This is a genomic window from Natrinema hispanicum, assembly GCF_004217335.1.
Classification (GTDB): domain Archaea; phylum Halobacteriota; class Halobacteria; order Halobacteriales; family Natrialbaceae; genus Natrinema; species Natrinema hispanicum.
The window spans coordinates 282,768-1,073,359 of sequence record NZ_SHMP01000004.1 but is presented as its reverse complement, the minus strand read 5'-3'; the positions used below and the strand labels follow the sequence as shown (position 1 = coordinate 1,073,359).

695 protein-coding genes, 8 tRNA genes and 79 pseudogenes (1 of these 782 only partly in view) are annotated in these 790,592 nt (G+C 61.4%); 411 read left to right on the top strand and 371 right to left on the bottom strand.

Annotation, left to right across the window (positions count from 1 at the left end):
* Window positions 1–743 (top strand): annotated as a pseudogene (locus tag BDK88_RS12115) (preprotein translocase subunit SecY); the annotation flags it as partial.
* 189 nt (window positions 744–932) lie between these two features.
* On the opposite strand, the gene BDK88_RS22105 reads toward BDK88_RS12115, so the two are convergent.
* Window positions 933–1,064, bottom strand: coding sequence for a hypothetical protein (locus BDK88_RS22105; RefSeq protein WP_277613478.1), 132 nt, complete (start codon window positions 1,062–1,064; stop codon window positions 933–935).
* 527 nt (window positions 1,065–1,591) lie between these two features.
* On the opposite strand from BDK88_RS22105, the gene coxB reads away from it, so the two are divergent.
* Window positions 1,592–2,587: a cytochrome c oxidase subunit II gene (coxB, locus tag BDK88_RS12110; RefSeq protein WP_130498702.1), complete on the top strand. Its 996-nt coding sequence runs from the start codon at window positions 1,592–1,594 to the stop codon at window positions 2,585–2,587.
* A complete protein-coding gene (locus tag BDK88_RS12105; RefSeq protein ID WP_130498701.1) occupies window positions 2,587–5,079 on the top strand; it encodes a cbb3-type cytochrome c oxidase subunit I in 2,493 nt (830 codons plus the stop codon). The genes coxB and BDK88_RS12105 overlap by 1 nt, the downstream gene beginning before the upstream one ends.
* A 506-nt stretch (window positions 5,080–5,585) precedes the next feature.
* On the opposite strand, the gene BDK88_RS12100 is transcribed toward BDK88_RS12105, so the two are convergent.
* Window positions 5,586–5,873, bottom strand: a complete 288-nt coding sequence (locus BDK88_RS12100; RefSeq protein ID WP_130498700.1) for a DUF7410 domain-containing protein — start codon at window positions 5,871–5,873, stop codon at window positions 5,586–5,588.
* Window positions 5,874–5,978: 105 nt separating this feature from the next.
* Window positions 5,979–7,382 carry a hypothetical protein gene (locus tag BDK88_RS12095; protein ID WP_130498699.1) on the bottom strand — a complete coding sequence of 468 codons (1,404 nt, stop codon included), beginning with the start codon at window positions 7,380–7,382 and terminating at the stop codon, window positions 5,979–5,981.
* A 134-nt stretch (window positions 7,383–7,516) separates the two neighbouring features.
* Here BDK88_RS12095 and BDK88_RS12090 point away from each other — a divergent pair, with 134 nt between their 5' ends.
* Entirely contained in the window at window positions 7,517–7,780 is a 264-nt protein-coding gene (locus BDK88_RS12090; RefSeq protein WP_092929654.1) for a cytochrome C oxidase subunit IV family protein, read from the top strand.
* Window positions 7,781–8,049: 269 nt separating this feature from the next.
* Here BDK88_RS12090 and BDK88_RS12085 read toward each other — a convergent pair whose 3' ends face one another.
* Complete coding sequence (locus BDK88_RS12085; RefSeq protein WP_130498698.1) at window positions 8,050–8,472, bottom strand: hypothetical protein; 423 nt, start codon at window positions 8,470–8,472, stop codon at window positions 8,050–8,052.
* A 58-nt stretch (window positions 8,473–8,530) separates the two neighbouring features.
* Between BDK88_RS12085 and BDK88_RS12080 the strand changes: the two genes are divergently transcribed.
* A complete protein-coding gene (locus tag BDK88_RS12080; RefSeq protein ID WP_130498697.1) occupies window positions 8,531–9,166 on the top strand; it encodes an adenylate kinase in 636 nt (211 codons plus the stop codon).
* On the opposite strand, the gene BDK88_RS12075 is transcribed toward BDK88_RS12080, so the two are convergent.
* Window positions 9,167–10,678: a DUF7289 family protein gene (locus BDK88_RS12075; protein WP_242611663.1), complete on the bottom strand. Its 1,512-nt coding sequence runs from the start codon at window positions 10,676–10,678 to the stop codon at window positions 9,167–9,169.
* Between the two features lie 181 nt (window positions 10,679–10,859).
* On the opposite strand from BDK88_RS12075, the gene BDK88_RS12070 reads away from it, so the two are divergent.
* From BDK88_RS12070 to BDK88_RS12055, 4 genes are all read left to right on the top strand, one after another.
* Complete coding sequence (locus tag BDK88_RS12070) at window positions 10,860–11,825, top strand: DUF106 domain-containing protein (protein ID WP_130500592.1); 966 nt, start codon at window positions 10,860–10,862, stop codon at window positions 11,823–11,825.
* Window positions 11,826–11,958: 133 nt separating this feature from the next.
* On the top strand, window positions 11,959–12,534 hold the full coding sequence (gene cmk, locus BDK88_RS12065) for a (d)CMP kinase (protein WP_130500591.1): 576 nt from the start codon (window positions 11,959–11,961) through the stop codon (window positions 12,532–12,534).
* Window positions 12,534–13,442, top strand: a complete 909-nt coding sequence (locus BDK88_RS12060; protein ID WP_130500590.1) for an RNA-guided pseudouridylation complex pseudouridine synthase subunit Cbf5 — start codon at window positions 12,534–12,536, stop codon at window positions 13,440–13,442. Before cmk (BDK88_RS12065) ends, BDK88_RS12060 begins: the two co-directional genes overlap by 1 nt.
* An 83-nt stretch (window positions 13,443–13,525) precedes the next feature.
* Window positions 13,526–13,596 (top strand) — tRNA-Pro (locus BDK88_RS12055).
* A gap of 630 nt (window positions 13,597–14,226) precedes the next feature.
* Here BDK88_RS12055 and BDK88_RS12050 read toward each other — a convergent pair.
* On the bottom strand, window positions 14,227–14,493 hold the full coding sequence (locus BDK88_RS12050; protein ID WP_130500589.1) for a HalOD1 output domain-containing protein: 267 nt from the start codon (window positions 14,491–14,493) through the stop codon (window positions 14,227–14,229).
* Window positions 14,494–14,829: 336 nt separating this feature from the next.
* On the opposite strand from BDK88_RS12050, the gene BDK88_RS12045 reads away from it, so the two are divergent.
* Window positions 14,830–17,664, top strand: a complete 2,835-nt coding sequence (locus BDK88_RS12045) for an ATP-dependent helicase (protein ID WP_130500588.1) — start codon at window positions 14,830–14,832, stop codon at window positions 17,662–17,664.
* Window positions 17,665–17,747: 83 nt separating this feature from the next.
* Window positions 17,748–18,272, top strand: a complete 525-nt coding sequence (locus tag BDK88_RS12040; protein ID WP_092929636.1) for an Lrp/AsnC family transcriptional regulator — start codon at window positions 17,748–17,750, stop codon at window positions 18,270–18,272.
* 108 nt (window positions 18,273–18,380) lie between these two features.
* Here BDK88_RS12040 and BDK88_RS12035 read toward each other — a convergent pair whose 3' ends face one another.
* Entirely contained in the window at window positions 18,381–19,097 is a 717-nt protein-coding gene (locus tag BDK88_RS12035; protein ID WP_130500587.1) for an HAD family hydrolase, read from the bottom strand.
* Window positions 19,098–19,201: 104 nt separating this feature from the next.
* Window positions 19,202–19,849 (bottom strand): AIM24 family protein, encoded by a 648-nt coding sequence (locus BDK88_RS12030; RefSeq protein ID WP_130500586.1) that lies wholly within the window; start codon window positions 19,847–19,849, stop codon window positions 19,202–19,204.
* A gap of 168 nt (window positions 19,850–20,017) precedes the next feature.
* Here BDK88_RS12030 and BDK88_RS12025 point away from each other — a divergent pair, with 168 nt between their 5' ends.
* Both BDK88_RS12025 and BDK88_RS12020 read left to right on the top strand, forming a co-directional pair.
* Entirely contained in the window at window positions 20,018–21,019 is a 1,002-nt protein-coding gene (locus BDK88_RS12025) for a TIGR04024 family LLM class F420-dependent oxidoreductase (RefSeq protein ID WP_130500585.1), read from the top strand.
* 142 nt (window positions 21,020–21,161) lie between these two features.
* Entirely contained in the window at window positions 21,162–22,163 is a 1,002-nt protein-coding gene (locus tag BDK88_RS12020; RefSeq protein ID WP_130500640.1) for an AIR synthase family protein, read from the top strand.
* A 64-nt stretch (window positions 22,164–22,227) separates the two neighbouring features.
* On the opposite strand, the gene BDK88_RS12015 is transcribed toward BDK88_RS12020, so the two are convergent.
* The 3 genes from BDK88_RS12015 to BDK88_RS12005 form a co-directional block, all read right to left on the bottom strand.
* Window positions 22,228–22,542 (bottom strand): YbjQ family protein, encoded by a 315-nt coding sequence (locus tag BDK88_RS12015; RefSeq protein WP_130500584.1) that lies wholly within the window; start codon window positions 22,540–22,542, stop codon window positions 22,228–22,230.
* 111 nt (window positions 22,543–22,653) lie between these two features.
* Window positions 22,654–23,493 (bottom strand): phosphatase PAP2 family protein, encoded by an 840-nt coding sequence (locus tag BDK88_RS12010; RefSeq protein WP_207225279.1) that lies wholly within the window; start codon window positions 23,491–23,493, stop codon window positions 22,654–22,656.
* A gap of 60 nt (window positions 23,494–23,553) precedes the next feature.
* The gene (locus BDK88_RS12005) at window positions 23,554–26,292 is read right to left on the bottom strand and encodes an AAA domain-containing protein (RefSeq protein WP_130500583.1); all 2,739 of its coding nucleotides are present in this window, start codon (window positions 26,290–26,292) and stop codon (window positions 23,554–23,556) included.
* A gap of 215 nt (window positions 26,293–26,507) precedes the next feature.
* Between BDK88_RS12005 and BDK88_RS12000 the strand changes: the two genes are divergently transcribed.
* Window positions 26,508–27,065, top strand: a complete 558-nt coding sequence (locus tag BDK88_RS12000; RefSeq protein WP_130500582.1) for an SPW repeat domain-containing protein — start codon at window positions 26,508–26,510, stop codon at window positions 27,063–27,065.
* Here BDK88_RS12000 and BDK88_RS11995 read toward each other — a convergent pair.
* Complete coding sequence (locus BDK88_RS11995; RefSeq protein WP_130500581.1) at window positions 27,062–27,316, bottom strand: hypothetical protein; 255 nt, start codon at window positions 27,314–27,316, stop codon at window positions 27,062–27,064. The two genes, BDK88_RS12000 and BDK88_RS11995, sit on opposite strands and share 4 nt — an antisense overlap.
* 174 nt (window positions 27,317–27,490) lie before the next feature.
* Here BDK88_RS11995 and BDK88_RS11990 point away from each other — a divergent pair, with 174 nt between their 5' ends.
* The 3 genes from BDK88_RS11990 (at window position 27,491) to BDK88_RS11980 (ending at window position 28,736) form a co-directional block, all read left to right on the top strand.
* A complete protein-coding gene (locus BDK88_RS11990) occupies window positions 27,491–28,042 on the top strand; it encodes a hypothetical protein (RefSeq protein WP_130500580.1) in 552 nt (183 codons plus the stop codon).
* Between the two features lie 74 nt (window positions 28,043–28,116).
* Window positions 28,117–28,515 (top strand): nuclear transport factor 2 family protein, encoded by a 399-nt coding sequence (locus BDK88_RS11985; protein ID WP_130500579.1) that lies wholly within the window; start codon window positions 28,117–28,119, stop codon window positions 28,513–28,515.
* Entirely contained in the window at window positions 28,512–28,736 is a 225-nt protein-coding gene (locus BDK88_RS11980) for a hypothetical protein (RefSeq protein WP_130500578.1), read from the top strand. The genes BDK88_RS11985 and BDK88_RS11980 overlap by 4 nt, the downstream gene beginning before the upstream one ends.
* 27 nt (window positions 28,737–28,763) lie before the next feature.
* Here BDK88_RS11980 and BDK88_RS11975 read toward each other — a convergent pair whose 3' ends face one another.
* Both BDK88_RS11975 and BDK88_RS11970 read right to left on the bottom strand, forming a co-directional pair.
* Window positions 28,764–29,720: a zinc-dependent metalloprotease gene (locus BDK88_RS11975; protein WP_130500577.1), complete on the bottom strand. Its 957-nt coding sequence runs from the start codon at window positions 29,718–29,720 to the stop codon at window positions 28,764–28,766.
* Window positions 29,721–29,830: 110 nt separating this feature from the next.
* Window positions 29,831–30,148 (bottom strand): hypothetical protein, encoded by a 318-nt coding sequence (locus BDK88_RS11970; RefSeq protein ID WP_130500576.1) that lies wholly within the window; start codon window positions 30,146–30,148, stop codon window positions 29,831–29,833.
* 128 nt (window positions 30,149–30,276) lie between these two features.
* Here BDK88_RS11970 and BDK88_RS11965 point away from each other — a divergent pair, with 128 nt between their 5' ends.
* The 6 genes and pseudogenes from BDK88_RS11965 (at window position 30,277) to BDK88_RS11945 (ending at window position 34,025) form a co-directional block, all read left to right on the top strand.
* Window positions 30,277–30,504, top strand: a complete 228-nt coding sequence (locus BDK88_RS11965; RefSeq protein ID WP_008011591.1) for an LSM domain-containing protein — start codon at window positions 30,277–30,279, stop codon at window positions 30,502–30,504.
* Complete coding sequence (locus BDK88_RS11960) at window positions 30,501–30,677, top strand: 50S ribosomal protein L37e (protein WP_092929608.1); 177 nt, start codon at window positions 30,501–30,503, stop codon at window positions 30,675–30,677. The genes BDK88_RS11965 and BDK88_RS11960 overlap by 4 nt, the downstream gene beginning before the upstream one ends.
* Window positions 30,678–30,813: 136 nt before the next feature.
* Window positions 30,814–32,008, top strand: a pseudogene (locus BDK88_RS11955) (threonine synthase).
* Window positions 32,009–32,157: 149 nt separating this feature from the next.
* Entirely contained in the window at window positions 32,158–32,331 is a 174-nt protein-coding gene (locus BDK88_RS21210; protein WP_165396959.1) for a hypothetical protein, read from the top strand.
* Window positions 32,332–32,490: 159 nt separating this feature from the next.
* Complete coding sequence (locus tag BDK88_RS11950; RefSeq protein WP_130500575.1) at window positions 32,491–33,192, top strand: phosphoglycerol geranylgeranyltransferase; 702 nt, start codon at window positions 32,491–32,493, stop codon at window positions 33,190–33,192.
* Between the two features lie 176 nt (window positions 33,193–33,368).
* The gene (locus tag BDK88_RS11945) at window positions 33,369–34,025 is read left to right on the top strand and encodes a trimeric intracellular cation channel family protein (RefSeq protein ID WP_130500574.1); all 657 of its coding nucleotides are present in this window, start codon (window positions 33,369–33,371) and stop codon (window positions 34,023–34,025) included.
* A gap of 60 nt (window positions 34,026–34,085) precedes the next feature.
* Here BDK88_RS11945 and BDK88_RS11940 read toward each other — a convergent pair whose 3' ends face one another.
* Together BDK88_RS11940 and BDK88_RS11935 are read right to left on the bottom strand one after the other, a co-directional pair.
* A complete protein-coding gene (locus BDK88_RS11940; protein WP_130500573.1) occupies window positions 34,086–34,871 on the bottom strand; it encodes an SIR2 family NAD-dependent protein deacylase in 786 nt (261 codons plus the stop codon).
* Window positions 34,872–34,922: 51 nt separating this feature from the next.
* A complete protein-coding gene (locus tag BDK88_RS11935) occupies window positions 34,923–35,591 on the bottom strand; it encodes a helix-turn-helix domain-containing protein (RefSeq protein ID WP_130500572.1) in 669 nt (222 codons plus the stop codon).
* 152 nt (window positions 35,592–35,743) lie between these two features.
* Between BDK88_RS11935 and BDK88_RS11930 the strand changes: the two genes are divergently transcribed.
* Complete coding sequence (locus BDK88_RS11930) at window positions 35,744–37,090, top strand: cytochrome P450 (RefSeq protein WP_130500571.1); 1,347 nt, start codon at window positions 35,744–35,746, stop codon at window positions 37,088–37,090.
* Window positions 37,091–37,185: 95 nt separating this feature from the next.
* Window positions 37,186–38,490: an aspartate--tRNA(Asn) ligase gene (gene aspS, locus BDK88_RS11925; RefSeq protein ID WP_130500570.1), complete on the top strand. Its 1,305-nt coding sequence runs from the start codon at window positions 37,186–37,188 to the stop codon at window positions 38,488–38,490.
* Window positions 38,491–38,676: 186 nt separating this feature from the next.
* Here the strand turns inward: aspS and BDK88_RS11920 are convergent, their stop codons facing one another.
* Entirely contained in the window at window positions 38,677–39,480 is an 804-nt protein-coding gene (locus BDK88_RS11920) for a ZIP family metal transporter (RefSeq protein WP_165396961.1), read from the bottom strand.
* Between the two features lie 393 nt (window positions 39,481–39,873).
* Between BDK88_RS11920 and BDK88_RS11915 the strand changes: the two genes are divergently transcribed.
* The 4 genes from BDK88_RS11915 (at window position 39,874) to BDK88_RS11900 (ending at window position 46,418) form a co-directional block, all read left to right on the top strand.
* A complete protein-coding gene (locus BDK88_RS11915; protein WP_130500569.1) occupies window positions 39,874–40,701 on the top strand; it encodes a pantoate kinase in 828 nt (275 codons plus the stop codon).
* 138 nt (window positions 40,702–40,839) lie between these two features.
* Complete coding sequence (locus BDK88_RS11910) at window positions 40,840–42,318, top strand: HTTM domain-containing protein (protein WP_130500568.1); 1,479 nt, start codon at window positions 40,840–40,842, stop codon at window positions 42,316–42,318.
* Between the two features lie 367 nt (window positions 42,319–42,685).
* Window positions 42,686–45,592: a YegP family protein gene (locus BDK88_RS11905; protein WP_130500567.1), complete on the top strand. Its 2,907-nt coding sequence runs from the start codon at window positions 42,686–42,688 to the stop codon at window positions 45,590–45,592.
* Window positions 45,593–45,638: 46 nt separating this feature from the next.
* Entirely contained in the window at window positions 45,639–46,418 is a 780-nt protein-coding gene (locus BDK88_RS11900; protein WP_130500566.1) for a 4-phosphopantoate--beta-alanine ligase, read from the top strand.
* Between the two features lie 21 nt (window positions 46,419–46,439).
* Here BDK88_RS11900 and BDK88_RS11895 read toward each other — a convergent pair whose 3' ends face one another.
* Window positions 46,440–47,093 (bottom strand): hypothetical protein, encoded by a 654-nt coding sequence (locus BDK88_RS11895; RefSeq protein WP_130500565.1) that lies wholly within the window; start codon window positions 47,091–47,093, stop codon window positions 46,440–46,442.
* Window positions 47,094–47,322: 229 nt separating this feature from the next.
* On the opposite strand from BDK88_RS11895, the gene BDK88_RS11890 reads away from it, so the two are divergent.
* Both BDK88_RS11890 and BDK88_RS11885 read left to right on the top strand, forming a co-directional pair.
* Window positions 47,323–48,303, top strand: coding sequence for a tyrosine--tRNA ligase (locus tag BDK88_RS11890; protein WP_130500564.1), 981 nt, complete (start codon window positions 47,323–47,325; stop codon window positions 48,301–48,303).
* 104 nt (window positions 48,304–48,407) lie between these two features.
* Complete coding sequence (locus BDK88_RS11885) at window positions 48,408–49,346, top strand: biotin--[acetyl-CoA-carboxylase] ligase (RefSeq protein WP_130500563.1); 939 nt, start codon at window positions 48,408–48,410, stop codon at window positions 49,344–49,346.
* Window positions 49,347–49,465: 119 nt separating this feature from the next.
* Here the strand turns inward: BDK88_RS11885 and BDK88_RS11880 are convergent.
* Window positions 49,466–49,949 (bottom strand): annotated as a pseudogene (locus BDK88_RS11880) (universal stress protein).
* Window positions 49,950–50,088: 139 nt separating this feature from the next.
* Between BDK88_RS11880 and BDK88_RS11875 the strand changes: the two are divergent.
* Complete coding sequence (locus BDK88_RS11875; protein ID WP_130500562.1) at window positions 50,089–50,556, top strand: DUF5799 family protein; 468 nt, start codon at window positions 50,089–50,091, stop codon at window positions 50,554–50,556.
* A 12-nt stretch (window positions 50,557–50,568) separates the two neighbouring features.
* Here the strand turns inward: BDK88_RS11875 and BDK88_RS21205 are convergent, their stop codons facing one another.
* Entirely contained in the window at window positions 50,569–50,712 is a 144-nt protein-coding gene (locus tag BDK88_RS21205; protein ID WP_165396958.1) for a DUF7557 family protein, read from the bottom strand.
* Window positions 50,713–50,833: 121 nt separating this feature from the next.
* On the opposite strand from BDK88_RS21205, the gene BDK88_RS11870 reads away from it, so the two are divergent.
* Window positions 50,834–51,124 (top strand): DUF7545 family protein, encoded by a 291-nt coding sequence (locus BDK88_RS11870; RefSeq protein WP_008011628.1) that lies wholly within the window; start codon window positions 50,834–50,836, stop codon window positions 51,122–51,124.
* Window positions 51,125–51,307: 183 nt separating this feature from the next.
* Here BDK88_RS11870 and BDK88_RS11865 read toward each other — a convergent pair whose 3' ends face one another.
* The gene (locus BDK88_RS11865) at window positions 51,308–56,230 is read right to left on the bottom strand and encodes a DUF7282 domain-containing protein (protein ID WP_207225277.1); all 4,923 of its coding nucleotides are present in this window, start codon (window positions 56,228–56,230) and stop codon (window positions 51,308–51,310) included.
* 410 nt (window positions 56,231–56,640) lie between these two features.
* Between BDK88_RS11865 and BDK88_RS11860 the strand changes: the two genes are divergently transcribed.
* From BDK88_RS11860 to BDK88_RS11840, 6 genes are all read left to right on the top strand, one after another.
* The gene (locus BDK88_RS11860; RefSeq protein WP_130500561.1) at window positions 56,641–57,222 is read left to right on the top strand and encodes a biotin transporter BioY; all 582 of its coding nucleotides are present in this window, start codon (window positions 56,641–56,643) and stop codon (window positions 57,220–57,222) included.
* Window positions 57,223–57,247: 25 nt separating this feature from the next.
* Window positions 57,248–57,961, top strand: a complete 714-nt coding sequence (locus BDK88_RS11855; RefSeq protein WP_130500560.1) for an energy-coupling factor ABC transporter ATP-binding protein — start codon at window positions 57,248–57,250, stop codon at window positions 57,959–57,961.
* Window positions 57,955–58,659: an energy-coupling factor transporter transmembrane component T family protein gene (locus BDK88_RS11850; RefSeq protein WP_130500559.1), complete on the top strand. Its 705-nt coding sequence runs from the start codon at window positions 57,955–57,957 to the stop codon at window positions 58,657–58,659. Before BDK88_RS11855 ends, BDK88_RS11850 begins: the two co-directional genes overlap by 7 nt.
* A gap of 157 nt (window positions 58,660–58,816) precedes the next feature.
* Window positions 58,817–58,963 (top strand): hypothetical protein, encoded by a 147-nt coding sequence (locus BDK88_RS21200; RefSeq protein ID WP_165396957.1) that lies wholly within the window; start codon window positions 58,817–58,819, stop codon window positions 58,961–58,963.
* On the top strand, window positions 58,953–60,641 hold the full coding sequence (locus BDK88_RS11845; protein WP_130500558.1) for a sodium/proline symporter: 1,689 nt from the start codon (window positions 58,953–58,955) through the stop codon (window positions 60,639–60,641). The genes BDK88_RS21200 and BDK88_RS11845 overlap by 11 nt, the downstream gene beginning before the upstream one ends.
* Window positions 60,642–61,154: a hypothetical protein gene (locus BDK88_RS11840; RefSeq protein WP_130500557.1), complete on the top strand. Its 513-nt coding sequence runs from the start codon at window positions 60,642–60,644 to the stop codon at window positions 61,152–61,154.
* Window positions 61,155–61,590: 436 nt separating this feature from the next.
* On the opposite strand, the gene BDK88_RS11835 is transcribed toward BDK88_RS11840, so the two are convergent.
* Window positions 61,591–63,345 (bottom strand): transposase, encoded by a 1,755-nt coding sequence (locus BDK88_RS11835; protein WP_130500556.1) that lies wholly within the window; start codon window positions 63,343–63,345, stop codon window positions 61,591–61,593.
* Window positions 63,346–63,450: 105 nt separating this feature from the next.
* Here BDK88_RS11835 and BDK88_RS11830 point away from each other — a divergent pair, with 105 nt between their 5' ends.
* Window positions 63,451–63,798 carry a hypothetical protein gene (locus BDK88_RS11830; RefSeq protein WP_226778710.1) on the top strand — a complete coding sequence of 116 codons (348 nt, stop codon included), beginning with the start codon at window positions 63,451–63,453 and terminating at the stop codon, window positions 63,796–63,798.
* Between the two features lie 464 nt (window positions 63,799–64,262).
* Here BDK88_RS11830 and BDK88_RS11825 read toward each other — a convergent pair.
* Together BDK88_RS11825 and BDK88_RS11820 are read right to left on the bottom strand one after the other, a co-directional pair.
* A tRNA-Thr gene (locus BDK88_RS11825) sits at window positions 64,263–64,336 on the bottom strand.
* A gap of 92 nt (window positions 64,337–64,428) precedes the next feature.
* Window positions 64,429–65,420 (bottom strand): annotated as a pseudogene (locus BDK88_RS11820) (class I SAM-dependent methyltransferase).
* A gap of 234 nt (window positions 65,421–65,654) precedes the next feature.
* Here BDK88_RS11820 and dph5 point away from each other — a divergent pair.
* Entirely contained in the window at window positions 65,655–66,428 is a 774-nt protein-coding gene (dph5, locus tag BDK88_RS11815) for a diphthine synthase (RefSeq protein WP_130500555.1), read from the top strand.
* Between the two features lies 1 nt (window position 66,429).
* On the opposite strand, the gene BDK88_RS11810 is transcribed toward dph5, so the two are convergent.
* The 10 genes and pseudogenes from BDK88_RS11810 to BDK88_RS11765 all read right to left on the bottom strand — a co-directional run bounded on the left by BDK88_RS11810 (window position 66,430) and on the right by BDK88_RS11765 (window position 77,198).
* Window positions 66,430–67,518 carry an alpha/beta hydrolase gene (locus tag BDK88_RS11810; protein WP_130500554.1) on the bottom strand — a complete coding sequence of 363 codons (1,089 nt, stop codon included), beginning with the start codon at window positions 67,516–67,518 and terminating at the stop codon, window positions 66,430–66,432.
* A 105-nt stretch (window positions 67,519–67,623) separates the two neighbouring features.
* Window positions 67,624–68,607, bottom strand: a complete 984-nt coding sequence (locus BDK88_RS11805) for an isocitrate/isopropylmalate dehydrogenase family protein (RefSeq protein WP_008014336.1) — start codon at window positions 68,605–68,607, stop codon at window positions 67,624–67,626.
* Window positions 68,608–68,664: 57 nt separating this feature from the next.
* Entirely contained in the window at window positions 68,665–69,579 is a 915-nt protein-coding gene (locus BDK88_RS11800) for a DMT family transporter (protein WP_130500553.1), read from the bottom strand.
* 155 nt (window positions 69,580–69,734) lie between these two features.
* Complete coding sequence (leuD, locus tag BDK88_RS11795) at window positions 69,735–70,376, bottom strand: 3-isopropylmalate dehydratase small subunit (RefSeq protein WP_130500552.1); 642 nt, start codon at window positions 70,374–70,376, stop codon at window positions 69,735–69,737.
* Window positions 70,373–71,794: a 3-isopropylmalate dehydratase large subunit gene (gene leuC / locus BDK88_RS11790; RefSeq protein ID WP_130500551.1), complete on the bottom strand. Its 1,422-nt coding sequence runs from the start codon at window positions 71,792–71,794 to the stop codon at window positions 70,373–70,375. The genes leuD and leuC overlap by 4 nt, the downstream gene beginning before the upstream one ends.
* The gene (locus BDK88_RS11785) at window positions 71,791–72,081 is read right to left on the bottom strand and encodes a hypothetical protein (protein WP_130500550.1); all 291 of its coding nucleotides are present in this window, start codon (window positions 72,079–72,081) and stop codon (window positions 71,791–71,793) included. The genes leuC and BDK88_RS11785 overlap by 4 nt, the downstream gene beginning before the upstream one ends.
* A gap of 23 nt (window positions 72,082–72,104) precedes the next feature.
* Window positions 72,105–73,154, bottom strand: coding sequence for a ketol-acid reductoisomerase (gene ilvC / locus BDK88_RS11780; RefSeq protein WP_130500636.1), 1,050 nt, complete (start codon window positions 73,152–73,154; stop codon window positions 72,105–72,107).
* Window positions 73,147–73,809, bottom strand: a complete 663-nt coding sequence (ilvN, locus tag BDK88_RS11775) for an acetolactate synthase small subunit (protein WP_130500549.1) — start codon at window positions 73,807–73,809, stop codon at window positions 73,147–73,149. The genes ilvC and ilvN overlap by 8 nt, the downstream gene beginning before the upstream one ends.
* Window positions 73,806–75,629, bottom strand: coding sequence for a biosynthetic-type acetolactate synthase large subunit (ilvB, locus tag BDK88_RS11770; RefSeq protein ID WP_130500548.1), 1,824 nt, complete (start codon window positions 75,627–75,629; stop codon window positions 73,806–73,808). The genes ilvN and ilvB overlap by 4 nt, the downstream gene beginning before the upstream one ends.
* Window positions 75,630–75,952: 323 nt before the next feature.
* A pseudogene (locus BDK88_RS11765) lies at window positions 75,953–77,198 on the bottom strand (LeuA family protein).
* A 438-nt stretch (window positions 77,199–77,636) separates the two neighbouring features.
* Between BDK88_RS11765 and BDK88_RS11760 the strand changes: the two are divergent.
* Window positions 77,637–78,092: a ferritin-like domain-containing protein gene (locus BDK88_RS11760; protein ID WP_130500547.1), complete on the top strand. Its 456-nt coding sequence runs from the start codon at window positions 77,637–77,639 to the stop codon at window positions 78,090–78,092.
* A gap of 208 nt (window positions 78,093–78,300) precedes the next feature.
* Window positions 78,301–78,591, top strand: coding sequence for a DUF5779 family protein (locus tag BDK88_RS11755; RefSeq protein WP_008014317.1), 291 nt, complete (start codon window positions 78,301–78,303; stop codon window positions 78,589–78,591).
* Window positions 78,592–78,683: 92 nt separating this feature from the next.
* Here the strand turns inward: BDK88_RS11755 and BDK88_RS11750 are convergent, their stop codons facing one another.
* The 3 genes and pseudogenes from BDK88_RS11750 to BDK88_RS11740 form a co-directional block, all read right to left on the bottom strand.
* Window positions 78,684–79,130: an arsenate-mycothiol transferase ArsC gene (locus BDK88_RS11750; RefSeq protein WP_130500546.1), complete on the bottom strand. Its 447-nt coding sequence runs from the start codon at window positions 79,128–79,130 to the stop codon at window positions 78,684–78,686.
* Window positions 79,131–79,140: 10 nt separating this feature from the next.
* A pseudogene (gene arsB / locus BDK88_RS11745) lies at window positions 79,141–80,309 on the bottom strand (ACR3 family arsenite efflux transporter).
* Window positions 80,302–80,701: pseudogene (locus BDK88_RS11740) on the bottom strand (metalloregulator ArsR/SmtB family transcription factor). Before BDK88_RS11740 ends, arsB begins: the two co-directional pseudogenes overlap by 8 nt.
* 142 nt (window positions 80,702–80,843) lie before the next feature.
* Here BDK88_RS11740 and BDK88_RS11735 point away from each other — a divergent pair.
* The 5 genes from BDK88_RS11735 to BDK88_RS11720 all read left to right on the top strand — a co-directional run bounded on the left by BDK88_RS11735 (window position 80,844) and on the right by BDK88_RS11720 (window position 83,675).
* Window positions 80,844–81,266 carry a RidA family protein gene (locus BDK88_RS11735; RefSeq protein ID WP_130500545.1) on the top strand — a complete coding sequence of 141 codons (423 nt, stop codon included), beginning with the start codon at window positions 80,844–80,846 and terminating at the stop codon, window positions 81,264–81,266.
* 470 nt (window positions 81,267–81,736) lie between these two features.
* Window positions 81,737–81,979, top strand: coding sequence for a thioredoxin family protein (locus BDK88_RS11730; RefSeq protein WP_130500544.1), 243 nt, complete (start codon window positions 81,737–81,739; stop codon window positions 81,977–81,979).
* 6 nt (window positions 81,980–81,985) lie between these two features.
* Window positions 81,986–82,438 carry a permease gene (locus BDK88_RS22100; protein ID WP_207225276.1) on the top strand — a complete coding sequence of 151 codons (453 nt, stop codon included), beginning with the start codon at window positions 81,986–81,988 and terminating at the stop codon, window positions 82,436–82,438.
* Window positions 82,392–82,916: a permease gene (locus BDK88_RS22095; protein ID WP_207225275.1), complete on the top strand. Its 525-nt coding sequence runs from the start codon at window positions 82,392–82,394 to the stop codon at window positions 82,914–82,916. Before BDK88_RS22100 ends, BDK88_RS22095 begins: the two co-directional genes overlap by 47 nt.
* Window positions 82,917–83,297: 381 nt before the next feature.
* Complete coding sequence (locus tag BDK88_RS11720; protein WP_130500543.1) at window positions 83,298–83,675, top strand: ArsR/SmtB family transcription factor; 378 nt, start codon at window positions 83,298–83,300, stop codon at window positions 83,673–83,675.
* Window positions 83,676–83,749: 74 nt separating this feature from the next.
* On the opposite strand, the gene BDK88_RS11715 is transcribed toward BDK88_RS11720, so the two are convergent.
* Both BDK88_RS11715 and BDK88_RS11710 read right to left on the bottom strand, forming a co-directional pair.
* On the bottom strand, window positions 83,750–85,123 hold the full coding sequence (locus tag BDK88_RS11715) for an arylsulfotransferase family protein (protein WP_130500542.1): 1,374 nt from the start codon (window positions 85,121–85,123) through the stop codon (window positions 83,750–83,752).
* Window positions 85,124–85,180: 57 nt separating this feature from the next.
* On the bottom strand, window positions 85,181–85,867 hold the full coding sequence (locus tag BDK88_RS11710) for a VOC family protein (RefSeq protein ID WP_130500541.1): 687 nt from the start codon (window positions 85,865–85,867) through the stop codon (window positions 85,181–85,183).
* A gap of 126 nt (window positions 85,868–85,993) precedes the next feature.
* On the opposite strand from BDK88_RS11710, the gene BDK88_RS11705 reads away from it, so the two are divergent.
* From BDK88_RS11705 to BDK88_RS11690, 4 genes are read left to right on the top strand one after another with little or no spacing between them, the layout of a single operon-like run.
* Window positions 85,994–86,290 carry a hypothetical protein gene (locus tag BDK88_RS11705; RefSeq protein WP_130500540.1) on the top strand — a complete coding sequence of 99 codons (297 nt, stop codon included), beginning with the start codon at window positions 85,994–85,996 and terminating at the stop codon, window positions 86,288–86,290.
* A gap of 2 nt (window positions 86,291–86,292) precedes the next feature.
* Window positions 86,293–87,162, top strand: a complete 870-nt coding sequence (locus tag BDK88_RS11700; RefSeq protein ID WP_130500539.1) for an FAD:protein FMN transferase — start codon at window positions 86,293–86,295, stop codon at window positions 87,160–87,162.
* The gene (locus BDK88_RS11695) at window positions 87,146–87,433 is read left to right on the top strand and encodes a thrombospondin type 3 repeat-containing protein (protein ID WP_130500538.1); all 288 of its coding nucleotides are present in this window, start codon (window positions 87,146–87,148) and stop codon (window positions 87,431–87,433) included. The genes BDK88_RS11700 and BDK88_RS11695 overlap by 17 nt, the downstream gene beginning before the upstream one ends.
* Window positions 87,433–87,978 carry a hypothetical protein gene (locus tag BDK88_RS11690; RefSeq protein ID WP_130500537.1) on the top strand — a complete coding sequence of 182 codons (546 nt, stop codon included), beginning with the start codon at window positions 87,433–87,435 and terminating at the stop codon, window positions 87,976–87,978. Before BDK88_RS11695 ends, BDK88_RS11690 begins: the two co-directional genes overlap by 1 nt.
* A gap of 1 nt (window position 87,979) precedes the next feature.
* On the opposite strand, the gene BDK88_RS11685 is transcribed toward BDK88_RS11690, so the two are convergent.
* Together BDK88_RS11685 and BDK88_RS11680 are read right to left on the bottom strand one after the other, a co-directional pair.
* On the bottom strand, window positions 87,980–88,519 hold the full coding sequence (locus tag BDK88_RS11685) for a winged helix-turn-helix transcriptional regulator (RefSeq protein WP_130500536.1): 540 nt from the start codon (window positions 88,517–88,519) through the stop codon (window positions 87,980–87,982).
* Window positions 88,520–88,521: 2 nt separating this feature from the next.
* Window positions 88,522–88,851 (bottom strand): hypothetical protein, encoded by a 330-nt coding sequence (locus BDK88_RS11680; protein WP_130500535.1) that lies wholly within the window; start codon window positions 88,849–88,851, stop codon window positions 88,522–88,524.
* A gap of 165 nt (window positions 88,852–89,016) precedes the next feature.
* Here BDK88_RS11680 and BDK88_RS11675 point away from each other — a divergent pair, with 165 nt between their 5' ends.
* On the top strand, window positions 89,017–89,700 hold the full coding sequence (locus BDK88_RS11675; RefSeq protein ID WP_130500534.1) for a hypothetical protein: 684 nt from the start codon (window positions 89,017–89,019) through the stop codon (window positions 89,698–89,700).
* 145 nt (window positions 89,701–89,845) lie between these two features.
* A complete protein-coding gene (locus BDK88_RS11670) occupies window positions 89,846–90,268 on the top strand; it encodes an MPN domain-containing protein (protein WP_130500533.1) in 423 nt (140 codons plus the stop codon).
* A gap of 287 nt (window positions 90,269–90,555) precedes the next feature.
* On the opposite strand, the gene BDK88_RS11665 is transcribed toward BDK88_RS11670, so the two are convergent.
* Window positions 90,556–90,765 (bottom strand): ribbon-helix-helix domain-containing protein, encoded by a 210-nt coding sequence (locus BDK88_RS11665; RefSeq protein ID WP_092929497.1) that lies wholly within the window; start codon window positions 90,763–90,765, stop codon window positions 90,556–90,558.
* Between the two features lie 174 nt (window positions 90,766–90,939).
* Here BDK88_RS11665 and BDK88_RS11660 point away from each other — a divergent pair, with 174 nt between their 5' ends.
* Complete coding sequence (locus tag BDK88_RS11660; protein WP_130500532.1) at window positions 90,940–91,269, top strand: DUF5789 family protein; 330 nt, start codon at window positions 90,940–90,942, stop codon at window positions 91,267–91,269.
* Between the two features lie 33 nt (window positions 91,270–91,302).
* Here the strand turns inward: BDK88_RS11660 and aglJ are convergent, their stop codons facing one another.
* Entirely contained in the window at window positions 91,303–92,310 is a 1,008-nt protein-coding gene (gene aglJ, locus BDK88_RS11655; RefSeq protein ID WP_130500531.1) for an S-layer glycoprotein N-glycosyltransferase AglJ, read from the bottom strand.
* Window positions 92,311–92,405: 95 nt separating this feature from the next.
* The gene (locus BDK88_RS22220; RefSeq protein WP_338143219.1) at window positions 92,406–92,573 is read right to left on the bottom strand and encodes an HVO_A0556 family zinc finger protein; all 168 of its coding nucleotides are present in this window, start codon (window positions 92,571–92,573) and stop codon (window positions 92,406–92,408) included.
* Window positions 92,574–92,751: 178 nt separating this feature from the next.
* Between BDK88_RS22220 and BDK88_RS11650 the strand changes: the two genes are divergently transcribed.
* From BDK88_RS11650 to BDK88_RS11640, 3 genes are all read left to right on the top strand, one after another.
* Window positions 92,752–93,894, top strand: coding sequence for a glycosyltransferase (locus tag BDK88_RS11650; RefSeq protein ID WP_130500530.1), 1,143 nt, complete (start codon window positions 92,752–92,754; stop codon window positions 93,892–93,894).
* Window positions 93,891–94,928, top strand: coding sequence for a glycosyltransferase family 4 protein (locus BDK88_RS11645; protein ID WP_130500529.1), 1,038 nt, complete (start codon window positions 93,891–93,893; stop codon window positions 94,926–94,928). The genes BDK88_RS11650 and BDK88_RS11645 overlap by 4 nt, the downstream gene beginning before the upstream one ends.
* Before the next feature lie 65 nt (window positions 94,929–94,993).
* Complete coding sequence (locus BDK88_RS11640) at window positions 94,994–96,364, top strand: sulfatase (RefSeq protein ID WP_130500528.1); 1,371 nt, start codon at window positions 94,994–94,996, stop codon at window positions 96,362–96,364.
* 76 nt (window positions 96,365–96,440) lie between these two features.
* Here the strand turns inward: BDK88_RS11640 and BDK88_RS21560 are convergent, their stop codons facing one another.
* The 5 genes from BDK88_RS21560 to BDK88_RS11620 form a co-directional block, all read right to left on the bottom strand.
* Complete coding sequence (locus tag BDK88_RS21560; RefSeq protein ID WP_207225274.1) at window positions 96,441–97,241, bottom strand: sulfatase-like hydrolase/transferase; 801 nt, start codon at window positions 97,239–97,241, stop codon at window positions 96,441–96,443.
* 25 nt (window positions 97,242–97,266) lie between these two features.
* Window positions 97,267–97,593: a sulfatase-like hydrolase/transferase gene (locus BDK88_RS22340; RefSeq protein ID WP_207225273.1), complete on the bottom strand. Its 327-nt coding sequence runs from the start codon at window positions 97,591–97,593 to the stop codon at window positions 97,267–97,269.
* Window positions 97,594–97,751: 158 nt separating this feature from the next.
* Window positions 97,752–98,582 carry an IS5 family transposase gene (locus BDK88_RS11630; RefSeq protein ID WP_130500527.1) on the bottom strand — a complete coding sequence of 277 codons (831 nt, stop codon included), beginning with the start codon at window positions 98,580–98,582 and terminating at the stop codon, window positions 97,752–97,754.
* 162 nt (window positions 98,583–98,744) lie between these two features.
* Entirely contained in the window at window positions 98,745–100,307 is a 1,563-nt protein-coding gene (locus tag BDK88_RS11625) for an alkaline phosphatase family protein (protein ID WP_130500526.1), read from the bottom strand.
* A 24-nt stretch (window positions 100,308–100,331) separates the two neighbouring features.
* Complete coding sequence (locus tag BDK88_RS11620; RefSeq protein WP_130500525.1) at window positions 100,332–101,366, bottom strand: glycosyltransferase family 4 protein; 1,035 nt, start codon at window positions 101,364–101,366, stop codon at window positions 100,332–100,334.
* Window positions 101,367–101,454: 88 nt separating this feature from the next.
* On the opposite strand from BDK88_RS11620, the gene BDK88_RS11615 reads away from it, so the two are divergent.
* The 6 genes and pseudogenes from BDK88_RS11615 (at window position 101,455) to BDK88_RS22090 (ending at window position 111,493) form a co-directional block, all read left to right on the top strand.
* Window positions 101,455–102,924 carry a sulfatase gene (locus BDK88_RS11615; protein WP_130500524.1) on the top strand — a complete coding sequence of 490 codons (1,470 nt, stop codon included), beginning with the start codon at window positions 101,455–101,457 and terminating at the stop codon, window positions 102,922–102,924.
* 46 nt (window positions 102,925–102,970) lie between these two features.
* Window positions 102,971–104,572 carry an alkaline phosphatase family protein gene (locus BDK88_RS11610; RefSeq protein WP_130500523.1) on the top strand — a complete coding sequence of 534 codons (1,602 nt, stop codon included), beginning with the start codon at window positions 102,971–102,973 and terminating at the stop codon, window positions 104,570–104,572.
* A gap of 48 nt (window positions 104,573–104,620) precedes the next feature.
* Window positions 104,621–106,180 carry an alkaline phosphatase family protein gene (locus BDK88_RS11605; RefSeq protein WP_130500522.1) on the top strand — a complete coding sequence of 520 codons (1,560 nt, stop codon included), beginning with the start codon at window positions 104,621–104,623 and terminating at the stop codon, window positions 106,178–106,180.
* The gene (locus BDK88_RS11600) at window positions 106,180–107,649 is read left to right on the top strand and encodes an oligosaccharide flippase family protein (protein WP_130500521.1); all 1,470 of its coding nucleotides are present in this window, start codon (window positions 106,180–106,182) and stop codon (window positions 107,647–107,649) included. The genes BDK88_RS11605 and BDK88_RS11600 overlap by 1 nt, the downstream gene beginning before the upstream one ends.
* A 337-nt stretch (window positions 107,650–107,986) precedes the next feature.
* Window positions 107,987–110,902: pseudogene (locus tag BDK88_RS11595) on the top strand (oligosaccharyl transferase, archaeosortase A system-associated).
* Between the two features lie 456 nt (window positions 110,903–111,358).
* Window positions 111,359–111,493 carry a DUF7503 family protein gene (locus tag BDK88_RS22090; protein WP_277613173.1) on the top strand — a complete coding sequence of 45 codons (135 nt, stop codon included), beginning with the start codon at window positions 111,359–111,361 and terminating at the stop codon, window positions 111,491–111,493.
* Window positions 111,494–111,579: 86 nt separating this feature from the next.
* Here BDK88_RS22090 and BDK88_RS11585 read toward each other — a convergent pair.
* From BDK88_RS11585 to glpA, 5 genes and pseudogenes are all read right to left on the bottom strand, one after another.
* Window positions 111,580–113,658, bottom strand: a pseudogene (locus tag BDK88_RS11585) (hypothetical protein).
* A 66-nt stretch (window positions 113,659–113,724) separates the two neighbouring features.
* Window positions 113,725–114,909, bottom strand: coding sequence for a Cdc6/Cdc18 family protein (locus tag BDK88_RS11580; RefSeq protein ID WP_130500519.1), 1,185 nt, complete (start codon window positions 114,907–114,909; stop codon window positions 113,725–113,727).
* Entirely contained in the window at window positions 114,909–116,243 is a 1,335-nt protein-coding gene (locus tag BDK88_RS11575) for an anaerobic glycerol-3-phosphate dehydrogenase subunit C (RefSeq protein WP_130500518.1), read from the bottom strand. The genes BDK88_RS11580 and BDK88_RS11575 overlap by 1 nt, the downstream gene beginning before the upstream one ends.
* A gap of 112 nt (window positions 116,244–116,355) precedes the next feature.
* The gene (glpB, locus tag BDK88_RS11570) at window positions 116,356–117,642 is read right to left on the bottom strand and encodes a glycerol-3-phosphate dehydrogenase subunit GlpB (protein ID WP_130500517.1); all 1,287 of its coding nucleotides are present in this window, start codon (window positions 117,640–117,642) and stop codon (window positions 116,356–116,358) included.
* Window positions 117,643–119,352 carry an anaerobic glycerol-3-phosphate dehydrogenase subunit GlpA gene (gene glpA / locus BDK88_RS11565; RefSeq protein WP_130500516.1) on the bottom strand — a complete coding sequence of 570 codons (1,710 nt, stop codon included), beginning with the start codon at window positions 119,350–119,352 and terminating at the stop codon, window positions 117,643–117,645.
* 296 nt (window positions 119,353–119,648) lie between these two features.
* On the opposite strand from glpA, the pseudogene glpK reads away from it, so the two are divergent.
* From glpK to BDK88_RS11545, 4 genes and pseudogenes are all read left to right on the top strand, one after another.
* Window positions 119,649–121,191 (top strand): annotated as a pseudogene (gene glpK / locus BDK88_RS11560) (glycerol kinase GlpK).
* A 3-nt stretch (window positions 121,192–121,194) separates the two neighbouring features.
* Window positions 121,195–122,274, top strand: a complete 1,080-nt coding sequence (locus BDK88_RS11555) for a hypothetical protein (protein ID WP_130500515.1) — start codon at window positions 121,195–121,197, stop codon at window positions 122,272–122,274.
* A gap of 179 nt (window positions 122,275–122,453) precedes the next feature.
* Window positions 122,454–122,957 (top strand): cupin domain-containing protein, encoded by a 504-nt coding sequence (locus tag BDK88_RS11550; protein ID WP_165396956.1) that lies wholly within the window; start codon window positions 122,454–122,456, stop codon window positions 122,955–122,957.
* A gap of 39 nt (window positions 122,958–122,996) precedes the next feature.
* Complete coding sequence (locus BDK88_RS11545; RefSeq protein WP_130500513.1) at window positions 122,997–123,680, top strand: HAD-IIB family hydrolase; 684 nt, start codon at window positions 122,997–122,999, stop codon at window positions 123,678–123,680.
* 68 nt (window positions 123,681–123,748) lie between these two features.
* Here the strand turns inward: BDK88_RS11545 and BDK88_RS21195 are convergent, their stop codons facing one another.
* A complete protein-coding gene (locus BDK88_RS21195) occupies window positions 123,749–123,925 on the bottom strand; it encodes a hypothetical protein (protein ID WP_165396955.1) in 177 nt (58 codons plus the stop codon).
* 122 nt (window positions 123,926–124,047) lie between these two features.
* Entirely contained in the window at window positions 124,048–124,413 is a 366-nt protein-coding gene (locus BDK88_RS11540; RefSeq protein WP_130500512.1) for a hypothetical protein, read from the bottom strand.
* A gap of 237 nt (window positions 124,414–124,650) precedes the next feature.
* Between BDK88_RS11540 and BDK88_RS11535 the strand changes: the two genes are divergently transcribed.
* The 4 genes from BDK88_RS11535 to BDK88_RS11520 all read left to right on the top strand — a co-directional run bounded on the left by BDK88_RS11535 (window position 124,651) and on the right by BDK88_RS11520 (window position 129,505).
* Window positions 124,651–125,646 carry a phosphate uptake regulator PhoU gene (locus BDK88_RS11535; protein ID WP_130500511.1) on the top strand — a complete coding sequence of 332 codons (996 nt, stop codon included), beginning with the start codon at window positions 124,651–124,653 and terminating at the stop codon, window positions 125,644–125,646.
* An 80-nt stretch (window positions 125,647–125,726) separates the two neighbouring features.
* The gene (locus tag BDK88_RS11530) at window positions 125,727–127,001 is read left to right on the top strand and encodes a Single-stranded DNA binding protein (RefSeq protein ID WP_130500510.1); all 1,275 of its coding nucleotides are present in this window, start codon (window positions 125,727–125,729) and stop codon (window positions 126,999–127,001) included.
* The gene (locus BDK88_RS11525; RefSeq protein WP_130500509.1) at window positions 126,998–128,659 is read left to right on the top strand and encodes an RPA family protein; all 1,662 of its coding nucleotides are present in this window, start codon (window positions 126,998–127,000) and stop codon (window positions 128,657–128,659) included. The genes BDK88_RS11530 and BDK88_RS11525 overlap by 4 nt, the downstream gene beginning before the upstream one ends.
* A gap of 9 nt (window positions 128,660–128,668) precedes the next feature.
* Window positions 128,669–129,505, top strand: coding sequence for a metallophosphoesterase (locus tag BDK88_RS11520; RefSeq protein ID WP_130500508.1), 837 nt, complete (start codon window positions 128,669–128,671; stop codon window positions 129,503–129,505).
* A 26-nt stretch (window positions 129,506–129,531) separates the two neighbouring features.
* Here BDK88_RS11520 and BDK88_RS11515 read toward each other — a convergent pair whose 3' ends face one another.
* The gene (locus BDK88_RS11515; protein ID WP_092934356.1) at window positions 129,532–129,843 is read right to left on the bottom strand and encodes a hypothetical protein; all 312 of its coding nucleotides are present in this window, start codon (window positions 129,841–129,843) and stop codon (window positions 129,532–129,534) included.
* A 168-nt stretch (window positions 129,844–130,011) separates the two neighbouring features.
* Here BDK88_RS11515 and BDK88_RS11510 point away from each other — a divergent pair, with 168 nt between their 5' ends.
* On the top strand, window positions 130,012–130,245 hold the full coding sequence (locus BDK88_RS11510) for a helix-turn-helix domain-containing protein (RefSeq protein ID WP_130500507.1): 234 nt from the start codon (window positions 130,012–130,014) through the stop codon (window positions 130,243–130,245).
* 108 nt (window positions 130,246–130,353) lie between these two features.
* Here BDK88_RS11510 and glnA read toward each other — a convergent pair whose 3' ends face one another.
* On the bottom strand, window positions 130,354–131,709 hold the full coding sequence (glnA, locus tag BDK88_RS11505) for a type I glutamate--ammonia ligase (protein WP_130500506.1): 1,356 nt from the start codon (window positions 131,707–131,709) through the stop codon (window positions 130,354–130,356).
* Window positions 131,710–131,953: 244 nt separating this feature from the next.
* Entirely contained in the window at window positions 131,954–132,307 is a 354-nt protein-coding gene (locus BDK88_RS11500; RefSeq protein ID WP_130500505.1) for a hypothetical protein, read from the bottom strand.
* Between the two features lie 203 nt (window positions 132,308–132,510).
* Here BDK88_RS11500 and BDK88_RS11495 point away from each other — a divergent pair, with 203 nt between their 5' ends.
* Window positions 132,511–132,861 carry a thioredoxin family protein gene (locus tag BDK88_RS11495; RefSeq protein WP_130500504.1) on the top strand — a complete coding sequence of 117 codons (351 nt, stop codon included), beginning with the start codon at window positions 132,511–132,513 and terminating at the stop codon, window positions 132,859–132,861.
* Between the two features lie 188 nt (window positions 132,862–133,049).
* Here BDK88_RS11495 and BDK88_RS11490 read toward each other — a convergent pair whose 3' ends face one another.
* The 3 genes from BDK88_RS11490 to BDK88_RS11480 form a co-directional block, all read right to left on the bottom strand.
* On the bottom strand, window positions 133,050–133,376 hold the full coding sequence (locus BDK88_RS11490; RefSeq protein WP_130500503.1) for a hypothetical protein: 327 nt from the start codon (window positions 133,374–133,376) through the stop codon (window positions 133,050–133,052).
* Between the two features lie 211 nt (window positions 133,377–133,587).
* Window positions 133,588–133,824, bottom strand: coding sequence for a hypothetical protein (locus BDK88_RS11485; protein ID WP_130500502.1), 237 nt, complete (start codon window positions 133,822–133,824; stop codon window positions 133,588–133,590).
* A 374-nt stretch (window positions 133,825–134,198) separates the two neighbouring features.
* Entirely contained in the window at window positions 134,199–135,125 is a 927-nt protein-coding gene (locus BDK88_RS11480; RefSeq protein ID WP_130500501.1) for a PGF-CTERM sorting domain-containing protein, read from the bottom strand.
* 322 nt (window positions 135,126–135,447) lie between these two features.
* Between BDK88_RS11480 and BDK88_RS11475 the strand changes: the two genes are divergently transcribed.
* The 11 genes from BDK88_RS11475 (at window position 135,448) to BDK88_RS11425 (ending at window position 143,790) form a co-directional block, all read left to right on the top strand.
* Window positions 135,448–135,834, top strand: coding sequence for a DUF5789 family protein (locus BDK88_RS11475; RefSeq protein WP_130500500.1), 387 nt, complete (start codon window positions 135,448–135,450; stop codon window positions 135,832–135,834).
* A 106-nt stretch (window positions 135,835–135,940) separates the two neighbouring features.
* Window positions 135,941–136,552: a translation initiation factor IF-2 subunit beta gene (locus tag BDK88_RS11470; protein WP_130500499.1), complete on the top strand. Its 612-nt coding sequence runs from the start codon at window positions 135,941–135,943 to the stop codon at window positions 136,550–136,552.
* Between the two features lie 121 nt (window positions 136,553–136,673).
* Complete coding sequence (locus BDK88_RS11465; RefSeq protein ID WP_130500498.1) at window positions 136,674–137,306, top strand: HAD family hydrolase; 633 nt, start codon at window positions 136,674–136,676, stop codon at window positions 137,304–137,306.
* 40 nt (window positions 137,307–137,346) lie between these two features.
* Window positions 137,347–138,315: an adenosylcobinamide-phosphate synthase CbiB gene (gene cbiB / locus BDK88_RS11460; protein WP_130500635.1), complete on the top strand. Its 969-nt coding sequence runs from the start codon at window positions 137,347–137,349 to the stop codon at window positions 138,313–138,315.
* A 1-nt stretch (window position 138,316) separates the two neighbouring features.
* Window positions 138,317–139,075 carry an adenosylcobinamide-GDP ribazoletransferase gene (gene cobS, locus BDK88_RS11455; protein ID WP_130500497.1) on the top strand — a complete coding sequence of 253 codons (759 nt, stop codon included), beginning with the start codon at window positions 138,317–138,319 and terminating at the stop codon, window positions 139,073–139,075.
* On the top strand, window positions 139,075–139,659 hold the full coding sequence (locus BDK88_RS11450) for an NTP transferase domain-containing protein (RefSeq protein WP_130500634.1): 585 nt from the start codon (window positions 139,075–139,077) through the stop codon (window positions 139,657–139,659). The genes cobS and BDK88_RS11450 overlap by 1 nt, the downstream gene beginning before the upstream one ends.
* A complete protein-coding gene (gene cobT, locus BDK88_RS11445; protein ID WP_130500496.1) occupies window positions 139,660–140,682 on the top strand; it encodes a nicotinate mononucleotide-dependent phosphoribosyltransferase CobT in 1,023 nt (340 codons plus the stop codon). It abuts the gene before it with no gap.
* Window positions 140,672–141,736, top strand: coding sequence for a pyridoxal phosphate-dependent aminotransferase (locus tag BDK88_RS11440; RefSeq protein ID WP_130500495.1), 1,065 nt, complete (start codon window positions 140,672–140,674; stop codon window positions 141,734–141,736). Before cobT ends, BDK88_RS11440 begins: the two co-directional genes overlap by 11 nt.
* Window positions 141,729–142,523 (top strand): adenosylcobinamide amidohydrolase, encoded by a 795-nt coding sequence (locus BDK88_RS11435; protein ID WP_130500494.1) that lies wholly within the window; start codon window positions 141,729–141,731, stop codon window positions 142,521–142,523. Before BDK88_RS11440 ends, BDK88_RS11435 begins: the two co-directional genes overlap by 8 nt.
* Window positions 142,524–142,549: 26 nt before the next feature.
* A complete protein-coding gene (locus BDK88_RS11430) occupies window positions 142,550–142,972 on the top strand; it encodes a hypothetical protein (protein WP_130500493.1) in 423 nt (140 codons plus the stop codon).
* A 56-nt stretch (window positions 142,973–143,028) separates the two neighbouring features.
* Window positions 143,029–143,790, top strand: a complete 762-nt coding sequence (locus BDK88_RS11425) for a fumarylacetoacetate hydrolase family protein (RefSeq protein ID WP_130500492.1) — start codon at window positions 143,029–143,031, stop codon at window positions 143,788–143,790.
* 124 nt (window positions 143,791–143,914) lie between these two features.
* Here the strand turns inward: BDK88_RS11425 and BDK88_RS11420 are convergent.
* Window positions 143,915–144,764: pseudogene (locus tag BDK88_RS11420) on the bottom strand (arsenite methyltransferase).
* The gene (locus BDK88_RS11415; RefSeq protein WP_242611669.1) at window positions 144,757–144,969 is read right to left on the bottom strand and encodes an ArsR/SmtB family transcription factor; all 213 of its coding nucleotides are present in this window, start codon (window positions 144,967–144,969) and stop codon (window positions 144,757–144,759) included. The pseudogene BDK88_RS11420 and the gene BDK88_RS11415 overlap by 8 nt, the downstream one beginning before the upstream one ends.
* A gap of 429 nt (window positions 144,970–145,398) precedes the next feature.
* Here BDK88_RS11415 and BDK88_RS11410 point away from each other — a divergent pair, with 429 nt between their 5' ends.
* From BDK88_RS11410 to BDK88_RS11400, 3 genes are all read left to right on the top strand, one after another.
* Window positions 145,399–145,911: a YkgJ family cysteine cluster protein gene (locus tag BDK88_RS11410; RefSeq protein ID WP_130500491.1), complete on the top strand. Its 513-nt coding sequence runs from the start codon at window positions 145,399–145,401 to the stop codon at window positions 145,909–145,911.
* A 120-nt stretch (window positions 145,912–146,031) separates the two neighbouring features.
* Window positions 146,032–148,113 carry a hypothetical protein gene (locus BDK88_RS11405; RefSeq protein WP_130500490.1) on the top strand — a complete coding sequence of 694 codons (2,082 nt, stop codon included), beginning with the start codon at window positions 146,032–146,034 and terminating at the stop codon, window positions 148,111–148,113.
* A gap of 72 nt (window positions 148,114–148,185) precedes the next feature.
* A complete protein-coding gene (locus BDK88_RS11400; RefSeq protein ID WP_074854731.1) occupies window positions 148,186–148,470 on the top strand; it encodes a translation initiation factor eIF-1A in 285 nt (94 codons plus the stop codon).
* A gap of 131 nt (window positions 148,471–148,601) precedes the next feature.
* Here BDK88_RS11400 and BDK88_RS22525 read toward each other — a convergent pair whose 3' ends face one another.
* Window positions 148,602–148,775, bottom strand: a complete 174-nt coding sequence (locus BDK88_RS22525; RefSeq protein WP_449406703.1) for a hypothetical protein — start codon at window positions 148,773–148,775, stop codon at window positions 148,602–148,604.
* Window positions 148,776–148,875: 100 nt separating this feature from the next.
* Window positions 148,876–149,067, bottom strand: a complete 192-nt coding sequence (locus BDK88_RS11395; protein WP_130500489.1) for a hypothetical protein — start codon at window positions 149,065–149,067, stop codon at window positions 148,876–148,878.
* A 195-nt stretch (window positions 149,068–149,262) separates the two neighbouring features.
* Here BDK88_RS11395 and BDK88_RS11390 point away from each other — a divergent pair, with 195 nt between their 5' ends.
* Entirely contained in the window at window positions 149,263–150,354 is a 1,092-nt protein-coding gene (locus BDK88_RS11390; RefSeq protein ID WP_130500488.1) for a sulfite exporter TauE/SafE family protein, read from the top strand.
* A gap of 45 nt (window positions 150,355–150,399) precedes the next feature.
* Here BDK88_RS11390 and BDK88_RS11385 read toward each other — a convergent pair whose 3' ends face one another.
* Window positions 150,400–151,098 carry an SDR family NAD(P)-dependent oxidoreductase gene (locus BDK88_RS11385; RefSeq protein ID WP_130500487.1) on the bottom strand — a complete coding sequence of 233 codons (699 nt, stop codon included), beginning with the start codon at window positions 151,096–151,098 and terminating at the stop codon, window positions 150,400–150,402.
* Between the two features lie 152 nt (window positions 151,099–151,250).
* Between BDK88_RS11385 and BDK88_RS22335 the strand changes: the two genes are divergently transcribed.
* The 5 genes from BDK88_RS22335 to BDK88_RS21190 all read left to right on the top strand — a co-directional run bounded on the left by BDK88_RS22335 (window position 151,251) and on the right by BDK88_RS21190 (window position 155,027).
* Complete coding sequence (locus BDK88_RS22335; protein WP_394342670.1) at window positions 151,251–151,502, top strand: NAD(P)-binding protein; 252 nt, start codon at window positions 151,251–151,253, stop codon at window positions 151,500–151,502.
* Entirely contained in the window at window positions 151,429–152,757 is a 1,329-nt protein-coding gene (locus tag BDK88_RS11380; protein WP_394342669.1) for a phytoene desaturase family protein, read from the top strand. The genes BDK88_RS22335 and BDK88_RS11380 overlap by 74 nt, the downstream gene beginning before the upstream one ends.
* 82 nt (window positions 152,758–152,839) lie before the next feature.
* Complete coding sequence (locus tag BDK88_RS11375; protein WP_130500486.1) at window positions 152,840–153,709, top strand: prenyltransferase; 870 nt, start codon at window positions 152,840–152,842, stop codon at window positions 153,707–153,709.
* Complete coding sequence (gene cruF / locus BDK88_RS11370) at window positions 153,702–154,634, top strand: bisanhydrobacterioruberin hydratase (RefSeq protein ID WP_130500485.1); 933 nt, start codon at window positions 153,702–153,704, stop codon at window positions 154,632–154,634. The genes BDK88_RS11375 and cruF overlap by 8 nt, the downstream gene beginning before the upstream one ends.
* Before the next feature lie 234 nt (window positions 154,635–154,868).
* Entirely contained in the window at window positions 154,869–155,027 is a 159-nt protein-coding gene (locus BDK88_RS21190) for a hypothetical protein (RefSeq protein WP_165396954.1), read from the top strand.
* 38 nt (window positions 155,028–155,065) lie between these two features.
* Here the strand turns inward: BDK88_RS21190 and BDK88_RS21185 are convergent, their stop codons facing one another.
* From BDK88_RS21185 to BDK88_RS11355, 4 genes are all read right to left on the bottom strand, one after another.
* On the bottom strand, window positions 155,066–155,218 hold the full coding sequence (locus BDK88_RS21185) for a hypothetical protein (protein WP_165396953.1): 153 nt from the start codon (window positions 155,216–155,218) through the stop codon (window positions 155,066–155,068).
* Window positions 155,209–156,237, bottom strand: a complete 1,029-nt coding sequence (locus BDK88_RS11365; protein WP_130500484.1) for a phytoene/squalene synthase family protein — start codon at window positions 156,235–156,237, stop codon at window positions 155,209–155,211. Before BDK88_RS11365 ends, BDK88_RS21185 begins: the two co-directional genes overlap by 10 nt.
* A gap of 118 nt (window positions 156,238–156,355) precedes the next feature.
* A complete protein-coding gene (locus BDK88_RS11360; RefSeq protein WP_130500483.1) occupies window positions 156,356–157,960 on the bottom strand; it encodes a bacterio-opsin activator domain-containing protein in 1,605 nt (534 codons plus the stop codon).
* Between the two features lie 988 nt (window positions 157,961–158,948).
* Window positions 158,949–160,199, bottom strand: coding sequence for an RNA-guided endonuclease InsQ/TnpB family protein (locus BDK88_RS11355; protein WP_130500482.1), 1,251 nt, complete (start codon window positions 160,197–160,199; stop codon window positions 158,949–158,951).
* A 174-nt stretch (window positions 160,200–160,373) separates the two neighbouring features.
* Between BDK88_RS11355 and msrB the strand changes: the two genes are divergently transcribed.
* From msrB to BDK88_RS11335, 5 genes are all read left to right on the top strand, one after another.
* Window positions 160,374–160,772: a peptide-methionine (R)-S-oxide reductase MsrB gene (gene msrB / locus BDK88_RS11350; protein ID WP_130500481.1), complete on the top strand. Its 399-nt coding sequence runs from the start codon at window positions 160,374–160,376 to the stop codon at window positions 160,770–160,772.
* A 139-nt stretch (window positions 160,773–160,911) separates the two neighbouring features.
* A complete protein-coding gene (locus BDK88_RS11345; protein WP_130500480.1) occupies window positions 160,912–161,133 on the top strand; it encodes a DUF2196 domain-containing protein in 222 nt (73 codons plus the stop codon).
* A gap of 133 nt (window positions 161,134–161,266) precedes the next feature.
* Entirely contained in the window at window positions 161,267–161,440 is a 174-nt protein-coding gene (locus BDK88_RS21180; protein ID WP_008014168.1) for a DUF7556 family protein, read from the top strand.
* Between the two features lie 164 nt (window positions 161,441–161,604).
* Window positions 161,605–164,574, top strand: a complete 2,970-nt coding sequence (locus BDK88_RS11340) for a bacterio-opsin activator domain-containing protein (protein WP_130500479.1) — start codon at window positions 161,605–161,607, stop codon at window positions 164,572–164,574.
* Between the two features lie 116 nt (window positions 164,575–164,690).
* The gene (locus BDK88_RS11335; protein ID WP_008014164.1) at window positions 164,691–164,831 is read left to right on the top strand and encodes a rubrerythrin-like domain-containing protein; all 141 of its coding nucleotides are present in this window, start codon (window positions 164,691–164,693) and stop codon (window positions 164,829–164,831) included.
* A gap of 32 nt (window positions 164,832–164,863) precedes the next feature.
* On the opposite strand, the gene BDK88_RS11330 is transcribed toward BDK88_RS11335, so the two are convergent.
* From BDK88_RS11330 to BDK88_RS11315, 4 genes are all read right to left on the bottom strand, one after another.
* Window positions 164,864–165,493 carry a phosphoribosyltransferase gene (locus BDK88_RS11330; protein WP_130500478.1) on the bottom strand — a complete coding sequence of 210 codons (630 nt, stop codon included), beginning with the start codon at window positions 165,491–165,493 and terminating at the stop codon, window positions 164,864–164,866.
* A gap of 75 nt (window positions 165,494–165,568) precedes the next feature.
* A complete protein-coding gene (locus BDK88_RS11325) occupies window positions 165,569–166,000 on the bottom strand; it encodes a universal stress protein (RefSeq protein WP_130500477.1) in 432 nt (143 codons plus the stop codon).
* A 54-nt stretch (window positions 166,001–166,054) separates the two neighbouring features.
* Window positions 166,055–166,735 carry a class I SAM-dependent methyltransferase gene (locus tag BDK88_RS11320; protein ID WP_130500476.1) on the bottom strand — a complete coding sequence of 227 codons (681 nt, stop codon included), beginning with the start codon at window positions 166,733–166,735 and terminating at the stop codon, window positions 166,055–166,057.
* Between the two features lie 997 nt (window positions 166,736–167,732).
* Window positions 167,733–168,476 carry an SDR family NAD(P)-dependent oxidoreductase gene (locus tag BDK88_RS11315; protein ID WP_130500475.1) on the bottom strand — a complete coding sequence of 248 codons (744 nt, stop codon included), beginning with the start codon at window positions 168,474–168,476 and terminating at the stop codon, window positions 167,733–167,735.
* A gap of 146 nt (window positions 168,477–168,622) precedes the next feature.
* On the opposite strand from BDK88_RS11315, the gene BDK88_RS11310 reads away from it, so the two are divergent.
* Window positions 168,623–169,690, top strand: a complete 1,068-nt coding sequence (locus tag BDK88_RS11310; protein ID WP_130500474.1) for a pyridoxal-phosphate-dependent aminotransferase family protein — start codon at window positions 168,623–168,625, stop codon at window positions 169,688–169,690.
* 212 nt (window positions 169,691–169,902) lie between these two features.
* Window positions 169,903–171,741, top strand: a complete 1,839-nt coding sequence (locus tag BDK88_RS11305) for a carbon starvation CstA family protein (RefSeq protein WP_130500473.1) — start codon at window positions 169,903–169,905, stop codon at window positions 171,739–171,741.
* 217 nt (window positions 171,742–171,958) lie between these two features.
* Here BDK88_RS11305 and BDK88_RS11300 read toward each other — a convergent pair whose 3' ends face one another.
* Window positions 171,959–172,567, bottom strand: coding sequence for a hypothetical protein (locus BDK88_RS11300; RefSeq protein ID WP_130500472.1), 609 nt, complete (start codon window positions 172,565–172,567; stop codon window positions 171,959–171,961).
* 227 nt (window positions 172,568–172,794) lie between these two features.
* On the opposite strand from BDK88_RS11300, the gene BDK88_RS11295 reads away from it, so the two are divergent.
* Window positions 172,795–173,034, top strand: coding sequence for a hypothetical protein (locus BDK88_RS11295; protein WP_130500471.1), 240 nt, complete (start codon window positions 172,795–172,797; stop codon window positions 173,032–173,034).
* Between the two features lie 13 nt (window positions 173,035–173,047).
* On the opposite strand, the gene BDK88_RS11290 is transcribed toward BDK88_RS11295, so the two are convergent.
* Window positions 173,048–173,278 (bottom strand): hypothetical protein, encoded by a 231-nt coding sequence (locus BDK88_RS11290; protein WP_130500470.1) that lies wholly within the window; start codon window positions 173,276–173,278, stop codon window positions 173,048–173,050.
* Between the two features lie 127 nt (window positions 173,279–173,405).
* On the opposite strand from BDK88_RS11290, the gene BDK88_RS11285 reads away from it, so the two are divergent.
* Both BDK88_RS11285 and BDK88_RS11280 read left to right on the top strand, forming a co-directional pair.
* The gene (locus BDK88_RS11285) at window positions 173,406–173,726 is read left to right on the top strand and encodes a hypothetical protein (RefSeq protein WP_130500469.1); all 321 of its coding nucleotides are present in this window, start codon (window positions 173,406–173,408) and stop codon (window positions 173,724–173,726) included.
* A 103-nt stretch (window positions 173,727–173,829) separates the two neighbouring features.
* Window positions 173,830–174,033 (top strand): hypothetical protein, encoded by a 204-nt coding sequence (locus BDK88_RS11280; RefSeq protein WP_130500468.1) that lies wholly within the window; start codon window positions 173,830–173,832, stop codon window positions 174,031–174,033.
* Here the strand turns inward: BDK88_RS11280 and BDK88_RS11275 are convergent, their stop codons facing one another.
* A complete protein-coding gene (locus BDK88_RS11275) occupies window positions 174,034–175,290 on the bottom strand; it encodes a CobW family GTP-binding protein (protein ID WP_130500467.1) in 1,257 nt (418 codons plus the stop codon). It lies immediately after the preceding gene.
* Window positions 175,291–175,364: 74 nt separating this feature from the next.
* On the opposite strand from BDK88_RS11275, the gene BDK88_RS11270 reads away from it, so the two are divergent.
* From BDK88_RS11270 to BDK88_RS11255, 4 genes are all read left to right on the top strand, one after another.
* Complete coding sequence (locus BDK88_RS11270; protein WP_008014141.1) at window positions 175,365–175,661, top strand: hypothetical protein; 297 nt, start codon at window positions 175,365–175,367, stop codon at window positions 175,659–175,661.
* Complete coding sequence (locus BDK88_RS11265) at window positions 175,661–176,635, top strand: ArsA family ATPase (protein ID WP_130500466.1); 975 nt, start codon at window positions 175,661–175,663, stop codon at window positions 176,633–176,635. The genes BDK88_RS11270 and BDK88_RS11265 overlap by 1 nt, the downstream gene beginning before the upstream one ends.
* Before the next feature lie 110 nt (window positions 176,636–176,745).
* Complete coding sequence (locus BDK88_RS11260; RefSeq protein ID WP_130500465.1) at window positions 176,746–177,945, top strand: redox-regulated ATPase YchF; 1,200 nt, start codon at window positions 176,746–176,748, stop codon at window positions 177,943–177,945.
* A gap of 201 nt (window positions 177,946–178,146) precedes the next feature.
* On the top strand, window positions 178,147–179,784 hold the full coding sequence (locus tag BDK88_RS11255) for a spermidine synthase (protein ID WP_130500464.1): 1,638 nt from the start codon (window positions 178,147–178,149) through the stop codon (window positions 179,782–179,784).
* Window positions 179,785–179,815: 31 nt separating this feature from the next.
* Here BDK88_RS11255 and BDK88_RS11250 read toward each other — a convergent pair whose 3' ends face one another.
* The gene (locus tag BDK88_RS11250) at window positions 179,816–180,610 is read right to left on the bottom strand and encodes a helix-turn-helix transcriptional regulator (protein WP_130500463.1); all 795 of its coding nucleotides are present in this window, start codon (window positions 180,608–180,610) and stop codon (window positions 179,816–179,818) included.
* A gap of 237 nt (window positions 180,611–180,847) precedes the next feature.
* Between BDK88_RS11250 and BDK88_RS11245 the strand changes: the two genes are divergently transcribed.
* A complete protein-coding gene (locus BDK88_RS11245) occupies window positions 180,848–181,834 on the top strand; it encodes a DMT family transporter (RefSeq protein WP_130500462.1) in 987 nt (328 codons plus the stop codon).
* A gap of 36 nt (window positions 181,835–181,870) precedes the next feature.
* Here the strand turns inward: BDK88_RS11245 and pth2 are convergent, their stop codons facing one another.
* Window positions 181,871–182,209 (bottom strand): peptidyl-tRNA hydrolase Pth2, encoded by a 339-nt coding sequence (gene pth2 / locus BDK88_RS11240; RefSeq protein WP_008014131.1) that lies wholly within the window; start codon window positions 182,207–182,209, stop codon window positions 181,871–181,873.
* A 110-nt stretch (window positions 182,210–182,319) separates the two neighbouring features.
* Here pth2 and BDK88_RS11235 point away from each other — a divergent pair, with 110 nt between their 5' ends.
* The gene (locus BDK88_RS11235; RefSeq protein ID WP_130500461.1) at window positions 182,320–183,492 is read left to right on the top strand and encodes an MFS transporter; all 1,173 of its coding nucleotides are present in this window, start codon (window positions 182,320–182,322) and stop codon (window positions 183,490–183,492) included.
* 65 nt (window positions 183,493–183,557) lie between these two features.
* On the opposite strand, the gene BDK88_RS11230 is transcribed toward BDK88_RS11235, so the two are convergent.
* Window positions 183,558–184,373 carry a hypothetical protein gene (locus tag BDK88_RS11230; protein WP_130500460.1) on the bottom strand — a complete coding sequence of 272 codons (816 nt, stop codon included), beginning with the start codon at window positions 184,371–184,373 and terminating at the stop codon, window positions 183,558–183,560.
* 167 nt (window positions 184,374–184,540) lie between these two features.
* Between BDK88_RS11230 and dcd the strand changes: the two genes are divergently transcribed.
* A complete protein-coding gene (dcd, locus tag BDK88_RS11225) occupies window positions 184,541–185,143 on the top strand; it encodes a dCTP deaminase (protein WP_130500459.1) in 603 nt (200 codons plus the stop codon).
* Here dcd and BDK88_RS11220 read toward each other — a convergent pair.
* Entirely contained in the window at window positions 185,095–185,412 is a 318-nt protein-coding gene (locus BDK88_RS11220; protein ID WP_130500458.1) for a hypothetical protein, read from the bottom strand. The genes dcd and BDK88_RS11220 overlap by 49 nt on opposite strands.
* An 85-nt stretch (window positions 185,413–185,497) precedes the next feature.
* On the opposite strand from BDK88_RS11220, the gene BDK88_RS11215 reads away from it, so the two are divergent.
* Window positions 185,498–185,797, top strand: a complete 300-nt coding sequence (locus BDK88_RS11215) for a hypothetical protein (RefSeq protein WP_130500457.1) — start codon at window positions 185,498–185,500, stop codon at window positions 185,795–185,797.
* A 334-nt stretch (window positions 185,798–186,131) separates the two neighbouring features.
* Here the strand turns inward: BDK88_RS11215 and BDK88_RS11210 are convergent, their stop codons facing one another.
* Window positions 186,132–187,415: a YihY/virulence factor BrkB family protein gene (locus BDK88_RS11210; RefSeq protein WP_242611660.1), complete on the bottom strand. Its 1,284-nt coding sequence runs from the start codon at window positions 187,413–187,415 to the stop codon at window positions 186,132–186,134.
* A 147-nt stretch (window positions 187,416–187,562) separates the two neighbouring features.
* Window positions 187,563–188,678, bottom strand: a complete 1,116-nt coding sequence (locus BDK88_RS11205; RefSeq protein WP_130500455.1) for a tRNA (guanine(26)-N(2))-dimethyltransferase — start codon at window positions 188,676–188,678, stop codon at window positions 187,563–187,565.
* Window positions 188,679–188,779: 101 nt separating this feature from the next.
* On the opposite strand from BDK88_RS11205, the gene BDK88_RS11200 reads away from it, so the two are divergent.
* Window positions 188,780–189,136, top strand: a complete 357-nt coding sequence (locus tag BDK88_RS11200; RefSeq protein ID WP_130500454.1) for a hypothetical protein — start codon at window positions 188,780–188,782, stop codon at window positions 189,134–189,136.
* A gap of 34 nt (window positions 189,137–189,170) precedes the next feature.
* Here the strand turns inward: BDK88_RS11200 and BDK88_RS11195 are convergent, their stop codons facing one another.
* Both BDK88_RS11195 and hisH read right to left on the bottom strand, forming a co-directional pair.
* Window positions 189,171–190,370, bottom strand: coding sequence for a Cdc6/Cdc18 family protein (locus BDK88_RS11195; RefSeq protein WP_130500453.1), 1,200 nt, complete (start codon window positions 190,368–190,370; stop codon window positions 189,171–189,173).
* A gap of 820 nt (window positions 190,371–191,190) precedes the next feature.
* On the bottom strand, window positions 191,191–191,853 hold the full coding sequence (gene hisH, locus BDK88_RS11190) for an imidazole glycerol phosphate synthase subunit HisH (protein ID WP_130500452.1): 663 nt from the start codon (window positions 191,851–191,853) through the stop codon (window positions 191,191–191,193).
* 351 nt (window positions 191,854–192,204) lie between these two features.
* Between hisH and BDK88_RS11185 the strand changes: the two genes are divergently transcribed.
* The 5 genes and pseudogenes from BDK88_RS11185 to BDK88_RS22330 form a co-directional block, all read left to right on the top strand.
* On the top strand, window positions 192,205–193,473 hold the full coding sequence (locus BDK88_RS11185) for an MFS transporter (RefSeq protein WP_165396952.1): 1,269 nt from the start codon (window positions 192,205–192,207) through the stop codon (window positions 193,471–193,473).
* A 30-nt stretch (window positions 193,474–193,503) separates the two neighbouring features.
* On the top strand, window positions 193,504–193,935 hold the full coding sequence (gene tsaA, locus BDK88_RS11180; protein ID WP_130500450.1) for a tRNA (N6-threonylcarbamoyladenosine(37)-N6)-methyltransferase TrmO: 432 nt from the start codon (window positions 193,504–193,506) through the stop codon (window positions 193,933–193,935).
* Window positions 193,936–194,237: 302 nt separating this feature from the next.
* A complete protein-coding gene (locus tag BDK88_RS11175) occupies window positions 194,238–195,233 on the top strand; it encodes an ABC transporter ATP-binding protein (RefSeq protein ID WP_242611668.1) in 996 nt (331 codons plus the stop codon).
* Window positions 195,233–196,042, top strand: coding sequence for an ABC transporter permease (locus BDK88_RS11170; protein WP_130500448.1), 810 nt, complete (start codon window positions 195,233–195,235; stop codon window positions 196,040–196,042). The genes BDK88_RS11175 and BDK88_RS11170 overlap by 1 nt, the downstream gene beginning before the upstream one ends.
* Window positions 196,039–196,245 (top strand): annotated as a pseudogene (locus BDK88_RS22330) (DUF7861 family protein); the annotation flags it as partial. The gene BDK88_RS11170 and the pseudogene BDK88_RS22330, both read left to right, overlap by 4 nt.
* 6 nt (window positions 196,246–196,251) lie before the next feature.
* Here BDK88_RS22330 and BDK88_RS11165 read toward each other — a convergent pair.
* From BDK88_RS11165 to BDK88_RS11150, 4 genes are all read right to left on the bottom strand, one after another.
* Entirely contained in the window at window positions 196,252–197,373 is a 1,122-nt protein-coding gene (locus BDK88_RS11165; protein ID WP_130500447.1) for a TDT family transporter, read from the bottom strand.
* 272 nt (window positions 197,374–197,645) lie between these two features.
* Entirely contained in the window at window positions 197,646–198,242 is a 597-nt protein-coding gene (locus BDK88_RS11160) for a uracil-DNA glycosylase (protein WP_130500446.1), read from the bottom strand.
* Window positions 198,243–198,311: 69 nt separating this feature from the next.
* Window positions 198,312–198,878, bottom strand: a complete 567-nt coding sequence (locus BDK88_RS11155; RefSeq protein ID WP_130500445.1) for an endonuclease dU — start codon at window positions 198,876–198,878, stop codon at window positions 198,312–198,314.
* Entirely contained in the window at window positions 198,878–199,057 is a 180-nt protein-coding gene (locus tag BDK88_RS11150) for a DUF5786 family protein (RefSeq protein WP_130500444.1), read from the bottom strand. The genes BDK88_RS11155 and BDK88_RS11150 overlap by 1 nt, the downstream gene beginning before the upstream one ends.
* A 219-nt stretch (window positions 199,058–199,276) precedes the next feature.
* On the opposite strand from BDK88_RS11150, the gene BDK88_RS11145 reads away from it, so the two are divergent.
* On the top strand, window positions 199,277–199,888 hold the full coding sequence (locus BDK88_RS11145) for an MBL fold metallo-hydrolase (protein WP_130500443.1): 612 nt from the start codon (window positions 199,277–199,279) through the stop codon (window positions 199,886–199,888).
* Window positions 199,889–199,963: 75 nt separating this feature from the next.
* On the opposite strand, the gene BDK88_RS11140 is transcribed toward BDK88_RS11145, so the two are convergent.
* Window positions 199,964–200,113, bottom strand: a complete 150-nt coding sequence (locus BDK88_RS11140) for a 50S ribosomal protein L40e (RefSeq protein WP_008014099.1) — start codon at window positions 200,111–200,113, stop codon at window positions 199,964–199,966.
* A gap of 115 nt (window positions 200,114–200,228) precedes the next feature.
* Here BDK88_RS11140 and BDK88_RS11135 point away from each other — a divergent pair, with 115 nt between their 5' ends.
* Window positions 200,229–201,134, top strand: coding sequence for a hypothetical protein (locus BDK88_RS11135; RefSeq protein ID WP_130500442.1), 906 nt, complete (start codon window positions 200,229–200,231; stop codon window positions 201,132–201,134).
* 32 nt (window positions 201,135–201,166) lie between these two features.
* On the opposite strand, the gene BDK88_RS11130 is transcribed toward BDK88_RS11135, so the two are convergent.
* Window positions 201,167–201,670 carry a DUF367 family protein gene (locus tag BDK88_RS11130; RefSeq protein ID WP_130500441.1) on the bottom strand — a complete coding sequence of 168 codons (504 nt, stop codon included), beginning with the start codon at window positions 201,668–201,670 and terminating at the stop codon, window positions 201,167–201,169.
* A gap of 86 nt (window positions 201,671–201,756) precedes the next feature.
* Here BDK88_RS11130 and BDK88_RS11125 point away from each other — a divergent pair, with 86 nt between their 5' ends.
* Window positions 201,757–202,116 (top strand): nuclear transport factor 2 family protein, encoded by a 360-nt coding sequence (locus BDK88_RS11125; RefSeq protein ID WP_130500440.1) that lies wholly within the window; start codon window positions 201,757–201,759, stop codon window positions 202,114–202,116.
* Between the two features lie 22 nt (window positions 202,117–202,138).
* Here BDK88_RS11125 and BDK88_RS11120 read toward each other — a convergent pair whose 3' ends face one another.
* The gene (locus BDK88_RS11120) at window positions 202,139–203,332 is read right to left on the bottom strand and encodes an MBL fold metallo-hydrolase (protein ID WP_130500439.1); all 1,194 of its coding nucleotides are present in this window, start codon (window positions 203,330–203,332) and stop codon (window positions 202,139–202,141) included.
* Window positions 203,333–203,545: 213 nt separating this feature from the next.
* Here BDK88_RS11120 and BDK88_RS11115 point away from each other — a divergent pair.
* Together BDK88_RS11115 and BDK88_RS11110 are read left to right on the top strand one after the other, a co-directional pair.
* Window positions 203,546–205,076: pseudogene (locus tag BDK88_RS11115) on the top strand (stage II sporulation protein M).
* Between the two features lie 243 nt (window positions 205,077–205,319).
* On the top strand, window positions 205,320–208,223 hold the full coding sequence (locus tag BDK88_RS11110) for a PAS domain-containing sensor histidine kinase (RefSeq protein ID WP_165396951.1): 2,904 nt from the start codon (window positions 205,320–205,322) through the stop codon (window positions 208,221–208,223).
* A 70-nt stretch (window positions 208,224–208,293) separates the two neighbouring features.
* Here BDK88_RS11110 and BDK88_RS11105 read toward each other — a convergent pair whose 3' ends face one another.
* Window positions 208,294–209,670: an MFS transporter gene (locus tag BDK88_RS11105; protein ID WP_130500437.1), complete on the bottom strand. Its 1,377-nt coding sequence runs from the start codon at window positions 209,668–209,670 to the stop codon at window positions 208,294–208,296.
* 121 nt (window positions 209,671–209,791) lie between these two features.
* Between BDK88_RS11105 and BDK88_RS11100 the strand changes: the two genes are divergently transcribed.
* Entirely contained in the window at window positions 209,792–210,481 is a 690-nt protein-coding gene (locus BDK88_RS11100; RefSeq protein WP_130500436.1) for a DUF502 domain-containing protein, read from the top strand.
* Between the two features lie 486 nt (window positions 210,482–210,967).
* Here the strand turns inward: BDK88_RS11100 and BDK88_RS11095 are convergent, their stop codons facing one another.
* The 4 genes from BDK88_RS11095 to BDK88_RS11080 form a co-directional block, all read right to left on the bottom strand.
* Entirely contained in the window at window positions 210,968–211,906 is a 939-nt protein-coding gene (locus BDK88_RS11095) for a branched-chain amino acid transaminase (RefSeq protein ID WP_130500435.1), read from the bottom strand.
* A 252-nt stretch (window positions 211,907–212,158) separates the two neighbouring features.
* The gene (gene ribB / locus BDK88_RS11090; RefSeq protein WP_130500434.1) at window positions 212,159–212,881 is read right to left on the bottom strand and encodes a 3,4-dihydroxy-2-butanone-4-phosphate synthase; all 723 of its coding nucleotides are present in this window, start codon (window positions 212,879–212,881) and stop codon (window positions 212,159–212,161) included.
* The gene (locus BDK88_RS11085) at window positions 212,878–213,585 is read right to left on the bottom strand and encodes a DUF120 domain-containing protein (protein WP_130500433.1); all 708 of its coding nucleotides are present in this window, start codon (window positions 213,583–213,585) and stop codon (window positions 212,878–212,880) included. Before BDK88_RS11085 ends, ribB begins: the two co-directional genes overlap by 4 nt.
* A 243-nt stretch (window positions 213,586–213,828) precedes the next feature.
* Window positions 213,829–215,028 carry an AI-2E family transporter gene (locus BDK88_RS11080; protein WP_130500432.1) on the bottom strand — a complete coding sequence of 400 codons (1,200 nt, stop codon included), beginning with the start codon at window positions 215,026–215,028 and terminating at the stop codon, window positions 213,829–213,831.
* 339 nt (window positions 215,029–215,367) lie between these two features.
* On the opposite strand from BDK88_RS11080, the gene BDK88_RS11075 reads away from it, so the two are divergent.
* The 8 genes from BDK88_RS11075 to BDK88_RS11040 all read left to right on the top strand — a co-directional run bounded on the left by BDK88_RS11075 (window position 215,368) and on the right by BDK88_RS11040 (window position 223,963).
* On the top strand, window positions 215,368–216,531 hold the full coding sequence (locus BDK88_RS11075; RefSeq protein WP_130500431.1) for a glycosyltransferase: 1,164 nt from the start codon (window positions 215,368–215,370) through the stop codon (window positions 216,529–216,531).
* Entirely contained in the window at window positions 216,528–217,757 is a 1,230-nt protein-coding gene (locus tag BDK88_RS11070; protein WP_130500430.1) for a glycosyltransferase, read from the top strand. Before BDK88_RS11075 ends, BDK88_RS11070 begins: the two co-directional genes overlap by 4 nt.
* On the top strand, window positions 217,754–218,473 hold the full coding sequence (locus BDK88_RS11065; protein WP_207225272.1) for a glycosyltransferase: 720 nt from the start codon (window positions 217,754–217,756) through the stop codon (window positions 218,471–218,473). The genes BDK88_RS11070 and BDK88_RS11065 overlap by 4 nt, the downstream gene beginning before the upstream one ends.
* A 16-nt stretch (window positions 218,474–218,489) precedes the next feature.
* Window positions 218,490–219,908 (top strand): sulfatase-like hydrolase/transferase, encoded by a 1,419-nt coding sequence (locus BDK88_RS11060; RefSeq protein WP_130500429.1) that lies wholly within the window; start codon window positions 218,490–218,492, stop codon window positions 219,906–219,908.
* A gap of 46 nt (window positions 219,909–219,954) precedes the next feature.
* Window positions 219,955–220,908, top strand: coding sequence for an alkaline phosphatase family protein (locus tag BDK88_RS11055; protein WP_130500428.1), 954 nt, complete (start codon window positions 219,955–219,957; stop codon window positions 220,906–220,908).
* A gap of 67 nt (window positions 220,909–220,975) precedes the next feature.
* Window positions 220,976–221,887, top strand: a complete 912-nt coding sequence (locus BDK88_RS11050; protein ID WP_165396950.1) for a glycosyltransferase family 2 protein — start codon at window positions 220,976–220,978, stop codon at window positions 221,885–221,887.
* Complete coding sequence (locus tag BDK88_RS11045) at window positions 221,884–223,002, top strand: sulfatase-like hydrolase/transferase (protein ID WP_130500426.1); 1,119 nt, start codon at window positions 221,884–221,886, stop codon at window positions 223,000–223,002. The genes BDK88_RS11050 and BDK88_RS11045 overlap by 4 nt, the downstream gene beginning before the upstream one ends.
* 37 nt (window positions 223,003–223,039) lie before the next feature.
* Window positions 223,040–223,963 carry an alkaline phosphatase family protein gene (locus BDK88_RS11040; protein WP_130500425.1) on the top strand — a complete coding sequence of 308 codons (924 nt, stop codon included), beginning with the start codon at window positions 223,040–223,042 and terminating at the stop codon, window positions 223,961–223,963.
* Between the two features lie 26 nt (window positions 223,964–223,989).
* Here BDK88_RS11040 and BDK88_RS11035 read toward each other — a convergent pair whose 3' ends face one another.
* Entirely contained in the window at window positions 223,990–224,943 is a 954-nt protein-coding gene (locus tag BDK88_RS11035; RefSeq protein WP_165396949.1) for an alkaline phosphatase family protein, read from the bottom strand.
* 306 nt (window positions 224,944–225,249) lie between these two features.
* Here BDK88_RS11035 and BDK88_RS11030 point away from each other — a divergent pair, with 306 nt between their 5' ends.
* Window positions 225,250–226,701: an oligosaccharide flippase family protein gene (locus BDK88_RS11030; RefSeq protein ID WP_130500423.1), complete on the top strand. Its 1,452-nt coding sequence runs from the start codon at window positions 225,250–225,252 to the stop codon at window positions 226,699–226,701.
* A 46-nt stretch (window positions 226,702–226,747) separates the two neighbouring features.
* On the opposite strand, the gene twy1 is transcribed toward BDK88_RS11030, so the two are convergent.
* Both twy1 and BDK88_RS11020 read right to left on the bottom strand, forming a co-directional pair.
* Window positions 226,748–227,755: a 4-demethylwyosine synthase TYW1 gene (gene twy1, locus BDK88_RS11025; protein WP_130500422.1), complete on the bottom strand. Its 1,008-nt coding sequence runs from the start codon at window positions 227,753–227,755 to the stop codon at window positions 226,748–226,750.
* Window positions 227,756–228,010: 255 nt separating this feature from the next.
* Window positions 228,011–228,343, bottom strand: a complete 333-nt coding sequence (locus BDK88_RS11020) for a hypothetical protein (RefSeq protein ID WP_130500421.1) — start codon at window positions 228,341–228,343, stop codon at window positions 228,011–228,013.
* Window positions 228,344–228,560: 217 nt separating this feature from the next.
* Between BDK88_RS11020 and BDK88_RS11015 the strand changes: the two genes are divergently transcribed.
* The 12 genes from BDK88_RS11015 to phoU (BDK88_RS10960) all read left to right on the top strand — a co-directional run bounded on the left by BDK88_RS11015 (window position 228,561) and on the right by phoU (BDK88_RS10960) (window position 241,422).
* Window positions 228,561–229,631, top strand: a complete 1,071-nt coding sequence (locus tag BDK88_RS11015) for a PstS family phosphate ABC transporter substrate-binding protein (protein WP_130500420.1) — start codon at window positions 228,561–228,563, stop codon at window positions 229,629–229,631.
* A gap of 29 nt (window positions 229,632–229,660) precedes the next feature.
* Entirely contained in the window at window positions 229,661–230,737 is a 1,077-nt protein-coding gene (pstC, locus tag BDK88_RS11010; protein ID WP_130500419.1) for a phosphate ABC transporter permease subunit PstC, read from the top strand.
* On the top strand, window positions 230,734–232,287 hold the full coding sequence (gene pstA, locus BDK88_RS11005; RefSeq protein ID WP_130500418.1) for a phosphate ABC transporter permease PstA: 1,554 nt from the start codon (window positions 230,734–230,736) through the stop codon (window positions 232,285–232,287). Before pstC (BDK88_RS11010) ends, pstA (BDK88_RS11005) begins: the two co-directional genes overlap by 4 nt.
* On the top strand, window positions 232,284–233,216 hold the full coding sequence (gene pstB, locus BDK88_RS11000; protein ID WP_130500417.1) for a phosphate ABC transporter ATP-binding protein PstB: 933 nt from the start codon (window positions 232,284–232,286) through the stop codon (window positions 233,214–233,216). The genes pstA (BDK88_RS11005) and pstB (BDK88_RS11000) overlap by 4 nt, the downstream gene beginning before the upstream one ends.
* On the top strand, window positions 233,216–233,935 hold the full coding sequence (gene phoU, locus BDK88_RS10995) for a phosphate signaling complex protein PhoU (RefSeq protein ID WP_130500416.1): 720 nt from the start codon (window positions 233,216–233,218) through the stop codon (window positions 233,933–233,935). Before pstB (BDK88_RS11000) ends, phoU (BDK88_RS10995) begins: the two co-directional genes overlap by 1 nt.
* A gap of 111 nt (window positions 233,936–234,046) precedes the next feature.
* A complete protein-coding gene (locus tag BDK88_RS10990; protein WP_130500415.1) occupies window positions 234,047–235,072 on the top strand; it encodes a phosphate ABC transporter substrate-binding protein PstS family protein in 1,026 nt (341 codons plus the stop codon).
* Between the two features lie 359 nt (window positions 235,073–235,431).
* Window positions 235,432–236,397 carry a phosphate ABC transporter substrate-binding protein PstS family protein gene (locus tag BDK88_RS10985; protein ID WP_130500414.1) on the top strand — a complete coding sequence of 322 codons (966 nt, stop codon included), beginning with the start codon at window positions 235,432–235,434 and terminating at the stop codon, window positions 236,395–236,397.
* Window positions 236,398–236,445: 48 nt separating this feature from the next.
* Window positions 236,446–237,393, top strand: coding sequence for a phosphate ABC transporter permease subunit PstC (gene pstC / locus BDK88_RS10980; RefSeq protein WP_130500413.1), 948 nt, complete (start codon window positions 236,446–236,448; stop codon window positions 237,391–237,393).
* A 34-nt stretch (window positions 237,394–237,427) separates the two neighbouring features.
* Window positions 237,428–239,041: a phosphate ABC transporter permease PstA gene (pstA, locus tag BDK88_RS10975; RefSeq protein WP_130500412.1), complete on the top strand. Its 1,614-nt coding sequence runs from the start codon at window positions 237,428–237,430 to the stop codon at window positions 239,039–239,041.
* A 3-nt stretch (window positions 239,042–239,044) separates the two neighbouring features.
* Window positions 239,045–239,935 carry a phosphate ABC transporter ATP-binding protein PstB gene (gene pstB, locus BDK88_RS10970; protein ID WP_130500411.1) on the top strand — a complete coding sequence of 297 codons (891 nt, stop codon included), beginning with the start codon at window positions 239,045–239,047 and terminating at the stop codon, window positions 239,933–239,935.
* Between the two features lie 158 nt (window positions 239,936–240,093).
* Window positions 240,094–240,585 carry a metal-dependent hydrolase gene (locus tag BDK88_RS10965; protein WP_130500410.1) on the top strand — a complete coding sequence of 164 codons (492 nt, stop codon included), beginning with the start codon at window positions 240,094–240,096 and terminating at the stop codon, window positions 240,583–240,585.
* 165 nt (window positions 240,586–240,750) lie between these two features.
* The gene (phoU, locus tag BDK88_RS10960) at window positions 240,751–241,422 is read left to right on the top strand and encodes a phosphate signaling complex protein PhoU (RefSeq protein ID WP_130500409.1); all 672 of its coding nucleotides are present in this window, start codon (window positions 240,751–240,753) and stop codon (window positions 241,420–241,422) included.
* Window positions 241,423–241,506: 84 nt separating this feature from the next.
* Here phoU (BDK88_RS10960) and BDK88_RS10955 read toward each other — a convergent pair whose 3' ends face one another.
* From BDK88_RS10955 to BDK88_RS10930, 6 genes are all read right to left on the bottom strand, one after another.
* Window positions 241,507–242,031 (bottom strand): plastocyanin/azurin family copper-binding protein, encoded by a 525-nt coding sequence (locus BDK88_RS10955; RefSeq protein ID WP_130500632.1) that lies wholly within the window; start codon window positions 242,029–242,031, stop codon window positions 241,507–241,509.
* 153 nt (window positions 242,032–242,184) lie between these two features.
* Window positions 242,185–242,607, bottom strand: coding sequence for a hypothetical protein (locus tag BDK88_RS10950; protein WP_130500408.1), 423 nt, complete (start codon window positions 242,605–242,607; stop codon window positions 242,185–242,187).
* Between the two features lies 1 nt (window position 242,608).
* Complete coding sequence (locus BDK88_RS10945) at window positions 242,609–244,291, bottom strand: FAD-dependent monooxygenase (protein WP_130500407.1); 1,683 nt, start codon at window positions 244,289–244,291, stop codon at window positions 242,609–242,611.
* On the bottom strand, window positions 244,291–245,805 hold the full coding sequence (locus BDK88_RS10940) for an electron transfer flavoprotein subunit alpha/FixB family protein (RefSeq protein WP_130500406.1): 1,515 nt from the start codon (window positions 245,803–245,805) through the stop codon (window positions 244,291–244,293). Before BDK88_RS10940 ends, BDK88_RS10945 begins: the two co-directional genes overlap by 1 nt.
* A gap of 1 nt (window position 245,806) precedes the next feature.
* Window positions 245,807–246,673 carry an electron transfer flavoprotein subunit beta/FixA family protein gene (locus BDK88_RS10935; protein WP_092932265.1) on the bottom strand — a complete coding sequence of 289 codons (867 nt, stop codon included), beginning with the start codon at window positions 246,671–246,673 and terminating at the stop codon, window positions 245,807–245,809.
* Window positions 246,674–246,864: 191 nt separating this feature from the next.
* A complete protein-coding gene (locus BDK88_RS10930; protein ID WP_130500405.1) occupies window positions 246,865–247,722 on the bottom strand; it encodes a polymer-forming cytoskeletal protein in 858 nt (285 codons plus the stop codon).
* A 138-nt stretch (window positions 247,723–247,860) separates the two neighbouring features.
* Here BDK88_RS10930 and BDK88_RS10925 point away from each other — a divergent pair, with 138 nt between their 5' ends.
* Complete coding sequence (locus tag BDK88_RS10925; protein WP_008014031.1) at window positions 247,861–248,058, top strand: DUF5800 family protein; 198 nt, start codon at window positions 247,861–247,863, stop codon at window positions 248,056–248,058.
* 122 nt (window positions 248,059–248,180) lie between these two features.
* On the opposite strand, the gene BDK88_RS10920 is transcribed toward BDK88_RS10925, so the two are convergent.
* From BDK88_RS10920 to BDK88_RS10910, 3 genes are all read right to left on the bottom strand, one after another.
* Window positions 248,181–248,993, bottom strand: a complete 813-nt coding sequence (locus tag BDK88_RS10920; RefSeq protein WP_130500404.1) for a hypothetical protein — start codon at window positions 248,991–248,993, stop codon at window positions 248,181–248,183.
* A 184-nt stretch (window positions 248,994–249,177) separates the two neighbouring features.
* Window positions 249,178–249,741, bottom strand: coding sequence for a DUF420 domain-containing protein (locus BDK88_RS10915; RefSeq protein WP_092932269.1), 564 nt, complete (start codon window positions 249,739–249,741; stop codon window positions 249,178–249,180).
* Window positions 249,742–249,934: 193 nt separating this feature from the next.
* Window positions 249,935–250,019, bottom strand: a tRNA-Leu gene (locus BDK88_RS10910).
* A gap of 233 nt (window positions 250,020–250,252) precedes the next feature.
* On the opposite strand from BDK88_RS10910, the gene BDK88_RS10905 reads away from it, so the two are divergent.
* Window positions 250,253–250,972, top strand: coding sequence for a TVP38/TMEM64 family protein (locus tag BDK88_RS10905; RefSeq protein WP_130500403.1), 720 nt, complete (start codon window positions 250,253–250,255; stop codon window positions 250,970–250,972).
* A 24-nt stretch (window positions 250,973–250,996) separates the two neighbouring features.
* Here BDK88_RS10905 and BDK88_RS21175 read toward each other — a convergent pair whose 3' ends face one another.
* Window positions 250,997–251,131: an HVO_2523 family zinc finger protein gene (locus tag BDK88_RS21175; RefSeq protein WP_241430493.1), complete on the bottom strand. Its 135-nt coding sequence runs from the start codon at window positions 251,129–251,131 to the stop codon at window positions 250,997–250,999.
* 146 nt (window positions 251,132–251,277) lie between these two features.
* Window positions 251,278–254,398 (bottom strand): annotated as a pseudogene (locus BDK88_RS10900) (adenosylcobalamin-dependent ribonucleoside-diphosphate reductase).
* 440 nt (window positions 254,399–254,838) lie between these two features.
* On the opposite strand from BDK88_RS10900, the gene BDK88_RS10895 reads away from it, so the two are divergent.
* Window positions 254,839–255,030, top strand: a complete 192-nt coding sequence (locus BDK88_RS10895; protein ID WP_092932275.1) for a hypothetical protein — start codon at window positions 254,839–254,841, stop codon at window positions 255,028–255,030.
* A gap of 127 nt (window positions 255,031–255,157) precedes the next feature.
* Here the strand turns inward: BDK88_RS10895 and trpG are convergent, their stop codons facing one another.
* Genes trpG through trpD form a run of 4 tightly spaced genes read right to left on the bottom strand, consistent with a single transcriptional unit; the run spans window position 255,158 to window position 259,195 of the window.
* Window positions 255,158–255,805, bottom strand: coding sequence for an anthranilate synthase component II (gene trpG, locus BDK88_RS10890; protein ID WP_207225271.1), 648 nt, complete (start codon window positions 255,803–255,805; stop codon window positions 255,158–255,160).
* Window positions 255,802–257,520 (bottom strand): anthranilate synthase component I, encoded by a 1,719-nt coding sequence (gene trpE / locus BDK88_RS10885; protein WP_130500402.1) that lies wholly within the window; start codon window positions 257,518–257,520, stop codon window positions 255,802–255,804. The genes trpG and trpE overlap by 4 nt, the downstream gene beginning before the upstream one ends.
* Before the next feature lie 5 nt (window positions 257,521–257,525).
* Complete coding sequence (locus BDK88_RS10880; protein ID WP_130500401.1) at window positions 257,526–258,182, bottom strand: phosphoribosylanthranilate isomerase; 657 nt, start codon at window positions 258,180–258,182, stop codon at window positions 257,526–257,528.
* On the bottom strand, window positions 258,179–259,195 hold the full coding sequence (gene trpD / locus BDK88_RS10875; protein ID WP_130500400.1) for an anthranilate phosphoribosyltransferase: 1,017 nt from the start codon (window positions 259,193–259,195) through the stop codon (window positions 258,179–258,181). The genes BDK88_RS10880 and trpD overlap by 4 nt, the downstream gene beginning before the upstream one ends.
* A 187-nt stretch (window positions 259,196–259,382) precedes the next feature.
* Here trpD and BDK88_RS10870 point away from each other — a divergent pair.
* From BDK88_RS10870 to BDK88_RS10860, 3 genes are all read left to right on the top strand, one after another.
* Window positions 259,383–259,457: transfer RNA gene (locus BDK88_RS10870), tRNA-Val, on the top strand.
* A gap of 402 nt (window positions 259,458–259,859) precedes the next feature.
* Window positions 259,860–261,248 (top strand): selenium-binding protein SBP56-related protein, encoded by a 1,389-nt coding sequence (locus BDK88_RS10865; protein WP_130500399.1) that lies wholly within the window; start codon window positions 259,860–259,862, stop codon window positions 261,246–261,248.
* A gap of 135 nt (window positions 261,249–261,383) precedes the next feature.
* A complete protein-coding gene (locus tag BDK88_RS10860) occupies window positions 261,384–262,148 on the top strand; it encodes a hypothetical protein (RefSeq protein WP_130500398.1) in 765 nt (254 codons plus the stop codon).
* 20 nt (window positions 262,149–262,168) lie between these two features.
* Here the strand turns inward: BDK88_RS10860 and BDK88_RS10855 are convergent, their stop codons facing one another.
* Window positions 262,169–263,245 (bottom strand): hypothetical protein, encoded by a 1,077-nt coding sequence (locus tag BDK88_RS10855; protein ID WP_130500397.1) that lies wholly within the window; start codon window positions 263,243–263,245, stop codon window positions 262,169–262,171.
* Window positions 263,246–263,498: 253 nt separating this feature from the next.
* Here BDK88_RS10855 and BDK88_RS10850 point away from each other — a divergent pair.
* Window positions 263,499–264,408: pseudogene (locus BDK88_RS10850) on the top strand (AEC family transporter).
* A gap of 48 nt (window positions 264,409–264,456) precedes the next feature.
* Here the strand turns inward: BDK88_RS10850 and BDK88_RS10845 are convergent.
* The 3 genes from BDK88_RS10845 to BDK88_RS10835 form a co-directional block, all read right to left on the bottom strand.
* Window positions 264,457–265,215, bottom strand: a complete 759-nt coding sequence (locus BDK88_RS10845) for a hypothetical protein (protein ID WP_130500396.1) — start codon at window positions 265,213–265,215, stop codon at window positions 264,457–264,459.
* An 87-nt stretch (window positions 265,216–265,302) separates the two neighbouring features.
* Window positions 265,303–266,085, bottom strand: a complete 783-nt coding sequence (locus BDK88_RS10840) for a YihY/virulence factor BrkB family protein (RefSeq protein ID WP_130500395.1) — start codon at window positions 266,083–266,085, stop codon at window positions 265,303–265,305.
* A gap of 147 nt (window positions 266,086–266,232) precedes the next feature.
* Window positions 266,233–266,976 (bottom strand): CAP domain-containing protein, encoded by a 744-nt coding sequence (locus BDK88_RS10835; protein WP_130500394.1) that lies wholly within the window; start codon window positions 266,974–266,976, stop codon window positions 266,233–266,235.
* Window positions 266,977–267,273: 297 nt separating this feature from the next.
* Between BDK88_RS10835 and BDK88_RS10830 the strand changes: the two genes are divergently transcribed.
* Complete coding sequence (locus tag BDK88_RS10830) at window positions 267,274–267,858, top strand: SCO family protein (RefSeq protein WP_242611659.1); 585 nt, start codon at window positions 267,274–267,276, stop codon at window positions 267,856–267,858.
* Window positions 267,859–267,981: 123 nt separating this feature from the next.
* Here the strand turns inward: BDK88_RS10830 and BDK88_RS10825 are convergent, their stop codons facing one another.
* Complete coding sequence (locus BDK88_RS10825) at window positions 267,982–268,302, bottom strand: lycopene cyclase domain-containing protein (protein WP_130500393.1); 321 nt, start codon at window positions 268,300–268,302, stop codon at window positions 267,982–267,984.
* A gap of 104 nt (window positions 268,303–268,406) precedes the next feature.
* On the opposite strand from BDK88_RS10825, the gene BDK88_RS10820 reads away from it, so the two are divergent.
* Window positions 268,407–269,564 carry a CBS domain-containing protein gene (locus BDK88_RS10820; protein WP_130500392.1) on the top strand — a complete coding sequence of 386 codons (1,158 nt, stop codon included), beginning with the start codon at window positions 268,407–268,409 and terminating at the stop codon, window positions 269,562–269,564.
* Window positions 269,565–269,670: 106 nt separating this feature from the next.
* On the opposite strand, the gene radB is transcribed toward BDK88_RS10820, so the two are convergent.
* The 3 genes from radB to BDK88_RS22085 form a co-directional block, all read right to left on the bottom strand.
* Window positions 269,671–270,402 carry a DNA repair and recombination protein RadB gene (gene radB / locus BDK88_RS10815; RefSeq protein WP_130500391.1) on the bottom strand — a complete coding sequence of 244 codons (732 nt, stop codon included), beginning with the start codon at window positions 270,400–270,402 and terminating at the stop codon, window positions 269,671–269,673.
* Window positions 270,403–270,587: 185 nt separating this feature from the next.
* The gene (locus BDK88_RS10810) at window positions 270,588–271,712 is read right to left on the bottom strand and encodes a CAP domain-containing protein (RefSeq protein ID WP_165396947.1); all 1,125 of its coding nucleotides are present in this window, start codon (window positions 271,710–271,712) and stop codon (window positions 270,588–270,590) included.
* A 326-nt stretch (window positions 271,713–272,038) separates the two neighbouring features.
* Entirely contained in the window at window positions 272,039–272,173 is a 135-nt protein-coding gene (locus tag BDK88_RS22085) for a hypothetical protein (protein ID WP_277613473.1), read from the bottom strand.
* Between the two features lie 57 nt (window positions 272,174–272,230).
* Between BDK88_RS22085 and BDK88_RS10805 the strand changes: the two genes are divergently transcribed.
* Both BDK88_RS10805 and BDK88_RS10800 read left to right on the top strand, forming a co-directional pair.
* Window positions 272,231–273,472, top strand: coding sequence for an RNA-guided endonuclease TnpB family protein (locus BDK88_RS10805; RefSeq protein WP_130500389.1), 1,242 nt, complete (start codon window positions 272,231–272,233; stop codon window positions 273,470–273,472).
* A 369-nt stretch (window positions 273,473–273,841) separates the two neighbouring features.
* The gene (locus BDK88_RS10800; protein ID WP_130500388.1) at window positions 273,842–274,609 is read left to right on the top strand and encodes a hypothetical protein; all 768 of its coding nucleotides are present in this window, start codon (window positions 273,842–273,844) and stop codon (window positions 274,607–274,609) included.
* Between the two features lie 196 nt (window positions 274,610–274,805).
* On the opposite strand, the gene BDK88_RS10795 is transcribed toward BDK88_RS10800, so the two are convergent.
* Window positions 274,806–276,662, bottom strand: a complete 1,857-nt coding sequence (locus BDK88_RS10795; RefSeq protein WP_130500387.1) for a PGF-CTERM sorting domain-containing protein — start codon at window positions 276,660–276,662, stop codon at window positions 274,806–274,808.
* Window positions 276,663–277,290: 628 nt separating this feature from the next.
* Between BDK88_RS10795 and BDK88_RS10790 the strand changes: the two genes are divergently transcribed.
* A complete protein-coding gene (locus tag BDK88_RS10790; RefSeq protein ID WP_130500386.1) occupies window positions 277,291–277,722 on the top strand; it encodes a toxin transporter in 432 nt (143 codons plus the stop codon).
* Window positions 277,723–278,488: 766 nt separating this feature from the next.
* A complete protein-coding gene (locus BDK88_RS10785) occupies window positions 278,489–278,968 on the top strand; it encodes an MSCRAMM family adhesin SdrC (protein WP_242611658.1) in 480 nt (159 codons plus the stop codon).
* Window positions 278,969–279,217: 249 nt separating this feature from the next.
* On the opposite strand, the gene BDK88_RS10780 is transcribed toward BDK88_RS10785, so the two are convergent.
* The 3 genes from BDK88_RS10780 to BDK88_RS10770 all read right to left on the bottom strand — a co-directional run bounded on the left by BDK88_RS10780 (window position 279,218) and on the right by BDK88_RS10770 (window position 282,288).
* A complete protein-coding gene (locus BDK88_RS10780; RefSeq protein ID WP_130500385.1) occupies window positions 279,218–279,571 on the bottom strand; it encodes a PGF-CTERM sorting domain-containing protein in 354 nt (117 codons plus the stop codon).
* Window positions 279,568–280,203 carry a hypothetical protein gene (locus tag BDK88_RS10775; protein WP_242611657.1) on the bottom strand — a complete coding sequence of 212 codons (636 nt, stop codon included), beginning with the start codon at window positions 280,201–280,203 and terminating at the stop codon, window positions 279,568–279,570. Before BDK88_RS10775 ends, BDK88_RS10780 begins: the two co-directional genes overlap by 4 nt.
* 741 nt (window positions 280,204–280,944) lie before the next feature.
* Window positions 280,945–282,288 carry an ISH6 family transposase gene (locus BDK88_RS10770; protein ID WP_130500383.1) on the bottom strand — a complete coding sequence of 448 codons (1,344 nt, stop codon included), beginning with the start codon at window positions 282,286–282,288 and terminating at the stop codon, window positions 280,945–280,947.
* Window positions 282,289–283,217: 929 nt separating this feature from the next.
* Between BDK88_RS10770 and BDK88_RS10765 the strand changes: the two genes are divergently transcribed.
* Entirely contained in the window at window positions 283,218–284,108 is an 891-nt protein-coding gene (locus BDK88_RS10765) for a hypothetical protein (RefSeq protein WP_130500382.1), read from the top strand.
* Between the two features lie 176 nt (window positions 284,109–284,284).
* On the opposite strand, the gene larC is transcribed toward BDK88_RS10765, so the two are convergent.
* Window positions 284,285–285,682, bottom strand: coding sequence for a nickel pincer cofactor biosynthesis protein LarC (gene larC / locus BDK88_RS10760; RefSeq protein ID WP_130500381.1), 1,398 nt, complete (start codon window positions 285,680–285,682; stop codon window positions 284,285–284,287).
* 209 nt (window positions 285,683–285,891) lie between these two features.
* Here larC and BDK88_RS10755 point away from each other — a divergent pair.
* Window positions 285,892–288,125 (top strand): annotated as a pseudogene (locus BDK88_RS10755) (CDC48 family AAA ATPase).
* 67 nt (window positions 288,126–288,192) lie between these two features.
* On the opposite strand, the gene BDK88_RS22325 reads toward BDK88_RS10755, so the two are convergent.
* A complete protein-coding gene (locus tag BDK88_RS22325) occupies window positions 288,193–288,564 on the bottom strand; it encodes an AAA family ATPase (RefSeq protein WP_394342668.1) in 372 nt (123 codons plus the stop codon).
* Window positions 288,565–288,604: 40 nt separating this feature from the next.
* Window positions 288,605–290,419 carry an AAA family ATPase gene (locus BDK88_RS10750; RefSeq protein ID WP_394342667.1) on the bottom strand — a complete coding sequence of 605 codons (1,815 nt, stop codon included), beginning with the start codon at window positions 290,417–290,419 and terminating at the stop codon, window positions 288,605–288,607.
* 569 nt (window positions 290,420–290,988) lie between these two features.
* Between BDK88_RS10750 and BDK88_RS22080 the strand changes: the two genes are divergently transcribed.
* Window positions 290,989–291,123 (top strand): DUF7128 family protein, encoded by a 135-nt coding sequence (locus BDK88_RS22080; protein ID WP_262488518.1) that lies wholly within the window; start codon window positions 290,989–290,991, stop codon window positions 291,121–291,123.
* Between the two features lie 24 nt (window positions 291,124–291,147).
* Here BDK88_RS22080 and BDK88_RS10745 read toward each other — a convergent pair whose 3' ends face one another.
* The gene (locus BDK88_RS10745) at window positions 291,148–291,393 is read right to left on the bottom strand and encodes a DUF7508 domain-containing protein (protein ID WP_092932322.1); all 246 of its coding nucleotides are present in this window, start codon (window positions 291,391–291,393) and stop codon (window positions 291,148–291,150) included.
* A complete protein-coding gene (locus BDK88_RS10740) occupies window positions 291,393–291,824 on the bottom strand; it encodes a DUF5796 family protein (RefSeq protein ID WP_092932324.1) in 432 nt (143 codons plus the stop codon). The genes BDK88_RS10745 and BDK88_RS10740 overlap by 1 nt, the downstream gene beginning before the upstream one ends.
* Before the next feature lie 135 nt (window positions 291,825–291,959).
* Here BDK88_RS10740 and BDK88_RS10735 point away from each other — a divergent pair, with 135 nt between their 5' ends.
* The 4 genes from BDK88_RS10735 to csg all read left to right on the top strand — a co-directional run bounded on the left by BDK88_RS10735 (window position 291,960) and on the right by csg (window position 297,092).
* Window positions 291,960–292,832: a shikimate kinase gene (locus tag BDK88_RS10735; RefSeq protein WP_130500380.1), complete on the top strand. Its 873-nt coding sequence runs from the start codon at window positions 291,960–291,962 to the stop codon at window positions 292,830–292,832.
* The gene (locus tag BDK88_RS10730; RefSeq protein WP_130500379.1) at window positions 292,829–293,164 is read left to right on the top strand and encodes a chorismate mutase; all 336 of its coding nucleotides are present in this window, start codon (window positions 292,829–292,831) and stop codon (window positions 293,162–293,164) included. The genes BDK88_RS10735 and BDK88_RS10730 overlap by 4 nt, the downstream gene beginning before the upstream one ends.
* 306 nt (window positions 293,165–293,470) lie before the next feature.
* Window positions 293,471–294,076, top strand: coding sequence for a TetR/AcrR family transcriptional regulator (locus BDK88_RS10725; RefSeq protein ID WP_130500378.1), 606 nt, complete (start codon window positions 293,471–293,473; stop codon window positions 294,074–294,076).
* 556 nt (window positions 294,077–294,632) lie between these two features.
* A complete protein-coding gene (gene csg / locus BDK88_RS10720) occupies window positions 294,633–297,092 on the top strand; it encodes an HVO_2072 family ArtA-dependent S-layer glycoprotein (protein WP_130500377.1) in 2,460 nt (819 codons plus the stop codon).
* Window positions 297,093–297,196: 104 nt separating this feature from the next.
* Here the strand turns inward: csg and BDK88_RS10715 are convergent, their stop codons facing one another.
* The 5 genes and pseudogenes from BDK88_RS10715 to grxC form a co-directional block, all read right to left on the bottom strand.
* On the bottom strand, window positions 297,197–297,556 hold the full coding sequence (locus tag BDK88_RS10715) for a hypothetical protein (RefSeq protein WP_130500376.1): 360 nt from the start codon (window positions 297,554–297,556) through the stop codon (window positions 297,197–297,199).
* Window positions 297,557–298,254: 698 nt separating this feature from the next.
* Window positions 298,255–300,743, bottom strand: a pseudogene (locus BDK88_RS10710) (efflux RND transporter permease subunit).
* Window positions 300,730–301,137 (bottom strand): COG1361 S-layer family protein, encoded by a 408-nt coding sequence (locus BDK88_RS21780; protein ID WP_242611667.1) that lies wholly within the window; start codon window positions 301,135–301,137, stop codon window positions 300,730–300,732. Before BDK88_RS21780 ends, BDK88_RS10710 begins: the two are co-directional and overlap by 14 nt.
* Window positions 301,025–302,116: a COG1361 S-layer family protein gene (locus BDK88_RS10705; protein WP_242611656.1), complete on the bottom strand. Its 1,092-nt coding sequence runs from the start codon at window positions 302,114–302,116 to the stop codon at window positions 301,025–301,027. Before BDK88_RS10705 ends, BDK88_RS21780 begins: the two co-directional genes overlap by 113 nt.
* Window positions 302,117–302,692: 576 nt before the next feature.
* Window positions 302,693–304,021, bottom strand: a complete 1,329-nt coding sequence (gene grxC, locus BDK88_RS10700; RefSeq protein WP_130500375.1) for a glutaredoxin 3 — start codon at window positions 304,019–304,021, stop codon at window positions 302,693–302,695.
* Between the two features lie 246 nt (window positions 304,022–304,267).
* Here grxC and BDK88_RS10695 point away from each other — a divergent pair, with 246 nt between their 5' ends.
* The 4 genes from BDK88_RS10695 to BDK88_RS10680 all read left to right on the top strand — a co-directional run bounded on the left by BDK88_RS10695 (window position 304,268) and on the right by BDK88_RS10680 (window position 306,747).
* Window positions 304,268–304,555, top strand: coding sequence for a DUF357 domain-containing protein (locus BDK88_RS10695; protein ID WP_130500374.1), 288 nt, complete (start codon window positions 304,268–304,270; stop codon window positions 304,553–304,555).
* A gap of 283 nt (window positions 304,556–304,838) precedes the next feature.
* On the top strand, window positions 304,839–305,816 hold the full coding sequence (locus BDK88_RS10690) for a transcription initiation factor IIB (protein WP_130500373.1): 978 nt from the start codon (window positions 304,839–304,841) through the stop codon (window positions 305,814–305,816).
* A gap of 100 nt (window positions 305,817–305,916) precedes the next feature.
* Window positions 305,917–306,096 (top strand): DUF7836 family putative zinc-binding protein, encoded by a 180-nt coding sequence (locus BDK88_RS10685; RefSeq protein ID WP_049911868.1) that lies wholly within the window; start codon window positions 305,917–305,919, stop codon window positions 306,094–306,096.
* A gap of 414 nt (window positions 306,097–306,510) precedes the next feature.
* Window positions 306,511–306,747 carry a UPF0058 family protein gene (locus BDK88_RS10680; RefSeq protein WP_130500372.1) on the top strand — a complete coding sequence of 79 codons (237 nt, stop codon included), beginning with the start codon at window positions 306,511–306,513 and terminating at the stop codon, window positions 306,745–306,747.
* 201 nt (window positions 306,748–306,948) lie between these two features.
* On the opposite strand, the gene BDK88_RS10675 is transcribed toward BDK88_RS10680, so the two are convergent.
* Window positions 306,949–307,401 carry a DUF555 domain-containing protein gene (locus BDK88_RS10675; protein WP_130500371.1) on the bottom strand — a complete coding sequence of 151 codons (453 nt, stop codon included), beginning with the start codon at window positions 307,399–307,401 and terminating at the stop codon, window positions 306,949–306,951.
* 155 nt (window positions 307,402–307,556) lie between these two features.
* On the opposite strand from BDK88_RS10675, the gene BDK88_RS10670 reads away from it, so the two are divergent.
* Window positions 307,557–308,453, top strand: coding sequence for a DNA-3-methyladenine glycosylase family protein (locus tag BDK88_RS10670; protein WP_130500370.1), 897 nt, complete (start codon window positions 307,557–307,559; stop codon window positions 308,451–308,453).
* 63 nt (window positions 308,454–308,516) lie between these two features.
* Window positions 308,517–308,831 carry a DUF3784 domain-containing protein gene (locus BDK88_RS10665; RefSeq protein WP_130500369.1) on the top strand — a complete coding sequence of 105 codons (315 nt, stop codon included), beginning with the start codon at window positions 308,517–308,519 and terminating at the stop codon, window positions 308,829–308,831.
* A 155-nt stretch (window positions 308,832–308,986) separates the two neighbouring features.
* Here BDK88_RS10665 and BDK88_RS10660 read toward each other — a convergent pair whose 3' ends face one another.
* Together BDK88_RS10660 and BDK88_RS10655 are read right to left on the bottom strand one after the other, a co-directional pair.
* Window positions 308,987–309,265: an acylphosphatase gene (locus tag BDK88_RS10660; protein ID WP_130500368.1), complete on the bottom strand. Its 279-nt coding sequence runs from the start codon at window positions 309,263–309,265 to the stop codon at window positions 308,987–308,989.
* Between the two features lie 70 nt (window positions 309,266–309,335).
* Window positions 309,336–310,026, bottom strand: a pseudogene (locus BDK88_RS10655) (cob(I)yrinic acid a,c-diamide adenosyltransferase).
* 112 nt (window positions 310,027–310,138) lie between these two features.
* On the opposite strand from BDK88_RS10655, the gene BDK88_RS10650 reads away from it, so the two are divergent.
* Window positions 310,139–310,507, top strand: a complete 369-nt coding sequence (locus BDK88_RS10650; protein ID WP_130500367.1) for a winged helix-turn-helix domain-containing protein — start codon at window positions 310,139–310,141, stop codon at window positions 310,505–310,507.
* A gap of 60 nt (window positions 310,508–310,567) precedes the next feature.
* Here BDK88_RS10650 and BDK88_RS10645 read toward each other — a convergent pair whose 3' ends face one another.
* The 4 genes and pseudogenes from BDK88_RS10645 to msrA form a co-directional block, all read right to left on the bottom strand.
* On the bottom strand, window positions 310,568–311,041 hold the full coding sequence (locus tag BDK88_RS10645; RefSeq protein ID WP_130500366.1) for a hypothetical protein: 474 nt from the start codon (window positions 311,039–311,041) through the stop codon (window positions 310,568–310,570).
* A 515-nt stretch (window positions 311,042–311,556) separates the two neighbouring features.
* Window positions 311,557–312,775, bottom strand: a pseudogene (locus tag BDK88_RS10640) (FAD-dependent oxidoreductase); the annotation flags it as partial.
* A gap of 90 nt (window positions 312,776–312,865) precedes the next feature.
* Complete coding sequence (locus tag BDK88_RS10635) at window positions 312,866–313,291, bottom strand: CBS domain-containing protein (RefSeq protein ID WP_130500365.1); 426 nt, start codon at window positions 313,289–313,291, stop codon at window positions 312,866–312,868.
* 118 nt (window positions 313,292–313,409) lie between these two features.
* Complete coding sequence (gene msrA, locus BDK88_RS10630) at window positions 313,410–313,943, bottom strand: peptide-methionine (S)-S-oxide reductase MsrA (RefSeq protein ID WP_130500364.1); 534 nt, start codon at window positions 313,941–313,943, stop codon at window positions 313,410–313,412.
* 125 nt (window positions 313,944–314,068) lie between these two features.
* Here msrA and BDK88_RS10625 point away from each other — a divergent pair, with 125 nt between their 5' ends.
* Window positions 314,069–314,839 carry an enoyl-CoA hydratase/isomerase family protein gene (locus tag BDK88_RS10625; protein WP_130500363.1) on the top strand — a complete coding sequence of 257 codons (771 nt, stop codon included), beginning with the start codon at window positions 314,069–314,071 and terminating at the stop codon, window positions 314,837–314,839.
* Window positions 314,840–314,843: 4 nt separating this feature from the next.
* Here the strand turns inward: BDK88_RS10625 and BDK88_RS10620 are convergent, their stop codons facing one another.
* Window positions 314,844–315,509 carry a 2,5-diamino-6-(ribosylamino)-4(3H)-pyrimidinone 5'-phosphate reductase gene (locus tag BDK88_RS10620; RefSeq protein ID WP_130500362.1) on the bottom strand — a complete coding sequence of 222 codons (666 nt, stop codon included), beginning with the start codon at window positions 315,507–315,509 and terminating at the stop codon, window positions 314,844–314,846.
* A 169-nt stretch (window positions 315,510–315,678) separates the two neighbouring features.
* Here BDK88_RS10620 and BDK88_RS10615 point away from each other — a divergent pair, with 169 nt between their 5' ends.
* From BDK88_RS10615 to BDK88_RS10600, 4 genes and pseudogenes are all read left to right on the top strand, one after another.
* Window positions 315,679–316,371: a metallophosphoesterase gene (locus tag BDK88_RS10615; RefSeq protein WP_130500361.1), complete on the top strand. Its 693-nt coding sequence runs from the start codon at window positions 315,679–315,681 to the stop codon at window positions 316,369–316,371.
* Window positions 316,372–316,384: 13 nt separating this feature from the next.
* Window positions 316,385–318,805: a polyphosphate kinase 1 gene (ppk1, locus tag BDK88_RS10610; RefSeq protein WP_130500360.1), complete on the top strand. Its 2,421-nt coding sequence runs from the start codon at window positions 316,385–316,387 to the stop codon at window positions 318,803–318,805.
* Window positions 318,806–319,077: 272 nt separating this feature from the next.
* Window positions 319,078–319,306, top strand: a pseudogene (locus tag BDK88_RS10605) (DUF7511 domain-containing protein).
* Window positions 319,307–319,498: 192 nt separating this feature from the next.
* Complete coding sequence (locus tag BDK88_RS10600) at window positions 319,499–320,494, top strand: phosphate uptake regulator PhoU (protein WP_130500359.1); 996 nt, start codon at window positions 319,499–319,501, stop codon at window positions 320,492–320,494.
* A 215-nt stretch (window positions 320,495–320,709) separates the two neighbouring features.
* Here BDK88_RS10600 and BDK88_RS10595 read toward each other — a convergent pair whose 3' ends face one another.
* Window positions 320,710–321,081: a 30S ribosomal protein S8e gene (locus tag BDK88_RS10595; protein ID WP_130500358.1), complete on the bottom strand. Its 372-nt coding sequence runs from the start codon at window positions 321,079–321,081 to the stop codon at window positions 320,710–320,712.
* 383 nt (window positions 321,082–321,464) lie between these two features.
* On the opposite strand from BDK88_RS10595, the gene BDK88_RS10590 reads away from it, so the two are divergent.
* Window positions 321,465–322,409, top strand: coding sequence for a hypothetical protein (locus BDK88_RS10590; protein WP_130500357.1), 945 nt, complete (start codon window positions 321,465–321,467; stop codon window positions 322,407–322,409).
* 6 nt (window positions 322,410–322,415) lie between these two features.
* Here BDK88_RS10590 and BDK88_RS10585 read toward each other — a convergent pair.
* Window positions 322,416–323,850, bottom strand: a pseudogene (locus BDK88_RS10585) (outer membrane protein assembly factor BamB family protein).
* A 4-nt stretch (window positions 323,851–323,854) separates the two neighbouring features.
* Window positions 323,855–326,111: pseudogene (locus tag BDK88_RS10580) on the bottom strand (NADP-dependent malic enzyme).
* Window positions 326,112–326,262: 151 nt separating this feature from the next.
* On the opposite strand from BDK88_RS10580, the gene BDK88_RS10575 reads away from it, so the two are divergent.
* Window positions 326,263–326,730 carry a phosphopantetheine adenylyltransferase gene (locus BDK88_RS10575; protein ID WP_130500356.1) on the top strand — a complete coding sequence of 156 codons (468 nt, stop codon included), beginning with the start codon at window positions 326,263–326,265 and terminating at the stop codon, window positions 326,728–326,730.
* Between the two features lie 98 nt (window positions 326,731–326,828).
* Here the strand turns inward: BDK88_RS10575 and BDK88_RS10570 are convergent.
* Window positions 326,829–327,138: pseudogene (locus tag BDK88_RS10570) on the bottom strand (transcription initiation factor IIB family protein).
* Window positions 327,139–327,401: 263 nt separating this feature from the next.
* On the opposite strand from BDK88_RS10570, the gene BDK88_RS22075 reads away from it, so the two are divergent.
* From BDK88_RS22075 to BDK88_RS10555, 4 genes and pseudogenes are all read left to right on the top strand, one after another.
* On the top strand, window positions 327,402–327,527 hold the full coding sequence (locus BDK88_RS22075) for a hypothetical protein (protein ID WP_277613477.1): 126 nt from the start codon (window positions 327,402–327,404) through the stop codon (window positions 327,525–327,527).
* A 46-nt stretch (window positions 327,528–327,573) separates the two neighbouring features.
* Window positions 327,574–327,658: transfer RNA gene (locus BDK88_RS10565), tRNA-Leu, on the top strand.
* A 223-nt stretch (window positions 327,659–327,881) separates the two neighbouring features.
* A pseudogene (gene dacZ, locus BDK88_RS10560) lies at window positions 327,882–328,696 on the top strand (diadenylate cyclase DacZ).
* Window position 328,697: 1 nt separating this feature from the next.
* Window positions 328,698–329,468, top strand: a pseudogene (locus BDK88_RS10555) (mechanosensitive ion channel family protein).
* A gap of 9 nt (window positions 329,469–329,477) precedes the next feature.
* Here BDK88_RS10555 and BDK88_RS10550 read toward each other — a convergent pair.
* Window positions 329,478–330,301, bottom strand: a pseudogene (locus BDK88_RS10550) (nucleoside phosphorylase).
* 59 nt (window positions 330,302–330,360) lie between these two features.
* On the opposite strand from BDK88_RS10550, the gene BDK88_RS10545 reads away from it, so the two are divergent.
* Entirely contained in the window at window positions 330,361–330,792 is a 432-nt protein-coding gene (locus BDK88_RS10545; protein WP_130500355.1) for a DUF488 domain-containing protein, read from the top strand.
* Window positions 330,793–330,853: 61 nt separating this feature from the next.
* On the opposite strand, the pseudogene cdd reads toward BDK88_RS10545, so the two are convergent.
* From cdd to BDK88_RS10530, 3 genes and pseudogenes are all read right to left on the bottom strand, one after another.
* Window positions 330,854–331,268, bottom strand: a pseudogene (gene cdd / locus BDK88_RS10540) (cytidine deaminase).
* A 24-nt stretch (window positions 331,269–331,292) separates the two neighbouring features.
* Window positions 331,293–332,680, bottom strand: a pseudogene (locus tag BDK88_RS10535) (phosphomannomutase).
* A 151-nt stretch (window positions 332,681–332,831) separates the two neighbouring features.
* Window positions 332,832–333,470 carry a MaoC family dehydratase gene (locus BDK88_RS10530; protein ID WP_130500354.1) on the bottom strand — a complete coding sequence of 213 codons (639 nt, stop codon included), beginning with the start codon at window positions 333,468–333,470 and terminating at the stop codon, window positions 332,832–332,834.
* A gap of 266 nt (window positions 333,471–333,736) precedes the next feature.
* Here BDK88_RS10530 and BDK88_RS10525 point away from each other — a divergent pair, with 266 nt between their 5' ends.
* From BDK88_RS10525 to BDK88_RS10485, 10 genes and pseudogenes are all read left to right on the top strand, one after another.
* Window positions 333,737–334,051: an AbrB/MazE/SpoVT family DNA-binding domain-containing protein gene (locus BDK88_RS10525; protein ID WP_092932391.1), complete on the top strand. Its 315-nt coding sequence runs from the start codon at window positions 333,737–333,739 to the stop codon at window positions 334,049–334,051.
* Between the two features lie 2 nt (window positions 334,052–334,053).
* Window positions 334,054–334,540, top strand: a pseudogene (locus BDK88_RS10520) (hypothetical protein).
* Window positions 334,541–334,590: 50 nt separating this feature from the next.
* Window positions 334,591–335,139 (top strand): poly(R)-hydroxyalkanoic acid synthase subunit PhaE, encoded by a 549-nt coding sequence (locus BDK88_RS10515; protein ID WP_130500353.1) that lies wholly within the window; start codon window positions 334,591–334,593, stop codon window positions 335,137–335,139.
* Window positions 335,136–336,732: pseudogene (phaC, locus tag BDK88_RS10510) on the top strand (class III poly(R)-hydroxyalkanoic acid synthase subunit PhaC). The gene BDK88_RS10515 and the pseudogene phaC overlap by 4 nt, the downstream one beginning before the upstream one ends.
* A 244-nt stretch (window positions 336,733–336,976) precedes the next feature.
* Window positions 336,977–337,363 carry an SDR family NAD(P)-dependent oxidoreductase gene (locus BDK88_RS22320; RefSeq protein ID WP_394342666.1) on the top strand — a complete coding sequence of 129 codons (387 nt, stop codon included), beginning with the start codon at window positions 336,977–336,979 and terminating at the stop codon, window positions 337,361–337,363.
* Window positions 337,311–337,724, top strand: a complete 414-nt coding sequence (locus tag BDK88_RS22315; RefSeq protein ID WP_394342665.1) for an SDR family oxidoreductase — start codon at window positions 337,311–337,313, stop codon at window positions 337,722–337,724. The genes BDK88_RS22320 and BDK88_RS22315 overlap by 53 nt, the downstream gene beginning before the upstream one ends.
* An 871-nt stretch (window positions 337,725–338,595) precedes the next feature.
* Window positions 338,596–339,087, top strand: a complete 492-nt coding sequence (locus BDK88_RS10500; protein ID WP_130500352.1) for a type IV pilin — start codon at window positions 338,596–338,598, stop codon at window positions 339,085–339,087.
* 2 nt (window positions 339,088–339,089) lie between these two features.
* Window positions 339,090–339,620 (top strand): type IV pilin, encoded by a 531-nt coding sequence (locus BDK88_RS10495; protein ID WP_130500351.1) that lies wholly within the window; start codon window positions 339,090–339,092, stop codon window positions 339,618–339,620.
* Window positions 339,621–339,646: 26 nt separating this feature from the next.
* Window positions 339,647–340,183, top strand: a complete 537-nt coding sequence (locus BDK88_RS10490) for a hypothetical protein (RefSeq protein ID WP_130500350.1) — start codon at window positions 339,647–339,649, stop codon at window positions 340,181–340,183.
* Window positions 340,184–340,483: 300 nt separating this feature from the next.
* Complete coding sequence (locus tag BDK88_RS10485) at window positions 340,484–341,953, top strand: sugar transferase (RefSeq protein ID WP_130500349.1); 1,470 nt, start codon at window positions 340,484–340,486, stop codon at window positions 341,951–341,953.
* Between the two features lie 107 nt (window positions 341,954–342,060).
* Here the strand turns inward: BDK88_RS10485 and BDK88_RS10480 are convergent, their stop codons facing one another.
* The 3 genes from BDK88_RS10480 to BDK88_RS10470 all read right to left on the bottom strand — a co-directional run bounded on the left by BDK88_RS10480 (window position 342,061) and on the right by BDK88_RS10470 (window position 345,196).
* A complete protein-coding gene (locus BDK88_RS10480; RefSeq protein ID WP_165396946.1) occupies window positions 342,061–342,882 on the bottom strand; it encodes a glycosyltransferase in 822 nt (273 codons plus the stop codon).
* Window positions 342,883–343,151: 269 nt separating this feature from the next.
* The gene (locus BDK88_RS10475; protein ID WP_165396945.1) at window positions 343,152–344,048 is read right to left on the bottom strand and encodes a glycosyltransferase family 2 protein; all 897 of its coding nucleotides are present in this window, start codon (window positions 344,046–344,048) and stop codon (window positions 343,152–343,154) included.
* Entirely contained in the window at window positions 344,045–345,196 is a 1,152-nt protein-coding gene (locus BDK88_RS10470; RefSeq protein WP_130500346.1) for a glycosyltransferase, read from the bottom strand. The genes BDK88_RS10475 and BDK88_RS10470 overlap by 4 nt, the downstream gene beginning before the upstream one ends.
* Window positions 345,197–345,351: 155 nt before the next feature.
* On the opposite strand from BDK88_RS10470, the pseudogene BDK88_RS10465 reads away from it, so the two are divergent.
* Window positions 345,352–345,708 (top strand): annotated as a pseudogene (locus tag BDK88_RS10465) (IS630 family transposase); the annotation flags it as partial.
* Between the two features lie 315 nt (window positions 345,709–346,023).
* On the opposite strand, the gene BDK88_RS10460 reads toward BDK88_RS10465, so the two are convergent.
* Together BDK88_RS10460 and BDK88_RS10455 are read right to left on the bottom strand one after the other, a co-directional pair.
* On the bottom strand, window positions 346,024–347,673 hold the full coding sequence (locus BDK88_RS10460) for an O-antigen ligase family protein (RefSeq protein WP_130500345.1): 1,650 nt from the start codon (window positions 347,671–347,673) through the stop codon (window positions 346,024–346,026).
* Between the two features lie 206 nt (window positions 347,674–347,879).
* Window positions 347,880–349,400, bottom strand: coding sequence for an oligosaccharide flippase family protein (locus BDK88_RS10455; RefSeq protein WP_130500344.1), 1,521 nt, complete (start codon window positions 349,398–349,400; stop codon window positions 347,880–347,882).
* A gap of 66 nt (window positions 349,401–349,466) precedes the next feature.
* On the opposite strand from BDK88_RS10455, the gene BDK88_RS10450 reads away from it, so the two are divergent.
* A complete protein-coding gene (locus tag BDK88_RS10450) occupies window positions 349,467–350,486 on the top strand; it encodes a hypothetical protein (RefSeq protein WP_242611655.1) in 1,020 nt (339 codons plus the stop codon).
* A 160-nt stretch (window positions 350,487–350,646) separates the two neighbouring features.
* On the opposite strand, the gene BDK88_RS10445 is transcribed toward BDK88_RS10450, so the two are convergent.
* Together BDK88_RS10445 and BDK88_RS10440 are read right to left on the bottom strand one after the other, a co-directional pair.
* Complete coding sequence (locus tag BDK88_RS10445; protein ID WP_130500343.1) at window positions 350,647–353,097, bottom strand: MFS transporter; 2,451 nt, start codon at window positions 353,095–353,097, stop codon at window positions 350,647–350,649.
* Between the two features lie 426 nt (window positions 353,098–353,523).
* A complete protein-coding gene (locus tag BDK88_RS10440; protein WP_242611654.1) occupies window positions 353,524–353,769 on the bottom strand; it encodes a MarR family transcriptional regulator in 246 nt (81 codons plus the stop codon).
* A 158-nt stretch (window positions 353,770–353,927) separates the two neighbouring features.
* Here BDK88_RS10440 and BDK88_RS10435 point away from each other — a divergent pair, with 158 nt between their 5' ends.
* From BDK88_RS10435 to BDK88_RS10425, 3 genes are all read left to right on the top strand, one after another.
* Window positions 353,928–354,299, top strand: coding sequence for a hypothetical protein (locus tag BDK88_RS10435; protein ID WP_130500342.1), 372 nt, complete (start codon window positions 353,928–353,930; stop codon window positions 354,297–354,299).
* Between the two features lie 109 nt (window positions 354,300–354,408).
* A complete protein-coding gene (locus tag BDK88_RS10430) occupies window positions 354,409–354,648 on the top strand; it encodes a hypothetical protein (protein ID WP_242611653.1) in 240 nt (79 codons plus the stop codon).
* Entirely contained in the window at window positions 354,641–355,000 is a 360-nt protein-coding gene (locus BDK88_RS10425; RefSeq protein ID WP_242611652.1) for a hypothetical protein, read from the top strand. Before BDK88_RS10430 ends, BDK88_RS10425 begins: the two co-directional genes overlap by 8 nt.
* Window positions 355,001–355,047: 47 nt before the next feature.
* Here BDK88_RS10425 and BDK88_RS10420 read toward each other — a convergent pair whose 3' ends face one another.
* Complete coding sequence (locus BDK88_RS10420) at window positions 355,048–356,313, bottom strand: RNA-guided endonuclease InsQ/TnpB family protein (protein WP_130500627.1); 1,266 nt, start codon at window positions 356,311–356,313, stop codon at window positions 355,048–355,050.
* Between the two features lie 144 nt (window positions 356,314–356,457).
* Between BDK88_RS10420 and BDK88_RS10415 the strand changes: the two are divergent.
* From BDK88_RS10415 to BDK88_RS10395, 6 genes and pseudogenes are all read left to right on the top strand, one after another.
* Window positions 356,458–357,021 (top strand): annotated as a pseudogene (locus tag BDK88_RS10415) (hypothetical protein); the annotation flags it as partial.
* Window positions 357,022–357,394: 373 nt separating this feature from the next.
* Window positions 357,395–357,658, top strand: coding sequence for a hypothetical protein (locus tag BDK88_RS10410; protein WP_175542245.1), 264 nt, complete (start codon window positions 357,395–357,397; stop codon window positions 357,656–357,658).
* A gap of 46 nt (window positions 357,659–357,704) precedes the next feature.
* Window positions 357,705–358,208: a DUF4350 domain-containing protein gene (locus BDK88_RS22310; protein ID WP_394342664.1), complete on the top strand. Its 504-nt coding sequence runs from the start codon at window positions 357,705–357,707 to the stop codon at window positions 358,206–358,208.
* A 135-nt stretch (window positions 358,209–358,343) separates the two neighbouring features.
* On the top strand, window positions 358,344–358,817 hold the full coding sequence (locus BDK88_RS22305) for a hypothetical protein (RefSeq protein WP_394342663.1): 474 nt from the start codon (window positions 358,344–358,346) through the stop codon (window positions 358,815–358,817).
* A pseudogene (locus tag BDK88_RS10400) lies at window positions 358,814–359,855 on the top strand (AAA family ATPase). Before BDK88_RS22305 ends, BDK88_RS10400 begins: the two are co-directional and overlap by 4 nt.
* A gap of 460 nt (window positions 359,856–360,315) precedes the next feature.
* Window positions 360,316–360,537: a DUF7511 domain-containing protein gene (locus tag BDK88_RS10395; protein ID WP_130500340.1), complete on the top strand. Its 222-nt coding sequence runs from the start codon at window positions 360,316–360,318 to the stop codon at window positions 360,535–360,537.
* A 101-nt stretch (window positions 360,538–360,638) separates the two neighbouring features.
* On the opposite strand, the gene BDK88_RS10390 is transcribed toward BDK88_RS10395, so the two are convergent.
* From BDK88_RS10390 to BDK88_RS10380, 3 genes and pseudogenes are all read right to left on the bottom strand, one after another.
* The gene (locus BDK88_RS10390; RefSeq protein ID WP_130500339.1) at window positions 360,639–361,577 is read right to left on the bottom strand and encodes a hypothetical protein; all 939 of its coding nucleotides are present in this window, start codon (window positions 361,575–361,577) and stop codon (window positions 360,639–360,641) included.
* On the bottom strand, window positions 361,574–362,167 hold the full coding sequence (locus tag BDK88_RS10385) for a hypothetical protein (protein WP_242611650.1): 594 nt from the start codon (window positions 362,165–362,167) through the stop codon (window positions 361,574–361,576). Before BDK88_RS10385 ends, BDK88_RS10390 begins: the two co-directional genes overlap by 4 nt.
* A pseudogene (locus BDK88_RS10380) lies at window positions 362,160–363,716 on the bottom strand (DUF58 domain-containing protein). Before BDK88_RS10380 ends, BDK88_RS10385 begins: the two are co-directional and overlap by 8 nt.
* A 178-nt stretch (window positions 363,717–363,894) precedes the next feature.
* Here BDK88_RS10380 and BDK88_RS21775 point away from each other — a divergent pair.
* From BDK88_RS21775 to BDK88_RS10370, 3 genes and pseudogenes are all read left to right on the top strand, one after another.
* Window positions 363,895–364,824, top strand: coding sequence for a hypothetical protein (locus BDK88_RS21775; protein WP_242611649.1), 930 nt, complete (start codon window positions 363,895–363,897; stop codon window positions 364,822–364,824).
* A 95-nt stretch (window positions 364,825–364,919) separates the two neighbouring features.
* A complete protein-coding gene (locus BDK88_RS21770; protein WP_242611648.1) occupies window positions 364,920–365,654 on the top strand; it encodes a hypothetical protein in 735 nt (244 codons plus the stop codon).
* A 516-nt stretch (window positions 365,655–366,170) separates the two neighbouring features.
* Window positions 366,171–367,291, top strand: a pseudogene (locus BDK88_RS10370) (DUF1616 domain-containing protein).
* A gap of 211 nt (window positions 367,292–367,502) precedes the next feature.
* Here BDK88_RS10370 and BDK88_RS10365 read toward each other — a convergent pair.
* From BDK88_RS10365 to BDK88_RS10335, 9 genes and pseudogenes are all read right to left on the bottom strand, one after another.
* A pseudogene (locus BDK88_RS10365) lies at window positions 367,503–368,741 on the bottom strand (ABC transporter permease).
* Between the two features lie 23 nt (window positions 368,742–368,764).
* Window positions 368,765–369,980 (bottom strand): annotated as a pseudogene (locus BDK88_RS10360) (FtsX-like permease family protein).
* On the bottom strand, window positions 369,977–370,750 hold the full coding sequence (locus BDK88_RS10355; RefSeq protein WP_130500338.1) for an ABC transporter ATP-binding protein: 774 nt from the start codon (window positions 370,748–370,750) through the stop codon (window positions 369,977–369,979). The pseudogene BDK88_RS10360 and the gene BDK88_RS10355 overlap by 4 nt, the downstream one beginning before the upstream one ends.
* Before the next feature lie 97 nt (window positions 370,751–370,847).
* Window positions 370,848–371,366, bottom strand: coding sequence for a PKD domain-containing protein (locus BDK88_RS21765; protein ID WP_242611647.1), 519 nt, complete (start codon window positions 371,364–371,366; stop codon window positions 370,848–370,850).
* Window positions 371,367–371,488: 122 nt separating this feature from the next.
* Entirely contained in the window at window positions 371,489–371,794 is a 306-nt protein-coding gene (locus BDK88_RS21760) for a hypothetical protein (protein ID WP_242611646.1), read from the bottom strand.
* 24 nt (window positions 371,795–371,818) lie between these two features.
* Complete coding sequence (locus BDK88_RS21755) at window positions 371,819–372,571, bottom strand: hypothetical protein (RefSeq protein WP_242611645.1); 753 nt, start codon at window positions 372,569–372,571, stop codon at window positions 371,819–371,821.
* 733 nt (window positions 372,572–373,304) lie between these two features.
* Window positions 373,305–374,612: an MSCRAMM family adhesin SdrC gene (locus tag BDK88_RS10345; RefSeq protein ID WP_242611644.1), complete on the bottom strand. Its 1,308-nt coding sequence runs from the start codon at window positions 374,610–374,612 to the stop codon at window positions 373,305–373,307.
* A 373-nt stretch (window positions 374,613–374,985) separates the two neighbouring features.
* Complete coding sequence (locus tag BDK88_RS10340; protein ID WP_130500337.1) at window positions 374,986–375,183, bottom strand: hypothetical protein; 198 nt, start codon at window positions 375,181–375,183, stop codon at window positions 374,986–374,988.
* A 239-nt stretch (window positions 375,184–375,422) separates the two neighbouring features.
* Window positions 375,423–375,848, bottom strand: a complete 426-nt coding sequence (locus tag BDK88_RS10335; RefSeq protein ID WP_130500336.1) for an NUDIX hydrolase — start codon at window positions 375,846–375,848, stop codon at window positions 375,423–375,425.
* A gap of 235 nt (window positions 375,849–376,083) precedes the next feature.
* Between BDK88_RS10335 and BDK88_RS10330 the strand changes: the two genes are divergently transcribed.
* The 3 genes from BDK88_RS10330 (at window position 376,084) to BDK88_RS10315 (ending at window position 377,647) form a co-directional block, all read left to right on the top strand.
* A complete protein-coding gene (locus BDK88_RS10330) occupies window positions 376,084–376,329 on the top strand; it encodes a PRC-barrel domain-containing protein (protein WP_130500335.1) in 246 nt (81 codons plus the stop codon).
* A gap of 389 nt (window positions 376,330–376,718) precedes the next feature.
* Complete coding sequence (locus BDK88_RS10325; protein ID WP_130500334.1) at window positions 376,719–376,931, top strand: universal stress protein; 213 nt, start codon at window positions 376,719–376,721, stop codon at window positions 376,929–376,931.
* Window positions 376,932–377,320: 389 nt separating this feature from the next.
* Complete coding sequence (locus BDK88_RS10315; RefSeq protein ID WP_130500332.1) at window positions 377,321–377,647, top strand: TRAM domain-containing protein; 327 nt, start codon at window positions 377,321–377,323, stop codon at window positions 377,645–377,647.
* Window positions 377,648–378,035: 388 nt separating this feature from the next.
* Here the strand turns inward: BDK88_RS10315 and BDK88_RS10310 are convergent, their stop codons facing one another.
* From BDK88_RS10310 to BDK88_RS10300, 3 genes are all read right to left on the bottom strand, one after another.
* Window positions 378,036–378,542 (bottom strand): metal-dependent hydrolase, encoded by a 507-nt coding sequence (locus tag BDK88_RS10310; RefSeq protein ID WP_130500331.1) that lies wholly within the window; start codon window positions 378,540–378,542, stop codon window positions 378,036–378,038.
* The gene (locus BDK88_RS21550) at window positions 378,535–378,879 is read right to left on the bottom strand and encodes a hypothetical protein (protein ID WP_207225270.1); all 345 of its coding nucleotides are present in this window, start codon (window positions 378,877–378,879) and stop codon (window positions 378,535–378,537) included. Before BDK88_RS21550 ends, BDK88_RS10310 begins: the two co-directional genes overlap by 8 nt.
* Before the next feature lie 125 nt (window positions 378,880–379,004).
* The gene (locus BDK88_RS10300) at window positions 379,005–380,285 is read right to left on the bottom strand and encodes an RNA-guided endonuclease InsQ/TnpB family protein (RefSeq protein ID WP_130500330.1); all 1,281 of its coding nucleotides are present in this window, start codon (window positions 380,283–380,285) and stop codon (window positions 379,005–379,007) included.
* 56 nt (window positions 380,286–380,341) lie between these two features.
* On the opposite strand from BDK88_RS10300, the gene BDK88_RS21170 reads away from it, so the two are divergent.
* From BDK88_RS21170 to BDK88_RS22065, 5 genes are all read left to right on the top strand, one after another.
* Entirely contained in the window at window positions 380,342–380,482 is a 141-nt protein-coding gene (locus BDK88_RS21170; RefSeq protein ID WP_165396944.1) for a hypothetical protein, read from the top strand.
* Between the two features lie 158 nt (window positions 380,483–380,640).
* On the top strand, window positions 380,641–380,802 hold the full coding sequence (locus tag BDK88_RS21165; protein ID WP_165396943.1) for a hypothetical protein: 162 nt from the start codon (window positions 380,641–380,643) through the stop codon (window positions 380,800–380,802).
* A gap of 12 nt (window positions 380,803–380,814) precedes the next feature.
* The gene (locus BDK88_RS10295) at window positions 380,815–381,189 is read left to right on the top strand and encodes a hypothetical protein (RefSeq protein ID WP_130500329.1); all 375 of its coding nucleotides are present in this window, start codon (window positions 380,815–380,817) and stop codon (window positions 381,187–381,189) included.
* A 2,097-nt stretch (window positions 381,190–383,286) separates the two neighbouring features.
* Window positions 383,287–383,412 (top strand): hypothetical protein, encoded by a 126-nt coding sequence (locus tag BDK88_RS22070; protein ID WP_277613472.1) that lies wholly within the window; start codon window positions 383,287–383,289, stop codon window positions 383,410–383,412.
* A 101-nt stretch (window positions 383,413–383,513) separates the two neighbouring features.
* A complete protein-coding gene (locus BDK88_RS22065; RefSeq protein WP_277613471.1) occupies window positions 383,514–383,636 on the top strand; it encodes a hypothetical protein in 123 nt (40 codons plus the stop codon).
* 525 nt (window positions 383,637–384,161) lie between these two features.
* Here the strand turns inward: BDK88_RS22065 and BDK88_RS10290 are convergent.
* Window positions 384,162–384,380 (bottom strand): helix-turn-helix transcriptional regulator, encoded by a 219-nt coding sequence (locus BDK88_RS10290; protein WP_130500624.1) that lies wholly within the window; start codon window positions 384,378–384,380, stop codon window positions 384,162–384,164.
* 203 nt (window positions 384,381–384,583) lie between these two features.
* Here BDK88_RS10290 and BDK88_RS10285 point away from each other — a divergent pair, with 203 nt between their 5' ends.
* The 3 genes from BDK88_RS10285 (at window position 384,584) to BDK88_RS10275 (ending at window position 386,211) form a co-directional block, all read left to right on the top strand.
* A complete protein-coding gene (locus BDK88_RS10285) occupies window positions 384,584–384,952 on the top strand; it encodes a hypothetical protein (protein WP_130500328.1) in 369 nt (122 codons plus the stop codon).
* Window positions 384,953–385,061: 109 nt separating this feature from the next.
* The gene (locus tag BDK88_RS10280) at window positions 385,062–385,301 is read left to right on the top strand and encodes a hypothetical protein (protein WP_242611643.1); all 240 of its coding nucleotides are present in this window, start codon (window positions 385,062–385,064) and stop codon (window positions 385,299–385,301) included.
* Window positions 385,294–386,211 (top strand): hypothetical protein, encoded by a 918-nt coding sequence (locus BDK88_RS10275; protein ID WP_130500326.1) that lies wholly within the window; start codon window positions 385,294–385,296, stop codon window positions 386,209–386,211. The genes BDK88_RS10280 and BDK88_RS10275 overlap by 8 nt, the downstream gene beginning before the upstream one ends.
* Before the next feature lie 439 nt (window positions 386,212–386,650).
* Here BDK88_RS10275 and BDK88_RS10270 read toward each other — a convergent pair whose 3' ends face one another.
* Window positions 386,651–386,962 (bottom strand): hypothetical protein, encoded by a 312-nt coding sequence (locus tag BDK88_RS10270; RefSeq protein WP_130500325.1) that lies wholly within the window; start codon window positions 386,960–386,962, stop codon window positions 386,651–386,653.
* Window positions 386,963–387,375: 413 nt separating this feature from the next.
* Between BDK88_RS10270 and BDK88_RS10260 the strand changes: the two genes are divergently transcribed.
* The 5 genes from BDK88_RS10260 to BDK88_RS10240 all read left to right on the top strand — a co-directional run bounded on the left by BDK88_RS10260 (window position 387,376) and on the right by BDK88_RS10240 (window position 394,483).
* On the top strand, window positions 387,376–388,839 hold the full coding sequence (locus BDK88_RS10260) for a flippase (RefSeq protein ID WP_130500324.1): 1,464 nt from the start codon (window positions 387,376–387,378) through the stop codon (window positions 388,837–388,839).
* Between the two features lie 557 nt (window positions 388,840–389,396).
* Window positions 389,397–390,287: an alkaline phosphatase family protein gene (locus BDK88_RS10255; protein ID WP_130500323.1), complete on the top strand. Its 891-nt coding sequence runs from the start codon at window positions 389,397–389,399 to the stop codon at window positions 390,285–390,287.
* Window positions 390,288–390,465: 178 nt separating this feature from the next.
* Complete coding sequence (locus tag BDK88_RS10250; RefSeq protein WP_130500322.1) at window positions 390,466–392,199, top strand: hypothetical protein; 1,734 nt, start codon at window positions 390,466–390,468, stop codon at window positions 392,197–392,199.
* 96 nt (window positions 392,200–392,295) lie between these two features.
* A complete protein-coding gene (locus BDK88_RS22300) occupies window positions 392,296–393,372 on the top strand; it encodes a glycosyltransferase family 4 protein (RefSeq protein WP_394342673.1) in 1,077 nt (358 codons plus the stop codon).
* Window positions 393,326–394,483, top strand: a complete 1,158-nt coding sequence (locus BDK88_RS10240) for a glycosyltransferase family 4 protein (protein ID WP_242611642.1) — start codon at window positions 393,326–393,328, stop codon at window positions 394,481–394,483. The genes BDK88_RS22300 and BDK88_RS10240 overlap by 47 nt, the downstream gene beginning before the upstream one ends.
* On the opposite strand, the gene BDK88_RS10235 is transcribed toward BDK88_RS10240, so the two are convergent.
* Window positions 394,464–395,486, bottom strand: coding sequence for a glycosyltransferase family 2 protein (locus BDK88_RS10235; RefSeq protein ID WP_130500319.1), 1,023 nt, complete (start codon window positions 395,484–395,486; stop codon window positions 394,464–394,466). The genes BDK88_RS10240 and BDK88_RS10235 overlap by 20 nt on opposite strands.
* A 189-nt stretch (window positions 395,487–395,675) precedes the next feature.
* Between BDK88_RS10235 and BDK88_RS10230 the strand changes: the two genes are divergently transcribed.
* The 3 genes and pseudogenes from BDK88_RS10230 (at window position 395,676) to BDK88_RS10220 (ending at window position 398,932) form a co-directional block, all read left to right on the top strand.
* A complete protein-coding gene (locus BDK88_RS10230) occupies window positions 395,676–396,935 on the top strand; it encodes an NAD-dependent epimerase/dehydratase family protein (protein WP_130500318.1) in 1,260 nt (419 codons plus the stop codon).
* Window positions 396,936–396,951: 16 nt separating this feature from the next.
* Window positions 396,952–397,879: pseudogene (locus BDK88_RS10225) on the top strand (NAD-dependent epimerase/dehydratase family protein); the annotation flags it as partial.
* Between the two features lie 66 nt (window positions 397,880–397,945).
* Window positions 397,946–398,932 (top strand): NAD-dependent epimerase/dehydratase family protein, encoded by a 987-nt coding sequence (locus tag BDK88_RS10220; protein ID WP_130500623.1) that lies wholly within the window; start codon window positions 397,946–397,948, stop codon window positions 398,930–398,932.
* A gap of 39 nt (window positions 398,933–398,971) precedes the next feature.
* Here the strand turns inward: BDK88_RS10220 and BDK88_RS10215 are convergent, their stop codons facing one another.
* The 4 genes and pseudogenes from BDK88_RS10215 to BDK88_RS10200 form a co-directional block, all read right to left on the bottom strand.
* Window positions 398,972–399,817: a TrmB family transcriptional regulator gene (locus BDK88_RS10215; protein WP_130500317.1), complete on the bottom strand. Its 846-nt coding sequence runs from the start codon at window positions 399,815–399,817 to the stop codon at window positions 398,972–398,974.
* 517 nt (window positions 399,818–400,334) lie between these two features.
* Window positions 400,335–400,480 (bottom strand): annotated as a pseudogene (locus tag BDK88_RS22295) (RNA-guided endonuclease TnpB family protein); the annotation flags it as partial.
* Window positions 400,481–400,487: 7 nt separating this feature from the next.
* A pseudogene (locus BDK88_RS21750) lies at window positions 400,488–400,613 on the bottom strand (NAD-dependent epimerase/dehydratase family protein); the annotation flags it as partial.
* Between the two features lie 32 nt (window positions 400,614–400,645).
* Window positions 400,646–401,263: a glycosyltransferase family 2 protein gene (locus tag BDK88_RS10200; protein ID WP_130500316.1), complete on the bottom strand. Its 618-nt coding sequence runs from the start codon at window positions 401,261–401,263 to the stop codon at window positions 400,646–400,648.
* 73 nt (window positions 401,264–401,336) lie between these two features.
* Here BDK88_RS10200 and BDK88_RS10195 point away from each other — a divergent pair.
* Window positions 401,337–401,576, top strand: a pseudogene (locus BDK88_RS10195) (ISH3 family transposase); the annotation flags it as partial.
* 341 nt (window positions 401,577–401,917) lie between these two features.
* Here the strand turns inward: BDK88_RS10195 and glmS (BDK88_RS10190) are convergent.
* Together glmS (BDK88_RS10190) and BDK88_RS10185 are read right to left on the bottom strand one after the other, a co-directional pair.
* Window positions 401,918–403,707 (bottom strand): annotated as a pseudogene (glmS, locus tag BDK88_RS10190) (glutamine--fructose-6-phosphate transaminase (isomerizing)).
* Complete coding sequence (locus tag BDK88_RS10185) at window positions 403,707–404,894, bottom strand: sugar phosphate nucleotidyltransferase (RefSeq protein ID WP_130500315.1); 1,188 nt, start codon at window positions 404,892–404,894, stop codon at window positions 403,707–403,709. Before BDK88_RS10185 ends, glmS (BDK88_RS10190) begins: the two are co-directional and overlap by 1 nt.
* A gap of 887 nt (window positions 404,895–405,781) precedes the next feature.
* Here BDK88_RS10185 and BDK88_RS10180 point away from each other — a divergent pair.
* Complete coding sequence (locus tag BDK88_RS10180; protein WP_130500314.1) at window positions 405,782–406,336, top strand: metal-dependent hydrolase; 555 nt, start codon at window positions 405,782–405,784, stop codon at window positions 406,334–406,336.
* A 171-nt stretch (window positions 406,337–406,507) separates the two neighbouring features.
* Window positions 406,508–407,398: a hypothetical protein gene (locus BDK88_RS10175; protein WP_130500313.1), complete on the top strand. Its 891-nt coding sequence runs from the start codon at window positions 406,508–406,510 to the stop codon at window positions 407,396–407,398.
* Here BDK88_RS10175 and BDK88_RS10170 read toward each other — a convergent pair.
* Window positions 407,376–408,674 carry an IS4 family transposase gene (locus BDK88_RS10170; RefSeq protein WP_130500312.1) on the bottom strand — a complete coding sequence of 433 codons (1,299 nt, stop codon included), beginning with the start codon at window positions 408,672–408,674 and terminating at the stop codon, window positions 407,376–407,378. The two genes, BDK88_RS10175 and BDK88_RS10170, sit on opposite strands and share 23 nt — an antisense overlap.
* A gap of 1,344 nt (window positions 408,675–410,018) precedes the next feature.
* Between BDK88_RS10170 and BDK88_RS10160 the strand changes: the two genes are divergently transcribed.
* Together BDK88_RS10160 and BDK88_RS10150 are read left to right on the top strand one after the other, a co-directional pair.
* The gene (locus BDK88_RS10160) at window positions 410,019–410,387 is read left to right on the top strand and encodes a hypothetical protein (protein WP_130500310.1); all 369 of its coding nucleotides are present in this window, start codon (window positions 410,019–410,021) and stop codon (window positions 410,385–410,387) included.
* Between the two features lie 343 nt (window positions 410,388–410,730).
* Window positions 410,731–411,648 carry a hypothetical protein gene (locus tag BDK88_RS10150; RefSeq protein WP_130500622.1) on the top strand — a complete coding sequence of 306 codons (918 nt, stop codon included), beginning with the start codon at window positions 410,731–410,733 and terminating at the stop codon, window positions 411,646–411,648.
* 536 nt (window positions 411,649–412,184) lie between these two features.
* Here the strand turns inward: BDK88_RS10150 and BDK88_RS10140 are convergent.
* Entirely contained in the window at window positions 412,185–413,450 is a 1,266-nt protein-coding gene (locus BDK88_RS10140) for an RNA-guided endonuclease InsQ/TnpB family protein (protein WP_130500308.1), read from the bottom strand.
* Window positions 413,451–414,090: 640 nt separating this feature from the next.
* Between BDK88_RS10140 and BDK88_RS10135 the strand changes: the two genes are divergently transcribed.
* Together BDK88_RS10135 and BDK88_RS10130 are read left to right on the top strand one after the other, a co-directional pair.
* Window positions 414,091–415,506 carry an ATP-binding protein gene (locus tag BDK88_RS10135; RefSeq protein WP_130500307.1) on the top strand — a complete coding sequence of 472 codons (1,416 nt, stop codon included), beginning with the start codon at window positions 414,091–414,093 and terminating at the stop codon, window positions 415,504–415,506.
* Between the two features lie 20 nt (window positions 415,507–415,526).
* The gene (locus tag BDK88_RS10130; protein ID WP_130500306.1) at window positions 415,527–415,829 is read left to right on the top strand and encodes a homing endonuclease associated repeat-containing protein; all 303 of its coding nucleotides are present in this window, start codon (window positions 415,527–415,529) and stop codon (window positions 415,827–415,829) included.
* A gap of 2 nt (window positions 415,830–415,831) precedes the next feature.
* On the opposite strand, the gene BDK88_RS10125 is transcribed toward BDK88_RS10130, so the two are convergent.
* From BDK88_RS10125 to BDK88_RS10115, 3 genes are all read right to left on the bottom strand, one after another.
* Window positions 415,832–416,662 carry a hypothetical protein gene (locus BDK88_RS10125; protein WP_130500305.1) on the bottom strand — a complete coding sequence of 277 codons (831 nt, stop codon included), beginning with the start codon at window positions 416,660–416,662 and terminating at the stop codon, window positions 415,832–415,834.
* A complete protein-coding gene (locus tag BDK88_RS10120) occupies window positions 416,655–418,469 on the bottom strand; it encodes an SWIM zinc finger family protein (RefSeq protein WP_130500304.1) in 1,815 nt (604 codons plus the stop codon). Before BDK88_RS10120 ends, BDK88_RS10125 begins: the two co-directional genes overlap by 8 nt.
* 84 nt (window positions 418,470–418,553) lie before the next feature.
* On the bottom strand, window positions 418,554–419,111 hold the full coding sequence (locus BDK88_RS10115) for an IS1096 element passenger TnpR family protein (protein ID WP_130500303.1): 558 nt from the start codon (window positions 419,109–419,111) through the stop codon (window positions 418,554–418,556).
* 210 nt (window positions 419,112–419,321) lie between these two features.
* On the opposite strand from BDK88_RS10115, the gene BDK88_RS21745 reads away from it, so the two are divergent.
* Window positions 419,322–420,677: a hypothetical protein gene (locus tag BDK88_RS21745; RefSeq protein WP_242611641.1), complete on the top strand. Its 1,356-nt coding sequence runs from the start codon at window positions 419,322–419,324 to the stop codon at window positions 420,675–420,677.
* A 13-nt stretch (window positions 420,678–420,690) separates the two neighbouring features.
* On the opposite strand, the gene BDK88_RS10105 is transcribed toward BDK88_RS21745, so the two are convergent.
* Window positions 420,691–421,080, bottom strand: coding sequence for a hypothetical protein (locus tag BDK88_RS10105; protein ID WP_130500302.1), 390 nt, complete (start codon window positions 421,078–421,080; stop codon window positions 420,691–420,693).
* Window positions 421,081–421,255: 175 nt separating this feature from the next.
* Window positions 421,256–421,624: a calcium-binding protein gene (locus tag BDK88_RS10100; protein ID WP_130500301.1), complete on the bottom strand. Its 369-nt coding sequence runs from the start codon at window positions 421,622–421,624 to the stop codon at window positions 421,256–421,258.
* Between the two features lie 64 nt (window positions 421,625–421,688).
* On the opposite strand from BDK88_RS10100, the gene BDK88_RS10095 reads away from it, so the two are divergent.
* Complete coding sequence (locus BDK88_RS10095; protein ID WP_242611640.1) at window positions 421,689–422,267, top strand: hypothetical protein; 579 nt, start codon at window positions 421,689–421,691, stop codon at window positions 422,265–422,267.
* Between the two features lie 541 nt (window positions 422,268–422,808).
* Here the strand turns inward: BDK88_RS10095 and BDK88_RS10090 are convergent.
* Window positions 422,809–423,009: pseudogene (locus BDK88_RS10090) on the bottom strand (ISH6 family transposase); the annotation flags it as partial.
* A 431-nt stretch (window positions 423,010–423,440) separates the two neighbouring features.
* On the opposite strand from BDK88_RS10090, the gene BDK88_RS10080 reads away from it, so the two are divergent.
* The 4 genes from BDK88_RS10080 (at window position 423,441) to BDK88_RS10065 (ending at window position 431,062) form a co-directional block, all read left to right on the top strand.
* A complete protein-coding gene (locus BDK88_RS10080) occupies window positions 423,441–424,637 on the top strand; it encodes an orc1/cdc6 family replication initiation protein (RefSeq protein ID WP_130500300.1) in 1,197 nt (398 codons plus the stop codon).
* A 474-nt stretch (window positions 424,638–425,111) separates the two neighbouring features.
* Entirely contained in the window at window positions 425,112–428,894 is a 3,783-nt protein-coding gene (locus BDK88_RS10075) for an ATP-binding protein (RefSeq protein ID WP_130500299.1), read from the top strand.
* A 726-nt stretch (window positions 428,895–429,620) separates the two neighbouring features.
* The gene (locus BDK88_RS10070; RefSeq protein WP_130500298.1) at window positions 429,621–430,232 is read left to right on the top strand and encodes a DUF1326 domain-containing protein; all 612 of its coding nucleotides are present in this window, start codon (window positions 429,621–429,623) and stop codon (window positions 430,230–430,232) included.
* A 32-nt stretch (window positions 430,233–430,264) separates the two neighbouring features.
* Window positions 430,265–431,062 carry a DUF2182 domain-containing protein gene (locus BDK88_RS10065; protein ID WP_092934687.1) on the top strand — a complete coding sequence of 266 codons (798 nt, stop codon included), beginning with the start codon at window positions 430,265–430,267 and terminating at the stop codon, window positions 431,060–431,062.
* Window positions 431,063–431,127: 65 nt separating this feature from the next.
* Here the strand turns inward: BDK88_RS10065 and BDK88_RS10060 are convergent, their stop codons facing one another.
* The 6 genes from BDK88_RS10060 to BDK88_RS10035 all read right to left on the bottom strand — a co-directional run bounded on the left by BDK88_RS10060 (window position 431,128) and on the right by BDK88_RS10035 (window position 438,113).
* Window positions 431,128–431,955, bottom strand: a complete 828-nt coding sequence (locus BDK88_RS10060) for an undecaprenyl-diphosphate phosphatase (RefSeq protein ID WP_092934689.1) — start codon at window positions 431,953–431,955, stop codon at window positions 431,128–431,130.
* 81 nt (window positions 431,956–432,036) lie between these two features.
* A complete protein-coding gene (gene glmS, locus BDK88_RS10055; RefSeq protein WP_130500297.1) occupies window positions 432,037–433,839 on the bottom strand; it encodes a glutamine--fructose-6-phosphate transaminase (isomerizing) in 1,803 nt (600 codons plus the stop codon).
* 2 nt (window positions 433,840–433,841) lie between these two features.
* Complete coding sequence (locus tag BDK88_RS10050; protein ID WP_130500296.1) at window positions 433,842–435,017, bottom strand: sugar phosphate nucleotidyltransferase; 1,176 nt, start codon at window positions 435,015–435,017, stop codon at window positions 433,842–433,844.
* 125 nt (window positions 435,018–435,142) lie between these two features.
* Complete coding sequence (locus BDK88_RS10045; protein WP_130500295.1) at window positions 435,143–436,165, bottom strand: NAD(P)H-dependent flavin oxidoreductase; 1,023 nt, start codon at window positions 436,163–436,165, stop codon at window positions 435,143–435,145.
* A 12-nt stretch (window positions 436,166–436,177) separates the two neighbouring features.
* Window positions 436,178–436,672 (bottom strand): cyclic pyranopterin monophosphate synthase MoaC, encoded by a 495-nt coding sequence (gene moaC, locus BDK88_RS10040; protein WP_130500294.1) that lies wholly within the window; start codon window positions 436,670–436,672, stop codon window positions 436,178–436,180.
* Window positions 436,665–438,113, bottom strand: coding sequence for an NAD(P)H-hydrate dehydratase (locus BDK88_RS10035; RefSeq protein ID WP_130500293.1), 1,449 nt, complete (start codon window positions 438,111–438,113; stop codon window positions 436,665–436,667). The genes moaC and BDK88_RS10035 overlap by 8 nt, the downstream gene beginning before the upstream one ends.
* Before the next feature lie 160 nt (window positions 438,114–438,273).
* Between BDK88_RS10035 and BDK88_RS10030 the strand changes: the two genes are divergently transcribed.
* From BDK88_RS10030 to BDK88_RS10015, 5 genes and pseudogenes are all read left to right on the top strand, one after another.
* Complete coding sequence (locus BDK88_RS10030) at window positions 438,274–439,035, top strand: ABC transporter ATP-binding protein (protein WP_130500292.1); 762 nt, start codon at window positions 438,274–438,276, stop codon at window positions 439,033–439,035.
* Window positions 439,032–440,498, top strand: a complete 1,467-nt coding sequence (locus tag BDK88_RS10025) for a hypothetical protein (protein ID WP_130500291.1) — start codon at window positions 439,032–439,034, stop codon at window positions 440,496–440,498. The genes BDK88_RS10030 and BDK88_RS10025 overlap by 4 nt, the downstream gene beginning before the upstream one ends.
* Window positions 440,499–440,617: 119 nt before the next feature.
* Window positions 440,618–441,838 (top strand): serine hydrolase domain-containing protein, encoded by a 1,221-nt coding sequence (locus tag BDK88_RS21545; RefSeq protein ID WP_207225269.1) that lies wholly within the window; start codon window positions 440,618–440,620, stop codon window positions 441,836–441,838.
* A gap of 305 nt (window positions 441,839–442,143) precedes the next feature.
* Window positions 442,144–442,629 (top strand): hypothetical protein, encoded by a 486-nt coding sequence (locus BDK88_RS21540; RefSeq protein ID WP_207225268.1) that lies wholly within the window; start codon window positions 442,144–442,146, stop codon window positions 442,627–442,629.
* Window positions 442,626–444,239: pseudogene (locus BDK88_RS10015) on the top strand (cobyric acid synthase). The gene BDK88_RS21540 and the pseudogene BDK88_RS10015 overlap by 4 nt, the downstream one beginning before the upstream one ends.
* 40 nt (window positions 444,240–444,279) lie before the next feature.
* Here the strand turns inward: BDK88_RS10015 and BDK88_RS10010 are convergent.
* Entirely contained in the window at window positions 444,280–444,666 is a 387-nt protein-coding gene (locus BDK88_RS10010; RefSeq protein ID WP_130500290.1) for a ribbon-helix-helix domain-containing protein, read from the bottom strand.
* 192 nt (window positions 444,667–444,858) lie between these two features.
* Between BDK88_RS10010 and BDK88_RS10005 the strand changes: the two genes are divergently transcribed.
* The 4 genes and pseudogenes from BDK88_RS10005 to BDK88_RS09990 all read left to right on the top strand — a co-directional run bounded on the left by BDK88_RS10005 (window position 444,859) and on the right by BDK88_RS09990 (window position 448,803).
* Window positions 444,859–445,110, top strand: coding sequence for an MTH865 family protein (locus tag BDK88_RS10005; RefSeq protein ID WP_130500289.1), 252 nt, complete (start codon window positions 444,859–444,861; stop codon window positions 445,108–445,110).
* Between the two features lie 131 nt (window positions 445,111–445,241).
* Window positions 445,242–447,357 (top strand): annotated as a pseudogene (locus tag BDK88_RS10000) (bacterio-opsin activator domain-containing protein).
* 315 nt (window positions 447,358–447,672) lie between these two features.
* Entirely contained in the window at window positions 447,673–447,939 is a 267-nt protein-coding gene (locus tag BDK88_RS09995; protein WP_130500288.1) for a hypothetical protein, read from the top strand.
* A 106-nt stretch (window positions 447,940–448,045) separates the two neighbouring features.
* A pseudogene (locus BDK88_RS09990) lies at window positions 448,046–448,803 on the top strand (peptidase M10A and M12B matrixin and adamalysin).
* Between the two features lie 97 nt (window positions 448,804–448,900).
* Here BDK88_RS09990 and BDK88_RS09985 read toward each other — a convergent pair.
* The 3 genes and pseudogenes from BDK88_RS09985 to BDK88_RS09975 all read right to left on the bottom strand — a co-directional run bounded on the left by BDK88_RS09985 (window position 448,901) and on the right by BDK88_RS09975 (window position 451,963).
* Window positions 448,901–449,250 (bottom strand): annotated as a pseudogene (locus BDK88_RS09985) (winged helix-turn-helix domain-containing protein).
* A 176-nt stretch (window positions 449,251–449,426) separates the two neighbouring features.
* Window positions 449,427–450,242, bottom strand: a complete 816-nt coding sequence (otsB, locus tag BDK88_RS09980; protein WP_130500287.1) for a trehalose-phosphatase — start codon at window positions 450,240–450,242, stop codon at window positions 449,427–449,429.
* A gap of 3 nt (window positions 450,243–450,245) precedes the next feature.
* Window positions 450,246–451,963 (bottom strand): annotated as a pseudogene (locus BDK88_RS09975) (alpha,alpha-trehalose-phosphate synthase (UDP-forming)).
* A gap of 208 nt (window positions 451,964–452,171) precedes the next feature.
* On the opposite strand from BDK88_RS09975, the pseudogene BDK88_RS09970 reads away from it, so the two are divergent.
* Window positions 452,172–453,320, top strand: a pseudogene (locus BDK88_RS09970) (M24 family metallopeptidase).
* A 145-nt stretch (window positions 453,321–453,465) separates the two neighbouring features.
* On the opposite strand, the gene BDK88_RS09965 reads toward BDK88_RS09970, so the two are convergent.
* Window positions 453,466–454,671: a Cdc6/Cdc18 family protein gene (locus BDK88_RS09965; protein WP_130500286.1), complete on the bottom strand. Its 1,206-nt coding sequence runs from the start codon at window positions 454,669–454,671 to the stop codon at window positions 453,466–453,468.
* Window positions 454,672–455,707: 1,036 nt separating this feature from the next.
* Between BDK88_RS09965 and BDK88_RS09960 the strand changes: the two genes are divergently transcribed.
* On the top strand, window positions 455,708–456,958 hold the full coding sequence (locus tag BDK88_RS09960; RefSeq protein ID WP_130500285.1) for an RNA-guided endonuclease InsQ/TnpB family protein: 1,251 nt from the start codon (window positions 455,708–455,710) through the stop codon (window positions 456,956–456,958).
* A 750-nt stretch (window positions 456,959–457,708) separates the two neighbouring features.
* Here the strand turns inward: BDK88_RS09960 and BDK88_RS09955 are convergent.
* Window positions 457,709–458,818 carry an iron transporter gene (locus BDK88_RS09955; protein ID WP_130500284.1) on the bottom strand — a complete coding sequence of 370 codons (1,110 nt, stop codon included), beginning with the start codon at window positions 458,816–458,818 and terminating at the stop codon, window positions 457,709–457,711.
* A 205-nt stretch (window positions 458,819–459,023) separates the two neighbouring features.
* Here BDK88_RS09955 and BDK88_RS09950 point away from each other — a divergent pair, with 205 nt between their 5' ends.
* From BDK88_RS09950 to BDK88_RS09925, 6 genes and pseudogenes are all read left to right on the top strand, one after another.
* Window positions 459,024–459,737 carry an SCO family protein gene (locus BDK88_RS09950; RefSeq protein ID WP_130500283.1) on the top strand — a complete coding sequence of 238 codons (714 nt, stop codon included), beginning with the start codon at window positions 459,024–459,026 and terminating at the stop codon, window positions 459,735–459,737.
* A pseudogene (locus BDK88_RS09945) lies at window positions 459,738–460,315 on the top strand (TlpA family protein disulfide reductase).
* A gap of 2 nt (window positions 460,316–460,317) precedes the next feature.
* Window positions 460,318–461,004 (top strand): annotated as a pseudogene (locus BDK88_RS09940) (cytochrome C biogenesis protein).
* 166 nt (window positions 461,005–461,170) lie between these two features.
* Window positions 461,171–461,593 carry a universal stress protein gene (locus BDK88_RS09935; protein ID WP_130500282.1) on the top strand — a complete coding sequence of 141 codons (423 nt, stop codon included), beginning with the start codon at window positions 461,171–461,173 and terminating at the stop codon, window positions 461,591–461,593.
* Window positions 461,594–461,792: 199 nt separating this feature from the next.
* On the top strand, window positions 461,793–465,002 hold the full coding sequence (locus BDK88_RS09930) for a bacterio-opsin activator domain-containing protein (protein ID WP_130500281.1): 3,210 nt from the start codon (window positions 461,793–461,795) through the stop codon (window positions 465,000–465,002).
* Between the two features lie 304 nt (window positions 465,003–465,306).
* Window positions 465,307–466,035 (top strand): helix-turn-helix domain-containing protein, encoded by a 729-nt coding sequence (locus BDK88_RS09925; RefSeq protein WP_394342672.1) that lies wholly within the window; start codon window positions 465,307–465,309, stop codon window positions 466,033–466,035.
* Between the two features lie 86 nt (window positions 466,036–466,121).
* Here BDK88_RS09925 and BDK88_RS09920 read toward each other — a convergent pair whose 3' ends face one another.
* Window positions 466,122–466,304, bottom strand: coding sequence for a DUF5786 family protein (locus tag BDK88_RS09920; protein ID WP_008011878.1), 183 nt, complete (start codon window positions 466,302–466,304; stop codon window positions 466,122–466,124).
* Between the two features lie 615 nt (window positions 466,305–466,919).
* Between BDK88_RS09920 and glmS (BDK88_RS09915) the strand changes: the two genes are divergently transcribed.
* Complete coding sequence (gene glmS, locus BDK88_RS09915) at window positions 466,920–468,731, top strand: glutamine--fructose-6-phosphate transaminase (isomerizing) (protein ID WP_130500279.1); 1,812 nt, start codon at window positions 466,920–466,922, stop codon at window positions 468,729–468,731.
* 369 nt (window positions 468,732–469,100) lie between these two features.
* Window positions 469,101–469,307, top strand: coding sequence for a DUF7563 family protein (locus BDK88_RS09910; protein WP_006431419.1), 207 nt, complete (start codon window positions 469,101–469,103; stop codon window positions 469,305–469,307).
* Window positions 469,308–469,394: 87 nt separating this feature from the next.
* On the opposite strand, the gene glmM is transcribed toward BDK88_RS09910, so the two are convergent.
* Window positions 469,395–470,720, bottom strand: coding sequence for a phosphoglucosamine mutase (gene glmM, locus BDK88_RS09905; RefSeq protein WP_130500278.1), 1,326 nt, complete (start codon window positions 470,718–470,720; stop codon window positions 469,395–469,397).
* Window positions 470,721–471,007: 287 nt separating this feature from the next.
* Here glmM and BDK88_RS09900 point away from each other — a divergent pair, with 287 nt between their 5' ends.
* The gene (locus BDK88_RS09900) at window positions 471,008–471,292 is read left to right on the top strand and encodes a MarR family transcriptional regulator (protein ID WP_130500277.1); all 285 of its coding nucleotides are present in this window, start codon (window positions 471,008–471,010) and stop codon (window positions 471,290–471,292) included.
* 148 nt (window positions 471,293–471,440) lie between these two features.
* Here the strand turns inward: BDK88_RS09900 and BDK88_RS09895 are convergent, their stop codons facing one another.
* Both BDK88_RS09895 and BDK88_RS09890 read right to left on the bottom strand, forming a co-directional pair.
* A complete protein-coding gene (locus tag BDK88_RS09895; protein ID WP_130500276.1) occupies window positions 471,441–472,451 on the bottom strand; it encodes a lipid II:glycine glycyltransferase FemX in 1,011 nt (336 codons plus the stop codon).
* Window positions 472,448–474,076 (bottom strand): alkaline phosphatase family protein, encoded by a 1,629-nt coding sequence (locus BDK88_RS09890; protein ID WP_130500275.1) that lies wholly within the window; start codon window positions 474,074–474,076, stop codon window positions 472,448–472,450. Before BDK88_RS09890 ends, BDK88_RS09895 begins: the two co-directional genes overlap by 4 nt.
* Window positions 474,077–474,310: 234 nt before the next feature.
* Here BDK88_RS09890 and BDK88_RS09885 point away from each other — a divergent pair, with 234 nt between their 5' ends.
* Window positions 474,311–475,426, top strand: a complete 1,116-nt coding sequence (locus BDK88_RS09885; RefSeq protein ID WP_130500274.1) for a DegT/DnrJ/EryC1/StrS family aminotransferase — start codon at window positions 474,311–474,313, stop codon at window positions 475,424–475,426.
* Window positions 475,427–475,456: 30 nt separating this feature from the next.
* Here the strand turns inward: BDK88_RS09885 and BDK88_RS09880 are convergent, their stop codons facing one another.
* Entirely contained in the window at window positions 475,457–477,193 is a 1,737-nt protein-coding gene (locus BDK88_RS09880; RefSeq protein WP_130500273.1) for a helicase HerA domain-containing protein, read from the bottom strand.
* A gap of 108 nt (window positions 477,194–477,301) precedes the next feature.
* Window positions 477,302–479,219, bottom strand: a pseudogene (locus BDK88_RS09875) (DEAD/DEAH box helicase family protein).
* A 112-nt stretch (window positions 479,220–479,331) separates the two neighbouring features.
* Here BDK88_RS09875 and BDK88_RS21160 point away from each other — a divergent pair.
* Entirely contained in the window at window positions 479,332–479,508 is a 177-nt protein-coding gene (locus BDK88_RS21160; RefSeq protein ID WP_165396941.1) for a hypothetical protein, read from the top strand.
* Here the strand turns inward: BDK88_RS21160 and BDK88_RS09870 are convergent.
* On the bottom strand, window positions 479,501–480,460 hold the full coding sequence (locus tag BDK88_RS09870; RefSeq protein ID WP_092934606.1) for a transcription initiation factor IIB: 960 nt from the start codon (window positions 480,458–480,460) through the stop codon (window positions 479,501–479,503). The genes BDK88_RS21160 and BDK88_RS09870 overlap by 8 nt on opposite strands.
* Window positions 480,461–481,180: 720 nt before the next feature.
* Here BDK88_RS09870 and BDK88_RS09865 point away from each other — a divergent pair.
* A complete protein-coding gene (locus tag BDK88_RS09865; RefSeq protein ID WP_130500272.1) occupies window positions 481,181–481,774 on the top strand; it encodes a DUF7344 domain-containing protein in 594 nt (197 codons plus the stop codon).
* 237 nt (window positions 481,775–482,011) lie between these two features.
* On the opposite strand, the gene BDK88_RS21155 is transcribed toward BDK88_RS09865, so the two are convergent.
* The 4 genes and pseudogenes from BDK88_RS21155 to BDK88_RS09850 all read right to left on the bottom strand — a co-directional run bounded on the left by BDK88_RS21155 (window position 482,012) and on the right by BDK88_RS09850 (window position 487,711).
* Window positions 482,012–482,182, bottom strand: coding sequence for a hypothetical protein (locus BDK88_RS21155; RefSeq protein WP_165396940.1), 171 nt, complete (start codon window positions 482,180–482,182; stop codon window positions 482,012–482,014).
* A gap of 49 nt (window positions 482,183–482,231) precedes the next feature.
* Window positions 482,232–484,041: pseudogene (locus tag BDK88_RS09860) on the bottom strand (hypothetical protein).
* Window positions 484,042–484,502: 461 nt separating this feature from the next.
* On the bottom strand, window positions 484,503–485,453 hold the full coding sequence (locus tag BDK88_RS09855; RefSeq protein ID WP_130500271.1) for a hypothetical protein: 951 nt from the start codon (window positions 485,451–485,453) through the stop codon (window positions 484,503–484,505).
* Between the two features lie 416 nt (window positions 485,454–485,869).
* Window positions 485,870–487,711, bottom strand: a complete 1,842-nt coding sequence (locus BDK88_RS09850; protein WP_130500270.1) for a hypothetical protein — start codon at window positions 487,709–487,711, stop codon at window positions 485,870–485,872.
* A gap of 286 nt (window positions 487,712–487,997) precedes the next feature.
* Between BDK88_RS09850 and BDK88_RS09845 the strand changes: the two are divergent.
* Window positions 487,998–489,306 (top strand): annotated as a pseudogene (locus tag BDK88_RS09845) (hypothetical protein).
* Window positions 489,307–489,323: 17 nt separating this feature from the next.
* Here the strand turns inward: BDK88_RS09845 and BDK88_RS09840 are convergent.
* The 4 genes and pseudogenes from BDK88_RS09840 to BDK88_RS09825 all read right to left on the bottom strand — a co-directional run bounded on the left by BDK88_RS09840 (window position 489,324) and on the right by BDK88_RS09825 (window position 494,375).
* A complete protein-coding gene (locus BDK88_RS09840) occupies window positions 489,324–490,934 on the bottom strand; it encodes an alkaline phosphatase family protein (RefSeq protein ID WP_130500269.1) in 1,611 nt (536 codons plus the stop codon).
* Between the two features lie 187 nt (window positions 490,935–491,121).
* The gene (locus BDK88_RS09835) at window positions 491,122–492,132 is read right to left on the bottom strand and encodes a lipid II:glycine glycyltransferase FemX (RefSeq protein WP_130500268.1); all 1,011 of its coding nucleotides are present in this window, start codon (window positions 492,130–492,132) and stop codon (window positions 491,122–491,124) included.
* A 316-nt stretch (window positions 492,133–492,448) separates the two neighbouring features.
* Complete coding sequence (locus BDK88_RS09830; RefSeq protein WP_242611639.1) at window positions 492,449–493,075, bottom strand: metal-dependent hydrolase; 627 nt, start codon at window positions 493,073–493,075, stop codon at window positions 492,449–492,451.
* 38 nt (window positions 493,076–493,113) lie between these two features.
* Window positions 493,114–494,375, bottom strand: a pseudogene (locus tag BDK88_RS09825) (RNA-guided endonuclease InsQ/TnpB family protein).
* Window positions 494,376–494,621: 246 nt separating this feature from the next.
* Here BDK88_RS09825 and BDK88_RS09820 point away from each other — a divergent pair.
* The 3 genes from BDK88_RS09820 to BDK88_RS09810 all read left to right on the top strand — a co-directional run bounded on the left by BDK88_RS09820 (window position 494,622) and on the right by BDK88_RS09810 (window position 498,717).
* The gene (locus BDK88_RS09820) at window positions 494,622–495,899 is read left to right on the top strand and encodes a DUF1616 domain-containing protein (RefSeq protein WP_207225267.1); all 1,278 of its coding nucleotides are present in this window, start codon (window positions 494,622–494,624) and stop codon (window positions 495,897–495,899) included.
* Between the two features lie 332 nt (window positions 495,900–496,231).
* Window positions 496,232–497,248: a CARDB domain-containing protein gene (locus tag BDK88_RS09815; protein ID WP_165396939.1), complete on the top strand. Its 1,017-nt coding sequence runs from the start codon at window positions 496,232–496,234 to the stop codon at window positions 497,246–497,248.
* 392 nt (window positions 497,249–497,640) lie between these two features.
* Complete coding sequence (locus BDK88_RS09810; RefSeq protein ID WP_130500266.1) at window positions 497,641–498,717, top strand: CARDB domain-containing protein; 1,077 nt, start codon at window positions 497,641–497,643, stop codon at window positions 498,715–498,717.
* A gap of 114 nt (window positions 498,718–498,831) precedes the next feature.
* Here the strand turns inward: BDK88_RS09810 and BDK88_RS09805 are convergent, their stop codons facing one another.
* Window positions 498,832–499,755: a glycosyltransferase gene (locus BDK88_RS09805; RefSeq protein ID WP_130500265.1), complete on the bottom strand. Its 924-nt coding sequence runs from the start codon at window positions 499,753–499,755 to the stop codon at window positions 498,832–498,834.
* 249 nt (window positions 499,756–500,004) lie between these two features.
* Between BDK88_RS09805 and BDK88_RS09800 the strand changes: the two genes are divergently transcribed.
* A complete protein-coding gene (locus tag BDK88_RS09800) occupies window positions 500,005–501,771 on the top strand; it encodes a hypothetical protein (protein ID WP_242611638.1) in 1,767 nt (588 codons plus the stop codon).
* Between the two features lie 65 nt (window positions 501,772–501,836).
* On the opposite strand, the pseudogene BDK88_RS09795 reads toward BDK88_RS09800, so the two are convergent.
* A pseudogene (locus BDK88_RS09795) lies at window positions 501,837–503,430 on the bottom strand (alkaline phosphatase family protein).
* A gap of 465 nt (window positions 503,431–503,895) precedes the next feature.
* On the opposite strand from BDK88_RS09795, the gene BDK88_RS09790 reads away from it, so the two are divergent.
* Both BDK88_RS09790 and BDK88_RS09785 read left to right on the top strand, forming a co-directional pair.
* Entirely contained in the window at window positions 503,896–505,152 is a 1,257-nt protein-coding gene (locus tag BDK88_RS09790; protein WP_130500263.1) for a polysaccharide deacetylase family protein, read from the top strand.
* 277 nt (window positions 505,153–505,429) lie between these two features.
* Window positions 505,430–507,574 (top strand): right-handed parallel beta-helix repeat-containing protein, encoded by a 2,145-nt coding sequence (locus tag BDK88_RS09785; protein ID WP_130500262.1) that lies wholly within the window; start codon window positions 505,430–505,432, stop codon window positions 507,572–507,574.
* A gap of 100 nt (window positions 507,575–507,674) precedes the next feature.
* Here BDK88_RS09785 and BDK88_RS09780 read toward each other — a convergent pair.
* Window positions 507,675–508,702, bottom strand: a pseudogene (locus BDK88_RS09780) (GNAT family N-acetyltransferase).
* Between the two features lie 265 nt (window positions 508,703–508,967).
* On the opposite strand from BDK88_RS09780, the pseudogene BDK88_RS09775 reads away from it, so the two are divergent.
* A pseudogene (locus BDK88_RS09775) lies at window positions 508,968–510,090 on the top strand (DUF354 domain-containing protein).
* 157 nt (window positions 510,091–510,247) lie between these two features.
* Here the strand turns inward: BDK88_RS09775 and BDK88_RS09770 are convergent.
* The 4 genes and pseudogenes from BDK88_RS09770 to BDK88_RS09755 form a co-directional block, all read right to left on the bottom strand.
* Window positions 510,248–511,312: a polysaccharide deacetylase family protein gene (locus tag BDK88_RS09770; RefSeq protein ID WP_242611637.1), complete on the bottom strand. Its 1,065-nt coding sequence runs from the start codon at window positions 511,310–511,312 to the stop codon at window positions 510,248–510,250.
* A gap of 1 nt (window position 511,313) precedes the next feature.
* The gene (wecB, locus tag BDK88_RS09765; protein ID WP_130500261.1) at window positions 511,314–512,369 is read right to left on the bottom strand and encodes a non-hydrolyzing UDP-N-acetylglucosamine 2-epimerase; all 1,056 of its coding nucleotides are present in this window, start codon (window positions 512,367–512,369) and stop codon (window positions 511,314–511,316) included.
* A gap of 179 nt (window positions 512,370–512,548) precedes the next feature.
* Window positions 512,549–512,782, bottom strand: a complete 234-nt coding sequence (locus BDK88_RS09760; protein ID WP_130500260.1) for a hypothetical protein — start codon at window positions 512,780–512,782, stop codon at window positions 512,549–512,551.
* Window positions 512,783–513,116: 334 nt separating this feature from the next.
* A pseudogene (locus BDK88_RS09755) lies at window positions 513,117–514,712 on the bottom strand (alkaline phosphatase family protein).
* 304 nt (window positions 514,713–515,016) lie between these two features.
* On the opposite strand from BDK88_RS09755, the gene BDK88_RS09750 reads away from it, so the two are divergent.
* From BDK88_RS09750 to BDK88_RS09735, 4 genes are all read left to right on the top strand, one after another.
* Complete coding sequence (locus tag BDK88_RS09750) at window positions 515,017–515,955, top strand: polysaccharide deacetylase family protein (protein ID WP_130500259.1); 939 nt, start codon at window positions 515,017–515,019, stop codon at window positions 515,953–515,955.
* 180 nt (window positions 515,956–516,135) lie between these two features.
* Entirely contained in the window at window positions 516,136–517,248 is a 1,113-nt protein-coding gene (locus tag BDK88_RS09745; protein ID WP_130500258.1) for a Gfo/Idh/MocA family protein, read from the top strand.
* Window positions 517,245–518,174, top strand: coding sequence for a DUF362 domain-containing protein (locus BDK88_RS09740; protein WP_130500257.1), 930 nt, complete (start codon window positions 517,245–517,247; stop codon window positions 518,172–518,174). The genes BDK88_RS09745 and BDK88_RS09740 overlap by 4 nt, the downstream gene beginning before the upstream one ends.
* Window positions 518,171–519,169 (top strand): NAD-dependent epimerase/dehydratase family protein, encoded by a 999-nt coding sequence (locus BDK88_RS09735; RefSeq protein ID WP_207225266.1) that lies wholly within the window; start codon window positions 518,171–518,173, stop codon window positions 519,167–519,169. The genes BDK88_RS09740 and BDK88_RS09735 overlap by 4 nt, the downstream gene beginning before the upstream one ends.
* A 33-nt stretch (window positions 519,170–519,202) precedes the next feature.
* Here the strand turns inward: BDK88_RS09735 and BDK88_RS09730 are convergent, their stop codons facing one another.
* Window positions 519,203–520,189, bottom strand: coding sequence for a glycosyltransferase (locus BDK88_RS09730; protein WP_130500256.1), 987 nt, complete (start codon window positions 520,187–520,189; stop codon window positions 519,203–519,205).
* A 227-nt stretch (window positions 520,190–520,416) separates the two neighbouring features.
* Here BDK88_RS09730 and BDK88_RS09725 point away from each other — a divergent pair, with 227 nt between their 5' ends.
* Both BDK88_RS09725 and BDK88_RS09720 read left to right on the top strand, forming a co-directional pair.
* On the top strand, window positions 520,417–521,517 hold the full coding sequence (locus BDK88_RS09725) for a DUF354 domain-containing protein (protein WP_130500255.1): 1,101 nt from the start codon (window positions 520,417–520,419) through the stop codon (window positions 521,515–521,517).
* A 115-nt stretch (window positions 521,518–521,632) separates the two neighbouring features.
* Window positions 521,633–521,839, top strand: a complete 207-nt coding sequence (locus BDK88_RS09720) for a hypothetical protein (RefSeq protein WP_130500254.1) — start codon at window positions 521,633–521,635, stop codon at window positions 521,837–521,839.
* Here the strand turns inward: BDK88_RS09720 and BDK88_RS09715 are convergent.
* From BDK88_RS09715 to BDK88_RS09695, 5 genes and pseudogenes are all read right to left on the bottom strand, one after another.
* A pseudogene (locus tag BDK88_RS09715) lies at window positions 521,824–522,892 on the bottom strand (glycosyltransferase family 2 protein). The gene BDK88_RS09720 and the pseudogene BDK88_RS09715 sit on opposite strands and share 16 nt — an antisense overlap.
* The gene (locus BDK88_RS09710; RefSeq protein WP_242611636.1) at window positions 522,885–524,372 is read right to left on the bottom strand and encodes a nucleotide sugar dehydrogenase; all 1,488 of its coding nucleotides are present in this window, start codon (window positions 524,370–524,372) and stop codon (window positions 522,885–522,887) included. Before BDK88_RS09710 ends, BDK88_RS09715 begins: the two are co-directional and overlap by 8 nt.
* Window positions 524,372–525,398 (bottom strand): annotated as a pseudogene (locus BDK88_RS09705) (Gfo/Idh/MocA family oxidoreductase). Before BDK88_RS09705 ends, BDK88_RS09710 begins: the two are co-directional and overlap by 1 nt.
* Window positions 525,395–526,600, bottom strand: a pseudogene (locus tag BDK88_RS09700) (DegT/DnrJ/EryC1/StrS family aminotransferase). Before BDK88_RS09700 ends, BDK88_RS09705 begins: the two co-directional pseudogenes overlap by 4 nt.
* Window positions 526,597–527,187 (bottom strand): acyltransferase, encoded by a 591-nt coding sequence (locus BDK88_RS09695; RefSeq protein WP_130500253.1) that lies wholly within the window; start codon window positions 527,185–527,187, stop codon window positions 526,597–526,599. The pseudogene BDK88_RS09700 and the gene BDK88_RS09695 overlap by 4 nt, the downstream one beginning before the upstream one ends.
* Window positions 527,188–527,652: 465 nt before the next feature.
* On the opposite strand from BDK88_RS09695, the gene BDK88_RS09690 reads away from it, so the two are divergent.
* Entirely contained in the window at window positions 527,653–528,189 is a 537-nt protein-coding gene (locus BDK88_RS09690) for a DUF7344 domain-containing protein (RefSeq protein ID WP_130500252.1), read from the top strand.
* Window positions 528,190–528,333: 144 nt separating this feature from the next.
* On the opposite strand, the gene BDK88_RS09685 is transcribed toward BDK88_RS09690, so the two are convergent.
* The 3 genes and pseudogenes from BDK88_RS09685 to BDK88_RS09675 all read right to left on the bottom strand — a co-directional run bounded on the left by BDK88_RS09685 (window position 528,334) and on the right by BDK88_RS09675 (window position 530,363).
* A complete protein-coding gene (locus BDK88_RS09685; RefSeq protein ID WP_130500251.1) occupies window positions 528,334–529,314 on the bottom strand; it encodes a DUF1616 domain-containing protein in 981 nt (326 codons plus the stop codon).
* Between the two features lie 205 nt (window positions 529,315–529,519).
* A complete protein-coding gene (locus BDK88_RS09680) occupies window positions 529,520–529,795 on the bottom strand; it encodes a PadR family transcriptional regulator (protein ID WP_008011976.1) in 276 nt (91 codons plus the stop codon).
* Between the two features lie 234 nt (window positions 529,796–530,029).
* Window positions 530,030–530,363: pseudogene (locus tag BDK88_RS09675) on the bottom strand (helix-turn-helix domain-containing protein).
* A 671-nt stretch (window positions 530,364–531,034) separates the two neighbouring features.
* On the opposite strand from BDK88_RS09675, the gene BDK88_RS09670 reads away from it, so the two are divergent.
* Window positions 531,035–531,196, top strand: coding sequence for a DUF7563 family protein (locus tag BDK88_RS09670; RefSeq protein WP_449289259.1), 162 nt, complete (start codon window positions 531,035–531,037; stop codon window positions 531,194–531,196).
* A 358-nt stretch (window positions 531,197–531,554) separates the two neighbouring features.
* On the top strand, window positions 531,555–532,058 hold the full coding sequence (locus tag BDK88_RS09665) for a DUF7344 domain-containing protein (protein ID WP_092935252.1): 504 nt from the start codon (window positions 531,555–531,557) through the stop codon (window positions 532,056–532,058).
* A 224-nt stretch (window positions 532,059–532,282) separates the two neighbouring features.
* Here the strand turns inward: BDK88_RS09665 and BDK88_RS09660 are convergent, their stop codons facing one another.
* The 3 genes from BDK88_RS09660 to BDK88_RS09650 form a co-directional block, all read right to left on the bottom strand.
* Window positions 532,283–533,989 (bottom strand): DUF7282 domain-containing protein, encoded by a 1,707-nt coding sequence (locus tag BDK88_RS09660; protein ID WP_130500250.1) that lies wholly within the window; start codon window positions 533,987–533,989, stop codon window positions 532,283–532,285.
* A gap of 236 nt (window positions 533,990–534,225) precedes the next feature.
* On the bottom strand, window positions 534,226–534,726 hold the full coding sequence (locus BDK88_RS09655; RefSeq protein ID WP_130500249.1) for a helix-turn-helix transcriptional regulator: 501 nt from the start codon (window positions 534,724–534,726) through the stop codon (window positions 534,226–534,228).
* A gap of 459 nt (window positions 534,727–535,185) precedes the next feature.
* Window positions 535,186–536,172 (bottom strand): NAD-dependent epimerase/dehydratase family protein, encoded by a 987-nt coding sequence (locus tag BDK88_RS09650; RefSeq protein WP_130500248.1) that lies wholly within the window; start codon window positions 536,170–536,172, stop codon window positions 535,186–535,188.
* 274 nt (window positions 536,173–536,446) lie between these two features.
* On the opposite strand from BDK88_RS09650, the pseudogene allB reads away from it, so the two are divergent.
* Window positions 536,447–537,823 (top strand): annotated as a pseudogene (allB, locus tag BDK88_RS09645) (allantoinase AllB).
* Between the two features lie 483 nt (window positions 537,824–538,306).
* On the top strand, window positions 538,307–539,566 hold the full coding sequence (locus tag BDK88_RS21535; RefSeq protein ID WP_207225265.1) for a hypothetical protein: 1,260 nt from the start codon (window positions 538,307–538,309) through the stop codon (window positions 539,564–539,566).
* Between the two features lie 66 nt (window positions 539,567–539,632).
* On the opposite strand, the gene BDK88_RS09635 is transcribed toward BDK88_RS21535, so the two are convergent.
* A complete protein-coding gene (locus BDK88_RS09635) occupies window positions 539,633–540,703 on the bottom strand; it encodes a quinone-dependent dihydroorotate dehydrogenase (RefSeq protein WP_130500247.1) in 1,071 nt (356 codons plus the stop codon).
* Window positions 540,704–540,911: 208 nt separating this feature from the next.
* Here BDK88_RS09635 and BDK88_RS21150 point away from each other — a divergent pair, with 208 nt between their 5' ends.
* A complete protein-coding gene (locus BDK88_RS21150) occupies window positions 540,912–541,079 on the top strand; it encodes a hydrogenase maturation nickel metallochaperone HypA (RefSeq protein ID WP_165396938.1) in 168 nt (55 codons plus the stop codon).
* 134 nt (window positions 541,080–541,213) lie between these two features.
* On the opposite strand, the gene BDK88_RS09630 is transcribed toward BDK88_RS21150, so the two are convergent.
* Complete coding sequence (locus BDK88_RS09630) at window positions 541,214–541,546, bottom strand: (2Fe-2S) ferredoxin domain-containing protein (protein ID WP_130500246.1); 333 nt, start codon at window positions 541,544–541,546, stop codon at window positions 541,214–541,216.
* On the bottom strand, window positions 541,543–541,731 hold the full coding sequence (locus tag BDK88_RS09625; protein ID WP_130500245.1) for a hypothetical protein: 189 nt from the start codon (window positions 541,729–541,731) through the stop codon (window positions 541,543–541,545). The genes BDK88_RS09630 and BDK88_RS09625 overlap by 4 nt, the downstream gene beginning before the upstream one ends.
* A 216-nt stretch (window positions 541,732–541,947) precedes the next feature.
* On the opposite strand from BDK88_RS09625, the gene BDK88_RS09620 reads away from it, so the two are divergent.
* From BDK88_RS09620 to BDK88_RS09580, 9 genes and pseudogenes are all read left to right on the top strand, one after another.
* Window positions 541,948–543,015 carry a monovalent cation/H+ antiporter subunit E gene (locus tag BDK88_RS09620; RefSeq protein ID WP_130500244.1) on the top strand — a complete coding sequence of 356 codons (1,068 nt, stop codon included), beginning with the start codon at window positions 541,948–541,950 and terminating at the stop codon, window positions 543,013–543,015.
* Window positions 543,015–543,293 (top strand): cation:proton antiporter, encoded by a 279-nt coding sequence (locus BDK88_RS09615; RefSeq protein WP_008012003.1) that lies wholly within the window; start codon window positions 543,015–543,017, stop codon window positions 543,291–543,293. The genes BDK88_RS09620 and BDK88_RS09615 overlap by 1 nt, the downstream gene beginning before the upstream one ends.
* Window positions 543,290–543,658, top strand: a complete 369-nt coding sequence (gene mnhG, locus BDK88_RS09610) for a monovalent cation/H(+) antiporter subunit G (protein WP_130500243.1) — start codon at window positions 543,290–543,292, stop codon at window positions 543,656–543,658. The genes BDK88_RS09615 and mnhG (BDK88_RS09610) overlap by 4 nt, the downstream gene beginning before the upstream one ends.
* Window positions 543,655–544,195, top strand: a pseudogene (locus tag BDK88_RS09605) (DUF4040 domain-containing protein). Before mnhG (BDK88_RS09610) ends, BDK88_RS09605 begins: the two are co-directional and overlap by 4 nt.
* Complete coding sequence (locus tag BDK88_RS09600; RefSeq protein ID WP_130500242.1) at window positions 544,196–544,705, top strand: MnhB domain-containing protein; 510 nt, start codon at window positions 544,196–544,198, stop codon at window positions 544,703–544,705.
* Window positions 544,698–545,069 carry a cation:proton antiporter subunit C gene (locus BDK88_RS09595; RefSeq protein WP_130500241.1) on the top strand — a complete coding sequence of 124 codons (372 nt, stop codon included), beginning with the start codon at window positions 544,698–544,700 and terminating at the stop codon, window positions 545,067–545,069. The genes BDK88_RS09600 and BDK88_RS09595 overlap by 8 nt, the downstream gene beginning before the upstream one ends.
* Complete coding sequence (locus tag BDK88_RS09590) at window positions 545,062–546,576, top strand: proton-conducting transporter transmembrane domain-containing protein (protein WP_130500240.1); 1,515 nt, start codon at window positions 545,062–545,064, stop codon at window positions 546,574–546,576. The genes BDK88_RS09595 and BDK88_RS09590 overlap by 8 nt, the downstream gene beginning before the upstream one ends.
* Window positions 546,577–548,555: pseudogene (locus tag BDK88_RS09585) on the top strand (proton-conducting transporter transmembrane domain-containing protein).
* Window positions 548,555–550,409 (top strand): annotated as a pseudogene (locus tag BDK88_RS09580) (Na(+)/H(+) antiporter subunit D). Before BDK88_RS09585 ends, BDK88_RS09580 begins: the two co-directional pseudogenes overlap by 1 nt.
* 20 nt (window positions 550,410–550,429) lie before the next feature.
* Here BDK88_RS09580 and BDK88_RS09575 read toward each other — a convergent pair.
* Window positions 550,430–551,542: a tyrosine-type recombinase/integrase gene (locus BDK88_RS09575; RefSeq protein WP_130500239.1), complete on the bottom strand. Its 1,113-nt coding sequence runs from the start codon at window positions 551,540–551,542 to the stop codon at window positions 550,430–550,432.
* Between the two features lie 444 nt (window positions 551,543–551,986).
* Window positions 551,987–553,258 carry an RNA-guided endonuclease InsQ/TnpB family protein gene (locus BDK88_RS09570; protein WP_130500238.1) on the bottom strand — a complete coding sequence of 424 codons (1,272 nt, stop codon included), beginning with the start codon at window positions 553,256–553,258 and terminating at the stop codon, window positions 551,987–551,989.
* Window positions 553,259–553,492: 234 nt separating this feature from the next.
* Between BDK88_RS09570 and BDK88_RS09565 the strand changes: the two genes are divergently transcribed.
* Window positions 553,493–554,230 (top strand): alpha/beta hydrolase family protein, encoded by a 738-nt coding sequence (locus BDK88_RS09565; RefSeq protein ID WP_130500237.1) that lies wholly within the window; start codon window positions 553,493–553,495, stop codon window positions 554,228–554,230.
* A 48-nt stretch (window positions 554,231–554,278) separates the two neighbouring features.
* On the opposite strand, the gene BDK88_RS09560 is transcribed toward BDK88_RS09565, so the two are convergent.
* The 5 genes from BDK88_RS09560 to BDK88_RS09540 form a co-directional block, all read right to left on the bottom strand.
* The gene (locus tag BDK88_RS09560; RefSeq protein ID WP_130500236.1) at window positions 554,279–554,482 is read right to left on the bottom strand and encodes a cytochrome-ba3 oxidase subunit; all 204 of its coding nucleotides are present in this window, start codon (window positions 554,480–554,482) and stop codon (window positions 554,279–554,281) included.
* Between the two features lie 100 nt (window positions 554,483–554,582).
* Window positions 554,583–554,780 carry a CbaC protein gene (locus BDK88_RS09555; RefSeq protein WP_092935208.1) on the bottom strand — a complete coding sequence of 66 codons (198 nt, stop codon included), beginning with the start codon at window positions 554,778–554,780 and terminating at the stop codon, window positions 554,583–554,585.
* Complete coding sequence (locus BDK88_RS09550) at window positions 554,780–556,537, bottom strand: b(o/a)3-type cytochrome-c oxidase subunit 1 (protein WP_130500235.1); 1,758 nt, start codon at window positions 556,535–556,537, stop codon at window positions 554,780–554,782. Before BDK88_RS09550 ends, BDK88_RS09555 begins: the two co-directional genes overlap by 1 nt.
* Window positions 556,534–557,334, bottom strand: coding sequence for a cytochrome c oxidase subunit II (locus BDK88_RS09545; RefSeq protein ID WP_130500234.1), 801 nt, complete (start codon window positions 557,332–557,334; stop codon window positions 556,534–556,536). The genes BDK88_RS09550 and BDK88_RS09545 overlap by 4 nt, the downstream gene beginning before the upstream one ends.
* Window positions 557,331–557,510 (bottom strand): cytochrome oxidase, encoded by a 180-nt coding sequence (locus tag BDK88_RS09540; RefSeq protein WP_130500233.1) that lies wholly within the window; start codon window positions 557,508–557,510, stop codon window positions 557,331–557,333. The genes BDK88_RS09545 and BDK88_RS09540 overlap by 4 nt, the downstream gene beginning before the upstream one ends.
* Window positions 557,511–557,742: 232 nt before the next feature.
* On the opposite strand from BDK88_RS09540, the gene BDK88_RS09535 reads away from it, so the two are divergent.
* The 3 genes from BDK88_RS09535 to BDK88_RS09525 all read left to right on the top strand — a co-directional run bounded on the left by BDK88_RS09535 (window position 557,743) and on the right by BDK88_RS09525 (window position 559,148).
* On the top strand, window positions 557,743–558,090 hold the full coding sequence (locus BDK88_RS09535; protein ID WP_092935200.1) for an ArsR/SmtB family transcription factor: 348 nt from the start codon (window positions 557,743–557,745) through the stop codon (window positions 558,088–558,090).
* Window positions 558,087–558,398, top strand: a complete 312-nt coding sequence (locus tag BDK88_RS09530) for a DUF7521 family protein (protein WP_130500232.1) — start codon at window positions 558,087–558,089, stop codon at window positions 558,396–558,398. Before BDK88_RS09535 ends, BDK88_RS09530 begins: the two co-directional genes overlap by 4 nt.
* 366 nt (window positions 558,399–558,764) lie before the next feature.
* The gene (locus BDK88_RS09525; protein WP_130500231.1) at window positions 558,765–559,148 is read left to right on the top strand and encodes a universal stress protein; all 384 of its coding nucleotides are present in this window, start codon (window positions 558,765–558,767) and stop codon (window positions 559,146–559,148) included.
* A 123-nt stretch (window positions 559,149–559,271) separates the two neighbouring features.
* On the opposite strand, the gene BDK88_RS09520 is transcribed toward BDK88_RS09525, so the two are convergent.
* The 3 genes from BDK88_RS09520 to BDK88_RS09510 all read right to left on the bottom strand — a co-directional run bounded on the left by BDK88_RS09520 (window position 559,272) and on the right by BDK88_RS09510 (window position 563,139).
* On the bottom strand, window positions 559,272–560,066 hold the full coding sequence (locus tag BDK88_RS09520; RefSeq protein WP_130500230.1) for a VOC family protein: 795 nt from the start codon (window positions 560,064–560,066) through the stop codon (window positions 559,272–559,274).
* A gap of 48 nt (window positions 560,067–560,114) precedes the next feature.
* Window positions 560,115–561,812, bottom strand: a complete 1,698-nt coding sequence (locus BDK88_RS09515; RefSeq protein WP_130500229.1) for a Na+/H+ antiporter NhaC family protein — start codon at window positions 561,810–561,812, stop codon at window positions 560,115–560,117.
* Between the two features lie 214 nt (window positions 561,813–562,026).
* The gene (locus BDK88_RS09510; protein ID WP_130500228.1) at window positions 562,027–563,139 is read right to left on the bottom strand and encodes an OBG GTPase family GTP-binding protein; all 1,113 of its coding nucleotides are present in this window, start codon (window positions 563,137–563,139) and stop codon (window positions 562,027–562,029) included.
* 149 nt (window positions 563,140–563,288) lie between these two features.
* Here BDK88_RS09510 and BDK88_RS09505 point away from each other — a divergent pair, with 149 nt between their 5' ends.
* From BDK88_RS09505 to BDK88_RS09495, 3 genes are all read left to right on the top strand, one after another.
* Window positions 563,289–563,492, top strand: a complete 204-nt coding sequence (locus BDK88_RS09505; RefSeq protein ID WP_130500227.1) for a VNG_1110C family protein — start codon at window positions 563,289–563,291, stop codon at window positions 563,490–563,492.
* 315 nt (window positions 563,493–563,807) lie between these two features.
* Complete coding sequence (locus BDK88_RS09500) at window positions 563,808–564,311, top strand: DUF7552 domain-containing protein (protein ID WP_130500226.1); 504 nt, start codon at window positions 563,808–563,810, stop codon at window positions 564,309–564,311.
* A gap of 237 nt (window positions 564,312–564,548) precedes the next feature.
* On the top strand, window positions 564,549–564,953 hold the full coding sequence (locus BDK88_RS09495; RefSeq protein WP_130500225.1) for a universal stress protein: 405 nt from the start codon (window positions 564,549–564,551) through the stop codon (window positions 564,951–564,953).
* A 159-nt stretch (window positions 564,954–565,112) separates the two neighbouring features.
* Here the strand turns inward: BDK88_RS09495 and BDK88_RS09490 are convergent, their stop codons facing one another.
* The gene (locus BDK88_RS09490) at window positions 565,113–566,420 is read right to left on the bottom strand and encodes a tRNA(Ile)(2)-agmatinylcytidine synthase (protein WP_130500224.1); all 1,308 of its coding nucleotides are present in this window, start codon (window positions 566,418–566,420) and stop codon (window positions 565,113–565,115) included.
* Between the two features lie 168 nt (window positions 566,421–566,588).
* Here BDK88_RS09490 and BDK88_RS09485 point away from each other — a divergent pair, with 168 nt between their 5' ends.
* Window positions 566,589–567,554, top strand: a complete 966-nt coding sequence (locus tag BDK88_RS09485) for a transcriptional regulator (RefSeq protein WP_130500223.1) — start codon at window positions 566,589–566,591, stop codon at window positions 567,552–567,554.
* Window positions 567,555–567,618: 64 nt separating this feature from the next.
* Here BDK88_RS09485 and BDK88_RS09480 read toward each other — a convergent pair whose 3' ends face one another.
* Together BDK88_RS09480 and BDK88_RS09475 are read right to left on the bottom strand one after the other, a co-directional pair.
* Window positions 567,619–567,876, bottom strand: coding sequence for a glutathione S-transferase N-terminal domain-containing protein (locus BDK88_RS09480; protein ID WP_130500222.1), 258 nt, complete (start codon window positions 567,874–567,876; stop codon window positions 567,619–567,621).
* A gap of 265 nt (window positions 567,877–568,141) precedes the next feature.
* Window positions 568,142–569,605 (bottom strand): NCS2 family permease, encoded by a 1,464-nt coding sequence (locus BDK88_RS09475; protein ID WP_130500221.1) that lies wholly within the window; start codon window positions 569,603–569,605, stop codon window positions 568,142–568,144.
* Between the two features lie 189 nt (window positions 569,606–569,794).
* Between BDK88_RS09475 and BDK88_RS09470 the strand changes: the two genes are divergently transcribed.
* Window positions 569,795–570,457 (top strand): potassium channel family protein, encoded by a 663-nt coding sequence (locus tag BDK88_RS09470; protein ID WP_130500220.1) that lies wholly within the window; start codon window positions 569,795–569,797, stop codon window positions 570,455–570,457.
* 253 nt (window positions 570,458–570,710) lie between these two features.
* On the opposite strand, the gene BDK88_RS09465 is transcribed toward BDK88_RS09470, so the two are convergent.
* Window positions 570,711–571,778, bottom strand: a complete 1,068-nt coding sequence (locus BDK88_RS09465; RefSeq protein WP_130500219.1) for a DNA methyltransferase — start codon at window positions 571,776–571,778, stop codon at window positions 570,711–570,713.
* Window positions 571,779–571,896: 118 nt separating this feature from the next.
* On the opposite strand from BDK88_RS09465, the gene BDK88_RS09460 reads away from it, so the two are divergent.
* On the top strand, window positions 571,897–572,883 hold the full coding sequence (locus tag BDK88_RS09460) for a calcium/sodium antiporter (RefSeq protein WP_130500218.1): 987 nt from the start codon (window positions 571,897–571,899) through the stop codon (window positions 572,881–572,883).
* A gap of 92 nt (window positions 572,884–572,975) precedes the next feature.
* A complete protein-coding gene (locus BDK88_RS09455; protein ID WP_130500217.1) occupies window positions 572,976–573,986 on the top strand; it encodes a glutathione S-transferase family protein in 1,011 nt (336 codons plus the stop codon).
* Window positions 573,987–574,053: 67 nt separating this feature from the next.
* On the opposite strand, the gene BDK88_RS09450 is transcribed toward BDK88_RS09455, so the two are convergent.
* Window positions 574,054–574,329, bottom strand: coding sequence for a DUF7535 family protein (locus BDK88_RS09450; RefSeq protein ID WP_130500216.1), 276 nt, complete (start codon window positions 574,327–574,329; stop codon window positions 574,054–574,056).
* Window positions 574,330–574,417: 88 nt separating this feature from the next.
* Window positions 574,418–575,224, bottom strand: a complete 807-nt coding sequence (locus BDK88_RS09445) for an NAD-dependent epimerase/dehydratase family protein (protein ID WP_130500215.1) — start codon at window positions 575,222–575,224, stop codon at window positions 574,418–574,420.
* Window positions 575,225–575,469: 245 nt separating this feature from the next.
* Here BDK88_RS09445 and BDK88_RS09440 point away from each other — a divergent pair, with 245 nt between their 5' ends.
* The gene (locus tag BDK88_RS09440; protein ID WP_130500214.1) at window positions 575,470–575,844 is read left to right on the top strand and encodes a 2Fe-2S iron-sulfur cluster-binding protein; all 375 of its coding nucleotides are present in this window, start codon (window positions 575,470–575,472) and stop codon (window positions 575,842–575,844) included.
* Between the two features lie 71 nt (window positions 575,845–575,915).
* On the top strand, window positions 575,916–576,350 hold the full coding sequence (locus tag BDK88_RS09435) for a thiol-disulfide oxidoreductase DCC family protein (protein ID WP_130500213.1): 435 nt from the start codon (window positions 575,916–575,918) through the stop codon (window positions 576,348–576,350).
* Window positions 576,351–576,445: 95 nt separating this feature from the next.
* Here the strand turns inward: BDK88_RS09435 and BDK88_RS09430 are convergent, their stop codons facing one another.
* The gene (locus BDK88_RS09430; protein ID WP_130500212.1) at window positions 576,446–576,667 is read right to left on the bottom strand and encodes a hypothetical protein; all 222 of its coding nucleotides are present in this window, start codon (window positions 576,665–576,667) and stop codon (window positions 576,446–576,448) included.
* Window positions 576,668–576,749: 82 nt separating this feature from the next.
* Entirely contained in the window at window positions 576,750–578,027 is a 1,278-nt protein-coding gene (locus tag BDK88_RS09425; RefSeq protein ID WP_130500211.1) for a DUF7405 family protein, read from the bottom strand.
* Between the two features lie 307 nt (window positions 578,028–578,334).
* Here BDK88_RS09425 and dps point away from each other — a divergent pair, with 307 nt between their 5' ends.
* The 3 genes from dps (at window position 578,335) to BDK88_RS09410 (ending at window position 580,184) form a co-directional block, all read left to right on the top strand.
* Window positions 578,335–578,994, top strand: a complete 660-nt coding sequence (dps, locus tag BDK88_RS09420) for a DNA protection during starvation protein (protein ID WP_130500210.1) — start codon at window positions 578,335–578,337, stop codon at window positions 578,992–578,994.
* Between the two features lie 84 nt (window positions 578,995–579,078).
* Window positions 579,079–579,525 carry an SRPBCC domain-containing protein gene (locus BDK88_RS09415; protein WP_130500209.1) on the top strand — a complete coding sequence of 149 codons (447 nt, stop codon included), beginning with the start codon at window positions 579,079–579,081 and terminating at the stop codon, window positions 579,523–579,525.
* Between the two features lie 128 nt (window positions 579,526–579,653).
* Window positions 579,654–580,184: a DUF6735 family protein gene (locus BDK88_RS09410; protein WP_130500208.1), complete on the top strand. Its 531-nt coding sequence runs from the start codon at window positions 579,654–579,656 to the stop codon at window positions 580,182–580,184.
* Here the strand turns inward: BDK88_RS09410 and tnpA are convergent.
* A complete protein-coding gene (gene tnpA / locus BDK88_RS09405; RefSeq protein WP_130500207.1) occupies window positions 580,181–580,684 on the bottom strand; it encodes an IS200/IS605 family transposase in 504 nt (167 codons plus the stop codon). The two genes, BDK88_RS09410 and tnpA, sit on opposite strands and share 4 nt — an antisense overlap.
* Window positions 580,685–580,738: 54 nt before the next feature.
* Here tnpA and BDK88_RS09400 point away from each other — a divergent pair, with 54 nt between their 5' ends.
* The gene (locus BDK88_RS09400) at window positions 580,739–580,894 is read left to right on the top strand and encodes a DUF2080 family transposase-associated protein (RefSeq protein WP_007540613.1); all 156 of its coding nucleotides are present in this window, start codon (window positions 580,739–580,741) and stop codon (window positions 580,892–580,894) included.
* Window positions 580,891–582,165: an RNA-guided endonuclease InsQ/TnpB family protein gene (locus BDK88_RS09395; RefSeq protein ID WP_130500206.1), complete on the top strand. Its 1,275-nt coding sequence runs from the start codon at window positions 580,891–580,893 to the stop codon at window positions 582,163–582,165. The genes BDK88_RS09400 and BDK88_RS09395 overlap by 4 nt, the downstream gene beginning before the upstream one ends.
* Before the next feature lie 185 nt (window positions 582,166–582,350).
* Here the strand turns inward: BDK88_RS09395 and BDK88_RS09390 are convergent, their stop codons facing one another.
* Complete coding sequence (locus tag BDK88_RS09390; RefSeq protein ID WP_130500205.1) at window positions 582,351–584,126, bottom strand: MutS-related protein; 1,776 nt, start codon at window positions 584,124–584,126, stop codon at window positions 582,351–582,353.
* Window positions 584,127–584,454: 328 nt separating this feature from the next.
* Between BDK88_RS09390 and purF the strand changes: the two genes are divergently transcribed.
* Together purF and BDK88_RS09380 are read left to right on the top strand one after the other, a co-directional pair.
* The gene (purF, locus tag BDK88_RS09385; protein WP_130500617.1) at window positions 584,455–585,927 is read left to right on the top strand and encodes an amidophosphoribosyltransferase; all 1,473 of its coding nucleotides are present in this window, start codon (window positions 584,455–584,457) and stop codon (window positions 585,925–585,927) included.
* Window positions 585,928–586,245: 318 nt separating this feature from the next.
* Window positions 586,246–586,635, top strand: a complete 390-nt coding sequence (locus BDK88_RS09380; protein ID WP_130500204.1) for a tautomerase — start codon at window positions 586,246–586,248, stop codon at window positions 586,633–586,635.
* A 23-nt stretch (window positions 586,636–586,658) separates the two neighbouring features.
* Here the strand turns inward: BDK88_RS09380 and BDK88_RS09375 are convergent, their stop codons facing one another.
* On the bottom strand, window positions 586,659–587,885 hold the full coding sequence (locus tag BDK88_RS09375) for an ArsA family ATPase (protein WP_130500203.1): 1,227 nt from the start codon (window positions 587,883–587,885) through the stop codon (window positions 586,659–586,661).
* Window positions 587,886–587,948: 63 nt separating this feature from the next.
* Window positions 587,949–589,049, bottom strand: coding sequence for a pyridoxal phosphate-dependent aminotransferase (locus BDK88_RS09370; protein ID WP_130500202.1), 1,101 nt, complete (start codon window positions 589,047–589,049; stop codon window positions 587,949–587,951).
* A 141-nt stretch (window positions 589,050–589,190) separates the two neighbouring features.
* Here BDK88_RS09370 and BDK88_RS09365 point away from each other — a divergent pair, with 141 nt between their 5' ends.
* On the top strand, window positions 589,191–589,691 hold the full coding sequence (locus BDK88_RS09365; protein ID WP_130500201.1) for a CinA family protein: 501 nt from the start codon (window positions 589,191–589,193) through the stop codon (window positions 589,689–589,691).
* Between the two features lie 74 nt (window positions 589,692–589,765).
* A complete protein-coding gene (locus BDK88_RS09360) occupies window positions 589,766–590,251 on the top strand; it encodes a metal-dependent hydrolase (protein ID WP_130500200.1) in 486 nt (161 codons plus the stop codon).
* A 125-nt stretch (window positions 590,252–590,376) separates the two neighbouring features.
* Here the strand turns inward: BDK88_RS09360 and BDK88_RS09355 are convergent, their stop codons facing one another.
* Window positions 590,377–591,345, bottom strand: a complete 969-nt coding sequence (locus BDK88_RS09355; RefSeq protein WP_130500199.1) for a DUF7139 domain-containing protein — start codon at window positions 591,343–591,345, stop codon at window positions 590,377–590,379.
* A 138-nt stretch (window positions 591,346–591,483) separates the two neighbouring features.
* Between BDK88_RS09355 and BDK88_RS09350 the strand changes: the two genes are divergently transcribed.
* From BDK88_RS09350 to BDK88_RS09340, 3 genes are all read left to right on the top strand, one after another.
* Window positions 591,484–591,771, top strand: a complete 288-nt coding sequence (locus tag BDK88_RS09350; protein WP_130500198.1) for a DUF5789 family protein — start codon at window positions 591,484–591,486, stop codon at window positions 591,769–591,771.
* Between the two features lie 3 nt (window positions 591,772–591,774).
* Window positions 591,775–592,470, top strand: coding sequence for a CPBP family glutamic-type intramembrane protease (locus BDK88_RS09345; protein WP_130500197.1), 696 nt, complete (start codon window positions 591,775–591,777; stop codon window positions 592,468–592,470).
* 212 nt (window positions 592,471–592,682) lie between these two features.
* A complete protein-coding gene (locus BDK88_RS09340) occupies window positions 592,683–593,780 on the top strand; it encodes an AI-2E family transporter (protein ID WP_130500196.1) in 1,098 nt (365 codons plus the stop codon).
* Window positions 593,781–593,811: 31 nt separating this feature from the next.
* Here the strand turns inward: BDK88_RS09340 and nreA are convergent, their stop codons facing one another.
* Entirely contained in the window at window positions 593,812–595,113 is a 1,302-nt protein-coding gene (gene nreA, locus BDK88_RS09335) for a DNA repair protein NreA (RefSeq protein WP_130500195.1), read from the bottom strand.
* Window positions 595,114–595,385: 272 nt separating this feature from the next.
* On the opposite strand from nreA, the gene BDK88_RS09330 reads away from it, so the two are divergent.
* Window positions 595,386–595,565, top strand: coding sequence for an HVO_2753 family zinc finger protein (locus BDK88_RS09330; RefSeq protein WP_008012102.1), 180 nt, complete (start codon window positions 595,386–595,388; stop codon window positions 595,563–595,565).
* Between the two features lie 5 nt (window positions 595,566–595,570).
* On the top strand, window positions 595,571–595,837 hold the full coding sequence (locus BDK88_RS09325) for an elongation factor 1-beta (RefSeq protein WP_092931371.1): 267 nt from the start codon (window positions 595,571–595,573) through the stop codon (window positions 595,835–595,837).
* Window positions 595,838–595,986: 149 nt separating this feature from the next.
* Here BDK88_RS09325 and BDK88_RS09320 read toward each other — a convergent pair whose 3' ends face one another.
* The gene (locus BDK88_RS09320) at window positions 595,987–596,430 is read right to left on the bottom strand and encodes a hypothetical protein (protein WP_130500194.1); all 444 of its coding nucleotides are present in this window, start codon (window positions 596,428–596,430) and stop codon (window positions 595,987–595,989) included.
* Between the two features lie 114 nt (window positions 596,431–596,544).
* On the bottom strand, window positions 596,545–597,219 hold the full coding sequence (locus BDK88_RS09315) for an MBL fold metallo-hydrolase (RefSeq protein WP_130500193.1): 675 nt from the start codon (window positions 597,217–597,219) through the stop codon (window positions 596,545–596,547).
* Window positions 597,220–597,486: 267 nt separating this feature from the next.
* Here BDK88_RS09315 and BDK88_RS21530 point away from each other — a divergent pair, with 267 nt between their 5' ends.
* Window positions 597,487–597,624, top strand: coding sequence for a hypothetical protein (locus BDK88_RS21530; RefSeq protein ID WP_207225264.1), 138 nt, complete (start codon window positions 597,487–597,489; stop codon window positions 597,622–597,624).
* Window positions 597,625–597,639: 15 nt separating this feature from the next.
* On the opposite strand, the gene BDK88_RS09305 is transcribed toward BDK88_RS21530, so the two are convergent.
* Window positions 597,640–597,930, bottom strand: coding sequence for a bacteriophage holin (locus BDK88_RS09305; protein ID WP_130500192.1), 291 nt, complete (start codon window positions 597,928–597,930; stop codon window positions 597,640–597,642).
* 138 nt (window positions 597,931–598,068) lie between these two features.
* Here BDK88_RS09305 and BDK88_RS09300 point away from each other — a divergent pair, with 138 nt between their 5' ends.
* From BDK88_RS09300 to BDK88_RS09270, 7 genes are all read left to right on the top strand, one after another.
* Entirely contained in the window at window positions 598,069–598,377 is a 309-nt protein-coding gene (locus BDK88_RS09300; RefSeq protein ID WP_130500191.1) for a 50S ribosomal protein L21e, read from the top strand.
* 6 nt (window positions 598,378–598,383) lie between these two features.
* Window positions 598,384–598,740 (top strand): RNA polymerase Rpb4 family protein, encoded by a 357-nt coding sequence (locus tag BDK88_RS09295; protein WP_130500190.1) that lies wholly within the window; start codon window positions 598,384–598,386, stop codon window positions 598,738–598,740.
* Window positions 598,741–599,086: 346 nt separating this feature from the next.
* Complete coding sequence (locus BDK88_RS09290; protein WP_130500189.1) at window positions 599,087–600,538, top strand: APC family permease; 1,452 nt, start codon at window positions 599,087–599,089, stop codon at window positions 600,536–600,538.
* A gap of 167 nt (window positions 600,539–600,705) precedes the next feature.
* A complete protein-coding gene (locus tag BDK88_RS09285; protein ID WP_008012121.1) occupies window positions 600,706–601,302 on the top strand; it encodes a DUF655 domain-containing protein in 597 nt (198 codons plus the stop codon).
* Between the two features lie 90 nt (window positions 601,303–601,392).
* A complete protein-coding gene (locus BDK88_RS09280; protein ID WP_130500188.1) occupies window positions 601,393–602,232 on the top strand; it encodes a 16S ribosomal RNA methyltransferase A in 840 nt (279 codons plus the stop codon).
* Between the two features lie 80 nt (window positions 602,233–602,312).
* A complete protein-coding gene (locus BDK88_RS09275; RefSeq protein ID WP_130500187.1) occupies window positions 602,313–603,470 on the top strand; it encodes a mechanosensitive ion channel family protein in 1,158 nt (385 codons plus the stop codon).
* A 1-nt stretch (window position 603,471) separates the two neighbouring features.
* Complete coding sequence (locus BDK88_RS09270) at window positions 603,472–604,044, top strand: HemK2/MTQ2 family protein methyltransferase (protein WP_130500186.1); 573 nt, start codon at window positions 603,472–603,474, stop codon at window positions 604,042–604,044.
* Window positions 604,045–604,100: 56 nt separating this feature from the next.
* Here the strand turns inward: BDK88_RS09270 and BDK88_RS21525 are convergent, their stop codons facing one another.
* Both BDK88_RS21525 and BDK88_RS21520 read right to left on the bottom strand, forming a co-directional pair.
* A complete protein-coding gene (locus tag BDK88_RS21525) occupies window positions 604,101–604,772 on the bottom strand; it encodes an IS630 family transposase (RefSeq protein ID WP_242611666.1) in 672 nt (223 codons plus the stop codon).
* Window positions 604,750–605,235 carry a helix-turn-helix domain-containing protein gene (locus BDK88_RS21520; protein ID WP_207225263.1) on the bottom strand — a complete coding sequence of 162 codons (486 nt, stop codon included), beginning with the start codon at window positions 605,233–605,235 and terminating at the stop codon, window positions 604,750–604,752. The genes BDK88_RS21525 and BDK88_RS21520 overlap by 23 nt, the downstream gene beginning before the upstream one ends.
* An 827-nt stretch (window positions 605,236–606,062) precedes the next feature.
* Between BDK88_RS21520 and BDK88_RS09260 the strand changes: the two genes are divergently transcribed.
* From BDK88_RS09260 to BDK88_RS09235, 6 genes are all read left to right on the top strand, one after another.
* Window positions 606,063–606,257 carry a cold-shock protein gene (locus tag BDK88_RS09260; RefSeq protein ID WP_008012129.1) on the top strand — a complete coding sequence of 65 codons (195 nt, stop codon included), beginning with the start codon at window positions 606,063–606,065 and terminating at the stop codon, window positions 606,255–606,257.
* Between the two features lie 327 nt (window positions 606,258–606,584).
* Window positions 606,585–607,589 carry a 5-methyltetrahydropteroyltriglutamate--homocysteine methyltransferase gene (locus BDK88_RS09255; RefSeq protein WP_130500185.1) on the top strand — a complete coding sequence of 335 codons (1,005 nt, stop codon included), beginning with the start codon at window positions 606,585–606,587 and terminating at the stop codon, window positions 607,587–607,589.
* The gene (locus BDK88_RS09250; protein WP_130500184.1) at window positions 607,586–608,656 is read left to right on the top strand and encodes a methionine synthase; all 1,071 of its coding nucleotides are present in this window, start codon (window positions 607,586–607,588) and stop codon (window positions 608,654–608,656) included. The genes BDK88_RS09255 and BDK88_RS09250 overlap by 4 nt, the downstream gene beginning before the upstream one ends.
* 224 nt (window positions 608,657–608,880) lie before the next feature.
* Complete coding sequence (locus BDK88_RS09245) at window positions 608,881–609,510, top strand: nitroreductase family protein (RefSeq protein WP_130500183.1); 630 nt, start codon at window positions 608,881–608,883, stop codon at window positions 609,508–609,510.
* Window positions 609,511–609,566: 56 nt separating this feature from the next.
* Window positions 609,567–610,697, top strand: coding sequence for a Gfo/Idh/MocA family protein (locus BDK88_RS09240; RefSeq protein WP_130500182.1), 1,131 nt, complete (start codon window positions 609,567–609,569; stop codon window positions 610,695–610,697).
* A 93-nt stretch (window positions 610,698–610,790) separates the two neighbouring features.
* Window positions 610,791–611,636: a COX15/CtaA family protein gene (locus tag BDK88_RS09235; RefSeq protein ID WP_130500181.1), complete on the top strand. Its 846-nt coding sequence runs from the start codon at window positions 610,791–610,793 to the stop codon at window positions 611,634–611,636.
* Here the strand turns inward: BDK88_RS09235 and BDK88_RS09230 are convergent.
* Window positions 611,617–612,108, bottom strand: a complete 492-nt coding sequence (locus tag BDK88_RS09230) for a metal-dependent hydrolase (protein ID WP_130500180.1) — start codon at window positions 612,106–612,108, stop codon at window positions 611,617–611,619. The genes BDK88_RS09235 and BDK88_RS09230 overlap by 20 nt on opposite strands.
* 145 nt (window positions 612,109–612,253) lie before the next feature.
* Here BDK88_RS09230 and BDK88_RS09225 point away from each other — a divergent pair, with 145 nt between their 5' ends.
* Window positions 612,254–612,886, top strand: a complete 633-nt coding sequence (locus tag BDK88_RS09225; RefSeq protein WP_130500179.1) for a uracil-DNA glycosylase family protein — start codon at window positions 612,254–612,256, stop codon at window positions 612,884–612,886.
* Here the strand turns inward: BDK88_RS09225 and BDK88_RS09220 are convergent.
* Window positions 612,883–613,188 carry a cupin domain-containing protein gene (locus BDK88_RS09220; protein WP_130500178.1) on the bottom strand — a complete coding sequence of 102 codons (306 nt, stop codon included), beginning with the start codon at window positions 613,186–613,188 and terminating at the stop codon, window positions 612,883–612,885. The two genes, BDK88_RS09225 and BDK88_RS09220, sit on opposite strands and share 4 nt — an antisense overlap.
* Before the next feature lie 305 nt (window positions 613,189–613,493).
* Between BDK88_RS09220 and BDK88_RS09215 the strand changes: the two genes are divergently transcribed.
* A complete protein-coding gene (locus tag BDK88_RS09215) occupies window positions 613,494–614,855 on the top strand; it encodes an NAD-dependent succinate-semialdehyde dehydrogenase (RefSeq protein WP_130500177.1) in 1,362 nt (453 codons plus the stop codon).
* A gap of 42 nt (window positions 614,856–614,897) precedes the next feature.
* Here the strand turns inward: BDK88_RS09215 and BDK88_RS09210 are convergent, their stop codons facing one another.
* Window positions 614,898–615,161: a helix-turn-helix domain-containing protein gene (locus BDK88_RS09210; RefSeq protein WP_130500176.1), complete on the bottom strand. Its 264-nt coding sequence runs from the start codon at window positions 615,159–615,161 to the stop codon at window positions 614,898–614,900.
* Between the two features lie 341 nt (window positions 615,162–615,502).
* Between BDK88_RS09210 and BDK88_RS09205 the strand changes: the two genes are divergently transcribed.
* Window positions 615,503–615,910 carry a DUF5830 family protein gene (locus tag BDK88_RS09205; protein WP_008012151.1) on the top strand — a complete coding sequence of 136 codons (408 nt, stop codon included), beginning with the start codon at window positions 615,503–615,505 and terminating at the stop codon, window positions 615,908–615,910.
* A gap of 33 nt (window positions 615,911–615,943) precedes the next feature.
* On the opposite strand, the gene BDK88_RS09200 is transcribed toward BDK88_RS09205, so the two are convergent.
* Entirely contained in the window at window positions 615,944–617,083 is a 1,140-nt protein-coding gene (locus BDK88_RS09200; RefSeq protein ID WP_130500175.1) for a DUF7115 domain-containing protein, read from the bottom strand.
* Between the two features lie 102 nt (window positions 617,084–617,185).
* Here BDK88_RS09200 and BDK88_RS09195 point away from each other — a divergent pair.
* Window positions 617,186–617,336 (top strand) — tRNA-Met (locus tag BDK88_RS09195).
* A 260-nt stretch (window positions 617,337–617,596) separates the two neighbouring features.
* Here the strand turns inward: BDK88_RS09195 and BDK88_RS21145 are convergent.
* A complete protein-coding gene (locus BDK88_RS21145) occupies window positions 617,597–617,746 on the bottom strand; it encodes a hypothetical protein (RefSeq protein WP_165396937.1) in 150 nt (49 codons plus the stop codon).
* Window positions 617,747–617,945: 199 nt separating this feature from the next.
* On the opposite strand from BDK88_RS21145, the gene BDK88_RS09190 reads away from it, so the two are divergent.
* Entirely contained in the window at window positions 617,946–618,485 is a 540-nt protein-coding gene (locus BDK88_RS09190; RefSeq protein WP_130500174.1) for a twin-arginine translocation signal domain-containing protein, read from the top strand.
* A gap of 81 nt (window positions 618,486–618,566) precedes the next feature.
* On the opposite strand, the pseudogene BDK88_RS09185 reads toward BDK88_RS09190, so the two are convergent.
* Window positions 618,567–618,883 (bottom strand): annotated as a pseudogene (locus tag BDK88_RS09185) (IS5/IS1182 family transposase); the annotation flags it as partial.
* Here BDK88_RS09185 and BDK88_RS21515 point away from each other — a divergent pair.
* Window positions 618,815–618,955, top strand: a complete 141-nt coding sequence (locus BDK88_RS21515) for a hypothetical protein (protein ID WP_207225262.1) — start codon at window positions 618,815–618,817, stop codon at window positions 618,953–618,955. The pseudogene BDK88_RS09185 and the gene BDK88_RS21515 sit on opposite strands and share 69 nt — an antisense overlap.
* A 30-nt stretch (window positions 618,956–618,985) precedes the next feature.
* On the opposite strand, the gene BDK88_RS09175 is transcribed toward BDK88_RS21515, so the two are convergent.
* Window positions 618,986–619,720, bottom strand: coding sequence for a helix-turn-helix domain-containing protein (locus BDK88_RS09175; RefSeq protein ID WP_130500173.1), 735 nt, complete (start codon window positions 619,718–619,720; stop codon window positions 618,986–618,988).
* A gap of 131 nt (window positions 619,721–619,851) precedes the next feature.
* Between BDK88_RS09175 and BDK88_RS09170 the strand changes: the two are divergent.
* From BDK88_RS09170 to BDK88_RS09160, 3 genes and pseudogenes are all read left to right on the top strand, one after another.
* Window positions 619,852–619,998, top strand: a pseudogene (locus BDK88_RS09170) (MBL fold metallo-hydrolase); the annotation flags it as partial.
* A 3-nt stretch (window positions 619,999–620,001) separates the two neighbouring features.
* Window positions 620,002–621,294: an MFS transporter gene (locus BDK88_RS09165; protein WP_130500172.1), complete on the top strand. Its 1,293-nt coding sequence runs from the start codon at window positions 620,002–620,004 to the stop codon at window positions 621,292–621,294.
* Window positions 621,295–621,431: 137 nt separating this feature from the next.
* Window positions 621,432–622,754, top strand: a complete 1,323-nt coding sequence (locus tag BDK88_RS09160; RefSeq protein WP_130500171.1) for an RNA-guided endonuclease TnpB family protein — start codon at window positions 621,432–621,434, stop codon at window positions 622,752–622,754.
* Between the two features lie 441 nt (window positions 622,755–623,195).
* Here BDK88_RS09160 and BDK88_RS09155 read toward each other — a convergent pair whose 3' ends face one another.
* From BDK88_RS09155 to BDK88_RS09140, 4 genes are all read right to left on the bottom strand, one after another.
* Entirely contained in the window at window positions 623,196–624,293 is a 1,098-nt protein-coding gene (locus tag BDK88_RS09155; RefSeq protein WP_130500170.1) for a glycosyltransferase, read from the bottom strand.
* On the bottom strand, window positions 624,294–625,277 hold the full coding sequence (locus BDK88_RS09150; RefSeq protein WP_130500169.1) for a glycosyltransferase family 4 protein: 984 nt from the start codon (window positions 625,275–625,277) through the stop codon (window positions 624,294–624,296).
* Between the two features lie 98 nt (window positions 625,278–625,375).
* Entirely contained in the window at window positions 625,376–626,236 is an 861-nt protein-coding gene (locus BDK88_RS09145; RefSeq protein WP_130500168.1) for a hypothetical protein, read from the bottom strand.
* A gap of 124 nt (window positions 626,237–626,360) precedes the next feature.
* Window positions 626,361–627,938: a sulfatase gene (locus tag BDK88_RS09140; protein WP_130500167.1), complete on the bottom strand. Its 1,578-nt coding sequence runs from the start codon at window positions 627,936–627,938 to the stop codon at window positions 626,361–626,363.
* 115 nt (window positions 627,939–628,053) lie between these two features.
* Here BDK88_RS09140 and BDK88_RS09135 point away from each other — a divergent pair, with 115 nt between their 5' ends.
* Together BDK88_RS09135 and BDK88_RS09130 are read left to right on the top strand one after the other, a co-directional pair.
* On the top strand, window positions 628,054–629,073 hold the full coding sequence (locus BDK88_RS09135; protein WP_130500166.1) for a lysylphosphatidylglycerol synthase transmembrane domain-containing protein: 1,020 nt from the start codon (window positions 628,054–628,056) through the stop codon (window positions 629,071–629,073).
* A 54-nt stretch (window positions 629,074–629,127) separates the two neighbouring features.
* Window positions 629,128–629,625, top strand: coding sequence for a metal-dependent hydrolase (locus BDK88_RS09130; RefSeq protein ID WP_130500165.1), 498 nt, complete (start codon window positions 629,128–629,130; stop codon window positions 629,623–629,625).
* 46 nt (window positions 629,626–629,671) lie between these two features.
* Here the strand turns inward: BDK88_RS09130 and BDK88_RS09125 are convergent, their stop codons facing one another.
* Window positions 629,672–630,139, bottom strand: coding sequence for a metal-dependent hydrolase (locus tag BDK88_RS09125; protein ID WP_130500164.1), 468 nt, complete (start codon window positions 630,137–630,139; stop codon window positions 629,672–629,674).
* 151 nt (window positions 630,140–630,290) lie between these two features.
* Between BDK88_RS09125 and BDK88_RS09120 the strand changes: the two genes are divergently transcribed.
* Window positions 630,291–630,812 (top strand): DedA family protein, encoded by a 522-nt coding sequence (locus BDK88_RS09120; protein WP_130500616.1) that lies wholly within the window; start codon window positions 630,291–630,293, stop codon window positions 630,810–630,812.
* A gap of 33 nt (window positions 630,813–630,845) precedes the next feature.
* On the opposite strand, the gene BDK88_RS09115 is transcribed toward BDK88_RS09120, so the two are convergent.
* The 6 genes from BDK88_RS09115 to BDK88_RS09090 all read right to left on the bottom strand — a co-directional run bounded on the left by BDK88_RS09115 (window position 630,846) and on the right by BDK88_RS09090 (window position 637,735).
* Window positions 630,846–632,258, bottom strand: coding sequence for an aryl-sulfate sulfotransferase (locus BDK88_RS09115; protein ID WP_207225261.1), 1,413 nt, complete (start codon window positions 632,256–632,258; stop codon window positions 630,846–630,848).
* Between the two features lie 189 nt (window positions 632,259–632,447).
* Window positions 632,448–633,323 (bottom strand): universal stress protein, encoded by an 876-nt coding sequence (locus BDK88_RS09110; protein ID WP_130500162.1) that lies wholly within the window; start codon window positions 633,321–633,323, stop codon window positions 632,448–632,450.
* A 137-nt stretch (window positions 633,324–633,460) separates the two neighbouring features.
* Window positions 633,461–633,751: a HalOD1 output domain-containing protein gene (locus BDK88_RS09105; protein WP_130500161.1), complete on the bottom strand. Its 291-nt coding sequence runs from the start codon at window positions 633,749–633,751 to the stop codon at window positions 633,461–633,463.
* Window positions 633,752–633,869: 118 nt separating this feature from the next.
* The gene (locus BDK88_RS09100; protein ID WP_130500160.1) at window positions 633,870–635,984 is read right to left on the bottom strand and encodes a GAF domain-containing protein; all 2,115 of its coding nucleotides are present in this window, start codon (window positions 635,982–635,984) and stop codon (window positions 633,870–633,872) included.
* Between the two features lie 60 nt (window positions 635,985–636,044).
* Entirely contained in the window at window positions 636,045–637,097 is a 1,053-nt protein-coding gene (locus BDK88_RS09095) for a DNA-methyltransferase (RefSeq protein WP_130500159.1), read from the bottom strand.
* Between the two features lie 107 nt (window positions 637,098–637,204).
* Complete coding sequence (locus BDK88_RS09090; protein WP_130500158.1) at window positions 637,205–637,735, bottom strand: hypothetical protein; 531 nt, start codon at window positions 637,733–637,735, stop codon at window positions 637,205–637,207.
* A gap of 463 nt (window positions 637,736–638,198) precedes the next feature.
* On the opposite strand from BDK88_RS09090, the gene BDK88_RS09085 reads away from it, so the two are divergent.
* Complete coding sequence (locus BDK88_RS09085; RefSeq protein WP_130500157.1) at window positions 638,199–638,840, top strand: hypothetical protein; 642 nt, start codon at window positions 638,199–638,201, stop codon at window positions 638,838–638,840.
* Between the two features lie 28 nt (window positions 638,841–638,868).
* Here BDK88_RS09085 and BDK88_RS09080 read toward each other — a convergent pair whose 3' ends face one another.
* Entirely contained in the window at window positions 638,869–639,462 is a 594-nt protein-coding gene (locus BDK88_RS09080; protein ID WP_130500156.1) for an NADPH-dependent FMN reductase, read from the bottom strand.
* Between the two features lie 130 nt (window positions 639,463–639,592).
* Here BDK88_RS09080 and BDK88_RS09075 point away from each other — a divergent pair, with 130 nt between their 5' ends.
* Window positions 639,593–640,582 carry a nucleoside recognition protein gene (locus BDK88_RS09075; protein WP_130500155.1) on the top strand — a complete coding sequence of 330 codons (990 nt, stop codon included), beginning with the start codon at window positions 639,593–639,595 and terminating at the stop codon, window positions 640,580–640,582.
* Between the two features lie 75 nt (window positions 640,583–640,657).
* On the opposite strand, the gene BDK88_RS09070 is transcribed toward BDK88_RS09075, so the two are convergent.
* The 4 genes from BDK88_RS09070 to BDK88_RS09065 form a co-directional block, all read right to left on the bottom strand.
* Window positions 640,658–641,053, bottom strand: a complete 396-nt coding sequence (locus tag BDK88_RS09070; RefSeq protein ID WP_130500154.1) for an SPW repeat domain-containing protein — start codon at window positions 641,051–641,053, stop codon at window positions 640,658–640,660.
* Between the two features lie 497 nt (window positions 641,054–641,550).
* Complete coding sequence (locus BDK88_RS21140; protein WP_165396935.1) at window positions 641,551–641,688, bottom strand: hypothetical protein; 138 nt, start codon at window positions 641,686–641,688, stop codon at window positions 641,551–641,553.
* 228 nt (window positions 641,689–641,916) lie between these two features.
* Window positions 641,917–642,091, bottom strand: a tRNA-Trp gene (locus BDK88_RS21135).
* 57 nt (window positions 642,092–642,148) lie between these two features.
* Complete coding sequence (locus tag BDK88_RS09065) at window positions 642,149–643,039, bottom strand: DUF5794 domain-containing protein (protein ID WP_130500153.1); 891 nt, start codon at window positions 643,037–643,039, stop codon at window positions 642,149–642,151.
* 498 nt (window positions 643,040–643,537) lie between these two features.
* Here BDK88_RS09065 and guaB point away from each other — a divergent pair, with 498 nt between their 5' ends.
* Entirely contained in the window at window positions 643,538–645,040 is a 1,503-nt protein-coding gene (guaB, locus tag BDK88_RS09060) for an IMP dehydrogenase (RefSeq protein ID WP_130500152.1), read from the top strand.
* A gap of 27 nt (window positions 645,041–645,067) precedes the next feature.
* Here the strand turns inward: guaB and BDK88_RS09055 are convergent, their stop codons facing one another.
* The 5 genes from BDK88_RS09055 to cmk (BDK88_RS09035) all read right to left on the bottom strand — a co-directional run bounded on the left by BDK88_RS09055 (window position 645,068) and on the right by cmk (BDK88_RS09035) (window position 650,403).
* Window positions 645,068–646,711, bottom strand: a complete 1,644-nt coding sequence (locus BDK88_RS09055) for an acyl-CoA synthetase (RefSeq protein ID WP_130500151.1) — start codon at window positions 646,709–646,711, stop codon at window positions 645,068–645,070.
* A gap of 66 nt (window positions 646,712–646,777) precedes the next feature.
* The gene (locus BDK88_RS09050; protein WP_165396934.1) at window positions 646,778–647,236 is read right to left on the bottom strand and encodes a hypothetical protein; all 459 of its coding nucleotides are present in this window, start codon (window positions 647,234–647,236) and stop codon (window positions 646,778–646,780) included.
* Between the two features lie 60 nt (window positions 647,237–647,296).
* On the bottom strand, window positions 647,297–648,883 hold the full coding sequence (locus BDK88_RS09045; RefSeq protein WP_130500149.1) for a sodium/proline symporter: 1,587 nt from the start codon (window positions 648,881–648,883) through the stop codon (window positions 647,297–647,299).
* A complete protein-coding gene (locus BDK88_RS09040; protein WP_130500148.1) occupies window positions 648,876–649,388 on the bottom strand; it encodes a hypothetical protein in 513 nt (170 codons plus the stop codon). Before BDK88_RS09040 ends, BDK88_RS09045 begins: the two co-directional genes overlap by 8 nt.
* 403 nt (window positions 649,389–649,791) lie before the next feature.
* On the bottom strand, window positions 649,792–650,403 hold the full coding sequence (gene cmk / locus BDK88_RS09035; protein ID WP_130500147.1) for a (d)CMP kinase: 612 nt from the start codon (window positions 650,401–650,403) through the stop codon (window positions 649,792–649,794).
* A gap of 194 nt (window positions 650,404–650,597) precedes the next feature.
* On the opposite strand from cmk (BDK88_RS09035), the gene BDK88_RS09030 reads away from it, so the two are divergent.
* On the top strand, window positions 650,598–651,062 hold the full coding sequence (locus BDK88_RS09030) for a hypothetical protein (protein WP_242611635.1): 465 nt from the start codon (window positions 650,598–650,600) through the stop codon (window positions 651,060–651,062).
* 40 nt (window positions 651,063–651,102) lie between these two features.
* Here BDK88_RS09030 and BDK88_RS09025 read toward each other — a convergent pair whose 3' ends face one another.
* The 7 genes from BDK88_RS09025 to BDK88_RS08995 all read right to left on the bottom strand — a co-directional run bounded on the left by BDK88_RS09025 (window position 651,103) and on the right by BDK88_RS08995 (window position 658,445).
* Complete coding sequence (locus tag BDK88_RS09025; protein WP_130500146.1) at window positions 651,103–652,866, bottom strand: YcaO-like family protein; 1,764 nt, start codon at window positions 652,864–652,866, stop codon at window positions 651,103–651,105.
* A 65-nt stretch (window positions 652,867–652,931) separates the two neighbouring features.
* The gene (locus BDK88_RS09020) at window positions 652,932–654,170 is read right to left on the bottom strand and encodes a cation:proton antiporter (protein ID WP_130500145.1); all 1,239 of its coding nucleotides are present in this window, start codon (window positions 654,168–654,170) and stop codon (window positions 652,932–652,934) included.
* Window positions 654,171–654,476: 306 nt separating this feature from the next.
* Entirely contained in the window at window positions 654,477–655,931 is a 1,455-nt protein-coding gene (locus BDK88_RS09015) for an MATE family efflux transporter (RefSeq protein ID WP_130500144.1), read from the bottom strand.
* Window positions 655,928–656,566: a TetR/AcrR family transcriptional regulator gene (locus BDK88_RS09010; protein WP_130500143.1), complete on the bottom strand. Its 639-nt coding sequence runs from the start codon at window positions 656,564–656,566 to the stop codon at window positions 655,928–655,930. The genes BDK88_RS09015 and BDK88_RS09010 overlap by 4 nt, the downstream gene beginning before the upstream one ends.
* A 280-nt stretch (window positions 656,567–656,846) precedes the next feature.
* Complete coding sequence (locus BDK88_RS09005; protein ID WP_130500142.1) at window positions 656,847–657,296, bottom strand: RNA-binding protein; 450 nt, start codon at window positions 657,294–657,296, stop codon at window positions 656,847–656,849.
* A 64-nt stretch (window positions 657,297–657,360) separates the two neighbouring features.
* Entirely contained in the window at window positions 657,361–657,564 is a 204-nt protein-coding gene (locus BDK88_RS09000) for a DUF1918 domain-containing protein (RefSeq protein WP_092931481.1), read from the bottom strand.
* 191 nt (window positions 657,565–657,755) lie between these two features.
* Entirely contained in the window at window positions 657,756–658,445 is a 690-nt protein-coding gene (locus BDK88_RS08995; protein WP_008012221.1) for a type 1 glutamine amidotransferase domain-containing protein, read from the bottom strand.
* 152 nt (window positions 658,446–658,597) lie between these two features.
* On the opposite strand from BDK88_RS08995, the gene BDK88_RS08990 reads away from it, so the two are divergent.
* Complete coding sequence (locus tag BDK88_RS08990; protein ID WP_130500141.1) at window positions 658,598–659,062, top strand: Hsp20/alpha crystallin family protein; 465 nt, start codon at window positions 658,598–658,600, stop codon at window positions 659,060–659,062.
* Between the two features lie 11 nt (window positions 659,063–659,073).
* On the opposite strand, the gene BDK88_RS08985 is transcribed toward BDK88_RS08990, so the two are convergent.
* From BDK88_RS08985 to BDK88_RS08965, 5 genes are all read right to left on the bottom strand, one after another.
* Entirely contained in the window at window positions 659,074–660,072 is a 999-nt protein-coding gene (locus BDK88_RS08985) for a DHH family phosphoesterase (protein ID WP_130500140.1), read from the bottom strand.
* 364 nt (window positions 660,073–660,436) lie between these two features.
* The gene (locus tag BDK88_RS21740; RefSeq protein WP_242611634.1) at window positions 660,437–661,114 is read right to left on the bottom strand and encodes a hypothetical protein; all 678 of its coding nucleotides are present in this window, start codon (window positions 661,112–661,114) and stop codon (window positions 660,437–660,439) included.
* Window positions 661,115–661,306: 192 nt separating this feature from the next.
* Entirely contained in the window at window positions 661,307–662,305 is a 999-nt protein-coding gene (locus tag BDK88_RS08975) for an ornithine cyclodeaminase family protein (protein WP_130500139.1), read from the bottom strand.
* A 77-nt stretch (window positions 662,306–662,382) separates the two neighbouring features.
* Window positions 662,383–662,598 (bottom strand): hypothetical protein, encoded by a 216-nt coding sequence (locus BDK88_RS08970; protein ID WP_130500138.1) that lies wholly within the window; start codon window positions 662,596–662,598, stop codon window positions 662,383–662,385.
* Between the two features lie 297 nt (window positions 662,599–662,895).
* On the bottom strand, window positions 662,896–663,315 hold the full coding sequence (locus tag BDK88_RS08965) for a DUF3054 domain-containing protein (protein ID WP_130500137.1): 420 nt from the start codon (window positions 663,313–663,315) through the stop codon (window positions 662,896–662,898).
* Window positions 663,316–663,664: 349 nt separating this feature from the next.
* Here BDK88_RS08965 and BDK88_RS08960 point away from each other — a divergent pair, with 349 nt between their 5' ends.
* Window positions 663,665–664,354, top strand: a complete 690-nt coding sequence (locus BDK88_RS08960) for a J domain-containing protein (RefSeq protein WP_130500136.1) — start codon at window positions 663,665–663,667, stop codon at window positions 664,352–664,354.
* Here BDK88_RS08960 and BDK88_RS08955 read toward each other — a convergent pair whose 3' ends face one another.
* From BDK88_RS08955 to BDK88_RS08900, 12 genes are all read right to left on the bottom strand, one after another.
* Window positions 664,355–664,957: a toll/interleukin-1 receptor domain-containing protein gene (locus BDK88_RS08955; protein WP_130500135.1), complete on the bottom strand. Its 603-nt coding sequence runs from the start codon at window positions 664,955–664,957 to the stop codon at window positions 664,355–664,357.
* Between the two features lie 58 nt (window positions 664,958–665,015).
* Window positions 665,016–665,450 carry a hypothetical protein gene (locus tag BDK88_RS08950; RefSeq protein ID WP_130500134.1) on the bottom strand — a complete coding sequence of 145 codons (435 nt, stop codon included), beginning with the start codon at window positions 665,448–665,450 and terminating at the stop codon, window positions 665,016–665,018.
* A gap of 71 nt (window positions 665,451–665,521) precedes the next feature.
* Window positions 665,522–666,166, bottom strand: a complete 645-nt coding sequence (gene tpiA, locus BDK88_RS08945; RefSeq protein ID WP_130500133.1) for a triose-phosphate isomerase — start codon at window positions 666,164–666,166, stop codon at window positions 665,522–665,524.
* A 79-nt stretch (window positions 666,167–666,245) separates the two neighbouring features.
* A complete protein-coding gene (locus BDK88_RS08940) occupies window positions 666,246–666,788 on the bottom strand; it encodes a multiprotein bridging factor aMBF1 (RefSeq protein ID WP_130500132.1) in 543 nt (180 codons plus the stop codon).
* Window positions 666,789–666,874: 86 nt separating this feature from the next.
* Window positions 666,875–667,489, bottom strand: coding sequence for a CDP-alcohol phosphatidyltransferase family protein (locus BDK88_RS08935; protein ID WP_130500131.1), 615 nt, complete (start codon window positions 667,487–667,489; stop codon window positions 666,875–666,877).
* Entirely contained in the window at window positions 667,486–668,040 is a 555-nt protein-coding gene (locus BDK88_RS08930) for an adenylate kinase family protein (RefSeq protein ID WP_130500130.1), read from the bottom strand. The genes BDK88_RS08935 and BDK88_RS08930 overlap by 4 nt, the downstream gene beginning before the upstream one ends.
* On the bottom strand, window positions 668,037–669,170 hold the full coding sequence (gene hisC, locus BDK88_RS08925) for a histidinol-phosphate transaminase (protein WP_130500129.1): 1,134 nt from the start codon (window positions 669,168–669,170) through the stop codon (window positions 668,037–668,039). The genes BDK88_RS08930 and hisC overlap by 4 nt, the downstream gene beginning before the upstream one ends.
* A 182-nt stretch (window positions 669,171–669,352) precedes the next feature.
* Window positions 669,353–669,916 (bottom strand): OsmC family protein, encoded by a 564-nt coding sequence (locus tag BDK88_RS08920; RefSeq protein ID WP_130500128.1) that lies wholly within the window; start codon window positions 669,914–669,916, stop codon window positions 669,353–669,355.
* Between the two features lie 102 nt (window positions 669,917–670,018).
* The gene (gene ligA / locus BDK88_RS08915; protein ID WP_130500127.1) at window positions 670,019–671,773 is read right to left on the bottom strand and encodes an ATP-dependent DNA ligase LigA; all 1,755 of its coding nucleotides are present in this window, start codon (window positions 671,771–671,773) and stop codon (window positions 670,019–670,021) included.
* Window positions 671,774–671,881: 108 nt separating this feature from the next.
* A complete protein-coding gene (locus BDK88_RS08910; protein ID WP_130500126.1) occupies window positions 671,882–672,238 on the bottom strand; it encodes a HalOD1 output domain-containing protein in 357 nt (118 codons plus the stop codon).
* A 59-nt stretch (window positions 672,239–672,297) separates the two neighbouring features.
* Window positions 672,298–672,957 (bottom strand): helix-turn-helix domain-containing protein, encoded by a 660-nt coding sequence (locus BDK88_RS08905; protein ID WP_130500125.1) that lies wholly within the window; start codon window positions 672,955–672,957, stop codon window positions 672,298–672,300.
* A 170-nt stretch (window positions 672,958–673,127) separates the two neighbouring features.
* The gene (locus tag BDK88_RS08900; RefSeq protein WP_130500124.1) at window positions 673,128–673,757 is read right to left on the bottom strand and encodes a class I SAM-dependent methyltransferase; all 630 of its coding nucleotides are present in this window, start codon (window positions 673,755–673,757) and stop codon (window positions 673,128–673,130) included.
* A 98-nt stretch (window positions 673,758–673,855) separates the two neighbouring features.
* Here BDK88_RS08900 and BDK88_RS08895 point away from each other — a divergent pair, with 98 nt between their 5' ends.
* A complete protein-coding gene (locus BDK88_RS08895) occupies window positions 673,856–674,863 on the top strand; it encodes a pyridoxal phosphate-dependent aminotransferase (RefSeq protein ID WP_130500123.1) in 1,008 nt (335 codons plus the stop codon).
* Between the two features lie 153 nt (window positions 674,864–675,016).
* On the opposite strand, the gene BDK88_RS08890 is transcribed toward BDK88_RS08895, so the two are convergent.
* Entirely contained in the window at window positions 675,017–676,267 is a 1,251-nt protein-coding gene (locus tag BDK88_RS08890) for an RNA-guided endonuclease InsQ/TnpB family protein (RefSeq protein WP_130500122.1), read from the bottom strand.
* A gap of 170 nt (window positions 676,268–676,437) precedes the next feature.
* On the opposite strand from BDK88_RS08890, the gene BDK88_RS08885 reads away from it, so the two are divergent.
* Window positions 676,438–677,598 carry a methionine adenosyltransferase gene (locus BDK88_RS08885; RefSeq protein WP_130500121.1) on the top strand — a complete coding sequence of 387 codons (1,161 nt, stop codon included), beginning with the start codon at window positions 676,438–676,440 and terminating at the stop codon, window positions 677,596–677,598.
* Between the two features lie 33 nt (window positions 677,599–677,631).
* The gene (locus BDK88_RS08880; protein ID WP_130500120.1) at window positions 677,632–678,288 is read left to right on the top strand and encodes an Ntn hydrolase family protein; all 657 of its coding nucleotides are present in this window, start codon (window positions 677,632–677,634) and stop codon (window positions 678,286–678,288) included.
* Between the two features lie 6 nt (window positions 678,289–678,294).
* Here the strand turns inward: BDK88_RS08880 and BDK88_RS08875 are convergent, their stop codons facing one another.
* The gene (locus BDK88_RS08875; RefSeq protein ID WP_130500119.1) at window positions 678,295–678,606 is read right to left on the bottom strand and encodes an MTH1187 family thiamine-binding protein; all 312 of its coding nucleotides are present in this window, start codon (window positions 678,604–678,606) and stop codon (window positions 678,295–678,297) included.
* A 153-nt stretch (window positions 678,607–678,759) separates the two neighbouring features.
* Between BDK88_RS08875 and BDK88_RS08870 the strand changes: the two genes are divergently transcribed.
* The gene (locus BDK88_RS08870) at window positions 678,760–679,491 is read left to right on the top strand and encodes a ZIP family metal transporter (RefSeq protein ID WP_130500118.1); all 732 of its coding nucleotides are present in this window, start codon (window positions 678,760–678,762) and stop codon (window positions 679,489–679,491) included.
* A gap of 85 nt (window positions 679,492–679,576) precedes the next feature.
* Window positions 679,577–681,131: pseudogene (locus tag BDK88_RS08865) on the top strand (hypothetical protein).
* On the opposite strand, the pseudogene BDK88_RS08860 reads toward BDK88_RS08865, so the two are convergent.
* Window positions 681,128–682,564, bottom strand: a pseudogene (locus tag BDK88_RS08860) (FAD-binding oxidoreductase). The pseudogenes BDK88_RS08865 and BDK88_RS08860 sit on opposite strands and share 4 nt — an antisense overlap.
* 262 nt (window positions 682,565–682,826) lie before the next feature.
* Here BDK88_RS08860 and BDK88_RS08855 point away from each other — a divergent pair.
* The 4 genes and pseudogenes from BDK88_RS08855 (at window position 682,827) to BDK88_RS08840 (ending at window position 687,461) form a co-directional block, all read left to right on the top strand.
* A pseudogene (locus tag BDK88_RS08855) lies at window positions 682,827–684,262 on the top strand (FAD-binding oxidoreductase).
* A gap of 178 nt (window positions 684,263–684,440) precedes the next feature.
* Complete coding sequence (cofD, locus tag BDK88_RS08850) at window positions 684,441–685,433, top strand: 2-phospho-L-lactate transferase (RefSeq protein WP_130500117.1); 993 nt, start codon at window positions 684,441–684,443, stop codon at window positions 685,431–685,433.
* 1 nt (window position 685,434) lies between these two features.
* On the top strand, window positions 685,435–686,196 hold the full coding sequence (locus BDK88_RS08845) for a tRNA-dihydrouridine synthase (protein ID WP_130500613.1): 762 nt from the start codon (window positions 685,435–685,437) through the stop codon (window positions 686,194–686,196).
* A gap of 86 nt (window positions 686,197–686,282) precedes the next feature.
* Window positions 686,283–687,461: an outer membrane protein assembly factor BamB family protein gene (locus tag BDK88_RS08840; protein ID WP_130500116.1), complete on the top strand. Its 1,179-nt coding sequence runs from the start codon at window positions 686,283–686,285 to the stop codon at window positions 687,459–687,461.
* Window positions 687,462–687,588: 127 nt separating this feature from the next.
* Here BDK88_RS08840 and BDK88_RS08835 read toward each other — a convergent pair whose 3' ends face one another.
* The gene (locus BDK88_RS08835) at window positions 687,589–687,828 is read right to left on the bottom strand and encodes a hypothetical protein (protein ID WP_130500115.1); all 240 of its coding nucleotides are present in this window, start codon (window positions 687,826–687,828) and stop codon (window positions 687,589–687,591) included.
* A 117-nt stretch (window positions 687,829–687,945) separates the two neighbouring features.
* On the opposite strand from BDK88_RS08835, the gene BDK88_RS08830 reads away from it, so the two are divergent.
* Both BDK88_RS08830 and BDK88_RS08825 read left to right on the top strand, forming a co-directional pair.
* A complete protein-coding gene (locus BDK88_RS08830; RefSeq protein WP_130500114.1) occupies window positions 687,946–689,178 on the top strand; it encodes an HD domain-containing protein in 1,233 nt (410 codons plus the stop codon).
* 128 nt (window positions 689,179–689,306) lie between these two features.
* Window positions 689,307–690,326, top strand: coding sequence for an amidohydrolase family protein (locus BDK88_RS08825; protein ID WP_130500113.1), 1,020 nt, complete (start codon window positions 689,307–689,309; stop codon window positions 690,324–690,326).
* A gap of 4 nt (window positions 690,327–690,330) precedes the next feature.
* On the opposite strand, the pseudogene BDK88_RS08820 reads toward BDK88_RS08825, so the two are convergent.
* The 3 genes and pseudogenes from BDK88_RS08820 to BDK88_RS08810 form a co-directional block, all read right to left on the bottom strand.
* Window positions 690,331–690,835, bottom strand: a pseudogene (locus BDK88_RS08820) (gamma carbonic anhydrase family protein).
* A 462-nt stretch (window positions 690,836–691,297) separates the two neighbouring features.
* A pseudogene (locus tag BDK88_RS08815) lies at window positions 691,298–691,693 on the bottom strand (OsmC family protein).
* A gap of 181 nt (window positions 691,694–691,874) precedes the next feature.
* Window positions 691,875–692,603: a metal-dependent hydrolase gene (locus tag BDK88_RS08810; RefSeq protein WP_130500112.1), complete on the bottom strand. Its 729-nt coding sequence runs from the start codon at window positions 692,601–692,603 to the stop codon at window positions 691,875–691,877.
* A 112-nt stretch (window positions 692,604–692,715) separates the two neighbouring features.
* On the opposite strand from BDK88_RS08810, the gene BDK88_RS08805 reads away from it, so the two are divergent.
* From BDK88_RS08805 to BDK88_RS08790, 3 genes and pseudogenes are all read left to right on the top strand, one after another.
* Complete coding sequence (locus tag BDK88_RS08805) at window positions 692,716–692,979, top strand: hypothetical protein (RefSeq protein ID WP_130500111.1); 264 nt, start codon at window positions 692,716–692,718, stop codon at window positions 692,977–692,979.
* 90 nt (window positions 692,980–693,069) lie between these two features.
* Window positions 693,070–695,213: pseudogene (locus tag BDK88_RS08800) on the top strand (DHH family phosphoesterase).
* Window positions 695,214–695,690: 477 nt separating this feature from the next.
* Window positions 695,691–696,161, top strand: a complete 471-nt coding sequence (locus tag BDK88_RS08790) for an SHOCT domain-containing protein (protein ID WP_130500109.1) — start codon at window positions 695,691–695,693, stop codon at window positions 696,159–696,161.
* A gap of 6 nt (window positions 696,162–696,167) precedes the next feature.
* On the opposite strand, the gene mnhG (BDK88_RS08785) is transcribed toward BDK88_RS08790, so the two are convergent.
* The 7 genes and pseudogenes from mnhG (BDK88_RS08785) to mbhE all read right to left on the bottom strand — a co-directional run bounded on the left by mnhG (BDK88_RS08785) (window position 696,168) and on the right by mbhE (window position 702,321).
* Window positions 696,168–696,542, bottom strand: coding sequence for a monovalent cation/H(+) antiporter subunit G (gene mnhG, locus BDK88_RS08785; RefSeq protein WP_130500108.1), 375 nt, complete (start codon window positions 696,540–696,542; stop codon window positions 696,168–696,170).
* Entirely contained in the window at window positions 696,539–696,829 is a 291-nt protein-coding gene (locus tag BDK88_RS08780; RefSeq protein ID WP_130500107.1) for a monovalent cation/H+ antiporter complex subunit F, read from the bottom strand. The genes mnhG (BDK88_RS08785) and BDK88_RS08780 overlap by 4 nt, the downstream gene beginning before the upstream one ends.
* A complete protein-coding gene (locus BDK88_RS08775; RefSeq protein ID WP_130500106.1) occupies window positions 696,822–697,427 on the bottom strand; it encodes a Na+/H+ antiporter subunit E in 606 nt (201 codons plus the stop codon). Before BDK88_RS08775 ends, BDK88_RS08780 begins: the two co-directional genes overlap by 8 nt.
* Window positions 697,427–699,079: pseudogene (locus BDK88_RS08770) on the bottom strand (complex I subunit 5 family protein). Before BDK88_RS08770 ends, BDK88_RS08775 begins: the two are co-directional and overlap by 1 nt.
* Window positions 699,076–699,403, bottom strand: a pseudogene (locus BDK88_RS08765) (sodium:proton antiporter). Before BDK88_RS08765 ends, BDK88_RS08770 begins: the two co-directional pseudogenes overlap by 4 nt.
* Window positions 699,404–699,428: 25 nt before the next feature.
* Window positions 699,429–699,895 (bottom strand): annotated as a pseudogene (locus BDK88_RS08760) (MnhB domain-containing protein).
* Window positions 699,892–702,321 carry a hydrogen gas-evolving membrane-bound hydrogenase subunit E gene (mbhE, locus tag BDK88_RS08755; RefSeq protein WP_130500105.1) on the bottom strand — a complete coding sequence of 810 codons (2,430 nt, stop codon included), beginning with the start codon at window positions 702,319–702,321 and terminating at the stop codon, window positions 699,892–699,894. The pseudogene BDK88_RS08760 and the gene mbhE overlap by 4 nt, the downstream one beginning before the upstream one ends.
* A 169-nt stretch (window positions 702,322–702,490) precedes the next feature.
* On the opposite strand from mbhE, the gene BDK88_RS08750 reads away from it, so the two are divergent.
* Window positions 702,491–704,152 (top strand): tRNA uridine(34) 5-carboxymethylaminomethyl modification radical SAM/GNAT enzyme Elp3, encoded by a 1,662-nt coding sequence (locus BDK88_RS08750; protein WP_130500104.1) that lies wholly within the window; start codon window positions 702,491–702,493, stop codon window positions 704,150–704,152.
* A gap of 15 nt (window positions 704,153–704,167) precedes the next feature.
* On the opposite strand, the gene BDK88_RS08745 is transcribed toward BDK88_RS08750, so the two are convergent.
* Window positions 704,168–704,710, bottom strand: a complete 543-nt coding sequence (locus tag BDK88_RS08745; protein ID WP_207225260.1) for a hypothetical protein — start codon at window positions 704,708–704,710, stop codon at window positions 704,168–704,170.
* 234 nt (window positions 704,711–704,944) lie between these two features.
* Here BDK88_RS08745 and BDK88_RS08740 point away from each other — a divergent pair, with 234 nt between their 5' ends.
* The gene (locus BDK88_RS08740) at window positions 704,945–706,492 is read left to right on the top strand and encodes a molybdopterin-dependent oxidoreductase (RefSeq protein WP_130500103.1); all 1,548 of its coding nucleotides are present in this window, start codon (window positions 704,945–704,947) and stop codon (window positions 706,490–706,492) included.
* Between the two features lie 42 nt (window positions 706,493–706,534).
* Here BDK88_RS08740 and BDK88_RS08735 read toward each other — a convergent pair whose 3' ends face one another.
* Window positions 706,535–707,176 carry a hypothetical protein gene (locus tag BDK88_RS08735; protein WP_130500102.1) on the bottom strand — a complete coding sequence of 214 codons (642 nt, stop codon included), beginning with the start codon at window positions 707,174–707,176 and terminating at the stop codon, window positions 706,535–706,537.
* A 198-nt stretch (window positions 707,177–707,374) separates the two neighbouring features.
* On the opposite strand from BDK88_RS08735, the pseudogene rqcH reads away from it, so the two are divergent.
* Window positions 707,375–709,545: pseudogene (gene rqcH / locus BDK88_RS08730) on the top strand (ribosome rescue protein RqcH).
* Between the two features lie 160 nt (window positions 709,546–709,705).
* Here the strand turns inward: rqcH and BDK88_RS08725 are convergent.
* Together BDK88_RS08725 and BDK88_RS08720 are read right to left on the bottom strand one after the other, a co-directional pair.
* Window positions 709,706–710,269: an HTH domain-containing protein gene (locus tag BDK88_RS08725; RefSeq protein ID WP_130500101.1), complete on the bottom strand. Its 564-nt coding sequence runs from the start codon at window positions 710,267–710,269 to the stop codon at window positions 709,706–709,708.
* A 266-nt stretch (window positions 710,270–710,535) separates the two neighbouring features.
* Window positions 710,536–711,162, bottom strand: coding sequence for a hypothetical protein (locus BDK88_RS08720; protein ID WP_130500100.1), 627 nt, complete (start codon window positions 711,160–711,162; stop codon window positions 710,536–710,538).
* Window positions 711,163–711,354: 192 nt separating this feature from the next.
* Between BDK88_RS08720 and BDK88_RS08715 the strand changes: the two genes are divergently transcribed.
* On the top strand, window positions 711,355–712,422 hold the full coding sequence (locus BDK88_RS08715) for an mRNA surveillance protein pelota (RefSeq protein ID WP_130500099.1): 1,068 nt from the start codon (window positions 711,355–711,357) through the stop codon (window positions 712,420–712,422).
* Window positions 712,423–712,448: 26 nt separating this feature from the next.
* Here BDK88_RS08715 and BDK88_RS08710 read toward each other — a convergent pair whose 3' ends face one another.
* The 3 genes from BDK88_RS08710 to BDK88_RS08700 form a co-directional block, all read right to left on the bottom strand.
* The gene (locus BDK88_RS08710) at window positions 712,449–713,222 is read right to left on the bottom strand and encodes a TrmB family transcriptional regulator (protein ID WP_130500098.1); all 774 of its coding nucleotides are present in this window, start codon (window positions 713,220–713,222) and stop codon (window positions 712,449–712,451) included.
* On the bottom strand, window positions 713,219–716,494 hold the full coding sequence (locus BDK88_RS08705) for an MMPL family transporter (RefSeq protein WP_242611633.1): 3,276 nt from the start codon (window positions 716,492–716,494) through the stop codon (window positions 713,219–713,221). Before BDK88_RS08705 ends, BDK88_RS08710 begins: the two co-directional genes overlap by 4 nt.
* A 297-nt stretch (window positions 716,495–716,791) precedes the next feature.
* Window positions 716,792–717,526: an MBL fold metallo-hydrolase gene (locus tag BDK88_RS08700; RefSeq protein WP_130500097.1), complete on the bottom strand. Its 735-nt coding sequence runs from the start codon at window positions 717,524–717,526 to the stop codon at window positions 716,792–716,794.
* Window positions 717,527–717,720: 194 nt separating this feature from the next.
* Here BDK88_RS08700 and BDK88_RS08695 point away from each other — a divergent pair, with 194 nt between their 5' ends.
* Window positions 717,721–718,515 (top strand): Nmad3 family putative nucleotide modification protein, encoded by a 795-nt coding sequence (locus BDK88_RS08695; RefSeq protein WP_130500096.1) that lies wholly within the window; start codon window positions 717,721–717,723, stop codon window positions 718,513–718,515.
* Between the two features lie 7 nt (window positions 718,516–718,522).
* On the opposite strand, the gene BDK88_RS08690 is transcribed toward BDK88_RS08695, so the two are convergent.
* Window positions 718,523–718,861: a DUF7344 domain-containing protein gene (locus BDK88_RS08690; RefSeq protein WP_130500095.1), complete on the bottom strand. Its 339-nt coding sequence runs from the start codon at window positions 718,859–718,861 to the stop codon at window positions 718,523–718,525.
* Window positions 718,862–718,993: 132 nt separating this feature from the next.
* Between BDK88_RS08690 and BDK88_RS08685 the strand changes: the two genes are divergently transcribed.
* On the top strand, window positions 718,994–719,530 hold the full coding sequence (locus BDK88_RS08685; protein ID WP_130500610.1) for an acyltransferase: 537 nt from the start codon (window positions 718,994–718,996) through the stop codon (window positions 719,528–719,530).
* Between the two features lie 17 nt (window positions 719,531–719,547).
* On the opposite strand, the gene BDK88_RS08680 is transcribed toward BDK88_RS08685, so the two are convergent.
* Window positions 719,548–720,717 carry an NAD(P)/FAD-dependent oxidoreductase gene (locus tag BDK88_RS08680; protein ID WP_130500094.1) on the bottom strand — a complete coding sequence of 390 codons (1,170 nt, stop codon included), beginning with the start codon at window positions 720,715–720,717 and terminating at the stop codon, window positions 719,548–719,550.
* Between the two features lie 111 nt (window positions 720,718–720,828).
* Complete coding sequence (gene rocF, locus BDK88_RS08675; protein ID WP_130500093.1) at window positions 720,829–721,749, bottom strand: arginase; 921 nt, start codon at window positions 721,747–721,749, stop codon at window positions 720,829–720,831.
* Window positions 721,750–721,891: 142 nt separating this feature from the next.
* On the opposite strand from rocF, the gene BDK88_RS08670 reads away from it, so the two are divergent.
* Together BDK88_RS08670 and BDK88_RS08665 are read left to right on the top strand one after the other, a co-directional pair.
* Window positions 721,892–722,578: a metal-dependent transcriptional regulator gene (locus BDK88_RS08670; protein WP_130500092.1), complete on the top strand. Its 687-nt coding sequence runs from the start codon at window positions 721,892–721,894 to the stop codon at window positions 722,576–722,578.
* Between the two features lie 169 nt (window positions 722,579–722,747).
* Window positions 722,748–723,281, top strand: coding sequence for an Rrf2 family transcriptional regulator (locus tag BDK88_RS08665; protein ID WP_092931596.1), 534 nt, complete (start codon window positions 722,748–722,750; stop codon window positions 723,279–723,281).
* Window positions 723,282–723,393: 112 nt separating this feature from the next.
* Here BDK88_RS08665 and gyrA read toward each other — a convergent pair whose 3' ends face one another.
* The 4 genes from gyrA to psmA all read right to left on the bottom strand — a co-directional run bounded on the left by gyrA (window position 723,394) and on the right by psmA (window position 729,348).
* On the bottom strand, window positions 723,394–725,880 hold the full coding sequence (gene gyrA, locus BDK88_RS08660) for a DNA gyrase subunit A (protein WP_130500091.1): 2,487 nt from the start codon (window positions 725,878–725,880) through the stop codon (window positions 723,394–723,396).
* Window positions 725,881–725,887: 7 nt separating this feature from the next.
* A complete protein-coding gene (gene gyrB, locus BDK88_RS08655; RefSeq protein ID WP_130500090.1) occupies window positions 725,888–727,807 on the bottom strand; it encodes a DNA topoisomerase (ATP-hydrolyzing) subunit B in 1,920 nt (639 codons plus the stop codon).
* A gap of 109 nt (window positions 727,808–727,916) precedes the next feature.
* Window positions 727,917–728,615, bottom strand: a complete 699-nt coding sequence (psmB, locus tag BDK88_RS08650) for an archaeal proteasome endopeptidase complex subunit beta (RefSeq protein WP_130500089.1) — start codon at window positions 728,613–728,615, stop codon at window positions 727,917–727,919.
* Window positions 728,608–729,348, bottom strand: a complete 741-nt coding sequence (psmA, locus tag BDK88_RS08645) for an archaeal proteasome endopeptidase complex subunit alpha (RefSeq protein ID WP_130500088.1) — start codon at window positions 729,346–729,348, stop codon at window positions 728,608–728,610. The genes psmB and psmA overlap by 8 nt, the downstream gene beginning before the upstream one ends.
* Window positions 729,349–729,971: 623 nt before the next feature.
* Here psmA and BDK88_RS08640 point away from each other — a divergent pair.
* The 10 genes from BDK88_RS08640 to BDK88_RS08595 all read left to right on the top strand — a co-directional run bounded on the left by BDK88_RS08640 (window position 729,972) and on the right by BDK88_RS08595 (window position 741,144).
* Window positions 729,972–731,240 (top strand): NRAMP family divalent metal transporter, encoded by a 1,269-nt coding sequence (locus BDK88_RS08640; RefSeq protein ID WP_130500087.1) that lies wholly within the window; start codon window positions 729,972–729,974, stop codon window positions 731,238–731,240.
* A 129-nt stretch (window positions 731,241–731,369) separates the two neighbouring features.
* The gene (locus tag BDK88_RS08635; RefSeq protein WP_130500609.1) at window positions 731,370–732,149 is read left to right on the top strand and encodes a sulfite exporter TauE/SafE family protein; all 780 of its coding nucleotides are present in this window, start codon (window positions 731,370–731,372) and stop codon (window positions 732,147–732,149) included.
* Between the two features lie 62 nt (window positions 732,150–732,211).
* Window positions 732,212–732,640 carry a universal stress protein gene (locus BDK88_RS08630; protein WP_130500086.1) on the top strand — a complete coding sequence of 143 codons (429 nt, stop codon included), beginning with the start codon at window positions 732,212–732,214 and terminating at the stop codon, window positions 732,638–732,640.
* A gap of 135 nt (window positions 732,641–732,775) precedes the next feature.
* Window positions 732,776–734,035, top strand: a complete 1,260-nt coding sequence (locus BDK88_RS08625; protein WP_130500085.1) for a hypothetical protein — start codon at window positions 732,776–732,778, stop codon at window positions 734,033–734,035.
* Complete coding sequence (locus tag BDK88_RS08620; RefSeq protein WP_130500084.1) at window positions 734,032–735,036, top strand: two pore domain potassium channel family protein; 1,005 nt, start codon at window positions 734,032–734,034, stop codon at window positions 735,034–735,036. The genes BDK88_RS08625 and BDK88_RS08620 overlap by 4 nt, the downstream gene beginning before the upstream one ends.
* A 107-nt stretch (window positions 735,037–735,143) precedes the next feature.
* The gene (locus BDK88_RS08615) at window positions 735,144–736,604 is read left to right on the top strand and encodes a dihydrolipoyl dehydrogenase (RefSeq protein ID WP_130500083.1); all 1,461 of its coding nucleotides are present in this window, start codon (window positions 735,144–735,146) and stop codon (window positions 736,602–736,604) included.
* A 78-nt stretch (window positions 736,605–736,682) separates the two neighbouring features.
* Window positions 736,683–737,039, top strand: coding sequence for a DsrE family protein (locus BDK88_RS08610; protein ID WP_130500082.1), 357 nt, complete (start codon window positions 736,683–736,685; stop codon window positions 737,037–737,039).
* Window positions 737,040–737,157: 118 nt separating this feature from the next.
* The gene (locus tag BDK88_RS08605) at window positions 737,158–739,605 is read left to right on the top strand and encodes a DNA topoisomerase VI subunit B (RefSeq protein ID WP_130500081.1); all 2,448 of its coding nucleotides are present in this window, start codon (window positions 737,158–737,160) and stop codon (window positions 739,603–739,605) included.
* The gene (locus BDK88_RS08600) at window positions 739,602–740,693 is read left to right on the top strand and encodes a DNA topoisomerase IV subunit A (RefSeq protein WP_130500080.1); all 1,092 of its coding nucleotides are present in this window, start codon (window positions 739,602–739,604) and stop codon (window positions 740,691–740,693) included. Before BDK88_RS08605 ends, BDK88_RS08600 begins: the two co-directional genes overlap by 4 nt.
* A 142-nt stretch (window positions 740,694–740,835) precedes the next feature.
* On the top strand, window positions 740,836–741,144 hold the full coding sequence (locus BDK88_RS08595; protein ID WP_130500079.1) for a hypothetical protein: 309 nt from the start codon (window positions 740,836–740,838) through the stop codon (window positions 741,142–741,144).
* 19 nt (window positions 741,145–741,163) lie between these two features.
* Here the strand turns inward: BDK88_RS08595 and BDK88_RS08590 are convergent, their stop codons facing one another.
* Both BDK88_RS08590 and BDK88_RS08585 read right to left on the bottom strand, forming a co-directional pair.
* Window positions 741,164–741,868, bottom strand: coding sequence for an MBL fold metallo-hydrolase (locus tag BDK88_RS08590; protein WP_130500608.1), 705 nt, complete (start codon window positions 741,866–741,868; stop codon window positions 741,164–741,166).
* Window positions 741,869–741,963: 95 nt separating this feature from the next.
* Entirely contained in the window at window positions 741,964–742,701 is a 738-nt protein-coding gene (locus tag BDK88_RS08585) for a fumarylacetoacetate hydrolase family protein (RefSeq protein ID WP_130500078.1), read from the bottom strand.
* A 283-nt stretch (window positions 742,702–742,984) separates the two neighbouring features.
* Here BDK88_RS08585 and BDK88_RS08580 point away from each other — a divergent pair.
* Together BDK88_RS08580 and lrp are read left to right on the top strand one after the other, a co-directional pair.
* Window positions 742,985–743,059, top strand: a tRNA-Glu gene (locus BDK88_RS08580).
* Between the two features lie 398 nt (window positions 743,060–743,457).
* A complete protein-coding gene (gene lrp / locus BDK88_RS08575) occupies window positions 743,458–743,913 on the top strand; it encodes an HTH-type transcriptional regulator Lrp (RefSeq protein WP_130500077.1) in 456 nt (151 codons plus the stop codon).
* 96 nt (window positions 743,914–744,009) lie between these two features.
* Here lrp and BDK88_RS08570 read toward each other — a convergent pair whose 3' ends face one another.
* On the bottom strand, window positions 744,010–746,058 hold the full coding sequence (locus tag BDK88_RS08570) for a PQQ-dependent sugar dehydrogenase (RefSeq protein WP_130500076.1): 2,049 nt from the start codon (window positions 746,056–746,058) through the stop codon (window positions 744,010–744,012).
* 386 nt (window positions 746,059–746,444) lie between these two features.
* On the opposite strand from BDK88_RS08570, the gene BDK88_RS08565 reads away from it, so the two are divergent.
* Together BDK88_RS08565 and BDK88_RS08560 are read left to right on the top strand one after the other, a co-directional pair.
* Window positions 746,445–746,699: a HalOD1 output domain-containing protein gene (locus BDK88_RS08565; protein ID WP_130500075.1), complete on the top strand. Its 255-nt coding sequence runs from the start codon at window positions 746,445–746,447 to the stop codon at window positions 746,697–746,699.
* 224 nt (window positions 746,700–746,923) lie between these two features.
* Window positions 746,924–747,697: an MOSC domain-containing protein gene (locus tag BDK88_RS08560; RefSeq protein WP_130500074.1), complete on the top strand. Its 774-nt coding sequence runs from the start codon at window positions 746,924–746,926 to the stop codon at window positions 747,695–747,697.
* 117 nt (window positions 747,698–747,814) lie between these two features.
* Here the strand turns inward: BDK88_RS08560 and BDK88_RS08555 are convergent, their stop codons facing one another.
* Window positions 747,815–748,144: a hypothetical protein gene (locus tag BDK88_RS08555; protein WP_130500073.1), complete on the bottom strand. Its 330-nt coding sequence runs from the start codon at window positions 748,142–748,144 to the stop codon at window positions 747,815–747,817.
* 142 nt (window positions 748,145–748,286) lie between these two features.
* Between BDK88_RS08555 and BDK88_RS08550 the strand changes: the two genes are divergently transcribed.
* From BDK88_RS08550 to BDK88_RS08540, 3 genes are all read left to right on the top strand, one after another.
* On the top strand, window positions 748,287–749,084 hold the full coding sequence (locus BDK88_RS08550) for a helix-turn-helix transcriptional regulator (RefSeq protein WP_130500072.1): 798 nt from the start codon (window positions 748,287–748,289) through the stop codon (window positions 749,082–749,084).
* A gap of 358 nt (window positions 749,085–749,442) precedes the next feature.
* The gene (locus BDK88_RS08545; RefSeq protein WP_130500071.1) at window positions 749,443–750,666 is read left to right on the top strand and encodes an IS701 family transposase; all 1,224 of its coding nucleotides are present in this window, start codon (window positions 749,443–749,445) and stop codon (window positions 750,664–750,666) included.
* Between the two features lie 71 nt (window positions 750,667–750,737).
* On the top strand, window positions 750,738–750,965 hold the full coding sequence (locus BDK88_RS08540) for a DUF5795 family protein (protein WP_008012393.1): 228 nt from the start codon (window positions 750,738–750,740) through the stop codon (window positions 750,963–750,965).
* Window positions 750,966–750,999: 34 nt separating this feature from the next.
* Here the strand turns inward: BDK88_RS08540 and BDK88_RS08535 are convergent, their stop codons facing one another.
* From BDK88_RS08535 to BDK88_RS08520, 3 genes are all read right to left on the bottom strand, one after another.
* A complete protein-coding gene (locus tag BDK88_RS08535; RefSeq protein ID WP_130500070.1) occupies window positions 751,000–751,452 on the bottom strand; it encodes a response regulator in 453 nt (150 codons plus the stop codon).
* 107 nt (window positions 751,453–751,559) lie between these two features.
* Window positions 751,560–753,092, bottom strand: coding sequence for a DUF790 family protein (locus tag BDK88_RS08530; protein ID WP_130500069.1), 1,533 nt, complete (start codon window positions 753,090–753,092; stop codon window positions 751,560–751,562).
* 212 nt (window positions 753,093–753,304) lie between these two features.
* Complete coding sequence (locus tag BDK88_RS08520) at window positions 753,305–754,768, bottom strand: DEAD/DEAH box helicase family protein (RefSeq protein ID WP_130500607.1); 1,464 nt, start codon at window positions 754,766–754,768, stop codon at window positions 753,305–753,307.
* Between the two features lie 214 nt (window positions 754,769–754,982).
* Between BDK88_RS08520 and grpE the strand changes: the two genes are divergently transcribed.
* The 5 genes from grpE to BDK88_RS08495 all read left to right on the top strand — a co-directional run bounded on the left by grpE (window position 754,983) and on the right by BDK88_RS08495 (window position 761,165).
* A complete protein-coding gene (grpE, locus tag BDK88_RS08515; RefSeq protein ID WP_130500067.1) occupies window positions 754,983–755,936 on the top strand; it encodes a nucleotide exchange factor GrpE in 954 nt (317 codons plus the stop codon).
* 177 nt (window positions 755,937–756,113) lie between these two features.
* A complete protein-coding gene (gene dnaK / locus BDK88_RS08510; protein WP_130500066.1) occupies window positions 756,114–758,057 on the top strand; it encodes a molecular chaperone DnaK in 1,944 nt (647 codons plus the stop codon).
* A gap of 108 nt (window positions 758,058–758,165) precedes the next feature.
* Window positions 758,166–759,344 (top strand): molecular chaperone DnaJ, encoded by a 1,179-nt coding sequence (gene dnaJ / locus BDK88_RS08505; RefSeq protein ID WP_130500065.1) that lies wholly within the window; start codon window positions 758,166–758,168, stop codon window positions 759,342–759,344.
* Window positions 759,345–759,492: 148 nt separating this feature from the next.
* Window positions 759,493–760,326: a ZIP family metal transporter gene (locus BDK88_RS08500; protein WP_130500064.1), complete on the top strand. Its 834-nt coding sequence runs from the start codon at window positions 759,493–759,495 to the stop codon at window positions 760,324–760,326.
* Window positions 760,327–760,421: 95 nt separating this feature from the next.
* Window positions 760,422–761,165, top strand: a complete 744-nt coding sequence (locus BDK88_RS08495) for an acyl-CoA synthetase family protein (RefSeq protein ID WP_130500063.1) — start codon at window positions 760,422–760,424, stop codon at window positions 761,163–761,165.
* Window positions 761,166–761,234: 69 nt separating this feature from the next.
* Here BDK88_RS08495 and BDK88_RS08490 read toward each other — a convergent pair whose 3' ends face one another.
* Window positions 761,235–762,422, bottom strand: a complete 1,188-nt coding sequence (locus BDK88_RS08490) for an MFS transporter (protein ID WP_130500062.1) — start codon at window positions 762,420–762,422, stop codon at window positions 761,235–761,237.
* Between the two features lie 209 nt (window positions 762,423–762,631).
* Between BDK88_RS08490 and BDK88_RS08485 the strand changes: the two genes are divergently transcribed.
* The 8 genes from BDK88_RS08485 (at window position 762,632) to mce (ending at window position 769,923) form a co-directional block, all read left to right on the top strand.
* A complete protein-coding gene (locus BDK88_RS08485; RefSeq protein ID WP_130500061.1) occupies window positions 762,632–763,285 on the top strand; it encodes an HAD family hydrolase in 654 nt (217 codons plus the stop codon).
* A 138-nt stretch (window positions 763,286–763,423) separates the two neighbouring features.
* A complete protein-coding gene (locus BDK88_RS08480) occupies window positions 763,424–764,350 on the top strand; it encodes a hypothetical protein (RefSeq protein WP_130500060.1) in 927 nt (308 codons plus the stop codon).
* Window positions 764,351–764,468: 118 nt separating this feature from the next.
* Window positions 764,469–765,395 (top strand): M48 family metallopeptidase, encoded by a 927-nt coding sequence (locus tag BDK88_RS08475; RefSeq protein ID WP_207225284.1) that lies wholly within the window; start codon window positions 764,469–764,471, stop codon window positions 765,393–765,395.
* Between the two features lie 500 nt (window positions 765,396–765,895).
* The gene (locus BDK88_RS08465; protein WP_130500057.1) at window positions 765,896–766,480 is read left to right on the top strand and encodes a GNAT family N-acetyltransferase; all 585 of its coding nucleotides are present in this window, start codon (window positions 765,896–765,898) and stop codon (window positions 766,478–766,480) included.
* Between the two features lie 91 nt (window positions 766,481–766,571).
* Window positions 766,572–766,898: a hypothetical protein gene (locus tag BDK88_RS08460; protein WP_130500056.1), complete on the top strand. Its 327-nt coding sequence runs from the start codon at window positions 766,572–766,574 to the stop codon at window positions 766,896–766,898.
* A gap of 86 nt (window positions 766,899–766,984) precedes the next feature.
* Window positions 766,985–768,670 (top strand): acyl-CoA mutase large subunit family protein, encoded by a 1,686-nt coding sequence (locus BDK88_RS08455; RefSeq protein ID WP_130500055.1) that lies wholly within the window; start codon window positions 766,985–766,987, stop codon window positions 768,668–768,670.
* A gap of 274 nt (window positions 768,671–768,944) precedes the next feature.
* The gene (locus BDK88_RS08450; RefSeq protein WP_130500054.1) at window positions 768,945–769,340 is read left to right on the top strand and encodes a hypothetical protein; all 396 of its coding nucleotides are present in this window, start codon (window positions 768,945–768,947) and stop codon (window positions 769,338–769,340) included.
* Window positions 769,341–769,536: 196 nt separating this feature from the next.
* Window positions 769,537–769,923, top strand: a complete 387-nt coding sequence (mce, locus tag BDK88_RS08445; RefSeq protein WP_092931668.1) for a methylmalonyl-CoA epimerase — start codon at window positions 769,537–769,539, stop codon at window positions 769,921–769,923.
* Window positions 769,924–769,950: 27 nt separating this feature from the next.
* Here mce and BDK88_RS08440 read toward each other — a convergent pair whose 3' ends face one another.
* Both BDK88_RS08440 and BDK88_RS08435 read right to left on the bottom strand, forming a co-directional pair.
* On the bottom strand, window positions 769,951–770,820 hold the full coding sequence (locus tag BDK88_RS08440; protein WP_130500053.1) for a hypothetical protein: 870 nt from the start codon (window positions 770,818–770,820) through the stop codon (window positions 769,951–769,953).
* A gap of 161 nt (window positions 770,821–770,981) precedes the next feature.
* Window positions 770,982–771,620: a ferredoxin--NADP reductase gene (locus BDK88_RS08435; RefSeq protein WP_130500052.1), complete on the bottom strand. Its 639-nt coding sequence runs from the start codon at window positions 771,618–771,620 to the stop codon at window positions 770,982–770,984.
* 262 nt (window positions 771,621–771,882) lie between these two features.
* On the opposite strand from BDK88_RS08435, the gene BDK88_RS08430 reads away from it, so the two are divergent.
* The gene (locus tag BDK88_RS08430; protein ID WP_130500051.1) at window positions 771,883–773,640 is read left to right on the top strand and encodes a 2-oxoacid:acceptor oxidoreductase subunit alpha; all 1,758 of its coding nucleotides are present in this window, start codon (window positions 771,883–771,885) and stop codon (window positions 773,638–773,640) included.
* Window positions 773,637–774,500, top strand: coding sequence for a 2-oxoacid:ferredoxin oxidoreductase subunit beta (locus tag BDK88_RS08425; protein WP_130500050.1), 864 nt, complete (start codon window positions 773,637–773,639; stop codon window positions 774,498–774,500). The genes BDK88_RS08430 and BDK88_RS08425 overlap by 4 nt, the downstream gene beginning before the upstream one ends.
* Window positions 774,501–774,658: 158 nt before the next feature.
* Here BDK88_RS08425 and BDK88_RS08420 read toward each other — a convergent pair whose 3' ends face one another.
* Entirely contained in the window at window positions 774,659–775,369 is a 711-nt protein-coding gene (locus tag BDK88_RS08420; RefSeq protein ID WP_130500049.1) for a helix-turn-helix domain-containing protein, read from the bottom strand.
* Window positions 775,370–775,555: 186 nt separating this feature from the next.
* On the opposite strand from BDK88_RS08420, the gene BDK88_RS08415 reads away from it, so the two are divergent.
* The 4 genes from BDK88_RS08415 to BDK88_RS08400 all read left to right on the top strand — a co-directional run bounded on the left by BDK88_RS08415 (window position 775,556) and on the right by BDK88_RS08400 (window position 780,185).
* Window positions 775,556–777,124: an ABC1 kinase family protein gene (locus tag BDK88_RS08415; protein WP_130500048.1), complete on the top strand. Its 1,569-nt coding sequence runs from the start codon at window positions 775,556–775,558 to the stop codon at window positions 777,122–777,124.
* A 59-nt stretch (window positions 777,125–777,183) separates the two neighbouring features.
* Window positions 777,184–777,828: a metal-dependent hydrolase gene (locus BDK88_RS08410; RefSeq protein ID WP_130500047.1), complete on the top strand. Its 645-nt coding sequence runs from the start codon at window positions 777,184–777,186 to the stop codon at window positions 777,826–777,828.
* Window positions 777,829–778,053: 225 nt separating this feature from the next.
* Window positions 778,054–779,397, top strand: a complete 1,344-nt coding sequence (locus BDK88_RS08405; protein ID WP_130500046.1) for a hemolysin family protein — start codon at window positions 778,054–778,056, stop codon at window positions 779,395–779,397.
* Between the two features lie 125 nt (window positions 779,398–779,522).
* Window positions 779,523–780,185: a hypothetical protein gene (locus BDK88_RS08400; RefSeq protein ID WP_130500045.1), complete on the top strand. Its 663-nt coding sequence runs from the start codon at window positions 779,523–779,525 to the stop codon at window positions 780,183–780,185.
* A gap of 62 nt (window positions 780,186–780,247) precedes the next feature.
* Here the strand turns inward: BDK88_RS08400 and BDK88_RS08395 are convergent, their stop codons facing one another.
* Window positions 780,248–781,762, bottom strand: coding sequence for a glutamate--cysteine ligase family protein (locus tag BDK88_RS08395; protein ID WP_130500044.1), 1,515 nt, complete (start codon window positions 781,760–781,762; stop codon window positions 780,248–780,250).
* A gap of 176 nt (window positions 781,763–781,938) precedes the next feature.
* On the opposite strand from BDK88_RS08395, the gene BDK88_RS08390 reads away from it, so the two are divergent.
* Window positions 781,939–783,420, top strand: a complete 1,482-nt coding sequence (locus BDK88_RS08390; protein WP_130500043.1) for a replication factor C large subunit — start codon at window positions 781,939–781,941, stop codon at window positions 783,418–783,420.
* Window positions 783,421–783,627: 207 nt separating this feature from the next.
* Window positions 783,628–783,825 carry a hypothetical protein gene (locus tag BDK88_RS08385; protein WP_092931692.1) on the top strand — a complete coding sequence of 66 codons (198 nt, stop codon included), beginning with the start codon at window positions 783,628–783,630 and terminating at the stop codon, window positions 783,823–783,825.
* 8 nt (window positions 783,826–783,833) lie between these two features.
* On the opposite strand, the gene bioD is transcribed toward BDK88_RS08385, so the two are convergent.
* The 7 genes from bioD to rbcL all read right to left on the bottom strand — a co-directional run.
* A complete protein-coding gene (gene bioD / locus BDK88_RS08380; protein ID WP_130500042.1) occupies window positions 783,834–784,532 on the bottom strand; it encodes a dethiobiotin synthase in 699 nt (232 codons plus the stop codon).
* Complete coding sequence (locus tag BDK88_RS08375; protein WP_092931696.1) at window positions 784,529–785,752, bottom strand: aminotransferase class I/II-fold pyridoxal phosphate-dependent enzyme; 1,224 nt, start codon at window positions 785,750–785,752, stop codon at window positions 784,529–784,531. The genes bioD and BDK88_RS08375 overlap by 4 nt, the downstream gene beginning before the upstream one ends.
* A 158-nt stretch (window positions 785,753–785,910) precedes the next feature.
* Complete coding sequence (locus BDK88_RS08370; RefSeq protein WP_130500041.1) at window positions 785,911–786,972, bottom strand: transcriptional regulator; 1,062 nt, start codon at window positions 786,970–786,972, stop codon at window positions 785,911–785,913.
* A 26-nt stretch (window positions 786,973–786,998) separates the two neighbouring features.
* The gene (gene bioB, locus BDK88_RS08365) at window positions 786,999–788,105 is read right to left on the bottom strand and encodes a biotin synthase BioB (RefSeq protein ID WP_130500040.1); all 1,107 of its coding nucleotides are present in this window, start codon (window positions 788,103–788,105) and stop codon (window positions 786,999–787,001) included.
* A 67-nt stretch (window positions 788,106–788,172) separates the two neighbouring features.
* Window positions 788,173–789,699, bottom strand: coding sequence for an amidase (locus tag BDK88_RS08360; protein WP_130500039.1), 1,527 nt, complete (start codon window positions 789,697–789,699; stop codon window positions 788,173–788,175).
* A 119-nt stretch (window positions 789,700–789,818) separates the two neighbouring features.
* A complete protein-coding gene (locus BDK88_RS08355) occupies window positions 789,819–790,274 on the bottom strand; it encodes a hypothetical protein (protein ID WP_242611632.1) in 456 nt (151 codons plus the stop codon).
* A gap of 165 nt (window positions 790,275–790,439) precedes the next feature.
* Window positions 790,440–790,592: the 3' end of a type III ribulose-bisphosphate carboxylase gene (gene rbcL, locus BDK88_RS08350; protein ID WP_130500038.1), read on the bottom strand. 1,098 nt of this gene lie beyond the right edge of the window; 153 of the gene's 1,251 nt are visible here — the last part of the coding sequence; its start codon lies off the right edge, out of view — the gene reads right to left on this strand; its stop codon occupies window positions 790,440–790,442.

The following is a 790,592-nucleotide window of genomic DNA, read 5'->3' as shown; positions in this document are numbered from 1 at the left end:
CGACGGACACATCATCGCGTTGCTGACGACGCTGCTGATCTTCGGGATCGTCGTCTATGCGGAGTCGGTCCGCGTCGAGATCCCGCTGAGCCACGCCCGCGTCAAGGGCGCACGCGGTCGCTTCCCCGTGAAGCTCATCTACGCGAGCGTCCTGCCGATGATCCTCGTTCGCGCAGTGCAGGCGAACGTCCATTCATGGGTCAGATCTTGAACCGGCAGTGGGCCGGGATGCCTGGCTGGCTCGGCTCCTATTCGGGCGGCCAGCCGGACGGCGGGTTCTTCTACTACGTGTCGCCGATCTACTCGCCACAGGACTGGATGTGGACGGCGAACGTCTCCCAGGAGTGGTGGCAGGTGATGATTCGGATCGGCATCGACGTCACGTTCATGGTCGTCGGTGGCGCGATCTTCGCCATCTTCTGGGTCGAGACCACGGACATGGGTCCTGAGTCGACGGCAAAACAGATCCAGAACTCTGGGATGCAGATTCCCGGCTTCCGACAGAACGTCGGCGTCATCGAGAAGGTCATGGAGCGGTACATTCCGCAAGGTGAACGTCATCGGTGGCGCACTGGTCGGTCTGCTGGCCGTCTGGGCGAACATGCTCGGCACCATCGGATCCGTCTCCGGAACGGGGCTGCTGTCTGGCTGTCTCCATTACGTACAAGCTCTACGAGGAGATCGCCGAAGAGCAGCTCATGGAGATGCACCCGATGATGCGCCAGATGTTCGGCAACGAGTAACCGCGTTCTCGCCGGTGCGGTTTTTCGTTCGTTCTTTCGACCGTGAGCGACTGCACTCCATCGATACCGTTTCGGCGTCGCCACCCTTGCTACACTGTGTAAGTGAGCACGGAGAGGTTTTACTGACTATTGATTGAAGCGATCGACAGTTACCGCATTCACTCCGAAACCCGCCGCAGTCCGCCGCTCTCATGGCGGGCTGCGAGCTGGCGGGCGACTTCGAGTGGGCGTGTGTGAGCCGACGAGATGTTCCTCGAGCGTTCGGTCGAGTGCAAGCGTCTCTCGGCAGATCGGACACTCGACTGGCGGCTGGAATGGCATGTCTTCCCCGTCCGAGTGCTCGAGGAAAACCGTTACCGGATGCATATGCATGGGGGCCCACTCGCAGCCAGTCGGTCTCGAACTAGCGGTGTCGGATCGCAGCCGTGGCTGTGATATCGCCCTCGACGGAATGTCGTTCTAGTAACTCATGGCACATCTGGTGGTGGAAGCAGATAATCGACAGCATGATCGAAATGATAGGAGCTCCTGACTATCAGCGTCCAGCAGATCGCACGATGGCTGTGCGATAGGTATGCAGTGACGTTCCATGACTAATATAAAAGAACTGGGACGGACCAATATGACATGATTTATTCGTACTCATATAGTATCTGGACGAGCTAACGATAGAAAAAAGGTCAATGACGACAACGACAGCGTGATGTGGGGTGACAGACGAACCGGATGAACTGCAGTCAAACGATCGGAGACTGCCCGGCACGCGTTGCAGATCAGTCCGGCCGGTTTCCAAATAGATAAGTGCCCCCAGAAACCATCGTCCGACATATAACTGGCCTTCAAAAGAGATGAATACAATTTACAGCGCACTCATTGCCCCGATGCAGCAGACCCGCGTTGACGTGTTCGAGAGTATCTTTACGGTATTTCTCGGACTCGGAACGCTCGTCGGCATCGTCGTAGTCGCGTACACCTTGTACAACGCGTACAAGTATCGTGACAGCGACACGGCTGACGACGACAAGGATCGGCCGTCACTCGGGGAGTTACCGACAGGCGGAAAGGGCGGAAAAAAACTGTTCCTCTCGTTCGGCATCAGCGCCGTCATCGTCATTTCGCTGGTGATCTGGACGTACACGATGCTTCTGTACGTCGAAGATCCCAGTGCCGATGACGGTGGCCAGCAAGAAGCGCTGGAAGTCGATGTGACCGGCGAGGGATTCGCATGGTTCTTCGAGTACGACAACGGGATCGAATCGACGAGTACGCTTCGCGTCCCAGCTGACCAACGAGTTTGGGTCCAAGTAACCTCAGGTGACGTCTGGCATACGTTTGGCATACCCGATCAACGGGTGAAAGCCGACGCGATTCCAGGCGAAGTCGACGAGAGCTGGTTCGAAGCCGAAGAACCCGGCGAGTACAACATCAAGTGTTTCGAACTCTGTGGTGAAGCCCATACCTCGATGGTTGGGACGCTCAATGTCATGCCGTCCGACGAGTTCGACTCGTGGATGGACGACCAGCTGACGATGGAGTTCGAGATGGTTGACGGCAACGAGTCCCCCGTGACGGACGGCTACGAGATGACGCTCGAAAGCCAGGAAACTGACTTCGAGCGTACGTACACCGCCGATGACTTCGACGAGAATGGAACGATCACCATCAACGATGTCGACCACGGTGGCAACTACAACGTGACGATCACGTCGACCGACGGTCAGTTCGAAACTGTCGAAGAGCAGTTCGACATGACTGGTCCGGTCAGCGAGACCTACACGCTCGAGATGAACGCAACGGAAAGTGATGCTACTGCAAGCGATACGAACGACGGAGGTGACGCCTGATGAGTGATCTTCCGCCGATGCGGTCGGTCAAGCGATGGTTGGTGACCACCAACCACAAGGACGTCGGGATTCTGTACCTCGCGACGTCCCTGTTCTTCCTGATATTCGGCGGCGTTCTCGCGTTGCTGTTCCGAGCACACCTGTGGCAATCGGGTGGCCTCATGCTCGGTGGCGAACCGCTGCTGACGAACGATCAGTACTACCAGTCGGTGACGGGCCATGGCCTGATAATGGTCTTCTGGTTCCTCTCACCGATCGCATCCGGCTTCGCGAACTACTTCGTCCCGCTTCAGATCGGGGCGAAAGACCTCGCGTTCCCACGACTGAACGCCCTGAGTTACTGGTTCTACCTGTTCTCGGGGATCCTGTTCATCATCTCGTTCTTCCAGGGTGGGTCGTTCTCCGGCGGCTGGACGATGTACGCCCCGCTGAACGTGCCCATGTACACCTCGGTGATGGAAGCAACGGCAGGTGGTAACGCCGCAATCCTCGGCGTGGTCCTGTTTTGCTTCTCGGTCACGATTGGGACGGTGAACTTCCTGACGACGATGCACCGCTCCCGTGCCGAGGGCATGGGGATGTGGAACCTGCCGATGTTCTCCTGGTCGTGGCTACTGACGGCCTGGATGATGCTGTTCGCGTTCGCCGCGCTGCTCGCTGCAGTGATGCTGCAGTCGATCGACCGACTGTTCCTCACGCAGTACTTCGCAACCAACGAGGGCTCGAGCCTCCTGTGGGCGCACATCTTCTGGTTCTTCGGTCACCCAGAGGTGTACATCGTCTACTTCCCCGCGCTCGGGGTCCTCTTCGAGACGTTCCAGACGTTCACTGGACGGCGACTGGTCGGCCGCAAGTGGGTCATGATCGCGATGGTCCTCGTTGCGGTCCAGTCGTTCCTCGTCTGGATGCACCACATGTTCCTGTCGACGATCAACCTCCCGATCAAGACGCTGTTCATGGCGACGACGATCGGAATCTCGTTGCCCTTCGACCTAATGGTGTTCGCGATGATCTACACCATGATCAAGGGCCGCATTCGGTTTACGACGCCGTTCCTGTTCTCGCTGGGTGCACTGCTGTTGTTCATCCTCGGCGGGATTACCGGTGTCTTCCTGGGTGCCGTCGTGCTTGACTACGAGTTCCGTGGCACCTACTGGGTCGTCGCGCACTTCCACTACGTGATGGTCTCCGGTGTCACCGCGCTGATCGGCGGCCTCTACTACTGGTGGCCAAAGATCTCCGGCAAGATGTACTCCGAACGACTCGGGAAACTCAGCTTCGCCGTGTACTTCTTCGGCTTTAATCTGCTGTACTTCCCGATGTTCCTCACCTGGGAGACGCCCCGACGTATCTTCCACTACAACGAAAGCGCACAGCTCTATCACCAGCTTGCGACCGCCGGTGCGTTCGTCCTCGGACTCGGCTTCCTGCTCGTGTTCGTGACGCTCGCAAAGAGTTTCATCTCGGGTCCCGACGCGCCCGACAACCCGTGGACCCACTCGCGAACCGCCGAATGGGCGATTCCCTCGCCCCCACCGCTCGAGAACTGGCCGGACCGGCCAAGCTACGCCAGTGGGAACCTCGAGTTCGTCGACGACACCCCGACTGCAACCGACGGTGGGATCGCACAGGGTGCGACTGCGACGGCCACAGCGAGCCACGAAGAAGAACACGCCGACCACGCCAGCATCTGGCCGTTCGGCATCGGTGTCGCGACGTTCACGTTCTTCCTTGGCATCAGCGGACTGACACCGTACGTCTACGACTTCGTCCAGTCTAACATCCACAGCGGTGACTTCGTGACCCTGTCCGAGGCACCGCCGAAGAGCGTCGTCTATCCCGCCCTGACCGGACTGGGGATCGTCCTGCTCGGAATCACGCTGTTCCAGTTCGGCCGCGAGCAGTTCGAGGCACCTGAGATGGAGGTTGCCGAGCGCTGGCCGTTCGGCGGAATCAACAACGAGAAGCTGGGTGTCTGGTTCTTCCTGGCATCCGACGTCGTCGTCTTCGGTGCAGCGATCGGTGCCTTCGTCTTCATGCGCCTCAACATGGGCTGGAACAACTGGCATCTCGCTTCCATCACCGAAGCAGGACTGTTCAACACCTACGTCCTGTTGACCTCGAGTTTCGCGGTCGTCATCGCACATGTGATGGCAGAACGCGGGAACAAGAAAGGGCTACTCGGCGCGCTCACCACGACAGTCCTACTTGGCTTCGTGTTCATGGGCGTCAAGGGCTTCGAGTACACCAGCAAGTTCGCTGACGGTCACTACTGGTTCAGTGGCCTCGAGTACTCGATCTACTTCGTGACGACCGGCCTACACGCGCTACACGTCATCCTCGGGCTGTTGATCGCCCTGTTCATGATCTACCGCGTCGTGACCGTCGACGCCTACCTCGAGGATCACATGCCAGTCGAGTACTTCGGGCTCTACTGGCACTTCGTCGACATCGTGTGGGTCTTCCTGTTCCCACTGTTCTACCTGATGTAGCGGTCCGCCGCTACACAGGCACAGGCTACCTTTCGTTTTCTCACTGCGTTTCTACTTTAGACATGCCGGACAGCGACAGCATCGCTTGACGGCTCCTGTGACTGTGTCGTGACCGTCGCTGACTGGACTGCGGCGTTGCAGATCCATCCCCAGGGACCGACACCGTCACGCTATCGCAGTGTCTCAGTTCGATCCGATCGGGAACTCATACTGCTGGATAACACGGTTCATACGTCGATCGAACGCGAGACGCGGCCGCTAGCGGTGTCGCCGCGAGTGCTGGACGCCGACTCGTCGGACGACTCCGACGGCAATAGGCGTCGAAACACGATCGAGCCTTCGCTGACTGATGTCGACAGTATCATACTGGGCGACAGTCAGTGCTGTGTCCGAGCGAGCGAGGGGCTATCGAACAACGACCGACAGATCAGAACAGCCACTGCGTCCTCGACAGACGTCTCGCTCGTCTGAGAGACGACACAGACAACAAACCCGTCGGCTACCGACTAGCCGGACCAGACCAGCGCGTAAATGAACGTAAAGAGGAAGTAGACCAGAAACACGGAGACAGCTGCCTTGAAGTGAAACGTGAACAGCTCGTACTCCTCGTCGCCGAGTTCCTCCTCGAATGCCTCGCGTTCGTCGTCGGAGCAGACCTCGGCGTGCTCGACGCCGATGTGGAACGTCGCGTATCGCTCTGATCGAAACGGCCGTCCACAGTACGGACAGGTTGTGGCGGGCGTTTCGTCCGGTGGCACCTCGTACTCCCGCTCGAGCGTTCGGTCAGTCGCCATTCAATTGGCACTTACGGGACTGTGAGGAAGTGTTTGCCGGTTCGGCACGCCGATTGAACACGACGACGACGTTGTCGTAATGGGCGAACGCGTGTCCATTCCGGCTCAGTTCGGGACGTACGGCGGGCTCATCGTCCCTTGCGAGACGAGATAGAGGCTCGCCATCGTGAAAACGATCATAACGACGATGAGCGGGTACTGGCTCCTGATCGCCTGAAGTTTCCCGGGAAAGAGATCGAACGAGACGGTATGTGAGACCCACACCGCGAGGATGTGGCCGACCAGAATGCCAGCGATTTCGATGTATCCGAACCAGCCCGGCACTACGTACTGGGTTGGGTTCGGCGGCGGGGAAAGCGGCGACGCGAGTGCGCCGACGAGCGCCGGCCACAGCGAGATCGCAAAGGCGATGTAGTGAGCGAAGTGGTAGCCGGCCGCGATCGCAAGCAGTGGTGCAGCAAACCGGAGTCCGAGGTACTCACGGGAGAGATACGTCTCGGCCCGCTCACGGGTTCGGTCGATCGCGATCCAGTATACCTTCCAGAACAGGGCGAACCCACCACCGAGCAAGAACAGATAGACGAGCACTGGCGGCACACCGAACCCGACGAGCGCTTCGACGGTCCTGACTCCAGCCGGCGTGACGATGAACCCGCTGTAGGTCAGCTCCCAGACCAGCGCGAGCACGAAGGCCACGAGGGAAGTATCAGTGATCACGTCGTCTTCACCCAGTTTCGACCCGGGATAGCGAAACTCGAGTCCGTCGGGGGTCCGCTGGATCGGCGCGACGGCGCTGTAGAGTCGAAACCACAGCGAGAGGGGGTCGCCGCGTCGAAACCACGTCTCCGGCGAGAAAATGACCGCACTCGAGATCGTAAACAGCGAATACATGACGAGCATCAGCGCTAGCACGGTCGTCGAGGTAGTCAGTGGAGCGACGACCTCGAGCCAGACGAACGTCAACAGTGCCACGACGGCGGGCCAGGAGCCAAAGGCCGGCGGGTACGTCTCGAAGTCGTTGGGAAGCGCTGCAGCGATGCGTCGCCATGGGTTGAGCGCCGGCCACGGGTTGCCGACGGTGTACGCAAAGATCGTCAGCAGCGCCCGCCCACCGACGAACGTTGCCAGCACAGTCACGCTGACCAACCCGATAGCTGGACCGACGAACCCAGCAACGAGGATGATCGCAAGCCCAAGCAGACCGATCGCGCCGAACAACAGCGAGCCCCCGGTACGGAGGCGATCAATAGTCGCCTCGAGTGTGCGATCGTGGTAGGTTCCGATCATGTCGCGGTCGGTGACGAGCATGGTCAACAGTGCTGATGCGCCGACGGTACCGCCGCCAGTTGCGAGGTACAGCCACGTTGGAATGGCGACATCACCACTGCCGTCCATGAGACCAGAGGCGGTCATACTCGCGGCGACGACACCGCTGCCCACAATGAGAGTTACGAGCGCGAACACGACCCCGATACCGGCTCGGCGAACCAAAGCCGAACGTCTACTCATTGTCGGCAATTCGAACCGGTGTTCCATCTACGTGTCGCTTCTGTGGAGCCACGGATAGACTCGCGTCCGTGCCGAATGGTCCCAAGCGATCGTATGAGGAAGCTATAAGTATTCGTCTCTCACATTCCCCACCAATGGCGAGTGTTCGGAACTACGCATTGATTTACGTGGCACTGGTACTGCTGGCTACGGGGAAGTTCGTCTTCTTCCACTTCGACTTCTTCACCTACACAATGGCAGTAGGTGGCACGCTGGTGCTGGCAGCTATCAAGGTCGGACTGATCGCGGGGTACTTCCAGCACCTCAAATACGAGCCACGGTCGGTCACCTACACGATGGCCGTTGCAGCGTTTATGGTCGTCCTGCTCACCCTCGCAGCAGGTTATTCGATCCAGTAACGCACCGCGACCATCGGCTGAACTGCCGACCTGTTCTCGCCTCGTCGATCGATGTTCACCGGCCAACGAGGATGCCATCTCACGACGCGGTGGCGATCTGTTTCTCGAAGCGACGTCGCTGTTCGAGCGTGCTCGTCACGCCTCGAGTCGACCGGAACGCGTAGCTGGCAGACATCTGCCCATACAAACTGAAACGAGTTCCATATCGATCGCACAGCGGTCGTACGATCGGTGTATGACCTGCGTCAGTTGATACGACAACCAATTGCTCACACGTCGACGAGCCAGATACGAACCGTCGACGGGAGGTCATACACCTCGAGAAAGACGTCGTCGATGAACTGGGCGATCCGGTTTGCATCTGCCTTTGCGCTGACCCGAACGTTGATCCCGTCGGCGTCGTCGGGCCGCGTCAGGTCATCGATTTTGAACGCCGGAAACGCCTCAAGCAGGTCTTTCAGCGCCTCGAGTTCCGCGTCGGTACAGTCGAGATTGACCGTTCCATCACCGAACTGAATCCACGGCACGCCCAACGCTGCGGCGGACTGGTCGGCTGTGTCATCGCGTTCTTCGTAGGCAGTGTCGTCTGCCTCGAGCGTCAGAAATCCGCTGGCGCGTTCGCGATGGGCCGTAATCGCATCGACGTACAGTTTCCGTCGCTCAGTGGGCTCAGACGCGTCGAAGCGGGTCATAGTAGATGGACGTGCTCGATTCTTTAAGCCTTTATGTGATGGGCATGAACGGTGCCATATGGCACAGCCACGAATCCTGATCCTGGGTGCACCCGGGGCAGGGAAGGGGACCCAGAGTGCAAAGATCATCGAAGCGTTCGACGTCGATCACATCACCACCGGTGACGCGCTTCGGAACAACAAGGAGATGGATATCTCCGATATGGACACCGAGTACGACACGCCGGGTGAATACATGGATCAGGGCGAGCTCGTCCCCGACGAGGTCGTCAACGCCATCGTCGACGAGGCACTCAGCCAGGCCGACGGCTTCGTTCTCGACGGCTATCCACGGAACCTAGAGCAGGCCGAGGAACTCGAGGACATGACTGACCTCGATCTCGCGCTTTACCTCGAGGTCGGCGAGGAGGAACTCGTCCACCGCCTGACGGGCCGCCGGATGGACCCCGAGACGGGCGACATCTACCACGTCGAGTACAACCCGCCGGAGGACCCCGAAGTTGAGGAGCGACTCGTCCAGCGTGACGACGACACCGAGGAGACGGTCCGCGAGCGACTGTCCGTCTTCCACGAGAACACCGAACCGGTCATCGAATACTACGACGAGCAGGGCGACTTAGAGCGTGTCGACGGCGAGCAGGCACCCGACGAGGTCTGGGAAGACGTGAAGGCGACGATCGAGGACGCAGCGTAGTCAGTTCTGTTCGACCTCGACTTCGTGTTTGACGACGTTGAGGTAGGTAAGGTCCGGCGGCAGTTCGTATCCTTGCGGATATGCATCGAAGTCTTCGTCTTCTAGAGTCTCGTCGTACGTGAAGTCTGCCGCATCTGCATGGATATTCGATGAATGAGTTACAAGAGCCCCATTGAATGTTGGGTTTGATTGGATAACGACTTGGTATTTATCCTTCTTACCGCTGACTAACTCATTCGACCCATCCCAATCGTCACTTGCTGCATAGAACGTTCCGTGAAAATAACCCTTCCAAAATCGAGCGTCTAGTTCGGATGTTCCGTACACTTGCAATTGTTCTGCTTTTGCCGTGCCGTCCGACGGATCAGGTGCCACTTCGCCCTTATCCATATTAAAGTCTCCTGTCAAATACACGCGAAACGCGTGATCTTCATCATCGGTATCGGCAGTGATCTCTGCATCATTATGAGAGACTGTAATATCTCCATCAACGATTAGAGTAACATTCCCGTCGGAAGCATCAGCATAAATTTCATCACTGTTATCTTGGAGGTTTACTTCTTCGGCATAATACATTCCCTCATCCAGGTGTTCATCACCATTAACGACACCGAGATCCTCTATATCATCCTCTGGATCATCTTTTGCATCCTCAACCATTTGCTCTATGACTGGGTCCATTTCCGGCATATTACCGACCCGCGCTTCATCTCCGAACTCGTCTTTGAAATCGCTAATATCCTCGGAGTACGTCACTCCCGAATCGAAGGCATTCTCAAGGTCGATATATCCGACTTTGACTTCGACGGTCCGGTTTTCGTGATCGACGTACTGCACTGATGTATCTCCTGCCTGATTTCGGAAGAACGACTCCCAGCCGCGATAGTAGTCGCTTTTGACTGTGATCGTCACGTCCTCATTTTGAACGACGTTCGCTTCTTGAAACGTGGTCGTATTGGTATGGCTGATAGAGACGTCGCCGGACCCGAGTTTTTGTTCACCAGCGACAGCCGAAACTGGGAGTGTAAGCGTATCTGTCTCAGTCTCATAGTGAATTGGCGGTGCTGAGACGACCTGGGTCTCGTTACCAGTCTCACGAAAGACTGATCCTGATTGATAGGCAAGCTTTGTCCCATCGTCGCTCTCGTACTCGATCGTTCCGATGGTGAGGTTGATATCCTTACTAAGTGCGTCCGATGTTACAGTAATATGGCCCGTGTCCTTCTTGACAACTGCCCCTGACTGACCCACGTCAAGGTCGATAGAGTGTGAGACATCGTCGTTTGACGATGCAGTCTGCATCTGCTGGCTCAACTCGACGAACGACTGCTCGACACGTTCGTTTGCCGAACGTTGTTCTGCATCTTCCATCGCATCTCCGGCAAAGAGAAGAATACCGACGCTGATGCTTGCCACCATCCCAATTAACAGAATGAAACCAAGTATTGCGGACACCCCTCTTTCCGATGGCATCGCTGTGCCGTCATTACGTCCCAAAGTCATTTCGATCATCCAGTAATTCGGAGATCCATATAATAAAAGGTCCGACCGATCGAACAGTTCATATTGGCTGAAAAGTACCGAATAGTATATCTATCCGGACTCGAGCGGTCGACGACATCCGTGGTCTCGTGGACACTGTGACTACCGAAGAAAAACACTTGTATACCGGACGACGCCTAGCTTTGGGCAGATGACGCGTACAGCCGAGAAGATCGACGCCCTCGTCCGTGAGGATTCCTCGATGGCGGATGCGCTCGAGGCAATCCGCGAGGAAGCCGACAAGAACGGCGGCGAGGTCCAGTGGGCCGACGTCAGCGACGAGCTGACGAGCGGCCAGTGGGGGCGGCTGATCGAGAAAGGCGTATTAGTCGACGGCGACGAAGGGTTTGCGATCGCCGATCGTGAGGCCTACGACCGGGCCCTCGATGGAAACGGTGACAGTGGCGGGAGCAGTGCCGTGGCCAGTGCCGATGTCGATATCGACGACGAGGAGTCGAGCTGGTCGCAGTGGGACAAAATCGCCGGCGTCGGTGCGCTTCTGTTGATGCCCGGGTACTGGTTCGATTCGATTCGAAACGTCGTGGGTGGAACGATAGACATCGTTCTCGGACCGCTCGACGCGGCGTTGCCCTTCTATGCCGTGATCCTCTCCGTGGCACTGATCACTGGCCTGTACTCGTCGCTATTGCAGGCGAACCTGATGAACACGGAGGTCATGGGCAAGTATCAAGAGCGGATGAAAGCCGTTCAGGAGGAGCAAAAAGACCTCCGCAAGCGAAAGAAAGAAGCCGAGGAACGCGGCGCGAGCGAGGCCGAAATCGAACGCCTCGAGAACGAACTCGAGCAGGTCCGCGAAGAGCAGATGGAGGCCATGGCGGACAACCTCGGGATGTTCAAAGAGCAGTTCCGGCCAATGGTCTGGATCATGCTGTTGACGATCCCGCTGTTCCTCTGGATGTACTGGAAGATCCAGTCGGTCGGCCTTAGCGGCGCGGAAGCGACGGCCGTCTTGCCGATCGTCGGCGTGACCGACTGGCAAGCTGGATTGGTGGGTCCGATGCCGGCCTGGATCGTCTGGTACTTCCTGTGCTCGATGGGCTTCTCCCAGATCCTGCGCAAGTCACTGAACATCGACATGTCGCCGACGGGAACCTGATCGCGCCAACTCCGTCTCGACTATCGCGACACATCGTCAGCTCGATCACTTGTAAGCTGTCGTGTACGGCCGCTATCGGTGGCCAGGCTCGCGGATTCAAAACCCATTTTACCCGCCCGCTCGCAGATCGATTATGTTACTCACCGTCTCCGGCCCGCCGGGCAGCGGGAAGAGCACGACTGCCGAGTTGCTCGCCGACGCCTTCGAACTCGACCACGTCAGCGGCGGTGACATCTTCCGGGAACTGGCCGACGAACGCGGCTACACCCCCCTCGAGTTCAACAAACTCGCTGAGGAAAACGACGAGATCGATCGCGATCTCGACCGCCGGCTCCGCGAGATCGCTGTCGAGGAAGACGATCTGGTGCTCGAGTCCAGACTCGCCGGCTGGCTGGCCGCCGAACAGGCTGACTTTCGCTTCTGGCTGGACGCGCCACCACAGGTTCGTGGCGAACGCATCGCCGAGCGCGAGGGCAAAGATCCCGCCCGTGCAACCGAGGAAACGACGGCTCGTGAGGCAAGCGAGGCACAGCGCTACGAGGAGTACTACGGGATTGACATCCGCGATCTGACGATCTACGATCTCTCAGTGAACACGGCTCGCTGGGAGCCCGATGCGGTCCTCGATATGCTCGTCACCGCCGTCGAACGCTACGATGCCGACGGCGACGAAGGGAAAACGCCCGTCGACACCAGCTACGAGTTCTAATGCCGCTCCGTGGTCCACCCGAGGAACGTTCGCCGACCGAGTTGCTCACCTTTGGCGTCGTCAACCTCGACAAACCGCCTGGGCCGTCCTCACATCAGGTCAGCGGCTGGCTGCGCGACGCCGTCGACGAGACGCTCGCCCAGTGCGGTGCCGACGTTACCATCGACCGCGCCGCCCACGCGGGGACGCTCGATCCCAAGGTGACCGGGTGTCTCCCGATCATGCTGGGCGATGCGACTCGTCTCGCGCCGGTCTTTCTCGAGGGTGCCAAAGAGTACGTCGCCGTCCTCGAGTGTCACGCGCCGGTGCCGGCCGACGCCGAATCGGTCGTCGCCGAGTTCGAGGGACCGATCTACCAGAAGCCCCCGCGCAAGAGCGCCGTCTCTCGCCGCCTGCGCGTGCGCGAGATTTACGACCTCGAGGTACTCGAGGCCGAGGAGCGACGTCTCCTCGTGCGGATCCGCTGTGAGAGCGGCACCTACGTCCGCAAGCTGTGTCACGATTTGGGGCTGGCGCTTGGCACCGGTGCACACATGGGACACCTTCGCCGGACGATGACGGAGCCGTTCGACGACCGGACGCTCCACAGCGCCCACGACTTCCTCGATGCACTGGCGTTCTGGCTCGAGGACGACGATCCCGACCCGCTGTACGAGGTCGTCGACCCTGCTGAACGGATCCTCGAGGGGATCCCCAGTGTCGTGATCGCCGAAAGCGCCGCTCGCGAAGTAGCCGAAGGTGCACCAGTCTACGCGCCGGGTGTCCTCGAGGCTGACGACGACATCGAGCATGACTCGCTCGTTGCCTGTTACACGCCAAACGGCGCTGCGGTCTGTCTCGGCACGTTCGTCGGGGACCTCGAGGCCGACAGCGGCCTCGCCGTTGACCTCGAGCGCGTGCTGGTCTGAGGTCGGCTGTGGGTTCGAAACCGAGTGACACACCACCGGTGAAACGATACCCTTAAACGGAAGACGCCCATCGATCCAAGTACGGGACCGTGGGGTAGTGGTATCCTCTGCGGATGGGGTCCGTAGGACCCGAGTTCAATTCTCGGCGGTCCCATTTTCACGACTTCTCAAATGAAGAGTGGCATGACTGTTATGGCGAAGAGTGAAAATGGAAGTAACGAGTAGCTTTGCTCCGATCATGGTCCTCGATGCATTCTCTTAAACTTGTGACTGAGCTGCTGTTATCGCGAAGCGATACTAAGTGAAGTCGTCCGTGTAGCTACGAGTAGCCTCGAGACAGAGCGTCGTTTACCGTACGAAACGAGGCGTCACTACCGGGACAGACGTTGTGTCCGCTCACCGGTCAAACGGTCTCGTCTGCCGCACCCAGACGACTGTTGCTCTTCCGCAACGTTCACAGATACCGATTTTCCGGTGCTTCTCCGTACCGGTCTCGACTATCACAGTTACTGTTTATAGTCGATATATATTTGTTGTAATTCTTTGCTGTCCCTGCTGCTCGCCGTGTCTGCCCGTTCGAGGTTGCAAAACGGGTCCGCGGACAGTAGCAATCGATGACTTGCGATGTGTCACACTCTCTGGCATGATGGTTTCCGCATCATGCAACACTAAGCGGCCGCAACTTCTTGTTGACGCAAGCGGCGACGCTTGGAGTGGACACTAAGAGCGCTACTTACGACCGACGAATAAGAGATCAATCGAGTGTTGGGAACTCCGAACCGGTTCACACTACCGTTTTGTCCGCCTCTGTGACTGACGTGTGATCGACCACGTTCACGTCTCCCGTCTCGTCGATCGAGACCATGTAATCGTTGTACGTGAACTTGACTGTGGACGGAACCCGCTCGCCATCAACCGACTGGAAGAGTGAGTCAAGTGCGTCCGTGTCAATGACATAGTGAAGCGGTGGCCGAAGCTCTTCCGGTGAAACCCCTTCTTGTTTGGCGATTTCTTCGACAACCGTGAGGCTGACTGAGTGAGTGCTTTGCACAATCACCGCTGCCAGATACCGATATATAAAATCGACCGTTCCTCTAATGACGTGCGTCAGACAGCCCACTGTGAATAATTTTTCATAGGTGGTTTCCTAATTTGGGATCCTATGACTGTTAGTAATCACTTTACGGTAATCAGAGATTGAAAATGAAGATTCAGTGATAGATACGTATCGATTCCCTGTTCTTGAGCCGACTCGAGGACAGTGAGTCCGACGAGTCGGCGACCAACGGTTGAAGGCTTTGACCGACAGTCGAGACTGTCGAACCGAGGGTTCACTTTCACTCTGGTGCCCAAACGCTCTTACACGCCGCCCCCGGAGACGACGGTAATGGACGGGGACGAGCGTCTCGAGCTGCCGGTTGCCGACGATTCGCTGCCGTTCGATCCGGCCGCCGTCACGATCAGGGATAGCGATGTCTTCGACTCTCTCGAGCCGGCAGTCCAGGAATGGTGGCTCGAGGAATTCGGCGAGTTCGTCCCCGAAAATGAAGGGTTCTTCACGCCGCCACAGCGGGGTGCGATCCCGAAAATCGACGCAGGGACGAACACGTTGGTCTGTGCGCCGACGGGGAGCGGCAAGACGATGTCGTCGTTTCTCTCGATTATCAACTCGCTGTACCGGCGGGAACGAGATGCCGACGACGTCGACGGGCAGCGCCCACCTGGACGGGAGACGGAGTCTCCCGCTGGCCTCGAGAACTCGGTGTACTGTCTCTACATCTCGCCGCTGAAATCCCTCGCGAACGATATTCACCGCAACCTCGAGGTGCCACTCGACGGCATCGAGGAGATTGCGGCCGAGCGCGACGACGCGTCGATGGGCGAAATCCGCCACGCGATCCGCCACGGCGATACCGATTCGAGCGACCGCCAGCGGATGCTCGAGGAGACACCCCACATCCTCAATACGACGCCGGAGACGCTCGCAATCTTGCTCAACTCGCCGAAGTTCCGCGAGAAACTTCGCACCGTCGAGTACGTCATCGTCGACGAGATCCACTCGCTGGCGGCGAGCAAGCGGGGGACCCATCTTGCGGTGAGTCTCGAGCGCCTCGAGACGATGGCCGACGGTGAGATCACGCGAATCGGCTGTTCGGCGACGATCGAGCCGCTGTCCCGTGTCGCGGAGTTTCTGGTGGGCCGCGACGAGCCGGGTGGTGAGCCGCGTGACTACGAGATCGTCGATGCCCGCTTTGCCCGCGAGTTCGACCTGCAACTCGAGTGTCCGACCGCCGACCTGATCAACACGTCCCGCGAGGTGGTCCAGGAGCGATTCTATCGACAGCTTCACAATCATATCCAGGACCACACGAATACCCTCGTATTTACCAACACGCGCTCGGGCGCGGAGCGAGTCCTCCACAACCTCCGGGAACGCTTCGACGCTTACGACGAGACCAACTCGGCCTGTCACCACGGGAGCCTCTCGAAGGAAGTCCGCCAGGACGTCGAGGGGCGGCTAAAAGACGGCAATCTCGAGGTCGTCACCACCTCGACGAGCCTCGAGCTGGGAATCGACATGCCCCATATCGACCTCGTGGTGCAGGTCGGCTCGCCCAAAAGCGTCGCCGCCCTGCTCCAGCGGGTCGGGCGGGCAGGCCACCGCGTCGGCCAAACTGTGACAGGACGGGTGATCGCGCTCGACCGGGACGAACTCATCGAGTGTGCGGTCATGCTCAAGACGGCCACGGAGGGGTTCGTCGATTCGGTGTCGATCCCCGAGAACGCTCAGGACGTGGCCGCCCAGCACGTCTACGGGATGGCGATCGCCGAGATCCGCCCCGAATCAGAACTGAGAGAGATCCTCCGGCGGGCGTATCCCTACCGCAACTACACGGACGAGGAGTACGAGTCGCTCATGCGGTATCTCACCGCCGAGTACGCCGGCCTCGAGGACAAGAACGTCTATGCGAAGGTCTGGCGAGACGAAAACGATCCGCCGGACGGCGAACACTACCACGACGCGTACCCGGTCGGCGAGTCACTGATCGGCAAACGCGGCCGACTCGCGCGGGTCATCTATATGACCAACATCGGGACGATCCCCGACTCGTTTACCTGTGACGTCCACACGCGGGCGAGCGACGAGTGGGTCGGCCAGCTGGACGAACAGTATCTCGATACCTTGGAGAAAGGCGACGTCTTCGTACTGGGCGGCGATCACTTCGAGTACCGCTATCGGCGCGGCTCGAAGGTCTACGTCGATCGCACGAGCGCTCGCCCGACCGTCCCCTCGTGGTACTCCGAGCGGCTGCCCCTCTCGTACGATCTGGGCCGTGAGATCCTCGCGTTTCAGGGCGAGCTCCTCGAGCGCTACGACGCTGGCGGGCCGCCGCGGGTTCGCGCGTGGCTTCGGGAGTTTCCACTTGACGACGACAGCGTCCGCGCGATCGCTCGGCTGTTCGATCATCACGTGCAGTACGCTGGCAGAGAGAGCGTGAGCACGCCTGACCGGCTCGCGATCGAGGTCGTCCGCGATCGCGAGGAGTACGAACGCCACTACTACGTTCGCTCGAACTACGGCCGGAAGGTCAACGATGGCCTTTCTCGCCTGCTCGCCTATCGCTGTGCCCAGGAAGCGACGGCGAACGTCCGTGTCGCGGTCGCGGACAACGGCTTCGTCCTCTCGATGCCGCTCAACCGGAAAGTCGATCTCGAGGGGATCGTCGCCGACATCGAGGCCGACGACGTCCGTACGGATCTCCGGGCGGCGCTGTCGGGGACCGACCTGCTCCAGCGCTATTTCCGGATCAACGCGACCCGCTCGCTGATGATCCTCAAACGCTACAAGGGCTACGAGAAGTCCGCCAGCGAACAGCAGGTCTCGAGCGAGATGTTGCTGGGCTTCGCTGAAGATCTCGAGGACTTCGCCGTGATCGAGGAAACGTATCGCGAAATCTTGGAGGACAAACTCAACGTCACTGAGATCGAGGCCATCGTCGATGCAATTGATGGGGGCGAGCTTGACCTCTCGCGGCAACTCCTCGACTCGCCGACGCCGCGGGCGTTCGGGCTCGCGACGCTGTCGGCCAGCGACGTCGTCCTCGCAGAAGACGAAAGCGCCGCCCTCCAGTCGTTTCACGAGCACGTCCTCGAGGAGATCGGCGAGGAGTCGCTGGTGGGGCTCTCGACGACTCGAGACGCCGACTCGCAACGCCGCTGACGTCATTGCATGCAAACGCACGACAGCCGTCCGATCGATCTAATATCAATCTATATCAGTGCCGCCACGACAGTTGCACTAGCATGAGCAGCGATCCACCGAACTGGGATTTTAAAGATCGGGATATCGCGATTCTCACCGAGCTCGCCGACGATCCACAGCTCTCCTCGCGGGAGCTCACCACGGTTCTCGAGGATAAGTACGACATCGACGTCTCCCACGTCACCGTCAGCGAGTCGATCCGACGGATGCGCGATGAGGGGGTTTTCCGAGAGGCGATCATCCCCAACGAGGAATATTATATCTTTGCGCTGTTCGAGTTCAAATTCAATACTGAACACTTCGCCGACCACTGGCGTGCCGCGATGGAGGACATCCGAGCGGACAAACATACCCTGTTTTTCTTCCTCGCCGATGGGGAGTACCAGTGGAAGACGATCATGATGTTTCGCGACCGGCAGGAAGTTCCCAAGTGGATCCACGACTGCTACTCGAAACACGGCAAGGTCATCGAGAACGTTCGAAACTCGGCGGTTCATAACGTCCTCAAGTTCCAGACTGATCCCCAGATCTACGAGGACCTCGGCAAGGAACGCAGCGAGCGGTGACGACCCGTTCTATCGCGGTTCTACAGGAATAGAGACGTTCGCATACCGTCTCTGTGGTATCTTCCTGATTCGAGCGGTACAGGGCATGGACCACCTGCTGTGGTTTTGTCACGCTGTGTCCGGTTGCTCTCCATCGAGGATCTCGAGCACCTCTTCGGGCGTGTCAATACGATAGGAGACGGCTGGACCATCGTCAGCGCCGAAGGCCACGCCACACATCCCCACTTCGGCGGCCCCTTTCACGTCGTGTGTGTACCGATCACCGATCATCAGCGATCGTCCCGGTTCGGCGTCGGCTTTCTCGAGGGCCGTCTCGAAGATGGCCGGGTCGGGCTTGGTCCGACCGACTTCTTCGGACGTGGTCATCGAGTCGAGGTGCTTACAGACGCCGAACCCCTCGAGTATGGCACGCCCCTCCGCGTCGTCGATATCGCTGACGACGCCGACGTGGACGTCCCGGTCGGCCAGTCGCGCGATCGTCTCGGGTGCACCCGAGACCGGCTCGAGCGACGACCGGATAACGTCGTCGACGTGTGGGTGCCACTCGTCTCGGGGCACCTCCTCGCCGACGATCGCCTCGATACCGCGGTGGTAGGCCTCGCGAGCAGCGCGGAACTCGGTCCCATCGCGCTCACGAAAATACTCCCCGACGGTCGTCTGCCACGTGTCGATGGCCGCCTCGAGCGTCGTCTCGATGCCGTGGTGCTCGAGGAGGCGTGCGACGAACTCGGCGTGGGCTCGCTGGACGGAGTCGAGCGCAAGGATGACGCCACCGATGTCCCAGAAGACGGCCTCCCAGCCGTCGGTCGACTCGCAGCCACTCATCGGTCTCTGACAGCGACCGCGAGCCACTTAACGATATGTTCTGACACAGTTACTACTAGACGGGGTCTGCAAGTGAAGCGACAACTAGTGACCAGTCACCTGCTTTATTCTTCGTACGGCTGGACGACGACGAACCCGTCCGAGCCAGTAAATTCCATCTGGATACTTTCTCCGGAGGTTTGACCGATCTCGATCGTTTTATTGGTCGCAAACGACGGCGAGAGATTGGTACTCCAGGCGACGGTCGCATCCGGGTCCGTGACCACCGGCGGTGTCATCACCAGTGGATCGCCGTGCGTCGAAATCGCGACCGACCCGGGACCAGTGAGATAGACGTTCGTCAGGCCCCCGGCAGCGACTTCCGAGAGGCTGCTAATCGTGTTGATCTCGTAGTCGACCGTTGATTCGAACGCGAGCACGTCAGTGCCGTTGACCGAAATCGACTGGTCCGAATCGAGCTCGAGGAGCTGGACTTTCTTTCCCTGATCGGCGACGTAGAGATGCCCCTCCCCTTCGGCTTCCATCACCGGTGTCCCTTCGCTGGACACCGCATCCTTGACGAACCCGGTCAGTCCGCCTTCGGCAGACGACTTTCCGGTGAAGGTCAGCTCGCCGGTATACCCGATCATCGAGCCGGCTTTTACCATCACCGTTCCATCGACGGCGATGTCGAGCAGTCGTTTATTGGCTTTTTCGAAGCCGCTGTGATCTGCTTTCGGTTCGTTCGAGTGTACGAACTCTTCCAAGTCCATAATGACAGTCCATTAATTTGTACAGCGGTTTGAATGTTTCCTCGAGTTTCATTATCGTCGGACTTGTCGGAAGCTGGCACCCGAGATGGGTATGCCGGAGATAAACAGGAGACAGCTCGTCTCCGGTTTCCATACAGCCAAAAGGCAGTACGCCAACTGTGTATGACGATGACTGACAGAGATGTCCACCTTCCCGTCGCCGCACAGCCGACGATCGACTCGATCGTCGACTATACGCAGGCGGCTGAAGACGCCGGCTACGACTGTGCATGGCTCCCCGAGACGTGGGGTCGCGACGCCGTCACCGTCCTTTCGGCGATGGCCGAGCGAACGGAGTCGATCGATGTCGGCTCGAGCATCTTCAACACCTACTCGCGGTCGCCGGCCTTGCTGGGTCAGACGGCGGCGACGCTCCAGGAACTCTCCGAGGGCCGGTTCCGGCTGGGACTCGGCCCGAGTGGCCCCGTCGTGATCGAAAACTGGCACGGGATGACGTACGGCAACCCGCTCAAACGAACCCGCGAGACAGTCGAGATCGTCCGGCAAGTCCTCTCCGGCGACCCCGTCGACTACGACGGCGACGACTTCGAGCTGTCGGGGTTTCGCCTGCGCTGTGACCCGCCGGAAACGACACCGCCGATCGAGGTCACCGGCATGGGACCCAAGGCGGTCGAACTCGCGGGTCGCTTTGCCGATGGCTGGCACGGCATCATGCTCACGCCCGAGGGGATCGACACGCGACTCGAGGATATCGAGCGCGGTGCTGCCCTCGGTGATCGTGACCCTGATGACGTCCGAGTCACTGCCGGCGTCACCTGCTGCGTACTGGACGATCCCCAGAAAGCCCGCGCGCTCGCCCGCCAGCACGTCGCCTTCTATATCGGCGGGATGGGGACGTTCTACCGAGATTCCCTCGAGCGTCAGGGCTACGACGAGGCAGCTGACATTTACGACGCCTGGCAGGCTGGCGACCGCGAGCGCGCGCTCGAACTCGTCGACGAGGACATCCTCGACGACCTCTGTGCGGTCGGCGATCCGGAGACGGCTCGCGAGCAACTCGCACGCTACGAGGCGATCGACGGGCTCGACGCCATCGCGGTCAGTTTCCCGCGTGGTGCTGACGAGGAGGGGATTCGCCGGACGATGGACGCGGTCGCGCCTGACGTCTGATACGGTCTGCTGTAACGATTTGCCGGTGCAACCGCAGTATGGGTTGCGGTTGCACCGGAAATGACTTACAGTAGTCCGTATGAGCGAATCGAGAAGCGAGTTCTTCGACAGCTACAAGCCGCGCATCGACCCAGTTCGTGGTATGCCCGGCAAGGTGAGTCCGGACGACCTGCTCACGCACGTCTTTCAGCGAACGGGGGCAGCCGAGACCGACGAGACGATATTACAGGGCCCGGCCGAGGGCGAGGACGCCGCCGCGATCGACTGGCCCGATGGCGAGGGAACGCTCGTGGTCAGCTCCGATCCGATTTCGCTGGCCGCCTCGCAGGTCGGCCAACTCGGTATCGCTGTCGCCACCAACGACATCGCCGTCTCGGGAGCCGACCCGCGCTGGCTGACTGCCGTTGTGTTGCTTCCAACCGGCGTCAACACGGACGTCCTCGAGGAAATCTCTCGTGACCTCGACGCCGCAGCGCGTGAACTCGGCGCGTCGATCGTCGGTGGTCACTCGGAGTACGTCGATCAACTCGAGCGGCCGCTGCTCTCGCTGACGGCGATGGGAGCGACCGAGCGGTACGTTCCGACTGGCGGAGCCGAGCCAGGCGATGCCGTCATCCTCACCAAGGCGGCAGGTATCGAGGGGTCGGCCATCCTCGCGGCCGATTTCGGCGATGACCTCGACATCGATCCAGCGGTCCGCGAGCGCGCTGCGGGCTATCTCGAGGAGATCAGTGTTGTTCCCGAGGCCCAAATCGTCCGCGAGTACGCGACGGCGATGCACGATCCCACAGAAGGCGGCGTCACGTCGGGCTTGCTCGAGGTGGCCCGCGCCTCGGGCGTCCGGCTCGAAATAGACTGCGACGACGTCCCGGTTCGCGAGGCCACAGCGACGCTGTGTGCTGCCGCCGGCGTTGATCCGCTGCGAATCTTCGGCTCCGGCGCGTTGCTCGCGACCGTCCCCGAGGACGTGCTTGATTCGTGTCTCTCCGATCTCGAGGACGCAGGGATCGAAGCAGCGGCGATCGGCACCGTCGGCGCACTCGAGAGTGACGATCCCGAACTCGTTCTCGACAGTGAGTCGATTACCGGGCCGATCGAAGACGAGCTGTATCCGCTCTGGGAGCAGGCCGATCGCGAAGGGTGATCGGCTCGAGCACGCGAGTTCCGAGCGCGTCGACGACAATCAGACCGTCTGAGAGGAGTCCGTCTCAGTCGAGTCGGACGGCTGTGCCGTACGCGATGACTTCCGAGCCGCCGTTTGCGATCTCGGAACTCTCGAGTCGGACGTTGACGACGGCGTCGGCACCCATGGACTCTGCGTCCGCGACCATGCGTGACATCGCCTCGTCGCGCGCATCGGTCAGCAGTTCCGAGTATGCTTTGAGCTCACCGCCGGTGATATTACGGAGCGACTGTGTGATATCGCGGCCGACGTTTCGCGCTTTGACCGTATTGCCGCGTGCGATGCCAAGCGATTCTTGAATCTCGCGGCCGGGGACCGTTTCAGTGGTGACGAGTTCCATGCACGATAATATAGGGCTGCTAACAATAAGTATTGTTTCGATAGTGTGAGAGTCTGCGTGATATTGGACACCAGCGAATCGACGGCGCTACCACTGCCCGTCGGACGACACTCACCGCGACTCGAGTGCGTCGACCTCGAGGCGACCGACGGCGGCTGGCGCGAGGAGGATGCTGGCAACGAGGATCGCGTAGAGCACGACTAGTAGGGGTTCGACCGCTTCGACGGCCGATTCAGCGGCTTGGACGACGGCCACGAATCCCCCACCGACGAGGAAAAGGACGAGTCCCTCGAGCCGGGAACGCAGTTCTGGCAGGGCCGAAAGCCGTCGCGAGCCCAGCAGGCCGCCGATCGAGCCGCCAAGGCCAAGCAACGAGTCGGTCGTCCCGGCGGCGATGACGACCGCGGGAATCGAGAGGACGAACGCGACCGCGAAGCCGATCGTCGGATCGCCACCCGTGAGCCGGTCCATGGCGACGACGAACGCGACCCCGAGGACCGCACCGACGATCACGTCGCCGAGGTAATGGACACCGAGAACGACCCGCGAAAGCGAGACGAGGACGACGAGCGTCCCGGCAGTAAGCAGCGCCCGTCGGTCCCCCGTTCGGTCGTACGCAGAGACGAGACCGCCGTAGACGACGGCAGCGGCGAAAGCATGTCCGCTCGGGAAGCCGTAGCCGGTGCGTTCGTCCTCGAGTGCCACGAGCATGGCATCTGCTGGCGGCCGCGGCAGCGCAAACAGCGTCTTGAGCGAGAGCATGAGCGCCAGTCCGGCGACCGCGTAACTGATCACGAGCGCGCTCCGGCGACGACTCGACCACCAGAATAGCACCGAAAGGAGGAGCATAAGTGCAGTCGTTCCGCCAAGGTCGGTGATGAAGACGACGACCTCTGCGTACTCGGCGGTGACGGCATCCCGGACGAGCGCACTCTGCTCCTCGAGTCGCATGTCATCGGTCGTTACGCTCAGCGGAAGATAAATGTCGGAGTTTCATGCCGTCCAGGCACGTTACCGTCGTGCCCATGCGAGCATTCGCTCGTAGACCGGATCGGACGCAAGTGCCTGCGCGTCGCCGACCAGTACGAGCGCGCGTTTGGGCCGGGTCAACGCGACGTTGATCCGGCGATAATCCTCGAAGATCGGCCCCTCGAGCGTGCCGGTCGCGGTAAAGGAGACGATGATGACCTCCTGACTCGAGCCCTGGAAGCGGTCGACGGTGTCGACGGCGACATCGTCTGGGACGTGATTCGAGATTTCCGAGACCTGCGCACGGAAGGGTGCGATGACACCGATCTCGGAGCGCTCGAGACCGGCGGCCTCGTACGCCTCGATCAGGTCGGCGATCTGGGCGGCTTCCTCGCTGTCGGTGTACCGGCTTCGATCACCCTCGACGCCGACGAACGAAACTGGATTCTGCAACTTTGAGGGCAGCGCCTCGCTGGAGACACCCTCGAGATCGTCGAGCATCCGACTCGCGACCGATGGCGTCGCAGGCCGGAGTTGGCCGTCGTAGAATTCAGTGGAGGCAAATGCCTGAATGCGCTGGTTCATCCGGTATTGGCGGTCGAGCATGACGCCGGCATCGGGATACAGATCGACGAGCCGTTCAAATAGCGACTCGGAAAGATCGTTTTCAGCGCGCACGACGGGCGGGAGCTGCTCGTGGTCGCCGACGAGGACGAACCGCTCGGCCAGGTTGATCGCTGCACAGGTACCGGGTTCGGTGAGCTGGGCGGCCTCGTCGACCAGCGCCACGTCGAAGGCCTGTTCTTTCATCACCCGCGAACCACAGGTCGCGGTCGTCGCCGCCACGACCTGTGCGTTTTGCAGTTTCGCGACGCGGTCGTCGGGGTCGCCCGCGCGCTCGAGCCGATACGGTTCCATATCCTCGCGGACGCCGCTTTCGGAGCCGACGCGGACGACGCGGTCGGTATCGATTACGTCCCCTAACTGCTCGAGGGTGGCCTCGAGGGCGTTGTCGACGGCACGATTCGTAAAGGCCGATAGCAGGACGCGCTCGCCGCGCTCGACCATCGCACGGATGGCTTGGGCGATGGTGTAGGTCTTCCCGGTGCCCGGCGGGCCGTGGATCAGCGCACAGTCTCGCGCGCCGACAGCTTTCGTCACGGCCTCGTTCTGGGCGTCGTTGTTGTCGATGAACGTCTCCTCGATCTTATCGAATTCGGGTTCCGCGCGCCCGAACAGGATATCCTTGCGTCGCGCGTCGCCTTTCAGGAGCGCATCGTGCATCGCGACGAGCAGCCGATCGGTCGTCAGTTCGGACGGATAGACGTCGAGGCGTGTGACTTCGACTGGCTCGTCTGCTGTCAGCACGATCTCGTCGTCTAACCGCTCGATCCGCGCCAACTCGGAGTCACCGCGAACCGGGTGGCCGTCGCTGGCGAGGACGAGATCGCCCTCACGGAGCTTCGAGGTCGCACCACCCTCGCGGCGCGCTCTGAGTTCCCAACGTCCGCCCTCGAGCGACCGTTTTTCGACGAACTCGAGGTCGATCAGCGCGCGGTCGTCGTCGGCCCGTTCCTCGGCGCTCTGTTCCCAGAGTTTGGCGTATTCGCGGTGGACCTCACGGCGTTCCTCCTCGATCGCCCGGTAGAAGCGCTCGAAGTACTCGCGTTCCGCCTCGGGTAGCGCTTGGCCGATCTGGCCGGCCTTGGAGTCCTGATCGAGGCGGCCGGAGACGACCATGCAAGTGTCCTGCTCGAAACAGTATTCACACTTCGCGTCGGCCTCGTAGCCCGTCGGGATGTCGCCCGACATCTCCATCGCCGCGATCTCGTTGCGCAGGCGGACAACGTACTTCAGGAGGCCATCGCCCATCGAGAAGTCCTTTGCAGGGGTGAGGTCGCCGGTCTCCTCGTTACGATCGAGCGCCGAGTTCTTCGTATAGAGTAAGGTTCCGGTGTCGACGTCGCCGCCGTGTTCCTCGAGCAACAGCGCGTAACAGGCGGCCTGGACCTTGTCCTTGAACCGCGGTTCTTTTTTCAGGTTCTTCCCCGTCTTGAGTTCGACCGGCGCGCCCCGCCGGATGGCGTCGGCCCGCCCGCGGATGCCGAAGGTTTCGCTGATGAGCAGTTGTTCCGAGCGCCAGTTGTCGTCCTCGGTGAGCCGGCCCTGCTCGAGCCAGCCCTCAATCGCTTTGGCGTTCTCACGGACGTCCTCGGCGACGGCCTCGGGCGTCTCACCCAGCAGGCCGAGTTGGAGACCGCGTTCCTCGACGCGGGCCTCGATCGACTCCTCGAGGTCGCGGCCCCGCAAGAGGTCGCCGAAGACCTCGTGAACGAGTGTCCCCTTGACGACGGGGTAGTTCAGCGGGACGCCCGAGAGCTTGTTCAGGTAGTACAGCCGGGGACACTCGACCCAGTTGCGGATCGACGTGACGCTGACCAGAAAAGAGGGTTCGACGACGACATACGAGTCGCCCGTGGTCGCGTACTGTGTCTCACCTCGGAACTCCTCTTCTTTCGCGTTCGTCACGAGCAGTTCCATCCCCGGCTCAAGCAACGCCGCAGACTCGGTCCACTTATTCCAGAGCGTCACCGTCGTCGTCTCGTCGCCGTCCGTGACGGCCGCCGTTCCGCCGTCGCTGAGCGCCGGCGTGGCGTCGCCGGGCGGTTCGATCCCGTCGTCGGCCAGTCGAAGCGGCACCTCGGCGAGTTCGCTTTCGCCGTAGCTCGTCGACACCGACCGCACGTCGACCTCGTCAGCGACGGTTCCGCGTACGTACACAGCCTACTGTCACGGTCGAGTGATCAAAAACGCTATCGGTCGCTCGGCTATGGCCAGCGAGCGAGATGCGCTGAGGGCAGTCGCGTTCACCCGTCGATAAAACGCGTTTACTGTCCGTTTCAGTGAGATGCGGAACTGTCTCTGTTATCAATCGAACCGTGATGAGAAGAACGGACGCGGACGCTTTTGCGAGTGAGCGCCAACCGCTGTCTGCTATGAGTGACCCTAACAGCGACGACCGTCGGTCGGGTGGCCCGCCCGAGGACGGCACTGACGACGGGCCACCAAACCGCATCGAAACGGCAGCGGCCAACATCGATTCGGGCACCGGCGCCGGTGATCGAACGGATACAGGCCGTGACCCACGTGACGAGCCGACCCAGGTCGCAGACGAGGAGCGCCGGCGCAAGACATCGGTCATCAGCCTGCTCGTCGCCGCCCTCGGCGTCTGGGTCGCGCTGTCGACGGTCGTCCTCGAGACCGTGGCGGCACCACTCTGGAACAACGTGCTGGTCGGCCTCGTCATCGGCGTCGCGGCGGGCTACAACTACTACCGTCTGGCCAACGACATCCCGCTTAGTACCGCCATCGCGTCGCTGGTCGCCATCCTTGGTATCTGGCTCATCGTCTCGGCAGCACTGCTCGAGATGACTGGCGGCCCGTTCTGGAACACGATCGCGTCCGGGCTGTTGGTCGCCAGCCTTGCGGGATACAACGCCTACGAGGCCCGCGACGCACGGACGGTCGCAACCGAACCCGAGACGGATATTTAGATCCGTTTCGGTCCGTCGTCGGCCTCGAGGCGACGGATGCGGTGTTCGGCAGCGTGGTGGCTCATCGCAACGGCGGCAAATATCACCATTACGGCGGCAAAACCGACCGAGACGGCTGGCGAGACGCCGTTGACGTAGCTATTGCCGAGTTGTCCCAGTGCCAGTGCAAGCGGAGCAAACGTCAGCAGCGAACTTTTCACCGGCGTGGCACGAAACAGTTCGACAAACGAGAGTAAGTGACGGCCGGACATAGGGAAAGCGTCGGTTACGTTCCCTGTGATGGGAGCTGTCGTATCCCTTTTGATTCTGTCTCACATCCACGCGCTGCGTGGCTCGAATCTGTCGTTGTCTTGCGTAACAGTCGTTTCGGGGCGTCTGTCGAGGTAATCGATACGTTCTTTCTGCCGGCAATCTAACCGGCGCGTATGCGGATACGCGAGTGGCAGGACATACTCGAGGACGTCACGGAGCGAGCTGTCGATCCGGAGGACTGGCGCGCCGTCGCCGGTGACCGCGCCGGTGGCGTCGGCGAAGACATGTACCTCGCGCATCCCCGGGCCGGCGTCTTCTTCCTGAAAACGTACGCGAAAAACCCCTTCGAGGTCCGCGGCGTCGGGACACGGGTCGCCCGCAATCTGGATGACGAAATCGGCTCGTTCATGCCCGAACGCGACGCGGGTGGCCGCTTTGCGGTCCAATCCCCGCCCGAAGACGAAGCGCAGGCCGAGACCGTCGGGAAGCGTCTCGAGACCGTCCTCGAGACGCACGCGGACGCGCCGACCCGCCCACAGGACCTCTTCGACGACGTGATGGAGGCCATCGAGAGTCCCGCCTTCGGACCGATGGCGTACGATCAGTACGATCGGCCCGACGAACTCGAGGGGCTCGCCGAGCGCTTCGAGGAGGCCGACGAGCTACTGAACAGCGAACTCGACGACCTGATCGAGACGGACGAAGTCGATCGGGGCTTCATGTGAGACTGCCGGTCGAGGAGCAGTAACCTGCGTTCGCGTCCGGTGGCTCTTTGGGAGCAGGCTTCGAGCATAGTGCTATGTCACCGAGTGCCGAGTCGATCGTCCGCGACTACTACGACGCACTCCGCAACGGCGAGCCTCTCGTGCCCTACTTCCGTGACGACGCGTCGACCGTCAAGTTCGGTATCAGCGAGTCCCTGTTCGGGAGCGACGAAATCGCGCGAGCGCTCGCAGAACAGACCGAAACGACCGACGACTGGACGGTCAGCAGTCGGCATCTCGTCGTCGACGAGCACGACGAGTTCGCGACGACGGCCGACAACGTCACGATGGCCTGGACGGACACGACAAGCGGCGATCGACACCGCTTCGACAGTCGCTGGAGCGCCACGCTCGTAAAGCGGGCATCGGCCAGCGACGGTGCGCGCGACTGGCGATTTGCCATGATGCACGTCAGCGCGCCACATGACTTATGAGCCGGGATCGCGGCCCACAGCGTGGCCCGTCGCGCTCGAGGACGCAGCCGAACGCGGCCGATCAGCTCAAAATCGTGTTCGTGTTGCTGGTCGGGCTTTCAGGCGGCCTGATTGCCTTCCAGAGTGACGCCTCGCTGGTGGTAATAGGTGGTGCGATGCTTGGCGGTATCGTCGCCGGTGGCGCGTTGCTGTGGTACCTCGTCTGGATCCTGACCGACTAGGGGTCACAGAATCAACCTCGAGCGCGGTTAGCGATCGACGCGTCGAATCCACAGGTCCGGCGCGTCGAGTTCGTCGTGGGTCGGCAGGTTCTCCGGGTGGTCCCAGACGAGCCCCGCCGTCTCGAGGTCGCGGACGGCGACGACGTGTTCGAAGAAGTTCTTGCCGCGTTCGTACTGACGCTGCTTGAGTCCGAGGCCGAGCAGGCGACGGAGCAGCCGTTGGAGTGGACCGCGGCCCTGTCGGCGCTCGTCGAGTTTCCGTCGCAGGTCCTCGTACTCGTCGTCGAAGGCGTGATCCATCAGCAGTTCGGCATACCCCTCGACGACGGTCATCGCGGCGTCGAGGTCGCGGAACGCCTCGCGGTTGAACGACCCTTCCGAGAGGGTGGCGATCCCGTCTTCCATGCGGGTTTCGAGGTGGTCTGAGAGCCACGGTGCGGCCCCGAACTCGGCGGCGTGGGTCACCTCGTGGAAGGCGATCCAGCGACGGAACCGGTCGGCGTCCACGTCGAGCGTGTCGGCTGCGTTGCGGATGTTCGGCCGAACGAAGTACAGCGCGTGGTCGTCGTCGGGCATATCGGCCAGCAGGAGTGGGTCATACTGCCCCAGAACGTTCCGTCCGAGGAAGGAAAGGAGAACGGTCATCGTCCCCGTGTTGATCGTCCGGGCGACGCCGGGGAACGCGCCGGTGTGGGTCTCGAGGGTGCTCATGACCCGCTCGAAGGTGGCGACGTTGGCGTCGATCCAGTGATGGCGGTTCTGGATCTCGATGGTTTCGGGCACGTCGAATTCGACGCCGGAGACCGCTCGTACGGCTGCCCGCGCATCCCGAACGTCGCGGGCGTATCCCTCGCGCTCGCCGGGCTCGAGCTTGAGCGTGCCGGGATCGGTCGCCGCCTTGGCGGCGTCGGCGGCCGATCGCCAGTCGATCGCATCGGAACCGGACGCCCCGGCGACGGCCCGGGCGCTACGATAGAGATTCACGACGATGACTAGGGGAAGGAAGCGCAAAAGCGTTCGGCTCGCCTCGAGTCGATGTGAATGTGGCGCTGTCGAGACGGGTCCGGACAGCCGTCTTCGACGGCGAGTGGTGGTTACGTAACGATGACGTCGGGTTCTTCTTCAGACTCGAGTTCGTCTTCCTCGTCGCTCCCACCACGGAACTTCTTGGCGGCGACGGCGATGCCGACGAGGACGGCGAGTGCGACCAGCGCGCCGACGGCGCTTTTGCCTCTGCCACCGGAGTCGTCGGCTGCAGCCACACCCTCCTCAGATTCGGTCTCAGTTTCGGAGTCCGTCTCCGCTGTCGGTTCCGTGCTCCCGATCGGAAGCGTCTCGCCGATCGTTCCCGGTCCGAACTGTGTGTCGCCGTCGAAGTGCAATTCGATGAGAGTGAACTTCTTGTCGCCCATGCGTAGCCGGTCCACGAGCGGACACTTAGCCGTTTGGTTAGGTCCAACCGGTTGACTCGTCGATGAAATATGGCTGTACTGGACTCCGGACCGGTACGATTAAGTGCTCATCTCCTGCGGTGTTGCGTATGAGTGGACGACCGCTGGACGTCCTCGAGGCGTCGCTCGGTGACCGCGTCACGGTACGACTCAAGAGTGGCGACGAACACGTTGGCGAACTCGCCGGCTACGATCAGCATATGAATCTGGTGCTCGAAGACGTGACGATCCCTGTCGAGGGTAGCGTCGAAGAGGATGCCCCGGTCGAAGACACAACCATTATACGCGGCGACAACGTCGTCTCGATCACTCCATGACTGGTGCAGGAACCCCGACCCAAGGCAAGAAAAACAAGACGACCCACACCAAGTGTCGTCGCTGCGGAGAGAAGTCCTACCACACGAAGAAGAAGGTCTGCTCGTCGTGCGGCTTCGGCAAATCGGCCAAACGCCGCGACTACGAGTGGCAGTCGAAAGCCGGCGACAACTGATCTTTCCGGTTTCTCTTTCCATTCCATCGGCTTCGTGATATAGCGGTGCCGCCGTCGCGTGCAGTCCGCCGTTGCACGCTGTCGGAACTGAACCACCGATGGACAGCCCTTAGTTCCGAGCCGCTAACACTCCCGTATGGAAACCACAGACGCCTTTACCGGTCTCGAGTGTGTCGACTGCGGGGCCACCGTCGACGCCGCTGCGGAGTCTCATCGTTGCCCGGACTGTGACGGCACGCTCGACCCGACCTACGAGTACGACGCGATCGACCTCGACCGCGAGACGCTCGCCGCCCGGCCGTTCGACGGGCAGTGGCGCTATGCGGAGTTGCTCCCGTTTTCTCGGGAGTCAGCGGTGACGACAGGGGAGGGCGCGACCGCACTGGTCGACTGCCCCGATCTGGCCGCCGAACTCGGCGTCGAGCGTGTGCTGATCAAAGACGAGGGCCGGAACCCGACAGGCTCGAGGACGGACCGCGGCGCATCGGTCGCCGTCACGGCGGCAGCCCAACACGGTGCGACCGACGTCGCGCTGCCCTCGACGGGGAACAGCGGGCAGGCTGTCGCGGCCTACGCGGCCCGTGCGGGACTCGAGGCACACGCGTATCTCCCCTCGCGTTCGGGCTTTACGAACAAGGCGATGGTCAACGTCCATGGCGGCGACATGAACGTCGTCGGCGGCCGCTTTGGCGACGCCGTCGGAGCCTTCGAGGAGGGACTGGGCGAACACGACGACTGGTACTCCCTCCGATCGTTCGAGACTCCCTATCGCCACGAGGGCGCGAAGACGCTGTTCTACGAACTCGTCGAACAGCTCGAGTGGGAGGTCCCCGACGTGATCTGTTACCCCACCGGGGACGGCGTCGGCCTCGTCGGTGCAGCCAAGGCCGCAGCCGAGTACCGCAAACTCGGCCTGACAGACGAGACGCCCGCGCTGTATGCGACGCAGGCAGCAGGCTGTGCCCCGATCGTCGAGGCGTTCGACGCCGACCGCGACGACCACGAGCCGGTCGAGCACCCGGACACAATCTGTGGTGAACTCGAGATTCCCGACCCCGTTGCAAGCCCGCGCGTCCTCGAGGCCATCCGTGAAACTGATGGCGGTGCGATCGCGACCGATGATCCGGACATCCTCGAGGCCGCGGTGCGGGTCGCGCAGGCGACCGGACTCGAGCCGATCCCGAGCGCTGCGGCAGCCGCAAGCGGGGCGTGGGGACTCGCAGAGCGCGGTGCGTTCGACGGCGACGAGACTGGTCGTCATCGTCAACACTGGTGCGGGGAACAAGGAAGCCGACGTGTTGCGCAGCCACCTGATGAGTCAGGGAATCTGAACGGCACCCGTTCCGCCACTCAGTACTCGGTGATATCGACCCCGAAAGCCGCTCAAAACCGATAGCAGCCGGTTAGATCCCCGTTCTGGGATTGATGGCGACCACCGACAGTGTCTTGACTGCGAGACGAGTAGACGAAACGAGTACCAATGTGTGAACATTCACCAGAGTGTTCGAACGGGGACATGTGCCAGCTCGTTCTCAAGAACGGGCAAACCGGTCTGGAGACCGCTGAATACTACTGCAAGGCCCACCTCGTGCTTCGGATCTGGGAGGTCGAAAACGACAGCACGCTACAAGCTGTCAGCGCCGAGCAATTGTAATCCAGGGCGCACACGAGGGCACTCGCGCGCCGGAATGGGTTGCGGGCCGTCAGGACTCGAGCGCGGGACTGACCACGGCAGTCTCGTCGGGTGCCACGCGGACGCTCGAGACGGGGGCGTTCCGTAGCGCTTTTGCTGGTTGTCTGGCAACGACGCGGTATGACTACCCCCTGGGACGACTGGAATCACGTTCTCAAGATCGATCCGGACAAGGAGTTACCCGAGGGTGTGACCTACGGCGATCTCTGTGCGACTGGTACTGACGCGATTGAAGTCGGCGGGACGATGGGCATCACCGAGGAAAACATGAGTGCCGTCATCGAGGCCTGTGCTGAACACGATGTCCCGCTCTATCAGGAACCCTCGAACCCACAGGTCGTCCTCGAAGACGACGCGCTCGACGGCTATCTCATCCCGACGGTGTTCAACGCCGGCTCGCCGTTCTGGATCACCGAGGCCCACAAGGAATGGGTCCGACTCGACGACGACCTCGACTGGGAGCGGACGACGACGGAGGCCTACATCGTCATGAACCCCGAGGCCGACGTGGCGACGCTGACGGAGGCCAACTGCGACCTCGAGGCCGACGACGTCGCCGCCTACGCGACGGTCGCCGAGAGGATGTTCGGCCAGGAGATCGTCTACGTCGAATATTCGGGCATGCTCGGTGACGAAGGCGTCGTCGATGCCGCAGCCAACGCAGTCGACGACGCGACGCTGTTCTACGGTGGGGGGATCCACGATTACGACTCCGCGTACTCGATGGCCCAGTACGCCGACGTCATCGTCGTCGGTGACCTCGCACACGACGAGGGTATCGAAGCGGTCCAGGAAACGGTCGAAGCAGCAAACGACGCATAAACGCGACTGTCTCTCGTCGCCCCCGAGCAGGACAACTCTCTCCCCACATATCGATCCGCTGTGGATTTCACGACCCAGTGAGTATCGGTCGTGCAGTCACCGCACGTGAGGGGGAGTGGCGCTGAAGACGAGTCGTCTCGGAGCACTCAAGAGATTCGTTCTCGTAGGAGCGCCTAATGGGTCAGGAGCTCCTCGACGTATTGTTTGGCGATCCATTTGCGGTGATGAACACGATCGGGTTGATCGCGTTCGCCCTCGTCGGATCGTCGAAGGCGATCCGTGAGGAATTCGACGTGCTCGGCATTACGATCGTTGGGTTGGCAATGGCATTCGGCGGTGGGGCAACACGTGATATTCTCGTGAGGCGGGTTCCATTAGCACTGCAGTCCCCGATCGAAATCAGTCTGGGGCTGTTTGGAGTCGGGTTAGCGATCGCACTGACAGTCGTCCTCTCCTCTCCAGAGACGCATCCAATAACGCTTGTCTCGGATGCGATCGGGCTTGCTGCCTTTACAACAGCTGGTGCGATCGTCGCAACCGAGGCAGGTGTGTCAGTATTTGGTGTCGTTACGATCGCAACGATCAACGCCGTCGGTGGTGGTGCGTTCGCAGATATCCTTCTCGACCGCTCCCCGTTCATCCTCTTCGAAGATTTCTATGCCAGTTGTGCAGTCCTCGGCGGGAGTGCATACTGGCTCGTGGGAACGGTCGGCGCAACTGGAAGTACGGCCGCTGTGGTGTGTGCGGTCGTGACTGTCGTGACTCGGCTCGCTGCAGTTACGTATAACTGGGATCTCCCGACAGTGCAGAATTTAGAACTCCTCCGGAATTGATCGACCCAACAGTCGGGCAACGTGGCCCACAGCGGTGTTGCCGAACTGCTATGCCGCCCGTTACTCGGCGACGAGCTCTCGCAGCCGCGGCAAGACAGTCGTCACGTCCTCGCGATAGACGACGTCGGCGAGGCTGTCATACGGTGTCGACTCGAGGTTGACGATCCCAACCGTCGCGTCGGTTTCCGCGGCAAGCCGCGGGAGCGAGGCAGCGGGCTGGACGCTCAGCGAGGAGCCGATCGCAAGGAAGACGTCGCTCTCGCGGGCGAGCGATCGCGCACGCTGGATCGCTGCACCCGGCAACTGTTCGCCGAAGAGGACGATGTCGGGCTTGAAGACGCCGCCACAGTCACAGGTCGGCGGCAAGTCGCCGGCGGCTGCACGCTCGATGATTGGCTCACTGTCACGGCGGCTCCCACAGTCCTGACAGCGAACCCGCTGGGCGTTTCCGTGGAGTTCGAGGATCGTCGTGGTGGCTGTGGCCGATTCGGCGGCATCAGCCGTGACCGTGTCGGCCGCCACACCGTGTAGTCCGTCCGTATTCTGGGTGCAGATCGCCTCGAGGGTACCTGCACGCCCCATCGCGGCCAGCGCTTCGTGGGCCGCGTTCGGGTCGGGATCGTCGCCGAACAGCTCTCGCTGGAGGTCGACACGGTCGTCCCAGAAGCCCGCGGGATCGCGTTGGAACCGCCCGTAGGCGAACTGTCCCTCGTCGAACCGATCCCAGACGCCGTCGTCACCGCGGAACGTCGGCACGCCCGATGGGGCTGAGATACCCGCGCCAGTCAGGGCCACAACGGTGTCTGCACGCCGGATGTCGTCGGCGAGTCGCTCGAGGTCGTCCATATCGAGAGAGCGACGGTCGATCGATAAAAGCGAGGTGGATCGGTCGCTCGATTATCCCATTGCCGACGTGTACCTGGCGGCTAGCGTCGCTTCGATCCGCTGGAGGTGTTCGCTGACGGTCCCCGTCGCGAGATCGAGTTTCGAGGCCAGTTCCCGGTGTGTCGTCTCGCGTGGCACCTCGTAGTACCCCTCGCTGACGGCGAGTTCGAACAGTTCCCGCTGGCGGGCGGTCAGCGTCGGCGAGGACTGGCCACCGCCGGGGTCGTACTCACCCAGCCGCTGGAGATCGAGGTCGATCCCGTCTGGAAGCGCCGCGGCGGCGTGCTGGATCGCCCGGCTCGTCCCGAGCGCCGTCACCTCGAGCCCGCGCGCCGCGTCGGTGTCGACGTAGGTCATCGGCCAGTCGAGGACGATTTCGTGCTCGCGGAGGATCGACAGCAACTCGTCGACGGGTTCGACGACCTGACACTGTACGTAGGCGACGCCACGGTCGTCCGCCCCGGCGACGTCGTACTCGAGTGCCTCTGGACAGTCGGCGAGCAACGCGCGGGCCCGTTCGAGGTCGCCACGAAGCTCAAGGAGTTCGACGTATCGCTGTTCGTGGACCGGGTTCAAGTAGCGGATCGCCTCGATCGAGACTGCGTCGCTACGACCGAAACGGTCGTCGATCGCGTTGAGCCGACCGTCGGCCCACGTCAGTACCATCGTGGCGTATCTCATCGCTGATCACCGTCAGCGGCGTCGTCAGCCGGCGTGTTTGCGATCGGAGTGACGGACGAACTCATGGCGGTCCGTATCGCCCCTCGAGTTAAAAACACCTAGCGTGCTCGGCCATACAGAAAGGTGGCCGCAGGTCCTTTATCCAGCTACGAATGCGCTACGATACGGCTGCGACCGCTGACCGCTATCCGCCGGGACCCGATGGGCTCCCGCTGCTTGGCAATCAGGTCGCGTTCCTCCGCGATCCATACGGCTTTATGACGCAAACGGCCCGCGAGTACGGCGATATCGCCTCCTGGAAGGACCCCGAGGGGCGGGTCTACCAGTTGAACCATCCCGACTACATCGAGCACGTCCTCGTCCAGAACAACGAGAACTACGTCAAAGGCGACCGGTTTCAGCGCGTCCTCGGGCCGCTTACTGGCAAGGGCATTCTTAACAGTGAAGGCGCGGTCTGGCGACGCAACCGCCACCTGATCCAGCCCGCGTTCCACCCTGACCGGATCCAGGAGTACGCGACGATGATGACCGAGTTCACCGAGGAGGCCCTTGAGTCGTGGGACGACGGCCAGACGCGGCTCGTCCACGAGGATATGATGGAAGTGACGCTGAAGATCGTCGCCCGGGCGCTGTTCGGAGTCGACGTCGACGAGCACGTCGACACTATCGGCTCGGCACTCGAGCAGTTCATGGAAGCCTCCGAGAGCCTCTCGAACTACGTCCTGCCACCGAACGTCCCGACGCCGGCCAGACGGCAGATCCAGCGCGCTCGCGAAGACCTCGACGAGGTCGTCTATCGGCTGATCGAGCAACGGCGGACCAACCCGACGGATCACGACGTTATCTCGAAACTGCTCGAGGCGACCGACGACGCCGGCAACGGGATGTCGGACGAACAGATCCGGGACGAAGTGGTCACGCTGTTGCTAGCCGGCCACGAGACGACGGCGCTGTCGCTGACGCTGACGATGTATCTCCTCTCGAAGAACCCGCAGGTCGAGCAACGGCTCGTCGCGGAACTCGAGGATGTCCTCGGCGACCGGACGCCGACGATGGGCGACCTTGCTGACCTTACGTACACCGAACGCGTCGTCAAAGAGTCGATGCGACTCTACCCGCCCGTGCCGGGGATCGTCCGCGAACCGGTCAAACCCGACGTCATCGACGGCTACGAGATCGAACCGGGATCGACTGTCCGGATGCACCAGTGGGTCGTCCACCGCGACCCCCGGTGGTACGACGACCCGCTCGCGTTCCGGCCGGAACGGTGGACTGACGACCTCGAGAGCGAGCTTCCGAAACTGGCGTACTTCCCGTTCGCGGCAGGTCCGCGTCGCTGTATCGGCGACCGCTTTGCGATGCTCGAGGCCCGGCTCATCCTCGCGACGGTCTACCGTGACTACCACCTCGAACTCGTCCCCGGGACGGATCTGGATCTGATGGCGACAGTAACCGCGCGGCCGAAACACGAGATTCCGATGACTGTCCACGAACGCTGAGCGGGTTTTGTCGCTCGGGAACCCATCCCGCACATCGCGGTAATCCACGGGTGCGAACGGCTGCGTTTAAGTTCCGCCTGCGTGAATCAGGTGGTATGCAGAACAGAACCTACACTGCCGACGCCGAGCCGGGCGACGACGTCACCGTCGCCGGCTGGGTCCACGAGATCCGCGATCTCGGTGGCATCGCCTTCCTGATTCTCCGAGACACCTCGGGTAAGATCCAGATCAAGTTCGAGAAAGACGAGATGGACGAGGATCTCGTCGAGACCGGACTGGGCGTCTCTCGCGAGAGCGTCGTCAAAGTCTCCGGCGCGGTCGAAGAAGAGCCGCGCGCGCCGACGGGCGTCGAAGTCACGCCCGAGTCCGTTGAGGTCGTCGCCCCTGCCGACCCCGAACTGCCGCTTGACCCCTCCGGCAAGGTCGACGCCGATCTCTCGACGCGACTGGATAACCGCACCCTCGACCTGCGCAAGGACGAGGTTCAGGCCATCTTCGAGATCCGCTCGGAGATTCTGCGCGCGGTCCGCGACCAGTTCCGCGAGTTCCGCTGTACGGAGATCACCACGCCGAAGATCGTCGCGACCGGGACCGAAGGCGGCACCGAACTCTTCCCGATCACCTACTTCGGCGAAGAAGCGTTCATGAACCAGTCGCCACAGCTGTTCAAACAGCTGATCGCTGGCTCCAACGTCGAGCGCGTCTTCGAGATCGGCCCGATCTTCCGCGCCGAGGAACACAACACGCCCCGACACTTGAACGAGGCCACCTCGATCGACTTCGAGGGCGCGTTCTGTGACCAGAACGACGCCATGGATGTCGTCGAAGGCGTCGTCAAAGCAGCCTACGAGGCCATCGCCGAGAACTGCAGCGAGGAACTCGAGGCGCTCGGCCTCGAGGACGAGTTTGAGGCCCCCGACGGAGACTTCCCGCGTATCAGCTACGAGGACGCCATCGAGCGCATCAACGCGACGGGCGAACTCGACGAACAACTCGTCTGGGGCGACGACCTCTCGACGGAGGCCGAGAAAGCACTCGGCGACGACGTCGGCGGCCACTACTTCATCACGGACTGGCCAAGCGAGATCAAGCCGTTCTATATCAAAGATCACGACGACGATCCCGACCTCTCGACTGGCTTCGACCTGATGCACCCGCGCATGGAACTGGTCTCGGGTGGCCAGCGCGAACACCGCCACGAGAAGCTCATCGAAGGCTTCGAACAGCAGGGCCTCGATCCCGACCAGTTCGAGTACTACACGAAGATGTTCAAGTACGGCATGCCGCCTCACGCCGGCTTCGGCCTCGGTGGCGAGCGCCTGATCATGACGATCCTCGGGCTGGACAACATCCGAGAGGCTGTGTTGTTCCCGCGAGACCGGCAGCGGCTGTCGCCGTAGGCGGCACACCTGGGAGCTAGCGAGACGACCGACGGAAGTCTCGCCAGACCGACAGCGGCTATCGCCGTAAGCGACGGCGCAACTCCGAAACGCGCTTTTTTGAGTGACCGCTCGAGGGAGACAGCTACCTGCCCCGAAAGCAAGGGAGTGCTGTCAGATCATCAGAAAACGGAGAGAGCGGCAGGATCAGACGACGAACGCCCACGCGAGTGCGACTGCCGTTCCGCCGAGGGTCGCGCTCAGTGCGGCGTGAGTGCGGAGCCGATCTCGGTGGAGGTGACTGTCGCCGTCGGCGGGGCACGTTTCACTGCCAGTGGTACACTCCGGGAGCAGGTCAACGGCGACGTGGAGGAACACGCCGGCCGCGATACCGAAGAGCAGTCCCCGCAGCGTACTCGCCGGTGCGAATCCGACGATGCCGACCGGGAGGGCAACGAGCCCGACAGCCGCCGCTGGCAACAGCAGCGGCACCACGGATCGTCCCTGTGCCGCGAGTCGTCGCGCTGCCGCGTATCCAGCGGGTGCCTTGTGCGAGATCAGTGCGACGCCGAGAATCGACGACAGCGACGGCATCGCGGTGTAGATCGCACCGATGATGGCACCCGCAGAGAGCGCGTGGACGGTCAACTCGGCTGCGGTGCTGTCGATCGGCAGGTTCAGGTGCGTAAATCGGTGGCCGACCGTGTGCCCGACGTATCCACCGAGGAATCCGATCGCGATCCCGAGACTTCCGAGACGGCCGTGCTGGCCCAGCGCTTGCGGAACGAGAAAGAGCGCAGCGCTCGTGACCATCGCACCGCTTGCGAGTCCGTACCCCCAAATCGGCTCGAGCGGATGCTCGGACTGTACTGCACGCGCCCCAAGCGGTGCGCCGATCGCCATTGCCGCAAACGCCGTCCAGGAGATCGCGACGAGTTTCCAGTTGACGCCAGCGAGTGTTGCGACTCCCGAGAGGGCGATCAGTGCGAGCAGTCCCCCACCCCCGACGATCCAATCGGAGTCGGAACGGATGCGATGCCAGCTCTCCGTGATGGATTGTAGCTTGCTGGTTTGCACTATTGCTTATTAATAACTATGCTCTATATCTTATTAACTCTTGTGGTGGCACACATACTGTCTCTCTCCACAGCCGACTACGTCGATACCGACATCCCCGACCGCGATCCTTCTGCCCGCTGTGGCCGCGGCGTCTGCTATCGATCGGCCCAGTTCTCTCGTGTCGACTCGAGGCTCATACGGGCTGCTGTCCCGATGTCCCGGTGGGCCCGCAGGACGGTCGCGGCCGGCCGGCACTGACTGACAGGAGTCCGGATCAGCCCCCAGATGGGCAGGGAAGCGCGGAATCTTCAATGTTATATCGCTCCGGTCGAAAGCGGAGGCGTGATGCGCGAGGAGGCGACGGCGTTCGTTCCCGGCCACGTTACGGGCTTTTTCAGCGCCCATCCCGACGAGGACCCGACGAAAGCCGGCTCACGGGGTGCGGGACTGACGCTGACCGACGGTGTCGAGGTAACGGTCGAACCGGCGACGGAGACGACCGTCGTGCTCGACGGCGACGAACTCGAGATCGATCCAGTGACGACCGTCCTCGAGACGCTCGACGTGACCGCCCGCGTCGAAGCCGACGCCGACCTGCCACTCGGTGCCGGATTCGGTGTCTCAGGTGCGATGGCTCTCGGGACGGCGCTTGCGGCAAACCGCGTGTTCGCGTGCAGGCTCTCGATGAACGAACTCGTCACGATCGCCCACGGGGCCGAGGTCCAAGCTGGGACCGGTCTGGGCGACGTGGTCGCCCAGGCTCGTGGCGGCGTCCCGATCCGTCTCGAGCCCGGCGGGCCACAGGAGAACGTCCTCGATACGATTCCCGCTCGAGCCCGCGTCGAGTACGTCTCCTTTGGCGAACTCTCGACGGCCGACGTGCTCTCGGGCGATACCGAGACGCTGACCGCTGCCGGACAGGATGCGCTCTCTCGCGTCGTCGAGGAGCCGACGCTGCTGTCGTTTATGTACGCCTCGCGGCGGTTCGCACGTGATGCAGAATTGCTGACAGCGCAAGTGCGAGAGGCGATCGCCGATGTCTCGGCGGTCGACGGACAGGCCTCGATGGCCATGCTCGGCAACACCGTCTTTGCGCTCGGGACAGGCCTGTCCGATGCGGGCTACGAGCCGTCGGTCTGTGCCACCCATCCAGCCGGTGCCATGTTGCGATGATAGCAGGCAGACCGCGTCCGTGACAGCCCTTGCTCGAGACACGTGTGACTCAGTTAGGCGTGCACACCTGAGTGCTATCCTAAGGAGAAAACACTTATAGGATGGGTTAGAAGTCGGCGATCAGCGTCGCTGACCGCCATGCCTGCTGCCCACGCCCCATCGACGACGGCGACTGACGGTGATATGGCGACGGCCACGTCGCTTCGAGGGCGCATCCAGTCACATCTCGGAATCGACCCGCGAGCGCTGGGTGCGTTTCGGATCGGGATCGGTCTCGTCATCATCGCCGATCTCCTCGTCCTTCGGGCCCCACAACTGGAGATGTTCTACACGGACGACGGAGTCTTACCTCGAGCGACACTCGCTGAGACGGCCCCGACGCTCGCGCGGTGGTCGCTGTACGCCATCTCCGGCTCCCTGTGGGTGCAAGCCCTGTTGCTTGGCCTCACAGTCGTCCTCGCCGCGTGCCTGCTCGTCGGCTACCGCCCCCGATTCGCAGCAGTTGGAACTGCAGTGTTGCTTGCGTCACTGCACGCTCGCAACCCATACCTGGTCAACGGTGGTGATACGATCCTCATCTCGGTACTGTTCCTTGCGGCGTTTCTGCCACTCGACGCGCGGTGGTCGCTGCGCCGCCGTCCTCGACCCGACGACGACCGGATTCTCTCGGTGGCGACTGCCACGATACTCTTTCACGTCGTTGTGATCTATGCGATCAATGCCATCCTCAAGTTTCAGAGCGAGGCCTGGACGAGCGGTGTGGCCGTCCAGCGGATCTTCCAACTCGAGGACTTCGTGTACCTACTGGGGCCGACCCTCGCGGAGTATCCCGCCGTCCTCACCGGGATCAACTGGCTCTGGACCGCCGTGTTGTCCGCATCGGTGCTGCTCGTGGCCGCAACGAGATGGCTCCGAATCGCGACCGTCGTCGCGTTCATCGGCGCACACCTCTCGATGGCCGCAACGATGCGACTCGGGGCCTTTCCGTTCGTCATGTGTGCCGTCTTGTTGCTGTTTCTCCCGCCGCGGCTCTGGGATGCCATCGATCAGGTCGTCACGAAACGCACTATCCCGTCCCGTCTCGAGCCCATCCGCCGAGAGATTAGCGACTCGACACCGTCCGGGACGAGACTGCTCGTTCGGCGTGGACTGCGAGTGACTGCGACGGGCATTCTGGTCTGCCTGTTTGTCGTGCTGGTTGGCTGGCAACTCGTCGCGGCGGGCCTCGTCGAGACGCCCTCGTCGGGGGCCGGTAGTACGCTCGAGAGCGCGAGTTGGGCGTTTTTCGCGCCAAACCCGCCTGATTCGTACAGCTGGTACGTCGTCGAAGCCGAGTATGAGTCCGGGACGGTAATCGACCTCGTCGACGGGGAGTCCGTGGATTTCGATCGCCCACCCAACGCCATGGAACGGTATCCGACGACGCTCTGGAAACGATACGGGACGAAATCGCAGGGCGTCGACGGCGCTGCCAAGCCAGTCGCGGCGAACGTCTGTGAACGGACGTCCGCCGACGTCGAGTCGGTGACGATCTATCGCGTCGAACAACCCGTCGATGCGGACGGACCGATCGGCGAGCCGATTGCATATACGCGGACTGATGCCAGCTGTGGCTGACGAATGTGGGTGGCTCCAGTCCATATCCACACTCCGACAATTAAATAATCACTAGATGTATCACTTTCCATATCATTAGTTGAGTAGAATCGCAAGCAAGGGGTACAATGTAGTTGGATTCAACATTCGCATCGTGAATTTATTGACGTCTAATTGTTCATCAATGCCGGCAAGTAATCACGAATTTTGCTCTTTTTCCACGTGAGATCGGTTCTACCGCGTTATCGTGTGCGTGCCCTCTGAGTCCGAGGTGACTGCTGCACGCGAGCAAAACGCGCTATAATTATAGAAGAGATACATGACATACATAGTACTAGTAGCCAGAAACTTATTATGATTCGTTCGAGTTATCCGGTCAAGTTTCGAGATGGCTTCCTGGACTGACATTCACCAAAACTTGTTTCAACTGTACGAACATTACGTCGGCGAACCCGACTCGGCCAAGGACGTTTATGGGTACTGGCTGTTCATCGTCGGCTACATCATCGGGGCTGCGGGCGTCGCTGCGTTCGTCGTTGGGTATGCAGGTGAAGGCAACTCGTATACGCTGATCAAGTTTTCCGGCGTCACGGCGGCAACGGGGCTCGCTTTCTGCCTCTTCGGTATCGTCCTTATGTTGCCGGTACGAACGCGGGGGATTCAGGCCAGTGTCGTCGGCTTACTCGTTTCTCTGGGCGGCATCGGCTTTTTCGGCTGGGCATATCCGTATAATTGGCGAGAACTGGGTACGGACTACAGTGTAGAGGTTATTACGGTCTATACGCTCGGAATCGGCATCATCGCGGGCGTGACTGCGCTCGTTCCCGTGCTTACGGGACGGAAGGGTATGTTCGTCGAGGAAGAAGGACAGACCGAGGACCCGGACATTCTCACAGGCGACGCGATGGAAAGCGCCCAATTCGCCGTCTTCCGCGACGAAAACGGTGACTGGAAGTGGCACGTCCTCCACCTCGAAGCGCTGGCCCAGAGCACCGACAGCGCCATAACGCGGCCGGAGGCGACGGCGGGCATCGAGCGTGTTAAGTCACAGATCAGTTCTGCGGGGCTGATGGAGCTGACGACCTCGGCGTTTCGCCTCTACGAGGACCGCGACGGCACCTGGCAGTGGACGCTCGCGCGTGACGACGGTTCCGTCGTCGGTGCCTGTGCCGGCGAGTTTGACGAACGCGATGGGGCCGAGGAGTCGGTGAGCTTCCTGAAAGACGAGGGGCCCGACGCCGACGTTATCGAAATCGAGGACGCGGCGTATACCTACGAGCAACGGCGCGACAAGTGGTACTGGCAACTGGTCGATGACAACCGCACGCCGCTGGCCTCGAGCGAAACCGGCCACACGACCCAGGAGCGCGCCGAGGAGGCCGCCCACAACTTCGCCGAGCGGTTCGATCAGGCACGGGTGCTCGACATCGAGGGCATCGGCGTGGAACTCTGTGAACGCGCCGACGGCTGGCGCTGGCGGTTCGTCGACGCTGCTGACGAGGTCGTTGCCACCAGCACCGACACGTTCGACTCCCGACGCGATGCCGAGCGGGCTGCCGAAGCGTTGCTCCCCGAACTCGAGTCGGCGTCGGTCACCGTTGCCGGCGAACCGGCTTTCGAACTCTACGAGTCCAGCACGGAGTGGCGCTACCGGCTGGTCGACGAAACCGAACACGTCGTCGCACGCAGTCCCGAGGGGACGACTGACCGCGATGACGCTACGGCGTGGACTAAGCAGTTCGGTGACAACGCTGCCGATGCGGAGATCGTCGAGATCGAAGACGCGGCATACGAGGTGTATCCGGCCACAGACACGACGGGTGACGAGTATACGTTCGACGAAGCCGAGACGCTCCCGGTGGCAGCTGAGGATCCCGAACCGGCCCCGGACGGTGGGACAGTCACGGATGCCGCGCCGAGAGCGGACAGCGCCGACTCGTGGCACTGGCGACTCGTCACAGACGACCGCGAGGTCGTCGCGGCGAGTACGGTGTCCCACGCTGATGCCGAGACGGCGACGGCTGCGATCGAGCGCGTCCGACAGCAGGCTGCCGAGGCCGACCTCATCGAGTTCGAGAACGCTGCGTTCCAAGTCTACGAGGCCGACTCCGGCGAATGGCGCTGGCGACTCATCGACGAAGACGGCAACGTGCTGGCCGACTCCGGCGAGGAACACACCTCCCGCGGCGAGGCCGCCGAGACGATGATGACGCTCAAAGAGCAGGCACCCGATGCCGAACTACTCGAGATCGAGACCGCGGCGTTCGAACTCTTTGTCAACGAAGACGGCGAGTGGGGCTGGCGGCTCATCGACGAGGCCGGCAAGCTCGTCGCCGAGGATCCAGCGACTCATCCGACCCGCAGCGCCGCACGGCAGGCGATGGACCGCCTGCTCAAGCATCTCGAGTCGGACGTGCGGACGATGGACCGGGCGATCTTCCAGCCGTACGCGACCGGTGACTGGCACTGGCGGTTCGTCATGCCGACTGGTGAGACGGTCGCCGTCGACGGCGGGGCGGCGTCGACGCGTGACGAACTCATCGACGGGCTCGAGACCGTCCGCGAGGCTGCTATGTCGGCCCGCCGTCACACGATCGGTGACGTCTCCGTCCAGTTGTATGGAACCGACGAGTGGCAGTTCCGACTGCTCGACCGTAATCGCGAGGAAATCGCCGATTCAGCCGTCTCCTATGCCGACCGTGCCGCGGCGGACGACATCGTCGCCCTCCTCAAATCACACGCGCTCGACGCGCCGATCTTCGCGATCGAGGATGCCGTGATCCGTCTCGACGGCGACGACGGCTGGTCGTGGGACCTCGTCAACCGCGATCGCGAGGTGATTGCGGAGGCGGTTGATCCTGTCGACATCAAAGACGACCTGCTCGAGACGATCGACACGATTCGCCAGCTTGCGCCGCTGGCCGGCCGAGTTGACTTCGACGTGGCCTCGTTCGAACTCGTCGCCGCCGACGACGACCGCTGGCGCTGGCGGCTCATCGACGAGGACGGCCGCACCGTCGCATCGGGCACCGAAACCCACGAGACAGCCGACGCTGCCCGCGAAGCCCTCGCGGACGTTCGCGAACTGATCGAGTCGGCGAGTATCCTCGAGATCGACAGCGTCTCGTTCGAGCTCCACACCGCCGAAGACGGCTGGGTCTGGCACCTGATCGACGAGTATGGCGCGACGATGGCCGAGAGCACGCAGACTTACGAGACCCGGACGGCTGCCCGCGAGGCGATGAACGACGTGAAAGCGCAGGCTCCCGACGGCTGGATCACGTTCACCGAGTAACGCCCCAATCAGTCGACTTTTTATCGATCGGTGCCAGTCCTCGCTCGTGAGCGACTACGACAGCGTCTCCGCCGACGTCGAACACGAGGAGGAGATTCCGGAGGACCACCCCAGATATCAGGACCTGCTGACCCGCCATCGGATCGAGGAGGGTGTCGAGAAGGGGATCACACACCTCCAGGGGATGCATGCCGAGGGACGAGGCAGTGCCTTCGACTACCTGCTGGGCGAGGAGACGATTCCGAGCGCCGACGACGCCGAACGGGCGGCTGCGGCCCACCTGCTGCTGGCCGAGCACCCGGTACTTTCGATCAACGGCAACGTCGCGGCGCTGGTCCCCGGCGAGATGGTCGCCCTCGCCGAGGCCGTCGACGCCGACCTCGAGGTCAACCTCTTTAATCGCACGCCGGAACGGATCGACGCCATCGCCGACCACCTGCGCGAGCACGGTGCGGAGAACGTAAAGGGACTCGAGGCCGATGCACGAATTCCGAATCTCGAGCACAAGCGAGCAAAAGTCGATGCTGACGGCATCTACGACGCGGACGTGGTGCTCGTGCCACTCGAGGACGGCGACCGCGCCGAGGCCTTAGATGAGATGGGCAAGACCGAGATCGTAATCGACCTCAACCCGCTATCGCGCTCGCCACAGGTGGCCGACGTGCCGATCGTCGACAACATCATCCGCGCGGTGCCGAACATGACCGAACACGCACGAGCGTTGGCTGACGCCGACGAGTCGGAACTGGAGGCGATTATCGCTGACTTCGACCGCGAGCGGGCGCTCGAGAACGCGGAAGATCGCATCCGATCGGGCGATCTCTGACCGGTTTCATCGGACCTATATTCAGGGTGCTCCGGGGATCGTCGGTGACACGGAATCGCGCTTACCGTCACGCTCGATGATCTGTTGCTTCTCGACACTGTCGACGAACGGTAGTTTCGATCTGAGAGATCCCATGCCCTCTTCGACTCGGTAGTACGACAGCCACAGGCGTTCGCTCAGCGACCGTGCGAGTGAATTGTCGATTTCGTAATTGATCCCTGGTCCATACTCGAGTTCCTCCCCGTCGATGAGCCAGTATCGGGCCAGCGCGACGCCCGTCTCGGCGTCGTAGCCGCGGGCGAGGTAGTGTCTGTATGGGTGACGGATCCACGAGCACTCCCAGTGGGCGTAGACGTCGACTCCCGACCGGTTCTCGAGGTCATGGAGGACGATGTGCAACTGCTCGTCGGCGAACAGCGACGGCCGCCACACCCACGATCCTTCGGAGGTGTTGCCATCTACTCTGACCTTGAGCGCGGCGATCGGATTGCGCGAGAATCCCAGTCGCTCGAGGATGTCCTCGATCGCCTGCTCCGAGCAGTGGGCCGTCAGCACGTACTCGTCGGCGGTCGTGTGGCTGATCGCGTAGCCACCGAACGTGCCTCGAAGGAGGAAGTGTATTTGTGGCAGAAAGCTCCGCCGCACGGCATTGACGATGTCTTCTCGGTAGCTCATTGATTAGCACGGCTATGACGACCGGCCGGAAGAGTATTCGGCCGGCAGTTCAGGTCGATTTCGTGTACTCTCTCGAGACGAGTGGTAGGGGCCCCGTTATGCAGCCGCGGAAGTCATCGTTCCCGCCTCGGAATTCGATACTGTGCCCTCGTCTACGTGTGGCGACCCGCTCGAGTCGGGTCGAGTGCCTTTCAGGAGGTATAAATTCCTCCTCCGGTTCCTGTCACACATGGACACCTACGAGTTAGTCACGCGCAACGCCGAGGAGGTCGTCACCGACGAGGAGGTCCGCGACCTCGCCGACGATCCGGCGGAGAAACGCGCCTACGTCGGCTACGAGCCCTCTGGCGTGCTCCACCTCGGCCATCTCCTGACTGCGAACAAGCTCATCGATCTGCAGGAGGCGGGGATGGAGGTCGTCGTCCTGCTGGCTGACGTCCACGCCTACCTCAACGAGAAGGGCACGCTCGAGGAGATCCGCGAGACGGCCGAGCAGATGAAAGCCCAGTTCCTCGCCTACGGGCTCGACGAGGACAAGACCGAGTTCGTCTACGGCTCGGCGTTCCAGCTCGACGACGACTACGCGCTCGATCTCCACTTTCTCGAGCAGGCGACGACGATGAACCGCGCCCAGCGCGCGATGGCCGAACTGCAGGGTGACGAGACGGCCAAGGTGAGCCACCTCGTCTACCCGCTGATGCAGACCTTAGACATCGAGTACCTCGACCTCGATCTCGCGGTCGGTGGACTCGATCAGCGCAAGGTCCACATGCTCGCCCGCGAGAAACTGCCCGAACTCGATTACGAGGTTCGGCCTGCCCTTCACACGCCGATCGTTGCCGACCTCACCAGCGGCGAGGGGAAGATGTCCTCGAGCGAGGGCATTACGATCTCGATGGAGGACTCGACCGAGGAACTCGAAGAGAAGGTCAACTCGGCGTTCTGTCCGCCGACGCGCGATCCAGAGGGCAATCTCGAGAACCCCGTGCTCGAACTCTTCGAGTACCACGTCTTCCCGCGGTTCGACGAAGTTGTCGTCGAACGCCCCGAGAAGTACGGCGGCGATCTGACGTACGACGATTACGAGCGGCTGGCCGCCGATCTCGAGTCGGGCGAACTTCACCCCGCCGACGCGAAAGGGACGCTTGCGACCTACCTCGACAAACTGATCGCGCCGGGCCGCGAGAAGCTGCTCGAACTGCGGGCGTAGGCACGCAACGGCGGACGACGCTGTCTCTTCTCACTGCTGTCCGCGTCGACCGACGACCGGACGAATCCAGCCGATTGAAGTACGAGCGGCCCCCTTTCGAGGCCATGAACGAGACGCGACGAGCGGTTCTCGAGGCGCTCGCCGATGGGCCGGTATCGGGACCGGAACTGGCCGAGTCGCTCGACATCTCGCGGGCGGCGGTCTGGAAACACATCGAGGCGTTACGCGACGCCGACTTCGACATCGAGAGTGGGTCGAACGGCTACGAACTCGGCGAGGTGACGGCGTACAACGGGCCGGCAGTCGAGTTCGGACTCGAGGCCCCGTTTTCCGTCGAGTATCACGACGCTGTGGGGAGCACGAACGATCGGGCCCGCGAACTCGCCGCCGACGGCGCAGCGGATGTGGCCGTCCTCGCGGATGAACAGGTCGGCAGCCGCGGCCGCCTCGAGCGCGAGTGGACCGCACCGTCGGGTGGTGTCTGGGTCAGCGTCATCTCTCGGCCCGATATCATGCCCGCACAGGCACCGCTCTATACCCTCGCGTCGGCGGTCGCAGCGGCGACGGCGGCTCGAGAGGCGGGCGTCGACGCCCAGATCAAGTGGCCGAACGACGTGGTCGTCCCGGTCGGCGACGAGGGAGACTACCGGAAGCTCACGGGGATTCTCACGGAGATGGAAGGCGAGATGGATCGCGTCGAGTGGATCATCGTCGGCGTCGGCGTGAACGCGAACATCGACGCCGATACGCTTCCCGAGGGTGCAACCAGCATCCGCGACGAAGCCGGCGACGTCGACCGGCGGCGCTTCGTCCAGCGGTTCTTAGAGGAGTTCGACCGCTACCGCAACGACCTCGAGGCCGTCGTCCCGGCGTGGCGCGAGCTATCGCATACGCTCGGACAGCACGTCCGGGTCGATCGTCCGTCGGGTGAAGTAGTCGGGGATGCCGTCGACGTGACGGAATCGGGTGCGCTCGTGGTCGAGACCGACGAGGGGCGGGAGACGGTCTCGGCAGGTGACTGTGAGCATCTGCGTCCAGTCTGATCGGCGACGAACTGTCTTCTGTCGGGTAGCCCAGTACTGAGCGGTGTCCCGCTTCGCTTATCCGATCCGGATCGGCGTTCCCGCTGGAAGTGAGTGGGTGGCCACGAGTCGCGCACACGTCACTGGAGCGCGATCCGCGACCGTTCGGATGAGTCCTCGGCATCGTCCTGTTCGACTTGCACTGTCAGGACAGGGATCCGGCGACCGACGGACGACCCGTTCGGTGACGCTGCCGAGCAGCAGTCGATCGATCCCGCCGCGGCCGTGTGTCCCCATTACCACCAGATCACACGCTACCGTGTCAGCCTCGTCGACGATGACCTGACTCGGTGCCCCCTTGCGGACTGTTGTTTCGACCGTGACGTTCGCTGGCGCGAGTTGCTCGACGCGATTGACTGCAGCCTCACCTTCGCCGTGTAAGGCGGTGGCAATCCCCTCGAGAGCGGCTTCCATCTGCAGTCCGCCATAGCCGGCTGCATTGATGACGTACAACGCGTGGATCGTCGCGTTGTGCGTAGCTGCGAGGTCGAACGCGTGCTCGAGGGCCTGCTCGACCTCCCGAGAGCCATCCGTCGGAACGAGAATGCTGTCGTATAGTGTCATATGCTATCATACAACGGTCGCATATATTAACGTTATTCTGACATGAACGACGGTCAGTTCGGATGACGGCTTTTCGGCGTCTCGATTGGCTACACGCGGGAGGGAAACGCTGATACAGCCACCAGTCCAATCGGGGGCCATGAGCGACACCCCGTGGACGGATCGGATCGTCGGCGAGCGGATGGCCGTCGATCAGACGTTTGCCGAGCGGATCCAGCAGTCGCAGTTCTCCAACCAGCAGTGGAGTCTGATCATGACCGCCACGGAGTTCGAGATCGAACATCCCGACGATCCCGAACAGGCACGGATCGTCGCCAACACGGACAAACTCGACGGGATTCTCCCCGAACTCGAGAACATTCAGTCAGGAATGGGCGCGATGGGCGGCCCGGGTGCCGATCAGGGCGGTTCGAACGCCTCGGGTGGCGGGCTCCTCGACTCGATCATGGGTGCACTCGGGATGGGTGACGACGGGAGCGACGACCACCGAGAACAACGGGAGGCGGCCGAACGGCTCACTCAAGAGTACGCCGCGGAACTGCAGTCACACCTCGAGTCGAAGGGCCGATGGGAGACGGTTCGGGACGCTGCCGCCGCCGGTCAGTAACGGGTCTGCCGGTCAGTCGCCAGCGTGGAACATCGTGTACTCGCTCGATTCGTAAATGTTGACGAGCTCCATGATGAGTTCGTCGTAGGATTCGTCCTCGACGCGCAGTCCATCAAGGCGCTCGATCGTCTCCTCATCAAGTTCGACGGATGGCATAGTCGATCGTTCGTCGCCAATCAGCAAAAACACCACGGCGATATGAGTCACGCCGTTTGGACGCAGGCAGATCCCGATGCAAGCCACAGCACCTTTAGGCACGCTTCCCGACCGTAGGGGTATGACAGACGAAGTTCAGACGACAACCTTCTCGATCAGTTCCGACGACGGCGAAACCGACGAAGTCACGGTTCCATCCGGCCTCGTCGACCTCGTCGCCGAGGGCGACCAGACCGACGCCGAAACGGTCGGCGACCTCGTCCTCCTCTCGTTTGCCAGCCGCGCCCATCACATCGTCCACCACGGCCACGAGGCAGACGAGGACCTCGAGGCCCAGGAAGCCGAAGTGATGGATCTGTTCGAGGAACGCTTCGGCGTTACGTTCGGCGAAGCGACCGGCCACCAGCACTAATCGGCTGCCAACTCGCAATCGCGTGCTGGCGCTGACTAGCCAGCACCGCTCGTCTCGTTTTCGCTGCCAGCCGTCCCGTCAGCGGTGGCTCCGGCCGTGTCGCCGTTGGCTGCTCCGGCCCCTTGCCCAGCCCCAGCAGCCATATCGCCTGCCCCACCGTCGGTGGACTCGGCTGTGCCGCCATCACCCGGCCCGGCTGGCACCGGCCTCTGGCTGTGGCTCCGCGGGTGGTTGCGGTGGTTCTGGCGGTTCGGGTGGTTGTTCTGGTGGCTGCGGTGGTCCGGGCTCCGGTGGTTGGGGCGCTTCAGGCGGCTGGGGTGGCCCCGGTTCGGTCGGGGGTTCTGGAGGTGTCTCGGGTCCGCCGTCCGGCCCCGTCTCACCGTTTCCGTCCGCGTCCCCGCCGTCTGCCGGAACCGCCTCGATCGTCACCGATGCCTGATCGTCGTCGGTCGCGATCGTATGCGTCGACGTTCCCGGCCGCAACTGAGACGTAAACGAGATGGTCGTCGTCTCCCCAGCCGCAAGCGTTACGGACGACTCATCGACGACCTGCTCGTCGACCGCGTAGGCTACCGTCTGTGTTCCTTCGCGGTCACCGATGTTCTCGAGCGTCGCACGCACCGTCACCTCGTCGCCGGGCTGGCCCGTTTCGGGCGCTGTCACGTCGGTGACGGCGAACGTCGCCGGCTGCTCAACGGTTATCATCGTCTCCGCCGTCTCGTTTTCGCTCGCCACGGTAAGCGGGTACTCGCCAGGTTCGAGATCCGCTGTGTCGTAATTCAGCGTGATCGTCCGCGACTCATCCGGGTCGAGCGTCACCGAAGTTGTCTCGCCAGCGGTACCACCGACGGCGATCCCGACATCTTGCGTCCCCGCGCGGTCGCCGACGTTCTCGAGGGTGGCTTCGACTGCGAGCGGTTCACCCGGGATGACCGGGCTGTTCGTCCCGTCGATCGAGACGCCGAAGGTTGCGGGCTCACCGGGCTCCGTGACGGTGATCGTCGTCTCGGCCGTCTCGTTTGCAGTCGACACCGACAGCGGGTACTCACCCGGCTCGAGGTCAGCGGTGTCCGCAGTGAACGAGACCGTCCGGTTCTCGCCGGACTCGAGCGAGATTTCTGTCTCGTTGACAGTCGTCTCATCAATTGCGAGCGAGACGTTCTGGGCTCCGTTTTCACCGCCGACGTTCCCGATTTCGGCGTCGACCTCAAGCGGGTCGCCCTGCACGACTGGGCTGTTCGTTTCCAGGCTCGAGACGTTGAAGCTCGCGGGTTCGGACGGCTCGAGCTCGCCGGCGGGCGGCGTCGCGGCGGTGAGTGGCTCCTCGTATCCGAACGTCGAGAAGTCGGCCTCCCAGACGAGCCGTTCGTCGTCGCTCTCGGGCGTCCACTCGACGGTGAACGTGTGCTGGCCCGGTTCGAACTCGGATGGCGGCTCGGCTGTCGTGGTGCCCTCGATGAATCGGCTGGACGAGCCCAGTGGGGCGTCATTTGGGTTCTCGTAGCTGAACGTCACGTCGATGCCGTCCTCGGTGGGCGTCGTTTCTTCGACCGCGATCGACGGCCGCTCGGGTCGTATCTCCTCGTTACACCGCTCTAACGGATTTGGATAGTCGATGCTGCCGATCGGTGCCGCCTCGGGTGAACTGATCCCCGAGATGTACGTCCCGAAGGTGCCATAATCCGGCACCTCGACGACCACCTGCTCGCCCTCTGTCGTGACACGGCGCTCGTCACCGATCTCGAAGACGATCGTTCCATTGTACGGTGCCGGAATCTCGTCACCGGCGGTGACGATGTCTTCCGCGATGGTGTCACCGATGCCGCCGGGAGCGTAGAACAACGTACTGGCTGCGACCCGGTCGCCCTCTGCGAGCGATGCGGTGACGACCGCGCGCTGACAGCTCGGAAACTCCACATCGAATCCGGGGGGCGGCCCATCGACTGTGTACTCGACGCTCGCTGTCTCGATGGGCGTCCCGTCGTCGGCCGTGACGACTGCCACCTCGAGCGTCGAATTCGCCTCGAGCGGCGGTTCGAGCGTGAATTCCTCGGGACCGATCGTCTCGGTTGCATTGAAGGACTCACTCGCTGCGAGCTGCGTCCCGTCCTCGTCGGTGATGGTGAGGGCGTACGCGACGGACGCATTCGCCTGCGTGACGGTCAGCGTCTCGCCGTCACCGACCTGATCGGCTACCGTGAGATTCGCCGTCGGCTCACCGGGTTCTGGCACCTCGACTGCGTACTCGATGGAGTCGTTTGCCAGCACTGCGTCGTCGGCCGCAGCGCGTACTGAGACGTCGACGGTGGTGTTCTCCTCGAGCGGCGGCTCGAGTGTGAGGGGTTCGTCTGCGACCGTCGCGTTCGCCTCGATCGTCTCGCTGTCGACGCGTTCGCCGTCGTATTCGGCTGAGAGAATGTACGGCACGGACGCGCTCGCCCCGTCGATCGTCAGCGTTTCACCGTCGCCCGTCTGGTTGTCGACCGAGAGCGACGCCTCGGGTTCTGGCTCCCCGGGTGCCGACTCCTCGACTGTGTACTCGAGAGTGTCGTTTGCGAGCGCCTCGTTGTCCTCAGTCGCGATGACTGCGACTTCGAGGGCGGCGTCGGCCTCGAGCGCCGGTTCCAACTCGAGTGTCTCGTTCGTGATCGGTTCGTCGGCAGCGAACGCGTCGCTTTCGGCACGCAACTCACCGTCTTCGTCGGTGACGGTGATCGCGTACTCGACGGCGGCGTTTGCCTCGTCGACAGTGAGCGTCGAGCCGTTGCCCGCCTGATCGGCCACGGACAGTGTCGCGGTCCGTTCATCGGCAGGCTCGTCCGTGACGGTGTACTCGACGGTCTCGGTCGCGAGTGTCGTCCCGTCTTCTCCAACCACGGAGATGTTGACGGTGGTGTTCTCTTCGAGCGGCGGCGCTAACTCGAGCGAAAGATCAGTCACCGTCTCGCCGGCCGCGAACGCGTTGCTTTCGACCGTTTCGCCATCGTACGATGCGGTGACGGAATAGGGAACGGACGCGTTCACCTCGTCGACGGTCAGCGTCGAGCCGTTGCCTTCCTGATCGGCAACCGACAGCGTCGCGTTGGCTTCGTCCCTCTCGGTGTCGTTCGTGACTGTCACGGTCGCGCCGTCGATCACTGGCGCGCCAGCACCGGTAACGTACGGGACGTCCTCCTCACCCTCTGAGTCCACGTACTGGAACGTTTCGTCGTCGTTCGTATCGTGGTGTGGGACTGCCACGAGCGCGCCGCTGGCTGCAAGCGGCTCGTCGAGGTCGATCGTGACGTTCTGGTGGTTACCCGGCTCGAGATACTCGGAGACGCCGACCACGGCGTCCGGATCTGCGTCGACGGTAAGCCCGTCGTAGACCGCGACGAACCCGCCCTCCGAGAGCGAGACGTTCGCGATGGTAACCTGCTCACCGGTTGACTCCTGATCGGGGAAATCGATCGATGCCGTCCCCTCGAGCCGGTCGATCGTCTCGATCCGCTGTTCGATGACGACCGTGACGCGCTGAGTGATTTGGGTTACATCGTCGGTGTCCTCGCTCACTGCGTAGGCGGTCGCCTCGGCTGCGGCCTCTTGGGTCAGTGTTTGCAGTTGCGTGATGCTGATCCGTTGGGACTGGACAAGCTGGGCCGTCTCCTGTGTGGCGACCTGGGCCGCCGTCTGGATCTGCGTGACCGTCGCTGACTGGGCCTGAACGAGCGCACCGCTTGCACCACCGGCTGCGAGGCGCTGGACTTGCGTCACCTCGGCGAGTTGCGTCTGGGTCACCGCACCCTCGCCAGCACCGAACGCCGCCGCCTGGACTTGCTCGACTGTCACTGCTTGGCGCTGGATTGCGGACGTGACCGCACCCTCGGCAGCACCGACTGCGGCGGACTGGATCTGCGAGATCGAGATCGACTGGCGCTGGACGAGTACGCCACCTGCGCTCCCGGCAGCGGCGGCCTGAATCTGTTCGACGGTCGCCGACTGGCTCTGGTCGATCGCACCCTTCGCTGCGCCGAAGGACGCCTCCTGTACCTGTGTGATCGACACTCGCTGGCGCTGCTCGAGGCGAGTCGACTGAACCTGTTTCAGCGACCCCTGCCCGGCCCCGCGGGCAGCGGCCTGAGTCTGCTCGACCGAGACTGACTGCTCCTGGACGAGCGCGCCTTTCGCCGCCCCCGCTGCGGCCTTCTGGACCTGCTTGATCGTCACCTGTTGGCGCTGCTCGATATCGACGCGCTGTTCTTGCTCGAGCACCGCGCGCGTACTCCCTGCAAGCGCGCCGGCTGCACCCCCAGCGGCCGCGTGCTGGATGTGCTCGAGGGTGACTCGCTGGCGCTGCTCGGCCGTGACTGACTGGTATTGCGTCAGCGCACCGTAGGCCGCGCCCTGGGCGGCCTCCTGAACGTGTGAGGGCTTGCCGACATCCTTTGTGCCCGCCTCGTATGCGGCACCGGCGGCTGCGCCCCGACTCGCGACCTGAATCTGCTCGGCGCTGACGCGCTGGCTCTGGGCGAGCGCACCGTGTGCCCCGCCCCACGTCGCGCTCTGGAGTTGGGTTACGTTCGCCGACTGGGACTGTGAGAGCGCGCCGTCGGTCGCCCCGCTGACCGCGGACTGGATCTGAGTCACGTTGACCGACTGGGACTGGATCAGCGACCCGTGGACGGCCCCCGCCGTCGCTGCTTGGACCTGCTCGGCCTCGACGGTTTGATACTGCTGCACTGACGATCGAGCGCCCTCGAGTGCCGCCGTTCGCTGTTCCTGTGTCACCTCGATACCCTGAGCCTGTACGAGCTCGATCCCTTCCGTGACGCCGGCCTCGACGGCTTCAGTGGTTTCCTGAGCGGTCGCCTGCTCGGTTCCACCGCCGGCCGCTGTCTCCCGATCAAAGGTCACCAACTCGGACTCGGCAGTGGACTGTGAGTCGTTTTGGGTGACGGCCTGCTCGAGTATGGCCGGTGACCCGTCGGCCGCCGCGGTGGCTGCCTCATCACCGACGGCGGCCTGCCCGCCGGTTCCGCCCAGCAGCGGCAGCGCGACGGCACTGCCGACCAGCGCGGCCGAAAGTAGGACGACGACGGCGGTCGCGGTCGTCTCAGATCGTCTCATCTGTGAGCACCTCTCGCAAAGCGTCTGTGAACGCCTGCTCGCTCTCCTTCGGAGTGGGCCCGATTTCGCCACGTCTCGGTCCTGAACGTAGACGACTCATTTTCCCACCACGGGGCCGAACGATCGTATAAGACCGGCGGTCGTTTCGGTTAGCGAACCGAGACAATCAGCTATTACCGCGTCCTGTTGCGCGTTCGACGGTTGCAGGCGGCCGATTGACGGCCGAATCTGCCGTCGCTGGCATGTCGGAGGTCGACCGAAACTGCCAGTGACGCTGAGAGGAAGCATCCTGTTTCGCGCCGTTTCCAGCTACTGACAGCGTTGGTGACCGCTTGCACGCACATCTCGATTCGCACACATCTCGTCTCGGAAACCGAAGTTTTCATCCCGGTTTACGAGAGAGCGGAGGTATGGCAACGGATCAGCATTCAGTCGAACTCGTCGACGACGACGTCGTCAAGCCCTTCGCGCGGGCGGCTGTCCTCGCAGCGCTGATGGGGGCGGCCGTCTTCGTCGGGTCAATCCCAATCCCGTTCTCGCCGATACCGATATCGCTTGGGGTGATCGTCGTCTATCTCGCGGGACTCTACCTCGGCCCGTACTGGGGGGCGTTCTCGCTCCTGCTGTACCTAACTGCCGGCGCGGTCGGACTCCCCATCTTCGCCGAACGTGCCTCCGGACTCGGGGTCCTCGTCGGCAATAGCGCCGGCTATCTCTGGTCGTATCCGACCGCGGCGCTGTTGATCGGAGCCGTTGTCCACCGATGGAGCGAAGACGGCGATCCCGCCGACCTGTCGCGGCCGGTCCTCGTCGTGACGCTACTCGCGGCGCTGACCGTTATCTACCTGCTTGGGGCCGCCTGGCTCGGATACGTTCTCGAGCTCAGCCCGGTCAAAGCAATCGAAATCGGCGTCGTGCCGTTTATCCCGGGTGACCTCATCAAGATCGCGGCCGTGGTCGCCATCGTCGAGGCCGAACGCATCGCGACATGACCGTTCCCCAACCCACGCAGTACCGATGATCGAGTTTCAGTCTGTCTCCCACGCGTTCGATGATGTCCCCGTGCTCGAGAACGTCTCGCTGTCGATCGACGCCGGCGAGTTCGTCCTGTTGGCGGGAGCAAACGGCAGCGGGAAGACGACACTGTTGCGCCATTCCAACGGCCTCCTCGAGCCCGACTCCGGCGAGGTACTCGTCGATGGCACGCCGGTCGCCGAGGACCTGATCGCCGCCCGCTCGAGCGTCGGCATGGTCTTCCAGCACCCGCGTGACCAGTTCGTCGCCGCGACCGTCGGGGAAGACGTCGCCTTCGGCCCCGAAAACCTCGGACTCGAGCGCGCGGAGATCGACCGCCGCGTCGCGGCCGCACTCGAGGCAGTGAACATGGCCGACCGCGAAGACGAGCGTATCGACGCCCTCTCAGGCGGTGAGCAGTCACGCGTGGCGATCGCGGGTGCGCTCGCGATGGAGCCGACCCACCTCGTCCTCGACGAGCCCTTTACCGGGCTGGACGCTCCCGCGCGCCGCTCGGTCCTCGAGCGCCTCGCGTCGCTGTCGGCCGACGGCACTGGCGTCCTGCTTGCCACCCACGATCTTCGGGACGTTTGCGAACTCGCCGACCGGATAATCGCCATGCACGACGGCCGCGTCGCCGTCGATGGCCCGCCTGCGGACGCACTGGACGAACTCGACGGACTCGAGGTACGCGTACCGGATACCACACGATGCTGACCTACGAACCAGACGAGAGCCTCGCACACCGGCTCGATCCGCGAGCCAAGCTGGCGGTCCAGATCGGATTCGCCGCCACCGCGCTGGCGCATACGACGCCGCGTGCGCTCATCGTCTTCTCGGCCCTGACGGCGGTCGCGATGGCCACAGCGCGGCTGTCGCTCCGTCGGACCCTCGTCTCCTACCGGCTTGCGCTGGTCGTCCTCGCGCTCGCGCCGCTGCTCGCGGGCGTCACCGTCGGTCCACCCTGGTTCGACCGGTCGGCCGCCGTCGCGTCGGGGCTGGCGAGCTATCGGGTGCTGCTCATCCTGCTCGTCAGCGCCGCCTACGTCCGATCGACGCCGGTGCGTGACTCTCGAGCGGCGATCCAGCGGACGATCCCCGGCAAACCAGGCCAACTCCTCGGCGTCGGTGTCGGACTCGTCTTCCGGTTTCTCCCCGTCCTCCGTGGCGATCTGCGGACGATCCGGGAAGCGATGGCCGCCCGGTTGGGAACCGAACGCGGCGTGGTCGACCGCGCCAGCACGATCGGCATGCTCGGCGTCACGCGCGCGTTTGATCGGGCAGACCGACTCTCGCTTGCGCTACGAGCGCGGTGTTTCGCGTGGAACCCCACGCTCCCGGCGCTTGCGTTCTCGCGAGTCGATTATCCCGTGCTCGGCCTGGCCGTTGTCCTCGCCGTGTCCGCGTTCTATTAACAATCGAGGGGCTGATACGGTCTGCTGTCCCGAGTGATCGGCGTGCCCGCAGGACAGGTTGCGGGTGCGCCGTCATTGACTGACAGGAGTCCGTCAGATAGTTCGACGGCGTTCTCCCTCGACGCGCTTATATCCGGGTGGTGTCGACACGACGGTAATGCCTGCGAATAGTTCGGTCGATCTCGTGTGGCTGTTCGGCCCCTTCGTCGTGTATCTGGTGATGCTCGGCGTGTACTACGTTTGGGAAGGACGGCGCGAAAAACGACTGCGAGAGCAATACGAGGAGAGCGAGTATGCCCAGTAGCGGACTCGCCGGCTCGGCCGGCGCGTGGGTCCTCGGAACGTTCGCGGCGTATCTCCTCATCCTGCTCGGGATCGGGCTCTACTCCTCTCGACTTATGGACACCGTCGACGACTACGTCATCGGCGGTCGAAGCGTCGGCCCGGTCGTCACGGGCTTTTCCGAACGAGCCTCCGAGATGAGCGGCTGGCTCACGCTCGGTGTCCCAAGCGACGCCTTCGGGACGGGCGTGATGGCCTTTTACAACGGGCTCGGCATGATTCCGGCCGATCTGTTTGCCTGGGCCGGACTCGCGAAACGCCTTCGGAAATACACCGAGATTGTGAAAGCGGTCACGCTGCCAACCTTCTTCGAGACGCGCCTGCAGGACGACACCGGGCTCGTCAAAGGCGTCTCCGCGGTCGTCCTGATGATCTTCGAGGGCGGGTACGTGGGTGCACAGATCGTTGCCGCCGGGACGCTACTCGAGGTGCTCACCGGCGTCGAGCCGCTGGTCGGCATCCTCGGCGGTGGCGTCATCGTTGTCGGCTACACGATGCTCGGTGGCTACTTCGCCGTCGCGTGGTCCGACTACTTCCAGGGCGCGATCATCCTGATGGCGTTCATCATCCTGCCGATCCTGGCGTTTACTAACTACGGGCTTCCGTTCAACGACCTCGCGTCTGTCGGCAGTTCGTACACGAGTATCACGGCCGGAATGACTGGGTGGGCGGCGATCTTCGGCATCATCAGCTACGCCGCCATCGGGCTCGGTATCCCAGGGAATCCACACGTCATGGTGCGCTTCATGGGAATCGACGAGGTCAAGAACATCCGGCTGGCGGCGCTGGTCGCCCAGCTGTTCATGTTCGTCGCCTACATCGGGGCTGGCTTCGTCGGGCTGTACGCGCTGGTTGCCTTCGGGCAGGGCGGCATCGATGACCCGAATAACGTCATGCCGATGCTCACGCTCGAGTTCTTCCCCGGCGCGATCGCGGGGATCATTCTGGCGGCGGCCCTCGCCGCGATGATGTCCAGCGCCGACTCGCAGCTGCTCGTTGCGACCAGCGCTATCGTCGAGGACGTCTATCACGGCTACGTCAATCCGAACGCGAGCCAGGCAAAACTCGTGCGTTACTCCCAGCTCGTCACACTCGCGCTCGGTGCGGCGAGTATTGCCTTCGCCTACATCGCGAAAGACACCCCCATCTACACGCTCGTCCTTGACTACGCCTGGGGCGGCCTCGGTGCGGCCATCGGCCCGACGCTGATCGCGTCGCTGTGGTGGAAACGCGTCACCGCCAAAGGCTCGGTCGCGAGCATGATCGTCGGCACGGCGACGATGTTCCTGTGGACGCAACTGTCGACACTCCTTGGCGTGCTCGGACTCCAGAATGCAGTCGACGCGTCACCGTTCCTCTCGGGACTGGTGGGCGTCTACGGGCTCTTCCCCGCATTTATTCTCTCGACGACGACGTTGGTCGTCGTTTCACTGCTCACGCGTCCGCCCGAGGGCGTCGGCGATCACTTCAACGTGTTCGACAAACCGCTCTCGGCACTCTCGAGCGGTGATAGTCCAACCGGCGCGCCCGACTACGTCACCGACGGCGGTCGCGACGTCTCCCCGAAGGCCGTCACGGAGACCGACACCATCCGCGCCCACGTCGACGCAACCGACTACTGGGACGAGGGTGACGAGTAGATGAGCACGCCACGTCGCCCGCCGGAACCACCGGACGATGCCACAGGGGGTCGCCACGAGCGTACCGAGCTGCCGGTCATCACACCGACGGTCGCGCGTGAGGACGTTGACTCGAGCGGCCGCGTCGGTGCCGTCGCGTATCCCTACCGCGTCTACGACGCGGTCGCGACGATCGAGCGGCCGGTGATCGCGGATCGCGACATCGACTACGTCGTCACCGTCGATCGCGCGCGCCGGCTGGCCGTGCGGGCCGACACGTTCCCGGAAACGCAGACGCGAACGGTCGACGACGTGCTCGTGATCCCATCGGAACTCTCCGACGCACAGACTCACCGAAAGGCCGAAGACGCCGTGTTCAAATGGACGCTCCGGAAGGTCGCCGTCGGCTCCGAGCCGGATGTAACCTTCGAGCGGTCGGCCGACGCCTACAAGCTCTTCTGGATCGCCTCCCGGCCCGACGGCGACGTCATTATCGACAGCGTCTGCGGGACCGAGTCGCCCCTGGCGGACTGATCAGATCGCGTTCGTAGCAGTGTCTTTGTCAATACCATCTGCTCTCGAGTGTTCGTAATCGATTCTGACGGCACGGCTTCGCCCGCGCTTTACGGATGTGCAACAGCAGTTCGTGATTCAGTATCTGTTTGCCCGCTGGCGATTTGAAAGCGGGTTCCTGCTTCTCGATAGCCAATCATTGCGACAATCCTGGCGAGTCGCCCGCTGGCGCTCGGCTTCATCGCCCACACTAGCACCCACGTTTCTGGGATGTAGAGCGTCTACAAACGAGCTTCGGAGGAACCAAATAAAATCCGAGTAGAACTCTCTCGAATCCTATGTCGCAATTCTTGGCTCGCTAAGCAAGATGTGCTGAGCAGCGTCCAACACGCGATTTAGGAGATAGAACGCGAGTCCTGCGGCTTGCCGCAGGCGAGCCACACCGAGTGCTTTCCGCTTAGCCACCTTGTCGGAGTGATTGACTGACCGCCCGGACGAATGTCCTGGCGGTCACGACCGGCGGCGATCTGATCTCGCGATCTGTTCCGAGCTTCACCAAGTAATCGGTAAGCCTCCAGAGATTGTACAACAATGCTGCGAACGTGAAGCTGAACAACCGAACACGGTAGTCCTTCGAGGACGTCTTGGGAAGAAATGCTTTCACCGACTTGTACTGATTTTCGATATCCCAGCGTCGGCTGTAGCTGTTGGTGACGTGTATGATCTCCTCGGGAGCGACGTGATCACGGTTGGTCACGAACACGGCATAGCTTCCGTCAGCTTCCTCATCAGTCGCTGGTGCGTACAGGAACTCTGCGGTGTGGTGGAGTTCGCCATCAATGGCGAACGGGACATCGTTCTTGACAGCGGCGTCAACTCCTTCTTTGCTCTTGATTTTCCCGATTGCTTCGTAATCGTCTTCGTACTTCGGCACTGGCGTCAGGTACACAAGCCCGCGGTCGTGAATCGTTGCGTACACCTCGTTACTGTAGAATCCCCGGTCTAGGAGCACTTCGTCGAGATCGACGTACTGCTGGGCTGTGTCCAGCAGTACGTCAACCACATCCGCCTTCGAATCGGCTGGCGCATCTTCTGGTTCCCATGCAGAGCGTTCCTTGACTGGCTCGATACCCAGGATGATTGGGACATCGTTCCCGACGATCGTGATCGTCGCGAACGTATACCCGTGCTTGATTTCACCGTCTTCTTTGTACCCGCTGACCATCGGCGGATACTCTGCTTTCGGGATTTTCTCGTCCTTGTCGATCCACGGCCAGACGTGGTAGGGGACGTGTGTGAAGTCGACGGCCGCCACAACGTGGCGGTCGTCGAAGGGATCCTCGTGACGAATCGTCTTGAGGATATTTTCGGTCGCCGCGTTGAACGAGGCCATCACAGCCTCTCGATACAGCTCAGTGAACGCGACGATATCCTCGATCTGCAACTCCTGAACGGAGCGCGTTACTTCCTCGTCGGATGGCGTCGCAAACTGCTTGATTACTCGGAGAAACGTCGAGTCGTCACAGATCTCGTTCTCTTCAAGGAACCACCCAGCTTCTCCCTCTGAATGAGCGCTCCCCTGCGTGAGGCACGCGTTGGAGAACAGATCAAGGATCTGTTCGTCCTCATAGACCCTGTTGTCGGCTCTATCGGAGTCGAACTCGGCGAAGCCGTGTCGGCGAGCGAGTTCGACGACCTTACTCCCGTGCTCGCGCACGTGTGCGCGAGACACTGTCGAATCGGATTTATCGTCGCTCGCTTCCTTTTCATCCAGGTTAATTGGAATGAGTGCCTCCGAAATAACGTCGTGATCACGGGCTTCACGAGCTATTCCCTTCGCAGCGGCCTCAAGCGTGGTCTTGGTCTGCTCGCTGAATTGGTTCCAAGCGTATGAGAGATTCTGCTGAGTTGGCACCCTGTTCAAACCTAGCTGTTTCAGCAGTGCTGGACGGTTCTCAAGCCGATCTGCGACCTCGCTTTGGGCGAGGTCGTAGATCGCCTGGTAGATGTAGACTCGTGCCATTGACTCGGTTCCGAACGAGACTTTGTGCTGTTGTCGAGTGTCTGTTAGTCCATCTACGGGAATCGAGACGTCTCCAAGTACACGCCAGAGATGATCAGCTGTTTCACAGACTTTCTTGGCGTGGATGACGATCGCCCCCGCCAAAGCGGGGGCATCGTCATCAACTGCAGGAGTGATGTTAGATGCCATTAACAGTCAGTCCAGATACTGAAACCGAAGGAGAGACTCCCCATTAGGGCACCTCATTTTGACCTACGCCGAACGGTTATTTACGCGCCAAGAGCTACTTGGAGTATGGCTCAAGATGGATCCCTTGTTGAATCGCTTCCAGACCGCCCACTCAAGGATACTGAGCGTGACTCACTCGAACGACACGAGAGCATCCAGTCAATAATGCCTCAGACGACGAAATTTGATCCGGAACACGGGATGGTTATGGACACTGCGATGTTCATTGGCTACGACTGGGTGACAGCCGTGACCTACGAAGCAGGTCACGGCTGGAGGGTTGTCTACGAGAGCGGTATGGAAGATAACATCCTCTCAGATGGGTTTCTGCGAAGCGAGGAACTCTACGAAGAGCATCCGATTCAGCAAGGAATGGACGCTATGAGCGCTGTTGCCTCGGAAGACGAAGAATAGTTTCTTTTTCAAACAGCTTCTCTGAGGCAGATCGTAACGGGTGTCAGCTGTATGGTGGTTTGTAGAATTTGAGATCCCGAAGTTGTGAGCACCAGTCGATGGATTCTATATCGCCATATATGATTCATGGGATTGTCTCGATATCGTTACAGAACCGGACCCAGTTTGTTCGTCCGAAGCGACGCCGTAGCCGGTTTGAAGCGGACGAATGGGTACTCGTCCCGTGAGCAGTCGATCGGCACCCGCTCAAAATGGATCAGACGGAGCCTGCGAGCTACGCACCGAGCAGATCGCTACGGAGACCCGTTCAGCCGAACGAATCCAGCAAGAACGGGTTCGGAGACAGTGTCGATCGGTACAGAAGAAAGCGGGGAGGGAGTTGACCCACGGTCGGAGCGAAGCTCCGCTCTGATTCAATCCTCTCTGACGTATCTCCGACTCACGAGATTGTTCGCCGGAAAATAAGCCGGTGGAGGGATTTGAACCCTCGACCTAATCCTTACGAAGGATTCGCTCTGCCAGTCTGAGCTACACCGGCGCGATTGCATTCATTCGTAGGGCCGATACCAGGCATAAGGGTTGCGAATCGATCCAGTCGTGTGAACGAGTTCCGAGTCACTGGCTAACAGATTATCGCTCGAGGCGCACGTCCAGACACACGTTCAGCTCGTGGGGGGCATACGACCGGACGGTGTGGCGTGTCTCGACGGTCACGTCATACTCGGGCTCGGCGGCCGCACAGGATCGCGCGTTCGCCCGGCCCGAACGGATCGTCTTCGTGCTGGATATCGTAGTAGTGGAGGACACAATCGTCGCCGGCGAGCGTTACGGCTGCCTCGAGGAATTCGTCGGCGCTGTGGGGGAGATTCATCACGATGCGATCAGCCCAGCCCTCGTAGTCGGTGGCGACGTCGTGAACGTCGTCGTTGATCGCCGTCACACGGTCTTCGACCCCGTTGCGGCGGGCGTTCTCGCGCAGGTAGTCGATCGCGTCGGCGTTGATGTCCACGCCGACACATTCCGCGCCGTGGTTTGCGAACGGGACGACGAAGGGGCCGACACCGGCGAACATATCGAACGCGTGCTCACCCGCGTCAACCTTCGTGGCTACGCGGTGGCGCTCGGTCGCAAGTCGTGGCGAGAAGTACACTTCGGCGAGATCTAGGACGAACTCACAGCCGTACTCGCGGTGGACGACTTCGGTGTCCTCGCCTGCAAGCAACTCCCAGTCGCGGACGCGCGTCTCGCCTTTGACCTTCGAGGCCTTGTTCAGCACCGTCTCGACGGGAAGATCGGACTCGAGGATGGCATCAGCGATTTCGCGTGCACGCTCGGAATCGTCTTCGTCGATGAGCGCGGCCCTGCCGAGCCGTTCGTAGGATGGCTCGAACGCAAGGAGATCGGCAGGCGTCGTCTGCGTGTCGCGTTCGTCGACCGTTCGGGAGACGATCTCGCCGTCCTCGAGCACCGCTTCGAACGGCGTCGGGGTCGGTAATCGGAATATAGAGCCAGCCGTCTTCGACGGCGATTTCGTAGTCGTCGTCGATCAGATCCGCGTCGGCGAGCGTCGTACGCGTCGCTTCGCCGGCTTCACGCGCGACACGGACGCACGGAACTTCCATACTCGGACTGGCCGGCGAGCCGCTGTAACGCTGACGTTTTGGCCGACTGCACCCCTGCAACACGGTAAGTAAATCAATATTCGCTATATAGAATTCTCGGCGACTCTCGGCGACTGTGAAAGTGCCTTCATCGATGACTGTCTCGATAACTTGTCCGCTCGAGACAATGTGCGAGCGAGGTTCATAGGGCAGCATCTCGAAAGCGTATTCCGGCCGCTACGACTACGAGCGGCTATGCTCACCTTCATCGGCCTCGGCCTCTACGACGAACGCTCGATCACCGTCGAGGGGCGAGACGCCCTGCAGGCGGCCGACCGCGTCTATGCCGAGTTCTACACCAGCCAGCTGATTGGGACGACGATCGACGACCTCGAGTCCTCCCACGATCTCGAGATCGACGTCCGGGACCGCGCCGGCGTCGAACAACACCCCGAAGACATGCTCGAGGCGGCCGAAGACGAGGACATCGCCTTCTTGACGGCGGGCGATACAATGATCTCGACGACCCACGTCGACCTGCGGCTGCGAGCCCACGAGCGCGGGATCGAGACGCGGGTTATCCACGGCGTCACGGCTCAGACGGCGACCAGTTCGTTGACTGGGCTCCAGAACTACCGGTTCGGCAAGGCGACGACGCTCCCCTTCCCCTACGCACACGGAGCCGAGGGGCTTCCCGCAAGCGTAACCGAGACGATCGACAAAAACCGCGCTGACGGCCTTCACACAGTCGTCTATCTGGACATCAAAGCCGAACGTGAGGAGTACATGACCGCCGATGTCGGCGCGGAATTACTCGCCGAGGAATACCCAGATCTCGTCGGCGTCGTCGTCGCCCGTGCGGGCAGCCCGGAGCCGCTCGTCGAGGCCGGCACGATGACCGAACTGGCAGACAGGGAGTTCGGCGATCCGCTGCACTTGCTCGTGATCCCCGGAGAGTGTCACCTGCTCGAGGCCGACGCGCTGATCGAACTGGCCGGTGCCGATCGAGAGACGCTCGACATCGTCTGAGTTACTCGAGGACTCCAGTGATCTGTTCTAGGAAGTCGTTTGGAACCTCGACGTGGGGCGTGTGTCCGACGTTGCTGAAGACGACTTCTTCGTATGCGCCGCCGCGGTCGGCGTAACGCTCGAGGACGGCGCGGGTCTGGTCGACCATGGGCTGCGGTGGGAAGACATCCTCGCCGGGCCAGTCCGGGAGTTCGCCCATTCGGCCGAGCGTGCCGAGGTCGAACAGGGAGGCGTTCGAGACGATCTGGTCTGAGTCGCCGCGGAGCCACAGCACCGGCGGCTTGTCGTCGGGATCGATCTCGGTGATCGCCTCGAGGTCGCAGTACTTCGGCGAGATGGCGTTGTTCACGCCCCTCTCGCCCGGAGCGACGCCGGGCCAGTTGTCGCTCGGTGTCGACGAACCCGGATAGTTCTCGTCGCCGGTCGCCGTCTCGAGCATTCCAGTCAGATAGGACTCCTCGCGGTTGGGGTCGAACTCGTGGGTCGGATCGACGTAGTAGGTGCGCAGGACCTTTCGCGGCGAGGCTTGGTCTTCCTCACTCCGGTCACGATCCGCGAGGCCCGCAACGAACGCATCGTTACCCATTCCGCCACCGGAACCGGCATAATCGTCAAAGCAGGGCGTTCCGTCGACATCTTTCGTCCCGCCGAATCCGTACGGCGAGAGCGGATTGACGAGTACGAGGGCGGCGACGTCTTCGGGGTGATCGATCGCGTACCGCATCGCGACCCCGCCGCCGTTCGACCAGCCCACGAGGACGAACGGTGTCTCGAGTTCGAGATCGGCGACGAGCGCGTGTATATCGTCCCCGTAGTCGTCGAGTCCGGTTGTCGCGTCGACCGGCTTCGTCTCCGAATCGCCGTACCCGCGCAGATCGGGTGCAATCGCCCGGTGACGTGCAGGCAAAGCGGCTATCACGTCTTCGAAGAACCGCGAGGAAGAGACGTTTCCGTGAAGGAAGATAACAGTCTGGCCCTCCTCCCCGGTTCCGCTTTGATCGGTGTCACCTGACTCGAGGTAGTGTGTCGTGAGGCGGTCGGTATCGGCGATCCGTGAATCGACACCTGCGAGAGTGTCGTCTCGAAACATGGTGCTCGGTATCACAGCCCCCCTGATAATTCTCCGGCCGGAATGAATCGGCCGCGGCGCTGCCGGTTCGGACCCGTTGAAAACGAGACGGCCAGTGTGGCGGCGCTACAGTCGGTCGATGACCGCAGCAGTCACGTCCTCGGTTGACGCGTCCCCGCCCAGGTCGGGCGTGCGCGGCCCGTCGGCGAGCGTGGCTTCGACGGCCGCGTTGACGGCTTCGCTCTCTTCTTCGTAGCCGAGGTACTCGAGCATCATCGCGGCAGAGATGATCTTTGCGGCTGGGTTTGCGACGTTCTCGCCGGCGATATCGGGTGCGGTCCCGTGGACTGGCTCGAATAGGGCGCGCTCGGGGCCGATGTTGGCCGAGGGCAGCAGGCCGAGTCCGCCGACGAGGCCAGCAGCGAGGTCTGAGAGCACGTCGCCCGCGAGGTTCGGGCAGACGACGACGTCGAACTGTTCGGGGTCGAGACAGACCCGCGTCGCGAAGGCGTCCATCAGCACTTCGTCGGTTTCGATGCCCTGCTCGTCAGCGACCGATTTGACGGTATCACGGAAGAGTCCGTCCGTCTCACGCATGACGTTGGCCTTGTGGACGATCGTGAAGCTGTCGTGCTTGTCGCTGTCGGCGACGAAGTCACAGGCGAACTCGGCGAGCCGTTCGGAAGCCGACTCCGTGACGACGCGGGTGAGCGTCGAGACGTCGTCGGTCAGTCGGTCCTCGTGGCCCGAATAGACACCCTCGGTGTTCTCCCGGAGGAAGAGCAGATCCGTTTCGGGACGAACGGCGTCGATCCCCGGATACGCCTTTGCGGGCCGAACGTTGACGAACGAGTCAACCGCCTCCCGGAGCGGCAGGATGACGTCTGCGGCCGTCTCGCCGGCCGCGCCGAACAGCGTCGCGTCGGCCGATGCCGCGAGGTCGTAGGTCTCCTGGGGGAGTGCCTCACCGGTCTCTTCTTTGACCGCGTCGCCGGCTTCCGCTTCGATGAACTCGAAGTCGATGTCGAGCGACTCGAGGACTTCCACTGCAGCGGGTGTTACTTCTTTACCGATCCCGTCGCCCGGAATCACGGCGATTTCGTGAGTCATGGCCAACCATCGTCGCGGGGCCGAAAAGAGGGTATCGATTGCCGGACTGGTCGTCGCTTAGGGACTCCCGACGCCAGTGCTGATCCCAACTGCGTTGGCGATCGCATGTCGTTTGAGCAACGCGAACCCGACGACGACCAGTCCGAACCCGGCGACCGTCACCGTACTGATCGACTCCTCGAGAAACACGACGCCCGCAACTGTCGCGACGATCGGAACGGCGTAGCCGACCAGCGCTGCCTCGAACGCGCCGTGTTCCTCGAGGATCCGGAAGTAGATCAGGAAGGCGATGGCAGTCGCGAAGACGCCGAGATAGACGAGCGCGCCGACTGCGGTGGGGACGACGAGCGACGGCGATGGAAACTCGCCAGCGGCGAGACTGGCGGCATGTAAGACGACGCTGCCGATGCCCATCGACCAGCCGACCAGTGCCCCACGCTCGATCGTCGGGCCGGCGCGCTGAATCAGAACTCCACCGAGCGCGATACTGCACACTTGTCCGACGACGAGCAGCCGGCCGAGTGTATCGCCCGCCAGCAGATTGCTCGGATCGGGCTGGACGACGAGTGCGACGCCACAAAAGCCGATCGCGGCCCCGACGGCACCGAGCGGCGAGAGTCGCTCACCGAGTAGCACTACCGCCCACAACGCGGTGATGATGGGGACCAGTCCCTGGATGATCGCGGCGACGCCGCTCGGGACGGTCTGCTGGGCCAGAAAGAGTAAGCCGTTGCCGCCGATCAGAAAGATACCGCCGCCCGTAACAGCTGCCAGATCGTTCCGGCGAGTCGGCACCCAGCCATCGACTTGGGTGGCAGCGTAGGCCAGAAGCAAGATCGCCGCGATGTCGTATCGAACGGCTGCAAACAGCAGCGGCGGGAGATACTCGAGGCCGATCGAAATCGCCGGAAACGAAAGCCCCCAGAGAACTGCGAGGAACACGAAAAGCGGCGCATCAAGAGAGCGAGCCATACAGGCTCTTCCGGGCTATCGTCCGAAGTATCTCGCGATTCCGGGGCCTCTCACCGAGTTCGTGATCGCAAGCGGAGAGTGACGAGTCGAGGTGTCGGCGATTCGACTCGACTCGAGTCAGGAGAAAAACGGAGCGACCGGTCGAAACCGACTCCTTACTCCGCTTCGGGGATCGCTTCGTCGTCGACGTACGGGAGTTCCTTGGCCTTCTCGCGGACTGCGTCGGCGTTGGACTTCATCAGCGCCGTCGTGTCCCAGACGCCGTCGACGAGGGCCTTGCGCTGGGCCTCGTCGACGGTGACGTCGATCGTGGTGTCGCCGTAGGTCACTTCCTCGGCTTCGACGCCGATCTCGATCTCGCCGTCGGGGTGTTCGTCGACCCAGTCCTGCAGTTCCTCGATCGTCTCGCTGTCTGCCGTGACGGTCGGAATTCCGAGCGCCAGGCAGTTACCAGCGAAAATCTCGGCGAAGCTCTCGCCGATAATCGCATCAATGCCCCAGCGCATCAGCGCCTGCGGGGCGTGCTCGCGCGAGGACCCACAGCCGAAGTTACTGTTGACGACCATCACCGACGAGTCCTGAAACCGATCCTCGTTCATCGGGTGGTCTTTGGGGGTGTCGTCGTCGTCGAAGCGCAGGTCGAAGAAGGCGAACTCGCCCAGCCCGTCGAAGGTGACGACCTTCATAAAGCGTGCGGGGATGATCTGGTCGGTGTCGATGTCGTTTCCTCGGATCGGGATGCCCGACCCCGAGACGTAATCGACTTCCGGAATCTCGACCTCGTCGCTTCCGCTCATGCGACGGTCACCTCCTTTAAGTCGCGCACGTCAGTCACTTCCCCAGTGACTGCCGCCGCAGCGACCATCTGTGGGTTCATCAGCACGGTTCGGCCCTCTTTCGAGCCCTGTCGGCCGACGAAGTTCCGGTTCGAGGAGGAGGCGCTTGCCTCGTCGCCCTCGAGTTGGTCTTCGTTCATGCCGAGACACATCGAACAGCCGGCGTTGCGCCACTCGAAGCCGGCTTCCTCGAACGTGTCTTTGAGGCCTTCTTCCTCGGCGGCGTGCTGGACGCGCTGGCTGCCGGGGACGACCATCGCGCGGACGTCGTCGTCGACCTGTCGGCCCTCGATGATCTCGGCGGCGCGTCGCAGGTCCGGCAGGCGGGCGTTCGTACAGGAGCCGAGGAAGGCGACATCGATGTCGTAGCCTTCCATCGTCTCGCCGGGCTCGACGCGCATGTGTTCCTGAGCGCGTCGGGCCGTGTCCTGTTTCTCCGCGGGCAGGTCCTCGGGTGCCGGGATCGGCTCGGTGACACCGACGCCCTGGCCGGGCGTGGTCCCCCAGGTGACGACCGGCTCGAGCTCGCTCGCATCGATGTGGACGACGTCGTCGTACTCGGCGTCCTCGTCCGACGCGATCGACTCCCAGTAGGGTTTGAGCTCGTCGAACTTCTCGGGGTTCTCTTGGAAGTAGTCGGTCTCCTCGAGCCACTCGTAGGTGGTCTCGTCGGGGTTGACATAGCCCGCGCGAGCGCCGCCCTCGATGGACATGTTACAGATCGACATCCGCCCTTCCATGTTGAGGTTCTCGATGGCCTCGCCGGCGTACTCGTAGACGTAGCCGACGCCGCCTTCCGTCCCGAGTCGGCGGATGATCTCTAAGATGATGTCTTTGGCTTCGACACCCTCGCCGAGTTCACCGTCGACCTGGATCTTGCGGACCTTCTGTTTCTCCATGGCGACGGTGCCCGTCGCGAGCACGTCGCGGATCTGGGAGGTCCCGATACCGAACGCGAGTGCGCCGAAGGCACCGTGCGTGCTGGTATGGGAGTCCCCACAGACGATCGTCTTGCCGGGCTGGGTCAGGCCCTGCTCTGGGCCGATGACGTGGACGATCCCCTGATCGCCCGTCGTCGGGTCCGAGAACTCGATGCCCGCCTCGCGGACGTTCTCCTCGAGTTCGGACATCATCTCTTCGGCCGCGTCCTCCTCGTAGGGACGAGACTGGTCGGCCGTCGGGACGATGTGGTCGACCGTCGCGTGGGTCAGCTTCGGATAGGCGACCTCGAGATCGCGCTCGCGGAGCATCCCGAACGCCTGCGGACTCGTGACCTCGTGGATGAGGTGCAGCCCGACGAACAGCTGATCCTGTCCGGTCGGCAGCGTGGTGACTTTGTGTCGGTCCCAGACCTTGTCGTACAGTGTTCCCTCGCTCATTCCTCTTCCTCTTCTTCTACGACCGTCTCACGGTCGGCACGCCCGCCGTGTTCGGTTCCGCGCTCGAAGACGCGGTTCGCATCGTCGGCCTCTTTCGGTGGCGTGTGATCGACGTCACGCATTTTCTGTTTCTTGTCAGTACGCCCGTTTCCGTTGGCCTCCGCCTCGCCCCCGTCGGCGGCGACGATCGGCCCGCGGTTGAACAGCCGGCCAGCCGTCTCCCCGGTGTAGGGGTTGGTGTGGCTGACATTGGCCATCGTGTCTGTTGTGGTGTCGGTTTCGTTCATGGTTGGTCGCTCTCCGTTTTCGGTTAGTCGTCGGCTTGCACCTGGACGGACTCCTCTTCGGTTTCGTCGTCCTCGGCCCAGGCGAACAGGTCGCGCAGTCGCTCGCCGACGTCTTCGATCTCGTGGTTCTGTTCTGCGTTGCGCAGCTGGCTGTAGCTCGGGCGGCCAGCCTGGTTCTCGACGATCCACTCGCGCGTGAACTCGCCGTTCTGGATCTCTTCGAGGATCTCGTCCATGTTCTCACGGACGGACTCGTCGACAACGCGGTCGCCGCGGGTGAGACCGCCGTACTCGGCGGTGTCGGAGACGGAGTTCCACATCTCCATGTTGCCGCCTTCGTACATCAGATCGACGATCAGCTTGAGTTCGTTGAGACACTCGAAGTAGGCGATCTCCGGCGAGTAGCCTGCGTCGACCAGCGTCTCGTAGCCGTGTTTGACCAGCGAGGTGACGCCGCCACAGAGGACGGCCTGCTCGCCGAAGAGGTCCGATTCGACCTCTTCCTGGAACGTCGTCTCGATGACGCCGGCGCGGGTACAGCCGATTCCCTTCGCGTACGCGAGGGCGCGCTCCTCTGCGTCGCCCGTAGTATCCTGGTAGACCGCCAGCAGGCCGGGAGTCCCTTCGTCGTTCTCGTAGTTGCGGCGGACGAGGTGACCCGGGCTCTTGGGCGCGACCATCGTCACGTCGACGTCTTCCGGCGGCTCGATCTGGTTGTAGTGGATGTTCAGCCCGTGGGCGAACTGGAGCGTGTCACCCGCCTCGAGGTTGGGCGCGATGGCGTTCTCGTAGACCGACGCCTGGACGGTGTCGGGCACGAGGACGGACACGTAGGAGGCCTGTGCGACCGCGTCGGCGGGCGCTTCGACGGTGAGCCCGTCTGCTTCGGCGGCCGATCGCGAGGAGGAGTCCTCACGCAGGCCGACGACTACGTCGACCCCGCTCTCGTGGAGGTTCAGCGCGTGGGCGTGCCCCTGGCTGCCGTAGCCCAGTACGGCCACGGTCTCGTCGTCAAGCGTCGATACGTCTGCGTCGTCGTCATAGTAGATGTCGGTGGTGAATTCGTCAGTCATCGTCTGCTGGTTGGGTATAGTCGCCATACTTCGCCTCGTCGGCGGGCTGTGCTGTCAGGTCGGCTCCAGCGGTCTGGTCTGTGCCACGAGCCATCGCCGTCAGCCCCGTCCGGGATACCTCTCGGATGCCGAACTGGCTGAAGGTGTCGACGGCGGCCTCGATCTTCTGGCGCGAGCCAGTGATCTCGAAGGTCGCCGTCTCCGGACTCGAGTCGACAGCCGTCGCGTCATACATATCCGCGACGGCGCTGACTGCCGCTGGGTCCTCGGCGTCGACTTTCACGAGCGCCAGTTCGCGGCGCATCGCGTCGGGCTCGAGTTCGCGCACGGAGATAACCGGCACGAGCTTTCGCAGCTGTTTCTCGACCTGGTCGATCCCGGGGTCGGGCTCCTCGACGACGATCGTGATTCGCGCGCGATCTTCGTCTTCGGTGGGGCCAACGGTCAGGCTCTCGATGTTGAACTGCCGTCTCGAGAACAGTCCCGAGACATCCGAGAGCACGCCGGGTTCGTGTGCGACCAGTGCCGAGATGACGGTACGCCGGGGCTCGTGGGTCGCCTCGACTTCGGGGTCGATGCGAATGCCCTGTTTGTTGCGTCGTCCTGCGGGAGTCGGTCGCTCTTCGGGTTCTGGGCCTTCTAATCCGCGTTTCATAATTGGTCCTCCGTCAGTGCGAACTGGCCGTTGTCGCCGCCGCTTGGCACCATCGGGTAGACGTTGGCGTCGGGATCGATGTGGACGTCGATCACCGACGGGCCGTCGTAGGCGAGTGCCTCCTCGATGGTGTCGGCGACGTCGTCGTAGTCGTCGATGCGGAAGCCACAAGCGCCGAAGGCTTCGGCGAGCTTGTCGAACTCGGGCATCCAGTTGTAGTCCGAAGCGGCGTGGCGGCCCTCGAAGAAGGCGTCCTGCCACTGGCGGACCATGCCGATGTACTCGTTGTTGAGCACGGCGACCGTGATATCCAAGTTCTCGCGGACGGCCACGGACAGTCCCTGCAGCGTCATCAGGAACGAACCGTCACCGTCGACACAGATGACCTCTTGGTCGTCGTCGGCCGCTAGCCGCGCGCCGATGGCTGCGGGCAGACCGTAACCCATCGTCCCGAGACCGTGACTCGAGACCCAGGTTCGCGGTTCGGTGTAGGTCCAGTACTGGGCGGCCCACATCTGGTGTTGGCCGACGCCGGTGGTGACGATCGCCCGGTCGCTCGTGGCCTCGTCTAAGGCTTCGACGACGAACTCCGGCTGGACCGGTGCGTCCTCGGGTGCCTCGTAGGCCATCGAGTAGTCGGATTTCCACTGCTGGCACTGGGCGCGCCATTTCGTGGCTGCCGGTGACTCGTCGACCGCCTCGGCGAGTTGCTCGACGACGGTTTCGGCGTCGCCGACCAGCGGGTAGTCCGCGTAGATGTTCTTCGAGATCTCTGCGGGATCGATGTCGACGTGGATGATCTCCGCGTCGGGCGCGAAGGTCTCGATGCCGCCGGTCAGACGGTCGTCGAATCGGGTCCCGATCCCGATCAGCGTATCACAGTGGGTGATCGCCATGTTGGCATAGCCGGTGCCGTGCATGCCCGCCATCTCGAGGGACAGTTCGTGGTCCTCGGGGAACGCGCCGAGGCCGGGCATCGTGGTGATGACCGGAATCTCGTGTTCGATGGCGAACTCACGACAGGCCTCGCTGGCCTCGCCTTTGATGACGCCACCGCCAAGCAGCATGACGGGACGATCGGCGTTTTCGATCCGCTCGGCCGCGGCTGCGACGATTTCCGAGTCGGCCCGTTCCTGCACGTGGTAGGTGTCGGGCGTTTTCGGCTCGTCGGGCTCGCGGTCGGTCTCGCCGTTGGTGACGTCTTTCGGGAGGTCGACCAGAGTCGGCCCCGGTCGGCCCTCGCGGGCCAGCGCGAACGCCTCGGTGACGTCGCTGCCGACGTGGTCGGCGTCGCTCGCGAACGTATTGTCCTTCGTGATCGGCGTCGTGACGCCGGTAGTGTCGGTCTCCTGAAAGGCGTCGTTGCCGACGAACTCCGTCGGGACCTGTCCCGTCAGCGCGAGCATCGGATCCGAGTCCATGTCGGCGTCGGCGATGCCGGTGACCAGGTTGGTCGCGCCCGGCCCCGACGTCGCGAGACAGACGCCCGGTTCGCCCGAGACGATGCCGTAGGCGTCGGCCGCGTGGGCTGCGCCCTGTTCGTGGGCCATCGTCACATGCCGGATGTCCGAATCGTAGAGGACGTCGTAGACGGGCATGATCGCCCCGCCCTGGACGCCGAAGGCGTACTCGACGCCCGCGTTCTCGAGTGCACGGACGACGGCCTCAGCACCCGACGTGACGGGTTCGGTCGTCGTCTCGGACTCGGTCTCGGCTGCCGAGTCGGGCTCGGTCGCCGCGTCGGGCGCGGCACTGTCGGTGATCTGCTCGTCGGTCTGTTCGTCGTCTGTTGGCGTGACCTTTGCTGCGCGTTCGCTCATCGATTACCTCCCGCCAGTGTGTGGCGATCGGGTGGTGTACGGTAGTGTGTCATCTGGTGGATTGCTGATCGCTCGGAGAACGATGCGGATTCCGGTCCGGAGCTGCGAGGTACTGAAGATGGGGCTAGGATGCCCCTACAATACGAATCGGAGCGAGCGCGCTGATGTCGACTGTGCGGACACGAGCCGACAGGGAAGCGCGAACCGTCATTACTGATTACGTAGCTCTCTCGAGGGACATAATCCTTACGAGTCGCGCCAGGTCGCTGGATCGAACGCGATAGCTGGGGCTCGCGGCCGGTGGCAAACAGGGAGGACATCCCTTAGACGCGCACCTCCTCTTCCTCGGACTGGCGTTCGACGCCAGCCTCCTCGGCGAAGCGCTCCAAGACGTCGACCGTGACGCGGCGCTTCTCGGCCCCGTAATCTTTGACGCGGCGGGTGACGGCGCGCACCTGCTCGTCGGTGGGATCGAAGCCACACTCGACGAGTCGTTCCCGAACTGAGTGGGTACCAGTGTGTTTCCCCATGACGAGCTTGCGCTCGGCACCGACCATTTCGGGGGTCATCACGCCGGGCTCGAAGGTGTCGGAGTTTTCGATAACGCCGGCAGGCGTGGATGCCGCTCTCGTGGGAGAAGGCGTTGTCGCCGACGACCGGCTTGTTGCCCGGGGTATCCATGCCGCTTTTCTCCTCGACGATCTCCGAGAGTTCGGTGATCCGCGTCGTGTCGATCCCCGTGTCGGTCTGGTAGAGCGACTCGACGGCCATCACGAACTCCTCGTAGGCGGCGTTGCCGGCCCGCTCACCGATGGAGTTGACCGAGACCTGCGCCTGGGATGCGCCCGCTTCGATGCCGGCCAAGGCGTTGGCAGTGGCCAGCCCGAAGTCGTCGTGTGCGTGGACGTCGACCCGGGCGTCGGTGTGGGCCAGGACCTTCTCGATCATCGCCTTGAACCGGGTCGGTGTGGCGACGCCGGTGGTGTCGGGAATGTTGATCCAGTCGGTTCCAGCCTCGGTGACCGCCTCGATGACCTCGATCAGGAACTGTTCGTCGGTTCGCGTCGCATCCATCGGCGAGAACATGCAGGTTGCGCCTGCCTCGGTGATGCGTTCGACCGACTCGACTGCGCGTTCTACGACCTCCTCACGGGTGGCGTGCATCGAATCCTCGATCTGGACGTCGCTGGTGGACACGAACGTGTGCACCATCTCGACGCCGGAATCGAGCGCCGCTTCGATGTCCTGGTCGACGACACGGGCTAAGCCACAGGTCGTCGAACTGGTTGCCGAAGCGATATCACGAACGGCCTCGAACTCCGCGTCCGAGTTGACGGGGAACCCGGCCTCGATGACGTGGGTTCCCATCTCGTCCAAGATGGACGCGATCTGCCGTTTATCGTCGTAAGAGAACGAAGTGCCGGGCGACTGCTCGCCGTCCCGGAGGGTCGTATCGAAGACACGTGCTGACTCTATTTCGTCAGTGGAATCTAACGTGCCCTGGAAGAACTCGACCCCCCTGACTGTTGTCAGAGGATGGGCTGTCTTGTGAAGACATTGTATCTGAATCCCAGGTGCGACGACATATATAAAACTACCGCTGTATCTGACAGTGATCGACGATCGATACCATCACAATCGTTTATTGAGGTCCGAAAATCGCATGACGGCGTCTACCTATTATCCGACCATATCTCCTAATACTGTATAGCACGAGCCCGCCGACCGACGTGTTTCTCGAGCAGTGGCCACGAATTCCTCCCTGCTTACCCCAATCAACCTCGCTCGAGCGCTCGCGCGCGGTCGTCGATCGACAAACGGTCACTCTGTCTGCTCGGAGGCCGCTCGAAACGTGAACTGTGCTACTTTCGCTCTCGTTTCTGGATGAGTGGCCAGTCCGATCCGTGATAACGCGTGTACACGAGGTTCACGAGTGAGGGTTGACGGGACAGACGAGAGGCGAACACATGTCAATACTTTATACCCGGCTGTCGTAGAGCGATGCGCATGACGTCCGACGAAATTATCGACCTGCTGACGGAGGCGTATATCGACGAGCTCGAGACCGTAATGAACTACCGGACGAACGCGATCGTTCTCGACGGCATTCACGCCGAGGAAGTCAAAGAGAGTCTCGAGGAAGACATCCCGGAAGAACTCGACCACGCGCGGATTCTCGGCGAGCGGCTGAAACAGCTCGACGAGTCGCCGCCAGGCTCGGAGTCGTTCGAGGCCAACCAGCACAGCCTCCAGCCGCCCGAAGACACCACCGACGTCCAGTCAGTCATCGACGGCGTCCTCGAGGCCGAGGAAGCAGCCATCGAGACCTATCGGTCGCTAGTGGAGGCGGCCGACGATGCGAACGACCCCGTTACCGAAGACGTGGCGGTGACGATCCTCGCCGACGAGGAGGCCCACCGCACCGAGTTCCGCGGCTTCCAGAAAGAGTTCCCGATGGACTGATACGGACTGCTGGCAGTCAGTGCCGGCGCACCCGCAACCCGCACTGCGGGCCCACCGTGACATTGGGACAGCAGACCGTATGACGGTATCAGGTCCGCCCGTTACATGCGCGTGCAGCCCAGCGGAGGGTGAAAGGCCGCATGTGATCGTCCACGGGACCATCCGGCTGAGGCGAACGTTTTTCTCGCCGTAGTTCGACCCACCCGGTATGAGCGATTTCGACCTCGACCTTCGGACCGTCGAGGAACACATCGACGACGAACTCGAGATCGAAGGCAGCATCGTCCTCGGCGTCCTCGACGGGGAGACGCCGGCCGAGGAGTGGCTCGAAGCGATTTCAACGGGGAACGTACTGGTCCTCAACGTCGAGGGGAACGTAAACGAACTGGCATCCGGGTTCGCACGCGACGTCAAGGAGTCAGGCGGGAATCTCGTTCACTTCCGTGGCTTTCTGCTTGTGACGCCGCCGGGCGTGGACGTGAGTACGGACCGGCTCTGATCGCGCTATAGTAACAACTGAAACGATTTACACACCGATCGCACAGCCGTCGTGCGATCGGGTGTGCAGTGACTTTCAGTGGCTACTAGAGGTTATCGGGTCGTCTCGAGTTCGTCGAACAGCGAGCCAACGCGGTGTTCGATCTCGTCACGGATCGTCGCGACTGTCGCCGGTGATTTTCCGTCCGGGTCCTCGAGATCCCAGTCGCGGTTCTCGCCAGCCCAGTTGGCCGGGCAGACGTCGGCAGCCGAACAGCCCATCGTGATGACGTAGTCGCTCGCCTGAAGGTCCTCGAAGGTGACCTCTCGTGGCGTCCGATCGGCGATGTCGATTCCCGTGTCGGCCATCGCGTCGACGACCTCGTCGTGGACGTGGTCGGCGGGTCGCGTGCCGCCGGTGATGAGGTCGATTTCGGCGGCGAGCTCTCGCGTTTCCAGTTCTTGCTGTGCGAACGCGTAGGCCATCTGTGATCGGCCTGCGTTCTGGACACAGACGAAGGCGATACGAGTCGGATCGGTGGAATCGGTGTGTGAAGTCATTGGTATGGTCTCAGTCGTCGTCAGGGGTCGATTTTGTGGATGATGGCTCGAGGCGGCCAGTGGTGGCACCACTCCAGTCGAAGCGTCGCTGGAAGTACAGCGCGACGTTGACCAGCGCGAGCAGGACGGGGACTTCGATCAGTGGGCCGACGACGGTCGTGAAAGCAACGCCGGAGCCGACGCCGAAGACGGCGACCGCGACCGCGATCGCGAGTTCGAAGTTGTTCGAGGCGGCGGTAAAGCCGATTGCGGTCGTCGTCGAGTAGTCCGCGCCGATCCCTCTGCCCATGCCGAAGCTCACGAGGAACATCACCACGAAGTAGATCGTCAGTGGGACGGCGATCAGGAGCACGTCACTGGGCGAGGCGACGATGGCCTCGCCCTGCGTCGCGAACATCACGATGACGGTAAACAGCAGCGCGACGAGTGTCACGGGATCGATCTTCGGAACGAACGTTTCGTCGTACCATTCCTCGCTCTTGGTTCGGGTGCCGATATACCGAGTGAGAAAGCCCCCGGCAAAGGGGATCCCGAGGAAGACGACGATCGCCCTGAACACCTGCGACGGCGTCACGTTGAACGTCTCGATGCCGGCGACGAGCGTCTCCATGCCGAGTAGCGGCGGGAGAAACAGGACCGAAAAACCAGACGTACACCCCGTAGGTAACGATCTGAAAGAGGCTATTAAAAGCGACGAGCCCGGTGACGTACTCGGTCGAGCCGTCGGCGAGTTCGTTCCAGACGAGCACCATTGCGATACAGCGGGCCATGCCGATGAAGACGAGCCCGAGGAAGTAGTCGGGTCGTGCCGGCAGGCCGGGGACGAGTCCGCTAAAGAAGACGACTGCGAGCCCGAACATGAGCGTCGGGCCGATGAGCCAATTCTGGATCAGACTCAACCCGAGGACGCGCCAGTTACGAAAGACAGGTCGGGAGCCGCGAGTAGTCGGCTTTCGCCAGTGGCGGATACATCATCGCGATCAGGCCGATCTGGACGAGATGGAACTCCTGAATCGGCTGGGTGACCGACGGCGCAACGAAGCCGAGACCGACGCCGATAGCCATCGCCCCGAAGATCCAGACGGTGAGATACTTGTCGAGAAAATCCATCGACCGCGGATCGCCACAACTCTCGCAGCCACAGTTCGGCCCGTGTTCGTGAGAGTCGGTGTTACTCATCCGCGGTCACTCCATCCAATAGTGTCAGCATCGCAACCGCGGTGTTCGAGGCACGATACTTCCGCCATCGGCCGTCCTTTCGGCAGGTGATGAGTTCAGCGTCGGTCAAATCCGAGAGCGCGTGACTGATGGCACTCTCGCTTGCATCGATCATCGCGTTCAGTTCACAGACACAGAGCTCGCCATCAGGCAGCCACGAGAAGCCGTACGAGTTTGTATCGCGTCTCGTTTGCAAGCGCCGTCAGTACATCGAGGTCCCTCTCGATCCGATCCGTCGAGAGCACCGCTTCGAGCGTGTCCAGTTCGTCGAGCCGCTGTTCGACGTCCTCGGGACGACAGTCCTCGAGTTCGTCCTCGAGGTAGCGCTGGAGACGTTGTGTCGCTGTTGCCATCACCTCCTTGATTGAGAACCTCTTCAATTAATACTTCCGACTGGTATTCGGTTCTAGCTCTCATACCATTGATTTCTGACCCAATGCAGACTTGTGCAGTTCACCCAACACTCCTATAAGTGAGCAGCCCCTCAATCGTACTGTGCAACAGTCGAAAACCGATCAGCACCAGTTGTCGTCTCGTGCAAGTACCACTGGCCGCAAACAGCGTGCCGGAACGGCGTTTACCGGCGGCTATGGCACGAAGACCGGGAGTTCTGACCTCCTGTTTTTGGAGGGTCAGCTGCCGACCGAAGACGGAACCGTCCCATCAGCACAGTCCGCGGCAGAACAGATGCAACACGCGCTCTCGAACCTCGAGACGGCACTCGAGGAACAGGGCCGAACGCTCGACGACGTGCTCAAAGTGACGGTGTATCTCACCGACCTCGAGCAGTACGACGCGGTCAACGACGTCTATCGCGAGGCATTCGGCGAGCAGCTGCCAGCGCGCAGTGTCGTCGGTGTGTCTGAGTTACTTGGCGGTGCAAGCGTTCAGCTCGACGCGGTTGCGGCGATCGAGTAAGGAGTTCGTTCTCGAACGTTTCTCGTGGGATAGCTGAACGCTATCCGGGAAACAGTATATCGGAGTGTGTCTCTCTCATATAGACTGCATTGGCCACCACATCGAGATTTCTCAATTCAATCGATACCCGATTCGAGTTCGACCGCACTCGATCTGAACCCGATCGATTCATATTCGCACTTGCGTTTACCGAACACATCATCCTGTTAACCCCTCGAATAGGAGTATTCACTTCACTATTTGTCTTTCCCGAACTCGTCAGACATCCTCCTCTCGAGGAACAGCTCTGAGTGAATCCTGCTCAAACAAATCGGATCTTATCGAAACGTACTAATACCGAATCGGACTTTATCGATATGTATGGCAGATCCAATGGTCGACAAGACCGTGGGCGCACAGGCGAGAACGGGTTTGACGGCAGATGACGCCCGGCGTTGGGCCGGTGAAATCGAAAAAACTGGAGGTAACCGATGAAAATCACCGTTTACGGACCGGACGGTTGCAGCAACTGCTCGCGGCTCAAGGAGAAAGCGCAAAACGTCGTCGAGGAGAACGGATTCGACGCGGACGTAGAGAAGGAAGGAGACACGGCGAAACTGGCGGAGAAAGGCATTATGTCCACGCCAGGCTTCGAAATCGACGGCGAAATGGTCTTCACCGGGTCGAATCCGCCTGAAGACCAGTTACAGGAGCTCATCGAGGAACGGTTGTAAGAAACCATGGTTTTTCAACAGATAGCCACGTACGTAGTCGAGGCTCTCGGGCTCACGGGCTCGCTGAGAGCGGCGGCTCATTTCTGGATTTACGACACGCTGAAGATCCTCTCGATACTCGTCGTGGTGATTTTCGGCGTGACATACCTCCGAACGTACTTTCCGCCGGAGAAAATCAGGGACTATCTCGAGGGGAAGCGAGCAATAACGGGGTATGCACTCGCTGCATTGCTCGGAATCGTCTCCCCGTTTTGCTCCTGTTCGACGATTCCGATATTCCTCGGAATGGTCGGTGCGGGAATCCCGTTCGGAATCACGATCACGTTCCTCGCCGTCTCGCCGATGATCAACGAGGCTGCGCTCGTCGTGCTGCCAGGGCGTCGTCGGATTCAAACTGACAGCTCTGTATGCGGTGAGTGGGATCGTAATCGGGATGTCCAGCGGCTACACCCTCAATAAACTGGGCTTCGACAGATACATTGAGGAGTTCAATTTCGGCGACTCGGATGTCGAAATCGATGAGCCCACCCGGAAAGAACGTGCCAGAGAGGCCTACGTCGAGGCGAAAGACATCATCGTCGAAATCGTCCCATACGTGATCGTCGGCGTCGGAGCGGGTGCAGTTATCCACGGCTACCTGCCCGGCGAACTGGTAACACAGTATCTGTCGGGGCCGCTTGGCGTCTTTGGCGCTGTTGCCGTCGGCGTCCCGATGTATACCGACATCCTCGGCGTCATACCGGTCGTCGAATCGCTGATCGGAAAAGGACTGCCGGTTGGGACGGGGCTGGCGTTCATGATGTCGGTCGCCGCACTCTCGTTCCCGCAGTTTATGATCCTGAACAAAGTGATGAAGAAGGAACTGATCGCGGCATACGCGACGACACTGGCGACAGGTATCTTGACCATTGGCTTGCTCTTCAATCTACTACTCTAGATCTGCAGTCAGCTATTTACTGACGACAGTAGTGTCCAGCGCGCTGTCGGGACTCGAATCGATCGCACAGTGACTCTTTCCAGTAGAATCGAACGATTCATCCGAGATTACATCGAGGAGTACGTTCCGCGATCAGCAGCTTGTATCGCGACTTCCTGAATTGAAAAGACAAGATTCTACACTGGTATGCACAGTATTCAGCCGATTCGCTCCTCTCTGATCGAAATCTTTAGTATTAAAACGACCTTTGTCGATCTGTATGGCTGGTTCGCCGTTCGGCACGATCGTGGCTGCATTGACCGGCGCGGGATCGACCGATGCGAGAATTCCTGTTGGTACGGCGTCGGAATCGACGGCGTCGATGTGGAATAATACGGGACGATGACCGACTCTGTTCCCGAATCGACGCGACAGACGCTGGACCGACTCTACGAGAACCCTGAAAACCGACTGACGTCGCTGTTCGAACTCGCACCGGACGACGAACAGGTGGACGCACAGCTTGGCGTGTTCAAAGCGCTGGCGAACGAACACCGGATCCGAATCCTCGAGGCGCTCAAAGAAGGCGAGCTGTGTGCGTGTGAGTTACAGGTCGTCCTCGACGCACCCCAGTCGACGGTGGCGAGTCATCTGCGAGAGCTCAAAGACGCGGGGCTGGTCAAGACGCGACGCCAAGGCAAGTGGACCTACTACCGGATCGGTGACACCGCTGTTCTCCAGTTGCTCGAGATCGCACACGCGCTCACAGAGGATACATAACGCTCCCAGCCGGACTCACGGCAGCGCTCGTCGGCTCGGAGGACGACTTCGTGCAGCTGGTGAAAGACGGACGGCTATTTTTCTTTATAAACGGGCCAGCGAATCCGGATTCCCCGTGCGCGGAGCGTCCATCTGAGTTCGACACACCCCCAGAGGAGCGCCGTCACGAGACCGACGGTCACCGGTCCGAGAGCGGACGGCCCCAGCCACGATGGGCTGACGTAGACGACGAACGTAACGACGTGAGACGGAACGACCGACCGAACCCGATCGACGATCGGATCGAAGACGCCGAGGTCGACGTTCTGTCTCCCTCCGTCGTCAGCGCCGCTCGTCTGCGACTCGAGGCCGAGCGCCGCTGCGCTCTGTCCGCCGGTGCTCTCGTCCCCGGTCTCGAGTCGTTCGGCGTCGTAAGGATGGGGCGTCTCGAGTTGCCAGACGATGTTGCCACTTTGGTTGACCTCGAGAACGCGCTCGCCACCAGTATCGGTGATGAGCGTGTTCCCGGTTGGCAGCCGGTCGGCGTCGCGGGGCCACTGCAGCCGCTCGTCGGACCAGATCCAGCTCCGGTTCCAGGCTCCGTTTTCGCGCTGGAACTCCTGGACGCGGCCGTTTTCGGAGTCCGCGACGACGACGGCGGGACCGCCGCGTGCTTCGGGAATGTAGTCTGGATTGTGCTGCTCGTTCAGAATCGAATGCTCGTTTTCCGCCCCAAGCGTCCAGTCGTCCACCAGCCCGGTCTCGGGATCGATGAAGACGACCTGATCCTGATTGCGGAGACTGGCCATCACGCGCCCGTCGTCGAGGACCTCGACGTCGTTGAGGTGGACCCAGTTCCCGGGATAGGAGCCGCCGCCCTCGACGGGGTAGTCGTGCTGGGAGTCCCAGGTCCACTCGATCATTCCCGTTTCGGTGTCGACCATGAACACTTGATCGGCGGCGATGTCGGCGACGACGATGTGTCGGTCGTCGATCCGGTCGGCGTCGTGCCACTCGCCGGCCGTTTCTCGGTAGACGTACTGGGCGTAGACCTCGGTCACCTCACCCGTCGAGAGGTTCGCCCGTTCGATGACGTTACGCGCACAGGGCGGGTCCTGACAGCGGGGACTGTCGGCATACAGCGTGTCCGTCGCGGCGTACTCGACGGTCATCGACTCGTTTTCGACGGGATCGACGTCGTAGTACTTCGTGTGCGTATCGTTCGCGTAGATGCGGCTTCCGTTGGGCGCGTACGCGAGGATATTACCGGCCCGTCCCGACTGCGTGATGACGGTGTGGGTATCAGTTGGGGGCGCGTCAGCGGGTGCATCCGTCCGTTCACTCGCGGGCTCGCCAGCTGCGTTGAAGACGATTCCCGCAGCGCATGCGATGAGTATCGTGAGGAAAACGATCCGAACGTGGTTTCGAGTGAGTCGGTCAGTTGCTGCCGCGACTGTCGATCGAACCATTCGTGTTTCGCCGTCTATCGCCCTTCCACGAGGACGGTAATAGGGCTGCGGGCACGTTCACGGTGCGAGGAACGTCAGGACGTGACCGTCCGGATCGCGAACGACGATCTCATCGTCGGTCTCCCTATCGACTGTCTGGACGCGATCACGAACTGCCTCGAGCGCCGCCCTCGGTTGGTCCGTCTCGAACCCGAGGTCGACGTGGACGCCGCCGCGGGCATCGGCAAGTCCCAGGTGAGGTTCCCAGAGTTCTAGCGCCATCGGCCCGTGGAGTCGTATCCGGGTTCGGTCGTCGCCCTCGTCGACGGTTTCGAAGCCCAGCTCCTCGTAGAAGTCGCGCGCGCGGTCGAGAGCTTCGACCTCGAGGACGACCTCGAAGATGCCGTCGATCCCCGGGCCGGCGACGGCCTGCTGGCCGAGTTCGACGCAGTTGCCGTCCGGGTCGTACAGATACAGCGACCGCGTCGGACCGAATTGCGCCTCCTCGAGGTCGTGGGTCTCGGAGAGGCGGTCCCACCAGTCGTCGTACTCGTCGTCGGGGATCGCGAACGCGTAGTGAGTGTGGAGGCCACCTCGAGGGAGTCCGCTCGGCCGGCGGAGCACGAGATCGGTCTCGCCGGCCGTCGCAACTATTTCATCGTCCCCGCGCTCGCGGACGGACAGTCCCAGCCGTTTTTCGTAGAACGCCCGCGCCGGCTCGAGATATTTGACCTCGAGTGCCAGCCAGGAAAGCCCTGTTAGCATGACGCAGGCTACTCGAAGGAGGGATAAAGAATCGTCGGCGCTGCCGGACGATTCGACGGTTGGACGAACATTCGATCGATGGACGCGAAACGATAGATAAGGCCGTGGGCTAGCTGCACCTGTCCAATGAGAATCCCAGTTCCGACGAACAGACTTGTCGCGCTCACACTTGCCGGCGCAGTGTTGACCGGTGTCGTCGCGCTCGCGCTGGCCGCTCCCGGGCTCGGACTCGGCGTCGATTCGCTGACCGACAACGAGAACCCGACGGTCGCGAGCGATGCGCCGACACCGAACGGGGACTTCACGCCAGCAGTCCAAAGCGGCGGCGGTGAACACGAAGACGACGAGTACGAAGAACATGACGAATACGAGGACGAGGAGGACGAGGAATACGAAGAGCACGACGAATACGAGGACGACTGACGATGAGCCTGGTGGACACTCTTAGCGCCGCCCGGACGCGACTCGGTGACGCCAGCCTCGAGTTTCGGTGCTGTGATACCGACTTCTCGATCCAAACGACCGGCTACCGAGCCGAGAGCGCTGCCGAACGCGCGCGAAACACCGCGCTGTCGCTCGAGGCCGAACTCGACGCGTTCGATCCGGACAGCGCGGTCGCGCGTCTCAACCGGACAGGACGCGTCGAGAACGAACACGTCGCCCGACTGGTTCGACGCGGCCTCGCATACGGCGAGCGCACCGACGGTGTCTTTGACATCCGGCAGGGAGCGGTCGAACACGATCTGAAGGCGTACCTTCGCGGCGACCGCGAGACGGTCTCAGCGACGTTCGAAACCGGATCGGTGCGTGTCGACGGCGACCGCGTCGTCACCGAGACGGAACTCGACCTCAATGGCCTCGCGAAGGGCTACATCGTCGATCGCGCAGCCGCTGCGGTGTCGGGACCGGGCCGGCGTGGTTTCGTCAGCGGCGGTGGCGACATGTCACCGCCGACTGGTCCGATTGCCGTCGAAAGCCCTTACGGGGATTCGCAGCCGCTCAAAGTCCTCGAGACCGACTGGAACGTCGCCACCTCCGGGGGCTATCGCCGGGAGCGCGACGGCGTCGATCACGTCTACGATCCGACGACGGAGCGACTCGGCGCGCGCCACGAGCTGGTCACCGTAGTCGCCAACCGCGACTGCATGGAAGCCGACGCGCTCGCGACGACGCTCGCCGCACTGCCGTTGTCGGATGCACTCGAGCGTGCAGCTGCGTGGCCGGGCCTCGAGGCGTTCGTGGTCCACGACGGCGTCTTTCGGACGACGGAGGGATTCGATGAGCACGTCGCATAGCGGGACGGTCACAGTCGTCGCAGTTGTGTTACTTATCGCAACGGTGCCGGTGCTGTGGGGGATCGCGGACGTTCGCGATGCGCAGGCAGTCGACCGCGAGCAGGCGGACCTCGTCGACTCGACGGTGCCGACGCGACAGGCACCGAACGATTACGACGGTGACGGGGTTCGTGACAACGCGGACCAGTGTCCGACGCGACCGGAGACGACGAACGGCTTTCAGGACGGCGACGGCTGTCCGGACGTCGTCGAGACGACGGGGGCCTCGTAATGGAGGTTATTTGGTATCTCGACCGTGGCGCGGCGCTCGTCGCCTATCCCGCGCTGTATCTGGCAGTCCTAACGGGAATTCTCTACACCGCGCGGTCGTTCGGCCCGCTCTATCGGCTCTCCCGCCGGGTTCACATCGAAGTGTCGGTGTTCGCGATGCTCATGACGTTCCTTCACGGCGTCCTCGGCGTCCTCGACACCTGGCTTATCATCTCCGGGTCGGCACCCCAGCCCGCCTACTCGACGACGTACCTGATCGCCGGTGTCGTGGTCGGCGTCGGGGCGCTGCAGGTACTCATCGTCGCAGTCCTCGGCTTTCTCGACGGGCAGCGGTTCGACCGACCTTGGGGACCGCGAGTCGTCCATGCGTTCGCCTACGGCGGCTTCGCGTTCGCGACGATCCACGCCGTTGCCATCGGAACCGATGTCGCAGGGTTGATCCGGCCGGTTTTCGGCCCGGCGATCGCGTTCCTCGGCTACGTCCTGCTGTTGCGCCTGCTGGTGGCCAGCGGGCGGCTGTCGACGCCTGCGACGACGAAGCAGTAGCTCAGTAGCTGTCCCACAGGTCGAACAGCCGGTCGACGACTCGATCGGTGAACGTCCTCCTGTGGACGGTATAGAGATACTGCACGCGCTCCGGATCGCGCAGTTCGTATTCGACGCTGCGACCCTGCCGCTCCTTGGTGACGAGGTCCGCCTCCTCGAGTTTCGAGAGATGCCACGACACCGTCGAGGGCGAGCGCTCGAGGCGGTCGCTCAGTTCCGCAGTCGAGAGCGCCCCCTCGACGGCGAGGTGGGCGACGATCCGGCGGGCGTACTCACGCCGCAGTGCGTTCATCACCGCCTGATCGATCTCGTCGAATTCCTCTGCCGGATAGTATCGCGTGTACTTGCCGTCGTCCGACTCCTCGAGTAGCCCCTGATCTTCCAGCCAGCGGAGGTGATACTGCAGCGTCCCCTGCGCGTACTCGAGGCCGTCGAGGAGAGCGCGAAAGTGAATCCCTGGACTGTCGCGGACGTGCTGATAGATCGTTCGCCGCGATTGGAGTTCCAGCTCCGGTTCATCGCCCGGGTCGGAGTCCGTCATGGTCACTCCCGGGTCAGCGCGACGAAGAACGCGAGCAGTCCCACGAGGATGAGCGCCGCGGCGCTGTGTTCCAGCAACTCGACGGTCCGCACGGAGAGATACGGCAGCAGGTAGTACTCGAGGAAGACGACGAAGCCATAGATCGCGAACATGAGATAGCCGACGGCGACGACGGCCATGCGCCGGTCGCGTTCCCGTCGCCACGCCAGCGCGCTGAGCGTCGCCAGCGCCGCGCCGAGCACGAAGATCCCGAAACTAATCGTCTGCTCGAGTTGCTGGGCGAGCGTCAGCGTAACGATCGTCGCGACGATATCCGGAATCAGTGCTGGCATTTGATATGGCTCGACCGAGGTGTCGGTAGAGAAAAAGGATTATCGTCCAACCGTCGAATCCCGTCGTCGAGACGTTCAGCGTCGCATCGGCGGATGTGGTATCGCTGCCGGCCGGCTGCCACTCTGCGACGTGATTTTATGAGTGCTGCGTCCATACACAGGGGTATGTCCTTTCGCGTCGACGAGCGTGCGACTGACTTCCGTGAGATCGATCGGTTCGAGGGTGGTGTCGGTTGGATCGCGCATCCCGACGAACGAATGCAACGCGCCAGCCACGCCCTCGCAGTCGACGGCGAGGTCTGGGTGATCGATCCGGTCGACGCTGCGGGGATCGACGAGCTATTCGCCGAGTTCGGCGACGTGGCTGGCGTCGTCGTCACGCTCGATCGGCACAAACGCGACGCCGCTGCCATCGCGAAGCGTCATCGCGTTCCCGTCTATCTGCCCGAGTTCTTCGATGGCGTCACTGGCGATATCGACACTGCGGTCGCCCGCTTCAGTGACGAACTTTCGGACACTGGGATCCGCGCGCTCACTGTCGTCGATAGCCGCTTCTGGCAGGAAGTCGCCCTCTACAATCCAGCCGACGGCACGCTCGTCGTCCCCGAAACGGTCGGGACCGTCGACTACTTCCTGGCCGGTGACGAGCGACTCGGCGTGCATCCGATGTTGCGACTGAACCCGCCACAAGCGGCGTTTCGCGGTATTAGGCCCGAACGCGTCCTCGTCGGTCACGGTGCCGGCGTGCTCGAGGGCGCTTCGCGTGCGCTCGAGGACGCGTTCGACAGTTCCCGTCGGCGAGCGCCCCGCCTGTACGTCGAGACGGCTTGGGACATGCTGCCGATCTGAGAGCGGTGATGTCGAGTCGACCTAACTGCTGGAGGGCATACCTGTGAACTACCCCGCCCTACTCGCTCTCTCCGATTGCTCCTTGAGGGCGGGGGATTGACACCCTCACCGCCACTGCTAACTACCTTCCACCCAAAGCTAACCTGTGGTCTACGTCACCCGTGCGCTCGTCGACGTGTTGCTGGACCTGGCCAGCGATGCGGATCCCGACGACGTGACGACGGGCGTCTCGGTTACCCTAGCCGGCGAACTCGAGGGTGCAGACCACCTCGTTCCCGAGACGCCGGTCTTTACGGACTTCTTTCTCCCCGATCCCGGCAACTCCGTCAACGCCGTCTTCGGTGTTGACCTCTCGACACCCGCTCGGCAGGCCCAAGGCCGGTTCGTCTCCCATCCGGTCGGCGAACTCGAGGTAACGCGACAGGACGACCTCGCCGAGATCGTCTTCGTCGCCGTCCCACCCTGGCAAACCGACGACCGGTCGTTCGCCGCGTTCGACCGCAGCGGCGACCGCCACCCCCTCGAGATCATCGACGCCTCGCCGCCGAACCAGTCGCTGACGGACTAATGTGGCGTGCCGGTTCCGTGGAGTGTGACACCTGGTGTACGCTCGAAAAAAGGCGGCCCTGTGAGTCACCCGGTCGGGACTGGAAACTCGTCGTCCCCGATGATCCGATCGATGATGCCGCCGGGGCTCCGGTCACGTCCATCGTCGTCATCGCCGTCAGATGGGAAGTCCGGAATGTGGGGCATGTCTCTCCCCCATGTGGGGTATGATCTCAAGGCCGAAAAGGGCTGCTCCCCTTTAATAGCCAGCTGTTGGCTGCCAGTTAAAGAGGTGTTCGAGTTGGGGACTTACTCGAGATACCCAAGGCCACGGAGCTGTTCGGTAATCTCTTCGAACTGGGCTTCGGTGAGCTCGCCTTCCTTCTGGTGCTGGATAACGATACTGCGCAGCAGGAATCGGACGAGGTCGCTCGTGCTCTGAAAACTCGTCCCTTCGATGGTCTCCTCGACGCGATCGGCGAGATCCTTCGGGATCGACACCGTGGTGTAGTCGGTCATACACTAGAGTCCGTCGCAGGACCCAAATGCGTGTCGACAGCGGTGGATAATACGTCGACGTCGCCGGGGTCGGCTCCCTCGTCGGCGGCAGTCGGACATAGTCAGCGGTCAGTGACGGTCGTCGACTGTCTCCACAGACGTTTTTATATTCGGCTCCGTAGCAAGTGGTAAGGCATGGGAGTCCGGCCACCATCGAGCGGAGACGACGAGAAACCCGACAGTATCGAATTCGGCATCGCTGCCGTCGACGCTCACCTCAAGGACGCGGAGCTGTCCTTTCCGGCCACGAAAGACGACATCAGAGCCGAACTCGGCCACGAGCACATCCCCTATGACGTCCACGGGAACGACGTTGCACTCGGTGAGATACTCGACGACGTCCCGACAGACCGCTTCGACTCCCGGCAGGAGCTGCTGAACGAACTCCACGAGCCGTTCGAGGAGTACCGACGGAACCGCTCGGGCAGCGTCGTCTCGCAGTTTCGGTCGCTGTTACCGTTCTGATCGCGCGGTTGCCTCGAGTAGCTGTTTTCAGTCCTACGTGTCGCGCTCGTCTCGAGCGATCCGCTCTAAGCGCCGGCGCTGCTCGCGATGAAGCGTGACGAGCATATCCGAGAGGACGCCAAACATGAGTAACTGGACACCAAGGATGATCGCGGCCGCCGAGACCACTGCCAGGACCTCGTGGCTTCGTGTGTACTGAATCCACTCCCAGAGGACATACATTGCAATGAGAGCACCGGAGGCGATACCGCTCACGCCGAGGCTGCCGAAGTAGAAGAGCGGGTTGTTGGTCTTGGCCAGCGAGTACAGCGCGAGCAAGATCGTCCCGCCGTCTTTGACTGGATGCAGGTTGGTCTCGGATTCGTCGGGTCGAGCGTGGTAACTCACCGGGACGACCGTCGTGTCGATCCCGTGTTTGACGCACTCGACGGCGAGTTCGGTTTCGATCGTAAATCCGTCCGAATCGAGTGACAGTTGGCGGAACGAGTCGACAGTAAACGCTCGATACCCCGAGAGGATGTCCTGGTAGTTGGCCCCGTGGACGAACGCGAACGCGCGGTTTATCATCCGGTTGCCGAAGCCGTTCAACGCCCGCATCGCGTCGTCGTCCATATCGGCAAAACGGTTGCCGATTACATGGTCGTACCCGCGCGCGAGCGGCTCGATCATCTTGTCGGCGTCGGCCGGATCGTAGGTCCCATCGCCGTCGAGCATCAACACGTACGGGACCGTCACGTACTCGAGGGCCTCACGGACCGCCTGGCCCTTGCCGCTGCCCGACTGGACCAGTACCTCCGCGCCGTGATCACGGGCGATCTCGCGGGTGTCGTCCTCGGAGTCGCCGTCGATCACGACGACGTTCGTATACCCTTCCGCATAGAAGCCCTCGATCACGTCGCCGATCGTGGCCGCCTCCTCGAGCGTCGGAATGAGCACGCAGACCTCCTCCGGCGAGATCTCGCGGGTTTGCTCGGTCACGGCGACGACGTCGCCACCGTCCGAGCGCGGACTCGAGGCCGCGCGAACCGCGTCGTCTTCCATTGGGCATTACTCCCCCACCGAACCGCAAAAGGCTACTGATCGACTCCTGACCGGTTTTATTATCGGACCGTCGGGAATCTAACTCCGCACCTCGTTCACCAGACTTGCGCGCCCGGTGTTCCACAACCAGAGCAGATCACGGCCTCGTTTCCCTTGTATCGCTCTTGAACGAGGTGGCCGTCTTCACAGAAGGAACACGACGTTCCTTCTAGTAGTTCTAGAAGAGTATCGGATTGCTCAGTTTGTTCGCGGAGGTGTTGCATCGTTCGAACTGGCCCATTCCGTATACTTAATTATTCTTGCTACTGACCACACTGAGTTCTGTGAGACATCTCATAAGAGCAGTCAGTTGCACTTCGTGGGTGACAATGTGATACTGATTGTTTTGCGTTCATCCAAAGACGAAGAAGTTTATTATCCAACGCTCACAACCCCCCACTAATGAATCTACTCGTCGTGGCAGCTGTTTCGCTTCTTGCGGTGACAGCCGCGCCCTATGTCTGCTACCTCTTACTTTACGCGTGGATTCGACCGCAGGGGTCACCCGCTGACAAAGAACCAGCCGAACCCACCGTCAGTATCGTACTCCCGACGTATAACGAAGAACAAATTGTCGAGACCAAACTTGACGATCTGCTTGCGCTCGACTATCCGATGGAAAAGGTCGAGCTCGTCGTTGTCGACTCCTCGAGTGATGATACTCGTGAAATCATCCGAGAGTATTTTGCAGATCTTGATGCGCCTGATCTGGTGCTGCTAGAGGAAAATGAACGACGTGGGCTTGCGCCAGCACTTAACGACGCCTACGCTGCCGCGTCGAACGACATGGTCGTGAAAACCGATTGTGACTCGAAGCTCTCGCCGAATGTCCTTCGAGAAGCTGCCGCAAATCTTGCAGACGATGATATCGCGGCTGTGACTGGCCAGAACGTGGAGGTATTAGGCGGGAGCGAGGTTGAATCAGGCTACCGTGGCGTCCAGAGCCACATCCAGCAACTGGAGTCTCATCTGGACTCGACGTTGATCTTTCACGGGCCGTTCTCCGCGTTCGAGAACGATGCGCTGCTTCCGATCGACCCGAACTCGTTGGCCGACGATACGGAACTCGCATTGAAAATCCGACGTCAGGGTGGGCGTGTGATTTTCGATCCTGCTGTGGAGTATATGGAGGCTTCGCACTCCGAGTTCGTGAAGCGTCGGAAGCAAAAGGATAGGCGCGGTATGGGGCTCATTCGGTTGTTAGTACAGCATCGTGATGCTCTCGGACGGTATGGGAAATATGGCAAGGTCGTGTTGCCGTTCAACTGGTGGTTCATGATCGTATCGCCGTGGCTGCTGGCGGTGACGCTTATAGTCGGAACTGGAGCAGCTGTTTCGCTATTCGATGCCAGTGGGTTGGTGGTCCCGGGCGTAGTTGGCGTGTTTGCGTACTTGGGACAGAAGGACCTCCTTGGACCCGTGCAAGCTCTCTACTCGATATTCGACACGCAGGTGTCATTGTTACGAGCCAGTGTCGAGCTGTTGGTTGGAGACTCGGACGGCACGTGGGATGTCGATGCTGAATTGCGAGAGGCGTTTGAATGAAGATCCTGCTTGTCACGCATCGATATCCACCGCATACTGGTGGGGTCGAAACTCACGTCCGTGAAATCGCGGTTCGTCTCGATGCCAAGGGACACGACGTGACGGTACTCAGTGCGGACGCGACAGCCAACATCAACAGACAGAACGTCGACGATGGAGTTCTCGTTCAGCGGTATAGATCAGCTAGACCCGGGAATGCATTCTACATCGCGCCGCAATTGGTGAAGGCCGTTCGCCAGTCCGATGCCGATGTTGTGCACGCGCATAACTATCACGCGTTTCCCTTATTATTTGCCGCACTCGGCGTTACAGGGCAGCAGTTTGTCGTGACGACACACTATCACGGAGAAAGTAATAACGATATTCGAAACGCATTGCTGGAGCTCTATCGACCACTTGGTCGGTGGGCCATTCGACGGGCCGACGATGTGATCGCTGTAAGCGATTGGGAACGTCAGCAACTGCAAGCTGACTTCGGTGTCGATGCGACGGTAATTCCGAACGGTCTAAACAAGGACCGGTTCGCGAACGCAACTCCTGAACCGAACGCTGAGCCCTACTTGCTATGTGTCGGCCGGTTGGAAGAATACAAGGGTATTCAGTACGCGATCCGTGCGCTATCTGAACTCCCTGAATACGAACTTCTGATTGCCGGACGCGGACCGTACATGGAAGCGCTGAAACGTATTGCCAGCGAAGAGGGCGTCGCGGACAGAGTGACGTTTCTCGGCTACGTGGCCGATGATCGATTACCTGGGCTGTACGCCGGTGCCACGGCGTACGTAACTCTCTCAGCGGTTGAATCATACGGAATGACGGTCGCGGAGGCGCTGACAGCTGGAACACCGTGTGTGGTCAGGGAATCTGGCGCCCTTACGGACTGGGCTGACCGAGACGGATGTGTCGGAGTCGACTCCATGGCACCAGCAGCAATCGCAACAACCGTCCGCGAGGCGATCAACTGCGATGTTGACGCGGCCACCGTCCCTGACTGGGACGACATCGTCGAACGCATCGTCGCCCGATACGATTGACAGTATCTCGAGCTTCGAGGCAGAAGGTGCGTATTATTTTTACTACCGCCTAACTTCGAGTCCACATGAACGTCCTCTTGGTGACCGTCGACTCGTTGCGTGCCGACCGGGTATCCTCGTCTCTGATGCCCGAAACCCGGTCGTTCGCCGACGACTCCTTGGATTTCACGCAGTGTATCGCCAACGGGCCGTCGACGCCCGCGTCATTCCCGGCTATCCATGCCAGTCGTCACTTCGCCAGTATCGAGGGGTTGGGTATTCCCCCCCGTGACGAGGATAGTGATATCCGAACGCTGGCGGAAATACTGTCTGCGACAGGATACGCGACTGCGGGGTACACGGACAATCACTTCGCCAGCGGATCGTACCACTATGATCGTGGCTTTGATACGATGCACGACGCCAGTGGAACGGCCGAAGCTGGGCGGCTCAAACAGTTCGTTCAATCGAATCTCGACAAGGACAGTATACTGTTCAAAACGATCGAAAGCGTGTACAACCGCGCCGACGCGCTCTTCGCCAACGCCACGGGTAATGATAGCGAGTACGAGCGTGCAGCGTCGTTAAACGAGCATGCACTAAACTGGATCGACGAGCAGTCTGACGACTGGTTTACTTGGCTCCATTACATGGACGTCCACCACCCTTACGAGGCACCTGAAGAGTACCAGCAGCAGTTCCTCGAGGAACCGCTTTCGCTGTCACGCTGTCGCGGACTCGCCCGGAAGGGGACCCACCATCCTGAGGACGTAACCGACGAGGAGTGGGATCTAATTCGCGGGCTCTACGATGCCGAGTGTGCCTACGTGGACGATCAGTTCGAGGCGCTGCTGAAGGCGCTTCGCGAACGCGACCTCCTTGATGAGACGGTAATCCTCTTCACTGCTGATCACGGCGAACTTGTCGGTGAACACGGCCACGCCGGCCATCCACCGGAGTTCTGGGAAGGAATCATTCGCGTTCCATTCATTCTCTCCCACCCCGAACGTGGTGCCGATACCGTGGACGGACAGATCCGTCTCCTCGACGTGGCACCGACGATTGCTGACGCTGTCGGCCATGACGCCTTCGACGGGTGGCAAGGTGCATCAGCGCTCGCAGTTGCTGACGATGAAGTCGACGCACGTGAGTACGCCTTCGGTGACGTAGGACGGCAGGTTGAATATGGGCGGTGTTGCGCGCGTCGCGCTGACGGTTGGAAATTACTGCGGCACGACGAGGACGGTGAATTTTGTTTCGACATCCACGAGACACCGGCGGAACGACCAGAGGATGATCGATCCAGTGACGCACACCCACAATACGACGAACTATCTCGAGCGCTGGATGAGCATCAGGAATGGATGCAGCGGTTGCGAGAGGGAGGATCGGTTGGTATCGCGGAGGACGACGAGATGGTCGAAGAACACTTGCGTGACCTTGGATACATGGAATAATCTGATTGTAGGGCAGGTCACTCCAGTCGTGGCAGTCTACGTCAAACGCTCATCCTCCACTGTCTGCAGTCGGTGTTTACTCGAGATAGCCCAACTCTTCGAGTCGGTCACGTGTCTCCGCACCGACTGCCATTCGATCCGCTCCTTCGACACCTGTGCCGAACGATGTGAGTGCGTCCTCAAGGTCTACGGGGACTGCCTCGAGCGGCTCTTCCTCTAGATATTCGTCGAGGCTGAACGCAAGCACGGTGTCGTTCTCCGGTACTGCGATCGCCTTCCGGTCGCCGCGCCACACTGCACGTTGATTGTACCCATAGGCTAGTTCCTCACATAAGAGCGCCCGGTCGGGCGATTGATCCTCAATGGATCGACCGGCGACGCCGTCGGGTACGTCGGCGCCAAGCGCTTGGAGGACCGTCGGTGCGACATCGACAAGAGAGACAGGATACTCATACCGATCCCACTTGATATTGGGGGCGCGTACCCATAGGGGAACGCGTGCGACTTCTTCAAGAACACTATGGCCGTGGTCGGTCGCATAATATCCTCGTGGACCATCGTTGAGCTCTCGCTCGAGGGTGGGATGTTCCCAGAACGCTTCGCCGTGATCACCGCAGATCACGATGATTGTGTCGTCATCGAGATCCGCTAGCAGACCTGCAAGGGCATCGTTCACTCCTCTGATTGCCGCGTCATATGCACGAATCCGAGCGTCGCGGTAGGCATCGTCGATATCAGTTTTCTCCCGATATCGCCAGTCGGCAACGCCGTCTATCTGAGGGACATCAAACGTGTCGCGGTGTTCGTCGGGTATATCTATCGGCGCATGCGGATCCCCAAGATGTAGATAACAAAACCACTTGTCCCGGTCTGCCATCCATTTACGAGCAGTCGAAACCCGTTCAACCGCGTCGGTGTACCGGACCGAAACGTTCTGGAACCGATCGCCGACCGCCTTCTCTGCTTGGGATAGCTGTCACCATCCCGGTCTCATATCCTGCAGCCTCAAGCAGGTCTGGTAGCGTAGCGACATCAGCACGGGGTCGTCGGGGGAACTGCTCAGCAGAGAGGTTTCGCGGATCGGTTTCAAAGCGTGCCCCGTATTGATGTGGGTGGCATCCTGACAGCAGCGACGGTACCGATGGAAAGGTCCATGTACTCGGTGCCTTCGCGTTCGGGAAAGCAGCACTGTCGAACTTGTCGAGTCCCCGGTGTTGTCTCTCGATCATATCCGAACCCACTCACATGATCAGCACGGAGGCAATCCACGACAACCATCGGAACGTTCTGGTGGTTAGTCACGTTTGCCCTGAATTCAGGCTCTCGCTTTTGGCGCTGTAGTCGATGGTTGGTTCGGCTGTGTTGAATCGCCATACGGCGTCGGATTTCACTGTCTGACGGCCCGCTTGATGTTATAGACAACACACATCAGTGTGATTTCACGGAACTCTCGATACCAGGTACGCGCTCGCACGGCGTAGCCGAGCGAGCGCTTGACAGCTGAGTTGACGGTTTCGGCCATTGACCGCTGAGCGTACCGATTGTCGTCAATGCGGGCGTTATGTGCGTGATCGTACGGAGCGAAAATCCGGTGTTTGATCAGTGGGCGAATGTCGAGTTCACGCAGTCGTTCTCGGAGTTGTTGCTTGTCATAGCCTTTGTCAGCAGCAAGTGACCGCAGATCGCCCGCCGGAATGCGGGCGATCTGCTCGGCGAGGTCTGCGTCGCTTCCTTCTAACGTCGTCGAACAGTGGAGATCAAGAACGGCTTGTGTTGCTGTATCGACGAGTTTTGTGACTTTGAGCGTTTGAACGCGGTAATTTGTTCGGTGGCAGTAGTGGCGGCTCGCACGATCACGTTCGTAGAATGTTGCGTCGATAGCAGCATGTTCAGAAGGGTTGTGCAGCTGCGCCGAGTGGCGCAGCAGCACTCGACAGACACTCATCTCGATCCGATCAAACGCCTTACACAGCGTAGATGGAGCGGGGAGATCGGCCACGTCAAGGCCGATCTCCCCTGTTATTTGCGGCATTTCCTTCAACAGATCGATCGTCATCCGATAGGATGTATCGAGGTAAATCCGGAGACAATGCAGCGAAATGAGGGCATAGTCGGCAAATCCGCCGCCACCAGTCGGGGCGGCGGATTCGCCTCGTTCACCCGTAACTCTTTGTGCAATCGAGACGCAACGCTCGGTGAAGCGGGAGATTTGCGTCATGGACAACCAAATTTTCCCGCTTCAACTCCTTCGATTTACTGACCTTCCCCGACGCCGTCTAGTGATTCAACGCAGCCGTTGGTTCGGTGTTTTAGATCCATCCAGACGTTGTTCAACCGTGGAAATCGTTTCAGTGGATTCATTGATCGTTTCCCCTCGCTATCATTCCATATACCCTAGCTCCCGAAGTGTCTCTTCGACTTCTGGACCGACTTCGCGTCTGTCTGTCCCGGTCGCAGTCGGTGGTCCCTGATCGACCGATCGTGCCGCGGGATCTCCGGTTAATACGTCGAACCGCACATCACCGTCAACGTCCTCCGGGACGGGTACACCGAAATAATGCAACAGCGTCGGCGCGAGGTCGTATAGTTCGATATCTGTAGCTTCGTCGGCAATATTGTCGCCCCACGCAGCGAACACACCAGTCCGGCGGTGAGTCGCTAGCCATTCAGTAGTCTCACCGAACACCTCGCCACCGATTGACTCGGGGGCGTCGATGGCCGGTGCGTATTCCACGAGGAGGTCAGGTCCACGAGGTTGATCTCCGGTATAGATATCGGTCGGGTCGTAGACCGCGGTCACCACAGGGTCACCCGTGGGCGTCTTCTGGTCCTCGAGATCGGCGGCAAGGTCCGCTGCGTAGCGGTCGGCAGCGTTATCCTTCGCGAAGGCATCCCGATTGATGTAGATCGGTCCACGCCCGAGCGAAATCGCCTTGGTCTGACCCCAGTCGATTTTGGCGTCCTGAATCGCGACCCGTCCACTCTCGCTCGGGAAGAATCGCTGGACAGACTCAGGGATCATCGACTGGGCGAGGTTGACCAGCCCTAGTCTGGCGACGAATCGTTTGAGGCGCTCCTTAGTGAGGCCCACACTCGACAGTACATCTCGAGTCTCAGACTCCTCAATTACGAGGTCGCCGCGATCAAGCAGCCACTGGTTGACGAGAAATATCTCGTCGATCTTCTGGAATCCGTGGTCGCTCAGCAGGACAACCGCCTCCGCGTCGTCGCGCTCGAGTAGGTCCGCGAGCAGGTCGTCAATATATTCGTAGGCCGCTCGCAGTTTCTGTGGCCGGTCCCAGAGACGGTGCTGAAGTGTGTCGGTCGCGAACAACGTGGTGTGGACGAGATCGCAATCCTTCTCGTCGGCGAGCCACGTAGCGGCGCGAAACCGTTGTTCGAATAACGTCGTCGCCTCATCGACCAGTTCGTCTGGCGTTGCCTCGTCGAGTACGAGATCCGGCTTAACGCGGTAGTCAGGGATCGCCTCAAGCAGGTCTTCCTTCAGAGAGTCGGGAGCAGTAAACCGCTTGCGCTCACTTGCGGGACTACCGGCGACAATAAAGGTGCGACCGCCGTCTGTGGTCTGTGTCCCGTCGTCCGGTGGATGTGTCGTCGGCATGTTGATGACGCCGACCCGGTGGCCCCGCTCGGCCAGCACGTCCCAGTACTCTCGCGATCGGAAGTCACTAGCATCGTTGGCCGAAATCTCGTGGGCGTCCTTATCGTAGGCGAACCACTCGTAGACGCCAAGCTTCCCGGGTGTCTTTCCGGTCGAATAACACTTCCAGGCGGGGAAAGTGACTGGCGGAAGAGTGCTTTTGAGGTCGCCAGCGACGCCTTCGTTTAGTATGCGGTCGAAGGTTGGAAGGTATTCTTCCTCCATCCAAGGCCGCAGTAGCGACCAGTCGGCCCCGTCAAGGCCGACGACGTAAACGGTCATGTATGGCCAGTCGCTCTTTCCCGGCTAAAGTGCTTTGAGTACCGCACGGAAGGCTTCGTGAAATGCAGTCGTTCTGGACTCGGGATCGAACCGGGCTCCGCGTTTCCGAGCGTGAGTCGCGAGCTCCTGCCGATCGTCGACATCGAGCTCGAAATATGCACTGACGCCGCGAGCAAGCGCATCCGCGTTTGGATCCACGACGAGTGACGGATCGATCGCGCTGGCCTCGGAGCGAGTTCCGGTCGTCTGTGTGACCAGCGGAACGAGTCCGGCACGCATCGCCTCGAGCGTGCTCACAGGGAACGTGTCCATCCGCGACGGCTGGACGAATAGCGATGCCGGTTTGAATGCGTCGGCAAGCGCCTCGACATATCCCTGAACGCGGACACCTGGCGTCTGGGCATACGCTTCGGGGTGGCCGCTCCCGACGACGTGGAGTTCGGCGTCCGGAATCGTCTCGCGAACCCTAGGCCATGCCTTCACGAGCATGTCCACACCCTTGTACTCCCACGGACGGGCGACGGTCACCGCGACGTTCGACTCGAGGTCGGGAGTCACGTCGCCGAGTGCATCGTACGTGTCTGGCTGGATGAACGGATGGGCGACCTCGATCGGCGTGTCCGGACCGACGATGGGGCGAGTAAACGCCGCAGCGAATTCCGAGACTGCGATGACGCCGTCGATACCGTGTCGCCCGATGGAGCGAACTACAGGCGCCCCAAACCTGCCGATCATCGACTTCAGTTCCGAATCACCCTCGAAATCCGCGTTCCCAAGCCGGTAAAAGCCGTGATCGGCACAGAGATAAACCAGTTTCCCGTCGCGGGCGAACCGACGAGTCAGCGCGGCGTACAGCGGCCGCGATCCTTCGACAAGATAGACATCATAGTCGGGATAGACGAGCCCGTTGAGCGTATCCTCGAGAATCGTTCCCTCAAGCGGGCCAACGTCGAGTCGGTGATAGTCAACAAGGTCCGCACCAATCACTTCCGCGAAACCGCGGTGGGCCGGGTGCGGATCCTGGTGGAGCATCGCCACGCGGGCGGCGTCAGGATCCATGATTGGGAGAGTGTCTGATAAATAAATAAACCTCTTGCTCGGGAATGGATCCTATGAGTTTTAATATATCAATTACACTGCTACGTGTATGGTTGATCAGCCGAACATTCTTCTTTTGATATTTGATACGCTCCGGGCTGATGCACCCTCGTACGGTGACAGTGCGTTCCCCGTCGAGACCGAAACGATCGATGAAATAGCCAGGCGAGGAACGGCATTCGATAGTGCCTTCGCTGTCGGGCCATGGACGCCACCGTCACACGGTGCGATGTTCTCCGGTCGCTATCCGAATTCAACCGGTTTCAATGGAGCATGGCCGACTATGCCGGATTCAGTTCCACTTCTCGCGGACTGGTTCGCTGACCGTGGCTACCAGACATATGGAATCCCTGGTCCGGCCAAAATGGGATCGGAAACTGGCCTTGACCGTGGTTTCAATCACTACTTTGAAGTGTATGAAGAGGTAGCCGAACGTCCGTCACTGGCCTACTTCAAACAGCTTCTAACGGACCCGCTCATCCGCCGAGACTTCGTTCGACTTGTTGGACGCGGTAACGACTACTACACTGAGATCAAGTTCGAGAAACTCAGAAAGTGGCTTGATAACACGAGTGAACCCTTTTTTGCAATGGCGAACCTGACCACGGTCCACGCACCTTACGACCCGCCCCGTCCCTACAAGCAGGAAGCTACGCCAGAACTGTCACGACCTCGGTATGGACTGAGCGAGGAACTGCTTAACCAACCCTGCGAATACGATAGCCCCGTAGTCAACGACGACCGGTTATTTGCCGCAGCCGACGGTGCGGACGCACAGAGTATCGCGTTGCGATATCGCGACGACCCATCCTCAATTTCGACGTCCGAAATCGAAGTACTTAGACGGTGGTATGCTGCAAGCTTACGGTATCTCGACGATCGGCTTTCGACCTTCTTTGACTGGTTCTCCAGCGAATCACTGGCTGACAATACGATTATCGTGCTCACGTCTGACCATGGCGAACTATTCGGTGAGCACAATGCTATGTATCACGGGAACTTCCTCTACGACGAAATCACTCACGTACCTCTTGTATTCGCTGGTCCGAACGTTCCAGCAGGCGAACGACGAACCGATCTCGTATCTCATATCGATCTGTTCGCTACGCTCTGTGACCTATGTGGGCTTGAAGCGCCCACGACCGATGGAATTTCACTATTTGGGAAACGGCGCCGTGAAGCTGTCTTTACGGCCGAAGCGCCGTCTAATCTTCACGATACTAACGCTGCGGATACCGTTTCGACCGACACTCTACGAGAGTTTGAGCTCGGTCGGAAGTCTGTCCGCACCAGCGACTACCGATTTGAGCTGCGGTCCGACGGCTCCGAACGTCTCTACCGGCTACCGGGCGAGACGCTCATCGACGACCCTGATGAGTCGATCATCGAAAGCCTCCGAGACAGGGTAATCAAGACGCTTGGAGCGGAATTCAATGACTCGAGAGGGGAGGCCGATGTCGATGACGACCTCAGTGCTGGCGTCAGGCGGAACCTCCGTGAACTTGGATATATTGAATAGCTCGACGAAAAGCAGTTTTAAGCCCCACGGACTGCTGAGTCGAGATATGCAGACCCTTTTGGTCGGACTCGACGCTGCCTGCTTTCCGGTGATCCGGCCCTTATTTGAGGATGGCGAGTTGCCACACCTTGAGACGGTGTTCAAAGACGGGACAGCAGGCCGCCTAGAGTCACAGATTCCGCCGTGGACGGCAAGCGCGTGGCCATCGCTATACACGGGGGTCAATCCCGGGAAACACGGCGTCTTTGACTTTCTGCGGTTTGACGGCTATGACTGGGATATTGTGAATTCAACCGACGTTCGCCAGCGGACCCTCTGGGAGTACGCTGATGAAGCTGGAATGACAAGCGTCGTAGTCAATGCCCCGGTGACGAGTCCACCGCCAGACATCGATGGTGCAGTTATTCCAGGATATCTGGCTTCCGAGGATCCACAATCCCATCCCACGGGAATCCTTGACGATGTTCGCGATGCGATCGGCGGCTATCGGGTCTATGCCCGCCGAGAGACCGACGAACGCGTTGGCGCGGAAAAGTTTGACGACTATCTCGAACTCAGTCGGATGCGCGGCGAGGCGTTTCGCTATCTTACTGATCGGTTCGACCCCGAGTTCGGATTTATCCAGTTCCAGAAGACCGACGCAGTATTTCATGACTTCCCTGGCGATCACGAGAAAGTTAGACAGATCTATCGAGCGGTCGATAAGCAGGTTGGCGCGATTCTCAACGAATGCGATCCAGATACTGTTATCGTCGCCAGCGATCACGGTATGGGCGAGTACGAGGGCTACGAGTTCCGGGTCAACCAGTATCTCCACGAGGCCAGCGTCGTCAAGACGACAACGGAGGGGCAAGGCGTCCCTTCGTGGTTCCAGATCAAGGACGAACGTCTGACCGAAAGCGGTACGGGCGAGTCTGGCCATCCAGTTCTCGAGCGCTTCGCCGGTACTGCGGCGAGTATGGGATTAACGTACCAGCGGGGCAAGGCGATCCTCGAGACACTCGGTCTTGCCGAATTCGTCGGCAAACATGTACCCGTCGGTGCTGTCTTTGCTGCGAGCGATGCAGTTGATTTTCGGATGTCACAGGCGTATTTGCGCTCACCTTCGGAGCTAGGCGTTAGACTGAACGTCGAAGGTCGCGACCCCGACGGTGTCGTCTCTGCTGACGAGTATGAGATCGCTCGTGATGAGATCATCACACTTCTGTCCGAGGCCACAACTCCGGATGGAATGCCGGTGTTTGAGGAAGTAGCTGAACGCGAAGAGTACATCTATGGTCCCTACGCCGACGAGGCAGTCGACATCCTTACCATTCCGAACGACTTCCAGCACTCCTTATCTGCGGTCGTCGGTCGCCAGTTCGGTGATCCCGAACCGTATAATCACAAACGGAACGGGGTCATCGCGCTCGCCGGCGCAGGCGTCGATACCGACGCCGAACTCGTGAACGCGCAGTTGTTTGACGTCGCGCCGACAGTGCTGGCGTCGCTGGGTATTGCTCCTGCTAAGACGATGGATGGGGACGTTCTCGGGATGCTCGACCCGCCCGAGCCGACATCCTACCCCGAATACACGGTCCGCGAACAGACCGCAACCGAGGATGATGAGGTCGCTCAGCGACTCTCGGATCTCGGCTATCTGGAATAGCCGACGCGGAACACATTCCTTTTGCCAGTTGTCTGCATCATGGCGCACATGATCATCCTTGGACTCGACGGAGCTACCTTCACGCTCATCGAGCCGTGGGTGGCCTCTGGCCGCCTCCCAAACTTTGAGCGGCTTCTCGAGGAGAGTGTCCATGGTGAACTCGAAAGCACGATCCCCGAGATCACGGTTCCGGCGTGGCCCGCCTTCGCGACGGGTCGTGATCCGTCGGTGCTGGATATGTATGGGTTCACTCATTTCAACCGAGAAACTCGAGAGAACGACCTGAGCCACGATGAGTTCGTCCCTGGTAAGATGTGGGACGTTATCGACGAGCAAGGTGGCTCGTCGGTTGTGTTCAATATCCCCGGTTCGTACCCGTGGCAGGAGATCGATGGAACCATTATCGCGGCCGCCCCCGAGTATAAAGACGAGTACGCGCAGCCGCCGGAACGGTGGGATGAGTTGACAGACCTTGTCGACGGCTACAAACTCCGTAACGACGAACCACCGGGATCACGCGCCTATGTCGATTTGAGTCTCGAGTTGATCGACAAGCGCTTCGACGCATTTGAGCACTTCGTTCGGACGGAGTCTCCCGACCTAGCTGTCGGTCTAATTCGAGCGACTGATCGCGTTGCCCACCACTACTGGGGCGATAAGGACGTCCCACCGGCATCGCCGGACAATCCGGTGTTTGAGATCTATCGCCGTGTTGACGAGCGTCTTGGTGCGTTCCTCGACGCACATGCCGACGAAGATATCATCGTAATAAGTGATCACGGCTTCGAGAAAGTTCGTGCAAGCTTTGCAGTCAATGTCGTCCTCGAACAGGCCGGTCTCGTTTCGCTGACAGACTCCGGTGATACAACCAAGGCGGCACTTGGGTCGGCCCGTGACATTGCAAGTGACGTCCTGGGTCGCGCGGGATTGCTGACATTGGCCCGAAAGGTGGTTCCTGAAAGTGCACTGACCGACATACCGACCGGCGATACACTCGGACTTGACAATGCTTTGAGCATGGACCGTATCGATTGGACGGAGACGCAAGCGATCGCGGATGTAGGACAGAAGACGACGATGGTGTACATTCTCGAAGACGATGCCGACGAAATCGATCGCGTCCAAAGTCGCGCGGAATCTGCTCTCCGTGAGAGCGCCGAGCGGGAAGGGCTTGAGATACGGTTCAAACAGCTTGAACGTGGCGGTCCTCACACGCCCGATCTCTGTATGATCATCGAGACGCCGGAGGTCCACGCCTCATCCCGGTTCGATGCTCCAGATACACTGTTTGAGGTCGACACGAGTGGACACGCTCGCGAAGGGATCTTCCTGGCCCGCGGCCCCTCGTTCCGCGATGGGACTGTCGACGGTGCCAGTCTGGTGGATATCGCACCTACAGTCTTGCACGCGCTCGGATACCGGTTGCCGGAGTCGATGTCCGGCAACGTACTCTCGATCTTTGCGGGCAATGCTGACTCTGCCCAGCGCGATCCCGAGTACTACGACTTTGTCGGATCTGACGCCGTTGCTGCCGGTGGGGTTTCCGGTGATGATGAAAAGCAAGACGAAGTCAAAGATCGATTGCGCGAACTTGGCTACCTCGAGTAATGAAGGTCGGTACGGAGATTTCGAAACGGTTTGCGACGAACGTATTCGGAACTATCGCTGGATTTCTTGGAACAGTTTTCTTCACTCGCGAACTCGGATTCGATGGAATCGGGGTCTATGCGATTTTCTTTAGCGTTCAGATGGTGGCAGCGAATCTCGTCAGCTTTGGACTGTATCCAACTCTCATCAAACGAGTCAGCGAGAAGAAACACGAAGCGCGTCAATTCACGAGCGCCGGACTGATCCTTCTCGGCGGTGTCGCCATAGTAACCGTTGTATCGCTGGCGTTTCACCATCAAATAAACAAGTTAGTAGGTGTTGACGCCGCACCACTCGTTCCACTTGGTGTTCTGTCGTGGGGCCTGTTTCGACTTTCGGGATCGTTTCTGGAAGGCAAACAGCGGGTCGCTCTCGTTGGTGCGATAGAGAACGGTCGGTACGTACTTATTGTACCGATTCAAGCTGCATTGATCGGTTTGGGATTCGGTGTTCCTGGCCTTATTTGGGGGCTAATAGCTGGGCAGTTCCTAATTTTTCTGATTTCGTATGTCGGATTCGCACGTGTCGTCCCTGCACGACCCTCGATAGAACTGTTTCGGGATTTTATCCACTATTCCAAATACGCGTACGTTCAAAGCGTTACCAGTCAACTGTTCAAGCAAGCAGATTACATACTACTCGGACAGTTCGTCGGACCCGGAGCGGCCGGCGTGTACCAGAACGTGTTCCGGATCACTGAAGCGTCAATGTTGTTCTCGTCCGCACTGGCCCAGGTCACGTTCCCGCAATTTTCGGCTCTGACGGAGGAAGGAGATGATGAGCGGATTGCTGATCTATTGACGAGCGTGTTCACATATGCCGGATTGTTTGCGGTTCCAATGATCGGCGGGGGCGCCGTGATCGGTAATTCGCTCTTGTTGACAATCTACGCTAATAGCGCAGGGACGTTCTCCCTTCCTGTCATTGGTGTCGTCGGTACGGCAAACGCCTTAATCCCAGTACTCGCTGTAGCAAACTTGCTCAATGGCTATCGCGAAGGATTAGAACATTTCTTCCTCGGGACAGAACGACCACGGCTTTATGCAGCCAGTGGTGCCCTTCTAATATTCGTATATGCGCTGTTATCAGTTCCTCTTACACTATTGGCTGGTTCGTGGGGCGTTGCGTGGGCGACCGTTCTCGCGTTTGGTGCGAGTGTCGTCAGTTTACTCGTCTTTCTCGATCAGCAAATCCCGCCATCGGCGCTCAAGGATGTCGGATCACAGTTCGTCTCGATGGTAGTTATGACCACCATCGTATACGGTCTCAAGTTGCGACTTGGCGGTGCATTCGGATGGTTCCGGATAACATTACTGATTGGAATCGGTTCCATGACCTATTTCGCGATTCTGCTGGCACTGAACGAGAGGATTCGCATTGACGCAGTCAATGTGATTCGAGATCTTTGCAGAGAAATTATATCTAGCTGACATTTTCCGGGCCTAAACAGTAGTTGTCGATTCAGATTTCAGGGTGATCGTTGGAGCGGGAGGAGGTCAAAGAAATCCGGGTCGTTCAAGCGGAGATGCGAGCAGCCAACAACAGGTGAGACACGTAAGTCACATGGAGAAACAGTCTCGCCAGTACAGATGGGCCTGCGCGCCTGTTCCACGATAATCCCAGTGAATTTAGCTATCATCGACGAGAGTCCTCTTTTGGTGCCTATTACGCTACACGACCCCAGTAGATTCCTTTGTCCTTAGCGGATATCAGAAGAACGCTGGTATATGACAAGGCTTATTCTTGACTTGGGTCTGGTGCAACCTAATGAGTACAGACACCGAACACGTCGAGGAAGGGACCGAAACCTCCCTCCTCGAGTCGTGGCGAGACTGGTATCACCTCCCTGTACTCGGGGTTGTGATGCTGTTCATGCTCTGGGTACGGACTCAGGCGTACGATCAGTTCGCCACTGACGACGGCACGCCCGCGTTTGCGGGTATCGACTCGTGGTATCACTGGCGGACGATCAACTGGACTGCCGAAAACTATCCGCATACGATGCCCTATGAGGTCTGGACGGGGTTCCCGACTGGCACCTACGTCGGCCAGTTCGGGACACTGTATGACCAGCTCATCGTCACTGCGGCGATGATTGTCGGTCTCGGTGATCCGTCCCAGCAAACCCTGTATACGGTCTCACTGCTCGCAGTACCAGTCATGGCCTCGCTCGTCGCGATCCCTGTCTTCTATGCAGGGCGGCGACTCGGCGGCACGCTCGGCGGCCTCGTTTCCGTCCTCGTTATCGCGCTCTCGACGGGACAGTTCCTGTCTCGATCGACGGTTGGCCAACTTGACCATCAGGCTGTCGAGCCGCTCTTCATGGCCATCGCAGTCGTCGCGATGATGGTCGCTGTCACTGCGGGTGAACGCGAGAAACCGATCTACGAACTGGTCGTCGACCGGGACTGGACCGCCCTTCGGACGCCGGCAATCTATGGTGCCCTCGCAGGACTCGCGCTGACGGTGTACATTTGGGTCTGGCCGTCAGGTGTCTTGCTTGTCGGTATCTTCGGCGTCTTTTTCGCCGTCCAGCTTTGTCTCGACTATGTTCGCGGTGTATCGCCGGACCATATCGCGTTCGTCGGCGCGGTCAGCCTCGGTGTGACTGCTATTCTGACAGTATTGTTGATCGAACAACCTGGCAGTACGAGCCCGACGACCCTGGGACTTCTCCAGCCGCTGGCAGCTCTCGGCGTTGCCACCGGCTGTATCTTCATGGCCTGGCTCGCCCGCGAGTGGAACAACCGTGGCCTCGAGCGCCGCTACTACCCTGCTGCGATCGCAGGTATCATCGTCGCCGCAATGGCCGTCATGTGGCTTGTACTTCCCGGGCTCTATAGCACGCTTATCGGGAACCTCACGAGCCGAATGATCCCGCTCAACCCCGGAACGGGGACGCTCACCATCGTCGAGGCCCAGCCGCCGGAGGACTTCTTCAACCGTGTCTTCCAGGAATTCGGTAGCGCGTTCTACACGATGCTTGCCGGCCTCGCGTTCCTTGCGATCCGCCCACTCTTCGGCCGCAAGTTCCGCGCGGAACACACCCTCGTCATCGTCTGGTCGCTGTTCCTGATCAGCATGGCCGCGACGCAGGTGCGGTTCATGTACTACCTCGTGCTCGCGGTCGCGATCGTCAACGCGGCGTTCGTCGCCGAACTCGTCCAGCTGTTCAATCTCGACCTCGAGAGCGGCCTCAACTCCATCAAATCCCTCGAGACGTATCAGGTGGTCGCTGTCGTGCTCGTGGTCGTGCTCCTCTTTGCGCCACTCCTCCCGCCGCTTGCACAGGCTGGTGGAACGGCCTGGGAGGTCGGCGAAGCGACGGGCCCCAACTCTGACGCCACGACGTGGGAGGCGTCGAACGAGTGGCTGCAGGAGAACACGCCCGCGCCGGGGAACTACGGCGGGGCGGACAACGCCGACCAGCTCGACTACTACGGCACCTACACGCCGGGTGATGGTGACTTCGAGTATCCGGAGGGTGCCTACGGCGTTATGTCGTGGTGGGACTACGGCCACCTGATAACGACACAGGCCGAGCGGATTCCCCACTCGAACCCGTTCCAGCAGAACGCCCGCTCGTCGTCGGCGTTCCTGACCGCTGAATCCGAAGACCGCGGGGAACTGATCCTCGAGGGGATCGCCGCCGGTGAACCCGTTGCCGATCGGTCGACCGAAGAACTGCAGCAGGCGGTCTCGGGCGACAATTCGGACGAGGAGATCCGCTACTGTGATGATCGACTATGCGATGGCCGGCGGCAAGTTCGGGGCGATCACTCAGTGGACCGGTCCCGGATACGGCCATTACGTGACGCCGGAGGACTACAGCGGCCAGCCGATCAGCGCCGACGAGGTCGGTCAGGTCTTCGGTGACCTGCCATACGACGACACGATGACGTCGAAGCTGTACTTCGACGACGCCGAGGATATGGAACACTACCGGCTCGTTCACGAGAACACCGACCCTGGGATAACGTTCTTCGTCAGCTACGCGCGGGTCAGTGACGGCCAGGTCGTCCACATCGGCGAAAACGGCCAGCCGGTCCAACCCGGACAGGGACAGCCCGCCGTCGTCGTCAATCCGACGCGTCTCCCAGCAGACGGTGCTGGCAACTCCAGAACAGCCCGAACTACCGAGTCTTCGACGCCAAGAGCGCGGCCGCCGTGAAAACGTTCGAGCGCGTCGAGGGTGCGACGATCACTGGCACCGTCGGCGACAGTGTGTCGAACGCCGACAACGCCACGGTCGCTGCCACGGTGGAACTCGAGACGAATTCCGGCCGGACGTTCAACTACACGCAGCGTGCCGATCTCGCGGCCGACGGGAGCTTCGAACTGACTGTGCCGTACGCGACGAACGACGAACTCAGTGTCGAGGACGGCTACACCAACAGCAGCGTCGAGGCGACCGGTAACTACACCGTCAACGTCGTTGCGACCGGCGACGGCGAGCCAACCTACTACAGCGGCGAGACGGCTGTCCCCGAGCCCGCAGTGGTGGACGGCGACAGCGTCGATGTCTCGCTCGAGGAAGTCACAACGCCGCCGGGCGGTGTGACGGACGGAACTGAAACTGACGATGGATCGACCGACACGGAAAGTACCGACGCGTCGGGGAACGAAACGGAGACTCCGTCTACCAACGCGCTCGCGCCAGTTACGGCCGAATCAGCACACTGACGGAAGGCCGGCCGCGACAGCTCGCGTCGCGGCTCGAGCGTCGATCTGTGGTTTGACGGTGTAACTGTTTTTGATCGGCGCTACGAGTGGAACGACAACACGCTCGCCGCTATTGTACACTGCTGCAGTCATCGGGTTCAGTTGACGACGTCTGTTGCAGGGGAATCGATATCGCAGATCGCGTGTGATGAGACAGTAGGTGCGATCTGTGACACGCGCGGACAAGTAGTATTGGGACGGGCTGCTGTAACGTCTACCGGTGGGACCGTAGTGATCGCGGTCCAACCCACTGGCTTCAATAGTCCGTCTGACTCATTCTGTCCAGCAACAATACCCGGAGAAGCCGCCTCAAGCCGCCGATTGTGGTGCCATGAACGTTTTTCGCTCAATTATGTAATCTTATATATGTAAGTATAAGATAATTTTATTTCGATCGGTGACAACCATTGGAATGCAATGTCCGAAGCAGACAGCATGAAGGACTACCTCGCACAGAACCCTCGAATGATCGGCGTCCTGTTCACCCTGTTCGTCCTGCTCAGTCAGGCGGGTACGGTGGCTGCAGGGAGCATGTCCCAAGTTGGGCCCTAATATTGAATTAAGAAGACACCGCCTCGTTTACGCGTAACCCCGAGTAGAACCACGATTCGACCAGTCGTTCTTCGTCGTGCTGTTTCTCAGTCGAGTAGCGACGTCCCGATGCCCTCAGTTCCAGCATAACTCACTCTCGGATAGCACCGGTAATTCCGTCCAAGTCAGATATTCCCGGAGTTCTGCCGTCTCTACTGCTAACCGTGGGGTCGCTCCCTGGCGTGAGGTGACAGTCGGAAACCGAATCAAGCGGTGATGCGGTCACTGTCCCCAGTTTGAACTCTTTCGTCGAGTACGATTTGACGGCGAAATCGAATTCGTTCTCATCGCGAGACCCGATCTCGACGAGCATTGGTGCACCTCCATCGGATTGGGCGATATCAGCCGACCCATCGCCGACGATGAGATACTGCTCGCCGAGCATCGAGTTCTCGCGAGCGATCTCGAGTGCGCCTCGAAGCGGGAAGCCGCGATTTAACAGTCTGGCAATGGTCTCGCCTGCCGTCACTGCGTGCTCGTTGATGACGTCGGCGTACGTGCTGACACCGCCGAACGCGCCCCGCCGGGTGAGCGCAAGCCCCTGTTCGTAGGAGCGACAGGCGTTCAGGAAGAAGACGCCCTACATCGACAGACTCGAGGGTCCGGATGTCGAGGTCGCCGTCGGGACAGCGGAGGCCGTCTTCGGTCGCGTGGCCGATAAAGTGGAAGAAGTCATAGCCGCCGTCGGTCAGCAGGGTCGCCAGCTGGTCAGCGTCGACGCCGAACTTCGAGTCGATCTCGAAGGGAAGATCGGACCGGTTGCCGTAGCTGCCGTCGAGTAGGTCGTGTTCGTCTATCATTCGCGCGTCGTTACAGACGAGCAAAAGCTCGATCGATTCGACGGGTTCCCGGTGCTGGAGTTGATGTCGGTACGCCTCGAGCGTCGCTTTCGAGGCCTGCTGGGGCACGCCGTCACCGAACCAGGCATGCTCGACGGATTCGTCCGTTACGGCCGGCACGATGAACTCCGACTCGGCCGGTCCCGGCGTGGGTGAGCGCGCAGTCGTCGCCGAGCGGACGAGTTGAGAATTCGTCGCGTCCGTGTTCGGGATCGACTCGGGTGGGTGACTCGTCGTGTCGCGAACGATCCCCAGTTCGTTGACGATAAACGGCAGCAGCGTTGCGCTGTCCGGCTCGGACGGAACGTGGGCGGTCAGCGGCCACCGCGGAATGTGTGGTTCGAGCACGTCGAAGGGGACCGCGAGGTATTGCTCGAGGCGCTCGGCGAGTGAGCGGTCGTAGGTGGCCGCAAAGTCAAAGGGAAGGTCGTCTTCCAGCATCGATCGCTCGAGGAGGTCGTACTGGAAGACCCCCTCAGTCCGAACGATGCAATCGAGGAAGAAAAACCGCTTCAGGAGGTCGGCGACCGCGTCTTCGAACGCATGGCCAGCCGAGATCGGATGGGTAAACGCTGGCGTCTCGAGTGCCGGCTCGTCACCCGGTTGTATCGTGGCACCCAGGAAAAACGCAAGCGGCGCGACCTGATACAGCGAGGCGTACGATCGCGGCACGGTAATCGTGATGTCGCCGGCCGGCCGGTCGACGGTGTCGGGGATCTCGAGTCGGTCGCCGAGTTCGATCAATGGTGGATGGCCACGCAGCGTCGGCCACGTCCGCTCGGGCGAGGTGGTCTTCAGTGCGGACGGGAGCGCAGAGACGGCGTCCATCATCGCGTCGATATCGGGAGGTGTGGTGATCGTTCCCCGCGGCTGGTCATGTAGCGACCGGACACCAAGCTCGATCGTCGTCTCGCGGTCGGTCGTGATCGTGATCGACGTCAGCCCGATATCGATCGTCCCTGGTGCGTCGATGCGACAGTAGAGCTTGATCGGGCCGCTCAATCCGACGAACTGTGTCCGATCCTCGAGTCGGCCCGTTTCGCTGGCGTCGAAGCTCGCTTCCGTCCGCCCGGCTGCGTCGTGGACGGTGACGGAATACAGCTGATTGAACCCAAGTTCGTCGGTCTCGAGCCGGCAGGTCCGATCGACCGGGAAGCAAAACTGTGCTGGCTCGCTGGTGTCGAACGAGACGGAGCCGGGGGTCTCGATCTGGAGGCGGCGTTGCTCGATCGAGTCGTACACCTCGAGCCCGGTCGGGGCGGCCGTTTCCGCGAACGAGATCGTCATAGCTCAGCTGGTAGTGATTGCACCCTCTCGCCCCATGGTCAAAAAGAATTGTATCGGCCGGTCGGCCTATGCCCTGTCGATCCCGGTGGCCGACGGGACCGATGCCGCGGTGAGCGCTTGGAACGCAAGCGTCGGGAACAGCGGGCTGACCGCACTCGGCTGGCGACCGCTGCCGCGATCGGGCGTCGACAGCGGTACCCGTTCGATGACGCCGCGATCCGCGAGTTCGTACAGAAATCGTTTGACCGTGCCAGCGGTCAGCGACGATCGAGCCGCGATCGCGGTCGCGATTTCGCGAATCGGGCGATCAGTCGCATCGAGGTCGGTAAGCGTCACCAGTACCTGCTGGCGCGTTTCCGGAAGTGCCAGCGCACGACCGACGTGGACACCGTTTTCGGGCACGTCGGCCCGTGCAGTCTCGAGGTGGCTGTGCTCGATTCGATCCGCGTCCGCCTCGCGTGCGAGGACGGCGGCCCCGAACAGCGCCGCGAGCGCGTCGTGAGCGTTTCCGTCGGCCCAGGCAGCCAGCTCGCGCACGGCACCGTGATCGAGCGCGCCCGCTGCAAGCCCCGTCGAGGCGCGGTCGGTGATCACGTCGACGAGTTCGTGATCACGGTAGGCCGGCACGGTGACAGTCGCCCCGTCCCACCCGTCGGGTTCGCGCTGGCCGACCGGGACGATCGCGACGTGCGCGTCGACTGGTGCCAGGAGGTCGCGAGCGCGCCCGACGTCGAGCGTCTCGGGTTCGTCGTGGTGATCGATCGCGACGATTACGCGCCGATCGGGACGGTCGAGCCTGTTGCACAGCCGCGTGCGCAGTTCCTCGGTCCCGATGCCGCTCTCGGGGACCGGCTCGCTCGAGATCAGCGAGAGGACGGCCCGATAAAACGAAAAGGGGCTCTCGATACGACGACCGTCGACGGTCCCAAACCACGTGATCGGGCCAGCTGCCCCGGCCCGCGTCGTCGTGCCGATCGACCGCGCCGAGCCGCTGAACTGGCCGTTGAGCGCATCGAACAGCGCGGTCACGATCGCGGACGTGCCCGATCCCGCCGGGCCGACCACCGCAACCGGTGGCGGCAACTCGCCGTCGAAGACCGGCTCGAGCGCATCGAGCAGTTGCTCTAAGACGGGGCCACGGCCAACCGGCTCCGGTCGGTGGACGACGGGACTGAGCTGGTCGCGGTCGACGATAATGCGCCCGCCCCGTCGCGATGACCGCCGGCGAGCGATTCGCTCCTGTAAGTCCATTACTGGCCGTCTGCCTCCGCCGCCGGTCCGACGAGCGCTGCCTCGAGCACCTCGAGCGTGTGGGTAATCTCGTAGCCAGTCCCGTGTTCCATCTGCATCGAGCAAGTCGGACACTCCGTGAGCCCAGTGGTCGCCTCGGCGTCTTCCATGTGCTCGAACATTTCCGAGCCGATTTTCATGGAGGTTTCGTAATTCTCCTCCTTCCAGCCGTACGTCCCGGAGATACCCGAACAGGAATCGCCGACGTCGTGGGCCTCGACGCCGTCGATGGCGTCGAGCACTTCGACCGTCTGGCCGTCGAGTCCCTGGTTTCGGGCGTGACACGGTGCGTGATACGCGAAGTCGTCGAACTCGTCGCCGACCGAGGTGCCCTCGAGTTCGCTCTCGAGGTCCTCGTGAACCCGGAGGTACTCGACGGCGTCCCAGGTGTTTGCGGCGACATCCTCCGTGCCCTCGAAATCGAACAGTTCGGGGTACTCCTGGCGGAGCGACATCGAACACGAACTGCAAGAGGCGATGATGTCAGCGCCGTCTTCGAGAGCCCAGGCGAGTTCGCGCACGTTCGTCTCGGCCGACCGGCGTGCGTCCTCGAGCATCCCGTTTGCGAACATGGGCGTCCCCGAGCAGTGCTGGTCGGGAACCATGATCTCGTAGCCAAAGTGTTCGTAGACCCGCACCAGCGCCTTTGCGACCTCGGGGGTGTTGTAGTTGGCGTAGCAGCCGTGGAAGTAGGCGATGCGCTTGTCCTCGTTGTCGACCTTTGCACCGCCCCTCGCCGTCCACCATTCACGAAAGGTTTCGGTTGCGAATTCGGGGAACTCCCGTTCGCCCGTGATCCCGAGGAGCTTCTCGCCGAGCCACTGCGTCGCCGACAGCCCCATCATGAAGTTCGTCGTCCGCGGGAACATCGACCCGAGCGGGGCGAGCCGTCGGTAGTTCGCGAGCATACGGTTGCGCCAGTACTCCCGCGAGAGTTTGCTCATGTTCTCCTCGACGTACTCGGCGCGGGCGGTGTTGTGCATCTGCGAGAGCGGCACCTCCGAAGGACAGGCGCTGTCACAGCGCATGCAGTTCGAACACTTCATCACCGAGTCGTCGATGTCGTGGTCGTCCTGGCGCTTGAGCCGCCACTGCTCTGGCCCTTGGAACTTCGGGCCGGGGAACTCGTCGTCGACCTCGGCGACAGGACAGTTGGTATCGCAGGTCGAGCACTTGTAGCAGTTGTCCGCCCCTGGTCGGAGGTCCATCTCCTCGGCCTCTGGAAAGACCTGAATCGGCTCGAAGTCGTCGTCTCCCGGTCCGCCATCGTCGGTCGGCTGTTGTGCATCGCTCATCGAATCACCTGAGTCAGTCGGTCGCTGTCGGTCGCATCGCTCGCTCGAGTCCGTTCACTCACGCCCAGTCGATCGCGTTCGCCACTCGAGTCGCGTGGTTCGCCCGTGTCCGTCATTGTCTTGCCTCCGTCCCCGCACGCTGGCCCGCAACGTAGCCTGTCGCGAGCGAGACGCCGCTGCCGGATTTCTCTGCCGCGAAGTCGTAGCCGCCAAGCACCGCCCCCGCCGCACGGAGGTTCGAGAATTCGGGCTCGTCGCCGGGATCGAGCGGCTTGAGATCGCGGTCGACTGGCAGGCCGAACTGCGCGTAGGGTTGGTCGCCGAAGACGTCGTCGACGAACCAGTCGTAGCGGTCCGCCGGATGGGGAACGTGACAGTCAAAGATCGGCTCGAACACCCGCTTGCGCTTCGATCGCACGCCCTTACCGACCAGCCCGCCCGTTGCCAGTACGTACTGGTCGGCGCGATGGGGGATCTCGGTGCCGTTGCGATCGACGACGACGTGGTCGATTCGCCCGCTGGTGGCGGTCTCGTACTCGATTACCGGCACACCCGTCGTCACTCGGACGCCGGCGTCTTCGAGCGCCTCATAGAGCAGGTCCTCGAGTCGCAGCCCGGGCAGACTCGGTGGCCCCATCGGGACCTCGAAGATGTCGACGCCGAGTCGCTCCGCGAGGTCGGCTCTGACTGCGTCGGCGTGATCGTCTCCGAGGATCGCGGGGAAGCCAACGCGGGCCTCGGCCTCGAGTTGGGACCGGACGATGTCGGCGAGCGCATCGCGCGCGGTCGTCTCGCCCGCTGCCGTCTCCACGGTTTCGTCGTGGTCGAGCAGGTGTGCGTATCGCGTGACCTTCGCGTCGTCTCGGACGATTCCGGGGAACCGAACCGTCACGCCACGGGCCGCGAAGGGAGCGCCGGCGGCCTCGAGATGGGCAGCCGCCAGCGGTGCCTCGAAGTCCGGCAGCGTCTCGAAGCCGACGAGCAGGGTATCACGGTCGTCGCTCGCGATCCCGGCGGCGGTCGAAACAGGGTATCTGGCGGTTGGCTTGACCGTGCCGCCGTGGGTGGGCACGAGCGCGTTCGCGTCCGTGTGGCCGCCGTCGTATGCGTCGCCCGCGATCTCGTCAAAAAACGCGAGGGCCTCACGGACGGCCTCGAGCCCCACGCGCTCGTAGGGGTGGCCCTCGGGCAGGTCAACAAGTGCCTCGAACGGGTCCACGAGCGGGCCGTCGCCCGCCGGTGTGTAGCCGAGGATGTCGATCAAGCCGCTGGCGTGGCGGAGCGTACTCTGTTTGTACGAGACGAGTCGAACCTGTACGCCTTCGTCTGCGGCGGCGAGTGCGGCGGTTGCGCCTGCGAGGCCGCCGCCGATCACGAGGACGTCGTCTTCGATCGCCATCTAGCGGCCCCCTCGGATCCCGTCGATCCGGTCTCTCTCGGCTCGGCCGTCGTCGAAGGCCGCGAAATCCACGGTCGACGTCGCGCTTGCGGGATCGCGATCTCGGTTCATCGTCGTCGCATGCAGTGCGTAGTTGAGCATCGCTTGCGAGAGCTGTTCGCCCCACAGCGCGTGGCGCTCGCCTTTCCAGCGTTCCTGAAAGAGTTCGTCGAGCGCCTCGCGGACCATCTCCTCGTCGTATTCGGGGTGGAGTTCGTTTGCCATCGTTTGACAGCAGAAACCACCCTGACAGTTCCCCATCGAGGCCCGTGTTCGGATGCGAACCGCGTTCAGGTCCGTCCCCGACTGGGCGATGGCATCTTTGATCTCTGCGCGCGTGACGCCTTCACACTGGCAGATCACCGGGTTCGGCTCGTTGGTCTCGAGCACCTCGCGAGCCCGACTGCCCAGCCGCTGTCTGCTCCGGCGGGCCACCGGCGAGCGCAGCCCGAAGTCATCCATCCCGGCCTCGAGCGTCGCGATGTTTTCGCTGCCGGGCAGTGGCTCGTCGGCGGTCGCACAGGTGGCGTTTACACCTAGTTTCTCGCAGACGTGATCGGCGATATCTTCGGCCATCATCCGGTAGGTAGTGAACTTGCCGCCGACGATGCTGGACATCCCCGCGACGCCGTCGCGGTCGGCGTGGTCGAGCAGGAAGAAGTCTCGGGTAATGTCGGTCGGGTCCTGCGTGCCGGTTCCCGGCGGCTCGTAGAGCGGGCGCACGCCCCAGAACGAGCGGATTGTCCGGGCTTCCTCGAGGATCGGTACCAGTTCCGTGAGGGTGTCGATCATCTGGTCGACCTCCCACTGCTCCTCGGGGTAGTCGTCCGGATCGTCGACTTCCTCGTCGGTCGTGCCCAAGATTGCGGTCGTCTCGTGGGGGACGATGATATCGGCGTCGCCTTTCGGATGGCAGCGGTTGATCACGGTGTCGACCTGCCGGACGTTCATGATCGTCATCACGCCCTTGGAGGGGCGGACTGCGATCTCGAGGTCGGCCATCGCACCGATCTGGCCGGCCCACGCGCCGGTCGCGTTGACGACGTACTCGGCGGTGATCTCCTCGGTGGTCCCGGACGTGGCGTGCGTACGTTTGCCGGGGCCCGAGTCGTGGCGCACCTCGACGCCGTAAATGTCGTCGCCGTCGCGCAGGAGGTCGATCACCTCGGCGTGGGTTTCGATGCGCGCGCCGTAGTTCTCGGCGTCGACCGCGTTCGCGACGCAGAGTCGGAACGGGTCGACCGCGCCGTCGGGGACTTCGATCGCCCGTTTGATATCGTCAGCGAGGTAGGGTTCGACCTCGCGGGCTTCCGACCCCGAGAGCACGCGGGCGGGGATCCCACACTCCCGACAGCCCTCGAGTTTCTGCCGGAAGTAGTCGTCCGAGTCCTCGGGTCGCTGGACGAACAGGCCGCCGGTCTCCTCGACGCAGTGACCGGCAATCTCCCGAAGGATCTCGTTTTCTTCGATACACTCAGTCGCGCTGGCCTGGTCGGAGACGGCATATCGCCCGCCGCTGTGGAGCAGGCCATGCATCCGACCGGTCGTTCCGTCTGTGAGGTTGCCTCGCTCGACGAGCGTGACCTCGAGGCCTCGCATCGCCAGATCGCGGGCGATGCCACAGCCGGTCGAGCCGCCGCCGAGGACGAGAACCTCCGTGTCACGGGCCATTCCTTCAGAAGCCACTACGGACAGCCACATCTTTATTTTATCGGCGGCGAAGGAACAGCCATAACAATGGGATGATATCGAGACTAGTAGTCAGTTGACCGGAACGACACGCAGCGGCCGCATGTCGATTTTCTTCTTAGAACAGCGTATATAGCGTTCATACTGCTCGAATTCTCACATCATCTTATGATGGCTGTGTTATGGGTTCGGTAACTTTTATAATGATTGTAGGAATTGTTTACCAGTAGAACGCGCCCGTCAGTAAAGACATCGTGCGCGAGTGTGGGATAACACCTATGACAACCAATACCTACGTCGGTGCGGTAGACCAGGGAACGACCGGCACCCGCTTCATCGTCTTCGATCACGAGGGACAGGTCGTCGCGAACGCCTACGAGAAACACGAACAGATCTATCCCGAACCCGGCTGGGTCGAGCACGACCCGACGGAAATATGGGAGAACACCAAAGCCGTCATCAGACAGGCTCTCGGGCAGGCGGGTATCGGCCCCGATCAGCTCGAGGCTATCGGCGTGACCAACCAGCGAGAGACGACACTGCTGTGGGATGCAGACACTGGCAACCCCGTCCACAATGCCATCGTCTGGCAGGACCGTCGGACGACCGATCGCGTCGAGCAACTCGAAGAGGAGGGAATGGTCGAGACTATCCGCGACAAAACCGGCCTCGAGGCCGACGCCTACTTCTCGGCGACGAAAGCCGAGTGGCTCCTTGACAACGCCGACCCGATCAAACTCGAGCGCACGCGCCCCGCGGACATCCGCGACCGCGCAGAGCAAGGCGAGGTCTTGTTCGGGACTATCGATACGTGGTTGATCTACAACCTCACGGGCAACCACATCACCGAAGTCACGAACGCCTCGCGGACGATGCTCTACAACATCCACGACCTCGAGTGGGACGACGACTTGCTGGCGGAGTTTTCGATTCCCGAGGCCATGTTGCCCGAGGTCCGTCCCTCGAGCGACGACGATACCTACGGGACGACCGATCCCGACGGCTTCCTCGAGGCCGAGGTGCCCGTCGCGGGTGCGCTTGGCGACCAGCAGGCGGCCCTGTTCGGGCAGACCTGTTTCGATGCCGGCGACGCGAAGAACACCTACGGCACCGGCTCGTTCTTCCTGATGAACACCGGCAACGAGGCCGTCGAATCCGACCACGGCCTGTTGACGACGATCGGGTTCCAGCGCTCGGGTGAAGACGTCCAGTACGCACTCGAGGGAGCGATCTTCGTCACCGGCGCGGCGATCGAGTGGCTCGAGGACATGACGCTGATCGACGATCCCGCCGAGACGGCGGAACTGGCCCGGAGCGTCGACACGACCGATGGCGTCTACGTCGTCCCCGCGTTTACTGGACTTGGCGCACCCCACTGGGATCAACGCGCACGCGGCACCATCGTCGGGATGACACGTGGCACCCGCAAAGAACACGTCGTCCGCGCGACCCTCGAGTCGATCGCCTACCAGACCCGCGACGTCGCCGAAGCGATGGAGGCCGACTCGGGGATCGAGATGACAGTCGCTGAAAGTCGACGGCGGCGCGGTCAAGAACAACTTCCTCTGTCAGCTCCAGTCGGACATCATCGGCTCGGAGATCGTCCGCCCGGTAGTCGACGAGACGACGGCGCTCGGGTCGGCCTACGCGGCTGGCCTCGCAGTCGGCTACTGGAGCGATCCCGACGAGTTGCGGAGCAACTGGCAGATCGACGCCGAGTTCGAACCCGAGATGGATCCGGACACCGCCGATCGGCGATACGACCGCTGGGATGACGCCGTCGACCGAGCGCGCGACTGGGCGCGAGATAGTGAGGAGTAAGCGATGGTCCAGACGCTGCTTCAGATTCCGGTTATCGGAATGGAGACCGACGCGTTCGTCCTCCTGCTCATTACCGCCCTCGCCGGCGGCGCGTTCGGTGCAGCACTCGGTGCACTGCCGTCGTTCGTCTTTACCGGCTTTGTCGTCTTCCTCGGCGAAGGTATCGCGATCCTGCAGCGCGAAGTCGGTGCGGTCGAGGGGATTCCGGCAGCTGAACTCGGCGCTGGCATTACCGGGACGATCGGCTTCGGCGCGGTGACTGGCCCCCATATCGCCTTCGCTGGCGGTGTCGCCGCGACAGCCTACGCCGGCCGGCGGTATCCCGAGATGGAACCCGCCGGCTGGGACTACCACTTCGGAAAGAACATCCTGTACGCCGTTCGGGACCAAACCGACATCCTCGCGGTCGGTGCGGTCTTCGGCGCGGTCGGGATGCTCATCACCCAGGTGCTAAACGGAATCGGCTTCCCGACGGACAACATCGCGCTCTCGGTCGTCGCGACGGCCTTCCTGGCTCGCCTCGCCTTCGGCTACCCGCTCGTCGGCAAGGTGGCTGGCTCGAGCATCCTCGACATGTCGCCGTTCGAGCGCGAGGAAAAACGGATGGCTGCCGACGGCGGCACTGAAACTGACCGGTTAGCGACCGAGCCTTGGCTCCCCCACCAGTACGAGTGGTCCGGCGTGGCGACCATCGGCGTCATCGGTGGGATCCTCGGCGGGTACATCTGGCTCATGACTGAGAGCATCTTCCTGGGGTATGCGATCTCCGCGATGAGCCTGCTGTTTCTGAACCTCGGGGTCGAGAAAATTCCGGTCACCCACCACATCACACTCCTGGGCGCGGTGGGTGCGATCATCGCGACCGACGCGGCGATCATCGGAAGTGAACCGGTTGCACTGCTCGTCGCCGGTGTCTTCGGTGCGATCTCCGGCCTTCTCGGTGAGGTGAGCCAGCGGATCTTCTACTCTCACTCCGGGACACACGTCGACCCGCCAGCGATGGCGATCGCGGAGTTCATGTTCGTTCTCGGGGTGCTCTATCTGCTCGGGCTGCTGCCCAACGCGGGTTACCTCGCGCTCTGAATGCGAGACGGTTCATCCGAGGCCCGATTTCTACCACCTATCTGATAACTACCATACGGCGCTGTTGTCGCCCGCAGCAAGTGATCGATTTGCGGTCGGCAGCCCGACCGCCGTGTCGTTGGACTTCCCTAACCACTCTCACTACTATTTTATCGCACTGTGTGATGTGCTACCTAGACATGGGTACACAGACAAGTCCAGAAGCGATGCCGACGGTGATGGGCGCGACCGATGGGAAGGCGGTGTGGTCAGTCGGTGTGCTAATGGTCTTCAAGACCGATGCCGAGCGAACGGACGGCGCGTTCACCTTGCTCGAGCACACTGCTCCCGCCGGCTACGAAACGCCGTACCACGTTCACCACGGCGAAGACGAACTATTCTATATCCTTGACGGTGAGATCGACTGTTACTATGGCGATGACGGCGAGACCGTGAGCCGGGCAAGTCCGGGAGAGACAGTGTTCCTCCCTCGAGACGTCCCACACGGCTTCCGTGTCGTCAGCGACGATGCCTGTCGCATGCTCGTCCAGGTGACGCCGGCAGGCCTCGAGGAGTTATTCATCGAGGTCGGTGAGCCGGCGAAGCGACTGGAGACGCCGCCGCAAGCCGAACTGGACACCGCGGCGCTGGCTGAAGCGGCCGCAGCGTATCAACTCGATATTCTTGGACCGCTCCCGGATTGAACCGACCGTTTTAGGTCACCCAGCCCTCGAGTCACGGCTATGACCGCCGATCCGCCGCTCGTGCTCGACGTCGACGGCACCCTGACCCGTCCCCAGGGATGGGGTATCGATCCCCGCGTGTTCGATCCGCTCCGCGAATGGGACGCGCCCGTCGTGATCGCCACCGGGAAGGCCTTTCCCTACCCCGTTGCGCTCTGTCACTTCATCGGAATTCCCGAACTCGTCGTCGCCGAAAACGGCGGTGTCGTCTACACCGGCGACGACGTCTTCTTCACCGCCGACCGCGAGGCTGCCCAGGCCGTCACCGAGGAGTACCGGGCCGCGGGCTATGACCTCGGCTGGGGCGACGAAGACACCGTCAACCGCTGGCGCGAAACCGAAATCGCTGTCAACCTCGAACAGCCCCTCGAGCCACTGCGCGAGATCGCCGCCAAGCACGGCCTCGAGGTGATCGACACCGGCTACGCCTACCACGTCAAGGATACGAACCCGAACAAGGGGGCGGGACTCGAGACGATCGCCGAGCAGACCAGTATCGATCTCGAGGACTGCGTCGCGATCGGCGATTCGGTCAACGACGTTTCGACGTTCGAGGCCGTCGATCGTGGGTTCGCCGTCAACAACGCCGACGAGTCGGCGAAAGCGGCTGCCGACGAAGTGCTCGACGAGGTCCACGCCGACGGGACGCTGGCGGTGCTCGAGCGGGTTCGCGGAACGCGCTGATCAGTTCTGGCTTCTCGGAGTGCGCGATACTGTTCGACAGGCATGCTCGTCGTCAGAACCGACGCCGCTTACCCCTCTGCGTACCACAGCGCCAGTACCCCGATGAACACCCCTACGAAAACCGACCCGACGATAACCAAGCCGCCGATTCGATCGCTAAAAACGATAACTGTGAGGACAATGCCGAGCAGCAGTGACACAAGCGCAATGAGGGCATCGAGACGGCGACGGACACCACGTTCCATGAGTTACTGTCAGCTTTCCTGAGTATAAATCTAAAGGCGAACTGTAGAATCTCGTAACCGACGATCGACAGCAGTCCCACCGGACGTGACGAGTGTCGAGCGTCGTGAATCGCGTGTTTGAGTTACCTTTCGCCGGCGCTCGAGTCGCCGTCGCCAGCCGTGTCGGTGCTCTCGCCAGTTTCTTCGTCGACCGACGACTGAACGTCGTCGATGTCGATGGGCGTACCGAGTTCATCGGTGTCGATCGCCTGCTCGAGCGTTTCTTTGTCGCTTACCGCACTCAGTCCCTGCTCGTCGACCGCAGACTGGATCTCCTCGGCATCGATCGCCGAGTCGACTGTCCCGTCGTTCGTCGACGATTTCAGCGCTCGCCGGACGACGAGATAGCCGGCCAGCGCCGCACCGCCGGAGGCGATCGCTCCCGGAACCCCGTATCGTCTGTAACCGAACGTGGCCGCTTTCTTGCCGATTGTATAGGCACCGATCATGGCCGACAGTTGTACTGGGACGCGCAAGAGAGCGCGGCTTTCGTACGGAAGCGAGGAGAAACGTCGGCAACCGTATACGCTCTATATAGTTGTCGGATATTCTAGGAACGTGGTTGTGTGGCGGAGACACGCATTCGAAAGCGTATCGAGCACTTCATCGAGTCGAATTGAGGGGGCATCTCGGCAATACTCTATAGATTTGCCCATATTTATATTCGATCGGTCGTATCCTGCTATATGGAGACGCGAAAGGTCCAGGTGACGGGTGGATCGACCTACACCGTCTCGCTACCAAAGACGTGGGCGACCGAGAACAACGTCAGCGCCGGTACGACCGTGGAGTTCTACCCCGAAGACGACGCGCTGTTGCTGACACCCCAGAGCGAAACGGAACGACAGGAGGGAACCCTCGATATCTCGCAGCTCGAGGGCGAACGGCTCACCCGGGCCGTAATGACGATGTACGTCAGCGGGTTCGACATCATTCGTCTCGAGGCGGGCCGGATCACGACCGATCAGCGCCGTGCGATCCGCAGTGCGACGCAGGGGCTGGTCGGTGTCGAAGTCTTAGAGGAGACAACCGACAGCGTGGTCATTCAGGACTTACTCGATTCCTCGGAGCTGTCGATCGTCAACGCCGTCACGCGGATGCGCTTGATCTCCCAGTCGATGCTCGAGGACGCGATTACGGCGTTGATCGAAGACGACGACGACATCGCACACGACGTGATCGAACGCGACGACGACGTCGACCGGCTCTGGCTCGTCGTCTCGCGGATCTTCCGGGCGACGCTTCGCTCCCCGCGAGCGGCCGAAGAACTCGGCGTACCTCGCGAGGACTGTTTTGACCTCCACTCGAGTGCCCGCCAACTCGAGCGCGTCGCCGACCACGCCGCCAAGATCAGTAACCTCGCGCTCAAACTCGACGAGATTCCCGCGGACGTCGCTGAGGCGCTCGAGGGCCTCCACGAGGACGCAGCAACGATTCTGGAGAAATCGATGGACGCGCTGTTCGCCGAGGGGACCGACGAAGCGAACCGGCTCGGACACAGTGCCCGCGAGGCCGTCCTCGAGATCGACCAACACACCCGCCAGATCGACGATATGCTTCGGGACCTCGACCCGGTGCAGGCCCAGTCGCTCGGGTTGATCGTCGACTCGCTGTCCCGAAGCGCCGACTACGGCGGCAATATCGCCGAGACGGCACTCCAGAAGGCCGCACCGCGCCCCTGACGGTCGCTTGACTGCTCGTCGCTGTCCACTTTCACCTTCCTGCGGGAACGCTTTTTAAGCCCCACTCCGAAAGGAAAACGATGGAACTCGACGATCATGCCGAGGATCTCGCCTCCGACCTCGGTGTCGACAAAGAGGAGGTCAAAGCTGACCTGCAGAATTTGGTAGAGTACAGCGTCCCGATCGACGAGGCCGTCCAGAGCCTCCGGCGGAAGTACGGCGATGGGTCCAGCGGCGGGAGCGGGACACCATCGTCGAAAGACGTTGCGGAGATCACGCCCGAGGATAGTTCGGTCACCGTCACCGGCGTCGTCCTGACGGCCGGCAAACGATCGATCCGCTATCAGGGCTCCGATCACGTCATCGTCGAAGGCCGACTGGCTGACGAGACCGGTGCCATCGACTACACGGCGTGGGAGGACTTCGGGCTCTCGCCGGGCGAGACGATCACCGCGGGCAACGCGGGCGTCCGCGAGTGGGACGGCGAGCCCGAACTCAATCTCGGCGAGAGCACCTCGCTTTCCTTCCTCGAGGAGTCGCTCGAGGTCCCATACGAGATCGGCGGCGACGCCCAACTGGCCGATCTGCAGACGGGCGATCGTGCCGTCACGATCGAAGTCAGCGTCCTCGAGTGTGAACGGAAGACGATCGACGGCCGCGACGGCGAGACGGACATCCTGAGCGGTGTTTTCGGCGACGAGAGCGGTCGGCTTCCGTTTACGAACTGGGATCCCGCGCCCGAAATCGAAGAGGGCGGCTCGGTTCGCATCGAGAACGCTTACGTCCAGGAATTCCGTGGCGTCCCTGAAGTCAACGTCTCCGAGTTCTCGACGGTCACCGCGCTCGAGCGCGAGATCGACGTCGGCAGCGATACCGCGACGATGGATATCGGCGACGCGGTCGCCACCGGCGGCGTCTACGACGTCGAAGTCGTGGGCAACCTGCTGGCAGTTCGTGACGGCTCCGGGTTGATCCAGCGCTGTCCGGAGTGTTACCGAGTTATTCAGAAAGGACAGTGTCGCACCCACGGTGACGTCGACGGTATCGACGACCTGCGCGTCAAGGCGATCCTCGACGATGGGACTGGTGCCGTCACGGTCGTCCTCGACGACGAACTGACCGAACGGGTCTACGGCGGAACCTTAGAAGACGCCTTAGAACAGGCCCGTGAAGCCATGGATCAGGAGGTCGTCGCCGAGACGATCCGCGAGCGCATCGTCGGCCGCGAGTACCGCGTGCGCGGACACCTCTCGGTTGACGAATACGGGGCGAATTTAGACGCCGAAACGTTCGCGGAGAGTAATGACGACCCGGCTGCACGTGCGACGGCCTTCCTCGAGGAGGTGGACGCATGAGCGCGAACGGCAACGGGAACGGCGACGAAATTCCCGGACGGGAAATCGCTTACCGCCTGTTCGCGGCCGAATATGATGACGCCTCGCTTTCGTATGCCGAAAGCGACGAGGAACGCGCGCCGAACTACGTCATCTCGCCGACCGGCGCGCGCCTCAACCGCGTGTTCGTCGTCGGGACGCTCACCGAGGTCACGTCGGTCAACGACGAGATGGTCCGTGCCCGCGTCGTCGACCCGACCGGCGCGTTCGTCGTCTACGCCGGCCAGTACCAACCCGACGAACTGGCATTCCTCGAGCAAGCAACACCCCCCGCTTTCGTCGCGGTGACGGGCAAGGCTCGGACCTTCCAGCCCGACGATTCGGACCAGGTCTATACCTCGATCCGGCCCGAGAGCATCGCGGCGGTCGACGCCGATACCCGCGACCGCTGGGTCGTCAGCGCGGCCGAACGGACGCTCGAGCGCGTCGGCACCGCCGCTGGGGCAGCCGAACTCGATGTCGAGGGTGACGTCCTGACCGACACCCTCCGCGAGGCTGGCGTCGAATCCGGCCTTGCAGCCGGGATCCCGATTGCACAGGACCACTACGGCACGACGCCGTCGTACCTCGCGGCGCTGCGTGACTGTGCGCTCGAGGCGGTCGAAGTTGTCGCGGGCGAACGCGACCAGGTGAGCGGCCTCGATCTCGCCCCCGACGCGACGAGCCCGGACCCCGACGCAACGGCGGCGTCGCTTGCCGACCTTGCCGACCTCGAACTCGACGCGCTCGAGGCCAGCGTCGAACCCGAGCCTGCCACGCCGTCGGACGACCGGTCGGCGGAACCGGTTGCGGCGACGGCCGGCGATACGGCAGACGCAGGTGCCGGGTCCGCGGCCGGCACGGCGACGAGTTCGCCTTCGGAGACGGCAGATCTTGAGACCGATCCCGAACCCGAAACCGGCCTCGAAACCGAGACGGTCGACGCCGACCGCGAGACAGACGTTGACGAGACCGCCGAGCCGGAGACCGAGTCCGAGCCGACGGCCAGTGAGCTAGCGAGCGACGAGCCAGCGGAGATCGAGACCGCGGCCGCCGACACGCTCGAGACCGAAGACGGAGACGACGACACGACGGACGACCTCGGTGACTTCGACGCCGGCGACGTCGACGACGGGATGTACGAGATGGACGAGGAGGAACGCGAACAGCTCGAAGAGGAGTTCGGCGCGGAGTTTACGACCGGGAGCGAGGTCGACGATCCCGGCAAGGCCGATATCGAGGTGCCCGACCCTGCCGAAACCGAGGACACGCTCGCGGGAGAATCGGCACCCGAGGACGCCACCGAACAGGACAGCGAGATCGGCACAGCGCCCGAGTCCGGCCTCGACACAGCGGAATCCGACGAACCGGAACCCGAAACCGAGAAACCGGAACCCGCAGCGGACGCCGACGACGCTGCGAGCGACGACGAACCAGCCGCCGACGTCGACCTCGAGGACTACGTCGTCGAGACGATGGAGGAACTCGACGACGGCGACGGTGCCAACCGAACTGCGGTGATCGAGACGGTCGTCGACGACACTGGCGTTCCTGCCGATGAGGTCGAAGATGCGATCCAGGACGCGCTGATGGGCGGGCAGTGTTACGAGCCCGACGACGAGACGCTGAAAGCGATCTGATCGGCCGCGATGCGAGGCGATTCAACTCGTTCCGATCCTGGGGGTGTGTCGCCGCCCGCACGCGTCGAACCCGTCCCCGGTGAACCGGCCGCGACCGCCACAATCGCAGGCGAGCGCGTGTTACTCGTCGCCGACTACCACGCTGGCTACGAGGCAGGCCTGCGATACGACCGCGGCGTCGAGGTTCCAAACCATGGAGCCGACCGCCGGGAGCGATTGCTGGCGCTGTGTGACCGCACCCGGCCCGATCGGCTTGTTGTCCTCGGTGATCTCATGCACTCGATCGGCGACCCGGGCGGGGCCGAACGCGGCGAGCTCGAGGTACTGTTCGAATCGTTCCCGGCCGACCTCGCGGTAACGGTCGTCAAGGGCAATCACGACGGTCGCATCGAGACCTGGCTCGACGAGAGCGACGAAATCGATGCGACGGTCGACATCACCTCCGGCGGGGGGATCGCCCTCGGCAATCTCGGTGTCTGCCACGGCCATACCTGGCCCGAGCCGGCGGTCCTCGAGACCGAGGTCGTCTGTCTGGGCCACGAACATCCCTGCGTGCGGCTCACAGACGAAGTCGGCGGGAGTCGCGTCGAGCGCGCGTGGCTTCGCGGTCGCCTCGAGCCCGAGCCGTTTCGCAACCGGCCCGAGTACGAGGGCGTGTCGTGGCTCGCAGCAGAAACGGACCCGCCGCGCGTGGTCGTCATGCCCGCGTTCAACGACCTCGTCGGTGGGACGTGGATCAACGTGGCTGGCCAGTCGTTTCTCTCGCCGTTTCTGCCCACGGGGGTGGCTGACGGCGAGGCGTACCTGCTCGATGGAACGCGACTCGGCGCGTACGAGTCGATTTGACGGCGCGGTCGATCGGACGATCGAAACTACCGTCGTACCGTTTCCGACCGAATCTCGTCACCGTCACGCCACTGATAATAGTAGTACTCGGTTCCTGCGATCTCCGTCACCGAGACTGTCGCTCGTTCCGGGACGCCGTCGGGATACGTCTCCGGCTCGAGACCATCTGCCGATGACGCGTCCTCGCCGTCGTGCTGGTCTTTCCACGCGGCCAGCGTTTCGAGATAGGAACTCACGGCACGCAGCGTCGCTTCGTCTTGTGCGATGAGTTCGTCGCGCGTCTCGTCGCTTACGCTGTCCAGTTCCGGCGGCGGAGTCGGTCGCTCGTCCGGAGTCATGTCTCCTGCTGGGAACGGGAGATCCGTAAAACGTCGTTTTTGCGTCGTGGTCGGGTCGCTCGACGTAATTTGTCACCCGATAACACAACACATATGAGGTCATAATATTCACTAGTACCCCAACTACGTGCAAATTTATATACAAGAACGTGGCCCGTTCTGTCGACAATGACGTCACAAACGCACCGTCCTGCGACGCAGATCGGTCCCGTTCCGGACGACCTCGAGTCAGCCCGCGCGAAACTCGTGTATATCTATCTCGAAGCTAGCGGCGGGGCAACGGCCGACGAGCTCGGCGCGTTCCTCTCGATGAAACAGATCAACATCCTGAGTGTGCTCAACTCACTGTCGAATAACGGCTACGTCGAGCAGTCGGGATCGGAGTACGTCGTCGCGAACTGATCGTCGAGACGTGGCGTGGGAGACGCGGGGGTCGTCGCTCGTTCTGTCGTGTGATCACCACTCGTCGGAAGCCGTGTCGCCGCTCGACGCGCAGAAACGCGGGCGGTCTCAGAAGGTCTCGAGGTAGCGGTCGAGTTCCCACTGGGAGACGTCGATGAGGTACTCCTCGAACTCCTGGCGTTTGGCCTCGACGAACTTGGAGGCGACGTGATCGCCGAGTGCGCTGTAGATTACCTCGTCTTCCTCTAAGGCGTCGACGGCGTCGCCGAGATTCGACGGCAGCGTGTCGATCCCGTACTCCTCGCGTTTCTGTTCGTCGAAGTCGTAGATGTTCTCGCGAACCGGGTCGGGACACTCGAGGTTCTGCTCGATGCCGTCGAGACCGGCGTGGATCATGACCGCGAGCGCGAGGTAGGGGTTACACGATGGGTCGGGCGAACGCAGTTCGACACGTGAGGCGGCGGGAACGCGGGCCGCAGGCTTGCGGATCAGCGCCGAGCGGTTGCGGTCGGACCAGGCGACGTAGACCGGTGCCTCGTAGCCGGGCACCAGCCGCTTGTAGCTGTTGACGGTGGGGTTTGCGACCGCCGTGATCGCTGGCGCGTGCTCTAAGATGCCAGCGATGAAGGCGTGGGCGGTCTCCGAGAGGTCGAACTCGTCGTCGTCGTCGTGGAAGGCGTTCTCGCCGTCTTCGGTGAACAGCGAAAGGTGGGTGTGCATCCCCGAACCGTTGATTTTCGGGATCGGTTTGGGCATGAACGTCGCGTGCTGGTCGTGCTGGGCGGCGATCGCACGGACAACGGTGCGGAAGGTGCCGACGTTGTCGGCCGTCGTCAGGGCGTCCTCGTACTCGAAGTTGATCTCGTGTTGGCCTTCGGCGACCTCGTGGTGGCTGGCCTCGACCTCGAAGCCCATCTCCTCGAGCCCATAAATAATGTCGCGGCGGACGTCCGAGGCGAGATCCTTGGGTGCGAGATCGAAGTAGCCACCGTAGTCGCCGGTTTTCGTCGTTGCACGGCCCTCTTCGTCTTCCTCGAAGAGGAAGAACTCCGGTTCAGGCGCAGCGTTGACCGTATAGCCCAGCTCGTCGGCACGCTCTAAGGCGTTTTTGAGGACACGACGCGGGTCCCCCTCGAACGGCTCGCCCGTCGAGGTGTCGATGACGTCACAGATCATCCGGGCCGATGCGCCGTCCTCGTGGTTTTGCCACGGGAGGATCGCAAAGGTGTCGGGATCGGGCTTGAGCCGCATGTCCGACTCCTGAATGCGAACAAACCCCTCGATCGAGGAGCCGTCGAAGTAGATCCCCTCGGTAAACGCCTTCTCGGTCTGTCGAGCCGGCACGGAGACGTTCTTGACGGTTCCGAGAATGTCGGTAAACTGCAATCGGAGGAAGTCGATGTCTTTCTCCTCGATCTCGTCTAGTACGCTCGTTTCCGCAGCAGTTAGGTTTCCGTTCGTCATCTTTTGCTCGAGTCAAACAACGGAACCTACTATTAAAGCTCTGCTGTTGTGGGCGAATATACGCAAATAGCTGGAAAAGTAGTCATACGTAGTGTATACTATGGTGATGGTTGAGGTATAGTTGATACTGGCTGAAAGCGATCGAGAAAACTGGATAAACGTGTAGCGTTCGATCGACAGGACGATTCATTTGGCACTCGTTTTCGTTCGCGGCCGCGGTTCGATCACCGGGTTCAGGTCTCGGTCACTGAATTACGGAGTGGGGCTGTGAGCCGGCGGCTGCAAACTCGGTCAGTGCCGTCAGGTTCGAGAGACTGGCAGTGATCGATGCCCGCCAAACCGTTGCTGACGCACGGAGTGTGCGTTGCCACGCTACGAACGGTCCCGACAACGCGTGGTGTGATACGGTCTCGTTCGACCGTGGGCGCTTGGCGAGCGTGGTCTCACATTCGGGGCAGACGTACGCGAGAGACTGCCTTCGTGGGCGCAACTGCCAGTCGCCGTCGATGGTACTCGTGTGATCACACTCCCAGCAGAACAGCGTTGCTTTCCGCTGGGTCGGCGTCCCGTCATCCTGGCCAGTTGCGGATCGGATCATCGAACGCGAATACAGGACCCACGCATAAAGATACAGCCGTTCAGCAGTTTACGTAACCATATATTTCAGTGAATATTCGCTCTGATACCGTCAATCGATTCGAAACATGAATTGTGTTACTGTATGCCGATTAGCAGACGGAATTCGGTTCGACACCAACGCACGGCGTCACAGGTTTCCGTGATGGGGCGCTACGTATCTCTATGACCTCGCCCAACAAGCCACGTCAACTCGAGCCCGGCGACGAACTCGACGAGTTCGTCGCGACACACGACGTTGCACTCGTCGAATTTTACACCAGCGGGTGTGCGATGTGTCAGGCAATGGAACCGGTACTGGGGAACGTCGCCCGTGCGACGGACATCGCGATCGGGATGATCAACCCCCGCGACGACGCCGACCTCGTCGGCCGCTTCAATGTCCAGTCGGTGCCGCTGTTGGTCTTGTTCGAGGACGGGACGGAAACCGCGCGACTGGCAGACGGATTCCAGGGCGGCGACGCCGTCACTGAGTTTCTGGCAACGAACGTCCCGGACGCTGTCGACGCGAGCTGACGTCACCGCTTGGTCGGACATCCCGATCACCCGGGTTCGTCTGAGCCACCCGACGCTGGCACAACATCGAGCGAAGCCGCTCCACGTCGGATCGATCGGCCTTGCGGCCTCGCTGGCCGGTGAGCGACCGGGCGCGTCTCAGTCCATCACGCGGGTGCGTGTAAACGAACTACTGTTCGTATCGGTCCTCACTCGTCTGGTTCGAGTTCGCTCGGGTCGAGTTCACCGTCGAGATACTGTTCGCCTCGTTCGGACACCTCGTAGACGCCGGTCATGGGATTGTTCAGGAGACCGTACTTGGTCAACTCTCGACACCGGTAGGCACCGAAGTTGCCCGGACAGAGTCCCGCCTCGTCGAGCTGGGAGGGTTCGAAGGCGTCTTCGGACTGCAGGAACTCGAGGATCGGTTTGTCTGCAGGATCCATCCACTCGGCGTCCGTTTCCTGTTCCGCTTCGTCTTCGGATTCGGTCTCGGCTGCCGGTTCATCCGACGTATCGGTCGTAGACTCGTCCATAGAGACCCAATCGATCTCCTCGGAGGAATGTGTTTCTGAAACAGCCGCGAGCAGCACACGGGAACCACCGCGACGGCGATCACAACTGACGGTCACTGCCGCCGCTCGTATAGCAGCCCGTCGATCGACGGTACGATCCCTCGAGAGGAGCCACTGAACAGCACTGCACATCAGATCGTCCAGCCCTCGTGCGATCGGTATGTCACTCGTTTCAGCTGTGACTATCGGCGTCCTCGAGAAGACCGAGTTCGGTGGCGACGAGATCTGCGATTTGATCGGCGATATCGGGATCGACCTCGGCGACGTCGTCGCCGTCGTGGAGTTGCTCGTTATGTCGCTCGACCGCGTCGGCTACGTCTGCAAGCGGGATACGGGAGGTCGTCTCGCAGGCAGGGCAGACGATCGGGACGCGCGGGCCGTCCTCGTCGGCTTCGTTCGTGTTCGCCATTTGCTGGGAGTCTCGCGCCGACCGTCAAAATCTAATTGATTCGACGCTCGCGTGTCGACCGCGGTGTCGAGCTGTGACTCTTCAGACCAGCCATAACCCTGTCATTACAAACATATGTTCGAAGCAACCTATTCCCGGCCGTTTTCATCGCTCTCCGCCGATTTCGGCCAGCAGTATTATAGTGATACAATCGAATTATCAGTCAGACGGGGGTACGACAGTCTGTTGGTGGGATATCCTACCTGATCCGGTCGCCCCGTCACCACATGCGAGGAGCTCCATGGTTCCTGGCTACATCTGTAGCCATTCCCTGTCTTTCCCGACACCACGCTAGCGAGCCGTCACAGCGTCTCGAGTCAGTTGGCCGTTCGGCGTTAGCTGCGATAGCGTGCGAAGACGGCAACTGACAGTGCGACGAGGGCCGTGAGCACGCCGAATCCGGGCATCATATCGTCTGCACTGGCTGATTCATCGTCGTCATCAGTCGTCTGTGAGTCGGTCGGGTCGGTCGCGTTCGACTCGGTTGGGTCAAACCGCTCGTCGGCCGGTGCGTCGAGTTGGAGGACGACGACGACCTGCGCGTGGGTCGCGTTCTCGGCCGCGTTGTAGGTCCACCCACCGCCCGCTTCATCGTACGGTTCTGCAGCGTCGATCGGATCGATGTCCGTCTCCCAGCCGTCTCCCTTTGGAACCTGCTGGATGTAGCCGACGACATCGATCCGGTCGGCGTACTCGCCGCTGATCTGGGCTTGACCGTACGTGAGCGTCGCGTCTTCGGCGTTTCCGTGGAACTCGAGACAGTGAGAGTCCATGTAGCCGTCACCCTGTGCGACGTCCGGACTCGTCCCGAACTGGTCGCCGTCGAGCGGGAACTCGTAGTGGTCGTTCATCGGGAACTCGACGGTCATCGGGTCGGCCTCGGAGTGCCACGTCGTTGCGCCACCGGTCGGGATCGTCACCGTCGTGTTCGGTACAGACTCACCGATGACTGGATCGCCGTTCTCGTTGAGCAATGTGACACAGATCTTTCCGGAGCCCTCACCGAGATACGGCTCTCGATACTCGTCGCGCGGGTTCTCGTAGCTGACCCAGCTCCCGTCGTCGGCCGCCGCCTCGAAGTACGGATCACCCCGCTCCGGCGCGGGTTGACGGTACGCTTCCTCCGACACTGTTTCGTTCCCGTCAGGCTGGGCACTAACAGCTCCGGTCGCAGCGAGCCCGACGATGACGGCCAGCCCGACACTGAGTGCGAGCAGCCGTCGGCCAGTGGATATCGCTCGAGGCTGATCACGTCCCGCCATGGTCACGCCTCATCTCCGGCGATGCCTGCTGTGAAGTCGATCACATACCTGTTCGACCGCCGTGACTGTCTTGATGGGACACCAATCATCGGACTGACGTACCGGATAGTATACCCTATATATGAGTTGCCTATACCGAGGGTAAGCGGGGTCTACGTGGAGTAGACACCGTCTAAACGACTGTTTCAGAACCGTCAGTGTTCGATACGGACGCTGTCACGACACCGGCTGCTGCGGGTTCACGCGACGGATCGAGCACGTGTGCTGGACCTACGCAAGCGCCGGCCGACCGCTTTTCCGAGCGGTCACGATACCACCACCGATGAGCAACGAACACCCGGATCGCGACCGCGTTCAGGATCGTGCCGAACAGCGCCAAGCCGACCGGGCCGACCACACCGAATCGATCTTCGCGAACGTCGAACGCGACCTCGGCAACCTCGAGTATCCGGTCACCAGCGAGGAACTCGCCACGGAGTATGCCACCGAGCCGATCGACATCCCAAACGAGACGGAGTCGCTGGGCAGCGTCTTCGATCGGCTGGCTGGAGAACAGTACGACTCACCCGCGGCGGTTCGCGAAGCCGCCTATGGCGAACTCACCGGCGAAGCCGGCAGCCCTAACGAGGCAAACCTCGAGCGCGACCTCGGCGAACTGGACGACGAGAACGCAGCCTCGGGCAGCGAGCGTGGGGACGGAGCGGACTAGTCCCGGCGGGCCATCGGCCCGGTCTCTACGGTGTGAGTGATCGTCGTTCTCAAAGACTGATCGTGATAGCAGAACGGATTTACGTCCCCGTCACCACCTCTCGTGTATGGATTACGAATCGAGTCTCGACCGTGCGATGGAGGACGTCCCCGATATCGGGGGCGACGAAGAGCGACTCCAGATCCCCGATCCGGAGACACAGAAAGACGGCGCGTTCACGCGCGTAACGAACTTAGACGAGATCGCCGACGTCCTCTCGCGGGAGACCGAACACCTCCATCGGTTCATCCAGCGCGAACTGGGGACCAGTGGCAAACTCGACAACGGTCGCGGTCGATACAACGGCACGTTCTCACAGCAGGATTTCGACGCGGCGATCGACGCCTACGTCGACGAGTACGTCCTCTGTTCGGAGTGTGGCCTGCCGGACACCCGCCTCGTGCGCGAAGATCGGACGCCGATGCTGCGCTGTGACGCCTGTGGGGCGTTCCGCCCGGTCACCAAACGGTCGACCAGCAGCCAGCAGCAACAACAGCAGGATGCTGTCGAGGAGGGCAAGACCTACACGGTTGAAATCACTGGCACCGGCCGGAAGGGCGACGGTGTCGCCGAGAAGGGCAACTACACGATCTTCGTCCCCGGTGCCGAGGAGGGCGACGTCGTCGACATCTACATCAAGAACATTTCGGGCAACCTGGCGTTCGCCCGCCTCGACTAAGGCGAACTGCGCTGCCGAGTGAGCGGCGGATCGACCGCGCTTCGAATCGTTCTCGCCGACACTGTCGCGCCGTCGCACGCGGATCGCGAAATTAAAGTCAACTTGTCCTAGTCACACTACCGTGGGAGTATCGTTCGACCTCTTCGGGACGCTCGTGACCGCCGATCGACCGGCCGACCCGGCCGCAGCCGTCGCAACGGAACTCGAGAAACGCGACGTCGCGGTCCCTGACGACTGGGCCGACGCCTACGCCGAAGCCCACGTCGACGCACCGGACGGCGCGGAAGTGCCGCTGCCCGCACACGTCTCGCGTGCGCTCGCGAGCCGCGGTGTCGACTACGATCACAATGCGGCGAGACGCGCAGTCGTCGCCGCGTTCGACCCGACCGTCGAGACCAGACCGGGCGCGCTCGATGCGGTCGACGCCGCTCGAGAGCACGGGCCGGTCGCGATCTGTTCGAACTGTAGCGTCCCCGAACTGGTCGGCCGGACGCTCGTCCGCTCGGACTTCGCGCGCGACGACTTCGATGCGATCGTCACGAGCGTCGGCTGTGGCTGGCGCAAGCCTGCCCCGGAAATTTTCGAATTGACGGCCGAGGAACTCGGCGTCGCTCCAGCCGACTTGATCCACGTCGGTGACGATCCCCAGGCAGACGGCGGGATCGAAGGCGTTGGGGGAACGGCGCTGTTACTCGCGGAGTACTCGCTCGCGGACGTGCCAGCGCGGCTGGCAGCGCTTGCAACGCAGTCATGAGGCCGCGATCGTCGCTCGCCGACAGCTTGGAGGTGACGACGTGGCAGTGACGGCGCTTGCGGTCATCGGGCTGGCGGTCAGCCTCGATCTGCTGGTTGGCGAGCCGCCGACCCCTGCCCATCCGGTGGCGTGGTTCGGCCGACTCGTCGGCGCGCTCGACCGGGACTGGAGCGTGACCGAGCGTGGCCAGCGACTGGCCGGCGTCGGCATCGCCGCGCTCGCCCCGCTCGTCCCCGCCGCTGTCGCCGGTGGGGCCGTTCTCGCCGCGACGGCAGTTCACCCGCTGGCCGGCGGCGTCGTCGCCGCCATCGTCCTCTTTCTGACGATCAGCATCCGCTCGCTGCTCGAGCTCACCGGGACTGTCGTCGCGGCCACCGACGGCGATCTCGCGGACGCTCGAACACAGGTCCGGGGACTGGTCGGCCGGGACGCATCGACGCTCTCGGCCGGCGAACTTCGGAGCGCTGCCGTCGAAAGCGCCGCCGAGAACCTCGCCGACGGGCTGGTTGCGACGGTACTCCCGTTTGCCGTCCTCGCGCCGGTCTCGCTGCCAGCCGCCGCAGCGGCCGCCGCGTGGGTCAAAGGCGTCAACACGCTTGACTCGATGCTCGGCTACCCATCAAAGCCTGTCGGCACCGCGAGCGCGCGTCTGGACGATCTGGTGATGTTCCTCCCTGCCCGAGTCTCGGCGATCGCGATCGCCATCGCCGCGGCCGATCCGCTTGCGCTCGCCCGTGCTCGAGCGTGGGCACAGGTGCCGCCGTCGCCCAACTCCGGCTGGCCGATGGCGACGCTCGCCTGTGCGCTGGCGATCCGCCTCGAGAAGCCGGGCGTCTACACGCTCAATCCCGACGCCGCCCTACCGACGCTGGCCGACGGCGAGCGAGGCGTCTCGCTCGTCGGGCGGGCGGCCGGCGTCTCGATCGTCATCGCTGCCGGCTTCGTCGTGTTCGTGTCGACGGGGCTGGGACTCGAGTCGAGTCCGCTCGCGGAGGTGTTTCTGACGTAGTATGATCGGCCGTTGGCTCGGGGCCGTCCGCGGGGCACTTGGCTTTCTCACACGGCTTCCGGTCGGCTTCCGAGACGGTGACTGGGAGGCGTTCCGGACGACGCCGGCGGCGTTCCCGATCGCTGGCCTCATTTCGGGCGTGCTGGCGGCGGTTCCGCTGCTTGCGACGGAGACGCTTACAGCGCCGACAATCGCGCTTGGCTACCTGCTCGCGGTGTACGCTGTGATAGGAATCCATCATCTCGACGGCGTCGCGGATCTGGGTGATGCGCTGGTCGTCCACGGTGGTCAGGAGCGCCGCCGTGAGGTGCTCAAAGACACCACGACCGGCGTCGGCGCACTGCTGTCGGTGTCGATCACCGTTGCTGCGCTGGCGCTTGGCGGTCTCGGACTGGCGGGACTCCCTGTCCGCGCGGCGATTGCCATCGCGGTCGGTGCCGAAGTCGGGACCAAACTCGGGATGGCCGCGCTGGCCTGTTTCGGTACCGCAGTCACCGAGGGCATGGGTAAGCAGTTCACCGACGGAGCCACCGCCAGGTCGTTCCTCGCGCCCGTAGCGATTGCCCTCGCGACGATTGCTGTCCCGCAGCCACCGCTTGGTGCGGTCGCCCTCTGTGGGGCCGTCGCTGGCGTTGGCCTCCCCTGGTACTGGGCGAACCGCAACCTCGGGGGGATCAACGGCGACATCTTCGGCGCGGCAAACGAGATCGGCCGCATCGCCGGGATCCATCTGGGGGTGATCGCATGGACGCTCTCGTGATGTGTGGCGGGAAAGGCACGCGCCTCGAGAGCGCCCACGAAAAACCCCTCCATCCGATCGCCGGGACGCCGATGATCGATCGCGTCCTCTCGGGCCTTGTGGCCAGTCAACTCGAGACGATTTATGCCGCCGTCTCGCCGAACGCACCAGAGACGCAGGCCCACCTCGAGGCAACCGACGGCGTGACGACGATCGAGACGGCCGGCGAGGGCTACGTGGCCGATTTGATGACCCTTCTCGAGCGACCTGATCTCTCACCGCCGCTTCTCACCGTCGCCGCGGATCTGCCGTTGCTCGAGGCCCCCGTTATCGATCGCGTGCTCGCGGCCCACGGCGACAGCGACGCCTCGCGGACCGTCTGTGTCCCCGTCGCGCTCAAGCGCCGACTCGGCGTTAGCATCGACACGCGACTCGAGTCAGCCGACCACCTCGCGCCGACCGGGGTCAACGTCGTCGGCACCGCATCCGATTCCACATCCATGATCGACGTACACTACGACTCGCGACTTGCAGTGAACGTGAACCGGCTCGAAGACGCGCAGGTTGCAGCCGATCGGCTGTCCCGGTCGGCGGAGGGCCGCTAGATGCGGATCCTCCTCGCCGCTGGAACAACCGAGACGGCACTAATCGACGGCATCAGTGCCGCCGGGGCCGCCCCCGAGCTGATGGCGCATACGCCCTCGGCGGACGTCGAAATCCTCAGCTACGGCGAACCGACCGCAGCGCCGGTGACGCCAGTGAGTCCGACCGGCTGTCCGACGCCTGCGGCCGTGACCCGCGCGGTTCGGGAGGTCGTCGGCTTCGACCTGTCCGTGATCGATGCGGGACTTGCCAAGTCGACGGCCGCGCCGACGGTCGACCTCGGCGTTCAGCCCGGCGTCGACATCCGTGAGTCGGCAGCCGTCCCCGACGCGAACGCCACGTTCGACCGCGCCCACGACTACGGCGCGAGCCTGCCGGACGACGAGATCATGATCGGCGAGACGGTCCCCGGCGGGACGACCACCGCACTTGGCGTCCTCACCGCGCTCGGCGAACCGGCCGGCGTCTCCTCGTCGCTGCCCGAGAACCCGATCGAGCGCAAGCGCCAGGTCGTCGACGAGGCGCTGGCCGAAAGCAACCTCGAGGCCGGCGACTGCGACGGCGACCCGCTCGAGGCCATCGAAGCCGTCGGCGACCCCGTCCAGCCGACGGTAACAGGCATCGCTGCTGGTGCGCTCGAGAGCGGCACCGACGTGACGCTGGCCGGTGGCACCCAGATGGTCGCCGTCGCGGCCCTCTTGCGCCATGCTGGAATCGACGCTCCGGTGTCGATCGCGACCACCTCGTTCGTCGCCGACGAGCAGGGCGACCGCCTCACCGAGACCTGCGACCGCCTCGACTGTGAGCTTACCATCACCGACCCCGGCTTCGACGAGGGCGACCACGTCGCCATGGAGCGCTACTGCGCCGGCGAAGCCAAGGAGGGCGTCGGGATGGGCGGTGCGCTCTCGCTGGTGCCCGACAGCCGGATGAACGAGGTCAGAGATCGACTCGAGACGGTCTGTGACCGGCTCGGAATCGAAAACGACGGCGGTGCTCCCTCGGAGGAACCCAGTGGATCCTGAGGCGATCCGAACCGGCTCGCGGGTGCCCCACGGCGGCGAGACAGACCGAGACGTGCTGGATTTCTCGGCGAACACCAACCCTCGGACGCCAGACGGGGTCGCGGACGTGTATACGGCCGCACTCGAGGAGTCACGGCGCTATCCGGACGACGAGTACCCCGAGTACCGGGCGGCGGCAGCGTCGTTCGTCGGCTGCGAGCCCGAGCAGGTGATCCCGACGCCCGGTGGACTCGCCGCGATCCGGCTGGCGATGGAGCAGGCCCTCGAGTCCGGCGACGAGGCACTGGTGCCCTACCCGAGTTTCGGCGAGTACGCCCGTGAAATCCGGTTGCAGGGGGCGACGCCGCGATTCGTTCGCTACGATGAACTACACGAACTCGGGCCCTCAGTGCTCGAGCCGTGTGCGCTGGCGGTGGTCTGTACACCGAACAACCCGACCGGTGACGCCACCGCGCCGGACGCACTCGAGACGCTCGTCGATCGGTGTGGGGCTGCCGACACGACGCTGCTGGTCGACGAGGCGTTTCTCGGCTTCACCGATCGACCGTCCGCGGCCGAACTGGACCGTGACCACGTCATCGTCGCCCGTTCGCTGACCAAGCTGTTCGGCCTGCCGGGACTCCGTGCCGGCTTTGCCGTTGCACGCGGCGAGCGGCGGGAAGCGCTTGCAACTGCCCGCCGCGCGTGGTCGCTTGGCACGCCGGCCGCTCGCGTCGGTGCACACTGTCTCCGACAGGACGAGTTCGTCTGCGAGACCCGCGAGCGCGTCGCAAACGAGCGCGAGCGGCTGTGCGCGGCGCTCGAGCAACGATTCGATGTCCACGACTCGGACGCACCCTATCTCCTCTGTGACGTCGGCGAGCGTGACGTGGCGACGGTGATCGGCGACGCCCGAGCGGCCGGCGTGGCGATCCGGGATGCGACGACGTTCCGCGCGCTCGACTCGCATATCCGCGTCGCGATCAAGGATCGACCGGCGAACGACAGACTGCTGGGCGCGCTGGGCGTGGGTAACGCTGACAACGGGACAGTCGGGCCCCACGACGATGACTGACGCCGAGTCAGCCTACCGCGCGATCCGACGGGACGGCATCCTGCAGGTCAGTCGTCCGGACACCGAGTGGCTCTCGACCGGCTGGAACGGTGGTCGCTGTACGGCTGACTGCGTGTACAACGTCTCGGTCCCCGATAAGTGGGAGCGAACCGATCTCGGTGCGTACGTCGACGAACGCCTCGAGCGTGCGGGATTCGAACCGACAGCCGCGGACGCAACCGGGCCGGCACTGCTGACTGGCGTCGATATCGACGATGCTCGCGGTGCGCGCTGTGGCCCCGTGACGGCCTACGCGACTGCCGGGGTGTCGAACCCTGCTGCGTTGCCCATGGAGCCCGGGGCCGACACTGATTCGGATGAGACTGTGGATGACACCGTCGAGACAGAACTCGAGCCCGGCCGCGGCACGGTCAATATCATCGTCGGAACGACGCGCGCGCTCGCACCCGGCGCGCTGGCGAACCTGATCGCAGTCGTCGCGGAGGCGAAAGCGACGACACTGCTGGCCGAAACCGGCTTTCCGGGGACGACCACGGACGCGATCGTCGTCGGCCACGATCCGTCCGGCCCGCCCGCTGACTTTTCGGGCAGCGGGACCGAGGTCGGCGCGGCGACACGTGCCTGCGTCCGGGACGCGCTTCGGGACGCGCTGTGTGTCCATTACACGGACAACGACGTTACCTGTCCTGAATCGGTTTCGGACGCAGTCTACGGCGTGTCGACCGATACTCGAGCCGAGGTCTTCAGCCCACCAGCCGCGGACGAAGCCATCGAACCGGAGTCTTAACCCGTCCACCCACCTACTCCTTTCCGATGGCAGGAGACGACGATCCGACAGCGATCCGCTCGCTTGCGCTGTCGCCAGCAGACGCCGCCGATGCCTACGTCTACAGTCAGGAAAATCCCGGCGAGGCCGTCCTCCGAGCGACGCCGCCGTTTCACGGCCGGATGCGCGCCCGGATTCACGTCTATCACGTCGACGACACCGAACTGACCGGCGCAGTCCACGTCTCGCCCGCTGAACTCATTGCAGACGACGTCATCGCCGACTATCCCGACCTCGAGTCCGCACTCGCCAACGCGGACGCCGACCCGGACACGGCCGACGAGATCCGCGAGCGCCACGCCGAGGCCGTCGCGGAGTGGCAACAGCGCGCCCGCGAGTCGATCGTCGACAGCGTCACGCTCGAGACTCCCGACGGTCCCCACCGCGTCGCGGTCAAGACGCTCGGGTAGGCTCGAGCCAAAACCAAACCGGTATCACTAATTCTCCGGACTCGAGAGCGCCGATAATGAAACTCGCGCGGATCGCGACGGACGATGGACCGGTCGCTGGACGATACGAGGACGGCGTCGTACACACGGACGACGGCGTCTACGAGGTCGGAACGGACGCGGATTTCCTCCCGCCCTGTGAGCCCTCGGCGCTATACTGCGTCGGACGAAACTTCGCGGCCACGATCGACCAGATGGAGTACGAACGGCCCGACGAACCCGACTTCTTCATCAAGCCGCCGGCATCACTCGTCGGCCACGAGGATCCGATTCCCTATCCGTCGTTCAGCGACGAAGTGACCTATGCCGGCGAACTCGCGGCCGTCATCGACGAACCCTGTCGGAATCTTTCCGAAGACGAGGTCCCGGAAGTCGTCCGCGGCTACACGATCATGAACGACATGGACGCGCTCGATCAGGGCGAGCGCACGCCACGGAAGGCCTTCGACGCCTCCGGCCCGCTTGGCCCGTGGATCGAAACCGCCGTCGATCCGACCGGGATCGACATGTACACCGACGTCGCCGGCGAGCGCCGTCAGGAGGCCAACACCGAGCTCATGCTGTTTGACCCCTACGAGATCATCGCGCACCTCTCGCAGCGCGTCACCTTCCGCCCCGGCGACGTGGTTTCGTTCGGCAGTCCCGCCAACCCCGGCCTCGTCGAACCCGGTGACTCCGTCGAGATTACCTACGAGGGCGTCGGCACGCTCCGGAATACCGTCGTGGACTCGAGCGAGCGCGAACGGTTGGCGCTCGAGGGTGAGACGGTTCGGTCGTAGCGTCTCGATCAGACGACAGGTGAGTACGCTCTGGCTTATTTGCTATTCGCTGTGGATACTACCTGCCCGCTCGTTCGCTTCGCATCGCCTTGTGGGAACCGCTTCTACGACCCGGCCCACGAGCTCAGCGGCTTGGTTTCTTTCCTTCGATGGTCGCAGAGACGATGTAGTCACTGACATCCCGCTTGTCGTCCCAGTCGCGGATGAACGCCTCACTCTCCTCTTTGGGGTCGATTGAGATTGCAGTGAATCCCACGTCGTCCAGTATCGATTCGAGCTCGGGGATCGGTGACGCGCCTGCAACACACCCGGCCACGGAAGACGGAATCCTGCTGTATCGCTTCCGGGAACTGTGTGGTTTGCACGACGTCAGAGATAGCGAGCCGTCCCCCTGGTCGAAGCACACGAAGCGCTTCGCTGAACACCTGTGACTTGTCCGGCGAGAGATTCACGACACAGTTCGACAGAATCACGTCGACGGATTCGTCAGCGACGGGAAGGTGTTCGATCTCACCGAGCCGAAACTCCACGTTCGTCGCGTCGTTCTTTGTGACGTTCTCGCGGGCCGTCTCGACCATCTCCGGCGTCATATCGACCCCGATAACTCGACCGTCCGAACCGACTTCTCGAGCGGCGAGGAAACAATCGAACCCCGCTCCGGAACCGAGATCGAGAACGGTCGCTCCGTCTTCGAGACTCGCAATCGCGGTCGGGTTGCCACAGCCGAGGCCCAAATTGGCACCGGATTCGACGGCATCGAGTTCCTCGTCGGCGTAGCCGAGCAAGCGTGACTGATCATCATACGCCGCTCTGTCAGAGCTGCGATCGCTACAGCAGGCGCTCGCTCCCGTATCGCCACAACAGGACGATGAACTGGTGGCGATCTCGCCGTATCGGTCTCGCACGATACGCCGCTGTTCTGCTGCGCTCAGCTCGTCGGTGTCGACGTCCGTCGACGATGTCTCGTTAGTCATTGGTAATTGTTCTCGTTTCATCGAGTACATCTAGCAGTCGTTCGGCGCGTGCTGTCGCACTGTAGTATCGCCATCGCCCGTCCTTGCGCCGCGTGACGAGTCCTGCGGCATACAACCGTGAGAGGGCCTGACTGACCGCTCCCTGACTGACACCAAGGGGGGGCTCCAATTCACAGCCGCAGGCACCGTCATCAGCCGCCGCGATAAGCCGAAGTGCCTCGTATCTGGTCTCGTTCCCAATCAGCAGCGAGCGTCTGGATGTCAGCCGTCAGTTCCTGCTCGGACAGGGAGTGGCCAGCGTCACCACAGCAGGACGGCTGTTGAGGCGAAGACTGAGTCGAGTCATCGTTCGATTTCTGTTCCGCCATTTTAGCAACTGCTAATATTAGCTCGAACTAATATACCTGTTGCGGTCACGCACTGTCACATCGATTGCGTGCCCGTCTCGAGCGTGGCCACGAGATCGGCTACTCTCGGCTGTGAATCCATACTCGCGATCCCCGTTGGTTCGTGCTGAGCGATCCGCTGGAGAGCAGGGTGAGCGTAGAGTTTCGTTCGATAACGGGTTGGTTGGGAGCGCAACCCAAACCGGCGGGTAGAAAGGCACTTGACGCCGACCACCCACCCACGACACGTGAGCGCTGACGCCCCGCGACGCGTCGAAGTCTACCCCGGCCGCGAGGCCGTCGTCGAGTTCGACCCTGATCTCACCTTCGAGTGTGTCGACGACTGCACGTGGTGTTGTCACCACGGCGTGTTGCTGTACGACCGAGACCTCCTCGAGCTAGCCCAGCGAGCCAACCTCGCCGAGACCACGACGGAGTTCCGCGGCGAGAAGTTCGTCACCCGCGAGGGCAAAGACCGCGACGACCACGTCGCCGAGGACGGCTGTGCCTGTGCCTTTCTCCGCGAGGACGGCCTCTGTACACTCCATCTCGAGGAAGACTGGAAACCGACCCGGTGTTCAGTCTTTCCGCTCGGCGTCTGGCTCGAGGACGGCGACCTCCACGTCGACATTCGGGAGTCGGCCCACGACCACTGTGAGGGCTTGAACGTCAGCGAGCGGCGGGTTATCGACAATCTCGAGGCGTTCTTGCCCGAACTGCTCTGGGACCTCGAGAACCCCGATTCGGACCGCGAACTGTGAGTTTTGTGAACGGTCAGTACAGAAGGTTCTTGAGAAAATAGCACCACGCAGCGGTATGGCTGGCACAGGTATTGTCGTGCGTACATCGACCGCTGGGCCTCGGAGAGGGCGTGATCCCTCGTGACCGACGACCTCGAGTTCGGCGTAGATCGCCGGACTGTCCTTGGCACACTCGCCGGCATCGGTGGGTCCGCGCTGGCTGGCTGTTCGGCGTTCGAACGTGAGACTGACGGCCAGACGAGTCGACTGGACGGTGACGTTGCTCGAGAACTGGCGATGGAGTTCGCCCCGACGCTGTACTTCGACGCGAACGAGCCGTGGTTTCCGACGGACCCACGGCCCTACACCAGCGAACGCGACGGCGAGACCGTCGTCACCGGGTTCGATGCTCTCGACGGGTACCACGAGCGATACAGCGACGGAGAGCCACCGAAGCCGACGGTGTTCTACAACGCCGTCGAGTACGAGCAGTCGCCACTCGCTGTGGTCCAGTTCTGGTTCTACTCGGTGTTCGACCAGTTCACGACCAACTTCCACTGGCACGACTGGGAAGTGTTGCACGTCTTCGTCGACACGGAGACCAGTAAGCCACAGCTGTACGTCGCTAGTTCACACTCCCGGTCGGTGCCGAACAACGAGTTCCTGGATCCGGACCCGGAACTGGTGCCGCGTATCCTCTCGGAACTCGGCTCGCACTCGAGTGCGCTCTCGGTCAACGACGTTCCCGACGGCTTCCAGCGGGTCGCCATCGAGGATCTGCTGGCGGATATCACGAACACGGCGCTCGAGGGTATCGAGGACCTCGCAGACCTCGAGATCCCGCTTGCGTACGGGCTGCCGCGAGACGAGGGGTCACGGCTCCCTTACCTCGTCCCGGAGTACGAGGGCGTCCCGATCTACGACCACGAACGCTTGCCGTCTGTCACCCGCGAGTCGCTGATCGACGACGATCTGACGGTCCGGTCGTACGACGCGTTGACGTCGCCGCCGACGGGCCTGCCGACGCGCGAGACGGGACTCGTCTTCCGGCACCGCGAGCGCGAGGCCGATGCAGACGTCGAGTACGATCTCGTGCCGAGCAGCGAGCTCGAACAGATCGCGGCCTTCACCGGGCCGCAGTTGAGCTTCGAGTTCACGGTCCCCGACGTGGTCGAGGACGCCGTTGCTGGTCACATCACGACGACTGGTGTACCGTGGAGCCAGCCTCGATATGGCAACCCGGCGGCCGACATCTCCGTTCCCAACCACCGGACGGCACTGGCCGACCGCTACGACGCGATCGGCGAGGCGGCCCCGATACATAGCGTGATCGCTCGCGTTACGGAGGCAGTCACAACTGACGACGCGCCGGAGAACGAGGGACTGACCACGACGGAGACGACGGTCGAGTCAGTCGTCCTGCTGGAGAGCGATCCCGAGGCCGTCCCGACGTTCGGTGGCGTCGCGGTCGTCCAGGACGTTCCGGCCGGCGAGCACCGACTGACGGTCAACAGTGCGGGCCGCGCGCCACACAGCGAACACATCGCCGTTGCAGACGACGGCACACCGACCGCGGCCGGCGTCGGCGGCGAGATTCCGCTGGTCGCCCGCGATCGCGCGACGAAACTCGAGATCGGCGGCGAAAAGGCTGCGACCGATCTCTCGGCGGTCGCGCTCGAAGACGATTTCGCTGGGCGGCTGTACGAGTCGCCAGTAGACGGGACCGACGCTGTCTACGTCCACGCAGGCGGAGCGTACACGACCGAGGTTCGGGACAGCCAAGACGCCATCGGTGCGTACCGGGTCAACCCGAACCCCGGGGACGAGTCGACGGTCCGCATCGAGCGCCCCGAGACTGGCAAAGCATCGCTTGCGACGTTCGTGGCCGATATCGCCGACGAGACGCGCGCAGAGATTGCAGCGCTGAACGATGACGACGATACTGACCGCGGCGGCGGGTCGTCGAACGCCGTCAACGGACTCGAGCGCGCCCTCGCAGCGGTCGTTGAGGCCGCAAGAAGGTCTGCCGAGCGGGCACGCAACGGCGAGCGAGGCAATGCTGACAAGCAGCTTACCACCGTTGCTGAGCGGCTCTTACGGGTGGAGAACCGTCTCACCGAGGCGAGCGATGATCTGCCAGCGTCGCTCTCGAACGCGACGCAAAACAGACTCGAGCAGGCCGATCGGCGCACGGAGCAAGCCCAGAACATCGAAAAACTGTGAACGTCCACTCGATGTGTGTCATGATACCGTGACTCTGCAACCATTTAAACGTCTGCCCCACGTAGATAAGTTGTGACAGAAGACTCCGGGCGACGGAACCTCCGTATGCCCAACAACGATGAGGTATTCGCTGTCGTCACCGAGCACCTCGGTGGCAACCACGTCCAGCTCCGCTGTGAGGACGGCAAGGAGCGACTCGGCCGCATTCCCGGGCGCATGAAATACCGCACCTGGATCGAGCAAGACGACATCGTCGTCGCCGAGCCCTGGGACTGGCAAGACGAAAAGGCCACCATCGAGTGGCGCTACACCGGCCAGGACGCAGATCAACTGCGTCGCGAAGGCCATATCGATTGAACCTCGGTAGCGGCTTCGTTCACTACTAGATTTCTGCGGCGTGATCGATTATACTGAGCGACCGCGATCGCTCACCAGTCCCGTCTCTTGCTTGCCACGGTCGAAAATCGGCTGTTCGACGCGCTCGAGGACTAACAGAAGTATACCCAGTAGGTATGGCCGCTCGAGCACGTGACCGTGGTGTATTCGCCGAACGCGGCGATCGAGTGCCGTACTTTCAACTCCGTCTCTTCACTGGGGAGCGAAACGCTCGCTTCGTCCCCGCAGTGAGGGCAGGTGACTGCTTCCGTTGCGACTGTTTGCATCTCCGAACACCATGGCAACATACAACACGGAGTTGTATAACCGTTGGTAGTGATTTGACAGACGGTCCAGAAATCGGTCCAGAGAACGCGTGATCGGTTGTTACTCCCGACTGCCGAGGCGCGCGTCAAGGCGCATCTCGACGTAGCGGTCCGCCCACGTCTCACTGTGTGTCCGAAGCGCCTCGAGTACGGTCGCGATGAGTCCGTCCGTCGGGGCGTGGTCGACTGCGTCAGCGCCGTCATCTATCGCAGACTGCTCACCCGGCTTGCGTGGCCCTTCTGGAAAACTCATTGTGATAGTACATACCATAGCCGACCCCATAAATATTGATGATACGCTGACCGCGTCGGCCGGCCTGCACGCGCCGGCCGAGAGCGCTACTGTCGGCCGGTAGTCGTCCCCTAGACACCATACGAACGATTCACAGGGCGGAAAGAGACGAAAATACTCTTATTTCACCCCTTCAAAGGCAGCGCTCACGGCTCAATGACAGCCTCATCATCGGCTTCGCGGATTCAGAAGGCGTTCCTGAAGTATCAGCACGTGTTCGTGTTCCTCGCACCACTGGCGTTCGTCGTCGGCGTTTACTTCTTTGCGCCCACGCCAGCGGATGCCGGAACCGGCTACTGGCTCGAGTACTGGTGGCTGTTCATCGCGTTCGTCACCGGCGCGACGATCGTCAACACCGTCGGGATCAGCGGCTCCGCGCTGTTCGTCCCCTTCCTCATCTTCGTCTTCCCACTGGTTGCGTATCCCTTGGAACCGAATACGTTGGTGAAAATCGGTCTCATCAGCGAGTCGTTCGGTCTCTCGAGTTCCGCGCTCGCCTTTATCCAGTATGGACTGGTCGACCGGCGACTCGGCGCAGCGCTCGTCCTCGGCGGGATTCCGTTCGTCGTTGGCGGGGCACTGCTGTCGTTTGTCATCCCCGAACCGCTGTTCCACGCGTTACTCGGGGTCGCACTGCTTGCAGCGGCGTTCCTCCTCTTCAAAGCGGATCTCGGCCACGAGGAGCCCGGCGGTGGCTCCGGCGGCGAAACGGTCGCAGCCGACGGGGGCACCACTGGCGACCTCCCGAACGATGCCTCCAAACTCGGCCCGGCAGGCGTCGAAACGGACGAGGGCGGCATCGTTACCCGCGTCGATCGTGACGGAAACGACTACCGCTACTCCCGATCGGGATATCTCGAGCGCTTTGCCAACTACAGCATTGGCGGCGTCTTCCAGGGACTGGCCGGCTTCGGGATCGGCGAACTCGGCATCATCTCGATGCTCCGGACGGAGGTGCCCGTCCGCGTCGCGATCGGGACGAACCACATCGTTGTCGCGACGACGGCCGTGCTGGCATCGGTCGTCCACGTCTTCGGCGGCGGGCTGGTCCCCGGCGGCCATACGATGGACCTCGCGTCGACGCCCTGGAACATGGTCGTCTGGACGGTTCCCGCGACGACGCTGGGTGGTCAGATCGCGCCCTACGTCTCGACTGCGCTGGATACGGGAACGATCAAGAAAGGCGTCGGCGGCTTGTTCGCGATCATCGCCGTTGCGCTATTCCTGATGGCATTCGGCGGATTCTGAGACGGCAGGATCCACGTCCAAGATCGGCGACCATTGCGATGACCCTTATCGGGTCGCTTTTTTCCACTCGCCCAGTCCGACGACAGTACCGTCTATCACGTCGGGATCCGCCTCGGTCGCCGCCCAGACGAACATCGGCGCGACAGTCTCCGGATCGCGGCCGTGCCCGCCGGTGAGTTCCGTCGCGACGATCCCAGGGTCCAGACAGCCCATGACGGACTCGGTATCGGCGGCGAACCCTCGAACGACCGCCTCCGCCGTCGCCTTCGAGATGGCATAGGAGCCATAGCCCGCCGTGCCGTCGCTGGCGACCGATCCCGTCGGAACGAGGACCCGTGCCCCGTCGTTCAGATGCGGAATCGACTCGCTGATCGTCGCATACACGCCGCGGCCGTTCGTCTGTAAATGGTCGTCGAACGCAGCGTATGATTCGTCGTCAGTCGGTGTGTGGCCGGCGTCACCGTGATAAACACCTGCCGCGGGGACGACGATATCGATACCGGCCGTCTCACCCGCCCGCGAGGCAGTTCTGGCCAGCCGTTCCACGTCGTACTCGTCTCGGACGTCGGTTCGACAGCCATCCGCAGTCGCGCCCGTCGCCTCGAGTGCGTCGACGGTTGCCTCGACTTCCTCAGCGTCTCGAGCGCCGACGACGACGGTTGCCCCGTCGGCCGCAAACGCGTCGGCGACGGCGCGCCCGATGCCACGCGTCCCGCCAGTAACAAGAGCTGTTAGTCCATCCATACGCCCTCTACGGGGCCAACGCACAGGAATACACCGGTCGGTTCATTCATGCTTGACGATACGACCGGCACGTCCCGATTCGGCACCCTCACCGATAATGGATCGGATTCCCTACTTATGTATGACACACGCTTAACATTGATCGTATACTTATGTCGGGCATGGAATCGCTGGCCGGCGTGTCGGTCGTCGTGATTGGAGGCGGAATCGGTGGGCTCTCGACGGCTTGTTATCTCGCCGACGCAGGGGCGGACGTGCGCGTCATCGAGAAAAAACGAACAGGTGGGTGGCCGAGCGAGTCGCCTCGAGCGAGACGGTTTTCGGTTCGATATGGGTCCCTCGTGGTATCTGATGCCCGATGTCTTCGAGCGGTTTTTCGGCGACTTCGACCGGACGCCGAGTGACTACTACGAACTCACCCATCTCGATCCGCACTACCGGATCTTCTTCAAGGACGGTGATCAGGTCGACATCACGCCCGACCTCGAGCGAACGAAAGCCCTCTTCGAGGAGTACGAGGCTGGTGCGGGCGAGGCCTTGGAACGATACCTCGAGAAGTCCCAAGAGAACTACGAGGTCGGGATGAAACACTTCGTCTACGAAGACCGCGAGCGCCTGCGGGATTACATCGACCTCGATGTGGCCCGACAGGCGCGTGGCCTCTCCTTGCTCGGGTCGATGCAGGGCCACGTCGAGGGCTACTTCGACCATCCGAAGCTTCAGCAGATCATGCAGTATACGCTGGTGTTTCTGGGTGGCTCGCCGACGAACACGCCGGCGCTGTATAATCTAATGAGCCACGTCGATTTCAACCTCGGCGTCTGGTACCCCGACGGTGGGATCGGCGCGGTCGTCGACGGGATCACCGAGCTCGGCCGCGAACTAGGTGTCGAGTACGACACCGACCGGCCGGCGACTGAGATCAAGGGCCGCACCGGTGGGTTCGAGGTCGAAACGCCGGACGGTCCCGTCCGCTCGGATCTGGTCGTGAGCAACACCGACTACGCACATACCGAGCAGGACCTGCTCACGCCCGAACGCCGCGGCTACGACGCTGACTACTGGAATGAGCGGACCTACGCCCCCTCCGCGTTCTTGCTCTATCTGGGCGTCGAGGGTGACGTCGACGAGTTGGCCCACCACACGCTCGTGTTGCCGACCGAGTGGGACCAACACTTCGAGCACATCTTCGATGACCCACGCTGGCCCGATGATCCCGCCTACTACCTGTGTGTCACGTCCGAGACCGACGACACCGTCGCCCCCGAGGGCCACAGCGCCCTGTTCGTCCTCGTGCCGATCGCGCCCGGCCTCGAGGACACGCCACAGCTCCGCGAGCAGTACCGTGATATGATCCTCGAAGATATCGCCACGAACACCGGCACCGACCTGCGCGACCGGATCGTCCTCGAGGAGCGGTTCTGTATCGAGGACTTCGCGAACCGGTACAACAGCCACGAGGGGACGGCGCTCGGACTGGCACACACGCTCCGACAGACCTCGCTGTTCAGACCGCCTCACCGCTCGAAGGAAGTCGACGGACTCTACTTCGTGGGGGGCGATACCACACCTGGGATCGGCGTCCCGATGTGTCTCATCAGCGGCGATCTGACCGCCGAGAAAGTGCTTGCAGACCACGGCAGCGGACTCGAGCCGTGATGGGGCCAACGGCCGACAACCGGAATGGACGATCGCACGCTCGCGATAGACACACTGTAGACGTGAGATAGAGAGACCACGGATGAGTTCGAACTCGCGGGTGACCGACGGTGGCATCGGCGCACACCTCTCGTACCTGCTGGTCCTCTCGCGGCCGCGATTCTGGCTGTATCTGGCGGGGCCGGTGCTGGTAGGCGCAGTCTACGCCGCAAACACTGTCAGTGACCTGTTCGCCCCCGCTCCAGTCACCCTGTTCGGGTACTTCCTCCTGCCGGCGAACGTCTTCCTCTATGGCATCAACGACGTCTACGATCAGGAGATCGACGCGGCAAACCCGAAAAAGGACGACCGCGAGGCGCGCTATCGTGGGCAGGAATACGTCCCCGCCGTCGTCGGACTCTGTGCAGCCTTGCCGCTGCTATTCGTTCCACTGCTCCCGACCGCCGCAATCCCTTGGCTGGTCGCCTTTCTCATCCTCGGGGCGGCCTACAGCGCTCCGCCGGCGCGGTTCAAGACGACCCCCTTCGTGGACTCGCTCTCGAACGGCCTCTATATCACGCCGGGCGCGGCTTCCTACGCCGCCGTCGCCGGCACTCAGCCACCCGCTCTCGCCGTCGTCGGCGGCTGGCTGTGGGCGATGGGCATGCATACCTTTTCGGCGATCCCCGACATCGAACCAGACCGCGAGATGGAGATCCGGACGACCGCGACGGTGTTAGGTACGCGTCGCACGTACGTCTACTGTGGCGTCTGCTGGCTCGCCGGCGCGGCCGCGTTCGGGGCCCTCGACGTTCGGTTGGGCGCGCTCATGCTCGTTTACCCGGCGCTCGTCGCTGCGATCGCCACCGCGAGCGTTGCCGTCGACCGAGCGTACTGGTGGTTCCCGGCAATCAACACCGTCGTCGGTGCCGTGCTGACGATGGGCGGGCTCTGGGGGGTGCTCCATGGATAACAGTGAGTCGAAGACGTCGACCTCGAGTACCGGGACGGATACTAACACCAGCCGAACACCGTCGGTCCACGACGGCACCGCCGACGAGTCGACGCGAGCCGTCGTGCAGCGACGCCTCGAGGCCCTCATCCGCGAGAACCGGTTTACCATCGCGGTCGTCTTCCCGGTCATCGGCGCGGTGACGCTGGTCGCGAGTGCGGAGGGGCTCTTACCGCCGCTGCTGTCGTACAACCCACTATTGATCCTGTTTGGGACGCTGGTGATGCGCTCACCGCTGGTGGTGGCCCTCCTTCCCGAACTTGACCGTCGGGCGCTCGTCCCGCTCGTGGTTCTGACGGCGTATACGTACGCGATCGAACTCGTCGGCATACAGACGGGCTGGCCCTATGGGACCTTCGAGTACGGAATTCGCCTCGGGCCGATGCTGGGCGGGGACGTGCCGCTTGCCCTGCCGCTGTTTTTCGTCCCGCTGGTTCTCAACGCCTATCTGCTTACCCTGTTGGCTCTCGGCGCGCGGGCCGGCCGGTTCGTCCCGCGGGCCTTCTCGGCGATCACTGCCGTCCTCGCGATCGACCTGGTGCTTGACCCTGCGGCCGTCGCCATCGGCTTCTGGTCGTACGTTCCGCCCGGCGGCTACTACGGTGTCCCGGCGTCGAACTACTGGGGCTGGCTCCTCTCGGGAGCGATTGCGGTGGTCCTCGTCGACCTCGCGTTCGATCGGGCGGCCGTCCGCGAGCGCGTCCGAACCTGTGAGTTCGCGCTGGACGATCTAGTGAGTTTCGTGCTCCTCTGGGGAACGATCAACGCGCTGTACGGGCAGTGGCTGGCCGCCGGCGTCGCCGGGCTGTTCTGTCTCATCCTCCTTCGGACCGAGCGCTACGACCTCTCGATACCCTCAGCCGTGCGTTCCGGTGACAGAAACTGATCGACCCGGACTCGAGACGGATACTGAGACGGTCTGCTAGTACTGTGTACCGACGCACCCGCATGATGGGTCGCGGGTGCGCCGGAAATACCTGACAGGAGCCTGTACGAGAGCGGCTGTCGTCACTGGTTCCGGGACACCCATTCGGCGGGGCTGGGATGGACTCGAGACTGATAGGTGTCCGTCTGCGAGTTCCAGCAGGAGTCTTTTGCTCATCGATAGCTAATTGCTAGCATGGCTCAAAAGGCACCGGTCGAATGTCCGGTCTGTCGCGAATCGCCGGCCGCTGGCGAGCAACTCGAGGACCACCTCCTCACGGCCCACACCAAACGCAAGCTAGCGACGTTCATCGTCGCCGAGACGAGCCTGCTGGTGGACGGCGACGCGAAGTGACCAAGGACATACGGTTGCCACGCCGCGTGCCGCGACCGTTAGACGACCAGACTCGAGAGCGGTTCGCCAAACAGGAGCAATAGTACCACGGCCAGCACCGTCACGGCGAGCCACGCGCCGAGACTGATCGCGATCGTTCGTGCCATCTGTCGTTCCTCCTCCATGAACTCGGAGTTCTGCGTTACGGACATATGTGGGTGGACATCGTCCGATACAACGAAACGAGTTCCACCATACCGAGGGGTTTGATAAGCCCACTAGCGAGTCGGAACGCTGTCCCCATGCTCGGGGCCACGGTGGTCGGGCTCGCGCGAGGGGATTGCCGACACTCGCTGGAACACGGCCTCTGGATCGCGATTCCAGTGCCAGTGCCAGCGCGTCTTCGCGAGACACCACAGCTTTCGCGTCGTCGACAACGACGGTTCTTCCGTGAGCACGTCGTATCCCTGTGCCCGGATGAGACTGTGATGTTCCGCATAGAGGACCGCCGCCAGCAAAACCGGGAGCTGGCAATCCTCGGGAAGGTAGCGGATACCGGCGACGCCCTCGCGGATAGAGGCTCTTCGGTTCGCTGGAGTTCGGCGGCCATCGCCGACGCGAACGACTCGTCGAACTCGAGGCGCTCGATCTGTGCCGGCTCGACGCCGTGTTCCCGAAGCGTCTCCTGTGGGATGTAGATGCGGTCCCGATCGAGGACGTCCTCACGGACGTCTCGCAGGAAGTTCGTCATCTGGAAGGCTTCGCCGAGTTTGATCGCGTGTGGCAGCGCAGTCGCCTCGTTGTCGGGCTCCATGATCGCGGTCATCATCACGCCGACGGCCGCGGCCGACCCCCGCATGTAGGACTCGAGGTCGGCGTAGGTCTCGTAGCGGTCGGTGTCGATGTCGGTCGCCATCGCGTCGATGAACTCGGTGACCTCGTCGTCGGTGATACCGTATCTCGTCCGGAGCTCTTGGAAGGCCTCGAGGACGGGATCGTCCGGTGTGCGCTCTCCGAGGGCCTCTGCGCGAAGTTCCTCGAGCCGGGCGCGTTGCTCCTCGGGGGGGACGCCGTCGGCGTCGTCGACGACCTCATCAGCGATCCGAAAGAACGCATAGAGGACGTGTGTGGCGTGTCGCACGCGCTCGGGGAGAAACCGCGTCGCGAGATAGAACGTTTTCCCGGTTCGTTTCTGTATCGCCTTGCCTGCGTCGATGTGTTCCTGTTGCATCCTCTGCCTCGCTGACCCTGGCCGATAGCGTTCGGATGTATACGCTACGACATGTACGTATAAAGGATCAGTCCCTCACTATGTATACTAAAACGAAACTTGACAGGTATCGAGGAGGTCAATCGAACAGTTCAGCGAGGACTTTCCGCTGAGCGGCCCGCAGATGCTGGTGGAACGTCGACCGGGAGATGTCCATCGACTCGGCCAGTTCCTCTCCCGAGATGTCGCGGGGCCACTCGAAGTAGTTCGCGTAGTAGGCCTTGCGCAGCGCCATCAGTTGCCGGTCGGTCAGGGACGACTCGAGACGTGCCGTTACGTCGTGTGGCGTCTGAGCGGGCTCGTCCCGTTCGTAGTAGCTCAGAAGTTCAACCCGATCGTACCGTCGCTCGAGCAGGTCGTAGGCCGAGCGCGCGGAGCGCCCATCCGGAAGGTCGACCGCCAGGTCGGCGACGCCGTCAGTCGCGACCAGTTCGCGAATCACCGCGCCGTGCTCGCTTAGTGCCGTCACGAGCCCGTCCGTGGTGGCAACCTCGAGAAGCGTCCCGTCGTCAGTCGTCGAGAGGATCGTCACGTCGTGTGCGATTCCAGTCTCGTCGACCGCGTCGTCTTCGAGCGTCCGATCGACGTGGAGGACGACCAGCGGCGTGCCGTCGTCGGCCTCGGTCAGGCCGCGGTAGCTGACCGTGGCGTCGAACGTCGCCGACAGCGCTGTGACGAACAGCGAAGGGTCTTCGATCGCGACGTCGACGGCGATGACGGCCTCGGTCGTCAGCATTCGTCTGACCTCGAGTGCGTTCATCGCGGTCGCGACCGTTCCGGACAGCGAGTCGAGGACGAGCAGTTCCCGCTCGTCGAAGGCGTCGGGCTCGTCGGCAAACACGACCAACACGCCGTAGGTGACGTCACCGTACGTCAGCGGCAGGGCGGCGACCGACTGGAAGTAGTCGCAGTCGCCGGCCCCCCTCGGCCACAACCGATCGGCGGCGTCGTGTGCTGTGACGTCCGCGATCACCTGTGCATCGTCACGTTCGAGCGCCTGGACGGCGGGGTGTGCGGCGTCGGCATCGAGGACGAGATTGTCGTCCTCGAGGGGAACGTCGTCGTCGCTGGCCCACTCACGGGGTGAGAGCCGGCGGTTCGTCACGTCGACGCGGCCGATCCAGGCGAGCACGTAGGGGTCGGTCGCGGCGAGTCGCCGACAGACGTCGTGTTCGATCTCGGTTCGTGTCTCCGCGCCAACGGCCGCGTCGGTGACTGTCCGGACGAGGCCGTCGACGCGCTCGAGAACGTGTTCGAGGGCTTGCCGTTCTTTCTGGACCTGCTCGGCGTTTGCTTCGGCGGCGAGTTCGGCCAGCTTTCGCTCGGTGATCTCGAGATGGACGAGCGACGCCAGCCGCTGGCCGTCGTGGGGAAACTGGGTGACACGCATCAGGAACCAGCGCTTTTCATCGGGGGAGTGACAGGGGTACTCCATCGAAAACGAGTCCCGATCGCCGGCGAGCACGGCCTCGATCCCGTCGACTGCCTGCTGGGCGTACTCGTCGTCTGCCGTCACGGCAGCCGCGAGGTAGTTTGAGCCGATGTGTTCGCCGTCACGCTCCGCGCTCTCGAACTCGCTCCATGACTGGTTCGTTAGCTGAATCTCTCCCTCGTCGTCGATGATCGCGACGGTAATCGGGAGCGTGTCGAGCGCCGTTGCGGCGAGTTCGTGTCCGGAACCCATTTACTTTCGATTCGGCTGGCGTACCCTTAACCCAACTGGAATCCACAGCGACAGGTCAGTCCGGCAGATAGTCCGTTGCGAGCAAATCCCAGGGACTGACGGGGAGACCGGGCCAGCGAAAAATAATAGATATTTAAATGTTCGACAATGCTTTTATAATTGTTTGTGGACACTTCCGACGGAGATCGGGTACCGTGGGAGACAGTTCCCGGAGACGACGCGAGCGTTGGACCCGGATGGGGCCTAACCCAACGGACCCATCCGACAACGGGCGCTCAATGGCGGTGGCCGAACCGACGAGGCGATCTCCGATCGATCCACGCGAACGGATGGGTGCTTCGGTGACGAGTGTCGTCGGAGCCCTCTCCCAGTAGCGCCGTCCACGCTCCATTCCCCTGTCATACTGTCGGACACACGGCACGGCTCACACCGATCGGACGCGAGATGCGTGAGTACTCACGGACCGGTGTCCGACAGGCTGTCCTGCAACTGATACTGCCGGACAAAACGGTTCAGACATCGATCGCACTCGAGACGCGATCGAGTATTCACTGACTTTTGTCCGGTAGTATGACATCGGTCGTCCGACTCATCGGAATCGTTGAACGTCAGCATTCAGTGAACCAACAACTATGACACCCACCGACATATGTCGGAACATGGCAAGCGAACTTTCAGCACACGAACGGTCACGGTGCCGAAATTGTGGGTTCGAAGCGCCCGGCGGGGACGACGCATGGCGGCGAATCGAGGTCCCCAAACTGGGCCGCATGACACAGTGTCCGAACTGCGGGAAGTACGGACATCATCACCAGCCGGTGACCGGACACCGTCGGGTGGCTCGAGTCGCGCTGGAGACGAACAACGGTCGAGCCAGAGGTGACATCCTCCTCGCCGTAAACGGAGAGGGATCGAAGATCCCTCAGGCAGTCGGGCTACGCCCGACGACGGCGAGGCTTCCCGTACCGTAGGTGGGATATTTGCTGGTCTACGACACGACCTGTTCTCTCGTGCGGAACGTCCCGCTCTTGCGGTCGAACAGGTGTACCGATGGCTGTGCCACACAGCCGTTACTCCTATCCTCACCGTGAGGACTCGGAGTTATCTTCTGGCGCATATTCTCCGCCCCGTTACAATCGGCGTTCCCGACCAATCCACACGATGAACAGACGTACAAGCCCCGTTCCACGCGGTTTGACTTCGTGTCGTCACCACACCGTGAACACGTCTTCGAGGTGTCCCACTCGTTCTCTTTCAGCACCTCAACGCCACGAATCTCCCCCTTGTACGCGAGGTACTGGTAGATACGGTCAAACGCCCACGAGTGCAACTTTTTGTTCCCCGTCTTGCCCCAGTCGGACTCGCGCACGTCTTCAGGCCAGCTCACCGCGAGCGTGCCAACACCGCGTTCGACACACTCCGTGATGAGCGTGTCCGTAAGCGTGTGGTAGAAGTGAGTTTCACGGTCTGTGAGTTTCCTGCGTGCCCGCATCGACTTCTCCGAGGGGCCGTTCTCACCCTCAGTGTCGTACTCTGCTCGGGTGAAGTAGTGCTTGTCCTGTTTGAGCGAGTTGCCGGGGTACAGGATGTACTCGTCGGGGAATGCGACTGTGGCGATGTTCTTGATACCGAGATCGATACCGGCCACTTCGTTGCCTGCTGAGTCGTTGGTTTCGAGTTCGACTTTGCAGACGAAGTGCAGTTCCCACTCGTCGCCATTCCAGACGGCTCGAACGTTCTGCACCTTGTTGACTTCTGAAAGGTCAACGTCGGGGCGGGTCTGGTACTCGCAGAGCAGGAAGTCCGACCAGTGTTCTTTCAGGTTCTTGCCCTTTGAGAGTCGGACGCGGTCGTGTTCGGGGTCGTGTTTGAAGCCGTCTGCTTTGAACGTGACCGTACTCTTGGGTCGAGTGTCGCCGTGTTTACGGTAGCCGGGAGGATTCGCCTCGTCAAACTTGTGTCGCAGGTCGAACCATGACTGGAAAGCGTCAGAAAGTTCTTCGATGACTTTCTGACTGGATTGTGCGTTCAAGTCTTTCCAGCACGACTGGGTCTTCATGTACGCTTTCAGCGTTCCTTCATCGGGAATTTCGCCGGTTTCTTCCCATATGCGGTCGGCTGTCCAGCGTGCGACGTTCCAGATTTTCGAGGCAGAATCGCCGAGCGAATTAAGGCCCTCGCAGACCTGTTGCTGGTTCTGGATGGAACCAACATAGGTTCGAGTGGCCTCAATCGCCATACATAGCCTATGTAGACAAACCTACTTAATCATTCAGATTAGCGTGGAATATCCGGTCTGTCATTGAGCGGTGGATTCCGTAGTTGAGTGACGCGATTCACGCCCGCCGTGAACGGCGTGATTCTCTCGCTGGTTAAAGATAGACTCTTGAGCCTTTCGACCCTACCACTGCCTATGAGCAACGAGGGAGACCACGCGACGAGCGACGAGGAGTGGCGCAGCAGGCTGAGTGATGAGGAGTATCGGATTCTCCGCGAGGCGGGCACCGAACCGCCGTTCAGCGGCGAGTACGTCGACCATACCGACGACGGGACGTACGTCTGTGCCGGCTGTGGGGCCGAACTGTTCGACTCCGAGACGAAGTTCGAGTCGGGGTGTGGCTGGCCCAGTTTCTACAACACCGACAACGACCGGATCGAAACGCGACTCGACACCAGCCACGGGATGCGCCGCACCGAGGTCCTGTGTGCCTCCTGTGGCGGCCACCTCGGCCACGTCTTCGACGACGGCCCCGACCCGACCGGCAAACGCTACTGCATCAACTCCGTCGCCCTCGAGTTCGACGAGGCGTGAGACGGTCTGCTGTCCCGCTGTCCCGGGACACCCGCAGGACGGTCGCGGCCGGCCGGCACTGACTGACAGGAGTCCGAATGAGACGATCATCGCTATTGCAGGCAGTGTGCTTTTTAAGCGTCTGGCTGCAGACTCGACTATGGCTACCGACCGTCCACGCGCCGACGAACTGCAACGAGGACTCACCGTCGAGCTCGTACAGGACGACGATGACCCACACGCCGAGGATACCGAACCGCTTATCGGCGAGATCGCGGTGGTTTACGGTGAGGATCCCGACGGGCCACACGTCAGATTGAAAAGCGGTGTGGTCGGGCACGTCCAGTCGGTCGTCGCAGATGGGACCGCACCGGGTACATAACAGTTCCGACTGTTACTTGCTACTGGTTATAACATCTCGATTTATACGAAATGAAGGAAATTTCTCCGATGTTCAACCATCGATCGAGTGTGTTTCGGAACGTTCATCACTGCTGTCGGTATACGATCGAATAATGACACCCGAAGCGACGTCGGCTGGACGGCAGGTGGACACGTCGAGCGACATCGTAGCAGCGATCGACGAGATCGATGGTCGATCACACCTCGTCATCGCCGATATCGCTCGAGACGACGCTTGGGTTGCGATGTCCACGGACGGGGCCGTAACCCTGGACGACTATCGGTAACCGCTTCGGTCACAACTGGAAGGAGGGACCACAGTCAGTTCCTCTCATACCCCGGCTCTGCGGTCACTGGGCCAGCGCCACGCTTTTCCAATCGCGTTCCGGGTGGCAGTAATCGCTTGCCTCGAGCGATGCTTTGTAGCCGCGGGAATCCCTATCCGTAACGAATGGCTTCCGCACGGACGCTCGACGACGCCCACCTCCTCGTTGCCGGGCCATCCGACTCGAATTGCGTTCTCTCGCGTGCGCTCGCAGACGAGACACGCGCAGTGTCTACCGTCTCGACCGTCGACGGAGCACTCGAGCGACTCGAGACCGAGTCTATTGATTGTCTGCTGACTGCACAGTCGCTTGCCGACGGTGAGACGGGGCTCGAACTCTGCAAGCGGGTACGCGAGCGCGATCCCGAGTTCCCAATCGTGCTCGCGCCGGCCGACGGTGACGAAACGCTGGCCAGCGCGGCAATCACGGCGGACGTCTCGGCGTACGTTCCCCGCGCGAGCACGACCGATCCGGCGGCCGCGGACTGCCGGACGGCCATCGAGCAAGCGCTCGCGGACGGACACGAGCGCCGTCGACTGCGAAATCGAGCCCGTCAGTTCGACGCGATCTTCGAGGATTCGGAGACGTATGCGTGGGTGCTCGAGCCAGATGGCACCGTCCGGCAGGCCAACGACCCCGCGCTTGCGGCGATCGACGCGACTGCGGACGACGTTCGCGGCCGGCGGTTGTCGGCCCTTCCCTGGTGGCAGTCGATCGGAGACGGTGGGGCTGCGATCGAGGACGCGATCGAACAGGCGGCGACCGGCACGATCGCCCACCGTGAACTGACACGGCAGCACGCCGACGTCACGGCCCCCTCCGATCGCGGCGGAGCCGACGCGATCGATGCGCCCACCACGTTCGAGATAACCGTCCGTCCGGTTTACGACGAGTCGGGAACCGTCGTCTCGCTGCTCGCACGGGCAACCGACGTCACCGAACGCGCCCGCCTCGAGCAAGAACTCCGTGAATCCGAGGAACTCCATCGGGTGACGCTCAACAACATGACCGACACCGTCCTCATCACGGACGACGATGGGGCGTTCACCTACGTCTGTCCGAACGTCCACTTCATCTTCGGCTACACCGACGATGAGATCCACGAGATGGGGACGATCGACGAACTGCTCGGCTCGGACCTCTTCGACCGCGAAGAACTCGCGGAGACCGGCGTACTGACCAACATCGAGTGTACGGCGACCGATCGGGCGGGCCGGGAGCACACGCTGCTGGTCAACGTCCGCGAGGTCTCGATCCAGGGCGGGACGATCCTCTATAGCTGTCGTGATATCACGACACGCAAGCACCGCGAAGCGGCGCTGACGGCGTTACATCGAACAACGCGAAAGCTCCTGTACGCCGAAACCGACCGTGAGATCGCCGATATCGTCGTCGACGACGCAGCGGACGTGCTCGATCTCGAGGCCAGCGCTGCCTACCTGTTCGACACCGACGAGAACGTGTTACGACCGGCCGCATCCTCGTCGGGGATCGAGCGGATACACGGGCCGGTTCGCGACCACCGGGCATCCGAGGACAGCATCCCCGGTCGGGTCTTCGTCGACGGAGAAACGCGGTTCTTCGCAGACGTTCACGACTCCCCGTTACTCTCGAATCCTGAAACCGATCTGCGAAGCGCTGCGTACGTCCCCCTCGGCGACCACGGCGTCTTCGTGGCGGGATCGAGCGAGTCGGAGGCGTTCGACGACGTTTCCCGGGAGCTGACCGACCTGTTGGCGGCGACCGCGGAAGCGGCACTCGACCGGCTCGAGCGCGAGCGAACGCTGCGCGAGCGCGATCGTGAACTCAAGCGGCAGAACCGACAGCTCACGCGCGTCAATCGAATCAACGAGATCATCAGAGAGCTCGATCAGGCACTGGTCCGGGCAGAAACCCGCGAGGAAATCGAACACGCCGTCTGTGACCGGCTCACGACCGCCGACCGGTTTTCATTTGCCTGGATCGGCGCTCCGGAGGCCGGCGGCGAGCGCCTCGAGTCGCGGGCACAAAGCGGCACGATCGACGGCCAGGAGTACGTAGACACCGTCTCGCTTGCGCTTGCGGATGCGAGCGAGCCGGCCGTCAGGGCGGCCACCGACCGCGAGGCGACTGTCATCTCGAACGTCGCCGACGGACTGCGTGACGCCCCGTGGCGGTCGACGGCCCTCGCCTGCGGCTATCAGTCGGCCATGAGCGTGCCGCTTGCCTACGACGACTTCGCCTACGGCGTGTTGACCGTCTATGCGGATCAACCTGACGCGTTCGACGACATGATCCACGCCGTCCTCGCAGAACTCGGCGAGACGATCGCCGCTGCGATCGCGGCGGTCGAGCGCAAACACGCACTCCTGTCGGATGCGAGCACGCGACTCGAGTTCGACGTGACCGATGAGACGTTTCTGTTCGCCCGACTCGCCCGGCAGGCCGAGTGTACCGTCTCGTTCGACGGCGGTGTTCGCCAGCACGACGACAGTGCGTCGGTGTTCGTGACAGTCGACGGTGCCTCGCCGGACGCCGTCGCAGCTGTGGCCACGGATCTCGTCGGCGTCGAGCGTGCACAGGTCATCAGCAGAGACGGACGCGCAGACGGAGCCGGCAGCGAGGCGGACACCCCCGACACTACTGGGAACGTGGCTGGCGGGACGATCCGGCTGCAGCTCTCACGGCCCGTCTTCGCCCTCCAACTCGCGGATCACGGTATCGTGTTACGAGGTGTCGAGGCGACCCCCTCGAGCGTGCGAGTCGTCGTCGACGTACCGAGTTCCGCCGATGTCCGGGAGAGCGCCGATATCGTCTCGAAAACGTTTGCGGACGCCGAGCTCCGATCGAAACAGACCGTCGAGGGGACGTCGCCGCGGGATTTCCGGTCGACGCTGCGCGAACGACTCACCGACCGCCAACTCGAGGTCGTTCAGGTCGCCTACTACGGCGGCTACTTCGAGTCGCCACGCGAACAGTCCGGCGAAGACGTCGCCGCGGCCCTCGATATTTCCCCCGCGGCGTTCTACCGGCACGTCCGGACCGCCCAACGGAAGCTCTTCGACGTCGTCTTCGACGAACTCGGCGTTCCGGCGGCGCTGTCCAATGGTAGTTGAATACTGAACCCCCTTCTCCTGTCGACGCTAGATAACTGACGGATAGGTTCATCCTAATATCCCTATTATTCCTAAATGCGTCGACCACCAGAGCCAACCCGTCCATCGTCTCTCCAATGAAAGACATCAAACTCGACCCGAAGACGGAATCGACATATGAATGTTTCAACTGTGGCACCGTCGTCCACGCAACTGCGCCCGATTCCTGTCCGAACTGCGGTGCAGAGATGCGGAATCGCCGGACACCGATCGAATAGCCCGCCCGCTGTGATCGTTCCGGCCGCTAGTATCAGCCGTCTCGATCGAGATACGCGATCGCTTCTTCATCGGTCACCTGTCCAAAATTCCGGTAGTACTGGCCAACAGCGCGGAAATCCGCTGGTGTCTGCAAGGCGATCACCTCGTCGATCTCGCGCTCGAGTTGGTCGACCGATCGGGGTGAGCCGACGGGGACGGCTAGCCCGACCCACGCCGCGCCGCTCTCTTGGACCTGTCTGAGGCAGGCGGTTGCGGTCGCCCCTGTCGCAATGCCGTCGTCGACGACGGCGACCCGCTTTCCCTCCAGCTCCGGCAATCCTTCCGTCTCACGGTACTGGGCCGCCTTTTCGCGTGCGTTGTCCGCTTCTTCGGTCCGGACCTCCTCGAGATACTCCTCAGGGACATCCAACCGTGCAATTAGATCGTCGTTGTACCAGACGCTGCCGTCGCTGGCGACCGCACCCAGGGCGAGTTCGGGATTCCCCGGTGCACCCAGCTTACGCGCGACGACGACGTCGAGGTCGGCGTCAAGTGCGTCCGCGACCGGTCGCGCGACGGGTAAGGCACCACGGGGAATCCCGAGGACGACGTCGATATCGAGGTCACGGCGCTCGAGCTCCGCGGCGAGTCGTTCGCCGGCATCGGTTCTGTCGTCGAACATGGTCTATCGTGACTCTACGATCGCGACGCACTATGGGTTTGTGTCGCATGCTCAGGCCGAGTGGAACCCGACCCGCTACTGTTCGTGAACGACGATCACCGTCATCGGCGCGCGGCGAACGACCGTCTCGGAGACGCTCCCGAGCATCACCCGATCGACGCCGTGGCGGCCATGGCTGCCGATGACGATCTGATCGAACGCCTCGTCGACGGCGTACTCGACGAGTTCCCGAGACGGCTTGCCCGTTTTGACGACCGTCTCGATCTCGACGTCCTCTTCGGCCGCTGTCTGTGCAGCCGCTTCCAGTAGCTCTTCGCCGTGTGCCATTGCATTGTCGTAGCCCGGCACTTTCGTCGTCGAATCGGAAAATGCCGTCCAGTATCCCTCCGGCACCTGCACGACGTGAACTGCCGTGATCGACGACTCGGGGAACTCCTCGAGCGCGTACGCGAGCGCTGCGTTGGCCTGCGGGGAGCCGTCGATCGCGACCAGCGTCTTCCGTCCCATGCACTCTGTTACCACAGGAGCGGACTTAACGACGATTCCCCGATTCTCTGTCAGTCAGTCTCCCATGAGACTCGAGAGGAGAGACCGATCCGGCGGCTGTCGCCGTCGAAGCCGCCCGCGGACGATCGGGGTCGCTGGAAACACCCCGACGTTTGCACGCTCGACGTCGAGGACCTCGAACGCGTCGTGGTCGACAAAGCGTGCGACCGTCTCGCGGTTTAACTGACAGCCGCCAGCCGCACGCGACCACAGCGGCGTCAGCGCGTCCTGGATTTGCGCGTGCCAGCCGTCGTTGCGAACGTGCTCGAGAAAGCGTAGCTCCCCGCCCGGCCGCAGGACACGGGCGACTTCATCGAGGGCCGCGTTAAAGCCTGGAATCGTACAGAAGACCAGACTCGAGAGCACAGTGTCGAAACTATCGTCAGCGTAGGGCAACGATTCGCCACGTGCGTCGCGGAGGTGTACCTGCAGGTCGGCCGCCTCCGCCTTGCGAGTGGCCCGCCGTCGCATCTTCGAGTCTGGTTCGATCGCGTGATACTCGAGGCCGCCATCGGCGACGTCGTCGACGTACGGAATCATCGCACCGGTACCCGCGCCGAGATCGAGGACGGGTCCGGAGAGATCGGCCGCGAGGTACTCGCGATGAGGACCGATCAAGAAGCGGTCTGGCAGCCGATCGTACAGCGCCGCGAACAGGTCGCTGTCGGTCGCATGCCGTCGGTCGCAGTCAGCCATGTTTGTACTCGATTCACCTACGGTGGCTCGAGTGATATACTGTTGGCCGATAGTTATCTCGGCGGGGGCTCAACTTCTCCGGACGTTCTTCGGATTGATCGGCTGACTCTGGAACTTCTCTCGGTCAATATCGCTGTTGTTTTTCAATCAGACCCGCTGTACTCTTCGTCTGCGATCACTGCGAAAGCCAATAACCCATACCCGATAGCGAGCGGGAGTAATCTGACCCTATAGGGACAGGTAAATGCGCAGGCTCCCGGTTGCGAGTCAACGAGTAGGGTCGGGCCGACCATTCCTGTGTCAATGGCGAATTTGATATTTCGCCAGTGCTCGTAATTTTCTGGGATTGGACATGCGCCACCGGTACACCCGAGGAATAGCGTCATCGCTCCCCAGAGGAGAAACGCCGTTCCAATAGTGGCTCGCCACGGGCGCGTCGAGAGCCACCCCACATAGGAGCCGACGAGAAGGAGCAGTCCCGGCCCAATCACATAGTTGTAAGCGAACCCACTTACTGGCCCAAGAAACTCCAACGGAAGCAGAGCGTTGAGAATCATCGTGGTGATAATGCCCGTGAGGACGATCCAGAGACCAAGAACTCGAGCGAAACGATCCTGATACGGGCTGCTGTCAGTCATCTCCAGTGCAACGGCGACCCGTCCTGCGGTCCCGCCGGGACATCGGGACAGCAGACCGTATGAAACCTGCGAAGGGTCCGAATAGCAGTCATATACGTGGATACCTCTCGACTAGTGATTTTCACTTGCTGGGCATATAGTAACTTTCCCATCATGAAATACGCATACTACTGGACAGCAGTCAATACGAAGCCGTCGGGAATTCGTGGCCGTCCCCATAGGTGACGGCCGCATACGTGCGACCGGCTTCACGTCGTTCTGTCCAGCAGTATCACTTATCGGGCCATTCACCGGTGAGGACCCTGTAATCCACACCAGCGAAGACTGCTATGACACCCGCTACCACCTAACAGGACTCGTTACGCCAATCGTCGCTCCCACTCATCAGCGGCCATCGACTCGCCGGTGATGCCGTCGGGTCCCTGCGCGAGCAAGCGCGTGGCCGCGTCGTTCATCACGTCGGGCTCGAGAATCTCGTCCCGTTCCGAGTCCGGAAGATGCTCCCAGAAACCGGTTTCGACGCGGCCGCCAGGGTCGACGGCGTTGACCGTGATGCCGTGTTCCTCGAGTTCGTCGGCCTGCGTTCGGGTCATGCCCTCGAGTGCCCACTTCGAGGCGACGTACGGGCCCCACTTCGCTGCACCGCGACGGCCCAGCCCAGACGAGACGTTGATGATAGTCCCGCGTCCGTTGTCGATCAGTTCGGGGACGACGCACTTCGAGAACAGGAAGACGCCGGTCACGTTCACGTCCAGAATCTGCCGGAAGTCGTCGGCGTCGACTTCGTGAAGCACGCGCTGTTCGCCGTACATGTTCAACAGCCCGATACCGGCATTGTTCACGAGACCGGTTACGGTGCCGTACTCCTCGATCGTTGCGTCGACGACCGCGCGGACCGCAGCCTCGTCGGTAACGTCCGCCGGTGCGACGAGCGTCTCGCCAGCCGCGTCAGCTACGTCGGCGGCGACCGCCTCGAGGTCGGCTTCACTGCGAGCGGTCAGTACGACGTTCGCCCCCTCGCGAGCGAACCGGGTTGCCATCGACGCGCCGAGCCCCCGGCTCGCGCCGGTAACAATGATCGTCTCCCCGTCTAGTGTCGTCATAACCAGGAGTATCGGCGCAGAGGACTTAAAAAGGAGTCCATCACAGCCAGTTCGGCTCCCGCTCCGACGGCGGTAGCCCGAGCACCCACGCGAGACACAGCACCGTCTCGAGTGGTTTTATGCCCGAACACAGCGGTAGCCTCCGTATGAGCGACGATCGACTCCGCATGACGCCAGGTCCGACCGAGGTCCCGGCGGCCGTCCGCGAGCGGATGAGCGAGCCAATGCCGAATCCTGACATCGAACCCGGGTTCTTCGCGTTCTACCGCGACCTCCTCGAGAAACTCGCGGCGATCTACGGCGACGACGATATCGCCATCCTCGGCGGTGAGGGCATTCTCGGACTCGAGGCTGCCATCGCGTCGCTGGTCGAACCGGGCGACCGGGTGCTGTGTATCGCAAACGGCCTCTACGGCGAGGGCTTCGCTGATTTCGTCGAGATGGCCGGCGGCGAAGCGGTCGTCTGTGACGCGCCGTGGCGCGAGCCACTCGATCTCGAGACAATTGAATCCCACCTCGCAGCCGACTCGTTTGACGTGGCGACGATGGTCCACTGCGAGACGCCGACGGGTGTGCTCAACGACATCGAACCGGTTCTCGAGGTCCTCGACGACCACGACGTCATCAGCGTCGTCGACGCCGTCTCCTCGCTTGGCGGGACGGCGGTTCCCACCGACAAAATAGACGTCTGTCTCGGTGCCTCTCAGAAGTGTTTCAGCGCGCCGCCGGGCCTGACCGTCTGCTCGATCAGCGACCACGCGTGGGACAAAATCGAGTCCGTCGAGACGCCGAGTCTCTACACCGACCTCGAGCCGTGGCGCGACGCCGCTGAGAAAGAGTGGTTCCCCTACACGCACCTCGTGTCGAACCTCTATGGGCTCGATACCGCGATCGACCTACTGCTCGAGGAAGGCCTCGAACACGTCTTCGAGCGCCACGAGAAAGCCGCAGCGCACTGTCGCGACCGGGCGGCCGACCTCGGGCTGTCATTGTATCCCGACGAAGCGCAACCATCGCCGACCGTGACGGCACTCGAGATTCCAGGACGGGCGCAAGCGGTCCAGTCAGCGATGACCGACGACCACGATATCGTCCTTGCGACCGGTCTTGGCGATCTTTCCGACGACATCCTCCGGATCGGTCACATGGGACACAACGCGCGTCTCGACCGCGTCGACCGGACGATGGACGCGCTCGCGGCCGTTCTCGAGTAGCGCCACACGCAACCTGACATCACCTTCGTGCTAGCCGGCATGCGATGAGCAATTTACGGCACGAAACACGTCGACCGCTGTCGGTGGGACAAAATTCCCATATATAATGGCATTCATGCATCATTTAAGCTTGAAACAGACAGCCAACGCCCCCAAATAAAAACAAACAACAATTAAGGTTATTCGACCCGCTCCATTTGTATAGAGGTACCATGACACAAGTAATATGGATTATTGCGGCAGTACTGGTGACGTTTACCGCCGGCTATGTGGGGTACTCGCGGTACCTGACACGGTTCGTCGAACTTGACGAGGATGCGAAAACACCGGCACACAAATACGAGGACGGACAGGAGTACGTCCCCTCGAAAAAACCGGTGTTGTTGGGGCATCACTACTCGAGTATTGCGGGTGGGGCACCGATCGTCGGCCCGATTACGGCCGGTGCGATCTGGGGGTGGGTGCCTGCGTTGCTGTGGATCGCCATCGGGAACCCGCTGATGGGTGCTGTTCACGACTTCGTCTCGCTGTCGGGCAGTCTCCGCCACGAGGGGAAGTCGATCGGTTACATGATCGGCGAGTACGTCGGCGAGAGCGGCAAGAACATGTTGCTGTGGTTCGCGTTCCTGACGATCATCCTCGTCGTCGCAGTGTTCGCACTGGTCGTCGCGATCGTCTTCAACGCGTATCCGCAGGTCGTCACAGCATCATTGCTCTACATCGGCCTGGCGCTGGTATTCGGCGTTTACCTCTACCAGTTCAATGGCCCGTTCATCCCGGGAACGATCGTGTTCGTCGCCGGGGTCTTCGCTGCCGTCTGGGTCGGCCTCCAGTATCCGTTGGCACTGTTCGCTGGCGACTACCCGGCCGGGACGATCGTGTTGTTCGGAGGAGCCGGCAACTGGGTGCCCGGCGCGGGTTCCCTCGGCGGGAACACTGCGGCGTGGATTCCCTTCGTCATGGTCTACGCCGCGATCGCGAGCGCGCTACCCGTGTGGGTGTTGCTCCAGCCGCGTGACTACCTGTCGTCGTTCCTGCTGTACACTGGGGTCGGCGGCGCGACCGTCGCGATCATCGTCGGGACGTTCCTCGGGACGTCGTCCCAACCGCTCGTCATCGACGAAACGATCGGCGCGTTCGAGGGCTTTTGGGGCGTCGAGGCCGCCGGCCTCGCGCCGCTGTTCCCGCTGCTATTTATTACGATCGCCTGTGGGACGATCAGCGGGTTCCACTCGCTGGTTTCCTCGGGGACGACTGCCAAACAACTCGACAAGGAGACTGACGCCCGGCTGATCGGTTACGGCAGCATGCTCGGCGAGGGACTGCTCGCCGCGGTCGCACTTTCGACGCTTGCCGTGTGGGGCTTTGCCGATCCCGCTGGTGGGATCGGTGCTGCATTGCCGAACTTTGCGTCCGGTGGTGGACTCATCCTCACCAGCCTCGGCGTGCCCCAGACCGTCGGTGCCGTGTTCATGGCGCTGGTGCTCTGTAGCTTCCTGTTGACCTCGACCGACACGGCCGTCCGCCTGGGTCGATACATGATGGAAGAGATCGTTGGCACGCCCGCCGGACGGACGGACACGGGGCTGAGCGCCGATCCCGCGTCGTTCTTCCGCGGCCGGTACACGAACCCGATTATTCAGGTCGTTCCCGCGTACCTGCTGGTCGTCTCCGGGCAGTGGGTTGTCCTCTGGCAGCTCTTCGGTGGGGCAAACCAGCTGCTTGCGGCGCTGGCGCTGCTGACCGCGACCGTCTGGCTGGCAAACTGGGACGACAGCAAACAGCTCGTCTCCACCGGGGTCCCGATGGCGATCATGGTGACAATTACAATCCTCGGGCTGTCGATCCTGGTGTTCTACGAGAACCTGTACCTGAACCTGCTGCAGGGTGGTGCGGACTCGCTCGAGGCGATGCTCTCCTCGGTCGTCCAGATGGCGATCGGGCTCGTGCTCATCATCCTGGCGCTCGCACTCGTCAGGCTGGGGTACAGAAACATTAGCAACGTCCGTCGTGGCTCCGAGACGCCTGCCGCCGAACCGGGCGACGACTAATACTGCCGGACAAAACGGTTCATCCCTCGATCGCACCCACGACGCTGTCGCCGACGGCGACAGCCGTCGAGACGCGATCGGGTATTCACTGACGGTGTCTGGTAGTATAACGACCCGCGGACGATCCGGTTTTCGCAGTCACGTTCGCTCGTCGCGGAACGCTGCTACTGCCAGAACGAAAGTGCTCGACCTCGACGGCTGTATTGTCACGCGATCGTTATTGCCAGAATCGTCTCGCGAACCGCGAGAGAAAGCCCTCCTCGGGAGTTGTCACGTCGTCCCAGAGGGTAAACGCCTCCGCGACATCGGCAGCCTCGCTGGCGACGTGGGTCTCCTTCTCGGGGACGACGACGACCAGATTGACCTCGTAGTGGCCGTGGTAGCCAAACTTCAGTAACGTCCGGTCGCGAAAGCCATCGACGAACTCGCGGCTGTCGTCAGGCAACTCGTCGGCAGCGAGGACGAACGTGAAATCCGTCCCGAAGTGTTCCTCGTCGGCGACGACGTGTTCGTCCGCCAGGTCGTGGCCGAGATCAACGAGGCGCTCGAGCCCTGCCACCGTCGGCGTCGACTCACGTCGGGCAAAGAGGTACTCTTCTGCTTCGTGGTCGGCGTAACTCAACGCTGGGTGGAAGAACTGCTTCTGACTGCGGACGCGCATCTCGCCGTAGAGGGCCCACCGCTGGCCGCCGGCGCGATGGTGTTTCTTGAGATCGTAGTTGTACATCAGCCGGTCGGAGACCCGGTCGAGATACTCGTCGTCCCAGTCTGGGACGGCCTCGCGGATCTCCGCCGGTAGCTCCGCTGGCGTTGCTTTTTCGCTCATCGTGTCCCGGTGGTGAGTAACGATGGCCGTTCACAACCCGGCTCTCGAGCTGTTCTATCCAGTTTCGTGACCTGTTCTCCCATACCACTGGTTGCCGTCGGAATGGCAAATACCCGTCGGTGGTCGGGCTCGATACGGTAGCCGATCGACACCTCACCTCGACTACTTGCCTCACTCGGTCGGCAGGTTTTAGCCATCGGAGCCGTACTATTGTGCAAGGGATACGCATGGGAGGAAAGAAAACCGAAGCCTGTGGCCGCTGTTCCATGTCGACGGTCGTCGACATCGCGTCGTCCAGCGACGACGATGACGGCGACGCCGAGGTGACTGATGCCCGAGATCCGTTCGGCAACGCCGCCATCGAGGTCGACGACGAGACGCTCCGGCGCGTGTCGCCGGGTGCCTGGATGGAACGGCTGACCGAGCGACTCGACGATCTTGGCCGGCGGCTCATCTACGGCCGCTAGTCCGGTTGCGGCTCTAGGACATCGTCACGAGATACGTCATCGCGAACAGGAGTATCGCCGCCGTGGCGACGTTGATGACCCCGAACTCGAGAAAGCCCAGATACGACAACCCCCAGACGATCGTCCAGCCAAAGAGCGCCGACAGGACGGCGTTCATCACGAGCAGGACTCGAGGGTCTCCCTCCGAGGATTCCACACCGGCCTCGAACCCCTCCGCGTCAGCATCGCCATCGCCATCGCTCATACAGGGAGACGATGGCACCGCTACTTAATTGTTCGTCGGCAGCAGTTCATCGACTGCTGCGGCCACTCCGTTCAGAACCGAAGCGATCACGGTATAGCTCTTTGCTCCTTGAGAACGAACGGCACATATGCACCTTCGCAACCGTCACGGAACACCCGTCGATCCCGTTCCATTCGTCGTGGTCGTCGGGCTCACGTTCATGGTCCTGCTGTCGTTCGGCCCGCTGTACGGACGGGAGCTTGGGTTGGCCCTCGAGACGGCGATCATGCTCTCGGCGGCACTATTCGCGCTCACCGTTATTATCGCCTTTTATCGACAGGTCTGGACGTTTCGTCCGGAGACGACAGACAATGTCCCGTCGTCGGTCCGCGCCGAGCGACTGTTCTATCTGATCCCGATTCTCACGGCACTCATCATCGCACTTTCAATTCCGCTACTGCTCAGTTAATCGGACGCCAATATGGCGATAGGATTCCGTCGCGACCCTTCGATCGTGCACTCGTGACACACACTCGCATAGCGTTATTGTCATCCCCGGCGAATGGCCGACTATGGGACTCATCGAGTCGCTGAAAACGGCTTTTGCGTCGTCAGCACCGAACGAGCGACCCGACACCGGTTCCAAAGGATCGTACTGGTGTGACGACTGCGACGTCCGGATCAGGGATATCGACCTCGAGGGAGAACCAGTTTGTCCGGACTGCGGAACTGAGATGCGTTTCGAGCGCTCGACCGGCCGCAACTGTGCGTGCTAATCAGGGCTCGCGGATGACGACGTCCGCGTCCTGTTCGTCTGGGAAGGGGCCCTCGAGCGACGCGTCCCACTCCTCGTCGGTGACGAGTGCGTCCTCGAGGGCTGCCCGCAGCGCCGACTCGTCGTAGTCGGTGCCGATAAAGACGAGTTCGGTGCGTCGATCGCCGTACTCGTCGTGCCACGCGAGGTCGGGGCGGTTCGACCGGTACATGTCGCGTTCGATCTCGGGAAGGCTCGCGATCCAGGGACCCTGTGCGGTGGCGCGGATCGACGGCCCGGCCTGGGCGATCGCCACCCGCATGTCGTTGTCGGCGATCCAAGCAGTCCCCTTCGCGCGGACGATCGCCGGCGGAAGGTCCTCGAGAAACGCGGTGAATCGATCGGGGTGGAACGGTCGGCGGCGTCGGTAGACAAAGGAGGTGACGCCGTACACCTCGTCGGGATGGTGGTGGCCGTGGTGGTCGTCGTGATAGGTGTCGCCGCCGTGACTGTGCTCGGCGTGGGTTGCGGTCGTTTCGTGCCCGTGATCGTCGCTGGCCGCCTCGAGCGCCCGCTTCCAGCCCGGCAGGTCGTTTACTCGGCTGGGGTCGAACCGCTCCGCGCCGAGTAGCCGGTCGGGGTCGACTGCCGAAAATTCGGTGCGGATCGTCTCGGCGTCCGGTTGCAGTGCCCCGACGAGTTCTTCGGCCTCTGCGAACTGTTCGTCGGTGCAGAGATCGGCCTTGTTGAGCAAGACGACGTTCGACACCTCGACCTGTTCGACGAGCAGGTCCGACAGCGGACGATCGCCTTCGCTGCCCTGTCGTTCCGGCGTTCCCGCCCCCGCGAAGGCCTCGAGAAAGGCAGGCGTATCGAGGACGGTCACCAGCGTATCGACGTCGTATAGGGCCGCGACGCGGGATTCAGTCGTAAACAGCCGCGCGACGGGAGCGGGCTCGGAGATGCCCGACGACTCGACGATGAGGTGGTCGAACGAGCGGTCGCGGGCCAGTCGGACCACGGCGGTCTCGAGGTCGTCCTGCAGTTCACAGCAGATACAGCCGTTCGAGAGTTCGGCGACGCCATCGTCGAGTTCGAGTTCCGATCCCTCCGCGACGAGTTCGGCGTCGACGTTGACTTCGCCCATATCGTTGACCAGAACGGCCAGCGTCCTGTCGCCGGCGTTCGACAGCAGGTGGTTAAGCAGCGTCGTTTTGCCAGCACCGAGACTGCCCGAGAGGATCGTTACCGGGAGTTCCCTATCCGTATCCGTCTCCATATCTCGCTCCAGGGGCCACAGCGTCTTGAAAGCGAGCCACGGGAGTTTTGAGCGTTCGGCACCCAGAGACAGGCATGGATCTGGCCGACCGGATCGAATCGTTTCGCAAGACCCTCGAGGAGTGGCTGCGAGGGCTCTATCACGGCATGATCTCGCATCCGGCCTACGAGAAAATCGAGAAGGAAGCCGAGGACGCCGAGGACGCCTTCATTCTGGCGTGTTTTCCGGACGCCTTCGGCATTCCGTCTCCGGTTTCGTACTACACGGCAGAACTGCTGCCCTACCTCGAAGACGAATTCGAGGCGTGGGAACGGCGGCTGTGGGACCGTGGCACGTATCTCGAGCGCAAGGGCCAGCAGTACCACTTCTAATGGAGCCATTCGTCTTCTTCGGTGGGAAAGGCGGTGTCGGCAAAACGACCGTCTCGTGTGCCTACGCGCTGCGCTGTGCGCGCGACGGCCAGCGGACGCTCGTCGTCTCGACCGATCCCGCTCACTCTGTCACCGACGTGTTCGACCAGCCGTTTGATGACTCTCCACAGCCGGTCGACGGCGTCGACGGACTCGATGCGATGCAGATCGACCCCGAGGACGAAGTCACCCGTCACCTAGACGAGATCCGCCAGGACCTCTCCGAACAGGTGTCGGCATCGATGGTCAACGAGATCAATCGCCAACTCGAGATGGCCCACGGGACGCCGGGAGCCTACGAATCGGCCCTGTTCGACCGCTTCGTCGACGTGATGCGTCACTCGGAGCCGTACGACCGCGTCGTCTTCGACACCTCGCCGACCGGCAGTACGCTTCGACTGCTCGGCTTGCCGGAACTGCTCGAGGGCTGGATCGATCGGCTGATGTATAAGCGCCGGTCGAGTATCGACCTCTTCGAGAAGGCCGCAGTCGGCAACAACGAACCGCGCCGCGTGATGGAGGGCGATCCTGTCCTCGCGCGACTCGAAGAGCGCAAGGAGTTCTTCGAGTTCGCCGGTGCAGCGCTGCACGACGACGCTGCCTTTTTCCTCGTCGTGAACCCGGACGAACTCTCGCTGAACGAGACCGAGCGTGCGATCGACGACCTTCGGGACAAGGATCTCGAGGTTCGCGGCCTCGTCGCCAACAAACTCACGCCGTCGCCCGACCCCGACGAGAACGGCCGCGGCGCACGCTACCTCCGCGAGCGCGTCGCGACGGAGGATGCACGCCTCGAGACGCTCCGCTCCGAGTTCGAGCCGCCGCTGGTCGCCGAAATCGGTTGGCGGAGCTCGGAGGTCAAAGGCGATCTGTTAGACGACGTCGCCGCCGAACTCGACATCGAGACGACCGTCGAACCGCCGACGCACGTTTAGGGCGAGTCGCCTCAGTCTCGAGCCAGTTGTCGACCCTTTTGCTACGTTGCCTCGTACCACTCCGCCGGTGGACAGAAACCCGTTTAGGCGGGCCGCTCCAGGGACGAACAATGAGTACGAGTTACCGGATCGGACTCGTCGGCAAACCTTCCGTCGGCAAGTCCTCTTTCTTCAACGCGGCGACGATGAACGACGTGCCCGAGGGGGCCTACCCGTTCACGACGATCGATCCCAGCGTGGGCGAGGCCTACGTTCGCGTCGACTGTGCAGCACCGGAGTTCGACGAAGAGTGTACGCCCAACGTCGGCTACTGCGACCACGGGACGCGGTTCGTCCCGACGAAGCTCGTCGACGTCGCCGGGCTGATCCCCGGCGCACACGAGGGGAACGGCCTTGGCAACCAGTTCCTCTCGGACCTGAACGAAACCGACGTCCTCGTCCATGTCGTCGACTTCTCCGGGAAGACGGACGCCGAGGGCGAACCCACTGAGGGTCACGACCCGCGAGACGACATCGCCTTCCTCGAGGAGGAACTCGACCAGTGGTACCTGAGCATTCTGAAGAAGGGCATCGAACGCTACGAAACGGGTTACACCACCGAAGACGACGCCATCGAAGAAGAGCTCGCCGAGCAGATGAGCGCGTTCAAAACCAACGAAGACGAGATCAAACGCCTCATCCGACGCGTCGACATCGGCTTCGAGCCCGACGAGTGGGAGGAAGCGGACAAACTCGCACTCGCCCGCGAGATCCGCAAGGAGACCAAGCCGATGGTGATCGCGGCGAACAAGATGGACACCCCCGAGGCACAGGCAAACTACGAGGAGATCACGAACGATCCCGACTACGACCATCTGACGATCGTCCCCTGCAGCGCCCACGCCGAGAAGGCGCTGAAATCGGCCGATAAGGCCGGCGTCGTCGACTACCGGCCCGGCGATAGCGACTTCGAGATCACGGGCGATGTCTCCGGTGACCAGGAACAGGGCTTAGAGCAGATTCGAGAGTTCCTCACCGACTTTGGCGCGACGGGCGTACAGGCAGCCCTCGAGACGGCACTCTTCGACGTGCTCGGCGTGACGCCGGTGTTCCCCGGCGGCGCGAACGGGCTGGGCAACGAACGCGGCGAGGTGCTGCCCGACTGTTATCTGATCCCGCCGAACTCGACCGCGGAGGACTTCGCCTACAGCCTGCATTCGGACATCGGCGACGGCTTCCTGCACGCGATCGACTGCCGGACGAACCGACAACTGGGCAAAGACTACGAAGTCGAGCCCCGGGACGTGATCGAAGTCATCACGACGAACTGAGACGGGTTGCTGTAACGATTTCCCGGCGCACCCACAAGACGAGTCGCGGGTGCGCCGGAAATGACGTACAGTAGACCGTATGACAGCCGATCGTCATCCCGTTTCGGACGGTTCGATCGAGGACTCGAGTCTCCGCTTCGAGAGCCGGCGAGTCCGTACTGCGCCGACAAGTTCTCGTCGCGGGCCCACGTTAGGCCGACAATGAGTATGGGGAAGTCCTCCGCCTTTCGGCCGACGAAACCCGATGTCGCGGTGTTCGTCTCCGGCGTCACCAGTATGGGTCTCGAGATTCTCGCCGGTCGGATCATCGCCCCCCAGTTCGGAAGTAGTATCTACACCTGGGGCAGCATCATCACCGTCTTTCTGGCCGCGCTGAGTCTGGGCTACTGGCAGGGCGGAAAGAAGGCAGCGACGGCGTCGAATCGGCGCATGAGCTGGCTGCTGTTGGGGACGGCGGCATACGTTGCCGTCGTGATCTACGGGAGCGACCAACTGCTGCTCTCGGCGTCGGCGATCCCGCTGCCGGCCCGCTACGCCTCGCTGCCGGCCGTCATCATGCTCTTCGGGCCGCCGACGTACCTGCTCGGCTTCATCAGTCCGTACGCAGCCGAACTCTCCCAGAAGGAGGGGACCGGCGAAGCGTCGGGCCACGTCTACGCGCTCGGCACCATCGGCAGCATCGTCGGCGCGGGCGCGACGACGTACGTCCTCGTTCCCGCACTCGGCATCGACATGATCGGCCTCCTGTTCGGGTTCATCCTTGTCGGGACCGCGTTCGCGCTGACGCTGCCCAGACTTACCCCGAAGCCGGCGTCGGCCAGCGTCGCGATCGCCATCGTCCTCGTCGTCGCGGCTGGCCTCGGCCCGGTCGCGTTCGACCACCGCGGCGAGGTCGTCTACCAGACCCAGACGGCCTACCAGGAACTCGAGGTGATCGACGACGGCGACGTCCGGACGCTGTATCTCGATGGGGCACGCCACAGCGCGATGGACCTCGAGGATCCCGACCGACACGTCTTCGAGTACACGCGATACTTCCATCTCCCCATGTTGATGGTCGACGATCCCGATGAGGTCGAGAACGTCCTGTTCATCGGCGGGGGCGGCTACACTGGCCCGAAGGACTTCGAGCGGAAGTACGACGTCGATGTCGACGTCGCCGAACTCGACCCCGAAGTGACGCGGACGGCCAAGGAGTACTTCCGACTCGAGGAAAGCGAGAACCTGACTGCCCACACGGAAGACGGCCGGATCTTCCTCCAAGAGACCGACAAGACCTACGACGTGATCGTCCTCGACGCCTATCAGAAGGATCAGGTTCCCATCCATCTCACGCAAGTGGAGTTCATGGAACTGGCCGAGAGCCACTTGGACGAGGACGGCGTCTTACTTGCAAACGTCATTGCTGCACCGAGCGGCTCCGGCTCGGCGTTCTACCGGGCACAGTACAAGACGATCGACGAGGCCTTCGCGTCGACATACAGCTTCCGGACCTCGAGTTGGGACTCCGTCCAGAACATCGAAATCGCCGCGACGAAAGCCGAGACGAACTTTACCGAGGCCGACCTCGAGACACGAAACGATCAGCGCGACCTTGGAATCGACCTGCGTAGCGAGGTCGACGCCTATATGGATCCGCCGAACACCGACGACGTGCCGCTGCTGACCGAGGATCACGCACCCGTCGACAACCTCCAGGCGTCAACGGTGGGCCAAGAGTACGTCATCGAGCAAACTGGAGAAGACGAGACGCAGCCGGAGCCAGCGTCTATCACAGTCGGGCCGGAACTGCCCGCACACGCACGGCCGACGCCGGGACTCGAGTCGATACCGGCCTGACGCGGCCACCACGAGCACGCTGCTGTGCCCGTTATTCTGAAAGCGCGTCGGCCTCGAGTGGCGTCGCCGTCCGCCAGTAGTGATCGAGCGAGTCTTCGGCCCACGCGCGGACGGCGTCGTCGTCGGTGTCGACGGCGGCCCGCAGGATACCGGTCTCGTCGCGCAAGAGCAGACAGACGTCCGCGTCGACGATCATGATCGCGATCGGAACGCCCTCTTCTCGAACTCTGATCTCAGCGGTGTCGGCGTCGAGCAGCGCCTCGAGTTGGCGTCGAAGTCCGGACTCGTCGGCCAGCGCGTCGATCGCGTTCTGGCCGAAGACCCCCCTGAAGCGCTGCTCGCCCGCAGTTACACGGTCTCGAACGACGCCCAGCGTCTGTTCGTTGAACGTATGCGAAAACGTCCGGACTTCCTCGCCCGTCCGGAGAAACTCGAGCAACCGGGCAAGCGGTGCGTTCGGTCGCGTCGCGCTTGGGGTCGTGATCGTCGCGTCCGAGAGCCGCCGAAGATCGAAATCCATCGCGTGGGTCGGCAAGTAGTCGACGATCTCGCGCAGTTTGGCCTCCGTCTCGAGGATCTCCTGAAGATCAGTGAACCCCTCCGCGACCAGTCGCCCCGTCGCGGTCGCGACGTACGCGTTGCCGTCGTGTCTGATCCACGACCGGTCCTCGAAGTCGCGGAGGATCCGACCCAGCGTCGCCTGCGAGGCTCCGGTCGCCGCAGCTAGTTCGGTCCGCGTGTGTCGCCCTTCCGAGAGCAACCGGAGGACCTCAACGCGATTTGACGACAGTGCGAGAAACTCGATCTCCTCGAGCGCCGATTCCATACGGGTTCTCGTCGCCGCCACGGCAAATTGGTTTCGTACCGTGCAAGGTTTTCAGAGGGTGCAGCGATAGCAGGGTCCCGGCCGCTTTCCCGGCTCGTCGCCTTTTCTTACTATGAAATATTTTCTGAATCAAACTATAAACCCGGAGTTCGTACGGTGTAGTATGATGATCTTCGCGATTCATGCGTCGGCCGCCCTCGAGTCGGCGCAGCTGGTCTCCACGGCGGTGACGGGAGAATGATGTCCCGTCGCAGTGCCGTCTTCTTCGCGCTCTCGAGTCTGCTCTTCGGCGGGACCTTCGTCGCCGCGAAGGCCGGGCTTGCGTACTTCCCGCCGCTGCTGTTCGTGGCGCTTCGCTACGACGTTGCGGCGGTGGTCATGCTGGCGTACGTCGGCCTGACCAGTTCGCGGTCGGAGCTGCTTCCGCAAAACAGCGGCGACGTCGCCAGCATTCTCGCGACCGGCGTCCTCGCGATCGGGCTGACGAACGCCTTGCTGTTCGTCGGCCAGCAATACGTCTCGAGTGCTGTCTCCTCGATCATCTACAGTCTCAACCCGATCATGACGCCGGTGTTCGCCGCGGCGTTGCTCTCCGATGAACGCCTCTCTCGGCGCGGCGCGGCCGGGATGGGACTCGGCCTCGTCGGCGTCGGGCTCGTGGTCAGCCCGGATCCCGCAAATCTGCTGGCGGGTGCCGTCGGGAAGGGCATCCTCTTCGTCGCCGCGATCAGCGCCGCACTGGGTGCCGTGTTGATCCGCCGGGCCAACAGCGACCTCTCGAGTCAGGTCCGCGTCGCCTGGGGGCTGCCCTTCGCCGCAGCGCTGAGTCACCTGCTGGCCTGGGCGAGCGGCGAGTCGGCGGCTGCGATCACGTGGACGACCGAGGCGCTGCTGGCGCTTGGCTACGTGAGTATCTTCGCTGGTGCCATCGCCTACGTCGCCTACTTCGGGCTTATCGATTCGGCCGGCGCGATCCGTGCAAACCTGATCTTCTACGTCGTGCCCGTCGTCTCGACGCTCGGGGGCTGGGCACTGCTCGGTGAGACGATCGACGCGCTCGCGATCGCCGGCTTCCTGACGATCTTCGCCGGCTTCGCCGTGCTCGGCAGCAAGTCGATCGATATCGGGTCGCTGCTCCCGGACGTCGGCTCCGACGTGCCGTCCTCGTCTGCCGACGGCGAGTCGGTCGTCAGGGAGGAACCGCGGGGCTACCGCTCTGACTGATTCACTGGCGCTCGAGGCGCTAATTGGGATCGACAGTCAGAACAGTGAGAGGTCGCCGGTTACGCTGTCAACGCGATCGTCGGCCGCCGGGCCGACAGCGAGCGCGGTGACGGTGCCGGGCTCGAGTTGGGTGTGGCCGGCGTCGCGGATGAGCGCGTTGGGGATGCCGTTACTGTCGGCGATCTCAGAGAGTTCGTGCAGTTGGCGTTCGCTCTCGCCTTTGAGGACGACCTTTTTCTGCCCACCCTGTTTCCACTGTGATTGCAGCTGGCTGTCTGCCTTCTCGTAGGCTGACAGCGACGCGTGGGCGACCTGTGCGGCGAGTTTCCCCTGTCCCATGCCGATGTCGGTTCGAGCGACGATGGCCTGTTTCATAGCCGACTCGAGGACGGGAATCCCTTTACTTGTACCTATCCCGACTGCGGAACCGGCAACCGGTCCAGATGGCGATAGCATTGATGTGCATGAGAATCACACAATCTGTCATGCAGGAGCGTCGTCGGGTCCTCGTCGTGACGTCGGTTGCACTTTTCCTCTCGGTGCTGGTGTGGTTCAATTATTCGGCGGTGCTCCCGCTGATCGTCGAGGAGTGGGGCCTCTCTGGGACAGAAGCGGGGATCGTGTTCGGCGCACTTCAGGCGGGCTATCTCGTTGCGATCGTTCCCGCAGGCTGGCTCGCGGATCGCTACTCGCCGCGGTGGGTGATCGCCGTCGGTGCGACTGGGACCGCGCTCCCGAGTCTCGCGTTCGCCGCGGTTGCCGACGGCGTTCTCGTCGGCACTGTCTTGCGATTTCTCTCCGGACTCTTCGTCGCCGGCGTCTACGTCCCGGGAATGCGCTTTGTCTGTGATTGGTTCCCCGAGACCACGCGCGGCCGGGCGCTAGGACTGTACATCGCCACCTACGAACTCGGTAGCGGCTTCTCGTTCGTCTTCGCGACGATCGCCGCGGAGGCCGTTGACTGGCGGCTCGCGATTGCCGCCACGAGCGTCGGCGCGCTGTTTGTCGCGCCGGTGATACTCGGTCTGACCCGCGACAGCCCTGAGCGGACGACATCGGCGACCGGCGGATTCGATGTCTCGGTCTTCCGAAACCGGGAGTACCTCGCTGCGGTCAGCATCTACTCGTGGCACAACTGGGAATTGTTCGGCGTCCGTAACTGGTTGCTGGCCTTTCTCGTGGCGACGCCGGCGTTCGTGGCGACCGACTCGGCGGTCCTGCCGGGGCTGGTCGTCGGTGCGATGGTCGCTATGAGCGGCGTCGGCAACGCTGCTGGCGGCTGGCTCAGCGACCGCGTCGGCCGGCCACAGACGATCGCCGCCGGCCTCGGTGCCAGTACCGTCCTGAGTGCGACGTTCGGCCTCCTCGGTGGACTGCCGCTGTCGGCGCTTGTTGCCGTGACGCTCGCCTATGGCGTCGTCCTCGCGCTCGATAGCGCGCCCACGTCGACGCTCGTCACTGAGGTCGTCGCCGACGAACACGTCGGCACCGCGCTGTCAGTCCAGTCGCTGGCTGGCTTTTCGACGACGGTCGTCTCACCGATCGTCTTCGGACTGGCACTCGACCGTGGCGGCTACGCCGCGGCGTTTCCGACACTCGCCGCCGGTGCGTTCCTCGGATTGCTGTCAGTCGGTGCGCTCGTGTGGTTCGAAAGATAACGGCTCGAGCGAGTCCAGAACGAGTCGTCGCCCGTCGCCACTATGCTGGCGGCTTTGGCGCTCGCTCACAGGACGATGGCCTCGTTGCGAAGGAGTTCTCGTTCCGTCCATTTTGCCTCCGGACCCGCTTCGACGAGGGTTGGCTTGTCGACTGGCTCCGAAAACCGGTCCGGGTCCGGCTCGAGCGGCTCGAGCATCGCGGAGAAGACCGAGCCGCGCCGGCCGCCGGCCGAGACGATGCCGCCGTATTTGCGTTCCTCGAAGGAGGTGTCGTCCGGGCTGGGAAACTCCTCGCGAATGATCTGTGCGGTCTCTTTGAGATACGTTGCCGCCTGCTGCTGTGAGTAGCAACTGTCCTCGTAGTACGCCTCGGCGTATTCGTCGGCCAGGTCCTCGGTGGAGTGTTCTGGGGACTCGTAGCAGATCGACTTCGTCGTCGTGTATCCATCGGTAAAGCGGATGTTCATCGTAAAGCTCTCCGGATACCGGAGGATAACCGGTGAAAACATCATCTCCGTAATCGTGGTTCGTTGTTGAATCCGCCACAGCCCCTCGAAGTAGTAGGCTGCCAGTGCTCCGATTCGGTCGTCGCGATCGCCACGGGCATATGCCATCGCGACCTCCTCGTAGTCATCGCCTGCAATCCGCCTGAGCCGCCGCTCGAAACTCTCGGCAATGCGCTCGAGTTCCGCCTCGTAGGCAGTCAGCAGTGGAACTTCGGGATCGGCGAGTAACTCCGCCTTCCGCTCTCGAGCGTCCGCTACGGTCATCATGTTCTCGTGGAAGGCTCGCTCAGCCGTGGTGTCGGGAAGTGGAACCCGAACCGCACGTTGATGCAAGACTTTCGTATCGCCGTTGAAGCGATCCCGTTCCCCATCCATGCACCGCCGTTCATCATGTATCATTATAATTTATTAGGCCGCTCAGTCTATAATTCCATGTACGTAATAAGAGTCAGATATTACCACACATGATAATGCGTGGCGGCTCGCTGGCCGCTCGAGCGCGGACCGAGGAATTTAGGGCCCCGTACTCGCTCCTACTCGGTATGATCCTCTCCGATGCGGATATCTTAGCGCGTCTCGAGGCCGGCGACCTCGTCGTCGAGCCTCTCGACGACCCAGAATTGCAGATCCAACCTGCGAGCGTCGACCTTCGACTGGGACGAGAATTCCTCGAGTTCCAGCGGACGAACATCCCTTGTATCCACCCCAACTCCGAACAGGAAGTCGACGAGTACGTCACGGAAACGATCGTCGAGGACGGTGACGACTTCATTCTCCATCCCGGCGACTTCGTGCTGGGGACGACCCACGAGCGCGTCGAGATCCCGCCGGACCTGATCGCCCACGTCGAGGGTCGCTCCTCGCTGGGCCGGCTCGCCGTCGTCGTCCACGCGACCGCTGGCCTCTGTGACCCCGGCTATCGCGGCCAGATCACCCTCGAGCTCTCGAACCTCGGGACGGCACCGGTCGCGCTCACGCCGGGGATGCGCATCTCCCAGCTCACCTTTACCGAACTCACGACGGAAGCCGAACGCCCCTACGGCAGCGACCGCGGCTCGAAGTATCAGGATCAGGACGGCCCGCAGGCCTCCCGAATTCAGAGTGACGACGAGTTCGGCGGCGACCAGCTCGAGCGCGATCGGTGAACGGCGACGGCTGAACACGCCGACAGGACGTTCACTTTTGACCCGGCCATAGCGACGGGCACTCCCCACGGTGGGACACCATCGACGAGCGCGACCGCAACGACGCCCGCGGGAGGCTCGAGGCGTCCTTCGAGGCGATCCGAGACGACGAGGTGCCCGTCGCCGACGGCCGGGAAGCGGTGGACGACGCGGTCGAGTCCGACGCGATCGAGACGATGCTGCTCTCGACGGCGAGCGGTTCGCCGCGGCGTTCGACGGCCTCGGTGCATTGCTCTGCGTTCCGATCGACTGAGAGAGGTGTCGCCGGCTGTTGCAGGCACCACGTGCTTGTCTCAGGTTGCAGTACCGATGGACATGTGCGCCACTTTTTCCGACGACGACGTCGGTAAGGCCGTCGAGAACGGCAACGGCGAGGCGGTCGGCGTCATCACTGCAGTCGAAGGCGACATCGCCCATGTCAGACCGGATCTGTCGGCCGTCGAATCGATCACATCGTCGCTCGGCTGGGAGGGGGCTGTCGAGATGACCGTGACGCTCGAACGGACGATCGTCCGAGAGCGTACCGCGGACGCCGTTCGGCTCGAGGGATCACTTCCGCTCTCGAATGCATCCGACGATGGAAGCAAAACTGAACGAGACGCCGTCAATGACTGAGACGGACTCCTGTCAGTCAGTTCTGGTGCAACCGCAACCCCCCGTACTGCGATTGCAACCGGGACATCGTCGCAGCAGACCGTCTGAGGCCATGACACGTCAGTCGACTAAACCGACTGGCTCCCGCGATCCGTGAAACGGCTCCGATCGATTGGGGACCGACGAGTCAAAAACAGCCGGGAGAACGACGGTGATTCCGGGACCGGGACCGATCGACGACGACTCATACTGCCGGACAAAACGGTTCATCCCTCGATCGCACCCACAATGCTGTCGCCGACGGCGACAGCCGTCGAGACGCGATCGAGTATTCACTGACGTTTGACTGGTCGTCTCAGGAGCGTCGCTCGCCGATCGCATCGCGCAGGCGGCCGGGCACGTCGAGCATGGAGATGCCAAAGCCGAACAGCACCATCAACACGTAGACGCCGAGCGTCGAGGTCCAGACGACCAGCAACGACAGGATCGCCCACGGACCCGCAAGGAAGTAAAACGCCGCGATCGACATCGCGGTCCCGTAGAGCAAGACGATATACGGGCCCCAGTCGCGGGCGTGGCCGCGGCGAACGCGTCTCCGAACGTAGCGTTTGAGTTCACTCTCGAGGGACTCCTTTCTGACGGTGCGATCTTCGACGTCGTCCTCGAAGGTTGCGACGCGATCGCGTAGCCGTTCGATTTCCTCGCGCAGTACTTCGGAATCATCCGCGCGGTCGTGTGTCCGGGCGCTCGCGCGGTCGCTGGCGCGGTCCTCGGTCGCCCCCTCGTCGGCACCCGTGGCGTCGTCGGTCATCGCTTCTGTCGAGACCTGTCGTCCGCGGGGACTTTGTAGCTGCCGATCCACTTCACGGTCGGCGATGGTCGCGTTGATGACCGCCCCGAAGACGAGGATGATCGCACCGGCATACAGCCAAACGAGCACGAGAAAAACGGCACCGAGCGCGCCGTAGATCGTGTACCCGGTGGCGAAATCGGTATAGAGAGAGAACGTCCCGCTCAGCACGACCCAGCCGACGGCTGCGACGACCGTTCCCGGCAGCGCCTCACGGATCTCAACACTGGCGTCCGGAAAGATAACGTACAGCGGGAGGAACGTCACGAGCAATCCCACGACGACGAATAGTTGGCCGATGATCGCCAACTCAACTCCCGGCACGACCAGGATCAGAAACTCGATGGTGCCGACTGCGACCAGCCCCAGTGAGATACTGATTGCGACGATCGTCGCGTCCCAGAACGTATCGAGCAACGATTTCGATCCCACTGTCCCGTATACCTGGGAGAAGGCCCGATCGAGACCGCGCAGGACTCGACTCGAGCCCCACAGCAAGCCGAGGATACCGGCGACGGTTGCACTTTGCCGGCCAGTCTCGTCGATGATCGTCTCGGCGAGCACCTCTCGAGCTGCCGGCGTGAGGATGTCGCTGGCCGCGACCGAGAGTTGCGCTGCAAGCGTCTCGCCGCCGATCGACGCCGCGATTCCAAGTGCCAGTAGCGTGAGTGGGACGAGCGAGAGAAAGCCGTAGAACGCGACGCCGGCAGCGAGTAGCGTCACCTGTTCGTCTCTTGCGAGCCGAACGGCCCGGCCAGCTAGTTCGAGCCTTCGTCTGTGATCGATCACACCACTTCCTTCGATCTACCCAGCAATATGTAATCACATGGCACAGGGACACAACTGGCTGTTAGAAGGACCGCTGTGCGCTGCAGCCTCAGGCTGGCGAGACCATCGGCGCTGTAGCCGCTTACTTCGAGCGGCTCCAAGACCCAGCTACTCGAGACTGTCCGCGGTCGCCGCGCGAATCTCGCCGACGCTTGCATCCGTTTTGAACGTCGTGCCGCCGTAGTGGGCTCTCGAGGCCTCGTAGCCGGCGTCGCGCAGGTCAGCGAGGAAGTCGTCCATCGCGTTGGCAGGCAGCCCCCAGTTCCGACAGAGCTTGTGCTGGTCGTAATGAGTCGGTTCGTCGAGTTCCGCCGCGAGCGTGTCACAGAGTTCGCGCGCCTGTGGCGCGGTGTTGAAGGTGTAGGGTATTTCGTCCCGGACGGCGGCGATGAACGCCGAGTCTTGGACGGGGCCAAGCCAGACTGGTCCGGCAGTCAGCATGCGATTCCCGTCGCAGTGAGGACACGTTTCGAGCGGATCGGCGATCAGGCCGGGATCGGCCTCGCGGTAGAGACAGTCTTCACAGTGGTAGAGGTGGCCTAACTCGTCGATTGCCGCGTCGGCCGATGTGGCCTTGTGCTCGAGCTCGAGATACGTTCGGACGTAGTGGCTGGTCGCGTGAGTCAGGATCGGCTCGACACCCACGTCGAAGCGGGCAGCGCTGCGGGCGAGCGCAGAAATGAGAATTCTGACGCCCATCTCGGCGTGGTAGTCCGTGTTGCGCGGTACGGCCGAATACGAGCGGACGCCACTATTGAAGTGGGCCCCACACAGCGGTGCAGTGTCGGTCGCGGTGACACAGACCAGATCCCGGCAGTTCGCGAAGGCTGCGTCCGCGAAGGGCATCGGCGTCCCGTAGGGATCGAGATCGATCACGTCGAACGGCCCGTCGTGCATCAGGGCATTGACGTTGCGGTGTTCGACCGTCGCCTCGCAGTCGTTTCGCTCGAGGTTGTCTCGCGCCAGTTCGACCGCCTGTTCGTCGACGTCACAGCAGGTGACGTCCCAGCCATCGGCGGCGGCTCGAACCCCGCGGACGCCGCTTGCGGTCATCGCATCTAAATACGACGTGGCGCGCGCTTCGCGCTCGCGGTAGGCCCGCAGCGTCGCGATCGTCAGATCCCGGTTCAACTCCTGTCGCGGGTTGTAGAAAACAGCCTCCTCGATGCCGTCGGTCTGTTCGCCGGGCACCTCGAGTTCGACCCCGCCCTCGGTGACGCGCATACCACGTTTCGGCGGTAGCGGGCGAAAAACGGTGTGGTCTCAGGCGGTCACGCTGGCCGGACAACCAAACCGATTTTACAGTTGGGCGCACAGTTCCGGACGTGTCGAAGGCCAATCCCGTCGAGCGATGGCAAGCCGCTCTCGAGGAAGCTGGCGAACTCACACCCGAGATCGTCAGCGAGATCACGCGGATTCACGGTGACCGCGGGGCGCAGGCGATCGAGGCCGTCGGCGAGAACCGGGTGAAAGCCTACCGCGATTTCACGATCGTCGTCGGCTACGATGACGAATACATCGTCGAAGATGGGAACTGTACCTGCAAGGACAGCGAGTACAACCTAGATGACGACGACCCGACTGAACGTTGCTGGCACTCACTTGCCGTCGCAATTGCACGCCGGGTAGGCCACGTCGACTACCACGACATGTGGTACTCAGACGTGCGTGAGTTCCTGTGACGGCAGTCTCCCGCCGAGCAAATCACTGACCCTGCTACTCGGACTCGTTACAGGCGGCGATGATGACCTCCGGATCATCGATTAGCCGATTCTCCATATAGTTGCCTTTTCCCCGTCCAGCCCACTTTCGTTCCTGTTCGATAATCGAGAGAAACTCGAGTTCAGAGAGAATGTCGCGGACGCGACGGAGCTTCAGGTGGTCAGACTCGTCGCGCTCACAGAGTCGCTTGTAGAGATCATAGGCCTCGTTCGTCGTTACCGGCGCGTTGTCGCCTTCCTTCTGCTGTGTGAGCAGTGCCATCGCCTCGAGGACCAGCTTCGCGTGACTCGGGCTCTTGGAAATAAGTTCGGCGAGTCGACTTGTCTCCTCACGTTCATGAGCGTGATCGACGCAGTCCTCTGTGACGGATTCGAGATCACTTTCTTCAGCTATCTCGCCAGCAAAGCGGAGAATGTCGATCGCCTTCCGGGCGTCGCCGTGTTCGCGGGCAGCGAGCGCAGCCACACGGGGGATGACGCCGTCCTCAAGGACACCCTCGTGGAACGCGTCCGAACGCGATCGCAGGATCTCACGGATCTGGGTCGCGTCGTACGGCGAAAAGACGTACTCCCGTTCGCAGAGGCTGGATTTGATCCGCTCGTCTAGCGAGTCCTTGTAGCGAACCTTATTCGAGATGCCGATGACGCCGATCGTACTCTCCGTAAGCTTGCCGGATTCGACCGCCCGCGAGAGTTGCATCAGGATATCGTCGTCCTCGATCTTGTCCACCTCGTCCAGAATAATCAGCGCGACGTCGTACCGGCTGTCGACGATCCGCCAGAGCCGCCGATAGTACTCCGAGGTGCTCAACCCCGAGTGAGGAATCGAGATATCGGTTGACGCTTGGTCGTTGAGTTGGTGGCCGGCCGACTGGACAGCCTGGGTCTCCGTCGATTCTTGCAGGCAGTCGACGTAGGCGACGCCGATTGAGACGTCGTTGCCCTTCGCGCGCTCGATGGCCTGGTTGGTGATGAATTTCGAACAGAGGGACTTCCCGGTACCCGTTTTCCCGTAGACGAGGACGTTGTTCGGCGTGTTCCCGCGCGTTGCCGGTTTGATCGCGTTGGCGAGATCTGTCAGTTCGTCTTCACGACCGATGATCCGGTCGCCGTCGGGAAGGTGTGAGACCTGCAAGAGCTCCTTGTTTCTGAAGATCTCGTTTTCGCTGCCGAAGTAATCCATCGAATTAGGCATTCAGTTGCCGGAGACATTCCGCGGAGAGCACTTAACGTGTTCGGGCCACGGTGCCGCTGTATGAGTAAAATTCCGCGTTTTCAAGTCCTAAGCAGCAGAAAGCCTACCCCTTGGTTCCGCTGTATTCGTGAAATAGGACCCCGGAGTTCCGCTGTAACCGACCCGGAGAATCTCCCGACGGTCACCCCGAAGTGCCGCTGTATCGCGAGCAGTCAGTCTGAAATCAAGAAGTAGTCGGACGGATTCAGCTGCAACCGAGTACCGAATTTCTCCTGTATAGAGTCAAAAGGATTTCTATAGGGGCCGCTCCAGTCGTTCTCCACCCCGCAATGCCGCTGTATGCGGAGACACACACCCCGCGGTGCCGCTGTAAGTGCCTGACAGTGTCGGGTCACGAGAAACAGGGGTTAGGTGGTGCTGAGCGAGAGAGTAATGGTTTCAGCGACCTGATCAGGCGAACAATCAAAATGGACTGCAACCGACTTCATCAACTCGAGCGGCGGTTCTGCGTTCGAAAACGATCGAACACGACTGCGTTCAAAAAGCTCAATGGACGTTAACACAGTAGTCGTATTTAGTAATATCGTCTTCGAGTCGAACATTGGAGTAATCGGCGTCACCGTGTTTCCACTCGATCAACCGTGTCACGGAAAATATCGGACAGCAGCCGCTATCCTACCTCTTTACAGCGGCACCGTGGGGTGTGTCTCTTTATGCGGTTTCCCCGCCGCTCGGTTTAGTAGTCGCCACTGCTCGATTTGTCTGATCGTAACTCCTCAAGTCAGAACAACTTGACGAACGCATCGAATACGCAGTAGCGTTATTCTTCAGCGCAGATTTCCACGAAGTTCTGCAGAATCCGTAGTCCGGTCTCGCCACTCTTTTCGGGGTGGAACTGCGTGCCGAAGACGTTGCCTGCCTCATTTGCGACGATCGAGGGGAACTCCCGTCCGTACTCCGTCGTCGCGACGACGGCGTGCTCGTCGTCGGGGGCCGCGTAGTAGGAGTGGACGAAGTAGGCATAGTTCCCGTCGACGCCTTCCACGAGCGGGTGCTCGCGCTCGACCTCGAGTTCGTTCCAGCCCATATGGGGTACCTTCTGGCCTTCAGCGAATCGGACGTTCGTGCCGGGGATCAGATCGAGTCCCTGGACGGCCGACTCGCCGTCGGTTTCGCCCTCTTCACTCGTCGTGAGCAGCATCTGCATGCCGAGACAGATACCGAACAGCGGCGTGCCGCTTTCGGCGACCTCGAGGAGGTCCTCACGAAGCGGATCGGCGTTCTCGACACCTTCGCGGAACGCGCCGACGCCCGGAAGGACGACGCCGTCGGCGTCGTGGAAAGCCGCAGGGTCGTCGGTGATCTCGACGTCGGCACCTGCACGCTCTAAGCCACGAGTGACACTACGGAGGTTTCCAAGCCCGTAGTCGACGATGACGACGGAGGCAAGCGTCTCCTCCGGTGGGGACGAAACGGTGCTCATACGTCTACTCGGTGTGGCCCGTTCAAGTGAATTGCCATTCGGGCAATCATCCTCACGGGGCGAGGGGGTGCCCACAGCCAGCACTGCCGGGCGGCTGCCATCGATGGTGAGCCCCGCTCTCGTATCCGCCGAAATATTGTTCATTATTGTGAATACTGAGATGAAGATTGATGCGTGGGGGCGGTGTTCTCGTTGGTAACACAGCCCCAGTATGGTTTCGATCATAGTTCTCTCGAGTTCAATAATCACCGGAAGGAGCCATTTAAATGCAGGAATCGACATCCCTCGAGGACAGCAGCTGTCTCCGGTACCGAAGGCACTATTAACAACCGGAGACTGAATAACAATTGCGTGGCGAATACAAGACTAATACGACTTAGACAAACGATACGAGATGTCTTCGACGCGCGTGGCATCCCGGCAGCGGACCAGCGGCTCATCGGCTATACGACGGGGGCACACGCACTCGATCACCTCGTCATCCTCTCGATTCCGCTGTTTATCCCCATCTGGATCGCCGAGTTCCAGGTGACGACGTACGAACTGGGACTGCTCGTAACGCTCATGACCGGGTTGTACGGAGCCATGGCGCTTCCGTCCGGCATTCTCAGCGATCGGTTTGGTGCGGACACGGTGATCACCGGCTTCTTGCTGTTGACCGGTGGGGTGTTCCTGGCCGTTCCCTTCATCGATTCGTTCGCGGCGTTGGCAGTCGTGGTCGCGCTGGCAGGCGTCGGTGCCGGGTTCTACCATCCGCCGGCGCTTGCCTTCATCAGCCGTGAGGCGGAGGCACCGAGCAAGGGCTTTGCCTACCACGGCATCGGTGCGAATCTCGGAATCGGTATCGGGCCATTGCTCATCACCGCCGGACTCGCGGTCAGCGACTGGCGAACCGTCCTCGGACTGCTCGCGGTCCCACTGCTGGGATTCGGCGTGCTCTTTGCGCTCCGTGGCCCCTCGGATTCGAACGACCACACGGCGTCGGCGCACTCGCTCGGTGACGTCCTCACCCAGCTCCGTGCGCTCGTCACTCCCGTCTTCCTCGGGATCATCGCCGTCTATGTGTTCGCGGGGATCTACTACCGCGGTACACTGACCTTCCTCCCGCAGTTCATCGACACGCTGTCGTCGCTGCCGAGTCTGGATCTCGCCGGCGCGTCCGTCGGTGCTGGCCAGTGGCTCTACTCGCTAATCCTGCTGACCGGGTCAGTCGGTCAGATCGTTGGCGGCCACCTCGGCGAACGCTTCGAGATCGAACGCGTCCTGCTTGGCGTCTTCGCCGCGACGAGTCTTGCGTTGCTCGCCCTGGGTGGCCTCTCCGGCACTGCCGTCATCGGGGTCGGGCTCGTCTTCGGTGCCCTCCTCTTTACGCTCGCGCCGCTCCAATCGTCACTTGTCGCGAAACACACGCCTGACGCGGGACAGGGCATCGGCTTCGGGCTCGTCTTTACCGTCAACTTCGGAATCGGCGCACTCGGTGCCTCACTGGCCGGCTGGCTTCTCTCAAGCAGCTCCTACTCGCTGCTCTTTGGCGTGCTTGCCGTGTTCCCGCTCGTCGCAGCCGCCGCGGTGCTTTCGGTCTCGAAGACAGGCCGCCCTACTGAATCGCACGCACAGTAATCCACTTCAAATCACAGACACACGACAACCATGACCATCACGTTCACCCCAATCGGACACGTTCGCTCACCGTACGACACGCCTGCAGCCGTCGACCACGACGCGGTCGACGAGACGACCGGCGAAATCGTCCTCAAGGACGACTACGAAGACGGCCTCGAGGGAATCGAGGACTTCTCACACATCGTCGTCTTCGCCCACTTGGACGAGATCGACGAGTATCGACCGATTGCTCGGCCGCCACACGCCGACGATATCGAAGTCGGCACTTTCGCGACGCGGAGCCCCCACCGACCGAACCCACTCGCCCAGACCACCGTCGAGTTGCTCGAGCGCGACGGGACGACGCTGCACGTCAAAGGACTCGATCTCGTCGATGGAACGCCCGTCATCGACGTGAAACCCTACGTCGGTTCGATCGACGACGAAGACGTTTCCTTCGGATGGCTCGAGGACCTGTAAACTACCCATCTACTCTCTCGGCGCATACGCGCCTCGGTCTTTGATGGTGGGGCTTTAATGTGGACTCCCTGTAATCAGTCGTCGGCAATATACCGTTGACTCTCACCGTTCAACGGCTGCCGAAGGCGTTGGCCTCGCACTTTTGTAGCTGGGGTACTTAAATAGCGCTCGTGACCGCGCGGGAAAACGAGCGGCAGCCAAACGGTGAGCCCGTCGATCACCGTCTCGGTGACCGATCGGCCGTGAGCGCCGCCGATCGGCTGTCGCTCGATGATGGGACCCGCAGCGAGGGAAACGATCCGCTGTCGGACCGCTCTTCCCATGTTAATACACCGTCGACGGAGGACAGCGGCATCGCTGTTTCCGTTACTGGTCTGCGAAAGCGCTTCGGTGACGGAACGGCGTCCGTTATCGCCGTCGACGACGTTTCCTTCGACATCGAAACCGGCTCGATTGTCGGTCTGTTGGGACCGAACGGTGCCGGAAAAACGACGCTCATCAAGTCGATTCTGGGCATGGTGCTTCCAGATGAGGGGTCCGTTCGGATCAACGGCGTCGATGTCTATGAACGCCCTCGAGACGCATACGCACACGTTGATGCGATGCTCGAGGGAGCCCGGAACGACTACTGGCGGTTGACCGTCAGGGAGAATCTGCGGTACTTCGCGACGATCAGCGGCGTCGACCCGGATTCGGTTCGTGGCCGCCACGAGCGGCTTCTGACACAGTTGGGACTTGCGGAGAAAGCGGACGTTCCCGTTCGTGAGTTGTCGCGAGGGATGAAACAAAAAGTCTCGTTGGCCAGCGTCCTCGCTGGCGGTGCCGAGGTTGTGTTCCTCGACGAGCCGACCCTTGGACTGGATATCGAAAGTTCGCGAACGCTTCAGCGGGAACTGCGACGCCTCGTCGAGGAAGAAGCTCTCACCGTCGTGCTCAGCAGCCACGACATGGATGTCGTCGAGACGGTGTGTGACCGCGTCCTCATTATGTCCAACGGCGGGGTCATCGCGGACGACACCGTCGACGCGCTGCTGTCAGGCTCCGATTTGCACTCCATCGAGATTACGAGTCGCGATCTCGATTCGGCCATCGTCTCGACCCTTGAGGAGCGCTTCGAGACGATCAGCGTCGAACCGCGCGAGCGAGGGCACCGGATCACCGTGACGACGGACAGCGATGGACTGTACACGCTGTTGGCCCACCTCCGCGCCGAAGATGTCTCCCTCGAGGGCGTCCGAACGATCGAACCGGATCTCGAGGACGTCTTCGTCGACTTGACGGCCGGGAGGGACCGATAATGGCCAGCCAGCAGGGAACGGATGAAACGCCGCGGCCGGCCGGTTACTATCACCTCGCACGAGCAGTGCTCTCCCGCGAATTTCTGATCTTCGTCCGCTATCCCGCCAACGCGATCGGCGGCATCGTCATCTCGGTGTTCTTCTTCGGCGTCCTCTTCTATGGCGGACAGATGATCGCCGGACAAGCGCTGACCGACTCGATCGAGGGGATCATCGTCGGCTACTTCCTGTGGACGCTGTCGGTGGGCGCGTACTCCTCGATCTCGAACGACATCGCGAGCGAGGTCCAGTGGGGAACCCTCGAGCGCCACGTGATGACGCCGTTCGGGTTCGCACCCGTGGCACTATTGAAAGGCGTCGCGAAGATTGTCCGGACGTTCATTACCTCGACGGTCATTCTGGTCGTGATGATTCTTCTCACCGGCACGACGCTCCAACTGAACCTGCTTACGATCGTCGTCGTCGCGACGCTGAGCATCGTCTCGGTGCTCGGGCTCGGGCTCGCAGCCGGTGGGGTGACGGTGCTCTACAAACAGATCGGCAACTGGCTGAACCTCCTCCAGTTCGGGTTCATCGTTCTCATCTCCGCTCCCGCGTTCGACCTCGGGTGGATGCAGGTGCTCCCGCTTGCCCACGGCAGCGCCCTCCTTCAGCGGACGATGGTCGACGGTATCCGTCTCTGGGAGTTCACAGCGTTCGACCTCACGTTGTTGTTCGGCACTGCGGCCGGCTATCTGGCGCTTGGGTATGTCGTCTTCCAGTATGCGACCCGCCGGGCGCGACGCCTCGGTGTGCTTGGCGACTACTGATCGACACGGATCGGTCACCACACTCCGCGCTCGAGTCGATTACCGGCCGGGATGACCACTGCGTCTTCGAGGTCCGAACCGCCGCCGGCGAGACGATCGAACTCGTCGTCACGACTTCGATCCGGGAGCTGGTGTTGCGACGGCTCGACTGCGCGGACGACGAGTCACCGATCGGGTCCCGCGTCTGGTATCGGCAACACGGCAGCTGGTTACTCACCTGTGAACGCGCGGCCACGGGCGACGAGTCGAAAGGTCTGTCCTGCGGTAATCGTCCAGATGACCAGCAGCAGCGCCGTCACTCCAAGCAGGACGTGGCCGAAAACCGCGACACCGAGGAAATGTGCAAGCACGTCGGCCGAGACGGCGAACGCACCAATCGGGAAGGTGTAGGCCCACCACGTGAAGAAAAACGGGTGGGTCCGACGTGTGACGTAGTAGGCGACGAGCGCGCCCGTCAGGACGAACCACCAGGCCGAAAAGCCCCACAGTAACAGCGCTAGCAGCTTCAAAAGTGGCACCAGCGGTGCGACCGCGATGTCGAAGCCGACACCAGCCTGTAACGCGTGGGTGAGTCGCGCGAGATCGATGACGAGGACGGATGTCGGCGCGAGTCCGATGGCGAACGTCGGGGCGAGTTTTTCGTGGGGCAGCGTCTCGTAGGCATACCGGTAGAGGACGATCGAGCCGAAAAACAGGAACAGGAAGGTCCCCACGCCGAGGGCGATCACTGAGACGGTGAAGATCGTCTGACCAACGAGCGTGCCGGCGTAGTACTCACTGGCAAGCAGGAATCCGAGCAGCGGAATCACGAGATGAGACACCGGTGGGATATACCACGCGAAGACGCCATCGTCGGGACCGATCCGGTCGTTGGTGAACATGAGCGTGACCAGCAGGAAGCCAAAGCCGAAGATGCCGACGCTCCCGGCGGCAAACAGGCCGGTCAGGAGCGGCCGAAGCGTCGCCGCTGACAGGAACCCGCCCATCGTCTGGGCGATGCCGACGCCAAGCACGATCAGCGTGATCGGCATCGTCGGGAAGAACTGGCTCCGGATCGGGTGGGTCAAGTCAGCCCACACCCGGTTGGGATAGAGGACCAGTCGCAAGCACCACGGGATCAGGTACGTGACCGTCGCGACCGCTGTCAAGCCGACGAACGCCATGGCGAGCGTCGCGACGGGGGCGAGATCGGCCCGTGCGGCGACCAGCGCCAGCGCGATACCAAGCACGCCGGTCCCCATCGTCGATCCGAACCACTGTGGTCCGAAGAATTCGATCGTGGTCGCGATCCGCGACCACGTGTCGTCTGTGGTCCGTTCTACATTACTCATACACAGCTAATATAGTAGCAAGTGGGCACAACTGTATTTGAAGGTGTCGACTACGCTCTGTGACGGGCTCCAACTCTAGTCAGTTCTCATCCCGAAACCGTGATGTATTCGACTCTTCATCTCGACACCCGATTCGCAATGCATTTGGCTGTATGGTACACATCGCACAATACAATGATGGGCGACGTTACCGTCGAAACCGACGCGTTCTAGCTGCCTTCGTCGACTTCAGCTCCTCGAGCGAAGTGTAACGCGGGTCCGACTGCCGGCTCTCAAAAGCCGTCGAGTCGCGTTTGCCCTCCCTCACTATCGTCGACGCCCGCGAGGTCTGCTGCCCGCTGAAGTGCGTTCTCGAACGTCTCCGCCTGACTGCGATCGTACAGCGTCGCCGCCGGGTGGACACAGATCAGCAGTCGCTGCGGCGTCCCGTTGATCCGGACCTCTTCGAGCGAGCCTGCTTCTTTGGTGACCGCGACCGACCGATCGAGGAGGTGTTCGCTCGGAACTTTCCCCAGCGTGACGATCACCTCGGGATCGAGGTGGTCGATCTCGCGCTCGAGGTAGTCCCGGCAGTGCTCGAGTTCCTCGGTCGTCGGATCGCGGTTTTCAGGGGGCCGACAGCGCACGCAGTTAGTGATCCGAACATCAGCGCGTGCGAGACCGACGGTTCGGAGGCCGTCGTCGAGGACCGAGCCACTGCGGCCGACGAACGGTTCGCCCTGTTCGTCTTCGTTGGCCCCGGGCCCTTCGCCGACGAACAGCAGGTCGGCGTCCTCGGGACCGACACCGTTGACGATCTGGCTCCGCGAGTCGACCAACGCCGGACAGCGCGTACACTCCGTGACACGGAGATCTTCCATCTCTCCCATACTGGTGGCTCACGCGGTCACCTTCTACCTCTTTCGGGATGCAGGTGCCGGTCACCGTCGCAATCGCTGTCACTCGAGCGACCGGGCGTACGAATCGGCCGCGCGAGCCGCCAGCCGGGCGACGCGAATCGGCTCCGGACGGCCACCTGCGGGCGTAAACGCTCGAACGGTCTCGTCTACCTCGTCGGGCTCGAGGCCGGCGGCTCTGACGTAGACGGTGTCGCCGTCGAGCGATAATTCGCGTCGCTCGGGCAGTGCCCGGTAGGTCTCGAGGCGTGCCTCGAGTTCGGGACCCGAAAACGCGTCACGAAGACCGGCCGCGAGTCCGTCGCTCGCCTCGAAGGTGACGGCGATCACCGGTCGCTCGGCTGCCTCGTGAATCCGAGACAGGTCGAGAATATTGTACCATGCGGGGGCGACAGCGCCGAGCATGACGTACCGGGCGTCCGGTCGCTCGAGGTCGTCGAGCAGTCCGAGAACGGCATCAGTCGCGTCGGTGCCTCCGACATGACAGGAACTGTACGCGAGGCCGTCACAGACGCGGTCGACGCGAACGACGGCACCGGCGAGCGTACTTCGACCTCGATCGCCGCGGTACGATTCGGCGATGCCCAGCGCCCGCACCCCGGACTTCATCAGGTCTCGTCTTCGTCTTTGATCTCCTTGAGCCGATCGAGGAGTTCGTCGCTCGATGCGCCGTTTTCGAACTCGATGGTTCCGTTGTGGCTGTTCGATCCCGACTTGACTGCGTCATCGTCGTCAAAATCAGCGTCTACCTCCTGCTGCTCGGATTCGTCGTAGCTCCCGAATCCCATACAGTGTCCATTATGCGGTTCGGATTGAAAAATTCAGTGGTCACTGGTTTATTAGGGATCGCCAAGTCGCCGGGACGTTCCGGAGGTGGCCCAACACGACCGGTCCGAGCATTGGATATAACTATCTCGTCATATAGTGGACCGACCGGAGAACTGTCGGACGGTCCAGAGCAGTCATCGATGATACCGTTTTTGCCCTCGGCCGTCGACGACTCCTGTATGGAGGTTCACCACGTCACCGAGAACGCGGAGACGTTCACCTGTAACGTCTATCTGGCTGTCGACGACCGGCCGACACTGATCGACGCCGGTTCCATGGAGGGCATCGTCGACGAGATTCGGCACCACACCGACGGGCCCGAGGCTGTCGTCATGACCCATCAGCACGGCGACCACGTCGCCCAGCTCGAGGCGGTCGTGGAGGCGTTCGACCCCGAGGTGTACGCCTACGCCGACCATCCGATGCGTACCCACGCGATCGACGACGGCGACACGGTCGTGATCGGTGACGAGGAGTTCGAGGTCGTCTACACGCCGGGCCACGCCGACGACCACGTCTCGCTCGTCTCTGAGTCGTCGCTGTTCTCCGGCGACGTGGTCGTCCACGATGACGGTGCGTTCGACTACGGCAGCTTCGGCCGCACCGACATGGCCGGCCAATCCCGAGAGCGACTCATCGAGAGCATTCAAGACCTTCTCGAGCGGATGCCCGATACTGTCGAACACATGTACGCGGGCCACGGCGGCGTCTTCCACGGCGATGTGCGCGATGTGGTCGAGACGGCGCTCGAGCGGGCCGAAAAGCGAGCGCCGAAGTACCCCGACGAGTAGGACCGCGAGCGCTGTGCGTACCGGGTGCTGCAGCTATGCTCGAGTGGAACTGATGTGAGAAAACTGCTCGCTCGATTATGCCGCGCGCGCTTCCTTCGCCTTGGGGCGAAGCTTCTTGTAGCCGCACTTGCGGCAGCGCTTGGCGTCTTTGGAGTTGCGAGCGTTACAGCGCATGCAGATCTGCTTCTCGAGCATCCGTTTCTCGGCGACGTCGAAACTGGCCATACCTTGCCTTTGCTCGTGGAGCATTTAATCGCTGTGATCCGATCGGGGCGTTCGCGTCTCGAGCGACTAGTTCAGGAACTAACAGTTAGGTGCAGGCAACACGAAGTGGCCGATAATGGCGACCGATCCGGTTCGATGGACGTTCGACCCGCGTGAAAGCTGGCTCTCGCGGCTCGCGACGTACGCGCCGTACGGTCTCTTTGGCGGAGCCGGCCTTCTGGCCCTGAGTGGCGGTCTGGCGGTCATCATCTTCGGGACGGTCGACGTAACGGTGCTGGCGGTGCTCGTGGTCCTCGCACTTGTCGGCGGGCCACTGTCGCTGCTATATCTGTGGCTCCTCGTGAACTACGGGTCGAACGGGTCGAAGTGGCTCGAACAGCACACGAGGGGCCGCGTCACGAAACGCGGTGTCGCCCTCTCTGCGGTCGTCGGCGCGCTCCTCATCGTGACTGCGATCGCCATCGCAGCCGAGTTGTTGGCGGTCTTCGTCGCCGCTGTGCTGGTCACGGTCATGGTCGGCAGTCTGCTCACGACGCCGGTTGCACTCGAGCCACGGGAACGACGACTGACCCTCGGCGACGACGACCGGTTCGGTGGCGCGACTGTCGTGGGTCTCGAGAACGTCACCGGCGTCTGGCGGGTTCCGCTGGGGCCGCTGTCACGGTGGCGGCTCGTCGTGCTTCGCCGAGTGCGAGGGAACCCGGTGGTCGTTCCGGTTCCGGATCGGCACGTCGAGACAGTCGAACAGACGCTCGAGGCGGGCCTCGCCGCAACCCCAACCGCGGAGCCGAAGACGGCTGGCACGACGCGCCCGATGCGAATCGTGCTGGCCGCGATCGGGGTCGGATTCTTCGCGACAGCGGTCGGATTCGCCGCGCTGGCGAGCCAAGCGGAAACAGCGGCTAGCGGGCGAGCGATGGTTTTTACTATTTATCTCGGTCTATTCGCCGCGATCGCGCTCGGCTACGCCGGCTACGAGTCGTGGCTCGCACGCCGTACGACGCCGTCGTCGGATGAGTAAGACGATCGCGACAACCTGTTCCAGTGGGGCTGTCACTCCTCGTCGGCCAGATAATCGTCCTGGACCGCGACGACCTCGCTCGAGTCCGTACACTCGCTGTAGCGGCGCAACGGTTCCTCGTTGAGCGTCAGGAAGGTCTCGCCCCAGCGAAACGGCTCGAGGATGTCCTCGGCTAACTCCCAGTCACCGAGGATACAGGCCGCACCAGCGAGCGCTTCGACGGTCGTCAACTGGAACGGGCGGCCGTAGTTGATCGGATTCGCGGCGACGAGAAAGGGGAGTGCCCGATGAATTCCGCGCATCTTGAACGAGGCCGCCTCAGCGGACTCCCACGAGCAGTCGAGGGCGACCAGCGTCCCCAGCCCGTCGTCAGCGTCGGCCGGCGACAGCGCCTGCTCGGCGTGGGGATTGAGCACGATCCCGTAGGGTACCTGCCCCATCGACCGATAGAGGGTCGCTTTGTCGAACTTCTCGAGGCGACGCGCGGTACACTTATCGGGGTCGTCGTCGCCCTCGTAGTAGACGTGACACTCCACGCAAGGGGATACGAACGGGCGCGAGAAAAGCACACGGTTCGGGCCCGGAGTCGTACGCTTTTGTCGATGGCGACGAATGCGGTGATATGGATCCGGAGTCGGACGTGACGGACGCCGCGACGGACGAGAGCGCGACTGTCGTCCGTCGGTATTACAACGCGCTCGACGAGCACGACTACGGCGCGCTCGAGGAAGTCCTCTCGCCAGCGTTCTCACAGCGCCGTCCCGACCGCACGTTCGAGGACCGCGAGACGTTTGTCGCGTTCATGCGCGAGAAGCGACCGAACCCTGACACCAGCCACGACCTCGCGTCGATCGTCGTCGGGGACGACTGCGTCGCAGTGCGCGGCCGCGTGACCGACGACGGGACGACGCTGTTCGAGTTCGCGGACTTCTTCGAACTCGAGGACGATCGGATCGATCGGCTCGAGACCTACTCGCGGTAATACCGTCGGACGACCAGTCCGATCAGGCCGAGCAGTTGTTCGGCCCGAGCTCGAGTTCGACCCGGTCTTCCGGCGGAATCGCAGTGACACCGCGGTTGAACTCGATGATCTCCTCGTAGTTCGACGGCTTCTCGCCGGCGTCGGCCATGCGATCGACGAACGCGTCTTCCGCGAGTCCGAGCAGATCGATACCCGTCCGCGCGTCGCGGATCGTCGTCCGGATCGGCTCGCCGGGCGCGCCGTGTTCGAACTCACCGTCGGCGGTGACCGTCACGTGTCCCGGGAGGACGACGAGGCTCTCGGGTTCGGTCAGGACCGTCCGGTGGAGCGTCTCGTAGAGCATGCGTGCCCCTTTCTCGCCTTCGCCTCTGCTCGCGGTTTCACCGCTCGCGTCTTCCGAGGCGCTACGCGCCTCGCTCCCCCTGAACTCGAGTTCCGTCCGGCCCGTCGAGTCGACGTGGAGCGTGTCGGCGGTCAGCAACGCGCGGTCGTCGACCAGCAGGGAGATCATCTCGCTCGTGTGGCCCGGCGTATGGAGGGCTTTGAGCTCGCGGTCGCCAACGGAGAAGACCTTGTTGTGCTCGAGCAGAGTGTACTCGCGTTCGACGTCGCGCTCGCTGGCGTGCTCGCCGAGGTAGTAGGGAACATCGAGGTCGTCGGCCAACTGGCGACCGCCGGAGATGTGGTCAGCGTGGACGTGTGTGTCGATCACGCCCGTAATCGTGAGATTGGCTTCCTCAGCAGCGGCTTCGTACTCGTCGGTGTCTGCGGTCGGATCGACGACGACGGCCTCGCCCGTCTCGGCACAGCCGACGAGATAGCCCAGACAGCCCTTCGCACGTCGCTGGAGTTGGACGATCGTCACCCCCTCGCCGACGTTGACTTCGGCGCGGTCATAGACGCCGCTCCAGCCCTTCATACCGCCCTCGACGGCCGCAACGTCGAACTCGTCGGTCGCCGACTCCAAGCGCGTCGCCAGATTGCTCGAGGAGATCCCCTTCGCACAAATGGCGATCACGCGGTCGGTGTCGCCGACAACGTCTTGCAGGTCCTCGAGCTTGCCGTCGAGTTCCTCCTCGGAGCCGAACGGGAAGTGAACCGCTCCGGAGACATGCCATGACTCGTAGCTGTCTTCCGGACGGGTGTCGACGAGGACGAAATCGGCGTCCTCGTCTTGCAACTCCGCGAGTCGGTCTGGCGAAATTGTGGTAACCATACACGATTGTATTGCCTCGAGCGACGTAAGCGCCGAGTCGTCAATTGCCGGGGTCGGCGTCACTACCGGACTGCACCGGCCCCAGTGGCTTCACGCTCGAGCCACACGCTGGTTTGCCGTGACCCCGAACGGTGGCTGATCGAACCTGCAGACTCATAGTTCGGCGGATCGGCGAGTGTAGTTATTTAACTGATATAAACGCAAAGGGCCAGTATGGCTCTGTCAGATTTCGTTACCGCCGTCGTTGCTGTCCTCCGTCGTCGGCCGTCTGATCTCCTGCCGCTGTACCTTCTCGGCGCTGCGGTCCCCGCGATCGTCCGTGTCGTGCCACTGCTCGCGCTCGGCGTTGCCTACCTGCAGCTCTCGGCGACCGGTCGACTCGAGACGATCCGCGCCCACCTGACCGGCCTCGGGTCGCCGCCGAACCCCAACGCGAATCCAGAGGCGTTCGAGACGTGGGCCAGCGGACTCGACCCGCTTGTTGACCTGCTCGTGACGCCGCCGTTGCTCGCACTCGCCGGCGTCTCGGTCGTCGCGAGCGTGCTAGTGTTTGCAGTGCTGTCCGCCGTCGTCGCCGCAGGCCAGCTGTCGGCCTGTTACTGGCCGGCTCCGTGGGAGTCGCGGACTCCGAATCGGGCTCGACGGTGCATCCCGGTTCTGGCGTCGGGTTCTCGGACTGTTCGTCCTCGAGTTGCTGTGCTGGGCGATCGTCCTCGGTGCCGTCGGCGTCGGCACGGCGCTGTTCGCCGGCGGCGTCTCGCTTGCGGCCGGTTCGGGGGCCGTCGCGATCCCCATCGTCCTACTGGGCGCGTTCATCGCGTTCCTCAGCTTGCTCGTCGTTCGTGCCCTCTTTGCGTTTGCGCCGGTCGCGATCGTCGTCGACGACGCAGGCGTGTTTGCCGCCCTCCGGAACGTCCTCGGATTCGTTCGCGCACAGCCGGTGAACGCGGTGTTCTACTACGTGCTCGCGATCGGCGTGCTCGTTGCGCTCTCGACGATTACGGGCCTGTTTTCACTGGTCGATATCGTTACCGTCGGCTCGCTGCTCTCTGCGCTGATTGCCATGCCGGCGCTGGATCTGTTGAAGACTGCCATCTACTGTGGCTATCGGGATCGATTGCGACCCCCGGAGCCACCGACGCGATCGCTTCGCGACGGGATTCGGGCCGGACTCCGTCGCGGCTGGCAGGAACTGATCGGGTTCGTCCGGACGCACCCCGGAACCCACCTGTTCGCCGCTGCCCTCGGCCTCCTCGGGTTCTGGATGGGATGGGCGGCCGCCGGCCCCTTCGTTGGCACGTTCGAGGCCTCGATCGCGGCCCGTCTCGAGGGAGAGTTCCCGCCGACGATGGCAGCGAACCTGTTCGGCAACAACTGGCTGGTCGCACTCACGACAGCCTACGCCGGAGCCGCGTTCGCGATCCCGGCGATCGTGTCGTTGCTGTTTAATGGCGTCAGCCTCGGCATTTTCGCCCGACTCGAGGTCGATCCGCTCGAACTTGCCGCATTCGTCCTCCCACACGGCATCCTCGAGATTCCGGCGATCCTTGTCGCAGGCGCACTCGGAGTCTCCGTCGGTGGGAGCGCTTGGCGAACGTGGCGAGGACGCGCCGGTCGGACGGCGCTTGCGGATACGCTCGAGCGAGCGTTTTGGGTCCTGATTGGAATCGGAATCCTGCTTGCGGTCGCGGCGGTTCTCGAGGGCTTTGTCAGCCCGTACTACTACCGGCCGTTCATCTCGTAGCTCCAGACCGGTTTCGCCGGCGGTTATACTGTTGGACAGAAGTCAGTGAGAAGTCGCTCGTGAAAACCGGCTGTTGCCGGCGGTGATGGCCGAATCTGAGCGAGCGATCTTCAAATAGTTCTGTCCGACAGTATTAGCGAACCGAACGGCACTGGGAAGCGTCAAATTCGAGAGCACGAGAGCCGGACGACGGATCTCACGACCGGCGAGTAGCTTATGCCTGTCACTGGCCACTATGGCGTAATGAGCACACGGGCGGACGCCACAAATGAGGTATTCTGGGCCGATGCCGACGACGAGGTGGCGCTTGAGCGATATCGGATGCTGGTCGAGATGGTTGACGACGGAATCTACCAGCTCGATACCGACGGGACCTTCGTAGCGGTAAACGAGACGCTCGTCGAGGTGACCGGCTACGACAGCGATGACCTCCTCGGCGAACACATCTCTCTCCTTCTCGCCGACGACGATGTCGACCGGATCAACCGCGAAATCTCGAGCAGTCTCGAAACGGACGACGATACCATTGGGACCGTCAAGCTCGCCGTTCACACCGCAGGCGGGAAGACGATTCCATGCGAACTACGGCTCACTCCGCTCCAAGAGGGGGGCGAGTTTCGGGGAACGATCGGCATCGCTCGAGATCGCTCCGAGACGAAGCGCCAGCGAACACTTCAGCGCACGCTCGACAGGATCTCCGACGCGGTCTACGCGGTCGACGACGAGTTCAGATTCACCTACATCAACGGTCCCACCGAGGATCTCTTGCACCGCTCAGAAGGCGACCTGCTCGGCGAGCGCCTCTGGGACGTATTCCCCTCTGCCGCCGAGAACGACACGGTCCGAGCAGCGTTTCAGACGGCGATGCAGTCCCAGGAATCGACGCGCTACGACCGCTACGACGACACGCTTGACTCGTGGATTGAAGCGACACTCTTTCCCTCCGAGACCGGTATTACGGTCTCCGTCCGTGACGTGACCGAGCGCAAGACTCGCGAGCGAGAGTTAGAGCGCTTCGAGCGCATCGCCGAGACCGTCGACGACGGCGTGTATACGACTGACCACGAGGGGCGGTTCGTCTTCGTCAACGACGCGTTCGTCTCGATGAGCGAACACACCCGAGCGGAACTCCTCGGCGCGCACGGCTCCGTCTTCTTCGGGGACCGGTTCGTCGACACGGATGAGCCGGAATGGCGCAAACTGGTCGCCGACGAGTGTGATTCGATCGAGTTCGAGACGGACATCACCGACCCCGGCAGTGAGACGCTCACGGTCCACAACAAGTTCGTCCGCCTCGAGACCGGCGACGAAATTGGACGTGTCGGTGTCACGCGAGACATCACTGACCGCAAAGCATACGAACACGACCTCGAGCGGTACGAACGCATCGTCGAGACCGTTGGAGATGGCGTCTACCTCCTCGATGAAGACCACCAGTTCACGACGGTCAATAGCGCGTTCGCGTCGCTGACTGGCTACGACCACGACGAACTTATCGGATCGCACGCGGAACTCGTCTTTGGCGAGAAGTACGTCGAGATCGCCAACGCCAAACAGGCCGAAATGGAGGCCACTGGGTCGTCAGTCGCGGTCTTCGAAGAGGAACTATATTTGGCCACTGGCGATCCGATTATCGTCGAGAGCCGGTTCACGCTATTCGAGTTCGACGACGGTGAGCGGGGCCGAATCGGCACCGTCCGTGACGTCACTGACCGCGTTGAACACGAGCGCGAACTCGAGCAGTACGAGACGATCGTCGAAACCGTCAACGACGGCATCTACGTGGTCGACGAGGACGGCCGATTTACGATGGTCAACGACGCGTACACGGACCTGACCGGCTACTCCCGAACTGAACTGCTCGGGTCGCACGTCTCCCTCGTCGGCGACGACGAGACCATCGAGCAGGCCAAAGAGGTGGAGTCGGAACTGGCGGCAGGAACCGCCGAGGAGCCGATGGTCGAAGCAGCGATCCGAACAGCGGACGGAAATCGCGTTCCGGCTGAGGCGACGTTCTCGCTGTTGTCGGGCGACATGCGCGAACGAGTCGGCGTCGTCCGCGACATGACGGAGCGCAAAGAGCACGAACAGGCGCTCGAGGAAAGCGAGCGTCGGTACCGCACCCTCGCAGAGAACTTCCCGAACGGTGCAGTCGCGCTCTATGACGAGGACCTGACCTACACTGTCGTCGGCGGAGAGCTACTCGACGACCTCGAGATTCCCACAGACGACATCGTTGGCACACCCATCTCCGAGCGCTATCCCGCCGACTTCGTCGAGGAGATCGAACCCCACTTCCGTGCCGTCTTCGATGGCGAATCGACCTCGTTCGAAACGACATACCACGGCCGAGAGCTCCTGGCGTATACGCTTCCCGTTCGGAACGCCGGCGACGAGATCTATGCCGGGATGCTCATGATACAAGACATCACTGAGCGCGAGCAGTACCGCCGGAAGCTCGAGGCGTCCAATGAGCGCTTAGAACAGTTCGCATACGTCGCCTCCCACGACCTTCAAGAACCGCTGCGGATGGTCACGAGTTACCTCCAGTTGATCGAGCAGCGCTACGGTGACGTCCTCGACGATGACGGCACGGAGTTTCTCGAGTTCGCTGTCGACGGCGCAGAACGGATGCGTGAGATGATCGATGCCCTCCTCGAGTATTCCCGGATCGAGACGCGAGGCAATCCACTTGAGCCCGTCGACCTGACCGTCGTCGTTCAGGACGTCCTCGCGGACCTCCAGATACGGATCGACGAACATGACGCAACGATCGTAATCGAGGATCTGCCTCATGTCGAGAGCGATGTCAGCCAGCTCCGGCAGGTCTTTCAGAACCTGCTGTCGAACGCGATCACCTACAGCGGCGACGAGCCGCCGGCGATCGAGATCTCGGCCACGCGTGATCGCGAAAACTGGGTCATCTCGGTTTGCGACGAGGGGATCGGGATCGACCCGGACGACACGGAGCGCATCTTCGAGGTGTTCCAGCGGCTACACAGTTACGACGAGCACGCTGGGACGGGAATCGGGCTGGCACTCTGTAAGCGGATCGTCGAGCGCCACGGCGGGGACATCTGGGTCGATTCCGATCCCGGCGAAGGGACGACGATCTCGTTTACACTTCCCGCGACAGCATCCACGTGACTACATCGAACTTCGATCCGTAGTCCGTGAGGCGTCAAAGCAGCCGCCGGGGTATCGTGGGTTAGCGTCGCTATCGATATGCATCGAACTCCTCGCCGAATAGCAGGAAGTACGCGGTGCCGACGAGGCCGATCCCCGTCGCAATGGTGAAGGCGACAACCGGATCACCGGCGAACACTTGTGCGCCCGTCAGCGGGTTCGAGATGCCGTCCCAGAGCAGGCCACCAAGCGCGGCACTCGGAATGACGACTACGTTCCGCAGGAGGTAGTACGCGCCGGTCACCCGGCCGCCAGCACCCCGTTCGGCGGGGCCGACGATCAGTGCCTTGTGGGCCGGCAAACCCGCGAACCGAAGCCCCGAGAACGCAAAGAGGACTGCGAGGACGGCCGGATCGGCGGGTGCGTTGATCAACAGGACCGGAAAGACTGCATAGACCACGAACCCGAGCGCGACGACTGGCTTTAGCCCGACGCGTTCGGCAGCTTTCGCGACCGGCACCATCGTCAGCAGGGCGACGACCATCTCGAGGCCCAGTAAGAGCCCGAAGTACGACTGCGGCGAGAGGGAAATCGTGCCAACCACCGGCAGCGACAGTGAGAGGCCAACCTCGAGAAACCGGGTGACGACAATGACGAAAAAGACGTAGACCATCCCGTTGGCGAAACGAACCAGCGTATCGCCGATTAGCAAGGGGCGAAGTTCGTCGGGCATCGCACGGAGATCGGTGACGAGCTGGGAGAGCCCCTCGAACTCCTTCCCGATGTTGCCTTCGTCGGCGCTGTAGCGGACGTGCTGGATGATTGTCCCGACGACGCCGAAGCCGACGGCAACGAGCAAGAGCAGTTGGAACGCAGCCAGGACTGCACTATCACTCGAGCCGAACGGCGCGAACAGCGCGGCAGCGACCAGCGGGCCAACGAGGAAGGCACTCCGGCGAAACGTCTCGGTGCTCGCGAAGCCAGCAGCCAGCTGCGAGGGCGGAACTGCCTGTTTGACAATGGCGAAGGTCGCCCCGAGGCCGAACGATTTCCACGCCTGTGCGAGCAGCAAGCCGAGAAAGATCGCGACGATCGCAAGCGACGTCGGGCCGACGGTGACGTCTGCCAAGGCGGGTGCGACGAGCCAGATGCCAAAGCCAAGCGTCGAGCAGAAGCCAAAAACCGTCAGGGCGTATCGCGAGCCGAGCCGATCCGAGATTGCGCCGCCGGGATACGGATAGACGGCGCTGATAACGTTCCCGAACGTGCCAAAGAGGCCGATGACGAACACGGATGCCCCCAGCGCCGACATGTACTCGGCCATATAGCGGCCGGTCATCTGGAAGCCAAGACTAAAGGCGAACATCGCCACCGAGAGGACGAGGACGTCCCGCTCGAGCGCGAAAAACTGCCGGAACGCGTCCAACGGATCAGCCCGCCGGTCTGTGGACTCCTGCTCGAGGCTCATACCCCCTGGTTTGCAGGCCAGTGGCTTGAAACGTCTCCGTCGACCGGAGCCGACCGTCGATGCCGACAGCGGAATACGACAAAGGGAAGGGCTCATTAGCCAGTAGTGTGAGTTTCAGGACATGGCATCGTGGAAACGGGACTTCGCCAGTGGGCTCGTCGTCCTGGGTCCCATTCTCGTCACGCTCTACGCTATCTATTGGCTTTACGGACTGGTTGCCGGTCTGACACCGGGGCTAATTCTCAGCGCCGACGCGCTCGAGCCGCTCATTTCGGGCTCGAGCGCGCAGGCCGCACAGACGCGCGAGCAGGTGGCCCAGTTCCTCCGTGTGATCGTCGCGCTGACCGTGTTCGTCATTCTGACGTTTTCGGTCGGCTATCTCATGCGGACGACCATCGGCGGGCTGGTCGAACGGCTCGTCGACAACCTGGCGAATCGGGTGCCCGTGATCCGGGTCGTCTACAACGCCTCGAAGATGGCCGCCGAAACGGCCTTCGGGGAACAGGAATCGCTCCAGAAACCGGTCAAGATCGAAACGTGGGAGGGACTCCGGATGACGGCGTTCAAGACTGGCAAGGTGACCAACGACGGCCGCGAAGTCTTGTTTCTACCGACCTCGCCGAACATCACGACGGGGTATGTCGTCGAAGTCGACCCCAGCGAGATCACCGAGCTCGAGGAGGACGTCGAGGACGCGCTGACGCGTGTGCTCAGTGCCGGCTTCGGCGATGCGAACCATCGTGGCATGGACGCCGGTATCTCGATCGACGTCATCGACGAAGCGAAGACGAGCCGGACCGACGACGACTAACGACCTTTGCGCTGTCGTTCGAAAGACACTTTGTGTCTTTCGTGACTGAGCGAATCGGAGATTCGCGATGTCCGCGAAACCGAATGTTTTGCTCGATGACGAACCGCCGGAGGCGTTTCGAACCACAGTCTGTCGCGCTGACGGCAGCAGAGCTGCCGCACAGCGCGACGTCTCTCGGCAAAATCTCGAGAGAGCTACCCTCTCTCGGACCTCGCGGGAGCTTCGCTCCCGCTCAGTGTCGATCAAAGGCCCCCTCCCTCCCTTACAGATCGGTCGTCGGCCCGCTCGCTCAGCCTTCGGCTTCGCTCGCGGTCGAAACGGTTGCTCGCCTGCCCTTCCCCGAGTCGCGCGGCTCGAGCAGCTGCGAGAGCCGCGCTCCCGGCCACAGCGATCACATGTTCGAAGGTTTAGAAGACAGAAACAGATCCAACTTTGGTCGTGCGGCTCGTCTCGAGCCCGATACCCAGTTCTATCGCGGGAAATCGGTTATTCGATGTCGACGAACTCGAACCACTCGGCGTACTCGTCGGGGGCTTCCTCGACGATCTCGAAGAACTTCTGCTGGAGTTCTTCGGTCACGGGGCCGCGGGAGCCATCGCCGATGACGACGTTGTCGACCTTCCGGATGGGCGTGACTTCGGCCGCCGAGCCGGTAAAGAACAGTTCGTCGGCGGTGTTGAGTTCGCCACGGGAAATAGAGACGTTGTCGTGGACGGTGTAGCCCAGATCCTCCGCGATCTGAATCACGGAATCGCGGGTGATACCGTCGAGGATCGACTCCGAGAGGGCGGGCGTGTAGATCTCACCGTCGCGCACGAGGAAGACGTTCTCGCCGGGACCTTCGGCGACGTGGCCTTCCTTGTTGAGGACGAGCGCTTCCGCGTAGCCGTTGCGTCGAGCCTCCTCGCCGGCGAGCATACTGTTAACGTAGAGGCCGGTCGTCTTGGCGTTGGTCGGGATCTGACTCGAGGCGTGTTTCCGCCACGAGGAGATCATCACGTCGATGCCGTTCTCGAGGGCGTCCTCGCCGAGGTAGGCACCCCACGGCCAGACCGCGATGGCGGTGCGGGTCGGGCAGTCCTTGGGGCTAACTCCCAGTGAGTTGTAGCCGTAGTAGGCGATCGGGCGGACATAACAGGAGGGGAGTTCCTGGCGTCGGATGAGTTCTTTCGTCGCCTCGGTGAGTTCCTCCTTCGTAAAGTTGATGTCCATCTCGTAGGGCTTTGCGGAATGGAACAGCCGCTCTAAGTGCTCCTCCCAGCGGAACAGCGCGGGACCCTTTTCGGTCTCATAACAGCGTGCGCCCTCGAAAATGCCCGACCCGTAGTGGAGGCCGTGCGTGAGAACGTGGACCTGCGCCTCATCCCAGTCGACGAATTCGCCGTCCATCCAAATCGTCTCGACGTCCATCTCGTCGAATCCCATGATTAGAACTGTTGAAAGCCCCCGTACTAAGTGTTCGCGGTTTGCGGCTGTAGGCTAGCGCATACGGACTGCTGTCAGTCAATTCCGGCGCATTCACGACTCACCATGCGGACGTGCCGAGACCGAGTGATACGGACTCCTGTCAGTTATTTCCGGCTCACCCGCGACCCGTCATGCGGGTGCGCCGGTACATCGTTACAGCAGACCGTATGAAAACAATCCGTCTAACGGGACGATTCGTCCGATCGGGCGTTATTGTCGCGTGGCGTTCCCGAGCCGCTCGAGGACGTCTCGGCCCTCGAGGTAGGCGAAGTCGTGGCGCTTGGCGTAGGCACGGGCGTCGTCAGGGGCGAGTGCCTCACCGGTGTTGTCGTCGAGCATCTCACAGACGACGATGGCGGGCGACTGGTCGGCGGCCGCAGCGAGTGCGAGGGCGAGTTCCGTGTGGCCCTCACGCTGGGCGAGCAGGTCGGGGGCACCTTTCAGTAGGTGAACGTGGCCGGGAACGCGGAACTCGTCGGCGAAATCCGTCGCCTCGGGCGTGGCAGCGGCCTCGCCGAGCGCCTGGATCGTCGTCGATCGATCCTCGTCGGTGATGCCGGTGTACGTATCGCGGTGGTTGACCGTCAGCGAAAACGACGAGCGGTCGTCGTAGCCGAGCTCGTGGTCGGCCGTCGCAGGGTGATCGACCGCCTCCGAATAGAAGGGGAGATCGAAGGCTTCCGCGACGTCGTGGCCCAGTGCAACGCAGACGAGCCCACCCGCGTCGTTGCGCAGTCGGGCGACGGCATCGGGCGTCACAGCGTCGGCGTGATAGATCAGGTCCGTCTCACCCTCGCGGTCGGCCGCGTCGTGGACGAGGATCGGCTCGCCCGTCCGCAGCGACTCGAGGGCGTGGTCGAACGCGCTCGAAGCGGCACTCGCCCCTGCTGTTGCCCCGTCGGCGTTCGATCGTGGACCGGCTTGGCCCGTCATTCGCGATCACCCACCGAGACGGTGACGTGATCGCCGTCTTCCAGTCCGAGTTCCTCGCGGAGCTTGTCGGGGGCGATCACCTCGAGTTGGTCGTCGTCGTGGTGGGTGCGTTCGGGCGCGATGGTGTGGGCGGTGTCGTAGACCTCGCCGTCGGCGGTTTCGATCGTCGCGGGATAACAGACGGCGGGACCGTAGGTTCGCTCTTCGGACTCCCAGCCGTCGATGGGGACGGGCTCGAGCGAGGCCATGGCGCTGCGTCGGCGGACACTGTCCTCACGGAGATCAATGTTCAACGTGCCGGGAAACGGCTCGTAGCCCAGTCGTTCCTCGAATTGGCGTTGATACCCCGACAGCGAGATGTAGTGGCGACCCTCGCCCATCCCGCTGGTGACGGTGCCCTCGAGTGCGATCTGTGCGTCCGTCTCGAAGAGACGCCGGTAGTCTTCGTACTCGGCGTGAAGCGCCCGCTCGCCGGTCTCCGTAACCGCAACCCACTGGCCGTCGCTGACGGTATCGCGCTCGAGCAAGTCGGCGCTCTCGAGGCGCTGAAGCCGACGGGAGGCGGTCTGACTCGACGCGTCGAGGCGATCGGCGAGATGCGAACAGGAAATTTTGACGTCGCCCTCGAGTCCACCCTCGAGTGCGAGCAGTTTGAGCACGGCGAGTTCGTCGTGCCCGACGGCGGACTCCGCTAGCACTGACATACACGCATCTATACCGTAGCTCCCTAAAAGTATATCGAATGTGGAATGCGTAACGAAATTGTGATAGTGGTCGGAATGGGGATCGCGTACGTAGACGTCTCGAGGCGAGTGGAAAAAAGCCACCGGTCGACAGGAAGTGAATAACTCGCAGTCGAGGAGCAAACGGGGACGGATCTCAAGCGAGAACGCTGGTCGAATTACGAGAGCGGATGCCACCAATGGTGTCTCTTGTGCCGACGGCTCTCACCCCGATCCGATGTCGGTCCGATCGACATCCGACGGTGGGGCTTTCTCGCGCTCGGGGACATGCTCGGTAAACTCGTCGAGCGTGTGCCCTCGTTCGACATCGACGCGCTCACGATCAGGATTGGCCAGAACCGGGAGGATCAGCCGGACGAACATCACGATGAACAGCATCAGGAACGGCCCGAGGAAGATCCCGTACCAGCCGAACAGCGGCGGGCCGAACAGGTACGCGAACATGACCAGCCCGGTGTTGAGCATTCGCCCGGAGAGGTACGGCCGGATGTACGTCCGGACGAGGTTGTCGAATGCGACGATCATGACCGCGAGGAAGACCAGCGGGAACCAGAGGAGGCGTGGATCACTCAACGCTGCCTGCGCAGCAAGGACTCCAGCGATCGCAAAGTAGACGATCGACCGTCCCACGAGCGGAACGAGCGTGAAGAGGCCGGTGACGACGGCGAACAGCACCGCTGAGGGAATCGCCAGGTCGGCGGGCGCAAAGAAATTGAACACCGAGTAGATGATCGCCGAGAGGATGATCACCGCGAAGATCGTCATCGTGTAGCCGAAGTAGACCGAACTCAGCCCACGATCGACGGCCGAGAGATAGTCCGTTGCCAGGCTCTCCTCGCCAAACACGTTCGATTCGAACCAGGTGGCGATGTTGCGGTCGCTGATAAGCAGGAAGAACGCGATCAGCAGCGAGATAAACATATTGAATAGCACTGCACCGACAGCCCCGATAGCCTGTCCGACGGAGCCGATCAGGGTTTGAATCGACGGATCCTGAACCAGTACGACCGTCGTGTCGTACACCTCCGAGGGCGTGTTCGGAAGCTCCGAGACCTGAACCGGGAGCTGCGCGAGGATTCTATCGACCGGGAGGTCCGCGACCGTCGTCACTAGTTGCCCGAGCGCGACAAGCAACACCGCGCCGATCATCACGACGATCGGAACGACGATCAGCAGCAGCGTCAGTGCGGCGACGAGCGTCGGCGAGGCGATCCGCTGCTCGAGTCGCCGGGTGATCGGCCGTGCGACGTAGTAGATGAACAGCCCAAAGACGAGCCACGGGAGGTACTGGTTCACGACGAGTCCCAGCACGGCCAGCAACACGGCTCCCAGCACCCACCAGCCGAGATGGCCCTGTGCTGCCCAAACGCGGACGTTACGGACTGATGACGCAGTTTCGTCCATGGGTAGTGATACCACAGGACCACTATTAACGAACGTCCGTCTTCGGCCTGAATGACCTGAAACCAGACGGTTCCGTGACGGTTCTGCCCGGTACGGCGATCTCGACATCTGAACGTTCATACTACCGGACAAAAGTCAGTGAATACTCGATCGCGTCTCGACGGCTGTCGCCGTCGGCGACAGCGTCTCGAGTGCGATCGATGTCTGAGCCGTTTTGTCCGGCAGTATCAGCTGTGTGTTTTCCAGACACAGGGTGTCATAATCGGGAGAGACACCTCCCTTGCACAATGCAAGCCATCGTGCTTTGTCGCGACCCGTTGAGCGTTGCGACAGACCTGCATGAAGCGGTTCCTCGAGGCGTTGTTCGGGCTGGTCGCACTGACTGGACTTCCGTATTTGATCTATCTCGGCGTCTACTACCTCCGACGGCCGTCGGGGACGCCCGCCAACACGTGGCCGCGAGAGCCGTCGGTGAGCGTCGTCCTGCCGACCTACAACGAGGCCGCCATCGTCGAGTCGAAACTCGAGGAACTGGTCGAACTCGACTACCCGATGTCGAAGGTTGAGATCGTCGTCGTCGACTCGAGCGACGACGGGACGGCCGATCTGGTCGAGACGTTCTTCGCCGGCCGGGACGAACCGCAGCTGACGCTCATCCGCGAAGACGAGCGCCGGGGGCTTGCAGTCGCGCTGAACGAGGCTTACGCGGCTGCGGCAAACGAGGTCGTCATCAAGACCGACTGTGACTCCCGGATCGCACCCGATGCCGTCCGGCGGGCCGTGGCGAACCTCGCCGACCCCGAGGTCGCGGCGGTGACTGGCCGCAACGCCGAGGTCCTCGGCGACAGCGAGGTCGAACGAGGCTACCGGGACATCCAGACGATGATTCAGGTGCTCGAGTCACACATCGACTCGACGCTGATCTTCCACGGGCCGTTCTCGGCGTTCGAACGCGATGCGATCGTCCCGATCGACGAGGACTCGATCGCCGACGACACCGAACTCGCGCTCAAGATTCGACGCAACGGCGGTCGGGTCGTCTTCGATCCGGCTATCCATTACAAGGAAGCCGCCCACTCGTCGTTCGGCAAGCGCCGCGAGCAGAAAGACCGGCGCGCGATGGGGCTGTTGCGACTCCTCTGGCGACAGCGTGACGCCCTCGGTCGCCACGGAGCCTACGGCCGGGTTGTCCTCCCCTTCAACTGGTGGTTCATGGTCGTCTCGCCGTGGCTCGTCGCGTCCGGACTCGCGCTAGCCACGGTCGGGTCGCTGGCTATTTTGGGCCCGCTCGGATTGGCGACGCCGGCCGGCGTCCTCGCCTTTACCGCGCTTGGTTCTCGCGATGCGCTCGGGCCGCTCCAGCCGCTCTATTCGCTGTTCGACACCCAGATCTCGCTGTTTCGTGCGAGCGTTACCCTCCTGCGCGCTCACGCGGACGGCGACACCGAAACCCACGATGGTACCTGGACGCCCGACGAGGAACTCCGGGAGGTGTTACAGTGACCGACGTCGCGATCCTCCACGATCGCTTCCCCGGTATCGGGGGCGGTGAGGAGTTCGCCATCGAGGCGGCACGCGTCCTCGACGCGCCGATCTACACGGCCTACGTCGCCGCAGGAACCGACATTCCCACCGACGTCACCGTGGTCCCGTTCCGGCAGGAAAAGTACACCTCGCTGCCGTGGCAGCCGTTTCTCGAGTGGCAAAACGAGGGGATGAACCCCCTCGAGACGCTCAACGTGGCGCTCGACATGACCGACGCGCATCCGGCGCTTGCCGAGTACGACGTGATCGTCGAGAGCGCGCCGCTGTCGAAATCCTACGTCCCCGAAGTCGGCCAGCGGATCGTCCACTATCCACATAGTCCGCCGCGGTGGCTCTATGACCTCTATCGGGACCGGCTCTCGTCGTTTCGCAAACCGATCGTCGAGGCCGGGGTCAAGGCCTACGCAAAGGGGTGGCGGGCGCTCGACAAGGAAGCCAACGACTACGTCGATCAGTTCGTCGCGAATAGCGAACTGGTTCGGGACCGAATCCGGCGGTACTACGATCGGGACGCGACGGTCGTCTACCCACCAGTCACCGGCGACTGGCGCAACGACGGCGACGACGGCTACTTCGTCACCTGGTCGCGACTCGCCCCCGAAAAGCGGATCGGCCTGATCGCGACGGCCTTTGCGGGACTAGACGAACGGCTCGTGATCGCTGGCGATGGCCAGCAACGCGAGCGACTTGAGGCGTTCGCCACAAAGCACGACAACATCGAAGTCCGGGGCTACGTCGACGACATCGAGTCGCTGGTCGCACGGGCCACTGCCGTCGTCTACGCGCCGAAACAGGAGGACTTCGGCCTCGTCGGCGCAGAGACGATGATGGCCGGCAAACCCTTACTCGGCGTCGACGAGGGGTTCACGCGGTATCAGGTCCAAGGTGGGCGGACGGGGCTGTGTTTCGAGCCGACCGTCTCGTCGATCCGGGAGACGGTACGGCAGTTCGACCCCGACGACTTCGACCCTGTCGAGATTCGCCAGGCCGCCAGACGCTACGAGTACGACCGCTTCGCGGAAGACCTACGCGCGGTCGTCGCGGAGACGGCGGCCGCTGACATAGGCCCCAGCACCGACGAACTGGAGCGGCTCGGACCGAGCCAGCGACGCCGCCCCACCGAGGCGATCCGCGCCCTCGATGAGGACCGTGACCCGTCGCTCGAGGGGGTGACCGACGAGTGACGAACACGACGGTTGACTCCCCTCTCTGGCCGATCGACCATCCGGATCCGGACATCTCCGTAGTCATCCCGACGATTCCCTCGAACAGCCACGACGCCGTCGTCGAGTCCCTCCGCGAGCAGACGGCCGACGCATACGAAGTGATCGTCGTCGACGATGCGACACTCGACATCTGTGAGGCACGAAACGAAGGAATTCGTGCTGCCCGCGGCGAACTCGTCGCACTGACCGACGACGACTGTCTGCCGCCTCGAGACTGGCTCTCGAAGATTCTGGCCGCGTTCGATCGCGATCCGGAACTCGTCTGTCTCGAGGGGGCCGTCTTCGGCGGGCGGACCTACGACGGGGAGCGCCGGTACGTCGGCTGTAACCTCGCGTTCGATCGTGATACGGCGCTTAGCGTCGGTGGCTTTCGATCGACGTTCGCCGGCTGGCGCGATGACACCGAATTTGGCTGGCGGATGGAACGCGACGCCGACGGTCACTGTGCGTATCACGACGAGGTCAGGATGCACCACCCTGACCCGCCGCGGGCGACGCTCGACGAGACGCTCGAGGCCCGCCTGAAACAGGAGTATCCCGACCGCTACGAGACGGTTCTGGTCCCCGACACGCTCACGGGGCGGGTAAACGACTGGCTGTGGCGAAAGGGGGTCTGGAACCTCGTCGACACGGTCCGGTATGGCCTGCCGAACGCGATTCGATCCAACAGATAACCCTCCATACGAATTCATGACGAACGTTGCACTCATCGTCCTCGATACGCTGCGATACGACGCCTTCGAGGAGCACTTCGACTGGCTGCCCGGCCGGCGATTCGAGTACGCCTGGAGTACCAGCCACTGGACGGTCCCCGCCCACGCATCACTGTTTACGGGACGGTACGCAAGCGAGGCCGGCATCTACGCCGGCGCACAGACGTTCGACTGCCCTGAACCGCTGCTCGCCGAACGGCTGCAGGATGCCGGCTACACGACCCGGGCATTTAGCGCGAATCCCAACATTTCGCCGGTGTTCGACGCCGATCGCGGCTTCGAGCAGTTCGAAAAGAGCTGGCGGCTCAAACATCACGGCGATGACCTCTTCGACTGGGATGGATTCATCGCCCAGACGCGCGACAGCGGCCCCGAGCGGTACGCGCGCGCTCTCAAAGAAGTGGTTCTCGGGGACAGCCGAACGCTTCCGTCGCTGAAACACGGCGCAAAATTGAAACTGCGCGACACTCGCTTCGGTCGCCATACAGCGGTCGTCGACGACGGTGCGAGCACGGCGCTCGAGCTCGCCCGCGAGACGGCGTTCGGCGACGACGAGTTCCTGTTTATGAACCTGATGGAGGCCCACTCGCCGTACGATCCTCCCCCGGAGTGGAAGACCGTCGACGTCGATATCGAGGGACTGGCCGCCTCACTTGGCGAGCCCAAAGACGACCCCGCGGATATCGAACGGGCCTACGACGACAGCGTCCGCTATCTCTCCCATATGCACGAGCGGATCTTCGCGGCACTGCGCGACTCCTTTGACCTGATTATCACGGTCAGCGACCACGGCGAACTCCTCGGTGAACACGGCGGCTGGGAGCATCTCTCGGGCATCTATCCCGAACTCGCCCGGGTACCGCTATCGATCTACGACGCACGTGACGGGCCCGTCGAGGGAATCACAACCGATGACCGATCGGTGAATCTCATGGACGTCCACGAGACGGTTCTCGCCGGGGCCGGCCTCGAGTCAGACCTCGCTACTCGAGGCCGCGACCTCACTGCGCTCTCGGAACGCGACGCCGAGATCGCTGTCGAGCGCGACGATGCCGATAATGCGGACCACGGCGAGCGCACATCCGGCGGGTTCCGCGAGGGCGAAACCCTCGTCGAGTATCACGGCCTCCCCGACCGACACCTCGACGCGATGCGCCGGAAAGGGTTCGAGGATGTCGCATACCGAACTCGGTGGCTCGAGGGAGTCGCGCTCGGCGAGTACTTCGGCTATGAAACGTTCGATAGATTCGTGGAGTGGGGCGACACGCCTTACGAGGACCCGCAGGCGCGACTGTGCGCTCTCGTCGGCTCACTCGAGCGCCGCGAGGACGTCGAGGAAGACGGCGAACTCGACGACGCGGTGATGCAACAACTCGAGGATCTGGGATACGCATGAGTGAGCATCGAATCCGCATGTCGTACTCGAGGGCGGTGGTCAACTGATGGGAATCAGCCGATTCATCCGAAACGTGCCCGACCGTGGCGTTCGTCGGTCGCTCGAGGTCGTCTACGAGTGGGTCGGTCGACAGGTATGGATGGGTGCGTTCGCCGATCGGACCGTCTTCGACCGTGAGTGGGACATCCTCGTTCTGCTGGACGCCTGCCGGGTCGACCTGATGGCCGAGGTCGCCACCGAATACGACTGGCTCCCCTCGCCGGCCGACGTCGAGGCGGGGGCGATCGACTCGATCGCAGGGTCGTCGAAAGAGTGGATGCGCCGGACGTTCACGCCAGCGCACGCGGCGACCCTCGAGCGGACGGCGTACGTGACGGGGAATCCGTTCTCTGCGGCGGTCCTCGGCGACGGTCACCCGCTCGGACTGCTCGACGAGGTGTGGCGATATGCCTGGGACGACGACGCCGGCACGATCCGGCCCGAACCGCTTACCGACCGTGCGATCCGCGTCTGTCGCTCCGGGGAGTTCGACCGTGTCATCGTCCACTACATGCAGCCACACGTCCCGTTTCTCGAGCGGCCGGACCTTCACGCGGGCTATCGCCCGGCACACTGGGGGTCGCCGGGGTCAGTCGTGGATCCGGACGAGGCCGGTCTCGACGCCTGGGGCCGGGTGCGACGCGGTGAACTGGACAGCGACGAGGTGTGGGCGGCCTACGCCGACAACCTGCGAATCGGACTGGAATCGGTGGCGACGCTTCGACGCAACGTCGACGGCACGCTGATCGTGAGTTCCGACCACGGCAACGCGATGGGCGAACTCGGCATCTGGGGCCATCCCGACAAACCCGTCTCGAGCGTCCGGCGGGTGCCGTGGATCGAACTCGAGGCCCGCGACGAAACGACCAGACAGCCGACGCTCGAGGCGGAGTCGGACCGCGATCGCGAGGTCAGCGTCGACGTTCAGGACCGCCTGACGTCGCTTGGATACACGGAGTGAGACTCATGACGAGACAACTCGATCGACAGACGAGAGGCGACGCGACCGCGACGGGGGTGGACTCGTCGTGAGCACCCCCAGCACTGCCCTCGGTCTCAAGGTGTTCAACCGCACCGAGAAACTCGAGCGGCTCCTCGAGTCGGTCCCTGCGAACGCCTACGAAACGGTCTACGTCGCCGACGACGGGCGGACCGAGGAGCGCGACCACCTCTACGAGCGATCGTGGCCGTTCGATCTCGAGTTGATCGACCTGCCATACGATGCGGGACTCGGCGTTGGCCGCAACGCGATCGTCGGCGCCCTCTCCGAGGAGTACCTGACGGTCGTCGACAGCGACCAAGAGGTGCCGACGAACGTCGACATCCTCGCACGCCAGCTCGAGGCCCGTCCCGAGTTCGGCGGGATCAGCGGCCTGTTGCTCGAGCACGGGCGGATCCAGGGATTGTGTCACGATCTGTTCGAGGACGGCGACGTGCTCATCCGTGATACGGGTGCGAAGACGGCAACACAGGTGGCGGGCTACCCGCTCGTCGAGTTCGACTTCGTGCCGAACGTCGTGACGTTTCGACGGGACTGTCTCGAGGAGCAGTCTTGGGACGAAACCTACGTCATCGGCCGCGAACACCTCGACTTCTTCGTCGCCCACTGGCAGGCAACCGACTGGCGATTCGGGACCTGCCCTGCCGTGCTCTTCCCACACCACCCTGGCGGCGGCAGCGAGTACGACGCGAACCGGCGAGACCGTGCCAAACTGCTGGCGAGCAAGGCGTACTTCCGCGAGAAGTGGGGCTACGATCAGGTCGTCGCCCGCGGGTTCTGGCTCGGAACGCAGTCCGTCGACAAGCCACTCGCCATCCTCGATAGCGACCTCCCGCTTCCAACGTGGCTCGAGGAGAAGGTGATGGACGCCCGAGACGTTCGACTGCGTATCGAGGCTATGGCACCGACCCACGTGCTACGACAGGTGATCCAGCGATGACGTCCGACGCGGAGATGACGCTGCTCGTCACCGTCGACTCGCTGCGTGCCGATCGGTTCGACGAGATGGAACAGACGCAGGAATTCCTCGAGCGGACTCACCCACGGGCGTTTTCGACGTCGACGGCGACGTTCGGAAGTTTCCCCGCGATCATCGGCGGTGAGTACGCCGCCGGTAGCGGCCTCGGGGACGGAACGAGCGTCGCCCGCGCGTTCGACCGTCACTGCGTCGGCGTGACGACGAATCACCTCCTGTCGGCCGAATACGGCTATGACGACGGCTTCGACTCCTTTACCTCCCCCAAAGGAGGCGGCGAGACGCTCAAAGAAAAGGGGGCAGTGGTACTTGATCGCGGGACCCTCGCCTATCGCATCGCGAGCTGGGGCTGGAACCGGTATCAGGCACTTCGGAGTCGCGTTACCGACATCGAGAAGTCGTTTCGACCGGCAGACGACGTGATTGAGCAGTTCCTCACGGAATGCGAGGGTCACGATTCGTGGTTCGGCTGGCTCCATTTCATGGAGCCACACCATCCGTACGATCCGGACAGCGCAGGCGTAAGTCGGGCCAAAGCCCAGCGGGTGACTCGCCGCGTCCTCTCGGGGCGTGGCTCGGCAGCCGATGAAAATCTCGTTCGCGACCTGTACCGCCGGGAGGTCGTCGAACTCGACCGGAAACTCGCACGGCTCTGGGAGGCGATTCCCGACGAGACGCGCGTCGTCTTCTGTGCCGACCACGGCGAACTCCTGGGTGAAGATGGCCTGTGGGGCCATCCCGGCGAGATGCGGCCGGAGCTGTTACGCGTCCCCTTCGGCACGCGAAACGCGCCCGACCTCGGCGATGTCGTCTCGCTTGTCGACGTCCCAACGGTCCTCTCTGGGCGAGAACACGGCATCGGCACGCTCGAGCGCGAGGTCGCCTTCGCTGCCTACGGCGAGCAAAAGGCAGCGATGAACAACGAGCACCTCGCGACGAACGATGGAACCGTTCGACTCTCGGACGGCGACCCGGCGACCGATCCGGCGCTCGAGCGACGGCTCGAGCGGTTCGATCCCGAGTACGTGGTCAAGGAGGATGCGCTGCAGGAGGATCTTGAGGACCTAGGATATGCATGATTAGTGAGCAACGACCGACTGACGGAGGGAGCGACGGATGACGGTGATCGTCCTCGCACTGGACGCGCTCGATGCCGGACTGGTCGACTACTTCGATCTCGATTCGTTTCGACTCGCCTCGAGTGGCGACCTCGGGACGTTCGCGCATACACAGGATCTGCCGTACACGCCGGAGGTGTGGGCGACGGTCGCGACCGGTCTGCATCCCGAGGAGCACGGCATCACTGGCGGCGGGACGAGCGAGTGGGACAACCCCGTCCTCGAGGGACTCTCTCGCATTTCCGGTCGACTCGACGAGTCGACCCGCGGAACGCTCGGCAAAGTCGTCCGCTCGCGGACGGGCGAACGCGAACGGATCGGCCGCACGGATGCCGAGTCGATATTCGATGCCGAGAGCGCAGTCGTTCACAACTGGCCGGGCGTCGCCGACGGCCGGCCGCTGCAACGGGCGTGGGACCTGATGAATGCCGTCGCCGAGGGGATGTCTCGCAGCGAGTTCGAGCGCGAACTATTCGGCCAGTGTGCCCAGCAGTTCGCCTGGGCGCGCGAGATGCTCCGCCATCCCGTCTCGATCGCTGGTGTCCACATCCACGCCCTCGACGCCGCCGGCCACGCCTACGCCGACGACGAGGACGCGCTTCGACACGCCTACGCCCGCGTCGGTGAGTTCGTCGAGGAGACCGTCGACGCACTCGAGGACGGCGACGACCTCCTGCTCCTTAGCGACCACGGGATGCGCACTGAATTCTACCCGCCTGACGCTGGCAAGAATCCCGCGACGCACTCCTGGCGGGCGTACGCGAGTGCAACGACCGACACCCGTCCTGAGTCGGTGTTCGACGTCAGAGACTGGGTCGATGCACACGTCAGCGACACGCGCGTCGAACGCGAGAACGACGAGGGCGGGGAGACCATCGACGTCCCTGAGGACCATCTGCGCGAACTCGGCTACCTCGATTGAAAGGCGATGGGACAGGTGCCGATCGGTCACTCGAGGTAGCCCAGATCCCGAAGCTGTTCTTCTGTCGTGTCCATCACTGCCGGCTGTCGCTCGACCCGTCTGTCGTCGCTGTCGGCAACGTATTCGTCGACCCAGTCGCGAACGTCGAACACGCTTTCTGGCAGGTCGTCGGCGAGCGTCGTCGATGCGAGCGCCCGCCAGCTATGAAAGCCAGGTTTGGAATCGCCGTCGATCCACTCGACTTGCATGCCGTGATCCGACAGCACCAGCAGTTCGTCGACGTGGTCGCGGACGGATCCAAGCAGGCGATCGACCCGCTCGTACACCTCCCGCAGGCGGTCTGGATGTGTTGCGAAGGCGTGGCCGGCGGCGTCGAGGGCGTGCATGTGGACCCCGGCGACGGCCACGTCCGTCTGACCCATCCCCTGCAGCCAGCCGGCCTCGAGTCCGGCATTCCCGTACAGCCGCCGCCAGAGTTCATCGTCGGAGATGTCACCGCGCGAGGCGAGGTTGAGCCAGTGCCACGTTTCGCTCAAATGCTCACCGGGAGTGACGCCGGGCCACCAGCGGACGACGCGACCTGCTGGCTCGAAGAGATGCGAGTGGTCGGTCTGTCGGAGCGTCATCCCGACGCCGTCGGTTCCACCACTGTCTTCGGTCGCACCGCCGCCGTCTCCGCGCAGCCACGTGCCGATCCTGACGCGTGCCGCCTTCGGCAGGAGATACGGAGCCACCGCGCTCGCGTACTCGAGGACCGGATTGCGCCACTGCTGTTGCTCGCCGGTCGAGGCGAGGCCATGACTCGGCGGCTCGACGCCTGTCGCGACCGACGTCCAGACCTCGAGCGTATTCGGGTTCTCGCCGGAATGGGCGAACGTCTCGAGTTTCCCATGGGTCTCGAGCAGCATGTTCTCACACCCCCACTCGCGGGCGAGGTCGTAGTCGGCGGCGTCGAGGGCGATAATCCCCAGCGTCGTCATGCAGAGACACACCACGACTGGCCCCTTCAACATCCGGGCAGCGTCTCTCTCGATGTCGCTGACGGGGAAGGCCGGAGATCGAACCGGCTATCGATTCGACGGTCGGAGCAGGCGGTACACTGATACGCCCGGATAATGAGTGTGACCGCACGCAACGACGCCGCTGCTAGCCATGATGCCGAGTCCCCTCCCGTATCGGTTGCGTCGATCGAACGCGATCGCTCGAGCAATAGCTGGGATGGCTGGCCCCGTCGGCCACACGAGTCGCGCTAGAATCGCCGCTCTGTCGCCGTTGGCTCGAAACGAATGACGGACGCGACGTCAGTTAGCCTCGGCGGCGAGACGGTGAAGGCGACGGCCGCGAAGTTCACGATGGCTGTGATCGGCTTCGCCGGCACCATCGTCTTCGCGCGGGTGCTCGGGCCGGCCGGGTTCGGCGGGTTCTATCTGCTCTTCTCGCTGGTCAAACTCGGCGATCGGGCGGTCAACGGCTGGGGAACAGCGATCATGAAGCGGTTCTCGGAGGCCGGGGCCCCAGAGCGTGAGCTGATCGGCGGCCAACTGGTGTTTACACTCGGCTGGCTGGGGTTCATGGGTGCTGTCAGCGTCCTCGCTTCGCAGTGGCTCGTGTCCTATACGGGACTCGCTTCGGCACCGGTGTTGTTCGTCGTCCTGATGAGTGCCGTTACGCTCTACGAGCCGACCGACCGCGTCGTTCAGGCGCGGGGCCTCGTCGGAGCCTCGATGTGGGTCGACACCTTCCGGTCGCTGTTGACGTTCCCGCTCCAGCTTGCACTTGTCCTCCTCGGATTCGGTGCTGCCGGCATGGCCTACGGGCTGGCTGCGGCGACGTTCCTCTCGCTGCCGATCCTCTGGTATTTCGTGCGAACGAAACCGACGATGCCCTCCCACGACACCATCGGAAGTCTCTGGTCGTACGCGAAATACAGCATTCCGAACTCGTTTCTGGGACAGACCTACGACCGGTTCGACATTCTCCTCCTCGGCTATCTCCTCGCGCCGGCGGCGGCCGGCCAGTACGAAGTCGCGCTGAAGCTCACCGTCCCGGCAACGTTCGTGATGATGGCCGCCCAGAGCGTGCTGATGGCCCGCGTCAGTCGCCTCCACAGCCAGGGTGAAGACGTCAGCGACGACGTCTCGAACACGCTCGCGTTCGCGAGTATCGTCGCGGTTCCGATGTTTTTCGGCGCTGTCGCGATGCCCGAACTACTCGTCGTGACCGCGTTCGGGTCCGAGTACGCCGACGCCGCCGCGCTGCTGGTCGGGCTCGCGCTGTTCCAGATCGTGAGCACACAAAGTGGCCCACTCACGAGTGCGATCGGCGGAATCGACCGGCCGGACGTCAACACGTGGATTTCGTCGACGACGCTCGCGCTGAACATCGTCCTTGGCGTCGCACTGACACTTGCATACGGGGCGATCGGGGTCGTGATTGCGACAGTCGTCGCCGAGACGCTGCGGTATCTCCTCTCCGCATACGTCGTCAGCCGGGAACTGCCGGCTGTCGAGTTGGTCCCCCGGACGCTGCTCGAGCAAGTCGCCGCTGCGGTGTTGATGTTCGTGCTGGTGCGGCCGCTCATCGACATCGTCACCGTCGATCGGTGGTATCAGCTCCTCGCCGTCGTCGCGTTCGGTGCGGCGGTGTACTCGGTGGCATTGTTCGCCATCAGTCGCAAACTCCGTGTGACGATCGAAGGCGTCGTTCGGGAGTCGCGACTCGAGATATCTAGTAACTGAGCTGCTTTGGCTCGCGTCTCGCCGCGGCTGGTATGCCGTCGTTGGATCACTCGCCCGTCACGGGGTCCCGATTCCAGAACTCGCTGTCCTTCTTCAGTTTTGGCACCCACGTATCGCTCGTCTTCGAGAGCAACGCGACGCGGGAGGCCGGGACGCCCATGACCTCGTCGAATTCGGGCATGTGGTCGGCCACCGATTCCGCGAACTCGATGACGTCCTCGTGGTCTGGCATCGACGAGCGGTCGAGTCGACCGCGCGAGTGACCGACGTGCATGTACGCCTTCAGTTCGATGAAGTCGGGATCGGCCTGCTGGTAGAAGCCGGCATACCAGTCGGGATGGTGCATGTTCTCGCCGTCAACCAACGTCGTCCGGAGGACGGTGCGGGTCTCGTCTTTGTCGGCGAGGACAGCCATCGTCTCGAGGAGGTTCTCCCAGGCGTCGTCCTCCATCGCGCCGACGACCTGATCGAAGGTGTGGCGTTCGGGGGCGTCGACGCTGACGTACAGCTGGGTGGGATCGCATTCACGGAGCACCTCGGGGCGGGTGCCATTGGAGACGAGGAACGTGGTGATGTCCCGGTCGTGGAAGGCCTCGATGAGTTCTGGCAGGTAGGGATACAGCGTCGGCTCGCCGTCGAGGCTGATAGCGACGTGGCGCGGTTCCATCGCCTGGTCGAAGACCTCTCGAGGGACCTCTTCGTTGCCGCCAAAGCCCGAGAGCAGTTTCTTCTGGAGGTTGATCGAGGCGTCGACCACTGCCTCGGGGTCGTCCCACTCGACGTCGTCCAGTTCGTAGGCGTGGCCGTTGTGATCGCGCCAACAGAAGACACACCGCTCGTTACACCGGACGACCGGCGTCATCTGGATGCAGCGGTGGGATTCGATCCCGTAGAAAATGTTCTTGTAACACTTGCCTTCGCCACGAAGGGCGTTTGCCGTCCAGCCGCAGGTCTGGGCGGCCGTGTGGTTCTCGCTGTGGTAGTCCGGACTCGAGACCTGTGCCGGCCCGCCATCCTCGTCGGCGTCGGCCCCGGAAGGTGCGGAATCGCTCATGTTAGCGGCCGTTGGACCGGGGTGGGCAAAAGGCGTGTGGTGTGCCGAGCGATCGGTCGGCCAGACGGACTCCGCATACCACCGGACAAACGTCAGTGAATACTCGATCGCGTCCCGACGGCTGTGCGATCAGTGTGTAAACCGTTTCATACGGTCTGCTGTCCCGATGTGCCGGTGGGCCCGCAGTGTAGGTTGCGGTCCCACCGGCACTGACTGACAGGAGGTCCGTTTCAGTTGGTATGCTAAATAGCCGTCTCACTCGTCGCGACTGTTATCGCTCGAGGAGTCGCCAGGGCCGTCCGGCAACGAGAACGGATCAGCGGAGTTGTCGTTGTGTGTCACGTCGTCACGTTCGAACAGGTACAGCGCCGGTCCCCCGACGACCATCACGAGCAGGCCAGGAATCGGCACGGCAAGCGGTGCGAGATAGAGCCCAAGCGCACTACCCCAGGCGATGGCCACGATTCCTGCCCAGACCGCTGGTCTCGAGACACCGACTCGAGTTGCGTCCCGATAGACGACAGCGGCAGCGCCGAGCACGACCGCGATCCCAAGGAGTGCGACTGCGCCCACCTGCAGGAAACTCATACGCCGAGTTATACTGCTAGCTGTAAGTCAGTGTCGCGATTCGTCGATCCGACCCGGGTACGTGTCGCGATCACGTCACGCGGAGCCGAACGCTTCGTGGTCGCCATCCGTCGCGTCGGTTGCCGCCGGCGTAGAGCTATATAGAGCTATGTCGCCACTGATCGGTATATATGGTTCATAGCATCGTATTTTTATAGCCCGTCGGATTTCTCAGGTGATGGCAGACAACCAGTTCGAGCGCTCTGTGGATTCGGTTTCGCGACGGAAGTTCATCGCAGCGACCGGCGCACTCGGCACGATGGCGGCCGCCGGCTGTCTGGGAAATGCAAGCAGCGACGGTAGCACTAGCCCACTGACGGCCGACGGTTCCTCGACAGTGTACCCGATCACGTCCGACGGCGCGTCGGTCTGGAACTCTAACCCGCCGGCCGACGACGAGGAGTACTGGGGCCCCGGCCAGTACGACATCGACACCGACAAGCCGATGGCCGACTACTGGGCCGGCCTCTACGGCTTCGAGGCCAACGACGACGGCACTCCGCCGTTCCAGGTCAACGTCGGTCTCAGCCACTCGGGCACCGGCATCGAGAAGGTCGCGAACGGTCAGGTCGACATCGGCGACGCCAGTTCCGGCGTCGCGGACGAGCTGCCCGACGCCAGCCAGGAGGAACTCGACAAGTACGTCGACCACGTCGTCGGCCGCGACGGCCAGCCGGTCGTCGTCAGCAAGGAGATCTACGACGCGGGCGTGACCGGACTTAACGGCGACCAGGTCCGCGGGATCTACACCGGCGAGATCACGAACTGGTCCGAGATCGACAAGTACTCCGGCCCCGACAAGGAGATCCAGGCTGTCGGCCGCGCAGTCGGCTCCGGTACCGACACCGCGTTCCGCGCTAACATGCTCGGCGACCCCGAGGCGGAAATGAGCGTCGACGTCCGCCAGGGCCAGAACCAGCAGGTCCAGACGACGGTCGCGAACTCCGACAACGCCATCGCGTACATGGCGCTGGCGTTCGTCGACGAGAACCGCGTCCCCGCCATCTCGCTGACGCTCGACGGCACGACCTACACCCTCGGCGAGAACCTCGGCTCGAAGGACTACCCGCTCTCCCGGGACCTCCACTGCTACACCTACGAGGACACCAGCGAGAAGGAGGCCGCGTTCATCCGCATGCTGCTGAGCGAGTTCGGCCAGCAGAACTTCGTCGCGCCGAACAACTACTTCATGATCCCGCCGGAGGAGCGCGAAGAGCAGCTCGCGAAGCTTCCCGAGCCGTCTAACTAAGCCGCGTCGCCGTTCAACCACGGTATTTTATGTCAACGACAGAACTACACCAACAACTGAAGGACCGATTCGGGGTCGAGGCGTCAGACGACCGCGTCGTCACCGCGGGGGCAGCGGGCGCGCTGTGTCTCGTCGCGACCACGATCCTGTTCCTGCTCGGCTCGCAGTTCACGGCGATCCCCCTGGTGGGATTCCTATTCACCGTCGGGTACGGACTGTGGAACCATCAGGCGACGACGGCGAAGGCGCTGACCTTCCTCGCGACGATCGCGACGGGAGCGATCCTCGCGCTGATTACCGTCTACCTTATCATCGAGGCGCTCCCGGCGATGCGGGAGATGGGCCTCGCGATGTTCACCGAGACGTCCGCGCCGATGTGGCGAACCCGCGGCGAGGAAGTGTACTCGCTGGTCCCGATGATGTGGGGCACGCTCGTCACGACGATCCTGGCGATGCTGATCGCCGGGCCGCTCGGCGTCGCGGGCGCGCTGTTCATCAGCGAGATCGCGCCCGACGCGGTCCGCGAGATCGTCAAGCCCGCCGTCGAGACGCTCGCAGGAATCCCCTCGATCGTCTACGGCTTCATCGGCTTCACCATTCTGAACGACTACATGATGGAGAACCTGGAACTGCCGACATCCGGCAGCCTCGTTATCGTGGGACTGGTCGTCGGTCTGATGTCGCTGCCGACGGTCGTCTCCGTCGCCGAGGACGCCATCGCGAGCGTCCCTGAATCGATGAAAAGCGGCTCGCTCGCGCTTGGAACGACCGACTGGCAGACGATCAAGAGCATCACCATCCCCGCCGCGTTCTCGGGAGTCTCGGCTGCCGTGCTACTCGGCGTCGGGCGTGCCGTCGGCGAAACGATGGCGGCGACGGTGATTCTGGGCCACGCCCAGCGGCTGCCCGACCCACTATACGACGTCTTCGGGAATACGGAGACGCTGACCAGCCTCATCGCGAGCCAGTACGGGGTCGCTAGCGGAACGCACATGAGCGCGCTGTTCGCCGCAGGCGTCGTGCTGTTCGTCAGCGTCACCGTGCTGTCGATCGGCTCGCAGTACATTGAACGACGGATGAAACATCAGCTGCAGGGAGAATCATGAGCGGAGAGACTACCTCCCGGACGGCCGCGCCGGGAGTCGACATGTTCGACCGCGTCGCGCTGGGGATCGTCGGGATCGCTATCGTCACGTTCCTGCTCGGCTGGACGACGCTGTTCGATCGCACGAGCCCAGACACCGCAGTCGCGGGCCTCTCCCTGTTCGCGCTGTTTGGCGCCGTGTTCCTGCTCGCTGGTGCCGGTTTGATCGCTGCCGGGATCGCGTCGAACGTCGGTCTCTTCGAGACCACCGCTGACCAGTACACCGGACTCGGCACCGGCGTCGCGTTCGGCGTGGTCGGTTTCGCGACTGGCGGTCTCGTGACGACGATCCTGTTCGGCGTCGGCGCGACCGGCAGCGCCCTCGCGGGGCTGGTCGTCGCGCTCGTCGTGACGCTCGGCGTCGCCGTACTCCCGGAAGACATCGGGACGACGTTCCCGGTCGGCCTCCTCGCGCTGGCCTGGGGCGTCTTGCTCGCCGCCGGATTCGTCGACATCGGCTGGGTCTGGGGTCCGCCGTCGCTGGCAGCCACGTTCCACGCGCCAATCGTCGTGCCGCTGGTGACGATCACACTCAGCCTACTGGTCGCCTGGAGCGGCGCGATCGTCGCCGAAGGATTCGGCAGCCAGGGCCGGCAGAACGGCGCGTACCTGATGATCGGACTGAACGCGTTCGGCATGATCGCCGTGCTCCTGTTGCTGATCCTCTTTGTCGTCCGCAAGGGGCTGCCGAAGCTCCTCGAGGGCGCACAGTTCGGTCCAGGGCTGAACATCTCCGTTCCCTTCCTCACGAAGGGCGTCATGCTCGGCCAGCAGTACAGCGGCATCTTCCCAGCCATCGTCGGCACGGTCTGGCTCGTGATCGGTGCGGTGGTGCTCGCGATCCCGATGGGGATCGGCGCTGCCGTCTTCCTCACCGAGTACGCCGAACAGGGCCGGTTCACCGCGGTCATCGAGACCGCGACCAACGCGCTGTGGAGTACGCCCAGTATCGTCTACGGCCTGTTCGGCTACGCGTTCCTCGTACCGCGGTTTGGCAACAGGAACTCGCTGCTGGCAGGGATGATGGTTCTGGGCTTCATGCTGCTGCCCCTGGTCGTCATCACCAGTCGGGAGGCGATCAAGAGCGTCCCCGACGAGTACCGTGACGCCAGCGCCGCGCTGGGCGTCAACCAGTGGCAGACGATCCGAAGCGTCGTGCTGCCGGCCGCGATGCCCGGCGTCGTGACGGGCGTGATCCTCGGCGTCGGCCGGATCGCCGGCGAGACGGCACCGATCCTGCTGGTCACCAGCGGGGCACCGTTCCCGGCGCACGCGCCGAGTATTCTCGGCTCGTTCCGGTTCACTGCAACGCCGCCGTTCGTCCAGAACGAAGCGCTGCTACAGGCCTCGAGCGCGCTCCCCTACCAGCTGTACGCCGTCATCACCGCCGGCGTCGGCCAGGAGGAGGCGTTCGGATGGGGGACCGCTCTCGTACTGCTGCTGGTGGTACTTGGCTTCTACGCCATCGGCATCGCCTCGCGGATCTACTTCAGGAGGAAGCTACACCAATGAGCGACCAAACAGTAACACAAACGAACGAGGAACAGCAATCGAACAGCCTCACGGACCAGCAACCCACTAGCCACACGGTCGACGCCGAGACCGACGAGCGACTCGTCGACTCGTGGACTGACTACGAGTTCGAGGACGAGGCCGCGATCACGGTCGAGGACCTCGACGTGTACTACGGCGACGACCACGCCATCGACAGCGTCTCGATGGAGATCCCCGAACAGAGCGTGACGGCCCTGATCGGTCCGTCGGGCTGCGGGAAGTCGACGTTCCTTCGATGTCTCAACCGGATGAACGACCGCATCGACAGCGCCCGGGTCGATGGGACCGTCGAGATCGACGGCGAGAACATCTACGAAGGCGACACCGACCTGGTGAAGCTCCGGAAGAAGGTCGGGATGGTGTTCCAGAGCCCGAACCCGTTCCCGAAGTCGATCCGCGAGAACATCTCCTACGGGCCGCGCAAGCACGGCGACGTGAACGTCGGCCTGCTGGGCAAACTGCTCGGCGGCGACGACAGCGAGGCCGAACTGCAGATTGTCGAGCGTTCGCTAAAACAGGCCGCGCTGTGGGACGAAGTATCCGATCGCCTCGACGACAACGCGCTCGGACTCTCGGGCGGCCAGCAACAGCGGCTGTGCATCGCGCGCTGTCTCGCCGTCGACCCCGACGTGATCCTGATGGACGAGCCCGCGAGCGCGCTCGACCCCGTCGCGACCGCCAAGATCGAGGACCTCATTGAACAGCTCGCCGAGGAGTACACCGTCGTCGTCGTCACGCACAATATGCAGCAGGCTGCGCGGATCAGCGACCAGACCGCTGTCTTCCTCACGGGCGGCCAGCTCGTCGAGTACGACGACACCGACAAGATCTTCGAAAACCCCGAGAGCGACCGGGTCGAGGACTACGTCACCGGCAAGTTCGGGTGATGACACGCGAGGACTATCAGGACCGCCTCGAGCGCCTTCGTGAGACGGTCATCGCGCTGGGCGATCTCGTCCGCGAACAGCTCGCAGACGGGTTCAGCGCGCTGTTTGCCGGTGATCGTGCGCTCGCGCGCGAGGTAATCGCAGGCGATCAGGCCGTCAATCGCCGCTCCCTCGAGATCGAGGGCGAATGTCTCGACCTGCTGGCGCTGTACCAGCCGGTCGCCAGTGACCTCCGGAGCGTCATCGCGACGTTCAAGATCGTCACCGATCTCGAGCGCGTGGGCGACCTTGCGACCAACGTAGCGGAGTATACGCTGGCATCGACCAGGTCCGCACCGACGCTTCCCGACGTCGATTTCGAGCGGATCGCCGCGCTCGCACTCGAATTGGTCGAGGACGCGATCGAGGCGTTCGTCACGGACGATGTAGACGCCTGTTTTGCGGTCGCCGACCGTGACGACGAACTTGATGCCCGCTGTGGGGCCGTAACCGAGCGCATCGTCCGCACGCTTATCGACCTCCGCGTCGACGGCGATGCAGTCAACAGCGCACAGGCGTTCCCGGACAAGTCGGCGGAGTGGCCGCTCGAGAACGTTCTCACGGACGTTTCCCGGACGCTTGTGATCGTCCGCGACGTAGAGCGGGTCGGCGACCACGCAGTAAACGTGGCCGCGCGGACGCTCTATGCACTCGAGAACAGCGAGGAACTGCTCGCCTGAGCGATCGGGGTCTCCGGCCGGCGGGCGGATCTATATCCGAACTAAATACTATTGATAGATATACAGTCCTCATAGCATCGTATTTTTGTAGTCTTCGGCGTCGTTCACATGATGAGACGCGACCAGTTTGGACGGTCTTTCGAGGGGGTGTCGCGGCGGAACTTCTTAACAGCGACCGGCGGGGTAACGGCGGCTGCGTTCGCCGGCTGTCTCGGGCGCGAGACCAGCAGTGACGACGAACCCGCTGGCAACAGCCAGGACACAACCGAGAACAGCGACGGTCTCTCGGGTACCGTCACGGTCACTGGCTCGAGTACGGTGTATCCGATTTCCCAGGAGATGAAAACCCGATTTATGGAAAAACATCCGGACGTCACCGTCAGGGTCGATTCAACCGGCAGCGGCGGCGGGTTCGAGAATCATTTCTGTCCCGGTGATTCGGATATCAACGCAGCGTCGCGCCCGATCAAAGATGGGGAGAAAACCCACTGTGGAGAAAACGACGTGACGCCGGTCGAGATGCAGATCGCGGGCGACGCGCTCACGATGGCCGTCAGTACCGAGAACACGTGGGCCGAGTGTCTCTCCTTTGACCAGCTCGCCCAGATCTGGAGCGAGGACGGCGCGGAAACGTGGGCTGACCTGAATGCCGACTGGCCCGACGAGCCGTTCAAGCGCTACGGCCCCGACACGACATCGGGGACCTACGACTGGTTCTCCCAAAACGTCGTCAGTCGCGTCGGTTCCCACCGATCCGACTACGTCAGTACCGAGGACGACGAGACCATCGTTCAAGGACTCGAGAGTAGTCCGTACGCGATCGGCTACTTCGGGTATTCCTACTACGCACAGAACAAAGACCGTATCACGGCGCTCGCGATCAAAGCAAACGAGGGCGACGCGTGTGGCGACCCGAGCCTGCAGGCAGCCAAAACGGGCAGCTATCCGATGGCACGGCCGCTATTTATCTATCCGTCCAAGGAGGCACTCCAGCGCGAGGAAGTCGCCGCATTCGTGCGCTTTTACCTCGAGAACTCGACGGCAGACTGGATCGCAGAGGAGGTCAAGTACGTTCCCTCGAGCGACGAGCAGGCCGAGACGAATCTGCAGACGCTCGCGGAAATCGTCGGGGAGTAACGGGACTGCGGTCAGCCTCGACCGAACAGGGACGAGCTGAATCGGCCGGCGTCTTTGCTGCGGATTTCGAAGCTATGATGTCGCCGTATTGGAACAGGTTCTGAGAGTGGAGATGACAGCTCGTCTGGCAGGTTGCCCACTATAGTTTTGCGAAATCTATAGTCTCACCTATCTATAGTCGGCTATGTAATATGTGGTGAACGTGCGCATACCACCTAGCGCCGTCAGTTGCGCGTTAAACCGTCCAGTGTCGCGGAATTGGTCTTCGATGAGTGAGTTGTTCGGAGCTATGGCCATCTATATAGCAATACATAGCTAACATAGCATCGTATTTCTATATACAGTCGAACGTTCACCTGATGACCGATACCCAGATGGATCGTTCGGGTCGCTCGTTTTCTCGACGAAAGTTCCTGGCCGCGACGGGCGCAGTGGGTGCCGCCGCGATCGCTGGCTGTACCGAAAACACGGGTAATGGTGGGAACGAGCGTGTCGTCGTCACGGGAAGTAGTACGGTGTTCCCGGTCTCCGACAGGCTCGCTGAAGAGTTCATGGAGCAAAATGACGGTATAAGCGTCACCACCGACTCGACTGGAACCGGTGGCGGCTTCAACAACAATTTCTGTCCCGGCGACTCCGATATCAACGGTGCTTCGCGACCGATCAAGGATGCTGAGGTCCAAGACTGCAGCGACAGCGGCGTCGACCCCATCGAGTTCCAGATCGGGAAAGACGCGGTCACGATGGCCGTCCACAACGATTCGCCAGTCGACTGTGTGACCTACGACGAACTCGCTCAGATCTGGAGCGAGGGCGGCGCAGAAACGTGGGCCGACGTCAACTCCGACTGGCCCGATGAGGAGATCGTACGTTTCGGCCCGCCGTCGACGTCTGGAACCTTCGACTGGTTCAATACCAACGTCATCGGCGATGCCGGGAGCCACGTCACGCAGTACGAGAAGACCGAAAACGACAACGAGCTCGTGCAGGGCATCTCGTCGACTCAAAACGCGATCGGCTACTTCGGCTACGCGTACTATCGAGAAAATCAGGACGCACTCAAAGCACTCGAGATCCGCGAGACCGAGGACGGCGAGTGTACCGCACCGAGCATCGACGCGGCCCAGTCGGGCGCATATCCGATGGCGCGACCGCTGTACATCTACGTTAACAAGGACGCACTCCAGCAGGATGCAGTCTACGACTTCGTCGAGTTCTACATCGAGCAGTCTTCGACCGACGTCATCTCCGATGTCGGCTACGTCCCCGTAAGCGAAGAACAGGCCCAGTCGAACCTCGACAAACTCGAGAGCGAAGCGAACTGACGCGGCGAATCGAACGATTCACCATGGTAAGTCAATTACGCCCCACAAATGAGTGAACGATCGATAGATGTCGACTTGACACGCGCATCGTCAGGTCAAGTCGTCAAAGAGCGCATCTACAAGTGGCTGCTGTTCGCTTGTGCCGCGCTGACCGTGTTCGTTACAGCGGCGATCATCTACACGCTGGCTACCGACGCGATTGCGTTCTTCATGACAGAAGACGCCAGTGTAGCTGGGTTCTTTACCGGAACGGAGTGGATTGCCCGCTCCGACGGCGGGACCTTCGGCGTCTGGCCGCTCGTGACTGCGACGCTGACCATCACCTTCGTCTCGGCGCTCGTCGCGGTGCCAACCGGCGTCGCAGCCGCCGTCTACCTCAGTGAGTACGCCAGCGACCGAATGCGATCGATCCTAAAACCGTCGCTCGAGATTCTCGCCGGGATTCCGACGGTCGTCTACGGCTATCTGGCGCTCGTCTATCTGACGCCTGCGCTCCAGTGGATCGGCATCCCCGTCAGCACGTTCAATCTGCTGTCCGCATCGATCATGGTCGGGATCATGATCATCCCGATGGTCTCGTCGCTGTCGGAAGACGCGATGAGTTCCGTCCCGGATTCGCTCCGGCAAGCTGGCTACGGGATGGGGGCGACGAAGTACGAGGTATCGACCGGGATCGTGATCCCGGCCGCCATCTCCGGCATCTTCTCGTCGTTCATCCTTGCGCTCTCGCGGGCGATTGGCGAAACCATGATCGTCGTTATGGCCGCCGGCTTGCGACCGCGGATGTTCAACTTCGCGAACCCACTCGACAACCTGCTCAGTTCAGGCCAACCGATGACCGCGGGGATGGTCAGCGCCGTCACCAGTGACGCGACCGGCGGCTCGGCAACGTATCTGAGCATGTTCGCGCTCGGACTGACGCTGTTCGTCATCACGTTCATGATGAACCTCGCGAGCGATTACGTCGCATCACGCTATCAGGAGGAGTACCAATGAGTGACACCAACGAGATCATGGAGGTGTACCGATAATGGCGACCGATCAGCAGACCGGGACGTGGTACGGAACGGGCAAGGCGGTTAGCCGCGCCCGTGGCCAGGCGTTCAAGACGCTCTGTCTCAGCGCGACCCTCCTGGCCTTGTTGTCCGTCTTCGTACTTCTCCTGTACGTCGCGAACGACGCTTTCCAGCCCCTTTCGGCGGACATGGGGTGGCTGCTCGTCACCATCGGGACGGTCGTTGTCCCCTCCCTCGCCGCGGTCGGCTACTACTATACGCGTGATACGAGAGCGGGCGAGACGGCAACCATCGCGCTTGGCTTGCCGGTCGTCTCGCTGCTGCTCACCGGCGGAGTGTTCATTACGTTCGAACACGTCGTCAGCGTCTATCAGTGGCTCTCGATCCTCGTCTCGCTTGCCGTCGCCGGCGGGATCGTGTACGCCCACAGCCGCGTTCGGACAGAGGCCGACATTGAGCGACTCGTGGTCGTCGTGGCTGTGCCAGCGCTCGCACTCTGGTTCATTCCGAAGCTCATCCTCTCGCTGCCGATGTTGCCGACACAGTCGATTGCGCTGCTGGGATCGTTCGTCGTGCCGGTCGCAGTCGTCGTCGGCCTGTTCGTCCGCAGACAGCGCGAAAACGACCGTGACGGTGCGATCGCTGCGGCACTGACACTCGTCGGGGCGGCAGCAGGATTCGGCGTTGCACCCGTCGTCGGTATCACCCCGTTCGTCTGGATGCTGCTCGTTACGGTCACTGCCGTCCCTGTCAGTCTCTACGTCGAGAGCGTCATCCGCCGTGGGGCCGGCGTGTCCGGGCTCGCGTTCCCGCTGATCGTTGTCGGAGGGATCGTCGCCAGCGCCGTCCTCACGGACACGCTCGGATTCGCCGGCCCGACGCCGTGGCTCGACTGGGGCTTCCTGACGAACGTCCCCTCGCGGACGCCCGAAGACGCTGGCTTCTATCCGCCGCTGGTCGGCTCGGTGATGATGTTGCTCATAATCATCATCTCCGCGTTCCCGATCGGCGTCGGCGCTGCACTCTATCTCGAGGAGTACGCCCCGCAACGAGGTCGCTGGGGCCGGCTCGTCGACCTGATTGAGGTCAACATCGGGAACCTTGCTGGTGTCCCATCGGTCGTCTACGGGGTCCTCGGGCTCGCACTGTTCATCCGAGCGGGCGGGCTCGGCTCAGGAACTGCCCTCGTCGGCGGCTTCACCGTCGGACTGTTGATTCTCCCCATCGTCATCATCTCCTCACAAGAGGCGATCAGTGCCGTCCCTGACTCGATGCGCCAGGCATCATACGGTATGGGCGCGACCAAGTGGCAGACGACTCGCAACGTTGTCCTTCCGGAGGCACTGCCGGGGATCATGACCGGCAACATCCTCGCGATGGGCCGAGCGATCGGTGAGACGGCACCGCTGCTCATCATCGGCGCGCCAGCGGTCGTTCGCATCGCGCCGAGTTCGTTCACGAACAAGTTCAGCGCAATGCCGCGCCAGATCTATACCTGGTCGGGCGAGATCGACGCCGCGTTCCGACACGGTGTGCTGGCAGCTGGCGTTGTCACGCTACTGGTCGTTCTCCTGCTCATGAACGGCGCTGCAATCCTGATTCGTAACAAGTATCAACGGCGAGAGTAACCTATGACACAAGATTCAATGACTAACCCGGACAGCCGTACTGATAGCCAATCGACCGATCTCGAGGGATCGAATCAAACGAGCGATCCGCTCGTCGATTCGTCGATCGACACCGGCCAGTCGGGCGGCTCCGGGGGAGAAACACGGACAGTAATCGAATCCCAGGACCTCGACGTGTTCTACGACGAGACGCAGGCGCTGCAGAGCGTCGACATCGAGATCCCGGCCGAGAAGGTCACGGCGATCATCGGTCCGTCCGGTTGTGGCAAATCGACGTTCCTCCGGTGTATCAACCGGATGAACGACCTCGTCGACGCTGCGCGAATCGAGGGCGAGTTGAACTTCGAAGGGAAAAACGTCTACGACGACGATGTCGATCCAGTCGTCCTTCGGCGCAAGATCGGGATGGTCTTCCAGTCGCCAAATCCCTTCCCCAAGAGTATCTACGACAACGTCGCCTACGGCCTGGACGTCCAGGGGATCGAAGGCGATTATGACGCGATCGTCGAGAAGGCGCTCCGCCGCGCTGCGCTCTGGGACGAGGTCAAAGACCAACTCGACTCGAGCGGACTGGACCTCTCCGGTGGCCAACAACAGCGCCTCTGTATCGCGCGTGCGATCGCACCCGATCCGGACGTGCTTCTGATGGACGAGCCGGCGTCGGCGCTGGACCCGGTCGCAACCTCGAAGATCGAAGATCTGATCGAAGAGTTGTCCGAGGAGTATACCGTCGTTATCGTCACGCACAACATGCAACAGGCCGCCCGGATCTCGGATAAGACGGCGGTCTTCCTGACCGGGGGCGAACTCGCCGAGTTCGACGATACCGACAAGATCTTCGAGAACCCCGAGAGCCAACGCGTCGAAGACTACATCACCGGCAAGTTCGGATAGTCACCGCTGTTCGACTCGCAGTTTCGTTCGACCCGTTGCGTGCAATCGCTTGTGTGTTCTCATCCCAACGTAGTCCGTGCAGAGACAGTTATGGCACGCGTTGTGTGTGGGTTGCTAACTATGCTGTTTATTGTTCGGTCTCACATGAATCGGACACGATGGTCGCCACTGGGGTTCACATCCTGGTCGGGCTGGCACTGATCATGCTGATGGGTCGGTCCAGACGTCCCGAGCCGTACCTCGTTGCGGCACTCGCCGCGACCGTTCCCGACAGCGATACGTTCGTCTTTCAGCCACTGGTCGAACTCGGATACGTCGCCGGTGCCCTCTGGAGTCATCGGGGGCTCACACACTCGCTTCTCGGCGGGGTCATCGTGGTCGCCCTTCTCTCGTATTTCGGCCCCCGGTGGGCTGCTGCTATGGGGTTCAGTTCACATCTCGTCCTCGATGCCTTCTCCGGTGGCGTCCAACTGTTCGCACCCCTCAATCAGACGCTGTATGGTCTGTCGGTCGATTGGTTGCTGCTGAACTCGCTCACATCAGCCGTTGCAGTTCCCATGATTCTCGGCGGGTTGCTCGCATTGAAACACGACATCGAATATCGGCTGCCCCGACCTCCGTCGCAACCGGTTCTCGAGTGGTTCCGGTAGCATCCTTCCGTGATCGATCACGGGAGGTTCGCGCATGCGCTCCGAATGGACGTGGCCGAGGAGATCGACGAGCGAGACGGGTGTCATGTCGGTGTGTCTCACGCCGTTATCGACAAAATTGGGACTGCACACAGCCTTTATCAGGAACGGACACCGTGAAACGGTATGGCCAGACAATCATATCAGGAGAAGCTCACGGAACTCCGTGAGGACGTGCTCTACATGAGCGAGGTCGTCATGGAACGGCTTCGCATGGGACTGGACGCCTTAGAACAGAAAGACGAGAACCTCGCCCGCGAAGTGATCGAAGGCGACGGCGAGATCAACCGCATGTACCTCGATCTCGAGCAGGACTGTATCGACCTGCTCGCGCTCCAGCAGCCGGTGGCGAGCGATCTGCGCTTTATCGCCGCCTCGTTCAAGATCATTACCGACTTAGAACGGATCGGCGATCTCGCGACCAACCTCGGGGAGTACACGCTCGATGCCGAGCGCGATCTGTTCCCCGATGTCGACGTCCAAGAGATGGGCGAACTGACCCTCGACATGCTCGAGGACGCGATGCTCGCCTACGACGACGAGGACACCGACGCCTGTCGCGAACTGGCAGCCCGCGACGACGAACTCGACCACTTCGCCGAACGAGCAAGCGAGATCGTCGTCCGTGACCTCATCGAGCGCGAACTCGAGTCAGCCGACGAGGTCGAACAGCTACTCAAGGACGTGTCACGGCTTCTCTTGACGATTCGTGACCTCGAGCGCGTCGGCGATCACACGGTCAACATCGCCGCGCGGACGCTGTATATGGTCGAAAACGACGACGAACTTATTTACTGATTACCGGTCGCGTCTCGCGTACGATCGGGCGTTCACGGACTGGTATCGAGCAGTTCGAAAACGGTTCTCGGCGCAGTTCAAGCGCTAGCTGCTTTCGTTCCCGGTTTCGTTTCCAGTTTCGTTACCGGTCTCGTTACCGCCACCACCACCGCCGCCACCGCCGCCACCACCGCCACCCATCTGAACTTCACCCTCCATCTGCGGGTGTGGTTGGCAGTTATACGTCGCCATATCGCTGCTTGCCGTGAAGTCGATGTACTGGCCTTCGCCGGGGTCTGAGACGGGATCACCGGTAGTCAGGTCGTCGATTACTTCGCCGTCGGCATTGCGGATCTCCATGTTGTGGTTGGCACCATCACCTTCCGACCAGCCGATCGTGTAGTCTTCGCCTTCCTGCAGCATGAGTGCCGGATTCTGTTCGCCCTCGATCGCGGACGGTGCGAGACCCTCCCAGTGGGTCGTCTGGCCGCTGAAGTCGATCGTCGTCCCGGGTTCGATTTCGACGCCACCGCCACCATCACCGTTTCCGTTCCCATTCCCGTTGCCACCATCGCCGCCACAGCCTGCGACAAACGCCGTCGACGCGGCAACACCTGTCAACTGAAGTATTCGTCGTCGGGATAACCGATCGTCTCGTGCCATCACGCTGGCTTTGCGCTCAACGGGAATAGCCGAATACCCGTCGCCTGCGTGGAAGTCAAATACGGGCAGGTATATGACAGCTTTGCATCATAATTTCACAATCTGGGTGCCCGCCCCGCGTTACTGCGTTGGTTGCTGGCGGGCACGGCGAGCCGGAACGCAGGTCAACAACTGTGCCGTATCGACGATGTTTCGCGTTTCGAGCAACAGCTCTGCCGCCTCACGAACGGAAAACTCGGCCTCGAGGGCGACGCCGTGACAGCGCGTGTAACACTCGAGCCAGCGGTTCATCGCGGTCTCGAGGGCAGTGAATTCGGCGTCCGAGAACGGCACGAGCCGGCCGCCAGTCCGGGCCTCGATGTAGAGCCAGATGGCCTGCCCTGCGCCCGCTCGGAGGTAGCCGACGGCGTTGTCAGGACTCGTCGGGCCGTCCGGAATCGGATCGCTGCCCGATCCCACCGTGACCTCGACCGCGTCGAACGCCGCTCGCTCGCGTTCGGCGCGGCGTGCGAGCGCGGCGATCTGCGGCCCATACCGGCTCATACTATCCCTCGCGGAACTCGATGCCCTTGCCGCCGCGGGGGTGTTCCCACTCGGTGTCGGCGACAATCGCACAGGTTCCACACTCGACGCAGGGCTGGGTGTCGAGGCTCACCAGCGTCTCCGCAGTGCCGTTGGTCTTGACCGTTTCCGACCGGTAACAGCCGCCGCCGAAGTCCTCGGCGCTGACCGGGCAGGCAGTGACAGCCGCACCACTTTCCTCGTAGGACTCGTCAAGCAGTTCGATGTGTGGATTGCCGACGTCGGTGTCGTACGTGAGTTCGCCGATGCGCTCCTCGAGAGACGGTGGCTCGATGTCGCTCTCCCAGTAGATCGTCTTGCCGTGTTCCTCGGCGATCAGCGTCGGCAGGGAGACGTAGCCGGTCTTCGTATCGGGCAACATCGAGACCAAAAACGGCGAGTTGTACGCCCGCTCGAGGAGTCGATCGGCGATCGGATTGCCGACGGCCAGCGAGCCAAGCGGCGAGTCGAGTACTCGCTCGACCGCGTTCGTCACGGCGTCGTGTTCGCTGACGCTTCGGCTGAGTTCGTACCGTCGAGGCCGGAGCTTATCCATCGTCCCGGAGTCATTGAGCAGTTTCGTGTAGCGCCGGCCAGCGGCTTCCGGATCGCGGTTGCCGCGGGTGACAGCGAAGGCGTCGGCCGCGAGCGCGCCCGCGCTGACGGCGTGGTTCATCCCCTTGATGATCGGCCCCTGGGCCTGCATCTGGCCGGCGGCGTCGCCGACGAGGACGAGCCGGTCGCGGTAGGGACGGCGATGGGCGACCTTCTTCGAGTCGGGAACGAGTTTCGCCGCGTACTCGCGCTCGTGGTACTCGTTTTGGAACCAGCCGGCTAACACCGGATGGGTCAGCAGGGCGTCGAGCAGCTCGTGGGGTTCGGCCTCCTGCTCGACGAGGCTATCGAGGTGGAAGACGGTCCCGATCGACAGCGAATCCTCGTTCGTATAGAGGAAGCCACCGCCGCGAACGTCACTGAAGAGGTCACCCGAGAACAGGTGGGCGGCCCCCTCGTCGGGCGCGATGTCGAACCGGTCATCGATCGCGCCGGGGTCCATATCGACGACGGCCTTGACGCCCTGAAACCACTCGTCGGGCTCCTCCCAGTCCATCAGCCCCGCCTCGCGAGCGAGTTCGGAGTTGACGCCGTCGGCCGCGACGATCAGGTCCGCTTTGATCGGGTCGAGTTCGTCGCAGGTGACACCGACGATTTCGCCGTTTTCTCTGAGGAGGCCGTCGACGCGGACGTTCGTCAGGACGCCGCCGCCGGTTTCGCTGGTCTTCTCGTGAACCCGTTGCTCGAGCCAGGAGTCCATCTCCCGACGCAATACGGCGTCACACCAGTCGGTGTCGTGCTCGTGGAGGTCGGTCAGGTCGTAGGTCTTGACTGCGTTGCCGGCGATGTTGTGGATGTAATAGTCCGTGACCGGCCGCTCGGACGCGCGCTCGCGGAAGCCATCGAAGAGGTCGTCGATCGTGTAGGGAGCCGACTCTTCGGCGTAGATCAGTCCACCGGAGACGTTCTTCGCACCCGCCTCCGTGCCGCGTTCGAGGACAAGTGTCTCGATGTCGTGATCTGCCAGCCGGGAGGCCGCTGCAGCCCCGCCGGGGCCACAGCCCACGACGACAGCCTCGTAGTGTTCGTAGACGTCCGTTTCGGTCGTCATCACTCGTCACCTCCGTCGGCAACGGCCTCGGGCTCGAGGCCCAGCCCACCCGATTCGACGGCCTCCGCAAACCGCGGCAGGACCTCGAAGAGGTCGCCCTCGATGAAGTAATCGCTGAAGTCTCGAATCCGGGCATCGGGGTCGGTGTTGATCGCGACGATCGTGTCGGATTCGTCCATGCCGACCTTGTGCTGGACCGCTCCCGAGACGCCCGCGGCGATGTAGACGTCTGGTGCGACGACCTGGCCGGTTTCGCCGATCTGGCGCTCCTCGTTCGAGTATGACTCGACGTGACCCTCGAACTGGTAGGAAGACGTAACGATCCCCCGCGTAATCCCGAGTGCGGCGTCGTCGAAGGCATCGACCAACTCGAGGCCCAGTTCCATCCCCTCGGTCGGATCGTCGGCGATCCCGCGCCCGAGACAGACGATCACGTCGTGGCCGGTGAGATCGATCCCGGCCTCGAGACGGTCGTGGTCGGTGATTTCGACGCGGAACCAGTCGTCGTCTAAGTCCATATCGTGTTCGACAACCAGTCCCTCGCGGTCGGGGTCGCGTTCCATCGGTTCGAAACTGCCCGGAATGACCGAACAGCCCTGCGGATGGAACTCTCGGCCAGGGTTGTCCAGACAGAGAATCGTCGAGTACTCGAAGCCCGAGAAGTCCGGGCGTTTCATATGCAGGACCTTCTCGAAGGTCTTCTTGACGCCGGGCTCGCCGGTCTTGACCGGGTTCGACACCTCTTCGGCCTCGATGAACAGATCGGAACAGTCCGATGCCAGCCCGGAGTCGAGTTCGGCCTGGACCTTCGCAGAGAGGTCCCGCCCGTTGTTCGTCGCGGGGAACAGGATATACCGTGGCTCGTCGTAGTCGCGCCAGTCGGTGCTCTCGACGGTCCCCTTCCCGCGGGCCATGTGGGCCGCGATCTCGGTGTAGGGTTTGTGCAAGAATCGCTCGAGGCGCTCGTCGTCGTGATAGACCGCGACATCTGCCCCGTAGGCGATACACTCCTCGGCCAGCCCCTCACAGTCGTCGCCCATCAGGAAGGCAACGACGTCTTCGTCGTCGCCGTAGTCCTCCTCGAAGCCGTCCATGAGCTCGCGGGCCTTGCCGAGCATCTCCGTCGAGACGTCGAGCAACTCGCCGCCCTGAGTCTCACAGAAGACCCACATATCCGCGTATTCGCCGTCTTCGAGCGCCCGGACGTGTTTCTTGTCCCGAGTGGGACGTGAGAGGTCATCGTCTTCTTCGGCGTCCTCGCCCTCCGGCTCCGACTCGTCATCCGCATCGCCTCCGTCCGTAGCCGCCGCTTCACCTGCTTCGGTATCGCCGTGTTCGCCGTCGGCGGCACCGATCTCCTCGAGCCGGTCTTGGATCGCCTCGCGGGCCGTCGTCCGATCCTGGCCGGCTTGCTCGGCCTCGAAGATCGCCTGAAGGTCGTCAGCGTCGTCGATCGTCTCGAGTTCGTCGGTCAGTTCCTCGACGGTGTAGTCGTCCGGATCGATGGCTGGCATATCAGTCACCTGCCTCCGCGGCGTGGGGCTGCAGTTCCTCGAGAACCGGTGCTATCTCGTCTTCGGCGGGGTCGATCATCGTCGCCTCTCGCTCGGAGGGCGCTTTGGGGATCGGATCGACCGACGAGACGATCGTCGGCGACCCATCGAGCCCGATGTAGTCGGGATCGAGATTTAGGTCGGTGTGATCCCACATCGTCAGGTAGTCGTCGTGGTTCGCGGCTCGCTGTTGGGTTTCGGCTCGCAATTCCTTGTGTGTTAGTCGATGCGAGGCCTTCCGGTATGTCGGCTCGAACTCGGGATCGGTGACGACGAAACAGGGCAACGGCGCTTCCACGGTTTCGACCTCGTCGATATCGCCCTCGACGAGCCGTTTCGCACGCAACATCCGCTCGTCGGGATCGATGTCGAGTGCGATGACGTGAGTGACAATCGGCCAGTCCATCGCCCAGCAGGTCTGCGGGCCGGTCTGGCCGGTCTCTCCGTCTGCCGTCTTGAACCCAGCAAAGACCAGATCGACGTCCGCAATTTCCTCCTGATACTTCTCGAGGCCGGCGCTTAGCGTGATCGCCGTCGCCCAGGTATCGGAGGCGGCCAGTTCCCGATCTGAGAGCAGATAGGTATCGTCGGCGTAGACCGTCTCCATCGCCCCCTGCAAGACCTCGGCGTACCCCGGCGGCCCCATGCTCATTCCGGTGACGTGGCCGCCGTGGCGGACTTTCGTCTGCAGTGCGGCCTGCAGCGCGAACTCGTCGTTGGGGTTCATCACGGTCGGCGTCTTCCCCCGCTCTAGGTGGCCGTCTTCGTCGAACGAGACGGCCCCTTCCGAGAAGTCCGGGACGCCTTTCGTGAGTACGATCGATCTCATCGTCCCCTCCGCAACTGTGTGGTTACTATTCGCATGTCTGTGGCCCCCTATCATAGTATCAGTATTAAGAATAGGGGAGGAAATCGCTGGCAGGAAATGGCCACGAAGCGGGTTTCTCTCGAGCGATATCAGGAAAATAGCGTCGACAGGGGCCGCCGTGACCCGCGTGCGATCGGAATGGCCGATCAGTCTTATTCCTGTTCGCGTTCGGTCGTCCCCATCGTGATCTCGCCGGCAGCGCGAATCGTGCCGTCGACCTCGGCGTCGGGACCGAGCTCGAGATCGCCACAGGAGACGTCACCGAGGATGCGCGCGTCGGCACCGATCTCGACGTCGCCGTTACGGGTGGTGACGTCGCCGTGAATTCGCGTGCCGTCACCGACGAAGATATCACCGCGTGCCCGGAGACTCCCGAAGATATTGCAGGACGTTCCGACGTCGATCGTCTCCGCGCGGACGTTCCCATGAAGGCGACAGTCGTCGCCGATCGTCGCGGGCGTCGAGACGCGCCAGGCGTCGTCGCCGACGGTCGCGTTCTGTGGGATCACCAGCGGTTCGGCGTCGGCGTCGTCCGCGTCGTCCTCGAGGAGTTCGGAGACGAGTTGCTGGGCGGTGTCGTCCTCGCCGATCAACAGCAGGTGTTTGAGATAGACGAACAGGAAAACGATCGTCGGCATCGGGTTGCGGATGACGATCCAGCCGTTTGCCTCGAATCCCTCCTCGATTTCGACGTCGTCACCGATGTCGAGATCGCCCGCGACTTTCAGTCTGCCGCCAACGTGGACGCGTTCGCCGATGTAAGCGTCCTGCCCGACGAGGACGTTTTCGGCGACATCACACCACATGTCGAGCCGACAGTCGCCGCCGGCCTCGATCGCGCCGCCGAATTCTGCCCCTTCGCCGGCGAAGACGTTCCGGCCGCGGACCCCGAACTCGACGGTCGAGCGCCCACCGACGAGGACGTCCCCGTCGGTAACGACGTCGCGCTCTTGCGTTTCCGTTCCATCGGGAACGATGAGTTCGTCGAGCGGATCCCTGCTGAAGGCCACATTCACGTCACAAGGACATATCACCTAATAAATGTCGCGCGTCGTCGGCCGTTCGTCTGACGTGTGTCTGCCGAATGCGAGCAGTGGCGGCCGCAGACAGTCGCCCCGTTTTTACACTCCCGTTGCGTACGGCCAGTCATGACTACACTCGCGTTCGACGACGACGGTGTCGATGTCGTCTACGAAGGGACCGAGTTCCGCCTCGAGCGGGACTTAGTCGAGGAAGCCACCGAGAAGTCCTACTATGACGTGACTGACCACGAAGTTCTGAAAATCGTCGCCGAACAGCCGAACCTGCAGGGCGAGCCGCGCCGCATCGGCGATATTTTGGATTAAAACGAGGATGTCATAGAACAGTTCGCACACCTACCCACCGATTGCTCGCCGAACGGTCAATACAGAGTAAGAAGTGTCTGCTGACGTTCGCGAGCGAATGCGATTTGCCAATTATTGTATATTCAATGTTCCCACGGACAAGCGGCTGGGTCGTACATAGGATATTCGATTGTTATTATTTCCACTGAAAAAGACTGTTCTTTGCTACCTTCTTGGACAAGAATATAGTCTGGATTATCATCAAAACGGCTGACGCCACCAAGTTCCACAGCCTTAGAAATAGTCTCTTGATCTTCGACCGTGATCTCTACCGTATACTCCCCATACTCACTGCCGATTGGAATTTCCTTATCGTGAGAAAGATTCTCCTCTTTGAGAGGACCCGGCTCTCCCTCTGGCTCCCTCTCATCAAGAGTAGGATCTGTTAGCTCTTGGAGAGTTAAGTCCGCCTCTTCAAGAACTGTCCTCTCCCCATCTTTGACCGTGACTGAAATTTCCAAATTCTTATCCGTCGAATTATAGATAGGGAGAGTAATTGTTTCGTCATACTGGGGTGTTATTTCCTTAAACTGGAGGGTCGTCTCCTTGACACCGTTCCGATCCACTATCGGGGTATAGTAGCTATCATCTTTTTTAAGCGCCTCGAGTTCTGGTCCGGAAATTTCACTCCACAGTAACTCTCCTTCGGTCGCGTACTGTCCCTCTTTGAGTGCTACGTCAACCTCATCCTTGATGGCTTCTGGAAGTCGTGTATAGCTGAGAATCGAAAGTTCACATGGCTCATATCCATCTGTACCGTCGTCGCCGTCCGTAGCCCTTTCATTCGTGTCGTCCGTAGCCCCTTCATTCGTGTCGTCCGTAGCCCTTTCACTTGTACACCCAGCAATCGTAGCCGCACCTGTAGCAACCGCAGTAAGTACCAGCCGTCGTCTCATAACTCGGTTTCAGAAACCATTGGTAAATATTTTCTGTCTATATCAGTTCAGATACCTAAACGAAAATCGATCAATGCGCAGGTATAGTGAACGGATAGTTCAGTCCAAATAGAACGAAAGGAACACCATGAGAAGCGTTCTATGACACCCTCTTAAAACGGATTGCGATCCCGTCTCGGGGTCGCTAGTAGACCACGTGGAGGAGCACGAACACCACGATCCCGAGTGTAAACGAGATCAGCCATAGCGTCGCGGCGATCCGGCCTACGCGGGCGTGGCTCGTCCGCGCGAGTTCTGCAGCCGGCCGGGAGAACGCGAGCATGAGGGCGTAGTAAACCAACGGAATACAGACGATCGCCAGCAGGATGTGGATCGCCAGCAACGGCAGATAGACGAACTGGTAGACGGTCTCCGGACCAGGGAACGGCTGTGGGCCGCCAGTCACAGTCAATCGGTACAGATAGAGGACGAGAAAGCCCACGAACAGCCCGAACGACGCCATCATCGCGATCCGGTGGCGGTCGACGTTCCCGCGACGGATCTCGCGCCACCCCATCGTGATCGTTCCGATCGCGGCCGCGCTGATCACGGCGTTAACGAGCGGAATCGTCTCGATGACCCACTCCGGAGCTGCGGGGACGCTTGAGGACGGAATCCGGCCGCCCGCAGCCGCGAAGACGACCGCCAGCGATACCACGCTCAACACGCCGGTGAGAAGCCGCACGCGCTCTCTAGGGACGTATTCCATGTGTGGTCGTTCGAGCGCAGCGGGAAAGTGGTTACTCTCTGGGGTGGTCCTGCCGCTGCCGCTCGAGTCAGCGCATCATCGTGACGATGGCTGTCACTCGTCGGAAGTAGTGTCGGAAAGGATTATGCGTGGGTGATGTCCACGAAGGGAGATCACCTGCATCGATTGTGGTGGATGTGTTCCACCGATGCGATGCGTGGGACCGGATTCGAACCGGCGGACCCCTACGGGACAGCGCCCTCAACGCTGCGCCGTTGGCCTGGCTTGGCTACCCACGCTCGCTGTCTTTGTCTGCACTCAATCGTATCCAGTGTGATTATAAAAGCCCTTTCCTTTTCGTCCGCGACTGCGGTCGAATCACACACTCCTAGTTATACCTGAATGATGAGTTTCCGGTCGATTCGCCTCGTTGCTGGTCGATCGGTTCCTGGTAGTCGCGATACTTGCCGCTATCTTCACGACGAGCAGGACAGTCACAAAGGTTTCAACGCTCGAGCGATAGGTTCGACCGATGGCTGTACCGTCGAGTCGGTCGCGCGCGCTCGCCGGGGCGCTCGTCGCCGTCGGGATGATCGCCGCCGGCATCCTCGTCTCGCCGACGACAGTGCTCGAGACCGTCGACGCGATGGCCGCGGATCCGGTCTTGTTTGGGGTCGCCGTCGCGGGACTCTATCTCGTGCGACCAGCACTGGCCTGGCCAACCACGCCGCTGGCGGCCGTCGTCGGCTACGGCTTCGGCGTCGCGGCCGGCGTTCCCATCGCGCTCGCTGGCGTCGTCACGACGGTCCTCCCGACGTTCGTCGCGGTCCGGTGGCTTACCGGCGACGACACAGCTCCCGCGGCTGACAACGACGGCGGGCTGCTCGAGCGAGCCGGCGAAACCGTCGCGCGCTATTACGACACTGCGGGGCCGCTACGGGGCGTCACCGCCTCGCGGCTGGCACCGATCCCCTCTGACGTCGCGACGTGTGCGGCCGCCGTCAGCGATGTCGACCTCCGGCATCTGATCGTCGGAACGGCGTTCGGTGAATTGCCGTGGACGATCGCTGCAGTCGTCGTCGGTGCCTCCGCGGCGACAGTTTCGACGAACGGGCTCGGTGATCTCGGGCTCGCGCTCTCGCTTGGCTGTGCGCTCGCTGCGACCCTCTTGCTCGCCGGTCCGCTCTATCGTGCGCTGCGCGCGCGGACCCAGCGGCGAGCCGACGGCTCGAGGCGATCGACGGACGGCTAACGAAGTTCTGCGCTCGAAAACCACTCACCGGAAGGGGTCGCTGCAATCGATAATGACGCCGTGGTGTGGACAGACGTACTTGCAGTGGCGTTTGTACATCGGTTCCTCACAGTGTGGACAGCGCGGACCACCGGCCCCGCGGTCACTTGTGTCGTCCATCTCTGCACCACCGGCAGTACGTTCCCCACCGTTGCCAGTCATGGCACCGTGTTCTCGCCGGCAAGTGCTAAGTGTGGTGTTCTGCTGGGTACACGATGAAAAGCGAGAGCAAAACGAGACAGAGAGATAGACGTCGAAGCGCCTAGTCAGCACTCGCTCCAGCCACAGGACTCGCAGGTCTTGCAGCCTTCGGAGAAGTATAGCGACATCGACCCACAGTCGGGACACTCCGGCGACTCGCCGGCATCGATGAGATCTTGAGTCGCATCGTCGTCGGCAGCCGCCGCGCCGCCCTGTGCGGCGGCCGCACCGCCGTCGGTTTCATGACCGGCGGGTTCGACGCGATCCGCGTCAGCCGACTCCTCGAGCGTCTGTTGTTTCGGATACGGCTTGTCGATCTCGCCCTCGAGATAGCGACGCATCGCGGTACCGATCGCATCGGGGATCGACTGGATCTGCTCGCCCTTGTCCCAGGCGACCTTCGGGACTGCGAGTGCCACAGAGCTCGTCGACGATCTCGTCTGGATCGACGCCCGAGCGCAGCGAGGTCGAGATTACCTTCGCCAGCGCCTCGGTAAAGGAGTTGGTGAAGCCACCAGAGTGGCCGATGTTGGCGAACAGCTCGAACGGCTGGCCGGTCTCGGGATCTTCGTTGATCGTGACGTAGATCTTCCCGTAGCCGGTGTCGATGCGCTGGCTGACGCCCTGAAGGGCGTCGGGCCGTTCGCGCTTCTCGGTAAAGTCGACCTGCATCGGCTCGGCGTCGCCCAGCAGCGAGTCGACGTCGTCCTCGAGGACGTCCTGAACCTCCTCGCTCTCGAGGAACTGCTCTAAGCCGCCGAAGATCTCGTCGATCTGCTCGACCAGCGTCTCGGCTGCTTCGGTCTCGTCAGCGAAGTCGGCGTTGTCCGCCCGCGTCGTCAGGACCTGTTTGCTGCGGGTGCCGTCACGGTAGTAGGTGACGCCTTTCCCGCCGTGATCGTAAATGTACTCGAACACGTCCTTGGCGTCTTCGAGCGTGGAGTCGTTGGGCGCGTTGACGGTCTTCGAAATCGCGGAGTCGACGCCCTCCTGACAGGCGACCTGCACGCCGGCGTGCTCTTTTGCCGAGAGATCACCGGTCGTGACGAACAGTTCGCCAATGGCGTCGGGCACCGTCGAGAGTCCCTCGACGCCGTTGAACTGGTTGGTCGCCATCTGCTCTTTGGCCTCTTCCTTGACCGCGTCGACGTCGATGTCGTTGTCCTCTAGGACGCGGAGGAAGTAGTCGTCGAACTCGACGAGCATCTCGTCGCCTTGAACGTCGTCGGAGACGTTCTTGTAGTAGGCAACGTTGTAAATGGGTTCACAGCCGCCGGTGGTGTTGCCGACCATGCTCGTGGTGCCTGTGGGGGCGATGGTCGTCGTGTTGTGGTTCCGGACTGGGAACCCGTCTTCCCACTCGTCGGCGTCGAGGCCGGTCTGCTTCTCGAACCACTCGCGGTACTCGGTCGGGTTCGCGTACTTGGACTTGTCCCACTCGTCGAAGCTCCCGCGCTCCTCGGCGAGTTCGTGGGATGTCCACTTCGAGGTGTGGTCGATGTGGGTCATCAGCTGGCGCGCGACCTCGTTGGAGGCTTCGCTGCCGTACTCCATGCCAAGTTGGATGTACAGCTGCGCCAGACCCATGATGCCCAGGCCGATCTTGCGCATCTCCCGGACCTTCTGTTCGATCTTCTCGACTGGGAAGTCCGACATCGTGACGACGTTCTCGAGGAATCGGGTGCCCATCTCGATGCGGCGGTCGAGGTCCTCGAAGTCGACGGCGTCGTCGAGGAAAGCGTCTACGGCGTCCGCGAGCGTGTCGTACTCATCGCCGTGCTCGTCGTACCAGACGCGCCAGTCAGGGGCCTCGAGGTCCGCAAGCGTCGAGAGGTTGATGTGGCCGAGGTTACAGGCCTCGTACTCCTCGAGGGGCTGCTCGCCGCAGGGGTTCGTCGCAAGGATGCGGTGGTCGGGGTGTTTCTCGACGTCGAAGGAGTGTTGCTTGTTCACCCGCTCGAGGTAGATAATGCCGGGTTCGCCGTTCTCGTGAGCGCCCTCGACGATGTCGTCCCAGAGTTCTTCGGCGGGGATCGACAGCTCCTCGCCGACCTCGACGTATTCGCCGAGGCCGAATATGTCGTAGAGCTCTTTCGTCTCTTCCGTTGCGATGTGTGCCTCGCCCGTTCGGGGGTTGGTGAACGTAAACTCCTCGCCGTTCTGGACGGCCTCCATGAAGTCGTCGGTGATGCCGACGGAGATGTTGAAGTTCGAGAGGTGGCCCTCGACGGCGTTCCGGAGATGCTTGGGGACCCGCCCCTCGTCGTCGATGAGTTCGCGGGCTTCCTCCAAGGCGTCCTGGAAGGAGGTGTGGGTGTAGTCGTCGGGGTCGTTCAGGCGCAGCGTCTCGGCCAGCGAGACGTCCTTGTTCTTGGCGTGGATGAACTGGATGACGTCGGGGTGGGAGACGCGCATAACGCCCATCTGCGCGCCGCGGCGAGCGCCGCCCTGGGCGATCGTCTCGCACATCTGGTCGTACGTGCGCATGAATGTGATCGGTCCCGACGCGATGCCGCCGGTCGAGCCGACCGCGTCGCCGTAGGGACGGAGCCGCCAGAAGGCATAGCCCATGCCGCCGCCGCTCTGGAAGACCTGCGCGGCCTCCTTGGCGGTCTGGTGGATGTCGTCGATATCGTCGTCGGGGGAGTCGACGAAACACGCCGAGAGCTGTTGGAGTTCGTCGCCCGCGTTCATCAGGGTCGGCGAGTTCGGCATGAAGTCGAGGTTCGCCATCATCTCTTGGAACTCGTCGGCGACGTCCTCGACGTGCTCGCGGATCTCGTCGGGGAGCTCGGGGACGACGGTGTCGTAGGCGAACTTGTTGACGTTGTAGATAGAAAGCGTCGTTTCAGTATCGTCGTCCGCGGTGGTACCGGCACCGAAGACCTCCTCGGCGAGTTCGTCTCGCCGCGGGTGGTCGGGCTTGAGTTGGTCGGGCGTGACCGTGATCTCGAGGTCCTGCTTTTCGGCCTCGTAGACGGCTTCTGCGAGCGCGATGTTCTTTCCGACGCGCTCGAAGAGATCCTCCTGTTCTTCGATGAGGTCGCCGTCGGCGTTCTTGCGCAGATAGCGCGCTGGCAGAATGTTGTGGTAGGCGTTGTCGGTCAGTCGCTCCTCGAGGGTGTCGCCCTCGGTGCGCTTGATCGGGAGGGTCAACTCCGCCGCGGAGAGGTCGGCGTCGCTCATGCGCGAGCCACCTCGTCGCTACACCGCTGCAACGTGTCGATTCTGGTGTGGGTCCGGGTCCTGACTCTAATCATTCGTGACGAAGGTTCAGTATTCACGTATTCATCTTAAGCGTGGTGTTTTCTCCTACTCTTCTTGTAGTAGTACAAATCTAGTTGTATAGATATCTCTGTAGCCTATCGTGTCTAGGTCTCCCGCGGCCGTCGAAACGGCCGCCTGTGCGGTCACTCACTTCTACGTGGCCGACCGTCTTAACGATTTTCAGACCGAACTGAAAGTGATTGTAAGCGACGATATCCCGTCGCTTTCGGTGAGATTTTCTCTTTCACAAAGCAGCGACCGAGGGGACTCGAGTCACCAACCCGCGGTCGGTCACTCACTGTCGCTGAGCAGTCACGATATCCAGAAAGATTACGTCGCTGTAGTGTGGTGAATCACATATGCTCGACGCACTCACGTCGGTACCACCGATCCTGCTGGTGCTGACTGCGCTTGCCGCCTTCGCCGTCGTCGTCGTCGCGGTCAAGATCGCGATCAAACTCGCCGTTAGAATCGGGATCGTCGCCGCCGTCGTCCTCGCAGGGCTCTACGCTGCTGGCATCACTGATCTCTCGTTTCTCCCCTTTTTCTGAGCGCTACCGTCCCGTTTCGCTGCCACGAAACCGCAGGCTTGTCGGACTCATACGGTCTGCTGTAACTGTGTACCGGTGGAACCGCGACCGTCCTGAGTTGCACCGGACTGATTTACCGGAGTCCGTATCAGACCTGCGCAAGGAAATTCTCGATCACGTCGTGGCCGGCCGCCGTGAGCACGCTTTCGGGATGGAACTGCACGCACTCGAGGGGATACTCGCGGTGGCGCACGCCCATGACGAGCGTCTCCTCGCCGTGGTCTGCGGTCGCCGACACCTCGAAACAGTCGGGAACCTCGGTCGCGACCAGGGAGTGGTACCGGCCCGCGCGAAAGCCCTGCTCTAAGCCGGCGAAGACGCCCTCGCCGTCGTGGTCGACTGCTGAGGCCTTGCCGTGGATCGGTTCGGGAGCCCGACCGACAGTCCCACCGTATTCGTAGACGGCGGCCTCGAGGCCCAGACAGACCCCCAGCGTCGGCACTTCGGGGGAGAGTTCACGGAGCACGGCCATCGAGACACCGACGTCACGGTCGTGTTTCGGGTGGCCGGGGCCGGGGCTGATGACGATCGCATCAGGGTCGACGGCGCGCACGTCCGCAAGCGAGGCCGTGTTCTTCAGCACCTCGGTTTCAGTGTTGGATAGCTGGCTGACGTACTCGACGAGATTGTACGTAAAGGAGTCGTAGTTGTCGATGAACAGGACCGTGATCGACTCCGCTGTCACGCCGTCGTGCTCGTCTTCGATCGCGTCTACTTCATCTGTCGTCGTGTTCATCGACTCACCTCCGGCGTTGCTTCCGCGTCACCGATGTTCGACTCCGCAGCCGGGCGTTCAATCTCCTCGAGCGCCGCTAAAACGCCACCCATCTTCTTTTCTGTCTCCTCGTACTCGGCGGTCGGGTCGCTGTCGGCGACCAGTCCTGCACCGGCCTGTACCGTAACGCGGTCCTGATCACCCTCGTTTTCGACAGTTGCAGTCCGGATCACGATCGCAAAGTCTGCATCACCGGTCCACGAGTAGTAGCCGACGCCGCCGCCGTAGAGGCCGCGTGGCTCAGTCTCGAGGTCGTCGATAATCTCCATCGCGCGGATCTTCGGCGCGCCCGAAAGCGTCCCGGCAGGGAACGACGCTCGGGTTGCGTCGAACGCGTCGGGAGACTCCGTCTCCCGGGCTGCCGAACGTGTTTCGGCAACATCCGAATCGTCGGCCAGCCGGCCGGTCACTGTCGACTCGATGTGCTGGACGTGGCTGTACTTGAGGACGTTCATGAACTCGTCGACGCGAACGGACCCTGGCTCCGAGACGCGGCGCACGTCGTTGCGCGCCAGATCGACCAGCATCGTGTGTTCGGCTCGCTCCTTGCCGTCGGCGAGCATCTCGCCCGCGAGTCGGCGATCCTCGACGGGACTCGAGCCTCGGTCGCAGGTCCCCGCGATCGGATTGGACATGACCTCGCGGCCGCGCACCGAGATGAGCGTCTCGGGGCTGGCCCCGACAACGGTCAGGTCGTCGTGGTCGAGCAGATACATATACGGCGACGGGTTCACCTCGCGCATCGCCTCGTAGAAACCGAGGGGATCGATGTCGCCGTACAGCTCTCGCGTCCGGGAGATCACGCCCTGATAGATGTCCCCGTCGAGGACGTGCTCTTTGGCCTGCCGAACGCTTTCCTCGTATTCGTCTTTCGGCCCTGCGACCTCGTCCTCGCGGACGAATCCGCCAGTTTCGGGCTGGTCGGCTTCGCGCAGCGTTGCGGCGACGGCGGCCGCCTCGTCGACGAGCGCGTCGTAGACCGCGTCGGGATCGTCGTCGGCCTCGAGGACGGGCGTAAAGACGAGCGAGACGGTCCCATCGCGTTCGTCGAACGCCAGCGTCTTCGTCGTCAGGAGGAACTGCGCGTCGGGGAATCGCGAGTCGGGCCGCTCGAGTCCAACCTCCTCGAGCCAGAGGTCGTAGACGGCGTCGTAGGCCAGAAAACCAACCAGTCCGCCTTCGAGATGCTGCCGGTCGTGGTCGGGGACGTTCTCGAGGCGTACGTCCGGCATCGCCGCCCGGAGCGCGTCGACGGTGTCGCCGTCGGCATCCGTCTCGATCGCTGCAAGCGGCGCGTCATCGGACAGCGCTTCGACTGTTGCGTCGCCGGATTCGACCGTCACGACGGCCTCGGGATCGTAGCCCACGTAGGAGTACCGCGCGTGGCGCTCGGCCCCTGTCGTACTCGGCCGAAACGCCCCGTCCGGATCACTCGAGGCGGTCTTTTCGGCACTCTCGAGGAGGAACGCGTACGGCGTGCGGTCGCGATCGATCGCGTCAGTTCGGCCGGTGAGCGCGGCATAGGCTGCAAGCGGGGTTGTGTCGACCTCGAGAGTCGCGACGGTGCGGACGACGACTGGCTGATCTGTTCGGTCCGCGCTCGCACCCGCGTAGGAACGAAACGTTTCGCGGTCGATGTCGAACGTCGGCGGCTCAGTAGTATCGGACTCAGTCATGGTGATCACGGCTCCGGCTCCGCCGGTCGGGAGGCGGTCTTCGCTCGGCTGACAAACGACTGGACGGCGTCGACGTCTTTGACGCCGCCGCGTTTCTCCACGCCGCTTGCGACGTCGACGGCGAACGGCTCGACGGTCCTGACTGCATCGGTGACGTTTGCGGGCGTGAGCCCGCCCGCGAGGATCACCGGCGACTCGAGGTCGGCCGCGGCCGACCGGGTTCGATCCCAGTCGTGGGTCCGGCCGGTCCCGCCACCGCCGTCCTCACCCGCGGTGTCGACGATGAGCCCGTCGACGACGCCGTCATAGACCGCAGCGCTCGTCACGTCATCGGCGTCGATCGCGAGCAGGAGATCGGTGTCGACCGCCGATTGCAGGGCGTCGAGGTCGTCGGGATGGCCGCCGCCGTGGAGCTGGAGTGCGTCGGGCTCGACTGCCTCGACTAACTCGACTGCGTCGGCGGGATCGTCGACCATCGTCACGAGTACGCTCGTCACGAACGGCGGCGTGGCGGCTGCCAGCTCCGTCGCTCGTTCGACAGACACCTCACGCGGCGTGTCGACCGGCACGTCACAGATGATGCCGACCGCGTCCGCACCCGCGTCGACCGCCGCCGCGAGATCGGATTCGCTGGTGAGTCCACAGACCTTGACTCGCGTCATCGTCCCTCTGGCTGTGGCGTCACGCTACAAAGCTGCTCGAGTTTCCGGGCCGCCGCGCCGGATTCGATCGCCTCGTGGGCAGCGTCGGCACCGGCCTCGAGCGAGTTGGCCTCGCCCGCGACGTAGATTGCCGCACCGGCGTTAGCCAGGATGACGTCGCGTTTGGCACCGGTCACGTCGCCCTCGAGGATGCCGCGCATATCCGCGGCGTTCTCCTCGGGAGCGCCGCCGGCGATGTCGTCGATGTCGTGCTCGTTGAGGCCCAGATCAGCAGGCTCGAGCGAGTACTGCTCGACGGAGCTGCCGTCGACTTCGGCGGCGACGGTCTCGCCGTGGATGGCGATTTCGTCGGTGCCCGCGCCGTGGACGACCAGCGCGCGCTCGATGTCCATCCGCGAGAGAGCGTCCGCGAGCGTCGAGACGAGAGCGGAGTCGTAGACGCCGACGACCTGTGCGTCCGCACCGGCGGGGTTGGTCAGCGGCCCGAGCACATTGAAGATCGTCCGCATCCCGAGTTCCTTGCGCGGGCCGATGACGGCCTTCATCGCCGGGTGGAACACCGGTGCGAGCATAAAGCCGATGCCGTCGTCCTCGATGGCTTCCTCGACGGCGGGCGGTTCGGCCTCGACGTTGACGCCGACTTCCTCCAAGACGTCCGCGCTGCCCGACGACGATGAAACCGAGTAGTTGCCGTGCTTGGCGATCGGAACGCCAGCACCCGCGGCGACGATCGCGCTCGTCGTCGAGACGTTGATCGTGTTGTAGTCGTCGCCACCGGTGCCGCAGGTGTCGACCAGCGGCTCGCGGTCCGGCGAGATCGTGCGAGCTGCCTCGCGCATTCCTTCGGCGAAGCCCGCGATCTCGGCTTCCGTCTCTCCTTTCGCGCGCAGCGCCGTCAGGAGCGCGCCGATCTGTGCCTCGGTTGCATCCTCGAAAACGGCCGTTGACGCCGCTCGAGCCTCGTTCTGTGTCAGATCCTGTCCCTCGGTCACTCGTTCGACGTACTCCTGCATAGTGAACACCAATGTACGTTGTTGTCTTGTAATGCCCAAATTCGTACATCAACTTAAGCGTGTCGACCGGGTGCGTGAGGGCGACTCCCGTACGGCGTCCGATTCGAAAGCTTCAATTATGGTGGCGAGCAACGATTGAATGCAGTCAGGAAGCGTGGCAGTGAGGTCACGCAGACCGAAGCCAGGCGGGTTGGTGGTCTAGTCTGGTTATGACACCTCCTTGACATGGAGGAGGCCGGCAGTTCAAATCTGCCCCAACCCATTTTTCGAGCGATACTACGCGAGGAGCGACGCGACGAGCGCGTCGCTCGAAAATTCGTTACGGGCAGTTTGAGCCAGACGAGTCGCACACAGCGAACGCCAGTGAGTGAGCACGTCTCGGCGAGGTTCAAATCTGTCCCAGTCCCGTTCTATCGTAACAACGGAAACCATTCACATACTGATAGTCAGTGGCTACTACAGCGCAACAGCGACCGACGAGCGGGTGTAGCACTGTGTACCGCGTACAAGCCACCCTTCTGAATGATCCCGAATCAGCAACAGACGGCTCGAGTCAACTGTGTCTTTCCCCAGCAGAATACCAGTTCATCGAAACACCTGACTGAAAAATTGTCACTGTTTTCCACGATATTCGTTTATGCTACTACTCGATGCAATATAAGACATGAGCTCGCACTCAAAACATGGCAGTGAAAGTCGCGTCCACGAACACCACCCCGGCGCGGTGGGCTACGAGACGCCACAGGCCGCGATCGAGGAGGCGACTCGAGAGACCGTCGCGTACGTGCCGGCGCTCTACGTCGGGACGGGAATCGACGCGCCCGACATGCTGACCGTCGTCGACGTCGACCCCGACTCGTCGACCTATTGTGATGTCATCGATCGGATCGAAATGCCGACCGTCGGTGACGAACTCCACCACTTCGGCTGGAACGCCTGCTCGTCGTCTTGCCACGTCGAGGGTGCAGAGCGACGGTACCTCGTCGTACCCGGCAACCGCTCGTCTCGCCTTCACATCATCGACACCAAAGACCGAAAAAATCCCGAACTCGTCAACGTGATCGAACCCGAGGAAGTCTTCGAGTACGATCTCTCGGCCCCGCATACCGTCCACTGCATCCCCGAGGGACAGATCATGATCAGCATGCTCGGTAACGCCGACGGCGACCTCCCGGGCGGGTTCCTCCTCCTGAACGAGGACTTCGAGATCGAAGGGCGCTGGGACACGCCGGGCGACATCGAGATGAACTACGACTACTGGTACCAGCCGCGTCGGAACGTGATGGTCTCGAGCGAGTGGGCCGCGCCGAAAACCTACTATCCGGGGTTCGACTTAGAAGACGTCGAAGCCGGGAAATACGGCCAGAAGCTGCATTTCTGGAACTGGGAGGACCGGACGGTCGAACAGACGATCGACCTCGGCGAAGCGGGGATGATCCCGCTCGAGGTGCGCTTCCTGCACACCCCCGAATCGGACCACGCCTACGTCGGGGCTGCGCTCTCTTCGAACATGTTCCACCTGTACCGCGAGGACGGCGAGTGGCACGCGGACAACGTCATCGACGTGGAGGCGCGCGAACACGAGGACTGGGACATGCCCGTCCCCGGCCTCATCACGGACCTCCTGATCTCGATGGACGACCGCTACCTGTTCTTCGCAAACTGGCTCCACGGCGAGGTTCGCATGTACGACATCTCCGATCCGTCGAACCCGCGGCTGGCCGACACGTTCTCCGTGGGCGGGCTCTTCGGTGACCGCCAGGCGGTGCAGGGCCGGCCGATCAACGCCGGCCCGCAGATGCTCCAACTCTCGCTTGACGGCGAGCGTCTGTACTTTACGACATCGCTGTACTCGACGTGGGACGACCAGTTCTTCCCCGAGGAAGCCAAGCAGGGCTCGGTGATGCTGAAAGCCGACGTGGATCCCCGCAGGGGGACGATGACCCTCGACGAGGACTTCCTCGTCGACTTCGGGACGCTACCGGAAGGACCAGCTCGCGCCCACGAGATCCGCTGGCCCGACGGCGACTGCACGAGCGACGTCTGGCTGTAGGTGCAACGAGCGAAGACACCCCCTCGAGCCGACGATCGCTCGCGGGGGTGGGCGGCGGCCCGCCGACGGACAGCGGGCTGATCGAACCGGTGACAATACGATGATGATCTACTCAACGAAAACTGGTGGGCGACGATGCGAGTGAGCCGAGCGACCACGACCGCGCTCGTCGCGCTCGCAATCTGGCCGACAGTCGTCAGCGCCCACGGGACTGGCTCGGAGACAGCAGCGGCCGGTGCCAACGAGCCGGCGATTCCGTTCGTCGTCGCGATCGGGTTCTCAGCGCTGCTTGGCGTCGCAGTTGGGCTCGGTACCGTCTCGCACTACCGATCCAAATCTGCCTCCGCCGTTGCGAACATCCACGGCACAACGACGCGACGCGAGGTGACGGTACTGGTGATCGTGCTAGGACTCGCAGCATTAGTGTCGGGTCTCACACAGCAGTGGCTACTGGCGATCGGTGGCGGACTGCTCGGCGGGGCGATCGCCTGGGTTGGACGCGAACACGGCGTGTCACCGCACGCCGGCTGTGCGGACGCGGCACTCGGCGCGGTGCTGACCCATCGCGTCGTCGAAGGGATCCTCGTCGCGGGCATCTACGCGACGAGTGCTTCGTTCGGGCTCGTCGCACTGACCGTCCTGACGGTCCACGCGCTCGCCGAGACGGTTGCCGTCGGCGGGCTATACGCGCCAGTCAGCCGCAGCTGGGGCATCGCGAGCGTCCTCGCGGTCCAGTTTGGCTTCCTCGCCGGTGCCGTCGGTGGAACCATCCTCGTCGCCACCATCACGCCGCCGGTCACCAGCCTCCTCCTCGCGGGTGTCGGAGGTGCCCTCCTCGTCACGGGCACGACCGAGTTCCGCGTGGCGGCGATTGGGCGTCGGCATCGTCTCGAGGCGTGACGTCCAACACGGCGCGAGCGTCAATTGATCGAGTCCCACGTCGCGGTGGCGGTCACGCGACCGTCCTCAACCGTGACCGAACTCTCGGCAGCCGACGAACCAAGCGAGTCCTCGAGCGCGCTCGCGTTCCCGTCGCCGAGGATCGCCGCGAACTTGCCGGTCGCCTGCGACCCGGTGTCGTCGAACGTGAGTGAACTGACGCCGCTGTCGACGGTCTCGAGTTCGGTATACTCCATGTTGAATTCGTCTTGGGTTCCGCTTCCGAGATCGGAGACGTTGTCACCGCTATCGTCGTTGTCACTTTCGGCGGCGGGCTCGAACGACTCGCCGTAGCCGCCAACCACGAGATGACCATGGCCTGCAGTCGAGACGAGCCACTTGAGGTCGTCGTTCGCCTCGGTCGCCCGCTCCGTCTCGCCCGCGGCGGCTTCGATCGGGGTCCGAACCGCGTCAACGGGCTCGGTAATGTCGTCACGACTGGTAAAGACCAGCGCGCCATCGCTGACGGCGATCGCCTCGCTGCTCTCCTCGTTGACCGGCGTGTAGACGGCGTAGTCGCCGATTTCGTCGGTCTGCTCGTACTGTTTGGAAAGCGAGAAGCCCTCCGGCTCGGCTGTCAGGATTCCGTCGACCTCCTCAGCGTCGATGTCTCCAGTCAGGACGATGGCCTCGTTCGTCGAGAGCATTGCATCACTTTTCGAGTTCATGCCCCCGGTCTCGTCAGTCTCAGTTCCCGACTGGCTGTAGTTGATCATCCCCGAGAGCCCGTACGCGCTGAGGCCAAAACCGACGACGAAGGCCGCTGCCATCATGCCGGTTATCGGAAGCCCAAGCATCGGGTCCGACTGTGAGCCAGTGGTGGCATTGCTGGTACTTTGGTTTCCGGACTCGAGGTTCGAAAGGTGGTTCCAGTCAACGTAGACGTAACTGAGCGACCCGTTACTGTCGGTGGTGAGCCAGCGGTGATATTCGGGCAAGTCGCTTCCATCGCCGTTCCCATTCCCGTTTCCCCCTTCGTTCGATCCGAGACAGCCGGCGATGCCGGTTGCCATCGACGCACCTGCAACGCCGAGTACGTTCCGACGGGTGAGTTTCATGATAGTGAGCAATATGTATAACACATCATGAGCGTTTCTGAATCGACGCCGTGTTGCAGGGTAGCTATCAGGTACCTGCCGATCGATCGAACGGGGCAGTCGCGGTCGATATCGATCAGCACGCTCACTTACGCTGGCTGATCTCCCCCCCCAACGAAGAGGTGACTCAGACGAAACTGAGGGGTGTGAAACCCCGACACATAGCCATGTGACGACCGAACGGTACAAGCCCCCGAATCAACTGGGCCTTGACATGGAAGTCGTCGGTCGGCTGCTGGCGCTGCTCGCGGTGTTGCTGTTCGGTGCCGGATTGCGGACGACTGGCATTCCTCGATCGCCGTCGGACCGAACTGCTGAACGCCTTCGCGTACTACGTCGCGCTGCCGGCGCTGATCTTCGTCTCCACCTACGACAGAGCCATCGGTGAGTTGCTCTCGCCGGCACTGGTCGGTGGCCTCCTCTTCGTGCTGTTTACGACCGTGGGGCTCGCCGCACTCGTCCACCGGAATCGTGACTCGAGCGCGCGTCGCAGCGTCGCCATCGTCCAGTCGTATCACTCGAATCTGGGCTATCTCGGCTTGCCGCTGGTCGCAGCGACGTTCGATGCGTCGGTGACGGCGATCGCGAGCGTCGTGTTGGGCGTTGTGACGCTGACGCAGATGCCGCTGACGATTCTCGTCTTGTCGACGCTGAACGGAGCCGACGTATCGCTCGCAAAGGAACTCCGCGGGCTCGTGACCAATCCGGTCCTTGCAACGCTGGTCGGCGGACTCGCCGTCGGCTCGCTCGGACTCTCGATTCCGTCGGCCGCCGCGACCGGGCTCGACGCCGTCGGCTCGCTGGCGTTGCCGATCGCGTTGCTCTGTGTGGGCGCGTCCCTACAGGTCGATCCCGCCGACGTCGATCTCGAGGCGACTGCTACCGTCGTCGCGCTCAAAATCGGGCTGATGCCAGTACTCGCGTGGGCCGTCTTCTCGACGCTCGCCGTCGATTCGGCGACGTTCACCGCTAGCGTGGTGATGTTCGGGACGCCGACGGCCGTCTCGACGTTCGTCTTCGCGAACGAACTCGGCGGCGACCGGGAGTTCGCATCGCTGAACGTCTTCGTCACGACGTTGCTCTCGATCGCGACGCTGTTCGTGCTCATCACACTGGTCGGCTAAGCGAACGGGCAGCCTCGAGCGAGATAGCCGCGAACGACGAACAGCGCGTTATCGCGAGAAGAAGCTCTTGATTCGTCCGAACAGTCCGGGGGTGTCGTCTTCGTCGCTGTCGCCGTCGTCGCTCGCATCGGACACACCATCGCGGTCGACCGAGCCGGCCAGTGGGCCAGCATCGTCGGGTACATCGGAATCGCTCCCCGTGTCACCGACGCCAGACATCTCGAGGTCGTCAAGCGAGAGGTCGACCTCGTCGATCTCGGGGGTCGACTCGCGGCCGTCGCCAGCCTCGGCCGCTCGGACGTCCGCGCCCGTGACGGTCCCGTCCTCGACGCGGGCGGCCAGTTCCTCGAGCGAGGTGTCGTCGGGCAGGCTCGAGGCGGCGGCATCGACCGTCGTCGCGTCGTCCGCGGTTGCGTCCGTGTCCGGCTCGGACGGAGCGGCGGTGTCCTCGGTGTCGGCAGTGTCGTCGGCTGTGTCCGCGCCCGACTCGCTGTCAGCAACTGTGTGGTCGGCCGTCGCAGTCTCGGTGGCCGGTCCTGTGTCTGGCTGACTCGCGTCGTCGGTCGGCTCGTCGGCTGCCGGAACGTCGTCCTCGTCGAACGTAGTCGTCACGGCATCAGACTCGTCCGCCGTGGCGGTCGTGTCGCTCGAGTCTACTGACTCGGATTTCGTCTCATCGAGCGACGCGAGAATGTCGTCGACGCTCTCCTCGGAGACGACACGCTGTGGGCCACCACCTGGCTCGAGGCTGTCGCCCGACTCGGCATTGTCGGCACCGTCCGAATCGGCTGCACGCTCGTCGCTCATGATGGCAGTCTGGCGCTGCCGAAGACATAACTGTTCCCCTGTTCGGACAGTCTGGAATTCGAGATGGACCGCACCTCGAGTGAAATTCTACGCCGCGATCGAGGGGTGTGACTGGACGACGTTGAAGACGGCACCGACGAGGATGATGATGCCGGCGAAGTAGAGCCAGGTGACGAACAGGATGACCACGCCGACAGCGCCATAGGCCTCGTACTGGGCGGCGTTTGCCGCATAAATCTGGAAGCCGAACTGCAGAATCGTCCAGCCGACGGCGGCGAAGACCGCACCGGGAAGGATCTCGCGCAGGGTAACCGGAATCGGCGGCAAGACGTAGTAGATCGGTAGGAAGACGAAGATCAGTCCGACCAGCAACGAGAGCCAGCCAAGGGCACCGACGAACGGGATGGTATCGGCAACGATCGCGAGCAGTGCCCCGATCCCGATCATCAACACGAGCGCGCCCGCGCCGGCGACGATGACGGTGAGTCCGTCTTTGATCTGGTCGGCCATCGAGTCCTCGGCAACCTCGTCGTAAACCTTGTCGAACGCCAGACTCAGCCCGCGGAAGACCTTGAGCGCACCCCACGCGGCGACGACGAGCGCGATGACGGTCGCTTCAGCGCGCCCGGCTTCGGTCGTCAGTGCATCGGTCACGAGTTGTTCGCCTGCTGCCGGGAGAAAGTCGCCGGCGGCAGTGATCAACTGCTCGGCCGCCTGCTCACCACCGATCAGCGAGCCAACGACGAGCGCGAGCAAAACCAGCGGAATAAGCGAGACGAACGCGTAATACGCGAAGCCGGCAGCGAGGAAGGTCAGATCGCGGTCGCTCGCCGTCCGATAGATCGCGGTGAGCGTCTCGGGAACCTCCATAGGGAACGTACGACGGTGGTGCCCAAGAACCTGTAAGTCGTTCGCACTCTCTGTGCCTCGGTCAGTGCCGGTTTTTTCGCCGCGACTGTCAGCAATCGTGAGTCTCAGTCCCGAGTCCTGCTCGAGACGGGAACACCCACCGATCGCTCACCACTCCTGGCAGAAGTTCTGCCCCGCGTAAACCGCTCCGTTATCGGCGATGTAAACGCCGACGCCGGCGCGGTCCCAGCCGGGCGTACGCCCCTCTTCGAGGATCGCCCGCCGGTGAGGCGTCGAGTTCATCCACTGGTTGACCAGTCCGGTCGCGAGTCCTTCCGCGGTTCGGTGGCGAACGATACCGTCGTCGTCGGCTTGGCTGACGCGTCGGCCGAGCCACGTTTTGGCGATGTTCTCGCCGTATCCCTGACAGTAGTTGGCAACATCCTGAAATCGGTCGGCAGGCGCTTCCCCGTCCGGGTTCCGGTGGGCGAAGTAGTCACGGCGGGCCATATCGGCGCTGTGTGCGCGTGCGACGGACGCGACTGTCCCGTCCCACTTGAGCGGCGGGAGGTCATGGACAGCCCGTCGGTCGTTAATTTTGGCGTGGACGAAGTCCTCGACGGTCGCAGAGCGAACCACCTCGACGTCGGTCTCGTAACTCGAGGCCCTCGGATCACCGGAGTCGGCCACTGCAGGGTTTCGCTCGCCGGCTGGCGGCGGCTCGGGGCTGGGAGATGGCTGCTCGCCGATGTCGATGCCGTCGATAAACTGCGGTGCAAACAGGGCGGTTCCGAGCGCGAGCGAACAGACGAGGAGGATGGCGACGAGGAGATTCACCAGTCCCCGCACGAGTGCACGGTCGGTGCTCCCGTCGGCGTTCGTGTCTCCCGTCGCGGGCCGCCGCCGATCCATCGCGTCGACAGTTGGCCCGTGGCTACAAGAGACCCGCGACCGCTCACAGCGGCTGAGACATCCGAAACGTTTGATACAACGGTCGTCCGCTCACTCGAGTGCGCGGTTTCGATGGATATACCAGATGAAGCTTTAGGCTGAGACTGCAATTGTCGATATCAATGCGCAAACGGACACTGCTTGCGTCAGTTGGCTCCGGTGTCACACTGAGCCTGAGCGGCTGTATGGGCATGTTGGGCAGCGGTAGTGACGGCGGGTCGAATACGTATCTCGACGCGAAAGAGTGGGAGGGCGTCGATGATCCGTCCAATCCTCCCGTTCCCGACCCATGGCCAGGCGCTCCCGTCGGCGACCCTGCCGGCACCACTGCGAGACGACACCGAAGTCTCGATGCCCGATGATTTCGAGACGGATCTGCTGGTGACGTTCATCTACACGAGCTGCATGACGATGTGTCCGCGTCTGACCGCTCTCATGGCGCAGACGCAGGACTACGCACGCGAGGAAGGATACGACGACCAGGTGTCGTTCGTCGAGACGACGTTCGACCCCGCCAGAGACGACGCCGACGCCTTCCGGGAGTGGGCAGATAAACACCGGGTCGAGATGGACGACGGGAACTGGTACTTCTTGCGGCCCCAGAGCAAGGAGCGCGCCAAAGAGGTTGTCCAGGAGGACTACGGCATTCATTTCACCAAAACGGAGCCGGAGAACATGGATGCCTATATGTTCTCACACGCGGGTGTGATCCTCCTTGCGAACCAGGACGGATACGTCGAACGCGCGTACAAGCTCCAGGCCCAACGGAACCCCGACTCGCCGCGCGTGTCCAGACAACAAATCACCGACGATCTGGCGACGCTGCGCGAACGGGAAGGCTGATCGGCTCATCCGACAGCCCACGTCCGCATCGGCGACGAGCGACACACGCTTAGCGGTGGCGTTGAGGGTGCCAAGCCCTCGCCCTCACGGAGCCGCCGAAGGCGGCGAGTAGGGCGGGGTAGTTCACGTGGAGCCACCGGGCTTTGCCCCGTCGCCAAAGATCGTCTCGTGAATCCCGATGACGAGTCCGGGGACGACCGCCATGAACAGGTGTTCCTCGAGCGGGATACCGGCGACGTCGATGCCGGTCCGAAGTTTGATGTCGAAGACGCCGACGGCGAGCGTGTATCGGTCCCAGACGTAGGCGATTGGATACAGCGCAAGGATCGTGACCGCTGCCTTTCGGAGCGCGTTCGCACGACGTAACAGGAGGGCGGCGACGGTTCCCCACACGAGTTCGGTGACGAGGTAGGTGTAGCGGCCGAAGACGCTGATGTCGAGCATCGGCTGCAATTCAACGGCAGGTATAAAAACCCCTGGGCTGGAGCCACCCGGCCAAAACGGGCAGTATCTTAAATACGTGGGGGACAGTATCTCATGAGAGAAGGATGAATATCGCTGATATCGCCACCACGGAGTTTATCGAAGTCGACGCTGGCACTCGTATGGGGAAAGTCCGTTCGCAGTTCGAGAACGACAACCCCAAGGGAATTATCGTTACCAACGACGGGGAATACGAGGGCGTCATCAGCGAGCGTGAGGTCCTCCAGTCCCACGTCGAGGACGACGCGAAGGTATCCGCACTCACCAAACCCAGCCGAAGCACGCCGTCACCCAAGGTCGACCGCCAAGAGGACGTCCGTGAGACCGCACGCGTCCTCGTCGAAAGCAACGCGAAAGTCGCGCCGGTCTTCGAACACGGCGACCTCTGGGGCGTCATCAGCAACGATGACATCCTCGAGGCAGTCCTGGACAACCTCGATGCCCTCACCGTCGAGGACATCTACACCGACGACCCAGTGACGCTCCGTGAGGACGACGGGATCGGCAAGGCGATCAACCTGCTCCGCGAGCACGGCATCTCGCGGCTGCCGATTCTCAACGAGAACGGCTACCTCTCGGGCGTCGTGACCACTCACGACATCGCCGATTTCGTCATCCGAGAGGACGACACGACGACGACCGGTGATCGGGTCGGCGACAGCCAGCGGATGCTCGACGTCCCCGTCTACGACATCATGAACAGCCCCGTCCAGACGACGACGCTCGAGACGACCGCCAAGGAGGCCGCCGAGGCAATGCTCGAGGACGATTACGCTGGCCTGATGGTCACGCCGGCGGACGACGACCGCGTCGTCATCGGCATCATCACCAAGACGGACATCCTGCGCGCGCTGACGTTCACCGAAGAAGAGCACATGGACGTTCAGATCACCAACATCTCGATGCTCGACACCATCACCCGGGAGTCGATCGTCGAGAGTATCGAGGAGGTCTCGGACAAGTACGCCGACATGCAGGTGATGCACGCCCACGTCCGCTTCCACGAACACAACGAGAAGCTCCGTGGCACCCCGCTCGTGCAGGCGCAGATCCGTCTGCGCACCAACAAGGGACAGGTCGCCGGCACCGGTGAAGGCTACGGCGCTGAAAACTCCTTCCGGGTCGCACTGGACAAACTCGAGCGCAACGTCTTAGAGCTCAAGGGCGTCACCAGCGACGAGGAGTACCGCGGCCAGCTCCTGCGGAAGCTCAACGAGATCTAGATCGGTCACGCTCGGACGACGGCTGTCGCATTTTTTGCGTGTGGATGGTAGAGGACAGCGGATTCCACAGAATGAAAGCACTCATAGGTGATCGAACGCTGGCCTCTCAGGGACGGCCCAGCTCGTCGGCTCCCTCGAGCCCGGTTGCCGTAATCCGGAACTGAACCGATTCCCCGGCGGGTTTCGAGCGGTGTTTCTCGAGCGTTGCGCGCCGATTGCCGCCACGGAAGCGCTCGAGGCGGACGACGGCCCCGGTCCAGTGTTCCAAGGTATTGCCGCCCAGTCCCCGGGTGCGATCCGAGTCTGGATCGGAAAAGACCTGATTCGTCAGGACGACTGCGAGATCGTGTTTCCGCGCCAGCGAGAGCAGGTGGGTCACCTGTCGGGTGACGTTTCGCAGTGCCTCGCCGTCGTCGCCGTCGCCGGTTCGCTCGAGCCGGTAGAAGCCAGTCGCGCTGTCTAACACGATCAGGTCGGCGCGCTCAGCGAACTCCTCGGCGTCGCGGACAGCTTCGGCTTGCTCCTCGAAGTCCAGTACGTCCTCGATGACGATCCGTGAGGCGACCGCTTCGAGGTCGTCGCCAGCGTTGTCTCGAGCCGGGCCGTCATCGACGGTGGCCTCGAGCAACTGCTGGAAGCGGTCGACGGAGATGCCTTCGGTGTCGATGTAGACGACGGTGCCACCGTCGACGGCCGTTTCGACAGCCGCCGACAGCGCGAGATTCGTCTTCCCGGCGGCCGGTGGCCCATACAACTGCGTGACAGTCCCGCGTTCGAACCCACCACCGAGCAACTCGTCGACCGGGTCACAGCCGGTCGAAATCGCCTCGTCGGTCACGGGTCGAGTTGGCTGGCTGTGAGGAAAAAGGCCCCGGAACGGGCCAGCGATCGGCGTCGGCTGTTGTGTGTGAGATCGGCATTCGAGAGACTGCAACCGCGCTCGAGTATCGGCCTGCGAACCGATCGCAGGCTGGTCACAACGACGAGATGTGCGTCAAAAATGCTGCGGCGTGTGTACGGCAGTTAGCAGAAGTTCTGCGTCGCGTACACTTTGCCGTCGTCAGTCATGTAGATGCCAATGCCTTCGTTCTCCCACTGCGATGCGAGAATGTTCTCTCTGTGGCCCGGCGAGTTCATCCACTGGGTGACGATCGCGTTCGCGAGTTCGGTTTCGGTGGTGTACGTGTCGGTACCGCCATCGGTCCGAACGGCCGTGTCGTACCACGTCTGTGCGATGTTCTCGCCACCGGTGTAATACGTGTTGCCGCTGCCGTCGACACGACACGTGTATCCCGCGTCGGCGTAGCGGTCGGCGAAGGTATCTCCTTCAGGGCTCGTGTGGGAGAAGTAGTCCCGCTCGGCCATGTCACGGCTGTGCTCTCGTGCGATGTCACGGAGTTCCGTATCGAACGCCAGTTCGTTCAGGCCACGCGCGGTTCGTTCGTCGTTGACGGCCTCGTGGATCCCACGCTCGACGGCGGCGCGATCGAAGCCGTCAGTCTCCTCGTCAGCCGAGGAGTCGGTCTGGTCGCCGTCTTGGCTATCCGTCGTGGTGTCAGTGTCAGTTTCTTCGTCAGTCGAAGAGTCAGTCTGGTCGCCGTCTTGGCTATCCGTCGTGGTGTCAGTGTCAGTTTCTTCGTCAGTCGAGGAGTCAGTCGTGTCGTCGGTCGACTCTTCGTCCGTCTCGTCAGCATCGGAGTTGGAGTCAGTGTCTGCCGAGTCGTCGGTTTCGTCGGTCTCGGTCTCGTCACTGTCGGACGAATCGTCGGTCGTGTCACTCGGCTCCTCGGTCTCGTCGGTTTCGTCGGTGTCGCTCTCGTCAGTATCGTCGTCCGAGTCGGGAGCATCCGGTCCCGTTTCCGACGGCTCATCGCTATCGACAGCACTCGAGTCGTGATCAATACAGTCGGCGAGGTTGTCTGGTACTGTGTATCCGTACGTGCTGAAAATACTGGCTAAGCGTGTCTCAAGCGGGGAACAGGAGTCGGCCTGTTCCTGCTGGAATTGCGAAGTTACTGTCTCGCTGTTCGTTGTCGTGGCATGGTTCGTGTTCGTAACGACGTTGTCAGTCGTGGCAGTCGCCGTGGCCGATGGCGCAGCCGCTGCAACGCCAGGTCCGACCAGACTCACCATGAGAACTGCAACCATCGTGAGGGATATCCCCAGTCTCGATATTCGACTCATCAACACGTATCTACAGACAATCATCGATGATGAACTGTCACCTGCATCCGTTCAGTCTTTATCTGTGAACACAGAGTTCGGTATACAACGACCGCTGCTGTGGTTTCTTCCGGTTTCGAACTTCGATAGTCAACGAATGGAGTAGTGCTCCATGCCATCCTCGAGGTCGGTGATTTCGTAGGGAGATTCCGTTGACGCTGCGGTCAGGACGCGTCATCTTGTGGTAGCGAGGAAACCCCGTTGTTCACGACGGGGAGGAATCGCGTTCGTTCGTGTCTCGACTCGCCCTGCTACGGCTCCCCGGTGTCCAACGCTTCCGCACCTTCGAGCATCAGCCCCTTCCAGGTGTAACCGCGTTTGTTTTTGATCTCTTTCAACCGCTCGTGCTGTTCGTCGTCTACCTCGAACCGAATTGATTTGCTCACACATGATTATCATATTCGTGCAATTATGTGCACCGATTGCGTAGACTGTACTGTCGAATGGTCGCCGAAACAACCGTCACGAAAACCCTCGAAGCTACGCTTGCTCCGCCTACGACGGGCAAAGAGCAACGTCTTGAGCGGACTGTGGCGACCTACCACCGTGCGCTTTCTGACGCTTTCGAGAGTGGCGCGGACACGCAGTCGGCGGTCAACGATGTTGTTACCGGCTACACCCTCACGTCCTACGCGAAGGACGCGCTCAAGAACTACGTCCCACAACTCCGGCGGACGTACAACGCGTCGGAACTCGAAGACGACCATCCGGTACGGTTCACGAACCGGGGATTCCGAATCGATCACTCCGACGACCGTGTGTGCGAGTTCTGCTGGCGCGTTCCACAGGCCGGACGTGGGAACGCTTTCTGGATTCCGCTCCAGATCAATCCCGAACAGGAATCCTTGTGGTTCGACCTGCTCGACGAGAACGCGACAGTCGGTGAGTTCCGACTGCAACAGTGCCGCACGAATTGGGTGCTGCACGTCACCGTCGAGTACGAGGTCGCCGACCCAGAGATCCCAGACGACCCGACCCGAATTGGTTTCGATATCGGTGAGTCCAAGCTTCTGACGGGCTGTGCCTGTCAGAACGATACTCCGACTCAACCGTACATCTACGACGGCGGTCGTTCGCGAGCACTCCGCAAGGAGATGTACACGACGCTGAAACGCCTCCAAGAGCGTGACGCCGAGCAGTGGCGCGTGGACGAACGCTTCGACCACTACCAGAACGCCCTAACGGACATCGTCGAGAAGGCGTCTCGAGAAGCCGTCGAATACGCCGAGTCCTTTGAGGATCCAGTGATCGTTCTTGAGGACTTGTCGTACATCCGCGAGAATCTGGATTACGGGAAGTACATGAATCGACGCTTGCACTCGTGGGCGTTTGCCCGGATCACCGACCGTATCGAGGACAAAGCCCTCGAAGCCGGTGTCCCAGTCGAGTTTGTGAACCCGCGCTACACGTCTCAGACGTGCCACGCTTGCGGTCACATCGGCCGTCGTGGATCGCAAGCTGAGTTCACGTGTACGAACGCGGAGTGTTGGGTGACGGAGTATCAGGCGGATATCAACGCAGCAGCGAACATTGCTGGTCGCATTGACCCGTGGGGAGAGAGCGTTCCTTGGAAACCGGAGCGCGATGACTCGCCACGGGATGGGAGCCGTTGTGGCACGGCCACAGGACACCGCACGCCGAGTCGGCAACCCCGACAAACGACGCTTGCGGTCTTCGAGTCCTGAAACCTCCCTCGACACGAGGCTTCCCTTGTAGGAAGCCCTGTCCTTTAGGACTGTCTCTTACCCACAAATGGAGCCGCTGTAGTGAGAGAACGGATCAATGAATACGACCACAACTCCCGGTATTCACGGGCCTGACCACCCTTAAGGATCGATTTCGACGATATCGCACATCCGCATTCGTCCATTCTCTCCGCTGAGATTGCCACCTGAATCGATCCTCACCTCGAGTTTCCGGTCGCAAATCGAAGTTGCGAGCGTCTAAAACGCTTGTTTGGAACACCGCGAATATATGGGTAAGAGACAGTCCTTTAGGACGGGCGAGGATGTCACCCGTGTACGTTTATTCATCGTGGGAGCGAACGCCACAGTGTGATCGTCGTCGCCACGTCAAATTTCGAAGTGTACCACGGCGTCGTCACCGAGCTCCGCGAGCGCGGGACGACGTTCACGACCGTCGAGCCCGACGAGGAACTCCCGGAGCACACCGATGTCGTCGTCACCGGATCCGATCATGCCGACGACTTCGGTGCTGTCCCGACGATCGTCGCGGATCCAGACGCACCTCGGCGTGCGGTCGATCAGGCGCTGGCCGCAGTTCGTGGCGACGGCGGCCGGACGGTCATCGGCGTCGATCCAGGACGCAACCCTGGTATCGCCGTCCTCACCGGCGAAACGGTCGTTGCGGCGTTTCAGGTTCCGCTCGGCGACGCCGTTGACCAGATTCGCCACGAGGCCGACGAAGCACCATCTCCGATCGTCCGCATCGGCAACGGCTCCCGTCTCGAGAGCGCGAAACTGGTCAACGAACTCGACACCGTTCAAGTCGAACTCGTCGACGAGACGGGGACGACGCCCTATCTGGGAACGGGCGCTCGAGGCATGGGTGACGTCCTCGCGGCCGTCAATATCGCACGCCGCGAGGGGGAAGTCATCGACGCGCGCGATATCGAGCCGACGGACGGCGAGTTACAGATGATAAAAGACCGTTCGCGCGAGCAAAGCGAGGAAAACCGGGCGATCGACGAACTGCTGGCCCGGCGGGTTGCCGCCGGCGAGTTGACGATCAACGAAGCGCTCGCGGAGCACCGTGACGAGTCGGATCGTAAGTCGTCGGACACCAATGACCTAAAAGAGTGAGCGACGAGCGTTCGAGCGCTCGACTCATACGGGCTGCTGTCCCGCTGTCCAGGTGGGCCCGCAGTGCGGGTTGCGGGTGCACCGGCACTGACTGACAGGAGTCCGTATCAGTGGGTAACCGACTGGAAGCGAACGGCCAAGTAGGCGAAAACCGGACGGCCAGTTCGGGTTGGAACCGCTCCGTCAGTGATGATGGTTAGTTTTCTTTGCGTGTCGCAAACAAGCCAGCAGCGAGCAACGCGACGAGGGCGACGGCGACGCCGAACCCAGGGATCGAATCACCCCTCTCATCGGACGGAGCGGCGCGTGGCTCATCCGAAGACACGTCGTCGGCCGTCTCGTCACCAGCGTCAGTGTCGGGCAACGTTGTCTCGTCGTCAGTCACGTTGTCGTTCGTCTCATCATCAGTCGGATCAGATTTCTTGGCTGCTTTCTTCTTGGTCGGCCCGGTGGCGGGATCGCTTCCGGACCCGTTTTCGACAGTTTCACTGCCGGTTCCGTCGCCGCTCTCCGTAGTGTCGCCGCTCGTATCGACGGTCGCCTCACCGTCGGCGAAGCGTACGTTTCTGTTCCGCTGAATCGTTATCTGCGACGCGTTCGCACTCGCGTTGCGTTCGGCGACGGCGATCGCAGCCTGTTGCCGGTTCCTGTTTTCTTGGGTGACGAACTGGATCTGTTCGAAGTGGGCACTCGAGGACTGTTTGTCGGTGGTCCGCTGGTCGTTCTCGCCGTTCTCGCCGTTCTCGCCGTCGTGCCCGATCGTGATCGGTGCCGTTCCGCGAATGGCGTCCCCGCCGATCGTTAGCGTCGTTTCGTTGCTAATCACGGTTCCGGCGTTGGCGGTGACGTTTTCATAGATGGACGCTGCAGTCGCCACACCGATCTGCTCGTTGTAATTGCGCTGTTCGGCCAGCTGGATCGCGGTCGCGTTGCTTCCGTCGAGTGCAACCGCGACTGCTGCACTCTGTAAGTTGATGTTTACTTGCTCTGTGTGTTGGTACTGCGTCATACTGACGTCGGCTGTCTCGTCACCGTCGGTCCCCTCGCCACTCGTCGTCAGCACGCTACTGTTGGCTTCGTCCGCCGTGGCGATGTTCATCCCTGCCATCGACTCGAGGTGAGAGAGCGTTTCGACGGACGCGTACTGTTCGTTGAGATTCGTTTGATCGGTGATCTGGACGGCCGTCGCAACGGAGTTGCTGCCGACCGCAATCGCGACTGCCATCCCCTGTTGGTTCTGGTTGATCTGTGAGAGGGTCTGTGACTGGTCGATGCTTGCCTGTGCAGATTGCTCGGCAGCGCCAGCAGTAGTGCCAGTCTCGCGGAGGGTCGTCGATCCTTGCTGTCGATTCTTGTTGGTCTGTGTAGAGCGTTGATATGCCAGTGCAGTGCTCTCGTTCTCAGCGAGCGCGATAGCGATGCTCTGGTCGTTGAAATTGACCTGGCTAACGTTTTGCTGTTGGGTGGTCGACGTCTCAGTCGCCAGTCCGCTGTCCCGACCACTGCCGTCGGTCTCGTCACGAACGCTCCATCCGTCGAACCCTCGATCGTCACTGTTACCGAAGACGATGTTTACGTCGCCGACGTTCTCGAAGCTGAGGTCCTGAGACGGAGCCACAGTGCTCTCAGCGGTCGCTTCACCGACCTGGCTGTTGGTGTTCTGCTGTGTCTCCTCCTGAATGGCGGTCGCCTCCCCGCCGCCGATCGCAATAGAGATCGCCCCGCCTTGCTGATTGAAATTCACCTTCTCGACGTCTTGGTACTGCACGACGTCGGTGATTTCCTCCCGGCCGGCCTCGACGCTTGGATCAGTCGAGGTCGCCATCTGGGACTCGAGGAACTCATCAAGCGACTGATTCCCCAGATCCGCACCGAAGACGAAGTAGAGTTCGTCGTCGTTCTCGAGTGTCTTTACGGCCTCGGCCGTCGAATTCGGTTCGGCTGACGTCTCGGGTGTCTCTGCGGCAACAGCGGTCCCGGCTCCAGCGCCGGCCATCGAGAGGACGACCATGGCAGCGACGAACAGTGCTGTCGGCCTCGAGAGCCTCGTCATAAGCTGTTGTTGTCCAGTCCAGACACCTGTGCTGAGAGTCTGTTCGTATTGACTGTCATCGGTATAAACTGCTAACAGCCGGACACAGTCTTTGTTATCTAGCAGTTATAAGAACGCAGCAGCCAACTACCAGCGGGACAAGAGTTTCACTGAATAAAACTCACAAAGTCATCAAACAGCGTTCGGAGAAATGGCTGACTAGATCCCTGAAACCACGAGACACGGGTGAGACAGAATAAGCGTAAGCGGGTGCTGATCAGCACACTGTATACATCAATAACATTTCATATTGTGCATATTCATTATAAGGATGTGAATCGAAAATAACGGATTGATTTGATCGTGAAAACTGACTATCTTTCGTAGTTACGTCTCTGTATTTATTTGCTGATGATTTGATATCGAACTCGTACAGAGGATAGTCAGAGATGCAAGAATGCTGTTTTCTGGGCCTTAGATTGGCCAATTCGGCGTTTTAGACGAAACTGTTCCTGGGGTTCATATTGATCTCCGAGGTGGCTACCACCTGGGCAACGTGCCATAGCGGTGAACAATCGAGTCCACTGATGAGGGGTTGGCGACGAGTCGAGTCAGATGATCCGACACGTATGCCCGATATGCAAGAACTATGAAACGTGCACTCACGCTCGCACTGACGGTAGCACTGATCGGCAGCCTCACATTCATGGGGTTCGCTGGAACAGCGGCCGCGGCTAGCTTCGAAAACGACGCTGGCGTTGACCAAGATACGGATGCGGCGACTGACCAGGCTGAAGAGCTCGATCAGTCGAACGAGCAAGACGCCGAGAACGATCAGGAACAGGAGGCTGAGCAGGAGAACGAGCTTGACCAGGGTGACAATATTGCACTGTCTGGCGGCGGTGACGCGTATGCATTCAACAACGCCGACCAGAAGAACAACCTCTACCAGAAGCAGAAGGCTAAGAACTATCAGAAGAACGATCCAAAGGCCGTCCAGTACCAGGATGGAGATGCTGATGCAGACAGTGTCGCTGTCCCGATAACCAAAATCACCGACTTCGTCAACGCCGCACTGTAACGCTGCGGTCAAATCCACATCGATTTTCGTTCCGCGTTTTTTCCGTCATATTTGGTTCAGCTAGCGACCCAGCCGTCTCTGCAGCAACAGCGATCCCGACTCTGTTCCGGCTATTGATTCGGGTTGCTTGCTCGAGTTCCGGTCCTACTCCAGCACGGTCGCGGCTGTATTGTCACTGAATCGATATTCTGATAATAAGTAGTATTATTGTGTTTGGATGATTGCTTTAGAGATTTGTTTTTACCACAATATAATAGAAAATGCCACACATCATCAATATTGAGGGGGGAGTGCTGTGTCATCGAGAAAAGTGCTGCTGAGCGAAGATCGCAAGCAGGCGTCAAACCATCTCACATGGAAACATTCGGCTATACGACCGAAACTGCGAGACACGGGCAGAATGAAACGACCGTAAATAAGTACCAATCAGTCTATCGTATCCGCTAGTGTCTCATCAGATTTACAGTGTTTGTTGGCCTATTATAAACTTGAAATCAACTTGGTGTTTGTATGTTAGAAAAGACTGTGTTTTATGGTTTAATTGAAATATTTATTGCTTTATGTTTTATTGCTGACTTCAAACGGAGAGATATTCAGTGATACGAGAACAGCGTTTTGATGTATTTAGATGGACTAATTCGGCGTTTTAGTTGAAACCGTTCCCGGGGTTCATATTCATCTCCGAGGTGGCTACCAGTTGGGCAACGTGCTATAGCGGAGCGAGATTGGTAGCGGCGAGAAGAGACTAGTGACGGGTCGAATCTAATTGACACGTGCGCCCGTACACGGCTATAACTATGAAACGCGCACTCACACTCGCACTGACGGTAGCAGTGATCGGCGGCCTCACATTCGTGGGGGTCGCTGGAACAGCGGCCGCAGGCGAATTCCAGAACACGCTGGTGTCGATACCGACGCTAGCGTCGACCAAGATACGGAGGCGACGACTGACCAGAACCAAGAGGTCGATCAGTCGAACGACCAAGACGCCGAGAACAACCAAGACCAAGAGGCTGAGCAGTCGAACGAGGCTGACCAGGGTGACAACATCGCACTGTCTGGCGAAGGTGACGCGACTGCATCCAACGACGCCACCCAGACGAACGACCTCACCCAAGACCAAGAAGCCACGAACGATCAGAATAACCAGCCAGATGCTGACCAGGACCAGGATGCTGATGCTAATGCCAACAGTGTCGCCGTCCCAATCGTCAATCTAGAGGACTTCGTCAACGCCGCACTGTAACACCGCGGCAAAATCCCTATCCGATTTTCGGTCCACGTTTTTTTATCGCAGGTTGATCCCGGGCCCAAAACCAAGCGGATCACGGGAACCGTTATCGATACCGAGGAATAGCAACGCAATCTCCTTTGGCGGTGCCTCAGCTGCTGTCGTTCAGCTGCTGTCGTCAAGTAAGTACCAGACCGCTCTGAAAATAGCAGTGCCGGAAAAATGAAACCGGAGTGGCCGAAGTAGTTCGGTAGTTACTGCAGCTTAGTTCTGGCGACGGAACGCCAGCATAGCTGCTCCGAGGAGTGCGACCAGGGCGACGCCGACGCCGAACCCGGGCATACTGTCACCGCTGTTCGACTGGGACGCGTCCTGCTCCTGATCCTTCTCGTCGTTTTGATCGTTCGACTGATCGACGTTTTGGTCCTGATTAGTTTCCGCAGACGTATCCTGGTCGGTGCTCGCGTCGTTCGAGACTCCCGAGTCGGTGCTGTCATCGCCGGTGGCGCTGTCGCCGCCAGCAGACTTGTCTTTCTCACCTTTCTCGGTGTAGTCTTTGTCGCCTTTCTTCTTGTCGTGCTTAGTGTCGTCTTCCTTCTCGTCGTGTTTGTTCTTCATGTCCGGGTCCACGGTGGCCGAGTCGGACACGGGGACGAAGTTTCCGGCGTCTTCATCGTAGGCCTGGAGCGGTTCATCGTCGACGAAATCGTCGCCGTGACCTCGGTCTGTGCTGTGATCTTCGACGTGTCGATCGTGATATCTTCGTTCGTCCCGGTTAGCTCAGTTGCACGACCGAGCTCGTTGCCGTCCGCATCAGTCAGGACGACATCGAACTCGGTGTCGTTATCGTCGCCATCCAGCAGGCTCGCTGTGTCGACAGTGACCTGCTCGAGCGTGCCCTTCGCAGATTTCTGATCGGACAGCTCGATGGTGGCGTCGTAGATCATCGCGTCATCGTCGTCTATTTCGTCGCCGCCCTCTTCGGAGTAGAGCGTCGCAGTGTACTCTCCCGGTCCGTCAGGGGTCGCGAAGATAGCAGCATCCGTGGCATTCACAGGAATTACCGTTTTATCCACGACCTCTCCGGACTCGTCTGTGACCTCGAGGTATTGTCCTTTCTGGGCGTAGATGGGCCCAACGACCATGGTGTCCGAGTCGTTATAGACACCGATGGCCTGATCGTTGAACGTGACACTGTCTTCGGTTGCTGCCGCTGCTCCGCCTGCAAACGCCACGGACATCGCAATCATGGACAGGACCATGAGTCCCGCCAGCACGACTGCGCGTCCTTTTTCGAGAGTTGTTGGTTTCGTTGTCATTTTTGTATTGGTTGTCTGTTTTCGAGTAGTCAGAGACCGAGTCGACTGTCAGCGTCGTGAGCTCGCGAGTCCAGATCTGCCGGAAGCAGTCGCTGGCTCGTGAAGACGGCAGCTGTATCCGTACCTGCCCCCGCGACGTTCGCGAGGGCAGTACTTTCAGTTCGGTGCAACCGTCTGATTTCGTGTACCATCTGTTTCACTCACCCTTTCGGGGTGAAACAGCGTATTGGGAGTGGTAACTTTACTATACACAGCAATGAGTTCGGAATAGATAGGTTACCAGATCGAAGTAACTGCTTAACTTGACTCTCAGATGCAGTTATCTCTCGTCTCGCTCTCGGCTTCTGTGAGGAGCAACTCAGGTATCGCGGCCACATCGACTCGTCGAAACACAGCGTCACAGGTCGAAAGACGACAGTCGCGATCAGTCGCAACTCCGATGGCCGCGTGCAGTTAAATACCGTCTCAACTCACTGACCGATATTCGAGTGTATTGAGATTCCACAACACGAGCACGACCTTCGACGTGACTCCCTACGTCGTCCTTTGGACTCACGTCGGACACTTGCCTAGCGTCGTTTTCGCGACGTGTGCGGTCACGTCGTGCTCGTCACAGCCTTCCGAATATCCTGGCGGTCAGCACCCAGTTTCTTGGTCCCGTCCCAAACTCGTCTAGAGTTCGCCTCTGGTAGTGTCAACTGACACCTCCATTGTGATGGCTGTTTTGGCTGATCGCTCGAGCAGTTCGTCGGCGAACGCCGCGAACTGCTCGGGATCGGCATACTGCACCAAATTCAACCAAAGAAGCGACTCTAACCCTGCTTCTGACCACCGCATCCATTGATTCTTACACCGCTTCGAAACTTCTCCCATGGCTCGTTCGACCACGTTTGACGTCCATGGAGCCTGCTGTTGATCAAGCGCGAGTTCCGCGAACGTCACGGTTGCTTCTGCCCATTCCTGGAGGTACGCCGTAGCTTTCGGGGAGTCTTGACGCTCTAACCTCCAGGCTTCCTTCTCGAGATTCTCGAGCGTTTGGTCGATCCGCTCGCGGATCGCCAAACGCTCATTCCTCGGTGCATGGAGTGCGACAGAGTTTTTCAGATGGAATAGATCATCCGCAACGCCAGAGACTATCGCTTTCCGCTCAGAGAGCGGAAACGCATCGTCTTTCCAGAGCTTGTACCCGAGCGTTCGACCGACGTGAACGAGATCGAGCTGGTGAGATCGGTCTCCACTTTCGAACGCATCGACGAGCGCCTTTTCGGCGTCACTGACGACCGTGGCGTCGTCAGTGACCGCCTCACTCTCTTCGAGGGCTTCTGCTGTTTCATCCCAGGACTCGTTGACGTTGACGTCTAAGAGTGTGGTTTCTGTGTCGTCACCCTCGGCCGTTTGCCCGAGGGTGACGTTGACATCATGGTAGGAGCAGTGGTCCTGCTGGCTATGACACTTCGTTCCGTCAGGAACGATAGTGTCTGCGTTCGTCTCAGGAAGTCGATCACGAACGAAGTCGCCGAGCTTGCTGCCGTATTCACGGACTCGGCGGTTGACCGTCGTGATCGAGGGCATGGGAGTGAAGCCGTCGCCGTGGGCGACGGCATCACGATAGCTGAGCGAAGTAGCAAGTTCGGCAGCCTGGAGCGAGATATCCTCTTGATAGATGCGCTGGCCGTCGAAGTCAATAAGATCCTCGAGCGGACGGAAATAGGTCGGATCGCCGTCGGTAGCAGCAGTGTCTTTGACGTGATGAAGGGTAAATTCGTGTTCCCCTGCGGTTGTTACAGCGGTTCGTGTGGAGGTTCCAGCGCGCTGGAAACGGCAGTCGCCGTTTCCGCGCGCGTGTTTCTCACCACAGTACGCCTCGACGAGGCGCTCGTCGAGGCTTCTAACGAGCTCCTCGAGGATAGTGGCCTCAAGCTGAATCTCAGTGAGAGATTCAGCGAGAGTGGCAAGCGGTAGCGTTTTGTCTTGGTCGAGACTAACCGTGAACTGCGCGTCAATTGTGGCGTGCATGGGTCACTTCGGGGTAGGTACCAGAGGTGACCCTGTTTCCACAGGAGTCAGTTACGACTCTAGACGAGTTTGGGACACGACCAGTTTCTTTTCGAACGGCTCATCCGGTCTGCTGTCCCGATGTCCCGGTGGGCCCGCAGTGCGGGTCGCGGGTGCGCCGGCACTGACTGACACGTGTCCGTATCACCCTCGAGGAGCGATCGCCGCTACTCGGTAGAGACCGTGTCCCTCGAGTACAGCTGGATCAGGATCACCGCGCTGAAAGACAGTATAGTGGAAGGTGCGTCAGCTCGAGAGTAGAGACGGCGCTGTGTCTCGAGTTGTCCCGTCAAAAGCCACAGATCGTCACGCATTCGGTCTGCTATACCGATATCCCGATGGGACCGAAGGACGGTCGCGGCCGGCCGGCACTGACTGACAGGCGTCCGTATCAAACCCAATCACGCGACAGCCCTTCGATCGGTGTCGCCAGCAGTTTGGCTGTGCTCATAGTGAGACTGCCGACTGCTGTCTCGCTTGTATCGGTACGCCACGTCACTGCCTGTCAACCGACTCGCTACCAGTTTTGTGAATTATGCTACCCGTGATATGACCGCTGAAGATACTATGTACCCTATAATTTGAACTGCGATTTATATCAGCCTCCTAACGCAGTCATATGATTTTATATTTTAAATACAGCAAATAAATACAGTCTTTGTTTTAATATCATGTACACCATTACGCAATTTAGATAGTAGCTATCAGTTTGAACGGTGTTCCGCCTTCATGTGGGCCGATACGGTCGATTTCGACTGGGTGACGCATCGTGGGAAGGGGCAGGGAGTCACGGGTTGCAAGCGACACGACGATCCGTGACGAGCCACGTCCTGATCGGACACCTGTTCGAGTACGTGTGCGATCACCCAGATAACCAATATCAACACACTATGAAACGGAAATTCACTGTACTGCTGGCGGTCGCTCTCGTCGGTAGCATGCTGTTCGCAGGTGTCGCCGGAACGGCGACTGCCGAGGAACACGATAGCGAGGCAGCTGCTATCGACACCATCACGTTTTATAACGACGATGGTGGCGAGCTCGAGCAGCTCGCACAGGCGACATGGAACGACGATCACGACGAGTTCACGGTCGAAAAGCTAGACGAGAACGACGAAATCTCGCTGAACGTCAAAGACTACAACGACAACGGCCCGGTCGAAGTGGAGTGGACCTACGAAGGATACGCCGGCGCTGACGCCCCCGATATCGTCCGCGTCACTGCTGACGGTGAGACGCGTGACCACGAGGTCGATACGACCAGATATCCGTTCACTGGCACGGTTGACTCCTACGATATGTCGGCAGACGATAACGACGACAGCGCTGATGACGGCGACACTGTCGGCGATGGTGATGGCGACAGTGCCGATGACGGAACCGAGGGAGCCGACAACGAGGCGGCCGCTATCGACACCATCACGTTTTACAACGACGATGGCGGCGAACTCGAGCAGTTAGCGCAGGCAACGTGGACCGGCGACCAGTTCGCGGTCGAAAAGATAGACAAGAACGACGAAATCTCGCTGAACGTCAAAGACTACAACGAGAACGGCCCGGTCGAAGTGGAGTGGACCTACGAAGGATACGCCGGTGCTGACGCCCCCGATATCGTCCGCATCGCTGCCGACGGTGAGACGCATGACTACGAGGTCGATACGACCAGCTATCCGTTCACCGGCACTGTCTCCTCCGAGGACATATCCGAGGACAACGGCGACAACAACGATGGTGACGACGATTTCGATTTCGGAGATCTGATTCCGATCCTCTCTAGCTGAGACGATCGATTACGATACTGCCTTTTTATTTGCTGGCTGATTGACCGGCATCGAACGCCGATCGGCCGTCACGTTGTGACGAGTGTCGTTTTGAGCACGTTCGAGAGCGCCTGACAGTGGCCACGCCCTGATCGCGAACACACCTCACCTCGAGACACGATCGTCCGTCGCGACGATCACTCTCCCGTGCGGTCGACACTGGCAGCCGCTTCGGCCCGTTTCAACACCGTTCGAATCGGGAGCGTCGTTTCCCGTGCGACTGCCGCCGCATCGTCGTACTCTGCACTCACGTCGTAGACGTTGCCCTCGGAGTCACTCGCGATTTTCACGGCGACCTCGTATTCGTCGCCATCGACCTCGAGTGTCACCGTCTCGAATTCTCGGTTGGCGATCCACCGGTGGGTTGCCCCTGCGTCACGAATCCCCAGCGTGCCCGTCTCTTCGGCCAGCGCTCGAGCGACGCGTTTCCGATCGTCGGGCTTACAGATCACTTTCACGAGGTGGCCGGGCCGGGACTTCTTCATCGTTGCCGGTAAAATCGAAACGTCTCGCGCGCCCGCGTCCGCGAGCGACTCTTGCAGCCCGCCCAGCACTTCGGGCGTCGCGTCGTCGAGGTTGGTCTCGAGGACAGCGATGTCGTCTTCGACTAACTCACCCGTGCCGCTGCCGTCGCCGACCAGCACTCGGAGGACGTTCGGGTGTGGATCGAGATCGTAGCCACCTGCGCCGTAGCCCGACCCCTCGAGCGAGAGCGTCGGCAGTGTATCGATACCCTCGGCAATGTGGCCCAGGATCGCTGCGCCAGTCGGCGTCAGCAGTTCGGCGTCGACTGGGCCGCCACGGAGCGACCAGTCGGCCCGCTCGGCGATTTCGACGACCGCCGGCGCGGGGATGGGGTACTCACCGTGGCTCATCGATACGGTTCCACCGCCAGTCGCAAGCGGTGTAGTGACGACGCGCTCTGGCTCGAGGTCATGCAGCAGCGCCGCGGCCCCGACCACGTCCGCGATCGCATCGTCGGCTCCGACCTCGTGGAAGTGAATCGACTCGAGGTCCTCGCCGTGGACGCCCGCTTCAGCCTCGCCGAGGAGTTCGAAGATCGCAAGCGCGTCGCGTTCGACCGCCGGCTCGAGTTCCATGTCGGCGACGATCTCACGGACCTCGAGATAGCTGCGGTGGGGGCCGTGTCCTTCGGCGTGAACGCCGTCGTGATCGTGGTCGTGGCTGTGCTCGTGGTCATGGCCGTGACCGTGGTGTTCATGATGATCGTCGTGCCCGTGGCTGTGATCATGGCCATGGTCATGACTGTGCTCGTGATCGTGACTCGAGTCATCATCCTCATGGTCGTGGTCCGACTCCTCGTGGTCGTGGCCGTCCGAGTCGTCGTCGGTCAGGAACACGTCGACCGACGTCGCGGCGATGCCGCTTTTGTCGACGGTGTCGATCTTATATTCGACCTCGAGGGCGTCGGTCACGGGCGCTAAGACGTCGGGGTCGGCACCGGCATCGAGGAGGGCGGCGAGGATCATATCGCCGCTTGCTCCCATCCGGCCATCGAAAGCGAGAACGCGCATGTCTATGACCGGGATGGCAAGCGAGAAAAAGCCATCTCTCCGGCGGTTTGGCACGCTGTCGGTAGGGCCAAAACCCACCGAGGCCGGTACATCTTTGTAGCATCCCGCCCCAAGTATCTATGGTACAGACTAGCACATAGATGTGGGCTAACACAAAACCTATCCGATCACGTATCGGAGTCATTGACATCGCCGTCCATCCCTAAACCATGAACGAAGTTCAACTCGAGGTCGCGAAGGCGTACCCGAACGATTCGGGTCGTGGTATCGCCCGACTCGACCCGGACACGCTGTTGCATTTGAAGCTCAGTCCGGGCGACATTATCGAAATCGAAGGTGCAGACACCACCGCCGCGAAGGTCTGGCGTGCAGACCGGCAAGACTGGAACACCGATACCGTCCGTATCGATGGTTTCACCCGCCAGAACGCAGACGTCGGCATCGGTGAGCGCGTGACGATCCGCAAAGCCGAGGCGACGAAAGCCGACACGCTGACGCTTGCGCCGCCGGAAGAGGCGTCGGTCCAGTTCGGGTCCGACGCCGCCGGCATGGTGAAACGCCAGATCTTGAAGCGGCCGGTCGTCGGCCGCGATATCGTCCCCGTCATGAGCTTCGACGAACCACCCGTTCATGCGCTCGCCGGGGCAAGCGATCCCGCTGATCGCCGTCGAAACGGAGCCCGAGGGTGTCGTCCTCATCACCGAGGACACCGACGTTGAACTCCGCGAGGAGCCGATCTCGGGCTTCGAGAAGACCGGCGGTGGCATCACCTACGAGGACATCGGCGGCCTCCAAAACGAGATCCAGCGCGTCCGGGAGATGGTCGAACTCCCGATGAAACACCCGCAGATCTTCAAGAAGCTCGGCATCGAGCCGCCACAGGGTGTGCTCCTGCATGGCCCGCCGGGAACCGGGAAGACCCTGCTCGCGAAAGCCGTCGCTAACGAAACCTCTGCCAGTTTCTTCTCTATCGCTGGCCCGGAGATCATCTCGAAGTACTACGGCGAATCCGAACAGCAACTCCGTGAGATCTTCGAGGACGCCACCGAGGAGTCTCCCTCGATCATCTTCATCGACGAACTCGACTCGATCGCGCCCAAGCGCGAAGACGTCACCGGCGAGGTCGAACGCCGCGTCGTCGCCCAGTTGCTGACGATGATGGACGGCCTCGAGTCACGCGGGCAGGTCATCGTCATCGCGGCGACCAACCGCGTTGACAGTGTCGACCCCGCACTGCGCCGACCCGGCCGGTTCGACCGCGAGATCGAGATCGGTGTGCCCGACGAGACGGGCCGCGAGGAGATCCTCCAGATCCACACCCGCGGCATGCCGCTGTCTGACGACGTGAGCCTCGGCCATCTGGCCGACGAGACCCACGGCTTCGTCGGGGCCGACATCGAGAGCCTGACCAAGGAAGCAGCGATGAAAGCGCTGCGCCGGTACCTCCCCGAAATCGATCTCGACGAGGAGGACATCCCGCCGAGTCTCATCGATCGGATGATCGTCAAACGCGAGGACTTCCGCGGCGCGCTCGCGGAGGTCGAACCCTCGGCGATGCGGGAGGTGCTCGTCGAGCTCCCGAAAGTCACCTGGGACGACGTCGGTGGTCTTTCAGATCCCAAAGAGCAGGTCAAAGAGTCCGTCGAGTGGCCGCTCTCGAGTCCCGAACGGTTCGATCGGCTTGGGATCGACCCGCCGGCCGGCGTCTTGCTCTACGGCCCGCCGGGGACCGGCAAGACGCTGATGGCCAAAGCCGTCGCCAACGAGACCAACGCGAACTTCATCTCGGTGCGTGGCCCGCAACTGCTCAGCAAGTGGGTCGGCGAATCGGAGAAGGCGATCCGGCAGACCTTCCGCAAGGCGCGGCAGGTCTCGCCGACGGTGATCTTCTTCGACGAGCTGGACGCGCTCGCGCCGGGACGAGGCGGCGAGGTCGGCTCGAAACGTCTCGGAACGCGTCGTCAACCAGCTGCTGACCGAACTCGACGGGTTAGAGGAGATGGGCAACGTCATGGTCATCGGCGCGACCAACCGGCCGGACATGATCGACCCCGCGCTGTTGCGCTCGGGTCGGTTCGACCGCCTCGTCATGATCGGCGAACCCGATGTCGACGGCCGCGAACGCATCCTCGAGATCCACACCGAGGACACGCCGCTGGCCGCCGACGTCACGCTGCGGGAGATCGCCGAGATCACCGACGGCTACGTCGGCAGCGACCTCGAGTCGATCGCCCGCGAAGCCGCCATCGAGGCCCTACGTGAGGACAAGGAGGCCGACATCGTCGAGATGCGTCACTTCCGGCAAGCGATGGAGAACGTCCGACCGACGATCACCGACGAGATCCTCGAGTACTACGAGCAGATCGAAGAAGAGTTCCGCGGCGGCACGGCCGGCGGCCCCGACCCAACTGGTCGTCGCGGCAGCCGGATCGGCTTCCAGTAGCCCCGTTTTTGCAGCTCGTTTTCCGCGTTTCTGCTTCCGACTGCAGTGACGACGCTCGAGCCTACGGTCACTCGGTCGACGCCAGGGCGTCCTCGAAGTGGTGACGCTCGATTCGAATCTCTGATGCCTTCTCGTTTGCCGTGTCGGGATCGTACTCGCTTGCCACCTCGCGGATCGCCCGCATCGAGGCATCTCTGACCAGCGCCTCGAGATCGGCACCGGTGTAGCCGTCGAGCTCGGTCGCGAGGCCAGCGATGTCGACGTCGTCACCAAGAGGTTTCCCCCGGGTGTGGACCGCGAGGATTTGCTCGCGTGCCTCACGATCTGGTTCGCCGACGAAGACGTGTGTATCGAGTCGGCCGGGCCGGAGCAGCGCGGGATCGATCTGGTCTTTGCGATTGGTCGCGGCCAGCACGACGAGATTGGGGTTTTCGCTCATCCCAGTCGAGTTCGGTCAGGCAGCTTGCGAGACGACGCGTTCAGGTGACCTCGTGGCCCTCGCCTCGAGCTGCCGTGATCGCGTCGATCTCGTCGAAGAAGACGATCGACGGGGCCGCCTGACGGGCCCGCTCGAACACTTTGCGGATCGCCTTCTCGCTCTCTCCGACGTAGCGGTCGATGATCTCCGGACCGTCGACGCGGACGAAGTTGACGTCAGTCTCACCCGCTAACGCGCGCGCAAGCAGCGTCTTCCCCGTGCCGGGCGGCCCGTGCAGCAAGACGCCAGACGGCGGGTCAGTGTTGGTCTCCTCGAAAAGTCTATCGTAGGTCAGCGGCCACTCGACGGACTCCCGAAGCGTCCCCTTTGCGCCCTCGAGGCCACCGACGTCGGAAAAGTCCGTCGTCGGCGATTCGGCGACATACTCGCGCATCGCCGAGGGTTCGACGGACGCCAGCGCGGCATCGAAGTGAGTTTTCTGGACTGTCGGGCGCTGATTCCACTCGCGGCGCTCGGTATCGTCGGCCGGCCGATCGCGGATGGCTGCCATCGCGGCCTCGCTCGCGACGGCGTCGAGGTCTGCGCCGACGAAGCCGTGCGTCCGGCGTGCGATCGCGTCGATGTCGACGTCGTCGGCGAGTGGCATCCCGCGGGTGTGGACCTCGAGGATTTCCCGGCGACCGGTCTCGTCGGGCACGCCGATCCCGATCTCGCGGTCGAAGCGCCCGCCACGCCGGAGCGCGGGATCGATCGCGTCGACGCGGTTGGTCGCACCGATGACGATCACTTCGCCGCGGGCGTCCAGGCCATCCATCAGTGTCAGCAACTGGCCGACGATCCGGTTTTCGGCGTCGCTGTCGTCGTCGCGCGTGCCGGCGATCGAGTCGATCTCGTCGAAAAAGATGATCGTCGGCGCGTTCTCGCGTGCCGTCTCGAAGGTTCGGCGGAGCTGTTCTTCCGACTCGCCCTTGTATTTCGACATGATCTCCGGGCCCGAGATCGTCTCGAAGCGTGCGTCGACCTCGTTGGCCACCGCGCGGGCGATCAGTGTCTTCCCGGTCCCCGGCGGGCCATGTAGGAGGACGCCGGATGGTGGTTCGACGCCGAGGCGTCTGAACAGTTCGGGCTCCGACAGCGGGAGTTCGATCATCTCGCGGACTAACTCGAGTTCCTCGTCCAAGCCACCGATGTCCTCGTAGGTGACGCCGGAACTCGTGGGCGGCTCGTCGGCTCCGGCGTCGGATGTGGATGCAGTCGCCGTGTCAGTCGAGTCGCTCGAGCGAGGGTCTCGGACGGCGGTTCCGGCATCTCGTGAGCCAGCGGGTGTCGCGGGGCTCGAATCCGTATCGACGATCCGGACGGTCGTCTCGTTCGTAATCCGCACGTCGCCGTCCGGCTCCGTGTCGGTGACTTTGAACGGCTGCTGGTCGATGCCTTCGATTCGGACCTGTTCGCCGGCGCGGACCGGCCGATTGCGGAGTGTCTCCGCCGCACCGGTTTCGGCGGCCCGCCGCTGATTCTCGGCGAGTCCCGGCGGTGCGATCAATGTGAGACGATCGGCATCGGCAATGGTCGATTTGTCCTTCGCGCGGACGGTCACCGTGTCGCCGACGTGAACACCGGCGTTCGCTCTCGTGTCACCGTCGATCTGGACAGCATCATCCGGAACCGACGGATCTGCGGGCCACATCTTGGCGATCGTCGTCGACTCGCCGTCGATCACGACGGCGTCGCCGCTCAGGATGCCGAGCTGTCGCCGCACTGATTCGGGAATCCGTGCGACACCCCGGCCCGCGTCCCCCTTCTCGGCGGCGCGTACCGACAACGTCACGCCGTTTCCCTCCGACGAACTCATGTCCGTTCCTTTCGGGCCTGTCACCTTGAGAATTGTCCTCGCGGGGGTCGTGAGACGTCATCGAACACGGGGTTCTCGAGGCCTATCTTTCTTCAAGGAGAGAATCCCGGCGTTTACGCCGTCATCAGAAATCGAAGATTTCTGATTGCCCGTCAGACGTAGTCTGACGACCGGGCGTGAATCCGACAACGCCTACACAGTCCCCGTTCGGTAGCAATACGGGTATTTAAGTTCAGTCGAGGTGTAGTATGACATACACCGAGGCGGCACGTCCGCCCACCTAATCGGACAATATCGGGACTCCGAGACCCAGAACGTTCGAGACACTCATCTCGAACCGCTGTGGTGTCTCGGTCACCAAGATAACTCCGAGTCCCCGTGCCGGGGATAGGAGTAACGGCGGTGTGGCCCCGCCATCGGCCCGTCATACCGACGAGTCGTAAACCAGCAAATATCCCAACCCAGCGGTGCGGTGCCGTGGGAAGCCTCGCCGTCTACGGCGAGGAGGAGGTCACTCGGTCACTCCAACTGAAAAAACGCCTTTTGTCGTTCGTCTCTCATGACAGGGCATGGTCGTCCAGACAGAACGCGACGACACGACCTGGTACGAGTGTGAGACCTGTGGCCTTCTCTTCGACGAGCGGTCGGACGCAACGGACCACGAACAGATGTGCGACGGGAGCGACCCATCCTACATTCAGTAGGACAAGCGCTAGATCCGAAATCGGTTACTCGAGGCGCTCGCGATGCTCGGCTGCAAGGTCGCGTGCCTGCGCCATCGTGTGGGTTTCCGTCCAGCGGACGCGGTCGCCGTCGTTGTAGGCGAGCGCGGTCTTGAGTTCGTCACGGAGGACACCGTGATCGACCGCAAGCACCGTTCCCGACCCGTCGCCGAGTTCGTAGATGCCGGGTCGGTCCGGCGCAGCGGCCACCGTCTCGCGTGTGAGGTCGCGCCAAGGTTTCTGCAGCGGCATTAGTCGGCACTCTCGACGAGTTCGTAGGCGTGTTCGCTCATCTCGTCCTCGGCGAAGACGAAGACGCGACCGTCGACAACCGAGAGGTCGGCGTCGACGCGGATCGAGTAGGCCTCCGTTGCGACGGTTACGCCCGGGAACAGTTCCTCCTCATCGTTGCGTGCGAGCATCACGCGGCCGACACCGGTCGACTCGAGGATGTCGTCGTGGGTGTTCCGGTCGTTGACGTAGGTCATGACACCCTCGACGCCGTCGGGATCGGTGACGAGGACGTGCACTTCCTTGCCCGGCGGGGTCGTCAGTGGACCCTCGACGGGTTCGGGCGGCCCGTGGTAGAACACCTCTCGACCGTCGAGATACTGGACGACGATGCCGCCGTCGACGAGATCGACGCCGATCGTACTGGGGGCGACGTCGTTGCGCGCGCTCATGACCACACGTTCGATCGGATCCGGCAAAAGGCGTGCGTTCTGGGCACCAGCGAGCGTGTCGAAAACCGACGATCTCCATGTCGACGTATCACGAGGATCGTCAGCCGTAAGTATTCGGTCTGTGAGTGTCAGGGTATGGATGGCCGTGCTGTCGCCCCCGCAGCCGGGACGGTACTCAACGCACTCGCGACCGGTACCGGCTCGGCGTTCGCGATCGACCTCGAGACGACGGCGACCGTCGATCTCACTGACGACGACGAAATCGTCGGCGAGATCGCCGACCAGCCCGACGCCGATGCAACGCTCATCGAGCGCTGTGCCGAACTGACGATCGCAGAATACGCCGACGCGGCGGGACTCGACGAAACTGACGTGGGCGCGCGCGTCCGCACCGAAAGCGAGGTGCCGATGGCTGCCGGTCTCAAAAGTTCCAGCGCCGCGGCCAACGCGACGGTACTCGCAACCCTCGACGCCCTCGCAGTCGCCGATGCGGTCGACCGGATCGACGCCTGTCGACTCGGGGTTCGCGCGGCTCGCGACGCCGGTGTGACCGCGACGGGCGCGTTCGACGACGCTAGTGCGAGCATGCTCGGCGGCGTGACAGTCACCGACAACACGTCCGATGCGCTGCTTGCCCGCGACGAAGTCGACTGGTGGGCGCTGGTCTATACGCCACCCGAACAGGCCTACAGCGCCGACGCCGACGTCTCGGCCTGCGAGCGGATCGCACCGATGGCCACACTCGTCGAAGAACTCGCACTCGACGGCCGCTATGGCGAGGCGATGACCGTCAACGGCTTTGCCTTCTCCGCTGCCCTCGAGTTCTCGACGGGCCCGATGATCGACGCCATGCCCGACGTCGACGGCGTCTCGCTTTCTGGGACCGGTCCCAGCTACGTCGCCGTCGGCGAACGGGAACCACTCGAGGCCGTTCGAGACCGGTGGACCGACCGCGACGGAACGACACGATTACTGCAGACGCGAACCGACGGAACACGAATACAATGACTCGAGAGCCAACAGACGCAGCGATGGACGGTGGAATCGACGACGAAACACTGACACCCGAGGAGATGAGCCTCGACGAACTGCGCGAGGAGATCCGGACGATCGACCAGGAGATCGTCGAGCTGATCGCCCAGCGAACCTACGTCGCGGACACGATCGCGGCGGTCAAAGACGAACAGGGGCTGCCGACGACCGACGAGAAACAGGAACAGCAGGTGATGGAACGCGCGGGTGACAATGCAGAGCAGTTCGACGTCGACGCGAATCTCGTCAAAGCGATTTTCCGGCTGCTGATCGAGCTGAACAAGGTCGAACAACGAGAGAGTCGATAGCACGACGTGTGCGCACGAACCGCTATTCGTGCGATCAGTACGTATCCCGGGTTGTCCGATAGTCTCTCTTCACAGCGAAAGCGACGCGTCTCCATTCCGAATCAAAGTTTTAAATAGTCCGACACTAAACCGTGGGTGGTCAGAGCAGCTACCGATTGGCGTTCTCGAAACCCCCAAACAAGTCGATCAAATCGGTTATGTGCCACAAGGAACGACCTCAACCAATGATCTCGAGCATGCCGAAACTTGCATCGGCAGCCGTCTTCCGGTTTCGATGGAGACGCAGCCGCGGAGAGGTGACATATAGTGAATAATAATGTTTTCGACGATCCGGCGACGACTCGCGAAGAGATCCTGGCGGCGACCTATCGAAGCCTGCAGCGACACGGCTATGCCGACCTGACGATCCAGAAGATCGGCGACGAACTCGAGCAGAGTCCCTCCCTGATCTACCACCACTACGAGGACAAGGACGCGCTCGTCCTCGCCTGTCTCGAGTATCTCCTCGATCATTTCGAGGGCGAACTCGGGCAGGGGCCGATCGAGGCACCCCGCGAGCGACTTGAGGAACTCCTCGACTGGGGCTTTGGCACTGGGATGAGCGACGAGTGGCAGGCGTTTATGCAGACGGTCCTCGAGTTGCGCGTCCAGGCGATCCACGATCCAGCTTATCGAGATCACTTCACCCGGAGCGATCGGGTTTTCACGGAGTCGATCGCGTCGATTATCCGCGCTGGTGTCGAGTCCGGCGAGTTCCGCGAGTGTGAGCCGGCCGTCGTCGCGGAGCGGCTTCAGCTGCTCTTTTTCGGGCGCCTTTTGCGGTTGGCCAGTACTGCTGACGACCTCGAGGAGTGGGCTGTGGACGTCCAAAGCGAGGTCCAACAGTATCTTGAAACGCGCGTGTACGCTTGACCGGAGCGAGACCGCGTCAGTGTCAGGCCACACCCCGTGTCTGGCTGTTTGGACATCACGCTGACGGGTTCGTGTGACTGATTGATCGTCACTTCGACACGTAGCGGTAGTTGCCGATCGTCGAAAGCCATGCTTACTGCGAGTGGCTGGCTCGAGCGCCACGAAACTGTGCGAGTAAGTATCAATTAGTGACAGTCCGAGTAGCAATCGATCGGGACCGACCCGGACAGCGCAGTGGCGCTCACACGGACCGAGTCACCTACGCCAAACCTGCGATAGCGCGGGTGTGGTAACTGCTACCGTTTGGTTTTGTCTGACGCGCTCGAGGGTAATATACAATAAATACAGTCAGATAGTGCAATTATTCATATGGTTCGAACTGTATTCGACAACAAAGCATATATGCAATCGGTCGCAACGAACAGTCGTACCCCTACCCATGGTCGTGCAAGCAAGTACGATCGGCCAACATCTCGGCGGTCGGATATAAGATCTGATTACCGGGTTACTCGATCGGAACGCAAGCGTGGCCGCATAAGCGAAACTAAACTACAACATGACAAACGAAAATATATCCTATCGCGACAAGGGACGTGCAGTGTTCCTCGCCGCGATGATGGTACTCTCTGTCGTTGCAATGTCCGCAGCGTTTGTGGGCGGAGCAGCGGCGGCAGAGAACAATCGGTATGAAGATGGAATTGCTGTGGAAAGTGGCGACACAATTTACCAAGGTGAGGACGATCTCACCTTCAACGGGTTCGCAGATACGTTGACCGGTGTGGAGAGCGGTGGTGCAGAGGGACAGACCCTTGACACCAACCTCCAGATTCCGGAAGACCAGGACACTGGTGTCTACAAGGGCAGCAACGGCAACACCGTGACGGTCGCACAGCCGCGAGTCGCGGATATTACCGTCTACAACCTGGATTCCGAAGGTAACGTCATCTCTGACGACGTTGATGGCTCCAGCATTTCGACTGAAGATGCGGAGTACATGAACATCAGCGTCAATTACAACTTCGAGCAGGCTGAGTCTGTCGAAGTTGAGATTACGGACGAGAGCGGATCCGATATCACCGCCCAGGTCCTCGAAAGCGAGGACGCACTGATCGAGACGAGCGGTAACAACATCTCGGTTGACCTCTCCAACGAGGACACCGGTGAATACACGATTACGGCAGAAGGTACGGAGAACCTTGACTTCGGCAGCGCTGTCGAGACCACGACGGTCACCCTGACTAACGATGAGGATCTCGGCATCGAACTGGCCAACGACTCCGCTGTCCGCGGTGACGACGTCCAGTACACCGTCACCGGTGGAACTGACGGCCAGACCCATGTCGTGACGATCGAAAGTTCCGATTTCCGTGACGGTATCACGGCCGACGATGCGGAATCCATCTTCCGGAACGTCGACGACACGGAAGAAGTTGGTAACAACAGCGACGTTGCGTACGCCATCGTTGAGATGGATGGTACGACTGCCCTCGGTTCGATTGAAACCCAGTACCTCGACGATTCCTCAATCGACGTTGAGGTCTACGAGAACGGCATTCCCGTTGAAAACGTGAGCAGTGAAGACTCGGAAGACGACGCCACCCTCGACGTCGAGGAAGGCGATGTCACGATCGACAGCCCAGAAGGCACCTACATTGTCGGTGAAGAAGTCGACATCACCGGTAGTGCAGCAGGCACCGACAACGTTGCAGTCTACGCTCGCGATAACGGCGACTGGGAAGTTGTCACGGAGAACATTGATGTTGAGTCCGACGACACCTTCGAAGAGGAAGACGTCGTTCTCTCCAGCCTTAACACAGGTGGCTCTGACATTCTGAGTCTGCCCGGTACGTACCGTCTGGGTATCATCGCTCAGTCCGATGCGACAAGCGAGACTCTCACGACTACGGAATTCAACCAAGGTACCAGTGCCACCCAGTCGATCACTGTGACCGAAGGTGACCTGAGCGCCGACTTCGAAACCATCAACGGTGAAATCTCTCAGGATGTCGATGGCGATATCGACGTGAACGGTACCGCGGCGGGTCAGGACAACGTTGTCCTCGCCTTCGTTGACGAACGTGGTAACACGATGGCCCAGGAGATTTCCGTTGACGACGATGGGACCTTCGAAGAAGAAGACCTGACCCTCGGCGACCTCTCGCAGGGTTCGGTCTCCGCACACATCATTTCGAATGGTCGTGACGATACCTACGGCGACGGTGACCTCCCCAACGACGCCGAGCTCGTCTCCTGGATCAACAATGACCTCGAGGGTCTGACTGGCGAACAGGTTCGCGAAAGCATCGCGACTGAGACTGTCGACGAATCCGCCAGCGACGACCGCATGGTCACGGAGAACTTCCGTTACACCGACGCCTCGTCCACGATCGAATCGATCTACCCTGCCGGCGCTGACGCCAGTGGCGTCAACCCCGTCCCGGCTGACGGTACGATCGTCGTCGAAGGTCAGACCAACCTCCAGCCGGATGACAACACCATCACGGTGGAGGTCCTGAACGACGCAGGTAACTCGCAGACGATCACCAGCACTGACGAGTGGGGCACTGACGGTCAGTGGTCCGTTGAAGTCAGCACTGAGAACCTCGAAGTCGGCACCTACACCCTCGAGTCTGACGACGGCGAAACGACCGACCGCGCAGACCTCGAGATCGTCGAAGAAGTCGGCGACGATGAGACCGACTCCGGTAACGAGACCGACTCCGGTAACGAGACCGACTCCGGTAACGAGACCGACTCCGGTAGCTCGGACGACACCGGCAGCTCGGACGACACCGGTAGCTCGGACGACACCGGCAGCTCGGACGACACCGGTAGCTCGGACGACACCGGTAGCTCGGACGACACCGGTAGCTCGGACGACACCGGTAGCTCGGACGACACCGGTAGCTCGGACGACACCGGTAGCTCGGACGACGGCACGCCCGGCTTCGGTGTCGGCGTCGCCCTCGTCGCGCTCCTCGGCGCTGCACTGTTCGCGCTCCGCCGCGACAACTAAGCGCTAAGCGCTGACGACTAACCACCGGGCACTCGCCCGGCCTTTGCCGCATCCTTCCTTTCTTTCGACGCGCTACTCGGATAGTGGCGACGCCGTCTGTGTCGCTATTGCGTTGCCGACCACCGACAGCGGACGGACGCCAGTCGTGCACCGTCGCTGAACGGACATCGGACAAGCACGGAGGGGTTTGCTGTCGTCTCAATCATGTCCTCGAGCAGACGCCGCGCCGCAGCCACGACGCGAGCGTGTGGCCGATTGGCAGGCAGTCGATCCACGACTGATACCTCGGTCGGCGGCAAGACCGAAAGCGACGCGACGAGAGCGCGACCCAGCCGTCGACGGACGAGGCAGCGTTCGACCGATCGGACGGCAACTTTGTCGAAGACGATGCCAGCCGTTCCGATGCTGGTGCGACGACCGGACAGAACGACGTGACGCCGGTCGCGAATTCGCAGTCGTCCCACAGGTGGATGGCCGCGTGATACGACCGACTTCATCGTGACTGCTATCCAGGTGGATGAATCACCAGCCGTTCCAGACAACGAGGAAGTGACCACCATTGATGAGCGTCCGAGACCTGCAGTGGTCACGTACCAGCGCAGTATCGAGACCGCACGCGAAGGGAGGGAAGACTGGAACAGTTCACACATAATCGCACGACGAGCCTGTGACCGGTGTGTTGTGACTCCCCGTGGCGATTCTCGCATCGATCGAATGGAGCCTCGAGAAACACGTTCCGCGGATCGTGGCTGTCCACATCGACGCGTTCGTCGACCACGATTCACGATCGCACTCGAGGACAGTGTCCTGCCGACCGACGCCAACACCGTGTCTCGAAGACTGGTGTGTCCGGTCACTCGAGACCACCGTCTATCGAAGACCGCGCACGGACAGCATTCGAAGCACGGAGATCGGCAACCCATTGCCGACGATGGCAGACGTGTCGACAGCCACATGGATAGGACGGCCTCGAGGAGTTGGTCAGACGGTCGCCCAGACACGACGCGTCCATGCGGAGACGGCGCGAGCAGTGGACAGACACTCCTCGAGTAGTATCCATACGATACCCTCCACGAACAGTGCCGTTCGCACATGCGCTCGAAGCGATGTCACTCGTCGGCGAACGGACGACACAACGTCGAGAGAAAATGCGATCGGTCGACTACTTGGAGACGTCGACCGTCGAGATGACCCGGTCCCACAGCGACTGTGACTGGTTGTATCTGGCCCACAACAGCATCGCGGGTGGCAGTGCAACGATCGAGGTGATGAACGAGTAGGCGACGCTCAGAGCCATCAGCAAACCGAAGTCGCCCAGAACGGGCGTGATCGCCAGTGCGAGTGCCCCGGTTCCCAGCGACTGTCGTGAGCATACTCCCCATAAGCGCGCCCCCAGTTCCCGACAGCGTCGTGACGAGCGCTGTAAGCGCGTCGTCGGCCGCTTTGAGTTCGTCGATGAACCGGTGTGTCGCATGGACGGAGTAGGCGATCCCGAGGCCGACGGAGATCGACAGGATCGTGGCCGTCAACGCGTTCAGCGACATCCCGAGATACCGCATCGTGCCGATCAGGAACGCAATCGAGATCAGGATCGGGAACACGTTGACGATCCCGAGCAACGGCTTACGCTCGAGTGCAGCGTAGGAGATGACGAGGAACACGGCGGTCAACCCGACTGCGAGGATCAGCCCCTCGATCGCCGACGCGAAGATCAGGTCAGTCACGGCAGCGAAGACGACGATCCCGCCCGTCGCCGTCGCCGTATACCGGAAGTCGTCTGCGAATTCGGCGGCATCCGCGGCCGCTTCTCGCTGTGACGCGTCGGCATCGATCGCGTACTCGACCTGTGCGCTGCGCCGGTCTTCAGTCAGATACTGTTCGGCTGCGGATCCGTACGGCGACGCGAACAGCTCGTCGTAGATCACGTCGAGATTCCGGTCGGGGATCCCGTTGTCAGTTGCGATCGTTCCGCTCGACGAGGGCGGCGAACTCGGGATCCTGCTGGGCATAGGCCTGAATGACCGTGATGATACTCCGGGCATCCGCCTCACCGCCATCGCCGACGGCGAGATTACTCGGTGGATCGTCGTTCGGACTGGCCAGCGCCTCGAGCGCGTGGTCTTCCTCGAAGGATCCTTGGACGTATATTTTCACGGACTGGTCCTGGTTCGTCGCGAACTTGTCTTCGAGGAGATTGTACGTCTCGGTCACCGTGTATTCGCCAGGGGCGAGTGGCCCCGGGACGTATTCGATGTACGCCGGCTGCTCCTCCGGTGGCAAGAAGTCTTTCTCTTCGAAGCTGGTATCGACACCAGCTCCGTAGCTGGCTGCTGCAGCGCCGGCGACGAGGATCACGACGACGAACACCAACGGCGCGTGCTGGCTCGCCTTGGCGGGCATCGCGAGGAGGCGACCCAGTGTCGACTCCTCGGAGGCGATCGGTTCGGAGTTGAACTCCGGCACGCCGAACCGTTCGCGGAGTTCGTCGACCTCGAGTTTGGCCGCGGGAAGGAAGAGCCCGAAGATGAGGAACGTGAAGATGATCCCGACGCTCGAGGCGATCCCCATGTTCCGGATGGGGCCCAGATCCGAGGCGATGTTCGCACCGAACCCGAAGACCGTCGTCACCGTGACGATGACGAACGCGATCATGAGCTGGTTGTTCGCGGTCCGCATCGCCTCGAGGGGTTCGAAGCCTTGGACCGTCTCTTCGCGGTAGCGGTTGATGATGTGGATGCCGAAGTCGACGCCGACTGCCAACAGCAAGACAGGGACAGAGATCATCTGCTGGTTGAACGGAATCCCGGAGTAGCCGAGGAAGCCGAACGTCCAGACGACCGTCATCAACAGCGCCAACAGCCCCAGTGCGAGGTCGATCGGGTCGCGATATGCAACGATGAGGAACACGAGCAAGAGCACGACGACGACGGGCATGACGAGCGTCATCGAATCGCCGATGACGGTTCCGGTCTCCGCGTCGACGATCCCGGACCCAAACGCGCGGATGTCGCCCGACTCCTCGTTTGCGATCGTCTCGATGGAGAGTTGAATCTCGGTGAGATCGTCGTCGCTGAACTCGCTCGGGACGTCGTGTGTAATGGTCGTGATCGATGCCGACGCAGACGCCGCTGTCGGGTTGAAGTCCTCGGAGACGACTCCCGTAAACCGCGGGTCGTCGCTGCGTTCCCGGATCGCCCGTCGGATCTCGGTGGACGTCGCCGACTCGATCACCCGACGCTGCTCGGCTGCAGTGGTTGCCGTCGGGTCGATGGTCTGTGCGATCAGCGGGGCCGGGCCGTTTGCAGACGCCATTCGGAGGTCGTCGCGCTGTTCGACGCGTTCGATGACCGCCAGACTCCGAACGAGTTCCGTCTTCGTGAGGACGTTGTTGCCGCTGTGGACCAGCTGTGTGGATTCGTCCGAGGCTTCAAAGGGCCCCTCGAATTCCTCGTTGACGGCGTCGAGGGCATCCTGTTCGGGAAGGTCATTGGTAAACGAATCCGTCGAATCCGTATCGGTAGAGACCAGTCCGAATCCACCGGCGAAGACGACGGTCATGACCAGAAACGCGACCACTACCGTCTTCGATCGAGAGATGATGACCTCGTTGAGGGCTTCGGTTGCGGCCTCGATTCGCTCACCGGTTGTCATCGGTCAGTCCCTCCGACGCCAGAGGACACCGACTGCGCCAGCGACGAGCGAGCCAACGACCAGAGTCGACGTCAGTGGGAAGCCACCAGCCGTCGCTGCTGGAGACGGACATTGGAACACGGATCGTGTTCGAGAGCTGGCTGTTACCGCGCTCATCGTCGTATCGGAAGTCGAACGAAACCGGATACGTCTTCTCGGTCGCCGACTCAGCCGCACTCAGTTCGAACGACATCGTGACCGATTCGCCGGGTTTGAGCGATTCGACGTAGCCCGTATCGTCATCACCGGTGCTGAGCGGATCGTCGGCAAAGATACGCGCTTCGACGTCGGTCACTGTCTGGTTGAGGTTGTTCGTGACCTCGACAGTGAGCGCCTGCTCGTTGCCAGCGCCGATCGTCGTCTCTTCGATATCGACGGCGAACTGATCGCGCTCCGGCTGCGACCGCAGTGACAACACTGAGTTTGTCGTACTGGCGTTTCTCGTCATCCGAGTTTCGATACTGCACGCCGAAATCGAACGATTTCGAGCCCGCTTCGGCTTCGCCGCTCACTTCGATCGGTAGCTCGAACGACGCCGACTCGCCGGCCTCGAGTGCCCCGACGGCGACGGACTGTTCGATCGGAATCACGTTCGGCGAGTCTTGGTCGGTAAACCGGACGACGGTGCTGTCGACCGCGTTCGGTCCCGTGTTTGTGACGGTCCCCATGATCTCACCGTCCTCGCCGACGCGCAGCGTCGAGGAGACGTTCTCGAGGGCGAACGACTGTTCGGCAGCAGTCGAGATGCCGGCCGTGAGTTGTTCGGATGTTTGGTCGATGCCGTTCGTGTCGGTGTACGCAACGGTGACGTCAGCAGCGTAGGATCGATGTGGGGCGTCAGGCGTCAGCGAAGTGCGATAGGTGACCGTCTTCGCTTCGCCGGGTTCCCAGGCACCGACGTATCCCGTCGAACTTTGGCTTTGGCCGGTTCCAAACGACAGCTGACCCGTTCCCGAACGGGCCGTCACGCTCGCGTCCCGTGCTGGTTCGGTTCCCGTGTTCTCGAGCGTAATCGAGACGTCCTTTCGATCACCGATCTGTGCATCCGAGTCGACGTCGACGACCTCGAACTGTGGCTTGTCGTCGACTTCGATCGTGAGCGTTGCCGTTTGCGTTCGCGTCAAGTCGATGTACTCCGCGCTTTGCGTGTTGAACTCGGCGACGCGCGTGTACGCGTACTCGTATTCGACCGGCAGTTCGTAGACGCCTGGCTCGAGTTTTTCCGGGACGGTGATCTCGACTGGGGAAACGTCTCGCGTCCCAGTCGGGACGTTCCCGACGGCGACCGGGCCACTATTTACCTCGATGGGCGACTGCCCATCCTGAAACGTCATCGTCATGCCGCGTGCGGTCGTGACGCGACTCTCGTACTGCTGTGGGCCCGCGCGGTCGATCTGCCCACGGTTCGTGATCGATAATGGGATTGCTACTGATGTCCCGGGAGCCAGTTTTCCGGCTGACGTGTCGATCGAGATGTCCGGCTGTCCGACGACCTGACCCGACGACTGTTGTGCGATCGCAGGGCCAACCCCTGCGGTCGTGAGTAGTACAACCGATCAAGAGAGATGCGACTCGAGTGCGCAGTTTCATTGTATCCCCCCGCTCGAGTCCGCGATCGGCTTTCCATCCCGCCTACGCAGTCTCTCGGCTATGCAGAGTTGAATATTCATTCAGTTAATGCTGTGTTACGCCACTCATATAGTAGTATGCATCTCGAGCGAAATTGCCGAATACACGCTCAGTGGGTCTGGGTTCTATCGATAATCCTTTCCGAACAGCAATACTGCAATCGCTCGAGAACGACACCCGTTCAAACGAAGCCAGTTCGCGTTCCGTTCCGCTGTCCGACCGGAAAATCGGTGAGAAATAGTCTGTTGTACTGATTAGTATGCCTGTTCGCGTCGGAGTCGTCAGTCGTCAGCAGCCGCAGGTTCAGCTTCTTCAGCGCTCGAGCCAGCACGCTCTAGATCCTCGAGGTATTCATCCGAATCTAACGCGGCTTTCGAGCCCATACCAGCGGCAGTGACGGCCTGCTGGTAGTGGAAGTCGACGACGTCGCCGGCACCGAAGAGGCCGGGGACGTGGGTTTCGGTCTGGCCGCCGCCATCGCCACCTTTGGTCTGCAGGTATCCCTCGTCGTCCATTTCGACGCCGGTGTCCTCGAGGTAGTCGGTGTTGGGGGTGTGACCGATCGCATAGAAGACTGCACCGACGTCGAAATCGAACTCCTCGGTCTCGGGGTCGTCGAGGCGGTCGGTGGGGTGGCCCTTGTCGTTTTCGACGAGCGTGACGTGGTCGACGCCGTCTTCCTGGGAGCCGTGGATCTCGATCAGTTCGGTGTTTTTCATGATCTCGATCTCGCCTTCCTCGACCTTTTCGTGGACGCGGTCGACCCAGTAGTCCTCCGCGCGGAATTCCTCGCGGCGGTGGGCGATGTAGACGGTGTCGGCGAACTTCGTGAGGAAGGTCGCTTCCTCCATGGCGGCGTCGCCACCGCCGACGACGAGCATGTCCTCGCCGCGGAAGAACGCACCGTCACAGGTGGCACACGTCGAGAGGCCATAGCCCATGAGTTCGTCTTCGCCGGGAATCCCGAGCGTCCGTGCGCTGGCTCCCGAGGCAGCGATAACGGCGTCGGCGGTATAGACGTCGCCGTTTCTGAGTTCGACGCGGAAGGAACGGCTCGAGCGTTGCTCGACGCGCTCGACTGACTCGATGATCCCATTTTTCAACTCGGCACCGAACTGCGTGGCCTGCTCTTTCATCCGGTTGACGAGGTCGGGGCCGCCGATGCCCTCGGGGAAACCGGGATAGTTGGCGACGTCAGTGGTCAGCGTGAGCTGGCCGCCGGGTTCGTCGCCTTCGATGACCAGCGGCTCGTTGTTCGCGCGGCCGGCGTAGATCGCCGCGGTCAGGCCCGCGATACCGGTGCCGGCAATAATCAGTGGGCGGTGGTCGACGATCTCGTCGTCGGCAATGCCAAGCAGTTCGTCGAGCGCACCGGTCTCGTCGAGTTCGTGTGTGTCGTCCCAGCCACCGACATGTTCGTCGTCGATGAATACTTCGGGCGCGGTCTTGCGACCGTCTGTCCGCTCGACCATCTCTTCGAATCGCTCGTCGTTCTCGGAGACGTTGTACTCCTCGTAGTCGACGCCCTTGCTCTCGAGGAGGTCCGTGACTCGATTGCAGTGTGAACAGTCGTCCTTGGTATAGATCTCGACGCGTGGCTGGTCGGTCATATTGCAGGTGTTGGGCCAGAGCGCCTAAACCGCTTGTGCTCGCAGCAACGACACCCCCTTGCTGTGACGGTGCTGCTGGGCCGTCAACAGGCTTTGCTCGGCTGTCTGGAGAACCTGCGGTGGTCGGTGCAACAGCGTTCCTCGAAGCACTCAGCGACTATGAACGGGCGCGTGCGTGACCGCCGAGCGAGGTCGCGTCTTGCATCGACACGACGCACTTACGGGGTCAAGCGACGATCACCGACTATGGCTGCTGATCTCGAGGAGAAAACGGACCGGTACGGCGAGTTACTCGCAGAGGCGCTCGATGCGGCGACGATCGCGCCGCCCGAGGGGACCCCGATGGCGGATGCGGCTGCCGATTGTTACGAGATGGCGGCGTCGTATCTCGAGGATGGGACTCACTTTCGGGACCAAGACGACCTCGTCAACGCGCTGGCGTCGTTTTCCTACGGCCACGCGTGGCTCGATGCCGGTGCTCGCGTCGGCCTGTTCGATGTCCCACGGGACGGTCATCTCTTCACTGTCGAATAGTAGGGCCCGAAACTCGCCGACAGCGGCAACCGCTTGGGTGTGCGGTCGTGGTGCGGGTCCGTTCTGTTGGGGTATCTGGTGTGAGTCGGACACGACCGTTAGTGCCGGAGTCTATGATGATTAATAGCTATGTAACCGGAACATATATACCAGCAAACCCGGTTAGTTTATAAAGTAGGCGAAATCTTTATATGCTTTACGGCCTTACTCTATGTTAGCTGAGGCGACCGGGTTTCTTCTGGTTATCCCACCCGGGAGTCCCAAGTAACCCACCCGATACACAATGACAGATACGAACATCAGAACCTATACGAACGAGCGAGAGACCGAGGGGGAGGAAACCACGTCGGTATCCGACGAGCGCGAGCGCTGCCCGGAGTGTGGCGGCCGACTGGTCTCGGACGACGAGCACGCTGAGACGGTCTGTACCGAGTGTGGTCTCGTCGTCGAGGAAGACGAGATCGACCGTGGCCCCGAATGGCGTGCGTTCGACGCCGCCGAGAAAGACGAGAAGTCCCGCGTCGGCGCGCCGACGACGAACATGATGCACGACCAGGGGCTGTCGACCAACATCGGCTGGCAGGACAAAGACGCCTACGGCCGGGCGCTCTCGAGCCGCCAGCGCCAGAAGATGCAACGGCTTCGCACCTGGAACGAGCGCTTCCGCACCCGCGACTCCAAGGAGCGCAACCTCAAGCAGGCACTCGGCGAGATCGACCGGATGGCATCCGCGCTCGGCCTCCCCGAGAACGTCCGCGAGACGGCGAGTGTCATCTATCGACGCGCACTCGAGGAGGACCTGCTGCCGGGCCGGTCGATCGAAGGCGTCGCGACCGCGTCGCTGTACGCCGCTGCCCGACAGGCCGGCACGCCGCGCAGCCTCGATGAGATCTCGGCAGTCTCCCGCGTCGAGAAGATGGAGCTGACCCGCACCTACCGCTACATCATCCGCGAACTCGGCCTCGAGGTCAAACCCGCCGACCCCGAACACTACGTCCCGCGGTTCGTCAGCGACCTCGATCTCTCCGACGAGACCGAACGGATGGCCCGCGAACTGCTCGAGTCGGCCCGCCAGGAGGGTGTCCACAGCGGCAAGTCGCCGGTCGGCCTCGCGGCCGCGTCGGTCTACGCTGCCGCCTTGCTGACCAACGAAAAGGTCACCCAAAACGAGGTCAGCGAGGTCGCAAGCATCTCCGAAGTCACCATCCGCAACCGGTACAAGGAGCTGCTCGAGGCCTCTGATACGGCTGCACCTGCGTAACGACCCCTTCTGACGGTCGCTCGCAGGCTGTCGCGGGTGGTATTTTCGACCGATTGGAACTGCGGCAATGTTTTTGACCTCTCGTGTGAAAGAGTGTGACATGGATAAAACGACCGTCCAACTGTTGTGTCCCGAATGTGCGAAGGATTGGCAGGTTTCTCCGGACGAACTCCCCGCACCCGCTGACATGTTTCACTGCCCGAACTGTCATGCCTCACATCGTACTGCCGAGTTCATGCGGACGGATCGTGACCTTCAGACGCTGAAACAACTCGGTTAAGATCGTCGCTCCTCCGATTGGAGGGCAACCGTACTCATCCCCCAGCGACAGCTATTGCATCGATTAGTCACATCACTTCATCGATCAGTACGCTCGCTCCACGATCGGTGCAAAGCAGGGGGTAGTTGCCGGCGTTGTTTTGCCCACGCGGATAGTCACTGGCCGCCTTCTGTGCGTCCGACACTCGAGTAGGAACTGCTTAATACTCACTCGAGCGTCGCAGAAAATATAACGAAAGACGCTATTACACCGGATAAACAAACGCCTAACACAGTTTCATCACCTGGTTCCGCTCACGTAATCACAGCATTCGAATTGTTTCCGCTGATGACACACCAATTGTTTAACATAGGTTGCGTGTTAACGCGACTCAAGATAATAATATAACCCTGCAGTGGGTAGGAGTGGATGGTTATGAAGAAGCAGGAGCTCATTCACCTTCACGGCCTTCTTGCGGAGGTATCAAACCAGTGTGCAGAGTGGGATGACTGCCAGATCGACCTCGAAGAATACGAATCACGAGGCATTCGGCCGACATCCATCCACAAATCGAAGACCGACCACAAAGCTGCTGTTTTTGCGCTCGCCGGGGGAATCACGAAGAACATGCGGGAAGAAGAGCAAGAAGCAGTCGCCGCAACTGCGGACTAAGAATATCGTCGCATCCTCCGATCGTTGCTTACTGGTGACTGGCGAGACTCGTCGCACAATCTGTCTATGCAGAGGTCGTTCCGCCGTTTGCGCCGGGGAGGGTGGTTACTGGTGAGTCGGGGGCTGTCCAAGACTGTGCGCGCCAAAAAATAACGATGCGGTGTGGATCTATGTCTCGTGCCGATTGGGAAAATGAGGCCGTTATTCGACGAGATCCTCGAACTCGGGAAGGATCTCGTCGTCGTCCTCTGTCTCCTCCGTCTCGTCGGTTGATTCCGTATCCGTCGACTCGTCGGTCGCGTCCTCGTCAGCCGTTTCCTCTTCGATGACCTCGACCTCCATCACCTCGAGTGGAATGTTCTCGAGGCGCTGGCCGATCTCCTTTCGTGCGATCCGCGAGGCGTGTTCCTCACGCTCGACGTTGAAGACGGTCATCTCCAACTCGAGTGCGACGAGTGCTTCGTCGGCCGCGATAAACGCAGGTGGGAGCTCCTCTCCCGATGGAGAGGTACGCTCGCCCATGTTGATCTCGACGTAGTTTAGATCAGGGTTCAACATCTCTCCCGTCTTCGAGATGGCGATCCGGATCGCCTCGTCCTCCGTCTCAACGTCGAAGACCGGCACGGCGGCTTCAACGACGACCCTGCAATTCATACCGTGACATTGGATGGCCTACAGTAAGAAGGTTCGCCTCGCACGAGTTCTCATCGCCCGTCTCATTGTGCCATCCGATCCAGCAGTAGTCGAGTGATTGATAGCTCGGCGGTGGGTCGAAAGGCAAAAGCCCACACCGTCGAAGGGTCGGACGAATGGAGACGGGGACGATCTCTATCGACGAACTCGCCGGTGGCTTCGATCTGTACCGAACGCTCGAGAGCGGTCAGAGCTACCTCTGGCAGCGCTCTGACGGCGAGATGTACAACGGCACGCCGGCACCCGACGCGTGGTATACAACGGTCATCGGCGGATCAGCAGGCTCCGGGGACGTGATCCGTGTGCGGACTCACGACGGCTGTCTCGAGTGGGAGTCGACGACCGACGCCGAGCCGATCGTCCGCCGATTGTTGCGCCTTGACGACGATCTCGAGGCGATCGTCGCGGCCGGACCGGACGATCCACTGCTCCGCGAGGCATACGAGGCCCACCGTGGGATGCGACTCGTCGATGATCCGGCCTTCGGCTGTCTCATCTCGTTTATTTGCTCGGCCCAGATGCGGGTCAGTCGTATTCACACGATGGTCACGACGCTGGCACGGGAGTACGGCGACGAAGTCGCGTTCGACGGCGAGACCTATCACGCGTTCCCGACGCCGGAACAGCTCGCGACCGCGACTGAGGCCGACCTTCGCGACCTCGGGCTGGGCTATCGCGCCCCCTACGTCGTCCGCACGGCAGAGATGGTCGCAAACGGTGAGGCCCATCCGGAAGCTGCGCGGGCCCTCGAGTACGAGGACGCACGAAAGTACCTAACGCAGTTCGTCGGTGTTGGCGACAAGGTGGCTGACTGTGTCCTGTTGTTTTCGCTGGGCTTCGACGAGGCGGTCCCGCTCGATACCTGGATTAAGTCGGCGATCGAGGAGTACTATCCCGAGTGCGATCGCGGTTCGTACGTCGATACTTCACGGGCGCTTCGCGAACGGCTCGGTGGTGAGTACGCCGGGTACGCTCAGACGTATATTTTCCATCATCTGCGGACTGAGGAGTGATACGCCGCCCACGCTAACTGGATAGCTCGGAACTGTTTTGTGAATCGATTGTCAACTTCCAATATGGTCACCGCGTCGGTCGTCGGCCTCATCGCGACTGCGGGATTCATCGGCGCGCTGGGGATCCTGATCAAGCACTTCGGGATGGTCCAGTTGATCGCGGGTTACGATCCGGATCGCGTCACCGACGTAGAGGGGCTCGCTGAGTTCGTCGGAACGAACGTCCTGTACGTCGCGGTGCTCGTTCTGCTCGTCGCGGTCGTCGAGGCAACAGCCCCCAACAGATCCGACTTGGTCTGGATCGCGTTCGTTGCTGGTGTCGGGCTGCTCACTGTCAGAATGATCCGTGGTGCTCGCCGTTACGAGACCGACGAGTAATGCGAGGGCGGGAACTCGAGGGCTATCGATCCGTGTCGTGACTGTTCGCGCCACTCTGTATGCTCGTCGCTGTCAGACATCGAGATATTCCGCTTCGAAGCGGTCGATGATTCCCATTCGCGATCTATCGGCGTAGAGTCGGTCTGTTCGCTGGGTCAGTAGCGAATCTCGAATCCGTCCTCGCCCTGTGGCTCCTCGTATTCGACTTCGACGTCATCGACCTCGGCCGCGGGACTGCCTGTGTGACACCACTCGATCATCGACTCGACCGCGTCTTCAGGGCCTTCGAAGGCTGCCTCGACGCGGCCGTCCTCGAGATTTTTCACCCAACCGTCGACGCCCTTCTCGCGGGCTGTATCACGTGTGTTCGCGCGATAGTAGACGCCCTGGACGGTGCCGGAGACGAACACGTGTGCGCGAGTCCGTTCTGTCATACGCGAGTCGTCGGCTTCGACCGGCAAAAATCCGGGTCCATTCGCGCGGGGCCGGAACCCGCTGTGGCGATCAGAATTCGGCGCCGCGTCGTGCCCGCTGTCCGTCGTCGATTGGGTGCTTTACCTTCCGAACGTTCGTGATCAGGTCCGCGCGGTCCTCGAGATACGACGGCTCAGTGTGGCTTCCCGACAGCACCAGTTCGAGATTGTCGGGCTTCGCGTCGATGAGTCCGTGGACATCGTCCTCGGAGAGCAGTCCGCGATCCGCGGCGTAGAGGACCTCATCGAGAATCAGCATGTGCATTCCCGCCTCCGACTCCGCAGTCGAGGGCGATCGGCTCGTCGAGGGCGGCGTCGTCGGCCGCCTCGAGCAGTTCGTGGGCGCGCTCGAGGCCGGCCTGCGCTTCGGCCTCGTGGTCGGCTTCGTCGCTGCCGTCTGCCATTCCGTGCCAGCCGTAGTGGCCGAGATTCTCATAGCTGATGCCGGGGAGGGCAGCGATCGCGTTGTACTCGCCACGCACCGCGTCGACGCTCGAGGCACCACCCTTCATGAACTGAAGCATGTGGACACGGTAGCCGTGGCCAGCGGCGCGCATGCCCATACCGAGCGTCGCGGTCGTCTTCCCCTTGCCGTCGCCCCACCAGACCTGCACGAGGCCGAACTCCTCGGGGGCGGCTGGCTCGATCCGCTCGGCTTCGGGCGTCCGTCCCTGTCCGGGCGTGTTTTCGATCGGTTCGTCGGATGACTGGTCGTTACTCATATCCGACCGATCGAACTGGGCAGACATGTAGTTGGCCACTCGCCAGCTGCTGGGTCGGTAACACGCCGAACCAAACGCGTCTTTAGCGCTGGCTGCAAACCAACCGTTAGCAATGGCTCTCGAGGCTTCTGCCCCCGACGAAACGCCCGAGCTCGAGCGTATCCTTGCCGCACTGGACGACGACGGCTGCCGGGAGATCATCGCGGTTCTCGAGACGCCGAAAACCGCCACCGAGATCGCAGCGACAGCGGACCTACCGCTGTCGACGACCTATCGAAAGCTCGATCAGCTGACAAAGGCTGGGCTCGTCAGCGAACCCCTCGGCGTTCGGCAGGGCCGCCACCAGACGTCGCGGTACGTGATCGATTTCAATCGAATCACGATCGGCCTCAACGACGACGACGAGACGTTTCGCATCGACGTCGAGCGCTCGAGCGGTCGATCGCTCGGTATCTGGTCGAACGCTGGCCGGGACGGCTGAACGCGTCGGCCGCCGAGCGAGGCAGGAACGTGCTCGAGCCGCGGCTGGTGGCTTGTTCGATCAGGCGTTTTCTGTGTCGGGTTCCTGCGCCTCGAGCGAGTCGAGGGCGGTGACGACAGCCCTCGCGTCACGTTCCGTGACAATCTGGGCACCGAAGAGAATGACGTACGGGGCGTCCGACGGAATTTGATCGTCAGACACGTCGGATTGGGCACCGCCCGGGAACCCAGGTCCGGGGACGCCGCTCGGCGTTGCGTTTCCGCGCGGCGTCTCGTTTTGCATCATCTGCTGGTCAGCCGTCGTGTTTCCGCCCGGTAGTTCGCCCGCCGAGTCGTCGACTGGCGCACCAGCCATCGCCAGAAATACTGTTTCGCTGTCACCACACTGGGAAAAGAGCTGACTCAGGAACACGTACTCGGCGGTCCTGAACAGCTGCTGGCCGCCGTCGGTACACTGCTCACCGACATCGAGTTCCTCGAGATACTGGTCGAGGGCGTCCTCGAGGTCGGAGCCCAGTTCCGTCGTCACGTACACTTCGATGCCGGGAACGTCCCAACTGGCGATGAACGCGTCGAGATCCGTCGCGGCCCAGATCGAGGGACCGATGCTGGCCGGCGTGGTGTCGACGTCGCTCCAGGCGGCCGGAATCGTGATCTCGATGGTTTCGGTGTCGTCAGTGACCTGTCTGCTGGTCTTCGTAGTCCTGATCGTCGACGTGCTCTCTGTCCCGTTCGTGCTCCCTGGTCAGAGTGCCCGTGTTCCCCGTGTGAACCGCCGGCGGGCCACTCGTGATCGCGCTGTGCGGCCGCTGTCTGGACTGTCGCGAGTGCCCCAAGTCCCGCAAGCGTGGTGCCCCCCGAAACGAGGATGGATCGTCGATCGATCGTCGGCCGTGACGAGTCGGTGTCGTCGCTCATGCACCCCATCGCACACCAGCAGGGGTAAGAAAGTCAATTCACGACCGGAGAGACAGTTCGATCTCGAGTAATATGGGAAGTGTGACGAAGCGACGCCACCCACAATCGGCTTCCGGCGTTCCAGTTCAGCTCTGAGTCGACGATGTCCGCATCCGTCGGTCCCTGTCCGTCGAACTCTTCGACGAACGCATCGAGCCTTTCGGGGTCCGACGCGCCCGGGAGTTCGGTCTCCGCCGTGTGACAGTCGGCATCGACGCCGAGCCGGTCACAGACCAGATCGGCCTGTCACCTCGGCCATCGCCCGGTAGGTCGTCAGTTTTCCGCCGACGATGCTACAGCAGTTCTCGACGCCCTCGTCGGCGTGCTCGAGCAGGTGAAATCCTCTCGAGATGCCGCGTCCGCCATGGGCGGCTTCCTCGGGTTCGTACAGCGGCCGCACGCCCCACCACGTCCGGACGTGTTCGGCGTCGGCAACCGGCGGGAGCATCGCCGCACACTCGTCGATCGTTCGCTCGAGTTCCCAATCGGCCCGCTCGTAGTCGTCCGGATCGTCGATCGGCACGCTCGTTGTCCCCAAGACGACCTGCCCGTCATGTGGCACGATGATATCACCGTCGTCGGGCTCGCGACACCGGTTGAGCACTGGCTCGAGGCCTTCGTAGTCGACCGAGACCATGACACCCCGAGTCGGCCGCATCGCGACGGTGACGCCGGCCAGTTCAGCGACGTGGCCGGCGTGAGGGCCGGCCGCGTTCACGACGTAGCGCGGATGAATCGTCTCGTCCGCGTCGCCGCCGAGCGTGACGCTCGTCACCCGCCCGCGCTCGACGGTCATCGACGTGACCGGCGCGTCCGTACGGACGCGAGCGCCGTGCTCGCGGGCGTCGACCGCGTTAGCAGCGACCAGCCGGGACGGAACGACGACGCCATCCGGGACCCACATCGCCCGTTCGATGTCGCCTGTGAGGTTCGGGACTGCCTCGCGAGCGGTCGCTCCGTCGATCACGTCGGTCGGGATGCCAACGTCGTCGCAGGCGGCGCGCTTTGCGTCGAAGTACGCCGGGTCGTCGTCAGCGAGTTGGACGAACAGACCCCGAGTGTCCCGGATACACGCTCCGGCGATCGCACGGAGGATGCGGTTTTCCTCGAGACATTCCCTGGCCTCCGGCCCGTCGGCCTCGGCGTAGCGAGCGCCGCTGTGGAGCAGGCCGTGCGAACGACCGGAGGTGCCGGCCGCGAGTCCGTCTCGTTCGACGAGTGTAACGTCGACGCCCCGCAGTGCGAGGTCTCTGGCGATTCCCGTTCCGGTCGCGCCGCCGCCGATAACGAGGACGTCCGGGTGACTCTCCATATGTGCTTGTTTGACTCGAGACGGAGATACCTTTCACTGCTCAGTGAGACACGGCGTCGCTGTCGAAAAAGAGACCGCACGGGACTCTGGTTATGGACTGTATTCCGGTGACTGTGTCTCGATCGTCTCGGCGACGTTCTCGAGTTGCTCGCCGATGACCGCGACCAGATCGTCTACCGTGGCGATGCCCGTCAACTCGCCGTTGTCGTCGACGATCGGGAAACGCCGGACGTTGTGCTCTTCGATCGCCTCCGAAATGGCGAGGGACCCGTCGTCTTCGTGGAGTGTCGCTAGGTCCTCAGTCATCACATCCTCGATCGACGCTGAGCTGGCATCGTCTTTCTTGTGAATCGTGAGCGCGGCATCCCGGTCAGTGAGTATCCCGACGGGTTCGTTGTCCTCGGTTACGACGAGTGCGCCGACGTTTTCTTTATCCAACGTCTCGGTGGCGTCCTCAAGATCGCTGTCTGGACTGATCGTTATGACGTTTTTTGGGCCGAGTTTGCCAACAGACATGATCACACCAATCGACTACGAGGCTGGTATTCAAGCTGGACCTTCGAGTGAACGCAGGTCAGGAAGGGTCGTGAGTCACAGCGGTCCACGCCGCGCCGCGCGATCGTCCTGATCCGAGTCAGTCGTTGGCGACGGCGTTCTCAGCGAACTTCTCGCGGACCTTCTCGACTTTCGGTGCCGCGTGCATCCGACAATAGGCGTCGTTCGGGTTCTTTTCGAAGTAGTTCTGGTGATACTCCTCGGCCTCGTAGAACGTGTCAAGCGGTTCGATTTCGGTCACGATCCCGTCGTAGACGCCTTCCTGTTCCAGTTCCGCAGCGAACGCCTCGGCGGTCTCGAGTTGCGCGTCGCTGTGTGAGTAGATCGCCGACCGGTACTGGGAACCCACGTCCGGGCCCTGACGGTCCTTGGTCGTTGGGTCGTGGATCGTAAAGAAGACCTCGAGTAAGTCTTCATAGGCGATCTGATCGGGATCGTATTCGATCTGGACGACCTCAGCGTGGCCGGTCTGGCCGGAACAGACCTCCCGATAACCCGGGTCCTCGGTGTGACCGCCGGCATAGCCAGAGGTCACCGATTCAACGCCCTCGAGTTCCTCGAAGGCCGCCTCGATACACCAGAAACACCCACCGCCGAACGTGGCTCGTTCCATATCCTGATGTGAGAGTCTGCGCGAAGGAAAGATGTGACGGGGACCGGGATCAAAAATCGATCGTCGATTCGCCGAACCGTCACCGTGTCCGAAAGGATTTGACGGTGGCCGTCAAACGCCGGAGTATGTCTTGGGATACAGTCCGACTCGAGTGGGACGGAGACGTTGCAACACTGACCGTCGACCGACCCGATGCGCTGAACGCGTTGAACATCGAGACGCTCGAAGCGATGGGTGAAGCACTCGAGGAAGCCGCCGCGGAGGGCGCTCGCGCGCTCGTCCTGACGGGGGCCGGCGATGCGTTCATCGCCGGTGCCGATATCAAGTATATGCAGGATCTCTCCACGGCGGAGGGCGAAGAGTGGGGCGCACTCGGCCACGACGTCGCCGACGCGCTCGAGGCGTTCCCCGCGCCGACGATCGCCGCGATCAACGGCTATGCGTTCGGTGGCGGCTGCGAGATGGCGATGGCCTGCGATCTGCGGGTCGCAGCCGAGTCGGCGCTGATCGGCAACACCGAGATCGATCTCGGGATCATCCCCGGCTGGGGTGCCACTCAGCGGCTGCCGCGCCTGGTCGGCGACGAGACCGCACGCCGGATGATCTTCCTCGGCGAGCGCCTCGACGCCGAGTCGGCTGCCGAGGCAGGACTCGTCGGTGAGGTTGTTCCTGACGACGAACTCGAGGATGTCGTCGGCGAACTGGCCGATCAAATCGCCGCGAAGCCGGCCTTTGCGATGCAGACTGCCAAACAGGCCATCAACCAGACCCACGAAGGGTCACAAGAGAGCGGTATCGCGTACGAAAAGCGCGCCTTCGCGAGCCTCTTCGGGACGCACGACCAGCGCGAGGGGATGGCAGCGTTCGTCGAGGACCGAGAACCGGATTTCGAATAGCGCTCTAGCGATCGGCGACGCGCCAAGTCAGGACCACGCCGTCGTCGAGTCGGTCAACTGACTCGAGGTCGAGCGATGGAAATTCCGTGACGAACCCCTCACCGTCGGCCAGCGTCGGGGCGTCGCGGCCGCCGATAATTTTCGAGCCAATGAATACGCGGAGTTCATCGACCAGCCCGGCGTCGAACAGCGAGAAGATGAGTTCGCCGCCGCCTTCGACCATGACTTGCTCCAGCCCTTGTTCCTGCAGCGTCGCGAACGCACGCAGGAGATCGACTCGCTCGTCGCCTGCGGTGACCAACTCGGCGCGATCAGCGAGGACTGCGCGACGCTCGACGGATGCAGCCTCGCTCAGACAGACGTAGGTCGTCGCTGCGTCGTCGAGGATCGCTGCATCTGTTGGGGTCCGGCCGCTCGAGTCCACGACCACGCGTACGGGGTTTGCCGGTTGGCCGTTTTCGCGGCGCTGCTTGCGCAAGGTTTCGTCCTTGACAGTCAGGTGTGGGTCGTCCGCGAGGACGGTCCCGACGCCGACCACGACGGCGTCACTGTCCGCCCGGAGTCGGTCGACGCGGTCGAAGTCTGCCTCGCCGCTGATCGCGATCTGTTCGCGTCGACGCGAGGAGAGCTTACCGTCCGCACTCATGGCGGCGTTGACGACGACGTGCATATCTGTGGTGGGGTGTCGGGCGTAAAGAAATCCTGTGTCTCGAGCTGCCGTCGACAGAAGCCGACGAGCCGGTTGGCAGTATCCCTGACTATAGGGTGCTACATAGTATGCAATACAACACATATAAACGACTTATCCGGTCTCGCTGGAGCACTGCAACAGAAAGCACGTGACGACCGGGAACTTTGCGCTCGACGACGCGGTATCGTTCGACCACCGGCATATCGACCTCGAGAAACGGGACGACGTCTACGTCATCGGTGACGTTCACGGCTGTCTGGACGCGCTCGAAGACCTTCTAGAGACGCTTGACCTCGCCGATAACGACCTCGCCGTGTTCGTCGGAGATCTGGTTCGAAAGGGACCGGAAAGCAAGGCCGTGCTCGATCGTGTCAGGCGGTCACCACGGCTGCTGTCGGTGAAAGGGAACAACGAGCAGAAGCTTATCGACGGGGAGAAGTCGCTGTCGTCGCTCGACCTGGCCGACCAGCAGTACCTGGAGTCGCTGCCGACGGCGATCTCGTGGGACGGTGGCCTCGTCGTCCACGGCGGCGTCGATCCGAACCGACCGCTGTCGGCACACGCCACCGAGGACCTGTTGACGATGCGAGCGCCGAACGGCGACGGCTACGACGGTCCGTTCTGGTTCGAGACCTACGAGGGGCAGCCGCGGGTCTTTTTCGGCCACACCGTCCTCGACACGCCGATCGACCGAGAGTGGGCGGTCGGTCTCGATACCGGCTGTGTCTACGGTGGGGAACTCACTGCGTACGACGTTCGACGCGATCGCTTCCACAGCGTCTCCGGGCCTGATCACATCGAACGCTCGGCCGCGAAGATCGTCGCGCTTGGCGATAGCTGAGGTGGACACTCAGATGAGCGATGGAAACACGACCGAGAACGATGAGGAGAAGGTGGAATCGGACGATCAACGGCACGAATCGGTGGCCGACGGTGGAGATGCGTTTGCGTTTCGGTCGATGCTGGGTGAGACGAGCGAAAACGGCGACTCGAGTACATCCGACCGGTCGACGGACTGGGACGCTGAAGATGGGATGCTTCCCGCCGACAGCGAATCGGCCGCACGGCTTGATCCAGTCGAGGACGGGGGACTCGATCGATCTGCCGACGCCGACCCGATGGCAGCCGACGAAGTCGAATCGGCAGCGCTCGACGCGACGACCGCAGGCGACGGCACGGAGTCCGACACCGCGAGTCAGACCGTCGATCTCTCGGAGCCGTCGTACTATCTGAACCGCGAACTCAGCGAGCTCGCCTTTCAGCGGCGCGTCCTCCACGAGGTACTCGACGACGACAACCCGCTACTAGAGCGTGTGAAGTTCCTCGCAATCGTCACGACGAACTTAGACGAGTTCTTCCGCAAGCGCGTCGGCGGCCTGAAACAGCAGATCGCGGCCGGGGTCACCGAGGAGACACCCGACGGACGCACGCCCCGCGAGCAGTGGATCGACTCCCTCGAGGAGGCCCGACCGTTGTTCGAGCGCCAAGCCGAGTGTTATCACGAGGAGATCCGGCCCGCACTGGCGGAGGAAGGAATTCAGATCGTCGACTATGACGACCTCGCCACTGCCGAACGCCAACACCTACGCGAGTACTTCGAGAGTTCCGTCCTGCCGACGCTGACGCCGCTGACGTTCGATCCAGCCCATCCGTTCCCCTTCATTTCGAATCAGAGCCTTTCGTTGGCGGTTCTAACACGGGAACGGCCCGATGCCGAACTCACCTTCTCGCGGGTGAAGATTCCCCGTAACCAGCTCCGATTCGTCCAGCTCGGCGACGACACACGGTACGTCCTGCTCGAGGACATCGTTCGAGCCAACCTCGAGTTGCTCTTCCCGGACGTCGAAATCGTCGACACCGCGCTATTCCGAGTCACGCGAAACGCGGAGGTTCGGCGCAACGAGGAGGTCGCCGAGGACCTGATCGAGATGATCGAGGAAGTCATCGAGGAACGGCGCTTTGCGACCGCTGTTCGACTCGAGATCGAACGCGACGCACCCGAGGCAGTCCGTGAGATTCTGACGCGCGAACTCGACCTCGACGAGCGGGAAGTGTTCGAACTCGACGGCCCCCTCGACTATCGGGACTTTGCAGAGCTGACGGAGCTCGACTACCCGGACCTGAAACTTCCCGCGTGGTCACCACAGCCCCATCCACGGCTCAAGCGGGCCGACGACGGCATGACGGTCTTCGACGTGATCAGCAACGACGACGTGCTCGTCCATCACCCCTATCACTCCTTCGAGGGAACCGTCCAGCGATTCCTCGAGGCAGCGGCCAACGATCCCGACGTCCTCGCGATCAAGGCGGCGATCTACCGGACCGCCAGCGACTCACAGATCATCGAGAGCTTGATCGAGGCCGCGCGCAACGGCAAGCAAGTCGCCGTCATGGTCGAGCTCAAAGCCCGCTTCGACGAGGAGAACAACCTCGAGTGGGCGAAGAAACTCGAAGAAGAAGGGATTCACGTCGCCTACGGGACGATCGGCTACAAGACCCACACGAAAACGTCGCTGGTCGTCCGCCAAGAAGACGACGGGGTACGACTGTACTCCCACGTCGGTACCGGCAACTATCACTCAGAGACCGCAAAGCACTATGAAGATCTCGGCTTGCTGACGGTCGATCGAGACGTGGGGCAGGACCTCGTCAAGCTATTCAACTACTTCACGGGGCACTCGATGCACCGCGACTACCGGAAGCTCTTGATCGCGCCCGGGAACATGCGCGATCGCTTCGTCGACCTCATCCGGGCGGAAGCCGAGCGCGCCCGCAACGGAGAGGACGCTCGCATCGTCGCCAAGATGAACCGGCTCGAGGATCCCGAAATTGTCCGCGAACTCTACGAGGCATCGATGGCCGGCGTCGACATCGATCTCATCGTCCGTGACATCTGCCGGCTCCGGCCTGGCCTCGAGGGGATCAGCGAGACGATCGACGTCTACAGCGTCGTCGGCCGCTTTCTCGAACACTCCCGAATCTTCTATTTCCTGGCGGGCGGCGAGGATCGATACTACACTGGCTCGGCCGACTGGATGACCCGCAACCTCGATAGCCGGGTCGAGGCGATTACGCCGATCGAAGCACCACGGCTGCAGGACCGCCTCGAGACGATCCTCGAGACGCTGCTGTCGGACAACCAGAACCGATGGGTGATGCGCTCTGATGGGAGCTACGAGCGATGTCGTCCCGATGGGGACGGTTCGACGACGGATGTCCACGAGACATTCATGCGGAAGTCGCTTGACGACGGACAGGCCGATCCCCGGCCGTAGTAACGCCGGGCACTTGCACGCTGGAGTGGACACAGCCGTCTCGCTTGCTATCGTCGCTTTGGTTTTGCAGTCCCGCATGCAAGATTCTGCATTGCCGTGAACCGCCTCGGGGTCAAGCCCCGAGGCACTCGCCTTGCACCGCCTGTAGAACCGACAGCCGTCTGTGACATCCGTATGGAGTGGCTGGAACTGATATAAACACCTCAATAGCACAACTAGCAGTGGCTTTGTACGTGCCGTTGGTCGGTTCGAATACGCGACTCCACGAACTCATGACCGGATCCACCAGCGGCTATGACGACCGGACCACTCGACAGCGACTTGCCACGGCCACCGAGTACGACCACGATACGTCCTCTCTCGAGTCGACCGTCGTCCGATACGAGGACGGACCGGATCGGTGTACGATCGCGCCACGCGAGTGTTCCGAAACCGAGCGGTTGACCAAGTGGCTGTCGGTGGATCTCGAGGCAGGTCGTCGATCTTGACGAGTTGCGCTAGCGACACGCCGCTCCGGATATACGGAGTGGAATATCTATATAGACCTATTGTTGATAATTGTTATCGATAGGAGGATAAGCATCTCGAGGGTGCCGAAAACGGCACATATAGTCGCTCTATCGCCAATCTCGCCATCACCATATCGCTCTATAGTCTGGGGGATTTATATTGTTGTAGTAGAAAGCGCCGCGTATGGAGACGCGAAAGGTCCAGATGACTGGTGGGTCGACGTATACCGTTTCGCTGCCGAAAACGTGGGCGACCGAGAACGACGTCAGTAGCGGGACGACAGTCGAATTCTATCCCGAAGGCGACGAATTGCTCTTGACCCCCGAGCGGGAAACCCGACGACAGAAGGGGTCGATCGATGTCTCCGGTCTCGAGGACGAACAGCTGATGCGGGCCGTGATGACGATGTACGTCAGCGGCTTCGATATTATCAGGCTCGAGGCCAGCCGGATCACGACCGACCAGCGCAGCGCGATTCGCGATGCGACCCAGCGCCTCGTCGGCGTCGAAGTGCTCGAGGAGACGAGCGACAGCGTCGTGATTCAAGACTTGCTCGATTCCTCGGAGCTCTCGATCGTCAACGCGGTCACGCGGATGCGCCTGATCGCCCAGTCGATGCTCGAAGACGCCGTCCGTGCGCTGGTCGAAAACGACGACGACATCGCCCACGACGTGATCGAGCGCGACGACGATGTCGACCGGCTCTGGCTCGTCGTCTCGCGGATCTTCCGGGCGACGCTTCGGTCGCCACGGGCCGTCGAGGAACTGGGTGTCTCCCGGGAGGACTGTTTCGACTTCCACTCGAGTGCCCGCCAGCTTGAACGGATCGCCGACCACGCCGTCAAGATCAGCGACATCGCGCTCAAGCTCGACGACCTCCCGGCGGATGTCGCCGACGCGATTCACGGCCTCCACGCCGAAGCCGGCAGTGTCTTTGAACAGTCGATGGACGCGCTGTTTGCCGAGGAGGCCGACGAGGCAAACCGACTCGGACACGATGCGCTTGCGGCCGTCGTCGACATCGACGAACACACTCGCAGGATCGACGACAAACTCCGCGATCTCGAGCCGGCACAGGCCCAGTCGCTCGGACTGATCGTCGACTCGCTGTCCCGAAGCGCCGACTACGGCGGCAACATCGCCGAAACGGCACTCCAGAAGGCCGCACCGCGGCCCTAACTGCTCCCGGTCATCGCCATTTTTCTCCAGTCGCTCACGCCACTTCGCTTCTCGAGCCTCGCTATAGACTGGCTGTCAGATTTGGTCCTCGAGAGTCCGAGAGCCGAAGGGGCGCGTGACAGTGGTATCGTTGACGGTACTGAGCGGCGAGGAGAGATGACTCTCGTCGGCCACGAGCAACAATCGGAGAACAATTCAATTCGGCAGAGTCGGCGTTATTCGACGATGACGGCGTTGACCTGACCGGTCTGACCGGGACGGGACGTGACACGTGCCTGTCCTTCCGAGGTCTCGATGACGGCACCCTTCGTGATGATGTTCCGGCGGACGTAGTTCGGGTTCGCGTCGTTCTCGACGACGTCTTCGATCTCTGCGGAGACCGTTTCACCGCCTTTGTTGACGCTTGCGACGTCCGTCGCGAGCGCACGCGTCTTCGTACCATTGCCGCGAACGTCGACGGTGCGGAATCGTGGCTCGCCGACCTGCGTTTCGGTTGGCAGCCGACCGAGTTCGTCTTTGCGGCGCTTTCGAACGTTCTTCAGTCGACCACCGGTTCGCTTGCGCGTAGAGCGTCCCTGATCTTGCATACCAGATCAAAATCTTGGCGTCTACTTGAATGCACTGCTACGAAATTCCACCTGAGATTCGGTTGCTATTGCCTCGTGTTGACGAAGCAGCGTGGCTCGAGACGGTTTCGGCATCGCATCAGCAAGCGAAACCGTCGGCTTCGCGGATGGAGGGTGATTGACGATCCCTCGAGCGATTGGAGAGTAAAGCGGCCGAAAAGCATCGTAGGGCGAAGGTACAGCACCGTTGTCGTCTGACAGACGCTCCGAGATGGCCAGCTGCCGATGGACTGGCTCACGTCTACCGGTGCGAGATTATTAGGCAATTATGATGCGTGTTACCTTACCATCTTCATGTGGTATGGGCTCGAGAGGGATTGTTACCGCGGCACTCTCAGTCACCAATGACACGAAAACACACTCGAGGGTGGAACGCTGACCACGATCGATTTCACGGCGGGAGACGACAATTTATCGGGACCGTAGCTGCCAGTGGCGCGGCTATCGGACTGAGTGGGCTGGCAACTGCAGACACGAACGAGGGATTCCCCCCAGCTGGCATCACTGAATGGGGACGATCCGTTAGCCTCGGACACGGCGAGGCGACGCCGTTCACGACTGTCACGCCATCAGGGAGGCCAAAATATCATGGCCTCTTGATGGAGCGGGCCGTCCTCGAGGGGCTCCCGTCGGCCGATGCACTCGCAAACTCGGGCGAGGACGAGTACACAGACAAATACGGTCCGACCGGTAAGTCGACGATCATTCATCACAAGCGGTCTCTGGAATTCTTCGTTCCGTTTCCGGAGACGGATGCGACACCAGTGACGTTCCTCGGGCTGAACTGGAACCCAGAAGGTCATCCGCCGGATGGCGTCTGGACGGTGCCCCATTTTGACGTCCACTTTCATATGCTGCCGACCAAGACCGTCGACGCCATCACTGGGCCGGTCGCGCCGAATTACGATCTCCCGGCCAGATACATCCCCGAGGGCTACGCTCGAAATCCAGTCGTCGACGAACGGGTCATCACCGACATGGGCGAACACCTGGTCGATCCCACCGTCCCCGAGATGAACGGTGGGACGTTTACGAACACGCTCATCTGGGGAGCCGCCGACCCGGACGCCGATGGGACTGCGGCGCTATCGTTCGTCGAGCCGATGCTCACCCGGGCATACCTTCGCGAGCATTCCGGGACCGACCGGCGAACGATCGCACAGCCCGAAATGTACGCCAGGGCCGGTCGCTATCCGACCGCATACGCAGTCCGTGACCTCCCGGAGCAGGATGCGATTGCAGTCACCATCGAAGCATTCGACCGGTTCGAGGGGGAGGCCTGTCGGTAGACGCCCTCACTCGTCGGGAACCAAACAGTATGCGTGACCACGCTCCTCGAGCACCGTCTCCTCATCATCGTCGTAGTAGTTCGAGAAGACGCCGCGTTCGGCGTAGTAGAGTCGCCCGTCGTGGGGGATCGCACCGCTGGTCACGTGGCCACGGTTGTTGACCCGCCAGCGGCGGTCACCAGTCTCTCTGTCGAGTGCATACAAGTGGGTGTCATAGGAGCCGACGAGGATCGTCTCGGCGGTCGCCGTGATCGAGCCGATGACGTGGCCACCGACGTACGCTGACCAGCGTTCGTCGCCGGTTGCAGCGTCGAGCGCATGGACGCGGTGGTCGTCGCCGCCGACGTAGACAATACCCTGATCCGGGTCGATCGCTGGATTCGACATGACGACGTCGCCAGTGTCAAACGACCACTCCTCGCTGCCGTCTTCGAGATCGAGCCGATAAAAGCGACCGTCCCAGGAGCCGACGAACGCCGCGCCGTCGTAGACCGGAATCGTCCCCTTGATCTGTGCCCCAAGGTTGAATCGTCCGTCGGCCATCGGCTTGCCGTCGGGGCCACCCTCGCCGCCGGCCTGGAACGACCAGGCGAACTCGAGGGAGGGAAACTCCCAGCAGTAGACGACGCCGTCATTGGAACCGGTGACGAGCTTGCCGGCCTCGCAGTCGATCGACGGCGAGGGATGGGGCATCCCCCAGATGCGGTCGTCGCTCCAGGTCGGCGTCCCGGTCTCGGCGTCGACCTCCCACAATGCGCCCTTGGCGGGGTTTTTGTACTCCGCGACGAGGTAGAGGTTGCCATCGATGTAGGCGGGACTCGAGCCGATCGCGATCGAGCCGCCGAACTCGCGCAGTCGGGTGTGCCAGACGATGGTCCCCGACGGGATATCGATCGCGTAGAGCTCGCCGTCGTAACCGCCGATGTAGGCGGTGTCGCCGACGATCGCTGGCGTGCCATGAAAGCCGAGGCTACGGCCGGCTCCCGTCTCGAGCGTCCAGCGGCGCTCGCCGGTCGGTCTGACAGCGTGAATCGTCCCGGTATCGTCGGCAATGAGGATCGTCTCGCCATCGGGCGTCGGCCGGGGCGTCGACTTGGCTGCGGTGTGGCCGATGCCGTTGACTGGGAACGACCAATCGACGCGTACGGACGAGGGAACGGTTTCGTTGGGGTAGTAGCCATACCGGCGCAAGCCACGTCGAAACATCGAACTCTCGTCGTCCGCCGGAAGGGGAACGTATTCGTCCGTGTTCATCGCGGCAGCGATAGTGCGAACAGTCGGGCATCGAGCGAGCTGCTCGTCCGGTACAGCCGGCAAGACCCACCATGCCAGCGGTGCCCGCAGTACAGAGCAACTGGCGTCTGGAGAACCGCGGCCCGTCGGCTGTCTCACCCGCTCGGTCGGACGTTTCGTCCCGACGGTCGGCGGCCTCCTCGCTCACACGTCTAGTTTTTCTGGGCGTCGACGACCGCAACGCCTGCCAGGTTCACGATGTCTTTGACTTCGTCGCCGCGCTGGAGGACGTGGACTGGTTCGTCCATCCCGACCAGCATCGGACCGATCGCGTCCTGCACCGCCCAGCCGCTGGAGCAGCTTGTAGCCGATGTTCCCCGACTCGAGATTCGGGAAGACCAGCACGTTCGCGGGCTCGTCGAGGTCGGAAAAGCCGTAGGTGCCCTCGAGGATATCCTCGACGACGGCGGTGTCGGCCTGCATCTCGCCGTCGACGGGGAAGTCGATTTCGGGGTCCTCTCGGAGCATCGCGGCCGCCTTGCGCGGTTTGCGTGTTCCTTCGTTGTCGACGCTGCCGAAGTTCGAGTACGAAAGCAGGGCTGCGCGGGGTTCGACGTTGAACCGGCGTGCGAGTTTTCCGGTCTGTTTGGTGACTTCCGCGAGCACATCTTCGTCGGGCGCTTGGTTGACCGTCGCGTCGGCGATGAAGATCACGCGGTTCTTGAACGTCAGCATGTAGACGCCCGCCGCGTAGTCGACGTCGTCAGCGGTACCGATCACTTGCAGCGGTGGTCGGAGTGCCGACGGGTAGTGATGGGAGAGTCCGGATAGCAAGGCGTCGGCGTCGCCCTGTTCGACCATGACGCTCCCGAAGTAGTTCGTATCGTGTTCGATGAGTTCGCCGGCCTCGCTCCGCGTAATTCCCTTGCGTGCGCGAAGTTCGTGGAGTCGGTCGGCGTACTCCTCGTAGTCGCCGACGGACGGATCAGCGACCTGCGGATCGTAGTCGAGACCGAGGTTCGCAGCCGTTCCCTTGATCTCGTCTTCGTCGCCGATGAGGATCGGCAGGGCGATTCCCTGCTCTTGGATCTGGTAGGCCGCCCGGATCATCTTCTCGTTTTCGCCCTCTGCGAGCGCGATCGTCTTGGGATCGCTCTTGGCCTTGTTGAGGACGACGCGCATCATCTCGCGGGACTTGCCCAGCCGGGCCTCGAGTTCTTCCTCGTACTCCTCTAAGTCGAGTTCAGTGCGAGCAGCACCGGATTCCATCGCAGCCTCGGCGATCGCCGGTGCGACGCGGAAGAGCACGCGCGGATCGACGGGCTTGGGGATGATGTAGTCGGGGCCGTACTGCAGTGGCTCGTCGCCGTAGGCCTTGACGACCGCATCGGGCACGTCTTGGCGTGCGAGTTCGGCCAGCGCCTCGGCGCAGGCGACTTTCATCTGCTCGTTGATCTCCGTCGCGCGCACGTCGAGTGCGCCGCGGAAAATAAAGGGGAACCCAAGGACGTTATTGACCTGATTGGGGTAGTCCGAGCGGCCAGTAGCCATGATGACGTTGTCATCACGGGCCGCCTTGGCTTCCTCGTAGCCGATTTCGGGGTCGGGGTTGGCCATCGCGAAGACGATCGGGTTGTCCGCCATCGACGCGACCATCTCCTGGCTGACGATGCCGCCGGCCGAGAGGCCGACGAAGACGTCCGCGCCGTCCATCGCGTCCGCGAGGCTTCCCTCGGGGACGTCACGAGCGAACTGCTGTTTGTACTCGTTGACGTCGCCCGATTGAGCGCGTTCTTCAGTGATGATCCCCGTCGAATCACACATCGTGATGTTCTCTTTCTGGACGCCAAGCGAGACGTAGAATCGGGCGGTCGCGATCGCACTCGCTCCCGCACCCGAGAACGTGACCTCGAGTTCGTCGAGGTTCTTATCCGCGACGTCGGCGGCGTTGAGCAGCGCTGCACCGGAAATAATCGCGGTGCCGTGCTGGTCGTCGTGGAAGACCGGAATGTCGATCTCCTCGCGTAGGCGTTCCTCAACGGTGAAACACTCGGGGGCTTTGATGTCCTCGAGATTGATCCCGCCGAAGGTCGGCTCCATCATCTTGACGGCCTCGACCAGTTTGTCGGGGTCCGATTCGTCGAGTTCGATGTCGAAGACGTCGATGTCGGCAAACCGCTTAAACAGGACGCCTTTCCCCTCCATGACGGGCTTGGATGCCTGTGCGCCGATGTCGCCGAGTCCGAGCACGGCCGACCCGTTCGAGACGACGCCGACGAGGTTGCCCTTCGCCGTGTAACTGTAGGCGTCGGTTTCGTCCTCGTCGATGTCGAGACACGGCGCGGCGACGCCCGGCGAGTACGCAAGCGCGAGATCACGCTGCGTATTCGTCGGTTTCGTCGTCGAAATCTCGATCTTGCCTGGGGGATCCGTCCGGTGGTACTCCAGTGCGTCCTCGTCTAATCCCATATTGGGGACACTGTCGGCGACCACTAAAAACAATGTGAAGGGGACAATCGACGATCGTCGAATATCAAGGGCGAAACTGAGAGACGAGAGTGTGAGCGAGAAAACACAGCAATTCGACCGTTTTATACGGGCCGCGAGAGTGACGTGGGGTATGGACGTCGCGCTTGGTGGGACCTTCAACCCCGTTCATGACGGTCATCGGCGGCTGTTCAGACGGGCGTTCGAACTTGGAGACGTGACAGTCGGGTTGACCAGCGACGAACTCGCGCCGAAGACACGCAGTTCGGATCGGCAGGTCCGATCGTACGACGAGCGAAAGGAGACGCTTGCGGCCGAACTCGAGTCGATCGCGGCCGAGTACGACCGCGAGTTCGAGATTCGCAAACTCGAGTCGCCGACGGGGATCGCGACGGAACCACAGTTTGACTACCTCGTCGTCTCTCCGGAAACCCGCGAGGGCGGCGCACAGATTAACGAGATTCGCCGCGAGCGCGGCCACGACCCGCTCGAGGTCGTCGTCGTCCCGCACGTCCTCGCCGAGGACGGCGACATCATCTCGAGTACACGGATCGTCAACGGCGAGATCGACGAGCATGGCGCTGTTCGTAACGACGATTGACGTGTCTCTCCGACGCAGGAATGGTCTCGTAGCAGACACTTACGGCACATCGTTGTCTCAGAGCGTTAGCCGTGGCAGTTGTACGGGGTCCTTACGGGCTACCAGCGCGGCGGCTCGAGTCCCTGCCGACTCGAGCAGGTCCTTCCAGCGGGACTGAATCGATAGCCGGGAGACGTCCGCGGCGTCGGCGACTGCACTTTGTGTGCGACCGTCACCGGCGACAAGCGAGCCGGCGTACACGCTTGCGGCCAGCACCGCTTGCTTCGATCGATCGGAGTCGGGGACGTCAGCAAGAAAGAGATCGGCCGCACACGACCGCGCCTCCGTCGACAGCTCCAGCCGGTCAGCGATCTCCGAGAGTTCCTCGAGCCACGGTTCGTACTCGATGCGGTCACGCGCGCTGTGCATACGTCGCCTATCGGGTCGGATAGGATAAACGTGTGGGCCCGTCCGATCCGTGTCCATCGCGCCCCAATTCGACACTACCGCCTGCAACAGTGCGCTACGAACAAATCGGTAGCACAGCCGTTCACCACTGATTGCACTAGGTGACGCCTACTAAACCGGTTGCCGACCGAATCAGGGCGCAACGCCAGCGGTCGGTGGCGATCCACAACGCCCCCATGAAAGAGCCAACATGTAAACTCGTCTGTACTGGCTGCGGTCTCGAGATGCCCTATCAGGATCGGGCGCTCGCCGAAGAGGCCGCTGAGTTACATCAGTCGCGAGATCCCGAGCACGTGACGTACATCGTGCCACCGGACTGGTCGCCGGAGGAATCAGTGACTCGTTGCTAACGCGGACCGACAGGTACTTACTCGATTCGGCAAAAGGCGAAGACGAGCGCGGGTAGCCAAGCTAGGCCAACGGCGCAGCGCTTAGGACGCTGTCCCGTAGGGGTCCGCCGGTTCGAATCCGGTCCCGCGCATGTTTCTCCGAGACAGTTTCTCGCGGAGAAGCATCGCCGGCCTGTTCGAACCCTGCAAGGAACGCACAGCGCTCGAGCCAGCGTCCAGCGGCTGATCGTCCGACAGGGAGTGTCGGCCACGGTTGGACAGCTGACTTGAATTCGACCGCCATGAGCGATAATCGAAAGACGTGCGTCAGACACCCCATAACGCTTATTCGCGCAGGAACGAGTTGTAGTATCAATGGCTGGGTTAGACGACGTGTTTGGGGATCTCTTTGCGAGTGTGGATGGCGTGGCCCTCTTTTCGCCCAGCGGCTCCTACTACGAACAGGTCGCAGCCTGTCGAGGACCTGAACGTGATCGTTGTCGGCACCGAAAACAGCGTCGGCGCGGAAACGTTCGTCGAGTTGCCGCTCGAGTTCGAGGACGTCACCGAGCGGATCCGGTTTGGTCTCGAGGGGGCGTTAGAACAGGACGTCATCGAGGATGGCGACGAACTCCTCTGTGCGACCAGCGCCTTCAGCGACGGGATCGATACGATCTCTCGCGTCCGGGCGGACGCAGAATCCCACACGGGGATCTACGATCTCTTCGCCAAATCCCGCGCCGAACCCGAAGTGGTCAAGGCGGTCCTCGAGTTGGCGATCGAACTGGGACAGAAGGGGCAGAAGGGGAAAACCGGTGGGCGCATTGTTCGTCGTCGGCGACGCCGGGAAGGTGATGAACAAGTCCCGGCCCCTGTCGTACAACCCCTTCGAGAAGTCCCACGTCCACGTCGGCGATCCGATCGTCAACGTGATGTTAAAGGAGTTCTCGCGACTCGACGGCGCGTTCGTCATCTCGGATGCGGGCAAGATTGTCTCGGCGTATCGCTACTTAGAGCCCTCTGCGGAGGGTGTCGACATTCCAAAGGGACTGGGTGCACGTCACATGGCTGGCGGCGCGATCACGCGGGATACGAACGCGATCGCGATCGTGCTTTCGGAGAGCGACGGGCTCGTCCGAGCGTTCAAAGGCGGTGAACTCATCCTGGAGGTCGACCCGGAGGCGTACTGATATGGTTGCATGGCAGCCGTTGCTCAACTGAGCCGGCGGTCATCGCGGCGGCAGTGCTTGCGCTCGGGCTCATCGTCGGGTACTTCGTCGGCCGACTCAACGAGGAGTTGCTCTCGGCGTCGGGTGTTCCGGACGCTGTCGAGGGGACGCCGTTCGAGCGGACCGCCCAGTCGCTTGGCACCTCGACGGTCGAGATTATCGCCCGACTGAGTTCGTGGTTTATCTACGGTATCGCAGTCCTTACGGCGATCCACATCGCGCAACTGCTCGATACGAACGCCTTCTGGCTTCGGGTGACGGAGTTTATCCCACAAGCTGTTTATTGCGGTCCTCGTGCTCATCATCGGGTTCATCGTCGCGGACAAGTCCGAACTCGTCGTCAGCGAGTATCTGCGCGGCGTGAAGCTCCCTGAAGTATCGATCATCCCGAAGTTGGTCAAATACTCCGTGCTGTACGTCACCTTCATCATCGCACTGGGCCAAATCGGCGTCCACGTCCTCGCCTTGCTGATCCTGCTGACGGTCTATGCCGTCGGTGTCGTCATCGTCGGCACAGTCGCGTTCAAGGATTTCCTTGTCTCGAGTGCAGCGGGGATCTATCCTGCTGCTCAACCAGCCCTATGGGATCGGCGATCGGGTCCGGATCGGCGACCAGCGAGGGATCGTCCAGGAGGTCGATCTGTTCGTCACCAAGATCGAAGATGACTCCGAGGAGTACATCGTTCCGAATCGCAAGGTCTTCGAGGACGGAATCGTCCGTATTCGGGAGTGACGATCGGAACTACTCGAGCGAGAGACCGGCGTGCCAGCGGTCGACGCCGGCCTCGCGTTTGACGGCATCCATTTTCGCCAGGAAGATGGGTCGCGAGTGTCGCAGTCTCGGCGGCCCGCGATTCGCCTTCGGTTCTGAATTCGCCGGTTTCGCGGTTGGCGTAGACGGTACAGACTGCGCCCGCACGGAGACCGTACAGGTTTGCAAGCGTGAGAATCGCGCTCGCCTCCATCTCGATGTTTTTGACGTTCGCCGCTTTGAGATCGTCGACCAAGTCGTCAGCGCCGGCGGCTTCGAACCCGTCGAAGCCGGGTCGACCCTGTCCGGAATAGAACGAATCTGCGCTCATCGTGACACCGGTGTGGTAGTCGTAGCCGAGCCGTTCGGCGGCAGGCAACGAGTGCGGAAACGACCTCGTAATCCGCGGCGGCCGGGTAGTCCTCGCGGACGTACTCGTCGCTGGTTCCTTCCTGACGGACCGCACCGGTCGTGATCACCAGGTCACCGACGGCCATCTCCGGCTGGATCGCCCCACATGATCCAACGCGGATCATCGTCTCGACACCGACGCGAGCCAACTCCTCGACGGCGATCGCCGCCGACGGGCTCCCGATCCCAGTCGAGGTGACCGAAATCGGTGTCCCCTCGTACGTGCCCGTCGCCGTCCGATACTCGCGGTGGTGGGCCCGAATCTCGTGGTCGTCCCAGAACGCGACGATTTTCTCGAGTCGTTCGGGATTGCCTGGTAACAGAACAGTGTCTGCCACGTCCTTGGGGCCGACCTCGAGATGGTACTGGACGTCGGCGTTCGGATCTTCGCTGTCGCGAGCCATTGAACAGCGACGGTTCGATCCGTCACGGTATATAACTGCAGGGAGAGTAGAGTCACGCTATGTCATGGGAAAAAGTCACAGACACATACGTCGCTGCCATCCAGCACGGCTTGGCCGATCTGCCGCCGGACGTAACTCGCGTCGGCGTCGTTCGGCAACCGACCGGGTGGTTTCACGCAGCCGTCGACGAGAATCAGCCCGAACTCGGGCCACCGACCGACCTGCTCGAGTCGTTTCGTGACGCCGAAGCGGACATGAAGCTGCAGGGGTTCTGTGAGGAAGGTGCCCACAACGCCGCGTGGGAGCAGGTCGGGTTCGGTACGGCATACCGGGAGTACCTCGAGGACTCGAGTGACGCGCAAGCGGCGCTTTCAGAGCTCGAAGACCGGCTAGAATCGGGCGAATCGCTGGCGCTGGTCTGCTATGAAAACACCGAGAAAAAGCGGTGTCACCGGACGATTCTTCGGGAGTATCTCGAGGAGCGCACGTGAACGGGCCAGATGGCAGTGGCGGTGTCGGCAGCCACCTTTAACAGCGAGAGAGTCTCGTCGTTTACGACTCGAGGGTCTCCTGCGTGATCGTATTTGGCAACAGTTCGCCGAGCGTGTACTCGGTCACGTCGCCGTCGCCTTCGTCACAAAGCACCACGAGGTCGTCATCACAGAACTCGGTGAGCGTCTGGCGACACATGCCCACAGGGAGTGACGCCGTCGCGGCGATCCGAACTCACCGCGAGTCGTGCAAAGTCGCGGTGGCCCTTCTTGACAGCCTCGGCGATTGCGACCTCCTCGGCGTGAAGGCTGTTGCTGAAGTTGGCGTTCTCGAGGTTACAACCGACGAAAACCTCGCCATTAGCCGTCTCGAGGGCGGCACCGACTCGATACTCGGAGTAAGGGACGTGCGCACGGTCTTGGACATCGCGAGCGGCCTCGATCAGGTCAGTCCATAGACGAGGGGTTCGGACCAGTGGCCACCAAAGGATATCGACTCCCTACTGATTTTGCTCGATCGCCGTCTCGGTAACTGATCGTGCGTCGGCGACGAGGTCGTCGACGGACTCGCTTTCCGCATACAGGCGGATGTACGGCTCCGTTCCACTGGGTCGGACGAGCAACCACGAGGCGTCGTCGAACTCGAGGCGGATGCCGTACTCCGTGTCGACCGCCGCGTCCGGGAACGCGTCGGGAAGGTCAGTCTCGAGAGTGTCCATCGCGTCGGCCTTGGCCCCGTCCGGACAGTCGATGCTGACCTTTCGGTAGGGACGCTCGGTGACTGGCTCGCGGAGCGTCTCCGTATCGCCGGCCTCAGGAGACGAGTGCGGCGACGACGGCAGCGCTTGCGACACCGTCGATCCAGCCGCCGAACGCGGTGTGGATGTGTTTCCAGGGCTCGGCAGCGAAGACGATCTTGGTGTCTGCTGTCCCCTGGTCGCGCTCTCTGGCGATACCCTCGTGTAGAACCCCCAACTGGACGCGTTCGACGCGGCCGCCAGCCGCCCGGACCCGCTCGTCGATGCGTGCCGAGGCATTCGGTGTCGTGACGACAACGGGATCGTCGGCGTCGCTGTCAGCCGTGTAGTGGGCTGCGACCACCGCAAGAATCGTATCCTCGTGGATCACCTCCCCGTCGGGACCGAGGACGACGAGGCGGTCGGCATCACCGTCGTGGGCGACCCCGAGGTCGAAGGTCCCATCCGCAAGGAACTCGCTAAACTCCGTCAGCGTCTCCGGCGTGGGCTTGCTCTCGCGGCCGGGGAAGTGGCCGTCGACGGACGCGTTAATCGAGACGACCGTCGCGCCGAGCCGTTCGAGGACCTGTGGCGTCGCGAGCGCGCCGACGCCGTTCCCGCAGTCGACGGCAATCCGCAGGCCGGAGAGCGGTCGGTCTGCAGTCGTCCCATCGGTGCCGCCGAACCGGTTGCGGACGTAGTCGACGACGGCGTCGCGATACTGCTCGAGTACCGAGAGCTGTTCCGAATCGCCCCATTGCTCCCAGCGGGCGAGTCGAGAGTCGTCGCTCGTGATGCGGTCGTCGATTACCTGTTCTGCGTCACTGTCGTACTCGACGCCGTCGATGAAGAGTTTGATGCCGTTGTCAGCGGGCGGGTTGTGACTGGCGGTGAGCATCACGCCAGTGTTGGCCACGCGAGGCAAAGGCGAGCGCGGGTGTCGGCACCTGTCCGACGCGGCGAACATCGGCTCCGGCACTCTCGAGGCCGGCTTCCATCGCCGCCGCAAGCGCCGGTCCCGTCTCTCGCCCGTCGCGACCGACGACGAACGTTTTGCCGGGCTCGCCGGCAGCCTGTCCGACGGCGAGCGCGAGCGAGGGTGAGACGTCCTCGACCGGGCCGCGAATCCCTGCAGTTCCGAAAAGGGTCATATGGCTAGGTTCCGCGAGGAGCTACTTAATCTCGAAGACTCGAGCAGCGTTATGACAGTCCCTGTATCATTGAACGCGGCTGGCATGAGCCGACAAAAGCGGCTGTGGTGCGCAGCGAGCGATTTCGTCAGTCGACCGAGGGAGAGAGGTCTTATTCAGCTGGCAGATCGTCGATCAGGACGACGGCCTCGCCGTTAATTACGGTCGTGTCGTCGTCTTCGTCTCGGACGAGCGTCTCGAGTCGGTACTGGTCGTTCCCGAGGCTCTCGACGACTTCGACGCGCGCGGAGACGCTGTCGCCGATGCCGACGGGGCCGCTGAACTCGAGGTCCTGTGAGAGGTAAATCGTGAGTCCGGGAAGCCGCGCGAGGGCGGCGCTGATGAGCCCGGAGACGAGCGTCCCATGGACGATGCGTTCGCCAAACCGGGTTTCGGATGCGAACTCTTCGTCGAGATGGAGCCGGTTCGTGTCGCCGCTGACGGCGGCGAACGCCCGGATATCCTCGTCGGAGAGCGTCTTCTCGAAGGTGACGGTGTCACCGACGCTGATGTAGTCCGGATCGTCAACGGTGCGGTCGAACTGCCAGTCCAAATCGGAGTACTCGATGGACGGGATCGACGGGGCGATTCGGTTAACTTCTGCACCGTTGCTCTCTTCGGTCGAGGGCAACATTGCAGAGACAGCAGCACGATTCGCCGCGGTCGCCGTTCGAAGAAATCCTCGCGTCATCGCCGACCACGCATCGGTCATGCTCGCGAGATTATCTCCGCCCGCGTTCTGGTGGGACATCTACAAACGGCTAAGTGTGGCGGCTATATGACTTCTTTGGCTGTCACAATACTGATTTGATGGCGGAGAATCACAGTAATCGTCACTTAGAGATTCTCTAACTGTAAATCTCTACTTACAGCGTCGGCTGTCGAACCCCCTGAACAGCTGCAAGTCCTGTCTTTTGCAGGTGCATAACACCATCTTTCCTCTATCTCTACCATCTCTTGCCATCAAAAGACATCTAGTGGAAAGGCTTATTATGTATCCGATCCAACCAACAGGTGATGACGGACGACTCCGACCGATCGCTCTGGTTCCCACCTGCGATGTTCACCGAGCAAATGCAGGAAGCAGGCGAGCAGGTCGCTGAATCCCAGCAGGAGATGATGAAACAGTTGCTGCAGGCTACGTCGGCGAACCCGCTCGATAACACATCGGCGTTCGGACCGATGAACATGGGCACGGCGACGTTCAAAGCCCGCGTCCAGAGCGGCGGCCGGATCAGTATTCCCGGACCCGAACGGGAAGCCCTCGACATCGAAGAGGGAGATATCGTCCAGACCATCGTCGTCCCAGTCAAACGCAACCGAGAGGATTAATCATGACTCAGAACCCATTCACCGCAGTCTTCGACGCCCAGCGCACCGCACTCGAACAGAGCCAGTCGTTCACCCACGATGCCCTCGACGCACAGCAGACATCGATCAGTGTCATGGCTGACGCCATCGAAACGTCGAGCTCGATGGTTCGAGTCCAACGCCGAGATGACCAAGGGTGCGATCCACGCCTACTTCGACGCCGTCGAGATGTCGATGCCCGAGGACGCCGCCGACTTCGACGAACTCCGCGAGCTCGTCGACGAAAGCGTTGACTCGGCCACCGAGGCCCAGTCGCAGTCGATCGACGCAATGATCGACGCACTCGAGGAGTCGGAAGTTGCCTACGAAGAGTTCGCCAAGAGCTACTCCGAGGTCGTCGACACGTCGTTCGACGCAGCCCTCGAGGCCCACGAGCAGATGGAAGAGAACATGAGCGCCGTCGCAGAGAACGTCGAAGCGGCCACCGAAGAGTTCGACGCCTCGGCGTAGACCGTCGGCCGGGCCTAGTCTTTTGATAGTCGACTCCCAATTTTATCCCAATGACAGATTCACAGCCCCAGACACAGAACTGGAACGCGTTCGTCGAACAGTGGAACGAACAGTTCCTCGAGGCACTCGAGGACAACATGGAAGCGCAGGCGCAATTCGTCGAGAGCTGGTCGGAGACCGTCGGTGAGGTCAGCGACGACGCCGAACTGTCCGACGGCGTCGAGGGCTATGCCCGCGCCTACGAGACATGGATGAACGCCTCCCAGCAGATGGTCGAGCGCATGAACGACCAGCTCGAAGGCGAAGACGTCGATGTCGAGGAGTTCCGCGATATCTGGCTCAACACGGCCAACGAGGCGTTCAAAGACGTCATGTCGACGACCGCCTTCGCGAAGATGACCGGCGAGACCGTCGGTGACGTCCTCGAACTCCAGCAGCAGGCCGACGAGGCCTCCCAAGAGACGCTCCGATCGCTTGGCTTTGCGACCGAGGACGACGTCGTCGAAATCGGCGACCGCCTCGTCGAACTCGAGCGTCGTCAACACGCCGTCGAGGAGAAACTCGACCGCGTCCTCGAGCACATCGAAGACGAGCAATGAAGAACCCGTACGCAACCGCGCTGGAAATGCAGCGACAGGCCTGGGAGGCGACTGCCGGCCTAGCCGAGAAGAGCCAAGTCGCCCCCGAGCGCACCGAGACCCTCGAGAACGTCGAGGTCGGCCAGACGCCAAGCGAAGTCGTCTACGAGGAGAATAAACTCCGGCTTCTCCACTACGAGTCGAAGACTGAGGAGCAATACGACATTCCAATCCTCATCGTCTACGCGCTGATCAACAAGCCGTACATCCTCGATTTGCAGCCCGACCGCTCTGTGGTCCAGACGCTGCTCGAAGAGGGCTTCGACGTCTACCTGATCGACTGGGGCGAGCCATCCAAGCTGGACCGACAGCTCTCGCTCGACGATTACGTCAACCGCTACATCGACAACTGTACTGATGTCGTCCGCGAGCGCTCCGGTGAGGACGCGATCAACATCCTCGGCTACTGTATGGGCGGGACGATGTCGGCGATGTACGCCGCGTTACACCCTGAGAAGGTCAAGAACCTCTCTCTGATGGCCGCCGGTCTTTGCTTTGCGGGCGACGGTGGCGTCCTCGAGCTGTGGGGCTCCGAAGAGTACTACGATCCCGAGACGGTCACCGAGACCTTCGACAACGTCCCGGCAGAGTTCTTGGACATCGGCTTCGCGCTGATGGACCCTGTCGCGAACAACGTGACGAAAGTACGTCCGGTTCTACGACAACGTCGAAGACGAGGATTTCGTCGAGAACTTTGCTCGGATGGAACGCTGGCTTGACGAAGGTATCGACGTCGCCGGCGTCGCCTACGAGGAGTTCATCAACGACATCTACCAAGAGAACAAGTTGTATAATAACGAGCTCGAGTTGGGTGGCGAGCACGTCGACATCACCAACATCGACATGCCTGTCCTCCAGATCGTTGCCGAGTACGACCACCTCATCCCGCCAGGAGCCTCGAAGCCATTCAACGAGATTATCTCCTCGGAGGACACCGAGACCCTCGAGTTCGCGACGGGTCACATCGGCATGTCCGTTTCCTCGCGGAGTCACGAGGAACTCTGGCCGCAGGTCTGTGACTGGTTCGAAGCGCGCTCGGACGGCACGGAAGAAAGCGCTGAGCCAGCGACACCTGGAGCTGAGGATACGGACGTCGCCGGTGGCGAGGCGGGAACAGCAGATCTTACCAACGGTGGCTCACCTGTCGAGACGGACTCCGATACCAGTGCTCAGACCGATCTCGATTCCGTGACAAGTTCTGATACGGAAACGGATCTTGACGCTGAGACGAGTGATCTCCACGGCGAAGACCGTTCGGACGAGGAAATCATCGAGCGTGGCGAAGACGAGGTTGAAGAAGAACCCACAGAGCCCGGCGAGATGAACGTTGACGAGGACGTCGTCGAGGAAGTCACGGACGAGGAAATAGAATCCGAGACCGACGATCTCACGGCGCTGACCGGTGTCGGACAGGCATACGCCGAGGATCTCTCTGAGGCCGGTATCGATACGTTCGACCAACTTGCGGAGGCAGATGCCGCTGACCTCGCCGCCGAGACGGGCATCTCTCCAAGTCGGATCGAAGACTGGATCGAACAGGCCCAGGAGCAGTAAGCAGCTACTTGCAGATCAGCGGTCACCATCTCAAGAGCCGTCATCGCTTGACGGCTCGAGTGCGTTCCGTTTCGTATGTGATACCGATTCGGCCGGACCAGCGACGGCAATCGCTCTGGTCTGTTACCTGAATCTGTGGTATCCGTGGGATGTGTCCACCGTCTCCTCGTGGGGTTGTTATCACTCCCAATTCACTGACAACTATCACATCATTATTTATCATTGGAGATTGAATTGACGAACTATGTCCATGGATGGTCGTACCTGTGTGATCACAGGCTCAGCGCGGGGTATCGGTCGCGGTATCGCAAAATATCTCGGTGAAGAGGGAGCGAACGTCGTTATCAACTACCGATCATCGGAAGAAGACGCGTACGAGGCCTGTCGACGCCATCGAATCAGCAGGGCGGCTCGGCTGTTGCAGCCCAGGCAGACGTTTCCGACCGCGCGGCCGTCGAGCACATGCGTGAGGTCTGCCACTGAGGCCTTCGGACAGTGTGATGTGCTGGTAAACAACGCCTGGCATCACCGCCGACAAGCAGTTCACCGAGATGTCCCGCGAGGAGTGGGACCGTGTGATGGACGTCAATCTCGGTGGGATGTTCAACTGTACCCAGGTATTCTACGATGACATCTGGAACGCCGAGGAGGGCCGGCTGATCAACATCTCGAGCGTCGTCGGCAAACAGGGCAACTTCGGGCAGGCCAACTATGCCGCTGCGAAAAGTGGCATGTTCGGCTTCACTCGGACGATCGCCCTCGAGTTTGCCCAAGGTGGCTCGACTGCTAATTGTGTTGCGCCTGGTTTTACCGCCACCGACATGGTCACGAGCGTCCCGGACCACGTGCTCGATCGGATCATCGCGGAGATCCCGCTCGAGCGACTTGCTGAGGTTGAGGATATCGCTGCCGTCGTGCGGTTCTTGGCGAGTGAGGACTCGTCGTACGTGACGGGGGAAGTGATCGACGTCAACGGCGGAATGGACCTCTAGAGGGTTTCTTGTAGGTTTGATCTAGCGGTTTTAGGTTATCTGTTTCTTTGGATCTGAGGATTCTGGTTCCTCGAGTGCTGCTATGAGGAGTTTCGCTGGTCAGCTTTCGAGGAGATCTGCGAGTGAGTGTGTCGATCGAAGCGCGGCTCAGGGGTACTTCGGTGCGTCTCTCGCGTATCTCGTATATTAGTGTATCAAGACAGTTCAACTAATCGACCCAAGACTGTCCCATCCCTCTCAATCGTCAGCTTGATACGCCAGTGGTTGTCGTCGGTCCAGTGCTTCTGAGCCTAGAGTCGAGGTTGTTGATGATGGACTCGAAGCGATTGCAGTCCGCGTCAGATACGACTTGGACGAACGGACTGTAGGTATTGGGTTTGACCGTGCCCCTGTGACCGGTGTCATGCGACGAGATTGTTGATCAGCTCAGAGCTATCACTATCTTCAGTGAGCAAGAGCCAACCTTGTATTTCGACCGTCTGGATACCCCCGAACTTGGTGAGGAATCGCCATGGTCGTTGATCCATGATGGAACACGGCCACATGATAATGATAGCACCGACGAGACTGGTATAACTATTGTAAACAAAGTAATATTATCGGGAATCACCCGACGGTAGCATTTCAAGCAGTCGCTGATAGACCGATAAGAGCTGCTGATTATCAGATTTGAAAATCATTTACTTTTACAGACTGGTCACTATCCCCTAGATATATATTGGTCCGGTTCCCTCTGCCAGTTAGCATCGGTAAGTCGGTCTGAGAAAGCGGGGACGCAGTGGGTTATACTACATTCCCCTGTCTGCACCTCGTCGTTTGGGAAGGGTGTCAATAAGCTTTCTCACCGTTCGCAGCCGGTGCGTGAGAATAAATGGACTTGAAGAAATACCGTTCGAAGCTGATCGGCGATAGTGACGAAAGAGCAGTATCACCTGTTATAGGTGTAATTCTAATGGTTGCAATTACTGTCATCCTTGCAGCAGTAATTGCGGCCTTTGTATTGGATATGGGTAGTGGTGTCGAACAGAATGCACAGGCTGGCGCAAACGTTGAGTTTGACAGTACGAACGATGAGATCTCGATTACATACTCAAGCACCCAGAATGCGGACTACATCAAGTCAGAACTGTCTGGTGGGTCGTCAAATACCGCCTATCTATGCTCGCCTGGTTCCAAGGTGACCTACGGTTCGAGTGTTACGACTAGTGGTGAAGTGGAAAATAGCGCTGGTAATTGTGATGGGACCACGGACACTGCACCATCGAGCGTGACTGTCTCTGATTCCACTTCCTATGATGTTATTGTGACCGCTGTCAAGGGAGACACGCAAACTGTTATCGCTGAAGAGAGTGACACTCTGTAAAAATGGATCTGAAAAAGTTCCAGAAGAAGTTAGTTGGGAGTGAAGAACAGCGTGCAGTGTCTCCTGTGATCGGTGTCATCCTAATGGTTGCAATTACTGTCATTCTCGCAGCAGTGATTGCTGCCTTCGTATTGGATATGGGTAGTGGCGTCGAACAGAACGCGCAGGCTGGCGCAAATATAGAGTTCGACAGTACAAACGACAAATTGTCAGTGACATACTCCAGCACTCAGAACGCAGATCATATTGTCGCGACGTTCACTGACGATGAAGGTGATAATGCAGAATATCAGCTAGATTCGCCAGGCAGTAAGGTTATTTTAGAGGACGATAGCCCAACTGCTACACCCGAAGCTGAAAGTGCAACTGCCACCACATCTGGTTCTGTGACCGCCAACACTGGAGTTGACGCAGCAGGTGGCTCAAATGCCTTCGGTATCGAGTCAGGTACCGATGAAGAGATGTCGGTCATTGTTACCGCCGTTAAGGGCGACACGACCACCGTTATTGCAGAGGATTCAGACACGGTCTAATCCAGGCCTTCAATAATTTTTGTACAATGTTTTCGATTAGCACTGCAAAGCGTTTGTTTGCGCTGACAGCCGCACTTATACCCTTTGACATCTATTTCTACGGACAGAATATCGGCTGGGGGGCATACCTCACGTTCGGTCGATTCGTCAACTCAAACGCTGTTGGCACCCAGTTCCTCACACCAATACGCCTCTACCGACTTAACAACCGATTCGATCCAAGTGGCCGAGTCGCGTTATTCTGCTGGCTTGGCGCTGCAGCACTGGTCCTGCTTGCGACACTGTACATTCTCGCAACATGGATCGTCAAGCCACCAGTCTCGGAACGCCGGAGCGATCGGGCCGTTGGCGTCGCCTTCATCATATCCGGTGGACTGTTTATCATGAGTCGAGTGCTGCTGTACGATCATTGGCTTGTCGGGTCGTCAACCAATGTCCACTGGTTCTCAGTGCCGATCGGGGCAGTGTACCTGCTTTTTGTCGGAGCCGTTTTCTATCGTGATCTCTTCCAATTCGGGGAGGATATCGATGATTCTGCGTCGCCGACAGTGAGCGATGGGTAGTAGTCTCTCTTCGTTTGACTTCACCTACGTTTTCTTTCAATGGTCGTCCGAGATCGAAGATCGATCATGGACATGTTCGCGATCTCGTGCATAGTCTTGGGCCGTACTCGGTTCGAGCGTTGTCGATGTTCTACTCGGACTCAAGCAAAAGTATAAGCGCGGCGTCGATTACAGCGGACATCGGTAAATCGTGAGTACAAGGACCTTCAATTGTGAAATAACCAGAATAAATGTATTCGTATGTTGGTGCACTAGTTACTTCAAAGAATATATGTGAGTGTGGGTCCCTTCCCTTATTCGATGCTCACCGGTTGGCGGTATAGATTCGTGAGTGCGGCAGGAACCGTGTGTCTTGTCGTCGTTGCAGTTCTTGTCTCGAATTTATCGACTACTCAATCACTTTTCACCACCTTCGTTCCTGTGTTCAATCGATTGGAACCAACCATTCTCAGTGGATCGTCACTGTGGTGGGCACTAGCCCTGAGCGTCCTTGCGATCGCGGGGGCGGTCTGGCCACTGTACAAACCTCGACCTCGCCGCATTCTCGACACGGTCTTTCTTGTCCAAAAGCGGGTTCTCGTCGGTGGACTCACACTCGCGACGCTGGGCTACTTTCAGTGGTCCCACCGCCTACCACGGGCGACACTCGTGATGATCGTCGGATTCCTTGTGGTCGTGCTTCCAGGGTGGTTCCTCCTTATTCGAGGCCGGCCAACTGGCTCAGACGGTCGCACAGTAATTATCGGCGACGACCTCACGCAGATCAAGCGAGTCGCACCTGTTGTGGATACACCCGTGATAGGTTACCTCTGTCCGACGGTCACTGAGGAACGGGACAAATCAGTGTCCAAAAATGCCAAAGGAAAAGCGATCACGGACGGCGGTATCGAACTTCGCCATGACGATGTTGCTGAACGCAATGACGGACCTAATCAACCAGGACCGCTTGACGCGGCGTCCCGACTTGGTGGCCTCTCGCGACTTGAGGACGTCCTTATTGAGTACGATATCGAAACCGCCGTGCTGGCGTTCCGACAGGCAGACCGCGCGGAGTTCTTCGGAGCATTAGATGCCTGCCACGAGTATGGTGTGGATGCAAAAGTCCACCGACAGTACGCCGATAGTGTCCTGGTTTCAGAAGGTAACGTAGGAGAGCTAGTAGACGTTGATCTCGAGCCTTGGGATCCGCTGGACCACATACTCAAGCGAATATTCGACTTTGTGTTCGCGATTATCGGGTTAGTCGTGTTCACGCCGTTGATGATGGTGATCGCCGCCGCAATCAAACTCGATAGTCCAGGACCTATATTCTACAGCCAGAATCGAACTGCAGGTTTTGGCGAAACTTTTCCCGTATACAAATTCCGATCAATGGTTCCTGAAGGGGAAGATGCAACACCTACTGAAGACGAAGAAAACAATCGGATTACACGTGTGGGTCAGGTGCTACGAAGGACTCACTTAGACGAATTGCCGCAATTATGGTCGATATTTACGGGAGATATGAGCGTTGTTGGCCCCAGAGCTGCGTGGACAGAGGAGGAAGCCCTGCTTGAGCAAGATATTCCGGCCTGGCGCAAGCGGTGGTTCGTGAAGCCGGGATTGACTGGTCTCGCGCAAATTAACGACGCGAAAAGTACTGACCCCGATGAAAAACTTCGGTACGATCTCGAATACATTCGGCGACAATCGTTCTGGTTCGATGTGAAAATCGTGATTCGTCAGATTTGGAAAGTTCTTGGGGACGTATGTGGGACTATCTGGAGATGATTATATATTTCATCTCCAATCCCACTATATGAAATCCACGTATGGTGAGTGTCCACGCCAATTATCTCAGGGTTGATAGAAAATGGTATTCAACCAATAAGACTAATTTATGCTCTTAAGAATCTCTGATAGAGTTGTCCACGAATCCGATTTGGAAGCAGTCGCGGTACAGTTCTAATCATTGCGTTTGATAACGCCCTTGGAGCAGAGATAAATCCAATATCATAAAAATCTTTTTGAAGGCGTATTTCCTCTCGAGCATATTCCAAGCCTCCACGTCGGCTGTACATATTGGTTCCTCCTCGTACTTTCACAAGGACTTTGGCTTGATTGCGGAACTCATAATCAGACTGAATCATTCGTGCCCAAAGCTCATAGTCTTCCATTCGATCGACTGGGCGGTAGTTACCAGCATCAACAATTGATTCACGGCGTGCACTGACAGTTGTCTGATTCATTGGACAGCGAAATTTGGCCATTGCTGTTATAGACTCGTGTTCAACTGGGACTTCACGGATGGCATGTGGATCTCCCGGATTATCCTCAAACTCAGCAATGTATCCCCCAACAACATCAGCGCCCGTTTCATCAAGAAATGCGAGTTGAGTCTCAAACCGTTCTGGGATGCAGATATCGTCAGCATCGTGAATCGCAACGATATCCTTGGTAGCGTTTTTAACAGCTTCACGAAGTGCTGCTCCGTGGCCCCTATTACGGGGAAGGGAAACAACCTCTACCGGGAACTCTGTTGGTCCCAGAACATCCCGGATCACATTATTAATAACTTCTGGGACTGGTCCATCCTTCACTAAAACAAGTTCGTCTGGAGGACGAGTTTGATTTCGGATACTACAGAGCGATTGGGATAATTCTGCAGGATCATCACCATGGTAGGTAGTGCAAAGAGCTGAGAGTGACAAGCTTGGCATATTCGGGTAAATAAAATAGACGGATAAATAAGACAGCATTGATGCACGTCTGTTGCGTTTTCCACCGCGAGATTCCTGACACAGGCCCGACTGCGGTGGCTGAGTCTGTTCGGGACTTAGCACTCAAGACAGACCGAACGGGAGCTAAACGAGCAGACTCTTGGCGTTCGTAACTAAGCGGTGCCATACGGCCTTTCCTTGCAGAGAGAAAGAAGGTATTTTCGTCGACAATTGTTGGATGAGTGATGATTGATTGCTGTGTGGTATAGTTAGTAGTATAGACGGTTAGGGAGATTGCTTAGCCGCGTCACAGTTTGATCCGAAATTGGGGTTCGCTGCCGGAGCAAGCTCGGTAAATCTTGGAGAGCAGAAATCCACCCGCGGATAACAGCGGGAATGTCTAGCCGTGAGAGATACAACGTATATCCTGTCCAAATGAATAAATAAATCATCGCGAACCGCCACGGGACATGCCGTACTGAGAGGCGGATTCGGTTCTCAATCATCTTCTGAGTGTAATACGAATCACCATTCCGTCCCTCTGGAGATTCTTTATGAATGATCTTGATGGACGGTTCGTAGATAATCGTATACCCTTGCTCTAAGAGCTGATACGACAAATCCAACTCTTCTGAACCATACTCAAATTCAGACGGATATCCATCTGTCTTGGCTAATGCTGACGCACGAATCGCATGTCCGCAGCCAACATACCATGTAGTTTCAAACCGAGTATCTTTCATCCGATCTTTATCATTTCCAGGGAACGATTCCACTTTTTTGGAGTACGCATTCCGGACTTTGAACGCGAGAACCCCAACCTCGTCGTATTGCTCAAAAACACTCTCGATATGACTTGCGCAGTCGTCAGTTGTGAACTCTGCATCATCGTCAATGGTGACGAGATAGTCTCCGGTTGCTTTCTCGTGAGCAATATTTCGCGCTTGTGGCACACCCATCCGACCATCGTAGTGGTAGTAATTGATTTTTGGCCGGTCATACTGGCCGCCATCGGAAAATAGGTTGCTCGTTCCGTCCGTTGAATTGCTGATGACGATAATTTCGTAATCGTCGTAATCTTGTGCAAGAATCGAGTCGATAGCGTCTCTCAACTCATCTTTTCTATTGTAAGTGATGAGACAAAATGATAGGGTTGGTGTATTCATATCTCCACCTCTATCGCTTCCCATATTTTATCATTTATCCTTCCCCAATCATACTGCTTGACTTCTTCACGGGCTGTTTCTCCTAATAACTCTCTACGTGTTGGTGTATCAGCTAAGTCTTCAATAGCTGTAGCCCACTCGTCGGAATTATCCGGTGGGACAAGAATTGCCGACTCTTGGTCTGTTACAATTTGAGAAACCCCGTCCAATTCGGTGGCAATAATTGGCTTTCCAGCAGCCATGTATTCAAACACTTTCACAGGGTAAGAATATTGATAGTTCTCAATAGAGTCCGTCAACGGACACAAACAAATATCGGCGTTTGATATTTCTTTGAGTGCGTCAGGATGCGGGACACGCCCAAGCACTGTGACATCATGTCGCTGATTTCGTATGTTGGAAAGCCAGTCGTCGTTCTGTTGGCGGAGCGGCCCGACGAGACGGAGTTCAATATCGTCTCGATCAAGCTGAGAAATCGCGTCTAAGACTTGCTGGAGCCCTCGTTGTTCTCGGATAGGACCGATGTAGGCAAGGGTGACTAAGTCATCAGTGGTGTGATCATCCCATTGCACAATCTGGCGGCTAGTGTAGTCAACATCTGTTCCATTAGTGGTGTAGAGCACGTTATCTCTGTCCGGGTTGATATCGTAAGAGCTGAGAATACCAGGCGCAAGGGCAATGACTACTAGGTTCGCATGTTTGAGAGTACGTCGAGTAATAGCCAATAGACCATTATTATAGATACGTGCGATAACTCTGCCAGGTGACTGTGGCATTCCTTCGAGATCGATCCCGAAATGGGGGCTATCGAAAATGTCTGCAACCCACGGGAGTCCTGCTAAGTGGAGACAGTAGCCAGCGAGGAGGGCTTGTGGGGAATAATCAGTATGAGTGTAGGCGACATCGTGGCTGCGGACGATTTTCAGCGCGGTATAAATCATCCAGATGGGTAAGACAAACCGCATAAAAGTGGTTTCACCAGCCGTGTGGACCGTGGCTGCATCGTCTTCAAGCTCTGAGCAGATTCCCCGACGAGTAATAAAATGTGTTTCATAATGCTGACAAGCGTACTGCGCACGCTGATACTGTGACTTATTCCGGCCGCATTTCACTTGTTGAAATAGAAAGAGAACAGTCCGGTTACTCATTACTAAGGCCGACGTGACGCTTTGGCTAAAACTACATTGGTTTTTCCTGATTACGTGATCCCAGAGATACCGCTGAGAAGACTGACGGGGTCTGAGAGGATGTCCACTGATACTGATGGCTAAAATTTCATGTATCTTTAGACACGAGGAACAGTATGGCGATGTTGGAGAACGTCTCTGTCGAAGACCTCCGCCAGATCTTGGCGGAGGTCGATGATGCCGATGCGACAAAGCGGCTCATAGCCGCGATCAACAAAGAGACAGAAGATCTAACGCAAGCAGAAGCCGCCGCACTCTATGGATTTTCCAGCAGTTGGGCTTCGAAATGGTTCAACCGACTCGAATGGTTCGTCGGCGAGCCGTTCGAGGAGGTCGTCTACGACAAACCACGTGAGCGCAGACCATCCGAACTCTCTGACGACGAGCACGAGCAGTTTGTCGAGGTACTTCACGAGTCTCCCGAAGTAGTCGGATACAACGCACCCGCGTGGTCTGTCCCACTAGCACATCACTAACAACTGCAAGACAATCGTCAATCTCGTGCTCGCCTCTCCTGGGCAGCAGCACAATGCCGACTAAGTGACCTGGCCGACGAGACTTCGGTTGTCCCTCTAAAAAGTGGGCCGGTGACGATTCCTCTGTCTATGACAATCAGGAATAGAAGGAATGGTATGCCCGGCTCTGCAAGGAGACTAGTATCTCCGAGGATAAACTCACACCGTATTTTCGTGCGTTCCATCCCTGCTGCCGCGTTTATTGGATACCGGGAAAAGAAACACGCGAAACTGCGCTATGACTCACCACTGATTGCCGCCACAAGAGCGCCCCTATTTGGATTCGGTTTTCATACCGATCCCAATACCGCAGATCGCCCAAAATGTAACCATTGCTGTTGTATTATTGTAGAGTGTCGTCCAGAAAGACATAGCAAGAAAACCTGCAATTCCAGCTAAAATGCCGATCGCCAATCGACAGCGGAACTCAGACGCAACATATGCAGTGTAAACAATCTGTAAAATAGCTGCACTTATTGACGTTAAAAACAACAAAAGTCCTGGGATCCCTGTTGCAACAAGATATGACAAAAAAGTGTTATGAATGGCCATTCCGTCTGGAACTCCATATTTCGTGGCAATAATATTAAAATTATTCCCACCAAGACCAAATGCGGGATAGTCCCCTCCGATATCCAGGGCTGAATTATACTGTTTAAGCCGTATTCCAAGTGTACTGGTGTCGACGACGTTCCCACTACCCGCCTTAGGAGTAGATGGTTCTGGTACGTTCGAACTATTGTTTGACACTCCTTCCACTGAAACTTCTGAACTGTTATTTGATGGTTTTGATTCCCCACCGTCAGCTAATTCCGATGAGGACGTGGTTGCTGGATCTTCTCTCTCATTCCTGATTGTTATTTGTTTAATTTTCGTCGCGATACGCGTCCACTCACGCAAAACAATGTTCACAATCACGACCAAGGTAGTAATACTCACACCTCTCTGAAACAGCTTTTTCCGATACAGGGTCCCAAACAAGACCACGAGAACTATGGCTTCCAGAAAAAAGGCACCTAACCCAGCGTCTGTATCAGCCATCAGAACGAGGATTCCAGCTATGCTTGCTCCAAATAGCCCGAGTATAGAACGCCGCCGTGAGTCAAGAGACAAGGCAAGTAGTATTGGCATACAAAGGATGAGCAACCCAACGAGAACTCGAGACGACCCAGCAAAACCACCTGTATGCTGACCCGCCTGATACGCGACGGGGCCGATGGTGATAGATCCAATGTGATAAGAGCTAGTCTCACCGAGATAACTGAGACCGAAAATAGTGCCATGATATGCTTGTGCGAACGCAAAAAATGAATGGCCCGCAACAGCAACAAGAAGAGGATAGATAGCACACTTTGGATTGGTGTAGGTGACATACAAGGTGGCGGTAATCAGGATAAAAAGAAAGCGGAACTGTTCAAGACTGAATATTACCCCAGCAACAGTCGATGAACCGGCTCCGAAAACCGCTGAGACCATTGACCAGATTGCAAATAGAAACAGTGTAGCGACCGTGACGCGACTTAAGTCTGATAACTGGTCTGCCGTTTGTGAGTGCCAGTAAATCAAAACTCCAAAGACAGGAAGAAGTATAAGATCAAATAGATATAGATTCCCCTGCCCGATTCCTGGTGATGCGATAAGTGGAATATTAGCATTGAATGTCAGTAGAACGAAAAAGGAACTCCCTAGGCCAGTGACAATTTGGTTGGTTGCAAGCAAATAGAGGAAGTACATCAACCCAGAAATTCCTATAAGGAGAAGTGGTGAGAGATCACTCGTAATAAAAGCAGCGGGCACGAAAAATACTAACAGGAAAGTTAACACGAAGTTGGTTTTTAGTGCCTTATTTGAAGTGATGATTTTTGGTAGATCTGTATTTATCCCAAGCACATCCCTATACCATTGTGAAAGAGTTCCGTTCATTATTAGTTAACTGAGATTGTTAGTGATTTAGGTTTCGATACACCATCGTAGCCTCATCGACTCACTGCTATTTTATATCAATCTGACCGCCGATCTGGCTTCCAAGGTTCGATAAAGTGAGCGCGACTGCAGATACGAACATTGTACGAGCAGTCTGATAACAAGAATATGACGGTAATAAATCTTGATAGTTTCCTTCTGCTTTTTCATCGAAGCAGCCCGATAAGATAATGAGTGTCGATATCAAGTTTTGTTTCAATCTTTGAAAGGATTTGTTCATCCCCTGCAGATATTTGTTTTGTCCTTAATATAATAATGGTGTGTGATAGGTACGTCACAATTAGCACAATTAGCAGAGAAACAACATCTAACTCACTTATAAGGTTTACAATGCTCCAGACTGCAGTGATGACAATCGTGCTTGCGAAAAGCGGCTTAAGAAATGAACGGGAAAATGGCAGGATACCGGTCTCTCGATGGAGCCAAAATAAATAAAAGAGGTTGAATAGTGCGTATGCACTGGCAGAGGCCGCTGCTGCCCCTATAATGCCGAATCGGGGAATCAGCATGATGTTTAGTATGATATTGAGTATACCGGCTCCAACATTTCCGGTCATCACAAGTCGAGTCCTCCCGAGCGCGACCAGCGCATCACCAGATGAACCGCTTAGGACATGGACGAAAAAGCCGCTCGCGATAAGCATTAATGGAATCGTCCCGAATTCGTACGACTCTTTAAATACTCCAGTTAGAAGAGCCTCCGGTGAAAGCATCATCGCGACGTATATTGGCAGAACAAGCAACACTGCCCACTCAGTAACTGAATTATAAACATCATGCATTCGATCGAACGCGTCTGCAGCCTCCAATTCAGAGAAGACTGGCATGAAGAGGAAACCAAACGAACCGAGAACCATCAACAGAAGACGAGCAAGGAGAAAGGCACCGTCGTAGATGCCAACCTCTGCGCTAGTCTCGTAATACCCTATCAGAAGGTTATCTGCCTGCTGGACAGCGGTCCACATCGCTGAAGAAATCATCAGCGGAAGCGAGAACTTGAGTAGCGTTCTATAACGTGGCTTGAAAGGGGCAAACTCAAACGTACTCGTCCGTCGATAGAGGTAGTATAGACTGAGTATTGTTGATAGTCCGATACCAACAGTCCATGCAACTATCGCTCCGAAGGCACCGTACCCAATGAAAATAGCTCCAACGATAAGTGCAAGGCGAGACAGAGGAGAGACGAAATTATGGACCACAATTCGCTCGTAAACACGTTTTTTTCCGCGAAATGTGGCGATAGTGACAGCCTGGATTGTCATACCGGGAACGAGTGCACCGGTCACTCGTAAAAATGGTGTAAGTCCATCTTCGCGAAATACCTGTCTCGCAAGTGGTTCGGCAAACCAAATTAGGATACCAGAGAACAAAAGGGAAACAGCGATAGTACTTGTAATCGCGGTCAGCGTCACGTCTCGAATCTCTGATTCGCTCTCACACCGTGAGACAGTGCGGGCGACACCCTGACGTAAGCCAAGCGTGGCAATAGTCGTGAATCCACCGCCGACAGTTAGCGCTAATGCGAAAAGCCCGTAGTCAGCTGTGGGAAGTTGACGAATCAAAAACATCCGAATGAGAAATCCGAGAGCAGTACTCAGAATCGTGCCCATGAGGATAAATCCCGTGCCGCGGGCGATCGTGCTCTCTTGGGACTCTTCTGAATCCATTTCTGAATAGTTGGCTCTCTCTGATATTGGTAAGTTTTGTCTTTTATACCTCACTAATAGCGCCGCTTGCTACTGATCAGCGTCGTGAAAGGGAAACGCAAAAATAACATAAAGCCGAGCGAGAACGATATATTAGTAATGAAGTTCCCAGTGCACTATACTTTTTCTAATCTCAAGAAAGCCGTTCACGACCCAGCACTCTTTCTCGTTGAGGGAAGGCGCCTTGCACTATCCGCGAATGCGGCATACTCTCGGCTACGAGGATTCAATGGAACATGTAAAGTTATAGAGGAGGATTGGGATAATCTGATCATTTTAGATGGCTGCCGATATGATCTTTTTGAGGAGGTAAACTTCCTTGATGGACGACTTGAATCACGAACTTCAGTTGGGAGTGAGAGTTGGGAATTTCTCTGTGAGAACTTTCAAGGACGACAGCTACACGATGTAATATACGTCACGGCAAATCCACACGCACCCAAACTTGACGACAACACCTTTTATCAGACGGTAAACCTGCTCAAGCACCAATGGGATGAAGATTTAAGAACAGTTACTCCGGAGGCAATGACAAAGGAGGCGCTCAAGATACATGAAAAGCACCCAAATAAGCGTCTTATTATTCACTATATGCAGCCCCATTTTCCATTTATCGGAGAGAAAGGACAAAAGATCGCACACGCCGGGGTAACACTGGGGAACAAGACAAGCAATGAACAGACACCACATGTCTGGTCTGGGTTACGTGACCGAAAACTGGACATTGACGAAGATTTCGTTTACGCGGCTTATAAAGAAAATCTTGAACTTACACTCCCACATGTTCGGAAACTCATCAGTTCGTTAGATGGAAAAAGTGTGGTGACCTCTGACCACGGGAATTTGACTGGAGATCGAACTAGACCAATCCCTGTTAAGGGTTACGGCCATCCAAGAGGGTTCTATGCTCCTGAACTAGTGACAGTTCCATGGCTCGTCATTGAAGGATCGAACCGGCGACATATCACAACAGATCCGCCCTCTAAGAACGAACAGATGGATTCCGAAGTCGTTGAGAACCGGTTAGAAGATCTCGGATACAGGTGATCGAAGACATCGCACGGACTTAATTCGTGACGTAATTTATTCTCTTATCTACTTCGGTTTCATCCATGCCAGGCGACCCTGCAGGCAGTATGGGCCTCACGCTGGGTCTACTCAAGACTTGACGAAAGCGACACCAGTCCATCCACAGCGAACAGGAAACTCACTTTTCTAGTACGACTGTCTGTCCGTTCATCAGCTCCTCCTCAGTTACGGTCACCGTTCGGTTATCGATGGAGTAGTTGCCGGTATACGGCACTGTCACCGTGGCCCGCCCGTTATCCTTAACGACCACCTCGCGCTCGTAGGTGAATGATTTACCGGAAACAGACACGTCTTTCTCGACAGTTGCCTCCATACCTGGCTCACTAGATACCTCGAGCGTTGCCCCGGGAACCACCGCGAACGCTGCAACATTATCGGAAACGAAGATAGCCTGATAGTGGGCGAGACCGTCCGTCTCGCTTCCGCCCGCACCGTACTGCTCGAGTAGCCGCGCCTGCGCACTGTCGGATGGCACCTCCTCGTCGATCTCCGTTACAACGACATAGCCCACCCGGCCGTTGAACCGATCGTACCAGCCATCAGGGTCTGAACTAGTCCGGAACGCTTGGTAATTGTTCTGTGCATAGTTGTATTTCTCTGACTCGCCGTTGACGAAGTGGTTATACATCCGGTTGTCACCCAACTCGCTTAGCACGTAGTTCCCAGGGAAGGTCTGGTTGGCCGCTTTGGAGTGGTCGTTGATCGAGCTTGCTGCTTCCATCTTGGCCTTGCTGTGGGTCACGTCATTCGTCAGTCCGGGCACATATATGAGGCTCAGCCCGAACACGAGCAAACCGACTCCGAGGAGGTAGCCGATCGCTCGCCCGTTCGGCAGCACTATCGATGGCTCGAGCGTTCGACCGCCATCGGCGGCGACTGGCTTGCCGTCTCGAGCATCACCTGTTGACACATCCGAACTTTGGAACGGCACTGGCGTTCGAGCCAGTTCCACCACCGAGAGTAAGTGGACAAACCCGAGCCCGGTGAGCACAGCCAGCGGTATAGCGAGTTGGCCGGCAAAGCGAACTTGAATTCCCGCAAGCACGAACAAATACCCTGTATAGGTACCGACGAGCAACCAGCCGGGTTCGTACCGCTGATAGACACGCCAGACGACCCAGCCGAACACAAGAAGGGCGACGTAGAATCCCATTCCGAGTTGGTACATCGGGCCGAAAAAGACGGCGTACTCCGTCGAGAACAGCGACATTGTCTCGGTCATCCCCTCCCGGAAGAAGAGATCATCAACGCGCGCCATCGCCTCAGCCCAGTTTGTAGGCTGTAGTCGCTTAAACGCGTAGAGTCCACCGGCCGCGACGATGCCTTCAAACGCGAGCAATCCGCCGATATGAACGTTGAGCCGCCGCCATAGTTCACTGAGTGCAACGACCGTGATCGCACCGCCGAGAACTAGCGCTGGCGTGGTCGCGACGAATTCCGCGTGCCACCCCCAGCGGTGGTGAAGAGCAAGCGAGAGTGCGCTCCCAATACCCAGTCCAATGAGCAGTGGGAGGTTCGCGAGCGTAGGCGACACCTCCGCTCGAGCGTCCATCGAAACTCGCAGTCCGATGTATCCCGCGAGAGGTATCAACAGGAGCGGCGAGCCACCCCAGGCGTGTATCCCAGCCGCGACCGAGAGTCCAAAGACGAGAGCGACGATCCACGTCATTGGTGTTCGGAGATGCTCCCGAACGCATGTGTGTGCCTCCAGACTGCCCTCGAGTCGCCGTTGGAGATCGACGGCGAGCCATGTCACCGTCACCAATGTGATCCCGAGCCAGAAGTATTGGTGAAGCTGATGATCGATGAAGCCGAGGCCCGTATAGACCGCGTTGATCGGTGTCACTGCGAAGACAAGGACTGACGCGACACCGACACGAACGTCTCGAGTAAGTAAGACGGTCATCTTGTAGATCGCAAGTCCGAGCGCGATGGAGGCGGCGATAGGGAGCCACGCTGCAACAGTGCCAGCCGCCCCCTGGCCACCGCCAAGCAACTCGGCGAGGAACCAGTTCGTCGCATGGGCAAGCGGTTGCACTCCTGAGACACCAGGCGGCGCATCTACCAGTACCTGGTAATCCAGGGGTCCCGAGGCCGTTGCCATCAACTCTCTCATCCAGTAGCGGAAGTAATATGGATCATTCCCCGGCGAGACGACGTAGCCGTTCTGAAACACCGATCGAAACGCCGTCATCCTGGCTGCGGCGACGACTAGCAGCGCTCCAAGCAGCGCCGTCAGTGCGCGAAGGTCAAGACTGGCCCAGAACTGCTCGAGTTCAATCTCGGGTCCACCATCGTTCGTGGTCTCCTCGAGTTCCTCGCCCTTCAATACCGATTCAATGACTGTCCGATCTGCGACTCGATACCCACCGTCGACGTTCTCAACGATGCCACGCGAGACGAGTTCCCCGAAGGTTCCCGAGTCCAGCGCGACGTCGTCAAATGTCCAGGTCTTGTGGTCGGCGTCGACTGCAAGGACGGTCTCGAGTACCTGATCGCCGTCATCCAGATCCTCGAGGAATGATGTCGTCGCGTCTGTGATATCGCCCGAGTCGCCGTCAGTAGGCATCGTCAATCACGTGAGTGTAAGGAAGTATCATATTTTCGTTCCGAACAAGTAGCAGGCCTGTAAAACATATTACGTCTGTACTCTGCAGTTAGCGTTTTTACAGATCATGGTCGTGTTTCCTTTATATCCGACCTCAAGAAGTTGCCCACCACTTGACAATATAGGCAACTGAAAGATAACGGAGTTCGGGCTCACAAGGTTGCATCCAGAATACGCCCGCTTTCGACACCTATCAATAGCCTTTGACAGATGAGGTGGCCGATGAGAGCCACGGTAAGAGAACCCGATTCTACCCTCTAGCCAGCATTTTTCGTTCATTAGGGCCCATCGCTTTGAGCGCATCACGAGGGTAAGATTTCGCGTGAAGTTATGAGATATTTAACTCGTTGACCGTGTCAATATTGAACCATACAATGGGATCGGTTCTTATTCGATCTCTTTGCGCGGGTCATCGACGAGTTCATAGAGACCCTCATACACTTTACGCGCGTTACCGTGTTCCACGAGTCGGCCGAGACGGTCACGGACATACTGCAGGCTATATCCAGTCTTTTCGGCGACAAAGGGGGCAGTAACACGCCCCTCATTCAGCATATCGAGCACCTTCTCGTCGGCTGGTCCGAGATCTTCTTCGTCAAGCATCGAATCTCGGTTGATAGTTGTTACGCTCACGTCTAAATGGACAATGGCTTTGGACATAATCCTTACTCCACAAGCCTTAGGACCTAAGGGTTAAGTGGCGCAGGTACATGCTGTAGAATGAGTACGGGATGCCTCAAAATCTCTGAGGCCGGTGTTACAGCACCGACCCCGTGCTGGAGCAACCAGCAATGTCAGATACAACTGCGATACACGAAACAATTTCGACTACACCGACCCGGGCCAATATTGTCCTCGAGCAATCAGGAAGCTACTATGGTTACCTCGGGCAAGACGGTGAGGGCTTCTATCATCACGTCGATGAAGCCACGAATACCGTCTACGTGACACCAGCCCGCGCTGAGCGATTCCTCCCCGACAATGCGGGACTGTACTGGTTTCGCGTCCGTGGCGAACTAGATCATATCGAAGAACTCGAGCAAGACGGAGACCGCGACAGGTGGATTGCATATGTCGAGTCGGTCAGAGGCTGGACAGACCGTCCAGTCCATCTTGATGTCACGGAGGTCTTCGCCAAGATGCACGAGGATGATCGGCGATGACCAACGAACGCCGAGTCACCATCACACTCGAGTTCGAGTACCCGATCACACCCGGAGATCTTGAACGCGCCTACTGCGAAATTCTCGAGCAGGCAGAGGAAGGTCGATAATGGACGAACTTTCCCTGCAGTGGACACCCGCCCATGGCCCAATGCGAAAGTTCGTCTTCAAGCCACAATCCGAAGGCGAGTACCCATGGGCTCGTATCGAGTTCGAACTCTGCGAGTCACAGTGGCAAGAAGTCGGTATCGAGTATCTTGATGAGATTTCGTTCGTCAGTGACGACAGCGAGGGAAGTGTTCCATCTCGCGTTCAAACCTATTTCGAAGGGGGTGACGTTGATGAGTAATCTCTCTGAACGTGAAGAGGTCGATATCGAGACCCTCGTCGAAGTAATCGACTTGCTCCGTGAGCAGAACAGACAACTCACCGAGCGCGTCGATACGCTCGAGTGCGATTTTGAACAGACCCAAAACAAACTCGAGGGCCTCGAAACTGAGAAAGCAGACCTCCAAGAGACAAACGAACGTCTTCGCGAGCGGCTCGACAAGTGCGAACAGGAGACCACTCGGCTTGACGCACTCACAGATGCCGCACGTAAGCGATCGGGAGTAAACAAACAGCGTATTGAAGAGCTCCAAGCTCGCGAACTCGAGAAAGGTGCACACCTCCTCACAGAGACTGTGGATCACTGTCAATAACCCCGACCACAAGGGTCGGGGCTTGTCAGTGGACTCCCGTTCTGCCGCTATACAGCGGAGGCATTGAACTCGCCATTCACGGTCAACGTCCCTGACTTCAGGGCTGATTGACACCCAGCCCATCCACCACGAGACTTCTGCCCGCGATGGATATATCCGCAATATCGGACGGCGATATTCTTCGCCGCGTTATAATCCGCGTTCACCTCATACCCACACTTCTGACACGCAAACGTCTTATCATCGCGGTTATCCTCGTGGGTAAACCCACAACAAGAACACCGCTGCGACGTGTACGCTGGACTCACGAAATCCACGAATAAGTCGCGGTCTTCAACCTTGTACTCCGCGATTTCCACGAACTTCGCATAGGCCCACTGCTGAAACTTTGACCCGTTAGCAATGTTCTCACGGATGTGTTTCAGGTTCTCGAAGATTACACCATCAGCAGTGACTCGCTCTGCTTCTTCGAGTAACTCGTTCACGCGGTTATGGAGCCAGTCCAACGACCAGTCTGAGAACCGACTCCCAATACGTTGGATCGTCAAGTGGGATGAACGCGTGCCTGTCTGTTGCAGGCGACCTCGGCGTTTCTCGAACTCGCTGCGTTTGTGAGTGAGGTAATCCGCACTGCCGATGAATTTTCCAGTGCTTGTGACGGCGAACGCGCCAGTCACGTTCAGGTCAACACCGAGAACCACTCCGTTCTCGATACCCTCTTCACGTGACGTGGCTTCTTGGCGTTCTATTCCGTCAACCTTGTAGTTGGGATTCTTCAGCGTAACGTGCAGGTAGAAGTCCTCACTGTGTTCATCATACTGGAGTGTCGCACTTGAGGCATCCCACTCGTCGCTCTCATAGTACCTTCCGAACGGTGTCTCTTCCCGCTCGTCTTCACGTGGCAACACGTAGTCGACTTTGACTCTTCCGTTGACAGTGGAGAGTGTCGCGTGGTCAGCGTTGAACGTCGCGGAGCGTTTGTCGTACACTACGCTCCACGAGTCAAACACGGGTTGACTCGTCTTCTCTCCCTTCTTCAACTTCTCGACGCCTGCATCGACGGCTTCGATGGCACGCCGAATGCCTTTCTGGACGAGGTTGGCTGTGAGGTCGTGTTCTGCCTTGAGGTCGTCGTAGAGTGCTTTCTCAGCTTTGGCTTTCGACGTGATACAGTAGTCATCGTAGCGCCACGCCCAGTCACTCGTCTGATTGGCACAGTTGAGGAACTGGTCTTTGGTGTGGTGGAAGTCTGCTTCGCAGTCGCTAGGCATGTTGAGTTTGATAGGTACTGTGCGGCGCGGAGCGTCGTCCACCATCTACTTCACATTATTGGGTGTTGCCTAATAAAGATCTGTGTTTCGTGGGGGAGTCGGGCTGTCTTTTTTGCGTGGGTTGATTCCCACGTGTCGGCTTCCTCCCCGAGGTCAAGCCTCGGGGCATCCGCCTCGACCGCCTGTGAAGTGGACGTCGACGATGATCGACTCGAGCGGATCGCAAAAGACGACGGCCACAGCTATTATCGGCTCCCTGAGTCAGACGATCCACTCGAGCGTGGTGGTAGCGTCGCACTCGCCCATGGTGACCTGCTGCCGATCCAACAACTTGCGCGGATGGACGAGGAAATGCTTCGTTCGACGGCGAATGCTCTTCCGACACAGCTCGCTGCAAAGCTCTGGAGAGCAAGAACTGACTCGAGCGTCGGTGACAACCCCTGGGAGTCCGGATGCAAAGGAGTCAAAGAGTACCTCAAGGCAAGTGATATGAAACACTGGATCCGCCGACAGGAACCAGGAACAAGTGAGACCTACGCGAAGAAATTGGTCTCACGAACGATCGACGCCGTGCTCGATCTCTCGAACCATCGTGTTGCGATCCGTAAGCAGACCGAACGCAAGAACGGTCTCGAGTACACCGAACGTCGGCTCATCATTCCCACCGATGCAGAGATTCCGGGTGAGATGTCGAATATGAGTGGAGCTAAACAGGCTCCGGAGACAGCTGGCGTCCACGGTCACCCGTAGACAGTAGGTCGAACACACCCTCGAGAGAGGATATATCCCTCAGGATAGCACACCCACACATCACGCAAGCGGTTGGTTAGGTGGTTGGTTAGCTATGAGTGGACCTCTCGAGCAGTCTTCGGCAGTCATCACTGAGGACGGTCTCGGAAGGAGTGTCCGAAGACGACAGTTGTCCACAGTATCGATGGTCATTTCTCTGCCTTGAACATGGATCCATAACCCCACTCCCGTACGATGTCATCGGAGACGGCAGCAAGAAGAGACAGACCATATTAAGTGGACTGTGTGTTAATTAAGCCCACGATGACAGTGCGCTACGTTTAGGTACCTTGAGGGGTTCGTACTTGACTACTAGATGCCAACTCAGCGCAGAATGCGGTTTGTACATGGACAGGTCGCATGGATGATCGCGACAGTCCTCGTGCTCACACTGTTGAACGCGCTGTCCTACGAGTTGGTTTTCGTTCTTTCACTGATCGGCTTCCTGGTCATCACGGAACTGACGGCCCCATTCAACGTCACACCGACATGGCGACGCCGCCTTCGTTGGCTTATTCTGCTTGGCCTCGCAGGTTTCGCAGTCATCGTCGTGCGACGGATTCTCGAAATTCTGCCACCGGAGGTGGTCCCAGTATGAATTCCAATCATGTACTCTGCCTCACTCGAGTCATGAAGGTGATTCGATGAGCTGGCTTGGCGACGGCAGAATCGACTGGCCGCGAATCCTATTGCTCGCACTCACCGTCACCGTACTCGTCACGCTAGGTACTGTGGCTGCGACATCGTCGACTGCATTCGGTCCATACAATCCCTCTTGGGATGGATCGTCTGACTTCCGGCAGGATGCTGAAGATGACCCCACAGTCGAGAGCCATCTATTGAGTGACACCGCCCAGTACGATGAACTGCCGGCCAACGAGACGGTCGCGTTCATCATCGCGCCAGATGAACCCTACGAGGGAGAGGATGCTGAACGGATCAGAGAGTTCGTCGATGAGGGTGGTACGCTCGTCGTCCTCGAGAACTTCGGCGAGCCAGGAAACGAACTGCTAGCCGATGTCGGTGCTGAAGCACGTGTGGATGGACAACTTGTTCGGGACGAACGTAACCACTTCCGTGGGCCAACAATGCCCGTCGCGACGGAAGTGTCGAGAATCACACGCTCACGTCTGGTGTTGACCAGCTGACTGCTCAACTATGGAACTGCAGTCGAACCAGGAAACGCAACAGTGCTGGTAGCGACCAGCGACTTCGCATACCTCGGTCCTGAGGATAACGAGTTGGACGAACAGGATGAACTCCAATCATACCCAGTCGCCACAGTGGAAAATGTTAGCGAGGGGAAGGTGGTCGTCGTCGGTGACCCGAGTATTACGATCAACGCGATGTACAGTGAGCCGGACAACGTCGCGTTCGTTCGCGGATTGTATGCTGATGCCGATCATGTGATCTTCGACCGCTCGCACGGTTCCGGGGTCCCTCCGCTGGCCGCTGCGATGCTGGTGATCCGGGGCTCACCATTGTTACAGCTGCTCGTTGGTACCATTGGCATCGGATTTGTTGCAGTGCTCTCTCAGATTCGGGTCAAGTCTGCACGCGAGGCCTTGCAGTCCCGGCTGCCAGCGCGCTTCCAGCCCGCCGGGAATCGCAATGACGGGACAATTGGTCCTGGACTCTCTGATTCCGAACGCGCCGAGTTCCTCCGCAGACAGCATCCCGACTGGGATGAGGAGCAAATCCAACGTATGATAACAGCGCTTAACCATCCCCGTTCGGAAGATGAGACAGACGAATGAGCGGTACCACTGATTTGGCCGACGGGACGAGCGGCGATCCCGAAGCCATCTATGATTCGCTTCGCAGCGAGATCGACCGCGTTCTCATCGGAAACGACGAGGCAGTCGAGTATTTGACGGTCGCGTTACTGACCCGTGGGCATCTCCTGATTGAAGGGGTTCCAGGTATCGCCAAGACGACGCTCGCGAACCTTTTCGCGCGGACGACTGGCCTGGAATACAACCGGGTCCAGATGACTCCCGACACCCTCCCGGCCGACATCACGGGCACGCACATCTATCGACAGGGAGCGGGAACGTTCGAACTCCAGCGCGGTCCCGTCTTCGCAAACCTCGTGGTTGCTGACGAAATCAATCGCGCAACGCCGAAGACCCAGAGCGCGTTGCTCGAGGCGATGGAAGAACGGCGTGTGACCATCGAAGGGTGAGACGCTTTCGTTGCCGGATCCGTTCATGGTTGTCGCGACCCAAAACCCGATTGAGTCTGAGGGGGTATTCCAGCTCCCAGAAGCCCAGCGAGACCGCTTCCAATTTAAGCTGACGCTCGATCTGCCGGACCGAACAGACGAACGGAGAGTTACTCGACCGGTTTGACGATGATCCGGAAGCTCGGCCCTGACGATGTCGAACAAGTCATCGAGCCAGAGAAGGTCATCGATGCGCGCCAGACCGTTCAAGCAGTCCACGTCGCACCCGCTGTCAAAGAGTACGTGCTCGATCTCGTCGCCGCGACGCGATCGCATGCCGATGTCGAACACGGTGCTTCACCGCGCGCGACGCTGGCGTTTCTCAACGGTGCCAAGGCGCGTGCCGCGATCCGTGGCCGTGACTACGCCATTCCTGATGACGTGAAGACGATGGCTGAACCGGTACTGCGTCATCGGCTCGTGTTGAGCACCAGCGCCGATCTGAGCGATGTTGACCCCTGAAGCCATCGTCGCGGAGATCGTCGACACGGTCGAGCCGCCAGGTGCCGATACAAAGCAGGCATTCGAATCGGCCGCAGCGAGCGACAGCGACGAGAAGATTCTCGAGTGAGTTTCTCCTCACTCCACGGTGGCAACGTCCCCGACGAGCTCGATTAGTCACAGTTCCTCGTCGGCGATCGCGGCCGCACGGAACATAGGTTCGTGTTCTAGTTCTCCGGGAAGTGGTGGTACGACGCCGATCAACTCGAGACGTATTCTGTGAGCGTGACCTCGCAGTCATCGAAATCGAAACACTATTTGGTAGGCAACGTTGGCCTCGAGGTCGTATAGACCACTCTCAAGGGCCGCAGAATTCGCGGTCCGACGACCGACGATATGCTGACCTCGAAAATCACCGCTTGGGATTTCAGTCCCGAAGACCTCTGCCCACCTCAATGGGAAGCAACGACTCACACACGAAGGTCAGCAAGCAAGGCAAGTATGACTGACGCCACGCAGGACATTGAGGAAGCAATCCACTAACTCGAGTACGATACCGAACGCAAGCAAGACTCAGCAGCCCTCCACCAATGACTAATACTGACCCCTTCCAGTGGAAGACTGACCCCACGATACACTTCACCGCCCCACACGCAAACCAGCGCCGTGACGATATCGATCATTTCGTCGTTGAACACGAGACCCGGCCCGACGACCTCGCGTTTGTACCTCGTGACCCGGACGGCGACGTGCCGACCCAATGGATTACGATCAACGCCGACGACGCGCTCTCCCTCGAAAACTGGCGATAGCCGCTCATTCAAAGCGTTTCGAGCGGATGCCACGAGGCGTGACCCGAAGCGGTTGACCCGAGTTCCCGTAGTCTCGCCTCGAGGTCAAACTTAGCGTAGAATCATTCTGATCCGACGCCCCCTCTCTCATTACTGGAGTCGTCTTTTGTGTTGCCCTCGTCGTCGATATCTTCCCACCGACAGGTGACCAGCCAGTCCGATCGCTCGTTGGCTGGTGTGACCTCGAGTCGGATTGGCCGCTCGAGCCCAGTTACGAATCCAACCGCGAGAAATGAGACGATCGGATGGTCAAAGCGGTCAAGATCGCCGAACGCGCTATCGTCGATGGCGACGGTGATGCGGTTCGAGGCTACATCTACATCTGGCTCGGCACTGCCTGTGAGTTCGAACTGCTCGACGAGGCCGTCAGCGAGCTGGGTTGCAAGCGGTGCCGGCGCAGTCGCGAGGTCGTCGGTCAGTGCACGCTCGAAGTCTTCGAGCAGCGTTGCTCCGGTGGGCTCAAGAACAAGTCCACGGTGCTCAGGATTAGTCAAGATTGGTCCTTCGAGATCATCCAGCGTGGGCAGTTCGCCGGTCGTCTGCTGGGGGACGTATAGGCGCGCACCCGAAGCGTCGTCAGTCGGGAGGTAGACGCGATCGTCGCTCAGGCCGAGTTCACTGGCGATTGCGGCCTCGTTGGCTGCCATCGCAGCATAGATCCGTTCACCGACATCTGCAGCGACAAACGTCCCAGGCGTCAGGTAGTAGGTAAGTACTCCGCCAAACAGACCCACCGAAGCGAGTGCGAAGAGCACTTCCCGGCCATCAGGGAAGAGGACTGCGGCGAGGGCCGCACAGGTACCAACGAGGGCTAGTCCCGCTGCAGTGCGACGGTATTGCGATTGCTTGGCGCGAGCATACTCGGCACGCAACCGCTCGTTTTCCGCCTCTAGAAGTTCTGTCCGTGCCGCGAGTTCGAGTCGGTCATCGTCCTGCCCGTCTGCTCGGTCAGCGTCCAAGTCGGTCGTCGTCTCGTCCAGATCAACATCAGTCGTACTCATATGTCAGTGGTGGGTTCAGTCGTCGGTTTGGCAGTCGTATCGGTATCTGTATCGGTGGTTGATTCGTCGGTTTGATCAGTATTGGTCTGGTGTGCCTGCTTTCCGTCCTCGCGGTCTGGAACCAGTCCGAGCCGAACAAGCTCGAGTCGGTGAAGGCCGTATGAAGCGATCGCGAGGAGAACGATCACCGTTGTGGCGGCCAGATAGAGCGACTGCGAGTCGACGATAAGCCACGCAGCGCCTGCCAGTGTCAGTGTACTCGTGATCGCGACGAGCGTGATGCGACCTGGGCTCTCAGTCCAAGGAACTGGCGAAAGGAGAACGGCAATGAATGTGACTTCGACGATGATGAACGGGAGTGGATCGATTCCGTCCGGGAAGGATGCAACGAGTGCAACGTGACCGGCTGCAAGCGCGTATGGTATCCCAAACAGGTAGCCAACGAGTGCCGTCGCAATCCCTGCAAGCGCGCCAAGTGGGCCAGCGACGGCACCGAACGCAACGACTATCAGCAGCGAGAGAGATGACGAGTTGACCAGTTCGCGGCCGGTCGCAGGCCGGGACCTGCATCGATTCGGGCGCTCACGCATGACCACCTCTCGAGCGGCCTGCTTCAATGACAGGCCGATAGCCGGTCGGTTGGCCCGACCTCGAGGGCGGTCACGTTATCGATCCGGGCGAGTTCTCGCCGGAATTCCTCGAATTCGACGTAGCGGTCATAAGCTTGCTCGATATCCGCCAGCCCACCCGGTTCGTAGAGTACCGACGGTGCGAGCAGAACCAAGACCTCGTTTCCGCCTTGCCGTGCGAGCGAGACCGTCTCGCGGAGTTCTGCTGGCCGTGAATCATCAGTACAGATGACGGTCCAGATCGAGCCCCGTGCGTCCGTCACACCCCTGTGGACTGCTCCGTATAGTGGATCCTCGGCGATCCGTTCCCGGTATCTCTGTTGACCAGAATAGAATGGACGCAGTGTCCGTCCAAACGCGTCATCTTCATCTGTTCCTTCAAGATCGGATAACGACCGCTGGGCGTCCGTGGGAGTGGTGTTCCGTCGCAGAAGCGGAACGTTGTTTTCGCCCGCTCTGACCGTTCTCAATTGGGTGCTTGAGGATCGCTGACTGCGCTCAATTCATTCGAGTTCGTTTCTGTGCTGTTCATCGTCGTGGTACCCATTTGGTTAGAGATGGGCGTGTCCGCCGCTATCGTCGGCTCGAGAGAGAGCAGTTGACGGCGGATTGGCCTGTAATTGACGGTCGACGATGCTATTCCCCGATAGTTAGTGATTCCACCATCGCCAACCGTCACGAACCCGAGTGGGTTGTTAAGTCGACGAGTGTTTCCTGCGATGACGAGGGCCACCTCGCGGAGGGCTTCAAGTTTTGTTTCGCCCTCTGAACCCATTGCGAGTGAGCTACGGTGGTCGACGGCCAGCAGGGTCCGGCGGTCACTCTCGGCCTCGTACTCGCGGACGTACGGCGTTGTGTGCCGTGCCGTCGCCTTCCAGTCGATCCGTCTCCCTGTATCGCCAGGGAGGTACTCGCGGAGTTCAGCCGGTTCGATTCCTGTGCCGGTTCGTCTAGACTCGTGGGACCCGTACGACGCGGCAATCCGGTCACCTCCCTCACCGACGTGAATTGACCGGGGACTGGGGGGTTCGACGGTCACTGTCGGCGTTGAACCAGCCGTAATCGTCTCTCGGAACAACCCATCCGTCGCTGTCACGGTTATTTTGTCGAACGTGTGACGACCAGCGACGGGCCAAGTGACCGTCCGTGTTCGGTTTGCCTGTTCGATGGCTGGTTCAAGTGAAAGCACAAACGGTCTAGTCGCAGTCGCTGCGACCGGTAGTCCAGCAGAGACTTCGAGTGTCAGTTCCGTTTTGGCTTCTCGCGTCGCGGTGAGCGTGACTGGGGTCTCGTCTCCCGTTTGGACGGCCGTACGGGTTGGAGACTGAACGACCGACAGCGACTCCACTGTTCGCTCGAGGTCACGGGTGAAGCGATACTGGTGGGCCAGTAGCCACGCGCCGATGAGGGCCGACCCAACAAGCACGAGCGGACGTGCAAACACTACTGCAAGGACGGCAAGCACAACGGCGAGTGCGGCGACCGTCCATCCCTGGCGCGTGGGGTACATGTCTTGACAGATTTCCGTGACCGTGTTCAAAGTATTGATTACCAGCAGACGAGACGATCCGGAATCGAGGTGCAGGCGGAGATAGGTGTATCCCGATGCGTGGACAGTCCAGTCGGTTGTGGCGAGTGTCGCCGCTCGAGAGAATACCTTATTTGGGTGCACTGAAAATTCCTCAGATGTGAATACTGTCGGTGGCCGTTCGCTCGTCTTCGCCCTCTTGATCATCTTAATGACGGTTACCAGTGGAATTGCCGTAGCGAACCCGGCGAGTGCGGCGGACGGTGATGCCGTCTATCGTGTCGCGGTCCAGCAAAACGACACCGACAGGGTGCAAAACGAGACAACCCCACATCGGAATCCCGACAACTACTCCGAAGACGGTGACCTCAACAGCGTCGAAGGGTGGCTATCAGATCGTCTGTCGACGCAGCTTGGCGAGAGTGCGATCCAACTGAGCGAGGGAGAATACGAACTCGCGAAAGACTATGTCGGTGAGGAATATCGCGAACGACTGGGACAGTACGTCGATGTCGCGGGAGAGACCAACGGCGAGAGTCAGGAAGACGAATTCGAAGAAGCCGGCGAAAAGCAGTCTCGGCTATCCGACACCGTTCAGGAATATCGAGAGACGAAAGACGAGTACGAAGCAGCCCGTGAGGCGGGTGATGAGGAACGTGCACGTGAGCGCGCACGTGAACTCGAGACACTTGCCAACGAGATTGATTCCCTCAGTGGCTCAGTTCGTGAGAGTTACGACAAGATCGAGAACCAGACGAATGCCGACCTTTCGGAGGCAGACACGGCGATCGAGAACGTTACTGAAACGATCCAGACCGAACAGGCAGCCGTTCGCGAACAGTCGTTTGAGAAAACAGAGCTGACGCTGACATCCGAACGTGAGACGATCTCGTTCCTTGAACCACTGGTCGCGACGGGCGAACTACGGACAGCTGGCGGGACTCCAATTGCGAACGAGGAAATCAGACTCGATGTCGGAAACCACACCAAGTGGGTCACAACGGATTCAGCGGGCGCATTCACTGCTCGAGTATCGTCCGATCGACGAACAACTATCGACCGACGAACTCGCCGTCCAGTACGTGCCTAAGACACAATCAGTGTACCTGGGCGACGAAGCTAACGTCAGTGTCTCGATCGAGCAGGCCGAACCGACCTGTCTCACTGAGCGAGGTTAGTCGTGAGGTGTCGTACAACGATGAGGCAGCCGTCGCCGGAGAGTTGGCAGTCGATGGAACCCCTGTCGACGGGATCACTCTTGCTGTGGTCCTCGAAGGGGAGCAGATCGGGACAGCCACCGTCACGGATAGCGAGTTCAGCGGGATGGGAACGGTTCCAGCGTCCGTCCCCGATGGAGAGGCTGAACTAGGCGTCCGACTGCCGTTCGATGATCAGGCCCTCGCCGCGACGACCAACACAACGACTGTGACCGTCCGCGAGACCGAAAGCAAGCTTTCGATCGAAGGGGAGTCGACTGGCAATCAAGAGATCACGGTCAACGGGACGCTCAGCACTGTTAGTAGCGACGGGGTCGCAGGCGAGATCGTACAGCTTCGAGTTGATGGAACATCTGTCGGTACCGTCACGACTGGGGAGGGCGGGTCGTTTGGCGAGACGGTTTCCGTTCCGGATTCAGTTACCGGGAGCGATGTGACGGTTGCTGCGGTCTACGAGGGAAGTGGCTCCAATCTCGCATCAGCGACCGCTGAAACGGTCGTTGTGATCGGCGAGACGGGAACACAGCTACCGACATCTGTTTGGCTCGCTGGCGGCTTCCTCGTAGTGATCGCAGCCGGTCTTGGTTTCTGGTGGTACCGTCGCTCCACGTCAGAGATTTCATCGGGCGGACCGGCAGATGACCGACAGTCTACATTGGACGGGACAACCGCCACTGAGAAGTCATCGGATCCGTCAGCCTGACACCGTCACACCACTACTCGAACGAGCCCACGAGCAGCTTCACAAGCGGACGGCCTGACTGACGCGGCACGAACGAGCTATGCAGCCGTTCGCCAGGCACTGGCGGCACGAATCGATAAACAGGGTGCGCTGACTCACTGGGAGTTCTATCGAACCTATCGCAGCGAAGATGCGCCAGACGCCGAGTTGCTCCACGATATCACGCAAGGATACGAACGTGCCGCATTCGGTCCGCGATAGTGTTTCGACAGACGAGGCGTCAGGTATTCTCGAGCGAGCGCGGCAGTTGTGTGGCAGCGATGGGTCGTCGAGCGATGGCGCACCTGCCGACGATTAACGAATCGGCTATAGCACCTATCTTTTCGGTTGCCGACCTTCTCGAGCGGCACTGTTGACCGGAAATGCTGATCGCAGCGGTCGGCATAGTATCACGAGAGTTTCAACAGGGTGTTGTCGACGACGCTCGCGCATACCTTTCGGTTTGTTTTTACCTCCGTTGTCAATACTATTGATTGAATGGTCGCGTTCCGGTCGTTGTGGCTGTTGCTCCCACGGCGAGTCAGACAACTACCCGCTGATCTTGCTGCTGTGGTTGCGCTCGTTATCGCGACTAACATCGCTGCGCTGGCCCCTATAATTCGAGAGACGCCACTTCGGGTTCCGCTCGGCCTCGCATTCGTCCTCTTCGTCCCCGGCTACGCGTTTATCGCGGCGCTGTTTCCCGAGGCTGGCGAGTCACCTGCGTCGGCCGATGAGTCCACACCACCGGCTGACAGCCAGACGATGGTCGACGACTCGGATTCAGATGGATTGTACGACTCGATTACCTCACGGTCCGGAATCGATGGCATCGAGCGCGTAGCACTCTCCTTCGGACTCAGTATTGCAATCGTGCCTCTGATCGGCCTCGTGTTGAATTTCACACCCTGGGGAATTCGTCTAGTGCCGATCGTGGTGTCAGGTCAGCGGCTTCACACTCGTTTCGGCAGCCGTGGCAGCAGAACGCCGACGGGAACTTCCGGTCGATGAACAAGTTCGAGGTCCCCTACCGAGAGTGGTACGCTGCTGGACGCGAGGAGTTGCTCGAGCCAGATACGCGTGCGGACGCGGCGTTGAACGTCTTGTTGGTGATATCAGTCGTGCTTGCAGCTGGGAGCGTGAGTTTCGCGGTGATGGTTCCGCCCGATGGTGAGCAATTCTCAGCGATCTATTTGCTAACCGAGGACGATGACGGCGAACGGGTCGCTGACGATTATCCGACTGAGTTCGTCCAAGGAGAGAGCAAAGAGCTGATTGTCGGGATCGACAACCACGAACACGAAACGACAGAGTACACGGTGGTGGTCCTCGAGCAGGATGTCGAGGTGGTCGAGAACGAGACGGCTACCAGTGAGAGAGATACTAATACGACGGTCAACGAGACAATCGTTCAGGAACAGCGAGAGCTCGATCGCTTTAGCACCACGATTGCACATAACGAGAGTTGGCACCACGAGTACGCGCTCGAGCCAACGATGACTGGGGAGAACCAGCGGGTAGTCTGGCTACTCTTCCCTGGTGGCAACGTGCCAGCCGACCCCTCGATGGAAGATACAGAGTATTCCGTCCACCTCTGGGTAAACGTCTCTGAGTCATGAAAGCGCGGGCATCCATTGGCTAACTGTCTTTCTCGAACTCTTCTTCTCGATCAATGGTAGTGGGCGCCCAAAAGGTGCTGATCACGGAACAAAAACGACGCTACAACGCGTCAGTACCGACGATGTCCTCGAGGCCGACATCAAATTGAAGAGAAAAACACCTCGCGATCGTCGACATGGAACACATTGGGGTGCTGGCACCTACCTTCCGTTAGTGGAGTAACTCAAGTGGGGGTGTGCGACTAATCCGCCAACCAGCAGTAGCTGCAGCAACCGTTCCAACGACCACGGCAATCCCGAGACCGGTCCCGTAAATCCACTGGCGCTGTTTGGAGAAGTCCTTCGAATCCGACAATAGCTGCTGCAAGGCGATTAAAAATACTAACAGCAGGAACCGTGAGTAGTATTCCAATTGCTCCCCCAATCAATCCAATTATGAACCCCTGTCCAATCACGGTCGAGACAAGGAGTGATCGTGAGATTCCTTGAGCTGTGAGAGCCGCAAATGTCTGGCGTTGTTGGTGAATTACAAGCGAGAGAAGCGATATCGTTAGTGCGATGCCAGAACCGATAGCCAACAAGACGAGTGCCCCTGCAGCTGCTAGTAGAAGCACTTGTTCTTGCAACACTGCCGAAAGCTGTTCTTGATTCGTTCGAATTTCGTACTCAGGATATGCTTCTTCCAGGTCCTTTTGAACCGTATTGACGCTTGCACCAGTCCTCTACAGTGATTGTGATGAAGGTTGCTGGCTCAGTTTGAGTGGTGCCCGTGACCTGGTGCAGTTCACTGAGTGGCATCGTCACCGTTGGCTGTTCCGAGCATTCGCTCGAAAGTTGGTGAAATACCGACAGATTGTGAACTGATTTTGCCTCGCAGCGGCCAGTGACCCGCCAATATTGACTGTGTCACCAGTTGAGATATTGAGCGAATCAGCTGTTTCTTTATCAATCACCACCTCTCGAGTCATCTCTCCCTCATATGTCCCATTCGCGTAATGAGTGTCTCCCTGAATCCCCTCACCCTCTGTTATTTGAACTACTGGACCACCTCCTGGTACACCTGTTGCAACGAACGTATGGAATTCATCACTATGGTTGGTGCTGACATATACCGTATCGAATGCTAACTGGGATAGCATGCTGTACGTCCTCATGTGCTTCCATTTCGGCGGATAGATTTCGAGAGTTGTATAACGTGTTTTCGAACCCACCGCCGCCTGCAGATGTTATTCGAGTTTCGCCTGACTGTGACCCAGAGGTCACGTTCAGCAGCATCAAATCCTTGCTGACCGGTTTCAAGAACGCCAATTCCTGCACCTGCAAGTAACGTCATTGAGAGAACAGCTAATGCGACACCGATAATCGCTAGCGTAAGTTGGAGTTTGTGTTGTCGAAATTGAGCAACAGTGAGACTCCCCGCAGTACGCAGGCGAATAACTCCCTGACTCACCCAGTTGTAAAGTTGTCTAAACACTATGGAACACCTCCTGAAACACGACGAGCCTGTCAGCAACAGGACTGGCAGTGAGAGTAGGCCTACTACCAGTGCAACACCGATTCCGTAGACAATGAAGACTGGATGAGAGGTCGCTATCGGCTCTGTCGTTATTGTTCGGACTGCAATAGTGTTTATCAGCCGTATTCCTGCTAAACCGCCAATAGTGCCTATCAACCCACCAAGCCCTGTCAGCACAACTGTCTGTGTTCCCACAAGCTGTAACTGACTTTTGATCGAGAGCCCCATTGCAGAGAGAACTGCTAATTGCTGCTGATCTGCAACGATCTCGAGTCCCGATGTTGTAACAACAAAAAGCGTTCCAATAGAGAGCGATACCACAAGTGCAGTAAGCGCGAGTGCCAATGAAAGATCTGACTCAGCTACTTGGTTTGCTGTCATTTCACCGCGTGTCTGGACAGATGACTGTGGATAAACCCCTTCGAGCTTGTTTTGCACGGATGGTGAATTCGTACTGACAACGAATTGATCTGCTTGGTCATATTCTGCAGCGCCAGTTATCTGTTGTAACTCGCTTAGCTGGACAAGTGCTGTCGGAATATCGCCTGTCGAACTTGACTGGTTGTCGATAGCCGTAACGGTGAACGTGTTGTTTCCTGCAACTGCGACTGATTCACCTGGTGAGGTTGCAAGAATGTCTGCTGCACCGTCCGAAAGGACCACTTCTCCTGTCCACTCACCGTTGTACTCTCCATTAGCGTAGTAGGGGTCCTGAGGTGTGAGTAAGTCAGAATCGACTCCAACAACGCGATCCAGCTCGGGTGTGTTTATAACCCCGACAACGAGAATATACTCAGCCGTGTCGCTTGATTCAATTCGGAGAACTTGAGCTAACACTGGTGTTGTTGCATCTACTCCATCGTAACTATGGATACGATCGTTCGTCTCATGGACCGAACTGAACTGTATATTATCGGTTGCAATTAACGGTGACTCTGGACTGTCTGTCTCAGGGACGATCCAGTAATCAACGTCATCATCGTAGACGGTGGTGCTCGTCGCAAGACCGACTCCAAGTCCAGTGACCATTATCAATAGTGCGATGGCGACGGCAACACCGAGGACACTAAATCGACTCCGTTGCTTCGCTGTATGGGTTGCACGTGATGCTGTGCGACGAATCCCGACAGCAATCAGCCCAACCCAACGAGTGAGTAGCCGCCGAATTTTCATGGACGGATCTCTTGTGTCCGACGATTAGCGATGGCACCATCTCGAAGTTGAATTACCCGATCACAAATCTCGAGCGTCTCCTGATCGTGTGAGGCAAGAACGATAGTTCGATTCTCAGCAACCTGTTTGAACTCCTCGAGTATTGTTCGCCCAGTTTCCGTGTCTAGTTCGCCGGTTGGTTCGTCAGCGATCACGAGTGCTGGATCTGTGATAAGCGCACGGGCGATCGCAACACGTTGTTGTTCCCCACCGCTGAGTTCACCTGGTCGGTGCGTGATCCGATCTTCGAGTCCAATTCGCTCGAGTAACTCTGTGGCCCGCTTTCGGCGCTCGCTCTTGGGAACACCAAGTTCAACGAGTGGAAGCGCAACATTTGCACGAGCAGAGAGCGAATCGAGTAGATGGAACCGCTGGAACACGATTCCAATATTCTCGAGCCGATGCCGCGTTCGCTCACGAGCAGATAGTGTTGTAAGATCGGTCCCCTGAAACGAAACCGTGCCTGCAGTCGGCTGTTCTAATCCGGATAAGAGATGCAACAGTGTCGATTTACCACTGCCACTCGATCCTGCGAGACCAACTATTTCTCCGGGAGAGATATCGAGAGAAACGGAGTCGACTGCATGGACTGTCGGAGGCTCCGATCGGCCTAATATGCGACCAATCAATCCCGGTTCTGAGCCTCGTTTATAGATTTTCGTCACGTTCCTTGCCGTGACAATAGGTGAAGAAGAATCAATGTCCTTGCTTGAGGTAACAGCCCCGGCCATACAAGTGGAAGATTCCTATAGCTAATTAACAGTTCTGCTATCGTGAACAAGTGTGTCTCCGTCTTGTTTCGGCGGAAAGAAGAACGAGCTCTGGTAGTCAGTTTTGTCGGCGAGACAGGAGCAACGCAACTGATAAGAGTGCAACAATAGCGATGCTCATTCCAAACCCAGGGATAGGCAGTAAGCCTCGATCCTCGTCAGGCTCGTCAGGATCATCAGGTTGATCTGGTTCTTTGGGTTCGTCAGGCTCAGGGTCAGTTTTTGTATCTTTCTTAACGGTCAGTGTTGCTGTTGCAGTATCAGTCTCACCGGCTTCATTTCTGACTGTGAGTTTGACTGGATACTCACCAGGCTTGTTGAATGTCTTGGTAACGGTCTTCCCTTCAAGCGTCTCTTTATTTATTTTCCACTCGTAATCGACGATGTCCTGATCTTCATCCGTCGACTTCGCAGCAGAGAAAGTAACTGTCTCGTTGACTGCGGCCGGGTTGGGGTCAATTGCGATTGCGGCGTTCGGCTTCTGCTGATCTGGCTCATCTTCACCGGGTGCGCCTGGGGGCACCACCGCCTCCGCCGCCACCGCCGCCACCGCCACCGCCACCGCCTCCACCGCCACCACCGCCGCCTCCGTTGGTGGTATCGGCTTGAATCGTCGTCGTACCAGTATTCACTTGGACTTGATCACTCGAGGAGCCGGTTGCAATGTGGATCCAGCGATAGTCACCTTCCATCCAGTTCTCATACGTCTCTACCGTCAATCGACGTTTCAGGACCACCTTTCACTGCAGTAGTAGAGGCATCGAGAGTAGTTTCTCCGGTAACCTCTGTTTCAATCTCATCGACGTCACCTTCGTTTGCAATGAAACTAACAACATCTCCGAACTGAGTTAAGCCTGTCCCGGTCTGCTCTCCGATTTTTTGGTTGACTATCGAGACATCATCTGTGAGGTTTTGCACCCCGTTGAATTCCTTAATTTCATGCTTGATAGTCACGTTCTCAGCAGAGAGATCTGTACTCAGCTGCTCTGAGATATTGACGGTCATCTGACTCGTAGTGAATTCGACTCGTCATAGACAGCTAACAGCGTGTGACGTTTCGCCGTCTAATTCAGTCGCATTAACATCAAAAGTCAGAGTATCGCCTGGCTCTGGCGAGTCAGGCGAAACCGAGACCTCGGATGGGGTATCCTGCGCAGCGAGTTGTTCGACTCCAAGAATCGTTGTCTCACCGTTGATTTCGAGCTCTCCGTTAGACGTGCTTAGATTACCGCCTGTCGCAAGCACGTACACGTAGTGTCCGGGATTGTCCGGCGTGGCTGCTAGCTCTTGATCACCGCTAAGATCGATGCTCTTCTCCGTAAATGAAGCGTTCTGGTTGAGATTCTCGATATTTTCGTTCGAGAGTTCATTAAGCAATTCTCGTCCAGTCGTCGGTGTGGCACTCGTTTGTTCCTCGATATGCGCGGTTAGAAGCTGAGCACCGTCGGTAGGAACATTATTCGTGTCAACGTTTTCTCCAAAGGAGAGTGTCACCTCATTTCCAGTCTGGAAGACAGCAAGCGTAGCACGATCCATATCACCTGACGACACGTCCCCCCGTGGGGTTTGTGCGCTCAAGAAGAGATTGTCGACGGTCACTGCACCGTTCGCACTCGTATTTGCCCGTAGTGAGAGTGCTGAGCGGTCCCAGACACTCATGTTCTCGGTGACGTCGATGTATGAGTCGTCTGTTCCGTCGCTCGCCGCTATCGATTGGTATGAGGTTGAAGCTGTCCCACTCGAGGCTCCCACGACCCCTGCAATCGGGCTGAGGAGCATCATAGCGCTGAATAATAGCGCAATGACAGGCCGACGTTTCATATCTCAATAAAATAAACTCCACAGATTTAACACTACCGAGTGAATTACCTCGGGTCAGACTCAGTATTTCCTCGAGTCGCTTATCGGCGAACACTGTCGTTGGCAGTTATCGGCATAGTTTCAACCACTTGCTATCCGGTCAGTCACCGTACTGCGGTGGAGTGTACCGATATCAATTCATCCCGTCACCAACGTTCTGTCCGCAACTGGTACATATATCTGCCTGCCATGGGACGGTGATTCGGATATCCCGGTCATCGTCGCAGTGTGGACAGTAGGCAGATCGAGTCGTTGTCTTCTCCCCTTGCCGCGGAGTGGTAATCTGAACTTCTCGCTCAGTACCACAATGTGGACAATAGATTGATCTGATCGTCGTATTCTCGTGCATAAGTCCCCCCATCACCTAATCTAGTTACACTATTCTAACGAATAATGAATAACAACTTAATATTTAGGTATGGTTGACAAGTCATACTGGCTGAAAATTAAACGATATATAATTGAAAGTATGATATGGATATTGAAGGCCGGAAGGACCAACAGGAATGAAACTCCATTAACATGAGTATTGTAGATTAAGACACAATTTTCTCTTTATGATGGTTTGAATGTCCGGCAAACAAATCCAAACTGGAAACGGATACCGGCTTCGAGTTCGGACAGTGGTTGTTCTATCGATCTTGCTATCTCAGAGCTACTGCGTCTGGCGATATCCAACCAGAAGTAATGCAAAGACAGTTACCACGGGGAAGAAACCCGGGGTACCAACCGAGTCGGTATCTGTGTTAGTCGACTCATTAGATGTCTCAGTGTCGTTGTTTGGGTTGAGAACCTGATCCTGACCAGGAGTCTCTTGGGTACTCTCGTTGTCAGAATTAGTCTCATTCTCACTCTCGGTGTCCGACCCTGAGACGGACGTCTCATTCGTATCCGTCTCACTCTCGTTAGAACTGTCTTCGGTTACCGAATCGTCATCCACAGATTCATTTGACTGATCGGTACTGCTGTTAGAACTGTTAGTATCGTCTTCGGATACACTGTCGTCCGGAGAAGCAACTCCTCCGCTACCGCCACCGCCACCGCCACCACCGCTACTCCCTCCGCCGCTGCCGGTTCCATCATCTTCATCCGTGTCGTCAGCTGTTACCGTGAGCGTCTCTCCGTTATCGATCGCGACAATGGTCGGGTATCCCTGTGCTTCCTCGTCACCCTGTACAGCACCGTAAACATGATACTCGCCTTCATCGAAGTCACTGAGATTGGTAGTCGTACTATATGTTCCGTCACCTTCAGCGCCTAACGTGATGTTTTTTCCATCGTCGTTAGCTTCGTTCCAGATCGCCACATCAACAGTGTCTACATTCGTTGCTGCATCCGTCGGCTCGATCGATGCAGTAACGTTGATTTCCTCATTGACTGTTGCGGATGTCGGATGATCGACCGAGAGATCGAACTCTTCGACGACCACGGGATACACTGCTTGTCGACCCTGTCCTCGAGGTTCCAAGGATAGCATGTACGTTCCAGGCTCGAGCGTGCTTGTATCGAGCGCGTCATCTTCGGTACCCATCGCAACACGGGTTTTGTCCGCGGTCCATACGTTACTGAACTCAGCTTTTTCGTCTGTATTGTAGAGGTAGATACTATACTGTTCTTGAGAGGTAACTTCGATTTCGATCGGTTCGCCCGGTTTGATGACACCGACACCGTCAACCGGATACTCTGTTCCTTCGATCTCGATGGTCTCTTCGGGGGTCGAAATCGAATCGACGACCTCGAGATCGTAGTCTGACTCCGATGCCACTGGGGCGGCAAGCGAGACAGAGGCAAGGACGATTAGACAAACGCTGACGACTTGAAGGGCACTTGTCCGCATAGATGAACATTTTGAAACTATGAATAAAATCCTTCCGCTGTTGTGAGAGGTTCGTAGGTCGAGGTCACCATCGACTAATACGTGTCTTGAGAAACGCCGGCCAGAGGCCAGCGTTGGAGCCCCCATCCGAGAGGTGGTGTGCCAATCGGGTGGGACTGAGATCAGTTGAGGGTGGGTACACAGTGAACTGATCTCAGGTGTGACGGCGAGGTTCCGTATCTCTCGGAGTGAGACGGATGCTGTCGGGCGAAGACAGAATCATCTCCCCGCCGCCTTCGAATTCAAATTGCGGTGGAATAAACCTGTTGGTAAAATTTTATTATAATTAATGATAACTGGGAGCAATAGCTGTAGGTGACAGCGTACGTAATACCCGTTGTGCTGCGGCTGTGCGGTACTCACAGTGGATGGCTTCACCGAGGCCACGCCGTGTGCCATGTTGTTTCATATAATCCGATGATAGAGGTCACAACCCAATGGAGCGAGTGGGATAGGGAGTTCACTCCTCGGGTACAGTTTCTTTAATTTCTGTGATGTGATTCTGGACGCTCCACAATTCCTCCACCAGCTCATTAAGTGACTGCTCTGTCTCCTCATCACAGAGTTCTGTACTAACGTTCCAGACAACATCTTCGGCATCAGCGAGTTGATCCTCAGCAGATTCTAATGCTTGAATTAATTCATTGGTATCACTCATTATCACTAACTTCCTCTCATAGAGGCTGTTCCATTCATGTCAATATATTTGTGCTGGTTATCTCGGTCAGCGTCGCGGTGTCTATCGAACAGAAATGAACAACAAGCTGGCCGAGTTCGAAAGCGGGTATACCATCGAACTCGAGCGTCGGTGTGGATCAACTACCGAAGCCACAGTACTTTGACCTCCTCTCGTGCCTGAAGATGTGAGTCTGCGCTATCAATTTTAATCGATTGTCTCTATGGGAGAAGATGCACATAGTCGTCTAGGGCGAGGGCGAACTCTCGAGTTGTGGGTAACTCAAGCCAAAAATAGGTAAATTCGGCGCCCTGTTCCTCCCCATCACCAGTCACCACGTGTGTCCACGTATCTCGGTCAACATCGACCTCTGCATGGAAGAAATGCCGGTGGTATCGTTTGGGAGGTGCACGCCGGCGCGTCCAGACATCGCTCGTCAGGTGTTCTACGTCTTGGAGTGTCGCGAGGCCGCTTTCTTCCCAGACTTCGCGCTCGAGTGCATTCCGTGGCGATTCGCTAGGCTCAATTGTTCCTTTCGGGATCTGGAGTCCATCATGGCCGGGTCCCTCGAACACGAGCAACTCGCGGCCATTCCGGGTGAGATACGCACAGACCTTGGGGACACAGGGTACTACCGAGTTGTACATATAGTAGGATATTTTATATTATAACATAAAATATGTGGTTGTGGTACGCGTGTGGGCGTAGTGATGGTGAGTTCAAGTGGGCACTGACGTCGCTGGCGGAACCTGCTTCTCACATACTCCAGTCGTGTATCCCTGTGTCTACCAGCTCGTAAATTCGGTATAGCAGACTGTTCTATGACTGCAATTTGCTTTAATGACGAACATAGTTTACTGGCGATAACTGTGTCAGTCTCGTATGGACGAGCCGCTCGCAAGCGATCTTCGACAGAAATCCGTCGTAGGAATAGACGGCAGCGAGGTCGGGATAGTACACAATATCATAATGCACGTCAAATCGGGTACGCTTGACCATCTCGTCGTCGACCCCCACGGGCGATTCTCGAGTCAGTCAGCGGACTTTGAAACAACCGACGACGGCCGACTCCTCGTTCCCATCAGTTGCATCCAAGACATCAGGGACCACATCATTGTCCGCGCGTAACGAGGTGCTCGAGCGGTGCTCGCGGGCGGCACGCCAGCGGCCGAGTCGGGTGTGCTCGTGGCCAAGGGCGCCGGGCTCGAGCGCCACCTCGAGGATGGGCGGGCCTATTCGCTGACACCGCAAAGCCACGCAGGACGATCGACTGTGATCGTGAGCTTACCCAGATCGACATGCCCAGCCGGGCGAGAGACGGAGCCGCGGCCGAAGCGGGAGGATCGCCGAGGGGTGCAACTGCCCCGAAGCCGACAGGAATCTGGACGTGGCCATCTAGGAGACAGTGATCATGACCATCAGCAGGATGCTGAACTGTCCTCCCTCTCGTTGGCAACCCCACACCATGGTATGACGTAGCACAGACCTAAGTTGTTATTCGACGAAAGTTGACCGGTATGCCAATTGTTGCAGCGATTGATCAGTCAGACCGAGCGCGATCAGTGATCAGACAAGCCCGCGAACTCGCCGACGCGTACGGGGTCGAACTCCACGTTGTCCACGTCAACCACCTCGGGGTCAAGCCCCGAGGCTTGTCAGTGGACTCCCGTTCTAACCGAGTAATTCGGCAGGCGTGTAATCGCCGTTCACGTTCAACGTCCCCGACTTGAGGGCCAATTGACTGTCGGCCCCGGGTATCCCAGTCGATGAGCGAGGACAGCGAGCCAAGTGCACCGGGAGATGGAGCGCGGTCCAGCACTGGGCTGGTGCCGATGCTCGCAGATCCGCTCGATCGCCGAGACCGGCGGCAGCACGGTCGAGATGGTGTCGCTGGACGGCCACCGAAACCGCTGGTGACCGACGACGGACGGGAACAGAACAGGATACAAGCCTCTTGCGCTGCTGGCGGTGGGGCTGGAAGCGGCCGACTGTCACCACTCTCCAGAGGTTGGTGCCGCTGGTCGGCGACCAAGACCCAAGCGCCGCCATTGCCGGTCACGCGACGCCCACGTCGCTGGTCCAGCAGCACGTTTTTAGCGAACTGTCGCGTCGAGGCGGTGTGGGACGCTACCAGCCGAGAACGCACGACTCGTTCATCAAATGTGAGACGCCTCGCTGCGGGGCAAACAACGCCCCCGAAGGGAGTACAGCATACGACACTGCCTGTTGGCGATGTGGTGAATCCCTCGGCGGGAAACCAGATCCCGGTGACGAAGTCACCGTCGACATCGTCGACGAGCAAGCCGACGGCACGCTCGTCTGCAAAACGGAGAGCGGGTTCGTCCTCTTTCTCGAGGCGGATACTGCGGCAATCGAAGCCACAGTCCGAGTCACTGCCATTGACGAGACCCACGGCGAAGCAGAACTTGTCGACACGGAATCGTAGCGAGTCCCGATTTTCCAGAGCCGTCAGCCCAGCGTGTCGTCTCGGCGGTGAGAACCAGCATGCTGAGAGACCAAGGGACGCCGGCGGATCCAGTCATCCACCATATCGGCGACGCCGAGGCGGACTGTCGACACGGCCACGGCTCGCGAGGGCCATATTGGGCTGCTCGTCTCGGCACGCTGCCAGGAAGTGGTCTGGGAGTTCTGCGGCTACAAAGAAGAGCAGGTCGGCACAGCGGCCGCCGATGATCACTGCCTCAATGCGCTCCGCTACGCCTAGCTGGGTATTGCGGGGCAGTAATCTCGAGCGCGAGGTTCTTGTGGCGGGTCTCCTCACGTTGAAATAGCGCAGTGCGACGTCTCGAGTCCCGGCCGTGACGAGACGGGCCTCATTCGTGCGGTGCCAGGTCCGAATCCCGCCGGCGGGCAACGAGCCAGACGCAGAACGCACTCACCCCGGCGACGACCGCCGGCCAGCGGTCGCTGCTCAGATAGAGGTCCCCCGCCGGCGGGCGATAGTCGAGCAGCGGCCAGAAGACGGCGTAGGCCTCGCCCGACGCCGTCAGCAACAGGAGATCGAGGGCGTGGTGGGAGCCGGCGCCGACCGCAAGCAGGGCGACCGCGCGGGGACGCTGGGCCGGCGCCACGAAGAGCCCACCGAGGCCGATGACGAGCGCGGAGCCGACGAGGGTATGGATCGGACTCCAGGTGAACGGGACGCCGAGGACCCAAGCGACAAACTCGTCCGGCACCTGCAGCTGGATCTTCATGAGGTCTGGCACGAGCGCGCCGGCCATGACGAGCGTGACGTGAGCCGGGCGCAGCCACGCGTAGCGAAACGAGAGCAGCGTGCCGAGGGTGTAGCTGACGAGCACGTGGGTCAAGATGTCAGGCACGCGGCCCACCTCCGCCCCTAGTTCGCTTGCGCTGGTCGCGGTGAGTGCTGGTCCGTGGGTCGTCGGTCGTGGCCGAGTGGTCGGCCCGGCCCTCGCACGCTCGTGCACCACGCCTATCGGGGCCGTCGTCGTCGGGGCGGTCGCCACGCGATCGCTCGCGCGGTACGAACGCGAGCGCGGTCCGGTCGACGCGCCAGTGGCGGACGAACCGGCCGACGACCAAGAGCCCGCCCAGCGCCGAGACGACGAGCATGTAACGTGTCTCGGCCGGGTCGCGCGTCAGCGCGCGCTCGACGGCGAGGGTCGACTCGGCCGTGAGGGTGCCGAACGCTGTCACCCGGTCCCCCCGCTCGAGCGGTGCGCCACCGGTTTTGAGTCGGGCGTCGGCGTCCTCGAGCGTGAACCGCCCATGACATCCTCCCCAGCGTGAATGCCGGGGTTTCCTCTCGCTGGGAGTCTCGGCTACGCCGAGTCCACGGAGGCAACTTGCGGGTTCGTGTGCTCCTCGTTGGGCCGGGGAGAGCGTGGTGACTCCAGCCAGTCGTGGCTGTCCCACTTGAGGCACACGGGCCGTGCCATCGGCCGTGCTACTTCTTCGTGCCGTCTCAGGAACATCTCGCTTGCGCCGAGATCCGCGTGGCCTTCGAAGCCGCAACGACAGGTGAGCGTGTCCTGATGCCGCGTTGTGTCCTTGGTTGAGCCGCAGTTCGGACACGTCTGCGAGGTCCACGCTTCCGTGCGGACTTCGACGGCTATGCCAAACTCCTCGGCGGTATCGGCGAGCCGTCCGACGAATCGCCTGAACGCCCAGAAGTTGTGCAGCTTGGCGTTCGTCCGAACAGACCAGTGCGTCTCGAGTACGTCGGTGAGATCGCCGACATACACCGTGGAGACGCCTTGGTCGTACAGGCGTTCGATCAGATCCCGGCAGAGCGCGTCCTGTGCATGGTCGCGTCGTCGGGTCCGACGCCGATACAGCCTGTCGATTCGCTTCGAACTGTACTGCCCTTCCTCGAGTTTCAACTGGAGTTCGGCAATCCGGTGCGTGGTGTCGCGGAACCGTTCGAACAGGTCGCGTCCTTCGTACAGGTACTGCTCGCCGGTTGAAACCGTACAGGCGACGATATTGTTCGCGCCGATGTCCAGAGCGGCGGTTTCGTCCGCCAGTGGTTGTGCCAGTCGAGAATTGTCGATTGTGACTGGCTGAAAGGCTCTGAACGTCTCGCTCACATCGTCGTAATACAGTTCCAATCGGCCCTGTTTGTCGTACTCTTTCCAGTTGGGTTCGCCCCGAACTTCGAGTCGGAGTCGTTCTTGGTACCCGAGACCATACTCTTCTTTCAGGTCATGGCCGACAAGAATCTCGAGCCGAGAGTGTTGGCCCCATTCGACCGAGTACGACGTGTTTCGGATGTACGTCCGCAGTTCGCGACCCTCGTCTTGATTGCCCCAGAAGCCGGGCTTGCCGTTAGCTTCGCTCTTCTCTCGGAGTGCGAAGAACGAGCGCCACGCTTCGCGGTTCTTGCGTTCGATCTGCTGAACGGTTGACGCGCCGAGCGTACCGCCGTACCGTCCGCGGTACTCGTCGAGCTCCCAAACGTCGCCGTCCGTGTCCTCGAAGTTGGTTCGGCGCTGATAATTGATCTCGTTCCAGAGAGCGGCTGAAGCGTCCAAGTGCCGTCGAAGCAACTCCTCGTCCGCGTCGGACTGGGGAACTACTTCGAACTCGTTGGTGCGCTTCATCGCTACTTCTGTGCACGAGCGTAACTAACATAAATCTACGGATTCTCGTAGGCACTGTGTCGAACTACGTTAACATCGAAGTCCCCGACGACGAACAGTATGAGCGCATCAAACGCGTGAAAAACGAACACGGTCTGACGTGGCGCGGGATGTTGATCCACGCCGCCGACGACTTGGAGACTTCGGCCGGGGAGTAACCGGTGGTTCGCGTCGTCGAGTGACGCGATTCACGCCCGCGGTAAACGGCGAGACTCTCTCGCTGTTTTAGGTAGTGCCACTTTGCCTGTGGAAGCCGCTCTCAGATGTCCGTTGAATCCTCGAACACGATCGGGCTCGAGCGGTGCGCGCGGACGGCATGCGGGCGTCCGGATCGGGTGTGCTCGGAGCCGAGGGCGCCGGGCTCAAGCACCACCTCAAGGATGGGCGGGTCTGGTTCGCTGACACCGCAAAACCGCGCGGAACGAGCGACTGTAACCGCGAGCGCGCCCAGCCGGGCAAGCGACGGGGTCGCGACTGAAGCGGGAGGATCGTGGAGGTGTGCAACCGCCTCGAGGCCGACGGCAATCTCACCGGTGGCACCCGCGAGAAGGTGATCATGACGATGAGTGGCGTGCCGGGCGGGACCGGCGGCTCGCGAGCGACCGAGAGCGCGAACGGGACCGCGGCCGCGGCCGAGACGGCGGCTGGCGACGAAGCCGCGGTTGGCCTGCTGGTCTTCGACCAGTGTCAGCAGCTGATCCGGGAGTTCCTCGGCTACAAGACAGACCACGTCGGCAACCTGGGCGCTGACGATCACTGTCGAAGACGAAAGCGACTGGGACGGAAAAGTTCAGGAAAGATCCGTTCTAACGGCGGTATCAGTGCACGCCGTGTAGCAACTAAAACCACATCGACAGACCAGTGACACAAAGTCTGCCAACAGTCTGGTGGCACGCCACTCTGACGTAGCACCTGCGCACCGGACCCATCCGGTGCCTTGGAACGGGTTGCACCGTCGCAAGACAGAGAGGGAGATGCTGAGTCTGCCACTGAGGGTATCACGAATCATGCTGGAGACCTATCTGTCTTGGTGTCACTTCGGCTGGGGCCCAACAACTCACATCTAAGCTGGCTATAAGCTACCAGTCCAGCCAGTTCCTGATACCGAGTATGCCCGGCTGTCAGCGACCGATTAGGCCGCCACGTCGGCACGGCTTATAGAACAGACTAATCGAATCTGTTATCAGAATCCACTAACTTGGTCACCGACATGGCTTCTGACTGTTCAACGTGCCTTGTCGGACTAATGGTCAGATATGGTAAAAGAGGAGCACGAACGATCCCAAAGTTGATCACCGCCTGGATCCCTGATCAGCCAGTTGACCACACGGAGAAAAAGGATCTTTTCAAAATAACCAAACGAAAGCTGAATGAGCGGCCTACTGCGAGATATGCCGCCGTCGTATTTTCAATCTTTTTTCTGTTATTTGTACTCCCATTAGTAGATACATTGGAACGAATCAACCTTCCACTGATCGCACCGATCCAAAGCGCCGCTGGGGGTCTGTTCGTCGGTGGGACACTATATTTGATCATCCACCATGTAGGAGAGCACGGCGACAGCGTGCAACGAACCGAGTGCGAGTCAGAATATTCGGACCGACTACGTGGACTTATAAGCCATAAAATCCCCTCGGTTATCCTCATAGTGATAACCGTTCCAGTTTTCTTCTACCATTTTTATGTGAGTTGGATCGGACGCGTCGATCTCTATGGGTTATTTCTAAACGGAGCCGTTGCTGGATTTGTTGTGACTATCTGTAATGAGATACACAAATCAGCCGTACCGGTAGACGCAGCCGACGAGTAACTCCACGCAGGTGGGCTATCCGGGAGTAGCTGGAGGAAGCGCAACGGTGTGCGAAGAGCCAGAACCGCGCAGTCGTCGGGAACCACCCGGTGTTCGGTCGCGATAAGGAATCATGATGATGGTCGATATGCGAGGCGGCACTCCAACTCGCGGGCCAACCCAGCAACAGGCCACGCGGAGTCGGCCGCATCCAATGGGTCCATCGTCAGGCTGGTGGTTTTGGAGCAGTGTCAGCACCTGATCTGGGAATGCTGCGGCGACATAGAAGCGCACGTCGGCAAGGCGATCGCCGACGATCACTGTCTCGACGCGCTGCGCTGCCGATATAGGCGTCGCCGGGCAATCGTCACCTCGCGCTGGCGAGCGCCGGCCCACTGGGACAGCTGGCGCGTACCCTGACCGCGACTGGTGTGGCCGGGCCGCCGGCACTCGGCTTGGCGACGGGCCCGACCACTACTCTCGCAGCCGGTTTGCTCACGATGGGCAGGCAGGCTGCCCCGCCGCGTGATGGGGCAGCGGGGAGTGGCTGGCGTCAACAAAGGCAGCCACAGGCCAGACAGACAGCCGGCAACCACGGTTTGTCGGTGTGGATCGTGCCGTGGCGCTCGCAGTGGGGACACGTTTGCTCTGGTGGATGCTGGGTGGTCATCTGTACGCAACGCGTTGGCTATCTAATGTATGTAGGTTGCTATGTTGTCAGTAAAGTGCTATATAGACCACCCCTGGAGCGGGACCGGCCAGTCGGCACAGCGGGCGCCGGTCCACCGCCGGATGGCCGTCATCGTCTTAGTCGCCGTAACGCTCAGTCGTCGGCAGCCGTGTCGCGACGTTGGACGTAGTGTGAGGAACCATGGCTCCCCGTCGGCCCGCGTGAACAGCCGCTCCTCGCAGTCTGGACACAACCCGTCAGATGGTGAATGATACAGAAGCAAGACAAGTAGCAATTGATACGTGTTTGGGTTCCCGCTGGCGCTGACCGCGTGGAAGTGGCTTGCACGCCCACCGCGGTGGGGACTGTTTGTCTGGCGCTGATCACGCTGGCGGGATGTCGACGAGTACTGCACTGATAGATAATTGAGTAAAATATAAGCCGTGGGTGCTTGCCGGTTGTGTAGCGCCGCCTAATATGGCGGGGGATGGAGGAACGAAGCAATGACTAACGACGAAACGACACGAATCGCCTACTGTCCGCGCTGTGACGCCGAGCGCGAGATCCAAATCACCGTTTCGTGGCAGGGCGATCTCTGTATCGCTTGTCGAGAGGACATCCCAGAGTAAGGTTGGGCCACCAATATCGCAGGCAGGCCAGTAGTGAGTATTCAGCGCTGGTCGACGGCGCCCCAGTTCCTCGTGGAGTTCCAGACAGAAGGTGGCCAATCATGATCCGAATCCGACAGGCCCTGTGGGAACTCGAGATGGACGCTCTCGGCCATCCCTATTCCGTTACAGGTGCGGTCTCCGGCAATCACCTAAGTGGCTCACCGGCAGCAGCCCATTCTTGACAAAGTTGTCGACGTTCGGTTATTTCAGCGGCGTATTCTGGACAGATTGTCCCGCGGTTGCAATAGATTTCCCACGCACGATCGCTCTCGATTGTTTCTTTCTCGAGCATCTGATATCTCCCCTGAGCAACTCACTCATAGCTGAACCGACATAATAGTTTCCGAATAGCTGGCTGTTCCGCTATCTGAGAGGGCGGTCAAAATAGCTGTTCTGAGATTGGCGAGATTCTCGTTGCTCGACCGTGTTCAAATAGACGAAATCTGAGCCTCGAAGAGTCGGTGGGTGATAATTGGCGGAGTTCATTCGGCAGTGAGTCGTAGAAGATACCACTATGAAAGTTGATCCGAACAACCCGCGAATCAACGAAGTCGATGATCGAGGTTGAATCTATCTCGGGGCCGAGTGCGCGAACAAGCCGTAACCGTCACCGCCGTCGAGATAGAATCCGCCCATCTCGACGAGGACTGACTGGACTAATGGATGAGGATTCGGAATCTATCGCGGTGACATTGTTATTACAGATGTCACTCATTCCCATTTCGAGGATCATCGACAAGCTCGAACAGCCGAGTACCATCATGGACACATTTGACATAGCCAGCGGCTTCAAGGACTTCAAGACGATTGTAAACGGTATTTCTCGAATAGCCGGTCCAGTCTACTAATGCACCCTTTGTTACTCGACCGCCCTTTAATTCGTTGAGGATTGCCTCGTCAGCGGGTCTAAGATCGTCAGGATCCATTGATTTGTTCTCTTGTGTAGCCGCCATGTGCATATATTCCACTAATACGCATTTAGAACTGTTGCTAAGAACACCACATAAGCATGTGCATATTGCACAAAAGCTAAGGTAGACGCCTTCCTATTAGATAGCAAGTACGGGATGCCTCAGTAGGAATTGAGGCCGGTGTTTCAGGCACCGACCCCGTGCTGGAGCTACCAGCAATGGCAACTACGACATCTACTACAGTAGACGTTTCGGATGGACAGCAAGACATCATCATTCTCGAGCAATCGGGAAGCTACTACGGTTACCTCGGAAAGGACGGCGAAGGCTTTCACCACCACGTCGATGAGGCCACGAATACCGTCTACGTGACGCCAGACCGTGCTGAGCGATTTCTTCCCGAGAATGCGGGAGTGTACTGGTTTCGTGTCCGCGGTGAAGCCGACCATATCGAAGAACTCGAGCGAGACGAGGATCGCGATAGATGGATCGCGTACGTTGACTCGGTCAGAGGCTGGACAGACCGTCCGGTCCACATCGATGTCACGGCGATCTTCGCCAAGATGCACGAGGGTGATCGGCGATGACCGATGAGAACCGAGTCACAATTACACTCGAACTCGAGCATCCGATTACGCCGGGTGATCTCGAGCGCGCCTATTGTGAACTTCTCGAGCAGGCTAAGGAGGTTCGATAATGGACGAACTTTCCCTTCAGTGGACGCCTGTGCATGGCCCAATGCGAAAGCTCGTCTTTGAGCCACAACCCGACGGCGAGTACGCATGGGCGCGCATCGAGTTCGAACTATGCGAATCTCAATGGCGAGAGGTTGGTTTCGAGTATCTCGAGGAACTTTCGTTTGTCAGTGACGACGGAGAGGGGACTTCACTACCCCACGCTCGAACCTATTTCGAAGGAGGTGAGGGCGATGTGTGAGCTCTCAGAACACGGTGGGATCACTCCCGACACCCTTGTAGAAGTGATTGACGACCTCTGTGAGCAGAACAGACAACTCACCGAACGCGTCGACACGCTCGAAGGCGATCTCGAACAGACCCAAGACAAACTCGAGAGACTTGAAGACGAGAAGGCGGACTTGCAAGAGAGGAACGACCGACTTCACGACCGTCTCGAAGACTGTGAGCAAGCGACTACTCGGCTTGACGCACTCACAGATGCTGCGCGTAAGCGATCAGGAGCGAACAAACAGCGTATCGAGGAACTTCAGGCCCGCGAACTCGAGAAGGGTGCTCATCTCCTCACGGAGACCGTCGATCATCACGAGATCGATGTCGATGGTGACTGTCTCGAACGGATCACGAAAGACGACGGTCACACTTACTATCGACTTCCTCAATCGGAAGATCCGCTTGAACGTGGTGGTAGCGTTGCACTCGCCCACGGTGACCTGCTTCCGATCCAGCAACTCGCGCAGATGGACGGGGAAATGCTTCGTTCGACGGCGAATGCTCTTCCGACACGGCTTGCCGCAAAGCTGTGGAAAGCACGTACTGACTCGAGCGTTGGCGACACCCCATGGGAATCCGGCTGTAAGGATATCGCAGAGTGCGTCAAAGCGAGTGACCTGAAACACTGGATTCGCCGGCAAGAGCCAGGGACAAGCGAGACATACGCAAAGAAGCTCGTCTCCCGGACGATAGACGCCATGCTCGACCTGTCGAATCATCGTGTTGCGGTTCGCAAACGGACCGAGCGAAAGAACGGTCTCGAGTACACCGAACGGCGGTTGATACTCCCCACCGATGCAGAGATCCCCGGTGAGACATCTGGCTCGAGTGAACTAAAACAGGCCCCGGAGACAGCTGGCGTCCACAGTCACCCATAGACATCCGGTAGAATACACCCTCGAGAGAGGATCAATCTCTCAGCACACAGCGCCCACATATCACGCAGGCGGTTAGTTTGGTGGTTGGTTAGCTATAGGTGGGTCTCTCGAGCGGTCTTCGGCGGTCACTTCCGAGTACGGCCTCGAGTATCGATACTGGAGACGACAACTGTCCACAGTGATTAACGGAATGAAGAGAAGATGGTCGAACCCTCCTAAATGAATATTAGATGCTTCTGGTAACAATTCGTGCTCTTGAATGAACCACTGGATCGTCTCGAGTCGGGACTGGCGACGACAGCACAGGCGAGAGATTCACGAGTAACTGATCTGTCCTACAGCAGCACTGGTGGTGTTATGGCGTATCGCAGAGAGTGAGGACTCTCGAGTGGTGTGATGTGTCTGTGGTCAGCGTTATCCGTAGGCGTTGGTGAAATTCTCAAGATGATCGCCGACGATATGGATCTCGTGAGGGGCGACGGTGTCTGTCTGGAGGTGGGCTCTCTTCTTGAGTCTGCGGATTTGTAGTCCCTTGATCCGGGCCTTGTTCGCGCCCATGCGTTTTGTGGGTGACCTCGACGATGGCTTCTAAGCGATCGGTTTCGAATTCGTGGTGCTCGAGTCGATTGTCGTGCTCCTCGAGTCGAGCCTCGAGCGTATCGATATGCTCGTCCTTGCGCTCGAGTTGCAGCTCGAGTCGGTCGACGCGATCGACAAGGGTGGTGAGTCGGGGCTTGAGGGCGTCACTCATCCAGATCACTTCCGGTATTGTCGTCAGGTCCCTCGAGCGTGCTCAGGTGCGGCGGCTAGGTCTCCTCAAACAGCGTCCGGGCAAGTTCGTTGAGGGTCTCGAGGCCCGCTCGGATCGTCTGCGAGTCGTCGCTCAGGGTCGCATCTCTGTCGGTCTCGGTCGATGCGCCCCATCGGTTTTGGACGCTCGACTACTCAAAAAGACCGACGAGAAACGCGGCTACTACAGGGTTACTGATTGGGGAGTTGCGTACCTCGAGAGAGGTTGACGTGAGTGATCTTATGCATAACGATTCACGGCCGTTCTGTTTTGCTACTGCACCATTGAGACTACTATTTTTTACGTAGTGGCTATACCAACTAATATCCCGAAAACCAGTAGATTAAACTACCCATCAACTACAGTTGTACATAATGCGTCTAGCGTCAAAGTTAGCTGATCAATTTAAAGCCGAATTCTCAGGTCGGGTTATTGCAACTATTTCAAGTTCTATTTTGACAGTTCTACTCGCGCGTTTGTTAGAGCCGGACTCATATGGTTTGCTTTTTTTAGCAATCTCAATATACGGGATAGTCAAGCTATTCAGCAAACTTGGAATCGCACGATCCGCTAGTCGGTACCTAGCAGAATACAGAGAAACGGATGCAGATCAAATTCCCTATATTCTCAAAACCTCTTTCCTACTTAATGCCCTAACTATACTCCTCACTGGATTTGTTCTCTTCATTGGTAAAGAACATATTGCCGAACTCATTGGTAGACCTGAATTAAGTCCATTTCTAGCGCTTGGAGCACTTTTTATTGGCTTTAGCTCTCTTCTCTCATATGTTCGTTTTATTTTACAAGGGTTCGAGAGAGTAGAGCTATCTTCTACGGTTCATGCCGCCGATCGAACCTGTCGACTTTTTCTCGCAGTCGGTTTTGTTTTGCTAGGTTACGACGTTATAGGTGCTCTTTTGGGATATATCATAAGTGCAGCTCTCGTATCTACCGGAGGGTTATTATTCATATATATCTCATTTTATCGCGGATTTGAAAAAAATCCAAGAGAGCCAGATCTCAGACGGCGTATTATCAAATATGCAATTCCATTAACCGCAACAAATACTGCAACTGTACTTGACAAGCGAATTGATATGGTATTAATTGGATTCTTTCTCAATCCAAGTGCAGTAGCCTTCTATACAGCTGGAAGACAAATAGTCCAATTTATTAAAATGCCGATGGCTTCGCTAGGTTTTACTCTATCACCTATGTATGGTTCGCAGAAGGCTAATGGAGATTCAGATACTGCGGCACGTATTTATGAAACTTCTCTATCTTATGGGCTCTTACTATATATTCCAATAAGTGCAGGAGTCATACTTATTGCTGAACCACTAATAGAGCTTGTTTTCGGTAGCGAATACCTTGGTGCAGTCCCGATACTACATGTATTTTCACTATATATTGTTTTAGAGTCAGTCACAGAACTAACCAATACGAGCCTTGATTATCTCGGGCGAGCGAGGTCACGTGCAATAATTCAACTTATTACGGCAGTATTGAACGTACTACTCAACATTATTTTGATTCCTTTGATTGGGATCGTGGGTGCTGCTATCGCTACAGTTATTACACACTCGTTATATACGCTTGCGAATGTATATATAATAAATCTTGAATTATCGTTAAGATTTGGATTTATACTCCGTAATCTACTTTATTCTATCGGGATTGCAATAGCAATATCTATTCCCGTATATGGTATTCTCAACTTTTCTTTAGGTGTAATATCATTATTTATCTCAATTTTTCTTGGTGGTCTAATCTGGATACTCCTTATCCAAATTTTAGGATTAGTGAATGTTAGAAAAGTTGTTTCAACTCTCACATAGTCACTGATGGGATGGAAGGGTACTAAGTGCGCTGTCTAGTTGTCAGCCTTTGCCACCCCAGTCTTTCATCCATGCGTGGGAACTTAGCAGGCTTTCATCCCATCAGTGCCTCAGATGGAAGTTCTTTGAATCAGATCCAATCACCGAATCCGGGGTTGTAGGTCACATCTTCCACCGAATTTTTCTCGCCAGTAGTTCCAATGATATTCAATCAGACGACAGTACGTTCTGCGAAACTAGAACGGATGTACGTCCAAGCGATGAGTCGCTGGCGGTGCCAGCGTCGCAGTGTTGTCTTCCTGGTTTTCTTTCTATTCTTCGTCACTATCGTCGTTCCCAGATGGTCCACCTGCACTACTCTGTTTACTGGACGGTGTATGTGCGTTTTTGTATCGCTTGAGGCGTGCTGGTCCTCGAGCTGCTCTTGCTGTGCAGCTAAAGACCAATGCCTTCAGAAGTACACTAAGTCCTATTAGAGGGCCGAAATCACCTAGCAGTGTCACCATCTCCTATTGAAGAGCGAAGACATTAAGTGGTGTCTGCTTAATTGTATAAATATGTACACTTCGAAACAGATACTGGCAGGAGTTAAAAATCCACAATTATTACTCTCTGAAATAAATAGATTATACACCCAAAAAAAGAACGGATGTCGATATAATCCGAGAGGTATTGATGTCTTCAGCGAAGATTGGGATAACCTGTTAATTTTTGATGCATGTCGATTCGATACATTCGAGGATATTGCATTACCTCAGTTACCAGGGAAGTTAGAAAGCCGAACCTCTCGTGCCAGTACCAGTTCTGAATTTATACGAGGGAATTTTTCTGATAAACAGCTTTATGATACAGTGTATATCTCAGCAAACGGATGGTTCGCAAAACTAAAAGACGATATCAATGCTTCTGTGCACGATTTTAGATTTGTTGAACGCGATGCAGCAAACGGCTTAACCTCGAAACCGGAAACAGTTGCAGATGCCATTCGCGAAGCAGCAAAGGAGTATCCAAATAAGCGGCTTATTGGCCACTTTATGCAACCACATCAACCATATTTGGGGGACTCTGATTTTGATGGCGGAGCCGGAAAATTGGAACGGGTTACCAAACTTCCAGATGTCTCCCAAGACGATGTTATCCAGGCATATGAGGAGAATCTTAATCTAGTGGTTAACGAGGTTGACTCTCTCCTTGATGAATTAAAAGGGCGCACCGTAATTACCGCCGACCACGGTGAAATATTCGGTCAACGAGGTCATCCGATTCCGGTCAAACGCTATGGTCACCCGGAAGCACACTACCTTACAGACCTTGTTAAGGTCCCATGGCACATTCTGGAAGGAGACGAACGAAAGGACATAGTTGCTGATTCGCCTGAGGATAGTATGGAAGAGATTGATTTCGATCAGGTGGAACAAAACCTAGCGGATCTTGGATACACTATGTAGTGTGGATTGTAACATCTGTATACATATCCAAGCACGCTAGAACCGTCATCAAAAGAAACATGATTCCCCTTGCGATTGACATTCTATCTAGCATGAAGACATCAATACCGCGCACCCGTTCCAGTCTAAGAACTGCCACATCAGTGATCCAGCGTAGACAAATATAAATCTGTAGAGAATGAAACAGAAAAAAATTGTTCAGGTCATCCTCATCATTGGACTCTCTACCACCGCATTCGCTACCCTACTTGCACGCCAACACCGATCTCCGCCCGAACTTTCTATTTACCAAGCAACTCCACTTACAGCGTGGGCCTTAATTCTACTAGCGTTTCTCGCTTTTGTCACGGTCAGCCTCATCGCTACTCGACCAAAACAGTCGCTTGCAGCAGCTGGCATTGTTATGCTCACCGCACTAATCATCTTGCTTCCGTGGATACGTGGGTACCGCTATCTTGGTCAGCATGATTCGCTCACTCATCTCGGATGGACAATTAGCACACTCAATGGAACAGCCAGCCCACTTGATACGTTTTATCCCGCACTTCACCACTACGCTGCTCTTACCAGCCAAGTTCTCGGACTATCGGCGAGTCATACGCTCCTCTTACTACTTTTATTGCTCGCAATCTGTTTTATTTTAGGAATGATAATAATCCCTCGCCAATACTATAGCGAGGAAAAAACGATTCTTATCGTCTTTATCGCTTGTTCGCTTGCTCCACTGCTAACAGTGAAGCTCCCGGTCTTACAGCCGAACCCGACCACTAGCGCACTCCTCTTTCTTCCGTTCCCAATTTATACTGCCCTCAAACTTACTGAAAAAACCGATCGAGGGACTATTTTGGCCATTATAACGTTTCTTTCATTACTTTTCTATCATCCCCAACAAGCGATGGTTTTTTTACCCTTCGCGACTGTTTGCATACTTGCCCGCGATAAATCAGACAAACTTAGTCTCATATTGGTGTTCGGAATTTTGTTTGCTACTTGGATGAGTATGCAGACATGGTTTCTAAAATCTATTCAGCGGGTATTCGTTGCAATGTTTAGTTTATCGCCTGCAGGAGACATGTCGGCCGCGGCAGATCAAGGTGCGAATATCTCAGTTATTATTCTGCGTGTTCTTGCTCCACGAGTCCTCATCGGCCTGTTCGGAGCGATTATGGTTGCCGTCTCTATAGTTGCGCTGAGGACGTACCAAACACGACGCCACCACCGGCATGCAATCCTACTCTCTATCGGTGGGGTTGTAGGCACTCTGTTTGTTACCCTCTACGTAGTAGCAGGTCATTCGATGCAGTATTTCCGGTACTCCGGTCATGTCCTTGTTTACGGGACGATTCTCGCAGCGATGGGGATCGGGTGGCTGGCATCAAATCAATCAACACTCACTAAACACATAACCCGAAATCGGTTGCTGATTGTTGGAATGATAATATTGCTGGTTTCCGCACCGACAATCCATCGCTCGCCCTATACAGCAAAGCCGACAGGAGATATACCACAGTCCCAATTGGAAGGTTATGAAACTTCATTCACTTATCGAGAAGATAATGTAAAGATGGCAGAACTATATAGTCCGGCATTCCGCTACCGAGATGGTTTGTATGGTCGCCAAGAGAGTCGGGATGGACTGGGGATGGTGCGCGCTGAAAACGTTACGTATGGTCCAGATAGTTTGTACAACCCGGTTCCGTCACAGTTTGCAAACGGAAGCCTGTGCCAGTCGCAGACCCAATTGGGCTACGTGGCAGTTACGGCGTCAGATAAAAACAGGATTCGGGAACTTGGGGGAGGCAAGTATACCCACCAAGAACTTGATTACTTGAATTCGACAAATCAAGTTTACTCAAATGGGAATTACTGGCTGTACCGCGTTTGCACCACTAAGAACCAGGCTTTCAAATGATACTAGGATAATGAAAATTCCGTCGCATATATATTCGTCAACATTATATTTTGGAACGTGACTTCCAGTCCATCTATACTTTATGTCAATCCGACTATGCAGCTGCGGACGGGTATCGAGTCGCTTAGCACGGGGTTATCTCCGGAAGCAGATGTAACTGTTCTCACCCCGTCGGACGGCGAACATAGAATTACCGAAGCGGCGAATGTGACTTACCAATACTATAACGCAGCGTACGTACCCGGTGTTCGATATACGCTGCCGACTCCGTCCTTTTTACGCCAACTTTCGAACCTGATCGACCGCTCTGATCTCGTTCACGTATACAGCTATTTTTATCCAGTCTGTGCGACTGCAGTCATAGAGGCGGCCCGTCGTAACACTCCCTCTGTGGTGACCGTCGATTCGCTCCCAGGCGTGAACTGGACGTCAGGAAGTCGACTCGTCGATCTTATCGGACGGTCCTATACGGCCACACTAGGCAGAGCGACGTTCAAAGCGGCGACTCGTACCGTCGCTCTCGGAAATTATCTGCTCGATCCACTTACGCCATATGTTTCGGCCGACAAACAATCAGTGATTCCGAACGGGATCGACACTGAGAAATTCAGTCCGGCTCCCAACGACTCGAGAGACAAGACTGAGACGACTGAATTGCTATTCATCGGACGGTTAGATCCGGTAAAGGGGATTCCGACGCTTCTGAAGTCCATGAAACGACTTTCTCGAGGCACCGATGACAAGTATCACCTCACGATCGTCGGTGACGGGACGAAGCGAGACGAATACGAACGGCAGTGTATCGAGTTAGGGATAGATACCCTCGTTACATTCGAAGGGTATCAAGCGGACGTCGTTCCGTACTACCGAAGTCACGATTTGTTCGTGTTGCCGTCCCTATCGGAAGGACAACCGACGGTACTCTTAGAGGCACAGTCATGTGGACTGCCGGTTATTTCGACGGACGTGGGCGCAGCATCAGAGCTCATCGAAGTGGGTGAAACTGTTCCACCGAACGACGATCGATCGCTAGCGCGGACGATCGATTCATTTTTCAGGACCGGCAGTGACGTTCGGCAGCGTGCGAGATCAAACATCGTAGAACGATATTCCAAGAACGCAATGTGTGAAAGCTACTGGAAATTGTACCGGAGGCTATGGAACGATGACTGAGCATCCACGGATTATGGGTTTCGCAGACGATCGTTCGTCGAAAATATCGGAGCCACTGTCATTCCTCGAAAATTCGGAGGTGATCACGATCTCGGATCGAGACGGAATGTCGAAATATCCGTATTTGTTCCGAAAGGGAAGCAAATGTATTGACAAGAACCAGCCGGATGTGCTTCTGTCGAACTATCCCGGACGACTCGGTGCGACAGTACTCACCCTCGGTCAAGTAAAAGACATCCCGGTAGTGATCCGAGTAGGTGGGGACATGTGGAAGACAAATTACGAAGAACTACGACAGAACCTCAGAGATCAAAATTTCCTCTCTGCCGTCGCTCGAGTCGGCCAGATAGGGATAAACGAAGTATTCGGATCGAACGCGGACGGGTACCTCGTCGTCTCCACCGAGCTACAGCAGCTCGTAGCGAACCGGACTGGTCTGCCATCGAAACGAGTGAAACGCGTCTCGGTTCCGATCGACAGTGCGTCGTACCGAGACGGAGATCCAGTGAGCGGCCGTGAGCTCATCGGTCAAGAGGCAGAACGTATAATTCTTACTGTCACGAACCTTCGGTTCAAAGGTAAAGTAAAAGGAATTTATTACTTGCTTCAGGAGCTAGAGCCCCTGCTAAGGGTCAACCCAGATATTACCTACGTTATCGCTGGCGGCGGTCAGTACTTAGATGACTTACGACAGTACGTTAATCGGATTGTTCCCGAAACGATACGTGACCAAATCATTATCGCTGGGTTTGTTCCGAATGTAGCTGATTTGTACGCTGCCGCATCCGTGTTCGTTTACTGCTCGCATATCGACGGATGTCCGAATGTGGTTTCTGAAGCGATGGCAGCAGGGCTACCGGTAGTTGCAAATGCTGATCATGGCATGATCGAACAAATAACTCACGAAGAAACGGGCCTTCTTGTTGACGCTGATACGCAGGGCGAGTTCACCCGTGCAGTAGCACAGGTACTATCGAACAACAGCCTCGCGGACCAATTCGGTTCTAATGCCCAACAATGTGTGAGTGTCCGCAATGACTCCAAACGAATTGCCCAAGAGATGGGTGTCGCGATTGAGGAAATACTCGATTCTATCGAATCCACGTCGTGAAAATCGTTCGTGTCAGCCCGACAGCGTACATCAGCTGTGGTTTCTTTGTCTCGCCGGCCTGGCGCTCTTCGATCGTAATCGGAATCTCTTGAATCCGCATCCCGTTTTTCCGTGCCTCGATGATCAGCTCGGGGGCACTGAACCGCTCTTCGGTCAGCTCCATGTCCTCGAGCCCGGAGGCCCGAATCGCGCGGAACCCGTTCGTACAGTCCGTAATATCGGACTTCGTCAGCACGTTGATCAACCGAGTGAAGACCTGGATGCCGCTTTCGCGCACGAGGCCGTTGCCGGAGTAGTCCTCACCTTTGTACCGCGATCCCATCACGTAATCCGCTTTGTCCTCGATCACGGGCGCGACCAACTGCTCAAGTCCGTCAACCGGGTGCTGGCCGTCACCGTCCATCGTCACGACGATCGAGGCGCCTCGATCGAGCGCGATCTGGAACCCGGTTTTCAGCGCACCTCCCTGGCCCTGATTAACCGGATGCTCGACGACGATTGTCCCGTTATACTCCGCGTTTGCGGCGGTGTCATCGGCTGACCCGTCGGAGACGACTACCGGCTGGACGGCGTAGCCACGGATCGTCTCCGGGAGCGATTCGACGACTGACCGAATCGTCTCGCCCTCGTTGTAGGCTGGGATGACGATGAAGATCGTTCGCTTTCCACCGTCCGTCTGCGGCGCTTGCTCGGCAGAGAGGTTTCGAACGAGATCAGAAAAGCAGGCGTTTGTGTCACGAATCGTCGCTAAGAGATAGAGAATAATAGCAAGCGTAACGAGATGGGCAAGTAGCGAAAGCAAAACGAATCGCTGTTCAATATCGAGTACATTCCCGACGGAGTCGTACACACCTGGAAGCATTACAAATACCAGGATTCCGAATGCAAGTACCCCCGCAATCAGGAGATCAGATTTCACAAAACGCGTCCGATATCGTTCGAAGCCCCACCCAAGAATAGCGACTGCGATACCAGCAAGCAGCAGATTGGTTACTCCAACCATTTTCTGTCCTCCATCTTGTATATGTAATGCTGAATGAGCACGTCAGTTGGTTGGTGTTTCTAACTTACTATAGTATTATCGGAGTATATCGGCCGTGTTGCCACACAGTTTGATCAGAGCAAGTCTAAGAATACAGTTAGAACGGTAAGATTTTTCAACCGGTGTAGTCATTCAGAAGTCGAGTAACAAATGACGATACTCCTCACTGGCGCTGATGGCTACATCGGCTGGCCGACTGCACTTCGCATTGCAACCCGAACTGACGACCGAGTTGTCTGTGTTGACAATGGCGCCCGCCGCGAATGGGTCGAAGAAGTTGGCAGCACGAGTGCAACACCGATCGCGACGCCAGAGGAACGCCTCGAGGCCGCAAAAGAGGTTCACGACCTCCACAACCTCTCGTTCGTCGAAGGTGACCTCACCGACAAATCGTTCGTCGACGAACTTCTCGAGGTCCACGAACCCGACACTATCGTCCACACGGCAGCCCAACCGTCCGCGCCGTACTCCCAGATCAACGGCGAGCGCGCGAACTACACGCAGCACAACAACCTGCAGGCGACGCGCAACCTCCTGTGGGGACTCGAGGAACACGACCTGACCGACACCCACTTCATCGAAACGACCACGACAGGCGTCTACGGCGCGCCGGAGTTCCCCATCCCCGAAGGCGGGGCAACGATGGAAAACCAGGGCGAAAGCGACGACGTGCCGTTCCCCGCGATGGCGGGCTCGTGGTATCACCTCACGAAAAGCCACGACGCCGCCAACATGCGTCTCGCACACAAGCAGTTCGATATCCCGATCTCGGACGTCAGAACTGCCATCACCTACGGGACACAGACCGCCGAAACGGCTGCTGATCCACGCCTCGCCACTCGGTTCGACTTTGACTACTACTTCGGCGTCGTCGCCCACCGCTTCTGTGCACAGGCCATCGCTGGCTATCCGACGACCGTCTACGGCAAAGGCGAGCAGCGAAAGCCATTCATCAGCCTCGAGGACGCTGTCGAAGGACTCGCGCGCCTAGCGCTTAGCGATCCGGACGAGCGTCCCGATGACCACGTCGTCTACAACCAGGTCACGCGCGCGATCAGCATCGTCGAGATGGCCAACACCATCGCCGACGTCGGCGACGAGTTCGATCTCGACGTCTCCGTCGAACACTTCGAGAACCCGCGTGACGAGGACGAGACACACAAGATGGAGATCGAAAACGACCGGTACATGGACCTAATCGGTGAGCAGCGTCAGGACTTTACCGAAGGAGTTCGCGACGTGCTCGAGACGCTTGTCGAGTACGAAGAGACGATTACCGCCCACGAAGACCGCTTCCTGCCGGGCGTGCTTGACGACTGGGAGAAGGAAGGCGACGCTGCCGACGAAACCGAACTCTCGTACGAGGCCGACGCTGCCGAAGAGGCTGAACCCACACCCGATGCCAACTGACGGCGACGACACTGGAATGCACGTCCTCGTCACGGGAGGGTGTGGCTATATCGGCAGTGCTCTCATCCCCCTGCTGCAGGCCGACAAGAGAGTCGGCCAAGGTCACCGTCCTCGACTCACTCGCAGCCGGCTCACCGGCGAACCTCATGGCTGCTCAGTTCGACGGCAATCTTGAGTTTATCCGTGGCGATATCCGTAACTACGGCGATGTCGAAACTGCCATGCGGTCCGTTGACCGCGTCATTCACCTAGCCGCAATCACTGGTGCTGAGAGCACCCACGATCGTGTCGAGGAGACGCGGGCAGTCAATCTCGAGGGAAGCCGCAATGTGTTCAACGCTGCACGGAAAGTCGACGTGGACCGTGTCGTGTTCGCTTCTTCGTGTAATAACTACGGCCGAGCGGCCAGTACTAATCTCGACGAAGCGACTGAGCCTGATCCCCTCAATCCGTATGCGGAGACAAAATACGAAGCTGAAACCCTTCTCAAGGAGTACGTTGATAAGGGTGCATTCACCGGAACCGCGCTCCGGATGAGTACGAATTACGGCTATTCGCCTGGGATCCGGTTCAATCTCGTCGTCAATCATTTCGTCTTCCGTGCACTGACGAATCGTCCGTTGACAGTCTACGGAGATGGCAGTAACTGGCGGCCGTTCATTCACGTTCGCGATGCCGCACGAGCGTACTATCAAGCTGCCTGTGAGCCAGATGCCTGGTCAGAGCACGTGTACAACGTTGGTTCAAACGATCAGAACTACCGCATCGAAACGATCGCCGAGATCGTCCGCGATGAGCTGGATACCGGCCTCGAGTTGACGTATCTCGAAGACCAGAATCCTGGTCCATCGTATCACGTCAACTTCGACCGGCTTGCTACAACCGGATTTGAGCCACAGTGGACGCTTCGCGATGGAGTCCGCGACTTAGCAACTCGATTCACTGCTGAATCGCAATTTGGCGAGGCGATGGACACAGCCGAGAGACAACCATTGACACCTATAAGAACAATGACGACTGACGACGAACTAACGATCGCAGTAACCGGTGCAGCAGGATACATCGGAAGCCGAGTCGTTGACCGTCTTCAGGCGACGCATCCAGACTGGTCTATCACGGCGATCGATAATTTCTACCGGGGTACAGTTCGAGAGATCGGTGATGTAACAGTCGAGCATGTCGATATCCGTGATGACAAACGGTTGGAAGAAGCACTCGATGGTGCCGATATCGTCATGCACCTCGCTGCACTCAGCGGCGTTGATGACTGTGAGACGAACCCCGATCTCACTCACGAGGTCAATGTCAATGCGACGAATACCATTGCATGGTTCTGTCGCAAACAGGGTGCTGGATTGATCTTCCCTGCGAGTATGGCAATTATCGGTGACCCTCAATCCTTCCCGATAACGACTGAACATCCCCGTGACCCGCTGAACTGGTATGGGCGGAGCAAAGTTCTTGGCGAGCAAGCGATCGAAACGCTCGCTGATGGAGCGTTCCCGGCCCACATATATCTTAAGTCGAATCTCTATGGTGAACACCAGGTTGGATCACAGACCGTCTCGAAAGGGACTGTGATCAACTTCTTCGTCAATCGGGCCGTTGCTGGCGAGCCACTGACCGTCTACGAACCCGGAACGCAGTCACGGAACTTCGTTCACGTCAAAGACATCGCCCGCGCGTACGTTCGGAGTGCTGAACGACTCCAGGGTCAACTCGAACAGGGTGATACTGGAGTTGACAAGTATGCACTTGCGACCGATGAGGATCCGAGCGTCCACGAGACGGCTGAACTAGTTGCACAAATCGCTGACGAAGAACTCGGACGGAGTCCCGAAATCAAACTCGTTGAGAATCCGCGAGCTGGAGAAACACTGGTCGACGAGTTCGCTGTTGATACAACACGAACGCACGACGAACTTGGCTGGGAACCGAAGTTCACCGTCGAAGACTCGATCAGACAACTCATCCGTAAGCACGAGACGACAGAGTAGCCTATTTCGCGTAGGGTGAGATACGGTTCGGCAGCCGTCTCACTCTATTTGGCCGACGCTATCGTATTCCCAGATCAAATCGAAATATCGGTGCAGTCCGGCAACGAACGAGCCGTTCTCGGTGACCGCGGCTTGCCGCATATGGAGCGGGACATCCTTCTCTTCGACGAGGACGATTGCCTGACCCGTCTCGTAGTCCATACTCGGGTCAATAAGTGTCCCTCGCCACGGCAGCAGTTCGGTACTAAACCGTATCTCTATTTCGGGATACTTGTCAGTTACGTAGTCTAGAACTGTACTTTGTATCTCTTGATTCGTCGCTGAGAGGTGGCGAGGATGGAGAAAGAGTGCCTGAATCGAGACATCGTGATCCAGCGCGTCCTGTATTGCTGGCTCAACAGCATCGAAGTACTCGAAGCTTTTCGTGATAACGTAGACGCTATCCGTTGCATCGCGATACAGCGATTTCGTTTCGCGCTCGCTCGGCTCACCCACAGAAACAACATAGAACAGTTCGTCAGCAGGAGTAATATCGTCGCTTGCCTGCTCGTACAGTGGCTGGAATCGGTCAATAAATGGCTCTCGGACTGCCTCGAGATCTGTACAGAATTTTTCGTATTCCTGTCGTCTGTTTTCTTTCGCCTGTTCAAGAATTGTCGCAGGTGGCTTTGGCTGGTACTCTTTCGGACGGCCAGGAATGATTTTGATAAAACCCTGATCGGCGAGTGTGTCGAGAATTCCGTAAATACGTGCCTTCGGGATGCCGGTCGCCTTGGCGAGATTGGGGGCTGTCGTTCGCCCAAGTGTCAGTATATGTTTCAACGCTGTCGTCTCATACTCCTTTAGCTCGAGTTGCTCAAATACCGCCTCAGCGTCGGTAGTCATATTCCACGGAACTGCTAGCAAACATTGTCAAACTCCCGGTTGAAGAACTGCTGGTGGTTCAACTGTTTAATAGACTGCAAGTAGCCGTTCGCCCGCCTATGTCATATAGTAAATTATCTAAAACCACAATGTTTATCATACTAACTATCGCTGGCTTTACTAGAGATATGAGTAAAACAGATTTAGAGGATGAGGTAGACCGAGAACATCTAGATGATATTGAGGATGGAGCCGGCTGTGTCGAAATTTGGGAGAAACTAAGTGACCAACGAAGCGACGACTAGTGCTGTATCAATTTAGGTCAGCCGATACACGATATTAACAGCACGTCAATCGGCAGCATTGTGACTGCTACGTCTGGTACTTTGATCATTGCCGCAACGGTATTGAAATCGTACGCTTCGCCTGTCCCCAGATTGTAGATTACATCAAGCTCGAGAAACTTCGTCCCTCGTTATTACGGAAGATCGAAGATCTTCCGAACGACCTCGAGGCTTTCGCGTAGACTCCCGTTATATGCCTCGGAAGTAGCAGGAGGGATATACTCCCCCTCACGTTTAGCGTCCCGCGATCCAAGCACACATCTACGGGTGCGCCTCCGTTACCTGCATTTTGCCTGCGATGGAGATACTGCAACCCAATGTTCTTGCTCGCGTTGTAATCGATCCAGCGATGGCTCAGTCCGGCTTCCGTAGATTGACGATTTCGAGGCGTACACTGCTGTTTCACAACCATTCTGCCAGACCCGTGCGACGACGTTGACGGACCCTTCGACATTTACTCTGACAACCATCGTAAGATCATCTTTCTACCCGGTGTCTGAGCGAGTCAGGAGAGCAAAAGATATCGCAAGACGTGGAAGAATTGCTTGCCGTGCTGCCAGGCAATTCCTCGCGGTTTCTGAACCGTCCGTGTTTCAATCGGAACCTCTCCGATTCTGGCGCCCTTCGCGGCTGCTTCCAAGACGAATGTTCCACAGGTACACGCCGTATCGAGGTCGAGATCAACAGCGAGAGTGCGGCGGAGGGCACGAAGTCCAGTGCCCGAATCCTCCACATCGATCTTCAGCCGCGTCAGCTTGTTGAGGAACCGTTCAGAGGGGCGCGGGATTGTGGCTCTTGCACCGAGGACAAGATCCAAGCGGTCTTGCTTGATCGGTTGGATGAGCGTCTCGATATCCCTCGGACGGTGTTCTCCGTCAGCATCAAACGTAACGATAAGTTCTGATGTGGCTTCTCGAAATCCCCGTCTCAGTGCAGCGATATAGCCCCTATTCTGTGGTTGTTGGACCACTGTCGCCCCTGCAGCATGGGCTTTAGATGGAGTATTGTCGGTCGATCCGTCGTCTACTACGAGAACCGAATATGTCTGAACTAGTTCCCGAACTATCGGCCCAATCCGATCAGCCTCGTTATACGCTGGAACGACGACGGTAACCTCGTCCATAATAGATCTCCTAGTCTGATCATATTATCAGTACCTCACAAAGCCAGTTAGTTAGAACGTCTACTTACTGCGAATGTACCCGATCAAACAGCAGCAAGCAGACAGTGAAATCCACGAAGACCAGTTCCCTAACCTTGTCAATACGCTCGACGAGGAACTTACTCTTGATCTCGGCGCTAATGCTGAAATCGATGCTGAGGACATCTACGAGGTTCTCGTAGGCGCGTGCGCCGACAGGACCTCGGTCTTGACGCTGTGTGGCTCCAGTGAGAACTCACCGGTAGCGAACACGATTCTCTACCATCTGCGGACAAGCCGCTAACACGCGCAACAAACACGGCCGTACAAAGATCAATATGATCCGGCGGGCTGCGTGGACGGCCCTCGCGGTGCGTCAGGCTGTCCTCGCGAACCGGCTCCTAAACGACCGGTTCTACCGCTAATCACGACCGGGACATTCCACGATGAGTGACAACGCTGTCGCTGTCGGCGGCGTTTAGCCGTCGACGCGATAGCTTCATCTTCGGTTAGCGTAGTTCAACCTTTGCTGACAACTCGTCGGGATAGAGGCCCTCGAGCACGGCCAAGGGGCGCAGGAAACTGCGAATCAGTATCAAAAATAGTGTTGTCGCTACCAGAATGCCAGTCTACCCACTACTCGACAGTCACACTCTTCGCCAGGTTCCGCGGTTTATCGATCGACCGTCCCAATCGATTCGCGACCCAGTACGCAACCAGCTGCAACTGCACGTTTGCGAGAATTGGTGTGAGCCGCGGCCCCACCGCTGGGACTTCTAGTACGTGGTCCGCGTACTGGCCAACCTCCTCGGGCGCGTCAGTCACTGCGACAACAGGCGCGTCGCGTGCCTCCACTTCCTTCACGTTCCCGAGCGTCTTCGCGGCATTTGAGTCTCCAGTCACCATCGCGAACACGGGCGTTGCCCCGTCAACCAGTGCGAGCGGACCGTGTTTCAGCTCGCCTGCGGCGAACCCTTCTGCATGTTTGTACGTGATTTCCTTCATTTTCAACGCACCCTCGAGTGCGACCGGCGCGTTGTATCCCCGGCCGATGAAGAAGTAGGCGTCTGACTCCTCGTATTCCTCGGCGATTGCACGCGCTTTTGACGTATCTAACACCTGCTGGACTAGGTCAGGTAGATCACGCAACCGTTCGACGAACTCGGTTGAACACTCATCCGACAGCACACTTGCCAGCATCGCCAGCGCGACTTGCTGGCTGGCGAAGGTCTTCGTCGCCGCCACACCGATCTCAGGCCGGCACGGATGTACATCACGTGATCGCACTCCCGTGCGGCCGAACTCCCAACTGTATTGGTCAGCGCCAGCGTCGTCGCCCCCGTTCGGTTTGCGGCTCGGAGCGCACTCATCGTGTCCGCCGTCTCGCCGCTCTGGGTAACTCCAATGACGACTGTCTCCTCAGTCATCGGAATCATATCCACATCGTACTCGCTGGCGAGGAAACACTGAGCCTGAATCCCGTGCTCGCGCAGCATCCGCGCACCGTACAGCGCAGCGTGATACGAGGTCCCACAGGCAACGAACTGCACTGGGCCCTCGAGTTCGAGGTCGTCTAGCTCGTCGACCGTCACTTCACCGTCTAGCTCGGAGACACGCTCACGTAGGCACTTGCGGATCGCCTGTGGCTGCTCGTGGATTTCCTTGAGCATGTAGTGGTCGTAGCCACTCTTGCCGGCGTCTTCCGGATCCCAGTCGACGGTCTTGACGGCCGTCTCAACCACGGCCCCCTGCTCGTCAGTGACAACGATTCCTGACGGGTTGATCCGCGCGAACTGACCGTCCTCAAGGTACACCACGCGATCGGTGTACTCGATGAACGCAGGCACGTCGCTTGCCAAATAGTGACCATTGTCGCCAATCCCGAGTACGAGCGGCGACTCGTTTCGCGCCGCATACACGGTCTCGCTGCCGGGGAACACTGCTGCAACAGCGTAGCTGCCCTCGAGCTGATGGACTGCTTCTCGGAACGCCTCTTCACGGCTAGCACCGGTCTCGAGTGCCGTTTCGATCAGGTGCGGGATGACCTCGGTGTCCGTGTCGCTTATGAACTCGTGGCCGCCAGTTTCGAGATCCGATCGTAGCTGCTGGTAGTTCTCGATAATCCCGTTATGGACGACCGCCACATCACCAGTACAGTCCGTGTGCGGGTGTGCGTTCGTATCTGTCGGTGGCCCGTGCGTACTCCAGCGTGTATGTCCGATTCCAGCCACACCATCAATCCCATTGGCAGGAAGGGCTTCCTCGAGTTCTGAAACCTCTCCCTGTCGCTTGTGGATCGATAGCGATGAGTCGGAAACCGCGACACCGGCAGAGTCATAGCCACGATACTCGAGACCCGACAGGCCGGTCAGCAACACGTCACCGACGGCACCGTCAGTCCCAGTATAGCCGATAATGCCACACATTAGGACCGCACCTCCATTCCCTCTGAGAGGGTGCCACGGACGGTTGTACCAGCTTCGACAACCGTGTCCGACCCAACAATCGCACCCGGAACATACGCACACCCACCTTGATCCTCTACGCGGTCAGCCAACAGCGCGCCGAGGTCTTCATCCTCAAAGACACGGTTTCCGACGCGAACATCCCCTGGCCCACCGGGAATAGTCGTCCCGTTACCGATCGTCACGCCGACACCAGTAACACAGTCGACCACGGTAGCCCCAGCACCGATGCGTGTATCTGCATCGATAACGCTCTGCTCGACGACTGCGTTCGAACCGACCGTCGTATTTTCGCCAAGACAGACATACGGTCCGACGACGGCTCCTGCCCCAATCTCACAGTCGGGTGCGATCACAACTGGCTCCCGAATTACGGCTGACTCATGGACTGTTGTCGACGAGTTACTACCGTCTCTTTGACTACCATCGACCAAGCCAGTTTCAAACAGATCGAACGAGACGTCAAGCAGATCCCACGGATACGTCGCGTCAACCCAGAGGCCTTCTGAAACAATACCCCGGACCTCAGAATCAGATTCAATAAGTTCGCAAATACCGTCGATTAGCGACTGTTCACCGGCACGTGGTTCGGCAGCACGAATTGCCTCGAAAATCTGCGTCTCGAACGCATAGACACCGGCATTGAAGCGATATGAGCGGTCGTCTTGTGGGTTCTCGATTATCTCCGTGACCGTTCCGTCCTCGAGAATTACACCGCCGTACTCATCGACATCCGCACGGTTGAGCAGCCCAAGCGTCGCCGCTGCATCAGCGTTGGCGTGTGCCTCAAGGACGTCGCTGATGATCCGGCTCTCGACCAGCTGGTCGCCATTCACAACTAGCAGCGGCCCGTCAACTTCAGCTTCGGCGGCAAGCAATGCGTGGCCGCTGCCGAGTTGTTGCTCCTGTGTGACGTATGTGAGCGGCACGTTCTTATACGTCGATCCAAAGTGGGCCTGAACGCGGTTGCGTTTGTAGCCAACAACGACAGTAATGTTCGTCACGCCGGCATCGAGCAATTGGTCAAATACATGTTCAAGAATCGGCGTCGTTGCAGCTGGTAGCATCGGTTTAGGGCGATTCTGGGTTAATGGCCGCAGCCGCATGCCCTCCCCACCTGCGAGGACGACAGCCGAGATCGACTCCATACAAATATCCAGAGAGTACAACCCACTTATTATTGTCGTACTAGATGTATGAGGTGTATAAACACAGATTTGAGTAATTCTTCGAGATCCAAGTTACGCAGCGATCATAAGACTGTCTTCTCTATCGTATCGGCGATGTCGACTCGCCTTCGATCGCCAAGCAGCAGTTCGAGACCTGTTCCATCTCCGTCCACCACGTCTTCCATCGAATCCAGCCGCACAGCCAAGCCAGTCAGCGGGAGGTCAGATGGCGTCGACCGATTACGCCGTAGAATAATCTCGAGAAGCGAACCTCTTGACGTGAGAACTTCTGTCTACGCAGCACTCGATCAGCTCGAGTTCCGCCTTCGGATTCGCGTTATGGAGGCAATTGCAAGAGGAAGACTCGAGCAGTAGGCCGAAACCCACCTCTCAGCGATAAATGGTTGCATCAGAAACGTCAGCCGGGAGGCCGACGTTGAGCCCCCTTCCAGTGAGGTCCACGGGAAGGATCGAGATCGGGTCAGTTTGGCTATTGACATTGGTGAGGGTGGGCCGATCTCGAAATGGCAAGGGTATCGCCTCGGAGCGGATCAGTTCCGGGTCTCCGACAGATCTCTCCCCCCGCCACCGATATCTTAAAATCATGACGTAATAACAGTGGTGGCCAGTTGACACTATTAGAACATATGACTATTGGTCCCAATACCAACGACACGCTTTCCTTCCCACTCTCGAGGTACATCCTAAGCACACGAGTCAGCGGTACGAGCACCGTCGTGACCAATTGTATGAGACGCTGCCTACCAATCTGAGCCGTGTTCGTTGTCCATCACTGGTGGACCTGCACAAACCGCATCCCATTACGAACGACACGCCTTTGGGATTTCCCCTGAAAGCCCGAGGCGATGTGGCCCTGGGGACACCTCGCCGTCGCGTACCTGTTGTACACGATCTACACTCACCGCGACGGTCACAGACCACGCGCACTGCCGGTCGTCGTCCTCGCAATTGGCTCGCAGTTTCCGGACCTGATCGATAAGCCGCTTGCGTGGTCGTTCGGAGTTCTCCCCGGTGGGCGGACATTCGCTCATTCAGTGTTCTTCGCTGCGCTCCTCCTCCCAACTGTCGCCTTGCTCGCCCATCGCGTCGATCGGCCCGCGATCGGGCCTGCGTTCGCCATCGGGCATCTCGCACACCTTCTCGCCGATATTCCGCCGTCCGTGCTCCTCTTACAGGATTTCTCGTCAACGACGTTTCTATTCTGGCCCGTTCTCGAGCCGCCAGCATACCACTCGCCCGACAGCGTTCTTGCCGGCTTCCTGCGGTACTCGATGGGTTGGTACGAGCTCGTCCAACTCGGACTAGTCCTCATCGCACTCGTCGTCTGGTACCGCGACGGTACACCCGGGCTCGATGCTGTGCGCCGTAGACTCGAGCACACCGTCAGCAAAACACCGTAGCGAATAAATACGGCCTCATATACAAAGCCCTACTCAAATGCGTAATAACAAGCACAATTTTATGGAAATTATTTGATTAGCACTCAATGTAGAAGAAATTAGTTGCGACCCGGAGAATCTGACAACAATTTATATTAATGAGATTATCATGCACTTTGGCAAGGGAGCGAAATGGAAAGCGACGAGGGGACGCTGGTCACCAGTGAAACATTGGGGGAGTCGAAGACAGAGATTCACAAAGCGATCGAAGAGTTTCTTGCAGAAACATCTCGAGCAATCAGGTCAGATGCTCAATTGTGTCTCTTTCGCATCCAATTCGATCGAGATGATGAGTATCGGCAACTGAATCGCCGGAAGAGAATCCTCGCCGAGATCGATGACGCACTCGAGATTTGGAGGACGCAGCCAAAAATAGGGGAGATCACCTCATCCGATCTGGTGATAGAACTGTTACTTGAAACGCGGATCAGTCCAGAGACGATCGTCGATGCACTCAACCACGACTGTATCGATACCGTCGCGTACTGGAAAATTGATCCAGAGAAATTCGATCTCGACGTGACGAACACTGACGATGTGACGACGCTCCGTGATCAGCTTGATCAGAAGCAATCAGCCAACAGCGTCGCAGTGCGACTGGACCATGTCCAATCGCAGATGGACACCTTTGCGGCATATATCGACTCGCTCGAAGAATTCCTTGACGAGGAAGGGACGGCACAACAGCTCCTCGAGAACCTGCGGGCGGACATGGACGACCTCCGTGAAGAACTTCAGTCGGGAGCTGATGAACGAGACGAACTGCACGCTCGAGTCACAGAGTTGGAAGCAACCACTCCATCAGCGACCGAGGTTGACGCGGAGATTGCGCGGATAGACTGCGCGCTGGAGAACCTAGCTAACGAGTTTCGACGGGAAATAGATGAACTCCATGCTCGGCTGGACTCCATTCAAGCAGATCTCGACGACCAAATCGAGTGGCGCCAGCGTCTCTGTACAGCCGTCGCCAGTACTGAGTTCAACCACCATCTGTGTTCGGTTAAGGCCAGACCTCCGTCTTGAAGGCTTGAGCCACTCGTTTATTCAAGGTGAGGCGTGATTTCTCTGGTTGGCGAGCCTCACAACGCACAAGTTCAGGAAGATTCGGTGGTGGATGGCCCAGAGCAAGTCCGAGATCTGCAAGCACTGGCTGGGCGACCGACCGAAAGGTCGTCGCCCAGCGTTCTTCTGGATACTCTACGTCCGGTTCAATCTCCTGAAACACCGCTAACAAGGCTCTGCTGACCACAAGCGTCAGCAGAGCCGCCGTCACGAGCAACTCTGCAATCGCTTCATCACCTGTCTCGAACTTCTCCAGTCCATACCGCGACTTCAACTCCCGGAACAACAACTCAACCTTCCATCGCAGGCTGTACAAGGCTGCTACTTGCTCTGGGGTGAACTCGTCCGGGAGGTTCGTCACGTAGAGGTGGTAGTCGTCGGTGTCATCGTTGCGGACACCGACGACGCGAAATTCAACGATAGCCTGTGACTGCCTCTCACCATACTTCCGGCGCTTGAACTCGAACTCACCAGTCACATCAATGTGCTTGCGCGTGAGCTTCGAAAGTCGGTCTTGGAGATGGGTTCCAGTCAAGGAAATGGCGCGCCCGCGCCATTTCCGTCGCTCGCCGACGATTCGTGGATTGGCGTTCGTCTTCAACCGGCTCACAAAGTAACCATCGTTTTCGTCGATCAACGCGAACCGTCGGTAGCTGTAGAAACCGAGATCGAACAGAAACAGCCGCCCACGCAGCCAGTTCCCCGTGCGGAACTGGCTGCTTTCATGAGTTCGTTCGTCAGTGAGTTTGAACTGTGCGAGCGTCTGTCTCGTGACGTTGTAGACGAGATACAGCTGCGCTCCGGATTGGTCTTCGTGAGTTGCTGGAAATGCCGTAAGGAGCCGATGCAACCTGAACACGGTTGCATCGGCGATCATCGTATCGCGGAACTGGGTGAGTTGCGGAGCGATGGTGTGCGGAACCGCGACCTCCTCGAGCGCATGCGCGAGGAGGTCGCTCAAGAGGTTACGGAGTTCCGGCGTAAATCGGTCGTAGAAGCTAGAACGAGCCACGGTTTGGTTAGTCGCAGTCTGATAGGCCCGCTGAAACGCGGCGATAGAGCGGGTTTCGCCGTCCACGGCGAAGCCCAAGATGAGCGACCAGACGAGCATCGTGATGTCGATCGTTCGATGGCGTTGGACGGCATCGCGCTCGCTCGCGATGCCTTCAACGAGGTCTACGGGAAAGAGGGAAATCAGCCGGCGGCGTATGAGTGTTGGAGAGAGTTCAGGTAGCACAACCTCTCTCTACGCGGTTTCTGAAGATAACCTCATCAAGACGCTGGCGTCTGTCGGTTTGGCTCCTTAACCGAACACGGATGGTTCAACCACGATGTGGAAATGGATGACTGACCAACCAGTGATCGTTCACACGTGAGTCGGACACCAATTTGATCTGTGTCGACGGCGGCCTATCACTTGATCTTGTACTCAGAAATCGTGTCGGCCTCGCACTGAGGACAGCGGGTGTCCGACGCTGAGGCCTCGGTGCCACACCGGCGACACTCACGGATAACGGTTGACTCCGAGGACCTGAAGAGTAGTGATTTGAACAGTTCTTTCATTCCACACACTTTGTGATAGCAACGTCAGACACACATAAAGGATTCTATCACTTTCTCAATATTGGATAAGCAAGTGCATTCATATTGAGGTATCGAGCACCGTGAACGGTTTTTGCCCTTAATCGTGGTTCTGAGTCTTGAATCAGGTTACGCTCGCTACTGGTTCGAAGTTGGGCGTAAACCGTCCTTCCAGATACTACTTCGATCGGCGAACCGAACGAATCCAGAGTGAGAGACGTGGAAGAGAGTGAGCGCCTGGTTGATCCTCGCAAGGAGTTACAGATGGTCATCTTCGAAGAGGTTGAACAGTGGCGATACACGGAATGGACGAGAACGTCTTCCCGTGTACTGATATCGAGGCCGATTATGGTTATTGCTATATCATATACGTCTTCACACCTGTCTAGTGTTTCAACAGAAGTAGTTATAGAAGCGGCTTGAGACATCTACGAAAGGGTAGTGGAGAGGGTATTACCCATCAGGAAATCACTCATATTCGTAAAGCATCCACAGGTGAGACGAGGTCAAGAGAAATTCGGGTGTGACAGTGAGGGTACTCTTCGAGGCTCGTGAACTGGCGTCTTCTTGATTGTTGATAGCAAGCTTATTTTTCGCTATCCGCTTTGTTCACAGCCGTGCGCCCTTTGTCCGTGATTTCGTACAGACCTCGAGTTACCTGTTCCACATAGCCTAACCGAGCGAGTCTCACAAGCACAGTGTTCACATCCCCCTTTTCCAATCCCGTTTCCTCACGAATCAGATATGGATTCGCTCGACCGTTGATCATGACATCAAGTACAGATCGATCTCGGTCATCCAGCTCAACCATATCAAATGCTCGTATACCCATGACTATCAGCGTAATCGTTTCAAGAACACATAGAACTTCCTATTAACTTACTACGTAAGTTCTATGTAGTCCGGGATCGTAGAGTAGATTGAAGCACGGGATACGGTCAGATGAAACGTCTGTGCCGGCGGCGCACCACCGCCGCCGACCGTGCCTTGAGACAAGGCAATGTCAGCTACGACTACGACACACGAAACGATTTCGGATGGACAGCAGGACAACATCGTCCTCGAGCAATCGGGAAGCTACTACGGTTACCTCGGAGAAGACGGCGAGGGCTTTCACCATCACGTCGATGAGGCCACGAACACGGTCTATGTGACGCCAGATCGCGCGGAACGATTCCTCCCCGAGAATGCGGGAGTGTACTGGTTTCGCGTCTGTGGCGAACTCGATCATACAGAAAAACTCGAGCAAGACGACGACCGCGACAGATGGGTTGCGTATGTCGAGTCGGTCAGAGGCTGGACAGACCGTCCGGTCCACCTCGATGTCAAGAAAATCTTCGCCGAGATGCACGAGGGTGATCGGCGATGACCAACGAACGCCGAGTCACCATCACACTCGAACTCGAGCACCCAATCACCCCAGGTGACATCGAACGGGCCTACTGTGAAATCCGCGAGCAGGTGGGGGTGGACCGATGACGGACGAATTCTCGCTTCAGTGGACGCCCGTCCATGGGCCGATGCGAAAGTTCGTCTTCGAACCACAACTCGAGGGCGAGTACGCGTGGGCGCGGATCGAGTTCGAACTGTGCGAGTCTCAGTGGCGAGAAGTCGGTATCGAGTATCTCGAGGAAATCTCGATCGTCAGTGACGACAGAAACAAGACCACGCCATCTCACGCTCAACCTTCATCTGAACGGAGGCGACACCCGATGAGTAGTCTCCCCGAATGCGGTGAGGTCGACATTGAAACCCTCGCAGAAACGATCGAGCACCTCCAGGAACAAAACAGACAACTTACCGAGCGCGTCGACACGCTCGAGGACGACCTCGAACAGACCAAAGACGAACTCGAGGGCCTCGAAACTGAGAAAGCAGACCTCCAAGAGACGAACGAACACCTTCGCGACCGTCTCGATGACTGCGAACAGGAGACCACTCGGCTTGATGCACTCACAGATGCCGCACGCAAGCGATCAGGAGTGAACAAACAGCGGATCGAAGAACTCCAGGCCCGTGAACTCGAGAAAGGTGCCCACCTCCTCACCGAGACTGTCGATCACCACGAGATCGATATCGACGGCGATCACCTCGAGCGGATCACCAAAGACGACGGCCACACCTATTATCGACTTCCCGAGTCAGACGACCCACTCGAACGCAGTGGGAACGTCGCACTCGCTCATGGTGACCTGCTTCCGATTCAGCAACTCTCCCGCATGGACGAGGAGATGCTTCGCTCGACGGCGAATGCGTTGCCAACACGGTTGGCTGCAAAGCTGTGGAAAGCACGTACTGACTCGAGCGTCGGTGACAACCCCTGGGAGTCCGGATGCAAGGGAATCAAAGCGTACATCAAAGCGAGCGACCTGAAACACTGGATCCGCCGGCAGGAGCCCGGGACGAGCGAGACGTATGCAAAGAAGCTCGTCTCCCGGACGATCGACGCCGTGCTCGACCTCTCGAATCATCGTGTCGCGGTTCGCAAACGGACTGAGCGAAAGAACGGGCTCGAGTACACCGAACGCCGACTCGTACTCCCCACCGATGCAGAGATTCCGGGTGAAACACCGAATGTGAGCGAACCAGAACAGACTCCAGAGACAGCTGGCGTCCACGGTTCCCCGTAGACACCGGGTAAAACACACTCTCGAGAGAGGCTCAATCTCTCAGCACACACCACCATCACAGCACGCAGGCGGTTGGTTTGGAGGTTGGTTAGCTATAGGTAGGTCTCTCGAGCGGGTCTCGGCGGTCACTTCCGAATACGGTCTCGGAAGGAGTGTCCGAAGACAACAGCTGTCCACAGACGCCTTGACCACACACCCCTCAGCTTTCGGAGACTTCCTCGATTGCCCTGACGAAGTTCTCGGGGCGTTGCGATCCGATCAGAACTGCGCGCCCGTTTGCTCGTTCGATCCAGACGCCTCGGTTGCCACTAACATTGTATGCGAGTTTCCCGGGCGCCCAGCGAATTCCCCATCCGCCGAACTCACGCAGTGGGCTGTACTGTCTGGGTTCGTATCGCTCGATCTCCGACCAGGTAATTCGACGGAAAGACCAGTGAAGCGGCCACATTTTGATATAGATACCGTCGGCTCTGACCTCGGTCTGGAGACGAAGACTGTGAACCGCCTCGGGGTCAAGCCCCGAGGCTTCCCGTGGGTTAGTCGGACACTCCCATGCGACCATCGGCGTGGTGGCCTCGAACGGTCGGGTGGGTCACGGTCGGCTGGTTCACACAGCCCGATGCCCGCCGTCGCAGTTTCCGAACAGTCGGTAACGTGTTGAGAGCAGGCACATTTCGATTTAACGCTTCCAACCCCTTCTTCGCAATATTCACTGCCGCGTTTCGGTCAGCGTGATCTTGCCGACCACACGAGTTGCACTTGAACCGTTTCTTCCGGCGATTCGACCGAGCCGTATGTCTACACTCAGTAAAAGAACACGTCTGACTGGTGTAAGCTGGGTCGATGTCATCGCTCGGAATTCCTTCGAACGCCGCTTTGTACGCGACGAACGAGCGGAGTTTGTGAAACGGTAAGGAGTGTAATCGGAGGTTCATCCGAGTGCCGTAGTCAATCGAGTCTCGCATGTGCTTGAGGTCTTCAAACACAACGAGCGGCGACTCGAATTGCTGAACCCACTCCACAATCCGTCGTGAGACTTGGTGGAGTTGGTCGTGAACGTACCGTTTTTCCTTGTCCTCGAATACTTGATCGAACGTTGTCTGCCCAGCGTTCTGCATCCGCTTACGCATCGTGAAGTAGCGATGACGCTCCTGCTTGATTTCAGGGTAGTCGATGATCGCCGAATCAACGATGTCGTCTTCATGAAGAGCTGAAAGGGCTACGCAGTCTTCGTTGATGTCTACGCCGACAGCGGTTCGAGCGTCGTGTTTGTCTTGAACCGTGGCTTCGAGATGAGTGACGTTGACGTGCAGTTCGTGATTGCCGTTGCGCGTCATCGCTTCAGCGGTTCCTACACGCCATTCGTCACTTTCGAGGGCTTGTTCGAGAAGTTCAAGATTGTCTGGTGCGCCACGAAGCGTGCCTTTGACCGGGTTGTATGGTTTGGCACTAATGCGGTAGTGTATACCGTCACCTTCGAGAGTAAGGTTATAGCCTTCAGTGAAGTTCATCCGCAACGGGTACGGGCCAGTCTTCTCGTGACTGGGCGTGTTGTAATCGTCGCGGTCGTAGGACTGCTGAAGTGCTTCTAAGGCCTTGGAGACGATTCGTTGCGTGGTGTTCTTCACGAGGTCTGCTTCGTCTTCGAGACGTGGCGAGATGTCATCCCAGTCCATCCCATCTTTCGCTAACTGGATGGTTTGGTTGTACACCCACCGAGATTCGTGGTATGCGTCAGAGAGAAGTCGCTCGTTGTCGGATTGGAGTTGGAAGACGAGTGTCTTCGTAAGCGACTTCTCCATAGCTTAATCGTCGGACTACGGCGTTGTAAAGGTATAGATTAGCGTTGATAGATTAGGCGTTGTCGGCTTCACCCTCGGGGTCAAGCCCCGAGGCACTCGCCTTGCACCGCCTTCAGACACCGTCTGACAGCCTGTCGAGGTTCCCTCGACAAACGCGCTTTGCAGATTCCACGAGGGAATCCACAGGGAACGCAGTCTCCGCAGGCGTGTATTCGGAGGCTCCCACTCCTACTCGGTGGTCACGGTGAAGCGTCTGACCCGGCTTGTTTTCGCCGACTAAGCCAGACGCGGATTGTGCCGTCACACCACTTTGTTCGTGGTGTTTCGATTTAATTGGTTGGTTCACTTTGTGTCGGCTTCATCCACGGGGTCAAGCCCCGTGGCATTCGTCTCGTACCGCTTGTAAATCGCCTCGGGGTAAAGTGGTTCGAGACGCGGAGCGTCTCGTCATCACGGAAATCGAAGATTTCCGTACGACCCCGAGGCGGTTGACTTAGAACGCCCTCACAGCATGACCGATAGCCAGCAAACCCAAGTACGGTGTCAACCATAGCCAGTTTTAAATTAGCCAATCTCAAAATAGCCTATTTTGAAATAGGCTATTCGGAAGTATTATCCTCTGGTGAGATGACGTAGGGATATGGAGCGCTTCGTCAACCGAGAAGATGAACTCTCACAGCTCCGCAGGTGCTACGATTCCGACGGCGCTGAGATGGTCGTCATCTTTGGCCGGCGGCGCCTTGGGAAAACACAACTCGTCCAACACTCGCTTGCCGAGCGAAACGATGCCGTCGTCTATCAGGCTACGGAAACCACTTCGCAGATACAACTCGACGAGTTCGTCGACGTCGCTGCCGACACGTTTCCAGGGATTACGGATATCAAGCAGAACTGGGAAGCACTCCTGGGGTATCTCGGCGACCAAGACGGGATCGTCGTCCTCGACGAATTTCCCTACCTGATTGACGCCGATGAGAGCCTTCCCTCGGTCATTCAGCGGTTATGGGACCAGCGATTCCAAAACACATCGGGAACACTCATTCTGGTTGGCTCATCGATCAGCATGATGGAAGAAGCGACACTCCTTGGGAACAGTCCTCTGTACGGGCGTTTCACCGAGAAACTTGATCTCCGGCCACTCGAGTTCACCGCTGCACAAGAGTTCCTTCCAGACGAGTATTCCCCAGAAGAGCGTGTTTTCGCGTGGGGGATTTTCGGTGGTGTCCCATACTATCTCGACGGTATCGATCTTAACCAGGACCTCGGGACAGTCCTCACGAAGGAGGTACTCTCTCAGAAGGGGTATCTCCACAACGAACCAGAATACGTCCTCCGGACCGAACTCACAGACCCAAATCGGTACTTTGCGATCCTCACTGCAATAGCCGCAGGGAAGACGACATCGAACGAGATCGCCCAAACGGTGGGAATCGACGGGAAACAAATCTCGACGTACACTCAGAAGTTAGAACGGTTGCGGCTCATTGAACGGGAAGTTCCCATCACCGAGGAGAAAGCGAAGTCACGCCGCGGACGCTATCGAATCCTGGATCCCCTCTTTCGCTTCTGGTTCCGCTTCGTCTACGGCAAAGAAGATCGATACGAGCGTTTAGGTGAGGACGCCTACGAAGCAGTTATCGAACCAGAACTGCCTGATTTCGTCAGTCAAGATTTCGAAACGCTTTGTCAGGATGCACTCCCGAACCTGTATCCAGAGAAGCTATTCCTTGATATCGGCCGCTGGTGGTACAAAGAACATGAAGTGGATGTTGTCGGGTTCACCACAGACGGAACAATGGTCGTCGGTGAATGCAAATTCACTAATTCGCCACTGGACTACAGTGCTCTGTCCTCACTCGAAGACCACGCGTCGAAAATTCGCTGGACGCCGGACTCCGGCGAAGTTGACACGGAATACGCGTTGTTCACACGAAGTGGCGCAACACAGTCAGTACATGAAGCCGTGTCCGAGCGTGACGATCTCCAATTATTCAACTTAGATAGTCAGGCTCAAACACTGCTCTTCACTAGATCAGACGACATGAAATATCAGTAATCGGTTGGATCAGGAAGGCAGTGATCACACCATTTGCCTGGCATCTCTGGATCCAAATCTGCACACCGATTACCGGAACGACGGAGGATCTCTTTTCTCGAGAAGAGTTGATTACCGAACTGCAGCGACTCGGTGACGTCGTCGACCGTCCGCCGACGGTCAGCCAGATGACCGAACTCGGTCGGTATTCACCGTCGCCATACAAACGGCGGTTCGGTTCGTGGGTTGAGGCACTCCGTGCAGCGGGATTCGAACCGACAACCAACCAGCTTCGCCGGTACGATCCCGACACCGACGAGACGACAGAGGATAAAGGACAGTGAGTTCACTGCCAGTTCTCTGGATCGGCAGCGATCTCGGCGAGGTCGGCTGAGTGCCGTTTCGCCTCGTCAGGCAACAGCGACCTCGTCTGCACGTGTGTCCCGGCTGGATGGATATCAGCCCCGACGTGTGATTTGTGATTCTGGTCAGCGTCGGCTTTCTCTCGTTGTTCGGCCTGGAGAGCCTCGATCTCCCCGATCGCTGTCGGAGTGAATCGATGGCCAGTTCCCCCAATATCGCAGACAACGTCGGCGTATTTCTGTTTCACCTTTACTTCGACGTATGGCCGTCCTTCCTCGGCAGCGCGCTGACGCGCCTGTTCGCGGTCCGATGACTCTGCCTCGCCCGAGGAGTACGTACACCGGATCGGGTCGACTTCACTGTTCGGCGTTTCCTGCCGGCGGTCTGTTTCTGGCGGGGTGCGTACCTCGATGCTGGGACTGTTGTACTTCCGGGCACAGGCTGGACAGACCCTTTCGTCGAGGTCGTCGTTGTACTGCGTCGCACTGCTGGCTTTGCCACACCAGGCACAATCGTCGTTCGAGTCGACCGTCGTCCACGAGACGTCACGATACGGTACTTGTCGCTTCAGGAAGACGATAACGTCGTACCGTCTGGATCGCATGTCCTCGATCGTGCCCTTGCAGTGGCTACACCACCTCGCGTCTGGACCACCAACGTCGCTCGGAACACCGAGGGTTCCCCACTCCGGATGTGTCAAGGCCAATTCGTCGAAGGTTCTCGTTTCGATAATCTCTGTCGAGTCGAGGTGATGACAGTCATGTCGGCCGAGCAGATGCCATCGATCTGTCGGTGTCAATCCCATTTCAGCCATCCGAACTCACCTCGCTATCGACCGGAGAACGAAACTCTTCCAGCAGGTCGTCCAGCATCGGTCGCAGCTTGTACTTCTGGTAGTGTTCGTCACGCATCGTCTCGACGTACTCGCGCCACTCGTCGAGTTTGTTGGCTTCCCGGGCAGCTTCGCCCGCGTATCTGAGCCAGCGGACAGCTGTCTCGTAGCTGTCGTGTTTCCCCTGCTCGACGATCGGCTCAGCGTTCGATTTACACGTCCGGATCACCCACTGGGGGCGGTGCACCGTGACCGCCTCGACGACGGTTTTGACCACGCGGGAGCTGCCGGAGCGATCAGCAACTCCAACGGCTTCGTCGTACAGGCCTTCCTCGAGGAACACTTCGGCTGCGTGTCCCGACGCTGGAGTTTGCTCCCGGAGTGACTCCAGAAGTTCACTTCGAACGGAATCCCATTCGTCGTCTGCAAGTTCTTCCACGGCCTGGTACGTACTCGGCGATGGACTCTCTTCGAAGGCAACGATCGCAGCCCGAAGCGCGAGGTCCTCCTTGCCCAGACTTGCGGCCCGGTCCCGGAGCCATTCTGCCAGCCTAGCTTTCCGGAAGCCATCGACGGTCAGTCCGTGTTCGGCAACGTCTAGTGCAGCAATCAGGTTGCCAGTATCACGCAGTGTCTGTGCAATCTCCAGCAGCGACTGTGGCGTCGAGAGGTTCTCGGTTGCACAGTCGACAGCTGCCTGTATCTCGCCCTCCCGTGCCAGCATCTCGGCATATAGCTGGGTCTTGCCTGCTGCCCTGGACAGATTGAGATACTCGTCAGTACGCCCCTGCCGTTCGAGAGCGGAGAGACGTACTGTGGTGAGACCAGCGACGAACTTCGGTTCGTCGACCTCGAGTTTCCCGTCAGTGAGAGAGCCGTCGAGAGTTTGCTGGAGCCGGTCGTCATCCCACCCTTCCCGTGCTGCGTCAGCGGCGACAGCAAGCGTCGGTCTACCGGTAAAGCGTCGTATCTCCTCGTCCCACTCGGAGAGACGCTGTTCCCACTGTTCACGCTCGCTCTCACTCAACTCGGCTATCAACATCGCTTCTGCGAACGTCTCGCCAAGCAGTCCCAACGTCTCGTAGAGTTCGGTGACGTCGTATGGGAGCAATCCATACCAGCGGTTGGTCGCGAGCACCTCCGTGACTGCCTCGAGAATCTCCACCGCTGTCTCACCATCACCAGCGTCCAGTGCCTGCTGTGCCTGCTCGATCAAGTCGTCCAGTTCCGACGCCATCCGCTCCGCCTCTGCATAGGCGTCGCTGTGTCCTCGCTGACCAGGCTTTGGCAATGCGTGTTTCGTCCGTTTGCGGATGGACTCGATATTCACCGACACAGCGGTGTCGGAAGTGGTCGTATCCACAGGCGTGAGACGGGATTCGATCCACTCGGCAATCTCCGGACGGTTTTCGGCGAGCTCGACGAGCAATTCCTCGAGGCGTTCACGACTCGTTCCCTCGATCAACTCCGAGACAGGTGGCCTGTCGTCGACACGCTCGGGATCGCGAAGACACGTCAGCATGACCGCCACACGGTGTTTGCAGATGCCGCCGAGGTCGTAGGGACAGGTACACTCTGTGTGCGCAACGCCGGCATCGTCGAACTCAATCGTGACCGTGTAAGGCTGGTACTGGCTTCCCTCGACGTCGGCACGGACTGTCTCCCCGCGGCGAACTACCTCACCGACTGCGCCGCGCTCATAGTAGGACTGGCCGCGATTGTAGGAGCTTGACCTGGCGAGGTCTCTGACCGTTGCTTCTGTGACGGGTGGCCATCGCTCGTCACTCATGCTTCTGATGCGGGGATGGGATTTGCTCTTGGAAACGTGTCTCGTCGATCGCACTCGTCGTTGGGGCGACATTGCGTGACATCGTCACCGATCTCGCCCGGGATACTGCGGCGGTGCCTCACCCTGTTTCTCGACGACGGCTGGATCGTCATCGGGCGATCCCTCCCGGATCTCTTCGATTTTGATGTGGTGTTCCCAGCCGTCACCAAGGTCAAACTCGTAGAACAGCGTCTGTGACTGATTGAGCTCGAGTTCGTCGATCGTGGTTTCAGCAGCGTTGCCTTCTTCTGGTGGGTGTTTCCGGAGTTCCCGGAATCGCTCTCTGGCTTCCTCGGGCTCGCTGTCGGGGATCGCGTGCTCGAGAAACCGGTCGATCTCATCGTCATCCATCGGTTGCCAGCTCTCACCCCCACTGTACAACTGTGGATGGACGTAGCTCCGAGTGGCGATCCCGTGTTCATCACGTGTGAGAAACTCGTAGGCGTGGCTATCGTAGCGGTCGAACGCGTCGAAAATGGCCTCGTGAAGATCCGCCAGGGTGCTGGACCCGCCAATCTCGATCTCGCGGTAGACTTCGGTCTCGGGCTCAAACTCCAGTGGTGGGTTCGGCAACAGCAGGACTCTGAACCTGTAGATTGTCATACGTCCCCTTTGTGCTCCCTCATGTAGGAACTTACTCATCTGGTCTCCGAACCGCATCTCGCTCTTCACTGTCGAGATACATGAGTACCGAACACGTCCAATTTAATTACGCTGGTGAACACCCCCACAGCATGACTGATGGTCTAGAACACAGGCGAGCGATAGCCAGCAAACCCAAGTACGGCGTCGACCGTAGACGATTGTAGTTGCATGCGCCTGACGTTCGATGATGGAACACCGCTACTCGAGGATGCCCCCGACAGTGTTCCCTACGCCGAGTGGGATGACCGCGTCGACGAGTATCGATCGCAGGCCTATCGCTATCACGACCTCCGTCAGTGGGCGACTCCCTCCAGTCGCGACCAGCAGACTCTCGCACAGGCGACGATGGCTGGTGACTCCGTCGAAGACGATGCCAGAGCCTACAGCGACCTTGCTCTCTCACCTGCCGTCGCGATCGAACCTCGAGCGAATCACTACCAGGAAAATCTTACTTCCCAGGTTGCCATACAGCCACCAATGAGCTACGAATGTGACCACTGTGGTGCGTCGTTCGAGACTCTCTCGCGTTTCAGGCTCCATGAGTGTTCGCCCGAACCCGCCGACGATACACCAGTTGACTCATCGTCACCAGCTGATTCGGCTCCTGATTCAGTGGCTGTCGAGACCGAATATCCAGCACTCGTGGGTGACCTCCCGGACATCATCGAGGAAGCCAAAGAAGGCGACCTGTCGACCCTCTATCGCGCAATCGCGGAGTACGAGACGGCACTGACGAAAACATCGATACAGACTGAATCACGGTCTGACGATGCTCATCACGACATATTGTTTGCATACTACGAGCCACTTGCCGAGGGGCTGGATACGGCAGCGCAAGCGAACGGCTGGGACGTGCTCGTTGAGTTCGTAGACGCGTATAACCCGCGAGAACAAGACAGGCTTCCTGAGGTTGCACACGTGATTGCGAACGCAGTGGGGCGCTCTCTCGTCCGGACCCGCCTCTCCGAGGGACTCGATTCGGTCCCGGCGGAGGCACTCGCGTACCTGGGTGAGATTCCTGAGTACGTGGACGAATTTGCGGTAGCGTTCGAAGAATCGTACACCTACGGGTGGGGGATCGGTCATCCTGCCCATTCAGTGGGTGACCAGTTACGCGCACTGGCCGACACAGAGCACAAGTGGACGAGTATCACGCTCAAAACGGCGTTCTATGCTGACCAGCACACGGCAATTGATGTTTTCGAAGAATTGGTGACGTCCGAGACTCTTACCGGAACTATCGAACGAATGACGTTTGAGGTTGGTGCAGCACGGTACTACTTCGGAGCGGTTGCAGACCTAGAGCGGGACTTCCTGAACCCCCATGTTCCGATGTACTGGGAGTGGGAAGAGGAGATCGACTACACATTCACGTTGGATCCGGACGTGAAACAACGGATTCGCCAGCTTGCTCATGAGACAGGGGTCACCGAGGATCTTCCGGCAGATTGGACGCTCCCGGACCTCGATCCAAGTCCGTTCTCGGAGTTTGAAGAAGAGCTGTTCGCAGACGAAGAACGGTAACCGTCACAGCGGATCACTCCTCATCCACCGATAGTTCCTCCAGAGCCTCGTCCATTACATTATGCAGGTCGTCTGTTTCTAGGTAAGTGTACTCGACGTACCTCCAGATGAACTCGGCAATGTCTTTGAGTTCGGGATTCCTGCTCTGTTCGAGTCCGATCTTCACCTCTTTAGAGTCCGCTTCGTATACGGTGGCCGCCGACTCGAGGACGAGTTCATCCTCGTTATCGACCACAACGAGAATTTGTTCCCACTGATTGTCCGTCGGATTCCATCCCAGACAGTGGTGGGTATCATCGAAGACGAGATCAAAGTGGGTGACACTGGATGAGGTGGTGTCGATAACGAGTGGCGCTGCGACCTCGGCTGCATCTGATCCACTGAGTGCGTCAATTTGGGACATACTGAGACCCCCGGCAGGCAGCGATTCCACTGTCGCAATTGAGTTCTTGTAGTTCGAATCGGATGATTCAGTCATCGCCGTGGTATCCCGTATACACGATTGGGACGGGAACGAAATTATAGTTCCGCTGGTTGGCACAACCGACCGTGCTCGGCGGTTTTGGGTATCTTCGTTTTCAACACAGCCGACCGCCATCTCCGAACCAGTAGTGCCAATCTGCAACTGCTTCCTGAGTATCACTCTCTGCATCAACCACTTCTAGTTGTATCAGCGGGACACCGAATTCTCGGTCCATCCACTCGACTCGCACGAACATCTCGCACATGCAGTCCTCTTCATCGGTCATACCGACCACATGCACCTCTTCGGCCTCCTCGAGCGGCGAAACTGATTGCACCTCGATGCACCGCATCGCAACTGGGAAAGTCATCTTCCTTTCGAGATAATAATACCAGCCGAGCGCCTGCTCCTCCGGACCATAGGCGTCGACGATCACCTCATCGGTAATGCGCTTGTCCCGTTCTGCGTCAGTGCCATGTTTCATCACCCATCTGATACGGGGCGAGGGGGCGTGAGTTCGTCGGTGCTTCCTTCTTTGAGGCACATGAATGGCTGTTATGGCCGAGTTCGATCCCGATCACGACGAGTCCATATCGGACTTCGACGACCGTGACGACATCATCTGGTTTCTCGAACGGAACGACGTCCCGCTGCCGGACGGACTGACAGTCGAGAAGATCAAGTCTCGAGGCAGTTGGTGGGCAATCGACGAGGAGTCGTTTAGTTTCCGGGTCGAGCGTCACCCGTCGGGACCGTTCCCCGCGACATCGCCAGATGAGAGAGGAATGCCGACGCCTGCACGGTGGCACGTCCGCAAGCGGTATACCTACCGCACAACTGGCGACTGGGACGTGACCGAACAAATGCGGGAGTTCCACTTCGATCCCGGGTTGCTCGTCGACGCAGAGTTCGAGCGGTTGCCGAGAAAAGAGATATGGGATGAGGCGATCGCTCGAGCGGAGGACGCTGATGATCCTGAGGATGTACTCAACGAGCAACTGGCTGCTACCGAAGACATGTATCGGAGCGCGTTTTCCACCGTCCCCGAGGAGCACCTGGACGAAATGCTCGCAGTCCTCGAAGACGAATTCCGGCGGCGAGCAGATGTGACCTCCTCCTCGCCGTAAACGGCGAGGCTTCCCACGAGTCGAGGCCCGTTGCGTTGGGAACTTACGTTTGCACACCGACGGGGTGCTGGCGGGGCCACGCCGCCGTTACTCCTATCCGGCAGTGGGGGTCAAGGTTCTGCCCTGCTGACTCGGAGTTATCTGGCTTGTTTTGCGTCGGTCAGCACCCAATACGGCTTCAGAATACGTAAATCCACCGTGCGGCGATTCACGCCCGTCGTGAACGACGGGATTCTCTCGCCTCAAGAAGATAGAGAGTTTCTCGAGTTCGTCCTCGCTCGCGTTCTCGAACGTTTCTCGATCGATGGACATCGTTGGAGAGAGATATGCTGTCCATCGTAATGCGTGTTAGGTGCGAAAGCTACGAAAATATCGAAGGTAGTAGTTCTAAACCACCCAGAGGGTGCTGGATTCTGGAAAGGCCTCGCGGTTAGCTGAAAGAGAGGGCGCTAAGCCCCCGTCCTCAAAGAGCGACGGCATTAGCCGTGAGCGAGTATGGGGAGACAGCGTTCACAAGAATTTGGTCCCGTCCCAAACTCGTCTAGAGTTCGCCTCTGGTAGCGTCAACTGACACCTCCATTGTGATGGCTGTTTTGGCTGATCGCTCGAGCAGTTCGTCGGCGAACGCCACGAACTGCTCGGGGTCGGCATACTGCATCAGATTCAACCAGAGAAGCGACTCTAACCCCGCTTCTGACCACCGCATCCATTGATTCTTACACCGCTTCGAAACTTCACCAAGAATTTGCATAGCTGGATCCAGAAACGCAAGAGCGGATCATCTCCAAACTCCATAACGTTGTCTACTCAGAATGGCGTAAGACTGCGAACTTTCTCGAACCGTTAACCAATTCACCGTTCCAAAAAATTCGAGTAGGGGCCTATCGGCTTGGCTGTCGGCTAGTGTGTGAGGAGCACATTTTGCGTGTTGAGAGCGTTCGAAAACATGAAGGAGTATATACCGCTGATGCTTGGGCAGATGACAATTATTACATGTGTGTATTCAATCAACTGCTGTAGAAGAGTGAGAGTAGATTTCGTGTGCTTTCTCTCACGAGTACGGAGAGAGGCGGTTCAGAGAAGCGCTAACGGCGTGTCGTCATCACCAACCAGAGCAAACGAAACAAACGAAGCAAGGCTTTAATATATCCTAGATAAGACTCCTGATAAGGAATGTCTGGACCGTTTAGTGATATAACAGACACAATCTTCGCTGACAAGTCTGTTCTCAATGAGAGTTACCAGCCAGAGGAAATCCTTGAGCGAGACGAGGAGATAGACGCATTCAGCCATGCACTTCAAGATGTCCTCTTTGGGCGTGAACCTGAGAATATCTTCCTGTATGGGAAGGCGGGGCTCGGAAAGACGGCAGTTACGAAGTACATGATGGATGAACTAAAGGAAGAAGTGGAAGACCGAGATGAAGCGGACGATCTCTATATTCATGATATCAATTGTAACGGTAAGACACTGTTCATGGTTGTCCGTCGTCTCGTGAATAACCTTCTTCCAGAGGATGCAAGTCCATTTCCGAAGCGTGGTCTTGGAACAGGTGATGCCTTTGACGAACTCTACCGACAACTCGATCGATTAGGCGGGACGCATCTGATAGTCTTTGACGAAATTGATCACTTGGATGACGTCAATACACTTCTCTATGAGCTTCCTCGAGCACGATCAAACAATTATATCGATGATGCTTTGGTCGGGATTATCGGGATCAGCAACAACTACACATTCCGTCAATCACTCTCCTCGAAAGTCAAGGATACTCTCATGGAGACAGAGATTTCGTTCACTTCGTACGACGCTGGCGAACTCAGAACCATTCTTCACCACCGTGCCGATAGAGCGTTCATTGACGGTGCCTGTGACGATTCGGCAATCGCGAAAGCTGCCGCACTTTCTGCTCAAGATATGGGAAATGCACGGCAAGCAATCGATCTCCTCCGTGTTGGTGCGGAGGTGACTGAGAAGCAAGGAGACGACATCGTCTGCGATGATCACATTGAAGATGCACGTACACTTGTCCAGCGTGGGAGACTGAGAAACAGGATTCGTGACCAGACCGAACACGCTCAGTATATCTTGGAAACGATCGCGAAGCTCGAGAAGCGTAAAGAGGTCCCAGCACGGTCGAAGACGATCCAAGATGGGTATGAGCAGGTTGCGGATGCTTACGGTGCAACACCTCTTACTACGCTGAAAAGCATCCAAGATCACTTATCTGATCTCCATATGCTTGGATTCTTGATTAGAAATGAACGAAATCAAGGGCTTAGCGGGGGGCAGTACTACGAGTACGAACTCGACCTTGATCCAACAATTGTTCTCGAAACGAGAGAAGAGATCTCGCAGATGTTCAGCTAAAGCACACGAAATACCATTCTATTACGGATGACTGTTTCGCGATGATTTCTCAATTCTTGAGAAAGCACACGAAATGTACTCTCAAGCACCCAACCTACTGGTCTCCTTCCCTGTCTGAAAGCACACGAAATGTACTCTCATACCAACCAACTGGTTCGCTTCCCTACCTCAGTGAAGCACACGAAATGTACTCTCATACCAACCAACTGGTTCGCTTCCCTACCTCAGTGAAGCACACGAAATGTACTCTCTCACTGCAGCGTGAAGCAATATTCAGTGATACACTATAGCATCTCGAGCATCAACCTGCTTCTTTTCCTCCTCCAGCCTATCGACTACAAAGACAGTTCACTCACCTCTAATAGCCGTTTATAAGAGTCGAAACTATTCTCCGCGTATTGAGAGTCACAGTATCAGAAGCGTTCTCGAATACAGTATCCGAGCGCTGGCTGCATCTAGCTCTCTTTCTAACCAATGGCGACAGAGAAAGACACCACGCCGACTACTGGAGAGACGACTGTACCATCCAAAAACCAGAATCCAACCCCTGACGGAGACGGTCCCTGCGACTCGAGTACCCAATCACACATCACAGACGTCGATCCCACGACGTCCACACCCACATCCCTCGAATCACGAACGTATATCGAGATTCGGCCATCGACAAAGCCACTCAACCATGCAGCTGTCTCACAGGCAACGACAATTCTCTACGAGAGCCTCTACAACCTCTCAAACTCGAGTACTCAACTATCCCTCCGAAAGGGAACCCAACAACCGCTCATAGAGTGGCTGCTCGTTGCTGACGGCCAACCGGATACGAGCATTCGATACCTTGTCGGGACAACACACGATGCATTCCTTGACGAACTCGAGGCGATCCTTCGGACGGCGTTTCCAAATACGTACGAACTGACACAAGTCGACTGGCATCCACGACAACTCAAGCCGTCTCGTACCCCCTCCACAGACAACGACAGTTCAACACCAGCCACCGCTGACACCCCAAGTCAGCCATACGCCGCTGGCGTCGAGTATCGCGGCGTAGCGAAAATCCGCCAGGACTGGCAAACCTCGCTCGCATCGTTCGAGGAACTCACCGACCACTCTCGAAAGACGCAGCCAGAGAAACACAAATCGAACTCCCGTCGTATCCCACTGGCGACGCTCGTCGAAACGCTCTGTGATTCAGCGGTCCCCGTCGTGTATCAGGTGGTCTGCAGTCCGCTTGGCGATCAGCGGGTCGATGCAGAAGGGTACCGCTACGATCTCGAGCGCGCCCTCGTCACACCAGCCGATCGTCTCCTCAATTTCGTCTTCCCTCAATCGGAAGAGAAACTCGAGCCAGAGGACCTCGCTCGTCCATATCGTGACCGTCTCACCGAACTCGAAACGCGTGACCTTCGACGGACATTTTGTCTTTCGGCTCGAGCAGTGGCGCTCACAGATGACACGAACTCACAACAAGCTGAGACAGTCGCTCGAAGACTCACAAACGTGTTCGGCCATCTCAGTGGTTCCTTTCATTCGATTCACGGACACCTAATCACCGATACCGACCGCCATACGCCTGCAAGCCAACTCTTCGAGGACATCTGTCGACGAACCTATCCCGAACCAACATACGGAACGCTCGAAAGCCGTCTCCCATGGAAGTCACACGAGAGCGCTGGAATCGTCGTCGCACCGGACGAACTCCCAGGGTTCTGTCTAATCGACGGCGTTGGCCTCACACCATCTGGTCAACGAGCACTCGGGGCTCGACAATCCGAGCGAACCGGCCTGTCTCTGCCATCACCGGATAATCTCGCACAGTACACGGGACCCGGACAGGCGCTCTGCATGCCACTAACCGATGACCGCCAACCCTACCAAAACCCGTTCGTCCTTCCACCAACACTTCAGGATAGACATCTCTTCATCATCGGCGATACAGGCTCCGGGAAATCCGTCCTCACGATTGGTGCAATGCTGTCGAACGTCGAGGCCACAGACGGCCCCGAGATCCTCTTCGATTACAAGGGAGGGGGAACAGCCGAGGAGTACCTCCAAGCACACTACACAGCACACGATGGCCTCGAGGACGTCAGCTACTTCGACCTCACCGAGATACTTCCCGCGCTATCGATTTTCGATATCAGGCCGCTACTCGATTCCGGGCTCTCACGAGAAGAAGCACGCTCGAGAATCGCAGGCCATTACGAAGAGATCCTCGCGGGGCTGATGGGTGAAGAACAGTATTATGGGGCGACGGAATCGACGAAGGCGATTCGCAATCACCTTCGAGCGTTGTACGATCCGATTCACGGCACCGACGCCGTTTCACACAAAGAACTCTACCGGGCGCTCCAGCGTACACTGAGCGATCAAACACCGCCACCGACTTCGGATGAACGACTCACCGAGTATTTCGCTGGGTTGCTCGAACGCGATCGAGACGTCTTCAACATGGTTCTCGGTGGCGCCGTGGCTCGAGTCGAGATAATCGCAACCGATGACCGACTTGCACCGCTGTTCGATCACGTCCATCATGCCCCCACAGAGGAAGACAACACTGAGAGTGACGAAACAGACCCTCACTTCGATTTCACAGACGTCATCGACAACGATACCGTCATTATCTTCGATTTCGGTGGAATGGAAGAGCGGATTAAACGCGCACTGACACTCGTCTTGCTCTCAAATCTGTGGATTGCACTGAAAGCACGTTCAGCAGCCCAGAAAACGTCACACCAACAGCCCCCACGAGTCAACCTCTATCTCGAGGAAGCGAAAGACATCGCCGCGACGCAACTGGTCGATACCCTCCTCTCACAAGGGAGATCGTTTGGCCTCTCCCTCATGCTCGGCGTTCAATTCCCTGGGCAACTCGACTCTCCAGATCCGTCGAATCACACCTACGAAGAAGCGCTCAACGAGATCGGAACGTTCGTCGTTGGCAACGTCAGCATCGAAGATGACCTGGCGAAGGCGCTCGCGACCGACGACGTTCCACCAACAAAGGTTGCCAGGCGGCTTGCAGCGATTCGTCATGGCGAGTGGCTCGTCCGCCCTGCAGCCACATTTGGCTCACCTGCCCCACGACCGTTTCTCGGACGATCACTACCCGCTCCCGATGGACACCCCGCAAGTGAGACTCCACTTGGCGACGAGCAGTATCAGGCCTTCAACACAGCATTCGAACTCACCGCACTCGAGACGTGGAATGAAGCCGGACTCAAATATGAGAGCGATCACCCAGGCACCGAGAACGGATCGGGTGACGATGACATAACCGAAGAGGAGACACTCCGAGTTGACTCGCTATTGCCACACACGAAGCGGCTCCCCGAGTACGTGAGCTACGACGACTCGATACACGCCCTCTGTTGTGGATCCTGTGAGAACCGCTACGATCCGACCATCGAAGGGATGGAACGGTCGATTGAGTGCTGTCGTTCACTTACAGACGTCGAGTCTGACGATATCCCTGTCTGCGATATCAATCTCAAGCTCACAGCCGAAGAGCGAGACCTCTCTGACTGGAGTGACCGACAACTGCTCTTCTTACAAACGGTGTACAACGCACAGCAGCTTCGGTATGATCCGCTCGAGTACGATCTTCTCCACGACTCGATGATTAGACTGCAGGAGTACGTCGGGATCGAAACCGACGAAATCGCTCCACTGCTCGAGGCAGACCTCCTCAGACACGACACGGATCATCCACACCGTCTCTACACCGTCTCGTCGGAAGGCCGATCTACAATTGGTGAGAGCTATCGCAAAGGCGTCGATTACGGCCATGGGGTCGGTGATCTCGATGAATCCAGTGAACACGTCCTTGGAGTCGAAGTCATCCGGCAGCATCTCGAAGAAGCGTACGCCGAAGACCCCGAATCGGACGTCACCGATGTCGTACCGTATTACGAACTCGACGATCAACATCGACTCGACCTTGCAGGCATGGATGGTGATGGCGAGATCATCGTCACAGCCGAGGTTGAACGTATTAACCACGACATCCGACGTGCGGTACCCGCCGATTTCGATAAGATGGCTGCTTGCGAACCCGAGGCTGCAATCTGGGTCGTCATGAAACAGGCCGATGGCCACAAAATACTCTCTGCGCTCAACGACCCGCTCGAGGGGCCTCCTCGAGTCGAAAAAACGTATGCAAAGACCACGCCACCCCAACAATTCCGGATCGACACACCTGGCATGACGGCTGTCTATCCTGCAGAGTGGCTTCGGGATCGCTCGCCGGATCTCCCGTAGCTTACTGGGCTGGGTAGTTCTCCTTCTGCGATGTCTTTTCATTCAACTTCAAATATCTCATAATCGGCTCTGCCCTCCGCAAGTGTTACTGTGGGGGTCTCTCGAGTGAGAACCTAGGACGGGGAATTGCTCGAGCAGTGGATGGCTGTTGAGATCGTAGCTCGCACAAATCGGACTCTCGTACTCGAGTCAGGATTGGAATCGACCTGTCTATCAGACTCATACCCCCTCAGTCGACGGAAATCAGATGAAAGGGACATCCTCTTCTGAACTCCTGTTTGATGCTTCTCGAGACGCTGTCCGTATTGGGGACCGCAGTCACTCGATGAGTGAGGGCACTCCTGCTCACTGCTCGAGTGCGCGAGGGCTATCGATTATTCAAAACCGATAGACGGGAGCCGGTTATGAGGCTTTAGCAACCCGTTTTCGATCGTGCTTGCTAGCGCGAATACGCTTCTGGGATGCCCGCTTTGCTTCACGACACCTGTTTTAGGGTGTCTACTCGAGTTGGGAAATGATCTCGAGTCCTTTCTTCCCCTGTTCCTAGAATTACGCTCTATTGCCACGCAACGTCATCTTGCGGGGGACAGAGATGATTATGACCGTTTGTGAGGGTGCTTCCCATTGCAATCGATCTTCATCGACCGTGCCGGTCTACAGGTGTCAGATGTTCCACCAGATAGCTTTATCGAGCTATACGTTGTCAATTAGCATGGGCGTCTACCCATGACACAAGAATGGACGATCAAGGGAGACTACGTCGAAGCCTGCAACTGTGACGTCGCATGCCAGTGCGTGTGGCTGGAATCGCCAGACGACGATGTGTGTAACGTCTCGCTGGCGTGGCATATTGAAGAGGGAAGCTACGGCGACGTCGACTTGAACGGCTTAGACGTCAGCATGCTCATCTCGACTGAGGAGGGCGTCATGTTCGGTCCCGAGACGGAATGGGACATTGTACTACTCATCGACGAGACAGCCGACGACGATCAGCGCGAGGCCATCGAGGACATCTACTTCGGTCGCGCCGGCGGTATCTGGGCACCCGTCGCCGACACCCATGTCAAGTCTGCCGATGTCGCGACTGTCCCAATCAGTTTCTCTCGAGACGGGTCGGAGTTCTCCGTCGAGATTGGGGATGTTCTCGAAATGGACGCAGGCGGTGCGGTTGGGTTCAACGAGGAGGTCGGCACGATTTCGCCCCACCCGCTGACGGAGAGCCACGAGGTGCAAACTGGGAAATCGACGACAGCCACTGTCTCCTATGACGACCAGTTCACGTGGGACGTTTCGGGGAACAACGCCTACCTCGGCGACTTCGAACTGGCGAACTCCTGACGGTGGTGGGACAGCGGTCCAGACGATCAATCATGGGAACACAGGACTCGTTCCGGGACCGAATTACCCGCCGGCGCATTCCAATCGTCGCGCTCGTCACCTACACAATCGCATTGCTCGCGTGGGCGGCAGTCGTCGGTCGCTGGCTCCCGATGCCTGGTGGAGAGATGGCCATGCAGATGCAAATGTCCGATCCTGGAGTTCCAGAGGCGATGGCGCTCTCAAACGGGATCACAGGTATCGGTCTCTATCTGGTCATGTGGGGCGTGATGATGATCGCTATGATGTACCCGTCGTCAGTTCCTCTCTTCCGACTGTATTCCAAGACGCTCGAGGGAACGACAACTACTGGGAAAGCAGCACGAGTTGGTGCGTTTATCGGAACGTACGCGCTTGTCTGGACGCTAACCGGTGTCGTACCGCTCGTGGTCAATACTTTAGTGCCAATTGCCAGCCTTGCGAACGCTCACGGTGGGCCCCTGATAGGTGGGACACTGCTACTCCTGTCGGGATATCAGCTCTCACCGTACAAATACCGGTGTCTGCGGTATTGTCGGTCCCCGCTCGGTTTCCTGATGAGTCACCACCGACCGGGAGTTCGTGGTGCCGTACGGATGAGCTGGCAGTTCGCCGTTTTCTGTGTCGGGTGCTGTTGGGCTCTGTTCGCGTTTATAGTGATTGTAGGTTCGATGAACATCGTCTGGATGGCGCTCATCGCAGTGGTGCTCTCGCTCGAACGGACAGTTGCGTGGGGTGAGCAGCTAGCACGTGCGGTCGGTGTCCTCGCTGGCATTACCGGGATTACCATCGTCGTGATCTCGATAGTGTGAACCGCCTCGGGGTCATGCCCTGAGGCACTCGGCTTGCTCCGCCTGTAGACTGCAACGTCGCTTGCTCATACGACGACCGAAACAACTCCTCCGCCGACGATGGCGAACCCACCGAGGCCGAAACAGACGACCCAGAACGGGATGCGATCGACGATCCGCATGAGGGCGTCGATGGTGAGATAGCCGACGAAGGAACTGACTCCAAGTGCCGCTAATGCAGGCACTGGCTCGATACCGGGAAGACCACCGGCACCCGTGATGGTGAGAGCAGCTGCACCGAGACTGGCAGGGATCGACAACAGAAAGGAGAGCCGGAACGCTGCCGGCGGATCGTAGCTCCGAAACAGCAGTGCGCTCGTCGTGATACCAGACCGTGAGATTCCTGGAAGGATTGCGATACCCTGAACGGCACCGACTAGAACCGAGTCCGGCAGCGTCGGCGCGTCGCGGATCCCCATCGACACTGACTCTGAGGCGAGTTGAAGGATCCCCGTGAGTACTAGGAGAACGCCGATGGCCGCGATGAACACGCCGCCAGTGAGTTGGCCTGCAAGATCGACTGCATATACGTACAGCGGGATCCCCACAACTCCGGTCATCAGCGTGGCAACAACGACATACGACGCGATGGCGTTCTCACCGGCGTACGCGCTGTCGGGTCGCCAGCCGGGCACTGCCCGAATGGCTGTCGTAATATCGTCACGGTAGTAGACCGCCGCCGAGAGTGTCGTACCGACCTGCAAGAACAGCGCCAGTTGTACCGCAACCGCAGGGTCGGTTCCCGCGATCGTCAGGAACAGCGCAAGGTTGCCCTGACTCGAGACGGGCAACCACTCAACGACTCCCTGAACGATCCCGGCGAGGATTGCGACGACGAGGTCGATTCGGCTCACTGGTGATGATGCGATAGTGCGAGCACTTAAATGAAGCCGATTCAAGTCAGTGATCGATCGAGAAGGTGAAGCGCGTCTGAGTTACTCGACTGTCACGCTCTTGGCCAGATTACGCGGTTTATCAATCGAACGTCCAAGTAGGTTCGCAACCCAGTAGGCAACCAACTGTAACTGGACGTTCGCGAGCACGGATCCACCGAGATCGCCGACGGCAGGAATCTCGAGGACGTGATCGGCATACCGTGTCACGTCGGACTCACCGTCAGTGATCGCCACAACGGGTGCATCGCGGGCTTCGACTTCTTTGACGTTCCCGATGGTCTTTCGGGCAGTCTCGCCGTCACCGGTGACGACCGCGAATACTGGCGTGTCTTCGGTCACGAGTGCGAGCGGACCGTGTTTCAATTCGCCAGCCGCGAACCCTTCTGCATGTCGGTAGGTAATCTCTTTCATCTTCAGCGCGCCCTCGAGTGCGACCGGGTACTGGTACCCACGGCCGATGAAGAAGTAGGCGTCGGCGTCGACGTACTCCTCGGCGATCGCCCGTGCGTCCGTCGTCTCGAGGACGGTCCTGACCTGGCCAGGAATATCCCGGAGTGCCTCGAGCTCTTCGCGAGTCGGCCCGTCGCCGAGTGTGAATGCCAAGAGGGCGAGTGCCAACTGCTGGCTTGCGAAGGTCTTCGTTGCGGCAACGCCGATCTCGGGACCAGCCCTGATATAGAGGGTGTGATCACACTCCCGTGCAGCCGAACTGGCGACCGTATTGGTCACTGCAAGCGTCGTCGCCCCGGCGCGGGCGGCCTCTCGAAGCGCGCGTAATGTATCAGCCGTTTCGCCGCTCTGGGTAACGCCGACGACGAGGGTCTCATCGTCGATGGGGACGCGATCGCTCGCGTACTCGCTGGCAAGAAACGCCTGCGCCCGAACCCCTGCTTCCCGGAGTCGCTCAGCGCCGAACAGCGCCGCGTGATACGACGTCCCGCAGGCGACGAACTGTACCGGCCCCTCGTGGTCGAGGTCAGCAAGGTCTTCGAGATCGACCGCTCCATCGAGATCGTCGATTCGACCGCGAAGACACTGCCGCAGGGCTTTCGGCTGCTCGTGGATTTCTTTGAGCATGTAGTGGTCATAACCACTCTTTTCTGCGTCTTCGGGATCCCACGCAACCGTTTCTATCGGCCGGTCGACGGAGTTGCCCTCCGCATCGGTGACGACAGCATCGTCGGCAGTCAGCCGAACGAAATCGCCATCCTCGAGATAACAGACGCGATCCGTGTGCTCAACGAACGCGGGGACGTCACTCGCGAGATACGTTCCGGTCTCGCCGAGGCCAACGACGAGCGGAGAGTCTTGTCGAGCCGCATACACAGTCTCCGATCCATCGAAGACGGCGGCAATCGCGTAACTACCCTCGAGTTGATCGATCGCCAGTCGGAACGCTTCCTCAGGAGCCGCGCCGCGGTCGAGATAGCGACCGATTAACTGCGGGACGACTTCGGTGTCGGTCTCACTCTGGAACGTGATTCCGGCATCGACGAGGTCATCGCGAAGTCGCTGGTAGTTCTCGATGATCCCATTGTGAACCACGGCAACGCGATCCGCTTCGTCGCGATGAGGATGTGCGTTCACATCGGATGGGGGACCGTGCGTACTCCAGCGCGTATGGCCGATCCCAGTCAATGCACCCTCGAGTTCGTCTCTCGGAACCGTGTTCTCGAGTGCTGATAGCTCGCCCTCTGTCTTGTGAACCCTCACCGACGGTGTTGGCACAGCAAGGCCGGCAGAGTCATAGCCGCGATACTCGAGACTTGACAGGCCATCGAGGACGACATCGACGGCGTCGACACCGTTGGACGTCCCAACATACCCGACGATACCACACATCGTCACTGCACCTCCGCTTCATCGTCGACCGTCCCGCTGACGGCTGTGCCGGCGGTAATAACAGCATCGGAGCCAACGACCGTTCCCGGCGCGTAGGTCACACCGCCCCCATCACGAACACGATCCGCGAGCACAGCACCCAGCCGCTCGTTCTCGTGGATTCGATCGCCAACGCGGACATCGCCGGGACCACCGACCATGGTCGAGCCAGCGCCGATCTGAACGCCATGGCCGGTCACGCCATCGATGAGCGTCGCGTTTGCCCCGATACGGGTGTCTGCATCGACGACACTGTTTTCGACGACTGCGTTCGCTCCCACCGTCACGTTCTCGCCGAGTGCGACATTCGGGCCGACGACGCTCCCTGGGCCGATGACGCAGTCCGTCGAAATCACGACCGGTTCGACGATCGTCGCGGACTCATGGATCTGTGCATCGGTTGAGACCGTACTTTCGACGCCGTCTGTATTCCCAAGAAGTGTCTCCGTCACTTCGAGTAAGTCCCACGGATACGTCGCGTCGTACCAGAACCCGTCGGATGTGACACCGCGGACGGTTTCGTCGGCGTTGATTGCGTTCGCAATACCGTCAACGAGCGAGTACTCGTTGAATTGTGGTTCCGGGCCACGGAGATATTCGAAAATCTCAGACTCGAACACATAGACACCTGCATTGAGGTGGTAACTGCGGTCGTCATGGGGCCGTTCGACGATCTCCGAGACGTGCTCGTCGTCCTCGAGGATCACGCCGCCGTAGTTAGCGATGTCCCCGTCTCGAACGAGTCCAAGCGTTGCGATAGCGTCGTTATCATGGGCTTCACGAACGTCCTCGATGAGCCTCTGTTCGACGAGCTGATCACCGTTGAGTACGAGCTGTGGACCCGAAACCTTGGGTTCGGCTTCCAGAAGCGCATGGCCACTGCCGAGTTGCTTGTCTTGGACGACGTAGTCGATTGACGCACCGCGGTACGTCGATCCGAAGTGCGACTGCACGTGCGTGCGACCGTAGCCGACAACGACGGTAATCTCCGTGATATCGGCGTCGACGAGCGCATCGAAGACATGCTCGAGTATAGGTTTGGTCGCTGCAGGAAGCATCGGCTTCGGCCGATGTTTCGTCAACGGCCGAAGTCTGGCCCCTTCCCCCGCTGCAAGGACCACCGCAGAACTGATTGGCATGTCAAGAATGACAGTAATGAACGACTATTGTTCTTGTGGATCGGATTTTCACTCAGCACTAGCATTCGAGGCGAATCTGATGGTCCGTAACAGGGGTTATGATCAAGACCTCAAAGAGAGACCACTCAGCCGTCTCGTCCCGAACCCTCAAACGCGTCACGCGTTTCCACGATGAGTTCCTCGAGCAGTTCCTCCGCGGGCTGGATATCGTCCGTCAGCCCGACGCTCTGCCCTGCAAACAGCGCCATGTCGTCGATATCTCCCTCAACATCCGGCGTCGCGAGGGCTTCGGCATAGCGTTCGATCGGTTCGCCGTCACCGTCGTCGGTCCGTGCAACGATGTCGTCCTCACCGGGACGATCGCCTGGTGGTGGCCGTCCTGCTGACTCCCATCGCTCGAGCATCTTGTTTCGCAACACACGATGGGGCATTCCTGGCCAGCCCTTATCGAAAAGACAGGTGTACTCGGTGTCGGTTTCGTTGCTCTCACGGAGTCGGCGGAGATACGTCTCATGAACGCGTGCCTCATCGGTCGCGACGAACCGCGTGCCGAGCCACGCGCCGTCAGCGCCTAGTGTGAGCGCAGCCGCAATCCCTCGTCCGTCGGCAATGCCGCCAGCGGCGACGATCGGTACCGCATCGCCGACGGCATCCGCAACCCTGGGAACCAGCGCCATCGTCGACACCTCACTCTGTACGTGCCCGCCGGCCTCGAGGCCCTGCGTGACGACGGCGTCGACGCCAGCGGAGACTGCTTCGCGCGCTTCTGCAGCGCTCCCGACGGTCTGGAAAACGAGCGAACCCGCATCGTGAATGCGATCGACGTAGGGATCCGCGCTCCCGAACGAGAGGGTGACGATTTCGGCCCCGGCCTCGAGAACGACCTCGAGGTGTTCGTCGGTGTCCACGGTCGTCGTCGCATCGTCACACACGAGGTTGACAGCGAACGGCCGGTCAGTCAGCTCGTGGGTTTCCTGGATTACCCGTCGAGTCGTCTTTCGGTCGCGCCACGTCACTGCGAGGTGACCGAGACCGCCGGCGTTCGAGACGGCTGCTGCGAGTTCGGGGCACGTGGCGCTTCCGATCGGGGCTTGGACGATCGGATAGTCAATCTCGAGCAGGTCACAGAGCGATGTCTGCAACATCATTTCACCCACCCGTCACGCCCGCTGTTTTTCTTTTGTGAGCACGCGCACGTTCTCGATCCCGGTGTCGGGATACTGACCCGCATCGTCTTTCTCGACGGCTTTGACCATATCCCAGACGACGTTGAGCCCGGTCGTCACGCCCTCGAGCGCTTCCATCTCACAACCCGTCTTGCCGGTAGTCTCGACAGCGACCCGAAGTTCGATTCGGTCCTCGGCGAGCGAGAAGTCGGTGTCGACGTTCGTAATCGGGATCTGGTGGCACATCGGAATCGTCTCCCACGTGTGTTTAACGGCCTGAATCGCGCCGACGCGGGCGGTCGCGAGCACGTCGCCCTTGCCCACCTGATCCGCGCGGATGGCCTCGATCGTCGACGGCTGGAGCCGAATCTCGCCGGCTGCGACCGCGCGACGTTCGCTGTCTGGTTTGTCGCCGACGTCGACCATCTGGACGTCGCCTTCGTCGGTGGTGTGGGTGAGATCGTCGGCCGCGTCGTCGTTCTCACGCATCTGTCTCACCCCACAGCGCCGCGGGGATTTCGTCGAGCATCTCGGAGGCGAGTACGCCCAGTGCATCGCTGTCGGCCAGACGCTCGCCTGCGATACCGTTGACGTACGCGCCAGCCGTCGCAGCTTCGAGCGGGTCGGCCTCCTCGAGCAGCGCCGCAACGATCCCAGCTAGCAAGTCACCGGTGCCGCCGACTTTCATTCCCGGCGTTCCAGACCGGCAGATCCGGGTGTGATCGCCGTCGGTTATCACGTCGTCGACGCCTTTTGCAAGGACGACGTGGCCTAGGTCGGCCGCAAAGGCCTCGATCTCGTCGGCTGCGTCGCGAAGCGAATCGGTGTCCGGCCCGCCCATCCGGGCGAGTTCCCGGCGATTGGGCGTACAGACGAGCGTCGCCTCGGTCTCGATCTCGGGGACGGCCGATAGCGCATCGGCGTCGACGACCGCCGGCCCCGTGTAGGACGCGAGGAACTGGCGCGTCGCCTCGAGCGTCTCATCTGCGGTCCCGAGGCCGGGACCGAGGACGACGATGTCGTCGTGGCGTTCGGCCGTTTCGGCGAGATCGTCGGCTTGGTCGGGCGAGAGGCGGTCGCTTCCGTAGGGCTGGACGATGAGGTCCTCGGCGTAGCTCTGAATCTCGCCGGCGACGGACTCCGGTGCGGCGACGAACGAAAGTTCGACCCCGGCTCGGAGCGCTGCCTGTGCGGCGAGTGCCGGCGCGCCAGTGTAGGGGCCGCCGCCGATGACGAAGACGCGGCCGTCGCGACTCTGTGGCCGGGCGAGGGTGACATCGCCGGGCCCGGCGAACCGTTCGGCGGCAGCCGGAATCCCGATGTCAGCGACGGTGAGCTCGGCGTCGAGGTCATCGAGCCCTGGTTTCGTATCGTGGAAGGTGACGACGTGGTCGGCTTCGACGCCGTTAGATGCATGATCTCCCCCGTCGGCGTCGAAGCCGGATGGGACATCGACTGCGAGGACGGTCGCGTCAGCGTCGTTGATCGCCGCCGCCGCAGTCGCTGCTGGTTCCCGAAGGTCGCCGCTGATCCCCGTGCCGAGCATCGCGTCGACGATCACGTCCGCCTCACTGAGATCGAACGCACTCGAGTCCGGTGTGAGGGCGCTCGAGTCGGTCGCCTCGCGGGTGTCGTAGTCCGCCTGCTCGAGTGCGTCCCAGTTCTCACGGGCAATATCCGTACCGATCAACTCGGCGCGACCGAGCAGTAGCGTCGCGACCTCGTAGGCGTCCAGAAATCGGGCGGCGACGAACGCGTCACCGCCGTTGTTCCCCCGGCCAGCGACGATGACGACTCGAGCGCCAGGGTCGGCAATCTCGCGGATCGCTCGAGCGACCGCGTGTCCGCTCGATTCCATCAACTGCTTTTGTGACACGCCCAGCGCCGCGGCGTTTGCGTCGACAGCGGCCATTCGCTCGCCTGTAATCATACGCGAGGGTTCGGCCGGCCGACCGTTGAAGATTGCGGACAGTGCAGTCTGTTCGACGGCTGTCCCCCTCTCATTGCACGAGTGTGACACGAACTGAGTGCATGTGGGTTCTGCGACCAGCACCATTAATATCAGCTCCTGTGAATAGATCGGCGTTCAAATGGGTGCAATTCGCGTAGACGGGCTACGAAAGTCCTACGGAGCCGTCGAGGCGGTCGCCGGGATGAACTTCACCGTCGAGCGCGGCGAACTGTACGGCTTTCTCGGTCCGAACGGGGCCGGAAAGACGACGACGATCCGAACGTTAACCGGGCAGATCCACCCGGATGCGGGAACGGTGCGTGTCCTCGAGACCGATCCGGCGACGGAGCCGCTCGAAACGCGCCGAAAAGTCGGCATCCTGCCAGAACAGGGATCGCCGCCGAGCTTTCTGACGCCGCGTGAGTACCTCGAGTTCGTCGGCGAGGTACGGGATCTCTCGGCTGACCGGGTTGCCGACCAGACGGCGGCGTGGGCCGAGCGACTGGGATTCGAGAGCAAGCTCGAGACGCTGCATACCGATCTCTCCCGGGGCCAACAACAGAAGGTGATGATCACGCAGGCGTTCATCCACGAACCGGATGTCGTCTTCATCGATGAACCGCTGGCGAACCTCGATCCGCTCGTCCAGGAGCAAGTCAAGCGGTTCCTGGTCTCCTATGCGGCCGGCGACAACGCCGTCTTCGTCTCGACACACAACATCGACGTCGCCGAGGAGATCTGTACCCGCGTCGGCATCGTCGCCGACGGTCAGCTCGTGACCGAACGCTCGCTCGACGACGGTGCGGATGAGGGCGAGGGATCGCTGCTCGAGCTCTTTCTCGAACGTGTCGAGGCCGAAGAGACGCGAGATACGCCGACGCTCGAGCACCTGGGCTCATGACTGGCTCTGTGACGAGCGATCGGACGGATGCGGGAGGTGGCCTTTCGACCCGGCGGCTGCTCGCGGTGCTCTTCCGCGAAGAGTGGCGAATGCACACCCAACTGTTCGGCGGGTGGCGCTTTGCACTCTTTCCGCTCGTCATCGCCGCCCTCGCCGTGAGCGGGACGGTCGCGCTACTCGAGACCGGGACCGCGCAGGGAACGATCGTCGGTGGCCTGCACGCACTCGCCGTCGCCTTCGGCCTCTATAGCGGCACCGCCGGCTTCGCGGGTTCGGATATGCTCGAGAACGTCTTCGGCCGGCTGTCACTGCTACTTTCCTCGTCACAGACACTGCCACTTTCGCGGCGGCGGTTGCTCGGCGTCTTTCTCCTGAAGGACGCGTTATTCTACGGCGTTGCATTCGTGCTGCCGATGGCACTCTCGAGCGCAGCCCTAACAGGACTCTCGGCCGCCACGCCGGTCGCAGTCGGGCTGTTCTGGCTATCGCTTTGTCTCGTCTTCGCGGCCGGGATGGCGACGACCGTCGGGCTAATCGCCATCCGAACTCGCGGCGTGCCGCCGTGGGCTATCGGGCTGGCGGTCGGCCTCGCCGTCGTCGGCATTTGGGCCACGGGCAGCCTCGGTGCCGTTCAATCCGTCTTGGTGCCGGGACGCGGCTCCGCGATCACCGCGGGCGGGCTGGCCATCGGGACCATCGTCGTCGCGACAGTGTCGCTTGCGGTCTACGATCCGACGTACGGTCGGCCCTCGCGGACCGCGACCGATCGCTTTGCCTGGCTTAGTGGGGCACTCCCCTTCGAGAACGCGCCACTGGTCACGAAGTCACTACTCGATCTCGCGCGTTCCTCGGGCGGCGTCTGGAAACCGTTCGTCTCGGCATCGATCCTGCTCGCGCTGGTGGCCGCGCTGGTCGGCGTCGTCGATTCGATCACCGGGATTGCGCCCGCACCGGGAATCTTCTTCGGCGGTGTCCTCGGGCTCTCGGCGTTCACGACCTACAACTGGCTGACCCAGTTCGACTCGCTCGAGGCCTACCTCGCTTATCCCGTCTCGATCGCGGACGTCTTCCGTGCCAAGCGGATCGCCTTTATTTTCGTCGGTGCGCCGACGGTCGCTGTGCCCTATCTCGCGGCCGTTATCTGGTTCAATGCGGCGCTGCTCGATGCCGTCGTCGGCGCGATCCTGCTGGCTGGCTACGCGCTGTACTACTACGGCTTGACGGTCTACATCGCCGGCTTCGACCCCAACGAGTTCCTCTTCGATGCCGTTCGTTTCGCGACGTTTACCGTCGGCGTGGCCGTCGCACTCGTGCCGACGCTGGTTGCCGGCTTCGTCGTCGTCCCGCCGTCCATCGAACTCGCTGCTGCGCTCAGCGTCGGCGGGGTCGTGATGGGTGTCATCGGAGTTGTCCTCTCGAGTCGCGCCGGCCCACGCTGGGAGCGGCGGTATCGCCGGGAGTGACGACCGGTGACTCTCACGGTACGGGAGTTATCATCATGAGCTATTTGCCGGGAGGACAAACCGACGGCCGTGAGCGCTATCGAGCGAGTCGGAGTCTGTGTCGACAGGTGGCGGAATCCGTGAGTCGACCCGACCCGACGCGGCGATCGGTCCTCGCGGGCATCGGAGCCGCAGGTGCAACGGTGGCCGCACCCACGGTCAACGCAGCCCAGACAGCAAGGAGGCAGATCCAGCAGCAAGTGAACCCCCTTGCCGATCGCGACGCGTTCGAGGCGTTTCTCGACAGCGTAATGGAGACACACCTCGAGAGCCACGACATCGCGGGCGCGACGGTCGCCGTCGTCGACGGCGACGATGAGTTCTCGAAGGGGTACGGCTACGCCGATATCAGTGCCGAAACACCGGTCGACGCTGATGAGACGCTTTTCCGGATCGGCTCGGTGTCGAAACTGTTCACCTGGACTGCCGCCATGCAGGCGGTCGAACGGGGTGACCTCGCAATCGACGAAGACGTCGACGCGACGCTCGAGGCAGTCGATCTTCCCGAGACGTACGACGAGCCGATCAGACTCGATCACCTCGCAACACACACCCCTGGCTTCGAGGAACGCGTCCGGGGGACGTTCGTCCGGAACGAAGCGGAGCTGCGGCCGCTCGCGGAGATGCTTCGAACTGAACAGCCGTCGCGGGTCCGGCCGCCGGGGGAGTTCGCGGCCTACTCGAACTACGGGTCGGCGCTCGCCGGTCAACTGGTCGCCGAAACCGCCGGCACGTCATTTGAGACGGTCGTCGAAGAAGACATCTTCGAGCCGCTCTCGATGGATCGAAGCACGTTCGACCAGCCGGCTCCGGACGACTTCATGGACGATCTCTCGAAGGGATACGGAGCCGACGGCCGTACCGACGGCGAGTTCGAGTACGTCGGCATCCCGCCTGCGGGGGCGATGAGCGCCACGGCAACCGACATGGCGTCGTTCGTACGGGCGTTCCTGCAGGACGGCGCGACTGACGATGGGCGACTGCTTGAGGCAGAATCCGTCGCGGAGATGCATCGGCGGCGATTCGGCCACGACGAGCGGCTCAACGGGATCGCCTTCGGCTTCTACGAGATGAGCAGAGACGGTATCCGCGTGGTCGGTCACGGCGGCGATACCGAGCTGTTCCACAGCCTCCTGTTCCTACTTCCCGAACACGACGTGGGGGTGTTCGTCTCGTACAACAGCGTGGGCGGACTCGAGGCGAGACCGGAATTCGTCGACGCCTTCTTCGAACAGTACGTCGCGGACGCAGCATCGGAGTCTGAGATGCTCGGAGCCAAACGGCCCGCCAGAGCGAGCTGATGCGATCACCGGCACCTACCGCTCGAACCGGATTCCGTATACGACCTCCGAGAAGTTCCTCGGATTCCCCTCGACGATCTCCGTCTCGGTCGACGACGATGGACGGCTTATCACTCAATCCCTCGGCGGCGAGACGACACGGTGGATGGAAGTCGAACCGCTCCTGTTTACGGAAGTCGACGGGACGGATCGGCTCGCCTTCCGTGAGGACGACGGCGAGATCACACATCTCTTTCTCGACAGTACTCCGGTCACGGCCTTCGAACGGCTCTCGAGACGCGAGAACGCCGATCGTCCACCTCGCAGTGCTCGCGATTTCACTGTTGGTCTTCCTTGCCACGGTGGTCGGCTGGCCACTTGCTGCCGGCTGGCGACGCTACCGTGGGCAGGCCGGCGCGTTCGAGGGAACCGAGCCGCCGCTCCGATACGCCCGCTGGGTCGCGGGGGCAACCAGTGGGGCGTTTCTCGTCTTCGCCGTCGCGTTCGCGGCGATCCTCGCGACCGATCCGACCGGGCTGTTGCTCGGTGATCCACTGCGGTTTCGGCTGCTGCTCGTGGTGCCGCTGCTCGGGGCGATCGGAACCGTCCCTGACGGTCGGGCTGGCCGCACACGCGTGGTACGAGCGCCAGTGGGGACTGCCGGCCCGGCTTCATTACACGGCCGTCGCGATCGCCGGCGTCGCCATCTGCTGGGTGCTCGTCTACTGGAACCTGCTGTGGTACCGGATGTGACGGACGAACCGATACGTCGAAGCCACTCGAGCGAAATCGTCCGAGGGAACGCCGAATGACGAAGACGATTCTGATCGCCGGAACCGCGAGCCACGTCGGCAAGTCGACAGTCGCAGCCGGCCTCTGTCGATTGCTTCGCCGACCGTGGGGTCGACGTCGCGCCGTATAAGGGCCAGAACATGAGTAACAACGCGCGTGTCGTCGTTCGGCCGGACACGGACGGCCAGCGAGACGGGGCGACCGACGAGGACGAAAGCGCCAGCACTGACGGCCGGTGGGGCGAGATCGGCGTCTCCCAGTTCGTGCAGGCTCGAGCGGCCCGCATGACCCCGACCACCGACTGCAACCCCGTTCTTCTCAAACCTCGCGGCGACGGTGAGAGCCAGCTCGTCCTGCAGGGCGAGGCCCACGACCACGTCCCCGCGGGAACCTACTACGAGGAGTACTGGGACCAAGCACGCGAGGCCGCCGAGCAGTCGTATCGCAGGCTGGCGGCCGACAACGACGTCATCATCGCCGAGGGCGCGGGCAGCATCGGCGAGATTAACCTCCACGATCGGGACCTCGCAAACGTCGAGACGGCCGAGTTCGCCGATGCTGACATCCTCCTGCTGGTCGACATCGAACGCGGCGGGGCCTTTGCCAGCCTCTATGGTACCATCGAACTCGTCCCCGACGCGCTTCGCGAGCGCATCGTCGGCGCGGTCATCACCAAGTTCCGCGGCGATCCGTCGCTGCTCGAGCCCGGCATCGAGGAAATCGAATCCCGTACCGGCGTGCCGATTCTGGGCGTGCTCCCCTACGACGATCCTGGCCTCCCAGAAGGAAGGACAGCGTCGGCCTCCCTGGCAGCGAGGAGCGAGGTGTCGTCGGCGACGAGGATGGCGTACCCTACGACCGACGGCTCCGGATCGCTGTCCCCCGGCTGCCGCGGATCTCGAATGCGACCGATCTCGAGGCGCTGGCGGACGAACCCGGCGTCTCGGTGGTCTACGTGCCAGGTCGACGGCGACGGGACAGCTGACCCGCTCGAGGACGTCGACGCCTGACGCAGGTCGTCATCCCAGGGACGAAGAACACGGTCGACGATCTGCTGGCGCTGCACGAGGCTGGCTTCGCCGATGCGCTTTCGACCTTCGACGGCCCGGTTGTCGGGATCTGTGGCGGCTACCAGATGCTCGGCGAGCGGATCACCAACGCCGCACTCGAGGGAACGGGCACGGACGATACCGTCGATGGCCTTGGCCTGCTGCCGGTCGAAACCCGATTCGAGGGGGACAAACGCCTCGAGCAGACGTCGGTTCCCGTTGACGAAGCTGCGTCACCGCTGCTTGCGGGTGCCGACGGGCCTGCATCAGGGTACGAGATCCATGCGGGCCGGACGCAGGCGCTCGAGGACGTCCACCGGCCGCTGGGCGACTCGAGTGCGGCCCAAGGGCAGGTGCTCGGAACCTATTTGCACGGCCTGTTCGACAACGAATCGGTTCGGACGGCGTTTCTGGAACACGTCGCGGCGACGGCGGGGGTCGACTGGCCGTCGGGAGCAGGGACGGACGCGTCACCGTCGGCGGACTCGGATACGACCGGGCCAACGCCGTACGATCGCGCAGCACGACTCGTCAGCGAACACGTCAATCTGGTAGCACTTGGCGAGCCGTTCGACGAGTGAAAAATAGCCGGCGAGACGAGCCAGCAGAGACGGGAAGCGACTATGCTCCGTCGCGGTAGGTGCCAAGCAATTCCTCGAGGATGATACACTCCTGGTCGGTCTCGTCGTAGTGGGTGTCGATGAATCGTTCTGCGGCCTCGTAGTTGCCACGCAGTCCGTGTTTGCGGACGTTGATGACGGCATCGAGGAAGAACGTCCCACCGTCGGTCCCGAGTGCCTCGGCGTGGTCGCGGTCGCTGATATCGAGTTCAGCCTGGATCTCGTCGAAGTTGAACGTCTTGACGTCGTGATCGTCGTTGATCAGCGTGAGAACGTACTCCGCGGAGAACCGATAGAACTCGGACTTACTCTCGAACATACCGTCTTCGACGAGTGCGTCGATCTCTTCGACCACGTCGTCGGGGTACCTGACGGTATCTTTCGCCATTTCCCTAGACTGGTCGGTACTCATTAATTATTGTTTCGCCAATCTCGTTCAGGTTGGAAATCCAACAGTGGAGCGAACTGTCGGACGTGACCGATCCGACGTAGACGCACAGCGACGCGCCGATCACGGCTCGAGGTCCAGTTCGTGTCTTCCTGCAGAGTTATTGGGGTTCGCGCAAAAGGACGGACTGTCATGGTAGACGAAACTGAACTCCGCGAGCAGATGATCGACGCGTTCGAAGCTGCCGACTATCCGGTCTCGAGTCCGATGGACCTCGTCCCGGCGTTGCCCGACGGCCCAGGGACGAAATTCGAGTCTGGCGACTTCTCGATGACCGCGATGGAACTCAACACCAAGACCACGGGCGGGGATTTCCCCTACGACGATGTCGAGTCCCTCGTCGACGACCTGCTCCGGGAGCTCAAAAAGCAAGACGAACTGTAGGCTACGGACAGTCGTCGTCCGGTTCTCGTCGGTGGATAAGCGAGTCAGCCGATGACCAGCAGGCTTTTTATTCCACGACATAGTTGTGAGAGAAGAGAACAGATGCGGACTGGCTGGACGGAGCGATATGAATGACTGAAAGACAGTGCTCGAGACCGATCGTCATCGTGATCGACACCCGTACCCAGGAGAGCCGTCTTCGACCACGGCTCGAACAGGCGACCGAGCGCGACGTGCGAACGGTTCGCCATCGCGAGTGTCCCCTCGAGGCGATGACGACGCCCGCCGACACCGAACGCGACAGCGGAGTGGAAACGAACGCGGAACACAGTGGGGAGTCGGCACTCTCCAGTACGGAGGACACGGCAGCTGTCAGCGAGACGGCACGGATCACGCCGAGTGCCGTCGTGCTCGAACTCGACCGGCCAGGCGACATCGAGTCGTTGTTACAGCGTGTCCACGCTGACCTGCCGGCTGTGCCGACGATCGTTGCACCCCACGAGGGCAGCGAGCGACTCGCGACGGTGGCACTCCGTGCTGACGCGACCGAATACGTGCCGACAGAGCGCGACGAAGATCCGATCGATCGGATCGTCTCGACGGTCCAATCCAAAACCAGCGGCCGATCGGATGACGGCGACAGCCAGTACCACAATATCCTCGCCACCGAACTCCCGGATGAAGCGTTCGTCATCGGTGAGGACGGCACCTATCTCGAGGCGAAGGTCCGTCCCGAGTCGGCAGGATCCTCTACACCGTTCCCGCCGACGAATTAGGTCGGCACCACGCTCGAGGACGCGTTTCCCGATGCAGTCGCAGCGGACTTGCAGGATTGTCTCGACCGAGCGATCCAAACTGGCGGCGTACAGTCGATCGAGTACCAGGACGGACACCACCGATGGCCGCCGCCAGTTCGAGGCCCGCGTCCGTCCCGATCGACGAGCGGATTCAGGGACGACGCTGCCGTCGTCTGGCTCGCACGAGACATTCACCGAACGCGTCGAACGCGAGCGACAGACTCCGCTCGCGACAGGACCAACTCGAGACGCTTAAATCGGATCAATGCCGTCGTCAGACAGGTCATCGAGACGCTTCGTCGAGGCACCGGCCAGAGATACCATCGAACGCGAAGTCTGTGAACAACTCGTCGACTCGGAGCTGTATTGTGGCTCGTGGATCGCCGAACGGACCGGCGACGGCCGGCTGTCATACCGGACCGGCGCGGGCGACGCCGAAACCATCCTCGAGTGTGTGCGTGACTGTACCGGCGAGTACGAGAACCCGGTCGCGCAGGCAGCACGAACGGGCGAGGTGCAGACGACGAACAGCATCATCGAGAACAAGTCGCTTCCGGACGAACTCCGGGCGGCGGCCCGCGAAGACGGTGTCAGATCCGGCATCGTCGTTCCGATTACACACGAAGACGCGACTTACGGCGTTCTCACCGTGCTTGCGAGTCGCGACGACGCCTTCAGCGAGCGCGAGCGAGCCGAGTTCAGACTGCTCGGCGAGACGATCGGGTTCACCATCATGGCCGTCAAAAACCGCCAGCTACTCTTTGCCGACTCCGTCGTCGAACTCGAGTTCCGGATCGACGGCGGCGACACGTTCTGCTTCGATCTCTCCGAGCAATACGACTGTACCGGCTCGCTCGAGTGGGCTGGCACGACGTCGGGCGGGCGTCTTTTCCAGTACGTAACCGTCGACGGCTTGGACGGTGAAACGGTCTTCGAGGAGGCGACGACACACGAGTCCGTCGAGGAGTGTCGGCTCATTCACGACGGCGACGAGCGCTGTACGATCGAGTTGCGGCTTCGGAGATCGGCCGTCCGCACGCTTGCAAACCATGGGTCGACGATTCGGGACGTCACCGTCGAGGATGGTGTTGGAACCTGTCTGATCGAGGTGTCACAGGACGCCAATATCCGGGAGATCGCCGAGGCACTGACTGTCGTCTACGAGAACGCCGAGCTCGTTGCCAGACGAGAGGTCGATCGAGCGGTCAGGACAGCAGCCGAGCGGCGAACCCGAATCCTCGATGAGCTCACTGACCGCCAACTGACGACGTTACGACTCGCCTACTACGGTGGGTTCTTCGACTGGCCGCGAGAGAGTACCGGCGAGGATATCGCCGAGGCGATGAACATCTCGCCGCCGACGATGCATCAACATCTCCGAAAGGGACTAAACTCGATTCTCGGAGAATTTTTCGAGGACAGCACCGGTACTGGTACTAGTACCGAGTGACGCTGTCTGTTGTCACTGGGTACCAGCGCACCCGTCTGATGACCGTCGTTCGGTGATGGATCGTCAGAAACCGTCAGAGCGTGTGAGACGGTCCAAACAGCCGACTAGCATCGATTTCGTTGCCTGTCCGCTCTCGGCAGAACGTGCTGGTCTGGCCGACTATCACGGAAGCTAGAGTTGCACTCTTTGAAGACCGTCACGGATGCTTAAACGTCGGCTATATGAACCCGAGGGCCAATACGCGTGACAGTCAGTCAATCGAATAGCAATGTCCGAGACGACAGCAGTCGCCCAATCGTGGGGGGTGGGATAGCCGTGGTAGCACTGCCGTTCGAGACTGTGTTCGAAGGGTCGGATGGTCGATACTACACCGACTGGCAGGTTCGTCACCGGCTGCGGACCGATGAGTGGACGTTTTGCATGCAACAGCGAACGCCGTACCGACGACTGGTCGAAACTGACGACGACGCGTTACTCCTGTTGGTCCCGATCGAACTCGAGGAGCTCCCAGCAGGACGCGAGATCCGCGTTTCCGGATGTCGTGCCCGTGTTGTCGATACCCGGCGTATGTCGTCGGCGTAGGCCATCATGTGTCGGTCGTTCACGGACTGGTGTCTGCCTCGCGGTTATTTAATGTGTGATCAAATTCAGGCACAGAGACTGGTTATGTGCTGTGAAACTCGCGCTCGTGAATCGCCGCGCGTTCCTCGGCACGGTCGGCTCGACGGTCTCGCTCGGCACGCTCGCGTATACGACACGTGGAGCCTCCGACACGCTCGAGATTCGAGTCTGGCTCTCCGAACAGGCCACGACATACGACGGCGTCGCCGAGCGGATCCGCGAGTATCTCACCGCGACCCTCTCGCTCGAGTACTGGACGCTCGCAGTCTCGACCGGTGGGACCGTCTCGGTTTCGAGTGAAGACGCCGCTCGCCTCACCAGCCGCGGCGAGTGGCCGATGGCCGTCGCGACGGGTGCCCTCGGTGGCCGTGAGCTGGAACCAGGCCTCAGGACGTCAACCTGCTGGTCACGGACGGGAGCATGGAAACGGCACCCACCGGCTACGGCGTTCCACACGTCGCATCGGTCGGTGGAGCGCGACATATCGCTGCCCTCGAGTCGTTCGAAACGGCTCGTCGACGACGGGCCGCGATCGATCTCGCCGAATACGATGCCGGCACACACGATGCACGTCCTCCTCCACGAAATCGGCCACGCACTCGGCCTCGGTCACAAACATGGCACCGCATTTGTCGACGGCGACACCGTCGTCAGCGACGCCGATGCTCAGCAGCTATGCGTGGGATCCTGCGTACGATCACGATCGCTCACATTGTGGGACGACGATTCCCGACACGAACGGTCGGCACCGAGCACTTAGCTTCAGCTTTTCATCGTGCGCTCGTCCGAGAACTCGCGAGCTACGACGGCGATGTCGCTCTCTGACCGGTCAGTTCGCCCCACGTCGAGAACGGAACTATGTTGAGCCCACTCGAGGCATCCGGTTTCGGCCCGCTGGCCGAACCTGGGCCGTACCCACTCGTCACTCGTCGTCGTCGCTGTCCGTGTCACCACGGGCGAAACTCGCCTGCGCCTCTCCGTCTGCGTCGGCGCTGGCGTTTGGCCCCTCGATGAGCGCTTCGAAGTCGTCGGCTTCGTCGTACTGGTCCTGGTACACCAGTGCTGCTTTCCCCATCGAGGTGATCTCGTAGAGCCCGGACCGCTCTGCGGGGCCGATTTTACGGACGAGTCCATAATCCTCGAGCACTGGGAGTCTCGTGTTGATGTTCTTCGGCTTTTCCCCGTGTGCGAAGCTAGATTCGTTGCGACGTTGCGGCCCTTGTCCTCGAGCGCCTCGAGGATGAGGAAATCAGTTGGTTGGCGGAGTTTCACGTGTGTTCACTCTCGTACCGCACTATATTTCCAGTGGTAACTAATACTTTCGGCTCGAACAGGTTAATCGGCACTGGTAATTGTTACCAGCATTCATGTATGCTGCGCCGATGACACGCCGTGTCTTCGGGAGCAAGCCCCGCCAGTTTCACCCGCTCGACGGTCGACAGCACGGCTCACTCGAGCAAATCGACGCCGGTCGAGCCGAGCCACGAGAGAAAGTCCGCGACGTCCGCCGGCGACTCGACGCGGGCAGACGCATGCGAGGGCTCGTCGCCGCCGACCCTGATTCCGAGTCCGTCCGGTTCGACGGTTCGGAACGCCGACTCGTCAGTGACGTCGTCACCGACGTAAATAACGGCCGTCTCGGAGGGCTCGTCGGCAACGACCACCTCGACTGCGTCTCCTTTCCCCCACGCCAACTCCGGGCCAATCTCGAGGATCTGCTTGCCGGGTGAAATCTCGAGGGCGTCGCCACCGACGCTGTCGACAACGTCATGGGTGATCCGACGGGCGGTCGGGACGGCTGCCGATGGAACGGCTCTGAAGTGGACCGTCCCGGTCAGGCGTTTGTTTTCGACCCGGCAGTTCGGCACGGACGCGAGAGCGACCTCGAGGACAGCACAGAGTCGTTCGATTCGAGTGGCGTGTTTCCGGGCGATCGAATGGACGGTGACATCCTCCCCACGGGCGAGCTCGAGGCCGTGATTGCCGGCGTAAATCGACGGACCGTCGATGCGCTCGCGAACATCCGATAGGGCCCGACCGCTAACGACGGCCGTCGTCACCCCGGGTGTGTCCGCGAGCGTCGTCACCGCTTCCTGATTGCGCTCGGTCGGCGTCGCGTCATCGGGATCCTTGACGATCGGGGCGAGCGTCCCGTCGAAATCCAGACAGACAAGGATGCCAGTGGCGTCGTCAATCGTCGCCCGAACCCGTGGCCACTGCTCCTCGAGCGGCTGTGGCGGTGATGGTGTGTCAGGATCCCCCATCGGTCACACTGGCGGCGTGGGCTCTCGGGAGTCGGACTCCGAGTCCGTGCGCCTCCTGGTTCGGCCGGACTTGTCGGAACTCCCGGCGTCGTCGTGTACGCGGTTTATCCAGTCGAACTGCGTCGCCATCCACGACTGAATGTCGCCGCTGAAGACGCGCTGGCGAAGCGTGTTCAGCCGCCGCTGGCGTTCGTGCGCCGACATCGAGAGCGCGTACTCGAGTTGGGCCGCAACCCCCTCTACATCGGCGGGGTCGATCGTCAACGCGTGCGAGCCGAGCCGCTCGTGGGCACCGACTCGAGTGCTCAGCAGTAATGCGCCATCGCCGTCGACGCTCGCTGCGACGTACTCCTGGGCGACCAGGTTCATTCCGTCGACCAGCGAGCTTACTACCATCGCGTCGGCGTGGCGATAGAGCGTACAGAGATCCTCCCGTGGCAGGACGTCCTCCGTGTAGACGATCGGTCGCCAGTCGGCGGTCCCGAAGCGGCGGTTGATCCGCTGGACCTCGCTGCGGACGAGATCGCCGTATTGCTGATAGGTCCCGATTTCGGTCCGTGAGGGCGTCGCCTTCTGGACGAACGTGAACTCGCCGCGCCAGCCCGGATTCCGCTCGAAGAATCGCTCGAGCGCTGCCAGTCGTTCCGGAATCCCTTTCGTGTAGTCGAGGCGATCGAGCCCCAGTCCGAGCGTCGTTCCCTGTGGGATTCCGTACTCCTCGAACAGCGCTGTGAGGCGGTCGCGGTCGGTCGAACGTGCGTCACTGTCGTATGCTTCGGCATCTACCCCCATCGGGGTCGCGACGACGCGGGTCGTCCGCTCATCGTAGCGAATCGTCCGTCGGGTCCGATCGACGTCAGCGGTCGGGAGGAACCGGTCGACACAGTCGAGAAAGCGGTCGGCGTACCCCTCGACGTGGAACCCGAGCAGGTCGTTGCCGAGCAGTCCCTCGAGGAGATGGCCCCCGGCAGGACAGTGTCGAAATGTCTCCGGTATCGGCCACGGGATATGCCAGAAGTGGGCGACGGTCGTGCTGTCAGGTATCGATCCCTGAATCAACCGCGGCGCGAGCGCGAGATGGTAGTCCTGCAGCCAGACGATTGCGTTTTCGTCGGCGTGTTCGCTGACCGCCTCGGCAAACTGTTCGTTGACCCGCCGATACCACTCGAAGTCGTTTGGTCGATTCTCGATGAGATCCGGGAAGCCGTGACAGAGCGGCCAGAGCACGCGGTTGCTGAAGCCGTAATAGTAGGCATCGATCGCCTCCTCCGAGAGGTCGAGTCGGCGCAGCGTGTAGGCCTCCTCGTCCGGTGGGACGGCCACGCAGTTGCAGTCGTCCGCTGACCGCAAAGTCTGCGTCACCATCGCCCCAGGCGATCCAGGTTCCATCGGTTTCCTGCACGACGGGGTCGAGGCCGGCGGTCAGTCCGCCGGTCGGCTCGTCGACCGTGATCGATCGCTGATCGTTCGAGCGAGCGAGCCCGCCTGTCGGTCCCCAGCGACGAGCTCTCGTCGCTGCTGGGATCAGGCTGAGAGTCCGAAGCCGACTCGTCTTCGTACTCGTGGCGGTACGGCTGGCGGTTCGAGACGACGATCAGCGACCCGGGACAGCTCGGGCCGTCGTCCCCGGACGCGTCGGCCGTTCGTCCGCGGTCGCTGGCTCGAGTTCGATACTGTCGATCGGACACAGTCGTCGTCGGCAACCGCTCTGGAACTCGCATTCGCTGAAACAGCACAGCCTCTCCACTGGTTGCTTCGCGGCCTGCACTCGCTGGTGGATTAATAGGTTCCCACTAGTCCCCACGGATGGCAGACTGTCCGCTTGCGGAGAGAGTCTGCCGAAACACGGGTCGCTGGAGCACTGTGACGATCGCGATCGTAATCAGCGGTAACCAAACGTTGATTGCTCGCTCGAGTGAATCCGTCTCCATGACGCCGTTCGAGCGTCCGACTCGAGGCCTGTCAGAATCGGCTCGCCGATGTCGGGGCCGATCTGACGGTTTGCTTTCCGAGCCCGAACCTGACCTATCTGACCGGCTTCGCGGAATCGCCATCGGAACGACCGCTATTGCTGTTCGTCCCTCGTGACGGCGATCCCGCGATCGTCGCGCCGGCGATGTACGAGGCCCAACTTGCCGCACTGCCGATCGCGGATCTACAACTGCACTGCTGGACCGACGAGGAGGATCCACTCGAGAGTGTCGACCGCGTGCTTTCGAGCTACTCGCTCGAGAAATCAGACGAAGCGACCGTCCTCGTCGACGACCGGATGTGGGCGACGTTCACGCAGGATCTTCGCTCCCTGCTGCCGGACGCGACGTTCGGGCTCGCCAGTACCGTCCTCGAGCCGCTCCGAATCCGCAAGGAGGATGTCGAACTCGCGGCACTTCGTCGCGCTGGCGATCTTGCGGATCGCGTCGCACTCGCGATCCGCGAGCGTGGGGACGAACTGATCGGCATGACGGAATCGGAACTCGCAAGCGAGATCGATCGGCTGCTCGCCGCAGGAAGGCGGCGAAGAGCCAGCCTTCGAGACGATCGTCGCTGCCGGCCCGAACGGTGCCCGTCCGCACCATCACAGCGGGTCGCGCCGGATCACAGCCGGTGATCCCATCGTGCTGGATTTCGGCGCGTTCGTCTCGGCTGCTCTCGAGACGGGAGTTGGCCGGTATCCAGGCGATCAGACCCGCACCATCGTCGTCGGCGATCCACCCGCCGAGTACGAGCGCGTCCACGAGACCGTCAGAAACGCACAGCAAGCCGCGATCGACGCCGTCGAGCCGGGCGTCACCGCAGACACAATCGATCATGCCGCCAGATCAGTCATCGAAGCGGCTGGCTACGGCGACGCGTTCGTTCACCGCACTGGCCACGGCATCGGCCTCGAGGTCCACGAACCGCCCTACATCGCGGCGGGCAACGACCGCGAGCCTCGAGCCCGGCATGGTCTTCAGCGTCGAACCGGGGATCTACCTCGAGGGACAGTTCGGCGTCCGGATCGAGGATCTCGTGGTCGTCACCGACGACGGTGTCGAGCGACTGAACGACACGCCGCGTGGCTGGGAAACTGGACGGTGATACGGAGAAGAAGGTCGCGGCCGACCTGCGAGCTATGACACCGTGTTTCCGGTGAAATCGACTGGGAGAGGTGTTGAAGAGTCAACAATACGGATCCTAGAATCAAGCACAGCGAGACAGGATTGACGCGAGACGGTCGCAGTGTTCAGGCGTCGTCAGTCTCGACGAGCACTTTTCGAACGACTTCGGGGTCCTCGAGCAACTGATGTTCGGTATAGCTCCCCTCGGCGCTGCCGCCGCTCCGGCGGGCCTGCTCTAAGATATCGAGGAAGGCGTGTTCCTTGAGAAGGTCTCGAACCCGCCGCAGGGAGAGCGGATCGGACCGTTCCTGTCGGCAGATCTCTTCGTAGACGTCGTAGATCTTCGTCGTCCGGAACCCGTCTTCCTCTGGCGTGTTGAGCGAGAGGACTGCAAGCGCCTGCAGAACGTACCGCGAGTGTGGCGTCGAGCCGCGGATGAGTTCCCGGAAGCGGTCCGTTTCGGCCCGCTCGCGAGCCTGGACGACGAACTCTTCCTGAACGGTCTCGTTGCCGTTCGATTGGGCGATCTCGCCGGCATACCGGAGGATGTCGATCGCCTTGCGGGCGTCGCCGTGTTCGCGGGCCGCAAGCGCCGCAGCGCGTGGGATGACCGAGGGCTCGAGGACGCTGTCTTTGAACGCGTCACTGCGGGCCTCCATGATCTCTCGGAGCTGGTTTGCATCATAAGGAGGAAAGACGAACTCGCGTTCACAGAGACTCGATTTGACTCGCTCGTCTAACCGATCCTTGTACTTGATTTTGTTACTGATCCCGATAACACCGATCTTGCACGACTCGAGCTTGCCGGCCTCGCCCGCGCGCGAGAGTTGCATGAGAATGTCGTCGTCGTCGAGCTTGTCGACTTCGTCGAGAATGACGAGGACGACGTCATATTGGGTGTCTAACACCGTCCAGAGGCGCTTGTAGTAGGTCGACGTGCTGAGACCCTTGTCGGGAATTCTAATATCGGTAACCGCTGGCTCGTTTAACGTGTGAGCGATCGTCTGGACGGCCTGCGTTTCCGTGTTGTCCTGTGCGCAGTCGACGTAAGCGAACGCCGACGTGATGCCTTCTTCCCCCGCAACGCGGACCAGCCGCTCCGAGATGTACTTCGCACAGAGGGATTTGCCAGTTCCCGTCTTCCCATAGATCAGCAGGTTGCTCGGACTCTGACCGAAGATCGCGGGATTGACCGCGTTTGCAAGTTCCGAAATCTCGTCGTCGCGGCCGACGATCCGACCCTCTTCGGGGAGATGGTTGATCTCGAGGAGTTCTTTGTTCTCGAAGATCGGATCGTCGCGGGTGAACAGATCGTCGCCGGAACTCGACATAGAGGGACACCGTGTTTCCGGTGAAATAGCTGTTCCGTTTGGCCGCGACGATCCGAAGGCAAGACTGAATTCCACTGAGACGGTCGCAAGGAGGCGAGACGCGGCCGATTAGATGATTTGATCGAGACGAGACGCCATCAGTCGGTGACCGTGAGAGTCGGTCGACGGCTGCCGACACACACACCGTGTTTCCGGTGAAACAGCAAAAATCCACTGTGGGGTGCAGTCGAAGCGGCGGTTACGCGGTCACTGTTTCACCGGAAACACGGTGTACGACACGAGGATGCATATGAAATTCTGCGGCAACAGACACGTTATCGCCTCGATTTTCGCTCGAGGCTGCCGTCGTACTCAGGGATGGTGTTCGATATTCAGTGACCGCACTCGAAACGGGTTGTCAGTGAGAGAGCGTCGGTTCGATTGCAGTGATATCTAATCGATATCTATTATAGTTATTTCTAATTCACTTAATGGACTTTACTCATATGAACAAGTTATATATTCCTATTTTGAGCAAGAAATGCTATTAGGTAGCTAACAATAGCTATATATTTCGACTTTCTCCTACTATTACGGTTCGATACTCCGTTCCGTTGGGTGCTTTCCTTGTTTAGTAGATACACGTCCGAGGTTTCGATCTTTCCCTGCTTGTTTCACCGGAAATCAGGTGTGCGTTCGACAGCGTCGCTAGAAACGGCCACCGGCTGTTCGTACCGTTTCACCGGAAACCCGGTGTGTGTCCGCGCGAGCATGGCACCTGCTACCCATGTGCCTGTGACTCGTGAGAGTCCTTGGTTCGATCACAGCGGTCGTCTGCTGTTCCTATTCGTGACACGAGGCTCGTTCTCAAGCTGTACAGTTGGGCCACTGGCTCATCCAACTCGTCACGGCTCCTATCTTTAACCAGCGAGAGAATCCCGCCGTTCACGGCGGGCGTGAATCGCGTCACTCAACTACGGGATCCACCGCTCAATAACAGACCAGATATTCCACGCTAATCTGAATGATTAAGTAGGTTTGTCTACATAGGCTATGTATGACGGTTGAGGCCACTCGAACCTATGTTGGTTCCATCCAGAACCAGCAACAGGTCTGCGATGGCCTCGATTCGCTCGGTGATTCCGCCTCGAAAATCTGGAACGTCGCACGCTGGACAGCAGACCGCATCTGGGATGAAGCTGGCGAAATACCAGACGAAGGAACGCTCAAAGCGTACATGAAGAACCAGTCGTGCTGGAAAGACCTGAACGCACAATCCAGTCAGAAAGTCATCGAAGAACTTTCCGACGCTTTCCAGTCATGGTTCGACTTGCGACACAAGTTTGACGAGGCGAATCCTCCCGGCTACCGTAAACACGGCGACACTCGACCCAAGAGTACGGTCACGTTCAAAGCAGACGGCTTCAAACACGACCCCGAACACAACCGCGTCCGACTCTCAAAGGGCAAGAACCTGAAAGAACACTGGTCGGACTTCCTGCTCTGCGAGTACCAGATCCGCCCCGACGTTGACCTTTCAGAAGTCAACAAGGTGCAGAACGTTCGAGCCGTCTGGAATGGCGACGAGTGGGAACTGCACTTCGTCTGCAAAGTCGAACTCGAAACCAACGACTCAGCAGGCAACGAAGTGGCCGGTATCGATCTCGGTATCAAGAACATCGCCACAGTCGCATTCCCCGACGAGTACATCCTGTACCCCGGCAACTCGCTCAAACAGGACAAGCACTACTTCACCCGAGCAGAGTACGACACTGAGGGTGAGAACGGCCCCTCGGAGAAGTCGATGCGGGCACGCAGGAAACTCACAGACCGTGAAACTCACTTCTACCACACGCTTACGGACACGATCATCACGGAGTGTGTCGAACGCGGTGTTGGCACGCTCGCGGTGAGTTGGCCCGAAGACGTTCGAGAGTCCGACTGGGGCAAGACGGGGAACAAGAAGTTGCACTCGTGGGCGTTTGACCGCATCTACCAGTACCTCGCATACAAAGGCGAGATTCGTGGCGTCGAGGTGCTGAAGGAGAACGAGTGGGATACCAGTAAGACCTGCTCACGCTGTGGCGATGCGACGAAGTCGAACCGTGTCGAACGTGGCCTGTACGTCTGTGAGTCGTGTGAGTTGGTAGCCAACGCGGATTGTAACGGAGCGGAAAACATGCGCCAGAAGATAACTCCGAGTCTTCACGGTGAGGATAGGAGTAACGGCTGTGTGGCACAGCCATCGGTACACCTGTTCGACCGCGAGAGCGGGACGTTTCAGACGAGAGAACAGGTCGTGTCGTAGACCAGCAAATATCCCACCCGCAGTACGGGAAGCCGCGCCGTTTACGGCGCGGAGGATGTCACCGACGAATCGAATTCACCGGAAACCCGGTGTGTTTGTTCGCTGGTGGCGTCGATAACTGAAGCGATTGACATATCTATCACATAGCCCTCGTGCGATCGGGTGTGCAGTGACTGGCAGTGGGGACTAGAGACTGGCCTCGTCACTGTCGTTGACTGGCCCCACCGACTGCCGTCCGCTTTCCAGTGAAATCACGATGTCGTTCACCGGAAACCCGGTGTGTGTCAGCCACAGGACGTCGCTGCCAGGTTTCGGTGTCGGAACAACCTCGATCACTCGAGGCCGATTCTGTGTCTCCGACGATTTCACCGGAAACCCGGTGTGTGGGTTACAGCCACGGTATGTGGGCCCCTGTTGCATCGAAACTGCTGGCGGCGCTGTCAGTTCAGTAGTAATAGAGTTCGAGTTCGTGGCCACAGTTTCGACACTGTGTCTCTTTCCCGAGAAGCCGGTTCGAATCGTTCTCCGTGTGAATCCCCGGTCCTGGTGGAAGGGACGTGGCAACCGTCGCATCACACTCCGGACAGCCGATATTTATGTCTGCATTTCCTGTCCGAGACATACCGTAGACGTATTTGGTTGTCCCCGATAGTTATCGGAATCGTACAGTACTGACAGGGACTCGTTTCATTCCGTTCACGAACCGTACGATTGGCTTTATCAGCGGATGAGGCTTGACCCCGAGGCGAGTCACACGGTATAGGTCACGTCGTCGAAGTCGAAAAACGCTGTCTCGTATCCATCGTGTCGTGACACCTGCGGCGATGAGCCGACGGTGACTGTGACGCGATCACCTGATGCGATCTCATCGACTGTGACGCCGTAGTGGTGGCCAATCTCGTGATCGAGCGCCTCCGTGAGCGTGAGCGGCTCGTCGTAGATGGGTGTCCCATCTCGTTCGACGGTCGCAGACAGGGAGGTAAACGGCAGGATAATCCGGTTGTACGGCGTTCTGGGACTGACTGCCAGATACGAGCCACCGTCCGCGAGCCGGTCGGCATCGGAGACGAGCGCGGCGAACGTCGCGTCGCCGCTGCGCTGGGCGTCGAGTGACTCCCCAGGCAGTTCCTCGAGCGGCGTGGCCTGTCCCATCGGCGTGTGCCCGCCGTCACCGCCGCCGTGTTCCATCTTCATGAGCGATAACGCCTCGCGGTTCCCCCGCTGTGATTCGGGGATCGTCTCAAACGAGAGGTCGTGAATGTCCGACCGGACGTACTCGAAGTCGATCTCGAGCGAGCCGAGCGAGCCCAGTCGCTCCGCGAACGCGCCGGTTCGCTCGAGAGTGACCGGACCGACTTGAATCCGGGCGGTATACTGCCCCTCGCCCGGCAGCTGGATGTTGTCCCCGTAGTGAAAGCCCATCCGCTGGGAAATCATCGGCCACAGCGATGAGGAGCCGATATCGACGAGTTCCCCGTCCTGACGGATTTCGATGCGTGCGTCCACCGGAAGGACGGTGTGTGTCTCACGATCCCAGACGGTGACCATGAGATGAAGGCTGTCGTCGGCGGTGATCTCGATGAGCTCTTTCTCCTCGTCGGTTGCTTCGACGGTCCAGAACCGGTGGGGGAAGGTATACGAGAGCATCGCGGCGTAGTCGCCGTCGGTTGCCATCCCATACATTCCCATCGCGTCGCGTGAAGAAGGGAGATAGACGGCATCGGGCCGGTTTTCGACGAGCGGTGGGTTCGCAAAGGCTGATTCTTCTTCGAACCCGAGTTGCTCGAGACAGCCGGCGAGGCCGACAGTCCCGACGGCTCCAGCTGCGGCTGTACCACGAAGGAAAGCCCGGCGGTTCATTAGCCCGTGGTTGGGAACCCCCGACAAAACGCCTGTTGGTTCACTGGTCGAACGTGATACCCGAGGTGTCGCTTCCGGTATGTGTTTCTCCGTTCTGGTCAGTTTCCGTGTCTTTTGAAGCCAATGTCAGTAAGCGACTGCTACGTGACGCCCCTTCGTGAGGAGAACCAGTGGACCTTTCATCCACCGCTTCTAGAACTCGAATATGGACCGGCGGACATATCTTGGAACAGTCGGAATTGCAGGACTTACGAGTGTTGCCGGCTGTCTCGATGGAACGATCGGCGGAGGGGAAACCGGAAACGGATCTTCGGATTCTGGGGCCCCTAACACCATCCTTGAGCCGCCGGAGATGGATTTAAGCGAGTCCTCACATCCGAGCTACGGTGATGAGTTGCCATCGCTCAGCCTGCCTGATCCCCTGATCGGCGAGACGATTTCGACCGACCAGTTCGAGGGTGAGCGGGCCGTGTTGATGACGTTCGTCTATACGAACTGCCCGGATGGTATGTGCCCAGCGCTCACGTTGCGGCTGCGGCGCACCCAGGAAGTCGCCGCTGAAAACGGCTTCAGCGACGACGTGGCGCTCCTCGAGATGACGTTCGATCCGGAACGAGACACCGAATCGAAACTGCGGACGTTCGCCGACGAGCAGGGTGTCGACGCCGAGGCTGACAACTGGCATTTCCTCAGACCCGAGACGTACGACAGAGCCAAGACGATCATGACCGAGGACATCGGGCTGCCGTTCAAGAAGACGGATGCCCCGGAGTACGACCATCTCGAGTACATGTTCCCCCACTACAATCTGATCCTGCTTGCCAACAAACGCGGCATCGTTGAGCGTGCATATCCGAACGGCGCTTCCATCGACCCGTCGAAGGTCATCGACGACGTCGAAACGGTGGTGACGGAGTAAATGCGCAGACGGGACGTCCTCGCCGGTCTCGGGAGCGTGGGCGTCGTCGCTGGTGCTGGCGTGATGGCAGTCCGTGGGCCGCCATCGCTGGACGGCAACACCGGAACTGGCGAGTCACAGCCCGGCGATTCGAACGAAACCGACTCGACAAACACGGAGCCGCTCACGATCGAGACGATCGATGCGCCGGGCAGCGAAGCCGATGCGTTCCGCGTTCCGGCAGCTGATCGGGCGACGTTCCTCGACTTCTTCGGAACGTGGTGTCCGCCGTGTGTCGAGCAGATGCCGGCACTCGCCGAGGCGAACGAGCGGATCGGCGACGAGGTGCTGTTATGTCGGTCACGAGTGAATCGATACCGAACGAGGAACTGGCTGACTGGTGGGAGAAACACGACGGTAGTTGGTTGCTTGGGCTTGACCCGACTGCCGAACTGACGGCCAGATATCTCGCGGGCGGCTATCCGTCCGCCGTCGCGATCGACGCGTCGGGAACCGTCCAGTGGTCGGATTCGGGCATCAAAACCGCCGACGAACTCGTCGCTGGCATCGAACAAGCACTCGCGGCTGGAGGGCAGTAAGGATGGTCGACGCCGCACTGACCACGTCGATCGTGTTCGGACTCTCGACCGGCATCGCGACGTTTTTCTCGCCGTGTGCGTACCCGCTGTTGCCGGGCTACGTCGGCTTTTACGTGAGCCAGACCGACGGCGAGCAGGCGTCGCTCGGCGGTGCGTTGAGCCGCGGGCTGTTCGCCGGGCTGGGCGTCCTGGTCACGTTCACGACCCTGCTCGGGGCGACGTTCTGGGTCGGCCAGTCGACGCTGTCGTCGATCAAGTGGTTCGAAGCCGTCTGCCGGCCTCGTGTTGCTCGTCCTCGGTGCCTTGATCGTCGCCGGCCGCGCGCCGTCGTTTTCGGTTACCCTCCCGAAAGCGTCCGCTCGAGCGTGTTCGGCTTTTCGATCTTCGGCGTCGGCTACGCGCTCGCGTCGGCGGGCTGTGTCGCGCCGCTGTTCATCAGCGTTGTCACCCGTGCGCTCTCGCTGTCGATGGCCGATGCGGTGGTCCTCCTTGGGACCTACGTCGGCAGCGTCGTCGTGTTGATGGTCTCGTTGACCGTCGCGACGGGGATGGGACTCGTCGCTGGTGCTGGTCGGCTGACGGCCTACTCCGGGCTACTAAAACGGATCGCGGGCGTGGTGATGATCGTCGCCGGGATCGGGCAGTTGTACCTCGCGGTCGTTCGGTTCAATATCTTCGGGCTGTTCTGAGCGACGGTTGAGAGTTCGATTCCCACAGCGATCGCGTGTGGCCGCCCTCGCCGGGCAACGCGCTGTTGATTGCGATCGATTCACAGCGGTTTGGCGGTGACGTGACGGTCGTCGGCAGGCAACGGCAGGTCCGGGATGTATCCCACCGTCGCTCGAACGGACGATCATGTATCAGGAGTTGCTCCTTGCGACGGACGGCAGCGATGCCGCTCGTCAGGCAACCGAGCACGGAATCGACCTCGCCGACCAGCTCGATGCGACCCTCCACGTGCTGTCGGTTTCCGAAGCGGGGCCGCAGGCGGAGAACAAACAAGATCGGCTTCGCACCGATCCGGATGACGAAGCTGCTACAGCTGCCGACGAGGCCGAAGAAGCGGCGACTCGAGCAGGCATCGACGCGACCACGGACATTCGTCATGGCGTCCCACAGGAACAGATCGTCGACTACGCGGAGACGAATTCGGTCGATATGGTGATCGTCGGAACAGCTGGTCGGTCCGGGCTCGAGCACCTGCTCTCGGGCAGCGTCGCCGAAGAAATCGTCCGAAACGCTCCAGTTCCGGTTCTCACGGTTCGAGACCAGTCGTAGCGATCGGCAATACGGATGTACCACCACCTAATCCGTCGCTACGTCCGGGTACGACGCTGATACTTAACCCGCGTGGAAGCGACGCAGCCACCATCGTGGCCGGTCTGTCCGCTCGCTGTACCGTTTGCCTCCCGTGTCCGAGAGCAGTGCCGACGGCGAACGTTGGCATCACGTCTGTCTTGGTCGGGGTGGTCGGCGCGTGAGCGAACGGACCGCGACCGTCGTCGGCGACACACCCTGTGTGCTTGTCGTCGGCGATGACGCCGCTGCCGACGATGCGAGGGACGTGCTCGCTGCACGATTTGCGGGCGCATCGATCCTCCGAGAGCGGACGCTCGAGGGGGCTCACAAGCGACTCGCCGATCGTGACGTCCACTGTCTGGTCTGTCCGTTCGACGCGGCTGCCGTCGATCGATTGGAGGGAGAATCGACGCTCGAGCGCCTCGCCGCCGAAGCCGACGAGCGGCCGATCGTGGCTATCACTGACGAGGGGGATGCCGACGACGCGCTCGCAGCCGGTGCGAGTGACGTCGTGGCCCGCGACGAGTCGCCGCCGGTGCTGACCGCGCGGGTTCGAACTGCCGCCGAGCGAGAGCAGTATCGGCTGGCTGCCGCGGCCTCGGACCGACGCCAGCGGTCGATCCTCGAGCACGCCGCTGCCGTCGTCTGGGTGCTTGATGCTGACGGCGAGATCGAATACGCGACGCCGGCAGTCGAGTCAGAACTGGGATATACGCCCGCCGAACTCGAGCGGACGCCGATCGGTCGGCTCGTCCATCCCGACGACCGCGAGGCGATCCACGAGACGCTTGCAGCCGTCACCGACGCGCCGGTCGGGGCGACCGAACGCGTTACCCTTCGGCTGGGCGATGCCGACGGCACGTGGCGCGTCTCGGAGGTGATATGTACGAACCGGCTTGCGGATCCGACCGTCGAAGGTGTCGTCGTGACCCGAACCGGGGTCGGCGCGGCAGCCGACGTGGCCGCCCCTGCTGCCCTGCGTGCCGGCGTCGACCGGCTCGAAGACGCGTTTTTCGTCCTCGGCCCGCAAGACGAACTGCAGTATGCCAACGACGCGGCGACGACACTGTTTCGTCCCGAGGCCCGCCAGATCGATCCCGCCGACGTGAGTGGAACCGTCGTCTGGGACCTCCTTCCGGACGAGATCAGCGAAGCGCTGTTCGATCGGGTGCGTACCGCAGAATCGACGGATGCGGTCGAAACGGTCAGCGTGACCGCGCCGTCGCTCGAGGGCCGCCTCGCCGTGCGCGTCCACCCCAGCGACGACGGCGTCTCGGTCTACGCGACCGACCAGTCCGTCGACGCCGCGGCCGCGCCGGACTTGGAGCGACTCGAGTTGCTCGAGGCTGTCATCGACGCGCTCGACGATGGAATCGCCGTTCTCGAGGGGTCGACCATTCGGCTGGCGAACCCAGCGCTCCGAGAGCTCGCTGACGCGGACGCGCTTGTCGGCCACGAACTCGAGACGGTGTTCGATGCGGACCTCGTGTCGGCGATTCGAACGCGAGCCCGATCGCCGGTCGTCAGATGGATGGAGCCGGTCTCGGGCACGCTCACGACTGACGAGGCACCGCCGGTCGACGTCTTCGTCGTGCCGCTGTCGATGCCCGATCGAACGCTCTGTGTCGTCCGTGACAGACGCGAGTCTCGCGCAGCCACCCTGTCGACGGTCCACGACACCGTCGCGGCCATCCGCCGTGCAGAGACGCCATCGGCCGTTCGTGATGCCGCCACGGATGCCATCCGTGAGCATGCAGGTGCTGACGTGGCCGTCTGGTATCGCCTCGCCGACGACCGACTGCAGCCGGCAGCGATCGCGGCGGCCGAACACGTCGGTGGCGATCGCCACTCGATCGAACCACCTCCGATCGATATCGACGACACCCCGCTGGCAGCCACTGTCGCGGACGAAGCGGCGACCGTGTCGCCGACCGTCTACGAGCGCGCGGAGCTCGATGCCGTGCTCGCTCAAACCGGACTCCGCGCCGAGCGGGGTCTGTCCGTCCCGATCTCGACGCGAGCCGTCGTCCTCGCGACCAGCACCGACCCGATGACGTTCGACGGACTCGAGTCGGATCCGATTGAGACGGTGTCGGACGCCGCTGCGGTCGCCCTCGAGTCCCTCGAGCGTGCCGATAGCCTCCGGACGTGCCAACACGATCGCTCGCGCCTCGAGACCACTGCTACACAGACCGAACGGGTGTGGGACGCAGGCGGGGCGATACTGACGGCCGAGACGCGTGATGCGGTCGAACAGCGCCTCTGCGAGGCAGTCGCCGCCTTGTCGTCTCCTGAATCACCAGACGGTATCACACTCGCGTGGATCGGCCAGGCGGACCACGGACGCGAGACGGTCGTGCCGACGACCTGGGCCGGACGAGACGGCGAGTTCCTCGAGTCCGCAACGGTTCCGATGGGAGCGGACGCCGACACGCTGACGGGGACGGCAGCGGCGACCGGGGAACTCGTCGTCGATGACCTCTCGAGCGACCGAGAGACACACGACGGCGGCCGATCGTGGCGACGACAGCTCCTCGAGCGAGGGATTCAGTCTGTGCTCAGCGTTTCGCTGACGGCTGATGGGGTCCGCTATGGGACGCTCACCGCCTACGCGTCGGAGCCGTCGGCGTTCGACGAGCACGTCCAACGTGCGTGCCAGCACCTCGCTGCGATCGCTGGCGCTGCGATCGGGTCGATCGAGACGAAACGCGCACTGCTCGCCGACCGAATCACCGAACTCGAGGTCGTGCTGCGAGACGATACCGAGCCGCTCTCGACGATCGCCAGCCAGCTCGAGCAGCGACTGACGGTGCGAGCGATCGTGCCACGGACGTCCGGCGGGTCGACGGCCTTCTGTACCGTTGAGGGCGGCGTCGACGATACCGTGTGCGATGCGGTCGAATCGCTGCCGGCGGTCGATTCGATCTCGATTGTCGAGCGGGGCGACGACGGCGTCCTCGAAATCGGTGTCACAGCGCCCACCGTCGCGGAGACGATCGCAGACCACGGTGGCGTTCTCCGGTCGTTGACGCCGGTCGACGATCGGACCCGGCTCGTGATGGAACTCGGCGAACCGGTCGACGTTCGATCGTTCGTCCGGCACCTCGAGCGACGTCATCCGGGAACGGAACTCGTCGCTCGCCGCCAGCGCGATCGCCCGCTTCGCCCGCCCCGTCCGTTCGACGAGTTACACGACCACTTGTCCGACCGCCAGCGGCGGACGCTCGAGGCAGCGTACTATGGTGGCTTCTTCGAGTGGCCCCGCGAACACACCGGTGAAGAGGTCGCTGAATCGCTCGGCATCTCACAGCCGACGTTCAGTCGCCATCTTCGGTTAGCCCAGGGGAAACTGTTCGCGCTGTTGTTCGACGAACCGACGAGAGACTAAGTCCAACTGTGCCTGCACACCGCCAATCGTCGGTCCAGCTTCGATCGCGAGCAAGTCGACAATCGGCGGCGACGGGCAGTATACGGCACTTACTTCGACCTGAACAGTGGGTAATACCGTGTTTCTTCACGTTTTGTGACTGGTCACGGTACCGATCGATGAATTAGTATTGAGCGTTGAACCGGTGCTGATTCCGTATATAGCGCCCACGATCATGTCCTCAGCATCTAATGAGCTATTCAATGAGCGCGTTCGAGGTAAGCGATAGTTACAGCGGCCGTCTCCCCGGATGGCGGATGCACTCGTGAGCATCGATTTCGCCGATCCGACCGAGAGTCTCGAAAAGCTCTCCGATGCGACCGACGATCGATCCCCGATCCAGTCGCAGGCCGACGGCGGGATCGTCGCGCAACTCCGACTCGATCACCCGGACCTGTTTTTGCGGCCGACGCTCCGGGACGCGCCGGACGTGACCGTCGAACCCGACTACTGGACGACCGTCGAGCAGGAGCGAACGCTCGTGTTCGTCACCGTCTACGGAACCGCGTTCGACCAGTTCGAAACCGGCCTCGAGGCGGATCCGACGGTCACCGATCCCGTGCTCGTCGATCGGTATCCCGACAGACGCGTCTATCGGGTTGCACTTACCGACCGTGCGGTGACGTTTACCGCCACCACTGCTGCCGTCGGCGGCCGACTGCTCGAGATTTCGAGTTGCCGGAACGGCTGGCAGGTCCAGCTTCGGTTCGCCGATCGGGAGCAACTCGTCGCGTTCAACGACTACTGTCGTGACCGAGAGATCTCCGTGACTGTCGATCATCTTCGCGTTTCCGATGACGGTGACGACGGCGTCGTCGCCCTGACGGCGAAACAACAGGAACTGCTCACAGTCGCGCACGAAGAGGGCTATTTCGACGTGCCGCGTGGAATCTCCCAGGACGAACTCGCGGACCGACTCGACGTCTCGAAGTCGGCCATCTCACAGCGGCTGCGACGAGCGATCGGCGAACTCTGCGCGTCGTCACTTTCCTGATCGGTGACGCCGCTCGTCTCGATTGCTTCGACGGCGAGTGTCCAGCTTCAAAAACGCAAGTCAACGACGGCTGTGGGGTGACGTGATTACTCGTCGGCGTCGTCGTCTTTCATCGAGCCGAGCTGCGAGACCAGTTCGTCCGTCGAGACGTCGGACTCGAAGGACATTTCGCCGTGATGATCGTTTTCGTGGACGTTGACGGCCTCTACGTCTTCATCGTTGGTGGTCTGCTCTTGCTGTTCGGACTCGTCGTAGCTTCCAAAACCCATACTCGTACGTTCCGAGCCAGTACAAAAGATGTGACGGTTCGATCCGTCTCCCCGTCCACACTGGCGTCCCAAAGCGGATCGATCGAGCCAACCGACTCATCGAATGGCGTTCCGGCGATTGCTCGAGTCTCCTCCGTACCCAGTCGTTCGATGCCGACCGTTCATCGGCCCTACTAACGTTGGGCGATCGCTATGAGGGTTTGTCTCCCCGTACTCGAGCGCTGATTGCCTGTTCGTTTCCCATACTTTTGAGGGGGATTCGACAGCACGTCCGTTTCGGGTGTAAGAAGGGCTCTTTCCCGACAGTTCGCCGTCGGTGTCGATTCCACTCTCGTGGTGTCCTGTGACTGACAATCACTACGGATGACAACACGTGGCAGCGTACCCTCTGGCTACGCCGTTCAGTAGCCCGTCTATAGTAATGGCTTCCGGAGGCCTGAATTCTGCTCATGGTTGCATACCGTTCGTCGTCTCGACAACGTATTTCGACGGGATCGTCTGCCACGAGACGGTCACCGTCGTCTGCACAGCGGAGACTGGCTGGTGTCCCGTCCGCGAACCCCGTGATCGTCTCCGGGCCAGCCGTCCAGCGGCCCACCAGGCGGTGAGCTACCGATGTGTGGAATTATCGGCCGCGTCGGAGACGGAAACGCCATCGAGCCACTGCTGACGGGACTGGAGAACCTCGAGTATCGGGGCTACGATTCGGCCGGTATCGCCGTCCAGAACGGCTCGGGCATCGATATCGAGAAACGCTCAGGGAAGGTCGAAGAACTGAAAGAATCGATCGGCGAACCGCTGCGGGGCGAAGTCGGCATCGGCCACACTCGCTGGAGCACGCACGGGCCACCGACCGATGCCAACGCGCACCCTCATACTGACGAGAGCGCGGACGTCGCCGTCGTTCACAACGGGATCATCGAGAACTACGTCGAACTCAAGGAGCGACTGGCCGCGAACGGCTACGAGTTTACGAGCGATACCGATACCGAAGTCATCCCGCATCTGATCCAGTACTACCTCGATGCGGGCTTCGATAGCGAGCGAGCGTTCCGCCAGGCGATCAGCGAACTCGAGGGCAGTTACGCCGTCACCGCCATGGTGTCTGGCGAGCACGTCCTCTATGCGGCCCGGCAGGGCTCGCCGCTCGTCGTCGGTATCGAAGACGGCGAGTACTTCCTCGCCAGCGACGTGCCCGCCTTCCTCGAGTACACCGACAGCGTAGTCTACCTCGAGGACGGTGACGTCGTCATCGTCGACGAAGACGGCGTCGAGTTCACCGACCTCGAGGGGAACCCGGTCACGCGCACGCCCGAGACGGTCGAGTGGGACCCCGAACAGGCCGGGAAGGGTGAGTACGATCACTTCATGCTCAAGGAGATCCACGAGCAGCCGACGTCGCTGGCCCAAGCGCTCGAGGGTCGCATCGATCCTCGAAGCGGTCGAATCGCACTCTCGGAGTTCGAGCCGGGGACGTTCGATGACGTCGAAAGCGTTCAATTCGTCGCCTGTGGGACCTCCTATCACGCTGCGCTGTACGGCTCGCTCGGGCTCAACCAGGCCGGTGTCCGATCGACTGCGCTACTGGCCAACGAGTACAGCGTCGTTGCACCGCCGGTCGACGACGACACCCTCGTGATCGCGGTGACGCAAAGCGGCGAGACTGCCGACACCCTAAACGCGCTCAGACAGGCCAACGCTGAGGGTGCGCGCACGCTGACGGTGACGAACGTCGTCGGCTCGACGGCCGCCCGTGAGGCTAACGACGCGCTCTTCATCCGCGCCGGGCCGGAGATCGGCGTCGCCGCGACGAAGACGTTCTCCTCACAGGCCGTCATGCTCACCCTGCTGTGTCAACGCATCGCTGCTGACCGCCAGGGTGAGCCGCCAGCCGACCTCGAGTCGCTGTTGCCGGCCGTCGAGTCGATGCCGAGTGCGCTCGACGAGGTGCTTGCAACCTCCGAGGCTGCGTCGATCGCCAGGCAGTACGACGACAGCCAGTCGTATTTCTTCATTGGACGCGGGCTCGGGTTCCCCGTGGCACTCGAGGGCGCACTGAAGTTCAAGGAGATCACCTACGAGCACGCCGAGGGCTTTGCCTCCGGTGAGTTGAAACACGGACCGCTAGCACTGGTCACGCCAGACACGCCGGTGTTCGCAGTCTTTACCGGCCAAGAAGACGAGAAAACCCTGAAAAACGCCGAGGAAGCCCAGACTCGTGGCGCACCCGTCGTCGCGGTCTGTCCCGACGGGCACCCTGCCGTCGCGGTGGCCGACGAGCACCTCTCGATTCCCGACACGGACTCCAAGTTGGCGGGGCTGCTGGCGAACGTCCAGCTCCAGCTCGTCTCCTATCACGCCGCCGACCTCCTCGGTCGCCCGATCGACAAGCCGCGAAATCTCGCCAAGAGCGTTACCGTCGAGTAAGTCGATCACACTCACTGATTCCGATAAAAATTCGCTGATGGATAAAGGGGGCACCTGATTACTCCAGGCAACGGCGCGGACAGCTATGCACGGCTATCCCACAATAGTCACAGACCAAGTTGGCCGCACGTACTGGGGTGGTCGTCTCGGCTCGAAGGCCCCAAGATGTGGACACGACTACATGAATTTCGGCCTGAAATACGATGTTTCGACAGGGTAATATTGTATTTCTCGGGAGAGCAGCGCTGATACGTACGATATCCAGAGTGTTTCGATCGAGTGCTAATCGCTGCCAACGAAGCGATCGAGCGGCGGTCGTATCGATTATGCGGTCTATAGTAAATACCCTGCTGTGGGTATAGACTGTTGATGTCGACGGACCCATCCGCGAAGTGGACGCCAATGACGTCCGGCCAGCAAACGACTGCCCCCCGATGTGTCAACTGTGGCAACCAAGTGACTCGACAGTTCGCTCGCGTCTTCGGCGACAACCGTGACGTCGTCCACGCCTGTCCCGACTGCGCGACGTACCGTGAGATGAAGACCTCGGATTTCATTCCGAAAGAAGCCCGATAGTGTCTGTCAGTCTCGTCTCGAGTATGCTGTCTCTCTGCTAGTGTTCGCCGATAACACGCTCTCCGTTTGCCGCACCGAATCTGTCAGTCAGGCCCTCCTCGTGACAGTTTCGGTCACCAGCGCCTGTGCGTCCTCGAACAACGTGTCGGCGTCGGTAGCCGACCGCGCCTCCGCCGTGACGCGAATCAACGGCTGTGTGCCGCTCGCACGAAGCAGGAACCACCCGTCTTCGGTCTCGACCCGGACGCCGTCGAGCGTATCGATCTCGTCGTATTGGTCACGCACCGCCTCGCTGACGTCGGCCATCACCGCCGCCTTTTCTGTCACTTCGATCGACGTGCGTCGGATCGGATAGCCCTCGATCTCGGCGACGAGGTCGGACAGCGGCCCGCGGTCGGCGACGAGTTCCACCAGCTTACACGCCGCGAGCGGGCCGTCGGGACACCGCGTTTCGTCGGGCCAGATCCACGCTCCACTCGGCTCGCCGCCGAAGACGACATCCGGCTCCGTCGTCCGTTCGGCGACGTAGACGTCGCCCACCTGCGTCCGCGTCATCGACGCGCCGACGGCCTCGAGCGCGTCGTCGACCGCGAGGCTCGTGTCGACGGGTGCTGCGACGCGGTCGCCGTCGCCGGCTGCCTCGCGGGCGAACAGGGCCAGCAAGGCGTCTTTCGGGACGAAGGTGCCCGTCTCGTCGACAGCGACCATTCGATCGGCGTCGCCGTCGTGGCCGATCCCAACGTCGGCGTCCGTTTCCGCGACCAGCGTCGACAGCGTTTCGAGGGTCTCCGCGTTCGGCTCGCTCGGGCGGCCGGGGAAGGCACCGTCTTCTTGGCCGTTAAGCGTCCGGACCTGACAGCCCAGTTCGTCAAGTACCGTCGCAGTGACGCCGCCGGCACCGGTGCCGAGATCGACGACGACGCTGAGTGGCTGTTCTATATCGACTGCCGCTCTGAGTGCGTCGGCGTGGTAGTCCTGTACGCCGTCGTGGCTCGTTCGATCGCCGACGCCGTCCCAGGCAGCCAGCTCGTAGTCGTCCTCGCGAATCCGTCGTTCGATCGCCTCGCGCTGGTCGGGACCGAACGCCTTCCCCGAGGGATTCCAGAGTTTGATCCCGTTGTCCGTCGCCGGGTTGTGCGAGGCCGTCACCACGACCCCCGCGTCGGCCTCGAGACGCTCGATCGACCGCGCGACCGTCGGTGTCGCCTCGACGCCGACCGTGATGACGTCCGCCCCACACTCACACAGTCCCGCGCTGATCGCGTCGATCAGCATTGCGCCGCTGTCTCGCACGTCACGACCGACGACGACCCGGTCGTAGCCCTCCGAGGCGACCGCACGACCGACGGAAAGCGCCAGCCCCGCCGTCACCTCGTCGCCGACTCGTCCGCGAATGCCACTGGTTCCGAACATATCGGTCCTAAGTCGGGCGACCGCCTTACTATGTGCGGATTACTGGTGTCTGTCGGCTCGATCGGCTCCATGCCAGTGCTGTGGGACCGCTTCGGGACGGACTCGAGACGGCGGCGAGTGCTGGAACGGTCGCATACACGCCCGTTAGCTGCTGCCTGTCTCGTTGAACTGTCGGTGCCGTATATGTAACACACGCAGATAGACGTGACTGAACATGACATACGAACGGCTCGTGTCCCGCCAGTCGAACCAGTCGACGGACGTGGCGACCGCAGTGATCGATACCCATGAGCGCAACTGAATCGGATTCCGACGAGGCCGTCGATACCGACGACCCACACGGCGAATGTGACCGGGAGACGATCGACGCCGACCTTCCGCCGAGCGCGAAACTGGTCTACAAGGTCCTCGAGTACGAGGCCCCACTGACACAGGAGGAACTCGCCGCCGAATCGCGGCTCTGTCCTCGAACCGTCCGGTACGCACTGGGGAGACTCGAGGAGCAGGGTGTCGTGACAAGTCGCGCCTGTCTCGCGGACGCCCGACAGTCGAAGTATCGGATCGACGACTGACCCTGCCGGACGAAACGGTTCAGACGGTCTGTAGTCCCGATGTCTCGGTCGGACCGCAGTGCGGGTCGCGGCCGGCCGGCGCTGACTGACAGGCGTCCGTATAAATTGTCGGTCAACACTCGACGAACGAACGGCTGCAGTGCGTGCGCTACCGGTGTTTCTGATACTGATCGACCAGCAGATCGATCCCGAACGCGCCCGACGTGATCTCGTAGTGGGTCTCGAGCCGCGGGTTGAACTTCGCCTTGTACCGGTTGATGCTCGGGACGCCAGCGCCGACGAGGTCGTACTCCTCGATTCCAGCGTGGAGGCCATCGCGCATGACGTGCCAGTCGAGTAAGTCGTTGATCGCGATGTCGACATCGGCGTCCGGTTTGACCCCGCCTTGCCATCGATATCGCGTCCGATTCGATTCGACGACGAGAATGCCACCGAGGAACTCGCCGTCGACGCGACAGACGTAGGGTCTGATCGCACCGTCGGGGAGCTGTTCGTGGACCGCTCTCGCGAAGTCGACGCTCAACCGGAACGGCTGGCCTTGGCTCTCGTAGCGCTGGCGGACCTTCTCGACGATGCGTTCGACGTCGTCGGTGTCACCCTCTTCGATGGTGTAGCTGTCTTCGTCGGCGTTGCGGATGTTGCTTCGCGCGTCGCTGCTGAACCGATTGAGCAGTTCCGCTTCGGAGCCATCGAGGTCAACGACGTACGTGTGACTTGGCTTGACGTCGTAGTCGTTCCAGACGAACGGACGGACGTCCTCGAGCGTGCCGGTGACGAACTTGCTATACAGCGGCGAGAGTTCGGTGTCAATCCACTCGAGACAGCCCTCGATGAACCGTTTGATTCGGCGGTCGGCCTTGCGCTGTTTGAGCTTGTCGACGTTCAACAGGGCCGGGCCGAGATACGTCGTCCACGAGTGGGGGGCCGGGGAGAACGCGCCGGTTACCGGCCCCTTGGTATATTCGAAGACGGGAAAGATCCCGACTGCTTCCTGACCTTTGAATCCTGCGAGCAGGTGCACCATCGTGTCGGTATCGACGGCCTGCAATCGGAGCGCTTCCGCCCGAAAGAACGGATTCGAGCCGTCAGAGCGTTCGACGTACCGATTCCACTCCTCGGCATCGGCGTGTGGGTTGAGGGTACGGATCTCGACGCTCATAGGTAGCCCAGATCTGAGAGTCGGTCTTCGACGGCCCCGTCGTCGGTTGCCGTGATCGGCTCGGGATCGTACGCTGGATACGATCGTTCGGTGCTGCCCTCGATGATCGGCAGTGGATCACCGTCCATTGCGGCATCTATCGGGATGTCAAACAGTGAGCAGATCGTCGGCGCGATATCGAAAATCGTCGCCTCGGTGAGCGCAGCGGACTCGTCAAACGCCGACCCGGCGGCCGCGACGACGCCGGTTCGCTTGTGGTTCCACGACTCCATCGGCTCGCCGAACTGGCCGTTTCCAAGCGACGCGGCGATCGCGTTGTCGAAGTCCGCCGGGACGGTCAGGATGTCGGGTGCCTCCTCGACGTGGGGTCCCTCGAAGTAGGTTTCTCGCGGCTCGACGGCGTCGAACATCGGCTCGCCGTCGGGCGTCCGAACCGCCGACAGTTCGTCGATGAGTCTCTCGCGGACCTGCTTGTAGTCCTCGGCTGGCACCTGACCGTTTGGCTCGCGGCCCTCGAGATTGATCCGGACGCCGAGTTCGCTCTTCGAACGGACGTATGCCTGCGAGTTCGGGAAGTCGACCTGTTCGCTCGCCGCCCGGATCATATCGTTTGGCACTCGCTTGCCGATCGGTTCTTTGAGTCCGACGACCTCGAGCGTGTTCGCGACCCGCTGGGTCGTAATCCCGACGTTTGCGGCCAGATTCATCGCTCGCTCGAGCGCGCTTGGGCCACCGTCGCTGGCGTCCGAGCCCTCGAGCAGATCGTTCTCCCAAGACTTCGACCAGTCGGGCATCCCTTCGCCCCCACTCTGGGCGCTGACATAGCCTTCCGACCGGAGGTACTCGTTGACGCGGAACTCGTCGCCGGTCACCTTTCCCATGCCGTGGTCGCTGACGAGCAGGACGTTCTCGGGGTCCGTTCGCTTGATCGTCTCCTCGAGCTCGCGGTCGACTGCCCGATACACTGCTTCGATCGCCTTTTTGTCCCCCGGGCGCTCGTGAAACACCGAATCAGTCTGCTGGAACTGGAGGAAGCCAAACTCCGGCGCGATTCGCCGACAGAGGTACCGAAAGGCCTTCCCCCGGAGTTCGACCGTCCGCTCGTAGCCCTCGATCGACTGATCCGGTTCCGGGCTGTTCTGTGGATAGATCCAGTAGTCGCCACCACACGCCAACTTGACGTCCTCGAGGATCTCTTCGGGGTGACAGTCCGGATCCTCGGGCGCGGTCAGCCCCGGGATCAGCGCCCCATCGAACGCCCGGGCGGGATGGGTCACGGGCATGTTGACGACGACGCTCGTAAAGCCGTGCTCGCTCAACAGCTCCCAGACCGGCCGTTCTCGAACGTGGGTTGCGTTGACGACGTCCCAGTCGTAGCCGTCGAACGAAAGAAAATCGTAGACGCCGTGTTTGCCCGGATTCTTGCCCGTGTAGAGCGACGGCCAGGCGCTTGCAGTCCAGGGCGGAATCTGCGACTCGAGGGGTCCAGCAGTGCCCAACTCGAACAGCCGCTGGATGGTCGGCACCTCGCCCGATTCGAACAGGGGCTCGAGTATCGGCCGACACCCGGCGTCGAGCCCCACGACGAGCAGACGAAGGGATTCTTCGTCCGTCGAACTTGCCATAGAGACGGTATGTTGTCGGTTAGGCTTTGTTATGCGACCGCTTGATGACTGTAACATCGTACTGGGTGGCTGTACGGTCGGAATAGCGCTCGCACCGGTGTCGTCCGTTATGGCTGTAAGGGTCGATTGTCGTCCGCGTCACGCGAGTATCGCCCGCAACACTAAGTTGTCAGATGATACCAGTATTACGTCGCTAGTCACCGCGACTGGTGTTCGTCACCACCGATTCGAGATATGATCAGTGCCACCCCCTCCGTGTTCGACGCATCACTCTCACGGTCGGGGGGTGCGGGAATCGACGCGTTCGTCGACCGGCACGACCCCGACGTCGACTACACCTACTACGGTGCCGGCAAGGTCGCGCTCCGGGACGGCCTCGATGGCCTCGTCGAACCCGGCGAGAACGTTCTCGTCCCCGCCTACCTCTCGCCAGCCGTTGTCGAACCGTTCCGCGACCTCGGCCTCGAGCCTCGGTTCTACGCCATCGAAGAGACGCTCGCGCCTGATTTCGCCGATCTCGAGAGCCGGATCGACGACGACACGGTCGCCGTCATGTCGGTCAACTATTTCGGCTTTCCCCAGCCCGGCCTCGAGCGGCTTGCGTCGCTGACCAACGAATACGACTGTTATCACATCGACGATAACGCTCACGGCCCGATCAGCGTCGCGGACGGGACGCTGCTCGGGACGCACGGTGATCTCGGGTTCACGACGTTGCGGAAGCTACTGCCAGTTCCCGACGGCGCGATCCTCTACCGTGTCGCCGACGAGGTCAAAGCGGCGTTCTCCCCGTCGCCGCTGGCCGGCAGCGCAGAGCGGATCGCGGCCACCGACTGTCGGTTCGTCACGACCTCAGCCGCCGAAACCGCCCTCGGCCCGCTCTACCAGTCGATCGAATCGATGCTCGACGACGGGGCCGACGATCCGTCATCCGTCGATCCGGGTGCCCGATACGAGGCCACAAAAGCTCCGATGTCGAAGCTTACAGCGATGGTCACCGACGCCGCCGATCCGGACGCGATCCGGGCCGCCCGGCGAGAGAACTACCGGACGTGGCAACAGGTGTTAGCCGACCGCGAGGACATTACGATCTTCTACGAGCGGCTGCCGGAAGGGATCAGCCCGTACGAGTTTCCCGTCCGGGCGCGCGATCCGGACGCGTTTCTGGCGGCGCTCCACGATTGTGGCGTCGTGGGTGCACACACCTGGCCGATACTCCGCGAGTCCGTATTCGAGGCCGACGGCTACGACACGGCGACACGTCTCTCACAGGAGGTCGTCACGCTACCGGTCCACCAGGGCATCGAGCCGGCAGCGATCGAGGCGGCCGGCGATCGACTGCAGCGGTGAGCCAGGAAATCTTGCGGCTCGATCAGCACCTCATTCGCTGGCAGCCGGTGGCGACGAGAGCTCCGCGTGTACGTCGTCGCTCAGCGCGTACGCCCGATCTGGCGTCCGCTCGAGGACGCCCTCCGTCCGCAACTCCGAGAGGAGCCCCTGAACCGCGACCCTCGATCGCTCGACTTCTGCGGTGAGGGTCGCCGCCTTGAGCGACCCGCGCTCATCGAGGGCAGCAAGCACGTCACGTGCCGTCTCGAGCGAACACTGTGAGCCCTCGCACGCGCGCTCGACGCGGTCGCCAATGTCCGTCGCCTCGAGGGCCGCTGCGAGGTCGTGTTCACTGTCGGTGGTGACACGTGTCGTCTCATCGGCTGTGGACGTGAGTGTGTTGTCGGACGTGTTGTCGTTCGATCTGGCGTTGGCTGTCGCCTTGTCCCAGTCGACGGGCGTGTACCCGAACTCGACGTCGTCACCGCCGGCCTGCAGGATCGTCGACTCCTCGTCGGTCCCGTCCTCGTCTGCGCTCTCGTGTTCGCTGACAGTCTCGCGTAACCGCTCGTTTTCGTCCCGCAGGCGGCTCAGTTCGTCCGCGCGCGACTCGAGTTCGTCTTCGAGGGCGTCGATTCGGTCGTCGCGTGTCTCGAGTCGGTCTTGAAGCTCGTCGCGTTCGGCTTCGAGATCTGCGATCTCCTCGTGAAGCCGGCGCAGGTCCTCGCTGCCGCCAGGCAGTTGGGACTGGACCGTCTCGGTGTTCTGCAAGGCGTCGGCCATCTGTTTTGCCGCACTCGAGACGTCACGAGCCGAGGAGAGTTCGTCCTCTAACGTCTCGATGCGCCGTTCTTTCGTTTCGAGTTCGGCCTCGAGTTCCTGAATTCGGTCCTGTTCGCGATCTTTTCGCTCGGAGATTTCCTGAAGGTCGCCGACCAGCGCGTCCGAGACGGACTTGAGTTCGGGGCGCTCGAAATCGTCGAGACCCGGCGTCGCGCCGGCGTCGAAAGTCCGCTTGCGTCGGAACTGGACCTTCCGGACGTCGGCTTCGGTCCAGTCGGTCTGGACGAACGCCTGACCATCGTCTAAGTCAGCGACGCGCTCGGCGTACTCGGTGTCGATGATCCGGCCGACGACTTTCGTATCGTTATCCCAGGTCAGCCGGTGCCAGACGAGCCAGTTGGCCTGCGTAATGAAGTCTTTCTTGACGTCGGCCGGTCGCTGGCTGATTCCCAAAATCCCGAGGCCGTGTTTGCGGCCGCGCTTGCTGATCTTGATCAGTAGGTTGCCCGTCTCGCCGACGCCGCCGCCCTCCGGGATGTACTCGTGGACCTCTTCGACGACCAGCAGGAACGGCTTTTTGAGTTTCTTCTCTTTGACGAACAGGTGTCGGGCGACCTCCCGGAGTAGTTCGTCGGCCACGTCCTCATCGAGATACCCCGAGACGTCGAGGATGACGGGAACGTTTTCCTCGAGTGCGATCGTCGCCATCTGTTCGGCGTGTTCCGGCCCGATCTGGATGTCACACTCCTCGTCAGCGCCGGCGTGGAGCATTTCGTACTCCTCTTTGAGCCCGTAGTACTCCCCGTCCGTGTCGACGATCAGGAGTGGATAGCCGGCCTCGAGCAACTCCTCGGCGATAACCGACGCGGTGTTGGACTTTCCGGAGCCACTCTTGCCGGTCGCGAACCCGCGTCCGGTGAGGACTTCGATGACGGGCAGTTTGAGAGCCGCACCGCCGGCCGTCTCGCCGACGCGGATCTGTCGCTGTCTGGTGCCGTCGCTCACCGGTCGATCACCCCGCGAACGCACGATTCACTCATGATATCTGTACTGTCCGAACACGCGACCTTGAAGATTGGCCTCGATGCGATGGTCTCCCCATCGCGGTTCCCGTCACTCCGCGTCGCGCTCGACGGTCTGCTCGCGAATCGTCATCCCCTTGCGCCCGAGGTGCTGGAGCTGTTTTCGGGCGAAATCCTCCTCGCGCGTGCCTCGCGTCGCGAGAACGTAGACGAGCGCGCCGCCGGCCGGCCGCATCGTCCGCCCCGCCCGCTGGGTACCCTGCCGTCGCGAGCCACCCAGTCCGGAGGCGACGATCGCCAGATCGGCCGTCGGCAGATCGATTCCTTCGTCGCCGACCCGCGAGATGATCAACAGGTCGCGCTCGTCCCGTCGGAACTCATCTAACAGCCGCCGGCGTTCGTAATGCGGTGTCTCCCCGCTGAGGAAGGGCACCTCGAGCGCGTCGGAGAGCTCCCGGCCCTGTTCGAGATAGTCGACGAAGACCAGCGCCTTCGCGTCGGGATGAGCCGACAGCAGGTAGCGCACCTCGTTGATCTTCCCGCGATTCTTTGCGGCGATGCGGTACTTCTCGCGACCGTCGGCCGAGCCGTAGGCATTGGCCTGCTCGTCGTCGCCCCACGGCACGTAGCGGATCTCGAGTTCTGGTTCGGCGACGAAGCCGGCCTCGAACTAAGGCCTCCCAGTCGGTGCCGATCGGCGGGCCGACGAGGGTGAAGATCTCGGTCTGGCGGTCGTCTTCGCGGATGGGACTGGCGGAAAGCCCCAAGCGATGTTTGGACTGCAGATGCGTGCTCCGTCGATACACGTCCGAGGGGACGTGCTGGCACTCGTCGAAGATCACCAGTCCCCACTCGCGGTCGTCAAAGAGCGACCGGTGGCGATCCATCCCCGCGATCTGGTAGGTCGCGATGGTCACCGGGCGCACTTCCTTGCGGCCGCCGTGGTACTGGCCGATCTGATGGGGCTTGAGCGAGGTGTACTCGACCATCGCATCGGCCCACTGCTGGGCGAGGTCGCGACTCGGCACGAGGACGAGGGTCTCGCCCTCGACGTGGGCCATCGCCCCCATCGCGGCCACCGTCTTCCCGCTGCCCGGCGGGCCGACGAAGACGCCTTCGCCGGCTTCGGCGAATCGGTCGACCCAGTTCTGCTGGTAGTCGCGCAGTCGGACGTTCAGGTCGATCGGCAACTCCTCGCCGGAGGCAAGCTCGCGATGATCCTGAACCGGATAGCCGGCCTCGTAGAGGATCCGCTTGATCGCAGCTTCCGACCCCTCTCGAACCCAGTCTTCGGTTTCGGAGATCGGCGCATGAACGTGTTCCTCGTCGAGTTTCTGCCGGGCGACGTTGCCCATGATCTCGGGCGTCTGGGCCTCGAGCACAGTATACCCCTCCTCGTGGGTCACGAGCCGGAACTGGTGGGCCCGATCCCACTGGCTTTCGACCCACTCCTCGAGCGGTTCCGAACGCTGCCCGAGCGCCTGACGCATCGTCCGGGCCAGGTCTTCGAACCTATCGTGGGGTGTACTCCAGACGTCTTCCGGTCGGACGACGTAGCGATAGCCGTCCTCGCCGTTGGCATCCGCGAGGTGGGCAAACTGGGAGAGTTGCGCACGCGTGAACTGGTCCGGTCGGTCGACGATGATCTCCCGACGTTTCGGGAAAATGACGACGCGCTCGCGGTCGGTCAGATCCTCGAGTTCGCTTGGATACCAGACGACGGGATCGGTCGACACCGAGAGCCGTTCGACGTCACCGCGGTCGGCAAGCGCCTCGAGTCGGTCGCTTGCTTCCTCGTGTGGCACCTTGAGCGCACGGGAGACAGCCGCCGCGGTGAGCACCGGCCGGCCCGCCTGTTGGCTGGCGTCGTGGAAGTCGGCGATGGTGAACGCGTCACCTGCCTCGTTCTCGTCGGGCTCCGCGCTGGCGTCGGCCGTCGCGTCCCCAGCCGGGTCGTGGGCGTCGCTGCGCTGCTCGTCGGAAGCCGCCGAAGAACGTTCGTCAGTCACTGCCGGGTCGTAGCGGTGGTGGGGGTAAACCCATTTCGCTCGGGACGCGACGACGGGACAGTCGCCCCGAGTGCAAACAGCTATATCTGACGTGCCAGCGTTACAAGCTCACATGTATCATGCGATCCTCCCCGAAGGACAGATCGTCTGCGACCGCTACGATCACACCGATGACGGGCTCGAGTTGTACGATGCCGACGACAACTTCCTCGCGTTCGTTCCCTACAGCAACCTTCACGCGCTTCTCGACGAGGAGATCTACGAGGCGGACGACCGGTCGGTCATGTAGCCGGCTGTTGGTCGATCGCCTCGAGTTGCTCGCGATATCGGTTCCGGACGGTGACGACGGTCGTCTGGGCGGTCTCGGCGACCGCTCGCTGCGGGATCGTTTCGTCACAGAGCAGCCCGGCGGCGTAGATGGCCGCGGCGGCGAAGCCGGTCGGTGACTTGCCCGAGTGCAGCCCCTGGTCGGTCGTTTGGTCGATGATTTCGATGGCCTTGGTCTCGACGTCTTTGCCGACGTCCAGTTCCGAGCAGAACCGCGGAACGAACTGCCGGGGATTCGTCGGCTCTAAGTTGATGTCCAGTTCGTCCGCGATATACCGATAGGTACGGCCGATCTCGCGCTGCTCGACGCGTGAAACGGATGTTACTTCCTCGAGGCTACGAGGAATACCCTCTTTACGACAGGCGGTATAGAGGGCGCTCGTTGCGACGCCCTCGATCGAGCGCCCGCGGATGAGGTCTTGCTCGAGTGCCTGTCTGTAGATGACGCTTGCCGTCTCCTTGACTGGCTTGGGGACGCCTAACGCGCTTACCATCCGATCGATCTCGGAGAGCGCGTATTTGAGGTTTCGTTCGCCCGCGTTTTTCGTTCGGATTCGTTCCTGCCAGACGCGAAGTCGATGGAGCTGGCCGTGTTTATCCGCGGACATCGAGTGGCCGTTGGCGTCCTTGTTGCGCCAGTCGATGGTCGTCGTCAGCCCGCGGTCGTGCATCGACTGTGTCAGCGGTGCGCCGACCCGCGAGAGGTTGTCGTGTTCCTGTGCGTTGAACGCTCGCCATTCCGGGCCGTAATCGATGGGATCCTCCGTAAGGACGAGGCCACATTCCTCACAGACTCGCTCGCCGCGGTCCGGATCGTGGACGATCGTCTCGGTTTCGCAATCGGGACAGCGGTCAGCCTCGACCGCCTCGGACTGCGATTCGTTGCTGGCGTGATCGATAATAGACCGCGTCATCAGTACCCGACCGAAACCGTGCAGTCATTGTAAGGGGGTAACATGGTTTCGCGGGAAACACCGATTTACTCTGCTGTCGTCACTGGACGAATAAAAGAAAGGTAGACGAACGGTCTGATCATCGGCTGTCTCGGAGACAGCGACGATAGTCGCGTCCCATCGGTCGCGTCCGGACGAAACGCCTATCGGTCGATCAATTCGCTCTGTGACCATTAATAGGTCCATGGTACATGTAACGTGAGGGCCGTTACGCCGACTCGAGACGGTAAACACGTCTTTCGTGTCCGAACTGTCACTCGAATTTATATTCGTTGAGTCGAACGGTCAGCACTGGTGCCGTGTTGTCAGACAGTCGTCCGAATGCAGACCAGTGTCCGATCTCGTTTCGATCGAGTCGGCCGTACGCCGTGGATACACACGGACAGTCGGCTGATAACTGTTCAGCCGGTCGGGCGATCACGATCGACGGCCGTGGCGATGGGAAGCCGCCGCTGTCGGCCGGTCACGAACTCCCTCCGTACCTACTTTGCAGCCGGTGCGAAACGTGGCTGTGCTTAAGAGTATCTATATTGGTGTACAACCTGGTGTGTCAATCGTGAGTTCGACTCGTCGTTTGAACGTACAGCGGTCGCCGCTACGCCGAGGCTTCGGTGACGTCGGCCGCCGGAGACTGGAGACAGCGAGCGCGAATGGGGATGCTACAGGTGGGTGGTTTTAATAATGTCGTCCATCGATCAGTCGCTGCCCGATGAAATAACGTCGGTCGCTGCAGACGAGGACGAACGGCTCTCGAAGGACGTCATTTTCGAGCTCTTAAAGAATCGGCGTCGTCGCGAAGTGCTCGCATACTTGCTCGAAGCGGACGAAACGGTCACACTCGGTGAACTTGCAGAGCAGATCGCTGCCTGGGAGAACGACACCAGCGTCAACGCGCTCAACTCCGACCAGCGAAAGCGAGTCTACGTTGCCCTCTATCAGACCCATCTCCCGAAGATGGACGACGCTGGGATCGTCGAGTACGATCAGGACCGTGGGCTCATCTCGCTTGCGGACAACGCCGACCTGCTGATGATGTATCTCGATACCGATTCCCATCGTCAGGACCGGTGGGACAGATGGTACGCCGGGCTCAGTGTGACTGGAGCGACCCTGCTGGGCGCAGCACTCCTCGGGGTACCGCTGCTGTCGGCCATCCCGACACTCGCCATCGCAGGTGTCGTCATCGCTGCTTTCCTTTGTCTCTCGGCCGCACACGTCGTCCAAAACCGCCATCAGGAACGGAACGTCGACGGGAAACTCTCACGTATCGACTGAGTCTTCACGTCGTCCCGTGGTCGTCTTCTCGCTCACCGCTATTTGTCAGTCATACTCTAGCAGAGCTCGATTTCACTCGTCGGCAACGGAATCGAACCACTGGACAGTGATCGTGTCGTGCCGTCCGCCAAGAAGACTTTTTACTGCTCGGCTTCGTACATTCGGACGGCTCCCGACGACCGTCATCCAGTACCGGAACAGTCGCGTGCCAGCAGCTGTTCTCGGCGCGGGGGCCTTTTAAGACGACTCGAGCATCGACTCGAGTGGAGACTGTTCTCTCGCGTCGGGTGACCGCGAGTCAAACGTCGTGACCCACAGATCCAGGTGGGGTCCCGTCGCTGCGTCGACGACACCGCATTCTGTCTGGGCGATCGCCGACGAGAGACGAGCAGTCGTTGGCCAACTCACTCGAGCCACTCGAGCGGACAGCGACGGTGAAGCAGAAAATCGGATGCAGTTATTGATCGCGTGCGTTGTACTGAACGTCGACGTTCGCATCGCCACGCAGTCGGAAGTCGGCGATGTCGCCGTCGAACCAGTAGGCGTCGATCCAGTTGTAGACAGCGCCGCGAACGGTCGTCCCGTCGATCACGTCGCCGTCATCCATTGAGGCGTCCTGGTAGGTAGATTTGACGACCGTCCCGTCAATCTCGAAGGAGTACGTACTCGGCCCGTCGGTATCGACGCCGTCGATTACGAGCGCGTGGGGCGGCAGTTCCTGATCGCCGTACTCGCTTGGGTCGATCTGCTCGCCGTCGAGCGTGACAGCAGCGTCGCCGTCGGTAACGGTGATGTCAGTCAACTCCCCTGAGAACCGGAAGGTCTGGGTTTCGTCAGTGACCGAACTCTGGACGGTCGTGCCCGAGACTGTCGTCGCCTCCGTTGCCGGCTCGTCGGTCGATGCGAGTTCGATCGCCCCGTCGACCGTGATCTCGTAGCTCGTCGGCGTTCCACGGCCCGCAACCTCAAGCACGTGGGGGAGCTCTTGGCCGTAGTCAGCGGGGTCGACTGCCTCGCCGTTGACGAGTACCGAGCCGGGGCCGTCGACGGTGAGTTCCTCGAGCTCGCCCGCAAAGCGGAACGCGTCTTTCCAGTCGGCGGACGCTGCCTTGCACGGTCGAGCCGTCGATGGAGTCTCCATCGTCGATCGACGCGCCCCTAGCGTTGGAGTGTTCGACCTCGCCGCTGACGGTGAACTCGTATCGCGTCTCATCCGCCGGACTGCCGTCGACGAGCAGCAGATTCGGCAGGTCCGGTTCGTCGTTCGTGTCCGTGCTCCCGGAACTGCTCGAGCCTGTACGTCCGGACCCCGATGCGGCTTCCTCGGGCGACGTTGGGACGCCGTCGGGAATCGAGAGGTCCGGATTCTGCGAGACGTCGCTGCCGATCGAGACCGTCGACCCGCTTGCGCGCTGGATCGTGCCGCGATAGCCGCCGCTCTGGAAGTCGACGCTGCCGGGGGAGCCGTTTGCCCCGGCCACGAGCGCGTAGGGGTAGGGGCCGTCGGCGAAGTGTGAGTCGCGGATCGTCACGGTGCCACCGTTCCAGACCCAGACGGGCCGGCCGTCGGTCTCGACGTAGCCGCCGTAGCCGCGTCCGTAGTCGGTGGTGTCGTTGTAGGCGACGCAGTTGACGATCTCGTCGTCTTCGCTGCCACACCGGAAGGTGGAGACGCCGTTGTTCTTCCCGAAACAGCTCTCGAAGCGAACGCTGCCGCCGACGGGCGTATTGGAACAGTAGAAGCCGTTGTTCGGGAACCCCTGTACGTTGCAGTGACGAAACGTGAGGTCTGCCTGACTGCCTTTGTGCATGAAGACGGCACCGGGGCCGTGTACGAAATCAGCGCCTTCCTTCGTCGCGCCGTCACCGAGATAGATGTTCTCGAAGAGGATGTCGCCCTGCCCGGCGTTGATCGAAATAATGAATGACGCACCTCGGTAGAGACCTTTGAAGCCGATGTTCCGAATCACCGAGTTCGCACCCTCGACGTAGATTAAGAAACTCTCGCCGGTAGTGAAGTCGATCAGTTTGTTCTCGAAGGTGTCGCCTCGGCCGACCCGGATCGTCTGGCCACGGGCCTCGATAACCTCGTAGTCGTCAGCCGCTGCACTCGCGGTTCCGCCGAGTGCCGCTGCTGCTGTCGTTGCACCGGCGAGTTTCATATACGATCGTCGATGCAGTAAGCCATTATTACCACTGTCGTCGATCGTCTCGCCGTCACGAGAGAAAGACGACTCGTCATCCAGTTCCGAACGGTCGCGTGCCATGCAATCGGGTAATTCGACACTACCGCAATAAACTTTCCCAATTCCAGAGCCTAAAATTTACAGACTGTACCTATTGTCTGTAGGATTTATAGATGATTGTGTGGTTGAACAAACTGGAATTTTATTTGTGGAATATATCATCGTCACTGCTGGTAATACTGTATTACCGAACGAGAAGCGCTGAAATCCGTTCAATCTCGAGTGCTGGTGCCCGGTAATACGATTTTACCATCGGACACCCGGTCGAGCACACCCGAGAGCACGCGGCGGCCGAGCGACTCGAGGGCTACCACGAGTGTCGAAGCGAAAACAGAAACTGAACTGCGTGATGCGCTGGCACGGATCGTGGAGTGGGTGGCGATGATCCGCGCTGGGGAGGGGAGTCGCGTCAGCGGGGACTGCTATACGGAGAACGTCGCGTCAGCTGGGTCCGTGTTCGCGGTGTCGTCTCAGAAGAGGATTTAGTTCGACGCGCCAGATGCGGCTTCTTCCGGGGAGGTCGGGACGCCGTCAGGGATCACTGCCTCGGGGCTGGTTCCGACGTTGTTGCCGAGCTTGACGTTCGAGCCGGAGTGTTCGGCGATGCCCGCCTGTTTGTCGTAGTCCGATTTTTTGACGACGACTTCGGTCGGCTTGCCGTTTGCACCGGCGACGATAGCGTTGTTCTGGCCGTTCATCTCGAGCTGGCAGTTCTCGACCTCGATCGTCCCGGGTGCCCACGCCCAGATCCCGCGGCCGACGTAGCCCTTGCTGGTGTCGACGTAGACGCTCGAGTTCGTGACCTTGCTACCTTCAGTGGCCAGTCGGAAGTGGGAGACGTAACAGTTCGCGGCGAAACTGCTGTCGATGTGGATCGTCCCGCCACCGTTGTTACCGGGGGCCGAGCCGTAGATCGCGTTGTCCGCGAAGCCCTGAATGTTGACGTTCTTGAAGTCGATGTGGCCGGAGTGGTCGGGGGCGGCCCAGAAGGCAGTCTGGCCGTGTCCGTTGGGGTTGCCGTTACCCGTGCTCGCACCATCACCGAGGTAGACGTTTTCGACGGTACAGGTGCCACCAGCGGTGTCGGAGATGCCGAACGTAGCGGTCCCGGTCCCGGATGTGTTCTTGCCCTTGAATCCGATGTTTCGGATCGTCCAGTTGCTGCTGTGGGCAGTGACAACGATGTCCTGACCGGTCGTCATGTCGATGAGCTTGTTTTCCCAGGTCTCACCTTCGTCGATGGTGATCGTCTGTCCCTGGGCTTTGATAACCTCGTAGTCGTCCTTGGCCGCAGCGGAGCCGGCCCCACCGATTGCGGTCGTCGCCGTCGCCACTGCAGCGAGCGAGCGAACGTAGTTGCGGCGGGTTAATCCGGAATTACGGCCTGTAGTCGGAGTAGATTCCGTTTCGGACGTACGGGGATTTTGCGCCATACACTTCCGTAACACCACCTTACACTCATAAACTTTTTCTTGCTGTCATCTTGAGGATTTCCAGACAATATTTCTAACACTGTATAAATACACACAAACTACGAAGTTTCTATCTCGAAGTTACGAACGAATTATCGGTCGGTAGCCGTCAGGAAATCATAGCGTTCCTCGAGCAATAAGTGAATACCTCGAATGAGGGCGCTCTCTCGGTCGAATTCGGCAAGCGGCTGATAGACTGTTACACAGTGAATGACGCTGTTTCACACAGGCAGTACCGCCTTTCACGGTCACAATTAGTATTTACTGCGGGTCAAATCGGACCTACGCGTCCAACAACTGTCTGCTCGAGCTATCACGCGTGCGCTGACTGATACCAACGGCGACGGTGCGGTTCGTCACGTCGGTCGACGGCGATCCTACGCTGTGCTGTTGGTCGGCGTCCTGTTGGTCGGCGTCCTGTTGACCGTCGTGCCGTTGACCGTATACATTTTGAACTCATCGTTTGAGATGACCTTGTTCACGTCCGGTTCGGTGTCGAGTTCCTCGAGTGCAGCACGGTCGTAGTTGAGCCCTTCGTAGATATCGATCTCTTTGGTCCGGTCCCACTCCGTAAAGACGAGGTAGTACTTGTCGGCGGGATAGGCCCCGGTGTAATTGCCCGCCGAGAACACACTGGCATTGGCAGTTCCGGTCGTGGCCGACGCGCCACTGATCGTCCCGCTACCGCCGCCAGAAATCCCGTTGATTCCATGATCGTACCGGTACGGGTCGTACCCCATTCCCGCGTAGGGGACGCCCTCGGCCCCGTGGCCTAATGCGTCCTCGTACCCGCTCATCATCTCGTCAGTCACGTGCTGGCTGGGGTTGTAGATCAGCGGCGACGTAAACACCGTCATCAACCCGAGGACGAGACAGGCACTGAGAACCAGCGCGACGACCGCGTTCGCACCCGGTCTCGTGATCACGCTCGAGAGGCTGCCGGTAAGCCGTGCGAAGGCGATTCCGGCGAGGATCGTCAGGAGCACGTAAATAAACCCCATCTGTCGGAACGCCATCGTCGGCGTCCCGAGGAAGTAGACGAGGAACATGCCGGTCAGCGGGAACAGCGAGAGCGAGACGTAGTTGACGAAGGATCTGGGCTCATCGTCGAGACTCGTTCGGCGGAGCCAGACGACCAGAATAAAGAGGCCGACGATAATCGCGATGACCGCCTTATCGAGGAACATCTTCACGAACAGTTCGGTGAGGCTCCCACCGATCTCTGTCAACGACGTCCCGCGCTGATTGACCGTTGAGTTCCCGCCGACATCCTGTGCGAGAAGCCCGGTAACAAGCGCGATGACGGCCTGCCTGAACCGCTCGTTGCTGAGCGCCCAGATGCCAAAGAGGGCACCGAGTGAGATCGTGTGGGCGTAGGTCGTTGGATGCTCGAGCATCGGATGGTCATCGAAGCGCCACCGGGCCAGATACTGGACACCGCTGACCGCGCCGATGAGGACGACGACGTTGATCATCTGTTGGGGATGGACGACGAGGAGCGCGAACCCAGTCAGGAGGATAAGAGCGCTAAACGGCGAGACGCCGAGGGGAAGCCGTTCGACTGTCGAGCGCCGTCGGAGGTAGGCAACGAGCGCGAAGACGGCAGGCGGCACGAGAAACAGCGCGTTCGAGTTGGTGTGGACGGCCATGTGTGTCGCGATATTGTTGACCGGCAACACCATCCAGGAGGCGATCGCGGCGATCCCAACTGCCAACTCGCTGCCAGCCATCCCACGGACGACCAACGGGACGAACACGACGAAGGGGACGAACAGAACGACCATACCGATCAGGAGGCCACGCTCGATCGAAACGCCGCCGACGAAGTGAAACACCGTTGCGATCGCGTGCAATCCCGGATAGAAGAGCTCGTGGGGTTGTGTCGCGCCGGCGACGATGTCTCGTGTCAGCCCCAGATGCGTAAGCGCATCGCCCATCCCGGCAAAGCGGTAGTTCCGGACCAACGGCAGGCTCACGATCGCCGTCACTGTCAGCGCGCCGAGGCCGATCCCGACACCCTGCTGGCGACCACGACAGACCAGCGTCGTTCCAACAGCGATCGCAAGCGCGAGTGCAAAGCCAGCCCACGTGATCGTCGGCGTCCCCACGTAAACTGACGGCTCGTAGGCAGTCGCAGGGTTCGCTCTCGCCACGAGGAGCCCGATCGCAACCGCGAGAAAGCCGACCGCGACCGTCATCTCGATCGCCGATCGTCTCATGGGCACTCACCCGGCGCGGCCGAACCACTCTCGAGACGCATGTATTGGCCCAGTCGTCGCCGCTGCCGTGGATTGTTATAGGGATCATACCTGCGAACACGGCCGTTGTCGTCGCTCGCACAACGATGTGACTGGCTGTCACAGCACGCGCACGCGTCGAGATATGCTGTCCCTGTCGATAGGGGACGACTGCCTACAGCGCGCCGTCTCAGCGCGCGGCCGTTCAACGGTTCTGATGGTTTTTGTAGCCGGTCGTGATCCAGTCTGGACGATCCGATTACGTCCTATGTCCTCGATCATCATCGACGAGATTTCAGCCAACGACGACCGCCTCGAGTGTTCGGTCCGCAGTTCGACCGACCTCGAGCGGTTTTTCACCGACGAACCGTTTCGCACCAGCTACGACGTGCCGATCGAGGACGTCCCAGCGGGCGTCCTCGCGATTCCGGTCCTCGCACAGGTCTGTCCGGTCGCATGGGCCAACGGAGCCGACGTCTACGTCGACGAGGTCGATGCGACGTTCGCCCGGGCGCTCGAGGACGTCCAGGCGTCGCTGTGTGAGATGTACGACTTCCTCGAGGGCGGGACGCTCTATGCCCGCAGCACGATCGAGCCTGAGCCCGAGCCGGGCGACGAGAGCGGGCTGTTGTTTACCGGCGGTGTCGACTCGACGTGTTCGTACGTCCGCCACCGCGAGGAGTCGCCGACGCTGATCAGTATCCGGGGGTGGACGATTACACCGGATGCGGCCGACGACGAGAAGTGGGCTGCCCTCCTGCGAGCGCGTCTCGCGATTCGCTGCTGATCACGACTGCGAGACCGCCTTCGTCGAGTCGAACATGCTCTCATTTCTCGACCATCCCATGCTGTTGGCCCACTACAAGCGCTACGTCGACGGTGGCTGGTACAGCTCTGTCGGGCACGGGCTGGGACTCTTGGGCCTCTGTGCGCCGATGGCCTACGCACGCGGGATGACCGACCTCTACGTCGCTGCGACCCACTGGGACGGCATCGATCTCGAGTGGGGCTCACGGCCCGACATCGACGAGCACGTCCGCTGGACCGGCACGCAGTGTCACCACGACGCCTACGAACTCACCCGACAGGAACGCCTCGACGTCATCGCCGACTACGTCCGCAGCGAGGATCCTGACCTCCAGCTCCAGACCTGTAACAACCGCATGGACGGCAACTGTGGCGAGTGCGAGAAGTGTTATCGCACAGCCGTCGGCCTCCGGCTCTCGAGGCTCGAGCCGTCTGCCCACGGCTATCCCTTCTCGGACGCGGACTACCACGACCTCCGGCGCTCACTCGAGCGCGGCGACTGGGTGCTCGGGCAGGACGAGCGCCACATGTGGGCCGACATTCGCAAGCGCGCACGCGAGACAGAACCTGCGTCGTCGGCCGAGCGAACCTTCTTCGAGTGGCTCGAGACCGTCGATTTAGACGAGCTGGTCTCGTCGTCCGAGCCGCCGCTGACACACCGGCTCTTCTGGATCGGTGCGAGAAACACACCGAACAGCGTCTACAGTACGGTGTATCCAGCCTGGCGGACGGCAAAAGCCGGCCTGCAGTTCGTTCGGTCCGACCGATAGTCCCCTTGTTTTGACTGTCACTCGAGATACCCGAGATCAGCGAGTCGTTTTTCGACGCCCTCGTCTGCCGTCTCGACCGATCGATCCTCCTCGAGCCGTGAATACTGGCGCGTGCCGGCCGATTCGACACACGGCAGGGCCTCGCCGTCCATCCGTTCGTCGACCGGCACTCCGAGCGTCGCGAGAACGGTCGGCGCGATATCGAAGAGATGGGCATCCCCGACGCCGGCGGCGTGACCGATATCGTCGCCGTACGCCGCGACCGTTCCCTCGAGCTTGTGGTTCCAAGGCTCGCTCGGCGGGCCGAACTGCTCGTCTCGCAGCGTCGCCGAGATGAAGTGCTGGAAGTCCGCCGGGACGGTCACGACGTCGACGGCGTGGTCGCTTTCGGGGCCGTGGAAGTACTCTTCCCTGCGCCCAACCGTCTCAAAGACGGGCTCGCCGTCGGGCGTTGTGACCGCCCGCAACGCGTCGATGATCCGGTCTCGAACGTCCTCGTAGTCTTCGGGTGGGACGACGCCGTCAGGTTCGCGCCCCTCGAGATTGATTCGGACGCCGAGTTCGATCCGCGAGCGAACGTAGGCGCTCGACGCACGGAAATCGACCTGCGTTGCCCCTGCGCTGGCGACCCCGGCTGGAGTGTACGCCGCGACGAGATCCTCGATGCCGAGTCGCTCGAAGACGGCCCCGAGCCGCTGGCTCGTCAGACCGACCCTCGCGGCGGCTGCCATCGCCCGTTCGGCGGCCCCGGGCTCGTACTCCGTCGCGTCCTTCCCTTCCTTGAGATTACCGTCGCGAACGGTCGCCCATGTCGGCATTCCCGTCCCGCCGCGTTCGGTTTCGACGAACCCCGCTTCGCGGAGGTACTCGTTGATCCGGAACTCGTGGCCGTCGTACGGCCCCATCCCGTGGTCACTGGCAACGATCACGTTCGTTGGTTCGTGGGTCTCGAGAATCTTGTTGAGTTGCCGATCGACCTCGCGGTAGATGGCGCTGATCGCTGCCGTATCGTCGGGCCGCTTGTGAAAGACCGAATCAGTCGCCTGGAACTCGAGAAAGCCGAACTCGGGATCGTATCGATCGGCGAGATACCGAAACGCCTCCCCTCGCATGCGCACGCAATCACTATATTTAGTGCTGAGATCGGCAGTGTCGTCGGGATAGACGCGATACTCACCGATTGCCTCACGGACGTCCTCGAGTACGCCGTCGGGGTGGCAGTCCGGGTCCTCCGGTGCAGTGTATCCTGGAATCAAGGCCCCATCGAACGCCCGCGGCGGATACGTGACCGGGACGTTGACGACGACGCTCGTCACCCCGTGTCGATCGAGTAACTCCCACAACGTCCGTTCGCGGACGTCGGTCGCGTTGACGACGTCCCAGTCGTAGCCATCGAACGAAAGAAAGCCATAGACGCCGTGCTTGCCGGGATTCTTGCCCGTGTACAGCGATGGCCACGCCGAGGCCGTCCACGGTGGAATCTGTGACTCGAGGGCCCCGCTGGTTCCGTTCCGATAGATCGACTCGAGGGTAGGAACCTCGTTGTCTTCGAACAGCGGTGCCAGTACCCGATCGCAGGCAGCATCGATGCCGACGAGGAGCGTCTGAAGCGAAGATCCGTCGTCCATCGTCGATTCGTCCATCTCGGGAGGTCTTTGTTATGCCTTAGATTACCAACAAGAAAAGACTGTGTTCGAATCCATCCTTGGTCGGCAGTCACGAGTCGATCGCCACCATGCGTTCGCCAGCTGAAGTAACGACCGTGTACCTGTCCCGACTGGCTTGCGCTCGTCCGTCTCCGGTTCTACCTACAGTTCACTTGACACTATCGTACAGCGATGCGATCGTTTGCATTCCCCACGTACCGTGTTCGAGGCTGTAGTACGTCCGCAGTTCGGGGTTGAACTTCGCTTTGTACCGGTTGATCCGGCGCGTATCCGCACCGATGAGATCGTACGTCTCGAGGCCACGCGCGCGTCCGTCTTGCATGACCGCCCAGTCGAGGAGGTCGTTCGTCGGGAGGTCGACATCGGCGTCGGTCCGGACGCCACCCATCCACCGGCCCGTGGTGTCGCCGTACTCGAGGGCCAAGATGCCACCGACGAACTCGCCGTCGACGTGGAGGGTGTATGGCCGGACGTGCCCGTTCGCTGTCTGCTCGGCGAGTTCGAGGACGAACCCGACCGGCACATCGAAACTGATCCCTTGAGATTCATACCGATTTTTGACCTGTTCGTGGATCAGGCGGCGTTCCTCGGGGCCGCCGACTGTAATCTCGTAGGCATCGTCGTCGGTGTTGCGGATGTTACTCCGTGCGTCGCTGCTAAAGCTCATCAGCAGGTCGTCTTCCTCTCTCGTGAGGTCGACCACGTAGGTATACTCCGGGCTCACATCGTACGCCTGCCACTTGAACGGGCGCGCGTCTGCAAAGGCCGTCGCGGTACGAACGTGGCTGTACTTCGGATTCAGTTCGGTCTCGATCCACTCGAAGCAGCCGTCCATGAACCGCTGTCGCCGGCTCTCGCGCTTTCGCTGCTTCAGCTTCCCCATGTTCAGAAACGCCGGCCCAAGATACGGCACGCGAAGATGCGGCGGCGGCGAAAACACCGTCGTCACGAACTGCTTTTTGATCTCGAAGACGGGAAAGATCCCGACCGGCTCCTGTCCCTTGAACCCGATCAGCGGATGCAACGTCGCACCGGCGTGGTCGGCCTGGACCCGTAGCGCCTCGAGTTCGTGACAGAGCGTCCCCTGTGGCGATCGCTCGACGTATCCGTTCCACTTCTCGAGGTCGTCGTCGGTCGCGACGCGGACATCGATGCTCATGGCTGCGGTCCCCCGCTGTCGGTCGGCCGTCTCGATTCGCTCGTCACGGTCCAGTCCATAGGGATCGCCTCGCGTCAGAGCTACTTTGTAAGCAGCCTGTTTCCTGACTCACCACGAGACAGGTGTGATCGTCTCATACGGTCTGCTGTACCGATTTACCGGTGCAACCGCAGGACGGGTCGCGGTTGCACCAGAAATGACTTACAGCAGACCGTATCAGTATTCGGGAGACCGGTCGGTGTCGGCAGCACGCGTTACGGTGGTCCTACCTGCGGCGATTGCCTTCTGCCCATTCCGCGTTGTTGCCACCATCCCCTCAACTCAGCCGCTCGTAGAGCAGCCGGTTCCAGCGAACAACGAGCCGACAGCCCGGCCAGCCGTCGACGATCCAGAGCCCAACCGCTGTGAGGGCAATACCGACTTGGACGAGTAGATACGGTGTCGGCTCGAGCGCAAGCACCTCTGCGAGATATGGGCCGAAGTTGTGACGGAATCCTTCGAGCAGGCCGCCGTGATCGCGACCCTCGATGACGACGACTGGCCAGAGGAGGTGGGAGATCGTCCACTCGCCGCTCGAGATGTAGCTGGGGATCACGTCACCCACGAGGTGAAGCGGATACCCAATGGCGAACGCGAGTCCGAGCGCGGGTCGACCGTATTCTCGAGCGCTCAATCCCACGACGATCGCGAGCGGGGCGGCGATGAATATCGAATGGGCGAGCGCGTAGCCGGAGTGAAACACGTCGAACTGCCAGGCCAGCGTTTTGTCGACCACGTCCGGCAGAACGGACGCGATTAGGACGACTGCTGTTTCGTACTTGCCGGGCGCGTCCCGGTAGTGCGCGTGACAGACCACCGAGTAGACGACATACCCGAAGAGTGCGTGTTCCCACGGCCACATAGCTGGTTGGACGCCGCTGTCGATATTGTTGACATCCTCCACGCCGTGAACGACGTGGAATCCCGACCGCCGTTGGGATATTAGGGTTTGCAGTCCATGACCTGTTCTCGCGGGACGAAACGGCCCTCGCTACGATCGAACAGATGGACTGAAGGCTGTGCCAACCAGCCGTTACTCCTATCCTGAGACGGACTTGGAGTTACTTTTTGTCGGATGTTCTCTGCACCGTTTACGTCCGCATTCGCGACGGTATCGCACTCCTCGCAGACGTACAACCCACGTTCGACGCGCTGATTGCCGTCTTTCGTCCCACAGGCAGAACACGTCTTTGAAGTGTCGCGTTCAGATTCTACCGTGACGTCGATCCCCGCAGTTTCCGCCTTGTAGTCGAGTATCGATGTGAAGCGGTCAAACGCCCATCCATGAAGATCGAAGTTGCCGTGCTTGCCCCAGTTGCGGGACTCTCCGTTCTCGTCGTTGCGGATACCACCGAGGTCGCCGATGACAATCGTCCCGATGCTTCTCTTGACTACACTCCGAAACAATATGTTTCGAGAGGGTATGGAGGAAGTGGGTTCGGCGTTCGGTACGTTTCCGGTCTAACCGAAGGCGCTCGTTCGATCGGCTATCGTCACACTTCGCTTTCTGCTTCCCGAAGTAGTATTCGTCCTCTTTCAGTGCGTTACCGGGGAAGAGGATCGACTCGCTCCCGAACGAAAGCGCGGCGATGTTTGAGATACCGAGATCGACCCCCGCAACACCGTCGCCCGGTGGGTCGGGGTCGATTGACTTTCGGCAGACGAACTGTAAGCCGCCACTCTTCGTACGTGTAGACGGCCCGGACCTGCTGGATGTCCCACTCGGAGAGGTCTACGTCGGGACGGAGCTCGTACTCGCACAGCACGAAGTCCGAACGGTGTTCTTTGAGGTTACGGCCTTTCGAGAGGCGAACGCGGGTGAACTGTGCATCATGCTTGAAGCCAGCCGCCTTGAACGACACAGTAGAACGTGGGTGGGAATCGCCGCGTTTGCGGTAGCCGGGCGGTCGGGCACGGCTATCGCCGTCCCGACGCTTTGCGAATCAACCAGTGAACGCTTCAGCGAGTTCTTCGAGAACGCGCTGACTGGATTGAGAATGCAAGTCCGTATAGCGTTCGTGGCCTTTGAGTTCGGCTTTGAGTTCCCCGTCATCGGGGATCTCGCCCGTGTCGTCCCACTGTTCTTGTGCGTAGTAGCGACTGACGTTCCAGAGTTTCGATGCGGCCCATCCGAGTTGATCGAGGTCATCACTAACCTGCTGTGGGTTGGCAATTGACGCCTCGAAGGTTCGGATGGTACGCATCTATTTCTGGCTTCATAACCAGTTATAGTCCCCGAGAAGATGATCGTACCGATCCAGTAGAGAATATCCGGCCATGCAATAGGCGATGGATTGTTGCATCAAGTGACGGCGCGTATCCACGCCCTCAAGAACATGGTATTGCGCCTGTTCAGCGTATAATGGCGCTAATACGCGATCGCGCAGGATCGTTATCTTACAAGTAACAATGGCTAGGGGATGCGAGGGGGGTGATAACTACCAAGTACAATGAAAGGCCTCCCGTTTCAGTCCGTCTCGACCCTGCGCCGGCGAAGCAAGCGCCTCGCTACGGCACTCCCGACTGATCTGATCGGTGTCGCTGGCTTCACTGTCGTCGCGACTGTGGTCTTGGTCGTTGCGAACGTCTCATCACCGGTGATGCGGGCAGCAGTCGGATTTCCGTTCTTGTTTCTCGTGCCGGGCTACGTGACCGTTGCAACGCTCTTCCCGCGAGCGACCCCCGTTCAGGAGCCCCAAGCCGGTCGTCACCGGTTCATTCAGCAAACGCAGGCGTTGACCGACGTCGAGCGCGGGGCGCTTTCGTTCGGACTGAGTTTCGCGATCTTACCGCTTCTCGGGCTGGTCGTTGCGGCAACGCCGTGGGGGTTCACTGGCCCGGTTGTCGGTAGTGCAGTGGCCTGTTTTTCGATTGTCGGCACGAGCCTCGCGGCCGTTCGACGGCTCTCCGTTCCCGCAGCCGATCGTTACCGGGTCGGACTCGGTCGGCGGCTCGAGGCAGCTCACACAGCTATCTTCGGCGCGAAATCAGCGCTGCATATCGCCGTCAACGTCGCACTCGTCCTCAGCATGGTGCTTGCGGTGACGACAGTCGGCTATGCACTCGTCTCTCCACAGGAGGGCGAGCAATATACGAGCCTCCGACTGCTCACCGAAAACGAGTCGGGAGAACTCGTCGCGTTGGGGTACCCGCCGGAAATCGAACCGGATGAGCCAGTTCCGTTCATCGTCGGTGTCGAGAACCAGGAGCAACGAGGAATGACCTACACTGTCGTCGTGCAGGAACAACGGTTCGTCGATGGTGAACTGGTCGAGCGCACGGAGTTGCAACGGTCTGATATGCAGGTCGACCAGGGGACGACCGACTACGTCGATCAAACCGTCACGACAACGACCGAGGAGGGAACCGTTCGAATTGCTGTCCTGCTGTATACCGACGATGTACCGACGACACCGACATTCGAGAACGCCTATCGGAACGCGTACTTCTGGACGACTGTGACCGAGACAGACAGTACTGTGCCCGAAAGCGGTAGCAGTGAGGACGAAACTGGTTCCACAGGCAATGAGACCGAAGTCAGTGACACGGATGACGGGACCGGCGATCCATTCGACGGCATATTTGGCGACGATGTAGCTGCCGAAGCCGAAAGCGAAGACGAACCGGATGATGAGGCTGCCGAAGACGAACCGGACGACGAGGTCGATGAAGCCGAGGCCGAAGGCGAACCGGCTGACGGAGTCGATGGCGTACCGATAGACGACTGAGATCGCGTCTCGAGATCGCGCCGCGAGTAATTCGGCCTGATCGGTGTAATACATCGGCAGGACGTGGTGACACCATCGACACTTGCGGCTGCGACCGAGACGCGGTCGACGGCAACGAATTCGTCTGCGCCACTGGTATCGCTGACTCCGGTCGCTTCTCCGCTGGTCCGCGCTCGAGCGCACCGAATCCGGTCAGTGCCGGATAATCTCCTTCATAACAATAGCTTGCTCCCTGACTGACTCGAGTAGCAGACACTTCGATAGAGAATACAACCAAGATCATGAGGATAAGTAACAATATTCCCGCACGCAGTACGTGCTTGCTCGTTATCATGAACGTTGTGATCGTCTTTGGAACGATAATTGGGGCTGGCATCGTCACTGCCCAATCTGTGCCATCACAATCTGACGGCCAGTATGCAGTCGTTCAGGGGGACGAGTGTGTCACTATCGATCCGCTTGGTAACGGCTCACAATCTGTTGAGGCGTTTTACGACTATCGAACGCCGAATACCGAGCCTCGTTCGTACAACTACAGCTCGTACGGCACGACACACCTTCAGGAAGACGATACGAGTTCGCTTTTCCTGTACGAGGGACGTGATGGCATCAGTCTCGTTTTGCTGCACGACCAGCACGCTGGCGATACCGCCGGCGGTGCGGTAACGATGCAGTTCGCTGGGCTGCCCGACGCCGGCGAATGGGTTATCGAGGACGATGGCTATGAGGGACGTGATGACGAATTCACACACGATAGCACCTCGAGTCGCATCACGTGGGTGTATACCGATGGGCGAAACGACGGAGCTGTCTTCCGCGGTGGCCTCGATGACGACGTCGAACTCACGATCGATCCCGCGTTTAACGACGCAGCCGATTTCCGGCTATACGAGGGCACTATTACCGACTGGCAGGTGCTGTCGGCGACCGAGAACGGCTACGAACGGACCTCACTGGACATGACCGAACCGATCGAGATCCGTTCTGACGGCTGTCCCTCGCTTTCGGTCACCGAACTCGAGATCGACGACACGGTGACGACTGGTGAGTCCATTGCTATCACGGCGACCGTCGAGAACGCCGGCCAGCGAACGGTGACAACGGCGGTTCCGATCACCGTCGATGGCGAAATCATCGACGAACGGGATGTGACACTCGAGCCTGGTGAGACCACGACCCTGTCGACGACGACGACGTTCGACGATGCGGGGACGCACACCGTCGCGGCAGGTGACCGACCCATGACGATGTCCGTCAACGGAAGCGGCGACGAGATGGTTGGATTCGGCGTCGTTGCTGTCTCGCTGGCAGTGCTGGCCGGTGTCCTGCTCGTCCGCTATCGCCAGTGAGACGGACTCCTCCCAAGTCAGTTCCGGCACACCCGCATGACGGTTGCGGCGCGGGTGCGCCGGGAAACAGTGGTCGCAGACCGTATGAGTCGACGCCACCTCGATCGCTCCATTGTTCGAGCCGTGATCTTCTTCTTTCCTTCCGACTCGTAATTCGCTCGAGACGATTGCTCACGGCAAGTGGCGACCGGATATCCACGTTTGAGCGTCGAATCGATTCGATCTGCCCACCAGTATTGGAACCGAAAACGGCACTGGAAATAGGGAATTAAAACACGTTCGCAGACCGCTCGCTGCCTTCATCATCCATATCTCGTGACTATCACTTCACTCCCTGGGAAATGATGACATAACAATTGGGATGAACTGCATCGGCATGGCTGAGGCGAATAATGTCACAACGATCCAGTATCATGAACCCTGCAACGTACTCGTCGCTCACGGTGTTTGCAGTCGTGGCCTCCCTCGTAGTCAGTTCGACGTTCGGCGTGGCTGCAGTGGCCGGCATGGCCACAGCACAGTCCGGACCAAACACGTATACGATCTCTCAGGGAGACCAGTGTACGACCATCGAACCGCTCGGTAACGGGCATCTGACCGTCGAGGAGTTCTACGACTACCGGACCCCGAATACGTCTCCGAGTTCGTACTCCTACAGCTCTCACGGAACGACTCATCTCCAAGAGGACGATACGAGTTCGCTCTTCTTGTACGAAGGCGGTGACGGTCTCAGTCTCGTGTTGCTCCACGATCGGAATCGCGGTGACTCCGGCGGTGGCGCAGTGACGATGACGTTTACCAACCTGCCCGAAGAGGGTGAGTGGGTCATCGAGGATGATAACTACGACGGAGCCGACGACGAGTTCGATCACCGTGACACCTCGAGTCGCATCACGTGGCTCTGGTCTGAGGGCCGAAGTGACGGTGCTGCGTTCAATGGTGGACTGGACGACGACTTCTTGATCGAGATTAGCCCACGGTTCAACGGCGATGCCGCCACCGTACAGTCGGCCGACGGCCGGATCAGCGAGTGGGAAGCAGTCTCTGCGACCCAGACCGGTCACGAGCGAATCTCGCTCGACATGGACAAACCGGTCGTGATCCAGTCAGGTAGCTGCAACTCCCATACCGTGACCGAACTGAGTATGGACGAGACCGTGTCGCCAGGCGAGTCCGCGACAATCGAAGCGACGGTCAAAAACGACGGCGGCGTCACCGAGAACGTTACCGTGCCGTTTACTGTCGACGGTGAGACCGTTGACGAAAAGGAAGTGTCCCTCGAACCCGGCGAGACCGTATCGCTGTCGACGACGACCACGTTCGACGAAGCAGGCACATATACGATCGGAGCAGCAGACGAAACGAAGGATGTTACCGTCGGTAACGGTGATGGATTGCCCGGCTTCGGTGTGACCGCCGTAGCAGTGGCCGCGCTTCTCGGAACGCTCGTGGTCTATCGTCGCCTGTAGTCCGTCGTCGCCGTTCTCCGATCGGGCAAAAGCCAAGACCACTCTCGACGCTCGTTTCTCACACCGTCAACGCGATCACTTGCCAATTATTTACAGGACACCGTCGACATCCGCTTAGTGATCGACGACGTCACGATACACGTCGTGAATCCGTGCAGCCATCCACTCCATATTGATTTTCTCGGCCTGCTCACGCCCATTCGACCGAGGCTCGCTGGTAAGAATAGTAGCCAGCGCACGTCGAAGCTCCGCGTCTGTTCGACAGACGCTCGAGGGTGTCACACCCTCGAGTCGTTCACGGACATCGCCGACATCGACGGAAACGACCGGCAGGTTACACGCCAGTGCCTCTTTGACCACGTTCGGCGATCCCTCACGGTCGGAGGTCAACAGCAGGCAATCAGCAGCGTTCATATAGGTCGACATTTCGGCGTGTGGTACTTCACGAGCCGTCTGGAGATGGACGGGTTCCGAAACGTCGTCACGAACCGCGTCGACGATTCGTGCCGCTCGCGGATAGTTTTTCACTGTACGCTCTTTTTTGTACGGAAAGAGCACATGGTTCGCGTCCGGATCCCAGCCGAGTCGATCGATCGCATCCGACTGCGACATCGGCTCGAAGATATCGAAATCGACTCCATGTGGAATCACGTGACAGTCCTGTCCCAGCTCGCGTTTCATCTGTTCTGACATGACGATTGTGGCATCACAGTAGGGCGCACAGCGTTTGCTCACCCAGCCGAGTTCACCGTCGAGATCCGTCCCCCAAAGCGAGAGCACGACGGGCAATCGCGGTTGCGCCAGTGCAAACGGCGCTGTCAGTCCGTAGTTCGCGTGAACGAGATCATACGACCCGAGTGATTCAGTCAGCACCGTCGGATAGAATCGCACGTAATCGAGGACGGATCGGCCCGATTCCGCCGTCACCATCCCCGGTACCGAAACCGTCGTGCAGTCGATGCCGCGTTCCTCGAGGGCCTGTATCTGCAGTTCGAACGGTGGCGAGTTCGATTTCGATGTCAGATTGAGAACATTCATGCCCGACGATGTCTCTTTGCTCGGACGTTCCGGAGTCGGATGCTTTGTTATGATGCGTCTGTGACCGGTCGTCGAACCGACTCGTCACTGCTGTCGGATAGTGATTGACAGCAGCAATTCCCGCCAGCTCGCTTGTAGATCCTGACCGCGGTTTTGTATACAGAGCTGCTACTGTCGGTCACACGCGTCATAACAAGGTATGGTCCTCCGGATGGGCCACTAATGTCACATGCGCGCTCGCGTTCGACGATGGGAGAAAGTGCCCTCCTCTCGACCGGATTTCTCGCTCTCACCGGCGCTGTTCTGACGGCGCACTCGGCCCCAGCAACCGGGTACGAACTCTCGTTGTATACGGGCACACCCCTCTCGTTCTGGGCGCTGTTTGGGTGTGTGTTGTTGATTTCCCTGCTCGTTTCTCTCGAGGCGACGACTGACTGGTATCGCCGGCTCGCGCTTGGACTCGGCGGCGGTGCGGCGATGGCGTTCGTCGGACTCCCGGTGCTTCGGGGATACCGTTTTTACGGTGCTGGCGACGCACTCACCCATCTCGGTTGGATGCGCAGTATCCAGTCGGGAGTGCTCTCGCCGACCGAGCTAAAGTATCCCGCCTTACACACGGTTACAATCCTCCTCGAGTCGACAGTCGGGATCGACCTCACGCAAGCGGCGTTGCTCGTGGTCGTCCTGTTGGCGTGTCTGTTCTGTACCTTCGTGGCACTCTCGACGGCAGCGATCTTCGAGAGCCGATACAGCACGGCCATCGGCGCGTTTTCGGCGTTTCTCCTGTTGCCGGTCACGAACCTCAGCACGTACATCATTCCCCACGCGATGTCACAGGCAATCCTGTTCTCATCGGTCGTCCTCTATCTCCTGTTACGAGTCATTTTTTGCCCCTCATCGCGGCGCGCCTTGTCCGCGGTTGGTACACTCTTTGCAGTAACGTCGGTTGCGCTGGTCTTTTATCATCCACAGCTCGCAGCGCACTTCCTCGTCGTGTGTCTCGGTATCTGTGCCCTCCAGTTACTCTACCGTCGGTATCGAACAACACATCCGATTGCGGATCATCGACCGATCTACGGACAGACGCTCATACTGGCAGGCGCCTTTTTGATCTGGACCACGACACACGATTATTTCACAGGTGCAGTCAGATACGCCGTCTCGAGCGCTGTTCGGTATTTCGTCGGGGATACAACGGCAGCGGCGTCCGCCCAATCACAGAGCGCATCGCTCAACGAACTCGGTGCCAGCGTCGCCGAGCTGTTCCTGAAACTTTTCGGCTCGAGTCTGGTGTTCATGGCTCTTGTCGGACTACTCGTCTTGTGGACACTCAGGGAGTCCGACGGGACGGTGATGCGGAAGACACACGGTGTCATCCCGTACTTCATCGCCGGGCTGGTTGGGCTCGCTGGGCTCTTTGCGCTGTACTTTTTCGGGTCGTACTCCGGAATGTACTTCCGTGTCTTCGGGTTTATGATGCTGTTTATCACCGTCCTGGGGGCCGTTGCGATCGCGTACGGAATGAGCGCCTTCACACGAGCGCGTCCGAGCGGATCGCTCCATAGCATTGTTACCGCCGGATTCGGGCTCGTCTTGCTGCTCTCGTTGATCGCCGTGTTTCCGTCACCGTACATTTACAGCGCCTCCCCGCACGTCACGGAGATGTCGATGACCGGCCACGAGACTGCCTTCGAGAATCAAGATGCAGACGTCACGTTCGTCGGCATTCGAGCCGGCCCGAACCGATATGCGGATGCAATGTCCGGGAAGCTGGATCGAACACGACAATACAGTGGCGTAACTGGCGACGAAATTACTGATGGCATCCCACGGCAGTACTCCGGTGACAGATACCTCACCGTGACCGAGTCAGACTGGCAACGAGAGGTGCGTGCGTATCATGAGTTACGATACACACGCTCACAACTCTCTTCGATTTCGTCTCAGGGCGGTGTCAATCGGGTCCAGTCCAACGGTGAGTTCACACTATACTACGTCCACGGAACAGCCGAGTGATCGCTGGTCAGATCCCTGCCGAATGAACTGTGGGCTCCGAGTGGTCCTTGACGAACTTTGTCCCGCTACTCCAGATAGCCGAGGCCGCGCAATCGATCCTCGACACCGTCGAAGTCCTCGTCGACATCCGTGTTGTCGGCATCGGATGGCGCTGTTGCATACGTCCGGGTCGCGACGGCGTCGCTGTCAGTGTCACGATCGGACGCGAAAATCTCCTCGAGAATTCGTCCATCAGCCGCGTCGGGGACCGGTTCCCCGGCGTCGTAGAGTACGGTCGGTGCAACGTCGACGACAGATGCATCTTCGACCGTCGTCCCTGCCGCGATGTCCGACCCCCATGCGAAGAAGACGCCTTCGGAACGGTGGCTCGCTGCCTTGCCGCCTGCCGGTGTGAACGTTTCGCCGGAGACTTTTGTCTTCTCCTCGTATTCACCGCGACCGACAGCGATCAGGTCTGGCGCCTCGGGATCCGTCGCGAACAGTTCGTCACCAGTTGTGGACATCGAGCACGTGCTCTCCTGTCTCGGGATCGGTGACCTGTGAGAGCGCAGCGGCCACGTCGTGTTTGACCGCATCGACTTCGGACGGCGAAACGATCCCCTGTTCGAAGCGTTCCGTATCGTTGATGTAGATCTGGCTTGGATCGTGTGCGAACGCGACGGTGGCATCGAAGTTGACATCGTACAGTCCGTGTTCGCCCGGGATCTGTCCGGCAACACCATCGACGACCGACTTCGGAAGATGCTTGACGAGCGAGTCGGCCGTGATTCCCACGCGCTCGAGTGTGTCGAGTACTGTCGACTTCGTCACGCCAAGCGTTGCGAACGAGCCGCGCACGCCCTCGTTGTCCTTGCGAACGAGAAATCCCTCCTCGGCCAGGATGGAGTTGAGGTTGACAAACGTCGATATCGGTCCGAATCCGTGGTCGGAGACAACATACAGCGTTGCATCGTTTTCGTCCGCGTACGTCATTGCCTCGCCGATGATCTCGTCGAGTTGGCGGTAGTGATCGAGTAGCACGTCTTCGTCCCAGATGAGGTGTTGCAGCCGGTCGGGTGCCGTGTAGACGAAAAAGAAGAGCCGCCAGTCACGTCCGCGCGCGAGCTGGTGCATCAGTTGCCGCCGCGATGCAAGGAGGGCGTCCATGTCGTCGAGGAATCGATCCGGATCGTCGGTGTATTCGTTCCAGTTCAATCCGATCCGGTAGTCGGGAATCTCACGCTCGATTTCCGCGCGGAGCGCGGTGGGATAGGCAAATCCCTCATTCAGTTCAGGAGTTATCATCCCGCTGACCATCGCACCGTCGATCTCGTTGGCCGGATACGTCATCGGGACGTTGGCAGCGACCGCAGGTGTAAGGATATCCCACAGTGCCGGCCGCTTGCGATCAGCACCGGTATACATGTGATGTGTGTAATCGCCCCTGAGTGCGTGGAAGCCATAGATGCCGTGTTTGTCAGCCCACGTTCCGGTCGCGATCGACGGCCACGCCAAGGGCGTCGTCGGCGGAACGGTGCTCGTCAGCGGTCCGGCGGCCCCTTCATCGAGGAGACGCTGAACGTTCGGTAATTCGTTGGCCATCCCCCAGTCACGCAATAGGTCCCAGGGGACGCCGTCGATACCCAGTACGAATGTTCGCTCAGTATCAGTGTCCATCATTCTTTGGAATGGGGAACGATCCCGTTTCGCGTAACGTCCGCAAATGCAGCTATTGTTATACGTCGCCTGTCTGACGGCCTAGCACGGCCACAGCGATGTCGATCGACTCGATACCGTGTGTGGGGTCTCTCAAGCACTACCGCGATCTGGACCTGAGAGCGATCCGTAGCCGCCGCACCGATCGAATCGGGTCCGACCTGTGGCTCCCGCCGTCGCTCGCGATCGTCCGTCCGCTGTCGCGCTCGACACCGGATTCACGAGTAACGAGAAGAGAGGCGAACTGCTCCGTAACTCGCCGCAGTATTCGATCGAGGGGGGCTATGCAGTGCCTACTCGCAACTGCGATCGGGTGATGCGACTCGTCTCGCGGGAAAACGAGCGGCGAACTGCGAGTATACTGGATCGTCTCGTTCACGCTGAGGATAATAATACGGTCTCAATACCATCTCCAAACGGAGAATGAGAATGAACCGACGAACCGTCCTCGCGCTGGCAACGACCGGACTCGCGGGATGTGCCGACCGTGGTAACCGACGCTCCCTGACCACCGGAGACTCCTCGAACGATGGCACACAGAGCCATCCGTCTAGTGACAGGGAAGAGCCGCCGATCGACAAGTCCCCCGATTCCGCCAAATTTCCCACCCTCCCCGACACGTTTGACGACTTCTCCGACCTCTCGGCGTGGTCGGTACTTGCCGGCTCGCTCGAGACCGGCAAGCGCCCCGGACCGACCGATGCACCGGCCGTGAAACTCACTGCTGATGACTCGGCGGACCGAGTCGTTATCGCCCGCGAATTCGACGACCCTATCGATTGCACCACGGTCGCCCCTGGACTGGCCGCAGCCGCTGAGGGCACGATGGTGCCGACGATCCAGTTGCTCGACGCTGACAGCGACCGCGTCGATTTCCGTCGGGGTTTCAAGGGTAGCCTGCCGGTCATGCGCTATAACTTCGGTGCCACGAAAATCGTCGGCGACCCTGACCTCTCCGCTGTCACAGAGATCCGAATCGCTGTCTGGGCCGGCGACGAACGGCGGCGCCTGTGGGTCGACGACCTCCATTTCGTCCCACGGCCCGATACCGGGATGGTCTGTGTGCAGTTCGATGATGGCTTCGAGACCGATTACACTGAAGCGTTCCCGATCCTCGATCAGTACGGGTACTCCGCGACCACGTTCGTTAATCCCGGCCGGATCGGCGCGGCCGACCGTCTGACGCTGCAGCAGTGCAAGCGACTCCGAGACGCAGGGTGGGCCGTGGCGAATCACGGGTACACCCATGCACACCTAGAGAACCTTCCGCCCGACGATCAGGCGCAGGTTATCGCAGACGGCGCTACGTGGCTCCGTGAACACGGCTTCGAGGAGGGTGCCCAGTACTTCGCCTATCCATTTGGTGAGTTCGACGCAACAGCGATCGATATCGTCGCCGAGAACCACGATCTCGCGTTCTGGGGCGGACGAGGTGTTTACGGACGGATCGCCAATCCGCATCTTTGTCCGCGGATCGGCGATCCGTCCGCCGAGACGGCGATCGACCATCTCGACCGCGCAGCGTCGATGGGCGGTGTCACGACGCTGTTCTACCACGAACTGGAGGGTGAGCTGCTATCGGCGTTCGAAACGACGATCGACCATCTCCACGAACTGGAGTCCGACGGCGACCTCCAGGTCGGCATGCCGGCTGATATCGCAGCCACGATCCCGCGTTCCAACTGAGCGAACCGCCTGCGAGTTGCTGCTAATCCTGCTTCTCGGTGTCTGAACGTCTCTCGGCGTCGATCAGCCCCGAGAGCTTCCTGTCGACGGAGCCGAGCACTACCCGACTCGCTACGACGCTGAGGGGTATCTGCCCTCCGGAGACCGATCTATGAATTCAAATATTGGCTGAGTGTGTGGGAATAGTTAACTAACATATTTGCAGTAGTTCATCCCATTTAACTATAGAACTATTGAAGGACTGAGCTTACGATAGTTACGTTTCTCTTACCGATACATGGCACGCGAATCCGAGAACGGAGCAGTCGGTCCCTCCGGTACTGGGAGTACTTGTAACGGTGGTCGTAACAGCCCGTCACTGAGTCGGCGGTCGTACCTGAAACTGGCCGGCTCCGCAACGCTCGCCGCCGCTGCCGCGAAAACGGCAGCTGCGACCGAAGACGACTACGAAGTCATCACGGTCGCCGCTGGCGACACCCATTCGGTTCGACTCGGCGACGGCGACCGACTCGAGAACGTCCTGATCGACATCACGGCGCAGGGTTCTGGATACGACATCCAAGCGGTCGGTGATGACTGGGTCATACAAAACGTCGGCATTCGTGGCGCGTGGGATCACTCACCGCGAGCGAGCCCGTTTCGGGTCGCAGTGGAGAGCGCCGACGCATCGGCCCGCATCGAGAATCTCTACCTCGGCGACGGCGTCGCGGGCTCGTTCTCACCGAACGCCGAGCCGACCGGCCTCTACGCCTACTGGTATCACGCCGGCACGTTAGAAATTCGGAACGTGAACGTTCAGGGGTTCTCCGACAACGGGATGTATCTCAGCGCTCCGGGGAACAGTGAGTTTCACCCGAACCCAGGCCATGGCGGCGAAATCCATATCTACGACTCCTATGCCAAGGACAACCAGATCTCCGGGTTCCGACTCGGGACCGACGGATCGTTCTGTAAGAACTGTGTCGCCGTCGGCGGCAGCCACCGCGGCTTCTGGGGCTACTACGGCCACACGGAACTGATCGGCTGTGATCTGATCGATAACAACAGCGGTGACATCAAGCTCGGTACCAGACCGTGGGACAAATCCAAGCAGGCGGATGTCACGGTGACTGACACGCGATTCGGGACGGTCTCGACTCAGAGCGACACCAACGACGTCTACGGGAGCTCTGCGGGGTCCCCTGAAGACCGCATTCCCGAGGGTGTCCCGATGACACCGGTGGAAGCCGCGGCAGGGACCAGCTCGTCGGGATCGTCCGGTTCATCCAGCGGTGACCAGACTACCGAAAAGAATATCGAAGACGTCTGGCTCGAGGACGAGGCTAACGAGATCGTCTTCTCGGCCGGGTCCGACAGTCGTGCCCAACAGTATCGCCTGACTGGGCACGGACGGGCCGAGACCAGTGACGGCGCCGATACTGGTGCTAACGATCAGTACGCCGATTCGGTCTCAACTGACGGGGACACGTTCACGCTTGAGGGGTACCTCGGTAGCAGTGGTTCCGACGGATTCACCGTTTCGGGGGCGGTCACGACCGTCGCTGTCGACAGCGGAATTTCCGTGCGCGTCAACGGCGTCGAGTTTGACCCGAGCGATGTGGAAGGCATCGGCTCCTGGGACCAGGAACACGAGAACACGCTGCTTGTCGACGGCGTCGGGACTAACGGCACCTCTCGATACGAGTTCACTGTCTCTGGCTCTGCCGAGCGCTCGACGTACAAGGGCGCCTCGATCGACGAGGAGGATACTATTGACAGCGGTCAGGTTACGGGCGCCCTCGCCGGCTGGCGTGACGCCTTCCGGTTCAGCGGTGAGCTCGAGGAACTGACCGTCGACGGCGCGGCACGTATCTATGTCAACGACCAACGCGTCGATCCGGCGGTGTACGGCGACGACCGTCCGCACGTCCTGACGCTCGTTGGGAACGGGACGTCCGCGAACTACGAGATCAGCGTCGACGGAACGATCGACACCGTCGCCGGCGACGAGGCGGAGCAGTACGCGACGGTCACCTCCGAGAACACGGTCGAAGGATCGATCGAACGCAGCGCCCAGCGGTTCGAGTTCTCCGGCACGCTCACCGACATCACGTTCCGCACGGGATCGGCACACGTCTACCTCGACGAGACCCGTATCGACCCCGACGAGTACGGCGACCAGGAACTACTACCCAACGCGCTGGTGATCGACGGGACCGAGACCGATGGCGAGACGACCTACTCGTTCACCGTCGACGGGGAAGCCATTACTGCCAGCTACCGGGACGCGTCGATCGACGCTGGTGACGTAATCGACGGTCGATCCGTCAGCGGCAGCGTTGACGATTCAGTCGACGCCTACTGGTTCGACGGCGACATCGCCGATTTCCAGCTGCGTGGCAATGCCACCGTCGACGTCGAGTACGATGCCCGCGAGCAGTAACGCTCGAGGCGCGACGACGCGACAGCGCGTATAACCACTGGATTCTGTGCGGTCTGCAGTTACACCACACCGATACGTTCTACCCCCGCAATGACCGTCCTCAGCTCTTGCCGAGTGATCCAGCCAGTTTCTGATACGTCGATTTCGCGAGTTGCATCTCGAGCCCCGACGACTCGACGACATAATACTGGCGGAGATCGCTGTTGAACTTGGCCTTGTACGCACAGAGCCGTTCAGTGTTCGCACCGACGAGATCGTAGCCAGTCACCGAGTCGAGTTCCTGGATCGGTAAGGATGTCTTCGATGATGGTCCGGTGAAGGCAGGCTGTTGACGCTCACACCGTCGTACGAGGCGGTGACGCCGCCCTGCCAGAAGTACGCGAGATCGGGGCTATATAGCGTGATAATGCCGCTTTTGTACTGGCCATCAGACGTTCGCGCGACGTAGACGCGCCACAGCTCGTCGGGAAGCGACGAAAGGAGGTCTCGGAGGAACGACCGTGAGATTCGGAACCGGATCGTCGTATTCGCGATACTGCTCGGCGACGTCCTCGTAAATCCGGAGCGCCGATGTGATCCCTTCGGTCTCGATCGAGAGATCCAGGTCGTCGAGCTGTCGCATTTCACGCCGGAGGCTCTTGCTGAATCCGTTCATGACGTTCTCGAGGGTTGTCCTCTTCCAGATCGACGACGTACGTGAACCGGGGCTCAAGAGAGAAATCGTTCCAGCGGAACGGTCGCGGATCGGTATACTCGAGCGGACACGTCCATCCGAAAGAGCGTCGTTCGGCCGTCGACGCCGGCAGTGTCGAGCACGGCCTCGGCGAGTTCGCGGTTGATTCGCTCTCGTTTTCGCCGTTTCGGGCTATTAGGATTGAGTATCGGTCCGAGGCGTGGAACGCTCAGCGAAACCGGGGGAGAGAGAACCGTTCGACCGACCGGCCGGTCGGTGACAAACGCCGGCAACAACCCGACTGCCTGCTGTCCCTTATACGCGCCGTACAGCTGCAACTCCGCACTCGTGTGATCTTCGAGCACGGAGAGCGCAGCCGGTTCGTGAAACACTTCGTATCCGGATGCCGGCAGTGCATCACGCCACTCTTCGAGGTCGATACGCTTGACGTTCATCCTGCTCCATCGTGTTCCACAAGTGACCTTGTTATGAGCGCTGTAATCCGCTGATGAGGTTCGTCACGACTGACAGAAGCGATCTCGCCGAACGTGTCGCGCATCCATGTTTCGATGACAGGGAGGGGTATGTCTTTGCTACTGACTAGTGCTGTCGACGTGTGATTCCGCACGATCGGCTTGTTCGACGGCAGGTGTCGGTACGAACGAGATAACAAACAGCGAGAATTGTCTATCGTCGATTCAGAGTAGGGTGGCTTTCAACATGAGATATCTGTTTTTCACGAACACGCCGGCACACGTACATCTATACAAACACGCCGTACAGACGCTTCAAGACCGTGGACACGAGGTACTCGTCCTTGCTCGAGACTACACATGCACTATCGAGTTGCTCGAGTGGTACGACCTTCCCTACGAGGTCTACGGCTACTGTGATACGTCCAAAAGCTCAGCTGCTGAGTCGCCTCCCGATCCACTACGTGCGTGCCATCCGGCATGCCAGACGGTTCGATCCGGATCTCGTGTTCGGGATGGGTGGCTACGCGGCACACACTGGTGCGGTACTCCGAGCACCGACGGTCTTGCTCATCGATTCCGAACCGGCGTCGTTCGATCACTCGATTTCGACGCCGTTCGCACATGCCATCCTCACAGCCCGAGACGTTCCGGAAAGAGCTGGGTGAGAATCACTACGTGTTCTCTGGATTCAAAGAATGTGCGTATCTCCATCCGGAAGTCTACGAACCAAACCCCTCAATCCGAGATCAACTCGGCCTCCGATGACGACGAATCGTACGCGATCCTCCGACTCAACGCGTTCGGCTCACAACACGATGTCGGCAAGAACGGGATCACGAGCGAACAGCGTCGTCACCTCATCGAGCGTCTCAGTGACGAGGCGACGATTCTCGTCTCCGACGAAGGCGACAACGTTGACCTCGAGGGACTGCCAGCACGACCGTTCGATCTTCACCCGGCCCTGATGCACGATGCACTCGCCGAAGCGACGCTTGCTGATCGCCGATACGCAGACGATGGTCACCGAAGCCGCACTGCTTGGAACGCCGGCGATTCGGTCGAACTCGTTCGTCGGCGAGTCGGATATGGGAAACTTCCTGGAACTCGAGGACGAAGGGCTGATTCACAACGTGGCTCGGTTCGACGACGTACTCGACCTGTCGACGACGCTGCTTCGTGACGAGACCGTCGACGAAACGTGGCAGCGACGACGAAACGCCTACCTTGCGGATAAAGTAAATCTCACCGAACTCATCGTCGATGCTGCGGTCGCACACGGCGATGTCGGGGCTCTCGAGGACCTCCACCAGTTCGATTCCCCGCGCCGGTCCGAATCGAAACCACAGATCGGTGTCGGCGGCGATTGATACGGTCTGCTGTCCCGATATCTCCGGCAGGACCGCAGTGCGGGTCGCGGTCCCACCGACACTGACTGACAGGAGTTCGTATGGCTGATATCGGTCGCGACAACACTCACAATCGAACAGGAACCGGCTTGCTGAGGACTGTCTTCTCCGTCTCGAATTATACGTGTCGGCTGTTCGGTCGCTGTTCGCTCGAATCGGAGCGGTTCGCCTTTGAACGATGGCGGTGGTCGATCCTGTCGCGCTCGAGTTCCTCGGAGAGCGCTCGAGGCGATCCGATCCACGCGCCGAGCTCCGACGCCCGCTCGATGAGCCACCGATACAAACGTCGGTAGCCGGGGAATTCGCGTTCGTTAAAGTACCGCGGATGCCAGAGAACCGTCATAACAGCGCCGTTCTCTGCGGCTTCCTGCAGGAGCCGCTCGCAGGTCTCGCAGGCGTCCTCGAAGTTAGACGCCGGATCCGGAAGCGCTTGCTCCATGATCGTCAGTGGAAAGACGAGAAAGTCGTCGTCGAAGGGACGAATCGGGTGATACCCAGCGTGGAAGCCACAGTCCGTACTCGAGCCAAGCGTCGCGTCGTACGCGAGGCCGATCGCGCGGTGGTACTGCCACGTCTCCGGCACCGAGAGCTGCAGGTAGTGTTGGCGACCGCCGGTGACGGGGCCGCCCAGGACGTCCTCGAGCACGCTCTTTTCCTCGCGTAACCGCTCGACATCGGTCGGGGAGTGATACGAGCCGTGCAGGCCGACTTCCCAGCCGCCGTCGTCTAGGTTGTGGATGACGTCGACGATCTCGGGTGCGGTCACGTCGTATCGGCCGAGATGCTGGACCCAGTTTGCCGGTGAGAACCACTCGCCGACGGGTCGGTCGGCCAGCAGGTGTTGCTCGTTCAGGAAGTAAAACGCCGAGCGAACATCCAGATCGTCCTCGAGGGCCATGATCTCCTCGAACTGCCAGTAGGGGTTGGCCGACGAAAGCGCTGTTCGCAGGTGATACGCTGGCCGTTCTCGAGTCGCGTAGTAGAACGATCGGAGCCCCTTGTACGGACGATCGACGTCGTGTGTCAAACAGAGTGCGAACGTCGCATCGTCCGGAAGCGAACCCTGAGCTCGCGGCAGATCGTCGATGAACTCGGCTATCGAAGCGGGCAGTGCAGACGAGCGAGCAAGCGTCTCCCTGACCCTCGAGTCGGCGTTCGGCCGACGATCAGTTGTGTCGCGCATCTCAGCGAACGCTCCGCTCGAGTTGTTCGACGATGCGAGCGGCTGCGTTCCCGTTGCCGTACAGTTCCGGCTTGGCCGGCGGATCGACGGCAGCGCGAACCGCGTCGACGATTTCGCTCGTCTCTGCGCCGACGAGGGTGTTCCAGCCGGCGTCGACCGTTTCGATCCATTCGGTCGTCTCCCGGAGGGTGACACACGGCGTATCGAGGTAGAACGCCTCCTTTTGGACGCCGCCGGAGTCCGTCGCAACACAGACTGCGTCCTCGACGAGCGTGATGAACTGGCCGTAGGTAACGGGGTCGATAACGCGAGCCGCTTCGGTCGCTCGCTCCCAGAGTCCGTACTCCTGGAGTGCTGTCACCGTCCGCGGGTGCGCGGGGAAGACGACTGGGACGTGCAACTGCGAGAAGGCATCGATGATCGACTCGAGTCTGTCTCGATCGTCCGTGTTTTTCGCCCGGTGGACGGTTGCGAGCACGTATTCGTCGGGAACGTCGAGGCCGGTCTCGGTGCCATGAAGCCGGTCGCTGATCTGTACCAGCGTATCGTACATGACGTCACCGGAGACGAACACGTTCTCCGAAATCCCCTCCTGTGCGAGGGTTTCCTTCGCGTGCTGGCCCGGGGCGAAGAGGATATCTGAACAGTGATCAGTCAGGCGGCGGTTGACCTCTTCGGGCATCGACCAGTCGTACGAGCGCAAGCCAGCTTCGACGTGTGCGAGCTGGGTCGACGATTTCGCCGCGACGAGGGCGGCTGCGAGCGTCGAATTGGTATCCCCGTAGACGAGGACGACGTCGGGCGATTCGTCGTCGACGATCCGTTCTAGCTCGAGCATCATTTCGGCGGTCTGAGTGGCGTGGGAGTCGGAGCCGACGCCGAGGTGGAATGCCGGCTCGGGCAACGCGAGTTCCTCGAAGAACACCTCGGAGAGTTCCGGATCGTAGTGTTGGCCGGTGTGAACGAGGAGTTCGTCGTGAGCACCGCGAAGCTGCTGTGAGACGGCGGCTGCCTTGACGAACTGCGGCCGTGCACCCACGACCGACAGAACGTTCATCAAACGATCACCTCGTCCGGGGGTGTACCTGCGAGCTGGATCATAGTCTGGGTAAACTGTATCTCGAGTGACACAGACGTGGTGTTAGTAAATAATCGCGTAATCGAGTTTCAGCTTCCACTGTCACTCTGGCGGCTCGAAACGACGATGGCCGACGGACGAGACAGGATAAAGAGATACTACGGCTGTCGGAAAATCGGGTCAACGTGGCGTTTCGCCGACTCGCGACGCGTCGTCGATCGAGACGAATCGCGAGCCGACACCACATCGGTTTGATCGAACTGTACGGTCGTGGATGTCTCGGGGCCGTCTGCCTCTTGGCTGGTGTGCGAGGAGAACACGCCGAAGCCGAGTAGGGCGAGAACGCCGAGCACGACGCTTGCGATCCCGAACAGGGCTTTGTAGACGTTCATTGGTATCACGCTGGGAGAGTACACGCTCGAGAGCGCCACCACGAGTTGGTTCTCGTCGGCCGCGTTCGACCGGGGTGGCGTCTCGGCATGTATACGAAATCCTGTCTTCCAGACGATGCTTAATTATACAATCGCTTATATTCGATACCGATCACTTGATGGGCCATAGCAGCGTCCTATATTCAGTAGCAGCATGCTACGCTGCCGTGTCGTCAACTCGATAGACGGTGGTGCTGTCTTCAAAAACGGTCGGTCCCAGTCAGCACACCTGTGACAGCGTTTCGATCGCCGTCTCGTATTATTCGCTGCAGGAATCGCTCTTGTGGCGAGACCGTTACTCCATATAGCCGAGGCCCTTCAGCCGGTCCTCGACGTCGTCGAAGTCCTCGTCGACGTCTCCACCGGTATCGACCTGTCCGACGGCCGAGCGCTCGACTTTCGTCGTCGCAGGTGACGTCTCCGCGGCAAATGCGTCGAACAACACTCTGCCGTCGGCGTTTTTCGGCACCGGTTCGCCGATCCCGTGTAGCAGGGTCGGTGCGATATCGACCACGCGTGCCCCGCGAAGCGTCGCGCCAGCGTCGATCGACGGCCCACGACACAACACGATCCCCTCGCTACGGTGACTCGCATCGTAGACGCCGGTGTCGCCGAGTACCTCGTCGGAGACCGTACTGCGTGACTCGTAGGTCTCCCTGCCACAGACGACCAGGTCGGGGGCGTCCTCGTCGGTCGGGAACAGCTCGTCGCCGTCGAAGACCTCGAGCAACGGCGTGCCCTCGGCGTCGGTCGCTGACTCCAGGGCTGCTTTAATATCTGCTTTCACCCGTGGGACTTCGCTCGGCGAGACGATGCCGCCTTCGAAGCGGTCGCTGTCGTTGATATAGCAGTTCCCGGTGTCGTGGACGAACGCGACGGTGCGGTCGAAGTCGACGTCGTAGAGGGCGTGATCGCCGGGGATCTGTGCAGCCACCGAGTCGACCAGCTGCCGGGGCAGCGACTCGACGAGCGTCTTTTCGGTGATCCCGACGCGACTGAGTGCGCTCGTGATCGCATCCCGGGAGATCCCGAGGCTCGCGAGTGCGCCGCGGGTCCCGTCGTCTTCGCGCCGGAACAGATAGCCCGCATCCTCGAGAATGCGGTTGACGTAGACGAGCTGATCGATCGGACCGAAACCGTGATCGGAGACGACGTAGAGGTCGGCGTCGTGGTCGTCGGTGTACGCCATGACTTCGCCGAGGATTTCGTCGAGTTGCTTGTAGTGTTCTAACAGCCGGTCCATGTCCCAGATGAGGTGCTGGAACCGGTCGGGAGCGGTGTAGACGAAGAAAAACAACTGCCAGTCGTCGCCGGCCCGCTCCATCTGGAGGCGCATCAGTTCGCGACGTTTCGCGAGCATCTCGTCGACGGCGACCTCGAAGTCATCCAGCCGATCGCCGTATTTGTGATAGTCGAGGCTGATATCGTAGTCCGGAATCCGGGATTCGATCTCGTCTTGCAGATCCGGTGGCCGCGTGAACTCTCGATCCGTCGAGGGGGTCATCATGCCCGTGACCATGGTGCCGTCGATCTCAGCGGGCCGGATACGTCATCGGGACGTTTCCCGACGTGGGACGGCCCGAGCAGATCCCACAGCGCCGGCTGTGCGAGATCGTGGCTCGTATACATCTCGTGGACTGTATTCCGACGAGAGGTTTTGAAAGCCGTAGATGCCGTGTTTGTCCGGCCAGACCCCCGTTGCGATCGACGGCCACGCGAGTGGCGTCGTCGGCGGACGAGTGCTCTCGAGCGTGCCCGATGCGCCCTCCTCGCGCATCCGGGCGACGTTCGGGAGTTTACCCTCGTCGCTCCATTGCTCGATGAGTCTCCACGGCACGCCGTCGAGTCCGAGCACGAACGCTCGCTCGGAGGGGGCTGTAGATCCGCTCATGATTACAGTATGAGACGTCAAAGACGCCTGCTGTCCCCTGGGTTGACCGAGATCCGCTTTGTTATGGAGATGATTCAGCACTCCGGGCGAACTGACGTGTCCCTGTTCTCGGCACTCTGGGTGACTGACGTGTCCCTGTTCGGTAGCATTACTCCCTACTTCACGGGCTGCTCGAGTCGGTGTGTGTATGGTATCTGCATGCACAGTGTGCGGGTCGCCGGTCAGCTGGCAAAAGACGGGCATAACAAAGCCTCCGACTGGAGACGGACCCGGATATGGCACCGGTTCAAATCGGGTGGTTGCTGTGGGAAGCGTAGTGCTCTCTCTCGATGCAGAACTCGGCTGGGGCTTTCACGATCTCCCGAATCCGCCAGCGAAGCGGGTTGCTGCCGGCCGTCGAGGGTGGTCAGCCATGGTCGACTTGCTCGAGGAGTATCGGATTCCGGCAACGTGGGCGATCGTCGGCCATCTCATGCTCGAGTCCTGCGATGGACGACACGCCGATCATCCAGCCCCCGACGGCTGGTTCGAGCGGGAACGAACCGACTGGCAGGATCGGGAAGAGATCCGCTTTGGCCCCGATCTCGTCCGGGACGTCCTCGAGTCTGACGTCGATCACGAGTTCGCCAGCCACTCCTTCTCACATGTCCTCTTTGGACGCCCCGAGACGGATCGGGAACTCGCAGTGGCCGAACTCGAGCGCAGCCTCGAGATCGCCGCTGACTGGAACCAGTCGGTCGACTCGTTCATCTATCCGCGCAACGAGGTGGGACATCGCGACGTGCTCGCTGAACAGGAGATACAGGCCTATCGAAGCCGGTCACCGACCCGGTACGGTATCCGGTGTATCTTCGACCTGACGGTGCTTAACAAATCGTTGCTGGTGACGCCGACGATCGATGAATACGGGCTCGTTGACATTCCTGCCTCGCTGTTTCTCTTTGGATTCGAGGGCTCTGCACGGACGGTTGCCGAATCGGTCTGGGACGATCCGATGGTGGCGCTCGCTCGCTACGGCATCGACCAGGCGACCGAACGTGACGGGATCTTCCACATGTGGCTCCATCCCAACAACCTGACACACGAGCGTGATGACCGTCGCATGCGGGCGATCCTGTCCTATCTCGCACGGCGTCGTGCCGAGACCGACCTCACCGTCGAGACGATGGCCGATGTCGCCAACCGCGTGACCGGCGCGATCACTGCCGAAGCCGACGTCCGACCGACGGTGACCCGGAGCTGACGCGGGTCGGTCGTTCTCAGGCGATCGGATTGCGGTCCGTACAGACCCGATCTCGAGTTGTGTCTGATCGGCCGCTACCCCGTGTTCTCCGGCAGTTGCAGTGAATGATTCCACTACACGAGTGCCACGAGCAGATACGACGACGATAACAAAGCCCGCTGCCACCCCGTGTGCGAGCAGATGGCACCAACGCTTCTGAATCGATTGACGGACTCGAGCGCACTGTCGCTTGGCATCCTCGGCGTCGGGAACATCGGGCTGGTACACCTGAAATCGGCAGCTGCAATGTCGGGCGTCGAGGTTGTCGCAGCCGCCGACGCCGTCGCCGAGAACCGCGATCGAGCCGAACGCGCTGGCGTTTCGCGCACGTACGATGACTATACGACGCTGCTGGCCTCGGAGGAACTGGACGCGGCAGTCGTCGCTCTTCCGCCGTTTCTCCACGCCGATGCCGTCGAACAGGCCGCCGATGCCGGCGTCGACGTCTTCGTCGAGAAGCCGCTGGCACGCTCGACCGAGGAGGCCGACGAAATGCTTGCGACCGCTCGCGAGGCAGAGATCGCCGTCGGCGTCGATCACACGCTGCGCTACCAGCCGGACATGGCCGGTGTCAAAACCGCCTACGACGAGGGCCGTGTCGGCCACGTTCCCTACGCCTCGATCACCCGGCTCAACGACGGCCCGCTCGGTCGGCCCCCAGCCGAGAGCGCACCACCGTCGTGGCCGCTCGACAGGGAGGCAGCCGGCGGCGGCTCCTTACTCGAGCTCGGCGTCCACTGTTTCGACGTTCTCGAGTGGCTGTTCGGCGAGCTCGAAGTGCGAGATGCGTCGATGGGACGAACGCTCGAGGTCGACGTCGAGGACGCCGCGACCGTCCTCATGGATGCGCCGGAGACGGGGACGACGGTCACGCTGCACTGTGGCTCCTACCAGTGGGAACAGCTGCCGGAGGTCAATACCCGGCTGCGTCTCGAGGGTATCACCGGCACGATCAGCAATCAGGATCACCTGCCCGAGAACTTCTACGCTGGCGCGGCCAAATCGGCCCTCTCGAACGTTGCCAGCCGATTCACGCGCGACGAGCCGGACGTCTTCGGGCCGACGTTCTATCTGCAAGCACACTACGACGCGCTGGCGGACTTCTGTAATGCGATTCGCAATGACGAGGAGCCCCCCGTCGACGGGGCCGACGGCCGGCGGACGCTCGCACTTGCCGAGCAAGCCTACGACCTGGCCGCACGAAAGCGCGACGCCGACGCTGACGGTCTCGAGACGCCGGAGGTGACCCTATGAGCGCGGCCTCGGTTCGCGCGGTCGCCGTCGACGCGGCCACCCGCCGTGGCGGCTGGATTCCCGACATCGACACCCGGATGGCCCGCCTCGAGTCGCCCGTACGAGAGGTCCTCGCCCCCTCGCTCGAGGCACTCGCCGACGCCGATCGGATCACGCTCGTCCCCGACGCCCATTACCCGTTTCATCCCTCTTCGGGGATGGTCACCGATCCAGCCGTGATCGGCTCGATGGTCGCTCATCTCGAGCGCGAGACGGACGCGAAGATCGCCGTCGCGGGCGCGAGCGACGAGCGGATCTCGTTCGACCGGACGGCGGACTATCTCGGCTACACGAGCCTGCTCGAGCGATTCGATGCGACGCTCGTCGATCTGGCGGAGGAACCGCGACTCGACGAGGTCTGCTCGGTTGATGGGACACCGGTCGCGCTCTCGGTTCCCGAGCGACTCGTCGAGAGTACCGTCGTGGTCGTCCCCTCGCTTCGACCGACTGCAACGGGGCCGGTCGCCGGTGCGATGCGCACGCTCGCCGCGTCGATCGACTGCGACGCGAAGCCGGCTCGCGTTCCTGTCGCAACGAGACCCATCGTCGACCCCGCGGTCGCCATCGTCGACGCGACGACCGCCTACGGCGGCGAGCCGGTCGCGGCGAACGTCCTGTTTGCGGGCACGCCGTCGGCCGTCGACGCCGTCGCGAGCTCCTTGCTCGGGCGCTCGCTCGAGGCCGACGACGCGCTGAAGACGGTCCGTGAGGACGAGGAGCCGGTGTCAGTCGAAGGTGACGTCGACTTCGATCGGCTTCGGGCCACGATCCCGGACGGCGAGTTGCCGCCACCGGATTCGCCACATCCAGCCGTCTCGACTGCCTACCGCGTCTATGCTGCGGTCGCCGGCGATGCTGTCCCGCCACAGCTCGAGGGTGGTCGATGACCGCGATGACCGACTCTCGGAGTGCGGCCGACACCCGAACTGCGGCAGTTACGGGTGCGACCGGCTTTCTCGGCTCGCGGCTCTGTGATCGCTTGCTCGCCGAGGGCTGGGAGGTCCACGGACTCAGTCGACCGACCTCGGATCGGGATGGACTCGAAGGAGTCGAGTGGCACGTCGGCGATCTCGCTGACGACGAGACGTTACGGTCGCTCGTCGACGGGGCCGACGTCGTCTTTCACCTCGCAGGAATCGGGCTCTGGAGCGCCGGTCCCCAGACAGTCTGGGAAGTCAACCGCGACGGGACCAAGCGTGTCCTCGCGGCCTGTCGCAACGGCGACGTCGGACGAGTCGTCTTTACCAGCACCGCCGGGACGCGCCGGCCCCAAGGTGACGACGACTTCGCCGACGAGACGGACGTGGCCGAGCCGATCGGGGCCTATCAGGACTCGAAGGCCGCAGCCGAGGAACTGGTCGACCGCTACGCACGGGCGGATGGTGATGCCGTCACGGTCCATCCGACGTCGATCTTCGGGCCGGGTGACGAGGAGTTCACCGCGCAGCTGCTCGCGATGAGCGTCGAGCCCACGATGCCGGCTCACCTCCCAGGCGGCCTGAGTATCGTTGGCGTCGGGGATGTCGTCGACGGACTCTTGGCGGCTGCCGAACGCGGCACCAGCGGCGAGCACTACATCCTCGGCGGCGAGAACCTTACCTTCGAGCAGGCAGTCGACAGAATCGCTGACGCGGCCGACGGCTCACCAGCACGGATTCGCGTGCCCGCAACGGCTATCCGTGCCGCCGGTCCCGTTGCCGAACTCGTCGATATCGTCGCCGACCGCCGTGTGTTCCCCTTCGATCGCGAGATGGCCGACCTCGCGACCCAACGGTTGTTTTACACCTCGAGAAAGGCACACGACGAGTTAGGATACGAGTATCGGCCGCTCGAGGCACACGTGCCCGACGCGATGGAGTGGTATCGAGCGGAAATGCAGTAACCGAAACGCCGACGGATACTGGTTCGGGGTGGCTTATCTCAGTTGTGGCCCGTCCTGCACGCGCGGTGTCTCGCTTTCTGCTCTGGTCTCGACTGCCTGTCCTGTGGCCGCCTCGTAGACCGCGAGCATTCGATCCGCTGTCCGGTCGATGCTTACCTCGCGGGCAGCCTCACGACCGTTCGATCGCTCGCCGCGCTCGATGACGTCGATGAGCCCCCGAACCAACTCCTCGTCGCTCGAGGCCACGTGAGAGGGCTCGACGCCGGCCAGTCGCTCTTGGACATCGCCGACATCGGTGGCGACGACGGGGCAGTTACAGGCCAGCGCCTCTTTCACTGAGTTAGGCGACCCCTCGCTATCGGAGGTCAACAGCAACGCGTCGGCAGCGTTCATATAGTCCGCAACGGCGTCGTGGGCGACGCCGTGGACGGTTCGGAGCCGCACCGGTCGCTCGAGGAGGTTATCGACGACCGTCACGATCCGCTCGGCTCGCGGATGATTTTTCACCTCGCGAGCTGGCGGGTAGGGAAAGAGGACGTCTGCGGCATCGCTGTCGTCCCAGCCGACCCGGCGTTTGGCCTGCGCCTGTGGCTCGGGTTGGAATCGCTCGAGGTCGACGCCGTCGGGGATCACCCGGCAGTCGACCCCCAGTGCCGTACGCATCTCCTCGGACATGACGACGACCTCGTCGCAAAACTGCGCGGACAGTCGGCTGATGGGGGCCACGGGGCCGTGAACGTCTGACCCCCACAGCGAGAGGACGACGGGGGTCCGAAATTGGGCGAGCGCTAGCGGCCCTGTCAGCCCGTAGTGGGCATGTATCAGATCGTGGCCAGTCCTTGCCTCCGTGATAACCCGTGGGATGGTCCGGAGGTAATCAGTCGGACTCCGGTCGACGTCCGCGGCGACCTCGCCGGCCACCGACAGCGTCGAAAACGAGACGCCTCGCTCCTCGAGTGCGGCCTGCTGCTGGGTCATAAACGGCGCATCCGCGTACGTGGTGAGGGTGAGGACGTCCATATCGAGTGTCGGGCGAAACGGCTCGACTGCGTTTTGTTATCTAGGGTACAGCGACCCTGACGCGCCGGTCAATCCGCGAATACGCGCGGGTCCAGATCGGCGGCACAATCGACGTTGACGGTTTTTCTCACGTACACCGACCCGTTGGATTCGCCGACGAGTGCGCTCGAGCGGCACTGTCTGTAGCGATCCGATTACAAAGAGCCGAGGACGGGTACTCGAGCGCGATGCGGATCCTCGTCTTTGCGAACACACCCGCCCACGTTCACCTGTATCGACACGCCGTCGACCGCCTCGAGCGAGCGGGACACGACGTGCTCGTCCTTACCAGGGAGTACGCCTGTACGACCGACCTACTCGACTACTTCGAGCTGCCCTACCGGGTGTACGGGGACCACCGAACGGAGGGCTACTCGAAGCTCGGATTCGCCTGCGAAGCTGGCGGGCAGTTCCTGACGATCGGTATCGAAGCGCTCCGGTTCGATCCCGATGTCGTCTTCGGCCGGGGGCCCTACGCGGCCTACGCTGGCACGCTCTCACGGACACCGATCGTGCTCGTCCTCGACGACGAACCAAGTGATTTCAACCACACCGTCTCGCGGCCCTTCGCCGACTGTATCCTCTCACCGGACGTGACGCGTCGCGATCTCGGCGACGCCCACTATACCTTCGACGGTTTCAAAGAGTGTGCCTATCTCCACCCCGACGTCTTCGAGCCCACCACCGACGTCCGGACGTATCTCGACGTCGATCCAGACGAGCCGTACGTGCTGGTCCGGTTCAACGCCCTCGATGCGCTGCACGACGCCGATCTCGAGGGGTTCCGACCCGACCAGCGACGGGATCTGATCGACCGACTGAGCGAGGTCGCGACGGTCTTCGTCTCCGACGAAGGCGACGAGTTAGACCTCCGAGAGTTGCCGGCACGGCCCTACGATCTCCATCCCGCATTGATCCACGACGCGATGGCCGAAGCCGAGTTGCTGGTCGCCGATACCGGGACGATGGCCACCGAAGCCGCACTGCTTGGCACCCCGGCGTTTCGCTATCGCGGCACCGACGACCACGAGTACGGCGAGTTCCAGGAACTCGAGCGCGCCGGCCTCGTCGAACAGTTCGATACCTACGAGGCGGTTCGAGACCGCTCGCTCGAGGTGCTCGCCGACGACGATATCGCCGAGCAGTGGGAGCAACGCCGCCGGGAGTACGTCGGCGACCTCGTGAATCTGACCGACCTCCTCGTCGACGTCGCCGAGTCTCGCGGCACCGTCGAGCGCCTCGACCGATCGACCAAGCAAGTGCTCCAGCCCCGGTCACGGACGATCTGACGTCGCTTGCAGGCTGTGACGCCGGGCGGTTGCACTGATCTGCGACTCTGACAATGAGGATCTGTCACGAAAAACTTATATCGATCTCCAGAAAAGAGCCGACTAGTTCCGTTCTATGAGTCTCTCTACACTGCTCAGTGACCTGTTTTCCGGCTCGGATACTGGAACCGAGCTGCCAGACGCCAACGCGGACAGCGGTGAGGGTATCAGTTCGGTGACGGTGGTTCGTGAGTGTCGACACTGTGGGACGAACGTCTCGGCCGAAACCGCCCAGTGTCCGACCTGCGACAGCGACGAGATCGTCACTTACTCCATCGAGTAAGCCGGCGCTCGAGCGTCGCCGTCGCTTGGTTGGCTGTTTTCGTCACACGACACCTCGAGGTCTTCGTTTGCCTCGGCATCGAGTCGGATGGCGCTCCCGAGCGAGATGAGCCCAAGCAGGGTGGCGACGAACGACGAAAGCCCGCCCGCAAACGCATCGTCACCGCGTCCTGCTCGGACGATCGACCCGCCAAGGCCAGCCAGTCCGCCGGCCAGTCCCAGCGAACCAACGGCGTAGTAGACGACGGCCGGATTGAACGACCGGACGATATACCGGGTCTTCAATCGCCAGTAGAAGCTCCGAAGTAACAGCAAGGAGACGAACCGGATGAACGGGCCGTACTTGATACTGCTGTCCTCGTCGCCGTAGATTGCCGACATTGGGACGTCCGCGACGCGACACCCCGCGACGTTTAAATGCGTCAGCAGGTGATTGAGAAAGCCGTATTGGTCGGTGATCTCGTCGAGTTCGAGTCGTTCGATCGCCTCGCTCGAGATTGCGGTGTAGCCGTTCTGTGGGTCGCCGAGCGACCAGTAGCCCGTGGCGAACTTCGAGAGTCCGGTGAGCATGGCGTTGCCGACGAATCGGAACGTCGACATCCCGTCGCGGTCGTCGGCATGAAGCAGCCGATTCCCCTTGGCGTAGTCGGCCTCGCCGGTCACGACCGGGTCGATGATCCGATCCAGGATCGTGGGGTCCATCTGTCCCGTCGCCGTTCATTACCTGCGACGACGTCGACTATCGTCTTCGACAGGCACGACGGTAGCCGGTTTTGACCGCACCGCCGTAGCCCCGATTTTCCGCGTGGCGGATCGGCACGACCCGTCGCTCATCGCCACCGTCGGCCGCCGTGAGCGCCTGGTCGGCCGACTCGCTCTCGGCGTTGATCCGCGTTGCGACCCGCTGGATCACTTGCCAGCTGTCGTCTGGCGATGCATCGTCGACGGCGTAGATCCGATCGACGAAGTCAGGAATCGTTTCGATGACTCGGCCGACGAACGCCGCCTCGTCGTAGGCCGTGACCACGACGGCGATCCGTTTTCCCTTATACATCGTTGCCTCCGTCGGTTGTCGCGCTCTTCGGCCCGACCCCGTCCCAGCCGGCGCTGTCGCGGTCACGCTGGCCACGCGGCGGCCGACCATCGCTCGAGCCCGCCAGATCGTACTCCCGATGGGCGGTCTCCGAGAGGTCGACTGCGTCCCGTCCGTCGACGACGACCATCGGCTCGAGCGCGGCCCAGTCGATCCGCTCGAACGATTCGTGGGGCGTGACGAGCACGGCGGCGTCGAACGCCTCGTCAGACAGGTCGTCGATCGCGACGGCCCGTGCGCCGTAGTCGGACGGATCGACGAGCGGGTCGACACCTGCGACGCTGGCTCCGCGCTCGGACAGCACGTCGATGATGCCCAGCGCCGGAGAAGCACGCGTTTCCTCGACGCCGGGACGGTACGTGACGCCGAGGACGACGACCGACGCGTCCGCGAGGGTGGTGTCTGTTTCTGTGAGTTCCCGCTCGAGTTGGTCGACGACGACCGCGGGCATCTCGTCGTTAACCCGACGAGCAGTCTCGGTCACGGCCATCGGCTCGTCGGTCCGGCCGAGCAGGAAGTGTGGATAGTACGGAATGCAGTGGCCGCCGACACCGGGGCCGGGATCGTGAAGCTGGCACATCGGCAGGTCGTTGGCTGTGTCGATCGCTTCGCGGACCGAAATCTCGAGTTCGTCCGCGAGCCGACTCAGTTCGTTGGCCAGCCCGATGTTTACGTCCCGATAGATCCCCTCGAACACCTTGACGGCCTCCGCCGTCGTCGCGTCCGAGACGGGGTGGACGTCGTTGTCCGAGAGTTCGTCGTAGACGAGTGCGGCTGCGCGCGTACTCTCCGGGTCGATCCCGCCGACGACCTTGGGGTATTGGCCGCGGATGTCGCGCAAGGCGGTGCCCGAAGACGTTCGCTCGGGGCAAAAGGCGAGCCCGAACGCGTCGGGTTCGAGGCCACTCTCGCTCGCGAGATGAGGCTCGAGGACGTCACGACAGGTTCCCGGCGGCAGGGTCGACTCGGCGATCACCAGATCACCGGGTGCGAGCCCGGCTGCGATGTCGTCGACGACCGACTCGACCGTCGTGAGATCGGGCTCGTTCTCGTCGTCTAAGAGCGTCGGGACGATGATGACGTGAATCCGGGCCGCCGCGGCTGCTGCCGGCCCAGTCGGTCGTTGCCTTCGAGCCGCCCGGCAGCGACCTGGTCGGCGACGAGATCGTCGAGTCCGGGTTCGCCGACGACGTGGCTTTTGCCGTCGGCGATCGTCTTGATGACAGGTCGGGTCAATGTCGACGCCGGTTACGTTCCCCGTCGTCTCGGCGTAGACTGCCGCCAGTGGCAGCCCCATCTTGCCGAGCCCGTAGACGGCGACCGGCACCTCGCCGCCCGTCAGGCGCTCACGCTGTCGGTCGGATTCGAGGCGCGAGCCGTAGAGCCCGCTCGTCGCTTCGGAGCCAGCGCCAGCGCTCGTGTCAGTCGACCGCTCTGCCATCAGACTTCCACCTCCGGTCCCCGTGACGACTCGTCGTCCGCGTCGTCACTCGGCCCCATCGCGAGCCGATCGATCAGCTGGACGGTTTTGAGCGCCTCGATGCCATCTTCAGCCGTTACCTCGGGGTCTGAGCAGGCTCTGGCTGCCTCGACGAACGACTCGAGTTCGTTGCGGAGCGGCTCGCCGGTGTCGACGCGAGGGCGTTCGACGACGCTCTCGTGGCGATATCGGGACTGGCCGTCGTCCGCGAGGTATTCGGGATAGGAATCGCGGTGGATCAGCACCGACTGCTCGAGGTAGTCGAACCTCGACGAGACACTCGCGAGCGGTCACGGTGAGCCGGCGCACCTTCTTCTGGGTGACGCGACTCGCCGTCACCGTCGCGACGACGTCGTCGTACTCGATCGTCGCGGTGGCGTACTGGCCGTCATCGGTGCCCATCGCAGCGACGGAGTGGGGTCGCTTGTCGAGGATCGCACCGACGACGTCGACGTCGTGGACCATCAGGTCGTAGATGACGTTGCCCGGTGCCACGCGATCGACCGGTGGGCCGAGCCGTTCGGCTGCGACGCTGATCACGTCGAGGTCGTCGATCAACTCCGCGACCGTCTGTACTGCCGGATTGAATCGCTCGATGTGACCGACCTGTAAGACCAGCCCTGCGTCGTGTGCCTGCTCGGCCAGTTCCCTGCCCTGTTGGACGGTTTCGGCGATTGGTTTCTCGACCAAGACGTGAACGCCGGCCTCGAGACAGGTCGAGACCGTCTCGTAGTGGGCGTGGGTCGGGACAGCTACTGTCACGACGTCACAGCGCTCGAGAATGGTCTCGAGCGAGACTGCCTCGGTATCGTACGCGGCGGCGACGCGGTCGGCGACGTCGTCGTCGTGGTCAGTGATGCCGACGAGGTCGACGCGGGGCAGTTCGGCGTAGACTCGCGCGTGGTTTTCGCCCATCGAGCCGACGCCGACGACGCCGGCCCGAAGCTGTTCGTCGGTCGTCGCGTCAGCTACTTGCTCCGTGCTCATTGGGTAGTGAAGTGATCGCGCACTGCTTCGATGACGGTTCGCCTGTCGCCGGTCGAGAGTTCCTGGTGGACGGGCAGTGAGAGCACCTCGTCGGCCGCCCGTTCCGCCGCCGGGAGCTGTGCCGCAGCCGTGCTGACCGTCTCGTAGGCTGGCTGGCGGTGGATCGGTGTCTCGTAGTAGATTCCGGTGCCGACGTCTCGCTCTGCGAGCGTCGCGGCGAGTGCGTCTCGGTCGTCCGTCCGAACCGTATACTGGTGATAGACGTGTCGCCGATCGGTCGGCACCGTTGGCGTCTCAAGCGGGAGGTCGGCGAGTTCGTCGTCGTAGACAGCGGCGTTCTCGCGGCGCGCACGGTTGAATTGGGGGAGTCGCTCGAGTTGCACGCGGCCGATCGCAGCCGCGAATACTGGTCATCCGGAAGTTGTGCCCGAGGGCGACGTGGTCGTAGCCGCCGGTCCCGCTGACGTCTCGGCCGTGATTGACGAAGCTCGCGGCGCGGTCGGCGACGTCGTCGCGGTCGGTGACGACCATGCCGCCCTCGCCGGTGGTCATGTTCTTGGTCGGGTAAAACGAGAAACAGGCCGCGTCGCCGCAGGTCCCGACGCGGTCCCCGTCGACTTTGGCTCCGTGGGCCTGACAGGCATCCTCGACGACGAACAGGTCGTGCTCATCGGCGATCGCACACAAGGTCGGCATGTCGGCGGGCAGCCCGTAGAGATGGACCGGCAAGAGCCCGACGACGTCGTCCCGATCTGCAAGAATCCGTCGGACGTCAGCCGGGTCCAGGGTGTACGTCTCGGGATCGATGTCGGCGAAGACCGGCGTCCCCCCGGCCAGTCGAATCGCGTTCGCGCTCGCGACGAACGAAAACGGTGACGTGATCACTGCGTCGCCATCGTCGAGCCCGACCGCCTCGAGTGCGGCGTGTAACGCGGTCGTCCCGTTCGACGTCGCGACTCCTTTCTCGGTCCCACAGTAGGTCGCGAATTCTTCCTCGAAGGCCCTGACTTCGGGGCCGTCGGCGAGTCGGCCGTCCTCGAGGAATGGCCTGTGACGCGCTCGCGAGCATCGGCGCTGAGTTGGGGATCGGCGATCGGGACGGGTGTCGAGTCTCCGCGGGAGTCGTCATCATATCCCGATTCGGTGCCTGTGCCGGTGTCGATACCACCATCCGTCTCGGGGTTCGTCTCGGTGTCCGTCATGCGAGCTGGTTTGCTCCATCGAGGGGGTCCGGAAGCGGTTGGACGGTCGCCGGCGTGCCAACAGCTAACGTGTCGGCCGGGACATCGTCGGTGACGACCGCACCGGCCGCGACGAACGCGTTCTCGCCGATCGTCACACCTGGCAACAGCGTCGCGTTCGCACCGATCGACGCGCCGTCTTCGATCGTCGGACCCTCGAGTCCGTTCTCGGTCCGGATGGGATACTCGTCGTTCGTCAACACCGCACCCGGGCCGACGAAGACGTTGCTGCCGATCGTCGTCTGGGTCGGGACGTAGACGTTCGTCTGCAGGCTGACGTGCGAGCCGATCTCGGTCTGGCCGTCGATAACGGTCTTGGTGCCGACGAGGACATCGTCGCCGATCGTCGTCCCCTCACGGACTAAGACGTCGTGTCCGGTCACGAATCCGTCGCCGATCGTCACGTCACTGTAGACGATCGAGCCCGCTCTGATCGTCGCGCCGTCACCGATCCGAGCCGGTTCGTCGAACTCGCCGTAGCCGACCGTCGCGTTGTCGTCGATCGTACAGCCATCACCGGCGACGATGTCTCGTACTGTCTCGCTCATGGACGGCCACCTCCAGCTCCGTGGCTACCCCAGTGCTCGATCGAGCGACTGTGATGTGTAATCGTGACACGCGTGTAAGCCGCTCCGTGGCGTCGTGAGTGATCGTGTATTCGTTGCATAGTCAATCGATACCCGCGTGGGTGATCGTGCAGAAACAGCCGGTAACGAGGCTTTGTTATCCCCGGCTTGCAGGGGGTGTAGCCACGAACTACGGCAGCAGCAGAGCGCTTCCTCGCGCAAGCGGCGTGAGTCGGCCGTTTGCGGCCACGGACGAACGGATAGGTCCCGTTCTCATCCGGAAACGTTGGATTGGGCGTCTGTCACGGCCGCTAACTGGTACAAAACCCTTTCGCGACGGTAGTCGAGTGATAGTAAAGTGTCACAGTCTGGCACTCGGCGGTGTGAGGTATCCGAGCACATCCGACTGCCGGAATCGGCACCGGAGACGACGGGACGAGGGGAGCGATGTCTGAAACCGAACTCACCCAGGCCAAGCTGTTCGACGTCTTTAGCAACGCGCGGCGACGACGAACAGTTCAGTTCCTCAAACAGCAGGGCGGTTCCTGTGATCTCGCGCCGCTCGTCGAGCAGGTCGCTGCCTGGGAAAACGACACCGATCCCGACGACGTGACCCGAACTCAGCGCCGACGGGTCTACATCTCGCTGTACCAGACCCATCTGCCGATGCTCGAGGATCACGGCATCGTCGACTGGGATCCGGAGGGCCACGAAATCGAGTTGCTCCCGAACGAGGAGCGCTTCGAGCCCTACCTCGATCGACACCTCGAGAGCCAACACGCGTGGCACCGCTTCTATGCAACCGTCACGGCTATTGGCGTCGTCGCGTTCGGGCTGTCGGTGCTCGCGATCGGGCCGTTGACGAGCGCACTCGCGCCGGTCGTGGCGTTGACACTCTGTGTCGTCGTGTTCGCCCTCTCAGTGGCCCAGCATGTCTCACGTCGTCCCCTCACCGAGCTTCCGCTTGGTCGTACGAGCCGGTAGCCCGTCTTCGCTGTCCCCGTCGCCGGGGGAGGCAGATCGATAGCCGAGCCGGTCGTGTCGATCGATCCCCCGCGTTCCTTCTGCGGATACAAACGCACCTCGCGGGCTTGGCTTACGGGAAGCTCGCGTTCAGCGTGGCAGCTGTCACCTGTCGGTCACGTCCACCCAGAAGTGGGTTTCCTCTGCAGCGTTTTCGTTCGTCGGAGTGGCCGGCGGCTCGTCGTGATAGAGTAAGACACTGATTCGAACCGTTTCGTTGGCTGCCACCGTCGGTGTCACCGATCGCTCGCTGCGTGCGGTCGTCCCGTCAGCGACGGTCGTATTGAGCCGCTGTAACTCGGTTCGCTCGACGACGGCATCGTCCTCGAGGACCTGCTGTTGGATGACGACCGTGTAGTCCTGCTGGGTCCCTTCGTCATTTTCGATCGCGATGGTCATGGGAATCGACGTTCCCGGCGCGATCTCGCTCGGAAGTTCGCCGGCGACCACCTCGCCATCGTCGGTTTCGCTATACAATGCGAGTTCTGTGTATCCGCCCGCCGAGACGGGCAGTAACACCCCGACGAACAGTGCGCTGACTGCCGCCCCGATCGCTATCACGAGGACGACCGACGACGCCGTGAGGCCTGCATTGCGGAGCCGCCCGAGACTCGCGATCGGAGCGACGGTAAACCGCTCGGTGTCCGGCGTTCGAACTCGTCGTACGACGCCGAGTTGTGCCAACACGACCGTCACGGCTGCGAGTGCCGCGGCGATCGACTGTGCGCTCAGCCCCCAGTCGGTGACTGGCAACACGAGGACGATCAGCGGCACGATCGCAAGCGACAGGACGAAGGCTAGCCCCATACGTTCGATGACGTCGATTCCGCGGGGGCGGGCCTCTGCTGCCGTCGCCGCCGTTCTGTTCGCGCTTCGCTTGTCGGTCGGAAATAGCGTCGAGACGAGCGCATAGCCCGGCAGAAACAGGACAAGCGGTACCATCGCGAACAAGCGGAGCCCGCTTTCGGTTCCGAATCGCGTCACAAGCAGATACGCGACGGCCGCACCGACCGAGACGGCTGCGAGATCGAACGGGTAACGACGAATGAATCCGAACCGCAGCCAGGTGCTCGCTCGATGACTCATCGACGGTCCACCGACTGTCGCTGTTTGGCATCCGAGTTCGGTCCCTGTACGGAGAAGACGAGTGCCATACTCGTTGGACGATGCAGTCTTCCGTGCTTTGTTATGGCTGTATTACCGGCACGAGCGGCGCAGCGAGGTCAGTCGTTCTAGCACCGTCGCTACCGCGTTACTCGCAGCTCTCGTATCGGCTTCCCGAGCGTCCGGTCTAAAAGTCGACGTACTGTTCCTCCCACTCCCGACGAGCTTCGATCTGTTCTCGACCGGCATCGGTGATCGCATAGTAGTTCGTTCGTCTGTCGAGCTGTCCTTTCTCGACCAGCTCTTTATTGACGAGCGTATCGAGATTCGGGTACAACCGCCCGTGATTTATCTCCGAGCTGTAATATTTCTCGACCTCGTCTTTGACGGTCTGCCCCGACGGGCGGTCAGCTCCTGCGATCACGTACAGCAGGTCGCGCTGGAAGCCGGTCAGATCGTGCATTGCTCAATCACACAGACCGTTCCACTGAGTGGATATTTGTTATCCGTATCATACAGTGACCCTTCCGTCCGTCCATCCTGTGTTACTCGAGCGTAACTGCGGCTTCTCGTGACAGTCACTCGATCGTCAGCGGGGCCGTTGTGACGGCGCTCGAGGGGGATGTCGTCCCGAACAACGTTGCTGATAGGGGCAGCGAACGGATAGCTATCGCGTCGGTAATACGATCGTCGGCAGTCAGCCGTCGCCCTCTGCCACCGCGACGTTAATGCCGTCCGCGTCGATTCGGACACGGAGGACGTCGACGGTCGACTCGTAGGCGGTCGTATGTGAGCCGTCGTCTTCGAATCGCACGCATTCTTCGATGAGATCGCTCTCGAGGAGATTGTTGATTCGTCGGTACACCGTTGCCGACGAGCTCTCCGTTCGTTCGGTCAGTTCCTTTGCCGTCTTCGGCCCTTCGCTCGTTGCGATGAGGATCGTCCGGGCACAGTCGTCTCCGAGGACGTCGAGTTGGGCCGCTGGATCGGCGGTCGATTCCGATCGGAGTGTTACTCGCTTGTGTTGACATGATTGTGATCACCCGTCTATGACGGGGCGTGTCTGTTCGCTCTCTGGGAGAGGTGTCGATTCGAGAGGGCCGAGATACTGTCGGCCGTCACCGGACGTGAGAGCCGCCGAGATCGTCCGGCGAACCCACCGTACGGACAGCCCACAGTATCGCTGGACCACCACTGCCGGGGATACCACGATTACATTCCGACACGAGGATCGGTAAGCGATAGTGGTATTTTATAACGATGTACCTTACAAGCTGCCGCCACTTCGTTCCACGACGTAAGATCGTATTTCGAGGCGGAAACTACAGCTTTCAACACCGTCCCGGCATCGTCAACAACGCGTTTGCTCACTGAATGAACGCCAATACAGCTGAATTCGGGTTGAAGTCGAACGACGTGTCTTCGGCGACAATCCGGCTATAGCCCTGCTACTGACCGATATCGGCCAGCAAGCGGTTGTTTCCCGACTCTCTAGACCAACGTCACTTATGAACAGTCAACGTCCTTTATTCGCGTTTGCTTCCCTCGATACGACGATGTCCGGACGCGTATCGGGCTGGCAGAACGGTCTCGTCGCCACGTCGGGACTGACCGCGACTGGTTCCGCCTGCGGCGAGACCATCGATACGCGTCCGCATACACCCCCAAACCCATGAACGCCAAACAACACGACTGGAAGCCCATGGAATCGTCGACAGCAGGCGCTCGATGCCGAAACTGTGGGACACACGTCACACAGCAGTTCGCTCGCGTCTTCGGTGATAACGGCGATATCGTCCATGGCTGCCCGTCCTGTACGACGTATCGGGAGATGCAATCCGGCGGCCATCTCCCTGGCGAATAAGTGCGAAACCGTCCGCGTGTTTTCCGGCAGTTCTCGCTTCCCGAGCGTCCACCGCCCTGTCCCTCGAGTCTGCACCCTCGATCGGTAACGGGCGTGGTGGACTGAGACGGACACCTGTCAGCGAGGTCTGGTATACCCGTGACCGCCCCGCCGATCACCGAGCACTCGGGATAGCAACCCGTCTGACTGCCTCCCTGTACCGTCTTCCTACCACAGGCTGCATGCGTCTTAGTCACGTGGATACCGTCAGCACCCACCGTAACCTGCAAAAGTTAAAGTTAGTGGTCAGTGAAGTGGGGGTACATGGTCATTGGTGGTGGACGGCCCCTCGAGAACCCTCGCGTCTTCTCTCTCATCGATGTCAGTTCAAACGAACAGAACTGAGCCACTCGAGGAGAGTGAGGTCTTTCACATCCTCGGCAACGATAGACGGCGGGCTATCGTTCAGTTGCTCGCAGCGGCGGACGGACAGATCGATGTCTCCGACGTTGCGACCGAGATCGCCGCGACCGAATCGGACACCACGCCCGTTCCGAATAACCTCTACAAGAGCGTCTACGTTTCTCTCCAGCAGACACATCTCCCGCAGCTGGAAGAAGACGCCGTGATCGAGTACGACTCCGATGCGAAGACGATTCGCCCCGGCGGCCACTTCGACGAGGTCCTCCAGTACGTCGACGGCCACTCGGACGACTACTCCCGCGTCTTGCAGCTCCATCTCGGACTCTGTACCCTTGGCCTCGTGATCATCGCGCTGGCCGGTCTCGAGGTACCCGTGTTCTCGAGCATCGATCCGGTACTCTCGAGCGTCATGATGTTTCTCGCCGTTGCCGCAAGCAGTCTGTATCAACTGCTTGGGTGAGATGAGCGTCGGTGGTCACTGATACGGTCTGCTGTCAGTCATTTCCGGAGGGACCGCGAGCCGTCCTGCGGTCCCTCTGGTAAACAGTTACAGCAAACCGTATGCCGGCTCGCTGGCTGTCCGTCGATCGATGCTGACCGCCCAGTCATCCGCGCACATCGACTGCGAGAAAAGACGCGTGTCCGGTAGTGCGGCAGCGCAGTGACGAGCCGAACTGGAACCGATTAGTCGGCCGTCACGCCACTATCGGCTCCGTCATCGAAACCGTCGTCGGTTTCGTTGATCCCGATCTCGTCTTCATCCGTCTCGTTTTCGAGACCGGTGTCGTCTTCGGTCTCGTCAACGCCCTCTTCGACACCAACATCGTCGGCTTCGGTCAACTCGATCGTCGCGACTTCGCCGGCTTCGTCACCCAGCACCATGTGGATGTACTCGCCGGGCTCGAGGTCACTGGTGTCGACTTCGAACTCGACGATTTCGCTGTCGCCACTCTCGAGCGTCACGTTCTGGTCGGCGACGAGGTCACCCTCGAGACGGAACTCGATCGTCTCGGTGCGTTCCTCATCGGTGGGGTTCGAGACGTTTGCCGTCACGGTGATGTTCTCACCGATCGTGGCACTGTCTGGTGCCTCGAGATCACTGATGTTGAACGCGGTCGCCTCGAGCTCGTCCTCGACTTCCTCTTCGTCGGTGACGTTGTCCTCTTCAAGGTCTTCGTCGACCGGCTCTTCTTCGGTGACGTTATCCTCTTCAAGGTCTTCGTCGACCGGCTCTTCTTCGGTGACGTTATCCTCTTCAAGGTCTTCGTCGACCGGCTCTTCTTCGGTGACGTTATCCTCTTCAAGGTCTTCGTCAACCGGTTCTTCCTCGGTGACGTTGTCTTCGTCCTCCTCCATCTCGTCTTCGACTTCCTCTTCGTCAACTGGCATCTCCTCGACGGTGACGTTGTCAGCCGAGACGTCGCCGTCAGTGATGTTGTCGATCTGATCAACGATCTGCTCAGTGTCGACGTCTTCACCGACGACAGCGATGTACGCGGTGACGTTCTCGAGGGTTACGTCCTCGATGGTTGGGTTTTCGACTGTAATGAAGACCGGCTGTCCCTCACCCTCGACCGGAATTTCTTCTATCGGCATCTCGTCTTCGTCCGGCGCTTCTTCAGTGACGTTATCGACATCTTCTTCATCGTCAGCCATGTCGTCTTCGACCGGCTCTTCTTCGGTGACGTCATCGACGTCCGCTTCATCGTCAGCCATGTCGTCTTCAGCCGGCTCTTCCTCGGTGACGTTGTCCTCGGCTGGCATCTCGTCAGCCGGTTCCTCCTCAACTGCGCCCTCGACGGTGACCACTGCCTCGTCGGTCACCGGTTCGCCGTCAGGCGTGAGGAACGGAACGTCTTCTTCACCCTCAGTTTCGACGAAGTCGTACGTCTCGTTCTGGTTCGTATCGCGATGCGGCATCGCGATCAGCGTCTCGCTCTCCTCGAGCGGGTCGTCGAGCGTCACCGTGACGTTCTCGTGGGTCCCCGCTTCGAGGTACTCCGAGGTGCCGATGACGCTACCGATGGCGTCGCCGACGAGGAGGCTACTGTTGTGGATCGACACGAACCCGGGGCTCGCCAGCGTGACGTTCGCGACGACGACCGTCTCGCCGTCGGTCGTCTGATCGTTAAACGTCACGTACGCGGGTTGTTGCGCGGACTCGTTGTCCGCCGCCTCGGTTTCGTCCTCGTCGTCACCCTCGGCGGTGACGCCGTCCTGTTCGTCGACTACAGTCTCGTCTGCTGTTTCGTTTGCCGAGTCGTACTCGTCCTCGCTGGTGTCGTTGCTCTGGATGGCGTTGCCGTTCGCTGCGGCTGCCACCATCGCCCCGCTCGAGCACACGAGCATCAGCGCGGTAAGTACGACGAGCACCTGATTGCGTGCGTTCATGGTTGCCGTAAAGGCATCTTCCCCGTCGTTCGTACAGCGGATAAACTGGCAGAACCATTACGCTGAGAAATCGGATACTACGACTCAGCGGGCGTGTACGCAGTGGCAGCTTCGCTCACGGAAAACAACGATTGTTGATAGGAACGGTCCCCGCTAGTACTCCGTCACGCGTCGACGTGCGAGTCGACCCAGCGAACCGCGATCGGTTCGACCCGCAACGCAGGCGTGACGAACCACTAGTCGTCATGAGGCTGTTCGGACGATTTCGACGCTGTCGGTTCGTGACCCGGCAGACAAACCAGATTTTCCCGCCCGAGACGCAGTTTCGTGACCTGATCGTCCGCCTCGAGGTCGGCAAGCAGTCGGCTGACCTTCGCTTTCGACCAGTCGACGGAGTCTACGATGTTCGACTGCTTCATTCGGCCGCCGTTTTCCTGGAGGAGTTGCTGAACACGCTCTTGATCTGTCAGAAACTCCTCGTGGTCTGTTTCCGCATCGGATGTGAGCGAGGCTGCGTTCCCGTATCGGTTTCGTGCGATGAGCACCACTCCAAGAAGCGCAAGCGCGAGCATGCCGATGAGTGCGGCGAGGTGGGCACCTCCATCGAGTTGGAGCGGCCGAACCGACCACGGTGCGAACCCGGATCGCGAGCCTGCGCCCGCCACACCGACGATCGCGTTACTGATCGACGGAACGAACGCTGCGGTGGACGCGGCAACCAATTGATAGATGCTCATGGCTGTAGCAAATCCGTATTCGCCTCGTTCATGTCCTGTACGGTCGTGACCACTCTACAAATCCTTTTTTATAGCCCATATGCTGTTAGTATTCTATCTGTATCTCTTTCCGTCCGTGAATTCCACTCGACCGACCGATACCGAGCCGTCGTCGCTGGCCAGTCACTTCGACTGCGGCGCTGTCGACGCGACTCGTGAGCGCCCGGCCGAAACAGTCACCAATCATGGGATAGGCCGCCTTTGTTCAACGGATCGAATAAACTAGACCGGACGTTTGGGACGGTTAGTGCGGATTTGCCCCGGATTACCGGAGTAAAAAAACGTTGGTGAGACTCTCTCCGAATCAAACACGACGCGACGAGTCCCGCGTCTCGGCCGGTTCTGACGTCACCCATCGATTTCGTGTTCGACACACCGACGCGATTCAACCCCCGTCGTACCGATCCCACCGGATCGAGCTCAGCTAAACGACCCGCTTCCCTGACGTTCTTGGACGGGACCAGTATCCTCGTCGGGCAGCGTCGCCGCCCCCTCTCCGACCAGCGACCGAATCCCCGACTCGAGGCTGATTCGCGTCTCGAATCCGAGGTCGCGGCTCGCTTTCGACGTGTCTGCGCCGCTGTGTCTGATGTCACCGGGGCGGGGTTCGCGGTGGACGATCGGTGACGAGGACCCCGTTGCATCGCGGATCGTCTCGGCCAACTCCTCGATTGTCGTTCGCTGGCCCGTGCCGATGTTGTACGCTTCGCCGACCGCATCGGTCGTCGCCGCCCGCAGGTTCGCCCGGATGACGTCGCTGACGTGGACGAAGTCACGACTCTGCTGGCCGTCTCCCTCGATCGTGATCGGCTCACCTGCCCGCGCCTGCTCGAGAAACGTCGAGATGACGCCGCTGTAGGGGCCCTGCTGGCGCGGTCCGTAGACGTTGAAATACCGAAACGCGACGGTTTCCAGTCCGTACAGTTCCTCGTAGAGGCGCGCGTACTGGTCGAGTGCGAGCTTCTGGACCCCATACGGCGAGGTCGGGTTCGTCCGTGCCGTCTCCGAGACCGGAAGTTCGTCAGGGTGGCCGTAGACCGCCGCGCTCGAGGCGACGACGACCCGCGCATCTTCCTGGCGGGCCTGCTCTAAGAGTAGCAGGCTCGCCTCGAGATTGGTTTCGTTGCTCTGTCGGGGCGCGTCGACGCTCTGGGAGACGCTGACGAGCGCGGCGTGGTGAAAGATGATGTCGACGCCGCGGGCAGCCTCTTGGACGGCGATCGGGTCGCGAACGTCGCCGTCGATCACCGTCACGCCCTCTGGGAGGTAGGCCCGGTCGCCCGTCGTGAAGGTATCGAGGACCCTGACCTCGTTGTGCGGGTGGAGCGCATCGACGAGATGGCTGCCGATAAAGCCCGCACCGCCGGTCACGAGCACTGTTCGGTCGCGAATCGCTGGCGAGTCCATCCCGTCTCGCTACCAGTCCCTCGCTGTTTAGTATCCGACTCGTACCCCTGTCTCTGCGGTCAGTATCCCGTGGAAGGCACTGCCTACAGGCTCGTTCGTCGCCAGTGTGCGGTGGGCGCGGGAACTGACTCGAGTGCCTCCCGTGTTCCTCGTGTGCTGTCGCCCGTGCGAACGCAAACGAGGCGAGCCGACAAACTGTGTCGGCATCCGGTCCATCCAGTACCGCGAGCCGTTTGGGGAAGCTATATGCGCGGCCCTCGGCAACCCCAGAGCAATGACTGTCGATCTCGTCGTGCGCAACTGTACCGTCGTGACGCCCGCGGGGCGAACCCCCAACGGGGGCGTTGCAGTCGAGGACGGCACCATCGTCGCCGTCGGCCGCAGCGATCGGCTCCCCGACGCCGACCGCGTCGTCGATGCCGACGGAAACGTGCTCGTCCCCGGTATCATCGATGGCCACATCCACAACCGCGAGCCCGGCCTCGAGTACAAGGAAGACTGGGAGTCCGCGACGCGAGCGGCTGCTGCCGGCGGCGTGACGACCGTCGTCGGGATGCCCAACACGGACCCCGTCATCGACCGGCCCGACCACCTCGAGCTCAAGTTCGAGCGCGGCGAGGCGTCGGCCCACGTCGACTTTCAGAGCTACGCCGTCGTCACCTCCGAAAACATCGAGCAGATTCCGGCAATCGACGAAGCCGGCGCACTCGGCTTCAAGATTTTCCTCGGCTCGACCGTCGGCGACGTGCCGCCGCCGAACGACGGCGAGATTCTCGAGGCGATGGAACGCATCGGCGAGACGGGCAAACGGCTGGGCTTCCACGAGGAAAACGGCGAGATTATCGACCACTACACCGAACGGTTCCAGGCCGAAGGCAGAAACGAGCCGATCGACCACTCCCACTCCCGCCCCGTGATCGCCGAACAGGAAGCCGTCGAGCGGATGCTCACCTTCGCCGAGGAGACTGATGCCAAGATCCACATGTTCCACGTCTCCTCGGGGTCGGCAGCCGAGGCCGTCGCCCGGGGGAAAGCCCGCGGTGTCGACGTGACCGCCGAGACCTGTCCCCACTACCTCTGGTTCACCGAGGAGGTCATGCGCGAGAAGGGCAACGTCGCCCGTGTCCAGCCACCAATCCGGGACGCCGACGAGCAGGCCCGACTCTGGAACGCACTCGAGGAGGGCGCGATCGACACCATCGCTACCGACCACGCACCTCACACGCCAGACGAGAAGAAAGTCGACGATCCATTCGGCAACACCTGGGACGCGATTTCGGGCTTCGTCGGCCTCGAGACCGAAGTCCCCGCCATGCTCACCTTCGTCGACGAGGGCCGGTTCACGCTCGAGGAGTGGGTCCGTCGCCACTCGACGCGTCCCGCACAGGTCTGGGGCATGTATCCACAGAAGGGCTCAGCTGCAGGTCGGCTACCGACGCGGACTTCACAATTGTCGACCCAGATCGAGAGTGGACGCTCGAAGATCGCGACACCCTGCACTCGAAAAACTGCGTGACGCCGTTCGAGGGCGAGTCCTTCACCGGCAAGACAGGTCACGACGGTCGTCCGCGGCGAAGGTCGTCTACGAGGACGGCGACTGTCGTCGGCGAATCAGGCTATGGGCACGCGTGTCGACATCGATACCGAGTAGCTACCGCCTCGAGTCACCATCTTCGGAGCGAGTTTCGATTTTCGCGTCGAGTGAACCCGATGGCTGCGTCCGATTGCGTGTTGTAGTTACCGATGCGGGCGCTTTACTGAGCGTCTAGCCGATTATTTGTTCCCCCTGAACGTCACCGAGAGTATCCGCTTACTTCCAATGTTCAGGACTGATCTACACCAACAACTAGAATTATTGATATTAGGGCCGCAGGGCCGCCGGGATATCCGGATTGAAGCGATGGCCAGTAGCTATTATTGTGACTGAAAACATACGACGCAAGCAATCGATCAAATTCGGTCGAGTTGATGCTTCTTCTCCGTGATTATCTCCGTAGTACTGTAGCGCATACTAGAACCTGAGAGATTACTTCTAGGCGTAGATAACGTCGGATAGTAGTTACGTGCTACTCTACAAAACAGGATACAGGACCTCTATAACAATACTGTGACAGGTTGCGACACTATCTGGACTATGAGAGAAGACAACCAGGAGTGTCGTAGTGTTAATCGCAGACGGTATTTAAAACGAATCACCGCAGGGAGCATAAGCCTCGCTGCACTCGGTGGCTTCCCGGCGACAACCACTGCACAGAATGGAGACGGTATCGAAGTCGAAGCAGAGTTCTGTGGGGAAGCTAGCACACCACCGGAGGACCCTCCAGGTGGGCAGGCAGGACAATGTATCAACTGCGTGCGCGCTGTGTGCGAGACTGAACCAACTGCGGTTGCCTTGTACACCGGTCTCACCGGGACCTGCTTTACGCTCCCGGCAGCGGCCATTCCGGAGGATGCCGACTATCTGACGCTGAAAGCCGGACAGAACTGTTTTCGGGCGGACGTGCCCCAAGATGCGGAAGGCAATGTTACATGGTGCTTGCCGGAAGGATCACAGGATATCAGCAACGCAACGTTCTACTCGTGTGACGGCGAGGACGTTCCGACGGTTGACAAAGTAACCATCACGTGTAAAAAAATAGCCATCAATACTTCGAATATTCCCAGTGGTGATACGCTCACTGTGAAGGTTACATTCGGGGACGGAGAGAAAACGTACGAACCCACTGTTGGGGCCGACGGCACCGCGCACGTTACGCTGCCTGGAGATCGAGATATCACGGCTGTCGTTATTACGTACAAGGGCACGGTGTTATACGCCGAAATGGTCGATATTCAATGCCCGAAACCGATGCCGAAGTGTCCTGACGGACTCAACATCGCGTACAAGTACAAGTACGGCGAGTGGTGGCCAGATACCTATGATGATATTGGGGACGAAGTCGATCCGGACGTATTCACCATCAAGGGAGATCAAAAAGAAGTAACGATCTGTGCACCCTTCCCATTTGTTGTCAGCTATGCCACCCGCAAGAAAGGCGGGAAAGGCAAAGATGGCTGGAAGGGCTGGAAGGGCTGGAAAGGCTGGAAGGGTTGGAACGACAAGAAAGGCCACATGAAGCACGAGAACATGTTCGATCAGTTCTTCGGGGGCCACGGCGAGCACGGTGGCAAACACGGTGGCAAGCACGGCGGTAAACACGGTGGTAAGCACGACGGTAAACACGGTGGCAAGCACGGTTCGTGTGGTTGCTTCGATGACTGTAAGGAACAAGAGCCGGTTCTCGCCGAGAAAGTTGACGGCCAATATTGTGCCACAATCACGAGTGCCATGGATGGAAAGCCGAAGAAGAAAGCAGAGATCTGCTGGTTCCGCGTGCACTGTCCAGAAGAATAACGAAAGCGGTCGGAACCGATCAAGATCGCGGTCAAGACAGAGGCCGTGACGAACGCAGTGGGTGAGTCACTCGAGGCCTGCACCCACCGCGTCTTCGACCGACGAAAAGCCGTCGCGCTCGAGCAACTCGACGAGTCCCTGATTAATCTGTTTTGCCGTCGACGGCCCCTGATAGACGAATCCGGTATAGAGCTGGACGAGCGAGGCACCCGCACGGATCTTGGCGTATGCGCTGGCGGCCGAGTCGACGCCGCCGACGCCGATAATCGGCACCTCGCCGTCGGTATAGTCCGCGATCGACCGGATCATGGCCGTCGAGCGACGTTCCAGCGGCTTCCCGCTGAGTCCGCCCCACTCCTGTTTGTTGGCCGAGACGAGCCCGTCGCGACTCGTCGTGGTGTTCGTCGCGACGATACCGTCGAGGCCGAACTCCTGGACGATGTCGACGAGATCGAAGACGGAGTCTGTGGGTGAGTCTGGCCCGATCTTCACCAGCAGCGGGACGTCCGCGTCGTTTTCGGCCTCGAGCGTCTCGAAGATCGCTCGCAAGTGGTCCGGCGAGCCCTCGTCGAACTCCTCGGGCGTGTTCGGACAGGAGACGTTGACGACGACGTAGTCGGCAAACGGCGAGAGCCGGTCGAAGACACGCCGATAATCCTCGATCGCCTCGCGTTCGCTCGAGGAGTTCATTTTCCCGACGTTGACGCCGAGCGGAATCTCGGGGGTGCCGTCGGCTTCGAGGCGAGATTTAACCGCTTCCATTCCCTGTCCGTTGAAGCCCATCCGGTTGACCATTGCCCGATCCTCGCGCAGGCGGAACAGCCGGGGGCGGTCGTTACCCGTCTGTGCGTACGGCGTGACGGTGCCGATCTCGACGAAGCCAAAGCCAAGCGCGGCGAGGGCGTGTGTCACTTCTGCGTTCTTGTCGAACCCGGCGGCGATGCCGACCGGATTCGGGAACGTCGTGTCGAACAAATCGACCTCGAGAGCAGGGTCCTCGTACTGATAGGCATACGAAAGCGCCCGCCGCGTCGGCCACGTCGACTGGACTGTCCGGAGCGTCCGCTTGCCAAGCTCGTGGGCCGTCTCGGCCGGCAGCTTGAACGCGAGGGGGCGAACCCGAGAGTACAATGTCATTGCCCCCACGTGGGAACGGCCCATAGGTAAACGTCTCGAAGCGCTCGAGAGTGTGTCACGACGAACAGCCGTGAACGGCTATTGACACACGACAGACAATGGTAATATCCAAAATCGGAAGACAAATGTCTAGTTCTAGAACGGTAAAATAAACAAATATCCACAAAGTATTTGCCAGAACACTCTCGAAATTCATTCGAAATCACGAATGTCCTCCTTTGATGGACTATTCAGCGTCATCGGGATCGGTCGCGACTCGACCGAGCAACCGCCCATCCACTACGAGTGTCGTCGGTGTGGCAAGACGCTCTCGAAACGCGACACTGTCTGTCCGCTGTGCGGATCGACGGACGTCGCCGAAATTCAGCTCCGATAGCCTCCAGACAGCTACAGCTGTGTGGGGGTACCTCCACGAAACTGAAGCGATTCGGAGGGTCGTCGTCACGGTGGACGATGACCTGCGTTTCGGGCCGTGTCAATCCGTCGACCGTGGTCGATTCGGAGTCGTTCTCAGCGCTCGTCGCAGACACGTTCTGCGTCCGGGCCGAACGCCGACTCGAGCACGTCCGGTACGTCCCCCGGCTGTACGTCCGAGTACCAGACGTTTCGCGGCTGAATCGTCATCGCGGTCCCGTTCTCGCTACAGAGCCCGAGACACGAGGTTTCGCTGACCGATACCGCAGTCCAGAACGCGTTTCGCTCGCGGAGCCAGTCTTTGACCGCCTCGAGGGTCGTTTTAGCTCCCGCCGCGCCACAGCTCGCGTACTCGGCGTCGCGGTCAGTGGTACAGACGAACACGTGGGCGTCGAAACGATCGCGTTGGTGATCCGTTTGCTCTTTCATGGGCTCGTCAGCAAGTCCTCGCGGCGCTCGGTTGCCGACCGGACGCCGGCTCGCGTCTGCAGCCACGCCAGCCAGCTGGCCACGATCGCCCAGCGCCCTCCCTGATTCAGAACAGTCGTCGGTAGCTGTACGGTCGTGTGCTCGTCACGTCCGGACCCGATTCGGTCGTGAACGGTTTCGGCCATCATACAAGTTAAATTGTCTTACTGAAAATCTAGTTGTAAATCTATCGGTCTCTCACCGACGGCAGCGGTGTCAGCTTCCTGTTGACTCTTCAACGAAGACGAGACTGAAATATCACGAATGTCCAGTGGAATCCGCGGGAACACGCGACTGCTGGTCGATAACGAAATCGTTTTCCCATGGCTGCCGTTTAAGTCGACTAACAACGACAGTCATGAATGTCCACCGACGGTCACCAGGAGGGAGCCGCCGTGGCGGTTGAACGCCTGCTCGTCCCGCTGTCGGACACGGTGACCGTCCGGCAGACGGTCGGCTACGCCGTCCAGTCGGGACTCGAGGACGCCGATTCCCTCGAGTGTCACCTCGTCGTCGCGATGCCGTACGACGCCGACGTACCCGAGAGCGACCGATATCGCGACGATGCCGAGAACCTGCTCTCGCGGGCGCGAAGCTGGGTCGAAGAAGACGCCGGTACCACCGACGTGACGATCGAAACGGCGACGATCGGTGTCGACGAATACCTCTTCGGACCCCGTGACTACGCCGAGATCTTCGACGCCTACGCCGCCGACCATGGGATCGATCGCGTCGTCATCGATCCGGAATACCAGCCCGGCGTCACCGCACAACTGCTCCAGCCGCTCGAGCGCGAACTCGAGCGAATCGGGCTGACCTACGAGGAAGCACCGGTCGAGCGACCGGCTCGCCGTGGCCGACTCGTCGGCGAGACCGAGGACCTCGACCGACTGTTCGCGACGTTCTGGATCTCCTATGGGTTCTATCTCGTACTCGGTGATCCGACCTACTGGTTCGATCTGCTCACCGGCGCGGCGGTCGCCGGCATCGTCGCCGTCTCGCTCGCGCAGGTGACCTTTACCGTCCCGCTCGATCGTGTCCAGTCTCCCATTCGTGTCGTGCGGTTTGCTATCTACGTCCCATATTTGCTCTGGGAGATCATCAAGGCCAACATCGCCGTCTCGGCGGTGATCCTCAGACCGTCGATGCCGATCGACCCCTCGCTGAGCCGCGTCAATTCACGCGTTCGAAGCGGGCTACCGCTGACTGCGCTCGCAAACAGTATCACGCTCACGCCGGGGACGCTGACGGTTCGGGCGACCAACCAGGAGCTGCTGGTCCACTCGCTGATCCCCGACGCTCGCGAAGACCTCTTTGACGGCGGCTTAGAGCGGGGCATCCGCTTTGTCTTCTACGGTCGCGACGCCGCGGCGATCCCCTCGCCACGCGAACGCGACGACGCCGAAATCGTGGGGGGTGAGGAACTGTGATGCCGTGGTCGCTCGAGACGGTATTCCTCGGCGGAGCCGCCGCATTCGTCGTGCTGGCGATCGCGATGTTTTATCGTGCCGTCGTCGGGCCGACGACGCAGGACCGGCTGCTGGCGGTCAACGTCCTCGGGACGAACACGGTCGTCATCCTCGCCCTGCTGGCGGCAGGTCTCGATCAGGCGTGGTTTCTCGACGTGGCGCTGATCTACGCCCTGTTGAACTTCCTGATGTCGATCGCGATCTCGAAGTTCACCGTCGAGCGAGGTGGGGTGTTGTGATCGAGACACTCCAGTTCTGGGCGGTCGTCGTCCTCCTCGGCCTCGGCGTATTCTTTACGTTCGTCTCGACGGTCGGTGTGCTCCGGCTGCCGGATATCTACGCGCGAGCCCACACTGCCTCGCAGACGGACACGCTCGGCGCGGGATTCGCACTGGCTGCCGTCGCCGTCGCCTTCGGCTGGCAGCAGGCGACGGTATATTCCGTCTTGTTGCTGTTTTTCGTGTTCATCACGAACCCGACGGCGGCGCACGCGATCGCACGCTCCGCAGCCGAGACGGGTGTCGAACCCCTCCTTACAGAGGACCCTGATGACGCCGATGACGATGCCACGACCGCTGTCGAAAGCGAGGGTGAGGTACAATGAGTGTCCTCGCGTACACGCTCGCGGTGTTTATCCTCGCAACGGCAGTCGCGACGGTGCTGTTTCGCGACGTGCTGTCGGTCATCATCGTCTTCGGGGCCTACAGTCTCGGCATGGCGATCCTCTATACGTTCCTGCTGGCACCCGACGTGGCGATGACCGAGGCCGCGATCGGTGCCGGCGTGACGACGCTGCTGTTGTTGCTGACGATCGCCCGGACGACTCGCCCCTCGACCGACAGGCTTCGAGAGCGGGTTCACCTGCCGGCGGTCGCTGTCGTCGGTGCGTTCGTGCTCCTGCTGTGTGTTGCCGTTTTGCCCGAAATGTACGCCGTCGGGATCACGGAGACCCCAGTCTGGTCGAACCCCGACGTGACCCAACACTACATCCGGGAAACCTACGCCCAGACTGGCGTGTCCAACGCCGTCACGTCCGTCCTCGCCGCCTACCGTGGGATTCGACACCTTCGGCGAGGCGGTCGTCGTCTTTGCGGCCGGCGTCTCGACGCTGCTCGTCTTGAAACGCGAGGTGTTTGCCTGAATGCCAGACCCTTACGACGATACGTACACCGAGAGCCAGGTGATCATGACTGCCGTAAAGATCATCGCACCGTTTACGCTCACCTACGGGTTGTTCATGACCTTCCACGGGGGCGACGCCCCTGGCGGCGGGTTCCAGGGCGGTACCATCGTTGGCGTCACGGTCCTCATGCTCGCCTTTGCCTTCGGGATCGAACCGACCCGCCAGTGGCTTCGCAACTCGTTTCTCGTCGGCCTCATCACCGGTGGCGTCATCATCTTCGGCGCGATCGGGCTCGGAATGATCGCGCTTGGCGGGAACTTCCTCGAGTTCTACCAGCTCAAGGAGATCTTCCACATCAAACCGAAGTGGGGACTCGAGGCCATCGAGATCGCCGGCATCTCGCTGATCGTCTCGGGAGTCATGATCTCGCTTTTCTTCTCGATGGCGGCCGGGTTCTCGCCCGAACGCCCGAGCGGAACCGGCGGACGCGAGGAGTCGGCCGATCGGGGGGTGAGCGACGATGATTGACATCCTGACGAGCCACTACACGTACGTCTTGGTCTTCGTGTTGCTCGGTCTCGGAATCTACATGACGATCGCCAGTGAGAACCTCGTGAAGAAACTGATCGGCGTGAGTCTCTTCCAGACGGCCATCTTTCTGTTTTTCATCTCGATGGCCTATCTCGAAGGGGGGTCGGCACCGATCGTTCCCCACGAGGCAAATCCCGGCGAGCTCATGGTCGCGAGCCCGCTGCCACAGGTCATCGTGTTGACCGCCATCGTCGTCGGCATCGCGCTGACGGCGGTCGGACTGGCGTTGGTCATCCGCATCTACGCGGAGTATGGCACACTTCGCGAGGATACGCTTCGGGAGGTGCGTGCCGATGAGTAGCGCTGAGTTGCTCCCGCCGCTGTTGATCGCCGCGCCACTGCTGGCAGCAACGCTCCCGATCGTCCTTGGGCTCTGGACCGACCGGACTGGCTGGCCCATCGCCGCGGTCACGACTACTGGCCTCTTCGGCGCTGCCGTTGCCCTCGCGAGCGCCGTTTACACCGGCACCGACGTCCCGGTCACCCACGAACTGGGCGGCTATCCGCGGACCTACGGAATCCAACTCGTCGCCGACCAGTTCTCGGTCCTGATCGCTCTACTCGTGACGGCGGTCGCCACCGGTGTCCTCGTCTATACGCGCCAGGGCGGGCCGCGTGGCAACACGTTCTACACTGCCTACCTGCTGCTGACCGGTGGGTTGCTCGGGATCACCCTGACCGGCGACGTGTTCAACCTGTTCGTCTTCCTCGAGATCACGAGCATCGCGACCTACGCGCTCGTCGCCAGCGGCGACGGCCCCGAGTCGGCGGTCGCCGCGCTGAAGTACCTGATCCTGGGGACGATGGCCGCATCGATGTACCTGATCGGCGTCGCGTTCCTGCTGATGGCGACGGGGACGCTCAACATGATCGAACTCGCCACGGCGATCCCGGCTGCGGAACGGCCGACGTTGATCCGAGCCGGCTTCGGGTTCATCGCCGTTGGCTTCGCTACCAAAGTCGCCCAGTGGCCGCTGCACACCTGGCAGCCAAGCGCCTATCAGCAGGCCCCCGACGGCGTGACGCCGCTGATCGCCGCGCTCGTCTCGACGGCATCCGCCTACGCCTTTGGCCGACTGATCGTGACCGTCTTCGGCGTCGACTATCTCACCACGATGCCGAACGCGGCCACAATCGTCCTCACGATCGGCTGCGTGAGCGTCCTCGCGGGAACGGTGCTGGCCGTCATCCAGACCGAGGTCAAGCGAATGCTCGCGTACTCGTCGGTTTCGCAGTTTGGCCTCGTCATCGCGGCCTACGGCGTCGTCATCGCCGGCAGCTCCGAGACGGCTTTCATCGGTGCCGCGATCCATCTCATCGGTCATGGGCTGGTGAAAGCCGGGCTCTTCCTGGGGGTTGCACTCGTCGCGCGGAGTTACGGTGCCCGTACCGTCGACGAGTACGCCGGCCTCGCCAAAGCACGGCCGGTCGTCGCCGGCTCGATGGCTGTTCTCTTGCTCTCGCTCGTCGGCGTCCCACCGGGCGTCGGCTTCGTCGGCAAGTGGTACATCGCACTGGGTGCCGTCCAGTCGGAACTGTGGCCCGTCGCCGCCGTGATTTTCCTCAGTACCATGCTGACGCTTGCCTACGCCGCCCGCCTGCTCGAGAAGATGTACTTCACGCCACCGGCGGCGCTCGAGTGGCCCCGCACGACGGAGCCAGTCGCGACCGACGGTGGTGACACAGTCGTCTCGGTCGGTATGCTCGCGATCGTCGTCGTCGCCGCCGTTGGTGCCGTTGCACTCGGCTTCGCCGGCGGGACGATCGCCGGGCTGCTCGAGCCGTTCCTTATCGAGGTGTTCAACTAAATGGTTGCAGATATCCGTCCGCTCGCTGCTGTACTCGTCTCGGCCGTCGCGATCGCCCTGATCATCGCGTCGCATCGTCGCCCCAACCTTCGCGAGGGGTGGTCCGTGCTGGCTGCCCTGACGAAGTTTGGGCTCGTCGTCAGCATGCTCCCCGCGGTCATGGACGGTACCGTCTTCCGGTGGAGTCTCAAAGAGTCGACTGGGATCCAGTTCCTCGAGGGCATTGACTTTGCCCTGCGTGCTGATCCGCTGGGAATCTTCTTCGCGCTACTTGCGAGTTTCCTCTGGATCTTCACGTCGTTCTATGCTGCGGGCTACATGCGCGGACTGTCGGAACACGATCAGACCCGCTTTTTCGCCTCGTTCGCGGCCAGCCTCTCGGCTGCCGTCGGGATCGCCTTCGCGGCGAATCTGGTGACGATCTTCGTCTTCTACGAGTTGCTGTCGCTTGTCACCTATCCGTTGGTCGCCCACAACGAGGACGAAGAGGCCCGCATTGCTGGCCGGAAGTATCTCACCTACACGTTCTTCGGCGGTGGGGTCTTCCTGCTCGCCGGCACCGTGATGATCTACTGGCTGACGAGTCTGGTCAGTGAGGGCCCGACGCTCGCCTTTGAAGCGGGCGGCATGGACGCACTCGCTGCCGCCGCACAAGTCGAGCCGGTCTACGCACAGGCGGCCTTTTTCCTGCTGATCGCCGGCTTCGGCGTCAAAGCCGCGCTGATGCCGCTGCACTCCTGGCTTGCCGACGCGATGGTCGCGCCCACGCCCGTCTCCGGGCTGCTCCACGCCGTGGCGGTCGTCAAGTCCGGCGCGTTCGGTGTTGCCCGTGTGATTCTCGAGGTCTACGGCCCGGGCTGATCTACGACCTTCCACTTGACATCCCGGGGATCGGCGAGGTCGGGCTGAACATCCCGGTGGCGATCGTTGCGGCGTTCACGCTGACTGCAGCGAGTATCATCGCGATGCGCAAAGACCACCTCAAGCGCCGGCTGGCCTACTCGACGACGGCACAGCTCTCTTACATCGTGCTCGGGCTCTCCTTGCTTCACCCCTACGCGATCGTCGGGGCACTGTTCCACATCCCCGCACACGCGTTCGCGAAACTCACCCTGTTCTTCTGTGCCGGCGCGATCCACGTCGAAACTCACACCGACTACATCAGTGAGATGGCCGGCATCGGTAAACGGATGCCGCTGACGATGAGTGCCTTTACGATCGGTGCCGCAGGGATGGCCGGCCTGCCGCCGATCGCCGGCTTCGTCAGCAAGTTCTACATGCTGATCGGGGCCGGCGACGTCGGCGGCAGCTACTGGCTGTTCGCCGGTGCACTCCTGCTCTCGGCCGTGCTCAACATCGCGTACTTCTGGCCGGTCGTCTACACTGCCTTCTTCGAAAGCGAGGATCGCCACGACGCCAAACCGCTGCTCGAGTTCCCGGAGGGGGGCCTCATCCAGTCGTACGCTACCACGTCGGACGACGAGAGCGTCGCTGCTGATGGCGGCGAGCCCGCTGACACGTCCGGTATCGAGAACGAGCCACACGCAGCCGACACGGATGACTACGAATACGCTGTCGACAAATACCCAAGCGATCATACGACCGCCGACACGGATGCACCGAGCCAGCCTACCGACACCCAATCGACCGAGGCCAGCACCCGCGACGACCACAGCGATCACGACGACCACGACGAGTCAGTCGCCGCCGTCGATCACCACGGCGACCACGACGACCATCTTACCGGTGGTCCGCCGGCCGGCGGCTGGCCGCGTCGCTCGCCGCGGACAGAGAGCACGTGGCTCATGCTCGCGCCGATCGCCGTCATCGCCACGGGCGCGGTCGTCCTCGGGATCGGTCCCGACTACGCTGTCTTCCTCGAGTTGGCGACCCGGATCGTCGAAGGCGTCTTCGGGATGCCCTTCGAGCAACTCGGAGACGTGCCGTTCGGTGAGCTCATGACGGAGGTGACCAACTAATGGAACTCGAATTCCTCTCGCTGGCGTACCCGCCGCTTTTGATCTTCGCCGCGGCGCTACTCGTGCTCGTCCTGCCCCGAATCGCCGGTTTCACTCTGGGCGCGCTCAGCCTCGCAGCCGTACTGGCAATCTCGCTGGTCGCACCTGGCGGGGAGCATCTGGGCGGGACGTTCCTCGGCTTCGAGGTCGTCCCCTACTACGTCGACGACTTCTCTCGGATGGTCGGGCTCGGACTCGGCTTTTTGGGGATCTGTAGCGTCATCTACGCGTACTCGAGCGAGGCCGAGCAAGACGCTCGTCACGTTAGCGCTCGTCTACGTCTCTTCGTCGATCGGCGCGGCCTTCGCCGGCGACTGGCTCGTGCTCCTGTTCATGTGGGAGCTAATGGCCGTGACCAGCACGCTCGTCGTCTGGCAGTACGGCGGCGAGGCGGTCCGGGCCGGCTTCCGATACGCCCTGTTCCACGGCACCGGTGGCGTGCTCGTGATGTTGGCGATCGCCGCTCACTACGTCCAGACTGGGACGTTCATCTACACCGAAACCGGGATCGCCACCGGCATTCCGGCGCTGCTGGCGGTACTCGGGATGGGCGTCAACGTCGCCTTCATCGGCGTCCACACCTGGCTGCCCGACACCTACCCGCGACCGCATATCGCGGCCTCGGTGTTCCTCTCGGTCTATACGACCAAGACGAGCGCGTTCATCCTCTACCGGGCGTTCCCCATCGGGAGCGAAAGCGATCTGGCGATCTACGTCGCGTACATGGGCGGGCTGATGGCCGTCTACGGGGCGACGTTCGCCCTGCTGCAACACGACATGCGGGCGCTGCTGTCCTACCACATTCAGGCCCAGCTCGGGTATATCGTGGCCGGGATCGGCATGGGTGCGGCGATGTCCTCCGAAATCGCCGTCGCTGGCGCGCTATCGCACTTGTTCAACAACATCTTGTTCAAGAGCCTGCTGTTCATGGCCGTCGGCGTCGTCATCTACCGCACCGGCGAGGAGGACCTCTACAAGCTCGGCGGGCTCTGGCGCGAGATGCCGCTGACTGCGATCGGGTTCGGCCTCGGTGCGCTTTCGATCACTGCGATTCCGGGCTTCAACGGCTACGTGAGTAAGGGGATGCTCTTCGACGCGGCGAACCCCGATCCACACTACTACGGCCAGCCCGAGTACCAGGCGCTGTACTGGCTGCTTTGGCTCGGCGCGATCGGAACCCTTCTCTCGTTTATCAAGCTCGGCTACTACGTCTTCTTCCACGGCGACAGCGAGTTCGAGGTCGCCGACGCCAAACCCGGCCAGACCGTTGCGATGCTCGGACTGGGTGGTGCCTGTCTCCTCTTCGGCGTCTGGTGGGAGGGACTTGCAGACCTCGCGCCGACGCTGCACGCCCACGGCGGCCACTTTACGTTCGCGTATCCTGGCGGTGAGGGCACGCTCCATCCCTACAGTCCGAGCCACCTCGAGACCGCTGGCATCCTGACCGGCGTCGCGGCCGTCACCTTCGCCGTCGTCCGGAAGCCGCTCTCGAAACTCGATCTGGGTGATCCGGCGATGGTCGTCTACCCCGTGACGTACTACGGCAGCCGCTGGACGATGCTCGCGGTGACGGAGACGTACGCCGCCGTCGACGCCGCCGTTGTCGGCGCGGTCAAACGCTGCTACTGGGCTGGGAACAACCCGGTCCTCGCTGTCGATGCGGCCGCACGCCGACTCCCGCTGGTCGAGGTCGACGAGCGCCAGCCGACCGACGGCGGCCGTCCCTCGACGATTCACCTCCGGGCGAGTATCGGGACCACCGTCCTTCTATTGACGCTCGTCCTGACGGTAGTCCTGTGGCTGCTCGTGGTCTGAGGGCGTCGAACTGACGAGAATCAGTCGTTTTCCATCGATTCGTCACGCCCGCCAGCGGCGGGTGAGCTATCGTCTGGGACGACGATCGATTGCTCGAGCACCGACGCCCGCAGCGTCGGCTTCGAGGCTGTCGCCTCTCGTCTATACGACTCTGACGATCGATCCCGGCGGACGCCACGTGGCGTCAGATAGTCGCCGTCGACGTCGATGCCGGCCCCCTCACAGAGTCGCCGTAACACCGACCGCGCCCCCTCCGTCGTGATCGCTGGCGGTGCGATCGACCGCTCGCGAGCGAGTTCGGTCGCTGTCGTCTCCTCGAGCAGCGACTCGATCGTGTCCTCGTCGTAGCCTCGATCACGCAGGACAGACCGTACCCGGGCGGCGATCGAGGGTGCGTGTGCGGTCGGAAACAGCGGCCAGTCGGTCGACGGCGGATCGAGGACGACCCGGTAGCGCCGCAGCGGCGTCCGGGCGCGGGCGGGCAAGGGGACGTCCTCGAGGCGCTGGGACTTGCCGAGGACGCGGATCGTCCCGGTATAGAAGTCCACGTCGTCCCACGTCGCACCGGTCCGCCGGTCGTCGTCGGGGACCCGGAACAGTTCGGAGCCCCGAACCGTCGAGTGGGCGAGGACGGCGACCATCGCATACTCGCGCAGCCGGCTGCGTCGCTCACGTGTCGATACCGAGGCGGTCTCGAGCGCTCGCTCGCGGACGTATCGCTCGAGCGCACGGCGCTGGGTGGCCGTCCAACTGTCACTCGTCGGTCGCGGGTTGGCGCTTGGCAGTGCGCTTTCGGCGCGGTCGGTCGCCGCCGGGTTCGTCTCGCAGATTCCGCCACGGACACACCACGAGAGGAACGCGCGCACGACCGCATAATAGGTGCCCGCGGACGAAGCGGTGTACTCCCCCCGATCGGTTCGGCGGCGAAGTTCGGCAGCGTAGGCGCGCATGTGCTCGACCTCGAGCGTGGCGATCAATCTGATGCCGTGTTCGGCCTCGAGCCACTCGGCCCAGCGCCGGAGGATCGACTCGGCGTTGGAGGCGTAGGTGCCTGCACCCGAGCCGTCGGGATCGCCGACGGCCTTTCGTTGGAGATAGGTATCGACGGCGTCCGTGATCGCGACGGCGGTCATCGGCCGCCCACCTCCGTGTGATCGTCCGGATCGACGCCTGCTGTCGCCGTCGACGTCGCTACGTGCACTCGGATCGGGACCCTAGATGGGCCGACGGCACGAACGCGGACAGCGGGATCGACACGACGGACCATTTGTGCGAACGATACTGGGCCGAGACCGTAAATCTGTGTTTCGATATCAACTAACTTGAATAAAAGTCGAGTTGGTTTCTCAACCGCGGGCTGAGACGGTCTGCTGTCAGGATGGATCCTGATGGCTGATCTTTTCGGCCGTGATCCCCGGGACAGGCGTCCCACAATCCTTGCACTTCCAGTTCCGCGTCGTCGTTCCGGATTCCTTCTCGAGGTCCTGTTTGTACTCGAGGAGCGCGCCACACTGACACCGATACGTCGTGCGGGTCGTGAACCGCCACGGGCGCGGTGGCCCGTGGCTTCCCGTGGATTAGTCGGACACACCCGCGACACCATCGGCGTGGTGACCTCTGGCGGTGTCGTGGGTCACGGTCGGCTGGGTCACACAGCCCGATGCCTGCCGTCGCAGCTTCCGCACGTTGGGAAGCGTCTTGAGAGCAGGCACATTCCTATCCAGTTTCGCCAATCCCTTCTTGGCGATGTTGATAGCCGCGTTCCGGTCAGCGTGGTCTTGCCGCCCACAATCCACGCACTTGAATCGCTTCTTGTTCCGGTTTGCACGAGTTGTCTGCTCACACTCGGTGAGTGAACACGCCTGACTCGTGTATTCCGGGTTGATTTTGTCGGACGGAACCCCTTGGAACGCGGCTTTGTACGTGATGAACTCTCGAAGTTTGCGGAACGGAAGTGAGTGAAGGCGACGGTTCATCCGGGTGCCATAGTCAATCGAGTTCCGCATCTCTTTGAGGTCTTCAAAGACGATGACGGGCTTCTCGAACTGAGACACCCACTCCACGACTTGTCGAGAGACTTTGTGGAGTTGGTCGTGGACGAACCGTTCCTCTTGTTGCTCGAACGCCCGGTCGAACGACGACTTCCCGTTGTTTTGCATCCGCTTTCGCATCGTGAAATATCGATGGCGTTCCTCCTTGATTTCAGGGAAGTCGATGACCACCGAATCAACGATGTCGTCCTCGTGGAGGGCAGCGAGCGCAACGCAGTCCTCGTTAATATCCACACCCACCACCATTCGTAAATCCTCTTTGTCTTGGATATCGGCCTCCGTGTGAGTGATATTGATGTGGAGTTCGTACTTCTCGTTCCGCCTCATTGCTTCTGCCGTTCCGACACGCCACGCATCGGATTGGATGGCGTGGCGGAGTTGTTCGAGGGCGTCGGATGAACCGCAAAGAGTGCCTTTCACCGGGTTGTACGGCTTCGCGCTGATACGGTAACGGATACAGTCGTCTTCGAGGAACAGGTTGTACCCTTCCTCGTAGTTTGACCGGAGCGGGTACGCGCTGTCTGTGGTGTGGCTGGGTTGGTTGTAGTCGTCGTACTCGTAATAGTTTTCCATCGCTTCAAGCGACTTCTGTACGACGAGTTGGGTGGTGTTGTTCACAAGGTCGGCGTCAGACTCCAAGTCTTTCCGAATCTTATCCCAGCCATCACCGTTCTTTGCCCGGCGGATGGTTTCGTTGTACACGCGGCGGGCTTCGAGGAAGGCGTCGTCCAGAAGTTGCTGACCGGACTCGTCTGGTTGGAGTTGAAAAACGAGTGTTTTGGTCAGCGACTTCTGCATATTCTAATCGTGGTACTGCGGTCTTGTAAAGGTATGGAAGGAGGATGATAGGTTGGCCGAGTGTCGGGCTTCACCCCCGCGCCCGGTGGCGCGGGGTACTCGCCCTCGTTTCTTTAGTATAGACGTACCAACCGCAGGGGATGCGATAAACGGTTCGCCGACGCAAGTCCGAACGGAATCGCGATCCCGGGAACGTCGATATCAAGGCCCCGGCGGCCGTCGGAACGTGACGAAATGACCCAGACACATCGGATTCCGATCACTGACGCAGGGACAGGGTCGGACACGGAGCCGCCGACCGTCGCTGCCGTCCATCACGAGGCCGAGTCTGACGATTGGCTCGTCTTCTGTCATGGCCTCCGAAGCGACAAATCGGGCAGTTACGAACAGCGGTGTCGGCGAGCCGTCGAGGCGGGCTACAACGCAGTTCGCTTCGACTGTCGGGGCTGTGGCGAGTCCGACGGCGCGTTCGTTGAGTCAACGCTCGAGGCACGACTCACTGATCTCCACCACGTCGTCGACTACTTCGATCCCGACTCATACGTTCTGTTCGGCTCGAGTTTCGGCGGGAAAGTCGCTTTCCACGCCGCGGCCGCCGACGACCGGGTGACGGCGGTCGCGACGCGTGCACCCGTGACGACCGCCGGGATGTTCGACGAGTATCGCACAGCCGTCGAGCGCGACGCGGAGTGGACGTTCGACACCGGCGAGCGGATCGACCGTCGGTTCTTCGACGCCCTCGATCGACACCCGTTCGACGACGTCGTGGCGTCCCTGTCGATCCCAGTTGCGATCTTCCACGGTGGCGACGACGCGGTCGTCGATCCTGCCGACAGTTTCGACGCGGCGCGGCGACTCGAGACTGATGTCTGTCTCGAGCGATTCGCGGGGGAAGGCCATCGGTTCTCACAGGCTGGCGAACGGCGGCTGCTCGATCGGCTGTTCGGCTGGCTCGAGTGGGCTGATCGCTAACGCGACACACTGGTCGGTGTCCTAGAGTTGCCATCCCATCGACGGGGCTTACGCGCTCGCGTCGTGGGCGGCTGTCCGGGCTGGTCCCTCGAGTGGCGACATCGCGACGTACAGCGCCGCAAAGATCAGGACGACGTTCACAGTCGCGATGAGGCCGCCGAGCCCGGATCGAGTGACCCCGAAGATGACCGTCGGGATGACTGCGAGCAATCCCACTGCGACCGTGGCTCGTGGCGTAAGCGTCTCGAACATGGGAGAGACTTGCTATCGCGGCCGTCTTTAATCGGCCACACTGTTCCAGCCGATACGCTCACACTGGGGCGTCGGAATCGGGGTTTTGACTGGTACCTCGTCACTCCGACTTCGTGGGACTACCACGCAGCGGTCGGATCGCCCAGATGACGAGGGTGGCGATGATGACGAGTCCGATCAGCGCCGTCTCAAGCGGCGGGATATTGATCCCAAAGAACGCCAGGACCGTGCGTCCTTCGACGAGGATCACGAGACTCAGTGCGATGAGGATCAGTAATTTAGCGGGGGACGTGTGCATCAGGTGACTAACGCTCCAACGTAGTCTAGTCCGAACTCGAGATATATGACGGCTTCGCTGGAGACGGGGAACGGCTGAATATCCTGACCGAACAGTCCGCTTTGCGCCGCGATCCCGGCCAGTGGAAGCGCGTAGGCTAAAACGACGAGCGCGAACGCGATCCCGAACCACAGTCGCAAGTTGTCGAGGACCGGTGGTGAGTCCTCCGGCCCGGACAGTGCCGGTGGAAGCGTTCCGTCGACGATCGGCTCACTGTCGTTGTTGAAGACCGTCAAGAGCATCAACACGAGAAAGAGCATCGCGGAGATAAACAGCAACGTGCCACCGAGGGCAAGCTGGGCGTTGAGTTCGCCCATCGAGCCGACAGGGACGTCGTATTCGAAGCCCTGGTACTGCGGTTCCGCCGTCCGCCGTGGGACGCCGACGAGCCCGGCCCGAAACATCGAGTTCGTCATGAACACGATCCCGACGAACCAGAGCACGACCTGGAAGAGGGCGACCTGCCGACCGACGAGCCGGTTCCCAGTCAACTGTGGGACGAGCCAGTACGAGCCGGCCATGAGCGTCAACGCGGTCGCGGTGCCCACCTGGGCGTGGATGTGCCCGGGGATCCACAGCGCGTTGTGGACGAGATAATTGATGTTCATCCCTGCGTTGACGATGCCAGTGAAGCCGCCGAACGCGAAGACCAGCCCAGCCAGTGCCATGCCGGTAAACGCCGGGTTCCGCCACGGAAGCGCCTGAAGCCAGTTAAACCGCCCTTCGCCTCCGCGCTGGCGAGCACCGTGTTCCATACTCGCAACGACGGTAAACGCAGTCAGGAAGCTCGGCAATAGCAGGAACATCGTGTTGGTCATCGCGATGAACTTGAACCCCTCCGCGATACCGGGATCCATGTACTGGTGGTGGATGCCGACCGGCGTCGACAGCAGAACGAACAGGATGAACACAACCCTCGCCAACGGATCGCTGAACAGTCGCCCACCCGAGAGCTTCGGCAACACGGTGTACCAGAGCAGGTACGCCGGCAGCAACCAGAAGTACACGATCATGTGGCCAAAGAACCAGAACAGCGTTCGGGTCAGCAAGGGGTTGAGACTCTCGGTGATCTCGAGCGACCACGGAAGGATAAACACGAGGACTGAGACGATGATGCCGACCGATCCGAGGAAGAACATGATCATCGTCGTCAACACCATAAACGTCCGGAGCGGAATCCTCTCGCCTGGGTTTTCGTCCCGCCAGGCCCACCACGTTCGGAACCAGTCGATGCCTGCGAGCCACGTCCCGATCAAGAAGAGCGCGAGTCCGATATAGTAGAGCGGATTCGCCTCTAACGGCGCGTAGAACGTAAAGAGCACGTTCGCACGCAACTCCGCGCCGAGCACCATCGGCGGCTGGTCGAGGAAGCCAGCGAGGATCGAGATCCCCGCGAGGAACGATCCAATCGCCATCAGGCCATACCAGAGCCAGGTAAATCGGATGTCGACGGGGCCCCGCTCGAGGCTATCCGTGACAGCCCACTGGTACAGCCCGACGAGGAAGAAGATGGTAAACGCGATGACGAGGAAGACGCCGTGGCCGGTCAGGACGGTATAGTACTTTATCGAATCGATGAATCGGAAGATGTCCGTCCGGTGAAGTGCCTGAATGATCCCGAAGAGTGCGCCGATCCCGAACGCAATAAACGAGCTCAGAAAGGCAGCCTTAACGAGTCGTGCCTCTGCGGGATACTCGTCGACGAACAGGGCCGTCACGACTCCTCACCTCCCTCGGCCGCAGCCGTCTCGTTGCTCACTACTTCCACCGACCCGGTTTCCTCGTAGTCGTCGACGGTGACGGTCCAGTCGTGCTCACCAACGCCGAGTTGCGTGCTATCGGCGGTGAATGTCACGTCTTGGGTGCTGTTGCCGTCGACAGTGATATTCTGCTGGAACGTCTGGTCCCCGATTTCGGCGTTGACGGTGGTCTCGAGCGGCTCGAGTTGCCCGTTGTCGACCGTTGCGTTGAGCTGGACTTGCTCGCCCGACGTGACGGTGTCCGGTGTCTCGGCGGACAGTTCGGTCAGGTCGAATTCGTCCTCGGGCTGGACGACGATTAGCCCTTCCATGGTGTGATGGCCAGAGCCACAGTATTCGTGACAGATGAGTCCATGCTCGCCGGGTTCGTCGAATTCGACGGTCAGTTCCGCGATTTGGCCCGGAATGGCCATCGCGTTGATGTTCGTTCCGGGGACGTAGAAGCCGTGAATGACGTCCCGGCTCGTCACGTGGAACGTGATCTCGTTGTTCGCCGGTATTTCGATCGGATCCGGCTGAAAGATGAACGTCTGGGCGACGACGTAGGCCGCGTATTCGTTCTCACCGACCTGTTCGACTCGTGGCTCGCCGAACTGTTCGTCGTCGTTGAGTTCGTCCGGTGCGATCGTCTCCTCCTCGTCGCCGATCATCGTGATCCCGAGCCCGACCGATCCGTACGTAATCGTCACGATGAAGCCGACGATCAGTACCATCGCACCTGCGATCCAGAGCTTCTCGTACTGATGGATCCTCATCCGAGCATCACCGGCACGATCATGCCCATGACCGTCGGCGTGTTGCCGACGAACTCGATGAAATACGTGAACAGCCACATCAACGTGAGTGCCACGAAGTATACGACGATCAGCGAGAGTGTCCCCCACGGATCATACTCATCATGGCCGATCTCCCGCGAGACACGAGAACCCATATCGGAGTTGCCACCACCGTCGATCAAATAACCCCTGCGGAGCGTTCGCACGCGAAATGCTGACTTGGACAACGAAAGTATTGATTACAGAGAGTGTCGGATTCGTCCCGTTCGCCGAGAGCGGTGCCGTCACCGTCGCTGACACCAGTTGCAGCGGCGGGACGATCGCGTTTTCTGGTTCAGAAAAATCGGACCGCTTTTCATAGGGATACCGAAATGAACAGCTATACCAGTGAGTGAGGACACCGACCTGTCGACGCTGCTCGCGGTCCTCGACGACGAGTACGCACGCGATATCCTCACCCACACGAGCGTCGAACCCATGTCTGCCAGTACCCTGAGCGAACGCTGTGACGCCTCCCTCCCAACGATCTATCGACGGCTCGACCGACTCGAGGAGTGTCACCTCGTCACCGAAGAGACAGAACTCGCCCAAGACGGCAACCACTACAGCGTCTACCGTGCGAACTTAGATCGACTGGAACTCTCGCTCGACGAGGGTTCGTTTTCACTCGAGCTAACGTACCGTGAGGAAGACGTCGCCGACAAGTTCACCCGAATGTGGGAGGGGATGCGATGACGCAAAGCGTTGTGCGAATCGACGAAGCGACACTGTTCGAGCTGTTGACTGTCTCGAGTCTCTTTCTCGTCGCACTCTTTGGGACGCTGATCGCCTATCAGGCCTACCGCGGCTACCGCCGAAACGATGCCCAGTCGATGCTGTATCTCGCCATCGGATTACTGTTGTTGACGCTGTGTCCGTTCGTGCTCAACGTCGCGGTGACGACGCTGATCGACCCAGAACGGATCGTGATCGCGCTGCTCGAGAACGTGAGTCGGCTGTTCGGACTGGTCGCAATCACGTATTCGTTGTACGGTCATCATTAACGGGATAGCTGGACGACTTGAAAACGATCCGCACGCCGCTGGCAGCAGTGGTGGGCCGAAGCAAGGGGAGGCTATTGACCCCCGATGGCACATCGAGGGTCGATCGACGCGACACGGCCCGCGTGAGGGGGGGGGTACGCGGGACCGTGTGGAAGGCGTCGCGACCCTGGGATGGTCGGATGCGGGGAGGTCCGGGGGACCATCAAGGCGTTCAGTGAAGGGCTTTCTCGTCCCCCAATCGCTTCATCCGGTGCCATCGTATTAGTGATACGAGTGCGTTTTCAGGGTCGGAAAACGCGGTGTACTCGAGGGTGCCCTGCTCACACGCACCACAGGATTCTTCGAGATTGCCGTTCGAGGGACGCTATGCACTATCTCGTGGGAACGGACTCCGTCCACACGACGGCGGCGATCTGCGACTATCTCGATGAGCGCGCGACGGCCGACGATACCGTCTCGGTGGTCGCGGTTGCGCCAGCGGACGATCCGACGGCACGCCGCGATGCTGACGAAGCGCTGAACGTCGCCACCGTTCGGCTTGCGGCCGTCGGCGACGTCGAGACCGACCGGCGATCGGGGACGCCTGCCGACGTACTCTGCGAGGCCACAGCGGACTGCGATGCAGACGAAATCGTCATCGGTGCACACGGTGGCGATTCCGACACGACGCGCGATGTCGGGGCAACTGCACGAGAGGTTCTCGCGGCTGCGGATCGGCCGGTCGTCGTCGTGCCGATTCCCGATCTCTAGCGCTCGAGGCAGTTATACTGCCGGATAGAACGACGTGACGATCGGTCGCGCTGCTGCGGCCGTCACCGGTGGAGACGGCCGCGAATTCACGACCGACTTCGTATTGACTGCTGTCCGGCAGTATTAGAAGGGGAACAGCGAGTCGGCCTCGAGGTCGCGCTCTATGAGTTCGATCTCGTGGTCGTCCGGGTCTTTCGTGAAGGCGTACATGTTGTCGTTGCTCTCGGGGTCGCGGTAGTCGGCTGCCTCGCGTGTCATGAGCTGATCCCAGTCCTCGGCGAGGTCGTCGACGCGGACACAGAGGTGACCCCAGGCGTCACCCTGTTCGTAGCTGCGGCCGTCGTAGTTGTAGGTGAGTTCGACGGACATCGCTTCGGGAGCCGCGTCCGTGGGTTCGACGAAGTAGTTCGCGAACGTATCGGCTTCCCAGCGGCCGACCTCGTCGTAGCCGAACTTCCGAGTCCAGAAGCCAAGCGCCTTGTCAGCGTCTTCGACGCGGATCATCGTGTGATCGAGCGACCAGCGTGCCCCCTCGTCGGGGTCGCGCTGGACGAGTTCGATCTCGTGGCCGTCCGGGTCTTTGACGAACGCGTACCGACCGCCACAGGATTCGGGGTCGCGGTAGTCGTCGACGCCTTCGTCCATGAGCTGCTGGTAGTAGTCCTCGAGTTCGCCTTCGGGAACGCGGACCGCGATATGGCCCCAGGCGTCGCCCACTTCGGGTTCCTCGCCCTCGTTGTGCGTGAGCTCGAGCATCGCCCCCTCCTCGTGCATCTCTTCGGGCCCGAGATAGACGATCGTGAACCCGTCGCCCTCGTAGCGGTCTTTCTCCTCGTACTCGAGGTGCGTCTGGTACCAGTCGAGCGATTCCTCGAGGTCCGCGACGCGAATCATCGTGTGGTCGAGCGTTCCGTCCATACCCCAGTAGAAGCCTGCGTACTCCAAAAAATTGGCGGCTGCGGTCGTCTACTCGGCTCCGTCGGGCGATTCCGTGGTCGTCTCACGACCACGGCGATCGATGTCTGCTGTCGTCTGCGTGGCAACTGGCTCGAGGTCCTTTCGAGCGGCGTCGAACCTCGAGAGGCCGACGACGAGACCGACGAGGGCGACGACGCCAAGCGGCAAGAAGACGATCGCGGACACACCCAGATAGCCGTTGAGCAAGTAACAGCCCACGACGACGAGGAAGACAGTCGCGGCATAGGGTATTTGGGTCCGCACGTGATCGATCAGGTCGGCTCCACTAAACGTCGCTGAGAGCACCGTCGTGTCCGAGATCGGCGAGGCGTGATCGCCGAATATCGCCCCGGAGAAGAGGGCACCGACGGCCACCGGGACGAGTTCGAATCCCGTCCCGAACTCGGTTGCGACCGGCACGGCGATGGGCGTGACAAGCCCCATCGTTGCCCACGACGATCCCATCGTGAACGCGACGAAGGCGGCGACGAACAGGATAAGGACCGGGAGCAGCTCTGCCGACAGGTATTCCTGTGCGATCCCGGCGACGTAGTTGCCCGTCCCGAGCGTGTCTGCGACGCTGCTGATCGTCCAGGCGAGAACGAGGATCGTCACCGCCGTCAGCATGATGCCAAAGCCGTCGAGGACGGTGTCGACGGCCTCACCAATGTCGAACAGCCCGTAGGCGAGCCCGAGGAGGATCGCCGAGACGACCATGGCGAACGATCCCCACGTCAGTGCCGTCGCGAAGTCACCTGCGCCGACGATATCGATCAGCACCTGCGTCAGTCCTGTCTCGTTCGCGGCCGCCCCGATTGTCGTCGCCGCTCCCGCTTCGGCCTGACTCGAGACCCACGACTGATAGCCCGTCCAGAACGCACTCGCGAGCGTTACCACGATCAGGACGACGACGGGCGCGAAGAAGATCCGGAGCATCGGCCGCTGATCGATCGGCGCGCCCAGTTCCTCCTCGACCTTCTGCAGGGGCTGTGCGTCCTCGCGGTTGACGTTCCCGGTCGTCCACGCCCGATGCTCGGCGTTGAGCATCTCGCCATAGTCCCGGCCGGTGTAGACGACGATGCCGACCATGACGATCGCTAACAGCGCGTAGGTATTGTAGGGAATCGATCGGACAAACGTCTCGAACGCGGTCGGTGCTTCCTCTGCGACGCCCATGTCTTCGTAGGCGCTACTGATCAGCGAGAGCTGGAACGCGACCCAACTCGAGATGCCGAGCGTCGCGACGGGGGCGGCCGTCGAGTCGACGATGTAGGCGAGCTTCTCGCGGGAGATGCGTAACTCGTCGGAGATTTCACGCATCGTGCTCCCGACGATCGCCGTGTTGGCGTAGTCGTCGAAGAACATGGCGACCCCGAGAATCCACGTGGTTATCCCGACAGTCCGCTGGCTCTCGAGTCGGGTCGTCGCCCACTCGCGGACGGCGAGTGCGCCGCCGAGTCGCCAGATGAGTGCAACGCCCGACCCCAGCAACAGCGTAAAGATGAGGATCTGGACGTGAAAGCCGTCGTCGACGATGATCGCGGCGACGATCCAGTCGAAGGTCTGTCCAATGCCGAGGCCCCCAGTGTAGATGACTGCTCCCGACCAGATGCCGAGAAAGAGCGACAGCATCGGCCGCCGGGTCACGATCGCAAGACCGATCGCAAGCAGTGGGGGAACGAGCGAGAGCGCGCCGAACTCTGCCATAGCTACTTAGTCGAGCGTCCGACGAATCATCACCGTTGCGATTCAGAGAGAATTGAATCAACAATCATACATAATAGTGTGGCCGAATACGGTATTCTATCGCGTATTCTGACTGTCTTCAGCAATACCAGTGTGAAAATAATCAGTAGAAATGATGTTTCTAGCTCGGACCGCGAACGCGGATTGTCGTGGCCACCGACGCTGGGCCGACCGACTACCGACGCAGAATGAGTTTCAGCACGTCTTCGTCCTCGAGGACGTGGTCCATCCCAACCTGCTGTTCGTCGTGGGTCGCGCTGGGGCCGCTGACGCGGGCGAAGCGGAACCGCTCTTCCATCTCACCGCCGAGTTTCTCGATTGCCTCTCCGACGGTGGCTCCCTCCTCGATCACGAGCGGTTCCTCCCAGTCGACACCGCGACCGGGTTTGTCCATGTAGACCCGGATGAGGCCGAGATTCTCCCAGATACGGTCTTTGAGCGCCTCGAGACCCTTCTCTTTCGCGGCGCTGATGAACGTGACCTCCTCGGGGTCGAGATCGCGCTCGCGTAACTGTTCGTCGACGGTCTCTTTGTAGTCTGGCTGAATCAGGTCGACCTTGTTGACGCAGGTAATCGAAGGGATGTACTCGCGGTTGTCCATCAGCCCGTCGACCAGCCGGTCGATGGTGACGTTTTCCTGCAGGTTGAGGTCGGCGTTGACGTAGCCCTGGTCACGGAGCACGTCCTGAATCGTCTTCTCGTCTAGGTCCTGATCAGTGCTCGAGGTGATCTTGATACCGTCTTTGATCTTCGGGCGGACGGTGACTCGCGGGGGTTCCTGGTCGACGCGGATGTTGATGTCGTAGAGTTCCTTCTGCAGGCGGTCGTACTGGTCGATCTCGAACACCGAGAGGACGAACACGATCAGGTCGGCGTTGCGGACGACCGCCAGCACCTGCTGCCCGTCGCCTTTCCCTGTCGCCGCGCCCTCGATCAGCCCCGGTACGTCGAGCAACTGGATGTTCGCGCCGCGGTGGTTCAACATCCCCGGGTTGACATCCAGCGTCGTGAACTCGTAGGAGCCGGTTTCGCTCTCGGCGTTGGTCAGCGAGTTCAGCATCGACGACTTGCCGACGCTCGGGAAGCCAACCAGCGCGACGGTCGCGTCGCCGTGTTTCTCGACGGAATAGCCGCCACCGCCGCCCGAACCCGACTGCTGTTTCTCGAGTTTCTCCTTTTTCTCCGCGAGTTTGGACTTCAGCCGGCCGATGTGGGCCTCCGTCGACTTGTTGTAGGGCGTGTTGGCGATTTCTTCCTCGATTGCCTCGATTTCATCCTCGAGCCCCATTTGTCCGTACACAACCGGCCGTGCCGAAAAACCCTTTCGAGACCCGCACGCTGAGACGGATCGATGGCCTCGATCCGATACGTCGAAAGAATTACCAATACTAATGGAGTTTCGACACACATAAACGACGGGCCAGCAACCGACCACATATGCCAGACGCGTCGCAGCTGCGCGACAGTACACAGATCGTCCTCCCCCGAGAGACACTCGTGGGGCTCGAGACGCAGCTCGATGACGTCTGTACGGTCTCCGTTTTCGCTGAGGGCGAGGACTACTGCCGGATCGTTGGCAGTCCGGTCGAGATCAAACGGGCCACCGAGTTCCTCACCCGCCACGGCGTCAGCGTGCGCTGACTACCAGAACCGTTCCTGAGTGATTTACTGCCCACCGACTCGACGGCGGTTCTGTTCTACAGATGCGCAAGGCGAGTGCCTGTTCGCGACGCTGCCGGCTGGACCGTTGGACTGCCCAGCGTGGGCCACACCGTTGTGAGTGGCCGTGGCGGGTCGAAACCAGAATGCCTATATTGATTTAGGTCTACCTAAAAACATGGCGGGAAAGCAGACAGGGAATGCGAACCCGGCGTATCGGAACCGATTCGGGGACGGGAACGGCGTCGTCGAAAGACCCATGCACGTCGACTGTTCGCCCATGATGGTGTCTCACCAGTGACCCCCGAGACGACCTCCGGAACGGACGGGTACGCGATGCCGGTCGAAACGATCAGGGCGGCACGAGACACTGTCGCCGCGCTTCAAAGCGCCGAGGGCGACTTCGTCGTCTCCTGTCGCGAATCGGGGATTCGACCCGAACCGGTTACGGACGCGCGATTCGACAGCCACAGCGATGCCCAGCAGGCCTGTGACGCCGCTCGCCGCTATCGTGACGCGATGCGAACGCTGGATCCGTCACTGTCACAGTACGACCTCGTCGTCTCGCCGGTCGACGAGACTCCACTCGAGGTCGCGAGCGTTCGCGAACAGACCGGTCGACGACGCGCCAACGGACTCCCCGCATCGCGCCGGACCGTGACACTCGCTGGCACCGGCAGCGACGAGTGGCTTCGTGTCGAGAACGGCCCGGTCGTTCACTTCACCGGTCCCGATTCGCTGCTCGACGATGAAGTCATCGCGCGGCAACTGCGATCGAAACTCGACGAGAAACGTGGCTGAGCGCCGTCCGTCTTTCCAACGGCTGGACAGTTCGGCATGGTGCTTCCCTCCGCGTCGATGTCGGCAATGACGACCGTCGCGCCGTCATCAACTGAACCAGTCGGCGACTGCGCCGCCGGTCACGATGGCACTCTTGCTTTTCGAGGGCGTCCTGAACCGATACCACGATCGATACTGACCTATCACGGCTATTGCCAGTCGCGGTAGATCCTTGCTCGCTCGGCGTCTACGTGGACTATGACTCGCGTCCTGGTTCCGATCGACGGCTCCTCGCAATCGACCGACGCACTCGAGGAAGCGTTCGACCTGTTTCCCGACGCCGAGATCCACGTCTTGCACGTCATTCAGGTCACTCAGGTCCCGTCGGATCCGGGGACGACGCCCTACGAATACGCCAAGGAGACGGGCCAAGCGTTTCTCGAGGACGCGGCGACGACCGCCGATACACACGGTCGGCGGATCGAAACGGCGCTCATCGAGGGCCATACCGCTCGCACGGTTCTCCGGTATATCGACGAGCACGACATCGATCACGTCGTGATGGGCAGTACCGGTCGGTCCGGGATGTCGAGAGTCCTGCTGGGCAGCGTCGCGGAGGCGGTCACCCGTCGCGCTCCCGTTTCGGTCACGATCGCCCGGTGACGGGCTCGTATCGCCGGGTGCAAGCCACGTCAGACGAACCACTGCCATACGGCCTCCTGTCTGCGGGTGCCAGTGGGCCCGCGACCGCTCCTGCAGGTCCACGGTCACTCAGGACAGGGGATTGTATCACCAGTTCCCCTTCGAACGATGGACTGTCGGCTACCGCTCGGGATGTGTCGGCGCGTCGAATCCGCCCCGGACGAGCGGCTTCGCGATATGTCGACGCGCACACGGCGGCACTTCGTACCACCCACGCTCGAGGTCGCGCTCGAGGTCCCGCGTTGCTTTCTCAGCCGCCGTCGTCTCACAGTCTCGACAGCGATACCCCTGATTCCGGCCGGCGCTTTTCATCGTCCGACCGCAGTCTGGACAGGTCGGGGTTACCCGTTCGGTCCGCACAAGCTCGCGGATGGCAAACTTCTCGAGTTTGAGCGTGCCGTCGGAAACCTCGCCACAGGCAGTGAGTCGATCACCGACACGCAACGCTCGAACGCGATCCCGGAAGCGTTTGGTCGGCTCAAAGGCAGCACACGTGAGTCGGTCACCCGAGTCCTCATTCACTCCATCGTCGGCTGCCGGTAGTTCGAGATCGAAGAAGACGTGCCCGCCGCGCCGTGTGTCGGGCTTGCTCGTGACCCGTCCCTCGAGTCGATAGGCGTGTCCGTCCTCGACTGTCGACAGCGAGCCGTCCTGCAAGTGGACATCCGTCCCCTGATTCGTGACGAACAGTTGGGTCGCGTCGACGGGTTCGCTCTCGATCCGATCGGCGACCGCACGGACGGCGTCTGCATCGTCGCCACGAATGCCATGCAAGATCGGGCCGGGCGTGTGGGGCACGCAGACGGTCTCGTCTTCGCCGCGGTCGACCGTATCCCACACGTCGGGATAACCCCAGTCGGCGGCGGCGAAGACGCTCTCGTGGTCCACGTCGCGGGCCGTTCCCCATCGGTCGGGCTCGCGATAGGAGATGTACTCGTAGGTCCACTCCGGAAGTGCGTCCCACGCCCCGATCGCAGCCAGCGCGCCGATCCGGCCGCGGCCGTCGCCGGCGTGCCACGACCGGTAGCCGTGGCGGTCGATCAAGGCCTCGGCGTCGGCGATGGCGAGATGGTCGCGGATCGCTGCGCGTGCAAACCGCATAACATCGTCGGGGGCTGTGTCGTCGTCCGGATTGTGCGCTGTGACGACCAGTCCGGGATTCGTCCGCTCGTCGCCGGTTTCGGCCAGCGACTCGAGGCGCTCTCTCGCGAGCGCGTACGCGCGATCAGGATCACAATCGGTATGGATCGCCAGTGCGGCGTTGCCGCGGGTTTTGTACTCGACAGCGGGGTTGAGCCGGACGAGCAGGAGCCGCGAAATAGTCTGTCCGCCATCCTGACGGAGCCGGTCGGCGATCTCTGCGGCGACGTACGTCGTACACATTCCCAGCTCGCGCGAGTCTGTATCGTCGATCCCGACGACGGTCATCGCCGATGTTTGCACGTCCGCTGAGTAACGCCTTTCGGGATCTGCCCCATCATCGCCGGCGGTAGAAACCGGTATATAAATATACTCCTGATACAGACACGAATCGCGACACGGGACGCAGACATCACGGGGAAAACGTCTTATAGCAGGAATCGCTTACAACCCCGTATGTCCCGCTCCGCACTGGTCGGCAACGTGACCGCGATGTTAGAGGACGCGGGATTCGCGGTGAGCGATCGGTGTGCGATTCGGCCGAAGAGTTTCGATATTGCTGCCCGACGTGGTGACGATCTGATCCTCGTCAAGATCCTCGCGAACATCGACGCGTTCAACGAGGCGACCGGCCACGAGATGCGTCGGCTTGGAACCTACCTCGAGGCAACGCCGCTGGTCATCGGGCTTCGCAGCCGTGATGAGGACCTGAAACCGGACGTCGTCTATTTCCGCCATGGCGTCCCCGTGTTCAGTCCCGATACGGCGTATAACCTGTTTATCGAGAACGTCCCACCGTTGATTTACGCCGCCCCTGGTGGCCTCTATGTCAACATCGACGGCGACCTGCTGGCCGACGAACGCCAGGACAAAGACTGGAGTCTCGGCCAACTGGCCAGCGAACTCGGTGTCTCACGCCGGACCGTCTCGAAGTACGAAGACGGCATGAACGCCTCCGTCGAGGTTGCGATGGCACTCGAGGAGTTGTTCGACGCACCCCTGACGAGCCCGGTCGACGTCCTCGAGGGTGCCGACGAGGTTCACGAAAGCGAGGCGACGCCGGACGATCCGGAGGCCGATCCGGACGACGAACAGGTGGTCGCCGTCTTCACGCGGGCTGGCTACAGCGTGCATCCGACGGTTCGCTCGCCGTTTACGGCCGTCAGCGAGGACGAAGCCGACAGCGACATCGTCCTGACAGGTCACTCGAAGTTCACGAAGGCCGCAGAGAAACGCGCCCGTATCATGAGTTCGATCGGGGAGGTCACCCGCACACGGTCGGTCTACGTCGTCGACCGCGCAAAACAGGACTCCGTCGACGGCACTGCGCTGGTCGAACGCGAGGAACTCACGAACCTTCGGAGTGCAGACGAGCTCCGAGATGTCATCCGAGAACGCTCGGAGCGCGAAGAAGCGGCCTAATCGGGGATGTCCGGTTGAATCGACCGCAGACTCAGACGGTCTGCTGTATGACTAGTAGTCCGTATCAGGCCGTGTCGTCGCCGTAGGTTTCCTCGAGATACTCGATGATGTCGCTGCTCTCTGGCATTCCGTCGACGCCAGTCGCCTCGTCGGTGATGACCGGGACGCCGGTCTGACCACTGACTTGCTCGACTTTGGTCCGCTTGCTGTGTGCGCGGGGCACCTCGATGGTATCGTAGTCGAGGTCGAGTTCGTCGAGTTTCGTCCGGACCATCGCACAGAATGGACAGCCAGGGAGGTCGTACAGCGTGATGTCTGCCATCGTGACTGAAGATAGGGGCCTCGAGCCCCAAGAGCACAGTGATTGCGATGGTCCGGTATCGGCCAGCAACGATTGCATACGAGCGCGTGTTGGGCGGACTGATTCATACGGACTTCCTGTCAGTCGGTCCCGGCGCAGTGAAGCAGCCCGTCTCGTACGGACTACTGTCAATCAGTACCGGTGGAACCGCGATCCGCACTGCGATCCCACCGAAATCGGTACAGCAGCCCGTCTCAGTGGCTGTTTGAATGTGTTCGCCGTGGGCCTAGCCGAGCATCCCGCTGGTGGTAACGTAGAAGTAGCCGATCAGTGCGACAGCGATCGCCCACTGTCCGACCCGGACGTCTCTGCGTTCACCCATCGCCGTTTTGACCAGCGGATACGCGATGATCCCGGCGGCCAGTCCGGTCGCAATGGAGTAGGTCAGTGGCATGATCGTGATCGTGAGCCCGGCCGAGACCGACCACGCGGGATCTTCCCAGTCGATGTCGAGGACGCCCTGGAGCATGATGACTCCGACGGCGACGAGCGCGATGAACGACGCGTAGGCGGGAATCGCGGCAATGATCGGTACTGCGATCAGCGATAGTGCGAACAGGGCCCCAACCACGAGGGCGGTGAATCCTGTGCGGCCACCTTCCTCGACGCCGGTCGAGGACTCGACGAAGGTCGTCACCGTCGAGGTACCGACCATCGCCCCGACGGTCGTCCCGACAGCGTCGGCCATGAGTGGCTTCTCGATTTCGGGGAGTTCGCCGTCTTCATCTAAGAACTCACCGAACTGGGCGACGCCAATGAGCGTCCCGGCGGTATCGAAGAAGTCGACGAAGAAGAACGTGAACACGACGAGCACGAACGTCAGTGGATCGATGTCGCGCAGTCCTTCGACGAACGCACCGGCAAGCGGCGTGATGTCGTAGTGTGGGGATGTCACTGCTTCGAAGGTGACTTCGCCGGTTCTCTCGTCGAGCAACGTCTCGGGTGCGAGTGCCGATGCACTCGCAACGCCAGTGAGCAACAGTCCCCAGCCGGCAACGGCTGTCGTGACGATGCCAGCGATGATCGCGCCCTTCATCCCGCGTGCCCACAGGATAAACGTCAAGAAGAGGCCGGCGAGCCCGAGGATCGCGGCCGGATTCTGTGCGACGTTACCGAGCGTGACCAGCGTCGCTGGATCGCCCGTAACGACCTGCATCTCTTGCAGCCCGATAAACAGCAGGAAGACACCGATCCCCGCACCGACCGAGAATTTGACTGGCTCAGGGAAGAGGTTGATGACGTATTTGCGGGCCCCAACGGCCGTGATAGCGATGAAAATGATTCCTTCGACGAAAACCGCGGCGAGGGCCGTCTGCCACGGAATCCCCATCCCGATGACGACGGTGAACGTAAAGAAGGCGTTGAGTCCCATCCCGGGAGCCAGTCCGAACGGTCGATTGGCGTACAGCGCCATCACCAGCACCGCGACGACCGAGGCGATGATCGTCGCGATCGCCAGCATCTGGAACACCTCGTTCGAGTCGTAGACGGCCCCGTCGATGGTCGTCTGCTGGTTGATCTCGCCCTGTTCGTTGAAACCCATAATCGCCGGCAGCAACACCGTCGGGTTCACCACGATGATATACGACATCGCCAAGAACGTCGTAATCCCCGCGATCAGTTCGGTCGTGAAGTCGGTATTATGTTCGTCAAATCCGAAATATGACGAAAGTAAGTCGATAGCCCCCATTTTGGATGCTCGAGCGTAGCAACACGGGTTAGTTAAGCGTTTTTGTCCAGCCCCGTCTATCATGAAAGTACATTCGCGCATAGTGGCTGACAGCGTACCGATCCGTCTCTCGACCTGTCGATGTGGCTGGACGGCGTCTGTCGACCGGTGGACGAACGTATTTGACCCCGGAACGCGTACTGTGGTACCATGAGGTTTGTGATCGTTGGGTACGGTCGAGTCGGCTCACGGACGGCAACGATCCTCGCCGAAGAGGGCCACGATGTCGTCGTCGTCGATACCGATATCGATCGGCTCAAGCGTGTGTCCGACGACGAGTTCGAGACGGTACACGGCGATGGGTCTGACGAAGACGTCCTCGTCGAGGCAGGCATCGAGACGGCCGACGCGATCGGGGCTTTTACACCCGATCTCAACGTCAACTTCGCGGCCTGTATGGTCGGGACCCATCACGGCTGTCGAACCGTCTTACGGATCGACGCGGACTACCGCGAGGATATCTATGAAAAGTACGCCGCAGAGGTCGACGAGATTATCTACCCCGAACGACTCGGCGCTGCAGGTGCCAAAACCGCCCTGCTTGGCGGCGACTTCAACGTCGTCGCCGACCTCGCCGCAAACCTCCAACTGACCGTCCTCGAGATCAAGGAGGGATCACCGGCGGTCGGCAAGCGAATGAGCGAACTCGAGTTGCCCGAATCCGCGCGGATCTATGCCCATGGCCGCGCACACGAACCGCTGACGATTCCGCTTCCGGGAACGGAACTCGCAGCCGGCGACGAGGTCGCAGTCATCACCGAAACCGACCGCGCGGATGCGGTTCGGGCCGCCCTGTTACCCGCCAGCGCTTGAGACGGGCTGTTGTCCGAGTTCCTGGCATACTGACTGATCGCGGCCCGTCTGACGCTGGCTGTGAGGGACGGTTCCGCGGCTCGAGCCGCAGTGTCCTCGACGTGCCTCTGACACTCGGACCGAATGGTTATGGGGGAAGAGAAACGGGAGCAGGCGCGCAGGCGAGGGGATGGGGGGAGTGTGGTGGGGAGGCCGCCAGCGCGCCTATTGGTTTCGTCACGCGGTGGGATAATAAAACCGCGTCAGACGGGGGTCAGACGGACGACGAAGAGCCGTTTTCGAGACGGAAAACGAGCACGTTCTGGTGGACCATCGAGGGGACAAACGAGAACGGATAGCCGTAGACGTGGAGGTCTTTCGTCGGGTCGTACCAGATCAGATTCGCCGCCAGCGACAGCGGCGCGGTCGACTCGATCGCCTGTGCGAGCTCCGCCGAGAGGAACTCGTAGGATTGCTCGCGGTACATGTCTCCGATGAAGACGACGACGTGGCCGTCCGGGGCGACGGCGTCCGAAAACCGGTCGAACTTCTCGGCCATGTCCGTGAGCCAGTCGGCTTTCGTCTCCCAGGTTACGTCCGTCCCAGAGGCAGCGTCGCCGTTCTCGTCGTCACTCTCGTCAGACCGATCGAACGAGCCCAGCTTGCTTTCGCGGGTCCGGCGCTCGTTGCGCGTCTGCTCGAGCTCGTCCATGTGCCAGTAGGGAACGTCGGTCAACAGGAGATCGATCGCATCGTCGTCAACGTCGTCGATCAGGTCGGCACAGTCGCCATGGCGCATGTCCTGTGTGGCGAGTGGCGGGTCGCCACGCGCACGCCGCTCATCGTTTTCGCGCTCGAGGACCTCGTGATAGATCTCGACCCACCGGTCGGTGCGCTCGAAGCCGATCGCTTCCCGGCGGCCGGTGTCCTCGTGTTCACAGAGACTCGCACCCAACAAGGTGCCGCCGACGCCGGCGAAGGGGTCGAGGACGGTGTCGCCGGCCTTGCTGAACCGACCGATCAACTCGGCACAGAGCCGCGGGGGTTTCTGCCCGCCGTGTTCGCTGCGCAGGTTGTGTTGGAGGTCGGGTGGGTAGCCTTCGGCGATCACCGACTTCGTGGCGTACTTCCATTCCTTGCCGGTCAGATCGTTCACGCGATTGCGCTCGTCGTAGATCCCCCGGCCCTCGATGTAGCGCTGGTGGTCGGCCAATTCGTCGGTATCGATCACCTCGCCATCTTCGACCGGCAGTGATTCCTCGCGTGCGCGGTCGGCGTCGAACCCGCCGTCCTCGTCCGTGAACAGCCGACTCTGGCGGTGTCGCTCCCCGTCGTCTGCCATACCCTCGAGTGCTCACGGGGACCGCTTAAACGCTTGTGCCTCGTATCGATCGGGTCGGTCGGCGACGTGCCGTGCCCGACGTTTTTCACCGCGTCCTGCGAAGGACACCCAAGGACTGATGAGCGTCGTCGATGCTGGATTGCTCATTGTCGGCACGATCGCGCTCTGGGGCGGCGCACGCCTGCTCGTGACCGGGGCCTCGCGACTCGCCGGTGCGGCCGGCGTCTCCGCGCTCGTCGTTGGCCTCACGGTCGTCGCCTTCGGCACCTCCGCGCCGGAAATCGCCGTTTCGGTCGAGGCCGCGTTCGCGGGCCGGGGCGACGTCTCGGTCGGCAACGTCGTCGGCTCGAACCTGTTCAATCTTGGCGTGATCCTCGGTCTCATCGGCGTCCTTTCGCCGTTTCGGGTCGCCGAGACGCTGGTCCGTCGGGACGCACTCGCGATGGCTGCCGCGACGGCAGTCGCCGCCGTCGTCCTCCTGAACGGAGCCGTCTCGCGACTCGAGGGTATTATCCTGCTCGCGTTGCTCGGCGGCTACCTCGGCGCGCTCGGCGTTGCAATTCAGAGAGCGAGCCGGGCGGACGACGGTCACCCCGACACAGTCGACGACGGAGCGACGGTTCCGCCGCTCGACGCTGATGAGGAGACGCCACGCGAAATCCGGTCGGGGCTCGAGGGCGGTCGCGTCCTCGTGGGCCTGCTCTTGGTGATCGGCGGCGGGCGCGTGCTGATCGACGCGGCGGTCGGACTGGCCCTGGCCGTGGGCATCTCCGAGTGGGCGGTCGGCGCGACGATCGTCGCGATCGGGACCTCGCTGCCGGAACTCGTCACCTCCGTCGTCGCTATCCGTCGCGGCGACGTCGGCATTGCAGCGGGCAACGTCGTCGGCTCGAACGTCTTCAACGTCCTCGGCGTTCTGGGGATCGTCGCTGTCGTCCAACCGACGGCGGTCGATCCCGCCGTTTTTCTCGGCATCGCGTGGCTCTGCGTGCTGACCGCGTTTGCGACGGTCGTGCTCGCGACTGGGCGTCGATTAACTCGTCTCGAGGGTATCGCCCTCGTCACACTCGGAGCGGGATACTGGGTTGTGAGCGTGGCACTCTGAGACCTCGATCGACGGGTGGCAGTGACAGGCGGCGAACCCGGTGACACGGGTGTTAGCGAGGGTACTTCCCGCTTGCGACCCGAGACGATCGTATGAATATGCTCGTCGACGGCGAGTGGCGCACCGACGCCTTCGAGGTCACTACCGAAGACGGCTCGTTCCAGCGCCAGGAGACGCCGTTTCGACACGAAATCCAAGACGATCCCGACGCCCGGTTTCAGCCCGAGGCAGGTCGATACCACCTCTACGTCTCGTATGCCTGTCCGTGGGCCCACCGGACGCTTTTGATGCGGACGCTTTTGGGGCTCGAGGACGCGATTTCGGTCTCGGTCGTCGACCCATATCGTGGCGAGGACGGCTGGCAGTTCACGCCCGACAAAGACGGCTGTACCCGCGATGGCGTCCACGATGCGGACTTCCTCCGAGAACTCTACGTCCGCGCGGACCCGGACGCGACCTGCCGTGTGACAGTACCAGTCCTCTGGGACAGGAACGAAGACACCATCGTCAACAACGAGTCCGAAGAGATCATGCGGCTGTTCGACACCGAGTTCGACGAGTATGCGCAACGAGATGTTGACCTCTATCCCGAAGGCTATCGTGACGAGGTCGATCGGATCATCGACGAAATCTACGAGCCGATCAACAACGGCGTCTATCGGGCCGGGTTCGCCACGAAACAGGAGCCCTACGACGAGGCAGTCGACGAGCTCTTCGCGGCGCTCGATCACTGGGACGAGGTGCTCGCAGACCAGCGCTATCTCGCGGGCGATCGGCTGACTGAGGCCGATATTGCGATGTTTACGACGCTCGTCCGATTCGACAACGTCTATCATACTCACTTCATGTGTAATGCCCAGTCCATCCGTGAGTACGACAACCTCTGGCCGTATTTGCGCGATCTGTACCAAACACCCGGTGTCGCCGAGACGGTGAATATGGCCCACATCAAAGAACACTACTACACGACCCATCCCGACGTGAACCCCCACCGAATCGTCGCCCGCGGGCCCGACCTCGAGTTTTCGGCCCTACATGACCGCGACGTGCTTCCCGGCGGGCCGCCGTCTGGTCTGTGCACAGCAGCCAGTGCGGACGACTAATAGCGGTGGCTGTGAAGCGAAAACAATGTGACTGCGACGTTACGATCCGCCGTTTCGTCGACTCGATCTAAGCGTCTTCGTCGGTTTCGGCCTCCTCGGCCTCGGCATCGTCATCGGCTTCGAGTAGATCGGTGCTGGCACGGTCTGCTTCACGCCGCCACGTCTCGAAACTATGCTCGAGTTCCTCGTCCGAGACGAACACCTTCCAGAGAACCCACACGACAGCCAGCACGGGGAGAAGCGGAAGAAGGACGATCACGAGTACGCCGGCCATGATGTAGCCGAACAGGGACATCTGTGTGTTCGGCCCATAGCCGGTCGACTCGGACACCTTGACTGACATGTGTGTGCCTACGAACGTGTCGGTATTCCGTGTTACGATTCCGTGGATCCGTTTCGGAACGAATACACGTCGACGTGACTGCCCAGAATTAGCTTGTCTCGAGCCCGTTTCGCCCGTCCGACGCGTCGCTCAGAACCGCTTCGGCGTCGTCGGTGGGCCGGTATGCGAGTGCTTGCATCGTCTCGGACAAGGAGAGGAAGCGTTTGGAGTTATTGGAGATGCCGTGTGCGATCAGCGGTGACGTTTCGAGCGTCGCCGTCGCGGCCGCGTTGAGCAGCCGTCGGCAGTCGCCGGGGCTGAGCCACATCGCGCGGGCGTAGCGCTCGCCGGCTCCGTCTCGCTCGCGACACTCCTGGCGGAGCTCGTCGCGGGTGAGCAGCCAGCCGATCCGGAGAGTGACCACCTCGAGTCCGTGGCGGTTCGCGTAGTACGAGCCCATCGCCTCGCCGAAGACCTTCGTGACGCCGTAGTAGGTGTCCGGATCGACCGGATCGCCTGGCCGGACGATTTCGGGCGTGCCGACCGTCGACTCCGGGCGGCTCGGCGAGACGGTGTTTCCCATGTTGACCGCGTGGTTCGAACTCGCAAAGACCACCCGCTCGAGATCGTTTTCGATCGCGGCCTCGAAGGCATTGGAGAGCCCGTCGATGTTCGGCCCGCGAAGGTCGTCCCACGTGGCTCGCGGCGAGGAGATGGCCGCGAGATGAATTACCACGTCTTGTCCCTCGAGCGCGTCGACGAACTGTTCGCGGTCGGTAATCTCGAGGAGCGTCGTCTCGAGGGCTGCGGTCTCGCTGTGAGAGAATAGGGTCAAGTCGTGCTCGTCGGCCGGGAACGCGTCGACGATCGCCCGCCCAACGTTTCCCGCCGCGCCGGTAATGGCGATGTTCGCCATGGCGAATTGACACCGACGCGGCTGAAATAGGCCGCCCCAGCGCGTTCCGGCCGATTCGTCTCCGCTCGAGCGACGCGAAACTCATGCGGTTTGCTGTCAGTCATTTCCGGTGCAACCCCGAACCGTCCTGCGGTTGCACCGGTAAATCGGTACAGCAGACCGTATCAGTCGGTCATTGTCGGCAAGACGGGTGCTTGCAGGCTGCCGACCGGAGGCCTTTTTCGCGGCCAGCCGTATCTGCATCCGTGACAGCCCCCACGACGTGGGATGTCGAACTTCGCGTGCCGGCAGACGCCGATCTGGACGCTGCCGGTGAATCCCGAACGATCGAGGTCCGTGAGGACGAATCGATTCTCGAGGCGGCCCGGTCGGCGGGCATCTGGCTTTCTGCGGACTGCCAGCAGGGCTGGTGTATCACCTGCGGGGCGACACTCATCTCCGGCGAGGTCGACCACAGTCGGGCCAAGCGGTACTATCCCGAAGATGAGGCGGCGGGATTCGTCCTTACCTGTGTCGCACGCCCCCGCTCCGATTGCATCATCAAAGTCGAACAGTACGGCGAGTTGCTCCAGCACCGTGCCGACCACGACAGGCCGCCAGGACGGTCGAAGCTCGGATAGTGGACAACCGCACGCACCGCCCAAGCGTGTGCCCACTGAACGTTTTCACCCCGCACGATGTACGGGCCACTATGTCGTCGCAGTTTACCGGTATCCTGCTCTACGACGGTGATTGCCCGTTCTGTTCGGCCGCCTCGACCGCGATGCGCCAGCTCGAGGGTGTCGGCGTCGTCTCCTGGGACGAGCCGGCCGCACAGGACTTTCTCGAGGCGCAGTTCGGCGAAGCACCCTTCGCACTGTTTTTCGTCGATAGCGAAGCCGAGACGGTCTGGGCGGGCCGGGCTGCCGCGAGTGAGCTCTGCGAGCGAGCCGGCATGCCGGTCCTCGTTCAGGACATCGTCGACGAGAACTACGAGCGCGTCGCCGACGCGATCCAGTCCGTCATGGGAACCGACCGCGAGATCGATCCGTACCACGACGCCTACCCACTGGCCGATGACGCCGCGGCGCTGTTCGACGACGTGGCGGCAAACGCCAGTCGGACGCATGTGCCTGACTCGGCGTAAGTCGCTCGAGCAGCCACACTCGAGGGTGGAATCAATATCCAGCGTGGCCAGGAGAGGAGTCAGTCAGTTCATGACAAAGAGATGGCAGCGAGGGACTACTCGTAGAGCGTGCCGAGAAGGTATATCACGACGACCCCACCGATCAGGGCTAGCGCCACTTCAGGATAGAAACGGACGTCGTCCGGGCCGAAGTAGCTGTCGAGAATTATGTCCACCCATCCGATCATCGCGATCGGGAGTAGCACTCCCAGAAGCAGTTGAACGATTGTGACTACATCGGCGACGTACTCCGGAATCTCCAGCCCGTCTGAGAACATATCAACGCATATGAGGGTCTCTGTCTTAAGTATTATCGGCCCCTCCAGTTTGGATTCCGACCCTACACAGCGAGGCCACTCGTTACGCCGGATTCGGCGCAGGCAGAGACCGCAGCTCTCGCGGTGGCGCGAGGTAGTTGGCCCGGTTGTGGACGCTTAGATACTGGAGAATGCCGTTGTTGGTTCGTGCGCCGACTGAGCCCTCGGTGAGATCGGTCCCAGTCATCGCCTCGCGGGTCTTCACGAAGTCGGCGATCGACCGCTGCAAGGAGAGAAAGTGCGTAGCAGCCCGGTCGTCGTCGGTCGAGTCGAAGTCCCGTCGGAGGATGATCGGTTCGCCGTCCTCACGGGCACGCGATGTCTTCTGGGCGTGGCCGACCGTTCCCTCGTTCCGGGCGTCCTCGGCCGCGCTCTCGGCGATCTCTGTGACGCGGCTCGAGTCGCCAAGATTGTGCCCGGCCCCCTCGACGAGGTCGTCGGCAGCGTGGTCTGGCGAAAACATCTTGGCAACGCGTTGATCACGACTGTCCTGGTCGTACCACTGGTGGAGGTGCAACTGGAGCCTCGAGAGGTGGATCGTCGTGCCGCCGGCGAACGGCCCGTCCTGAATCGTCACGCGGTCTTCGCTCGCCTGTGTCTTCCGAAAGCCCGATTTGAACCCCATGAACATCGGTGCGTCCTCCGGGACCGGATTGCCGTCGGGAATCCCATAGACGCCGGATTGATTGTCGGCTGGCAGTCCGCGCCCAATGAATCCTGTCCGGCGGTCGGCGATATCGAAGACGCCGTCGAAGGTCCCCTCAACGTCGATGCCGTTGAGTTGCTCGAGTTCGCCTTTCATGGCTTCCTCGACACTGAGCGTGACGTGGCCGTAGTCGCTGGCCAGATGGAGCAACGCATCGTACGCATCGAGCGTGGGGTCCTCGAATGGTGTCAGCGCCGTCGGCGCTGGCAACTCGACACCTGCGGGGGCTGCGTCGAACCGGTCGAAGTACGCTGGGCTATAGGCGATGGTAAACGCCAGTCCCTCGTTGCCGCGTTTGTACGCCTTCTCGATGGTTCGGAACGCGGCCTCGAGTTGCTCGCGCTCGTCGGCCGCGTCGGCCGGACCATCACCGACGTACTCGAGGCCCAGTAGGAGATGATGTTCGGGCGGCACCACGTTGCCGTGGTCGTCGGTCGCGAGAAACTCGTTCCAGGCGTGTTGACGATCAGGGAGTTCGTCGAGTGCGAGAGTCGCCTGTGGCACGTCTTCGGTCGCTTCGCGCTGGAGGCAGGCGGAAAGCGCGCTTGCACCGCCGATGGCGACGGCGCTGCGGACGAACGCGCGACGCGAGATCCCACGATCCGGTCGGTCCATAGATGGCTCTGTGTGCCCGTCAGGCAAGGGGATTACGGTCCCGCTGATCCCGTAAGATGGCCGACTCGACGCTCGACCACGACCCCTCTTCCTGATGTCGGCCCGTCACAACACTTGACGACCGTGTACACGCGGCAGCCGTCTCGGACGGACTGCCGTCTGAAAGTCCGCACAGACAGGCCGTCGTCTGACTGACTGTACGCACTCCATTCATCATCAGATGTTCGTGATTGTCACGATAAAATGAATAGTGTCTCAAGAGTGTACGCGAACCTCTAAGTGCTGCGTTATGGTGTCAATGGATGCGATGTCTGATGACAAACCACACTCTGCAGGGAGCGTTAGTCATGGCGACACGAGCGAGCGTGTCGGTATGGAAGTCATTCGCGAGCGTGGGCTCGAGCCCGAGGACCTCCGCGAGAAACTGATCGACGCGATCGGTGCCGAGTTCACCACCTACTACTACTATACGAACCTGCGGATGCATCTGGCGGGACATGAAGATTACAAGGAGATCACCGAAGACGCCCGCCTCGAAGATCGGGCTCACTTCGAACTCGTCGCACCGCGAGTGTACGAACTCGGCGGGGCGCTCCCCAACGATATTCGGGACTTCGCCGACCGGGCGTCCTGTCCGGACGCCGAGGTGCCAACGCCGATGGACGACGAGGGTGGCTTCAACACCGGCAGCCTCGATGCCGAAGGCATTCTCGAGGTCCTGCTCGAGGCCGAACGCTGTGCGATCCGAACGTGGTCGGAGATCTGTGACATGACCCGCGACGTCGATCCACGGACCTACGACATGGCCTCACGCATCCTCCAGGAGGAGATCGAACACGAGGCGTGGTTCGTCGAACTGCTCTCGATGGAACGCGACGGCGAGATCAACCCGGCCGGCCACTTCGTCCGGGGCGAACCCGGCGACGCACCGCTCTCGACCAACCGGCGGTTCAACGACAGCGCCTAAGCTGTCAGTTTACCGCGCTCGAGCGGTCGCGCCATCCTCGGCAGCGACCGGTACAGCCTTTCCTGTGTATGTGCTATGCTCTCTATGAACGAGGTCGAGGTATTCGTCGAAATCGACGCGCCGCCCGCGGTCGTCTGGGACGCCCTGCTCGCGTTCGATACCTATCCCGAGTGGAACCCGCTCACCCGTCGGGTCGAAGGGGTCGTGATCGATGGGACGGCTCAACGGGAGCGGGACGACCTCGCTGACTCTCGTGGACTCCTCGACGGCCAGGTGCTCGCCACCGTCGAGCCATACAAACGGCTCGCCTGGCTCGATCGGTTCGTCCTCCCGTTCGCACTCGATCGCTACCACGAGTTTCACCTCCAGCCGATAGACGATGGGCAGCGGACGCGGTTGCTCCAGCGGGAGACGGTTCGCGGCGCGCTCGCCTCGCTAGTGTTCGACGAGACCAAGGTCGAACGGGCGTTCGTCGCAATGAACAAGGCAGTCGCGGTCCGCGCCGAGCGACGGGCAAGCGCGACGCCGTAACGGCCAGTCGACTACGCACGTCCGCAGGTTCAAGTACGGACGGGCGGCCAAGCCCGACGTGATCTGCCAGACAGCACACACCACGAGTCTCGAGGACCGGCTGCCGTCACTGTCAGCCCGGGTGAACGATGGGCCATAGGGCGCTGGTCGCCTATCGGCGACTGGACCACCTCTACGACGTGCGATACAGTCACTGGGGCGGCGACGATCTGTCGCTAACAGGCGAGATCAGCGCCACTGCTCCTCTGGCAGCCGGTGCGATCGAGCCCTCGCTCGTCGCGGACTCGATCACCCGCGATCGCATCCTGACAGACCATCTCGATCCCTGCGCCTACGAGGCGCTGTATCTCGTCGATCCGGCGGCTGACTACGCGGTCGATGCCTACAGGGTCTGCTGGCTCGAGTGGGGCGACGGTCGCGACGGTGGCCGCGGCGCGATCGTCGCGGTCGACCCCGACGACGACCGCGCACTCAGGGTCTGGTTTCGCGCGACCAAAACCGCGCTCGCCGACGTCATCGAGATGGGCGGCCTCTCTCGGCGGGCCGCACAGGCCTACCTCGAGGCGCGCGTCTGCGAGGCGTACGACAGCACCGTCTACAGGCGGAGCAGGCCGAGTGCCTCGCTTGACCCCGAGGGTGAAGGCCGTACGCTCAGCTAAACGTGCTCCGTGCGCTCGATATACTGTTCAATCGTGTCGGTTGAAACATCGCCTGCCGTCCCCACGTAGTACGATTTCTCCCAGAACTCACCGCCCCACAGGTAGTCTTCTAAGAACGGTTCGTGCTGTTCCCACATCTCCCGCGCTGTGATGCTCTTGACCGTCCGCACGATTTCGCTCGGGGCGTGTCGTTCGAGAATTTCCGATTCTCGTGATGACGAAAGACTTCGTCTTTCGAACCACTTCGGGTGAGCAGAGACGAACAGGTGTACGTGGTCGGGCGAAATGTGTATCGACAGAATCTCATAGCCATACTCTTCGAACACGTCCCGGAAACTCGCTTCCAGCGAATCGTCGATTGGTTCGAGAATCGCATGGCGGTACTGAGCGGGATCGAAGATCCCGCGAGGTACGCAAAGCTTCGCTTTGCTTGACTTTGGGCACCACACGAAGTGGTAGTTGATGTTGTACACCGTGTGATTCGACCGATTCTCGCCCATACTGATGACACGCCACCGATACAAGTTAAGTATATCCGAAGGATATACGCGGGTATGGCGAATCGATTTGAAATCGACGGCGAGGAAGTTCTCGACGGTGAGGTCAAGCCGTTCGGGAACAGCGCGCACGTCACCGTCCCAAAACGCTGGCGTGGGGCCGACGTGAAAGTAGTCCGCACCTCAGAACCCACCGAGCAAGACGAAGAATGACCGACGCACAGGCTCTCGTCAAGACGCTGGACTTCCAACTCGACATCCAGAGTGACAACGAGAGCCTGCTCCGTGACGCCACGCTCGAATCCCGGTCGGTGTACAATGAAACCATCCGTCTCGCCAAGCAAGGCGTGGACTGGAACGTGATTCCCGACCGAGTGGCCGACGACGCCGACCTCGTGAAGAACACGACACAGCGCGTCGTTTCGAAGGCTCTCGGTGCGATGGAGAACTACTACGAGTACGACGACTTCGGCCAACCAAGCCACACCAAGGACGGCGCGTACCCGCTTCGTGCGAACTACGAGGAAGGGTATAATCTGTCGCTCACCGACGACGGTGACGTGGCGTTCCGCATCAGCTCGAAGCCGTACAAACACGTCAAAGGCGTCCTCGAAGGTGACGACGCCCACCTCGATATTCTCAAGACTGCGCTCACGAGTGACGAGTGGAAGATTGGGACGGCAAAAGCCCTGTTCCACGACGACACCGCTGAGTTGCACATCAACGTCACCAACACCGAGAAGACCGTCCGAGACAAGCAGGACTCACGAACGGTCGTTGGCGTGGACGTGAACGAGAATAACGTGGCTCTCGCCGCTCTCTCCGAGGATGGCGTCGAAGACACGCTCGTTATCGACTTCCCTGAAGTCAAGTTCGAGCGTCACCGCTACTTCACGATGCGGAAGCGAGTGCAGAATGCGGGGAAGGACAGCATCCACGACACGCTGGAAGGGCGTGAGGAACGGTTTGTCCGCGACAGACTCCACAAGGTGTCTCGACACATCGTGGAATGGAGTCAGCGGTTCGAGGAGCCGTGCATCGTCTTTGAAGACCTCAAAGAGATGCGCGACAGTATCGACTACGGCACGCGGATGAACCGACGCTTGCACCACCTCCCGTTCCGTGCCCTCCAATTCTATACGTCGTACAAGGCGTCGTTCGAGGGGATTCCGACTGCTTGGATTAACCCTGAGTACACCAGCCAGCGGTGTCCGATGTGCGGACACACAGAGCGAGCGAACCGCAACAAAAAGCGGTTCAAGTGTCGGTCGTGTTCTCATCAAGACCACAGCGACCGTGGTGCAAGCGTCAATATTGCCGTAAAAGGCGTGAAGAAACTCAATTGGAATGTGCCTGCTCTCAACAGCCTTCCCCAAGTTCGGAAGGTGCGACGGCAGGCATCGGGGGCCGTGGACGCCCCGACCGTGACCCACGACACCGCTACAGGCCACCTTGTCGATGGTGTCGTGGGAGTGTCTGACTAAACCACGGGAAGCCTCGGGGCTTGACCCCGAGGCGGTTCACACGTACGGCGGCGCGATCGATGGCGATCGCAGGGACGGATACGAACCCACGCCGGATCGGTGGCCCGCAGATGACGACCGCAGCGGGGATCGACAGAACTAGAGCGACGGGGGAAGACAGCGAGCGACGGAGCGTCCGTCCCCTGTCACTCGTCGGCGCTCCACTGGGCGTCCGCGAGCGTCCGCTGGACGACCTCGTCCCCGACGGCCGCCGCCAGCGTCTCGAAGCCAGCCCGCTCGCGCCGGTCGCCTGCGTTGGCGACCAGCCGCGAGACGATGAACTCCGGCGTCGACCGGCCCACCGTGTCGAAACGCGGCTGGTAATCGACGCGCAACTCGAGGTCGGGATCCAGTCCCTCCGCGAAGATGCCGTCGACCCGTGCTTCGGGCGGCAGCGGCTCTAAGTCGTCCGCGAGGTGGGTGACGAACACGCCCAGTGCGTCGCGGTCGACGGTCAACGTCACCAGCCCATGTAACAGGTCGGCTGCGCTGCCCGGTTCGGTGATCGCCTCGAATTCGTCGACCAACATGAGCGTGCGGCCACCCGACGATAGCGGCGGGACGATCGAGCGCAACGTGGACTCGAGGACGCCCGCGTTGAAACTGGCGTGACGGCGGTGAAAGACCAGCGAGTCGACGGGTGTCACTTCGGCCCGATCGGCAGGGACCGGCAGTCCCATCGTCGCCAGGAGGACGACCTGACACAGCGTCTCGAGCAGCGTCGTCTTCCCGCCACTGTTGGCCCCGGTCAGGACGGCGACGCGTTGCTCGCCGGGGACTGCGTTCACGTCGTCGGGAACGCTCACCACGTCGTGCTCGCCGAGCGCGTAAGTAACGGGTTGGACCGACTCCTCGTCACGCGCCGCAAGCGTGAGATTACACGCGTTAACGACGGAGACGGCCGCCTGCTCGCCCTCGACGAACGTCGGCCGGGTGCAGTCGTACGCGAGCGCAAAGCGAGCCAGCGAGAGTTGCAACGCGATCTCGTCGACTGCTTCGACTGCTCGATCGACGGCGTCGCGAGCGTCCGCGAGCGTGTCCTGTAACTCGCCCGCGACGGTTTCCTCGCGTTCGTCGACCGCCGCGGTGAGATCGCTCCGAAGGGTGCGCAACGTCCCGCCGACGAAGTCGGTCGCATCCGTCGCGTCGGTCGGCATCGCATCCCGAACCCGATCGATCGTCACGTCCGTCTCGCTCAACAGGTGGTCCTCGAAGGACTGGCGAAAGCTTTCGACGTCGCGAACGCCCTCCGATCGCAGGTCGTCGATCAGGTCGGCTGCGTCGGCGTCCATGTCCTCGACAGCACCCAGCGCGTCCCGAAGTCGGTCGAGTTCCTCGTCGGCACCCGACCGGACTCGGCCGCCGTCCAGCGCTGCCAGTGCCTCTGCGGCCGCCTCGAGCCGCGCGCGCTCGAGATCGGCGATCGCAGCGAACGGCCCGGAGTCGACCCCAGCCTCGTCCAGCGCGAGCGCAGCCTCGACGGCAGCGTGTTCGCTGCCCTCGCGCTCGTCGTAGCGCTCGTAGGCCGCGAGGACGGTCTCGCGGTCGGCCTCGTCGAGATCCGCCCAGGCGTCCCTGGCCGCCAGGACGTCGTCGAGCCGCGTTTCCATCGCGGCTCGGCTCTCGAGTGGCGTCAGCACCCGAATGCGGTCTGCCGCGCGCTGTGTGACGGCGTGGTCGACCGCGAGATCCAGCAACTCCTTATACGCCGATCGCGCGTCGCTGGTCGCCAACACGTCCATCCCAGCGCTGTCGGTTGCTCGCCGGAGAATCCGCGTCGCCCGCCCGCGAGCCAACCCGGCGTCGGCAAGCGTCCGGACGTCCCCACTCTCGATCGCCTGGATCGCCCGCTCGCGACCCAACGCGTCGACCAGCGTCTCCCGCGTCTTCGGCCCGACTCCCCAGTACTCCTCAAGTCGCATACACGATGAACTCGAGCCAACCGTCTTGAACACTGTGTCTTGGGCATCCATGTGTCGATAACTCGAGAACGGACGGGGACGGCTTCGTCACTGGCTTGTTCCAGATTCCAACACCGGGCCACTGAGTGGCTCGAAATCGATCACTGCAGCGGGAGCGGGCCGTGGTGAGGCCTTGCTATCGTGTACTTCCCGAGAAATATCCACGTTCGTGGATATAATTCGATTCTAGTACCGTCTATAGAAGCACAAACACGGGGGTTTTTATCGGCTCGAGGCACTACTGACTCCCATGACTGATGGGCGGGGCGAGACTCCCCGGCGAACAGGAATGACCGAAAAGTGCGGCGTCGTCGGCGTCTCACTCGACGGTCGAGACGCGGCACGACCGTTGTACTACGCGCTCTACGCGCTCCAGCATCGGGGCCAGGAGTCCGCGGGGATCGTTACGCACGACGGCTTTCAGCAGCACAGTCACGTCGAAATGGGACTCGTCGGCGACGCCTTCGACGAGGGGGACCTCGAGACGCTCAACGGGGCGGCCGGGATCGGCCACGTCCGGTATCCGACGGCCGGCTCCGTCGACTCCTCCTGTGCACAGCCATTCTCCGTCTCGTTCAAGAGCGGCTCGCTTGGCCTCTCGCACAACGGCAACCTCGTCAACGCTGACGAGATCCGCGAGGAACTCGCGGCGGCGGGCCATGCCTTCACCAGCGACGGTGACACCGAGGTCATCGCCCACGACCTCGCGCGCAACCTCTTGGAGGAAGATCTGGTCCGCGCCGTCAAGCGTACGATGGGACGGATCCACGGCTCGTACTCGCTGACGATCAGCCACGACGACACGGTACTGGGCGTCCGCGACCCGCAAGGCAACCGGCCGCTCTGTATCGGCGAACTCGAGGACGGCTACATCCTTGCCTCGGAATCGGCGGCGATCGACACGCTCGACGGCGAACTCGTCCGCGACGTGCGACCGGGCGAACTCGTCGTCTTGCAGGACGACGGGCAGGGCTTTGACACCTACCAGCTCGTCGAGCAGGAACACACCGCCCACTGCTTCTTCGAACACGTTTACTTCGCGCGCCCGGACAGCGTCATCGACGACACCCTCGTCTACGAGGCCCGGCGCGAACTTGGGCGCAAGCTCTGGGAGGAAAGCGGCGTCGAGACCGACGTCGTCATGCCCGTCCCCGACTCGGGACGTGCCTTTGCCTCGGGCTATGCCGACGCCGCAAGCGAGACGACCGCCGACGGCGAGCCACGTGACGTCGAGGACGAGGGCGTCGAGTTCGCCGAGGGACTGATGAAAAACCGCTACGTCGGCCGCACGTTCATCATGCCGACTCAGGACGAACGCGAACGCGCGGTCCGGCTGAAGCTCAACCCGATCAAGTCCACGATCGAGGGCAAAACTGTCACTGTCATCGACGACTCGATCGTCCGCGGAACGACCTCGACCCAACTCGTTCAGCTCCTGAAAGACTGCGGGGCTGAGGAAGTCCACGTCCGCATTGGCGCACCGGCGATCGTCGCCCCCTGTTACATGGGCATCGACATGGCCACCCGCGAGGAACTGATCGCCTCGGACAAGTCGACCGCCGAGATCCGCGATACGATCAGCGCTGACAGCCTCGCGTACCTCTCGACCGACGCCGTCGCCGAGGTTCTCGGAAAGGAGCGTATCGACCTCTGTCTTGGCTGTGTCACCGGGGAGTACCCCTACGACATCGAGGGCGAGGAAACCGACCGCGACGTGAGTCGGCCGGATATCGGCGGCCAGCAGTTGCCTGCGGACGACTAACAACCTTTTACTCTACGGTCTGCCGCGCTGGTGGCGTCGCCACACAGCGCGGCGTCCCTCGGTAAAATCTCGAGAGAGACAAAAGAACTCTCTCGGACCTCGCGGGACCTTCGCTCCCGTTTAGGGGTGATCAAAAGCACTCTTCCCTCCGTTCGCTCGTTTCACTCGCTCACATCGGTCGTCGGCCCGCTCGCTCACTGGCTCACGGCTATGCCGTTCGCCCTGCCGCGGCGCGAAGCGCCGCGTGCCCGTTCGCTCGCGGATGAGCGAGCCGACGGACCGCGGAACGCACAAGGCGTAGACCTGCCAACTCAAGGTATGCCACTCTTACAGTTCGAGACGACGCTGTCGCTGTCGGATGCAGAGAAAACCGCCTTCGCCGAGCGGGTGACAGACCTCTATACGACTGAGATGGCGACGACTGCGGGACACGTCGCTGTGGCGATCCGCGAGCGCGACGGAGCCGACCTCCATCTCGGTCGCGCCGTCGATGGGCCGTTGCTCTTTCTCGACGCCGAGATCCGTCGCGGTCGCTCGTTCGACCGAAAACGAGCGTTCGCCCTCAAGACAATGGAATACATCAGCGAGACGTTCGATGTCCCCGACGAGAACCAGAAGGTCGTCTTCACCGAACACCCCGGCGAGGCGATGATGGGCGTCGACCGGGTCGGCGGTGAATGGTCCGGAGACGGTGCCAAGTCCGAATAGGGCTCGAGCTTCACTCGAGGCGGCTATCGAAGACAGGCCGCGACGACCTCGAGCATGTCCTCGCCTCGGACTTCGTCGGCGAACAGCGGCACACGCCGGACGTCGGTGCCGCGGAAGAGGTCCTGGGCCTCGGCGAGCGCGGACTGCTGGACGTCCCAGCGTCGTTGACAGAACTCGCAGTCATCGAGGTTCGGCTGGAGGAATTCGCCCTCGACGTCGTCGGTGACGTTCGACAGCGGCTCCATCACGCGGTTGACGACTACGGTGCCGACGGGAATCTCGAACTCCTGAAGCTGCTGACGGAGCCGTTTTGACTCGAAGACGCTCATCTCCTCGGGAATCATGACGATCCGGAAGTCCGTCCGCGCGGGATCTTGCAGCGCCGCCCGCAGGCGCTCGATGCGCTCGCGCAGCACTTCTAGATCCTCGAGTTCGTTTTCGTCTTCGGGCTGCTGTTGCCCGCCGAACATCCCCTTGACGCCCTCGAGCATGCCCCCGATGCGCTGGCGGAACTTCATGAGTCGGCCCATCATCGTATCCATGATCTCGGGCAGCTGCAGCAAGCGGAGGGTGTGGCCGGTCGGAGCCGTGTCGACGACGACGCGCTCGAAGCGCTCGTCGTCCATGTACTCGAGCAAGAGTTGCATTGCGGCGGCCTCGTCGGCACCGGGCATCGCGCCGCCGAAGAGGGCGTCCATCGGCGACTCGCCACCGAGCATGTCGCCGAGCCCGCCCAGCGGGCCGCCGTCGGCTCCCTCGCCACCGGGGAACGGCGAGGCTCCGCCTGCGCCCTCATCGCCCGGGAACGGTGATTCCTCGTCCGCTCCTGTGCCCGCACCGCCGAAGGGCGTCTCGCCACGTTCCATTGCAGCCTCGGGATCAATTTCTGCAGCGTACAGTGGGATGTCGTCTCGAATGCGGCCAGGTTCGGCTGGAATGTCGGTATCGAACGTGTCAGAAAGCGAGTGTGCGGGGTCGGTTGAAACCACCAGCGTCGGCGTCCCGGCGCGGGCGCTGTCGAGGGCGGTCGCGGCTGCCATCGTCGTCTTCCCGACGCCGCCTTTCCCGCCATAGAGGACGTAGTCGGGGCCGTCGATCGGCTCGTCGGACGGCTCGACGTCGATGGTGTCGCGCTCCTCGTCGGCGTCGACGGAGTCCGTCGGCGTGACTTCGATGGTGTTTCCGCCATCGTCGCTGTCCATCGTCGTTTCCTCGTCTTCCTCGACCGGTTCGACGTCGATGCCGCTCATACCCCGTCTTTCCCAGTCCCGACACGAGTATTCGTCGGTCTCGAGCGTCCTGCCGCGTCGCTCTCAGTCGAAATATGCCGCCAGCCGCTCGGCTGCTTCCTCGACGCGCGGCGTCACGAGCGCGAATCGCAGCCACTCGCGTCGCGAATCGCCGAATGCCTCGCCGGGCATTCCGGCGACGCCGGCTTCGTCGATCAGCCGCTCGACGTTTGCGAGCGTGCCCGGATAGCCCTCGAAGCGTGCCATCACGTAGAACGAGCCACTCGGCGTGGTATATTCTGCGCCGGCTGCCTCGAGTGCGTCGGTAAACGTTTCAACCCGCTTGCGGAGACGCTTCCGGTTGCGCTCGTAGTAGTCGGGGCCGGTCTCGCGAAGCGCCTGCAAGACGGCGTACTGGCCTGGCCGAGTGGTCGCGACGTTGACCAGCATGTGGCGGCTCCTGGCGTCCGAAACGAGTTCCGGCGGGAAGATCGCATAGCCCACCCGAACCCCAGTGATCGCCATCGACTTCGAGAACGCGTTGGTGACGATCCGGTGAGCCGAGTCGGTCTCGAGCGCGCTCGCGAACTCCCCGGAGAGGTCGTAGTGGTCGTACACCTCGTCGCTGATCAAGGTCGCGTCGTACGCCTCGGCGATGGAAACGAGTTCCTGCATCGTTTCTGCGGGATAGACCGCGCCGGTCGGGTTGTTCGGCGTGTTCACGACGATCGCGGCCGTCTCGTCGCTCGCGGCCGCGCGGACGGCTGCGGGATCCAGTTGTCCCTCGTCGTCAGTCGCGACGAATCGCTGGGTCCCGCCGAGCATCGTCGTCTTCCCCGGATAGTACGGATAGACAGGGTCGGTCAGCAGGATCTCGTTTCCACGATTGCGCTCGAGCGCTCGCGCCATCGCGAGGTAGTTCGCCTCGCCCGCGCCGTTGGTGACGACGACCTGTTCGGCGTCGACGCCCCGGCGCGCGGCGATCTCCGCGCGCAACTCGCGCAGTCCCGCGCTAGGTGCGTACTGGAACCGGTCTGGCTCGAGGTCAGCATACTCTCGCAGTCCTTCCCGAAGGGCTTCGGGCGGCTCCCAGTCGGGGTTCCCGCTGACCATATCGATGACGTCGCGGTCCGCCGCGTCCGCATACTCCATCACGTGGAAGAAAAGCGGCGTCTCGTAGTCCATATCGGATACTCCGAAGCCACGCCCCGTGTTCTTTCCGTTTCGGGGTCGCACGGTGTGCCGTCGGTGTCGTGATTGTGGCCGCGGCCGCGACCCGCGCTTTCACAACGCTGTCGCCCGTCGACTCGAGCATGACCGACGAATATCGACCGCGAACTGCCGAGACAAGTCGGCGACACGCTTCGCGACCGCGAGGAGACGCTGGCCGTCGCCGAGTCCTGTACCGGCGGGTTGATCGGTGCTGCAATCACCGCCGTCCCGGGTGCCAGCGACTACTTCGATGCCGGGCTGACGACCTACGCCTACGACGCCAAGCGCCGCCATCTCGGCGTGAGCCGCGAAGCACTGGACGAACACGGTGCCGTCTCCGAGCCGGTCGCCCGTGAGATGGCACAGGGAGTCCGCGACGTCACGGACGTCACGTGGGGAATCGCAACGACCGGAATCGCCGGCCCGACTGGCGGAACCGACGACAACCCGGTCGGCACCGTCTACATCGGAATCTCCTACGCAGCCCCGTGGGGCAGCGAAGCATCGTATACGACCGTCTCCCGGTACGTCTTCGACGGCGACCGCGCTGCCGTCCGCGCAAAGACCGTCGAGCAGGCACTCGTGGATCTGCTCGCCGAACTCGAGGCAGCGTAACGCCCGAACCGGTCCGCGTCGGCGACTCTCTCGAGAGAAAACTATTCCCCACGTGACTCCCCAGATAGCGGTAGATGAACAAGAAGGGTCACGTGCTAAACGCCGTGCTGTTGAGCATCGGGCTGGGGTATCTGTTCGTGCCGGTGGGGGACTTAGAGACGTTCAAGACGATCATAATGATCGGCGTCCCGATTACGCTGGGAGCACTCTTTCCGGACGTCGACACCGCATTTGGCAAACACCGAAAAACGCTGCATAATCTGCCGATCTTGCTCGGATTCGTCGCCTTTCCGTACGTCTTCGGTAACCTCGAGTACGTCTGGATCGGCGTGTTGACTCACTACGTGCTCGACGTGGCGGGGAGCAAGCGCGGGATCGCGCTGTTTTATCCGCTCTCGACCCAAGAGTATGGGCTCCCGACTGGTGTCACAGTCAGCAGCAAACGCGCGGACTTCGTGACCGCGGTCGTCACCGTCGGCGAACTGGCGCTGGCTGCCATGGTCGTGTTTGAACTCCCACAGTTGGTATTCGAACTTGGACGACAGCTCGTCGGGCTGTAACTCGCTTGCAGCTCCGATTTCGTCTCTCCCAGTTTTCGTGACTCGAAAGCGGGTCGTCGATCGGACGGTCAACTCGAGTGAGACACCTGCGACGAGCCTCGGTTAGAAAACGCTCCAGTAGTTGATTACTGCCGGTTCGGCGTCCATTCCTCGCAGGCGTCCATGTCGTCCATGGCCGTCTCGTGGCGGGCACAGTAGGGAACCATCCCGTCCGAGGACCGGACGTATTCGAAGTCCGCACAGTTCCCACAGTAGCGGTCTGTGGGTTCGGCCGGCTGGTCGGGTGTCGATTCGACGATTTCGGCGTCACGGCCGTCGCCGGCATCCAGTGGCGACGAAATATCGGAGACAGCGGAGCCACCGTCGCTGGTGGCTGTGCCGACGCTGGGACGGCGTTGAGACTCGGGATCGGTAGCCGACTGCTGTGACGTCGTCGCACTCGAGCGCTCGTCGTACGACAGCGCCGCGGACGTATCGTCTGCGTTGGTCTGTGTCTCGACGTCTCCGTCGGGCGTGCCACCGAGGAATCCGATCCCGCCGAGGCTGCCCGCGGTGTCCTCGTCGTCGTCGGCCTCGATGACCGTCTTGTTGTGGCGGGTAACGTTCATCTGGAGGGTGCCGCCAGGATCGTTGCGTCGCTTGAACGTCGCGACGGCGCTGAACAGACTCCACACGGACGTCAGGAGGCCGAGCAAGTAGACGACTGACACCTCGAGCGTGAGTTGCTGATTGTGGCCGCGCCAGTGTGTGGGATACGCATACCAGAAGAGTGCAACGCCGAGCAGACAGAGGCTCGCGCTGATCGCGGCGGCGGCCTGGACGCGACGGTTGGCCGGCAGGACGACGAAGACGCCGACGAGCGCGATCGGGATACTCAGTCCGGCGAGCGCGCCACCGACACGGACGGTCGCGAACTGGGCGGCGATATCGCCGGAGAGTTCGACCGCATACCCGCTGAAGAGGTCGGTCGTCGCCACGAGCACAGCTACGACGGCCAGGATCGCACCGAGTATCACGAGCGCCGTGCCAGCGTACAGCCGGCGGCTCGTCACCCCCGGTGCGGTCCCGTCGTAGACCTCCGTCAGGCTTGTCATACGCGGCCGTTCGGTGCCCCGCCACAAAACGATACGTCAGACACACCTCGGTTGCCGGAGAGGTTCCGGCGGTTCTGGACCACTGGCACGACCCATGGAAGCGAAAGTTTGAATCACCGCGCTCGCAAACCGACGCCCATGAGTGACGATGACGAGGACGCGGAGCCGGCTGTCTCACTCGGGACGCACACGCCCGTCGAGGGTGCGCCGCTTGCTCGCGTGAGTTCGCGACTGACCTGGCCCAAAGAGAAAAGCGAAGTCGACCGACTCGAGGGTGAGACCGTGATCCGGACCCCTGACGGCCCTCGCGAACTGTCCGACGTGCTTGCAGACGTCGACGAGACGTACTTCCAGCGCCATCAGGAATTTGAGTCCCACGTCCGGGACGTAATCGGGACCGGCCCGATTCCGACTGCTGACGAGTAACCTGTGTCGTCCGAGCCGGATCGACGCGGCGTCCGCTGGTTCCGGGACCGGCTCCGGCTGTCCTGGGTCCAGAAGACACTCGTCGTCGGTGCCGTGCTCTCGCTGCTGTGGATGTCTCTGGTCCCCAGTGAGTTGAACCGCCGGCTCGTTGTCGACGGCGTGCTCCTGATCGGCGGGCCACTCGCGCTCGGCCTGACACACGGGAACCGTATCGGCTGGCACGTTGACCGCATCGCGGTGCGAAACACCGTCCTGCTTGCGCTGTTCGTCCTCCCGTTTTATGTCGTCGGATCAACACTTCCGACGATCCGCGCGTACTATCCGATCTGGACGACGTCGACCGCGCCCGCGGCGTTCGGCCTCCACGCGATAAAGCTACTGCTGCTCGCGCTTGCTGCTGAAACCTATTACCGCGGGCTCCTCTGTGTCGGCGTCAAGAAGATCGGCATCGGCGCAGTGTTCATCAGTCCCGTCGTCTACATGCTCCACCATACGTCGAAGCCACCGATCGAGTTCCTGCTGTCGGGCCCGACCGACGTCCTGTTCGGTGCCGTCGACTACGCGTCCGACTCCATTCTTCCGTCGGTCGTCGCCCACGGTGGCGGCCTCATCTTGCTCGACTGGCTCGTTCTACACGACCCAGTGTTCGATCCGCTGCTCGTGATGCAATTGCTCGAGTGGCTGCCGGTCCCACTGTAGCCGTCCGCGATCGACCGTCCGCGGCCCCGCTCGCGTTCCGGGAGTGAGACGGTCTGCTGTGCCGATGTCCCGGTGGGCCCGCAGGGCAGTCGTGGTCCCACCGGAACTGACTGACAGCCAGCCGGCGACCGCCGCGTGTATCGGTCCTCGAGTCACTGATGAATACAGTATGGATTACTAACATTTATGCACCCTTCGCGAGTGACAGGCGTATGGACGCTCGGTCCTCGGTGTTTGCCCTCCTGATCTGCGTCCTCGGCGTGCTTGCCACACTGATCGTCCTGCCGCTCGTCGAGTACGTGCTGGCTGCCTGTCTGCTCGCGGTCGCTCTCCGGCCGGCCTACGAGCGACTGGTGCCACGCATCGGCGCACGAACCGCCGGCGTCGCACTCACCGCCCTCGCCGTCGCTGGCGTCGTCATCCCACTGGTGGTCGTTTCGCTGGTCATCCTCGAGACCGTCACGTCGGCGCTCGAGTCCGTCGCTGCCGCCCACATCGTCACCGCCGGGCGGACGTTCGCACAAACGACACTTGGATTGGACACAGCGTCGATCGCCCTCATCGAGTCGGCCCTCTCGAGCGAACTCGCGGCGACGATTGAAGCGGCGGCTGACGTCTCCGTCTCCCAGACCGTCGGTCTCGTGGCCACCGTCGCCGATATCGTCGTCGGAACGCTCGTGTTCATCGTCGTCCTCTACTCCCTGCTCGTCGACGGCCCTGCAGGCCTCGACTGGGTCCGGCAGGTCGTCCCGCTCGAGCGCCGACTCGTCGACGACCTGTTCGCGGAGATCCATGTCGTCGTCTGGGCGGTACTCCGCAGTCACCTGCTGGTCGCAGTGTTACAGGGGATACTCGGCGCGCTGGGGCTGATCGTACTCGGCGTCCCGTATGCGGCCGTGTTGGCGGTCGCGCTGTCACTCGTGTCGGTGCTCCCGACGGTTGGGATCTGGCTCGTCTGGGGCCCAGTGACCGTCGCCCACGCGTTCTCGAGCAGTCTCCTCGAGAGTGTGATCCTGCTGGGATATGGGATCGCCGTACTCGCCGTCGTCGACACGTATCTCCGGGCGCTTCTCGTCGATCGAGGGTCCGGATTGCATCCGGCGATCGCGCTGGTGGGTGTCGTCGGCGGCGGCGTGCTCTTTGGGATCGTCGGCCTGTTTGTCGGGCCGGTCGTGCTCGCAGCGTTCAAAGCCAGCGTGACGGTTCTCGATCGCCTCGAGCGCTCACCGTCGGCGGACGCGGATGCCGCAGATGCTGATTCTGACTCCAATCTCGAACGAGAGGCGTCGTTCACGGAGCTCGACCAGTAACTCGGTCGGCGTGTCGGCCCACTCGGCCGACTTACTCCAGATTCGAGAAGGCGTTCAGGTTTGACTGCAACCCGGCTGCGAGTTCGGATTTGCGCTGCAGGCGCGCATAGGAGACTGGAAGTTGCGTCGCGACCTCCGCGACCGCCTCGTGGAACGTCTCCGCTTCACCGTATTCCCCATCGAAGGCGTTGCGAACGCTCTCGCGGACCTGCCAGACGCCGACGGGGGCCCAGTAGTCGTCCGACACCTCGCGCAAGACGAGACACTTCGCCTGTCGGCCGATCGACTCGAGATACTCGAGGACGCCAAGCCGGGCGGCGTAGTAGGCCCCTGCGGTCTCCTCGACGTAGCTCGAACGGCCCTCGTAGCCCTCGCTGGCGCTCTGGAGCCAGATGTCGTCGTTCGGGTTCGGATTCCAGATGCTGCCCGGCGCTTTCATTTCGACGAGTTCGAACTCCCAGGTGCCGGGTGCGAGGACGACCCAGTAGCGGTTTCCCATGTACTCGTTGGCCCAGACTTGCACCTCGTCGACGCTGGGAGCGTTCCGGATGCGTCCACGCAGGTACTTCCCGACGGTGTCGTCGACGGCCGTGATCGACCACCGCGTCGGCACGAGTCGGCGCTGTTCGGTCTGGCCGAGTGCGCCCGCCGAGAGGATCGAGTTGATGTCGTAGACGTCGAAGCCGCGCCGATAGAGATAGGTCATCGCCCCCTCTGCCTGCCAGTCGTCGTCCTCGAGCGTTTTCTTGACCGGGCGCGGAACATAAGGGTTCTCGCGCAGTTCAGCGTTGCGCGCGTTGGCACGCGGTCCGCGTGGCGTCGCGACATCCGTTCCAGCATCGAGGCCGAGATCAGGGGTGTCGTCCAGTCCGATCTCCAAGTCGACCGGCCGGTCGGCGATGGCGACCTCGCGCTGGACGCCGACGAAGCCGTCCCACGTATCGTGAACTGAGGGCGTCAGCCGGCTCGCGATCGACGGCGAGTCGACATTGGCGCGCTTGCTCGAGTTCAACAGGCCAGTTCGGCGCTGGAGCACGTCATCGATCGCATACCCCTGCTGGTACCAGTCGCCGTCGGTGACGTACTCCGTAGCGGCCCCTTCGTCGCCGACCGGCGAGAGCACGCCGACGGGGATGTCGGGGTAGTTCGACCGCCCGACGAAGATCGAGGGTGCGGTCGAGCCGACGAGGGTGTCGCCACTGACGGCGTCATCGAACCGGCGTTCGAAGTCCGCTAAGTGATCCGTGATCGCGTAGGACTTCTCCTTGGCGAGTCGGCGGCGCTTTGCCTCCTCGTCGGGCTCTAACTCCTCGATGTAGTCGTCGAGGCGCATTCACTCGCCGTAGGACGGGCACGACTTTGAATGTTGATACTGCCTGGCTGTACGTCGATACCCGAGTAAGATGTCAGAGGCAGAGATCCGGTCGGGCGTCGAGCAACCGGATCTCACATCGATGTTTCGACTGGGGTATAAAGTAACCGCCACCGTCTTTTCTCCCTCTGAAAATCCGACCGACACTCACTGTTTCCGACCGTCTCCGTCTCGATCGCTCGAGCAGCCATCGAAAGACAACGGTTAAAAACGGCGGGCGGGAAGGGAAGGATATGAGTACGACCGACGACCGAGAGACACGCGCCTGTGTCTCTTGCGGGCTCAACATCGCGGGCACGAACGCTGCTGCGTTCAAGTGTCCCGACTGCGGCCAGCAGATTTACCGCTGTGCCAAATGTCGCAAGCAGAGCAACCTCTATGAGTGTCCTGACTGCGGTTTCACCGGCCCGTAACTACCATGGGAAAAGTCGCTGCCAAAATCAAGGTCATGCCGGACAGCCCCGAAATCGACCTCGACGCGCTCCAGGAGCGCCTCGAGAGTACCCTCCCCGAGGGTGCGAAGATCAACGGCGTCGAACGTGAGGAAGTCGCGTTCGGCCTCGTTGCGCTCTACCCGACCGTGATCGTCCCCGACAGCGCGGGCGGCACGGAGACTGTCGAGGAGAACTTCACCGAGGTCGACGGCGTCGAAAGCGTCGGCGTCGAGAACGTCGGCCGTATCTAACCGGCGACTGCCGTCCGTTTTTAGCCGTTCCGGCCCGGGCCACTCGCGGCCAGCGGCCGACGGTATCACTCCGCCAGTAGCGGTCGCTGTCGCTACTGGATGGACCGTCGCCAGAACGTGAATCGGGACGACGAACGGACAACGAGCGCTTACTGGCTCTGTTCCTGATCGCCGCGGTTCGCACCGAGGTTGGCCTGCGAGACGATCTCTGCGCCGATCTGCGAGAGGTCGACGGTCACGTCGTCGGTAACGGCCTTGCTGATTTCGTCTAAGTTCCCCGCGAGGACGGTCAAGACGTCGTCGGGGTTGGTGTAGACGAGCATGTTTCCGTCCTGACCCTCCGCGACGAGTTGCGTGTCGTTTAACACGATCTGGTCGTTCTGAATCGTCGCCGAGACGACCGGCAGCGCCGCCGGTTTCCCCGGTTCGTCGTCCCTGACCTTGCGGATGTGGACCGCATCGAGGTCGAGGACGTCCTTGTACTCCTTGATCTGTTCGGCACAGTTGACCATGTCGTTGAGAAGCGCCGTGCGACGCTCGTTGCCGTGATCGCCATCGAGACAGTGCTGACAGACGCGGAGTTCGAGTCGCATTACCCCGTTTTGGTCGTCGACACCGATGAGAATTCCGCTTCAGTTCCGCCCTCGTCCATTGCTGTGGCTCCACGCTGGGAGTGGCCTGCGCCGCGGTTCAACCGCTCACTCGCGTCACTGCTCGCAAATCTCGCGAATCCTGTCGCTTCCCTGTGGGACGTAGCCCCCGTGATAGCACAGCGTGTGGTCGATCTCGAGGCCGGCTAACTTCCCGACGGACTCGATTGCACGGTCCATGTCGGGCGTAAACTGCGGTTTTGGGCCGGCAAGGGGTTCAGTCCCGTCCGCGACGAGTGCATCACCGGCGACGAGCAGGTTCCCGTCAGGGAAGTACAGCGAAACGTGTCCCGGCGCGTGGCCCGGCGTCGCGACGACCTCCATCGGCCCGGCACCCGTCGGAATCCGAACGCCGTCGGCCAGTTCGATGTCGACGGGCACGGACGGGTAGCGGTCGCCGTCGCCCTTGATCGGGTCGCGCTCGCCCGAGATGTACGGCGCTTCGTCACGGTGGGTCCCAACGACTGCATCGACGCGGTCTTTCAGTTCTGCCAGTCCACCGGCGTGATCCCCGTCGTGGTGGGTGAGGACTACCAGCCAGATATCCTCGAGGTCGTAGCCTAAGCTTCGCAGGTGGGTCTCGAGGCCGTTGACGGCTCCCTGTGGACCGACGTCACAGAGGACGAGCCCGCGGTCGGTCTTGACGAGTGTGGGTGTGATTGTCAAGTCTCGCTCGCCGTACGTGACCGTGATCGGCAGCGCGTGAACGCCAGCGTCGTCTTCGGCGTGCATACGACGAGCATTCGCTGCCAGTACGATAGATGTAGGTGTCCTGGGGTCCCCAGCGCTCGAGGGGCTGATCCGCGTCTCGTCTTTCGCCTATCGTGAACGGATTGTGACCGTCACGATACCACCGCTGTCACTGGCTGTGGCCGATCAGGCGTTATCGCCGACCTCGAGGCCGTACGGACGCCGCGTTACGTAGAGGAACTCGAGTACGAACGGCGAGACGAAGATGCCGACGATCCAGAGCAGGATCTCGATGTCAGTCCGATAGAGGTGATAGAGGACGATCGGGATCGCGACGGTCGTCCCGACGAGGCCGACCGCGGGAACGAGGGAGTTCGATCCGGTCTCGTCGGCGAGCCGGAGGTTCGTGTAGTTCGTGACCGCGAACGACGCCAGGAACGCGACTGACCCGAATTCGGTGCGTCATCGTCTTTCGTATTCATCTTCCGTTCCTCCCCGACGGAAGCGATTGTAGAGCCAGGCGAGGAGATACGCGCCGACGAACCCGTCGACGAACGCCCAGCCAGCACCGACTGCTAGCCCTCGGTTCGTCGAATCGTACCCGATGTACACGTCTGCAAGCAGGTCACGCCACTTCTCACCCCACCCCAGCCGTGCCGTCAGCCCAAGGAAGACGACGCCACCAGCCCAGAGCGTCCCCATCGCCATTCCGAATGCCGTGCCATCGACTCGAGTCTCACTAGACACGCTCATAGGGACTTGGTCGTCGTCTCGTTACTTAATCAGTTGCCCCGGCACCCACAGTCCGGACAGACGACGAAAACGCCAGCACTCGAGCAACCCGAATACGTGTGTTTTATAACCATCACCGGACAAAGCGGTCGTACGACTATGCCGAAATCTAATGGCCCTCGTCAGGGAACCCGGCGAAAGCTCGCAAACGATCCTCGAGACCGCGGCACGTCGCCGCCACAGCGTGCGATTCAGGAGTACGAGAAAGGTGAGAAGGTCCACCTGAAGATCGACCCAAGCGTCTCGGACGGTCGCTTCCACCCGCGCTTCGACGGGCTCACCGGCGAAGTCGTCGGCAAACAGGGCAGCGTTTTCAAAGTCGAGATCAACGACGGCGGCAAGGACAAGACGCTGCTCGTCGCCGCGGCTCACATGCGCGCACAGAATCAGGAAAAGAGCCGGATCTGAACAGGGATGACGATCTTCAAAGAGATCGTCGACGAGGAGTTCCTGACGGTCTCGGAGACGAAGGAGCTGCTCGCCGACATCGAAGCCGAACGCGCGATGGACGAGGATCGCGAGCTGCGCTACGAACTCGCACGAGCGATCGAACACGCCAATCGGTTCGCCGTCCTCGAGCCCGATGAGGCCCAGGCGCTCGTCGAGGACCTCCAAGACGTAGAGAAGGTCGACGAACCGACGGCCTACAAGATCGCCAACCTCCTGCCACAGGACCGGGACGAACTCCGGTCGGTGTACGCACAGCAGCGCTACTCGCTGTCGGGGGACGAACTCGACGACATTCTCAACGTCGTCGCACAGTACGTCTGAGCGCGGCGTTCGGATACTGATTCTCTCGAAATCGCCACGGCGATCCGGACTCTAACCGCTGTCAATCACGCCATCCGTGAGCACAGTTCGTGTTTGTCCTCGAGCGCATGCGGTCTCCGGCTCGTCGCTGACCGAACTGGCACGTGACCACTGACGCCAGCAGCCAGTGTCACAAGCGTGATCATACCGGCTCGATAATCATCGCCGAACGTGACCGTTCAGCGATCGCACCAGCGGCCGCCTCAACGGACGCCTCGAACCCACTCGCGCTGGACACCCCATCCAACGGCTGGCAACGATGGGGCTCTCGGAGAAGAAACGAACGGCGATAGCGGGGTGATCGACCGTGGCCCCGCCTGAGACGGAACCCGACTCCGTCGTCGCCACGGGAAACGACTCGCTCGAGCGGAATCTCGGCCTGCTCGAGTCGACTGCGATCGGCGTCGGAACGATGATCGCCGGAGGCGTTTTCGTGCTCTCGGGATTGGCCGTCGCAAACGTCGGTGCGGCGGCGATCGTCTCGTTCATCCTGGCGGCGCTGGTGGCGTCCGGGACCGCGCTGACGTACGCCGAGTTCGCGACCATCTACACTGTCGACGGTGGCGGGTACGCGTACGTCGCCGAGGTGTTCGACTCGGACTGGTCGTATCTGGTTGGCTGGCTGTTGATCTTGGGCTATCCCGCCAGTGCGGCGTTCTACCTCGCGAGTTTCGCTGACTGGTTCTATCGGTTCTCGCTTCCGGCGATCGGGCTGACCGAAGCACTGCCGTACTGGATTCCCGGGGCCATCATCCTCGCGGTCCTCGTCGCGATCAACCTCGCGGGAACCGAAGAGACCGGTACGTTCCAGATCGTCCTGACCGGGCTGAAGATCGCGTTGATCGGACTCTTTCTGGTCGGGGGCTTCAGTGCGTTCGACGCGGATGTCGTCGCGACCTCGTTTGCGACCAACGCCACGCAGTTCGAGGACATCGCGTTGACCTCTGCGCTCGTGTTTATCACGTTCTTCGGGTTCGAAGCGATCGCGACTAGCGAAGGCGAGATCGAGTCGCCAGAACGGACCGTGCCACGGGCCATCTTTCTGAGCATCGCCATCGTCTCCGTGCTGTACGTGCTGGTCGTGACCGTCGTCGTGCTGGCAATCAACGACGCCGGCTTCCTTGCCTTTCTCGCTGACCGATCGGGGCTGTCGTCGTCGGCTGCAGCCACATCGTTCGTCGCAGCACACGGCGAAGTCGCGATGGCGCGAGCGGCCCAGTATTATCTCGGCGACGTCGGCTTCTACGTCTTCATCGTCGGCGCGCTGTTGTCGATGATTTCGGCTGCCAACGCGACGGTGCTTGCTGGCTCCCGAGTGAAACTGGCGATGGCCGAACGCGACCACCTGCCGGCGGCCGTCGACCGGATCGATCCCCGCTCCGGCGTCCCGACGGTCGCCGTCGTGCTGACCGGCGGCCTGATTCTGGCCTTTTATTTGGTCTTCGGCGTCTTCTTTGGCGGCTCGCCCGGTGAGACTGCCGGCGCACACGGGCTCGTACTCGGCCTCGAGTCGCTCGCCCACTTTGCTGACTTTATGCTGTTAGGTGGGCTGGTGTTCGTCAACATCGCGTTGCTCCGCTCGCGCCGGAAGAACCCCGATCTCGAGCGGCGGTTTCGAGTCCCCGGCGTGCCGTGGGTACCACTCGTCGCGGTCGGGTCGAACCTCGCCTTGCTCGCGAGCCTCGAGTTCGTCAGCGTCGCACTGGGCAGCTCGGCGCTGATCGTCGGGATCGTGCTGTGGTTTGCCGTCATCGAGTGATACAGCCATCAAGGAGATTCGCTCGCGTCGCGCATGGAGGTGGGAGCCGATCGCCGCTGGCCGACAGGAGACGCGAGTGCAATCGCATCAACACCACGGCCGTTCCCCGTGCCGCCTCTTGAAAGCGAGCCGACTCTTTAAGTACGCCCTCGCCGTAGCAGACGACAATGAGCGAAGCCGATGGCGACGAGACGGACGTTCGGCGCGCGGTCGTGTTGGATTACCTCGCACACGGGCTGTCTGACGACGGTCGACCGCAGTACGCGAAGTCACCGGCAGGGTACGCTGTCGGCATCGAGGACTTCCAGCTCTATCAGGTCGCGTTCGACGAAGAGGAACGGCTCACGATCGGCAGCGAGGTTGTTGTCGAGCCGCCCGCCGAGCGCGAGGTCGTCACCGAAGCCCACCGCGTCGAGTACGACGACCTCTCCTCGGGAGCCCAGTCGGAACTTGAGTACGTCGTCGCAGATCTCGTCGAGGAACACGAGGAGCGCTTCGTCGACTTCTACAACGACGCCCAGCCGATCACGCTGCGGCTCCACCAGCTGAACTTGCTGCCGGGGATCGGGAAGAAACTCCGTAATAGCATCCTCGATGAGCGCAAGCGAAAGCCCTTCGAGAGCTTCGAGGAGCTATCCGACCGGGTCTCCGGCCTGCACGACCCCGATCAGATCCTCGTCGATCGGATTCTCGAGGAACTGCGCGACGACGACCTCAAGTACCAGACCTTCGTGGGCCGACGCGAGCAGGAACAGAACCAGTAACCACGATTCTGCCGCTGGGCGTGGCTAACACAACCTGCTACCTGCGCCCGAGACGGTGCGTTTACACCGACGCCAGCCAAAGCGCTGGCAATGAGAGATCCAGACGGACTGATCGCCCGGGCGGGTATCCGCGGCGATCCGGATCGCGACCAGCACTTTCTCGTCGACGATCGCGTCCTCGACCGACTGCCGACCTATCTCGAGGAGATCGACGCCGACACGAGCCACCTCCTCGAGATCGGCGGCGGGACGGGCGCGCTGACCGACCGGTTGCTCGCGGTCGGTGACGAAGTAACCGTCGTCGAACGCGACCCCGACCTCGCCGCGTTCCTGCGTGAGGAGTTCGCCGACGAAATCGCGGCCGGCGATCTGACCGTGATTGAGGGCGACGCCCTTGCAGTCGACCTGCCTGACTTCTCGGCGTCGGTCTCGAACCTGCCCTACGGCGTTTCGAGCGAGATCGCCTTCCGGCTCTTTCCCGAAGGGAAGCCGCTCGTGTTGATGTTCCAGCAGGAGTTCGCCGAGCGGATGGTCGCCGAGTCAGGCACGAGCGAGTACGGCCGGCTCTCGGTCTCGAGCCAGCATTATGCGGATATCGAACTCGTCGAGTCGATCCCGAAGGAGGCGTTTTCGCCGCCGCCGGCGGTCCAGAGTGCAGTAATTCGCGCCGTCCCGCGCGAGCCCGACTACGAGGTCGCCGACGAGGACTTTTTCCTGCGGTTCGTCAAGGCGCTGTTCACCCAGCGCCGGAAGACGATCCGGAACGCGATCCGGAATACGGCACATATCTCCGGGCTCGCGGAACCGGAGGCAGTCGTCGACGCGGCCGACGAGGACGTCCTGCAAAAGCGGGCCGGCGCGATGGCACCGGCCGAGTTCGCCGCGCTGGCTCAGCTCGCGTGGGACGTTGGCGAGCCCGAAAACGACTGATTGAGTGACGGCTCGAGCCAGACGGGCCCAACCAACGGATACTCAAAGCTGCGCGGACGACAGATCGGAGAGATGAACGCATGGCCGGACTACTAACCGGGCTCGATTGGCTGTCGGAGGCGGCTTCGACGACCGAGCTCAAACTCGCGGTCTCCATCGTGGCGGTCGCGCTTGTGATCGCCGTGCTCTTCTCCTATCGGCGGCTTCACACGTGGATATGTGAGCGGACGCGGCCGCTGTACGCCGACGTCATATCGATGTCGGTGCTCATTGCAGCCTGTCTGGTAAGTCTCGCCGTCGTGACGGGTGTCTGGGGGCGCACGGAGGAGGTTCAACGGCTCTCGACGAATCTCGGACTCGACAGTGACGATGTCGCGCGCGCCATCGTCTCGTTTCTCCTGCTGGTCGTGACGGTCATCGCCACCCGCTTTGTCAGCCGGGTGGTTGAGGGGATCTTCAACTCCTCTGCGGCCGTGACGGCCCACCAGCGGAAAGTCACCCACCGGCTCTCGCAGGTACTCATCTGGGCGGTCTCGCTGGTCGTTGTGCTCGGTATCTGGATCGAGGATCTCGGCAGCCTGCTCGTCGGGGCTGGGTTCCTCGGGATCGTCCTCGGGATGGCGGCTCGGCAGACGCTCGGGACCGTACTCGCAGGCTTCGTCCTGATGTTCGCTCGGCCGTTCGAGATCGGCGACTGGATCGAAGTCGAGGGTGACGAGGGCGTCGTCACCGACATCTCGATCGTCAACACCCAGGTCCGGTCGTTCGACGGGGAGTACATCATGATCCCCAATGACGTCATCGCCTCGGGCACGGTGACCAACCGCTCGAAGCGCGGCCGGCTACGACTCGAGGTCGAGATCGGTGTCGACTATGAGACCGATGTCGACCGGGCCGCTGCCCTCGCAAAAGCGGCGATCGACGAGGTCAATGAAGCGATGACAGCACCGGCTCCACGGGTCGTCGGCAAGTCCTTTGGCGACTCTGCGGTCGTACTCGGGGTTCGGTTCTGGATCGATACCCCAAGCGCCAGACGCTACTGGAACGCCCGAACCGCTGCGATTAGTGCTATCAAGGAGACGTTCGAAGACGAAGACATCAAAATCCCGTACCCACAGCGTGAACTTACCGGGCGGCCCGAAGCCGGCGGCTTTCGTGTCACCGATGAACGTGAGACGTTATCAGGCGACGAATCCAGTGACCACCGCATGACAACGACAACACCGGAGGAACAATAGAATGGGACTCGAGGACCGACGCAAGCAAGAACCGGATGTCTACCAGCCCGCAGAGGACTCGCAGCTACTGGCTGACACAGCCACGGAACGTCTTACGGGGGACGAACTCGTCCTCGAGGTCGGCACCGGCTCGGGCTACGTCGCGGGTCGGATCGCCGACGAAACGACGGCACGCATAATCGCGTCGGATCTGAACCCGCATGCGGTTCGCCAGGCTCGGGCTGCGAACGTCGAAACGGTGCGGGCAGATCTGGTCGCCCCGTTTCGAGAAGAGGTGTTCGACGCAGTGGCGTTCAACCCGCCGTATCTGCCGACCGATCCCGAAAACGAGTGGGACGACTGGATGGAACATGCGCTGTCGGGCGGCGAAGACGGTCGAGCCGTTATCGACCCGTTCCTGTCGTCTGTCGGTCGCGTGCTCGCGCCCGATGGCGTCGTCTATCTCCTCGTGAGTAGTCTCACTGGCGTCGACGCGGTCGTCGAGCGAGCCGGCGAAGAAGGATTTAGCGCTGTCGCCGTCGCCGACGAGTCGTTCCCCTTCGAGACGCTAACTGTGCTCGAGTTACACCGCTGAGGGGCCGACATGACGAACGCAGGGGTACCATACTGAGTGTAGCTTCAAGTCTGAATCTATAGATCCTTTTCAATCTCAATTGGGTAGAGCTGCCGTAGCTTGATCCGGGCGTCGTCAGTAGTAAACTGCCAGTCAATAGGACGATTGGTCGTGCTTCGACGCCTTTGCCACGCAGCGACCTCCGCTCGGAGGGTCGCTGCGTGGTAGATCCGGCGATCAAGGCATTGTCGTTTGAGGACACCTATCTCGATTTCGGCCATATTCAGCCAGCTTCCTCTCTTGGGAGTGTAGTGAAACTCGAAGCGATCAAGATACGCTTGGGCATAATCTGGCGGAAAGAACTGGTAGAAGGCAGCGGGTTTGTGTGTATTGAGCTGATCCATCACTACCCGGATGCGGACTGCATCCGGGTAGTGAACATCTGCGAGCTCGACCATTTGGTCGATCCATTCTGTTGTTCGCCCCTTCTCGGTAATTTCAACGTTCACCCAGCCAGTCAGCGGTTCTGTCGAGAGGTGTATTCGCTGTTTCCCGTTGCGTTTGTAGCGGTGATCGGAACGGGCGACCGCTCCCGGTCGGGCCGGGAGCGGGTCGCGTTCGTGTCCTCGTAGAGCCTTGCTAGATTCGTCAAAGCAGATGACTGGACGGTTCTCGTCGTACGGTTCGTGGTAGAGGCTGAGAACATCTTCCATGTAGTAGACGAAGTCAGCGTCCTGTTCTGGTGGTATCTCCCAGTAGCTGGAGAGATGAGGTTTCAGGGCGTTTTTTTAGACGCTGTCGAACGGCCTCATGAGAGATCGACTCGAAGTCGATCTCGTCGAGGGTGACGAGCTCGTCGGCAAGGAGGTGTAGTGTCCAACGAGAGTGACCTTCCGGCGGTTCACTGCAAGCGAGTTTGATGAGGTGGGCTTCGGCGTTGCCATCGAGTTTGCGTTCGTACTCCCGATCGGGCTTGCGGCGATGAATCGCCGCGAGCCCTCGTTCAGTGTAGTCTTTGCGCGTGTTGTGGACGGTTTGGGGATGACAGCCGACGTGCTCACTGATTGTCGCATCAGTGAGCCCGTCGTCAGCTTTCAGAAGGATGCGTGCGCGTGTGTTCTCTTGTGCTCTCTGTTCTCCAGTGGACGTGAACTGTTCGAGCGTCTTGCGGTCTTCGTCGCTGAGATCAACGATATACTTCTTCGCTCCCATTCTGGGAGATACGCGCTCAGAGAATATATTGTTATACGCTCACGCTTGAAGCTACACTGAGGGTGTCAGAGAAGTCTTCTTCCGGTGTTGATCGCCCCCATATCTACAGAGATACAGCGAGAGTGCCTCGGGGCTTGACCCCGAGGGTGAATCGCGTAATCTATATGATGGATACCACCGTATTGGAGAGTACAGTTGCGACATGGATTAAAGACCTTAATCCGAAGCAACTGCCGGCAGTTGCGAGGAATGCGACTCCTCTCAAAACCCGCGTCTTTGGCGTGGTGAGACGGGAGTTGTCGGGCCGTGGTGGAGCGGCCGACCCTCACGGACGCACCGAGCGTTCGGGTATTAATTCCAACGACTCGTCATGGGAAGTCCGAGGGGAATTAAACTCGCCTGCGACCGCACGGCCCGTTTCGGGACGTGCGGTCAAAACGGTGAAGCCGCGGGGCTTGCCCCCGCGGTAACAGTGAATCAAGCTGGTGAGTATTGTCCCAACTGAACCGATTGACACACGACGCAGGGCCGGCGTGCGATCGGGTGTGTAGTAACGTCAGTGGCTACTCTCGGTCTGTGAACTGAACGCCAGACTGTCTACAATCTCACTCTGTGCGAGCGTAGACCACACCACTGTCGGAGAACTGAGGATACATCGAAAGTTTTCGCCCATTGTGACGTACCGGACACTATTACCCAGTATCTCGCCGAATAGTGGTTAAATATCTACGATTGCACTATATTACGTGATGTTGCAACTGTTGCTAACATATTTTGAAAACAAATGCGGAATACTTAACCGTATGATTGCACTTTGAGTTAGTGTAATGGCAAACGGTACGGTTGATTTCTTCAACGACACAGGCGGCTACGGTTTCATTTCGACGGACGACGCGGACGATGACGTGTTCTTCCACATGGAAGACGTTGGCGGTCCGGACCTCGAAGAAGGCACAGACATTGACTTCGATATCGAACAGGCCCCCAAGGGTCCTCGCGCGACGAACGTCGTCCGCAACTAAGTCTAACTTCATTGTCGCCTCGGCGACGGTGAACGACGATTTCGTTTTCAGACGCGTCCGACTGAATTAGTTCCCTCTGAGATCTGTCCTTCATCCGTACTGATCGACTGAAGGCTCTCTCACGGGAAATGTGAGAACGGTTCGTACGCCATCAGTTATTGCCACCCTTGCGTGCAGATAGCAAAACCAGTGTCTCTTTGCCTGTGACGAGTGTTCACACTATTCTCGACTCGAGCCATCGATCGCGTCGAAACCTGCAAAAATTACTGTAATGCATTACATTGGATGGAAAATATTAAGCGTCGGTATACCCTAGCCGAGTGTACGATGACTGAGTACGTTTCGACCACGCCGGGGCTGTATCCGCTCCCGGACTGGGCGAAAGACGACCTCTCGCATCTCAAAGGCCACCAGAAACACGACCTCATCAGCGGCGACGAGGGCGAGGAGATCACCGCGGTCTACGAAGAGGCCCGCGACGAAGTGATCGGCGTCCAGCAAGACGCCGGCCTCGACCGAATCGTCGAAGGCCAACTGCGCTGGGACGACATGCTCGCCCATCCGCTTGCGGTCAACGACGCCGTCGAGACGCGCGGGATCGTCCGCTACTACGACAACAACAACTTCTATCGCGAGCCCGTCGTCACCGACGACCTCGCGGCCACCGGTGATGTCGCCTCGGAACTCGAGGCGGCCGCCGACCTGACCGACGGCGACGATCTCCAAGCCGTCCTCCCCGGCCCGTACTCACTTGCCGACCTCGCGACCGACGACCACTACGGCGACGAGGCCGACTTCCTCGCTGCGATCGCAGACTTCCTCGCCGACGAGGCCGACGCCTTCCCCGCTGTCGAGACGCTATTCTTGCTCGAGCCCTCGCTGGTCGAGAACGTACCTGACGACGGCGAAGACGAACGCGCAAGCGAGGCGATCGATCAGGTCGCAAGCGCCGTCGACGCCGACGTCGTCGTCCATCCCTACTGGGGCGCACTCGAGGAGAAGGTCTACGCACATCTGCTCGACGCCGACATCGACGCCGTCGGCTTCGACTTCGTCTCGAATCAGGACGACAACCTCTACAACATCCAGGAGTACGGCGCAACAGACGACATCGCGCTCGGTCTCGCTGACGGCCAGAACACCCTCGTCGAAGACCCCGAAGCGATCCGTGACCGCGTCGAGTGGGTCGAGGGACAGCTGCCGACGGCCGAGTTCGAGACGGTCTATCTAACGACGAACACCGAGACGTTCTATCTGCCCTACGCAAAGTACGTCGAGAAACTCGAAGTCCTTGCGGAAGCCGCGGATCTCGCGGAGGTGACCCCAGCATGAGCGACACCAAAGACCAGTTCCGACCGGAGGATCACGAGAACGACCACTTCCTGCTGACGAGCGTCGTCGGCTCCTACCCCAAACCCAAGTGGCTCAACCGCTCGAAAGAGCTCTACGAGGACGATGAGGCCGACTTCGACGAGGACAACTGGCAGGAAGCGAAAGACGACGCCGCCCTCGTCATCACGAACGAACACGAGCGCGCCGGCCTCGATACCGTCGTCGACGGCGAGATGCGGCGCAACGAGATGGTCGAGTTCTTCGCCCACCGGATCGACGGCTACGAATTCAACGGTCCCGTCAAGGTGTGGGGACACAACTACTTCGACAAGCCCTCCGTCGTCAGCGAAGTCGAGTACGACGAGAGCTGGCTCGTCGACGAGTACAAGTTCACCGCCAGCGCCACCGACCGCCCCGTGAAGGTCCCGATCACTGGACCATACACGCTCGCGAGTTGGGCGTTCAACGAAGCCTACGAGGACGACGCGGACCTCGCCTACGCCCTCGCCGACCTCGTCAATGAGGAAATCGAGAAGCTCGTCGACGCCGGTGCCCGCTACATCCAGATCGACGAGCCCGCGCTCGCGACCACGCCCGACGACCACGCCATCGTCGGCGAAGCACTCGAACGGATCGTCGCCGACATCCCCGAGGAGGTCCGCATTGGACTGCACGTCTGTTACGGCGACTACTCCCGCATCTACCCCGAGATCCTCGAGTTCCCCGTCGACGAGTTCGACTTAGAGCTCGCCAACGGCGACTACGAACAACTCGACGTGTTCAAACACCCCGCGTTCACTGCTGATCTCGCGCTTGGCGTCGTTGACGTTCACGTCGCCGAGGTCGAATCGGTCGAGCAGATCGAGGAGAACATCAAGAAGGGTCTCGAGGTCGTCCCGCCGGAACAGCTGGTCGTCTCGCCGGACTGTGGCCTGAAGCTGCTGCCTCGTGAGGTCGCCTACGGCAAGATGGAGAACATGGTGCAGGCAGCCCGTAATGTCGAGGCGGACCTCGATGCGGACAACATCGACATCGAGCGCGAGACGCCAACGCCGGCCGACGACTGATCGGTCGATCGACGTACGAGCTTCTCTCCGTTTTCTCGCGCCGGATTGTGCCAGCGCAATTGGGTTCGCAGTAGCCACCGTTCTCCGCTATCACGAGAGAGTATCACTCGAAAATCATAGTGAGCAGGAGTGTCTAACCAGCGGACATGACCACGACACGAGTGTTACCTGGTATCCCGTTTGTCCGATAACGTATACATATCGCAGGTCCCTACCAGCGATCGATGGCAGAATCCACTGCGACTCGACACGACCTGCGCGATGACGTTGCCGAACACCGCGACCCTGACTACGAGATCGACCCGCTGTTCGTCAACCGGTGGTCGCCACGCGCGATGACCGGCGAACCACTCGACGAAGCCGAGTATCTCCCGCTGTTCGAGGCCGCCCGCTGGGCACCCTCCGCGTTCAACAACCAGCACTGGCGGTTCATCTACGCGAGCCGTGAAGACGACGAGTGGGACACCTTCGTCGACCTCCTCTCCGAGGGGAATCGGTCGTGGGCAAGTGACGCTGCCGTGCTCGCGGTCATCGTCTCGAAGACCACCTTCGATCACAACGGCGAACCGGCCCCGGTCCACTCCTTTGACACCGGTTCAGCCTGGCAGAACCTCGCGCTCGAGGGCGCACGCCGCGGCCTGGCCATCCACGGGATGGCCGGGTTCGATTACGAGCGCGCAGCCGCGGAACTCGACGTTCCCGAGGAGTTCGCCGTCGAAGCGATGGTCTCGATCGGCGAGCGCGCACCCCCCGAAACGCTGCCCGACGACCTCCAAGCGCGCGAACAGCCAAGCGACCGCAAGCCACTCGAGGAAATCGTCCACCGCGGCGGCTTCGCGACCGACGCGGAGTAACCTCCCCGGCTGCCACACCACAAAGCGCTAACTACCGGGCCGGTGAACGCCTGCCCATGCCTCTCGAGGTCGGCGTGCTCGGCTATGGGTTCATGGGCAAAGCACACGCGAACGCGATGGCGCGACTGCCGATGTTCTTCCCGGACGCGCCCGCGATCGACCGCAGTGTCCTGATCGGCCGCCACGAATCGGCGCTGGCCGACGCCGCCGACCGGCTTGGCTTCGACGCGACCGCGACCGACTGGCGTGACGTCGTCGACGATGTCGACGTCTTCTACAATCTCGGTCCGAATCACGTCCATCGCGAGCCGTCGGTCGCCGCGCTCGAGGCCGGCACACCTGTTTTCTGCGAGAAGCCACTCGCCCCGACGCTCGAAGACGCCGAGGCGATGGCACGAGCGGCACGCGAGGCTGGCAACGACGTTCCCGCAGGGTGTGCGTTCAACTATCGGTTCGTCCCTGCGATCCAGTATGCAAAGCGGTTACTCGAGGCTGGCGACCTCGGCGAGATCCACCACGTCCGCGGGCGCTATCTGCAGGACTGGCTGGTCGATCCAGAAGCCCCGTGGTCGTGGCGCAACGATGCAGAACTGGCTGGGTCGGGCGCATTGGGGGACCTCGGCGCGCACACGGTCGACCTCCTGCGGTTTCTCGTCGGCAGCGAAGGCCTCGCGGGCGACATCGAACGCGTGAGTGGCCACTTACAGACGTTCGTCGACGAACGACCGGTGGAGGGGACCGGAACCGACGAGACCAGACCCGTTACCGTCGACGACGCCTACTCGGCACAACTCGAGTTCGAAAACGGTACACTGGGGACCATCGAAGCCTCGCGCTTCGCGACGGGACACAAGAACGATCACACGATCGAAATTCATGGTTCCGAGGGGAGTCTGCGGTTTTCCCTCGAGCGGCTGAACGAACTCGAGGTGCTCCGCGACGGTGATCGCGGCTACGAGACGATTCTCGTGACCGACGAAGACGACCCCTATATCGACCACTGGTGGCCGCCGGGCCACGTTATCGGCTGGGAACATCTCTTCGTCCACGAGAACTACGAGTTCTTGTGTGCCGTCGCCGATGGAAGTGAGTACGAACCCAACTTTGCGGACGGCCTCGCCGCCCAGCGGGTCCTCGACGCGATCGAGGCAAGTGACGACCGCGGCGAGTGGGTCTCGCTCGAGTGACCGGGCGCGTCGAGGACAGTCGCCGATTCCCGCCGAGACCGAACGACTCGGTCAACCTAAGTATGGCCCGTTCTAACTCCTGCGTGAACGCCCGTGTCGTACGACAATCATACGCCCGACTCGAGAGTTCGGTCGCTGATCGATCGGTTCAGTTACCCGCACCTGTTGACCGCGACGCTCACGCTGGTTGCGGCGACGATCCTGCTGGGTGTTGCGGCGAAAGCAACGGGCTCCGGCCTGGCCTGTCAGGCGAACTGGCCCCAGTGTGATGCCGGCCCGTACAACCTGTTTCCGGCGAACCTGCCGAGTTTCTACGAGTGGTTCCACCGCTTCGTCGCGATGTTCGCCGGCTTTGCCATCATCGGCTCGGCGCTTGCAGCCTGGCGACTCCCCGACGTCGACCGGCGCGTCACCGGGCTGGTCGTCCTCGGGATGGTGTTGACGCCGGTCCAGGTCGCACTCGGCCGCGAAACCGTCACGCAGTACACGATGGACATCCTGTCGCTGCACTTCTGGACGGCTGTCACCATCTTCACGCTGTTCCTCGTCGCGACAGTCCTCGTGTGGGCATCGCGACTGACGACGACCCACGTCACCGGCGCGCTCGCGCTTGGAATCGTCGCGCTACCGGCCCACGTGATCCTCAGCCCCGTCGTCGATGCCGGCATTGAGACGTATTCGCCGACGATGCAACTGATTCAGTACGCCGTGACGCTCACACTGCTCGGTGCAGCAATCGTCGCCGCGATGGTCGGTCGCCGTCGGTACACCGGACGGAGCGTGACACCCCTCCTCGTGGGGCCGCCGCTCGTTGTCTCGGTCCTCTTTTTCGGCCGGCAGGCGGTCAACCCCGCACTCGAGATGCCCTATCTCGTCACCGCAGCCGCACTCCTCGTGACGTTCGTCGTCGGGATGGCCGTCACCCGACGACAAGGGTGATCGAGAGACCGGCGAGGGCGGCTGCGATCCCCAGCCCGAATAATCCGTAGTTGGCAACCGGGTTGTCGGCTGTCGTCATCTCGAAGGAGTATCGGCGACGTGAAACCGGCCAGAACGGTCGAATCCCCATCGGCGTGAGCGCGTCCGTGAGGAGATGGGAACCGATCGAAACCACGCCGACGAGAAACGCGAACGCATCGATGCCGATGTCGACGAGTGTGGAGGAGGCGTCGATGGAGACGGCAGCGAGTGTGGCGAGGCCGGCTCCGACGGCCAACGCAAACAGGATCGTGTGGGTCGGCCCACGGTGGTCGATCAGCGGGAGCCGATGATCGTAGTCGGGCAGCGTCGACAGCGCCACACAGACGAGACCGCCGACGAGGGCGATCTCGCCGTACCCCATCAGGGCGACGATGGTCCCAAGCGGCGCATACGCCGTGAGTGCACCACCGTAATGGCCCGTCTGATACATCTGCGACAGAAAACGAACGACCAAAACATAAACCCACCGCCGTCTGCGTCGCCAGTCACGCTCGTCGACCGCTCTCTGTCGCTCGTCGCTCAACACGGCCAGATCCGACCGCTGTCGTTTTGTCTGCCCGCCGCCTTCATCCGGTGTGCAAAACGTGACCGACAGGACGAGCAACCCGTTCGGACTCGAGCCACCCTTTGACCGCTCCGATCCCGATGATCGACCGGCGGTCTTCGGCTACGGTGACGCCAACGCTGATTTTCACGTGATCGGTGACTATCCCGGCGTCCACGGCGGCGAATCCACTGGTATCCCGTTTACCGAAACCGAGAGCGGACACGCGATTCAGGACGTCCTTCGGGCAGTTGGCTTCGCCAGCGGCCCACGCGACGACCCCGTCCTCGAGAACTGCTTTCTGAGCTACATCCACATGTGTAGCCTGCCCGACGGGGACGTGCCGACCGACGAGGACTACGCGACCCTCGAGCGCTTTTTCGACGCCGAACTGCGCGCGATCAACGCACACATCCTCCTGCCCGTCGGTGCTCGCGCGACCGATCACGTCCTGCGAGAGTATACGACCCAGCGACAGCGACTCGACCTCGAGATGGACGAGCTTCACGCCACCGACATCCGCGGCCGCGGCTTTCTGGTCGTCCCGATCAAAGACCCCGTCGAGTGGTACGATGATGACCGTGAGGCAATCATTTCGCAACTCGAGGCGATCCTCGACAGCGACTACCGGCAGACGAAAGGCGTCGCAACGACCGTCGGCTAGGCATCCGTCTTCGGTGCGAAGACGAGCAGCGCCGCACTTGCCGTGAGCGCGTGCGGCGAGATTGGCTGGTCCCCGTCGAACCGGACGACATTGCCCTGCTCGAGGTCGTAGCTGTCGTCTCCAAGCGTGAGCTCGAGTGTCCCCTCCAAGACGTACAACACGACGTTCGACTCCGGATGGCGGTGTTTCGGCATGCGGTCGTCCGCCTCGAGCTGGAGACGAACCGTTCGTGGCGCGTCGACGTCGAACACTTCGGCGTGTGGCGTCGACTCGAGTGCGTCTACTGACGTTATTTCTGGCATGAGTGTACTGTGGCAACTCGCCTACTTGTATGTCGGGTCGAACACGTTCGATGCGGCGGATAGTGACGGCCGTGTGCCTCGATACGCCGCTGTCGACGATGGGACTCTCGGATCGCATCATACGGACTACTGTACGTCATTTCCGGTGCAACCGCGACCCGCACTGCGGGCCCACCGGTAACTCGTTACAGCAGACCGCATCGGCCGATAACGCGACCTGTCGGCAAATGTCGAACGAGCGGGCTCGAGGCTGCTGGCGAGAACGCGGGAAACACTAATCGGCGTCGACAGATACACTCTGCATGATGGACGTTATCAATCCTGCCACTGGCGAGCGAGAGGACACGATCGAGGAAGATACCGAATCCGATGTCGAGGCGGCCATCGAACGGGCGTCGGCGGCGTTCGAGACGTGGCAAGATGAGCCGATCCGAAAGCGGGAGGAACTGCTCGCGGCAGCCGCGGATGTCCTCCGTGAGAACAAACGCGAGTACGCGGAGACGATGACTCGCGAGATGGGCAAACCGATCTCGCAGGCGATCGCCGAGGTTGAGAAGTGTGCGTGGGTCTGTGATCACTACGCGGAACACGGAAGCGCTTATCTCGAGGCCGATTCCCATCCGAGCCCGCCGGGATCGGACGTCAAGACTGTCTACGATCCGCTCGGCCCGATTCTGGCGGTGATGCCGTGGAACTTCCCGTTCTGGCAGGTGTTTCGCTTCGCAGCACCGAATCTCACGTCGGGCAACGTCGGACTGCTCAAGCACGCCTCGAACGTCCCTGGCTGTGCACAGGCCATCGAAGACGTGTTTCGGCAGGCTGGCTATCCCGATGGCGTCTTCCAGTCGTTGCTGATCCCTTCCGATTTGGTCGACGATATTATCGAAGACGAGCGTATCAAAGCCGCGACGGTCACCGGAAGCGGCCCGGCAGGCCGGGCAGTCGCCTCGACGGCGGGCGACCAGCTCAAGAAATCGGTCCTCGAACTCGGGGGTAGCGATCCCTTCATCGTCCTCGATGACGCCGACATCGACAACGCGGCCGAAACCGGCGCGTGGGCGCGCAACCAGAACGGCGGCCAGTCCTGTATCGCCGGCAAGCGATTCCTCGTCCACACCGACGTCTACGACGAATTCCTCGAGCGGTTCGTCGACGAGATCGAGTCACTCACCGTCGGCGATCCGACCGACGAAGCGACCGACATCGGCCCGCAGGCCAGGGAGGATCTTATGGACGACCTCCACGAACAGGTTGAGGCGAGCGTCGAGGCTGGTGCTAACGTGCTCACGGGCGGCGAGCCGATGGACCGTGAGGGTGCCTACTATCCGCCGACCGTGCTGACTGACATCCCCGAGGGCTGTCCGGCCGACAGTGAGGAGACGTTCGGCCCCGTCGCCGCCGTCTACGAACTCGACGACGAGGCAGCGATCGTCGCGAAGGCAAACGACACGGAATTCGGACTCGGCGCAAGCATCTGGACGACCGACCGCGAGCGCGGCCAGCGGCTCGCACGCGAGATCGACGCCGGCTGTGTCTATGTCAATCAACTCATCAAATCCGATCCGCGAGTGCCGTTCGGCGGCGTCAAGGAATCAGGCTACGGCCGCGAACTCGCGCGAGAAGGGATGCTCGAGTTCGTCAACCGAAAGACCGTCTGGGTCGAGTAAGCGAGGTGCCAACCAAGAAATCGCCCGTCGATCAACCGGGTATCAGTCCGCCAGTCCGTTCAGATCGGATCTGCCCGAACCGTTCCGTGTCGGTTCCGTGTCGGTGAGTTGGTGACGGCCTGACGCGGCGAGTTCGTACCGGCGGCTGCCGACCGACCGGATGTCGCCCTGATCACAGAGGCGATCGCACGCTTGCTCGACTGTCAGCGGATGCTTGTCGATCATCCCGGCGAGATCGATAGCAGACAGCGGCCCCTCGTCGGCAAGGGCCATCAGAATCTCTCGCTCGAGTTGTCGTCCAAACATCTATCGATCACGGGCTGTCCCGTTCGGTTCCAGCCGCGGTCGGTCGTCGTTTCGAACCGTGAGCGTGCAGTTACCGGTTTCGTCACGCAGACTTGTCAGGGTACGTGGATTGGTCCTCGCTCGTGGTGTGCTGTCGGTCGTTATCCGGGTCATTGGGGTGCGGTCGCCGGAGTCTCGCTCCGGTCGGATCCTGCTCTCGCTCGAAAAAGAGCGGAGCGACAGTATCAACGACTGGCGGATTCTCATGCCGTGGGAACCGCCGACACCGTTCTTGCCTGTGACTCCATGGCTAGCTTCTCGAGGCAAACACGTTTATTCGCGCCGAGATGACCCACTGATAGATGGATCGCGACGAGGAGCATCCCGTGGATGGACGGACCGGAGACGCTGCGGTGACCGATGACCGCGTCGAACTCGGCCTGGCGTTGCTCGCGCGACTCGAGCACGAATCGCTCTCGCTTGCCGCAGTAATCGATCGGATCGAGACGATTACGAGCGATCCGACGGTCACACGAACGATTCTCGATCAGGCCGAACTCCGCGGGCTGATCGAGCGCGAGGACGGGATCGTCCGCCCGAAGAGCAGCCAGTACGTCAGTTTCGACCAGGACGTTATCACGAAAGAAGGCGAGTTTACCTGCAAGCGCTGTGGCTCCGGGCTGTCGACCGGCTACTTCATCAACCTCGAGGCCGGCGAACTCGGTCCCTTCGGCTCCTCGTGTATCCGAAAAGTGACTGGTCGGGAATAAGTCGACGCCGTCGCCGGTCGCTGTCGCCGCGTGTTATCGACCTTGCCGAAGCTCCGCGATCAACTGCTCGATCGTCTCCCCTTGCTGTTCGATGATCTCGTTTTGCCGTTCGACTGCTGCCTCGAGTGCCTCGAGGCGCTCTATGAGTTCGGGATCGGGCTCGGTCGTGACGGGCTCGGCTTGCCGCGCAGGATCGTCGGTACCGTCCCCCGTGTCTGCTTCACCAGTCTCCTCGAAAAACGAGTCGGCGGTTGCAGCTGTCGCCGCGCTGTCGCTGTCGTCGCGGGTTGCTTTCTCTGTCGCCTGTGCCCACTGTGCCTGCACCCCATCGTTCGTGTTCGACTGTCGTCCAGCGCCGGCAGCCGCAGTCCCGTCGGACCCGCTGTCGGCGAGTGGATCAGTCGACTGGGTCTCAGCGCTATTGCGTGCCGGCGTGTCACGGTCGCCGTCGTCCGGCTCCGGCGGGTCGGCATCGAGCGGATCGACACCACTGCCGAAATCGACCGACGCCTCGCGGCTGTCATCCTCGTTGTCGTCACCGACCGACTCGTTGAGTTCCTCGAGCGAGCCAACGTCGTGATACTCGAACAGCGCGCGTTTCAGCCGCTCTCGGAGATCGTTAGCCTCCTCGTTGGGGGCTTTGATCCGCTCAGGGCGGCCGTCGACGGTGAGGACGATTTGGGTCGCGACGCTGCCATCTTCGAAGTCGAGGTTCGTCACGTCCTCGAACCGGTACTCCTCGTAGTCTTCGTCCCAGACCGCGCCCCCGATGTGTTTGACGAGCCGCTCGCTCGTGATGATCAGGGTCAACTCGCTAAAGCGGTAGGTCTTGACGACCGTCTCGCCGGGGTCGGTGATCCCGTTGCCGCTTAACACACCGGCGAGGACGGGATGGAGGACCTCGTCGGTCACGCTCGAGGGAACCGTAAACGCGTGTTCTCCCTCGAGAGCGTACTCGAGAGTGAACTTCGTCTTGCGCCGGCCTTCCGAGAGGGTCAGCCGGTCGGCGTCGTGTGGGTAGTCGTCGGCTGATTCGTCGCTCAGGAGGCCATCAGAACGATAGACGATGGTCCGCGTCGGCGTAATGAAAAGCTCGTCGTCGCCGCCGAGGGAGACGCGTGCCGCGATCTCCTCGCCGTCGAGAGTAGCGGTGACGATACCAGGAACGCTCATGCTCCGGAGTTAGTAACACCATGTGATAAATCCGTGGGTCCGCGTTGCACGGCGGATCCGAATGAGAAGCTTAAAGAAATAGACGCCACTACTCCTAATCGAGCCCGGGTGGCTTAGCTGGACATAGCGCCGCACTCATAGGGTTCAGAGATTCGGTGCGGTTTCGCCTTGGAAGCCTCCGTGTCCCTCGAGGACTGCCGAGCCTCGAACCTGGGACATGCGGAGATCGAGGGTTCGGAGCCCTCCCCGGGCATTTTTCAACGGAGTCACGAACGTCGTGAGTTACGACGCTGTAAAATTCTGGAGAGGCGGAGAACCCGGTGGTCTCGCGTGAGCGACGGAGCGAACGCAAGGCAGGAACGGCGGGCGAAGCGAGTCTTTCCGTGGTTCGGAGCCCCCCGAGCAGTTTCAACGACGCTACCAGTCGAAGACGAGTAGCAATACCGAGAAAGCGGCGACCTCGTCGGTATGAGAGCACCAGTTGTCGTGGACACGTCAACCGACGGTGGTGAACTACTGCTTCAGCGCGCTGAAGTCGGGCCGCGCCACTGTGAGCAGCTCTACGTCGTGGTCCGACTGGAAGGCCTCGAGAACGGTCATACAGACGCCCGCTCCGCCGCCTTTCGCCATGAGTGCTGTCTGAGCGACAGCGATTCGAGCCATCTTGGACGGAATCCACGGTCACGATCAAAGCCTTGGCCACGGATAACCGCCGAGAGACTGGTTAAATATCCGATGATGGCAGGAATGAATTTCACGTATCAGAATCAATTGGCATATTTAGTAAAACAAAGAGGAATTATATCGCAAGGCCGTGGCTTACCCGTTCAGAGGGGTGACGTGGCGACGGAGAGATCCTGTAATGACAGCAGAGCAAACCAGCATGTTCAGCGTCGATTCGGACGATTCGCGGCGATCGTTTTTGAAGAAAGGCGCGATCGCATCGAGTGCGCTCGCTATCGGTGCCTCCGGTACCGCGATGGCACAAGACGATGACATCCTCGACGAGGAGTGGAAGGCGCTCATCCACATCAGCAACTTCTACCCGGATGCCCGGTTCACATTCGTGTCGGGTGTCGTCGAGTGGGTGCCAAACTACGGCGATGTCAACGATAGCTGGTTCTCGGACTACAACACATATCAGATTCGGTGGCTCAATAACGACGAGGTCGTCCCACTGTTCGTCGCCCACGACGCCGACGTCGGTGAGTACGACGAAGATCTCGGCTTCATCACTAACGCCGACGATGACCAGAACCAGCCGCAGGTGTTCCAGATGAGCCGCGAATGGTCCCCACTCGGCGATAATGAGGAGGTCATCACTGTCAACGCGAGCCCCGTCGATGAGGAGGACGAAGACGAAATCCTCGAGGGCGACGACTGGTGGCAACCGACTAACTGAACGCTGAGGACAGACGCTGGTCAGTTGTTGGGAACTATTTTTCAGAATACACTGCTTTGTTTAATGGCTGCTGAGCGGTGGTTAGAGTGGCTCACAGAGATTTTTATGTTACTGATGGCGAACATGAGACCAATTTCACGGAACTGGCGATACAGCCCAGCGTTTGCACAGCATCGCCGAGTGAGCGCTTCGTTGTTGAGTACGAGGGTTCCAGCCAGCGCTGAGAGTGGCCCTTTGCCGGATGAGTTCGTTGTGTCCTTTCGTGAGTGGCATCGATCCGCGCTGTAAGACCAGTGGTTCGACACCGAGGGCAGAGAACTCGTAGTGGTATGCCAGTTGTGGAAGGCGTTGTCAGCAGCTACGGAGAGCAGGTCGTCCGCCGGAACGCGGACGACCTCAGATCGCGAGCCACGATGGACGACGATCGCCGAATCGTCGAGGCCGCCGAAAAAGTACTCACGATCGGATAACTGGGCCCAGTTCGGAGTGTGGACGTCCGGTCAGTCAGCTGCTTGCTCAGTCTGTCGGGTTCGGTCGATGTCTAATGGGTCTGCCGTCGAGGTCGCGGTGACCAGTCGCAAGAACTGACCCGCGTTCGTGAGGAGTTTGTTTTCGGCTTTCCGAAGGTGTTCTTCGTACGTCGAGCGTGCGACGGCGGTCTGCGATGCCAGTTCACGAAGTGATGTCTGCCGGGGCTGTTCGTAGTAGCCGCTTTCCAGTGCCAGCCGAAGTGCAGCTAGCTGTCGCTCAGTGACGTCGTCGAACAGTTGATCGACCGGGGCGAGCATACTGTGGGGGATCTGCTGTTCCGTGATCGCCGTTTTCGAAAGCACCTCGATATCGCGATCATCTTCCAACTCCTGCAGCAATGCGCGGACATCGCTCTCGTCGAACGCGATTACGGTGTAGTGCTCCCAGCCGTGGCGGTGAATTGTCGGCGGCTGGTATAGACAGTTGTACTGTTCAAACCGACCGATGATCGAGTCCTCTAACGAACAGAGACAGGACTGCGTGACGACGTGGAGGCCGTCGTCGTCCACCGACTTGTGGAGAAGCGTTCCGATTTGATCGATCTCCTCGAGGAGTTCATCGGCTGGCGATTCTGGAGAGGTAATTTCGATTACTTGGCAGTCGCTTAGGTACCACTCGCGGATTGTGAGATCCGGATAGTGTTCCGAAATTTCTCGATACGGACACTCGTGTTTGACCCGGAACGAAGCCTCGTACAGACCCATAACGAGCTATTTGGCCTGGTGCGGATTAACAGTGCCGGTCATGTCCGGCAGTACCTATATTCTAATCCTTCTCATACGAGTGCATACTGATGTCTGAGCGTCGCCCCGGCGAACTCGGCCGCACCCACGGGGAATTCATCCAGGAACTTGCGTCGGCTATTCCGGACCATCCGCTGAACCTCGAGTGTGTCAAGCGAGCGAACGTGGGGCAAGAATCCGTCCCCGACGACGAACTGGCTGAACTGGAACTGGGCCCGAACAACTGCACAGCGGAGTGATCTATGAGTACGGAAACTGAACTCAAACAGGGCATTCGCGAGCATCTCGGGCAGTTCTCGCTCCACGTCCTCCTGGTATTTGCCACCGGGCTGACCATCGGATCCGAACGCGCCGTCGTGCCCGTCCTCGGCCGTGACGTGCTCGGCGTCGAGTCGCTGTTCGTCATTGGCTCGTTCGTCGTCTCGTTCGGCTTCGTTAAAGGACTCCTAAACCTCTATGCCGGCAAGTGGGGCGGTGAATACGGCCGCAAGCCCGTGCTCGTCCTCGGGTGGCTGACTGCACTGCCGATCCCGGTCATCCTCATCTTTGCACCGAGCTGGGGCTGGATCACCGTCGGGAACATCCTGTTAGGCGTCAACCAGGCGTTGACCTGGAGTATGGCGATCAACGCCAAGATTGACCTTGCAGGCCCCGAGCAACGAGGGTTAGCCGTGGGTATCGATGAGGCGTTCGGGTACAGCGGCGTCGCCGTCGGTGCCTGGGTCACGGGTATCATCGCTGCCCGGACGAGTCTCCGGCCTGAGCCGTTCTACTTCCTCGCTGTCGTCGTGGTGCTGGCGTTCCTGATTTCGATCTTTCTCATCAAGGAGACCGTCCAGTTCGCCGAGGTAGAGGTCGACGATGACGACCACCACGATGCGAACCTCCCGTTCGGCGAGGTGCTAAAGCGGGCGACCTACGGCGACAAGACACTGTTTGCCGCGGCACAGGCGGGCCACATCGAGAAATTCGTCGATACGCTGTTCTGGCTCGCCGTCCCGTTGTATCTCACGAGCCAAGGCCTCGGAATCGCAGCGGCCGGGTTCGTCGTCGGTATCCATAGCGCGATGTACTTCTTCCAGATTGCAACCGGTGGACTCGCGGATCGGATCGGTCGCCGTCCGCCGGTCGTCGTCGGAATGTTCCTTACCGGTGCGGGCGTCCTCGGGATGGTACTCGTCGACGGGTATCTCCCGTGGGCCGTTCTCTCGGGTGTGTCCGGCCTCGGAATGGCGTTGCTCTATCCGAATCTGATGACGGTTCCGGGCGATGCAGCCCACCCGACGTGGCGTGCGACTGGGATGGGCGTCTACCGGATGTGGCGCGACTCGGGCTACGGCGTCGGCGCAATCCTGATCGGGCTCTCGATGGAGTTCGCAAACGCCGAAGCCGCCTTCTATCTGACCGCTGCCCTGATGTTCGTCTCCGGGGCGATCGTCTACATCTGGATGGAAGAAACCCATCCCGACTTCGGGACACACGAGCCGCCTGCACCTGCTCCTGAGCACTCAGGTCAGACGCTCCCTCAAGACTAACTTCGGTTGCTCCGGACGGGTTCCCGACCCATCTACACTAGTTAGTGAGGGCGAGTGCCCCGCCCCACCGTGGGCAGGGGTGAAGCCCGGCAGCCACCTCGCAGCCTTTAACAGAAAGTCACCAGACAATAACAGGTATGGAGCAGATCCTCTCCCTCACCTTCCAACTCGCGGTTGAAGAAGGAGAGGAGCTGCTCAAACCTGCCACCCTCGAAGCCCGTCGCCTCCGCAACGAAATTACCCGCCTTCACTACGAAGGCTGGAATTGGAGCGACATCGAAGACGCCGTGATTGGGAAAGCCGACCTCGTCAACAACACCTGCCAGCAAATCCTCGACAAAGCCCATCAAGAGCTGGACAATTACTACGAAGCGGATGACCAAGACTGGGGCGCACCCAGCCCTATCATCCACCGCCCCTACGCCGTGAAAATGAATCACGGTGAGGGCTACCGCATCACCGAAGACAACGGCGAACACCGATTCCGCATCAGCACCAAGCCCTACAATCACGTCAAAGGTGTGTTGAAGGGCAGTCCCGACCACCACGATCTTCTCACGACTGCTCTCAACAACCCTGCGTGGCGTGTGGGTACCGCGGAACTCCTCCAACACCGTGGGGAGTGGGAACTCCATGTTACCGTCACCAACACCGCTGCAGATGTCCGCTCGCCGGCGGAATCCAATACGGTAGTCGGTGTGGACATCAACGAGGACTGCGTCGCACTCGCCGCGATGAACCGGGAAGACGGTGATATGATTGATTCGCTTGTCCTCGACTACCCGGACATCAAACGCCGTCGTCACGAGTACTTCACGAAGCGCAAGAGGATGCAGAAAGCCGGGCAGACCGCCTTCGAGACGGTCGTGCAACAGGAGGAGCGGGACTTCGTTCACGACCAACTCCACAAAGTGTCGCGTGACGTGGTCAGGTGGGTCTCGCAATTCGAGAATCCGGTCATCGTCTTTGAAGACCTCAAAGACATGCGAGACGGTCTTGACTACGGCACGCGGATGAACCGCCGCCTGCACAGCTTACCCTTCCGCAAGCTCCGTCGCTTGGTCACGTACAAGGCGGCACGTGATGGTGTGCCGTCGGTTGACGTGGATCCGGAGTACACGAGCCAGCGGTGTCCCCGCACCACGTGTTTGCACGTAGAGCGCGGGAATCGCAGGGGGAAGCGGTTCAAGTGCAAGAGGTGTGAGTTTCAGGATCACGCTGACAGGAAGGCAGCGGTATGCGTGTGTCAGGAGTGGTTCACCACGACAGATGAGAATGTACCGTCTCTCAACACCCTTCCACGGGTTTGGAAGGTGAGACGGACGGCATCGGGCCTCGGTGAAGGGGCCGACTCTCACGGACACGTATTGTGTTCGGGTGTTACCGACCGCGGTGGTCGGCGCGACCCCGTTGGGGGAGCGCGAGAAGAATTAAACTCGGTTGCCCCCGGTTCGGGGTAGACATCGAAGCCTCGCGCCACCGCGCGCGGGGTACTTCACGTTGTGTACGATCTGTTCAAGCTGTGTGTATCGAACGCACTCTCTCAGCACGCTCTCGACACCTGACCGCTATTCAACAACGCAGACTCGAGTCGGTCGCTGAGAACACCGCCGCGCAGTAACGCGGCAGCACGGACAGAAGGGTATGCAGGAGCTCCACTCTGTCCAACTGAATCCTCAGCAGGCGATGCGGATAACACCACCGACACGGACTCGAGCAGGCTCTGCAGCCCCAACACGAGCGACCCCCGAAACGAACGTCTCGTCGATTGCTCTCGGTGGCATCAACGTGTCAGCTAAAACTCGGTTGTCAGCTGCAGGGGCGGTCTCACAGCCCGATCTGGGACCGTCAGGACGGGACAATCGACACCGCGTGACAGAACTGTCGATCAGCACTCGGGCTCAGCTTCGCTCCTCGTCGGAGAGATGCCACGGACTCTCGACGTCGGTGGGACTCTCGTCCGTCGCGAGCGGGACGGTCTCGTACAGTTGCTCGAGATGATCCATGGTATAGTCGACCGCGTAGCGTTCGACGGCCGCTCTGGTATCGCGGTCGGTCGCCAGACAGGTCTCGATGGCCTCGACCATCGACTCGCGGTCGCCGTAGGTGAACCGTTCGCCGTTACCGGCCTCGATGGTCCGAGTAAACGGCGCGACGTCGGCGGCAGCGACGGGCGTCCCGCAGGCGTTGGCTTCGAGCGTCGAGAGGCCGAGCGTGTCGGCGGTCGAGGCCGTGACGAACGTATCGATCGAGGAGTAGAAGACGGGCAACTCCTCGCGGGGGAGAAAGTCACGGATCTCGACGTTGTCCGGGGCCGTACGCTCGAGGGAATCGCGGTACGGGCCGTCACCGACGATGACGAAGTCGTACTCCGGCAGCGCCTCGGCGGCCCGAAGGATCTCGCTGACGTTTTTCTCCATGCTGAGCCGGCCACTGTAGCCGACGACCGTCCGGTCGGGGTACCAGTCTTCCGCGGTCGGTTGGAAGAAGTCCATGTCGATCCCGACTGGCAACTGGACGTGTTCGACATCGCGGTCGATCCGCTCGGTCGAGGCGGTGACGATATCGAAACTCCCGAGGAAGCTGTTTTCGACCGGTACATAGAGGTTCGAGAGTAGCCCCGCGACCGACTCGAGTTTGATGCTCTGGTGGAAGTATTCCTCGAGTGGCGTGTGGTGGGTGTAGATCGCCGGGAGGTCGTGTTTCCAGGCGTAGTAGCGGCCGAGGATTCCGATCGGTGCGGGGCCGTGACAGTGGACGACGTCGAGGTCGGGTAGCGTCGACGGCCGTCGGGTCAGCGGGATTCGATAGCCGGCATAGAAGGGGTTCGGCATCGAGGTCACCGGAATCTCGCGCTCGCCGGGTTCGTAGTTGCCGTCCGGGTAGACGACGTACACCTCGTGGCCTTTCCGTTCCAATTGTTCGCGCCAGAGTTTGATCGTATACGTTACGCCATCGATCTCGGGAAAGTAACTGTCCGTAAAGAACCCGATCTTCATTCAAACCACCTCTTCGTACAACGACTGATACTGGTTCGCAACCGCCTCGAGCGAAAATTCCTCGCTGCGGTCGGCCGCGTTCGATCCGAGTCGCTCCCGGAGCTCCGGATCGCGGAGCCGCTCGAGCGCCGCCTCGAAGCCGTCGACGCCCGATCCCGAAACCTTCAGGCTGTCCTCGCCGTCCTCGAGCCACGAGAACGTCTCGATGTCGCGGACGAGCACCGGTTTGCCGGCAGCCATCGCCTCGAGCAACGCGATCCCCTCGTTTTCCTCGTGGGTGGGGAAACAGAAGATATCGCCCGCTGCGTACGCGCCGCGGATATCGTCGACGTAGCCGGTGAACGTACAGTTGTCCGGCGCGTTCTCGATTAGTGCCGTCGTCTCTCGGCCCTTCAGGGAGAGATCCAGCGGGCCGAACCAGGCAAAATCCAGGTCGGGCAGCCGGCGGGCCAGTTCGACGAACGTTTTGAGCCCCTTGCGCTTGATAACGTGGCCGACGAGGAAAACGGTCGGTGACTCGAGGTCGTACCGATCACGATACTCGTCCTCGAGTGATTGGAACCCCGCGAGCTTCGACCGATCGACGCCGTTCGAGACGACCGTCGTCGGCACATCGGTGTACGTCTCGATCAGGTCCTGGTTGTACTCGGACGGACAGACGAGTGCGTCGGCCAACCCGTAGGCCCACTCGAGATACGGCTTGAGCGGCTTCGCGAGGGCGTTCGTGAACCGAAAGCTGTCGCCGAAGTCCTCGGCGGTCACGTGTGTGTTCGCGATGACGGGCACGCCGTTCGATTGCGCCTGCCGTGCATACCAGACCGAGCGCGGTCCCATGAGATTACAGTGGAAGACGTCGGCCTCGAGCGTCGGTTCGGTCGTGTAGGTCAGGTCCAGTCGATCCAGCATCTTCCGCTGGTGGACGACCGACTCGTGGATGCCGCCGGTGACGTGGGATTCGAGTTCGAAGTAGTGACTGATTTTCATACCTGACTCTCCTGTACCGGGCGCTGGTTACCGTTGACGATGCGAGACCGCCGCGGTGAGTCGACGGCCGGTGTCTTCGTTCCCGTTCGATCGCGGCGTCACTCGACTTCGAGCCACGGCACTTCCATGAGTGCCGGGATGTGCGTCTCGATGTGGTGTTCCCAGACGCCCTCCTCGCCGAAGGCTTCGCCGTGGTCTGCGGTCACGATGACGGTGCCGTCGAGTTCGTCGACGATGTCGGCGACGGATTCGAGGGCGATCCGCAGGTTCTCTTCGTAGAGGGCCATCGCCGCCTCGCGCGTGCCGTTCGTGACGACCTCGGTGGGATCGAGCTCGAGCCACAGGCCCGCTTTCTGTGCGAGTTCGCTGCCCTCGAGTTTGTCCTCGACTTTCGGCCGGAGCGTATCGCCGAGTGAGGCAAGCGCCCCACCGCCACCGTCCTCGCTTTCCTCGGCTTCTTCTTGTTTCCGGATGCCCTTCTGGATCTGTTTGAGCTTCTGGCCCTTGCCGCGGGCGAGGTAGGGTGCGTGGGGCTGCATGTAGTGTAGCACCGTCCGGTCGGCTTCCTCAACGGCGTCCTGATTGTCGTAGAACGCCTCTGCGAGACTGTCCGGTGGAACCGTGCCGAGGTCGTCGTCCCAGCCCGACTTCCACACGTCGAAGACGTTGCTGATGTGATTCGAGGCCGACCACTCGTAGTCACAACTGGCCCCCCACTTGAGTTCGTTCAACGGGATTCCGAGGTCGTTGATAAACGGATTCCCAGAGAAGTACGCGATGTCGTGTTCCTCGGTGAAGGTCCGATAGGCCCATTCCGGTGTCGACGAGCCGACACTCCAGCGCTTTTCCAGCGTCCCGTCGAGATATTCGTCGTAGACCTCGCTGAACACGTCATACCGACACGCATCCAGCACGAGACAGTAGTCCCACTCCGACTCGAGGAAGTGCTGGTCGTCCATTAGTTGCGACTATCTTGCGAACCAACCTATGTATTCTTGTTGGTTCCGGGAAAGTCACTAAAACAGTACTTTTCGGACCTGTAAGCCGCAATACCGTCGGACAGCGTCACGTCGGATCGATGTGTCACTCGAGGTAACCGAGCTCCCGAAGCCGGTCGCGGGTCTCTTCGTCGGCCTCCTCGAGGGCGTCGACATCGTCGGTATTGGTCTCGGACGGATCGTCCCACGCGCCGCCGGCGTTTGCCTCGAAGCGGGCGAGTGCCTGCTCGGTCGCAGCGACGACGTCGTCGTCGGCTGGCTCGACCGGCGACGTTTCGTCGGGATCCTCGTCGAGGCGGTAGCCCTCATCGGGGATTCGATCCGCGCGAACGTACTTTGCGTCGGTGCTTCGGGCGGCACGGAGTCGTGAGTATGCGCGGTGGTCGTCGGGCAGGTCGATCCCGGCCTCGCTGGCTTTCTCCTCGAGGTGGTGCAGTTCGATGACCGGCTGGGCGTACTCGACGAACGCGTAGTCGTTCGCGTCGTCGCCCTCGAGGATCGCCTGCTGCCCAGCATCGAGGTCGGCAGCCCCGTCGAAGGCGCGGTACTCGTCGGCGAGCAGCGAGCGGGTCGGGTCGCGAGCGACGGCACCAGCGGTATCGCCGCCCATACCGACCGTCTCGGGATCGACATCCAGTGTGTCTAACACGGTGTGATAGCAGTCAAGCAACTCGACGAGGTCGTCACGACGGTCGGCCTCGAGGTCGGGATGCTTAACGAGCAGCGGGACGTTGATGAGCTGGTCGTAGAGGGCGAACTCGTGGCCGTACAGGTCGTGTTCGCCGTGGAGTTCGCCGTGGTCGGCTGCAACGACGACGGTGGTCTCCTCCCACTGCCCGGTTTCGCGCAGCCAGTCGAATAGGCGGCCGAGTTCGGCGTCCATGTGGGCGATTTCGGCGTCGTAGAGGCCGCGAATCGCATCCCACTCATCGTCGTCGATGTCTCGCGCACCGGAGTTGAACTCCTTGGAGTTCTGGCAGACATCGTCGGGGTCGACGCCGGGGGCGAACTCCTCGCGGTATTCCTCGGGCGGGTAATACGGGAGGTGGGCGTCCATTAGGTTGACGAACGCGAACCAGCCGTCGTCGCTGTCGCTGTCGTCGATGAAGGACTTCGTGCGGTCGATGACCGACGGCGTCTTCGAGTCGGCGCTCTCGCCGCTGGCAAGTTTGGAGTGCGCCATCGCGCCGAGGTGGACGAGCTTCGATGCCAGATCGCGGAGGTAGTCGTTGTCGTTGATCGCCTGCCACGCGCTCGCAAGCGGCCCCGAGAGGACGTCGCCGGGCAGCACCTCAAAAAAGGAGTCCTGTGCGTCGAAGCCCTCGGTAAGGCCAGTGTAGGGGGTAATCCAGGCGTTCGAGGAGTAACAGGCCGTGTCGTACCCGGCCGCTGACAGGACCGACGCGAGGGTCGTATCGCCGTCGAGATACGGACTGCCCTGATCGGCCCCATGCTGGCTCGGATACTGGCCGGTAAACAGCGAGGCGTGAACCGGTAGCGTCCACGGCGCAGGTGCGATCGCCGATTCGAAGACGGTCGCCTCCTCGGCAAACCGCGAGAGTTCCGGCGTCGTCGCCCGCTCGTATCCATACGGCTCGAGGCGATCCTTCCGGACCGTATCCAGAACGACGAAGAGGACGTTCGACTGGCGAGTCCTGTTCATTACTGGCCACACTTCGCTCCACGCAAATAAATCGATTGAAGGGGTTGACGCGACATGTTTCGACTGGGTCGGTGCCGATCAGATGTTTCAAGTTTACTGATGAGTCATATCCGGCATGGACGATCGAAATCGGCGAGCATTTCTCATCGGCATCGCCGGAGCGATCGCGGCCTTCGCGGTTTTGTTTTTCCTCGTTGGTGCCCGTGACGTCCTCGACTCGTTGCTGTCGGCTTCACCCTCTCGGGTCGTCGCAACGTTTGCACTCGCGCTCGGCTGGCTGGCCGCCTGGAGTCTGATGCTTCGGACCGTGCTAGTCGCGCTCGGTATCGAGATCCCGGTCGGGAAGTCGTTTCTCGTCTATGCTGGAGCCGTCTTTGCGAACAATGTCACCCCGTTCGGGCAGGCCGGCGGTGAACCGATCGCTGCCTTGCTTATCTCGAAGACTTCCGACGCCCGTTACGAAACCAGCCTCGTCGGGATCGCGACTGTCGACGTCATCAATGTCGTCCCATCGATCTCGCTGATCCTCGTGGGTGTCGGCTACTACGCGACCACCGCGGCGATCGGCCAGCGCCTCGAGACGGCCGTCGGCTCGGCGGTCGTGTTGATCGGGGGTATCGTCCTCGTAATGGCGCTCGTCTGGCGGTACCACCGGACGATCGTCGAGCGACTTCCCGGGATCATCGCTCCCCGACTCGGCCGGCTCGGACTCGAGCGCTTCGACTCCGAGACGCTCGAGGAAGACATCGCCGACCGACTGGGGCGGTTTTTCGAGAACATCGAACGCGTGGCGACGGATCGGTGGCGACTGGCCGCCGTCATCGGCCTGTCGCTGTGTGGGTGGCTCTTTCAGACGGCCGCGCTTACGGTCGCGTTCGACGCGATCGGGTACGACGTCTCGGCGTACGTCCTGCTGTTTGTCATCCCGCTTGCGAACCTCGCAGGCGCTGCGCCGCTACCAGGTGGGCTCGGCAGTATCGAAGCCGCGTTCGTCACGCTGCTCGTGCCAACGACCGGTGTTCCGGCGTCGGCCATCACCGCGGCCGTCCTCATCTTCCGGGGCGCGATTTACTGGATGCCGGTCCTGATCGGCGGGCTGTCGGTGTCGGCGTTCGGCGTCCGAGCGGTGCGGTAAGCGGCTGCTGGCCGACAGCGTCATTTCCGTCCGGCTCCGATGATCTTCCCGACCATGTACCGAGAGGGTCACTCCGGTTTCAACGCTTTGCTCTATGCGCCGGTTCTCCCCCTCGTGAGCTCCGTCTGGTCGCTCGAGTTAGCACTGGTCGGGGCGGTTGTGGCTGTCGGGGTCGCTAATATCCCCGATCTCGATCAGCCGCTACCGCGACTGCGCCATCGTGGGCCAACCCATACCGTCTGGTTTGCCCTCCTCGTCGGGCTGGTCGCGGGTATCGGGACCGACCTCCTCGTCCCCGCGACGCCGGTGGCGTTCCGCTTCGGATTCCTCGTCGGCACCGGCGGCATCCTCGCACACCTCGCTGGTGACGTCGTGACGCCGATGGGGATCAGCCCGTTTGCCCCGCTCTGGCGGTATCACGTCACACTCGAGTGGTTCAAATCCAAGAACAGCCGGATCAACCGGGCGTTGTTGCTCGTCGGCTCTATTGCGCTGTTCGCGTCGCTACTTGTGACGATGGGGCTGTCGGCGGTGGCCGCGCAAGCAGGCTAATCGTACCGGCCATCCGGTCGCGCTCGATTCTGGGCCGACTCGAAGCTTACATCCACCGCTGCTCGTTTGCATCCCAAACGAGGAGCGCAAGCGACGCGGTCCAGAGTACGACTGTCGCGGTCGGACTGTGGACTGGCAAGCCGGGGCTCCAACTCGTCCGAAGCGGAAACAGGAAGTCGATCCCCTTCGGCGACAGCGAATCGATCGCGAGATGGGAGCCAAGCGCAAGTCCGACGGCGAGCCCGACGCGTCGACCGATCGGCGTGGATCGCTGACGCCCAACGGCGTACCCACCAGCGACGACTGCCAGCGCGAACAGGGGCGTGTGGGTGATCCCGCGGTGAACGAACGGCCAGGCCCAATCCGCTGGAAAGAGAAAGTCGGCGTCCGGGAGCAGTCCGAAGACGAGCCCGATCCGCGGGTCAGCGTCGGTGAGTCCGGCAACGAGGGCGTAGCCGACGAACGAATGGGTCGCGAACGCACCTGCCAGAAACAACACCCGTCCAATCTCCATCGGCGGTTTATTCGGCTGGTACCACCACATAGCTTATGCTCTTCGAAAGCGGGAGCGACGGATACCTACCGTTGGACGACAACCACTGTCGCGACTGATCAGCGGAGCTGAATCAACAATGCTTACATTCGGGACGGAGTACGCACGGGTTATGTATCCGTTGCAACTCGAGGAGATGCCGTCCTGGCTCGAGTCGATGCTGACGTCAGAACTCGCGCTTGCGGTGTTCTTCGGGATCTGTGTCCTCGAGGGTGCGATGCTGCTGCGATTTATGCCGAGCGAACTCGTCGTCCCGGCCGCACTGGCGTTGATCGGGTCGTCAATGTCGAAAGTGGTGACGATCGTCGCGATTGCGGTCGCCGGCACGACGATCGGTCAGTTCGGCCTGTTCTGTCTCGTCCGCCGGGCTGGCCGGGAGTACGTCATCCGAAAGAGTTGGTTTCCGGTCACCGAGTCGCGACTCGAGCGGTTCGACGGCTGGTTCGATCGCTGGGGCGCGGTGGCCGTCGCCGTAAGCAACACGATGTTGTTCGTCCGCGGGCTACTGACCGTCCCTGCGGGACTCTCGGAGATGGACGGGCGCGCGTTCGTCGCGCTGTCGGCGGTCGGCTCGCTGTCGTTCCAGTCGATTCTCGCGGCGTTGTATCTCCTCGGCGGCCACCTGTTGGCGTGATCGATCGAAAAACGGAACGGACCTCGAGTTCGGTTAGTTGCCGCCCTGTCGGTAGACCGGCAGCCGGAATCGGACGCCAGCATCGCGGAGTTGCCACCTGATCTCGAGGCCGGCCCACGAGAGGCCGGTCAGCAGCGCGACGCCAATTGCGGCGAACTCGGAGGCACCCATCCAGACTGGACTCACGAACAGCAGGGCGTTGTAGATCCGATGTGGGAGGATCGTCTCGACGAAATCGCCGAGGAATTCGAAGGGGCTGAACTCGAGTTCGCCCCCGCCGCCGCCACCGCCGCTGCTGGTCTCGGCTGCGGTTCGGTTCTCGAGGCCGAGCGCCTGGGTGCTCTGGCCGCCCTCGCTTTCGTCGCCGGTCTCGAGGCGTTCGGCTTCGTAGGGGAGTGACGAGCCGACCTCCCAGACGATATCGCCGGATTCGTTGACCTCGATGACGCGGTTGCCGTGGGTGTCTGCGATCAGCGTGTTGCCGTTTGGAAGCCGGTCGGCGTCCCGTGGCCACTGGATCTGATCGTCTTCCCACAGCCAGGTCTGCTTCCACTCGCCGTCTTCACGCTGGAACTCCTTGATCTGGGCATTTTCAGAGTCGGCAACGAGGACTGCCGGCCCGCCTTGGCTCTCAGGGATGTAGTCGGGGTTGTGCTGTTCGTGGAGGATGTCGTATTCGTTTTCCGACCCGAGCGTCCACTCTTCGAGCAGGCCCTCTTCTCGATCGAGGAAGACGACTTGGTCCTGATTACGCAGACTGGCCATGATTCGGCCCTCCATCTGCCCGCTCTCGATGTACTCGACGTCGTTGATGTGTGCCCAGTCACGGGGCCAGGAGTGACCACCCTCGAGCGGGAAGTCGCTCTGGGCGTCCCAGAGCCACTCGACGACTGCCGTCTCGGTGTTGACGATGAAGACCTGATCAGCGACCATGTCGGCGACGACGAAGTGGGTCTCGTTGATGCGGTCGACGTCGTGCCACTCCCCGGCGTACTCCTTGTAGTCGTAGCGCTCGTAGAGCACCTCCACCTCACCTGTCTCGAGGTCGGTGCGCTCGATGACGTTGCGGGTACACGGTGGAGCGCCACAGTTTTCGCCTTCGGTGTGAATCGTATCCGTCGCGGCGTATTCGACGGTTAACGGATCGCCCTCGACAGGATCGACGTCGAAGTACTTCGTCCGCGAGTTGTTGTAGTAGAGGACCTCGCCGTTGGGCTGATAGGCGGTGATCGTCCCGGCACGGCCGGATTCGGTGACGACCGTGTGGTTCTCCGTCTGCGGTGCGTTCGGGACGCCTTCTCTCGAGGCCGTCGAAACGCCTTCTCCCGCTGCGCTGGCGACGACGGCGGCAGACAGAAGAACGAGGACGACGAACGCAGCCCGGAGCCGGGTTCTCGTTATTTCCGACCGGACCCGCTCGAGCAACGGAAGCGATTGTTCGGTCACGGTATTCTCACCATCTCGTTTCGGCATGCCGTTTGGGGACCCATTGCCCTTTGTTTCCTGATCAAGATATTAGTACGTTGTTGAACGTTCTATTTTCCGTGGGAGGGAAACCACATCGTGTCCGTCCCAACAGCGACTGTGCCGGCGACTCGAGCGCTCGTTCTGGCGGGTAACGTGGTCGTGATAGTATCACGCCTGCTCGTCCGCCCGCGTGGTCAGGACGGGCACCGGCGACGTGCGGATCACCCGCTCGGTGAAACTCCCGAGTAGGTGTCGGTCGAGGCCGGTGTGGCCGTGTGTCCCCATCACGACGAGATCGATCTCCTTCTCGTCGGCATATCTCGTGACCTCTTGTGGCATCGTGCCGGTTGCAATGGTCGTCGTGACGTCGTCGACGCCCGCCTGCGTGGCGGTCGTTGCTGCCTCGTCGAGAACCGTCTGGACGTTCTCCTCGAGTTGCTCGGAGAGCTGTGCCGATTCTGCGTCGCCGACCTCCGGGAGTTCGTCGACGATAGACAGCAAGTGAAGCGTCGCACCGGTACGTTCGGCGGCCGCCGCTGCCAGTTTCAGTGCCGCCGTTGCATGGTCGCTCCCATCGGTCGGAACGAGTACGTCGGTGTAGGGATACGTCGGCGTCACGCCGTCGGCTGCTCGAACCGTCATCACTGGTACTGGACTTCGGTTTACGACGTGATCCGTGACGCTCCCGAGAACGTATTCTCCCAGTCCGCGCCGACCGTGGGCACCCATCGCGATGAACTCGAACGCGTCGGCGCTGACGTAGTCGACGATCGTCGGCCGAGGATCACCCTGGACGACGTCCGTGACAACGGACACGCCGCGTTCCTCGGCGAGCGTGGCACCCTCCGAGACGACCGATTCGCCTTCCTCCTCGAGGACGTCGACGACGTCAGTGCCGAGTCGGGTGAGGCTCGGTTGGTTCGTGTCCGCGACGTGAAGCAGGTGGACGGTCGCGTCCCGCTCATTGGCGATATCGAGCGTGTGCTCGAGCGCTGCGGTTGCGGGGTCGCTCCCATCGGTCGGGACGAGAAAGCGAGGTGGCATACTCGAGCGTTCGAGACGGACCTGCTTATATACTGTTGGCCAACAGTCCGTGAACACCCAGTCGCTCTCGTTTCTCGGTACGGGGTGTCGAACGCAAAATGGAGGATACCGCTATGCCCGCAGACGGCGTCGAGTCGCTAGACGGTTTCGACGCGAATCTCGCCGGCTGCTGTGACGGTCACCAGACACTCGCTGTACTCGAAAGACACTGAGCCGTTGGGGCGGAGGCCGCTCGCATGCGGTTCGAACAGTCGCTCGAGCGCATCGGCGTTGATCGAATAATGTAGTGGCTCGAGTTCAGTGATGTCTTCGTCTAAGAATGTTGCAACGGCGTCCGCGACGGCGACGCTAAGCGGTTCGTCGCCGAGTCGATCGTAGTGCATGGAATGGTGATCCCCAATCTCGGTCGCCGGTGTTGGTGAACTCATCTTGCTCATGGCTTGTACGTACCCCCAGTACGGCGGTGGGAAGTCGTTTCGTGGTTCACGAGTTGTTGTAAAGAACCTACTTGTTAACTGTGTAAGGGCCGCCACAGCAGATGGTTAATCAGTTAACCTCGGACGCAGTTGCTCCCTCGAACAGGACGGCAAAGAGCTTCCGTTCGACGGCCCGAACGTGCTTGTGAAAGGCGGGCGAGGAAATCTCGAGGGAGTCCGCGATCACTTCCCCGTTTGCGTGCCGAGGCCACTCGAAGAACCCACCGTGGTATGCCGTCTGGACGACCTCTCGCTGGCGATCGGTGAGCGTCTCGAGCAAGACACTGCGCGCGTGGTTGGCCACCGTCGAACAGCCATCCGTCGCCACGGCACGGCGAGCAACTATCGACATATCGGGACCGGTTCGCCTGAGCCCGGCGATGAGGTCGTGAACGTCGACCGCGTCTGGGACGTCGATGTGTGCACGTCCACCCGAGGTGTCGGCCACGAACTCGCGTAACTGCGCTCCGTGGGCGTCGGTAATCGCTCCCAGCGAGGGCTCAGTCAACCGGAGTTGCAGTACCGTCTCGTCTTCGTGTTCGGCGACCGTGACGACCTGGCTGATTCCATCGACTGAGGCGTGGGCTTCGGTCTCTATCGGCCCCTCGAGCGACCCGTCGACGGCCGCGAACACGACCTGTGCCTCGTCGTCTCGAGCCGTCACACCGGCATAGCGCACGCGCTCGTCGAGGAACGCAGCCAGCCGACACAGCGTCGCATCCGCTGCAACCTCGAGTTCCACTTCGGTCCAACCGACATCGGACAGCGCGTGCGTCCGGGTGACGGCGTCGATCGCGTACGCGATCGTCTCGCTGAGGTCGGCGAGCATCGACCGAAACGGCTCGTCGAACGCGTCCCGCTGATCCCCGTAGATCGACAGAACGCCGTAGAGAAACCCATCATAGACGAGCGGCACCGCGTACACACACTGGACGTTGCGCGAGAGTGCTTCACCGCGCCACGCGCCGTCGTGGACCGATTCCGCGACGTTCTCGACGTAGACCGGCGCTTTCGTTCGCGCCGCCCGTCCCGCCGGTTCGGCGGTCGATTCGTCGACCGTCGGTACCGGTACCGCGTCGAGATACCCACGATCGTGCCCGGCGTGAGCGCGCGGCTCGAGATTGTCCCCGTTCGCGTCGGGCTCGCCGAACCAGGCCAGCGAACACGCGTCGCACTTGGTGAGACGTGCGAGGACGCCGCGTTCGATCTCCGTCCGGGAATCAGCTGTCAGGAGAGACTGTTCGACGTTTCGGCGCGTCTCGAGTGCGGCATCGAGGCGCTCGAGTCGGCGAGTTTGCCGTTCGAGGTCGCGTTCACAGTCGTGATGTCGCTGGCGTTGTCCGATGCGATCGAGCGCTGCTTCCGTCGCCATCGCGAACGGTTCGACGAGCTCACTGTCGGCGTCGGGAGCGCTCGAGACCGCGACGAACACGCCGTGTTCGCCGAGCGAAACGGCGAGTCCGCTCTGGGAAGCACTCGCGTCAGGGGCGGCTGGCGACGTTGCGATATCGTCAGCGGTTGACGGGTCGCCGGTGACGAACGTCTCCCAGATGCTACTACCGTTGGGTTCGACCGCTGCGGGGGAGCCACCCGTCGATTCGTAGGCTGCTGAGTGTGCCACCGGACGGAGTTCGGTGGCCCGATCGTCGAACCGATAGACGACGCCGTCGATCTCGAGTACGTCGGCGACGATGTCGACGAGGGACTCGCAAGCGGCCGTTTCCGAGTCGGCAGCGAGTACGTGGCTGGTCGCGTCGGAGAGCGCATCGAGCGCCGCTTGATATCTGTGCTGGTCGGTCAGTGCTCGCCCGCGCTCGCATTCGACAGCTGCGAGCGTTCGCTGGAGCCGATGGGCGAGGAGCCGTGGTTTCTGAACCGACCGCTTGACGACGATTTCGGTCGCGCCCTCGGTTCGGAGGTCGTCGATCGCCTCGTCGGCAGTCGAATCGATCGCGTAGACGGTCGGACATGCTCCGTCGACGGCTGCAAGGGCGGCACGCTCGTCCGTCAGGACACACGTTGCGGTCTCGAGTCGATCGTCCGTGAGGTCGGACGCAGCTGAGACGACCCCAGCGACTGTCACCGCCTCGGCTGCAAGTTCCGCCGTTGCCGTCCGAATCCACTCGGACGTGCCGACGAGAACGCACCCAGGCGTCGTCTCGGCATCCTCGAGACTGCGAACCATACCCTTGGTGGGTGCGGCGATTATAAAAAGGTCGTGTCGGTTCCGACGAGCGACCCCGGTTCACTCGGGCATGAGTGTGCCGTGCTCGACTCGATAGCCGTCGTCGCAGGCCTCGATCGCCCGCACGTCCCGCAGTCTGAGCCCCTGTTCCATCTTGGTCACGACCGGCGTATCGTAGTAGTCAGCGTCGTACTCGAATCCCTTCCCCTCCTGTCGGCGGCGCTCGACGAACTCTCGATGGCGCTTGAGGCGTGCGCGTCCGACCGACCGTGACAGTGCCGGCACCTCGTCGATCCGATCGTCGAACACCTCGAGAAACGCGTCCTCGAGTTCGACCCCGATCGAGTTGCGACCGGCACACATCGCCGCGAGCGTGGTCGTACCGGTGCCCCAGAAGGGATCGAGGACGGTGTCGCCGTAGGTCGAGTACATACAGATCAGCCGGTAGGGAATCTCGAAGGGATAGGCCGCCGACCGCTCCCGGAGGTCGTCATCGACCGCCTCGAGCGTCTGTAACTCGCCGGTCACGTCGGTCCAGACGTCCGAGAACCAGCGGTTGCGTTCCTCCCAGAAATAGGCGGCCTCGTAGCGCCGGTCGGCACCCGGCTCGAACTCGCGGCGCGTTCCTCCCTTCCGAAAGATCAGGACGTACTCGTGCTCGAGGGTGACATAGGCGTTCGGCGGGATCATTCCGCTCCCCATGAACTTGGCCGCGCTGTTTGCCGGCTTGCGCCAGAGCACGTCCGGCAGCGGCTCGAACCCGCGGTCCTCGAACGCCGCGAGCACGCGGGCGTGGTTGGGGTAGACTCGAAAACTCCCGTCGACCGACCGGGTCGCGTCGCCGACGTTAATACAGGCGATTCCCCCGTCGACCAGCACCCGCTCGAGTTCGTCCCAGACGGCCGCGAGTTGTGCGTGCATCGCCTCGAAGGCGGCCTGGCCGTCACCGGCCTCGAGTGCGTCGCCGATCGCAGGATCGAGGTCCGTAAAGAGGTCGTCCCACATCTCGATCATCGGATACGGCGGCGACGTCACGACGAGTTCGACCGACTCGTCGGCGACGTCCGAGAGCGCGCGGGAGTCACCGACGACCACGCGGTGAGTGGTCTTCATTGGCTTGACACTGTCGGCGTCTCTCCCTTAGCTTCTTCGCCAGGCGACGCACAGACCAGAACAGTAGCCAGTCGATCGCCCCCTCCCCCAGTCGAGCAGGCCGGCCGTTACTCCTCGCTTTCCTCGTCCGGTTCCTCGGCCTCGAACTCGGGCTCTGTAGCCGTCTCAGGCTCGCTCTCGATATCGGTCGCCGGCTCGAACTCCTCGATCGGCTCCCACTCTTCTTCCTCGTCCGAGGTGAGCCGTCGCCGAAGGACCGCAGCCCCCGCGAGAAGCCCCACCGCGAGCAGGAGTCGCGACAGCCGCGACGGTGAGTCAGATTCGTCCGTCACCTCGACTGTCGTCTCCTCGGCTTCCTCGGTTGTTTCGCGGACGCTCTCGATGATTTCCGGCTGTTCGACGTCCTCGAGCGGCGTCTCTTCGAACGGCGACGACTGCCGACCGAGGAGAAAGCCGATAGCCGCACCGAGGCCAAACAACGCTCCTGCAAACGGGAACTGGCCGCCTGAGCGAGCCCCCTCGGATTCCTCGACGGCCTCGAGAATCGGCTCGCGCATCGGAGACTCCATCCCTCGATTGACCGCTTCTTTGACGATGAGCTCGGATAGTGTGGCGTCCTGTTGTTCCATCTCGGGCATAATCCGCTCCGACCACATCGCTGTACATAATTCTATCCCCCGTTTCCATCGCTCGGACGAACTCGTCGTATCGTATGCACGAACTACTCGAGAAACCGGACGATATAACAGCCGGTTTCCCGGCGACGGACGATTGTGCGTGAGCGATCGGGGCCGGTCGGCGTCACCCGGCGACGAGATCGTCGGTCAGGAATCGACTCGAGAACTGATCAGCGATCCGTATTTCCGGCCGTACTCGGTTGTTGACAGCACTCGAGTGAGTCATACGCGCGTGTACAAACAAAAATATATAAGTGAGCCAACGCTCGTGAGTCAGCGGAACGCAGCCATCGCTCGCAGGACCGTGTCAGTGATCGGTAAACCTGGCTCTTCCCACCCTATAAGACTCCCTCGGCACGTCGACCATGCGGCAGTGTCGTGGAATGCCTTCCATAACGAAAGGGATCCCTGAGAGGGGTCACACATGAGTGTCCTCCGCCAGCCCGAGGTCCTCGGCCGAACGACACGCCGTCGCGTCGTCGGCGTCACTGCCGCACTCTCTGCGGCGGCCGTCGAAACGGTCGCGGTCGGGTGCTGGTTCGGCCTCGTCGTCAGCTCGCGGACGACAGCGACGGCGCTCGCAGGGCTTGGCGTGCTCTTCTGTGGTTCATTACTCAGAACGGCAATCTTTGGCGTGACGGTCAGCGATCTCGGCGCACGCCTGCAGCCACAACAACTCGGCGTGACAGTTGCGCTCACGGCTGGCTGGATCGTCTGGCTGCTCGTGGCCGAACTGATCGGCGAGTCGCTCGGTGTCGCTGTCGCAGCCGTCGTGTTCGCTGGCATGCTCACCGGCCAATTCGTCCTCGAGCGACACACCTTCAGACAGCCAACCGATCGCTGGTCGTTCACATTGGCCGTTCCGGGGCTGTTGCTCGCCGCTGGCGCATCGATACTGCTTGCGACCGTCTGGTTTACCGACTGGGCGATCTCCTCGTCGCCGTACTCGCTTGGCTCGACGACGATCGTCCTTCGGATCGGAGCCATCCACCTCGGCGTATTCGCCTTTGGCCTCTTCGCGTTCCTCGCCCATCAGCGCCGGTTTCAGCGCCTTCTCGATCCCTGACGTGGGATACGATCTCTCGTGAGAGGTATCACTTCCCCTGTGCGCCCACGTTCTGGTCGCTTTCGAAGGAGTCCGGATCCGGCTCGATCGTCGCGTACTGGACTGCCCGCCTGCCCAGCGTCGTCACCCGCGTCTCGAGTTTTGAATCGACGAACGCCCCGTTATCGATGGCGGCACTGGCGTTGGGAATCGCCGCCTCGTGTGGGATGACCCATGCGTTCAGTGCACGACAGACCGACCGCATATGCTCTAAAGCCGTCACGGGAAAGGCTCCCCCAGAGACGGCAAGCAAGCCGACGGTCTTGTCCTCGAACTCATCGAAGCCACAGTAGTCGAGCGCGGTCTTCAGCGGCGAGGAAAACGAGCCGTGATACATCGGCGAGCCAAGCAGGATCGTATCGGCCGCGCGGACGCGAGCCGCAAGTGCGTCTGCATCGCCTGCGTCCACACGGTCGCGGTCCGCATCGAAAATCGGCAACTCGTACTCACGGAGGTCGATTAGTTCGGTCGTCCCACCAGCCTGTTCGGCGGCCGAGAGCGCCTGCTCGAGTGCGATCCGAGTATAGCTGCCATCGCGGAGACTGCCACAGAGTGCGGCTATATGAACGTCACTGTCACTCATAGCTGTCCTGTCGACAGCCGACGGGAAAAGCGATCTGAAGGGAGACTGATATGTGGGGTTCAGCGTCTGGCAGTCGGCAGCGATCGCTCGATTCGGAGGCCCTTTCTCTACTGAATTCGAACCGAGTGCTGTGCAGTCGCTGCTCACCGTCTTGCTCGAGGAGGCGCTTCCGCGCGTGCTGACGATTACGCTCCTGATCGGCGTGGGTGTCGGTCTGGCCAACCTCGCGGTGGAGTACGGGCTCGTCAAACTCGTTGCCCGCGTCGGCCACTATCTTACCGAGCCGGCGAACCTCCCCCCGGAAGTCGGCACCGCCGTTCTTACGAACGCGGTCTCGGTGACCGCCGGCTACGGGATGCTCGCGGAGTTTCGCGAGGACGGCCTGCTCGACGACCGGGCCACGCTGATCGCCGTCATCATCAACACCTTCTTCGGATTTATCCAGCACATCTTCACCTACTACGGGCCCGTTCTGATCCCGATCCTCGGGTTGCAGGTCGGCCTCATGTACGTCGGCGCACGCGCCGGCATCTCGCTTGGCATCACGCTCGTCGGCTTGCTCGCCGGTGCCGTCTTGCTCCGGAATGACGACTACGACGGCAGTTCCATCGACCCCGACACGCCCGAGGAGGACTCGCAGACCAACCGCGAAAAACTGCGGACGGCCGCCGAGAACACCGCTGATCGCCTGCGCTCGATCGTCCCCCGGCTTGCGGTCGTCTATTCGCTTGTCTTTGTCGCACTCGAGTACTCGGATCGGATTCTCGCCGTGTTCGCGTCAGTCGGCCTCGACGATCCGAACGCCGTGCTCGAGCCGATCGCCGGCCTGTTGGGGCTACCGGGCGCGGCGATACCGGTGATCCTCGTTTCACTGGTCGATCCGACGACCGGCGCGATCACTGTCGCGCCACTGATCGAGGACGTGTTGACACCCGAGGAGACGGTGATCACGCTGCTGGTCGGCAGCCTGATCTCGCTGACAATCGGGACAGTCAAGCGCTCGATCCCGTTTCAGTACGGCATCTGGGGAGCGTCGTTCGGGACGAAAGTGATCGTCGTCAACGTCTGTCTGAAAGCGGCGTTCATCCTCGTTGCGATCGGCGTTTTCTTCGTCGTCTGACGCTGGGATCGCCGTCGGATGGCACGCTGTGGGATGCTGTGTCCTGCATCTCGAACGGAGTGCGGAAAGTTGATTCTATGTGCTTGCCGATGCGGTCGTCGATAACTGGCGGCTGCCGTACGCCCCGGCGAGGGACAGAATCACGATCAGCACACCGGCGACACCGTTGACCCCGACTACCAGCGCGCGGTCAGCGCCGAGAACGAACGGTGCCGCGACGATCCAGATTCCCAGCACGGCGACGACGGCCGCGATGACGATACTCGGTGATCGACGCTCGTTGGTTCGGTAGGCCTGAAACGCCGCGAGAAACGCCACCGCCGCGCCGACGGGGACGTTCTGAATCCCCATGAAATCGGTAATCGTGAAGATGACCGTCGACACCATGACGAACGCGCCGAGCACCGCCGTCAACCCGGCCGTTCGCTGGACCAATACTGACGAATCGTCCGCGGATCGGGTTTGGCTCATACGCGCGTCTACCACGTACTTCGTAATGAAGGGGTGTTTCGCACACCATGTCTTTACTCCGTAATTATGTGTTACCGAGGAGTTCAGCTTGTAGCAACGCGGCTCGGACGACGTGGACTCGAGTCCACGTACATGGACACCAAGCGGACGGACTCATGGCGTTCCGGATGGGCAATGAGCGAGCAGCCGGGGAGCCAGTAGCGGGTGCTGGAGAAGGGCGACAATCTTGGTTCTAATTCGGCTGCGGTGCTCTCCTACGCACCATATTTTCAGACAGGCAATAGACTACTATATACCAGCTATAAGACTCAGATGGCGAGGCACGGTCGATCTAGCCACATATCCTCGCTGTACCTGAGATCGTTCCACGATCATCCATCTGCGCGACGATCTCAGCACAGAGACCAGCAAAAACACCATTTGGGCAATGAGTGTGCTGGCGTCGGCCCTTTGCCGGCGTTTCTACGGGAACGTAATATTCGTAGTGAAACCTGTAGCTATCGTCGCCACTGCAGGTGCGCTCGACGAGCTTGTACATGGTGTTCGTCTTCCCTGTCTGGGTTGCCAGCGCCAGTCACGAAGGCAGGCGCACCGTTGTTGTGGAGTTCCTCGAGGAGCCGCAGCGTCACAGTCATGCTCGAGCCGTCGAATTCCTGCTCGTCACTGCTTGAGATCTTTCGGTATCGACCGCTCGGGAGACAACGTCAGCGAAAGTGCTACTAGAAACGGTATTCGCAACTGATGGGTCGAAGGGATCTGAACAACGCCTGAGAACCTGCTCCCGTCGGTCGCAGACCCTCAGTCTCGTTCAAATCCGCCGAATTACATACCTATCGCTCGCGGATTTGCTTGCGGCAGAAGTATGGGGTCGGAGGGATTTGAACCCCCGATCTACTGATATCTCCGGTGCGCCTCGGAACTCCAGAGGGTCATCACACGGACACTGATCAGGTGCCCGATCAGTATATCAGTCTGGAGTGTCGTCCCGGGCGCGTTGCCTCTGGAGTCAGCCGCCATGCCTGGCTTGGCCACGACCCCTCGACTCTCAGTTGGGGGATCTCACCTAAAGTGGTTTCGATTCGGACCGAAACCGCACTACAGCCACGGGGCCCGACCCGGGGTGTTCGTCGTCTCGTCGTCCGGATCGTCTTCGACTTCCACGACCGACGGCTCGAGTTCGCTCGAGGCCGTGTCGTCCCCACCGTCGGGCAACGCACTGAGCTTGGCGGCTGCGTTCGGTTCCGCCTCCGAGTCGGCTCCGCCCAGCGGCAGGTCGACGGCGAAGACGGCGGCGACGAGCAACGCGGCGAGCGGGGCCTGTCCGAAGGCCATCCCGAGCAGGGACAGCGGGAGCAGGCCCAGCGCGACGGCGCTGCCGAAGCGGAACCGATCGATGTCCATGTACCGCCGGAGGTAGGGGCCGGTCAGCGCGATCGTCAGCGCGAAGGCGACGCCGATGGCCGCGGCCAGCGTCGCGTGGGCGACGAGGACGGGATCGGTCATCACCTGCACCGTCAGGCCGGTCGGATCGATGCTGGCGACCAGTCCCAGCCCGATGACGACGACGGGGTTGGGGAGGTAGTCGCCGATGGTCGCGCTGGCGGTTTTGGCCGCGATGGCGGCGATCACAAGCGCCGCGAACCGTTCGAAGATGGCGATGTCGACGAGGCTCTCGAAGGTCGGCGCGAGCGCGGCCTGGACGGCTGCCAGCAGGATCAGCGGGACCCCAACGAGCATGACGACGGCAGCCTGCTCACGGGGAGTGCCATCCATCTCCGCGAGGATGACGGCGACGGTGGCACTTCCACCGAAGATCAACAGGCCGACCTGAATTGCCCCAAGCGGATCGTCGAGCGCGCCGGCTAAGATCAACGCGGGGAAGACACCGTCGACTAGCGGGAGCATCATCACCAGCGCGAGCAGTCTCGCGTCACCGCCGACGATGCGCTCCATCCGGAGCGCGACCGGGTGCTGTGACGTACTCATCGGTCAGGGCCGATGGCCATGACCCGAGGCCAGTGGGCGATATGAATGCCGATCCCGCACCGATCGATCCGCACGCCGCTCGATCGAGTTGGGTTTCTGGCCATTCGCTGTGAGTTTCGGTGTAAAATTCCCGAATGCAACGGTGGCGACGGAGTCGAAACTCGTCCGGCCAACAGTTCGGGCAGTGGATGCACTCACAGCGTACATACCTCAATCGAGGACGGGATCGTCAATAAACGTTGTGTGTGATACAGTTCCACGACTCGGTAGTGTGATGGGGATATCGGACAGGTTCGTACAAAAACCACCCGCTGTGGTACGAATGTGTGCACCTGTTGGAGTGGTCGCCGGAAGGATGACCGTTGCATTCGAACGAATATCACGAGCCAGATCAACGAATACCATAGATGGGCGAATCGCCCACTGAAGGGGTCGACAACCGTTCACACCCGAGTTTTATCTCGCAACGCTTTTCCCTCGAGACGCCGGACAGTTTACATGGCGAACGACGTTCCCGAGCACGAGCCCTATTCTTCGAAGCTACAGGTACCGGAAGCGCTAACGTTCGACGACGTCCTTCTTCGGCCGAAGGAGAGCCGTGTCGAACCCGACGACGCCGACCTCACCTCTCGAGTCTCGAAAAACGTCGAGGTCTCGGTTCCGATCCTCTCGGCGGCGATGGACACCGTCACCGAAAGTGGCATGGCGATCGCGATGGCCCGCCACGGCGGGCTTGGCGTCCTCCATCGCAACATGAACGTCGACGAGATGGTCGAGGAGATCGAGCGCGTCAAAAGCGCTGACGAGCTCATCATCCCGCTCGAGGACGTCGTCACCGCCGACCCCGAGATGAGCGTCCGTGAGGTCGACAACCTGATGGCCCGGCAGGGCGTCGGCGGCGCACCCGTCGTCAACACCAACGGCGAGGTGCTGGGGATCATCTCGAGTACGGACATCCGGCCCCACCTCGAGGTCAACGAGGACGACCCGGTCACGGAAGCGATGACCGACGAGGTCATCACGGCCCACGAGGATATCGACGCTCGCGACGCGTTCGACCTGATGTACGAGCACAAGATCGAGCGCGTGCCGGTCGTCGACGACGAGAATCTGCTGGTGGGCCTCGTGACGATGCAGGGCATCCTCCAGCGCCGCGAGTACCAGGAAGCGGTTCGCGACGAGGAGGGCCGACTCCGGCTTGGCGTCGCCGTCAGTCCCTTCGAGCAAGATCGTGCGGAGGCTGCCGACGAGGCCGGTGCGGACGTCCTCTTTATTGACACCGCACACGCGCACAACCTGAACGTCATCGATGGCGCACGCGAGATCAAGGAATCCGTCGACGCGGATGTCGTCGTCGGCAACGTCGGCACCCGTGAAGCGGCCGCGGATCTCGTTGACTTCGCCGACGGGATCAAAGTCGGCATCGGGCCGGGTTCGATCTGTACCACGCGCGTCGTCTCGGGAGCCGGCATGCCCCAGATCACGGCCGTCGCACAGGTCGCCGACGTGGCCGCCGAACACGACGTCCCCGTGATCGCAGACGGTGGCATTCGATACTCCGGCGACGCGATCAAGGCAATCGCTGCCGGTGCGGACGCAGTCATGCTCGGCTCGTATTTCGCCGGCACCGACGAGGCACCCGGCCGCGTCGTCACCATGAACGGCAAGAAGTACAAGCAGTACCGCGGCATGGGATCGGTCGGCGCGATGAAATCCGGCGACAGCGACCGCTACCTCAAAGACGAACCCGACGAGGACGACGAGTACGTCCCGGAGGGCGTCGAGGCAGCAACGCCGTACAAAGGCACCCTCAAGTCGGAACTCCACCAGCTCGCCGGCGGTATGCAGTCGGGCATGGGCTACGTCGGTTCCGAAACCATCCCCGAATTCAAGGAGCGCTCGGAATTCGTCCGCATCTCCTCGGCCGGCCAGGCCGAGAGCCACGCCCACGACGTCGTCATCACCGACGAAGCACCGAACTACTCGCCAGACAGCGAGTAACGGACGCTGGTCGGTTCTAACGTGGCGTTACACTAGCTCCGTTCGGCGAATCTTCCCGGTCGTGGTCGTTGGCAACTCGTCGACGAACTCGATCTCGCGCGGATACTCGTATTCTGCTAACCGCTCTCGAACGAGCGTGCGGATTTCAGTCCGTAACTCGTCCGACCGTGTCTCTCCTGTGGCCGGCTGGACGACTGCTTTGATGATCTCGCCGCGGGTCTCGTCGGGGACACCGACGACGCCGACTTGCTCGACAGCGTCGTGCTCGAGGATCGCCTCCTCGACTTCCCGCGGTGCAACCCGATAGCCGCTCGTGATGATGAGATCGTCGTCGCGCGAGACGAACCAGAGGGAGCCGTCCTCGTCGCGTTTTGCGAGGTCGCCCGTCCGGTGCCACTCCCCGAGTGTCACCGCGGCCGTCTTCTCGGGTGTGTTCCAGTACTCCTCGAAGATCACGGGATCGTCGCCGCGCCGAACTGCGATCTCGCCGACCTCGCCGGTGTCGACGGGGTCGCCGCTGTCCGGATCAATGACCGCGACGTCGTGACCGGGCACCGGTTTCCCCATGCTCCCCGGCTTCGCGGGGAACCAGTCGCGACAGTTCGTGACCAGCAGGTTCGCTTCCGTCTGGCCGTACAGTTCGTTGATGACGGTCCCCTCGAGTTCCGTGTCTGCCCACTCCAAAATCTCGCGTGTCAGCGGTTCGCCGCCCGAGCAGATCGCCTCGAGCGACAGGTCGTAGCGCTCGGTGGGGGCGTCGACGTTCATGAGCATTCGGATCGCCGTCGGTGGAATGAAGGCGTTCGTTACGTCGAACTCCGCGGCGATCTCGAAGGCGGTTTCGGGGTCGAACGAGCCCATCGGGTAGCCGACGACCGGCCGGCCGTAGTGCCACGCGGGGAAGACGAGGTCGCCCAGTGCGCCGATCCACGCCCAGTCGGCCGGCGTCCAGTAGATCGAGTCGCCGCGGACGTCTCGCTCGAAGTACATCGAAAACGCCGGACAGTGGCCCACCCAGAGGTCGTGAGTATGGAGGACACCTTTTGGTTCGCCGGTGCTACCGCTCGTATACATCACGATCGCCGGCGTCTCGGCGTCCGTTGCGACGGCCTCGTACTCGCTCGAGCGCCCCTCGACAGCCGCCTCGAAGGGCTGGACGGTCGTTTCACCGATCCGTGCCGGTTCCGGGTCGCCGTCGACCACGAGGATGTGTTCTAAGGCAGGACAGTCTGGTGCGACGGCCCGGATCGTCTCCCACTGGGCGGCGTTGACGACGGCGACACGCGCCTCGCTATCCTGCAGTCGGTAGCGTAGCGCGTCGTCACCGAACAGCACCGACAGCGGGAGTGATACTGCCCCCCGTTTCCAGCACGCGAGGTGGGTGAGGACGTTCGCCGGCTTCTGTGGGACGGCGATCGCGACTCGGTCTTCCCGGTCGACGCCCATCGACTCGAGGGCGTTGGCGACGGCGTTCGATCGCCGATCGAGGTTGTCGAAGGTGTACGTCTCACGGCGGCCGTCCGGATACGCCTGGAAGAGCGCCGGCCGATCGCCGTTGGGGTGTTTCCCTACTAAATCGGTCGCCGCGTTAAAGTCAGCTGGAAGGTCCCACTCGAACGACTCGCGAGCCTCGTCGTACGAATCTTCATCGAATGTGACATGCCACGTCATACCGCGGCATACTACGAAGTCCCAAATAAACGGTTGGGCCGGAGCAAGTGGCTGGGCTGGGCCGGATTAGAGACGGGGAAACCGTGGCGTCTCGACGGTGATGTCCACGTCTTCGAGTCGCGGATCCGATTCGAGTTCGGTTACGAGTTCGCGTTGTGAGTCTGCTGTTCGCGACTGATACAGTGTCCACTCATCGGATTCGATGTCGTCTCCTGCCTGCCAGCCGACGACAAGTCGTGCCCGGCGCAGTCGCGTCCCAGTGACGAGGCGGAGTTTCTCTACGGCCTCGAGCGGGACGGTAACATTCTGCTCGTCGAACGTTTCGATGTCGTCGGGCGGCAGGTCCGCGATCGTGGCCCGATCGCGTTCGCCCATATCGGCCCGCAAGAGCAGCGAGCGGTAGGATTCGCCGACGAAACAGAGGAGGAGCCGCTCGTCGGTCAGGATCAGTTCCCAGAACTCGAGCGAGTTCGGTCGCTGGCGAAACCAGTGGGTGAGCCGCGCGATGATGGTCTCGGTGGTCATTGTGTCATCACCGGCGTGTTCGACCGCCGGCTGGGGGACTCTGTGGTCGGGCATTTGTGGTTAGTGCTCGAGCAGCGGGTGGAGATCGGTCGGCAGTTCCTCCCACTCCTGGGTCGCAAGCGAGACGCCGATAAATAACACGACGGCGACGAGGAGTGCGACGGTGCCGACCGGGAACGCGTCGGGGAACGGATAAAACGCCATGATGCCGCTTGCGAGCCCGCCGTAGCCCGCGACGTCTGCAGCCATCGGGATGGCGCTGTAGAGGACGTTGACGGTGAGGCCACCGACGATCGAGGCGATCGCGCCCCACTTCGTCGCGCCCTTCCAGTTCATGCCGAAGACGGCGATCGGGACGAACGCCGCAGCGAAGAAACCCCAGCCGATCGTCCCGAGAATGCCGACCAGCGCCTCGGAGTAGTAGACGACGCCCGTCGAAAGGATCGTCAATCCGGCCAGCGCAGCCTGCGTGACCCGAAGCTCCGTCTTGTCGTCCTCGATCGGTTGGCCCAGGGCCCGTGGAATGTCCCTCGAGACGGCCGCCGCGCCGATGTTGAGAAACGAGTCGCTCGTCGACATGATCGCCGCAAGCAGCGCCGCAAGGATGAGGCCAGCGACGACACTCGGCGTGTACTCGAGGACGAAGACGGGGCCGACCTCGCTTGCGCTGAACGTCTCTGCGATCTCGCCGGCTTCGACCATCGAGCGCATCGACAGCCCTGCCGAGAAGGCGATCAGGCTCGAGACGGCATACGAGAGGGCGGCGATCGGCGCGCCCCACTTCAGAATTTCGAGGTTACGGCTCATGTAGAACTTCGTGATCAGGTGGGGCTGGCCGGCGGCACCGACCGAAAAGAGGATCCACCACGCGATGCCGACGAGGACGGCCGTCGTCGCCCCGCCCATCGCGCCAAACGGCGAGACGAGGGCTGGATCGGCAGTCGCGAGGTTTCTCGAGATCGTTCCCATGCCGCCGCCGACGGACATCGCGTACGCGAAGACGAATACTGCGCCGGTGATCATCGTCAGCGCCTGCAGGAAGTCGGTCCAGACGCCCGCGATCATGCCGCCGAGCATGCTGTAGAGCAGCAAAATGAGAGCACCGCCGAGCAGTCCCCAGATGACGGGAATCCCGAAAATAGCACGCATGACGAACTGCAATGCTGCGAGGTTCGTCGCCAGATAGGCGATCACGCCGACGATGACGGCCAGTCCGGTGAGCCCGCGGACCCAGTCGCTCTCGTAGCGGACGTACATCCCATCGGCCAACGTGAGGACTTTCCGGATGTCCGCGAGCAGGCGCAGCCGTTTGGCGAGGACGACCCAGGTCAGCAGGAATCCAAACGGTGCGGTAAAGAAGATCCAGAGCGACGTCGTCCCGAACGCGTAGACGAGTTCGGGGCCGCCGACGAAGCCGAACCCGGACTGGATGACCGAAAAGGCAGTCATCGCGAGGACCCAGGTTCCGATGCTCTTGCCGGTGATGAGGAAGTCGCCGGTCGTCTGTGTTCGCATGTAGCCCCACGCCCCGATCAGGACGACGATCAGCAGGTATGCCGCTCCGAAGGCGAGGATGATCGGGTCGTCTGCGACCGGAATGCCACCCGACTGCAGCGGGGTCGACGAGAGCGACGCGCGTTCAATCATCGGTCCCCTCCACGTCGGCCGTCCGATCGAGTCCGTCCGTGCTCGTCGACCGCTCGATTCGTCGCGGCTCGAGCGGGACGTTCGTCCGTTGCTGTCGGTCCCGTGCCTCGCTGATGATCTCGTCGACGACCGCATCGCTGCCGATCCGGTCGAAAACCGTCACCGAGTAGTAGATCGCCGCGAACGCGGGGGCGAGCCACAGGAGCGCGAAGTAGACGAGCGTCGATCTCGGCACACCAAGCGCGTAGGTGTAGCTCGTCACGTCCGGGCTCCACAGCAGCCAGATCCCCGTGAGTCCACCGAGGAACACCACGGTAAGTCCGGCGACGAGGCCAGTATAGGGCTCGAGCGCCGAGCCGTCGTGTTCGATCGACGCGGAGGCGACGACGGCGAGGATGAACACCGCCGCGACGTACGAGAACACGCGATAGGCTCCGAAACTCGCGGCGACGAGCGCCCCGGCTGCGAGGAGGGCGATCCCCGTCATCAACGTATTTCGTGGCATGCACACCCCCTCCAGTCGCACGTTGCGTTGCTCGCAACCCCATCCCACGTGGTGGCCCGGATACTCGAGCAAGACGATCCGTCGGTTGGTACGTCCCAATCAACAGGTGGATTGGCCTTGGTGGTTATTACCATGTTCCTCTATTCCAGACCGAAATACGAACTACTATTTAATCGTTCGGCGGGAGAAGGGAAGCACCTCGTGATGGACGCTCTCTCAGACGGACCCCTGTCAGTCAGTGCCGGCGCACCCGCATGACGGGTCGCGGGTGCGCCGGGACATCGGGACAGCAGACCGTATCAGTGCCCTTGCTGGTCTTTGCTCGCTGGGTCTCTTCGGAGTCGTGGGTCAGCCGAGGGGGAGTCGTCGTCTCCGTATCTCCCACCAATACTGTCCAGCGCAGTCAGACGTCTATCGACGGGGTTCGAAACGCGCCCTCGTCGAGTTCGGGATCGTACTCTTCGATCGCGGCTCGAACCAGCGTGAACACACCCTGTTTGCTCCAGCGGGCGGTATTGATCTCGAGGTCGTAGAACGATCGGTCGGCGATGTCGATCTCGTAGTACGATTCGTAGCGTCCGGCTTCGCTGACCTCGCGGACGCGCATCTCCGCTTCGGTTTCGATGCGATCTTCGATACGGTCGAGCCGGACTTCCTTGGGTGCATCGAGCCAGATCCGCATGTCCGCGCGGTCACCGGCCAGCCAGCCCGCCAGCCGCGACTCGAGGATGAAGGGTTTGTTTGCCGTGCCCCATTTCTCGGCGATCTGCTGGAGGCGCTGGTCTAACGCGCGGTCGATCTCGTCGTCCTCGTCGGCTTTCGCGGTGAGTTGGTTGAGACTCATATCACGATCTTCGGCGAGTTCGCGGAAGATGTCGCCACCGGAGACGTAGGGACAGCCCATCGCGTCGGCGAGGCGTTCACACAGCGTGGTCGCCCCACACCCTGGTGGGCCAGAGACGGTGATAAAGAGTCTCGTGTCGATTCGCTCGGTCGAACTGTCTGCTGTGGCCATACGTTGAGTCACTGCATCCCCCGTGAAAAGGTTCCGCCCCAACCGATCACTGGGGAGGGCTATAGTACCAACTGGAACTGGGTACACACTGATCGCACAGCCCTCGTGCGAGCAGATGTGTACTGACTTGCAGTGGCTACGACAGTTCGGTTCGAAGAGTAACGCCTACAGTCGTCCGCCTCCCAACGCCGGACGTGAACCGTCGGACGGTACTTCGAACTGCAGGTGTGGTCGCCACTGTCGGGCTCTCGGGCTGTGTCGAGGCACTACAGGAACACTACGAAGGGAGCTTTCAGGGAGTCGTTCCAGTCGATATCTACAGCGAGGCCGACCGGCCCTATGACCTCACGCTCGAGGCCTTCGACCCGGAGACGGATCGGCAGACCTACGACGAGAGCTACACGATCACGGCCGGGCAGCGGGCGACGCCACCGCATCTCGATGCGACCGAGCAACGGCTTCGCGTGACCAAGATCGATCGGGAGCAACGCGACCGACAGGTCACCAAACGGGCAACGATCACGCAGAACACGAGTTCCGTGGTCATTCGGCTCACTGACGACGATCTCCGCCTCGAAGTCGAGGGAGACGACGAGGAGAGGAGACCGAACGACGGCGACGCCAGCACCAACGAATCGGCCACCGACACGTCCGAATAGCGCACCGCCGCCGGCTTTTCTCGATGAATTCCGTGACCGATCAGGGATACGGATGGAACGCCCGCTCGAGGCGCGATTCGAAGCCCAGCTCGTCGGGCACTGTCCGTGCGCGCTCGCCGAAAAACGGCGTGTCGGTAAACAGCGGTTGCGCACCCGGCACGACGACCCGGACGGCCTCGAAACCGAGTGCCTCGATGTCTCGAGTCGTCAGGCGTGCGGCGGCGGGCGTCAGGTCGGCGTCACGCACCCGTGAACAGAGTTCCTCGAGCCGATCGGCACCGCTCGGGACGGGATCGGGACCGACGCTCGCCGCGGGCACCGTCCGATCGACGTCGACGAACTCCCGTGCACGATCGGGAAACGCGGCGTACTCGCCGATCGCACCGCCGGCGTCGTCTGCCTCGTCGGGGCCGAGACTGCGCAGTTCCATCCAGTTTTGGATTGCTTCCTCGAGTGCCGATGTCGCGGCTGCTTCGGCGTCGAGACTGGCCGCCGAGCCGACGGCAAACGCCGGCCACGCGTCGTCGCCTGGCGAAATCGACTCGTCGCCGTCGAGCACGTCCGGGTCGCGGTGGACGGCCACGGCGACGACAGGGACGTCGATATCCTGCGTGACGAGCAGTGGCGTTACCCTCAGTCCCTCGCTTTGGGCGCGGCGCTCGAGCGTCTCGAAGGCGTCCGTCTCGACCGACAGGCCGAGCGGCTCGAACGTCGAGTACCACGCGAGCATGGTCGCATCGCGCTCGATCACTTCCGTCAGCCCGGAGACGAGCGCGTCGACCGTCGAGGAGCCAAGTCCAAGCCCGGTTGTGATCGCCGGAACCAGCGCCTCACCGGGCTGGGGGAACTGGACCGCCGCGGCGGGTAGGTGGGCCTCCTCGCCTGTTGTGAGGTTCTCGCCGGGGACCCAGCGATGGACATCGCTCGGGTCGTAGGTCGGCGCGTCCTCGGGTCGGACGAGGTCCGTCGGCGCGACTGCGTGCTCGAGGTCGTCCTCGCGCGCGTGGACGAAGTCTGCCTCGAGATAGACACCAGCACAGTAGCGCTCGAGGCCCTCGCCGACTGCTTTCATCAGCGCGGCGTTCCAGTTGTCGGCGACGCCGGCGGCCTTCCGAGGCGCGCTCGCGTCGCTGTAGGCGGTCGTATCAGCGACCGTCGAGAGGTAGTAGGGTGTCGGGAAGGACTCGACCTCGGCGATGCTCGAGATGGGGCCAACGCGGTCGTCGATCGCTCCCTCGACATGTTCGACCGCAGTCTCGAGCGGGAGCGTTTCGGCGTCGCGCTCGAGGGTGCGATTCCGCTCGCCCTCGGCACACGTACAGCCCGGGACGGGCAGTATCTGCCGGCGTGCGTGAGGCACTTCGCGTACCTGCCCGATGATTGACTCCTCGTCGCCCGAAAGGACGCGCACGCACTCCCGGCCAGCGATTGCACCGGCGAGTCGCGCTGCGGCGCGATCAGCCTGTGGCTTCGCGGCGCGATCCTCGACGTTCGACGCGACACGTGCGCGCAGGCAGTCAAAACAGGCGGTGGCGGGCGCAAAGCCCGAGATGGCTGCGTCCACGTCCGGGAGTGGATGATTGCCGACCCCGCCGATTTCGACGGCGATCCAGGGCGTTCCCCCCTCGAGTGCGGCCTCGTTTGCCCGGTCGAACGTCGCCGACCCGGCGACGTCGCTGACGACTGCAAAGCGGGCGTCGGCGAGCTCGCCGGGACGTGCCTCGCGGACGCCGATATCGACGTCATCGAGTGCAGTGACGACGGCTTCGCGGACCGGGTCGTCACCCACGACTGAGACTTGCATACCCCTATCTGCTGGGGCCGGCGGCAAAAACGCCCCGCTCGAGCGTCGGCGGGGTCACTATGGACTCAGTCCTCGGATGGTGCCATCGAGTCGACGTAGACGAGTTCGTCGGCGTTCTCGAGCAGCTGGACCCCCCAAGTGACGGTGACGGGGACAAGCGCGGTTGTAAAGACGGCAATGAAGACGAGGATCGAGAACAGCGACTGGTCGATCACGCCGGCCTGATAGGCGACGCCCGCGATGATGATCTCGACGGTGCCGCGGCCGTTCATCCCGAAGCCGATGACCAGCCCTTCGCGGGAGGTCAGCGATGTCGGGAGCGAAAACAGCCAGGAACCGACGATTTTGCCGAGAAACGCAATGGCAACGAGCACGACGAGTATGCCAACGCTGTCAGCGAACACATCGAACGTGATCTGGAAGCCGATCGTGACGAAAAAGACCGGTGCGAACAGCCCCATCGCGAGATCGTAGATGACCATGTGGATGTGCTCGTAGAGGCCAGGCTCGACGTCGGCTTGCCGGAGGAACATCCCCGCGATGAACCCGCCGATGATCATGTGCAGGTCCGCGAGCGTCGCGAGCTGGGCGAACAACAGTGAAACCAGCAGGGCGAACGTAAACGCCGTCGTCCGATTGACGAAGCCGTATCGCTCGCGCTGGCCTTCGATATACCGCCATGCGAGCGGCAGGAACCGATAGCCGATTACGAGTGTGACTGCGAAGAAGCCAAGCGCTTTGAGGAGGATCACGCCGATCTCGGCCGGATCGAGCCCGCCGGCGGTCACGTAGCTATCGACGCCCGCGTACACGATGAGAACGCCAACGTCAGAGGCGAGTGCCCCGCCGAGTAACACGTTCGCGATCCGCGTCTCGAGTAAGCCGAGATCAGCGAGAATGCGCGATTTCGTGGCCAGTGATGTGGCGGCCATCGCGAGGCCGAGAAACAGCGCCGCGCCGACCGAGATTCCGAGCCAGATGCCGGCCGCATAGCCCATGCCGAACGGGATGACAAAGGCCCCGAAGGCGATCAACAGCGCCTGCGGGCCGAGTCCAAACAGTTCACGGAGATCGATCTCCATCCCGACGTAGACCATCAGGAGGAACACACCGAGTTCGGACAGGACCGAGAGCAGCTCCGAGGGATGGAGCAGCCCAAGCAGCGCCGGGCCGAACGCGATGCCGGCGAACAGCTCGCCCATCATCGTCGGGTAGCCGACTCGTTCGGCGAGCGCGCCGAATACCCACGCGACGGTGAGAACGAGCAGTAGGCTCAGCAGGTCGATGCTGACCGTCTCGACCATCCGCTACACCTCCCTGGGGATGGGACGATCGCATCGCTGCACTCGCGGCCGGGCCCGCCAGTGGCAGCGCTTTACTGGCTGTCCCATCACAATTCGTTCGAGTGTCCTCGACGGCACACAGCTACTTTACTGGGTCGGGCGTATACTCCCGGTCTAACAGGTTCTCGTCGTCTCCGACCGAGGATGACCTGCAGGTGTGTCGAACCTGTCTCTACCGGCGGTCTCAGACGGACTACTGTACGTCATTACCGGTGGGACCGCGACCCGCCCTGCAGTCCCACCGGTGAATCGGGACAGCAGACCGTCTCAATCGTCGGTACTTGTCTCGAGTTCAGCGCCAGTCTCGATTTCGTCGCCCAGCGTCGGTCCCGCAGGGCTCTCAGTCACGTCGACGTTACGCCAGGTGCCTCTGCGATACCAGCCGTAGGTGAGCGCGGCACCGATGACGTTCGAGATCGCGAAGGCGATCCAGATCCCGCGGTAGTCGATCGCCTGTGAAAGGCCGTAGGCGGTCGGCAGCCGGATCAGCGCGTACGTCACGAGGACGATCGCCGCCGCGGTCAGCGTCTTGCCGGTCCCACGGAAGCTGCCGTTGTACGCCCGCATCACGCCGATGAACCCGAACGAGGGCGCGACATACCGGAGGAACGTCACGCCGACCTCGATGACCCGCTGGTCGTCGGTAAAGGCGGCCGTGATCGGTTCTGCGGCGAACCACGCCACGACGCCGAGCATACCGAGGATGACGAACATGGTGCGGGCGGCGAAGTTCGCGGCGGCTTCTGCGCGATCCGGTTTGTCCGCCCCGACGTTCTGGCCGGTCATCGTCTCGACGCCGCGGGCGACCGCGATCGCTGGCAGAAAGATGACCGAGAACACACGCGTCCCGATCCCGTAGGCGGCGACGACGTAGGTGGGGAACAGCCCGACGATCACCAACAGAAGGTTGATCGACAGCGCACGGCCCATTCCCTCGATCGACGCCGGGAACCCGATGCTGACGAGTTCCTTCGTGAAGGAGAGATCCGGCCGCATCTGTCCGAGCCGGATCCGAACACCTCTCGAACCCTGAAACATGATCGCGAGCCCGACGAGGAGCGCGAGGGAACGAGAAAAGACCGTCGCGATCGCTGCCCCCTCGATTCCGAGTCTGGGGAATGGCCCCCAGCCGAAGATCAGGAAGGGGTCGAGGATGACGTTGAGCAGCACCGAGCCGAACATGACCAGCATCGGCGTGATCGTGTCCCCGTAGCCCCGCATCAGTGCAATGAAGACGAAGAAACCGAACATAAACGGCAGCCCGAGCGAGATGACCTGCATGTAGTCGGTCGCAAGCCGCAATACGTCGTCCGATGCGCCCAGCAGACCGAGCAGTTCATTGACGAAGCCGTAGCCGACGAGCCCGAGGAGCATCGCACCGAGCAGCGATACCGCCACCGTCTGGGAGGCGGCGTACTCTGCTTTCGACTCCTCATCCGCACCGGTGTACTGTGCGACGAGGACGCTCCCGGCGACCGACAGTCCCATGCCAACCGAGATCAGCAGAAAGACCATCGGAAACGCGAAGCTAATCGCCGCGAGCGCCTCAGTGTTGTACTGGCCGAGCCAGAACGTGTCGATGAGGTTGTAGGCGGTCTGCAGCAGGTTCGTCACGATGATGGGCAACGACAGATAGAACAGCGGCCCCGCGATGTCGCCGGAGGTCAGATCGAACTCGTCGCGGCCCTTGAACAGCCCCGAGAGACGATCCAGGAGGCTCATCCGTTTGCCTCCCCGTCGCCGGTTCCGTCGGTCGTTGGTGGAGCGTCACCTCCACTCGCTGCCGCCGGCCGCAGGGTTTCGTCGATATACGTGTGGACGTACTGACGCGTTCGTTCGGGCGGCCGATCGACCGCAGTCGCACGCGTCTGTGCGCCGTGAAACAGCGTGACGAGGAAGTCGGCCGTCGCCTCCGGCTCGATGTCGTCACGGAACTCATCCGCCTCGAGCCCGTCGGCGACGAGCGTCGCGATGCGCTCTCGGAGCGCGCGGTCGAACTCGCGCAATCGCTCCCGGTAGGCCTCGTTGTACGGCGACTGCGCTTTGATCTCGAGGATCGCCGTCCGGAACTCCTCGGCGGAGTCGTCCGACGGCGTCAGCAGTTCGTCGGTGAGCTCGTGGAGCCGTTCGGCCGGTGTCTCGCCGGGGACGGTCTCGGTTCGCTCCTCGAATCGGTCGAGCAGAAACTCGAGAAACGACTCGAGGAGGTCCTGTTTGCTGTCGAAGTGGTAGTGGAGGGTCCCTTTGCTCTTTGTCGATTCGGCGGCGATATCTTGCATCGTCAGCTCCGCGTACCCGTGTTTACAGAGGGCACAATGTGTCGCCTCCATGAGATCGTCGATCGTCTCGTCGGTCATTCAGAACGGATCTATCCAACTTACTGACTGGCCAGTCAAAAGCCCTTCGTCCATCGTCGGCGGTGACTGAGAGGCACACGCAACCGATCTGTGAGCCATCGCCAGTACCGAACGGCGATCCGCACGAAGAACGAACACCGACCGCTATCGACGTCACGCGTCATACGGCCTCCTGGCAGTCAGTACTGGTACAACCGCAGGACGGTCGCGGTCCCACCGGTACATCGTGACAGCAGCCCGTCTCAGAAGCAGTTGCTATCGGCAACCAGTAACGAACCGATCAGTGCTCGTCGCGCAGTCGCTCGAGGACCTCTTGTGCGTTTTCGACCGCCTTTGCTTTCTTGGCGGGATAGGCCTCGACTTTCCCGCGGAAGGTGATGCCGTCGCCCAGCCGGACATCTCCCTCGAAGGCGGCCTGTTTGTCGAGTCGAAGGAACAGTTCGGTGTTCTCGGTGACCCGCTCGTCGAGTTCGTCGATCAGGTCGTCGAACGACTCGAGATCGGCCAGCCGCGAGAGGACATGCCGGACGTCGTCGGCGTTCTCGACGCGGGCCGAAAGGACGAGGATGCGGTCGCCGTAGTGGCCCTCGCTTTCGACGCGTTCGATCTCGAACGGCTCGTCGTCGCGGTCGGGGAGGAAGGTTCGCAAGGCTTCCTCGACGCGTTTTTCGTCCTCGGTGGCGTAGCAGAACGTCCGTAAATCGACGTAGTGAAGCGGGATCTGTGGCATCTGCAGGTCGAATTCCAATGTGGTCAGGGAACGGGGCTCGAGCGAGCGGGGGTCGCGGTCGGTCTTAGTCGTCGTCTTCGTCGGCGTCAGCGTCGGCTGCCTCGAGATCGTCCTCGGGGACGCCGGTTTCCTGCCCGTCCTCGAAGCTGACGGTGTAGGTGACGTCGCCGAACATCGACTCCATCGTCTGGGTCACGGTACCGGTCTCGCCGTCGAACTCGCTGTGCTCGTCGTTGAGAACTACCTGGTCGTCTTTCTCGAAGCTCATAGCCGATTCTTCCCCGTCGGCGTGTAAAAAGGGACTGATTCGCTACAACGGTCTCTCGTGGGACGCTACGCGCGATCAGTGTGCGGGTACGCCGGACAACAGTGATCGCAGCCCGTCTCAGTGGCCAGTCCAACGCTGACAACGCACAGCGAATTCCCCGGAAAACGGGTGTCGGGTGCGATCCGATCCGATCAGGCCTCGAGTTCGACGTCCAGTTCCTCGAGCAAGGTTTTCGCGGCCGCATGTGAGGAGCCGGGACCGCGGCCGGTGATGAGATCGCCGTCGACGGTGACGCTGGTGTCGGAATCGAGCTCGGCGTCCCAGTTGCCGCCGGCGGTTTTCACCTCGTCTTCGACCCAGTAGGGCAGTTTGCGGCCGTCGGGCATCCGATCGCCCTCGTCGACGATGCCCTCCTCCCACTCGTTGGGGAAGCCAGTCACGTCGCGGCCGTTGACGATGAACGCGCCGTGGCTGTCGCGGGTGAACGCGAGGATACCGACGGCATGGCAGACGACCAGCGCCTTACCGTCACCCTCGATGATATCCCGGAGGAGCTCCCGGGCGTGCGTGTCCTGATTGATATCCCACTCGGTGCCGTGCCCGCCGGGGAAGACGACGGCGTCGTATCCCTCCGCGTTGGCCTGCGTGACCGAAATCGGATCGTTCAGTCGCTCGTCGGTCTCGTGGACCTCCCGGACGTGTTCGGCGGTCTCTTCGCCGACCTGATCGGGATCGATCGACCGCTCGTCGATCACTGGCGGGCTGCCAGAGGGTGTCGCGACCGTGATCTCGACGCCCGCCTCCGAGAGCGTCTCGAGTGGCTCGACGCATTCTTCGCCCCAGTAGCCTTCCTCGCTGACGACGAACAGTGCATCCGTCATAGCCACTGCTACACCACGGAGCGTGAAAACGACCAGCCCACCCGTCGGTTCTGCCGCAAGTCGGTGGGATAACATATCGAAACGGACGATCATCTTCGCTGGTGAGGGTGGCTTTTTTCGCTCTTGGGCCCCTATCTATGGCAGGTGAGACCATGGCAGATCGACCCCGGCCGTTCGACGGCATCGAAGAACTGCTCGACCGACTGAATCGCCAACTCGAGACCGCTGCCCAGTCGTGGGAGAGTCAACTGGACAACCGGAGCCGCCTCGACCTCTCGCCGACCGGGTCGGAGATGCGACTCGACCTCGCGGACGAAGGCGACGAGTTCGTCGTTACCGTCGACGTCCCCGGCTACGAGAGCGACGACCTCGAGTTACGGCTCTCCGGGGAGACGCTGGCGATTTCGGGCACCCGCGAGCGAACACACGACGTCGGCGGTGAGGACGAGACCTACCTTCGGCGCGAGCGGGAAACGCAATCGTTCAGCCGGCAGGTTCGTCTGCCTGAACCGGTCGACGAGGACGCGGTGCAGGCCAGCGTCAACAACGGCATTCTGACGATCAGGCTCCCTAAGCGTGAGCCGAGCGAGGAGGCACACTCGATCGATATCGAGTAGCGGTTCGGATATCACTCGTCGAGATGTAACGCATCGAAAAATCGGCGGGTGAGTCGGTCATCGATGAGCGCGAGGAGGTCACCGATGTCGTCACCCGCATCGGCGAACAGCCCGAGTTCGATCCGGCCGCCGGCCATGTCGTGATGGCCGCCGACCGACCCCAGTTTGCCGAAGCCGTCCTGGAGCGTCTTCCCTAGGTTAACGCGTGGATCGATCGAGCGCCCGCTCAGGCGGATCGCATCGTCGATGATGCCGTAGACGAGCACCGTGTCCACACCCTCGAGATTGAGCAGGTAATCGGCCGCTTGCGGCAGTGCGTCGGTTTCGCCGGTCGAACCCACGCTCGCGACGAGCGCAGAGCCCCGTCGTTCGCGGCTGGTGATGGCGCGTCCGATCGCGTCGAGCGTTCCCGGCGAGAAGGTGCTGCCATACAGTTGTTCGAGAATCTCGAGGTCCGCATCCGAGTAGACTGCCAGTGCGGTTTCGTACTCGCGTCGCGTCGGGTCCCGGACGAAATCGAGTCGCTCGCGGTGGAGCGCAAAGAGCAGCGCCGAGGCGAGACGCTCGGTGAATTCGACCTCGAGCTCGCAGAGATACTCGACGAAGATCGTCGCCGTCGCGCCGTACTCGGTTCGAACGTCGACGAACGTTGCCGCAGCAGGCTCGCCTGGATGATGATCGACGACGATGTCCGGGACGACGCTCGTCGGGACCTCGGTGTTCGACCCCGGCGTGCTGTGATCGACGAAGCTCAGACAATCGTACATCTCGAGCGCTGTCTTCGCGAGCGGTTGGAGGCTGATATCGAGGAGGTTGACGAACGCACGGTTTTGCTGGTGGGAGATCTCCCCACCGTAGGCGATCGTCACGTCTGCGACGTCGTGGTCGTCGGCGATCGCCTCGAGTGCGAGCGCGCTGGCGAGACAGTCGGGATCGGGGTTGTCGTGACAGATGATCGCCAGCGAATCGGTCGCCTCGAGTACGGACACGAGTTCGGCCGCACGAGACATAGCCGCTATACGTCGACGAGACGCTTGAAACCCGCGGCGGTTTCGGTACTGCGACCACGGTGGTCGTCTTCGGACGTGTACGCCGGACTCATACTGTCGGACAGAAGTCAATACGAAGTCGGTCGCGGATTCGCGGCCGTCTCCACCGGTGACGGCCGCAGCAGAGCGACCGATCTTCACGTCGTTCTGTCCGGCAGTATCAGACGGGCTGTTGTGACGATGTCCTGGTGGGACCACAGGGCGGTCGCGGCCGGCCGGCACTGACTGACAGGAGTCCGTATCACAGCACTGTCCGTCCAGAAGACACGGGCAAGAGTGCGCTGCCGGTACTGACGCGAATCCGTACGAACGGATTCCAGTCCTGTCAGTGACTACTATCGGCTTCGACGAGTCGAACGTTGTCGAAGAACCGGCGAATGCCAGTCTCCCAGACGACGTTCATGCCGACGGCGAGCGTGACGGATCCGGTGAGATCGTCCACCGGATACGAGTAGGTTTTCCAGCCGGCGTGATCTTCGATGTCATTCTCGCGGTTGAAATCGCTCTCCGAGAGTCCGTCCTGTGGTTTCTCTCCGGCGAAGAAGGCGACCTCTGACAGCCGGTTGAACGACTGCTGCTCGCTGTAGACGTCGACGGTTACTGTGCGCACTCGAGTGATGTTTACCGGTTGTTCGACCCAGATCGTCCCATCATCGGCGGACCCCTCGATATACAGCGCCATCGAGTGCGTGCCATCCGATGCCCGTTCGGAGGTGATCGAGACCGAATGCGCGACTAGGTCGGTCGAGTCTCCGGGCTTTGTGGGGAGATCGGTTCCGACGGACCATCCGGTAAGAGACTCCTCGAACGAGGGGTCCTGAAGGGCCTGGGGGGACGGGTTCGCCGGCTGGTCCGACTCTGCGGACTCGGGGGGCATATTCGAGTCGTGTTGTGACTCCGTCTCGCAGGTCGCGTTACTACTACGCGCTATTCCTGGAACAAGTCCAGCGGTGAGGGTGCCGCCGAGACCGGTTACACCGGCGATGTATGATCGTCGTCGCATCGAGTAGCCCTAACTTGGGAGGGCGCAATAAACGTCACTCAAGCTAAAATAATCCTTTGACATATCACCAGTCAGTCTGCTGGCGACGGTTCCCGGTGGTGAACTCACGAACTGCCTGACAGCTTGTCCCCTCGAGGGCAGAGAACCAGTCGACGGAGCACTAGTAGCGGCGTCGAATACGCCCTCGAGCCCTTAGTTCCCCGTCAACGCCTCGCTCGCCGGCGCGAACTCGATTTCGGTCCCGCGACCGGCCTCGAGTGCGCGGTCGTAGAGCAACGATGCCGCGGCGACTGTCTCGATGCCGGTGCCACCGCTGTCGAAGACCGTAATCTCGTCGTCGCTCGTCCGTCCGGGTGCGTTCCCGGCCACGATCTCCCCCAGTTCCGCGTGGACGTGGTCGTCCGTGATCGCACCCGCCTCGAGCGCGTGGATGAACGAGCCGGCATCAAGGGTCGCGCGCTCGCGGAGGTCGGGGACGTATGTCGCCTGCTCGATGGTCGTCGTATCTAGTTCCCGCTTGGCCGGCGAGTACTGGCCCATCGCGGTGACGTGTGTGCCCGGTTCCAGATCGTCGCCGTCGAACACGGGCTCGCTGGCCGTCGTCGCCGTGATCACCACATCCGCACCGGCCACGGCGGCCGCGCTCGAGTCGACCGCGCGAACCGACGCCGTGAGCGATTCGTTGAACTCGGCGGCGAACGCCTCGCGGTTCTCGGGCGTCGGCGAGTAGACGCGGACCTCGTCAAACGCCCGGACTGTCGTGGTCGCGCGAAGTTGGCCACGGGCTTGTGCGCCAGTGCCGATGACGGCGAGGATGTCGGCGTCCGCCCGCGCGAGTTCGTCGACCGCGACGGCACCGGCCGCGCCGGTTTTGAACGGGTTCATGCTTGCGCCGTCGAGCAGGGCAAGCGGCGCGCCGCTGTCGGCGTCGAACAGCGGCGTCATAAACCAGGCATCGCCGGCACCGAATCCCGCGCTGTACATATAGCCGCCCATCACACCCGTCTCGGGGAGGACGGCGGCATAGCTGGTGAGCATGCCGTCGGGATCACGTCGGTGGAGTTTCGACCGTGGCTGTGCTGGCGCGCCTGCACCGCGCTGGCGGTATCCCTCGCGGACGGCGTCGACGTACTCGCCCGGCGTCGCGAGGTCGGCAACGTCGGCGCTAGTCAGAAATAAAGCGTCTGTCATACGCAACCAGAGGAGACGAATCGAGGAAAAACAACCGGCCGCAAAGAGAAGAGCGAAGAGCGAAAACGTGACTGGAGTTAGTCCGCGTTGAGCGGCGGACGCGCGGAGTTGGCCTCGTCGGAAGCGTCTGCTGGTGTGTTGATGAACATCGCGTGTCCGATGATCGACATTGCGGCGATCGCGCCGATCGGAACCGCCGCCGTCAGCGAGACGCCGACGACGGTCAGAGCTGCGGTGATTCCGAGCAGTGCGACTGGGATGAGGCCAAGAACGATGTCGTAGTATCCAGTCATAATCTATTCTATAATACGCGGAATAGCCATATAAGTATTTCCCATAATCGGCCCATAGTAGATCTGGTTGTGATGAGAATCTATTAAAAATTACACCCGTAACTTATGAGATGGTTTTACGTGGTTGTTAGATTGTCATGTCGTCGAGTGTCGAATTTTCATAAGCTAACAAAAACATCGCCAATAGCTGTACTCGGCGGTTAAACCCGAAAAAATACGCCATCTGCTGATCCACGTCGGATAGTAGAGAATTCGATGAGCGGCCGTGAAATAGCGATTGCTCGAGGCCTGTACGACTTACCGCGTTCGTGATACGAACAGGGCGTAGCCGAGCCGCCAGCCGAGCAAGGCGACGAGAACGGTCCCCGTGATGACGATCGGGAACGGCCAGGTCGTCCCGCCTTCGAACAGCGGCGAACCACGGATCATGAGCCCGACATTCGCTGCCGCGATCCATGCGACGGCCGTCAGCCGGGTGTCGTCGATCCCGTCGGGACGCGTGTAAACGCCTGCGAGGGCTGCAACAGCGAGCCATCCGATCACGAACGGGACGGCCGTCGTGAGCGATGCAAGCGGTTCGGCGATCGGGTTCCCTCCATGTTCGACGTTTCCGAGGAGGACTAGCCCGGTGATGATGACGAGATCGCCAACGCCAGCGATGACCCGTTTCCGGTCGAGCGTGTTCTCTCGAGACCCGGCCTGAACTGCCGTATCCATACGAAACCGTCCGTACTGCGTCCCTATTGGTGTCCCGGTTCGGAGCGACGGAAAACGACCTGACAGGAGTGGTGGACCTCGGCGAACACCGGTCGCCGAGTGCCGTCCACCGGACAGCGCGTCTTCGTGCGAGGGTACCCTCGCACGGTCGGATAGTCGACGGGGGACTACTTTGTTAGCAACGCCGTTCAGGTGTGGCTGTCACGCTGTCCAACGCGGCCACGCAGTAATAACGTATTACGAGAGCCGAGACAGCGGCCGAACGACGATTGACTGCCGTCACGACGTGACCAGTTTCGAGACTCTCTGCAGAAGAACTAATATCGACCGCCGCCGAATCGCCGTCGTGATGGCTGTGGTCGGCGATGAACGAGTCGACTGTGACGGCTGTGGCCGAACAGTTTCGCTCGAGCAACTCACGACAGTGACGATGCCGGACGACCAACAGGTCGTCTGCTGTCCTGACTGTGCGCCCCACGCCAGAGCAGCCGCACGGAAGGGCCGCTCGCTCGATCAGCGTCGAGACGCGTGCGACGGCTGTACCGGGACCTTCCTCGTGGCCGAACTCGAGGACGTGGTCCTCGACGATGGAACCGTTCTGACCTGTTGTCCGTCATGTGCGGCCGAAGCACCGACGACAACCGATGACGACACGGCATCACCCGACGCTGGCTGTCTAGCTGATGCCGAGACGGTGACCGGTTCTCCGCCAGCCGACGACCCCCAGTACCGCTGTACGCAGTGTCACGAACAGGTCTCCGAGGAGCCGTTTTGCGTGACGACGATCGACGGTCGCACCGAGCGGCTGTGTCCCGACTGCAAGGCCAACGCCGAAGATCGGGGCATCGTCGCGGCCGTCGAGATGCGAAAGACACGAGCGCGCGAGATACTCGGGGTGGAGCCAGACGTGACCGACGACGAACTCCGAGACGTGTATCACAAACAGGTCAAACGCGCCCACCCTGATCGCAAAAGCGGTAGTAAATCGGCATTTCAGCTCGTTACGGAAGCCTACGAGCGGCTCTGTGACGACGAGTGACTATTCTTTGCGCCCTCTGAAACCGATCGTCGCTGGATCGAAGCAGTACGTCGAATCGCAGGCTTCACACGACGCTGTCAGATGTTTGCCGTGTGTGTAGCGTTTCCAGAGTTTAGCCTGTCCCGCCTCGAGTTCGAGCGTGACTGGATGACCACAGTCCGGGACTGGACACGGGAACCGAATGTACCAGTTCGGGACCGACAGCGCACCAAGCGGTGCGAGTTCGCTTCGCAGTCTGGAGAGCAGGGTAAAGATCGTCACCGTGAGGTTCGACCGATCGAGCGTCACGCTCTCGACGTCACTGACGTAACCACGATGGCTTACTCCCTCCTCGCACAGCGGTACCACGGGAATCCCTTTGGCGACGGCGTACCCGATTTCCTGATCGATCCACGTGGTCTCGGCCATGTCCTCAGTCAGTATCGCAACGACGACGTCGCTGTTGGCGACGCGACCCTCGAGTCGCGTCCGATCGCGGACGGATTCGAGTTCCTCGAGCGCGATGTGGACGCCGATGGGGAAGTTCTTGACCGTCGAGAACAGGTCCTGAACGAGCGAGAGATCACCTGGCGCGTGCGAGACGTATACCTGTTCGCCGGTCATGGAACTGTCTACGATAAGTAGGTGTCCGCACCATTATTAATCTACGTCAGACTTGCATTTAACTGCTGTCGTGTTCCGGTCGGTAATTTTTGATCGTCAAGAGGACACGTTGGGAAAACTCGAGTTGGGAAAGGTCTGACCCCAGTTGCTCGAACCACTCGCGTTCGACGTACCACCAGCCGCGAACGTCACCCTCGGTCGTCAGCGACGTCACCTCCAGCCGGCCCGGCGTCCACGAGCGTTCGTCACCGATCGTCAGCAGCGTCCGCAACACCGCGCCGACCTCGTTGCGCGTGATCCCTGACGCCTCCGTGACCACCTCGTAGGCGAGTTCGATCCCGGCTCCGTCTTCGGCAGGCGGCTCACCCTCGTCTTTCCACGCGAACGACGTCAGGTAGATGCCGTGGCCCATCAGGCGATTCTCGAGCGTCACGGCGATTGGACGCTCCCCGGTTGCCGAATCCCGCTCGGTGGTGGCCCTGTCGTCGGTCATACGTGTCGTTCGACGGGCACAGAGAAAAGTCGGTCGGCGGCGCGTGTGTCGGCTCTCGCTCCCGAAGCGACTTACAGCGGCGCGACGAGATCCTCGAGCGCCGCTTTCGGATCGTCGGCTTTTGCGACGCCGCTTGCGAGCAACACGCCTTCGGAACCGAGGTCGCCAGCCGCGACGACGTCGTCGCCCGTACTGATACCGGCCCCACAGAGGACTGAGACGTCTGCATCGACGCTCGCCGCGGCGTCGACGGCGTCCTCGACGACGTCGGGATCGGCCTGACTGACCGGCGTCCCGGTGCCGATGAGTTCCGGAGGCTCGACGGCGACGGCATCCGGTCCGAGCGCCGCGGCCGCGCCGATCTGGGCCGGATTGTTCGCACAGACGACCGTCTCGAGGTCGGCTCGCTCGGCTGCCTGGACGGCACCGTCGATATCGGCCAGTTTCAGCCGCTGCTCGGAGTGGTTGATCAGGGTGCCGACCGCGCCCGCGTCGGCGACGTGTTCGGCGAGCGTGTGGCCGGTATTGCTCCCGTGGTCGATCGGATCGACGTGCTGGGCCCACGTCTCCGCGCCCGTCTCGGCGACACGCTCGATGTGGGCTGCCGACGGCGCGACGGCCAGCCGGGCGTCGGTGGTTTCGTTGACATCGCGGACGGCTTCCGCGACTGCGACTGGATCACACGGATAGGTCTTCAGGTTGACTAAGACGAACATATCGGCAACCGCACTCGCACGGAAGAAATAGCTTGCGAGTCGGCGACGCGGACCCTGCAGGCACGCCCCGCGTCACACGTCAGTCTTTGCGCTTGACGACGTCGCCGAGGGTGTAACTACCCGTCGACGAGCCACCGGACCACTCCGAATCCTCGCCGGAACTCCCCTGTGCGCTCAGGACGATCTCGAGAAAGTTCTCGAGTTTGGACTGGACGCGGTCGCTCGGGAGGGTGTCACCGCGTTCGATCTTTCGGATGAGGCTTGCTTTCTCGTTGAGTTCGTTTGCCAGCTCGGACTGGCTCAGCCCCTTGCTCTCGCGAGCGTTTCGGACACGATCGTCGTAATCGGTCGCGAGCTCGTCCATGTCGTCGAACATGTCCGAGCGACGCTGCGTCGAGCCGCCGGAACTCGACGTGCTCGTACTCGTCGTCGACTGGCTCCCCCCGCTCGATGCGGACGAACTCGAGTCGGTCGAGTACTTGGTCGACGTGCTCGAACTCGAGGTCTGTTTGACTTCAGTGCCGAAGTCCGTGCAGTTCGAACACACGTCTAGCTTCGCACCCTCGACTTTGATCGTCTTCGGGGACGACGTCTCGGCCCCACACATCTCGCACTGAACCATACCCAATTCTATATCGCGCCGAGGGATAAAGGACACGGCGTCGTTTCAGACGACGGAAGACCCGGGCAACGGCCGAAAACGCACGCTCACTCGAGGGCGGCCCAGGAGTAGTAAAAGCGCTGGAGTGCAGTCAGGTGGCCGACGACCGCGAGGAAGACCAACAGCAGGCCGACGAGAGTAAACTCACCGACGACTGGTCCCGAGACCGGGTAGGCCAGCAGGCCGACGACACCGATGATCGCCAGCCGGTCTGCACGACCGACGAGGCCGCCATAAACCCGATCGAGGCCGACGGCCTGGGCCTGCGTGCCGAGATAGGAGGTCATGACCACGCCGGTCACGGCGGCAAAGCCAAGCAGGTAGTTCTCGAGGCCTGCAGCCAGCCCGGCGATGACGACGATGTCCGCATATCGATCGAGGACGTGATCCAGCAGGTCGCCGCCGGCCGAGGCGACCTCCTGTTCGCGCGCGAGCGCGCCGTCGACGATGTCGAGCCAGCCGTTCAGGAAGACGAGCCCCGCCGCGACGGCGTACCAGACCGGATTCTCGAGGCCACCGAGTGCGAACGCCACTGCGGCCAGCACCGCCATCCCGAACGCGAGCACGCTCACGCCGTTGGGAGTCATCCCGACGCGGTCAAACCCCTTGACGAACGGATCGAGGGCACCCGAGACGTACGGTCGAAACTTATCGAGCGTCATGTGAGATAGTCCATGAAGTCGACCTCGCCGGCGCTTGGCTCGCGCTCGCCCGCCGCAACCGCCGCGAGTTCGTCCGCGACGGCGTCGGGCTCGCGGTCGGTCGTATCGATCTCGTAGACCGACTCGAGACCGTGTTCTTCGACGGCCGCCGAGAGGATCACGTCAAGCGCCTCGCTCTCGGCGTTTTCGGCCGCCTTCGCGTCGGTCTCGCCGCGTTCACGCAACCGTTCCTCGAGCGTCTCTGGGTGACAGCGCAACACGACGACCCGATCCGCGTCGAAGTGATGTGCGAGATGGGATTCGATCACGACGTCGTCGCGGCCCTCGAGCCACTCTGCGAGTGCCTCGAGATCGGCGATCTTGCTCTCACGATCCGCGTCGACTTCGGTGTAGAGCGCTTCATCCTCGAGCACCTGGTTGAGATGGATCACGTCGAGGTCGGGCGTTGGCTCGTCCTCACTTTCGGCGTCCAAATCGGCCAGTCGGGTCTCGAGTAGCTCCGTCGCCGTCGTCTTGCCGGTTCCCGGCGTGCCAGTGACGGCGACTCTCACGGATCGGCCACCTCCGCGTCCGGGTCGTCGGCTACGTCGAGGTCTGCAAGCACGTCATTGAGCGTGTCGACCGCGCGCTCGGTCTCAGCTTCGGTGCCACAGGTAATCCGGATACAGCCGGGGAGGCCGAAACTCGAGCAATCTCGAACGATGACGCCGCGTTCTTGCATCTCGGTGGCGACCGCGGAGGCGTCGCCGACGTCGACGAGGACGAAGTTGCCCTCGCTTTCCCAGACGTGGGCATCGATGGTATCCTGCATGTATGCGCGAGACTCACGGGTCGTCTCGACGGTGCGGACGACGTGTTCCTCGTCCTCGATGGCGGCGAGGCCGGCCCGACAGGCGAGTTCGCTCGCCGCGAAGGGCGTGTTCACGCGGGTGTAGGCGTCGGCCCACTCGCCGGGCACGACGGCGTAACCGAGTCGGACGCCGGCCAGTCCATAGGCTTTCGAGAACGTCCGCAGGACCGCCACGTCGTCGCGTGCGTCGAATTCATCCCAGCCTTCGATCAGGGCGGTCGCACTTTCCCGGTCGGCGAACTCGCCGTAGGCTTCGTCGACGACGACCAGCGTCTCCTCGTCGGTTTCGTCGGCGAGGCGTTCGATTTCCGCGAGTGGCATCGTCGAGCCGGTCGGGTTGTGCGGGCTCGTCAGCCAGATCACGCGCTCGCCGTCGTAGGCCTCGAGGACGACGTCGGCGTCCTGTCGGAAGTCGTCGGCCCGCGAGAGTTCGTACTCGCGGACGTCGCCGTGGTGGAACCGGGAGCTCATCCCGTAATAAGCGAAGCCGGGTCTGGGAACAAGGATATCGTCGCCGGGCTCGAGGGTCGCTCGGTGGAGATAGTCGATCGCGCCGTCGCCGCCGTTGGCCAGCCAGACTTGCTCGTCGGCGACGTTCCAGCGGCTTGCGATGGCGGTCGTCAGATCGGCGTGGGCGGCTTTGGGGTAGGAACTCACGTCCGAAGCCGTCTCCCGGATGGCCACGGTGGCCGCCGGCGAGGGTCCGTGTGGGTTCTCGTTCGAGGCGAGTTTGATGAACTCCGAGGGGTCGCGCCCGAGTTCGCGGGCGACCTCCTCGATGCCTCGACCCGCCTCGTATGCGACGTGATCGGACAGGTCGCGCGGTTGCATACGGGAATCCAGTTTGTGACGGGTCTTAAGAGTGCTCACATATGGTCAACGTGGCCATCGTCGCCTGTCCGCGCTGCTGTGGTGTGTGCTGGTCGTGACGAACGACAGCTGTGTACTGACCGCTCAACGGAGACAGCAGTTGATTCCGTTACGGTGAAAAATATGGTGGCGCGGTCGGTAGTTCACTCACTGATGAGTTGGGTTTCGAGGGGCACGTCAGTGGTGATGACATCCATCAGGGGTGACGTCGCCTCGACGCGTTCGCGCAGTTCCTCGAGTTGTTCCTCGGGAGCATCAGTGGAGACGTACGTCGTACATCGGATCGTTTCGTAGCCGGGGCGAACGTCCTCGGAAATTCCGAGGAAGCCGCGGAGATCGATGTCTCCCTCCATCTCGAAGCGGAGGTCGTCGAGTTCGATATCCATGGCTGCGGCGTTCGCTGCGTAGCCGACACTGAGACACGATCCGAGTGCGCCGAGCAGGAGTTCGACGGCATTCGGCGCCGTTCGCTCTCCCAGAATCTGCTCGGGTTCGTCGCCCTGAAGCGTGAAATCACGGGTGTGGATCGTCTCGCCCGCCTGCTCGAACGCGTTGATCGTCGTTGTCGCCTTGAGGGCGTCCTCCCACTCGGTCTCAGCCCGGAATTGGAACCTGCCGACGTCAGTGTCGTCGCTAATCGCTTCGACTGCCTCCTCGAGGGCGGACACGTCAACACCGTTGATTTCGGTCTTTTCAGTCGTTGCCATTACTGAATCACCATTGCACTCTACAACGAGCAAGAGCATAATCTAGCTAGATACACTCACTCAAGCAGTCAGCTCTGTCCGTCGACTCTGTCTCTCAAGGTGTCACTCCGCTCGTAGCCGCTCTACGCGCTCGAGGCTATCGGCATCAGCCGGATCCTTGTCGTGGCGTACCCCCTGGAATCGCGGGAACCGCAGTGCATAGCCCGAGGAGTACGTCGGCGAGGTCTGGATCTCCTCGTAGCCGACCTCGAAGACGACCGCAGGCTCGAGATCGACGTCCTGCCCGTCTTCGGCCGTGATGTGGCGCTCGAGCAACTCGGTCAACTCTGCGAGTTTGTCGTCCGTAATGCCGGTCGCGACCTTGCCGACTGTTTCGAGGTCGTTACCGTCGCGTACGGACAGTTCGAACGTTCCAAGGAACGTCGCGCGCCGCCCCTCACCCCACTCGGCACCGGTTACCACACAGTCGAGTGTCTCCACGTCCGGTTTGCGCTTGCGCCAGTGTTTGCCGCGGCGGCCCGGTGAGTACGTCGAATCGGGATCTTTGAGCATGATTCCCTCGTGGCCTGCCTCGAGGGCGTCGGCGTCGATCGACTCGATCTCGTCGGGATCGTCGGTTCGCCACAGCAGGGAGAGTCCCTCGACTGCTTCGTCGGCGGTGGGATCGACCGCCTCGCGGCTCTCGGCGTCGGAACCGGCCAGCACCGACCGGAGCCGGTCGTGGCGGGTCGTCAGCGGCTCCGCAAGCAAGTCCTCGCCGTCGGCGTGTAGACAATCGAAAAAGACCGGCCGCACCGTGACGTTCTCGCGAGCCTTTGCGACGTCGTGTTTGCGCCGGAACCGTTTGAGCACCTCCTGAAACGGCAGCGGCGAGCCGTCCTCGTCGATCGCGACGACCTCACCGTCGAGGATCACGGGTCCCTCGAGCGTGTCTTCGGCGAACTCGACGACCTCCGGCAGGGCATCGGTGACCTCCTCCATGTTTCGCGAGAAGACGCGCGTCTCCGCTGACTCGGAGCCGCCGGGTTCGTAGTGTAACTGAATCCGAGCCCCGTCGTACTTCCACTCGACGGCGGCTTCCTCCCACTCCTCGAGCGCGTCAGTGACGGTGCCCGCCTGTGCGAGCATCGCCTGGACGGGCCGACCGACCTCGAGGTCCATCGCGTCCAGCCCTTCGCGTCCCTCGTCGCGAGCGATCCGGGCGACCCGGCCGTAGTCGTTCGACACCTGTAGGGCGCGTTCGACGCGGTCCTCGGGCACGTCGAACGCCGCGGCGATGGCGTCGCGGACGGTTCCCTCGCCGACGCCGATGCGCATCTCCGAGAGGACGATGCGGGCGAGATAGCGCGCCTCCTCGCTCGAGCAGCGATTGAACAGCCCAAAGAGCAGGTCGACCTTGCGGTCCTGGCTCCCCGAGCCCTCGGCGTGGGCCAGTTCCGCGAGCGTCTCGTAGACCTCGCGGACGGTGAGGTCGTCACCGCCACCGTCAGTGCCACCGCCGGCGTACGCACTCAGGCCCTGCTGGCCACCGAAGTCGTAACTCGCCGCCACATCGCCGATCTCGCCGACGTCGGCGAGTCGCTCCTCGACGTCGTCAGCGCCGATGTTCGTCCCCGCTGCGCGGGCGATCGCCTCGTAACATGCGCTCGGCCCGATATCAAGCGTCGTCGAGTCCCAGGCCGGAAATACCCGGCCCTGGGCGAAGCGGGCGACGAGCTCGAGGGTCTGTGGCTCGGCCCCCTCGTCAGTGTCGTCGCCGGCGTCGGCGAGCAAGTCCCGAACGTGGGCGACGATCTCGAGGTCGGCGGCTTCGTCGTCGATCGTCCCGGCGCGGTCGGCGAACGTGGCGAACTCCATCGGCGGTGTCTCTTACCGGGAGCAGTAAAACGGTTCTGAGACGGGGACGTAATGCAGTGGCGATAGAACGGCGCGGTCTGCAGTGGACGGGCCGAAGCGAGTGTGAATTCAGTCGAGATCGGACGCAGACGACGGATTCGAGACGGTGATCTCTCCTGTGGCAGTCACGGTCACGTCGTAGCCGTCATGGGTGAACGTTACCGACCCAGTTCGTGTGTCACCACTGTAGGTCGGACTGAACAGGGCATTGAGCGCGTCGGGATCGATCGTCTCGAAAAGCGGCGTGAGAACGCCGACGGTGTCCATGGTCGCACTCGCGTCCGACTCGGATGCTACACCCTCGGCCTCCCGTAATGCCGCGATGACAGCGTCGCTCAGAGACTCGTCGTCGGCCGCGGTGTAGGTGAGCGGTTCCCGACGGACATCGGCGTCTGCGTGCGTGGATCGGTTTTGTCTCGTGGCCATCAGTATACCAGTATGAACTGCTATTGATTGGTGACTACCCGGGTTTAGTGATCAACGGTTTAATTATCCCTGTCGTTTGCGATCGTACTCCGGACGAGCGCCTTCTGGCCGCGCCGAATGAGCGCCGAGAGCGCTTGGCTCGAGATTTCGAACTCCTCGGCCAACGCTTCTGCCGACGTCTCACGCGGCACCTCGAAGTAGCCCTGTTCCAGCGCGCGATATAACACGTCACGCTGGCGAGCAGTGAGACCGTATTTGGCCGACGCTTCCGCATCGTTTTGATAGAGGCGACGGAGCGCAAACGAGAGGTCAGCCTCGTCACATCGGTCACGATAGCTCGAGAGCGCCTCGCGGCTCGGGATCTGCGCGCGGTACTCCATCGTCGTACCCATCGCTTTGATTTCGAGAAACGTGATCCCGAGTTCGATCGCATCGATATACGTCAGACCACGTTCGCCCGCCGATGATAAGGTGATACGAAAGAGCCGTCGGCCGGAGAGTTCCGCGAGCGTCTCGAAGCTCGTAATAGTCGGATCGTCTGGAAGCTTTTGGAAGAATCGATCGAGTTCGCTTTCTTCTCCCCGTGCCCAGAGGGTTAGCCGCGAGTCGTCTTCCAGCGCCGGCTGCTCGTCTTCGACTTCGACGGTGATCTCGGGGACCGCTTCCCTGGTCTCATACAGGATCGGATTCGAGAGCGTATACTCCGCAATGAAGCTCATTCGGATCGCCCATCGAGAGTTCCAACGATTCGTTCAGTACCCTCGCCTGGACACGGTGGCGGGCCATCAGCCGTTATCAGTCTCGCCTCGGCGGTGTGATCTCGAGTAAACATCCCGTCCGGCGTGTAGGATCGCAGAGAAAACATACCTTTTTGTTATGCTGGCGACAGCTATCTGGTCGCTTTGATCCCGACGAACGAGCCGTCGCCGTACCCCTCTTCGATCGGTTCAGGGCCGTCGATCTCGTCGAGCCAGCGGTAGATCGTCTGGACGAACTCGAAGTCGGTAAAGCCAGCTGCCTCGAGTGCGTCGACGAGTTCATCCGTCGAGACGAACGTCGCATCGCGATAGAACGGGTTCTGCTCCTTTTTCTCCTGATACTGCCGGCCGACGGGACTGTCCTTGTCGATGTAACCGATCACGAGACTGCCCGATGGCGTGAGGATGCGGTCGGCTTCGGCGAGCGTTTGCGGGATGTCGTCGACGAAACAGATCGTCGTCACGATCAACGCGGTGTCGAAGCTTCCCTCCCGAACGGGGAGGGATTCGGCGACCCCTCTGACAACGTCGATACCCCGTGTTTGGGCGCGCTCGAGCATTGCCGCGGCCGGATCGATGCCGACATCGAGCTCGAGAGGAGCGGCAAAGCGCGCGCTACCGACACCGATCTCGATCCCGCGTCCGGTCGCCGGGACGAGCCGCTCGAGTGCCTCGAGCTCGGATCGGTAGGCGTCCTCGTGTGCCTCGAACCAGTCTTCGTAGCGGTCGGTGTGTGCCTCGAACGGGGCTGTTTTCGGCATGCCTGCACGTAGGCTGCGTGGTACTACCAATATTGGGGACGACAGGGCTGCTATGAACCCATGAAAGGTTTGTGATGACATGGCTCGTAGGGCTCGACATGACTGACTCGTCAACGGCAGAGAAGGGTGGCGCTGCGGCCGACGGCGTCAGACTGCTCCTCTGTGAGAATCCACTGCCACCGATCGATGAAGCGATCGCTGCTGCCACGAACGAGGTCCCACACAGTAATCACTATACAGAGCCCTATTCCAACCCGTTGCGCGAGGTCCTCGCCGACCGGCTTGGCGTTCGACCCGCACAGATCCACGTCAACGCAGGCTCCGAACTGATCCTCCGTCAGTTGTTCGATCGCTTCGGCCAACACGTCCACCTCCTAACGCCGACCTACCCGCTGTTTGCGGAAATCGCCGAGCAGTATACCGAAACGCGGCTGCAACCGGAAACCGACTTTCAGTTCGATCTCCGACAGCTAGACATCCCCGACGAAACGACGCTCGCAGTCATCGTCAATCCGAACAACCCGAACGGAGATGGCTTCGACATGCGTCCGCTTCCGGACCTCCTCGAGACCAATCCGGAGACGCGGTTCTTGATCGACGAGGCGTTCGTCGATTTCGTCGACGAATCGGTGGCCCATCTCGTCCCCGAGTACGACAACCTCTTCGTGACCCAGACGTTGTCGAAAGCACACAGCCTCGCGGGCTTTCGCATCGGCTATGCGATCCTCCCCGAACCCATCGCCGACGAGCTGAACGCGAACAACGACGCTTATCCGCTCACGCGCCCGAGTCAAGCCGCCGCGATCGCGACCATAGAGCACGAATCGAAGATCCACGCACGGATCGACCGACTCCAGTCGTGGACGACACAGTTGGCCGCCGACCTCGAGTCGCTGGGAGTGACGACGTTCCCGAGCGAGACGTACTTCTTCCTCGCGGATTTCAGCCCACACGACGCACGCGACGTCGCAGCACAGTTACGAGAGCGAAATATCGTCGTCAAGCCACTCGAGAACGATCGGCTCGGCCCCGGCTATATGCGGGTCACGACGTCTCGACCCGAAGACAACGAGCGGGTCGTCGACGCGCTCGCAGAGATCTTATAATTGTCTTGAAACCGTCGGAACTGCTGTCACTGTCGTTTCGCTGGCGATCAACTACCAATACTCCTGATGGTTCAGGTACCGTCGACAACGTGTGACATCCTCCTCGCCGTAAACGGCGAGGCTTCCCGTACCGTAGGTGGGATATTTGCTGGTCTACGACACGACCTGTTCTCTCGTTTTGAACGTCCCGCTCTCGCGGTCGAACAGGTGTACCGATGGCTGTGCCACACAGCCGTTACTCCTATCCTCACCGTGCGGACTCAGAGTTATCTTCTGGCGCATATTCTCCGCCCCGTTACAATCGGCGTTCCCGACCAATCCACACGATGAACAGACGTACAAGCCCCGTTCCACGCGGTTTGACCTCGTGTCGTCACCACACCGTGAACACGTCTTCGAGGTGTCCCACTCGTTCTCTTTCAGCACCTCAACGCCACGAATCTCCCCCTTGTACGCGAGGTACTGGTAGATACGGTCAAACGCCCACGAGTGCAACTTTTTGTTCCCCGTCTTGCCCCAGTCGGACTCGCGCACGTCTTCAGGCCAGCTCACCGCGAGCGTGCCAACACCGCGCTCGACACACTCCGTGATGATCGTGTCCGTAAGCGTGTGGTAGAAGTGAGTTTCACGGTCTGTGAGTTTCCTGCGTGCCCGCATCGACTTCTCCGAGGGGCCGTTCTCACCCTCAGTGTCGTACTCTGCTCGGGTGAAGTAGTGCTTGTCCTGTTTGAGCGAGTTGCCGGGGTACAGGATGTACTCGTCGGGGAATGCGACTGTGGTGATGTTCTTGATACCGAGATCGATACCGGCCACTTCGTTGCCTGCTGAGTCGTTGGTTTCGAGTTCGACTTTGCAGACGAAGTGCAGTTCCCACTCGTCGCCATTCCAGACGGCTCGAACGTTCTGCACCTTGTTGACTTCTGAAAGGTCAACGTCGGGGCGGGTCTGGTACTCGCAGAGCAGGAAGTCCGACCAGTGTTCTTTCAGGTTCTTGCCCTTTGAGAGTCGGACGCGGTCGTGTTCGGGATCGTGTTTGAAGCCGTCTGCTTTGAACGTGACCGTACTCTTGGGTCGAGTGTCGCCGTGTTTACGGTAGCCGGGAGGATTCGCCTCGTCAAACTTGTGTCGCAGGTCGAACCATGACTGGAAAGCGTCGGAAAGTTCTTCGATGACTTTCTGACTGGATTGTGCGTTCAGGTCTTTCCAGCACGACTGGGTCTTCATGTACGCTTTGAGCGTTCCTTCGTCTGGTATTTCGCCAGCTTCATCCCAGATTCGGTCTGCTGTCCAGCGTGCGACGTTCCAGATTTTCGAGGCGGAATCACCGAGCGAATCGAGGCCATCGCAGACCTGTTGCTGGTTCTGGATGGAACCAACATAGGTTCGAGTGGCCTCAACCGCCATACATAGCCTATGTAGACAAACCTATTTAATTATTCAGATTAGCGTGGAATATCCGGCCTGTTATTGAGCGGTGGATTCCGTAGTTGAGTGACGCGATTCACGCCCGCCGTGAACGGCGGGATTCTCTCGCTGGTTAAAGATAGGTTGTTCCAGCGGTTTTCTCTCTGCCTATGGACGTCTCCGCGGTTTCCGTTTCCCACCTCGAGCGCGATCCCGTCTCGGCACGACCGACGGAGGTCGTCGAACGGAAGGGACTGGGCCACCCGGATTCGATCTGTGATGGGATCGCCGAGGAGGTTTCGCGACGCCTCTCACAGTACTATCTCGAGGAGTTCGGACACATCCTGCATCACAACACCGACAGCGTGCAACTCGTCGCCGGGACGACGGAGCCAGCGTTCGGCGGCGGCGAGATCGTCGACCCGATCTACGTGCTCATCAGCGGCCGGGCGACCACGACCGTCGATGGACGGGACGTTCCGGTCGACAACCTCGCAGTCGACGCCGCTCGAGACTACATCGACGCAACTTTCGACGACCTTCCTGCCGACGCGGTCGAGTTCGACCCGCGGATCGGTGAGACATCCGCCGATTTGAAAGCGCTGTTCGACGAGCAGGGAGCCACGCGAGCGAACGACACCAGTATCGGCGTCGGCTACGCGCCGCTGTCCGAAACGGATCGCATCGTTCGAGGGCTCGAGCCGGCGATCCGCGATGAGATTCCGGCGGTCGGTGAGGACATCAAGGTACTGGGCTGGCGCACGGACGACGAACTCCGGCTGACCGTCGCCGCGGCCGTCGTCTCTCGGTACGTCGCGACTCTCGCGGAGTACGTCGACGTCGTCGCGCAAGTCGAGAACCTGGCCAGCCGCTACGCGAGCGAGCGCACCGAATGCGACGTCCACGTCGACGTCAACGCCGCAGACGACATCGATACCGAGACGGTCTATCTCACCGAAACCGGCCTCTCTGCTGAGATGGGCGACGACGGGAACGTCGGGCGTGGCAACCGCGTCAACGGCCTCATTACGCCCCACCGATCGATGAGCCTCGAGGCGACGGCCGGCAAGAATCCGGTCAGCCACGTCGGCAAACTCTACAACATCGTCGCGACGAACGCTGCAGAACGGATCAATCAGGAACTCGACGCCGAGTATACTGGGATAAAACTCCTCTCCCAGATCGGCGCGCCAGTGACGGACCCCCAGGCTATCGACGTGGAGACGACGGCACGCGACGACGACGAACTCCGGCGGCTCGTGGCCGCCGAACTCGAGGGGATCGACTCGCTCGCTCGTGAGATCGTGGCCGGCGACGTGCAACTGTTTTAGCGCTGGTCGACGTCGAGTCCGTGAGGTGTCACAGTGACAGCACGCCGACTGCGAATCAGTCGATCGCGGGCCGAGGAGCCGCTGACCGACGGCGGTTCCGAGACAGCCGGGACGCTCGTCGGAATCGCGACGCGAGACGGCGTTCTTCTCGCGGCCGACACGCGCACGAGCCAGGGCACGGTCGTCCGAAGCGAGCGCGTTCAGAAGCTCGCGCAGGTCCACCCGACCGCCGCGATGGGATCGACCGACCACCTCGGCGTCATGCAGTCGTTCGTCCGAACGATCCGGCTCGAGGCCGACCGCTACGAGACCGACCGTGGCGACCCGATGACGTTGCCGGAACTGAGTACGGTTGCGGCCGAGAAACTCCGGGAAGAGTCCGAATCAGGGACGTTCGTCCTCGGCGGCGTCGACGCCGACGGATCACACGTCTTCTGCCTGCGCCCGGACGGCGGCGTTCTCGAGGACGAGTTCGTCGCAGTCGGAAGCGGACAGGCGGTCGCAACGGGCGTCCTCGAAGCCGAGGCCACGGACTCGCTGCCGATGGCCGAGGCGCGACGGGTCGCCGGCCGCGCCCTCGCGAGCAGTGCCGAGCGCGACGCACTGACTGGTGTCGGCGTTCGCATCGCCGAAATCACGGCCGCTGGCGTCGAGACGGCCGACTACGAGTCGGTCGACGAACTCCTGTAAGGGCGATCAGTCGCGTCGCCTGGCGTCTCGGCCGAGCTGTCGTTCGACGGCATCGACCTTGTCGCTGGCGCGTTGCTCGACCGTTCGTTTGTCGTCGACTTTCAGCGTCGTGATCACTCGCGCTTCGTCGACGGCCGCGTGTGCTGCTGCGGCGGCGTCGAACAGTTCACTCGCGTCGTCGGCTTCGACGACCGTTCCCATCGGATTCGTCTCGTACGCGACGTCGAAATCCTCGAGCGCGTCGATTGCCTTCGCGACCGCTTCGGACAGACTGCCCTCCCGAACGGGCGTGACGTTGAGCTCACCGATCGCTGTCATGTCTCACAGTACGCCGCCAGCGGATATAATGGCACAACCTGCCCGAACGGGGGTTCTTTGCCGGCCTGCCCTCGACACCCCACTATTCCTATGTATCCGCTCGGTGTTGTCACTCCTACCCACGATGAACGAACGGGGTATGGGAGGTCGGCCATGGTAGCGGTTTCGGCGGAGTTCTACTGGATCGCGGGGTTCGCCATCGTCGCGGCGCTCGTAAACAGCGCAGGGATCGTCGCCATCTTCCGCTATCGAGAGTGGGCGGAGCGCTACCTCACCTATTTCATGTGTTTTGCCGCGGGAGTCCTCCTTTCGACGCCGCTGTTGCTCGCGCTTCCGAACGCGATCGCGAACAACTCGAACGCGGGATTCAGTGCTCTTGGTGGGTTTCTGTTCATGTTTTTCTCCAACAAACTGATCACGTATCGCACCCAACAGGAGAGTCTCGCGTTCGGGGTGACGGCGGCGGAGGGCATCGGGATCCACTCGCTGGTCGACGGCGTCGTGTACACCGTCACGTTCAGCGTGTCCCTCCTGACAGGGATCCTGGCAGGCACCGGGTTAGTCGTCCACGAGTTCGCCGAGGGCGTTATCACGTACCTCGTCTTGCTGAAAGGGAACATGACGGAACGAACCGCGGCGGTGTACGCGTTTTTCATCGCCACGTTGACGACGCCGGTCGGCGCGTTCGTCGCGTATCCGCTGGTCACCAGACTGGGCCAGCGCCACCTGGGACTGCTGCTCGGTTTCGTCTCGGGCGTGTTGCTCTATGTCTCCGCATCTCACCTGCTCCCCGAAGCGAGCGCACACGAGCAGAAACACTCGACTGTCACCCTCATAGCCGGCGTCGGGCTGGCACTGTTCATCGTGTTCTCGCGGACGGTGTAAGAGGGATCGAAACCCGTGTCGGTCCCGAATCGGTCGTCATCCCGAGAAACGTGCTTTCAAGTCAATCGGGCGCACACTCGGAGCTATGCCAGAGGAGGAACTCGCCGCACGGGTCGCGGACGTGCTGGCAGTCAACGCTGCTGACTTCCGCCAGCGGGCCGAGGCGGACACCGAGGTGATCAAAGACGCCGTCGAGGAGGGTGTCTTCGATAACCCGCAGGCGATCGTCGGCCTCGAGTACGAATTCTACGCGATCAAGGCTGATGACTGCACGTTGCGACGGGTTCCACGCCGGCTGCTCGAGCTGATCGGCTTCGAGAAGGAACTCGGCTTGCACAACGCGGAGATGACGACCAGCCCACAGCCGCTGAACGCGCCGGGGCTGGCGGCCCAGGAGTCGGAAGTCAAAGCACGCCTGCGGACGGCACTCGACGTGACTCAGTCCGAGCGGATGCGGCTGGTCAGCGACGGGCTCTGGACGATTCCGCCCGAAGGCGAGTCGGCGGGCACCTACCTCACCGACAGCGTCGAGCGCACGGCAGCCACGCCGGAGGGAGACGATCGCTCGATCCGCATCGCGACGAACATGAGCGACTCCGCCCGGTATCACGCGATGGCCAACACTGACCAGGCCGACTCCGCGGGGATGCGAATCGAGGCACCGCACGTCTCGTTGCAGGCCGAGACTGTCATGCCAGAGAGTCTCATCACGTCGATTCAGCCCCACTATCAGGTTCCACACGCGCCCGACCTTCCCGAGTACTTCAACTATGCACTGCGGGTGGCGGGTCCGCTGCTCGCACTCGGCGTCAACTCCCCGTTTTTCCCCGCCGATCTGTACGATGAGGACGCGACCGCCGACGAAATCCTCCGGGACGGCTGGATGGAACACCGCATCAGCGTCTTCGAGACCGTGCTCAACGATCCCACGACTGGCGAGGGAAAAGTCCGGTTCCCCCACGATCTCGAGACCGTCGACGAGGCCATCGACCGGATCGTCGACGATGATACGATCGTGCCGATGCCGGTCGAACCCGGCGAGCGCTTCGACGACCAGTTCCCCCACTTCCGGCGCAAGCACGGCACCTACTGGCGGTGGGTCCGTCCCGTCTTCGGCGGCCCGACGCGCTCGGCGGCAAACGCCCGCATCGAGTTCCGGCCGATCCCCGCTCAGCCGACGGTCCGCGATTCAGTCTCGTTCCTCGCTGCGTTCGCCGGCCTGATGGAGAGTCTCACCCGGCTTGAGCACCCCGTCCTCGAACTCGATTGGCAACTGGCTCGCGAGAACTTCTACGGGGCGATGACCGACGGCCTCGAGGCCGACCTGACGTGGATCACGAACGACGGCCGGGAGATCACAGACTGCCTCGAACTCTACGAAGGACCTGCTTGCCCACGCCGAGGACGGGCTGGTCAACCGCGGGCTGAGCGAGGAAGACGCCGCCAAGTACCTCTACCCGCTCCGGCGACGTGTCCGGCAGGAAGTAACTCCCGCAAGCTGGAAACGCGAGCAGGTGCGGGCGGCTCTCGAGGACGGTTCGGACCTCGCTGGTGCGCTCGAGCGGATGCAACAGCGATATGTTAGCCGGCAGTCGGAGACGTTGCTTGAGGGGAGCTTCGCGGACTGGATCGGCGACTAACGGTTCGCGAGCGGTGTGATCGCCAAAAAAGTTATCCGGGCCGGTTCGACGTTCTGGTTCATCCGGAACAGGTTCTCCGGATCGTACGCGGCCTTGACCTCGGCCAGCCGTTGCTGGTTCGTCCCGTAGGCGAGGGCTTCCTCGCCCTCGTCCTCGCTGATGAAGTTCATGTAGACGCCGCCGGTCGCATACGGGGCCATGGCGTCGAAGAACTTCCGTGACCAGTCGATACATCGATCATCGTTCCGCCGGGTCCTCCCAGCGCGTGTGGACGTTCATTCCCGTATTCCGCGTCGCGGTGGGGAAACGCCGTCGCGTCCGCCGGGACCCGCCCCATTGCGCCGCCGAGCTGTCCGAAGAAGATTTCAGGACAGCGGGGAGGGGAGATCTCGTGCGTATTCGACCACTGTATCGATGGCGTCGTCCGAGACCGTACTGAAGTTGTGTGACTTCCAGTAGTTCCGGGCACCCTCCTCAAGCAGTGGATCGAACGCTTGCTGGAACTCGGCGTACTGGTGTGGACCGACGACATCGGCGATCGGATCGCCGTACTCACGAATCGGAGCGAGCACGTCCTCACCCGCTGCCATGTCACCGGCGTAGAACGGAACGACGACGAGGACGTCCTCGCCGTGAACGTCCTCCGGGAGGAACGGGAGCGGTGGTGCCTTGCGCAGGACCATCCAGACGGTCGACTCGTCCGGTGCCGTTTCGTTGAAGTCCCGCACGTGTCGGAGGACATCTGGTGCGTCCGCACCGTGGTATACGACCATCCCAGTGAGTACCTCCGGTCCGACCTCGTGGAGGTCGAACTCGAACGACGTGACGACGCCGAAGTTGCCACCGCCGCCGCGGACCCCCCAGAAGAGATCCGGATTTTCGTCGTCGCTCGCGTGCCGCAGTTCGCCGTCTGCAGTGACGATATCGACCGACCGCAGGTTATCCACCGTCATTCCGTACCTGCGAGTCAGCCAGCCGAACCCACCGCCAAGTGTCAGTCCCGCGACGCCGGTCGTCGAGTTGATTCCCAGCGGCGTCGCCAGCCCGAACGCCTGTGCCTCGTGATCGAAGTCGCCGAGGGTCGCTCCTGGTTCGACTCGAGCCGTCTTCTCTTCCGGATCGACCTGTACTGACCGCATCGCCGAAAGGTCGAGCATCAATCCGTCGTCACAGACCGCGTTCCCCGCGATGTTGTGTCCGGCACCGCGGATAGCGAGTACCATGTCCTGCTCGCGGGCGAAGTTCACCGCCGCGATCACGTCCGAGACACCCATCGCTCGAGCGATGAGTGCCGGCCGCCGGTCGATCATCCCGTTCCAGATCGCTCGCGTCTCGTCGTAGTTCGGATCCCCGGGGCGGAGCAACTCGCCGTGAAGCCCCTCGCCGAATCCGTCTATTGCACCGTCGTCTACGGGTGTGGTAGTAACTGCCATTATCACTCAGTATTCGTACGCTTCGCACGGGGATATAGTCGCACATAATTAATAGTTAAGATAGGTTCGCCGACAGGAGTGACCCGAGAGCTGGCGTATCGACGGGCGATCGAGGGTCGAGTGCTATTCCCCCGCACAGATAGCCGCCCGATTTGTATCCGCACGCAGAAATCCAATTCCAGCGTATCGGACATATCTACCCGATGGACCATCGTATTAGATATACTACTGTTTTATCGCTGTCGGAGGGGTGCCATGACATATGGGAACAAGACATAGAACTACAGGTATCGACGCGCTCGAGGACCTCTCGAGCGACGCCGTTCGGTCCTTCGTCGACGGGTTCCACGGGGAGGTCGTCCGTCCGCCAGACTGACGAGTACGACGAGGCTCGCGAGGTCTGGAACGGGATGATCGACAAGTACCCGGCGCTTGTCGCGCGCTGTGTGGACGTCGACGATGTCGTCGCAGCCGTCGACTTCGCTAGAGAACACGACCTCCCCCTCGCGGTCCGGGGCGGCGGGCACAACGCGGCCGGGACGGCCGTCTGCGATGGCGGCCTCGTCATCGACCTGACGGAACTGAACGGCGTCCGGGCCGACCCCGAGGCGAAGACTGTCCGCGTTCGACGGCGGGGCGACGCTGGGCGACGTCGACCTCGAGACGCAACGTTTCGGTCTCGCGACGGCGCTCGGTGTCGTGTCGGAGACCGGTGTCGCCGGATTGACGCTCAACGGCGGCTATGGACACCTGAGCCGCAAGTACGGGCTGGCGCTTGACAATCTGCTCAGCGTCGATGTCGTGACGGCCGATGGCGAACTGCGCCACGCCAGCGCTGACGAGAACGCGGACCTGTTCTGGGCGGTCCGCGGTGGGGGCGGCAACTTCGGTGTCGTCACGTCGCTCGAGTACACGCTCCACGAGGTCGGCCCCGACGTGTACGCACTCTTCGTCTGGTTCCACGGTGACGACACCGCCGTCGCTCTGGACGCCTTCCGCGAGTGGACTGAGACCGCACCGCGGGACGCGAGCGTCCTCGCGTTTACCGCCCACGTCCCCGACATCGCGGAGTTCCCCGAGAAGTCGTGGGGTGAGCCAGCGATCGCGTTCCTCGGCTCGTACCTGGGAGACCCCGACGACGCCGAGGACATCTTCGGTTCGTTCCGGGCGCGTGCGACGCCGATCACCGATCTGAGCGGGGTAATGGCCTACGCCGACCTGCAGTCGATGCTCGACGAGGACTATCCCGATGGGCTGCGTTACTACTGGAAGTCGATCTTCCTCGAGGAACTCACCGACGACGTGATCGACCTCATGACGCGATACAACGAGTTGGCACCGTCAGCGCTCTCGACGGTCGACGTCTGGCACCTCGGCGACGCGGTCGCTGACGTCCCCCAGGACGCGACCGCGTTCTGGCACCGCGACAAGCCGTACATGCTCAACTTCGAGGCGAACTGGGAGGACGCTGACGATGATGGCGCAAACGTGGAGTGGGTTCGCGAGGGCTTTGCCGAGGCACAGGCGCTCTCGATCGCTTCGGGCCGCTACGGTAACTTCCCGGGGCTGAACGAAGACCCAGCGAAACTGCTCTACGGCGAGAACTACGACCGGCTGGTCGACGTCAAGACGAAATACGACCCGAACAACCTGTTCCAGTCGAACACGAACGTCCCACCGCGTCCGACCGGTGCCTGATACGGACTCCTGTCAGTCAGTTCCGGTGGGACCGCGACCCGAACTGCGGTCCCACCGGGACATCGGGACAGCAGACCGTACCGTATGACTGGACGGCGCGGTCGGCCGGCACCCCCCACCGACACCGGCTGTCTTACAGCCGAAAGCGATTAAGTAACGTCGCTCGAGAGGTGTGCGTATGGTAACTTTCCTCTCCGGAGGCACCGGAACGCCGAAGCTCTTAGACGGTGCCGCTGTTGCGTTCTCGCCGGAGGAGACGACGGTCGTCGCCAACACGGGCGACGACATCGAACTCGGTGGGCTGTTCGTCTCGCCGGACGTCGACACGCTGTTGTTCCAGGGTGGCGGCGTCCTCGACCGCGAGACGTGGTGGGGAATCGAGGGCGATACGCACCGAACCAACACGGCGCTGGCCGACATCGCGTCGGCTGCAGGACTGCCCGAGGGGCCACAGTATCTTCCCGAGGAGAAACAGACTGCGGGCCGACGACTCGCGAACTGGCGGCGCTTCTCTGGCATCGCGGAGTTCATGACGATCGGCGACCGCGATCGGGCCGTCCACATCACGCGCACGAGTCTCCTCGATGAGGGCCACACGCTGAGCGAGGCGACCCAGCGGCTGGCAGACGCGTTCGGCGTAACGATCGACCTGCTCCCGATGAGCGACGATCCCGTCGCCAGCCTCGTCCACACCGACGAGGGTATGATGCACTTCCAGGAGTACTGGGTCGCAAACCGCGGCGAGCCAGCCGTCGAGACCGTCGAGTTCCGCGGCTCCTCGTCGGCCGAGCCCGCGTCGGGGGTCCTCGAGGCGCTCTCCGACACCGTCGTCATCGGCCCCTCGAACCCAGTCACCAGCATCGGGCCGATGCTCGCGCTGCCGGGCGTGGCAGAGGCGCTCGCGGAGACGACAGTCGTCGCCGTCTCGCCGTTTCTTGGCGACGACGCCTTCTCCGGACCTGCGGGCGATCTCATGGCTGCAGTCGATGCGGAGCCGAGCACCGAAGGGCTGGCCTCCGTGTACCCGTTCGTCGACGCCTTCGTGATCGACGCGGACGACGACGCTGACTTCGACCGGCCGACGGTCCGGACCGACATCCGGATCGACGACGCCGAGGACGCCGCGCGCGTGACTCGAGCCGTCGACGATGCGATCGAACGCGTACGCTAACATGACCGAATCCGTCTCCTTCAGCCCGCCGCTCGCGCTTGCCAGCCTCAGCGGCGAAGCCGACGCCGATTGGGCGCGGGCCGGCGCTGACTACGCCGGCGCTGCGTTCCTCGGCGGGATCGCCATCGACGCCGACTCGCGGGCTGCCGCGCGCGATCTCGTCGACCGCGATCGATCAGAGTTCCTGCCTGACGACCCGATCGATTTCATCGACCGTCAGCTCGCAGCCCTCGCGGACGTCCCTCTCCAGCCGGCGTTCAACGTCCGGAGCGCGACCCTCGAGCCGATCGCCGACGCGGCCCGCGTCTGTCGCGATCGGGACGCCTTCCTCGAGATCAATGCCCACTGTCGACAGGACGAACTCTGTGCCGTCGGCTGTGGCGAGACCCTGCTGAAAGACGGCGATCGGCTCGCGGAGTACGTCACCCAGGCGGCCGAGACTGGCGCGATCGTCGGCGTGAAAGTCCGCGCTGAAGTCCCCGGGGTCGACCTGCCGGCGCTGGCCCGCAACCTCGAGCGGGCAGGAGCCGACTTCGTCCACGTCGACGCGATGGACACCGAATCGGTCATCGCGGACGTGGTCGACACAACGGACCTGTTCGTGATCGCCAACAACGGCGTCCGTGACGACGCGACCGTCCGCGAGTACGTCGACTACGGCGCTGATGCGGTCAGTGTCGGTCGTCCCAGCGACAACCCTGCGGTGCTCGCACGTGTTCGTGCGGCTGTCGACCGTCAGTTCGGGCTCGAGCGGGTTCGCTAGAGTAGATCGAAGTACGGTTCGCTGTTCTTGCGTTCACAATCGTTCTCACCAGAAGACATATTGTATCCTCCCTGAACAGATCGCGTATGCTGCCCTCCAATACCCACCCCTCACCGACACGCCGCGCGCTTCTCGCCGCCTGCGGGACGACTCTGCTTGCCGGCTGTGCGGATGCCTTGGAAACAGGCATGTCGAAGCCGCCTATCGAATGCGCACCGACAACCCCTGCGTGGCCGATGTACGGCTATGATACCGCTCGCACGAGCCATGTGGCTTCTCGTGACCTGCCGTCGGCTGACACCGAGGTGGGTCGATTCTCCCAGACCGGTGCTCGGACAGGTGGCGGTGGAAGTGTCGAAGTGCCGCCAGTCGTCACTGATGGCGTTGCCTACGTCGCCGGGGACGTTCGGATCGAAGCCCGCGACATCGAGACCGGGAGGCGTCTGTGGGCAACCGACCTCGAGGATGGCGTTAATACGAGTCCGGCGGTAGCCTGCGGGGCCGTCTACGTGAGCTCCTTCAACGAAACACTCGCGCTTGATCCGGAAAACGGGGATGTGCTCTGGCGAGCGGACGGCGGGGCACACAGCGGTGTCTCGACGTCGCCGGTCGTGGGTGACGATACGATCTTCGTCGCAGTGGGCGGGATCGCCGCCCTTGACGCCGAAACGGGTGACGAACGCTGGCACGCACAGACGGAGCATAGTGTACAGGGAGTCGCCGTGGCCGACCGCGTCTATGTCGGCGCGGGGAGCAATGGCAGCGGCGAGGTGGCTGCATTCACGCGCAACGGCGATGACTGGTGGCGCACGACTGAGACTGGGGAAGTGTATACCGCTCCGGCAGTCGCCGGCGAGACTGTCTTTGCCGTCTCGAAGACGGGTACCTTGACGGCGCTCGCTGCCGCCGATGGGAGTGTTGAGTGGCAGGCAAGCGTCGAATCTGGCGTCACCGAGCCGCCGGCAGTCGACGGCGAGCGCGTCGTCGTCGCGGCGGGCAACGGAACGCAGACGATTGCCTTCGACGCGACGACTGGCGATCGCCTCTGGGCGTTCGAGACGGGCGTTAGTCAGGGAGCGCCGGTCATCATCGGCGACAATGTGCTCGCCACAGGGGCGAATACGGGCATCCACGTGCTCGATGCCGCGACAGGTGACCGTGTTCGCTACTGGTCCGCTGAGAACGTGGGGTCCCAGCCGGTAGTCGCCGCCGGCCGGGTATTCTATCTGGGTTGGAATGTCTCGGATATCTTTGTAGTTGAGTGATCAGCAACCGTCAGTAATCCCTATCAATCTATACGTAGCGATCAACCAGTCAAGTCTCAGATTCCGTTCTGGACGAGGTGTTCACATTACTAACTACTGCTATCGAATTGACCGGGCACAGCGGTGACTACGACGACTCGAGTATCGACACCGAGTTGATCTCGTCGTAGCGGACGCTGCCCTCGGCAAGTGACCGGCCGTCGAGTTCGAGATAGGCGGGCTCGAGGCCCGTCACCTCGCCGGTGACGTCCATCATTCGATCTTCCGTCCGCTCCTCGCTGCGAACCTCGACGGTGTCGCCGAGTTCGACGTGATTCTGGACGAGTGCTTTGATCCGCTTCGTGTTGGCGTCGGATGGAACTGTCAAGTCGGTCCATGACTATCGGAACGGAACGTGGCGACAGGGGTAATCGTTGAGCCGGTATTCGCAGCCCGGATCTAGTTCGGACGACCGTTTTTGTACGAACCGGCCGAACGGAGAGTGATGAAGGTCATCAAGGACAGCGTCCACGATCACATTCAGGTCGACGGCGTCGCCCGCGACCTGCTTGACACCCCTGAGGTCCAGCGGCTTCGGCATATCAGCCAGCTCGGGACCGTCTCGCTGGTCTATCCCTCGGCCAACCACACCCGCTTCGAACACAGCCTCGGCGTCTACCACCTCGCTTGTGAAGCGCTCGAGCATCTCGCTATCGAGGGACGACAAGCCCAACGGGTCCACGCTGCTGCCTTGCTCCACGACGTCGGCCACGGACCCTTTAGCCACAATCTCGAGTCGCTGACTCACCGCCGGACGGGCCGGTACCACGACGATGTCCACGGCCTGCTCGCAGACGGGACGGTTGGCGAGGTGTTGCGTGATCACGACCTCGAGCCAGATCGAGTCGCCGATCTGGTTGCCGGCGAGGGCCGCTTTGGCCAGGTCGTTTCGGGCGAACTCGACGTCGACCGGATGGACTACCTGGTGCGGGACGCCCACCATACCGGCGTCCCGTACGGGACGATCGATCATGGCCGGCTTGTCCGGGAGCTGACCTTCGTCGACGGCGAACTCGTCCTCGACGAGGGGAACGTCCAGACGGCCGAGAGCCTGCTGGTCGCCCGCGCGTTGATGAATCCGACAGTCTACAACCACAGCGTCGCCCGAATTAGCAAGGCGATGCTTCGGCGGGCCGCCGAGCGCCTCCTGAATGCGCCCGAGACCGATGTCGACGCCGCGACCCTCCAGTGGATGGACGATCACGACCTGATCGTGGCGCTGCGCTCGTGTGATCGGACGGCGGCGCTCTCGAGGCGGCTGGATCGACGCGACCTGTTCAAGCGGGCGGTCTGGGCCGAACTCGACGACGTGCCTGGCGGGATCATCGAGTCCGATCACGAGACGATCCGCGACCTCGAGTGTGAGATCGGTGAACGGGCGGACGTTGATCCGGCTGCGGTCATCCTCGATGTTCCGAGCCGACCGTCGATGACAGAGTCGACGACGCGCGTGATGGTCAACAGCGAGATCCGCCGGCTGGGCCAGCAGTCGCCACTGGTTGCGGCGCTCCGGACTGCGCAGTATTCGCAGTGGCGACTCGGCGTCTACTCGCCGCCCGAGTTGCGAGATCGGGTCGGTCGAGCTGCCGTCGACGTGCTCGGACTGGACATCGACGGCGCGCTGGTCAGCGAGGTCCGGGACGGGCTGGACGCGACGCTGGATCAGTTCGTCGACTGATACTGCTGGACAGAACGACGTGAAGCCGGCCGCAAATTCGCGACCGGCTTCGTATTGACTTCTGTCCAGTAGTATGAGCACGGTTTCGGGGTCGAACCGTTGAAGACGCTGACGGCGAACTGACCCGTATGGAACGAACGGGAACGATTCTCCGCGGCCGCGAGTTCGACCCCATCGAGGGACGGGTCGTCATCGGCGACGACGGCCGCATCGAGGCCATCGAGGAAACGTCGGTCGAGAGCGACGACATCATTCTGCCGGCCTTCGTCAACGCCCACACCCATATCGGCGATTCGATCGCCAAGGAAGCCGGCGGCGGCCTCTCGCTCGAGGAACTGGTCGCCCCGCCGGACGGGCTGAAACATCGGCTGCTCCGGGCGGCCTCCCGCGACGACCTGGTGAGCGCGATGGCACGATCGCTGTCGTTCATGCAGCAGGCCGGGACGGCCGCCTGTCTGGACTTTCGCGAGGGTGACGTCGAGGGCGTTCGGATGCTCGCAGACGCCGCAGCCGACCTCGAGATCGACGCGCTGTCGTTCGCCCGCGGTTCGGTCGACGCGATGCATGCCGGCGACGGCTTCGGTGCGAGTGGGACGAACGATGCGAATTTCGACCAGGAGCGGCGGGCGACCCGCGAGGCGGGCAAGCCCTTCGGCATCCATGCCGGCGAGGTCGACGCAAGCGACATCAACCCCGCGCTGGACCTCGAGCCGGATTTTCTGGTCCACATGGTCCACCCTGGACCCCTCCATCTCGATCGGCTCGCCGACAGCGAGATTCCGGTCGTCGTCTGTCCGCGCTCGAATCTCGTCACCGATGTCGGCCTGTCTCCCTACGACGAACTGAATGAGCGGACGACCCTCGCACTCGGGACGGACAACGTGATGCTCAACTCGCCGTCGATGTTCCGCGAGATGGAGTTCCTCGCGAAACTGTCCGACCTGCCGGCCGCCGAAATCCTCCGGATGGCGACCATTAACGGGGCGGAGATCGCCGACCTCGAGTATGGACTTGTAGAGCCTGGACGGGAGGCCCGGCTGCTGGTCCTCGATGGCGACTCGGACAATCTCGCCGGCGCGCGCGACCCGGTGCGGGCCGTCGTCCGGCGCGCTGGCGTCGACGACGTACGGGAAGTCGTCTTCGGTTAGTCCGTCAGTCGAGTCGCTCGGACGTCTCGGCGTGTTCGTTCGCGAGTTCGACGTACCGCTCGGCGGTCGCCTCGAGATGCGGGTCGTCGATCTCGGTTTTTGGTTCAGCGGGAGATCCAGCGACGAGCGTCGACGGCGGAATCTCGGTGCCCTCCGTAACGACGCTGCCGGCGGCGACGACCGGCTCCTTCGCCGACGTGAGGCCCGTCGAGGACGACGGCGTTCATTCCGACCGAGCGCTCGTTCGGCGACGGTCGCGTCGTGGACGATGGCGCTGTGGCCGACCGTCGAGTAGGGTTTCAGTTCGGCCTCTTCGTGGAGAACGGCGTTGTCCTGAACGTTAGCCCCCTCGCCGACGACGATCCGGCCAGTGATCGCCGCGGAGCGTGGTGTTCGGCCAGACGCTCGCATCGTCCTCGATGACGACGTCGCCGATAACGACGGCGGCCTCGTCGACGTACGCGGAGTCGGACGACCTGCGGTTCGGTCCCATTGAACGAACGTAGCATGTGGGGTCCTGTCTCGAGAACCGTCTTGAACCTGCCCATCACGGCCGGGCGGCGTGCCGGATTCGACGGGTGAGCGATTCCGTCCCGTATGTCGGTAATTTGCTATAAGGTCTCTGTATTATAAAACCAGCATATTTTGGTATCATAGTTACGGCAGTCGTCGCAAAACATGCTGGGTGGCGGCACACTATGGTCCAGACAACAGCATCCTGCCGCCGCGCCAGTCCCACCGAACCAGTCGGTTCGGACTCCTTCCGTTCGTTCCTGCGCCGCTACTTCTCGTCTCCGGTCCGACAACCGCTCGGAGAGCCGGCCGAATCGGTCCTGAATGGACTCCTGTCGCTTCCGTTCGGCCTCGGCCCTGATACGTCGGCCTCGAGCAGATGCCCCTCGCCGTACGGGTGGCCGTAGCGGGTCACGACTGCGGACTGATAGGCGTACTGGCGGTGCCCGGAGCCGCCGTTAGAACGCGTCGCCCTCGAAGCTCGTCTCAGCGTGTAGACTATTTTCAGCGCGTCGTGGACCTTACAGAGTTCGAAGGCGCGTTCGATGACTTCCTCGCCGGTGTCGTCGTCGACGTCGCCCTCGACGCTGATGTCGAAGTGAATCGACTCGAGTTTATCAGTCGTCGTTTAGCTCACCCGTGATGTCGATCTCGATCTTGCCGAGATCGTCGGCCCCGCGTTGCTGGCCGCCGACGCGCAGCGCCGGCACGTAACAGGAGCCATACGCCGCCAGCAGTGCCTCGAGCGTGTCGGGGTCGTCCTCGCCGTTGGCGTCGATCGTGGTCTCGAACTCGCGGATCTCGTTGGTAGCAGTGTATCCCTCATCGGAGACGGTGGTGACTGTTTTCGCCATGGCACTCGAGACGTCCACAGCCGGTGCTGTAAACGTTGTTCTCGCAGGAACGACGATCCGATCTGCCGAACAAAAACGGTGAAAGGGTCGAGCGGCGCTCATACGGACTACTGTCAGTCATTTCCGGCGTATCCGCGACCCGTCCTGCGGAGACGCCGGTAAATCGTTACAGCAGACCGTATCAGGGCTCGAGCTCGAACGGCTCGTCGGCCTCGAGCGTGTGGACCTCGGCGATGCCGCCGGTCGCGCGCACTTCCGTGGCGAAATCCTCGGGATCCTGCTCGATCGGCGGGAACGTATCGTAGTGCTGTGGGAAGGCGTGATCGACGTCGAGCCAGTCGACGGCGACGGCGGCCTGCCACGGCCCCATGGTGAAGTGGTCGCCGATCGGCACCGCGGCGGCGTCGGGCTCGAGATACGGGCCGATGACCTCACGCATCTCGGTCATGAGGCTGGTGTCGCCGGCGTGGTAGAACGTCGTCGCCGCTTCGTCTGCGACCTGCGTTGGCTTCGTATCGGAGACGACAAAGCCGGCGGGCATCCCACCGCTCGCGTCGTTTTCGGTCATGATTCCGTTCGTGTGGTCGGCCCGGACCATGGTGACGTAGGCGTCGCCACACTCGACGGTGCCGCCGAGGTTCATCCCCATCCCGCCGACGGCGTCCTCGAAGCCGAACTCCTCCTGGCAGTAGGAGACGAGTTCCGGCGTCGCGACCAGGGTCGCCTCCGAAAACGCCCCGGCGTCGGCGATGTGATCGGCGTGGCCGTGTGTCAACAGCACGTAATCAGGTGTGTCGACGTCGGCCGGCTCGAGGTCAGTCTTCGGGTTGTCGAAGAACGGATCGATCAACAGGTCCGTCTCGCCAACGGTGACGTGCCACGTCGAGTGGCCATGCCAGGTAAGTTCCATAGCAGGTGACGTGTTCGTGCGAATCCATTATAAAAGTGGGCGGGGTCGACGCGGCTCGCGTCGCCCGCTGGCGATGCCGTGTGGTTTTGTATCCCCGGTTCGTACAGCGACTATGCTCGCACTCACGCTCGAGGAGTTCATGGTAGAGCTAAACGACGGCGCGATCAAGAACGTCGGTCCGAACAACAAGGCAGTGACGGCCAAGATGTTCGACGTCGAGTCAGCCGAAGCTCGGGAGTTCGGCGACAAGCGCGTCAAACTCGTCTTCGAGGACGAAGACGAGAATGAGATCCAGATTTCGCTGTTCCCGGAGGACGTTCAGAAAATCGTGGACGATATCGAAGCGCTCGAGGACGAGTCGGCCGTTTTCGACTGACGGCGACGCTGTGTCGCGGCCGTGGCAGTGCCTCGTGGCACGAACGCATTTCGACAACCGTTTTAGGGCGAAACTGCTTGGTCCGAATAGATGGGTAACTGTATCATCTGCGGCACACCCGTTGACGGCGAGATCTGCGAGAGTCACGAGGAGGATGCTGTTTTCGAATTTCGCGGCACGTCTCCCTCGCAGCTCACGCCCGGTCGCTACTACCGGGGGACCGTCGACGGCTATGCCGACTTCGGTGTCTTCATCGACATCGGAGACCACGTCACTGGCCTGTTGCACAGAAGCGAACTCGACCGCCGACTCGAAAGTCTCGACTGGGAACCGGGCGACGAAGTCTTCGTTCAGGTACTCGATGTCCGAGACAACGGCAACGTCGACCTCGGCTGGTCGATCCGCCAGCGCGAACGTGAGTTCCGCGGGCAACTGATCGAGACCGCCGACGGCGAGTACCGTCCCGAAGACCTCGAGGACGAGGAAGCCGATACCACAGCGGAGACGACCGACGAGAGCGACGCCGAGTCGCCGTCGGCCGGCGAGTTGCAGGCTGCCGCCAACGAGACCGAGGCCGCGGCCGCGGAACCCGCCGGTGCCGTCTCGAGTAGCGGTTCCGTCGCAACCGAGACCGCCGCTGCATCGACGCCGACGACTGACGACGCCGCCGAGGCCGAGGAAGAGGAAGGAAGAGCCCGCGCTCAAGCGAACCACCGTCGACGCGATCGAGAATCAAGTCGGCAACGTCGTCCGCCTCGAGGGCGAGATCACTGGCGTTCGCCAGACCAGCGGCCCGACGGTCTTCGAACTGCGTGACGAAACCGCGACCGTCGAGTGTGCGGCCTTCAAGGAAGCTGGCGTTCGCGCCTACCCCGCCGTCGAACTCGAGGACATCGTCGCCCTCGAAGGCGAGGTCGAACGCCACAACGGCGACCTGCAAGTCGAGACCGAATCCCTCGACATCCTCGACGGCGAGGCCCGAGAAACCGTCGTCGACCGTCTCGAGAGCGCGCTCGAACAGGAGGCACGACCCGAAGACGTCGCGCCGCTTGCCGACCACGACGCGGTCGCAGCCGTCGAAGACGGTATCGCCGACGCGGCGACCGCGATTCGCCGAGCCGTCATGGAGGCCCGCCCGGTCGTCGTCCGCCACGGCGCGACCGCTGACGGCTACGTCGCTGGGGCCGCCATCGAACGCGCCGTCCTCCCGCTGATCCGCGAGAAACACACCCGCGAGGACGCCGAATACCACTACTTCGAGCGCCGCCCGCTCGACGGCCGCGTCTACGACATGGACGCCGCAACTAACGACGTTACCTCGATGCTCGAGGCCCGCGACCGCCACGGCGAACAGCTTCCGCTGGTCGTGCTGGTCGACGCTGGCTCGACCGTCGAGTCCGTCGACGGCTACGACCTGCTCTCGCTATACGACGCCGAGGCGCTCGTGATCGACGACAGCCGCGCCGACGACGAGGTTACCGACGCTGTCTCCGTCGCCGTCGCCCCGTCGCTGGCCGGCGCAGATGTCGCCGATGTCACTTCGACCGCGCTGGCGACCAACGTCGCTGCCCACGTCAACGACGATGTCCGCGACGATCTCGAGCACCTCCCCGCCGTCAGCTACTGGGAGGACACGCCCGAGGCATACCTCGAGCTCGCCCGTGAGGCCGGCTACGACGAGACCGGCGTTTCCGAACGCCGCGAAGCCGTCGCGCTCGAGGCCTACTACCAGTCCTACAAGGACAAGCGCGAACTCATCATCGACCTGCTGTTCGGTGACGGCGAGGACTCGGAGCGACCGCGCAACGGCGATCTCGCCGCGCACGTCTCCGAGCAGTTCCGTGACAAACTCGAGACCGAACTCGAGACGGCTCGCGAGAACCTCACCGTGGAAGACGTCGACGGTGTCACCGTCTCCGTCCTCGACACGGATGCGTTCACGCATCGGTACAACTTCCCGACGACGATCCTGCTGCTGGACGCGCTCCACCGCAGCGAGCGCGACCAGGCTGAGACGCCCTACGTCACGCTCGGCGTCGGCGACGACGAACTCCACGTCCGCGCGACCGAAGACGTGAACGTCCGCGACCTTGGCGACGCGATCGCCGAAGGCCGTGCCGAACGGCGGCGTCAGCGTCGTCGGCGGTGCCGACGGCCACGTCGAGTTCCTGCCCGGCGAACGCGATGCCGTTCGCGACGCCGCACTCGAGGCGCTCGGCGAGACGCTCGCGTAAGACCCGTCTTCTCCGTCGTCCGTTCGACTACCTCGAGCGGCAGCGCTGTTCGCTATAGCCGATCGTGATTGAATGGTTGTGTCCGTATGTCAGTCAGCTGTCCGCACAGAATCGCGACTTACTGCTCAGTATATCGACCGGTCAGCCAAATCAGAAGCAGAACCGTCCCGAAGCCTAGAGCCGTGACCGTGAGGGCGAATCGTGGACTCGTAAGCGGCAGACCCGATAGATAGCTAGTGATCTGGTTCAGTCCCCAGATAGTGATCAGAACGCCGATGGCGAGTGCTATGAACACGAGTTCGTAGTCAAACCACGTCTTAAGCCCTTCTACCGACGGCATAGTACCAGCTTGTGCTCGAGTGGTATAATCTTTCAGTCTCTTTGTCACTTGGCCTCGCCACCGTCGCTCGCGGACCGGCCTAGCGGACGACCTCTCGAGCCACCAACCTCTTGCCGACTCCAATGGAATTGACATGTATGGGCAGAAGCGAGCAAGCCGGTCGCGGCACGGGTGGAGACGGGCCGGTGTCGCGGCTACATGAGAACGCAACCAAAATCACGTCGCTGCTCGTGACCGCGGTTTGGTTCGGCGCGATGTTCACCGGCCAGGACTGGTGGCTTGCAGCGTTGCTCGTCGGCTACGTTGCCGTCGTTCCGCTGGTCGCGATCCTGTTCGGTGACGAGGACGATCGTCGCGAGTGGGTCGACAATGACAGCAGCACGGACACCGCCGAGACGGACGAATCCGAGCCGACGGACTCCACGACCGACGCCCTCGACACGCTTCGCGAGCGCTACGCTGCTGGCGAACTGACCGACGAGCAGTTTGAGCAGAAACTCGAGCGACTGTTGGATACCGAGACGCTCGAAGGTGCACAGGAGTGGGCCCGAAAACGGGAGCAGGAACGAGCGGATGACCGTAATCGGGACCTCGAGTACGACCGCTGACGGCCCTCAATCGTCGCTCGGCTCAGTGTCGTCGCCTCGCTCGGTACTGCCCGGTCGCTCGACCGCGTTCGGGTCGGGCCAGGTGACGCTGCCGAGGAAGGGGACCCCGATACGTTCGGCGGCGCGGGCGATCATGTGCGAGCCGGTGGGAACGGTCAGGAAGAGGAAGGCGATCCCGATAAGCGCGGTCAACCCCTCGCTGCCGGGGCCAAACTCGACGAAACCGGCCAGGAAGATCGCCGCAGCACCGAGCGTCGTCGGCTTACTGGTGGCGTGCATCCGATTGTAGACGTTCGGCAGCCGCAGCAGACCGATGGTGCCGACGGTGAGGAAAAAGGCACCGACGACGACCAGCGCGATGATGACGGCGTCGTGAATCATTCGATCACCTCACCATCGGTGACGAACTTGGCGACGGCGACGGTCGCGATGAAGCCGATGATCGCGAGCACGAGACTCACCGTGATAAAGAGGCCCCGGCCAGTCAACAGCGCGAACAACACGGCGATCGCGACGACGTTCGTCCCGATGGCGTCCAGTGCGACCACCCGATCCGGGTTCGTCGGCCCCCGAATCACGCGGTAGCCACAGAGGACACAGAGGCCACTGACGAGGATCAACGCGCCGTGGATCGCCGTCTCGAGGACGGCCGGAGTGGCCTCAGTCATCGTCGACACCCCCGTTTTGACGGTCCGTGGTACTGGCTCTTTCCCCGCCCGAAACGACGATGTCTGGCGGCGGGTCGGACGGCGAGGCGGCTTCGTTGAATAGCTCGAGGGCGTAGTTTTCCCATGTGCGAATCGGTTCGGCGATCGCCTCGGGATCGCGGCCGTCGACGCCGTGGACGTACAACGCGTTGGTCTCGTCGTCGTAATCGAGCGTCACCGTGCCGGGCGTGATCGTAATGCTGTTTGCGATGACGGTGATCGCGATGTCGGATTCGACTCGCAGTGGGATCAGGATCACTTCGGGTTCGATCGGCATCCCTGGCGAGAGCACCCGGTAGGCGACGTCGACGTTCGCCCGCAGGAGCTCCCACGTGAACGCACCCAGATAGAGTCCGGCGTAGGGCACGGCTCCCATTACACGGCTGAGATCGAGGTCCTTGCTGTAGAGCCGCCGGAAGACGAACGCGACCGGCAGTCCGACGAGCAGTCCGGCGAGCAGCCCACGGACGATCGAGACGGGCGTCAGCGGCAGCCCCCGGACGAACACCCACAGGATAGCGAAGACGACGCCGACGACGGGCCAGGTCCGAACGCGCATTAGTGGTCACCTCCGTTCGCGCTCGAGTCAATCAGGTCATTCGCCTCCTGTGGTGCCACAGCGTCCACGTAGCCCTCGGTGTCGACGGCCGCGTCGGCTGCGATTTCGGCGAACTCGTAGACCGGCTCGAAGCCAACGCCGACCGTGACGATCGTCGCTGCGAGGACTGCAAGCACCGCCACCTGCACCGGATCGATCGTCGCTGTCTCCACGGCGTCGGTCTGTGCCCCCCAGAAGCTCAGATTCCATGCCCGGGTCGTGTAGGCGATCGTCAGCAGCGAGCCAACGAGCAAGACAACGAGGACGAGCCCAGCGCGGGCTCGAGCCGCGGCGTCGAAGACGAGGAACTTGCCGAAAAAGCCCGACAGCGGCGGAATGCCGACCAGTGCGAGCGAGGCGACGAACACCGAAATTGCGAGTGGTGGCGACCGCGTTGCCAGCCCGCCGAGGTCGGCAAACCGGCTCGTCCCCGTTGCCGCCCGGACCGTGCCGACCGACAGGAAGAGCAGTCCCTTCGCCAGCGTGTGATTGAGGGCATACACTAGCGCGGCACCGATCGCCAGCTTGCGCAGGCCCGGAGCCGTCGCCGTCGTCGCGATCGCGACCGGCATCGCGATGAAGCCGACCTGGCCGATACTCGAGTAGGCGAACACACCCTCGAGCGAGTCACGGCCGACAGCACCGATGCCGCCGACGAGGATGCTGGCAGTAGCCATCACGAACAGCGCCGCGCCGACGAACGGCAGCGGGGAGTCGCCAGCGATCGGCATCCCTGGCAGCGCGAGCTCGACGCCGACCTCGGCCCCGGCGAAGACGGTAAATGAGAGTCGGATAATGGCGTAAACCCCGACCTTCTTTGTCGCGCCGGCGAGTAAGGCAGTAACCTGTGGCGGCGCGGCCCGGTAGGCCGTCGGAATCCAGAACTGGAACGGAACCAGCCCCGCCTTGAGCGCGAACACCGACAGGAGCAGGCCGAACAGGCCAACGACCGGGGCCGGCTCGAGGCCGTAGGCAGCCGGCTCGGCGAGCCGTTGGGCGAGGTCGGCCATGTTGAGCGTCCCCGTGGTCGCGTAGATCCCGCCGACGCCCAGCAGGAAGACGGCAGCTGCCGACCAGGTTGAGCGTCACGTACCAGAACGCGGCGCGGGTGTGTTCGGGCCCGCCGCTGTAGGCGACGAAGACGTAACTGGCCATCAGCATCACCTCGAACCAGACGAAGAGATTGAACAGGTCGCCCGTGAGGAACGCGCCGGTCACACCCAGCGCGAGGAAGTGAAACAGCGGGAAGTAGTAACTGCGTCCCTCCCCGCCGGGGAGGTGTCGGGTCGAGAAGACAAGCGACGCGACGCCGAGGATCGCGACCATCGTCAGCATGAACGCCGACAGGCCGTCGGCGACGAGCGTAATGCCGAAGGGGGCCGGCCAGCCGCCGACCTGGTAGGTCGCGATCCCCGGCGCGTCCGGTGCGAGGACGAGATACCAGTCGATCGCCGCGACCGAAATCGCGTAGGCCACGCCACCGGCCAGGCTCACCGCGGCTCGAGCCCGTGGATAGCGACCAAGCAACAGCGTGGCCTGTGGCCGCAGCGAGGACGATCAGCATCGGCGCGATCACGAGCTGTGAGTCAGTTCCAACGGGCAGTCGCAGTCATCGTCGATCACCGAGTTCAGTTACGTCTAACGTCCCGTGTTCCTCGTAGACCCGATACGACAGCACGAGTGCGAACGCAGGTCATGCCGAAGCCGATGACGATGGCGGTCAACACGAGCGCCTGCACCACCGGATCGGCCGTCTGCGGAGCGCCCCCGCCGTGGCCGGCGAGGATCGGCACCGAGTCGGCAACCGCCGGCGCGATCCCGCCCATCGCCAGCAGGTAGACGTTCGCCGCCTGGCTGATGATCGCCAGCCCCCAGACGACCCGGATCAGATCTCGCTGTAAGAGCAGGAAGGTTCCGAGAGCGAACAGCGCGCCGATCGTCGCCGCGAGGCACGATCCGCCGTCATTCTGCCCCCACCACCGAGAGGATCGTCAGCAGGCCGCCGACGACCACACAGTAGACCCCGAAGTCGAACGGCGATCGCGCTCGCGACCTCGAGGTGGTCGTAGATCGGCACCCCCTCGAGCATGACGAACGTCTGTGTGAGAAACGGCTGCCCGAAGACAAGCGGCGCGAGGCCGCTGACGACGGCGATCGCGAAGCCGTAGGCGAACAGCCGGCGATAGGCCACGACGACCCGATCCCGTGAGGGTTCCTTGCCGGGATCGACGTCGCGCCCGAGGATGCCTCGCTCCAGAAAGTCAAGGCCAAAGCCCATGTAGATGATCGCGAACGCCGTCGTCGTGAGCACGCCAGCCGATGAATCCGCCACCGGGGAGGTTGTGGCCCTCGATGAATAGCGAAATCGCGACGACCAGCACGATCGGGACGATCGCTCGTGCGGTCGTTCGCATGATGACTGTCGTCATTCGTCTGTCCCTCCTGTGGTGGTGTCGGTGTCTCGCGTCTCGATCGCGTCGTCGTCACTGCGGGCAGCGGATCGCTCGTCGCCCCTGCCGCGCATGACGATCAGCGTCAGGATCGAGATCGCGGCGAGTGCGATTACAGCGAGTTCGCCGAGCGTATCGAAGCCACGGAAGTCGACGAGCGTCACGTTGACGATATTCGTGCCACCACCCTCCGGCACGGCCTGTGCGGCGAAATAACGGGCGATGTCTGTGCTGCCGGCGGGACGTGCGCCGCTCGAGAGGAGCACCGTGACAAAAGCAGTCGCACCGACGACGAGCGAGAGGGCAACATCGCGAACTGTCGTCCCGACCGCGAGCCGCTCAGTTGCTGGAATCTCCTCGATCACGAGCAAGAAGAGGACGAGCACCAGCGTCTCGACGACGAGCTGGGTCAACGCGAGGTCGGGCGCGCTCCCGAGAATATAGAAGATGGCGACCATGAAACCGAGAATCGAGAGCGTGAGCACGCCCGCGACGTGGGTGTCCGAGAGCACGACCGCCAGCGCGCCAACGACTGCCACGAGCAAGACCAACCCCATGGCTATTGTGACCTCGGTGCCGACGGCGATCGAATCGATGGCACCAGCCGCGACGAAGCCGGCGAGTGCGAGCGCGCAGATCCCGCTCAGCACCCATGTCGCGTACGTCCGCAGGAGACCGTTCTGAAGCGTTTCTGCGAACCAGCGTCCTTCGTCGGTGAGCCCCTCGATGATGACATCGTACCACCAGTTCGGACGGATCGGCGGTGTCGACTCCACAACCCCGCGGATGCCGTCGTGGAGGCGATCGTAGAACGGGAACGCAGCGAGGCCGGCGGCGATCGTGACCGCGCTCATCCCGACCGGCGTCGAATACGTGGTTGGGAGGCCGACGTGCATCTCGCCGGGATCGACCGCCGTCGCCTCGAGACCGGACTGGACGATGACGTCGACGGCGAGTTGCGGATCGACACTGACGACCGCTGCGAGCAGTGCCAGCACGGCCGGTGAGACGAGCATCGGCACGGGCGGGCTTTGGACGTAGCCGAGGCCCTCGGGACGGTCGCCGAAGAACAGCGAGAGGAATCGCAGCGAGTAGAGGACGGTGAAGATACTCCCGAAGACGGCGACGGCGGGGTAGAGCCAGCCGAGTAGTCCGATATCGTGGTAGTGACTTGCCTCGACGGCAGCCTCGAAGAGCAGCTCCTTCGAGTAGAAGCCGTTAAACGGCGGAATCCCAGCCATGCTGAGCGCGGCGACGACGGTGATCGCAGCCGTCACCGGGAGATCGTGGCGGAGCCCGCCGAGTTTGTCGATCTCTCGAGTCCCTGCCTCGTGAGCGATAATCCCGGCGACCAGAAACAGCGCGGCCTTGAACAGAGCGTGGTTGAGCAGGTGGAAGACACCCGTTTCGGCACCGTAGACGGAGGTAAACCCGAAACCGGCGACCATCAACCCGAGGTGGCTCGCCGTCGAGTAGGCCAACAGTTCCTTGATGTCCGTCGACGCGACGGCCATGATCGCACAGACGGTCATCGTCGTCAGGCCAAGCGTCGCAAAGAGGAACAGCCACTCTGGGCCGACGAGCATCGGGCGGACGCGGCCGATGAAGTAGACGCCAACTTTGACCATCGTCGCTGAGTGGAGAAACGCAGAGACCGGCGTGGGTGCGGCCATCGCGTTGGGTAGCCAGAAGTGCAGCGGGACCTGTGCGGACTTGGTTCCCGCACCGATCGCGAGCAGCCCCAATACGGGGAGAAACAGCCCCCGTTCTCGGAGTGCCGCGGCCATCGCGTCCGACTCCTCGAGCATCGCGGCGAGATCGAACGCAGCGCCGGGACCGAGGATATCAGCTGCGACGATCGACAGCAACAGGAAGCCGACGAGCAAGAAGAGCCCGCCGCCGACGGTGATGAACATGGCCATCCGGGCGGCATATTGCGAGGAGTCGTCGGCAGTGTAGAAACCGATCAGCACGAACGAGGCGAGGCTGGTGAGTTCCCAGAACAGAAAGATCGCGATCAGATCGGCCGCGAGCGCGACGCCGATGATCGAGCCCATGAACGCGAACAAGGCGGCGTAGTATCGCACGAGCCCCGACTGGCCGTGCATGTACGCCGGCGAGTAAGTGAAGATGAGCGCGCCGATACCGCTTGCCAACAGCGCGAACAGCAGTGCCCAGCCGTCAACGTAAAACCGGAGTGCGACGTTGAGCGCGGGAACCCACTCGAGGGCGACGGTTCCCTCGCTCCCGTATTGGGTGGCGAGCAGGCCGAACGAAATCAGTGCGACGATGGTCCCCGCGAACCCAGCTTCCTCTCCGAGGAGGCGAAAGAACAGCGGTGTGAGTGCTGCGGCGACGAACGGCACGGCGACCGCGGCGACGACCACCGCAAGGTCGGGAGACATTCAGTTGTCGGAGATAGGGCGAGACCATCCTTAAAGAATTACCTTTTGGACACTTGACCGCGGACCACGGACGACCGAGACTACTGGACGACGAGGTGGTCGACTGGTTCGACCGTGGCGATCACAGAGTCCGACACGCTTATTCACAAACGGCCACGAACCACGTATAGTGAGTACCGAGACGCCCGAACCGACCGAAACCGAAGCGTTCGAGCGAGTCTGTGAGACACTCGTCGAGCGGATCTTAAACGGCGAGATCGAGCGCGACGAGGTCGAGAAAGCCAAACTCGAGGCCTGTTCGGAACACTCCGCGCCGAAAGTGCCGAAAAACTCCGAACTGCTCGACTACGCAGCCGAGGAGCACCGCGAGGATCTGGAAGTGGTGCTCCAGCGCAAGCCGGTTCGCACGGCCTCCGGCGTCTCGCCGGTCGCGATCATGACCTCGCCCGAGCGATGTCCCCACGGGAAGTGTCTCTACTGTCCCGGCGGCCCCGACTCCGAATTCTCGTCGTCACAGAGCTACACGGGCGAGGAACCCGCCGCCGCCCGCGGCGTCCAGAACGACTACGACCCCTACGGACAGGTGACGCTCCGACTCGAGCAACTGCGCCAGATCGGCCACCCCGTCGACAAGGTCGAACTCATCCTGATGGGCGGGACGATGACCGCCCGGTCGCACGATTACCAAGAGTGGTTCGTCAAGCGCGCGCTCGAGGCGATGAACGACTACGACGTCGACAAGGAGCCCGAACCGGCCGAAGGCGTCAGTTTCGCACAGGACCCCGAGGAGTACGAGTGGAATTACGTCGAGGACGTCATCGCGGAAAACGAGACCGCCGACATCCGCAATATCGGGACGACCTTCGAGACCAAACCCGACTGGTGCGATCCGGAGCAGATCGACCGGATGCTCGAGGTCGGCGGGACGAAAGTCGAGGTCGGCGTCCAGACCACCTACGAGCGGATCAACCGAGAGATGCATCGGGGCCACGGCGTTCAGGAGTCGATCGACGCCAACCAGCGGCTGCGGGACTCGGCGTTCAAGGTCGGCTTTCACATGATGCCGGGCCAGCCGGGAATGAGCAAGGAAATGTGTCTCGAGGACTTCCGGCGGCTGTTCGACCAGGAGCAGTGGAAGCCCGATTACCTCAAAATCTATCCGACGCTGATCGTCCGCGGGACGGCGACCTACGACTGGTGGCACAAAGGCGAGTACGACCCGCTCGACAACGACGAAGCCGCGGAGCTGGTCGCGGAGATCAAAGACATGATTCCGCGCTACACGCGCCTCCAGCGCGTCCAGCGGGATATCCCCGCGGACTTCATCGACGCCGGCGTCTGGAAGTCGAACCTCCGACAACTGGCCCGCCAGCGCATGGACGAACACGGCTGGTCGTGTGAGTGTATCCGCTGTCGCGAGGCCGGGATGAACGACGAGGAACCCGACAACGTCGAGCTCGACGTGATGACCTACGACGCCTGTGGCGGCACCGAGCACTTCATTTCGTTCGAGGACTTCGAACAGGACCTCCTCGTGGGCTTCTGTCGGCTGCGCTTCCCCAACGATCCAGTTCGCCCGGAACTCGAGAACACGGCCCTAATCCGCGAACTTCACGTCTACGGCTCGGAAGTCGCTGTCGGGAACGAAAGCGAGACCGACCAGCACCAGCATCAGGGCTACGGCCGCCGACTGATGGAGCGCGCCGAGGACCTCGCCGCCGACGCCGGCTACGACAAGGTCAGCGTGATTTCGGGCATCGGCGCTCGCGAGTACTACCGGAACAAACTCGGCTACCATCAGGACGGGCCGTACGTGAGCAAACGGCTCTGAGCCGGTCTTTTCGAGCTATTTTCCCGCTGTGTTCGACTCGAGTGCGGCAAGATAGAGGAAGTACGCCAGCGCCGCGACGATCAGCGACACCGCCAGCACGGTCACTCCGACGTACCCATTGAGTGCCGCGCTCGGATTGCGCCAGAGATAGACGCTGCCCTCGATCGCGAACGCAGTTAAGCCGCCGTAGAACAGCGCCAGCACGATTGCCCGAACCACTGCGATCGCCCCGCGCTCGCGGCTCTGGAACAACTCGAGGACGAACAACAGCGCGAACACGAGGAGATAGAACGGGCCGGGAATGGCCTGCCCGAGCGTCTGCGGGCCGGTCACCGCGATGTAGCCGTAGTACGCCAGCGCGAGCAACACGCCGCCGATCAGCGTCAGCGAGAGCCCGTAGCCGCTAGCGTCCTCGACGGTCGCTGGGACGACACCGTCGCTCGCACCGGAGCCGTCCGTGCGTGTGGTGACGACATCGCCGGACTCCGATCGCTCGTCCGGCGGACCAATGCTCGAGTTCGAAGCCGTCGGTGAGCTCTCGTCGCCGTTGCTGGCCATATCGGCTGTTTTCTGTCTAGCACAAGAAAAGTTAGCACATCAATGACAACTAACTAGTCTAACTCGTCTACCAGTTCGCGGATGCATTGCGTCGACGGGACCGGCTCGATAACTGCCTGTTCTGGTGCCTACTTGAGACTCGAGCGTTAGAGACGCTGGCTGTCATGGCTGCTACGAGAGGGGCGGGGATCTCGAGAGGGAGACACCTATTGTGTGTCAACCCGTGGCATTCACATGCCTTCGAACTCGCTGCACACTGTGATTGCTCGCGTGCGATGGGCCGGCTCGAGAGCGATCGGTGCCCTGCTTGTGGGGGTCGTCGCGGTCGCAGGGTCGTTTGCTGTCTCGGGGAGGACGCCGTCGTTCGTCGTCGCTCCGGTCGATGCGTTCGTCGTCACGACGACGCCGGCGATCGTGCTCACGGTTGCCATCGAACAACTGGGTCGGTTGGGTGAGACGCTTGCGTCGCTCGTCGCAGTCGCGCTGACGATCGGGCTCTTCGCCGTCGTCGCCCAGTTCGCACTGGTCGGTGGCAAGACGCTGTCGCCGCGCCTACCGGCCCCAGCGTGGGTGAGCCAGCCGGCAGTCGTCGGAGCCGCGATGGCGCTTCTCGCGTGGCTACTCGTCAGTGACATCACGTCTGCCGTCGGGACAGCAGTTCCTGCGGCGATTTTGGTCGCGCTCGCGAGCAAACGACCTGGTGAATCGGTCCCGGTGGCGGGTGTCGACGCGAGCCGTCGGCAACTGCTCGCCCTGACAGGCGGCGCGTTCGGATTCGGGATCGTCTCGTACGCGATCGGTTCGCGCCGGTCGCCTGGTATCGGGCGAGAACTCGAGACGGATCTCGAAGCGGACGCGACGGCGCTCAGCCAGCAGGCAGCCGACATGGAACTCGCAATTGACGGGATTCCCGGCCTCGTCAGCGAGCCGTCGGCGTTTTTCACCGTCGACATCAACAACATCGATCCGGTCGTCAACGCCGACGACTGGACGCTCACGGTCACTGGCGAAGTCGACACCGACTACACGCTCACGTACGACGACCTCGTCGATGGCGACGTGCGGACGGGCTACAACACGCTGCGCTGTGTCGGCGAACAGTTGAACGCAGACTTACTCGATAACGCGATCTGGACGGCCGTCCCCGTCGCGCCGCTGCTCGAGCGCGCCGGCCCCGGTGGGGGCTGTGAGTGTGTGCAGGTCCAGGCAGCGGATGGCTACTATCAGCAGTTTCCGCTCGCCGCGATGGAACGTGGCTATCTCGCCTTCGGCATGAATGGGAAGCCGCTGCCGCGTGCCCACGGCCATCCCGTGCGGTTGCTGATTCCCGGCCACTGGGGCGAGATCAACGTCAAGTGGGTCACGGAGTTCGAGGTGCTCGAGGAGGAAGTCGACGGCTATTGGGAGGAACGCGGCTGGCACGGCACCGGCCCGGTGAACACGATCGCGAAGCTCTGGACGACCAACGAACTCGACGATGGCCGGGTGCAGGTCGGCGGGCACGCCTACGCGGGCACCCGTGGGATCGAAACCGTCGAGGTGTCGACCGACGGCGGCGACAGTTGGGAAACTGCCGAGTTGAGCGAAGCGTTCGACCCGGCGGACGTACTCGGTGACCGCGACGCCTGGCGGCAGTGGCAGTACACCTGGGAGCCACCGGCTGGCGACAGCGAGGTCGTCGTCCGCGCGATCGACGGCACCGGCGACGTCCAACCAGCAGAAGAATCGAGTCCGTTTCCCAGCGGCTCGAGCGGCTGGGTCCGCAAGACCGTGAGCGTCTAGGGTCGCGTCCGCCCGGACCCGCTAAACGGGGACGAGGCCGTCTCAGTCGATCGTGACCTCGAGCTCGAGCAAGCCGAGATGCGAGGGCGCACCGCCGCCGTTTTGCCGGAATTCCTGTGGAGTGGCGTTGACGACGTTGTAGAAGTCGGCCTGATCGGTTGGCACCAGAACGCTGCCGTCGTCGCGCTGGAGGAACGCCGGTGTATCGGTGCCCTCGATCAGCTCGCGCTGTTCGTCCCACTCCTCGCCGGCGTAGATGAACGTCCCAAAGGAGAAGCGGCCCGCGGCGAGTGCGTCGTGTTTCGACATGAACATCCCGGCCTCTTCGGCGTTGAACTCTTCGTCGCTCACCCAGGCGATCGCCGCGATATCGTCGGCCTGGAGGAGATAGAAGTCCCAGGAGAGCGTCGCGTCGAACACCGCCCAGACGCTGCGCGGGCCGATCGTCTGGACCTCGACGCTGAACGCGGGGACGACCTGCGACCCCTCTGGCTCCGGGACGAACGTGGCGTCGTAGCCCGGGACGCGGATGCCGCGATCGTGGTACGCGATCCCGTCCATGTCGATGTCGGCCTCGATTCGATCGATGATCCCGTTGACGGTCGCCCCGCCCTGGGCTTCGAGATGGTCGAGGAAGTCAGGGAACCGCGAGACGTCCGTCCAAGGCTGTTCCGCCCCGCTCATCGGACGGCACCTCCTCGAGCGGAGCGCGATCGGTCCCAATCCCCGGCACGCGATACCGTAGCAGCGAGCTCGTGTGGCTGTCCACCGACGGCGTGGGTCATAGTAGCAGGTGTGTGCCGGCGCGGATTAGGCGTTCCGACCTCCGACGGCGGGGGCCGGAGCGACACGTCTTTTTGACCGGGCCGGGCAGTGTGCAGTATGGATTCAAAGCGGGAACTCACTAGCGTCGACCTCGCCGCTCTCGTCGGGGAATTCGGTGCCTACGAGGGCGCGAAGGTCGACAAGGCCTATCTCTACGGCGACGATCTCGTCCGACTCAAGATGCGCGATTTCGATCGGGGTCGCATCGAGCTCATTCTCGAGGTCGGCGAGATCAAACGCGCGCACACGGTCGCCCCCGAACGGGTACCCGACGCGCCCGGCCGGCCGCCGCAGTTCGCGATGATGCTGCGAAACCGTCTGTCGGGTGCTGACTTCGCCGGCGTCGAACAGTACGAGTTCGATCGCATCCTCGAGTTCACCTTCGAGCGCGAGGACGGGACAACCCGGATTATCGTCGAACTGTTCGGGCAAGGCAACATTGCGGTCACTGACGGCGAGTACGAAGTGATCGACTGTCTCGAGACGGTTCGGCTGAAATCCCGAACTGTCGTCCCGGGCTCGCGCTATGAGTTCCCCGAGTCTCGGACGAACCCGCTGACGGTCTCTCGCGAGGCGTTCGACCATGAGATGGACGATTCGGATACGGACGTCGTCCGGACGCTTGCGACCCAGCTCAACTTCGGCGGGCTCTACGCCGAGGAGGTCTGTACCCGCGCTGGCGTCGAGAAGGGGCTGGACATCGCCGACGCCGACGAGGCGGTGTACGACCGCGTCTACGAGGCCATCGAACGGCTGGCACTCGACATCCGAAACGGGAACTTCGAGCCGCGACTCTACCGCGAGCGCGACGATGCGGACGGAACGGACGACGGGGACGACACGGACGGCGAGGCAAGCGAGGGCCAGGTCGTCGACGTCACCCCGTTCCCGCTCGAGGAACACGCCGACCTCGACGGCGAGCGCTACGAGACGTTCCTCGAGGCGCTTGACGACTACTTCTTCCAGCTCGAGCTCGGCGAGGACGAAGAGCCGGAGCCGACCGAACAGCGGCCGGACTTCGACTCGGAGATCGCCAAGTACGAGCGCATCATCGAGCAACAGCAGGGCGCGATCGAGGGGTTCGAACAGGAAGCCGATGCGTTGCGCGAGCAGGCCGAACTGCTCTACGCCGAGTACAGGACTGGTCGACGAGATCCTCTCGACGATTCAGGATGCCCGCAGCGCAGGACCGGCCGTGGGACGAGATCCGCGAGCGATTCGAGGCCGGTGCCGAGCAGGGCATCGAGGCTGCCGAGGCGGTCGTCGACGTCGACGGCAGCGAGGGGGCGGTGACAGTTGACATCGACGGCGAGCGGATCGATCTCGTCGTCGAGCAGGGCGTCGAACAGAACGCCGACCGACTCTATACGGAGGCCAAACGCGTCGAGGAGAAAAAGGAGGGCGCGCTTGCGGCCATCGAGGACACTCGCGAGGACTTAGAAGACGCCAAGCGCCGACGCGACGAGTGGGAGGCAACCGAGCGCGAGGACACGAGCGAGGACGGCGAAGACGAGACGGCCGAGGCCGAACAGCGCGACTGGCTCGCCGAACCCTCGATTCCGATCCGCGAGAACGAACCCTGGTTCGATCGCTTCCGCTGGTTCCACACCAGCGACGGCTACCTCGTGATCGGCGGCCGCAACGCCGATCAGAACGAGGAACTCGTCAAGAAATACTTAGAGCCCGGCGACATAGTCCTCCACACCCAGGCCCACGGCGGCCCTGTCACTGTCTTGAAGGCGACCGATCCGAGCGAGGCGTCCTCGAGCGATATCGAGCTCCCCGACTCGAGCATCGAAGAGGCTGCCCAGTTCGCCGTCTCCTACTCGTCGGTCTGGAAGGACGGCCGCTACGCGGGCGACGTCTACGCCGTCGATGCCGATCAGGTCACGAAGACCCCCGAGAGTGGCGAATACTTAGAGAAAGGCGGGTTCGCGATCCGCGGCGATCGGACTTACTACCGGGATACGCCGGTCGGCGCGGCCGTCGGCATCCAGTGTGAGCCATACACTCGCGTGATCGGCGGCCCGCCGTCGGCCATCGAGGATCGGGTGGAGACGATGATCGAACTCGAGCCCGGCCGGTACGCGCAGGCGGACACGGCCAAACGGCTCTATCGCCAGTTCCGCGAGCGATTCGAAGACGAGTCGTTCGTCCGCAAGATCGCCAGCCCCGACCGAATTCAACACTTCATGCCGCCGGGCGGGAGCCGGATCAAGGGCGACTAAGACGCGGTTCTCTCCCGGGATCGATCGTAGGCACTCCGGGAGGATCGACAGTGACGCCGATCGACGGCGACGGTCGCGATGCCGGCACGGAGGAACGATCGGACGCGCCGACCGAGTCTGGCTCCAACTGACGGCTCGAGACGGTGTTCGAACGCGACTGCTACTCGAGTTCCTCAGAGCGAGCGTATCGCTCGGCGTTCTCGGTGGACTCGTTGCCGTCGGATGCGCCACGCGAGACGTCGTTTCGCTCTCGCGTGTCGAACGGCTCGGGCTCGATGACGCCCTCCTCGAGTCTGGCGAGGCAGTCCCTGACGGTGTAGCTGCGGTCGCCGTCGGTACAGGGGGCGACACACTGGAGGTCGTCGTCGGCGTAGACGGCGACGCACGCGGTTGGGACGCGAACTTCGGCAGCCCGATGACCGATCACTGAGGGCGTTTCACGCCAGTCGAACGCTGGCTCGAGGTCGTAGCCTTCCTGGTCGGCCCACGACTGGAACGCCTCGACGGTGCCAGTTATCGACGGCCCGGAATCGCTGAGCTCTTCGAGTGCGGGTCGCACCGCTGTCCAGGTCTCGATGTGGACGGCAGCGCCGATCGCGTCCTCGAGCCGGCGTGCGCGCGCGACGACCTCTTTGAGCGGCTCCACGACAGCCGCGGACGTGTGGGCGTGGACGAACACCTCGATCCGGATTGGCGCTGTGAACTCCGTGCTCGAGTCTGTCATTGTGTGTCTCGGCCTCGGTTCGGGCCTCACGTATCCGAGGCATCGGTCACCATCATAAAGCTAGCAACCTCCGGGCGGAATCGACTCTCAGGCTCCACGCCACATCGCTGCTCTACGCCGACGTCTTGACGATCGAATCGATGGTGGGGCCGCGGTATCGACTGGGTTCACCAACGCACTCGAGTGTCGCTCGAACGGACACCTCGGTCGGACCGCGTTCCAAGCCGGCTCGCTCGAGCGACGGCGTGGAGTGTCCTCCCTGTCGGCTACCGGGACTCGGTCGCCGGTTCGTCGACGTGCGACTCTCGAACCGAAATTTCGATGTCGGTTCCGTCCTCGAGTTCGATGGTCGGCTGGCTGGGGTCCCCTGCCTCGGTGCGGTCGCGATCGCGGTCGATCCCTTGGGTCCGTTCGCGCTCGGACTCATCGTACGCCGAGCTCATGGCGATCAGGAACCCGACCATCGCAGTTACGAGGGCGACGGCGGCGATCGCGACGGTCCCGACTGGAGCCAGGACGCCGGAGAGGACTTCTCCAGCGACGAACAGCGAAACCGATGTCACGAGCGCGATCAGCGTGAGCAAGCGGGCGAGCCGGCCAGTATTGAGCCCGTGGTAGCGCTTCTCGCCGGTCGTATCGAATAGCACCGCTAGAACGCCCAGGATGCCGGCGTATGAATCGTCGGTTTGTGCGTTCCCGAGGGAGTGAACCGACTGTGAGATCCACACACCGGCGGTGAAGTTGAGAAGTGCGACGAACGAGACGAGGCCGAGCTGGCCGTCGACGAACAGCCCCGCGATCATGGCCCCGACAAACGCCAGTGCCATGATGGCGTGTGTGACGAGCGAGCGCGTACCGAAGTCTTCGAGCCGCGCTGTGTATCCAGCGTTCATACTTGACGGACGCGTGCGACGTCAATAGTGTCATGCCCTACCTATGTCAATAGTTTTCAAATAACGTGACTGTCGCGGATCAGTGATAGAGTGCTCGATTCACCGACGACGAAGGCACGGGTGTAGCGAACAGGTCGGGACCCTGGACCACCGATCGCAGTCCACTTACCGCGGCCGCGCAAACCCACGGCCATGCAGATCAAAGACCGGGAGCAGGTCGAGGGCGGCCGCGAGCGGATCACCGTCGTCCCCGAGAGCGTCGACGATCTCTGGCACCTGCAGTACGTCTTAGAGCCCGGCGACCGCGTCGCAGGCGATACGACCCGGCGGATCCAGCGCAACGACGACCAGATGCGTGATACTGGCGGCGAGCGCGAACACATGTGGGTCGCGATCGCCGTCGAGGACATCGAGTTCCACAAGTTCGCCAACCGGCTGCGAGTCGGCGGCGAGATCGTCGCCTGCTCGCGCGAGGACCAACTGGGCTTTCATCACACCCTGAACGTCGAGACACGCGAAGAGCTCTCGATCGAGAAGCGCTTCAAACCGGATCAGGAGGCCCGCCTCGAGGAAGCCGAGGAAGCCACCGAAAACCCCGATGTCGCGATCGCGACCGTCGAGGAAGGGCAGGCCCACGTCCACACGGTCGCCCAGTACGGCACCGAAGAGCGAGCGGCGTTCACCGGCCCAACTGGCAAGGGCGAGTACGCCCGCGAGCGCTCGGAGCTGTTCGCGGAACTCGGCGAGGTTCTCAAACGCCTCGAGGTCGATGCGATCATCCTCGCCGGCCCCGGCTTTACGAAACAGGACGCCTACAAGTACTTGGAGGACAACGAACCCGAGGTTGCCGATCTGATTACGATGGTCGACACGGCAGCCGTCGGCGACCGGGGTGTCCACGAAGTTCTGAAACGCGGGGCTGTCGCCGACGTCCAGGAGGAGACCCGCATCGAGAGCGAGGCCGAGTACATCGACGAGCTCACGAAGCGGATCGCCGAGGGCGCGAAGGCAGCCTACGGCCCGGAACAGGTCCAAAAGGCCGCCGAGTTCGGTGCGATCGACCGCCTGCTCGTCCTCGACGACCGACTTCGGCAGGAACGCGGCCCCGACGGTGAGTGGGACATCGACATCGACGACATCGTCCGGACAACCGAACAGAAAGGCGGCGAGGTGACGGTCTTCTCGAGCGAGTTCCCGCCCGGCCAGCAACTCGCCAATCTCGGCGGCATCGCGGCGCTGTTGCGCTATCGCCTCGAGTAGTCGGCTGCCACCGGCGCGGTTTCGGGCTACTCGATCTGCAGTTCGTCGCTGGCCTCGAGCAGCTGGATCAAGACGGACGCGAACAACGAGCCCGAACTCCAGATTGCGGTCTCGCTACCTTCGTTGCCGACGACACTCAGGAGGATGCTATCGTCGTCGGCGATGACGATCCGGCCCGACCGTTGGTCGTCCGTCCGTTGGTCGGGGAGGTTCTCGACGGTTACGACATCGAGATCGGCAAACCGGTCTCGGACTGCCGGCGTTCGGCTCACGACGACGACCGTGACGCCGGCTGCGGCGCGCTCTGTCAGGGTTCGCTCGATCGTGTCAGTGACAAGCTCCGGGAGCCGGGTGCCGAAGACGATCCGCTCGTCCGCTTGCGAGAGGATATCGACGGTGCGATCGTCGACCTGGTCGCGGCCACGCACTGTCCAGATGTCCTCTTGGGTTTCCTCGCCTGTCGACTCGCGTTTGACGGTTTCGACGTACTCGAAGGCCCGATCCTGTTCGCGTTCGAACCGGTCACGAAGCAGCTCGCGTGCCTCGTCGGTGCTGACCGGCCGGTATCGGATCGGGTTCGACTGCTGGACCTCGAGCAGACCTCGGTCCTCGAGGCGCTCGGCGACGCCGTATACCTGTGATCGTGGGACGTCGACGACCTGTGAGACGTCCCGGGCGGTACCCGAGCCGATGCGGTGGAGGCCGATGAACACCTTTGCCTCGTAGGTCGTGAGCCCGAGCCGTTCGAAGGCCGCGAGGGCCTCGCCCTCGCTTTCGCCTTCGTCCTCGTCGTCGGTCATTGTTCGTCACCAGTATCGTCTTCGGGGCGGCCGCCGTCGCTGGCTGGGGATGCACCCGTGGCCGCTGGCGACTCGAAGGGGACGTCAGGGCCGAAGTACCGCGTCCAGAGGACGAGCAGGGTCGGCAGGACGAGCACGCTCGCGACGAACGCGTAGATGATCGTCAGCGCGGTGATGATCCCGAACTGCTCGAGGACGGGCAAGATGGCAAATGCGAGGACGCCGAACCCGCCGACGGTGGTCGCCGCGCTGCCGAGCAACGCGCCGCCAGTTCCCGTCACCGTGGTCTGCATGGCGTCCCAGACCGAACCCTGGCGCTCGAGTTCGAGCGTGTACCGGGCGCTGACGTGGATGCTGTAGGCGACGCCGAGCCCGATCGTCAAGCTGGTGATCATCCCCGTCAGGACGTTAAACGGCATCCCGATCAGGTACATCGTCCCGAGGATCCAGCTGACCGCGAGCGCGACCGGGAGCAAGGTTACGGCACCCAGGGCCGCGCTGTTGCCGGTCAGCCAGTAGGCCAGCGTCAGGAAGACGAAGACGGCCACGAGCGTGATCAACAGACTCTCGAGGACGGTCTCGAGTAGGTCCTGCTCGACGACGTGGTTGACGATCGGATCGCCGGTCGCCACCACGGACCAGCGATCGCCGCCGTCGTCGAAGTCCGCCGCGATCGCGCGCATTTCCTCGGTCGTCTCGCCGGTCGAGGCGTCGCCCTCGATCGAGACGACCAGCCGGAGGGCCTCGTACTCGCCGTCGGAACGGTAGAGCACGTTACTCGCGGCTTCGGAATCGGCCTCGTAGAGGTCGTCATACAGCGCCTCGAGGTCCTCGTCGGGAACGCCGTCATCGTCGGTGTCCGACTCGTCGAACGACTCGTCGAACGATTCGTTCTCGGCCGCGACCTGCTCCATGGTCGACAGTGGGCTGCGAACGTCGGCCTCACCGCTTGCCAGCTCGTATGCCACGTCGCTGTCGGTGGCGGCGTCCTGGGCGTTTTCGACCCGTTCGAGCGTCTCGCCGTGGGTTATATCACCCCTGACGAGCAGTTGCGCCTGAGAGTCCTGGCGCTGGAAGTTCTCGTTGACGTACTCGAGATCGGATTTCGCGCTGTACTCGCCGGGCTGGAACGGTTCGGGCAGGTCCTGCGTCCAGGCGGGCGGGCTGTCGGCGAGGAAGTCCTCCTGGTCGAAGCTGGTATCGACCTGGGTCGCACCGTAGACGCCACCTGCGGTCACCACCAGCGTCACGAGGAGCAAAACCAGCGGGGCTTTCCGGGCGATCGTCGCCCCCACAGAAAGCACGTCGGCGAGTCGACCGCCGCCGGTGCCAAACGCCCGCTTGCGCCGCTCGATCCCGTACGCCTCGAGTCGGGAATCGACCTCGACTTTCGCTGCGGGGATCAACGCGCCGAAGACGACCATCGCGGCGAGGATACCGAACGCGCTTACGATGCCGAACTCGCGGATCGGGCCGATCGGGCTAACGAGGTTCGAGAGGAAGCCGATAACGGTCGTCGCCGTCACCCAGACGAGCGCAACGCCGACGCCGGCGAGGGCGACGGACATCGAACCGCGCACGTCAGTCGGCTCGCTACTCGCGTGCTCGTCGGCATCGCGTGGCGTCTCGCGTTGCTCCCGATGACGCATAAATACGTGAATCGCGTAGTCGATCGAGAGCCCGATCAGGAGCACGGGAATGGCGACGAACATCTGGTTGAACGCGATATCTGCCCAGCCCATGAAGCCGAACGTCCAGAGCAACACCGCTGCGATGCCTGCGATCCCGAGGACGATGTCGAGCGGATCGCGGTAGGCGATCACCAGCGCGACGACGACGAACAGCAGGGCAAGCGGCGAGACGATCGCTAAGCTGTCGCCCATCGACCGGTCAATCTCGTCGGTGATGACCCCCGACCCGAAGACGAGCATCTCCTGGTCGCGATCGTCGGCGAGGTCGCGAAGCTCGAGTTGGCTGTCGGAAATTCCTTCATCGACCGATCCAGGGCCCTGGAAGTCCCCGCTTGCAGTTGACTGCGTCACGACCAGCATTCGTGCGTCAGCCTCGGTCGACTCTGGCTCGTAGGATGTCGGCATCAGACGCAGGGCAAAGCCACCGCCCCGGTCGCTATCTTCCGAGAGGACGTCCGTAAGCGTCTCCTCGTACTCGGATTCGCTCATCGAGTCGAGTTGCTCGATCTGGTCGTCAAGTGGCGGCTGGCCGGCCGCTTCGAGGTCTTCGCGATCGTCTTCGAGGTCCTCGAAATCATCCTCGAGTTCTTCGAAGTCGTCTTGGAGCTGTTCGCTGTCGTCTTCGAGGTCCTCGAAGTCGTCCTGCAGCTGTTCGCGATCGTCCGCCAGCTGCGCGAAGTCCTCCTCGAGAACACCGCGCGTGCCCTGGGCGTAGACGTCTTCGAGCTGGCCCTCGAGGTCGGCCGAGCGTTGCTCGTATTCCGCGTCGGAGAGGTTGCCGGCCTCGTTCGCCTGCTCGAGCGCGACGAGAGAGGACTGAATCTCCCGCGCGTTCGTCATGGCTGTGTCAAACTGCGCTGACTGCTCCTCGCCGAGGTCGGCCGTCGCCTCCGCGTACACCGCGTCGAGTTGCCCCTCGAGCGCGGCCGAACGCTGCTCGTATTCTGTCTCTGAGAGTTCGCCGGCTTGGTAGGAGGCGTTCAGCTCCGCGTACTCCGTCTCGAGCGCGACGGTTTCGTTCAGCGCCGCTTCGAGGTCGTCGGTGGTCGCGTTGAGTTCCCCACTCCGGGTTTCGAGTTCGGCTGCGGTCTCGTTGAGTTCGGCCCGACGCTGTTCGAGGTCGGCTGCAGTCTCGTTGAGTTCCTCACTTCGGTCCTCGAGTTCGGACGCGCGTTCGGAGAGGTCGTCAGCCTGCTCCTCGCGGATCGCGGTCGTCGCCACGACGTTCTCGACGCCGACGATCGCTTCCTCTTCGACCAGTGTCGAGTTTATCGACTCGTCGTTGCGGAGTTCTTGCTGGAATTCGAGCGAGGAGCGCAACGACTCCTTCGAGAGGACGTCGTCACCCCTGACGATCACCTGGACAGCTGTCGTGTTTTCCTGATCCTCGCTCGCGAAGTTTTCCGTCGCGAACTCGAGGGCGTTCCCTTCGGGAGAGTCGGCCTCGTATTGCTCGAGCGACGACTCGTCGTCGACCATCGTCGCGCCCGCACCGACCATGGCGGTCACGAGCAAGAGCACGACCAGGACGATCGCCGAGTGTGTCGTGATTATGTCGGCGATCCGGTCGGCACGACTCACGGCCACACACCCCACGTGTCGCTCGGCTCGGCGCTCGCGCTCATCTGTTGTGAGTATCATACTAACGGAGTCGATATACAGCTGTTGTTATTTTTACACTAACAGTCACGACTTGGAACACGACGGTCGCGAGCGACAGCGCCGAAACAGCGATGATCGGCCCGTTTCTGACTAAACGTTCAGCAAAACAGTGTTATCCACGTGCTACCCGTCGTCTATCACCGACAAATCGGGGTGTTTCGTCACCGCCTCGTGACACTCAGGAACACCGATCAGTCGTGTCGGACGACTGTTCGATCACTCGACCGAGACCGTCTGGAGGTCCTCGGCGAACCGGACATCGCCGTCGTAATGAGCGGCGATCGACTCGAGCATCTCGTCGTGGTTGCCGTCGGTGTGGGGATAGAGGTGAGTGAGATAGACCCGGCCGAGCTCCCGACCGGCGAGTTCGCGGCCGAGTGCGTCGGGCGTCGGGTGGTTCGAGACATCGACATCGTCGGGGAACGAGCAATCGTGGGCGAAGATCGCCGATCCCTCCGCGAAGTTCGCCAGTCCAGCGAAGGCTTCGCTGTCGCCGCTGAACGTGAAGAGATCACCGAAGCGATAGGCCAGACACGGCACCGAGTGGCGCGTCTCGTAGGCCGAGACGTCGAAGCCAGCGACGGTGAATTCGCCGGGCACGACCTCTCGAACCTGTACCTCGAGTTTGTCCTGCATGTACTCGTAGACAGAGAGGAGGTCGTCGACCAGTGCCTTGGTGCCCTGTGGGCCGACGATTTCGATGTGGTCCTCGCCGGCGAGCCAGCGGGCTTTCATCAGCGGCAGCAGGTCGGCGACGTGATCTAAGTGATGGTGGGTCAGGAGCACCGTCGAAACGTTCTCGTAGCCGACGCCGGACTGCTGGAGTCGCTGGAGGACACCAGCGCCGCAGTCGATCAACAGCGTGCGACCGTCCTCCTGGACGAGAATTCCCGTCTGAAACCGTTCGCCCGTGGGCATGGCGCTGCCCGTTCCGAGAAAGGTGATACGCATAGGCGGGTGTGGAACCCCTGGCCCGATAAGGGTACCTCTCGAGGCTGTCCCCGTCCGTGCCAGACGAGCGGCGTTGGGGCGTGAGAGATGACACGACGTGCCTGTGGCTGACTGACCAGCATGGGTATCAGTTCGCTGGGATCGCTTTCGGCGGGTTTATCGCCCTCTCGCGTCGATCCGTCGGACGACCGAACATGACAGTCGTTCTCGCCGGCGTCGGTGCCGACAGCACGAACGTCGGCGCGCTGGCTCCGCTGTACGACGATGGCCGATTCGAGTACGTCCCGATCCCGGAGAAGACCCGCGAGACGACAGAAACGGAGACACTTGGGTCGTGGGGGCTCCGGGCCGACGACGGCGTCGCCGCCGATCTCACGACCCGGATCACACCCCAGCCGGTCGGTGACGGGGCCGAAACCGTCACTGGCGACGCCCTCGCGTCGTGGCCACTCCATCGCGATCCCAACTTCGAGGCGCTGACCTACGGCGAACACCGGACCAGCGGTTACGTCTCGCGGCTGCGCGCGCTCGAGCCCGGCGACGTCGTCGGCTTTTACGCCGGGCTGCGCCGCCCGGACGGGGACCGCGCCCACCGCTATCTGATCGGCTATTTTACCGTCGCCGACGTGGTCGTCGTGACGCCGGACATGCCTCGAGCTGAGCGCGAAGCGATTCTCGACGCCCAGCCGAACAACGCCCACGCCAAGCGCGCGCGAGACGGCGACCTCTATCTCGAGAAACCGGTCGTCATCGTCGACGGCCGGGAGCCCGGCGGCCTCTTCGAGCGTGACCCGATCCGTCTCAGTGACTACTACGTCGCTGAGGGCAACGAACGCCCTCAGTATTACCTGCGCGACGAGATCGAATCGGCGTGGAACGTGCAAGCTGGTGGGTCGAATATGATGTTCAAGCCGGCTTACCGCTGTGACCTTTCGGGGGCCGCGTTCCGGGAGCTGGTCGGGCTGCCGGGCGACCGGGAAGTCGCGTAGGTGGTCGTCATTCGCGGTGCTCGAGTCGCTCGAGGAACGACTCGAGGTCGTCGAAGTTTGCACCGGGCATGACAACGCCGTCTTGATGCCGATAGTCGACGACGTCGTGTGCATCGAGTCGCGGGAGGTGATTGTGGACCAACGCGATAGAGACCGATCGTCGGGTCGTGGAACCGGCGTCGGCCGTCCGATAGTTGTGCTCCGACGAGGCGATCTGACGGCTCAGTTCTTTGGGTGTCGTGCGATCGACCGTACGAAGGCTCTCCAGAACGGCCCTGCGTGTCCCGCTCGAGAGAAGGGTGTGAATCGTCTCGACGTCGAGAGTGGGTGACTGAGGTCGAGGCACAACTGGGCTACCGTGACGAACGGGGACATTGCTATTCCCTGACTAGTTAGGTGTCGACTGTCGGTCCGCGCCGTTCGCACACCGCGTGCCGATCGATCGGTTTCATGTAGCGATCCATCAAAGCGTATGGCAGTGACGGCTTCCGACGACACGACGCCACGACACGAGCGCGTCACACACCACGCGACGCCCGGCCCGCGCAACTCGCTGGCCCACTGGACTGCCGCCCGCTCTCCACTTCGGGTTGCGATCAACTACATCGTCGTCTGGCTCGTCCGGATCTCGCCGAGCCTGCGACTCAAACGCTGGCTGTTGCGTCGCATCGGCGTCACGGTCGGGGCTGGCGTCTCGTGGGGGCTCGAGGCTACGCCCGACGTCTTCTGGCCGGATCTGATCACGCTCGAGGCGAACGCGATCGTCGGCTACGACGTGACGATTCTCTGTCACGAGTTCTTACAGGACGAGTATCGAACCGGCGAAGTCGTCGTCGGCGAACGAGCGATGATCGGGGCGGGCGCGATCATCTTACCTGGTGTCGAGATCGGAGCGGATGCAAGCGTTGCGGCGAATTCACTCGTGACTCGTGACGTGCCGCCGGGGGCGACGGTCGCGGGCGTACCGGCGGAGCCGATGGGTGGACCGGGTGACGACGGGACGGCTTCGGAATAACAGTATCGCGAAACCGCCTACAGGGACGACCAGGACTTGCGGGCTTCGTTCCAGGACGTGATGTCGGCGATCCAGCGGGCGGCGATCACCTTCTTCAAGTTCTCCGCTGGGAGGCCGCCGAAGGTATCGACAGGCAAGGAGATCCCCTTTGTCGGCTTGACGTCGTGAGCGATCGCCTTGTCGCCGACCGAGACGACGGTCCCCTTGTCCTCGTGTTCCCAGGTCTTCAGCGGACGGTTGGCGATCGCGCGAGCGATGTTCTCGCCGGCGACCTCGGCGGCCTGCCAGGCGGCCTGTGCCGTCGGCGGTGCGGGCTGGTCGCCTTGGTCGATGATCGCCGAGTCGCCAACTGCGAACACGCGCTCGTCGGAGGTCTGGAAGTTCGCGCGGGTGTTGACGCGGTTGTGTTCGTTCTCGAGGTCGACACTGTCCATCGCGTCCCGACCCGTGATGCCGCCGGTCCAGACGAGCACGTCATGCTCGAGCGGCTCGCCCTCGTCGAACTCGATGTGGTCTTCGGTCGCTTCGGTGATCGGGTCATCCGTATGAATGCGGACGCCGGCTTCCTCTAACAGGTCGCGCAGGGCCTGCTGGCACTCCGGATCGTTACCGGGGAAGATCTCCTCGAGTGCCTCGACGAGGTGGATCTCGATGGGGGCGCGGTGTTGGTCGCGGAACTCGGCGATCTCGCCGGCAGTCTGGATGCCCGAAAGGCCGGCACCGCCGATGACGACCTGTGCGGGCTCGCTGCGGGTCGCGTCCTGACTGGCTTCCGTGACGGCGTCGTGGATCTCGAGGGCGTCGTCGAGACTCTTGAGCGTCAGGGAGTGGTCATCGAGGCCGGGGATGCCGTAGTAGGCGGTCTGGCTACCCAGCGCGACGAGGACGTAATCGTACTCGACGTCCTCGCTGTCTGCGAGTTCGACGACCTGTTCGTCGACGTCTAAGCCCGTCACTTCGTCCTGGATGAATCGGGTCGCCGGGTCCGCGATCTGGTCGACCGGGAAGGTAATGTCCGAGCGGACGCTTGGGTCGCGGATCACACGGTGGGATTCGTGCAACACGAGGTGATAATCGACGTCGGCGATCCAGGTCAGCCGTACGTTACCGCCAAGCTCCGATTGGAGCTTTTTGATCGCGCCGGTACCAGCATAGCCAGCTCCGAGCACGACAACGTTCTCAGTCATACAGCATAATGGGAAGCACTATGATACAAAGCTGTTGGAACCGGTATCGGTGTGGTCACGGCTCGCACGACGTCACGGCCGGTGAATGATACGCTCGAGGCGGGCTGGGACCTAGAGAATCCGTTTCCCGAACATGCTTGCGGTCAGTTCGGCCGCCAGCGTCGCCGTCTCGTTTGCCTCATCTAGGATCGGGTTCACTTCGACGACGTCCATCGACCGGAGGACGCCGTCAGCTTCGTCGCGTCGAGAGAGCGTCTCGAGTGCGGCGTGGGCTTCCCGGTAGGTGACGCCGCCGCGGACGGGCGTGCCGACGCCGGGGGCCGTCTTCGGATCGAGCCAGTCCAGATCGAGACTGACGTGGACGCCGTCGGTGCCGTCGGTCGCGACCGCGAGGGCGTCTTCGACGACGGCAGAGACGCCCCGCTGGTCGATGTCGGACATCGTGTAGGCCGTCAGTGAACTCTCTTGGAGCAGGTCGCGCTCGCGGTCGTCGATGCTCCGGAGACCGACGTAGGCGACCGACGACTCACGGAGTCCGGAGGCGGGTGCCCATTCCATCTCGCCGAACGCGCCGCGGCCGAGGACCGCAGCCAGTGGCATGCCATGGACGTTGCCGGTTGGCGACGTTTCGGGCGTGTTCAGGTCAGCGTGGGCGTCGAACCAGATCGCGCCGAGGTCAACATCCCGAGCCGAGCCAGTAAGGGACCCGATCGCGACCGAGTGGTCGCCGCCCAGCACGAGCGGGAACTCACCGGCGGTGCGCGTCGCTGCGACGCGGTCGCACAGCCGCCGACAGACGCCCTCGATCTCGCGGAGGAACTTCGCGTTCCCGCCGTAGGGCTGGTCAGCGTCCGGATCACGCTCTTCGGCCCGGGGCATCGACAGGTCGCCGTCGTCGATCGGGTCGACGTCCGCCCGCTCGAGGCCGTCTGCCAGTCCCGCATAGCGGATCGCAGACGGGCCCATGTCGACGCCACGACGGTTCGCCCCGTAGTCCATCGGCGCGCCGATGATCCTGACGGTCCGGTCCATGCGTTCACTACATCGCCGATCGGTTTGGTCGTGGTGGTCAGTCACAGTCGATGCGCGGACACGCGACAGTCTCCGTCGATCACACACTGACGGTCTCGGTGGCGATAGCTTTAGGGTTAGACCGATCTAAACTCGGCACAGCATGATGCTGAGCGACGTGATGGAGGACTACCTCAAAGCGATCTATCAGCTCCAGCGCGAGACCGACGAGCGGATCAAGACCTCCGAGATCGCGGCGGAGCTGGACGTCACGTCGCCGACGGTGACCAGTATGCTCGACAAACTCGAGGAACGGGACCTCGTCGACCGCGAGAAGTATCGCGGTGTGACACTGACCGACGAGGGTGAGACCGTCGCCCTCGAGATCGTCCGCCACCACCGGCTGCTCGAGGCCTACCTCACCGAACACCTCGATTACGACTGGTCGGAAGTCCACGCGGAAGCCGACCGCCTCGAACACCACATCAGCGAGAACTTCGAGGCACGCGTCGCCGATGCACTCGGCGAGCCGACGGTCGATCCACACGGCTCACCGATCCCGAGTGCCGACCTCGAGCCGCCGGAGCGCCCCGACGGCGAGGCCATCACCGAATTCGAGGAAGGAGCCGTCGTGACCGTCGCCGAGGTCGCCGACCACGACCCCGAGGTACTCTCGTATCTCGCCGACCACGGCGTCGAACCCGGTGTCGACCTCGAGATCATCGAGATCGCGCCGTTCGGAATGGTGACGGCGTGCTCGAGCGAGGCCGACGAACCGGTCTCGCTGCCCGAGTCCGTCGCCAGACACGTTCGGGTCGTGGTGCCCGCCGAACCGCAGCCGTCGTCGTAGCTGCGGGGGATACCGTGGCGATCGCGATGATACTGTGACCCACGGATGCCCGCCTCACCGTCGGCGGACGATACGAAAGTGCGTACATTCCCGGTGCAATCGTCACAACGTTGGCAAAATAGCCGGCCCACCCGCCGGGTTTAAGGAAACCAAATACGAATAAAACACTATGTCATCCATCGAACTCACCCCCAGCCAGAAGAAAATACTCCGCGCCCTGACGAACCTCCACAAGAAGTCCGAAGACGCCATCAAAGGCGAGGATATCGCCGAGCAGGTCGACCGCAACCCCGGGACGATCCGCAATCAGATGCAGAGTCTCAAAGCCCTCCAACTGGTAGAGGGTGTACCGGGGCCGAAAGGCGGCTACAAACCAACCGCCGCCGCCTACGAAGCACTCGAGATTCAGCAGATGGACGAGCCCGCATCGGTTCCGCTGCAACACGAGGGCGAACCCGTCAGCGACACGATCATCGAAGAGATCGACCTCTCGAGCGTGCACCATCCGGAACTCTGCCGCGCAGAGATCCACGTGCAGGGACGAGTCAGCGACATTCACGAGGGCGATTCCGTCACCGTCGGCCCGACGCCGCTCTCGAAACTCGTCATCGATGGCACCGTCGACGGCAAAGACGACACGAACAACATCCTCATTCTCCGGATCGACGATATGGTCGCCCCGACCGAAGAGCCGTCCCACTGAGCGGCGATCGGCGGCTCTCACCTCGCTTCTTCTGCTAGCGTCTGCGCTCGGTCGGTGACTGATCGGCAAAAACTGGTTTCGAGTCGAGACGGTGGGCGAACTGCGGCGAGATTTATTCGAGCGCGTCGGTGTCTGCGTCCCCATCAGCGGTCGCAGCCGGAATCACGTCGACGCTTGCGACCGCGTCGCCGTCTTCGACGTCCATCACGATCACACCCATCGTGTTGCGGCCGACGGTCGAGATCTCGTCGACACGTGTCCGGACGATCTGGCCGCGCTCGCTCATCATCACGAGTCCATCGTCCGGATCGACTGCCTTGACGGCCGTCACAGGACCGTTTCGGTCGCCGGTCTTGATGTCGATCAGCCCCTTGCCGTATCGTGACTGGGTGCTATACTCCGCGAGGGGCGTCCGCTTGCCGTAGCCGTTCTCGGTCACGGTCAACAGCGCCTGTCCGTCGTCCTCGTCGGTCGCGACTAGTCCAGCCACGGCGTCGTCGGCTTGCAGTTTGATGCCGTTGACACCGCGAGCGTTGCGGCCCATCGGGCGGACCTCGTCTTCGTCGAAGCGAATCGTCATGCCGCCTTCGGTCGCGATGACGAGATCCTGCGAGCCGTTGGTGACTTCCACGTCGACGAGTTCGTCGCCCTCCTCTAAGTCGGCCGCGATGATCCCCGTCGAGAGGATGTTGTCGAACTCCGCACCGACGGTACGTTTGACGTAGCCGTTGCGGGTGACCATCGTCACGAACTCGTCGTCACTGAAGGCGTCAGTGTCGACGATGGCCGTGATGTCCTCACCGGGGTCGAGGTCGAGGATGTTGACCGCGGATTTGCCGCGGGCCGTCCGGCCCATCTCGGGGATCTCGTAGGTCTTGAGCCGGTATACCTCTCCCTGATTGGTAAAGCACAGCAGGTAGTCGTGGGTGTTGGCCCGGAAGACCGTCGCGACGCGGTCGTCTTCCTTGACGTCCGCGCCGATGATGCCCTTGCCGCCCCGGCCCTGGGGATCGAACTGGTCGATCGGCATCCGCTTGACGTAGTCGTCTTCGGTCATGACCACGAACACCTCCTCTTCGGGGATGAGGTCTTCGTGGGTGACCGTCCCCTGGTCTTCGATAATCGAGGTCCGACGCTCGTCGCCGTACTCGGCTTTGATCTCGCGGAGTTCGTCTTTGATTACCTCGAGCAACTCGTCTTCGCTCTCGAGGATGGTCGTCAGGCGCTCGATCTCGGCCTGGACCTCTTCGTACTCGGCTTCGATCTCGGCGGCCTCCATCGAGGTGAGACTTCCCAGTTGCATCCGGACGATGTGATCGGCCTGGTCCGCAGAGAAGTCGTAAGCGTCTTGCAGCGCCGCTTTCGCCGCCGATCGGTCCTCGCTGTCGCGGATGAGCTCGACGACGTCTTCGGCGTTCTCGACGGCCGTCAGCCGCCCCTCGAGAATGTGCGCGCGATCTTCCGCCTCCGCGAGATCGTACTCGCTGCGCCGGCGAACGACCTCGCGGCGATGGGCAACGTACTCCTCGAGCGTTTCCTTGAGCGAGAGCACTCGGGGCTGGCCGTCGACCAGCGCGAGGTTGATGACACCGAAGGTTCGCTCTAAGTGGTTCTCGAGCAGTTTGTTCTCGACGACATCCGCGTTCGCGCCGCGGTTGAGTTCGATGACGATGCGAACGCCGTCGCGGTCGGACTCGTCGCGCAGGTCCGTGATGCCCTCGATCTCGCCCTCGTTGACGTCCTCGGCGATGCGCTCGACGAGGCGGGCCTTGTTGGCCTGGAAGGGGAGTTCGGTGACGACGATGCGCTCACGGCCGTTCTTCCACTCCTCGACCTCGTATTCGGCGCGAACGCGGATGCGGCCGCGGCCGGTCTTGTACGCCGAGTAGATGGCGTCGCGGCCGACGATGTTCGCGCCCGTCGGGAAGTCCGGGCCCTTGACGTGGTCCATCAGGTCGTCGACGGTCGCGTCGGGGTCGTCGATCAGCTCGATGGTCGCGTCGATGACTTCCCCCAGATTGTGGGGCGGGATGTTCGTCGACATCCCGACAGCGATCCCCGACGAGCCGTTGACCAGCAGGTTGGGAAACGCCGCCGGGAGCACGTCGGGTTCCTGCAGGCGGTCGTCGTAGTTCGAGGAGAAGTCGACGGTGTCCTTGTCGATGTCAGCGAGCAACTCCTCGGAAATGGGCGACATCCGAGCCTCCGTGTACCGCTGTGCAGCGGCCGGATCGCCGTCCATCGAGCCGAAGTTCCCCTGGCCGTCCACGAGTGGGTAGCGCATCGAGAAGTCCTGGGCCATCCGGACCAACGTGTCGTAGATCGCGCTGTCGCCGTGAGGGTGGTAATCACCCATCGTCTCCCCGACGATCGAGGAGGACTTGCGGTGACTCGAGCCACTTGAGACCCCCATCTCGTGCATCGCATAGAGGATGCGCCGGTGGACGGGCTTGAGCCCGTCCTCGACGCGTGGGAGCGCACGACCCGCGATGACGGACATCGCGTAGTCGATGTAGCTCTGCTCCATCTCGTCCTCGATGCGCACGTTCTCTACCGCTCGTGCCTCTACGTCTGTCGGATCGGGTACGTCTGAACTCATGTATAAATTAGATGTCGATCCACTCGGCTTCCGGCGCGTTCTCCTTGATGAACTGCTTGCGGGGTTCGACGGCGTCGCCCATCAGGACGGAGAACATCTTGTCCGCCGCCGCCGCGTCCTCGATCGTGATCTGCTTGAGGATACGGTTGTCGGGGTTCATCGTCGTCTCCCAGAGCTGTTCGGGGTTCATCTCGCCAAGCCCCTTGAACCGCTGGACCTGGGAGGGGTTGCCGTCGCATTTCTCCTCGACGATCCGGTCGCGTTCGGCGTCAGTCATCGCATCGTAGGTCTCGCCACGGTACCGGATGCGATAGAGCGGCGGCTGGGTGGCGTAGACGTAGCCCCCCTCGAGCAGCGGGCGCATGTGCCGGTAGAAGAACGTCAACAGGAGCGTCCGGATGTGTGCTCCGTCGACGTCGGCGTCGGTCGCCATGATAATCTTCTTGTAGCGGACGTCGTCGACGTCGAACTCGTCGCCGATCCCCGCGCCGATCGCGGTGATCATGTTTCGGATCTCGTCGTTCTCGAGGATCCGATCCAGCCGGTGTTTCTCGACGTTCAGGATCTTCCCCTTGATCGGGAGAACGGCCTGGAATTCGGGGTTTCGAGCCTGTTTCGCGCTGCCGCCTGCGGAGTCACCCTCCGCGATGAACAGTTCGGCCTCGTCTGGATCTTTCGTCTGGCAGTCAGCGAGTTTGCCGGGCAGCGACGTTGACTCGAGGGCGGACTTGCGCCGTGTGAGTTCTTCGGCCTTCTGAGCGGCCATGCGGGCTTTCGCGGCCTCGACGGCCTTGGTGACGATCGCCTCGGCGGTGTCGGGGTGTTCCTCGAAGTAGGTGCCAAGGCCCTCGTGCATGGCACTCTCGACGATCCCCCGTACCTCGGAGTTGCCGAGTTTCGTCTTCGTCTGGCCCTCGAACTGGGGATCGGGGTGTTTGATCGAGATGACTGCCGTGAGCCCCTCGCGGATGTCCTCTCCTTTGAGATTGTTCTCGAGATCGGAGAGGAGATCGTTCTCGTTGGCGTAGTCGTTGACCGTCCGCGTCAGGGCGGTCTTGAACCCGGTGAGGTGGGTCCCGCCTTCGCGCGTGTTGATGTTGTTCGCGAAGGCGTGGATCGACCCTTGCAGTTCCTCGGTGGCCTGCATCGCGACTTCGACCTGAATGTTCTGGTCTTCGTCGTCGAAGTAGATGACGTCGTCGTGCATCGCCGAGCGCGTCTCGTTTAGATACTCGACGAACTCGCGGATGCCGCCGTCGTACTCGTAGGTCTCGGCGACGGGCTCGTCCTCGCGCTCGTCGCGGAGCGTGATACGGACGCCGGAGTTGAGGAAGGCCAGTTCCCGCAGCCGGTTCGACAGCGTCGAGAACGTGAACTCGCCGGTCTCGAAGATTCCCGTGTCGGGCCAAAAGCGGATCTGCGTGCCGGTCTCCTCGTCGGGCTCCATCTCGCGGACCCGCTCCATGTCGCCGACGGGCTCGCCCGCTTCGAAGGCGTGGCGGAAGACACCGTCGTTACGTTTGACCTCGGCCTCGAGTCGTTCGGAGAGAGCGTTGACGACCGAGACGCCGACGCCGTGGAGGCCGCCGGAGACCTGGTAGGACTTGTTGTCGAACTTGCCGCCGGCGTGGAGGACAGTCAGAATGACCTCGAGTGCGGGGCGGTCGTACTCCTCGTGTGTGTCGACGGGGATGCCGCGGCCGTCGTCTGCGACGCTCACCGAGTTGTCCTCGTGGATGGTGACGGTGATGTCGTCGCAGTAGCCGGCCAACGCCTCGTCGATCGAGTTGTCGACCACTTCGTAGACGAGGTGGTGCAGCCCTCGAGAATCGGTAGAGCCGATGTACATTGCCGGTCGCTTTCGCACAGCTTCCAGGCCTTCTAAGACCTGAATCTGCCCGGCTCCGTACTCGCTTTCCTGGGACATGTAAAACCTGCTTTCGGGTAGTAGACCGGCCCTAATAAAAGTCACGTGTACGCGCGCGAGCGCGAGCCGTCATACGACGGCCTCTAAAGAGCTCTTGACGGCCAGCCTGCTACAGGAGCGCGTCGAACGCCTTGTGGCCCTGAATCTCGACGCCTTCGTCGGTGATCTCCGCGAGGAAGACACCGTTGCCCGAGCCGGTGTCACGCTCGACGGCCGACTTGATCGCGCGGGCCGCGATAGACGTGGCGTCCTCGAGCGACAGGTCGTCTTCGTACGCCTGCTCGAGCAGGCCGTAGGCCAATTGCATCCCGGAGCCGGTGACGGTGTAGTCGTCTTCCATGACGCCGCCGGCAGGGTCGATGCTGTAGACGTGGCTACCTTCGTCGTCGACGCCGCCGAGGATGGGGTTGATCGCCCGGAACGGGCCGCCACGGGCGAAGTTGCCGGCCAGCGTCGCCAGCGCCTCGATGTCCATCGACTCGCCGCGTCGAGCTTCGTAGAGGTCGACCTCGGAGCGCAACGTTCGGATGAACGATTGGGCACCACCGACCGAGCCGACGAGCGTTAACGCGCCGGTTGGGTGGATCTGTTCGACCTTCTGGACGTTTTTGTTCGAGACGAACCGGCCGCCGAGGCTGGCACGCATGTCCGTCGCGACGACGACACCCTCCTCGGTCGTGATGCCGATCGTCGTCGTCCCCGTCTTGGCGACGGTGTCGTCGTGCTCGTCGCGCTGGCTGCCGTCGGGCAGCGACCCCAGTTCGGGCTTGTACGGCGACGGAGTGGGTCCCTGCGTCCAGTTACTCATCCATCTCCTCCACGTCGATCTCTTCGATGATCGACTCGAGGCGGTCGACTGAGACCGAACTGAACGTCTCATCGTCGGTCGTGATCGTCGCGACGTCGACCTCCTCGGCGGCGACGACCTCGTCTTCGGGTTCGCTGAGCGCGCGCACGGCAAGTTCGATCCCGCCGTCGACGTCAAGTTCGTCGTGGTAGTTGTCCTCGAGATAGCCCTGAATGACGTCGCGGTCGCCGCCGATGGCGGCCGCCTGCCACTCGTAGTCCGTCCCCGAGGGATCGGTCTCGAACAGTTTCGGCTCGCCGTCTTCGATCCCGCCGACGAGCAGCGCGACGCCAAAGGGACGTGCGCCACCGGTCTGGGTGTACTCCTGAATGTGGTCCGTGATCGATCGGGTCAGCGTCTCGACGCCGATCTGCTGGCCATAGCGGAGCTGTTCGCCCTGTGCGCGCCGCCGCGCGAGGTCGACGAGTTGGCGCGCGTCGGCAACGTGGCCGGCGCTTGCGACGCCGACGTGGTCGTCGGCCTTGTGGATCTTCTCGACGCTCGAGCGTTCCATAAGCGGCGAGCTGACCCGCCGGTTGGCGGTGAGGACGACGCCGTCAGGTGTGCGGAGACCGACGCTCGCGGTGCCGCGTTTGACTGCCTCGCGTGCGTACTCGACCTGATAGAGACGTCCGTCAGGGGAGAAAATGGTGATTCCCCGATCGTAGGCCTGCTGCTGAGATTGTCCTTGCATTGGCAGAGGTCTTCACCTCGGGTAATGGATAGAAATGTATAGGTCTTGGTCTGAAGGCAACTTCGTCTGCCATGAGAGAGTCACTGAGATCGTGACACTCGGCAGCGCCAATGAGGTGTCGGCGGTCGTAATCGGGTATTCGAAGCTGGATTCATCGGACACTCGCATTCGGTAGTGCCGCCGGTACTGTGTTACTCGAGTCGCCGCTGCGACTTCGGGTTCGTTTTCGGGGTAATACGATATTACCCACACCAGCTATCTGACTGGGCGTCTGCTATCTCAAGCTTTTCACTCAACCGACTCCCGGCTGTTGCTTTCGGTATCGCGTTTCGGACGAAGCAAACAGATGCCAGCACGCTGTTCGGGCCTCCTCGAAATCCAGCGTCCGCAAACTCGAGGAGGCGAGACATCAGCTGCTTTTCGAAACTCCCAGAGATGAAACCCCATACCCATAGTACCGCGGTGGCCGTTCCTGTCGAACCGGTAAACGAGAAAATTCGTCGATGCGAACCCGGTGCCAGCCTCGCAGCGGTTATTTCAGAGACCGGGTTCGCCTCGCGTCTGATCCGACAGCGATCCGCTTATGAAACCACCACTGGGATCGATGCAGGAGGTGAGCGCGTGTGAGCGAACAGTCCGCGTCGGCGTCCACGTCGACATCAGCAGTCGTCGACGCAGTCCCCGGCGGCGAAGTGATCCACGGCGCTCTCTACAGGTACGGACTGGGCGTGCTGTTCGCTGCGAACGTCTTCGGTGCAGGATCGGTCTACATCCTCGCCGACACGGGCGCGAACTTCGCGTACTCCTTGCTGTGGGTGCTACCGCTTGCCTTCCTCGTTGACATCGCGCTGCACGACATGAGCGCGCGGCTCGCCGTGGCCGACGAACCGCTCGCCGACTACATCGCTGACGCGCTCCCGATCGGTGGCTCGACGCTACTGATCGGTATCTCACTGATGTCCGGACTGTGGGCCGTCTCGAACTATGCGGTCGCGGGTGCGGCTCTGGCCTGGCTGATCCCCGGTCTCGACAACGTCCTCGTCGGGATCGTCCTCGCAGCCGGGATCGGCATCGCCATCGTCCAGATGAAGGTCTACGACCGAATCGAAGCGGCGATCGCCGCGATGGTGTTCGCCGTGTTCAGTTCGTATGGCCTGTTACTACTCGGCCTCAACGTGCCGTGGCAGTCGGTCGCGGCCGGTCTGCAACCGATCCTGCAGACCGAAATCGGCTACCTCACTGCGGTTATCGCCCTGCTGGGAACGACGGTCTACTGGCCGAACTTCTTCATTCAGTCGAGCATCCAGCCGACCAAGGAATGGACCGACATCTGGGAGTACCGTCGGGACAACGCCGCCGGGATCGCGACGACGCTCGTCATCGGCAGCTTCGTGATGATCGTCTCGGCGGTCACGCTCTCCGGCGGTGAGATGGCGTTAACGACCCCAGGAAAACCGCTCGCGTCGATCCTCGGCGAGTACGCGCTCGTGGTGTTCATCCTCGCGGCGTTTCTCGCCTCGATCTCCTCGGCCACCGGGACGCTGTTTGGAGCCGGCTTCATGGTGCCACAGGCGCTCGGACGAGACACGGTCTTCGGTGATTCCGCGTTCCGACGAACGGTCATCGCGCTGATCGTCCTCTCGGCGGTCACTGCGCTTCCGATGCTCGTCTACACCGGTTTCGGACCGGTCGAAATGGCGATCATCATGCCGGCCGTCAACGGCGCGATCGGCCTTCCAGTCACCGTCTTCGCGCTCATCGGTGCCGTCAACAGGTTTCACGACATCGACTGGTACGAAAACGCCGCGTTCATCGCGGCGGGACTCATCCTGCTCGTCGGGAGCCTCCTGACCGTCCAGTCGCTCTACGAAACGATCTTGTCTATCCTCTAACGGCAGGCAACCCGCTTACTCGAGTGGCTGCGAGTGACGGACTCGTGTGCGATACCTGCGTCGTCCGATCGGCGCAAGCAGAACGGTGGAGTGAGACGGACTGGAATGACAACACACGTCGTGCAAGAGATGATTGCACTCGATTTCGGGCTCTCGCTGCTCCTGTTGCTCGTCTCGATCGCGTTCTTCTCGGGGATCGGCATCACCACCATCGGTCCCGGCGGGATCTTCGTGACGATCGCGCTGTACTCGCTAACACCGTTGGCCTCGAGCCAGGTCGCCGGCACCGCCCACGCCACGTTCATCGTGACGGGGCTCGTCGGCAGCGCCGCCTATCTCTACTCCGGGGAAATGAACACCGGCGAGAGTCGCGCGATCGCGGTCGTCCTCAGCGGCGCGAGCGTCCTTGGCGCGCTCGTCGGCGCGTCGGTGAACCCGTTCGTGCCACGGTCGCTGTTCGGGCTCCTGCTTGGCGGTGTCGCGATGGCCGTCGGCGGGACCATCCTCTATCGCGAGCGCCGGGGGTTTAGCCCGGTGTACGACCTCGAGCCGCTGACCCGTCTCGGGCAAGCGGTACTCGCGGGACTCGGGTTCGTTCTCGGGGTCGCCAGCGGTCTGCTGGGGATCGGTGGCCCGGTGCTTGCCGTCCCCGCGCTGGTGCTCGTCGGCGTCCCGATGTTGCTCGCCGTCGCCGTCGCGCAGGTCCAGTCGATCTTTATCGCGGCGTTTGCGGCCTCGGGCTATTTCCTGCAGGGAAACGTCCTCGTTCCGCTCGCGGTCGTCGTCGGTACGCCGCTGTTGCTCGGCGTCGTCGTCGGCTGGCGCGTTGCCCACGTCGTCGACCCCGAGAAGCTGAAAGTCGCGCTGGGAGTTGTCCTTCTGGCGGTCGGCCCCTATCTCGCGCTGTGACCACGATACGATGCAGTTGACGGACCCAAACTGAAGATGTCGCGCGTGGACGTCGAGATACCATGCCACCGCGGATTCTCGTCCCGTTTGATGACTCCGAGCCCGCTCGCGACGCACTCGCCTACGCGTTCGAGTTGTTTCCTCACGGCGAGTTCGTCGTGGTGACCGTCGCCGATACGACCTCGTTGCCGTACATCCCGAACACCGCTGACGACGCCGACCCAAGTGCCGAACGCCGTGAGTTGCTGGATGACGCCACCGATCGGCTGGCTGCAGCCGAAGCCATCGCCGACGAGCATGGTGTCGACATCGACACCCGAACGCGAACAGGAACACCAGCCCAGGAGATCCTCTCAGTTGCCGAGCACGACGCCGTCGATCACGTCGTCATCGGCAGCCACGGCCGATCCGGCGTCGCGCGACTCCTGCTCGGCAGCGTTGCCGAAGTCGTCGTTCGACACTCGCCGGTCCCGGTCACGACGGTTCGCTGACAGTCTCGAGGCGGCATGCCAATCGCGACCCGGGACCTGCAATGACGACAGCGGATGCGCCCGATCGCGTCGATGACCCGAAAATGGCAGATTCCGGCATAATCCCCTTCCCCGCCGTCCCGGTACGATGAGCCGATGCTTCCGTTCGTCGCGATAGCGATCGCTCTCGTCGGTGGCATAGTGGTCCTCGAGATCACGTCGTACCGAGCGCTCGAGCGGCTTCCCTCGGTCGCCACCGAGGAGTTCCCCGAGATCGACCGGGAGTTACTGGGGAAGTTCAGCAGCTTCGACCCCGAACTCGGGTGGGCACCCCAGCCGAACCGGGAGAAACAGAAAGATACAGGCGATCACCTCCCCGGCGAGGAGGTCCGCAGCGTGGTGACCTACTCGACCGACGAGTACGCCAGTCGGGTCTGTCCCGCAAAAGACCGTGACGAGAGCGCCGACACCACGGTCTCGACCTATGGTGACTCCTACTGTTTCTGCCGGGAGGTCGATAACGACGAAACGTTCCAGCACTACCTCGCGGCGGAACTCGACACCCACGTCGCCAACTACGGTGGCGGCAACTATGGGCTCGATCAGGCGCTCATGCGGCTCAAACGCAAGTACCCCGAGGATCCGACCGACTACGTCTTCATGGTCGTCACCGCCTCCTCGATCGCGCGCATTTTGAGCGTCTGGAAACACTATCAGGAGTTCGGCAATATCTTGGCGGTTAAACCCCGGTACGTGCTGGATGACGACGGCCTCGAGCGCGTCGAGAGCCCCGTCGACGAGAAAGCGGAGTTGCTCGCCCTCGAGTCGAAGGCCGACTTTCTCCGTGCGTACGACTTCCACTACGACCACTGGTTCGAGCCCCACTTCGCGACGCGGCCGTACACGACCGATTTCCTCGAGAAGGGGGAACACCTCCGGTACGCTGGCTATACGGCCGGGAAGGAACTCGAGCGCCGATTCGGTCGGTCGGTTCCGGGGGTCGACTTCGATCGGGCACAGACGCAGTCGGCGCTGCGGCTGGAACAGCCCCGAGTGCGGTACCACGAGCGGCTGTTCGAGACCCACGAACCCCTCTTCGACGCGCTCATCGAGGAGTTCGTCGACTACGCGGACGAGCAGGAGTTCGAACCGGTCTTCGTGATGGTCCAGCAACTCCGCTACGCGAAATACGAGGCCGAACACGGGCCGATCTATGGCAACCTCATGGAACGTCTCGACGATCGGTACGATGACCTGGCGACGATCGACATGGCGACGCACCTCTCGCCTGACGACGGCGACGTCGAGTCGTTGTACGTCGAGCGCGGGGAAGGCGGCCACTACAGCCCCGAGACGAACGCGGAAATCGCGGACGTGCTTGCCGAGGTCATCGAGCAGCGAGCGGTCGTCGAATGAACCCGCTCTATCTCGCCGTCGGCGTCGCGTTGCTCGGTGGCGGGATCGTCGACATCCTCTGGACGACCCTCTGGGTCGACGGCGGGTCAGGACCAATTGCCGGCCGATTCACGGCAGGCGTCTGGCGGGGACTCCGCGCCGTGACGCGGGACCACGACCGAGCGCTCAGCCTCGCCGGACCGATCACCCTCGCCCTGACGCTCGCGCTGTGGATTGGCCTCATCTGGGTCGGCTGGACGTTCATCTTCGCCAGCTATCCGACTGCGCTGGTCGACACGCGAACCGGCGGGACCGCCGACTGGTGGGGACGGTTCTACTACGTCGCCTACACGATGTTCACGGACGGAAACGGCGACTACACCCCGCTGTACGGCGGTGACGTCTGGGAAGTCGCCAGTGCGTTCACGACGGCCTCGGGCATGGCCTTCGTTACGCTCGGTGTCTCCTACGTTCTCACCGTACTCGGGGCCGTCTCGGACAAGCGATCGTTCGCAACCACCGTGACGGGGTTGGGGGGCCGGAGCGAGGCGTTTGTCCGCGCGGGCTGGAACGGCCAGGATTTCGACGGCCTCGAGCGAGCCCTCGAGACACTTGGCTCTGAGCTGAGCACCCTCGCCGAACAGCACAAATCGTATCCAATCTTGCACTACTACCACAGCGAGAAGGGCGAACGCGCATCGGCCGTGGCTGTCCCCATCTTCGATGAGTCGCTTATGCTCTTTCGATATGCCATTCCGGACGAGGCCAGCCCCGATCCGGCGGTCGTCGAGAACGCTCGCTCGAGCGCCCAGAGCTACCTCGAGACGCTTGATGAGTCCTTTATTGAACCCGAGCCAGCGGTCCCCCGATCGCCGAACCTCGAGCGACTTCGTGCGGACGACATTCCAACCGTTTCGGATCCGGAGTTCGCCGAAGCCCTCGCGGAGTTGACCGACCGCCGCCGTCGGTTGCTCGGCGTCGTCGAAGCCGACGCATGGGAGTGGCCGCCGCTCGAGGAGTGACGTGGGCCGGCCCGCTCGGGACGCTCGACTGTTTGTCGATGGAATTCGCTTGTGTCCCGGAGTATCCCGGACCGGTATTCATTGCGCTGCGGGTCGTGTCCGGCGGTATGGAGGAGTACGATTTCCTCGTTATCGGTTCCGGCTCCGGGCTCGACGTGGCAAACGTGGCGGCGAATCAGGGGCAGTCGGTCGCGGTCGTCGAGAAAGGGCGACTCGGCGGGACCTGTCTTAACCGCGGTTGTATCCCGTCGAAGAAGCTGTTGTATCACGCCGAAGTGATGGACACGATCGAGCGCGCCGACGAGTTCAACATCGACGCCACGGTGAACGACGTTCAGTTCGCGGACATCGTCCGCGAGGTCACTGAGGACGTCCACGGCAGTTCGGACGCGATCCGGCGTGGTCTGCACTCGTCGGATCGGATCGACCTGTACGAGGCGGAAGGCCGGTTCGTCGACGAACGGACGATCGAACTCGACGGCGAGAGCCACGACGGTAAGCGCCTCACCGCGGACACCGTCCTCGTCGCAGCGGGGACGCGTCCGGCGATTCCACCGATCGACGGCATCGAAACCGTCGACTTCCTCACCAGCACCGAGGCGCTGCAGTTGGAGACACCGCCGGACCATCTCGTGATCGTCGGCGGCGGCTACATCGCCGCCGAATTGGGGCAGTTCTTCGGGACGTTCGGCAGCGACGTGTCCATCATCAGTCGGCGGCCGAACCTACTTCCCGACGCCGACGAGGACGTCGCTGCGGAATTCACCGAGCGCTACGCGGACCGATTCGACGTCTATCCCGGCTACGAGGCTACTGCGGTCCTGCAGGGCGAGGACCCGATCACCGTCGAGGCGCGTCCCTACACCTACGATGATGGCGGCGGGCCACGCCCGGGGGACACCATCTCCGTTACTGGCGACGAGTTGCTCGTCGCGACCGGTCGCGTTCCCAACACCGACACGCTGAACGTCGCGGCCGCCGGTATCGAAACCGACCGTGACGGGTTCATACAGACCGACGAGTATCTTCGGACGACCGCCGACGGCGTCTGGGCGCTCGGCGACATCGTCGGCGAGTACCTGCTGAAACACAACGCGAACCACGAAGCTCAGGCCGTCATGCGCAACCTGTTCGGCGAGGACCTCGAGCCAGTCGACTACACGGCGATGCCGTTTGCCGTCTTCGCCTCGCCGGAGGTCGCCGGCGTCGGGCTGACCGAACAGGAACTACGCGCCGCGGACCGCGAGTACGCGAAACAAACGTATCGATACGAGGAGACTGCTCGCGGGAGCGCGATGCACGCCGAGGGGTTCGTCAAGCCGCTCATCGACCTCGAGGGCGAAATTCTGGGCTGTCACATCATCGGCCCCGACGCCTCGAACCTGATCGAAGAAGTCGTCGTGGCGATGACGGCCGGGTCCGGGACGATTTACGATATCCGGGAGTCGGTTCACATCCATCCCGCGCTCTCGGAGGTCGTCCAGCGAGCGTTCGCAGGGCAGTTCACTCGTGGTGGTCACGAACACGAACACGGACACGACCATGACCACGGCCACAACCATAACTAGTAAATCGTCGCCGGATCTGCAAACGCGATACACGACCGACATCGGCTTTTCTCCTCTTGGAACGCAGTCTCAGCTGCAATGGCAACCGCAGCGATCGTGATCTTGGCAGGGACGGAATCGCACGCCGACCTCGGCCGACTCGTCAACGGCCTCGAGACGGCCGCGGAATTCGCCGACAACCCCAACGACGAGGTAGAGTTGCTCTTCGACGGTGCCGGAACGCAGTGGATTCCGGAACTCGAAGACGAGAGTCACGACTATCACGGCCTCTATCGGTCGATACGAAACGAAGTGGTCGTCTGTGACTACTGTGCCAACGCCTTCGGAGTCGACGACGTCGTCGACGAGGCCGATATCATCACCGCCGACGAGAACGGCGGCCATCCCAGCATTCGCTCGCTGGTTGAGGACGACTCCGAGATTATCACGTTCTGACCAATCAACGGGGCAACTGCAGGCCCCACTACGCATCGAACGAACACAGTACCCCTTGCGATTCACTTTCACTCCGGTAGCACACAGCTTTTAGCCCCACCGTTAGTACAGGGAGACGATGACGTCGTTCCAGTCGACACTCGGTGACGAGCCGGGGATCGCCGAGGAGCTGGCAGAAAGCCAGCAGTCGATCTCCATCGCCGAGTTCTTCGAGAAGAACAAGCACATGCTCGGCTTCGACAGCGGCGCTCGAGGCCTCGTCACGGCCGTCAAGGAAGCCGTCGACAACGCCTTAGACGCCGCCGAGGAGGCCGGTATTCTCCCGGATATCTACGTCGAGATTCAGGAAGCCGGCGACTACTACCGCCTGATCGTCGAGGACAACGGGCCCGGACTAACCAAGGACTCGCTGCCCAAGGTCTTCGGAAAGCTGCTCTACGGCTCTCGCTTTCACGCACGCGAACAATCCCGTGGTCAGCAGGGGATCGGGATCTCCGCTGCGGTGCTTTACTCGCAACTGACCAGCGGGAAACCCGCCAAGATCACTAGCCGAACCCAGGGCTCGAGCGAGGCACAGTACTTCGAACTCATCGTCGACACCGACGCAAACGAACCCGAGATCAGCGTCGAGGAGACGACCACGTGGGACCGGCCCCACGGCACCCGCATCGAACTCGAGATGGAGGCCAACATGCGCGCCCGCGGGCAGCTCCACGACTACATCAAGCACACGGCGGTCGTCAACCCCCACGCCCGCCTCGAGTTGCGCGAACCCCAGGAACACTTCAAATTCGAGCGCGCGACCGACCAGCTCCCCGAAGAGACCGAAGAGATCCGCCCACACCCACACGGCGTCGAACTCGGGACCGTGATGAAGATGCTGGCGGCGACGGACTCCCAGACGGTCTCGGGGTTCGTTCAGGAGGAGTTTACTCGTGTTGGGAAGAAGACCGCTGACTCGATTATCGACGCGTTCCGCGACCGTCACTACGGCCGCGAGATGCGCTGGCGGCCGCCCACAGCACACGACGACGTCGATCTCGCCGCCGCAGCCGAGGACGCGACGGCGAACAAAGGACCCGAGGCGACGACGGCCTTCGCCGACGCCATCGCTGACGCGGTCGCAGACGAGGACCGAATCGCTCACCACGAACTGCTCGCGGTCGTCGACGCGGCCGCCGAGGAGGTCGCAGCCGATCACGGAACGACGTTCGGCGACACTGTCCGCGAAAACGCCGTCGAGGCGGTCTGGCTCGCACTGATCGACGCTGCCGACGCGGATGACGATGTCGTCGGCGAAGACGGCGACTCGCGGCTGGTCGCCGACCTCTACGACCTCGCAGATGACGCGACGAGCACGCGGAAAGACGACGAGACGATTCACGCCTTCGCAGACCGGCTCGCAGGAAAATTCGAGGACCTCGAGGACGATCGCCACCGACTCACACGCGCGACGCTTCGGGAATTCGTCGATCGAGCCGCGGATCTGACCGAGGAGTACGACGACGTCTCCTTCGGCGAGACGGCCCGCGAGAACGTCGTCGAGGCCGTCTGGAACGTCATGGCGACGGTTCCCGACGACCCGCCGCTCGTCCGCGAACTCAATGGCGACCGTGACGCCACCAGCGACCTCGTCGACGCGATGCGCGCGACCGATATCATGGCTCCGCCGACGCGGTGTCTCTCCCCGATCTCAGAAGAACTCATCACCGCCGGTCTCGAGAAGGAATTCGACGCCGACTTCTATGCCTCCGCGACGCGTGACGCCGGCGTCTCCGGCGGCGATCCGTTCATCGTCGAGGCTGGCATCGCCTACGGTGGGGAGCTACCGGCCGAAGGGACCGCGGAGGTCATGCGCTTTGCAAACCGCGTCCCGCTGGTCTACCAGCGTGGGGCCTGTGCGACGACTGACGTGGTCAAGACGATCGGCTGGCGCAACTACGGGCTCGACCAGCCCGGTGGCTCCGGCCTGCCAAACGGGCCGGTCGTGATCATGATCCACGTCGCCTCGACGAACGTGCCTTTCACCAGCGAGTCGAAAGACGCCATCGCCAACGTCCCCGAGATCGAAGACGAGATCGAACTCGCCATTCGGGAGGCGGCACGCGATCTCAAGAGCTATCTCAACAAGCGCCGGTCGATGCAAAAGCGCCGGAAGAAACAGAACGTCCTCGGGAAGATCCTTCCCGAGATGGCCACGAAAGTCGCCGAGGTCACCGGCCGCGAGGAACCCGACATCGACGACGCGATCGCTCGCATCATGAACAACGTACTCGTCGAGCGCCAGACCAAAGCGAACGGTGACGGTCAGGCCGTCTCTGTCGTCGTCGAGAACAACTCGAGTACGAACGAATCGCTCGAGATCACCGACATCGTGTCGGCCGAGCCGACGGGTCTCTCCGACAGCGCGACCGTCGTCGAGATGGATGGTGAGTGGTTCGTCAAGTGGGAACCCGAGGTGGGAAGCGACGACGAGGCCATGCTCGAGTACGAGGTGCCGGACGACGCGACGTTTGACCTGGACGTGAAAGGTGTCGAGAGCGAGAAACTTACGGTAAAACAATGAGCGCAGACAACGACCAGCAGGCACGAGAGCAGCTGATCGATCTCGCGGCGCAGTTCTACGACCAGTTCGAACTGGGCGAGATCCCGCACATGTCCGTTCCGACGCGGACGAAGAACAACATCGAGTACGACGAAGACAAAGCCGTCTGGGTTTATGGCGACCGCGAGTCGACCCGGTCGGCGAACTCGGTTCGGGGGGCGCGAAAGCTCCTGAAGGCGGTCTACACCATCGAATTCCTCGCCGACCAGCTCGAGGAGGATCGCTCGTCGACGCTGCGTGAACTCTACTACCTCTCTGAGAGTTGGGACAACGAGGAAGCCCAGTTTTCGGATCAGGACGAATCGAACGGCCTCATCGAGGACTTAGAGATCGTCTCTGGAGTCACCCGTGAAGACTTCCACATGCGCCCCGAGGAGTCGGGCGCGACGCTCATGGGACCGCTGCACCTCCGCGAACAGACCCGCCGCGGCGAACGCGAGATCCACTGTCAGAAAGACGTCGGCGAGGGCGGCTATCAGATCCCGAACAACCCCGACACGATCGACTTCCTCGATTGTGACGCCGACTTCATCCTCGCGGTCGAGACCGGTGGGATGCGCGACCGACTCGTCGAGAACGGCTTCGATGACGAGTACAACGCCCTGATCGTCCACCTCAAGGGTCAGCCTGCGCGGGCGACTCGCCGGATCACGAAGCGACTCCACGACGAACTCGACCTTCCCGTCACCGTCTTTACCGACGGTGACCCGTGGTCGTACCGCATCTACGGCTCGGTCGCCTACGGCTCGATTAAGTCCGCACACCTCTCGGAGTACCTCGCGACCCCCGCCGCACAGTTCATCGGCATCCAGCCCGCCGACATCGTCGAGTACGACCTGCCGACCGACCCGCTCTCGGATTCGGACATCAACGCCTTGGAGAGCGAACTCGAGGACCCACGCTTCCAGACCGATTACTGGGAGGAACAGATCGAACTGCAACTCGATCTCGGGAAGAAGTCCGAACAGCAGGCACTGGCGTCACACGGGCTTGATTTCGTGACGGAGACGTATCTCCCCGAACGGCTCACCGAGATGGGCGTCTTCTAGAGCGTCGTATCGAACCCGCTCTCGAGGCGCGCGTTCACTGCTGTTTTCCGACACGTTCTGACTCACCTGTTCAGCGATGGCCTGTGTCTGCAGGTGCAACCGGTTCCCGGCCACATCGCCAATCTCCGCCGAGAACTGTGCTATGACGGATGAAAACGACAGCCAACGGCCGATGCACAGCGACCCTGACAAGGAGGCGATCGACGAACCAACGACGTCCGGCGCGCAGGAGGCCGACGAGACCGCGTGGATGATGAAAGAGGGCGTCACGATCGGCTTGATCTCGATCGCACTCGTCCTCGTGCTGGCACTGGGGCTTCTGCAGGCAACCGGCTCTGCGATCGACATTTTTGGATTGTTCATCGAGAGTGCACTCGGTCAATGGCTCGTTGTCGGCGTCCTCGCGCTCGCCGTTCTCACGGCGTTCGTCTGGTCACGCGTCGGCGTCTGAGCGCCGCGGTGGGTGACTGTTACTCGTCGAGGACGACCGGCACGCCCCGGCGTGCAACGTCGACGACGAACGCGTCGGCGTCGGTTTCGATCGCCGCGAACGTATCGTAGTGCACTGGGAGCACGAGATCCGGCTTGAGCCGGTCGGCTAGCGCTGCCGCGTCGTGACGATCCATCGTGACCGTGCCGCCGATCGGCGGGATGAAGAGATCGACCGGAACGTCCTCGTGGACTGGGAGGACGTCAGTATCGCCGGGCCAGAACGCCGTGACACCATCGACGGTGACGCCGAAACCACAGCCCTGCCCGTTGGGGTGGTAGGGACGTCCGTTTTCGTCGACGTGTGGCCCGGCGGGATCGTTGTATGCTGGCATCGTAAACAGATCGAGCGGCCCGAGCGCGAACGATTCGTCCGCACCGACGCGTTCCACGTCGAACGGCAGGTCGTCGGGATCCTCGTCGACCCGATCGATCTCGCTTGCGTCGATCGAGTCGTGAACGACGACCAGCGCGTCTTCCCGGGCGACCCGTCGGATCGAATCAGGGTCGTAGTGGTGATCGTGGCTGACGAGGATCAGGTCCCCGTCGCGGGGCTCGAGCCCGTCCAGGAAACCGTACTCTTCGGGCCCGGGATCGATGTAGACGACCGCGCCCGTCTGGCCCTCGAGCCGGACGGTCGCGAGGCCGAACCAGTCGACGGTCACGGCGTCGAATCGGACGGTCATGCTCGTCTCGGCGTCAGACGGACGACTGTAAGTCAGTTCCGGTGCACTCGCGACCGTCCTGCGGTCCCACCGGGACATCGGGACAACAGATCGTATCAGGGGATTCGGATCGAGTGCTCGAGCGTCCCGACACCCTCGACTTCGATCTCGATCTCGTCGCCGTCGGCGAGTGGACCGACGCCCTCGGGCGTGCCGGTCGCGATCACGTCACCGGGTTCGAGGGTGAGGTAGGTCGTGATCTCGGCGATCAGCTCCGGAATGGGGAAGATGAGGTTCTCACGGGAGCCGTCCTGTTTCGTTTCGCCGTTGACGCGGGTTCGGACAGCGGCGTCGGCGGGGACTTCGTCGGGGGTCGCGAGCACCGGCCCCATCGGCGCAGCACCGTCGAAGGCCTTGCCGCGGATCCAGTTTTGTTCCTGGCGCTGGTCGTCGCGATTCGAGAGGTCGTTGACGCAGGTAAAGCCAGCGACGACGTCCATCGCATCGGCTTCGGAGACGTGACGACACTGCTCGCCGATGACGACGCCGAGTTCGGCCTCGTGGTCGATGCGGTCTTTCCCTGCCGGCAGGGTGACGGTATCGCCGTGGGCCGCGAGCGTGTTCGGCGGTTTGAGAAAGAGCATCGGCCGATCGGGGACCTCCGAATCGAGTTCGGCGGCGTGTTTGGCGTAGTTCTTCCCGATACAGACGATCTTCGAGGGCTCCGACGGCGGGAGGACATCGATTTCGTCGCTCTCGAGGTCGTAGCTCTCGGTTGCGAAGTGAACGGTTCCGTTCTCGTACTCGCCGCGGCGGACTGCGCCGGCTGGGTCGCGAAAGCGGACGTATTTCATGGTCGGTGGAATGGGGACCGGGGATCAAAAGCGTTGAGGAGGCGGCCAGTGTGCGGTGACAGCAATACACCTCGTGCGCCCACGCCCCCGCGGTCGGCTCAGCTCGATCCACTCTGTTGGAAACCGAGCATGATCTCGGGATGTGACTCGGCGGAATGTCATGCGACCGACAGTGGCTGGTGTCGTGATGGGTGCGTGAGAGCGTGCCATCGTCGGCTCGGAACGGAACGCTTTTTACTAGCCCCCGGCAACGATGAGTTGCACACAAGGTGTGTGACGGATCGCTCCGTTGGTGTAGTCCGGCCAATCATTTCGGCCTTTCGAGCCGATGACCTGGGTTCAAATCCCAGACGGAGCATTTTACGACGAGCAAGCTCGCGAGTCGTAAGTGCGATCCTGGATTTGAAGTAGAGAAACGTGAGTGTTTCGCGTGGTTCAAATCCCAGACGGAGCACTTCTACCGAGCTTTTACGATCCGATAGCCGTCAGTTCCGGCAGCCGGTGACGGTGTCCGGATCGGCGTTCACCGACGAGTCAGCAGTCGACTCGAGCCGACTGGCGACAGCGTCCCCGGTGACGATCGAAGACCGAGAGACAGTGATATGATCCTCCTGACAGATACGGACGCTGGCATTGGTCCCACGAATCTACAGCTATGCAAGAGACTGCCGTCTACCATATGACATCGACTCACTGACTCTGGATAGAACTGGATGTTCGTAAACCTCTAGTACGTGGCGTACGTTGGACCAGCTAATGACATACGAGCATTTGGATGCAGATCTGGTAAACGAACTTCTTGGTGACGGTCGGGCCAGTCTCCGAAGTCTGGCTGAAAAACTCGATGTCTCCGTCACGACGGTCTCGAACCATCTCTCGGATCTCGAGGACGAGGGCGTGATCGAAGGCTACACGCCACAGGTCGACTACGACGCGCTCGGCTACGATGTCACGGCGATCATGCAACTGAAAGCCGAAGGGAGTGCGCTCCCCGAAATCACACAGACGCTCAAAGACCACCGACAGATGATCTCCGTCTACGAAGTGACGGGAGACTACGACGTCATCGCGATCGGGAAGTTCAAAGATACGGATGACATGAACGACGAGATCAAGTCCCTGATCACTGACCCTGATATCAAGCAATCGAACACGAGCATCGTGCTCAACATCGTCTCCGAGAACGAACAGTTCGAACTCGAGACGTCGTAATCAGTTCGTGTCGATCGCTGCGGTCTCGACCTCCTGTACCAGGCCGACGCGATAGAGCCGCACGTTCGAGACACGCTCGAGCGCAGAGAGCGACGGCTACACGCCGTCCGTGTCGTTGTCGGCTCCCGTTTCGTTGTCACCAGCGTCGGTCTCGGTACCGGCGGTCGCTTCATCGTCTGTCTCGACACCGTCTCTGCCTGCCGGTTCCGCACCACCATCGCCATCGGCCGGGACGAGGCGGTGGACCGCCCCTTCGCCCTCGACCGTCGACGTACTGGTCGTGAGGACGTAGAGCTCGCCGTCGGCACCCTCGCCGAAGGCGTAGACGAAGCCGGTCGGGCGACCGTTCTTGGCCGCCTCGCCCTCGAGTTGAAGCTGCTCGATGGGCCACAGTCCATCCTGACCGGAGTCCTGTGTGGCGTCTCCCTCGGTGTCCTGCCAGCCCTCGGGTGGCCGTGCGAGGAAGACGGTCCCCGGACTCTCGCCGTCGAGGCTCCAGTCGCCGAAGACGTACGTTCCTTCGAGTTCGCTGATTTCGTCGCCCTCGTAGAGGGAGCCACCGGTGACGGAGACGCCGATCTGACCGCTACTGACTCCCGCACCGCCGCCGCCGGAGCCGGCGGTTTCGTTGCCGGCCGCAGTCTCGTTGCCGCTCGTGGTTTCGTTCCCGGCGTCGGTCTCGTTGCCGCCATCGTCTCCGGCACCAGGGTCTGGCTCGAGGACGCTGATTTCGTGGGGATACTCGATCACTGGATCGAGGAGGGGTTCGCCACCGCGAACGTCCTCTGGCGTGCGCTGGGGACAGTTCTGCGGTGGCTCACTGGGCGTCTCTGTGCTAAAGCAGTGGGTTCCTTCCTTGACGTTCCAGCTGTAGTTGCCGCCCCGCTGGACGTGGTTGACGCTCTCGAAGAGGTTTTGTCCGACGTCCGCGGCGAGGAGTTCGCCACTGTCGGTAAAGGACATCCCCCACGGGTTCCGGAAGCCCCAGGCGTAGTGTTCGCCGAGTTCGCCCTCCTGATCGACCAGCGGATTGTCGTCCGGAATCGCGTACGGCGTCTCGTCGCCCTCTTGGTCGACGTCGATCCGGAGGATTGCGCCGAGGAGGTTCTCCTGAGTGTCCTGCCCGTTGCCGCCGTCGTTCTCGTCGTACCAGTCGTCGACGTGGCCGGTTCCTGTGTCGTTCGCACCGCCGCCGTCGCCGGTTCCCACGTAGAGGTAGCCGTCGGGACCGAAGCAGATGTTCCCCGAGTTGTGATTGAACTGCGGCTCTGGAATCTCGAGGAGCACTCGCTCGGAGTCCGGATCTGCCGTCGCGTTGTCGTCGATTGCCGTCTGGAACTCCGAGAGGACGAACGTGTGATCGTACTCCTCGGGCGTTCCGTCCCGTGGTGGCGAGCTGTACCGGACGTAGAACTGACCGTTGTCGGCGAATTCGGGATGGAACGCAAGGCCGAGCAGCCCGCGCTCGTCGAACTCCATGAACTCGACGAGTTGGTCCGAGATGTCGAGGAACGGCTCGTCCTCGAGGCCGTCGGGTCCGTGGACGTAGATCTGTCCCGTCTGATCGGTGATGAACCGTCGGTCGGCGTCCTCGTCGGCGACCGTAAGACTCGTCGGGGCGGTCAGCCCCTCCGCAACCGTCTCGATACCGACAGTCGGTCCCTGGCCGATTACCTGAGCGGGTGCCGCGGCCATACCGCCGTCGTCCTCCTCGTCGACGAGCTCGATTTCGCCGTGCATCGTACTGGAGTGGGGTTGACAGTAGTACTCTGCCATTCCCTCCTGTGCGGTGAACTCGACAGTCTGGGTCTCGCCTTCCGTCGCGAGGATATCCGTCGAGACGAACGCCTCATCGCCCGCCTCGTTTTCGATGACGAAGTTGTGTCCCGCACCGTCTACGTTCTCCCAGATAAGCGTATAGTCCTGGCCCTCCACGAGCCGAAGCATCGGGTTTCGTTCGTCCGCGATCGGGTCTGGTTCCTGTCCGACCCACCCGCTGATCTGCCCACCCAGTCTGATCTCGCCGGTAATCGCGTCTTGCTGACCGAGTACTGGCAGTGCAAGACCCGCCGCGGAGAGCGCCGCGGATGAGCGAAGAACCGTCCGCCTCGAAACCGCCGGTGTGGAATCGTCGCTTCGTGTCATGGTAGCAGTAAGCCGCCGTGCTGGATCGTGTCTCTCTCGCCCCGCGTCTGAGATGTGCTGACATAGTGAAATAAGCTGAATTGATCGTTCCTCGGATAAATCGATCGTGTTCGAATTCGAATTCCGTAATTCGGTTTTATCAAACCCTAATGACTGTTTTCGATCAGCAGAGTTCGCTCACTCCCGCGCAACACCGTCTCACAAACTGAGAAGTAAACGTGAGCTTTGGCCATGACAGCCGCCAGTCGAATGTGTCGGTTGCCGGATACACAAGCCTGGTTTGGCCTGGCTGCGGCCCGTATTCGGATGTTAGCGCCAGTTCATAATGGTTGTTTATAATAAATGTTCCGAAAGCTACTAATGGAGAGATGTGGCGATAGCTTGCAATGGTGCACACGCTTGCCGTCGACACTGACGAGGTGTACGAACGAGTCGTCACTGGTGTCGCAGCACTCGAGGGAACCGAGCCGGTAGAGTTACCCCCGTTGTTTGATGCGATCGATCCCGACGCACTTGCGACGGTTTTTGAAACGACTGCGTCCGGGAGACGTCGTTCTGGCACCGTCGAATTCACGTACGCGGGCCACCAGATTCACGTTTCGTTTGACGAAACCGGGGACACTGTCGTGACGATCGATTGATACGGTCTGCTGTAACGATTTACCAGTGCAACCGCAGTGCGGGTTGCGGTTGCACCGGAAATGACTTACAGCAGTCCGTATGAACGGGAGGCATCCACCCACCCTGTTTGCTGCTCTCTATTTTCCTCTGCCGTCCGCTCGTGACCGACTCACTCGCGAGAGACCAGTACCGGACCTCGGTGCAGTCGCTACTGTAATGCGACAGCAGTCGATACGAGCAATCAATGGCACGACTCGAGCGGCTCAGGGCCTATCCGGTAAAGGCACTCGACGGCATCGACCTCGAGCGGGCGGCCGTCCTCGACGGTGGGACCATCGAACACGACCGAGAGTTCGCGTTGTTCGACGCCGACGGCGAAGTGATCAACGGGAAACGAACTGCCCGTGTCCACGATCTCGATACTGGGTTCGATCCGGAGACGGCTGTACTCACGGTTGCGACGCCTGATGGTGAGCACCGACGGTTCGACCTCGAGAACGAGCCCGAGACCGCGACGGCCTGGTTCAGCGAGTGGTTCGACGTGGACCTCTCGCTCGAGCGGGATCGATCGCTGGGATTCGTCGACCGACGCGAGATGGGGCCGTCGGTGGTCAGCACGGCGACGCTTCGGACCGTCGCCGACTGGTTCGAGGAGACGACGGTCGACGACGTGCGCCGGCGACTCCGGACGAACATCGAGATCGGCGGCGTCGAGCCGTTCTGGGAGGATCAGTTCGTCGGCGCGGACGTGCCAGCGTTCGAGATCGGCGGCGTCCGGTTCGAGGGAGTCAAACCGTGTGCCCGGTGTATCGTCCCCCAGCGCGACCCCGACACTGGCGAGGTGACACCGGACTTTCGGGAGCGGTTCATTCGGCGTCGCGAAGCGACGTTTCCCGACTGGGCGGACGCCAACGCGTTCGATCACTACTATTCGCTGACGATCCTTACGCGCGTTCCCGACTGCGACCGCGGCGAGACGCTCTGTGTGGACGATCCGGTCGATGTCGTGACGAACTGAGTCCAATAGCGGTTGGCCGCTGGTTCGTGCGGGCTGCTGTCAGACGGTCTGCTGTCAGTCAGTGCCGGCGCACCTGCGAGCCGTCTGGATGCGCCAAACCCGTGCCAGCAGTCCGTCTCAGTGGTCGATTCCGGGACGCTCGAGCGTTGTCTCGGCCCCCGAGTGCTCGTCGTCTGACCCCGAGAGGGCCGTCTCGAGGTCCAGCGTTGCCAACAATTCGTTCCGTGCCGGCTCGCACGGCCGTCGGAAGTAATACGTGTGTGCACAGCCGGCGATTAGCTCCGAGAGCGGCCGCTCCTGGTCGTTGACGATCGAAACGAGATCCCCCGTCACCGCGATCAAGACGGCGTCGTCTGGCTTGGACAGGGCTGCCCGGAGTTCGCCGGCGGTACAGTCAACCGGTAGCTCGAGGCTGACGCCATCGACGGTCGCCCATCGCGTCTCCATACATCAATAGTCGGACACGCGCATCTATATGATTGTGCCCGCATACACATGCCGACCGCTCAGAGGACGCGATCCCGACGCTCCGTTGCTAGCCTGCAGGGCCAGAGCGATAAAGTGGATTCGCTCGGAGGGTCAATGTGTAATGGCCGATCGAAGGGGGGAGGCGATCGGGACGCTCGAGTTCGTGGCCCGATCTCCGAGTCGCATTTCGATCCTCGAAACGCTCGCAGAGGACGGTATCGCATCGAGAGACTCACTGGCCGCCGAAGTCGACGTCGTCCGGACGACGCTACAACGAAGTCTGCAGGGACTGACCGATCGAGGGCTGATTCGTGAACGGAATCGACAGTACGAGCTGACAGCTGCCGGCGCGCTCGTCACGAGTGGCCTGTCAGCGGCGCTCGAGGGAGTCGGGGCGGCGACGCGTCTCAAACCGGTTCTCGAGCGGCTCCCGGCGGAGACGTTCGAATTCGACATCGAGCGACTCGCCGACGCGACCGTGGTCGAATCCACGACGGCCACTCCCTACGCACCGGTCGAGCGCCACGCGGCGAGCCTCGCCGACGCGAAACACGCCCGACTGTTGTTGCCGGCGGTCGGAACCAAGCCGATCGAGACGACACAGGACGCACTCGAGACGGGCGCGACTGTCGAACTGGTCGTCACGACGTCGATCGCAGAGACGCTTCGGACGGCGTCACCGATCGCAGAGCAGTTCATGGCCGTCGTTGACAGCGATGGATTCTCAGTCTCGGTCGCTCCGGCGGAGATCGAATTCTATCTGGGAATCGTCGACGAGACCGTCCAGATCGGCGTCCACGACGAAAGCGGCGTCCCGGCGGCGCTACTCGAGTCGACCGACGACCGAGTCAGGCACTGGGCGATCGATCGGTTCGACGCGTTCAACCGACGAGCGAGGCCGTTCGAGCGCGAGGCGTAAGTCCGTAATTCTCGAAGCGCCGCGGTGTGCACGCCGTGCACACGCTGTGTGGGACACACTGATATCGTCTCGGTCCGCCGTACTGGATGCGGCAGGTGGTGGGTCGATGGCCGCACAGCAGCGTCCCCTCGCAGGCGCTGGATGGAGACTTATCGGCGGGCCGCGTCCGACTGTTTCGATCTCAACCTCGGCCCGGTCCGACCGGATCAGTCTTTCTCTGCAAATAGGCAAGGCGAGTGCCTCGGGGTCGTCCGAGACGGCTTCGCTGTCTCGTGATGACGAGAGAGCTCCGCTCTCTCGAACCACCTCAGCTTTGCACGTTGAAGTAGGAGCGTGACGTAGGCGGTGGCAAAGACGGATGATGCCGATTACGGACTTCTTGTCGTGTACGCGTGCGTTCGACGAGTTCGAGTCGCTGTCTCCAGCACAACGTCATCACGCCAAAACCTACGCCACAGGTCTTGTTGCGGCCAGCAACAAGACCGTGGCGGGCATCGCACGCGAAGTCCTTCCAGCCAACAGCAAACGCGCTCTCAACAAGTTCCTCACCGAGTACGACTGGGACGAACAGCAGTTCAACCACGAACGCCTTGAAGAACTCCAGAAACACGGTGAAACACGCTGGTCAAAGGATGGCTACATCATCCTCGACGACACGATCACCGAGAAAGCCGGGGACGAAGTCCCCGGCGTCGGCCACTTCTACGATCACGCCGAAGGTGACACTGTCTGGGGGCAAGATCTCATCTACGCTTTCTACGCTGACGACAAAACCGCCTATCCGCTCACCTTTCGCCTCTACGAAAAGCAAGATGAGGACGACCAAGACCATGACACCAAGTACGATCTCGCCCGCGAGATCGTTACCGAACTCGAAGAAGAGGTAGGTGTACCTGCGGACACCTACCTCTTCGACTCGTGGTTTGCCCACGATTCTGGCCTTCCTGAACTTATCGAATCCTACGGCAAGGACTGGATCGGCCCGCTCCGGAGCAATCGACAGGTGACCTACGGTGGAGAAGAAATCCGCGTCGATGCGCTGGAAGAGCGCATCGACACGGTTGAGCGCAATATCGAGGACGAGACCTACCACATCTGGACAAAGAAGCTTCCCGTCTCCCAGCTGGGAGACGTGAAGCTGGTTATCGCCGAGAAAGAGACCGACGAAGACGAAGAGAATCCGGTCAAGTATCTCGCTACGAACAAGATCGACGCACCGACCGAACACGTGATTCGCTCCTACGGAATGCGGTGGCGCATCGAGACGTTCTTCGAGGACTCGAAGCAGGATCTCGGCTTGGGAGACTGCGAGATGCAGACCGACGAAGGTGCCAGTCGCCACTGGCACCTTCTCATGGCCGCCTACAGTCTCGTTCGTCTTGATCCCGATTCGAGCGCCTTGGGGACGGTTCGCTCGAAAGCGTCATCGCTTCGAGCGAACCTTGAACATTCTCTGAAAGAAGCCGTGTACAACCTTCTCTCGTGGGTTCGGGACAACGATGACCGAGGCGTTGATGTCCTCATGGAAGAGATCGACCATCTCTTCGTTCACTCAACAGCTGACGCTAACGTGCAAAGCTGAGGAACCACTTGACCCCGAGGCGGTTTACGGTGTCAGGAAACGCTTTGAGCGTCCAGTCCCACACTGCGAGTGTGAGTGAAAATCGCGTCGTCGAAGGGCGAATGGTGACTGCAAGAAAGCTTGCCGAGATCGTCGAAGGTGACTCCGTGATGGAAGTCGACTCGATCGAAGAGGCCGATCAGGAGTGTCCGGCGTGTGGCGGTTCCGTCTTGACAGTGACGTACATGCCATCCGTGACCGAACTCGTCACGGGCCGTAAGTGTCAAGACTGCGACTGGAGTGAGACCGACCGGAACTAATCTGCTTCAAGACCGCTCTATCTCCGCCGCGAACTCATGGGAACACGGACGGTAGCGTCGCTTCGTCGATCCAGAACGCCTCGACCGCCCGGCCGAGTGCAGCGAACTCAGCCGGATCGCTCGGTTTCGTGAGATACGCGTTCGCACACAGCTCGTAGCTTTTGCGGATGTCTTCGGTCGCTTTCGAACTCGTCAGCACGATAACCGGCAAGGCCGTCAGTTCCTGTTCGTCTCTGATGGCCTCGAGGACAGCGAAACCGTCCGTCCTGGGGAGGTTCAGATCGAGTAGCACCAAGTCGATGCTGGGACCGGCCGTCTCGCAACCGTGCTCTCGCAGGAACTCGAGGGCTGCGTCGCCGTCGACGACCGTATGAAACGTCGGCTCGAATCCTGTCGCTCCGAACGCTTCCTGTATCAGGCGAACGTCGCCGGGGTTGTCCTCAACGAGCAAGATAGACACAGACTCGGAGTCGGACTGTTGAGACACGGGTCTGCTCGATCGAGTGAAAGGAAGCTGCAGGCTTAAGGCTACGTACAAAGCATGTTGGGATCACACCGGATTCGGTGTTCGATAGCCATCGCTGCGGTCGTCCGCTACCGCTCGACGATCGTCCCGCCAGCCAGTCCCTCCCACTCGACGCGGTAGCCGAGTCGCGAGAGGATCGCGCTCGCATCGGAGAGGCCATCTGCCTCGAGCACCGCCTCGGCATCTTCGAGCGACATCCCGGCCTCGAGGTCGTCCTTGATCGACTCGAGGACGGGAGGCCGAACCAGCGCCCGGCCGACCCGTTCGTGGTCGGGCGTGGCTTTGTCCGCGAGGGCAGCCGCGCTTACGCCGTAGCGCTCGGCGAGCGCCTCGAGCGTGATGACGTCGTCGTCCGGCTGCAACGTGTCGGGAAGCTGTGCTGCATCCTCGGCAACCAGCTGTCGTTCGTACTCCCGGAGGACATCGGCGACGTCTTTGAGCCGCACCGTCCCCGAGTAGGGGATCGCCCGGTGGTCACGGGCGGCGATTTCCCCGCCGACGCCCAGTGAGTCGTCGACGGCGACAAGCATGGCGACGTCCTCGAGATCGGCGAGCTGAGAGAGCTTCTTCTGGACGTACTCGGGCGTCCAAAAGCCCATGATCTCGAAGTAAACGCGGAAGTCACCGTGGGCATATTCGAAGGCGAAATCCGGGATCATCACCCGCGTGCCCGTCGCGAGCGGTTCGGGTTCGCGGACGAGCTCCCAGTCGAGATCGAGACTGGAAAAGCGAGCCGCGAAATCAGCTTCGACGCCACTGTCGAAGGACACCTCCGCGACCGGATCAGCGTCTGGAACCCGAATCGGGTCCGCGTCGGAGAGTGTAAGCGTTCGCTCTGTGCCCCGGTCGTCGATCGTTACCTCGAGCTGCCACGCGTCGGCACTCGCGACGGTCCGCAGGAGTTGTGCAAAGCGGGTCCCGTATCTGCGGGTCGCCCGAAAGAGGTGTGTCGGACCCGTGACGACGACCTCGCGGTTGGAGAGCTCGTCAGCGCCGTCCGCAGCGTCGCCCTCGAGCCGGCGAATCTCGTACATCAAGCGCAGGCGCTTGATCGCCGAAATCAGCGCTTTGGGATCGCTCGAGCGCACCCGCACCTCGGTCGCGTCGAACAGCGCCGTCTGGGCCAGCGAGAGGTTGTACTGGGCGACCAGCCCGTCGGGATCCCAGCGCGGTTCGACTGCAGTCAGGACCTGGCGCTCCTCGAGATCAGCGTACAGTGCGGTCTCGAGGTCGTCGGCCGACACGTCGAGCGATTCGCTCGCACGAATGAGTGCCATCGCGCGCTCGTCTTCGGTGACGACGCCGACCGCTTCAGCGGCCTCGAAGGCGGCTCGACGGGCGCGTTCGGGCTCGATCGCCGCGTCGGTTTCGAACGTCGCCTCCCGTTCGACCAGCGCCGCGAGGCCGCGAGCGAGTTTGAAATCGTCGGCCTCGCGCTCGAGTCCTGTGAGTGCATCCTCCAGCGCCGCCCGCGGCTCGCCGACGTGACCCTGATAGGTGCCGATGACGCGGGCGGCGAGTGGCCGATGGCTCCGGTCGGCAAACTGGGGGTGATACCCCCCGCCGGCCCGCGAGACGCGCAGCAGGTCCTTCGTCAGCATCGGTCTCGAGTCGGGGTTGCGACGGCAAAAGTCACCCGGACGGCGGCGTCTCGTGATCGGTCACGACGGGGGTCGGCGCAGTCGCCGGGATTACGGCGGCTCCGTTCCAACACCACAGATGGACGATTCGGCCCTCCGAATCGAGTACGAAACTCACGACGGCGTCTGGGGGCTGATCGGACGGCTCGTCTACACACTCGAGAAACGCCGCATTAGCGTCGCCTCTCAGCGACGCGCTCTTCCCCGGTCCCCTCGCTTACAACTTCATAGAGCAGTGCACGGTTTCCGTCCGCCGTCGGCCGCAGGATTCGCCCGAGCCGCTGGGTGAATTCCCGTTCGCTGCCGCTGCCCGAGAGGACGACCGCGACGTTCGCGTCGGGCACGTCGACGCCTTCATCGAGGACGTTCGAGGTCGCGATCCGGGTATACGTCCCCTCGCGGAAGCGCTCCAAGATCTCCCGGCGTTCCGCCGCTCCAGTTTGGTGAGTGATCGTCGGGATCAGGAACCGCTCGCTGACGTCGTACGCAAGATCGTTGTGTGCCGTAAAGACGATGATCCGCTCGTCGCGGTGGTCGGCAAGGATCTCGGTGAGGGCTTCGAGTTTGGCTTCACTCCCAAGCATGATCTCACGCGCACGCTGGCGCGCGAGTAGCGCTTTTCGGGCTTCGGGATCGTTCCCGGACCGTTTGACGAGTTCTTGATAATCCGAGCCGCTGCGCATGTCGATACCCGACTTCGCGAGGTAGCTCGTGAACACGTCCTGATTTCGCTCGTATGCTTCGCGCTCGTCGGTCGTCAGTGCCACCTCGAGGCGCTTGATGTCGTAGTCGGCGAGGTGGTCGCCGGCGAGTTCGTCGACGTCGATGCGGTGGACGAGCGGGCCGACGAGGTCCTCGATTACCTCGTGTGCGCCGTCGGGGCGCTCGAACGTCGCGGTTAGCCCCAGCCGTGCCGGTGCGGCCAGCAGGCGTGCGATCTCCCGATAGCCTTCGCCGCCGAGGTGATGGACTTCGTCGAAGATCACACAGCCAAAGCGGTCGCCCACGGAACCGGCCTTGAGATACGCCGAGTCGTACGTCGAAACGGTGATCGGCTCGAGGCGCTGTTCGCCGCCGCCGAAACGGCCGATCTGTCCTCCAAATTCGCGCTCGAGTTCGCGCTGCCACTGCTCGAGGAGGTCGATCGTCGGCACGACGACCAGCGTCGGTGTCGAGAGCCGTTCGATCGCTTTCAGCGCGATGACGGTCTTGCCGCTGCCGGTCGGCAGTTCGAGGACGCCGGCGGGGGCTCGCTCGATGGATTCGAGAGCCGGCCCGTCGGCCCAGCGGTCAGTTGCGAGCCACGTCTCGAGTGCCGTCTGCTGATAGTCGCGGAGTTCGTACGCCGACGCGAGAGGTGCCACCGACTCGAGCTCGAGGACGTGATCGTCGATCGCGGCAGTCGATCTGTCCACCGCAGCACGCAGGGCGGCATACTGACCGGCGGGAAGCCGCCAGCTGTCAGTTCGCGGGTCCGCCTCGAGGTCGGGCAGGGTCGCCTGCAGCGACGACGGCGAGAGCGGCGACTGCTCGAGGCCGTCCAGTCGGATCGTGCCGTCCTCATAGTAGAGGTCGATCGCCGAGACATCGTCCGCCGAAGCCCGTGTCACGGCCCATAGTCGGGACAGCACGCACATATACGGTCGGGTGTTCGGTGGAACGCCGTGCCGTCCCGCGGGCACAACGGTGTGTTCCATCGGAACCGGTCTCAAACCGATGCTGTCGGGTAGAACTCGCTTGCGGCCAGTATTATCCCAACTCGCACTCATAGAATAACGGTGTCTAGACCTGGATGGAACACGGTAATCGGGTACCTCAACCCTTTTATTACCGCTGTTCGTTGACTGCCATATGAGCGAAGACGAGGGCACGAACGCGTCAGCCCAGGGTGTCCCGTCCGAGGAGGAATCCGACGACGGCGAGATGGCCGACGCCGATCCCGAGACGGCACCGACCGGAGAGTCGGAATTGGCAGCCGAATCGGTCGAGACAGAACCGACGGCAGTGGACGACACGCCCGACGAAGACACAGCTAGCGCTCCCGAAACGAGCGAGGACATCCAGCACGTCCTCGATCGCCTCACCGAAGTCGACGACGAACTCGCCGATACGGTCGCCTCGATCGTCGACGAGGCCCGCGACCTCAACGGGACCGTAAGCCACCAGCGCGAGGAACTCGAGGACCTCGCGGAACGCATCGAGTCCCAGGCCGAGACGATCGACGACCTCCAGACCGAACTCGAGGACGCCGAAGCGACGATCGACGAGTACGAAGCCGAGATCGAGGATCTGGAAAGTCGACTCAAACGCAAGCAGGCGGACTTTCAAAACTACAAGAAACGGGCGAAAAAGCGCCAACAGCAGATCAAGGATCGCGCCGCCGAGGACCTCGTCGAGCGACTCATCGGCGTCCGAGACAACTTAAAGCGTGCACTCGAGGAGGAAAGCGGCGACGCCGAAAGCCTCCAGCAAGGCGTCGAGATGACGCTGCGGGAGTTCGACCGCATCCTCGAGGACGAAAACGTCTCCGAGATCGATCCTGACCCCGGCACCAAGACCGACCCACAACGCCACGAGGTCATGATGCAGATCGACAGCGCCCATCCTGAAGGCACCATCGCTGACGTCTACACCCCCGGCTACGAGATGGGCGAGAAGGTCATCCAGAACGCACAGGTGACCGTCTCGAACGGCGAGCTCGAGGGCGACGAAGAACGTGATGACGACGGCGACGCTGGTGCTGACACACCCAGCGGCGACGCCGACGACACAGCCACGGACGACGCCAACCCGGACGACTCGTAATCCATCTGCCCGCCACCCCGAAAGCTGATCGCTCGAGTCCTGTTCGGTCGTGGTGGCCGTTTTTACTGGAACCAAACTACTGGAATCCGACGTGTGAGTGGCTACAGCGACGTTTTATTCGCAGCCCGCTCGCCCCTAGTAACCTTTAAAACAAAGTGCGCACAATAGCCGTCCAGAATGGCGAGCAACAAGATTCTCGGAATCGACCTTGGGACGACGAACAGCGCGTTCGCGGTAATGGAAGGTGGCGATCCGGAGATCATCGTCAACGCGGAGGGCGAACGGACGACGCCCTCGGTCGTCGCGTTTACCGACGACGACGAACGGCTCGTCGGCAAACCGGCGAAGAATCAGGCGATCCAGAACCCCGAAAAGACGATCGCCTCGATCAAACGCCACATCGGCGAGGATGACTACACGGTCGAGATCGAGGGCGAAGAGTACACGCCCGAAGAAATCTCGGCGAAGATCCTCCAGAAGATCAAACGTGACGCCGAGGACTATCTGGGCGACGAGGTCGAGAAAGCCGTCATCACGGTCCCCGCGTACTTCTCGGACCGACAGCGTCAGGCGACCAAAGACGCCGGCGAGATCGCCGGCTTCGAGGTCGAGCGCATCATCAACGAACCGACGGCCGCGTCGATGGCCTACGGCCTCGACGACGACTCCGACCAGACCGTGCTCGTCTACGACCTCGGTGGTGGCACGTTCGACGTCTCCATTCTCGATCTCGGTGGTGGCGTCTACGAGGTCGTCGCGACCAACGGCGACAACGACCTCGGTGGCGACGACTGGGACGAGGCCATCATCGACTGGCTCGCCGACAACTTCGAGGAGGAACACGGCATCGACCTCCGCGAGGACCGTCAGGCCCTCCAGCGGCTCAAAGACGCGGCCGAGGAGGCCAAGATCGAACTCTCCTCGCGCAAGGAGACCGAGATCAACCTGCCGTTCATTACCGCGACCGACGACGGCCCGATCCACCTCGAAGAGTCGATGACGCGGGCTAAGTTCGAGTCGCTGACCCAGGACCTGATCGACCGTACCGTCGAACCGACCGAGCAGGCGCTCGAGGACGCTGGTTACAGCAAAGACGACATCGACGAGGTCCTGCTGGTCGGTGGCTCGACCCGCATGCCACAGGTCTCCGAGAAGGTCGAAGAGCTGACCGGCAAAGAGCCCCAGAAGAACGTCAACCCCGACGAGGCCGTCGCGCTGGGCGCGGCGATTCAGGGTGGCGTCCTCGGTGGCGAGGTCGACGACATCGTCCTGCTCGACGTCACGCCGCTCTCGCTGGGTATCGAGGTCAAGGGTGGCCTCTTCGAACGGCTCATCGAGAAGAACACGACGATCCCGACCGAGGAGTCGAAGATCTTCACCACTGCGGCGGACAACCAGACGACGGTGCAGGTCCGCGTCTTCCAGGGTGAGCGCGAACTCGCCGCCGAAAACGAACTGCTCGGCGAGTTCCACCTGACCGGCATCCCGCCGGCCCCTGCAGGGACGCCACAGATCGAAGTGACGTTCTCGATCGACGAGAACGGCATCGTCAACGTCTCCGCCGAAGACAAAGGCAGCGGCACGACCGAGGAGATCACCATCGAAGGCGGTGCCGGCCTCTCCGACGCCGAAATCGAGGAAATGCAGCGCGAGGCCGAGCAACACGCCGAGGAAGACCAACAGAAGCGCCAGCGCATCGAGGCCCGTAACACTGCCGAGGCCACGATCCAGCGCGCCGAGACGCTGCTCGAGGAAAACGACGAGCAGGTCGACGATGACCTCCGTGCCGACATCGAGGCTGCGATCGAGGACTTAGAGGAGACGATCGACGACGACGATGCCGACGCCGAGGCCATCGAGACGGCGACCGAAGAGCTGAGCACGCAGCTTCAGGAGATCGGCAAGCAGATCTACCAGGAAGCCGGTGCCGCGGGTGCTGGCGGCGCTGCGGGCGGCGCAGCAGGCGCAGGCGCTGGCGGTGCAGGCATGGGCGGCATGGGCGGCGGCCCGAACCCCGGCCCCGACGCCGGTGCGGGCGCTGCCGGTGACGACGACGACGAGGAGTTCGTCGACGCCGACTTCGAGGACGTCAGCTTCGACGAGGACGAAGACGACGAGTAACGAGAACGGCTCGTCGGCGGTCCTGTGAACCGCTAATTTTTGTTTTAACCGGGCGCTCGTGGGAACGTTCGTTTCAAGTGTCTCAACCGACTATCGGTGGAACAACGAATGAGCGAGGACTTCTACGACGTTCTCGGCGTGAGCCCCGACGCGTCTGCCGAGGAGATCAAACAGGCGTATCGGGAGAAAGCCACCGAGTACCATCCCGACGTCAGCGACGATCCTGACGCCGAGGAGAAGTTTAAGAAGATCCAGAAGGCAAAGCAAGTCCTGACTGACGAGGAAAAGCGCCAGGCCTACGACCAGATGGGCCACGACCGCTACGAACAGGCCGAAAAACACGGCTTCGACGCCAGCGATGCGGGCGGTGCCGGCGGCATGGGTGGTGGCCCGTTCGGCGGCATGGGTGGCGGTATGGGCGGCGGTGGCATGGGCGGTGGCGGTCTCGGGGACCTCTTCGAACAGGTCTTCGGCGGCGGTGGCGGTGGCCGCGGCCGCCGTCGCCCCCGCAAGGGACGCGATCTGCGCACCGAACTCGAGATCGACTTAGCGGAGGCCTACCACGGGGCCGAAAAGCAGTTCACGGTCGAACGGCCCGAAGAGTGTGAAGTCTGTGACGGGGCAGGCCATCCGCCGGAGGCCGACGCCGAGACCTGTCAGGAGTGTCAGGGCCGCGGACAGGTGACACAGGTCCAGCAGACGCCGCTGGGACGCGTCCAGCAGACGACGACCTGTCCCCGGTGTGAGGGCGAGGGGACGATCTACTCCGAGACCTGCGATGAGTGTCGCGGGGAGGGCTACGTCCGTAGTGAGGCGACCCTGACTGTCGAGGTCCCACCGGGCATTCAGGACGGGCAGACGCTCCGGATGGAAGGCGAAGGTGCGCCGAGCCCCGAGGGTGGCCGCCACGGTGACTTGCTGATCGACGTTTCCATTCGCGAGCACGAACAGTTCGAACGCGAAGGTAACGACCTGCGATATCGGTTGCCGATCTCGTTCCCGCAGGCCACCTTTGGTGACACCGTCTCCGTGCCGACGCTCGATGGGGCTGTCGAGTTCGAAATCCCCGAGGGAACCCAGAGCGGCGAGACCTTCCGCCTCGAGGGGAAGGGCATGCCCCGCCTGCGCGGTCGCGGCCACGGCGACCTCTACGTGAAAGTGCAGGTCGTCACCCCCGAGAGCTTGAACGAGGACCAACGCGAGGCACTCGAGGCCTTCGCGGAGGCCGGCGGCGACGAGATCGAGGTCAAAGAGGGCTTCTTCGAGAAGATCAAGCGGGCGTTCTAGAGGGTCTCCGATCGCGTTCGCGCACCGTCCCCTACCGTGGTAACACGCTGCACCCGATTGGTGATCTTATATGCTGGTCGTCAGTATACATGACGGCAATGGGGACCAGTGAGCGACGAGACGAGACCGTGACTCGAGGGCTGGATGCATGGTCTCGATAGTCGACCTGTTCGTGCAGGTCGCCGGCGAAGAGCCGGTGATACAGGGGCTCGTCGGCGGAATCGTTATTGCGACGTTGAACTTGGTCGGCGCATTGCTGGTCCTCGTCTGGCGAGACCCCTCGAAGCGGGCACTCGACGGCGCACTCGGGTTCGCGGCTGGCGTCATGCTCGCTGCGGCCTTTACGAGTCTCATCATCCCGGGCATCGAGCAGTACTCCGGCGGGGATCCGATCCCGACGCTCGTGGGCGTCGCACTCGGCGCGGCCTTTCTCGATCGTGCCGACGGGCTCGTCCCCCATGCACACTTTCTCCTGACCGGCCGTACACGGACTGACGAAGCCGATCCGAGTACGTCGCTGCCCCTCGAGAACGAACGGCTGGTCCCCGTCGTGCTGTTCATCCTGGCGATCACGCTCCATAATATGCCCGAGGGGTTGGCCGTAGGCGTCGCATTCGGCTCCGGCGATGTCGAGAACGGGATCGCGCTCATGCTCGCGATCGGTATCCAGAACATTCCGGAGGGCCTTGCCGTCTCGGTGGCAGCGATCAACGCCGGACTGGATCGGCGCTTCTATGCGGCGTTCGCCGGGATACGCTCAGGGATCGTCGAAATCCCACTGGCGGTACTCGGTGCGCTGGCGGTGAGCGTCGTCGCGCCGCTGCTCCCTTACGCGATGGGCTTCGCTGCCGGTGCAATGTTGTTCGTGATCTCCGACGAGATCATTCCCGAAACCCACACCCGCGGCTACGAGCGGATCGCCACGCTCGGCGTCATGGCCGGCGTGATCGTGATGCTGTATCTCGACGTCAGTCTCGGGTAACGACCGTTCCTGCCGCCGCCGTATGACGGCTTTTGATGGCCTCATCGAGGATACGAGTCGGCGTGCTTTTTTCGCCCCGCATCTCATGTCCCTGTATGAACGCCGCGACGGTCGACGACCTCCTCACCCGGGAACTGCGCGACGATCGAACCGGGCTCGTCGACGTGACGGGCCGGGAGTACGACTACCACTGGCTGTGTACCACTGCCTGGAAATCCGGGAACTTCCTGCGCCACGCGGGCGTTCGCGAGGGCGTCACCGTCGGCGTCGTCGGTGACGGCCCGCTGGCCCTACTCGCCTTTTTGGGGACGACGTTGCTCGAGAGTCAGACCCGCTTTGACCCGCCGACTGACCTCGCGGACGACGACGCGTTCCGGGCGCTCGTCGCGCCCGTCGACGAGCTCGAAGACTACGACCTGCCACAGGGCGCACAGCGAGTCGGCTACGGCGACAAACCCGACTCGCCGGACGTCCACCACTTCGACGCTGGCGTCTGGACCGAGAACCCCTCGTTCCCGCCGCTGTCGATCGATCCCGACACCACGATTCTGACTGACGGCGAGCAAACGGTGACCCACGAGCAGGTACTGGAGGCTGCAGACGCGGTCGTCGACGATGTTGGACTCGAGGCCGGTGACCGAGTCGTCGTCCGCGCGTCGCTGTCGGACCCTCGGACCGTCGTTGCTGGCGTGATCGCACCGCTGCTGGCCAGAGGCGTGATCGTGCTACCAACCGGCGACGAGACGCCGACCGAACGGGGGACGTGCGCCGTCGCGAGCGAGTCGACCGCGTCGGTGCCGGAACCGACTCGCATCGATCTCGATTCTGTCGCACTGTAGGGAGTCCGCACCGGGCTCGGCGCGTCGTGTTCGGAGCACAGACCGCACTGGGACCTGAGACCGATCGACTCAGGTCGCCGCTCCTCGGAGTCGGCTCGTGCCGAGACCGATGGCGGCGAGGCCGGCGACGACACCGGCGGCGACGAAGACGCCTCTGACGCCTGCAAACGGCACGAGCGCCCCGAACAGGACCGGCGAGAGGAACTGTCCGGTGTAGCCGAAGGAAGCGATGTACGAACTGAACTGGCCCTGCCGTGCCGCCGGTGCGAACGCTTCGACCCATGCGAACGTCGAGGGGAAGACCAGCCCGACGCCGAGTCCGAACAGGACCACCGGTATCACCGCGCCCATGGGAGTTCCGACGGTGGTTGCGATCCCGAATCCGACGGCCCAGAGGACGAGCGCCGCCAGCACGAGCGCCGACCGGTCGACGTACCGCAGTAGGCGGTCGTACGTGATTGCCGAGAGACCACCGGCAGCGCCGTTGGCTGCGAGATAGAGGCTGATCTGCAGGGAGTCTGTCACATCGATACCGGCCAGAAACTGTGGATAGAACACGACGATCACGTACAGCAACGCGTTCGCACCGAAGTACAGCAGGTACACGAGCGGGAGCGCCGGCCGGTCGCGAAACACGGAAAGCACCGGTGCGCTGTCGCCAGTCCCGTCTGCGGCCCCGTCACGAGTGTCGTCGGCCGGATCGATCTCGGGAATCGTCAGGGCCGCGACGACGCCAAGCGGCACCGCGATGAGATAGATGCCAAACGGCAGGTTCCACGCGACTGCCCCGGCCGCGCCACCGACCAGCGGCCAAACTGCGGCACCGGCGCTATTCGCGCTGCTTCGATATCCGAGTGCCCGCTCCATCGCCTGTCCCTCGTAGCAGTCGTAGATGAGCACGGTCACCGACGTATAGACCGCAGCGGTGCCGAGTCCGAGGACGATCCGAGAGGCCAATAGCGGATACAACGAGTCGACGAACAGCCCCGCACCGCCGCCGAGGCCGTAGACGACGAGTCCGCCTACGAAGGGCCGACGGGCTCCGATCCGATCGACGAGCGACCCCAGAAGCGGGCTCGCGAGGACGATGACGCCACCGTGAGTCGTGATAACGAGTCCGGCTGCGAGCCCGGAGACGCCGAGTTCGCGCTGAATCCGGGGCACGACCGGGCCGAGAACTGCCCCCGCCATGACTGTCAGCGTCGCTGCCGCCACCAGTACCCAGAGCGTTCGTCGAAGCCGTCTCGAGGTTCCCACTGCGCTTTCTTCTGCAGACGAGTCACAACAGGATTGCGGTCAGCCGGCGGTTCGAGCCGCTCCACAAACTGTTAGAACACTCAGTAGCACGTTTGTGGTTCCGGAAGCAGGGCAGAGAGCAAGGTCCACTGGATGTGGCGGGCAGTCTTCACGCGAGTCGAGAGCATCAGATAGGGTTATAGCCTCGGAGTCGATACGACCCGGTAGCAATGCAATACGACGCGGTCCTGTTCGACTTCGACGGGGTCGTGGTCGAGAACCCCTCGTCCCAGCGACTCTACGACGCGCTCGGCCGAACCTACGAAAAATTCGGTCGCTCTGGGCCGGCTTCTGAAACGTTTCAGGAACTCATGCGTGGCGACTTCGAGTCGCTCGCCCAGCGGTGTCACAGCCTCGGCATCAAAACGGACTCCTTCTGTGCCCAGGCCGCCCGGGAGATGGTCCGGGTCCAGCGTGAGGAGGTCGAACGTGGGCTTCGCTCCGCCTACGACGACGTCGCCGCGATGCGGTCGCTCGAGGCACCCCTTGGAATCGTCAGCGACAACCATCCGACCGTCGTCTCGACGCTGCTCGATCGATTCGGGCTTCGATCGCTGTTCGAGACCGTCTATGGCTGCCCGCTGACTCCCGATGGACTGTCCCGACGCAAACCCGATCCGACGAACATCGAGGCCGCGATCGCCGATCTCGAGGCCGAGACCGCGCTGTACGTCGGTGACCGGGCCGTCGACGTCCACGCGGCCGACAACGCCGGTATCGATTCGGTGCTCATCTCGCGGCCCGAAGCCGACGAGCCCGATTTAGATGCGACGCCGACCTATCAGCTCTCGTCGCTGTCGCAGCTTCCGGCTGCGCTCCGATAAGAAGGGCGCTTCTCGACGCACGGACTTCGGTCCGGATCGCCGCCTCGAGCGGATGTGAGCCCCAACCGGAACCGACGAGCGCCGGATCGATGCAGATTCGTGGCCGCGATTTTTGCGCCTCCGTGTCGTACACGACGTATGGACCCCGACGACACCTGGACGAGCCTCCGGAAGCAGTGTGAAGCCCTCGAGCCGGGTGCGGAACTGATCACACCGGTCTCCGAGCGGCCGTTTGGCATCGAGCGAACCGCAGCAGATCGGATCGTCGTCCGGTTCGGGGACAGCGGCGAGCGACAGTCGCTCTGGCGCGAACAGTTCGTCGTCGTCCTCGAGCGACTCGAGGAGGAGGCAATCGCTATCGAGCGACTGCAGCCGGGGGTCGAACCGTATGCAAGCGTCGTGACCCTCACCGACGAGTATGCGGTTGACGACGACACGATCAGCTCTGACCCTGACGCCGTCGCCGGGGAGAGTCCGTTTCTCATTTCTGCGGCGGACGCACGGGCCCCGCGCGAACGCGTCCACGACGACGCGTTGCTTCTGGCGGCGCTGCTCGAACGGCTCGAGACGGACGAGTTCACAGCACTCGAGACTGACTCCCTGACTGATCTGTACGTCCTCACATCCGATGTCCAGCACGGCACCGATCGACTGCGTCGCTCGGCGCGCGAACCGCTGCTCGAGCGGCTGGGGCCGGACCAGCAACGCCACGGGCGATACGGAACCATCCGGCGGACGACGCGGGAGCGTCGCCGGCCGAAGGATGCCGAAACCGTGTTCGCCGCGCTCGACGACCGCGGTATCCCCCGCGAGTGGGTCACCGGCATCGACCGGGACAAACTGGACGTCGTCCTCGCGGTGACCGAACTGGAGACAGACGAGGTCTACGACAGCAACGAAGACGTCTACATCCAGAAGACGGGCGTCGACGAGGACGAAAAGTACTCGCGGCTGCAGGGACTCACAGACCGTCTCGACGACCTCGACGATACCGAGGGGGAAGCCCTGCGCGAGGAACTGGCCGACATCGAGAAGCGACTCGATGAAGCGCTGTCGAACGGCTAGCCGCCACGAGGAGCACGTCGTCCGTCTCGAGTAGGCGACATCCGTTTCAGTCAGCCGTTCCTCGCTCGACGCGAGAACGATGCATGCTCGTCGAGCGGGGACGGGGCCCCGTCTCCTGATGGCCCTGATCGGGTTCCTGCTGTTGCTGTGGTATCTCTCCCTCGCAGCTGTCAGCGTCTGGGCGCTGTCGGTGCTTCGAACGTCGGCACCCGACCTTGGGACGACACTGCTCGTGCTCGTCGGGGGCGGCCTGATCGGTGGCTATCTGAGCTACCGGTTCGGAACGAAACAGTTGCTCTCGAGCATCGACGCAGTCGAACTGCCACGATCGCACGCACCTGCGTTCTACCGGCGACTCGATCGGCTCGAGGCGCGCATGGACGTCGACTCACCGACGATTCTGATCGCGCAGTTGCCGGCCCCGAACGCCTTCGCGCTGGGTGGTGGTCGCGACGGCGTGATCGTGCTCGATCGCTCGCTCTTTCGGCTGCTGTCGCTCGACGGACTCGAGACGCTGGTCGCTCACGAACTCGCTCATCTCGAGGGATACGACGCGTTCGTCCAGACGCTCGCGTACAGCGTCTTCCGAACGTTCGCCGGCGTCGTCTTCGTGGTGTTGACGCCGGTTCTGCTACCGATCGTGGGTACAGCACGAGCGCTCGCGTGGCTTCGTGGTGACCCCCGGTCGTGGTCGCGGACGGTCTTCGGCCGCCTGCTGAAACTCATCGAGGGCGGCGTGGTGGCTGCCTTACTGCTCGTGACGCTGGCTGTTCGGGCTCACTCGCGCCGGCGGGAGTACGCCGCCGACGAGCGAGCTGCCGACGTCACCGGGAAGCCGGTCGCGCTCGCCCGCGCGCTGCGGACGATTCAGCGGGCGGCGGAGCCTCCGCGTGGACTGCTCTCGACGCTGTACGTCCACACCGAGTCCGACGAGGACGCGGTGACTCGGCTGCTGTCGACGCATCCCTCGACCGACGATCGGATCGAACGACTGCTCGAGCGGACACGGGAACGCGACGAGCGGACGCGAATGTCGGTTCAGTGACGGTCGACTCAGTCGAACCCGCCGCCGGCGATGGATCTCTTGGAGGAACGATCCGATCGGACTGCCTTCGGGACGGACGGATGACAGGTCGCACAGACCTCTCGCGTTCGGCGGTGAGTCATGGTGTCGGACCGGTGTCGATGCGTGAAAAGCCGGGAGACGTTATCGCCACAGCGTTCGCACTCCACCATGATATGCTATTTGTTGTCATGGTCGGGTATAAGTCTTTGCCAGATGTGGCTCTTATGCACATTATTTGGATATATATGGCCTAGATTCGGTGTATTAGCCAGCGTTCATAATTTGACTATATCCAGAACACAATATATGTAAAACTATGTTGTGCTACGGATGGACATCGAATTTGGAACAGGGCCGCGCGATCAGCGGCGTCGGGCTGTCGAACGACTGGCCCGCCAGCCGACGCGAGCGACACGGACTGTGATCGACGGTATGGCAACCCACAAACCCTTTTGGCTGCACGTCGCCTACGTCGAATCATGTACGTTCGGGACGCGAAAAACAGAGAGGAAGTCTGGTTGCTGGATCACATCGAGGCGATGGGACTCGATGAGACGGCGTTTCGCTCTCGTGACTACGTCGTTGCTATCGACGAGGCATCCGGCGAAAAGGCCGGCTTCGGTCGGATCCGCGTCCACAAACCCGATGACTCGGACGACGTCTGCGAGTTAACCAGCATCGGCGTCCTCGAGAACTGGCGTGGACAGGGCGTCGGGGCCCACGTCGTCGAACGACTCGTAGAGTACGCCGGCGACGAGGGGTTCGATACCGTCTACGCTCTGACCGCCGAGGGGGCCTATCTCGCCCAGTTCGGCTTTCAGCGGATCTCGGAGTCGGACCTGCCGACCGTGCTACAGGACCGTCTCGACGCCAAACGCGACGGATCCGACCCGGATGCAGTGCCGCTGTCGATCGACGTCGACGAGTTCCGGATGCCAGCGCGACTCCGGGAGGCGTTCAAGCGCGCGCCGGAAGGCCGCGAAGACGCGGACAGCGAGGAGTCGCCCGAGGACTTCGGCATCGATCCCGACTCGGCGACGTACAAGTACGATACGGGCCGGTGACGGTGGCACACACCGACAGCGACGCCGGACTTGTCAAGGGGTCGTCGAACGCCGAAATCCATACCCAGATGCAGACGGACAGTCAACAGGCATGACTGCCGATGGATCCGAGCCAACGACCCAGAGCGAGCACGCCGACGGCGACGAAGACGACGTTCGCGTCTGGCTCGTCGAGCGAACGTATGGCGACGACGAACTCAATATCATCATCCTCGTGTACGCGACCGAAGACGGCCGGCGCTATCATCGCCGTGAGCGAGCGCTAACCAGTTTTTCCGGCCCGGTACGCGAGACCAAAGCCGGGTTGTGCGTCCCGCCCGAGGCGCTTGGGTCCGTCGATGATCCGGACACACAAGCTCGCTACGCCGAGGAAGCCTCGCGGATGGCTGCCCGACACGAGCCAGACGATACCGTCTAAGCTAGCCCCTGATCGATTCAGCAATACGACAGGTGGCTCGCCGTGTTCATCAAAGTTCAAGCCCCGTGCCGTCCTCGCTTTCGATAATGTTCGATCCCGACGAACTCGAGGAGATCCGTGCCAGCAAGGAGGAGTGGCACGAAGAGGAAGTAGAACCCGTCCTCGACCGCTTCGGCGAACGCAAGGAAACGTTTACGACCGATACGGGCGGCCAGGAAGTCGATCGCCTCTACACCCCGGCGGATGTCAATGACCTCGACTACGAGGAAGACCTTGGCAACCCCGGCGAGCCGCCGTACACGCGCGGTGTCTACTCCACGGGCTACCGCGGTCGACTCTGGACGATGCGCCAGTACGCCGGCTTCTCGACGCCGGAAGACACCAACGAGCGCTATCACTATCTGCTCGATCAGGGCCAGACCGGCCTCTCGATGGCGTTTGATCTGCCGACCCAGATGGGCTACGACTCCGACGCCGACATGGCCGCCGGCGAAGTCGGCAAGGCCGGCGTCGCGATCGACTCGCTCGAGGACATGGAAACCGTCTTCGACGGCATTCCACTCGACGAGGTCTCGACCTCGATGACGATCAACGCGCCGGCATCGGTCCTGCTGGCGATGTACATCGCAGTCGGCGACCAGCAGGGCGTCAACCGCGAGGAACTTCGGGGGACGATCCAGAACGACCTCCTCAAGGAGTACATCGCGCGGAACACCTACATCTACCCGCCGGAGCCGTCGATGCGGATCATCACGGACATCTTCGAGTTCTGTGCCGAGGAGACGCCGAAGTTCAACACCATCTCGATCTCGGGCTATCACATCCGCGAGGCCGGCTCGACGGCTGCTCAGGAGCTTGCGTTCACGCTCGGGAACGGCATCCAGTACGTCGAGACGGCGATCGAGGCCGGCCTCGATGTCGACGAGTTCGCACCCCAGTTGTCGTTCTTCTTCAACGGCCACAACAACATCTTCGAGGAGGTCGCGAAGTTCCGTGCGGCCCGTCGGATGTGGCACGACATCATCGACGAGCGTTTCGACCCCGACGACCCCAAGTCCAAACAGCTCAAGTTCCACACCCAGACCGCGGGTTCGATGCTGACCGCCCAGCAGATCGAGAACAACGTCGTCCGTGTCGCCTATCAGGCGCTTGCAGCCGTCCTCGGGGGCACTCAGAGTCTCCACACCAACGGTAAGGACGAGGCACTCGCGCTGCCGACTGAGGAGTCCGTCCGCACCGCCTTGCGAACCCAGCAGATCCTCGGTCACGAGTCCGGTGCCGCAGACACTATCGACCCGCTTGCCGGCAGCTACTACGTCGAATCCCTGACTGACGAGGTCGAGGAAGAAGCCTACGAAATTCTGGACGAAGTCGAAGAACGCGGCGGCATGCTCGACGCCGTCGAGCAACAGTGGGTCCAGCGCCAGATCCAGGATACGGCCTTCGACCGCCAGCGCGAGATCGAGGAGAAAGACCGGATCATCGTCGGCGTCAACGAGTTCGAAATCGAGGACGAAGAGCCCGAGATGGACGTCGAAGAGGTCACGCAGGAAGACCAACAGCGGAAGATCGACGGCCTCGAGGAGACGCGCACAGACCGCGACGACGAGGAAGTCGATGCAGCGCTCGAGGCGCTTCGGGACGCCGCCCAGAGCGACCAGAACCTGATGCCGTACATCATCGACGCCGTCAAGACCTACGCGACGGTCGGCGAGATCTGTAACGTCCTACGCGACGAGTTCGGCGAGTACCAGCCCGGCAGCGCGGTCTAACGGGTCACACTCGAGCACCCGCAGCCAGAATTGGTACTGACCCCGGTCGGCGGCTATCTGGTCGGAAACCACAGATCGCCGCCGATCGCACGCGAGACGCGCGCACGTATTTTACGGACCGTCGTCTGACAGTATCAATCGCTGTCGAATCCGATTCGATCGGGACCCGCGACAATACTCTCGCCAACCGCTGTTCTATAGGGCACCGAACATGTCGTAGCGGATACCGCAACGGTAATACCGTGATCTTTCCTCACGCCAACATAGTTCACTAATGTATACAATTGAGGAGATGGATTTCGGATTTCAGATTACCTTTGCGGGGAAGATGGACGCGGACGAACTTCACGAGTGGGCTGACGACTCGCAAGCAGTGCTTCGAGACTCACCGGACGAGTTCGGCGTCCTCGTCGACATGCGGGACCTAAAACTGCTCAACGACGACGAACAGCAACTCATGCGAGACGGACAGCAACACTATCAGGAGGCAGGCATGGTCCGCTCGAGCGTCATTCTCGACTCGGCAATTCTGACGCTGCAGTTTCGCCGGCTCGCCAAGGAATCGGGAATCTACGACTGGGAGCGGTATCTCAACGCTGGCACGACCGACGACTGGTACCAACAGGCCGTCGACTGGCTGGTCGATGAGATCGATCCGGACTATCAATGACTTCGTGACGGGCCACACAACAGTGGCCTCGAGACGCGCCGATATACTCCTCTCACGATACTCTCCGATCATCTCGTCTCAGTCTCACCTTCGCAAGCACGCGCGGATCTAATATTGATTGCACGCTGGTATATGCGCCATCGGCTGTGAGGACAAATCACAACAATAACGCGGTCGCCGCGAGGAACTCAGCCTGATGCACTTCGATCACGCCGGCATCGCGACCGACGACGCACAGGCACTCGCAGAACTGTACGGCGATCTCTTCGGTCTCGAGGTCGCTCACGAAGAGGAGTTCGATGGGATGCGCGTCGTCTTCCTCGAGTGTGGCGACGGCTATTTCGAGTTACTCGAACCCCTCGAGGACGACGGGACGATCGCCCGCTATCTCGAGGACGGCGGTGCGGGTATCCACCATCTCGCGCTCGCGACCGACGACATCGAGGCCGCCCTCGAGACGGTCCGCGACCACGACGTGACGCTGATCGACGAGGAGCCACGGCCGGGCGCGTGGGGTCACTCGGTCGCGTTCCTCCATCCGAAAGACACCGGCGGCATTCTGGTCGAACTCGTCGAACACTGACGGCCATCGCTCGGCCGGTTCGGATTGCTACTCGGACGCAGGAAACGTAGCCGTAGCCACCTGTCGACGCTCGCCCCGCGTTTCGTGGCGCACCGCGACGCGGCCGGGATATCGGCCATCGAGGTCGATCGTGGCCTCGTAGTCAACGATGCCAAGGCAGTCGGCACAGCTGTCGGCCGTCTGCTCGCCGCTGTCGACGACCACTGTGAGCACGTCACGTCCGTCATCGTACGTGACGTCGGCGAGCGACGGCTCGTAACACGGCGTCGGCGTCGGGATCCGTCCGGTCACGACGACGGCCTCGTCGGTGAACGCGACGGTCGCAGTTCCGTCCGTTTCACTCGCACAGTCCTGCGCTTTGCGCTCGAGTGACGTGTCCGTAACCGCTGGTTCGGGACACGACGTCGATCGCGAAGTCGAGTCCGTGCTGGTTCCGTTCTCGCGCAGCGTCACCGTCGTTTGTGACCGCGTACAGTCGAACGGCTCGCGATCGACGCCGACAGTCGTACTCGATTCGCTGCTCCCGTCTGGGTCGCTCGTCGTTATCGAGATGGTGTACGAACGTGGCTCGACGAGGACGAACGTGACCGTCTCGTCCGCGGACACCGTGACATCGCGCTCGAGAAGCGACTCGTTCTCGTCGGCCGTAATCTCGACGGCAGCCGTGCGCTCTGTGTCGCCGTCGTTGCGAAGCGCGAGTTCGTGTGGCGGCTGTGCAGAGGGGAACGGAACGGCGTCGGGATCGCCCACGGTGATCGGCTCGTCCGATCCGGAGCCGGGTCCGCCGCCCGAGCTGCCGGTTCGGTCCGTCCTGCGGCGCTCGAGCGCCGAATCAACACAGCCAGCTAGCCCGCCGAGCACGCCGGCCGTGCCGACGAACAGATGACGCCGTCGCATAGTCGACGCCACCACGATGTGACCTAAACATCTTTGTCACCATTGCTGACTGGTTTCTGAGAGTGACGTTCGTTGCTCGAGACATCGACGGCCACAGCCGAATTGCGAGCTATGGTTTATAAGCTGCTCCGAGAGCCGAGCGAGCGACCGCCTGGGGTGTGTTACCCGAAGTTCTCGATCAGGGCCTCGTCCGGATCACCGCCGTCGTGCTCGATCGTGTCAGCGACGAACGTCACGAAGTCGTCGAATCCGAACGCATACAGCTGGCCATCCTCGCGGTGGGTCGCGACGGCGTCTGCCAGCTCCGCGTCCGCATCGGCCTCGAGAACGGTGACCGTCGCGCCCGCGTCTTCGAGCGCCTCGAGCCGGGCTTCGTGTGCGGGCTCGTCGTCCTGGTAGATCACGACGGCGTCGTGGCCTGCCTCTTGGGCCGCTTCGGCGATCGCGACCGCCGCGCCGACGCCGGGACCGCCGGCGACCGCGACGACGTCACCGTCGCCGTCGTAGGTGGTTCGGCCGAACGGCCCCTCGATAGCGACGGTTTCACCGCCCTCGAGGTCGGCGAGCCACGGCGAGAGATCGCCGTCAGGATCGACACCGACAGTCAGTTCGAACGTGTCCTCGACCGACGGCGACGAAAGCGTGTAGTGACGCGAGATCTCCTCGTCGTCGGGTGTCGCTCGGAGTAAGACGAACTGCCCTGGCTGGGCGTCGAAGTCCGCTGGTGTCTCGAGCTCGAGTGCGACGGTGCCGGGACCGACTTCGCTGACCGATGTAACGGTGACTGGCGTCCCCTCCATGCGAGCCGGTTTGGCTGCCGATTGAAAAGGCGTTCCGTTTCGGCAGGGCGTCTGCGCCACGTCAGTGGCAGGGACGCGCCGGACGCGGCAGGCGAGACTGATATGGACCTGATCGCCAGTCGTTGCTGGAGTCGGTCCTGATCAGGAACGATAATTATCAATTATAAATACAGTAGTTATAAGATAAACCTTCCACTGTTGCGGAGGTACGCCTAGGGTTTCAGAAGCCTTTTCATTTATGGGGGGTAAGGCTCAGGATAACATGGCTGAGGATCTCAACTGGGCGGTCGGTGGCGAAGCCGGAGACGGTATCGATTCCACCGGGAAAATCTTCGCTCAGGCACTTGCCCGAGCAGGACGGCACGTATTCACGTCGAAAGACTTCGCATCGAGAATTCGGGGCGGCTACACCGCCTACAAGATTCGCACGTCGGTCGACCAGGTGCAAAGCGTCGTCGACCGTCTCGACATCCTCGTCGCGCTGACACAGCGTACCATCGACGAGAATCTCGACGAACTTCACGAAGGCAGCGCCATCATCTACGACGGCGAGCGTTCGTGGGAGGCCGAGATTCCCGACGAGATGACGGCGGTCGACGTCCCGCTGAAGTCGCTGGCCGAGGAGGCCGGCGGCGCAATCATGCGCAACATCGTCGCGCTCGGTGCTGCGTGTGAGATTACCGGCTTCGACGTCGAGTACTTAGACGAAGCACTCGAGAAGCGCTTCGGCGGAAAGGGCTCGAAGATCGTCGAGAACAACAAGGAAGCCGCTCGGGCAGGCCAGGAGTACGTCCAGGAGAACTACGACCTTGATCACCTCGGCTACGACCTCGAGACGACGGACAACGATTACGTCCTTCTCAACGGCAACGAGGCGGTCGGCATGGGGGCACTCGCCGCCGGCTGCCGGTTCTACGCCGGCTATCCGATCACGCCCGCGACCTCCATCATGGAGTATCTGACCGGCCGGATCGAGGAGTACGGCGGCCACGTCGTTCAGGCCGAAGACGAACTCTCGGCGATCAACATGGCCCTCGGTGGTGCCCGCGCCGGCGCTCGAGCGATGACCGCGACGTCGGGTGCAGGGATCGACCTCATGACCGAGACGTTCGGGCTGGTTGCGACCAGCGAGACGCCGCTTGTTATCGCTGACGTCCAGCGTTCTGGCCCCTCGACGGGGATGCCGACGAAGCAAGAACAGGGCGACCTCAACATGGCCCTGTACGGCGGCCACGGCGAAGTGCCGCGCTTCGTCGTTGCGCCGACGTCGATCGACGAGTGTTTCTGGAAGACGGTCGAGGCGTTCAACCTCGCCGAGAAATACCAGACGCCCGTGTTCCTGGTCTCCGATCTGGCGATGTCCGTCACCGAACAGACGTTCCCGCCGGAGGCCTTCGACATGGACGCAGTCGAGATCGACCGCGGCAAACTCGTCGACGAAGACGAGGTCGACGAGTGGCTCGACGCGCAGGGCCACTTCCGCGCCCACGCCGTCACCGACGACGGCATCAGCCCGCGTGCCATCCCCGGCACGACCGACGGTGCGCACATGAGCACCGGCCTCGAGCACGACGAACTTGGCCGCCGGACCGAAGACGAGGACGAGCGCGTCCACCAAGTCGACAAGCGCAACCGAAAGGTCGAGACCGCCCGCGAACGCGAGGACTGGGACTACCGCGAGTTCGGCAACGAGGACGCCGACAACCTCGTCATCTCCTGGGGCTCCAACGAGGGCGCACTCGCCGAAGCGCTCGAGTATCTCGAGGACGATGGCATCGACGTCCGCGTCATCTCGGTGCCTTATATCTTCCCGCGACCGGACCTGTCCGACGAGATCGAAGCCGCCGACGAGACGATCGTCGTCGAGTGTAACGCGACGGGACAGTTCGCCGACCTGATCGAACACGACGTGCTTACCCGCGTGAAACGCATTAACAAATACACCGGCGTCCGCTTCAAGGCGGACGAACTCGCAGACGAGATTACCGCGAAACTCTCCGAAGAGGTGCCAGCACAATGAGCTCCGACGTACGATTCACCGACTTCAAATCCGACAAGCAGCCGACCTGGTGTCCCGGATGCGGCGACTTCGGGACGATGAACGGCATGATGAAAGCCCTCGCGAACACCGGCAACGACCCCGACAACACCTTCGTGGTGGCCGGGATCGGCTGTTCCGGCAAGATCGGGACCTACATGCACAGCTACGCCCTCCACGGGGTTCACGGCCGTGCGCTCCCGGTTGGCACCGGTGTCAAGATGGCCCGCCCCGACGTCGAAGTGATGGTCGCCGGTGGTGACGGTGACGGCTACTCGATCGGTGCCGGGCACTTCGTCCACGCCGTCCGCCGAAACGTCGACATGACCTACTGTGTCATGGACAACCGCATCTACGGGCTGACGAAGGGACAGGCCTCGCCGACCTCGCGGTCCGACTTCGAGACCTCGACGACCCCCGAAGGCACCAAACAGCCGCCGGTCAACCCGCTTGCACTGGCGCTTGCCTCCGGCGCGTCCTTTATCGCCCAGTCTTTCAGCTCTGACGCGATGCGCCACGCCGAGATCGTCGAGAAAGCCATCGAACACGACGGCTTCGGCTTCGTCAACGTCTTTAGCCCGTGTGTCACGTTCAACGACGTCGACACCTACGACTACTTCCGTGACAACCTCGTCGACCTCGAGGAAGAGGACCACGACCCGACCGACTACGAGGCCGCCAAGGAAGTCATCCTCGACAGCGACAAGGAGTACCAGGGCGTCATGTACCAGGACGAAAACTCCGTCCCGTACCACGAGAAACACGGCGTCACCGAGGACATGTCCGAGATCCCGGACGGCGCGCCCGAAGACGCGATGGACCTCGTCCGCGAGTTCTACTGAGGCGACCGGTCGCGTCCATCGGTACTGACTCGGTCACTCGCTTTTTTACGACGCGGTCGGATCAACGACAGCCAGTCGTCCGTCCGGCGTTCGATCGACCGAGCGTCGCCACTGGCAGTCACGATCACTACACAGCCGACTCCCGACGGCGTTCCCCCTTATTCGAGGCTAACGAGATACTCGAGCATGTCGTCGAGTGGCGCGTTCGTGACGGCAAGCGAGTAGCCGTCGATGCGTGCGAGGTCGGCCGCGTGATCCCAGAGGTCGGCTTCCTCGATGCCATGCAGGATGACCGCGTTGGGCGTCGGATTGACGACCCGCAGCGCCACGAGCGGCGACTCCCCGCGGGTCACGCCGGTAAACACGAGCACGCGGTTCGTGCTCTGGCCGTAGAGGCGGAAGAACTCCTCGCTCGAGAGACGGGTGATCGCCTCGATGCTATCGATGACGGTATGACCGCTGACGCGATCGGTGCTGCCCGCAGTGACTTCGGTGGCCTCGAGGTCGTCGTACAGTCGTGCGAGGGGGATCGAGGTGGCGTACTCGCGGAGGTCGTAGACGACGTCACTCTCGAAACCGGCAGAGAGAACGCGGCCGTACTGTCGAATGCGTTCGCCGCCACGTCGCTCGTCAATTGTGAGCAGCCCCTCAACGAGTCGGCCGACGACGCCGATGCCGGGGCTTTCCCGGCGACCGCTCTCGTAGTCGGAGATGACCGACGACGAGACGTCGAGTTCGGCCGCGAGGTCGGTCTGTGAGATGTCGAAGTCGGTGCGCCATTTGCGCAGCGTCGCGCCGGGGTCGTCACTTAGCGTGATCTCCCCGGCAATCTTCTCCGCGAGCTCCCGTTTCGGGCCGCGTCCGCTCATACCCGTCGGTCATCCGGTCGACTCAAGTAGCTACCGGAGACTGGTTGGGAGACCAGTACCCGCCGCCATCGCGGCGACCGATCGCCCCGGCGGTATCACCCGCCGGAGCACTGACGTATTTGTGTCTAGTGTTCGAACACGACGTATGGACGAGCGTCCGATCGAGGTGGCCGGATTCGACGACCGATGAGGGGCTACTATCTTCGATACGTTCAGGTTCTCCTTCGGTTCTTTCCCCTCGCGGTCGCGTTTCTCAGGGATAGACGACGGTTTCTGTTGTTCGGACCATCCCGACATGTCTCGACCGCAGTCCACCGGAATCGCGCCCAGCAACTCACAGAGACGATGCTGGATCTCGGGCCGGCGTTCATCAAGGTCGGCCAGGTGCTGTCGACGCGACCGGACATCGTCCCGCCGACGTACGTCGAGGAATTCGCGACACTACAGGACGAAGTCCCAGAAGAGGCAGGCGGCGACCCGATGACCGTCGTCGAAGCCGAACTCGAGGACGTCATCGATCTCGAGACGCTCGAGCCGGTCGCCGGGGGCTCGCTGGCGTTCGTCTACACCGCCGCGTACGAAGGCGAGCGGATCGCCCTGAAAGTCCGGCGGCCAGGGATCGTTGCGGTGATCGAGCGCGACCTGCGGGTCATCAGGGGATTGGTCCCGTTGCTTCTGTTGCTCGCCGACGAGCGCCAGCGCTACTCGATCGAAAACCTCGCCGGTGACTTCGAAGACATCATCCTCGAGGAACTCGACTTCGCGCGGGAGTCGTCGATCATGGCGGAGATCGACGACAACTTCGCCGACGACGATCGGATCGTCGTCCCCGATACCTATCCCGACCTGTGTTCGGAGCGCGTCGTCGCGATGGAGTACGTCGAGGGCAGGAAGATCACCGACGAGCGCGCGCTGGCCGCGGTCGGCATCGAGCCCACCGAGATGGCGACGCTGATCGCCCGCACGTACCTGAAGATGGGACTCATCGACGGCGTCTTCCACGCGGATCCCCATCCGGGGAACCTCTCGGTGACCGACGACGGCCGACTTGTCATCTACGATTACGGGATGAGCCAGCGACTGACAGCCGATGAGCAAGCCGACATCACCGCCCTCTACCGGACGCTCGTCCGTCGCGACGTCGACGGCCTCCTGAACACGCTCATCGCGCTCGAGGTGCTCGATCCGGCGGTCGATCGCGTTCAGGTCCGGCAGGTGCTCGAACTCGTTATCGAGAGCCTCGAAGGGCGCTCGGAGGTTACCTGGCGACAGATCATCACCGAACTGTTCGCGCGGCTCCACGAATTCCCGTTTCGCATCCCGCCGAACGTGATGTTGCTCATGCGCGTCGGCACGGTCGGCGAAGGCGTCTGTCGGACGCTCGATCCCGACTTCGATTTCCTCGGGGTCACACGCTCGTTTCTCGTCGATCACGGCTTTATCGAGAGCGAACTCGAGACGCTGCTGTCGGACGTGCGCGACGATCTGCGCGCGTCACTGCCCGTCCTCGCACGGACCCCAGCCCGGTTCGACACCGTCTTCGGCCAACTCGAGCGCGGCGAACTCGTCGTCAGAACTGAACCCGTCGAGTCGCCCACCGGCGGTGATCCGGCAGTCGGCTATGCCGTCCTCGCTGGAGCCCTGTTCGTTGCCGCGTCTGTGTTGATCTTCCATGAGGGGTCGCTTGAGATCGTCGCTGGGGTCGGTGGGATCCTGTTGCTCGGACAGTACCTCCGCAAGCGACACCATCAGTGAGGTGGGTTCGTCCCCGGTGTCCCCAACAGTCAAGCCCTCGCGGTTCGAGTCGGTGGAGTGTGCCATCGACCGTCGTCCACGTCGCGTTCGCTGGCCTGCTTGGGGCCGCATTGCTTGATGATACCTTCGACACGCGATCGATCCTGGTGGTAATGGGCACGAGCGCCCTCCTCGATCTCGATACGCTAATCGGAATCGTCGTTCCTGGAACGCATCGGGCAGCGTTGCACAACGTCTGGATCGTCCTCGTTCCCGCCGTCTGCTTGCTGTGGGACGGTGTGATCCGCGAGGAATCGCTCGTCCGAAGGCGATGGGGTGACGCCGCCCCGCGCGTCGCGTGGGTCACGCTGGCGGCGCTGCTGTTCGCACACGTCCTGTTCGATGCCTTCTTCAACGGCGTCAATCTCTTCTGGCCGCTTCACGACCGGTTTTACGACCTCTCCGGGACGCTGCTCGTGACCGACCAGCGCGGACTCGTTCAGACGTTCGTCGAACTCGAGTCCGGCGGCATTGCCGAGTCGACGGTCCGCGGGACGACCGAAAACACCCACTACCGGACGGGATTCGATCCAACCCGTGGCGAACCCACAGTCGGCGTCGAGCGGATCTTCCCGATCACTGCGACCGGTGAGCGGTTCGTTCTCACCGTTGCCGGCTTCGCGGCAGTTTGCGTGCGGGTCCTCGAGGAGCGACGCACGGTGTGAGACGAGCGTCGACCGTCAGCGCCACCGCTTTGTAAGTTGTGTGCCAAGTGTGCGTATGATTGCGTGTGTCGGCAAACGGGCGGCTGTGTCAGCCGCGCCGTCGAACGATGTCTCTCGCGCTGTCGGATCGGACCAAAGGCAGAAACGATTCGATCACCGATCACGGTTCGACAGCGCCGAACCAGCGATAGCACTGGCGCGTGCACGACCGACGGTGATCGGACGATGGTAGACCTCGCGTTCTCGTTCGGGCGGCTCCTCTTTGCTCTCTTTCTGGTCTTCCTGAACGGCTTTTTTGTCGCCGCGGAGTTCGCGTACGTCCGCATCCGATCGACACAGATCGAAACGCTCGTCGAGGAGGGGCGGTCGTCGGCGAAGCTCGTCCAGGAAGCCGAGGAGAACTTGGACGACTACCTCGCGACCACCCAGCTCGGGATCACGATCGCCTCGCTGGGGCTTGGCTGGGTCGGCGAACCGGCCATCGCCTCGCTGCTCGAGCCCGTGCTGGGATCGGTGCTCCCCGCTGGCTCGCTCCATCTGGTCGCGATCGCGATCGGATTCAGCGTCATCACCTTCCTGCACGTCGTCTTCGGGGAACTCGCGCCGAAGACGCTGGCCATCGCGGATGCCGAGCGGATCGCGTTGCTGGTCGCTGCGCCGATGAAGTTCTTCTACTATATCTTCATCCCGGGGATCGTCGTCTTCAACGGCACGGCGAACTTCTTTACGCGATTGATCGGCGTCGCGCCGGCCTCAGAACGCGACGAAAGCCACAGCCCCGAGGAGATCATCCGCATCGTCTCGCAGTCGGGAGAGCAGGGAGCCGTCGACACGGACGAAGTGGAAATGATCTCATCGATCTTCGAACTGGGAGAGACGCCCGCCCGCGAGGTGATGGTCCCCCGACCCGACGTCGTCACCGTCAGCGCTGACATGCCCCTCTCGGAGCTGCGAGCCGTCGCCGCAAGCGGGAGCTACACTCGCTTCCCCGTCGTCGACGAGGACGCCGACGAGCCGGTGGTCGGGTTCGTCCACGCGAAAGACGTGCTCCACGCGATCGAAACAGCAGCCGACACCGAAGCCGAACCAACCGCGCAGGACCTCGCTCGAGACGTTATTTTCGTTCCGGAGACTCGCCGCATCGACGACGTCCTGACGGAGTTTCGCCGCCGAAACGTCCAGTTGGCCGTCGTCATCGACGAGTGGGGCGCGTTCGAGGGGATCCTGACGATCGAGGACGTCATCGAGGTGGTCGTCGGCGAGATCCAAGACGAGTTCGACGTCGCCGAGATGGAGCCCTCGATCGACGAACTCGGGGACGGTCGCTACGGCGTCGACGGCGGCGTCTCGCTGGCCGACGTCAACGAGGAGCTCGAGACGTCCTTTGAGAGCGAGGCGTTCGACACCATCGGCGGACTGGTGTTGAGTCGCCTCGGCCGCGCCCCCGAGATCGGCGACGTGATACTGGCTGACGGCTACGAGCTGACTGTCGACGCCGTCGAGGGAACCCGCATCGCGAGCGTGATCGGCGACGAGGCGACGGCCGAGGTCGAGGAGTCGTCGGACTGAGTCGGCCGTGGTCGGCGGCTCGAGTCGATTGGTTGACACTCTGGGCAGTCACGTCCGATCCGATGACTGTAATCGAAAGTAATATATTGCAGACATTTTATGGTGCAAGGCGGACTGGACCGGATATGGATCGCCGGACGTTCATCGGCGCGACAGGTATCGGCGTCGGTGTGACAGGCTGTCTCGACGCGAATCGCACCGACTCGACCGGCGGGAACGGGACGGACGACGGCACCGAATCGTACGATTCGAACGATGCAGCGACCGGTTCCGACGAGGGTCGTGCAGGGACCACCGAGTCGAACGGCACTGATGGGCGTTCCGACGGTTCGGACACGGCCGACGCGGAACCCGACGAGTCGGCCGATCCCGGTGAGAAGGCCACTGAGTCGAAACGGGACGTGGCGTTCGACTCCTGTACTCGAGCCACGGTAACCGGGTCGTTCGAGGACGGCGACGTCGCCCTGGCGAGTACGGGATTCTACGATGATGGGCTCTACGGCAATACCCTCCTCGAAGACGGAGTCGTCTTCGGTGAAGACGTCACGGCCCCGTTTTCGGGAACGGTCGTCTTCGAGATCGCTGATGGCTCGACCGTCCGGGAGCGCGACAACGAGATCGTCGTCGAAATATCGGAGTACGGCAGGGGCGGGACGGTCATCTCGTCGCTGACGACCCGGCGAACCGACTACGAGCGAGTCACCCCGACACACGAAAATCCCCACGCCAGCGACTGTCTCAGCGAACTCGAATCCGACAGCGCCGACGCGACGCTCGGGGGTGGGTAACACGGGAAACCAGGGGTCGGCGTGGCTCGCGGAAGCGGGGAAAGAACGGGCGACTACTGCGCTCAGGACCACTCGACGATCGGGTCACCGGCCCCCGACCGACGGATGTACTCGGTTTGCATCTCGTAGACGGCATCGGTAAATCGCATGCCGGCGTCGAGATGATCGGTGACCCGGGCTAGCTTCCACCGACTCGGAGTCAGCCGATCGGTCCAGCGCGTCTCGATCGGGGCGAGATACTCCTCGATGGCTTCATCGGGAACGCCCTGCTCGCGGAGACCCCGACGAGCGAACTCGAAGAGTTCCTCGTAGATCACGGTTCGATCGGTCGTTCGATCGCCGTCAGCGGTGACCCAGGCGAGGTCGGCGTCGAGCCCGTCTTCGACTGCGCTGTAGAAACTCCGTTCGGCCGCGTCGCGATCGAGGCTCGCGAGCGGGTGGTCGGTCACACACAGGCCCCGAACGAGGCCGGCGACGAGCCACTGCAATCCGATGTTTTCGGCGATCGTCGGCTGCGTGGGCAGGGGCCGGTATTCGATGCGGATCGACCAGTGGTCGCCCTGACCGACCGGCTGGCCGCCGACGACGGCGCGGAGCCACCGCCAGTAGGTCCCCCGCTTGTGGTTGAGCTCCCAGAACCGGTCGGGAAACGTCTCGCGGTCGCCCGCCTCGAGCCACTCGCGGAGAAACGGTGCACACGTCGGATCGGCGACAAGTTCGTCGATCGTCTCGGTTGGACTCTCGATCTCCTCGGGGAAGCGGACCTTCTCCCACGCATGATTGATCGACTGCTCGAACACCGGAATCCGGAGTTCGTGATACGTCTCCTCGAGCAGGCGGTACGGGTCCTCGATATCGTACAGATCTGGCGGGAGAAGTGGCGAGTTCGTCGCTAACGCGAGCACGGGACCGAGCGTCCGGACGGCCGTGTTGTGGTAGCGGGGAAACGCCTCGGCGTTGGGAATCTGGATGTGGGGCTGGATCGAACTCGTAAGCGACTCGAACAGGATCGACGGGAACTGACACTCAGTTCCCGGGACGGACAGGGTGATCGATCCCTCGGTTCGGTCCAGAACGTCGTTGTCGATCGCGGCGTAGCGAGGCGACGGGGTCATGTTCTCGGCGATCGTGATCCCCTCGCTCTCGCAGACGTCCCCGAGGTACGCACGCGTTCTGCCCTGAGGTGGAATCGTCCACATGGCATCCAGAACGATCGCCGTGCCTGCTCGATCGGTTGCTTGCTGGACGCGCCGATAGTGGCGCTGGAGCTGTGTCGCCTGGGCGACAGCCCCCTCGCCGTCGAACGGACTCGGGTTAGTGTTGAACTCGACGTTGTGCCGTCCGAGTTCCTTCTCGCAGGGCCCCTCGAGAACGGGCTCTGGCACGCGAGTCAGCCGCCGATCGTCGTCGACGGCGTACGCCTCGAGTTCGATCCCGAGGGCAAAATTGGGATTGTCGAGTCGGCCTGCACGAAGGGCGTCGGTGAGACGGGCGGCTTGCTCGTCGACGCGCCGGTCGAATTCGCTCCGCGTCGTGTCCCGAAGTGAGCGCCTGACGAGGTCGATGTGATCCGCCATCACCTGCACAAAGCTACCCCAGTCGCTTAGAAGTATGCGTCACTTGCGGTGCCCGTTGGCACGATTGCAGCCTATAGCCAGCGGCAAGGACGCCACACCGCGTTTCGCCGTGAAAGCGACCGGCGAAGAGTGACGCTCCGCAATCCCTAAACGCCGAACACACCAATGATGGTGCAATGACCGACTGGACGGAGAAGTACCGCCCGACGACGCTGTCGGAGGTACGCGGCAACAACAAGGCCCGCGACCAGCTGAAAGAGTGGGCCGAAACCTGGGACGACCACCGGCAGGCGGTGATCGTCCACGGCAGCCCCGGCGTCGGGAAGACCTCCGCTGCCCACGCGCTGGCCGCCGACATGGGCTGGCCGGTGATGGAGCTCAACGCCAGCGATAGCCGCGGGGCGGACGTCATCGAACGGATCGCCGGCGAGGCCGCCAAAAGCGGCACGTTGACTGGCGGCGAGGCGGGCCGGCGGCTGGTCATCTTAGACGAGGCGGACAATTTTCACGGGAACGCCGACTACGGCGGCTCGCGGGAGGTGACTCGCGTCGTCAAGAACGCAAGTCAGCCGATCGTTCTCGTGGCAAACGAGTTCTACGACATGAGCCAATCGCTGCGAAACGCCTGCGAGACGATCGAGTTTCGCGACGTCTCGAAGCGCTCGATCGTGCCCGTCCTGCGGGACATCTGCCGACGCGAGGACATCGAGTTCGAAGAGGAGGCGTTAGCGAAGATCGCCGAGTCGACCAGCGGCGACCTTCGCTCGGCGGTCAACGACCTGCAGGCGGTCGCCGAGGAAACCGAACGGCTGACCGTCGAGGACGTGGTCACGAGCGAGCGCGACACCACCGAGGGGATCTTCGACTTCCTCGACGACCTGATCAAGGAGAAAGACGCCGAGGGCGCGCTGCGGGCCTCGTATGATGTCGACGAAACGCCCGACGAGATGCTCAACTGGATCGAGGACAACGTCCCGAAAGACTACGAGGGCGCGGAGCTGGCCGACGCCTACGAGTTCCTCTCCAACGCCGACCGCTGGCTTGGTCGGGTCCGAGCGACACAGGACTACTCGTTTTGGCGATACGCAACGGACAACATGACCGCCGGCGTCGCCGCCTCGAGACGCGGCTCCAAAGGCGGCTGGACGCGCTATGGCCCACCGAGTTACTGGTCGAAACTCGGCCGCACCAAGGGAACCCGGAATACCCGTGATTCGATCGCCGAACGCATCGCCGAGCGCGAAGGCGCAAGCGTCGCCACCGTCCGCCGCGAGATCCTCCCGTTCCTTTCGACAATGACACACCACTGTCGGAACCGCGACCTGACCGTCCGGATGGCGGCGGCCTACGACCTCGACGAAGCCGAGGTTTCGTTTATTACCGGCAGCGGGAAAGACACCAACAAGGTCGCGTCGATCGTTGAGGATGCCGCCGATCTGAAAGCCGAGCAGGCAGTCGAACACTCGGGCAACGCCTTCTTCGAGACCGAACGCTCGAGTGGGGATACCGACGACTCGACTGACGATGACGACAGCGGACAGCGGACGGTTGCGACATCGGCGGACGACACGCCGGCAGATGAATCGGCGACATCTGCAGACGCAACAGCGCCCGACGAACCGGATGGCGATCAATCCGGATTGGGCGACTTCATGTGAGCCAGCAGTTCCATCGAGACTCTGGGTGCTCAAACAATCCGTGTGGGCGCATCGTGTCTCGCGTTCGATCGATCTGTGACCGTGGTGTCTGACAGTTTCGATTCGGGCACGATTTCCGGTTACATTCGCTGCGGAACTAAAGGATTTCTTACCAATCGACACTATTACATCGGTGAACGGTGAGAGTGGCTGTTGGTGACCGCTTGAATGACAGAACCACGTCGCTGCCCGCTTTGTACGGAGACGTACACCGACCGAACCGACCTCCGGGTTCACCTCGAGGTCGAGCATCGGAAGTCCGAAGTAGTGTCACACCTCGTCGACGACCACGTCGAGGACAGACCACTGCCATCGGAGAGCGAGCAGTCGACAGTCGACGAAGAGCGACCAGCGCCGTCGGCCTGAGGGTGTGATCAGCTGGTTTCTACCGGCAGTAACGCACGGAACGCCGGTAACAGTGCGTCCCCGACGCCGATAGCCATCTGCCGCGGATCCGAAAGAACATCGTCAGCCAGCGGCGGCACCGTCTCGACCGCGTAGCCGGTCATCCGCTCAAGTTCGTCTGGATTAGTCCGTTCGGCGACCGTCTCGCCGGCGTACTCGTTGCAGACGATGCCGACGACATCGATCCCGCGGGCCTCGAGAGCGTCGATCGAGAGTGCGGTGTGGTTGAGCGTCCCCAGTCCCGACCGGGTGACGACGACCGCCGCGGCCTCGAGGTCGGCGACGAGATCGATCACCTCGTGATCGCCGGCCAGTGGTACCCGCAGCCCGCCGATGCCCTCGATGATCGGGACTGCAGTCGCGTCGATTTCACGCTCGCACGCGGCGCGGATCGTCTCATAAGAGAGGGATTCGTCGGCAACCTCAGCTGCAACCCGTGGAGCGAGCGCCGGCTCGAGATAGCGGGGACAGGTCGCAGCCTCGGGATCGTCACAGGCTGTAGCGACGAATTCCGCGTCGTCGTCGGGCGGATGGCCCGTCTGGGCCGGCTTGATCGCCCGCGCGTCGTGGCCGGCCTCGCGAAGCAAGCGCGTGAGCCCGGCCGTGATGACCGTCTTTCCGACGCCAGTGCCGGTGCCGACGACGGCGATCGGTTGGGTCGCGGTCACAGCACTCCGACCTCCTCGCCCGCGGCGCGGAACGCCTCGAGACAAGCGATGACGTCGTCTTGATCGTGTGTCGCCATCGGGACGACGCGAATTCGACTGGTTCCCTCGGGGACCGTCGGCGGCCGAATCGCCGGCGCGACGACGTCTCGTTCGCGGATGCCATCCGCGAGTGCGAGTGCATCCTGTCGGTCGCCGACGAGCACGGGCAGGATCTGCGAGGAGCCCAAGACCTCAAAGCCCATGGACTCGAGGCCATCACGGAGATGTGCAACGTTCTCCCAGAGGCGGTCGCGGACGTCGCTGTGGCGAGCGATATGCAACGCTTCGCTTGCGGCGGCGGCCGCCGGCGGCGCGAGCCCGGTCGAGAAGACGAACGAGCGCGCGTCATTGATCAGTAACTCGATCAGTTCGGTACTGCCGGCGACATAGCCGCCCTGACTGGCCAGCGCCTTCGAGAGCGTCCCCAGCTGGATCTGGATGCGGTCCTCGAGCCCTTCGGCCTGGACGACCCCGCCGCCGTTCGCGTAGAGGCCGGTCGCGTGGGCCTCGTCGACCATCACCCACGCGCCGTACTCCTCGGCGGCGTCACAGATTGCCGCGAGCGGGGCGACAGTGCCGTCCATGCTGAACACCGAATCGGTGACGATCAGCCAGGCTTCGTCGGCCGGATCACGGCCGTCCCGTCTTGCTTGGTCGGTTCGCTCCGCGAGCTTCGATCGGAGACTCGCCGCGTCGCAGTGGTCGTAGACGACGGTCTCGGCACCCGACAGTCGACAGCCATCGATGATGCTCGCGTGATTCAATTCGTCGGAGAAGACGACATCCGGCTCGAGTGCCGTGATCGTTCCGACGTTCGCGGCATAGCCCGAGGAAAAGGCAAGCGCGCGCTCGGTTCCTTTCGTCTCGGCGAGCAGCCGCTCTAGGTCCCGGTGGACCATCGTATCGCCCGTAACGAGCCGGCTCGCACCGGCACCCGTACCGACGGTCGCGGCAGCCTGCCGAGCGGCGTCTTGGACCCGCTGGTCGTCCGTCAGCCCCAGATAGTTGTTCGAGGCAAACACAAGTGCCTCCGCCGAATCGAGAACGGGCAGGTCGCCGCCCGAGGGCTCGGCGAAGTAGCCGCGCTCGGCGACCCGATCGACGGGCGAGAGCGAGCGTTTCAGATCGTTGTCCTCGAGGGTCTCGAGTCGGTCCTCGAGGTCGAACCCACGGTCGGCCATTCGGCTAAACGGACTCAGCGCCACGGTTTGACTCTCACGATTCGTATCGATCGGCTGGTTCGGCTCGGTTCGGTCGGCTCGTCGCCGGGACGCGACGGTTCCGTGTCATCATGTGTATGCGTTTCATCGGAGCGATCGAAAAGCTCGTCGCGGTGTCGTCAGAAGCCGGGCATCAGTTCGGCGGGGCCGAAGACGCCGTACTCGCCGGCACGGTTCCGTCGCACGCCGGCTTTCAGATAGCCCAGCGCGGGCCCGTTGACGTTCGCTTCCATGCTCGTCTCATCGCCGAGCTGGAAGGTGTTCGTCGCGGTCTCGCCATCGAATGTCCGGCCAGTAACACGCACTGTAGTCGTCGTCGGCTTCTCGTCGTTGTACACGTCGAGGATGCCGCCGACCGTGACGTCTTCGGCGTCGCAGACGCCCGCACGCTCGAGGAGCACGTCGTCTGCGTGTTCCATGTCTTCGAACTCGATGACGCCGTCGTGGGCGTCGATGATTTCTTCGATCTCTGCTTCGGAGAGTTCCCGAGCGGTCTCGATGTCGTACTCGGGGAGGTGGGCGATGTCCTCGCGGACGGTGCCGCGGTTGTCCTCGTAGCCGGATTTGAGGCCGACGCCCCAGTGGATGTCGACGTCAGTGACCTCGACGAACGACTGGGCGGCCAGCGCCGCCGCGCCGGTCAGCAGGCCGGGCGTCGCGCCCGCACCACAGATGAAGGTGATGCCGGCGTCCTCGAACGCCTCGCGGCGGTCGTCGAGCATGTCGATCACGCGCGAGCGCTTGAGCACGTCGATCATGACGCCGGAGTAGCCACCCTCGATGAACCGCTCGGCGGTCCGCGGAATGAAGTCGTGTTCGTAGTTCGGCAGTGCAAGGAGGACGGCATCGATCTCGTCGCCGTGGTCGATCACGTCCTGGATCGGATCCTCACTCGGGCGGGCCTGTTCGGAGGCGACGACGCCGAGCTCTTCGCCGTGTTGTTTGACGCCGCCCTCGGATGCGGCCGTCGTGTCCGCTCCGCCGTCAGTTGCAACCTCATTATCAATGTTGCCCTCGGTTGCCTCGAGCAGTTCGTCGACGTCGAGGCCGTCGAAATCGATCGCGGTCCCGTGGCGGTCACACGCCGCGACGGGTGTCAGGGCGTCTTTGTGCTGGCTCACTTCGAGTGCTCGTCGGCCAATACCGCCGGTTCCGAGTACCGCAAACGTAACGTCGTCCATGATTGTCGTGGTATGTTGAATCTCTGTCAGTCGTCGCTCGGTTCTGCGCCTGTTCGTGGTGCCGTCTCGGTCGACGACTCCGCAGCGTCGCTGTGGCGGGTCTTCACTTCCTCGGGGTCGAACTCGTTGGTCTCCTGGTTGGGCTCGAGACCCGCGCGCTCGATGATCTCGATGTCCTCGCCGGGTGACTGGCCCTCGGTCGTGAGGTAGTCGCCGGTGAGTAGGCCGTCCGCGCCAGCCTCCAGTGGCAGGTGCTGCTCGTCGGGGGCGAGGTTGACCTCGCGGCCGCCGGTGAGTCGCACCCGCGACTCGGGATGGAGGAGTTTGTACACCGCGACCGTCTTCACGATTTCTTCGGTCGAGATGCCGACACCCTGCTCGTACAGTGGCGTTCCCTCGACCGGGTTGAGGACGTTCACTGGCAGCGAGGAGATGCCGATGTCCTGTAACGCGATCGCAGCCTCGACGCGATCCGTCGGGGTCTCGCCCATCCCGAGGATGACGCCCGCACAGAGGTCCATGCCGGCCTCCTTGGCGACCTCGAGGGTCTTCACCCGATCCTCGAAGCTGTGGGTGTCGACGATCTCGGGGAAGTAGTTCGGCGAGGTTTCGATGTTATGATTATAGTGGTTGATCCCCTCCTCGGCGAGGATCGCAGCCTCCTCCTCGGTGAGGATCCCGAGCGAGGCGTCGACCTCGAGATCGCACTCGTCGCGGACGAGGCGGATCGACTCGATGACCTCCGCCCATTCTTCGGGCCGGTGTTCCTTCGAGACGCCTTTCTCCGCGACGACGATCCCGAAGCGCTGGGCACCGTCACGTTCGGCGCGTTTGGCGGCCTCTAAGACCTTCTCCGGGCCGAGGAAGCCGTAGGTCTCGATGCCGGTATCGAAGTGGACCGACTGCGCACAGAACCCACAGTCCTCGGCGCAGTTGCCCGCTTTCGCGTTGACGATCGAGCAGGCATCGACCGTGCCATCACCGAAGTGATCACGCACGGCTGCGCCGGCTTCGGCGAGGACATCGACCGGCTGGGCCATCAGCGCCAGCCCGTCGGTCCGATCGAGTCGCTCGCCGGCCACGACCCGCTCGAGTGCGTCGTCGACCGTCTCGTTTCCAGTCTCGTAAACCACACTCAGAATGGTGGTTAACGAGCATATAATGTTTTTGGACGGTCACGATCACGTGATCGTCCGCCGCTCACAGACCGGTTTCGATGTGCTGTTCGAACGCATACGCGCTCGAGAGCACCGTCGCGTCGTCGAAGCGTTCCCCGATCAGCATGAGTCCGACTGGTAGTCCGTCTGCCGTCCCGGCGGGCACCGATGTCGCCGGATGGCCAGTCACGTCGAACGGGGACGTGTTGTGAAGCATATTGAGCGCGCGGTCGATCGCCTCGAGGCGCGAGATCGACTCGTCGACTGCGTGGGCGGTCTGTGGCGTCGTCGGCATCGCGAGGACGTCGACGTCCGCGAGCGCGTCGTCGTACTCCTCGGCCAGTTTTCTGCTGAGATTCTGCGCTTTCGCGTAGTAGTGGCCGCGGTACTCGTCCGAGAGGTACTCGCCGAGGACGAGCGTGAGTTTCAACGTCGTGATGTAGTCGTCGGCGTCCGACCGCCGCGCCCGCCCGAACGCATCGGCCAGTTGCGTATCGTAGAAGCCCTTCCCGTAGTGGCCAACGCCCTCACTGTCGACCGTCGCGGCCGTCTCCTCGAGTGCGATCGCGTTCCAGATGGTCAGGCCATCGAGGTGCATCGGCACGGAGACCTCCGTTACCGTCGCCCCGGCGTCCTCGAACGCTGCGAGCGCGTCGCGAACGGTTTCGTCGACGCCCGACTCACCTGTCTCGCGGTCGAACCCCTCCTCGAGGACGCCGACAGTCACATCCGATGGATCGTCCGAAAGCGCCTCGCGGTAGTCGTCGGTCGGCACGACTCCCTGGCGAGGGTCGAGGCCGTCTTTTCCGGCGATCACGTTCAGCACTCGCGCGCAGTCGTCGACGGTCGAACAGATCGGCCCGGCGTGGTCGAACGACCGGCCGAGACCGACGATCCCGGTGTATGGGACCAGGCTATGTGTCGGTTTATGACCGACGAGGCCACTCCACGCGGCGGGGATTCGAATCGAGCCGCCCTGATCGCCACCGATGGCGACGTCGACGTCGCCGTTGCCGACGGCTGCTGCCGACCCCGACGACGACCCGCCCGCGATGTAGTCCGAATCGACGGGGTTCAGTACCGGCCCAGTCGCGGAGAGTTCGCCGCTGCCGGAGAAGGCCATGTCTTCCATGTTGAGTTTCCCGGTGATGGTCGCACCGGCGTCGAGCAACCGCGTAACGATCGTCGCGTCAGTCGACGGGACGTAGCCCTCGAAGAGTTTCGACCCGACCGTCAGTTCAACGCCGGCCAAATTGACGTTGTCTTTGAGCCCGACCTCGTAGTCCGCAAGCGGGCCGTCGTCTGCGCCCGTTACCTTGCACTTCGTGACGAAAGCGTTGAGCGGATCTTCGTCGGGTCCCGGCCGGTAGCCGGGGTCGCGGTCCGTATACTCGACGCGTGGTCGATAGTCTGGAAGCTGGTCCAATCGCTCGTAGCCCAGTAGCGTCTCGGTGATGGCGGCTTCGAAGTCTTCGACCTCCTGGTCGGTCAGGTCGATGTGATGGCGTCGTGCGTACTCGCGGATCTCCGCCGGCGTCGGCGGCTGAACGTTTGGTGGCGACTCTGACATACGGTCATGGTGGTCGATAACAATAAACAAAAAAGTTCGCCGGAAAGCCGACACTCGAGGATCGAGGGTCGATCAGCTCACCCGCTGAGAACGAATTCCGTTTCAATCGGCGATCGCGATCAGCGCCGCTCGGCGAAGAACGTCCGGAGCAGCGGATACCACGCCCCGAAGACGGCCCCGAACGTCGACAGCCCGACGAAACTCCCCCAGTGGTCGACGGGAACCGGATACGGACGTGCCGTAGCGAGCCCAAGCAAAAGCGGGCCACCGTAGGCGACGACGGTCACCCAGAGGACGACACCGTAGGAAAGGCCCACACAGGCACCGAGGAACGGACTTCGATAGCACTCGGCGAGCGGCTGCGGGACGTATCGGCCTCGCGAAAGCCGAGTGACGAGCGCGACGAACGGCCCGCCCGCAACGAGGCTGTGACAGAAGACCAACGTCCACTCGTTTACCACCCCCTCGAGCCCGTAGACATCGGCCACCGACCGAAGACTGCCGGTCGCGTGCAACACGCCGCCGAGCGCCGCCCCGGCGATCAGGGCAGCCGTCACTGTGGTCAGAACAGTCACCGGCGACGGACGCCCACGATGACGTGACTGTCTATACGACATTACCGTATCTCTCAGCTGTATTTATATGTATTTATCTGAATTCTAGAAGAATGTCTAGTTACATGAGTGTTACCGGCCCCGGCAGCTGGGTCGTTCTGCTCGCAGCGACCGATTCCGACGGCGTCACCGCGGCGTCTCTGCGCCCCACTTCTCGAGGGCCGTCGCCAGTTCCGAGTGGTCGTCGGCATAGTCCTCGAGCGACTCGCCGGCCATCGACGCGTCGACGGACTGGCGGAGCGCTTTCGCGCCTGCATGGGTGCCGTCGGGGTGGCCGTG

Coding starts and splice junctions, on each gene's coding strand:
- BDK88_RS22105 (WP_277613478.1), bottom strand. CDS start 1,064: ATGCCATTCCAGCCGCCAGTCGAGTGTCCGATCTGCCGAGAGACGCTT.
- coxB (WP_130498702.1), top strand. CDS start 1,592: ATGAATACAATTTACAGCGCACTCATTGCCCCGATGCAGCAGACCCGC.
- BDK88_RS12105 (WP_130498701.1), top strand. CDS start 2,587: ATGAGTGATCTTCCGCCGATGCGGTCGGTCAAGCGATGGTTGGTGACC.
- BDK88_RS12100 (WP_130498700.1), bottom strand. CDS start 5,873: ATGGCGACTGACCGAACGCTCGAGCGGGAGTACGAGGTGCCACCGGAC.
- BDK88_RS12095 (WP_130498699.1), bottom strand. CDS start 7,382: ATGAGTAGACGTTCGGCTTTGGTTCGCCGAGCCGGTATCGGGGTCGTG.
- BDK88_RS12090 (WP_092929654.1), top strand. CDS start 7,517: ATGGCGAGTGTTCGGAACTACGCATTGATTTACGTGGCACTGGTACTG.
- BDK88_RS12085 (WP_130498698.1), bottom strand. CDS start 8,472: ATGACCCGCTTCGACGCGTCTGAGCCCACTGAGCGACGGAAACTGTAC.
- BDK88_RS12080 (WP_130498697.1), top strand. CDS start 8,531: ATGGCACAGCCACGAATCCTGATCCTGGGTGCACCCGGGGCAGGGAAG.
- BDK88_RS12075 (WP_242611663.1), bottom strand. CDS start 10,678: ATGATCGAAATGACTTTGGGACGTAATGACGGCACAGCGATGCCATCG.
- BDK88_RS12070 (WP_130500592.1), top strand. CDS start 10,860: ATGACGCGTACAGCCGAGAAGATCGACGCCCTCGTCCGTGAGGATTCC.
- cmk (WP_130500591.1), top strand. CDS start 11,959: ATGTTACTCACCGTCTCCGGCCCGCCGGGCAGCGGGAAGAGCACGACT.
- BDK88_RS12060 (WP_130500590.1), top strand. CDS start 12,534: ATGCCGCTCCGTGGTCCACCCGAGGAACGTTCGCCGACCGAGTTGCTC.
- BDK88_RS12045 (WP_130500588.1), top strand. CDS start 14,830: ATGGACGGGGACGAGCGTCTCGAGCTGCCGGTTGCCGACGATTCGCTG.
- BDK88_RS12040 (WP_092929636.1), top strand. CDS start 17,748: ATGAGCAGCGATCCACCGAACTGGGATTTTAAAGATCGGGATATCGCG.
- BDK88_RS12035 (WP_130500587.1), bottom strand. CDS start 19,097: ATGAGTGGCTGCGAGTCGACCGACGGCTGGGAGGCCGTCTTCTGGGAC.
- BDK88_RS12030 (WP_130500586.1), bottom strand. CDS start 19,849: ATGGACTTGGAAGAGTTCGTACACTCGAACGAACCGAAAGCAGATCAC.
- BDK88_RS12025 (WP_130500585.1), top strand. CDS start 20,018: ATGACTGACAGAGATGTCCACCTTCCCGTCGCCGCACAGCCGACGATC.
- BDK88_RS12020 (WP_130500640.1), top strand. CDS start 21,162: ATGCCCGGCAAGGTGAGTCCGGACGACCTGCTCACGCACGTCTTTCAG.
- BDK88_RS12015 (WP_130500584.1), bottom strand. CDS start 22,542: ATGGAACTCGTCACCACTGAAACGGTCCCCGGCCGCGAGATTCAAGAA.
- BDK88_RS12010 (WP_207225279.1), bottom strand. CDS start 23,493: ATGCGACTCGAGGAGCAGAGTGCGCTCGTCCGGGATGCCGTCACCGCC.
- BDK88_RS12000 (WP_130500582.1), top strand. CDS start 26,508: ATGAGTGACCCTAACAGCGACGACCGTCGGTCGGGTGGCCCGCCCGAG.
- BDK88_RS11995 (WP_130500581.1), bottom strand. CDS start 27,316: ATGTCCGGCCGTCACTTACTCTCGTTTGTCGAACTGTTTCGTGCCACG.
- BDK88_RS11990 (WP_130500580.1), top strand. CDS start 27,491: ATGCGGATACGCGAGTGGCAGGACATACTCGAGGACGTCACGGAGCGA.
- BDK88_RS11985 (WP_130500579.1), top strand. CDS start 28,117: ATGTCACCGAGTGCCGAGTCGATCGTCCGCGACTACTACGACGCACTC.
- BDK88_RS11980 (WP_130500578.1), top strand. CDS start 28,512: ATGAGCCGGGATCGCGGCCCACAGCGTGGCCCGTCGCGCTCGAGGACG.
- BDK88_RS11970 (WP_130500576.1), bottom strand. CDS start 30,148: ATGGGCGACAAGAAGTTCACTCTCATCGAATTGCACTTCGACGGCGAC.
- BDK88_RS11965 (WP_008011591.1), top strand. CDS start 30,277: ATGAGTGGACGACCGCTGGACGTCCTCGAGGCGTCGCTCGGTGACCGC.
- BDK88_RS11960 (WP_092929608.1), top strand. CDS start 30,501: ATGACTGGTGCAGGAACCCCGACCCAAGGCAAGAAAAACAAGACGACC.
- BDK88_RS21210 (WP_165396959.1), top strand. CDS start 32,158: ATGTGTGAACATTCACCAGAGTGTTCGAACGGGGACATGTGCCAGCTC.
- BDK88_RS11950 (WP_130500575.1), top strand. CDS start 32,491: ATGACTACCCCCTGGGACGACTGGAATCACGTTCTCAAGATCGATCCG.
- BDK88_RS11945 (WP_130500574.1), top strand. CDS start 33,369: ATGGGTCAGGAGCTCCTCGACGTATTGTTTGGCGATCCATTTGCGGTG.
- BDK88_RS11940 (WP_130500573.1), bottom strand. CDS start 34,871: ATGGACGACCTCGAGCGACTCGCCGACGACATCCGGCGTGCAGACACC.
- BDK88_RS11935 (WP_130500572.1), bottom strand. CDS start 35,591: ATGAGATACGCCACGATGGTACTGACGTGGGCCGACGGTCGGCTCAAC.
- BDK88_RS11930 (WP_130500571.1), top strand. CDS start 35,744: ATGCGCTACGATACGGCTGCGACCGCTGACCGCTATCCGCCGGGACCC.
- aspS (WP_130500570.1), top strand. CDS start 37,186: ATGCAGAACAGAACCTACACTGCCGACGCCGAGCCGGGCGACGACGTC.
- BDK88_RS11915 (WP_130500569.1), top strand. CDS start 39,874: ATGCGCGAGGAGGCGACGGCGTTCGTTCCCGGCCACGTTACGGGCTTT.
- BDK88_RS11910 (WP_130500568.1), top strand. CDS start 40,840: ATGCCTGCTGCCCACGCCCCATCGACGACGGCGACTGACGGTGATATG.
- BDK88_RS11905 (WP_130500567.1), top strand. CDS start 42,686: ATGGCTTCCTGGACTGACATTCACCAAAACTTGTTTCAACTGTACGAA.
- BDK88_RS11895 (WP_130500565.1), bottom strand. CDS start 47,093: ATGAGCTACCGAGAAGACATCGTCAATGCCGTGCGGCGGAGCTTTCTG.
- BDK88_RS11890 (WP_130500564.1), top strand. CDS start 47,323: ATGGACACCTACGAGTTAGTCACGCGCAACGCCGAGGAGGTCGTCACC.
- BDK88_RS11885 (WP_130500563.1), top strand. CDS start 48,408: ATGAACGAGACGCGACGAGCGGTTCTCGAGGCGCTCGCCGATGGGCCG.
- BDK88_RS11875 (WP_130500562.1), top strand. CDS start 50,089: ATGAGCGACACCCCGTGGACGGATCGGATCGTCGGCGAGCGGATGGCC.
- BDK88_RS21205 (WP_165396958.1), bottom strand. CDS start 50,712: ATGCCATCCGTCGAACTTGATGAGGAGACGATCGAGCGCCTTGATGGA.
- BDK88_RS11870 (WP_008011628.1), top strand. CDS start 50,834: ATGACAGACGAAGTTCAGACGACAACCTTCTCGATCAGTTCCGACGAC.
- BDK88_RS11865 (WP_207225277.1), bottom strand. CDS start 56,230: ATGAGACGATCTGAGACGACCGCGACCGCCGTCGTCGTCCTACTTTCG.
- BDK88_RS11860 (WP_130500561.1), top strand. CDS start 56,641: ATGGCAACGGATCAGCATTCAGTCGAACTCGTCGACGACGACGTCGTC.
- BDK88_RS11855 (WP_130500560.1), top strand. CDS start 57,248: ATGATCGAGTTTCAGTCTGTCTCCCACGCGTTCGATGATGTCCCCGTG.
- BDK88_RS11850 (WP_130500559.1), top strand. CDS start 57,955: ATGCTGACCTACGAACCAGACGAGAGCCTCGCACACCGGCTCGATCCG.
- BDK88_RS21200 (WP_165396957.1), top strand. CDS start 58,817: ATGCCTGCGAATAGTTCGGTCGATCTCGTGTGGCTGTTCGGCCCCTTC.
- BDK88_RS11845 (WP_130500558.1), top strand. CDS start 58,953: ATGCCCAGTAGCGGACTCGCCGGCTCGGCCGGCGCGTGGGTCCTCGGA.
- BDK88_RS11840 (WP_130500557.1), top strand. CDS start 60,642: ATGAGCACGCCACGTCGCCCGCCGGAACCACCGGACGATGCCACAGGG.
- BDK88_RS11835 (WP_130500556.1), bottom strand. CDS start 63,345: ATGGCATCTAACATCACTCCTGCAGTTGATGACGATGCCCCCGCTTTG.
- BDK88_RS11830 (WP_226778710.1), top strand. CDS start 63,451: ATGGCTCAAGATGGATCCCTTGTTGAATCGCTTCCAGACCGCCCACTC.
- dph5 (WP_130500555.1), top strand. CDS start 65,655: ATGCTCACCTTCATCGGCCTCGGCCTCTACGACGAACGCTCGATCACC.
- BDK88_RS11810 (WP_130500554.1), bottom strand. CDS start 67,518: ATGTTTCGAGACGACACTCTCGCAGGTGTCGATTCACGGATCGCCGAT.
- BDK88_RS11805 (WP_008014336.1), bottom strand. CDS start 68,607: ATGACTCACGAAATCGCCGTGATTCCGGGCGACGGGATCGGTAAAGAA.
- BDK88_RS11800 (WP_130500553.1), bottom strand. CDS start 69,579: ATGGCTCGCTCTCTTGATGCGCCGCTTTTCGTGTTCCTCGCAGTTCTC.
- leuD (WP_130500552.1), bottom strand. CDS start 70,376: ATGAGCGGAAGCGACGAGGTCGAGATTCCGGAAGTCGATTACGTCTCG.
- leuC (WP_130500551.1), bottom strand. CDS start 71,794: ATGAGCGAGGGAACACTGTACGACAAGGTCTGGGACCGACACAAAGTC.
- BDK88_RS11785 (WP_130500550.1), bottom strand. CDS start 72,081: ATGAACGAAACCGACACCACAACAGACACGATGGCCAATGTCAGCCAC.
- ilvC (WP_130500636.1), bottom strand. CDS start 73,154: ATGACTGACGAATTCACCACCGACATCTACTATGACGACGACGCAGAC.
- ilvN (WP_130500549.1), bottom strand. CDS start 73,809: ATGAAACGCGGATTAGAAGGCCCAGAACCCGAAGAGCGACCGACTCCC.
- ilvB (WP_130500548.1), bottom strand. CDS start 75,629: ATGAGCGAACGCGCAGCAAAGGTCACGCCAACAGACGACGAACAGACC.
- BDK88_RS11760 (WP_130500547.1), top strand. CDS start 77,637: ATGACGTCCGACGAAATTATCGACCTGCTGACGGAGGCGTATATCGAC.
- BDK88_RS11755 (WP_008014317.1), top strand. CDS start 78,301: ATGAGCGATTTCGACCTCGACCTTCGGACCGTCGAGGAACACATCGAC.
- BDK88_RS11750 (WP_130500546.1), bottom strand. CDS start 79,130: ATGACTTCACACACCGATTCCACCGATCCGACTCGTATCGCCTTCGTC.
- BDK88_RS11730 (WP_130500544.1), top strand. CDS start 81,737: ATGAAAATCACCGTTTACGGACCGGACGGTTGCAGCAACTGCTCGCGG.
- BDK88_RS22100 (WP_207225276.1), top strand. CDS start 81,986: ATGGTTTTTCAACAGATAGCCACGTACGTAGTCGAGGCTCTCGGGCTC.
- BDK88_RS11720 (WP_130500543.1), top strand. CDS start 83,298: ATGACCGACTCTGTTCCCGAATCGACGCGACAGACGCTGGACCGACTC.
- BDK88_RS11715 (WP_130500542.1), bottom strand. CDS start 85,123: ATGGTTCGATCGACAGTCGCGGCAGCAACTGACCGACTCACTCGAAAC.
- BDK88_RS11710 (WP_130500541.1), bottom strand. CDS start 85,867: ATGCTAACAGGGCTTTCCTGGCTGGCACTCGAGGTCAAATATCTCGAG.
- BDK88_RS11705 (WP_130500540.1), top strand. CDS start 85,994: ATGAGAATCCCAGTTCCGACGAACAGACTTGTCGCGCTCACACTTGCC.
- BDK88_RS11700 (WP_130500539.1), top strand. CDS start 86,293: ATGAGCCTGGTGGACACTCTTAGCGCCGCCCGGACGCGACTCGGTGAC.
- BDK88_RS11695 (WP_130500538.1), top strand. CDS start 87,146: ATGAGCACGTCGCATAGCGGGACGGTCACAGTCGTCGCAGTTGTGTTA.
- BDK88_RS11690 (WP_130500537.1), top strand. CDS start 87,433: ATGGAGGTTATTTGGTATCTCGACCGTGGCGCGGCGCTCGTCGCCTAT.
- BDK88_RS11685 (WP_130500536.1), bottom strand. CDS start 88,519: ATGACGGACTCCGACCCGGGCGATGAACCGGAGCTGGAACTCCAATCG.
- BDK88_RS11680 (WP_130500535.1), bottom strand. CDS start 88,851: ATGCCAGCACTGATTCCGGATATCGTCGCGACGATCGTTACGCTGACG.
- BDK88_RS11675 (WP_130500534.1), top strand. CDS start 89,017: ATGTCCTTTCGCGTCGACGAGCGTGCGACTGACTTCCGTGAGATCGAT.
- BDK88_RS11665 (WP_092929497.1), bottom strand. CDS start 90,765: ATGACCGACTACACCACGGTGTCGATCCCGAAGGATCTCGCCGATCGC.
- BDK88_RS11660 (WP_130500532.1), top strand. CDS start 90,940: ATGGGAGTCCGGCCACCATCGAGCGGAGACGACGAGAAACCCGACAGT.
- aglJ (WP_130500531.1), bottom strand. CDS start 92,310: ATGGAAGACGACGCGGTTCGCGCGGCCTCGAGTCCGCGCTCGGACGGT.
- BDK88_RS22220 (WP_338143219.1), bottom strand. CDS start 92,573: ATGCAACACCTCCGCGAACAAACTGAGCAATCCGATACTCTTCTAGAA.
- BDK88_RS11650 (WP_130500530.1), top strand. CDS start 92,752: ATGAATCTACTCGTCGTGGCAGCTGTTTCGCTTCTTGCGGTGACAGCC.
- BDK88_RS11645 (WP_130500529.1), top strand. CDS start 93,891: ATGAAGATCCTGCTTGTCACGCATCGATATCCACCGCATACTGGTGGG.
- BDK88_RS11640 (WP_130500528.1), top strand. CDS start 94,994: ATGAACGTCCTCTTGGTGACCGTCGACTCGTTGCGTGCCGACCGGGTA.
- BDK88_RS21560 (WP_207225274.1), bottom strand. CDS start 97,241: ATGGCAGACCGGGACAAGTGGTTTTGTTATCTACATCTTGGGGATCCG.
- BDK88_RS22340 (WP_207225273.1), bottom strand. CDS start 97,593: ATGATCGAGAGACAACACCGGGGACTCGACAAGTTCGACAGTGCTGCT.
- BDK88_RS11630 (WP_130500527.1), bottom strand. CDS start 98,582: ATGACGCAAATCTCCCGCTTCACCGAGCGTTGCGTCTCGATTGCACAA.
- BDK88_RS11625 (WP_130500526.1), bottom strand. CDS start 100,307: ATGACCGTTTACGTCGTCGGCCTTGACGGGGCCGACTGGTCGCTACTG.
- BDK88_RS11620 (WP_130500525.1), bottom strand. CDS start 101,366: ATGGATCCTGACGCCGCCCGCGTGGCGATGCTCCACCAGGATCCGCAC.
- BDK88_RS11615 (WP_130500524.1), top strand. CDS start 101,455: ATGGTTGATCAGCCGAACATTCTTCTTTTGATATTTGATACGCTCCGG.
- BDK88_RS11610 (WP_130500523.1), top strand. CDS start 102,971: ATGCAGACCCTTTTGGTCGGACTCGACGCTGCCTGCTTTCCGGTGATC.
- BDK88_RS11605 (WP_130500522.1), top strand. CDS start 104,621: ATGATCATCCTTGGACTCGACGGAGCTACCTTCACGCTCATCGAGCCG.
- BDK88_RS11600 (WP_130500521.1), top strand. CDS start 106,180: ATGAAGGTCGGTACGGAGATTTCGAAACGGTTTGCGACGAACGTATTC.
- BDK88_RS22090 (WP_277613173.1), top strand. CDS start 111,359: ATGTCCGAAGCAGACAGCATGAAGGACTACCTCGCACAGAACCCTCGA.
- BDK88_RS11580 (WP_130500519.1), bottom strand. CDS start 114,909: ATGGACTTACAGGAGCGAATCGCTCGCCGGCGGTCATCGCGACGGGGC.
- BDK88_RS11575 (WP_130500518.1), bottom strand. CDS start 116,243: ATGAGCGATGCACAACAGCCGACCGACGATGGCGGACCGGGAGACGAC.
- glpB (WP_130500517.1), bottom strand. CDS start 117,642: ATGGCGATCGAAGACGACGTCCTCGTGATCGGCGGCGGCCTCGCAGGC.
- glpA (WP_130500516.1), bottom strand. CDS start 119,352: ATGGCCCGTGACACGGAGGTTCTCGTCCTCGGCGGCGGCTCGACCGGC.
- BDK88_RS11555 (WP_130500515.1), top strand. CDS start 121,195: ATGGTCCAGACGCTGCTTCAGATTCCGGTTATCGGAATGGAGACCGAC.
- BDK88_RS11550 (WP_165396956.1), top strand. CDS start 122,454: ATGGGTACACAGACAAGTCCAGAAGCGATGCCGACGGTGATGGGCGCG.
- BDK88_RS11545 (WP_130500513.1), top strand. CDS start 122,997: ATGACCGCCGATCCGCCGCTCGTGCTCGACGTCGACGGCACCCTGACC.
- BDK88_RS21195 (WP_165396955.1), bottom strand. CDS start 123,925: ATGGAACGTGGTGTCCGTCGCCGTCTCGATGCCCTCATTGCGCTTGTG.
- BDK88_RS11540 (WP_130500512.1), bottom strand. CDS start 124,413: ATGATCGGTGCCTATACAATCGGCAAGAAAGCGGCCACGTTCGGTTAC.
- BDK88_RS11535 (WP_130500511.1), top strand. CDS start 124,651: ATGGAGACGCGAAAGGTCCAGGTGACGGGTGGATCGACCTACACCGTC.
- BDK88_RS11530 (WP_130500510.1), top strand. CDS start 125,727: ATGGAACTCGACGATCATGCCGAGGATCTCGCCTCCGACCTCGGTGTC.
- BDK88_RS11525 (WP_130500509.1), top strand. CDS start 126,998: ATGAGCGCGAACGGCAACGGGAACGGCGACGAAATTCCCGGACGGGAA.
- BDK88_RS11520 (WP_130500508.1), top strand. CDS start 128,669: ATGCGAGGCGATTCAACTCGTTCCGATCCTGGGGGTGTGTCGCCGCCC.
- BDK88_RS11515 (WP_092934356.1), bottom strand. CDS start 129,843: ATGACTCCGGACGAGCGACCGACTCCGCCGCCGGAACTGGACAGCGTA.
- BDK88_RS11510 (WP_130500507.1), top strand. CDS start 130,012: ATGACGTCACAAACGCACCGTCCTGCGACGCAGATCGGTCCCGTTCCG.
- glnA (WP_130500506.1), bottom strand. CDS start 131,709: ATGACGAACGGAAACCTAACTGCTGCGGAAACGAGCGTACTAGACGAG.
- BDK88_RS11500 (WP_130500505.1), bottom strand. CDS start 132,307: ATGATCCGATCCGCAACTGGCCAGGATGACGGGACGCCGACCCAGCGG.
- BDK88_RS11495 (WP_130500504.1), top strand. CDS start 132,511: ATGACCTCGCCCAACAAGCCACGTCAACTCGAGCCCGGCGACGAACTC.
- BDK88_RS11490 (WP_130500503.1), bottom strand. CDS start 133,376: ATGGACGAGTCTACGACCGATACGTCGGATGAACCGGCAGCCGAGACC.
- BDK88_RS11485 (WP_130500502.1), bottom strand. CDS start 133,824: ATGGCGAACACGAACGAAGCCGACGAGGACGGCCCGCGCGTCCCGATC.
- BDK88_RS11480 (WP_130500501.1), bottom strand. CDS start 135,125: ATGGCGGGACGTGATCAGCCTCGAGCGATATCCACTGGCCGACGGCTG.
- BDK88_RS11475 (WP_130500500.1), top strand. CDS start 135,448: ATGAGCAACGAACACCCGGATCGCGACCGCGTTCAGGATCGTGCCGAA.
- BDK88_RS11470 (WP_130500499.1), top strand. CDS start 135,941: ATGGATTACGAATCGAGTCTCGACCGTGCGATGGAGGACGTCCCCGAT.
- cobS (WP_130500497.1), top strand. CDS start 138,317: ATGATCGGCCGTTGGCTCGGGGCCGTCCGCGGGGCACTTGGCTTTCTC.
- BDK88_RS11450 (WP_130500634.1), top strand. CDS start 139,075: ATGTGTGGCGGGAAAGGCACGCGCCTCGAGAGCGCCCACGAAAAACCC.
- cobT (WP_130500496.1), top strand. CDS start 139,660: ATGCGGATCCTCCTCGCCGCTGGAACAACCGAGACGGCACTAATCGAC.
- BDK88_RS11435 (WP_130500494.1), top strand. CDS start 141,729: ATGACTGACGCCGAGTCAGCCTACCGCGCGATCCGACGGGACGGCATC.
- BDK88_RS11430 (WP_130500493.1), top strand. CDS start 142,550: ATGGCAGGAGACGACGATCCGACAGCGATCCGCTCGCTTGCGCTGTCG.
- BDK88_RS11425 (WP_130500492.1), top strand. CDS start 143,029: ATGAAACTCGCGCGGATCGCGACGGACGATGGACCGGTCGCTGGACGA.
- BDK88_RS22525 (WP_449406703.1), bottom strand. CDS start 148,775: ATGCAAACAGTCGCAACGGAAGCAGTCACCTGCCCTCACTGCGGGGAC.
- BDK88_RS11395 (WP_130500489.1), bottom strand. CDS start 149,067: ATGAGTTTTCCAGAAGGGCCACGCAAGCCGGGTGAGCAGTCTGCGATA.
- BDK88_RS11390 (WP_130500488.1), top strand. CDS start 149,263: ATGACAGCCTCATCATCGGCTTCGCGGATTCAGAAGGCGTTCCTGAAG.
- BDK88_RS11385 (WP_130500487.1), bottom strand. CDS start 151,098: ATGGATGGACTAACAGCTCTTGTTACTGGCGGGACGCGTGGCATCGGG.
- BDK88_RS22335 (WP_394342670.1), top strand. CDS start 151,251: ATGTCGGGCATGGAATCGCTGGCCGGCGTGTCGGTCGTCGTGATTGGA.
- BDK88_RS11380 (WP_394342669.1), top strand. CDS start 151,429: ATGGGTCCCTCGTGGTATCTGATGCCCGATGTCTTCGAGCGGTTTTTC.
- BDK88_RS11375 (WP_130500486.1), top strand. CDS start 152,840: ATGAGTTCGAACTCGCGGGTGACCGACGGTGGCATCGGCGCACACCTC.
- cruF (WP_130500485.1), top strand. CDS start 153,702: ATGGATAACAGTGAGTCGAAGACGTCGACCTCGAGTACCGGGACGGAT.
- BDK88_RS21190 (WP_165396954.1), top strand. CDS start 154,869: ATGGCTCAAAAGGCACCGGTCGAATGTCCGGTCTGTCGCGAATCGCCG.
- BDK88_RS21185 (WP_165396953.1), bottom strand. CDS start 155,218: ATGTCCGTAACGCAGAACTCCGAGTTCATGGAGGAGGAACGACAGATG.
- BDK88_RS11365 (WP_130500484.1), bottom strand. CDS start 156,237: ATGCAACAGGAACACATCGACGCAGGCAAGGCGATACAGAAACGAACC.
- BDK88_RS11360 (WP_130500483.1), bottom strand. CDS start 157,960: ATGGGTTCCGGACACGAACTCGCCGCAACGGCGCTCGACACGCTCCCG.
- BDK88_RS11355 (WP_130500482.1), bottom strand. CDS start 160,199: ATGGCGATTGAGGCCACTCGAACCTATGTTGGTTCCATCCAGAACCAG.
- msrB (WP_130500481.1), top strand. CDS start 160,374: ATGAGCAACGAGGGAGACCACGCGACGAGCGACGAGGAGTGGCGCAGC.
- BDK88_RS11345 (WP_130500480.1), top strand. CDS start 160,912: ATGGCTACCGACCGTCCACGCGCCGACGAACTGCAACGAGGACTCACC.
- BDK88_RS21180 (WP_008014168.1), top strand. CDS start 161,267: ATGACACCCGAAGCGACGTCGGCTGGACGGCAGGTGGACACGTCGAGC.
- BDK88_RS11340 (WP_130500479.1), top strand. CDS start 161,605: ATGGCTTCCGCACGGACGCTCGACGACGCCCACCTCCTCGTTGCCGGG.
- BDK88_RS11335 (WP_008014164.1), top strand. CDS start 164,691: ATGAAAGACATCAAACTCGACCCGAAGACGGAATCGACATATGAATGT.
- BDK88_RS11330 (WP_130500478.1), bottom strand. CDS start 165,493: ATGTTCGACGACAGAACCGATGCCGGCGAACGACTCGCCGCGGAGCTC.
- BDK88_RS11325 (WP_130500477.1), bottom strand. CDS start 166,000: ATGGGACGGAAGACGCTGGTCGCGATCGACGGCTCCCCGCAGGCCAAC.
- BDK88_RS11320 (WP_130500476.1), bottom strand. CDS start 166,735: ATGGCTGACTGCGACCGACGGCATGCGACCGACAGCGACCTGTTCGCG.
- BDK88_RS11315 (WP_130500475.1), bottom strand. CDS start 168,476: ATGACGACACTAGACGGGGAGACGATCATTGTTACCGGCGCGAGCCGG.
- BDK88_RS11310 (WP_130500474.1), top strand. CDS start 168,623: ATGAGCGACGATCGACTCCGCATGACGCCAGGTCCGACCGAGGTCCCG.
- BDK88_RS11305 (WP_130500473.1), top strand. CDS start 169,903: ATGACACAAGTAATATGGATTATTGCGGCAGTACTGGTGACGTTTACC.
- BDK88_RS11300 (WP_130500472.1), bottom strand. CDS start 172,567: ATGAGCGAAAAAGCAACGCCAGCGGAGCTACCGGCGGAGATCCGCGAG.
- BDK88_RS11295 (WP_130500471.1), top strand. CDS start 172,795: ATGGGAGGAAAGAAAACCGAAGCCTGTGGCCGCTGTTCCATGTCGACG.
- BDK88_RS11290 (WP_130500470.1), bottom strand. CDS start 173,278: ATGAGCGATGGCGATGGCGATGCTGACGCGGAGGGGTTCGAGGCCGGT.
- BDK88_RS11285 (WP_130500469.1), top strand. CDS start 173,406: ATGCACCTTCGCAACCGTCACGGAACACCCGTCGATCCCGTTCCATTC.
- BDK88_RS11280 (WP_130500468.1), top strand. CDS start 173,830: ATGGGACTCATCGAGTCGCTGAAAACGGCTTTTGCGTCGTCAGCACCG.
- BDK88_RS11275 (WP_130500467.1), bottom strand. CDS start 175,290: ATGGAGACGGATACGGATAGGGAACTCCCGGTAACGATCCTCTCGGGC.
- BDK88_RS11270 (WP_008014141.1), top strand. CDS start 175,365: ATGGATCTGGCCGACCGGATCGAATCGTTTCGCAAGACCCTCGAGGAG.
- BDK88_RS11265 (WP_130500466.1), top strand. CDS start 175,661: ATGGAGCCATTCGTCTTCTTCGGTGGGAAAGGCGGTGTCGGCAAAACG.
- BDK88_RS11260 (WP_130500465.1), top strand. CDS start 176,746: ATGAGTACGAGTTACCGGATCGGACTCGTCGGCAAACCTTCCGTCGGC.
- BDK88_RS11255 (WP_130500464.1), top strand. CDS start 178,147: ATGAGTATGGGGAAGTCCTCCGCCTTTCGGCCGACGAAACCCGATGTC.
- BDK88_RS11250 (WP_130500463.1), bottom strand. CDS start 180,610: ATGGAATCGGCGCTCGAGGAGATCGAGTTTCTCGCACTGTCGTCAAAT.
- BDK88_RS11245 (WP_130500462.1), top strand. CDS start 180,848: ATGATGTCCCGTCGCAGTGCCGTCTTCTTCGCGCTCTCGAGTCTGCTC.
- pth2 (WP_008014131.1), bottom strand. CDS start 182,209: ATGAAACAGGCCATCGTCGCTCGAACCGACATCGGCATGGGACAGGGG.
- BDK88_RS11235 (WP_130500461.1), top strand. CDS start 182,320: ATGCAGGAGCGTCGTCGGGTCCTCGTCGTGACGTCGGTTGCACTTTTC.
- BDK88_RS11230 (WP_130500460.1), bottom strand. CDS start 184,373: ATGGATGGGGAACGGGATCGCTTCAACGGCGATACGAAAGTCTTGCAT.
- dcd (WP_130500459.1), top strand. CDS start 184,541: ATGATCCTCTCCGATGCGGATATCTTAGCGCGTCTCGAGGCCGGCGAC.
- BDK88_RS11220 (WP_130500458.1), bottom strand. CDS start 185,412: ATGCACCGAGGCCGTCGAACGCCGCGGCGAACCGCTCGCCGTCGAGAG.
- BDK88_RS11215 (WP_130500457.1), top strand. CDS start 185,498: ATGTGCGCCACTTTTTCCGACGACGACGTCGGTAAGGCCGTCGAGAAC.
- BDK88_RS11205 (WP_130500455.1), bottom strand. CDS start 188,678: ATGCGCGTCACCGAGGGCGGGGTCGAACTCGAGGTGCCCGGCGAACAG.
- BDK88_RS11195 (WP_130500453.1), bottom strand. CDS start 190,370: ATGCCTAATTCGATGGATTACTTCGGCAGCGAAAACGAGATCTTCAGA.
- hisH (WP_130500452.1), bottom strand. CDS start 191,853: ATGAGCACCGTTTCGTCCCCACCGGAGGAGACGCTTGCCTCCGTCGTC.
- tsaA (WP_130500450.1), top strand. CDS start 193,504: ATGACCATCACGTTCACCCCAATCGGACACGTTCGCTCACCGTACGAC.
- BDK88_RS11170 (WP_130500448.1), top strand. CDS start 195,233: ATGGCCAGCCAGCAGGGAACGGATGAAACGCCGCGGCCGGCCGGTTAC.
- BDK88_RS11165 (WP_130500447.1), bottom strand. CDS start 197,373: ATGAGTAATGTAGAACGGACCACAGACGACACGTGGTCGCGGATCGCG.
- BDK88_RS11160 (WP_130500446.1), bottom strand. CDS start 198,242: ATGGGAGAGATGGAAGATCTCCGTGTCACGGAGTGTACGCGCTGTCCG.
- BDK88_RS11155 (WP_130500445.1), bottom strand. CDS start 198,878: ATGAAGTCCGGGGTGCGGGCGCTGGGCATCGCCGAATCGTACCGCGGC.
- BDK88_RS11150 (WP_130500444.1), bottom strand. CDS start 199,057: ATGGGATTCGGGAGCTACGACGAATCCGAGCAGCAGGAGGTAGACGCT.
- BDK88_RS11145 (WP_130500443.1), top strand. CDS start 199,277: ATGGAGGTTCACCACGTCACCGAGAACGCGGAGACGTTCACCTGTAAC.
- BDK88_RS11140 (WP_008014099.1), bottom strand. CDS start 200,113: ATGGCCAGTTTCGACGTCGCCGAGAAACGGATGCTCGAGAAGCAGATC.
- BDK88_RS11135 (WP_130500442.1), top strand. CDS start 200,229: ATGGCGACCGATCCGGTTCGATGGACGTTCGACCCGCGTGAAAGCTGG.
- BDK88_RS11125 (WP_130500440.1), top strand. CDS start 201,757: ATGGATCCGGAGTCGGACGTGACGGACGCCGCGACGGACGAGAGCGCG.
- BDK88_RS11120 (WP_130500439.1), bottom strand. CDS start 203,332: ATGGTTACCACAATTTCGCCAGACCGACTCGCGGAGTTGCAAGACGAG.
- BDK88_RS11110 (WP_165396951.1), top strand. CDS start 205,320: ATGAGCACACGGGCGGACGCCACAAATGAGGTATTCTGGGCCGATGCC.
- BDK88_RS11105 (WP_130500437.1), bottom strand. CDS start 209,670: ATGAGCCTCGAGCAGGAGTCCACAGACCGGCGGGCTGATCCGTTGGAC.
- BDK88_RS11100 (WP_130500436.1), top strand. CDS start 209,792: ATGGCATCGTGGAAACGGGACTTCGCCAGTGGGCTCGTCGTCCTGGGT.
- BDK88_RS11095 (WP_130500435.1), bottom strand. CDS start 211,906: ATGGGATTCGACGAGATGGACGTCGAGACGATTTGGATGGACGGCGAA.
- ribB (WP_130500434.1), bottom strand. CDS start 212,881: ATGACGGGCCAAGCCGGTCCACGATCGAACGCCGACGGGGCAACAGCA.
- BDK88_RS11085 (WP_130500433.1), bottom strand. CDS start 213,585: ATGTCAGTGCTAGCGGAGTCCGCCGTCGGGCACGACGAACTCGCCGTG.
- BDK88_RS11080 (WP_130500432.1), bottom strand. CDS start 215,028: ATGGACGAAACTGCGTCATCAGTCCGTAACGTCCGCGTTTGGGCAGCA.
- BDK88_RS11075 (WP_130500431.1), top strand. CDS start 215,368: ATGAAGCGGTTCCTCGAGGCGTTGTTCGGGCTGGTCGCACTGACTGGA.
- BDK88_RS11060 (WP_130500429.1), top strand. CDS start 218,490: ATGACGAACGTTGCACTCATCGTCCTCGATACGCTGCGATACGACGCC.
- BDK88_RS11055 (WP_130500428.1), top strand. CDS start 219,955: ATGGGAATCAGCCGATTCATCCGAAACGTGCCCGACCGTGGCGTTCGT.
- BDK88_RS11045 (WP_130500426.1), top strand. CDS start 221,884: ATGACGTCCGACGCGGAGATGACGCTGCTCGTCACCGTCGACTCGCTG.
- BDK88_RS11040 (WP_130500425.1), top strand. CDS start 223,040: ATGACGGTGATCGTCCTCGCACTGGACGCGCTCGATGCCGGACTGGTC.
- BDK88_RS11035 (WP_165396949.1), bottom strand. CDS start 224,943: ATGACGACGCTGGGGATTATCGCCCTCGACGCCGCCGACTACGACCTC.
- BDK88_RS11030 (WP_130500423.1), top strand. CDS start 225,250: ATGACGGACGCGACGTCAGTTAGCCTCGGCGGCGAGACGGTGAAGGCG.
- twy1 (WP_130500422.1), bottom strand. CDS start 227,755: ATGAGCGATTCCGCACCTTCCGGGGCCGACGCCGACGAGGATGGCGGG.
- BDK88_RS11020 (WP_130500421.1), bottom strand. CDS start 228,343: ATGAGTTTCCTGCAGGTGGGCGCAGTCGCACTCCTTGGGATCGCGGTC.
- BDK88_RS11015 (WP_130500420.1), top strand. CDS start 228,561: ATGGCAGACAACCAGTTCGAGCGCTCTGTGGATTCGGTTTCGCGACGG.
- pstC (WP_130500419.1), top strand. CDS start 229,661: ATGTCAACGACAGAACTACACCAACAACTGAAGGACCGATTCGGGGTC.
- pstA (WP_130500418.1), top strand. CDS start 230,734: ATGAGCGGAGAGACTACCTCCCGGACGGCCGCGCCGGGAGTCGACATG.
- pstB (WP_130500417.1), top strand. CDS start 232,284: ATGAGCGACCAAACAGTAACACAAACGAACGAGGAACAGCAATCGAAC.
- phoU (WP_130500416.1), top strand. CDS start 233,216: ATGACACGCGAGGACTATCAGGACCGCCTCGAGCGCCTTCGTGAGACG.
- BDK88_RS10990 (WP_130500415.1), top strand. CDS start 234,047: ATGAGACGCGACCAGTTTGGACGGTCTTTCGAGGGGGTGTCGCGGCGG.
- BDK88_RS10985 (WP_130500414.1), top strand. CDS start 235,432: ATGACCGATACCCAGATGGATCGTTCGGGTCGCTCGTTTTCTCGACGA.
- pstC (WP_130500413.1), top strand. CDS start 236,446: ATGAGTGAACGATCGATAGATGTCGACTTGACACGCGCATCGTCAGGT.
- pstA (WP_130500412.1), top strand. CDS start 237,428: ATGGCGACCGATCAGCAGACCGGGACGTGGTACGGAACGGGCAAGGCG.
- pstB (WP_130500411.1), top strand. CDS start 239,045: ATGACACAAGATTCAATGACTAACCCGGACAGCCGTACTGATAGCCAA.
- BDK88_RS10965 (WP_130500410.1), top strand. CDS start 240,094: ATGGTCGCCACTGGGGTTCACATCCTGGTCGGGCTGGCACTGATCATG.
- phoU (WP_130500409.1), top strand. CDS start 240,751: ATGGCCAGACAATCATATCAGGAGAAGCTCACGGAACTCCGTGAGGAC.
- BDK88_RS10950 (WP_130500408.1), bottom strand. CDS start 242,607: ATGAGCCGGTATGGGCCGCAGATCGCCGCGCTCGCACGCCGCGCCGAA.
- BDK88_RS10945 (WP_130500407.1), bottom strand. CDS start 244,291: ATGACGACCGAAACGGACGTCTACGAACACTACGAGGCTGTCGTCGTG.
- BDK88_RS10940 (WP_130500406.1), bottom strand. CDS start 245,805: ATGCCAGCCATCGATCCGGACGACTACACCGTCGAGGAACTGACCGAC.
- BDK88_RS10935 (WP_092932265.1), bottom strand. CDS start 246,673: ATGAGATCGATCGTACTCACGAAAGGCGTCCCGGACTTCTCGGAAGGG.
- BDK88_RS10925 (WP_008014031.1), top strand. CDS start 247,861: ATGACTACACTCGCGTTCGACGACGACGGTGTCGATGTCGTCTACGAA.
- BDK88_RS10920 (WP_130500404.1), bottom strand. CDS start 248,993: ATGAGACGACGGCTGGTACTTACTGCGGTTGCTACAGGTGCGGCTACG.
- BDK88_RS10915 (WP_092932269.1), bottom strand. CDS start 249,741: ATGGAATACGTCCCTAGAGAGCGCGTGCGGCTTCTCACCGGCGTGTTG.
- BDK88_RS10905 (WP_130500403.1), top strand. CDS start 250,253: ATGGCTGTACCGTCGAGTCGGTCGCGCGCGCTCGCCGGGGCGCTCGTC.
- BDK88_RS21175 (WP_241430493.1), bottom strand. CDS start 251,131: ATGGACGACACAAGTGACCGCGGGGCCGGTGGTCCGCGCTGTCCACAC.
- BDK88_RS10895 (WP_092932275.1), top strand. CDS start 254,839: ATGCTCGACGCACTCACGTCGGTACCACCGATCCTGCTGGTGCTGACT.
- trpG (WP_207225271.1), bottom strand. CDS start 255,805: ATGAACACGACGACAGATGAAGTAGACGCGATCGAAGACGAGCACGAC.
- trpE (WP_130500402.1), bottom strand. CDS start 257,520: ATGACTGAGTCCGATACTACTGAGCCGCCGACGTTCGACATCGACCGC.
- BDK88_RS10880 (WP_130500401.1), bottom strand. CDS start 258,182: ATGACGCGAGTCAAGGTCTGTGGACTCACCAGCGAATCCGATCTCGCG.
- trpD (WP_130500400.1), bottom strand. CDS start 259,195: ATGCAGGAGTACGTCGAACGAGTGACCGAGGGACAGGATCTGACACAG.
- BDK88_RS10865 (WP_130500399.1), top strand. CDS start 259,860: ATGAGCTCGCACTCAAAACATGGCAGTGAAAGTCGCGTCCACGAACAC.
- BDK88_RS10860 (WP_130500398.1), top strand. CDS start 261,384: ATGCGAGTGAGCCGAGCGACCACGACCGCGCTCGTCGCGCTCGCAATC.
- BDK88_RS10855 (WP_130500397.1), bottom strand. CDS start 263,245: ATGAAACTCACCCGTCGGAACGTACTCGGCGTTGCAGGTGCGTCGATG.
- BDK88_RS10845 (WP_130500396.1), bottom strand. CDS start 265,215: ATGAGCGACGAGCGTGCAGCCGATTCGGACGGTGCCGACAATGCCGAG.
- BDK88_RS10840 (WP_130500395.1), bottom strand. CDS start 266,085: ATGGAGGTTCCCGAGACGCTCACCGCGATCTATCGGACGGCGAGCGAC.
- BDK88_RS10835 (WP_130500394.1), bottom strand. CDS start 266,976: ATGGATCGGCGGCGGCCCGCGACGGGAGACACGAACGCCGACGGGAGC.
- BDK88_RS10830 (WP_242611659.1), top strand. CDS start 267,274: ATGATCCGTCCAATCCTCCCGTTCCCGACCCATGGCCAGGCGCTCCCG.
- BDK88_RS10825 (WP_130500393.1), bottom strand. CDS start 268,302: ATGCTCGACATCAGCGTCTTCGGCCGCTACACCTACCTCGTCACCGAA.
- BDK88_RS10820 (WP_130500392.1), top strand. CDS start 268,407: ATGAATATCGCTGATATCGCCACCACGGAGTTTATCGAAGTCGACGCT.
- BDK88_RS10810 (WP_165396947.1), bottom strand. CDS start 271,712: ATGGTTGCAGTTCTCATGGTGAGTCTGGTCGGACCTGGCGTTGCAGCG.
- BDK88_RS10805 (WP_130500389.1), top strand. CDS start 272,231: ATGGTCGCCGAAACAACCGTCACGAAAACCCTCGAAGCTACGCTTGCT.
- BDK88_RS10795 (WP_130500387.1), bottom strand. CDS start 276,662: ATGACGAGGCTCTCGAGGCCGACAGCACTGTTCGTCGCTGCCATGGTC.
- BDK88_RS10790 (WP_130500386.1), top strand. CDS start 277,291: ATGAAACGTGCACTCACGCTCGCACTGACGGTAGCACTGATCGGCAGC.
- BDK88_RS10780 (WP_130500385.1), bottom strand. CDS start 279,571: ATGAAGAACAAACACGACGAGAAGGAAGACGACACTAAGCACGACAAG.
- BDK88_RS10775 (WP_242611657.1), bottom strand. CDS start 280,203: ATGATTGCGATGTCCGTGGCGTTTGCAGGCGGAGCAGCGGCAGCAACC.
- BDK88_RS10770 (WP_130500383.1), bottom strand. CDS start 282,288: ATGCACGCCACAATTGACGCGCAGTTCACGGTTAGTCTCGACCAAGAC.
- BDK88_RS10765 (WP_130500382.1), top strand. CDS start 283,218: ATGAAACGGAAATTCACTGTACTGCTGGCGGTCGCTCTCGTCGGTAGC.
- larC (WP_130500381.1), bottom strand. CDS start 285,682: ATGCGCGTTCTCGCTTTCGATGGCCGGATGGGAGCAAGCGGCGATATG.
- BDK88_RS22325 (WP_394342668.1), bottom strand. CDS start 288,564: ATGAGCGAAAACCCCAATCTCGTCGTGCTGGCCGCGACCAATCGCAAA.
- BDK88_RS10750 (WP_394342667.1), bottom strand. CDS start 290,419: ATGAGTTCGTCGGAGGGAAACGGCGTGACGTTGTCGGTACGCGCCGCC.
- BDK88_RS22080 (WP_262488518.1), top strand. CDS start 290,989: ATGGTCGTCCAGACAGAACGCGACGACACGACCTGGTACGAGTGTGAG.
- BDK88_RS10745 (WP_092932322.1), bottom strand. CDS start 291,393: ATGCCGCTGCAGAAACCTTGGCGCGACCTCACACGCGAGACGGTGGCC.
- BDK88_RS10740 (WP_092932324.1), bottom strand. CDS start 291,824: ATGAGCGCGCGCAACGACGTCGCCCCCAGTACGATCGGCGTCGATCTC.
- BDK88_RS10735 (WP_130500380.1), top strand. CDS start 291,960: ATGGATGGCCGTGCTGTCGCCCCCGCAGCCGGGACGGTACTCAACGCA.
- BDK88_RS10730 (WP_130500379.1), top strand. CDS start 292,829: ATGACTCGAGAGCCAACAGACGCAGCGATGGACGGTGGAATCGACGAC.
- csg (WP_130500377.1), top strand. CDS start 294,633: ATGACAAACGAAAATATATCCTATCGCGACAAGGGACGTGCAGTGTTC.
- BDK88_RS10705 (WP_242611656.1), bottom strand. CDS start 302,116: ATGACGTTTCAGGATGGGCAGTCGCCCATCGAGGTAAATAGTGGCCCG.
- grxC (WP_130500375.1), bottom strand. CDS start 304,021: ATGACCGACCAGCCACGCGTCGAGATCTATACCAAGGACGACTGTTCA.
- BDK88_RS10695 (WP_130500374.1), top strand. CDS start 304,268: ATGGCTGCTGATCTCGAGGAGAAAACGGACCGGTACGGCGAGTTACTC.
- BDK88_RS10690 (WP_130500373.1), top strand. CDS start 304,839: ATGACAGATACGAACATCAGAACCTATACGAACGAGCGAGAGACCGAG.
- BDK88_RS10685 (WP_049911868.1), top strand. CDS start 305,917: ATGGATAAAACGACCGTCCAACTGTTGTGTCCCGAATGTGCGAAGGAT.
- BDK88_RS10680 (WP_130500372.1), top strand. CDS start 306,511: ATGAAGAAGCAGGAGCTCATTCACCTTCACGGCCTTCTTGCGGAGGTA.
- BDK88_RS10675 (WP_130500371.1), bottom strand. CDS start 307,401: ATGAATTGCAGGGTCGTCGTTGAAGCCGCCGTGCCGGTCTTCGACGTT.
- BDK88_RS10670 (WP_130500370.1), top strand. CDS start 307,557: ATGGAGACGGGGACGATCTCTATCGACGAACTCGCCGGTGGCTTCGAT.
- BDK88_RS10665 (WP_130500369.1), top strand. CDS start 308,517: ATGGTCACCGCGTCGGTCGTCGGCCTCATCGCGACTGCGGGATTCATC.
- BDK88_RS10660 (WP_130500368.1), bottom strand. CDS start 309,265: ATGACAGAACGGACTCGCGCACACGTGTTCGTCTCCGGCACCGTCCAG.
- BDK88_RS10650 (WP_130500367.1), top strand. CDS start 310,139: ATGGCTCTCGAGGCTTCTGCCCCCGACGAAACGCCCGAGCTCGAGCGT.
- BDK88_RS10635 (WP_130500365.1), bottom strand. CDS start 313,291: ATGTCTGTTGGCAAACTCGGCCCAAAAAACGTCATAACGATCAGTCCA.
- msrA (WP_130500364.1), bottom strand. CDS start 313,943: ATGGAACGAGCCACGTTCGGCGGTGGGTGTTTCTGGTGTATCGAGGCG.
- BDK88_RS10625 (WP_130500363.1), top strand. CDS start 314,069: ATGTCTTGGGATACAGTCCGACTCGAGTGGGACGGAGACGTTGCAACA.
- BDK88_RS10620 (WP_130500362.1), bottom strand. CDS start 315,509: ATGCACGTCGTCGTCAACGCCGCCATGAGTGCGGACGGTAAGCTCTCC.
- ppk1 (WP_130500360.1), top strand. CDS start 316,385: ATGAGCGATGGAAACACGACCGAGAACGATGAGGAGAAGGTGGAATCG.
- BDK88_RS10600 (WP_130500359.1), top strand. CDS start 319,499: ATGGAGACGCGAAAGGTCCAGATGACTGGTGGGTCGACGTATACCGTT.
- BDK88_RS10595 (WP_130500358.1), bottom strand. CDS start 321,081: ATGCAAGATCAGGGACGCTCTACGCGCAAGCGAACCGGTGGTCGACTG.
- BDK88_RS10590 (WP_130500357.1), top strand. CDS start 321,465: ATGACACGAAAACACACTCGAGGGTGGAACGCTGACCACGATCGATTT.
- BDK88_RS10575 (WP_130500356.1), top strand. CDS start 326,263: ATGGACGTCGCGCTTGGTGGGACCTTCAACCCCGTTCATGACGGTCAT.
- BDK88_RS22075 (WP_277613477.1), top strand. CDS start 327,402: ATGCCCTATCAGGATCGGGCGCTCGCCGAAGAGGCCGCTGAGTTACAT.
- BDK88_RS10545 (WP_130500355.1), top strand. CDS start 330,361: ATGTCATGGGAAAAAGTCACAGACACATACGTCGCTGCCATCCAGCAC.
- BDK88_RS10530 (WP_130500354.1), bottom strand. CDS start 333,470: ATGTCCCACCAGAACGCGGGCGGAGATAATCTCGCGAGCATGACCGAT.
- BDK88_RS10525 (WP_092932391.1), top strand. CDS start 333,737: ATGACGGACGACTCCGACCGATCGCTCTGGTTCCCACCTGCGATGTTC.
- BDK88_RS10515 (WP_130500353.1), top strand. CDS start 334,591: ATGACAGATTCACAGCCCCAGACACAGAACTGGAACGCGTTCGTCGAA.
- BDK88_RS22320 (WP_394342666.1), top strand. CDS start 336,977: ATGTCCATGGATGGTCGTACCTGTGTGATCACAGGCTCAGCGCGGGGT.
- BDK88_RS22315 (WP_394342665.1), top strand. CDS start 337,311: ATGGACGTCAATCTCGGTGGGATGTTCAACTGTACCCAGGTATTCTAC.
- BDK88_RS10500 (WP_130500352.1), top strand. CDS start 338,596: ATGGACTTGAAGAAATACCGTTCGAAGCTGATCGGCGATAGTGACGAA.
- BDK88_RS10495 (WP_130500351.1), top strand. CDS start 339,090: ATGGATCTGAAAAAGTTCCAGAAGAAGTTAGTTGGGAGTGAAGAACAG.
- BDK88_RS10490 (WP_130500350.1), top strand. CDS start 339,647: ATGTTTTCGATTAGCACTGCAAAGCGTTTGTTTGCGCTGACAGCCGCA.
- BDK88_RS10485 (WP_130500349.1), top strand. CDS start 340,484: ATGCTCACCGGTTGGCGGTATAGATTCGTGAGTGCGGCAGGAACCGTG.
- BDK88_RS10480 (WP_165396946.1), bottom strand. CDS start 342,882: ATGCCAAGCTTGTCACTCTCAGCTCTTTGCACTACCTACCATGGTGAT.
- BDK88_RS10475 (WP_165396945.1), bottom strand. CDS start 344,048: ATGAATACACCAACCCTATCATTTTGTCTCATCACTTACAATAGAAAA.
- BDK88_RS10470 (WP_130500346.1), bottom strand. CDS start 345,196: ATGAGTAACCGGACTGTTCTCTTTCTATTTCAACAAGTGAAATGCGGC.
- BDK88_RS10460 (WP_130500345.1), bottom strand. CDS start 347,673: ATGAACGGAACTCTTTCACAATGGTATAGGGATGTGCTTGGGATAAAT.
- BDK88_RS10455 (WP_130500344.1), bottom strand. CDS start 349,400: ATGGATTCAGAAGAGTCCCAAGAGAGCACGATCGCCCGCGGCACGGGA.
- BDK88_RS10445 (WP_130500343.1), bottom strand. CDS start 353,097: ATGCCTACTGACGGCGACTCGGGCGATATCACAGACGCGACGACATCA.
- BDK88_RS10435 (WP_130500342.1), top strand. CDS start 353,928: ATGTCAGATACAACTGCGATACACGAAACAATTTCGACTACACCGACC.
- BDK88_RS10430 (WP_242611653.1), top strand. CDS start 354,409: ATGGACGAACTTTCCCTGCAGTGGACACCCGCCCATGGCCCAATGCGA.
- BDK88_RS10425 (WP_242611652.1), top strand. CDS start 354,641: ATGAGTAATCTCTCTGAACGTGAAGAGGTCGATATCGAGACCCTCGTC.
- BDK88_RS10410 (WP_175542245.1), top strand. CDS start 357,395: ATGCGGTTTGTACATGGACAGGTCGCATGGATGATCGCGACAGTCCTC.
- BDK88_RS22310 (WP_394342664.1), top strand. CDS start 357,705: ATGAGCTGGCTTGGCGACGGCAGAATCGACTGGCCGCGAATCCTATTG.
- BDK88_RS10395 (WP_130500340.1), top strand. CDS start 360,316: ATGACTAATACTGACCCCTTCCAGTGGAAGACTGACCCCACGATACAC.
- BDK88_RS10390 (WP_130500339.1), bottom strand. CDS start 361,577: ATGAGTACGACTGATGTTGATCTGGACGAGACGACGACCGACTTGGAC.
- BDK88_RS10385 (WP_242611650.1), bottom strand. CDS start 362,167: ATGCGTGAGCGCCCGAATCGATGCAGGTCCCGGCCTGCGACCGGCCGC.
- BDK88_RS10355 (WP_130500338.1), bottom strand. CDS start 370,750: ATGGCCGGGGCTGTTACCTCAAGCAAGGACATTGATTCTTCTTCACCT.
- BDK88_RS21760 (WP_242611646.1), bottom strand. CDS start 371,794: ATGACCGTCAATATCTCAGAGCAGCTGAGTACAGATCTCTCTGCTGAG.
- BDK88_RS21755 (WP_242611645.1), bottom strand. CDS start 372,571: ATGATGCTCCTCAGCCCGATTGCAGGGGTCGTGGGAGCCTCGAGTGGG.
- BDK88_RS10345 (WP_242611644.1), bottom strand. CDS start 374,612: ATGGGGGCTCCAACGCTGGCCTCTGGCCGGCGTTTCTCAAGACACGTA.
- BDK88_RS10340 (WP_130500337.1), bottom strand. CDS start 375,183: ATGAGTGATACCAATGAATTAATTCAAGCATTAGAATCTGCTGAGGAT.
- BDK88_RS10335 (WP_130500336.1), bottom strand. CDS start 375,848: ATGTACAACTCGGTAGTACCCTGTGTCCCCAAGGTCTGTGCGTATCTC.
- BDK88_RS10330 (WP_130500335.1), top strand. CDS start 376,084: ATGGACGAGCCGCTCGCAAGCGATCTTCGACAGAAATCCGTCGTAGGA.
- BDK88_RS10325 (WP_130500334.1), top strand. CDS start 376,719: ATGCCAATTGTTGCAGCGATTGATCAGTCAGACCGAGCGCGATCAGTG.
- BDK88_RS10300 (WP_130500330.1), bottom strand. CDS start 380,285: ATGAAGCGCACCAACGAGTTCGAAGTAGTTCCCCAGTCCGACGCGGAC.
- BDK88_RS21165 (WP_165396943.1), top strand. CDS start 380,641: ATGCGGGCGTCCGGATCGGGTGTGCTCGGAGCCGAGGGCGCCGGGCTC.
- BDK88_RS22070 (WP_277613472.1), top strand. CDS start 383,287: ATGACTAACGACGAAACGACACGAATCGCCTACTGTCCGCGCTGTGAC.
- BDK88_RS22065 (WP_277613471.1), top strand. CDS start 383,514: ATGATCCGAATCCGACAGGCCCTGTGGGAACTCGAGATGGACGCTCTC.
- BDK88_RS10290 (WP_130500624.1), bottom strand. CDS start 384,380: ATGGATCCTGACGATCTTAGACCCGCTGACGAGGCAATCCTCAACGAA.
- BDK88_RS10285 (WP_130500328.1), top strand. CDS start 384,584: ATGGCAACTACGACATCTACTACAGTAGACGTTTCGGATGGACAGCAA.
- BDK88_RS10280 (WP_242611643.1), top strand. CDS start 385,062: ATGGACGAACTTTCCCTTCAGTGGACGCCTGTGCATGGCCCAATGCGA.
- BDK88_RS10275 (WP_130500326.1), top strand. CDS start 385,294: ATGTGTGAGCTCTCAGAACACGGTGGGATCACTCCCGACACCCTTGTA.
- BDK88_RS10270 (WP_130500325.1), bottom strand. CDS start 386,962: ATGAGTGACGCCCTCAAGCCCCGACTCACCACCCTTGTCGATCGCGTC.
- BDK88_RS10260 (WP_130500324.1), top strand. CDS start 387,376: ATGCGTCTAGCGTCAAAGTTAGCTGATCAATTTAAAGCCGAATTCTCA.
- BDK88_RS10255 (WP_130500323.1), top strand. CDS start 389,397: ATGTACACTTCGAAACAGATACTGGCAGGAGTTAAAAATCCACAATTA.
- BDK88_RS10250 (WP_130500322.1), top strand. CDS start 390,466: ATGAAACAGAAAAAAATTGTTCAGGTCATCCTCATCATTGGACTCTCT.
- BDK88_RS22300 (WP_394342673.1), top strand. CDS start 392,296: ATGCAGCTGCGGACGGGTATCGAGTCGCTTAGCACGGGGTTATCTCCG.
- BDK88_RS10235 (WP_130500319.1), bottom strand. CDS start 395,486: ATGGTTGGAGTAACCAATCTGCTGCTTGCTGGTATCGCAGTCGCTATT.
- BDK88_RS10230 (WP_130500318.1), top strand. CDS start 395,676: ATGACGATACTCCTCACTGGCGCTGATGGCTACATCGGCTGGCCGACT.
- BDK88_RS10220 (WP_130500623.1), top strand. CDS start 397,946: ATGACGACTGACGACGAACTAACGATCGCAGTAACCGGTGCAGCAGGA.
- BDK88_RS10215 (WP_130500317.1), bottom strand. CDS start 399,817: ATGACTACCGACGCTGAGGCGGTATTTGAGCAACTCGAGCTAAAGGAG.
- BDK88_RS10200 (WP_130500316.1), bottom strand. CDS start 401,263: ATGGACGAGGTTACCGTCGTCGTTCCAGCGTATAACGAGGCTGATCGG.
- BDK88_RS10185 (WP_130500315.1), bottom strand. CDS start 404,894: ATGGAGTCGATCTCGGCTGTCGTCCTCGCAGGTGGGGAGGGCATGCGG.
- BDK88_RS10180 (WP_130500314.1), top strand. CDS start 405,782: ATGTGGCCCTGGGGACACCTCGCCGTCGCGTACCTGTTGTACACGATC.
- BDK88_RS10175 (WP_130500313.1), top strand. CDS start 406,508: ATGGAAAGCGACGAGGGGACGCTGGTCACCAGTGAAACATTGGGGGAG.
- BDK88_RS10160 (WP_130500310.1), top strand. CDS start 410,019: ATGTCAGCTACGACTACGACACACGAAACGATTTCGGATGGACAGCAG.
- BDK88_RS10150 (WP_130500622.1), top strand. CDS start 410,731: ATGAGTAGTCTCCCCGAATGCGGTGAGGTCGACATTGAAACCCTCGCA.
- BDK88_RS10140 (WP_130500308.1), bottom strand. CDS start 413,450: ATGGAGAAGTCGCTTACGAAGACACTCGTCTTCCAACTCCAATCCGAC.
- BDK88_RS10135 (WP_130500307.1), top strand. CDS start 414,091: ATGGAGCGCTTCGTCAACCGAGAAGATGAACTCTCACAGCTCCGCAGG.
- BDK88_RS10125 (WP_130500305.1), bottom strand. CDS start 416,662: ATGGCTGAAATGGGATTGACACCGACAGATCGATGGCATCTGCTCGGC.
- BDK88_RS10120 (WP_130500304.1), bottom strand. CDS start 418,469: ATGAGTGACGAGCGATGGCCACCCGTCACAGAAGCAACGGTCAGAGAC.
- BDK88_RS10115 (WP_130500303.1), bottom strand. CDS start 419,111: ATGACAATCTACAGGTTCAGAGTCCTGCTGTTGCCGAACCCACCACTG.
- BDK88_RS21745 (WP_242611641.1), top strand. CDS start 419,322: ATGCGCCTGACGTTCGATGATGGAACACCGCTACTCGAGGATGCCCCC.
- BDK88_RS10105 (WP_130500302.1), bottom strand. CDS start 421,080: ATGTCCCAAATTGACGCACTCAGTGGATCAGATGCAGCCGAGGTCGCA.
- BDK88_RS10100 (WP_130500301.1), bottom strand. CDS start 421,624: ATGAAACATGGCACTGACGCAGAACGGGACAAGCGCATTACCGATGAG.
- BDK88_RS10095 (WP_242611640.1), top strand. CDS start 421,689: ATGGCTGTTATGGCCGAGTTCGATCCCGATCACGACGAGTCCATATCG.
- BDK88_RS10080 (WP_130500300.1), top strand. CDS start 423,441: ATGTCTGGACCGTTTAGTGATATAACAGACACAATCTTCGCTGACAAG.
- BDK88_RS10075 (WP_130500299.1), top strand. CDS start 425,112: ATGGCGACAGAGAAAGACACCACGCCGACTACTGGAGAGACGACTGTA.
- BDK88_RS10070 (WP_130500298.1), top strand. CDS start 429,621: ATGACACAAGAATGGACGATCAAGGGAGACTACGTCGAAGCCTGCAAC.
- BDK88_RS10065 (WP_092934687.1), top strand. CDS start 430,265: ATGGGAACACAGGACTCGTTCCGGGACCGAATTACCCGCCGGCGCATT.
- glmS (WP_130500297.1), bottom strand. CDS start 433,839: ATGTGTGGTATCGTCGGGTATGTTGGGACGTCCAACGGTGTCGACGCC.
- BDK88_RS10050 (WP_130500296.1), bottom strand. CDS start 435,017: ATGCCAATCAGTTCTGCGGTGGTCCTTGCAGCGGGGGAAGGGGCCAGA.
- BDK88_RS10045 (WP_130500295.1), bottom strand. CDS start 436,165: ATGATGTTGCAGACATCGCTCTGTGACCTGCTCGAGATTGACTATCCG.
- moaC (WP_130500294.1), bottom strand. CDS start 436,672: ATGCGTGAGAACGACGACGCGGCCGACGATCTCACCCACACCACCGAC.
- BDK88_RS10035 (WP_130500293.1), bottom strand. CDS start 438,113: ATGATTACAGGCGAGCGAATGGCCGCTGTCGACGCAAACGCCGCGGCG.
- BDK88_RS10030 (WP_130500292.1), top strand. CDS start 438,274: ATGGGTGCAATTCGCGTAGACGGGCTACGAAAGTCCTACGGAGCCGTC.
- BDK88_RS10025 (WP_130500291.1), top strand. CDS start 439,032: ATGACTGGCTCTGTGACGAGCGATCGGACGGATGCGGGAGGTGGCCTT.
- BDK88_RS10010 (WP_130500290.1), bottom strand. CDS start 444,666: ATGGCGAAAGATACCGTCAGGTACCCCGACGACGTGGTCGAAGAGATC.
- BDK88_RS10005 (WP_130500289.1), top strand. CDS start 444,859: ATGGTAGACGAAACTGAACTCCGCGAGCAGATGATCGACGCGTTCGAA.
- otsB (WP_130500287.1), bottom strand. CDS start 450,242: ATGGGGGATCCTGACACACCATCACCGCCACAGCCGCTCGAGGAGCAG.
- BDK88_RS09965 (WP_130500286.1), bottom strand. CDS start 454,671: ATGTCGAGTTCCGGCGACGATCTGTTCACCCGCGACGATCCGATCTTC.
- BDK88_RS09960 (WP_130500285.1), top strand. CDS start 455,708: ATGACGGTTGAGGCCACTCGAACCTATGTTGGTTCCATCCAGAACCAG.
- BDK88_RS09955 (WP_130500284.1), bottom strand. CDS start 458,818: ATGAACCGCCGGGCTTTCCTTCGTGGTACAGCCGCAGCTGGAGCCGTC.
- BDK88_RS09950 (WP_130500283.1), top strand. CDS start 459,024: ATGGACCGGCGGACATATCTTGGAACAGTCGGAATTGCAGGACTTACG.
- BDK88_RS09935 (WP_130500282.1), top strand. CDS start 461,171: ATGTATCAGGAGTTGCTCCTTGCGACGGACGGCAGCGATGCCGCTCGT.
- BDK88_RS09920 (WP_008011878.1), bottom strand. CDS start 466,304: ATGGGTTTTGGAAGCTACGACGAGTCCGAACAGCAAGAGCAGACCACC.
- glmS (WP_130500279.1), top strand. CDS start 466,920: ATGTGTGGAATTATCGGCCGCGTCGGAGACGGAAACGCCATCGAGCCA.
- BDK88_RS09910 (WP_006431419.1), top strand. CDS start 469,101: ATGTCGACGGACCCATCCGCGAAGTGGACGCCAATGACGTCCGGCCAG.
- glmM (WP_130500278.1), bottom strand. CDS start 470,720: ATGTTCGGAACCAGTGGCATTCGCGGACGAGTCGGCGACGAGGTGACG.
- BDK88_RS09900 (WP_130500277.1), top strand. CDS start 471,008: ATGAGCGCAACTGAATCGGATTCCGACGAGGCCGTCGATACCGACGAC.
- BDK88_RS09895 (WP_130500276.1), bottom strand. CDS start 472,451: ATGAGCGTCGAGATCCGTACCCTCAACCCACACGCCGATGCCGAGGAG.
- BDK88_RS09890 (WP_130500275.1), bottom strand. CDS start 474,076: ATGGCAAGTTCGACGGACGAAGAATCCCTTCGTCTGCTCGTCGTGGGG.
- BDK88_RS09885 (WP_130500274.1), top strand. CDS start 474,311: ATGATCAGTGCCACCCCCTCCGTGTTCGACGCATCACTCTCACGGTCG.
- BDK88_RS21160 (WP_165396941.1), top strand. CDS start 479,332: ATGTATCATGCGATCCTCCCCGAAGGACAGATCGTCTGCGACCGCTAC.
- BDK88_RS09870 (WP_092934606.1), bottom strand. CDS start 480,460: ATGACGCGGTCTATTATCGATCACGCCAGCAACGAATCGCAGTCCGAG.
- BDK88_RS09865 (WP_130500272.1), top strand. CDS start 481,181: ATGTCGTCCATCGATCAGTCGCTGCCCGATGAAATAACGTCGGTCGCT.
- BDK88_RS09855 (WP_130500271.1), bottom strand. CDS start 485,453: ATGGCGCAAAATCCCCGTACGTCCGAAACGGAATCTACTCCGACTACA.
- BDK88_RS09850 (WP_130500270.1), bottom strand. CDS start 487,711: ATGAGACGATCGGCGATCGAGATGACGGTCGCGGTCGGCTTTCTCGCG.
- BDK88_RS09840 (WP_130500269.1), bottom strand. CDS start 490,934: ATGGACGACGGATCTTCGCTTCAGACGCTCCTCGTCGGCATCGATGCT.
- BDK88_RS09835 (WP_130500268.1), bottom strand. CDS start 492,132: ATGAGCATCGATGTCCGCGTCGCGACCGACGACGACCTCGAGAAGTGG.
- BDK88_RS09820 (WP_207225267.1), top strand. CDS start 494,622: ATGAAAGGCCTCCCGTTTCAGTCCGTCTCGACCCTGCGCCGGCGAAGC.
- BDK88_RS09815 (WP_165396939.1), top strand. CDS start 496,232: ATGAACGTTGTGATCGTCTTTGGAACGATAATTGGGGCTGGCATCGTC.
- BDK88_RS09810 (WP_130500266.1), top strand. CDS start 497,641: ATGTCACAACGATCCAGTATCATGAACCCTGCAACGTACTCGTCGCTC.
- BDK88_RS09805 (WP_130500265.1), bottom strand. CDS start 499,755: ATGAATGTTCTCAATCTGACATCGAAATCGAACTCGCCACCGTTCGAA.
- BDK88_RS09800 (WP_242611638.1), top strand. CDS start 500,005: ATGGGAGAAAGTGCCCTCCTCTCGACCGGATTTCTCGCTCTCACCGGC.
- BDK88_RS09790 (WP_130500263.1), top strand. CDS start 503,896: ATGAACCGACGAACCGTCCTCGCGCTGGCAACGACCGGACTCGCGGGA.
- BDK88_RS09785 (WP_130500262.1), top strand. CDS start 505,430: ATGGCACGCGAATCCGAGAACGGAGCAGTCGGTCCCTCCGGTACTGGG.
- BDK88_RS09770 (WP_242611637.1), bottom strand. CDS start 511,312: ATGCGCGACACAACTGATCGTCGGCCGAACGCCGACTCGAGGGTCAGG.
- wecB (WP_130500261.1), bottom strand. CDS start 512,369: ATGAACGTTCTGTCGGTCGTGGGTGCACGGCCGCAGTTCGTCAAGGCA.
- BDK88_RS09760 (WP_130500260.1), bottom strand. CDS start 512,782: ATGAACGTCTACAAAGCCCTGTTCGGGATCGCAAGCGTCGTGCTCGGC.
- BDK88_RS09745 (WP_130500258.1), top strand. CDS start 516,136: ATGGCACCAACGCTTCTGAATCGATTGACGGACTCGAGCGCACTGTCG.
- BDK88_RS09740 (WP_130500257.1), top strand. CDS start 517,245: ATGAGCGCGGCCTCGGTTCGCGCGGTCGCCGTCGACGCGGCCACCCGC.
- BDK88_RS09735 (WP_207225266.1), top strand. CDS start 518,171: ATGACCGCGATGACCGACTCTCGGAGTGCGGCCGACACCCGAACTGCG.
- BDK88_RS09730 (WP_130500256.1), bottom strand. CDS start 520,189: ATGGACGTCCTCACCCTCACCACGTACGCGGATGCGCCGTTTATGACC.
- BDK88_RS09725 (WP_130500255.1), top strand. CDS start 520,417: ATGCGGATCCTCGTCTTTGCGAACACACCCGCCCACGTTCACCTGTAT.
- BDK88_RS09720 (WP_130500254.1), top strand. CDS start 521,633: ATGAGTCTCTCTACACTGCTCAGTGACCTGTTTTCCGGCTCGGATACT.
- BDK88_RS09710 (WP_242611636.1), bottom strand. CDS start 524,372: ATGGCAGAGCGGTCGACTGACACGAGCGCTGGCGCTGGCTCCGAAGCG.
- BDK88_RS09695 (WP_130500253.1), bottom strand. CDS start 527,187: ATGAGCGAGACAGTACGAGACATCGTCGCCGGTGATGGCTGTACGATC.
- BDK88_RS09690 (WP_130500252.1), top strand. CDS start 527,653: ATGTCTGAAACCGAACTCACCCAGGCCAAGCTGTTCGACGTCTTTAGC.
- BDK88_RS09685 (WP_130500251.1), bottom strand. CDS start 529,314: ATGAGTCATCGAGCGAGCACCTGGCTGCGGTTCGGATTCATTCGTCGT.
- BDK88_RS09680 (WP_008011976.1), bottom strand. CDS start 529,795: ATGCACGATCTGACCGGCTTCCAGCGCGACCTGCTGTACGTGATCGCA.
- BDK88_RS09670 (WP_449289259.1), top strand. CDS start 531,035: ATGGAATCGTCGACAGCAGGCGCTCGATGCCGAAACTGTGGGACACAC.
- BDK88_RS09665 (WP_092935252.1), top strand. CDS start 531,555: ATGTCAGTTCAAACGAACAGAACTGAGCCACTCGAGGAGAGTGAGGTC.
- BDK88_RS09660 (WP_130500250.1), bottom strand. CDS start 533,989: ATGAACGCACGCAATCAGGTGCTCGTCGTACTTACCGCGCTGATGCTC.
- BDK88_RS09655 (WP_130500249.1), bottom strand. CDS start 534,726: ATGAGCATCTATCAATTGGTTGCCGCGTCCACCGCAGCGTTCGTTCCG.
- BDK88_RS09650 (WP_130500248.1), bottom strand. CDS start 536,172: ATGGACTCGCCAGCGATTCGCGACCGAACAGTGCTCGTGACCGGCGGT.
- BDK88_RS21535 (WP_207225265.1), top strand. CDS start 538,307: ATGAGAGAAGACAACCAGGAGTGTCGTAGTGTTAATCGCAGACGGTAT.
- BDK88_RS09635 (WP_130500247.1), bottom strand. CDS start 540,703: ATGACATTGTACTCTCGGGTTCGCCCCCTCGCGTTCAAGCTGCCGGCC.
- BDK88_RS21150 (WP_165396938.1), top strand. CDS start 540,912: ATGTCCTCCTTTGATGGACTATTCAGCGTCATCGGGATCGGTCGCGAC.
- BDK88_RS09630 (WP_130500246.1), bottom strand. CDS start 541,546: ATGAAAGAGCAAACGGATCACCAACGCGATCGTTTCGACGCCCACGTG.
- BDK88_RS09625 (WP_130500245.1), bottom strand. CDS start 541,731: ATGGCCGAAACCGTTCACGACCGAATCGGGTCCGGACGTGACGAGCAC.
- BDK88_RS09620 (WP_130500244.1), top strand. CDS start 541,948: ATGTCCACCGACGGTCACCAGGAGGGAGCCGCCGTGGCGGTTGAACGC.
- BDK88_RS09615 (WP_008012003.1), top strand. CDS start 543,015: ATGCCGTGGTCGCTCGAGACGGTATTCCTCGGCGGAGCCGCCGCATTC.
- BDK88_RS09600 (WP_130500242.1), top strand. CDS start 544,196: ATGCCAGACCCTTACGACGATACGTACACCGAGAGCCAGGTGATCATG.
- BDK88_RS09595 (WP_130500241.1), top strand. CDS start 544,698: ATGATTGACATCCTGACGAGCCACTACACGTACGTCTTGGTCTTCGTG.
- BDK88_RS09590 (WP_130500240.1), top strand. CDS start 545,062: ATGAGTAGCGCTGAGTTGCTCCCGCCGCTGTTGATCGCCGCGCCACTG.
- BDK88_RS09575 (WP_130500239.1), bottom strand. CDS start 551,542: ATGACCGCCGTCGCGATCACGGACGCCGTCGATACCTATCTCCAACGA.
- BDK88_RS09570 (WP_130500238.1), bottom strand. CDS start 553,258: ATGCAGAAGTCGCTGACCAAAACACTCGTTTTTCAACTCCAACCAGAC.
- BDK88_RS09565 (WP_130500237.1), top strand. CDS start 553,493: ATGACCCAGACACATCGGATTCCGATCACTGACGCAGGGACAGGGTCG.
- BDK88_RS09560 (WP_130500236.1), bottom strand. CDS start 554,482: ATGTTCGAGACGCTTACGCCACGAGCCACGGTCGCAGTGGGATTGCTC.
- BDK88_RS09555 (WP_092935208.1), bottom strand. CDS start 554,780: ATGCACACGTCCCCCGCTAAATTACTGATCCTCATCGCACTGAGTCTC.
- BDK88_RS09545 (WP_130500234.1), bottom strand. CDS start 557,334: ATGAGGATCCATCAGTACGAGAAGCTCTGGATCGCAGGTGCGATGGTA.
- BDK88_RS09540 (WP_130500233.1), bottom strand. CDS start 557,510: ATGGGTTCTCGTGTCTCGCGGGAGATCGGCCATGATGAGTATGATCCG.
- BDK88_RS09530 (WP_130500232.1), top strand. CDS start 558,087: ATGACGCAAAGCGTTGTGCGAATCGACGAAGCGACACTGTTCGAGCTG.
- BDK88_RS09525 (WP_130500231.1), top strand. CDS start 558,765: ATGCACTATCTCGTGGGAACGGACTCCGTCCACACGACGGCGGCGATC.
- BDK88_RS09520 (WP_130500230.1), bottom strand. CDS start 560,066: ATGGACGGAACGCTCGACCACACGATGATTCGCGTCGCGGACCTCGAG.
- BDK88_RS09515 (WP_130500229.1), bottom strand. CDS start 561,812: ATGGCAGAGTTCGGCGCGCTCTCGCTCGTTCCCCCACTGCTTGCGATC.
- BDK88_RS09510 (WP_130500228.1), bottom strand. CDS start 563,139: ATGGGGCTCGAGGATGAAATCGAGGCAATCGAGGAAGAAATCGCCAAC.
- BDK88_RS09505 (WP_130500227.1), top strand. CDS start 563,289: ATGCCAGACGCGTCGCAGCTGCGCGACAGTACACAGATCGTCCTCCCC.
- BDK88_RS09495 (WP_130500225.1), top strand. CDS start 564,549: ATGACTCGCGTCCTGGTTCCGATCGACGGCTCCTCGCAATCGACCGAC.
- BDK88_RS09490 (WP_130500224.1), bottom strand. CDS start 566,420: ATGACCGTCGTCGGGATCGACGATACAGACTCGCGCGAGCTGGGAATG.
- BDK88_RS09485 (WP_130500223.1), top strand. CDS start 566,589: ATGTCCCGCTCCGCACTGGTCGGCAACGTGACCGCGATGTTAGAGGAC.
- BDK88_RS09480 (WP_130500222.1), bottom strand. CDS start 567,876: ATGGCAGACATCACGCTGTACGACCTCCCTGGCTGTCCATTCTGTGCG.
- BDK88_RS09475 (WP_130500221.1), bottom strand. CDS start 569,605: ATGGGGGCTATCGACTTACTTTCGTCATATTTCGGATTTGACGAACAT.
- BDK88_RS09470 (WP_130500220.1), top strand. CDS start 569,795: ATGAGGTTTGTGATCGTTGGGTACGGTCGAGTCGGCTCACGGACGGCA.
- BDK88_RS09465 (WP_130500219.1), bottom strand. CDS start 571,778: ATGGCAGACGACGGGGAGCGACACCGCCAGAGTCGGCTGTTCACGGAC.
- BDK88_RS09460 (WP_130500218.1), top strand. CDS start 571,897: ATGAGCGTCGTCGATGCTGGATTGCTCATTGTCGGCACGATCGCGCTC.
- BDK88_RS09455 (WP_130500217.1), top strand. CDS start 572,976: ATGAATATGCTCGTCGACGGCGAGTGGCGCACCGACGCCTTCGAGGTC.
- BDK88_RS09450 (WP_130500216.1), bottom strand. CDS start 574,329: ATGTCAGTCAAGGTGTCCGAGTCGACCGGCTATGGGCCGAACACACAG.
- BDK88_RS09445 (WP_130500215.1), bottom strand. CDS start 575,224: ATGGCGAACATCGCCATTACCGGCGCGGCGGGAAACGTTGGGCGGGCG.
- BDK88_RS09435 (WP_130500213.1), top strand. CDS start 575,916: ATGTCGTCGCAGTTTACCGGTATCCTGCTCTACGACGGTGATTGCCCG.
- BDK88_RS09430 (WP_130500212.1), bottom strand. CDS start 576,667: ATGTTCTCAGACGGGCTGGAGATTCCGGAGTACGTCGCCGATGTAGTC.
- BDK88_RS09425 (WP_130500211.1), bottom strand. CDS start 578,027: ATGGACCGACCGGATCGTGGGATCTCGCGTCGCGCGTTCGTCCGCAGC.
- dps (WP_130500210.1), top strand. CDS start 578,335: ATGTCTGATGACAAACCACACTCTGCAGGGAGCGTTAGTCATGGCGAC.
- BDK88_RS09415 (WP_130500209.1), top strand. CDS start 579,079: ATGAACGAGGTCGAGGTATTCGTCGAAATCGACGCGCCGCCCGCGGTC.
- BDK88_RS09410 (WP_130500208.1), top strand. CDS start 579,654: ATGGGCCATAGGGCGCTGGTCGCCTATCGGCGACTGGACCACCTCTAC.
- tnpA (WP_130500207.1), bottom strand. CDS start 580,684: ATGGGCGAGAATCGGTCGAATCACACGGTGTACAACATCAACTACCAC.
- BDK88_RS09400 (WP_007540613.1), top strand. CDS start 580,739: ATGGCGAATCGATTTGAAATCGACGGCGAGGAAGTTCTCGACGGTGAG.
- BDK88_RS09395 (WP_130500206.1), top strand. CDS start 580,891: ATGACCGACGCACAGGCTCTCGTCAAGACGCTGGACTTCCAACTCGAC.
- BDK88_RS09390 (WP_130500205.1), bottom strand. CDS start 584,126: ATGCGACTTGAGGAGTACTGGGGAGTCGGGCCGAAGACGCGGGAGACG.
- purF (WP_130500617.1), top strand. CDS start 584,455: ATGACCGAAAAGTGCGGCGTCGTCGGCGTCTCACTCGACGGTCGAGAC.
- BDK88_RS09380 (WP_130500204.1), top strand. CDS start 586,246: ATGCCACTCTTACAGTTCGAGACGACGCTGTCGCTGTCGGATGCAGAG.
- BDK88_RS09375 (WP_130500203.1), bottom strand. CDS start 587,885: ATGAGCGGCATCGACGTCGAACCGGTCGAGGAAGACGAGGAAACGACG.
- BDK88_RS09370 (WP_130500202.1), bottom strand. CDS start 589,049: ATGGACTACGAGACGCCGCTTTTCTTCCACGTGATGGAGTATGCGGAC.
- BDK88_RS09360 (WP_130500200.1), top strand. CDS start 589,766: ATGAACAAGAAGGGTCACGTGCTAAACGCCGTGCTGTTGAGCATCGGG.
- BDK88_RS09355 (WP_130500199.1), bottom strand. CDS start 591,345: ATGACAAGCCTGACGGAGGTCTACGACGGGACCGCACCGGGGGTGACG.
- BDK88_RS09350 (WP_130500198.1), top strand. CDS start 591,484: ATGAGTGACGATGACGAGGACGCGGAGCCGGCTGTCTCACTCGGGACG.
- BDK88_RS09340 (WP_130500196.1), top strand. CDS start 592,683: ATGGACGCTCGGTCCTCGGTGTTTGCCCTCCTGATCTGCGTCCTCGGC.
- nreA (WP_130500195.1), bottom strand. CDS start 595,113: ATGCGCCTCGACGACTACATCGAGGAGTTAGAGCCCGACGAGGAGGCA.
- BDK88_RS09330 (WP_008012102.1), top strand. CDS start 595,386: ATGAGTACGACCGACGACCGAGAGACACGCGCCTGTGTCTCTTGCGGG.
- BDK88_RS09325 (WP_092931371.1), top strand. CDS start 595,571: ATGGGAAAAGTCGCTGCCAAAATCAAGGTCATGCCGGACAGCCCCGAA.
- BDK88_RS09320 (WP_130500194.1), bottom strand. CDS start 596,430: ATGCGACTCGAACTCCGCGTCTGTCAGCACTGTCTCGATGGCGATCAC.
- BDK88_RS09315 (WP_130500193.1), bottom strand. CDS start 597,219: ATGCACGCCGAAGACGACGCTGGCGTTCACGCGCTGCCGATCACGGTC.
- BDK88_RS09305 (WP_130500192.1), bottom strand. CDS start 597,930: ATGAGCGTGTCTAGTGAGACTCGAGTCGATGGCACGGCATTCGGAATG.
- BDK88_RS09300 (WP_130500191.1), top strand. CDS start 598,069: ATGCCGAAATCTAATGGCCCTCGTCAGGGAACCCGGCGAAAGCTCGCA.
- BDK88_RS09295 (WP_130500190.1), top strand. CDS start 598,384: ATGACGATCTTCAAAGAGATCGTCGACGAGGAGTTCCTGACGGTCTCG.
- BDK88_RS09285 (WP_008012121.1), top strand. CDS start 600,706: ATGAGCGAAGCCGATGGCGACGAGACGGACGTTCGGCGCGCGGTCGTG.
- BDK88_RS09280 (WP_130500188.1), top strand. CDS start 601,393: ATGAGAGATCCAGACGGACTGATCGCCCGGGCGGGTATCCGCGGCGAT.
- BDK88_RS09275 (WP_130500187.1), top strand. CDS start 602,313: ATGGCCGGACTACTAACCGGGCTCGATTGGCTGTCGGAGGCGGCTTCG.
- BDK88_RS09270 (WP_130500186.1), top strand. CDS start 603,472: ATGGGACTCGAGGACCGACGCAAGCAAGAACCGGATGTCTACCAGCCC.
- BDK88_RS21520 (WP_207225263.1), bottom strand. CDS start 605,235: ATGGGAGCGAAGAAGTATATCGTTGATCTCAGCGACGAAGACCGCAAG.
- BDK88_RS09260 (WP_008012129.1), top strand. CDS start 606,063: ATGGCAAACGGTACGGTTGATTTCTTCAACGACACAGGCGGCTACGGT.
- BDK88_RS09255 (WP_130500185.1), top strand. CDS start 606,585: ATGACTGAGTACGTTTCGACCACGCCGGGGCTGTATCCGCTCCCGGAC.
- BDK88_RS09250 (WP_130500184.1), top strand. CDS start 607,586: ATGAGCGACACCAAAGACCAGTTCCGACCGGAGGATCACGAGAACGAC.
- BDK88_RS09245 (WP_130500183.1), top strand. CDS start 608,881: ATGGCAGAATCCACTGCGACTCGACACGACCTGCGCGATGACGTTGCC.
- BDK88_RS09240 (WP_130500182.1), top strand. CDS start 609,567: ATGCCTCTCGAGGTCGGCGTGCTCGGCTATGGGTTCATGGGCAAAGCA.
- BDK88_RS09230 (WP_130500180.1), bottom strand. CDS start 612,108: ATGTATCAGACGGGCCATTACGGTGGTGCACTCACGGCGTATGCGCCG.
- BDK88_RS09220 (WP_130500178.1), bottom strand. CDS start 613,188: ATGCCAGAAATAACGTCAGTAGACGCACTCGAGTCGACGCCACACGCC.
- BDK88_RS09215 (WP_130500177.1), top strand. CDS start 613,494: ATGGACGTTATCAATCCTGCCACTGGCGAGCGAGAGGACACGATCGAG.
- BDK88_RS09210 (WP_130500176.1), bottom strand. CDS start 615,161: ATGTTTGGACGACAACTCGAGCGAGAGATTCTGATGGCCCTTGCCGAC.
- BDK88_RS09205 (WP_008012151.1), top strand. CDS start 615,503: ATGGATCGCGACGAGGAGCATCCCGTGGATGGACGGACCGGAGACGCT.
- BDK88_RS09200 (WP_130500175.1), bottom strand. CDS start 617,083: ATGAGCGTTCCTGGTATCGTCACCGCTACTCTCGACGGCGAGGAGATC.
- BDK88_RS21145 (WP_165396937.1), bottom strand. CDS start 617,746: ATGGCTCGAATCGCTGTCGCTCAGACAGCACTCATGGCGAAAGGCGGC.
- BDK88_RS09190 (WP_130500174.1), top strand. CDS start 617,946: ATGACAGCAGAGCAAACCAGCATGTTCAGCGTCGATTCGGACGATTCG.
- BDK88_RS21515 (WP_207225262.1), top strand. CDS start 618,815: ATGCCAGTTGTGGAAGGCGTTGTCAGCAGCTACGGAGAGCAGGTCGTC.
- BDK88_RS09175 (WP_130500173.1), bottom strand. CDS start 619,720: ATGGGTCTGTACGAGGCTTCGTTCCGGGTCAAACACGAGTGTCCGTAT.
- BDK88_RS09165 (WP_130500172.1), top strand. CDS start 620,002: ATGAGTACGGAAACTGAACTCAAACAGGGCATTCGCGAGCATCTCGGG.
- BDK88_RS09160 (WP_130500171.1), top strand. CDS start 621,432: ATGGAGCAGATCCTCTCCCTCACCTTCCAACTCGCGGTTGAAGAAGGA.
- BDK88_RS09155 (WP_130500170.1), bottom strand. CDS start 624,293: ATGAAGATCGGGTTCTTTACGGACAGTTACTTTCCCGAGATCGATGGC.
- BDK88_RS09150 (WP_130500169.1), bottom strand. CDS start 625,277: ATGAAAATCAGTCACTACTTCGAACTCGAATCCCACGTCACCGGCGGC.
- BDK88_RS09145 (WP_130500168.1), bottom strand. CDS start 626,236: ATGGACGACCAGCACTTCCTCGAGTCGGAGTGGGACTACTGTCTCGTG.
- BDK88_RS09140 (WP_130500167.1), bottom strand. CDS start 627,938: ATGAACAGGACTCGCCAGTCGAACGTCCTCTTCGTCGTTCTGGATACG.
- BDK88_RS09135 (WP_130500166.1), top strand. CDS start 628,054: ATGGACGATCGAAATCGGCGAGCATTTCTCATCGGCATCGCCGGAGCG.
- BDK88_RS09130 (WP_130500165.1), top strand. CDS start 629,128: ATGTACCGAGAGGGTCACTCCGGTTTCAACGCTTTGCTCTATGCGCCG.
- BDK88_RS09125 (WP_130500164.1), bottom strand. CDS start 630,139: ATGGAGATTGGACGGGTGTTGTTTCTGGCAGGTGCGTTCGCGACCCAT.
- BDK88_RS09120 (WP_130500616.1), top strand. CDS start 630,291: ATGTATCCGTTGCAACTCGAGGAGATGCCGTCCTGGCTCGAGTCGATG.
- BDK88_RS09110 (WP_130500162.1), bottom strand. CDS start 633,323: ATGCCACCTCGCTTTCTCGTCCCGACCGATGGGAGCGACCCCGCAACC.
- BDK88_RS09105 (WP_130500161.1), bottom strand. CDS start 633,751: ATGAGTTCACCAACACCGGCGACCGAGATTGGGGATCACCATTCCATG.
- BDK88_RS09100 (WP_130500160.1), bottom strand. CDS start 635,984: ATGGTTCGCAGTCTCGAGGATGCCGAGACGACGCCTGGGTGCGTTCTC.
- BDK88_RS09095 (WP_130500159.1), bottom strand. CDS start 637,097: ATGAAGACCACTCACCGCGTGGTCGTCGGTGACTCCCGCGCGCTCTCG.
- BDK88_RS09090 (WP_130500158.1), bottom strand. CDS start 637,735: ATGCCCGAGATGGAACAACAGGACGCCACACTATCCGAGCTCATCGTC.
- BDK88_RS09085 (WP_130500157.1), top strand. CDS start 638,199: ATGAGTGTCCTCCGCCAGCCCGAGGTCCTCGGCCGAACGACACGCCGT.
- BDK88_RS09080 (WP_130500156.1), bottom strand. CDS start 639,462: ATGAGTGACAGTGACGTTCATATAGCCGCACTCTGTGGCAGTCTCCGC.
- BDK88_RS09070 (WP_130500154.1), bottom strand. CDS start 641,053: ATGAGCCAAACCCGATCCGCGGACGATTCGTCAGTATTGGTCCAGCGA.
- BDK88_RS21140 (WP_165396935.1), bottom strand. CDS start 641,688: ATGACTGTGACGCTGCGGCTCCTCGAGGAACTCCACAACAACGGTGCG.
- BDK88_RS09065 (WP_130500153.1), bottom strand. CDS start 643,039: ATGAGTACGTCACAGCACCCGGTCGCGCTCCGGATGGAGCGCATCGTC.
- guaB (WP_130500152.1), top strand. CDS start 643,538: ATGGCGAACGACGTTCCCGAGCACGAGCCCTATTCTTCGAAGCTACAG.
- BDK88_RS09055 (WP_130500151.1), bottom strand. CDS start 646,711: ATGACGTGGCATGTCACATTCGATGAAGATTCGTACGACGAGGCTCGC.
- BDK88_RS09050 (WP_165396934.1), bottom strand. CDS start 647,236: ATGACCACCGAGACCATCATCGCGCGGCTCACCCACTGGTTTCGCCAG.
- BDK88_RS09045 (WP_130500149.1), bottom strand. CDS start 648,883: ATGATTGAACGCGCGTCGCTCTCGTCGACCCCGCTGCAGTCGGGTGGC.
- BDK88_RS09040 (WP_130500148.1), bottom strand. CDS start 649,388: ATGCCACGAAATACGTTGATGACGGGGATCGCCCTCCTCGCAGCCGGG.
- cmk (WP_130500147.1), bottom strand. CDS start 650,403: ATGGCCACAGCAGACAGTTCGACCGAGCGAATCGACACGAGACTCTTT.
- BDK88_RS09025 (WP_130500146.1), bottom strand. CDS start 652,866: ATGCAAGTCTCAGTCGTGGGTGACGACCCGGTCCGCGAAGCCGTCGTC.
- BDK88_RS09020 (WP_130500145.1), bottom strand. CDS start 654,170: ATGGTCGAGACGGTCAGCATCGACCTGCTGAGCCTACTGCTCGTTCTC.
- BDK88_RS09015 (WP_130500144.1), bottom strand. CDS start 655,931: ATGAGCCTCCTGGATCGTCTCTCGGGGCTGTTCAAGGGCCGCGACGAG.
- BDK88_RS09010 (WP_130500143.1), bottom strand. CDS start 656,566: ATGACCGACGAGACGATCGACGATCTCATGGAGGCGACACATTGTGCC.
- BDK88_RS09005 (WP_130500142.1), bottom strand. CDS start 657,296: ATGCCACAGATCCCGCTTCACTACGTCGATTTACGGACGTTCTGCTAC.
- BDK88_RS09000 (WP_092931481.1), bottom strand. CDS start 657,564: ATGAGCTTCGAGAAAGACGACCAGGTAGTTCTCAACGACGAGCACAGC.
- BDK88_RS08995 (WP_008012221.1), bottom strand. CDS start 658,445: ATGACGGATGCACTGTTCGTCGTCAGCGAGGAAGGCTACTGGGGCGAA.
- BDK88_RS08990 (WP_130500141.1), top strand. CDS start 658,598: ATGGCAGATCGACCCCGGCCGTTCGACGGCATCGAAGAACTGCTCGAC.
- BDK88_RS08985 (WP_130500140.1), bottom strand. CDS start 660,072: ATGTCTCGTGCGGCCGAACTCGTGTCCGTACTCGAGGCGACCGATTCG.
- BDK88_RS21740 (WP_242611634.1), bottom strand. CDS start 661,114: ATGCGACGACGATCATACATCGCCGGTGTAACCGGTCTCGGCGGCACC.
- BDK88_RS08975 (WP_130500139.1), bottom strand. CDS start 662,305: ATGACAGACGCTTTATTTCTGACTAGCGCCGACGTTGCCGACCTCGCG.
- BDK88_RS08970 (WP_130500138.1), bottom strand. CDS start 662,598: ATGACTGGATACTACGACATCGTTCTTGGCCTCATCCCAGTCGCACTG.
- BDK88_RS08965 (WP_130500137.1), bottom strand. CDS start 663,315: ATGGATACGGCAGTTCAGGCCGGGTCTCGAGAGAACACGCTCGACCGG.
- BDK88_RS08960 (WP_130500136.1), top strand. CDS start 663,665: ATGGCTGTGGTCGGCGATGAACGAGTCGACTGTGACGGCTGTGGCCGA.
- BDK88_RS08955 (WP_130500135.1), bottom strand. CDS start 664,957: ATGACCGGCGAACAGGTATACGTCTCGCACGCGCCAGGTGATCTCTCG.
- BDK88_RS08950 (WP_130500134.1), bottom strand. CDS start 665,450: ATGACCGACGACAGGGCCACCACCGAGCGGGATTCGGCAACCGGGGAG.
- tpiA (WP_130500133.1), bottom strand. CDS start 666,166: ATGTTCGTCTTAGTCAACCTGAAGACCTATCCGTGTGATCCAGTCGCA.
- BDK88_RS08940 (WP_130500132.1), bottom strand. CDS start 666,788: ATGGTTCAGTGCGAGATGTGTGGGGCCGAGACGTCGTCCCCGAAGACG.
- BDK88_RS08935 (WP_130500131.1), bottom strand. CDS start 667,489: ATGACGCTCGATAAGTTTCGACCGTACGTCTCGGGTGCCCTCGATCCG.
- hisC (WP_130500129.1), bottom strand. CDS start 669,170: ATGCAACCGCGCGACCTGTCCGATCACGTCGCATACGAGGCGGGTCGA.
- BDK88_RS08920 (WP_130500128.1), bottom strand. CDS start 669,916: ATGGCAACGACTGAAAAGACCGAAATCAACGGTGTTGACGTGTCCGCC.
- ligA (WP_130500127.1), bottom strand. CDS start 671,773: ATGGAGTTCGCCACGTTCGCCGACCGCGCCGGGACGATCGACGACGAA.
- BDK88_RS08910 (WP_130500126.1), bottom strand. CDS start 672,238: ATGGCCACGAGACAAAACCGATCCACGCACGCAGACGCCGATGTCCGT.
- BDK88_RS08905 (WP_130500125.1), bottom strand. CDS start 672,957: ATGAGCTTCATTGCGGAGTATACGCTCTCGAATCCGATCCTGTATGAG.
- BDK88_RS08900 (WP_130500124.1), bottom strand. CDS start 673,757: ATGCCGAAAACAGCCCCGTTCGAGGCACACACCGACCGCTACGAAGAC.
- BDK88_RS08895 (WP_130500123.1), top strand. CDS start 673,856: ATGACTGACTCGTCAACGGCAGAGAAGGGTGGCGCTGCGGCCGACGGC.
- BDK88_RS08890 (WP_130500122.1), bottom strand. CDS start 676,267: ATGGCGGTTGAGGCCACTCGAACCTATGTTGGTTCCATCCAGAACCAG.
- BDK88_RS08885 (WP_130500121.1), top strand. CDS start 676,438: ATGGACGTCTCCGCGGTTTCCGTTTCCCACCTCGAGCGCGATCCCGTC.
- BDK88_RS08875 (WP_130500119.1), bottom strand. CDS start 678,606: ATGACAGCGATCGGTGAGCTCAACGTCACGCCCGTTCGGGAGGGCAGT.
- BDK88_RS08870 (WP_130500118.1), top strand. CDS start 678,760: ATGGTAGCGGTTTCGGCGGAGTTCTACTGGATCGCGGGGTTCGCCATC.
- cofD (WP_130500117.1), top strand. CDS start 684,441: ATGGTAACTTTCCTCTCCGGAGGCACCGGAACGCCGAAGCTCTTAGAC.
- BDK88_RS08845 (WP_130500613.1), top strand. CDS start 685,435: ATGACCGAATCCGTCTCCTTCAGCCCGCCGCTCGCGCTTGCCAGCCTC.
- BDK88_RS08840 (WP_130500116.1), top strand. CDS start 686,283: ATGCTGCCCTCCAATACCCACCCCTCACCGACACGCCGCGCGCTTCTC.
- BDK88_RS08830 (WP_130500114.1), top strand. CDS start 687,946: ATGAAGGTCATCAAGGACAGCGTCCACGATCACATTCAGGTCGACGGC.
- BDK88_RS08825 (WP_130500113.1), top strand. CDS start 689,307: ATGGAACGAACGGGAACGATTCTCCGCGGCCGCGAGTTCGACCCCATC.
- BDK88_RS08810 (WP_130500112.1), bottom strand. CDS start 692,603: ATGGAACTTACCTGGCATGGCCACTCGACGTGGCACGTCACCGTTGGC.
- BDK88_RS08805 (WP_130500111.1), top strand. CDS start 692,716: ATGCTCGCACTCACGCTCGAGGAGTTCATGGTAGAGCTAAACGACGGC.
- BDK88_RS08790 (WP_130500109.1), top strand. CDS start 695,691: ATGGGCAGAAGCGAGCAAGCCGGTCGCGGCACGGGTGGAGACGGGCCG.
- mnhG (WP_130500108.1), bottom strand. CDS start 696,542: ATGATTCACGACGCCGTCATCATCGCGCTGGTCGTCGTCGGTGCCTTT.
- BDK88_RS08780 (WP_130500107.1), bottom strand. CDS start 696,829: ATGACTGAGGCCACTCCGGCCGTCCTCGAGACGGCGATCCACGGCGCG.
- BDK88_RS08775 (WP_130500106.1), bottom strand. CDS start 697,427: ATGCGCGTTCGGACCTGGCCCGTCGTCGGCGTCGTCTTCGCTATCCTG.
- mbhE (WP_130500105.1), bottom strand. CDS start 702,321: ATGTCTCCCGACCTTGCGGTGGTCGTCGCCGCGGTCGCCGTGCCGTTC.
- BDK88_RS08745 (WP_207225260.1), bottom strand. CDS start 704,710: ATGGCCAGCAACGGCGACGAGAGCTCACCGACGGCTTCGAACTCGAGC.
- BDK88_RS08740 (WP_130500103.1), top strand. CDS start 704,945: ATGCCTTCGAACTCGCTGCACACTGTGATTGCTCGCGTGCGATGGGCC.
- BDK88_RS08735 (WP_130500102.1), bottom strand. CDS start 707,176: ATGAGCGGGGCGGAACAGCCTTGGACGGACGTCTCGCGGTTCCCTGAC.
- BDK88_RS08725 (WP_130500101.1), bottom strand. CDS start 710,269: ATGACAGACTCGAGCACGGAGTTCACAGCGCCAATCCGGATCGAGGTG.
- BDK88_RS08720 (WP_130500100.1), bottom strand. CDS start 711,162: ATGAACGCTGGATACACAGCGCGGCTCGAAGACTTCGGTACGCGCTCG.
- BDK88_RS08715 (WP_130500099.1), top strand. CDS start 711,355: ATGCAGATCAAAGACCGGGAGCAGGTCGAGGGCGGCCGCGAGCGGATC.
- BDK88_RS08710 (WP_130500098.1), bottom strand. CDS start 713,222: ATGACCGACGACGAGGACGAAGGCGAAAGCGAGGGCGAGGCCCTCGCG.
- BDK88_RS08700 (WP_130500097.1), bottom strand. CDS start 717,526: ATGCGTATCACCTTTCTCGGAACGGGCAGCGCCATGCCCACGGGCGAA.
- BDK88_RS08695 (WP_130500096.1), top strand. CDS start 717,721: ATGACAGTCGTTCTCGCCGGCGTCGGTGCCGACAGCACGAACGTCGGC.
- BDK88_RS08680 (WP_130500094.1), bottom strand. CDS start 720,717: ATGACTGAGAACGTTGTCGTGCTCGGAGCTGGCTATGCTGGTACCGGC.
- rocF (WP_130500093.1), bottom strand. CDS start 721,749: ATGGACCGGACCGTCAGGATCATCGGCGCGCCGATGGACTACGGGGCG.
- BDK88_RS08670 (WP_130500092.1), top strand. CDS start 721,892: ATGATGCTGAGCGACGTGATGGAGGACTACCTCAAAGCGATCTATCAG.
- BDK88_RS08665 (WP_092931596.1), top strand. CDS start 722,748: ATGTCATCCATCGAACTCACCCCCAGCCAGAAGAAAATACTCCGCGCC.
- gyrA (WP_130500091.1), bottom strand. CDS start 725,880: ATGAGTTCAGACGTACCCGATCCGACAGACGTAGAGGCACGAGCGGTA.
- gyrB (WP_130500090.1), bottom strand. CDS start 727,807: ATGTCCCAGGAAAGCGAGTACGGAGCCGGGCAGATTCAGGTCTTAGAA.
- psmB (WP_130500089.1), bottom strand. CDS start 728,615: ATGAGTAACTGGACGCAGGGACCCACTCCGTCGCCGTACAAGCCCGAA.
- psmA (WP_130500088.1), bottom strand. CDS start 729,348: ATGCAAGGACAATCTCAGCAGCAGGCCTACGATCGGGGAATCACCATT.
- BDK88_RS08635 (WP_130500609.1), top strand. CDS start 731,370: ATGATTGCACTCGATTTCGGGCTCTCGCTGCTCCTGTTGCTCGTCTCG.
- BDK88_RS08630 (WP_130500086.1), top strand. CDS start 732,212: ATGCCACCGCGGATTCTCGTCCCGTTTGATGACTCCGAGCCCGCTCGC.
- BDK88_RS08625 (WP_130500085.1), top strand. CDS start 732,776: ATGCTTCCGTTCGTCGCGATAGCGATCGCTCTCGTCGGTGGCATAGTG.
- BDK88_RS08620 (WP_130500084.1), top strand. CDS start 734,032: ATGAACCCGCTCTATCTCGCCGTCGGCGTCGCGTTGCTCGGTGGCGGG.
- BDK88_RS08615 (WP_130500083.1), top strand. CDS start 735,144: ATGGAGGAGTACGATTTCCTCGTTATCGGTTCCGGCTCCGGGCTCGAC.
- BDK88_RS08610 (WP_130500082.1), top strand. CDS start 736,683: ATGGCAACCGCAGCGATCGTGATCTTGGCAGGGACGGAATCGCACGCC.
- BDK88_RS08605 (WP_130500081.1), top strand. CDS start 737,158: ATGACGTCGTTCCAGTCGACACTCGGTGACGAGCCGGGGATCGCCGAG.
- BDK88_RS08600 (WP_130500080.1), top strand. CDS start 739,602: ATGAGCGCAGACAACGACCAGCAGGCACGAGAGCAGCTGATCGATCTC.
- BDK88_RS08595 (WP_130500079.1), top strand. CDS start 740,836: ATGACGGATGAAAACGACAGCCAACGGCCGATGCACAGCGACCCTGAC.
- BDK88_RS08590 (WP_130500608.1), bottom strand. CDS start 741,868: ATGACCGTCCGATTCGACGCCGTGACCGTCGACTGGTTCGGCCTCGCG.
- BDK88_RS08585 (WP_130500078.1), bottom strand. CDS start 742,701: ATGAAATACGTCCGCTTTCGCGACCCAGCCGGCGCAGTCCGCCGCGGC.
- lrp (WP_130500077.1), top strand. CDS start 743,458: ATGACATACGAGCATTTGGATGCAGATCTGGTAAACGAACTTCTTGGT.
- BDK88_RS08570 (WP_130500076.1), bottom strand. CDS start 746,058: ATGACACGAAGCGACGATTCCACACCGGCGGTTTCGAGGCGGACGGTT.
- BDK88_RS08565 (WP_130500075.1), top strand. CDS start 746,445: ATGGTGCACACGCTTGCCGTCGACACTGACGAGGTGTACGAACGAGTC.
- BDK88_RS08560 (WP_130500074.1), top strand. CDS start 746,924: ATGGCACGACTCGAGCGGCTCAGGGCCTATCCGGTAAAGGCACTCGAC.
- BDK88_RS08555 (WP_130500073.1), bottom strand. CDS start 748,144: ATGGAGACGCGATGGGCGACCGTCGATGGCGTCAGCCTCGAGCTACCG.
- BDK88_RS08550 (WP_130500072.1), top strand. CDS start 748,287: ATGGCCGATCGAAGGGGGGAGGCGATCGGGACGCTCGAGTTCGTGGCC.
- BDK88_RS08545 (WP_130500071.1), top strand. CDS start 749,443: ATGATGCCGATTACGGACTTCTTGTCGTGTACGCGTGCGTTCGACGAG.
- BDK88_RS08530 (WP_130500069.1), bottom strand. CDS start 753,092: ATGCTGACGAAGGACCTGCTGCGCGTCTCGCGGGCCGGCGGGGGGTAT.
- BDK88_RS08520 (WP_130500607.1), bottom strand. CDS start 754,768: ATGTGCGTGCTGTCCCGACTATGGGCCGTGACACGGGCTTCGGCGGAC.
- grpE (WP_130500067.1), top strand. CDS start 754,983: ATGAGCGAAGACGAGGGCACGAACGCGTCAGCCCAGGGTGTCCCGTCC.
- dnaK (WP_130500066.1), top strand. CDS start 756,114: ATGGCGAGCAACAAGATTCTCGGAATCGACCTTGGGACGACGAACAGC.
- dnaJ (WP_130500065.1), top strand. CDS start 758,166: ATGAGCGAGGACTTCTACGACGTTCTCGGCGTGAGCCCCGACGCGTCT.
- BDK88_RS08500 (WP_130500064.1), top strand. CDS start 759,493: ATGGTCTCGATAGTCGACCTGTTCGTGCAGGTCGCCGGCGAAGAGCCG.
- BDK88_RS08495 (WP_130500063.1), top strand. CDS start 760,422: ATGAACGCCGCGACGGTCGACGACCTCCTCACCCGGGAACTGCGCGAC.
- BDK88_RS08485 (WP_130500061.1), top strand. CDS start 762,632: ATGCAATACGACGCGGTCCTGTTCGACTTCGACGGGGTCGTGGTCGAG.
- BDK88_RS08480 (WP_130500060.1), top strand. CDS start 763,424: ATGGACCCCGACGACACCTGGACGAGCCTCCGGAAGCAGTGTGAAGCC.
- BDK88_RS08475 (WP_207225284.1), top strand. CDS start 764,469: ATGGCCCTGATCGGGTTCCTGCTGTTGCTGTGGTATCTCTCCCTCGCA.
- BDK88_RS08465 (WP_130500057.1), top strand. CDS start 765,896: ATGTACGTTCGGGACGCGAAAAACAGAGAGGAAGTCTGGTTGCTGGAT.
- BDK88_RS08460 (WP_130500056.1), top strand. CDS start 766,572: ATGACTGCCGATGGATCCGAGCCAACGACCCAGAGCGAGCACGCCGAC.
- BDK88_RS08455 (WP_130500055.1), top strand. CDS start 766,985: ATGTTCGATCCCGACGAACTCGAGGAGATCCGTGCCAGCAAGGAGGAG.
- BDK88_RS08450 (WP_130500054.1), top strand. CDS start 768,945: ATGTATACAATTGAGGAGATGGATTTCGGATTTCAGATTACCTTTGCG.
- mce (WP_092931668.1), top strand. CDS start 769,537: ATGCACTTCGATCACGCCGGCATCGCGACCGACGACGCACAGGCACTC.
- BDK88_RS08440 (WP_130500053.1), bottom strand. CDS start 770,820: ATGCGACGGCGTCATCTGTTCGTCGGCACGGCCGGCGTGCTCGGCGGG.
- BDK88_RS08435 (WP_130500052.1), bottom strand. CDS start 771,620: ATGGAGGGGACGCCAGTCACCGTTACATCGGTCAGCGAAGTCGGTCCC.
- BDK88_RS08430 (WP_130500051.1), top strand. CDS start 771,883: ATGGCTGAGGATCTCAACTGGGCGGTCGGTGGCGAAGCCGGAGACGGT.
- BDK88_RS08425 (WP_130500050.1), top strand. CDS start 773,637: ATGAGCTCCGACGTACGATTCACCGACTTCAAATCCGACAAGCAGCCG.
- BDK88_RS08420 (WP_130500049.1), bottom strand. CDS start 775,369: ATGAGCGGACGCGGCCCGAAACGGGAGCTCGCGGAGAAGATTGCCGGG.
- BDK88_RS08415 (WP_130500048.1), top strand. CDS start 775,556: ATGAGGGGCTACTATCTTCGATACGTTCAGGTTCTCCTTCGGTTCTTT.
- BDK88_RS08405 (WP_130500046.1), top strand. CDS start 778,054: ATGGTAGACCTCGCGTTCTCGTTCGGGCGGCTCCTCTTTGCTCTCTTT.
- BDK88_RS08400 (WP_130500045.1), top strand. CDS start 779,523: ATGGATCGCCGGACGTTCATCGGCGCGACAGGTATCGGCGTCGGTGTG.
- BDK88_RS08395 (WP_130500044.1), bottom strand. CDS start 781,762: ATGGCGGATCACATCGACCTCGTCAGGCGCTCACTTCGGGACACGACG.
- BDK88_RS08390 (WP_130500043.1), top strand. CDS start 781,939: ATGACCGACTGGACGGAGAAGTACCGCCCGACGACGCTGTCGGAGGTA.
- BDK88_RS08385 (WP_092931692.1), top strand. CDS start 783,628: ATGACAGAACCACGTCGCTGCCCGCTTTGTACGGAGACGTACACCGAC.
- BDK88_RS08375 (WP_092931696.1), bottom strand. CDS start 785,752: ATGGCCGACCGTGGGTTCGACCTCGAGGACCGACTCGAGACCCTCGAG.
- BDK88_RS08370 (WP_130500041.1), bottom strand. CDS start 786,972: ATGGACGACGTTACGTTTGCGGTACTCGGAACCGGCGGTATTGGCCGA.
- BDK88_RS08360 (WP_130500039.1), bottom strand. CDS start 789,699: ATGTCAGAGTCGCCACCAAACGTTCAGCCGCCGACGCCGGCGGAGATC.